The sequence below is a fragment of the Pseudomonas sp. PSKL.D1 genome, from assembly GCF_028898945.1.
Lineage (GTDB): Bacteria > Pseudomonadota > Gammaproteobacteria > Pseudomonadales > Pseudomonadaceae > Aquipseudomonas.
Genome location: NZ_CP118607.1, coordinates 1,751,725 through 2,666,417 on the forward strand (window position 1 = coordinate 1,751,725; position 914,693 = coordinate 2,666,417).

795 protein-coding genes, 8 tRNA genes, 3 rRNA genes, 1 other RNA gene and 10 pseudogenes (2 of these 817 only partly in view) are annotated in these 914,693 nt (G+C 62.8%); 419 read left to right on the top strand and 398 right to left on the bottom strand.

What is annotated here, in order from left to right; genetic code table 11:
• The 4 genes in view from PVV54_RS07745 to PVV54_RS07760 are tightly spaced (at most 40 nt apart) and all read left to right on the top strand, a layout consistent with a single transcriptional unit that may run on beyond the window.
• Positions 1–185, top strand: the final stretch of a protein-coding gene (locus tag PVV54_RS07745; protein WP_274909365.1) for a ParA family protein. It extends 607 nt beyond the left edge of the window; 185 of the gene's 792 nt are visible here — the last part of the coding sequence; the start codon falls outside the window, past its left edge; its stop codon occupies positions 183–185.
• Positions 182–1,051, top strand: a complete 870-nt coding sequence (locus PVV54_RS07750) for a CheW domain-containing protein (protein ID WP_274909366.1) — start codon at positions 182–184, stop codon at positions 1,049–1,051. Before PVV54_RS07745 ends, PVV54_RS07750 begins: the two co-directional genes overlap by 4 nt.
• A 40-nt stretch (positions 1,052–1,091) precedes the next feature.
• Positions 1,092–1,571 carry a chemotaxis protein CheW gene (locus tag PVV54_RS07755; protein WP_016393802.1) on the top strand — a complete coding sequence of 160 codons (480 nt, stop codon included), beginning with the start codon at positions 1,092–1,094 and terminating at the stop codon, positions 1,569–1,571.
• A 1-nt stretch (position 1,572) separates the two neighbouring features.
• Positions 1,573–1,968: a DUF2802 domain-containing protein gene (locus tag PVV54_RS07760; RefSeq protein ID WP_274909367.1), complete on the top strand. Its 396-nt coding sequence runs from the start codon at positions 1,573–1,575 to the stop codon at positions 1,966–1,968.
• A gap of 36 nt (positions 1,969–2,004) precedes the next feature.
• Here PVV54_RS07760 and PVV54_RS07765 read toward each other — a convergent pair whose 3' ends face one another.
• From PVV54_RS07765 to PVV54_RS07780, 4 genes are all read right to left on the bottom strand, one after another.
• Complete coding sequence (locus PVV54_RS07765) at positions 2,005–4,713, bottom strand: dermonecrotic toxin domain-containing protein (protein ID WP_274909368.1); 2,709 nt, start codon at positions 4,711–4,713, stop codon at positions 2,005–2,007.
• A gap of 72 nt (positions 4,714–4,785) precedes the next feature.
• Positions 4,786–5,118 (bottom strand): EscU/YscU/HrcU family type III secretion system export apparatus switch protein, encoded by a 333-nt coding sequence (locus tag PVV54_RS07770; protein ID WP_274909369.1) that lies wholly within the window; start codon positions 5,116–5,118, stop codon positions 4,786–4,788.
• On the bottom strand, positions 5,115–6,656 hold the full coding sequence (fliK, locus tag PVV54_RS07775; RefSeq protein ID WP_274909370.1) for a flagellar hook-length control protein FliK: 1,542 nt from the start codon (positions 6,654–6,656) through the stop codon (positions 5,115–5,117). Before fliK ends, PVV54_RS07770 begins: the two co-directional genes overlap by 4 nt.
• Before the next feature lie 121 nt (positions 6,657–6,777).
• Positions 6,778–9,627: a dermonecrotic toxin domain-containing protein gene (locus PVV54_RS07780; protein WP_274909371.1), complete on the bottom strand. Its 2,850-nt coding sequence runs from the start codon at positions 9,625–9,627 to the stop codon at positions 6,778–6,780.
• 371 nt (positions 9,628–9,998) lie between these two features.
• Between PVV54_RS07780 and ccmA the strand changes: the two genes are divergently transcribed.
• The 10 genes from ccmA to PVV54_RS07830 are packed head-to-tail and all read left to right on the top strand — an operon-like array spanning position 9,999 to position 17,320.
• On the top strand, positions 9,999–10,631 hold the full coding sequence (gene ccmA, locus PVV54_RS07785) for a cytochrome c biogenesis heme-transporting ATPase CcmA (protein WP_274909372.1): 633 nt from the start codon (positions 9,999–10,001) through the stop codon (positions 10,629–10,631).
• Positions 10,628–11,296, top strand: a complete 669-nt coding sequence (gene ccmB / locus PVV54_RS07790) for a heme exporter protein CcmB (RefSeq protein ID WP_008096270.1) — start codon at positions 10,628–10,630, stop codon at positions 11,294–11,296. Before ccmA ends, ccmB begins: the two co-directional genes overlap by 4 nt.
• Positions 11,297–11,342: 46 nt before the next feature.
• A complete protein-coding gene (locus PVV54_RS07795; RefSeq protein ID WP_274909373.1) occupies positions 11,343–12,107 on the top strand; it encodes a heme ABC transporter permease in 765 nt (254 codons plus the stop codon).
• On the top strand, positions 12,107–12,283 hold the full coding sequence (ccmD, locus tag PVV54_RS07800) for a heme exporter protein CcmD (RefSeq protein ID WP_274909374.1): 177 nt from the start codon (positions 12,107–12,109) through the stop codon (positions 12,281–12,283). The genes PVV54_RS07795 and ccmD overlap by 1 nt, the downstream gene beginning before the upstream one ends.
• Positions 12,280–12,723, top strand: coding sequence for a cytochrome c maturation protein CcmE (ccmE, locus tag PVV54_RS07805; RefSeq protein WP_274909375.1), 444 nt, complete (start codon positions 12,280–12,282; stop codon positions 12,721–12,723). The genes ccmD and ccmE overlap by 4 nt, the downstream gene beginning before the upstream one ends.
• 11 nt (positions 12,724–12,734) lie before the next feature.
• A complete protein-coding gene (locus tag PVV54_RS07810; RefSeq protein ID WP_274910405.1) occupies positions 12,735–14,708 on the top strand; it encodes a heme lyase CcmF/NrfE family subunit in 1,974 nt (657 codons plus the stop codon).
• The gene (locus tag PVV54_RS07815) at positions 14,705–15,241 is read left to right on the top strand and encodes a DsbE family thiol:disulfide interchange protein (protein ID WP_274909376.1); all 537 of its coding nucleotides are present in this window, start codon (positions 14,705–14,707) and stop codon (positions 15,239–15,241) included. The genes PVV54_RS07810 and PVV54_RS07815 overlap by 4 nt, the downstream gene beginning before the upstream one ends.
• Positions 15,238–15,714, top strand: a complete 477-nt coding sequence (locus PVV54_RS07820; protein ID WP_274909377.1) for a cytochrome c-type biogenesis protein — start codon at positions 15,238–15,240, stop codon at positions 15,712–15,714. The genes PVV54_RS07815 and PVV54_RS07820 overlap by 4 nt, the downstream gene beginning before the upstream one ends.
• The gene (ccmI, locus tag PVV54_RS07825) at positions 15,707–16,888 is read left to right on the top strand and encodes a c-type cytochrome biogenesis protein CcmI (RefSeq protein WP_274909378.1); all 1,182 of its coding nucleotides are present in this window, start codon (positions 15,707–15,709) and stop codon (positions 16,886–16,888) included. Before PVV54_RS07820 ends, ccmI begins: the two co-directional genes overlap by 8 nt.
• Before the next feature lie 12 nt (positions 16,889–16,900).
• On the top strand, positions 16,901–17,320 hold the full coding sequence (locus tag PVV54_RS07830) for a hypothetical protein (protein WP_274909379.1): 420 nt from the start codon (positions 16,901–16,903) through the stop codon (positions 17,318–17,320).
• A 25-nt stretch (positions 17,321–17,345) separates the two neighbouring features.
• Here PVV54_RS07830 and PVV54_RS07835 read toward each other — a convergent pair whose 3' ends face one another.
• A complete protein-coding gene (locus tag PVV54_RS07835; RefSeq protein WP_274909380.1) occupies positions 17,346–18,056 on the bottom strand; it encodes a hypothetical protein in 711 nt (236 codons plus the stop codon).
• Between the two features lie 437 nt (positions 18,057–18,493).
• Between PVV54_RS07835 and PVV54_RS07840 the strand changes: the two genes are divergently transcribed.
• Together PVV54_RS07840 and PVV54_RS07845 are read left to right on the top strand one after the other, a co-directional pair.
• Positions 18,494–19,432 carry a 2-hydroxyacid dehydrogenase gene (locus tag PVV54_RS07840; RefSeq protein WP_274909381.1) on the top strand — a complete coding sequence of 313 codons (939 nt, stop codon included), beginning with the start codon at positions 18,494–18,496 and terminating at the stop codon, positions 19,430–19,432.
• Between the two features lie 51 nt (positions 19,433–19,483).
• Positions 19,484–20,272, top strand: a complete 789-nt coding sequence (locus tag PVV54_RS07845; RefSeq protein ID WP_274909382.1) for a PhzF family phenazine biosynthesis protein — start codon at positions 19,484–19,486, stop codon at positions 20,270–20,272.
• Between the two features lie 48 nt (positions 20,273–20,320).
• Here the strand turns inward: PVV54_RS07845 and PVV54_RS07850 are convergent, their stop codons facing one another.
• Entirely contained in the window at positions 20,321–21,037 is a 717-nt protein-coding gene (locus PVV54_RS07850; RefSeq protein WP_274909383.1) for a hypothetical protein, read from the bottom strand.
• Positions 21,038–21,182: 145 nt separating this feature from the next.
• On the opposite strand from PVV54_RS07850, the gene PVV54_RS07855 reads away from it, so the two are divergent.
• The 3 genes from PVV54_RS07855 to PVV54_RS07865 all read left to right on the top strand — a co-directional run bounded on the left by PVV54_RS07855 (position 21,183) and on the right by PVV54_RS07865 (position 22,865).
• Positions 21,183–21,593 carry a GFA family protein gene (locus PVV54_RS07855; protein WP_274909384.1) on the top strand — a complete coding sequence of 137 codons (411 nt, stop codon included), beginning with the start codon at positions 21,183–21,185 and terminating at the stop codon, positions 21,591–21,593.
• Between the two features lie 63 nt (positions 21,594–21,656).
• Entirely contained in the window at positions 21,657–21,995 is a 339-nt protein-coding gene (locus tag PVV54_RS07860; protein WP_274909385.1) for an FKBP-type peptidyl-prolyl cis-trans isomerase, read from the top strand.
• A gap of 207 nt (positions 21,996–22,202) precedes the next feature.
• Entirely contained in the window at positions 22,203–22,865 is a 663-nt protein-coding gene (locus PVV54_RS07865; RefSeq protein ID WP_274909386.1) for a histidine phosphatase family protein, read from the top strand.
• A gap of 143 nt (positions 22,866–23,008) precedes the next feature.
• Here the strand turns inward: PVV54_RS07865 and PVV54_RS07870 are convergent, their stop codons facing one another.
• The 3 genes from PVV54_RS07870 to PVV54_RS07880 form a co-directional block, all read right to left on the bottom strand.
• Positions 23,009–23,737, bottom strand: a complete 729-nt coding sequence (locus PVV54_RS07870; protein ID WP_274909387.1) for an aspartate/glutamate racemase family protein — start codon at positions 23,735–23,737, stop codon at positions 23,009–23,011.
• A 16-nt stretch (positions 23,738–23,753) separates the two neighbouring features.
• On the bottom strand, positions 23,754–25,286 hold the full coding sequence (locus tag PVV54_RS07875; RefSeq protein ID WP_274909388.1) for an NCS1 family nucleobase:cation symporter-1: 1,533 nt from the start codon (positions 25,284–25,286) through the stop codon (positions 23,754–23,756).
• 438 nt (positions 25,287–25,724) lie between these two features.
• The gene (locus PVV54_RS07880; RefSeq protein ID WP_201174893.1) at positions 25,725–26,162 is read right to left on the bottom strand and encodes an Lrp/AsnC family transcriptional regulator; all 438 of its coding nucleotides are present in this window, start codon (positions 26,160–26,162) and stop codon (positions 25,725–25,727) included.
• A gap of 133 nt (positions 26,163–26,295) precedes the next feature.
• Here PVV54_RS07880 and PVV54_RS07885 point away from each other — a divergent pair, with 133 nt between their 5' ends.
• Both PVV54_RS07885 and PVV54_RS07890 read left to right on the top strand, forming a co-directional pair.
• Complete coding sequence (locus PVV54_RS07885) at positions 26,296–27,195, top strand: DMT family transporter (RefSeq protein WP_274909389.1); 900 nt, start codon at positions 26,296–26,298, stop codon at positions 27,193–27,195.
• Between the two features lie 30 nt (positions 27,196–27,225).
• On the top strand, positions 27,226–28,152 hold the full coding sequence (locus PVV54_RS07890) for a class I SAM-dependent methyltransferase (RefSeq protein ID WP_274909390.1): 927 nt from the start codon (positions 27,226–27,228) through the stop codon (positions 28,150–28,152).
• 107 nt (positions 28,153–28,259) lie between these two features.
• On the opposite strand, the gene PVV54_RS07895 is transcribed toward PVV54_RS07890, so the two are convergent.
• The 8 genes from PVV54_RS07895 to gcl all read right to left on the bottom strand — a co-directional run bounded on the left by PVV54_RS07895 (position 28,260) and on the right by gcl (position 37,864).
• Positions 28,260–29,258, bottom strand: a complete 999-nt coding sequence (locus PVV54_RS07895) for a sulfate ABC transporter substrate-binding protein (RefSeq protein ID WP_274909391.1) — start codon at positions 29,256–29,258, stop codon at positions 28,260–28,262.
• A 92-nt stretch (positions 29,259–29,350) separates the two neighbouring features.
• Positions 29,351–30,175: an ion transporter gene (locus tag PVV54_RS07900; RefSeq protein ID WP_274909392.1), complete on the bottom strand. Its 825-nt coding sequence runs from the start codon at positions 30,173–30,175 to the stop codon at positions 29,351–29,353.
• A 44-nt stretch (positions 30,176–30,219) separates the two neighbouring features.
• Positions 30,220–31,095 carry an urea transporter gene (locus PVV54_RS07905; RefSeq protein ID WP_274909393.1) on the bottom strand — a complete coding sequence of 292 codons (876 nt, stop codon included), beginning with the start codon at positions 31,093–31,095 and terminating at the stop codon, positions 30,220–30,222.
• Positions 31,096–31,268: 173 nt separating this feature from the next.
• Positions 31,269–32,684 (bottom strand): pyruvate kinase, encoded by a 1,416-nt coding sequence (gene pyk, locus PVV54_RS07910; RefSeq protein ID WP_274909394.1) that lies wholly within the window; start codon positions 32,682–32,684, stop codon positions 31,269–31,271.
• Positions 32,681–33,955: a glycerate kinase type-2 family protein gene (locus PVV54_RS07915; RefSeq protein WP_274909395.1), complete on the bottom strand. Its 1,275-nt coding sequence runs from the start codon at positions 33,953–33,955 to the stop codon at positions 32,681–32,683. The genes pyk and PVV54_RS07915 overlap by 4 nt, the downstream gene beginning before the upstream one ends.
• A gap of 224 nt (positions 33,956–34,179) precedes the next feature.
• Entirely contained in the window at positions 34,180–35,073 is an 894-nt protein-coding gene (locus tag PVV54_RS07920) for a 2-hydroxy-3-oxopropionate reductase (protein WP_274909396.1), read from the bottom strand.
• Positions 35,074–35,254: 181 nt separating this feature from the next.
• A complete protein-coding gene (hyi, locus tag PVV54_RS07925; RefSeq protein ID WP_274909397.1) occupies positions 35,255–36,037 on the bottom strand; it encodes a hydroxypyruvate isomerase in 783 nt (260 codons plus the stop codon).
• 51 nt (positions 36,038–36,088) lie between these two features.
• Positions 36,089–37,864 carry a glyoxylate carboligase gene (gcl, locus tag PVV54_RS07930; protein WP_274909398.1) on the bottom strand — a complete coding sequence of 592 codons (1,776 nt, stop codon included), beginning with the start codon at positions 37,862–37,864 and terminating at the stop codon, positions 36,089–36,091.
• Between the two features lie 257 nt (positions 37,865–38,121).
• Between gcl and PVV54_RS07935 the strand changes: the two genes are divergently transcribed.
• Positions 38,122–38,562: a GlcG/HbpS family heme-binding protein gene (locus PVV54_RS07935; protein ID WP_085625470.1), complete on the top strand. Its 441-nt coding sequence runs from the start codon at positions 38,122–38,124 to the stop codon at positions 38,560–38,562.
• A gap of 101 nt (positions 38,563–38,663) precedes the next feature.
• On the opposite strand, the gene PVV54_RS07940 is transcribed toward PVV54_RS07935, so the two are convergent.
• On the bottom strand, positions 38,664–39,275 hold the full coding sequence (locus tag PVV54_RS07940) for a TetR/AcrR family transcriptional regulator (RefSeq protein ID WP_274909399.1): 612 nt from the start codon (positions 39,273–39,275) through the stop codon (positions 38,664–38,666).
• A gap of 132 nt (positions 39,276–39,407) precedes the next feature.
• On the opposite strand from PVV54_RS07940, the gene PVV54_RS07945 reads away from it, so the two are divergent.
• Positions 39,408–40,322, top strand: a complete 915-nt coding sequence (locus PVV54_RS07945; protein ID WP_274909400.1) for a DUF808 domain-containing protein — start codon at positions 39,408–39,410, stop codon at positions 40,320–40,322.
• Between the two features lie 142 nt (positions 40,323–40,464).
• Here PVV54_RS07945 and PVV54_RS07950 read toward each other — a convergent pair whose 3' ends face one another.
• The 7 genes from PVV54_RS07950 to puuE form a co-directional block, all read right to left on the bottom strand.
• Positions 40,465–41,247, bottom strand: coding sequence for an outer membrane protein OmpK (locus PVV54_RS07950; RefSeq protein WP_274909401.1), 783 nt, complete (start codon positions 41,245–41,247; stop codon positions 40,465–40,467).
• 351 nt (positions 41,248–41,598) lie between these two features.
• Entirely contained in the window at positions 41,599–42,384 is a 786-nt protein-coding gene (locus tag PVV54_RS07955) for an outer membrane protein OmpK (RefSeq protein WP_274909402.1), read from the bottom strand.
• A 138-nt stretch (positions 42,385–42,522) separates the two neighbouring features.
• Positions 42,523–43,878: a nucleobase:cation symporter-2 family protein gene (locus PVV54_RS07960; protein ID WP_274909403.1), complete on the bottom strand. Its 1,356-nt coding sequence runs from the start codon at positions 43,876–43,878 to the stop codon at positions 42,523–42,525.
• Between the two features lie 207 nt (positions 43,879–44,085).
• Positions 44,086–45,405: a urate hydroxylase PuuD gene (locus PVV54_RS07965; RefSeq protein ID WP_274909404.1), complete on the bottom strand. Its 1,320-nt coding sequence runs from the start codon at positions 45,403–45,405 to the stop codon at positions 44,086–44,088.
• A gap of 45 nt (positions 45,406–45,450) precedes the next feature.
• On the bottom strand, positions 45,451–45,954 hold the full coding sequence (locus PVV54_RS07970) for an ureidoglycolate lyase (protein WP_012315446.1): 504 nt from the start codon (positions 45,952–45,954) through the stop codon (positions 45,451–45,453).
• A gap of 55 nt (positions 45,955–46,009) precedes the next feature.
• The gene (gene uraD / locus PVV54_RS07975; protein ID WP_274909405.1) at positions 46,010–46,525 is read right to left on the bottom strand and encodes a 2-oxo-4-hydroxy-4-carboxy-5-ureidoimidazoline decarboxylase; all 516 of its coding nucleotides are present in this window, start codon (positions 46,523–46,525) and stop codon (positions 46,010–46,012) included.
• Positions 46,525–47,451 (bottom strand): allantoinase PuuE, encoded by a 927-nt coding sequence (gene puuE, locus PVV54_RS07980; RefSeq protein WP_274909406.1) that lies wholly within the window; start codon positions 47,449–47,451, stop codon positions 46,525–46,527. The genes uraD and puuE overlap by 1 nt, the downstream gene beginning before the upstream one ends.
• A 378-nt stretch (positions 47,452–47,829) precedes the next feature.
• On the opposite strand from puuE, the gene uraH reads away from it, so the two are divergent.
• Positions 47,830–48,183 carry a hydroxyisourate hydrolase gene (gene uraH / locus PVV54_RS07985; protein ID WP_274909407.1) on the top strand — a complete coding sequence of 118 codons (354 nt, stop codon included), beginning with the start codon at positions 47,830–47,832 and terminating at the stop codon, positions 48,181–48,183.
• 218 nt (positions 48,184–48,401) lie between these two features.
• On the opposite strand, the gene PVV54_RS07990 is transcribed toward uraH, so the two are convergent.
• The gene (locus PVV54_RS07990; protein WP_274909408.1) at positions 48,402–49,751 is read right to left on the bottom strand and encodes an NCS2 family permease; all 1,350 of its coding nucleotides are present in this window, start codon (positions 49,749–49,751) and stop codon (positions 48,402–48,404) included.
• A 279-nt stretch (positions 49,752–50,030) separates the two neighbouring features.
• Between PVV54_RS07990 and PVV54_RS07995 the strand changes: the two genes are divergently transcribed.
• On the top strand, positions 50,031–50,786 hold the full coding sequence (locus tag PVV54_RS07995) for a GntR family transcriptional regulator (RefSeq protein WP_274909409.1): 756 nt from the start codon (positions 50,031–50,033) through the stop codon (positions 50,784–50,786).
• A gap of 186 nt (positions 50,787–50,972) precedes the next feature.
• On the opposite strand, the gene guaD is transcribed toward PVV54_RS07995, so the two are convergent.
• From guaD to xdhA, 4 genes are all read right to left on the bottom strand, one after another.
• Complete coding sequence (gene guaD / locus PVV54_RS08000; protein WP_274909410.1) at positions 50,973–52,277, bottom strand: guanine deaminase; 1,305 nt, start codon at positions 52,275–52,277, stop codon at positions 50,973–50,975.
• 10 nt (positions 52,278–52,287) lie between these two features.
• Complete coding sequence (xdhC, locus tag PVV54_RS08005; protein WP_274909411.1) at positions 52,288–53,133, bottom strand: xanthine dehydrogenase accessory protein XdhC; 846 nt, start codon at positions 53,131–53,133, stop codon at positions 52,288–52,290.
• A 169-nt stretch (positions 53,134–53,302) separates the two neighbouring features.
• Positions 53,303–55,702: a xanthine dehydrogenase molybdopterin binding subunit gene (gene xdhB, locus PVV54_RS08010; protein WP_274909412.1), complete on the bottom strand. Its 2,400-nt coding sequence runs from the start codon at positions 55,700–55,702 to the stop codon at positions 53,303–53,305.
• Positions 55,695–57,149: a xanthine dehydrogenase small subunit gene (gene xdhA, locus PVV54_RS08015; RefSeq protein WP_274909413.1), complete on the bottom strand. Its 1,455-nt coding sequence runs from the start codon at positions 57,147–57,149 to the stop codon at positions 55,695–55,697. Before xdhA ends, xdhB begins: the two co-directional genes overlap by 8 nt.
• Before the next feature lie 267 nt (positions 57,150–57,416).
• Here xdhA and PVV54_RS08020 point away from each other — a divergent pair, with 267 nt between their 5' ends.
• The 6 genes from PVV54_RS08020 to PVV54_RS08045 all read left to right on the top strand — a co-directional run bounded on the left by PVV54_RS08020 (position 57,417) and on the right by PVV54_RS08045 (position 66,711).
• On the top strand, positions 57,417–58,076 hold the full coding sequence (locus PVV54_RS08020; RefSeq protein WP_274909414.1) for a GntR family transcriptional regulator: 660 nt from the start codon (positions 57,417–57,419) through the stop codon (positions 58,074–58,076).
• Between the two features lie 3 nt (positions 58,077–58,079).
• Positions 58,080–61,568, top strand: coding sequence for a chromosome segregation protein SMC (gene smc / locus PVV54_RS08025; protein WP_274909415.1), 3,489 nt, complete (start codon positions 58,080–58,082; stop codon positions 61,566–61,568).
• A 203-nt stretch (positions 61,569–61,771) separates the two neighbouring features.
• The gene (zipA, locus tag PVV54_RS08030; protein WP_274909416.1) at positions 61,772–62,656 is read left to right on the top strand and encodes a cell division protein ZipA; all 885 of its coding nucleotides are present in this window, start codon (positions 61,772–61,774) and stop codon (positions 62,654–62,656) included.
• Between the two features lie 99 nt (positions 62,657–62,755).
• Positions 62,756–65,086 (top strand): NAD-dependent DNA ligase LigA, encoded by a 2,331-nt coding sequence (gene ligA / locus PVV54_RS08035; protein WP_274909417.1) that lies wholly within the window; start codon positions 62,756–62,758, stop codon positions 65,084–65,086.
• A gap of 473 nt (positions 65,087–65,559) precedes the next feature.
• Positions 65,560–65,656: signal recognition particle sRNA small type (ffs, locus tag PVV54_RS08040), an RNA gene on the top strand.
• Positions 65,644–66,711 carry an EamA family transporter gene (locus PVV54_RS08045; protein ID WP_274909418.1) on the top strand — a complete coding sequence of 356 codons (1,068 nt, stop codon included), beginning with the start codon at positions 65,644–65,646 and terminating at the stop codon, positions 66,709–66,711. The genes ffs and PVV54_RS08045 overlap by 13 nt, the downstream gene beginning before the upstream one ends.
• Before the next feature lie 8 nt (positions 66,712–66,719).
• Here the strand turns inward: PVV54_RS08045 and PVV54_RS08050 are convergent, their stop codons facing one another.
• Entirely contained in the window at positions 66,720–67,475 is a 756-nt protein-coding gene (locus PVV54_RS08050; protein WP_274909419.1) for a substrate-binding periplasmic protein, read from the bottom strand.
• A 123-nt stretch (positions 67,476–67,598) separates the two neighbouring features.
• On the opposite strand from PVV54_RS08050, the gene dnaX reads away from it, so the two are divergent.
• Complete coding sequence (dnaX, locus tag PVV54_RS08055) at positions 67,599–69,608, top strand: DNA polymerase III subunit gamma/tau (protein ID WP_274909420.1); 2,010 nt, start codon at positions 67,599–67,601, stop codon at positions 69,606–69,608.
• A gap of 63 nt (positions 69,609–69,671) precedes the next feature.
• Positions 69,672–70,007, top strand: a complete 336-nt coding sequence (locus PVV54_RS08060) for a YbaB/EbfC family nucleoid-associated protein (RefSeq protein WP_274909421.1) — start codon at positions 69,672–69,674, stop codon at positions 70,005–70,007.
• A 42-nt stretch (positions 70,008–70,049) separates the two neighbouring features.
• Here the strand turns inward: PVV54_RS08060 and proC are convergent, their stop codons facing one another.
• Complete coding sequence (gene proC / locus PVV54_RS08065; RefSeq protein ID WP_274909422.1) at positions 70,050–70,841, bottom strand: pyrroline-5-carboxylate reductase; 792 nt, start codon at positions 70,839–70,841, stop codon at positions 70,050–70,052.
• Positions 70,842–71,203: 362 nt separating this feature from the next.
• On the opposite strand from proC, the gene PVV54_RS08070 reads away from it, so the two are divergent.
• The 3 genes from PVV54_RS08070 (at position 71,204) to recR (ending at position 74,690) form a co-directional block, all read left to right on the top strand.
• Entirely contained in the window at positions 71,204–72,532 is a 1,329-nt protein-coding gene (locus tag PVV54_RS08070; RefSeq protein ID WP_274909423.1) for an MFS transporter, read from the top strand.
• 159 nt (positions 72,533–72,691) lie between these two features.
• Positions 72,692–73,999 carry an OprD family porin gene (locus tag PVV54_RS08075; RefSeq protein WP_274909424.1) on the top strand — a complete coding sequence of 436 codons (1,308 nt, stop codon included), beginning with the start codon at positions 72,692–72,694 and terminating at the stop codon, positions 73,997–73,999.
• An 88-nt stretch (positions 74,000–74,087) separates the two neighbouring features.
• On the top strand, positions 74,088–74,690 hold the full coding sequence (recR, locus tag PVV54_RS08080) for a recombination mediator RecR (RefSeq protein ID WP_274909425.1): 603 nt from the start codon (positions 74,088–74,090) through the stop codon (positions 74,688–74,690).
• Positions 74,691–74,730: 40 nt separating this feature from the next.
• Here the strand turns inward: recR and PVV54_RS08085 are convergent, their stop codons facing one another.
• From PVV54_RS08085 to ccoN (PVV54_RS08160), 16 genes are all read right to left on the bottom strand, one after another.
• Positions 74,731–75,279, bottom strand: a complete 549-nt coding sequence (locus PVV54_RS08085) for an adenine phosphoribosyltransferase (RefSeq protein ID WP_016393740.1) — start codon at positions 75,277–75,279, stop codon at positions 74,731–74,733.
• 54 nt (positions 75,280–75,333) lie between these two features.
• Entirely contained in the window at positions 75,334–76,068 is a 735-nt protein-coding gene (gene fnrA / locus PVV54_RS08090) for a Crp/Fnr family transcriptional regulator FnrA (RefSeq protein WP_274909426.1), read from the bottom strand.
• Between the two features lie 185 nt (positions 76,069–76,253).
• Positions 76,254–77,636, bottom strand: coding sequence for an oxygen-independent coproporphyrinogen III oxidase (hemN, locus tag PVV54_RS08095; RefSeq protein WP_274909427.1), 1,383 nt, complete (start codon positions 77,634–77,636; stop codon positions 76,254–76,256).
• Positions 77,637–77,729: 93 nt separating this feature from the next.
• Positions 77,730–78,413, bottom strand: coding sequence for a sulfite exporter TauE/SafE family protein (locus PVV54_RS08100; RefSeq protein ID WP_274909428.1), 684 nt, complete (start codon positions 78,411–78,413; stop codon positions 77,730–77,732).
• Entirely contained in the window at positions 78,406–78,618 is a 213-nt protein-coding gene (gene ccoS, locus PVV54_RS08105) for a cbb3-type cytochrome oxidase assembly protein CcoS (protein WP_274909429.1), read from the bottom strand. The genes PVV54_RS08100 and ccoS overlap by 8 nt, the downstream gene beginning before the upstream one ends.
• Positions 78,597–81,071 (bottom strand): heavy metal translocating P-type ATPase, encoded by a 2,475-nt coding sequence (locus PVV54_RS08110; RefSeq protein WP_274909430.1) that lies wholly within the window; start codon positions 81,069–81,071, stop codon positions 78,597–78,599. Before PVV54_RS08110 ends, ccoS begins: the two co-directional genes overlap by 22 nt.
• A gap of 52 nt (positions 81,072–81,123) precedes the next feature.
• Positions 81,124–81,651, bottom strand: coding sequence for a FixH family protein (locus PVV54_RS08115; protein WP_274910406.1), 528 nt, complete (start codon positions 81,649–81,651; stop codon positions 81,124–81,126).
• A 15-nt stretch (positions 81,652–81,666) separates the two neighbouring features.
• A complete protein-coding gene (ccoG, locus tag PVV54_RS08120) occupies positions 81,667–83,082 on the bottom strand; it encodes a cytochrome c oxidase accessory protein CcoG (RefSeq protein WP_274909431.1) in 1,416 nt (471 codons plus the stop codon).
• A 249-nt stretch (positions 83,083–83,331) separates the two neighbouring features.
• Positions 83,332–84,306: a cytochrome-c oxidase, cbb3-type subunit III gene (ccoP, locus tag PVV54_RS08125; protein ID WP_274909432.1), complete on the bottom strand. Its 975-nt coding sequence runs from the start codon at positions 84,304–84,306 to the stop codon at positions 83,332–83,334.
• Positions 84,303–84,500 (bottom strand): cbb3-type cytochrome oxidase subunit 3, encoded by a 198-nt coding sequence (locus tag PVV54_RS08130; RefSeq protein WP_274909433.1) that lies wholly within the window; start codon positions 84,498–84,500, stop codon positions 84,303–84,305. Before PVV54_RS08130 ends, ccoP (PVV54_RS08125) begins: the two co-directional genes overlap by 4 nt.
• Positions 84,501–84,505: 5 nt before the next feature.
• The gene (ccoO, locus tag PVV54_RS08135) at positions 84,506–85,114 is read right to left on the bottom strand and encodes a cytochrome-c oxidase, cbb3-type subunit II (RefSeq protein WP_274909434.1); all 609 of its coding nucleotides are present in this window, start codon (positions 85,112–85,114) and stop codon (positions 84,506–84,508) included.
• Positions 85,114–86,556, bottom strand: coding sequence for a cytochrome-c oxidase, cbb3-type subunit I (gene ccoN / locus PVV54_RS08140; RefSeq protein ID WP_274909435.1), 1,443 nt, complete (start codon positions 86,554–86,556; stop codon positions 85,114–85,116). Before ccoN (PVV54_RS08140) ends, ccoO (PVV54_RS08135) begins: the two co-directional genes overlap by 1 nt.
• A gap of 424 nt (positions 86,557–86,980) precedes the next feature.
• Entirely contained in the window at positions 86,981–87,901 is a 921-nt protein-coding gene (gene ccoP / locus PVV54_RS08145; protein ID WP_274909436.1) for a cytochrome-c oxidase, cbb3-type subunit III, read from the bottom strand.
• The gene (locus PVV54_RS08150) at positions 87,898–88,092 is read right to left on the bottom strand and encodes a cbb3-type cytochrome oxidase subunit 3 (protein WP_274909437.1); all 195 of its coding nucleotides are present in this window, start codon (positions 88,090–88,092) and stop codon (positions 87,898–87,900) included. Before PVV54_RS08150 ends, ccoP (PVV54_RS08145) begins: the two co-directional genes overlap by 4 nt.
• Positions 88,093–88,097: 5 nt before the next feature.
• Complete coding sequence (gene ccoO, locus PVV54_RS08155; RefSeq protein ID WP_274909438.1) at positions 88,098–88,706, bottom strand: cytochrome-c oxidase, cbb3-type subunit II; 609 nt, start codon at positions 88,704–88,706, stop codon at positions 88,098–88,100.
• 13 nt (positions 88,707–88,719) lie between these two features.
• Positions 88,720–90,144 carry a cytochrome-c oxidase, cbb3-type subunit I gene (gene ccoN / locus PVV54_RS08160; RefSeq protein ID WP_274909439.1) on the bottom strand — a complete coding sequence of 475 codons (1,425 nt, stop codon included), beginning with the start codon at positions 90,142–90,144 and terminating at the stop codon, positions 88,720–88,722.
• A gap of 51 nt (positions 90,145–90,195) precedes the next feature.
• On the opposite strand from ccoN (PVV54_RS08160), the gene PVV54_RS08165 reads away from it, so the two are divergent.
• Positions 90,196–90,891 (top strand): alpha/beta family hydrolase, encoded by a 696-nt coding sequence (locus PVV54_RS08165; protein ID WP_274909440.1) that lies wholly within the window; start codon positions 90,196–90,198, stop codon positions 90,889–90,891.
• 93 nt (positions 90,892–90,984) lie between these two features.
• Here the strand turns inward: PVV54_RS08165 and ppnP are convergent, their stop codons facing one another.
• A complete protein-coding gene (gene ppnP / locus PVV54_RS08170) occupies positions 90,985–91,269 on the bottom strand; it encodes a pyrimidine/purine nucleoside phosphorylase (protein ID WP_274909441.1) in 285 nt (94 codons plus the stop codon).
• A gap of 76 nt (positions 91,270–91,345) precedes the next feature.
• Complete coding sequence (locus tag PVV54_RS08175) at positions 91,346–91,897, bottom strand: exonuclease domain-containing protein (protein ID WP_274909442.1); 552 nt, start codon at positions 91,895–91,897, stop codon at positions 91,346–91,348.
• A 151-nt stretch (positions 91,898–92,048) separates the two neighbouring features.
• Here PVV54_RS08175 and PVV54_RS08180 point away from each other — a divergent pair, with 151 nt between their 5' ends.
• The gene (locus PVV54_RS08180) at positions 92,049–92,849 is read left to right on the top strand and encodes a substrate-binding periplasmic protein (protein ID WP_274909443.1); all 801 of its coding nucleotides are present in this window, start codon (positions 92,049–92,051) and stop codon (positions 92,847–92,849) included.
• Positions 92,850–92,913: 64 nt separating this feature from the next.
• The gene (locus PVV54_RS08185; RefSeq protein ID WP_274909444.1) at positions 92,914–93,927 is read left to right on the top strand and encodes a GNAT family N-acetyltransferase; all 1,014 of its coding nucleotides are present in this window, start codon (positions 92,914–92,916) and stop codon (positions 93,925–93,927) included.
• A gap of 33 nt (positions 93,928–93,960) precedes the next feature.
• Here the strand turns inward: PVV54_RS08185 and PVV54_RS08190 are convergent, their stop codons facing one another.
• Entirely contained in the window at positions 93,961–94,491 is a 531-nt protein-coding gene (locus tag PVV54_RS08190; RefSeq protein ID WP_274909445.1) for an RNA polymerase factor sigma-70, read from the bottom strand.
• A 305-nt stretch (positions 94,492–94,796) separates the two neighbouring features.
• Between PVV54_RS08190 and PVV54_RS08195 the strand changes: the two genes are divergently transcribed.
• Positions 94,797–107,750: a non-ribosomal peptide synthetase gene (locus tag PVV54_RS08195; protein ID WP_274909446.1), complete on the top strand. Its 12,954-nt coding sequence runs from the start codon at positions 94,797–94,799 to the stop codon at positions 107,748–107,750.
• A gap of 120 nt (positions 107,751–107,870) precedes the next feature.
• On the opposite strand, the gene dsbG is transcribed toward PVV54_RS08195, so the two are convergent.
• The 3 genes from dsbG to dsbD are packed head-to-tail and all read right to left on the bottom strand — an operon-like array spanning position 107,871 to position 111,185.
• On the bottom strand, positions 107,871–108,629 hold the full coding sequence (dsbG, locus tag PVV54_RS08200; RefSeq protein ID WP_274909447.1) for a thiol:disulfide interchange protein DsbG: 759 nt from the start codon (positions 108,627–108,629) through the stop codon (positions 107,871–107,873).
• 1 nt (position 108,630) lies between these two features.
• A complete protein-coding gene (locus PVV54_RS08205) occupies positions 108,631–109,467 on the bottom strand; it encodes a TlpA family protein disulfide reductase (protein WP_274909448.1) in 837 nt (278 codons plus the stop codon).
• A complete protein-coding gene (dsbD, locus tag PVV54_RS08210) occupies positions 109,467–111,185 on the bottom strand; it encodes a protein-disulfide reductase DsbD (protein WP_274909449.1) in 1,719 nt (572 codons plus the stop codon). Before dsbD ends, PVV54_RS08205 begins: the two co-directional genes overlap by 1 nt.
• 277 nt (positions 111,186–111,462) lie before the next feature.
• Here dsbD and PVV54_RS08215 point away from each other — a divergent pair, with 277 nt between their 5' ends.
• From PVV54_RS08215 to PVV54_RS08235, 5 genes are read left to right on the top strand one after another with little or no spacing between them, the layout of a single operon-like run.
• Entirely contained in the window at positions 111,463–114,294 is a 2,832-nt protein-coding gene (locus PVV54_RS08215; protein ID WP_274909450.1) for a xanthine dehydrogenase family protein molybdopterin-binding subunit, read from the top strand.
• A complete protein-coding gene (locus tag PVV54_RS08220; protein ID WP_274909451.1) occupies positions 114,287–114,823 on the top strand; it encodes a (2Fe-2S)-binding protein in 537 nt (178 codons plus the stop codon). Before PVV54_RS08215 ends, PVV54_RS08220 begins: the two co-directional genes overlap by 8 nt.
• A gap of 2 nt (positions 114,824–114,825) precedes the next feature.
• Positions 114,826–116,037 carry a cytochrome c gene (locus PVV54_RS08225; RefSeq protein WP_274909452.1) on the top strand — a complete coding sequence of 404 codons (1,212 nt, stop codon included), beginning with the start codon at positions 114,826–114,828 and terminating at the stop codon, positions 116,035–116,037.
• A gap of 3 nt (positions 116,038–116,040) precedes the next feature.
• On the top strand, positions 116,041–117,012 hold the full coding sequence (locus PVV54_RS08230) for an XdhC family protein (RefSeq protein WP_274909453.1): 972 nt from the start codon (positions 116,041–116,043) through the stop codon (positions 117,010–117,012).
• Positions 117,009–117,575 (top strand): nucleotidyltransferase family protein, encoded by a 567-nt coding sequence (locus PVV54_RS08235; RefSeq protein ID WP_274909454.1) that lies wholly within the window; start codon positions 117,009–117,011, stop codon positions 117,573–117,575. Before PVV54_RS08230 ends, PVV54_RS08235 begins: the two co-directional genes overlap by 4 nt.
• A 16-nt stretch (positions 117,576–117,591) precedes the next feature.
• On the opposite strand, the gene PVV54_RS08240 is transcribed toward PVV54_RS08235, so the two are convergent.
• The 5 genes from PVV54_RS08240 to PVV54_RS08260 form a co-directional block, all read right to left on the bottom strand.
• On the bottom strand, positions 117,592–118,206 hold the full coding sequence (locus PVV54_RS08240; RefSeq protein WP_274909455.1) for a GAD-like domain-containing protein: 615 nt from the start codon (positions 118,204–118,206) through the stop codon (positions 117,592–117,594).
• Between the two features lie 72 nt (positions 118,207–118,278).
• A protein-coding gene (locus tag PVV54_RS08245) for an IS5 family transposase (RefSeq protein ID WP_274907383.1) occupies positions 118,279–119,135 on the bottom strand; the annotation gives its coding sequence in 2 pieces (ribosomal slippage) (positions 118,279–118,791 and positions 118,794–119,135; 855 coding nt in all).
• A 33-nt stretch (positions 119,136–119,168) separates the two neighbouring features.
• The gene (locus tag PVV54_RS08250) at positions 119,169–119,795 is read right to left on the bottom strand and encodes a GAD-like domain-containing protein (protein WP_274909456.1); all 627 of its coding nucleotides are present in this window, start codon (positions 119,793–119,795) and stop codon (positions 119,169–119,171) included.
• Between the two features lie 119 nt (positions 119,796–119,914).
• Positions 119,915–120,532, bottom strand: a complete 618-nt coding sequence (locus tag PVV54_RS08255; RefSeq protein ID WP_274909457.1) for a GAD-like domain-containing protein — start codon at positions 120,530–120,532, stop codon at positions 119,915–119,917.
• A gap of 17 nt (positions 120,533–120,549) precedes the next feature.
• Positions 120,550–121,887: a DUF6861 domain-containing protein gene (locus PVV54_RS08260; RefSeq protein WP_274909458.1), complete on the bottom strand. Its 1,338-nt coding sequence runs from the start codon at positions 121,885–121,887 to the stop codon at positions 120,550–120,552.
• Between the two features lie 358 nt (positions 121,888–122,245).
• Between PVV54_RS08260 and PVV54_RS08265 the strand changes: the two genes are divergently transcribed.
• Positions 122,246–122,929: a response regulator gene (locus tag PVV54_RS08265; protein ID WP_274909459.1), complete on the top strand. Its 684-nt coding sequence runs from the start codon at positions 122,246–122,248 to the stop codon at positions 122,927–122,929.
• A complete protein-coding gene (locus tag PVV54_RS08270; protein ID WP_274909460.1) occupies positions 122,926–124,248 on the top strand; it encodes an ATP-binding protein in 1,323 nt (440 codons plus the stop codon). The genes PVV54_RS08265 and PVV54_RS08270 overlap by 4 nt, the downstream gene beginning before the upstream one ends.
• Positions 124,249–124,262: 14 nt before the next feature.
• On the opposite strand, the gene PVV54_RS08275 is transcribed toward PVV54_RS08270, so the two are convergent.
• On the bottom strand, positions 124,263–125,600 hold the full coding sequence (locus PVV54_RS08275) for a heavy metal sensor histidine kinase (RefSeq protein ID WP_446731441.1): 1,338 nt from the start codon (positions 125,598–125,600) through the stop codon (positions 124,263–124,265).
• Complete coding sequence (gene cinR, locus PVV54_RS08280; RefSeq protein WP_274909461.1) at positions 125,600–126,280, bottom strand: two-component system response regulator CinR; 681 nt, start codon at positions 126,278–126,280, stop codon at positions 125,600–125,602. The genes PVV54_RS08275 and cinR overlap by 1 nt, the downstream gene beginning before the upstream one ends.
• A gap of 146 nt (positions 126,281–126,426) precedes the next feature.
• Here cinR and PVV54_RS08285 point away from each other — a divergent pair, with 146 nt between their 5' ends.
• Positions 126,427–126,930, top strand: coding sequence for a cupredoxin domain-containing protein (locus PVV54_RS08285; protein WP_274909462.1), 504 nt, complete (start codon positions 126,427–126,429; stop codon positions 126,928–126,930).
• A gap of 68 nt (positions 126,931–126,998) precedes the next feature.
• On the top strand, positions 126,999–127,829 hold the full coding sequence (gene queF / locus PVV54_RS08290; RefSeq protein WP_274909463.1) for an NADPH-dependent 7-cyano-7-deazaguanine reductase QueF: 831 nt from the start codon (positions 126,999–127,001) through the stop codon (positions 127,827–127,829).
• A gap of 131 nt (positions 127,830–127,960) precedes the next feature.
• Here queF and PVV54_RS08295 read toward each other — a convergent pair whose 3' ends face one another.
• Both PVV54_RS08295 and PVV54_RS08300 read right to left on the bottom strand, forming a co-directional pair.
• Complete coding sequence (locus tag PVV54_RS08295; RefSeq protein ID WP_241803182.1) at positions 127,961–128,224, bottom strand: DUF4404 family protein; 264 nt, start codon at positions 128,222–128,224, stop codon at positions 127,961–127,963.
• A gap of 123 nt (positions 128,225–128,347) precedes the next feature.
• Positions 128,348–128,911, bottom strand: a complete 564-nt coding sequence (locus PVV54_RS08300) for a phosphonoacetaldehyde phosphonohydrolase-related protein (RefSeq protein ID WP_274909464.1) — start codon at positions 128,909–128,911, stop codon at positions 128,348–128,350.
• Positions 128,912–129,100: 189 nt separating this feature from the next.
• On the opposite strand from PVV54_RS08300, the gene PVV54_RS08305 reads away from it, so the two are divergent.
• The 3 genes from PVV54_RS08305 to rssC all read left to right on the top strand — a co-directional run bounded on the left by PVV54_RS08305 (position 129,101) and on the right by rssC (position 131,788).
• A complete protein-coding gene (locus PVV54_RS08305; RefSeq protein WP_274909465.1) occupies positions 129,101–129,808 on the top strand; it encodes an MlaA family lipoprotein in 708 nt (235 codons plus the stop codon).
• 319 nt (positions 129,809–130,127) lie between these two features.
• Positions 130,128–131,309 (top strand): two-component system response regulator RssB, encoded by a 1,182-nt coding sequence (rssB, locus tag PVV54_RS08310; RefSeq protein WP_274909466.1) that lies wholly within the window; start codon positions 130,128–130,130, stop codon positions 131,307–131,309.
• Positions 131,306–131,788, top strand: a complete 483-nt coding sequence (rssC, locus tag PVV54_RS08315; protein WP_274909467.1) for an anti-sigma factor antagonist RssC — start codon at positions 131,306–131,308, stop codon at positions 131,786–131,788. Before rssB ends, rssC begins: the two co-directional genes overlap by 4 nt.
• On the opposite strand, the gene PVV54_RS08320 is transcribed toward rssC, so the two are convergent.
• The 3 genes from PVV54_RS08320 to dusA all read right to left on the bottom strand — a co-directional run bounded on the left by PVV54_RS08320 (position 131,789) and on the right by dusA (position 135,863).
• A complete protein-coding gene (locus PVV54_RS08320; protein ID WP_274909468.1) occupies positions 131,789–133,624 on the bottom strand; it encodes an alkaline phosphatase D family protein in 1,836 nt (611 codons plus the stop codon).
• A 133-nt stretch (positions 133,625–133,757) separates the two neighbouring features.
• Positions 133,758–134,684: a transaldolase gene (gene tal, locus PVV54_RS08325; protein ID WP_274909469.1), complete on the bottom strand. Its 927-nt coding sequence runs from the start codon at positions 134,682–134,684 to the stop codon at positions 133,758–133,760.
• 189 nt (positions 134,685–134,873) lie between these two features.
• Entirely contained in the window at positions 134,874–135,863 is a 990-nt protein-coding gene (gene dusA, locus PVV54_RS08330; RefSeq protein ID WP_274909470.1) for a tRNA dihydrouridine(20/20a) synthase DusA, read from the bottom strand.
• Between the two features lie 508 nt (positions 135,864–136,371).
• On the opposite strand from dusA, the gene PVV54_RS08335 reads away from it, so the two are divergent.
• Together PVV54_RS08335 and PVV54_RS08340 are read left to right on the top strand one after the other, a co-directional pair.
• Positions 136,372–136,629, top strand: coding sequence for a hypothetical protein (locus tag PVV54_RS08335; RefSeq protein ID WP_274909471.1), 258 nt, complete (start codon positions 136,372–136,374; stop codon positions 136,627–136,629).
• A gap of 155 nt (positions 136,630–136,784) precedes the next feature.
• Positions 136,785–136,868, top strand: coding sequence for a DUF3077 domain-containing protein (locus PVV54_RS08340; RefSeq protein WP_274910408.1), 84 nt, complete (start codon positions 136,785–136,787; stop codon positions 136,866–136,868).
• Between the two features lie 97 nt (positions 136,869–136,965).
• On the opposite strand, the gene PVV54_RS08345 is transcribed toward PVV54_RS08340, so the two are convergent.
• The gene (locus PVV54_RS08345) at positions 136,966–137,400 is read right to left on the bottom strand and encodes a helix-turn-helix domain-containing protein (RefSeq protein WP_274909472.1); all 435 of its coding nucleotides are present in this window, start codon (positions 137,398–137,400) and stop codon (positions 136,966–136,968) included.
• On the bottom strand, positions 137,397–138,713 hold the full coding sequence (locus PVV54_RS08350; protein ID WP_274910409.1) for a type II toxin-antitoxin system HipA family toxin: 1,317 nt from the start codon (positions 138,711–138,713) through the stop codon (positions 137,397–137,399). The genes PVV54_RS08345 and PVV54_RS08350 overlap by 4 nt, the downstream gene beginning before the upstream one ends.
• Before the next feature lie 427 nt (positions 138,714–139,140).
• Here PVV54_RS08350 and PVV54_RS08355 point away from each other — a divergent pair, with 427 nt between their 5' ends.
• The 5 genes from PVV54_RS08355 to PVV54_RS08375 all read left to right on the top strand — a co-directional run bounded on the left by PVV54_RS08355 (position 139,141) and on the right by PVV54_RS08375 (position 146,233).
• Positions 139,141–139,623, top strand: a complete 483-nt coding sequence (locus PVV54_RS08355; protein ID WP_274909473.1) for a formate dehydrogenase subunit gamma — start codon at positions 139,141–139,143, stop codon at positions 139,621–139,623.
• Positions 139,617–141,176, top strand: a complete 1,560-nt coding sequence (locus tag PVV54_RS08360; RefSeq protein ID WP_274909474.1) for a formate dehydrogenase beta subunit — start codon at positions 139,617–139,619, stop codon at positions 141,174–141,176. The genes PVV54_RS08355 and PVV54_RS08360 overlap by 7 nt, the downstream gene beginning before the upstream one ends.
• Complete coding sequence (gene fdhF, locus PVV54_RS08365; protein ID WP_274909475.1) at positions 141,173–144,043, top strand: formate dehydrogenase subunit alpha; 2,871 nt, start codon at positions 141,173–141,175, stop codon at positions 144,041–144,043. Before PVV54_RS08360 ends, fdhF begins: the two co-directional genes overlap by 4 nt.
• Positions 144,040–144,243, top strand: a complete 204-nt coding sequence (locus PVV54_RS08370; RefSeq protein ID WP_274909476.1) for a formate dehydrogenase subunit delta — start codon at positions 144,040–144,042, stop codon at positions 144,241–144,243. Before fdhF ends, PVV54_RS08370 begins: the two co-directional genes overlap by 4 nt.
• A gap of 172 nt (positions 144,244–144,415) precedes the next feature.
• Complete coding sequence (locus PVV54_RS08375) at positions 144,416–146,233, top strand: ABC transporter ATP-binding protein/permease (RefSeq protein WP_274909477.1); 1,818 nt, start codon at positions 144,416–144,418, stop codon at positions 146,231–146,233.
• A gap of 48 nt (positions 146,234–146,281) precedes the next feature.
• Here PVV54_RS08375 and PVV54_RS08380 read toward each other — a convergent pair whose 3' ends face one another.
• The 8 genes from PVV54_RS08380 to PVV54_RS08415 all read right to left on the bottom strand — a co-directional run bounded on the left by PVV54_RS08380 (position 146,282) and on the right by PVV54_RS08415 (position 152,849).
• Positions 146,282–146,887 carry a cupin domain-containing protein gene (locus tag PVV54_RS08380; protein WP_274909478.1) on the bottom strand — a complete coding sequence of 202 codons (606 nt, stop codon included), beginning with the start codon at positions 146,885–146,887 and terminating at the stop codon, positions 146,282–146,284.
• An 84-nt stretch (positions 146,888–146,971) separates the two neighbouring features.
• Complete coding sequence (locus tag PVV54_RS08385; RefSeq protein WP_274909479.1) at positions 146,972–147,682, bottom strand: urea carboxylase-associated family protein; 711 nt, start codon at positions 147,680–147,682, stop codon at positions 146,972–146,974.
• A gap of 16 nt (positions 147,683–147,698) precedes the next feature.
• Positions 147,699–148,931, bottom strand: a complete 1,233-nt coding sequence (locus tag PVV54_RS08390; RefSeq protein ID WP_274909480.1) for a M20 family metallo-hydrolase — start codon at positions 148,929–148,931, stop codon at positions 147,699–147,701.
• Positions 148,928–149,734, bottom strand: coding sequence for an amino acid ABC transporter ATP-binding protein (locus tag PVV54_RS08395; protein ID WP_274909481.1), 807 nt, complete (start codon positions 149,732–149,734; stop codon positions 148,928–148,930). Before PVV54_RS08395 ends, PVV54_RS08390 begins: the two co-directional genes overlap by 4 nt.
• 4 nt (positions 149,735–149,738) lie before the next feature.
• A complete protein-coding gene (locus PVV54_RS08400; RefSeq protein WP_274909482.1) occupies positions 149,739–150,386 on the bottom strand; it encodes an amino acid ABC transporter permease in 648 nt (215 codons plus the stop codon).
• Positions 150,386–151,045, bottom strand: a complete 660-nt coding sequence (locus tag PVV54_RS08405; RefSeq protein WP_274909483.1) for an amino acid ABC transporter permease — start codon at positions 151,043–151,045, stop codon at positions 150,386–150,388. Before PVV54_RS08405 ends, PVV54_RS08400 begins: the two co-directional genes overlap by 1 nt.
• Before the next feature lie 7 nt (positions 151,046–151,052).
• On the bottom strand, positions 151,053–151,901 hold the full coding sequence (locus PVV54_RS08410; RefSeq protein WP_274909484.1) for a transporter substrate-binding domain-containing protein: 849 nt from the start codon (positions 151,899–151,901) through the stop codon (positions 151,053–151,055).
• A 243-nt stretch (positions 151,902–152,144) separates the two neighbouring features.
• Entirely contained in the window at positions 152,145–152,849 is a 705-nt protein-coding gene (locus PVV54_RS08415; RefSeq protein ID WP_274909485.1) for an SOS response-associated peptidase family protein, read from the bottom strand.
• A gap of 100 nt (positions 152,850–152,949) precedes the next feature.
• Between PVV54_RS08415 and PVV54_RS08420 the strand changes: the two genes are divergently transcribed.
• On the top strand, positions 152,950–153,399 hold the full coding sequence (locus PVV54_RS08420; RefSeq protein ID WP_274909486.1) for a LexA family protein: 450 nt from the start codon (positions 152,950–152,952) through the stop codon (positions 153,397–153,399).
• Here the strand turns inward: PVV54_RS08420 and PVV54_RS08425 are convergent.
• Entirely contained in the window at positions 153,350–154,570 is a 1,221-nt protein-coding gene (locus tag PVV54_RS08425; protein ID WP_274909487.1) for an MFS transporter, read from the bottom strand. The two genes, PVV54_RS08420 and PVV54_RS08425, sit on opposite strands and share 50 nt — an antisense overlap.
• Positions 154,571–154,691: 121 nt before the next feature.
• Between PVV54_RS08425 and PVV54_RS08430 the strand changes: the two genes are divergently transcribed.
• Complete coding sequence (locus PVV54_RS08430) at positions 154,692–155,963, top strand: Y-family DNA polymerase (protein ID WP_274909488.1); 1,272 nt, start codon at positions 154,692–154,694, stop codon at positions 155,961–155,963.
• Positions 155,964–155,994: 31 nt separating this feature from the next.
• Here PVV54_RS08430 and PVV54_RS08435 read toward each other — a convergent pair whose 3' ends face one another.
• Entirely contained in the window at positions 155,995–156,642 is a 648-nt protein-coding gene (locus PVV54_RS08435) for a hypothetical protein (protein ID WP_274909489.1), read from the bottom strand.
• A 549-nt stretch (positions 156,643–157,191) separates the two neighbouring features.
• Here PVV54_RS08435 and PVV54_RS08440 point away from each other — a divergent pair.
• On the top strand, positions 157,192–157,491 hold the full coding sequence (locus PVV54_RS08440) for a hypothetical protein (RefSeq protein ID WP_274909490.1): 300 nt from the start codon (positions 157,192–157,194) through the stop codon (positions 157,489–157,491).
• Between the two features lie 144 nt (positions 157,492–157,635).
• Here the strand turns inward: PVV54_RS08440 and PVV54_RS08445 are convergent, their stop codons facing one another.
• The 3 genes from PVV54_RS08445 to parS are packed head-to-tail and all read right to left on the bottom strand — an operon-like array spanning position 157,636 to position 159,887.
• Positions 157,636–158,919, bottom strand: a complete 1,284-nt coding sequence (locus PVV54_RS08445) for an arsenic transporter (protein ID WP_274909491.1) — start codon at positions 158,917–158,919, stop codon at positions 157,636–157,638.
• Between the two features lie 21 nt (positions 158,920–158,940).
• Entirely contained in the window at positions 158,941–159,429 is a 489-nt protein-coding gene (locus PVV54_RS08450) for an RES family NAD+ phosphorylase (RefSeq protein WP_342456610.1), read from the bottom strand.
• Positions 159,411–159,887: a type II RES/Xre toxin-antitoxin system antitoxin gene (gene parS / locus PVV54_RS08455; RefSeq protein ID WP_274909493.1), complete on the bottom strand. Its 477-nt coding sequence runs from the start codon at positions 159,885–159,887 to the stop codon at positions 159,411–159,413. Before parS ends, PVV54_RS08450 begins: the two co-directional genes overlap by 19 nt.
• Positions 159,888–160,152: 265 nt before the next feature.
• Here parS and PVV54_RS08460 point away from each other — a divergent pair, with 265 nt between their 5' ends.
• The 5 genes from PVV54_RS08460 (at position 160,153) to PVV54_RS08480 (ending at position 165,280) form a co-directional block, all read left to right on the top strand.
• Positions 160,153–162,393: a TonB-dependent siderophore receptor gene (locus tag PVV54_RS08460; protein WP_274909494.1), complete on the top strand. Its 2,241-nt coding sequence runs from the start codon at positions 160,153–160,155 to the stop codon at positions 162,391–162,393.
• A gap of 130 nt (positions 162,394–162,523) precedes the next feature.
• On the top strand, positions 162,524–162,811 hold the full coding sequence (locus PVV54_RS08465; RefSeq protein WP_274909495.1) for an iron transporter: 288 nt from the start codon (positions 162,524–162,526) through the stop codon (positions 162,809–162,811).
• A complete protein-coding gene (locus PVV54_RS08470) occupies positions 162,808–164,328 on the top strand; it encodes a PepSY-associated TM helix domain-containing protein (protein WP_274909496.1) in 1,521 nt (506 codons plus the stop codon). Before PVV54_RS08465 ends, PVV54_RS08470 begins: the two co-directional genes overlap by 4 nt.
• Positions 164,325–164,657: a DUF3325 domain-containing protein gene (locus PVV54_RS08475; protein ID WP_274909497.1), complete on the top strand. Its 333-nt coding sequence runs from the start codon at positions 164,325–164,327 to the stop codon at positions 164,655–164,657. Before PVV54_RS08470 ends, PVV54_RS08475 begins: the two co-directional genes overlap by 4 nt.
• Before the next feature lie 83 nt (positions 164,658–164,740).
• Positions 164,741–165,280: a histidine phosphatase family protein gene (locus tag PVV54_RS08480; protein ID WP_274909498.1), complete on the top strand. Its 540-nt coding sequence runs from the start codon at positions 164,741–164,743 to the stop codon at positions 165,278–165,280.
• Positions 165,281–165,286: 6 nt separating this feature from the next.
• Here the strand turns inward: PVV54_RS08480 and PVV54_RS08485 are convergent, their stop codons facing one another.
• The 10 genes and pseudogenes from PVV54_RS08485 to PVV54_RS08525 form a co-directional block, all read right to left on the bottom strand.
• Complete coding sequence (locus PVV54_RS08485; protein WP_274909499.1) at positions 165,287–166,072, bottom strand: sulfite exporter TauE/SafE family protein; 786 nt, start codon at positions 166,070–166,072, stop codon at positions 165,287–165,289.
• Positions 166,073–166,218: 146 nt separating this feature from the next.
• On the bottom strand, positions 166,219–166,959 hold the full coding sequence (locus tag PVV54_RS26555; RefSeq protein ID WP_446731454.1) for a methyl-accepting chemotaxis protein: 741 nt from the start codon (positions 166,957–166,959) through the stop codon (positions 166,219–166,221).
• 114 nt (positions 166,960–167,073) lie between these two features.
• Positions 167,074–168,171 (bottom strand): annotated as a pseudogene (locus PVV54_RS26560) (cache domain-containing protein); the annotation flags it as partial.
• 171 nt (positions 168,172–168,342) lie between these two features.
• Positions 168,343–169,356, bottom strand: coding sequence for a hypothetical protein (locus PVV54_RS08495; RefSeq protein ID WP_446731455.1), 1,014 nt, complete (start codon positions 169,354–169,356; stop codon positions 168,343–168,345).
• Between the two features lie 85 nt (positions 169,357–169,441).
• A complete protein-coding gene (locus PVV54_RS08500) occupies positions 169,442–170,122 on the bottom strand; it encodes a GntR family transcriptional regulator (RefSeq protein WP_274909502.1) in 681 nt (226 codons plus the stop codon).
• A gap of 16 nt (positions 170,123–170,138) precedes the next feature.
• The gene (locus tag PVV54_RS08505) at positions 170,139–170,843 is read right to left on the bottom strand and encodes a FadR/GntR family transcriptional regulator (protein ID WP_274909503.1); all 705 of its coding nucleotides are present in this window, start codon (positions 170,841–170,843) and stop codon (positions 170,139–170,141) included.
• Positions 170,844–170,887: 44 nt separating this feature from the next.
• Positions 170,888–172,198: a C4-dicarboxylate transporter DctA gene (locus PVV54_RS08510; protein WP_274909504.1), complete on the bottom strand. Its 1,311-nt coding sequence runs from the start codon at positions 172,196–172,198 to the stop codon at positions 170,888–170,890.
• A gap of 286 nt (positions 172,199–172,484) precedes the next feature.
• Positions 172,485–172,958, bottom strand: coding sequence for an Lrp/AsnC family transcriptional regulator (locus tag PVV54_RS08515; protein ID WP_274909505.1), 474 nt, complete (start codon positions 172,956–172,958; stop codon positions 172,485–172,487).
• Between the two features lie 280 nt (positions 172,959–173,238).
• Positions 173,239–174,303, bottom strand: a complete 1,065-nt coding sequence (locus PVV54_RS08520; protein WP_274909506.1) for an ornithine cyclodeaminase — start codon at positions 174,301–174,303, stop codon at positions 173,239–173,241.
• 151 nt (positions 174,304–174,454) lie between these two features.
• Positions 174,455–176,212 (bottom strand): sigma-54-dependent Fis family transcriptional regulator, encoded by a 1,758-nt coding sequence (locus PVV54_RS08525; RefSeq protein ID WP_274909507.1) that lies wholly within the window; start codon positions 176,210–176,212, stop codon positions 174,455–174,457.
• Positions 176,213–176,435: 223 nt separating this feature from the next.
• Between PVV54_RS08525 and PVV54_RS08530 the strand changes: the two genes are divergently transcribed.
• The 6 genes from PVV54_RS08530 to PVV54_RS08555 are packed head-to-tail and all read left to right on the top strand — an operon-like array spanning position 176,436 to position 182,355.
• Positions 176,436–177,530: an ABC transporter ATP-binding protein gene (locus PVV54_RS08530; RefSeq protein WP_274909508.1), complete on the top strand. Its 1,095-nt coding sequence runs from the start codon at positions 176,436–176,438 to the stop codon at positions 177,528–177,530.
• Positions 177,530–178,627: an ABC transporter ATP-binding protein gene (locus PVV54_RS08535; protein WP_274909509.1), complete on the top strand. Its 1,098-nt coding sequence runs from the start codon at positions 177,530–177,532 to the stop codon at positions 178,625–178,627. The genes PVV54_RS08530 and PVV54_RS08535 overlap by 1 nt, the downstream gene beginning before the upstream one ends.
• A complete protein-coding gene (locus PVV54_RS08540; protein ID WP_013971875.1) occupies positions 178,624–179,487 on the top strand; it encodes a carbohydrate ABC transporter permease in 864 nt (287 codons plus the stop codon). Before PVV54_RS08535 ends, PVV54_RS08540 begins: the two co-directional genes overlap by 4 nt.
• A 3-nt stretch (positions 179,488–179,490) precedes the next feature.
• Complete coding sequence (locus PVV54_RS08545; protein ID WP_274909510.1) at positions 179,491–180,291, top strand: carbohydrate ABC transporter permease; 801 nt, start codon at positions 179,491–179,493, stop codon at positions 180,289–180,291.
• A 12-nt stretch (positions 180,292–180,303) separates the two neighbouring features.
• Positions 180,304–180,576, top strand: a complete 273-nt coding sequence (locus PVV54_RS08550) for a DUF2160 domain-containing protein (RefSeq protein ID WP_274909511.1) — start codon at positions 180,304–180,306, stop codon at positions 180,574–180,576.
• A 39-nt stretch (positions 180,577–180,615) separates the two neighbouring features.
• Positions 180,616–182,355: an ABC transporter substrate-binding protein gene (locus tag PVV54_RS08555; RefSeq protein WP_274909512.1), complete on the top strand. Its 1,740-nt coding sequence runs from the start codon at positions 180,616–180,618 to the stop codon at positions 182,353–182,355.
• A gap of 118 nt (positions 182,356–182,473) precedes the next feature.
• Here PVV54_RS08555 and folD read toward each other — a convergent pair whose 3' ends face one another.
• Positions 182,474–183,328 carry a bifunctional methylenetetrahydrofolate dehydrogenase/methenyltetrahydrofolate cyclohydrolase FolD gene (gene folD, locus PVV54_RS08560; RefSeq protein WP_274909513.1) on the bottom strand — a complete coding sequence of 285 codons (855 nt, stop codon included), beginning with the start codon at positions 183,326–183,328 and terminating at the stop codon, positions 182,474–182,476.
• A gap of 255 nt (positions 183,329–183,583) precedes the next feature.
• On the opposite strand from folD, the gene PVV54_RS08565 reads away from it, so the two are divergent.
• The 4 genes from PVV54_RS08565 (at position 183,584) to PVV54_RS08580 (ending at position 184,021) form a co-directional block, all read left to right on the top strand.
• Positions 183,584–183,660: transfer RNA gene (locus PVV54_RS08565), tRNA-Arg, on the top strand.
• Positions 183,661–183,703: 43 nt separating this feature from the next.
• Positions 183,704–183,779 (top strand) — tRNA-His (locus PVV54_RS08570).
• A 45-nt stretch (positions 183,780–183,824) separates the two neighbouring features.
• A tRNA-Leu gene (locus tag PVV54_RS08575) sits at positions 183,825–183,909 on the top strand.
• Positions 183,910–183,945: 36 nt separating this feature from the next.
• A tRNA-His gene (locus PVV54_RS08580) sits at positions 183,946–184,021 on the top strand.
• A gap of 133 nt (positions 184,022–184,154) precedes the next feature.
• Here PVV54_RS08580 and PVV54_RS08585 read toward each other — a convergent pair.
• Together PVV54_RS08585 and PVV54_RS08590 are read right to left on the bottom strand one after the other, a co-directional pair.
• On the bottom strand, positions 184,155–184,451 hold the full coding sequence (locus tag PVV54_RS08585) for an XRE family transcriptional regulator (protein ID WP_274909514.1): 297 nt from the start codon (positions 184,449–184,451) through the stop codon (positions 184,155–184,157).
• Positions 184,448–184,804, bottom strand: a complete 357-nt coding sequence (locus PVV54_RS08590) for a type II toxin-antitoxin system RelE/ParE family toxin (RefSeq protein ID WP_274909515.1) — start codon at positions 184,802–184,804, stop codon at positions 184,448–184,450. Before PVV54_RS08590 ends, PVV54_RS08585 begins: the two co-directional genes overlap by 4 nt.
• A 203-nt stretch (positions 184,805–185,007) precedes the next feature.
• Between PVV54_RS08590 and PVV54_RS08595 the strand changes: the two genes are divergently transcribed.
• The 7 genes from PVV54_RS08595 (at position 185,008) to PVV54_RS08625 (ending at position 194,021) form a co-directional block, all read left to right on the top strand.
• On the top strand, positions 185,008–185,307 hold the full coding sequence (locus PVV54_RS08595) for a DUF6388 family protein (RefSeq protein ID WP_274909516.1): 300 nt from the start codon (positions 185,008–185,010) through the stop codon (positions 185,305–185,307).
• 236 nt (positions 185,308–185,543) lie between these two features.
• Complete coding sequence (gene tig, locus PVV54_RS08600; protein WP_274909517.1) at positions 185,544–186,857, top strand: trigger factor; 1,314 nt, start codon at positions 185,544–185,546, stop codon at positions 186,855–186,857.
• 91 nt (positions 186,858–186,948) lie between these two features.
• Positions 186,949–187,590, top strand: a complete 642-nt coding sequence (gene clpP, locus PVV54_RS08605) for an ATP-dependent Clp endopeptidase proteolytic subunit ClpP (protein ID WP_274909518.1) — start codon at positions 186,949–186,951, stop codon at positions 187,588–187,590.
• A 108-nt stretch (positions 187,591–187,698) separates the two neighbouring features.
• Positions 187,699–188,982: an ATP-dependent Clp protease ATP-binding subunit ClpX gene (gene clpX / locus PVV54_RS08610; RefSeq protein WP_054903203.1), complete on the top strand. Its 1,284-nt coding sequence runs from the start codon at positions 187,699–187,701 to the stop codon at positions 188,980–188,982.
• Positions 188,983–189,146: 164 nt separating this feature from the next.
• On the top strand, positions 189,147–191,543 hold the full coding sequence (lon, locus tag PVV54_RS08615; RefSeq protein ID WP_274909519.1) for an endopeptidase La: 2,397 nt from the start codon (positions 189,147–189,149) through the stop codon (positions 191,541–191,543).
• Between the two features lie 151 nt (positions 191,544–191,694).
• Complete coding sequence (gene hupB, locus PVV54_RS08620) at positions 191,695–191,967, top strand: nucleoid-associated protein HU-beta (protein WP_054883552.1); 273 nt, start codon at positions 191,695–191,697, stop codon at positions 191,965–191,967.
• A 182-nt stretch (positions 191,968–192,149) separates the two neighbouring features.
• A complete protein-coding gene (locus PVV54_RS08625; protein WP_274909520.1) occupies positions 192,150–194,021 on the top strand; it encodes a SurA N-terminal domain-containing protein in 1,872 nt (623 codons plus the stop codon).
• Positions 194,022–194,276: 255 nt separating this feature from the next.
• On the opposite strand, the gene PVV54_RS08630 is transcribed toward PVV54_RS08625, so the two are convergent.
• On the bottom strand, positions 194,277–195,305 hold the full coding sequence (locus PVV54_RS08630; protein WP_274909521.1) for a patatin-like phospholipase family protein: 1,029 nt from the start codon (positions 195,303–195,305) through the stop codon (positions 194,277–194,279).
• A 155-nt stretch (positions 195,306–195,460) separates the two neighbouring features.
• Between PVV54_RS08630 and PVV54_RS08635 the strand changes: the two genes are divergently transcribed.
• From PVV54_RS08635 to PVV54_RS08645, 3 genes are all read left to right on the top strand, one after another.
• Positions 195,461–195,739: a hypothetical protein gene (locus PVV54_RS08635; RefSeq protein ID WP_039602373.1), complete on the top strand. Its 279-nt coding sequence runs from the start codon at positions 195,461–195,463 to the stop codon at positions 195,737–195,739.
• A 14-nt stretch (positions 195,740–195,753) separates the two neighbouring features.
• The gene (locus PVV54_RS08640) at positions 195,754–196,524 is read left to right on the top strand and encodes a CHAD domain-containing protein (protein ID WP_274909522.1); all 771 of its coding nucleotides are present in this window, start codon (positions 195,754–195,756) and stop codon (positions 196,522–196,524) included.
• Positions 196,525–196,602: 78 nt separating this feature from the next.
• Positions 196,603–197,400, top strand: a complete 798-nt coding sequence (locus PVV54_RS08645) for an acyl-CoA thioesterase (protein ID WP_274909523.1) — start codon at positions 196,603–196,605, stop codon at positions 197,398–197,400.
• Positions 197,401–197,406: 6 nt separating this feature from the next.
• On the opposite strand, the gene PVV54_RS08650 is transcribed toward PVV54_RS08645, so the two are convergent.
• The 4 genes and pseudogenes from PVV54_RS08650 to PVV54_RS08660 all read right to left on the bottom strand — a co-directional run bounded on the left by PVV54_RS08650 (position 197,407) and on the right by PVV54_RS08660 (position 200,077).
• Positions 197,407–197,775: an Mpo1-like protein gene (locus tag PVV54_RS08650; RefSeq protein ID WP_274909524.1), complete on the bottom strand. Its 369-nt coding sequence runs from the start codon at positions 197,773–197,775 to the stop codon at positions 197,407–197,409.
• Between the two features lie 75 nt (positions 197,776–197,850).
• On the bottom strand, positions 197,851–198,399 hold the full coding sequence (locus tag PVV54_RS26565) for a methyl-accepting chemotaxis protein (RefSeq protein WP_446731456.1): 549 nt from the start codon (positions 198,397–198,399) through the stop codon (positions 197,851–197,853).
• Positions 198,400–198,717: 318 nt separating this feature from the next.
• A pseudogene (locus PVV54_RS26570) lies at positions 198,718–199,164 on the bottom strand (HAMP domain-containing protein); the annotation flags it as partial.
• 115 nt (positions 199,165–199,279) lie between these two features.
• On the bottom strand, positions 199,280–200,077 hold the full coding sequence (locus tag PVV54_RS08660; protein WP_274909526.1) for a TatD family hydrolase: 798 nt from the start codon (positions 200,075–200,077) through the stop codon (positions 199,280–199,282).
• Positions 200,078–200,236: 159 nt separating this feature from the next.
• Between PVV54_RS08660 and PVV54_RS08665 the strand changes: the two genes are divergently transcribed.
• The 4 genes from PVV54_RS08665 (at position 200,237) to greB (ending at position 203,200) form a co-directional block, all read left to right on the top strand.
• Positions 200,237–201,643, top strand: a complete 1,407-nt coding sequence (locus PVV54_RS08665) for a transglycosylase SLT domain-containing protein (protein ID WP_274909527.1) — start codon at positions 200,237–200,239, stop codon at positions 201,641–201,643.
• Positions 201,644–201,756: 113 nt separating this feature from the next.
• Positions 201,757–202,191, top strand: coding sequence for a DoxX family protein (locus PVV54_RS08670; RefSeq protein ID WP_274909528.1), 435 nt, complete (start codon positions 201,757–201,759; stop codon positions 202,189–202,191).
• 217 nt (positions 202,192–202,408) lie between these two features.
• Positions 202,409–202,717 (top strand): hypothetical protein, encoded by a 309-nt coding sequence (locus tag PVV54_RS08675; protein ID WP_274909529.1) that lies wholly within the window; start codon positions 202,409–202,411, stop codon positions 202,715–202,717.
• 9 nt (positions 202,718–202,726) lie between these two features.
• Positions 202,727–203,200 carry a transcription elongation factor GreB gene (gene greB / locus PVV54_RS08680; protein ID WP_274909530.1) on the top strand — a complete coding sequence of 158 codons (474 nt, stop codon included), beginning with the start codon at positions 202,727–202,729 and terminating at the stop codon, positions 203,198–203,200.
• Between the two features lie 115 nt (positions 203,201–203,315).
• Here greB and PVV54_RS08685 read toward each other — a convergent pair whose 3' ends face one another.
• Both PVV54_RS08685 and PVV54_RS08690 read right to left on the bottom strand, forming a co-directional pair.
• On the bottom strand, positions 203,316–203,555 hold the full coding sequence (locus tag PVV54_RS08685) for a hypothetical protein (protein WP_274909531.1): 240 nt from the start codon (positions 203,553–203,555) through the stop codon (positions 203,316–203,318).
• Positions 203,556–203,884: 329 nt separating this feature from the next.
• Positions 203,885–204,244 (bottom strand): methyltransferase domain-containing protein, encoded by a 360-nt coding sequence (locus PVV54_RS08690; protein ID WP_274909532.1) that lies wholly within the window; start codon positions 204,242–204,244, stop codon positions 203,885–203,887.
• 199 nt (positions 204,245–204,443) lie between these two features.
• Between PVV54_RS08690 and PVV54_RS08695 the strand changes: the two genes are divergently transcribed.
• Positions 204,444–205,502 carry an IS110 family transposase gene (locus tag PVV54_RS08695; RefSeq protein WP_274910394.1) on the top strand — a complete coding sequence of 353 codons (1,059 nt, stop codon included), beginning with the start codon at positions 204,444–204,446 and terminating at the stop codon, positions 205,500–205,502.
• Between the two features lie 302 nt (positions 205,503–205,804).
• Here PVV54_RS08695 and PVV54_RS08700 read toward each other — a convergent pair whose 3' ends face one another.
• A complete protein-coding gene (locus tag PVV54_RS08700) occupies positions 205,805–208,312 on the bottom strand; it encodes an ABC transporter permease (RefSeq protein ID WP_274909533.1) in 2,508 nt (835 codons plus the stop codon).
• On the bottom strand, positions 208,312–208,995 hold the full coding sequence (locus tag PVV54_RS08705; protein WP_274909534.1) for an ABC transporter ATP-binding protein: 684 nt from the start codon (positions 208,993–208,995) through the stop codon (positions 208,312–208,314). Before PVV54_RS08705 ends, PVV54_RS08700 begins: the two co-directional genes overlap by 1 nt.
• Before the next feature lie 10 nt (positions 208,996–209,005).
• Here PVV54_RS08705 and PVV54_RS08710 point away from each other — a divergent pair, with 10 nt between their 5' ends.
• The 3 genes from PVV54_RS08710 to PVV54_RS08720 all read left to right on the top strand — a co-directional run bounded on the left by PVV54_RS08710 (position 209,006) and on the right by PVV54_RS08720 (position 211,037).
• Positions 209,006–209,611: an arylesterase gene (locus PVV54_RS08710; RefSeq protein ID WP_274909535.1), complete on the top strand. Its 606-nt coding sequence runs from the start codon at positions 209,006–209,008 to the stop codon at positions 209,609–209,611.
• Positions 209,612–209,669: 58 nt separating this feature from the next.
• On the top strand, positions 209,670–209,951 hold the full coding sequence (locus tag PVV54_RS08715) for a hypothetical protein (protein ID WP_274909536.1): 282 nt from the start codon (positions 209,670–209,672) through the stop codon (positions 209,949–209,951).
• A gap of 108 nt (positions 209,952–210,059) precedes the next feature.
• Positions 210,060–211,037 (top strand): L,D-transpeptidase family protein, encoded by a 978-nt coding sequence (locus tag PVV54_RS08720; RefSeq protein WP_274909537.1) that lies wholly within the window; start codon positions 210,060–210,062, stop codon positions 211,035–211,037.
• Between the two features lie 290 nt (positions 211,038–211,327).
• On the opposite strand, the gene oprI is transcribed toward PVV54_RS08720, so the two are convergent.
• A complete protein-coding gene (gene oprI, locus PVV54_RS08725; RefSeq protein WP_003259780.1) occupies positions 211,328–211,579 on the bottom strand; it encodes an outer membrane lipoprotei OprI in 252 nt (83 codons plus the stop codon).
• 503 nt (positions 211,580–212,082) lie between these two features.
• Between oprI and PVV54_RS08730 the strand changes: the two genes are divergently transcribed.
• Positions 212,083–212,364, top strand: coding sequence for a GNAT family N-acetyltransferase (locus PVV54_RS08730; RefSeq protein ID WP_008095521.1), 282 nt, complete (start codon positions 212,083–212,085; stop codon positions 212,362–212,364).
• Between the two features lie 64 nt (positions 212,365–212,428).
• Here the strand turns inward: PVV54_RS08730 and PVV54_RS08735 are convergent, their stop codons facing one another.
• On the bottom strand, positions 212,429–213,505 hold the full coding sequence (locus PVV54_RS08735) for a 3-deoxy-7-phosphoheptulonate synthase (RefSeq protein ID WP_274909538.1): 1,077 nt from the start codon (positions 213,503–213,505) through the stop codon (positions 212,429–212,431).
• Positions 213,506–213,730: 225 nt separating this feature from the next.
• Between PVV54_RS08735 and PVV54_RS08740 the strand changes: the two genes are divergently transcribed.
• The 3 genes from PVV54_RS08740 to cysB all read left to right on the top strand — a co-directional run bounded on the left by PVV54_RS08740 (position 213,731) and on the right by cysB (position 216,384).
• Complete coding sequence (locus PVV54_RS08740; RefSeq protein WP_274909539.1) at positions 213,731–214,678, top strand: putative 2-dehydropantoate 2-reductase; 948 nt, start codon at positions 213,731–213,733, stop codon at positions 214,676–214,678.
• Positions 214,679–214,782: 104 nt separating this feature from the next.
• Entirely contained in the window at positions 214,783–215,280 is a 498-nt protein-coding gene (locus PVV54_RS08745; RefSeq protein WP_274909540.1) for a universal stress protein, read from the top strand.
• Between the two features lie 129 nt (positions 215,281–215,409).
• A complete protein-coding gene (gene cysB, locus PVV54_RS08750; RefSeq protein WP_033699078.1) occupies positions 215,410–216,384 on the top strand; it encodes an HTH-type transcriptional regulator CysB in 975 nt (324 codons plus the stop codon).
• Positions 216,385–216,505: 121 nt separating this feature from the next.
• Here cysB and PVV54_RS08755 read toward each other — a convergent pair whose 3' ends face one another.
• The 5 genes from PVV54_RS08755 to rloA all read right to left on the bottom strand — a co-directional run bounded on the left by PVV54_RS08755 (position 216,506) and on the right by rloA (position 221,986).
• Positions 216,506–217,240 (bottom strand): phosphoadenylyl-sulfate reductase, encoded by a 735-nt coding sequence (locus PVV54_RS08755; protein WP_274909541.1) that lies wholly within the window; start codon positions 217,238–217,240, stop codon positions 216,506–216,508.
• Between the two features lie 173 nt (positions 217,241–217,413).
• Positions 217,414–218,757: an aminodeoxychorismate synthase component I gene (gene pabB, locus PVV54_RS08760; RefSeq protein WP_274909542.1), complete on the bottom strand. Its 1,344-nt coding sequence runs from the start codon at positions 218,755–218,757 to the stop codon at positions 217,414–217,416.
• 171 nt (positions 218,758–218,928) lie between these two features.
• Positions 218,929–219,909, bottom strand: a complete 981-nt coding sequence (locus PVV54_RS08765) for an alpha-L-glutamate ligase-like protein (RefSeq protein ID WP_274909543.1) — start codon at positions 219,907–219,909, stop codon at positions 218,929–218,931.
• Positions 219,909–221,444, bottom strand: coding sequence for an osmotic stress tolerance membrane protein RloB (gene rloB / locus PVV54_RS08770; RefSeq protein ID WP_274909544.1), 1,536 nt, complete (start codon positions 221,442–221,444; stop codon positions 219,909–219,911). Before rloB ends, PVV54_RS08765 begins: the two co-directional genes overlap by 1 nt.
• 5 nt (positions 221,445–221,449) lie before the next feature.
• Positions 221,450–221,986: a retropepsin-like aspartic peptidase RloA gene (gene rloA, locus PVV54_RS08775; RefSeq protein WP_274909545.1), complete on the bottom strand. Its 537-nt coding sequence runs from the start codon at positions 221,984–221,986 to the stop codon at positions 221,450–221,452.
• Between the two features lie 292 nt (positions 221,987–222,278).
• Between rloA and PVV54_RS08780 the strand changes: the two genes are divergently transcribed.
• The 6 genes from PVV54_RS08780 (at position 222,279) to prpD (ending at position 230,785) form a co-directional block, all read left to right on the top strand.
• Positions 222,279–222,995, top strand: a complete 717-nt coding sequence (locus PVV54_RS08780; RefSeq protein ID WP_274909546.1) for a GntR family transcriptional regulator — start codon at positions 222,279–222,281, stop codon at positions 222,993–222,995.
• Positions 222,992–223,882, top strand: coding sequence for a methylisocitrate lyase (gene prpB / locus PVV54_RS08785; protein ID WP_274909547.1), 891 nt, complete (start codon positions 222,992–222,994; stop codon positions 223,880–223,882). The genes PVV54_RS08780 and prpB overlap by 4 nt, the downstream gene beginning before the upstream one ends.
• Positions 223,883–224,026: 144 nt before the next feature.
• Positions 224,027–225,154: a bifunctional 2-methylcitrate synthase/citrate synthase gene (gene prpC / locus PVV54_RS08790; protein ID WP_274909548.1), complete on the top strand. Its 1,128-nt coding sequence runs from the start codon at positions 224,027–224,029 to the stop codon at positions 225,152–225,154.
• Positions 225,155–225,228: 74 nt separating this feature from the next.
• Entirely contained in the window at positions 225,229–227,817 is a 2,589-nt protein-coding gene (gene acnD, locus PVV54_RS08795; protein WP_274909549.1) for a Fe/S-dependent 2-methylisocitrate dehydratase AcnD, read from the top strand.
• 138 nt (positions 227,818–227,955) lie between these two features.
• Positions 227,956–229,146, top strand: coding sequence for a 2-methylaconitate cis-trans isomerase PrpF (gene prpF / locus PVV54_RS08800; RefSeq protein ID WP_274909550.1), 1,191 nt, complete (start codon positions 227,956–227,958; stop codon positions 229,144–229,146).
• Positions 229,147–229,300: 154 nt separating this feature from the next.
• Positions 229,301–230,785: a 2-methylcitrate dehydratase gene (prpD, locus tag PVV54_RS08805; protein WP_274909551.1), complete on the top strand. Its 1,485-nt coding sequence runs from the start codon at positions 229,301–229,303 to the stop codon at positions 230,783–230,785.
• A gap of 147 nt (positions 230,786–230,932) precedes the next feature.
• Here prpD and acnB read toward each other — a convergent pair whose 3' ends face one another.
• On the bottom strand, positions 230,933–233,542 hold the full coding sequence (acnB, locus tag PVV54_RS08810) for a bifunctional aconitate hydratase 2/2-methylisocitrate dehydratase (protein WP_274910410.1): 2,610 nt from the start codon (positions 233,540–233,542) through the stop codon (positions 230,933–230,935).
• Between the two features lie 407 nt (positions 233,543–233,949).
• Between acnB and PVV54_RS08815 the strand changes: the two genes are divergently transcribed.
• Complete coding sequence (locus PVV54_RS08815; protein WP_274909552.1) at positions 233,950–234,423, top strand: DUF1289 domain-containing protein; 474 nt, start codon at positions 233,950–233,952, stop codon at positions 234,421–234,423.
• Between the two features lie 96 nt (positions 234,424–234,519).
• Here the strand turns inward: PVV54_RS08815 and queD are convergent, their stop codons facing one another.
• Entirely contained in the window at positions 234,520–234,876 is a 357-nt protein-coding gene (queD, locus tag PVV54_RS08820) for a 6-carboxytetrahydropterin synthase QueD (protein WP_043202104.1), read from the bottom strand.
• Between the two features lie 53 nt (positions 234,877–234,929).
• Entirely contained in the window at positions 234,930–236,009 is a 1,080-nt protein-coding gene (locus PVV54_RS08825; RefSeq protein WP_274909553.1) for a patatin-like phospholipase family protein, read from the bottom strand.
• Positions 236,010–236,163: 154 nt separating this feature from the next.
• Between PVV54_RS08825 and PVV54_RS08830 the strand changes: the two genes are divergently transcribed.
• The 5 genes from PVV54_RS08830 (at position 236,164) to PVV54_RS08850 (ending at position 240,014) form a co-directional block, all read left to right on the top strand.
• Positions 236,164–236,472, top strand: coding sequence for a PepSY domain-containing protein (locus PVV54_RS08830; RefSeq protein WP_274909554.1), 309 nt, complete (start codon positions 236,164–236,166; stop codon positions 236,470–236,472).
• Positions 236,472–236,786, top strand: coding sequence for a PepSY domain-containing protein (locus PVV54_RS08835; protein WP_274909555.1), 315 nt, complete (start codon positions 236,472–236,474; stop codon positions 236,784–236,786). Before PVV54_RS08830 ends, PVV54_RS08835 begins: the two co-directional genes overlap by 1 nt.
• Before the next feature lies 1 nt (position 236,787).
• Positions 236,788–237,456 (top strand): response regulator transcription factor, encoded by a 669-nt coding sequence (locus PVV54_RS08840; RefSeq protein WP_274909556.1) that lies wholly within the window; start codon positions 236,788–236,790, stop codon positions 237,454–237,456.
• Positions 237,453–238,769 carry an ATP-binding protein gene (locus PVV54_RS08845; protein ID WP_274909557.1) on the top strand — a complete coding sequence of 439 codons (1,317 nt, stop codon included), beginning with the start codon at positions 237,453–237,455 and terminating at the stop codon, positions 238,767–238,769. The genes PVV54_RS08840 and PVV54_RS08845 overlap by 4 nt, the downstream gene beginning before the upstream one ends.
• Before the next feature lie 123 nt (positions 238,770–238,892).
• On the top strand, positions 238,893–240,014 hold the full coding sequence (locus PVV54_RS08850) for an HPP family protein (RefSeq protein WP_274909558.1): 1,122 nt from the start codon (positions 238,893–238,895) through the stop codon (positions 240,012–240,014).
• On the opposite strand, the gene PVV54_RS08855 is transcribed toward PVV54_RS08850, so the two are convergent.
• On the bottom strand, positions 239,988–240,854 hold the full coding sequence (locus tag PVV54_RS08855; RefSeq protein WP_274909559.1) for a LysR family transcriptional regulator: 867 nt from the start codon (positions 240,852–240,854) through the stop codon (positions 239,988–239,990). The two genes, PVV54_RS08850 and PVV54_RS08855, sit on opposite strands and share 27 nt — an antisense overlap.
• Before the next feature lie 168 nt (positions 240,855–241,022).
• Here PVV54_RS08855 and PVV54_RS08860 point away from each other — a divergent pair, with 168 nt between their 5' ends.
• Entirely contained in the window at positions 241,023–242,912 is a 1,890-nt protein-coding gene (locus PVV54_RS08860) for a propionyl-CoA synthetase (RefSeq protein ID WP_274909560.1), read from the top strand.
• A 156-nt stretch (positions 242,913–243,068) separates the two neighbouring features.
• Positions 243,069–245,318, top strand: coding sequence for an Orn/Lys/Arg family decarboxylase (locus PVV54_RS08865; protein ID WP_274909561.1), 2,250 nt, complete (start codon positions 243,069–243,071; stop codon positions 245,316–245,318).
• On the opposite strand, the gene PVV54_RS08870 is transcribed toward PVV54_RS08865, so the two are convergent.
• Positions 245,302–245,520 (bottom strand): hypothetical protein, encoded by a 219-nt coding sequence (locus PVV54_RS08870; protein ID WP_274909562.1) that lies wholly within the window; start codon positions 245,518–245,520, stop codon positions 245,302–245,304. The two genes, PVV54_RS08865 and PVV54_RS08870, sit on opposite strands and share 17 nt — an antisense overlap.
• A gap of 156 nt (positions 245,521–245,676) precedes the next feature.
• Here PVV54_RS08870 and PVV54_RS08875 point away from each other — a divergent pair, with 156 nt between their 5' ends.
• Positions 245,677–246,237 carry an NADPH-dependent FMN reductase gene (locus PVV54_RS08875; protein ID WP_274909563.1) on the top strand — a complete coding sequence of 187 codons (561 nt, stop codon included), beginning with the start codon at positions 245,677–245,679 and terminating at the stop codon, positions 246,235–246,237.
• A 91-nt stretch (positions 246,238–246,328) separates the two neighbouring features.
• On the opposite strand, the gene phnX is transcribed toward PVV54_RS08875, so the two are convergent.
• A complete protein-coding gene (gene phnX / locus PVV54_RS08880; RefSeq protein WP_274909564.1) occupies positions 246,329–247,156 on the bottom strand; it encodes a phosphonoacetaldehyde hydrolase in 828 nt (275 codons plus the stop codon).
• Between the two features lie 34 nt (positions 247,157–247,190).
• Complete coding sequence (locus PVV54_RS08885) at positions 247,191–248,297, bottom strand: 2-aminoethylphosphonate--pyruvate transaminase (RefSeq protein ID WP_274909565.1); 1,107 nt, start codon at positions 248,295–248,297, stop codon at positions 247,191–247,193.
• Positions 248,298–248,410: 113 nt separating this feature from the next.
• Between PVV54_RS08885 and PVV54_RS08890 the strand changes: the two genes are divergently transcribed.
• The 9 genes from PVV54_RS08890 (at position 248,411) to PVV54_RS08930 (ending at position 265,202) form a co-directional block, all read left to right on the top strand.
• Complete coding sequence (locus PVV54_RS08890; RefSeq protein ID WP_274909566.1) at positions 248,411–249,274, top strand: LysR substrate-binding domain-containing protein; 864 nt, start codon at positions 248,411–248,413, stop codon at positions 249,272–249,274.
• A 10-nt stretch (positions 249,275–249,284) separates the two neighbouring features.
• Positions 249,285–250,304, top strand: a complete 1,020-nt coding sequence (locus tag PVV54_RS08895) for an AraC family transcriptional regulator (protein ID WP_274909567.1) — start codon at positions 249,285–249,287, stop codon at positions 250,302–250,304.
• A gap of 83 nt (positions 250,305–250,387) precedes the next feature.
• Positions 250,388–254,983, top strand: a complete 4,596-nt coding sequence (locus PVV54_RS08900; protein WP_274909568.1) for an NEL-type E3 ubiquitin ligase domain-containing protein — start codon at positions 250,388–250,390, stop codon at positions 254,981–254,983.
• A 96-nt stretch (positions 254,984–255,079) separates the two neighbouring features.
• Positions 255,080–259,519 (top strand): dermonecrotic toxin domain-containing protein, encoded by a 4,440-nt coding sequence (locus tag PVV54_RS08905; protein WP_274909569.1) that lies wholly within the window; start codon positions 255,080–255,082, stop codon positions 259,517–259,519.
• Positions 259,520–259,645: 126 nt separating this feature from the next.
• The gene (locus tag PVV54_RS08910) at positions 259,646–261,292 is read left to right on the top strand and encodes an AMP-binding protein (RefSeq protein WP_274909570.1); all 1,647 of its coding nucleotides are present in this window, start codon (positions 259,646–259,648) and stop codon (positions 261,290–261,292) included.
• 14 nt (positions 261,293–261,306) lie between these two features.
• Complete coding sequence (locus PVV54_RS08915) at positions 261,307–262,074, top strand: SDR family NAD(P)-dependent oxidoreductase (RefSeq protein WP_274909571.1); 768 nt, start codon at positions 261,307–261,309, stop codon at positions 262,072–262,074.
• Positions 262,075–262,085: 11 nt separating this feature from the next.
• The gene (locus tag PVV54_RS08920; RefSeq protein ID WP_274909572.1) at positions 262,086–263,279 is read left to right on the top strand and encodes an acetyl-CoA C-acyltransferase; all 1,194 of its coding nucleotides are present in this window, start codon (positions 262,086–262,088) and stop codon (positions 263,277–263,279) included.
• 8 nt (positions 263,280–263,287) lie between these two features.
• Positions 263,288–264,415, top strand: coding sequence for an acyl-CoA dehydrogenase (locus PVV54_RS08925; protein WP_274909573.1), 1,128 nt, complete (start codon positions 263,288–263,290; stop codon positions 264,413–264,415).
• Between the two features lie 13 nt (positions 264,416–264,428).
• Positions 264,429–265,202, top strand: a complete 774-nt coding sequence (locus tag PVV54_RS08930) for an enoyl-CoA hydratase (RefSeq protein ID WP_274909574.1) — start codon at positions 264,429–264,431, stop codon at positions 265,200–265,202.
• 36 nt (positions 265,203–265,238) lie between these two features.
• Here PVV54_RS08930 and PVV54_RS08935 read toward each other — a convergent pair whose 3' ends face one another.
• On the bottom strand, positions 265,239–269,762 hold the full coding sequence (locus PVV54_RS08935; protein ID WP_274909575.1) for a DUF6543 domain-containing protein: 4,524 nt from the start codon (positions 269,760–269,762) through the stop codon (positions 265,239–265,241).
• A 276-nt stretch (positions 269,763–270,038) separates the two neighbouring features.
• Here PVV54_RS08935 and PVV54_RS08940 point away from each other — a divergent pair, with 276 nt between their 5' ends.
• Complete coding sequence (locus PVV54_RS08940) at positions 270,039–270,443, top strand: TraR/DksA family transcriptional regulator (protein WP_274909576.1); 405 nt, start codon at positions 270,039–270,041, stop codon at positions 270,441–270,443.
• Positions 270,444–270,621: 178 nt separating this feature from the next.
• Positions 270,622–270,816, top strand: coding sequence for a hypothetical protein (locus PVV54_RS08945; protein ID WP_274910411.1), 195 nt, complete (start codon positions 270,622–270,624; stop codon positions 270,814–270,816).
• Between the two features lie 7 nt (positions 270,817–270,823).
• On the opposite strand, the gene PVV54_RS26575 is transcribed toward PVV54_RS08945, so the two are convergent.
• Positions 270,824–271,021 carry a hypothetical protein gene (locus tag PVV54_RS26575; protein WP_446731442.1) on the bottom strand — a complete coding sequence of 66 codons (198 nt, stop codon included), beginning with the start codon at positions 271,019–271,021 and terminating at the stop codon, positions 270,824–270,826.
• A gap of 306 nt (positions 271,022–271,327) precedes the next feature.
• On the opposite strand from PVV54_RS26575, the gene PVV54_RS08950 reads away from it, so the two are divergent.
• The gene (locus tag PVV54_RS08950) at positions 271,328–271,798 is read left to right on the top strand and encodes a hypothetical protein (protein ID WP_274909577.1); all 471 of its coding nucleotides are present in this window, start codon (positions 271,328–271,330) and stop codon (positions 271,796–271,798) included.
• Entirely contained in the window at positions 271,795–272,007 is a 213-nt protein-coding gene (locus PVV54_RS08955) for a hypothetical protein (RefSeq protein WP_274909578.1), read from the top strand. The genes PVV54_RS08950 and PVV54_RS08955 overlap by 4 nt, the downstream gene beginning before the upstream one ends.
• Before the next feature lie 11 nt (positions 272,008–272,018).
• Here PVV54_RS08955 and PVV54_RS08960 read toward each other — a convergent pair whose 3' ends face one another.
• The 7 genes from PVV54_RS08960 to PVV54_RS08990 all read right to left on the bottom strand — a co-directional run bounded on the left by PVV54_RS08960 (position 272,019) and on the right by PVV54_RS08990 (position 279,171).
• Positions 272,019–272,384 carry a Na+/H+ antiporter subunit G gene (locus tag PVV54_RS08960; RefSeq protein ID WP_274909579.1) on the bottom strand — a complete coding sequence of 122 codons (366 nt, stop codon included), beginning with the start codon at positions 272,382–272,384 and terminating at the stop codon, positions 272,019–272,021.
• Complete coding sequence (locus PVV54_RS08965; RefSeq protein WP_274909580.1) at positions 272,381–272,659, bottom strand: K+/H+ antiporter subunit F; 279 nt, start codon at positions 272,657–272,659, stop codon at positions 272,381–272,383. Before PVV54_RS08965 ends, PVV54_RS08960 begins: the two co-directional genes overlap by 4 nt.
• On the bottom strand, positions 272,656–273,144 hold the full coding sequence (locus PVV54_RS08970) for a Na+/H+ antiporter subunit E (protein ID WP_274909581.1): 489 nt from the start codon (positions 273,142–273,144) through the stop codon (positions 272,656–272,658). The genes PVV54_RS08965 and PVV54_RS08970 overlap by 4 nt, the downstream gene beginning before the upstream one ends.
• Positions 273,141–274,820 (bottom strand): monovalent cation/H+ antiporter subunit D, encoded by a 1,680-nt coding sequence (locus PVV54_RS08975; RefSeq protein WP_274909582.1) that lies wholly within the window; start codon positions 274,818–274,820, stop codon positions 273,141–273,143. Before PVV54_RS08975 ends, PVV54_RS08970 begins: the two co-directional genes overlap by 4 nt.
• Positions 274,817–275,161, bottom strand: coding sequence for a Na+/H+ antiporter subunit C (locus tag PVV54_RS08980; protein WP_225777117.1), 345 nt, complete (start codon positions 275,159–275,161; stop codon positions 274,817–274,819). Before PVV54_RS08980 ends, PVV54_RS08975 begins: the two co-directional genes overlap by 4 nt.
• Complete coding sequence (locus PVV54_RS08985) at positions 275,161–278,076, bottom strand: monovalent cation/H+ antiporter subunit A (RefSeq protein ID WP_274909583.1); 2,916 nt, start codon at positions 278,074–278,076, stop codon at positions 275,161–275,163. Before PVV54_RS08985 ends, PVV54_RS08980 begins: the two co-directional genes overlap by 1 nt.
• Before the next feature lie 150 nt (positions 278,077–278,226).
• Positions 278,227–279,171, bottom strand: a complete 945-nt coding sequence (locus PVV54_RS08990; RefSeq protein ID WP_274909584.1) for a DMT family transporter — start codon at positions 279,169–279,171, stop codon at positions 278,227–278,229.
• Between the two features lie 83 nt (positions 279,172–279,254).
• Here PVV54_RS08990 and PVV54_RS08995 point away from each other — a divergent pair, with 83 nt between their 5' ends.
• Complete coding sequence (locus tag PVV54_RS08995) at positions 279,255–279,818, top strand: helix-turn-helix domain-containing protein (protein WP_274909585.1); 564 nt, start codon at positions 279,255–279,257, stop codon at positions 279,816–279,818.
• Positions 279,819–279,836: 18 nt separating this feature from the next.
• Here PVV54_RS08995 and PVV54_RS09000 read toward each other — a convergent pair whose 3' ends face one another.
• Complete coding sequence (locus tag PVV54_RS09000; RefSeq protein WP_274909586.1) at positions 279,837–280,385, bottom strand: cysteine hydrolase family protein; 549 nt, start codon at positions 280,383–280,385, stop codon at positions 279,837–279,839.
• Positions 280,386–280,467: 82 nt separating this feature from the next.
• On the opposite strand from PVV54_RS09000, the gene PVV54_RS09005 reads away from it, so the two are divergent.
• Positions 280,468–281,463: a GlxA family transcriptional regulator gene (locus PVV54_RS09005; RefSeq protein ID WP_274909587.1), complete on the top strand. Its 996-nt coding sequence runs from the start codon at positions 280,468–280,470 to the stop codon at positions 281,461–281,463.
• Here the strand turns inward: PVV54_RS09005 and soxR are convergent.
• A complete protein-coding gene (soxR, locus tag PVV54_RS09010) occupies positions 281,460–281,912 on the bottom strand; it encodes a redox-sensitive transcriptional activator SoxR (protein WP_274909588.1) in 453 nt (150 codons plus the stop codon). The genes PVV54_RS09005 and soxR overlap by 4 nt on opposite strands.
• An 87-nt stretch (positions 281,913–281,999) precedes the next feature.
• On the opposite strand from soxR, the gene PVV54_RS09015 reads away from it, so the two are divergent.
• Positions 282,000–282,365, top strand: coding sequence for an antibiotic biosynthesis monooxygenase (locus tag PVV54_RS09015; protein WP_274909589.1), 366 nt, complete (start codon positions 282,000–282,002; stop codon positions 282,363–282,365).
• 144 nt (positions 282,366–282,509) lie between these two features.
• Positions 282,510–284,321 carry an aminopeptidase P family protein gene (locus PVV54_RS09020; RefSeq protein ID WP_274909590.1) on the top strand — a complete coding sequence of 604 codons (1,812 nt, stop codon included), beginning with the start codon at positions 282,510–282,512 and terminating at the stop codon, positions 284,319–284,321.
• 34 nt (positions 284,322–284,355) lie between these two features.
• On the opposite strand, the gene PVV54_RS09025 is transcribed toward PVV54_RS09020, so the two are convergent.
• A complete protein-coding gene (locus tag PVV54_RS09025) occupies positions 284,356–284,637 on the bottom strand; it encodes a hypothetical protein (RefSeq protein ID WP_274909591.1) in 282 nt (93 codons plus the stop codon).
• A gap of 188 nt (positions 284,638–284,825) precedes the next feature.
• A complete protein-coding gene (rhtA, locus tag PVV54_RS09030) occupies positions 284,826–285,713 on the bottom strand; it encodes a threonine/homoserine exporter RhtA (RefSeq protein WP_274909592.1) in 888 nt (295 codons plus the stop codon).
• Positions 285,714–286,265: 552 nt separating this feature from the next.
• Between rhtA and PVV54_RS09035 the strand changes: the two genes are divergently transcribed.
• The 3 genes from PVV54_RS09035 (at position 286,266) to rrf (ending at position 291,276) form a co-directional block, all read left to right on the top strand.
• Positions 286,266–287,802 (top strand): 16S ribosomal RNA (locus tag PVV54_RS09035).
• Positions 287,803–288,121: 319 nt separating this feature from the next.
• Positions 288,122–291,013 (top strand): 23S ribosomal RNA (locus tag PVV54_RS09040).
• Between the two features lie 147 nt (positions 291,014–291,160).
• Positions 291,161–291,276, top strand: a 5S ribosomal RNA gene (gene rrf, locus PVV54_RS09045).
• The 16S, 23S and 5S rRNA genes sit together here, the layout of an rRNA operon.
• Before the next feature lie 49 nt (positions 291,277–291,325).
• Here rrf and PVV54_RS09050 read toward each other — a convergent pair.
• Positions 291,326–292,189, bottom strand: a complete 864-nt coding sequence (locus PVV54_RS09050) for a universal stress protein (protein ID WP_274909593.1) — start codon at positions 292,187–292,189, stop codon at positions 291,326–291,328.
• A gap of 154 nt (positions 292,190–292,343) precedes the next feature.
• Here PVV54_RS09050 and miaE point away from each other — a divergent pair, with 154 nt between their 5' ends.
• On the top strand, positions 292,344–292,961 hold the full coding sequence (miaE, locus tag PVV54_RS09055; RefSeq protein WP_274909594.1) for a tRNA-(ms[2]io[6]A)-hydroxylase: 618 nt from the start codon (positions 292,344–292,346) through the stop codon (positions 292,959–292,961).
• Between the two features lie 25 nt (positions 292,962–292,986).
• Here miaE and PVV54_RS09060 read toward each other — a convergent pair whose 3' ends face one another.
• Positions 292,987–293,307: a DUF883 family protein gene (locus PVV54_RS09060; protein WP_274909595.1), complete on the bottom strand. Its 321-nt coding sequence runs from the start codon at positions 293,305–293,307 to the stop codon at positions 292,987–292,989.
• A 126-nt stretch (positions 293,308–293,433) separates the two neighbouring features.
• Here PVV54_RS09060 and PVV54_RS09065 point away from each other — a divergent pair, with 126 nt between their 5' ends.
• Positions 293,434–293,697, top strand: coding sequence for a hypothetical protein (locus PVV54_RS09065; protein ID WP_274909596.1), 264 nt, complete (start codon positions 293,434–293,436; stop codon positions 293,695–293,697).
• Positions 293,698–293,703: 6 nt separating this feature from the next.
• Here the strand turns inward: PVV54_RS09065 and PVV54_RS09070 are convergent, their stop codons facing one another.
• Entirely contained in the window at positions 293,704–294,192 is a 489-nt protein-coding gene (locus PVV54_RS09070; protein WP_274909597.1) for an LEA type 2 family protein, read from the bottom strand.
• Between the two features lie 133 nt (positions 294,193–294,325).
• Here PVV54_RS09070 and PVV54_RS09075 point away from each other — a divergent pair.
• The 12 genes and pseudogenes from PVV54_RS09075 to PVV54_RS09130 all read left to right on the top strand — a co-directional run.
• Positions 294,326–294,832, top strand: a pseudogene (locus tag PVV54_RS09075) (RNA polymerase sigma factor); the annotation flags it as partial.
• Positions 294,833–294,836: 4 nt separating this feature from the next.
• Positions 294,837–295,709 (top strand): FecR family protein, encoded by an 873-nt coding sequence (locus tag PVV54_RS09080; RefSeq protein ID WP_342456611.1) that lies wholly within the window; start codon positions 294,837–294,839, stop codon positions 295,707–295,709.
• Between the two features lie 128 nt (positions 295,710–295,837).
• Positions 295,838–298,264, top strand: coding sequence for a TonB-dependent receptor (locus PVV54_RS09085; protein ID WP_274909599.1), 2,427 nt, complete (start codon positions 295,838–295,840; stop codon positions 298,262–298,264).
• Between the two features lie 83 nt (positions 298,265–298,347).
• Positions 298,348–299,709 (top strand): UDP-glucose dehydrogenase family protein, encoded by a 1,362-nt coding sequence (locus PVV54_RS09090; protein WP_274909600.1) that lies wholly within the window; start codon positions 298,348–298,350, stop codon positions 299,707–299,709.
• Positions 299,710–299,757: 48 nt separating this feature from the next.
• Entirely contained in the window at positions 299,758–300,597 is an 840-nt protein-coding gene (galU, locus tag PVV54_RS09095) for a UTP--glucose-1-phosphate uridylyltransferase GalU (protein WP_012273146.1), read from the top strand.
• Between the two features lie 99 nt (positions 300,598–300,696).
• Positions 300,697–302,052 (top strand): glutathione-disulfide reductase, encoded by a 1,356-nt coding sequence (gene gorA / locus PVV54_RS09100; protein WP_274909601.1) that lies wholly within the window; start codon positions 300,697–300,699, stop codon positions 302,050–302,052.
• A gap of 199 nt (positions 302,053–302,251) precedes the next feature.
• A complete protein-coding gene (locus PVV54_RS09105) occupies positions 302,252–302,782 on the top strand; it encodes a fimbrial protein (RefSeq protein ID WP_274909602.1) in 531 nt (176 codons plus the stop codon).
• A gap of 65 nt (positions 302,783–302,847) precedes the next feature.
• The gene (locus PVV54_RS09110; protein ID WP_274909603.1) at positions 302,848–303,585 is read left to right on the top strand and encodes a fimbrial biogenesis chaperone; all 738 of its coding nucleotides are present in this window, start codon (positions 302,848–302,850) and stop codon (positions 303,583–303,585) included.
• Between the two features lie 13 nt (positions 303,586–303,598).
• Positions 303,599–306,052 carry a fimbria/pilus outer membrane usher protein gene (locus PVV54_RS09115; protein WP_274909604.1) on the top strand — a complete coding sequence of 818 codons (2,454 nt, stop codon included), beginning with the start codon at positions 303,599–303,601 and terminating at the stop codon, positions 306,050–306,052.
• 163 nt (positions 306,053–306,215) lie between these two features.
• Positions 306,216–306,779 (top strand): alkyl hydroperoxide reductase subunit C, encoded by a 564-nt coding sequence (gene ahpC, locus PVV54_RS09120; protein WP_274909605.1) that lies wholly within the window; start codon positions 306,216–306,218, stop codon positions 306,777–306,779.
• Positions 306,780–306,903: 124 nt separating this feature from the next.
• Positions 306,904–308,454 carry an alkyl hydroperoxide reductase subunit F gene (gene ahpF, locus PVV54_RS09125; protein WP_274909606.1) on the top strand — a complete coding sequence of 517 codons (1,551 nt, stop codon included), beginning with the start codon at positions 306,904–306,906 and terminating at the stop codon, positions 308,452–308,454.
• A 147-nt stretch (positions 308,455–308,601) separates the two neighbouring features.
• The gene (locus PVV54_RS09130; RefSeq protein ID WP_274909607.1) at positions 308,602–308,790 is read left to right on the top strand and encodes a hypothetical protein; all 189 of its coding nucleotides are present in this window, start codon (positions 308,602–308,604) and stop codon (positions 308,788–308,790) included.
• 4 nt (positions 308,791–308,794) lie between these two features.
• Here PVV54_RS09130 and PVV54_RS09135 read toward each other — a convergent pair whose 3' ends face one another.
• The 3 genes from PVV54_RS09135 to nhaR all read right to left on the bottom strand — a co-directional run bounded on the left by PVV54_RS09135 (position 308,795) and on the right by nhaR (position 311,717).
• Positions 308,795–309,442, bottom strand: coding sequence for a YceH family protein (locus PVV54_RS09135; protein WP_274909608.1), 648 nt, complete (start codon positions 309,440–309,442; stop codon positions 308,795–308,797).
• A gap of 87 nt (positions 309,443–309,529) precedes the next feature.
• Positions 309,530–310,741, bottom strand: a complete 1,212-nt coding sequence (gene sstT / locus PVV54_RS09140) for a serine/threonine transporter SstT (RefSeq protein WP_274909609.1) — start codon at positions 310,739–310,741, stop codon at positions 309,530–309,532.
• Between the two features lie 82 nt (positions 310,742–310,823).
• The gene (gene nhaR / locus PVV54_RS09145) at positions 310,824–311,717 is read right to left on the bottom strand and encodes a transcriptional activator NhaR (protein WP_274909610.1); all 894 of its coding nucleotides are present in this window, start codon (positions 311,715–311,717) and stop codon (positions 310,824–310,826) included.
• 135 nt (positions 311,718–311,852) lie between these two features.
• On the opposite strand from nhaR, the gene PVV54_RS09150 reads away from it, so the two are divergent.
• Together PVV54_RS09150 and PVV54_RS09155 are read left to right on the top strand one after the other, a co-directional pair.
• The gene (locus PVV54_RS09150) at positions 311,853–312,092 is read left to right on the top strand and encodes a hypothetical protein (protein ID WP_274909611.1); all 240 of its coding nucleotides are present in this window, start codon (positions 311,853–311,855) and stop codon (positions 312,090–312,092) included.
• Positions 312,093–312,117: 25 nt separating this feature from the next.
• On the top strand, positions 312,118–312,870 hold the full coding sequence (locus PVV54_RS09155) for a TerC family protein (RefSeq protein ID WP_274909612.1): 753 nt from the start codon (positions 312,118–312,120) through the stop codon (positions 312,868–312,870).
• A gap of 57 nt (positions 312,871–312,927) precedes the next feature.
• Here PVV54_RS09155 and PVV54_RS09160 read toward each other — a convergent pair whose 3' ends face one another.
• Positions 312,928–313,104: a hypothetical protein gene (locus PVV54_RS09160; protein WP_274909613.1), complete on the bottom strand. Its 177-nt coding sequence runs from the start codon at positions 313,102–313,104 to the stop codon at positions 312,928–312,930.
• A gap of 155 nt (positions 313,105–313,259) precedes the next feature.
• Between PVV54_RS09160 and PVV54_RS09165 the strand changes: the two genes are divergently transcribed.
• Positions 313,260–314,003 (top strand): peptidase C39 family protein, encoded by a 744-nt coding sequence (locus PVV54_RS09165; RefSeq protein ID WP_274909614.1) that lies wholly within the window; start codon positions 313,260–313,262, stop codon positions 314,001–314,003.
• 22 nt (positions 314,004–314,025) lie between these two features.
• Here the strand turns inward: PVV54_RS09165 and PVV54_RS09170 are convergent, their stop codons facing one another.
• Entirely contained in the window at positions 314,026–314,577 is a 552-nt protein-coding gene (locus PVV54_RS09170; RefSeq protein WP_274909615.1) for a lipocalin family protein, read from the bottom strand.
• Positions 314,578–314,885: 308 nt separating this feature from the next.
• Between PVV54_RS09170 and PVV54_RS09175 the strand changes: the two genes are divergently transcribed.
• Together PVV54_RS09175 and nudC are read left to right on the top strand one after the other, a co-directional pair.
• A complete protein-coding gene (locus PVV54_RS09175) occupies positions 314,886–315,698 on the top strand; it encodes a crotonase/enoyl-CoA hydratase family protein (RefSeq protein ID WP_274909616.1) in 813 nt (270 codons plus the stop codon).
• Between the two features lie 35 nt (positions 315,699–315,733).
• On the top strand, positions 315,734–316,564 hold the full coding sequence (gene nudC, locus PVV54_RS09180) for an NAD(+) diphosphatase (RefSeq protein ID WP_274909617.1): 831 nt from the start codon (positions 315,734–315,736) through the stop codon (positions 316,562–316,564).
• Here nudC and PVV54_RS09185 read toward each other — a convergent pair.
• The 4 genes from PVV54_RS09185 to PVV54_RS09200 form a co-directional block, all read right to left on the bottom strand.
• Positions 316,532–317,311, bottom strand: coding sequence for a TSUP family transporter (locus PVV54_RS09185; RefSeq protein WP_274909618.1), 780 nt, complete (start codon positions 317,309–317,311; stop codon positions 316,532–316,534). The two genes, nudC and PVV54_RS09185, sit on opposite strands and share 33 nt — an antisense overlap.
• A gap of 49 nt (positions 317,312–317,360) precedes the next feature.
• Entirely contained in the window at positions 317,361–318,707 is a 1,347-nt protein-coding gene (locus tag PVV54_RS09190; RefSeq protein WP_274909619.1) for a glutamine synthetase family protein, read from the bottom strand.
• Positions 318,708–318,793: 86 nt separating this feature from the next.
• Entirely contained in the window at positions 318,794–319,345 is a 552-nt protein-coding gene (locus PVV54_RS09195; protein WP_274909620.1) for a helix-turn-helix domain-containing protein, read from the bottom strand.
• A complete protein-coding gene (locus tag PVV54_RS09200) occupies positions 319,338–320,627 on the bottom strand; it encodes an NAD(P)/FAD-dependent oxidoreductase (RefSeq protein ID WP_274909621.1) in 1,290 nt (429 codons plus the stop codon). The genes PVV54_RS09195 and PVV54_RS09200 overlap by 8 nt, the downstream gene beginning before the upstream one ends.
• A gap of 135 nt (positions 320,628–320,762) precedes the next feature.
• Between PVV54_RS09200 and PVV54_RS09205 the strand changes: the two genes are divergently transcribed.
• The 3 genes from PVV54_RS09205 (at position 320,763) to PVV54_RS09215 (ending at position 323,947) form a co-directional block, all read left to right on the top strand.
• Positions 320,763–321,650 (top strand): LysR substrate-binding domain-containing protein, encoded by an 888-nt coding sequence (locus tag PVV54_RS09205; protein WP_274909622.1) that lies wholly within the window; start codon positions 320,763–320,765, stop codon positions 321,648–321,650.
• A gap of 93 nt (positions 321,651–321,743) precedes the next feature.
• Positions 321,744–322,853 (top strand): agmatine deiminase, encoded by a 1,110-nt coding sequence (gene aguA / locus PVV54_RS09210; protein WP_274909623.1) that lies wholly within the window; start codon positions 321,744–321,746, stop codon positions 322,851–322,853.
• On the top strand, positions 322,853–323,947 hold the full coding sequence (locus tag PVV54_RS09215) for an extracellular solute-binding protein (RefSeq protein ID WP_274909624.1): 1,095 nt from the start codon (positions 322,853–322,855) through the stop codon (positions 323,945–323,947). The genes aguA and PVV54_RS09215 overlap by 1 nt, the downstream gene beginning before the upstream one ends.
• Before the next feature lie 46 nt (positions 323,948–323,993).
• Here PVV54_RS09215 and PVV54_RS09220 read toward each other — a convergent pair whose 3' ends face one another.
• From PVV54_RS09220 to PVV54_RS09255, 8 genes are all read right to left on the bottom strand, one after another.
• The gene (locus tag PVV54_RS09220; RefSeq protein WP_274909625.1) at positions 323,994–325,937 is read right to left on the bottom strand and encodes a DNA topoisomerase III; all 1,944 of its coding nucleotides are present in this window, start codon (positions 325,935–325,937) and stop codon (positions 323,994–323,996) included.
• Positions 325,938–326,122: 185 nt separating this feature from the next.
• On the bottom strand, positions 326,123–326,551 hold the full coding sequence (locus tag PVV54_RS09225; RefSeq protein WP_274909626.1) for a GNAT family N-acetyltransferase: 429 nt from the start codon (positions 326,549–326,551) through the stop codon (positions 326,123–326,125).
• A complete protein-coding gene (locus PVV54_RS09230; protein WP_274909627.1) occupies positions 326,544–327,710 on the bottom strand; it encodes a ribosomal protein uL16 3-hydroxylase in 1,167 nt (388 codons plus the stop codon). Before PVV54_RS09230 ends, PVV54_RS09225 begins: the two co-directional genes overlap by 8 nt.
• 81 nt (positions 327,711–327,791) lie before the next feature.
• Positions 327,792–329,162, bottom strand: a complete 1,371-nt coding sequence (gene purB / locus PVV54_RS09235) for an adenylosuccinate lyase (protein ID WP_274909628.1) — start codon at positions 329,160–329,162, stop codon at positions 327,792–327,794.
• Positions 329,163–329,290: 128 nt separating this feature from the next.
• Entirely contained in the window at positions 329,291–329,917 is a 627-nt protein-coding gene (gene hflD, locus PVV54_RS09240; RefSeq protein ID WP_274909629.1) for a high frequency lysogenization protein HflD, read from the bottom strand.
• Positions 329,914–331,038: a tRNA 2-thiouridine(34) synthase MnmA gene (gene mnmA, locus PVV54_RS09245; protein ID WP_274909630.1), complete on the bottom strand. Its 1,125-nt coding sequence runs from the start codon at positions 331,036–331,038 to the stop codon at positions 329,914–329,916. The genes hflD and mnmA overlap by 4 nt, the downstream gene beginning before the upstream one ends.
• Before the next feature lie 58 nt (positions 331,039–331,096).
• Complete coding sequence (locus tag PVV54_RS09250; protein WP_274909631.1) at positions 331,097–331,537, bottom strand: NUDIX hydrolase; 441 nt, start codon at positions 331,535–331,537, stop codon at positions 331,097–331,099.
• A gap of 218 nt (positions 331,538–331,755) precedes the next feature.
• Complete coding sequence (locus tag PVV54_RS09255) at positions 331,756–333,981, bottom strand: NADP-dependent isocitrate dehydrogenase (protein WP_274909632.1); 2,226 nt, start codon at positions 333,979–333,981, stop codon at positions 331,756–331,758.
• Positions 333,982–334,396: 415 nt separating this feature from the next.
• Here PVV54_RS09255 and icd point away from each other — a divergent pair, with 415 nt between their 5' ends.
• Positions 334,397–335,653 (top strand): NADP-dependent isocitrate dehydrogenase, encoded by a 1,257-nt coding sequence (gene icd, locus PVV54_RS09260; RefSeq protein ID WP_274909633.1) that lies wholly within the window; start codon positions 334,397–334,399, stop codon positions 335,651–335,653.
• A 72-nt stretch (positions 335,654–335,725) separates the two neighbouring features.
• Here icd and cspD read toward each other — a convergent pair whose 3' ends face one another.
• Positions 335,726–335,986, bottom strand: a complete 261-nt coding sequence (gene cspD / locus PVV54_RS09265) for a cold shock domain-containing protein CspD (RefSeq protein WP_274909634.1) — start codon at positions 335,984–335,986, stop codon at positions 335,726–335,728.
• Positions 335,987–336,216: 230 nt separating this feature from the next.
• Here cspD and clpS point away from each other — a divergent pair, with 230 nt between their 5' ends.
• Positions 336,217–336,579: an ATP-dependent Clp protease adapter ClpS gene (clpS, locus tag PVV54_RS09270; RefSeq protein ID WP_013973290.1), complete on the top strand. Its 363-nt coding sequence runs from the start codon at positions 336,217–336,219 to the stop codon at positions 336,577–336,579.
• A 30-nt stretch (positions 336,580–336,609) separates the two neighbouring features.
• Positions 336,610–338,880, top strand: coding sequence for an ATP-dependent Clp protease ATP-binding subunit ClpA (gene clpA / locus PVV54_RS09275; RefSeq protein ID WP_274909635.1), 2,271 nt, complete (start codon positions 336,610–336,612; stop codon positions 338,878–338,880).
• Positions 338,881–339,098: 218 nt separating this feature from the next.
• Here the strand turns inward: clpA and infA are convergent, their stop codons facing one another.
• The 3 genes from infA to aat form a co-directional block, all read right to left on the bottom strand.
• Positions 339,099–339,317 (bottom strand): translation initiation factor IF-1, encoded by a 219-nt coding sequence (gene infA / locus PVV54_RS09280; protein ID WP_002553999.1) that lies wholly within the window; start codon positions 339,315–339,317, stop codon positions 339,099–339,101.
• A gap of 101 nt (positions 339,318–339,418) precedes the next feature.
• Positions 339,419–340,126, bottom strand: a complete 708-nt coding sequence (locus PVV54_RS09285) for an arginyltransferase (RefSeq protein ID WP_274909636.1) — start codon at positions 340,124–340,126, stop codon at positions 339,419–339,421.
• 55 nt (positions 340,127–340,181) lie between these two features.
• A complete protein-coding gene (aat, locus tag PVV54_RS09290) occupies positions 340,182–340,862 on the bottom strand; it encodes a leucyl/phenylalanyl-tRNA--protein transferase (RefSeq protein WP_274909637.1) in 681 nt (226 codons plus the stop codon).
• Positions 340,863–341,164: 302 nt separating this feature from the next.
• Here aat and PVV54_RS09295 point away from each other — a divergent pair, with 302 nt between their 5' ends.
• The 6 genes from PVV54_RS09295 to cysG all read left to right on the top strand — a co-directional run bounded on the left by PVV54_RS09295 (position 341,165) and on the right by cysG (position 348,804).
• Positions 341,165–343,705, top strand: coding sequence for a DNA translocase FtsK (locus PVV54_RS09295; RefSeq protein ID WP_446731457.1), 2,541 nt, complete (start codon positions 341,165–341,167; stop codon positions 343,703–343,705).
• A gap of 62 nt (positions 343,706–343,767) precedes the next feature.
• Positions 343,768–344,391 (top strand): outer membrane lipoprotein chaperone LolA, encoded by a 624-nt coding sequence (lolA, locus tag PVV54_RS09300; RefSeq protein WP_274909639.1) that lies wholly within the window; start codon positions 343,768–343,770, stop codon positions 344,389–344,391.
• Between the two features lie 12 nt (positions 344,392–344,403).
• Positions 344,404–345,729 (top strand): replication-associated recombination protein A, encoded by a 1,326-nt coding sequence (locus PVV54_RS09305; RefSeq protein WP_274909640.1) that lies wholly within the window; start codon positions 344,404–344,406, stop codon positions 345,727–345,729.
• Positions 345,726–346,100 carry a fluoride efflux transporter CrcB gene (crcB, locus tag PVV54_RS09310; protein ID WP_274909641.1) on the top strand — a complete coding sequence of 125 codons (375 nt, stop codon included), beginning with the start codon at positions 345,726–345,728 and terminating at the stop codon, positions 346,098–346,100. Before PVV54_RS09305 ends, crcB begins: the two co-directional genes overlap by 4 nt.
• 31 nt (positions 346,101–346,131) lie before the next feature.
• Positions 346,132–347,412, top strand: coding sequence for a serine--tRNA ligase (gene serS, locus PVV54_RS09315; RefSeq protein WP_274909642.1), 1,281 nt, complete (start codon positions 346,132–346,134; stop codon positions 347,410–347,412).
• A complete protein-coding gene (gene cysG / locus PVV54_RS09320) occupies positions 347,413–348,804 on the top strand; it encodes a siroheme synthase CysG (RefSeq protein ID WP_274909643.1) in 1,392 nt (463 codons plus the stop codon).
• Positions 348,805–349,055: 251 nt separating this feature from the next.
• Here the strand turns inward: cysG and PVV54_RS09325 are convergent, their stop codons facing one another.
• The 5 genes from PVV54_RS09325 to PVV54_RS09345 form a co-directional block, all read right to left on the bottom strand.
• Positions 349,056–350,381 (bottom strand): OprD family porin, encoded by a 1,326-nt coding sequence (locus tag PVV54_RS09325; RefSeq protein WP_274909644.1) that lies wholly within the window; start codon positions 350,379–350,381, stop codon positions 349,056–349,058.
• 67 nt (positions 350,382–350,448) lie between these two features.
• Complete coding sequence (locus tag PVV54_RS09330; RefSeq protein WP_274909645.1) at positions 350,449–350,847, bottom strand: PPC domain-containing DNA-binding protein; 399 nt, start codon at positions 350,845–350,847, stop codon at positions 350,449–350,451.
• Complete coding sequence (locus PVV54_RS09335) at positions 350,844–351,395, bottom strand: hypothetical protein (RefSeq protein ID WP_274909646.1); 552 nt, start codon at positions 351,393–351,395, stop codon at positions 350,844–350,846. Before PVV54_RS09335 ends, PVV54_RS09330 begins: the two co-directional genes overlap by 4 nt.
• Complete coding sequence (locus PVV54_RS09340; RefSeq protein WP_274909647.1) at positions 351,392–352,972, bottom strand: acyl-CoA synthetase; 1,581 nt, start codon at positions 352,970–352,972, stop codon at positions 351,392–351,394. The genes PVV54_RS09335 and PVV54_RS09340 overlap by 4 nt, the downstream gene beginning before the upstream one ends.
• Positions 352,969–354,138 (bottom strand): acetyl-CoA acetyltransferase, encoded by a 1,170-nt coding sequence (locus PVV54_RS09345; protein ID WP_274909648.1) that lies wholly within the window; start codon positions 354,136–354,138, stop codon positions 352,969–352,971. Before PVV54_RS09345 ends, PVV54_RS09340 begins: the two co-directional genes overlap by 4 nt.
• Before the next feature lie 392 nt (positions 354,139–354,530).
• On the opposite strand from PVV54_RS09345, the gene PVV54_RS09350 reads away from it, so the two are divergent.
• The 4 genes from PVV54_RS09350 (at position 354,531) to PVV54_RS09365 (ending at position 359,447) form a co-directional block, all read left to right on the top strand.
• Complete coding sequence (locus PVV54_RS09350) at positions 354,531–355,562, top strand: TRAP transporter substrate-binding protein (RefSeq protein ID WP_274909649.1); 1,032 nt, start codon at positions 354,531–354,533, stop codon at positions 355,560–355,562.
• Positions 355,562–357,442, top strand: coding sequence for a TRAP transporter large permease (locus tag PVV54_RS09355; RefSeq protein WP_274910412.1), 1,881 nt, complete (start codon positions 355,562–355,564; stop codon positions 357,440–357,442). Before PVV54_RS09350 ends, PVV54_RS09355 begins: the two co-directional genes overlap by 1 nt.
• Positions 357,443–357,454: 12 nt before the next feature.
• Positions 357,455–358,246 (top strand): SDR family NAD(P)-dependent oxidoreductase, encoded by a 792-nt coding sequence (locus tag PVV54_RS09360; RefSeq protein ID WP_274909650.1) that lies wholly within the window; start codon positions 357,455–357,457, stop codon positions 358,244–358,246.
• 142 nt (positions 358,247–358,388) lie between these two features.
• Positions 358,389–359,447: an IS110 family transposase gene (locus PVV54_RS09365; protein WP_274910394.1), complete on the top strand. Its 1,059-nt coding sequence runs from the start codon at positions 358,389–358,391 to the stop codon at positions 359,445–359,447.
• Between the two features lie 365 nt (positions 359,448–359,812).
• On the opposite strand, the gene PVV54_RS09370 is transcribed toward PVV54_RS09365, so the two are convergent.
• Positions 359,813–360,757: a LysR family transcriptional regulator gene (locus tag PVV54_RS09370; RefSeq protein WP_274909651.1), complete on the bottom strand. Its 945-nt coding sequence runs from the start codon at positions 360,755–360,757 to the stop codon at positions 359,813–359,815.
• Between the two features lie 159 nt (positions 360,758–360,916).
• On the opposite strand from PVV54_RS09370, the gene PVV54_RS09375 reads away from it, so the two are divergent.
• Entirely contained in the window at positions 360,917–361,948 is a 1,032-nt protein-coding gene (locus PVV54_RS09375; protein WP_274909652.1) for a sigma-54-dependent Fis family transcriptional regulator, read from the top strand.
• A gap of 85 nt (positions 361,949–362,033) precedes the next feature.
• Positions 362,034–362,819: an SDR family NAD(P)-dependent oxidoreductase gene (locus PVV54_RS09380; RefSeq protein ID WP_274909653.1), complete on the top strand. Its 786-nt coding sequence runs from the start codon at positions 362,034–362,036 to the stop codon at positions 362,817–362,819.
• Positions 362,820–362,837: 18 nt separating this feature from the next.
• Here the strand turns inward: PVV54_RS09380 and PVV54_RS09385 are convergent, their stop codons facing one another.
• The 8 genes from PVV54_RS09385 to PVV54_RS09420 all read right to left on the bottom strand — a co-directional run bounded on the left by PVV54_RS09385 (position 362,838) and on the right by PVV54_RS09420 (position 368,775).
• The gene (locus tag PVV54_RS09385) at positions 362,838–363,800 is read right to left on the bottom strand and encodes a glutathione S-transferase family protein (RefSeq protein ID WP_274909654.1); all 963 of its coding nucleotides are present in this window, start codon (positions 363,798–363,800) and stop codon (positions 362,838–362,840) included.
• Between the two features lie 93 nt (positions 363,801–363,893).
• The gene (locus tag PVV54_RS09390) at positions 363,894–364,898 is read right to left on the bottom strand and encodes a glycosyl transferase family protein (protein WP_274909655.1); all 1,005 of its coding nucleotides are present in this window, start codon (positions 364,896–364,898) and stop codon (positions 363,894–363,896) included.
• A complete protein-coding gene (locus PVV54_RS09395; protein ID WP_274909656.1) occupies positions 364,895–365,230 on the bottom strand; it encodes a TusE/DsrC/DsvC family sulfur relay protein in 336 nt (111 codons plus the stop codon). The genes PVV54_RS09390 and PVV54_RS09395 overlap by 4 nt, the downstream gene beginning before the upstream one ends.
• Positions 365,227–365,523, bottom strand: coding sequence for a sulfurtransferase complex subunit TusB (gene tusB, locus PVV54_RS09400; RefSeq protein WP_274909657.1), 297 nt, complete (start codon positions 365,521–365,523; stop codon positions 365,227–365,229). The genes PVV54_RS09395 and tusB overlap by 4 nt, the downstream gene beginning before the upstream one ends.
• A complete protein-coding gene (tusC, locus tag PVV54_RS09405; RefSeq protein ID WP_274909658.1) occupies positions 365,523–365,882 on the bottom strand; it encodes a sulfurtransferase complex subunit TusC in 360 nt (119 codons plus the stop codon). Before tusC ends, tusB begins: the two co-directional genes overlap by 1 nt.
• A gap of 1 nt (position 365,883) precedes the next feature.
• Positions 365,884–366,276 (bottom strand): sulfurtransferase complex subunit TusD, encoded by a 393-nt coding sequence (tusD, locus tag PVV54_RS09410; protein ID WP_274909659.1) that lies wholly within the window; start codon positions 366,274–366,276, stop codon positions 365,884–365,886.
• Positions 366,277–366,362: 86 nt separating this feature from the next.
• The gene (locus tag PVV54_RS09415; protein ID WP_274909660.1) at positions 366,363–367,742 is read right to left on the bottom strand and encodes a nucleobase:cation symporter-2 family protein; all 1,380 of its coding nucleotides are present in this window, start codon (positions 367,740–367,742) and stop codon (positions 366,363–366,365) included.
• Between the two features lie 361 nt (positions 367,743–368,103).
• Positions 368,104–368,775 (bottom strand): Bax inhibitor-1/YccA family protein, encoded by a 672-nt coding sequence (locus PVV54_RS09420; RefSeq protein ID WP_274909661.1) that lies wholly within the window; start codon positions 368,773–368,775, stop codon positions 368,104–368,106.
• A gap of 124 nt (positions 368,776–368,899) precedes the next feature.
• Here PVV54_RS09420 and PVV54_RS09425 point away from each other — a divergent pair.
• A tRNA-Ser gene (locus PVV54_RS09425) sits at positions 368,900–368,987 on the top strand.
• Positions 368,988–369,153: 166 nt separating this feature from the next.
• Here the strand turns inward: PVV54_RS09425 and PVV54_RS09430 are convergent.
• Positions 369,154–370,071 carry a bestrophin family protein gene (locus PVV54_RS09430; RefSeq protein WP_274909662.1) on the bottom strand — a complete coding sequence of 306 codons (918 nt, stop codon included), beginning with the start codon at positions 370,069–370,071 and terminating at the stop codon, positions 369,154–369,156.
• A gap of 178 nt (positions 370,072–370,249) precedes the next feature.
• Here PVV54_RS09430 and PVV54_RS09435 point away from each other — a divergent pair.
• Positions 370,250–370,459: pseudogene (locus PVV54_RS09435) on the top strand (hypothetical protein); the annotation flags it as partial.
• A 234-nt stretch (positions 370,460–370,693) separates the two neighbouring features.
• The gene (locus tag PVV54_RS09440; RefSeq protein WP_274909663.1) at positions 370,694–370,966 is read left to right on the top strand and encodes a PepSY domain-containing protein; all 273 of its coding nucleotides are present in this window, start codon (positions 370,694–370,696) and stop codon (positions 370,964–370,966) included.
• 431 nt (positions 370,967–371,397) lie between these two features.
• Here the strand turns inward: PVV54_RS09440 and PVV54_RS09445 are convergent, their stop codons facing one another.
• The 13 genes from PVV54_RS09445 to PVV54_RS09505 all read right to left on the bottom strand — a co-directional run bounded on the left by PVV54_RS09445 (position 371,398) and on the right by PVV54_RS09505 (position 384,319).
• Positions 371,398–371,907, bottom strand: coding sequence for a ProQ/FinO family protein (locus tag PVV54_RS09445; RefSeq protein ID WP_274909664.1), 510 nt, complete (start codon positions 371,905–371,907; stop codon positions 371,398–371,400).
• A 122-nt stretch (positions 371,908–372,029) separates the two neighbouring features.
• A complete protein-coding gene (locus PVV54_RS09450; RefSeq protein WP_274909665.1) occupies positions 372,030–372,740 on the bottom strand; it encodes a tellurite resistance TerB family protein in 711 nt (236 codons plus the stop codon).
• A 150-nt stretch (positions 372,741–372,890) separates the two neighbouring features.
• Positions 372,891–373,265, bottom strand: coding sequence for a YkvA family protein (locus PVV54_RS09455; protein WP_274909666.1), 375 nt, complete (start codon positions 373,263–373,265; stop codon positions 372,891–372,893).
• On the bottom strand, positions 373,262–374,404 hold the full coding sequence (locus PVV54_RS09460; protein WP_274909667.1) for an ABC transporter substrate-binding protein: 1,143 nt from the start codon (positions 374,402–374,404) through the stop codon (positions 373,262–373,264). Before PVV54_RS09460 ends, PVV54_RS09455 begins: the two co-directional genes overlap by 4 nt.
• Positions 374,401–375,186 carry an ABC transporter ATP-binding protein gene (locus tag PVV54_RS09465; RefSeq protein ID WP_274909668.1) on the bottom strand — a complete coding sequence of 262 codons (786 nt, stop codon included), beginning with the start codon at positions 375,184–375,186 and terminating at the stop codon, positions 374,401–374,403. Before PVV54_RS09465 ends, PVV54_RS09460 begins: the two co-directional genes overlap by 4 nt.
• On the bottom strand, positions 375,183–376,223 hold the full coding sequence (locus PVV54_RS09470) for a FecCD family ABC transporter permease (RefSeq protein WP_446731443.1): 1,041 nt from the start codon (positions 376,221–376,223) through the stop codon (positions 375,183–375,185). The genes PVV54_RS09465 and PVV54_RS09470 overlap by 4 nt, the downstream gene beginning before the upstream one ends.
• Positions 376,220–378,583 carry a TonB-dependent siderophore receptor gene (locus tag PVV54_RS09475; protein WP_274909669.1) on the bottom strand — a complete coding sequence of 788 codons (2,364 nt, stop codon included), beginning with the start codon at positions 378,581–378,583 and terminating at the stop codon, positions 376,220–376,222. The genes PVV54_RS09470 and PVV54_RS09475 overlap by 4 nt, the downstream gene beginning before the upstream one ends.
• Before the next feature lie 104 nt (positions 378,584–378,687).
• Positions 378,688–379,611, bottom strand: a complete 924-nt coding sequence (locus PVV54_RS09480) for a FecR family protein (protein WP_274909670.1) — start codon at positions 379,609–379,611, stop codon at positions 378,688–378,690.
• On the bottom strand, positions 379,601–380,119 hold the full coding sequence (locus PVV54_RS09485; protein ID WP_274909671.1) for an RNA polymerase sigma factor: 519 nt from the start codon (positions 380,117–380,119) through the stop codon (positions 379,601–379,603). Before PVV54_RS09485 ends, PVV54_RS09480 begins: the two co-directional genes overlap by 11 nt.
• 89 nt (positions 380,120–380,208) lie before the next feature.
• Positions 380,209–381,150 (bottom strand): LysR family transcriptional regulator, encoded by a 942-nt coding sequence (locus tag PVV54_RS09490; RefSeq protein WP_274909672.1) that lies wholly within the window; start codon positions 381,148–381,150, stop codon positions 380,209–380,211.
• 96 nt (positions 381,151–381,246) lie between these two features.
• Positions 381,247–382,770, bottom strand: coding sequence for a tripartite tricarboxylate transporter permease (locus PVV54_RS09495; RefSeq protein ID WP_274909673.1), 1,524 nt, complete (start codon positions 382,768–382,770; stop codon positions 381,247–381,249).
• Positions 382,767–383,297, bottom strand: coding sequence for a tripartite tricarboxylate transporter TctB family protein (locus tag PVV54_RS09500; RefSeq protein WP_274909674.1), 531 nt, complete (start codon positions 383,295–383,297; stop codon positions 382,767–382,769). The genes PVV54_RS09495 and PVV54_RS09500 overlap by 4 nt, the downstream gene beginning before the upstream one ends.
• Positions 383,298–383,317: 20 nt before the next feature.
• Positions 383,318–384,319 carry a Bug family tripartite tricarboxylate transporter substrate binding protein gene (locus tag PVV54_RS09505; RefSeq protein WP_274909675.1) on the bottom strand — a complete coding sequence of 334 codons (1,002 nt, stop codon included), beginning with the start codon at positions 384,317–384,319 and terminating at the stop codon, positions 383,318–383,320.
• Positions 384,320–384,547: 228 nt separating this feature from the next.
• Between PVV54_RS09505 and PVV54_RS09510 the strand changes: the two genes are divergently transcribed.
• From PVV54_RS09510 to PVV54_RS09540, 7 genes are all read left to right on the top strand, one after another.
• Positions 384,548–385,873, top strand: a complete 1,326-nt coding sequence (locus tag PVV54_RS09510) for an MFS transporter (RefSeq protein ID WP_274909676.1) — start codon at positions 384,548–384,550, stop codon at positions 385,871–385,873.
• Complete coding sequence (locus PVV54_RS09515) at positions 385,866–386,825, top strand: amidohydrolase family protein (RefSeq protein WP_274909677.1); 960 nt, start codon at positions 385,866–385,868, stop codon at positions 386,823–386,825. Before PVV54_RS09510 ends, PVV54_RS09515 begins: the two co-directional genes overlap by 8 nt.
• Complete coding sequence (locus PVV54_RS09520) at positions 386,822–387,838, top strand: 4-hydroxythreonine-4-phosphate dehydrogenase PdxA (RefSeq protein ID WP_274909678.1); 1,017 nt, start codon at positions 386,822–386,824, stop codon at positions 387,836–387,838. Before PVV54_RS09515 ends, PVV54_RS09520 begins: the two co-directional genes overlap by 4 nt.
• A gap of 336 nt (positions 387,839–388,174) precedes the next feature.
• Complete coding sequence (locus PVV54_RS09525) at positions 388,175–389,488, top strand: MFS transporter (protein WP_274909679.1); 1,314 nt, start codon at positions 388,175–388,177, stop codon at positions 389,486–389,488.
• A 32-nt stretch (positions 389,489–389,520) separates the two neighbouring features.
• Complete coding sequence (locus tag PVV54_RS09530; RefSeq protein ID WP_274909680.1) at positions 389,521–390,696, top strand: L-lyxonate dehydratase; 1,176 nt, start codon at positions 389,521–389,523, stop codon at positions 390,694–390,696.
• A 55-nt stretch (positions 390,697–390,751) separates the two neighbouring features.
• Complete coding sequence (gene araD1 / locus PVV54_RS09535) at positions 390,752–391,747, top strand: AraD1 family protein (protein WP_274909681.1); 996 nt, start codon at positions 390,752–390,754, stop codon at positions 391,745–391,747.
• 16 nt (positions 391,748–391,763) lie between these two features.
• Positions 391,764–393,353 carry an aldehyde dehydrogenase (NADP(+)) gene (locus PVV54_RS09540; protein WP_274909682.1) on the top strand — a complete coding sequence of 530 codons (1,590 nt, stop codon included), beginning with the start codon at positions 391,764–391,766 and terminating at the stop codon, positions 393,351–393,353.
• A 206-nt stretch (positions 393,354–393,559) separates the two neighbouring features.
• On the opposite strand, the gene PVV54_RS09545 is transcribed toward PVV54_RS09540, so the two are convergent.
• Complete coding sequence (locus PVV54_RS09545) at positions 393,560–393,745, bottom strand: hypothetical protein (RefSeq protein ID WP_274909683.1); 186 nt, start codon at positions 393,743–393,745, stop codon at positions 393,560–393,562.
• A gap of 689 nt (positions 393,746–394,434) precedes the next feature.
• Between PVV54_RS09545 and PVV54_RS09550 the strand changes: the two genes are divergently transcribed.
• Positions 394,435–394,629, top strand: coding sequence for a hypothetical protein (locus tag PVV54_RS09550; RefSeq protein WP_274909684.1), 195 nt, complete (start codon positions 394,435–394,437; stop codon positions 394,627–394,629).
• Between the two features lie 116 nt (positions 394,630–394,745).
• On the opposite strand, the gene PVV54_RS09555 is transcribed toward PVV54_RS09550, so the two are convergent.
• Positions 394,746–395,666: a LysR family transcriptional regulator gene (locus tag PVV54_RS09555; protein ID WP_274909685.1), complete on the bottom strand. Its 921-nt coding sequence runs from the start codon at positions 395,664–395,666 to the stop codon at positions 394,746–394,748.
• A gap of 101 nt (positions 395,667–395,767) precedes the next feature.
• Here PVV54_RS09555 and PVV54_RS09560 point away from each other — a divergent pair, with 101 nt between their 5' ends.
• Positions 395,768–396,529, top strand: coding sequence for a sulfite exporter TauE/SafE family protein (locus PVV54_RS09560; RefSeq protein WP_274909686.1), 762 nt, complete (start codon positions 395,768–395,770; stop codon positions 396,527–396,529).
• Here PVV54_RS09560 and PVV54_RS09565 read toward each other — a convergent pair.
• The 4 genes from PVV54_RS09565 to PVV54_RS09580 form a co-directional block, all read right to left on the bottom strand.
• Complete coding sequence (locus PVV54_RS09565; protein WP_274909687.1) at positions 396,526–397,956, bottom strand: GGDEF domain-containing protein; 1,431 nt, start codon at positions 397,954–397,956, stop codon at positions 396,526–396,528. The genes PVV54_RS09560 and PVV54_RS09565 overlap by 4 nt on opposite strands.
• Positions 397,957–398,079: 123 nt before the next feature.
• Positions 398,080–399,909 (bottom strand): SLC13 family permease, encoded by a 1,830-nt coding sequence (locus PVV54_RS09570; RefSeq protein WP_274909688.1) that lies wholly within the window; start codon positions 399,907–399,909, stop codon positions 398,080–398,082.
• A 151-nt stretch (positions 399,910–400,060) separates the two neighbouring features.
• A complete protein-coding gene (locus PVV54_RS09575; protein ID WP_274909689.1) occupies positions 400,061–400,447 on the bottom strand; it encodes a glycine zipper domain-containing protein in 387 nt (128 codons plus the stop codon).
• 53 nt (positions 400,448–400,500) lie between these two features.
• On the bottom strand, positions 400,501–400,680 hold the full coding sequence (locus tag PVV54_RS09580; RefSeq protein WP_274910514.1) for a hypothetical protein: 180 nt from the start codon (positions 400,678–400,680) through the stop codon (positions 400,501–400,503).
• A gap of 209 nt (positions 400,681–400,889) precedes the next feature.
• Here PVV54_RS09580 and PVV54_RS09585 point away from each other — a divergent pair, with 209 nt between their 5' ends.
• From PVV54_RS09585 to PVV54_RS09595, 3 genes are read left to right on the top strand one after another with little or no spacing between them, the layout of a single operon-like run.
• Positions 400,890–402,041 carry a GGDEF domain-containing protein gene (locus tag PVV54_RS09585; protein WP_274909690.1) on the top strand — a complete coding sequence of 384 codons (1,152 nt, stop codon included), beginning with the start codon at positions 400,890–400,892 and terminating at the stop codon, positions 402,039–402,041.
• 32 nt (positions 402,042–402,073) lie between these two features.
• Complete coding sequence (locus PVV54_RS09590; RefSeq protein WP_274909691.1) at positions 402,074–402,424, top strand: hypothetical protein; 351 nt, start codon at positions 402,074–402,076, stop codon at positions 402,422–402,424.
• A 52-nt stretch (positions 402,425–402,476) separates the two neighbouring features.
• Positions 402,477–403,298 (top strand): class I SAM-dependent methyltransferase, encoded by an 822-nt coding sequence (locus tag PVV54_RS09595; RefSeq protein WP_274909692.1) that lies wholly within the window; start codon positions 402,477–402,479, stop codon positions 403,296–403,298.
• On the opposite strand, the gene PVV54_RS09600 is transcribed toward PVV54_RS09595, so the two are convergent.
• From PVV54_RS09600 to PVV54_RS09615, 4 genes are all read right to left on the bottom strand, one after another.
• Positions 403,299–404,066 carry an SDR family oxidoreductase gene (locus PVV54_RS09600; protein ID WP_274909693.1) on the bottom strand — a complete coding sequence of 256 codons (768 nt, stop codon included), beginning with the start codon at positions 404,064–404,066 and terminating at the stop codon, positions 403,299–403,301.
• Positions 404,067–404,089: 23 nt separating this feature from the next.
• Positions 404,090–405,157 carry a phosphotransferase family protein gene (locus tag PVV54_RS09605; protein ID WP_274909694.1) on the bottom strand — a complete coding sequence of 356 codons (1,068 nt, stop codon included), beginning with the start codon at positions 405,155–405,157 and terminating at the stop codon, positions 404,090–404,092.
• 195 nt (positions 405,158–405,352) lie between these two features.
• Positions 405,353–405,670 carry an SCP2 sterol-binding domain-containing protein gene (locus tag PVV54_RS09610; RefSeq protein ID WP_132841644.1) on the bottom strand — a complete coding sequence of 106 codons (318 nt, stop codon included), beginning with the start codon at positions 405,668–405,670 and terminating at the stop codon, positions 405,353–405,355.
• A gap of 55 nt (positions 405,671–405,725) precedes the next feature.
• On the bottom strand, positions 405,726–406,436 hold the full coding sequence (locus PVV54_RS09615; protein ID WP_274909695.1) for a histidine phosphatase family protein: 711 nt from the start codon (positions 406,434–406,436) through the stop codon (positions 405,726–405,728).
• 198 nt (positions 406,437–406,634) lie between these two features.
• Between PVV54_RS09615 and sohB the strand changes: the two genes are divergently transcribed.
• The 5 genes from sohB to PVV54_RS09640 all read left to right on the top strand — a co-directional run bounded on the left by sohB (position 406,635) and on the right by PVV54_RS09640 (position 410,446).
• Complete coding sequence (sohB, locus tag PVV54_RS09620; protein ID WP_274909696.1) at positions 406,635–407,657, top strand: protease SohB; 1,023 nt, start codon at positions 406,635–406,637, stop codon at positions 407,655–407,657.
• A gap of 154 nt (positions 407,658–407,811) precedes the next feature.
• Positions 407,812–407,885: transfer RNA gene (locus PVV54_RS09625), tRNA-Cys, on the top strand.
• Positions 407,886–408,229: 344 nt separating this feature from the next.
• Complete coding sequence (locus PVV54_RS09630) at positions 408,230–409,336, top strand: acyltransferase family protein (protein ID WP_274909697.1); 1,107 nt, start codon at positions 408,230–408,232, stop codon at positions 409,334–409,336.
• 66 nt (positions 409,337–409,402) lie between these two features.
• Positions 409,403–409,573, top strand: coding sequence for a glycoside hydrolase family protein (locus tag PVV54_RS09635; protein WP_446731458.1), 171 nt, complete (start codon positions 409,403–409,405; stop codon positions 409,571–409,573).
• 81 nt (positions 409,574–409,654) lie between these two features.
• Complete coding sequence (locus PVV54_RS09640; RefSeq protein ID WP_274909698.1) at positions 409,655–410,446, top strand: methyltransferase domain-containing protein; 792 nt, start codon at positions 409,655–409,657, stop codon at positions 410,444–410,446.
• Positions 410,447–410,553: 107 nt separating this feature from the next.
• Here the strand turns inward: PVV54_RS09640 and PVV54_RS09645 are convergent, their stop codons facing one another.
• Positions 410,554–410,874 carry a hypothetical protein gene (locus PVV54_RS09645; RefSeq protein ID WP_274909699.1) on the bottom strand — a complete coding sequence of 107 codons (321 nt, stop codon included), beginning with the start codon at positions 410,872–410,874 and terminating at the stop codon, positions 410,554–410,556.
• A 242-nt stretch (positions 410,875–411,116) separates the two neighbouring features.
• Here PVV54_RS09645 and PVV54_RS09650 point away from each other — a divergent pair, with 242 nt between their 5' ends.
• On the top strand, positions 411,117–411,296 hold the full coding sequence (locus tag PVV54_RS09650) for a hypothetical protein (protein ID WP_274910415.1): 180 nt from the start codon (positions 411,117–411,119) through the stop codon (positions 411,294–411,296).
• Between the two features lie 354 nt (positions 411,297–411,650).
• Here the strand turns inward: PVV54_RS09650 and PVV54_RS09660 are convergent, their stop codons facing one another.
• Positions 411,651–412,397 (bottom strand): hypothetical protein, encoded by a 747-nt coding sequence (locus tag PVV54_RS09660; protein WP_274909701.1) that lies wholly within the window; start codon positions 412,395–412,397, stop codon positions 411,651–411,653.
• A 192-nt stretch (positions 412,398–412,589) separates the two neighbouring features.
• On the opposite strand from PVV54_RS09660, the gene PVV54_RS09665 reads away from it, so the two are divergent.
• On the top strand, positions 412,590–412,748 hold the full coding sequence (locus tag PVV54_RS09665; RefSeq protein ID WP_274909702.1) for a hypothetical protein: 159 nt from the start codon (positions 412,590–412,592) through the stop codon (positions 412,746–412,748).
• A 130-nt stretch (positions 412,749–412,878) separates the two neighbouring features.
• Here the strand turns inward: PVV54_RS09665 and PVV54_RS09670 are convergent, their stop codons facing one another.
• A complete protein-coding gene (locus PVV54_RS09670; RefSeq protein ID WP_274909703.1) occupies positions 412,879–413,088 on the bottom strand; it encodes a hypothetical protein in 210 nt (69 codons plus the stop codon).
• Positions 413,089–413,467: 379 nt separating this feature from the next.
• Here PVV54_RS09670 and PVV54_RS09675 point away from each other — a divergent pair, with 379 nt between their 5' ends.
• Positions 413,468–413,662 carry a hypothetical protein gene (locus PVV54_RS09675; protein ID WP_274909704.1) on the top strand — a complete coding sequence of 65 codons (195 nt, stop codon included), beginning with the start codon at positions 413,468–413,470 and terminating at the stop codon, positions 413,660–413,662.
• A gap of 1 nt (position 413,663) precedes the next feature.
• Here PVV54_RS09675 and PVV54_RS09680 read toward each other — a convergent pair whose 3' ends face one another.
• Positions 413,664–414,077 (bottom strand): DoxX family protein, encoded by a 414-nt coding sequence (locus PVV54_RS09680; protein WP_274909705.1) that lies wholly within the window; start codon positions 414,075–414,077, stop codon positions 413,664–413,666.
• Positions 414,078–414,179: 102 nt separating this feature from the next.
• Positions 414,180–414,264, bottom strand: a tRNA-Leu gene (locus PVV54_RS09685).
• A gap of 190 nt (positions 414,265–414,454) precedes the next feature.
• On the opposite strand from PVV54_RS09685, the gene PVV54_RS09690 reads away from it, so the two are divergent.
• From PVV54_RS09690 to PVV54_RS09705, 4 genes are all read left to right on the top strand, one after another.
• Positions 414,455–414,739 (top strand): hypothetical protein, encoded by a 285-nt coding sequence (locus PVV54_RS09690; protein ID WP_274909706.1) that lies wholly within the window; start codon positions 414,455–414,457, stop codon positions 414,737–414,739.
• Positions 414,740–414,820: 81 nt separating this feature from the next.
• Positions 414,821–415,981 carry a two-component system sensor histidine kinase NtrB gene (locus tag PVV54_RS09695; protein WP_274909707.1) on the top strand — a complete coding sequence of 387 codons (1,161 nt, stop codon included), beginning with the start codon at positions 414,821–414,823 and terminating at the stop codon, positions 415,979–415,981.
• Between the two features lie 6 nt (positions 415,982–415,987).
• Positions 415,988–417,433 (top strand): ATPase domain-containing protein, encoded by a 1,446-nt coding sequence (locus tag PVV54_RS09700; protein ID WP_274909708.1) that lies wholly within the window; start codon positions 415,988–415,990, stop codon positions 417,431–417,433.
• Between the two features lie 13 nt (positions 417,434–417,446).
• Positions 417,447–417,800 (top strand): response regulator, encoded by a 354-nt coding sequence (locus PVV54_RS09705; protein WP_274909709.1) that lies wholly within the window; start codon positions 417,447–417,449, stop codon positions 417,798–417,800.
• A 59-nt stretch (positions 417,801–417,859) separates the two neighbouring features.
• Here PVV54_RS09705 and csrA read toward each other — a convergent pair whose 3' ends face one another.
• From csrA to PVV54_RS09745, 8 genes are all read right to left on the bottom strand, one after another.
• The gene (gene csrA / locus PVV54_RS09710; RefSeq protein WP_274909711.1) at positions 417,860–418,057 is read right to left on the bottom strand and encodes a carbon storage regulator CsrA; all 198 of its coding nucleotides are present in this window, start codon (positions 418,055–418,057) and stop codon (positions 417,860–417,862) included.
• Positions 418,058–418,312: 255 nt separating this feature from the next.
• Entirely contained in the window at positions 418,313–419,335 is a 1,023-nt protein-coding gene (locus PVV54_RS09715; RefSeq protein ID WP_274909712.1) for a DNA topoisomerase IB, read from the bottom strand.
• A gap of 57 nt (positions 419,336–419,392) precedes the next feature.
• Positions 419,393–420,484, bottom strand: a complete 1,092-nt coding sequence (gene modC / locus PVV54_RS09720) for a molybdenum ABC transporter ATP-binding protein (RefSeq protein WP_274909713.1) — start codon at positions 420,482–420,484, stop codon at positions 419,393–419,395.
• Between the two features lies 1 nt (position 420,485).
• Positions 420,486–421,166 carry a molybdate ABC transporter permease subunit gene (modB, locus tag PVV54_RS09725; RefSeq protein WP_274909714.1) on the bottom strand — a complete coding sequence of 227 codons (681 nt, stop codon included), beginning with the start codon at positions 421,164–421,166 and terminating at the stop codon, positions 420,486–420,488.
• A complete protein-coding gene (modA, locus tag PVV54_RS09730) occupies positions 421,166–421,924 on the bottom strand; it encodes a molybdate ABC transporter substrate-binding protein (RefSeq protein ID WP_274909715.1) in 759 nt (252 codons plus the stop codon). The genes modB and modA overlap by 1 nt, the downstream gene beginning before the upstream one ends.
• An 89-nt stretch (positions 421,925–422,013) precedes the next feature.
• Complete coding sequence (locus tag PVV54_RS09735; RefSeq protein ID WP_274909716.1) at positions 422,014–423,090, bottom strand: NAD(P)H-dependent flavin oxidoreductase; 1,077 nt, start codon at positions 423,088–423,090, stop codon at positions 422,014–422,016.
• Between the two features lie 19 nt (positions 423,091–423,109).
• Positions 423,110–423,277, bottom strand: a complete 168-nt coding sequence (locus tag PVV54_RS09740; protein WP_274909717.1) for a hypothetical protein — start codon at positions 423,275–423,277, stop codon at positions 423,110–423,112.
• An 8-nt stretch (positions 423,278–423,285) separates the two neighbouring features.
• The gene (locus tag PVV54_RS09745; RefSeq protein WP_274909718.1) at positions 423,286–423,588 is read right to left on the bottom strand and encodes a DUF1883 domain-containing protein; all 303 of its coding nucleotides are present in this window, start codon (positions 423,586–423,588) and stop codon (positions 423,286–423,288) included.
• Between the two features lie 161 nt (positions 423,589–423,749).
• Between PVV54_RS09745 and PVV54_RS09750 the strand changes: the two genes are divergently transcribed.
• From PVV54_RS09750 to PVV54_RS09760, 3 genes are all read left to right on the top strand, one after another.
• On the top strand, positions 423,750–424,115 hold the full coding sequence (locus PVV54_RS09750; RefSeq protein ID WP_274909719.1) for a hypothetical protein: 366 nt from the start codon (positions 423,750–423,752) through the stop codon (positions 424,113–424,115).
• A gap of 94 nt (positions 424,116–424,209) precedes the next feature.
• A complete protein-coding gene (locus tag PVV54_RS09755; RefSeq protein WP_274909720.1) occupies positions 424,210–424,860 on the top strand; it encodes a c-type cytochrome in 651 nt (216 codons plus the stop codon).
• Positions 424,857–425,765, top strand: a complete 909-nt coding sequence (locus PVV54_RS09760) for a c-type cytochrome (protein WP_274909721.1) — start codon at positions 424,857–424,859, stop codon at positions 425,763–425,765. Before PVV54_RS09755 ends, PVV54_RS09760 begins: the two co-directional genes overlap by 4 nt.
• Here the strand turns inward: PVV54_RS09760 and PVV54_RS09765 are convergent.
• Positions 425,713–426,660 carry a LysR family transcriptional regulator gene (locus tag PVV54_RS09765; protein ID WP_274909722.1) on the bottom strand — a complete coding sequence of 316 codons (948 nt, stop codon included), beginning with the start codon at positions 426,658–426,660 and terminating at the stop codon, positions 425,713–425,715. The two genes, PVV54_RS09760 and PVV54_RS09765, sit on opposite strands and share 53 nt — an antisense overlap.
• Before the next feature lie 101 nt (positions 426,661–426,761).
• Here PVV54_RS09765 and PVV54_RS09770 point away from each other — a divergent pair, with 101 nt between their 5' ends.
• From PVV54_RS09770 to PVV54_RS09790, 5 genes are all read left to right on the top strand, one after another.
• A complete protein-coding gene (locus PVV54_RS09770; protein ID WP_274909723.1) occupies positions 426,762–427,841 on the top strand; it encodes an extracellular solute-binding protein in 1,080 nt (359 codons plus the stop codon).
• An 18-nt stretch (positions 427,842–427,859) separates the two neighbouring features.
• Positions 427,860–428,825 (top strand): agmatinase, encoded by a 966-nt coding sequence (gene speB / locus PVV54_RS09775; RefSeq protein WP_274909724.1) that lies wholly within the window; start codon positions 427,860–427,862, stop codon positions 428,823–428,825.
• Between the two features lie 95 nt (positions 428,826–428,920).
• Positions 428,921–429,238, top strand: coding sequence for a hypothetical protein (locus PVV54_RS09780; RefSeq protein ID WP_274909725.1), 318 nt, complete (start codon positions 428,921–428,923; stop codon positions 429,236–429,238).
• A 23-nt stretch (positions 429,239–429,261) separates the two neighbouring features.
• A complete protein-coding gene (locus tag PVV54_RS09785) occupies positions 429,262–430,410 on the top strand; it encodes a PQQ-dependent sugar dehydrogenase (protein ID WP_274909726.1) in 1,149 nt (382 codons plus the stop codon).
• A gap of 106 nt (positions 430,411–430,516) precedes the next feature.
• A complete protein-coding gene (locus tag PVV54_RS09790) occupies positions 430,517–431,098 on the top strand; it encodes a DinB family protein (protein ID WP_274909727.1) in 582 nt (193 codons plus the stop codon).
• Positions 431,099–431,234: 136 nt separating this feature from the next.
• Here the strand turns inward: PVV54_RS09790 and PVV54_RS09795 are convergent, their stop codons facing one another.
• From PVV54_RS09795 to PVV54_RS09805, 3 genes are all read right to left on the bottom strand, one after another.
• Positions 431,235–432,236, bottom strand: a complete 1,002-nt coding sequence (locus tag PVV54_RS09795; protein ID WP_274909728.1) for an alpha/beta fold hydrolase — start codon at positions 432,234–432,236, stop codon at positions 431,235–431,237.
• A gap of 75 nt (positions 432,237–432,311) precedes the next feature.
• Positions 432,312–432,749 (bottom strand): YqaA family protein, encoded by a 438-nt coding sequence (locus PVV54_RS09800; RefSeq protein WP_274909729.1) that lies wholly within the window; start codon positions 432,747–432,749, stop codon positions 432,312–432,314.
• Positions 432,749–433,177: a DUF411 domain-containing protein gene (locus tag PVV54_RS09805; protein WP_274909730.1), complete on the bottom strand. Its 429-nt coding sequence runs from the start codon at positions 433,175–433,177 to the stop codon at positions 432,749–432,751. The genes PVV54_RS09800 and PVV54_RS09805 overlap by 1 nt, the downstream gene beginning before the upstream one ends.
• A 129-nt stretch (positions 433,178–433,306) precedes the next feature.
• Between PVV54_RS09805 and PVV54_RS09810 the strand changes: the two genes are divergently transcribed.
• Positions 433,307–433,960, top strand: a complete 654-nt coding sequence (locus tag PVV54_RS09810) for a hypothetical protein (RefSeq protein ID WP_274909731.1) — start codon at positions 433,307–433,309, stop codon at positions 433,958–433,960.
• Here the strand turns inward: PVV54_RS09810 and trhP are convergent, their stop codons facing one another.
• Positions 433,961–435,286, bottom strand: a complete 1,326-nt coding sequence (gene trhP / locus PVV54_RS09815; RefSeq protein WP_274909732.1) for a prephenate-dependent tRNA uridine(34) hydroxylase TrhP — start codon at positions 435,284–435,286, stop codon at positions 433,961–433,963.
• A gap of 129 nt (positions 435,287–435,415) precedes the next feature.
• Between trhP and PVV54_RS09820 the strand changes: the two genes are divergently transcribed.
• Entirely contained in the window at positions 435,416–436,480 is a 1,065-nt protein-coding gene (locus PVV54_RS09820; protein WP_274909733.1) for an AI-2E family transporter, read from the top strand.
• Positions 436,481–436,580: 100 nt separating this feature from the next.
• Here PVV54_RS09820 and PVV54_RS09825 read toward each other — a convergent pair whose 3' ends face one another.
• The 17 genes from PVV54_RS09825 to PVV54_RS09905 form a co-directional block, all read right to left on the bottom strand.
• A complete protein-coding gene (locus tag PVV54_RS09825; RefSeq protein ID WP_274909734.1) occupies positions 436,581–438,632 on the bottom strand; it encodes a TonB-dependent receptor family protein in 2,052 nt (683 codons plus the stop codon).
• A gap of 117 nt (positions 438,633–438,749) precedes the next feature.
• A complete protein-coding gene (gene nuoN / locus PVV54_RS09830; protein ID WP_274909735.1) occupies positions 438,750–440,219 on the bottom strand; it encodes an NADH-quinone oxidoreductase subunit NuoN in 1,470 nt (489 codons plus the stop codon).
• A 7-nt stretch (positions 440,220–440,226) separates the two neighbouring features.
• Positions 440,227–441,759, bottom strand: a complete 1,533-nt coding sequence (gene nuoM / locus PVV54_RS09835; RefSeq protein WP_274909736.1) for an NADH-quinone oxidoreductase subunit M — start codon at positions 441,757–441,759, stop codon at positions 440,227–440,229.
• Positions 441,760–441,799: 40 nt separating this feature from the next.
• Positions 441,800–443,653, bottom strand: coding sequence for an NADH-quinone oxidoreductase subunit L (gene nuoL, locus PVV54_RS09840; protein ID WP_274909737.1), 1,854 nt, complete (start codon positions 443,651–443,653; stop codon positions 441,800–441,802).
• Positions 443,650–443,958 (bottom strand): NADH-quinone oxidoreductase subunit NuoK, encoded by a 309-nt coding sequence (gene nuoK, locus PVV54_RS09845; protein WP_274909738.1) that lies wholly within the window; start codon positions 443,956–443,958, stop codon positions 443,650–443,652. The genes nuoL and nuoK overlap by 4 nt, the downstream gene beginning before the upstream one ends.
• Positions 443,959–443,961: 3 nt before the next feature.
• Positions 443,962–444,462, bottom strand: coding sequence for an NADH-quinone oxidoreductase subunit J (nuoJ, locus tag PVV54_RS09850; protein ID WP_274909739.1), 501 nt, complete (start codon positions 444,460–444,462; stop codon positions 443,962–443,964).
• 10 nt (positions 444,463–444,472) lie between these two features.
• A complete protein-coding gene (nuoI, locus tag PVV54_RS09855; RefSeq protein WP_003251442.1) occupies positions 444,473–445,021 on the bottom strand; it encodes an NADH-quinone oxidoreductase subunit NuoI in 549 nt (182 codons plus the stop codon).
• A gap of 11 nt (positions 445,022–445,032) precedes the next feature.
• Complete coding sequence (gene nuoH / locus PVV54_RS09860) at positions 445,033–446,040, bottom strand: NADH-quinone oxidoreductase subunit NuoH (protein ID WP_274909740.1); 1,008 nt, start codon at positions 446,038–446,040, stop codon at positions 445,033–445,035.
• Positions 446,037–448,751, bottom strand: coding sequence for an NADH-quinone oxidoreductase subunit NuoG (gene nuoG, locus PVV54_RS09865; RefSeq protein ID WP_274909741.1), 2,715 nt, complete (start codon positions 448,749–448,751; stop codon positions 446,037–446,039). Before nuoG ends, nuoH begins: the two co-directional genes overlap by 4 nt.
• Before the next feature lie 127 nt (positions 448,752–448,878).
• Positions 448,879–450,243, bottom strand: coding sequence for an NADH-quinone oxidoreductase subunit NuoF (gene nuoF, locus PVV54_RS09870; RefSeq protein WP_274909742.1), 1,365 nt, complete (start codon positions 450,241–450,243; stop codon positions 448,879–448,881).
• Positions 450,240–450,737, bottom strand: a complete 498-nt coding sequence (nuoE, locus tag PVV54_RS09875; RefSeq protein ID WP_008096184.1) for an NADH-quinone oxidoreductase subunit NuoE — start codon at positions 450,735–450,737, stop codon at positions 450,240–450,242. Before nuoE ends, nuoF begins: the two co-directional genes overlap by 4 nt.
• 2 nt (positions 450,738–450,739) lie before the next feature.
• Positions 450,740–452,521 (bottom strand): NADH-quinone oxidoreductase subunit C/D, encoded by a 1,782-nt coding sequence (gene nuoC, locus PVV54_RS09880; protein WP_274909743.1) that lies wholly within the window; start codon positions 452,519–452,521, stop codon positions 450,740–450,742.
• Between the two features lie 79 nt (positions 452,522–452,600).
• Positions 452,601–453,278, bottom strand: coding sequence for a NuoB/complex I 20 kDa subunit family protein (locus PVV54_RS09885; RefSeq protein WP_029614113.1), 678 nt, complete (start codon positions 453,276–453,278; stop codon positions 452,601–452,603).
• Positions 453,279–453,287: 9 nt separating this feature from the next.
• Positions 453,288–453,701 carry an NADH-quinone oxidoreductase subunit A gene (locus PVV54_RS09890; protein ID WP_028692461.1) on the bottom strand — a complete coding sequence of 138 codons (414 nt, stop codon included), beginning with the start codon at positions 453,699–453,701 and terminating at the stop codon, positions 453,288–453,290.
• 380 nt (positions 453,702–454,081) lie between these two features.
• The gene (locus tag PVV54_RS09895; protein ID WP_274909744.1) at positions 454,082–454,744 is read right to left on the bottom strand and encodes a lysoplasmalogenase; all 663 of its coding nucleotides are present in this window, start codon (positions 454,742–454,744) and stop codon (positions 454,082–454,084) included.
• A gap of 208 nt (positions 454,745–454,952) precedes the next feature.
• Positions 454,953–456,278 carry an isocitrate lyase gene (gene aceA, locus PVV54_RS09900; protein WP_274909745.1) on the bottom strand — a complete coding sequence of 442 codons (1,326 nt, stop codon included), beginning with the start codon at positions 456,276–456,278 and terminating at the stop codon, positions 454,953–454,955.
• 492 nt (positions 456,279–456,770) lie between these two features.
• The gene (locus tag PVV54_RS09905; RefSeq protein ID WP_274909746.1) at positions 456,771–457,535 is read right to left on the bottom strand and encodes a secretin N-terminal domain-containing protein; all 765 of its coding nucleotides are present in this window, start codon (positions 457,533–457,535) and stop codon (positions 456,771–456,773) included.
• A 147-nt stretch (positions 457,536–457,682) separates the two neighbouring features.
• On the opposite strand from PVV54_RS09905, the gene PVV54_RS09910 reads away from it, so the two are divergent.
• Positions 457,683–459,122: a SulP family inorganic anion transporter gene (locus PVV54_RS09910; RefSeq protein WP_274909747.1), complete on the top strand. Its 1,440-nt coding sequence runs from the start codon at positions 457,683–457,685 to the stop codon at positions 459,120–459,122.
• 95 nt (positions 459,123–459,217) lie between these two features.
• Here PVV54_RS09910 and fusA read toward each other — a convergent pair whose 3' ends face one another.
• Positions 459,218–461,329 (bottom strand): elongation factor G, encoded by a 2,112-nt coding sequence (gene fusA, locus PVV54_RS09915; protein WP_274909748.1) that lies wholly within the window; start codon positions 461,327–461,329, stop codon positions 459,218–459,220.
• 73 nt (positions 461,330–461,402) lie between these two features.
• Positions 461,403–461,828, bottom strand: coding sequence for a hypothetical protein (locus PVV54_RS09920; protein WP_274909749.1), 426 nt, complete (start codon positions 461,826–461,828; stop codon positions 461,403–461,405).
• Positions 461,829–462,065: 237 nt separating this feature from the next.
• Here PVV54_RS09920 and PVV54_RS09925 point away from each other — a divergent pair, with 237 nt between their 5' ends.
• A complete protein-coding gene (locus tag PVV54_RS09925) occupies positions 462,066–462,368 on the top strand; it encodes a hypothetical protein (protein ID WP_274909750.1) in 303 nt (100 codons plus the stop codon).
• A gap of 3 nt (positions 462,369–462,371) precedes the next feature.
• Here the strand turns inward: PVV54_RS09925 and PVV54_RS09930 are convergent, their stop codons facing one another.
• Both PVV54_RS09930 and gcvA read right to left on the bottom strand, forming a co-directional pair.
• Positions 462,372–463,616 carry a 2-aminoadipate transaminase gene (locus tag PVV54_RS09930; RefSeq protein ID WP_274909751.1) on the bottom strand — a complete coding sequence of 415 codons (1,245 nt, stop codon included), beginning with the start codon at positions 463,614–463,616 and terminating at the stop codon, positions 462,372–462,374.
• A gap of 114 nt (positions 463,617–463,730) precedes the next feature.
• Positions 463,731–464,627, bottom strand: coding sequence for a transcriptional regulator GcvA (gcvA, locus tag PVV54_RS09935; RefSeq protein ID WP_274909752.1), 897 nt, complete (start codon positions 464,625–464,627; stop codon positions 463,731–463,733).
• Positions 464,628–464,879: 252 nt separating this feature from the next.
• On the opposite strand from gcvA, the gene PVV54_RS09940 reads away from it, so the two are divergent.
• From PVV54_RS09940 to PVV54_RS09960, 5 genes are all read left to right on the top strand, one after another.
• Positions 464,880–466,262, top strand: coding sequence for an amino acid permease (locus PVV54_RS09940; RefSeq protein ID WP_274909753.1), 1,383 nt, complete (start codon positions 464,880–464,882; stop codon positions 466,260–466,262).
• 89 nt (positions 466,263–466,351) lie between these two features.
• Positions 466,352–466,849: a PaaI family thioesterase gene (locus tag PVV54_RS09945; RefSeq protein WP_274909754.1), complete on the top strand. Its 498-nt coding sequence runs from the start codon at positions 466,352–466,354 to the stop codon at positions 466,847–466,849.
• Between the two features lie 283 nt (positions 466,850–467,132).
• Positions 467,133–467,528, top strand: a complete 396-nt coding sequence (locus PVV54_RS09950; protein ID WP_274909755.1) for a DUF4398 domain-containing protein — start codon at positions 467,133–467,135, stop codon at positions 467,526–467,528.
• A gap of 11 nt (positions 467,529–467,539) precedes the next feature.
• Complete coding sequence (locus PVV54_RS09955; RefSeq protein ID WP_274909756.1) at positions 467,540–468,313, top strand: OmpA family protein; 774 nt, start codon at positions 467,540–467,542, stop codon at positions 468,311–468,313.
• 100 nt (positions 468,314–468,413) lie between these two features.
• On the top strand, positions 468,414–469,109 hold the full coding sequence (locus tag PVV54_RS09960) for a glutathione S-transferase N-terminal domain-containing protein (RefSeq protein WP_274909757.1): 696 nt from the start codon (positions 468,414–468,416) through the stop codon (positions 469,107–469,109).
• 37 nt (positions 469,110–469,146) lie between these two features.
• Here PVV54_RS09960 and PVV54_RS09965 read toward each other — a convergent pair whose 3' ends face one another.
• Positions 469,147–470,757, bottom strand: coding sequence for an inorganic phosphate transporter (locus PVV54_RS09965; RefSeq protein ID WP_274909758.1), 1,611 nt, complete (start codon positions 470,755–470,757; stop codon positions 469,147–469,149).
• Between the two features lie 150 nt (positions 470,758–470,907).
• Here PVV54_RS09965 and PVV54_RS09970 point away from each other — a divergent pair, with 150 nt between their 5' ends.
• The 6 genes from PVV54_RS09970 (at position 470,908) to PVV54_RS09995 (ending at position 475,118) form a co-directional block, all read left to right on the top strand.
• Complete coding sequence (locus PVV54_RS09970; protein ID WP_274909759.1) at positions 470,908–471,342, top strand: GNAT family N-acetyltransferase; 435 nt, start codon at positions 470,908–470,910, stop codon at positions 471,340–471,342.
• Between the two features lie 120 nt (positions 471,343–471,462).
• Positions 471,463–471,852: a helix-turn-helix domain-containing protein gene (locus PVV54_RS09975; RefSeq protein WP_274909760.1), complete on the top strand. Its 390-nt coding sequence runs from the start codon at positions 471,463–471,465 to the stop codon at positions 471,850–471,852.
• Positions 471,853–471,915: 63 nt separating this feature from the next.
• Positions 471,916–472,554 carry a response regulator transcription factor GacA gene (gacA, locus tag PVV54_RS09980; RefSeq protein WP_274909761.1) on the top strand — a complete coding sequence of 213 codons (639 nt, stop codon included), beginning with the start codon at positions 471,916–471,918 and terminating at the stop codon, positions 472,552–472,554.
• Between the two features lie 6 nt (positions 472,555–472,560).
• Positions 472,561–474,384, top strand: coding sequence for an excinuclease ABC subunit UvrC (gene uvrC, locus PVV54_RS09985; protein ID WP_274909762.1), 1,824 nt, complete (start codon positions 472,561–472,563; stop codon positions 474,382–474,384).
• A 33-nt stretch (positions 474,385–474,417) separates the two neighbouring features.
• A complete protein-coding gene (pgsA, locus tag PVV54_RS09990) occupies positions 474,418–474,978 on the top strand; it encodes a CDP-diacylglycerol--glycerol-3-phosphate 3-phosphatidyltransferase (protein WP_274909763.1) in 561 nt (186 codons plus the stop codon).
• Between the two features lie 64 nt (positions 474,979–475,042).
• Positions 475,043–475,118 (top strand) — tRNA-Gly (locus PVV54_RS09995).
• 119 nt (positions 475,119–475,237) lie between these two features.
• Here the strand turns inward: PVV54_RS09995 and PVV54_RS10000 are convergent.
• From PVV54_RS10000 to PVV54_RS10010, 3 genes are all read right to left on the bottom strand, one after another.
• Positions 475,238–476,776 (bottom strand): glycoside hydrolase family 25 protein, encoded by a 1,539-nt coding sequence (locus tag PVV54_RS10000; protein ID WP_274909764.1) that lies wholly within the window; start codon positions 476,774–476,776, stop codon positions 475,238–475,240.
• Positions 476,777–476,914: 138 nt separating this feature from the next.
• Positions 476,915–478,429: a hypothetical protein gene (locus PVV54_RS10005; protein WP_274909765.1), complete on the bottom strand. Its 1,515-nt coding sequence runs from the start codon at positions 478,427–478,429 to the stop codon at positions 476,915–476,917.
• Between the two features lie 46 nt (positions 478,430–478,475).
• Positions 478,476–479,003, bottom strand: coding sequence for a hypothetical protein (locus tag PVV54_RS10010; protein WP_274909766.1), 528 nt, complete (start codon positions 479,001–479,003; stop codon positions 478,476–478,478).
• Positions 479,004–479,285: 282 nt separating this feature from the next.
• On the opposite strand from PVV54_RS10010, the gene PVV54_RS10015 reads away from it, so the two are divergent.
• Positions 479,286–480,008 (top strand): hypothetical protein, encoded by a 723-nt coding sequence (locus tag PVV54_RS10015; RefSeq protein ID WP_274909767.1) that lies wholly within the window; start codon positions 479,286–479,288, stop codon positions 480,006–480,008.
• Between the two features lie 97 nt (positions 480,009–480,105).
• On the opposite strand, the gene PVV54_RS10020 is transcribed toward PVV54_RS10015, so the two are convergent.
• Complete coding sequence (locus tag PVV54_RS10020) at positions 480,106–480,771, bottom strand: GntR family transcriptional regulator (RefSeq protein ID WP_274909768.1); 666 nt, start codon at positions 480,769–480,771, stop codon at positions 480,106–480,108.
• Between the two features lie 253 nt (positions 480,772–481,024).
• Here PVV54_RS10020 and PVV54_RS10025 point away from each other — a divergent pair, with 253 nt between their 5' ends.
• The 10 genes from PVV54_RS10025 to PVV54_RS10070 all read left to right on the top strand — a co-directional run bounded on the left by PVV54_RS10025 (position 481,025) and on the right by PVV54_RS10070 (position 493,134).
• A complete protein-coding gene (locus PVV54_RS10025) occupies positions 481,025–482,257 on the top strand; it encodes an NRAMP family divalent metal transporter (RefSeq protein WP_274909769.1) in 1,233 nt (410 codons plus the stop codon).
• A 22-nt stretch (positions 482,258–482,279) separates the two neighbouring features.
• Positions 482,280–483,038, top strand: coding sequence for a LamB/YcsF family protein (locus PVV54_RS10030; protein ID WP_274909770.1), 759 nt, complete (start codon positions 482,280–482,282; stop codon positions 483,036–483,038).
• A gap of 8 nt (positions 483,039–483,046) precedes the next feature.
• Positions 483,047–483,841, top strand: coding sequence for a putative hydro-lyase (locus PVV54_RS10035; RefSeq protein WP_274909771.1), 795 nt, complete (start codon positions 483,047–483,049; stop codon positions 483,839–483,841).
• Between the two features lie 9 nt (positions 483,842–483,850).
• Positions 483,851–485,449 carry a 5-oxoprolinase subunit B/C family protein gene (locus tag PVV54_RS10040; RefSeq protein WP_274909772.1) on the top strand — a complete coding sequence of 533 codons (1,599 nt, stop codon included), beginning with the start codon at positions 483,851–483,853 and terminating at the stop codon, positions 485,447–485,449.
• A complete protein-coding gene (locus tag PVV54_RS10045) occupies positions 485,446–487,173 on the top strand; it encodes an acetyl/propionyl/methylcrotonyl-CoA carboxylase subunit alpha (RefSeq protein ID WP_274909773.1) in 1,728 nt (575 codons plus the stop codon). Before PVV54_RS10040 ends, PVV54_RS10045 begins: the two co-directional genes overlap by 4 nt.
• A gap of 147 nt (positions 487,174–487,320) precedes the next feature.
• Positions 487,321–488,562 carry an OprD family porin gene (locus tag PVV54_RS10050; protein WP_274909774.1) on the top strand — a complete coding sequence of 414 codons (1,242 nt, stop codon included), beginning with the start codon at positions 487,321–487,323 and terminating at the stop codon, positions 488,560–488,562.
• Between the two features lie 120 nt (positions 488,563–488,682).
• Entirely contained in the window at positions 488,683–489,717 is a 1,035-nt protein-coding gene (locus PVV54_RS10055) for a LacI family DNA-binding transcriptional regulator (RefSeq protein ID WP_274909775.1), read from the top strand.
• Between the two features lie 149 nt (positions 489,718–489,866).
• A complete protein-coding gene (locus PVV54_RS10060) occupies positions 489,867–491,240 on the top strand; it encodes an MFS transporter (protein ID WP_274909776.1) in 1,374 nt (457 codons plus the stop codon).
• 25 nt (positions 491,241–491,265) lie between these two features.
• Complete coding sequence (gene gudD, locus PVV54_RS10065; protein ID WP_274909777.1) at positions 491,266–492,621, top strand: glucarate dehydratase; 1,356 nt, start codon at positions 491,266–491,268, stop codon at positions 492,619–492,621.
• Positions 492,622–492,780: 159 nt separating this feature from the next.
• Complete coding sequence (locus PVV54_RS10070) at positions 492,781–493,134, top strand: TonB-dependent receptor domain-containing protein (protein ID WP_274909778.1); 354 nt, start codon at positions 492,781–492,783, stop codon at positions 493,132–493,134.
• A gap of 119 nt (positions 493,135–493,253) precedes the next feature.
• Here PVV54_RS10070 and PVV54_RS10075 read toward each other — a convergent pair whose 3' ends face one another.
• The 6 genes from PVV54_RS10075 to PVV54_RS10100 form a co-directional block, all read right to left on the bottom strand.
• On the bottom strand, positions 493,254–494,198 hold the full coding sequence (locus tag PVV54_RS10075) for a PDR/VanB family oxidoreductase (RefSeq protein ID WP_274909779.1): 945 nt from the start codon (positions 494,196–494,198) through the stop codon (positions 493,254–493,256).
• The gene (locus tag PVV54_RS10080) at positions 494,195–495,625 is read right to left on the bottom strand and encodes an amidohydrolase family protein (RefSeq protein ID WP_274909780.1); all 1,431 of its coding nucleotides are present in this window, start codon (positions 495,623–495,625) and stop codon (positions 494,195–494,197) included. Before PVV54_RS10080 ends, PVV54_RS10075 begins: the two co-directional genes overlap by 4 nt.
• A gap of 18 nt (positions 495,626–495,643) precedes the next feature.
• Complete coding sequence (locus PVV54_RS10085) at positions 495,644–496,372, bottom strand: ABC transporter permease (RefSeq protein ID WP_342456615.1); 729 nt, start codon at positions 496,370–496,372, stop codon at positions 495,644–495,646.
• 73 nt (positions 496,373–496,445) lie between these two features.
• On the bottom strand, positions 496,446–497,267 hold the full coding sequence (locus PVV54_RS10090; protein WP_274909782.1) for an ABC transporter ATP-binding protein: 822 nt from the start codon (positions 497,265–497,267) through the stop codon (positions 496,446–496,448).
• Between the two features lie 66 nt (positions 497,268–497,333).
• Positions 497,334–498,359: an aromatic ring-hydroxylating dioxygenase subunit alpha gene (locus PVV54_RS10095; RefSeq protein ID WP_274909783.1), complete on the bottom strand. Its 1,026-nt coding sequence runs from the start codon at positions 498,357–498,359 to the stop codon at positions 497,334–497,336.
• A 41-nt stretch (positions 498,360–498,400) separates the two neighbouring features.
• Positions 498,401–499,414, bottom strand: coding sequence for an ABC transporter substrate-binding protein (locus PVV54_RS10100; RefSeq protein WP_274909784.1), 1,014 nt, complete (start codon positions 499,412–499,414; stop codon positions 498,401–498,403).
• 604 nt (positions 499,415–500,018) lie between these two features.
• On the opposite strand from PVV54_RS10100, the gene PVV54_RS10105 reads away from it, so the two are divergent.
• Positions 500,019–500,819 (top strand): hypothetical protein, encoded by an 801-nt coding sequence (locus tag PVV54_RS10105; protein WP_274910416.1) that lies wholly within the window; start codon positions 500,019–500,021, stop codon positions 500,817–500,819.
• A 68-nt stretch (positions 500,820–500,887) separates the two neighbouring features.
• Here PVV54_RS10105 and glcF read toward each other — a convergent pair whose 3' ends face one another.
• From glcF to PVV54_RS10125, 4 genes are all read right to left on the bottom strand, one after another.
• Complete coding sequence (gene glcF, locus PVV54_RS10110; RefSeq protein WP_274909785.1) at positions 500,888–502,105, bottom strand: glycolate oxidase subunit GlcF; 1,218 nt, start codon at positions 502,103–502,105, stop codon at positions 500,888–500,890.
• Between the two features lie 7 nt (positions 502,106–502,112).
• Positions 502,113–503,165, bottom strand: coding sequence for a glycolate oxidase subunit GlcE (gene glcE / locus PVV54_RS10115; protein ID WP_274909786.1), 1,053 nt, complete (start codon positions 503,163–503,165; stop codon positions 502,113–502,115).
• Positions 503,165–504,664 carry a glycolate oxidase subunit GlcD gene (gene glcD / locus PVV54_RS10120; RefSeq protein WP_274909787.1) on the bottom strand — a complete coding sequence of 500 codons (1,500 nt, stop codon included), beginning with the start codon at positions 504,662–504,664 and terminating at the stop codon, positions 503,165–503,167. Before glcD ends, glcE begins: the two co-directional genes overlap by 1 nt.
• A gap of 108 nt (positions 504,665–504,772) precedes the next feature.
• Positions 504,773–505,963 (bottom strand): MFS transporter, encoded by a 1,191-nt coding sequence (locus PVV54_RS10125; protein ID WP_274909788.1) that lies wholly within the window; start codon positions 505,961–505,963, stop codon positions 504,773–504,775.
• A 112-nt stretch (positions 505,964–506,075) separates the two neighbouring features.
• On the opposite strand from PVV54_RS10125, the gene PVV54_RS10130 reads away from it, so the two are divergent.
• Entirely contained in the window at positions 506,076–506,984 is a 909-nt protein-coding gene (locus PVV54_RS10130) for a LysR family transcriptional regulator (RefSeq protein ID WP_274909789.1), read from the top strand.
• 8 nt (positions 506,985–506,992) lie between these two features.
• On the opposite strand, the gene PVV54_RS10135 is transcribed toward PVV54_RS10130, so the two are convergent.
• On the bottom strand, positions 506,993–507,874 hold the full coding sequence (locus PVV54_RS10135; protein WP_274910417.1) for a LysR family transcriptional regulator: 882 nt from the start codon (positions 507,872–507,874) through the stop codon (positions 506,993–506,995).
• A gap of 102 nt (positions 507,875–507,976) precedes the next feature.
• Here PVV54_RS10135 and PVV54_RS10140 point away from each other — a divergent pair, with 102 nt between their 5' ends.
• From PVV54_RS10140 to PVV54_RS10150, 3 genes are all read left to right on the top strand, one after another.
• Positions 507,977–509,098: a muconate cycloisomerase family protein gene (locus PVV54_RS10140; RefSeq protein ID WP_274909790.1), complete on the top strand. Its 1,122-nt coding sequence runs from the start codon at positions 507,977–507,979 to the stop codon at positions 509,096–509,098.
• A 138-nt stretch (positions 509,099–509,236) separates the two neighbouring features.
• On the top strand, positions 509,237–509,512 hold the full coding sequence (gene catC / locus PVV54_RS10145) for a muconolactone Delta-isomerase (RefSeq protein WP_274909791.1): 276 nt from the start codon (positions 509,237–509,239) through the stop codon (positions 509,510–509,512).
• Positions 509,513–509,628: 116 nt separating this feature from the next.
• Positions 509,629–510,681 carry a LacI family DNA-binding transcriptional regulator gene (locus tag PVV54_RS10150; RefSeq protein WP_274909792.1) on the top strand — a complete coding sequence of 351 codons (1,053 nt, stop codon included), beginning with the start codon at positions 509,629–509,631 and terminating at the stop codon, positions 510,679–510,681.
• Between the two features lie 28 nt (positions 510,682–510,709).
• Here the strand turns inward: PVV54_RS10150 and PVV54_RS10155 are convergent, their stop codons facing one another.
• Positions 510,710–511,312 (bottom strand): TetR/AcrR family transcriptional regulator, encoded by a 603-nt coding sequence (locus PVV54_RS10155; RefSeq protein ID WP_274909793.1) that lies wholly within the window; start codon positions 511,310–511,312, stop codon positions 510,710–510,712.
• An 84-nt stretch (positions 511,313–511,396) separates the two neighbouring features.
• Between PVV54_RS10155 and PVV54_RS10160 the strand changes: the two genes are divergently transcribed.
• The 9 genes from PVV54_RS10160 to PVV54_RS10200 all read left to right on the top strand — a co-directional run bounded on the left by PVV54_RS10160 (position 511,397) and on the right by PVV54_RS10200 (position 523,340).
• Positions 511,397–512,146: an SDR family NAD(P)-dependent oxidoreductase gene (locus PVV54_RS10160; protein ID WP_274909794.1), complete on the top strand. Its 750-nt coding sequence runs from the start codon at positions 511,397–511,399 to the stop codon at positions 512,144–512,146.
• Positions 512,139–512,894: an SDR family oxidoreductase gene (locus PVV54_RS10165; RefSeq protein ID WP_274909795.1), complete on the top strand. Its 756-nt coding sequence runs from the start codon at positions 512,139–512,141 to the stop codon at positions 512,892–512,894. The genes PVV54_RS10160 and PVV54_RS10165 overlap by 8 nt, the downstream gene beginning before the upstream one ends.
• A 190-nt stretch (positions 512,895–513,084) precedes the next feature.
• Positions 513,085–515,160 carry a hydantoinase/oxoprolinase family protein gene (locus PVV54_RS10170; RefSeq protein ID WP_274909796.1) on the top strand — a complete coding sequence of 692 codons (2,076 nt, stop codon included), beginning with the start codon at positions 513,085–513,087 and terminating at the stop codon, positions 515,158–515,160.
• 23 nt (positions 515,161–515,183) lie between these two features.
• Complete coding sequence (locus tag PVV54_RS10175; protein ID WP_274909797.1) at positions 515,184–516,848, top strand: hydantoinase B/oxoprolinase family protein; 1,665 nt, start codon at positions 515,184–515,186, stop codon at positions 516,846–516,848.
• Between the two features lie 3 nt (positions 516,849–516,851).
• Positions 516,852–518,054: a pyridoxal phosphate-dependent aminotransferase gene (locus PVV54_RS10180; RefSeq protein ID WP_274909798.1), complete on the top strand. Its 1,203-nt coding sequence runs from the start codon at positions 516,852–516,854 to the stop codon at positions 518,052–518,054.
• Positions 518,055–518,081: 27 nt separating this feature from the next.
• Positions 518,082–518,894, top strand: coding sequence for an NAD-dependent epimerase/dehydratase family protein (locus tag PVV54_RS10185; RefSeq protein WP_274909799.1), 813 nt, complete (start codon positions 518,082–518,084; stop codon positions 518,892–518,894).
• Between the two features lie 26 nt (positions 518,895–518,920).
• A complete protein-coding gene (locus tag PVV54_RS10190) occupies positions 518,921–520,117 on the top strand; it encodes an NAD(P)/FAD-dependent oxidoreductase (protein ID WP_274909800.1) in 1,197 nt (398 codons plus the stop codon).
• 25 nt (positions 520,118–520,142) lie between these two features.
• Positions 520,143–521,828 carry a thiamine pyrophosphate-binding protein gene (locus tag PVV54_RS10195; protein ID WP_274909801.1) on the top strand — a complete coding sequence of 562 codons (1,686 nt, stop codon included), beginning with the start codon at positions 520,143–520,145 and terminating at the stop codon, positions 521,826–521,828.
• A 63-nt stretch (positions 521,829–521,891) separates the two neighbouring features.
• Positions 521,892–523,340, top strand: coding sequence for an NAD-dependent succinate-semialdehyde dehydrogenase (locus PVV54_RS10200; protein WP_274909802.1), 1,449 nt, complete (start codon positions 521,892–521,894; stop codon positions 523,338–523,340).
• Between the two features lie 141 nt (positions 523,341–523,481).
• On the opposite strand, the gene PVV54_RS10205 is transcribed toward PVV54_RS10200, so the two are convergent.
• On the bottom strand, positions 523,482–524,207 hold the full coding sequence (locus PVV54_RS10205) for a FadR/GntR family transcriptional regulator (RefSeq protein WP_274909803.1): 726 nt from the start codon (positions 524,205–524,207) through the stop codon (positions 523,482–523,484).
• 331 nt (positions 524,208–524,538) lie between these two features.
• Here PVV54_RS10205 and PVV54_RS10210 point away from each other — a divergent pair, with 331 nt between their 5' ends.
• The 7 genes from PVV54_RS10210 (at position 524,539) to PVV54_RS10240 (ending at position 531,951) form a co-directional block, all read left to right on the top strand.
• On the top strand, positions 524,539–525,687 hold the full coding sequence (locus tag PVV54_RS10210; RefSeq protein ID WP_274909804.1) for a branched-chain amino acid ABC transporter substrate-binding protein: 1,149 nt from the start codon (positions 524,539–524,541) through the stop codon (positions 525,685–525,687).
• 132 nt (positions 525,688–525,819) lie between these two features.
• Complete coding sequence (locus PVV54_RS10215; protein WP_274909805.1) at positions 525,820–526,758, top strand: branched-chain amino acid ABC transporter permease; 939 nt, start codon at positions 525,820–525,822, stop codon at positions 526,756–526,758.
• A 10-nt stretch (positions 526,759–526,768) separates the two neighbouring features.
• The gene (locus PVV54_RS10220; protein ID WP_274909806.1) at positions 526,769–528,016 is read left to right on the top strand and encodes an ABC transporter permease subunit; all 1,248 of its coding nucleotides are present in this window, start codon (positions 526,769–526,771) and stop codon (positions 528,014–528,016) included.
• Positions 528,013–528,786 (top strand): ABC transporter ATP-binding protein, encoded by a 774-nt coding sequence (locus PVV54_RS10225; RefSeq protein WP_105948506.1) that lies wholly within the window; start codon positions 528,013–528,015, stop codon positions 528,784–528,786. The genes PVV54_RS10220 and PVV54_RS10225 overlap by 4 nt, the downstream gene beginning before the upstream one ends.
• A gap of 5 nt (positions 528,787–528,791) precedes the next feature.
• Positions 528,792–529,499, top strand: coding sequence for an ABC transporter ATP-binding protein (locus tag PVV54_RS10230; RefSeq protein ID WP_274910418.1), 708 nt, complete (start codon positions 528,792–528,794; stop codon positions 529,497–529,499).
• Between the two features lie 78 nt (positions 529,500–529,577).
• Positions 529,578–530,960 (top strand): amino acid permease, encoded by a 1,383-nt coding sequence (locus tag PVV54_RS10235; protein WP_274909807.1) that lies wholly within the window; start codon positions 529,578–529,580, stop codon positions 530,958–530,960.
• Positions 530,961–531,072: 112 nt separating this feature from the next.
• Complete coding sequence (locus PVV54_RS10240; protein WP_274909808.1) at positions 531,073–531,951, top strand: LysR substrate-binding domain-containing protein; 879 nt, start codon at positions 531,073–531,075, stop codon at positions 531,949–531,951.
• 15 nt (positions 531,952–531,966) lie between these two features.
• Here the strand turns inward: PVV54_RS10240 and PVV54_RS10245 are convergent, their stop codons facing one another.
• On the bottom strand, positions 531,967–533,184 hold the full coding sequence (locus PVV54_RS10245; protein WP_274909809.1) for an amidohydrolase family protein: 1,218 nt from the start codon (positions 533,182–533,184) through the stop codon (positions 531,967–531,969).
• 285 nt (positions 533,185–533,469) lie between these two features.
• Here PVV54_RS10245 and PVV54_RS10250 point away from each other — a divergent pair, with 285 nt between their 5' ends.
• Entirely contained in the window at positions 533,470–534,624 is a 1,155-nt protein-coding gene (locus tag PVV54_RS10250; protein WP_274909810.1) for an MFS transporter, read from the top strand.
• Here PVV54_RS10250 and PVV54_RS10255 read toward each other — a convergent pair.
• Positions 534,607–535,119, bottom strand: coding sequence for an SRPBCC domain-containing protein (locus PVV54_RS10255; RefSeq protein WP_274909811.1), 513 nt, complete (start codon positions 535,117–535,119; stop codon positions 534,607–534,609). The two genes, PVV54_RS10250 and PVV54_RS10255, sit on opposite strands and share 18 nt — an antisense overlap.
• An 84-nt stretch (positions 535,120–535,203) precedes the next feature.
• On the opposite strand from PVV54_RS10255, the gene PVV54_RS10260 reads away from it, so the two are divergent.
• The gene (locus PVV54_RS10260; protein WP_274909812.1) at positions 535,204–536,118 is read left to right on the top strand and encodes a LysR family transcriptional regulator; all 915 of its coding nucleotides are present in this window, start codon (positions 535,204–535,206) and stop codon (positions 536,116–536,118) included.
• Here the strand turns inward: PVV54_RS10260 and PVV54_RS10265 are convergent.
• Positions 536,102–537,037: an AEC family transporter gene (locus PVV54_RS10265; RefSeq protein WP_274909813.1), complete on the bottom strand. Its 936-nt coding sequence runs from the start codon at positions 537,035–537,037 to the stop codon at positions 536,102–536,104. The two genes, PVV54_RS10260 and PVV54_RS10265, sit on opposite strands and share 17 nt — an antisense overlap.
• Before the next feature lie 61 nt (positions 537,038–537,098).
• Between PVV54_RS10265 and PVV54_RS10270 the strand changes: the two genes are divergently transcribed.
• Entirely contained in the window at positions 537,099–538,031 is a 933-nt protein-coding gene (locus tag PVV54_RS10270; protein ID WP_274909814.1) for a LysR substrate-binding domain-containing protein, read from the top strand.
• 80 nt (positions 538,032–538,111) lie between these two features.
• Here PVV54_RS10270 and PVV54_RS10275 read toward each other — a convergent pair whose 3' ends face one another.
• From PVV54_RS10275 to tssB, 12 genes and pseudogenes are all read right to left on the bottom strand, one after another.
• The gene (locus tag PVV54_RS10275) at positions 538,112–539,248 is read right to left on the bottom strand and encodes a DUF6708 domain-containing protein (protein ID WP_274909815.1); all 1,137 of its coding nucleotides are present in this window, start codon (positions 539,246–539,248) and stop codon (positions 538,112–538,114) included.
• Positions 539,248–541,413 carry a T6SS effector BTH_I2691 family protein gene (locus PVV54_RS10280; protein ID WP_274909816.1) on the bottom strand — a complete coding sequence of 722 codons (2,166 nt, stop codon included), beginning with the start codon at positions 541,411–541,413 and terminating at the stop codon, positions 539,248–539,250. The genes PVV54_RS10275 and PVV54_RS10280 overlap by 1 nt, the downstream gene beginning before the upstream one ends.
• Before the next feature lie 16 nt (positions 541,414–541,429).
• A pseudogene (locus tag PVV54_RS10285) lies at positions 541,430–541,780 on the bottom strand (contractile injection system protein, VgrG/Pvc8 family); the annotation flags it as partial.
• 74 nt (positions 541,781–541,854) lie between these two features.
• Positions 541,855–542,370, bottom strand: a complete 516-nt coding sequence (locus PVV54_RS10290; protein ID WP_274909817.1) for an Hcp family type VI secretion system effector — start codon at positions 542,368–542,370, stop codon at positions 541,855–541,857.
• A gap of 122 nt (positions 542,371–542,492) precedes the next feature.
• On the bottom strand, positions 542,493–543,341 hold the full coding sequence (gene icmH, locus PVV54_RS10295; RefSeq protein WP_274909818.1) for a type IVB secretion system protein IcmH/DotU: 849 nt from the start codon (positions 543,339–543,341) through the stop codon (positions 542,493–542,495).
• Position 543,342: 1 nt separating this feature from the next.
• Positions 543,343–544,680 carry a type VI secretion system baseplate subunit TssK gene (gene tssK, locus PVV54_RS10300; protein WP_274909819.1) on the bottom strand — a complete coding sequence of 446 codons (1,338 nt, stop codon included), beginning with the start codon at positions 544,678–544,680 and terminating at the stop codon, positions 543,343–543,345.
• A 55-nt stretch (positions 544,681–544,735) separates the two neighbouring features.
• A complete protein-coding gene (gene tssJ, locus PVV54_RS10305) occupies positions 544,736–545,533 on the bottom strand; it encodes a type VI secretion system lipoprotein TssJ (protein ID WP_274909820.1) in 798 nt (265 codons plus the stop codon).
• Positions 545,530–546,546: a type VI secretion system baseplate subunit TssG gene (gene tssG, locus PVV54_RS10310; RefSeq protein WP_274909821.1), complete on the bottom strand. Its 1,017-nt coding sequence runs from the start codon at positions 546,544–546,546 to the stop codon at positions 545,530–545,532. Before tssG (PVV54_RS10310) ends, tssJ (PVV54_RS10305) begins: the two co-directional genes overlap by 4 nt.
• Complete coding sequence (gene tssF / locus PVV54_RS10315) at positions 546,510–548,276, bottom strand: type VI secretion system baseplate subunit TssF (protein WP_274909822.1); 1,767 nt, start codon at positions 548,274–548,276, stop codon at positions 546,510–546,512. The genes tssG (PVV54_RS10310) and tssF (PVV54_RS10315) overlap by 37 nt, the downstream gene beginning before the upstream one ends.
• Before the next feature lie 3 nt (positions 548,277–548,279).
• The gene (gene tssE / locus PVV54_RS10320; RefSeq protein ID WP_274909823.1) at positions 548,280–548,690 is read right to left on the bottom strand and encodes a type VI secretion system baseplate subunit TssE; all 411 of its coding nucleotides are present in this window, start codon (positions 548,688–548,690) and stop codon (positions 548,280–548,282) included.
• Entirely contained in the window at positions 548,687–550,177 is a 1,491-nt protein-coding gene (gene tssC, locus PVV54_RS10325) for a type VI secretion system contractile sheath large subunit (protein WP_274909824.1), read from the bottom strand. The genes tssE and tssC overlap by 4 nt, the downstream gene beginning before the upstream one ends.
• A gap of 17 nt (positions 550,178–550,194) precedes the next feature.
• Positions 550,195–550,698, bottom strand: a complete 504-nt coding sequence (gene tssB, locus PVV54_RS10330; protein ID WP_274909825.1) for a type VI secretion system contractile sheath small subunit — start codon at positions 550,696–550,698, stop codon at positions 550,195–550,197.
• Positions 550,699–551,032: 334 nt separating this feature from the next.
• Here tssB and vasI point away from each other — a divergent pair, with 334 nt between their 5' ends.
• From vasI to PVV54_RS10350, 4 genes are all read left to right on the top strand, one after another.
• Positions 551,033–551,683: a type VI secretion system-associated protein VasI gene (vasI, locus tag PVV54_RS10335; protein WP_274909826.1), complete on the top strand. Its 651-nt coding sequence runs from the start codon at positions 551,033–551,035 to the stop codon at positions 551,681–551,683.
• Positions 551,671–553,134, top strand: coding sequence for a type VI secretion system protein TssA (gene tssA / locus PVV54_RS10340; RefSeq protein ID WP_274909827.1), 1,464 nt, complete (start codon positions 551,671–551,673; stop codon positions 553,132–553,134). The genes vasI and tssA (PVV54_RS10340) overlap by 13 nt, the downstream gene beginning before the upstream one ends.
• Complete coding sequence (tssM, locus tag PVV54_RS10345; RefSeq protein ID WP_274909828.1) at positions 553,131–556,742, top strand: type VI secretion system membrane subunit TssM; 3,612 nt, start codon at positions 553,131–553,133, stop codon at positions 556,740–556,742. Before tssA (PVV54_RS10340) ends, tssM (PVV54_RS10345) begins: the two co-directional genes overlap by 4 nt.
• A gap of 154 nt (positions 556,743–556,896) precedes the next feature.
• The gene (locus tag PVV54_RS10350; protein ID WP_446731459.1) at positions 556,897–557,823 is read left to right on the top strand and encodes an AraC family transcriptional regulator; all 927 of its coding nucleotides are present in this window, start codon (positions 556,897–556,899) and stop codon (positions 557,821–557,823) included.
• Here PVV54_RS10350 and PVV54_RS10355 read toward each other — a convergent pair.
• Positions 557,811–559,721, bottom strand: a complete 1,911-nt coding sequence (locus tag PVV54_RS10355) for a tyrosine-protein phosphatase (RefSeq protein WP_274909829.1) — start codon at positions 559,719–559,721, stop codon at positions 557,811–557,813. The two genes, PVV54_RS10350 and PVV54_RS10355, sit on opposite strands and share 13 nt — an antisense overlap.
• Positions 559,722–559,955: 234 nt before the next feature.
• Here PVV54_RS10355 and PVV54_RS10360 point away from each other — a divergent pair, with 234 nt between their 5' ends.
• Together PVV54_RS10360 and PVV54_RS10365 are read left to right on the top strand one after the other, a co-directional pair.
• Positions 559,956–560,918 (top strand): ABC transporter substrate-binding protein, encoded by a 963-nt coding sequence (locus PVV54_RS10360; RefSeq protein ID WP_274909830.1) that lies wholly within the window; start codon positions 559,956–559,958, stop codon positions 560,916–560,918.
• Between the two features lie 15 nt (positions 560,919–560,933).
• Complete coding sequence (locus PVV54_RS10365) at positions 560,934–561,896, top strand: aliphatic sulfonate ABC transporter substrate-binding protein (RefSeq protein WP_446731444.1); 963 nt, start codon at positions 560,934–560,936, stop codon at positions 561,894–561,896.
• Here PVV54_RS10365 and PVV54_RS10370 read toward each other — a convergent pair.
• From PVV54_RS10370 to PVV54_RS10385, 4 genes are all read right to left on the bottom strand, one after another.
• Positions 561,881–562,654 (bottom strand): AraC family transcriptional regulator, encoded by a 774-nt coding sequence (locus PVV54_RS10370; RefSeq protein WP_274909831.1) that lies wholly within the window; start codon positions 562,652–562,654, stop codon positions 561,881–561,883. The genes PVV54_RS10365 and PVV54_RS10370 overlap by 16 nt on opposite strands.
• Before the next feature lie 36 nt (positions 562,655–562,690).
• A complete protein-coding gene (locus tag PVV54_RS10375; protein WP_274909832.1) occupies positions 562,691–563,926 on the bottom strand; it encodes an MFS transporter in 1,236 nt (411 codons plus the stop codon).
• A 91-nt stretch (positions 563,927–564,017) separates the two neighbouring features.
• Complete coding sequence (locus PVV54_RS10380) at positions 564,018–564,263, bottom strand: hypothetical protein (protein WP_274909833.1); 246 nt, start codon at positions 564,261–564,263, stop codon at positions 564,018–564,020.
• A complete protein-coding gene (locus PVV54_RS10385) occupies positions 564,256–565,008 on the bottom strand; it encodes an MlaA family lipoprotein (protein WP_274909834.1) in 753 nt (250 codons plus the stop codon). Before PVV54_RS10385 ends, PVV54_RS10380 begins: the two co-directional genes overlap by 8 nt.
• A gap of 168 nt (positions 565,009–565,176) precedes the next feature.
• Between PVV54_RS10385 and PVV54_RS10390 the strand changes: the two genes are divergently transcribed.
• Positions 565,177–565,887 carry a response regulator gene (locus PVV54_RS10390; RefSeq protein WP_274909835.1) on the top strand — a complete coding sequence of 237 codons (711 nt, stop codon included), beginning with the start codon at positions 565,177–565,179 and terminating at the stop codon, positions 565,885–565,887.
• A complete protein-coding gene (locus tag PVV54_RS10395) occupies positions 565,884–567,242 on the top strand; it encodes an ATP-binding protein (RefSeq protein WP_274909836.1) in 1,359 nt (452 codons plus the stop codon). The genes PVV54_RS10390 and PVV54_RS10395 overlap by 4 nt, the downstream gene beginning before the upstream one ends.
• 12 nt (positions 567,243–567,254) lie before the next feature.
• On the opposite strand, the gene PVV54_RS10400 is transcribed toward PVV54_RS10395, so the two are convergent.
• Positions 567,255–567,719, bottom strand: a complete 465-nt coding sequence (locus tag PVV54_RS10400) for a nuclear transport factor 2 family protein (RefSeq protein WP_274909837.1) — start codon at positions 567,717–567,719, stop codon at positions 567,255–567,257.
• Positions 567,720–567,888: 169 nt separating this feature from the next.
• Between PVV54_RS10400 and PVV54_RS10405 the strand changes: the two are divergent.
• Positions 567,889–568,364: pseudogene (locus PVV54_RS10405) on the top strand (sn-glycerol-3-phosphate transporter).
• Positions 568,365–568,373: 9 nt separating this feature from the next.
• Here PVV54_RS10405 and dkgB read toward each other — a convergent pair.
• Positions 568,374–569,177 (bottom strand): 2,5-didehydrogluconate reductase DkgB, encoded by an 804-nt coding sequence (gene dkgB / locus PVV54_RS10410; protein WP_274909838.1) that lies wholly within the window; start codon positions 569,175–569,177, stop codon positions 568,374–568,376.
• A 201-nt stretch (positions 569,178–569,378) separates the two neighbouring features.
• Here dkgB and PVV54_RS10415 point away from each other — a divergent pair, with 201 nt between their 5' ends.
• Positions 569,379–573,566 (top strand): NEL-type E3 ubiquitin ligase domain-containing protein, encoded by a 4,188-nt coding sequence (locus tag PVV54_RS10415; protein WP_274909839.1) that lies wholly within the window; start codon positions 569,379–569,381, stop codon positions 573,564–573,566.
• A 153-nt stretch (positions 573,567–573,719) separates the two neighbouring features.
• Here PVV54_RS10415 and PVV54_RS10420 read toward each other — a convergent pair whose 3' ends face one another.
• Positions 573,720–575,141: an aminotransferase-like domain-containing protein gene (locus PVV54_RS10420; RefSeq protein ID WP_274909840.1), complete on the bottom strand. Its 1,422-nt coding sequence runs from the start codon at positions 575,139–575,141 to the stop codon at positions 573,720–573,722.
• A 328-nt stretch (positions 575,142–575,469) separates the two neighbouring features.
• Between PVV54_RS10420 and PVV54_RS10425 the strand changes: the two genes are divergently transcribed.
• Positions 575,470–576,882: an amino acid permease gene (locus PVV54_RS10425; RefSeq protein ID WP_274909841.1), complete on the top strand. Its 1,413-nt coding sequence runs from the start codon at positions 575,470–575,472 to the stop codon at positions 576,880–576,882.
• 3 nt (positions 576,883–576,885) lie between these two features.
• On the opposite strand, the gene PVV54_RS10430 is transcribed toward PVV54_RS10425, so the two are convergent.
• On the bottom strand, positions 576,886–577,053 hold the full coding sequence (locus PVV54_RS10430) for a hypothetical protein (protein WP_274909842.1): 168 nt from the start codon (positions 577,051–577,053) through the stop codon (positions 576,886–576,888).
• Positions 577,054–577,058: 5 nt separating this feature from the next.
• Complete coding sequence (locus PVV54_RS10435) at positions 577,059–577,907, bottom strand: mechanosensitive ion channel family protein (RefSeq protein ID WP_274909843.1); 849 nt, start codon at positions 577,905–577,907, stop codon at positions 577,059–577,061.
• A gap of 115 nt (positions 577,908–578,022) precedes the next feature.
• Between PVV54_RS10435 and PVV54_RS10440 the strand changes: the two genes are divergently transcribed.
• Both PVV54_RS10440 and tam read left to right on the top strand, forming a co-directional pair.
• On the top strand, positions 578,023–578,667 hold the full coding sequence (locus tag PVV54_RS10440) for a dTMP kinase (RefSeq protein WP_274909844.1): 645 nt from the start codon (positions 578,023–578,025) through the stop codon (positions 578,665–578,667).
• Positions 578,668–578,703: 36 nt separating this feature from the next.
• The gene (tam, locus tag PVV54_RS10445; protein ID WP_274909845.1) at positions 578,704–579,480 is read left to right on the top strand and encodes a trans-aconitate 2-methyltransferase; all 777 of its coding nucleotides are present in this window, start codon (positions 578,704–578,706) and stop codon (positions 579,478–579,480) included.
• Here the strand turns inward: tam and PVV54_RS10450 are convergent.
• Together PVV54_RS10450 and PVV54_RS10455 are read right to left on the bottom strand one after the other, a co-directional pair.
• The gene (locus tag PVV54_RS10450) at positions 579,477–579,842 is read right to left on the bottom strand and encodes a DUF2784 domain-containing protein (protein ID WP_274909846.1); all 366 of its coding nucleotides are present in this window, start codon (positions 579,840–579,842) and stop codon (positions 579,477–579,479) included. The two genes, tam and PVV54_RS10450, sit on opposite strands and share 4 nt — an antisense overlap.
• Positions 579,842–580,711: a LysR substrate-binding domain-containing protein gene (locus PVV54_RS10455; RefSeq protein WP_274909847.1), complete on the bottom strand. Its 870-nt coding sequence runs from the start codon at positions 580,709–580,711 to the stop codon at positions 579,842–579,844. The genes PVV54_RS10450 and PVV54_RS10455 overlap by 1 nt, the downstream gene beginning before the upstream one ends.
• A 244-nt stretch (positions 580,712–580,955) precedes the next feature.
• On the opposite strand from PVV54_RS10455, the gene PVV54_RS10460 reads away from it, so the two are divergent.
• The 5 genes from PVV54_RS10460 to PVV54_RS10480 all read left to right on the top strand — a co-directional run bounded on the left by PVV54_RS10460 (position 580,956) and on the right by PVV54_RS10480 (position 587,048).
• Positions 580,956–582,272: an MFS transporter gene (locus PVV54_RS10460; RefSeq protein WP_274909848.1), complete on the top strand. Its 1,317-nt coding sequence runs from the start codon at positions 580,956–580,958 to the stop codon at positions 582,270–582,272.
• 14 nt (positions 582,273–582,286) lie between these two features.
• On the top strand, positions 582,287–583,678 hold the full coding sequence (locus PVV54_RS10465) for an FAD-dependent oxidoreductase (protein ID WP_274909849.1): 1,392 nt from the start codon (positions 582,287–582,289) through the stop codon (positions 583,676–583,678).
• Positions 583,679–583,773: 95 nt separating this feature from the next.
• A complete protein-coding gene (locus tag PVV54_RS10470) occupies positions 583,774–584,484 on the top strand; it encodes a YebC/PmpR family DNA-binding transcriptional regulator (RefSeq protein ID WP_274909850.1) in 711 nt (236 codons plus the stop codon).
• A gap of 128 nt (positions 584,485–584,612) precedes the next feature.
• A complete protein-coding gene (locus PVV54_RS10475) occupies positions 584,613–585,557 on the top strand; it encodes a LysR family transcriptional regulator (RefSeq protein ID WP_274909851.1) in 945 nt (314 codons plus the stop codon).
• Between the two features lie 78 nt (positions 585,558–585,635).
• Positions 585,636–587,048, top strand: a complete 1,413-nt coding sequence (locus PVV54_RS10480) for a DOPA decarboxylase (RefSeq protein ID WP_274909852.1) — start codon at positions 585,636–585,638, stop codon at positions 587,046–587,048.
• A gap of 105 nt (positions 587,049–587,153) precedes the next feature.
• Here the strand turns inward: PVV54_RS10480 and PVV54_RS10485 are convergent, their stop codons facing one another.
• Positions 587,154–588,527: an MFS transporter gene (locus tag PVV54_RS10485; RefSeq protein ID WP_274909853.1), complete on the bottom strand. Its 1,374-nt coding sequence runs from the start codon at positions 588,525–588,527 to the stop codon at positions 587,154–587,156.
• 407 nt (positions 588,528–588,934) lie between these two features.
• Between PVV54_RS10485 and quiC the strand changes: the two genes are divergently transcribed.
• Together quiC and PVV54_RS10495 are read left to right on the top strand one after the other, a co-directional pair.
• Positions 588,935–590,842 carry a 3-dehydroshikimate dehydratase QuiC gene (quiC, locus tag PVV54_RS10490; protein ID WP_274909854.1) on the top strand — a complete coding sequence of 636 codons (1,908 nt, stop codon included), beginning with the start codon at positions 588,935–588,937 and terminating at the stop codon, positions 590,840–590,842.
• A 268-nt stretch (positions 590,843–591,110) separates the two neighbouring features.
• Entirely contained in the window at positions 591,111–591,782 is a 672-nt protein-coding gene (locus PVV54_RS10495) for a TetR/AcrR family transcriptional regulator (protein WP_274909855.1), read from the top strand.
• A 7-nt stretch (positions 591,783–591,789) separates the two neighbouring features.
• On the opposite strand, the gene PVV54_RS10500 is transcribed toward PVV54_RS10495, so the two are convergent.
• Entirely contained in the window at positions 591,790–592,797 is a 1,008-nt protein-coding gene (locus tag PVV54_RS10500; RefSeq protein WP_274909856.1) for a GlxA family transcriptional regulator, read from the bottom strand.
• Between the two features lie 177 nt (positions 592,798–592,974).
• Between PVV54_RS10500 and PVV54_RS10505 the strand changes: the two genes are divergently transcribed.
• Positions 592,975–593,187, top strand: coding sequence for a PLDc N-terminal domain-containing protein (locus PVV54_RS10505; protein ID WP_274909857.1), 213 nt, complete (start codon positions 592,975–592,977; stop codon positions 593,185–593,187).
• A 49-nt stretch (positions 593,188–593,236) separates the two neighbouring features.
• On the opposite strand, the gene PVV54_RS10510 is transcribed toward PVV54_RS10505, so the two are convergent.
• Positions 593,237–593,554 (bottom strand): hypothetical protein, encoded by a 318-nt coding sequence (locus tag PVV54_RS10510; protein ID WP_274909858.1) that lies wholly within the window; start codon positions 593,552–593,554, stop codon positions 593,237–593,239.
• 182 nt (positions 593,555–593,736) lie between these two features.
• On the opposite strand from PVV54_RS10510, the gene PVV54_RS10515 reads away from it, so the two are divergent.
• Entirely contained in the window at positions 593,737–594,231 is a 495-nt protein-coding gene (locus PVV54_RS10515) for a GNAT family N-acetyltransferase (RefSeq protein WP_274909859.1), read from the top strand.
• Between the two features lie 135 nt (positions 594,232–594,366).
• Positions 594,367–596,457, top strand: a complete 2,091-nt coding sequence (locus PVV54_RS10520) for a putative bifunctional diguanylate cyclase/phosphodiesterase (protein ID WP_274909860.1) — start codon at positions 594,367–594,369, stop codon at positions 596,455–596,457.
• Positions 596,458–596,505: 48 nt separating this feature from the next.
• Here PVV54_RS10520 and PVV54_RS10525 read toward each other — a convergent pair whose 3' ends face one another.
• Positions 596,506–597,333 (bottom strand): aldo/keto reductase, encoded by an 828-nt coding sequence (locus PVV54_RS10525; RefSeq protein WP_274909861.1) that lies wholly within the window; start codon positions 597,331–597,333, stop codon positions 596,506–596,508.
• A gap of 228 nt (positions 597,334–597,561) precedes the next feature.
• On the opposite strand from PVV54_RS10525, the gene PVV54_RS10530 reads away from it, so the two are divergent.
• Entirely contained in the window at positions 597,562–598,440 is an 879-nt protein-coding gene (locus tag PVV54_RS10530; RefSeq protein WP_274909862.1) for a DMT family transporter, read from the top strand.
• A gap of 4 nt (positions 598,441–598,444) precedes the next feature.
• Here the strand turns inward: PVV54_RS10530 and PVV54_RS10535 are convergent, their stop codons facing one another.
• The 6 genes and pseudogenes from PVV54_RS10535 to PVV54_RS10560 all read right to left on the bottom strand — a co-directional run bounded on the left by PVV54_RS10535 (position 598,445) and on the right by PVV54_RS10560 (position 606,354).
• The gene (locus tag PVV54_RS10535) at positions 598,445–599,332 is read right to left on the bottom strand and encodes a DUF6708 domain-containing protein (protein ID WP_274909863.1); all 888 of its coding nucleotides are present in this window, start codon (positions 599,330–599,332) and stop codon (positions 598,445–598,447) included.
• Positions 599,333–599,714: 382 nt separating this feature from the next.
• Positions 599,715–600,716, bottom strand: a pseudogene (locus PVV54_RS10540) (toxin VasX); the annotation flags it as partial.
• A complete protein-coding gene (locus tag PVV54_RS10545) occupies positions 600,713–601,606 on the bottom strand; it encodes a DUF6708 domain-containing protein (RefSeq protein WP_274909864.1) in 894 nt (297 codons plus the stop codon). The pseudogene PVV54_RS10540 and the gene PVV54_RS10545, both read right to left, overlap by 4 nt.
• A complete protein-coding gene (locus PVV54_RS10550) occupies positions 601,606–604,599 on the bottom strand; it encodes a T6SS effector BTH_I2691 family protein (protein ID WP_274909865.1) in 2,994 nt (997 codons plus the stop codon). Before PVV54_RS10550 ends, PVV54_RS10545 begins: the two co-directional genes overlap by 1 nt.
• Positions 604,600–604,744: 145 nt before the next feature.
• Positions 604,745–605,332, bottom strand: coding sequence for a hypothetical protein (locus PVV54_RS10555; protein ID WP_274909866.1), 588 nt, complete (start codon positions 605,330–605,332; stop codon positions 604,745–604,747).
• A 113-nt stretch (positions 605,333–605,445) separates the two neighbouring features.
• The gene (locus PVV54_RS10560; RefSeq protein ID WP_274909867.1) at positions 605,446–606,354 is read right to left on the bottom strand and encodes a LysR family transcriptional regulator; all 909 of its coding nucleotides are present in this window, start codon (positions 606,352–606,354) and stop codon (positions 605,446–605,448) included.
• 330 nt (positions 606,355–606,684) lie between these two features.
• Between PVV54_RS10560 and katG the strand changes: the two genes are divergently transcribed.
• From katG to PVV54_RS10575, 3 genes are all read left to right on the top strand, one after another.
• Positions 606,685–608,940: a catalase/peroxidase HPI gene (gene katG / locus PVV54_RS10565; RefSeq protein WP_274909868.1), complete on the top strand. Its 2,256-nt coding sequence runs from the start codon at positions 606,685–606,687 to the stop codon at positions 608,938–608,940.
• 248 nt (positions 608,941–609,188) lie between these two features.
• Positions 609,189–610,400, top strand: coding sequence for a M24 family metallopeptidase (locus tag PVV54_RS10570; RefSeq protein WP_274909869.1), 1,212 nt, complete (start codon positions 609,189–609,191; stop codon positions 610,398–610,400).
• A 126-nt stretch (positions 610,401–610,526) separates the two neighbouring features.
• Positions 610,527–611,861 (top strand): MFS transporter, encoded by a 1,335-nt coding sequence (locus PVV54_RS10575; RefSeq protein WP_274909870.1) that lies wholly within the window; start codon positions 610,527–610,529, stop codon positions 611,859–611,861.
• Here PVV54_RS10575 and nikE read toward each other — a convergent pair.
• The 5 genes from nikE to nikA are packed head-to-tail and all read right to left on the bottom strand — an operon-like array spanning position 611,858 to position 616,821.
• Positions 611,858–612,694 carry a nickel import ATP-binding protein NikE gene (gene nikE / locus PVV54_RS10580; RefSeq protein WP_274909871.1) on the bottom strand — a complete coding sequence of 279 codons (837 nt, stop codon included), beginning with the start codon at positions 612,692–612,694 and terminating at the stop codon, positions 611,858–611,860. The two genes, PVV54_RS10575 and nikE, sit on opposite strands and share 4 nt — an antisense overlap.
• A complete protein-coding gene (locus PVV54_RS10585; protein ID WP_274909872.1) occupies positions 612,691–613,461 on the bottom strand; it encodes an ATP-binding cassette domain-containing protein in 771 nt (256 codons plus the stop codon). Before PVV54_RS10585 ends, nikE begins: the two co-directional genes overlap by 4 nt.
• Positions 613,462–614,307 (bottom strand): nickel ABC transporter permease subunit NikC, encoded by an 846-nt coding sequence (gene nikC / locus PVV54_RS10590; RefSeq protein ID WP_274909873.1) that lies wholly within the window; start codon positions 614,305–614,307, stop codon positions 613,462–613,464.
• Complete coding sequence (nikB, locus tag PVV54_RS10595; RefSeq protein ID WP_274909874.1) at positions 614,304–615,245, bottom strand: nickel ABC transporter permease subunit NikB; 942 nt, start codon at positions 615,243–615,245, stop codon at positions 614,304–614,306. Before nikB ends, nikC begins: the two co-directional genes overlap by 4 nt.
• A gap of 1 nt (position 615,246) precedes the next feature.
• Positions 615,247–616,821, bottom strand: coding sequence for a nickel ABC transporter substrate-binding protein (nikA, locus tag PVV54_RS10600; protein WP_274909875.1), 1,575 nt, complete (start codon positions 616,819–616,821; stop codon positions 615,247–615,249).
• A 258-nt stretch (positions 616,822–617,079) separates the two neighbouring features.
• On the opposite strand from nikA, the gene PVV54_RS10605 reads away from it, so the two are divergent.
• Genes PVV54_RS10605 through PVV54_RS10620 form a run of 4 tightly spaced genes read left to right on the top strand, consistent with a single transcriptional unit; the run spans position 617,080 to position 620,592 of the window.
• Positions 617,080–618,003 (top strand): metal ABC transporter substrate-binding protein, encoded by a 924-nt coding sequence (locus PVV54_RS10605; protein ID WP_274909876.1) that lies wholly within the window; start codon positions 617,080–617,082, stop codon positions 618,001–618,003.
• Positions 618,000–618,896, top strand: a complete 897-nt coding sequence (locus tag PVV54_RS10610) for a manganese/iron ABC transporter ATP-binding protein (RefSeq protein ID WP_274909877.1) — start codon at positions 618,000–618,002, stop codon at positions 618,894–618,896. Before PVV54_RS10605 ends, PVV54_RS10610 begins: the two co-directional genes overlap by 4 nt.
• A complete protein-coding gene (locus PVV54_RS10615) occupies positions 618,893–619,753 on the top strand; it encodes a metal ABC transporter permease (RefSeq protein WP_274909878.1) in 861 nt (286 codons plus the stop codon). The genes PVV54_RS10610 and PVV54_RS10615 overlap by 4 nt, the downstream gene beginning before the upstream one ends.
• The gene (locus PVV54_RS10620) at positions 619,750–620,592 is read left to right on the top strand and encodes a metal ABC transporter permease (protein WP_274909879.1); all 843 of its coding nucleotides are present in this window, start codon (positions 619,750–619,752) and stop codon (positions 620,590–620,592) included. Before PVV54_RS10615 ends, PVV54_RS10620 begins: the two co-directional genes overlap by 4 nt.
• Positions 620,593–620,634: 42 nt before the next feature.
• On the opposite strand, the gene PVV54_RS10625 is transcribed toward PVV54_RS10620, so the two are convergent.
• Positions 620,635–621,000 (bottom strand): glyoxalase superfamily protein, encoded by a 366-nt coding sequence (locus tag PVV54_RS10625; protein WP_274909880.1) that lies wholly within the window; start codon positions 620,998–621,000, stop codon positions 620,635–620,637.
• A gap of 269 nt (positions 621,001–621,269) precedes the next feature.
• On the opposite strand from PVV54_RS10625, the gene PVV54_RS10630 reads away from it, so the two are divergent.
• Genes PVV54_RS10630 through ureG form a run of 8 tightly spaced genes read left to right on the top strand, consistent with a single transcriptional unit; the run spans position 621,270 to position 626,819 of the window.
• On the top strand, positions 621,270–622,103 hold the full coding sequence (locus PVV54_RS10630) for an urease accessory protein UreD (protein WP_274909881.1): 834 nt from the start codon (positions 621,270–621,272) through the stop codon (positions 622,101–622,103).
• A 9-nt stretch (positions 622,104–622,112) separates the two neighbouring features.
• Positions 622,113–622,415, top strand: coding sequence for an urease subunit gamma (locus tag PVV54_RS10635; RefSeq protein WP_274909882.1), 303 nt, complete (start codon positions 622,113–622,115; stop codon positions 622,413–622,415).
• Positions 622,416–622,433: 18 nt separating this feature from the next.
• Complete coding sequence (locus PVV54_RS10640) at positions 622,434–622,751, top strand: urease subunit beta (RefSeq protein ID WP_274909883.1); 318 nt, start codon at positions 622,434–622,436, stop codon at positions 622,749–622,751.
• Positions 622,748–624,451, top strand: a complete 1,704-nt coding sequence (gene ureC, locus PVV54_RS10645) for an urease subunit alpha (protein WP_274909884.1) — start codon at positions 622,748–622,750, stop codon at positions 624,449–624,451. Before PVV54_RS10640 ends, ureC begins: the two co-directional genes overlap by 4 nt.
• A 10-nt stretch (positions 624,452–624,461) precedes the next feature.
• Entirely contained in the window at positions 624,462–624,950 is a 489-nt protein-coding gene (gene ureE / locus PVV54_RS10650; protein ID WP_274909885.1) for an urease accessory protein UreE, read from the top strand.
• Between the two features lie 14 nt (positions 624,951–624,964).
• Positions 624,965–625,510, top strand: coding sequence for a HupE/UreJ family protein (locus PVV54_RS10655; RefSeq protein ID WP_274909886.1), 546 nt, complete (start codon positions 624,965–624,967; stop codon positions 625,508–625,510).
• Positions 625,510–626,184 carry an urease accessory protein UreF gene (locus PVV54_RS10660; protein WP_274909887.1) on the top strand — a complete coding sequence of 225 codons (675 nt, stop codon included), beginning with the start codon at positions 625,510–625,512 and terminating at the stop codon, positions 626,182–626,184. Before PVV54_RS10655 ends, PVV54_RS10660 begins: the two co-directional genes overlap by 1 nt.
• An 11-nt stretch (positions 626,185–626,195) precedes the next feature.
• Positions 626,196–626,819, top strand: a complete 624-nt coding sequence (ureG, locus tag PVV54_RS10665) for an urease accessory protein UreG (RefSeq protein WP_274909888.1) — start codon at positions 626,196–626,198, stop codon at positions 626,817–626,819.
• Here ureG and PVV54_RS10670 read toward each other — a convergent pair.
• The 3 genes from PVV54_RS10670 to PVV54_RS10680 all read right to left on the bottom strand — a co-directional run bounded on the left by PVV54_RS10670 (position 626,782) and on the right by PVV54_RS10680 (position 630,855).
• Positions 626,782–628,380 (bottom strand): GGDEF domain-containing protein, encoded by a 1,599-nt coding sequence (locus tag PVV54_RS10670; RefSeq protein WP_274909889.1) that lies wholly within the window; start codon positions 628,378–628,380, stop codon positions 626,782–626,784. The two genes, ureG and PVV54_RS10670, sit on opposite strands and share 38 nt — an antisense overlap.
• Before the next feature lie 71 nt (positions 628,381–628,451).
• Complete coding sequence (locus PVV54_RS10675; RefSeq protein WP_274909890.1) at positions 628,452–629,171, bottom strand: DUF899 domain-containing protein; 720 nt, start codon at positions 629,169–629,171, stop codon at positions 628,452–628,454.
• A 190-nt stretch (positions 629,172–629,361) separates the two neighbouring features.
• Positions 629,362–630,855, bottom strand: coding sequence for an aldehyde dehydrogenase family protein (locus PVV54_RS10680; RefSeq protein ID WP_274909891.1), 1,494 nt, complete (start codon positions 630,853–630,855; stop codon positions 629,362–629,364).
• A gap of 493 nt (positions 630,856–631,348) precedes the next feature.
• On the opposite strand from PVV54_RS10680, the gene peaA reads away from it, so the two are divergent.
• The 5 genes from peaA to PVV54_RS10705 all read left to right on the top strand — a co-directional run bounded on the left by peaA (position 631,349) and on the right by PVV54_RS10705 (position 636,850).
• Positions 631,349–632,914, top strand: a complete 1,566-nt coding sequence (gene peaA, locus PVV54_RS10685; protein ID WP_274909892.1) for a quinohemoprotein amine dehydrogenase subunit alpha — start codon at positions 631,349–631,351, stop codon at positions 632,912–632,914.
• Positions 632,915–632,953: 39 nt separating this feature from the next.
• On the top strand, positions 632,954–634,384 hold the full coding sequence (gene peaB, locus PVV54_RS10690) for a quinohemoprotein amine dehydrogenase maturation protein (RefSeq protein ID WP_274909893.1): 1,431 nt from the start codon (positions 632,954–632,956) through the stop codon (positions 634,382–634,384).
• A 1-nt stretch (position 634,385) separates the two neighbouring features.
• Positions 634,386–634,709 (top strand): quinohemoprotein amine dehydrogenase subunit gamma, encoded by a 324-nt coding sequence (gene qhpC / locus PVV54_RS10695; protein ID WP_274909894.1) that lies wholly within the window; start codon positions 634,386–634,388, stop codon positions 634,707–634,709.
• A gap of 32 nt (positions 634,710–634,741) precedes the next feature.
• Positions 634,742–635,863 (top strand): quinohemoprotein amine dehydrogenase subunit beta, encoded by a 1,122-nt coding sequence (gene peaD, locus PVV54_RS10700; RefSeq protein WP_274909895.1) that lies wholly within the window; start codon positions 634,742–634,744, stop codon positions 635,861–635,863.
• 174 nt (positions 635,864–636,037) lie between these two features.
• Positions 636,038–636,850, top strand: a complete 813-nt coding sequence (locus PVV54_RS10705) for a class I SAM-dependent methyltransferase (RefSeq protein ID WP_274909896.1) — start codon at positions 636,038–636,040, stop codon at positions 636,848–636,850.
• A gap of 92 nt (positions 636,851–636,942) precedes the next feature.
• Here PVV54_RS10705 and PVV54_RS10710 read toward each other — a convergent pair whose 3' ends face one another.
• The gene (locus PVV54_RS10710; RefSeq protein ID WP_274909897.1) at positions 636,943–637,989 is read right to left on the bottom strand and encodes a LacI family DNA-binding transcriptional regulator; all 1,047 of its coding nucleotides are present in this window, start codon (positions 637,987–637,989) and stop codon (positions 636,943–636,945) included.
• Between the two features lie 255 nt (positions 637,990–638,244).
• On the opposite strand from PVV54_RS10710, the gene PVV54_RS10715 reads away from it, so the two are divergent.
• The 5 genes from PVV54_RS10715 (at position 638,245) to PVV54_RS10735 (ending at position 644,928) form a co-directional block, all read left to right on the top strand.
• The gene (locus PVV54_RS10715; RefSeq protein ID WP_274909898.1) at positions 638,245–640,458 is read left to right on the top strand and encodes a TonB-dependent receptor; all 2,214 of its coding nucleotides are present in this window, start codon (positions 638,245–638,247) and stop codon (positions 640,456–640,458) included.
• 33 nt (positions 640,459–640,491) lie between these two features.
• Positions 640,492–641,826: an LLM class flavin-dependent oxidoreductase gene (locus tag PVV54_RS10720; RefSeq protein WP_274909899.1), complete on the top strand. Its 1,335-nt coding sequence runs from the start codon at positions 640,492–640,494 to the stop codon at positions 641,824–641,826.
• Positions 641,823–642,866 carry an L-glyceraldehyde 3-phosphate reductase gene (gene mgrA / locus PVV54_RS10725; protein ID WP_274909900.1) on the top strand — a complete coding sequence of 348 codons (1,044 nt, stop codon included), beginning with the start codon at positions 641,823–641,825 and terminating at the stop codon, positions 642,864–642,866. The genes PVV54_RS10720 and mgrA overlap by 4 nt, the downstream gene beginning before the upstream one ends.
• A gap of 3 nt (positions 642,867–642,869) precedes the next feature.
• Positions 642,870–643,799, top strand: a complete 930-nt coding sequence (locus PVV54_RS10730) for an aliphatic sulfonate ABC transporter substrate-binding protein (RefSeq protein WP_274909901.1) — start codon at positions 642,870–642,872, stop codon at positions 643,797–643,799.
• A gap of 295 nt (positions 643,800–644,094) precedes the next feature.
• Entirely contained in the window at positions 644,095–644,928 is an 834-nt protein-coding gene (locus tag PVV54_RS10735) for a hypothetical protein (protein WP_274909902.1), read from the top strand.
• Positions 644,929–645,184: 256 nt separating this feature from the next.
• On the opposite strand, the gene PVV54_RS10740 is transcribed toward PVV54_RS10735, so the two are convergent.
• From PVV54_RS10740 to bamA, 3 genes are all read right to left on the bottom strand, one after another.
• On the bottom strand, positions 645,185–645,532 hold the full coding sequence (locus tag PVV54_RS10740; RefSeq protein WP_274909903.1) for a hypothetical protein: 348 nt from the start codon (positions 645,530–645,532) through the stop codon (positions 645,185–645,187).
• Between the two features lie 95 nt (positions 645,533–645,627).
• Positions 645,628–645,939 (bottom strand): hypothetical protein, encoded by a 312-nt coding sequence (locus PVV54_RS10745; protein ID WP_274909904.1) that lies wholly within the window; start codon positions 645,937–645,939, stop codon positions 645,628–645,630.
• 220 nt (positions 645,940–646,159) lie between these two features.
• Complete coding sequence (gene bamA / locus PVV54_RS10750) at positions 646,160–648,523, bottom strand: outer membrane protein assembly factor BamA (RefSeq protein ID WP_274909905.1); 2,364 nt, start codon at positions 648,521–648,523, stop codon at positions 646,160–646,162.
• 177 nt (positions 648,524–648,700) lie between these two features.
• Between bamA and PVV54_RS10755 the strand changes: the two genes are divergently transcribed.
• Together PVV54_RS10755 and PVV54_RS10760 are read left to right on the top strand one after the other, a co-directional pair.
• The gene (locus PVV54_RS10755) at positions 648,701–649,393 is read left to right on the top strand and encodes a response regulator transcription factor (protein ID WP_274909906.1); all 693 of its coding nucleotides are present in this window, start codon (positions 648,701–648,703) and stop codon (positions 649,391–649,393) included.
• Positions 649,390–650,655 (top strand): HAMP domain-containing sensor histidine kinase, encoded by a 1,266-nt coding sequence (locus tag PVV54_RS10760; RefSeq protein WP_274909907.1) that lies wholly within the window; start codon positions 649,390–649,392, stop codon positions 650,653–650,655. The genes PVV54_RS10755 and PVV54_RS10760 overlap by 4 nt, the downstream gene beginning before the upstream one ends.
• 5 nt (positions 650,656–650,660) lie before the next feature.
• Here the strand turns inward: PVV54_RS10760 and PVV54_RS10765 are convergent, their stop codons facing one another.
• The 3 genes from PVV54_RS10765 to PVV54_RS10775 are packed head-to-tail and all read right to left on the bottom strand — an operon-like array spanning position 650,661 to position 656,360.
• The gene (locus PVV54_RS10765; protein WP_274909908.1) at positions 650,661–652,034 is read right to left on the bottom strand and encodes an efflux transporter outer membrane subunit; all 1,374 of its coding nucleotides are present in this window, start codon (positions 652,032–652,034) and stop codon (positions 650,661–650,663) included.
• On the bottom strand, positions 652,034–655,165 hold the full coding sequence (locus tag PVV54_RS10770; RefSeq protein WP_274909909.1) for an efflux RND transporter permease subunit: 3,132 nt from the start codon (positions 655,163–655,165) through the stop codon (positions 652,034–652,036). Before PVV54_RS10770 ends, PVV54_RS10765 begins: the two co-directional genes overlap by 1 nt.
• Positions 655,166–655,175: 10 nt before the next feature.
• Positions 655,176–656,360, bottom strand: coding sequence for an efflux RND transporter periplasmic adaptor subunit (locus PVV54_RS10775; protein WP_274909910.1), 1,185 nt, complete (start codon positions 656,358–656,360; stop codon positions 655,176–655,178).
• 283 nt (positions 656,361–656,643) lie between these two features.
• Here PVV54_RS10775 and PVV54_RS10780 point away from each other — a divergent pair, with 283 nt between their 5' ends.
• Both PVV54_RS10780 and PVV54_RS10785 read left to right on the top strand, forming a co-directional pair.
• On the top strand, positions 656,644–658,038 hold the full coding sequence (locus PVV54_RS10780; RefSeq protein WP_274909911.1) for an ATP-binding protein: 1,395 nt from the start codon (positions 656,644–656,646) through the stop codon (positions 658,036–658,038).
• Entirely contained in the window at positions 658,035–658,697 is a 663-nt protein-coding gene (locus PVV54_RS10785; RefSeq protein WP_274909912.1) for a response regulator, read from the top strand. Before PVV54_RS10780 ends, PVV54_RS10785 begins: the two co-directional genes overlap by 4 nt.
• Positions 658,698–658,833: 136 nt before the next feature.
• Here PVV54_RS10785 and PVV54_RS10790 read toward each other — a convergent pair whose 3' ends face one another.
• Positions 658,834–659,613 carry a LysR family transcriptional regulator gene (locus PVV54_RS10790; protein ID WP_274910421.1) on the bottom strand — a complete coding sequence of 260 codons (780 nt, stop codon included), beginning with the start codon at positions 659,611–659,613 and terminating at the stop codon, positions 658,834–658,836.
• Between the two features lie 123 nt (positions 659,614–659,736).
• On the opposite strand from PVV54_RS10790, the gene PVV54_RS10795 reads away from it, so the two are divergent.
• Complete coding sequence (locus PVV54_RS10795; RefSeq protein ID WP_274909913.1) at positions 659,737–660,468, top strand: SDR family oxidoreductase; 732 nt, start codon at positions 659,737–659,739, stop codon at positions 660,466–660,468.
• Here PVV54_RS10795 and PVV54_RS10800 read toward each other — a convergent pair.
• On the bottom strand, positions 660,449–660,916 hold the full coding sequence (locus PVV54_RS10800; protein ID WP_274909914.1) for a GNAT family N-acetyltransferase: 468 nt from the start codon (positions 660,914–660,916) through the stop codon (positions 660,449–660,451). The genes PVV54_RS10795 and PVV54_RS10800 overlap by 20 nt on opposite strands.
• A gap of 101 nt (positions 660,917–661,017) precedes the next feature.
• On the opposite strand from PVV54_RS10800, the gene PVV54_RS10805 reads away from it, so the two are divergent.
• The gene (locus PVV54_RS10805; RefSeq protein WP_274909915.1) at positions 661,018–662,220 is read left to right on the top strand and encodes an MFS transporter; all 1,203 of its coding nucleotides are present in this window, start codon (positions 661,018–661,020) and stop codon (positions 662,218–662,220) included.
• A 1,678-nt stretch (positions 662,221–663,898) separates the two neighbouring features.
• Positions 663,899–664,555 carry a methyl-accepting chemotaxis protein gene (locus PVV54_RS26580; RefSeq protein WP_446731460.1) on the top strand — a complete coding sequence of 219 codons (657 nt, stop codon included), beginning with the start codon at positions 663,899–663,901 and terminating at the stop codon, positions 664,553–664,555.
• Here PVV54_RS26580 and PVV54_RS10815 read toward each other — a convergent pair.
• Entirely contained in the window at positions 664,544–665,515 is a 972-nt protein-coding gene (locus PVV54_RS10815) for a D-2-hydroxyacid dehydrogenase family protein (protein WP_274909917.1), read from the bottom strand. The two genes, PVV54_RS26580 and PVV54_RS10815, sit on opposite strands and share 12 nt — an antisense overlap.
• Positions 665,516–665,662: 147 nt before the next feature.
• On the opposite strand from PVV54_RS10815, the gene PVV54_RS10820 reads away from it, so the two are divergent.
• The 4 genes from PVV54_RS10820 to PVV54_RS10835 all read left to right on the top strand — a co-directional run bounded on the left by PVV54_RS10820 (position 665,663) and on the right by PVV54_RS10835 (position 668,764).
• Complete coding sequence (locus tag PVV54_RS10820) at positions 665,663–666,436, top strand: hypothetical protein (protein ID WP_274909918.1); 774 nt, start codon at positions 665,663–665,665, stop codon at positions 666,434–666,436.
• Between the two features lie 184 nt (positions 666,437–666,620).
• Positions 666,621–667,133, top strand: a complete 513-nt coding sequence (locus PVV54_RS10825) for an HvfA family oxazolone/thioamide-modified RiPP metallophore (protein WP_274909919.1) — start codon at positions 666,621–666,623, stop codon at positions 667,131–667,133.
• 52 nt (positions 667,134–667,185) lie between these two features.
• Positions 667,186–668,031 carry an HvfB family MNIO-type RiPP peptide maturase gene (locus tag PVV54_RS10830; protein ID WP_274909920.1) on the top strand — a complete coding sequence of 282 codons (846 nt, stop codon included), beginning with the start codon at positions 667,186–667,188 and terminating at the stop codon, positions 668,029–668,031.
• Entirely contained in the window at positions 668,024–668,764 is a 741-nt protein-coding gene (locus PVV54_RS10835; protein WP_274909921.1) for an HvfC family RiPP maturation protein, read from the top strand. Before PVV54_RS10830 ends, PVV54_RS10835 begins: the two co-directional genes overlap by 8 nt.
• Here the strand turns inward: PVV54_RS10835 and PVV54_RS10840 are convergent.
• A complete protein-coding gene (locus PVV54_RS10840) occupies positions 668,761–669,240 on the bottom strand; it encodes a GNAT family N-acetyltransferase (RefSeq protein ID WP_274909922.1) in 480 nt (159 codons plus the stop codon). The genes PVV54_RS10835 and PVV54_RS10840 overlap by 4 nt on opposite strands.
• Before the next feature lie 120 nt (positions 669,241–669,360).
• Here PVV54_RS10840 and PVV54_RS10845 point away from each other — a divergent pair, with 120 nt between their 5' ends.
• From PVV54_RS10845 to PVV54_RS10865, 5 genes are all read left to right on the top strand, one after another.
• Complete coding sequence (locus PVV54_RS10845; RefSeq protein WP_274909923.1) at positions 669,361–669,987, top strand: LysE family translocator; 627 nt, start codon at positions 669,361–669,363, stop codon at positions 669,985–669,987.
• Positions 669,988–670,012: 25 nt separating this feature from the next.
• Positions 670,013–670,885, top strand: a complete 873-nt coding sequence (locus PVV54_RS10850; RefSeq protein ID WP_274909924.1) for an alpha/beta fold hydrolase — start codon at positions 670,013–670,015, stop codon at positions 670,883–670,885.
• 100 nt (positions 670,886–670,985) lie between these two features.
• Positions 670,986–671,855, top strand: coding sequence for a pirin family protein (locus PVV54_RS10855; RefSeq protein WP_274909925.1), 870 nt, complete (start codon positions 670,986–670,988; stop codon positions 671,853–671,855).
• Positions 671,856–671,896: 41 nt separating this feature from the next.
• Positions 671,897–672,808, top strand: coding sequence for a DNA-3-methyladenine glycosylase family protein (locus tag PVV54_RS10860; RefSeq protein WP_274909926.1), 912 nt, complete (start codon positions 671,897–671,899; stop codon positions 672,806–672,808).
• Between the two features lie 202 nt (positions 672,809–673,010).
• Positions 673,011–673,271, top strand: coding sequence for a DUF1652 domain-containing protein (locus tag PVV54_RS10865; protein WP_274910422.1), 261 nt, complete (start codon positions 673,011–673,013; stop codon positions 673,269–673,271).
• Between the two features lie 39 nt (positions 673,272–673,310).
• Here the strand turns inward: PVV54_RS10865 and PVV54_RS10870 are convergent, their stop codons facing one another.
• From PVV54_RS10870 to PVV54_RS10880, 3 genes are all read right to left on the bottom strand, one after another.
• Positions 673,311–673,598, bottom strand: coding sequence for a hypothetical protein (locus PVV54_RS10870; RefSeq protein WP_274909927.1), 288 nt, complete (start codon positions 673,596–673,598; stop codon positions 673,311–673,313).
• A gap of 211 nt (positions 673,599–673,809) precedes the next feature.
• On the bottom strand, positions 673,810–674,748 hold the full coding sequence (locus PVV54_RS10875; protein WP_274909928.1) for a DUF6708 domain-containing protein: 939 nt from the start codon (positions 674,746–674,748) through the stop codon (positions 673,810–673,812).
• Complete coding sequence (locus PVV54_RS10880) at positions 674,745–677,585, bottom strand: toxin VasX (protein WP_274909929.1); 2,841 nt, start codon at positions 677,583–677,585, stop codon at positions 674,745–674,747. The genes PVV54_RS10875 and PVV54_RS10880 overlap by 4 nt, the downstream gene beginning before the upstream one ends.
• 300 nt (positions 677,586–677,885) lie before the next feature.
• Here PVV54_RS10880 and mnxG point away from each other — a divergent pair, with 300 nt between their 5' ends.
• The 19 genes and pseudogenes from mnxG to PVV54_RS10975 all read left to right on the top strand — a co-directional run bounded on the left by mnxG (position 677,886) and on the right by PVV54_RS10975 (position 699,173).
• The gene (mnxG, locus tag PVV54_RS10885) at positions 677,886–683,756 is read left to right on the top strand and encodes a manganese-oxidizing multicopper oxidase MnxG (protein WP_274909930.1); all 5,871 of its coding nucleotides are present in this window, start codon (positions 677,886–677,888) and stop codon (positions 683,754–683,756) included.
• An 18-nt stretch (positions 683,757–683,774) separates the two neighbouring features.
• Positions 683,775–685,760 (top strand): cytochrome D1 domain-containing protein, encoded by a 1,986-nt coding sequence (locus PVV54_RS10890; protein ID WP_274909931.1) that lies wholly within the window; start codon positions 683,775–683,777, stop codon positions 685,758–685,760.
• Positions 685,757–686,413 carry an SCO family protein gene (locus PVV54_RS10895; protein ID WP_274909932.1) on the top strand — a complete coding sequence of 219 codons (657 nt, stop codon included), beginning with the start codon at positions 685,757–685,759 and terminating at the stop codon, positions 686,411–686,413. Before PVV54_RS10890 ends, PVV54_RS10895 begins: the two co-directional genes overlap by 4 nt.
• Complete coding sequence (locus PVV54_RS10900) at positions 686,410–687,066, top strand: SCO family protein (RefSeq protein ID WP_274909933.1); 657 nt, start codon at positions 686,410–686,412, stop codon at positions 687,064–687,066. Before PVV54_RS10895 ends, PVV54_RS10900 begins: the two co-directional genes overlap by 4 nt.
• A 194-nt stretch (positions 687,067–687,260) precedes the next feature.
• Positions 687,261–688,736, top strand: a complete 1,476-nt coding sequence (locus PVV54_RS10905) for a cytochrome c/ABC transporter substrate-binding protein (protein ID WP_274909934.1) — start codon at positions 687,261–687,263, stop codon at positions 688,734–688,736.
• A gap of 12 nt (positions 688,737–688,748) precedes the next feature.
• Positions 688,749–689,390, top strand: a complete 642-nt coding sequence (locus tag PVV54_RS10910) for a SurA N-terminal domain-containing protein (RefSeq protein WP_274909935.1) — start codon at positions 688,749–688,751, stop codon at positions 689,388–689,390.
• 237 nt (positions 689,391–689,627) lie between these two features.
• Positions 689,628–690,161: a response regulator gene (locus PVV54_RS10915; RefSeq protein WP_274909936.1), complete on the top strand. Its 534-nt coding sequence runs from the start codon at positions 689,628–689,630 to the stop codon at positions 690,159–690,161.
• 60 nt (positions 690,162–690,221) lie between these two features.
• Complete coding sequence (locus PVV54_RS10920) at positions 690,222–691,940, top strand: GspE/PulE family protein (RefSeq protein WP_274909937.1); 1,719 nt, start codon at positions 690,222–690,224, stop codon at positions 691,938–691,940.
• On the top strand, positions 691,921–692,703 hold the full coding sequence (locus PVV54_RS10925) for a hypothetical protein (RefSeq protein ID WP_274909938.1): 783 nt from the start codon (positions 691,921–691,923) through the stop codon (positions 692,701–692,703). The genes PVV54_RS10920 and PVV54_RS10925 overlap by 20 nt, the downstream gene beginning before the upstream one ends.
• 1 nt (position 692,704) lies before the next feature.
• Positions 692,705–693,247 carry a pilus assembly protein gene (locus tag PVV54_RS10930; RefSeq protein ID WP_274909939.1) on the top strand — a complete coding sequence of 181 codons (543 nt, stop codon included), beginning with the start codon at positions 692,705–692,707 and terminating at the stop codon, positions 693,245–693,247.
• On the top strand, positions 693,234–693,785 hold the full coding sequence (gene pilO / locus PVV54_RS10935) for a type 4a pilus biogenesis protein PilO (RefSeq protein ID WP_274909940.1): 552 nt from the start codon (positions 693,234–693,236) through the stop codon (positions 693,783–693,785). The genes PVV54_RS10930 and pilO overlap by 14 nt, the downstream gene beginning before the upstream one ends.
• The gene (locus tag PVV54_RS10940; RefSeq protein WP_274909941.1) at positions 693,785–694,279 is read left to right on the top strand and encodes a hypothetical protein; all 495 of its coding nucleotides are present in this window, start codon (positions 693,785–693,787) and stop codon (positions 694,277–694,279) included. The genes pilO and PVV54_RS10940 overlap by 1 nt, the downstream gene beginning before the upstream one ends.
• The gene (locus PVV54_RS10945; RefSeq protein WP_274909942.1) at positions 694,276–696,138 is read left to right on the top strand and encodes a secretin N-terminal domain-containing protein; all 1,863 of its coding nucleotides are present in this window, start codon (positions 694,276–694,278) and stop codon (positions 696,136–696,138) included. The genes PVV54_RS10940 and PVV54_RS10945 overlap by 4 nt, the downstream gene beginning before the upstream one ends.
• Positions 696,135–696,608 carry a type II secretion system protein gene (locus PVV54_RS10950; protein WP_274909943.1) on the top strand — a complete coding sequence of 158 codons (474 nt, stop codon included), beginning with the start codon at positions 696,135–696,137 and terminating at the stop codon, positions 696,606–696,608. Before PVV54_RS10945 ends, PVV54_RS10950 begins: the two co-directional genes overlap by 4 nt.
• A 5-nt stretch (positions 696,609–696,613) precedes the next feature.
• Complete coding sequence (locus tag PVV54_RS10955; RefSeq protein WP_274909944.1) at positions 696,614–696,988, top strand: type II secretion system protein; 375 nt, start codon at positions 696,614–696,616, stop codon at positions 696,986–696,988.
• Positions 696,963–697,490, top strand: coding sequence for a type II secretion system protein (locus PVV54_RS10960; protein WP_274909945.1), 528 nt, complete (start codon positions 696,963–696,965; stop codon positions 697,488–697,490). Before PVV54_RS10955 ends, PVV54_RS10960 begins: the two co-directional genes overlap by 26 nt.
• On the top strand, positions 697,487–697,885 hold the full coding sequence (gene csgE, locus PVV54_RS10965; protein ID WP_274909946.1) for a curli production assembly/transport protein CsgE: 399 nt from the start codon (positions 697,487–697,489) through the stop codon (positions 697,883–697,885). The genes PVV54_RS10960 and csgE overlap by 4 nt, the downstream gene beginning before the upstream one ends.
• Complete coding sequence (locus PVV54_RS10970) at positions 697,882–698,295, top strand: curli assembly protein CsgF (protein WP_274909948.1); 414 nt, start codon at positions 697,882–697,884, stop codon at positions 698,293–698,295. The genes csgE and PVV54_RS10970 overlap by 4 nt, the downstream gene beginning before the upstream one ends.
• A 33-nt stretch (positions 698,296–698,328) precedes the next feature.
• Positions 698,329–699,173 (top strand): annotated as a pseudogene (locus tag PVV54_RS10975) (CsgG/HfaB family protein).
• A gap of 145 nt (positions 699,174–699,318) precedes the next feature.
• Here PVV54_RS10975 and PVV54_RS10980 read toward each other — a convergent pair.
• The 6 genes from PVV54_RS10980 to PVV54_RS11005 all read right to left on the bottom strand — a co-directional run bounded on the left by PVV54_RS10980 (position 699,319) and on the right by PVV54_RS11005 (position 706,296).
• A complete protein-coding gene (locus PVV54_RS10980; protein ID WP_274909949.1) occupies positions 699,319–699,774 on the bottom strand; it encodes an REP-associated tyrosine transposase in 456 nt (151 codons plus the stop codon).
• Between the two features lie 228 nt (positions 699,775–700,002).
• Positions 700,003–700,647 carry a DNA oxidative demethylase AlkB gene (gene alkB / locus PVV54_RS10985; RefSeq protein WP_274909950.1) on the bottom strand — a complete coding sequence of 215 codons (645 nt, stop codon included), beginning with the start codon at positions 700,645–700,647 and terminating at the stop codon, positions 700,003–700,005.
• A 117-nt stretch (positions 700,648–700,764) separates the two neighbouring features.
• A complete protein-coding gene (locus tag PVV54_RS10990) occupies positions 700,765–702,210 on the bottom strand; it encodes a curlin (RefSeq protein WP_274909951.1) in 1,446 nt (481 codons plus the stop codon).
• 16 nt (positions 702,211–702,226) lie between these two features.
• On the bottom strand, positions 702,227–702,697 hold the full coding sequence (locus PVV54_RS10995) for a curlin (protein WP_274909952.1): 471 nt from the start codon (positions 702,695–702,697) through the stop codon (positions 702,227–702,229).
• A gap of 15 nt (positions 702,698–702,712) precedes the next feature.
• Positions 702,713–704,935, bottom strand: a complete 2,223-nt coding sequence (locus PVV54_RS11000) for an Ig-like domain-containing protein (protein ID WP_274909953.1) — start codon at positions 704,933–704,935, stop codon at positions 702,713–702,715.
• A 32-nt stretch (positions 704,936–704,967) separates the two neighbouring features.
• Complete coding sequence (locus PVV54_RS11005) at positions 704,968–706,296, bottom strand: hypothetical protein (protein WP_274909954.1); 1,329 nt, start codon at positions 706,294–706,296, stop codon at positions 704,968–704,970.
• A 414-nt stretch (positions 706,297–706,710) separates the two neighbouring features.
• Here PVV54_RS11005 and PVV54_RS11010 point away from each other — a divergent pair, with 414 nt between their 5' ends.
• Genes PVV54_RS11010 through qhpG form a run of 4 tightly spaced genes read left to right on the top strand, consistent with a single transcriptional unit; the run spans position 706,711 to position 712,303 of the window.
• Positions 706,711–708,624, top strand: coding sequence for a sigma-54-dependent Fis family transcriptional regulator (locus tag PVV54_RS11010; RefSeq protein ID WP_274909955.1), 1,914 nt, complete (start codon positions 706,711–706,713; stop codon positions 708,622–708,624).
• A 1-nt stretch (position 708,625) separates the two neighbouring features.
• Positions 708,626–710,359, top strand: coding sequence for an ABC transporter ATP-binding protein (locus PVV54_RS11015; protein WP_274909956.1), 1,734 nt, complete (start codon positions 708,626–708,628; stop codon positions 710,357–710,359).
• A complete protein-coding gene (gene qhpE / locus PVV54_RS11020; protein WP_274909957.1) occupies positions 710,349–711,011 on the top strand; it encodes a subtilisin-like serine protease QhpE in 663 nt (220 codons plus the stop codon). Before PVV54_RS11015 ends, qhpE begins: the two co-directional genes overlap by 11 nt.
• A complete protein-coding gene (qhpG, locus tag PVV54_RS11025) occupies positions 711,008–712,303 on the top strand; it encodes a flavin-dependent monooxygenase QhpG (RefSeq protein ID WP_274909958.1) in 1,296 nt (431 codons plus the stop codon). The genes qhpE and qhpG overlap by 4 nt, the downstream gene beginning before the upstream one ends.
• 1 nt (position 712,304) lies before the next feature.
• Here qhpG and PVV54_RS11030 read toward each other — a convergent pair whose 3' ends face one another.
• A complete protein-coding gene (locus tag PVV54_RS11030; protein ID WP_274909959.1) occupies positions 712,305–712,964 on the bottom strand; it encodes an HAD family hydrolase in 660 nt (219 codons plus the stop codon).
• A gap of 103 nt (positions 712,965–713,067) precedes the next feature.
• Between PVV54_RS11030 and lexA the strand changes: the two genes are divergently transcribed.
• The 5 genes from lexA (at position 713,068) to PVV54_RS11055 (ending at position 719,464) form a co-directional block, all read left to right on the top strand.
• Positions 713,068–713,676, top strand: a complete 609-nt coding sequence (lexA, locus tag PVV54_RS11035; RefSeq protein WP_446731445.1) for a transcriptional repressor LexA — start codon at positions 713,068–713,070, stop codon at positions 713,674–713,676.
• Positions 713,676–714,296: a translesion DNA synthesis-associated protein ImuA gene (gene imuA, locus PVV54_RS11040; protein ID WP_274909961.1), complete on the top strand. Its 621-nt coding sequence runs from the start codon at positions 713,676–713,678 to the stop codon at positions 714,294–714,296. Before lexA ends, imuA begins: the two co-directional genes overlap by 1 nt.
• Before the next feature lie 6 nt (positions 714,297–714,302).
• A complete protein-coding gene (locus PVV54_RS11045) occupies positions 714,303–715,721 on the top strand; it encodes a Y-family DNA polymerase (RefSeq protein WP_274909962.1) in 1,419 nt (472 codons plus the stop codon).
• Positions 715,718–718,798 (top strand): error-prone DNA polymerase, encoded by a 3,081-nt coding sequence (locus PVV54_RS11050; protein WP_274909963.1) that lies wholly within the window; start codon positions 715,718–715,720, stop codon positions 718,796–718,798. The genes PVV54_RS11045 and PVV54_RS11050 overlap by 4 nt, the downstream gene beginning before the upstream one ends.
• Positions 718,799–719,008: 210 nt before the next feature.
• The gene (locus tag PVV54_RS11055; protein ID WP_274909964.1) at positions 719,009–719,464 is read left to right on the top strand and encodes an REP-associated tyrosine transposase; all 456 of its coding nucleotides are present in this window, start codon (positions 719,009–719,011) and stop codon (positions 719,462–719,464) included.
• Positions 719,465–719,637: 173 nt separating this feature from the next.
• Here the strand turns inward: PVV54_RS11055 and PVV54_RS11060 are convergent, their stop codons facing one another.
• Positions 719,638–720,459: an aldo/keto reductase gene (locus tag PVV54_RS11060; RefSeq protein WP_274909965.1), complete on the bottom strand. Its 822-nt coding sequence runs from the start codon at positions 720,457–720,459 to the stop codon at positions 719,638–719,640.
• Positions 720,447–721,352 (bottom strand): LysR family transcriptional regulator, encoded by a 906-nt coding sequence (locus PVV54_RS11065; RefSeq protein WP_274909966.1) that lies wholly within the window; start codon positions 721,350–721,352, stop codon positions 720,447–720,449. The genes PVV54_RS11060 and PVV54_RS11065 overlap by 13 nt, the downstream gene beginning before the upstream one ends.
• Positions 721,353–721,491: 139 nt before the next feature.
• On the opposite strand from PVV54_RS11065, the gene PVV54_RS11070 reads away from it, so the two are divergent.
• From PVV54_RS11070 to PVV54_RS11085, 4 genes are all read left to right on the top strand, one after another.
• Complete coding sequence (locus PVV54_RS11070; RefSeq protein WP_274909967.1) at positions 721,492–722,190, top strand: CoA transferase subunit A; 699 nt, start codon at positions 721,492–721,494, stop codon at positions 722,188–722,190.
• Positions 722,191–722,225: 35 nt separating this feature from the next.
• Positions 722,226–722,882 carry a CoA transferase subunit B gene (locus tag PVV54_RS11075; RefSeq protein WP_274909968.1) on the top strand — a complete coding sequence of 219 codons (657 nt, stop codon included), beginning with the start codon at positions 722,226–722,228 and terminating at the stop codon, positions 722,880–722,882.
• A gap of 144 nt (positions 722,883–723,026) precedes the next feature.
• Positions 723,027–724,445 (top strand): short-chain fatty acid transporter, encoded by a 1,419-nt coding sequence (locus tag PVV54_RS11080; protein WP_274909969.1) that lies wholly within the window; start codon positions 723,027–723,029, stop codon positions 724,443–724,445.
• Positions 724,446–724,669: 224 nt separating this feature from the next.
• The gene (locus PVV54_RS11085; protein WP_274909970.1) at positions 724,670–726,241 is read left to right on the top strand and encodes a TerC family protein; all 1,572 of its coding nucleotides are present in this window, start codon (positions 724,670–724,672) and stop codon (positions 726,239–726,241) included.
• Here PVV54_RS11085 and rarD read toward each other — a convergent pair.
• A complete protein-coding gene (gene rarD, locus PVV54_RS11090) occupies positions 726,204–727,091 on the bottom strand; it encodes an EamA family transporter RarD (RefSeq protein ID WP_274909971.1) in 888 nt (295 codons plus the stop codon). The genes PVV54_RS11085 and rarD overlap by 38 nt on opposite strands.
• 32 nt (positions 727,092–727,123) lie before the next feature.
• Entirely contained in the window at positions 727,124–728,713 is a 1,590-nt protein-coding gene (locus PVV54_RS11095) for an EAL domain-containing protein (RefSeq protein ID WP_274909972.1), read from the bottom strand.
• A gap of 303 nt (positions 728,714–729,016) precedes the next feature.
• On the opposite strand from PVV54_RS11095, the gene hppD reads away from it, so the two are divergent.
• Entirely contained in the window at positions 729,017–730,093 is a 1,077-nt protein-coding gene (gene hppD, locus PVV54_RS11100; protein WP_274909973.1) for a 4-hydroxyphenylpyruvate dioxygenase, read from the top strand.
• Between the two features lie 2 nt (positions 730,094–730,095).
• Here hppD and PVV54_RS11105 read toward each other — a convergent pair whose 3' ends face one another.
• Both PVV54_RS11105 and PVV54_RS11110 read right to left on the bottom strand, forming a co-directional pair.
• Positions 730,096–730,914, bottom strand: a complete 819-nt coding sequence (locus PVV54_RS11105; RefSeq protein ID WP_274909974.1) for a CSS-motif domain-containing protein — start codon at positions 730,912–730,914, stop codon at positions 730,096–730,098.
• A gap of 135 nt (positions 730,915–731,049) precedes the next feature.
• Positions 731,050–731,739 carry a type 1 glutamine amidotransferase domain-containing protein gene (locus PVV54_RS11110; protein ID WP_274909975.1) on the bottom strand — a complete coding sequence of 230 codons (690 nt, stop codon included), beginning with the start codon at positions 731,737–731,739 and terminating at the stop codon, positions 731,050–731,052.
• 299 nt (positions 731,740–732,038) lie between these two features.
• Here PVV54_RS11110 and PVV54_RS11115 point away from each other — a divergent pair, with 299 nt between their 5' ends.
• On the top strand, positions 732,039–734,042 hold the full coding sequence (locus PVV54_RS11115) for an ATP-binding protein (protein WP_274909976.1): 2,004 nt from the start codon (positions 732,039–732,041) through the stop codon (positions 734,040–734,042).
• 5 nt (positions 734,043–734,047) lie between these two features.
• On the opposite strand, the gene PVV54_RS11120 is transcribed toward PVV54_RS11115, so the two are convergent.
• From PVV54_RS11120 to mexE, 5 genes are all read right to left on the bottom strand, one after another.
• Positions 734,048–735,652, bottom strand: a complete 1,605-nt coding sequence (locus PVV54_RS11120) for a response regulator (RefSeq protein WP_274909977.1) — start codon at positions 735,650–735,652, stop codon at positions 734,048–734,050.
• A gap of 100 nt (positions 735,653–735,752) precedes the next feature.
• Entirely contained in the window at positions 735,753–736,808 is a 1,056-nt protein-coding gene (locus tag PVV54_RS11125) for a tetratricopeptide repeat protein (protein ID WP_274910423.1), read from the bottom strand.
• A 306-nt stretch (positions 736,809–737,114) separates the two neighbouring features.
• Complete coding sequence (locus tag PVV54_RS11130) at positions 737,115–738,533, bottom strand: efflux transporter outer membrane subunit (protein ID WP_274909978.1); 1,419 nt, start codon at positions 738,531–738,533, stop codon at positions 737,115–737,117.
• Positions 738,530–741,709 carry an efflux RND transporter permease subunit gene (locus tag PVV54_RS11135; RefSeq protein WP_274909979.1) on the bottom strand — a complete coding sequence of 1,060 codons (3,180 nt, stop codon included), beginning with the start codon at positions 741,707–741,709 and terminating at the stop codon, positions 738,530–738,532. The genes PVV54_RS11130 and PVV54_RS11135 overlap by 4 nt, the downstream gene beginning before the upstream one ends.
• Positions 741,710–741,721: 12 nt before the next feature.
• Positions 741,722–742,963 (bottom strand): multidrug efflux RND transporter periplasmic adaptor subunit MexE, encoded by a 1,242-nt coding sequence (gene mexE, locus PVV54_RS11140; RefSeq protein ID WP_274909980.1) that lies wholly within the window; start codon positions 742,961–742,963, stop codon positions 741,722–741,724.
• Positions 742,964–743,179: 216 nt separating this feature from the next.
• Between mexE and PVV54_RS11145 the strand changes: the two genes are divergently transcribed.
• Positions 743,180–745,957 carry an amino acid adenylation domain-containing protein gene (locus PVV54_RS11145; RefSeq protein ID WP_274909981.1) on the top strand — a complete coding sequence of 926 codons (2,778 nt, stop codon included), beginning with the start codon at positions 743,180–743,182 and terminating at the stop codon, positions 745,955–745,957.
• Here the strand turns inward: PVV54_RS11145 and PVV54_RS11150 are convergent.
• The 7 genes from PVV54_RS11150 to PVV54_RS11180 all read right to left on the bottom strand — a co-directional run bounded on the left by PVV54_RS11150 (position 745,932) and on the right by PVV54_RS11180 (position 752,885).
• Positions 745,932–746,555 (bottom strand): RraA family protein, encoded by a 624-nt coding sequence (locus PVV54_RS11150; RefSeq protein WP_274909982.1) that lies wholly within the window; start codon positions 746,553–746,555, stop codon positions 745,932–745,934. The two genes, PVV54_RS11145 and PVV54_RS11150, sit on opposite strands and share 26 nt — an antisense overlap.
• Entirely contained in the window at positions 746,552–746,941 is a 390-nt protein-coding gene (locus PVV54_RS11155; RefSeq protein WP_274909983.1) for a RidA family protein, read from the bottom strand. The genes PVV54_RS11150 and PVV54_RS11155 overlap by 4 nt, the downstream gene beginning before the upstream one ends.
• Before the next feature lie 145 nt (positions 746,942–747,086).
• Positions 747,087–748,394, bottom strand: a complete 1,308-nt coding sequence (locus PVV54_RS11160; protein ID WP_274909984.1) for an OprD family porin — start codon at positions 748,392–748,394, stop codon at positions 747,087–747,089.
• Positions 748,395–748,437: 43 nt separating this feature from the next.
• On the bottom strand, positions 748,438–749,763 hold the full coding sequence (locus PVV54_RS11165; RefSeq protein ID WP_274909985.1) for an MFS transporter: 1,326 nt from the start codon (positions 749,761–749,763) through the stop codon (positions 748,438–748,440).
• A 131-nt stretch (positions 749,764–749,894) separates the two neighbouring features.
• Positions 749,895–750,824, bottom strand: a complete 930-nt coding sequence (locus tag PVV54_RS11170; RefSeq protein WP_274909986.1) for a 2-hydroxyacid dehydrogenase — start codon at positions 750,822–750,824, stop codon at positions 749,895–749,897.
• Positions 750,821–751,576 carry a class II aldolase/adducin family protein gene (locus PVV54_RS11175; protein WP_274909987.1) on the bottom strand — a complete coding sequence of 252 codons (756 nt, stop codon included), beginning with the start codon at positions 751,574–751,576 and terminating at the stop codon, positions 750,821–750,823. The genes PVV54_RS11170 and PVV54_RS11175 overlap by 4 nt, the downstream gene beginning before the upstream one ends.
• A 13-nt stretch (positions 751,577–751,589) precedes the next feature.
• The gene (locus PVV54_RS11180; protein ID WP_274909988.1) at positions 751,590–752,885 is read right to left on the bottom strand and encodes an MFS transporter; all 1,296 of its coding nucleotides are present in this window, start codon (positions 752,883–752,885) and stop codon (positions 751,590–751,592) included.
• A gap of 155 nt (positions 752,886–753,040) precedes the next feature.
• Here PVV54_RS11180 and PVV54_RS11185 point away from each other — a divergent pair, with 155 nt between their 5' ends.
• Positions 753,041–754,030, top strand: coding sequence for a LysR family transcriptional regulator (locus tag PVV54_RS11185; RefSeq protein ID WP_274909989.1), 990 nt, complete (start codon positions 753,041–753,043; stop codon positions 754,028–754,030).
• Positions 754,031–754,266: 236 nt separating this feature from the next.
• Here PVV54_RS11185 and PVV54_RS11190 read toward each other — a convergent pair whose 3' ends face one another.
• The 6 genes from PVV54_RS11190 to PVV54_RS11215 form a co-directional block, all read right to left on the bottom strand.
• Positions 754,267–755,118, bottom strand: coding sequence for a hypothetical protein (locus PVV54_RS11190; RefSeq protein ID WP_274909990.1), 852 nt, complete (start codon positions 755,116–755,118; stop codon positions 754,267–754,269).
• Between the two features lie 320 nt (positions 755,119–755,438).
• A complete protein-coding gene (locus tag PVV54_RS11195; RefSeq protein WP_274909991.1) occupies positions 755,439–755,945 on the bottom strand; it encodes a hypothetical protein in 507 nt (168 codons plus the stop codon).
• A gap of 391 nt (positions 755,946–756,336) precedes the next feature.
• On the bottom strand, positions 756,337–756,960 hold the full coding sequence (locus tag PVV54_RS11200) for a TetR/AcrR family transcriptional regulator (protein WP_274910424.1): 624 nt from the start codon (positions 756,958–756,960) through the stop codon (positions 756,337–756,339).
• A 76-nt stretch (positions 756,961–757,036) separates the two neighbouring features.
• The gene (locus tag PVV54_RS11205; protein ID WP_274909992.1) at positions 757,037–757,951 is read right to left on the bottom strand and encodes a LysR family transcriptional regulator; all 915 of its coding nucleotides are present in this window, start codon (positions 757,949–757,951) and stop codon (positions 757,037–757,039) included.
• Between the two features lie 72 nt (positions 757,952–758,023).
• The gene (locus PVV54_RS11210; protein ID WP_274909993.1) at positions 758,024–759,385 is read right to left on the bottom strand and encodes an FAD-dependent oxidoreductase; all 1,362 of its coding nucleotides are present in this window, start codon (positions 759,383–759,385) and stop codon (positions 758,024–758,026) included.
• An 18-nt stretch (positions 759,386–759,403) separates the two neighbouring features.
• Positions 759,404–760,459 (bottom strand): Rieske 2Fe-2S domain-containing protein, encoded by a 1,056-nt coding sequence (locus tag PVV54_RS11215; protein WP_274909994.1) that lies wholly within the window; start codon positions 760,457–760,459, stop codon positions 759,404–759,406.
• Positions 760,460–760,648: 189 nt separating this feature from the next.
• Here PVV54_RS11215 and PVV54_RS11220 point away from each other — a divergent pair, with 189 nt between their 5' ends.
• The 9 genes from PVV54_RS11220 to PVV54_RS11260 all read left to right on the top strand — a co-directional run bounded on the left by PVV54_RS11220 (position 760,649) and on the right by PVV54_RS11260 (position 769,069).
• Complete coding sequence (locus PVV54_RS11220; RefSeq protein ID WP_274909995.1) at positions 760,649–761,116, top strand: Lrp/AsnC family transcriptional regulator; 468 nt, start codon at positions 760,649–760,651, stop codon at positions 761,114–761,116.
• A 414-nt stretch (positions 761,117–761,530) separates the two neighbouring features.
• Positions 761,531–762,937 carry an APC family permease gene (locus PVV54_RS11225; protein ID WP_274909996.1) on the top strand — a complete coding sequence of 469 codons (1,407 nt, stop codon included), beginning with the start codon at positions 761,531–761,533 and terminating at the stop codon, positions 762,935–762,937.
• Between the two features lie 49 nt (positions 762,938–762,986).
• A complete protein-coding gene (locus PVV54_RS11230) occupies positions 762,987–763,826 on the top strand; it encodes a polysaccharide deacetylase family protein (protein ID WP_274909997.1) in 840 nt (279 codons plus the stop codon).
• Positions 763,823–764,875 (top strand): C45 family autoproteolytic acyltransferase/hydolase, encoded by a 1,053-nt coding sequence (locus PVV54_RS11235; protein ID WP_274909998.1) that lies wholly within the window; start codon positions 763,823–763,825, stop codon positions 764,873–764,875. The genes PVV54_RS11230 and PVV54_RS11235 overlap by 4 nt, the downstream gene beginning before the upstream one ends.
• A gap of 17 nt (positions 764,876–764,892) precedes the next feature.
• Positions 764,893–765,309, top strand: a complete 417-nt coding sequence (locus PVV54_RS11240; RefSeq protein WP_274909999.1) for a VOC family protein — start codon at positions 764,893–764,895, stop codon at positions 765,307–765,309.
• Between the two features lie 15 nt (positions 765,310–765,324).
• Complete coding sequence (locus tag PVV54_RS11245; RefSeq protein ID WP_274910000.1) at positions 765,325–766,131, top strand: SDR family NAD(P)-dependent oxidoreductase; 807 nt, start codon at positions 765,325–765,327, stop codon at positions 766,129–766,131.
• Between the two features lie 29 nt (positions 766,132–766,160).
• Positions 766,161–767,192 carry a Rieske 2Fe-2S domain-containing protein gene (locus tag PVV54_RS11250; protein ID WP_274910001.1) on the top strand — a complete coding sequence of 344 codons (1,032 nt, stop codon included), beginning with the start codon at positions 766,161–766,163 and terminating at the stop codon, positions 767,190–767,192.
• Positions 767,189–768,148 carry a PDR/VanB family oxidoreductase gene (locus PVV54_RS11255; RefSeq protein WP_274910002.1) on the top strand — a complete coding sequence of 320 codons (960 nt, stop codon included), beginning with the start codon at positions 767,189–767,191 and terminating at the stop codon, positions 768,146–768,148. The genes PVV54_RS11250 and PVV54_RS11255 overlap by 4 nt, the downstream gene beginning before the upstream one ends.
• 51 nt (positions 768,149–768,199) lie before the next feature.
• On the top strand, positions 768,200–769,069 hold the full coding sequence (locus tag PVV54_RS11260) for a hypothetical protein (RefSeq protein WP_274910003.1): 870 nt from the start codon (positions 768,200–768,202) through the stop codon (positions 769,067–769,069).
• Positions 769,070–769,072: 3 nt separating this feature from the next.
• Here the strand turns inward: PVV54_RS11260 and PVV54_RS11265 are convergent, their stop codons facing one another.
• Positions 769,073–769,363, bottom strand: a complete 291-nt coding sequence (locus PVV54_RS11265) for a hypothetical protein (RefSeq protein ID WP_274910004.1) — start codon at positions 769,361–769,363, stop codon at positions 769,073–769,075.
• Positions 769,364–769,605: 242 nt separating this feature from the next.
• Here PVV54_RS11265 and PVV54_RS11270 point away from each other — a divergent pair, with 242 nt between their 5' ends.
• The 6 genes from PVV54_RS11270 (at position 769,606) to PVV54_RS11295 (ending at position 775,823) form a co-directional block, all read left to right on the top strand.
• Complete coding sequence (locus PVV54_RS11270) at positions 769,606–771,423, top strand: phospholipase D-like domain-containing protein (protein ID WP_274910005.1); 1,818 nt, start codon at positions 769,606–769,608, stop codon at positions 771,421–771,423.
• 83 nt (positions 771,424–771,506) lie between these two features.
• Positions 771,507–772,685 carry an SEL1-like repeat protein gene (locus tag PVV54_RS11275; RefSeq protein WP_274910006.1) on the top strand — a complete coding sequence of 393 codons (1,179 nt, stop codon included), beginning with the start codon at positions 771,507–771,509 and terminating at the stop codon, positions 772,683–772,685.
• A 138-nt stretch (positions 772,686–772,823) separates the two neighbouring features.
• Positions 772,824–773,252 (top strand): DUF2231 domain-containing protein, encoded by a 429-nt coding sequence (locus PVV54_RS11280; protein WP_274910007.1) that lies wholly within the window; start codon positions 772,824–772,826, stop codon positions 773,250–773,252.
• Positions 773,249–774,541 carry a PQQ-dependent sugar dehydrogenase gene (locus PVV54_RS11285; protein WP_274910008.1) on the top strand — a complete coding sequence of 431 codons (1,293 nt, stop codon included), beginning with the start codon at positions 773,249–773,251 and terminating at the stop codon, positions 774,539–774,541. The genes PVV54_RS11280 and PVV54_RS11285 overlap by 4 nt, the downstream gene beginning before the upstream one ends.
• A gap of 94 nt (positions 774,542–774,635) precedes the next feature.
• Positions 774,636–775,214, top strand: a complete 579-nt coding sequence (locus PVV54_RS11290) for a hypothetical protein (RefSeq protein WP_274910009.1) — start codon at positions 774,636–774,638, stop codon at positions 775,212–775,214.
• A gap of 102 nt (positions 775,215–775,316) precedes the next feature.
• Positions 775,317–775,823, top strand: coding sequence for a DMT family transporter (locus PVV54_RS11295; protein WP_274910010.1), 507 nt, complete (start codon positions 775,317–775,319; stop codon positions 775,821–775,823).
• 1 nt (position 775,824) lies between these two features.
• Here PVV54_RS11295 and PVV54_RS11300 read toward each other — a convergent pair whose 3' ends face one another.
• From PVV54_RS11300 to PVV54_RS11315, 4 genes are all read right to left on the bottom strand, one after another.
• A complete protein-coding gene (locus PVV54_RS11300; RefSeq protein ID WP_274910011.1) occupies positions 775,825–776,733 on the bottom strand; it encodes a LysR family transcriptional regulator in 909 nt (302 codons plus the stop codon).
• A gap of 36 nt (positions 776,734–776,769) precedes the next feature.
• Positions 776,770–777,342: a molybdenum cofactor guanylyltransferase MobA gene (gene mobA, locus PVV54_RS11305; protein ID WP_274910012.1), complete on the bottom strand. Its 573-nt coding sequence runs from the start codon at positions 777,340–777,342 to the stop codon at positions 776,770–776,772.
• Positions 777,343–777,403: 61 nt separating this feature from the next.
• Positions 777,404–780,520 carry an efflux RND transporter permease subunit gene (locus PVV54_RS11310; protein ID WP_274910013.1) on the bottom strand — a complete coding sequence of 1,039 codons (3,117 nt, stop codon included), beginning with the start codon at positions 780,518–780,520 and terminating at the stop codon, positions 777,404–777,406.
• 11 nt (positions 780,521–780,531) lie between these two features.
• A complete protein-coding gene (locus tag PVV54_RS11315; RefSeq protein WP_274910014.1) occupies positions 780,532–781,701 on the bottom strand; it encodes an efflux RND transporter periplasmic adaptor subunit in 1,170 nt (389 codons plus the stop codon).
• A 207-nt stretch (positions 781,702–781,908) separates the two neighbouring features.
• On the opposite strand from PVV54_RS11315, the gene PVV54_RS11320 reads away from it, so the two are divergent.
• Together PVV54_RS11320 and PVV54_RS11325 are read left to right on the top strand one after the other, a co-directional pair.
• Complete coding sequence (locus PVV54_RS11320; protein WP_274910015.1) at positions 781,909–782,610, top strand: response regulator transcription factor; 702 nt, start codon at positions 781,909–781,911, stop codon at positions 782,608–782,610.
• 6 nt (positions 782,611–782,616) lie between these two features.
• Complete coding sequence (locus tag PVV54_RS11325; protein WP_274910016.1) at positions 782,617–783,915, top strand: ATP-binding protein; 1,299 nt, start codon at positions 782,617–782,619, stop codon at positions 783,913–783,915.
• On the opposite strand, the gene PVV54_RS11330 is transcribed toward PVV54_RS11325, so the two are convergent.
• The 5 genes from PVV54_RS11330 to wecB all read right to left on the bottom strand — a co-directional run bounded on the left by PVV54_RS11330 (position 783,890) and on the right by wecB (position 792,237).
• Positions 783,890–784,981 (bottom strand): GGDEF domain-containing protein, encoded by a 1,092-nt coding sequence (locus PVV54_RS11330; protein WP_274910017.1) that lies wholly within the window; start codon positions 784,979–784,981, stop codon positions 783,890–783,892. The genes PVV54_RS11325 and PVV54_RS11330 overlap by 26 nt on opposite strands.
• Positions 784,982–785,082: 101 nt before the next feature.
• Entirely contained in the window at positions 785,083–785,922 is an 840-nt protein-coding gene (locus PVV54_RS11335) for a DUF4434 family protein (protein WP_274910018.1), read from the bottom strand.
• Complete coding sequence (locus tag PVV54_RS11340) at positions 785,922–788,915, bottom strand: phage receptor (protein WP_274910019.1); 2,994 nt, start codon at positions 788,913–788,915, stop codon at positions 785,922–785,924. The genes PVV54_RS11335 and PVV54_RS11340 overlap by 1 nt, the downstream gene beginning before the upstream one ends.
• Positions 788,912–791,086: a cyclic di-3',5'-guanylate-activated glycosyltransferase NfrB gene (gene nfrB / locus PVV54_RS11345; protein ID WP_274910020.1), complete on the bottom strand. Its 2,175-nt coding sequence runs from the start codon at positions 791,084–791,086 to the stop codon at positions 788,912–788,914. Before nfrB ends, PVV54_RS11340 begins: the two co-directional genes overlap by 4 nt.
• Positions 791,083–792,237 (bottom strand): non-hydrolyzing UDP-N-acetylglucosamine 2-epimerase, encoded by a 1,155-nt coding sequence (gene wecB, locus PVV54_RS11350; RefSeq protein WP_274910021.1) that lies wholly within the window; start codon positions 792,235–792,237, stop codon positions 791,083–791,085. Before wecB ends, nfrB begins: the two co-directional genes overlap by 4 nt.
• 274 nt (positions 792,238–792,511) lie before the next feature.
• On the opposite strand from wecB, the gene PVV54_RS11355 reads away from it, so the two are divergent.
• Both PVV54_RS11355 and ilvA read left to right on the top strand, forming a co-directional pair.
• Positions 792,512–792,943, top strand: a complete 432-nt coding sequence (locus PVV54_RS11355; RefSeq protein WP_274910022.1) for a PACE efflux transporter — start codon at positions 792,512–792,514, stop codon at positions 792,941–792,943.
• A gap of 185 nt (positions 792,944–793,128) precedes the next feature.
• Positions 793,129–794,691, top strand: coding sequence for a threonine ammonia-lyase, biosynthetic (ilvA, locus tag PVV54_RS11360; protein ID WP_274910023.1), 1,563 nt, complete (start codon positions 793,129–793,131; stop codon positions 794,689–794,691).
• A gap of 144 nt (positions 794,692–794,835) precedes the next feature.
• Here the strand turns inward: ilvA and PVV54_RS11365 are convergent, their stop codons facing one another.
• The 3 genes from PVV54_RS11365 to PVV54_RS11375 all read right to left on the bottom strand — a co-directional run bounded on the left by PVV54_RS11365 (position 794,836) and on the right by PVV54_RS11375 (position 798,266).
• Positions 794,836–796,002 carry a hypothetical protein gene (locus PVV54_RS11365; RefSeq protein WP_274910024.1) on the bottom strand — a complete coding sequence of 389 codons (1,167 nt, stop codon included), beginning with the start codon at positions 796,000–796,002 and terminating at the stop codon, positions 794,836–794,838.
• Positions 796,003–796,065: 63 nt separating this feature from the next.
• Positions 796,066–796,533: a VOC family protein gene (locus tag PVV54_RS11370; protein ID WP_274910025.1), complete on the bottom strand. Its 468-nt coding sequence runs from the start codon at positions 796,531–796,533 to the stop codon at positions 796,066–796,068.
• A gap of 113 nt (positions 796,534–796,646) precedes the next feature.
• On the bottom strand, positions 796,647–798,266 hold the full coding sequence (locus PVV54_RS11375; RefSeq protein ID WP_274910026.1) for an NADP-dependent glyceraldehyde-3-phosphate dehydrogenase: 1,620 nt from the start codon (positions 798,264–798,266) through the stop codon (positions 796,647–796,649).
• 139 nt (positions 798,267–798,405) lie between these two features.
• Between PVV54_RS11375 and PVV54_RS11380 the strand changes: the two genes are divergently transcribed.
• On the top strand, positions 798,406–800,010 hold the full coding sequence (locus PVV54_RS11380; protein WP_274910027.1) for a putative bifunctional diguanylate cyclase/phosphodiesterase: 1,605 nt from the start codon (positions 798,406–798,408) through the stop codon (positions 800,008–800,010).
• Positions 800,011–800,016: 6 nt separating this feature from the next.
• On the opposite strand, the gene PVV54_RS11385 is transcribed toward PVV54_RS11380, so the two are convergent.
• Positions 800,017–803,646, bottom strand: a complete 3,630-nt coding sequence (locus tag PVV54_RS11385; RefSeq protein ID WP_274910028.1) for a dermonecrotic toxin domain-containing protein — start codon at positions 803,644–803,646, stop codon at positions 800,017–800,019.
• 315 nt (positions 803,647–803,961) lie between these two features.
• On the opposite strand from PVV54_RS11385, the gene PVV54_RS11390 reads away from it, so the two are divergent.
• The 7 genes from PVV54_RS11390 (at position 803,962) to PVV54_RS11420 (ending at position 811,208) form a co-directional block, all read left to right on the top strand.
• Positions 803,962–805,116 carry a hypothetical protein gene (locus PVV54_RS11390; protein ID WP_274910029.1) on the top strand — a complete coding sequence of 385 codons (1,155 nt, stop codon included), beginning with the start codon at positions 803,962–803,964 and terminating at the stop codon, positions 805,114–805,116.
• A 69-nt stretch (positions 805,117–805,185) separates the two neighbouring features.
• A complete protein-coding gene (locus tag PVV54_RS11395; protein ID WP_274910030.1) occupies positions 805,186–806,304 on the top strand; it encodes a glycosyltransferase family 61 protein in 1,119 nt (372 codons plus the stop codon).
• A gap of 334 nt (positions 806,305–806,638) precedes the next feature.
• A complete protein-coding gene (eppA, locus tag PVV54_RS11400) occupies positions 806,639–806,815 on the top strand; it encodes an EPS-associated small membrane protein EppA (protein ID WP_274910031.1) in 177 nt (58 codons plus the stop codon).
• Between the two features lie 289 nt (positions 806,816–807,104).
• Positions 807,105–807,662 (top strand): polysaccharide biosynthesis/export family protein, encoded by a 558-nt coding sequence (locus tag PVV54_RS11405; RefSeq protein WP_274910032.1) that lies wholly within the window; start codon positions 807,105–807,107, stop codon positions 807,660–807,662.
• A 22-nt stretch (positions 807,663–807,684) separates the two neighbouring features.
• Entirely contained in the window at positions 807,685–808,800 is a 1,116-nt protein-coding gene (locus PVV54_RS11410; RefSeq protein WP_274910033.1) for a hypothetical protein, read from the top strand.
• A gap of 21 nt (positions 808,801–808,821) precedes the next feature.
• Entirely contained in the window at positions 808,822–810,390 is a 1,569-nt protein-coding gene (locus tag PVV54_RS11415) for a GumC family protein (RefSeq protein ID WP_274910034.1), read from the top strand.
• 11 nt (positions 810,391–810,401) lie between these two features.
• A complete protein-coding gene (locus PVV54_RS11420; RefSeq protein WP_274910035.1) occupies positions 810,402–811,208 on the top strand; it encodes a CpsD/CapB family tyrosine-protein kinase in 807 nt (268 codons plus the stop codon).
• 319 nt (positions 811,209–811,527) lie between these two features.
• On the opposite strand, the gene galE is transcribed toward PVV54_RS11420, so the two are convergent.
• From galE to PVV54_RS11435, 3 genes are all read right to left on the bottom strand, one after another.
• Positions 811,528–812,490 (bottom strand): UDP-glucose 4-epimerase GalE, encoded by a 963-nt coding sequence (galE, locus tag PVV54_RS11425; protein WP_274910036.1) that lies wholly within the window; start codon positions 812,488–812,490, stop codon positions 811,528–811,530.
• A gap of 66 nt (positions 812,491–812,556) precedes the next feature.
• Positions 812,557–815,145, bottom strand: coding sequence for a cellulase family glycosylhydrolase (locus PVV54_RS11430; RefSeq protein ID WP_274910037.1), 2,589 nt, complete (start codon positions 815,143–815,145; stop codon positions 812,557–812,559).
• Between the two features lie 5 nt (positions 815,146–815,150).
• Positions 815,151–816,677, bottom strand: a complete 1,527-nt coding sequence (locus tag PVV54_RS11435) for an O-antigen ligase family protein (RefSeq protein ID WP_274910038.1) — start codon at positions 816,675–816,677, stop codon at positions 815,151–815,153.
• Between the two features lie 95 nt (positions 816,678–816,772).
• On the opposite strand from PVV54_RS11435, the gene PVV54_RS11440 reads away from it, so the two are divergent.
• The 12 genes and pseudogenes from PVV54_RS11440 to PVV54_RS11490 all read left to right on the top strand — a co-directional run bounded on the left by PVV54_RS11440 (position 816,773) and on the right by PVV54_RS11490 (position 830,781).
• Positions 816,773–818,149 carry an oligosaccharide flippase family protein gene (locus tag PVV54_RS11440; protein WP_274910039.1) on the top strand — a complete coding sequence of 459 codons (1,377 nt, stop codon included), beginning with the start codon at positions 816,773–816,775 and terminating at the stop codon, positions 818,147–818,149.
• 295 nt (positions 818,150–818,444) lie between these two features.
• Positions 818,445–819,911 carry an FAD-dependent oxidoreductase gene (locus PVV54_RS11445; protein ID WP_274910040.1) on the top strand — a complete coding sequence of 489 codons (1,467 nt, stop codon included), beginning with the start codon at positions 818,445–818,447 and terminating at the stop codon, positions 819,909–819,911.
• 99 nt (positions 819,912–820,010) lie between these two features.
• Positions 820,011–820,628: an acyltransferase gene (locus tag PVV54_RS11450; protein WP_274910041.1), complete on the top strand. Its 618-nt coding sequence runs from the start codon at positions 820,011–820,013 to the stop codon at positions 820,626–820,628.
• Positions 820,621–821,577: a glycosyltransferase family 2 protein gene (locus tag PVV54_RS11455; protein ID WP_274910042.1), complete on the top strand. Its 957-nt coding sequence runs from the start codon at positions 820,621–820,623 to the stop codon at positions 821,575–821,577. Before PVV54_RS11450 ends, PVV54_RS11455 begins: the two co-directional genes overlap by 8 nt.
• Positions 821,578–821,585: 8 nt before the next feature.
• Positions 821,586–822,110 carry a serine O-acetyltransferase gene (locus tag PVV54_RS11460; protein WP_274910043.1) on the top strand — a complete coding sequence of 175 codons (525 nt, stop codon included), beginning with the start codon at positions 821,586–821,588 and terminating at the stop codon, positions 822,108–822,110.
• A 52-nt stretch (positions 822,111–822,162) separates the two neighbouring features.
• Complete coding sequence (locus tag PVV54_RS11465) at positions 822,163–823,140, top strand: glycosyltransferase (RefSeq protein WP_274910044.1); 978 nt, start codon at positions 822,163–822,165, stop codon at positions 823,138–823,140.
• 1 nt (position 823,141) lies between these two features.
• Positions 823,142–824,050, top strand: a pseudogene (locus tag PVV54_RS26505) (DUF535 family protein); the annotation flags it as partial.
• A 720-nt stretch (positions 824,051–824,770) separates the two neighbouring features.
• A complete protein-coding gene (locus PVV54_RS26510; RefSeq protein ID WP_342456616.1) occupies positions 824,771–826,102 on the top strand; it encodes a glycosyltransferase family 4 protein in 1,332 nt (443 codons plus the stop codon).
• A gap of 21 nt (positions 826,103–826,123) precedes the next feature.
• Positions 826,124–827,326: a glycosyltransferase gene (locus tag PVV54_RS11475; protein WP_274910046.1), complete on the top strand. Its 1,203-nt coding sequence runs from the start codon at positions 826,124–826,126 to the stop codon at positions 827,324–827,326.
• Positions 827,323–828,513: a glycosyltransferase family 2 protein gene (locus tag PVV54_RS11480; RefSeq protein WP_274910047.1), complete on the top strand. Its 1,191-nt coding sequence runs from the start codon at positions 827,323–827,325 to the stop codon at positions 828,511–828,513. The genes PVV54_RS11475 and PVV54_RS11480 overlap by 4 nt, the downstream gene beginning before the upstream one ends.
• Positions 828,510–829,247 (top strand): WecB/TagA/CpsF family glycosyltransferase, encoded by a 738-nt coding sequence (locus PVV54_RS11485; protein WP_274910048.1) that lies wholly within the window; start codon positions 828,510–828,512, stop codon positions 829,245–829,247. The genes PVV54_RS11480 and PVV54_RS11485 overlap by 4 nt, the downstream gene beginning before the upstream one ends.
• Before the next feature lie 112 nt (positions 829,248–829,359).
• Positions 829,360–830,781 (top strand): undecaprenyl-phosphate glucose phosphotransferase, encoded by a 1,422-nt coding sequence (locus tag PVV54_RS11490; protein WP_274910049.1) that lies wholly within the window; start codon positions 829,360–829,362, stop codon positions 830,779–830,781.
• 173 nt (positions 830,782–830,954) lie between these two features.
• Here PVV54_RS11490 and PVV54_RS11495 read toward each other — a convergent pair whose 3' ends face one another.
• Positions 830,955–831,890 carry a LysR substrate-binding domain-containing protein gene (locus PVV54_RS11495; RefSeq protein ID WP_274910050.1) on the bottom strand — a complete coding sequence of 312 codons (936 nt, stop codon included), beginning with the start codon at positions 831,888–831,890 and terminating at the stop codon, positions 830,955–830,957.
• 146 nt (positions 831,891–832,036) lie between these two features.
• Here PVV54_RS11495 and PVV54_RS11500 point away from each other — a divergent pair, with 146 nt between their 5' ends.
• From PVV54_RS11500 to PVV54_RS11510, 3 genes are all read left to right on the top strand, one after another.
• Complete coding sequence (locus PVV54_RS11500; protein ID WP_274910051.1) at positions 832,037–833,413, top strand: L-serine ammonia-lyase; 1,377 nt, start codon at positions 832,037–832,039, stop codon at positions 833,411–833,413.
• A gap of 118 nt (positions 833,414–833,531) precedes the next feature.
• Positions 833,532–833,696: a type II toxin-antitoxin system RelE/ParE family toxin gene (locus PVV54_RS11505; protein WP_274910052.1), complete on the top strand. Its 165-nt coding sequence runs from the start codon at positions 833,532–833,534 to the stop codon at positions 833,694–833,696.
• Positions 833,697–833,708: 12 nt separating this feature from the next.
• Entirely contained in the window at positions 833,709–834,014 is a 306-nt protein-coding gene (locus PVV54_RS11510) for a helix-turn-helix domain-containing protein (RefSeq protein ID WP_274910053.1), read from the top strand.
• Between the two features lie 82 nt (positions 834,015–834,096).
• On the opposite strand, the gene PVV54_RS11515 is transcribed toward PVV54_RS11510, so the two are convergent.
• The 3 genes from PVV54_RS11515 to PVV54_RS11525 form a co-directional block, all read right to left on the bottom strand.
• Positions 834,097–835,392: an NAD(P)/FAD-dependent oxidoreductase gene (locus tag PVV54_RS11515; RefSeq protein ID WP_274910054.1), complete on the bottom strand. Its 1,296-nt coding sequence runs from the start codon at positions 835,390–835,392 to the stop codon at positions 834,097–834,099.
• Between the two features lie 14 nt (positions 835,393–835,406).
• Positions 835,407–836,495, bottom strand: coding sequence for a polyamine ABC transporter substrate-binding protein (locus PVV54_RS11520; protein ID WP_274910055.1), 1,089 nt, complete (start codon positions 836,493–836,495; stop codon positions 835,407–835,409).
• 92 nt (positions 836,496–836,587) lie between these two features.
• Entirely contained in the window at positions 836,588–837,946 is a 1,359-nt protein-coding gene (locus PVV54_RS11525; protein WP_274910056.1) for a glutamine synthetase family protein, read from the bottom strand.
• Between the two features lie 151 nt (positions 837,947–838,097).
• Between PVV54_RS11525 and PVV54_RS11530 the strand changes: the two genes are divergently transcribed.
• Together PVV54_RS11530 and PVV54_RS11535 are read left to right on the top strand one after the other, a co-directional pair.
• Positions 838,098–838,997 carry a helix-turn-helix domain-containing protein gene (locus tag PVV54_RS11530; RefSeq protein WP_274910057.1) on the top strand — a complete coding sequence of 300 codons (900 nt, stop codon included), beginning with the start codon at positions 838,098–838,100 and terminating at the stop codon, positions 838,995–838,997.
• Between the two features lie 39 nt (positions 838,998–839,036).
• On the top strand, positions 839,037–840,950 hold the full coding sequence (locus PVV54_RS11535) for an AAA family ATPase (RefSeq protein ID WP_274910058.1): 1,914 nt from the start codon (positions 839,037–839,039) through the stop codon (positions 840,948–840,950).
• Positions 840,951–840,959: 9 nt separating this feature from the next.
• On the opposite strand, the gene PVV54_RS11540 is transcribed toward PVV54_RS11535, so the two are convergent.
• Positions 840,960–841,397: a carboxymuconolactone decarboxylase family protein gene (locus tag PVV54_RS11540; protein WP_274910059.1), complete on the bottom strand. Its 438-nt coding sequence runs from the start codon at positions 841,395–841,397 to the stop codon at positions 840,960–840,962.
• Positions 841,398–841,595: 198 nt separating this feature from the next.
• Here PVV54_RS11540 and PVV54_RS11545 point away from each other — a divergent pair, with 198 nt between their 5' ends.
• Positions 841,596–842,804 carry a CynX/NimT family MFS transporter gene (locus PVV54_RS11545; RefSeq protein ID WP_274910060.1) on the top strand — a complete coding sequence of 403 codons (1,209 nt, stop codon included), beginning with the start codon at positions 841,596–841,598 and terminating at the stop codon, positions 842,802–842,804.
• On the opposite strand, the gene pdxR is transcribed toward PVV54_RS11545, so the two are convergent.
• Together pdxR and PVV54_RS11555 are read right to left on the bottom strand one after the other, a co-directional pair.
• Positions 842,797–844,230: a MocR-like pyridoxine biosynthesis transcription factor PdxR gene (gene pdxR, locus PVV54_RS11550; protein ID WP_274910061.1), complete on the bottom strand. Its 1,434-nt coding sequence runs from the start codon at positions 844,228–844,230 to the stop codon at positions 842,797–842,799. The genes PVV54_RS11545 and pdxR overlap by 8 nt on opposite strands.
• A 69-nt stretch (positions 844,231–844,299) precedes the next feature.
• Positions 844,300–844,638, bottom strand: a complete 339-nt coding sequence (locus PVV54_RS11555; protein ID WP_274910062.1) for a hypothetical protein — start codon at positions 844,636–844,638, stop codon at positions 844,300–844,302.
• 307 nt (positions 844,639–844,945) lie between these two features.
• On the opposite strand from PVV54_RS11555, the gene PVV54_RS11560 reads away from it, so the two are divergent.
• Positions 844,946–845,317: a hypothetical protein gene (locus tag PVV54_RS11560; RefSeq protein ID WP_274910063.1), complete on the top strand. Its 372-nt coding sequence runs from the start codon at positions 844,946–844,948 to the stop codon at positions 845,315–845,317.
• A gap of 116 nt (positions 845,318–845,433) precedes the next feature.
• Here the strand turns inward: PVV54_RS11560 and PVV54_RS11565 are convergent, their stop codons facing one another.
• Together PVV54_RS11565 and PVV54_RS11570 are read right to left on the bottom strand one after the other, a co-directional pair.
• Entirely contained in the window at positions 845,434–845,751 is a 318-nt protein-coding gene (locus tag PVV54_RS11565) for a DUF2388 domain-containing protein (RefSeq protein ID WP_274910064.1), read from the bottom strand.
• A gap of 48 nt (positions 845,752–845,799) precedes the next feature.
• Positions 845,800–846,354: a GNAT family N-acetyltransferase gene (locus PVV54_RS11570; RefSeq protein ID WP_274910065.1), complete on the bottom strand. Its 555-nt coding sequence runs from the start codon at positions 846,352–846,354 to the stop codon at positions 845,800–845,802.
• A gap of 265 nt (positions 846,355–846,619) precedes the next feature.
• On the opposite strand from PVV54_RS11570, the gene PVV54_RS11575 reads away from it, so the two are divergent.
• The 3 genes from PVV54_RS11575 (at position 846,620) to PVV54_RS11585 (ending at position 850,927) form a co-directional block, all read left to right on the top strand.
• Positions 846,620–848,383 (top strand): hypothetical protein, encoded by a 1,764-nt coding sequence (locus PVV54_RS11575; protein ID WP_274910066.1) that lies wholly within the window; start codon positions 846,620–846,622, stop codon positions 848,381–848,383.
• A 133-nt stretch (positions 848,384–848,516) separates the two neighbouring features.
• Complete coding sequence (locus tag PVV54_RS11580; RefSeq protein WP_274910067.1) at positions 848,517–849,170, top strand: hypothetical protein; 654 nt, start codon at positions 848,517–848,519, stop codon at positions 849,168–849,170.
• 20 nt (positions 849,171–849,190) lie between these two features.
• A complete protein-coding gene (locus tag PVV54_RS11585; protein ID WP_274910068.1) occupies positions 849,191–850,927 on the top strand; it encodes a hypothetical protein in 1,737 nt (578 codons plus the stop codon).
• Positions 850,928–850,975: 48 nt separating this feature from the next.
• On the opposite strand, the gene PVV54_RS11590 is transcribed toward PVV54_RS11585, so the two are convergent.
• The gene (locus tag PVV54_RS11590) at positions 850,976–851,980 is read right to left on the bottom strand and encodes an ABC transporter substrate-binding protein (RefSeq protein WP_274910069.1); all 1,005 of its coding nucleotides are present in this window, start codon (positions 851,978–851,980) and stop codon (positions 850,976–850,978) included.
• Between the two features lie 137 nt (positions 851,981–852,117).
• On the opposite strand from PVV54_RS11590, the gene PVV54_RS11595 reads away from it, so the two are divergent.
• Positions 852,118–854,058, top strand: coding sequence for a S8 family serine peptidase (locus PVV54_RS11595; RefSeq protein WP_274910070.1), 1,941 nt, complete (start codon positions 852,118–852,120; stop codon positions 854,056–854,058).
• Here PVV54_RS11595 and PVV54_RS26585 read toward each other — a convergent pair.
• The gene (locus tag PVV54_RS26585; protein WP_446731461.1) at positions 854,055–854,810 is read right to left on the bottom strand and encodes a methyl-accepting chemotaxis protein; all 756 of its coding nucleotides are present in this window, start codon (positions 854,808–854,810) and stop codon (positions 854,055–854,057) included. The genes PVV54_RS11595 and PVV54_RS26585 overlap by 4 nt on opposite strands.
• 102 nt (positions 854,811–854,912) lie before the next feature.
• Positions 854,913–856,199, bottom strand: a pseudogene (locus PVV54_RS26590) (HAMP domain-containing protein); the annotation flags it as partial.
• A gap of 177 nt (positions 856,200–856,376) precedes the next feature.
• Here PVV54_RS26590 and PVV54_RS11605 point away from each other — a divergent pair.
• Both PVV54_RS11605 and PVV54_RS11615 read left to right on the top strand, forming a co-directional pair.
• On the top strand, positions 856,377–857,696 hold the full coding sequence (locus tag PVV54_RS11605) for a Na+/H+ antiporter family protein (protein ID WP_274910072.1): 1,320 nt from the start codon (positions 856,377–856,379) through the stop codon (positions 857,694–857,696).
• Positions 857,697–858,245: 549 nt separating this feature from the next.
• Positions 858,246–859,184, top strand: a complete 939-nt coding sequence (locus PVV54_RS11615) for a hypothetical protein (protein ID WP_274910073.1) — start codon at positions 858,246–858,248, stop codon at positions 859,182–859,184.
• A gap of 109 nt (positions 859,185–859,293) precedes the next feature.
• Here PVV54_RS11615 and PVV54_RS11620 read toward each other — a convergent pair whose 3' ends face one another.
• On the bottom strand, positions 859,294–860,301 hold the full coding sequence (locus tag PVV54_RS11620) for a FecR family protein (RefSeq protein WP_274910074.1): 1,008 nt from the start codon (positions 860,299–860,301) through the stop codon (positions 859,294–859,296).
• A gap of 234 nt (positions 860,302–860,535) precedes the next feature.
• Between PVV54_RS11620 and PVV54_RS11625 the strand changes: the two genes are divergently transcribed.
• The 3 genes from PVV54_RS11625 to PVV54_RS11635 are packed head-to-tail and all read left to right on the top strand — an operon-like array spanning position 860,536 to position 863,765.
• Positions 860,536–861,009, top strand: a complete 474-nt coding sequence (locus PVV54_RS11625; RefSeq protein WP_274910075.1) for a MarR family winged helix-turn-helix transcriptional regulator — start codon at positions 860,536–860,538, stop codon at positions 861,007–861,009.
• A 30-nt stretch (positions 861,010–861,039) separates the two neighbouring features.
• On the top strand, positions 861,040–862,233 hold the full coding sequence (locus PVV54_RS11630; RefSeq protein ID WP_274910076.1) for an HlyD family secretion protein: 1,194 nt from the start codon (positions 861,040–861,042) through the stop codon (positions 862,231–862,233).
• Positions 862,230–863,765, top strand: a complete 1,536-nt coding sequence (locus tag PVV54_RS11635; protein WP_274910077.1) for a DHA2 family efflux MFS transporter permease subunit — start codon at positions 862,230–862,232, stop codon at positions 863,763–863,765. Before PVV54_RS11630 ends, PVV54_RS11635 begins: the two co-directional genes overlap by 4 nt.
• A 478-nt stretch (positions 863,766–864,243) precedes the next feature.
• On the opposite strand, the gene PVV54_RS11640 is transcribed toward PVV54_RS11635, so the two are convergent.
• The 4 genes from PVV54_RS11640 to PVV54_RS11655 are packed head-to-tail and all read right to left on the bottom strand — an operon-like array spanning position 864,244 to position 870,762.
• Entirely contained in the window at positions 864,244–864,513 is a 270-nt protein-coding gene (locus tag PVV54_RS11640) for a PAAR domain-containing protein (RefSeq protein WP_274910078.1), read from the bottom strand.
• The gene (locus PVV54_RS11645) at positions 864,513–866,198 is read right to left on the bottom strand and encodes a type VI lipase adapter Tla3 domain-containing protein (protein WP_274910079.1); all 1,686 of its coding nucleotides are present in this window, start codon (positions 866,196–866,198) and stop codon (positions 864,513–864,515) included. The genes PVV54_RS11640 and PVV54_RS11645 overlap by 1 nt, the downstream gene beginning before the upstream one ends.
• Entirely contained in the window at positions 866,195–868,210 is a 2,016-nt protein-coding gene (locus PVV54_RS11650) for a T6SS effector phospholipase Tle3 domain-containing protein (RefSeq protein WP_274910080.1), read from the bottom strand. Before PVV54_RS11650 ends, PVV54_RS11645 begins: the two co-directional genes overlap by 4 nt.
• The gene (locus PVV54_RS11655; RefSeq protein ID WP_274910081.1) at positions 868,207–870,762 is read right to left on the bottom strand and encodes a type VI secretion system Vgr family protein; all 2,556 of its coding nucleotides are present in this window, start codon (positions 870,760–870,762) and stop codon (positions 868,207–868,209) included. The genes PVV54_RS11650 and PVV54_RS11655 overlap by 4 nt, the downstream gene beginning before the upstream one ends.
• A gap of 167 nt (positions 870,763–870,929) precedes the next feature.
• On the opposite strand from PVV54_RS11655, the gene PVV54_RS11660 reads away from it, so the two are divergent.
• Positions 870,930–871,676: an SDR family oxidoreductase gene (locus PVV54_RS11660; RefSeq protein WP_274910082.1), complete on the top strand. Its 747-nt coding sequence runs from the start codon at positions 870,930–870,932 to the stop codon at positions 871,674–871,676.
• Positions 871,677–871,694: 18 nt separating this feature from the next.
• On the opposite strand, the gene PVV54_RS11665 is transcribed toward PVV54_RS11660, so the two are convergent.
• The 7 genes from PVV54_RS11665 to PVV54_RS11695 all read right to left on the bottom strand — a co-directional run bounded on the left by PVV54_RS11665 (position 871,695) and on the right by PVV54_RS11695 (position 881,054).
• A complete protein-coding gene (locus tag PVV54_RS11665; RefSeq protein WP_274910083.1) occupies positions 871,695–873,758 on the bottom strand; it encodes a PAS domain-containing protein in 2,064 nt (687 codons plus the stop codon).
• A 79-nt stretch (positions 873,759–873,837) separates the two neighbouring features.
• A complete protein-coding gene (gene mapR, locus PVV54_RS11670) occupies positions 873,838–875,247 on the bottom strand; it encodes a GntR family transcriptional regulator MpaR (protein WP_274910084.1) in 1,410 nt (469 codons plus the stop codon).
• 39 nt (positions 875,248–875,286) lie between these two features.
• The gene (gene ccoG, locus PVV54_RS11675; RefSeq protein ID WP_274910085.1) at positions 875,287–876,675 is read right to left on the bottom strand and encodes a cytochrome c oxidase accessory protein CcoG; all 1,389 of its coding nucleotides are present in this window, start codon (positions 876,673–876,675) and stop codon (positions 875,287–875,289) included.
• Between the two features lie 690 nt (positions 876,676–877,365).
• The gene (locus PVV54_RS11680; RefSeq protein ID WP_274910086.1) at positions 877,366–878,265 is read right to left on the bottom strand and encodes a hydroxymethylglutaryl-CoA lyase; all 900 of its coding nucleotides are present in this window, start codon (positions 878,263–878,265) and stop codon (positions 877,366–877,368) included.
• Positions 878,266–878,285: 20 nt separating this feature from the next.
• The gene (locus tag PVV54_RS11685) at positions 878,286–878,684 is read right to left on the bottom strand and encodes a MerR family transcriptional regulator (RefSeq protein ID WP_274910087.1); all 399 of its coding nucleotides are present in this window, start codon (positions 878,682–878,684) and stop codon (positions 878,286–878,288) included.
• 177 nt (positions 878,685–878,861) lie between these two features.
• A complete protein-coding gene (locus tag PVV54_RS11690; protein WP_274907733.1) occupies positions 878,862–879,857 on the bottom strand; it encodes an IS110 family transposase in 996 nt (331 codons plus the stop codon).
• A 321-nt stretch (positions 879,858–880,178) separates the two neighbouring features.
• Complete coding sequence (locus PVV54_RS11695; RefSeq protein ID WP_274910088.1) at positions 880,179–881,054, bottom strand: helix-turn-helix domain-containing protein; 876 nt, start codon at positions 881,052–881,054, stop codon at positions 880,179–880,181.
• A 131-nt stretch (positions 881,055–881,185) separates the two neighbouring features.
• Here PVV54_RS11695 and pobA point away from each other — a divergent pair, with 131 nt between their 5' ends.
• Complete coding sequence (gene pobA, locus PVV54_RS11700) at positions 881,186–882,373, top strand: 4-hydroxybenzoate 3-monooxygenase (protein WP_274910089.1); 1,188 nt, start codon at positions 881,186–881,188, stop codon at positions 882,371–882,373.
• 49 nt (positions 882,374–882,422) lie between these two features.
• Here the strand turns inward: pobA and xthA are convergent, their stop codons facing one another.
• Complete coding sequence (xthA, locus tag PVV54_RS11705; protein ID WP_274910090.1) at positions 882,423–883,235, bottom strand: exodeoxyribonuclease III; 813 nt, start codon at positions 883,233–883,235, stop codon at positions 882,423–882,425.
• Positions 883,236–883,399: 164 nt separating this feature from the next.
• Between xthA and PVV54_RS11710 the strand changes: the two genes are divergently transcribed.
• From PVV54_RS11710 to PVV54_RS11720, 3 genes are read left to right on the top strand one after another with little or no spacing between them, the layout of a single operon-like run.
• On the top strand, positions 883,400–884,053 hold the full coding sequence (locus PVV54_RS11710) for a GNAT family N-acetyltransferase (RefSeq protein WP_274910091.1): 654 nt from the start codon (positions 883,400–883,402) through the stop codon (positions 884,051–884,053).
• A gap of 51 nt (positions 884,054–884,104) precedes the next feature.
• Positions 884,105–885,847 (top strand): autotransporter assembly complex protein TamA, encoded by a 1,743-nt coding sequence (locus PVV54_RS11715; protein WP_274910425.1) that lies wholly within the window; start codon positions 884,105–884,107, stop codon positions 885,845–885,847.
• Positions 885,844–889,518, top strand: coding sequence for a translocation/assembly module TamB domain-containing protein (locus tag PVV54_RS11720; RefSeq protein WP_274910092.1), 3,675 nt, complete (start codon positions 885,844–885,846; stop codon positions 889,516–889,518). Before PVV54_RS11715 ends, PVV54_RS11720 begins: the two co-directional genes overlap by 4 nt.
• A 36-nt stretch (positions 889,519–889,554) precedes the next feature.
• Here PVV54_RS11720 and PVV54_RS11725 read toward each other — a convergent pair whose 3' ends face one another.
• On the bottom strand, positions 889,555–889,935 hold the full coding sequence (locus PVV54_RS11725; protein ID WP_274910093.1) for a Mor transcription activator family protein: 381 nt from the start codon (positions 889,933–889,935) through the stop codon (positions 889,555–889,557).
• 386 nt (positions 889,936–890,321) lie between these two features.
• On the opposite strand from PVV54_RS11725, the gene PVV54_RS11730 reads away from it, so the two are divergent.
• Positions 890,322–890,510 carry a hypothetical protein gene (locus PVV54_RS11730; protein ID WP_274910094.1) on the top strand — a complete coding sequence of 63 codons (189 nt, stop codon included), beginning with the start codon at positions 890,322–890,324 and terminating at the stop codon, positions 890,508–890,510.
• 36 nt (positions 890,511–890,546) lie between these two features.
• Here PVV54_RS11730 and PVV54_RS11735 read toward each other — a convergent pair whose 3' ends face one another.
• Positions 890,547–890,921: a fe2+ zn2+ uptake regulation protein gene (locus PVV54_RS11735; protein ID WP_274910095.1), complete on the bottom strand. Its 375-nt coding sequence runs from the start codon at positions 890,919–890,921 to the stop codon at positions 890,547–890,549.
• Between the two features lie 202 nt (positions 890,922–891,123).
• Here PVV54_RS11735 and pvdQ point away from each other — a divergent pair, with 202 nt between their 5' ends.
• On the top strand, positions 891,124–893,436 hold the full coding sequence (pvdQ, locus tag PVV54_RS11740; RefSeq protein WP_274910096.1) for a bifunctional acylase PvdQ: 2,313 nt from the start codon (positions 891,124–891,126) through the stop codon (positions 893,434–893,436).
• A 169-nt stretch (positions 893,437–893,605) separates the two neighbouring features.
• Here pvdQ and PVV54_RS11745 read toward each other — a convergent pair whose 3' ends face one another.
• The 14 genes from PVV54_RS11745 to tssF (PVV54_RS11810) form a co-directional block, all read right to left on the bottom strand.
• Positions 893,606–896,029 (bottom strand): TonB-dependent receptor, encoded by a 2,424-nt coding sequence (locus PVV54_RS11745; protein ID WP_274910097.1) that lies wholly within the window; start codon positions 896,027–896,029, stop codon positions 893,606–893,608.
• Positions 896,030–896,116: 87 nt separating this feature from the next.
• Entirely contained in the window at positions 896,117–897,070 is a 954-nt protein-coding gene (locus tag PVV54_RS11750; protein WP_274910098.1) for a FecR domain-containing protein, read from the bottom strand.
• Complete coding sequence (locus tag PVV54_RS11755; RefSeq protein WP_274910099.1) at positions 897,067–897,576, bottom strand: sigma-70 family RNA polymerase sigma factor; 510 nt, start codon at positions 897,574–897,576, stop codon at positions 897,067–897,069. The genes PVV54_RS11750 and PVV54_RS11755 overlap by 4 nt, the downstream gene beginning before the upstream one ends.
• A gap of 72 nt (positions 897,577–897,648) precedes the next feature.
• The gene (gene tssA, locus PVV54_RS11760) at positions 897,649–898,737 is read right to left on the bottom strand and encodes a type VI secretion system protein TssA (RefSeq protein ID WP_274910100.1); all 1,089 of its coding nucleotides are present in this window, start codon (positions 898,735–898,737) and stop codon (positions 897,649–897,651) included.
• Between the two features lie 95 nt (positions 898,738–898,832).
• Positions 898,833–899,351, bottom strand: coding sequence for an Hcp family type VI secretion system effector (locus tag PVV54_RS11765; protein ID WP_274910101.1), 519 nt, complete (start codon positions 899,349–899,351; stop codon positions 898,833–898,835).
• 144 nt (positions 899,352–899,495) lie between these two features.
• Positions 899,496–901,991 (bottom strand): type VI secretion system membrane subunit TssM, encoded by a 2,496-nt coding sequence (tssM, locus tag PVV54_RS11770; RefSeq protein WP_274910102.1) that lies wholly within the window; start codon positions 901,989–901,991, stop codon positions 899,496–899,498.
• A complete protein-coding gene (gene tagF, locus PVV54_RS11775; RefSeq protein ID WP_274910103.1) occupies positions 901,988–902,896 on the bottom strand; it encodes a type VI secretion system-associated protein TagF in 909 nt (302 codons plus the stop codon). Before tagF ends, tssM (PVV54_RS11770) begins: the two co-directional genes overlap by 4 nt.
• A complete protein-coding gene (locus PVV54_RS11780) occupies positions 902,893–906,699 on the bottom strand; it encodes a type VI secretion protein IcmF/TssM N-terminal domain-containing protein (RefSeq protein WP_274910104.1) in 3,807 nt (1,268 codons plus the stop codon). Before PVV54_RS11780 ends, tagF begins: the two co-directional genes overlap by 4 nt.
• A gap of 30 nt (positions 906,700–906,729) precedes the next feature.
• On the bottom strand, positions 906,730–907,446 hold the full coding sequence (gene icmH / locus PVV54_RS11785) for a type IVB secretion system protein IcmH/DotU (protein ID WP_274910105.1): 717 nt from the start codon (positions 907,444–907,446) through the stop codon (positions 906,730–906,732).
• Positions 907,443–908,786: a type VI secretion system baseplate subunit TssK gene (tssK, locus tag PVV54_RS11790; RefSeq protein ID WP_274910106.1), complete on the bottom strand. Its 1,344-nt coding sequence runs from the start codon at positions 908,784–908,786 to the stop codon at positions 907,443–907,445. Before tssK (PVV54_RS11790) ends, icmH (PVV54_RS11785) begins: the two co-directional genes overlap by 4 nt.
• Positions 908,783–909,505, bottom strand: a complete 723-nt coding sequence (tssJ, locus tag PVV54_RS11795; protein WP_274910107.1) for a type VI secretion system lipoprotein TssJ — start codon at positions 909,503–909,505, stop codon at positions 908,783–908,785. The genes tssK (PVV54_RS11790) and tssJ (PVV54_RS11795) overlap by 4 nt, the downstream gene beginning before the upstream one ends.
• A gap of 18 nt (positions 909,506–909,523) precedes the next feature.
• Positions 909,524–912,121, bottom strand: coding sequence for a type VI secretion system ATPase TssH (tssH, locus tag PVV54_RS11800; RefSeq protein WP_274910108.1), 2,598 nt, complete (start codon positions 912,119–912,121; stop codon positions 909,524–909,526).
• Positions 912,118–913,188, bottom strand: coding sequence for a type VI secretion system baseplate subunit TssG (tssG, locus tag PVV54_RS11805; RefSeq protein ID WP_274910109.1), 1,071 nt, complete (start codon positions 913,186–913,188; stop codon positions 912,118–912,120). Before tssG (PVV54_RS11805) ends, tssH begins: the two co-directional genes overlap by 4 nt.
• On the bottom strand, positions 913,152–914,693 hold the 3' portion of the coding sequence (gene tssF / locus PVV54_RS11810; protein ID WP_274910110.1) for a type VI secretion system baseplate subunit TssF. The gene runs 279 nt beyond the window's last position; 1,542 of the gene's 1,821 nt are visible here — the last part of the coding sequence; the start codon falls outside the window, past its right edge; its stop codon occupies positions 913,152–913,154. Before tssF (PVV54_RS11810) ends, tssG (PVV54_RS11805) begins: the two co-directional genes overlap by 37 nt.

Genomic DNA, 914,693 nt, shown 5'->3' on the forward strand with positions numbered 1-914,693 from the left:
TGCGCGATACCTATGACCAGCAGGTGTGGCAGGGCTACATCCCGGTCGACACGCGCCTGCGCGATGCCAGCCGCAATGGTGTCACGCCCTCGCAATTCGATGGCAAGAGCCGGGGCGTGATTGCCTACCGTGCGCTGCTCAAGCACCTGCTCACTTACAAAAGCGCCGTGAAGGTGGCCTCATGAACCGGCCTGTCGGTACCCGGCCACAACTGGCCCTGCAATCTTACCTGGACGGCCTGCTGCAAGAGGCCACCGAAGCCGAGGACATCCTCGACCTGCCGGCGCCAGGCGACGACTTTGCCGCCGCCGTGCGCGAAGAGCAGGCCCGCGACGCCCTGCAACCGGCGCCCGTTGTCACCCCCAAGGCCAAGCCGTTCGCAGAGCCACAGCTCAAAGTGCTGCCGACCGTGCTGCCGGTCGAAAAACCGGTAGTGGTTGTAGTCGAAGCCGAGGTGGTGGCCGAAGCCAGTATTCCAGTGCTCACCGAAGTACAGGCGCCAGAGTTGGTCACGCCCGTGGTCGACGTGCACCTGCCGGCACCGAGCGCGCCCACGCCACCGGCCACGGTCGACGGCCGCCCGGACTGGGCTGCCGAGCCGTTCGAGTGCCTGTTGTTCGACGTCGCCGGGCTGACCCTGGCGGTGCCGCTGGTGTGCCTGGGCTCCATCTACAGCCTCGAAGGCCAGGAACTTACGCCGCTGTTCGGCCAGCCGGACTGGTTCCTCGGCATCCTGACCTGCCAGGCCGGTAACCTGAAAGTGCTGGACACCGCGCGTTGGGTGATGCCCGACCGCTACCGGGACGATTTCCGCCAGGGCCTGCAGTACGTGATTTCCGTTCACGGCTACGAGTGGGGCTTGGCGGTGCATCAGGTCAGCCGTTCGCTGCGCCTGGAGCCGTCCGAAATCAAATGGCGCACCCAGCGCGGCCAGCGGCCGTGGCTGGCCGGGACCGTGATCGAACACATGTGTGCGCTGCTGGATGTTGCCGCGCTGGCCGAACTGATCGCCAGCGGTGCCATCAAGCAGCTGCACGCCCAACACAAATGACAGAACACACCGCCGTTGGCGGATTTAGAGGGCTAGGGGAATGAAGAAGTCGTCTGCACAAGGTTCCGAAGATCCGATCCTGCAATGGGTCACCTTCCGTCTGGACAACGAGTCCTACGGCATCAACGTGATGCAGGTGCAGGAAGTGCTGCGCTACACCGAGATCGCGCCGGTACCGGGTGCACCGAGCTACGTGCTGGGCATCATCAACCTGCGCGGCAACGTGGTGACGGTGATCGACACCCGCCAGCGCTTTGGCCTGATGCCTTCGGATGTGACCGACAATACCCGTATCGTCATCATCGAGGCCGACAAGCAAGTGGTCGGCATCCTGGTCGACAGCGTGGCCGAGGTGGTTTACCTGCGCCAGTCGGAGATCGAAACCGCGCCGAACGTGGGCAACGAAGAGTCCGCCAAGTTCATCCAGGGCGTGTGCAACAAGAACGGTGAGCTGCTGATCCTGGTCGAGCTGGACAAGATGATGACCGAGGAAGAGTGGTCCGAGCTGGAGAACATTTGAGTTGATTTTCGAGGTTGCTGTCATCTTCCTGGCGTTGCTGTGGGCGTTGAGCCTGTGGTTCTTCCTCAACTACAGCAAGCGCCAGCGCGAACTGGCTGCCCAGCAGGCGATCGGTGATGCGCTGCGTGACCAGCGTATCAAGGACCTCGCCAAAACGCTGGATGATTACCAGAATGGCACCGTGCGCATGGGCGACGCCATCCACGAGCTGCGCGCGGCGGTGGCCACACTGCCCGACCGGCTGGAGCGGCTGGAGCAACGCGACCCCAGCAACGTCACCTTCACCCAGGCCGCCCGGCTGGTGGGGATGGGCGCGAGCGTGGCGGAACTGACCGAAACCTGCGGCCTGACCCAGGCCGAAGCCGAGTTGATGAGCAAGCTGCACCGCAGCGAGTAAGGCAAGAAGGGCGACCCTGGGGTCGCCCTTGTACTGTCAGGGCTTTGCCCACGAGTGGAAATTGCCCACGTCAGCAACTTTGGTGAGCGCCAGCTCGCTGGCGATCACCTGGTTGGCAATCTGCCCCAGGCCATCAATCAGAAACATCGGGTTGTTCTGCGGCAGCGATTGCAAATTGATCAATTGGCGCAAGGTGCGCAGCCGCGGCAGGTGCTGATCAATGACATCATTGAGCATGCGGGGGCCGGTCAGGTGGCTCAACTGGCGGGAGTACTCGCTGAAACCATCGCTCTCGGACAGCGGCCTGCTTTGGTAAAACGCCGCATCTGCCTGGAAGCGCTCATGCAGAGTGTCCGCGATTTGCCGCAGGGTCGGGTTGCCAGCATGGCTGCCGATCATGTTGCTGTTGAACTGGCAATGCATGTTCATGTCTTCCTGGTTGACCGGTACGCCCAGCAGCAAGCCATCGGGTGTCGTCGACAGTTCCAGGGTATCGATGGCGGCGCGTTTGAGGTCGTGCGGGGCATTGGGGTCGGCGAGCAACGTGTCGTCGATATCCAGGTAAATACCGCCTTCGGCTTCGAGCAGCGGATAGCGCAGAATGTCGGACGCCGAAGCGAAGTTGGCGCCTGCGCCTGCTGTGGCCTGTTGGTATTGTTCGAACAGGCGACTCTCGCTGAACTGCTGATAGACCGGCTGATCCTCCAGCGGCAGTACCCGTAGACGCGGGGCCTGTTCGTGCAGCAGCCTGAGGTTTTCATCGAATGCCGCCGGGTTGTTTTTTGACAGGTACAAGCGGAACGTATATTGGCTGGATGCCAGCCGTTCGCTGTTGCCGGCAAGTGTGGCAAGCAGTTCCGAAGGAATGACCCGGTCACCCACCCAGAGGCTGAAAATCTGCTTTGGAATCGGTTGGCGAACCAGGCCTTCGAAGCTGGACAGATCGACGGGCAGCTGAATATCCACGCCCATTGCCCGCAGACTGCTCATGCGCATTTCGTGGGTAACCGGCCGGGCCGCGACATCGATCGGGTTCAGCCCTCGGCTCTGCCCTGTGGCTTGATAGTAAGTCGGCATCACCTCGTTCACATCGTAATCACGGATGAAGGCGTCGTGTTCGGCGTCGTACAGTACCGATGCATTGTAGCCACCAATGACCGATTGCAGCTGTTCCGGCCCATCGGCGGAAACGGGTATGCGGGCCACCCGCGCGGCGATTTCCGGGTCACCCGAGGGCAGTGGCGGCACTGTGTCACCGAATAAACTGGCCGTGGTGTCCAGTGGCAGGCGGGGAGGGTCGACGGGGCTCAACGGGTAGCCCAGTTGATCGTTAAGGCGCACGGGTGCTACGAAGCGTTTGCTTCTGGGCGGGAACAGCACACGTGCTTCGTCCAGGGCCTGCATGGCCAACGGCGCCGCGTTCAGCAGGCCGAACGCGATGTCGTCCACGCCGCCCGCTTTATCTTCCAGGGTCTTGCCGTTGATGGCCCGGTCTATTCCCAAACCAAACTGAGCGATGCCGCCAAGCGCCAGCAGTGGTGCGAGTGCCGGCACCACCAGCGCAAAAGGTGCCAGCAGGTTGAGCGTGGTGACCAGGTAGCCACGCCAGCGGGCTTTGGTCACGTCCTGATTGCTGGTGATGATGAAGTCTGCGTCGGCGTAGCTGCGTTCGCGTTGGCGTTCGGTCAGGGCGGCAAACAGGTCGCCCCGCAGTTGGGGGCTGTACTTGCTCGCCTTGTAATTGACGTAATCGTTCGGTGCCCAGCGGCCATCGGTGGTGAAACCGGGGCGGTTGGGCGACCGGTAGTGGATGCCCGGGTAAGCGGCCAAACCTGCCAGCGCGGTGTCCAGGCCGCTGAAATCCAGGCCGTCAGGCGTATCGGCCTGCCTGAAGTACTGGCGCAGTCGCTGGCGCTTGTCGGCATCGCGGCACTGCAGGGCGAACCAGTCCTTCATCGCGCTCATGCTGCCGAACTCATGGAAGGGCGAGGCATTGCCTGGCAAGTACAGCAGCACTCTGCGCTGCGCCTTGTCGGCCATGCACAGCAGGTCGGTGGCCGCGTAGCCATAGACGTTCAAGGGCCTGATCCTGAAATCCGCCGCTTGCGGCATGAGCCCGGCAGCTTGCCAGGCCAACTGCCGGCCGATGTCGCTCAGGGAGCCTTCCTGCACCTGCTTGTTGCAGGCGGCAATGAAGCTGATCTTAAGCGATTGCCGATGGCTTTGGGTGGCGTGCTGCCAGTAAGCGTCCAGCATGGCCACGAAGCGGGCATGGAAGTCGAGAGTCCAGATGAAGTCCTGCATGGCTTCGACATCGACCGGCAAGCGGGTCGTGCTGTCGTAGCGGGGTGGGTCGGTCCTGCGGAACAGGCCATTGAACACTGCATAGGGGGCGCTGTTGTCCAGCGCTCCGAGCTCAGGCAGGTGCTCTACGATGTGCAGGGGGCCATCCGGCAATGAGCCTGCCCAACCGCCCGGGAACAGTTGGCCGATCAGGTCCTTGCTGGACTCGCCTTGCCAGTTCGAGAGCACCGCCTGGGGCAGTGGCAGGCACTGGGCGATGACGGCCTGGTTGCCGCGGTAATGCAGGGTGACCACGTCAGTGAGCGTTGGGTCCAACGGGTGCCCCTGTTGCCGGGCCCATTGGCCGATGGCGTTGGAGGCTTCGTTGTCAGGGCGCGGGATGTTTTGCAGGTGGCTGCGGATGAACTGCACACCAGCGTTGTTAACAGTTAGCGATGCCATTGAAACGACCTGTGCGGATTAATGAAACGCAACAGTGACGAAGCCAATGGCTGACGGATCGGTAGAAAATTACTACCCCGGTGGCAGGCCCAACAAAGCAGGGGTGATGTCACGAGGGGGCTGGTCTGGCTCATTGAACCCTGGCGGCACCTTGCCGCGCAGTTGCCAGGCGAAGGCGATGATTTCGGCGATGGTGAGGTACAACGCCTCGGGGATCTGCTCGCCCAGCTCCAGCCGCGCCAGCAGGCGCACCAGTTCGGCATTTTCGTAGATCGGCACTTCGTGTTCGCGGGCGATGGCTAGGATCGCTTCGGCCAGTTCGTCGTCGCCCTTGGCGCTCAAGGTCGGGGCCTGCTGGCCGTCATAGCTCAGGGCGATGGCCTGGCGGGGTTGTTTGTCGATCATGCGGTTTCGTCCACCCAGCGTTGTTCCAGGCGAGTGCGTGGGCCTTGTGGCGGCGTCCCGGGGTGGCAGGCCAGGTCACCTACATCCACGCCACGCGCCAGCAGGCGTTCGCGCAGGCTGCCCAGCTGGCTGTCTATCAGCCGCGCGGTGTCGGGCATTTCGGCCCAGAGATGGCCGCTCAACCGGCCTTGGCTTAGCTGCGCCTGTACCTGCAACGGGCCGAGCGGCGGCAGGTCGAACGCCAGCTCGATGCGCCACAGCGATTCCAGCGGGTCGCGTTGTTCGCGCTGAGGGTCGGCTTGCTGCTGCGGTGTTTCTTCACGCTGGAATTTAGCCTGCAGCGGGATGAATTCCTGGCCATGGCGCACGGGGATCTCGGTTTGCCAGGTGGTTTGCAGGTTGCCGGTTTCGGTGGTGCCGGTTTGTTGCAGGCTACTCAGGGCATGGCTCTGCAGCCGCGAAATGGCGGCGGCAGCCAGGCGCAGCAGTTGTTGCAGGTCGCTTTCGTTCTCCATCGCCTGCAACAGCCGGGAGGGCAGCGGGAACGCACCAGGCTGTTGGCGCGGGCTGACCCGTTCGAGCATGCCCAGGGCGCTGCGGGCCATGGCAGGCATGATCTGGGCCAGGGCCGAGGCGCTGGTGGCGACGGGGCGCTCGGGAGAGGCTTGAGCGATCAGGTTGAGCAGTTGCGCTTTCAAGTCCCCCGTCGCGCCGCTGGCAAGGCCGCCGAGCAACTTGGCCTCGAAAAAAGCACCACTGTTGTTCAAGGCCTGGGCCAAAGCTTTGCCGTCACCGAGCTGGCGTGCGTCTGGCAGGCTGGCCAGCAAACGCTCGGCGCTGACGCGTAATTCACCTTCGCCATTGCTGGCGATGTGCTGCAAGGCATTGAGCAGGCCCGGCAACGAGGCTTGCCGAGTGTTCTGGGCGGCCAGTTGCTGGGTGATGTTCAGTTGCTCCTGGCGGCCGCTCAACGGCACGAAGCGCAATGACTGGTCGCCCTGCACCAAGGCCGTGAGCAGGCTGCCCACGGCCAGTGGGCGGGGGCTGTCAATGGTCAGCGTGGCACCAGCCTGGGCAGTGTTGAGCAAGCTGACCAGCGAACGGAACGTGGCGGCTGCACCGGCGTTTTGCAGCAGTTGGCTGGTCAGCACCTTGCCCTGCAGCAGCGTACCGACCGGCACTTTGCTGGTATCGAGCTGGGTGAGGGTGGCGATGTTGCTGGCATTGGCCTGTTGCACCATGACCGCCAGGCGGTTGCTCTCTGGCTGGCTGATGGTGATCTGGCTGCCTTGGGGGATCGGCTGGCTGCTGCTGGCCTGCACCTGCGCCTGGCTGCCGTTGGCCTGCAAAAAGCGCAGCACCAACTGGAACTCGCTGCCGGTCTGGCGCAGCGTCAGTACTTCGGCCTGCGCGGTTTCGCCTGGCTTGATCAAGCCAGGCTGCGCCTGGGTGAGGTTGAGCAGTTCGCCCGTCAGTGCTGCTTTGATTGCCTGCGGGCTGATTGCGGTTTGTGCGCTGAGGCTATTGATTTCAGTCATGATTGTAGGCAACCGGTGTGGAGCACGCCCTCCGTGTAATGTGACGGATTAACCGATGGTAGCCGCCGTCCGCCGCTGACTCTGTAACGGCAGCGGTGGAGGCGACTTGAGCCAAGCCTGGTTATGGGTTCAGGTTTCTCCAGCCGAACCCTTTATTGACGCGCATTATGCGCGATACGCTAAACAGCGATTGAAGTGTGGATTGCAGTTCTTCGTTCGACACCGGTTCTAGCTGCGCACTTAGCAGGGAGGGAGACTTGAGCAGTGGACAACTGAGCAATTTGTAGATCTGTTTCATTTGCCTGTAGGCCGGCAGGTTCCTGTCCACTACGTGGTTGAACATGTCAATGCCGGTCATTTCGTTCAGGGCTTTTGCATAGGTGGCGTAAGTGGGTGCGTAGGCGCCCTTTTTCGGCCAGTTTTGCTTTTGGCGGAAAAACCCTGGTCGAGCATCCAGGCGACTCTCCATTTCCCGTATGACTTCGCGCAAGGTCGGGTTGTTGGGGTGGCTGCCAATCACGCTGGTGTTGAATTGCTGATGAACGCCCCGGAATGCGTTGGAGGTTGGCTGCTCGAGCAAGAGGCCATCCGGGGTGGTTTGCAGTAGCACCGTGCCTATCCAGTCCTCGGGCGCGGCCTCGTTGATAATGCCCGCTGCCGAGGGATGTGAGCGGGTTGCCAGCAGGTCGTTGTCGATATCCATGTACAACCCGCCCTCTTGATACAGGGCATGGTACTTCAACATGTCGGTGGCGGCCGTCACATGTGAGGCCCCAGGCATCGGGCCTTCCATGGCGGCTTCGAAGTGCTGCCTGCTGAACGGATGCATTTCGCTGAAGAACCGTTGCGATTCCAGTGTGCGCAGATTGAGTTCGGGAGCGGCCTCGGCCAAGGCTTGGCCATTCGTGACGAGGCTTGAATACGAGAGGAAAAGGTGATGTTCGTAGCCGGCGTCCCTGAGCAGTCTCGAGTTGCGGCCCAAGCGCACGAGCCCAGCGGGCGATATGGGTTTGTCGCCTAGCCACAGATGAAACACTTTCCTGGGGACAGGTGTCTGGTTCACGTTGGGAATTCTCGGCACTTCAACAGGCATTGCCACATCGATGCCGAGGTTTCGGAGCGTGCGTTGACGCATGGTGTCGGTGACTACACGGGGGGCATCGACTCCAGGGCGGTAGCTATACAGCCGGGCGTCAGCGGCAATATAGCGGGTTGGCGAATCGAGCTGGCTTTCCACCTGCCTAACGAATGCGTCTTCATCCAGGTCATACAGGAAGCGCGTTGCGCGATCTTGCGTGGCCAGTAGCGTGTCCATGCCCTCATGGGTTGTTTCACGGCTGATTGCATACCCTTGAGCGGGGGCGTCCAGCGGCTTCACGCGTACCGGCTGCTCGAAGTACCTGGGGAAATTGCTGCCGCCCCAGGCCACCCGGGGTGCACGCGGCGGGCTCAGCAGGTAGCCGATCTGCCCGTTGACTCTGCCGGGGGCCACGAATGAATCCAGCTGCGTCTGGAACATCTTCTTGCTGACGGACCACGCTTTGCCTGCCAGGGGCAGCGCGCATAGCGCGCCGAACGCAACGTTGGTGGCGCCATCGATCTTTTCCTCACGCGTCTTGCCATTGATGATTTCGTCCAGGCCCACGCCGAGTTGCGCGATGCCACCAACGGCCACCACCCATCCCAGGCCAGGTACGACGAGCGCCAGTGGGGCGATAATGGTCAGGGCGATGTTCAGGTAGCCTCGCCACTTTGCTTTCATGACATCGCTACGGGTGGTGATCAAGAACTGCGCATCATCGTAACTACGCTGTTTTTGCTGCGCAGTCAGATAGCTGAAAAGGTCTTCGGTGATCACCGGGCTAAAGTCGTCGACGTTATAGTTGATGTACACGGTTGACCACCCGCGGGCAGGGATGACCAAGTTGTTGATATACAAGAAGCGGGGGCCTTCGTAACTGGCCAACCCTGCCAGGGCCGCCTCCAGCCCTGAATAACTGAGCCCGTCCGGCAAGTCCTGCAGTCGAAAATGCGCCATCAGTGCTTTGCGCTTATGGGCGTCCATGCACTGCTCCTTGATCCAGGCTTTCATGGCATCCTCGTTCTCGAAAGGGTGCAGGGGCGAGGAATTACCAGGGATGTAAAGCAACGTCAGCCCTGAAACCTTGTCCTTCAGGCAGGGGATGTCGGTGGCGACATAGCCGTAGACGTTGAGCATGCGCACTTCCACCTGATGGCTGTGCGAGATTGAATCATCGTCGTCAGCCAGCAGCCCGGCCACGCGCCAGGCCAGTTCACAGGCTGCTTCGTCGAGGCTTCCCTCCTTGACTTGCTTGTTGCAGGCCGCGATGAAGTTCACCCTTGCCAACGTGGCGTAATCGTCCGATTGGTGCGCCCAGTAATCGTCGAGCTGGGTGATGAATTGGTCATGGAACTCCAGCGTCCAGATGAACGCTTGAAATGCTTTTGTGTCGATGGCCACCAGCGTTTCGGGGGAGTACCGCATGGGTTCGGCCGCATGGAACAGCCCTTGAAAGACTGCATATTCGTCAAGCATGCCAAAAAGGCCGGTTTGAGGTAGTTCATCGACAATTTGCACGTTGCCATTGGCAAAGGCACGAGACCAGCTTTCCTGTGCGGTGCTCCAGTCTTTCAAGAAGCCCAGAGAGCTGAACGCGCTGAAGCTGTCGTACGGCAGTGTTGGCAGGCTATCAGGTTGATCCTGCCATTTGGACATCACGGCCTGGCTGAGCGGCATTTGTTCGGCAACCTGAGCCACCCAGTTTCCCTCGGGGTCTGGCTTGTAGTGCAAGGTAACGGCCATTGTGGTTTCAGGATCAAGGTCCAGGCCCAGGCCCTGGGCTTGGAGCCATTGCCTGATCTTTTCTGTGCTGAAACGGTCCGGGCGTGGAATTCGGGTGAGGTGGTCAATCGCGTGCTGGATAGCGTCAGGTTGCAAGTGGGTGATCATGTCGTGCCCTGCCATGTTGAGGAGCCAACAGGGTGTGGCATGGGCCGGGAAACCATGAGGTATATAGTCCTGCTGCCAGCAGCATAGAGGCTCGCAAATCACCGTTTGTGCTCGGGACTATTGATTTCAATCACGATTGTATACAACCTGTGAGGCCAACCTCTTGGCATCGGGCCCACGCATGTAATAATGCCGCCCGTGCGCCTCTGCCGGTAACACGGCAGCGAGGGCGGCGACTTGAGATTCAGGGTTCCAGAGCGGTGTTGCCTGCATCGCGGATGAATCCGCTCCTACACGCGATCCTGTAGGAGCGGATTCATCCGCGATGCAGGCGCCAGCGATCTGGAGCCCTACAAATAAAGGCAAAACCCGTGACCCTTCACCTCCAAGCCGCAGGCCTGGCCTGCGAGCGCGACTGGCGCCTGCTGTTCGAGCACCTGCATTTCGAACTGCACCCCGGCGACATGCTGCAGGTCAGCGGCCCCAACGGCAGCGGCAAGACCAGCCTGCTGCGCCTGTTGGCCGGGCTGATGCAGCCGACCGCCGGGCAGATTCTGCTGGGCGGCCAGCCGCTGGCCGAGCAGCGCCATGCGCTGGCCAGCATTCTGCTGTGGATCGGCCACGCCGCGGGTATCAAGGACTTGCTCACCGCCGAGGAAAACCTCACCTGGCTCTGTGCACTGCACCAGCCCGCCACCCGTGACGCCATCTGGGCGGCACTGGAGGCCGTGGGCCTGCGCGGTTTCGAGGACGTACCCTGCCATACCCTGTCGGCTGGCCAGCAGCGCCGTGTGGCACTGGCCCGCCTGTATCTGGCAAGCCCGCCGCTGTGGATCCTCGACGAACCTTTCACCGCCCTCGACAAACAGGGCGTTGCCCAGCTCGAAGCGCACCTGGCGGCCCATTGCGAACAAGGGGGCACCGTGGTGTTGACCACCCACCACACACTGGAATGCAAACCCTCCGGTTACCGCGAACTCAACCTGGGGCAGTGGGCGGCATGAGTGTATTCATCCTGTTGCTGCGCCGCGAAGCGCGCCTGCTGTTCCGCCGCCCGGCGGAGCTTGCCAACCCACTGGTGTTCTTTGCCATCGTCGTGGCGCTGTTCCCGCTGGCGGTAGGGCCGGAGAGCCAATTGTTGCAAACCTTGTCACCCGGGTTGGTCTGGGTGGCGGCATTGCTGGCGGTGTTGCTCTCGCTGGACGGCCTGTTTCGCAGCGATTTCGAGGATGGCTCGCTGGAGCAGTGGGTACTGTCGCCACACCCGCTGGCTATGCTGGTGCTGGCCAAGGTGCTGGCACACTGGATCTTTTCCGGGCTGGCGCTGGTATTGTTGGCGCCATTGCTGGCCTTGATGCTGGGCCTGCCAAGCCATTGCCTGCCCGTGCTGCTTGGTTCCCTGCTGTTGGGCACCCCGGTGCTGAGCCTGCTGGGCGCGGTGGGCGCGGCGCTGACGGTTGGCCTGAAGCGTGGCGGCCTGCTGCTGGCATTGCTGATTCTGCCGTTGTATATCCCAGTATTGATCCTGGGCAGTGGTGCGCTGCAGGCAGCACTGCAGAATATGCCGGCGACTGGCCACCTGTTGTGGCTGGCCAGCCTGACGGCACTGGCGGTAACCCTTGCACCCTTTGCGATAGCGGCCGGCCTGAAGATCAGCGTCGGCGAATAACGAGTCCTGGGCCCCCAAGCCCGGCAAATACCCTGGATGTACCCTGATGAAAATTAGCTGGACGTGGTTCCACAAACTGGGCTCCCCCAAATGGTTCTATGCCATCAGCGGCCGAATGCTGCCGTGGCTGGCCGTTTCTGCCGCTTTGCTGCTGGTCACCGGCGTGATCTGGGGCCTGGCCTTCGCGCCCGAGGATTACCAGCAAGGCAACAGTTTCCGCATCATCTATATCCATGTGCCGGCGGCGATGCTGGCGCAGTCCTGCTACGTGCTGCTGGCGGTGGCGGGGGTGGTGGGGCTGGTGTGGAAGATGAAGCTGGCGGATGTGGCCCTGCAGTGCGCGGCGCCGATTGGCGCGTGGATGACCGCCGTGGCGCTGGTCACCGGAGCCATCTGGGGCAAGCCGACCTGGGGCAGCTGGTGGGTGTGGGATGCGCGCCTGACCTCGATGCTGATCCTGCTGTTCCTGTACTTCGGCATCATTGCCCTGGGCCAGGCCATCAGCAACCGTGACAGCGCTGCCAAGGCCTGCGCGGTGCTGGCCATCGTCGGCGTGATCAACATCCCGATCATCAAGTATTCGGTGGAATGGTGGAACACCCTGCACCAAGGCGCCACCTTCACCCTGACCGAAAAGCCCGCCATGCCGGCCGAGATGTGGCTGCCGCTGCTGCTGACGGCGCTGGGCTTTTATTGCTTCTTCGGTGCCGTGCTGCTGGTGCGCATGCGCCTTGAGGTACTCAAGCGCGAAGCGCGTGCCAGCTGGGTTCGGGAAGAGGTCATGAACAGCCTGGGTCGGAGGGCCGCCTGATGAGCTTTTCTTCATTCGGCGATTTCCTCGCCATGGGCCACCATGGCCTGTACGTCTGGTCAGCCTATGGCATTTGCCTGGCGGTGATGGCGATCAATGTCGCCGCGCCGCTGCTGGCCCGTCGCCGCTATTTGCAAGAAGAGGCGCGCCGTTTGCGCCGGGAGAACAACCAGTGAATCCGCAGCGCAAGAAACGCCTGTTCCTGATCCTCGGCCTGCTGGTCGGGGTTGCGATTGCCGTCGGCTTTGCCTTGAGCGCTTTGCAGCAGAACATCAACCTGTTCTACACCCCCACCCAGATCGCCAACGGCGAGGCACCGCTGGACACCCGCATCCGCGCTGGTGGTATGGTCGAAAAGGGCTCGGTGCAGCGCTCGGCCGACTCGCTGGACGTGCGCTTCGTGGTCACCGACTTCAGCAAGTCGGTGCCGATTACCTACCGGGGCATCCTGCCAGACCTGTTCCGTGAAGGGCAGGGTATCGTCGCGCTGGGTAAATTGAACGCCGATGGCGTTGTGGTGGCCGACGAAGTACTGGCCAAGCACGATGAGAAGTACATGCCGCCGGAAGTGACCAAGGCCCTCAAAGAAAGCGGGCAAGCGGAGGCCAAGCCATGAATGCGGCGTTGGTGGTCCCCGAACTCGGCCAGTTGGCGATGATCCTGGCCATTTGTTTTGCCGCCGTGCAGGCAACCGTGCCGTTGCTCGGCGCCTGGCGCGGCGACAGCCTGTGGATGGGCCTGGCGCGCCCGGCGGCCTGGGGGCAGTTCGCCTTCCTGGCGTTTGCCTTTGCCTGCCTGACCCACGCCTTCATGACCGACAACTTCTCGGTTGCCTACGTGGCGAGCAACTCCAACAGCGCCTTGCCCTGGTACTACAAGTTCAGTGCCGTGTGGGGTGCCCACGAGGGTTCGCTGCTGCTGTGGGCCTTGATCCTTGGCGGCTGGACCTTCGCCGTTTCGATCTTCTCGCGCCAGCTGCCCCAGGTAATGCTGGCCCGGGTCCTGGCGGTGATGGGCATGATCAGCGTGGGCTTCCTGAGCTTCCTGATCATCACCTCCAACCCGTTCCAGCGCCTGTTGCCCCAGGTGCCGGCCGATGGGCGCGACCTCAACCCACTGCTGCAGGACTTTGGCCTGATCGTCCACCCGCCGATGCTGTACATGGGCTACGTGGGCTTTTCGGTGGCCTTCGCCTTCGCCATCGCCGCACTGCTGGGCGGGCGCCTGGACGCCGCGTGGGCGCGCTGGTCGCGGCCATGGACCATCGTTGCCTGGGCCTTCCTCGGCGTGGGCATCACCCTGGGGTCCTGGTGGGCCTACTACGAACTGGGCTGGGGCGGCTGGTGGTTCTGGGACCCGGTGGAAAACGCCTCGTTCATGCCGTGGCTGGTCGGTACCGCACTGATCCACTCGCTGGCGGTGACCGAAAAGCGCGGTGTGTTCAAGAGCTGGACCGTGCTGCTGGCAATCGCTGCGTTCTCGCTGAGCCTGCTGGGTACGTTCCTGGTCCGCTCCGGGGTGCTTACCTCGGTACACGCGTTCGCCTCCGACCCTTCGCGCGGCGTGTTCATCCTGATCTTCCTGTTGTTCGTGGTCGGTGGTTCGCTGACCCTGTTCGCCTTGCGTGCGCCGGTGGTCAAAAGCCAGGTCGGCTTTGCCCTGTGGTCGCGTGAAACCCTGCTGCTGGCCAACAATCTGGTGCTGGTGGTAGCGGCCTCGACCATTCTGCTCGGCACGCTGTACCCACTGGTGCTCGATGCCCTGACCGGCGCCAAGCTGTCGGTCGGCCCGCCGTACTTTGACGCGCTGTTCCTGCCACTGATGGCACTGCTGATGGTGGTGCTCGGCGTGGGCGTGATCGTGCGCTGGAAGGATACCCCCGGCAAATGGCTGGCCAGCATGATGACCCCGGTGCTGATCGGTAGTGCCGTGCTGGCGCCGGTGGCCGGCTTCATTGTCGATGATTTCGATTGGCCGGCCCTGACTGCCTTTGCACTGGCTGCCTGGGTGGTACTGAGCGGGCTGCGCGACATCCTCGACAAAACCCGGCACAAAGGCCTGGCCAAGGGCGTGCGAGGCCTGGGCCGCAGTTACTGGGGCATGCAGCTGGCGCACCTGGGCCTGGCCGTTTGTGCACTGGGCGTGGTGCTGTCGAGCAACAACAGTGCTGAACGCGACCTGCGCATGGCTCCGGGCGATAGCATCGAGCTGGGCGGTTATCACTTCCTGTTCCAGGGGGCCAAGCACTTCGAGGGGCCAAACTTCATCTCCGACAAAGGCACCATCGTGGTCAGCCGCGATGGCCGTGAAGTGACCACCCTGCACCCGGAAAAACGCCTGTACACCGTGCAGCAGTCGATGATGACCGAGGCCGGCATCGATGCCGGGTTCACCCGCGACCTGTACGTGGCGCTGGGTGAGCCGCTGGAGAACGGCGCCTGGGCTGTGCGTGTACATATCAAGCCTTACGTCCGCTGGATCTGGCTGGGCGGTCTGCTGACCGGCCTGGGCGGGTTGCTTGCGGCCCTCGACCGGCGCTATCGCGTCAAGGTCAAGACCCGGGTGCGTGATGCCCTGGGCGTGTCTGGAGCAGCTGCATGAAGCGTTGGATCATGGTGGTGCCACTGGCGGTGTTCCTGCTGGTGGCGGTCTTCCTCTACAAAGGGCTGTTCCTCAAGCCCGACGAGCTGCCGTCGGCAATGATCGGCAAGCCGTTCCCGGCGTTTTCCCTGGCCTCGACCCAGGGCGACCGTACCCTGACCCAGGCTGATCTGGTGGGACGCCCTGCACTGGTCAACGTGTGGGCCACCTGGTGCCCGTCGTGCAAGGTCGAACACCCGTACCTGAACCAGCTGGCTCAGCAGGGTGTGGTGATTCATGGCGTCAACTACAAGGACGACAATGCGGCTGCCTTGAAGTGGTTGGCCGAGTTCCACAACCCGTACCAGCTCGATATCCGTGATGAACAGGGCAGCCTGGGCCTGGACCTGGGTGTGTACGGCGCGCCGGAAACCTTCCTGATCGATGCCAAGGGCATCATCCGTTACAAGCACGTCGGCGTGGTGGATGCCACTGTGTGGCGCGAGCAGCTGGCGCCGTTGTACCAGGGCCTGGTCGACGAGGCCAAGCCATGAGGCGCTGGCTGGCAGCCGCCGTACTGGGCATGAGCCTGGCCGGCGTGGCCAGGGCGGCCATTGATACCTACCAGTTCCGCGACGACGCCGAGCGTGAGCGTTACCAGCAACTGACCAAGGAACTGCGTTGCCCCAAGTGCCAGAACCAGGACATCGCCGACTCCAACGCGCCAATTGCCGCCGACCTGCGCCGGGAAATCTTCCGCATGCTGGGGGAGGGCAAGAGTAATCAGCAGATCGTCGAGTTCATGGTCGATCGCTATGGCGATTTCGTGCGTTACAAGCCGGCCCTGAGCGGGCGTACCTGGCTGCTGTGGTTTGGCCCGGGCATCCTGCTGGTGGGGGGCTTCGTGGTGATGGCGGTGATCGTCCGTCGGCGCCGTGGCCCGGCTAACCAAGGTGCAGAGCATTTGTCTGCCGAAGAACGCGAGCGTCTCGCCAAACTGCTGGAAAAAGAACAGACCCATGACTGAATTCTGGCTAAGTGCGGGCCTGCTGCTGCTCGCTGCCCTCGGCTTTTTGCTGATCCCCATTCTGCGTGGCCGTCGACGCCAGCAGGAAGAAGACCGTACCGCGTTGAACGTGGCGCTGTATCAGGAACGCGTCGCCGAACTGGCTGCCCAGCAGGCGGCGGGTGTGCTTGATGAGGCCCAACTGGCTACCGGCCGGGATGAAGCCGCCCGTGAGCTGCTGGCTGATACCGAAGGCGCCGAACCCGATCGTCAGGGGCATTTGGGCAAGGCCCTGCCGTTGCTGGCGGCGGTGCTGGTGCCGGTGATGGCGCTAGGGCTGTACCTGCATTTTGGCGCGGCGGACAAAGTTGAACTGACCCAGGAGTTTGCTGCCGCTCCCAAAAACATGGAAGAAATGATCTCGCGCCTGGAGCGCGCTGTCGAAGCCCAGCCAGATTCTGCCGAGGGCCTGTACTTCCTCGGCCGGGCCTACATGGCTGAACAGCGCCCGGCGGATGCTGCCCGGGCCTACGAGCGTGCCGTGGCGTTGGCCGGCCGCCAACCCGAACTGCTGGGCCAGTGGGCACAGGCACTGTATTTTGCGGCTGACAAAAAGTGGAACCCGCAGGTGCAGGCGCTGACCGACGAGGCGCTCAAGGCCGACCCGAACGAGGTCACCAGCCTGGGCCTGCGCGGCATCGCCGCATTTGAAGGCGAGCGCTATCAAGAAGCCATAGACTTCTGGAACCGCCTGCTGGCGCAACTGCCCCAGGGCGATGCTTCGCGTGAAGCCCTGCAGGGTGGCATCGACCGCGCCACCGAGCGCCTGGGAGGCACGGCGAGCAAGCCCGCCACGGCACGTTTGAAGGTGCGCGTTGAACTGGCGGCGGCGCTGAAGGACAAGGTCAGGCCCGACGACACCGTGTTCATCTTCGCCCGCGCCAGCAACGGCCCGCCCATGCCGCTGGCAGCCAAGCGCGTGACCGTGGCGCAATTGCCGTTGGAGGTGGAACTGTCCGACGCCGATGCGATGATGCCGCAGATGAAACTGTCCGGGTTTGCCGAAGTCCAACTCGTTGCACGCGTCTCGCGCGCCGGCCAGCCCACCCACGGCGAATGGATCGGCCAGGGCGCGCCGCTGGCTACCAGCACCCAGGCTACCCAGCACCTGATCATCGACAGCCCCGACCCGTAAGAGAGCCTTGCCATGCACAGCATCGTCCGCCTGACCCTGATCACCCTGGCCGTGGGTTTGTCTGCGTGTACGGTGCGTGAGCCGTATGAGCAACCGGCGCCGCCGATCGAAACGGTGCCACCGCACAAAGGGCCGGTGGTCAAACCGCTGCCGGGTGGGCAACCGTCCACTCAGCCGAGCAAGCCGGCAGCAACCCCAAAACCGATGCCGCGTACCTCCGCCAGCTTTGCGCCGCCTCCCGGCGGGGCCAGCCATTGGGACCCCAAGCTGGGTGTGTATGTGCTGGAGAAGAAGCCCAACACTTTTTACCGGCAGCGTACGTACTACCGATTTGACAATGGCTGGAGCTGGTCGCTGAGCCCGGATGGGCCGTGGCAGGAAACCGACAGCAGCGGCGTGCCGGGTGGCTTGGGCAGGGCATTCGCTCAATAACCGAATTGAATGTGCAGAATACCGTTTACTGGTCTCCAGCGATGTATTCAAATTTGGCGCTGGCTTCGGCCGTCGCTGGCAGAGTGACCTTGATGATTGGCAAGTCTATTGCGGTCCGGGTCAGGAAACGTTGCTTGCTTTTACGGGCATCAGTCAGGCCAGCCTGGTTAGCATAGAAAAAGGCTTGGATCGGCAACGTTCTACCTCGGCCGTCGCCCCAAACTTGCAGCAGCGTCTCGTTCTGTTCGGCGAAATAACCTTTGTTGAGCCATTTGGCCTGTAGGCCGGCGTAGAAGTTGGGCCCGGCATAGTGGTTGAGTTCGTCCCGCACATCGAAGCCGCAGATCCTGTTACCCGAAGTGCCCGGGGGGTACTTGGCGACCCATTGCGCGCCTGTGGTGATGTTCTGCTGGTGGCAGGGTTGGCTACCAGCCACATTAGGGTACGTACCGCAACCGCTTCTGTCGCGGCCAAGGTCGGTCCAGCCATCCATGGGGAAGTGGCACAGGATGGGTATATTGTCCTTGCCTGCTGGCGTATCGAGAATCGGGTAGAAGATGAAGCCGTTGGGGTTGGTAGGTTTCCAGGCGAAAGACCCGAAGTTGTTATCCCTGCGCAGATAGGAAAACGAGACGCTGCCTTTCTTTTTGGCATTGTTGCTGGGGTCCCACGTGTCGTATGTATCACCGTAAGTGGTTGCACGAATGAGCACGCCGGAGCAGAGAAATGCCGGCATGCTGTCTTTGCCGCAGTTTGCCGGGGTTTCGTTGTACCGTTTGGTGATTGCCGCGGCTGTAGCGGGGCCGTCAACCTTTGTGATGGCACGCGTGTCGAGAGGTGTTTCAGGTTCGGGCGCATGCCGGCCAACGCAAGCGGCCAGTAACCAAGGGGGCGAGCAAAAGCAAGAATCGGTTCATCAGGGCAAACCTCGGGCGTGCCATCAACCGCTGCAGTGCGCATGGCAAAGTCGGTGATCAAGCGATGGTGAAATGGGTTGGCCCGGGTTGAACCTAGGTTAGGCAGCCTATGAATCGCCGACAACTGGCAGAAATGATAGGTAGCGCGGTGGTGGTACGCCGCTGAGGAACCGTAACAGTTTCATCACCAATTACCGATTGACTGTACTGTACGGTAGCCCAGCATAATGCGTGCTCTTATCGAGCCGGAGGCAGCATGAGCAAGACCGTTTTGGTACTGGTTGAAACCGTCGACGATTACCTGCCTCTGCTCGAACAGGCAGGCTACCGCCTGATCCGCGCACCTTCCCCACAGCTGCGTGCCGATGCCATCCGCCGCCATGCCGAGCAGATAGATGCCGTACTCACTCGCGGCCCGTTGGGCCTGACCGCCGCTGAAATTGACGCTTTGCCCAAGCTGCAGATCATCTGCGTGATCGGCGCTGGCTACGAGCAAGTCGACCTGGCCGCCGCCGCTGCCCGCGGCATCACTGTCACCAACGGTGCTGGCGCCAACGCCGCTGCCGTTGCCGATCACACCCTGGCCCTGCTGCTGGCGCTGCTGCGTGATATCCCACGTGCTGATGCCAGCACCCGCCGTGGTGAATGGAACCGGGTCATCAGCCCATCGGTGAGCGGCAAGCGCCTTGGCATTCTTGGGCTGGGTGCCGTTGGCCTGGCCATCGCCAAACGCGCCAGCCTTGGTTTTGACATGAACATCAGCTACCACAGCCGCACTCCGCGTCAGGGCGTGCCCTACACCTGGTACGACAGCACGCTGCATTTGGCCGATGCCGTCGACATTCTGGTGGTGGCTACCCCGGGTGGTGCGCATACGCGCCATCTTGTCGATGCACGGGTGCTCGATGCCTTGGGGGCAGAGGGCTATCTGGTGAACATCGCACGCGCGAGCGTTGTGGATACCCAGGCGTTGGTCGATGCGCTGGCCAAAGGGCGCCTTGCCGGCGCCGCGCTGGATGTGTTCGATGACGAACCCGCCGTGCCCGATGCCCTTAAGGCACTGGGCAATACGGTACTCACGCCCCATGTGGCTGGGCAATCGCCAGAGGCTGCGCGTGACACCGTAACCTTGGTGCTGCGCAACTTGCAGGCATTCTTTACCGGGGAACCCGTGCTGACGCCCGTTTATCCCTGATCTTCGCCTTCGAACCCGCCCGGAATTTTCCGGGCTACAAGGAGTGTTCCCATGCAACTCGAAATCTTCCAGGTCGATGCGTTTTCCGCCGAACCGTTCGGTGGCAACCCGGCGGCGGTGATCCCCCTGGAAAGCTGGCTGCCGGATGCAGTACTGCAACGCATTGCCGAAGAGAACAACCTGTCGGAAACCGCCTATTTCGTGCGCAATGGCGAAACCTACGACCTGCGCTGGTTCACTCCTGCCGTGGAGGTCGACCTGTGCGGCCACGCCACACTGGCCTCGGCCTACGTGTTGTTCGAGCAATTGGGTGAACAGGCACAGGTGTTGCGTTTCAATACGCGCAGTGGCGAACTGCGTGTGAGCCGTGGCAATGACGGGCAGTTGGCCATGGACTTTCCGGCAAAACAGCCTATGGCCGAGGCAACGCCTGCGGGCTTGCTGGAAGCATTGGGGTTAAGCGAAGCGCGCGGTGTGTATCGCACTGATGATCTTCTGGTGGTGATCGATGACGCAGCGTTGCTGGGTACGATCAAGCCTGACTTCACTGCTTTGGCCGAATTTGACGTGCGTGGGATTGCTGTTACTGCCCCGCATCAGGCGTTTGACTTCGTTACCCGCTGGTTCGGGCCCCGCGTGGGTGTCAATGAAGACCCTGTAACCGGGTCGGCCCACACTTCGCTTGCGCCCTATTGGGCTGAACGCTTCGGCAAGCAGGTATTGCGTTGCCAGCAGGGTGGGGCGCGCAAAGGTCAACTCTGCTGCGAGGTGCCTGGAAATGGCCGGGTGATTATCAGTGGTTACGCGGCATTGTATATGCGGGGTGTGGTGCACCTGTAAGGCCCAAGCAAGCGCGCGGCTGAACGCCGCGCGCTTTCGATGCGGGCGTTAAAACTGCTGTCGGAGCATGCGGGAAAACTGAAGTTGTTCGCCGGACCGGCGCAAAATGGTGTAGTCGATCATGGCCACCTTTCCCCGGCTGGCCGTTACGACCGACCTTGGAACCTGAAAGTACTCAGCCTCTCCTGTTTCCAGATGCTGTTCTTCTGATTCCCAATACAACTGATAGTCAAGGTACCAACGCACACGCCCACTGTGGCCGGTTACTTGCTCGTTGTACAAAAGTGATACCGCAGCAGTCGGTTCACCCTCTTGAGGATAAAACCGTGGCGCAGGTAAATTAATAAGTTGAGGGTCGATCGTCAAAGAATATGCCGAGGATTCTATCGTGCCATTGACGGTGCAATGGATTCGCACTGCACCGCCAATGGCATCAATGACCTCCAGTCGAGGTACCTGGAAGCTTAACGCTCTCGGATTGTCCACGACTTGCGCGGGGCTGGTCCACGCGGCGAAAGGCCCGGTCCATGTGACGGTTATTGACTGCCCTGCCATGCCTGCAAATGGCTGTACCGTAACTTCGAGACTGTCATCTTCATACATGGCCTGGTGAAAGTTCAGCCGGCCTTGAGGTGCTTTGGGCACGGCCGGTGTACTGGGCACGATGGTTTGACGGGCTACCCGAAACTTGAGTGGTGCGGATGTCTGTTGTTTCGTGGCCATGCCGGGTGTGATGGCGTGAAGTGAGGCTGACAGCTGTTCCATGGGGGGCTCCAAGGGTAACCGCAGGGGAGGTGGCCAGTTTATGAATGTCAGCGCTGCCCTCACAACTGGCAAAAATATCAGGTGGTCTGGCGTGGATACGGTGGGGTGCTACCGTTTGATTCTGTAGCTAAAACGAGGAGTTTCCATGCCAACCCATGCCCTTTCCGGTAAATGCCTCTGCGGCGCCATTTCCATCGTCGCCGAAGTCGATAGCCTGGCCGTCAGTGCCTGCCATTGCAGCATGTGTCGCAAGTGGGGGGGCGGGCCGCTGCTGGTCGTACATTGCAGTAAACCGCTACAAACCGAAGGCATTCCACCCAGTGTCCATGAGTCTTCTGAATGGGCACAGCGCGGTTTTTGCGGCGTTTGTGGCACACATTTGTACTACTGCCTGAAAGCCAATGATTTTTATGCTGTGCCCGTAGGGCTGCTCGACAGCGGCGAACCCTGGAACTTCGACCTGCAGATCTTCGTGGAGCAGAAACCCGCCTGGTACTGTTTTGCCAACCAGACCCAGGAACTGACCGGCGAGCAAGCCTTCGAAGAACTTGGTTGACTGGACAAACCCGTGCATTCCTGAGAAAAGGGCGGCCTTGAAATCGACCCTGAGGGCACGCCCATGAGCAGCGAACTGCAAATCACCGACCTCGTCGAAGGCGACGGCAAGGCCGCCGTCAAAGGTGCCTTGATCACTACCCAGTACACCGGCTGGCTGGCCGATGGCAGCGAGTTCGACTCGTCCTGGTCGCGAGGTAAACCGTTCCAGTGCGTGATCGGGACTGGCCGGGTCATCAAAGGCTGGGATCAAGGCCTGATGGGCATGCGCGTGGGTGGCAAGCGCAAGCTGCAGGTGCCGGCGCATCTGGGCTATGGCGAGCGCAGCGTGGGTTCGATTCCACCGAACTCGGACCTGACATTCGAGATCGAGCTGCTGGAAGTGCTGACACGGGACGATTGAACGCTGTCGGCCAATACATCTTTCGGTAACACACATGCTCTAACGTAAGCCTTGCCCACGGAACGGCATTCACACTCAGGGAGGAACCAAACGGGTTGAGGGCACTCTGACCCTTGCTCGTTGCCAGGGAGGGCAATCACTTCAGGGGCGCCCCTTGGGCGCTGTGGCGGGCCAATCCGAAATTGTCTGCCACAAGAGCCTGCTTATATGAAGTTGCCTACTTTCCTCCGACGTCGCCGTCACCTGCTGCTGAGCCTGGCGCTGGTTGCTGCGGCAGTGCCTGTGGCACTGGATGTGGTCGAAAGCCGCGCCGAGCCGGTTGATGGCACCCAGACGTTGATCTTCCTGCGCCATGCCGAAAAACCCGGTGAGGGGTTGGGGCAGTTGAACTGCCAAGGGCTGAACCGCGCCCTGGATCTTGCCACGCTGCTGCCGGAACGTTTCGGCAAAGCGGACTACGTGTTTGCCGCCAACCCGTCACGGCATGTGGAGGAGGGCAGCAAGGACGAGCGCTACAGTTACATTCGCCCGCTGATGACCATCAGCCCCAGCGCCATTCGCCTGGGCCTGCCGGTCAATATCGATTTTGGTGCCAATGACACTGACGAGCTTGCGGATGAGTTGCTGAGCAACAAGTACCGCAATGCCACGGTTTACACCGCCTGGTCCCATGGCTACCTGCCTGACCTGATCAACGCCGTGGCCGGCAAGGCCTTGGGCGATGAGCGGGTAATTACCGAGGACTGGAACGGTGACGATTTCGATACGCTGTATGTGCTGACGCTGACCTGGCACGACGGCAAGGCCAGCCTGCTCAGCCGTAACGTGCGCCAGGGGCTGGATGGCGGCAAGGCCAGTTGCCCGACCTGACGCTTGGGCTGGAATACTATCGCCTGTGGGAGCGGCCTTGTGTCGCGAATGGGGTGCGCAGCGCCCCCTGCATTATCGGCGGCAAGGCCGAAGCCCTCGGGGGCGCTGCGCACCCCTTTCGCGACACAAGGCCGCTCCTACAGTCAGCGGCCGAACTTCATCGGCCAGCCCACCACTTTCTTCGCCCGCGGCGTGGCATAGGTACGCACCTTGGACGTACTCAACCCCATCCGCACCAGCGACTCGGCAATGGTCACCGCCGCACTCACACCATCTACCACCGGCACCCCGGTGCGCTGGCGGATCTGTTCATCCAGCCCGGCCATCCCGCCGCAGCCCAGGCAGATGACCTCGGCCTTGTCGTCGCGTACGGCACGCTCGGCCTGTTGCACGATGGCTTCCACGGCGCGCTCAGGGTCTTCTTCCAGCTCCAGCACGGCCAACCCACTGGCGCGGACCGAAGCGCAGCGATCATACAGCCCGGAAAGCTTCAGCCGGTCCTCGATCAGCGGCACGGTGCGGTCCAGGGTGGTAACAACCGAGTAGGCATGGCCCAGGTACATGGCGGTGCTGGCGGCGGCATCGGTGATGTCCACCACCGGCACGTTCAGCAATTCCTGCAACCCTTCCCGGCCATGTTCGCCATAACCGGCCTGGATCACGGCATCGTAGGGGCCTTCGTACGCAAGCACCCGGTCCATCACGGCAATGGCCGCCAGGTAGCTTTCGAAGTTGCCTTCCACCGACTCGGCGCCGAACCACGGCGTAAGGCCGATGATTTCGGTGCCCGGCGACGCCACGCTGCGCGCCTGCTCGGCAATGGCTTCGGTAATGGCTTCGGTGGTGTTGACGTTGGCGATCAGAATACGCATGGGCAGGCTCCCTTGATCAATGGCTGCTATGGTCGACGGCGATGCACTCGCCGCTGACGTCTTGGTAGTGGCGGTTGCGCGGTGCGATCAGCAGGTACAGCGCGGCAGCGATGCCGGCACCGATCAGCCAGGAGAACGGCGCGATGCCATGGAAGTTCGGCACCAGGGCCAGCACGATGGCCAGCAATGCTGCAGGCACGAAGGCGGCCACGGCGCGCAGGTTGATGCCCTTGCTGTAGTGGTAGGCGCCGGCCGGATGCTCGGTGTACAGCTCCGGCACGTTGATGCAGCCTTTGCGCAGCAACCAGTAGTCGGCCATGATCACGCCGTACAGCGGGCCGAGCAGGGCGCCCAGGCCAGACAGGAAGTACACGATCACCAGCGGGCTGTTGTAGAGGTTCCACGGCAGGATCAACACGGCCACGGTGGCGCTGATCAGCCCGGCGCGGCGGAAGTTCAGGTGGCGCGGCGCCAGGTTACTGAGCACGAAGGCCGGGGCGACGAAGTTGGCCATGATGTTCACCGCCACGGTGACGATCAGGAAGGCCAGGCAGCCCAGTACCAGGAAGGCGGTGTTGGGGATGCTGGCAACGATCTGGGTGGGGCTGTCGATGATCTGGCCGTTGATCTTGAACTGCGCGCCGCACAGCACCACGGTGATCAGGGCGAACACCAGGATGTTCACCGGCAGGCCCCAGAAGTTGCCCACGCGGATGGTCTTGCGGCACGGCGAGGAGCGGGCGAAGTCGCAGAAGTTCAGCACCAGGGTGCCGTAGATTGCCAGCCACAGGGCGCCACCGGCGAAGATGTTGCGCCACATTTCATAGCCGGTCAGCGGCTCGGCCACCGACCAGGCAATGCGCGCGTCGGCCTGGAAGTACATGAACAGCGCCAGGCTGGCCACGGTCACCAGGATCACCGGCCCGGCGAAGGCCTCGTAGCGGCGGACCATTTCCATGCCATAGGCGAGGATCACCAGCTGCACCAGCCAGATCGCCACGAAGCACACCCAGCCCAGGCTCGACAGCCCGAGGATGCTGTCGTGGTCGTAGGCGGCCAGGTGTGGCCACACGGCGGTGAGCAGCACGCGCAGCACGACAGAGGCCAGGTAGGTCTGGATGCCGAACCAGGCGATGGCGATCACCGCGCGGATCAGCGCGGGAATCTGCGCGCCATGGATGCCAAAGGCGATGCGGCTGATGACCGGGAACGGCACCCCGGTCTTTTGCCCCATGTAGCCCGACAGGTTCATGAAGAAGTACACCAGCGCCGCACCGATCGCCAGTGACAGCAGGATTTGCCAGCCACCCAGGCCGAGGGCGAACAAGCCCATGGCGAAGGAGTAGTTGGCAATGTTGTGCACATCGTTGGTCCATAACGCGAAGATGCTGTAGCCACCCCAGCGGCGGCCTTCGACACGGGTCGGCGCCAGGTCGCGGTTGTGCAGCCGTGGGCTCAGCTCAACCGGCGGCACTTCGCCTGCAAGGGTGGATGAGGGGCTGGTGCTGGCGACGGATTGTTCAGGGGCAAGGTCGAAGCTGGTACTCATTCCGGCAGGCTCCTGATGCACATGGACTGCGATGAGCGGGCAATGCGCACGGGCTCGCCATCTCGTCGGTGCAGCGTTGGCATCACTGGGTTCTGGGCGCGGCGGCCGGATTGGACCGGCGTCGCGGGTTCTTGTGTATTTACGTTTCGATTAGTTTGTATACAAAACGTGAACACACAAAAGCGAGTTCCGTGCCAGACAGAGCAAGAGCGGTGATTAGTGGCTTTTTGAATCTAAGCTAGTTGCAGTGTAAGTTGATGAAAATAATCAAATATAAATTGACCGATCGAACAGGTTTAAATTTTTAGTTGGTTATTAGTTGACTTTTTAGTCAGATTTAGTTGGCCGATATGTGTAACGCATTGGGGCGTTAGTTGAGTTAGTGCACACAAAAATGGCACTTATGGTGACGTTTTTGTGTACAAAAAATAGGCAGCCTCACTCCATCGGCGGCAATCGCCGCTTCACCGGCGACTTCTTGATGATCGCGGTGTTGGTTTCGGCCAGCACATTGATCCGGTCAAGCAACGTATCCAGTTGCTCCATCGAGCGCACATGCAGCCGGGCAATGAAACAATCTTCGCCCGTTACCTTGTCGCATTCGGTGAATTCGGGAATGGCGATGATCTGCCGCTCCACCTCCTGCAACTGCCCCGGCAACGGGCGAATGCGCACAATCGCCTGCAACTGGTAGCCAAAACTGCGCGGGTCGACATCCACGGTGTAACCCCGCAACACGCCGCGTTCCTCCAGGCGGCGCAGGCGTTCACTCACGCTGGGCGCAGACAGGCCGCTGATCTGTGCCAGCGCCTTGAGCGAGCGGCGCGAGTCCTCCATCAGGGCGTTGATCAGCAGTTGGTCGATGGCATCGGTCATGGGTACCTCGTCAGGCGGATCAGTGGTTTTGCCTTGATAGTAAAGGCCAGATGGTCAACCCGCCTTTTTTATCCGCTGGAAGGGCGCCGTTGCGCCTGCGCATACTGTGAACATCGTCAACGGGAGGTGTGAGATGGACAATTCGTTGCGGCGCGGCTCGCTGGAAATGGTCGCCGCCATGTTGATTTCCGGGACCATCGGCTGGTTCGTGCTGGTGTCCGGGCAACCGGTGCTGGAGGTGGTGTTCTGGCGCTGCGTGTTTGGTACTGGCACCTTGCTGGTGATCTGCGCGGCATTCGGTTACCTCAAACCGGGCATGATCACCCGTACTGCCTTGCTCCTGGCGGTGGTCAGCGGGGTAGCCATCGTCGGCAACTGGGTACTGTTGTTTGCCTCGTACTCCCGGGCATCGATTGCCATCGGCACGGCGGTGTACAACGTTCAGCCGTTCATGCTGGTGGGGCTGGCGGCAGTGTTTCTGGGCGAGAAAATCACCGTGGCCAAGCTGGCCTGGTTGAGCGTGGCGTTCATGGGCATGCTGGCGATCGTCAGTGCCCACGGTGCCGGGCAGGCCAGCGGTGAAGATTACCTGCTGGGCATTGGCCTGGCGTTGGGGGCTGCCTTTTTGTATGCCATCGCCGCGTTGATCATCAAGCGCCTGGCGGGTACGCCGCCGCACCTGATTGCCTTGATCCAGGTGGCCACGGGTGTGCTGCTGCTGGCGCCTTGGGTCAAGCTGGGTGGCCTGCCCGGGGAACCCGCGGCACTGGCCAGCCTGGTGACCCTGGGCATGGTCCACACGGGGCTGATGTACGTGCTGCTGTACAGCGCGATCCAGCGCTTGCCCACAGCGTTGACCGGAGCGTTGTCGTTCATCTACCCCATTGCCGCGATCCTGGTCGACTGGGTGGCATTCGGGCACAGGCTGGCGCTACTGCAATGGCTGGGCGTGGCGTTGATACTGCTGGCGGCGGCGGGTATGCAGCAGGGCTGGTGGTTCAGGCCTGTGCGGGCCCCTTCACGGGTAGGGTAGAATGCCGCTTTTGCCAGCTTGCGACCCACCATGACCTCACCCATCCAGACCCTGGGGCAACACCTGCTCACCGCCCTCGACCCCGCCCCGCAAGAAACCCGCCGCCTGTTCCACGGCCGCGGGCGCTGCTGGCCGGGGCTGGAGCAGATCACCGTCGACTGGCTGCAAGGCGTGTTGTCGGTGGCGTTGTTCCGCGAGCCGCCCGAAGGGCAACTGGCCGAACTCGAAGCCATGCTGCGCGCACTGGCCGAGCGCCCCGAGTGGGCAGGCCAGGCCATCATCATCCAGCACCGTTACCTGCCAGACAGCCCCGGCCAGTGGCTGCTGGGCGAGCCGTGCCAGCAGCGCGAAGTGGTGGAGGACGGCCTGACCTACCTGCTCGACCTGGGTGTGCGGCAGAACAATGGCCTGTTCCTCGACATGCGCTACGGGCGCAAGTGGGTGCGTGAACAGGCCGACGGCAAGCGGGTGCTCAACCTGTTTGCCTACACCTGCGGTTTTTCGGTGGCGGCCATTGCCGGCGGTGCCGAACAAGTGGTGAACCTGGACATGGCCAAGTCTGCGCTGAGCCGTGGCCGTGACAACCACCGCCTCAATGGCCACGACGCCTCGCGCGTTGCCTACCTGGGGCATGAACTGTTCAAGTCGTGGGGCAAGGTGCGCAAGTATGGGCCGTATGACCTGATCATCATCGACCCGCCCACGTTCCAGCGCGGCAGCTTTGTGTTGACGCAGGATTACGCAAAGATTTTGCGGCGCTTGCCGGAGCTGCTGTGTGCTGGCGGGACCGTGCTGGCGTGTGTGAATGACCCGGGGATCGGGCCGGAGTTTTTGATTGAGGGGATGGCGGAACAGGCGCCATCGCTGGCGTTTGTCGAGCGGTTGGAGAACCCGCCGGAGTTTCCGGATGTGGATGTGGCGGGGGGCTTGAAGGCGTTGGTGTTCCGGCAGAAATGATGTTGCCTGTGCGGGCCCTATCGCGGATGAATCCGCTCCTACAAGGAAAGCGTATGACCTTGTAGGAGCGGATTTATCCGCGATAGGGCCGGCCCTGCCTACATCAATTACTGCCCGGTATAAATCTGGTCAAACACCCCACCATCATTGAAGTGGGTCTTCTGCACGGTACGCCAGTCACCAAAGGTCTTCTCGACCGACAGGAATTCCACCTTCGGGAAACGGTCGGTGTACTTGGCCAGCACCGTGGCATCACGCGGGCGCAGGTAGTTCTGGGCGGCGATTTCCTGGGCTGCCGGCGACCACAGGTACTTCAGGTATTCCTCGGCCACGGCCTGGGTACCCTTCTTGGCCACCACCTTGTCCACCACGCTTACCGGCGGCTCGGCTTCGGCCGACACACTCGGGTAAACCACTTCGAACTGGTCGCGGCCAAACTCGCGGGCGATCATCTCGGCTTCGTTCTCGAAGGTCACCAGCACATCGCCAATCTGGTTGGTCATGAACGTGGTGGTGGCGGCGCGGCCACCGGTATCCAGTACCGGCGCCTGCTTGAACAGCTTGCCGACGAATTCGCGGGCCTTGGTTTCGTCGCCGCCTTGCTTGAGCACGTAACCCCAGGCCGACAGGTAGGTGTAGCGGCCATTACCCGAGGTTTTGGGGTTGGGCACGATCACCTGCACACCGTCCTTGAGCAGGTCGGGCCAATCCTTCAGGGCTTTAGGGTTGCCCTTGCGCACGATAAACACAGTGGCCGAGGTGAACGGCGCGCTGTTGTTCGGCAGGCGGGTTACCCAGTTGTCGGGCACCAACTTGCCGTTGTCGGCCAGGGCGTTGATGTCGGTGGCCATGTTCATGGTGATGACATCGGCCGGCAGGCCATCGATCACTGCGCGCGCCTGCTTGCTCGAGCCGCCAAACGACATCTGCACGTTGACCTTCTCGTTATGCTCGGCTTCCCAATGCTTCTGGAAGGCGCTGTTGTAGTCCTTGTAGAAGTCGCGCATCACGTCGTAGGACACGTTGAGCAGGGTGGGGGCCGCCTGGGCGAGGTTGCCGAGCGTCAGGCCTGCGGCGAGCAGCGAGGCAGTGAAGAGTTTTTTCACGATGCTTCCTTGTTGTAGTTCAAATGTTTGGCAATGTGCCAGCGACTATAGCGTTTGGTTCTTGGGCATTTAAAGACCAAATGGCTCTTTGCTTATTCGCTTTTCGGGAACAGCGCGTTGCCGCAACGCGAGCAGAACGCCGCCCCGTGTTCATGGCTCTTTTTGGCACAGGTCGGGCAGGGGTGCTGCAACTGTTCCCCGCGCATGGCATTGGCCAGTTCCGCCGTGAAAATCCCGGTAGGCACGGCAATGATCGAGTAACCGGTGATCATCACCAGCGACGACAGCACTTGCCCCAGTGGGGTCTTTGGCACGATGTCGCCGAAGCCCACCGTGGTCAGGGTAACGATGGCCCAGTAAATGCCTTTGGGGATGCTGGTAAAACCATGTTCCGGCCCTTCGATCACGTACATCAGCGTGCCGAACACCGTCACCAGGGTGGACACGCTGACCAGAAACACAATGATCTTCTGCTTGCTGCCGCGCAACGCGTCCAGCAGGTAATGCGCCTGCTTCAGGTAGGGGCTGAGCTTGAGCACGCGGAAAATGCGCAGCATCCGGATGACGCGGATGATCAGCAGGTACTGGGCGTCACTGTAGTACAGCGCAATGACGCCGGGCACGATCGCCAGCAGGTCGACCAGGCCGTAGAAACTGAAGGCATAGCGCAGCGGTTTGGGCGAGCAGTAAAGGCGTGTGAGGTACTCGACCAGGAAGATCGCCGTAAAGCCCCATTCGATACCGGCGAGCAAACCCGCGTACCCCTGATGCACCTCGTCGATGCTGTCGAGGATCACGGTGACCAGGCTGGCGAGGATGATCAGCAGCAGGATCTGGTCGAAGCGTCTTCCAGCCGGGGTGTCGGTCTGGAAGACGATGACGTAGAGCCGCTCGCGCAGGCTCGCAGGGTTGTTCATAAGCGCGTTCCACTAGGCAATGGGCTGAGCCTAGGGTCTGGCTTTCAGCTGTGCAAGCGGGTGGCGTTGCTGCGTGGCAGTGGCCGCAGGTAGTTGCCCAGGTGCATCAGCCAGCAGGCCACCACGAACGGGGCGGTAAGCCCGGCCACCGGCAGCAGCTTGAACAGCGGTTGCAGCAGCAAGGCCAGGGCAATGGCCAGCAGCGTCACCCACGGGCGCTCACCCTGGCGGCTGAAGGCCAGGGCGGCGAGGGCGGCATTGAAGCCATACAGCCCCAGCCAGGCACCTTGGGCCTGGTCGACAGCCAGCGCCACGCCACCGCCGATGGCCGAAGCGATCACCGCCCACAGGGCCGCGTACGGATTGGCGATCAGCATGCCGCTGATGATCAGCAGGCCGGCCAGGGGCTTGTCCAGCAGGAAGATCTGGCCAACGCCACGCAGCAAGGCATGCAACGGGTCGGCGGCGACAAAGCCGCTGCTGGCCGAAGGCTCGGCCAGTACCAGCACGCCCCAGCCCAGCAGCACGAATGGTGCGGTGTACGCGATCAGCAGCTTGCCGCCGCGTTTGCGCCATTGGTGGGTGATGATGCTGGAGAGGCCGCCTGCTGCGATGATCAGGGGCGGCAGCATGGCCGACCAAGGCATCACGGCGCAGATCAGGATGCCGATCAGCACGCCGTTGTAGCAGTACAGGCCAGCTTGGCGGTCGGCGCGGTCGTAACCACGGCGCTGGGCCGTGAGCAGGCCGGCCAGGGCACCGAGCAGGGCGCCGCCGACCAGGTCGGGCGCGGTCAGCAGGATGGCCAGCAGGCAGCACAGGCCGCACAGGGGGTTGCGCAGCAGCAGCACCTGGCTGAAGCCGTTGAGTAACGCCGTGGCCCAGTCGGGGCACGGGTTGACGAAATTTTTGGTGTACATGGGGCAGTCAGTGAGGTGGATGGGGCGCGGTGGGCCTCTTTGGGCCTCGGGTTTTCCGCGGGTTTGAAGGGTTGTGTAACGCCTGTAGGAGCGGATTTATCCGCGATGCAGATGGCACCGGCTTTGCCGGTGATCGCGGCTAAAGCCGCTCCTACAAGGTAACGCGACGCGGTTTAGACCAAGGTCTCGATCCGCAGCGTGTTAGTCGACCCCGGCTGCCCAAACGGCACACCCGCAGTGATCAGCAAGGTGTCCCCCCGGCTGGCCATGCCCTGCGCCTGGGCAATTTCCAGTGCAGTGGAAACCACCTCGTCCACCTGGCGCAGGCGGTCGTTGACCACCGAGTGCACGCCCCAGGTCACGCTCAGGCGGCGGGCAGTGCGCAGGTTTGGCGTCAGGTTGAGGATTGGCGCACGCGGGCGTTCACGCGCCGCACGCAGGGTCGAAGCCCCCGACTCGCTGTAGTTCACCAGCACCGCCACCGGCAGGATGCCGCTGATGCGGCGGATGGCGCAGCTGATGGCGTCCGATACGGTGGCTTCGGCTTTTGGCCGGCCAACGTCGAGCTGGGCCTGGTAGTCCGGGCCATTTTCCACCTGGCGGATGATCTTGCTCATCATCTGTACGGCTTCCAGCGGGTAGTCGCCCGAGGCGGTCTCGGCCGACAGCATCACCGCATCGGCACCTTCGGCCACGGCGTTGGCCACGTCGGTGACTTCGGCGCGGGTCGGCGCTGGCGAGAAGCGCATCGATTCGAGCATCTGGGTGGCCACTACCACCGGTTTGCCCAGCTGGCGGCAGGTGCCGATGATGCGCTTCTGGATTTGCGGCACGCTCTCGGCCGGCACTTCCACGCCCAGGTCACCACGGGCCACCATGATGGCGTCGGACAGCTCGGCAATGGCTTGCAGTTGCTCGACGGCCGAGGGCTTCTCGATCTTGGCCATCAAATAGGCGCGGTCGCCAATCAGCTGGCGGGCCTCGACGATGTCTTCAGGGCGCTGCACGAACGACAGGGCAACCCAGTCCACGCCCAGCTCCAGGCCAAAGGCCAGGTCACGGCGGTCTTTTTCGGTCAGCGGGGAGAGGTCGAGCACGGCCTGGGGCACGTTCACGCCTTTGCGGTCGGACAGCTCACCGCCGTTCAGCACGGTAGTGTCGATGGCGTCAGCGTGCTTGGCGGTTACCCGCAGGCGCAGGCGGCCGTCGTCCACCAGCAGGTCCATGCCCGGCTCCAGCGCGGCGATGATTTCCGGGTGGGGCAGGTTGACCCGCTCGCTGTTGCCCGGCGTCGTGTCCAGGTCCAGGCGCAATGCCTGCCCACGTTGCAGTTGCACCTTGCCTTCGGCCAGGCGGCCGACGCGCAGCTTCGGCCCCTGCAGGTCCATGAGGATGCCGAGCGGGTAGTTCAACTGCTGCTCGACTTCGCGGATCCACTGGTAACGCAGGGCGTGGTCGGCGTGCTCACCATGGCTGAAGTTGAGGCGGAAGATGTTCACGCCGGCTTCCACCAGTTGGCGGATGTCGTCTTTGCCTTTGATCGCTGGGCCGAGGGTGGCGAGGATCTTTACTTTTTTATCAGGCGTCATGATTGGGCAGTCTCGAGAATCAGGATGGCGCGGAAGTCGTTGACGTTGGTGCGGGTCGGTTCGGTGACGATCAGCGCGTCGAGCGCGGCGAAGTAGCCGTAGCCGTTGTTGTTGTCCAGCTCGTCACTGGCCGACAGGCCCAAGGCCTCGGCGCGGGCGTAGCTGGCCGGCGTCATGAAGGCGCCGGCGTTTTCTTCCGAGCCGTCGATGCCGTCGGTATCACCGGCCAAGGCGTACACGCCAGGCAGGCCCTTGAGGCTTTCGGTGAGGCTCAGCAGGAACTCTGCGTTGCGCCCGCCACGGCCATTGCCGCGCACGGTCACGGTGGTTTCGCCGCCGGAGAGGATCACGCAGGGCGCCTTCAGTGGCTGGCCGTGCTGCACGATCTGCCGGGTGATGCCGGCATGCACCTTGGCCACTTCGCGCGATTCGCCTTCCAGGTCGCCGAGGATCAGCGGGCTGAAGCCGGCCTGGCGGGCTTTGACGGCAGCGGCTTCCAGCGACTGCTGAGGTTTGGCGATCAGCTGGAAGTGGCTGCGGGCCAGTGCCGGGTCGTCGGCCTTGACGGTTTCGGAAGCCGGGTTGTTGAGCCAGTCGATGACGGCTTTGGGGGCTTCAATGTTGTAGCGCTTGAGAATGGCCAACGCGTCGGCCGAGGTGCTCGGGTCGGCCACGGTGGGGCCGGAGGCGATGACCGTGGCCAGGTCGCCCGGTACGTCCGATATCGCATAGGTGTAGACGGTGGCCGGCCAGCAGGCCTTGGCCAGGCGGCCGCCCTTGATCGCCGAGAGGTGCTTGCGCACGCAGTTCATCTCGCCGATGGTGGCGCCTGATTTCAAAAGCGCTTTGTTGATCTGCTGCTTGTCGGCCAGGGTCAGGCCTTCAGCGGGCAGGGCCAGCAGGGCAGAGCCACCGCCGGACAGCAGGAAGATGACGCGGTCGTCTTCGCTCAGGTTGCTGACCAGGTCGAGCACGCGCTTGGCCACGGCCAGGCCGGCGGCATCGGGGACCGGGTGGGCGGCTTCGACCACCTCGATCTTCTGGCAGTTGGCGCCGTGGCCGTAGCGGGTCACGACCAGCCCGGAGACGTCGCCCTGCCAGCATTTTTCGACCACTTCGGCCATGGCGGCGGCGGCTTTGCCGGCACCGATGACGATCACCCGGCCGCTACGGTCGGCGGGCAGGTAGGGTTCGAGGACTTGACGCGGGTGGGCGGCAGCGATGGCTGTGTCGAACAGCTCGCGGAGAAGTTTTTGCGGATCGACCGACATGGCAGGCTCCCAGAATTATTGTTGTTCTGCACAATCAAAAACGCCCCTGGAACTGCCTCCGTGCAGGCCGAACCAGGGGCGGGTGTTGCTCGGGTTCACCGTTGAGCCTGTGGTCGCAGGTTCAGCGGTGTTGGCCGCATCGCGGCGGTCCGACGTTTCGGTGAACCCGCTCCTACAGGGGTAGCGTGTAGGAGCGGATTTATCCGCGAGAGGCCGGTACAGGCTTACTTATCGTCGCGGATCGAGAAATTGGCCATGTGCTCCAGGCCTTTGATCAGCGCCGAGTGGTCCCAGTTGCCGCCGCCCAGCGCCACGCAGGTGCTGAACACTTGCTGGGCGTTGGAAGTGTTGGGCAGGTTGATGCCCAGTTCCTTGGCGCCTTGCAGGGCCAGGTTCAGGTCCTTCTGGTGCAGGTTGATGCGGAAGCCCGGGTCGAAGGTGCCTTTGATCATGCGCTCGGCGTGTACTTCGAGGATTTTCGACGAGGCAAAGCCACCCATCAGTGCTTCACGCACCTTGGCCGGGTCCGCGCCGTTCTTGGCGGCGAACAGCAGGGCTTCACTGACGGCCTGGATGTTCAGGGCGACGATGATCTGGTTGGCGACCTTGGCGGTCTGGCCATCACCGTTGCCACCGACGCGGGTGATGTTCTTGCCCATGGCTTCGAACAGCGGCAGGGCGCGCTCGAAGGCTTTCGGGCAGCCACCGACCATGATGCTCAGGGTCGCGGCCTTGGCACCGACTTCACCACCGGACACCGGGGCGTCCAGGTAGGCGGCGCCGGTGGCCTTGATCTTCTCGGCGAAGGCTTTGGTGGCGGTAGGGGAGATCGAGCTCATGTCGATCACCACCTTGTTCGGGCCCACGCCTTCAGCAACACCGTTCTCACCGAACAGCACGCTTTCCACCTGCGGGGTGTCCGGCACCATGACGATGATGAATTCAGCTTCCTGAGCCACTTCTTTCGGGTTGGCCAGGGCGACTGCGCCAGCGGCGATCAGGTCGGCCGGGGCGGCGTCGTGGTGGGTGGAAACGAAGATGCTGTGACCTGCCTTTTGCAGGTTCTGGGCCATGGGTTTGCCCATGATGCCGGTGCCGAGGAAGCCGATTTTAGCCATGAGATTTTTGCCTCTTTGTATTTGTTGGAACAGGCGACTTGGCCCCCCCCTGTGGGAGCGGCCTTGTGTCGCGATTGGGGCGCGTAGCGGCCCCATGATTTCAGCTTGTCAGGAGATTGCCGGGGCTGCTGCGCAGCCCTTTCGCGACACGAGGCCGCTCCCACAGGGACCGCGTTGATCCTTAAATTGCGTTATGGGTTTTCAGCCAACCCAGGCCCGCTTCGGTAGTGGTCTTGGGCTTGTACTCCGCGCCCACCCAGCCCTGGTAGCCGATGCGGTCCAGGTGCTCGAACAGGAAGCGGTAGTTGATCTCGCCAGTGCCCGGCTCGTTGCGGCCCGGGTTGTCGGCCAGCTGGATGTGGTTGATCAGCGGCAGGTTGGCTTCAACGGTACGCGCCAGGTCACCTTCCATGATCTGCATGTGGTAGATGTCGTACTGCAGGAACAGGTTGTCGCTGCCCACCTCGGCCTGGATTTCCAGGGCCTGCTTCGTGGTGTTCAGGTAGAAGCCCGGGATGTCGCGGGTGTTGATCATTTCCATGACCAGGCGAATGCCGGCGGCCTTGAGCTTGTCGGCGGCGTAGCGCAGGTTCTCGACAAAGGTCTTGCGCACGGTGGCGCAGTCCGGGCCTTGCGGGCGGATGCCGGCCAGGGCGTTGACCTGGGTGTTGCCCAGCACCTTTGCGTACTCGATGGCCTTGTCGACACCGGCACGGAATTCTTCCACGCGGTCAGGGTGGCAGGTAATGCCGCGCTCACCCTTGGCCCAGTCGCCGGCCGGCAGGTTGAACAGCACCTGGGTCAGGCCGTGGGCGTCGAGCTGCTGTTTGATTTCAGCGGCGCTGAAATCGTACGGGAAGAGGTATTCTACGCCGCTGAAACCAGCGTCGGCGGCAGCCTTGAAGCGGGCCAGGAAGTCCTGTTCGGTGAACAGCATGGACAGGTTGGCAGCGAAGCGAGGCATGGGGTATCTCCTTGCGTTGAAGGCCCCCCGCGAGCGGGGGGCGTCAGGCGATCAGTCCAGCAGCGAGATGGCGGTCGGCGCGTCGTTGCCGACCAGGGCGAGGTCTTCGAATTCGTTGACCGCGTTGATCTCGGTGCCCATGGAAATGTTGGTAACACGCTCGAGAATCACTTCGACCACTACCGGTACGCGGAACTCTTCGGCCATCTTCTGCGCCTTGAGCAGGGCAGGAGCGATTTCGGCCGGTTCGAACACACGGATGGCCTTGCAACCCAGGCCTTCAACCACGGCGACGTGGTCAACACCGTAGGTGGCAGCGTCGGTCGAGTTGATGTTCTCGAACGCCAGTTGTACACAGTAATCCATGTCGAAGCCACGCTGTGCCTGGCGGATCAGGCCGAGGTAGGCGTTGTTCACCAGCACGTGGACATACGGCAGGTTGAACTGCGCGCCCACCGCCAGCTCTTCGATCATGAACTGGAAGTCGTAGTCACCCGACAGCGCGACCACCTTGCGTTTCGGGTCGGCTTTTACAACGCCCAGGGCAGCAGGGATGGTCCAGCCCAGCGGGCCCGCCTGGCCGCAGTTGATCCAGTGGCGTGGCTTGTACACGTGCAGGAACTGCGCGCCGGCGATTTGCGACAGGCCGATGGTGCTGACGTAGCAGGTGTCTTTGCCGAATACCTGGTTCATCTCTTCGTACACGCGCTGCGGCTTGACCGGCACGTTGTCGAAGTGGGTCTTGCGCTGCAGGGTGGCTTTGCGCTGCTGGCAGTCTTCCAGCCAGGCCTTGCGGCACTTCAGCTTGCCAGCGGCTTTCCACTCGCGGGCCACTTCCAGGAACACGTCCAGCGCCTTGCCAGCGTCGGAAACGATACCCAGGTCCGGGGTGAACACCCGGCCGATCTGGGTCGGTTCGATGTCCACGTGCACGAACTTGCGGCCTTCGGTGTACACATCCACCGAGCCGGTGTGGCGGTTGGCCCAACGGTTGCCGATACCGAACACCAGGTCGGATTTCAGCATCGTGGCGTTGCCGTAGCGGTGCGAGGTCTGCAGGCCGACCATGCCGACCATCAGCTCGTGATCGTCCGGGATGGTGCCCCAGCCCATCAGGGTGGGTACAACCGGCACGCCGGTCAGCTCGGCGAACTCGACCAGCTTGTCGCTGGCGTCGGCGTTGATGATGCCGCCACCGGCAACCAGCAGCGGGCGCTCGGCGTCGTTGAGCAGGGCCAGGGCTTTTTCGGCCTGTACGCGGCTGGCTTGTGGCTTGTGTACGGGCAGCGGCTCGTAGGCGTCGATGTCGAATTCGATTTCGGCCATCTGCACGTCGAACGGCAGGTCGATCAGCACAGGGCCTGGGCGGCCGGTGCGCATTTCATAAAAGGCCTTCTGGAAGGCGTAAGGCACCTGGCCTGGCTCCAGCACGGTGGTCGCCCACTTGGTGACCGGCTTGACGATGCTGGTGATGTCGACGGCCTGGAAGTCTTCTTTGTGCAGGCGGGCACGTGGAGCCTGGCCGGTGATGCAGAGGATCGGGATGGAGTCGGCCGAGGCGCTGTACAAGCCGGTGACCATGTCGGTGCCGGCAGGGCCGGAGGTGCCGATGCACACGCCGATGTTGCCCGGGTTGGCGCGGGTGTAACCCTCGGCCATGTGCGAGGCGCCTTCGACGTGACGAGCGAGGACGTGATCGATGCCACCGACTTTCTTCAGGGCCGAGTACAGCGGGTTGATGGCAGCCCCTGGGATGCCGAACGCGGTATCTACACCTTCACGGCGCATGACCAGAACGGCTGCATCGATTGCTCTCATTTTGCTCATGGTTTGTGCCTCATTGATTTTGTAATTGTATACAACTTGCTTTGTGCCAGAGTGTATTCATGGCTGGCCGCTCAGGTCAACGGGTTTTCGTCGGGGGACGTGGCTTTCGTTCGAGCGCCTATGAAAACGGCTGTTTGCGATCTCGCATACGATCGTTTCAATTTATTGTATACAAAAATACATTCAGTTGTGTTCTATTGGCTTATCGGTTTTTCACCTGCCCTCAGGGCTTCTCACAACAAGAAGAGGACCTTTCCATGAACGCTTTGAACCTGAAAGTCGCTGTCAGCCTGGTGAATGCCGCGCTGGCGGCGGGCCGCAAGATCAACGCCGCGCCGCTGACGGTGGCGGTGCTGGATGCTGGCGGGCACCTGCTGGCCTTGCAGCGCGAGGACGGCGCCAGCCTGATTCGCCCGGAGGTGGCCACCGGCAAGGCCTGGGGGGCAATTGCCCTGGGCAAGGGCTCGCGTTTGCTGGCGCTGGATGCGCAGCAGCGGCCGGCGTTTTTTGCGGCGCTGAACGGGTTGGGTGAGCGGCCGGTGGTGCCGGCGCCGGGTGGTGTGCTGATTCGTGATCAGGACGGTAAAGTGCTGGGAGCGGTGGGGATCAGCGGGGATACGTCGGATATTGACGAGCAGTGCGCAATCAGTGCGATCGAAGAGGTGGGGTTGAGGGCGGATGCGGGGGTGGCTGCCTGATTTTGCATTGATTGACCTGGCCTCATCGCGGATGAATCCGCTCCTACAGGCGCGCGCTTTGTAGGAGCGGATTTATCCGCGATGGGCCAAACCCCATTACCTCAGGCTACTTCAGGCTCACACCCCTTCAAAACCATCCGAATAATGGTCTCGGCCGCCGCATCGTAATCACTGTCGGCCAGCTTGGCCTTGCCGGTAACCGCCGAAATCTGCCAATCGAAATCGGCATAGGTCTGGGTGGCCGCCCAGATGCTGAACATCAGGTGGTGCGCGTCGACATGGGCGATTTGCCCGCGGTCGATCCAGCTCTGGATGCACTCGATGTTATGCCGCGCCTGCTCGTTCAACTGCGCCACCTGGTTGGGTGACAGGTGCGGTGCGCCGTGCATGATTTCGCTGGCGAACACCTTGGAGGCATGGGGCAGGTCGCGCGAGATGCGGATTTTCGAGCGGATGTACGAGCTCAATACCTCTTTCGGGTCACCGTCGGCATTGAACGGCGTTGACGCCTGCATGATCGGCGCGATGATGCTTTCCAACACCTCGCGGTAGAGGTTGTCCTTGGACTTGAAGTAGTAATACACGTTCGGCTTGGGCAGGCCGGCCTTGGCCGCGATATCGCTGGTCTTGGTGGCAGCGAAGCCCTTGTCGGCGAATTCCTCGCTGGCTGCGCGCAGGATCAGTTCCTTGTTGCGCTCGCGAATGGTGCTCATTGTCGGGGGTCTTCCTCGTGTCTGGCCACCTCAAAGAGGGACCCGGCATGGTAGCACCGCCACTCACGGGCGCTCAAGGCAGCGAGTTTCGGCTAGACTCGGGCCCATTCACATATTTGGAAACAAGCACCCATGGCAGGCAGCAGTTTACTGGTTCTGATCGACGATATCGCCACGGTTCTCGATGATGTGTCGGTGATGACCAAAGTGGCGGCGAAGAAGACCGCTGGCGTACTGGGCGACGACCTGGCACTCAACGCCCAGCAGGTGACCGGCGTGCGCGCCGAGCGTGAAATCCCGGTGGTGTGGGCGGTGGCCAAGGGCTCGTTCGTGAACAAGGCGATCCTGGTGCCGGCGGCGTTGCTGATCAGTGCGTTCATCCCCTGGGCGGTGACGCCGTTGTTGATGATCGGTGGCGCCTACCTTTGCTTTGAAGGCTTCGAGAAGCTGGCGCACAAGTTTTTGCACAGCAAGGAAGAAGATGCGGCGGAACATGAGGCGCGCAAGGAGGCTGTCGCTGACGCGAATGTCGACCTGGTGGCTTACGAGCAGACCAAGATCAAGGGCGCGGTGCGTACCGACTTCATTCTGTCTGCCGAGATCATTGCCATCACGCTGGGCACGGTGGCGGATGCGCCGCTGAGCCAGCAGATCATCGTGCTGTCGGGGATTGCCATCGTGATGACGGTTGGCGTTTACGGGTTGGTGGCGGGCATCGTCAAGCTCGATGACCTGGGGTTGTGGATGACGCAAAAGGCCTCCAAGGCCGCCCAGGCGGTGGGCAATGGCATTTTGCGGGCGGCGCCCTACATGATGAAGAGCCTGTCGGTGATCGGGACGGCGGCGATGTTCCTGGTAGGCGGGGGGATCCTGGTGCATGGGGTGGAGCCTGTGCATCACGCGATCGAAGCGTTCAGCGTAGGGCGTGGCGGGGCGGTGACCGGGGCGTTGGTCAATGGGCTGGTTGGGGTTGTAGCCGGGGCTGCGGTATTGGCGGTGGTGGGTATTGCCGGGAAGGTGTGGCGGATGGTTAGGTCTTCTGCGTGATATTGATGGCCGGGCTTCGCCCGGATCGCGGCGGTCCGACGCTTCGGTGAATCCGCTCCTACAGGTTATCGCCGGTATCGAAATCCGTGCTGTCCTGTAGGAGCGGATTCATCCGCGATGGGCCGCAAAGCGGCCCCAAGGGTCAGAAGTGAACCTTGACCAGGAAGCTCGCAGTGTTCTGGTCGGTGGTGAACCCGTCAGAATCCTTGATGCCGTACTTGTTCTTCCAGTAGTCGTACTCGAAACCGACATACAGCTGCTTCTCACCCAGGTGCAATGCCTTGCCCAGGTCGTACTTGACCTGCGGGTTGAAGTGCAGGTTGGCGTGGTATTCGCCACGGCTGTTTTCGTCGTTGTCCACCACCCAGTCCATGAAGCCGTCGATCAGGATGTCGGACGAGCCCACCGGGATGGTGTAGGACCACACCGGGGTGATCTGCCAGACATTGTCACCGGCGCGGCTGCCTTCGGTGGTGCGGTTGTAGAAGTTCAGCTGGAAGTAGTCAAAGCCCGGGATGTTCAGGTCGAAACCTGGGCCGATCAGGTAGGACTCGGTGTCACCCTCGCCAAACTCGTAAGTCATGGCCAGCAGCACGTCCTTGACCGGGCCGAATTCGATTTTCTGGTCGAAGATCTTGCCGAACGACAGGCGCGGGCTGATTTCGCCGTAGTAGGTGTTGTCGCCGTTACCGGAGTCCTTCTTGCCGTTGTAGAAAATCTTGTCGACGAAGACGAAGTTGTCACCGTACTTCCAGCCATCGGCGTGCTCGAAGGTGACGGTTTGCTGAATCTCCGGGTTGACCTTGAAGTTTTTGCCCCACAGGTAGGTCAGGCTGTTGTTCTGCCACTGCAGCAGGTCGCCGGCGAAGGTGGTGCCGCAGGCCAGCAGGCCGCCCGCGAGAATCAGGCTATTGATGGTACGCATTGCGAGTGTCGCTCCCTTGATTGATCTGTTGTCAGCGCTCGTAAGGCGCTGTTTTTGTCTTTTGAGTCAGCTTTTTTCGATTGGCCACAGCATTCTGGCAAGAGCTGCGCCAACTTTTACGGTTAGCTGCAACCTTCCTGCTCGACTCGTTCTGAACGGATGAAAATGGGTGTTTCTGGCTGGCAACACGTTGGCCAACCGCCCGAATTCATTGACTGAGCGGTCAGTAAACGCAGGCAGAATCCTTCCTGCCCTGATCGAGGGGGCGCGCAGATTACTGGCTTGCGCGCCTGGCCTCAAGTGCTCCGTCCTGGAGCACGGTGATTCAAACTTGGGCGTTTGGTCAGGTTATCAGAAGTGCACCTTGATCAGCGCGCTGGCAACGCTCTGGTTTGTCTCCAGGTTGCCGCGGCTGTCGATGCCGTATTTGTCCTTCCAGTAGCTGTACTCAAAGCCCACGTAGAGCTGTTTGGCGCCCAGGTTCAGGGCTTTGCCCAGGTCGTATTTCACCTGCGGGTTGAAATGCAGGTTGGCGTGGTAGGTGCCGCGGCTGTTCTGGTCGTTGTCGGGGACCCAGTCCATGTAACCGTCGATCAGAATGTCCGAGCGGCCGACCGGAATGGTGTAGGACCAGCCGGGGGTGATCTGCCACACATCGTCACCGGGGCGATCGCCTTCGGTCTGGCGCATGTAGAAGTTCAGGGTGAAGTAGTTGAAGCCGGGGATGTCGAGGTCGAAGCCGGGGCCGATCAGGTAAGCCTCGTTGTCGCCTTCGCCGCGTTCGTAGGTCATGGCCAGCAGCACGTCCTTGACCGGGCCGAAGGCCAGCTTGCGGTCGAAGATCTTGCCGAAGGAAAGGCGCGGGCTGAATTCGCCGTAGTAGGTGGTGACGCCTTTGCTGGCGTCGGGCTTGCCGTTGTAGAAGATCTTGTCGACGAACATGAAGGTGTCGCCGTACTTCCATTTGTTGGCGTGCTCGAAAGTGATGGTTTGCTGGATATCAGGGTTGACCTTGAAGTCCTTGCCATACAGGTACGTCAGGCTTTCGCCGTGCCACAACAGCCATTCGCCGGCGTGGGTGGGGAGGGTGGCCAGCAGGCTGCTGCCCAGCAGCAGGGACGTGGTGATGCGCTTCATGTTGTAGTTCCCGGACTTATTGTTTTTGTTGGCGGTTGTTTTCGGCGCAAAAGCGCCCCGGAAGGCCCATTCCGGCGGGCCGACGGTCAAGCAGTCAAAGTGAAAGCGGGAAAGGGCGGCGTTGCGCCGCCCTGTACATCAATGCTCGTGGCAGGCGTTGTTGTGCGCCGCGCGCTCGGCACCACCGAGGATGTTGAACAGCACGTTGAGGACCAACGCGCTGATCGTGGCCATGGCGATGCCGCTGTGGGTGATCGGCTCCATCCACTGAGGCATTTGCGCGAAGAACTCGGGGCGCATTACCGGGATGAGGCCAAAGCCCACGCTCACCGCCACCAGCAGCTGGTTGCGGCGGTCGCTGATGTCGGCTTCCTGAAGAATCTTGATCCCGGTGGCGGTGACCATGCCGAACATGGCAATGGACGCGCCGCCCAGTACCGCAGGCGGGATCGAGGCAATCAGGTAGGCGGCTTTGGGCAGCAGGCTGAGCATGATCAGCAAACCACCGGCCATCACCGTGACATAACGGCAGCGCACGCCAGTCATCTGCACCAGGCCGATGTTCTGGGCGAACGAGGAGTGGGTGAAGGTGTTGAAGAAGCCGGCAATGAACGACGCACCGGCATCGCACAGCAGGCCGCGACGCAGCATGCCGGGCGTTACTTCACGATCGGTCACCTTGCCCAGGGCCAGGAACATGCCCGTGGACTCGACGAAGATGATCACCACCACCAGGCACATCGACAGGATCGGCGCCAGGTGGAATGTTGGCATGCCGAAGTGCAGCGGGGTGACCACTTGCAACCACGGCGCCTCGTTCAGGCCAGACAAATCGACCATGCCGATGGAGCCGGCCAGGATGTAACCCAGGCCCATGCCCACCAGTACCGACACGTTGACCCAGAAGCCACGCATGAAACGGTTGATCAGCAGAATGACCGCCAGCACCAGGCCGGCCACCAGCAGGTAGATCGGCGAGCCGAAGGTTTCTGCTTCATGGCCGCCACCGGCCCAGTTGACCGCCACCGGGAACAGCGACAGGCCAATGGACGTGATCACCGTGCCGGTGACCAGCGGCGGGAAGAAACGTACGACCTTGGACATGAACGGCGCGATCAACATGCCGAAGAAACCGGCGGCGATGGTCGCACCAAAGATGCCTTGCAGGCCTACACCGGGCATGCCGGCCATGGCCACCATGCTGCCGACGGCAGCGAAACTGGCGCCCATCATTACCGGCATGCGGATGCCCACCGGGCCGATACCGAACGACTGGATGATGGTGGCGACGCCAGCGACCAGCAGGTCGGCGTTGATCAGGAAGGCTACTTCTTCACGGGACAATCCAGCGGCCTGGCCAATGATCAGCGGCACGGCGATGGCGCCGCCGTACATCAGCAGAACGTGTTGCAGGCCAACCAGGATCAGTTGGAACAGGGGCAAAGGCTGTCGCGGCGGCGCCACCGGGATGTACGCCTTGCGGGACTCGGACATGCAGCACCTCGAGTTTTGTTTTTATTCTCGGATCCAAGCGCCGAGCTCAAGGGGCAGGTGTGCTGCCGCCTGGGCGTCGAACGCTCGATGCTTGCTTGTTGCGTATGTCATGAAACAGAGGCCGGGTTTGCCGGCCTCTTCGCGGGTAAATCGCAGCGGCGAACCGCCGCTCCTACAGGGGCGCGATGTTTTCCCGACGGTCGTGTATCAGTTCACCGGGGCGCCTTTGGCGATCCAGTCGCCGACGAGCTTGCGCTCTTCGACGGTCATCTGGGTGATGTTGCCCAGCGGCATGATCTGGCTGGCGACCGCTTGCGCCTGGATGCGCGCGGCCTGGGCCTGGATCTGCTGCGGGGTGTCGAACATCACGCCGGCAGGGGCGGCGCTGAACAGTGGGCTGGTCGGTTTGGACGAGTGGCACACGGTGCAGCGTTCCTGGATGACGTTGTGGATCTTGTCGAACGCATCGCCACCAGCCTGGGCGGCAGCCTGGGCAGGAGCCGCGGCAGGTGCTTCAGCAGGTTTGGCGGCTTCTTCGGCACGCAGCTCGGCAGCGGTCTTGCCGCCCACTGCAGTGGCAGGCAGCGGCTGGTACTCGATCTTCGCGGCAGCTTGCTCGGGCGATACGGCCAGCGGTTTAGGGCCGGTGACGTAAGCCAGGCAGATCATCGCCAGCGCGCCGACCGGCAGGGTCCAGGCGTACTTGGCGCTATCGTGGCGGGTGTTGAAGTAGTGGCGGATCAATACCGCTGCCACTGCAATGCCGGCCAGGATCAGCCAGTTGTACTGGCTACCGTAGGTGCTCGGGAAGTGGTTGCTGATCATGATGAACAGCACCGGCAGGGTGAAGTAGTTGTTGTGGCGCGAACGCAGCAGGCCTTTGGCCGGCAGGCGTGGGTCGGGGGTGGTGTTGCTCTCGATCGCGGCCACCAGCTGGCGCTGGGCCGGCATGATGATGCGGAACACGTTACCGACCATGATGGTGCCGATGATCGCGCCGGTGTGCAGGTACGCACCGCGGCCGCTGAACACCAGGCTGAAGCCCCAGCAAGCGGCGATGATCAGCACAAACAGCACGCCGCCAAGCAGCGCCGGGCGCTTGCCCAATGGCGAGTCGCAGAGCAGGTCGTAGATGAACCAGCCGGCTACCAGCGAGCCGATACCGATGGCCACGCCTTCGGCACCGCTCAGGGTGCTGCCAGGGGCCAGCAGGTACAGGGTCGGGTTCCAGTAGAACACCACGCACAGCAAGGCGATCCCGGACATCCAGGTGAAGTAGGCTTCCCATTTGAACCAGTGCAGGTTCTCGGGCATTTTCGGCGGCGCCAGCTTGTACTTCTCAAGGTGGTAGATACCACCGCCGTGGATGGCCCAAAGGTCACCCGACAGCCCGTCACGCGGATTGCTCCGGTTCAGGTTGTTTTCCAGCCAGACGAAGTAGAACGATGCACCGATCCAGGCGACACCGGTGATCATGTGAACCCAGCGAATGCTCAGGTTCAGCCATTCGTGAAGGTGTGCTTCCACAGTATGTACCTCTGCCAGCCATCAGTTTCGATGGCCGACCTTTTCTTATTGGTGGGGATTGAGGATCAACATCTGTTCCTCGGTGAAGTAATGCTCGTCGCAGTTGTTGCCAGAACCACTGCGATCAACCACCAGGAAGTCATCCCGCTTTTCGATCGTCAGCACCGGGTGGTGCCAAACGCCGCGATGGTAATTAACGCCCTGCCTGCCATTACTGCGGAAGGCACGGACCAAGCCTGATACAGGTGCATCGCCAACGGGCGCGACCACGATCAGAAAGGGGTTGCCGAGCAGCGGGATGAAAGCCTGGCTGCCCAGCGGATGGCGCTCCAGCATGCGCACGGTCAGCGGCATGTCCAGCGCGTCGGCGCGGAAGATGCTGATGATCGCCTTGTCTTCAGGCTCGGCGGTTTCCACCGTGGCGAGCTTGTGAAAGCGCATGGTCGAGCCGTTGTTGATCATGAAGTGGTCGCTGCCGTCGGTTTCGATCACGTCACCGAAGGGGGCGAAGGCTTCTTTGGTCAGGGGCTCGATCATCAGGGTGCGCATGCGGTTATCTCTTCTAAGTTCGTTGTTCTGTAATGGGGCTTGCTGTGCTGCAGCCTCAGAGCTGCAGCAGGCGGAACAGGGCGATCAGGTTGATTTGCGCCAGGGCTTCCTTGAACTCGGCATCGACGTCGTTGTGGATGCGTTTTTCAAAGGAGGCGAGGATCTGGTGCCGGTTGCTGCCCTTTACCGCCATGATGAACGGGAACTGGAACTTGGCCTTGTAGGCGTCATTCAGTTCGGTGAAACGGGCGAATTCCTCGGCGGTGCACTGGTGGATACCGGCACCGGCCTGCTCGTTGGTGCTCGATTCGGTCAGTTCGCCCTGTACGGCGGCTTTGCCGGCCAGGTCCGGGTGAGCGTTGATCAGCGCCAGTTGGTCGGCGTGGTTGGCGCTGAGCAGGATGTCGCTCATGCGCTGGTGCAGTGCCTCGATCTCGTCCAGCTCGCCCGGTTGGCCCAGGTCAAAGGCTTTTTCGGCAACCCACGGCGAGTGCTCGTAGATGTCGGCGAAGGCCGCGACGAAAGCGTCGCGGTCCAGGGCGGATGGCTTGAGGGTTTTGAAAGCGGTCATCAGGCGTTCTCTTTCTTGTACGGGTGGGTGGCGTGCCAGTGGCGGGCAATATCCACGCGACGGGCGAACCACACCTGGTCATGGCTTTTTGCGTAATCAACGAAGCGCTTGAGCGCAGCCAGGCGGGCCGGGCGGCCGACCAGGCGGCAGTGCAGCCCGATCGACAGCATTTTTGGCGCTTCGGCACCTTCGGCATACAGCACGTCGAAGGCGTCCTTGAGGTATTGGAAGAACTGCTCGCCGCAGTTGAAGCCCTGTACCTGGGTGAAGCGCATGTCGTTGGTGTCCAGGGTGTACGGGATCACCAGGTGTGGCTTGCCGGTCGGGTTGTTCGGCTCCCAGTAGGGCAGGTCGTCGTCATAGGTGTCGCTGTCGTACAGGAAGTTGCCTTCCTCCATCACCAGGCGGCGGGTGTTGGGGCCGGTGCGGCCGGTGTACCAGCCCAGTGGGCGCTCGCCGGTCAGTTCGGTGAGGATGCGGATGGCTTCGAGCATGTGCTCGCGCTCCTGGGCCTCGTCCATGTTCTGGTAGTCGATCCAGCGGTAGCCGTGGCTGCAGATTTCGTGCCCGGCTTCGACCATGGCGCGGATTACGTCCGGGTGGCGCTGGGCAGCCATGGCCACGGCGAAGATGGTCAGGGGTACGCCGCTGTCCTTGAACAGCTTGAGCAGGCGCCATACACCGGCGCGGCTGCCGTATTCGTACAGCGACTCCATGCTCATGTTGCGCGCGCCCTGCAGCGGTTGGGCAGCCACCATTTCGGACAGGAAGGCTTCGGACTCTTTGTCACCGTGCAGGATGTTGCGCTCGCCACCTTCCTCGTAGTTGAGGACAAAAGACAAAGCAATACGAGCGTTGCCCGGCCATTGCGGGTGAGGAGGGTTGTTGCCGTAACCGATCAGGTCGCGAGGGTAGTCAGCGCTCACTGCAGTCTTCCTTCTTGTGCGTTTGTGCGGGGGCGGGGCGGGCCGCGTCGGGATGTCGCACCACCGGATGGGCTGATTGTATACAACTTCTGAAATCTTTTGTAAGCCTGTTTTTCCGCATTTCTGTCCTTTTGTCGCATGAGAATGCGTTGCAAAAATCCTGCCTAAGTGGTCAGTATTGGTTGATTGAGTCAGCATAGGGCCTGTATTTGCGACTAAAGAAAGGTGTGTGGACAGATGGTGCGGAAGGGATCAAAAAATTGTGTACAATTTTTCGATGAAATGTCTTAATGGTGTCATCCCGCACATCACAGGCCCTATGGCGTGATGATTGCCGTGTATTTTTTGCCCACCGATTGAACACGAGGCGACAAGCAAATGGGACGTTTGACCACACACGTACTGGATGCCGCTCACGGCTGCCCAGGCAGCGCGATCAAGGTTGAGCTGTATCGCGTCGAAGGCCAGCAACTGGAGCTGGTGAACACTGCCCTGACCAACAGCGACGGCCGCGTCGATGCGCCGTTGCTGCAGGGTGACGATTACCGTACTGGCGTTTACCAGCTGCAATTCAGCGCCGGTGCCTACTACCGTGCCCGCGGCGTGCAGCTGCCGGATGCGGCGTTTCTGGATGTTGTCGTGCTGCGTTTCGGCATTGATGAGCAGCAGGACCACTACCATGTGCCGCTGCTGATCTCGCCGTACAGCTATTCGACCTATCGTGGAAGCTAGTTGGTCGCTAGAAGAATCTTCGTAGGTCCTTTGGCCCGCTCTCACACTGGCGGGCTTTTTTTCGTCTGTTGTTTTTGTATTGCCTGTGCGGGCCTCTTCGCGGGTAAACCCGCTCCCACAGGCATTGAATAACCTGTGGGAGCGGGTTTACCCGCGAAGAGGCCCGCACAGGCAATGAAAAAGGGCGCCGAAGCGCCCTTTATTGGTGCAATGCCTGCTTAAAGGAACACAAACTTGGCAATGAAGATCGCACACAGCACCCACAAGCTGGCAGAGATCTCCTTGTATTTGCCGGTACCCGCCTTCAACGCCACATAGCTGATAAAGCCCAGGGCAATGCCGTCCGCAACCGAGAAGGTCAGTGGCATCATGATCACGGTGACGATCGCCGGAATGCTGTCGGTGGCTTCATCCCAGTGAATGTGCGCCATGCTGCCCATCATCAGCATTGCCACGTAGATCAGCGCACCTGCAGTGGCATACGCCGGAATCATCCCCGCCAGCGGGGCAAAGAACATCGCCGCGACAAACAGCAGGCCGACCACCACGGCGGTCAGGCCTGTGCGGCCACCCGCCGCCACACCGGCCGCACTTTCCACGTAGCTGGTCACAGGTGGTACGCCAACCACAGCACCGAATACGCTGGACGCGCTGTCTGCCTTCAACGCCTTGGACAGGTTCTCGATACGCCCGTCCGGTGCCACCAGGTTGGCCCGCTGCGCCACACCCATCAGCGTGCCGGCGGTGTCGAACATGTGCACGAACAGAAACGCCAGCACCACGCTGATCATGCTGACGTTGAATACGCCCGCCACGTCCATGGCCATCCAGGTGGGTGCCAGGCTCGGTGGCATCGACATCACGCCGCCGAACTTCACCAGGCCCAGGCCCCAACCGGCCAAGGTCACGCCGATGATGCTGATCAGGATGGCGCCGAACACCCGCTTGTAGCTAAGGATGGCAATCAGCAGAAAACACACCGCCGCCAGCAGCGGCCCGGGCTCATGCAGCGAACCCAGCTTGATCAGGGTAGCGGGGCTGTCGACGATGATGCCCGCGGTCTTCAGGCCGATCAGCCCGAGGAACAATCCGACGCCAGCCCCCATGGCATGGCGCAGGCTGACCGGGATGCTGTTCAGCAGCCACTCGCGCACTTTCGACAAGGTCAGGAACATGAACAGCACACCCGAGACGAACACCGCGCCCAGCGCCGTTTCCCAGTTGTAACCCATGGTGCCGACCACGGTGTAGGTAAAGAACGCGTTCAGGCCCATGCCGGGTGCCAGGCCCACTGGCCAGTTGGCGTACAGGCCCATCAGCAGGCAGCCCAGCGCGGCGGCGATGCAGGTGGCCACGAACGCGGCGCCGTGATCAATGCCGGCATCAGCCATGATGTTGGGGTTGACGAAGATGATGTAAGCCATGGTGATGAAGGTGGTCACCCCGGCGATCAGCTCGGTGCGGACGGTGCTGCCGTGTTGCTTGAGTTTGAAAATCCGCTCCAGCCAGCCCGTTTCGAGCGGTGGGGCGAGATCCAGCGTAGGTGCTTCGGATTTGCGGCTTTCCACAGCGATACTCCTCAAGTCTTTCTTGTTGTTTTGGAGCCATTGTCCTGCGCATGCACTTGGCGGCTCCGCGAGGGAAGGCAGACGTCTGACCGTTTAGTTGACTCGCGGGTCAAGATGTTGCTCGCTGGATTATGCTTTTGTGTACAAAGAAAGCAAATAATGTTTTATTTTTTGTGCGCACAAAGTTCCGCACAACAGCTATATGTGAAAAAGGCTACCTGCAGAAACGGGTCAGCCTGTGTACAATGGCGCCATACTTTCCTTCGTGCCCGAGAGCCCATGAACGAACAGCTGCAACCTCTGAAGAAACCTGTGCGTGCTGGCAAGGCCGGCCGCAGTGGTACCCAGGACGATATCGTCTACGCGCACATCTTCGAGGCGATTCTCGAGCAGCGTCTGGCGCCGGGCACCAAATTGAGCGAGGAAGCGCTGGGCGAAATTTTCGGCGTCAGCCGCACCATCATCCGTCGCGCCTTGTCGCGCCTGGCCCACGAAAGCGTGGTGCTGTTGCGGCCCAACCGCGGCGCGGTAGTGGCCAGCCCGACGGTGGAAGAGGCGCGCCAGGTATTTTTCTCGCGGCGCATGGTCGAACGTGCCATCACCGAGCTGGCCGTGCAGCATGCGACCGCCGAGCAACTCAACGAGTTGCGCCAGATGGTGCGTGAAGAACGCGACAGCTTCTCCCGTGGCGACCGGGGTGCCGGTATCCGCCTGTCGGGCGAGTTCCACCTCAAGCTGGCTGAAGCGGCTGGCAACGCGCCGTTGGTGAGCTTCCAGCGCAGCCTGGTGTCGCAAACTTCGCTGATCATTGCCCAGTACGAGAGCGGCAACCGCTCGCACTGCTCGTATGACGAGCACATGCAGCTGATCGATGCCATCGAGGCGCGTGATGCCGAGCAGGCGGTGAGTCTGATGATGCACCACATGGATCACATCGACAGCAAGCTGAACCTGGACGAGGAAAGTGCCTCGGACGACCTGCATGCGGTGTTTTCGCATTTGCTGAAGAAGCCCAAGGTTTCGGCCAAGGGTTGATCGTTTGCCTGATTGATCCCGGGGCTGCTGCGCAGCCCTATCCGACCGGTCCGGCGCCCCGGCAAGGCCGCTCCCACATAGTCCACCATAAGCCTGGAAGTTCATGGCTTGCGCGGTCTGTGTGGGAGCGGCCTTGCCGGAGCGCCGGACCGGTCGGATAGGACCGCAAAGCGGTCCCCTGCATTTTCAGCGCTGATGCACACTCCGCCCAGCCGCATACGTCTCGCGCACGGTCCGGTCATCCCCCAGCGTGGTCAGCACAAACAAGGTCTCTTCAATGCTGTTGGACTGCTGAATGCGGTAGTCCAGCAACGGCGTAGCCTTGTAGTCCAGCACCACGAAGTCCGCGTCGTTGCCCGGGCGCAAACTGCCGATGCGGTCATCCAGGCGCAGTGCCCGGGCGCCACCCAGGGTGGCCAGGTACAGCGACTTGTACGGGTGCAGGCGAGCGCCCTGCAGTTGCATCACCTTGTACGCCTCATTCAACGTGTTCAGCAGCGAGAAGCTGGTACCGGCCCCCACATCGGTACCCAGGCCCACATTCACCTTGAATTTCTCGGCCTGCGGCAGGTTGAACAAACCACTGCCCAGGAACAGGTTGGACGTGGGGCAGAAGGCGATGGCCGAACCGGTCTCCGACAGGCGCTGGCATTCTTCGTCACACAGGTGCACGCCGTGGGCGAACACCGAACGCTCGCCCAGCAGTTCGAAGTGGTCGTAGACGTCCAGGTAGCCTTTCTGTTCAGGGAACAATTCCTTGACCCAGTCGATTTCCTTGAGGTTCTCGGACAGGTGCGTGTGCATGTACACGCCAGGGTGTTCCTTGAGTAGTTGGCCGGCTACGGTCAATTGTTCTGGGGTGCTGGTGGGGGCGAAGCGTGGGGTTACCGCGTAGTGCAGGCGGCCCTTGCCATGCCAGCGCTCGATCAGCGCCTTGCTTTCGGTGTAGGAGGTTTCTGCGGTGTCGGTGAGATAGTCCGGCGCGTTGCGGTCCATCATCACCTTGCCGGCGATCATGCGCAGGTCCAGGCGCTCGGCTTCTTCAAACAACGCGTTGACCGACTGCGGGTGCACGCTGCCGAACACCAGCGCAGTGGTGGTGCCGTTGCGCAGCAGTTCCTTGAGGAAAATCTTAGCTACCTTGTCGGCATGATCCTTGTCGGCGAACTGTTTTTCGCATGGGAAGGTGTAGGTGTTCAGCCAGTCCAGCAACTGTTCGCCGTAGGAGCCGATCATGCCGGTTTGCGGGAAGTGGATGTGGGTATCAATGAAGCCCGGGGTAATCAGGGCATCCTGGTAGTGCACCACTTCGATGTCGGCATCCAGCGTCGGCAGCAGGTCACTGGCATGGCCCAGCGCGCTGATACGCCCATCATCGACCACCAACAGGCCATCTTCGAAATACTGATGGGAGGCCTCAAGGCCGACCTCGGCCGGGTCGGCGATGCTGTGCAGGATGGCGGCACGGTAGGCTTTGCGGGTAAGGGTCATAACACACTCGTCAAAGGGCTGGGCTGCGCCGGGAGGGCGGCAGCAACTGGGCAATGGGGCCGGCGTTCACGGCAGCGTCGTGCTGGCCGAAGCAGGCGTTGTAGGTGGCAATGATTTCCCCGGCGATGGACACGGCGATCTCGATGGGCAGCTTGCCCTTGACCTCGGCAATGCCCATCGGGCAACGCATGCGTGCCATCAGGGCGTCGTCGTAGCCGCGCTCGCGCAGGCGGTGTTCGAACTTGACGCGCTTGGTCTTCGAGCCAATCAGGCCGAACCAGGTGAAGTCATTGCGTTTGAGAATGGCGGCGGTCAGTTCCAGGTCGAGCTGGTGGTTGTGGGTCATGACGATGCAGTAACTGCCCGCAGGCAGGTCGGCCACTTCGTCGACCGGTTCCTCGCTGACCACCTTGGTCACCCCATTGGGGATGAGCTCGGGGAATTCCTGTTCGCGCGAATCGATCCAGCGCACCCGGCAGGGCAGCGCGGCGAGCAAGGGTACCAGAGCGCGGCCCACATGGCCCGCGCCGAACACGGCAATGTGCGCCTGCACCGCGGCCATGGGTTCGAACAGCAGCACGGTGGCGCCGCCGCAGCACTGGCCCAGGCTGGCGCCCAGGCTGAAACGCTCCAGGTGCGGGGTGGTGCGGTGTTCTTCCAGCATCTGCCGGGCGATGTGCAGCGCCTTGTATTCCAGGTGGCCGCCGCCGATGGTGTCGAACAGCCCGGTGGCACTGACCACCATCTTCGAGCCGGCATTGCGTGGGGTCGAGCCGCGTTCTTCGATGATGGTCACCAGTACGCAGGCTTCACCGCGTGACTGGTGGTCGGCGAGGGCGTTGATCCATTGATGCATGATGCAACCTCTCTCAAGAGTGATGCGGCCCCCGCCTCTGTGGGAGCGGCCTTGTGTCGCGAAAGGCTCGCGAAGCGGGCCCAAAATCTGTGAAGCAACGAAGATCCTCGGGGCCGCTTCGCGCCCCATTCGCGACACAAGGCCGCTCCCACAGGGGGGGCTTGTGCTGTCAGTGGGGCACGGTTTCCAGTTCAGCATCGGCAGGCACTGCCGCAGCCACCGCCTTGCGCATCTGCTCACAGCCCCACAACACCCGCTCCGGGGTGGCCGGGGCGTCGATGTCGGGCTGCACGCGGTAATCGGCAATACTCGCCACGGCATCCTTGAGCGCACACCAAGCGGCAATGCCGAGCATGAACGGCGGCTCGCCCACGGCCTTGGAGTGGAACACGGTGTCTTCCGGGTTCTTGCGGTTTTCCACCAGCTTCACCCGCAGGTCCAGCGGCATGTCGGCCACTGCCGGTATCTTGTAGCTGGCCGGGCCGTTGGTCATAAGCTTGCCCTTGGCGTTCCACACCAGCTCTTCGGTGGTCAGCCAACCCATGCCCTGGATGAAGCCACCTTCTACCTGGCCAATGTCGATGGCCGGGTTAAGCGAGTCGCCCACGTCGTGCAGGATGTCGGCGCGCAGCATTTTGTACTCGCCGGTGAGCGTGTCGACGATCACTTCCACGCAGGCCGCGCCGAAGGCGAAGTAGTAGAAAGGCCGGCCTCGTGCCTGGCTGCGGTCGTAGAAAATCTTCGGCGTGCGGTAGAAGCCGGTGCTCGACAGCGACACCTGGGCGAAATACGCCTGTTGCACCAGTTGCTCGAAGCTGACGATCTGGTCGCGCACGCGCACATGGCCGTTGCGGAATTCCACATCTTCTTCAGTCACCTGGTAATGCCGTGCTGCGAACTCGGTGAGGCGCTTCTTGAGGATTTCAGCCGCGTTCTGCGCGGCCTTGCCGTTCAGGTCGGCACCGCTGGAGGCAGCGGTCGGCGAGGTGTTGGGCACCTTGTCGGTGTTGGTGGCGGTGATCTGGATGCGGCTGAAATCCACCTGGAAGATTTGCGCCACCACCTGTGCCACCTTGGTGTTGAGGCCCTGGCCCATCTCGGTGCCGCCGTGGTTCAGGTGGATGCTGCCGTCGGTGTAGATGTGGATCAGCGCACCGGCCTGGTTGAGGAAGGTGGCGGTGAATGAGATGCCGAACTTCACCGGGGTCAGCGCCAGGCCCTTTTTCAGTACCGGGCTATTGGCGTTGAAGCGGCGGATCGACTCGCGGCGCTCGGCGTAGTCGCTGCTGGCTTCGAGTTCGGCGGTCATTTCTTCGAGCATGTTGTGCTCGACGGTCTGGTAGTAGTGGGTGACGTTGCGCTCGGTTTTGCCGTAATAGTTGGCCTTGCGCACCGCCAGCGGGTCACGGCCCAGGTGTCGGGCGATGTGATCCATCACCTGCTCGATGGCGACCATGCCCTGCGGGCCGCCAAAGCCACGGTAGGCAGTGTTGGAAGCGGTGTTGGTCTTGCAGCGGTGGCCGTGCACGGTGGCATCGCCCAGGTAGTAGGCGTTGTCGGAGTGGAACATGGCGCGGTCGACGATCGAGCCGGACAGGTCGGGCGAGTAGCCGCAGTTGCCGGCCAGGTCGAGGTTGATGCCGTGCAGGCGGCCGTCGTCATCGAAGCCTACGTCGTACTCGACGTAGAACGGGTGGCGCTTGCCGGTCATCATCATGTCTTCGACGCGCGGCAGGCGCATCTTGGTCGGCTGGCCGGTCAGGCGGGCAACCACCGCGCACAGGCAGGCAGGGCTGGCGGCCTGGGTTTCCTTACCGCCAAAACCGCCGCCCATGCGGCGCATGTCGAGCACCACCTTGTTCATCGGTACGTCGAGCACTTCGGCGACCAGCTTTTGCACTTCGGTGGGGTTTTGGGTGGAGCAGAACACGATCATGCCGCCGTCTTCGGTGGGCATCACCGACGAAATCTGGGTTTCCAGGTAGAAGTGTTCCTGGCCACCGATGTGCAGGGTGCCCTGCAGGCGGTGCGGGGCGCTGGCCAGCGCGGTGGCCGAATCACCGCGCTGGTGGGTGTGGCTGTCGAGCACGAAATGCTTCTTGCGCAAGGCGTCGACTACGTCCAGCACCGGCTCAAGGTCTTCATATTCGACGATGGCGGCCATGGCGGCGCGGCGTGCGGTTTCCAGGTCGCGGGCGGCCACGGCGAGTACCGGCTGGCCGAAGAACTCGACCTTGTCGATGGCCAGCAGCGGGTCACCGGCCACCACCGGGCCGATGTCCTTCAGGCCCGGGATGTCTTCATGGGTGATGGCGATGCGCACACCCTCGAAGGTGTAGCACGGCGTGGTGTCGATGCGCACGATGCGCGCATGGGCACGGTCGGCGGTGCGTGCATACACATGCAACTGGTTGGGGAATTCCAGGCGGTCATCGATATAAACCGCTTCGCCGGCCACGTGCTTGTCGGCGCTGTCGTGCTTGACGCTGCGGCCAACCCCGGTGGTCAGGTCCTGGCTGAACAGTTCGGCCATCTCGGCCTGGCTCTTGACGGCGTGATGGTTAGACATAGTCGGTCACCCGGGTTTCGATGTGCGGCGTTTGCAGTTCGATGAAGTATTTGCGCAGCAGGTTCTGTGCGGTCAGCAGGCGGTATTCCTTGCTGGCGCGGAAGTCGCTGAGCGGGGTGAAGTCTTCGGCCAGGGCCTGGCAGGCGCGCTCCAGGTTGGCCTGGTTCCAGGGCTTGCCGCGCAGCGCGGCTTCGCAGGCGCGGGCGCGTTTGGGGATGGCCGCCATGCCGCCGAAGGCGATGCGCACACCGCTGACCACGCCGTTTTCAATGCTCAGGTTGAAGGCACCGCACACCGCCGAAATGTCGTCATCCAGGCGCTTGGACACTTTGTAGGCGCGGAACGCCCAGTCGTTGCTGGCTCGCGGCACGATGATCTTCTCGATGAATTCGCTGTCCTGGCGGGCAGTGATGCGGTAGTCGATGAAGTAGTCTTCCAGCGGCATCGTGCGCTGGCGCTCGCCCTGGCGCAGGACGATCTGCGCGTCCAGCGCGATCAGCAGGGGTGGCGAGTCGCCAATTGGCGAGGCGTTGCCGATGTTGCCGCCCAGGGTGCCCTGGTTGCGGATCTGCAGCGAGGCAAAGCGGTGCAGCAGGTCGCCGAAGTCCGGGTATTCCTCGTTAAGCGCGCCGTAGCAGTCGGTGAGCGGGGTGGCGGCACCGATTTCCAGGTGGCTGGCGGTCTTGTCGATGCGCTTGAGCTCGGCCACATGGCCCACGTAGATCATCACCGGCAGCGTTTTATGAAACTGCGTGACTTCCAGTGCCAGGTCGGTACCGCCGGCCAGCAGGCGGGCTTCGGGGTGCGAGCTGTACAGATCGGCCAGGTCGGCCACGGTCAGTGGCACCAGGCAGCGTTTGTCGCCGCTGTTGAGTTCGCCGGTCTGGGTGGGTGCGATGGCTTTGAGGCGGGCGATGGTTTGCGCCTGCTGGGCATCGAACTGGTCGCGGCAGGGCTGGCGGCAGCTCTGTTCGGCGGCATCGAGGATTGGCCTGTAGCCGGTGCAGCGGCACAGGTTGCCGGCCAGCGCTTCCTGGGCCTGGTGCAGGTCATGGCCCTGGCTGTTCTTTTGCAGCGCGAACAGCGACATGACAAAACCTGGGGTGCAAAAACCGCACTGCGAACCATGGCAGTCAGCCATGGCCTGTTGCACGCTGTGCAGTTGGCCTTGGTGCTTGAGGCCTTCGACGCTGATCAGTTGCTTGCCGTGCAGGGACGAGACGAATGTCAGGCACGAGTTGAGGCTGCGGTAACGCAGGCTGTCTTCGCCGTGTTCGCCTTGGGTCAGCTCGCCGACCACCACGGTGCAGGCGCCGCAGTCGCCGCTGGCGCAGCCTTCTTTGGTGCCGGGTTTGCCCAGGTGCTCGCGCAGGTACTGCAGCACCGTCATGTTCGGGTCCAGGGCGTGCTCACTACGCAGCTCCTGGTTGACGAGAAACTGGATCACGGGGATGGCCTCGCAATGGTTTTATTGTTGTTGAGCGGACAATAAGCAGACCTGACAAACTGGTCAATAAATTTTTGACTCAAAGGTCAGGAAATCGCTCATGGTCACCCTCAACTGAAATCGCTGCGCTTGTTACAAGCATAGATCGCGCCGCCCGGCTGGCTGTCTGGCGGGTCAAATAAACCGCGCTGCCCCTCTGCGCGAGTGCTGGCCAAGTGCGCTACAATCGCCCCCTTGTAACCAGCCCAATGATTTTGAAGGAAAACCATGACGTTCAAGGCGCCGGACAGCCTCTCCGAGCAGATTGCCGACTATCTGGCAGAGCGCATCATCCGCGGCGAACTTGCGCCGGGCGAGCGCATTCAGGAGCAGAAGGTCACCCAGGCGCTGAATGTAAGCCGCGGCTCGGTGCGCGAGGCGCTGCTGATTCTCGAACGTCGCCACCTGATCGCGATCCTGCCGCGACGTGGCGCCCATGTCACCGAACTGGACGAGCACAGCGTACGCAGCCTGTGCGCCCTGATGGGGGAGTTCTACATCCTGCTGGGCAACGCGGTTGCGCAAAAATGGCGCCTCGAAATCGACCTGCGCCCGTTTCTGGACATCCAGCAGCGCCTGCGCCATGCCAGTGATGGCCAGGACATCAAGGCGTTCGTCGGCGAAAGCTTTGCCGTGATGCGTGCTGCCTACCCGTTCGCCGACAACCCGTACCTGCAGGAAACCGTGGAAAACCTGCAGCCGGCCATGAGCCGCGCCTATTACCTGGCCCTGGACCAGCGCCAGGCCAACATGAGCGACTACCTCGAACTGTTCGCCCGCCTGCTCGACGCTGTGGTCGCCCGCGACCTGCCGCGCATCCGCGAGGTGCTCACCGCCTACTGCCAGCGCAGCTGCGAACTGGTACTGGCGGCGCTGGCCAGGGCCTGACCGATGCGCCTGAAGTGCATTCGCCTGGCCGGGTTCAAGTCGTTCGTCGACCCGACCACGGTCAACTTCCCCAGCAACATGGCGGCCGTGGTCGGCCCCAACGGTTGCGGCAAGTCCAACATCATCGACGCGGTGCGTTGGGTGATGGGCGAAAGCTCGGCAAAAAACTTGCGCGGCGAGTCGATGACCGACGTCATCTTCAATGGCTCCAGCAGCCGCAAGCCGGTGAGCCAGGCCAGTATCGAGCTGGTGTTCGACAACAGCGAAACCACCCTGGTCGGCGAATACGCGGCCTACGCGGAAATTTCCATCCGCCGCAAGGTCACCCGCGACGCGCAAAACACCTATTACCTCAACGGTACCAAATGCAGGCGCCGTGACATTACCGACATCTTCCTTGGCACCGGCCTTGGGCCGCGCAGCTATTCGATCATCGAGCAGGGCATGATCTCCAAGCTGATCGAGGCCAAGCCCGAAGAGCTGCGCAACTTCATCGAAGAGGCGGCCGGCATCTCCAAGTACAAGGAGCGCCGCCGCGAAACCGAAAACCGCATCCGCCGCACCCAGGAGAACCTGGCACGCCTGACCGACCTGCGCGAAGAGCTTGAGCGCCAGTTGGAGCGCCTGCACCGCCAGGCCCAGGCAGCAGAGAAGTACCGCGAGTACAAGGCTGAGGAGCGCCAGCTCAAGGCCCGCCTGTCGGCCTTGCGCTGGCGGGAGCTGGACGAGCGCGTGCGCCAGCGCGAGGCGGTGATTGGCGATCAGGATGTTGCCCATGAAGCGTTGGTGGCCGAACAGCGCAATGCCGATGCCAGTATCGAGCGCCTGCGCGATGGCCACCACGAACTGTCGGAACGGTTCAACCTGGTTCAGGGCCGGTTCTATTCCGTGGCGGGCGATATCGCCCGGGTGGAGCAGAGCATCCAGCACGGTCAGCAACGGCTGCGCCAGTTACAGGATGACCTGAAGGAAGCCGAGCGCACCCGGCTGGAAACCGAATCGCACTTGGGGCACGACCGCACCCTGTTGGCCACGCTGGGCGAAGAGCTGGCCATGCTTGAGCCCGAGCAGGAAATGACCCTGGCTGCGGCTGAAGAAGCCGCGGCCACCCTTGAAGAAGCCGAACTGGGCATGCACGGCTGGCAGGAGCAGTGGGACAGCTTCAACACCCGATCAGCTGAGCCGCGGCGCCAGGCCGAAGTGCAGCAGGCGCGGTTGCAGCAGCTTGAAACCAGCCTTGAGCGGCTGGCTGAACGCCAGCGCAAGCTGGGTGAGGAAAGTGAGCAGCTGGTGGCCGACCCACAGGATGCCGCGATGCTGGAGCTGGCCGAGCAGTTGGCCGCCAGCGAAATGCAACTGGAAGGCTTGCAGCTTGACGAAGAGCAGGTGGTCGAGCAGCTGGAGAGCGTTCGCGACCAGTTGCAGCAGGCTACCCAGTCACAGCAGCAATTGCAGGGCGATTTGCAGCGTTTGGGTGGCCGGTTGGCATCGCTGGAGGCACTTCAGCAGGCAGCCCTCGAGCCCGGTGCCGGGGCTGCGGACTGGTTGCGTGGGCAGGGCCTGGAACAGCGCCCGCGCCTGGCCGAAGGGCTGCGTGTTGAGCCGGGCTGGGAGCTGGCGGTAGAAACCGTGCTCGGTGCTGATCTGCAAGCCGTGCTGGTCGATGATTTTGCCAGTCTTCAGTTCGCCGCGCTGGAGCAGGGCGAACTGCGCTTGTTGCTGGGTGGGCCTGAGGGCACGCGCCACGTGGGAAGCCTGCTGGACAAGGTGGAATGCGCAACCGACCTGGCGCCTTGGCTTGGCCAGGTCACGCCGGTAGAAGACCTGGCCCAGGCGCTGGCCCAGCGCGCATCGCTCGCGGATGGGCAAAGCCTGGTCAGCCGTGACGGCTATTGGGTAGGGCGGCACTTTCTGCGTGTCAGCCGTGGCGGCGAGGCTCAGGGTGGGGTGCTGGCCCGTGGCCAGGAAATCGAACGGCTGGGGCTTGAGCAGTTTGAGCAGCAGGCTGCACTGGAACAAGTGGAGCAGCAACTGCAGGGCCAGCGTGAGCAGCAGCTAGGCCTTGAAGAGCAGCGCGAACAACTGCGCCGCCGCACGCAAGAAGAAAACCGCCAGCACGGCGAGCTGAAAGCCAGCTTGTCGGCCGGCCGTGCCCGTGCCGAGCAGGTCGAACTGCGCCGTCGCCGCCTGCAGGAAGAGTTGGCCGAGCTTCAGGAGCAACGCGCCCTGGAGCACGAACAGTTGGGTGAGGCGCGCCTGGTGCTGCAGGAAGCCCTGGACCTGATGGCCCAGGACACCGAGCAGCGTGAACAGCTGATGGCCCGCCGCGACACCCTGCGCGAAGGCCTCGACCGCATCCGCCAGGAGGCCCGCCAGCACAAGGACCACGCCCACCAGCTGGCCGTGCGCCTGGGTTCGCTGCGCGCCCAGCATGATTCGACGCACCAGGCCCTGGAACGTCTGGAGCAACAGGCTGCCCGCCTGAACGAGCGCCAGGAACAACTCAGCCTCAACCTGGAAGAAGGCGAAGCGCCACTGGAAGAGCTGCGCCTGAAGCTGGAAGAGCTGCTGGAACGGCGCATGAGCGTAGACGAAGAAATGCGCCAGGCCCGCCTGCACATGGACGAGGCCGACCGCGAACTGCGCGCCGCCGAAAAGCGCCGAACCCAGGCCGAACAGCAGGCTCAGATGCTGCGCGGGCAACTGGAGCAGCTGCGCCTGGAATGCCAGGGCCTGGATGTGCGCCGCAAAACCCTGCAGGAGCAATTGCTGGCAGACGGCTACGATTTGCAGGGCGTACTTGCCACGCTTGAGCCCGAGGCCAGCGAGCAGGGTACCGAGCAAGCGCTGGAGCAGATGGATGCACGCATTCAACGGCTGGGCGCCATCAACCTGGCAGCCATCGAAGAGTACGAGCAGCAGTCCGAGCGCAAGCGCTACCTGGACGCTCAGAACGCCGACCTGGTCGAGGCGCTGGAGACCCTGGAAAACGTCATCCGCAAGATCGACAAAGAAACCCGTAACCGCTTCAAGGATACCTTTGATCAGATAAATGCCGGATTACAGGCACTTTTCCCAAAAGTTTTCGGCGGTGGCAGCGCGTATCTGGAACTGACGGGCGAAGATCTACTCGATACAGGGGTAACGATCATGGCGCGACCGCCGGGCAAGAAGAACAGCACCATCCATCTGCTGTCCGGCGGCGAAAAGGCACTGACCGCATTGGCGCTGGTGTTTGCCATTTTCAAGCTGAACCCCGCACCGTTCTGCATGCTCGACGAGGTCGACGCGCCGCTGGACGATGCCAACGTCGGGCGTTACGCCCGCCTGGTGAAGGAAATGAGCGAGACGGTGCAGTTCATCTACATCACCCATAACAAGATTGCCATGGAGATGGCGGATCAATTGATGGGGGTGACCATGCACGAGCGCGGTTGCTCCCGCCTGGTGGCGGTGGATGTGGAGGAGGCCATGGCGATGGTGGACGCTTGATGCGCGAACTTTGGGCGTAATGTGTAGGAAATGCCCACGCCATGTGCGACAGACGGTGTAAAGTTGTCTTTGGTCGTGCTAGCTTAATGTCACTCGTTTTTTGCGTGGGTAAAACGCCTGTCAGAACATAGAGTTGGCGCCACGTGTTAAAGGGCTTTGAAGCCTTTGTTTTCAAGCATATTTTTATAGAGGCACGGGATTACATGGAAATCGGTCTGCGCGAGTGGCTGATCGTCATCGGCATCATTGTCATCGCCGGTATTCTTTTCGACGGCTGGCGCCGCATGCGCGGCGGAAAAGGAAAGTTGAAGTTCCGTCTGGATCGCAGTTACGCCAACCTGCCGGACGAGGAGGGCAACGCTGAAGTGCTCGGCCCGTCGCGGGTGCTGGATAACCAGAAGGAACCGGAGCTGGACGAAAGCGACTTGCCTTCGGTCAGTGCCCCGGCGCGTGAGCGCGAGCGCGAACCCAAGCCGGCCAAGGCTGCCAAGCGTGGCAAGCGCGCCGCTGAAGCACAGCAGCAGGGCGACCTGAACCTGGCCGCCGAGCCGCGTGAGCCGGACTTGTTCGCCGACGCCGAAGACGACTTTGCCGCCGACAACAACCGCAACAGTGGCTTTGCCGCGAGCGGCAACGCCGCCAAAGAGCTGCCCCCGGTTGAAGAGGTGCTGGTGATCAGCGTCATCTCCCGTGACGAAGGTGGCTTCAAGGGCCCGGCACTGCTGCAGAACATCCTGGAAAGCGGCCTGCGTTTTGGCGAGATGGACATTTTCCACCGCCACGAAAGCATGGCTGGCCACGGCGAAGTACTGTTCTCCATGGCCAACGCGGTCAAGCCCGGTATTTTCGACCTGGACGACATCGACCACTTCAGCACCCGTGCGGTGAGCTTCTTCCTGGGCCTGCCTGGCCCGCGTCATCCGAAGCAGGCCTTCGACGTGATGGTGGCAGCCGCACGCAAGCTTGCCCATGAACTGGATGGCGAGCTTAAAGATGACCAGCGCAGCGTGCTGACGGCGCAGACCATCGAGCATTACCGCCAACGCATCGTTGAGTTCGAGCGCCGTGCGCTGACCCAGAAGCGCTGATGTGTCCGCGTGGGCGGCCGCGCTTCGGTGCTGCCCACCCTGTTTCAAGCGCAAGAGCAGCCAATGGCTGCTCTTTTGCTTTGCAAGAGAACCTGAACAATGACCGCCGAAACCCGAATCCACGCCCTTCGCACCGAGCTCGACCAGCACAACTACCGCTACTACGTGCTCGACGAGCCCAGCGTGCCCGACGCCGAATACGACCGCCTGTTCAATGAACTCAAAGCGCTGGAGGCCGAAAACCCGCACCTCGTCACCCCTGACTCGCCCACCCAGCGTGTGGGCGGTGCAGCCCTGGCCGCCTTCAGCCAGGTGCGCCACGAAGTGCCCATGTTGAGCCTCGGCAACGCCTTCGAAGAAACCGACTTGCGTGAATTCGGCCGCCGTGTGGTAGAAGGCCTCGACCAACCGGGCGCGGTCGACTTCAGTTGCGAACCCAAGCTCGACGGCCTGGCGGTTAGCCTGCTGTACCGTGATGGCCAGTTGGTGCAGGGTGCCACCCGCGGCGATGGCACCACCGGCGAAGACATCAGCGCCAACGTGCGCACCGTGCGCAACATCCCGCTGAAGCTTCAGGGCGAGGGCTGGCCCGAGGTGCTCGAGGTACGCGGTGAGGTGTACATGAGCAAGGCCGGTTTCGACCGCCTCAACGCCGCGCAAGCCGAGGCTGGCGGCAAAACCTTCGCCAACCCGCGCAACGCCGCTGCCGGCAGCCTCCGCCAACTGGATTCGAAGATTACCGCCAGCCGGCCGTTGGAATTCTGCTGCTATGGCGTAGGGCAAGTTTCCGCCAGCATCGGCGAGAGCCACATCGGCATTCTTGAACAGCTCAAGCAATGGGGGCTGCCGATCAGCCGCGAATTGCGCCACGCCGCTGGCATCGAAGAGTGCCTCGCCTATTACCGCGACATTGGCGAGCGCCGCAACAGCCTGCCGTATGAAATCGACGGCGTGGTGTTCAAGGTCAACAGCCTGGCCGCCCAGCGTGAGCTTGGCTTCCGCGCCCGTGAGCCGCGTTGGGCCATTGCCCACAAGTTTCCGGCCATGGAAGAGCTCACCGAAGTGCTGGACGTCGAGTTCCAGGTGGGCCGTACCGGCGCGGTTACCCCGGTGGCGCGCCTGAAGCCCGTCAAGGTGGCCGGCGTGACTGTCTCCAATGCCACCCTGCACAACATGGACGAAATCGCCCGCCTGGGCCTGCGTATTGGCGACACGGTGATCATCCGCCGCGCCGGTGACGTGATTCCGCAGGTAATGCAGGTGGTGTTGGAGCGCCGCCCCGACGATGCGCGCCCGGTGCAAGTGCCCAGCGAGTGCCCGGTGTGCGGCTCGCAGGTCGAGCGTACCCAGTTGGTCAAGCGCAGCAAGGGCAAGGAAACCACCAGCGAGGGTGCGGTGTACCGCTGTGTCGGCCGCCTGGCCTGTGGCGCCCAGCTCAAGCAGGCCATCATCCACTACGTGTCCCGCCGGGCCATGGACATCGACGGCCTGGGTGAGAAAAGCGTGGAGCAGTTGGTGGACGAGGGCCTGATCGGTTCGCCGGCAGACCTCTACAAGCTGCAGTTCGACCAGATTGTCGGGCTGGAAGGCTTTGCCGAAGTGTCCAGCAAGAAGTTGCTGGACGCCATCGAAGCCAGCAAGCGCCCGAGCCTGGCGCGCTTCATCTATGCACTGGGTATCCCGGACGTAGGTGAAGAAACCGCCAAGGTCCTGGCCCGGTCGTTGGGTAGCCTTGAGCGCGTGCAGCAAGCGTTGCCGCAAGTGCTGACCTACTTGCCCGACATCGGGCTGGAAGTGGCCTACGAGATCCACAACTTCTTTGAAGACGAGCACAACCGCAAGGTGATCGAGCAACTGCTGGCGTGCGGCATGCAGTTGCAGGATGAAGGCGAGTTGGCTGCCGAGTTTGCCGCCAGCACCACCCTGGCCGGGATGATTGCCAAGCTCGACATCGCCTCGGTCGGCCCGACGGGTGCGGAAAAACTGGTGGCCAAGCTCGACAGCCTGGACAAGATCATTGCGGCAGACGGCATCGACCTGCGCCAGGCGCTGGCAGCGAAGCAGGCTGAAGCTGTGCGCGAGTTCTTCAAGGACGAGGCCAACCAGCAGCTCGCCCGGGCCATCGAGGCCCAGTTGCTGGCGTTCGGCATGCACTGGAGTAGCGAGAAGAAGGTTGCCGAAGGCTTGCCGCTGGCGGGGCAGACCTGGGTGCTGACCGGCACCCTGGAGCGCATGAGCCGCGACGTTGCCAAAGAGAAGCTGGAAAGCCTGGGCGCCAAGGTGGCCGGCTCTGTCTCCGGCAAAACCCATTGCGTGGTGGCCGGCCCGGGTGCCGGCTCCAAGCTGGCCAAGGCCAGCGAGCTGGGCGTGAAGGTGCTGGACGAAGACGCCTTCGTGGCCTTCATGGCCGGCCACGGCATCGCCCTTTGAACCGCTCTCACGAACCTGTGGGGGCAACTGTCTTGTGCTGATTGTGCCGGCCTATTCGCGGATAAATCCGCTCCTACAGGTCCAGTGCTTACCTCAAGGGGCGCGCAATCCCTGTAGGAGCGGCTTTAGCCGCGAAGCAGACGACGCGGTGGATGGCACCGGCTTTGCCGGTGTTCGCGGATAAATCCGCTCCTACAGGTTCAGTGCTTACCTCAAGGTGCGCGCAATCCCTGTGGGAGCGGCCTTGTGTCGCGAAAAGGCTGCGCAGCAGCCTCAGGGTTTCAGCGCCAACACTAAAATCACCGGGGCCGCTCTGCGGCCCTTTCCGACCGGTCCGGCGTCCCGGCGAGGCCGCGACAGACCAACAAGTCATTGAGAAATGATGACTTTTTCTAGCCCAAGAGGTTGTAACTTCGCCCCAGACCGGTACAATGGCGCGGCTCGTCACTTGGCGAGCCGCGTAGTGGTGGCCCCATCGGTCCCCCCGCATTGATTACCCGTTAACCTGGTCAGGCCCGGAAGGGAGCAGCCATAGCGGGAACATCGAGTGCCGGGGTGTGGCTGGTGGGGCCGCCTCCATTTCCGGGGTCGAAAAATCGGGCCTCCGCGTTATTCCCTTCTCCTACACCTCATCCCGCATCCCCCTGCATCCTTGGCGCAGCGCAACCCCTAAATTGCCGCCATCCTTGAGATGGAGATCAGGCATGAAACTGGGTAAGACGGATTTGGCCATTGGTTTGCTGGTAACCATTGTCTGGGGCTGCAATTTCTCGGTCATTGAGCTTGGCCTGGAAACCCTGGACCCGCACATGCTCACGCTGTTGCGCTTCGTCTTCTGCGCGCTGCCCCTGGTGTTTTTCGTCAAGCGCCCGCAGGGGGTGAGCTGGAGCGTGCTGGCGGCATATGGCGTGCTGTTCGGCGTAGGGCTTGGCTGGGGCCTCAACTTTGCAATTCATCATGGATTGTCGCCGGGCATGTCGTCGGTGCTGCTTCAGTTCAGCGCGTTTTTCACCATCCTGCTGAGCAGCGCATTTCTGGGTGAGAAAATCAGCGCGTTTCACACAGGCGGGATGCTGTTTGCGGTGATTGGCTTGTTGTTGATTTTGCTGGGTGGCGGGCAGGCTTCCACGGTTATCGGTATCGCGCTGGTGATGCTCGCGGCGCTGGGCTGGGCCTGCTGCAATGTGTTGGTGAAGGTAAGCAAGCCGGCGGACATGATGGCATTCGTGATCTGGTCCAGCGTGTTCTCGGTGCCGGCGATCCTACTGCTGATGGTGGCTGAAAAAGGCTTGATGCCATTTGCTGGTCTCGCTGATGGTTTGACCGGCAAGGCGGTGTTCTCGGTGTTGTTCCAGAGCTATGTCACGACCATTCTGGGGTACTGGTGCTGGAACTGCCTGATGAAGAAATACGCTGCCGTGCAAATTGCGCCGCTTTCGTTGATGGTGCCGGTTTCGGGGTTGATCGCTTCGGCTGTGATGTTTGGGGAGCGGTTGAGTGGGCAACAGGCGTTGGCCATTGGCTTCATATTGCTGGGGATCGTTGTGTTTCTGAATGCTGGGAGCTTGCAGGCGCTTCTCGGCAGGCGCAGGTTGCCGCGTGGGGGCGCTCGATCTCACTGGTGACAAAGATCTCAAGGCGGCCCCCCAGAATAAACCGCAGCCCCATACCGCTGGGTAATCCGCTCGATCTCCCCAGCCTCCTTCATCCGCACCAGCGCCCGCAACACTCCCTGCGTCGGTATCGCCGGGTCATTGCGCACCATGCACCCCAGCGCCTGCTCTTCCAGCACCGCCAGCGCCTGAAGGTGCTGCCCGGCAGGCAGGCCTTGGTTGAAATACTGCAGGGACAGCTCATTGCTGACCGCGTGCCGGTAACGGCCGATTTGCAGTTTCTGCAGGGCCAGCTGCTGGCTGCGGCTGTCTTCCCGGGTCAATTGCCCATGTGCGAACAGCGGGTCCAGCGTGGGGTAGGTGTACCCCAGCACAGTGCCGATGGCTTGTGGCGGCAACTGCTCGGGCCGTACCGTGGTGCTTTCACCCGGGCGCCCGACCAACACATCGCGTTGATGGAACAGCGGAATGCTCCATACAAAATCCCCCGGCCGGTCATTGAACCACAGGGTGCTCACATAACAGCGCACGTCGATGTCGCCGTCATTCATTGCCTGCTGCAACCGCAGGCGGGCCAGCACGTGATACTCGGGCCGGGCGCCGGTTTCGCGGGCGATGGCCTGCATCAGGTCAAACAGCAAACCCTCAACCGGCTGGCCGTTTTCGACCCGCACCAGTGGCATGCTCCAGCTCTCGGCCACGGAAAACCGCAGCACCGGCTGCTCCGCCAGGCTGAAGGTGCTCCAGAGCAACAGCAGGGCCAGCAGTCTTCGCAAGGCACATCCTCCATGAACAGCACGCCCGTTGCTTAGCTTAGACGAGCTGCGCAGGGTGCAATTTTGCCCCCGCTCCGCTAGCATTAGCGATCTTCCGCTCGATCAGGCTGCGATGGTTTTTCGATGAGTTATCAGGTTCTTGCACGTAAATGGCGTCCGCGCTCGTTCCGCGAAATGGTCGGCCAGGCCCATGTGCTCAAAGCCTTGATCAATGCCCTGGACAACCAGCGCCTGCACCACGCCTACCTGTTCACCGGTACGCGCGGCGTGGGCAAGACTACCATTGCGCGGATCATCGCCAAATGCCTCAACTGCGAGACGGGCATCACCTCGACGCCGTGCGGCACCTGTTCGGTGTGCCGGGAGATCGATGAGGGCCGCTTCGTCGACCTGATCGAAATCGACGCCGCCAGCCGCACCAAGGTCGAAGACACCCGCGAACTGCTCGACAACGTGCAGTACGCCCCCAGCCGCGGGCGCTTCAAGGTCTACCTGATCGACGAAGTGCACATGTTGTCCACCCACTCGTTCAACGCCTTGCTCAAGACGCTTGAAGAGCCGCCGCCCTACGTCAAGTTCATCCTCGCCACCACCGACCCGCAAAAACTGCCGGCCACCATCCTGTCGCGTTGCCTGCAGTTCTCGCTGAAGAACATGAGCCCGGAGCGGGTGGTCGAGCACCTGAGCCACGTGCTCACCGCCGAAAACGTGCCGTTCGAGCCGGATGCCCTGTGGCTGCTCGGCCGTGCGGCGGACGGTTCGATGCGCGACGCCATGAGCCTGACTGACCAGGCCATTGCTTTTGGTGAGGGCAAGGTACTGGCCGCCGACGTGCGTGCCATGCTCGGCAGCCTCGATCACGGCCAGGTTTACGGTGTGTTGCAGGCGTTGCTGGAGGGCGATGCGCGGGCACTGCTTGAGGCAGTGCGTAACCTCGCCGAACAAGGGCCGGACTGGAGTGGCGTGCTGGCCGAAATGCTTAACGTGCTGCACCGTGTAGCCATTGCCCAGGCTCTGCCCGAAGCGGTGGACAATGGTCAGGGGGATCGCGAGCGGGTGCTGGCACTGGCGTCGGCGTTGCCTGCCGAAGATGTGCAGTTTTATTACCAGATGGGCCTGATCGGCCGCCGCGACCTGCCACTGGCGCCGGACCCGCGAGGTGGCTTTGAAATGGTCCTGTTGCGCATGCTCGCGTTCCGGCCTGCCGACGCTGACGATGCGCCCAAACCAGTGCTAAAGCCAGTGGGGATCAGCCAGGCCACAGCTGATCCGGCCAAACCGGTGGCAGCGCCAGCCGTTGTGCTGCCGCCCGTGGCACCGCCCGTCGAAGCGCCAGCACCTGCCGTTGCCGAGCCCGAGCCGGAGCCCGTTGCCGCTCCAGAGCCAGTTGCCGCCAAACCAGAACCGGTTGCGGTGGAGGAGGTCATCGACCTGCCGTGGGAAGAGCCTGCCGCGCCGGCACCCGCACCCGCTCCCGCGCCGGTTGTGGCCGCGCCTGCGCCGGTCGCTGCCCCGGCCCAGCCTGTTCACGACGAACCGCCCTTCGACCCGTCCGCCTACGCCCCGGCAGGCATGGAGCGTGACGACGAACCGCCGATCGACGACGACTATTATGCTGGCGACAGCGACCCGGTCGGCTTCAGCTACCTGGATGAGCTTGCCGAGCACATCCAGGAAGAAGCACCTGCCGCCACCCCCGAGCCGCTCCCGGCCAGCAAGCCCGCCACCGGCCTGGCTTTGCAATGGCTGGAATTATTCCCGCAGTTGCCAGTGTCGGGGATGACAGGCAACATCGCCGCAAACTGTACGCTGATAAGCGCAGACGGTGACGATTGGCTGCTGCACCTGGACCCGGGCCAGGGCGCGCTGTTCAACAGCACCCAGCAACGCCGCCTGAACGAGGCGCTGAACCAGCATCTGGGGCGCACGCTTAACCTGCGCATCGAGCTGATCCGCCCCGAGCAGGAAACCCCGGCCCAGGCCGCAGCGCGCAAGCGTGCCGAGCGCCAGCAGGATGCCGTGGCTTCGATCGAGCAGGACCCGTTGATCCAGCAGATGATCAAACTGTTCGGTGCCACGGTGCGGCAGGATACTATTGAGCCTGTAGAGGCCCTGGCCAACCAGGGGCAATAACGGATAACCATGCGGCCGGCCGCGCGCCGGGCCGCATCACATGACCCAATCGAGGTATACCCCATGATGAAAGGTGGCATGGCCGGCCTGATGAAGCAGGCCCAGCAGATGCAGGAAAAGATGCAAAAGATGCAGGAAGAGCTGGCCAACGCCGAAGTCACCGGCCAGTCCGGTGGCGGCCTGGTGAGCGTGGTGATGACCGGTCGCCACGACGTCAAGCGCGTCAGCATCGACCAAAGCCTGATGTCGACCGACGCGGACGACAAGGAAGTACTGGAAGACCTGATCGCGGCTGCCCTTAACGATGCAGTGCGCAAGGTCGAGCAGAGCAGTCAGGAGAAAATGGGCGGCATGACCGCCGGCATGCAACTGCCGCCGGGCTTCAAGATGCCTTTCTAAGGTATTTTTGCCTGTAGATTGGCGCCGCAAAGCGGCGCTTTATTACCCCTGGGACAACTCTACCGACCGGCGATACGCAGCTCCCGTTGCTTCACCCACCAACTCCCGCAACTTACCCTGCTGTTCAAACACCTCAATCGCCGCCGCTGTAGTGCCATTCGGCGAAGTAACCGCCACTCGCAATTCGGTGAAATCGGCATGCGGTTGATGTTGTAAAGACGCCGCCCCAAATGCTGTTTGCGCCGCCAGGTTTTTTGCCAGTTCTGCATTCAACCCAAGTTTGACTCCCGCCTGCGCCAACGCTTCGCTGAACAAATGGTAATACGCCGGCCCACTGCCGCTAATGGCTGTAACGGCATCCAGCATGGCTTCTTCTTCAACCCAATATGCCGCACCTACGGCCTCGAACAATTGGCTGATGGCTGCCTTGCGCGCCGCATCCAGTTGCCCGTGCGCATACAGCCCGGTGCAACCGGCGCCTACCAGTACCGGAGTATTGGGCATGGCACGCACTACCGGGCAGCGTCGCCCCACAGCCTCACTCAACGTGTGTTCGGTAATGCCCGCCGCCACCGATATTACGGTGGCCTGGTTGCACTGACGGTCGCTGAGCCCGGCCAGGGCGCTGCTGGCATACGCCGGTTTCACGGCCAGCACGATCAGCTGGAAGGCCTGCTCACGTGGCACATCGGCCAGTTGGCTGAATACACCTGCACGCGGATCGGCTGGCAGCCCTGGGTCTACCACGGTCAGGTTGTTCACCAGCGCGCTCTTGAGCCACGCATCACCCAGCGCACCACCCATACGCCCGTAACCGATAAACAGCACGTCCATCAAACGCCCTCCAAATGTGTTTGTTGTTTTGTCGTTTTTTAGAGTAAGGCGATTTCTGTAAAAGGTGCAACCCGGTGCAACTTGTAACGTCACCTATGAAAAAGATACCCATTGGTAATTCTGTGACTTTCCAGTCATGCGTGCACTGTTTTGGTGATGCAAGGTGTTTTCGCTACACAGGTGAATCAAAACAGAGCATTTCCACGCTTGTGACAAAATAATCAAGGGTTAATCGTTTAACCTGGGTTGCACCTTTTTTTAAAGTTTGAATAAGATCGCCGGGCAACGGTGCAACCCGGTTGCTCTTTTGCGCCTCTTCACGCAGTGCTCGCCGACATAACATCAAAAAAACGGAGACTCGAATGACGCCGTCCAGTGCAACCCCCTCTGCAACCCAGGGGCGTGGCCGAGCCTTGGTCGCCAGCCTTACCGGCAGCTCCATCGAATGGTTCGACTACTTCCTCTACGGCACCGCCGCCGCATTGGTATTCAACAAACTGTTTTTCCCCAACTTCGACCCGGTGGTCGGCCTGTTGCTGGCCTACCTGTCGTTTTCCCTGACCTTTTTCGTGCGGCCCATCGGAGGCGTGCTGTTCGCCCACATCGGTGACCGCATCGGCCGCAAGAAAACCCTGGTTATCACCTTGTCGCTGATGGGGGGCGCCACCGTACTGATCGGTTGCTTGCCCACGTACGAGCACATCGGCGTCTGGGCTCCGATCCTGCTGATCTCCTTGCGGGTGGTGCAGGGCCTGGGCATTGGTGGTGAGTGGGGCGGCGCCCTGCTGCTGGCCTACGAATATGCCCCAGCCAAACGCAAAGGCCTGTTCGGCAGCGTGCCGCAAGTGGGCGTGACGGTGGGCATGCTGCTGGCAACCATGGCCGTGAGCCTGATGGCCATGTTGCCGGAGGACCAGTTCCTGAGCTGGGGCTGGCGCGTGCCGTTCGTGCTGAGCGCCGGGCTGGTGTTCCTCGGCCTGTGGATCCGCCACGGCCTGGACGAAACGCCAGATTTCAAGAAAGCCAAGGAAACCGGCAACGTCTCCAAGATGCCGCTGGTGGAAACCCTGCGCGATCACTGGCGCGAAGTGCTGATCGCAGCAGGCCTCAAAGTCGTGGAGACGGCGCCGTTCTACATCTTCTCCACGTTCGTGGTCAGCTACGCGGTGACCACGCTGGGCTACGAAAAGGTCACCACCCTGACCGCGGTAATGATCGGCGCGGCCGTCGCTTCGCTGATGATCCCAGTAATGGGATGGCTGTCGGACAAAGTCGGGCGCAAGGCGGTGTACATCGCCGGCATCCTGTTGATTGCCGCGTTCATCGTGCCGTACTTCAAACTGCTCGACACCCGCACCACCTGGGGCCTGATGGTGGCCACGGTGATCGCCTTCGGCGTGCTGTGGGCGCCGGTGACCGCCGTGTTGGGCACCATGAGTTCGGAAATCTTCTCTACCCGTGTGCGCTACACCGGCATCACCCTGGGTTACCAGCTGGGTGCTGCGTTGGCAGGCGGTACCGCGCCGCTGATCGCCACCTTCCTGCTCAGCCGCTATGAGGGCAGCTGGCAACCGGTGGCGCTGTACCTGCTGGGTACCGTGCTGATCTCGCTGGTGGCCGTGCTGGCCGTGCGCAGTAACAAGCGTGACGACGACCAGCAGCCTGTTCGCGGCGCCGTCAAATCTTCTTGAGTTGAATCGGCCGGGGCCTGCCGCAGGCCCCGGCCAGTCTTTGCAACACCCTTCGTAATGCTTGCTCCGTCCAGGTGGCTCAAGCCTCGCCTGAGGGAGCGTTCGTCCGCAATTCCAGTGCAATAACCATAAAACAGCAACACTTGGGAGACGACCGCAATGAAGAAGACGTTACTGGCGATGGCTGTGGGGAGCACCGCGCTGGCAACTCAGCCTGGCCTTGCGAATGCCGCCGGGTTTATCGAAGACAGCTCGGCACGGCTCGACCTGCGCAACTTCTACTACAACCACGACTACCGGGATGTCGACAAAGAGAGCGTGCGCGAATGGGGCCAGGCGTTCGTGCTCAACGTGCAGTCCGGTTATACGCCGGGCACGCTGGGCGTCGGCGTCGATGCCATCGCCACGCTTGGCGTCAAACTCGATGCGCCGGGGCAGGGGTCGGTGTTCCCCGAAGACACCGACAGTAAAGGGCGTGCCGAGGCTGCAGACGAATTCAGCCGGGGCGGGCTGACCGGCAAGCTCAGGTTTTTGAAAACCGAGGCACGCTACGGCATCCTGCAGCCCAAACTGCCGATTCTGACCAGCAACGATGCGCGCCTGCTGCCGCAATTGTTCGAAGGCGGCATCATCACCTCCAACGACATCGACGGCCTGACCCTGACGGCCGGGCAGATCGAGCATGTGGTGGGGCGCATGTCGAGCAACTTTACTGGCATGGCGGTTGCCGGCGGGTTGGAGCAGAGCAACAAATTCCTGTTTGCCGGCGGTGACTACAAGGGCATCAAGGACCTCACCCTGCAGTACTACTACGCCAACCTTGAGGACTACTACAAACAGCACTTCGTGGGGGCGTTGCATACCCTGCCGTTGGCGCCGGGGCAGGTGTTCAAAACCGACCTGCGTTACTTCCACACAGGCTCTGACGGTGCCAATGCCGACGGCAAGGCCGGCTACCGCACCTCCGGCTATACCCGTGGGGGCGATGGCGAAATCGACAACAACACCTGGAGCGCCATGTTCACCTATGGCCTGGGCGGCCATGCGTTCAGCCTGGGTTACCAGGAAGTGTCCGATGGCAGTAACTTCGTCCAGCTCAATCAGGGCAGCCTGCCCGGCGAAGGCGCAGGGGGCACCAGCCTGTACCTGATCACCGACCGCCTCACCGCCAGCTTCAACTATGCCGGTGAGCGTACGGTGCTGGGCCAGTACGTGTACGATTTTGCCGCCTTGGGCGTGCCGGGCCTGAACCTCAACCTGGCGTACCTCAAAGGTGACCAGATCAAGCGGGCCGGGGCGTCGGATGCCAAGGAGTGGGAGCGCGACCTGGTGCTGAGCTACGTGATCCAGGCCGGCCCGCTGAAGAACCTCGGCGTTGCCTGGCGCAACTCGATGCTGCGCAGTGAGGTGGGGGGTGATGCCGACCATAACCGTCTGACGGTAAGTTATTCGCTACCGATCTGGTAAGGCTAAGGTATCGACGTGGGCAGGGCATTTGACGGTGCCCGCCCGCGCCGGTATAAACCGCCTCTCATTGATTTGTCAGGCCTTCCCCATGAGCTTCAGCCCCCTCATTCGCCAACTGATCGACGCCCTGCGCACCCTGCCAGGTGTCGGCCAGAAAACCGCCCAGCGCATGGCCCTGCAGCTGCTTGAGCGCGACCGTAGTGGGGGCGTGCGCCTGGCCCAGGCCTTGAGCCAGGCAATGGAAGGCGTTGGCCATTGCCGCCAGTGCCGCACGCTGACCGAACAGGAGCTGTGCCCGCAGTGCGCAGACACTCGCCGCGACGACACCCAGTTGTGTGTGGTGGAGGGGCCGATGGATGTGTATGCGGTTGAGCAGACCGGCTACCGCGGCCGTTACTTCGTGCTCAAAGGCCACCTGTCGCCGCTGGACGGCCTGGGGCCTGATGCGATTGGTGTGCCGCAGTTGATGGCACGGATCGAGGAGCAGGGCAGCTTTACCGAGGTGATTCTGGCGACCAACCCGACGGTGGAGGGTGAGGCGACGGCGCATTACATCGCGCAGTTGCTGGCGGAGAAGGGCTTGGTGGCGTCGCGGATTGCCCATGGCGTGCCGCTGGGCGGGGAGCTGGAGTTGGTGGATGGCGGGACGCTGGCCCATGCGTTTGCGGGGCGTAAGCCGATTTCGTTGTAGAGGCTGCGGCATTGATCGAGCGCCGCTGCGCGCCCAATACTCAGTACTCGCTCAACGAAAACTCGGTCAGGCAGAAGGTCGGCACCCCGGCCGCCTGCAGCCGACGCGAACCGTCCAGCTCCGGCAGGTCGATGATCGCTGCCGCCTCGAACACCTCGGCACCGGTACGACGCACCAGGTTGGCCGCTGCCAGCAACGTACCCCCGGTAGCAATCAAATCATCGAAAATCAGTACCGAGTCACCTTCACACAGGCTGTCGGCATGCACCTCCAGAAAAGCCTCGCCGTACTCGGTCTGGTAACCCTCCGACAGCACGTCAGCCGGCAGCTTGCCCTGCTTGCGGAACAGGATCAGCGGCTTGTTCAGCTGGTGGGCGATGATCGAACCGATCAGAAAACCCCGCGCATCCATGGCGCCGATGTGGCTGAACTCGGCCTCGACGTAGCGCTCGATGAACTGGTCGGCGACATAGCGCAGCCCGCGTGGCGACTGGAACAGCGGGGTAATGTCGCGGAAGATCACGCCCGGCTTGGGGAAGTCCACAACCGGGCGGATCAGGGCTTTGAGGTCGAAGGCGTCGCTGTGCATTGTTGCAGGTATCCTGGGAAAACGAATGCGCAAGTATACCTTGTTAGCCGCGCCTCAGGCCTCCATTGCACCACCGGCCAGCGCGCAGAGCTGGATCGGGTCGAGAATGTGCACTTCTTTGCCTTCGGCGCGGATCAGGCCGTTCTGCTGGAAGCGCGTGAACACGCGCGACACGGTTTCCACCGCCAGGCCCAGGTAGTTGCCGATTTCGTTGCGTGACATGCTCAGGCGGAACTGGTTGGCCGAGTAACCGCGGGCGCGGAAACGGGCCGACAGGTTGACCAGGAAGGTGGCGATGCGTTCGTCGGCGGTTTTTTTCGACAACAGCAGCATCATTTGCTGGTCGTCGCGGATTTCCCGGCTCATCACCCGCATCAGTTGGCGGCGCAACTGCGGCAGTTGCACCGACAGTTCGTCCAGGCGATCAAAGGGGATTTCACACACCGAGGTGGTTTCCTGCGCCTGGGCCGACACCGGGTAGGCTTCGGTGTCCATGCCCGACAGGCCAACCAGCTCGCTGGGCAGGTGGAAGCCGGTGATCTGTTCTTCGCCAGCGTCGCTCAGGCTGAACGTTTTCAGGGCGCCGGAGCGTACCGCATAGACCGAGCCGAAATTGTCACCCTGGCGGAACAGGAACTCGCCCTTTTTCAGCGGGCGGCCGCGTTTGACGATGTCATCCAGTGCATCCATGTCTTCCAGGTTGAGCGAAAGCGGCAGGCACAGGGGGGCCAGGCTGCAATCCTTGCAATGGGCCTGGCTGTGGGGGCGCAGTTTGACTGGCTCGGACATTTGAATCGATCCTTGTGAAAAGCACACATAGGTCGTAAGGGTAACTCACGCCTCAGGGTGTAGGCCAGTGTGCGCTAGGGTGGTGCGGGGCTGGCAAAGCCCCGGCGGGTGTGCGCCGGGGGGCTGTTGCTGCCCATAGTGTGCCTGTATAGCCGGATTGTCCATGCGGTTATTCGACTCTTGGGTCAGATTACCCGTGAAAAACGCTGATGATTGTGTGTGGCCAGGTACGCGTCGAACACCATGCACACCGAACGGGCCAGCAGGCGGCCGGCGGGCTGGATGCGAATGCCCTGGTCGTCGAGGCTGATCAGGCCATCGCGCTGCAGGGTTTGCAGCGCTGGCCAGAGGTCGTTGAAGTAGCCGCGAAAGTCGATGGTGAAAGCCTCTTCGATGAGCGCGTAGTCCAGTTCGAAGTGGCAGATCAGTTGCTGGATGACCGCGCGGCGCACGCGGTCATCGTGGTTGCACAGCAAGCCGCGCTGGGTTGCCAGCTGGGCGGTGGCGAGGGTGTCCTGGTAGGTGTTGAGGTCGCTGCTGTTCTGACAGTACAGGTCGCCGATCTGGCTGATGGCCGATACGCCCAGGCCGATCAGGTCACAGTGGCCGTGGGTGGTGTAGCCCTGGAAGTTGCGCTGCAGGGTGCCTTCTTCCTGGGCGATGGCCAGTTCGTCGTCGGGCAGGGCGAAGTGGTCCATGCCGATGTAGCGGTAGCCGGCGGTGGTCAGTTGTTCGATGGTGGCATGCAGCATCTCCAGCTTGGCGGCCGGGGTCGGCAGGTCGTTGCTGTCGATGCGCCGCTGGGGCATGAAGCGCTCGGGCAGGTGGGCGTAGTTGAACACCGACAGCCGGTCGGGCTGCAGGCGGATCACTTCGTCGACGGTGCGGGCGAAGCCTTCCGGTGTTTGCCTCGGCAGCCCGTAGATCAGGTCCAGGTTCACCGAGCGGAACTGCAGGGTGCGGGCGGCCTCGATCAGGGTGCGGGTTTGCTCCAGGCTCTGCAGGCGGTTGACGGCGCGTTGCACGGCGGGGTCGAGGTCTTGCACGCCCAGGCTGACGCGGTTGAAGCCCAGTTCGCGCAGCAGGCCCATGGTCGACCAGTCGGCCTCGCGGGGGTCGATTTCGATACCATAGTCACCGGAATCGTCATCCAGCAGGTTGAAGTGCTGGCGCAAAGTGGCCATCAGCTGGCGCAGTTCAACGTGGCTGAGGAAAGTGGGCGTGCCGCCGCCAAAATGCAGCTGTTCGACCCGCTGTTTAGGGTCCAGGTGGCAGGCGATCAGCTGGATTTCCTGCTCCAGCCGCTGCAGGTAGGGCGCGGCGCGGCCACGGTCCTTGGTGATGACCTTGTTGCAGGCGCAGTAGTAGCAGATGTTGGCGCAGAACGGCACGTGCACGTACAGCGACAGCGGGCGCACGGCCCGGCGGCTTTCGCGCAGGGCATGCAGCAGGTCGAACGAGCCCACCTCGCTGTGCAGTTGCACGGCGGTCGGGTAGGAGGTGTAGCGCGGGCCGGCCAGATCGTAACGACGGATCAGGTCGGCATCCCAACGTAGGTCGTCGAGCATGTGGGCGGTCCCCGGATGTGCGGTAGTTTCCGGAGTCTAAGGGCGGTTGTAAGTGGGTGTGTTGATTTGTATCAAGGCGCGTCCGCGCCGGGCTCAATGCCCCATCAACCAATGCTGGTGCGGCCCTGGCAGGGTCCACATGCCAAACACCATCACCAGCACCCCGCCCGCCACGCGCACGCTGCGCCGGCGCAACAGCGCATTCACCCGCTCCGCCGCCAGCCCGGTGGCCAGCAGCACCGGCCAGGTGCCCAGCCCGAACGCCAGCATCAGCGCGGCGCTGTACCCTGCATTGCCTTGGCTCGCGGCCCACAGCAAGGTGCTGTACACCAGCCCGCAAGGCAACCAGCCCCACAACGCACCCAGCAACAAGGCCCGTGGCAGGCTGGACACCGGCAACAACCGTGATGCCACCGGCTGGATATGCTTCCACAACCCTCGGCCCAGCGCCTCGATGCGGGTCAAACCGCTCCACCAGCCGGCCAGGTACAAGCCCATGGCAATCAGCAAAAGTGCTGCGATCACCCGCAGCACCTGGGCGGCCGGGCTGCTGGCCACGGCCCAGCCGGCCAGCCCCAGCAGCAGGCCAGCGCTGGCGTAGCTGAGGATGCGGCCAAGGTTGTAGGCCAGCAACAGGCGGGCGCGTCGGCCACGCTGCTCCGGTGGGATGGCGAGGGTCAGCGCGCCCATCAGGCCACCGCACATGCCCAGACAATGGCCGCCGCCGAGCAGGCCGAGGACCAGCGCAGAGCCTAAAAGGGGGAGCAGGTCAGGCACCGGTTGGAGGTTCCTTTTGATCGGCAGGTTGTTCGTCGTGCTTCACGGCGGCCTGGTGGCGAGGGTCCTGGTCGTCGAACAGGATGCTGTGCGCCGGGCCTTCAAGGTCGTCGTACTGGCCGCTGTCCACTGCCCAGAAGAAGATGTAGATGGCCACGCCAACCAGCAGCAGCGCGGCGGGGATCATGACATAGAGGGCGGGCATGGCGACTTCCTCTGCAGCGGGGCCTGGGCGTTGGTGGCTACCGCGCTGACGGCGGGCAGGCGGGTGAGCCGCAAGGCGTTGAGCACCACGATCAGCGAACTGACCGACATGCCGATGGCCGCCCAGACCGGTGTGATCCAGCCCAGCGCGGCGAACGGCAACATGAGGCCATTGTACAGCGTTGCCCAGCACAGGTTCTCGACGATGATGCGCCGCGTACGCCGGGCCAGATCGAAGGCCTGCACCAGTGCCTGCAGGCGGTTGGACAGCAGTACGGCATCGGCACTGGTCTTGGCAAGGTCCGTGGCGCTGCCCATGGCGATGCTGATGTCGGCGGCGGCCAGCACCGGCACATCGTTGACCCCGTCGCCCAGCATCAGCACCTTGCGGCCGGCGTGCTGCAGGGCTTTGAGCCTGTCCAGCTTGTCGTCGGGGCGCAGGCCGCCGATGGCTTGGTCGATGCCCAGCTGCGCGGCTACTTCGGCGACCATCGGCGAACTGTCGCCCGACAGCAGCAGGGTACGCCAGCCGCGCGCCTGGCAGGCTGCCAGCAGGGCGCAGGCGTCGTCGCGCAGGCGGTCGTCCAGGCTGAACCAGGCCAGCGGGCCGTGGCGGTCGCCCAGCAGCAGCCATTGGCCGCGTGGCTCCGGCACAGCGGGTATTTCGGCGCCGCTCAGGGCGCAGACGAACGTGGCCTGGCCAATGCGCAGGCGCTGGCCTTCGACCAGGCCTTCAAGGCCGAGCCCGGGCACGGTCTGCACCTCGTCGGCGGGCGTCGCGGTGCGGCCGAATGCCCGGGCGATGGGGTGTTCGGAGCGGTTTTCCAGCGCGGCGGCCAAGGCCAGGCAACGGTCTGCGGGCAAGCTGCCGAGCGGGTGGATATTGCGCAGGGTAAGGCGGCCTTCGGTGAGGGTGCCGGTTTTGTCGAAGATCACCGTGTCGATCTGGTTCAGGCCTTCCAGCACATGGCCGCGGGTGACCAGCAGGCCCAGCTTGTGCAGGGTGCCGGTGGCGGCCGTAAGCGCCGTGGGCGTGGCCAGCGACAGCGCGCAGGGGCAGGTTGCCACCAGCATGGCCAGCACGATCCAGAAGGCGCGTGCCGGGTCCAGGTGCCACCACCACAGGCCGATGGCCACGGCGGCCAGCAGCGAGAACAGCAAAAACCACTGCGAGGCACGGTCGGCGATTTCCGCCAGGCGCGGCTTTTCGGTTTGCGCGCGCTCCAGCAAGCGCACGATGGCTGACAGACGCGAATCCTGCCCCAGTGCCTCGACCTCGACGTTCAGCGTGCTTTCTACATTCAGCGTGCCCCCCGTGACCTGCTCACCAACCTGGCGAGCCTGGGGCAGGTATTCGCCGGTCAGCAGCGATTCGTCGACGCTGGAGCGGCCTTCGACAATGCGCCCGTCCGCCGGAATCACCGCGCCGGGCAGCACCTGCACGGTGTCGCCGCACTGCAGTTCGCCCAGCAAAATACGCTCCGCCCGGCCGTAGGTATCCAGCCGCAGGCACGAGGCTGGCAGCAGGTTGACCAATTGCGCGGTGGCGGCCGCCGTGCGCTCGCGGGCGCGGCGCTCCAGGTAGCGGCCGGTGAGCAAGAACAGCGCGAACATGCCCACGGTGTCGAAGTACAGCTCGCCGCTGCCAGTGATCGCGGTCCAGATGCCGGCGCCGAACGCCAGGGCGATGGCCAGCGACACCGACACGTCCATGGTCAGGTGGCGGGTGCGCAGGTCGCGTGCCGCGCCCTTGAAGAACGGCGCGCAGCTGTAGAACACGATGGGGATGGTCAGAAACAGCGCCACCCAGCGCAGGATGGTGTGCATCTCGGGCGACAGGTCGATGTTGAACTCCGGCCAGGTGGCCATCGTTGCCATCATCGCCTGGAACCACAACAGCCCGGCCACGCCCAGGCGGCGCAGCGCGCTGCGGTTCTCCCGGGCCAGTTGTTCGGCGGCCTGGTCGGGCTGGTAGGGGTGGGCGGCGTAACCGATCTGGCGCAACTCGGCCAGTAGGCTGGAAAGTGGCAGTTGCTGGTCGTGCCAGTTCACCAGCAAACGGTGATTGGACAGGTTCAGGCGGGCTTCAGTGACGCCGGGCAGGTTGCGCAGGTGCTTTTCGATCAGCCAGCCGCAGGCGGCGCAGCTGATGCCTTCGATCAATAACGTGGCTTCGGCGGTTTCGCCGGTGTGGTGCACGAAGGTCTGCTGCACGTCACTGCGGTCGTACAGAGCCAGTTCATCCTGCAATGGCCGGGGCAGGGCCTCGGGGTTGGCGCTGCTGTCGCTGCGGTGCTGGTAGTAGTGCTCCAGGCCACCGGCGACGATGGACTCGGCCACGGCCTGGCAGCCGGGGCAGCAGAACTGGCGCGGTTCGCCGAGGACCACGGCAGTGAAGCGGTTGCCGGGTGGGACGGGCAGGGCGCAGTGGTAGCAGGGGGAGGGGTGGGTCATGCCGGGGCAGTCTTTTGCTGTGGGATTTTTGGGGCGCAAAGCGCCCCCGTCATTACTGATGCTCGGCACCTTGCAGCGCTTCATCACCCAGCTGCAAGGTTACCCCATGCGCAACCTTCTCCTCCTCGAACAACCGCCACACCTGCCCATCCTGGCTGCCCAGCAGTTCAACAAAACGCCGCCCCTCAACCTTGTCATCCAGCTGACCCACATACCGCCCGGCCTCGACCCGGTTCAGCGTCGCCTTGCGGTCCTTGCCCGGCTGGGTGGGCGATATCAGGTTCAGCTCAAGGCTTTGCGGGTCGCTGTTCCCGGTCAGGCGTAGGTCGATCTCGCCGGTCAGTTCGTCCAGGTGCACACTGGCCTTCAGGTTCAGGGTCTGGGCCAGCAGCTCGCGGTCCAGTGAGCGGTTGATACCCTTGCCGGCCTCGTAGTAGTTGTCGTTCACCAGGTTGTCCGGGTTGTGCACGGCAATGCTGACCATGGTCAGGCTCAGGCACACCGAGGTGGTGAGGATACCGATGATGATCCAGGGCCAGAGGTGCTTGTACCAGGGGCTGGCGGCGGTGGCGGCAGGCATTGTGGGCATTCTCTCTCAGCGGATCTGTGGGCCGATGAAGCGGCTCTTGGCTTGGACCTCGGCGGCGCTGTCGTCGGCGCTCTTGAGGATGAAGGTGATTTCGTTGGTGGTCGAGGGCAGTTTTTCGGGCGCCACCGACAACTGCACCGGCAGGCTGACGATGTCGCCGGCCGCCACGCGGATTTCGCGCAGGCCTTCCAGACGCAGGTCAGGCAAGCCGGCGGCGTCCAGCACGTAGACGTGATCGCGCTGGTCCTTGTTCATGACTTTCAGGCTGTATACGTTCTCGATGCGCCCTTGGGCGTTTTCACGGTACAGCACACGGTCCTTGCTCACGTCGAAGCCGACCAGCGAGCGGGTGGCGAAGGCGGTGGCCAGGGCAATGATCATTACCAGCAACACGGCGGCGTAGCCGATCAGGCGCGGGCGCAGCATGTGGGTTTTTTGCCCCGACAGGTTGTGCTCGGTGGTGTAGCTGATCAGGCCTTTGGGGTAGTTCATCTTGTCCATGATGCTGTCGCAGGCGTCGATGCACGCCGCGCAGCCAATACATTCGATTTGCAGGCCGTCGCGGATGTCGATGCCGGTGGGGCATACCTGCACGCACATCGTGCAGTCGATGCAATCGCCCAGGCCCTGGGCTTTGTAGTCGGTGTCTTTCTTGCGCGGGCCGCGCACTTCGCCGCGGCGCGGGTCGTAGGAGACGATCAGCGTGTCCTTGTCGAACATTACGCTCTGAAAGCGCGCATACGGGCACATGTACACGCACACCTGCTCACGCAGCCAGCCGGCGTTGCCGTAGGTGGCCAGGGTGAAGAAGCCGACCCAGAAGTAAGCCCAGCCGTCGGCTTCACCGGTGAAGAATTCGATGGCCAGCTCGCGGATCGGCGAAAAATAGCCGACAAAGGTCATGCCGGTGACAAAGCCGATCAGCAGCCACAGGCCGTGCTTGGCGAACTTGCGCAGGAACTTGTTGCCGCTCATGGGCGCACGGTCGAGCTTCATGCGCTGGTTGCGGTCGCCTTCGGTGACCTTTTCGCACCACATGAAAATCCACGTCCACACGCTTTGCGGGCAGGTGTAGCCGCACCACACGCGGCCGGCGTACACGGTGACGAAAAACAGGCCAAAGGCCGCGACGATGAGGATGCCCGACAGCAGGATGAAATCCTGTGGCCAGATGGTGGCGCCGAAGATGTAGAACTTGCGCTCGGGCAGGTTCCACCATACGGCCTGGTGGCCACCCCAGTTCAGCCATACGGTGCCGAAATACAGCAAAAACAGCACGGCCCCGCCCACCATCCGCAGCCTGCGGAACAGGCCGGTGAAGGCGCGGGTGTAGATTTTCTCGCGGGAGGCGTAGAGGTCGACGGAATCCTTCCCTTTGCTGGCAGGCGGGGTAACGTCATGTACCGGAATTTGCTTGCTCATCATCAAGTCCCACGGCAGTGGAGAAACGCCGCGGCCAGTGCATGCCAACCGCAGTCTGTGATCCATGATACGCCGGTGATGGCAGTCTGGGTTCGCGGCGCGACCTTTTGTCGCGTTGGGTTTTGGGTGTTGGTCGTGATATGGCCGGTGTCAATTGATGCAGGTCATGGTGTGTTGGTTTTGCTGGCCTCATCGCGGATGAATCCGCTCCTACAACGGTCCCTGTAGGAGCGGATTTATCCGCGATGCTTACTCCGCCTTGGCAGGCTCCTGCTGCGACAGGCTATACACATAAGCCGCCAGCAAATGCACCTTGTCATTCCCCTGCAACTGCTCCTGCGCCGGCATCTGCCCCTGGCGGCCGTAACGGATGGTCTGCTGCAACTGGGCAAAGCTCGACCCGTAGATGAACGCCTGTGGGTGGGTCAGGTTCGGTGCGCCCATGGCAGGGGTGCCTTTGCCTTCCGGCCCGTGGCAGGCCACGCAGTTGGTGGCGAAGATCTTCTGCCCGGCCTCAGGGTCAGCCTTGGCATCTTCAGGCAAGGTGCGGCCATCGAGCTTGGTGATCACGAACGCCGCCACATCGGCCACGCCCTGTTCACCGATCACCGTGGCCCAGCCCGGCATCACGCCATGGCGCCCGCCCATGATGGTGGTCTTGATGGTTTCCGGCTCGCCGCCCCAGCGCCAGTCGCTGTCGGTCAGGTTGGGGAAGCCGTAGGCGCCCTTGGCATCGGAGCCGTGGCACACCGAGCAGTTGGAGGCGAACAACCGGGCGCCCATTTTCAGGGCCTGCGGGTCTTTGGCCACTTCTTCGATAGGCATGGCGGCGAACTTGGCGAAGATCGGCCCGAAACGGGCATCGGCCTTGGCCATTTCCTTTTCCCACTCGTGCACGCCGGTCCAGCCGGGCTGGCCGTTGGAAAACTCGGTTTTCTTGTCGGTGTCCAGGTACGAATAGCCCGGCAGGATGCCTTTCCAGTTGCCCAGGCCCGGGTACAGCACCAGGTAGCCCAGGGCAAAGATGATGGTGCCGACGAACAGCCAGAACCACCATTTGGGCAGCGGGTTGTCGTACTCCTCGATGCCATCGAAGGCATGCCCGACGATTTCGTCGGTGACCTCTTCGCGCTGCCCACGGCGGGTGGACAGCAGCAGCCAGGTCAGCGAAAAGATGGTGCCCAGGGTCAGGACGGTAACGTACAGACTCCAGAAGGTTGTCATTGTTGTTTGCTCCCAGAAGCTTTTGCTTGCGCTTGCTCGACGTGCCGGCTGGCCTCGGGGTCATCCGCGAAGGGCAGTTGAGTTGCCTCGTCGAAGTCCTTTTTACGCCGGGGGTTGAACACCCACAGCGCCAGGCCCACGAAGGCCACCATCACCACGACGGTGCCCAGGCCGCGAATCATCCCGATATCCATCAGCCTCACCGTTTGCTTTTGATGATGGTGCCAAGACCTTGCAGGTACGCGACCAGTGCGTCCATTTCGGTCTTGCCCTTGACTGCGTCGCGGGCGCCGGCGATGTCGGCGTCGGTGTAGGGCGTGCCCAAGGTACGCAGCACTTCCAGCTTTTTCGCGGTGTCCTTGCCGTCGAGTTTGTTCTCGACCAGCCACGGGTACGCCGGCATCTTCGACTCCGGCACCACGTTGCGCGGGTTGTACAGGTGCGCGCGGTGCCAGTCATCCGAGTAGCGCCCGCCCACACGGGCCAGGTCCGGGCCAGTCCGCTTGGACCCCCACAGGAACGGGTGGTCCCACACGCTTTCACCGGCTACCGAATAGTGGCCGTAGCGCTCGGTTTCGGCACGGAACGGGCGGATCATCTGCGAGTGGCAGCCCACGCAGCCTTCGCGGATGTAGACGTCGCGGCCTTCGACTTCCAGCGCGGTGCGTGGCTTCATGCCTTCGACCGGTTTGTTGGTCACGTCCTGGAAAAACAGCGGGACGATCTGGGTCAGGCCACCAACGCTCACGGCGATGACCATGAAGAAGGCCAGCAGGCCTATGTTCTTCTCGACGGCTTCATGCTTCATCAGTGCGCTCCCACGACGACGATCTTGGCGGCTTCTTCAGCCTGCGCCGGGTTGGCGGCGCGTACGGTACGGAACACGTTGTAGGCCATCAGCAACATGCCGGAGGCGAAGAACGCGCCGCCCAATGCCCGGACGATGTAACCCGGGTGGCTGGCCTGCAGGGCTTCGACGAAGGAGTACGTGAGGGTGCCGTCATCGTTGATGGCGCGCCACATCAGGCCTTGGGTGATGCCGTTCACCCACATCGAGGCGATGTACAGCACCGTACCGATGGTGGCCAGCCAGAAGTGCGCGTTGATCAGGCCGATGCTGTGCATCTGCTCGCGGCCGTAGAGTTTCGGGATCATGTGGTAAACCGCGCCGATCGAAATCATCGCCACCCAGCCCAGGGCGCCGGCATGTACGTGGCCGATGGTCCAGTCGGTGTAGTGCGACAGCGAGTTCACGGTTTTGATGGCCATCATCGGGCCTTCGAAGGTGGACATGCCGTAGAACGCCAGCGATACAACCAAAAAGCGCAGGATCGGGTCGGTGCGCAGTTTGTGCCAGGCGCCCGACAGGGTCATCATGCCGTTGATCATGCCGCCCCAGCTTGGCGCCAGCAGGATGATCGACATCACCATGCCCAGTGACTGTGCCCAGTCGGGCAGGGCGGTGTAGTGCAGGTGGTGCGGGCCGGCCCAGATGTACAGGGTGATCAGTGCCCAGAAGTGCACGATCGACAAGCGATACGAGTAGATCGGCCGCTCAGCCTGCTTGGGTACGAAGTAGTACATCATGCCCAGGAAGCCGGTGGTGAGGAAAAAGCCCACCGCATTGTGGCCGTACCACCACTGGATCATCGCGTCGGTGGCGCCGGCGTAGGCCGAGTACGACTTGAACAGGCTCACCGGCAGCGAGATGTGGTTGACGATGTGCAGCATCGCGGTGACCACGATGAAGGCGCCGTAGAACCAGTTGCCCACATAGATGTGCTTGGTCTTGCGTTTGACGATGGTGCCGAAGAACACCAGCCCGTAGGTAACCCAGACGATGGCCAGCAGGATCGCGATCGGCCATTCCAGCTCGGCGTATTCCTTGGTGGTGGTGTAGCCCATCGGCAGGGTGACCAGCGCGCCGACGATAACCGCCTGCCAGCCCCAGAAGGTGAAGGCGGCCATGCTGTCGGAGATCAGCCGCGTCTGGCAGGTTCGTTGCACCACGTAGTAGCTGGTGGCGAACAACGCACAGCCGCCGAAGGCGAAGATGACCAGGTTGGTGTGCAGCGGGCGCAGGCGGCCGAAGCTGGTCCAGGGCAGGTCCAGGTTCAGTTGCGGCCACACCAGCTGCGAGGCGATGAAGACGCCGAGGCCCATGCCAAGGATCCCCCAGACCACCGTCATGATGGCGAACTGGCGGACGACCTTGTAGTTATAAGCAGTCGGACTGATTGCTGTGCTCATTGCTAAGGTTCCACGGTTTTGGTGTTCTTGTTGGTTGAAAAATCGGCGCCAGTATCGATAACCACCAGGGTTAAGGCAACGCAAGACGACATGCGCCGACCCGTGTCCAGGCCCTCTGGCCGGTGTCCCGCGGCGTTTGGGTCTGGGCAATTGTACACAAATAAATATTTGTAATGTGTACCGTTTTTCGCCTTTTTCTGATCGATCGGTCAAGCTTTTTTAAGGCGGCGTCAGGCTGTGCGCCGCGGTTGCCTCGGTCTTTTCGGAGCGAAGGCTACTGTGGCAACAAGCTTAGTTCTGTTCGGGGGGGGGGGGCAAGGAGGGGGGAGGGCGCCGCTGTGCGGCGCATCGCGGCTGAAGCCGCTCCTACAGGGGAGCGTATCTCCCTGTAGGAGCGGATTTATCCGCGAGAGGCCAAGCCTGCTTACTCGGCAGCCTGCGACAAGCTATACACATAAGCCGCCAGCAAATGCACCTTGTCGTTGCCTTGAATCTCCGCCTGGGCCGGCATCTGCCCCTGGCGGCCATAACGGATGGTCTGCTGCAACTGGGCAAAACTCGACCCGTAGATGAACGCTTGCGGATGGTTCAGGTTCGGCGCGCCCATGGCCGGGGTGCCGTTGCCTTCAGGCCCGTGGCAGGCCACGCAGTTGGCGGCAAAGATTTCCTTGCCCTTGGCCACGTCAGCGTTGGCCCCTTCCGGCAGGCTGCGGCCATCAAGGTTGGTCAGCACATAGCCGGCCACATCCGCCACCCCTTGCTCGCCGATCACCTCGGCCCAGGCCGGCATCACGCCGTGGCGGCCGTTCATGATCGAGGCCTTGATAGTCTCCGGCTCGCCACCCCAGCGCCAGTCCTTGTCGGTCAGGTTGGGGAAGCCGTAGGCGCCCTTGGCATCCGAGCCGTGGCATACCGAGCAGTTGGAGGCGAACAGGCGGCCACCCATTTTCAGGGCTTGCGGGTCTTTGGCCACTTCCTCCACCGGCATGGCGGCGTACTTGGCGAAGATCGGGCCAAACCTGGCGTCGGCCTTGTCCATCTCCTTTTGCCACTCGTTGGCGCCGGTCCAGCCGTTTTCATACCCCGGCAGCACGCCTTTCCAGTTGCCCAGGCCCGGGTACAGGATGAGGTAACCCACACCGAACACCAAGGTGCCGACAAACAGCCAGAACCACCACTTGGGCAGCGGGTTGTCGTATTCCTCGATGCCGTCGAAGGTGTGGCCCATGGTCTGGTCGGTGGTTTGGTTGCTCTGGCCCTTGCGGGTGCCGAGCAGCAGCCACGTCAGGCCGATCAGGCTGCCCAGGGTCAGTACGCTGATGTACGTACTCCAGAAGGTGGTCATTGTGCGGTACTCCTCGGGGCAGCAGGTTCCTGCCCGGCAGGGGGCAGGCGGTCGTCGACGAAGGGCAGCAGGCGCGCTTCGGCGAAGTCACGGTCGCGGCGGCGGTTGAACACCCACAGGGTGAGGCCGATGAAGGCGATCATCACCACCAGGGTGCCCAGGCCGCGGATCATGCCGATGTCCAGTTCCATGGCACTTACCTCTTGTTCTTGATGGCGGTGCCGAGCACCTGCAAGTAGGCGACCAGGGCGTCCATTTCGGTCTTGCCCTTGACCGCCTCGCGGGCACCGGCGATGTCGGCGTCGGTGTACGGCACGCCGAGGGTGCGCAGGGTGCGCATCTTGGTGTCGGTGTGGCTGTTGTCGACCTGCTGGGCGACCAGCCACGGGTACGACGGCATCTTCGACTCCGGCACCACGTTGCGCGGGTTGTACAGATGCGCGCGGTGCCAGTCGTCCGAGTAGCGCCCGCCCACGCGGGCCAGGTCCGGCCCGGTGCGCTTGGAACCCCACAGGAACGGGTGGTCCCACACGCTTTCACCGGCCACCGAGTAGTGGCCGTAGCGCTCGGTTTCGGCGCGGAACGGGCGGATCATCTGCGAGTGGCAGCCCACGCAGCCCTCGCGGATATAGATGTCCCGGCCTTCCAGCTGCAGCGCGGTGTAGGGCTTCATGCCTTCGACGGGTTTGTTGGTCACGTCCTGGAAAAACAACGGGACGATCTGGGTCAGGCCGCCGATGCTCACGGCAAACACCATCAGCAGGGCCAGCAGGCCGACGTTCTTCTCGATGACTTCATGTTTCATCAGGCAGGTCTCCTCAAGCCAGCTGGGCGTTCGCAGGGGCAGCGTCGAGCGCTGGCGCGCGTACCGTGCGCCAGGTGTTCCAGGCCATCAGGAACATGCCGCTGAGGAAGATCGCGCCGCCCACGAAGCGCACGATGAAGCCCGGGTGGCTGGCCACCAGGGTTTCCACGAACGAGTAAGTGAGCGTGCCGTCGCTGTTGACCGCGCGCCACATCAGGCCTTGAGCGATGCCGTTGACCCACATCGAGGCGATGTACAACACGGTACCGATGGTCGCCAGCCAGAAGTGGGCGTTGATCAGGCCGATGCTGTGCATCTGCTGTTTGCCGAACACTTTCGGGATGGTGTGGTACAGGGCGCCGATCGAGATCATCGCCACCCAACCCAGCGCGCCGGCGTGTACGTGGCCGATGGTCCAGTCGGTGTAGTGGGACAACGCATTGACCGTCTTGATGGCCATCATCGGGCCTTCGAAGGTGGACATGCCGTAGAACGCCAGCGATACCACGAGGAAGCGCAGGATCGGGTCGCTGCGCAGTTTGTGCCAGGCACCCGACAGGGTCATCATGCCGTTGATCATTCCGCCCCAGCTCGGTGCCAGCAGGATCAGCGACATCACCATGCCCAGCGACTGCGCCCAGTCGGGCAGGGCGGTGTAGTGCAGGTGGTGTGGGCCGGCCCAGATGTACAGGGTGATCAGCGCCCAGAAGTGCACGATCGACAGGCGATAAGAGTACACCGGCCGTTCGGCCTGTTTGGGCACGTAGTAGTACATCATCCCCAGGAAGCCTGCAGTGAGGAAAAAGCCCACCGCGTTGTGCCCGTACCACCACTGCACCATGGCGTCGGTGGCGCCGGCGTACACTGAATACGACTTGGTCAGGCTGACCGGCAGCTCCAGGTTGTTGACGATGTGCAGGATCGCCACGGTGAGGATGAACGCACCGAAGAACCAGTTGCCCACATAGATGTGTTTGGTGGTGCGCTTGATCAGCGTGCCGAAGAACACGATGGCGTAGGCTACCCAGACAATGGTGATCAGGATGTCGATCGGCCATTCCAGCTCGGCGTATTCCTTGGAACTGGTGTAGCCCAGCGGCAGCGTGATGGCCGCCAGCAGAATCACCAGTTGCCAGCCCCAGAAGGTGAACGCGGCCAGTTTGGGCGCGAACAGGGTGGTCTGGCAGGTGCGTTGCACCGAATAATAGGAAGTGGCAAACAGCGCACAGCCGCCGAAGGCGAAGATCACCGCATTGGTATGCAGTGGGCGCAGGCGGCCGAAGCTGGTCCAGGGGAGGTCGAAGTTCAGGGAGGGCCAGGCAAGCTGGGCGGCGATGAAGACGCCGAGCCCCATCCCGACGATTCCCCACACCACCGTCATGATGGCGAATTGGCGGACCACCTTGTAGTCATAGGCGGTACTGCTGGTTGTGTTCATGTATGGGTTTCCATCCACGGTTATTTTGGCAGGCTGTACAGCGAGGCAAGCATGAGTAATGGGCAATGTGCCGGTATTGACGGGGATCAATGGGCGAAGATCGGAAATGTCCCAGGCTTGCGCTGCGATCCTGCGCACACGCAGGGGCAGGGCGGTGCCCGCGCCACCCTGATCCTGGCCCATGGCGCAGGGGCGCCGATGGACAGCGATTTCATGAACGACATCGCGCAAAGGCTGGCGGCACTTGGGGTGGGGGTGGTTCGCTTCGAGTTCCCCTACATGGCCGAACGCAGGGTTACCGGCGGCAAGCGGCCACCCAACCCACAGAAGGTTTTGCTTGAGTGCTGGCGCGAGGTGTACCGGCAGGTGCGACCTTTAGTCACGGGCACGTTGGCGATTGGCGGCAAGTCCATGGGCGGGCGCATGGCCAGTTTGCTGGCTGACGAATTGGGCGCGGATGCGCTGGTGTGCCTGGGGTATCCGTTCTATGCGGTGGGCAAGCCGGAGAAACCACGGGTGGAGCATTTAGCGGGGTTGAAAGCCCGGACGTTGATCGTTCAAGGGGAGCGCGATGCGCTGGGCAATCGTGAGGCGGTGGCGGGGTATGCGCTGTCACCGTCGATCGAGGTGAGCTGGCTGGAGGCGGGGGATCATGACCTGAAACCGTTGAAGGCTTCCGGGTTCAGCCATGGGCAGCATCTGCAGGCGGCGGCTGAGCGGGTGGCGAGTTTCCTGGTGAAACAGTGATGGATTTTTCGCGGATAAATCCGCTCCTACAGGGTGTGCGCGTAATCTTGTAGGAGCGGATTTATCCGCGATGAGGCCGGACCTGCCTACCGCTTAATCACGGTACTCGCACAGGTAAGCCGTCTCTACCGCCACTTTCAGCTGGAACTTGCTGTCGGCGGCCACATTGAACTTGTCACCGGCATTGAAGGTTTCCCAGTTGTCGCTACCCGGCAGTTTCACGGTCAGCGCGCCCGACACCACGTGCATGATCTCGCGCTTGGCCGTGCCAAACTCATATTCGCCCGGGGCCATGACGCCAACGGTGGCCGGACCTTCAGTGCCTTCGAAGGCGATCGACTTGACGGTGCCATCGAAGTACTCGTTGACCTTGAACATAGGGCGACTCCTGAACTGAGAGGATGAAAAAAGGGCTGGCCAGTATGCCCAAGGCCACAGCCCCCGTCATCTGCTTTCAAGCGCCGTTGGCAGGCAAGGTCAAAGGCAGCAAACGGGCGGTGTTGCGCGCATCTTCCAGGGCCCGGTGCTGCTGGCCGCAAAACTGCATGCCGGCCAGTTGCAGCGCACCGTTGAGCCCTGTCGGTTTCTGCAGGTGGCGGGCTTTGGCGAAGCGCTGCTTGAGGTTGATGTGCGGCAACTCGCGCAACAGGCTGTCCACCTGGTGCTGTTGCCAGTCCTGCAACAGTTGCTGGCGGTCGTAATCGCCCCAGCTGACCCACGCCTGCAATTGCCCGCGGTGATGTTCCAGCCAGCGCTCGAAGCGCCCCCACACCTCGGGGAACGATGCCGCGCTGTCGACACTGGCCTGGCTGATGTGCGTCAGCTCGCGGCAGAACGGCGTCAGCTGCGGCCGCCGCCGGGGCCTTACGAAGCGCTGGAAGTGGTCCACTTCGCGGCCTTCGCGGGTCACCAGGCTGGCGCCAATTTCTATGATTTCCATCTCCGTCACCGGCCAGCCACCGTCATCGGTGGTTGCTTCCAGGTCGATTACCAACCAGTGGCCCATTTCAGGCTCCCTCGACATTCGTGCCAAGCAGCGTAGCCAATCTGCGGCCACACGGCATCCCGTGGCACTTTGGCATAACCCGCAGTTGTGCCCGTGCGGGAAAACGCCTAGCTTAGGTGCATCCAGGTTTGAACCGTGATGAGCATCCGTCTTGACTCCTGTGCCCGGCCTGAAGGTCTTCACCACCCTGTTGCTGCTCGCTACGGCATGGCTTGCAGTGCCGGCCTGGGCTGCCGATGCCATCGACGTGAAGATTGGTGCCGCACATTTTCCGCCTTATACCGTGCGCCCAGAGCAGGGCGCCGACACGGGTCTGCTGCCGCAACTGGTCGATGCCTTGAACCGTGTACAACATCAGTACAACTTCGTGCTGGTGCCCACGTCGATTCAGCGGCGCTTTGGCGACCTGCAGCAAGGCCGCACCGACATGGCCATTTTCGAAAACCCGCAATGGGGTTGGCAGAATGTTCCGCACCAGACTGTGGACATGGGCCTGGAAGATGCCGAAGTGTTCGTGGCCAGAAAGCGCGATGGCCAGAACCCGCGCTATTTCGAAGACCTGGACGGCAAGCGCCTGGCACTGTTCAACGGCTACCACTACGCCTTCGCCCACTTCAACCCCGACCCCAATTACTTGCGCGAAGCCTACAACGCGACGCTGACGTATTCCCATGACAGCAACCTGCTGATGGTGCAGGCCGGTCGCGCCGACATTGCGCTGGTCACGCGCTCCTACCTCAGTGATTTTCTGGCGCGCAACCCGCAAAGCAAGGGCCAGCTGATCGCCTCGCCACGCATTGACCAGCTCTACCACCATTACGCCCTGTTGCGCCCCCATGCCCCCATCACCGCAGAGCAGTTCGCCGGGTTGATGCACAACCTGCGAGACACTGGCGAGTTGGCGCGGATCTTCGAACCCTACCGGATCACCGTCACACCCCCGGCCGACTAAATTCCCCACTGGCGCCCACGTTTCAGAAGTGAGCCCCTCTTTCATTTCTTCGTGAGCCATGACCATGCCGTTCGATGCCGCTTCGCAGCCTCTGTCACAGCCTCGTTGGCGCAACCTGCACGCCGATGAAGGCGACCGCTGGCTGAGCCTGACCCTTGAAGGCCGCCCGCTGATCCAGGTGCGCCTGGTGCCGGCCGATACCCTTGAGGTGCATGTTGAAAGCCTGTGCCCGGAGCGGCCGCAGCAGGCGTTGTGGGCAGCCTGTTACTGGCTGTTGTCGCGTGAGCCCGCACGCCAACGCCTGGCTTGGCACCTGCCGCAAGCACAGGCTGATGCGCTGGCCAGTGGCCTGTTGTTACCCACCGAGCAGCCGGGGGTATACCTGTGCGAGCGCACGCTGTTCTGGCAGTTGCCGCAGCCGTGGCTGGGCGCGGCGATCAATGACGTGTACCCGCAGCAAATGCAGATGAGCAATGGTAAGCGCCACCCGCGCCGCGCGCCCAAACCGCGTGGTGAGGTGTACCGCCGTTTCGATGCTCGCCTGGGGAGCTGGGTTTCCTTGCGCACGCTGGAAATCGACCACGACCTGGAGCGCTTCAACCGCTGGCAGAACAACCCACGGGTGGAAAAATTCTGGCAGGAAGGCGGCTCACTTGCACAGCACCGCGAGTACCTGGCCAAACTTGAAGCCGACCCGCACACGTTGACGCTGATCGGCTGTTTCGACGACGAGCCATTCGCCTACTTCGAGGCCTACTGGGCCAAGGAAGACCGCATTGCACCGTTCTACCCGGCCGACGATTACGACCGTGGCGTACACATGCTGGTGGGGGAGGAGTCGCACCGCGGGCCACACAAGGTGGCCAGCTGGCTGTCGGCGCTGGTGCACTACCTGTTCCTGGACGACCCGCGCACGCAGCGGGTGGTGGCCGAACCGCGTGCCGACAACGGCAAGATGATCGGCTACATGCAGGATCAGTGCTTCCATTGCGAGAAGGAGTTCGATTTCCCGCACAAGCGGGCGGCATTGATGATTTTGGGGCGGGAGCGGTTTTTCGATCGGTGCAAGTTGGTTTGAAGTTGTTGGGGGCGCTTCGCGCCCCCAACAATCTCAAACCTGGCGATTAGCCGTCTTGCGGCAATGTACCAGCGCATCCCGAATCATGAAGTTGACCAGCGTCGGCGAAACGCCCAATTCCTTGGCAATGTCCTTCTGCGGCACACCATGCAGGCGGTACATCTCAAAGGCATAACGCGTGCGCTGGGGCAGTTCGTTCAACGCCTCGGCGATGTTCTCCAGCGCCGCCCGGTTGATGTGCATGGCCTCGGGTGACGCATTCAGCACCACCACATTCAGGCCCTCTTCCTCACTGCCGGAGTACTTGAGCTCCATCGCCTGCTTGCGGTAGTGGTCGATGGCCAGGTTGCGCACGATCTGGAACAGGTAGCTGAGCTGGGCTTTGAACGACGAGGTGATCTGTGGCGCGGCGCTTAGCCGGAAGAACGCGTCCTGCACCACATCCTCGGCACGCGAGCGGCAGCCGGTAATGCGGGCCGCGATCTTTACCAGAATGCCACGGTTGTCGACAAATGCCTGGAGTAACGGTGAATCGCACTTACTTGTGGATAGTTGTTCCGCCATGGAAATCACCTTGTCTCAGATAGGAGAGGGAGCACCCAACGTTGGGAAGCTTCCTACGACGTGCGACAAACTATTCAGAATGATAATGATTGTCAAATACGAAAGTTAATGAGTATCGATGAGTTTCGGTTCTAAGCCGGCGCCTGTGACGGCGTTCACGTTGCGTAAGCGTTGCACTGCTGCTTCGTCGGTAATTTCTTCTCCTGCCCATCCGTTCCCCTCTGTACATCCGGCCCCCGAATGTTGCTTGCCGATACCGCGCAAGCAACCGGCCCGACTTAACCAGACACTGGCAGGAACACCCCATGACGGACGCCTTCGAACTCCCGCTCTCGCTGGTCCAGGCCCTGGCACAACGTGCCGCCCAGACCCCGGACCGCATCGCCTTGCGCTTTCTGGCCGATGCGCCCGCCGAGCAGGCCGTGCTCAGCTATCGGGACCTGGACTCGCGTGCGCGCACCATTGCCGCCGCCTTGCAGGCCCGTGCCGAGTTTGGAGACCGAGCCGTACTGCTGTTCCCGAGTGGCCCCGACTACGTCGCGGCGTTTTTCGGCTGCCTGTACGCCGGTGTGATCGCGGTGCCGGCCTACCCGCCGGAATCATCGCGCCAGCACCATCAGGAGCGTCTGCTGTCGATCATCGACGACGCTGAACCGCGCCTGTTGCTGACCGTATCGACACTGCATGAAAGCCTGCAGGGCCTGGAAGCGCTGGCCAGCGAGCACGGCCCCGAGCTGCTGGCCGTGGACAGCCTCGACCCGGCGCTGGCCGGCACCTGGCGCGAGCCGGCGCTCAAAGCCGACGACATCGCCTTCCTGCAGTACACCTCTGGTTCAACCGCGCTGCCCAAGGGCGTGCAGGTCAGCCACGGCAACCTGGTGGCCAATGAACAATTGATCCGCCAAGGCTTCGGCATCGACCTCAACCCCGATGACGTGATCGTCAGCTGGTTGCCGCTGTACCACGACATGGGCCTGATCGGCGGGCTGTTGCAGCCGATCTTCAGTGGCGTGCCGTGCGTGCTGATGTCGCCGGGCTACTTCCTCGCCCGGCCATTGCGCTGGCTGCAAGCCATCAGCGAGTATGGCGGCACTATCAGCGGTGGCCCCGACTTCGCCTACCGCCTGTGCAGCGAGCGTGTCAGTGAAGCGGCCCTGGCTGGCCTCGACCTGAGCCGCTGGCGCGTGGCGTATTCCGGCTCAGAACCCATCCGCCAGGACAGCCTGCATACCTTCGCCGGCAAGTTTGCCGCCTGTGGCTTCGATGCCAGCAGCTTCTTCGCCAGCTACGGCCTGGCCGAAGCCACCCTGTTCGTCAGCGGCAGCCGCCGTGGCCAGGGCATTGGCGCGCTGGAGCTGGACGCCGAAGCCTTCGCCGCCAACCGCGCCGAAAACGGCAAAGGCAGCGTGCTGATGAGCTGCGGCTACCCGCAGCCGGGCCACGCCGTGCGCATTGTCGAACCTCAGCAATTGCAGGCGCTGGGCGATGATCAGGTTGGCGAGATCTGGGCCGGCGGCCCGAGCATCGCCCACGGCTACTGGCGCAACCCCGAAGCCAGTGCGCGCACCTTCGTTGAAATGGACGGCTACACCTGGCTGCGCACCGGCGACTTGGGCTTCATGCGTGACGGCGAAGTGTTCGTCACCGGCCGCCTGAAGGACATGCTCATCGTGCGGGGCCAGAACCTTTACCCGCAAGACCTGGAAAAAACCCTGGAGCGTGAAGTCGACGTGCTGCGCAAAGGCCGCGTGGCGGTGTTTGCCGTTGACGATCAGGGCGAGGAGGGCATTGGCGTGGCGGTGGAAGTCAGCCGCAACGTGCAGAAGGCCGTCAAACCCCAGGACCTGATCAAGACCCTGCGCCAGGTCATCGCCGACGCCTGCCGCCAGGCACCGGCGGTGGTGCTGTTGCTCAACCCGGGTGCGCTGCCCAAGACCTCCAGCGGCAAGCTGCAGCGTTCGGCCTGCCGTTTGCGCATGAACGATGGCAGCCTCGATTGCTATGCGCGCTTCCCTGAGGCGGCCGAGCCGCGTGCGGCTGCTACAGCGGGCGATGACCTGCAGCAGCGTATCGCTGCCATCTGGCGTGACATCCTCGATGTCGAGACGGTCGCCACCGATGACCACTTCCTGCTGCTGGGCGGCAACTCCATCGCCGCCACCCAGGCCACTGCACGCCTTGCCGATGAGCTGGGCATCCACCTCAACCTGCGCACCCTGTTCGAAGCGCCAACCCTGGCCGACTACAGCAGCGCCGTGGCGGCCATCCTCGCCGAAGGTGGCCAGGCCAGCGCCGCCATCAGTGCCCTGAACCGTGGCCAGGCCTTGCCTCAATCCCTGGCACAAAACCGCCTGTGGCTGCTGTGGCAACTGGAGCCGCAATCGGCGGCCTACAACATTCCTGCCGGCCTGCACCTGCGTGGCGAGCTGGACGAAGCCGCGCTTGAGGCTGCGTTCCAGGCACTGGTCGCCCGCCATGAAGCGCTGCGCACCGTGTTCAGCGAAGCAGATGGCCAGGCCCTGCAGCGCATTCTGCCGCATCAGCCATTCGTGCTGGCTCGGCTGGACCTGCAAGGCCTCAGTGCAACCGACGTGGATGCGCGCCGTGAAGCCGAAGCCCGGCAACCGTTCGACCTGGCCCAAGGCCCGTTGCTGCGCGTAACCCTGGCGCGCCTGGACGACGAAGACCATCAACTGTGGGTAACCCTGCACCACATCATCGCCGACGGCTGGTCGCTGAACATTCTGCTGGCCGAGTTCGCCAAGCTGTACGCGGCCCATTGCCAAGGCCTGGAAGCCAACCTGCCCGCGCTGGCTCTGGGCTATGCCGATTACGGCCACTGGCAGCGCCAGTGGCTGTCCGAAGGTGAAAGCGCCCGCCAGTTGGAGTACTGGAAAACCCGACTGGGCGACGCGCTGCCGGTGCTTGACCTGCACCCGGACCGCCCGCGCACCAGCCAGCCGCAAAACCGCGCCGGGCGCCTGAACCTGAAAGTGCCGGCCAAACTCACCGAAGCCATCAACGCCCTGGCCCGCGACCAGCAGGCCAGCGTATTCATGGTGCTGCTGGCCGCCTGGCAGGGCTTGCTGCACCGCTATACCGGCCAAACCGACATCCGCGTGGGCGTGCCCAACGCCAACCGCCCACGCCACGAAACCCAAGGCATGGTCGGCTTCTTCATCAATACCCAGGTGCTGCGCGGGCAACTCGACGGTCGTCAACCATTCGCCCAATTGCTGGCCCAGGTGCGCCAAACCACCCATGACGCCCAGGCCCATCAGGACTTGCCGTTCGAGCAACTGCTCGAAGCCCTGCCCGAGGCCCGCGAGCAAGGCCTGTTCCAGGTCATGTTCAACCACCAGCAGCGCGACCTGTCGGCCCTGCGCCGCCTGCCGGGCTTGCTGGCCGAAGAACTGCCATGGCACAGCCGCGAAGCCAAGTTCGACCTGCAACTGCACAGCGAAGAAGACCATCAGGGCCGCCTGAGCCTGGCCTTTGACTATGCCGCCGAGCGATTCGACGCCAGCACCGTCCAGCGCCTGGCCCAGCACCTGCTGGCGCTGCTTGAGCAAGTCAGCGCGCAGCCGCAGCTGGCCCTGGCCGATGTGCAGTTACTGGACGAAACAAGCCGCCAACAACTGCTGGCCTGGGGGCAGGCACCCGCCCCGGCGCCCCAGCGCCTGGTGGTAGAGCAACTGAACGAGCAGGCGCGCCTGACCCCGGAGCGCACCGCCCTGGCCTGGGCCGGCGGCAGCCTCGATTACGCCGAATTGCACCAGCAGGCCAACCGCCTGGCCCACTACCTGCGTGACAAGGGCGTCGGCCCCGACACCTGCGTGGCCATCGCCGTCGAGCGCTCGCCGCAACTGCTGGTTGGCCTGTTGGCCATCCTCAAGGCCGGCGGTGCCTATGTACCGCTGGACGTGGACTACCCGGCCGAGCGCCTGGCCTACATGCTGCGCGACTGCCGCGCCAGCCTGCTGCTGAGCACCAGCAGCCAGCTGGGCACGCTGCCGCAGGTGGACGGGGTCAGCGCCATCGCCCTCGACCAGTTGCACCTGGACAGCTGGCCCAGCCAGGCACCGGGCCTGCACCTGCACGGCGACAACCTGGCCTACGTGATCTACACCTCCGGCTCCACCGGCCAACCCAAAGGCGTGGGCAACACCCACGCAGCCCTGGCCGAGCGCCTGCAATGGATGCAGGCCACCTACGCGCTGGATGCCAGCGATGTGCTGATGCAAAAGGCCCCGATCAGCTTCGACGTGTCGGTATGGGAATGCTTCTGGCCGCTGGTCACCGGCTGCAAGCTGGTGCTGGCCGGCCCCGGCGAGCACCGCGACCCGCAACGCATCGCCGCGTTGATGCAAGAGCACGCCGTGACCACGCTGCACTTCGTGCCGCCGCTGTTGCAGGTGTTCGTGCACGAACCGCTGGCCGCAGGCTGCACCAGCTTGCGCCGGCTGTTCTCCGGCGGCGAAGCCCTGTCGGCCAACCTGCGCGACCGCGTGCTGAACCTGCTGCCGCAGGTGCAGCTGCACAACCGCTACGGCCCGACCGAAACCGCCATCAACGTCACCCATTGGCACTGCCAGGCCAGCGATGGCGAGCGTTCGCCCATCGGCCGCCCGCTGGGCAACGTGGTCTGTCGCGTGCTGGATGATTCGCTGGAGCTGGCGGCCCCCGGCGTGCCGGGCGAACTGTACCTCGGTGGCGCGGGCCTGGCCCGTGGTTACCTGGGCCGCCCAGGCCTCACCGCCGAACGCTTCGTGCCCCAGGCCGACGGCGACGGGGCGCGCCTGTACCGCAGCGGCGACCGTGCGCGCTGGCAGGTGCAGGGCGAGGCGCTGGAGTACCTCGGCCGCCTCGACCAGCAGGTGAAGGTGCGTGGCTTCCGCGTGGAGCCTGAAGAGGTGCAGGCCTGCCTGCTTGAACAGCCCGGCGTTAACCAGGCGCTGGTGCTGATTCATCAGGATGCCGTGGGTGCGCAACTGGTCGGCTACTTCAGCGGCCCGGCCAAGGCAGATGTGCTGTTGGCCAACCTGGCTGAACGCCTGCCGGCCTACATGGTGCCGGCCCAGCTTATCGCGCTGGCCAGCATGCCGCTTGGCCCAAGCGGCAAGGTCGACCGCAAGGCGCTGCCAGCGCCGGTTTGGCAGCAGCGTGAACACGTCGCACCGCAAACCGCGCTGCAACAGCAGGTCGCGGCCATTTGGCGCGAGGTGCTCAACCTGCCGCGCGTGGGCCTGCATGACGACTTCTTTGCCCTGGGCGGCCACTCGCTGCTGGCCACCCAGATTGTGTCGCGCACCCGCCAGGCCTGTAACGTGGAGCTGCCGCTGAAGGTGCTGTTCGAGGCCAGCGAACTGGGCGCGTTCTGCGAGCAGATTGCCCGCATTCGCGATGCCGGCGAGCACAACCAGCAGGGCGAAATCGCCCGCGTCGACCGCCGCCAGGCCGTGCCGCTGTCGTACTCGCAGCAACGCATGTGGATCCTCTGGCAGATGGAGCCGGACAGCCCCGCCTACAACGTCGGTGGCATGGCACGCCTGCGGGGCACGCTGCATGTGGATGCCTTCGAGCGCGCGCTGCAGGCGCTGATCGTGCGCCACGAAACCCTGCGCACCACGTTCCCCGCCGTTGATGGCGTGCCGTACCAGTGTGTGGCCGAGCACAGCCCGGTGCAGCTGCAATGGCAAGACTTCAGCGCCCTGGCGCCCGACGCGCGCCAGCAACGCCTGCAGCAACTGGCCGACGACCATGCGCACCAGCCGTTCAACCTGGAGCGCGGCCCGCTGTTGCGCGCCTGCATCGCCAAAACCGAAGACCGCGAGCACTTCTTTGTGCTCACCCTGCACCACATCGTCACCGAAGGCTGGGCCATGGACATCTTCGCCCGCGAACTGGGCGAGTTGTACGAAGCGTTCGTGGACGACCGCGAATCACCGCTGGCGCCACTGCCGGTGCAGTATCTGGATTACAGCGTGTGGCAGCGCCAATGGCTGGAAAGCGGCGAGGGCGCCCGCCAGCTCGCCTACTGGAAGGCCCGCCTGGGCGATGAGCACCCGGTGCTGTCGCTGCCTGCAGACCGCCCACGCCCGGCGGTGCAGAGCCACCGTGGCGAACTGTTCCGCTTCGACCTCGACCCGGCCCTGGTCGCCCGTGTGCATGCCTTCAACAGCCAGCGCGGGCTGACCTTGTTCATGACCATGACCGCCACCCTGGCCGCCTTGCTGCACCGCTATAGCGGCCAGCGCGACCTGCGCATCGGCGCGCCGGTGGCCAACCGTATCCGCCCGGAAAGCGAAGGGTTGATCGGCGCCTTCCTCAACACCCAGGTGCTGCGCTGCGAGGTGGACGGGCAGATGACCGCCGCCGCCTTGCTCGACCAGGTGCGCCAGGCGGCCATCGAAGGCCAGTCGCACCAGGACCTGCCGTTCGATCAACTGGTCGAAGCGCTGCAACCGCCGCGCAGCAGCGCCTATAACCCGCTGTTCCAGGTGATGTGCAACGTGCAGCGCTGGGCCTTCCAGCAAAGCCGTGAACTGGCCGGCATGCAGGTGGATTACCTGGTCAACGACGCCAGCGCCACCAAGTTCGACCTGTACCTGGAAGTGACCGACCTGGACGGCCGCCTGGGCTGCTGCCTGACCTACAGCCGCGACCTGTTCGACGAACCGCGCATCGCCCGCATGGCCGAACACTGGCAGCAATTGCTGGTCGGCCTGCTGAACGACCCGCAACAACGCCTGTGCGAGTTGCCGATGCTCGACGACGCCGAGCAACAGGTGCTGGTCGGCCAACTGCAAGGCGAGCATGATTTTGCCCTGGACCAGACGATCCACGGCCTGTTCGCCGCCCAGGCCGCCCGCACGCCGCAGGCCGGCGCGCTGACCTTTGCCGGCCGGCACCTGAGCTACGCCGAACTCGACCAGCAGGCCAACCGCCTGGCCCGCGCCCTGCGCGAGCGTGGTGTCGGCCCGCAAGTGCGTGTGGGCCTGGCGCTGGAGCGCTCGCTGGAAATGGTCGTGGGCTTGCTGGCCATCCTCAAGGCCGGCGGCGCCTACGTGCCGCTGGACCCGGAATACCCGCTCGACCGCCTGCGCTACATGATCGAGGACAGCCGCATCGGCCTGCTGCTGAGCCAGCGTGCGCTGCTCGACACCCTCGGCGAACTGCCCGAAGGCGTGGCCCGCTGGAGCCTGGAGGACGATGCCGCACAGCTGTCGGTCTACAGCGATGCGCCGCTGGCCAACCTCAACCTGCCGCAGCACCAGGCGTACCTGATCTACACATCCGGCTCCACCGGCAAGCCTAAAGGCGTGGTGGTCAGCCACGGTGAAATCGCCATGCACTGCCAGGCGGTGATCGACGCCTTCGGCATGCGCAGCGACGACTGCGAGCTGCACTTCTATTCCATCAACTTCGATGCCGCCAGCGAGCGGCTGCTGGTGCCGCTGCTGTGCGGCGCGCGCGTGGTGCTGCGTGCCCAGGGCCAGTGGGGCGCCGAGGACATCTGCCAACTGGTGCGCGAGCAGCAGGTGAGCATCCTTGGCTTTACCCCAAGCTACGGCAGCCAGCTGGCTCAATACCTGGCCGGGCAGGGCGAGCAACTGCCCGTGCGCCTGGTGATCACCGGCGGCGAAGCGCTGACCGGCGAGCACCTGCAGCGCATTCGCCAGGCGTTTGCCCCGCAGCAGTTCTTCAACGCCTACGGCCCGACCGAAACGGTGGTGATGCCACTGGCCTGCCTGGCACCGGACACCCTGCCTGCCGACGCCGGCAGCGTGCCGATCGGCCGGGTGATTGGTGCCCGCAGCGCCTACATCCTCGACGAAGACCTGGCCCTGCTGCCGCAGGGTGGCATCGGTGAGCTGTACGTGGGCGGCGCCGGCCTGGCCCAGGGCTATCACGACCGCCCGGGCCTGAGTGCCGAGCGCTTCGTCGCCGACCCGTTCAGCCAGGGTGGCGGGCGCCTGTACCGCACCGGCGACCTGGTGCGCCTGCGCGCCGATGGCTTGGTGGAGTACGTTGGCCGCGCCGACCAGCAAGTGAAAATTCGCGGCTTCCGCATCGAACTGGGCGAAATCGAAAGCCGCCTGCAAGAGCATGCCGATGTGGACGAAGCGGTGGTGCTGGCCCTGGATCTGCCCGGCGGCAAACAGCTGGTGGGCTACCTCGTGTGCAAGCAGGCCGCTGCCGACAAAGAGGCCCAGGCCCTGCTGCGCGAGGCGGTGAAAGCCGATGCTCGCCAGCACCTGCCGGACTACATGGTGCCCGCGCACCTGGTGCTGCTGGGCAGCCTGCCGCTGATGGGCAACGGCAAGCTCGACCGCCGTGCCCTGCCAATGCCGGACCTGGAGGCGGCACTCCAGCATTACCAGGCCCCGGCCAGCGAGTTGGAAACGCAGTTGGCCCAGGTGTGGCGCGACGTGCTGAACGTGGCCCGCGTGGGCGTGCAGGACAACTTCTTCGAGCAGGGCGGCGATTCGATCCTGTCCATCCAGGTGGTCAGCCGCGCTCGCCAGCTGGGCTTGCAGTTCACCCCGCGTGACCTGTTCCAGCACCAGACCATCCAGACGTTGGCCACCGTGGTCACCCGCAGCGAAGCCGACAGCGGCATCGAGCAGGGCGCGCGGGAGGGCAAGAGCGGCCTTACGCCGATTCAGCACTGGTTCTTCGACAGTGACGTGGTGCAGCCGCAGCACTGGAACCAGGCCGTGTTGCTGGCAGCGCGCCAGCCGCTGGCGCGCGACACGCTGCAGCACGCACTGGCCGCGTTGGCCACCCATCACGACAGCCTGCGCCTGCGCTTCAGTCAAAGCGCTGGCCGCTGGCAGGCCGAGTTCGCTGCCCCTGCAGACCAGCAACTGCTGTGGACCGCCACCGTCGCCAATTTCGACGACTGCCAGGCGCTTTACACCGACGTACAACGCAGCCTCGACCTGCAACAAGGCCCGCTGTTGCGTGCGTTGCTGGTCACCGACGGGCAGGGCGCCCAGCGCCTGTTGCTGGCGATTCACCACTTGGTGGTCGACGGTGTGTCCTGGCGTGTGCTGCTTGAAGACCTGCAGGCGCTCTACCGTGGCCAGCCACTGGCGGCCAAGACCCACGCCATGGCCGACTGGGCCGCACGCCTGGTCAACTACGCCGGCAGCGATTCGCTGCGTGACGAGCTGGGCTGGTGGCAAAGCCAGCTGGGCAGCGTGCGGGTTGAGCTGCCGTGCGACCACCCGCAGGGCGGCAACCTGCACCGCCATGCCAACACCTTGGCCATCAGCCTGGACGTGGAGCAGACCCGCCAACTGCTGCAGCAGGCCCCGGCGGCTTACCACACCCAGGTCAACGACCTGTTGCTGACCGCCCTGGCCCGCACTCTGTGCCGCTGGGCTGGCGATGAAGAGGTGCTGGTGCAGCTTGAAGGCCATGGCCGTGACGGTTTGTTCGAGGATATGGACCTTACCCGCAGCGTCGGCTGGTTCACCAACGCCTACCCACTGCGCCTGAGCCCGCAAGCGGGCGAGGACGAAGGGGCGCGCGCCACCTCGATCAAGCGCATCAAGGAACAGTTGCGCCACGTGCCGCACAAAGGCCAGGGTTATGGCGTGCTGCGTTACCTGGCCGACGACGCCACCCGCGAACGCATGGCCGCGCTGCCCCAGGCGCGCATTACCTTCAACTACCTCGGCCAGTTCGACCAGCAGTTCGACAACGCTGCACTGTTCCAGCCGCTGGATGCCCCGGCAGGTCTGGCCCACGACCTGGATGCGCCGCTGCCGAACTGGCTCAGCGTCGACGGCCAGGTATATGGCGGTGCGCTGCAGTTGCGCTGGACCTACAGCACCGAACGCTTCAATGAGCCAACCATTGCCCGCCTCGCCGATGCGTATCGCCAGGAATTGCTGGCCGTGGTGGCCCACTGCCTGGCCGACGGCAACGGCAGCTTCACCCCGTCGGATTTCCCGCTGGCGCACCTGGCCCAGGAGCAGATCGACGCGCTGCCGGTCCCGGCCGCCCAGATCGAAGACGTGTACCCGATGACGCCGATGCAGGAAGGCATGCTGCTGCATACCCTGCTGGAGCCGGGCACCGGCATCTATTACATGCAGGACCGCTACCGCATCAACAGCGCCCTCGACCCGCAGCGCTTCGCCCAGGCCTGGCAGGCCGTGGTGGCGCGCCACGAAGCCTTGCGCGCCTCGTTCAGCTGGAACGCCGGCGAAGCGATGCTGCAGATCATTCACAAACCGGGCAACACACCGGTGGATTACCAGGACTGGCGCGTCCTCGACGAGGCCGCCCAGGAAGCACGCCTGCAAGCCCTGCACAAGCAGGAGCGCGAGGCCGGCTTCGAACTGCTGCACCAGGCCCCGTTCCACCTGCGCCTGGTGCGCGTGGACGATGAGCGCTACTGGTTCATGATGAGCAACCACCACATCCTCATCGATGCCTGGTGCCGCTCGCTGCTGATGAACGATTTCTTCGAAATCTACCAGGCCCTGGGCGAAGGCCGACAGGCCCAGTTGCCGGTGCCGCCGCGCTACCGCGACTACATTGGCTGGCTGCAGCGCCAGGATCTGAACGAAGCGCGCAACTGGTGGCAGGCCAACCTGGCCGGCTTCGAACGCGCCACGGCGCTCCCCAGCGACCGCCCGCTGCGCAACGACCACGCCGGTGATGGCATGGTGGTGGGTGACTGCTACACCCGCCTTGATGTGAGCGATGGCGTGCGCCTGCGTGAACTGGCCCAGGCCCACCAGCTGACCATCAACACCTTTGCCCAGGCGGCATGGGCCCTGGTGCTGGCCCGCTACAGCGGCGAGCGTGACGTGGCCTTTGGCGTGACCGTGGCCGGGCGCCCGGTGAGCCTGCCGCAGATGCAGCGCACCGTCGGCCTGTTCATCAACAGTGTGGCCCTGCGCGTGCAGTTGCCGGCACCGGGCCAGCGCCACAGCGTGCGCCAGTGGCTGCAAGGCCTGCTGGAGCGCAACATGGAGCTGCGCGAGTACGAATATCTGCCGCTGGTGGCGATTCAGGAGTGCAGCGAACTGCCCAAGGGCCAGCCGCTGTTCAACAGCCTGTTCGTGTTCGAAAACGCCCCGGTGGAAACCGCGGTACTCGACCACGCCCAGCACCTGAACGCCAGCTCCGACTCGGGCCGTACCCACACCAACTTCCCGCTGACGGCGGTGTGCTACCCGGGCGACGACCTGGGCCTGCACCTGTCGTTCGACCAGCGTTACTTCGACTACCCGACTGTCGAGCGCCTGCTGGCCGAGTTCAAGCGCCTGCTGCTGGCGCTGGTGCAGGGCTTTGATGGCGAGGTAAGTGCGCTGCCGTTGCTGGGCGAGGACGAGCAACGCTTCCTGCTGGACGACTGCAACCGCACCGAGCACACCTACCCGCTGGAGCAGAGCTACATCGCCCAGTTCGAGGCGCAGGTGGCCGCGCACCCTGAGCGCACCGTGGCCCGTTGCCTGGAAGCGCACTACGACTATGCCGGACTGAACCTGGCGGCCAACCGCCTGGGCCATGCGCTGGTCGCGGCGGGTGTGGCTATCGACCAGCCCGTTGCCTTGCTGGCCGAGCGCGGCCTGCCGCTGCTGGGCATGATCGTCGGCAGCTTCAAGGCCGGCGCCGGCTACTTGCCGCTGGACCCGGGCTTGCCGCCCGCCCGCCTGCAGCGCATCGTCGAGCTCAGCCGCACGCCGGTGCTGGTGTGCAGCGCGGCCTGCGCCGAGCAGGCGCGCCAATTGCTGGACGACCTGGCCGGCGTGGCACGGCCGCAACTGCTGGTGTGGGAAGAAATCCAGGCCAGCAATGTGGCCAGCCACAACCCGGGTATTCACAGCGGCCCGGACAACCTGGCCTACGTGATCTATACCTCCGGCTCCACCGGCCTGCCCAAGGGGGTGATGGTCGAGCAGCGCGGCATGCTCAACAACCAGCTGAGCAAGCTGCCATACCTAGCGCTGAGCGAGCGCGACGTGATCGCCCAGACGGCCTCGCAGAGCTTCGACATTTCGGTGTGGCAGTTCCTTGCCGCGCCGTTGTTCGGGGCCAAGGTCGAGATCGTGCCGAACGCCATCGCCCACGACCCGCAGGGCCTGCTGCAGCACGTTCAGGCAACAGGCATCACCGTGCTGGAGAGCGTGCCGTCGCTGATTCAGGGCATGCTGGCCAACGACCACCAGGCGCTCAGCGGCCTGCGCTGGATGCTGCCGACTGGCGAAGCCATGCCGCCAGAGCTGGCCGCGCAGTGGCTGCAACGCTACCCGGACATTGGCCTTGTTAACGCATACGGGCCAGCGGAGTGCTCGGATGACGTGGCGTTCTTCCGCGTCGACCTGGCCTCGACCCGTGGCAGCTACCTGCCGATCGGCACGCCAACCGATAACAACCGCCTGTACCTGTACGGCGAAGACCAGACGCTGGTGCCGCTGGGCGCCGTGGGTGAGCTGTGCGTGGCCGGTACCGGCGTGGGCCGTGGTTATGTCGGCGACCCGGTGCGTACCGCACTGGCGTTCATCCCGCACCCGCACGGCGCACCGGGTGAACGCCTGTACCGCACCGGCGACCTGGCACGCCGCCGCCCTGACGGGGTGCTGGAGTACGTCGGGCGCATTGACCATCAGGTGAAGATCCGCGGTTATCGCATCGAGCTGGGCGAGATTGAAGCCCGCCTGCACGAACAGGTCGAGCTGCGTGATGCCGCCGTGGCTGTGCAGGAGGGCGCCAACGGCAAGCACCTGGTCGGCTACCTGGTGGCGCACCAGGGCGTGGTGGCCGATGCCGTGCTGCTGGAGCAGGTCAAGCAACGCCTGCGCGCCGAATTGCCGGAGTACATGGTGCCGCTGCACTGGGGCTGGTTCGACAACCTGCCGCACAACGCCAACGGCAAGCTGGACCGCAAGGCCCTGCCGGCCATCGACATTGGCGGCCAGCACAGCCAGGCCTACCTGGCACCGCGTGACGCGCTGGAGGAAACCCTGGCCGGTATCTGGGCCGATGTGCTCAAGGCCGAGCGGGTAGGGGTGCACGACAACTTCTTCGAACTGGGCGGGCACTCGCTGCTGGCTACGCAGATTGCCTCACGGGTGCAGAAGCAGTTGCAGCTGAATGTGCCGCTGCGGGCGATGTTCGAGTGCAGTACGGTGGAGGAGTTAGCCGAGTATGTGCGCGGGTTGCAGGGCAGTGCGCTGGATGAGGGCAAGGTGGATCGGTTGAGTGACCTGATGGCGGAGCTGGAGGGGCTGTAGAACGCTGGGGGCGCTTTGCGCCCCATCGCGGATAAATCCGCTCCTACAGGTGAGCGCGATTCCCTGTAGGAGCGGATTCATCCGCGATAGGGCTGCAACGCAGCCCCAGCATTCTAAAACTCACCGCTTACCCAAAATCTTCCCCAACATCTCCGGCCGCGGCGCCCCTTGCTGGCTCTGCAAATTCCCCTGCTCATCCTGATAGAAAATCGCTGGCGTAGCCTGCAACCCCATCTCTTCCATCAACGCCAGGTTCGCCGCCAGCTTCTGCTGCACGGCCTCGGGCACCTTCTCCAGTGGTTTCAGCGTACTGCCCTTGCCCGCCTTCTCATGCTGCTCCAGCGCATTGGCCGGGTCCTTGGCGGCCAGCAACGCCGCCGATTTGCCGGGGCTGTCCTCGCGGATGATCCCGACCATGATGTGGCGCAACTGCACCTTGCCCGATTCCACCCATGGCCGGGCCTGTTGCCAGAACATGTTGCAGTACGGGCAGTTCGGGTCGCTGAACAGGTACACCTTGCGCGGTGCATCGGCCTTGCCGTCGGCAATCCAGGCGGTTTTTTCAAGCTTGGCCCAGATGGCTTTGCTCATGGGGCCGTACACCAGTTTTTCCAGCGGTTCGGCGCTTAGATCCTTGCCTTGCTCGTCGAACAGGCTGCCCACCAGCACGTGCTTGCCGTCCGGGGTGAGGTACAAGGCAATGCCGTTGTTCTGGTACTCGGCGGCATAGCCGCGCAAGCCGTTGGGCGCATCGAAGCTGCCCTTGATCACGGCGCCTTTGGCCTGGATCTGCTGGATGGCCTTGGGCAGTTCTTCAGCCTGCACCAGCGGAGCGGCCAGCAGGGCCAGGGACAGGGGCAGCAGTGCAGTCAGTCGCATGTCAGTTTCCTTGTGCGGCAGGGGCGGGCGCGGCGGCCCGGTCGAAAGGTTCCAGGGCATGGCGCAGGCTGGCCCGGGACAGCTCGCCCAGGTGGCTGCCGATCAGCCGCCCGCTGGCGTCGTAGAACAAGGTGGTGGGCAGGGCCATGGAGCCGACGCGTTGGGCCAGCAGGCCGGTGCCGTCGAACAGCACGTGGGTCAGGCTCAGGCCGGTGGTAGCGAGGAAGGTGCTGACGTTTTCCGGCGTTTCACCCTGGTTGACGAACAGGAAGGTCACGTGGGGATATTCGCCCTGTGCCTGTTGCAGCACTGGCATTTCTCGGCGGCACGGCGGGCACCAGGTGGCCCAGATGTTGATGACCAACGGCTTGCCACGGTAACTGTGCAGCGCCACCGGTTGCCCGCCGGCATTGCTCAGGCTCAGCTCTGGCAACTCGGTGCCTTTGCTGTACAGGTGGCCACCCAGGCTGGCCAGGCCCCAGAACAGCGCGCCGCTGAACAGCGCCCAGCCCAGCGGGCGGCGCAGGCCGGGCTGGCGCCAGCCTTGCCACACGGCGGCCAGCACGATGCCGAGCAGGCCCGTCCAGAACAGGAAACCGCCGTCGCGAATGTCGATCATCTGCAGTGGGTCATCGCGGTACATCGGCCAGTAGGCCAGCACGAAGCCCAGGCGGGCGCACAGCAGGCCGATCAGGAACAGGTTGAACAGCGCCGACTCCGGGCTTTCGCCGCAACGGCGGGCGACCCACCAGCCCACCAGGCAGGCGATGCCCAGCGCGGCGAGCATCAGCAGGTGATTGAGCGCCATGGTCAGGGGGCCGAGGGTAACCGTCAGCATCAGCCTTGGCTCCTGGTCTGGGCCCAGTGCTGCAGGAACGCGGCGGCGTCCACTTCACCGGTGATGCGCCGTGCGCGGCGTTCTTCGCCTTCGGGGCCGAGCCACAGGATGCTGGGCGGGCCGGGCACCTGGTAGCGTTGCAGCAGGTCGCGGCTGGCCGGGGCGTCGGTGGTTACATCCAGGCGCAACAGGTGCACGCCGGCCAGGCTGGCCTGCACGTCGGGGCGGGCGAACACCTGCTTTTCCATGACCTTGCATGACACGCACCAGTCGGCGTAGTAGTCCACCATCACCCATTGGCCCCGGGCCTTGGCGGCGTCCAGTTCCCGTTGCAGGTCTTGCGGGTTGCTGACCGTGACGAAGCGGTCCTCGGTATGCTGGGTGGCAGTGTTTACCGGGCCACCGGTGAACGGCCGCAACGGCTGCCACAGGTCATCGCCACCGGCGGCGGCGCCGATCAGCAGCAGGCCACCCCACAGGGCGCCGAGCAACGGCATGGCACGCAGCGCGGGCAACCGTTGCAGGGCCGGCCACGACGCCCAGGCCAGGGCAATCAGCCAGGCGCCACTCAGGGCCAGCAGCAGCGGGGCGGCCAGCAGGCTGCGCACGGTGTACAGGGCCATGGCCAGGAACACGAAGCCGAACACGCCTTTGACGCGGTCCATCCAGGCGCCGGGGCGCGGCAGGTAGCGGTTGCCTACGGTCACCAGCAACAGCAGCGGCAGGCCCATGCCCAGGCCCAGGGTAAACAGTACCAGTGCCCCGTGCAGCACGTCGCCACTCTGCGCGATGTACAGCAGCGCCCCGGCCAGCGGCGCGGTCATGCACGGGCCGAGCAACAGCCCCGACAGCGCACCCAGCAATGCTGCCCCGTACAGGCTGCCGCCGCGTGTCTGCTGGCCGGCGCGGTCCAGGCGGTCGCGCAGGGCGGCCGGCAGTTGCAGTTCAAACGCGCCGAACATCGGCAGGGCAAGGATCACGAACAGCGCCGCCAGGCTGCCCAGCAGCCACGGTTGCTGCAACCACGCCTGCAGGCTGGCGCCAAGCAGGGCGGCGACCACGCCCAGTGCGGCATACACCAGGGCCATGCTCAGCACATAGACGCTGGCCAGCACCCAGCCACGCCGCGCGCTGGCGCCATTACCCAGCACGATACCGGCCAGAATCGGCAGCATCGGCAACGAACACGGGGTGAAGGCCAACAGCAAGCCCAGGCCGAAGAACGCCAGCAGGCTCCAGGCCAGGCTGCTGCTCTGCAGGCCGCTGGCCAGTGCCTGATCGCTGGCCTGTTCGGTAGCGGCCGGGGCCGGGGCACTGCCGCCCAGGTCAATCACGGTGGTTTGTGGCGGGTAGCACAAGCCGGCGTCGGCGCAGCCTTGCCAGCCCAGGCGCAGCTGGCCCTGAGCGTTGGCGGGTATCACAAGTTCCAGTTCATCGCGGTACACCGCACTGTCGCCAAAAAACTCGTCGTGGTGGTTGAGCGCAGCAGGCAGCGGCGGGTGCTGGTCGGCGGGCAAACCGTCGAACTTCAAGCGCTTCTGATACAGGTAATAGCCCTGCTTGATCTGGAAGTACAAGCGCATCTGGCCGTCGGCCTGGCGGTCGTGGGTGAGGACGAACGCCTGGTTGACGGGCAGGAAATCGGGTTTGACTTCAAACGGGTTGGCCTGCAACGGGCCGGCCAGCAGGAATGTCAGCAAGAGCAGTAAAACGCGCATGTCTTCGCCTTGGCAGTGCTTTGAGTGGGGCCATGCTGGATGGGGTTGATTAACCCAAGGTTAACCCAGTCCTACACAGCTGGGCGATGAAGCGTTTCAGCCTGGAAACACCGCGACATACTGTCGGCTTGACTTTGCCAAGGGCACTTTTTCCTGATATAAAATTGACTTTATAGTCAGCTTTTCGGCTGGCCACGCGAAAGATCCACCTCTCTCGATTCACTGATACCCGAATCAAAAATCATGGGTAGGCATCGTTCTGCCCAGAGGAAACTGCATGTCCAACCGTGATATTTCCCGGCGCTCCTTCCTGCAAGGCGGCCTGATCGCTGGCGTGGGTGTAACGCTGGCGCCGCTTGGCAGCCAGGCGTTCGCCGCACTGATGGAAGAACGTGTCACCACCTCGCCGCAAAAGTGGATGAACCACGACGGCAAGGCGCGCTTCCGTAACGACGCCTTGTCCAAGGTGTGCGGCAACAAGGTGTTCGCCCGCGACATCCGCGCCAAGGACATGCCCGGCTGGCCCACCCAGCAGGGGCATGCCCTGTTGCTCAAGACCACCAAGGCCGATCGCATCTACGCCGGCCACGACCTGAGCTGGCTGGGCGCCGACCTGCAACCGGACCGCGTCGTCACCGCCGCCGACCTGGCGCAGGACGGCATCGCCTGGCCAGAAGCCCATTCGCCCGACCCATTGCTGCCCCCCGGCAAGGTGCCGATGTTCATCGGCCACCCGGTGGCGATTTTGATCTGGCATGACTTCGAGCGCTTTCGCAAAGCCAAGCGCCAGCTGCAGTTCAACGACAAGGCCATCCGCTATGGCGCCCAGGCGCCGCTGTACCAGGGCGACCCCTACGGCAGCTTCCGTTTCGTGCGGGTGGGCGGTGCCACGCCGTTCGATGACGACGAGTTCTCCAGCCTGAAGAACTCCATGCTGTTCCCGACCATCCTCAACCGCAAACCGGTGTGGTCCAAACAGCCCAACCAGCACGGCGACCTGACCGAGCAGGGCTTGTTCTACGCCAAGCGCATGGGCGAGCAGCTGGACAACCCGCCCGAAGACTGGCTGGTGTTCGACGAACGCTACAAAACCCCGTCCATCGAACCGGCCGCGCTTGAGCCGGACAACGGCAATGGCTGGTACGACCCGGCCACCGGCACCCTGCATTTCGTGGTGGCCACCCAGTGCCCGTTCGAAGTGGCGCAGGAATGCGTGCACATGATCAAGCCGTCGCGCTTTGCCCTCAAAACGCTGAACGTGCACCCGGGCTATACCGTGGGCTACGGCTCCAAAGACAACAACATCTTCGTCTTCTACGCCGCCGTTGCCGCGCTGTACGGCGCCGGCGTGCCGATTCGCCTGGCCAACGACCGTTACGAGCAGTTCCAGAGCGGCATCAAGCGCCACGCCTTCGACATTCGCTACCAGTTGGCGGTGGACAAGAAAGACAACAGCTTCAAAATCTTCCGCGCCGACATGAGCTGCGACGGCGGTGGCCGCATCAACTACAGCCCATCGGTAGCCGCGGTGGGCGCCACGGCGGCGCAGTCGATCTATTACATGCCGCAGAACGACCTGTCGGTTACGGCCTACCACTCGCGCGGTGTCGAGGCCGGCTCCATGCGCGGCTACGGCACCCTGCAGACCATGGCCGCCACTGAAATGATGGTGGACGAAATTGCTGGCCGCCTGGGCGTGGACGCCATCGACCTGCGCCGCGCCAACGCGCTCAAATCGGGCATGAAAAACACCCAGGGCGCGGTCCCTGCGGGTGCCCTGCGCCTGCACGAAATTCTCGACAAAGCCGCCACCCACGACTGGTGGCGCAACCGTGATGCGCGCAAGCGCGAAATGGACGCCAAGGACCCGGACCACTGGTACGGCGTGGGCTTTGCCATTTGCCAAAAGGACTTTGGCACCGGCTCCGAAGCACCGATGGCCAGCATCGAGTTCACCGCCGATGGCCGCATCAGCCTGCGCCACATCGGCACCGAGCTGGGCACCGGCATGTCGACCTCCCAGGCGCTGGTGGTCAGCGACTTCCTCGGCCGTTCGGCGGATGAGGTGAAAACCGCCGCCACCGAGTGGCCCGAGCTGCAACTGACCACCAGCGGCAACCCGTACCTGATCAGCCAGGCCGAGCAGGACACCGCATTGCGCAACCCGCGCTGGGTCGGCAAGCTGGCCTCGCCATCGTCGGCGACCAACTCGGCGTTCTACTTCAGCCACGCCACCCGCGAGGCGGCGCGCGTGCTGTTCAACCACGGTTTGTGGCCTGCGGCCATGGCCCTGTGGCGCCAAGGCCCCTATGGCGGCCAGGCCAACCCGCTGGTGGTGCGCCGGGAAAACGCGGTGTGGGTCAATGGCGAACTGACCGGCAACGGCCTGTCGCCGATCCCGTTCGCGGAGCTGGCAAAAAAGGCCCACGAAATGGGCCTGGTGACCGGCGTAAGCGTGCACGGCTTCAACCGCTGGAGCTGGGCCGAGGCCGATTTCGTTATCGACGGTGTGCGTGAGCGCTTCCCGCTCGACGCACTGGCCGTGAAGTACGGCGACGGTGCAGCCAACGCCAAGAAAGCGCAGATGACCAGCAACGGCTTCCACTTGCTTGACCGGCAGAACGCCGCGTACCCGGCCACCCAGCTGAACAATGCCATGGTCACCTACTACAGCCCGGTGGCGACCATCGTTGAGGTGAAGGTGAACAAGGGCACCCGCGAAGTGCAGGTGCTCAACCACCACAGCTGGGTCGAATGCGGCCGCGTGCTGGTGCCGGAACTGGTCAAGGGCCAGCTCGAAGGCGGTATCGCCATGGGCATCGGCCACGCGCTGACCGAGGAAATGCCCCTGCACGAAGGTGGCCCGGGGGAGGGCGACTGGAACTTCAACCGCTACCGCCTGCCGTTCGCCAAGGACGTGGCGGTGTGGAAGCAGACCAGCGAGATCCTGCCGCCGCTGTCACCCACCGACCCGTCCAAAGGCATCGCCGAGGTGGTGATGATCCCGGTGGTTGGCGCCATCGGCAACGCCGTGGCCCACGCCATCGGCAAGCGCGTGCGCGACCTGCCCATCACCCCAGCCCGTATCAAGGAGGCCCTCAATGGCTAACCGTCCGCTTCAACTGACCCTCAACGGTCAACCTGTCGGCCCAGTCGAGGTCCCCGATGACCTGGCGATGATCGACTACCTGCACGAACACCAAAACCTCACAGGCTCGCGCCTGGGCTGCGGCCAGGGCATCTGCCACGCCTGCGTGGTGATCGTCGACAACCCCGACGGCACCAGCGAGGAAGTGCGCACCTGCATCACCGGCGCGCACTACTTCGAGGGCAAGAAGGTGCGCACCATCGAAAGCCACGCCAGCCAGGACGAGGCCGGCAACCTGACACTGAACCCGATCCAGCAGAAATTCGTCGACCTGTTCGCCTTCCAGTGCAGCTACTGCGCACCGGGCTTCGTCAACGCCGCCACCGTGCTGGTGGAAAAGGCCCAGCGCCAACCCCTGAAGAAAAGCGAAGTGGAAGACAGCATCGAAGCCAGCCTTGGCCACCACATCTGCCGTTGTACCGGTTACGTGCGTTACTACGACGCCACGCGCACCGTGCTCAACGACCTCGGCCTGGTCAAGGAGGGTTAAGCATGGGCTACGTTCGTTCCGGCCTGGCGCTGGCGCTTGGCCTTGCCCTGTCGCTAGGGGCCCAGGCCTCCGATGAGGCGTTGGTGAAGAAGGGTGAATACCTGGCCCGCGCTGCCGACTGCATGGCCTGCCACACCGCTGAAGGTGGCGCGCCCTACGCTGGCGGCCTGCCGATCCATTCGCCGTTCGGCACCATTTATGGCAGCAACATCACCTCCGACAAGCAGTACGGCATCGGCAACTACACGGGCGACGAATTTTTCGCCGCCGTGACCGAGGGCAAGCGCAAGGACGGCGCCAATCTGTACCCGGCCATGCCCTACACCTCGTACCACCTGATCAGCCGCGAAGATTCGGACGCCATCCTGGCGTACCTGATGACCATCCCGCCGATCAACCGCCCGGCCCCGGAAACCAAGCTGAGCTTCCCGTTCAACGTGCGCCTGGGCCTGACGGGCTGGAACATGCTCTACGGCAAGAGCGTGCAGCTGCAGCCCACCGAAGGCAAAAGCCCGGCCTGGCAGCGCGGGCAGTACATGGTCGAAGTCATGGGCCACTGCGGCGAATGCCATACCCCGCGCAACCCCATCGGCGCGTTGCAACAGGACAAGCGCCTGACCGGCGGCCTGCTCGGCGGCTACCTGGCGCCGAGCCTGCTGGCCCAGGACTTGGCCGACCGCGGCTGGACCCAGCCCGACCTCACCACCTTCCTCAAGCACGGCATCAGTGCCCAGGGCAGCATGTTCAACGAGATGTACCCGGTGGTGCACCACAGCACCCAGCACCTGGAAGACGCCGACCTGTCGGCCATGGCCACCTTCCTGCTGGGCGACCAGCCGCCCAAGGCCAAGGTGATCGAGGCGGTGCCGTTTGCGCAACTGACCGAAAGCGCCCAGCGCGGCCACCAGCAATACCTCAATGTGTGCGCCGGTTGCCACGGCGTGGACGGTGAGGGCAAGCCGCACATCGCTGTGGCCATGCAGGGCAACACCGTGCTGCGCCAGGCTGATTCACGCAACCTGGTCAAAGCCATTCTCGACGGCATTCGCGAACAGCAGTTCACCGGCTTTGAGCGCATGCAGCCGATGCCGGGCTTTGCCGACAAGCTCAATGACGACCAGGTCACGGATATGGTCAACTACTTGCGTCAGGCCTGGGGTGGATTGCCCGGTGACCTGAGCGTGCAGCAGCTCGCCGAGCTGAAGGCGGAGTAAACCGTGCAGCATCTTGATCTGCAGGTCGTGCGGCAGGCGTTGCAGTGGTCGGGCAACGGCCAGCGGGTGTGGTTGTGCACGGTGCTTGCCACCTACGGCTCGGCGCCCCGCGCGCCGGGCTCGTTGCTGGCGGTGAACGACAGCGGGCAGTGGGTGGGCTCGCTGTCGGGCGGCTGTGTCGAGGACGATTTTCTCGAGCGCGTGGCGCTGGGTGAATTCCCTGAGCCGGTGGCGATCGTGCGTTATGGTGACGGCACCGACCGGCGTTCCAGCATCCGGCTGCCCTGCGGCGGCGTGCTGGAAGTGTTGGTGGAAAACCTGCCAGCGGAATGTGAGGTGCAGGCCCACCTGCGTGAATTACAGGGTGCGCTGCAGGGCCAGCGCCGCCTGCTGCGTGAAGTGAGCCTGCCCCATGGCGTGCGCCAGTTGCACGACGACTCCAGCCAGGGCCCGCGGGTAGAGCGCGACAGTGCGCGCGTGCTGTTGCGCGTGGGGGCTGCCCAGCGCTTGCTGCTGGCCGGTTACTCCAGCGTGGCGCATTATTGCGCCGAGTTTGGTAAAGGGATGGGCTTTGAAGTGATTCTGTGCGACCCGCGCGATGAAGTGCTGGAAGGCGTAGTGCTGGCCGGCATCGAAATCCGCCGCGAACTGCCGTCGGAGTTTATCGTCAACGGTGGGTGCCATGCCGACACGGCCGTGGTGGCCCTTACCCACGACCCGAAAATCGACGACCTGGCCATGCTCGAAGCTGTGCGCACCGATGCTTTCTACATTGGCGTGATGGGCTCGAAAACCACCTCTGACAAACGCCGCGAACGCCTGCGTCGCATTGGTGGCCTGGGGGACGAGGAGCTGACCCGCATCCACGCCCCCATCGGTCTCAATTTGGGCAGCAAGACGCCGGCGGAGATCGCCCTGGCCGTGCTGGCCGACATCTTGCGGCTGCGCAACGGCATCGGGCGGGCGGCATTGTGAGCGTGGTCGCGCTGGTGTTGGCGGCGGGAAGCAGTGTGCGCTTTGGTGCCGACAAGCGCCGCGCGCTGCTGGCCGATGGTCGCAGCTTGCTGGTGCACAGTGTCGAGCGTGCGTGCGCCGTGTTTGAGGATGTGCGCGTGGTACTGCGTGACGGCGAGCGGGGCGAGGCGTTGGGGTTGCCGGCTAACTGTCGGATCGTTGCAAGCCCTGATTCGGCGTTGGGCATGGGCCATAGCCTGGCGGCAGGCGCTGCTTCACTGGTCGACAGCGATGCTGTGGCGGCGGCGATTCTTTTGGGGGACATGCCTTGGCTGGCCCCGGAAACGCTTGTCCAACTCGTTTGCGCGGCCGACGCTACGCGCATCGTCTTGCCCTTTCATGATGGGCAGCAAGGGCACCCGGTGCTGTTTGGTCGCGATTTCTGGGCGGCGCTTTCCAGCCTGAAGGGCGATGAAGGCGCGCGGTCAGTGGTGAAGGCGCACCCGGCGAGTTGCATCAGGCTTGAAATGCAGGACGCCGGGATTTTGCAGGATGTGGACCGGCCTGAAGCGATGCGCCCTTGAGCGCGCGGGTTGCGTTTTACTCATCTTCCTCTTCGTCGAGTTCGTAGGGCTCAAGGTTGGCCAACTGGGAGAGAATGATGAGATGCACTTCGGCATCGAGCCGCTGAAGGCGGTCCAGCGTGGCGGAACCCCCCAGCATCAGGGCAGGCACGAAGCCGTACATCTCGTTGGCCTGCAGGTCGCCCAATGTTTCCCTGGCTTCGTCGAAAAGATCCAGGCCGATATTTTCGGTCATGGCCCACATGAGCAGGCTCTGAATCTTGTTGTCCCGTTCTTCGTCGGTTGAGCTGGGCGCACTTATGAAGTACCGCGAATGGTAGGCCGCAATGGTCAGCATGGAGCCGGTTTTTTCCCCCCATAGGTACAACTCGCCGAAAGCGCTGCGGGCGATGAGGTGGTAGGTGTCGTGGCTGTTGCCTCCCACCCAGGCATCCACTACGCCCTCGTATTCCCGTGGGTCGACCAGCCAGAAAAGCCCGCCGCCGTAGCCGCACCAGCCGTGTTCTTTCCAGTACTCGAGGAGTTGGTTGGGGAGTTTGCCTTGGTAATGCTCCACGGCCGAGGGCGGTACGGGCCGAGAGGCGATAGGGGCGCCAAGTGTTTCAAGGAAAATGCTGAAGATTGCATCCATGGTGTAGTCCTTTTACGTTGGGTTAGAAGTCCGAGAAGCTGTAGGGTTCGAGCGGGCAAATCTGAGAAAGGATTAGGCTCTGTACGAAAAGAGATGTCGCAAACATCGCATGGAACAAGCCAGCGAGACCATGGCGGCATAGCTTTTTGCGAGCTTGTCGAAGCGTGTCACGATCCGGCGGTTCTCTTTCAGCCAGCCGAACATGCGTTCGATGATGTTGCGCTGTCGATACTTGGGGCGGTCAAACAGCCTGGGTAAGCCAGGCTTGGGCTTGCGCTTCATCGAACGCATCGGAATGACGGGTTGCATTCGATATTGGTCGCAGTAGCGGCGCAGCGCTTCGGCGTCGTAGCCCTTGTCGGCAAGCAACCACTTGCAGCGTTTACGCGGGCGGCCTCGTTGGCTCGATGGAATGCTGACTTCGTCCAGCAGAGGTTGCGCGTAGCTGATGTCACTGGCTTGGCCGCCAGAGAGGAGGAAGCGCAACGGTGTCCCGTTGGCGTCGCAGAGCATGTGAATCTTGGTTGTCAGGCCACCGCGACTGCGGCCTAGAGCGTGATCGGCAGGCTCGTCAGGCCCCCTTTTTTCCCGGCGCCAGAAGAGGCTCGGGTTGCGCGTACTGCGGTTGAGTCGATCATCCAGGTTTGCAAATCAATCAAGCCTTGCTCATTCAGTCTCAGGTGCAAGCGTTTGAGCATCTGATCGAATGTGCCCTGGTTTCGCCAGCCCCGGAACCGTTGATACACCGTTGACCAAGGGCCAAAGCGTTCCGGCATATCTCGCCACGCTGCACCCGAACAAAGTACCCAAAGCACGCCATCGAGCATCAGACGGTCGCTCAGGCGGGGCCGCCCCCGGCAATGGGTTTCTGTGAAGAGATCGGCGACCACAGTCCAAGCCTCATCCGAGAGTTCGTAACGCTTTGCCATCACAGAATTCCTTTCCGTAGATGGCCGGGAACCCTACAGAAATTCAGCGTCCGAAGGGTGGCGATTGGGTTTCTCGGGATTTCGTACAGAGCCTAGTAAATGCTCGACAGCGTTAACTTTTTCGAGGTGAGCAAGGTCGCATGGTCCGCCGAATGTTAGAGCGGGGACGAAACCATACATTTCAGTAGGATCTAGGATGCCGAGTTTTTTCTTCGCTGGTTCGAACATGTCATCGAAGTCGACAGATTCTTTATCTTTGCTGAGGAAAAAGCTTTGGACTTCCCTGTTCATGTCATTCGCCGTCAACTGATATTCGCTTCCTCTGTATCGCGATAGGTGAGCCAGAATTTTTACGGAAAAACCTGTGTTCTCTCCAAATAAGTACAGATCGCCAAACGCGCCGCGCGCGACAAGGTGATATTTGTCTCTGTTTTCTAATTTTGAGCCATTGATGAGTGAGGCGATGACCCCTTCATATTCCTGAGGGTCGACAGTCCAGAATAGCCCTTCACCATATCCACACCAACCATGCTCTTTCCAGTATTCCAGCAATTTTTCCGGCATTACTCCTTTGTACCGTTCCATGCTCGAAAGAGGTACTTCCTGTCGGAATACAGGTTCACCCATTTGTTCGATAAATAGGGAGTAAGCTTCATCCATGACAGAGCCCTCGATGCTTAGCGGTCAAAAAGTTTAACATTGGGTGTGCCGGGCGATGGGGTGCTGATTTCAGAGTGAGTGCTGAAGATAATATTCATCGTGTAGTCCTGTGCGCCGGGTTAGAAGTCCGAAAAACTGTAAGGTTCAAGCTGAGTGATTTGCGAAAGCAGGATGAGGTGCTCAATAGCCTTTACTTTTTCCAAGTGCTTGAGATCTACTTTTCCTCCAAGTGCCAAGGCTGGAACAAAGCCATACATTTCATCAGAGGCCAGCGGGCCAAGCTTTTTATTAGCGGGCTCGAAAAGTTCATCGAAATCATTGGCGTCTTTGTCTACAGATAAAAAGAAATTTTGCACCGCTCGATCCATTCCGATTGCACCGATGTCGATGTCGTTGCCAATGTAGCGAGAGAGAGGGCTATCGATACTTAATGAAAATCCGGTTTTTTCACCAAATAGATAAAGGTCGCCAAAAGCACTGCGGGCAATCATGTGGTACGTGTCACGTTTCTCCAGGTGCGTGCCCTGTATCCAGGACGCCACGACACCTTCGTACTCTTGAGGATTTACTGTCCAGAACAAGCCGTCGCCATATCCGCACCAGCCATGTTCGGCCCAATAGCGCAAGAGTTGAGAGGGTAGTCTGTTTTCGTAGCGTACAATGCTTGAGGGTGGTACTTCCCTTCTGGAGTTCGAGGCTCCAATTGTTTCAATTAAGGTTGAGAAGATTTCGTCCATTGTGATTGTCCCGAGAACTAGCACTTGTGCAGACGCACATTCATGTGGGTGGTTTCGCTACTCGATGTCTCCGCCCTCTCTGCAGCTGCTTTCATTGCCTGAATCTTGCTCTTCCATTGTGGACCGATGGTCGAGTTAACCTGCCGGTCGCCAAAATCCGTAATGGCATCTCTCCCTCCCGCGATGAGATCGGGGTTATGCAGTGCTGCGAGCGAGGACATTGTCTCTTTAGCTTGCTCAATTGACAGTTTTCTTGCCTCGCTGGGGCTCATTTTTGTCGATAATTCGCTCTGCAATCTGCTTTGTAGATTGTGTTCAAACTTTATTCGTTCTCGTCTGGCGATGGCAGGGTTTCGATGCACAGGGTTGTTGATATTTTCCAGGAATTCTTCAACCGTCAGCCGGTTCAACCCCTCCTGCTGCCCCTTCAACTGCCGCTCGAACTCGGCATGCTTGGACACCGGCAAGTTGTCCGCCTTGAAACACGCCACCGTATGCAACGGCATGCTACCGGGCTTGCCCGTGGAAGGCTCCTTGTCTTTACTCGCTGGCCGATTGGGCTGCGGCTCATCCACCGCCCCCGTGCGCCGCTCCTGCCTTTGCAAATCCGGCCGCTGCTTCAACCCCTCTTCATGCTTGAGCATCCACTGCCCCAGCCGTGCCCCTTTGCTGCTGGCCGCCATTTCCTGCGCTAGCACCCTCGCATCGCCACGCCCACGGGTGAGGTACGCCACAATCCCGCCCAGCAACAGCACCACCATCTCCACATGGCCGAGGGCAATGTGGTGGGTGGCCTTGGAGATCGCGAACGGGTCGTCGCGGCACAGCGGGCCGGCGCTTTCATGGCCACAGGTGCCTTCCCAGGCCGCGTGGATGCCATTGAGGTAGTACTCGCCGATACGCGGCAGGTCGTCGATGAAGAACTCGGCAACCGACGCCAGCCCGAGCACGCCGAGGATCCAGCCGCTCACCGTAAGCCCCATGGCCGCGCCCGCGCCGGCAAAGGGGATGACGCCGGCACCGGCGGTGAACAGCCCGGCCCCGGCACCGATCAGCCCGCCGGTGATGGTGCTGCCGGCGACGATCATCGCCATCTGCGCCACCACCTTCAGCAACTCGTCGACGATGCTGTTGATGTCCAGTTCGGCAAAGCGCTGGCGCAGCAGGTGCGCGGCCTGCCATTCGGCCCGGTTGAACGCGGTGCGCACCGCGCCGACCCGGCGCAGGTTCAGGCCGAGGGTGGCGACTTCTTCATTGTTGGGGCCGCGAAAGTGGCCACCGGTCTGGTAGCCCATTTTGTCGATGACACGAGATTCGATCTCGAGCCATGAGGGCACGAGGTGGTGCAGATACATGAAGTGTCTCCCTGACAACGTGTGCAGGGGAAATCACATCATGGAATCGTCTGGGAAATTTCTGGGTTGTTTGTAGGAAAATTCCACTTTTTAGGGTTTTATCGATGATTTTCGGTTGCTCAGGTGGGTAGGCCGTTGGGTAGTTGTTGGTTTTGAGATCGCGCGCCGCCCGCGCGGCGCATCGCGGATTCATCCGCGATGCGCCGCGCGGGCGGCGCTCGATCTCACAGGCGACGAACACCTCAAGGCGAACATCTCAATGCAAACACCTCCAAGCCAAACCCCCGACAAAAGCCCATAATCCCCTCTTAATCCCCCCATAGTGCAATGCCAGCCACACCATACCGGGAGCCCCACCATGCACGTTCTGCTCTGCGAGGACGACGACCTGATCGCCAGCGGCATCTGCGCCGGCCTTACTGCCCAGGGCCTGACCGTCGACCGCGTGGCCAACGCGGCGGGCGCCCGGGCGATGCTGCAGGCGGCGCAGTTCGACGTGATGATCCTCGACCTGGGCCTGCCCGACGAAGACGGCCTCAAGCTGCTGCGTCGGCTGCGCCAGCAGGGCATCGACCTGCCGGTGCTGGTGCTCACCGCGCGCGATGCAGTCACCGACCGGGTCGATGGCCTGCAGGCCGGCGCCGACGACTACCTGCTCAAACCCTTCGACCTGCGTGAACTCGCCGCTCGCCTGCATACGCTGCTGCGACGGGTGGCGGGGCGGGCGGTTAACGTGATCGAGCATGGCCCGCTGCGATACGACCCGAGCAGTTGCGAAGCCACTTTGGCCGGCCAGCACGTCGACCTGTCGCGGCGTGAGCAGGCGCTGCTGCAGGCTTTGCTGCAAAACCCCGGCCGGGTGCTGTCCAGCGAGCAGCTCAAGGATTGCGTGTACGGCTTCAGCGATGAAGTCGAAAGCAACGCCCTGAACGTGCACATCCACCACCTGAGGCGCAAGCTCGGCAACAGCATCGTCGAGACCGTGCGCGGCCTGGGCTACCGCCTTGGGCCGGCGCAAGCGCCGGAGGAAGCGGCATCATGAGCCTGCGGGTACGCCTGAGCCTGATCCTGGGCACGGCTTTCATCATCATCTGGGCGCTGGCGGCGGCGTGGATGCTGCGTGACCTGCGCCAGCAGATGATGTTCTCGCTCGACCAGCGCCTGGTGGCGTCGGCGCGCATGGTCGCCGGGCTGGTCGACCAACTGCCGCAACCGCTTGCCGCCAAAGGCGAGGATGCACACTTTTCCGCCGACCAGTTCAGCGTGCCCGACGGCATGGCCTGCCAGGTGAGTTCGCTGCGTGGCGAAATCCTGGCCAGCAACCACAAGCACGACGGCGCCATGGATGACGAGCGCAGTGGCTTCCGTGACCAGACCATCGACGGTGCCTCGTGGCGCACCTTTACCTACAACCATGGTGATGTGCGCATCACCACTGCCGACCGGCACATGGAGCGCGAAGCGCTGAACCAGTCGATTTTGCTGGCGGCTTCCGCGCCGGTGCTGATGGCTTTGCTCGGTAGCCTAGGGCTTTTGTGGATAGGCCTGGGCAAAGGCCTGGAGCCGCTCAACCGCATGCGCGATGCGCTACGCAGGCGGCGTGCAGACAGTGTCGAGCCTTTGCAGGTGGCGGGCTTGCCCAGTGAACTGCAACCGTTGCTCGACACTCAGAACCAGCTGTTTTTGCGCATCGCTCAAACCATCGAGCGTGAACGCCGCCTGACCGACGACGCCGCCCACGAACTGCGCAGCCCACTGACGGCTATCAAGACCCACCTGCAGGTGGCCCGCATGACCGATGGCGCAGTGCGCGAGCAGGCGCTGGAACATGCCGAGCAGGGCACCGACCGCATGCACCGCACGCTTGAGCAACTGCTGATGCTGGCGCGGGTGGAAGGCAGCCTGTCGTTCGAGGATGGCGTGCAGTGCAGCGCCGAGCAGGTGGCCCGCCAGGCGGTGCAGGATGCCGGCGGCGGGGACAACCGGCGGATCGTGTTGCACCTGCCGGAGCAGGCCGCGCAAATTTACCTGAGCATGCCCGCCCCCTTGGCGGTGGCAGCGCTGCGCAACCTGCTGGACAACGCCTTGCGCCACGGCGGAGACACGCAAGTGGAACTGGACGTGCAGATGGCCGACGGGCAAGTGGGTTTCCTGGTACGCGACCATGGGCCGGGGATTGCCGAGGGCGATTTGCAGCACCTTACCGAGCGCTTTTGGCGCAATGGCCAGAGCGGTGGCTGCGGGTTGGGGTTGGCAATCGTGCAGGCGATTGTGCAGCGCTGTGCCGGGAGCCTGAAGTTCGACAGCCCGGGGGACGGGTTGCGGGTGTGTTTGCAGGTGCCGGCGCGTTCAGGTAGTTGAGTGTGATTGCCTGTTCACCGATGTGCAGGCAATTCGATCACAAACTGCGTCCAGCCATCGCTGCATTCGGCCCGGATGCTCCCGCCGTGGGCTTGCACGATGGACCGGGTAATCGCCAGCCCCAGCCCTGCATGCTCGCTGCTGCCTTCCTGGCGTGCCGGGTCTACGCGATAGAAACGGTCAAACAGCCTCGGCAGTGATGCCGCGTCAATCGCGGCACCGGTGTTTGCCACACAGATGCGAACCCCCGGCTCCAGCTTCACGCAAATTTGCCCGCCCGCCGGGGTAAAGCGCAGCGCGTTGTCGAGCAGGTTGGAAAGCGCGCGGCGCAGCATGTGCCGATCGCCCTGCAACAACGCCTCACCTTCCCGGGCCAGGTGCACATGGCCATCATCCGCCAGCGGTGCGTAGTATTCCAGCAGCGCATCCACGTCTTCATGCAGCGCCAACGGCGCCTGGCCCGGCACCAGCAGGCCGTGGTCGGCCTTGGCCAGGAACAGCATGTCGTTGATCATCTGTGCCATCCACTGCAGTTCCTCCAGGTTGCCATGCAAGGCCTCGCGGTATTCCTCCAGGCTGCGCGGGCGGGTGAGGGTAACCTGCGTGTGGGTAAGCAGGTTGGACAGGGGCGTGCGCAGTTCGTGGGCGATGTCGGAAGAAAACGCCGACAGGCGCTGGAAGGCGTCGTCCAGCCGCTGCAGCATGGCGTTCACGGTATTGGCCAGTTCCGCCAGTTCTTCTGGCATCTGCTCCACGGGCAAGCGTGTGGTCAGCGAGCGTGCTGAAACGCTGCTTGCCACCTCGCCCATCTGCCGTAACGGGCGCAACCCACGGCGGGCCGCCCAGGCACCGAGTAAAGCCGTGGCCAAGGCCGACAGGCCGACAGTGAGCCAGATCAGCCGCTGCATGCCTTGCAAAAAGTGCTGGTGGTGGGTGATGTCCAGAAACAGAGTCAGGCGAGGGCCGTCGGCTGGCTGCTGGGCGAGGCTACGATAATCGGTGCCGTTGGCATGCAGGGTGCTCAGGCGCGTGGTGCCTGGCGTTGCGGGCAGTGCCTCACGGCTGGCGTACCAGAGGCTGCCGTCGCTGCCACTGATGCGTACGGCCAGGTCGGCCTGGTGGCTGAGTTCATTGCGCAGCGCGGGCAGGCGGGCCTGAAGGTCGGTGGGGGTTTTAACCCCTGACAGCTGAGTGCCCAGCAATGACAGGCGCGACTCCAGCAACTGTTGGTCCAGTTCGATGAAGTGCTGTTCGCTGGCGCGGCTGAACAGCAAACCGGCGCCCAGGGAAACCGCCGCCGTGCAGGCAGCGAACAGCAAGGCCAGGCGGTTGGCGAGTGAAACCTTGCGCATCAGTCCTGGCGCTCTTCGAGTACATAACCCATGCCGCGCACGGTGTGGATCAGCTTGCGGGTGTGTGGGTCGTCGATTTTCAGCCGCAGGCGGCGGATGGCAACTTCGATCACGTTGGTGTCGCTGTCGAAGTTCATGTCCCACACCTGCGAGGCGATCAGCGATTTGGGCAGCACTTCGCCCTGGCGCCGCAACAGCAATTCAAGCAGGGAGATTTCCTTGGCGGTCAGGTCGATGCGCTGGCCGGCGCGTTCGGCGCGGCGGCGGATCAGGTCCAGGCGCAGGTCGGCCAGGCTCAGGGTGGTGTCCTGGCTCGGGTTGGCGCCACGGCGCAACAGGCTGCGTACCCGGGCCAGCAGCTCGGAGAAGGCAAAGGGTTTGACCAGATAATCGTCGGCACCCAACTCCAGGCCATGCACCCGGTCCTCCACGGCGTCACGGGCAGTGAGGAACAGTACCGGGGTATCGAGCCCGGCGCTGCGTACCGCCTGAAGAATCTGCCAACCATCGCGACCGGGCAGCATCACGTCGAGGATCAGCAGGTCGTGATCGCCGGTCAGCGCCAGGTACTGGCCGGTTTCGCCATCGGCGGCCAGCTCCGTGGCAAAACCCGCCTCATTGAGGCCTTGGCTGAGGTATTGGCCGGTCCGGGCCTGGTCTTCGACGATCAGCAGTTTCATGAGCTATCCAGGGTGTGCACTGCTGAAATGATACGTGACTATCCCGGCCGCCGCCCAAGCTGACAAAGTTGTAATCTTGCCGTCAGGTAGCTGCCAGCCCCTGCTTTCTAGAGTGGCTACATTCCGTTGCAAGCCTTGGAGACACAATGAAATACCTGTTCATCGCCGCCGCCCTTGCCCTGACAAGCCTGCCCGCGTTCGCGGACGAGGCCAAAACCTTCGCGTTCGGCGAACCGGCCCCGGCAGCCAAAGCCACCCGCACCGTCGAAGTGGTGCTCAAGGACATCAGCTTCGAGCCTAATAACCTGCAGGTAAAGGCCGGCGAAACCGTGCGCTTCGTGCTGATCAACGAAGGCAAACTGCCCCACGAATTCAACCTCGGTGACAAGGCCATGCACGCCGAGCACCAGAAGGAAATGATCGCCATGCAGGGCAAGCTGTACACCGCCGGGATGAATCACGAAGGCATGGACCACGGCCAGATGAACCATGGCGCCCATGGCCATGACGCCGGCAACACGGTGCTGGTGCAGCCCGGCCAGCGCGCCGAACTGACCTGGACCTTCCGTAAGTCGGCGCCCATCGAGTTTGCCTGCAACGTGCCGGGGCATTACCAGGCCGGCATGGTCGGGCCGTTGACCATCGAGTGACAAGCGCTCCAAGGCGGGGTGCAAAAGCGGTAGACTAGGGGCAATTTCGAACCTTCAGGTCAGTTTGCATGCATCCCGCCGCCGAACATTCCCCGCTGGGCAAGTCCAGCGAATACATCGCCACCTACACGCCTTCGCTGCTGTTCCCGATCCCGCGCACGGCCAAGTGGGCGGAACTGGGCGTCACCGCCCAGACCTTACCCTGGCAGGGCGTGGATTACTGGAACTGTTTCGAACTGTCGTGGCTGTTGCCGTCGGGCAAGCCGGTGGTCGCCATTGGCGAGTTCGCCATCCCGGCCGGCTCGCCGAACATCATCGAGTCGAAGTCATTCAAGCTGTACCTCAACTCGCTCAACCAGACCGTGTTCGCTTCGATCGAAGAACTGCAGGCGTGCCTGGTGAAGGATTTGTCGGCGGCCGCCGGCAAGCCGGTGGGTGTACAGGTGCGGACGCTGGCCGATGTGGAGGCGCAAGGTGTGGTGGCGCTGCCGGGGCAGTGCATCGATGCGCTGGACGTGGCCATCAGTAACTACGAACAACCTCAACCCGAGCTGCTGCGTTGCAACCCGGATCGGGTGGTGGAAGAGACGGTGCACAGCCACCTGCTCAAGTCTAACTGCCCGGTGACCGGCCAGCCGGACTGGGGCAGCGTGGTGGTGGAGTACAAGGGCAGGGCGTTGGACCACGGCAGCTTGCTGACTTACCTGATCAGCTTCCGCCAGCATGCCGACTTCCATGAGCAGTGCGTGGAGCGGATTTACCTGGACTTGAAAAACCTGCTGCAGCCGGAGCACCTGACCGTGTATGCGCGGTATGTGCGCCGGGGTGGGCTGGATATCAACCCGTATCGCAGCATGGGGGCGATCAGCCCGGTGAATGGGCGGTTGGTTCGGCAGTGAGGCATTGGGGCCGCTTTGCGGCCCTTTCCGACCGGTCCGGCGCCCCGGCAAGGCCGCTCCTACAGGCGATCACGTATCCCTTGTGGGAGCGGCCTTGTGTCGCGATAGGGGCGCAAAGCGCCCCCAGATATTCAAATCCCCATGCTGTGCAGCGAGTTGGCAATACTGCGCAGCGTGGCGGTCAAATCCGGGTGTTCGGCCTCGAAGCGTTCGATGGCCAGGTTCACCCCATCCACCAGGTTGTTGTCCGGCGTGGCTTCTTCAAGCTTGAGCTGCGCTTCGATCTGCCTGGCCTCTTCATGCAGTGCGGCCAGTTCTTCATCCGTAAGCGGCACGTTACGGTCCAGTTGCTCGCGCAGGCTGTTCAAGCGCTCTTGCAATTCGCGGGCAGGCATTGGCTGTTTCTCCATCAATGGCTTGGCAAGGCATGGACCTCTGGCAAGTGCAAAAGGTTCTTGCCTGCCTCAAGCGTAATCCACTCGCCAGCGCTTTGCATGGTCGACATCAACCGGGCTGTATCAGGGTTTTTCACCTTTGCGGCGGCGTTGGGCGATGTCTGCCAGGCAGGTGTCCAGGGCTTCCAGGTGGTCGATCACCGAGTGCACGCCCAGGCTAAACAGTGCCAGTGTGGCCTTGCCACGGGCCAGGTCCTGTTCTTGCTGGCTCATGGCCTGCCACTGCTGCGAGCCGAGGTCGCAGGAGGGGCTGCAGGCAGCCAGGCCGATGGTCCACAAGCCGGCGTTCAGGCCCGATTGCAGCAGGTGGGGTTCGCCGCTGACCAGCACACAGCCATCCAGGCGCTCGGTGGCAAGTGACATCAGCGCCTGCCAGCAGGCGTTGGGTGCCGGCCAGCGCACACCGTTCACCGAATGCCCGGGCAACCAGTCTGGCAGCACGGCGGCCAATCGCTTGCTCTGGGCTCCGCTCAGGTCGTCAAGCCAGATGCATGGCACCTGCTGGCGGCGCAGGCCTGCCAGGGTGTCGAGCGCGCCGGGGGCGGGCAGGGGGGGGCCATCGGCCGCCTGTACCAGGCAACCGCGCAAGCCGAACAGCACAGCGGTAAAGGCAGGTGCATCGTGCATGGCAACGTCCCCAAATAGTCCGCAGGCTATGGGCCGATTGTTACGCCGGGATGACACGCAACAGTTGTTCACAAAATATTGAGCAAAAATGTGTAAGGCTGTTTATCGGGCCGCAAGCCTCTATACTGCCGCCTTACCAGCAGCGCGCCCTTTGCGCTAGCGGCCAAGAATTCCGATGGAGAAACATCTATGCGTAGGATCGGTGCCAGTGGGCTCAAGCGAGTCACCCAGGCCTGTGTCTGCGCCAGCTTGCTGCTGGCGCCCGTGGCAGCCACCCAGGCTGCTACCGAGGAAGACCCTTGGGAGGCGGTCAACCGGCCGATCTTCCGCTTCAACGATGTGCTCGACACCTATGCCCTCAAGCCATTGGCCAAAGGTTACCAGGCCGTCACCCCGCAGTTTCTTGAAGACGGCATTCACAATGTCTTCAATAACGTCGGCGACGTCACCAACCTGGCCAACAACGTGCTGCAATTGAAGTTCCACAACGCGGGCGTGGACACCGCACGGATCATCGTCAACACCACCTTCGGCCTGGGCGGCTTCTTCGATGTGGGCACCAAAATGGGCCTGCAGCGCAACGACGAAGATTTCGGCCAGACCCTCGGCTACTGGGGCGTGCCCAGCGGCCCGTACGTGGTCATCCCGCTGCTCGGCCCAAGCACCGTGCGCGACGGCATTGCCAAGTACCCGGACACCTACACCAAACCGTATCGCTACATCGACCATGTGCCGACCCGCAACTCGATCTTCGCGCTGGACATCATCGACGCGCGCGCCAGCCTGTTGCCGGCCGAGAAGCTGATTCAAGGTGACAAGTACATCTTCATCCGCAATGCCTACCTGCAGAACCGTGAGTTCAAGGTGAAGGATGGTGAAGTCGAAGACGACTTCTGATTGACAGCAAAAGGGCCGCTCAGCGGCCCTTTTGCTATGCCAGCCAATGTGGGCAGCCTGCGCATACGGTTGTGCTGGACGCCTTTCTTATAACTACCAGGTCTTTACCCGCTAAAGAGCACTCAACTCGACCTACGCATGCTTGAAACGCCTGGCGGATGGGAGTACCGTCTGCGCCTTACGAGGTACCTTTGCCGGTTGCCTGGTCAGGGATCCTGGCCTACAACTCAAGTAGAGTGTTACCACAGAGTATTCCAGCAGCCGGATGTCAGCCTTGCGGACACCCCTGCACCCACCCAATTCGGCGCCGTTCGCCCACATGCAGAAAATCAGTGCAACACTGCTGATCATCGATGATGACGACGTGGTCCGTGCGAGCCTCGCCGCCTATCTTGAAGACAGTGGTTTTAGCGTCCTCCAGGCCGGGAATGGCCAGCAGGGCCTCCAGGTCTTCGAAGAACACCAGCCTGACCTCGTGATCTGCGATCTGCGCATGCCGCAGATGGGCGGCCTCGAACTGATCCGCCAGGTCAGCGAGCGCGCGCCGCAGTTGCCGGTGATCGTGGTGTCGGGTGCCGGCGTGATGAGCGACGCGGTCGAGGCCTTGCGCCTGGGCGCCGCCGACTACCTGATCAAACCGTTGGAAGACCTGGCGGTGCTCGAGCACTCGGTACGCCGGGCCCTTGACCGTTCGCGGCTGGTGCTGGAAAACCAGCGCTACCGGGACAAGCTTGAGGCGGCCAACCGCGAACTGGAGGCCAGCCTGCACCTGTTGCAGGAGGACCAGACCGCCGGCCGCCAGGTGCAGATGAACATGCTGCCCGAAAGCCCTTGGGTTGCCGGCGAATACAGCTTTGCGCACCAGATCATCCCGTCGTTGTACCTGTCGGGTGATTTTTGTGACTACTTCCGCGTGGATGAGCGGCGTATTGCCTTCTACCTCGCCGATGTGTCCGGGCACGGTGCTTCCTCGGCGTTTGTGACCGTGCTGCTGAAGTTCATGACCACACGGCTGCTGTTCGAGTTCAAACGCACCCGCAATCGCGAGTTCAAGCCCTCCGAGGTGCTCAGCCACATCAACCGTGGCCTGATCAACTGCAAGCTGGGCAAGCACGTGACCATGGTGGGCGGGGTGATCGACGAAGACACTGGCCTGCTGACCTACGCCGTGGGCGGCCACCTGCCGCTGCCGGTGCTGTACACCCCGGGCCAGGCCCGCTACCTGGAAGGCCGCGGCCTGCCGGTGGGGCTGTTTGACGAGGCCACCTACCAGGACCTGGTAATGGAGCTGCCGCCTCAGTTCAGCCTGACCTTGATGTCCGATGGCATTCTGGACCTTTTGCCGGGCGACACGCTCAAAGATAAAGAAGCTGCCTTGCCGGACATCGTCAAAGCAGCGGGGGGTAGCCTGGATGGGCTGCGCCAACGTTTTGGATTGGCTACGCTTGGGGAGATGCCGGATGATATCGCCCTATTGGTGTTGAGCAGGAACCTTCAATGAGTACCGGTAGAATCCAGTTTGCCGAGCAGAGCGGTACCTTTGTACTGAAATTCGTCGGTGAAGTGCGCCTGACCCTGTGTTCGGCACTGGATGCGACGATCGAGAAGATTTTCACCGCGCTGAACTTCTCGGCCATCGTCATCGACCTGACCGAAACCGAAAGCATCGACAGCACCACCTTGGGCCTGCTGGCCAAGCTGTCGATCCTGTCGCGGCAGAAGGTTGGCCTGTTGCCGACCGTGGTCACCACCAACCCCGACATTTCGCGCCTGTTGCAGTCGATGGGCTTCGATCAGGTGTTCAACATCGTCGATCGCCCAGTGCCATGCCCGGATTGCCTGTCCGACCTGCCGTCGCAAGACCAGAGCGAGGACGTGGTGCGCTCCAAGGTGCTGGAGGCGCACAAGATCCTCATGGGGTTGAATGACTCCAACCGCGAGGCGTTCCATGACCTGGTGAGCGCGCTGGAACGCAGCTGATCACTCCCGGCGCGCGAACTCCGTCGCTTCGCGCCCATCGGCATTCAACTGGTACACGCGCGCAGGCCGCCCCTGCTCATCAAAAAACACCCGCCCCAGCCCCGCGCTGTTCCAAAGCCGCTCCCCGGCCATGCTATGGCTGGGCGTGCGTGGCACCACCTCCATTTGTCGGCGCTTGGTAAACCAGTTCAGCGGTGAGCGTGGTGAATACAGCCAACGGTTCAGCCGGTCCAGCACATCCAGCAAGCGCCGCGGGAACTCGTTCTTGATGCCGCTGCTGGTGACCTGCCACAGGTGCGGGCTGCGCTGGCGATGGCGAATCAGCACTTCGTACACGAAGGAATAATGCACATCGCCCGACAGAATCACGTAATGCCCCGGCGTGCGTGAGTGGCGGAAGATGTTCAGCACCACCTGCGCGGCGCCGCGATGGGCCATCCAGTTTTCGGCGTCCACCAACAAGGGGTAGCCAAGCCAGCTGAATACCCGCTGAACCGTTTCGATCAGCTTGACCCCGAAGATCGGCGCCGGTGAAACGATGATCGCAGAAGGATGGTCCAGTAACTGCTGCTGAAGCTCGCTGAGTGCTTCCCAGTCCAGCAGGCCGGAAGGCTTGGCCAAATCGCTTTCGCTGCGCCAGCGGCGTGTGCGGGTGTCCAGCACCAGCAATGGCGGGTTGCTGGGCAAGCTGAACTGCCAGCCCTGAAAGCGCAGCAGCTCGGTAATCAGCTCATCCCGTGGCTGCTGCCATTGCCCGATCAGGCCATTGCACGCATCGGGGTCGTTGCCCCATGCCTGGCACAGCAGGTAGCCCAGCAGCGCGTTGCCGATGATGCGCCGTGAGAAGGGGTGGCCGTAAGCGGATTCTTCCCATTGTGCCGAGAGGTTCCAGTCGTCGGTGATGTCGTGGTCATCGAAGATCATCAGGCAGGGCAGGTGAGCCATTACCCGGGCCACCGGGCCAAGGTTGGCGGCAAATGCCTCGATCAGTGGCAACTCTTCCCGGTAGCGTGCCTGGCGCTGGTCGCTCAGCCCCTCCGGCATGGCCAGGTTCACCAAGGTCCAAGGCGTAGGCGACCACACCAGCAGGTACATGGCCATCACTTCGGCGAGCGTGACCAGATGGTTGTCGGCGTTGCTGGACGAAAAGATCGGCTTGCGCTTGCCACCGAAAAACCGCTCGCGCAGGGTTTCATTGGTGTGCTGGGCCGGCAGCAGGTCGGCGCGGTGGTAGTAGCAGGCCGGGTGGCGGTACAGCGCCTGGCTGTCGGGCACCACTGCGCCTTGCAGGCTTTCATCGAACAGGCCCAGGCATTCAATCAACGAATGAATGGCCCGCAGCATCGGGCCGGCGACGTCGTCGGCATAGACTTGGTCGCCCGTCATCAGCAATACCGCAGGGCGTTCTTCGGGTTGTGTGCAGGCTTGCAGCAAGCGGTCTGCGCAAAGCAGGCCGTCCGGCGCCGGGTGGTGTGGCTTGCGGCAAGAGCCGTGCAGCAACTGGTCAAGGCGCTCGCGCAGAACAAAGCTGGGTGTGTGGCTGCCCGGGTAAAGCAGGTGCGGCGCCCAACTGGCGATGCCTTGGCCGTTGATCAGCAGGTCGTATTCAAGCTCGACGTTGCTGGCTAAAGGGGCGTCGAAGTGAATGTCCAGCAAATGGACAAAGGCATGCTCACCTATCGCAATGACTTGGCAACCCACCGTTGCCGCAGCGTCGATACTGAATTCAGGTTGCAGCGGCTGCGTTCCGACCAGCCAGATGGCCAGCCGCTGAGGTTCCAGCCGGCGCAATACCGGCCCGGCAAGAACAAGAGGCAAAGGAGTGGGGGGATTCATCGACTACTCTGGTGGACACGGCACCCTGTAGGAGCGGATTTATCCGCGATAGGGCCCTCGAAATAAAAAAAACCAACAAAAACGGGCGGAAAATGCTGAACACTTCCCGCCCGCTTGGCAACCGCGATATGTGTCAGGCTTTGTCAGCCATCAACTTCTCCAGCTTCTCCTGGTCCCGCGCAAACTGGCGAATACCCTCGGCCAGTTTCTCGGTGCCCATGGCATCTTCGTTCATGGCCCAGCGGAACTGGCTTTCGCTCAGTTGCTGCTTGGCTTCGCCCGTATTGCCCGGCTTGAGAACACGTGGCAGCTCGCCCTGGTCATCGCTCAGCTGCTGCAGCAGTTCCGGGCTGATGGTCAGGCGGTCGCAGCCGGCCAGCTGTTCGATCTGGCCGATGTTGCGGAAGCTGGCGCCCATGACCACGGTGTTGTAGCCATTGGCCTTGTAGTAGTTGTAGATGCGGGTAACCGACTGCACGCCCGGGTCTTCGGCGCCGACATAGTCCTGACCGGTGCTTTTTTTGTACCAGTCGTAGATGCGGCCCACGAACGGCGAAATCAGGAACACCCCGGCATCGGCACAGGCCTGGGCCTGGGCGAAGGAGAACAGCAGGGTAAGGTTGGTCTGGATGCCTTCCTTTTCCAGCTGCTCGGCGGCGCGGATGCCTTCCCAGGTTGAGGCCAGCTTGATCAGCACGCGGTCCTTGCCGATGCCGGCGGCATCGTACAGCCCGATCAACTGGCGGGCCTTGCTCAGCAGCGCCGGTTCATCGAACGACAGGCGCGCATCCACCTCGGTGGAAATGCGCCCTGGAATGACCTTCAGAATGCCCGCGCCCACGGCCACCGCAAATTTGTCGCAGGCCAGGTCGACATTGCCCTTGGCATCGCTTTTTACCTGCTTGAGCAGGTCGGCGTAGCCCGGGATGGCGGCAGCCTTGAGCAGCAGCGACGGGTTGGTGGTGGCATCGACCGGCTTGAGGCGGGTGATGGCGTCCAGGTCCCCGGTGTCGGCGACCACGGTGGTGAACTGCTTGAGTTGTTCCAGCTTGGAAGTCATGGGCGTGCTCTGTCCTGTGCAATGACTCGACATTACCCGAGGCCCGGCAGCCGCTCAAGGGGCTGACGGAAAGGCGTCGAAAGTGAGGATTCGAGTCACCAGCCTGCGGGAGGTTCCCAACTGTAGGAGCGGATTCATCCGCGATGCGCCGCGCATGCGGCGCCCGGTCTCAAAGACGCCGTGTAACCCCTAACGCCCCTGCATCAACTCCGCCGCCTGATCAAACACCACCAACGGCTCCGCCGCCTTGTGAATGTCCGCCGACAACAATTGCCGGAACTTGCGCGCCCCCGGGAAGCCCTGGCCCAGCCCGAGAATGTGCCGGGTGATGTGGTGCATCGCGCCGCCGCTTTCCATGTGCGCCACAATATAAGGCCGCAACTGTGCCAACGCCTCGCTACGGCTGACCACCGCCGCCTCGCTGCCAAACAGCTGCTGGTCCACTTCCGCCAGCAGGTAAGGGTTGTGATACGCCTCACGCCCCAGCATCACCCCGTCGAAGGTCTCAAGGTGCGCCTGGCACTCGGCCAGTGTCTTGATGCCACCGTTGAGCACGATTTCCAGGTCGGGGAAGTCCGCTTTCAGCTGCGCGGCCACGTCGTAGCGCAGCGGCGGGACTTCACGGTTTTCCTTCGGCGACAGCCCTTCGAGAATCGCGATCCGCGCATGCACGGTAAAACTGCGGCACCCGGCCTCGCGCACCTGGCCCACGAAGTCGCACAGCTCGGCATAGCTGTCGCGGCCATTGATGCCGATGCGATGCTTGACCGTGACCGGCGTCGAAACCGCGTCACGCATGGCCTTCACGCAATCGGCCACCAGCGCCGGGTGGGCCATGAGGCAGGCGCCGATCATGTTGTTCTGCACCCGGTCGCTTGGGCAGCCCACGTTGAGGTTCACCTCGTCGTAGCCGGCCTGCTCGGCCAGTTTGGCGCAGGCGGCCAGGTCGGCCGGCACGCTGCCACCCAGTTGCAGGGCCAGCGGGTGCTCGGAAGCGTCGTGGCGCAGGAAACGGTGGGCGTCGTTGTGCAGCAGGGCGCCGGTGGTGACCATTTCGGTGTAGAGCAGGGTGTGTTTGGAGAGTAGGCGCAGGAAGAAGCGGCAGTGGCGGTCTGTCCAGTCCATCATCGGCGCAACGCTGAAGCGGCGGGATGGCTCAGGGCGCGTGGTTTGTGGCATTGAAGCTGATTCTAGTGGCATTGGGCTGTATGGCAGAATTCAGAGCTGGGAAAAAGGCCGATACGGCTGTGTGGAGTGATCCACCAGCCCGACCTGCAGAAGATGGCCTTAGGTTACCAAAACCCTCAAATCCGCGCCCGGCAATGAGCATTCCGCCGACGTAACGACCGATTTCTGTCAGCGTCCTACAAATTCACAATCAGATTTTCCCTCTAGCTTGTAGGACGTTTCTGAATCATCCTCTGCGGGCCTCCAAGCCATTGCTATGGAATTCCGAGCCCTCTAGTCTCGCCGGGTCGCTGCAAATTCAGCGGCCGGGTCTGCAAGCCCGAATCTTGGTTGGCTTCAGCTTCCATTGGCTGTGTTCAATGGTGGCTGCGTGCGGGTGGCTTTCGGGCCAGCCGGATATATGGCCTCCAAGTCCGGTCTTGCAGGCCCGCACGTAGCCGCCACCCAATCATCTGCAAGTGATCAGGCGACGGCATCACCCGAATCGATTGGAGTTGCCATGCTGAAAATAGTCCCCGACCCACCATTCTCCCCCGACACCTCCCACTACCTCGAAGACACCCTGGTCGAAGCCAGCGAGCACCTGAACTGTGGCCTTGAAGTGGCTCTGCAGGCCGTCACCAAACTGCCCAAGTCTACAGCCACGGTCATGACCCTGGCCGTGATGCATGAGATGGAAGCAGTACGCACGTTGCTGGAATCGGCGATTGCGCAGGTGCAATTGAAGGGGCTGCGGCAGGTGCAGACGCTGCATTGATGTGTAGGTGAGTGTGCCTGCGTGGGGCTGTGGTAGTGGCCGGGGTTTGTGGATGATGCAGCGGGTATTGGGGCTGCTTTGCAGCCCATCGCGGCTGAAGCCGCTCCTACAGGGGTTCAGCGTCAGCCATCTACCGCGTCTTTAGCGCCGCGCAGTTGGTCTGGGCTTCGCATTACTTGTGCTCGATGGCCAAGGCGCTGATGGACGATGCGCACATGGGGTTGCGCAAGGGCGGCTGAAGAATGATGTGAGCGGCGGCATGGAGATGGCGCAATGTCATCTCCCTGACCGCGGGAAATGCCAGGGATTTCAGGCGTCCTTGCGCTGTCTGCTTGCTCAATCGCTCAAACCCTTGCCACTCTCGTTGTTCCTGGTCTGTGCAGCAGCTCGTCGAGTCGTCGCGCTCGTTGCCCTGCCCGCAGACGTCCGCTTAGGGCTGGCGCCGCGTGCAGGAGATTTAGCTACAGGTGTGTGCTGCCCCAGCGGTGGCGTGTACGTGGTTGGGGCTCTCATGGTCAACCCTAAGCGGAGCCCGAATTTCCTCAAGATGTCCTCAATGGTTGAGAGGGTAGGGTTGCCCTTGTCATTTTCAATCAGGTACAGCGCCTTGATCGACATGTTGCACATCGTGGCAAAGGTTTGCTGGTCGAAACCGGTCACCTCAAGCCGTAGTCGACGGATAGAGGCTCCCAAGGTTTCATTTCCCCGCTCATGCTGCTGCATAATGTCTTCAATAAGCTGTTTGCGACGCTCTGGCGTGATCGCGTTCATCGAAGCCCCCAACTATCCAAGTGCAGGTCCAACTTGTTCAGTGGCACAGATTGGGCCTGCCTGACTTCTCCAGGAAGCTCGGTCAATAGATCCGGCAAAGCCCGGAACACTTCTGCTGCCCCGAGTAAACGCTCAAAGAGTGCGTCTGGGCTGACTAAATGCTGGAAATACCCACAGATTGCTTTCCAGTCCGGGTTTCCCTTGTTCTCGGATCTCCACTTGGTAACGCGTGTGACACCTTCCGGGTCAAGCACCATCGGCGCGAGGTCGTAGATCGGTGCCAGCTCAAATTTGCCTCGATATCTGGAAATGGCCGTATTACGTCCATGGTTGTCCGAGTTTCCGAGGATACGGTTAAGCAGGTCGCGCCTCAGGTACTCGAAAACCAGCTCTTCGAGTTCGTCCTTCTGCCCATTCCTGACCCATAGACTGATCAGGTTGTTGATAACGTCCTCATGATTCATCTTCGAACCGGGAACCGTATTCCCACAGACCGAATAGATTGACTCGATGGGTATCCTTTCCACTTCACCCTGAGTAATTCTTCGATCAAAGCGTGGCATCCATAAGCTCGGCTTCTCAGCCTCTTCAAGCACAAGCCCGTCTGTAGATACCGTGTTCAAACCCAGTTTCGAGACAGCTTTGTAGTAGTGGTATTCAGCCCGCAGGATGTTTTTGTCGCGTTCTGTAACCTGGTTGCGAGCAAACTTCACCAGCCAATGGCGGCGAGCATGCTCGTCAGGAAGCATGGCGTCGGCATAAAGAGCACCATCTGCCCCTTCAACCATGATCAGTTTCGGTGCTTCTCCTTGGGCGCCTGTAGCGCCGCCAAGCGCGGCGCCAGATTCATAGGCGTATTCCAGAAAGTCGTTGGTTCTGTCTACGACCTCCTTGCGCTGAAAGGCTTCATTGCGTGTCTCATCAATATGCTCGACAGATTCCTTCACACGCAGGTGCCCAACGGGCGATGGCGTGCAGCGGCTCAAGAGGAAAAAATCCATGTCCATCTGGTCGGGCTTTTCGCCAGAGAAGCGTTTCAATAACGACTTGCGTGCTGCGCCAGCTGGCATGATGTCGTATACAAACGGGGGGTAGCCTTTACTGTCAACGGCGTTCCAGGTCAGCGGAAGATTAACGCTGATAGCGGGTTCGAGGATCGTCTCGAGTCTATCGATGAAATCGACAAGGTAGTGTGGGTCGTAAGACACACTGCACTGAGATGCTTCCACGTTCCGAGTATCTGATGAGGAAAGCACAAGGGCATCTCGCCATTGGCCCTCAACGTGAGTCTGGATAGTGATGTGCCCCTGCATGATGCGCTTGACCCAATCGGTATTATGATGCCGGTATTGTGCGCTGATCATTGATTTTCAGCAATATAATTCTGGTTATCACGGAATATGGCGTTAAATAGGTAATACAATGCCGATTATCCCCCGCCTGCAGAAATGTACGCCATTGCTCTAAAAGCCACATCGGCCATTGGCGATGCCCGTAGCTAACGCCCCACATTCCACGTCGGTTTCAGCACACCCCTGGTCGCTCCCACACAGCGCCACCCCCAAACAAGTGCCATGCTTGTTGGATGCCCATGCCCCAGTGCGCGCAGACGCACGGCCATCGGCAAGGAGGCTACCGGTAACCACGCACCCGTGACGTGGCCGGTGTGCCACAGCAGAACACGCCGGTGACCTGCCCCCATAACAATTCAGGCAGGGCCGTGATGCCGAGGTCCGCTGTATGCCTGATGAATTGCTGCACCTGCCCGAGATCCAGCGCATCCTGGAACGCGACAAAGCCACCCCCGGTGCGCTGTTGCCGATCCTTCACGCCATTCAAAACAGCATCGGCTTCATCCCCGATGCGGCCGTCCCCGAAATTGCCCACGCCCTTAACCTCAGCCTGGCCGAAGTGTGTGGGGTGATCAGCTTCTACCACGACTTGCGCACCGCGCCGCCAGCCAGGCATACCCTGCGCCTGTGCCGCGCCGAGTCCTGCCAGAGCCGGGGCAGCGAGGCCTTGGCCAGGCAACTGCGTGAGCAACTGGCACTGGATGACCACGGCACCAGCGCCGACGGTGCCATCAGCCTGCGCCCGGTGTATTGCCTGGGCGCCTGCGCCTGTTCGCCGGCCCTTGAACTGGATGGCCAGCTACACGCGCGGCTGACGCCCGAGCGGCTGCGGGCGCTGGTGAACGGTTGCCTGGAGGAAACGCCATGCTGAAGCTGTTCATCCCGTGCGACTCGGTGGCCCGGGCTGTCGGCGCCGACCAGGTGGCCGACGCGCTCCAGCACGAAGCACAGCGCAGGCAGTTGCAGGTCGACATCCAGCGTACCAGTTCCCGTGGCCTTTACTGGCTGGAACCCATGCTGGAGGTTGAGAGCGGGCAGGGGCGCCAAGGCTTCGGCCCGGTCACCCCGCAAGACGTCCCCGCACTGCTGGATGCCTTGACTACAGTACCTGGTGGACACTCGCTGGCGCTGGGCATCGTTGACGAAATCTCCTACCTCAAAACCCAACAACGCCTGCTGTTTGCCCGCGCAGGCATCACCCGGCCGCTGTCGCTGGACGACTACCGCGCCCATGGCGGTTTCAAAGGCCTGGAAAACGTCGTGGCCCTGGACGGCGCCGAAGTGGTCGCCGCCGTGCTCGATTCCGGCCTGCGCGGCCGTGGCGGTGCGGCATTCCCGGCAGGCATCAAGTGGCGCACCGTGCGCGATGCCCCGGCAGGGCAGAAGTACATCGTCTGCAACGCCGATGAAGGCGACTCCGGCACTTTTGCCGACCGCATGCTGATGGAGGGTGACCCGTTCCTGCTGATCGAGGGCATGGCCATCGCCGGCCTGGCCGTGGGCGCCGACAAGGGTTACATCTACGTGCGCTCGGAATACCCGGACGCCATCCGCGTGCTGAATCAGGCCATCGCCATTGCCCGGGAGGCCGGATATTTGGGGGCGGATGTCGCACGCAGCGGCAAAGCCTTCGAACTGGAAGTGCGGGTTGGCGCCGGCGCCTACATCTGCGGCGAGGAAACCGCGCTGCTCGAATCGATCGAGGGCAAGCGCGGCATCGTGCGCGCCAAACCACCGTTGCCAGCGCTGCAGGGCCTGTTCGGCCAGCCGACATTGGTGCACAACGTGCTCACCTTGGCCTCCGTGCCGACCATCCTGGCCAAGGGCGCGCAGTTTTACCGCGACTTTGGCATGGGCCGCTCGCTGGGCACCATGCCGTTTCAACTGGCGGGCAACATTCGCCACGGTGGCCTGGTGGAACGGGCCTTCGGCCTGACCCTGCGCGAGCTGGTGGAAGGCTACGGCGGCGGCACGGCCAGTGGCCGCCCGCTAAAGGCCGCGCAAGTGGGCGGCCCGCTGGGCGCCTGGGTGCCGCCCAGCCATTTCGACACACCACTGGATTACGAAGCCTTCGCCGCCATGGGCGCGATGCTCGGCCACGGCGGTGTGGTGGTGGCCGATGACACCCTGAACATGGCCAGCATGGCCCGCTTTGCCCTGCAGTTTTGCGCCGAAGAATCCTGCGGCAAGTGCACGCCGTGCCGCATCGGCTCGACCCGCGGCATCGAGGTGGTCGACCGCCTGATCGCCAGCACCGATTTTACCGAGCGACACGACCAGGCCCTGCTGCTGCGCGACCTGTGCGACACCCTGCAGTACGGCTCGCTGTGCGCCATGGGCGGCATGACTGCCTACCCGGTGGCCAGCGCCCTGAAGTACTTCCCCGCCGATTTTGGGCTGACCACCCAGGAGGCCGCGCAGTGATCAATTACTTCGACCCCGAAACCGACCTGGGCACCCCGGCCCGCAACAGCGACGTACAGGTGAACCTGAACATCGACGGGCGCAGCATCAGCGTGCCCGCCGGCACCTCGGTGATGCGCGCCGCCGCGCTGCTCGGCACCAGCATCCCCAAACTGTGCGCCACCGACAGCCTGGAAGCCTTCGGCTCATGCCGTATGTGCATGGTCGAGATTGAAGGCATGCGCGGCTACCCGGCCGCGTGCACCACGCCGGTTACCGAAGGCATGGTGGTACGCACGCAAACCCCGCGCCTGGGCGACCTGCGGCGCAATGTGATGGAGCTGTACATCTCCGACCACCCGCTGGACTGCCTGACGTGTTCGGCCAACGGCAACTGCGAGCTGCAGACCGTTGCCGGCCAGGTAGGCCTGCGTGAAGTGCGCTACGGCTATGACGGCGCCAACCACCTGGCCGAGCAGAAGGACGTGTCCAACCCGTATTTCGACTACGAACCCAGCAAGTGCATCGTGTGCAGCCGCTGCGTGCGGGCGTGCGAGGACATCCAGGGCACCTTTGCCCTGACCATCACCGGGCGCGGCTTCGAGTCGCGGGTGGCGGCTGCCGGGGGCGAGAACTTCCTCGCGTCCGAGTGCGTGTCGTGTGGCGCCTGCGTGCAAGCCTGCCCGACCGCGACCCTGACGGAAAAAAGCCTGGTGCAACTGGGCCAGCCCGAACGTGCGGTGATCACCACCTGCGCCTACTGCGGCGTCGGCTGCTCGTTCCGCGCCGAGATGAAAGGCGACCAGCTGGTACGCATGGTCCCCGACAAGAACGGCGGCGCCAACCACGGCCATGCCTGCGTCAAGGGCCGCTTCGCCTGGGGTTACGCCACCCACCCGGACCGCATCACCAAACCGATGATTCGCAAGCGCCTCGAAGACCCGTGGCAAGAGGTGAGCTGGGACGAAGCGGTGACCTACGCCGCCAGCGAGTTGCGCCGCATCCAGCTCAAGTATGGGCGCGATTCCATTGGCGGCATCACCTCCAGCCGCTGCACCAACGAAGAGGCGTATCTGGTGCAGAAACTGGTGCGCACGGCGTTCGGCAACAACAACGTCGATACCTGCGCGCGCGTGTGCCATTCACCCACCGGTTATGGCCTGAAGCAGACGCTGGGCGAATCGGCCGGCACCCAGAGCTTTGACTCGGTGATGCAGGCCGATGTGGTGCTGGTGATGGGCGCCAACCCCACCGATGCCCACCCGGTGTTCGGCTCGCAACTCAAGCGGCGCCTGCGCCAGGGCGCGCGGCTGATCGTGATCGACCCGCGGCGCATCGACCTGGTCGACTCGGCCCATGCCCGTGCCGACCTGCACCTGCAACTGCGCCCGGGCACCAACGTGGCCATGCTCAACGCCCTGGCCCACGTGATCGTCACTGAAGGCCTGCTGGCGCAACGTTTCATCGACGCCCGCTGCGAAACCGAAGACTTTGCCCGCTGGCGCGAGTTCGTCAGCCAGGCGGACAACGCCCCCGAAGTGCTCGGGCCAGTGTGTGGCGTGCCCGCCGAGCAAATCCGCGCCGCCGCCCGGCTGTATGCCAACGGTGGCAATGCGGCCATTTACTACGGCCTGGGCGTGACCGAACACAGCCAGGGCAGCACAGCGGTGATGGGCATCGCCAACCTGGCCATGGCCACCGGCAACATTGGCCGTGAAGGGGTAGGGGTGAACCCGCTGCGCGGGCAAAACAACGTGCAGGGCTCGTGCGACATGGGTTCGTTCCCGCACGAACTGCCCGGCTACCGGCACATTTCCAACGCAGGCGTGCGTGCCGAGTTCGAGCAGGCCTGGGGCGTGACCCTGCAGCCCGACCCGGGCCTGCGCATCCCCAACATGTTTGAAGCCGCACTGGACGGCAGCTTCAAGGCGCTGTACTGCCAGGGTGAGGACATCGCCCAGAGCGACCCCAACACCCAACACGTGACCGCTGCGCTGCAGGCGATGGAGTGCGTGGTGGTGCAGGACATTTTCCTCAACGAAACCGCCAAGTTCGCCCACGTGTTCCTGCCGGGCAGCTCGTTTCTGGAGAAGGACGGCACCTTCACCAACGCCGAGCGGCGCATCTCGCGGGTGCGCAAGGTCATGGAGCCGCTGGCCGGCAAGGCCGACTGGGAGGCGACCGTGGCGTTGGCCAATGCCTTGGGCTACCCCATGCGCTACGGCCACCCTTCCGAGATCATGGACGAAATTGCCCGCCTGACCCCGAGCTTCCGCCGGGTCAGTTACGCCGAAATCGACCGCCACGGCAGCCTGCAATGGCCGTGCAACGACGCCGCCCCCGACGGCACGCCGACCATGCACATCGACCAGTTCGTGCGGGGCAAGGGGCGTTTCATGCTGACCGGTTACGTGCCCACCGACGAAAAGGTCAACAACCGCTACCCGCTGCTGCTGACCACCGGGCGCATCCTCAGCCAGTACAACGTCGGCGCCCAGACCCGGCGTACCCGCAACGTGGCGTGGCATGACGCCGACCGCCTGGAAATCCACCCCACTGACGCCGAGAGCCGCGGCATCCGCGACGGCGACTGGGTCGGCATCGGCAGCCGTGCCGGGCAGACGGTGCTGCGCGCCAAGGTCAGTGCGCGGGTGGCGCCGGGGGTGGTGTACACCACGTTCCACTTCCCCGAATCGGGCGCCAACGTGATCACCACCGACAACTCCGACTGGGCCACCAACTGCCCGGAGTACAAAGTTACGGCGGTAGAGGTGGTGAAGGTGTTCCAGCCGTCGCAATGGCAGAAGCGCTACCAGGATTTCAGCGATGAACAGCGGCGTTTGCTGCAGGAGCGGCGCAGCGCGGAAAAAGCCGAGGTGCGCCGATGAGCCATGAAAACCTGGTGAAGATGGCCAACCAGATTGCCCATTACTTTGACAGCGAGCCGGACCATGCGCTGGCGGTGAAGGGGGTGCAGCAGCATTTGCAAAGCTTCTGGACGCCGGCGATGCGGCGGCAGTTGGGGCAGTGGATTGCGGCCAGTGGCGGGGAGGGGGTGGACCCGAAGGTGGTGGAAGCTTTGGGTTAAGGGGGCTGTGCCGACCTCATCGCGGATAAATCCGCTCCTACAACGCACCCCTGTAGGAGCGGATTTATCCGCGATGAGGCCAGCACAGGAAGATGAAATGTCCGTCATCTACCCCTGTCCCACCTACTAGCAATGCTACGCTCGCCAAAACCCTGGCAATCGGATACCCACCATGGACATGAACTGGCACCAGGCCTTGCAAGAGAGCCTGAGCTGGCTGGCAATCGCCTCGTTCATCACCTTCATCGGCTTCACCGCCGCCGCAACCCTGGCCGTGCGCTACACCCGCTGGGGCAGGCAGTTCTGGCAACTGGCCGGCCCGTATTTCACCTTCAGGCGCAGTTGGCGGCCTTTGCTGGTGTTCGCCCTGCTGCTGGTGCTGACGCTGTTCTCGGTGCGCCTGAACGTGCTGTTCTCGTTCTGGTACAACGGCTTCTACAGCGCATTGCAGGGCCTGGACCAAACGGCCTTCTGGTACATGCTCGGCGTGTTCGCGGTGCTGGCCACCATTCACGTGCTGCGCTCGTTGTTCACCTTCTACGTCACCCAGGCATTCAGCATCCGCTGGCGGGTATGGCTTACCGAACGCTTGACCGGCGACTGGATGCGCGGTGACGCCTATTACCGTGGCCAGTTCCTCGCCGAACCGGTAGACAACCCCGACCAGCGTATCGAACTTGACGTGAATGCCTTCGTCACCAATTCCGTCTCATTGGCGTTGGGCGCGGTCAGTGCGCTGGTGTCGCTAGTGGCATTCACCGCTATCCTCTGGGGCCTGTCGGCACCGCTTACGGTGGCGGGGGTCGAGATCCCCAGGGCAATGGTGTTCGCGGTGTACGTGTACGTGCTGATCGCCACCTGGATCGCCTTCCGCCTCGGGCAACCGCTGATTCGGCTGAACTTCCTGAACGAAAAACTCACCGCCAACTTCCGTTATGCGCTGATGCGCCTGCGGGAAAACGCCGAAAACATCGCCTTCTACCAGGGCGCACAGGTAGAGCGGGCGACCTTGCTGGGCCGCTTTGGCGCCTTGATCGTCAACGTCTGGGCGCTGGTGTTTCGAAACCTCAAATTCAGCGGCTTCAACCTGGGCGTCAGCCAGGTGGCCGTGGTGTTCCCGTTCATCTTGCAGGCGCCTCGGTTCTTCAGCGGGGCGATCAAGCTGGGTGACGTGATGCAGACATCGCAGGCGTTTGGCCAGGTGCAGGATTCGCTGTCGTTCTTCCGTGAATCCTACGACACGTTCGCCCAATACCGCGCCACCCTCGACCGTTTGACCGGCTTTCTCGATGCCAATGAAAAGGCCAGCGCGCTGCCCCGTGTGCTCACCGAAGACCAGCCCCAGGCGCTGGACATCGTCGGCCTGCAGGTCATGCGCCCCGATGGCCATGCCCTGATCGCCAACCTCGACCTGCGCTTGCAGGCCGGCCAGGCGCTGCTGATCAAGGGCCCGTCGGGCAGCGGCAAAACCACTTTGCTGCGCGCGCTGGCGGGCTTGTGGCCTTATGCCGAAGGTGAAGTGCGACGGCCAACGGGCAGCCAGGCGCTATTTCTGCCCCAGCGGCCCTATCTGCCGTTGGGCGACCTGCGGGCCGCCATCGCCTACCCGGCCGACGCCCGGCCCGAGGATGAAGCGCGCATGCAACAGGCCCTGCGCCAGGTCAACCTGGGGCACCTGGCCGAGCGGCTGGCGGTGAGCAGTGACTGGTCGCACATCCTGTCGCTGGGCGAGCAGCAGCGGCTGGCGTTCGCCCGGGTGCTGTTCAACCGGCCGCAGGTGGTGTTTCTCGACGAGTCCACGTCGGCCATGGATGAGGGGCTGGAGCACGCGCTGTATTCGCTGTTGCGCACGCAAATGCCGGACACCTTGCTGGTCAGTGTGGGGCACCGCAGTACCTTGGCGGGGTTCCATACCCATCGGCTGGAAGTGGACGGGCAGGGTGGCTGGGCGCTGCTGGAACAGCAGGCGGCGGGCGAGGTGCTGGCGTAGGGGCTGGCAGGTGTGCTGGCGGGCAAGCCCGCGCCTGCGGGGGCGGGTTCAGAAGGTCGCCGGTGTGTTGATCCACAGAATGCGGGCGATGCTGGCCGAGGTGTTTCGGTAGCCGTGCGGGATCGTGCTCGGGAAGTGAAAGGAGTCCCCCGCCTGCAGGGTGTAGGTCGTTTCACCCAAGGTCAGCTCAAGGCTGCCTTCGATGACATAGCCCATTTCTTCGCCGGCGTGTTCGATCATTTCGCTGACCATGCCGGGCGACACGATGTGGATATCACCCTGCAACAACCCGCCCTTCTGAATGTGGGTGATGCGCTCCAGGTCGATGAATTCCTTCTTGGCACCTTTGGCAAAGCGGTTGATTTGCCGGTCTCCCGCGCGCAGGACCGGCTCCGGGGACACCCAGTCCTCGCAGGTGAGCTCCGACACGTTGCTGCCCAACGCCAGGGCCAGCCGGTGCAGCATGGCCAGCGAAGGGGATGCCGCGTCGTTTTCCAGCTTGGAAATCAGGCTTTCCGAACAGCCGGCGGCTTGCGCAACCTGCTTCAGGGTAAGGCCCGCGACCTTGCGCGCGTGGCGCAAGCGTACACTCAAGCTCGGCAGGCCATTGGCGTGCTGGGCTTTGGGGGCAGGCGATTGGCTGTTAGTGGACATGCATTCCTCGGTGATGCGGGCAAAAGGCCAGGCGACAAGCATCCTAGGGCCACGGACGCCTGTCGTCTACGGGGGCGTTGCGCGTCAGGCGTGAATCGAGAAGGTGACTTCCACCGGGTTCAGGTCATTGATGGGCACGATGTCCTGTGGGCAGGCCGACATCACGACGATGACGTCCATTTCGGCACGGATTTCCACGTAGTCGCCGGCCTTGGATACCGGTGGCAGCCACTGCACCGTGTAGTCGGCGCTGACCGGGATGTTCATCCACAGGTTGAATGGCTGCGGGACTTCCCGGGCACGCAGGCCGATGGCTTGCAGGGCCAGGCGCATGTTGTCGGCGCAGCTGTCGTGGTAACCCTCCACACCCAGGTTGGTGTAGCGATGCAGGTCGCAGGCGGCCATCAGCGTGTCGTGAACACCTGGCGAGGTGTCGGTCACCAACGTGCCGATTGCCCGGCGGCGGTTGCTGAACAGCGCGTCACCGGGCTTGGGGATGATGCGGTTGCAGTGGGCGCGGGCATGCTCCATGGACAGGAATTCGCTCATGTCCTCGGTGTTGAACAGCCAGGTGTCGCATACCTGGGTGCCGTGGGTGTTGACGATGCGAATGGTTTGGCCAGCTTTCAGGCGTACGGCGCGGCCGCAGCGGGCGGGCACGGTGTACTGCTCGTTCAGCACCGGGGTGCCGTCGGGCGAGATCGGCGCTTGCAGCGTGGCGTTGATGCCGAGCGAGGCGCCGTTGTCCGGTTGGCAGCAGGCTGGGAAGTCGTGGCTGTGGGTGACGTGGTTCATGTCGATTCCTTGGGTTTCAGGGTTGTTGGGCAAGTGAAGCCAGGCTCCAGGCCAATGCCCGGGCGCCTGCTTCAAGTTGCGCAGGTTCAGTGAATTCCAGCGGGTTATGGCTGATGCCATCGCGGCTGGGCACAAACAGCATGGCGGTGGGGCAGTGCTCGGCCAGGTACATGGCGTCATGGAACGCCCCCGAGCGGATCGGCTGCCAAGGCAGGCCGGTGGCGTTGCAGGCGTCTTCGAGCACGGCAATGAGCGCCGCATCGAACACAGTGGGTGCGTGGCTGAACAGGCGGGTGAATTCAGCGTCGGGCGCCAGGCAGTGGCCCAGGCCGGCATCGAACGCCTCCAGCACGGCCGGGTCGGCGTGGCGGAAGTCGATGCTGAAGGTGACTTCGCTGGCGATCGTGTTGATGGCGTTGGGGAACACGCTCCAGCGGCCGAAGGTCAGGCGCTTGTCCTGGCCTGCCAGGTCGTTGGCCAGCGCGTCGATACGCGCCAGTGATGCCATGGCCATCAGCACGGCATCACGGCGCATGTGCGCCGGGGTGGTCCCGGCGTGGGCGGAGGCACCCTTGCACACCACCTGATACCAGCGCACGCCCTGGATGCCGGACACCACGCCCAGGGGTACCTGGGCTTGCTCCAGCACAGGGCCTTGTTCGATGTGCAGTTCGACAAAGGCGTGGGTCGCGATCTTTTCGCGCCGTGGCAGGTGCGCGAAGCGCTGGGCATGGGCATCCAGTGCCTGTGCCACGGTGGTGCCTTCGGCGTCGCGGTTGCCGCGGTACTGCGCCACGCGCTGCGGGTCGACGTAAGCGCTGGAACCCATGGCACCCGGGCTGAAACGGCTGCCTTCTTCGTTGGTCCACACCACCACTTCAATCGGGCGGCGGGTCTGAATGTTGGCGTCGGCCAGGGCGTGCAGGCATTCCAGCCCGGCGATCACGCCGTAGCAGCCGTCGAGCGTGCCGCCGGTGGGTTGTGTGTCGATGTGGCTCCCGGTCATCACCGGCGGCAGGTCGAGCAAGCCTTCGCGGCGGATGAACAGGTTGGCGCAGGCGTCTGTCCACACCTTGCAGCCAAGTGCCTGGGCCTGGTCGATCAGCCACGCCCTGGCCTGGAAGTCTTCTTCCGACAGTGCCTGGCGGTTCATCCCGCCATTGCGGCCCGGCCCGAAGGTGGCCAGGGTGGCCAGCAAGCCGTGCAGCCGCTCGGCAGACACTGCGTTCATGGTGTGCAGGGGGATCATGGCGTCACCTGCGCAGCCGGGGTCAGGCTTCGGTTGAACCAGGGCGTGAGGAATTTCTTCAGGCGCTCGGTGCCGGGTGTGTTGAACAGGGCCAGAGGGGCGCCGGTTTCGACGATTTTGCCGGCCTCCATGAATACGACCTGGCTGGAAATCTGCGCCGCGAAGCTCATCTCGTGGGTGACCATGACCATGGTCATGCCATCGTTGGCGAGGCTGCGGATCACCTGCAGCACTTCTTCGACCAGCTCCGGGTCCAGGGCTGACGTCGGCTCGTCCAGCAGCATCAGGCGCGGCTTCACTGCGAGTGCCCGCGCTATGCCCACGCGTTGCTGTTGCCCGCCGGACAAGCGGGCGGGGTAAGCATCGGCCTTGGCGGCAAGACCCACCCGCGCCAGTGCTTGGTCGGCCAGCTCGCGGGCCTTGGTTTTGTCGAGTTTCTTGCCCAGCACCAAGGGTGCGATGACGTTTTCCCGCACGGTCATGTGGGGCCACAGGTTGAACTGCTGGAACACCATCGACAGCGGGTTGCGCACTTCATCGATCTTGGCTTCGCTATCACGGTCGGCCGGCCGCCGTCCGCTGCCGCTGTAGCCCAGCAGCTGGCCATCGATCCAGATTTCGCCTTCGTCGTACTGTTCGAGGAAGTTCATGCAGCGCAGTGCGGTGGTCTTGCCCGAGCCGGACGGGCCAATCAGCGAGACGATCTCGCCGGGTTGCACGCTGAGGTCGAAGCCGCTCAGGACGCGGTTCGCCCCATAGGACTTGCCGACGCCGCGCAGCTCAAGAAGCGGTAGGTTACTCATCAGATCAGCCTCGCAGGTAGCGTGTCATGCGCTGCCCGAGCGCGTTGGCCAGGGCCGCGACCATCGAGGTCAGCAGCCAGTAGCACAGCACCAGCAAGGCGTAGGGCAAGACATAGGAAAAGGTAGTGGCGACGATGCGCCCGGCGGTCATGGTCAGTTCCGGGACGGTGATGATCGAGGTGACGGCGCTTTCCTTGATGGTCAGGATCACCTGGTTGCCCAGTAACGGCAGGGCAAAGGCAATGGCCTGCGGTGCCTGCACATGCCAGAACGCCTGGCTGCGTGACAGGCCATGCACGCGTGCTGCCTCCACCTGCCCCTTGGGTACGCTGGCCCATGCAGACCGGAACAATTCGGCGAAGTAGGCCGCGCTGTAGAGCGCCAGGGACAGGATGCTGGCTTCGACGGCATCCAGCCGAACGCCGACTACCGGCAGGCCGAAATAGATCACCGCCAGTTGAGCCAGAAACGGGGTGCCACGAATCAGCCACACGTATACGCGGTAGATGGCAGCAAAGGCCGGGGTGGCGATACGCAAGGCATTCAGGGTAAAGCCCAGTACCAGGCCGAGCCACGCAGCGGCCAGGCTGATGCCCAGCGTCACCAGCAGGGCATTGGCAAAATCGGGTAGGTAGCTGATGATTTCTTGCATTAGTTGCGCTCCTGCCAACGCCGCTCCAGTTGGCTCCCGAGCAGGCTCAGGAGGCTGGTCAGCGCCAGATAGAAAAGGCCTGCCACCAGGTACACCTCAAGCGGGCGATAGGTTTGCGAGACCAGTTGCTGGCTGACGCGCATCAGGTCGGTGATGGAAATGACCGAAACCACGGCTGACACCTTGATCACGTCGATCAGCTCGGAAACCAGCGCTGGCGATGTAAGGCGCAGCACCTGTGGCAGCTGAATGTGGACGAGCCTGTCGAACTTGCCGATGCCGAACACCGAGGCGGCTTCCATCTGCCCTTGCGCGATTGCGGCAAACCCGCTACCGAGGATCTGTGACTGGTAGGCGGCCGTGTTCAGTGCCAGCGCGGCCACGCCTGCCACCATCGGCGGCACGTCAAGCCCCAGGGCTGACGGCAGGTAGAACAACAACAGCAACTGGGCGAGCATGGGCGTGCCGCGAAAGAAGCTGACGTAGACTTTGGTGAAGGCAACGCCCAGGCGGCTGCGGCCGGTGGCCAGGAGGTGGAGCACCACCCCCAGCGCAAAGCCCAGCAGCATCCCCATGGCGCACAACCACAAGGTGGTCCATGCGCCCTCCATCAAGGCAGGCCAGTACGAGGCCAAGCGGCTGCTGAAATCGTTCATCATCAGCGGCTCAGATGCTTGGCGCCGGCATGGCGTCGGTTGGCAAGTCCATGGTGAAGCCGAACCACTTCTGTTGCAGCGTCTTCAGCGTGCCATCCGCGGCTGCGCGGGCGATGCCGTCACTGAACAGTTTGACCAGGCTGGCGCTGTCGGCGTCCTTGCGGCCAACCCAGCCGAAGTAGGTGGTTGGGCCGACCATTTCCGGCAGGGTGCTGAACAGGCCCGGGCGCGCTTTCATCAGCGGGCCAAGGTTCGCCAGCGACTGTGCAACGCCATCGAGCCTGCCGTTTGCAAGGTCTGCGTAGGCTTCGTCGAAACTGACGTATTCCTTGATTTGCGCGATGCCGGGTTGGCCTTGGGCTTTGAGCTGGGTGTCGAGCGCTTTCAGTACGGCCAGTTGCCCCGAGCCTGTCTGCGAGCCGATGACCCGCCCGTTGAGGTCGGCCAGTGTCTTGATGTTGCCATCGTCCGCGCGCTTGAGCAGTGCCACGGTGGACTCGGCGATTGGCACGGTGAACGCAAACTGCTCGAAGCGTGCCTTGTTGACCGTTACCGAGGTCACCACAAAGTCGAACTTGCGGGTGTCGAGCCCAGGGAGGATGCCCTGGAACGGCAGGTCCAGCTGGCGCACCTTGACCTCGGGCAGGTCTGCGCTCAGCACGTAGTGCATGAGGTCGGCGCCATAGCCGACGATCTTGCCGTTTTCCACCGACTCAAACGGCGCAAAGCGCGCCTCGGTGGCGACCACGATCTGGTTTTTTTCCTTGATGCGTTGCAGTAGGTCGTCTGCCTGCGCCATTGAGATGCTGCACAGGGTTATCAATGACAACGACAGCGTTTTGAGCGAAAACCGATTCATCCTGGAGCCCCTTGAATTGATGGTGATCTTTATTCAAGCTACTTGAATGAATGGAAATAAGCATGAAGCGTGCCATGGGCTGATGGCCGCAGATTGAGTAGGAAAATTGCCGTGTAGGCAGAGGGGAGGGCACTGATTTCGCGCAAGGGGGCAGAATGTGCCTTCAGCTGGTGCGCCTTGAGTGCCCTGTGTCAGGCCCGGCGGGTTTGCCCCGCGATGGTGTACGTGCCAGCAACGCAGCACTCAAGGCTTATATAAAGCGTCCTCCATCACGATCAACTGCGCCCCTTCATTACGCACATTGCCCACCGCCTTGCCCACCGCAAACCACTCGAACGCCTCCACCGGCAGGCACTGCTCCCGCGCCAGGCGTTCGGCCTCATCGGCAGGCACCTCAGGGTCGATCCAGGCCCGCGCGTACTCCGGCGCCAGCACCAGCGGCCGGCGGTCATGAATATCGACCATGCCGGCATCACTGGCCGCTGTGATGATTACAAAGCCATCGCCTTCGTTCGGTTCGAGCCCGGCATGCACCTCGGCCAGCGCGGCCATGAACATCGGTGCCTGGCTTTTAAGGCGGATGAAATAGGGTTGTTTGCGCTTGGGGTCGTTTGGGTCGGTAACCCATTCGTACCAGCCATCCGCCATCACCAAGGCGCGGCCTTGGGGCCATAACGCCTTGAAGAATTTGCCGGTGGTCACCGTTTCCACCCGTGCATTGATGGGGGCCGGCCGTTTGCCGGTGGCCCAGAACGGTGCCCAGCCCCAGTGGCAAGGGTCGATGCGCAGGCCGTCGGCTGTATTGTGCAGGATCAGCACGCGGCTGCCGGGGGCGACGTTGTAGCGCCCGATGGGCACATTGTCGTAACCGCTGACCACATCCTGCTCGGCGTTCAGTTCACGCAGGTAATCGGCCAGGCCCTGAGACTGGGCGAAGCGTCCACACATGGCATGCCCCCTTTTGTCGAAATTTCCTACTCGGGATTGACCGAGTGCCCGCAACAGCGCTTAACTGTATATGCATACAGTTTAATTTCAAGGCCGTCGCATGACATCCATTCTGGGCCCGATCACCCACGCCAGCGCCATGCTGGGGCGTTACCTGTTCCGCGTGCCGGCAGGCTTCCCGTCGCCAGCGGCGGACCACATGGAGCAGCCCATCTCGCTGGACGAGCTGTTCAACCTGCGCGCGCCGCACATGTACCTGGTGAGGATAGACGGCGACAGCATGCAGGGTGCCGGCATCTTCGACGGTGACCTGGTGCTGGTCGACCGCTCGATCGAGGCACGGCCGGGCCATATCGTGATTGCGGCGGTCAACGGCGAACCGTTGTGCAAGCGCCTGCAACGCAACGGCGCGCAGGTGGTGCTGCGTTCGGAGAACCCACGGTATGCGCCACGCTACATCATGGAGGGTGACGAGTTGATGATCTGGGGCGTGGTGACGTTCAGTGTGCGCAGCCACGATCCGAAAGCCATGTCACACCCGCCAGGGTGATGCCGGCGAGCCCCGCGCCGACCAGAAACGTTGCCTGAAAACCCGCCCCGTCCCACAGCAACCCGGCCACCACGCTGGCCACCAGCAGGGCCACGCCGGTGAGCAGGTTGAACACGCCGAAGGCGGTGCCGCGCAGGTCGGCTGGCGCGCGGTCGGCGATCAGTGCGGCGAAAATGCCCTGGGTGAAGCCCAGGTGCAGCCCCCACGCCATCACGCCCAACCCCAACCCGGCCCAGCCTGGGCACAGGGCCAACAGCAGGTCGGCGACGGCCAGCAGCCCCAGCCCGGCCATCAGCACGCCGCGCCGGCCCACGCGGTCTGACAGGGCCCCGGCGGGGTAGGCCGATAATGCATAGGCCAGCGCCATCAGCACCATCACCGCCGGTGCCCAAAGCGGGGCCAGGCCCATGTCCTGGGCGCGCAGCAGCAGGAACGCTTCGCTGAAGCGGGCCAGGGTGAAGACCATGGCCAGGCCGACCAACCGCCAGTAGGGCGGCCCCAGGCGGGAGAGTTCGCCTGACGCCAGGGGCCAGCGCACAGGGCGCGTTTGCGCTGGCGTTTCGGGTTCGCGCACGAAGGCGACCAGCACACCAACGGCAATGCAGGCCGGTATCACCGCTACCCAGAACACCGTCTGGAAGTGGCTGGCGGTCAGCCACATCAGTGCAATCGCCAGCAATGGCCCGAGAAACGCCCCCACGGTGTCCAGGGCCTGGCGCAGGCCGAACGCCGCGCCGCGCAGTTCGGTGGGGGTCACATCGGCCACCAGTGCATCGCGCGGCGCGCCACGAATGCCCTTGCCGACCCGGTCCACAAAGCGTGCGCCAATCAGCCATTCCAGCCCCGAGGCCATGGGGAACACCGGCTTGGTCAGGGCGCCCAGGCCATAACCCAGCACCGTGAGCAACTTGCGCTTGCCCAGCCGGTCGCTGAGTGCACCGGAAAACACCTTGGTGATCGACGCCGTGGCCTCGGCAATACCTTCTATAACGCCTACCGCCACCACCGAGGTGCCCAGCACGGTGACCATGTACAACGGCAGCAGGGCGTGGACCATTTCGGAAGAAATGTCCATGAACATCGACACGAAACCCAGCGCCCAGACGCTGCGTGGGATCCGCGCCAAGGCAGTGGTGGTTTTGCTGTGCTCGGGTTTTTCGACGGTGTGCATCGGGGGCGGTCCCGGCAGGGTTGACCTGTTCGAAACTGTAGGCGGCATTCGGACAAGCGGGTAGAGCGGCGGTGTATATTTCATGTACTGTATGCGTATACAGTATTGATGGTGCTGCCTGATGCCCGCCACACCCGTTTTCGCGTTGATCGACTGCAACAGCTTCTACGCCAGTTGCGAGCGCGTGTTCCGCCCTGACCTGGCGCGCACGCCCATTGTCGTGCTCAGCAACAACGACGGTTGCATCATCGCCCGCAGCGCCGAGGCCAAGCCGCTGGTGAAGATGGGCCAGCCGTATTACCAGGTCAAAGACCTGTTGCGTCGCCACGGGGTGGTGGCGTTTTCGTCCAACTATGCGCTGTACGGTGACATGAGCCAGCGGGTAATGACGGTGATTGAGGGCATGGTCCCGGCGCTGGAGGTGTACTCCATCGATGAAGCCTTTGCCGAGCTTGGCGGCATGCCCGGCAACCTCGACGGGTTGGGGCGCAGCATCCGTGAGCGGGTGCTCAAGTACACCGGCATTCCTGTTGGCGTAGGCATTGCTGGCACCAAGACGTTGGCCAAGCTGGCCAACCATGCGGCCAAGCGCTGGGCGGTGCAGAGCGGCGGGGTGGTCGACCTGCGCGATCCGCACCGGCGTGAATGGGTGCTGAAAAAGTGCGACGTGTCCGACGTCTGGGGCATTGGCAACCGTCTTACCGCCCACCTGCAGGGCCTGCACATCCGCACCGCCTGGGACCTGTCCCGCGCCGACCCTGGCCTGTTGCGCAAAACCTTCAGCGTGGTGGTGGAAAAGACCGCCCGTGAATTGGCGGGCACCCCCTGCCTGCACTTGGAGGACGTCGAGCCACCGCGCCAGGAAATCTGCTGCAGCCGCATGTTCGGCCAGCGCCTGACCGAGTTGGCGCCGATCAAGGAGGCAGTGGCCACCTACGTGATGCGTGCCTCGGAAAAGTTGCGTGGCCAACAATCGCTGGCGCGGCGCATGCGGGTAAGCATTCGCACCGGCATGTTCAACCCGGACGAACCCCGTTATGCCAATGGCGTGGTGGTGCAGTTGCCATACCCCACCGACGACGAGCGCCTGCTGACGCGCATGGCGCTGGAGGCGGTAGAGCGGGTGTATCGCCAGGGGTTTCGCTACAGCAAGGCAGAAGTGCTGCTGATGGAGCTGTGCCAGCGCGGGGAGTACACCACCGACCTCTTCGCGCCTTCGCAAACGTTGCAGGCCGAGCGGGTGATGGCGGTGATCGATGGGGTGAATGGGCGTTGGGGCAGGGGCACGCTGCGCAGCGCGGCGGTGCCGGCGGCTGCGCAGTGGGCGATGCGGCGGGAGATGATGAGCCAAAGTTTTACCACGTGTGCGGATGGGCTTTGGCGGGTGAGGTGAGGAGCTACACCCTCTTTTTGGGGTTGGCAAGTCAGTAGGTAGTCCTGCCTACTAGAATTTCGGTGTAAAATTTTTCTCCGAGATGAGATGTGTTTATAGACGATAATGCCAGGCTGTTGCTGCTTGAGTTTAATTTATATTCAACTTTCAATAAGCCGTAATTTGCAAGGAGCTGAGCTGTTGGTGCATCAACGGCCATCATTCCCTTGATTTTATAGCATTGCGCCATTTGTCGCTGTAAATAGGGGTTCAGATTTTTTATAATGTGAGCGTAAATGTCGAATTCCTGTTTGCCTATTGCGCCGATAGTCAAGAGTGCAAAGGCGCGTCCAAGCATTGCAGCTAGCTTGGGATGATCAATCTTGTCTAGAATCATCAGCGCTACTTCTCCCACGTTCTCGACGCCAGACTCATCAGAGCAGTTCTGATTTAGGAAATCAATACGTGTGTGGCTGGGTACCTTGTTAATCTCAGCAAGGAAGGTAATCATTTTTTTCGCAAAAAAATAGGCTGAAATTTGGTTGCCAGCCTTATATAAGCTTATTGCAACATTGAGGATGGGGATGTCCTTCAGTACTCCTTCAATTCCAAGTTTGTCTTCCAAGGCAGCATCGATAGCTACCTCTCCGCCATCTTTAAATATTTCTAGTGCTTGATCGCTATTCTTGATGGTGGTCACGAAGTTTCTAATTGCGCCCATGAGGTTCTCCGCTGGCAAGTCAGTCAGGGTAGTCGCGATGACGCTAATCGGCTACAGCTGGTCTTGAGGGTGTCGTCTAGCTGGTGAATGATTTCGTTGTAAAGCTTGTATTGAAAATGCCGAAGACTTTACTTGCTTTGTTGTGATGGTTAAACGTTTTCATAAATGAGTGGTTTTGAAAATATTTTGACACCTAATGCTTGCTTGAGTAATGTGCGGCGCCGCAGTAGATTCTGCGGTCCGGGATTGGCGTCCCGGTTTCGGAAGCGGACACGGTCGCACCTGCGATTTTCGTGTCCCGCATGGCTGCACCCGTTATGGGCGGGCCGTGTGTGGGAGCCTTCGGGCTCACCGGCCCTCCGACCGGCACGCCAACCCGCACGGTTCCGCTCACCCATATTGGCGTATGGGCGCGGAGCTTTCTTTCGGAGGAAAAGCAAGGAGTCGCACCATGCCAAAGAAGATCGTTCCTGATCCACCATTCAAGCTGTTCCGCGTCTCTCCACTTGCAAGGCGAGAGGTGGCCTCATGAGTCAACAAAGCGCTGTTGAAATCAGCACCCGCAAACCCCGCCCTTTGACGGGCCAATCCCATTTCGGCACGTGCCATAGTGCACACGGTCCCATGTTTTTGGTATGCGCAGGTGTCGATGGCGAGGATGCGCTGGTCTGTGCTGTGGCGGCACTTAAAGCCGCCTATGAAACCAACGCATTGGCGTTGGAGAAGGCTAAGGAGCCGATGCGTAGCTTGCTGACTGCAACGGAAAATTCGTTGGAGAAAGGGTTGGCGCTGGCAGAGGCCGTGCTCGAGGGCCTGGAGCAGGATTGAGCCGCAGACGCGGCCTGTTTGATGTGGCAGAGGTCGGAATTGCCGGGGCTGCGTTGCAGCCCATCGCGGATAAATCCGCTCCTACAGGGGGGCGCGTCTGTAGGAGCGGATTTATCCGCGATGGGGCCGACCCAGGAGAACGCTTCAGAAGCTTAACCGCACGGCCAACGCCGCCAACGTCACCAGCAACACCGGCACGGTCAGCAGCACCCCGACCTTGAAGTAATACCCCCAGCCAATCACCACCCCCTTGCGTGCCAGCACGTGCAACCACAACAAAGTCGCCAGGCTGCCAATCGGGGTGATCTTCGGCCCCAGGTCGCAACCAATGACATTGGCGTAGATCATCGCTTCGCGCACCACCCCTTGGGCATCCGAGGCATGGATAGACAATGCCCCGATCAGCACGCTGGGCAGGTTGTTCATCACCGACGAAAGCAGCGCAGCAATCAACCCCGTGCCCAATGAAGCGGCCCACAGCCCGTGCCCGGCCAGCCAGTCAAGCGCGCCGGTGAGCGAGTCGGTCAGGCCTGCATTACGCAGCCCATACACCACCAGGTACATACCCAGCGAAAACACCACGATCTGCCAAGGTGCCTCGCGCAACACGCGGCGGGTGGAGATGACATGGCCACGGGCAGCCACAGCGAACAGCACGGCGGCGCAGGCCGAGGCCACGGCGCTGACCGGGATGCCCAAAGGCTCAAGCACGAACAGGCTGGCCAGCAACGCCACCAGCACCACCCAGCCAACGCGGAAAGTGGCGCGGTCACGCACGGCCATGGCGGGCAGCTTGAGCTCATCAAGGGCATATCGCTGCGGGATGTCACGGCGAAAATACAGCCACAGCACCAACAGCGTGGCGGCCACCGCCACCAGGTTGACCGGCACCATCACGGCCGCGTAGTCGTTGAAACCCAGCCCGAAGTAGTCCGCCGAAACAATGTTCACCAGGTTCGACACCACCAGCGGCAAGCTGGCGGTATCGGCAATAAAGCCAGCACCCATGACGAACGCCAGCGTCGCGGCCGGGGAAAAACGCAGCGCCAGCAGCATCGACATGACGATCGGGGTAAGGATCAACGCCGCGCCATCATTGGCGAACAACGCCGAAACGGCCGCCCCCAGCAACACCATGAAGGCAAACAACCGTTGGCCACTGCCACGCGCCCAGCGCGCCACATGCAGCGCCGCCCACTCGAAAAAACCGGCCTCGTCGAGCAGCAGGCTGATGATGATTAGCGCAATGAACGTGGCAGTGGCGTTCCAGATGATCGCCCAGACGGTGGGGATGTCATGTAGCGAAACCACGCCGAACACCAGCGCCAGCACGGCACCGAGCGTGGCGCTCCAGCCTACACCGAGGCCTTTGGGTTGCCAGATGACCAGAGTGAGCGTGAGCAGGAAGATCAGGGCCGCTGGGAGCATTATGGGCAGGCATTCCAAGGTTTATCGTGTGCCGACGTCGAACATGCGCGCGTCGTACATGAAGTCGTAAATTTCAACCACCTTGACCTGCTTTACCGCCGGGTGGTCCGGGTTGATCACGATGTTGCGTTCCAGCGGCAGGATGGCGGAGGGGATGATAAGCCCGAGGTGGCTGTTCGACTTCAGCCAGGCGGTACCGAATGCCATGCTCGGCCGGTCCGCCGGCAAGCTGGCCCAGCCTTCTGGCAGGTCGATTGCTTCGATGTGCTGATACAGCGAGGCGTCGTTCGGTAGCTCGAAACAGGTGATCTTCAAGGGGAAGGTCGGTTGCCCAACTGCATGCACGAAGGTTTCCAGGCAACAGATGGCGGGCGTCAAGCCCATGTACACGGCAGGTACATCCTGGTCGTTCCATCGGCCGCCTTCGATGGCTGCGCCCTTGCCAGTCAAATCGGTGGCTCGCTTTTCCTTTGCTATGCGCCACGCTCGCATCAGGCAACCCCGCCCCATTCCAACGCCTGCAGCACCCGGCGCACCTGTTTGGCACCGATTTCGGTTTCGCAGAGCAGGATCGGTGTGTCGCCGCCGAGCGCCTTGTTGGGGGCCGACATCCATTGCGCGGCAGCATCCCGGCTTTCGAATACCTCTTCAGCCTGGTGGGAGACCGAAGCAATGCGGTCCAGGCGTTCGGAGGCCACGGTGTCGAGCACTTCATGGTCCCGCACACGCCGCTCCAGAGTAGAGATGGAGGCGTTCAGCAGCAGTGCCAGGCTGAGCTCTTCAAGATTGAAGGTGTAGCGCACAGCGCGGAACAACTGGGCGGAGAAACCAATCTTGATCTGCACCAGCCGCTCAGATTCGTTAAGGGCATGACGGCTTGCACTGAATGCCCAGAATTCGTTTACGGCTGCACAGCGCGGGTCATCTTTCTTCGTTTGCTGGCGCCGCTGGACTGTTGATGGTGTCATCGTGCCTCCGTCATTTGATGGGATTGCATGCGTCAAATGAAGTATAGGCATGATCCACAGGCAAATGACACTACCGCCTGGCATTCCAGCAAAGTTCCGTTACAAACATGTAAAGTTCGTAAATAAGATTTAAACTCAATTGAGAATCACTATATTCACCATCCCTGTTGGCCCCCGAATACGGTTTCGAGGCCGGTGGGCGAGGGCTCCCGGTTTCGTGGCCGGGGCGCGCCTTTTTGCTCATCAATCGCAGGGAGATGTACCGATGCAGTCCAGAACTTCACCTAACAGCCTGGCCTTGGCCTTCGTGGCATTGGCAACGCCGGCCATGGCGGCAACGGCCGCCGAGCCCCAGGCACAAAATGCCGGTGAAGTGCTGGAAGTGCCAGTGGCCGAAAACGCGCTGGTGATCCAGGACACCCTGGTCACCGCCGAGCGCGAGGCGCGTCAGGCGCTGGGCTCGTCGATCATCACCGAAGAAGACATCAAGCGCCACCCGCCGGCCAACGACCTGTCCGAACTCATCCGCCGCGAGCCGGGCGTTAACCTTACCGGCAACAGTGCCAGCGGCGCGCGCGGCAACAACCGGCAGATCGACCTGCGCGGCATGGGCCCGGAAAACACCCTGATTTTGATCGACGGCAAACCCTCCAGCGCCCGCAACGCCGTGCGTTATGGCTGGAACGGTGACCGCGACACCCGCGGCGAAACCAACTGGGTACCGGCCGAGGCGGTCGAGCGCATCGAGATTCTGCGCGGCCCGGCGGCAGCGCGGTATGGCTCCGGCGCCATGGGCGGGGTGGTCAACATCATCACCAAACGCCCTACCGACGAATTCAAGGGTAACGTCACCCTTTATACCCAGATGCCCGAAGACAGCGCCGAAGGTGCCAGCCGCCGCGCCAACTTCAACCTCAGCGGCGGGCTTACCGAAAACCTTGGGTTCCGCCTGTTCGGTGGCCTGGCCAAGACCGACGCGGACGACCTGGACATCAACGCCGACCACGCCAACAGCGCCCTGGTTGCGGGCCGTGAGGGCGTGCGCAACAAAGACATCAACGGCCTGTTGAGCTGGAAACTCAACGACGAGCACCGCCTTGAAGCCAGCGCTGGCTACAGCCGCCAGGGCAACATCTATGCCGGCGACACCATGAACAGCAACGGTGGCAGCAACGTCGACCTGATCTCCAGCCTGTACGGCCACGAGACCAACGTGATGCAGCGCAACACCTACGACCTGACCCACCTGGGCGACTTCACCTGGGGCACCAGCAAAACCAGCCTGGGCTATGAGTATGTGCGCAACTGGCGCCTGAACGAAGGCCTGGCCGGTGGGCCGGAAGGGGCCATCAACGATTCCGGCGCGGCCATGTCGCGCCTGCGCAACACCCGCCTGAGCAGCGAGCTGAACCTGCCGTTCGCCATGGGCAGCACCGAGCACGTGCTGACCCTCGGTGGCGAGTATCTGTATGAATCGCTGAACGACCAAGGCTCGTTCCGCCCGCAAAGCTTTGACCCGAGCGGTTCGGGCAGCGATGTGATCAGTGGCTTCGACCGCAGCAACTCGAAGATGACCGCCAAGAGCTACGCATTGTTCGTCGAGGACAACATCATCATCGGCGACACCACCGTGACCCCGGGCCTGCGATTCGACCACCACGAAAAGTTCGGCGACAACTTCAGCCCCAGCCTCAACCTGTCGCACAAGCTCACCGATGAGTGGACCGTCAAAGGCGGTATCGCTCGCGCCTACAAAACGCCGAACCTGTACCAGTCCAACCCCAACTACCTGCTGTACAGCCGTGGCAACGGTTGCAGCGTGGAGCAGACCAACTCGGGTGGCTGCTACCTGCAGGGCAACGCCGACCTCAAGCCTGAAATCAGCGTCAACAAGGAAATCGGCCTGCAGTACGACCGCGGCACCTGGCGTACCAGCGCCACCTACTTCCGTAACGACTACAAGAACAAGATCATCGGCGGCACCGACGTGCTCTACGCCATCAACAGCGGCCGCCGCGTGACCGAGTGGGAAAACGCCGGCAAGGCGCGGGTTGAAGGCATCGAAGGCAACCTGTTCGTTGAACTGACCCCGACCCTGGACTGGAACACCAACCTGACCTGGATGCTGGACAACGACAACCGCGAAACCGGTGAGCCGCTGTCGGTGATCCCGGAGTACACCGTCAACTCCACCCTCGACTGGCGTGCTACCGACAAGCTGTCGTTCCAGGTGGCCGGCACCTATTACGGCAAGCAGAAGTCGCCGACCTACAACTACCGCACCCAGGAAAGCTACGACGAAGTGGCCCAGCAGGACGTCGAGGCCTATGGCCTGGTGGACGTAAGTACCGGGTACAAGTTCAACGCCAACTATGACGTGCGCGTTGGGGTGAACAACGTGTTCGACAAGCAGATCTACCGGGGCGGCAATGCCAGCAGCTCGGGGGCCAACACCTATAACCAGCCAGGGCGGGCGGTGTTTGCGTCGCTGAACATTTCCTTCTGATAACCGGGGGCGGTGCGGCGCCCCGATAAGCCCGCTCCTGCAGGTACAACGCGGTCCCCCGGGGCCGCGCGGTACGTGTGGGAGCGGGCTTGCCCGCGAATGGCTTCACAGATTTCTTCAAGGAAACCTCATGCCCAGATCCCCCGCCTGGCTGCAAATCCTTTCCCGCTGCGCCGCCGCGCTGTTCGGCGGCTACGCATTTTCCTACGCCGCCACCGCCTGCCTCGCACGGCTGTTGCCCGTATCACCCGCCGATGCAGTGATCATCTCGACCTTGCTTGCATTCATCTTCTACACCATTGCCATCCTCTGGGCCTTCGCCAGCCGTGACGCCTTGCGCGCCTGGGCACCCGTGGCCGTCGCGGCACCCTTGATGCTGGTCGGTTTCTGGCCCCAGGCCCTGGAGTGGCTGGCATGAAAAACACCTTCACCCAATCGATGGCCTGGCTGCACACCTGGGCCGGGCTGATCTTCGGCTGGTTGCTGTTTGCCATCTTCGTCACCGGCACCCTGGCGGTGTTCGACAAAGAGCTCAACCACTGGATGCAGCCGGAAATCCCCGCCAGCGAAATATCCCAGGCCGATGCGGCGGGGCGTGCCATCGCCTACCTGCAAAGCCACGAGCCGCAGGCCGGCAACTGGCGCGTGAACCTGCCCACCGAGCGCTCGCCGGGCTTGCAGGTGGGCACCGGTGACCGCCGTGGCGGCAGTAGCGTACAGCTCGACCCGCAAACCGGTGAGGTGGTTGAAGTGCGCGACAGCGTGGGCGGTAACTTCTTCTTCCGCTTCCACTTCACCCTGGACTTGCCGCGCAACTGGGGCATCTTCGTGGTGGGTGCGTTGGCGCTGGTGATGCTGGCCGCGCTGGTGACTGGCATCGTGATCCACAAGAAGATCTTCAAGGAGTTCTTCACCTTCCGCCCGAACAAGGGCCAGCGCTCGTGGCTGGATTTTCACAACGCCAGCGCCGTGCTGTTGCTGCCGTTCCACCTGATGATCACCTACACCGGGCTGGTGATCTTCATGCTCATCTATATACCGGCGGGGGTCGACGCGCTGTTTGCCGGCGACAACCGTGCCTACTTCCAGGCCCAGGGCAGTGCACGGCTGGAGCAGCCGCGCGGCCTCACGAAGCAGCCGGGCGAACTGGTCGACGTGGTGCCGCTGCTGGCCCAGGCCGAAGCGCGGCTGGGGCCGATTGCCGGGTTCAACGTCAGCCATCCCAATACCGCCGGTGCCCGCATCGAAATTCGCCCGGAGTTGGGTAACCGCATCGCCTTGTCCAAAGGGCAGGCGATGGTGTTTGACGGCGTCAGCGGCGAACTGCTCAGCGATGTGACAGAGTGGCGGGCAGCACCATTGACCCAGCGGGTGATGGTGGGGCTGCATTTTGCCCAGTTCGGCGGCTACCCGATGCGTTGGCTGTACTTCATTTGCGGGGTGGTCAGCTGCGTGATGATCGCCAGCGGCCTGGTGCTGTTCTGCGTGAAGCGTGGGCGCAAGTACGCCACGGCCACGGCCGATGCGTCGGCACGCCGTTGGTACCGCGTGGCCGAAGTGTGCAATGTGGGCTTTATTGCCGGGCTGTTGCTTGCTTGCGTGGGGTTGTTGTGGGCCAGCCGCCTGTTGCCGGTTGAACTCGCACACCGGGAGGCGTGGGAGGTGCGGGCGTTCTTTGGGATGTGGCTGCTGGCGCTGCTGCATGCGGGCATCCGGCCGGCGCGGCGGGCGTGGGTCGAGCAACTGGGGCTGACCACGTTGCTGTGCCTTGGCCTGGCGCTGTTCGGCGGGCTGGACGATGCCCTGCGCCTGGGCGTGGCGGCGTGCGGCGGGGTGCTGGGCCTGTTGTTTGGCCTGGCCGCCGTGCGGGTTCACCGCGCCGTTGCGGCGGCGCCGAGGGGCCGGGCCAAGCCGGGCGTGGAGGCACGCGCATGATGATGCTGATCACAGGCGGCGTGCTGTTCGCCTACGCCGGTATGCTCGGCCTTTGCCAAGGGCTGGAGCGTCATTACAAACAGGTGTGGAACACGGCGTGCCCAGTGCCGTTGCGCCGGCTTTTGCGCGGTGCGGGGTGGTTGGCATTGGCTATCAGCCTGTGGCTCTGCGCGCAGGCCTGGGGCTGGGCCATGGGGCCGGTGGCCTGGTTTGGCGCCATGTCGCTGGCTGGGTTGCTGCTGGTGGTCGTGCTGCCGTACTGGCCGCGGCTGGCGGTCGGCCTGGCAGTGGCCGTGCCGGTCTGGAGTGTGTTGCAGTTGTTCGCCTGACCTGAACGGGGCGGGGATGTGTTGTTGTGCCGCGCGAAGGCAGGCATGCTGCAACCGTCCCCGCTGTCGTGAGCGCTTTACTGGTGAAAGCCGTACACCTGACCCTTGTTTGCCATGCCCTGACACATGCCCAGAAAACCGGCCGTTTGCCTGTTGCCGACGATGCTGTTTTGCCCTTGGGCGAGCCATCCGTGCTTGAAGCGCCTGATGTGCAGGTGCTGACAGCGCCAGAGCGTCGGGCTTGTGAGACGGCAGCCATATTCGCGGCCCACGCCCGCATCGAGCCGCAGTTGGCTGATTGTGACCTTGGCAGTTGGCAGGGGATGACGCTGAAGCAGTTGCAGGCTGAGCAGCCTGAGGCATTGGCGAAATGGCTGAATGACCCCGACAGCGCACCCCATGGTGGCGAATCGTTTGCCGCGCTGTATCAGCGCAGTTCAGCGTGGTTGCAAGCGTTCGACCGGCCAGGCAACTGGCTGGCGGTGACCCACCCGCTGGTGATTCGCGCCTTGCTGGTACACGTGCTGGGTAGCCCGTTGGCAGCGCATCAACGTATCGATGTGCTGCCCTTGTCACGTATCGCGCTGAGCTTTACCGGGCAGTGGCGCCTGCGCCTGGGCTGACGCAGTTCAGAACGCCAGCTTGTAACCAATCAACAGCAGCATCGCCGCCAGGCAGGGGCGCAGCACGCGGTCGGAAATGCGCCCGGTGAGGTGGCTGCCGAAATAGATGCCAGGCAGCGAGCCCAGCAGCAGGTAGCCCAGCAGCGACCAGTCCATGTTGCCCATGCCCGCATGGCCCAAACCTGCTACCAAGGTCAGCGGCACGGCGTGGGCGATCTCGGTGCCCACCAGGCGGCGGGTGACCAGGAACGGGTACAGCAGGAACAGCGCCACGGTGCCCAATGCGCCGGCACCGATCGAGGTGAGGGTGACCATCACGCCCAGCACCACGCCGGTGACCACGGTGAGGACGGTCAGGGTGCGGTCGCTGAGGTGGTAGTGGTCACCGGCATGGCGGTTGGCGAAGGCCTGCAGGCGCGACTTGAACAGGATGGCCAACGCAGTGAGGATCAACACCACCGCCAGGCCCTGCTTGATCACGGCATTGAGTGCCGAAGTGTCGGCATGCAGGGTGCTGAGGAACCACAGGGTCAGGGCCGCTGCCGGTACGCTGCCCAGGCTGAGCAGGCCGGTGATGCGCCAGTCGATGTTCTTGTTGCGGCCATGCACCCAGACGCCGCTGGCTTTGGTAATGGCGGCATAGAGCAGGTCGGTGCCCACGGCGGTGGCCGGGTTGATACCGAACCACAGCAGGATCGGCGTCATCAAAGAACCGCCGCCCACACCGGTTACGCCGACGATGAAACCTACAACCAGCCCCGCAATGGTGAAACCGAAAGAACCTACATCCATACGCTACTCGACTGCCCAGCTTTGCCCGTTATCGGATGCAGCCAGCATATAGATTTTTTTATAGCCAAATAGACTTGTTCGTTATTAGGTTATAACCGGGTTTGCTGCGGGATTAGGCGCCGCTGGCGCGCCCGGTTATCCCATCATCAAATCCTGAAACTCCCCACCAACTGCTTCAACCGCCCCGCCTGCTGCGCCAGCGCATCACAATGCTGCAACGTCTGGTTAAGGTTCTGCACCCCTTGCTGGTTCAGCGCGTTGATCTGGGTAATGTCCAGATTCAGGCTTTCCACCACGGCGGTCTGTTCCTCGGTGGCGGTGGCCACCGACTGGTTCATGCCGTCGATCTCGCCAATGCGCCGGGTCACGCTGGCCAGCCGCTCACCGGCCCGGTTGGCCACTTGCACGGTCTGCTCGCTGGACACCTGGCTGGTGTTCATGGTGTGTACCGCCTCGCGCGAGCCCACCTGCAGGCTGGTGATCATGCGGTGGATCTCTTCGGCCGATTCCTGGGTGCGGTGCGCCAGGTTGCGCACTTCATCGGCCACCACGGCAAACCCGCGCCCGGCCTCGCCGGCACGGGCGGCTTCGATGGCGGCGTTGAGCGCCAGCAGGTTGGTCTGCTGGGAGATGCCCTTGATCACGTCGAGGATCTTGCCGATTTCGTCGGTGCTGGCGTTGAGCGTTTCGATCTGCTCGCACGAGTCGCTGATGCGCTGTGACAGGGCGGTCATGGCGTTGATTGCCTGTTCGACCACTTCACGCCCGTCGTTGGCCTGGTCACTGGCGCCGCTGGCGTGCTGGGAGGCATCGGCGGCGTTGCGGGCGATTTCCTGGGTGGCCGCGCCCAGCTCGTTGATGGCGGCGGCCACGCTGTTGGTGCGCATGCTTTGCTCTTCGGAGCCGATGATCGATGCATTGGAGGCGTTGACGACCTTTTCCGACAGGTCGTGGACCAGGCGTGTGGCCGAAGACACCTCGCTGATCGACGCGTGAATACGCTCGACGAAGCGGTTGAACGAGGTGGCCAGCTCACCGAATTCATCCTGCTGCTGCACGCTCAGGCGGCGGGTCAGGTCGCCTTCGCCTTCGGCGATGTCACGCATAGCGCGGCCCATGGCGGTCAGCGGGCGCATCAGCACCGGGATCAGCAGGCCCAGCACGGCGGCGATGGCCACCACGGCAATGAGCATGGCGATGATCGCCGAGGTACGGAACTGGCTAAGCGCGGCGTAGGCCTTGTCCTTGTCGATCGACAGGCCGATGTACCACTGCGCTGATGGCAGGCCAGCGACCGGGGTGAAGGTAATCAGGCGTTGCTGGCCGTTGAGGGTGACATCCTGCATGCCGGGTGCCACTTGCAGGCCGCTGCCAGGGTAGATGTCCTTGAGGTTTTTCATCACCTGGTCTTTGTCGGGGCTGACGATCACCTGGCCGTTGCTGTCGGCAAGGAAGGCATGGCCGATGCCGCCAAAGTCCACGGAGTTGATGATTTCCACCAGGGTGTCGAGGGTGACGTCGCCACCGACCACGCCGACCAGCTCACCGGTCTGCTTGTTTTTTACCGGGGTGGCGATGGTCACCATCAGGCCGCCGACGGCGCCTTGGTAGGGGGCGGTGAGCACGGTTTGCCCGGCGCCGGTGGCGGCGCTGTACCAGGGGCGCTGGCGTGGGTCGTAACCCGCCGGCATTTGCGCCTCGGGCCGCTGGGTGAAGATACCGTTGGCCTGGCCCAGGTAGGTGAACAGGAAGTTGCGCGTGTAGGAAGGCTGGCCGATCAGCCCGTTCAAGGTCTCGCCTGCGCCTTGTTCAGCGATGTCCTGGGCCAGGTTTTCCAGCACCAGGATGCGCCCGCTCATCCAGTTTTGCACACTGCTTGCGGTCAGTGCGCCGGCTTGCTGCACCGATGATTCGATGTTCTGGCGGATGGTGTTGCGTTGCAGGTAATCGTTGTAGAGCGTGAACAGCGCAAATGCCAGCACCACGACGCCGCAGGCGCTGAGCAGGATTTTGTGGCGAAATTTCAGGTTCATGTTTCGAGACCTTGGGCCAGGGAGGGAAGGGCGCCGCGTGCTTTTGGCGCGGTGGCGGCCTGTCATCCCAGATATCGGCTTGGGGTGTAAAACATTGAAATGCCTACAGCATTCTCTTCGGGTTGTGTCGACGGACGGTATTTGGCCTGTGCAGGCCTCTCGCGGATGAATCCGCTCCTACAGGGAACGCGTGTAGGAGCGGATTTATCCGCGATGAGGCCAGCACAGGCATCCCCGTCACGGCGGCAACCTGATCAATAGCGGCTCTTGCTGCTCTTCCACCCGCGGCGCACTGCCCAGTAAACTGTCCTCCACCTGCCCCGACAGGTAATACACCCCGGCCATTGCCCCACTCTGGCGGTTTTCCATCAGCTCCTGCCATTCCTGGTTCAGCGCCACGTTGAGGATCACCCGTAACTGCTCGACCATCTGCGGCTGTTCACGGTCATGAGTGACCATGCCGTACCCGGCGGCGGCAATCGAAATCATCGCCCCGGCCACCTTTCCCACCGCACTGGCCACGGCGCTGGCGATGCCGCGCGGGGCCAGGGTGGCGCCAAGTTTTTCGCTGGCATTGGTGGCCACCGATGACAGCCCCACGTCCGTCCTGCCTGGCCCTTTGCTGGCTTGCTCGTGCAAGTGTTCACGCAGGGCCAGCCACGCTGGCTGCTGCTCCAGCGGTTTGGCGCGCAGCAACTGGTACAGCGAGGCGTTGCGGGCGTCGGGCGGGCCCAGGTGGATGGCCGGGATGCGGTTCAGGCGCTGGCTGACCTGCTCGGGTGCGGCGTTGTAGCGCTGGATGATCGCGGGCAGTTGCTGGCCAAACAACTGCACATACAATTCGCTGGCGCGGTCGCGGATGCTTTCGGGGTTGATCTGTTCGGCCACCGGCTCGATCACCCGCTCGTGATACTGCTCTTGCAGGTAAAGGCCCAGGCGCTTTTCTGCCGGTTCCCGGCCTTCGCCACTGTCGAGCTTGTACCAGGCCACTTTCAGGGTCAGCCATTGCTGAGTCCAGTAGCCGGTGAACCAGGGGATGAAGTCTTGCTCGGTGCGTTGTTGCACCTGCTCCTTCCACACCCGCATGGAGCGCCGGGCATAGTCGTTGGCCGAACCGGCGGCACCCACAGAGGCATCGATCAGTTCCTGGTCAATGCGTTGCCAGGTGGCCGGGGTCAGCACGGCGGGCGGCGGCGGGGCAGGCGCAGGTTTGCTTGCGCAGCCGCCAAGGGCCAGCAGAAGGCAGAGCATGCAGGTAATTCGAGTGCTCACGCGGCCGCCTCCCTGGTAGAGGCTGGGGTGGTTCCCGAAGTATAGCGACGCTGCCCGGGGTGGGTCAGGCCAGGTCGAGCTTGTCCTCCAGCCGGTCCAGATGCTCATGCATCAGCGCCAATGCCGCATTGCCGTCGCCCGCTTCCACGGCATCGATGATGGCTGCGTGTTCTTCCCACGCACAGTGCTCGCAGCAGGGCGCCTCGTACCGGGCAATGATCAACGAGGTCATTGGCACCAGCCCGTTGAGAAACCGCGCCAACGGCGCATTGGCCGCCACTTGCGCGAGCTTCAGGTGGAATTCGCCCCCCAGGCGGATGGCCGCGCAGCGCTCGCCACGTTCATGGTGCTGGCGCTCACGCTCCACCAGCTGGCGCAACTGGCGCACCTGCGCCGGCCGCGCACGCTGGGCGGCCAGGCTGATCAGCGTGGTCTCGGCCAGGCGCCGGGCGCTGAGCACCTGGCGCGCCTGCTGCGGGTCGGGCACCGCCAGGTGGGCCGTGTGGCTGGGGCGCTGCACCACCACTTGCTGGTCCGACAGGCGCCCCAGCACCCGGCGGATCACCGTGCGGCTGACGCCAAAGGCGTTGCCTAATGCCTGCTCGGGCAACAGGCTGCCGGGCGGCAGGCGCTGTTCGAGGATGGCATCGAACAGGCGAGGGTAGATCTGGTCTGCCGACAGGCGGGTTTCGCCGGCGGCAAGCAGGGCAGGCAAGTGGGGGGCGGCGTGGGCGCAGGCGGTCATGGTCGCTCTCCTGGAGTCATGGGCCGGGGTGGTCGTCCGGGATGTTCAGTTCAATGCCCATGCGCTGGCCTTCGGCCAGGATGTGCCGGCGCATCTGGGCGCTGGCCTGGGCGCTGTTGCGGTCGCGAATGGCGCGTACCACGGCTTCGTTTTCCTTCAGCCGTGCGGCCAGGTGCTCGGGCGATTTGCGCAGCATCTCGGCACTTTGCTTGAGGGCATTGCCGGTTTGCTGCACCACGCTCTGGAAGATCGGGTTGGTGGTCAGCGCGAACAACCCTTCATGGAAGGCGATGTAGGCATTGGCACCGGCTTCGCTGTCTTCGGCGTCCAGTGCTTCGCGCAGGTCCATCAAAATGAGGCGCAACTGGCCGATGTCCTGGCTGTTGGCCGACTGCGCCACCAGGCCGACGATGAACGGTTCGAGGGTGTAGCGCAGCTCCAGCACATCGGCCAGGCTGGCCGAGGCAGTGCTGTCGTGGCTGGCATCCTGCAGGTTGGCATCGGCGTCCAGCACCAGCACGCCCTTGCCCGGCAGCGAGCGCACCAGGCCCAGGGTTTCCAGCACGGTCACCGCTTCACGCAGGCTGGGGCGGCTGATGCCCAGCTGTTCGGCCAGTTCGCGCTGGCCGGGCAGCATGTCACCGGAGCGCCACTGGCCTCGGGCCAGGGCCTTGCGCAGTTTATCCACCACTGAATTGACGACGGTCGATGAGCTGATCACGGTTTTCTCCTGAAAGGGCCGGCGCAAGCGCCGGCCGCGTGGGCTCAGAATTCCTGTTGATGGGCAGTGGTTGGCTTGCGTGGCACGGGAGCGAAGCCGGGTTTGCCGTCCAGCACGTTCTGCGCGCGCTCAAGGTCGATGTCTTTCTCCCAGCGGGCGATGGCCACGGTGGCCACGCAGTTGCCGATCAGGTTGGTCAGCGCCCGGCCGATGCCCATGAACCAGTCCACTGCCAGCACCAGCACCAGGCCCACCACCGGGATCGCCGGCACGGCGGTGAGGGTGGCGGCCAGGATCACCAGCGCCGAGCCCGGGATGCCGTGCGCACCCTTGGAGGTCACCAGCGACACCAGCAGGATGGTCAGCAGGTCGGTCATTGCCAGCGGTGTGCCGGTGGCGTTGGCAATGAACACGATGGCCAGGGTCAGGTAGATGGAGAAACCGTCCAGGTTGAACGAGTAGCCGGTGGGGATCACCAGGCCCACGGTGGAGCTGCCGATGCCCAGGTGCTCGAGTTTGCGCATGATCTGCGGCAGCACGGCGTCGGATGATGCGGTGCCCAGCACGATGGTCAGCTCTTCACGCAGGTACTTGATGAACGGCAGCAGCTTGAGGCCCGACAGGCGCATCACGGTGCCCAGGATGATCAGCACAAAACCTGCGCAGGTCAGGTAGAACAGCGCCACCAGGCCGCCCAGGTGCTGCAGCGACTCCAGGCCGTATTTGCTGGTGGTGAAGGCGATGGCGCCGAATACGCCGATGGGTGCCAGGCGCACGATCATGCCCATGATGCGGAAAATCACATGGCTCAGTTCGTTGATCAGCCGCGAAATGCCCGCGGCCGACTCACCGACAAGGTTCAGGGCGCTACCGAACAGCACCGAGAACAGCAGCACCTGCAGGATGTTGTTGTCGGCGAAGGCACCCACCACCGAGGTGGGGATCAGGTCCATGAAGAACGCGGTGGCGCCGTGGATGTGCTGGCCACGCTCGGCCAGGCTGCTGGCGTCGGCGCTGGACAGCTGGTCCAGGTGGATATTGGCGCCGCTGCCGATGCCGCTGGAGAACGCGAGCACCAGGCCGATCACCAGGGCGATGGTGGTCAGCACTTCGAAATAGATCACCGATTTCAGGCCGATGCGGCCAACCTTTTTCAGGTCGCCGGCACCGGAAATGCCACTGACCACCACGCAGAAGACGATCAGGCCGATGAGCATCTTGATCAGCTTGATGAAGCCGTCGCCCAGGGGTTTTAGCTGCAGGGAAAGGTCAGGGAAGCTGAGGCCGCAGGCTATGCCGAGGGCCAGGCCCAGCACGACTTGCAGAAAGATCGAACGCGAGCACCATTTGAGCATGGGAGGGATCTCAGATCGGTGTCCTTGCTTCGGTGCCGCACGGGGCGAAAGAGCGCAGGACTTAATTATTGTGGTCTTACCGGTTTGTTCAGCGCGCTGTCATAAAAGCGCGATTAATCCGACTTGGCAAGGGATTTTGGCCTTACCGGTCTGACCAGTTGTGGTGCGATTCGGCGTGTGAGGCTCTAGTTCGGTGCGTGCGTCGATAGGGCGCTACAGACAAACGGAGGCGTCAGCCGGGCACTGTGGCCAGCGTTGCAAGCATCTTGCCAATCGGTGTGACCGGTCAGACCAGTTGGGCGCTGCGCTTCACCGAGGCCAGCTCGGGGTGCGCCACCAGTTTGTCGATGTGCAGGGCGTCGTCGTTCATCCAGCTTTCGGTCAACACCCGGTAGTGTTCCATGTCGCGGCAGCGCAGGCGCAGGCTGTAGTCGAAATGGCCGCTGATCAGGTGGCAGTCGTGCACTTCGGGGCAGGCATTGATGGTGGCTTCGAACGCCTTTTGCGCGGCGCGCCCGCTTTGGCCGGACAGGGCAACCAGCACCAGCAGCGAAAGGCCGGGGGCGACCTTCTGTTCATCGATGATGGCGCTGTAGCCGCGGATCACGCCGCGCCGCTCCAGCTTGCGCACGCGCTCCAGGCAGGGGCGCGGGCTGAGGTGGACCAGCGTGGACAGTTTTTCGAAGGTGATGCGGCCGTCCACGCGCAGCACGTTGAGGATGGCTTCATCGATGCGGTCCAGGGGTGGGGGAGTGTCCATGCGCTTGGCTTCTTTGAAGAAGGGGGCATGGACAGGGTAGGTGGTGTGGGGTTGGTTTGCAGGTTTGGCGCCGCTGTGCGGCGCATCGCGGCGGTGTGGGAGCGGCCTTGTGTCGCGAAAGGGCTGCGCAGCAGCCCCGGCAGCATTTGCTGCGAAGCTGGAATCCTGGGGCTGCTGCGCAGCCCTTTCGCGACACAAGGCCGCTCCCACAGGGTAAGCGACACACTTGCTGCCGCAGTTCCCTGTGCGGCAGCGCAGCCCGAATGGGCTGGGTAGCCTCCTACACGCAGGCGGTGCCTACCTTTAGGGCGGATCGCATCTCCACCACCCGCGGCTGCAACAGCGCAAACAGGTCTTTGGGGTTTTCCAGCGACGGCACCAGCGCAATCCCCTGGCCAATGTTAAGGGCGCGCGCCGTGTCCAGCACATACCGCAGCGCCGAGTAATCCTCCAAGGCAAACCCGACCGAGTCGAACAGGGTTACCTGCGCAGCGTTCTCACGGCCCTTGGCAGTGCCTGCCACCACTTGCCAGAACTCGGTCACCGGCGAATCGGCCGGCATCTGCTGGATCTCGCCCTCTACCCGGCTCTGTGGCTCGTATTCGACGATCACCCGTGCCCGCTCGACGATGTCACGGTGCAGCTCGGTTTTGCCAGGGCAATCACCACCCACGGCATTCAGGTGCATGCCGGGCTCGATCATGTCCGGGGTCAGAATGGTGGCATAGGCCTTGTCGGCAGTCACCGTGGTGACGATGTCAGCCCCACGCACCGCTTCGGCCACCGAACTGGCCACGATCAGCTTCAGGCCCGGCCGGCCCGCCAGGTTGGCCACCAGTTTGGCGGTGGCTTTGGGGTCGATGTCGTATAGGCGGATTTCATCGATGCCCAGCAGGGTCTTGAAGGCAATGGCCTGGAATTCGCTTTGCGAGCCGTTGCCGATCAGCGCCATGCTGCGGCTGTCCTCGCGCGCCAGGTAGCGGGCCGCCAGGGCCGAGGTGGCGGCGGTGCGAATGGCCGTGGTCAGGGTCATTTCGCTGAGCAGCACGGGCGCGCCGGTGCCGACGTCGCTCAGAGTGCCAAAGGCCATCACCGTAGGCAGGCCGTGGCGGGTGTTTTTCGGGTGGCCGTTGACGTACTTGAAGGCATACAGGTTGGCGTCGGCCACCGGCATCAGCTCGATCACGCCGTCCGCCGAATGGTTGGCCACCCGGGCGCATTTCTCGAAGGCCTGCCAGCGCAGGTAGTCCTGGCGGATGTATTCGGCCATTTCCACCAGGCAGGTGGCCAGGCCTTTGCGGTTGACCAGGCGGGCGAGGTCTTGCACATCGATATAGCGGGTCATGGGGGTCTCCCTGCGGGATCGCGTCCAGAGTGGGCTCTGGGTTATTGTCCGGCGGGCAGGGCGGCAATGCTGGCTGAAGCGGGGGCTGGCGGCAGCGGGCTCGGCTGATTACGCGCACGTCACAGCCGAATCGGCTGTGACGTTTCTGCCATCAGTGTTCGCGCAGGCGTTTGTACAGGGTGGTACGGCTGATGCCCAGGTCGCGGGCAACCGCGGACAGGTTGCCCTTGGCATTGTGCAGCAGTGCCTGCAGGTCGTCGGTGGGCGGCGCAGCGTTGAGCGTGCCCGGCGCTTGGGCTTCGGCGAGAAAGCCTGAAGGCAGGTGTTCGAGGGTGACAGGCGCGTTGCCCGCTAACGCTAATGCTACCTGCAGCACGCTCACCAATTCGCGCACATTGCCCGGCCACGGGTGGCGGTCGAACAGCTCAAGGATGGCGTGCGACAGCCGTTGCGGTTGCCCGGGGTCACGGTAGCGCGCATGCAGTTGCTCGATCAACTGGCGCCGGTCACAGCGTTCGCGCAGCGGCGGCACGACCACCGCCAGGCCGGCAATGCGGTAGTAAAGGTCCTGGCGGAACCGCCCAGCGCGCACTTCGCCCGCCAGGTCGCGGTTGCTGGCCGAGACCACGCGAATGTCTACGGCCACCGGTTCGCCACTGCCCAGCGGTTGAATGCTGCGTGACTGCAGCGCGCGCAATAGCCGGGCCTGGGTGGGTAGCGGCATGTCGCCGATTTCGTCCAGGAACAGCACGCCCTGGTCGGCCTTGCGGATCAGCCCAACGTTGCCTTTGTGGTGCGCGCCAGTGAAAGCGCCCTTGTCATAACCAAACAGCTCCGACTCGACCAGTTCGGCGGGGATGGCCGCGCAGTTGACCGCAATCAGCGGCTTCGCTGCGCGGCTGCTGGCGCGGTGCAGGGCTTCGACGAATACCTCCTTGCCGACCCCGGTTTCGCCCTGCACCAGCACCGGGATGTCTTTTTCCAGCAGCAGGCGGGCTTGGGCCAGGGCCTTTTCCAGGCGTGGCTCACCGTGGGTGGCCGGTGTCGCAGGCGCAAGGCGTTGCTGCGGTGCCTGCCATTGGCAGTGGAAGCGGTTGCGCCCCGCGGCTTGCAGGGCGAAGGGCTGCTGCTGCGGCTGGGCGAGTAACTGGCGCAGGGGCATCTGGAACAGCTGCTCAAGGTTTTGCTGCAGCGGGTTGGCGCCGAGCAGGCTGTCGGCCCGGTGGTTGGCCGCCAGCACCCGGCCGCGCTCATCGAACACCAGCAAGCCCGCCCAGGGGCTGTCGAGGTTGTCGGAGGCGCTGTTGAACAGCAGGTGGGCGTGCTGGCCAGCGTATTGGGCCAGGATCAGCCGGTTTTCCAGGCTCTGGCCCATCATGCGCACCAGGCCCAGCGTCTGGGCGGCAGGCAGGTAGCCGTCGCTGGCCACATCCAGTACGCCCACCAGTTGCCGCTCGGCATCGAACACAGGCGCGGCGGCACTGGCCATGTAGCGGTTCTGGCGCAGGAAATGTTCGTCCTGGCCCACGTGGACGGGTTCGCCGCACACCAGTGCCGTGCCGAGCGCATTGGTGCCCACGCCCCGCTCATGCCAATGGGCGCCCGCGTGGAAGCCATGCTGCTGGTGCGCATCCACAAAGCGACGCGAGCCCCAGGTATCAAGCAGGCAACCGCTGGCATCGGCCAGCATCACCAGGTAACTGGCGTTGCCCAGCAGGTGGGCGTATTGCGGCAGCACCTCCTCGCGGGTAAGGCGCAGCAGGGCTTGGCGCCTTTCCAGCAGGGCGCTGAGTTCGTGAGGGGTGAGGCAGTCGAAATCCGGCGCGCTCTGGGGTTGCAGGCCATGCTGGCGGCAGCGTGCCCAGGAAGCCTGGATCAATTGGGCGTGGGGCGTGGTGGAAGTGGCCATGGGCCCGTCCTGTGCTTGTAGTTGTTATCAGGGACCGCACTTGAGTGTTGTTCACCGCTGTTCATTGTCAAACCGGCAAGTGTTCAGTTGTTCAGCGAATCTGTTCACTTGTGAATCGGCAAATGTGAGCGGTATTTGGCAAAGCCCTGCGCCAGAGCGTTGTGCTTGAGCTGGCACGGTTCTGGCTCTGTGAGCGGCACAACAATCACAAAAAGGCCACGCCATGTCGCTGGTGCTGGAGCAGGTCAGTCGCAGTGTCGATAACCAGGCCTGGGTCGTCGATGCCTCCCTGCGTTTCGAGCCGGGCTCGTTCAATGTGCTGCTGGGCCGTACCCTGGCCGGCAAGACCAGCCTGATGCGGCTGATGGCCGGGCTCGACCGCCCGGACCGTGGCCGCGTGCTGATGGATGGCCAGGATGTGACCGGGGTGCCGGTGCGTTTGCGCAATGTGTCGATGGTGTATCAGCAGTTCATCAACTACCCGACATTGAGCGTATTCGAGAACATCGCCTCGCCCTTGCGCCAGGCGCGCATGCCGGAGGCCGAGATTCGTCGGCGGGTGCAGGAAACCGCCGAGATGCTGCGCATTTCCCCCTTCCTGCAGCGCTTGCCCCTGGAATTGTCCGGCGGCCAGCAGCAACGCACGGCCATGGCCCGCGCGCTGGTAAAGGATGCTTCGTTGATCCTGTTCGACGAGCCGTTGGTCAACCTCGACTACAAGCTGCGCGAGGGCTTGCGCCAAGAACTGCGTGCGCTGTTTGCCGCGCGCAACTGCATTGCCGTGTACGCCACCACCGAACCCAATGAGGCACTGGCGCTGGGCGGCACCACCACCTTGCTGCATGAGGGGCGCATCGTGCAAAGCGGCCCCACCACTGAGGTTTACCAGCGGCCCTGCAGCGTGCTGGCTGCCGAGCTGTTCTCCGAGCCGCCGATCAACCTGATACCCGGGCGCGTGCATGGCAACGAGGTAAGCCTGGCCCAGGCAGTGCACTTTGCCCTCAATCTTGACCTGCAGCACCTGGGCGATGGCGATTACCGCTTCGGCGTACGCCCCAGCCACATCACCCTGGTGCCGGCCCATGACGATGATCTGGAGCTGGCCGTGCTGGTGGAACTGGCCGAAATCAGCGGTTCGGAAACCTTCCTGCACGTGCGCAACGAGCACTGGCGGATGGTGCTGCACCTGCCGGGCGTACACGAATACCCGGTGGACACGCCGATCCGGGTGTTCATCCCCACCCACAAGCTGTTTGTCTTCGACAGCGCAGGTTTGCTGGTGCAGGCGCCGGGCCTGCGCCAGGCGAGGAGTGCCTGATGGCCGAAATCCACCTGCGCCAACTGGCGCACAGTTACAGCCGTCACCCTGCCAGCGAGGGGGACTATGCCCTGCACGAGCTTGAGCATGTGTGGGAGCAGGGTGGTGCGTATGCCTTGCTCGGGCCTTCCGGGTGCGGAAAGTCCACGTTGCTCAACATCATCTCCGGGCTGCTGACCCCCTCCCACGGCGAGGTGCTGTTCGACGGTAAGGCGGTCAACGACCTGTCGCCGCAGCAGCGCAACATTGCCCAGGTGTTCCAGTTCCCGGTGGTATACGACACCATGACGGTGTTCGACAACCTGGCCTTCCCCTTGCGCAACCAGGGCCTTGACGAGGGCAGGGTACTGGCCCGGGTGCAAGAGATTGCCGATGTGCTCGACCTGTCGGCGGTACTGCACAAGAAGGCACGCAACCTCAGCGCCGACGAAAAGCAGAAAGTCTCCATGGGCCGTGGCCTGGTGCGCGACGACGTGTCGGCCATCCTCTTCGATGAACCGCTGACGGTGATCGATCCGCACCTTAAATGGAAGCTGCGGCGCAAGCTCAAGCAGATTCACGAGCAGTTCAACATCACCATGATCTACGTCACCCACGACCAGCTGGAGGCCTCGACCTTCGCCGACAAGATCGCGGTGATGCATGGCGGGCGCATCGTCCAGTTTGGTACCCCGCGTGAGTTGTTCGAGCGGCCCCGGCATACCTTTGTCGGCTACTTCATCGGCAGCCCCGGCATGAACCTGATCGACGTGCGTGCCGAGGCGGGCGGGGTGGCATTCGGCGATGTCCATCTGCCTTTGCCTGAAGGCTTGCGCGAGCGCCTGGCAACGTTGGGAGGCGGGCGGCTGCAAGTCGGCATTCGCCCGGAGTTCGTGCAGCTGTGGGACGCGCCGTTCGAAGATGCCCTGGCGGCCCAGGTGCTGGACATCGAGGACCTGGGCACCTATCGCATCGTCACCCTGAAGCTGGGCGGCGCCACGTTGAAAGCGCGCCTGGCTGAAGACCGCCCGCTACCGGCCGAGCAGGCCTGGGTAAGCCTGCCAGCGCAGTGGTTGATGCTGTACGTGAACGACCTGCTGCTGGAGGCCGGGCCATGAACAAGGTGCCGAACAACAAGGCCTGGTGGCTGGTACTGCCGGTGTTCCTGCTGGTGGCCTTCAGCGCCGTGGTGCCGATGATGACCGTGGTCAACTATTCGGTGCAGGACATTTTCGACCAGTCCAACCGCTACTTCGTCGGCGCCGACTGGTACCGCCAGGTATTGCGTGACCCGGCCCTGCACGATGCCCTGCTGCGCCAGTTCATCTATTCGGCCTGCGTGCTGCTGATCGAGATCCCGCTGGGCATCGCCATCGCCCTGACCATGCCGACCAAGGGCCGCATGGCCTCGGTGTGCCTGATTGTCATGGCGATCCCCTTGCTGATCCCGTGGAACGTGGTGGGCACCATCTGGCAGATCTTCGGCCGCGCCGACATCGGCCTGCTCGGGGCCACGCTGGCCAAGCTGGGGGTGAGCTACAACTACGCCGGCGACCCGTTCGATGCCTGGTTGACCGTGCTGGTGATGGACGTGTGGCACTGGACGTCGCTGGTGGCCTTGCTGTGCTATTCGGGGCTGCGTGCCATCCCGGATGTGTATTACCAAGCCGCGCGCATTGATCGTGCATCGGGCTGGGCGGTGTTCCGCCACATCCAGCTGCCCAAGTTGAAGAACGTGCTGCTGATCGCGGTGATGCTGCGCTTCATGGACAGCTTCATGATCTACACCGAGCCGTTCGTGCTGACCGGCGGTGGGCCGGGCAATGCCACCACGTTCCTTAGCCAGACCCTCACGCGCATGGCGGTGGGGCAGTTCGACCTGGGCCCGGCGGCGGCGTTTTCGCTGGTGTACTTCCTGATCATCCTGCTGGTGTCGTGGTTGTTCTACACCGCCATGACCCACGCCGACAAGGACTAGGCCATGAGCACACGCAAGACGCTGGCCCTGCTGCTGTATTTCTTCTTCCTGCTGGTGCCGATCTACTGGCTGCTGAACATGTCGTTCAAGAGCAACACCGAGATCCTTGGCGGCCTCACCCTGTGGCCGCAGGCGTTCACCTTGGACAACTACCGGGTGATTTTCACCGACGCCAGTTGGTACAGCGGCTACATCAACTCGCTGTATTACGTGTGCCTGAACACGGTTATCTCGCTGCTGGTGGCATTGCCGGCGGCCTACGCGTTTTCGCGGTATCGCTTTCTGGGCGACCGGCACCTGTTCTTCTGGTTGCTGACCAACCGCATGGCGCCGCCGGCAGTGTTCCTGCTGCCGTTCTTCCAGTTGTATTCGTCCATTGGCCTGTTTGACACGCACATTGCCGTGGCCCTGGCCCACTGCCTGTTCAACGTGCCGCTGGCGGTGTGGATCCTGGAGGGGTTCATGTCTGGCGTACCGAAGGAGATCGACGAAACGGCCTACATCGATGGCTACAGCTTCCCGCGCTTCTTCGTGAAGATTTTTATTCCGCTGATTGGCTCGGGCATCGGCGTGACGGCGTTTTTCTGCTTCATGTTCTCGTGGGTCGAGTTGCTGCTGGCGCGCACCCTGACCTCGGTGAATGCCAAACCGATTGCCGCGGTGATGACCCGTACCGTGTCTGCCTCCGGCATTGACTGGGGGGTGTTGGCGGCGGCGGGGGTGCTGACCATTTTGCCGGGCATGCTGGTGATCTGGTTCGTTCGCAACCATGTGGCCAAGGGCTTTGCCCTGGGCCGGGTGTGAGGAGGCGTACGTATGGAGTGGATGGCCTGGACCCTGCCCACGGCGCTGTTCTTTGCCGCTGTCGGCGTGTTGTTGCTGTGCATGACCTTGCTTGAGCTGCGCCGCCCGTGCGTGGAGCGGCGCGGTTTTTTGCCGATCGTCACCAGCCGTGGCGACCGGTTGTTCATCGGCCTGCTGGCCAGCGCCTACCTGCATCTGCTGGTGGTGGGGCTTAGCGACTGGCCGTTGTGGGTGGCCTCGCTGCTGTCGCTGGCCTGGCTCGTGGTGGTGCTGCGCTGGGGCTGAGCGCAAGGCTCCGGGGAATAACTCAATCGGGAGATCACAATGTTCGATAACAATCACAAACGGCGACATTTGACCCTGGCCGCATTGCTGGTACTGGCCGGCATGCAGGGCAGCGCCTGGGCTGACCAGTACGAGGATGCGGCAAAGAAGTGGCTCGGCAGCGAGTTCAAGCCGTCCACCCTGTCACCTGAGCAGCAACTTGAGGAGCTCAAATGGTTCATCAAGGCCGCCGAGCCGTTTCGTGGGATGAAGATCAACGTGGTGTCGGAAACCATCACCACCCACGAATACGAGTCCAAAGTGTTGGCCAAGGCCTTCAGCGAAATCACCGGCATCCAGCTGACCCACGACCTGCTGCAGGAAGGCGACGTGGTGGAAAAGCTGCAGACGCAGATGCAGTCGGACAAGAACATCTATGACGGCTGGGTCAACGATTCCGACCTGATCGGTACGCACTTTCGCTATGGCAAGGTGGAATCGATTACCGACCTGATGGCCAACGAGGGCAAGAACTACACCTCGCCCACGTTGGACCTGAAGGATTTCATCGGCATTTCCTTCACCACCGCACCGGATGGCAAGGTGTACCAGCTGCCGGACCAGCAGTTCGCCAACCTCTACTGGTTCCGCGCCGACTGGTTCGAGCGGCCAGACCTCAAAGCCAAATTCAAGGAAAAGTACGGCTACGAATTGGGCGTGCCGGTGAACTGGTCGGCCTATGAAGACATCGCCAAGTTCTTTACCGAAGACGTCAAGGAAATCGACGGCAAGCGCGTTTATGGCCACATGGATTATGGCAAGAAAGACCCGTCACTGGGCTGGCGCTTCACCGACGCCTGGTTTTCGATGGCCGGTGGCGGCGACAAAGGCCTGCCCAACGGGTTGCCAGTGGACGAGTGGGGCATCCGCGTGGAGGACTGCCACCCGGTGGGTTCCAGCGTGACCCGCGGCGGCGACACCAATGGCCCGGCGGCGGTGTATGCCACGCAAAAGTACGTGGACTGGATGCGCGCCTACGCGCCTAAAGAAGCCCAGGGCATGACCTTCTCCGAGGCTGGCCCCGTGCCTGCCCAGGGCAACATTGCCCAGCAGATCTTCTGGTACACCGCGTTTACCGCCGACATGACCAAGCCGGGCCTGCCGGTGGTGAATGCCGACGGCACGCCGAAGTGGCGTATGGCGCCGTCGCCCAAAGGGCCGTACTGGGAGGAGGGGATGAAGCTGGGGTATCAGGACACCGGTTCATGGACCTTCTTCAAGTCCACCCCCGAAAAACAACGGCTGGCGGCCTGGCTGTACGCGCAGTTTGTCACCTCCAAGACCGTATCGTTGAAGAAGACCATCGTCGGCCTGACCCCGATCCGCGAGTCGGACATCAACTCCCAGGCCATGACCGACCTGGCGCCCAAGCTTGGCGGGCTGGTGGAGTTCTACCGCAGCCCGGCGCGGGTGCAGTGGACGCCCACCGGTACCAACGTGCCGGACTACCCGCGCCTGGCGCAGTTGTGGTGGAGCCACATCGCCGAAGTCGCCAGTGGCGAGAAGACCCCGCAAGAGGCGCTGGACGGCCTGGCCCGCGATCAGGACCGCATGATGGAGCGGCTGCAGCGGTCCAACGCCCAGGCCACCTGTGCGCCCAAGCTGAACGCGGAAAAGGATGCCCAGTACTGGTTCGACCAGCCGGGCGCGCCGAAGCCAAAGCTGGCCAACGAGAAGCCCAAGGGCGAGACGGTCAGCTACAGCGAGCTGTTGAAATCGTGGGAGGCGGCGCGCAAGTGATGGTCTGAGCGCCGCGCTGGCTTCTTCGCGGGTAAATCGCAGCGGCGAAGAGGCCAGCAAGATCAGTGGATGAATAACAGGCAAAAAAAACGGCACCTGCCAGAGGTGCCGTTCTTCTTTACTTATGCAACTCTTCGGCCGCATACAGCGTGTTTTCCAGCAAACACGCCCGGGTCATCGGCCCGACGCCACCCGGCACCGGGGTGATCCAGCCAGCGCGGGGCAGGGCGGTCTCGTAAACCACGTCGCCCACCAGCTTGCCGTCTTCCTGGCGGTTGATGCCCACGTCGATGACGATGGCGCCTTCCTTGATCCACTCACCCTTGACCAGCCCTGGCTTGCCGGCGGCCACGACTACAAGGTCGGCACGGCCGACATGGCCGGCCAGGTCCTTGGTAAAGCGATGGCAAACGGTGACGGTGCAGCCGCCGAGCAGCAGCTCCATGGCCATCGGCCGGCCAACGATGTTGGAAGCGCCGACGATCACGGCGTTCATGCCGTACAGGTCCTGGCCGGTGCTTTCCAGCAGGGTCATGATGCCTTTGGGCGTGCACGGGCGCAGCAGCGGAATACGCTGGGCCAGGCGGCCGATGTTGTACGGGTGGAAACCGTCGACGTCTTTGTCCGGGCGGATGCGCTCGAGCAGCAGGGACGCGTCCAGGTGCGCTGGCAGCGGCAATTGCAGCAGGATGCCGTCGACGGCCGGGTCGTCGTTGAGGCGGTCGATCAGGTCGGTCAGGGCTTGCTGCGTGGTATCGCTGGGCAGGTCGAAGGCCTGCGAGATGAAGCCGACTTCTTCGCAGTCCTTGCGCTTGTGCGAGACATAGACTTGGGAGGCGGGGTCGGTGCCGACCAGGATCACCGCCAGGCCCGGCGTGCGCAGGCCTTGCTGGCGACGCTCCTCGACACGTTGAGCGATCTGCTTGCGCAGGTTGGCGGCGATCGCCTTGCCATCGATAAGGTGTGCAGTCATAGACGCGTGATTAACCATCGAGAAGGAACAATAAAGAACGCGCATTCTCGCACGACACGGGCCGAGGGCAAAGGCGCGTGGTCGGGCAAATTCCCTAAGCCCTTCAATAATTTAAATTTTTTAGAGAAAGATATTGACGCTACCCCCGCTCGTCTATAAGATTCGCCGCACTTGTCGGGTACGACCTGGTGCTGGTTGGCGAGGTCGGGCAGAATGAGCGGTTTGATGGCTTGTTCGGCTAGGCAGAATGCTTATGCGCCCGTAGCTCAGCTGGATAGAGCATCCGCCTTCTAAGCGGATGGTCGCAGGTTCGAGTCCTGCCGGGTGCGCCATTAGGCTGCTTGGGCAAGCAAGTAGAAGTTGCATAGCGTTATGGTGGGCGTAGCTCAGTTGGTAGAGCGCTGGATTGTGATTCCAGTTGTCGTGGGTTCGATTCCCATCGTCCACCCCATCTTTTACAAAGATGCTGTGGTTGAGTGTCTTTGTTATGCGTTATGCGGACGTGGTGAAATTGGTAGACACACTGGATTTAGGTTCCAGCGGCGCAAGCTGTAAGAGTTCGAGTCTCTTCGTCCGCACCATGTTTCTGTAAGGTGGTACCGCAACATCGTTTTATGGTGGGCGTAGCTCAGTTGGTAGAGCGCTGGATTGTGATTCCAGTTGTCGTGGGTTCGATTCCCATCGTCCACCCCATATTTTTCGAAGGCGCCTTGATCGTGAGATCGGGCGCCTTTGTTGTTTCTGCCGTCCGGGCTTTTGCGTCGACGTATTGAAAAGGCAGTCAGTGAATTGCCTATCTGAGCGTTAGTGGGTGTTCCGTTCGGTTTCAAGTGGTGATGTGCTCGGGCAGCAGGCGTATCTCAATACGTTGCCCGAGTGCGCGCGCTGCACTTGCCAGGGTGGCCAGCGTCATGCCAGGGTCATTTTCGTCCAGGGCTCGATCGACTGCAGTGCGGCTGGTGTGCATGCGTTCGGCAAGGGCCTTTTTGGTAACGTTCTGAGCTTTCATGGCTTGCGTGATCTGCCAGGCAATGACTCGCTTCAGTGCTGCGGCAGTCACTTCCTCCGCAAGGCCCTGTTCGCAGAGGAAGTCGTCGAACTCGGATCCGATATGGGGGTTCATGGTGTGTGGCTCTCCAGCGTGATTCGGCGGTTTCTGGCGGTTTCAAGTTCGTTGGCGGGTGTTCTCTGGCTTTTCTTGATGAAGCCGTGGAGTAGTATCATCCGGCCGGATTCAACAGTAAAAAGCACTCTTGCCGTTGTGTTGCTCAGGTTGATCCTGACTTCCCAGAGTCCTCGTTCCAGCTTCCTGACGAGAGGCATGCCGATCGGCCACCCAATCTGAGCTGCTTTGATTTCCGTGCCTATGACCCGTTTCTCGTCGCGGGTCAAGGTGTTTAGCCAGTCCCGCACCGGTTCGGCTCCCGATGCCGTGCGATAAAAACTGGCAGGTAACGTGGGTTGTTTTCTGTCCATGAAAGTGTACCAAAAAAGGTGCTTCATTCAAGCCCTGTTGGCCGCATCTTGCTAGAGGTTGCTTCCTCGTCGTCTGTAGGAGGTATCTGTGGGTTGAAAAGATGCTTTCCGGGTCTTGTAATCTGCTGGTGGCGCCCTAATAAAAGCTGTTAGATTTCAGCCGCTTGAATCCCGGCCATGTGGCTGGTGGAGGAGCAACCCCCATGATTGCAAAAGAAGCCCGCCAGGCCCTGGCACTGCAGCGCTTCACTGAAGCAAACCCACAGCTGCTCGACGAAATCCGCGAGCTCGATGCGCGCGAACAGGCCCAGCAAATCGAATGGGCATTCGAGGATGCCGCTGACGAGCAAGGCATTCAGCCTTGGGAGCTGGCGCTGCAGCTGATCGCCGAAAGCCCCGAAGAGTTGCAGGCCATGCGCCTGGAAACCCATCGCGAAGTGGCCGAAGCGCTGGGCATGGAGTGGGAGGAGTACTGCCAGTTCAATGAAATCGACCCGGAATAAGGGTGTTTCGGCGGCTGCAGTTAGTATGACCAGTTATTTCGGTTGCGTGGCGCCGTTGGCACTGCGCGGCCTGCTCATATAGGCGGGGCCATTTGGGGCCTTGCAAACCAATCGACCGGCGTGCTTTCCCGTCGTCCTGGGTGGGGTGACTTCTGGTGAATGACTCACTAGAATGTTTGCCCTTGATTCTGGAGTCGGGCTATCGCCGGCTAACGTCTGTGCAACGAGGAATATCCATGCAAGTTTCTGTTGAAAACACTTCCGCTCTCGAGCGCCGCATGACCATCGCCGTTCCGGCCGAGCGCGTCGAGAACGAAGTCAACAAGCGTCTGCAGCAGACTGCCAAGCGCGCCAAGGTTGCCGGCTTCCGTCCGGGCAAAGTGCCGATGAGCGTGATTCGTCAGCGTTTCGAAGCCGATGCCCGTCAAGAGGCTTTCGGTGACCTGGTCCAGGCTTCCTTCTACGAAGCCATCGTCGAGCAGAAGCTGAACCCGGCTGGCGCCCCTGCTGTTGAGCCGAAGTCCTTCGAAAAGGGCAAGGACCTGGAATTCGTCGCCATCTTCGAAGTGTTCCCGGAGTTCACTGTTGCCGGCCTGGAGTCGATCAATGTCGAGCGCCTGACCGCCGAAGTGGCTGACGCCGACCTGGACAACATGCTGGAAGTGCTGCGCAAGCAGAACGTCCGTTTCGAAGCTGCCGAGCGCGCTGCCGAGAAAGACGACCAGGTCAACATCGACTTCGTCGGCAAAATCGACGGTGAAGCCTTCGCCGGTGGTTCGGCCAAGGGCACCCAGCTGGTACTGGGTTCCGGCCGCATGATCCCGGGCTTCGAAGACGGCCTGGTTGGCGCCAAGGCGGGCGAAGAGCGCGTTGTCAACGTTACCTTCCCTGAGGACTACCAGAACCTGGACCTGGCCGGTAAGGCCGCCGAGTTCACCATCACCGTCAACAGCGTATCGGCACCGGTGCTGCCAGAACTGAACGAAGAGTTCTTCGCCCAGTTCGGCATCAAGGAATCGACCCTGGAAGGCTTCCGCGCCGAAGTTCGCAAGAACATGGAGCGTGAACTGCGTCAGGCCATCAAGACCAAGGTCAAGAACCAGGTCATGGACGGTCTGCTGGCTGCCAACCCGATCGAAGTCCCGAAAGCCCTGCTGGAAAACGAAGTCAACCGTCTGCGCGTTCAGGCTGTTCAGCAGTTTGGTGGCAACATCAAGCCTGAGCAACTGCCGGCCGAACTGTTCGAAGAGCAAGCCAAGCGCCGCGTTGTGCTGGGCCTGATCGTCGCCGAAGTGGTCAAGCAGTTCGAGCTGAAGCCGGACGACGCCAAGGTTCGCGAGATGATCGAAGAAATGGCTTCGGCTTACCAAGAGCCTGAGCAGGTCATCGCCTGGTACTACAAAAACGACCAGCAAATGAACGAAGTGCGTTCGGTTGTGCTGGAAGAGCAAGTTGTAGATACTGTTCTGCAGAAAGCGACTGTGACCGACAAGTCGGTCTCGTACGAAGATGCCGTCAAACCAGCCCAGGCTCCTGCCGACGCTGAGTAACTGGCTTCTCTCGTAGGAAACCCCCACAAGCCAGCTTTCGAGCTGGCTTGTGCGTATTCAAGCCATGACTATTTGGGAGTGAGCGCAGGACATGTCCCGCAATTCTTATATTCAGCAGAGCTCTGACATCCAGGCCGCAGGCGGCCTGGTCCCGATGGTTATCGAGCAGTCCGCCCGTGGCGAACGTGCCTACGACATCTACTCGCGCTTGTTGAAGGAGCGAGTAATTTTCCTGGTTGGCCCGGTAGAGGACTACATGGCCAACCTGGTGGTGGCGCAGATGCTGTTCCTTGAAGCGGAAAACCCGGACAAGGATATCCATCTTTACATCAACTCCCCAGGCGGCTCGGTTACTGCTGGCATGTCGATCTACGACACCATGCAGTTCATCAAGCCGGACGTTTCGACCATCTGCATCGGCCAGGCCTGCAGCATGGGCGCCTTCCTGTTGGCCGCCGGAGCCAAGGGCAAACGCCACTGCCTGCCGAACTCGCGCGTGATGATTCACCAGCCGTTGGGCGGCTTCCAGGGCCAGGCGACCGATATCGAAATCCACGCCCAGGAAATCCTCAACATCAAGGCACGCCTGAACGAGCTGCTGGCCTACCACACGGGCCAGGATCTCGAGACCATCAAGCGTGACACCGAGCGTGACAACTTCATGAGCGCCTCGCGCGCGGCCGAGTACGGCCTGATCGACTCGGTCTACGACAAGCGGCAACTGGTATCCTGAGCCCAGGTGCCAGAGCAGGTAGGTGCCGAAAGCGCCTACCTGCGGACTTGAAAAAGCCCGCAATTGCCTTCATCTTGTGTTGCAAGCCTACCGGATTGGATCGATCGAATGACTGACACCCGTAACGGCGAGGACAGCGGCAAATTGCTTTATTGCTCCTTCTGCGGCAAAAGCCAGCACGAAGTGCGCAAACTGATTGCCGGGCCCTCGGTATTTATCTGCGACGAGTGCGTCGACCTGTGCAACGACATCATCCGAGAGGAGGTGCAGGAAGCCCAGGCCGAGAGCAGCGCGCACAAATTGCCTTCGCCGAAAGAAATCAGCGGCATCCTGGACCAGTACGTGATTGGTCAGGAGCGCGCGAAGAAGGTGCTGTCCGTAGCGGTGTACAACCACTACAAGCGCCTGAACCAGCGTGACAAGAAGGGTGACGAAGTCGAACTCGGCAAGAGCAACATCCTGCTCATCGGGCCTACCGGCTCGGGCAAGACCCTGCTCGCAGAAACCCTGGCGCGATTGCTGAACGTTCCGTTCACCATCGCTGACGCCACCACCCTGACCGAAGCCGGTTACGTGGGTGAGGACGTCGAGAACATCATTCAGAAACTGCTGCAAAAGTGCGACTACGACGTGGAAAAGGCCCAGATGGGCATTGTCTACATCGACGAAATCGACAAGATTTCGCGCAAGTCGGACAACCCGTCCATCACCCGTGACGTATCGGGCGAGGGCGTGCAGCAGGCGCTGTTGAAGCTCATTGAAGGCACCGTGGCTTCCGTGCCGCCGCAAGGTGGTCGCAAGCACCCGCAACAGGAATTCCTGCAGGTTGATACCCGCAACATCCTGTTCATCTGCGGTGGCGCCTTCTCGGGCCTGGAAAAGGTCATCCAGAACCGCTCCACCAAAGGTGGCATCGGTTTCGGCGCCGAAGTACGCAGCAAGGAAGAGGGTAAAAAGGTCGGCGAATCGCTGCGCGAAGTCGAGCCGGACGATCTGGTGAAGTTTGGCCTGATCCCCGAGTTCGTGGGCCGTCTGCCGGTGCTGGCAACCCTCGACGAGCTGGATGAGGCTGCACTGATGCAGATCCTCACCGAGCCGAAGAACGCCTTGACCAAGCAATACGCCAAGCTGTTCGAGATGGAAAGCGTCGACCTCGAGTTCCGCAGCGATGCGCTCAAAGCCGTTGCTCGCAAGGCCCTGGAGCGCAAAACCGGCGCCCGTGGCCTGCGTTCGATCCTCGAAGGCGTGCTGCTCGACACCATGTACGAAATTCCTTCGCAGAAGGATGTCAGCAAGGTGGTGATCGACGAAAGCGTGATCGAAGGTTCGTCGCAGCCGCTGCTGATCTACGAAAACAGCGAGCCGCAAGCCAAGGCCGCACCCGACGCCTGATCCAGGCGGTTGCCGGGTGATGGCGGCAAGCGAGAAGGGGGCCTACGGGCCCCTTTCTGCTTTTCCTGCCTAAGCGCTTGTAATTTCCCAAGCCTGCCCCCACATTAGGTCCAAGCATCATTTCCACCGGTTTCCGGCCATAAGGCCGCTGTAGAGGCGAAATCATGAAGACCACCCTCGACTTGCCTCTTTTGCCATTGCGCGATGTCGTTGTTTATCCGCACATGGTCATCCCGCTGTTTGTGGGGCGTGAGAAGTCCATCGAAGCCCTAGAGGCTGCGATGACGGGCGAGAAGCAGATCCTGCTGCTGGCCCAGAAGAACCCCGCCGACGATGATCCGGGCGAAGACGCCCTGTATCGCGTGGGTACCGTCGCCACCGTACTGCAACTGCTCAAGCTGCCAGATGGCACCGTCAAGGTGCTGGTGGAGGGCGAGCAGCGCGGTTCCGTCGAGCGTTTCAATGAAGTGGAAGGGCACATCCGTGCCGAAGTTTCGCTGATTGACGAGACCGACGCCGCCGATCGCGAGTCGGAAGTGTTCGTGCGCACGCTGCTGTCGCAGTTCGAGCAGTACGTGCAGCTGGGCAAGAAAGTGCCTGCCGAAGTGCTGTCGTCGCTGAACAGCATCGAAGAGCCTGGGCGCCTGGTCGATACCATGGCCGCGCACATGGCACTGAAAATCGAGCAGAAGCAGGAAATTCTCGAGATCGTCGACCTGACGACGCGGGTCGAGCACGTGCTGGCGCTGCTGGATGCCGAAATCGACCTGCTGCAGGTGGAAAAACGCATCCGTGGCCGCGTCAAGAAGCAAATGGAGCGCAGTCAGCGCGAGTACTACCTGAATGAGCAGATGAAGGCCATTCAGAAGGAGCTCGGCGATGGCGACGAAGGCCACAACGAAGTCGAAGAGCTTAAAAAGCGTATCGAAGCCGCCGGCCTGCCGAAAGACGCCCTGGCCAAGGCCCAGGCCGAGCTGAACAAGCTCAAGCAGATGTCGCCGATGTCCGCAGAAGCTACCGTGGTGCGTTCGTACCTCGACTGGCTGGTGCAAGTGCCGTGGAAGGCCCAGAGCAAAGTGCGGCTGGACCTGACCAAGGCCGAAGAAATCCTCGACGCTGACCATTACGGCCTGGAAGAGGTCAAGGAACGTATCCTTGAGTACCTCGCCGTGCAGAAGCGCGTGAAAAAAATCCGCGGGCCGGTGTTGTGCCTGGTCGGCCCGCCCGGCGTCGGCAAAACCTCCCTGGCCGAGTCGATCGCTGCCGCCACCAACCGCAAGTTCGTGCGCATGGCCCTGGGTGGCGTGCGTGACGAGGCTGAGATTCGTGGCCACCGCCGCACCTACATCGGCTCGATGCCGGGCCGCCTGATCCAGAAGATGACCAAGGTGGGTGTACGCAACCCTCTGTTCCTGCTCGACGAGATCGACAAGATGGGCAGCGACATGCGTGGCGACCCGGCCTCGGCATTGCTGGAGGTGCTGGACCCGGAGCAGAACCACAACTTCAACGACCACTACCTGGAAGTCGACTACGACCTCTCGGATGTGATGTTCCTCTGCACCTCGAACTCGATGAACATCCCGCCGGCGCTGCTGGACCGGATGGAAGTGATTCGCCTGCCGGGCTACACCGAAGACGAGAAGATCAACATCGCGGTCAAGTACCTGACCCCCAAGCAGGTCAAGGCCAACGGTTTGAAGAAGGAAGAGCTGGAGATCGACGTCTCGGCGATTCGCGACATCATCCGTTACTACACCCGCGAAGCCGGTGTACGGGGGCTGGAGCGCCAGATTGCCAAGGTCTGTCGCAAGGTGGTCAAAGAGCACACGGGCCAGAAGCAGGTCAAGGTCAAGGTTACCGGCGAGCAGCTTGAGCACCTGCTGGGTGTACGCAAGTTCCGTTATGGCCTGGCCGAGCAGCAAGACCAGATCGGCCAGGTGACCGGCCTTGCCTGGACCCAGGTGGGCGGTGAACTGCTGACCATCGAGTCGGTGGTCATCCCCGGCAAGGGCCAGCTGATCAAGACCGGCTCGCTGGGCGATGTCATGCTCGAGTCCATCACCGCCGCGCAAACCGTGGTGCGCAGCCGTGCCCGTAGCCTGGGCATTGCCGCCGATTTCCACGAGAAGCACGACGTGCACATCCACATGCCTGAGGGTGCAACGCCGAAGGATGGCCCAAGCGCGGGTATCGGCATGTGCACCGCGCTGGTATCGGCGTTGACGCAAATTCCGGTTAGGGCCGATGTTGCCATGACGGGTGAAATCACCCTGCGTGGTCAGGTGCTGGCAATTGGCGGATTGAAAGAAAAACTGCTGGCGGCTCACCGTGGCGGCATCAAGACGGTGATCATTCCCGAGGAGAATGTTCGCGATTTGAAGGAAATTCCTGAAAATATCAAACAGGATCTTCAGATCAAACCGGTCAAATGGATTGACGAAGTCCTGCAAATTGCGCTGCAATACGCGCCGGAGCCCTTGCCAGATGTGGCTCCCGAGATTGTCGCGAAAGATGAAAAGCGCGATGGCGATGCGAAGGAAAGAATCAGCACGCATTAGTAGTTTCTGGCTGGGGGGCTTTCCTTGACAGTTTTTTCGAGGCCTTGCTATAAAGCGGCACGTTATTGTCAACACGCCACCCAGCACACGTTTCAACGCTTTTCTTTACATACTTAGAAACAAACTCAATAGAGATATAAGGGGACTTAGAGTGAACAAGTCGGAACTGATTGACGCTATCGCTGTATCGGCTGACATTTCCAAGGCTGCCGCCGGCAAAGCTCTGGACGCTGTGATCGACTCCGTGACCGGTGCCCTGAAAGCAGGCGACGACGTCGTTCTGGTTGGCTTCGGTACCTTCTCGGTCAAAGAGCGCGCCGAGCGCACTGGCCGTAACCCGCAAACCGGTAAGGCGATCAAGATCGCTGCTGCCAAGGTTCCAGGCTTCAAGGCCGGCAAAGGCCTGAAAGACGCCGTCAACTAAGTCGTCTTTCAGCCGGACCCGGCCTTGCCAGGTCCGAGCACGGTCATGGCGGGTCGCAAACGTTCCCGCCTGACACGTTTGCTAAGTAAAGGCGCATCCTCGGATGCGCCTTTCTTTTATCAGGATTCTACCCACGCTCCGCGGTTGTCGATGCAGTGGTAACAGCCGTTTCTGGGGGACGCATGCTGCAAAATATCAGGGACAATTCAAAAGGTTGGATTGCCAAGTCCATCATCGGCCTCATCGTCGTATTGATGGCGTTGACCGGTTTCGAGGCTATTTTCCAGGCCGCCACCCATAGCCAGGACGCCGCCAAGGTGAACGGCCAGACCATCAGCCAGAACGAGCTGAGCCAGGCCGTTGACCTGCAGCGCCGCCAGCTGATGCAACAGCTGGGCAAGGATTTCGACCCGGCGCTGCTGGACGAAAAGCTGCTGCGTGATGCCGCGCTGAAAGGGCTGATCGATCGCAAGCTGCTGCTGCAGGGTGCAGAGGAGAACAAGTTTGCCTTCTCCGAGGCCGCACTGGATCAAGTGATTCTGCAAACACCGGAATTCCAGGTGGATGGCAAGTTCAACGCTGACCGCTTCGATCAGGTCATCCGCCAGTTGGGCTATGGCCGTATGCAATTCCGCGAGATGCTCGCCGAAGAAATGCTGATCGGCCAGGTGCGCACCGGCATCGCCGGCAGCAGCTTTGTCACCGACCAGCAGGTTGACGCCTTCGCCCGCCTGGAAAACCAGACCCGCGATTTCGCTTCCCTGACCTTCAAGGCCAACCCGGCCGCGGTCAAGGTTGGCGATGACGAGGTCAAGGCGCACTACGACCAGCATGCCAAGGAGTTCATGACCCCCGACCAGGTGGTTATCGACTACGTGGAAGTGAAGAAGTCGGCGTACTTTGATGAAGTCAAAGTGACCGATGACGAACTCAAGGCGCAGTACGAGAAGGAAATCGCCAACCTCGCCGAGCAGCGCCATGCCGCGCACATCCTCATCGAGGTCAACGACAAGGTCACCGATGCGCAGGCCAAGGCCCGTATCGAAGAGGTCAAGCAGCGTCTGGACAAGGGCGAAGACTTCGCCAAGCTGGCCAAGGAGTTCTCGCAGGACCCAGGTTCGGCCAATACCGGCGGCGACCTGGGCTTCGCTGGCCCGGGTGTGTACGACCCGGCCTTCGAGGACGCCCTGTACAAGCTGGGTGATGGCCAGGTATCGGCACCGGTGCGCACCGAATTCGGCTACCACCTGATCAAGCTGCTGGGCAAACAGGCGCCGGACGTGCCTAGCTTCGCCAGCCTGAAGGCCAAGTTGACCCATGACCTGAAAATGCCGCTGGTCGAGCAGCGCTATGTCGATGCCGCCAAGCAGTTGCAGGACGCTGCTTACGAGGCTTCCGACCTGGCTCAGCCGGCTCAGGACCTGAACCTCAAGGTACACACCTCCGCGCCGTTTGGCCGCGAAGGCGGCGAGGGCGTGACGGCCAACCGTGCGGTGATTCAGGCGGCGTTCTCCGAAGAAGTGATGGACGAGGGCGCCAACAGCAGCGCAATCGAACTGGACCCGGAAACCACCGTGGTGCTGCGCGTCAAGGAGCACCGCAAGCCTGAGCAAATGCCGCTGGAAGCCGTGGCCAAGAACATCAGCGAGCACTTGGCCAAAGAGAAGGCGACTGCCGAACTCAAGACCAAGGCAGACAAGCTGATTGCAGGCCTGCGTGATGGCTCCATCGCAGCCGGTGCCGCTCAGGACGGCCAGAGCTGGAAGGCCTTCGAAGCCGTTACCCGTGGCCAGGACGGCATTGACCCGGCCGAACTGCAGGCGCTGTTCCGCCTGGCCAAGCCGCAAGACAAGGACAAGCCGGAATACGGCAGCGTAGTCCTGGCCGATGGCAGCCTGGTTGTACTGCAGCTCAAGGGCGTGAATGAAGGTGCCGCCGCCAGCGACGAAGAGAAGCAGCAGATCCGCCGCTACCTCGCTTCGCGCGCTGGGCAGCAGGACTTTGCGGCGTACCGCAAGCAGCTGGAAGGCAGTGCCGACATCACCCGATACTGAGTGATGGATGCATGACAAAACAGGCCGCGATCAGCGGCCTGTTTTGTTTTCTGTAAGGATCAAAGCGCATGCCCCGTGTGGTAGCGACTGTCTTGTGTACAACCTAAAAGCTGACGCGATCTTTGTGGGAGCGGCCTTGTGTCGCGAAAGGGCTGCGCAGCGGCCCCGTCAATATCGGCTGCGAAGCTGCAATCGATGGGGGCGCTATGCACCCTTTTCGCGACACAAGGCCGCTCCCACAAGACGTATGTCGCGCTAGCGCTTTTCGCCCTCATAATTATCCAGCGTATCCCGCGCAATCTCCCGCCCCAGAGCAATCAGCTCCGGCGCCTTGTAAAACTCGAAAAACCGGCAAACCCGCTTCGGCACGTTGATCAGCACATCCGGCGGATAACCCGCGATCTTGTACTGCGCCAACGACGTCTGCATCACCTCGAAGCTCTGGTTGATCAAGTCCAGCAGCGACGCTGGCCCAACGTTATCGATGATGAACGAGCCGGTAGCGGATTTCGGAGCGCCTTCACCCTCTGGAGCCGCAGCCGGTTGCTGGGCCTCAGGGCTTGCTGCATCGGCGAGCCACGGGTTGGGCGGCGTGACGATCTCCTGTTCGATACGCATCAGTTCTTCCGCCGGTTTGCGCCGAAATGGCAAACGCGAGCCCAGCGAGCTGAGCAGCGCATCAAAGCGCATCTTGAACGCGGCGGGCCGCTCGATCACCGGCAACTGATAGTGCTTCTGGTTGGTTGAGTTCAGGTTGACCGCGATGATCAGGTCGCAATGGCTCGACACCACCGGCACGATCGGCAGCGGGTTGAGAATGCCGCCATCCACCAGCATGCGGTTGCCTTGCACCACCGGCGTGAACAGGCTGGGTATCGCCGCCGAGGCGCGCATGGCCTGGTGCAGGCAGCCTTCCTGAAACCAGATTTCCTGCTGGTTGGTAAGGTCGGCTGCCACCGCCGTGTAGGGGATGCGCAGCTGCTCAATGTTGATTTCGCCGACGATCTTGCGGATTTGCCCGAACACCTTGTCGCCGCGGATGGCGCCAAGCCGGAAGCTGACGTCGACCAGCCGCAGTACGTCCAGGTAATCCAGGCTCTCGATCCAGTTGCGGTAGTCCTTCAGTTTGCCCGCAGCGTAAATGCCGCCGATGACCGCCCCCATGGAACACCCGGCCACGCAGGCGATGTCGTAGCCGCGCCGTTCGATCTCTTCAATGACGCCGATGTGGGCATAGCCCCGAGCGCCCCCCGAACCCAGCACCAGTGCAACGCGTTTGCCCATGAACATTCCCCCAGCTGTGTAGCGATGCTCCTACAATGCACCGAGCATTGCCTGTGCTTCAATGTAGACTCTAGGTAAAGCACGCCGAGCAGGGCACTTTTATGATGCCTGACCGTCGAACAGCCACTCTATTTCAAACCTTTGAGGTGTTATTGATGAAAGCCTGGATCTGCCTTCCACTGATTGCTCTGGCCCTGGCTGGCTGCGCGGGCAAGACGGCCTACCGTGACAGCTGCGCGTCGCAGCTGGACGCCGCCTGGAAGGAACTCGACCTGGCCAAGGCAGAAGGTTTTGCCGGCACTGTGAGCTATTCCAAGGCGTTGTCGCTGCTGACCGGTGCCAAGACCCAACAGCAATTCGAGGGTTTTGAAGGGTGCACCAAGAAGGCCGAGAAGGCGCGCTTCTACATCCGTGAGTCGCGCGCTGGCCGTTGACCGAGGATCGTCCCATGCTCGACCACGTGGTTGCACAGATCCTCGCCTTGCAGGTGCGCCTGCTGGCGTGCCGCGAGCGCCTGGCGGCGGATACCGACAGCGAGGCGCTGCATGACCTGCGCATCGGCCTGAGGCGTTTGCGCAGCCTCTTGAGGCCCCTCAAAGGCTTGCCGGGGGTTGAGCAACTGGAGGCGGCAGCGAAAGCGCTGGGCACGCTGACCACGCCCCTGCGTGATCGCGAGGTGTTGGCGGCGGAGCTGATCGAGCGTGGCCATACCATCGCCGGGCAGCGTCGGCAACAGGGGCGGGCCACAACCTTCGCCAGTGTGGCCGGAAGCCCGCAGCTAGCACGTGTAATGGCGATACTGGATGCGTTTCCGCTGTTCTTGCGCGCGGCGGACCGCGAGGGGCTGGCCAAGTCGTTAGGCAAGCGTGTGGACAAGCGCTTGGTCAAGCAATGGCAAAAGCTGCAAGAGGCCCTGCAAGACCCCGCCCACGACCGTCATCGGCTGCGCCTGTTGATCAAGCGCGTACGCTATGGCGACCAGGCCTACCCGCAGCTCGACCACGCGGGCAAGAAGCTGCAAGGTTTGCTGAAAAAAGCCCAAGGCGACCTGGGCAACTGGCACGACCGGCTGCAATGGCTGCTGCAGGCCGAAACCCAGCCCGACCTCGCAGCCTGCAAGGCCGATTGGGAGCAGGAACTGCACGAAGCCGAACGCAAGTCGGACGCCACGCTGGATGCGCTGCAGGCCGCCCTTGAGCAGCGCAAGCCCGGCAAATGACCGAAATGCGGGCTGATTGCGGCGGGTTTGCTGGCTAGTATTGGCAAACCCCTTATTGCTGCCAGCAGGAGCCAGCCCATGAACTTCAACCAACTGCTCGAAGCCGTACGGGCAACCCCGGGTAATGTCAGCATTCCCTCGACCTGGGCACAGGGCCGGGCTGTGTTCGGTGGCCTGATGGCTGCCCTTGTCTATGAAACCATGCGCTCGAAGCTCTCCGATAACCGCCCGGTACGCTCGCTGGCGATTAGCTTTGTTGGGCCCGCGTCGCCGGATACGCCCATTCAGTTTGAGGCCGAAGTGCTGCGCGAAGGCAAGGCCGTCAGCACGGTATTGGGGCGCGCGATTCAGGATGGCCAGGTGGTGACGTTGGTGCAGGGTAATTTCGGCGCGGGGCGGCCCTCGGCGGTCAACGTCCCGGCGTTGCCAGCCATGGCGATGAAACCGCTGGAGGAGGCGGCTGCGGAGCTGCCTTACATCAAGGGCGTCATCCCTGAGTTCATGCGCCATTTCGCCTTGCGGTGGGCCGTAGGAGGCTTGCCGTTCAGTGGCAACGATTCGCGTCAGATGGGCGGCTGGGTTCGGTTACGTGACGTTGAGCAGCAGCAGGCCACCGAGGCCCACTTGCTGGCACTGGTGGATGCGTGGCCGCCGAGCCTGATGCCGTTTCTCAAGCAGCCGGCCGCAGGCAGTACGCTGACCTGGACCATTGAATTCGTCCAGCCGGTGCCGAGCCTGTCGACGCTGGACTGGTGCCGCTACTGCGTCGAAACCGAGCATGCCCGCGACGGCTATGGGCATGCCGCCGCGGCATTGTGGACGGCTGAAGGCGAGTTGCTGGCACTGAGCCGGCAGACGGTAACGGTATTCGCCTGACCTGCCTCAATGCCGATGCTTGTGCCGCTCGCGCCATGCCTTCCACCAGGCGCCACTGAGCACGAAGCGCGGGAAGGTGACGAACTGTTCGGTGAGCAGCCGTTGCACGGCGTCCTTGCGGTTGGCAAACGGCTCGGGCTGTTCAGCCTCCAGCCGGTGGCCCTGGCGCTGCATGCCGAGGCCGGCGATCAGCGAAATGATGCCGACAGCGATCTGGCTCAAGTCCAGTGCAAACAGCCCGGACAGCACCAGCAGCGCGCCGAGGATGAACAGCGGCACGGCAATCAGGTGCAGCACCAGGTTGGTCGGGTGTCGATGATTATGGTGGTAACTTCGCCATTGCCAGGCGGGTAAATTGGGCAGTCGCTTGCTCATGGGCATTTCCTCTCGGTCATGCCCAAAGCTTAGTGCGGCACCGGTGAGGCAGCCAATCGACGCTGCCTATAGTGACTATAGCTTGAGCTGGCCAATGGCTTTGTTCAGCTCTGCGGCCAAAGTTGCCAGCTCGTTGCTGGTGGTGGCCGAGCCGACGGTCTGTTGCACCGTGTTCTCTGTGACGTCGCGGATGCTCACAACCGCGCGGTTCATCTCCTCGGCCACCTGGCTCTGCTGTTCGGCAGCGACGGCAATCTGCGTGTTGCTTTCGCGCATCTGCGCCACGGCGCCCGTGATCTCGGCCAGGGCCGTACCTGCCTCCTGTGCCTGTCGGACACAATCATCGGCCTTGTAGGAACTCTCCTGCATGAATTCCACTGCGTCGCGGGTACCGGCCTGCATCGAGGTCACCATGGCGGTAATCTCGTCGGTAGAAGCCTGCACCCGCTTGGCAAGGTTGCGCACCTCGTCGGCCACCACTGCAAAGCCACGGCCCAGGTCGCCGGCACGCGCCGCTTCGATGGCGGCGTTCAACGCCAGCAGGTTGGTCTGCTCGGCAATGCTGTGGATCACCCCGACCACGCCGTTGATCTTCTGGCTGTCGTCGGCCAGTTGGCGGATCATTTCGGCGGTTTGCTGTACGCCACTGGATAGCCCGGCAATCGAGTCCTGTACCCGGCTGACCACGGCCTGGCCGCTGCCGGCGAGGGTGTCGGCCGTCTGGGACAGGTCGCGGGTGGCGCCGGCATGCTGGGCGATATGGTGAACGGTGGCCGACATTTCGTTGATTGCGGTCGCCGCCTGATCGGTCTCGCTCTGCTGGCCGAGCATGCCGTGGCGAACATCGTTCATGCTCACTGCAAGGCGAGCGGCGCCAGAGTCCAGTTGCGCGGCAGTACGGGCCACCGTGCTGACCACGCGGTGATAGGTAGCCTGCATGGCGTTGAAGGCCCCGGCCATCTGGCCAACTTCGTCTGCACACGCCAACGGCACGCGGGCAGACAGGTCGCCGGTTTTCTCTACGTGCAGCATCACGTCCTTGAGGGTGTTGAGCTGGCTCAGCAGGAAGCGGATCAGCAGCTGCGAGGCGGCAAGCATCGCCAGCATCAGGATCAGGACGCAGACGGCATAGTTGGCGAAGCGGTCGACAAACACTTCGCGCAGGCTGGGCGCCGGGGCCGGTTCGGCCAGGTGCGGTTGCGGCTGGCCCGCGGGCCAGGCCGCCAACAGCTGTGTCTGGGCTTGGGCAATGGCCTGGGCAGCCTCCGCCCGCGCCTGTTGTTCCAGGTGCACCGCATAGAGCACCAGCAGCAGGGTTGTAACAAAGGCCACCGCGTTGACGGCCCAGAATTTGTACTTCAGGGAAATGTTGCTAAGCCAGGTACCCATGGGCAGGTCTTCTCTGAGTTGAGCGGAAACAGCATTGGCAAGGTGCCATCATTGTGATCGCTCAAAACAGAGGGGTGTTGATGTGAATCAACGAAGTGTTTATGCCGGCACAGCCTCAGGTGATGTTGAAGAATGCCCGGCCAGCAGCCGTCGTATGCGCCGCCGTCACTTCAACCGGCTCACCCCGATGCAGCGCCACCTCGCGCAGCACCTCTGGCAAAAACGCCGGCTCGTTGCGCCCGTTCTTGGGCTTGGGCCGCAAGCTGCGCGGCAACAGATACGGCGCGTCGCTTTCCAGCATCAGGCGCCCCTGAGGAATATTGCCCATCAGCGGATGCAGGTGCGTGCCGCGTCGCTCATCGCAGATCCAGCCGGTGATGCCGATGTGCAGGTCCATGTCCAGGTAGGCAAACAGCGCCTGGCGCTCGCCGGTAAAGCAATGCACCACGGCAGCGCTCAAGTGGTCGCGGTAGTCCTTCAAGATGGCCAGTAGCCGCTCGCTGGCGTCACGCTCGTGCAGAAATACTGGCAACCCTGTTTCGGCGGCCAGTGCCAATTGCGCCTGAAGGGCTTTCTCCTGCAGTGGGCGAGGGGAGAAGTCGCGGTTGAAATCCAGCCCGCATTCGCCCACGGCCCGTACTCGCGGTTCGCTCAGCAACTGGCGCAGTTGTCGCTCGCTGTTGGCATCCCAGCTTTTGGCGTCGTGCGGGTGTACGCCAGCGGTTGAATACAGGTGGTTGCCATGCGGGTCCAGCTGCTGGCAAAGCTCCAGGGCTTGCTCGCTCACCTCAAGGCTGGTGCCGGTGAGGACCATCTGCACCACGCCGGCTTCGATGGCGCGCTCGACGATGGCGGCCTGCTGGTCGTGGAAACTGCTGTTGGTCAGGTTGACGCCGATATCGATCAGTTGCATGGTGCTACCTCGTGCCGCGGGGCGGCCAGCATAGCAAAAACCGCGATATTCGGAAAAAAGCCAAGAACTTCAGGCTGTTGCCGTGGTCTTTTGCGGTCATTTATCACCAAGTGCCCGCACCACATGGACGCCGCCCACCGACCTCGGACACGATTGCACATGCTGCGATACCTGCTGACTCTGCTGCTGTTGCTCGGCCTGGCCACTGCTGGCCCGGCCCAGGCACGTTTGCCGGGGCCGCAGCAGCATGCGCCGGCGGCCAGTACGCGTGACCTGCCGCAGGTGCGCAGCAGCAAAGTGCTGCGGGTGTTGGTTAACCAAAGCCGCAACAGCTCCGGCGAGGTCAAGGGCGAGCCGGTCGGGGTCGAGTACTACCGCCTGCGTGCGCTTGAGCACTACCTCAATGCCCGTGCCGGAGACGGCCAGCAGATCAGCATCAGGCTCATACCCCGGGCCAAAGAGCAACTGCTGGGCGCCTTGCAGCGCGGAGAAGGCGACCTGGCCGCCCCCGGCGAATTACTGGACCCAGCCTTGGTAGTGGGGGTAAACAGCAGCGCACCGGTGGTGGACCAGGTACCTTTGTGGCTGGTCGGGCGCAAGGGCGGGCGCGGTTATAGCAAGGTGGAGCAGTTGTCTGGCCGAACCGTGGCACTGACCAGTGGCAGCGCCGCCGGTGTGCTGATCCAGCAAGTCAACCAGCAGTTGGCGCTGCGCAAGCGCCCACCAGTCAAGATCGAGTGGGTGGATTCGACACTGGCGGTCGAAGATGTGCTGGAGATGGTGCAAGCCGGGATCTACCCGCTCACCATTGTCGAGCGCCCCATCGCCCTGCGCTGGGCCAGGGTGATGCCGCGCCTGCGCCTTGAAACTCGCCTGCAACTGGGCCAGCCCCAGGCCGTACGCTGGTATGTACGGCGTGACGCGCCTCTGTTGCTGGCGACAGTCGACCGCTTTCTGCAGGGGTACCGAGCGCCAGAGAACCAGGACGCCGCGTTCGAGCGTATCTATCGCCGTCAGTACCGCGTGCACAACCCGTTGGCCAGCAAGGACCGCCAGCGCCTGACGGCCTTGCGCCCGGTGCTGCAAAAGCATGGCCAGGCACAACAGATCGACTGGCTGAACCTGGCGGCGCTGGCGTTCAAGGAGTCGACCCTCAACCCCGCCGCGCGCGGCAGTGGTGGCGCCCACGGCCTGATGCAGATCACGCCGTCGGCGGCGCAGCGGGTGGGCGTGAGCAACACCGCCACGGTCGATGGCAATGTTCAGGCCAGCGCCCGTTACCTGGCGTTGATACGCCGCAAGTTCTTCGCCAGCCCGCAAATCAATGAGCGTGAACGCATGGCCTTTGTGCTGGCGGCCTACAACCTGGGGCCGGAGCGGGTGCAGGCGATGCGGGCCGAAGCGCGCAAGCGCGGGCTCAACGGCAACCAGTGGTTCTTCCAGACCGAGCGCGTGGCCATGGAGCAGGTGGGCATGGGGCCGGTCAATTTCGTCAACAGCGTGAACAAGTACTTCCTGGCGTTCAACCGTGAACGCGCTGCCTTGGAGCGGGTTGCCAAGCGCTGACAAATCGATTTTGTCGATTGTTATGTTGGGTTTTTTGCGATTTTCATATTTGATCGATCGATTATTATGGCGCCCATCCCAACACAACATCGCAATTTCAAGGAAGCTCACACATGAACAACGCAATCACCTCCGTCATCGCCACCCGCGCCGGCCTGGGCCTGACCGTCGTCCGTATCCTGGTCGGTGTCATCTTCATGGCGCACGGCGCACAGAAGCTTTTCGGCGCCTTTGGCGGCTATGGCCTGGAAGGCACTGGCCAGTGGATGGAAAGCATCGGTCTGGCCCCGGGCTACCTCATGGCCCTGCTGTCCGGCAGCGCCGAGTTCTTCGGCGGCCTGGCCCTGGTGGTCGGCCTGCTGGCCCGCCCGGCTGCGCTGGCCCTGACCGTTACCCTGGTGGTGGCGATCTTCTCGGTACACATCGGCAACGGCCTGTTCATGTCCAACAACGGTTATGAGTTTGCCCTGGCCCTGCTGGCGGGCAGCGTGGCAGTGCTGATTGAAGGTGCCGGGCGCTTCTCGCTGGACCGGCTCATCGCCCGCTGAGAGCGAGCCGACAGCAAGCCTCAAGCTGATCAGTTTCAGCTTGAGGCTTGCAGCTTCTCGCCAGTCGCTCTAGGATACCGCCTGCGCCGATTTAAACAGCTACTTGCGGGGCGCAGGATTGCCCCCACTCCGGGTCGTCCGAAATACCGCTAAAGCGCTGGTTCGGTGACGCCTCCCACCGCTGCCCAGCGGGATTTGCGAGGCGGAGAAAAACTCCATGAGTTGCCCACGTACCAGTGTTTGCCTAGCCCCATTGCCTGCCAGCCAGGCCTCCCGTACACCGCGCATCCTGCTCGGTGGCCAGCATCAGCCTACCTTGTTGCGTCACCTTGAAGGTTTGTCGCGCCGCAAAGGCCAGGCCCGTGCCTTTCTCATTCAGTTTGCCGAAACCGCCTGCGGCCTTGAGCAGTACGGCAATGACCGTTTCGACCTCGCGGTGATCCAGGCGCCCGCCGCGCACGAGGCGGCGCAAGTGATCGGCCACCTCACCCGCATCGCGCGCCAGGGCCTGATTACCCGACGCTGAGGACTGCCGTTGAGCACCAACATCATCACCACGGAAGGCCACGAAGCCCTGAAGAAGGAGCTGGACCACTTGTGGCGGGTGTATCGCCCGGAAATCACCCAGAAGGTGGCCTGGGCCGCCTCGCTTGGTGACCGCAGTGAGAATGCCGACTACCAGTACAACAAGAAGCTGCTGCGCGAGATCGACCGGCGCGTGCGCTACCTGCGCAAACGCCTCGAAGACGTCAAGGTGGTGGCCTATTCGCCGCAGCAGGAAGGCAAGGTGTTCTTTGGTGCCTGGGTCGAGATCGAGAACGATGAAGGCGAAACCCTGAAGTTTCGCATCGTCGGTTACGACGAGATCTATGGGCGCAACGATTACATCTCCATCGATTCGCCCATGGCCCGTGCCTTGCTCAAGAAGGAGGAGGGTGACGAGGTGGTGGTCAAGACGCCGACCGGGGATGCGACCTGGTATGTGAGCAGCATCAGCTACGGGCAGTGAACGGGTGGTTGTCGACTGTAAGGGCCTCTCGCGGATGAATTCGCTTCTACAGGGGTACGCGTGTAGGAGCGGATTTATCCGCGAGAGGCCCGCGCAGCCAACACATCAACGCCGCCTAATGCGTCCGGGCATCCGCAGGCATTTGCACCTGAACCAACATCGATTCGAGCATCACGCGCAACGCTTCGATTTCATGCATCGAGGCCATCATCAGGATCGAAGCCGGCGAGCGGGGTTGCAGCAGCAATGCCTGATGGATCACGGTCTGCGCGCACAGGGCGTAGTCGGTGGCCTGGATCAGGGTGTCTTCGAGGGAGTGGGGACTGTTGGGTGGATCGGGGACGATCCTGAGCATTGCATAGTACCTGTTTTGGGGCTGCGCCCGACTGCTGTCAAACAGTAGGGTGGCAGCTGTACGTGGGTTGACAGACCGGCGGACTATGCAAGTTCCGGCGCACGCATGCGTGCCCGCACGTACAGCCGCCATGAAAGGTCAGCTGCATGCACAATACCGTTACGGCCTGTCAAAGCCGTGCCGTTGATTTGCAACGACGCGCCGAGACTATTGCGCAGGCTGAAGGACCGCAACGGGCGGGAGTATCTTTGGGAAACGTCCTACAAAAAAGGGCTTTAATCTGATTTTTCCAGGCTTTGGGCATCTAAAGCGGCTGGCGGGCAATAAAGTCAAACCGGTGCCAATGCTTGATGCCTCGCAAACTCGGGCCGTCGAATCAATGAGGAGGGGGGAAGTGCTTCGAGCGTTTCGAAGCGCTGGTGTGCGGTACTGAGCGTTGAATCGGGATGATCCTTGCCAATGGCCGTAACCATTTCGATGGCTGCCTGATCCTGATCAACAGCCAACACCTGCCAGCCCGCTTGCAGCAATGCGCGGGTGTCGTTGCCGGAGCCACAGCCCAGATCCACGGCATGCCCAGGGGCTACCAAGTCAAGGGCCGTGCGCAGCAGTGCGCAGGCGGGGCGATCTTTATGGTGCTCGAAGTAGGCTGCCCATCTGGAGGGTGGGGGTGGTGTGTGGTTGTGCATTGGATGATGATTCTCGGTTGATGTTGCCTGTGCGGGCCTGTCGCGGATAAATCCGCTCCTACAGGGGCGCGTGTAATCGATGGACTCGCCCCCGCCGAGGCATCACAGTGCCACGGTGGCGTTCGAAGAAGCCAACGGCAGCGAGGGCGAGACCATGAAAAAGCATAGTTCGAAGCACGATTCCCTGTCTTCCACTGATGTGGAGCTTTGCACAACCATCTGCGTAGACTTGGCCAAACAGGTCTTCCAGTTAGCAGGCGAGGATGCTACCGGTCGGGTGATCTACGAAGATCGCATCAAATCCCGACAGGCTTTCCATGATTTCCTACTCAAGGTGCCAGTGACGGTAACTGTCTTGATGGAGTGTGGTCCGGGTGCGCAAGCCTGGGCCAGGTTGCTGCAGGCCAAGGGTAATCCGGTTCGCATTCTGCCTGCGCAACGCGTGGCCGAGCACCGCAGTGGCGCCAAGAACGACCGTAACGACGCTCATGCCATTTTGCGCGCTGGTCGCGACAGCAGCATCGCCTCGATACCGGTCAAGAGCACCACAGCACTGACTATTCAGGCGCTGCACCGTATCCGGCGCGGCAACATCAAGCGACATACAGCGCTGGGTAATCAGATGCGTGGCTTGCTGCTTGAGCATGGTGTATCCATGCCCCAAGGTGATACCGCGATCAGTACACATGTACCGCGAGCTCTTGAGGATGCCTCCTTGCCCCTGCCTGATTTGTTGCGCGAGTTGCTCGATGAACTGCTAGCTGACTGGCTCTTTCTGAGTGAGCGCATTGCGACGCTAAGTGCGCGGCTCGAAGCGACAGCCCAAGAGGATAAGGTCGCACAACGGTTGATCACCATTCGTGGTGTCGGCCCCATCATCGCCACGGCGATCGTGGCGAAAGAGACAGAACCTGCACGCTTCGCCAGTGGCCGGATGTTTTCTGCTTTCTTCGGTGTCGTGCCCGACCAGCACAGCAGCGGAAACAAAATCAGGCTGGGCAGAATGAGCAAGCGAGGTGACGGCTACATACGCAGCTTGATGATTCAAGGCGCGCATGCTGTCTTGAGTCAGCTAAAGCCTGATTCCGATCAGCCAGATGATCGCCGCCTCTTGCGCTGGCTATCCCGCCTTGGGCGCAAGGAGGCGGCGATCAGACTGGCTAATCGAAATCTGCGCATTATTTGGTCACTGCTGCAAAGTGATCAGGTTTATCAACGCAAACCGAAAGGTCATGAGGAGGCTGCCATGAGCAGCTGATCAACCGAGCAATGCCACCGGGGCGCTGCGCGCCCCAACCCCTGCTAGTGAACATTGCCCCTTGGTAAGACCGTCGCAGAGAAATGCCTCCGCTCCTACAGGCCCGGCAACATTATGGCCTCAATGTAAACGGCAAACTGCGAGCTCACCACGATGTTGGCCAGAAGCGAAAAGCTTCCTCGAATAGGCCTGATACATAGATGCAACCGGGTTCCTATGTTCAAAAAGCAGCTAGACAGTGTGGGCGAGTCCATACATAGGAGCGGATTTATCCGCGAGAGGCCCGCACAGGCAATACACATTCACCCCTCCCGCAAGACCGCCAACGGGCTCGCATTCAGCGCCCGGCGTGTTCCCAGCACCCCGGCCCCGCCCACCAGCAGCGCGCCCAGCAGTGGCAGCACCAGCAACCACGGGTGCGGGCTCCATTGCAGGTCGAACGCATAGCGATACAGCACCAGCGTAATCAGTTCGCAACCCAATGCCGCCAACGCGCCACTGGCCGCGCCCAGCAAGCCGAATTCAATCCGCCGGGCCTTGACCAGCAACGGCCGCGCCGCCCCGAGTGCGCGCAGCAGCGCGCCTTGGCGAATGCGTTCATCCAGTGTGGCCTGCAGCCCCGCGAACAGCACTGCCAACCCTGCTGCCAGTACAAACAGCAGCACATACTCCACCGCCAGCGTCACCTGGGCGAGAATACTGCGCAGCTGATCCAGCAGGGCGTCCACCTGCAGAATGGTCACGGCCGGGAACGCGCGAGACAGCGCCACGACATCCAGGTCATGGCCCGGCGCCAGGTAGAAGCTGGTCAGGTAGGTGGTTGGCAAGCCCTGCAGCGTGCCGGGCTGGAAGATCATGTAGAAGTTCGGCTGGAAGCTGTCCCAATGCACGCTGCGCAGGCTGGTGACGCGCGCCTGATGCTGCTCGCCGCCGATGTCGAAGGTGAGCAGGTCGCCCATCTTCAGCTTCAGGCTGGTCGCCAACTCAGACTCCACCGACACCCCCGGCACGCCGTCCTGTGCAGGCTGTGCTTGCCACCACTGGCCGGCGGTGAGTGCATTGCCTTCAGGCAAGTCGGCGGCCCAGGTCAGGCTCAAGTCACGCTGCACCGCGCGCTCGCCAGCCGAGTCCTTGCTGACGATTTGCTGCACCGGCTGGTCGTTGATCTGCACCAGGCGGCCGGGGGTGACCGGGTACAAAGGCGCCGAAGCGGCGTTCACGGCGTGCAGACGCTGGGCGAACGGTTCGCGGTCGTCGGGCAGGATGTTGAGGGCGAAATGGTTGGGCGCATCCTTCGGCAGCTGCGCCTGCCAGGTGTCCAGCAGCTCCGCGCGCAGCAAGGCGACCAGTGCCATGGCCAGCAGAATCAGGCCAAAAGCCAGCGCCTGGCCGGCAGCGGCGGTCGGGTGGCGCAGCAGTTGGCCCAAGCCCAGGCGCCACGCCAAAGGCGCGCCTGCCAGCAAGCGCCGTAGGCTTTGCAGGCCAAGCAGCAGCAGGCCGCCGAGCACCAGCGCCGCGATAAGGCCGCCGCCCAGCAGGGCGAAGGTGAGCAGCAGGTCGAGGCTCAGCCGCCACATGATCAGGCCGAGCGCGAACAGGGCCGCACCGTACACCAGCCAGCTGCTGGGTGGCACGGGCAGCAGGTCGCGGCGCAGTACGCGTAATGGTGGTACCTGGCCCAGCGCTGCCAGCGGCGGCAGGGCGAAGCCGGCAAGGGCGACCAGGCCGGTGGCGATGCCCGCCAATGCCGGGACGATACCGCCGGGCGGCACCACGCTGGGCAGCAGGCCGTGCAGCAGGCGGAACAGCCCCAGCTGCGCCAGCCAGCCGAGCAGGGCGCCAGCCAATGCCGCCACCAGGCCGAGCATGGCCAGTTGCAGGCAATAAAGGCCAAGTGCCTGGTGGCGAGACAAGCCCAGGCAGCGCAGCAGGGCGCTGGCGTCCAGGCGGCGTGCGGCATAGCGGCTGGCCGACAGCGCCACCGCAACGCCCGCCAGTAGCACCGCCACCAGGCTGGCCATGTTCAGGTAACGTTCGGCCTTGCCCAGCGCGCTGCCGATCTGCCGGTTGCCGTCGCGCGTGTCGCGCAGGCGCTGGTTGGCCGCGAGGTCGTTTTCCACCGATTGGCGGTACTGCGTCAGCGCCTCGGCGTCACCCCGCCACAATTCCCGGTAGGTGACGCGGCTGCCGGGCTGGATCACCCCGGTGGCCGGTAGGTCGGCCAGGTTCATCATCACCCTGGGTGTCAGGCTGTAGAAATTGTTGGCGCGGTCCGGTTCGTAGGTCAGCACGCGGCTCATGCGCAGGGTTTTCATGCCCACGTCGATGCTGTCGCCAACCTTCAGGCCAAGGGCTGCCAGCAGGCGTGGCTCCACCCAGGCTTCGCCGGGCGCGGGGCCGCCACCGGGTGTTTCCGCGCCATAGGGTGCGGCGGCGCTGCGCACCTGGCCACGCAATGGGTAAGCGCCATCAGCGGCCTTGATGCTCGACAACTGAATGCCATTGTCGCCCCCCACCACGCTGGTGAATTCCACCACCTGGGCATGGCGCAGGCCCAAGGCCTTGCCGGTGCTGATCTGTGCGTCCCGGGCCGGCGCGCTGCCTTGCAACACCAGGTCGGCCCCCAGAAACTCACTGGCGCGCAGTTGCATGGCGCCGTTGAGGCGGGCGCCGAAGTAGCCGATGGCCGTGCTGGCGGCCACGGCCACCAGCAAGGCAAAGAACAGCACGCGCACTTCGCTGGCGCGGATGTCGCGCAGCAGCTGACGCAGCGCCAGGCCGCACAGGCGGGACAGCGGCATGTGTGTCATCAGGCCTCCACCGGCGCCACCAGGCGGCCTGCGTCCAGGCGAATGTGCCGGCGGCAGCGCCGGGCCAGGCGTTCGTCGTGGGTAACCAGCACCAGGGTGGTGCCGCGCTCTTTGTTCAGTTCAAACAGCAGGTCGCTGATGCGTTCGCCGGTGTGGCTGTCGAGGTTGCCGGTGGGCTCGTCGGCAAACAGCACGGCGGGCTGCGCGGCAAACGCGCGGGCGATCGCCACCCGTTGCTGTTCGCCACCCGACAGTTGGCGCGGCGTGTGGGTCAGGCGCTTGCCCAGGCCGACCCGTTCGAGCAGGCTGTGGGCGTGTTCGCGGGCATCGCGGCGGCCATCGAGCTCCAGCGGCAGCATCACGTTTTCCAGGGCGTTCAGGCTGTCGAGCAACTGGAACGACTGGAACACAAAGCCCACGTGCTCGGCACGTACCCGGGCGCGCTGGTCTTCATCCAGTGGCCCAAGGTCGTGCCCGGCCAGGATCACCTTGCCGGCGCTGGGCTGGTCAAGGCCCGCCAGCAACCCCAGCAGGGTCGACTTGCCCGAGCCGGAGGCGCCGACAATGGCCAGGCTGTCGCCTTGGGCCAGGTCGAGGGAGAGTGCATGCAGAATGGTCAGGTCACCTTCCGCGCTGGGGACCACTTTGCTAAGGTGCTGCGCAACGAGAATGCTGGGGCCCATGGAGAATCCGATGCGAGTGTGGTGGTTGAGTGCCGGCCTGGCCCTGTATTGCCTGGCCCAGAGCGCGGCGGCGGGAACACTGCTGGTTGTTGGCGATAGTATCAGCGCCGGTTTTGGCCTGGATACCCGCCAAGGGTGGGTCTCATTGTTGCAGACCCGCCTCAAGGACGAAGGTTTCGACGATAAAGTGGTCAACGCCTCCATCAGTGGCGACACCAGTGCAGGTGGCCGGGCGCGGCTACCGGCGCTGCTTGCAGCGCACAAGCCGGGTGTCGTGGTGCTGGAATTGGGGGGCAATGACGGCCTGCGTGGCCAACCGCCAGCTCAATTGCAACAAAATCTTGCCTCGATGATCGACAGTTCGCGCAAGGCCGGTGCCAAAGTCCTCTTGCTTGGCATGCGCCTGCCACCCAATTACGGGGTGCGCTACACCACCGCTTTTGCCAATGTCTATGAACAGCTGGCCACGGAAAAACAGGTGCCGCTGGTGCCGTTTTTCCTCGAAGGCGTTGGTGGGGTGCCAGAGCTGATGCAGGCCGATGGCATCCATCCGGCGCAAGGTGCCCAGCAGCGCCTGCTGGAAAATGCCTGGCCGGCGATAAAACCCTTGCTGTGATGCTTTAAACGGGGCTGGGTTTCGGCTAATGTTGCGCCCCCCGTTTAGAGAGCCCCCGATGCCGCGCCCTGCCTGGTCCTTGTACGCCTACCAACTGATCGAGCCCGATGAGCAGCTCGACCTGTTCGCCTGCCAGGAAATCCGCGTTCACCTCGTTGCCCGCCAGCTCGAACTGGGTGTGCCGGTCGACCGTACCCTGTGTGGCGGCCTGCTGCCGGCGCAACCGCGCTGGTCTGGCGTGCCGCGCGCCATCTACCGCGACAACCGCCTGTGTGACCTGTGTCGGGCCATTCTCGATGCCCAGCGCCGCGGCATGCGCCCGATCTGGCCAGAGCTCTGAGCAGGAACTTCACGCACCTTTCATCATCTGAAACGCTTGTGGCTCCCGCTTGCCCCGGGGCGGGTGTACAATCGTCGGTCTTGACCCATCTTTCGAAGGATTTACCGGATGTTGCCGCGCTTTCCCGCCGTCACCCGCAGCCTGACCCTGGCCGCCCTGCTGGTTGCAGGGCCTGCCGTCGCGCTGGAGTTGCCACTGCCGCCGCCCGGTGAAGACATCGTGGGCCAGGTGCATACCATCAAGGCCAAGTACGAAGACACCTTCGCCGACATCGGTACCGCCAACGACCTCGGTTACCTCGAAATGATTGCCGCCAACCCGGGCGTCGACCCGTGGCTGCCGGGTGCCGGTACCGAAATCATCCTGCCGACCCGCTACATCCTGCCGCCGGGCCCGCGTGAAGGTATCGTCATCAACCTGGCGGAATACCGCCTGTACTACTTCCCGAAAGGGCAGAACGTGGTACACACCTTCCCGCTGGGTATCGGCCGTGAGGGTTGGGGTTCGCCGATCGCCAACACCAAGATCACTGCCAAGACGCCAAACCCGACCTGGACGCCACCGGCCTCCATCCGTGCCGAGCACGCTGCCGATGGCGATATCCTGCCCGCGGTAGTACCAGCCGGGCCGGACAACCCGCTCGGGCCGTTCAAGTTCACCCTGGGTGTGCCGGGCTACCTGATTCACGGTTCGAACAAAAAGTTCGGCATTGGCATGCGCACCAGCCATGGTTGCTTCCGCATGCTCAACAACAACGTGCTTGAACTGTCGAAGATGGTGCCGGTCGGCACACCGGTGCGCATCATTAACGAGCCTTACAAGTTCGGTATCAGTGGTGGCAAGGTTTACCTCGAGGCGCATACGCCGCTTGATGACCACGGCAACCCGTCGGTGGTCGACAAACATACCGCGGTCATCAACGCGCTGCTCAAGCGTGAAGACATGGCCAATAACCTGCGCATGAACTGGGACATGGTGCGTGATGTGGTGGCGGCTGAAGATGGCATGCCTGTGGAGATTGCCGTGCCGGTCGGTAACCAGGGCGCCGCGCCCATGGTGTCCAGCATTCCGGACGAACTTCAGTAAGCGCATGCAAGTGCATAAAAGGCCCTTCGTGGGCCTTTTTTGTTGGGTCGGGTTTTGTGTTGGTGCGTAGATCGGGCGCCGCCCGTGCGGCGCATCGCGGATAAATCCGCTCCTACATTTGTTGCAACGTGCCTGCCTGGTTGGTGTACGCCTGTAGGAGCGGATTTATCCGCGATGCGCCGCGCGGGCGGCGCTCGATCTCCCAGGCGACAAACATCTCAAGGTAAACCTCGCCCAATAAAAAAGCCGACCCACAAGTGGGTCGGCTCCTTAACAATCCGTGAGGACTATTATTTGCGGCTGGCTTTGTCCAGCATACGCAGGGCGCGCTCGTTGGCTTCGTCAGCAGTTTGCTGAGCCTTCTGAGCGGCAGCCAGAGCGTCGTCAGCCTTACGGTAGGCTTCGTCAGCACGGGCTTGAGCGCGAGCTGCTGCGTCTTCGGTCGCAGTCAGGCGAGCTTCGGTTTCTTTGGATACGCTGCTGCAACCGGTAGCCAGAACTGCGGCCAGAGCCAGAGCAGAGAATTTCAGAACGTTGTTCATCGTGTTCCCCTTCAAGGACTTTCTATTAAATTAGCCATCTCTCGGAAAAGAGAAACTGGCCGGCGTACATAGTACCCATTACTTGTAGTAAGTAAACTGACAGAGCGCAAGAACTGCAAAAAAAATGTTGCCGATGGGATGGCCGACAAGGTTTTTAGGGGTTTTGTGAAAAAACCGTACAGGGAACGCAAGCGATTGTAGTACGGGAACTTTTTTGTTGAACTAACGGTGACTTTAACTGTCGGTTTGCGTCTTAAGCCCTAGATCATCCGGTTGCAGTTGGGGGCGTGCCTGGGCGGTATCGTTCCTGTCACATTTTTAACCTCGGCCAGCTTGAGTAACCCCGCTTTCGGCGCCTACTATTTGGGGGTGCCCGGCCCGGCAGAACGATTCAGATCGGCGTGCGGTCCAAGGGGGCAAGAGGTGGCGTAGAGGCTCCTGCGCCGGATAAACCATCATCGGTCAAGGCATGGGCCTGCCAGAAAGGCCTGCGAGGAGTAGTGATGAGTGAAGCGCTGACCATCCACCATGACCAGGCCGGTCATCAGTTCGAGACCAACGTGGACGGTCATCGTGCCTACCTGACGTACATGGACCTGGGCAAGCAGACGCTGGACATCTATCGCACCTTCGTGCCCAACGCCCTGCGTGGCCGCGGGATCGCTGCAGCGCTGACCGAGAAGGCGCTGGAGTACGCTGACCAGATGGGCTACACGGTGATCCCGTCCTGCTCGTACGTGGAGCGCTACATGGAACGCCAGCAGCGGCACTCGAGCAAGGCCTGAACAGGTTAACCATCCTCATACGAAAACGCCGGGCAATGCCCGGCGTTTTGTTTTACGGCAACCTTCAGCTGCGTGTGCGCTGGGGCAGCACGTCCTTCAGCTTGGCGCGCATGCTGCGCAAAGTCTTTTCGGTTGCCGACCAGTCGATGCAGGCGTCGGTGACAGACACGCCGTATTGCAGATCTTCCAGATTCTTCGGAATCGACTGGCAGCCCCAGTTCAGGTGGCTTTCCACCATCAGGCCGATGATCGACTCGTTGCCTTCGAGGATCTGGTTGGCGACGTTCTCCATCACCAGCGGCTGCAGGGCCGGGTCCTTGTTGGAGTTGGCGTGGCTGCAATCGACCATGATGTTGGCCTTGATCTTGGCCTTGGCCAGGTCCTGCTCGCACAGAGCGACACTGACCGAGTCATAGTTGGGCTTGCCGTTGCCGCCGCGCAGCACCACGTGGCCATACGGGTTGCCCTTGGTGGTGACGATGGACACGCCGCCTTCCTGGTTGATGCCGAGGAAGCGATGCGGTTTGGACACCGACTGCAGCGCGTTGATGGCCACGGTCAGGCCACCGTCTGTGCCGTTCTTGAAGCCGACGGCCGACGACAGGCCCGAGGCCATTTCGCGGTGGGTCTGGGATTCGGTGGTGCGGGCGCCGATGGCCGACCAGCTGATCAGGTCCTGCAGGTACTGCGGGGAGATCGGGTCGAGCGCTTCGGTGGCGGTGGGCAGGCCCATTTCGGCCAGGTCCAGCAGCAGCTTGCGGCCGATGTGCAGGCCGTCCTGAATCTTGAACGAGTCATCCAGGTACGGGTCGTTGATCAGGCCTTTCCAGCCGACGGTGGTGCGTGGTTTTTCGAAGTACACGCGCATCACCAGGTACAGGGTGTCGGACACTTCCTCGGCCAGCACCTTGAGGCGCTCGGCGTATTCGTGAGCGGCCTTGATGTCATGGATGGAGCAGGGGCCGACCACGACGAACAGGCGATGGTCCTTGCCGTCGAGGATGTTGCGCACCACTTCACGGCCGGCAGTGACAGTCTGCAGGGCTTTGGCGCTGAGGGGGATTTCCTTCTTGAGCTGATCGGGGGTGATCAAGGTCTCGTTGGAGGCAACGTTCAGGTCGTCGATCGGTAAATCAGCCATCGTGTTACTCGTCAGGTCACGGGTGCCGGCCGCCAGCGTTCCCCGTGCGGCCCAGCAGCAATAATATTCGCAGCGGGGAGCCGAACCTTAGCGCGTTACAGGGGGCGCGACAATGGCCAGCACCCGGTTGGCGCAGGGTTTTTCCCTGCGGTGGCGGGCAAAAGTGGCGGGGGATGGCTTTAGCGGTGTAAAAAATGCCATCGACACTCATAGATGGAGAACAGCATGGCCGACCGCAAACCCCGTATCGGCATTATTGGCAGCGGCGCCATCGGCGGCTTTTACGGGTTGATGCTGGCGCGTGCCGGCTTTGATGTGCACTTTTTGCTGCGCAGCGAATATGCCGCCGTGCGCGAACATGGCCTGAAGCTGGACAGTGCCGTGCATGGCCAATTGCAGATGCCGGTGCAGGCCTATGCCAGTGCCGCCGACATGCCGCCCTGCGACTGGTTGCTGATCGGCGCCAAGGCCACCAGCAATGCCGAGCTGGCACCATTGATCGCGCAGGCCGCCGCGCCGGATGCCAAGGTGATATTGCTGCAGAATGGCCTGGGGGTTGAAGAGCAGTTGCGCCCGAACCTGCCTGCCCACCTTCACCTGCTCGGTGGGCTGTGCTTCATCTGCGTCAATCGCACCGGCCCCGGGGAAATTCGCCATCAGGCGCTGGGGGCGGTGAACCTGGGCTATCACAGCGGCCCGGCCGACGACGGTGGTGTGGCCATTGTGGAGGAGGGCGCCGGGCTATTCCGGGCGGCTGGCATCGACTCTCAGGCAATGGAAGACCTCGGCCAGGCGCGTTGGCAGAAGCTTGTGTGGAATGTTCCCTACAACGGCCTGTCGGTGTTGCTGGGGGCCAGCACCACGCCGCTGATGGCGGACGCCGACAGTCGCGAGCTTATCCAGGCGCTGATGGCTGAAGTGGTACAGGGTGCCGAGGCCTGTGGCCATGTGCTTCCAGCCGGGTATGCCGACCACTTGTTCCGTATCACCGAGCAGATGCCCGACTACTGGCCGAGCATGTACCACGACCATGCCCAGCAACGGCCGCTTGAACTGCAGGCCATTTATGCCGAGCCTTTGGCGCGCGCGCAGGCCGCGGGTTGCCGCTTGCCGCGCATGCAAATGTTGTATCAGGCGCTGGCCTTCATCGACCGCGGTAACCGCCCTGGCTGAAAGCGCTGCAGCCCGCGGTGGCTGTGCGCCGGACGGCAGAGCGAGCCTTCGGCGCACTGCTAAGCTGAAGCTTGCTCTGCCGCAACGGCAGTCAAGGAGGTCGAATGATCCGCTCCATGCTGTATGCCACCGACCTCGGTGTCTACGCGCCTTTTGTGATGCAACATGCGCTGGCCCTGGCCCGCACTTTCAATGCCGAACTGTATGTCATCCATGCCGTGGAGCCCATGGGGCAGTTCGCCGAATCCCTCCTGCAAAGCTACCTCGACGAACAGACCCTGGATGAGCTGCACAGCGAAGGCGTGAATACGGTAATGGCCAACATCGAGCAGCGGGTGCTCGAAAACTTTCGTGACGAATTGGGTGAGGACGCCGACCTGGCGGTGATCAAGGCTGTACGTGTACGCCAGGGTGACCCGGCGCAGGTGATTCTGGAGCAAGCGCAACGATTGAGTGTGGACTTGCTGATTTTTGGCAGCCATAGCGCCGGTGCCGGGGTGGATGTGCCGATCGGCCGCACGGCGGTGCGCCTGCTGCAATTGTCACCGGTGCCGGTCTACATGGTGCCGCTCGCACAGCACCTTGGACGTAGGAAAACGTAAAGCTGGCTGTAGGCCATTTCGGAGGGGCGTGTAACAAAATAGTTCTAGTTTTATTTCGAGAACCACTAATATAGTTATATCTCGTCGCTGCCTGCTGCCGCTGACCTACCGCTGATTCGAGGGAAACCTATGAAGCTTCAACAACTGCGCTACATCTGGGAAGTGGCGCACCACGACCTCAACGTGTCCGCGACGGCGCAGAGCCTGTACACGTCGCAGCCGGGGATCAGCAAACAGATCCGCCTGCTTGAGGATGAACTGGGTGTTGAAGTTTTTGCCCGTAGCGGCAAGCACCTGACCCGTGTAACGCCGGCTGGCGAACGCATCATCAACACCGCTGGTGAAATCCTGCGCAAGGTCGAGAGCATCAAGCAGATCGCCCAGGAATTCTCCAACGAGAAGAAGGGCACGCTGTCCATCGCCACCACCCATACCCAGGCGCGCTATGCCTTGCCGCCGGTGATCAGCAGCTTCATCAAGCAGTACCCGGAAGTGGCGTTGCACATGCACCAGGGTTCGCCCATGCAGATTGCCGAAATGGCCGCTGACGGTACTGTCGATTTTGCCATCGCTACCGAGGCGCTGGAGCTGTTCGGCGACCTGATCATGATGCCGTGCTACAAGTGGAACCGTTGCGTGGTGGTGCCGCAGGGCCACCCGCTGACCAAGCTGCCGAAGCTGACCCTGGAAGCGGTTGCCGAATACCCGATCGTGACTTACGTGTTCGGCTTTACCGGCCGTTCGAAACTGGACGAAGCGTTCAACCACCGTGGCCTGACGCCGAAAGTGGTGTTTACCGCGGCCGACGCCGACGTGATCAAGACGTATGTGCGCCTGGGCCTGGGCGTGGGCATCGTGGCCAAGATGGCCGTGGATACCAAGCTGGACAGTGACCTGGTGGCGCTGGATGCCAGCGAGCTGTTCGAGGCCAGTATTACCAAGATCGGCTTCCGTCGTGGCACCTTCCTACGTGGCTTCATGTGCGACTTCATCGAGAAGTTCGCGCCGCACCTGACCCGTGAGGTGATGGCCAAGGCGATTCAGTGCCACAACAAGCAGGAGCTGGAAGAGCTGTTTGACGGGGTTGAATTGCCGGTGCATTGAGCTGCGAATGCGAGGGGCCGCTTCGCGCCCCTATCGCGGATGAATCCGCTCCTACAGGATTACGCGATCCTCTGTAGGAGCGGATTTATCCGCGATAGGGGCGCAAAGCGGCCCCAGCCATTTACGCCTTGCTAATCAGGTTGCCCGCGTGCAACCCACATTCCTTCTGCGTCGACTCTTCCCACCACCAACGCCCTTCGCGCTCGTGCTGCCCCGGCAACACCGGGCGGGTGCACGGCTCGCAACCGATGCTGATGAAACCACGCTCATGCAGGCTGTTGTACGGCAGCTCCAGCATGCGGATATAACCCCACACTTCCGCGCTGGTCATCTGCGCCAGCGGGTTGAACTTGTACAGCGTGCGCTCAGGCGTGGAAAACGCCCCGTCGACTTCCAGTGCGGCCACTTGGCTGCGAGTGCCCGGGCTCTGGTCGCGGCGCTGGCCGGTGGCCCAGGCGCTTACCGTGGCCAGCTTGCGGCGCAGCGGCTCGATCTTGCGAATGCCGCAGCACTCGCCGTGGCCGTCCTTGTAAAAGCTGAACAGGCCCTTTTCCTTCACGAACGGGTCGAGCTTGGCGCGGTCGGCGCTGAGGATTTCGATCGGCAGGTTGTACTGCTCGCGCACCTGGTCGATGAAGCGGTAGGTTTCGGGGTGCAGGCGGCCGGTGTCCAGGCTGAACACCTTGACCTGCTTGTTGAGCTTCCAGGCCATGTCGACCAGCACCACGTCCTCGGCGCCGCTGAACGAAATCCACAGGTCGTCGCCGAAGTGTTCGAAAGCGAGCTTGAGGATGTCCTGCGGGGACTTGTTGGCGTAGGTCGCGGCCAGGGCGGCGACGTCGAAGGGTTGGCTCATCAGGCGGTTTCCATCTTGGCTGTGGCGCTGTGCGCTCGTAGTGGTGTGATGGTAACAAAAAATGGCGGGGTAGACGGGCTGATCTAGGTGTGTGCTTCATCGCGGTTGAAACCGCTCCTACAGTTTCACGTGACTTGTAGGAGCGGTTTCAACCGCGATGCAGGCACTGCCGATCACAGGCTTTGCAGCGTTTCCATCAACACCCGCACCTTGGCGATCGACTCTTCATATTCCGCCTGCCACTGCGAATCCGCCACCACTGCGCCACCGCCCCAGCAACTCACCTGGCCATCTTTCACCAGCAAGCTGCGGATGGCGATGGAGCTGTCCATTTCCCCGCGCACGTCCACGTACAGCAGCGAGCCGCAATACAGCGCGCGCCGGGTAGGTTCCAGTTCGTCGATGATCTGCATGGCACGGATTTTCGGGGCGCCGGTGATCGAACCGCCGGGGAAGCTGTCGCCAATCAGGTCCAGCGCGTCCTTGTTGCTGGCCAGTTGCCCGGTGATGCTGCTGACCAGGTGGTGGACGTTGGGGTAGCTCTCCAGGCTGAACAGCTCCGGTACCCGCACCGAGCCAATCTGGCAGCTGCGCCCCAGGTCGTTGCGCAGCAGGTCGACGATCATCAGGTTTTCCGATCGGTCTTTGGGGCTGACGCGCAGCTCTTCGGCGTTGCGGGCATCCTGTGCGGGGTCGGCCGAGCGCGGGCGGGTGCCCTTGATCGGGCGGGTTTCCACCTGGCCTTGGCTGACGCGCACGAAACGCTCCGGCGAAAAGCTGAGCAAGGCGCTGCCGTCCGCCAGTTGCTGGTAGCCGGAAAACGGCGTGGGGCAGGCTTTGCGCAGTGCCTGGTAGGCGGCCCAAGGGTCGCCCTCGCAGGGGGCGCGAAAGCGTTGGGTGAGGTTGATCTGGTAGCAGTCGCCGGCCTGGATATAACGCTGCACCTGGTCGAACGCGGCTTTGTACTGCTCGGGCTGCAGGTCGCCCTGCATGGCCGCGTGCAAGTGGAAAGTGCCGGTTGCGCTACTGTCGGTCGACGCAAACAGGGCGATCAGGCGTTCACGCTCGCCATCGGCAAGGCTGGGGTGGAACACCAGCTGGCTGGTGCCGAGCAGGTGGTCGCTGACCAGGGCCCAGGCGTACAGGCCAAGCTGCGCGTCAGGTAGCCCGAGGTCATCGCTGGCCAGGCTGGGCAGGTGCTCCAGGCGGCGGCCGAAGTCGTAACTGAAGTAACCGATCAGGCCGCCAGCAAAGGGCAGTGGGCAACCTTCGGGCAAATCCGCGCTGCCCAGGCATGCCAAGCCGTCGCGCAGGCGCTGCAGGAATACACGGCCATCTTCCTCGGGTTGGGCTTGCAGGTGCTGCAACGGCCAGGCGCTGAGCAGGTCGAAGCGGCCGCGTTCGGCGCCGGGGCGGGCGCTGTCGAGCAGGATCGCGCCGGGGGCCTGGCGCAGGCGCGCAAAGTAAACGGCGGGGTCGGGCTGGTAGGGCAGGGGGTGCAGCGTACAGGTTGGCATCAGTGTGGACGGCGATGTCAAAAGCGAGGTGGGCGATTGTAGACCTGTGTAGGAAAAGCGACTAGCACTGGGTGCGACATTAAACATTTGGGTTAAGGGCGCCTCGCGGATAAATCCGCTCCTACAGGGTCAGCGATGGCCTGTAGGAGCGGATTTATCCGCGAAGAAGCCTCAGCGCGGATGCACGTGCCCGAACAACCCTTGTGCCACCCGCACACGCTGCTCGGCATCTTCGGTAATGCCGTCTTTCGCCAATGCTTCGATATGCGCCTCGATGGCATGGGTGCGCTGGGTCAGGCCGGTGTCGTTGGCAATCTGGATGTTCAACCCGGGCCGTGCGTTGAGTTCGAGAATCAACGGCCCCTTGTCCTGGTCCAGCACCATGTCCACGCCGATGTAGCCCAGCCCGCACAGCTCGTAGCAGCCGGCGGCCAGCTTCATGAAGCCGTCCCAGTTCGGCAGCTGCACGCCGTCCACCGCATTGGTGGTGTCCGGGTGCTTGCTGATGATGTTGTTCAGCCAGGTGCCGCGCAGGGTCACGCCGGTGGCCAGGTCCACACCCACGCCGATGGCGCCCTGGTGCAGGTTGGCCTTGCCGCCCGACTGGCGGGTAGGCAAGCGCAGCATGGCCATCACCGGGTAGCCCATCAGCACGATGATGCGGATGTCCGGTACGCCTTCGTAGCTGATGCTCTTGAAGATCTGGTCGGGGGTGACACGGTACTCGATCAACGCACGGTCGCGGTGCCCGCCGAGCGAATACAGCCCGGTGAGGATGCTGGAAATCTGGTGTTCGATTTCTTCGTGGCTGATGATCTTGCCCGACACCGTGCGGTAACGGTCTTCGAACCGGTCGGCGATTACCAGGATGCCGTCACCGCCGGCGCCCTGGGCCGGCTTGATGACGAAGTCGCTGCGCCCGCCGATGATCTGGTCGAGCTTCTCGATCTGCTTTTCGGTTTCGATGATGCCGTACATTTCCGGCACATGAATGCCGGCCGCCAGCGCGCGCTCCTTGGTGATGATCTTGTCGTCGACGATCGGGTACAGGTGGCGCTTGTTGTACTTCAACACGTAGTCCGCGTTGCGCCGGTTGATACCCATGATGCCCCGGGCCTCCAGGGCTTTCCATGTCTTGATCAGGCCAAACATCAGGCGTCAGCCTTCTTCAGGAATGCCTTGAAGCGCACCAGCTCGGTCAGGCGGTAGCCGCGGTAACGGCCCATCGCCAGCATGAAGCCCACCAGAATCAGCAGTACCGCCGGGAAGGTGAACACGAAGTACACCAGCTCTGGCACGGTCATCAGCAGGTGCGCCAGCGATGCCGCGAACAAGGTGCCGATGGCCACTTTCATGGCATGGCCACCACCACGCTCTTCCCAGGTGATGGACAGGCGTTCGATGGTCATGGTCAGGATCACCATCGGGAACAGTGCCACCGACAGGCCGCGCTCAAGCCCCAGCTTGTGGCTGAACAGGCTGATGGCGGCAATCAGCACCACCACGAAGGTCAGCACCACCGACAGGCGCGGCAGCATCTGCAGCTTCAGGTGCTCCAGGTACGAACGCAGTGACAGGCCAAGTGCCGTGATCACCGTGAACAGGATGATGCCGAAGCCCAGCTGGGTTTCGCGGAAGGCCAGGGCGATCAGGACCGGGGTGAAGGTACCCAGGGTCTGCACGCCGATCAGGTTGCGCAGCACCAGAATCACCAGCACGCCGATCGGGATCATCACCATGATCATGAACGTTTGCTGGGTTTGCAGCGGCAGGCCGTACAGCGAGTATTCCAGGAAGTCGGCGTCGGTGTTCTCGTCGGTCAGCTTGGCCAGGCGGATGGCGTTCATCTCGCTGTTGTTCATGCTGAAGGTGACGTTGGCTTTTTTGCCGCCATCGACGGTGATCAGGTTGTCGTCACCGGTCCACCACAGCAGCCGGTCGCTGGGCAGGCCCTGTTCGCCGGTGTCCGGGTTGAAGTACAGCCAGTCGTTGCCGTTGAAGCTGCGCAGCCACAGTTCAGGGGTTTGCGGGGTGTCGGCCACCAGGCGGATGGTGTGCACTTTCTCCAGCGGCACGTGGGCGATGGACAGCAGCAGGTCGATCACCTGGGCTTTCTTCATCGGTGATGTGTCGCCCGCCAGCAACAGCTTGACGTTGTCGTCGTTGAGGTTGTTGACGCGCTTGATGGTCTCGCTGACGAAGGTTTCAACGTCGGCCGAGTGCTGGCGAATCGGCGCCAGCAGCGCCTCGGCGGCAATCTTCTCGGGGCCTTCGACGGCCAGGCTGTCGCGGAAGGTTGCGCCTTTGATGGTGGTTTTTTCGTTGCTGTAGCGCTTGGTCAGCACCAGGCGGTAGTAGAGCGTCTGGTTACCGCTGGCGCGGCGTGCCGACCAGGTGACCTTGCGGTTACCGTCGGCACGGTTGACGCTCACGCCGTAATTGTTGGAGATGAAGCTCTCGTTCAGGCTCACGAAGTCGCGGTTCAGCGGCGGCACGAACATCTGCACCTTGACCGGGTCTTTGGCGCTGGCGACGAACTCGACCTTGGCGTCGATGTTCCACAGGTCGTCGGTTTCGTCTTCGGTCACCGGGATGCCGAGGAAGAAGATCTGATAAGCCGTGACCGCCACGCCAAGCAGCACCAGCACGGTGATCAAAACTTTCAGATGGAGGGTAAGAGAGCGCATCGGGGTTACTCTGCTTTGGGAGCTTCGGTGGCACAGGCAGGTTTGCCGGCCGCGTATTTAAGGCTTGGGTCGACCAGCGCGTCGAAGTGCTTGAGCGCCTCGGAGCCGATCAGCAGCGGGAACTGGAACGCGCTGCGGTCGGTGAGGTTGACTTCGATGGTGCGCAGGGCCTGGCCCATGCAGATTTCGAGTTCGATGACCGGGCGGGCCGTGTAGGCCTTGCCGGATTCAGCATCATAGTCGCCGGCGCGGCGCTTGATCTTGCTGACCCGTGCCAGCGGGCGCTCGATCGGGTGCGAGTGCGCGGCGTCGATGGCCAGGTAGAAGCGTACCCAGCTTTCGCCGTTGCGCTTGAACCGTTTGATGTCGCGGGCGCTGAGCGAGGCCGTTTTGGCGCCGGTGTCGAGCTTGGCGGCCACTTCAAGGTCCAGGTCGCCAAGGCGTGCGTATTCGTTCAAACCGTACACGGTCTTGCCCGCCGCCTGGCCAAGGGCCGGCAGCAGGGTGAGGCAAAGCAGCAATAAAACGGGTGTAAGTCTCATAGTCCTGGCGCGGTGCTGTGCAGGGTTGGGGCAAGGCGACTGGCAACTACAGCGCAAGCTTCCTCGTTGATCTGTCGACAACATGAAACGACGACAGAAACGCTATCCATACTCCGTTGGAGGCGCGGCATTCTATCACGCCGGTGTCTTGACGCCAGCGCGTCGCGATCTGACAACGCCATCACGGGGTAAGTTCGTTCTTAGACGATTGTCGACAATGTTCATTTTGTCTTTGACTGGGTACGTCTGTTTAGCTAGTTTTGGCGTAAGGTAATTGCAAGGTGTCGACAATATGCTGGACCTCAGCACGCCCAGCCCGGCAGAATCGGATGAAACGGAAACCTTGTCCGAGAATGTCTTCAGGCGTATCCAGGCGGCCATCGTAAAGGGGGAAATCGCCCCGGGCAGCAAGATCTCCGAGCCTGAGCTGGCGCGCACCTATGGCATCAGCCGCGGCCCGCTGCGTGAGGCCATTCACCGCCTGGAGGGCCAGCGGTTGCTGGTGCGGGTACCGCACGTCGGCGCGCGAGTGGTGTCGCTCAACCATGCCGAGCTTATCGAGCTGTACGAAATTCGCGAGTCGCTCGAAGGCATGGCCTGCCGCCTGGCCGCGGAGCGCATGAGCCAGCAGGACATCGACGAGCTGCGAAGGGTACTCGATACCCATGAGCGCGATGCCGCGTTCCAGGCCGGTGTCGGCTACTACCAGCAGGAAGGCGACTACGACTTCCATTACCGAATCATTCAGGGCAGCGGCAACCAGACCCTGGTCAAGATGCTCTGCGGCGAGCTGTACCAGCTGGTGCGCATGTACCGCATCCAGTTTTCCGCCACGCCCAACCGGCCGCGCCAGGCTTTTGCCGAGCACCACCGCATTCTCGACGCCATCGCCGACCGTGACGGCGAACTGGCCGAACTCCTGATGCGCCGCCACATCGGCGCGTCCAAGCGCAATATCGAGCGTCACTACCTGGACGCCAACAACAACAGCCCACGAGGTGAGAAATGACTGTGAAGAGCACACCCGGCCAGCGTTTTCGCGATGCCGTTGCCGCCGAGCACCCGCTTCAGGTGGTCGGCGCCATCAATGCCAACCATGCGTTGCTGGCCAAGCGTGCCGGGTTCAAGGCCATCTACCTGTCCGGTGGCGGTGTGGCCGCGGGCTCGCTGGGCCTGCCGGACCTGGGCATCAGCAACCTGGATGACGTGCTGACCGATGTGCGCCGCATCACCGACGTGTGCGACCTGCCGCTGCTGGTGGATGTCGACACCGGCTTCGGTGCCTCGGCCTTCAACGTTGCCCGTACCGTGCGCTCCATGAGCAAGTTCGGCGCTGCCGCCATCCATATCGAAGACCAGGTGGGAGCCAAGCGCTGCGGGCACCGCCCGAACAAGGAAATTGTGTCCCAGCAGGAAATGGTCGACCGCATCAAGGCGGCCGTGGATGCCCGCACCGACGACAGCTTCGTGATCATGGCGCGCACCGACGCCCTGGCGGTGGAAGGCCTGAACGCCGCCCTTGACCGCGCCGCCGCCTGCATCGAAGCCGGCGCCGACATGATCTTCCCCGAAGCCATCACCGAACTTGCAATGTACAAGACCTTCGCCGACCGGGTGAAGGCGCCGATCCTGGCCAACATCACCGAGTTTGGTGCCACGCCGCTGTACACCACCGAGGAACTGGCCTCGGTCGATGTGTCGCTGGTGCTGTACCCGCTGTCGGCGTTCCGCGCCATGAACAAGGCCGCCGAAAACGTGTACACCGCGCTGCGCCGCGACGGCACCCAGAAGAACGTGATCGACACCATGCAGACGCGCATGGAGCTTTACGATGCCATTGGTTACCACGCCTTCGAGCAGAGCCTGGATGCGTTGTTTGCGCAGAAGAAAGGGTAAGCCTGTGCTGGCGCCTCGCGGATAAATCCGCTCCTACAGGAACGCAACCGTTTGTAGGAGCGGATTCACCGATGCGTCGGACCGCCGCGATGAGGCCCAACAGGCAACACATTTCCATAACAATTCCAAGAAAGGAGAAACACCATGGCCGAAGCAAAAGTACTCAGTGGCGCAGGCCTGCGTGGCCAGGTGGCCGGCCAGACTGCCCTGTCGACCGTGGGCCAGGCCGGTGCCGGCCTGACCTACCGTGGCTACGACGTCCGTGACCTGGCCGCCGGCGCCGAGTTCGAAGAAGTCGCCTACCTGCTGCTTTATGGTGACCTGCCGGGCAAGGCCGAACTGGCTGACTACAAGCGCAAGCTCAAGGGCCTGCGTGACCTGCCCCAGGCGCTGAAGGAAGTGCTCGAGCGCATCCCTCGTGACGCCCACCCGATGGACGTGATGCGCACTGGCTGCTCAGTGCTGGGCACCCTGGAGCCCGAGCTGACCTTCGAATCCCAGCGCGAAAAAACCGACCGCCTGTTGGCGCTTTTCCCGGCGGTGATGTGCTACTGGTACCGCTTCACCCACCATGGCGTGCGCATCGATTGCACCAGCGACGAAGACACCCTGGGCGGCCACTTCCTGCACCTGCTGCACGGCAAGAAGCCGAGCGCCTTGCACGTCAAGGTCATGAACGTGTCGCTGATCCTCTACGCCGAGCACGAATTCAACGCGTCCACCTTCACGGCCCGGGTCTGCGCTTCGACCCTGTCCGACTTGTATTCCTGCGTCACCGCCGCCATCGGTTCGCTGCGCGGCCCGCTGCACGGCGGCGCCAACGAAGCAGCCATGGAGCTGATCGAACGCTTCCAGAGCCCGCAGGAAGCCACCGCCGAGCTGCTGCGCATGCTGGAGCGCAAAGACAAGATCATGGGCTTTGGCCATGCCATCTACAAAGAGTCCGACCCGCGCAACGAGGTGATCAAGGGCTGGTCGAAGCAGCTTGCGGACGAGGTGGGCGACAAGGTGCTGTACCCGGTCTCCGAAGCCATCGACAAGACCATGTGGGAGCAGAAGCGCCTGTTCCCCAACGCCGACTTCTACCATGCCTCGGCGTACCACTTCATGGGCATCCCGACCAAGCTGTTCACCCCGATCTTCGTCTGCTCGCGCCTGACCGGCTGGGCCGCGCACGTGTTCGAGCAGCGCGCCAACAACCGCATCATCCGCCCGAGCGCCGAGTATGTCGGCGTCGAGCAACGCCAGTTCGTGCCCATCGACCGGCGTTGAGATTGTTGGGGGCGCGCAGCGCCCCCAATGGCCTGACCTGCCTACCGAATACCGTGACCGAGCCTGATAACGATATGAACACTGCCTACCGCAAGCCCCTGCCAGGCACCACCCTGGACTATTTCGACGCCCGAGCAGCCGTCGAGGCCATCAAGCCGGGTGCCTACGACACCTTGCCATATACCTCCCGCGTGCTGGCCGAAAACCTGGTGCGCCGCTGTGACCCGGCCACCCTCGACGCCTCGCTGGGCCAACTGATCGAGCGCAAGCGCGACCTCGACTTCCCGTGGTTCCCGGCCCGCGTGGTGTGCCACGACATCCTTGGCCAGACCGCTCTGGTGGACCTGGCCGGCCTGCGCGACGCCATCGCCGACAAAGGCGGTGACCCGGCCCAGGTCAACCCGGTGGTGCCGGTGCAACTGATCGTCGACCATTCCCTGGCCGTGGAGTGTGGCGGTTTCGACCCGCAGGCGTTCGACAAGAACCGCGCCATCGAAGACCGGCGCAACGAAGACCGCTTCCATTTCATCAACTGGACCAAGAAGGCGTTCAAGAACGTCGATGTGATCCAGCCCGGCAACGGCATCATGCACCAGATCAACCTGGAGAAAATGTCGCCGGTCATTCACAACGACCATGGCGTGGCCTACCCGGACACCTGCGTCGGCACCGACAGCCACACCCCGCACGTCGATGCCCTGGGTGTGATCGCCATCGGCGTGGGTGGCCTTGAGGCCGAAAACGTCATGCTGGGCCGCGCCTCGTGGATGCGCCTGCCGGAAATCGTCGGCGTCGAGCTGACCGGCAAGCTGGCACCGAACATCACCGCCACCGACCTGGTGCTGGCCCTGACCGAGTTTTTGCGCAAGCAGAAGGTGGTAGGCGCCTACCTGGAGTTCCACGGCGAGGGCGCGCGTGCCCTGACCCTGGGCGACCGTGCAACCATCTCCAACATGGCCCCGGAGTACGGCGCCACGGCGGCGATGTTCGCCATCGACCAGCAGACCATCGACTACCTCAAGCTGACCGGGCGTGACGACCAGCAAGTGCAACTGGTGGAAACCTACGCCAAGGTCGCCGGCCTGTGGGCCGACAGCCTGGCCAAGGCCGAATACGAGCGCAGCCTGAGCTTTGACCTGTCGAGCGTGGTGCGCAACATGGCCGGCCCGTCCAACCCGCATGCCCGCGTGGCCACCAGCGAGCTGGCGGCCAAGGGCATCGCTGGCTCTTGGCAAGAAGTGCCGGGGCAGATGCCTGACGGCGCGGTGATCATCGCCGCCATCACCAGTTGCACCAACACCAGCAACCCGCGCAACGTGATTGCCGCAGGCCTGCTGGCGCGCAACGCCAACAAGCTTGGGCTGGCGCGCAAGCCGTGGGTGAAGTCGTCGCTGGCACCGGGCTCCAGGGCCGTGCAGCTTTACCTGGAAGAGGCCGGGCTGGAGCAGGAACTGGAGCGGTTGGGCTTCGGCATCGTCGCCTTCGCCTGCACTACCTGCAACGGCATGTCCGGCGCGCTGGACCCTGTGATCCAGCAGGAAATCATCGACCGCGACCTGTACGCCACCGCCGTGCTGTCGGGCAACCGCAACTTCGACGGGCGTATTCACCCCTATGCCAAGCAGGCCTTCCTGGCCTCGCCGCCGCTGGTGGTGGCGTACGCCATTGCCGGCACCATCCGCTTCGACATCGAAAAGGATGTGCTGGGCGTGGTTGATGGCAAGGAAATCCGCCTTAAGGACATCTGGCCCAGCGACGAAGAAATCGATGCCGTGGTGCGGGCGTCAGTCAAGCCGGAGCAGTTCCGCAAGGTGTACATCCCTATGTTCGCCGTCGAGGAAGACCGTGGGCCGAAAGTCGCACCGCTGTACGAATGGCGGCCGATGAGCACCTACATTCGCCGCCCTCCCTACTGGGAAGGCGCCCTGGCCGGTGAGCGCACGCTGCGCGGCATGCGCCCGCTGGCGGTGCTGCCGGACAACATCACCACCGACCACCTGTCGCCGTCCAACGCCATCCTGCTCGACAGCGCTGCCGGCGAGTACCTGGCGAAGATGGGCCTGCCGGAAGAGGACTTCAACTCCTACGCCACCCACCGTGGTGACCACCTGACCGCCCAGCGCGCCACCTTTGCCAACCCCAAGCTGTTCAACGAAATGGTGCGCAAGGACGATGGCAGCGTGAAGCAAGGCTCGCTGGCGCGGCTTGAGCCGGAAGGGAAGGTGACGCGCATGTGGGAAGCGATCGAGGCTTACATGGAGCGCAAGCAGCCGCTGATCATTGTTGCCGGTGCCGATTATGGCCAGGGCTCGTCGCGCGACTGGGCAGCCAAAGGCGTGCGCCTGGCGGGTGTCGAGGCCATCGTTGCCGAAGGCTTCGAGCGTATTCACCGCACCAACCTGGTGGGCATGGGCGTGTTGCCGCTGGAGTTCAAACCGGGCACTGACCGCAACACGCTGGGCCTGGATGGCAGCGAAACCTACGACGTGCTGGGTGAGCGCAAACCGCGGGCGACGTTGACACTGGTGGTGACACGGCGTGATGGCGAGCAGGTGGAAGTGCCGGTGACGTGCCGGTTGGATACGGCTGAAGAAGTGTCCATTTACGAGGCGGGCGGGGTGTTGCAGCGCTTTGCCCAGGATTTCCTTGAGGCGACGGCGTAGTTGATGGGGCCGCTTTGCGGCCCATCGCGGATTAATCCGCTCCTACAGGTGAGCGCAGCCTGTAGGAGCGGATTTATCCGCGATGGGCTGCAAAGCAGCCCCAATCGTCATTTGCATCCACAACAGGACAGCGCACCCATGGCACACCCCCCACAAATCCGAATCCCCGCCACCTACATGCGTGGCGGCACCAGCAAAGGCGTGTTCTTCCGCCTGCAAGACCTCCCCGAAGCAGCCCAGGCCCCCGGCCCGGCCCGTGATGCGCTGTTGCTGCGCGTAATCGGCAGCCCCGACCCCTACGCCAAGCAGATCGACGGCATGGGCGGCGCCACCTCCAGCACCAGCAAGACCGTAATCCTTGGCAAAAGCACCCGGCCCGACCACGACGTCGACTACCTGTTCGGCCAGGTCGCCATCGACAAGGCCTTCGTCGACTGGAGCGGCAATTGCGGCAACCTGTCGGCAGCAGTGGGTTCGTTTGCCATCAGCAATGGCCTGGTGAAGCCTGAGCGTATTCCACACAACGGCGTCGCCACCGTGCGCATCTGGCAGGCCAACATCGGCAAGAGCATCATTGCCCATGTGCCGATCACCGATGGCCAGGTGCAGGAAACCGGTGACTTCGAACTGGATGGCGTGACTTTCCCGGCTGCTGAAGTGCAGTTGGAGTTTCTTGACCCTGCCGCCGACGAAGACGGAGATGGCGGGGCGATGTTCCCCACGGGCCAATTGGTGGATGATCTGGAGGTACCCGGCATTGGTACGTTCAAGGCGACGTTGATCAATGCGGGTATCCCGACCATTTTCGTCAACGCTGCCGATATCGGTTACACCGGTACCGAGCTGCAGGATGCCATCAACGGTGACCCGCAGGCACTGGCGCGTTTCGAGACGATCCGTGCATATGGCGCCGTGCGCATGGGCCTGATCGAGCACGTCGATCAGGCCGCCGGGCGTCAGCACACGCCCAAAGTGGCTTTCGTTGCGCCGCCAAGCGCCTACACTGCGTCCAGTGGCAAAACGGTTGCCGCGGGTGACATCGACTTGCTGGTGCGGGCGTTGTCCATGGGCAAGCTGCACCACGCGATGATGGGGACCGCTGCGGTGGCCATCGGTACCGCCGCTGCCATTCCCGGCACGCTGGTCAACCTTGCCGCAGGTGGGGGCGAGCGCAGTGCGGTGCGCTTTGGGCACCCGTCCGGCACCTTGCGGGTCGGGGCCGAGGCGCGGCATGTGGATGGCGAATGGAGCGTGACAAAAGCAATCATGAGCCGCAGTGCTCGTGTGCTGATGGAGGGCTGGGTGAGGGTGCCTGGCGACAGTTTCTGAGGCACTGACAGCGCTTGGCTTTCGTTTGCAGGGGCCGCTTTGCGGCCCATCGCGGATGAATCCGCTCCTACAGAAGATAGGCGCTCTCCTGTAGGAGCGGATTTATCCGCGATGGGCTGCACGGCAGCCCCAGCATTTCCGAAGGGAGATAAAAATGAGCGCCAACGTAGACCTCAACGACCGCCCGGATTACGACACGGTCCTGCAAACCCTGGCCGACTACGCACTCACCTACCAGGTCGAGTCCCCCGAAGCCCTCAACACCGCCCGCAACTGCCTGATGGACACCCTCGGCTGCGGCCTGCTGGCCCTGCGCTTTCCCGAATGCAGCAAACACCTCGGCCCCCTGGTAGAAGGCACCATCGTCCCCCATGGCGCCCGCGTGCCCGGCACCTCATACCGCCTCGACCCGGTCAAGGCGGCCTGGGACATCGGCTGCACCGTGCGCTGGCTCGACTACAACGACACCTGGCTTGCCGCCGAGTGGGCACACCCCTCCGACAACCTCGGGGGCATCCTGGCGGTGGCCGACCACTTGTCGCAAAAGCGCGTGGCCAACGGCGAGCTGCCGCTGCGCATGCGCGACGTGCTGGCGGCCATGGTCATGGCGCACGAAGTGCAGGGTGTGCTGGCGCTGGAAAACTCGTTCAACCGGGTGGGCCTGGACCATGTGATTCTGGTGAAGGTGGCCTCCACCGCCGTGTGCGCCAGGTTGATGGGCGCCAATCGCGAGCAGATGCTGTCGGCCTTGTCCCACGCCTTCGTCGACGGCCAGGCCTTGCGCACCTATCGCCACGCGCCCAATGCCGGGTCGCGAAAGTCGTGGGCGGCGGGCGATGCTTCCAGCCGCGGCGTGCGCCTGGCCGATATCGCCATGCGCGACGAAATGGGTGTGCCTGGTGTGCTCACTGCACCCCAATGGGGGTTTTACGAGGTGTCGTTCAGCCACACCAACAAGGATTTGGCGCTCAAACCTGCGGGGCAGTACGAGTTGCGTATCCCGCAGGCGCTGGGCAGCTATGTGATGGAAAACGTGCTGTTCAAGGTCAGCTTCCCGGCCGAGTTCCATGCCCAGACGGCCTGCGAGGCAGCGGTGCTGTTGCACCGGCAGGTGCGCAACCGGCTGCATGAGGTCGACCGCATCGTGATCACCACTCAGGAATCGGCGATCCGCATCATTTCCAAGGTCGGCCCGCTGGCCAATGCCGCCGACCGCGACCATTGCCTGCAGTACATGGTGGCGGTGCCGCTGATTTTCGGGCACTTGGTGGCCGAGCATTACGAAGATGCCTTCCATGCCGCCCACCCCAGTATCGACCGGCTGCGCGAGAAGATGGAGGTGGTGGAAGACCCGCGTTTCAGCCGCGAGTACCTGGAGCCGGACAAGCGCTCGATTGCCAACGCCGTGCAGGTGTTTTTCAAAGACGGCACGAGCACTGAGCAGGTGGTGGTGGAATACCCGGTTGGACATCGGCGGCGGCGGGAGGAGGGGATACCGTTGCTGGAGGCCAAGTTCAGGGAAAACCTGGCAACGCGCTTTGTACCGCAGCGATGTGAGCGGATTTTTGCGTTGTGCAAGGATCAGCAGCAGTTGGAAGGGATGGCGGTGCAGGGGTTTGTGGATTTGTTCGTGATTTGAGGTTGCCCGTACCGGCCCTATCGCGGATAAATCCGCTCCTACAAGGGCGGTGTAGGAGCGGATTTATCCGCGATAGGGCCCGCACAGGCAAAACAAAAAACCCCGGCATTTCTGCCGGGGCTTTTCTTTTACAGCTTACAGCTCAGCTTACGCCTGAACCACAGGGATCTTGGCGTTGGCAGCCGCTTCGCGGAACTCGGCGATCTGGTCGAAGCTCAGGTAGCGGTAAACGTCGGCAGCCATGCTGTCGATGTCTTTCGCGTACTGCATGTACTCTTCAACGGTCGGCAGCTTGCCGATGATCGAAGCCACAGCAGCCAGCTCGGCCGATGCCAGGTACACGTTGGTGGCGTCGCCCAGGCGGTTCGGGAAGTTACGGGTCGAGGTGGAAACCACGGTCGAACCGGTCTGCACACGTGCCTGGTTACCCATGCACAGCGAGCAGCCTGGCATTTCCATGCGCGCACCGGCCTTGCCGTAGATGCCGTAGTAGCCTTCTTCGGTCAGCTGGTGGGCGTCCATCTTGGTTGGCGGGGCCAGCCACAGACGGGTAGGGATGCCGCCCTTGACCTTGTCCAGCAGCTTGCCGGCAGCGCGGAAGTGGCCGATGTTGGTCATGCACGAACCGATGAACACTTCGTCGATCTTCTCGCCCTGTACCGAAGACAGCAGGCGGGCATCGTCCGGGTCGTTCGGCGCACAGAGCACAGGCTCTTTGACGTCGGCCAGGTCGATTTCGATGATTTCGGCGTACTCGGCATCGGCGTCGGCCGACAGCAGCTCAGGCTTGGCCAGCCAGGCTTCCATGGCCTGGGCGCGACGCTCCAGGGTGCGTGGGTCGCCGTAGCCTTCGCCGATCATCCAGCGCAGCAGGGTGATGTTGGACTGCAGGTACTCGGCAATGGCCTTCTCTGGCAGCTTGATGGTGCAACCGGCAGCGGAACGCTCGGCCGAGGCGTCGGACAGCTCGAACGCTTGCTCGACGGTCAGTTCGTCCAGGCCTTCGATTTCCAGGATGCGGCCGGAGAAGGCGTTTTTCTTGCCTTTCTTCTCGACGGTCAGCAGGCCTTTCTGGATGGCGTAGTAAGGGATGGCATGCACCAGGTCACGCAGGGTGATGCCGGGTTGCAGTTTGCCCTTGAAGCGCACCAGGATCGACTCTGGCATGTCCAGCGGCATGACGCCGGTGGCGGCGGCGAAGGCCACCAGGCCGGAACCGGCCGGGAACGAGATGCCGATCGGGAAACGGGTGTGCGAGTCACCACCGGTGCCGACAGTGTCCGGCATCAGCATGCGGTTCAGCCAGCTGTGGATGATGCCGTCGCCCGGGCGCAGCGACACGCCGCCACGGGTGCGGATGAAGTCTGGCAGGGTGTGGTGGGTGGTGACGTCGATCGGCTTCGGATACGCCGCGGTGTGGCAGAAGGACTGCATCACCAGGTCAGCCGAGAAGCCCAGGCACGCCAGGTCTTTCAGCTCGTCACGGGTCATCGGGCCAGTGGTGTCCTGGGAACCGACGGTGGTCATCTTCGGCTCGCAGTAGGCACCTGGGCGTACGCCCTGGCCTTCTGGCAGGCCGCAGGCACGGCCGACCATTTTTTGCGCCAGGGTGAAGCCCTTGCCGGTGTCGGCAGGTTGCTCTGGCTTCTTGAACAGGTCCGATGGGCCCTGGCCGAGTTCGGCACGGGCTTTTTCGGTCAGGCCACGGCCGACGATCAGCGGGATACGGCCGCCAGCGCGGACTTCATCCAGCAGCACTTCGGTTTTCAGCTCGAAGCTGGTCACCAGCTCGTCGCTGCCGTGGCGGCGAACTTCACCTTTGTACGGGTACACGTCGATGACGTCGCCCATGGCCAGGTTGGTGCAGTCGAATTCGATCGGCAGGGCGCCGGCGTCTTCCATGGTGTTGTAGAAGATCGGGGCGATTTTGGTGCCGAAGCAGAAGCCACCGGCGCGCTTGTTCGGCACGTACGGGATGTCGTCACCGAAGAACCACAGCACCGAGTTGGTGGCGGATTTACGCGAGGAACCGGTACCGACCACGTCACCGACGTAGGCAACCGGGAAGCCTTTGGCCTTGACCGCTTCGATCTGGGCCAGCGGGCCGACCGAACCTGGCTGCGAAGGCTCGATGCCGTCGCGGGCCATTTTCAGCATGGCCAAGGCGTGCAGCGGGATGTCAGGGCGCGACCAGGCGTCCGGGGCAGGGGACAGGTCGTCGGTGTTGGTTTCGCCAGGCACCTTGAACACGGTCAGGGTGTACTTGTCGGCGATGGCCGGGCGGGCGGTGAACCACTCGCCGGCAGCCCAGGAGGCCAGCACGGCCTTGGCGTGGGCGTTGCCCGCCTTGGCTTTCTCGGCCACGTCGTGGAAGGCATCGAACATCAGCAGGGTGTGCTTGAGCTGTTCGGCCGCGACGGCGCCCAGTTCGGCGTCATCCAGCAGTGCGACCAGCGTTTCGATGTTGTAGCCGCCCTGCATGGTGCCCAGCAGCTCGGTGGCGTGCTTGCGGTCGATCAGCGGGGATTGGGCTTCGCCTTTGGCGACGGCGGACAGGAAAGCGGCTTTGACGTAGGCAGCTTCGTCGACCCCTGGCGGAATGCGGTTGGTGACCAGGTCTACGAGGAAGGCTTCTTCGCCGGCCGGCGGGTTTTTCAGCAGCTCGACCAGGCCTGCAGTTTGTTCGGCGTTCAGCGGCTGGGGCACGATACCCAGGGCGGCACGCTCTTCGATGTGTTTGCGGTAGGCTTCAAGCACAGTTATTACCCTCATCAGTGGTCCCTAAAGGGAGTCCGGGACGCTCATCCAGCATTCGATGCACCCATGCGCTGCCACGGCTTTGTGGGCCGCCCAGCCAGAGTCGCAAAGAATCCTTACAGAAGCTGCTTTCAAAGTTTTACGCCTGCAGAACGGGGAGCTGATGAGGGCTGGCGCGGGCATGCGAGGGGTGCATGGCCCGGGCCAACGCCGTTCTACCGGATTAACTGTGCTCGTGACGCTTTGAAAACAGCTTCCAACGGACATTGTTGCCTTTGAAAAGGCGGGATGATTCTACGGCAAAAAAAGCCCGAAGGTAAGGCGCTGAACATGACTTTAACGGGTGACCCTGGTTAGACAAAGGGCTAACATGGCCCGGTGTTCCCCCGCCAAGCCGTTGTTTCCCAATGTCCAACCAGTCCATCAAAACCCCTTGCGTCGGCCTCTGTTCCACTGTTTACGGGGACACCGTGTGCCGTGGCTGCAAGCGTTTTCACCACGAAGTGATCAACTGGAACGGTTATGACGACGAGCAGAAGCGCGCCGTGTGGCTACGCCTTGAGCAGTTGCTGGTGCAGGTGATGATGGCCAAGCTCGAAGTGTTCGACAAAAACCTGCTGCGCCAACAATTGCAGCAGCGCTCGATCCGCTTTGTGGAGCATCAGTCGGAATATTGCTGGGCGTACCAGCTGATTGCCCGCGGGGCGCGGATGATCCGTGAGCTGGAGGCCTACGGGATGGTGTTGCTGCCGGAGTTTCGCGACTGGGAACTGCCGCAGTTGCGCGATGCCATCGACCGGGAGTTTTTCCTGTTGTCGGAGGCGCATTACCAGCGCTATATCGCGCCGAGCTTTTTGCGCGATGCGATGGACCAGGGCTAAAGCCTATGAGGCCGCATCGCGGATAAATCCGCTCCTACAGGACGCATACCGTTGTAGGAGCGGATTTATCCGCGATGAAGCCAACCAATATCCGGCTCAATCCCCAGTGTATTCACACCCGCTGGTGCAGGTTTCATGAATCCGCACCTTGGACAACTCGGGCATCAACGGCTTGACCTGCTCCCAGATCCACTTGGCGATCACTTCACTGGTCGGGTTTTCCAGGCCAGGGATGTCGTTCAGGTAGTTGTGGTCCAGTTGCTCGTAGATCGGCTTGAAGATCGCCTTCACCTCGGCAAAGTCGCGGATCCAGCCGGTGTGCGGGTCGAGCGGGCCGGTCAGGTGCAGGCCGACCTTGAACGAGTGGCCATGCAGGCGGCCGCATTTGTGCCCTTCAGGCACGTGGGGCAGGCGGTGGGCCGATTCGAATGTGAATTCCTTAAAGATTTCCACGCTGTCATAACTCTATGTGAATCAACAATGCGCGCAGTCTACCAGTATGCCCGCTACAAGGCTTGCAACCGTTCATGCAGCCGCCCGGTGGCGATCAGCTCCAGCAACTCGTCCCCCAGCCGCTGGCTCTCGGCAATGGCCTTGTACCAGTAGCGCTTGCGGCTGGGCGCATCGCCCATGAAACGCTTGAAGTCGTTGCGGTCGGGCAGCTTGCCAAAGGGCAGGGCGGCCAGGTACTGCGGCGACGGGGTCATCAGCAGCACGTTCTGCAGGCGCGTGGCGTCGCCTTTGCGCCACGGCAGGGCCTTGTCGAACCAGCCCGGCACCACCTTGTCGGTGAAGTGCGGGTACAGCACCAGGTCGTCGCCCCGGTAAGGCAGGTCGAGGTGGTAGTCCAGCAGCCCGCCGTCGCGGTAGGTGCCGGCACCGGCGCCGGGGATGTCGCGCACGCCTTCCATCACCATGGGGATCGAGCCCGAGGCCAGCAGGGCATGGCGCAGGTTGGCCAGGTCCAGCGGCAGGCACCGCGACGGGAAGTCGGTCAGCGCGTCGAGCGGCGGCTCGGCGCGCTGGTCGTGCAGGATCACCCGCTCGAAATGCCGGCCCAGGCGTGCGCGGCCCAGCAGGTTGCTGGCGATGACCGAACCCAGCCCCATGCCCAGCCGGCCACGGTGGTCGTGGGCGAGTTGGCCGTGGCTTTTGACCACCAGAATGTTCAGGCGGTAATGCCGGTTGGCAAGGATCTGCCCGTCGCGGCCCTGCAGCAGGTCGTCGAGCATGCGCTGGCAACTGTGGCTGATCTGGGCCGGGGTCACGCCCTTGGCAAAATCCTGCTCGGTGTACAGCTCGCCCAGGCGGCGGATGCCGGCGACCGTGTCGTCCAGGCACGCGCTGGCGAAGCGCCAGGAGCCGATCGAGGCGCCGATCAGCGAGCGTTGGCGGGGCGCCGACGGCAGCCATTCACCGAACAGCGCCAGGTCCAGGCCCTGAATGCCCAACGGCTTGGGGCCGCCCGCGGCACCGGGCAGCACGCCGACGTCCTCGGCCCGCAAACCCCGCTCGCGAATCTGGCGCAGCGCGCGTTGGCCGGCCTTGAAGGTGAGGGCGGGGTATTTGATGTGAATGGCGCTCATGGCGGACCTCGCGGGCTACAAGCGGGTCATTATAGGGCCTGATCCCGGTTGGCGGGCTGCGCTATCATGGCGCCTGCACGTTTCAGGTTGAATTAAGGACCGCTGGTTAGTCTTAACTCCGTAGACAACTTGCACATCGCTCAGGAGACACCCCATGAAAACCTTGACTGCCCTGTTCACCGCCGCTGCCCTTGCCCTGGGTGCCAATGCCGCCTTTGCCAAAGACGTCCAGCCGGACGAAGTGGTGAAGCTGGTCAACGCCAAGACCATCAAGTCGCTGGACGAGCTCAAAGCCGCCGCCGTGGCCAAGCACCCCGGCGCCACTGTCACCGACTCGGAGCTTGAGGACGAGTACGGCCGCTACATCTACAAGGTCGAACTGCGTGATGCCCAGAACGTCGAGTGGGACGTGGACCTGGACGCCAAGACCGGTGAAGTGCTCAAGGACGAACAGGACCGCTGATGATCCACTTGCCCCGGCCAGCGCGATACCTGGCGCTGTCATTGCTGGCCGTTTGCTCCCTGGCTGCCGCCCGTGACCTGGACCAGGATGAAGCCCTGAAGTTGCGCCAGAAGGGTGTCATCCTGCCGCTCGAGCAACTGCTGGAAGCCGCCCTGGGGCGTTACCCCGGGGCGCGCTTGCTGGAGGCCGAGCTGGAAGAAGACGACGACCGCTACGAATATGAAGTGGAATTGCTGACCACGGACGGCGTGGTGCGCGAAATCAAGCTCGATGCCAGCTCTGGTGCCCTGCTCAAAGACGAGGAAGACGATTGATATGCGCCTGTTGCTAGTCGAGGACAACGTGCCGCTGGCCGATGAGCTGACCACCGCTCTGCAGCGCCAGGGCTACGCCGTGGACTGGCTGGCCGATGGCCGCGATGCGGTGTACCAGGGCCAGAGCGAACCCTATGACCTGATCATCCTCGACCTCGGCCTGCCCGGGGTGCCGGGGCTGGAGGTGCTGGCACAATGGCGTGCGGCCAGCCTGGCCACGCCGGTGCTGATCCTTACCGCACGCGGCTCGTGGGCCGAGCGCATCGAGGGGCTGAAGGCCGGTGCCGACGACTACCTGAGCAAACCCTTCCACCCCGAAGAGCTGCAATTGCGCATTCAGGCACTGTTGCGCCGGGCCCGTGGCCTGGCCAACCAGCCCACGCTGGAAGCGGCCGGCCTGCACCTGGACGAAAGCCGCCAGTGCGTGAGCCGTGATGGGGTCGACATCCAGCTGACGGCGGCCGAATTCCGCCTGCTGCGTTACTTCATGCTGCACCCGCAGCAGATCCTGTCGAAAAGCCACCTGGCCGAGCACCTGTACGACGGCGAAACCGAGCGTGATTCCAACGTGCTGGAAGTGCACGTCAACCACCTGCGCCGCAAACTGGGCCGCAGCGTCATCGAAACCCGTCGCGGGCAAGGCTACATCTACGCGGGGAGCACCGGGTGAAGTCGATCCAGGCTCGCCTGAGCCTGGGCCTGGTGGCCGTGCTGGTGGTGGTCGGCGTGGTGCTGGCGCAACTGACCCTGTGGCTGTTCGAGGCCGGCTTGCAGCGCTACCTGGAAAACGGCCTGCGCAAGGAAAGCGAAAACCTGCTGGTGGCGCTGGTGCGCGGGCCGTCCGGCCTGCAACTGGATGAGCGGCGCGTGTCTGCCGCGTATCAGCGGCCGTTTTCCGGTTATTACTTCCGCATCGATTTCGACCAGGGCACCTGGCGTTCGCGCTCGTTGTGGGACCTGGACATGCCCAAACCCTCGGCGCCGGGTTTGTCCGACAGCCACGAGCTGGGCCCGGAAGGCCAGCAGTTGCTGGCGCTGCGTGCCGACTACCGGCGCCTGGGGCAGGACATTTCGATCAGCGTGGCGCAGGATTACTCGCCTGTGCGCCAGGGCTTCCGGCGCCTGCAGCAAATCGGCCTGGGCATGGGCGCGGTGGCGTTGCTGCTGGTGCTGGTGCTGCAGCGCATCACGGTCACCCGCTCGCTGCGCCCGCTGGAGCGTGCGCGCCAGCAGATCGCCCAGCTGCAGCAGGGCAAGCGCTCGCAACTCGACGCCGAAGTGCCCAGCGAACTGGCGCCGCTGGTCAACCAGATTAACCACCTGCTCAGTCACACCGAAGACAGCCTGCGCCGCTCGCGCAACGCGCTGGGTAACCTGGGCCATGCTCTGAAAACGCCGTTGGCGGTACTGTTGAGCCTGGCCTCCAGCGAGCGTCTGAAAGACCAGCCCGAGGTGTGCGAGCAACTGCGTGAGCAGTTGCAGCAGATCCAGCAACGGCTGGCGCGCGAGTTGAACCGTGCGCGGCTGGCAGGCGATGCGCTGCCTGGCGCGCAGTTCGATTGTGATGCCGAATTGCCGGGGCTACTGGCGACGCTGGGCATGATCCATGGCGAAGGCCTGTTGCTGGCGCGCGATGTGCCACCCGGGTTGCAGCTGCCCTGGGACCGTGAAGACGTGCTGGAGCTGCTCGGCAACCTGCTGGACAACGCCTGCAAGTGGGCCGACAGCGAGGTGCGGCTGAGCATTGCGCCCATCACCGATGGCTACCGGCTATGGGTGGACGACGATGGCCCTGGGATCCCGGAGGGCCAGCGCTTGCAGGTGCTGGAGCGCGGATCGCGGCTGGATGAACAGGTCGACGGGCACGGTTTGGGGTTAGGTATCGTGCGTGACATCGTAGAGGCCTGGGGCGGGCAGCTGGCGCTGCTGGACAGCCCGACGGGCGGGTTGCGGGTGAGTATCGAGTTGCCACGGCGGCGCTGAACAAGCGCGTTGCATGAAAATAATTGCAGCCACCGCGCATTATTTTGAATTGGCCCACCGCACCCCAGGCCCGGCACAATCCGCGTCACAAACCTGTTCAAACAATCAAGAATTCATCCCCCCATGCACCGCTTTTTACCTGCCTCCCTGAACATCCCGCCCAGGCAATGGCTGCGCGCCAGCCTCGGCGCTCTCATCGCCCTGTTTCTGGCCGGCTGGCTCACCAGCCTGGCCTTCGGCCCAACTATTGCCCTGCACCTGCTCGGCCCCCTGGCTGCTTCGGCGGTGCTGGTGTTTGCCGTGCACTCCGGCCCGTTGGCGCAACCCTGGCCGGTGCTGGGCAGCTACGCGCTGGCCGGTGTGGTGGGCCTGGCCATGCGTGAAGGCCTGGGTAGCGAACTGTGGGTAGCGGCAGCGGCGCTGGGCATTTCGCTACTGGTGATGTGCCTGCTGCGTTGCCTGCACCCACCGGGCGGGGGCGTGGCGGTAAGTGCCGTGCTGGCCGATTCGGGGCTGACGGCGATGGGCGATCACTTGCTCGAGCCAATCCTGCTCAATGCGCTGATCCTGGTCATCGTAGCGGTGATCTATAACCGCCTCACTGGTGTGCGTTACCCCAAAGGCCCATTGCCGCGCAAGGAGGCTCACCACACCCACGACCCGCTGCCCGGCGAACGGGTAGGCGTCAGCGGCGCCGACCTCGATCAGGCGCTTGAAGAACTAGGCGAATTCGTCGACGTCAGCCGCGACGAACTGGAACGCATCATCATGGCCACCGAACAGCACGCCCTGCGGCGCAGCCTCGGCGGCATCACCGCCGCTTCAGTGATGGCCCGTGACGTACAGTTTGCCTCGCCCGACACCACCCTGCACCAAGCCTGGCAAATGCTCACCGCCCATCACCTGAAAACCCTGCCGATCCTGCAGCAGGGCAAGCTGGTTGGCATCGTCAGCCTCAGCGACCTGGTGGGCCCGGCCATGCAGCAGGGGCGCTTCAATTGGCGTGGCCTGTGGCGCCGCAAGCCCGTGCGCATGGCCCAGGTGATGAGCCGGCAAATCACCAGTGTGGGTAGCCAGTACCCGCTGGAGCGCCTGTTGCCGTTGCTGTGCGAGCAGGGCCTGCACTGCCTGCCGGTGGTGGACGGCGAACAATTGGTGGGCGTGGTCACCCAGACCGACCTGATTGCCGGCCTCAAGCGGCAATTGCTCAGCCGCGCTTCAGATCAACGGGTCCCAGCGCTGTGACCAGTCGCTGACGCCATCCGCCACCAGCCGGCGCAACACGGCAAAGGCCTGCTGCAGCGCTTCGCTGTCGCGCTCGCGCGGGTACACCAGGTACGTCGGGTAAGTGAACTCGGGCGCCTGCGGCACCCGCTCGAACACGCCGCTGTCCAGGTAGGCCTGCACCACGCGGGTACGGAAGTAACCGCTGCCGCCCTGGTCCAGAATGAATTGCAAGGCCAGCGGCCCGAGGTTGAAGCTCAGCGCCGGGCGCGCGCAGTCGGGCAGGGCGGCGTCGTGCTGGCGCCGGAAAGCCTCGCCCCAGTCGATGTACACGTACGGCTCGGGCCGGTCGACCCGGCGCACGCGAATCAGTTTTTCCTCCATCAATTGTTCCACCTGCAGGCCCGGCCCGTAAGTCGGCTGGTAAACCAGCGCGGCATCCAGCAGGCCCATCTCCACCCGGCGCAGCAGCCCTTCGCCATCACTGACTTCGCTACGAATGGCATGGCTGGGCAGCTCACGGTGCAAGGCGCTGACCCAGTCGAGCAGCATCGGGTTGCCCAGGCTAACCTCGGCGCCCACGTGCAGCACTTGCTGGCACCCCTGTGGCAACGGCAGGTCGCGGCACGCGGCTTCCCAGGTTTGCACCAGCTGGTTGGCATAGCTGACAAAGGCCTCACCATCGCTGGTCAGGCTGGCGCCGTGACGGCTGCGCACGAACAGCTGGCAACCCAGTTGCTGCTCCAGCCGCTGCACCCGCGCGGTGATGGCGGTTTGTGACACGAACAGGCGTTCTGCGGCGGCCACCAGGCTTCCGCAACGTACGATTTCCAGAAAGGTTCGGGCCTGATCGATGTCCATGGGCTGCTCGGTGGAAAAGGGCGCTCTATTCTAGAGCCTTTGCACGGGTTTGAACCGTGCTGCAAATTTGCAGGTCGGTTGTGACTTTAGTCCCATGGCGGCCCCGGTGTGGCGGGCCATACTGATAGTTCGCCCTTCAATAACAACAAGTACCGGGTTCCCTTCGCCATGACTTACCAGCACAGCTACGCCCATTCCATTGCCGACCCTGCTGCCTTCTGGGCCGAACAGGCTGACCACCTGGCCTGGTATCGAAAGCCTTCCCTGACCCTGCAGGAAAACCCCGACGGCACCCACCGTTGGTTCGCCGACGGCCGCCTCAACAGTTGCTACCTGGCGCTTGACTACCAGATCGAGCAAGGTCGCGGCGAGCAGACCGCGCTGATCTACGATTCGCCCGTGACCGGCGTACAGCAGGCCTTTACCTACCGTGAACTGCACGCCGAAGTGGCGCGCCTGGCGGGTTTGCTGCGAAGCCTGGGCGTCGAAAAAGGCGATGGCGTGATCATCTACATGCCCATGGTGCCCCAGGCGGCCATGGCCATGCTGGCCTGTGCGCGCATTGGCGCGGTGCACTCGGTGGTGTTTGGCGGCTTTGCCGCCAACGAACTGGCCCTGCGCATCGACGATGCACGGCCCAAGTTGTTGCTGACCGCGTCGTGCGGGCTGGAGTTCGACCGGGTAATCGAGTACAAGCCGCTGGTCGACCGCGCCCTGCAACTGGCCCGCCATCAACCTGGCCATGTGTTGGTGCTGCAACGGCCGCAGGCACAGGCCAAGTTGCAGCAGGGGCGCGACCTGGATTGGCAGGCAGCGTTGGCTGATGCACAAGCGGTGCCGCCGATGGCACTGGATGCCGCTGACCCGCTTTACATCATGTACACCTCCGGCACCACCGGCAAACCCAAAGGCATCGTGCGCGAAAATGGCGGCAATGCGGTCGCCCTGATGTACGCCATGCGCCATATCTACGGCATGCAGGCGGGCGATGTGTGGTGGGGCATTTCCGATGTCGGCTGGGTGGTGGGCCATTCGCTGATCGTCTACGGGCCGTTGATGAGCGGCTGCACCACGGTGTTCTACGAGGGCAAGCCGATTCGCACGCCGGACGCCTCGGCATACTGGCGGGTGGTGGAGCAATACAAAGTGAACGCGCTGTTTTGCGCCCCGACTGCCATGCGCGCCATCCGCAAGGAAGACCCCGATGGCGAGCTGATCCGGCGCCATGACCTCAGTTCCCTGCGCCAGCTGTTCCTGGCCGGTGAAAAGCTCGATTCCAGCACCCACGAATGGCTGGAACGGGTCAGCGGCAAGCCGGTGCACGACCACTGGTGGCAGACCGAAACCGGCTGGCCGGTCACCGCACCCTGCGTGGGCCTGGAGGGCAGTGCGGCGCGGCCGGGGTCGAGCAACCGGGCGGTGCCGGGCTATCACGTGCGGGTGCTGGATGACGACGGCAAGCTGCTTGGCCCCAACCACCAGGGTGCCATCGTGATTGCCTTGCCTTTGCCGCCCGGCTGCAGCCAGACGTTGTGGGGCGACCACGAGCGCTACTTGCAGGCCTACCTGCGCACCTATCCGGGGTACTACCACACCGGCGACGGTGGCTACCTGGATGACGATGGCTTCGTTTACATCATGGGGCGCACCGATGATGTGATCAACGTGTCTGGCCACCGCCTGTCCACTGGCGAAATGGAAGACCTGGTGGCCCGCCACCCGGCCGTGGCCGAGTGTGCGGTGATTGGCGTGCACGATGATATCAAGGGCCAGGTGCCGCTGGCGCTGGTGGTGCTCAAGGACGGGGAGGGGATTGCCGAGGCGCAGTTGCTGGTGGAGCTGGTGGGCCGTGTGCGTGAAGAGATCGGCGCGCTGGCGTGCTTCAACCGGGTGCGGCTGGTCAAGCGTTTGCCCAAGACGCGCTCAGGCAAGATTTTGCGGGCGGTGCTGCGCAAGATTGCCGATGGGCAGGCGTATGTGCCGCCATCGACGCTGGATGACCCGGCGGTGCTGGGGGAAATAGAAGCGGTGCTGGCAGACCTTCCTCGGGCAGGCTGAAGAACGCCTGTAGGAGCGGATTCATCCGCGATGGGCTGCAGCGCAGCCCCGGCAATGGCCCGGCATATACTTAATTCGGGGCCGCTTCGCGCCCCATCGCGGATGAATCCGCTCCTACAATGAAAGGAGGTTCAGCCCCAAGGAGGTAGCCGCCGGATGTACAAGGACCTCAAGTTCCCCATCCTCATCGTCCACCGCGCCATCAAGGCCGACAGCGTCGCCGGCGAGCGCATCCGCGGTATCGCCGACGAACTGGCCCAGGATGGCTTTGCCATCCTCGCCGCCGCCGACTACGCCGAAGCGCGCCTGGTGGCCGCCACCCACCACGGCCTGGCTTGCATGCTCATCGCCGCTGAAGGCGCCGGCGAAAACACTCACCTGTTGCAGAACATGGCCGAACTGATCCGCCTGGCCCGCCTGCGGGCGCCCAGCCTGCCGATTTTCGCCCTGGGTGAACAGGTCACGCTGGAAAACGCCCCCGCAGAAGCCATGAGCGAACTCAACCAACTGCGCGGCATCCTGTACCTGTTCGAAGACACCGTACCGTTCCTGGCCCGTCAGGTGGCCCGGGCCGCGCACAATTACCTCGATGGCCTGCTGCCACCGTTTTTCAAGGCGCTGGTGCAGCACACGGCGCAGTCCAACTACTCCTGGCACACGCCCGGCCACGGCGGTGGCGTGGCCTATCGCAAAAGCCCGGTGGGCCAGGCCTTTCACCAGTTCTTTGGCGAAAATACCCTGCGCTCGGACTTGTCGGTTTCCGTGCCGGAATTGGGCTCGCTGCTCGACCACACCGGCCCCTTGGCCGAAGCCGAAGCACGCGCAGCGCGTAACTTCGGTGCCGACCACACCTTCTTTGTCATCAACGGCACCTCCACCGCCAACAAGATCGTATGGCACGCCATGGTGGGCCGCGATGACCTGGTGCTGGTGGACCGCAACTGCCACAAGTCGGTGGTGCACGCGATCATCATGACTGGCGCCATCCCCATCTACCTGTGCCCCGAGCGCAACGAACTGGGCATCATCGGCCCGATCCCGCTCAGCGAGTTCAGCGCCGAATCGATCCAGGCCAAAGTGCAGGCCAACCCCCTGGCCAACGGCCGTGCGCCACGCATCAAGCTGGCGGTGGTCACCAACTCCACTTACGACGGGCTGTGCTACAACGCCGGGCTGATCAAGCAGGCGCTGGGGGGCAGTGTCGAGGTGCTGCATTTTGACGAAGCCTGGTTCGCCTATGCGGCTTTCCATGAATTCTTCACCGGCCGTTATGCCATGGGCACCCCCTGTGAGGCCGACAGCCCGCTGGTGTTCAGCACCCATTCGACTCACAAGCTGCTGGCCGCCTTCAGCCAGGCGTCGATGATCCATGTGCAGGACGGTGCCCAGCGCCAACTTGACCGCGACCGCTTCAACGAAGCGTTCATGATGCACATCTCCACCTCGCCGCAGTACAGCATCCTGGCCTCGCTGGACGTGGCCTCGACCATGATGGAAGGCCCGGCCGGGCGCTCGCTGCTGCAGGAAATGTTCGACGAGGCGCTGAGTTTTCGCCGCGCCCTGGCCAACCTGCGCGAGCACATTGCCGCCGATGACTGGTGGTTCAGTATCTGGCAGCCGCCGGCGACCGAAGGCATTCACCGCCTGGACGCACAGGACTGGTTGTTGCAGCCCGGCGCGGACTGGCATGGTTTTGGAGAAGTGGCGGACGACTATGTGCTTCTCGACCCGCTCAAGGTCACCTTGGTGATGCCGGGGCTGAATGCCGGTGGGGCACTGGGCGAGCAGGGCATCCCGGCGGCCGTGGTGAGCAAGTTTTTGTGGGAGCGGGGGCTGGTGGTGGAGAAAACCGGGCTGTACAGCTTCCTGGTGCTGTTCTCCATGGGCATTACCAAAGGCAAGTGGAGCACGTTGTTGACCGAGTTGCTGGAGTTCAAGCGGCATTACGATGCCAACACCGCGTTGAGCGCCTGCCTGCCCAGCGTCGTCGCGGTGGATGCGCAGCGCTATCAGGGCATCGGCCTGCGCGAGCTGTGCGACCAATTGCATGAGTGCTACCGCGCCAACGCGACGGCCAAACAACTCAAGCGCCTGTTCAGCCGCTTGCCGGAGGCGGCAGTCACCCCGGCGCGTGCCTATGACCAGATGGTGCGCGGCGAGGTCGAGGCGGTGCCCATCGAGGCCTTGCTGGGGCGCGTCGCGGCGGTGATGCTGGTGCCGTACCCGCCGGGTATTCCACTGATCATGCCCGGCGAGCGGTTCACCGAGGCCACCCGTTCGATCCTCGACTACCTGGCGTTCGCCCGTGCCTTCAACCGTGGCTTCCCCGGCTTTGTGGCCGACGTGCACGGCCTGCAGAACGAAACCGGCACCTACACCGTGGACTGCATCAAGGAATGCGAATGATCTCGACGCCGGTGCGCGCCAGCTCGAAACGGTCTTCACCCAGGTGGTTGACCTTGTCGCCAATGGCCAGGCGGTAGGTAATGATCGGTGCGCCCAGGGCGCTGCCGTCGGTCTGTAGGGTGGACTCCTGGAATTCGTGGACGGGATAGATGCGGCCTTCGGCGTCTCGGGCGTGGAACTGGCCGACCATTACTGCTGCCATTTAGGTGAAAACCTCTGAATTACGTGGGAAATGTCTGCAGGCATAGACCGTCGATTGTTGCGGGAGTTTTCAGGCCGGGCAAAAAAAACCTAAGGCCCGAGGAATGGTCATCTATAACTACAACGTCTCTTGAACCCGTAAAGGTTGGATATCGCCATGAGCCAGGTGTATTCGGTAGCTGTCGTCGTCGGCAGCTTGCGCAAGGATTCCTACAACCGCAAAGTGGCCCGCGCCCTTGCAGAGCTGGCGCCGTCCAGCCTTGCCTTGAAAATTGTCGAAATCGGTGATTTGCCGCTGTACAACGAGGATGTCGAAGCCGCTGGCGTGCCAGCCCCGTGGCAGCGCTTTCGCGACGAGATTCGCCGCAGCGATGCCGTGTTGTTCGTTACCCCGGAGTACAACCGTTCGGTGCCCGGGTGCCTGAAGAATGCCATTGACGTGGGCTCTCGGCCCTATGGGCAAAGCGCCTGGGGTGGCAAGCCGACCGCCGTTGCCAGCGTGTCCCCGGGTGCGATTGGCGGCTTTGGCGCCAACCATGCCGTGCGCCAGTCGCTGGTGTTTCTCGACATGCCCTGCATGCAGATGCCCGAGGCATACATTGGCGGGGCCGCCAGCCTGTTCGATGACAGCGGCAAATTGAGCGACAAGACCCGGCCGTTTCTGCAAAGCTTTATCGACAAATTTGCGTCCTGGGTGAAGCTGAACAGGGCGGTTTGATTTACAACCATTCGCGGGTAAACCCGCTCCCACAGGTTCCGCACAACCCTGTGGGAGCGGGTTTACCCGCGAATGGTCTCACGCCGTTTTATCAGTCCGCCTGCGGCATCTCCCCCTTGGCCAACCGCCGGTTGATGTCGGCAATCACTTCCGGCAGCTCATTGATGGTATCGATCAGGTAATGCGGGCGCGAGCCTTCAAACAGCGCGTGAATGCGCTTGCGCTCGCTCTCCAGCTTCTCGGCGCTCAGCGCCCGGTAACCCTCCCAGGTAAGCCCCAGGGCGTTGCCCGAGCACACCAGTGCCACGGTCCACATGCCGGCACGGCGGCCTTCGAGGATGCCTGGTACGGTGTCGTCAACCTTGACGCACGCCGCTACGTCATCAATCCCCAGCGCAATCACGTTGGCCAGCGCCTGGGCCGGCCAAGGGCGGCCATTGGGGGTTTCGTCGGTGGCCACCACGTGGTCGGCAACGTAACCATTTTTTGCCGCCAGCTCGACTACCTTGTCCATCACCACTTTCGGGTAGCCCGAGCACGAACCGATCTTCAGCCCGCCCTGGCGCAGGCCGGTAAGCGTGTCCAGGGCGCCGGGGATCAGTGCCGAGTGCACGGCGATCTTGGCGATCTGCAGGGGCATGAAGCGGTTGTAGATTGCGGTCACATCATCGTCGGTCGGGGTGCGGCCGAACACCTTGCGGTAGCGCTCGGCGATTGCCGGCACATCGCACAGGGTTCGGATGTGGTCCCATTTGCCCATGCCCATCGGGCCGCGCGCCTCGTCGATGGAGACTTCGACGTCGAATTCGGCAAAAGCCTCGACAAAGATCTGCGTGGGGGCGAAGGAGCCGAAGTCGACCACGGTGCCGGCCCAGTCGAGGATGGCAGCTTGCAGCTGGGTGGGGTTGCTGTAGTTCATGTGCGCAGTTTCCTGAATTGGGGTAGGCAAAGGGTCAGATGTCCAGCACTTCCATTTCCCGCAGCACTTCGGCCACGGCATTGACGGCGGCCTGCATGCCGTCGGCACCCACCACGCCGATGCAGCCGACGCGGAAGGTTTCGACTTGGGTCAGCTTGCCCGGGTAGAGGATGAACCCCTTAGCCTTGACCCGCTCGTAGAAGTCCTTGAACTGGTAACGGGCATCGTTGGGGGCGTGGAAGGTAACGATGATCGGTGCCTGGATGTCGGCCGGCAGGAAGCTGCGCAGGCCGATGGCAGCCATGCCGTCGAGCAGCGTCTTGCAGTTGTCGGCGTAGCGTTGGTGGCGGGCGGGCAGGCCGCCTTCCTCAACGTACTGCTGCAGCGCCTCGTGCAGGGCGGCCACCACGTGGGTAGGCGGGGTGAAGCGCCATTGGCCGGTCTTGGCCATGTAGGCGTGCTGGTCGTGCAGGTCCATGGCCAGCGAGTGGGCGTTGCCTTCGGCGGCGGCCAGGGCGGTTTTTTCGGCAAAGACGAAGCCCATGCCGGGTACGCCTTCGAGGCATTTGCCGGAGGCGGCGATCAACGCTTCGAAGGGGATTTCGCGGGCATCGATGGGCAGTGCGCCGAACGAACTCATGGCGTCGATGATCAGGCGTTTGCCGTGGCGCTGGATGACCTGGGCAATTTCCGGCAGCGGGTTGAGGATGCCGGTGCTGGTTTCGCAGTGGATCAGCGCCACGTGGGTTATGGCCGGGTCAGCGGCCAGCAGGCGGTCGACGTCGGCGGCGGTGGTAGGCTGGTCTTCGGCGGTTTCGAAGGTGCTGTAGGTGCGGCCCAGCACCTTGCAGATCTTGGCCAGGCGCTGGCCGTAGGCACCGTTGATCAGCACCAGCACCTTACCGTCGCGCGGCACCAGGGTGCCGATGGCGGCTTCGACGGCAAAGGTGCCGCTGCCTTGCAGAGGCACGCAGTGGTGGCTGGCGCTGCCGTCGATGATGGCCAGCAGCTGCTCGCAGACGCTGGCGGTGAGTTGGTTAAAGTCGCGGTCCCAGGAACCCCAGTCCACCAGCATGGCTTGGCGGGTACGCAGGGATGTGGTCAGTGGGCCGGGGGTCAGCAGGATCGGGGCGTTGCTCATTCCGTGGTTCCTCACATGCGGTGGGCTGAAACTACGGGGCCTAGGTTGCAATTCGCCAAGCTATCAATCAAATTGTTTGCTGTTATGCCAGCCATAAGTCAGGCCGATGCAAAATGAACTTGTTCCAGTTACGCGCCTTTGATGCCGTGGCCCGAGAGGGCAGCTTTACCCGCGCCGCCGAACGCCTTTTCATCAGCCAGCCGGCGGTGACCGGCCACGTCAAGGCGCTTGAAGAGCACTACCAGATCACCCTGCTGCGGCGCACGGCGCGGCGGGTTGAACTGACCGAAGAGGGCATCCGCCTGGCGGCAATTACCCGGGCGATGTTTGGCTTGGCCGAGGAAGCCCAGGCCATGCTTGAAGCCAACCGGCAGCTGCTGACCGGGCGCCTTGAGGTGGCGGCGGACGGCCCGCACCGGGTCATGCCCATGCTGGCGCAACTGCGTGAGCGCTATCCGGGCATCACCGTCAACCTGCGCCTGGGCAATGCCCAGGAAACCCTGGCCTCGCTGTTGTCCGAACATGCCGATGTGGCCGTACTGACCGAAATCGAACCGCGCAAAGGCCTGTACCTGCAAAACCTGTGTGAATCACGCCTGTGTGCGCTGCTGCCCGCCGGGCATGATTGGGCCAGGGGCGAGGGCGATTTGCCCTTGGCCGCGCTGCATCAGCAGATCATGGTATTGCGCGAGCCAAGCTCAACCACCCGGCGCACGTTCGACAAGGCCTGTGCTGAAGCGGCGGTACAACCGCGGGTGTTGCTGGAGCTGGACAGCCGTGAAGCGGTGACCGAGGCCGTGGCCGCGCAACTGGGCATCGGCGTGGTGTCGTCCACCGAGGTTGCCAACGACCCGCGCGTGCTGGCGCGCCCTTTGGCAGGCGCTGGTTTGCGCAATCAGCATGTGGTCGGTTGCCTGGAGCGGCGCCGTGAATTGCGCCTGATCCAGGCTTTTCTAGACTTGGCCGCGGGCCTTTGACGGGGCGTTGATGAGCGAGAAAGACACCATCTCCATGCAGCTTGTGCGCGAAGCACTGTTGCAGACATGCCCGGCCGGCGAGGCTGATGCCGCGCTGTTGGCCCGTGCCGGTATCGATGCCGGGCAGTTGAAACTGGCCGAGGCCCGGGTCAGCGCCGAGGCATATGCCCGGCTCTGGCGGTTGCTGGCCCGGCGATGCAATGACGAGTTCTTTGCCATGGACAAGCGTGGCCTGCGCAGCGGCAGCCTGGCGTTCATCGCCCGCAGCGCCATGGCGCAACCGACGCTGGGCGACGCGCTGGACAACATGCTGGCATTCCTCTCGCTGATGCTGGACGACCTGCACCCCAGCCTGGTACGCCAGCAGAGCCTGGCTGAAATCGTCATCAACGAGCCCAGCGATCAGCCGCGCCGCGCCTTCACCTATTTCACCTTCTGGATGATTGTGCATGGTGTGGCGTGCTGGCTGACGGGGCGGCGCATTCCCATCCTGGCCATCGACCTGCGCTGCGCCGAGCCGCCGTTTTGTGACGACTATCGGGTGATGTTCTCGGAGAACCTGCAGTTTGGCCGCCCGCGTACGCGGATGATTATTGCCGCCGCCTGCCTGGATGTGCCGGTGCGCCGTAGCGCAGAAGACCTGCAGCGTTTTCTGGCCGAGGCGCCTGGCAACATCCTGGTGAAGTACCGCGACCCTGCCAGCCTTGCGCGGCGCATCCGCCAGCAGTTGCTCGGTGTACAGCCAGGGGCGTGGCCGGATGCTGCGCAGGTGGCGGCGCACCTGCACTTGTCCCTGTCGACCCTGCGTCGCCGGCTGGCCGATGAGGGGCAAAGCTACCAAGGCATCAAAGACAGTGTGCGGCGCGAGCTGGCCATTGCCTGGCTGGCCGAATCGCCAACCGGATTGGGCGAAATTGCCGAGCGCCTGGGGTTTGCCGACAGCAGTTCGTTCTACAAGGCCTTCCGCAAATGGTTTGGCTGCAACCCGGGGCATTACCGGTCGCTGATGATGCACGACCACGAGGGTTGAAGGCCGGGGCCGTTTCCCGCTGAGCAATGCCGGGTGAATTAAGCACTGTGGGTGCCATTTCAAATGGCCGAGGTGCCCAGGACATGAAACCCGTAACCCGTTCCTTGAGCGAACTTTCCGATATTCAGCGCTCCCAAGGGCTGACAGACACCTTCATCCGCAAGCGATTGCCGACTTGGCTGACGCAAGTGCCGGTCAACCGGCTTGGCAGCCTGCACGAGGCGATCCTGGCGCACGACAGCGCGGCCAGGGCACTGGCGCAGGCAACCGAGGCGCTGGAGGCGCCGCAGCATTTTGCCGAACGGTTGTTCCAACCCCTGCTCGGCTCGGTCCTGCCACAGGGGGTTGCGCTCGATGACGTGCAGTGGCTCGAAAAATGGTATGTGCCGTCATCGATCATCAGTACGCCCACCGTTGAAGAGCATTCACTGCGCACGTCGGTGCTGCTGCGCATGATGCAGAACTTTCCGCAGGTCAGCGCACCTTTCGACAACACCGGTATCACGCTGGCCGGGCAAGACTCTGTGCTGGTCAGCGATAGCAAAATCATCGAGCCCTGTCGCACACTGGACGCCGGCAAGCAGTACCAGGCGGCACTCGATCAGGTGTTTACAGCGGGCACACTGAAGCTGCTGGCCGATCATGAGCGCCTGGCCTTTGCCATGGCGGTTGAGCTTGCCCTGTGCGCCCAGCGCATCACCCCGGCCCAGTACGATGCGTTGAGCCCGTTGTGGGCCGGTGGCACTGACGACCCGCAGCAGCAGTTGTTCGCCAGCGCGGGCGAGTTGACCCTGCTGGGCTACACGGTGAACGACGCGCTCAAGATTCAACTGCGTGATGCAGACGGGGCGAGTCAGGGGGTCATGCTGTATGTGCCAGACGACCCGCAACAGGCCTTGCGGAGCTTCGAAAGCCTGCCGGCGTTGAGCCAGTACCTTGTCGCGTCGCTGGCCGATACCGCGCAGCAACGGCTGTACCGCAACCGGGTGCGTCTGCGCGACCGCTCCGGCTTTCAGCACCTGCTGCAAACGCGCTTGAGTGACGAAACGCCTGACCTGCAAGTCGACGGCATTGCCCCCGTTGGTGGTCTGTTCAGCACCTTGGCCAAGAGCCACGTCGAGCGCTTGAAAGACGATGGGCGCCTGTTGCTGGTGTCGACCGCTGATGCGGATCGCAACGCGGCCATGCTGCAACTCAAAGCCTGGGAAGAGGTGGGCCTGACCGCACTGGGGCTGGCAGGGTTTGCCGTGCCTGCAGTGGGGCTGGTGTTGTTCGGGGCCATGGTGGTGGATACCCTTGGCCACGCGTTCGAAGGTGTTCGAGATTGGCGTGAGGGCCATCAGCATGAGGCCCATGAGCACCTGTTCAAGGTGGCCGAGACAGTGGCGATCACGGCCGCTACCGCTGCCGGGGTGGGGGTGGTTGCGTACGGTTTCAGGCGCAGTGCTTTCGTCGACGCACTGGAGCCGGTGAACACCGACCAAGGCGCGCGCTTGTGGCTGACCGACCTGCAGGAGTACGAGTCGGAGCCCGAGAACCCGCAATTGCAGGACAACGGGTTGTACGCCGTGGGCACCCGACGCTGGCTGCGCATTGAAGAGCGCTATTACGAAGTGCACCAGGAGGCTCCCGGCAAGGCATGGCGTTTACGCCATGCCACGGACCCGAACCGTTTCGGGCCGGCGGTGGACTTCAACGGTGAACGCTGCTGGCGTATCCGCTCGGAGCGACCGTTGGAGTGGAGCAATGCTCCCTACATGCTCAATCGCCTGTGGCCGATGAGCCCTGCGCTGGACGCTGAAACCGCGCAACAGGTGCTCCGTGTCACGGGTACCGATGTGCAGACCCTGCGTGGCGTGCTGGTGGAAAACCGGCCTGTACCGGTGAACCTGCGCGACACAATGCGGCGTCTGATGGCCGCGCGCAGGGTGGACGGTGTGTTCGAGCAGCTGCAAAGCGCAAGCAGCATGCCCGGTGATGCCCAGGTACTGGCCTGGTGCAAGGCGCATGATGCCATGCAGGCGCTCGATGAACCGGCCATGGTCAGTTATCTGAAGGCAAACCGGGCGCAGTTGCGCCCGGCACTGTTGCAGCACTTGGCGGAAGGTGTGCCGCTGCACGACGAAACCCTTGGCCTGCAGCCGGACCCGCTGGCGCCGACGGATGACCTGCAACTGCAGCTAAGGCGCATGTTCCCCGGGCTGCCGCGCGCCTATGTGGATGAGGCGCTGGCCGATATTGATCCAGCATTGCAAACGGTGGCCGGAACTGAAGGGCGTGTGCCGCAGACGGTGATGACGCGAGCGGCAGCGTTGCTGTCCACGGCGCGGCTGACACGGGCACTGGAGGGCTTGTTGCTGGGTACAGATTACAACGACGGGACTGGTGAACTGGTGATGGCCCTGTTACCCAGGCTCGACAACTGGCCATTGGCACTCAACATCGAACTGCGCGAAAGCACGCCTTATGGCCGACTGATTACCGTCATCGATCCGCAAGGAGCAGCCGACGAGCGTTCGATTCTGGTCTGGCGGGAAGGGCAGTTTCACCTGTACGACAGCCATGGCATGGAACTGGAGGCCGAGATCAAGGCGCCGGGCGAGCTGTACCAGGCGCTGCTGGCGCTGATGAATGCCAGCCACCGTCAGACGCTTGGCTTGACGGGTGAAGACCCGGCACAGCAATTGCGTCAGGCCATCATCGACAAGCTGCCGGCCCACCATGACAAGGTGCTGGCCCGGCTTGGCTGGCGGGCACCCAAACCGTGGTTCAACCCCTTGACCCGGCTGTCGGGGGGACGGGTCGGCTACCCGCTGGGGGGCTCACTATCGCGCCCGATGGGCATGATGGAATCGCTGCGTAGAAGGGTGCGCACGCTCTACCCGGCGCTCAGTGTGGCAGAGGTCGACACCATGATTGTCGAATGGATCGACGAAGGGCTGGACCCCTACGAAGAGTTGCTCGCCGAAGAGCTGAACTATGGGGACTTGGATGACGTATTGACCCGTTGGGAACGTGCGGCACAAGGCTACGGTTTGCGCGCCCGGCGCCGGCAGTTTTCCAACCGCTTGCGGGCGGCCTGGCGTTACGAAGGCGAAGTGGTCAACAGTGCCGACGGGCGGACCACCGGGCGCTTGCTGAGCATTGAAGGCTGGCGTGTCGGTACGCTACCGGGCTTGCCGGCGAATGTGGACTTCAGCCACGTTTACGAGTTGAGAATGTCCGGCATGGACCTTGAGAGCATCCCTGCCTACTTTCTGCGGTGTTTCCAGTCCGTGCACAGCCTTAACCTGAACAACAACCTGCTGATATCGATACCGGCGGAAATTGCCCGCCTGCCTAACCTGAGGACGCTGGAGCTGCGTTCCAACCGCATCCGGATGGACGCCGCGGGCGTTGAAACCCTGTCGGGCCTGAGCCGGCTGCAGACACTGGTGCTGGACTACAACCCATTGCGCACGCTGGACCTGGACTTCGCCAGGTTGGCACAACTGACGACGCTGCGGGCCAATCGTTGCTCCTTGCGCAACTTGCCCCAAGGGCTTGAACGTGCCCCCCAGCTGGCCTTGGTGGACCTGCGCTTCAACCACATCTCGCTCGTCCCTGATGCCGTGCTGGCTATGCCGCGAGGTTTCAGGCGAGGGATCAACCTGGAGGGCAACCAACTGGCCATGGGGGACATCGCCCAGTTGCTGGCTGCCGATGAGCCCGAGCCTGAACCGGTCATTGCCGATCAGCCAACGCGTGATCAAGCCTTGCAACGGTGGCTTGAAACCGGCGCTACCGAGCTGAGGGAGCCGCGCAGGGCCATTTGGCAACGGGTTGAACAGCTGCCTGGCAGCAGCGCGCTGTTTCAACTGCTCGGCAGGTTGACTCAGGCGAGGGATTACAGCCTTTCACCCGCCTATATCGGCAACCAGGTCTGGGAACTGCTGCAGCAGTTGAACCTGCACGAGCCCTTGCGCAGTGCCATTTTCGACCATGCGGGTGAGCAACTCACGTGCCATGACAGTGTTGCCGAACGCTTCAGCCGTTTGTGGTTGCGGGCCTTGGTGCGCCAGGCCAGGCACCTGGCGGCCACTGGCCGCGGTGGCATCCAGTACTTCGACCTTGGCCGGGCACTGTTTCGCATGGACCGCCTGGATGCATTCGCCCTGCATGAGGTTGCCCGCCGGGAGGCTGCCGGGCAGGTGGTCGACGAACTGGAAGTTGTACTTGCCTTGCGCATCAGCCTGGCATCGCGGCTCGGCCTGGTAGGCCAGCCACGGTCGATGCTGTTCCGCGGTATCGCCAACATCACCCCGGAGCTGGAGCAACAAGCCTTCGACACCGTGATGGCTGAGGAAGGCCGCGGCATGCTTGCGGAAAACCTCAGCGGGCGTGAATTTTGGCGCGACTACCTGAAGCTGCGTCATGCAGCGCTGTTCGAACGCTACCTGAGCCCATTCACGGCAAGAGGCTCCGCGCTGGAAGACCAGCAGGAGGCCGGCGAACTGAGCGAACAGGGCTACCTCGAAGCCTACAACGCCCTGGGGGCCGAGCGGGAGGCGGCAGAGCATCATCTGATGCGCCTGCTCAGCCGCGAGGCTGTGGAACTCAGGGCCGAGGGTGCTGCGCTGGACCTGGATGAAAGCGACAACAGTGATGCCAGCTCGGAGGATTCAGAAGACGAGCAGTGACAGCGTTCGCCACCGACAGTGTTGGGGGTTCCCTCTTAATTGGATGCCGCTGGGCTTTCACCATGGGGCGCTGAACCCTCAACCTTCGGAGCATGCATGTCGACACTTGTTTCCACCACACGGCCAGCCGACCCAGCGCTTGCCGCCGCCACCCATGATTTCATCGCCGCGCGGCTGCCTGCATGGCTGTCACGGGCATCCGTCGGGCAGATCCGGCGCTTGCGGGCCAGTTTCACGACACACCAGTCCAGCCAGGCGCGCCTGCGCGCGATGAACCTTGCGCTGCAACCGCCTGCGCAGTTTGCCGTAGGGTTGTTCAAGACACTCTTCGCAACGCCGCTGCCCGCGGGGGTGGAACTGGAGCAGCTGGAATGGCTGGTCGTGCAACCCTGGATCGGCCGCCTCGGCAGCTCCGAGCTGCAGGGGTTCGGTTACAGGGCGTCGCGAAGCGCAGGGTTGTTGCGTTTGATGGCCAACTTCGAAGCCGGGAGTACGTATTACGAGGGTTCCGGCCTGGTAGCGCCGGGGCGCGATCAACTGCTTTCAGCGAACACCGACGACCTGATAAGCGCCTGTCGCAAGCTGGATGTGGGTGGCCAGTATCAAACGCTGTTGAATACCGTGTTCAACACGTTGTACGTAACTACCTTGTCTGCCGACAAACGTTCTGGCTTGGCGCTGGCAGCGGAAATTGCCGCGCTCAAGGGCGACATCGGCAGCGATGTGCAGCTTGCCCTTCGCGAGGTTGCCAATGAACAGCACCATCTTGAACAAAGCGGTTTGAGGGGTTACCCGGGCGCTTTGGAGGTGCTCGGTCACTTCGCTGGTGATGGCATGATCATTCGCTTGCGCGACGTTGAACAACAGCTGGCGGGTGTGGTGTTGTATCTGCCGAGCGACCCGGTGCGGGCATTGCGGCATTTTGCTGATGACGCCGCGATGTACAGGGAGCTGGTAAAGCTGCTTGGGCAGGAAAGCTACCGCCAGTACTTCAGCCAGCTGATCGCGCTGGAGCATCGGGCAGCGTTTGTCAGTTTGTTGAAGCAGCGTTTGAGCGACCCCGCACCCGACCTTCAAATCAAGGGCAAGGTCCAGCAAGGCAGCATTTTCGACTTCATGGCTGCCGAGCAGGTCCAGCGCGTGAAGGATGACGCCAGGTTGCTGCTGGTGCCCACTGCCCAAGCCGACGCCACCGCATCCCTTGCCAGGCACAAGGCCTGGAAGGCGATGGGTTTGAACCTGATTAACCTGGCTGGCCTGTTCATACCCGTGGTGGGTGCGATCCTGCTTGGGCAAATGGTGGTCCAGACGCTGTCCGAAGTGTTCGAGGGCGTGATGGATTGGCAGGAGGGGCACCGGCACGAAGCGTTGGAGCATCTGCTCAACATTGCAGAGACGGTGGCACTGACCGGGCTTACCGCCGTAGGGGTGACAGCGGGGCGCAACGCGTTTGTCGAAAGCTTGGTGCCAGTCACCGTAGAAGGCAACCAGCAGCGCTTGTGGGCTCCCGACCTTGAGCACTATGCGTCCAGCCCGGAAGACATCGCGTTGGCTGGCAACGGGCTTTACAGCGACGGCAGCCAGCATTGGTTCCGCTGGCAGGGGCGTTACCTGGAGGTGCACCGCCCTGATGCGGATGGCCCCTACCGGCTGCGCCATCCGCAGCGTGCCGAAACCTTCGGCCCTGTTGTTTTGCACAATGGCGAGCGTGGTTGGCGGCTGATGTCGGACCGGCCTCAGGCGTGGAGCGACACTGCCCGGATGCTTGACGTGCTATGGCCCCAGCATCCCGCGCTTGAGGCCGGGCAGGCCGCGCAGGTTTTGCAGGTTGCCGGCGTTGACGAGGACGAATTGCGCGGGATTCTCGTGGACAACATGCCCGCCCCCGTCAATTTGCGCGAAACGCTGCGTTGCTTCCAGAGTTGTGCCCGGATCGAGCGGTTTTTTGAACACGTCGAGGGCAAGAGCCTGAGCAAGGAAGATGAAGGCTTGCTGATCTGGTGCGAAAAGCAACCGGATGTTGGCCAGGGCTGGAGCAATGTCCTGGCCAGCAAACAGGCATTGCGCAAGCCGTTGCTGGCGCACCTGACAAACCTGCCACTTTCCACCGATCCGTTGTCCGTCTTGTTGCGGCGTGATTTTCCTGGCCTTGGTGAAGCCTATGGCCGCGCACTGACGAGCGAAGCGGGCCAGTACGGCGTGACCGGCCAAACCGGGAAATTACCTGAAGCCTTGGCGCAGCGGGTGCCGTCGCTGCTGCGCATGGCCAGGATGAACCGCATGCTGGCTGGGTTGTATTTGCCCGGTGCCTACACGAATGAAACGGGCCAACTGGTTTTTGCGCTGATGGCCGAAATGCAACCGGAAAGCGTCGATCTGGCCCTGCACGAGGGCAGTTTCGATGGCCGGCGTATCGCTCGGGTCAGCGCAGAGGGTGAAAGTGTCGGGCTGAGGGTGCTGGTTCACCAAACGGAGGGCTTCGCGCTCTATGAAGCGAACGGGGAGCGTATCAACATCCAGCTGGAGGACCCCGGCGATGTATTCGAAGCCGTCATGGCCGGGTTGTCGTCAGCTCAGCTGAGCGAACTGGGCATGAAGCGAGGTGACCCCCCAAGCGTACTGCGTCATAACCTGGTTGAGCACCTGCCAGACACTCACGACACCATCGCTCGTATGCTCGGCTGGGCAGACCAGAACCGTTGGTTCAACCCGGGGCGCAGGCTTGACGATGGCCGGGTTGGTTACCCACTCGATGGTGCCCCCCAAGGTAACCGGACCCCGGCAGAACTGTTGCGCGATGCCCTGCAACGCTACTTCCCCGGCTTGAGCGTCGAGCGGGTTGGGGAGGAGGTACAGCGGATGCTGGCCGGAGCCGAATCGGTACATCAGCTGCTGTTGAACTTGCAGAGCGATTACCAGCAAGTGCTGCGTAGCCTGAACCGCTGGGTGGGCAGTGAGCTTAATGGTGCGCGGCGTCAGGCCCGCCAGTATTTTGCCGACCAGTTGCAGAGGGCGTGGGGCGCGCAGGGGCAGGCCTTGCCGCGCGAGCCGGGTGGGGCGCAAGGGTTACGTGTGGTTCTGAACGGGTCGGGGATTACAACCCTGCCGGAGTTCCCGCTGCAGATTGATTTTTCCTACCTCACCTCGTTGGTCATTTCTGGAACGGCGATCAACGAACTCACCACTGCTTCGTTGAGAGCTTTCACGGCCTTGCGCGAATTGAACCTCAGCGGCAACCAGCTGCTGCGAGTACCCGAAGGGATCGGCTACCTGACTGAACTGCGTCGGCTTCGCTTGAGCCGTAACCGCATACGTCTCGACGCCGTCTCTTTGCAGCGCTTGCAAGGGTTGCCACGCTTGACCCACCTGGACCTGAGTTACAACGCATTGGGGCAGTATGCGTTTCGCTACAGCCGCTTGCCTCACCTGGTCAACCTGAATCTGCGCGCCTGTGGTTTGGTGACCTGGCCGGAGGGCATCGAGCTGTGCGGCTTTCTGGAATATGCGGACATGCGGGACAACCAGCTTGGCTCCCCGCCTCAAGAAATGCTGCAAATGCCCTATGATTTCCGCCGCGCCTTCGAGGTATCCGGCAACCGTCTCAGTGGCGCGAGCCTGCAGCGCCTGTTTGCTCTGGATTCGTTACCGGAGGAAGAGCCGACATCGCTGGACACACCGTTGACTGCCGTGGAGGTCCGCGATTGGTGGGTGGGCACAGACCCGGCCAGCATGGGGGCGCGTGGCGAGCGTTGGGACACGGTCACACAGGCGACGCCTGGCCTTGCAACCTTGCTTGCCGAACTCGTTCCTCTGGAAAACTACAGCTGGCCGCGGGCTTTCATGATCGATCAGGCCTGGCAGCTCATGACCTTGATGGAAACCGACGATGCGCTGGCGCGTCAGGTTGGGCAGTTGCTGGTGCCGGTACGGCAAAATGACAACGCCTCGGTGGAGTGCTTCAGTCAGCTGTTGCTGCGCATGACGGTCAGCCAGGCTGAGGTTGCAGCCAATCGAGGCAGCCAGTTGGTTTCGTTGGGGCGTAGCTTGTTCCGGCTGGATTGGCTGGACGTGGTGGCACGCCAGGACATTTCCCGGCGTATTCAGGCCAGGGAAGCCGTTGACCGTGTGTCCATCCTGCTCTCGTACAGGGTTCAACTGCGGCTGCGCCTGGGCCTGCCTGGCCAGCCGCATGCCATCCGCGCAGTGCCGGGGGGGGAGGTGACGGCCGAGCAGGCATTGATCGCGCGCAGAAGCCTGCGTGCATCGGAAACGGTCGAAACCCTGGCCCCCAGCCTTTGCCGACGTACGTTCTGGCAGCGTTTCCTGCCCTTGCATGACACTGCCCGGTTTGACGAGTTACGTCAGGTGTTCGAGCTGCGCAGGTCGTCACTTGAGGCGCAGCGCGCGCAGGTGGGGGAGGCGCAGTACCAGCTGACCCTGGAGGAAATCAGGCAGGACGAGGTAACGCAAACCTATGGCCTCAGGCTGCAGGTCACCCGCGAATACCTGCTGGGGCTGGAGCGTGGGCACGGCTGATGCGAGGCCTTGCGGACAAATCGCTCAGTCACATTGACGGGTTTGGCCATTGTCCACACCAGTGAGCAGCGCGAATATCGTCAGACCGATGGTGCACTCCAACAATAAAAAGCCAGGAGTCTGACGATGCGTGAATACGCCGAGGCCGTTCGTTCGTTTGCCTATGACCAGGTTGCTGCTCACGCCCTGCAGGGCAACCTCGACGCACTCAATGCCTGTGTCGAATGCTGCGACCGCCATGTGGGTGGCAACAAAACCGCGCTTGTCTGGTTGGGGCGCGAGGGCGACAGCCAGCGTTATACCTTCGAGCAACTGCAGCAACAGGCCAGCCGTTTTGCCACTGTGCTCAAAGACCAGGGCGTGGTCGCCGGTGACCGCGTCGCCGGTTTGATGCCACGTACGCCAGAACTGCTGGTGACCATCCTGGCCACCTGGCGCCTGGGCGCGGTGTACCAGCCGCTTTTCACCGCCTTTGGCCCTAAGGCCATCGAACATCGCCTGGCGCAATCGCAGGCCAAGGTGGTGATCACCGACACTCATAACCGGGCCAAGCTGGATGATGTTCACGCCTGCCCGACCGTCATCACCGTCAACGCCCGCTCGGGCGAGCTGGATTTCCACCAGTGCCTGGCCGCGGCGCCAGGGGCGAGCGAGCCCGTGATGCGCACCGGCGACGACCCGTTCCTGCTGATGTTCACGTCAGGTACCACCGGCCCCGCCAAGCCCCTTGAAGTGCCCCTGCGCGCCATCGTCGCGTTTCAGGGCTACATGCGCGACGCCATCGACCTGCGGCCTGAGGACAATTTCTGGAACCTGGCCGACCCCGGCTGGGCCTATGGCCTGTATTACGCGGTCACCGGGCCGTTGGCCCTTGGCCATGCCACCACCTTTTACGACGGCCCGTTCAGCGTCGAAAGCTGTGCTCGGGTCATCGACCAACTGGGCATTACCAACCTGGCTGGCTCGCCGACGGCCTATCGGCTGCTGATTGCCGCTGGCCGCGGGTTTGCCGAGCCTGTCAAAGGCCGCCTGAGGGTGGTCAGCAGCGCCGGTGAACCGCTAAACCCCGAGGTGATCCGCTGGTTCGCCGATGAGCTGGGTGTGAGCATCCATGACCACTACGGGCAGACCGAACTGGGCATGGTGCTGTGCAACCACCACGGCCTGACGCACCCTGTGCACCTTGGGTCCGCAGGCTTTGCCATCCCCGGCCACCGGATCGTGGTGCTGGACGAGCAGGGTGTGGAACTGCCCGTCGGGCAACCCGGCATCCTCGCCGTGGACCGTGAGCAATCACCTCTGTGCTGGTTTGGCGGCTACCACGGTGTGCCGACCAAGTCGTTCGTTGGCAAGTACTACCTCAGTGGTGACACCGTCGAACTCAATGCCGATGGCAGCATCAGCTTTGTGGGCCGCAGCGACGATGTGATCACCACGTCGGGCTACCGGGTAGGCCCGTTCGATGTGGAAAGCGCATTGATCGAGCACCCGGCCGTCATTGAAGCCGCCGTGGTGGGTAAACCCGACCCGGAGCGTACCGAACTGATCAAGGCCTTTGTGGTGCTCGCCCAAGGCGTGCCAGGCACCGCCGAGCTGGAAGAGGCACTGCGCCAGCATGTGCGCCAGCGGCTCTACGCCCATGCCTACCCCCGTGAAATCGAATTCGTCAGCGAGCTGCCCAAGACCCCGAGCGGCAAGCTGCAACGCTTCATCCTGCGTAACCAGGAAGTGGCCAAACAACACGCGCAACAGGCCACCCCTGCCAGCGCCTGAACAGGAAACCGATCATGCAGCTAACCAACAAGCACTTCATCGTCAGTGGCGCCGCCTCCGGGCTGGGGGCGGCCACCGCGCAGATGCTGGTCGAGGCCGGCGCCAAGGTCATGCTGGTGGACCTCAATGCCGAGGCGGTGCAAGCCAAGGCCCGCGAGCTGGGTGACAATGCCCGCTTCGCGGTGGCCGACATCAGCGACGAGCACGCCGCCCAGGCGGCGGTGGACGCGGCGGTCAGTGCCTTCGGCGGTTTGCACGGGCTGGTCAACTGCGCAGGTATCGTTGGCGCCGAAAAGGTGTTGGGCAAACAAGGGCCGCATGGCCTGGCCAGCTTCGCCAAGGTCATCAACGTCAACCTGGTCGGCAGCTTCAACCTGTTGCGCCTGGCGGCCGCTGCAATGGCCGAGGGGCAGGCGGACGAGGGCGGCGAGCGTGGGGTGATCATCAACACCGCCTCGATCGCCGCTTATGACGGGCAGATCGGCCAGGCTGCCTACGCGGCATCCAAAGGTGCCATCGCCAGCCTGACGTTGCCCGTCGCCCGTGAGCTGGCGCGCTTCGGCATCCGCGTGATGACCATCGCCCCTGGCATTTTCGAAACCCCCATGATGGCCGGCATGACCGAAGAAGTGCGCGCGTCGCTGGCCGCCGGTGTGCCGTTCCCGCCGCGCCTGGGGCGCCCGCAGGAATTCGCCGCGCTGGCCCGTCACATCATCGAAAACAGCATGCTCAACGGCGAGGTCATCCGCCTGGATGGCGCGCTGCGCATGGCTGCCAAGTAAGGAGACCGAACATGACCCTCGCCAACGACCCGATCGTTATCGTCAGTGCCGTGCGTACGCCCATGGGCGGCCTGCAGGGCGACCTCAAGAGCCTGACCGCGCCTGCGCTGGGCAGCGCGGCCATCCGCGGCGCGGTCGAACGCGCCGGCATCGATGCCGCCAGCGTCGAACAGGTGCTGTTCGGTTGCGTACTGCCAGCGGGCCAGGGGCAGGCCCCGGCACGCCAGGCGGCACTTGGTGCCGGGCTGGGCAAGCACACCACCTGTACCACCCTGAACAAGATGTGCGGCTCGGGCATGCAGGCGGCCATCATGGCCCATGACCTGCTGCTGGCCGGCAGCGCCGACGTGGTGGTGGCCGGTGGCATGGAAAGCATGACCAACGCGCCATACCTGCTCGACAAGGCGCGCGGTGGTTACCGCATGGGGCATGGCAAGATCGTCGACCACATGTTCATGGATGGCCTGGAAGATGCCTACGACAAAGGGCGCCTGATGGGCACCTTCGCCGAGGACTGCGCCCAGGCCGGTGGCTTCAGCCGTGAGGCTCAGGACCAGTTCGCCATTGCCTCGCTCACCCGTGCCCAGCAGGCCATCAGCAGCGGCCGTTTTGCCGCCGAAATCGTTCCGGTACAGGTTACCGAAGGCAAGGAACAACGCCTCATCAAAGATGACGAACAGCCACCCAAGGCGCGTCTGGACAAGATCCCACAGCTCAAGCCAGCGTTTCGCGAGGGTGGCACCGTCACGGCGGCCAACTCAAGCTCGATTTCCGATGGTGCTGCCGCGCTGGTGCTGATGCGCCGCTCCGAGGCCGACAAACGCGGCCTCAAGCCTTTGGCGGTGATCCATGGCCATGCAGCCTTCGCCGATACGCCGGCCCTGTTCCCCACAGCCCCCATCGGGGCCATCGATAAACTGATGAAACGCACAGGCTGGAGCCTGTCGGATGTCGACCTGTACGAAATCAACGAAGCCTTCGCCGTGGTCACCCTGGCTGCCATGAAACACCTCGACCTGCCGCACGAGAAGGTCAACATCCACGGCGGTGCCTGCGCCCTGGGCCACCCGATTGGCGCCTCTGGCGCGCGCATCCTGGTGACCCTGCTGTCGGCGTTGCGCCAGAACAACCTGCGCCGTGGCGTGGCGGCCATTTGCATTGGCGGCGGCGAAGCCACGGCCATGGCCGTCGAATGCCTGTACTGAGGTGAACCATGCTGGTAACTGACGAACAACAACAAATCGCCGACGCCGTACGCGACTTTGCCCAAGAGCGCCTGCGGCCATTCTCCGAGCAGTGGGACAAGGCTCATCGCTTCCCCCGTGAAGCCATTGACGAGATGGCCGCCCTTGGCCTGTTCGGCATGCTGGTGCCGGAGCAATACGGCGGCAGCGACACCGGTTATGTGGCCTATGCCATGGCCCTTGAAGAGATCGCTGCGGGCGATGGCGCCTGTTCCACCATCATGAGCGTGCACAATTCGGTGGGTTGCGTGCCGATCCTCAAGTTCGGCACAGAGCAACAGAAACAGCAGTTTCTTGCGCCATTGGCCAGCGGCTCGATGATCGGCGCGTTCGCCCTGACCGAACCCCAGGCCGGCTCCGATGCCAGCAGCCTGAAAACCCGCGCGCGGCTGGACGGCGATCATTACGCGCTCAACGGCAGCAAGCAGTTCATTACCTCCGGGCAGAACGCCGGGGTGGTGATCGTATTTGCCGTCACCGATCCGCAGGCGGGCAAGCGTGGGATCAGCGCTTTCATCGTGCCTACCGACACCCCCGGCTACCAGGTGGCGCGGGTTGAGGACAAGCTTGGCCAACACGCTTCCGACACTTGCCAGATTGTCTTCGACAATGTGCGTGTACCGGTGGCCAATCGCCTGGGCGAGGAGGGGCAGGGGTACAAGATCGCCCTGGCCAACCTGGAAGGCGGGCGCATTGGCATTGCTTCCCAGGCCGTGGGCATGGCCCGCGCCGCCTTCGAGGTGGCTCGCGACTATGCCAACGAGCGTCAGAGCTTTGGCAAGCCGCTGATCGAACACCAGGCGGTTGCCTTCCGCCTGGCCGACATGGCCACCCGCATCGCCGTGGCCCGGCAGATGGTGCTGCACGCCGCTGCCCTGCGCGATGCGGGGCGGCCGGCGCTGGTTGAGGCCTCCATGGCCAAGCTGTTTGCCTCTGAAATGGCCGAAAAGGTCTGTTCGGATGCCTTGCAGACCCTGGGCGGTTATGGCTATCTGAGTGACTTCCCGCTGGAGCGGATCTACCGCGACGTGCGTGTCTGCCAGATCTACGAAGGCACCAGCGACATTCAGCGCATGGTCATTGCGCGCAATCTTTGAAGGAGCAGCCTGCATGGCATTCGAAACCATCCTGTTGGACATCCATGGCAAGGTCGGCCTGATTACCCTCAACCGCCCTCAGGCGCTCAACGCGCTGAATGCGCAGATCGTGGGTGAAATCAACCAGGCACTGGATCAACTGGAGAAGGACCCGAACATCGGTTGCGTGGTGTTGACCGGCTCGGCCAAGGCGTTCGCGGCTGGTGCTGACATCAAGGAAATGGCTGAGCTGCAATACCCACAGATCTACGTCGATGACCTGTTCAGCGACGCTGACCGCATTGCCAATCGCCGCAAGCCGATCATTGCCGCGGTGGCCGGCTTTGCCTTGGGCGGGGGCTGCGAGCTGGCGATGATGTGCGATTTCATCCTGGCTGCCGACAACGCCAAATTCGGCCAGCCTGAAATCAACCTAGGGGTGTTGCCTGGCATGGGCGGCACCCAGCGCCTGACGCGCGCGGTGGGCAAGGCCAAGGCCATGGAACTGTGCCTGACCGGCCGCCTGATGGGGGCCGAAGAGGCCGAGCGCGCAGGCCTGGTGGCCCGAATCGTGCCGCAGGCTGAGTTGGTCGAGGAGGCCTTGAAGGTGGCCGCGACCATTGCCGCCAAGTCGATCCCGGTCAGCATGATGGTCAAGGAAAGCGTCAACCGTGCCTTTGAGGTCACCCTGAGCGAAGGCGTTCGCTTTGAGCGCCGGGTCTTCCACGCTGCCTTCGCAACCGAGGATCAGAAGGAAGGCATGGCGGCATTCATTGCCAAGCGTGAAGCGCAGTTCAAGGACCGATGAGGGCGGTGGGGCGCCGGCAATCGGCGCCCCCTCGTATCAGAGGCTGAAGAAGTACCGTTCGGCTGCGGCCAGGTCGATCGGGCTGCGGTAAACGTCCACCGTATGGCCTTTGCCATCGTCAGTGGTGCGCCCCCGGGCCATGCGCTGTTCGGCGGTTTTCAGGTGGCCGGCGGTGAACGCCGCCTTTGCCGAGTCCGGGCCGGAATAGTGAAAGTGCGCATACCAAATGTCTTCGCCTGCATGGCGGATGGTGTATTCATCCAGGTAATCGTCTGCCCGCCCGGGTAACTTGGCCAGGCGCTGGCGCGTGCCTGGGGCGTGAATTTGTACCTGATCGTGCTGCAGCAGCAAGCGCAACTCGCCCATCCTTGGCTTTTGCTTCAGTGCCGCGCGGATGCGCAGTTGCGTGGCTTGAACGGCCAGCGTGGCGCACAGGTCCTCCAGCGCCTTGATGCTCAACGCGGCATCCCCACCCGCGCTTGCCTCGTCGGTTTCGTTGTCTCGGGTCAGGTTTTGCTCAATGGCGAGGCGTTGGCCGTCGAGCGTGTCACGGTGATGCAAGAGGATCTCCTCGATCTCCACAGGCAGGTAGGTGCTGGCATTTGCGGTTTGCATCAAGGCCAGGTCCTTGCGCGCGCTGGCCAGGTATTTGTCGGTTTGCCTGAGCAACGCCTTGAGCTTGGCGGGCGCGGGGCGGGGCGGCCTGGCCGGCGCCGCGGTGGCGACCCACTGCCCCTGTTCACGTTTGTAGCTACGCGTGATGCTGCCTTCGCTGACGCCGGGTATGTCGACGATATCCTCGTCTTCGGCGCGGGGTTGCCCGAGCATCAGGCCGTCTTCCGCTGTTTCGATCAGCCCGGGTAGCTGACGGCTTAGCTGGGTGATGGAATTGGAGGGGGGGAATTCGGGGTACTCGGCCAGCTCGCTCGCCACTTCGCTGCCATATTCGTTCAGATCGACCTGCAATTGCAGCAACGCCGGGGGCACGGCGGCGGCGTCGAAATGCTGTTTCAGGATCGCCAGCCGACGCTTTGCGGTGGCCAGATGCCCGGCAATGCTGTCGAGCAGGCGGCGCCTGATCTCGTCGCCGGTGTTTTGCTGTTTGGCCAGTTGCAGGCGCTGGCTTACGGCCAGCTCGATGCTGCCCCAGAACCGGTCGAGCCAATAGCTGCCGGTTTCGTCAAGGTCGGCGATCGCGATGCGGTTGGTACAGGCCTCGATACGCATGTGGCGCCAATACAAGGGTGGCCAGTTACCCATCTTCTGCTGGACGCTTTTGTACATGCCGGTGGCATTGGGCAAAGAGGGGCTGGCGAGCTGGCGCAGTTGTTCGAGCCTTTGCTCAAGGGCAACGGCGTTATCGAACAGTTGATCGGACAGCGTCGACAGCGTGTCGAGGCGAGTGGTCAGGATGGGGACATCGTCTTCACCGATCTCGTCCTTGTTCTCGATCATTTCGGCCAAGCGGGCGCGTTCGGGCTTGTGCAGGCGCATCAGGATGACGCGGATGCCCAATTGGCAGTCAAGCAGGTGGGTCAGGGTGCCGGCGCGTTTGGTCTTGTAGCTGGTAACCGGCGTGAGTTCGTTCAATTCGTGCATGCGCAACAGGTGTTCATTCAGGAAGGTCTCGAATGCCTGCAGCTTCTCCAGTGCCACGCGCAGCAACCGGGGATCTTCGGCATGCCGGATTGTTGCCCTCACTTTGTCGAGGTACTCCAGGCGCGTGACGATGCTCTGGGAGTCTTCGGCAACGCGGGTAAGCAGCGTGGCAACCCGCGCTTGCCGGGCTGCTTTCAACTGGGCCAAACGGCTGGAGGTTGGCAGGCCGCCACGCAGGCGCAGGCCAAGGTCGAAGCGCCAGCGGCCGACTTCATCACGTTCGATGAAGGGGCCGGGTGTAGCGCCGTCGGCTCCGCCGGTAATGCGTGGCTGATCCTGCTCGGTGTCCATGCTGACGTGATAGGCCTTACCGGCGATCGCCACCCAGAAGCTGTTCTGGTGCCAGAAGAGCCCGCGCATCGGGCCTGACGGTACAGGTGGGCCAAGCTCGGCCAGGTTCACGTCGGCCTGCAGTACGGCCAATGCATCGGCCTGATTCTGGCTGAGTTTGAGTGAGGGGGACGACCAAGTGAAGTCCAGTACGCTCGGGGCCTGTTGGGCCAGTATGACCGGGGTCGGCGCCAACACGTCACCAAGGCCGGGTGGCAAGCTGGCATCCAGCGGGTGTTCGGCGTCCAAGCGTCTCATGACGTGGGTGAAAATCAGGAAGGCTACGTTGACCAGCAGTTCGATCCAGCTGCCTGTACGGTCACTGGCCTGCTGCGGTTGCTGGTCATCCAGCAGCCGGGCGAGTGCGGTTTCCATCTGTATCAGCCACACAGCCTGGGTTAATGGCCCTTCGGTAAATGGCAGCAGGGTATTGAGCAGCAGCCAGCCCAGATGCTGCCAGCGCTGGAAGCGGGTTTGCGCGCTGCTGGCTGATTGCTCGGCGAAGTTGCTGAGGGTTTCGTCCACACAGGCCTGATAGATCGCACCGGCGGGGTCTGCCATTGCGGTTTCGCGGGACAGCGTGACCGGCGCAGGGGTGCCAAATGGCACGGCCCAATCGTCCTCGTACGGGTGGAACAGGTGCGGCTCACGAAAACCACCATGGGCATACACGCGTCGGTCTTCTACAGGCAGACGATGGAGCAGGTCCTCCTGCAATGCGCCGGGCTGGCTGATGGCCTCCAGCAGCGCCGGCCGGTCAGCGAACAGCAGCAAAGGTGCGCTGTGCATCGGGCGGTACAGCAGGCAGGGTGAGGACGGCAGGCTCGCGTCCTCGATCAACCACGTGTTCTGCGGATAATCGGGCGGAGCATCGAGCGTACGCAGCAGGCCCAGGGCCTGCAGTTGCCAGGTGCTCTGGCGCCCGGGCAGGGGGGCGAAGACCTGCTCAAGGGCAACGACGGCTGCCAGGCTCAACTGGCCATCTCGCAGGTAGGCGGTCATTGCCTGTGCTGGCAGCTGTGTGCTCAGCTGGTTGGCGAACAGTTGCTGACGCTGGGTGCGTTTGTCATGGTCGTCGAGCAGCTCCTGACGCAGCCGACGCGGGTAGGCAGCCCCCACATCGGCTTCTGTGATCAGGGCTCGCAAAGTGGCTGTGTCGAACCAGGTCGGTATGGCCTGGCCGTCGATTGCCTGCAAAGTCACGCTGCCGGGTTTGAGCAGGTTGAGGTTGGCAATCGCCAGTTCGGCGAGGGTGAAGGTGACTGGCTTTACGTCGCCCGCTTCGACCAATTGGCCGCCGACGGGGATCGCGACACTGGTGGTTTGCTGGTTGAGCACCCGTATGGCGTGAAGATCGAGCGTGGACTCGGGGTGGTCGCGGTGAATCAATTCTGCGAGCCGGTCATAGGCGAAGGTTTGGGCATCCGGCACGCCATCGAGCCAGTTGCCGCCATTGGCGTCAGCGGTGGCCTGGGCGATGTCGGTCAACATCGAGCTGAAGACGAGCAGGGCCCTTGGATTGGCATCTTTCATCCAGCCCGGTAATTGAGCCTGTAATTGGGCATGGCTGGCCAGGTCACCCTCGCTGCAGAAGTTGGCCATTTCGGTCAGTTTATCCAGCGCATTGGCCAACTGGATGGCCCGGTCCTGGCCGTGATACGCCCGCGCGGCAACCTCCGTGGCTTTGAGTTGTTGACCAAGCAGACCCAGGGCTTGGGCCTGGAACAGCGAATGCTGAGGTGCGCTCACGCGGACAGCGGGGGGCGCCTGGTCGATAGCGGGTGGCCAGTGCCGGGCGATGGCTTGCAGCAGCTGCTCACGCGACGCAAACGACATCAGTTGCCCGGTCGAGGTGAACAGCAATGTAAGGGCGGTGTGGTGGGCAGATGCAGGGCGTTCGATAAGCAAGGCGCAGGACAGGCTTGGGTCAAGCTGCCAACCGACAGAGATGTCGGCGTAGACCAGCTGTATCGTGATGCCCTCAACGGCTTGCAGCCTTTCAAGATCGCTTTGCTCGACAGGGCCACCGGCCAGATGCCCAAGCACGTTGCGGGCAGCGGCCAGTGGCCCGTCTTCAGGTATTTGTTCAATGGCACCCTTCATCAAGGCCTGAAGATGCCGGGTGTACCATTGCCAGGGTGTTTCTCCGTTCAGGTCCGATGTACACCAGAATTGGGTAATCAACGATTGGTAATGCTCCAGCAGCAGCGGGCCGCACTCGTTCAACAGCAACTCGAATGCATGCAGCGCCACGGGCACAGGTTCATCATCGTTCGTCGAACTGGCACGGCTGATCGTATCCTGACCGGGTGTGAGGTTCAGCGTGCCGCGCATGCAATAACGCTCGACCAGCACCTGATGCAACGGCCGAACGTAGGCAATGCCCGGCACCAGGCCAAAACTGACAAGCTCCAGCTCCAGCGGGTCGAGCTCCGGCGCAAGTTCGCGTAGCTGCCATTGTTCTGCCAGTATTCGGGCCGCGACTTCGAACAGCGTGGGGCGGGCGGCAAAGCGCTGGGCGACGGCGCAGGGCAGTGTAGTGCTGCGGGGTAGTCGTGTCGGGGTGAGCATCGTGGCACTCTCGAATCGGGGCTGGAACGCGATTGAGCCGTGCGCAGGCTATTTCAAGGTGTTACAGATTTAGCACCCTTACCCATGCCGATAAGCGGAATCCACGTCATTTCGGTCATTTCCAGCTTCAATGGTGTTGCCCCTGGCGACGTGGCGCCTTAGACTGCCGCCCCCTGTAAAAGAGTGCCGGTTGGCGCTCGAAAAATTCCGTTGCCGAGGTTTTTGCCCCGGCGGCACCTGAATTGCCCAAATGCACCTATTTTCATAGAGAAATCGATGACCAAGGAACAGTTGCTGGCCATGTCGGCCGATGACTACATGAACGCTGACCAGCTGGCATTTTTCACTGCCTTGCTGCAGGCGATGAAAGTCGAAACCCATGAGCGCATCGAGCTGAGCCGTGCCACCATCGAGGGCCTGGATACCCCTTCGGACCCTGCCGACGTGGCTTCGGTCGAAGAGGAGCGCAGCTGGCTGGTAAATGCCATCGACCGCGACCAGCGTTTGCTGCCGCAGCTGGAAATGGCCCTTGACCGCATTGGCGACGAGAGCTTCGGCTGGTGTGACGACAGTGGTGAGCCGATTGGCCTGAAGCGTTTGCTGATCAGCCCGACCACCAAGTACTGCATCGAAGCCCAGGAACGCCACGAGCAGCTCGACCGCCACCAGCGTCAAGTCTGACGCGGCGTGCTGTGCCAGGCCCCATGGAGCAATCCCTGGGGCTTTTTGCGTTTGTTGAGCCGCAAGCGTTTATTGCTGTCTGCGTAACACTGCAGTGCCGGGACGGGCTGTTTCCCGCGGATGAGCCGGCGTATCATGCCCATATAGTTAGGGTGCTAATTATATGTTGGAGGGCATGATGGGCAGTCGCGTCGATGTGGCGGTGATGATCGGTTCGGGTGTGCCGGCAGCGCTGCAGGCACAGGGCAAGCGTGTGTGCTGGGTAGTGCTGGTCAACGGCGAGCGCCGTGGCACGGCATTCGCTACCCGTGCCGAGGCGTTGGAGTGCCAGGAGGCCTGGGAGCAGCTATTGCTCAAAGGCCAGGCCGCCTGACAGCTACTTACGGTTCCAGGCTGCGGGCCAGCGAACAGGCATCCTGATGGCGCTGACGAAAGCCCTTTACCCTGCCAGTGGCGCTCTCTGTCACATGAAAAAACTTCTTACCAGCGGGAATTACCACGTAGCGCGGTCGTTCGCCGATGCAAGGCGGGTAAGAAATGTTGATTCCCACTCGACGGATTTCGGTGTTTTCGTGCATATTTCTTCCCCGGTAGTTTTTGTTGGATTCCAGGGCCCGTTCTCCAGAGGGGCCTGCCGTTATCTATCGCATCTTTTTTGGCAGGTTGGTTGTAAGCGTTTACGCTTCCCGTTGGGGAATAATGCCGAAAGCCCTTCTTGAAGGCAGATCTGGCAATACAGGGTAAAAAATCCTGCAAGTAGCATCGTCACCGGGCACAGACGACGTGTTCGGCGCTTGATTACTCTCATTGCCTAACAAATAGAATTTGCTGCGCCTCGTCGTACCGATGCGGGCGTGGATGTCACTGGTTTGAGGATTACTTCTTTGGCAGTCAGTACACTGGATACCCACGCCTTGTTCGCACTTGGGGACTTGCGCGGTAGGTTGGCCAAATTGTTTCAAGGCCGTTTTATCTATGTCACCGAACAAAACCCCGAAGGCTTGTACATGGCCGAGATCGACACCGAAAGCGCATTGGTGGTCGATGACAAGCAGCGCCTGGAATTGAAAGTGGGCGACCATTTTCGTGCTGCAGTGCTGCCCAGTCGTGAGGGCGGCAAACTGGAGATGCGCTTTCGTGACATCAAACTGAATGTGTACGGCGTGGGCGACTACGCATTTGTCTCGGTGCCGGAAGGCGAGGGCATCGTGTTTCGGGAAGGGCAGGGCGTAATGCTGGTCTTTGCCGCTCAGCAACAAGTGCAGGAAGGGTTGGGCAAACTGCTCAAGGCAGTAACCGGTAAAGTTGCCAAATGGCGCAAGGGCGAGCTGACAACCTTCAAGGCCAGTGAATGAGCGAAGCTGCACAGGCAACTGGCTCACGCGCCGAGTTTCATCTTCAGCACCAGGTTCAGGCCACTGCGCTGGCCAAACAGCTACTGGCGCAGCGTGAGGCGCTGCAAGGGGGCTGGTTGAATTGGGTTGCGGCCCAGCTCTATCAGCTGAGCCCTCCCCACTATGCCTCGATGGTGCGGCGCGAGTTGCAGCGCCTCAGTCAAGGGTAACGCTGGCGCTTTCAGTTGCCGTTATCCCGCCCGCTGCTGACTTCTTCAGGTACGGCCTCCCTGGACATGCGCTTGCGGAACAGTGCTGCTCGGGCCAACAGCAGTGTGGTGACCGGCACGGTAATCGATAGCAGAATCGGGATCAGCCAGGCATGCAGCACCGGGCCTTGCTTGAGCCACGAAAAGTAGATGATCGAGGCCAGTGCGACGCACCAGGCGCCGATGGTCGAGGCCAGCGCAGGCGGGTGCATGCGCTGGAAGTAATCCTTCAGCCGCAACAGGCCCAGCGCGCCTATCAAGGCAAACAGGCTGGCAATCAGCAACAAGGCCGCGGTGAGCAATTCCAGCCAGAAAGGCAAAACGATGGCGTCGGTCATTCGATCACCTCACCGCGCAGCAGGAATTTGGCCAGTGCGAACGAGCCCACAAAGCCGAACAGGGCAATGAGCAAGGCACCTTCGAAGTAGGTGTCGCTTGCGTAACGGATGCCCAGAATCAGCATCATCAACATAGCCAGGATGTACAGGTAGTCCAGCGCCAGGACCCGGTCCTGGGCGGATGGGCCGCGAAATAGCCTGATCAGCGTGAGGCCCATGGCCAGCGCAAAGATGAACAGGCTGGCGAGAACGGCGTTGGCGAGCAGGCCTGTCATTCGAAAATCTCCATCAGCGGGCGCTCGTAAGTGGTTTTGAAGTGCTCGATGAAGGCTGGCTCGTCATCAAGGTCGAACACGTGCAGCAGCAATACGCTGCGGTCCAGTGCCAGTTCCGACCAGATGGTGCCCGGCACCACGGTGGTGATCATGGCCAGCGCGGCCAGGCCGTGGGCATCTCGCAAGTCCAGGGGGATGTGCACGAATGTCGAGCGGGGCTGATGGCTCCCTGCACGCAAAACACCTTTGGCCACTTCCAGGTTGGAGTGGATCACATCAATGCCTACCCGGCCGATCAGCCTTGCAATCGTCAACGGCCTGCGCACACGAGCGTGCTGAGGGCGAAGCGGTGCCATCAACAGGGGGGCAAGAATGCCCAGTGCAGCGCCGAGCAGCAGGTTGCCGGGGCTGACTGACAGGTTGAGCACCAGCCACAGTGCGAACAGCGCAACAGACAACAAGGGTGCGGGGAACAGACGGCTCATGGCTGCACCTGTGCGTCGAGTGAAGTGGGGCCTGGTACCGGGCGTGCAGCCATTACCGCCTGAATGTAGGCATCAGGTGCCTGCAGGCTGGCGGCAGTGTCCTGGGTGTAGCGCAGCAGCGGTTCAGCCTTGAAGCTGAGGATGATGCACAGGGCGAGCAAGATGACCACCGGCAGGCATTCGTACCGACGCAGTACGGGTGACGGACGCTCTTCGGGCTTCCAGAAGCGTTGGATGCCCACGCGGCCGAAGGCGATCAGGGAGGCCATGCCTGAAAGGATGAGCAGGGCCACCAGCGCCCAGCCAGCCCAGCCCAGCGGTTGCTCGGCCGGCACGCCCAACCCCAAAGGGTTGAACAGCGCGCTGATGAGATTGAACTTGCCAACGAAGCCAGACAGCGGCGGCATGCCGATGATCAGCAGGGCGCAGGCAATGAAGCTCAAGCCCAGGAAGGCCATGGTCCACGGGATGATCTGGCCGATCACTGCTTTTTGCTCGTCGTCGAGGTTGATGCCTTTGGGCGGGTGCAGTGTTTCAAGCGGCGAGGGAATGGCGTCTTCCTCGTCGTCCAGCGGCGCTTCGTTGGCCGAACGCGAGCGTTCGATCAGCTCGGCCAGCAGGAACAGGGCGCAGAGGGCAAGGGTGGAATTCACCAGATAGAACAGTGCGGCACCCGTGAGTGCCGGCTGGGCAAAGCCAACTGCGCCAAGCAGCGTGCCGGCGGAGACCAGAATGCTCAAGGCTGCCATGCGCTCCAGGCGCTGGGCGGCCAGGATCGACACCGCTGCCACTGCCAGGGTGACCAGGCCGCCATAAATCAGCCATTGCCCGCCAAACTGCGCCGACGCGCCCGCCTGCCCGGAAAACAGCAAGGTCCACAGGCGCAACACGGCATACAGACCAACCTTGGTCATGATCGCGAACAGCGCCGCCACGGGTGCGCTGGCCGACGCGTAGGCGGGCACCAACCAGGAGTTGAGTGGCCAGATGCCGGCCTTCACCAGAAACGCAATGGCCAGGATGGCAGCGCCCGCATGCAGCAAGCCACGGTCGGCTTCAGGCACCAACGGGACCTTCAGTGCCAGGTCGGCCATGTTCAGGGTGCCCGTGACGCCATAGAGCATCGCCGCTCCCACCAGGAACAGGGACGAGGCGAACAGGTTGATGGCAATGTAGTGCAGCCCCGCACGTACCCGTGCCCGCCCCGAACCGTGCAGCAGCAGCCCGTAAGAGGCTGCCAGCAGCACTTCGAAGAACACGAACAGGTTGAACAGGTCGGCAGTCAGGAAGGCCCCGTACAGGCCCATCAGCTGAATCTGGAACAGCGCATGAAAACTTGAGCCTGCACCTTCCCATCGGGCCCGGGCGAACAGCAGAGCGCTTACCCCGACGACGCCGGTCAGCGTCAGCAGCAGTGCCGACAGGTGGTCCAGCACCAGCACGATGCCGAACGGCGCGGGCCAGTTACCCGGCAGGTAGACGCCGATCGACTCCGCCTGGCCCTGGGTGCGCACCCACAGCAGCAGGCTGATGGCAATGGCCAGGCCCACAAGCGTGGAAAGCAGGTTGATGCGCCCTTTGAGTTGGCGATGCTTCTCGCCAATCAGCATCATCAGCGCCGCCGTCAGCAATGGCAGCAGGATGGGCGCGATGATCAGCTGGCTCATGCCGCTCATTCGTCACGCTCCCGGCCATCCACGTGGTCGGTGCCGGTCAGCCCGCGCGACGCCAGCAGTACCACCAGGAACAGCGCGGTCATGGCGAAACTGATGACGATGGCCGTAAGTACCAGCGCCTGGGGCAGCGGGTCGGTGTAGTGCAGCAAGTCCTGGGGGACACCGTCCTTGATGATCGGCTCCTTGCCGATGAACAGGCTGCCCATGCTGAAGATGAAAAGATTGACGCCGTAGGACAACAGGCACAGGCCCATGATGACCTGGTAGGTTCGCGGGCGCAGTATCAGCCACACCCCCGAGGCAGCCAGTACGCCGATGGCAATTGCAATGACTTCTTCCATCAGGCGGCTCCTGCTTGGCTGGTTTTGGATGGGTTGCCCGGGCGGTACGCGCGTACCGACTGGTGCGCCAGGGCGGTGAGGATGAGCAGGGTCGAGCCGACCACCACGGTGTATACGCCAATATCGAAGAACAACGCGCTGGCCACGTGCACGTCCCCGAGCACTGGCAGGTGCAGGTGGGCAGTGTGCGTGGTCAGGAACGGGTAACCCAGCAGCATCGCGCCACCGCCCGTGAGCGTGGCACAGAACAGGCCGGTGCCCATCCAGCGCAGGGGCCGCAGGCTCATCTGCGCCTCGACCCACTGGGTGCCGGCAACCATGTACTGGAGGATGAACGCCACCGACATCACCAGGCCGGCCACGAAGCCGCCACCCGGCTGGTTGTGGCCGCGCATGAACAGGTACATCGATACCAGCAGGGCAATCGGCAGCAGCAGGCGTACCAGTACCGCTGGCACCATCATGAACCCCAGTGCGGTATCGGTGGCGTGGCGAGGGTTGACCAGGTCGGTGACCACGTCAGGTGCCAGCTGGCGCTGTTGTGCTGGCAGTTGCATGCTCTCTTTGGGTGGGCGGAAACGACGCAGCAGGGCAAATACAGTCAGCGCGACCGCTACCAGCACGGTGATTTCGCCAAAGGTATCGAAGCCACGGAAATCGACCAGCATCACGTTGACAACGTTGGTGCCGCCGCCTTGCGGCAAGGCCCGGCTCAGGTAGAACGACGAGATGTCGTTGGGCGTCGGTCGGGTCAACATGGCGTATGACAGCACTGCCATGCCGCCACCGACCAGCACGGCCAGCAACAGGTCGCGCAGACGCCGCATGCGGGCGCGGTCGAGGCTGCCGGGCAGGGGCGAGACGCCTTCGATCCGCCGGGGGAGCCAGCGTAGGCCCAGCAGGATCAGCACCGTGGTCACCACCTCTACCACCAGTTGGGTCAGGGCAAGGTCGGGTGCCGAGAACCAGACGAAGGTGATGCAGGTCATCAGGCCGCACACGCCGACCATGATCAACGCTGCCAGCCGGTGGTACTTGGCTTGGTATGCCGCGCCGATGGCACAGGCGATGGCGATCAGCCAGAGGGCAACGAATATGCCTGAACCGGGTATCTTCGGCCGGTCACCCCAGCTCACGCCGCTGTACAGCAACGGCACAAGGCCGGCTACGAATGCAGCCAATACCAGCATGAACAGCTGCGACTGCAGGCGGCGTGTGGTGAGCGCGCGCTCGATGTGCCGTGCCAGCAGCATCAGCCTCACCTGGCCGTGTTCGAACAGGCGCTTGCCATTGAAACGTTCGATCACTGGCGGGTAGGGGAAGCGGCCGCGGCGCAACTGGTTGCGAAGCAACAGGTACAGCAGGATGCCGCCGCTCATGGCCACCAGGCTCATGATCAATGGGGCATTCCAGCCATGCCAGATGGCCAGGCTGTATTCAGGCAGCGTGCCACCCACTACAGGCAGGGCGGCCGCAGCCAGTAGCGGGCCGACCGATTGCGCCGGGAAGATGCCCACCACCAGGCAGGTAAGTACCAGCAGTTCAACCGGTGCACGCATCCAGCGCGGTGGCTCATGGGGGGTATGTGGCAGGTCCTGTGCGGTGGGGCCGAAGAACACGTCTACCGTGAAGCGCAGTGCGTAGGCCACGCTGAACGTGCCAGCAAGGGTGGCGATGATCGGCAAGGCCGCCTCGACCCAGGCGGTGGAGCTGATGAACACCGTTTCGGCAAAGAACATTTCCTTGGACAGGAAACCGTTCATCAGCGGTACGCCGGCCATGGAAGCACTGGCCACCATGGCCAGCGTGGCGGTGTAGGGCACCAGCCGGATCAGGCCGCTCAGGCGGCGGATGTCACGGGTACCGCTCTCGTGGTCGATGATACCGGCGGCCATGAACAGCGATGCCTTGAAGGTGGCATGGTTAAGGATGTGGAACACCGCCGCGACGGCCGCCAGCGGGCTGTTCAGGCCCAGCAGCAAGGTAATCAGGCCCAGGTGGCTGATGGTCGAGTATGCCAGCAGGCCCTTGAGGTCATTCTGGAACATGGCGGCGAAGGCGCCCAGCAGCAGCGTCAGGGCGCCGGCGCCGCCCACGATCCAGAACCACTCTTCGCTGCCCGACAGCACAGGCCACAGGCGCGCCAGCAGGAACACACCGGCCTTGACCATGGTGGCCGAGTGCAAATAAGCGGAAACCGGTGTAGGTGCCGCCATCGCATGGGGCAGCCAGAACTGGAAGGGGAACTGGGCGCTCTTGCTCAGCGCACCGATCAGGATCAGCGGCAGTAGCACCGGGTACAGGGCGTGCTGGCGAATGATGTCGCCGGCGGCCAGCACCTTGTCCAGGTCGTAGCTGCCCACGACATGGCCCAGCAGCAGCGCGCCAACCAGCAGGCACAACCCCCCGGCGCCGGTGACCATCAGTGCCATGTATGCGCCGCGGCGGGCGTCGGCGCGGTGGTGCCAGTAGCCGATCAGCAGGAACGAGAACAGGCTGGTCAGTTCCCAGAAGAACACCAGTTGGATGAGGTTGCCGGAAATCACCAGGCCCAGCATGGCGCCCATGAAGGCCAGGAAGAAGGCGAAGAAGCGCGGCACCGGGTCCTGCGGGGACATGTAGTAGCGGGCATACAGCGAAACCAGTGTGCCGATGCCCAGCACCAGCAACGAGAACAGCCAGGCAAAGCCGTCCATGCGCAGCACCAGGTTCAACCCCAGGCTGGGCAGCCAGAGGAATTCCTCACGAATGACGCCGCCATGGGCAACCTGCGGATACAACAGTGCTACCTGGACGGTACCGACCAAGGCCACGAGCCCGGCGAGAATGGACTCGGCGTTACGTGCGTTGTGCGGCAGCACGGCTGCCAGGCAACTGCCCACGAACGGCAGAAGCAATAGCACTATCAATGACATAGCGTTCTATTCTGGAAAGGTTTGCCAAGGATCATACGTGCCGAAGACATGATCACCAACACGCAAGCTGTCGCAGAATCGTACAAATGGGGTGTTACAGACTGTTTTTTTATAACAGTTTCTTACAGAGCATAGCTGGACTTGGGCGTTTTACAGGCGCGCCTCGCCCTCATCGCTCACTGCAATGGCATCCCTGTGCGGGCGGGCACGGCGCACCTTCAGCTCGCTCACCACCACGGCCACCACGATCAGCACGGCGCCGATCAGGGCCACGCCCGGCAAGCGTTCACCGGCGATGCGCCCGACGATCCCTGCCCATACAGGCTCGCCCGCATAGATCAGCGTGGCGCGGGTGGGCGAAACCGATTTTTGCGCCCAGTTCATGGCCACCTGAATCACGGCGCTCATCGCACCCAGGCCAAGCGCGCTCAGCACCAGCAGCCAGGAGAAATCGGGCAGGCGCTCCTGGGTAGGGACGATCATCAGGAAGGAAAGCACTGAGGCTGTGGCCAGTTGCACCACGGTCACCCGGCGTACATCGACCTGGCCTGCGTACCGGCTGATCAGAATGATCTCGGCGGCAATGGCAACCGCACTCACCAGGGTGACCAGTTCGCCCTCGCTGAAGTGCAATGCCCCGCCTTCCGGGCCGGCAAGCAACATCAGGCCGGCGAATGCCAGGCAGATGCCGAGGCTGGGCATCAGGCCCGGGCGTCGCCCCAGGACCACCCACTGCAGCAGCGGAACAAAAGGTACATACAACGCGGTGATGAAGGCTGACTGGCTGCTGCTGATGGTTTGCAGGCCCATGGTCTGCAAGCCGTAACCCAGCATGATGGACACGCCGATCAACACGCCCGCCTTTAGCTCGGTCAGTGTCAGGCCAGACAGCGCCCGCGCCGAAACCAGGCCCACGAACAGGGCGGCTGCCGCAAACCGCAGGCCAACGAAGAACATGGGCCCGCTTACGGTCATGACGTTATGCACCAGCAAGAACGTGCCCCCCCAGAGCATGGTGATGAATACCAGGACCATTTCGGCCTTGCTCAGGCGAAACGACACGGTAGGCTGTGGGCTATTGGCGGTTTTGCTCATGGTATTGCGTACTCGGAGGGGGCGGCGCACAATCGCCGCAAAGTGGGCAGTATACTGCGCAAATGAATGAAGTGAGCAATATAGTGCACAAAGATTCCCCGCACCGGGCCTCGGTGCTGCAGCATGTCAGCCTCAACGTGCGTGGTTTGCGCAATGCGTCGGGGATGAGCCAGGCGGCGTTGGCCGAGCGATCCGGGGTCAGCCGGCGGATGCTGGTGGCGATAGAGGCCGGCGAAAAAAATGTCAGCCTGACTACCCTGGACCTGATCGCCGAGGCCTTGGGCGTTGCTTTCAGTACCCTGATTCAGGCCCCGGACCAGCGCGACCCCAGCCGCATCGACGAGTTGGCATGGGCCGGTGAGCACCCCCAGAGCCAGGCTGTGCTGCTGGCCAGCAGCCCTGCCCGGCGGGAGGTGGAGATCTGGGAATGGACCCTGGCGCCAGGTGAGCGCTATGCCAGTGAAGCCGATGCCGAAGGCTGGAGCGAGCAAATTTATGTCGCCGAAGGCCAGCTTACGTTGATCATCGAAGGGGTCGAGCACTCACTTCAGGTCGGTCAGTTCCATGTCTTCCCCAGCAATTGCCGTTATGCCTACCGCAACGATGGCGCCGTGCCCACGCGCTTTGTGCGCAATGTGGTCATCTGAGACCGTGCGGTGCAGGTTTCAGTGAGCCAATAGATCATCGGTTGCCACCACCTTGGCGTATGCGAATGCCAGGGCGGCCATCGTGGATGCGTGTACATCCGCCGCGGTGACCTGCTTGCTGTGGAAGGCCAGTGGCAGGGTGGCACAAGCGTCATGTGCCACGGTGACGTCGTAGCCGAAGTCGGCGGCCGCGCGGGTGGCCGCATCGATGCACATGTGGCTCATGCTGCCGACGATGGTAAGGGCGGTGATGCCGTGATCATCGAGGGTGCTTTTGAGTGGCGTATCACGGAATGAGTTGACGTTGTGCTTGAGCACCACGGGTTCATTGTTTGCAGGGGCCACCTTGGCGTGGATCTGCGCCCCTGCCGAGCCTGGGGTGAAGAAAGGGGCGTCGGCACTTTCGAATTCATGCCGTACATGTACCACCAGGTCGCCGCGAGCGCGCGCTGCGGTCAGTAGCCGGGCGGCGTTGTCGGCAGCCTGGTCGGCCCCTTCGAGGGCCCATTTGCCACCCGGAAAGTAATCGTTCTGGATGTCGATGATGATCAGTGCGTGCTTGCTCATGCTGCCTCCTGTGGCAGTAGTGACTGGATGCCGATAGTTATAGGCTGAGCGCATCTGGGTGAGAATTGGCGCAAACGACACAATGAAGGCAAAAACTGACAGCCGTGCGAGCCTGGAGTTTGGCTTGTTGCTTTACCCGGGCGTGCAATGGGCAGCCGTGCATGGCCTGACAGACCTGTTCCAGGTGGCCAACCGGGTGGCGGCCGAGTTGGGTGCCATGCAGTTGCCTGTGCTGCGTGTCAGCCATTGGCGGGCCGATGACGCGGGAGTGTTGCAGGTGGCAGAGGACAGCCTGCCCGGCGCCTCCCACAATGTGCGCGTGCTGATCGTCCCGCCGAGCCTTGAGTCTGCGCCGCCAGACGGATTGCTTGCGCGCCACCGCGCCCAGTTACGCGAATGGCATGGCCAGGGCGTCGTGCTGGCGTCTGTGTGCATCGGGGTGTTCTTCATTGCCGCCAGCGGCCTGCTGGACGGAAGGCCCGCCAGTTCGCACTGGAATTATGAATCGGTACTGGCCCAGCGTTACCCCAATGTGCGCGTGCAGGCCAATCAACCCTTGCTTGACGAAGGGGACATCATTACCTCGGCGGGCCTGATGGCCTGGACTGAACTGGGCTTGCGCCTTGTAGATCGCTACCTGGGCGGCTCGGTGTCTTGGGAAACGGCCCGTTATCTGTCGGTTGAACCTGTGGCCGCACCTTTGCCCGGGGCGCTTTTCAGCCCGCGCCTGGAACATGGCGACGAGGCGGTACTGAAAGTTCAGCACTGGTTGCAGGCCAGCAGCGCACGCGACGTCGATGTTGCCGCAATGGCAATGCGTGCCGGGCTTGAGGAACGGACGTTTTTGCGCCGTTTTCGCGCTGCCACGGGGTTGAAACCCACCGAGTATTGCCAGCAGGTGAGGGTGGGGCGGGCTTGCCGTTTGCTTGAATTTACCCGGCGTACTGTCGAACAGATTGCCTGGGGTGTCGGGTATCAGGACGCAGGTGCGTTTCGCAAGGTGTTCCAGCGCATCACCGGCATGACCCCAAGTGACTATCGGCGCCGTTTCGCTTTGCCGGGCCAAGTGATGCCTTAGTGCAAATGGGGCCCGGGCCCTTCCTCGGCCAGATGGTCTTGCCGATTGCGCAGCGGGCACTCCTTGAGCGACATGCAGCCGCAGCCGATACAACCGTCCAGTTGGTCGCGCAGCCTCACCAAATCTTCAATGCGCCGGCTGAGGTCATCGCGCCAACGTGCCGACAGCTGTTGCCAGTCCTCGGCCGTGGGCGTGTGGTCGTTGGGCAGCGTGGCCAGGGCGCTGGCAATGTCGGCCAAGGGGATGCCCAGGCGCTGGGCCATTTTGATCACGGCAACCCGTCGCAGCATGGCGCGAGGGTAGCGGCGTTGGTTGCCGGCATTGCGGGTGCTGCGGATCAGCCCCTTGGTTTCGTAGAAGTGCAGGGCGGTCACGGCCACGCCGCTGCGCGCAGCCAGCTGGCCGACGCTAAGGAGTTTGTCCTGAGGTGCGCGCGGTTTGTCCGGCATGTGGGAAAATTCCTTGACCTTGAGTTAACTCGAGGTTTTACCCTGCTGGCCATCGCGCTGCAAGCGTACGGAGCAAGGAGAATACCCATGACGGCCATGCCGCATTCCCTGTGGTTCACCCAGATGATCGAGTACGAAGTGCCTGCTGCCCGCCAGGCGGCGCTGGCCCAGGCCTTGGTGTTGCGTAGCGAGCAACTGGCTGCGCGGTGCGAGGGCCTGCAAGGGGTGAGCATTCAGGCAAGCGATGATGGCAGCCGAGTGCTGCAGTATCTGCAATGGCACTCGCGCCAAGCCTGGGAGGCTGCCGCGGCTTGCTTTGTCGAAGAGCCGTTTCTCGAGTTGCTGAGCCGTCACCACGCACGCGGTGCCAATTTTGCGTCCTATCAGGCCGTGCGCAGCCTGGTGCGTGGGGTGGATGGTGGCCTGCATTGCCAGGTGGCTGCGCGAGGTTGATCGCGGTTTTGTAGGAAACATGCCGTACCCAGAGGGCGTCACGGGCATTGCATGCCGTGCCTTGGCCGTCATGATTGCAGGGGCGTGGCTGCTGTTTCATTATCGTCGGTCTGGATTAACCACGAAGTATTCGCAGGAGTGCGCATGAACGTTCAGACCACGATGGGGCAAAGTGTGCCGGAGCGCCTGGCGCGCATGCGTGAGGTAATGGCCAGTCAAGGCATCGATGCCCTTCTGGTGCCGTCGGCCGACCCACATCTGTCCGAATACCTGCCGGGGCACTGGCAGGGGCGGCAATGGTTGTCAGGTTTTCACGGTTCCGTTGGCACCTTGGTGGTGACAGCCGACTTTGCAGGCCTGTGGGCAGACAGCCGGTACTGGGAGCAGGCCGATCAAGAGTTGGCCGGCAGCGGTATCGCGTTGATGAAGTTGCAGCCGGGCAAGCCGGGGGCGTTGGAGTGGTTGGGTGAGCAAGTTGCCTCGAACGGTGTGGTGGCTGTCGATGGTGCGGTCATGGCATTGGCTTCGGCGCGACAGCTGGAAGAGCGCTTGAGCACGCGAGGCATCCGCCTGGACACGAGTAAAGACTTGCTCGACGAGGTATGGCAGGAGCGCCCGGTACTGCCCGTCAACCCCGTGTACCAGCATCTGCCGCCACATGCCACGGTCAGTCGGGCGGCGAAGCTCGCGCAGTTGCGCGAAACGTTGGCTGAAAAGAATGCACAGTGGCACTTCATTGCCACGCTCGATGATATCGCGTGGTTGTTCAACCTGCGCGGCAGCGATGTGTCCTACAACCCGGTGTTCGTCTCCTTTGCGCTGATCAGCCAGCAACAGGCGATCTTGTTTGTGCAGGACGGGAAAGTGGACGAGCACCTGCGTCAGGTGCTGGCAGTCGACGGCATCGAGGTGCGTGACTACGCGGCGGTCAGGCAGGCGTTGTCGCAGGTGGCGGCCGGTGAACGCGTGATGATTGACCCTGCGCGTGTAACCCGTGGCCTGCTTGGCAATCTTGATGGCGGCGTTCAGTTGGTAGAAGGGGTGAACCCGACCACATTGAGCAAGTCGCGCAAAGGGGAAGGCGATCTTCAGCATATCCGCCGTGCGATGGAGCAGGATGGCGCCGCCCTGTGTGAGTTTTTTGCCTGGTTCGAAGCACATCAGGGGCACGAGGTCATCACTGAACTCACGGTTGATGAGCGTTTGAGCGCCGCGCGCGCCCGCCGGCCCGATTTTGTCTCATTGAGTTTTTCTACCATTGCTGCCTTCAATGCCAATGGTGCAATGCCACATTACCGGGCAACCGAGCATTCGCATGCTGTTATTGAGGGTGATGGCCTGCTGCTGATTGACTCGGGGGGGCAGTACCTGGGTGGCACTACCGACATTACCCGGATGGTACCGGTGGGTATGCCAAGCCTTGAGCAGAAACAGGATTGCACGCGGGTGCTAAAAGGCATGATTGCCTTGTCCCGCACCCGGTTCCCCCGCGGCATACTTTCGCCGTTGCTCGATGCGATAGCGCGGGCGCCGATTTGGGCGGATCAGGTCGATTACGGCCATGGGACCGGGCATGGCGTGGGTTATTTCATGAATGTGCATGAGGGGCCGCAGGTCATTGCCTACCAGGCAGCGACTGCGCCTCAAACCGCGATGCAGGAAGGCATGATCAGCTCCATTGAACCAGGCACCTACCGCCCCGGCGCCTGGGGGGTGCGAATTGAAAACCTGGTGGTCAATCGCGATGCTGGCAAGAGTGCCTTTGGTGACTTCCTGGATTTCGAAACCCTGACGCTTTGCCCGATTGATACCCGTTGCCTGCTGCCTGAGTTACTGACCGAGCAAGAGCGGGGCTGGCTGAACGCGTATCACGAGACGGTGCGCGAGCGACTGACGCCCCTGCTGAAAGGCGATGCGCTGGCGTGGCTCGAGGCGCGCACCCAGCCGCTGACGTGAATGCAGAAGGGCCGCTTTCGCGGCCCTCCCTTTATTACTTGCAGATGATGATCATGCTGCGGCTGGTGTAGCCAGCCGGGTTGATACCGAACAGGTAATCGCCTGGTTCTTCATCGGTATCGCCCGAGCGGGCGATCACTCTGTAGCCGCGCGTGCTGCACGACGTAGCCGCCTTGGCGTAGCACTTGTCCCAAGAGGACGAAAGGCCCGAGCAGTTGATATGCAGGCCTTTTCTACCTTTCTTGACCTCGGTCTTGGCCGTTGCGGCGCATCCCGCCACAGCCAGGACAGCCAGGATGAGCAAAATACGTTTCATTCCTGTCCTTATGCAGGGCCGATCAGTTGTCAGCCACTGTCGTTATCGCTTCAGCTATCTCCGGGGCGCGCCCGGATTTCGTGTCCGCACAAGTAGATAGCGTGAAGATGATGATTTTGTGACAGCTTAATCAGCAGGATGGAATGCCACAATGGCTAATCCTGTTCCAAATGAAAATATTTCTCAAATCAGTCGGCCGCGACGGGGGGATTCACCTCTCTGCGCATGGACAACGTTGCGCCTATGGAGGCAGCGATGATGGCAAGGATGGCCAGCCATTGGGTGAGGCTCAGTACCTCGCCGAGGAACAGCAGGCCCGACAAGGCGCCGATGGCAGGCTCAATGCTCATAAGCGTACCGAAAGTGCGGGCAGGCATGCGGGTGAGGGCGACCATTTCCAGGCTGTAGGGCAGGGCGGTTGAGAGAATGGCGACGCCCAATGCCAGTGGGATCACCGCGGGTGTAAGCAATGCGCTGCCCGCGTGTGCAATGCCGATGGGGGCCACGAAGAGCGCTGCCACCACCACGCCCAGCGCCGCGCCCTGGATGCCATGGTCCGCGCCTGCGCGCTGGCCGAATAGAATATAGAGCGCCCAACACACGCCGGCACCCAGTGCGTAGGCTACGCCCTGCGGGTCCAGCGGCTGGCTGCCGTGCCCGACAGGGAGCAGTAGCAGGAGCCCTGCAACTGCCAGCGCGATCCACAGGAAGTCGATCGCTCGACGGGAGGCAAACAGTGCGACCGCCAGGGGCCCTGTGAACTCAAGGGCTACGGCAATCCCCAGTGGCGTCGTTTGCAGTGCCATATAAAAGAGGAAGTTCATGCCGCCCAGGGCCATCCCGTAAATGACCACATTTCGCAGCGTTCGGGCTGTGAGGCGAGCGCGCCAGGGGCGAAGAATCAGCAACATGATGATACTGGCGAAAATAAGGCGCAGCGCAGTGGTGCCTTGCGCGCCGATCAGCGGAAACATGCTTTTGGCCAGTGAGGCACCGGATTGAATCGAGGCCATGGCAATCACTAGCAGGCCTATCGGGAAAAGCGTGGAGGCCAGGCTGCGTGGCTGGTTGTTCATTTCTGTGCAACTGTCCTAGGGGATGAGGTGTGCAATATAGTGCGCAAAGGCAAGGGCGTTTGCCAGCGTATCTTTAACTTCTTCGTTTTTAAGGCTTGACGCATTTTCGAATCTCCTTATAATGCGCCCCACTTCCAGCGTAGCCGGAACGAAAAACTCCTTGTTAATCAACAGGTTGAGCGATTCGGTCGAAACTGAAAGGTTGTAAAGAGGTGGTTGACAGCGTTTTCGAATGCTGTATGATTCGCCTCCCGCTACGAGAGATCGCAGCGAGTCAAGTGTTTGAAGCTAAACGAGTTTCTCGCAAAAAACTTCAAAATAAACGCTTGACAGCAAATGAGGAAAGCGTAGAATGCGCGCCTCGGTTGAGACGAAATGCTCTTAACCAAACGCTCTTTAACAAATCGAATCAAGCAATTCGTGTGGGTGCTTGTGAGTACGGACTGATAGTCAAAAAGATTATCAGCATCACAAGTGGCCATGCGAGAAATCACATAGTCATTTGAGATTGCTGAGCCAAGTTTAGGGTTTCTTAAAAGCCCAAGCAGTATTGAACTGAAGAGTTTGATCATGGCTCAGATTGAACGCTGGCGGCAGGCCTAACACATGCAAGTCGAGCGGATGACGGGAGCTTGCTCCTTGATTCAGCGGCGGACGGGTGAGTAATGCCTAGGAATCTGCCTGGTAGTGGGGGACAACGTTTCGAAAGGAACGCTAATACCGCATACGTCCTACGGGAGAAAGCAGGGGACCTTCGGGCCTTGCGCTATCAGATGAGCCTAGGTCGGATTAGCTAGTTGGTGGGGTAATGGCTCACCAAGGCGACGATCCGTAACTGGTCTGAGAGGATGATCAGTCACACTGGAACTGAGACACGGTCCAGACTCCTACGGGAGGCAGCAGTGGGGAATATTGGACAATGGGCGAAAGCCTGATCCAGCCATGCCGCGTGTGTGAAGAAGGTCTTCGGATTGTAAAGCACTTTAAGTTGGGAGGAAGGGCAGTAAGTTAATACCTTGCTGTTTTGACGTTACCGACAGAATAAGCACCGGCTAACTCTGTGCCAGCAGCCGCGGTAATACAGAGGGTGCAAGCGTTAATCGGAATTACTGGGCGTAAAGCGCGCGTAGGTGGTTTGTTAAGTTGGATGTGAAAGCCCCGGGCTCAACCTGGGAACTGCATCCAAAACTGGCAAGCTAGAGTACGGTAGAGGGTGGTGGAATTTCCTGTGTAGCGGTGAAATGCGTAGATATAGGAAGGAACACCAGTGGCGAAGGCGACCACCTGGACTGATACTGACACTGAGGTGCGAAAGCGTGGGGAGCAAACAGGATTAGATACCCTGGTAGTCCACGCCGTAAACGATGTCAACTAGCCGTTGGAATCCTTGAGATTTTAGTGGCGCAGCTAACGCATTAAGTTGACCGCCTGGGGAGTACGGCCGCAAGGTTAAAACTCAAATGAATTGACGGGGGCCCGCACAAGCGGTGGAGCATGTGGTTTAATTCGAAGCAACGCGAAGAACCTTACCAGGCCTTGACATGCAGAGAACTTTCCAGAGATGGATTGGTGCCTTCGGGAACTCTGACACAGGTGCTGCATGGCTGTCGTCAGCTCGTGTCGTGAGATGTTGGGTTAAGTCCCGTAACGAGCGCAACCCTTGTCCTTAGTTACCAGCACGTAATGGTGGGCACTCTAAGGAGACTGCCGGTGACAAACCGGAGGAAGGTGGGGATGACGTCAAGTCATCATGGCCCTTACGGCCTGGGCTACACACGTGCTACAATGGTCGGTACAGAGGGTTGCCAAGCCGCGAGGTGGAGCTAATCTCACAAAACCGATCGTAGTCCGGATCGCAGTCTGCAACTCGACTGCGTGAAGTCGGAATCGCTAGTAATCGCGAATCAGAATGTCGCGGTGAATACGTTCCCGGGCCTTGTACACACCGCCCGTCACACCATGGGAGTGGGTTGCACCAGAAGTAGCTAGTCTAACCTTCGGGAGGACGGTTACCACGGTGTGATTCATGACTGGGGTGAAGTCGTAACAAGGTAGCCGTAGGGGAACCTGCGGCTGGATCACCTCCTTAATCGACGACATCAGCCTGCTGATGAGCTCCCACACGAATTGCTTGATTCAGATGTAAAGGCGATTAAGGTCCTGCGTGGATCTAATGCTTTTCCTGTTCAAAATTTAGAAATGAGCATTCAGTTTGAATGTTGATTTCTGACTTTTGTCAGATCGTTCTTTAAAAATTCGGATATGTGATAGATATAGACTGAACACCAGTTTCACTGCTGGTGGATCAGGCTAAGGTAAAATTTGTGAGTTCTGCTCAGTAATGAGCGAAATGCGAATTTTCGGCGAATGTCGTCTTCACAGTATAACCAGATTGCTTGGGGTTATATGGTCAAGTGAAGAAGCGCATACGGTGGATGCCTTGGCAGTCAGAGGCGATGAAAGACGTGGTAGCCTGCGAAAAGCTTTGGGGAGTCGGCAAACAGACTGTGATCCAGAGATCTCTGAATGGGGGAACCCAGCCAGCATAAGCTGGTTATCTTGTACTGAATACATAGGTGCAAGAGGCGAACCAGGGGAACTGAAACATCTAAGTACCCTGAGGAAAAGAAATCAACCGAGATTCCCTTAGTAGTGGCGAGCGAACGGGGACCAGCCCTTAAGCTGGTTTGAGATTAGTGGAACGCTCTGGAAAGTGCGGCCATAGTGGGTGATAGCCCCGTACACGAAAATCTCTTGCCAGTGAAATCGAGTAGGACGGAGCACGAGAAACTTTGTCTGAACATGGGGGGACCATCCTCCAAGGCTAAATACTACTGACTGACCGATAGTGAACCAGTACCGTGAGGGAAAGGCGAAAAGAACCCCGGAGAGGGGAGTGAAATAGAACCTGAAACCGTATGCGTACAAGCAGTGGGAGCCTACTTTGTTAGGTGACTGCGTACCTTTTGTATAATGGGTCAGCGACTTATATTCAGTGGCGAGCTTAACCGAATAGGGGAGGCGTAGCGAAAGCGAGTCTTAATAGGGCGTTTAGTCGCTGGGTATAGACCCGAAACCGGGCGATCTATCCATGGGCAGGTTGAAGGTTAGGTAACACTGACTGGAGGACCGAACCGACTACCGTTGAAAAGTTAGCGGATGACCTGTGGATCGGAGTGAAAGGCTAATCAAGCTCGGAGATAGCTGGTTCTCCTCGAAAGCTATTTAGGTAGCGCCTCATGTATCACTGTAGGGGGTAGAGCACTGTTTCGGCTAGGGGGTCATCCCGACTTACCAAACCGATGCAAACTCCGAATACCTACAAGTGCCGAGCATGGGAGACACACGGCGGGTGCTAACGTCCGTCGTGAAAAGGGAAACAACCCAGACCGTCAGCTAAGGTCCCAAAGTCATGGTTAAGTGGGAAACGATGTGGGAAGGCTTAGACAGCTAGGAGGTTGGCTTAGAAGCAGCCACCCTTTAAAGAAAGCGTAATAGCTCACTAGTCGAGTCGGCCTGCGCGGAAGATGTAACGGGGCTCAAACCATGCACCGAAGCTACGGGTATCACCTCTGGTGATGCGGTAGAGGAGCGTTCTGTAAGCCTGTGAAGGTGAGTTGAGAAGCTTGCTGGAGGTATCAGAAGTGCGAATGCTGACATGAGTAACGACAATGCGAGTGAAAAACTCGCACGCCGAAAGACCAAGGTTTCCTGCGCAACGTTAATCGACGCAGGGTTAGTCGGTCCCTAAGGCGAGGCTGAAAAGCGTAGTCGATGGAAAACAGGTTAATATTCCTGTACTTCCAGTTATTGCGATGGAGGGACGGAGAAGGCTAGGCCAGCTTGGCGTTGGTTGTCCAAGTTTAAGGTGGTAGGCTGAGATCTTAGGCAAATCCGGGATCTCAAGGCCGAGAGCTGATGACGAGTTGCCTTTAGGCGACGAAGTGGTTGATGCCATGCTTCCAAGAAAAGCTCCTAAGCTTCAGATAACTGGGAACCGTACCCCAAACCGACACAGGTGGTTAGGTAGAGAATACCAAGGCGCTTGAGAGAACTCGGGTGAAGGAACTAGGCAAAATGGCACCGTAACTTCGGGAGAAGGTGCGCCGGTGAGGGTGAAGCACTTGCTGCGTAAGCCCACGCCGGTCGAAGATACCAGGCCGCTGCGACTGTTTATTAAAAACACAGCACTCTGCAAACACGAAAGTGGACGTATAGGGTGTGACGCCTGCCCGGTGCCGGAAGGTTAATTGATGGGGTTAGCGCAAGCGAAGCTCTTGATCGAAGCCCCGGTAAACGGCGGCCGTAACTATAACGGTCCTAAGGTAGCGAAATTCCTTGTCGGGTAAGTTCCGACCTGCACGAATGGCGTAACGATGGCGGCGCTGTCTCCACCCGAGACTCAGTGAAATTGAAATCGCTGTGAAGATGCAGTGTATCCGCGGCTAGACGGAAAGACCCCGTGAACCTTTACTATAGCTTTGCACTGGACTTTGAATTTGCTTGTGTAGGATAGGTGGGAGGCTTTGAAGTGGGGACGCCAGTTCTCATGGAGCCATCCTTGAAATACCACCCTGGCAACTTTGAGGTTCTAACTCAGGTCCGTTATCCGGATCGAGGACAGTGTATGGTGGGTAGTTTGACTGGGGCGGTCTCCTCCCAAAGAGTAACGGAGGAGTACGAAGGTGCGCTCAGACCGGTCGGAAATCGGTCGTAGAGTATAAAGGCAAAAGCGCGCTTGACTGCGAGACAAACACGTCGAGCAGGTACGAAAGTAGGTCTTAGTGATCCGGTGGTTCTGTATGGAAGGGCCATCGCTCAACGGATAAAAGGTACTCCGGGGATAACAGGCTGATACCGCCCAAGAGTTCATATCGACGGCGGTGTTTGGCACCTCGATGTCGGCTCATCACATCCTGGGGCTGAAGCCGGTCCCAAGGGTATGGCTGTTCGCCATTTAAAGTGGTACGCGAGCTGGGTTTAGAACGTCGTGAGACAGTTCGGTCCCTATCTGCCGTGGACGTTTGAGATTTGAGAGGGGCTGCTCCTAGTACGAGAGGACCGGAGTGGACGAACCTCTGGTGTTCCGGTTGTCACGCCAGTGGCATTGCCGGGTAGCTATGTTCGGAAGAGATAACCGCTGAAAGCATCTAAGCGGGAAACTTGCCTCAAGATGAGATCTCACTGGGATCTTGAATCCCCTAAAGGGCCGTCGAAGACTACGACGTTGATAGGTTGGGTGTGTAAGCGCTGTGAGGCGTTGAGCTAACCAATACTAATTGCCCGTGAGGCTTGACCATATAACACCCAAGCAATTTGCGCATGCCTCTGAACAAGAAGCGCCAAATTGTGGTGGTGAAGACGAAAGACCCGAAAGTTCGCAACATCACAAATCGCATATCCGAATTCGCTAGGCTGTCCAGCTGGACATTCTGGCAACAGAATTTCTTGACGACCATAGAGCATTGGAACCACCTGATCCCATCCCGAACTCAGTAGTGAAACGATGCATCGCCGATGGTAGTGTGGGGTTTCCCCATGTGAGAGTAGGTCATCGTCAAGATTCATTTCGCAAAACCCCTATCTGCGCGAGCAGGTAGGGGTTTTGTCTTTTAGCCCTTGGCTAACTCTGCGAGGTGCGCGGTGGCTTCTTCGCTTTTCAGAACCAGCACATCGCCTTCCAGCGAATCGAGCACGACTTCGGAAGTATTCCCTATCAGGGCACCGGAAATGCCGGTGCGTGCGACCGTCCCAATCACCGTGACCACGGCTTTGTATTGTTTCTCTACATAGGGAATCAGCACATCCGCAGGTCCTTCCTCGATATGCAAACGGTCTTCAGCAATGTCGTACTCAGCCTGGAATGAGAGGCACGCTTCCCGATAGCGCTCTTCGATGGTCTCGCTGCGCTGATATACCGGATCCGAGGCAGATAACATGGGGGAGGGGTGCGCCGTGATTACATGCAGCTCACCTTTAGCCAAGCCAGCTATAGCGTAACCATGGTCGATGATGCTCGCATGCAACCGGCGATGATCGTCGTCTTGGTTACCCACATCCACTGCAGCCAGGATCACACCACCTGTCCAAGGCGTTTCACTCCTGACCATCAGCACCGCGCAGGGGCATAGACGCAATAATTTCCAGTCGCTCGGGGTAAGCAATGCTTTTTTAAGCGGGTTGTCAGGCCTATGCTCCTTGATGACCAGCTCACAACCTTCGGCCTGCTGCACATTGATGATGGATTCATGCAGGGAATCATGCCAGGCCTGCTCGTGGGTCACGTTGTCATACCCATCATCATGCAACTGACTGCTCAAAAGGCTCAGCAAAGCGCTGTGATCATGCTTCTTGTCGCACATCAACAAGTGCAGGCGAGCACCTGTCACCCCGGCAATCAATTTCGCCCGAGTCAACGCACGGCTATGTGCGTGCTCAGGGTCCAGAACCACAAGTATGCTGCGAACGGCTTGCATGGGCATGAACTCCCTTCAAAGGTGGCGATCAATGCCTGACTATAGTCGGCCACCGTTGCGCCACCGCTTGATGTACATCAAGCATAGCCACTGGCACTCCTTGGCGCCGCCGGTATAATCGCCGGTCCTGCCTGCACTGTGTGATTGCCCCTTTATGTCCCTGATCCCCGAAATCGACGCCTTCCTGGGTTGCTCCACGCCCGATGCCTGGATTGAAGCGGCGCTCGCCGACCAGGAAACCCTGTTGATCGACCACAAGAATTGCGAGTTCAAGGCTGCCAGCACTGCGCTGAGCTTGATTGCCAAATACAACACTCACCTCGACCTGATCAACATGATGTCGCGCCTGGCCCGCGAAGAGCTGGTGCACCATGAGCAGGTGTTGCGCCTGATGAAACGCCGTGGCGTGCCATTGAGGCCAGTGTCGGCGGGGCGCTATGCATCCGGCTTGCGCCGTCTGGTGCGTGCCCATGAGCCAGTGAAGCTGGTGGACACGCTGGTAGTGGGCGCGTTTATTGAGGCGCGCAGCTGTGAGCGCTTTGCAGCGTTGGTGCCGCATCTGGACGAGGAACTCGGTACTTTCTACCACGGCTTGCTCAAAAGCGAGGCGCGCCATTATCAGGGCTATCTCAAGCTGGCACATCAGTACGGGGAAGAGGCTGACATTGCGCATCGTGTAGCGCTTGTGCGTGAAGCAGAGGCCGATCTGATCCAGTCCCCGGACCAGGAGCTGCGTTTCCACAGCGGCATCCCCATGGCACAGGCCGCCTGACAGGCGACCCACACCAGGATCATCTTCAGTATCGGCGGCCCAGCAACAAGCCAATTACCAGGCCAAAACCGGCGGAAACGGCCACGGTCTGCCAAGGGTGGCCACCGATATAATCTTGCGTGGCGTCCACCACTGGTTGCGCCTTGGCGCGGACCTGGCCGGCAGCCTCGCGGGCCTGGCGCAGTTTCAGGCTGACCTGCGCGCGCAAGCTGTCCGCTTCTTCGCCCACCAGGGCAGCGCTGTCATTCAGCAGCTTTTCCGACTCTTCTATCAATGCCTGCAGTTCACTGAACACTTGGTCCTTGATCTGATCGCTGTCGGCCAGTGCGGCGGTTTTTCGGGCCATGAACACGTCCTCGTTGATGGGGTAGTTAAGCAATGGATACCCGCGCGCCGGGAAAGTTGCGATGGCTTTCCGTTACGGCACCGTCACAGTGTAAGATAGCGGCCAATTTTCACTGGCAGGTATCCCATGAGTTTCAATCTGGCCAACATGAGCTTCGAGGAACGGGCACAGATCGAGGCAGAAAAGGCCCGCTTGTTCGAGATGTGGCAGAACAATCTCGGCAAGGCCAAAGGCGAAGCGGCGCGGCTGATCGCCGAAAAGCCCCGGCGCAAGGGCAAGTGGGCCGAATGGGTCCGGGCCGAGTTGGACGCCATGTCGCCACCAGAGTACGCCGGCATGGTGCGCAGCGAAGTCAACAAGATGATGGCCGCCGCCAGCGCCAGCCGCTGAGCAACGTCACCAGGCCAGGCTGCCACCCTTGGGCAGGTCCAGCTTACCCTCGTCCGTGAACCGCACTGTACCCAGTGGGCCCCCCGCCAGTTTGCCCTTCAACACGTACGGCATGCCCTGCAGTGAATCCAGCTTGCCCAGGCCATAGGCCTGACGCAGGAATGCGAATGCCGTGATGCTGACCGGTACCGTGATCACCGCCTCGCCGTAGCGGCCGATATGCCCCCGCTGGTCGCTCACGCCAGATGCCAATGGTTGCCCATTGACGTCCAGTTTCAGTGCAATGCCGTTGTAGTCGACTGCGGTCTCGTTGGGGTTTTGCACCCGCATCTTCACCGCCATGCGCATCTCCAGCTCCTGGCCGGGAAGCGGTTCTATGCCGATCACGTTGATGGTCAGCGGGTCACGGGCCTGAAACAATGCGCAGGCACTGAGCACACACACCATCGAAAGTGCCAGCAAACAGCGAGCGTAACGGAATAGACGGGCAGCCATGGCGGTTAACCTTGTTACTTGAACGAGCCATGAGTGTGACAAAAGCACGGGAGCGTTGAAAGAAGGGGGTTAATGAATAATACTGCTTCGCATTAACGCCCGATAACACTTCCTACTGGCGATCCATCCCCTCATGCTGACGTCTCCCGTGTCCGGTCTGCTGGCAAGTTTCCAGGAGCACTACGATGACCTGCTGCAATTTCTGACCCGGCGCATGAATGACCGTCAGCGCGCTGCCGATGTGGCCCAGGAGACCTACCTCAAACTCGCGAACATCGACGAACAGGCAGTAACCGTACTGCACGCGCGTAGTTTTATATTCCGCGTCGCGGGCAACCTCGCCATTGATGCACTGCGGCGTGAACAGCGGCTGGCCGCCAGCCATGAAAGCAGCGAAGGGGCAGAGGCGGTGGCTTGCCCGGCACCGGCCCCCGAAGCGACATTGCTGGCCCGTGAACGCTTGCAGATACTGGACGAAGCGCTGCTGCAATTGCCCGACAACGCTCGGCAAGCCTTGTTGCTCAACCGCATCGAAGGCCTGACCCAGGCGCAGATTGCACAGCGGTTGGGCGTTTCGGAGAGCATGGTGGCAAAATACATCGGCCAAGCCTTGCGTCATTGTCGCGACTGGCTCAAACACAACCATGACTGATTACGCCCCCATGCAAGCACCACAGCCCATCAGTGATCTGTCCGACGATGCCATTGACTGGCAGGTGTTGCTGCATTCGGGCAATGCTTGCGCCGCAGACAGGGCCCGTTATCAGCGCTGGTGTCAGTTGAGCCCGGCCCATGCCGAAGCGGCGCGTGACGCTGAGGCGCTCTGGCAGGACATCGGTCATACACCCACCGCCCAGCATGTTCAGGCCTCCCCGGCACCGCGTAAGCGACAGTGGCTGGCCGGTATCGCTGCTTCCCTGATGCTGCTGCTGGCAGGCTACAGCGGCTGGCAGCAGGCGCCGGCGTGGCTGGCGGATTATCACACCGGCATGGGCGAGCGGCAGCGCATCACATTGGACGATGGCACCCAAGTGCTGCTCAATAGCGCCAGTGCACTCAGCGTCGCATACACCGCCACTGAGCGGCGGGTGCGCTTGCAGGCAGGGGAGGCGTTGTTCGAAACCACACCAGATGCCCGGCCATTTGTGGTCGAGACAGCACATGAGGCGGTAAGCGCGGATGCGGCCACCTTCAGTGTGCGCCGGGATGGCCAGGTGGTTTTGGCCAAAGGTGAAGCCAACGCAGGCGGCCACGCATTGGCTGTGGCGCCCGACGCCAGCGCACAAACTGCCTGGCAGCGGGGCAAGCTGATTTTCAACGGCAAGCCTCTGGGGCAGGTGCTGGCAGAGCTTGAGCGGTACCAGCACGGCCGTATTCTGTTGCCTGACAACAAGCTGGCGGCCCTGGAGGTCAGCGGTGTCTTCGACCTGAACGAGCCTCAGGCGTTGTTGCGTACCCTGGAGCAGCGCTACGGCCTCAAAGTCACTTACCTGCCGTGGTTGGCGGTGGTGCACTGAGCCAACTGTAAATAATCGGATTTTTTCAGGCCAGCACTGCAAGTTCGTGCAAGCCAGATCGTCGTAGTGGGACTGATCAGCAACCCATTCTCATTTACGACTTGTCTGGAAGCTCACTCGTGCCGCTCATGTTCAAGCCTATCCACCGCCCCGCCGGGCGTCTTCAACACGCGTTGCTGTCCTGCAGTGCACTGGCCATGCTTGCTGGCCCATTGCACGCCTGGGCCGCCACCCCGCTAAACCCTGCTGCCACACAGGCGCGTCAGGTCCAACTCGACGTGCCAGCACAGCCGCTGGACCAAGCCCTGACTGCGTTCGCCGACCAGGCCGGCCTGCACTTGCTGTACACCACGGGCGACGTTGCCGGCATGACCAGCCCTGCGCTAGAGGGCAGCTTCAGTATCGAGCAAGCCTTGCAACAGCTGTTGGGCGGCAGCGGCATGGTCTGGCAGTTCAGCGACGCGCGCACGGTCACTTTGCGCAAAGGCGGGCCGGCGCCTCAGGCCGTCAACCTCAAGCCCATCGAGGTCAGTGTTGCCTCCCGTACCAGCACGGCAATCAGCGAAATCCCCGGTACCGTCTGGGTAGTGGACCAACAGCAATTGCGCGAGCAGCTCGACAGCGGCGTAAGCCTGAAAGAGGCGATCGGCAAGTTGGTACCGGGCCTGGACCTGGCGCCGGAAGGGCGTACCAACTATGGCCAGAACATGCGCGGGCGTAACGTGCTGGTGATGATCGATGGCGTGAGCCAGAACAGCTCGCGTGGCCTTTCACGCCAGTTCGACAGCATCTCGCCGTTCAACGTCGAGCGTGTCGAGGTACTGTCGGGGGCCAGCGCGATCTACGGCGGTGGCGCAACCGGCGGCATCATCAATATTGTGACCAAAAAAGGCGAACCCGGCCCGGCGCGCTTTGAAACGCAGTTGGGCGCCAGCAGCGGCTTCAACAACAGCGACGACCTGGCCACCCGGTTTGCCCAGTCGATCAGCGGTGGCAACGAGCAGGTCAACGCTCGCCTGGGCATTTCTGGCGAACAGAACGAGGCCTTTTATGACGGGGCCGGTGACCAGATCTTCATCGACAACACCCAGACCGACCTGCAATACAACCGCACGATTGATGTGCTTGGCACCCTCGGGCTGAAGCTCTCGGACGTACAAAGCCTCGACCTGCTGGCCCAGTACTACGACTCCGGCAACCACGGCAGCACGGGTATCTACTTCCCCAACCTCAACCACAACGCTCCGTCCGACCTGGAAGATGCCGAGCTGCGTAGCGGCTATTCCTCGGACCTGGAACCACGTACCCGGCGCCTGCTGCTGAACACCAACTACCACCATGCCGATGTACTGGGGCAGGACTTCTACCTGCAAGCGTCCTACCGCAAGGAAGATGACAATTTCTACCCGTTCCCGTATTACAACCGGGCGACCCCGACCGGCTCGAAGGGCGTTTACTTCGCGGCGTCGCAACAAAATTTCGAAGTAACCAGCCTTAAGGGCCTGTTCGCCAAGCAATGGGACGCATTGAAACTGACCTACGGCGTGGATCTTGATCGTGAGCGCTTCAACGCCGAGCAGACCACCTTCGACGCGCTTGCCTCGTCTGACAGTGGTGGCCTGGAGATGGACAAGGCCAGCAAGGCGCCACGCTACCCCAGTTACCGGGTCGATGGCGTTTCGATTTACGCCCAGCTGGATTGGCATGCCACTGACAACCTGACCTTTTCCGGTGGTGCCAGGCGCCAGCAGATGGATGTGGACGTCAGCGATTTCAAAGGGGTACCCGGCGGCAGCAACGATTACCAGGTCAACCTCTACAACATCGGCGCCATCTACGACTTCAAGAATGGCCACCAAGTCTGGACCAACTACGGTGAAGGCTTTGACCTGCCTGACCCGGCCAAGTACTACGGCAAGCCAGGGTTGAGCGTAGCCGACAACCCGCTGGCCGGCATCAAGAGCCGGCAGGTGGAACTGGGCTGGCGATACGCCGACCTGGACTGGGACGCGCAGGCCGCGCTGTACTACATCTGGTCCGACAAGATCATCAACGTCGACTCGCAGACGCTGACCATCAATGTGCAAGACCAGAAGAGTCGCGATTTTGGGTTTGAAGGCGCCCTGACCCGGCACTTCCAGAGTGGCTGGGAGGCTGGCGGCACGCTGCACCTGACCCGCTCCGAGGAAGAGGACACCGAAGGCGGCTGGATCAAGCGTGATGCCCGCTATGCATCGTTGTCAAAAGCCACCGGCTTCATCGGCTGGAAAGCGGACGGCCGCAGTGCGCGGCTGCAGGCCAACCACGCGTTCAGCCTGAAGGATGACGCTGACCACGAAATCGACGGCTACACCACCTTTGACCTGCTGGGCAGCCAAGAGACGGGCTTCGGGACCTTCAGCGCCGGCATTCAAAACCTGCTGGACAAGCAGTACAGCACTGTATGGGGGCAGCGGGCAACGTTGTTCTATGCACCCACCTACGGGCCGGCCTACCTGTATGACTACCAGGGCCGCGGGCGTACCTACACACTGACCTGGAGCATGGCGTACTGATTCACTCAGCCTGATGGCCTGTCATGCCCCTGCAATCACTGCCGAGTAGCAATGTCCGCTAACCGTTAAACAGGAGCGCGGCCATGGAACTGTGTGTGATCGGGGCAGGGTATGTGGGGCTGGTGACGGCGGCCTGCTTTGCCGAAATGGGCAACCGCGTCGTGTGCCTTGAGCGCGACGCGCACCGCCTGGCCCAGTTGCGCCAAGGCCTGTGCCCGATCCATGAACCCGGCCTGCAGGTGTTGCTGCAGGCCGGGATGCAGCGCGGGGTACTGAGCTTCAGCGATGACTGGCAAGCGTCACTGGCCAATGCTCAGGTGGTGTTCGTCGCCGTCGGCACCCCCAGCCACGAAGACGGCTCGGCTGACTTGCAGCATGTGCTGGCCGTGGCCGACAGCCTGGGCCAGCATCTTTCTCATAGCTGCCTGGTGGTGAACAAATCCACCGTACCGGTCGGCACCGCCGAACGTGTAGCCACGCACATACGGCAAGGCCTTCGCGCTCGCGGGGCGGCAGGGGCCATCGACGTGGCAAGCAACCCGGAATTTCTCAAGGAAGGCAGTGCAATCGACGACTTCATGCGGCCAGACCGCATTATCGTTGGCACCAACAGCCAGGTCGCTGCCCAAACCCTGCAGCGGCTTTACGCCCCCTTTGTGCGTAATCGCGAGCGCATTCTGGTGATGGCGCCACGCGCCGCCGAGTTCACCAAATATGCGGCCAATGCTTTTCTCGCCACCAAGATTTCCTTCGTCAACGAATTGGCCGGGCTCTGCGCACAGCTGGATGTGGACATCGAACAGGTACGCAGGGGCATCGGCAGCGACCGGCGCATCGGCAGCCACTTCATCTACGCCGGTTGCGGCTATGGCGGCTCCTGTTTCCCAAAGGACGTACGTGCTCTGATACGCACTGCCGAACAGCACGGTTACACGCCCGCCATCCTGCAGGCGGTACAGGCGCGCAACGAACAGCAGAAAACCTGGCTGTTCAACGCCTTGCAACAACATTTTGGCGGTTTTTTACGCGGGCGGGTGGTCGCGCTGTGGGGGCTGGCATTCAAACCAGGCACCGATGACTTGCGCGAAGCACCCAGCCTGGTGTTGCTCGACGCCCTGTTGGCGGCAGGTGTAAGGGTGCAAGCCTGCGACCCGGCGGCACTGGCCGGTATCGCCGAGCGTTATCCGGTTGCCTTGACCAACGGCCAATTGAAGTTGTGCGACGACCCCTACGCCTGCGTAGAGGGCGCCGACGCGCTGGTACTGGTGACTGAATGGAAGCAGTTCCGCCAACCGGATTTCCCGCGTGTACGGGGCTTGATGCGCATGCCGGTGGTATTCGACGGGCGTAATATTTACGATCCATCGGAACTATCTACACTGGGTTATCTCTATCATGGCATCGGTCGGCCGCCGGTGGGGCATTGTAAGGTGACCGCCGCCTGATTAGACTGCGCCGAATTCCACACGCCCAGCCTTTGTTTAAGGACGTATATGATCAAGAAATGCTTGTTCCCGGCAGCCGGCTACGGCACCCGCTTCCTGCCTGCTACCAAAGCCATGCCCAAGGAAATGCTGCCGGTGGTCAACAAGCCACTGATTCAGTATGGCGTTGAAGAGGCACTGGATGCCGGTCTGAACGAGATCTCCATCGTTACTGGCCGCGGCAAGCGCGCGCTGGAAGACCACTTTGACATCAGCTACGAGCTGGAAAACCAGATCAAGGGCACCGACAAGGAAAAATACCTGGTCGGTATTCGCCGCCTGCTCGACGAGTGCTCGTTCTCCTACACCCGCCAGACCGAAATGAAAGGCCTGGGCCACGCCATCCTCACCGGCCGCCCGTTGATTGGCGACGAGCCGTTCGCCGTGGTACTGGCGGACGACCTGTGCGTCAACCTCGAAGGTGACGGCGTGCTGGCGCAGATGGTCGCGCTGTACAAGAAGTATCGCTGCTCGATCGTCGCCATCCAGGAAGTCGATCCGCAGGAAACCAACAAGTACGGCGTCATTGCCGGTGAAGAGATCAAGGACGGCATCTTCCGTGTCGACTCCATGGTCGAGAAACCGAAGCCAGAAGATGCACCATCGAACCTGGCAATCATCGGCCGTTACATCCTGACCCCGGATATCTTCGAGAAGATCGAACAGACCGAGCCGGGCAAGGGTGGCGAGATCCAGATCACCGACGCGCTGATGAAGCAAGCGGCCGAAGGTAACGTGATCGCCTACAAGTTCAAGGGCAAGCGTTTCGACTGCGGTGGTGCCGAAGGCTACATCGAGGCGACCAACTTCTGCTTCGAAAACTTCTACAAGGCTGGCAAGGCTTACTGATAAGCCCTGTTGGTCATAGAGAGCCACCCTTCGGGGTGGCTTTTTTGTATGCGGCGCCCAACGGCGTTATGCTGGCCGCCTGCCTAGGAGAGTGAATACATGGCCTACGATTTTGATCTTTTCGTGATTGGTGCCGGGTCCGGCGGTGTGCGCGCGGCGCGTTTCGCTGCAGGCTTTGGTGCAAAAGTGGCAGTGGCCGAGAGCCGCTACCTGGGCGGCACCTGCGTCAACGTCGGCTGTGTGCCCAAGAAGCTGCTGGTGTACGGCGCTCATGTCGCGGACGAACTGGAACAAGCCGCCGGTTACGGCTGGAGCCTGGAAGAGGGCCATTTTGACTGGGGCACGCTGATTGCCAACAAAAACCGCGAAATCGAGCGGCTCAACGGCATTTACCGCAACCTGCTGGTCAACAGCGGCGTAACGCTGCTGCAGGGCCATGCACGTATTACCGGCGATCACGAAGTGGAAGTGGACGGCCAGCGCTACAGCACCGAACGCATCCTGATCGCCACCGGTGGCTGGCCGCAAGTGCCGGACATTCCGGGCAAGGAACTGGCCATCACGTCCAACGAGGCGTTCTACCTCAAAGCCCTGCCGCGTCGTGTACTGGTGGTGGGGGGCGGGTACATCGCGGTCGAGTTCGCCGGCATCTTCCAGGGCCTGGGCGCCGACACCACGCTGGTTTACCGCGGCGAGCTGTTCCTGCGCGGGTTCGACGGTTCGGTGCGTATGCACCTGAAGGAAGAACTTGAAAAGCGCGGCCTGAACCTGCAGTTCAATGCCGACATCCAGCGCATCGACAAACAGGACGACGGCAGCCTCAAGGCCACCCTCAATGATGGCCGTGAACTGGTCGCTGACTGCATCTTCTACGCCACGGGCCGCCGCCCGATGCTCGACAACCTCGGCCTGGAAAACACCGGCGTTGAGCTGGACCCGCGTGGGTTCATCCGCGTCGACGATCAATACCAGACCACCGCACCGTCGGTCCTGGCCATCGGTGACGTGATTGGCCGCGTGCAGCTCACCCCGGTGGCGCTGGCTGAGGGCATGGCCGTGGCGCGGCGCCTGTTCAAGCCTGAGCAGTACCGCCCGGTGGATTACCAGAACATCCCCACCGCGGTGTTCAGCCAGCCGCCGATCGGCACCGTTGGCCTGACCGAAGAGCAGGCGCTGGCTGCGGGACACAAGGTCCAGATCTTCGAGAGCCGTTTCCGCGCGATGAAGCTCACCCTTACCGACATTCAGGAAAAGACCCTGATGAAGCTGGTGGTGGATGCCGACACCGACAAGGTGCTGGGTTGCCACATGGTCGGGCCTGATGCAGGCGAGATCATTCAGGGGCTGGGTGTGGCCCTCAAGGCCGGTGCCACCAAGCAACAGTTCGACGAAACCATCGGCGTACACCCCACTGCCGCCGAAGAGTTTGTCACGATGCGAACAGTGACCCGCTGAGGCATTTGGCGAGGAAACATGACCCTGAATTCACCGGGCCATGTTTCCTACAGATGTAGTGGCTGTTTCCGTTGTCTGACTGTTGAGTCACCCTGCATTTTTGCTGTGTCACCTTTCTGATACTGCACCGCGCCGCACAGAGCGGTTGCCGCCTGGCATCGAATGCCAGGCGCCACTTATCAGAACTTGAAAGGTGACTATGAACACTTTCTCGAAAACCTTGCTTGCCAGTTGCTGTGTTTTGCTCGCTGGCGTTTCAACGGCGCAGGCCGATTACGGCGAAATCAGCCTGTCCGGGCGCGTACTGGCGCCAACCTGCACCATCAACGGCGGTAATGGCAACCTGCCTGTCAGCCTGCCGGACGTGAATGCGGCACGGCTGGTGAACCCAGGGCAAACCGAAGGCCCGACGCCGTTTGTGTTGAATCTCAGCAACTGTTCCCCCGGTATCTCGCGGGTGTCGACCTATTTCGAGCCTGGCGCAACGATCAGCCCGGAAGGCCGCTTGATTGTCGACGCGGGCGGTAGCACCAATGTACAGGTGGAGCTGCTCAACGACACCCAGGCACCGATGAACCTGGCTGCCCCCAAGGGTTCCCAGAACTCTCAGGTGGTAGCGATTGTGGGCGGCAATGCAACGCTGAACTACACCGCACGTTACTACTCCACAGGCGCAACTACCCCCGGGCTGGTGACCACCCGCGTGCAGTACTCGCTGGACTACCCGTGACATCCCTTTAAAAAGGCAGCCCGTTCCAGGGCTGCTTTTTCTTTAGCCTTCTGAGCACAACCATCATGCATTTGTCTTTCAACGCCTTGCTGCGGGGCGCGGTGCTGGCTGCCTGTCTGGTATCGCCACACGTTGCCGCGAGCGTGGTTATCGCCACCACTCGGGTAGTGTTCCCGGCCGATCAGTCAGAAGTCACCGTCAAGTTGAGCAATGTCGGGACTACGCCCTCGCTTGTTCAGGCTTGGGTCGACGATGGTCGCCCGCAGGATCCACTGAACGATCTGCAAGTCCCGTTCAGCGTGATGCCCGCCATGTTTCGCCTGGACGCAGGCAAGGGGCAGAGCTTGAGGGTTTTCCACGAGGGCGGCGCCATGCCTGTTGACCGTGAAAGCCTGTTCTGGCTGAACGTGCTCGAAGTACCACCCAAAGGTGTGGGCAATGCTCTGCAGGTGTCGCTGCGCTCACGTATCAAATTGCTTTATCGCCCTGACGGCCTGCAGGGCAAGGCCGTTGACAGCCACCGTTCGGTCACATGGCAATTGCTCCGCGAGGGTGAACGTTGGGTGTTGAAGGCTACCAACAATGGCCCCTTCGTAGTCAATCTGGCCAGTTTGTCGTTGCAGCACAACGGTCAGCCGCCGCAGACGCTGGACCCTAGCCACGTGTTGCCGTACTCCAGCTCCCGTTTCCAGGTCGGGCGCCTGGCAGGTCAGGCTTCCATCATGCTGCGTTATGCGTTCATCGATGATTACGGTGCGGTGCGTGAAGCACCCGAGCCTGTGACTGTGCGTCAGGCAGACTAGGGCGCGCTGCACGATGCACTTCAAGTCCACCAGGGGTAACTCCTACCGTTATGCCGTCGCGGCTCTGCTGGGCGGGCACCTGGCAAGCCCTGTGGCTGCCGTTGAGTTTGATGCTGGATCGCTGAGGGATGGGACGTCACGCGACCTGCACCGTTTCGAAAAAGAGGAAGTGGTACCCGAGGGCACCTATACCTTCGATGTGACGCTGAATGAGCGTTGGATAGGCCGCCATCGAGTACCGCTGCAGGCGCAGGGGCACCCGGTGGCGGCCCCGTGTTACAGCGAAGCACTACTGAAAACCTTGGGTGTGGACCTGCGTCGGCTCAGCCGTGAAACCCGCCAGCAACTGGCCCGTGAAGGGGCCTGCGCAGCATTGGCGGTCATTGAACCGCAGGCCAATGAAACCTTGGATTTCGGTAACCTGGCACTGCACCTGGTGGTCCCGCAACAAGCGTTGTTGCGCCTGCCAAGCGGATACCTGCCCCCTGAAAACTGGGACAGTGGCGTTACAGCCGGCTTTTTCGACTATCGCTTGAACCTCTACGACCAGAAAAACCTGGATCAGGGCGAGACGATTCGCCAGGGTTACCTGGGTGTGCGCATGGGCATCAACACCGGGCCGTGGTACTGGCGCCACGAAGGCGGTTATCAAGTTGGCCAAACTTCCCGCTATCAGCCCATGACCACCTCGGTCCGGCGGGACATTCCCGGTTGGTCCGCGCAGTTGACGCTCGGTGATGGCTACAGCGGAGCAGGCGTGTTTGAGGGTAGTGCCATGCGCGGCGTGCTGCTGGCCAGTGATCCGCGCATGCTGCCTGAAGAGCAGCGCGGTTTTGCCCCGGTGGTGAGGGGCGTTGCCAACAGTGTGTCGCTTTTGAGCATTCGCCAGCGCGGGGTGCTGCTGCATGAGTCGACTGTGGCACCTGGGCCTTTCGAGGTGGACAACCTGTATGCCAGCGGCCTGAACGATGACCTTGAAGTAACCCTGCGCGAGGCTGATGGTCGCGTGCGCACGTTCTTTCTGCCTTATGGCGCAGCGCCACTGGCACTGCGCCCGGGTGTCAGCCGTTTTGAGTTGGGCAGCGGCGCTTGGCGTGATGCACTGGGGCAAACGGGGCCAGGTTTTGTGCAGGGGAGCTGGCAGCAGGGCCTGAGCAACCATTTCAGTGTTCACGGCGGTACCTGGGTTGCCGAGGACTACCTGGCCAGCGCCATGGGCGTTGCCATCAACAGTGCATTCGGGGCCATCGGGCTGACGGGGTTTCACGCCAGTGCTGCGCCAGCCGAGTCTTATCAAGCCCGTGGCCAGGCTTGGCGCCTGAGCTGGCGACAACGCCTGAGCGCCACTGCGACCGACCTGAGTGCGACCCTCACGCGCAGCACAGGGCCTGATTACTACAGCTTCAATGACTTTGCCCGGGTGAACGCCGGTGAGCGTGTCGACCCGCTGCACTGGCAACTGGGCCTGGGGCTTGAGCAGCAACTGGGGGAACGCGCAGGCCGCTTCAGCCTCAGTGCCAGCCTGCGCCAGAACCATGTGGGCAGTAGCAACAAAAGTTACACGGCCGGTTACAACAATCACGTCGGAGCACTCAGCTACGGCATCACGTTCAGCCGTGAATTGCGCAACACTGGGGAGCCTTTCCAAACTGTCATGTTCAATGCCAGCCTGCCCTTGGGCGAGCGCCGACGGTCTTCGTTAAGCGCCACCCACAGCACCGATTCACGGGGTCAGGGCAGGTCCAATCTGCGCTGGAGCGGCACTGCAGGTGATCACGGGCAGTGGGGCCATGGCCTGGCACTGGTGCGCCAGGACGGTGAACAGGCAAGCAGTGGCTACGATGCCAATGTGCTGCACCGCAGCGCCAGCGGCGAATTGATGGCCAGCGTATCGGGTGGGCGCGGCTATCGCCAGGCAACGCTGGGGGCGAACGGGGCGCTGGTGGCTCATGCTGGCGGTGTCATCGCCGCGCCACCGCTGGGCGAAAGCTTTGCCATCGTGCACGCTCCGCACGCTGATGCCGCCCGCATCCGTCAGCATGTCAACGTGCAGCTTGATCGCCGTGGCTATGCGGTGGTGCCAGCGCTGTCCCCCTACACCATCAACACGGTGGAGCTTGACCCCAAAGGCATGTCGCGTGACACCGAACTGCTTCTGGCTGCCCAGTCGGTGGTGCCGCGCGCCGGCGCAGCCACGCTGTTGCATTACCCCACCCGCAGCGGCCGTGAAATCGTCCTGCAAGCCCGTTTGAAGGACGGTACGGCGTTGCCGTTTGGCGCTCAGGTGCTGGATGCCCAGGGTAATGAATTGGGCATGGTTGGCCAGGGCAGCCGCCTTTATGTGCGCACCCATGACACCGCCGGCACGCTCAGGGTGCAGTGGGGGCGCGGCGACGATGAGCAATGCGTGGTTGCCTACGATGCCGGTGCAGCGGCAACACGGTCGGCGCTGGCCTGCGGCGGTTGAACGGGTGTTGAAATCAAAAAAGCTATCGAAGCGGTGAGCTTATAGCCAAAACCAATCAAGAGCATGAGGTTTGCCAATGAGCCTTCGTGGCGACCAGCGGTTAGGATTCTCTCCGTCAACAGATTTCAACCCTGAATTCAAACCCCCTGAAGGAGCGTCTCTCATGCCTATCATCAACAGCCAGGTCAAACCGTTCAACGCCACCGCCTACCACAAAGGCGAGTTCGTGCAGGTCAGCGAAGCCGACCTGAAAGGCAAGTGGTCTGTCGTGTTCTTCTACCCGGCCGACTTCACCTTCGTTTGCCCGACCGAACTGGGCGACCTGGCCGACAACTACGCCGAATTCCAGAAGCTGGGCGTGGAAATCTACGGTGTGTCCACCGACACCCACTTCACCCACAAAGCCTGGCACGACACTTCGGACACCATCGGCAAGATCCAGTACCCGCTGATCGGTGACCCTACCCACATCATCTCGCGCAACTTCGACGTGCTGATCGAAGAAGCAGGCCTGGCCGATCGCGGTACCTTCGTGATCAACCCGGAAGGCCAGATCAAGATCGTCGAACTGAACGACGGTGGTGTAGGCCGCGATGCCGCCGAGCTGCTGCGTAAAGTGAAAGCTGCCCAGTACGTGGCCGCTCACCCAGGCGAAGTTTGCCCGGCCAAGTGGAAAGAAGGCGAAGCCACCCTCGCGCCGTCGCTGGACCTGGTCGGCAAGATCTAAGGCCATGTGCAAGTCGTGGGCGGTAGCCAGCCGCCAAAGCTGAAGTAGTTACCGCCCCGTAAAGCGCCCGGGCGACCTCGCCTGGGCGTTTTTGTATCCGAGTTTTGAAAAAGGAATCGCCCGTATGTTGGACGCCACGCTTAAATCGCAACTGAAAACCTACCTGGAGCGGGTCACCCAGCCGATCGAGATCGTTGCCTCCCTCGACGACGGCGCGAAGTCCCGCGAATTGCACGACCTGCTGGCGGAAATCGCCGGCCTGTCGAACCTCATTACCTTCAGCGCGGACGGCACCGACGCACGTCGCCCCTCGTTCTCGCTGAACCGCCCGGGTGCCGACATCAGCCTGCGCTTCGCCGGCATCCCCATGGGCCACGAATTCACCTCGCTGGTGCTGGCGCTGCTGCAAGTGGGTGGCCACCCGTCCAAGGCCAGTAGCGAGGTGATCGAGCAGATCCAGGCGCTGGAAGGCGAGTTCACCTTCGAAACCTACTTCTCGCTGTCGTGCCAGAACTGCCCGGACGTGGTCCAGGCGCTCAACCTGATGGCGGTGCTCAACCCTAATGTGCGCCATGTGGCCATTGACGGTGCGCTGTTCCAGGATGAAGTCGAAAGCCGCAAGATCATGGCGGTGCCGAGCATCTACCTGAACGGCGAAGTGTTTGGCCAGGGCCGCATGGGCCTGGAAGAAATCCTCGGCAAGATCGATACCAATGCCGGTGCCCGCCAAGCGGAGAAAATCAACGCCAAGGACGCCTTCGATGTGCTGGTGGTTGGCGGTGGCCCAGCCGGTGCCGCCGCAGCCATCTATGCCGCGCGCAAAGGCATCCGCACCGGCGTGGCCGCCGAGCGTTTCGGTGGGCAGGTGCTGGATACCCTGGCCATCGAGAACTTCATCTCGGTGCAGGAAACCGAAGGGCCGAAGCTGGCCACGGCGCTGGAAGAGCACGTCAAGCAGTACGACGTCGACATCATGAACCTGCAGCGCGGTGAAGCGTTGATTCCGGCCACCGACGGCGGCCTGCACGAAGTGCGCCTGGCCGGTGGTGCCTCGCTCAAGGCCAAGACCGTGATCCTGGCCACCGGTGCCCGCTGGCGCGAAATGAACGTGCCGGGCGAGCAAGAATACCGCGCCCGCGGTGTGGCCTACTGCCCGCACTGCGACGGCCCGCTGTTCAAGGGCAAGCGTGTGGCGGTGATTGGCGGGGGCAACTCTGGCGTGGAAGCGGCCATCGACCTGGCCGGTATCGTCGCCCAGGTGACGCTGATTGAGTTCGACAGCCAGCTGCGCGCCGACGCCGTGCTGCAGCGCAAGCTGCACAGCTTGCCGAACGTGAAGGTGATCAGCAGTGCACTCACCACCGAAGTGGTGGGTAACGGTGAGAAAGTGACCGGCCTGCGTTACAAGGACCGCACCACCGACGAGCTGCATGACCTGGCGCTGGAAGGCATCTTCGTGCAGATCGGCCTGCTGCCGAACACCGATTGGCTCAAAGGCACGGTCGAGCTGTCGCCGCGTGGCGAGATCATTGTCGATGCCAAGGGCGCGACCAACATCCCGGGCGTGTTTGCCGCGGGTGACGTGACCACCGTACCGTACAAGCAGATCGTGATTGCGGTGGGTGAGGGTGCCAAGGCTTCGCTGGCGGCGTTTGACCACCTGATCCGTGCGTAAGCCTGCACTGGCCATTCGCGGATGAATCCGCTCCTACAGATAGTGTGGTATCCCTGTAGGAGCGGATTTATCCGCGAAGGGCCGGCACAAGCAAAGCATTACCTGAAGGTGTCTATCATTACGGCAGACACCTTCAGGAGCTTCAACATGACCCTGATCAGCCGCGAACCCTGGTGGCTAGTCCCCCCAAAGCCCGGGCAAACAGAGCAGGACCTGCACTGGGGCTACCTCGAAATTTACAAAGACGGCCGCACCGTATTCGTCGACCAGCGCCCCAGTGACCGGGAGCTGGCCGAGCGCAAGAGCTGCCGCAACTTCCCCGAAGCCGACCCGTGAGCGGTCAGCCCTCCAGTTCCGCCAGGCGCGCTTCAAGCGCTGCGATCCGGGCCTCCAGCGCTTCGATGCGCTCTTCCGATACATTTGTGCTACCGCTGCGTGTGCCGCCGTCCTGCTGGCGCGCCGCCAGAATGGCTTCGATCTCCGCCGGGTCGCCGAGGGCGTGGGTGTAGCGGTCTTCACGCTGCCCGGCCTGGCGCGGCAAGTGCAGGGCCAGGTCACGCGAGATCAGGCGTTCAAGCTGGTGCTGAATCTGCTCGGTGTCATCAAAATCGTGCAGGCGGTTGCTGCGTGTGAGCAGCTCGTTGAGGGTTTGTGGCCCGCGCAGGAACATCAAGCCCATCAACACCAGCTGCGCCGGCACCAGTTCCAGGGCTTTGTCCACCCGCTGCTCCCAGCGGTCGGCGCGGCTGCCCATTTGCAGGCGGGTCATGTTCTGGCTTTCCAGCGCGCGCAGCGCTTGGCCCACCTGGCCTTGGGTCAGGTTCATCACCGGTTCACGGCTGGTTTTCTGGTTGCAGGCCAGCAGCAGGGCGTTGAGGGTCAGCGGGTAGCTTTCCGGGCTGGTGGCCTGCTTCTCGATCAGCGCGCCAAGGATGCGGATTTCGATGCTGCTGAAGCGACCTTCGCCCGGGGTTTCGTAGTCTGACATGGCCCTGTCTCATTGCGAGGAAAAGGCCATTAGCGTAGGTAATGCCGGCGAGTAAGGCAATTGGGGCCGCAACGCGGCCCCACAATCTCAAACGCTGCGCCGCTCCTCAGCCTGGCACGCCGCCGCCGTGAACAGCACATCGGTCGACGAATTCAACGCCGTCTCCGCCGAGTCCTGCAGCACCCCAATGATGAAGCCTACGGCCACTACCTGCATGGCAATCTCGCTGGGGATACCAAACAGGCTGCACGCCAGCGGAATCAACAACAGCGAACCGCCCGCCACACCGGAAGCGCCGCACGCGCACACCGCCGCCACCACGCTCAGCAGCACCGCCGTAGGCAGGTCGACCGGAATGCCCAGGGTGTGCACCGCCGCCAGGGTCAGCACGGTAATGGTGATGGCCGCACCGGCCATGTTGATGGTGGCACCCAGTGGGATCGACACCGAGTAGGTGTCTTCATGCAGCCCCAGGCGCTCCGACAGCGCCAGGTTGACCGGGATGTTGGCCGCCGAGCTACGGGTGAAGAATGCGGTGATGCCGCTTTCACGCAGGCACAGCAGGGTCAGCGGGTAGGGGTTGCGGCGGATTTTCCAGAACACGATCAACGGGTTCATCACCAGCGCCACGAACAGCATGCAGCCAATCAGCACCGCCAGCAGGTGCAGGTAGCCGAGCAGGGCGCTCAGGCCGGACTGGGCCAGGGTAGCGCTGACCAGGCCAAAGATGCCCAGTGGCGCAAAGCGGATGACCACCCGCACGATCAGGGTTACGCCGTTGGACAGGTCTTCGACCACGCCACGGGTGGTATCACTGGCATGGCGCAGCGCCACACCCAGGCCGATGGCCCAGGTCAGCACGCCAATGAAGTTGGCGTTGAGCAGCGCATTGACCGGGTTGTCGACAGCGCTTAGCAGCAGGTTTTGCAAGACTTCGGAAATGCCGCCAGGGGCGCTAAGCGCGGCATCACTGGTGCTCAACGCCAACTGCGACGGAAACAGCATGCTCGCCACCACTGCAACCACCGCCGCTGCAAAGGTGCCGAGCAGGTAAAGCCACAGGATCGGGCGAATGTGGGTTTCCTGCCCATGACGGTGGTTGGCAATCGAGGCCATCACCAGGATGAACACCAGCACCGGCGCCACGGCCTTCAGCGCACTGACGAAGACCTTGCCGAGGAAGGCCAGATCCAGGGCGATGGCTGGCGCGATCAGGGCCAGGGCGATACCGGCAACCAGCCCGATGACGATCTGGGTCACCAGGCTGAGGCGGTTGATCAGGCGAAGAACAGGGGTCATCTGCAGCAACATCTCGTTATTGTGAAAGGGCGCGACTTTACCATAGACGGCCCCCCACCCGCGTCGGCCCGGTTGCCGCAGCTTACCAGTGGAACAGTTCGCGCCGGGCGCCCTCGGTGATGGCCACGATGCCCGGATGCTTGACCTTGCGCTCCACCGAAATGGCGTAAAACGACTCCTGCACGGCCTCGGTCTGCCCGATCAAGGTAACGCCATACTGGCGGCACACTTCATCGGCAATCACGCTGGGTGCAACGAAGATGCCGCTGCCCGACTGGCCGAACGCCTGCATCAAGGCACTGTCATCGAACTCGCCGATGATCCGCGGCTGCACCTGCTGCTCGCCCAGCCAGCGCAGCAGGCGGCTGCGTACCACGGTTTCCTGGCCCGGGATCAGTAGCGGCGCATCGTGCAGGCAGGCGGGGAAGCTGCCCGCGTGTTGCCCCGCGAGCGCGGCGGTGGCGAAAAAGCTCAGGCCGCACTCGCCCAGCTTTTGGCTGTAGCCCTTGATGTCCAGGTGGCTGGGCATCGGGCTGTCGGAAATAACCAGGTCCAGACGCTGGATCGCCAGGTCTGCCAACAGGCGCTCGAGCTTGTCCTCTCGGCAATTGATGCGCAGCACGTTGTCCAGCTCCATGGTCGGCGCCAGCAGGCGATAGACGATGGATTTGGGCACCACATCCGCAACGCCTACGCGGAACAGGATCTGCTCCTGCGGGCCGGCACGCAGCAGGGCTTCCAGTTCACTGCCAATCTGAAACATCTGCTCGGCATACACCAGTGTGTGCCGCCCCGTCTCGGTCAGCTCCAGCTGGCGGCCCACGCGTTGGAACAGCTCCAGGCCATAGGTTTGCTCCAGCAGGCTGATCTGCCCGCTGATGGTTTGCGGGGTCAAGTTCAGTTGCTCGCTGGCGCGGGCGATGCTGCCGGTCTTGGCCACGACCCAGAAGTAGTGCAACTGGCGGTAGTTGAGCATTGCAGCTTTACTCAGTTCGTAAAAAGCGAAGTATAACCGCTGAAAATACGAATTTTCCGGATGTGTCGGCGTCTTTAGAATGCGGCTCTATCAGGCGCGGTGCGCGCCGCCGGGATATCGACAAGCGAGGACCCCATGCTGCAACTCAAATCCATTGGCACCCCTCTGGTGCTGGCACTGGCCCTGTTCAGCCTGGCCGGCTGCGATCAGGCCGAAAAGTCCGCCCAGAAAATGCTCGATCAGGCGGCCGAATCGGCCAAAGAGGCGATCGACGATACCAACAAGGCGGCTCAGCAAGCATTGAGTGACGCCATTGGCATCGAGGGCGAAAAAGCCAAGGACGCCGAACAGAAAGACAAAACCCAGGACATCTGACCCAGAACCGCCGCAGGATTGAAAAATGGAATATTTGCTGGAACTCGCCGCAAGCCCCACCGCCTGGGTAGCCTTGGCCACCCTGGTGGCCATGGAAGTCGTACTGGGCATCGATAACCTGATCTTCATCTCGATCCTGACCAACAAGCTGCCAGTGGAGTACCGCTCCAAGGCCCGCCGCATTGGTATCAGCATGGCGCTGATCATGCGCCTGGCACTGCTGAGCACCGTGGCCTGGATCGTGCAGCTGACCGACCCGGTATTCGAAGTGTTCGGCAATGCGTTCTCCTGGAAGGACGTGATCCTGATCGCCGGTGGCCTGTTCCTGCTGTGGAAGGCAACCAAGGAAATTCACGAAAACGTCGACCCGCACGGTGCCAAGGAAGAAGCCAAGGTTTCGTCCACGGTCACCCTGGGCTTCGCTGCCGCGATCTTCCAGATTCTGCTGCTCGACATCGTGTTCTCGGTTGATAGCATCATCACCGCCGTGGGCATGACCGAGCACCTGCCGATCATGATCATTGCCGTGATCACTGCCGTGATCGTGATGATGGTGGCCGCCGACCCGCTGGCCAACTTCATCAACGACAACCCGACAGTAGTCATGCTGGCCTTGGGCTTCCTGATCATGATCGGCATGACCCTGATTGCCGAAGGCTTCGGCGCCCATGTACCGAAAGGTTACGTGTATGCGGCGATGGCGTTCTCGACGGTGATCGAGATCCTCAACATCCTGGCTCGCCGGGCGCGCATCAAGCGTGAGGCCGCTGAAGGCTGATGCGGTAAAAGAAGCGGTAAAAAAAGAGTGGGGCGCTATGCGCCCCATTTCATTTGGCTAGTGCGCCCCGGCATGCCGCCGTGCCCTGCGCACCGGCTGTTTGGCTTGCCCCTGAGCGGGCAGGTGATGGTGGTGCGAATGGCGCCGCACGATACGCAGAACACCCCACAGCATGGCGGCAGCGACGCTAAGCCACATACCTACCAGCATGAGGATTGCCATAGTCAGGCTCATGGTGCCTCCTTCTCTGCGGCCAACCCAAGGTTTGCCCTACAGACACTGCTTTAGTCTAGCTCCCCGCCCGTGACGTTCCATTGACCGAAGGTCTATTGCTTGTGCCGATTGGTTCCAAGCCTGCGCCGGGCTATACCCGCGCGCTCAGGCGCCCTATGATCGTTGCCCAGAGCCGGGCGCTGCCTGCCTGGCGTTGGAACAAGCGAGTGACCAAGGTGCAAGACTCCCTCAAGTGGTGGGCCAAGGGCCCACGTCGGCTGCTGGCGGCCTGCCTGATGGCCGCAACCCTGGCGGGCTGCGCGGGCACCCCGCCGGCCACGCTCAAAGGCCTGCCGCAGCGGGTCGAGATCAGCAGCGTGCCGTTCTACCGCGGCAATGCCAACCACAGCGGTGCCATGGCCCTGGCGGCCTTGCTGACGCAACAGGGCGCGCCGATCACCCCAGGGTTGCTGGACAAACCGTTAGGCCTGCCTGAAAAGGCCGAGGCGCTGGGTACCAGCATCCCGCGTGTGGCACGGGACTATGGCATGGTCGTGTACCCGCTGGAAAAACAACTGGATGCGCTGCTCACCCAGGTGGCCGCAGGCAACCCGGTGCTGCTGCGCTATGAGGAAGGCTCGGCCTGGTGGAGCGAACCGCGTTATGCCGTGTTGGTCGGCTACGACCGTTACAAGCAGCGGGTGCTGCTGCGTTCGGGGATGCAGCGGCGGCAGATGATGGCCTTTGACGACTTTACCTCGGCATGGGCGAAGGAGGGGAATTGGGCGGTGCTGGTGCAACCGCCACGGCAACTGCCTGCCCAGGTGGACCGGCAGCGCTGGCTGCAGGCGGCGGATGAGTTGGCCCGGGCGGGGCAGGAAGTCGCCGCGAAGCAGGCGGTGAATAGCCTGGGGCGGTGATCGCCCCGCGGCAGGCCAGCCGTTAATCGCCGCCGCGCCAGATCAGCTTGCTGGTGTCATAGCCCTGCTGGCGGGCCACCGCCAGCAGGTGCTCGCGCGTTTGGTCGGTCACCGCCGGCGTGCGCGACAGCAACCACAGGTATTCCCGGTTCGGGTGCCCCACCAGCGCCACGCGGTAGTCCTTGTCGTGGTACAGCACCCAGTAGTCACCTTTGGTAAGGTCCGGTGCCAACCGGCTGAACCAGTTGTCAAAGCGTACCCAAAGCTTGTCGGTCTTGCCCGGCTGCTGCGGCTCGGCAACGCCTTTGGCCTCGTTCCACTGGCCGTCCTTCTCCTTGCAGCGGTTGGTCACGTCGATACGTCCGTCTTCGCGCAGGCCGTAGTGCGCCTCGGACTGCACGCAGTTGCGCTGGAAAAACATTGGCAGCCGTGCCAATTCGTACCAGGTGCCCTGATAGCGTTGCAGGTCGACCTGCTGTGTGGTGGGCGGGGTGCGGTGGTCGTCGCTTGCGCCCGCGCAACCCAACAAGGCCAGGGTCAAGCAGGAAAACACCAGCGCTTTGCGCATCGGCATGGCAAACCTCCTGGAAAGGGAAAGGTGCTTACCTGAGATTCGATGCGGCAGTGGTGCAAAAGTTGTATTTGCATGGTTTGAGTGATGCGGAGCGCCGCTCGCGGATAAATCCGCTCCTACAGGTATTGCGTCGTTTTTGTAGGAGCGGATTTATCCGCGATGCGCCGCGTGAGCGGCGCTCAATCTCACAGGCGCAGAATACCCCATGACATACCCCCCAACCCCAGTCCCGCTTTTGGCACAAGCACCGCCATGCCCCTGGGTTACCATCCCAACCTGTGAACCTTTTCTCCACAGGAGTACCGCCCGTGACCGAGTACAGCGCATTCAAGGTTGAACTGACCGATAACATCGCCCATGTGCAGATCAACCGCCCGGAAAAGATCAACGCCATGAATGCCGCCTTCTGGGAGGAAATCGTCGATATCTTCCAGTGGGTCGACGACACCGATGCCGTACGTGCCGTGGTCATCAGTGGCGCGGGCAAGCATTTCTCTTCCGGCATCGACCTGATGATGCTCGCCTCGCTGGCCGGGCAGATGGGTAAGGACGTGGGCCGCAATGCCCGCCTGCTGCGCCGTACCATCCTGCGCCTGCAGGCGTCGTTCAACGCCGTGGACAACTGCCGCAAGCCAGTGCTGGCGGCCATTCAGGGCTACTGCATCGGCGGTGCCATCGACCTGGTCTCGGCCTGCGACATGCGCTACTGCAGCCGTGACGCGCAGTTTTCGATCAAGGAAATCGACATGGGCATGGCCGCCGATGTCGGCACCTTGCAACGTTTGCCACGTATCATCGGCGACGGCATGATGCGCGAGCTGGCCTTCACCGGGCGCAATGTCGAGGCCGACGAGGCGCTGCGCATCGGGCTGGTCAACCGGGTCTATGATGATCAGGCCGCATTGCTCGACGGGGTCTTTGCCATCGCCCGCGAGATTGCCGCAAAATCGCCCATTGCCGTAGCCGGCACCAAGGAAATGCTCAGCTACATGCGTGACCATCGCATCGACGATGGCCTGGAATACATTGCCACCTGGAACGCCGCGATGCTGCAGTCCGAAGACCTGCGCGTGGCTGTGGCGGCACACATGAGCAAACAGAAACCGACGTTCGCCGACTGACAGGCTCGGGGGACGCGCCGTACAGGAACCCCGACATGTCAGCGCGCTGGACTACCGCAGTACTCGACCCACAACTGACCGGGGGGCTGGCAGTGGCCCGCAGCCCGGAAGGTTTTCTGGTGGACGCCAACGGCGCGCTGTTCCCCCGAGAGTGGCTCAAGCGCCAGGACCTGGACGTGCTGGCCGAACACGGCATCGGCCACTTCGATGGCGAGCCGGTGTTCCTGCTGGAGCTGCGCAGTGCGGCCGATTTGCCGGGCTGCAACTGGCGCGGCCTGCGCACCTTCATGCTTGAGGGCGATTTCGATACCTACAAAGTGCTGGGCTACGCCGCGCAAATCGGCACCTGGGCGCGTGAGCACCGTTTCTGTGGCAGCTGCGGCCAGCCGATGGCGCAAATCCGCTGGGAGCGGGCAATGTATTGCCAGCCGTGCGACCTGCGCAGTTACCCGCGCATCTCGCCCAGCATGATCGTGCTGGTCACCCGCGGTGACGAGATCCTGCTGGCGCGCTCACCCCGTTTCGTGACCGGGGTGTACAGCACCCTGGCAGGTTTTGCCGAGCCGGGTGAGTCCGCCGAAGATTGCCTGGTGCGCGAAGTGCGCGAAGAGGTGGCGGTGGAGGTGCAGAACATCCAGTACATCGGCAGCCAGTGCTGGCCGTTTCCACATTCGATGATGCTGGGTTTCCATGCCGAATACGCGGGGGGCGAGATCGTGATGCAACCGGACGAAATCGAAGACGCCAAGTGGTTCAACGTGCACGACCTGCCGCCACTGCCGGCCGGGCGGTCCATCGCCCGGTACCTGATCGACCTGTATGTTGCGCGCAGGTTAGGGTTGGCCGAACCAGTGCTGCCACGCTAAACGCACGGTCAGTGCCAGCACCACGGTAATGAACACCGGGCGGATGAACTTGCTGCCACCGCTGATTGCCGTGCGTGCACCGAAAAAGGCACCCACCATCACCGACAGGCCCATGCACAGGCCAACGATGTAATCCACCTGCCCGGACAGGATGAACACCGTCAGCGCCGCGATGTTGCTGACGAAGTTCATGCTGCGTGCCACGCCGCTGGCGCGCACCAGGTCGATGGGGTAGAGCAGCAGCGTGCTCACGGTCCAGAACGCGCCGGTCCCGGGGCCGGCCACGCCATCGTAGAAGCCCAGTGTAAAGCCCTGCGGAAACTGCCACTTTTTCCTGATGGGCGCATCGGCGTCCAGCGGCGCCTTGGGCGTGCCGCCGAACAGCAGGTAGATGCCACAGGCGAACACGATGACCGGCAGCATCTTGTTCAGCCACTCGGCGGGCATGTAGTGGGCCACCACCGCGCCGACCGAAGCGCCCACCAGGGTGCTGAGCAAGGCCGGGCGCCACTGCGCCGGGTGGAACAGTTTGCGCCGGTAGTAGGTGATGCTGGCCGTGGCTGCGCCAAAGGTGGAACTGAGCTTGTTGGTGCCCAGCACCAGGTGCGGAGGCATGCCGGCGGTCAGCAGCGCCGGGGTGGTAAGCAGGCCGCCACCGCCGGCGATGGCATCGATGAAACCGGCGACGAAGGCGACCAGCACCAGGATCAGCAGGGTCAAGGGTTCTACGGTGAGTTCGAAGGGCATGGGGTTTCAGGCTGGCAGGAAAGGGCGCTATGGTAAGCCCGCGCAGTCATTACAGGAACCACCGATATTCTCGCGCACTGACTTCCTGCATGAATGCAAGGTGATCCTGGCGTTTGTTCTCGCAATACACCTTCACGAACTCCGGCCCCAGGCTCTCGTTCACCGCTGGGTGCCCGCGCATGGCCGCCACTGCAGTCAGCATGTCCTTGGGGAAATCGACCCCGCTGTCGCGGTTGTCATTCAGCGGCGCAATCGGCTCCTGCCCTGCATCCAGCCCATGCTCCATCCCGCACAGGATCGCCGCCAGCACCAGGTACGGGTTGGCATCGGCCCCGGCCAGGCGGTGCTCGATGCGCAGGTTGCGCGTATCCGATTCGGGTATGCGAATGCAGGCGTCCCGGTCCTCGAAGCCCCAGCTCGCCCGGCTGGCGGCATTGACCATGGCGCCATAACGGCGAAACGCGTTGTGGTTGGCGGCAAACACCGGCATGCAGTGCGGCAACAGGGCCAGGCAACCCGCCACGGCATGGCGAAGCGGGCGTTGCCCGTTACTGGCCAGCACGTTGTTGCCGGCCTGGTCGTACAGGCTCACATGCACATGCATGCCGCTGCCCGGCGCTTGCAGGTAAGGCTTGCTCATGAACGATGCGCGCAGCCCGTGCTTGAGTGCCACCCCGCGCGTGCTGCGGCAGAACAGGGCTGCCCAGTCCGCGGCGCGCAGGCCGTCTTCGCAGTGGCCGAAGTTGATCTCGAACTGCCCCGGCCCCAGTTCGGCGGTGATGACGTTGGCGTCGACACCTTGGGCGTTGGCTGTTTCGACCATGTCCCGCAGCACGTCACTGAACCGCGACAGCCGTTCGATGTGCATGTTGGGCTGGTCGTCGGGGTCGTCGCTGAACGGGTCGCGGGGGAACTGCGGTTGGCCATGCTTGAGTGCACGGTCGAACAGGTAGAACTCCAGTTCGAAGGCCACCACCGGGCGGATGCCCTTGCTGGCCAGGCGTTGCAGCACACGGGCCAGTACTTCCCGGGGTTCGAACTCGATGGGCGCGGCGGTGCCATCGGAGCTGATCAGCATTTGCCCCAGCGGTTCGCGTTCCCAGCTGACCGGCTTGAGCGTGCCCGGGATCAGGCGGCGCAGGGCATCCGGGTCGCCGTCGTTGAAGCAGTAGTCGCCGATCGGGAACAGCCCGCCTTGCACGCCTAGCAGCACGCAGTTCTGCGGCAGTTTGAGCGGGCTGCCAGCGGCGACTTTTTCCAGCATGTCGATAGGGTAGCGCTTGCCGTAGAAGTGCCCGGGGATGTCCAGGCTGAGCAGGTCGACATAGCGCACATCGGGGTAGCGGGCGCGGAAGGTGCGCACTTCGTTGAGCAGGTCGGCGGATGGCGTGGTCATGCTGCGTTCCTTGGGGTTGGCACCGGCTGCGCCGGTGATCGCGGCTGAAGCCGCTCCTACAGGGGGAGTGTTTGGCGTGTGAGCTGTCATCTGAAGACCCACAGCACGCGGGTCGGTTGGCCGGTCAGGTTGGCGTAGCGAAAACGCCGGTTCGGCGGCAGCTGGAAGCTGTCATTGGCACGCAGGGTTACCGCGTCCTCGCTGCCATCCAGCCATAGGGTGAGCTCACCTTCGAGCACGAACCCCCCCTGTTCGGAGCTGTCGTTCAGGTGCCCCTCGCCACTGCTGGCACCCGGCGCAAGGTGGCTTTCGAGCATGGCAAAGCCGCCGTTCAGGGTCGGGGAGACAAGCACGTCGCTGATGCCTTCGGCGTAATAGATCGTGCGCCGCTCACCGGGCCGGGTGACCCAGTCCAGTTCGCGGGGCTGGCTGGCCTGATAAAAGTAGGTGGTGGGCACCCGCAAGGCTTCGCTGATGGCCGTCAGGTCAGCCACGGTGGGCTGCGACAGGCCGCGCTCGACCTGGGACAGAAAGCCCAGCGAGCGCTTCACCTTGCCGGCCAGTTCGTCGAGGGTAAGCCCACGGTGCTTGCGCAGGTCACGGATCAGCAGGGCCAGGGCCTGGGCGTCTTCACACATGGTCGCGCATCCTGTACCAGGCCTTGGCTGCCGCTTCCAGCGGGGCTGCCAGCAAGTCGCCGCCGGGGAAGCGGCCGTTGTCGATGCCTTGATAAAGTGCCAGCAGGTCGTCGTTGCCCAGGATCGCATCGCTCACGGCGCGGGCGGCGGCCAAGGTTGGCAGCACCCCGTGGCCGGAGAAGCCCTGCAGCCAGTAACAATCGCCGTCACGGCCAATGTCCGGCGTACGCCGGGTGCTGCAGTCGATGTGGCCACCCCAGGCATATTCGATGGCTACCCCGGCCAGTTGTGGGAATACCTGTTCCAGGTAAGGCCGGGTGGCGCTGGCCACGTCCTTGGGGATGCCGCCCAGGTAAGTGCAGCCGCCGCCAAACAACAGGCGGTGGTCCGGCGTGAGGCGGAAGTAGTCGGGCACGAACTGGTTGTCGATTACGCAGCTGTTGCGCGGCAGCAGGGTGCGCGCGAGCTCGACGTCCAGTGGCGCGGTGGCCACCTGGTAAGACCCAACGGGCAGCAGCCGGCTGGAGAGGCGGCGGTCGAGCCGGTCGATGTAGGCATTGCAGGCCAGAACGAGCAGGCTGCTGCGCACCTCGCCGTGCGCGGTGCGTGCCACGAAGCCATTAGGGGCCTGCAGGTAATTGAGCACCTGGCTTTGCTCGAAAATCTGCCCGCCCGCGGCCTCCACGGTGGCGGCCAGGCCTTGGGCCAGTTTCAGCGGGTTGAGGTGCGCGCCTTTGGCGTCAAACAGTGCCGCCTGGTAACGCGGGCTGTCGATCCATTGCGGCAACTCGTCGCGGCCGATCAGCCGCAGGGCGTCGTAGCCCCATTTTTGCTGGGCATCGTGCAGGGCCTCTTCGAGCATTTTTACCCGGCGCGGCAGCACGGCGGTCCACAGGCTGCCCAAGCGGTAATCGATGTCGAAGCCGTGGCGCCGGGGCAGGTCGCGCAGTTCGTCGGCGGCCCAGCACATGCTGGCCCACAGGCGCCGGGTGCGCTCCACTCCCAGGGATTTCTCCAGGGGCGGCATGTCGCATGACCAGCCCAACAGCGCCTGGCCGCCGTTGCGCCCGGACGCGGCCCAGGCCACGCGGCTGGCCTCCAGCAGGGTCACGCGTTTGCCGGCCACGGCCAGGCGCAGTGCGGTGTGCAGGCCGCTGAAACCAGCGCCGATGATCAGCACATCGGTGTCGTGGGCACCTTGCAGCGTGGGGCGCAATGGGATTGTGGCGGGGTAGGTCTGGGCGTAGTAGCTGGCGACGTGCTGGGCGGATTGCTTGAACATGCCAATGCCTCGTGAAATTTATTGTGATTATTTTCATGAAAATTTAGCAGGTAATTTTCATTGCGCCAGGTCGTTCGTCTTTCCTGTGGCGTGAGTTGTATGATCCGGGGGCCGATGCCCCGACAGGAAAACTCGATGCGCCGCCTGCCTTCCCTGACCGCCCTGCGCACCTTCGAATGCGCCGCCCGCCATGGCCACTTCGGCCGCGCCGCCGCCGAGCTTTGTGTCACTGACAGTGCCGTGAGCCATCAAATACGCCAACTTGAGGAGCAACTTGGCGTCACGCTGTTCGAGCGTGTCGGCCGCCAGGTTCGCCCCAGCGCAGAAGCTGAACGCCTGCTGCACCACCTGCAGCAAGCCTTCGAACTGATCGGCAAAGCCTGTGACGAGTTGCGTGACCCGGCCTCCCAGGCCGTATTGCGCGTTGCCGTCACCGCGGAGCTTGCGCAAAAGTGGCTGGTGGCACGGCTGGCCGACTTCAGCAGCCGCTACCCGCACATCACCCTGCATCTGCACGAACAGCCAATCAATGCCGGCGCCCCGGCGCTGGACATCGACCTGGCCATCACCTACGGCACCAGCGCACTGGACGCCAGCACGCACTTCGTGCGCCCACTGCCGCTGTTGCAGTTCTTCCCGGTGTGCAGCCCGGGCCTGTTCAACCAGGGCAGCCTCAAGCGCCCGCGTGACCTGGTGCGCCACTGCCTGCTGCATGACGATCAGGACGGCCGCACCTGGACAACCTGGCTGGCCACCCATGCCGAAGACGCACTCCCCACGCGCCAACTGTATTTCCCCCATGCCGCCCTGGCACTTGAGGCCGCCGCGCTGGGGCAGGGTGTGGCCATGGGCGACAACCTGACCTGCCAGGCCGACCTGCAAAGTGGTCGCCTTGTGAGGCCTTTCGCTGCCAGCGTGACCGCCCAAGGGCAGTACGCGTTGGTGTGCGAGCGCCTGCGCCTGGAGCGTGTGGCCGTCGCCGAATTCATCGAATGGTTCATCGAACAGTTGGGTGATAGCTGAATTCAGTTCAACTATCGCTGAGTTTTCATCGTTGGAAGCCAGCCGCGGGCGGGCGTAGCGTGCAGTCATCACTCCCTGACACGAGGTTGACCCATGGCACGTTCGCTTACCACTACTCCAAAGGCCGATGGTTTCCGCCTGCCCGGCGAATTCGAGCGCAAGGCTGGTTGCTGGCTTGGCTGGCCGGAGCGCCCGGATGTGTGGCGCAACGGCGCCAAGCCTGCGCAGAAGGTCTGGGTCGACATCGTCACGGCCATCGCGTCAAGCGAGCCGGTCACCGTCTGCGCTTCGGCAGCCCAGTACGCCAATGCCCGGCGCCTGCTACCGCCTCACGTACGGGTGGTGGAAATGACCTGCAACGACACGTGGTTCCGTGACAGCGGAGCCTGCTTCGTGGTCAACGACAGCAGTGGCGAAGTGCGGGGCGTGGACTTCGAGTTCAATGCCTATGGTGGCCTGGACGGCGGCCTGTATTACCCGTGGGACAAGGATGACCAGATTGCCCAGAAAATACTCGAGATCGAAGGGCTGGACCGCTACCGTGCGCCGCTGATCGCCGAACTGGGCGGCATTCAGAGCGATGGCCAGGGCACCTTGCTGACCACCGAACAATGCCTGCTCAACCGCAACCGCAATGCCCACCTGGGTAAGGCCGAGGTGACACGTCGGCTGGAGGATTACCTGGGCGCGGACCAGGTAGTCTGGCTGCCGCGCGGCTGCAAGTTCGATGAAACTGACGGCCACATCGACGACCTGGCCTGCTTCGTACGGCCCGGTGAAGTGGTGCTGCAATGGACCGACAACCGCGACGACCCGCAATGGGAGATCTACCAGGAAGCCTACGACATCCTGCGCGGCACCCGCGATGCCCAGGGCCGTGAACTCAAGGTGCACAAACTGCCGCAGCCCGACGTGTTGCAGTGGACGGCCGAAGAGGCCGCCGGGCTCGACCAGGTGGAGGGCACGCACCTGCGCGAAGCGGGCACCCGTATCTGTGCTTCCTACATCAACTATTACGCCGGCAACACGGCCATCGTCGTGCCACTGTTCGGCGACCGAAACGACAGCATCGCCCAGGCGACCTTGGCCGAACTGTTCCCTGGGCAGCGCATCATCGGCATTGAGAACTCTCGCGAAATCCTGCTGGGCGGTGGCAATGTCGCCTGCATCACCATGCCGCAATATGCCGGAGGTCGCCGCTGATGAACCGTTTCCTGCTGGCCGCTGCTGCCTTGGGCTGCGCTGTGTCGGTGGCCCAGGCAGCCGACGCACCACAGCCCACCGTCAACCTGTACATCTGGGGCGAATACCTGGCCCCGGACACCTTGAGCAACTTCGAAAAAGAAACCGGTATCCGCGTGGTCGCCGACCACTTTGACTCGCTGGAAACCGCCGAGACCAAACTGCTCACCGGGGGCAGCGGTTACGATGTGGTGCTCAGCGCCGGCCAGCATGTGAGCCGGGCAATCGCCAGTGGCGCGCTGCAGCCGCTGGACAAGGCTCGGGTGCCGCACCTGGCGGGCGTTGGCGAAGAGTTTCGCCAGCACATGGCGCTGTTCGACCCGGGCAACCGCTATGCGGGCACCTACGCCTGGGGCACGACCGGTGTGGGCTACCAGCAACAGGCGGTAGCCACCCGGATGGGCGATGCGCCGCTGGACAGCTGGGCGATGCTGTTCGACCCGCAGGTGGTGTCGAAATTCGCCGATTGCGGGGTGAGCCTGCTCAACGACCCCAACGAAGTGTTCGCTGCAGTGATGCGTTACATGGGGTTGGATATCAACCAGCAGCGTATTGAAGACTTGAAGGCGGCCGAGGCGCAGTTGCGCAAGATCCGCCCTTACATTCGCTACTTCGACAATGACCGCAACATCAATGACCTGGCCAATGGCGAAACCTGTGTGGCCATGTCGTGGAACGGCAACGTGGCCATCGCCCAGGCCCAGGCGCAGCAAGCGGGCAAGGCGTTCAAGCTGGATTACAGCATTCCCAGGGAAGGAACGTTGATTTGGCTGGATGCATTGGTTGTACCCAAGGATGCACCACACCCCGAAGCAGCCTGGCTACTGGTGGACTACCTGATGCGACCCGAGGTGATAGCGCCGATCACCGACAGTATCCACTACGCCAATGCCATCACGGCGGCGGATGGGCTGGTGGATACGGCGATCCGCAACGCGCCGGGGACGTATCCGCCGGCTGACGTGCGAGCGCGGCTGTATGGGAAAAATGACAATGGCAAGGCGTTCAACCGGGAGTTGACCCGGGCGTTCAGCCGTTTGAAGAGTGGGACCTGATTTGTAGTGCCTGTACCGGCCTCATCGCGGCGGTACAGGTAACCTTTCAACTTGAAGCTTTACGCCGTGGCTGCCTCGGTTTTTTGGGGGCTGCCTTGCCCTTTTCGGTACTACGCCGCTTCTTCTTCCAAGGCGCCGCCTTGCCCACCGCAGGCCCACTGATAGCCAGGCGCATGCCACTGCAACGCTCCACCAGCTTGCCCATCCACGCCGACTGCCGGGCAACGAACTCCTCCAGGCTCATTTCCCCGCTCTGCACCATGTCCAGCGCCTGCTCCCAGATCGCCGTGGTGCCTGGGTCGGCGATGGCGCGGGGCACAGCATCGATCAGGCTGAAGGCGGCGGGAGTGGCTGACAGCGCCTTGCCGTTTTTCACCAGATACCCGCGGTCCAGCAAGCCCTGAATGATGCTGGCGCGGGTGGCCTCGGTGCCAATGCCGGTGGTTTCCTTGAGCTTCTGTTTGAGGCGTGGGTCATCCACCAGTTTGGCGACGTTCTTCATTGCCTTGATCAAGTCGCCTTCGGTGAACGGTTTGGGCGGTTGGGTCCACAGGTCTTTCAACTGCAGGCCCTTTACCATGCAATGCTGGCCCTCGTGCAATGAGGGCAACACCTGTGCCGGTGGCGCTTCGCGGCCTTTGGCAGGCGTCAGGGCCTCGGGCAGGGCACGGCGCCAGCCGGGTTCGACGATCTGCTTGCCGACGGCGCGCAAGGCATGCCCGGCGCAGTCGAACTCGGCCTGGGTGCGGTCGTATTCGTGGTTGGGCAGGAACTGCGCCAGGTAGCGCGCGCGGATCAGCGTGTACACGGCCTTGTGCTTGGCCGGCAGCCGCGCAGGGTCGCTGGCGGCGGCGGTAGGGATGATGCCGTGGTGGGCGCTGACTTTGGCATCGTTCCAGGCGCGCGAGCGGCGTTGCGGTTCAAGGTAGGGTTGCAGAGGCGCCAGGCTGGCATCGGCGCGTTGCAGGGCCGCGAGGATGGCAGGTGCTTCGCCGTGCTGGCTTTGCGGCAGGTAGCCGCAGTCACTGCGTGGGTAGGTGATCAGTTTGTGGGTTTCGTACAGCGCCTGGGCAATGTCGAGGGTTTCCTGGGCACCGAGGCCGAATTTTTTCGAGCACAGTTCCTGCAGGGTACCGAGGTCGAAGGGCAGGGGCGCTGCTTCGCGCACGCGTTCGGTGGCCACTTTCAGCACTTGCGCGGTGCCCGCATTGCCCATGTCGGCAGCGGCCTGCCGCGCCAGGGCTTGATTCAGGCAACGGCCTTGGTCGTCGCAGGTGTCTTCCGGTGCGCGCCATTGGGCATTGAAGGCCTGGCCTGCGTGCTCAAGCTGTACGTCAATGGCCCAGAACGGTACCGGCACGAAATCGGCAATGCTGCGGTCGCGGTCCACCACCAGGCGCAAGGTCGGGGTTTGCACGCGGCCCACTGGCAGCACGCCTTGGTAGCCAGACTGGCGGCCCAGCAGGGTGAACAGCCGGCTCATGTTCATGCCGATCAGCCAATCGGCCCGTGACCGGCCCAGCGCCGAGTGATACAGGGTGAATGTCTGCTGGCCGGGCAGCAGGCGTGCCAGGGCCTTGCGGATTGAAGCGTCGTCCAGCGCCGACAACCACAAGCGCTGGATCGGCCCGCGGTAGCGGCAATGCTCGACCAGTTCGCGGGCGATCATCTCGCCTTCGCGGTCGGCGTCGGTGGCGATCACCAGCTCCCGTGCCTCGCCAAGCAAGCGTTTGACGGCCTTGAACTGGCTGGCGGTCTTGGGTTTGACCAGCATCTTCCATTTATCGGGGATGATCGGCAGGTCGGCGAGGTTCCAGCGTTTGTAGCGCGCGTCGTAGCTGTCGGGCGGGGCGGTTTCGAGCAGGTGGCCGATGCACCAGGTCACGCATACGTCTGTGCCTTGCCAGCAGCCGTCGCCCTTGCGGGTGGCGCCTAGTACCTTGGCGATGTCTTTGGCCTGGGAAGGTTTTTCGCAGAGGAACAGGCGCATGGCCGGAAACGCTTTATCGGGAAAGATGGGTCATAGGATGCGCAAGCGGGGGCGCAGAGGCAAGTTTTATCTGGATGGATGTACAGGTTTTGTGAGAGTGGGTGTTGCAGGCCTGGCCTGATCGCGGATAAATACGCTCCTACAAGGACCGTGTAGGAGCGGATTTATCCGCGATGGGCCAGCAATCAGGCGCGCGAGTCGCGCACCATCTCCACGTGCGGAATGCCGGCTTCGAGGAATTCCTCGCTGACCACCCGGAAGCCCAGCCGCTCATAGAACGGCGTGGCGTGCACCTGGGCGCTGAGCATTTGCTGCTTCAGGTCGCGGTTCTGCGCTTCGGCAATTACCGCCTGCATCAGCGCGTCGCCCACTTTCAGCCCGCGCCAGTCCTTGAGCACCGAGATACGGCCAATGGTGCCATCGGCCAGCAGGCGGGCGGTACCGATGGGGTAATCACCTTCAAGGGCCAAAAAATGCACGGCGCCCTGGTCTTCGGAGTCAAACTCAAGCTCAGGCGGAATATGCTGCTCGGCCACGAACACGGCGGTGCGGATGCGGTGGATATCGGCGTTGTCTTTGTGCCAGTCGGCCAGGCGAACGCGGATCTTATTCATTGGCAAACCCCAGGCTTCCTTGTTTGACCAGTTGCTGTACCAGCATAAGGCCATCTTCGTCCTGCAACCACGGCTCAAGGTTTTCAATATGTAAGGCGTCGGCCGAGCACACCAGCTTCAGCAGCTCGCGCAGTTTGGCCGGCAGTGGGCAGCTGCGGCCGCTGGCGAACAGCATCAGGTCGTCACCCAGCTCCGACCAGGCCATGCGCGCGCTCGGGTTGCGGATGAGGATGGCGCCGTCTTCCAGGGCTTCGACGAGCTCTTCTTCGTCCAGCTCTTCGCCCACGACTTGCTCCGGGTAGCGTGGTTCGGTCATGAACTGGCCGAACCAGGTCAGCAGCAGGTCCTTGTCGCCCATGTGCTTGTCCATCAGCGCCTTGAGGCGATCCAGGGCGTCGTGCTGGATCTGGTGCGGGTCGCTGGCCGGCTGGGCGTCGGCGTCGCTGTAGCGCTCTTCGTCCGGCAGGAACTGGCCGAGGAAGTCGGTGAAGTGGGTGAGTACTTCAGCGGCGCTTGGGGCGCGGAAGCCGACCGAGTAGGTCAGGCAGTCGTCCACGGCCACGCCGTAGTGGGCCAGGCGCGGTGGCAGGTAGAGCATGTCGCCCGGCTCAAGGGTCCATTCTTCGCTCTGCTCGAACTCGGCAAGGATGCGCAGGTCGGCGTGGGGCAGCAGCGGGCTTTCGTTGCTGCACATCTGGCCAAGCTTCCAGTTGCGCTTGCCGTGGCCCTGAAGCAGGAACACGTCGTAGTTGTCGAAGTGCGGGCCGACGCTGCCACCGGGGGCGGCGAAGCTGATCATCACGTCATCGATACGCCAGCTAGGCAGGAAGCGGAAGTGCTCTAGCAGCTCGGCCACTTCCGGGACGAACTGGTCAACGGCCTGCACCAGCAGGGTCCAGTCCTTTTCCGGCAGGTCGGCGAAGGTGTCTTCCTCGAACGGGCCGCGGCGCAGTTCCCATGGGTGGGCGCCGTGCTCCAGTACGATGCGCGACTCGATTTCCTCTTCCAGGGCCAGGCCGGCCAGCTCGTCGGGGTCGATCGGGCTTTCGAAGTCCGGGAATGCCTGGCGCACCAGCAGCGGTTTCTTCTGCCAGTAGTCGCGCATGAATTCGCGGGCCGAGATGCCGCCGAGCAGCTGCAGTGGAGTATCAGGATTCATGTTCAACCTATTGAAAAAACGTAATTTTCGTCCGGGAATAAAAACGCCCGGCCAGGCCGGGCGTTGTACGCGACGGTCAGCTTAGATGCGTTTGGCCTGGGCTGCCGCGTTACCAATGTAGGTAGCGGGGGTGAGCAGCTTGAGCTCGGCCTTGGCGTCGGCTGGCATGTCCAGGCCGTCGATGAAGGTCAGCAGCGCTTCAGGGGTGATGCCCTTGCCACGGGTCAGCTCTTTGAGCTTCTCGTAGGGGTTCTCGATGTTGAAGCGGCGCATCACGGTCTGGATCGGCTCGGCAAGTACTTCCCAGCAGGCGTCCAGGTCGGCGGCGATGCGGGCTTCGTTGACTTCGAGCTTGCCGATGCCCTTCAGGCTGGCTTCGTAGGCGATGACGCTGTGGGCAAAGCCCACGCCCAGGTTGCGCAGCACGGTGGAGTCGGTCAGGTCACGCTGCCACCGCGAGATCGGCAGCTTGCTGGCCAGGTGCTGGAACAGCGCGTTGGCGATGCCCAGGTTGCCTTCGGAGTTTTCGAAGTCGATCGGGTTGACCTTGTGCGGCATGGTCGACGAGCCGATTTCGCCGGCAACGGTCTTCTGTTTGAAGTAGCCCAGCGAGATGTAGCCCCACACATCGCGGTCGAAGTCGATCAGGATGGTGTTGAAACGGGCGATGGCGTCGAACAGCTCGGCGATGTAGTCGTGCGGCTCGATCTGGGTGGTGTACGGGTTGAACTGCAGGCCCAGTTCGTCTTCGATGAAGGCGCGGGCGTTCTGCTCCCAGTCGATCTGCGAGTAGGCCGACAAGTGGGCGTTGTAGTTGCCCACGGCGCCGTTGATCTTGCCCAGCAGCGGCACGGCAGCCACTTGAGCGATCTGGCGCTCCAGGCGGTACACGACGTTGGCCAGCTCTTTGCCCAGGGTGGTCGGCGAAGCCGGTTGGCCGTGGGTGCGCGACAGCATTGGCACGTCGGCGTGGGCATGGGCCAGGGCGCGGATGGCGTCGGCGATCTGGCGCATCAGCGGCAGCAGCACGTCGTCACGGCCGGCGCGCAGCATCAGGGCGTGGGACAGGTTGTTGATGTCCTCGCTGGTGCAGGCGAAGTGGATGAATTCGCTGACCTTGGCCAGCTCAGGCAGCTGGGCGGCCTGCTCCTTGAGGAGGTATTCGATCGCCTTGACGTCATGGTTGGTGGTGCGCTCGATTTCTTTCACGCGTTCGGCGTGTTCAAGCTTGAAGTCGGTGGCCAGGTTGTCCAGCAGGGCATTGGCTTCGGCGGAGAACGCCGGCACTTCGCCGATCTGCGGGTGGGCGGCCAGGCGCTGGAGCCAGCGTACTTCGACCAGGGCGCGGAAACGGATCAGGCCGAATTCGCTGAAAATGGGGCGCAAGGCCTGGGTTTTGCCGGCGTAACGGCCGTCTACAGGGGAAACCGCAGTGAGCGAAGAAAGCTGCATGGGGTGTTCTCGGACAGTCAGGCTTTTGGAAGGGCGCATATCATACATGAAATTTGCTTGTGGGAGCGGCCTTGCGTCGCGAAAGGCCGCTCCCACAGGCCGCTCCTGCACAGAGCAACGTGCGCTTGTCAGCTTGGCGCGCGCATCATGTCGTACAGCTCGTTCAGCAGTTTGCGGCGGCTGAACACCAATTGCCAGCGGTGACCGCCCAACTGGCGCCACAGGCGCGCGGCGCGGATACCGGACAGCAACAGGGCGCGAATTTTCGAGGCATTGTTGGGTTGCTGCAGGAAACGCATGTCGCCATGCACCTGAATGCGCTGGCGCAGGGTGCTCAGGGTGTCCTGGTACAAGGCGCCACTGGAAGCGATGACGTTTTCGTGTACCAGGCCGAAATGCTCGGCCTGGGACTGGATTTGCGGCAGGCGGTTGCCGATGGTGTCGAGCAGGTCGCCGCGTTTGTTCAGCTGGCGCTCCAGGCCCAGCATCGACAGGGCATAGCGCAGAGGCTCGCGCTGCAGGCTGCTGGGGTCGCGCTCGAGGGCGCCGACCAGCGCCCGGTAGCCGTCGCGCAGGTTGAGGTCGTCGCCACCGAACACTTCCAGGGTGTTTTTGGGGTCGCGCACCAGCAGGCTGCCCAGCATGCAGCCGATGTTGGCCTCGCTGGCCTGGCCGGTGCGGGCAATGCGGTCGACCAGCACGGCGGCCTGGAACACGCCGCCCAGGGCAATCAGTTGCTCCTGAAGGTTGCTCATGCGCGTGGGCTCCACGGCTCGGCGGTCTCGATCACGCCGCCGCCCAGGCACACTTCGCCGTCATAGAACACCACCGACTGGCCCGGGGTCACGGCGCGCTGCGGTTCGTCGAACACGGCGCGGTAGCCGGTTGCGGTGCGCTCCAGCGTGCAGCGCTGGTCGCCCTGGCGGTAGCGCACCTTGGCGGTGAGTGGGCGTGGGCTGCTCAAATCGATGGGGTTGACCCAGAAAATCTCCGAAGCGAGCAGGGCGCGGGAGAACAACCACGGGTGTTCGTTGCCCTGGCCGACCACCAGCACGTTGCGGGTCAGGTCTTTGTGCAGCACGTACCACGGCTCGTCGCCGGCGTCTTTGAGGCCGCCGATGCCCAGGCCCTGGCGCTGGCCGATGGTGTGGTACATCAGGCCATGGTGGCGGCCGATCACTTCACCTTCGGTGGTTTCGATATTGCCTGGCTGGGCCGGCAGGTATTGCTTGAGGAAGTCGCTGAAGCGGCGCTCGCCAATGAAGCAGATGCCGGTGGAATCTTTCTTCTTGGCGGTAGCCAGGCCGTGTTTTTCGGCGATGGCGCGCACCTCGGGCTTTTCCAGCTCGCCAACCGGGAACAGGGTGCGGGCGATTTCCTTGCCGCCCACGGCGTGCAGGAAGTAGCTCTGGTCCTTGTTCGGGTCCAGGCCCTTGAGCAGTTCGGTGAGCGCGCCGGTGTCGCGGCGGCGCACGTAGTGGCCGGTGGCGATCAGGTCGGCGCCCAGCGACAGGGCATAGTCCAGGAAGGCCTTGAACTTGATCTCGCGGTTGCAGAGGATGTCCGGGTTGGGCGTGCGGCCGGCCTTGTACTCTTCAAGGAAATGCTCGAACACGTTGTCCCAGTACTCGGCGGCGAAGTTGGCGGTGTGCAGCTTGATGCCAATGCGGTCGCACACGGCCTGGGCGTCGGCCAGGTCTTCACGGGCGGTGCAGTATTCGGTGCCGTCGTCTTCTTCCCAGTTCTTCATGAACAGCCCTTCCACCTGGTAGCCCTGCTCCATGAGCAGAAGGGCGGAGACGGAAGAGTCCACGCCGCCGGACATGCCGACGATGACGCGGGTCTTGGCGGGGTCTTTGAGTGCTGGGCTGGTCATGGGTACCGGTGTGTATCAAGGGGAAAAACGCCGATTCTATCAAAGCCGGGGCTGCGCGTCAGTCGCGCAGCAGGGCCAGGCTGTGCAACGGGCCTTCGAGGTAGTCGTCCAGGCAGCGTGGTACCAGCTCGCTGCGCCAGCGTTCGGGGGTTGCCAGCAGTTCGTCGCGGGTCAGCCACACGGCGCGCACGATGTCGCTGTCCAGCGCCAGGTCGGCGTGGTGGCGCACCGGGCGGGCGGCAAAGCAGATGCGCTGGTAGGTTACGCCGTTGCTGGGGGCGGTGTAGAGGTAGATGCCGACCACGCCGGTGAGCTCGACTTCCCAGGCGGTTTCTTCAAGGGTTTCGCGCAGGGCGGCCTGGGCCAGGGTCTCGTTGGGCTCGAGGTGGCCGGCGGGTTGGTTGAAGACGTGCTGGTTGGCTTTGAATTCTTCGACGAACAGGAATTTGCCGTCGTGTTCGACGATGGTGGCGACGGTGATGTGGGGTTGCCAGGTCATGGGTTTTTCCTACTGTTGGCGAGGGCCTTGTGGGAGCGGCCTTGTGTCGCGAAAGGGCTGCGCAGCGACCCCGGCAATCTGTGCATGGGCTGAGATTTTGGGGCTGCTGCGCAGCCCTTTCGCGACACAAGGCCGCTCCCACAAGGCCCGCGTCTTTCCTGCAGAAAACACAAACCCCGGTGCGTGGCCGGGGTTTGTGCTGTTACTTCAAGCGAACCTTACAGGGCGGCAATGGCGCTGTTCAGGGTCTGGCTTGGGCGCATCACCTTGGCGGTCAGCTCGGCATCCGGGGCGTAGTAGCCACCGATGTCGGCCGGCTTGCCCTGAACGGCGTTGAGCTCGGCGACGATGGTCTCCTCGTTCTCGGTCAGGGTCTTGGCCAGTGGGGCGAAGCGCGCCTGCAGGGCGGCGTCGTCGCTCTGGGCAGCCAGTGCCTGGGCCCAGTACAGGGTCAGGTAGAAGTGGCTGCCGCGGTTGTCGATACCGCCGACTTTGCGCGAAGGCGACTTGTTGGTGTCGAGGAACTTGCCGGTGGCCTGGTCCAGGGTGTTGGCCAGCACTTTGGCACGCGGGTTGTCGTAGGTGTTGCCCAGGTGCTCCAGGGAAGCGGCCAGGGCCAGGAATTCACCCAGCGAGTCCCAACGCAGGAAGTTCTCTTCAACCAGCTGCTGCACGTGCTTCGGTGCCGAACCGCCAGCGCCGGTTTCGAACAGGCCACCGCCGTTCATCAGCGGCACGATCGACAGCATCTTGGCGCTGGTGCCCAGCTCCATGATCGGGAACAGGTCGGTCAGGTAGTCGCGCAGCACGTTGCCGGTCACCGAGATGGTGTCCTTGCCTTCGCGGATGCGGGCCAGGGAGAACTTGATGGCCTCGACCGGTGCCAGGACGCGGATGTCCAGGCCAGCGGTGTCGTGGTCCTTCAGGTACTTCTGCACTTTTTCGATCATCACGCCGTCGTGGGCGCGAGCCGGGTCCAGCCAGAACACCGCCGGGGTGTTGCTCAGGCGGGCACGGTTGACGGCCAGCTTGACCCAGTCCTGGATCGGCGCGTCTTTGGTCTGGCACATGCGGAAGATGTCACCGGCTTCGACGTTCTGCTCCAGAACGACCTTGCCCTTGCTGTCGACCACGCGCACGACGCCATCGGCCTTGACCTGGAAGGTCTTGTCGTGGGAGCCGTACTCTTCGGCTTTTTGCGCCATCAGGCCAACGTTCGGCACGCTGCCCATGGTGGTCGGGTCGAAGGCGCCATTGGCTTTGCAGTCTTCGATGGTGGCCTGGTAGATACCGGCGTAGCAGCGGTCCGGGATGATCGCTTTGGCGTCCTGCAGTTCACCGGCGGTGTTCCACATTTTGCCCGAGTCACGGATCATGGCCGGCATCGAGGCGTCGACGATGACGTCGCTCGGCACGTGCAGGTTGGTGATGCCTTTGTCGGAGTTGACCATGGCCAGGGCCGGGCGCTCAGCGTACAGGGCCTGGATGTCGGCTTCGATCTCGGCCTGCTTGTCGGCTGGCAGGTCCTTGATGCGGGCGTACAGGTCGCCGATGCCGTTGTTGGCGTTGAAGCCCACGTCAGCCAGGGCGGCCGAGTGCTTGGCCAGAACATCGCCGTAGAATTCTTCGACGATGACGCCGAACATGATCGGGTCGGACACCTTCATCATGGTGGCTTTCAGGTGCACCGACAGCAGCACGCCGGAGGCCTTGGCATCGGCGATCTGCTCGGCGATGAAGGCTTTCAGGGCCTTGCGGCTCATGGTGGCGCAGTCGATGACTTCGGCGGCCTTGACGGCGGTTTTTTCTTTCAGGACGGTGGTGGTGCCGTCTTTGCCGACCAGCTCGATGCGCAGGCTGTCGTCAGCCTCGATCAGGGCGGCTTTTTCGCTGCCGTAGAAGTCGCCGTTGCTCATGTGGGCAACGTGCGACTGGGAGTCGGCGGCCCAGGCGCCCATTTTGTGCGGGTGCTTGCGGGCGTAATTCTTGACCGACAGCGGCGCGCGGCGGTCAGAGTTGCCTTCACGCAGTACCGGGTTCACGGCGCTGCCCTTGATGCGGTCGTAGCGGGCGCGGGAGTCTTTTTCTTCGGCGGTGGCCGGCTCGTCGGCGTAGTCCGGGATGTTGAAGCCTTTGGCTTGCAGTTCCTTGATCGCGGCCTTCAGCTGCGGGACCGATGCGCTGATGTTAGGCAGCTTGATGATGTTGGCTTCAGGGGTGGTGGCCAGCTGGCCCAGTTCCGCCAGGTGATCGCCTACCTGTTTCTCGGTGCCCAGTTGCTCCGGGAAGGCTGCAAGGATACGGCCCGCCAGGGAGATGTCGCGGGTTTCTACGGCGATGTCAGCCGAAGCGGTGAACGCTTCGATGATCGGCAGCAGCGAGTAGGTGGCGAGGGCAGGGGCTTCGTCGGTGAAGGTATAGATGATCTTGGAACGGGTGGGCATGCGGGTTAACTCTCTATGTGCTGAGCGTACTCGAGTCTCGAGGTGCGCAGGGTAGGCGCTTCGCCCTGGCGACGCCATGAGCGGATAGTCGAGAGGCTGCGAGCGGTGATGGTGGATGCATCAGTCGAGCGTCAAGTGCTGGGCTGCGGTAACAACCCAGGCTGTCTGGCCATTCCTGGCCGAGGGCGAGCCGCATTTTCCAAGGGTTCGCCCCGATGACCCTTCGGTCGCGGCGCAGTATATCAAACCAATCGGGCTATTCAGCAAGGCGAAGTGACATCGGCGCCATTTATAAGACCAAAGACGTAGGGGCAATGTGGTGAGTTGTCGCAGTGCTTGCGCGTCAGCGGATGTGGTTTAGGCTCAGTGGGATCGCATGATGTCCAATCACACCCGAACGCGGAGTAGTGCAAGCATGGGATACCAGAAAATCAAGGTTCCGACCGACGGCACCAAGATCACCGTCAATGCCGACCATTCGCTCAATGTGCCTGACCGCCCGATCATTCCTTATATCGAAGGTGACGGGATTGGTGTCGATGTGTCGCCCGTCATGATCAAGGTGGTGGATGCTGCCGTGCAAAAAGCCTACGGCGGCAAGCGCAAGATCGCCTGGATGGAGGTGTATGCCGGCGAGAAAGCCACCCAGGTGTATGACCAGGATACCTGGCTGCCGCAGGAAACCCTCGATGCGGTGCGTGAGTATGTGGTGTCGATCAAGGGGCCTTTGACCACGCCGGTGGGTGGCGGCATCCGTTCGCTGAACGTGGCCCTGCGCCAGCAGCTGGACCTTTATGTATGCCTGCGGCCGGTGTTGTGGTTCCAGGGCGTGCCGAGCCCGGTGAAAAAGCCGGGTGACGTGGACATGGTGATCTTCCGCGAAAACTCCGAGGACATTTATGCCGGCATCGAATGGAAGGCCGGCTCGCCCGAAGCCAACAAGGTGATCAAGTTCCTCAAGGAGGAAATGGGCGTCACCAAGATCCGCTTCGACCAGGACTGCGGCATCGGCGTCAAGCCGGTCTCCCGCGAGGGCACCAAGCGCCTGGTGCGCAAGGCCCTGCAGTACGTGGTCGACAATGACCGCGAATCGCTCACCCTGGTGCACAAGGGCAACATCATGAAGTTCACCGAAGGGGCCTTCAAGGACTGGGGCTATGAAGTGGCTCGCGACGAGTTCGGCGCCGAGTTGCTCGATGGCGGCCCGTGGATGAAGTTCAAAAACCCAAGGACCGGCCGCGAAGTCATCGTCAAGGACGCCATCGCCGATGCCATGTTGCAGCAGATTTTGCTGCGCCCGGCAGAGTACGATGTGATTGCCACGCTGAACCTCAACGGTGACTACCTTTCCGATGCCCTGGCGGCGGAAGTGGGCGGTATCGGCATCGCGCCGGGGGCCAACCTGTCCGACACCGTGGCCATGTTCGAGGCCACCCACGGCACCGCGCCCAAGTACGCCGGGCAGGACAAGGTCAACCCAGGGTCGGTGATTTTGTCGGCAGAGATGATGCTGCGGCACATGGGCTGGACCGAGGCGGCCGACCTGATCATCAAAGGCACCAATGGCGCGATTGCGGCCAAGACCGTGACCTATGACTTCGAGCGGCTGATGGAGGGGGCCAGGCTGGTGGGCAGTTCAGGGTTTGGCGACGAGATGATCAAGCATATGTAAGCCAATCAAAAACCGGCCGCCTTGGGTAAAGAGGCGGCCGGTTTTTTCGTTTCAGGCACTGGATGGCGCGATTCAGACCGTCACGGGAACGTTGTTTTTCGTTGTTTCGCCGTTGCTGGTCGTCACGCTCGCGCTGGTGATGTTCACCGCGTGCAGTCCTTTGGGGCCCTGGACGATATCGAAGTTCACGGCCTGGCCAGCCTTGAGCGTCTTGTATCCGTCCATCTGGATTGCGGAATAATGGGCGAACAGATCAACGTTGTCTTTGCCCTCTTCAAGCACGAATCCGTAGCCCTTGGCATTGTTGAACCACTTGACTTTACCGCTTGCCATCCCTATGTCCCTCTGCAAAGGACTCCATCACTGGAGTATCATCCACGTCATCCGCATACGAACCATGCGAAAAATCTGGTTGACTGCGCGGATCTTTATCGACCACGGTGGGTTCTTATTGGTTGTAACACCGTTTTGCCGATAGTCAAGGCCGCCCGGCGCCTGCGCTGGGGGCGGCTTGTGCGGTCAACCCATAACCCTAACTTGCCGATCATGATGAAATTCTTTCCATGCATGCACCTAGCGAGATTCGACTAACATTCAATCAGGATCGCCCGCAATCGAATGAGGACGACGGCTCGGGGCTTGCGGTACAGGAAGCCAAGCCGATCCTGCAGGCGCCACCGATGTACAAGGTGGTTTTGTTCAACGATGACTACACACCGATGGATTTCGTCGTCGAAGTGCTCGAGACGTTCTTCAATCTGAACCGCGAGCTGGCAACGAAGATCATGCTGACCGTCCATACAGAAGGGCGGGCAGTGTGCGGATTGTTTACCCGTGACATCGCCGAAACAAAGGCCATGCAGGTCAACCAATACGCCAGGGAAAGCCAGCATCCGCTACTCTGTGAAATCGAGAAGGACGGTTAATCGCCGACCACTTGGGTATGAGGTGAAGCTATGTTAAACCGCGAGCTCGAAGTCACCCTCAATCTGGCCTTCAAGGAGGCTCGTTCGAAGCGTCATGAGTTCATGACCGTCGAGCATCTGCTGCTGGCACTCCTTGACAATGAGGCTGCCGCGACCGTTCTGCGCGCCTGTGGCGCCAATCTCGACAAACTCAAGCACGACCTGCAAGAGTTCATCGATTCCACCACGCCGTTGATTCCAGTCAACGACGAGGACCGTGAAACCCAGCCAACCCTGGGCTTCCAGCGTGTGCTGCAGCGTGCCGTGTTCCACGTGCAAAGCTCCGGCAAGCGCGAAGTCACCGGCGCCAACGTACTGGTGGCGATTTTCAGCGAACAGGAAAGCCAGGCCGTGTTTTTGCTCAAGCAGCAAAGCGTGGCCCGCATCGATGTGGTCAACTACATCGCTCACGGCATCTCCAAGGTGCCGGGCCATGGTTCGCATGCTGAAAGCGATCAGGAAATGCAGGACGAGGAGGGCGGCGAGTCGTCGTCTTCCAGCAACCCGCTGGATGCCTATGCCAGCAACCTGAACGAACTGGCACGGGCTGGGCGTATCGACCCGCTGGTGGGGCGTGAGCAGGAAGTCGAGCGTGTGGCGCAGATCCTTGCCCGTCGCCGCAAGAACAACCCGCTGCTGGTGGGTGAGGCCGGTGTAGGCAAAACCGCCATCGCCGAAGGCCTGGCCAAGCGCATTGTTGATGGCCAGGTGCCTGACCTGCTGGCGCAAAGCGTGGTGTACTCCCTGGACCTGGGCGCACTGCTGGCCGGTACCAAATACCGTGGTGATTTCGAGAAGCGCTTCAAAGCGCTGCTCGGCGAGTTGCGCAAGCGCCCGCAGGCGATCCTGTTCATCGACGAAATCCACACCATCATCGGTGCCGGTGCGGCATCGGGCGGGGTGATGGATGCGTCCAACCTGCTCAAGCCGCTGCTGTCGTCCGGCGAGATCCGCTGCATCGGCTCGACCACCTTCCAGGAGTTCCGAGGCATCTTCGAGAAAGACCGTGCCCTGGCGCGGCGCTTCCAGAAGGTCGATGTCAGCGAGCCATCGGTTGAAGACACCGTCGGCATCCTGCGTGGCCTGAAAGGCCGCTTCGAAAGCCACCACAACATCGAGTACAGCGATGAAGCCCTGCGTGCAGCGGCCGAACTGGCCTCGCGCTACATCAACGACCGCCACATGCCGGACAAGGCCATCGACGTGATCGACGAGGCCGGTGCCTATCAGCGCCTGCAGCCTGAGGCGAACCGGGTCAAGCGCATCGATGTGCCGCAAGTGGAAGACATCGTCGCCAAGATCGCGCGTATTCCGCCGAAGCATGTCACCAGCTCTGATAAGGAGCTGCTGCGTAACCTGGAGCGTGACCTGAAGCTGACCGTGTTTGGTCAGGACCAGGCCATCGATTCGCTGGCCACGGCCATCAAGCTGTCCCGCGCGGGCCTTAAATCGCCAGACAAACCTGTCGGTTCGTTCCTGTTCGCCGGCCCTACCGGTGTGGGCAAGACCGAGGCGGCGCGGCAGTTGGCCAAGGCGCTGGGCGTGGAGCTGGTGCGTTTCGACATGTCCGAGTACATGGAGCGTCACACCGTGTCGCGCCTGATCGGTGCGCCACCTGGCTACGTCGGATTCGACCAGGGCGGCCTGCTGACCGAGGCCATCACCAAGCAACCGCACTGCGTGCTGCTGCTCGATGAAATCGAGAAGGCCCACCCCGAAGTCTTCAACCTGCTGCTGCAGGTGATGGATCACGGCACCCTGACCGACAACAACGGGCGCAAGGCGGACTTCCGCAATGTGATCCTGATCATGACCACCAACGCCGGCGCCGAAACCGCCGCGCGGGCCTCGATCGGCTTCACCCACCAGGACCACGCGTCCGACGCGATGGAGGTGATTCGCAAGAGCTTCACGCCGGAGTTCCGCAACCGTCTGGACACCATCATCCAGTTTGGTCGCTTGAGCCACGAGACGATCAAGAGCATCGTCGACAAGTTCCTCATCGAACTGCAGGCGCAGCTGGAAGACAAGCGTGTGCTGCTGGAAGTCAGCGATGCCGCCCGCGGCTGGCTGGCTGCCAGTGGTTACGATGTGCAGATGGGTGCGCGGCCGATGGCGCGGCTTATCCAGGACAAGATCAAACGGCCGCTGGCCGAGGAGATTTTGTTTGGCGAGCTGGCCGAGCATGGCGGTGTGGTGCACATCGACTTGCGCGATGGCGAACTGGTGTTCGACTTCGAGACCACGGCTGAGGTTGCATGACAGCGGGGCCGCTTTGCGGCCCATCGCGGCTGAAGCCGCTCCTACAAGGGGGCGCATGGGCCTGTAGATAACGGGGCCGCTTTGCGGCCCATCGCGGATGAATCCGCTCCTACAGGGGGTATGGGCCTGTAGGAGCGGCTTTAGCCGCGATGGCCGCGACGCGGTCTTGAAGGCACAAAAAAGCCCGGCACATGGCCGGGCTTTTTCATGGCTTGAGCTTAGCGCGCACGGTAAGTGATGCGGCCCTTGCTCAGGTCGTACGGCGTCAGTTCGACGCGGACCTTGTCGCCAGTGAGAATACGGATGTAGTTCTTGCGCATTTTGCCAGAAATATGCGCGGTTACGACGTGCCCGTTTTCCAACTCCACGCGGAACATGGTGTTGGGCAGGGTGTCGACGACAGTACCTTCCATTTCGAAGCTGTCTTCTTTCGACATGCAGTAGAGCCCTCGGATCCAGTGTTGGCCCGACGCATATCCGCACCGGGCAAAAAAGTGGCGTGGATTATGCCCGAAAAGAGTGTGTCAAGCCAATGCTTTCAATTGAGGGTGACCCAACGCTGGTTGATCAGCAGCTCGATGGGGCGGTACTGGGTCTTGTAGTTCATTTTCTTGCAGTTTTTGATCCAGTAACCCAGGTACACCGCTTCCAGGTCCTGGCGCAGGGCCTCGGTGATTTGCCAGAGGATGGCAAAACGCCCCAGGCTACGGCGTTCCTCATCCGGTTCATAAAAGGTGTACACGGCCGAAAGCCCGTTGGGCAGCAGGTCGCACACGGCAATGGCCAGCAGGCGCCCGGCCAGGCGGAACTCGTAGAACCAGCAGAACGGCAGGTCGCGCACCAGGAAGGTGGAAAACTGGTCGCGGCTCGGCGGGTACATGTCGCCGTCGGCATGGCGTGTTTCGATATAGCGCCGGTAAAGGTCGAAATATTCTTCCTTGAACGCCGGCCGGGCGGCGGTCACGGTCAGGTCGGCATTGCGCTTGAGGATGCGCCGCTGCTGGCGGTTGGGGATGAAGCGGGCCGCGGGGATGCGCGCCGGTACGCAGGCGTTGCAGTTCTGGCAATGCGGGCGGTACAGGTGGTCGCCGCTGCGGCGAAAGCCCATTTCCGACAGGTCGGCATACACGTTCACGTCCATCGGCTGGCTGGGGTCGAGGAACAGCGTGGTCGCCTGCTCGTCCGGCAGGTAGCTGCAGGAGTGGGGCTGAGTGGCATAGAACTTCAACCGCGCCAGCTCTGTCATGATCAACCCCTCGGTGAGACTTTGCTTTAAGTGTAAGCCAGCTGGCAAAACTCGCCTAGCAAACCCAGGTGGCGCTGTTGGGCTGGTCGAGGTGGCCTTCAAGGTAGCGGGCGAACTCCGGGCGGCCAATGGCGCGGGCGCCCAGGCTGTGCAGGTGATTGGTCGGCATCTGGCAGTCGATCAGCACAAAGCCAGCCTCGCGCAGGTGGTTGACCAGGGTGACGAAGCCGACCTTGGAGGCGTTGTCGGCGCGGCTGAACATCGACTCGCCAAAAAACAGCTGCCCCATGGCCAGGCCGTAGAGGCCGCCGACCAGTTCGCCGTCCTGGCGAACCTCCACCGAGTGGGCAATGCCGCGTCGGTGCAGTTCGCAATAGGCATTGCGCATGGTGTCGGTGATCCAGGTGCCGTCGGCGTAGTCCCTGGGCGCGGCGCAGGCGGCGATCACGGCCGGGAAGTCGCTGTCGAAACTGACCTGGTAACGGCCCTGGCGCATCAGTTTGGCCAGCGAACGCGACACGTGCAGCTCGCCCGGGAACAGCACGGTGCGCGGGTCGGGCGACCACCACAGGATCGGCTGGCCATCCGAGTACCACGGGAAGCAGCCATGGCGATAGGCTTGTACCAGGCGGTCGGGGCTCAGGTCACCACCGGCCGCGAGCAGGCCGTTGGGGTCGTGCAGGGCCTTTTCCAGGGGCGGGAAGGTCAGCGAGTCGCGGGTCAGCCAGGTGAGCATGGTCTATCGTGCGGTGGGGGAGGGGAGCGGGCAGCATGGCGTGGGTGGCAGGCAGGGTCAATGCCTTTGGCCTGAGGCGGTTTCCGCTGACATCACAATAGGCAATTTCCTACACATTCATGAAACCTTAGGCACCATCCGCTACCTTTGCTGTCACACCTGTGCAAAAACACAGCATAAGCCTTTGTCACAAAAGAAAATGCATGCTCAAATTGCAGGTATACGAAAGTCGCCCCCGCCAACGTGCCATATGGCGTGCCGCCATGGCAGGCGTTGGGCAGTAATGTTAAAAGTAGTGGTTCATTGGCCAGACACCGGCCGATCATTACTGGACGCGCAGTACGCGCAGGAATAGACGCGTTTTGAAGAAATCCACCGCAACTCCAGCCCCTTTGCCCGTGCCCCTGTGGCGACAGCAGTTGCATTACCGCCTCAAGGAAGGTGCGTTGATCGCTGTCGGCGCCATGTGCCTATACCTGTGGATGGCACTGCTGACCTACGACAACGCAGACCCGGGCTTCAGCCACACCGCCAGCAACGTCGACCAGGTGCAGAACGCCGCCGGGCGTGCTGGCGCCTATTTTGCCGACATCATGTTCATGGTGCTGGGCTACTTCGCCTACATCTTCCCGCTGCTGCTGGCGATCAAGACCTGGCAAATCTTCCGCGAACGCCACCAGCCCTGGCAGTGGAGCGGCTGGTTGTTCTCCTGGCGGCTGATCGGCCTGGTGTTCCTGGTGCTGTCGGGCGCGGCCCTGGCGCACATTCACTTCCACCCGCCGGCCAGCCTGCCGTTTTCCGCAGGCGGGGCGCTGGGCGAAAGCCTGGGCGACCTGGCGCGCAACCTGCTGAACGTGCAGGGCAGCACGCTGATGTTCATTGCCCTGTTCCTGTTCGGGCTGACCGTGTTCACCGACCTGTCGTGGTTCAAGGTGATGGACCTGACCGGCAAGATCACCCTCGACCTGTTCGAACTGGTGCAAGGTGCGGCCAGCCGCTGGTGGGAGGCGCGCAACGAGCGCAAGCGCCTGGAGGCGCAGCTGCGTGAGGTTGATGAACCGGTCTTCGACCTGGGAGCCAAGGCCGACAAGCGTGATGTGGCCAAGCCGCAGCCGCGTGAGCGAGCCGAGCCTGTGGTTTTGCGCGACGAGCCGTCGGCGCGGCCGGTTGCCCCACGTGAACCGACAATTTCCCGTGAGCCTGTGGTGCCGCGCGAGACGATCGTGCCCCGCGAGCAGCCTGCAGCACCGGTCATCATCCCGCCAGCTGCACCAAAGGCGCCGGAGCCAAGCAAGCGGGTGATGAAGGAAAAGCAGACCCCGCTGTTCGTGGACAGCGCCGTGGAAGGCACCTTGCCGTGTATTTCGATCCTCGACCCGGCCGAACAGAAAAAAATCGAGTACTCGCCAGAATCGCTGGCGGGCGTCGGCCAGTTGCTGGAGGTCAAGCTCAAGGAGTTTGGCGTGGAGGTCGCGGTGGACTCCATCCACCCGGGCCCGGTAATTACCCGATACGAAATCCAGCCGGCAGCCGGCGTGAAAGTCAGCCGCATCGCCAACCTGGCCAAGGACCTTGCCCGCTCCCTGGCGGTGACCAGCGTGCGTGTGGTCGAGGTGATTCCCGGCAAGACCACCGTGGGTATCGAAATCCCCAACGAAAACCGGCAGATGGTGCGCTTCTCCGAAGTGTTGTCCACGCCGCAGTATGACGAGCAGAAATCGCCGGTCACCCTGGCCCTGGGCCATGATATCGGCGGCAAGCCGGTGATCACCGACCTGGCCAAGATGCCCCACCTGCTGGTGGCCGGTACCACCGGTTCCGGTAAGTCGGTGGGTGTGAACGCGATGATCCTGTCGATCCTGTTCAAGTCCAGCCCGGAAGACGCGCGGCTGATCATGATCGACCCGAAAATGCTCGAACTGTCGATCTACGAGGGCATCCCGCACCTGCTGTGCCCGGTGGTCACCGACATGAAAGACGCCGCCAACGCCCTGCGCTGGAGCGTGGCCGAGATGGAGCGGCGCTATAAGCTGATGGCGGCCATGGGCGTGCGTAACCTGGCCGGCTTCAACCGCAAGGTCAAGGACGCCCAGGAAGCCGGCGAAATCATCCACGACCCGCTGTACCGCCGCGAGAGCATGGATGACGAGCCTCCGGCCCTGAAAACCCTGCCGACCATCGTGGTGGTGGTGGACGAATTCGCCGACATGATGATGATCGTCGGCAAGAAGGTCGAAGAGCTGATCGCCCGTATCGCGCAGAAGGCGCGGGCCGCGGGCATTCACCTGATCCTCGCCACCCAGCGCCCGTCGGTGGACGTGATCACCGGCCTGATCAAGGCCAACATCCCTACGCGCATGGCGTTCCAGGTGTCGAGCAAGATCGACTCGCGGACCATCATCGACCAGGGTGGCGCCGAGCAACTGCTGGGCCACGGTGACATGCTGTACATGCCGCCGGGCACCAGCCTGCCAATTCGTGTACACGGTGCGTTCGTGTCGGACGATGAAGTGCACCGCGTGGTGGAAGCGTGGAAGCTGCGCGGCGCGCCGGACTACAACGACGACATCCTCAACGGCGTCGAAGAGGCCGGCAGCAGCTTCGAAGGTGGCGGCGGCGGTGGTGATGGCGAAGATTCGGAAAGCGATGCCCTGTATGATGAGGCCGTGCAGTTCGTGCTGGAAAGCCGCCGCGCGTCCATTTCGGCGGTGCAGCGCAAGCTCAAGATAGGTTACAACCGCGCCGCCCGCATGATCGAAGCCATGGAAATGGCCGGCGTGGTCACCCCCATGAACAGCAACGGCTCGCGGGAAGTGATTGCCCCGGGCGGCCCGCGCGACTGAAGTACACCCTGCCGGGCGCCAACGGCGGCGCCCGGCCAATTCAATGCTCAATGAGGATTCCCATGCGCGCGATTCGCATGCTGTTGGTTTCTGCCCTGGCCCTGGGCTGCGCTTCGGCATTTGCCGGTGAGCAGGACGTGCAACGCCTGACCCAGTTGCTGGAAAAGTCGCAGACCATCGAGGCCAACTTCTCCCAGCTGACCCTGGACGCCGGCGGCACCAGCCTGCAGGAGACCAAGGGCAACATGACGGTCAAGCGCCCGGGCCTGTTCTACTGGCACACCGATGCGCCCCAGGAGCAGGTGGTGGTGTCGGACGGCAAGAACGTCACCCTGTGGGACCCGGACCTGGAGCAGGCGACCATCAAGAAGCTCGACCAGCGCCTGAACCAGACCCCGGCGCTGCTGCTGTCCGGTGATGTGTCCAAGATCAGCCAGAGCTTCGACATCACTTCCAAGGAGCAGGGCGAAGTGATGGACTTCACCCTCAAGCCCAAGACCAAGGACACCCTGTTCGATTCGCTGCGCGTGTCGTTCCGCCGTGGCCTGATCAATGACATGCAGCTGATCGACAGCGTCGGCCAGCGCACCAACATCCTGTTCAATGGCGTGAAGGCCAACGGGGCAGTGCCGGACAGCAAGTTCAAGTTCGACATCCCCAAAGGCGCGGACGTCATCAAGGAGTAACCGGAACTCGCCATGGACCTGTTTCGAAGCGAACCTGTCGCCCAGCCCCTGGCCGCCCGGCTGCGTCCGTCCAACCTGGACGAGTACGTGGGCCAGGAGCACCTGCTGGCGCGTGGCAAACCGCTGCGCGAGGCGCTGGAGCAGGGTGCGCTGCATTCGATGATCTTCTGGGGGCCGCCCGGCGTGGGCAAGACCACGCTGGCGCGGCTGCTGGCGCAGTTTTGCGATGCGCATTTCGAAACGGTGTCGGCGGTGCTGGCCGGGGTCAAGGAGATCCGCCAGGCGGTCGAGGTGGCCAAGCAGCAGGCCGGCCAGTATGGCCGGCGTACCATCCTGTTCGTGGACGAAGTGCACCGTTTCAACAAGTCCCAGCAGGACGCCTTCTTGCCCTATGTGGAAGACGGCACGCTGATCTTCATCGGTGCCACCACCGAAAACCCCTCGTTCGAGTTGAACAACGCCTTGCTCTCGCGGGCGCGGGTGTACGTGCTCAAAAGCCTGGACGAAGCTGCGCTGCGCAAGCTGGTTGACCGGGCACTGAGCGAGGAGCGCGGGCTGGGCAAGCGCAACCTGAGGGTGGGCGACGAGGCGTTCAGGATGCTCATGGCCGCCGCCGATGGCGATGGCCGGCGCATGCTCAACTTCCTCGAAAACGCCTCGGACCTGGCCGAAGACGGTGGCGAAATCGGTGTCGATCTGCTGCAAAGCCTGCTCGGCGACAGCCGCCGCCGTTTCGACAAGGGCGGCGAGGCGTTTTACGACCAGATTTCCGCGCTGCACAAATCGGTGCGTGGCTCCAACCCGGATGGCGCGCTGTACTGGTTCGCGCGCATGCTCGATGGCGGCTGCGACCCGCTGTACATCGCCCGGCGCGTGGTGCGCATGGCCAGCGAAGACATCGGCAATGCCGACCCGCGCGCCCTGAGCCTATGCCTGGCGGCCTGGGATGTGCAGGAGCGCCTGGGTAGCCCCGAGGGCGAGCTGGCAGTGGCCCAGGCCATCACCTACATTGCCTGCGCGCCCAAGAGCAACGCCGTGTACATGGGCTTCAAGACCGCCCTGCGCGAAGCGGCCGAGCACGGTTCGCTGGAAGTGCCGCTGCACCTGCGCAACGCGCCGACCAAGCTGATGAAACAATTGGGCTATGGCGACGAGTACCGTTATGCCCATGACGAGCCCGATGCCTACGCTGCCGGTGAGGATTACTTCCCGGAGCAGCTGGAGCCACGCCAGTACTATCAGCCCGTGCCCCGGGGCCTTGAACTGAAAATTGGCGAAAAACTGCGCCACCTGGCCGAACTGGACCGCAACAGCCCCCGCCAACGGAGAAAACCGTGATTGCACTCATCGCCGCCGTCAGTGCGGGCGGCATCGCCGGCACCTTGCTGCGTTTTGCCACAGCCAACTGGGTCACGGCCCACTGGCCTCGGCACTTCTACCTCGGTACGCTGGCGGTCAACCTGGTGGGTTGCCTGCTGATCGGCCTGTTGTACGGGCTGTTTCTGCACAAACCATTGGCGCCGGTGGAACTGCGCGCCGGCCTGATCGTGGGCTTTTTGGGCGGCCTTACCACTTTTTCTTCCTTTTCGCTCGATACCGTGCGCCTGATGGAAAGCGGGCAAGTGCCCCTGGCCGTGGGCTATACCGGTATTAGCGTGATGGGCGGGCTGTTGGCCACCTGGGCCGGCCTGTCCCTGACCCGACTCTGAACCAACCTAATACACATAACGAGAGAACGACATGCTCGATTCCAAACTGTTACGCGGCCAACTTCAGGAAGTGGCGGACCGCCTGGCCTCCCGTGGCTTCAGCCTGGATGTCGCGCGCATCGAATCGCTGGAAGAGCGCCGCAAGGCGGTGCAAACCCGCACCGAACAACTGCAGGCCGAGCGTAACGCCCGTTCCAAGTCCATCGGCCAGGCCAAGGCCAAAGGCGAAGACATCGCCCCGCTGATGGCGGACGTCGAGCGCATGGCCAACGAGCTGGCTGCCGGCAAGGCCGAGCTGGACGGCATCCAGGCCGAGCTGGACGGCATTGTGCTGACCATCCCCAACCTGCCCGATGAAAGCGTGCCGGTCGGCGCCAGCGAAGACGACAACGTTGAAGTGCGCCGTTGGGGCACGCCGCGCGCCTTCGACTTCGAAATCAAGGACCACGTCGCCCTGGGCGAAGTCAGCAAAGGCCTGGACTTCGAAGCCGCCGCCAAACTGTCCGGCGCCCGCTTTGCCGTGCTGCGCGGCCCTGTTGCCCGCCTGCACCGCGCACTGGCGCAGTTCATGATCAACCTGCACACCGGCGAGCACGGTTACGAAGAGCACTACACCCCGTACCTGGTACAGGCCCCTGCGCTGCAGGGCACCGGCCAGTTGCCGAAGTTCGAGGAAGACCTGTTCAAGATCACCCGCGAGGGCGAGGCAGACTTCTACCTGATCCCGACTGCCGAAGTGTCGCTGACCAACCTGGTGGCCGACCAGATTCTGGATGCCAAAGAGCTGCCGAAGAAACTGGTTGCCCACACCCCGTGCTTCCGCAGCGAAGCCGGCGCGTCGGGCCGTGACACCCGTGGCATGATCCGCCAGCACCAGTTCGACAAGGTCGAGATGGTGCAGGTGGTCGAGCCGTCCAAGTCGATGGAAGCACTGGAGGGCCTGACCGCCAACGCCGAGCGCGTCCTTCAGCTGCTGGAGTTGCCGTACCGCGTGCTGGCCCTGTGCACCGGCGACATGGGCTTCGGCGCTGTGAAAACCTACGACCTGGAAGTATGGGTGCCAAGCCAGGACAAGTACCGCGAGATCAGCTCCTGCTCCAACTGCGGTGACTTCCAGGCTCGCCGCATGCAAGCCCGCTGGCGCAACCCGGAAACCGGCAAGCCGGAATTGGTGCACACCCTCAACGGCTCCGGCCTGGCGGTGGGCCGTACTCTGGTGGCGGTGCTGGAGAACTATCAGCAGGCCGACGGTTCGATTCGCGTGCCAGAGGTGCTGAAGCCGTACATGGGCGGCGTCGAGGTTATCCGCTAAATGGATTACCTGCCGCTGTTCCACAAGCTGCAGGGCGGCCGGGTATTGGTCGTCGGCGGCGGCGAAATTGCCTTGCGCAAGGCGCGCCTGCTGGCCGATGCCGGCGCCGCGCTGCGGGTGGTGGCGCCGGACGTCGACGGCCAGCTGGCCGCGCTGGCCCGCGAAGGGGGCGGCGAGGTGCTGGTGCGTGGCTATCAGGCCGATGACCTGACCGGTTGCCGGTTGGTGATCGCGGCTACCGACGACCCTGGGCTCAATGCCCAGGTGTCGGCTGATGCCCAGGCACACAGCCTGCCGGTGAACGTGGTGGATGCGCCGGCCCTGTGCACGGTGATCTTCCCGGCCATCGTCGACCGTTCACCTTTGGTGGTGGCGGTGTCCAGCGGCGGCGACGCCCCGGTGCTGGCGCGCTTGATCCGCGCCAAGCTCGAAGCGTGGATCCCGTCGGCCTATGGCGAGCTGGCAGGGCTGGCGGCGCGCTTCCGGCACAAGGTCAAGGCCTTGTACCCGGACGTGAACCAGCGCCGTGGCTTCTGGGAGACCGTTTTCCAGGGGCCGGTTGCCGAACGCCAGTTGGCCGGGCAGGGGGCCGAGGCCGAGCGCTTGTTGCAGGCCATGGTCGATGGCGCACCGGTGCAGCAGGGCGGCGAGGTATATCTGGTAGGCGCGGGGCCGGGTGACCCGGACTTGCTGACCTTCCGCGCCTTGCGCCTGATGCAGCAGGCCGACGTGGTGCTGTACGACCGGCTGGTGGCGCCTGCCATCATCGAGATGTGCCGGCGCGATGCCGAGCGCATTTACGTGGGCAAGCGCCGTGCAGACCATGCCGTGCCGCAGGACCAGATCAACCGCCTGCTGGTGGACTTGGCCAAACAAGGCAAACGCGTACTGCGCCTCAAAGGCGGCGACCCGTTCATCTTCGGCCGGGGTGGCGAAGAGATCGAAGAGCTGGCCGATGAGGGCATTCCGTTCCAGGTGGTGCCGGGGATTACGGCAGCCAGTGGTTGTTCCGCCTATGGTGGCATTCCGCTGACCCATCGGGATTACGCCCAGTCAGTGCGGTTCGTCACCGGGCACCTGAAGGACGGTACCAGCAACCTGCCTTGGGATGATTTGGTCGCCCCCGCCCAGACTCTGGTGTTCTACATGGGCCTGGTCGGCTTGCCGACCATTTGTGCCGAGCTGATTCGCCATGGGCGTGCGGCAAGCACCCCGGCGGCTTTGGTGCAGCAGGGGACCACACGTAACCAGCGAGTGTTCACCGGTACCCTGGCAGACTTGCCAGAGCTGGTGGCACGCCATGAAGTGCATGCGCCGACCCTGGTGATTGTCGGGGAGGTGGTGCAGTTGCGCGAGAAGCTGGCGTGGTTTGAAGGGGCGCAAAACAGCTGAAGGCTGGCTTCGGGCTACGCTGTCCGGCCGCAAACGCGACGCGTACCCTGTGGCAGCAACTGTCTTGTGCTGATTGTGCCGGCCCCTTCGCGGCTAAAGCCGCTCCCACAGGTTCAGTGCTTACCTCAAGGCATGCGCAATCCCTGTGGGAGCGGATTTATCCGCGAGGCAGCCACCGCGGTGGATGGCACCGGCTTTGCCGGTGTTCGCGGCTGAAGCCGCTCCTACAAGGGTTTGCGGCAAGCTACACGTCAGAACAACGGCACCGAGTAACTCACCGTCAACCGGTTCTGGTCCTGGTCCCACTCACTCGGCACCCCGCTGCGCAACATGCCGTTGCGCCAGCTAAACCCCAGCCCCTTGAGCGTACCGCTCTGCACCACATAGTCCAGGGCGATATCACGTTCCCATTCCTTCTCGTCACCACCTGACGTCATGCGAATGTGCGTGCCCTTCAGGTAGGTCACCGACGCAATCAACCCCGGCACCCCCAGCGCAGCGAAGTTGTAACCATACTGGCCAAAGGTGGTGCGCTCACCCGCGCGGGTGAAGCTGGTCACCAGGCGGTCGGTGAACAGGTAGATGCTCGACCCTGCCGCGCCTTCGCCGGTATTGCCCTGGTTCAACTGCACGAAGTTGCCGCTGTCGGATACCCGCTGGTGGCCGAGCAGCAGCGAATGGCCGCCTACGGCGTAGGTGAACATCGCGCTCCAGGTGTCGTTGTCGATCTTGCCGGGCGTATCGGCAAGGCCGCTCACCTGGTAGCCCGCCGCGCGCCCGTTGGCCGAGTCGTTGCGCCCGTCGGCATCGGTCTTGAAGTAGCGCAGGTCGGTGGTCAGCGACTGGTTGTCGGCCAGCGCCCAGGTGTGTACCAGGCCGGCGAAGTGCTGGACGTAATAGTCCTCGAGTTGCGCGGCGTAATACTGCAGCTTGAGGGCCTGGGTGAGTTGATAGTCGGCGCCGGCAAAGAGAAATTCGTTGCTCTGGCGGGTGCCGCCGGCCACGGCAAGGCCAGAGCGGTTGGTCGACCCCCGGCCTGTGGTGTGTTCCAGGCGCCCGCCAGTCAACGTCAGGCCGTCGATTTCCCTGGAGGTGACCATGCCGCCCTCGAAGGTTTGCGGCAGCACGCGGCCGTCGTTGGCGACCAGAATCGGCAGTTTCGGTTGCAAGGTGCCGTAGCGCGCCTCGGTTTGCGAGAAACGCAGCTTGCCGGTCAGGCCCAAACGGCTCCATTCATCCACGGCGCTGCCGTCGCTGTCGTCGGGAATCATCGAGCTGCCGCGATGATTGCCAGCGCCGCCGTCCAGGCGCACACCGAGCATGCCGAGCGCATCCACGCCGAAACCGACGGTGCCGTCGGTGAAGCCCGATTTGTAGTCGAGCACGAAGCCTTGGGCCCATTCGGCGGTCTTGCTCTGGCCGGCAGCGCCGGCGCGGTCACGGAAATCGTTATTGAAGTAATAGTTGCGCAAGTTGAGGTTGGCTTTGCCGTCCTCGATGAAGGCGGCCTGGGCGGTGGGCAAGGCCAGGCTCGTGGCGGTCAGCAGGTACAGGTGTACAGGGGCTTTTTTTGTCATTGTTGTTTCCTGAGGGCAAAAGGGCGCCCGAAACCACCGGGCGCAAAGGGCGTGGTGCAGCGTTGAATCAATCGGGCAGCCATTCCTGCAAGGTGAGTTCGACGGTGATGAACGACAGGTTGCGGCCGCGTTGCAGGCGGCCGGCGAAGATGTTGCCGGCGGCGTCGGCCAGCACCGCCTGCAGGCGGCTTTGCCCCGCGACGATTTCGCCGCTCAGGCTGAGGATTTCGATGCCCGGGCCGGGTACATGGATATCCTGCATGCCCTGGCGGCCCAGGTAGTGCAGCTCGCCGTCGATCAGGCTGCCAAGGCCGCCGCGCACCACGGCGCAAGCAATGCCGTGGCTGGCGCACAGGGCTTCGGCGCTGTCGATGATGTCTTCGTTCGGCTTGAGCCGCGCGACCACCAGGCGGCCCAGTTGGCCGCTTTGCACGAGGGATTCGACGTTGTCTTGCGGCAAAGTCATGAGGCCTCCTTGAGCACGGGATGCAAGAGGTTGAACTGGGTTTCCGGGTCTGGCTGCACCTGGTAGGCCACCTGGTCGAACAGGCACAGGCGCAGCACCAGCGGCTCGTTGCCGACGATCAGCCGGTCGAGTACCAGGTGGCCGCCGTGTTGATGGCCATCGCGGTCAATGAAGCCGGCATGGCAATGCAGCAGCGGTGTGCCGCTGGCACTTTGGCCAACGGTAATGGCACCGCTGATGAAAGTGATATAGCCATCCAGCACCACCGGCTGGCCGTAGTCGTAGGGGCGCTGCTCATTCTCGGTGGTGACCATGCGGTGGTAACTCAAATGCGCCGCGCCGCCACACAGGATGCGCCCGACGGCGCTTTGATAGCGGCAGCCTTGCAACACTGCCAATAAGCCTTCGGCCACATTGCAGGCCAGCGGCAGCTCCACGCGCAGCTCCTGGCTGTGTGCCACCTCGCAGTCAAGCAGGCGCGGCTGCTGCGGTTGGCCGCCGTGGATGAAGTGGCGCACGCCGCCACGGGTTTCGAAGTGCGGTGTCATACCGGCTGCTCCTGGCCCGCTTCGAGCAGCGTGCGGATGTGTTTCTTGACGATTTTGCCGTAACCGGACTTGGGCATTTCGTGCCAGCGCACAAAGCGTTTGGGCCACTTGTAGCGGGCCAGGCGCGGCTCCAGATGGGCCAGCAGTTGCTCGTCGCTGACCTCGCCCGTGGTCACGATCACCGCACAGCCGCACTCGCCCCACTTTTCGTCGGGCATGCCCAGCACCGCCACCTCGTTGACCGCCGGGTGGGTGAGCAGGGCTTCCTCTATCTCCCGTGGGTACACGTTGGAGCCGCCCGAGATGTACATGTCCGAAGCGCGGCCAGTGATGAACAGGTAACCCTCGTCGTCCACATGGCCGAGGTCGCCGGTGTGGAACCAGCCATGCCGGAAGCACGCGGCGTTGGCGTCGGGGTTGTTGTAGTAACCGGCGAACACCGCCGGGCCGCGCACGCAGATTTCACCGTCGCTGCCGGTGGGCAGTTCGGTGCCGTGCTCATCGAGGATGGCCACCTGCATGCCGGTGCGCGGGTAGCCGCACGAACCCACCTTGGCCTGGGGGCTGTCTTCGGCGTCGTGGCAGTCGGCTGGCAGCACGGTGATGTTGCCGGTGACTTCGCCCAGGCCGTAATACTGCACCAGCACCTTGCCCAATGTGCGCAGGGCATGGCACTGGTCGGCGCGGTACATAGGGGCGCCGGCGTAGATGACGTAGCGCAGGCTGCTGTGGTCGTAGCGCGCCACGGCCGGGTCTTCGGTAAGCATCTTGACGATGGTCGGCACGGTGAACAGGTTGTCGATGCGGTGCGTTTGCACCAGGCGCCAGGCTTCGTCGCAGTCCAGGCGGTCACCGGCAGGCAGCACGCAGGCGGCGCCCCGGGCGACGTTGACCAGGGCATGGATACCGGCGCCGTGGGACAGCGGCGCCAGCACCAGCGAGCGCGACTGGTGGCTGAGGCCGGGCATCAGGTCGGCGAGGTGGTTGTTGACCACGAAGGCCATTTGCCCGTGGGTGAGCACGCCGGCCTTGGGGTGGCCTGTGGTGCCGGAGGTGTAGAAGAACCACAGCGGGTCGTGGTAACGGACCTCGGCCGGGCGGAACGCAGCCTGCAACGGTGCGCCTTCGTCGAGCAGGGCGTCATAGCCCAGCTCACCGCTGCGTGGCGTGCCGATGGCGATGACCGTTTGCAACGCAGGCGATGCCTCGCGCACGGCGTCCACGTAATGAGCGAAGCCCTCGTCGTAAAGCATCGCCACCGCACCGCTGGAGCTGCCCAGGTAAGCGGCTTCCGGTGGGGTGATGCGCACGTTGGTCGGCACCCACACCATGCCCAGGCGAAACGCCACCCAGGCACTTTCGAACAGCTGCAGGTTGTTGCGTGAATGCACCAGCAGCCGGTCACCCTTGGTCAAACCCCGGGCGCGCAAAGCCGCAGCCACGCTGTCTACCCGCTCAAGCAACTGGCGCCACGGCACACACTGCTCACCGCGAATGAAACCCGGCGCGTCAGGCAGGCGGCGGGCCACCTGGGCCAGCAACTCGCCCAGGTTCATCACGTTGTCGATACCCGTCATAGCACGGCCTCCAGGATGCTCACGTAGTTGGTGACAGCCGCGCCGCCCATGTTGAATACCCCGGCACGGTCGGCGCGTGGCAGCTGCATGTCGCCTGCCTGGCCGCTCAGTTGCATCGCTGCCATCACATGCATCGAAACCCCGGTGGCACCAATCGGGTGGCCTTTGGACTTCAGCCCGCCGGACGGGTTGACCGGCAGCCTGCCGTCCTTGTGGCTGATGCCTTCGGCGATTACCCGCGCGCCCTGGCCGCGTTCGGCCAGGCCCATGGCTTCGTATTCGAGCAGTTCGGCAATGGTGAAGCAGTCATGGGTTTCGACCAGCGACAGGTCATCAAGCGTCAGCCGGGCCTGCGCCAGCGCCTGTTGCCAGGCCCGCGCCGCGCCTTCGAACACCGTGGGGTCGCGGCGCGACAGGGGCAGGTAGTCGTTCACCTGCACCGCCGCACGAAAACGCACGGCTGGGCCGCTACGGTCGTGCTGGTCGGCGCGGCTGATCACCAGCGCAGCGGCGCCATCGCTGATCAGCGAACAGTCACTGCGCTTGAGCGGGCCGGCGACAAAGGGGTTTTTCTCCGAAGGCGTGCGGCAGAAGTCGTAGCCGACGTCCCGGCGCATGTGCGCGTAGGGGTTAAGGGCGCCATTGGCGTGGTTCTTGGCGGCGATCATCGCCAGGGCGTCGGACTGGTCGCCGTAGCGGCCGAAGTAGGCGCTGGCGATATTGCCGAACACCCCGGCAAAGCCGCTCTCGATGTCGGCTTCTTCGCGGGCGTAGCAGCATTTGAGCAGGATTTTGCCTACCTCGGCGGTGGGCAGGCCGTTCATTTTCTCGAAGCCCACCACCAGCGCATGCCGCGATTGGCCGCTGAGCACGGCGTGCAGCGCCGAATGGATGGCCGCAGAGCCTGTTGAACAGGCGTTTTCAACACGCACGGCCGGGGTAAAACGCAGCGCAGGCAGGTGGTTGGCCAACAGCGCGCTGGGGAAGTCCTGGTACAGGAAGCCTGCGTTGAAATGGCCGACATGCACGCTGTCGATCTGCTGTGGGTCCAGCCGGGCATGGGCCAGTGCGCCAATGGCGGCGTCGGCCATCATGTGTTCGGGGTCGATGTCGGGAAACTTGCCGAAGGGGGCGTGGTACCAGCCGCTGATGAGGGGTGAATCCATGAGGTGAATCCTCGCTCGATGGGTTTGCGAGGTCGATGGCAAGAACGGTGCCAGCCACTTGGCGAGGCCTCTGCGCCGTGGCTTTGCGAGTATGGGCGGGGTGTAGGCCGGTAGCAGGCGCGGTGCTACAGGTGTCGCCCTGAGCGGCCAGGCGACAGTTCAGGGAGACACCTGTTACACCTGCCGTATCACCGCAGCCAGGCATTCACAATTTGATACATCGGCGCTGCGCACGCTTCTGCCCATGTAAATCAGTGGGTTAGGTGGCTTTAGCTGCGCTTGCGGGCATCAGGTCGGGCAGCCTGGGGCCGGTGGCACTCCAATTGCTATGTCATGTTCACCATCGCCGTATCCCACTCGATCAATAAGAACAAATAGGTCAGGAGAGCTTCATGAGCGATTTCACCCGCCGTTCCTTCATCAAAACGGCCTGCATGGCATCTGCCGCGGTCGCCGCCGCAGGCCTTGGTTTGTACAGCCCCGGTACTCGCGCTGCCGACTTCAAACTCAAGTTCGCCAACAACCTGCCCATCAGCCACCCGATGAACGTGCGGGCCCGGGCCATGGCCAAGGCCATCAAGGAAGAAACCAACGGCGCGCTGACCGTGCAGGTGTTCCCCAGCAGCCAGCTGGGCAGCGATACCGACACCCTGGCCCAAGTGCGTTCCGGCGCGGTGGACCTGTTTTCGCTGTCGCCGGTGATCCTCGGCACGATGGTACCCTCGGTGCAGATCAGCGCGGTAGGCTTTGCCTTCAAGGACTACCAGCAGGTGTGGAGCGCCATGGACGGCGCGCTGGGTGAACACGTGCGGGGCGAAATCGCCAAGACCGGGACGCTGTTCGCCTTCGACCGCATGTGGGACAACGGCTTCCGTGTGACCACCACCAGCACCCGGCCGGTGACCAGCCCCGATGACCTGCGCGGCATGAAACTGCGCGTACCGCCCAGCCCGATCATCATGTCGATCTTCCGCGCCCTGGAGGCGGCGCCCACCAGCATCAACTTCGCCGAAGTGTATTCGGCGCTGCAGACGCGCATCGTCGAAGGCCAGGAAAACCCCATGACCCTGGTGAGCTCGGCCAAGCTGTACGAGGTGCAAAAGTACTGTTCGCTGACCAACCATGTGTGGGACGGCTTCTGGATGCTGGGCAACAGCGCTTCGTTTGCCCGCCTGCCAGCGGACATGCAGGCCATTTTGCGCAAGCACATCAACGAGGCGGTAATGGGCCAGCGCGAAGACCTGGCCAAGCTTGAAGGCAGCACCCGCGACACCTTGAAGGGGCAGGGGCTTGAGCTGGTGGAAGCGCCCGCCGACGCCTTCCGCGACATGCTGCGCAGCGCCAACTACTACGCCGACTGGCACGGCAAGTTCGGCGACGAAGCGTGGGCCATCCTTGAGCAGTTCTCCGGGAAGCTGGCGTGATGCGCGCCCCCGCGCTACCGGCCTCCACCGTTTCGCAGCGCCTGCCGGCCCGGGTGCTGATCTGCCTCAACACCTGGGCCATGCGCCTGGTCGGGGTGATTGCCGTCGCCTTGATGGTGATTGAAACCTTTGTGCTGCTGGCGGGGGTGATTGCCCGCTACGTGCTGCACAGCCCGCTGATCTGGTCTGATGAGCTGGCCTCGTCGCTGTTCATCTGGCTGGCGATGTTTGGCGCGGTGCTGGCACTGGACCGTGGCGAGCACATGCGCATGTCGGCGCTGGTGAACAAACTGCCCGCCACCTGGCGCGGGTTCAGCGAAACCTTGTCTGCATTGATCGTCTGCCTGTTCGTGGCCATGATCATTTCGCCCGCCATGCAGCATTCCCACGAACAAATGTGGATTACCACGCCCGCACTGGGCATCCCCGACGGTGTACGAGCGGCGGCCTTGCCGGTAGGCGCGGTGCTGATGCTGCTGGCGGCCGTGGCGCGCATGGCGCGCTATTCGACGGTGCGCCAGTTCATGGCCGGGTTGGCGGTGGTTGGTGCGGTGGCGGCTGCGCTGTGGCTGGCGCAGCCGCTGCTGGCGGCCATGGGCAACTACAACCTGGTGGTGTTCTTCCTGGTGTTGCTGGGCGCCTGTGTGTTTGGCGGCATCCCGATTGCCTTTGCCTTCGGCACCGCGACCATGGCGTACCTGGCCCTGGCCACCCATGCGCCGCTGTCTATCGTGGTCGGGCGCATGGATGAAGGCATGTCGCACATGGTGCTGCTGGCGGTGCCGCTGTTCGTGCTGCTGGGCGTGGTGCTGCAGCTGTCGGGCATGGCGCGCACGCTGATCGACTTCATGGCCTCGCTGCTGGGCCATGTGCGCGGCGGGTTGCAGTATGTGCTGCTGGGGGCGATGTTCCTGGTGTCGGGCATCTCCGGCTCCAAGGTCGCCGACATGGCGGCCGTGGCCCCTGCGCTGTTCCCCGAAATGAAGCGCCGGGGCTCCAAGCCCGAAGAACTGGCCGCGCTGCTGTCGGCCACCGGTGCGATGACCGAAACCATCCCGCCAAGCCTGGTGCTGATCACCATCGGCGCGGTGTGCAGCGTGTCGATTACCGCGTTGTTCATCGGCGGGTTGATGCCGGCGGTAGTGGCCACCCTGGCCATCGCGGTGGTGTGCTGGTGGCGCTCACGCAAGGATGAAGGGCCGGCCATCGAGCGTGCACCGTTGTCGCGGGTGGCCAAGACCTTCCTGTTCGCCTTGCCGGCGCTGGCCTTGCCGCTGCTGATTCGCGTGGCGGTGCTGGAAGGGGCGGCCACGGCCACCGAGGTGTCGACCATCGGCGTTGCCTACGTGGTGTTGGTGGGGCTGGTGATGCACCTGTTCATGCGCCATATCGAATGGCGCCGGCTGTACCCGATGCTGCTGGAAGCGGCCGCGCTTTCGGGGGCCATTCTGCTGATTATCGGTATGGCGTCGGCCATGGCCTGGGCGCTGACCCAGTCGGGCTTCTCGCAGTCGCTGGTGGAGCTGATCGAGGACATCCCCGGTGGCGTGATCGGGTTCATGGTGGTGACCATCCTCACGTTCCTGATCCTGGGCAGCGTGCTGGAGGGTATCCCGGCCATTGTGCTGTTCGGCCCACTGATGTTCCCGCTGGCCGAGTTGCTGGGCATTCACCCGGTGCATTACGCCATGGTGGTGATCCTGGCCATGGGCGTGGGCCTGTTCGCACCGCCGCTGGGGGTGGGCTTCTACGCCGCCTGCGCCATCAGCAAGACTTCATCCGACCACGTTATCCGCCGCGTCTGGGGTTACCTCGGCGCGTTGCTGGTGGCGTTGGTGATCGTTGCCTGTTTCCCGTGGATTTCCATCGGTTTCCTTTAAGAGAGCCCTGACATGAGCCAAGCTGCGAAAACGACTTTGCCTGTATCCGCCCATGGACGTGTGGCGCTGGTGACTGGTGCCGCGATGGGTATCGGCGCGGCCATCGCCGAACGCCTGGGGCACGACGGCCACACGGTGGTGGTGGCCGATATCAACCTGAGCGCCGCCCAAGAGATGGTTGCCGGCCTGCAGGCCCAGGGCATCGATGCCCTGGCACTGGCCATCGACATTGGTGATGCAGCCTCGATCAGCGCGCTGTTCGCCACCCTGCGAGAGCGTTGTGGGCGCTGTGATGTGCTGGTGAACAACGCGGGCATTGCCCGCACTCAACCCTTCCTGGACACCGAGCTGGAGGGCTGGCAGCGGCTGATGAACGTCAACCTCACCGGCACCCTGCTGTGCAGCCAGCAGGCGGCGCAGCTGATGCGCGAGCAGGGGTGGGGGCGAATCATCAACGTGGCGTCGATCAGCGGCATGCGGGCCAGCATGGGGCGCACGGCGTATGGCACGTCGAAGGCGGCAGTGATCGGCCTGACCCGGCAGATGGCCATTGAGCTGGCCGAGCATGGCATCACTGTAAATGGCATTGCGCCGGGGCCGGTGGACACGCCATTAACGCGCACGCTGCATTCGGCGGCAACGCGTGAATCGTATGCCCGCGCCGTGCCGCTGCGGCGCTATGGCACGCCGGCGGAGATGGCTGGAGCGGTGGCGTTTCTGGCGTCGGAGGATGCGTCGTACATCAGCGGGCATGTGATCCCGGTGGATGGCGGGTTCATGGCATCGGGCATCCTCGAGATCTAGCACAACGCGATCGGTGTAATCGATGGACTCGCCCCCGCCGAGGCATCACAGTGCCACGGTGGCGTTCGAAGAAGCCAACGGCAGCGAGGGCGAGACCATGAAAAAGCATAGTTCGAAGCACGATTCCCTGTCTTCCACTGATGTGGAGCTTTGCACAACCATCTGCGTAGACCTGGCCAAACAGGTCTTCCAGTTAGCAGGCGAGGATGCTACCGGTCGGGTGATCTACGAAGATCGCATCAAATCCCGACAGGCTTTCCATGATTTCCTACTCAAGGTGCCAGTGACGGTAACTGTCTTGATGGAGTGTGGTCCGGGTGCGCAAGCCTGGGCCAGGTTGCTGCAGGCCAAGGGTAATCCGGTTCGCATTCTGCCTGCGCAACGCGTGGCCGAGCACCGCAGTGGCGCCAAGAACGACCGTAACGACGCTCATGCCATTTTGCGCGCTGGTCGCGACAGCAGCATCGCCTCGATACCGGTCAAGAGCACCACAGCACTGACTATTCAGGCGCTGCACCGTATCCGGCGCGGCAACATCAAGCGACATACAGCGCTGGGTAATCAGATGCGTGGCTTGCTGCTTGAGCATGGTGTATCCATGCCCCAAGGTGATACCGCGATCAGTACACATGTACCGCGAGCTCTTGAGGATGCCTCCTTGCCCCTGCCTGATTTGTTGCGCGAGTTGCTCGATGAACTGCTAGCTGACTGGCTCTTTCTGAGTGAGCGCATTGCGACGCTAAGTGCGCGGCTCGAAGCGACAGCCCAAGAGGATAAGGTCGCACAACGGTTGATCACCATTCGTGGTGTCGGCCCCATCATCGCCACGGCGATCGTGGCGAAAGAGACAGAACCTGCACGCTTCGCCAGTGGCCGGATGTTTTCTGCTTTCTTCGGTGTCGTGCCCGACCAGCACAGCAGCGGAAACAAAATCAGGCTGGGCAGAATGAGCAAGCGAGGTGACGGCTACATACGCAGCTTGATGATTCAAGGCGCGCATGCTGTCTTGAGTCAGCTAAAGCCTGATTCCGATCAGCCAGATGATCGCCGCCTCTTGCGCTGGCTATCCCGCCTTGGGCGCAAGGAGGCGGCGATCAGACTGGCTAATCGAAATCTGCGCATTATTTGGTCACTGCTGCAAAGTGATCAGGTTTATCAACGCAAACCGAAAGGTCATGAGGAGGCTGCCATGAGCAGCTGATCAACCGAGCAATGCCACCGGGGCGCTGCGCGCCCCAACCCCTGCTAGTGAACATTGCCCCTTGGTAAGACCGTCGCAGAGAAATGCCTCCGCTCCTACAGGCCCGGCAACATTATGGCCTCAATGTAAACGGCAAACTGCGAGCTCACCACGATGTTGGCCAGAAGCGAAAAGCTTTCTCGAATAGGCCTGATACATAGATGCAACCGGGTTCCTATGTTCAAAAAGCAGCTAGACAGTGTGGGCGAGTCCATACATAGGAGCGGCTTCAGCCGCGATTGGCCTGCGAAGCAGCCCCAGCAATTTCTGCGGTTGTGCTGACACCTCAGGGCCGCTGCGCGGCCCTATCGCGGCTGAAGCCGCTCCTACACCGACCGTGTGGGCTGAGGGTCTTCCTCCAGGCGCCGGGCCTCATCCTCCCGCGTCGCCTGCTCCCCGGCCTGCAGCGCCGTTTCCACGAACGTGGCAATGCACGGGTTGTGGTTGTCGGCCTTCCACACCGCCACCACCTCGATCACCGGCGCCTGGCGCAACGGCCGGAAGCTGGTGCTGGCCAGGCGCATGTTGCGCATCGAGCGCGGCACGATGGCCACCCCCAGGCCTTCGCCCACCAGGTTGACGATGGTCTGCTGCATGTTGATCTCAAGGCCGATGTTGGGCGTTACGCCGTGTTGCAGGCAGTAGTTGCAGATCATGTCGTGCAGGGCAGGGGCAATGCGCCGGGGGACGATGATGAAGGTTTCGCCCGCCAGCTCGCGTGGCTCCACCACGGCCTGATTGGCCAGCCGATGGCCGGGTGGTAGCACCAGCGTCATTTCCTCGCGGTAGAGGGTAACCGTTTCCAGCCCCGTGCAGTCCTGTGGGCGATACATGATCGCCACGTCCTTGTTGCCGCTGCTGATGTCCTGGGCCAGGTCCAGTGGCAGGGTTTCCGTCAGCTTGAGGTTCACTTGCGGGTACAGCGCGGCGTAGCGCCGGGTGATGGCCGGGGTGATGCTGTAGGCCGTCGACATCATGAACCCCACCGACAACTCGCCGGCCGCACCCCGCGCCGCCGCCAGCGCATTGCGCTTGGCCTGCTCGAAGGCGGCGAACACCGTGCCGGTGTCCAGGTAGAAGCGTTGGCCGGCCTCGGTCAGCTCCACCCGCCGCCGTGAGCGGTCGAACAGTTTGACCCCCAATTCCTCTTCCAACAGTGCGATCTGCCGTGACAGCGGCGGCTGGGAAATATGCAGCCGCTCGGCCGCGCGGCCAAAGTGCAGGGTTTCGGCCAGGGTACGAAAGTACTGTAGGTGACGTAGTTCGATCATGATGCTCACAAAGGTATCAGTCGATGCTGGATTATGTATTGGAAAATATAACTGCGCCTCCCTAATGTGAAGGTGCAACGCCCCTCCGGCCCCGGCCGCGCCACAAGCGCTGCCCGCCGGCATAGTCACAAGCTATAGAACAAGAAAAAGGTGACGCTGATGACCGCTTTGACCCGCCCTGGCCACCCGTGCCTGCCCGCCGTACCCGAATGCGATATTGCCCACGACAGCGACCCGCTGGTGCGCCAGGCCTTTCGCCGCGCGCTGCGCCTGATGGAGCGTGGCATTGCCGTGCTGATTCGCGGCGAAACCGGCACCGGCAAGGAAATTCTTGCCCGCGCCCTGCATGCCCACAGCCAGCGCCAGGCCGCTCAATTGGTGGCGCTCAACTGTGCCTCGATCCCCGAAACCCTGATTGAAAGCGAATTGTTCGGCTACACCCGTGGTGCATTTTCCGGTGCGCTACCGGGGGGCAAGAAGGGCAAAGTGCAGCAGGCCGACGGTGGCACGCTGTTTCTGGACGAAATCGGCGACATGCCGTACGAGCAGCAAACCCGCCTGCTGCGGGTGATCGCCGAGCGGGAGGTAACGCCGCTGGGGGCAGAGCGCAGCGTGCCGGTGAACTTCGCCCTGGTCTGCGCCACCCACCAAGACCTGGCCGCCCGGGTGGCCGACGGCAGCTTCCGTGAAGACCTGTTCTACCGCATCGCCACCGGCGTGGTGCATTTGCCACCCCTGCGCGAGCGCAATGACCGTGGCGAACTGCTGTGCAACATGGTTGCCTTTGAACTGCCAGGCTGCGACCCGCGCCAGGTACTGAGTGAGGTGTGGGCACTGTTGCTGGCGCACCCTTGGCCGGGCAACCTGCGCCAGATGCGCGCGGTGGTGCGCTATGCCTGCGCGGTGATGGAAGGGGCGCGGATCCAGCGCAGTGACCTGCCGCTGGACTTCCTCGGCCAGTGCCAGGCGCCACGCCCGTTGCCCGCCAACATCACGCCGATCCGCCGCCCGGTGCCGCAAGGCGATGAGCGTGCCGACGTGCTCGACACCCTGCAGGCCTGCCGCTGGAACATGTCTGCCGCTGCCCGCGAACTCGGCATCTGCCGGCCTTCCCTGTACCGGGTGATGCGCCGGCTGGAAATACCGCCGCTCAAGGAACAGCTGGCAATGGGCAGCTACGGCACCGCCTGACTCCGTTTTCGTTCGCACATTCGCATCACGCCCTTTGCATCGCAGAGGGCGCGCCTGGCTACGGCCTTCTGAAGGGATTACCACCATGAGCAACACGGCTGCTGTGCACACTGCAATCAATTTCACCCTGGCCGGGCGCACCGCGCTGGTGACCGGCGCCGCCCGTGGCATCGGCCACGCCATCGCGGCGGCCTTGGGCCATGCCGGTGCGCGCGTCGCCCTGGCGGACCTGGACCCGGGCGCTGCCGAACTGGCCGCCGGGCAGCTGCGCGAGCAGGGCGTTGAAGCGATCGGCGTGGGCGTGGATGTGGCGGATGAGGGGCAGGTGCAGGCGATGATGGCGCAGGTCGAGGCGCAGTTGGGGGGCGTGGATATTCTGGTCAACAACGCCGGTATCGTGTCCACCGCGCCGCTGCTGGAGTTGACCACGGCGGAATGGAACCGGGTGATGGCCATCGACCTCAACAGCGTGTTCTTCTGCGCCAAGGCCGTGCTGCCCGGCATGATGGCGCGCCGTGGCGGGCGCATCATCAACATCGCCTCGGTGGCCGGCAAACGCGGGGGCGGGTTACTGGGCAACAGTTGCTACGCGGCCGCCAAGGGGGCGGTGATTGCGTTGACCAAAGGCTTGGCGCGTGAAGCGGGGCCTTATGACATCACCGTCAATGCCGTGTCGCCCGCGTTGACCGACACCGAAATGACCAGCGTGCTGGCGCCGCAGGCGAGGGCTCAGGTGCTGGCGCAGATGCCATTGGGGCGCGCCGGGACGCCACGGGATATCGCGGCGGCGGTGTGCTTTCTGGCGTCGGCCGAGGCGGGATTTGTAACGGGGGAAATCATGGATGTGGACGGCGGGTTCATGCGCGATTGAGCATGGCCCGCCGTTGGCTCAGTTGCTGCCCCAGATGCCCTTGCCTGGCAGACGTGCCCGGTCGTGGGGCTGGGTGAAGTCCTGCAGCGGGCCCTTGGGCACGATCCCGGTGGGGTTGATGGTCTTGTGGCTCATGTAATAGTGCTTCTGGATGTGCTCCATGTTCACCGTCTGCGCCACACCCGGCCACTGGTACAGTTCGCGCAGCCAGTTGGACAGGTTGGGGTAGTCGCTCAGGCGCCGCAGGTTGCATTTGAAGTGGCCGTGGTAAACGGCATCGAAGCGCACCAGGGTGGTGAACAGGCGCACGTCGGCTTCGGTCAGGTATTCGCCGGCCAGGTAGCGGTTGCGGCCTAGCAAGCCTTCCAGGTAATCCAGTTCGTTGAACACCTCGTCGAATGCCGCCTCGTAGGCCGCTTGCGTGGTGGCAAAGCCTGCGCGGTACACGCCGTTGTTCACTGCCGGATAGATGCGGGCGTTGAGTTCATCGACAAGGGGGCGCAGCGGTTCGGGGTAGAGGTCCAGCGTATTGCCGGTCAGCTCGTCGAAGGCGCTGTTGAAGATGCGGATGATTTCGGACGATTCGTTGTTGACGATGCGTTTTTCCTGCTTGTCCCACAGCACGGGTACGGTAACGCGCCCGGTGTAATGCGGGTCATCCTGCGTGTAGCGCTGGTGCAGGTACTGCAGGGCATCGAGGTGGTCGCCGCTGGAGCCTTGCTCTTGATCGAACGTCCAGCCGTGTTCCTGCATGAGCCAGCTGACCACCGACACATCGATCAACGGCTCCAGGCCTTTGAGTGCGCGCACGATCAGGGTGCGGTGGGCCCATGGGCAGGCCAGCGACACGTACAGGTGGTAGCGGCCGGCCTCGGGGGCGGGCAGTTGATTACGGCGCTGGGCGTTCTCGCGCTTGAAGGTGCCGTCCTTGCCGTTTTCGTACCACTGGTCATGCCAGCGGCCGTCGATCAAAAGGCCCATGATTGAGCTCCTTGGAACAAAAGTGTTTGTCGTTGGAGCCCAGTCTAGGGGAAATCGTTCGAAGAACTAGCGCAAAGAACGCCTAAGAATAATCTACTTATTCGATTGGTTGCGTGCGGCCCAGTAACCGCGCGCGCTGCTGAAGGCTTGCTCGCGGTTTTGGCCCAGGCCGCGCAGGGCAAGGGCCATGGTTGCCACCACGGCCATTTCGCCGTAGCTGTCTTCCGCCTCGCCATGCCACACCGCCAGCAATTGCTCTGGCTGCAGGCTTGCCGGCTTCACGTGGCGGCGCTCGCTGAGGGCTGGCCATTCCTCGTCCCAGGCTTCGCCGCCTGCTGTGCCATACAGATGGCTGATGACATCGGGGTTGACCTCGATCTCGCCGCCATCGCCCTTGATTACCACGGCATGATCACCGAGCAGGCGGCTGGCCTCGCGGTGCACGGCCTGGTAGCCGGGGTGGAAGATGCTTTGCAGGCCGCAGCGTGCATTCAGCGGGTTGAGCACCCGTGCCAGCGAGTGAATGGGCGAGCGAAGGCCCAGGGTGTTGCGCAGGTCGATCATGCGTTGCAGTTGCGGCGCCCAGTCTTGCAGCGGGGCAAAGGCCAGCTGGTGCTGGTCAAGCGCCTGGCTGACGGCTGGCCAGCCGCGGCACAGCGGGATCTCCAGCAAGGCCAGCAGTTGTTCGGTATACATACGCCCGGCGGTATGCGCGCCGCCGCCATGCAGCAGGATGCGCACGCCATTGTTGGCCAGGCATTTGGCGGCCAGCAAGTACCACGGCAGGTGGCGCTTCTTGCCCGCATAGGTGGGCCAGTCGAGGTCGACCTTGATCGCGGGCGCGTGCAGGTGAGCGCGCACGGCTTCGGTGAAGCCGGCCAGCTCGTCGGCGCTCTCTTCCTTGTGCCGCAGCAGCATCAGGAAGGCGCCGAGCTGAGTGTCCTCGACCTTGCCTTCCATCAGCAGGGCCATGGCGGTGCGGGCTTCTTCGCGGGTGAGGCCGCGGGCGCCGCGTTTGCCTTTGCCCAGGATACGCACGAACTCGGCGAACGGGTGTTCGGCAGGGGTTTGCAGGGTGAGCGGGCTAACGTCGGTCATATGCAATTGGTCGGCTTTGGCAGGCCCGCCAGCTTGGCGGCAAGTTTGGCGGGCGTGCCGTTGAACAGGCGGTTGAGGTGCGGGCTGTTGCCCTTGTCCGCGCCCAGCTTGAGCGCGGTGTACTTGATCAGCGGACGGGTGGCCGGCGACAGCTGGTACTCGGCATAGAACTGGCGCAGCACGTCGAGGATTTCCCAATGCTCGGGCGTCAGGGCAATGCTTTCGCGTTCAGCCAGCGCCTCGGCCACGGGCTGGGACCAGTCTTGCAGGTCAACCAGAAAGCCGTCTTTGTCCAGTGCGATCGACTGATCGCCGACAGTCAGGGTGCTCATAGCCAGCTGTTCACCTTGTCGTACTGCAGCGACAGGGCAACGAATGCCTGATAGTCCACGGCGTTGGCCAGGCTGCTGATGATGGCGCGGGCTTGCAGGTCTTCGTCCAAGGCAAACAGGCGCTGTTCAAGCTTGGCGTTTTGCAGTTGCTGCTGCGTTTCGGCACCGTCGCGCAGGGCGTACACGGCATCGCCACACAGCAGCAAGGCATCGTCGCTGCCCAGCAGGCGCAGGCAGCTGCCCAGGCGATCATCGCCAAAGGGGGAGTGGGATATCACATGCAGGGTTGGCATCAGAGCGTCACCACTTGGTCGAAACGGGCAATCAGGGCCTTGAGGGCGGCATCGTCCAGTGCCTCCACTGGCAGCGCCAGGGCATCGGGGGCAAGGCCGCGGCGTTGCAGGCTGGTTTGGCAGGCGAACAGCTCCTCGACACCGAACATGGGCAGTGCCTGCAGGTTGGCGGCGAGGTCTTTTTGTTGCACGGCGCCGGGCTGTTGGCCGGAGGCGAGTTGCAGTACACCGTCATCAAGGAACAGCATCGCCAACGGCAGGTCGAACGCGCCGCCAGCCAAAGCGATGTCCAGCGCTTCGCGGGCGGACGGGCCATTCCACGGCGCCTGGCGGCTGATGATCAACATGGATTTGGCCATTTCAGTCGCCTCCAAAGCAGACAAGCCGATCGGCCATTTGCGCCGCTTCGTGCAATTGACCCAGGCCCGACAGCTCCCAAGGCTTGGGCAGGTTTACCGCCGGGCGCTGATAGCGGCTGGCTTCGGCTTCATCCAGCACACCACGGCGCAGGGCAGCGGCGATGCACACCACGGCGTCAAGCTGGTGCGCGGTAATGAATGCGCGCCATTGGGCAGCGATGTCCTGTTCATCCTGAGGGGCGACCACATTGGCCGAGGCGCTGTGCACGCCGTCCTGATAGAAGAACAGCCGGGCAATCTCGTGCCCGCTGGCCAGCACCGCCTCGGCAAAGCGCAGGGCGCGGCGCGAAGAGGGCGCATGGGCCGGGGAAAAAACCGCGAGGGCGAATTTCATGGGCAACTCATATAAAGGAATGTGGCCATGATAAAGCAAAAAGCCCGCGCAGGTGGGCGCGGGCTTTTGCGGTGAAGCCGCCTGTATCAGGCGTGTTCCTTGCTCTCGGGCAGGAACCAGTTCAGCACCAGCGCACAGATGCCGCCGGTGGCTACGCCCGACTCCAGCACATTGCGGATGGCGGCTGGCATGTGCGCCAGGAACTCAGGTACCTGCGCCACACCCAGGCCCAGCGCCAGCGACACGGCAATGATCAGCAGGGCGCGGCGGTCGAGGCGGGTGCTGGCCAGAATGTTGATACCCGACGCAGCGACTGCGCCAAACATCACCATGGCGGCACCGCCCAGTACCGGCTCAGGCACGGCCTGGATCACACCGGCAACGCTCGGGAACAGGCCCAGCACCACCAGCATCACGGCAATCCAGATGCCGATGTGGCGGCTGGCAATGCCGGTCAGCTGAATCACGCCGTTGTTCTGCGCAAAGATCGAGCTCGGGAACGTGTTGAACACACCGGCCAGCAGCGAGTTGGCGCCGTTAACCAATACGCCGCCCTTGATGCGCTGCATCCACACCGGGCCCTCTACTGGCTCGCGCGATACCTTGCTGGTGGCCGTGACATCGCCAATGGCTTCCAGCGACGTCACCAGGTAAATCACCAGCATCGGGATGAACAGTGCCCAGGAGAAGCCCAGGCCAAAGTGCAGAGGCATCGGCACCTGGAACAGCGCGGCCTCGTGCATGCCGGTGAAGTCCAGGCGGCCAAGGTAGCCCGCCAGCGCATAGCCCACGGCCAGCGCGATGACGATGGCACAGCTGCGCATCCAAACCACCGGAATTCGGTTGAGGAGGACGATGATCGCCAGGACCACGCCCGACAGCAGCAGGTTTTCGCCGTTGGCGAAGGTGCCATTGGCCATGGCGCCAAAGCCGCCGCCCATGCTGATCAGGCCGACCTTGATCAGCGTCAGGCCGATCATCAGCACCACGATGCCGGTTACCAGTGGGGTGATCAGGCGTTTGACGAACGGCAGGATGCGCGAAACGCCCATTTCAACGAACGAGCCGGCAATGACCACACCGAAGATCGCCGCCATGACGCTTTCGACCGGCGTGCCCTGCTTGACCATCAACGCGCCGCCGGCAATCAGCGGGCCGACAAAGTTGAAGCTGGTGCCCTGAACAATCAGCAGCCCCGCGCCGAACGGCCCGAAACGCTTGCACTGTACGAAGGTGGCAATCCCGGAAATGACCAGCGACATCGACACGATCAGGTTGGTATCGCGCGCCGAAACACCCAGCGCCTGGCAGATCAGCAGGCCGGGGGTAACGATGGGCACGATGATCGCCAGCAGGTGTTGCAGCGCTGCCAACAGGCCGATTGTCAACCGAGGTTTGTCCTCAAGGCCGAGTACCAGTTCGTTGGCAGGCGCCGTCGCGCCTGGGCTGTGTTCGTGTGAGCTCATTGCAGTCAGCTGCCCCGGGAGAAAAAAGGAGCGCATTCTACGGGGTGAAGCGGGATTGGGGTAGGGGCAAGCGAGATGGCGGCATGATCGGCGACTATTTGCCTGGATTTCTGACTTTTAGGTTAGTTTTTGAGTGCGCATCGCGGATAAATCCGCTCCTACAAGACATACCCCAAGGCTAACAACCATGGCCACATTGCAACAGATGTAGGAGCGGATTTATCCGCGATGCGCCGCGCGGGCGGCGCTCGATTTCACAGGCGCCAAACACTTCACGGCGAACACCCCGCAGCCCCACACCATTCTCAAGACGAAAAAAAGCCCGCCGAAGCGGGCTTTCTCCAACTGCACTCGAGCGGTATCAGTCGTCGCTGCTCATGATGCCAAACAGCTGCAGCAGGCTCACAAACAGGTTGTAGATCGACACATACAGGCTGATGGTCGCCATGATGTAGTTACGTTCGCCACCGTGGATGATCGCGCTGGTCTGGAACAGGATGCACACCGACGAGAACAGCACGAAGCCAGCGCTGATTGCCAGTTGCAGGCCGCTGATCTGGAAAAAGAAGCTCGCCACCACGGCGCCCAGCAGCACGAAGAAGCCAGCAGTGATGAAGCCGCTGAGGAAGCTCATGTCCTTGCGGGTAATCAGCACGTACGCCGACAAGCCACCGAATACCAGTGCGGTCATGGCAAACGCCGAGCTGACCACTTCCGCGCCACCGGCCATGCCGAGGTAGCGGTTGAGGATAGGGCCGAGGATGAAGCCCATGAAGCCGGTGAGGGCGAAGGTGGACACCAGGCCCCACGCCGAGTCACGCAGCTTGTTGGTGAGGAAGAACAGACCATAGAAGCCGATCAGCACCACGAAGATGTTCGGGTACCCGACACGCATCTGCTGGGCCACGAAGGCCATGACACCGCTGAAGGCGAGGGTGAGCGCCAGCAGGCTGTACGTGTTGCGCAGGACCTTGCTGACCTCCTGCTGCTCGACCTGCTGGCCGTGGTGAACGGCATAATCCTGTTCGCGCATGGCGACACTCCTGTGGTTTGAAACATTCAGATGCGATCGAGTCTATCAGAGCTACGGCAACCCGCGACACAGAGAGTTTGACAGCGTGTTTCATTAAGGTATTATGGCGCCCGCAAAACGAGCTGGAAGCGTGGCCGAGTGGTTTAAGGCAACGGTCTTGAAAACCGTCGATGGGCAACTATCCTAGAGTTCGAATCTCTACGCTTCCGCCATATTCAAAGCCCTGATTATTCAGGGCTTTTTGCGTTTTTGGGGTGTGGAAATCGCCGCTTGGGACCACCCTTGGGAACGATTCACTTCGTAAGCGCTTCCAGCACTTTCTTTGTTTGGTTGATTTCGCGGGCGTGCATGTAAACGTCAAGCCGTAAAGGCCATGTCTCAGCGCTGCCCTTCCATAGCAACGCACGGCGTCAGCGACAACACCCCACGCTCCGGTGAGTTGAACATCGACTGAAGATTCTTCTCGATGTTCCGGCAAAACTCATGAGTACGAATGCTGTGCTGGCCATGCCCGAATGGTGCTTGCAGGTCGGTGCCAATTCGCTCCATGGCCAGCAGCATGCAACCTACCACCGTGGAGACGACTGGGGTGAACCAGCCCAAGGAGGGCACCAGGCTGAGCGGCATGATCACGCAAAACAGGGTGCTGAATATCCTGGGGAAGTAGGTATACGGGTAGGGGAGTGGCGTATTGGCAATCCGTTCCATTCCGCCTTGCCAGTTTGAGATATCGACCAACGTGGACTCAAGGCGGGCCAGGCGGATGCTGTCCAGGCGGCCTTCCTGAAACTCCCGGGCGATGATCTCTGCGGAGCCGCTGAGGATGTCGTTTGGTAAATTGCTCGCTGAGGTGAGCAGTTGCAGGTCGTGGTCGGACAGCAGCGGCGCTAATACAGAGATGTCCCGTTTCCCTTGAAGATGCATCCGCAAAGCCTGCAGGTAAGCTACGTGACGCTGAATAAGCCGGGCCTTGACCGGATTGGCGTGCTGGTCATCGTCGATCAGCGTCAGCACCTGGCGGCCATAGCTTCTCGAACTGTTGACCATCGACCCCCACAATGTGCGTGCTTCCCACCAGCGGTTGTAAGCGCTGGAGTTGCGGAAACTGATCAGCACCACCAGCGCTGAACACAGCAGTGTCAGGGGCATCAATGGCAGCTCGAACCCGTAGCCCGCCACGAGCATCGCATCCAGCGTGACGGCGACGTCCCACAGCAATAGCCAGAACAGCGCCCAACCCACATACGTGATTGTCCGAGCCAGGCATTTCCATTTCTTCGCCAGTGCAGCTTCCATGTCGCATCTCTCCTCATCAACCGGGCGCGGGGCTCATTGCCTGATTGAGAAGACTACGGCGCGATCCTTAACAGGAACTTAATGCCTGAGCGCATCCATGCCCCAGCCGTCATACAGCATGAATAGCCTTGAGGTTTCTCCACAACAAGACTAATACTTAAGTCATGCCCGATGAGGGATGATCATGCAGATACGCTTTGTTGTGGTTCCCGCTGTACCCATGGAAAAAGAGGTTTTTCCTCGCCGCATCGGCGTTCCCCGCGATTCTGGGGTAGGCTTCGACCTCTACGATAATCACAACAAGACCCGGCTGACCTTGAACTTCCCTACGCGTGCCGAGGCTGACTACGAATGTGCCCGTCGTAACGGCCAGTACGGCGCGAATGGAGCAACCGATACGGAAGATCGCTCACGGTTTATGGCATACGAGTCGTACCCTGAAGAGGCGGGATCCAGGTGTGCAGGCCATGGCTGAAGCTACTTGCCAGAACATTTGCAGCTCGATCACCGTCCTGAGCGCCTACACGGTCGATCTTTTCTTGCCACACACACTTTCCGACTGAACCCTAACCGTGACGGCCAGGTCGCATGCTTCGCATTCCCGGCAAAAAGGATGTTAGCGATGAAAGCGATGACTCGACTGTTCACTGGCCTTGCATTGGTTGGTGCCATGGGGGCTACTTCTGCATGGGCTGATACGCCCGGTGCTGACTGGAAGGTGAACAAGGATCAGGCTGAGGCCACCTTGAAAGGCGCAGGCTACACCCAGATCACCAAGATCGAAGCCGACGATGGCCACTGGGAAGGCGAGGGCCTCAAGGCCGATGGCAAACGATACGAATTCCAGGTTGATCCGCACGACGGCAAGATCATCAAGGATGAACTGGATAACTGATCACAGTGTGATTTGGGCCTGCCCGCGCGCTGGAGCGTTAAGTTCCACCCCGAAGTAGATACTGACCTCAGGCAGCTCGGTACTGCCGAGGCGAGGAGAATCCTGAAGGTGGTGCGCGAGCGCATTGCGGAAGGTGAACCCGATAAGCTCGGTAAGCCCCTGAGGGGTGTGCTGGCTGGATGCCGCCGTATACGGGACGGGCGATGTTCGCGTCGTCTACCGTATTCAGGGTACTGAAATCGTTGTGGTCCTGTGCGTCGGGGCTCGACGTGATGATGAAGTCTATGAGGCCGCCTTAAGGCGAGTCTGACTCCGAACCCCGCATATGCGGGGTTTTTTTAGGCTAGCGCCGCGATCGCCTTTGCGCCACGCAAGCGAGAACCGAACACGGTACAGCCCCCTGTTCGGTATCGCCGCCAGCCTACCCGTACTCAGTCCGCAACCTGCTCCACAGCACCATCGCCCACCGGCGCCGCAACACTCGCCTTCGCCTTCGCCCGATTACGCCGCTCCTGCCCACGCTGCTTGAACGCCTGCTGCTTCGCATACTGCGCCTGAGCCGCCGTAACCGTGCCCGCTGCCTGCCCATTCAGGTCCAGCCGCGCTGCACCTTCAACCATGCTTGCCCAGTACCGGGCGCCGCGGCACCAGGTGGAGATGCCGAGCTTGAGTTGTTCAGCGGTGATGCCGAGCAGCTCCAGGTGTTGCTCGGCGTCCTTGAAAATGCCTTCCTTCAGGGGAACCTTGGGCGCCGGGTTGACCGGGAAGGCCAAGGGGAAATGCTTCTGCAATGGCCAGATCGCTGCCACCGCCGGATCCTGCTCACGGGGCTTGGCCTGTGCAGCGGGCTTGCGCTTCACCTGGGGTGGGCGCTCGGCCTTGGTTTGCTCTTTTTCAGCCCGCAGGCGGTCACGGAGTGCTGCTAGTTGTTCAAAACCCATCGTTCAATTCACTGCTTCGAAGTTGATTGCGTGGTGCAAGGATATGCCATGCAGCCCTTGAGAGCAGCCTAAACAAGATAAATTGCCGCTGCTTTCTTGGGCGCAAGGCCCTGGCAACCCACTCAGGCAACGCTTTTGGCCTGTTGTTCCAGGTGCACCTGCAACGTCGGGTCGATCTGCAGGGCGCTGGCCAGGTCGTCAAGGTAGGCCCGTTCGGCGGGCTGCTGGTCATCCACCAGCATCACGCTGGCGAGGTACATTTCCGCTGCCATGGCCGGGTCCTGGGCCGACTGCGCCACCTCGGCTGCATCCAGTGGCTTGCCGACTTCGTCATCCAGCCATTGCTGCAGTTGCGGGTCGCTGGTGTGGCGCTTGATTTCAGCGTAGATCAGCTGTTCTTCCTGCGGGTCGATGCGCCCGTCAGCCTTGGCCGCCGCAATCAGTGCACGCAAAATGGCGTGGCTGTGCTGCTCGGCCTCGGGGCCAGCCAGCTGATCGACGGTACGCACGGCCTGCTGCGGGGCGGCCGCAGCCTGGCTGCGCTGCCAGCTTTGAAAGGCCTGGAACGCCATCATGCCCAATGACGCCAGCGCGGCGTAGTTCATCCCGCCTGCGGTGCGCCCCTGGGTGGCGCCGCCCGCGTTACCGCCCCCCAGCAGGCCACCGAGTAACCCGCCAAGGCCAGCGCCGCCACCGCTTGCGTTGCCGCCCCCGAGCAGGCCGCCCAGCAAGCCGCCCAAGCCGTCTTGCGATGGCATGCCACCGCGCCCTTGCTGCGCTTGCGAGCCTTGCCCGGCCCGAAGCAGTTGTTCGAGTAGATCACTGGTGTTCATGGCATCGCCCTCGGTCGGTAGCCGTTGCCCAGACAAGCAACGATAGCTGCCTGCGGGCGGTTCGGCATGACCGTCTGGCCGCGAGTGGGGCTTTAAGGCTTGCCCCGCGCCGCGTGCGTCAACCCCCGCGTGGCCGGCCCGATTGCGCAGTTACACCAGGCTGATAAACCAACCCATCAATGCCGCCCACGCCAGCACGATGGCGCCGGCCATCACCCACCGCCCCTTGAACACCACCTTCTGACCTGCCAGGCGCTCTGCCTCGGGCCGGCACTGCGCGAGCATCGCCGGGGGGATCAGCCGCAAGGCCAGGGCAATGCCCAAAGGCAGCAGAATCACATCATCCACAAACCCCAGCACCGGGATGAAGTCCGGGATCAAGTCGATCGGGCTGAAGGCGTAGGCCACGGTTGCCAGGCTCACCAGCCACGCCAGCTTTGGCATGTGCGGCTGGCGCAGGCACAGCCACAATAGGATCAGGTTGCTTTTCAGGCGGCGGGCCCAGGTTTTGAGTGAGGCGATCATGGGGCATCCAGGTTGGCGAAGCAGGCCTGCCCGTGGAACACGAACGGGCGGGCTGGCAGGGTGGTGAATTCGGCAATCAGCTGCCGGTATTCGTGGTCCGGGTCGAGGTCGGCAAAATGCTGCGGCCAGAACAGTTTGGCCAGCCACTGCGCCCCAACGATGTTGAACACGCTGTTGTAAAACTGGTGGTTCAGGCCTTGCACGCAGGCATCTGCTGCCGGTGCCAGGGCCGCAAAGCCTGGCCGCTGCATCAGCCTTTGCAAGGCCGTGTGCACGTCGGCCGTGCTGGCGCCGTAGCCGAACGGAATAGCCGTCACGCCATTGCGCACGCGTTGGGTGCCGGTCATCAGGTACAGGTCGGGTTTGCTGAGGATCAGCGTTTCCAGCGCGACGTCTGCCGAGGCGCTGCGCAGGTACTGCGAGCCGAGGTTGATGCCACCGACATGCTGCACCAGCAAGCCCCAGCCGCTGTCGCCCTGGGTATGGCAGCAGCCACCGGTGCCGGCCTGGCCGGCCCGTGCTTCGACGAACACCCGGGGGGCGGGCAGCCCGTGGGCGGTTGCGAGCAGGGTGCGCAGGCGCTGGTCGTAGGCCGTCAGATAGGCCTGCGCCTGGGCTTCCCTGGCCAGCGCCTGGCCCAGCAGTGCCACGCTGCGCGGCACGTGCTGAAGCGGGTCTTGTTCGTTGTCGACATACAGCAGCGGGATGCCCAGCCGTTCAAGCACGCTGTACAGCACGGTGTTTTCAATGGCGGGCTGTGCCTCCAGGCGTGCGATAACCAGGTCCGGGTGGGTGCGCAGCAGGCCTTCGATGTCGATCTGGCCGCTTTGCATGAATTCGACCTGGCGGATGTGCGTGGCTTGCGGCCAGCGCTCGGCCACCACGTGCCACAGCGCCGGGTCGGAGCTGGCCAGGTTGTTACCCCAGGCTATTACCCGCTGCAGCGGGTTGTCGCGGTCGAGCAGGGCGAGCGTCAGCAGGTCGTTGCTGTCTTGCAGCAAGATGCGCTGCGGGGCGTGCTGCAGCGTCACCTGGCGCCCGGCCAGGTCGGTGACGGTGCGCGGGTAGGTGGCGGCGTGCAGTGGCAGGCACAGCAGTAGCATCAGCCAGATGGCACACCGGATGGTGGCCAGCGTCATGACACAGCCCCGTCCACGAGGATTTGCACACGTCCTTGGGTGCAGGCTTCCACCCGTGCCTGCACTCGGTACACCTCGGCCAGCATGCGCGGGGTGAGGGTATGCACCGGTGGGCCGGCGGCATGCAGGTGCCCGTTCTGCAGTACCACCAAGCGGTCGGCCCAGCGTGCGGCCAGGCCCAGATCGTGCAGCACCACAATGACCAGCCGGCCTTCGTCGGCCAGTGAACGTGCCGTGGCCATTACATCGTTCTGGTAGCGCAGGTCCAGCGCGCTGGTGGGCTCGTCGAGCAGCAGCAGGCGAGGTTGGCGGATCACGGCCTGGGCCAGGCTGACCATCTGCCGTTGCCCACCCGACAACGCGTCCAGCGGGCGCAAGGCAAGGTGCAGAATGCCCAGCCTCTCCAGCACGGCGTAAGCGCGTTCCTGCTGCTGGCGGGCATTGCCCAGCGCGGCGCGCGGGTCACCGCCACGCAAGGCGCCGAGCAGGGTTTCCAGCACGCTCAGGGCAATGCCATCGGGCAGCGCCTGGGGCATGAAGCCAAGCACCTGTGCGCGTTCGCGGCGGTTGGCACGCAGCAGGTCGAGGGTGTCGAAGCGTACGCTCCCGTGAGCACTTGGCAGCAGGCCGGCAAGGCTGCGCAACAAGGTCGACTTGCCCGCGCCGTTCGGGCCTACCAGCGCCACCAGTTCGCCTGCCGCCAACGCAGGCAGGGTGATGCCGTGCAGCACTGTGTTGCGCTTGTAGCCCACCGTAAGGTCGTGCACATGCAGGCTGCTCATGGGCGCCCCCGCTTCAGGATCAACGTCATGAACAGCGGTACGCCGACGATGGCGGTGACGATACCCACCGGCAGCACCACGCCGGGTATCAGCTGCTTGCTGACGATGGCCGACAGCGACATGATCAGTGCCCCGGTCATGGCGCTGACCGGCAGAAAGTAACGGTGGTCCTCGCCAATCAGCATGCGTGCGATATGCGGCCCCACCAGGCCGATGAAGCCGATGGTGCCGACGAACGCCACTGCCGTAGCCGCCAGCAGGCTGATGCGCAGCAACGCGCCAAAGCGCAGCCGGGCTACGTCGACCCCCAAGGTTTCGGCACGTTCCTCACCCAGGCGCAAGGTAGTCATCTGCCAGGCTGCCCGCAGGCTGAACGGCACCACCAACAGCAACACCACCCCCAGCGTCTGCACCGCCGGCCAACTGGCCCGGCTCAGGCTGCCCATGCTCCAGAACACCAGCTGCTGCAGGGCATCGGCGCTGGCCAGGTATTGCAGCAGGGCAACCATGGCATTGAAGCTGAACACCAGCGCGATACCGAACAGCACCAGGCTTTGCACGCCGCCGGTGAGCCCGGCCACGGCCTGCAGCAACAGCACCGAGGCAAAGGCAAACACGAAGGCATTGGCAGTGACCAGCGCACCGCCCGGCACCCCCGGTACACCCAGGTCGAGCACGATGGCCAACGCGGCCCCCAGCGACGCCGCCGACGACACGCCCAGGGTGAATGGGCTGGCCAGTGGGTTGTTGAGGATGGTCTGCATCTCGGCACCGGCCAGCGACAGCGCAGCGCCCACCAGCACGGCCATCAGTGCGAAGGGCAGGCGCAGTTCGCGCACGATGACCAGCGTGTCCGGGTCTACCGACGGGCTGCCGAGCAAGGCGTGCAGCACGTCGATCGGCGCAAACGCGGTGCTGCCCAAGGCAATGTCGCCCAGCAGGCTACCCAGCAGCGCCAGGGCCAGCGCCCCGCAAATCAGCAGGCGCCTGCGCTGGATGCCACGCCACGCCAGGTGCAGGGAGGCCGGCGCGGTCAAAACTTCGCACTCACGGTGGCCACCAGTTCCGCCGGGTCGCCTGCATAGTTGCCATCAGTGCCCGCGACGATTTCGATGTACTTGCGGTCGAACAGGTTGCGGCCATTGAGCGACACCCGCACGTTTTCGTCGATGTCGTAGAACACGCTGGCGTCAACGCGGGCATAGCCGCCCACGTCGTAGGTGTTTTCGATGTTGCCCTGGCGCTCGCCCACCGCCGTGACCCCGGTACCAAAGCCAAGCCCCGCCAGCGGGCCTTCCTGCAGCTGGTAGCTGCTCCACAGCGAGCCACTCATGATCGGCACGCCTTCCAGGCGGTTGCCTTCTTCGATGACGGTGTCCTGGGTGACCTTGGCCTGCAGCGCGCTGATGTTGCCGATGATTTCCCAACCCGGCAGCGGCGTGCCGCTTACGTCCAGCTCGATGCCGCGCACGCGCTGCTCGCCGGTTTGCACCGAGTAGTTATCGTCGGCGGGGTCGGGCGCGGCGACGTTCTCGCGGGTGATTTCGAACACCGCCAACGTGGCACTCAGGCGGTCCGGAATCAGGTCGAACTTGGCGCCCACTTCATACTGCGTACCTTCCTCGGGGTCGAGCACGCTGCCACTGCGCTGGATGTCGTTTTGCGGGGTAAAAGAGGTGCTGTAACTGGTGTACAGCGCCAGCCAGTCGGTGGGCTGATACACCAGGCCTGCCCGGGGCGACACCTTGCTCGGGTCGAGGTCGGTGCGGGTGACTTCGTAGTCGGAATTGGTGGTGGTGTTGCGCTGGCGTGTGTCGTCGTAACGCGCGCCCAGCAACAGCTTCCACTGGCTGCTCAGGTCGATCTGGTCCTGCAGGTAGAAACTGTAGGACTCCAGGTTGTACTTGGACTTTTCATTGAAGCGGAACGGCCCCGGCAGCGCACCGTATACCGGCTCGTAAATATCGATGGAGGCCAGTGAAGCGCGGTCGCTGGCGACCACGCGGCGGCCGTCGATGTATTCGATACCGGCCAGTGCCGTGTGCTGAATGCCGCCAGTGTCGAAGCGGGCAATGGCCTCGAACTGCGCGTCGAGGGTGCTGATGCGTTCGTTGCCGTCGGTGGCGCGGCGTGCCAGGGTACGGCCGTCACTGCCGATGCCGCGCAGGTCGACCACGTAACGGTCTTTGTGCGACTGGTCCCAGCGGGTCATCTGGCGCAGGGTCAGCCAGTCGTTGACGTCATGTTCGGCCTTGTACCAGGCCGAGAACTTGTCAGCCTTGTCGCGCGACCAGGGCTCGTGCAGGAAACGGTCGGCGGGCATGTTGATCTTGCCGTTCTGCGGCAGCAGGCCGCGGTCGAACGGGCTGGTCTGGTTGATGAAGTCCAGGCCGGCATCCACCCGCGTGGCGTCGCTGGGTGCCCAGCGCAGGGTGGGCGACACATAGGTGCGCTTGCTGTCCCGGAAGGTGTCGCGAAAGCCACGGTCGGTCTGGGTGGCCATGGTCAGGCGGCCGGCCAGGGTTTTGTCGGCGTTCAGCGCGTTGCTGGCGTCGGCCTCCAGGCGATAGAAGTCGTAACTGCCCACCTGTGCCTTTACCCGTGCCTCAGGTTCGAACGAGGGCTGGCGGGTGACCAGGTTGATCAGGCCGCCCGGGTTGCCGCGCCCGTACAACACCGACGCCGGCCCCTTGAGCACCTCTACGCGCTCGACGTTGGCCAGGTCGCGCAGCGCTTCCGGGCGAGACACCAGCGGGTTCATGGCCATGCCGTCGATCGCGTAGGTGTTGGCCTTGAAACCCCGGATCACGAAGGCTTCCGACGAGCCACCGTGGGTGTTGCCGCGCTGCACGCTGCTGACGTTGGCCAGCACCTCGCCCAGGCTGTTGGACTGCTGGTCCTCCATCACCTGGCGCGACACCACCTGGATCGATTGCGGGATGTCGCGCAGGGCGGTGTCGGTCTTGGTACCGGTGGCGCTGCGGGTAGCGCGGTAGCCCTGCACCGGGCCGTCGGCGCGCTCCACATAGTGGTTGGCGTTGACGGTGGAGGGCGCCAGGTTCAGCGCACCGTCCTGGGTAACCGGGTACAGCAGCAAGGTGCGCTCCGGGGTGAGCGACCAGCCCAGCCCCGAACCTTGCAGCAGGCGTTGCAGGGCGTCGCTTTCCGAGAGCTGCCCATTCAACGCCGGGGCCATGCGCCCCTGCGCCAGCGCCGCGTCGAAACTCAGCTGCAGGCCGTTCTGCCGGGCAAACTGCGCCAGCGCACTGGCCAAGGGCTGCGCCGCCATGGCATAGGACGCAGTGCGTCGTTCAGCGGGGGCTTCGGCAGCCCAGCCGGTGTTGATCGGCAACAACAGCACCAGTGCCAGGGACGGCAGCGGGTAGAAACGCGGCATGGTATCGATCCTTCATACGTCTGAGTTTCATTTGAGACAAATTCTCAAAAGGACGTTGAAAGACGACGTGCTCGCGGATTTTTTTCAGCCTGACGAAAAAAAACTTAAAAATCGCCCACTACGCGTACCCAAGGGGTGATTTGCCGTGCGCGCGTGCCCAGTGATTGCGCCAGCGCGGCGTAGGCCCGTTCGGGGTTACGCACGTCAAACACCCCGGTGATGCGCTTGTCGCGCAGCGGTTCGGCGACGATCACCCAGCCGCCGCTGTAGCGTTGCAGCTGGTTGGCAAGTTCGCGCACGGGCATGTCCTCCACGAACAGGTCACCGGTGCGCCAACTGGCGACTTGGGTTGGCGCCACCTGGGAGCGCTCGACACGGCCGGAGGGCCAGCTGAAATCCAGGCGTTGGCCTGGGGCCAGGCGTTCGCTCAAGGGGTAGGCGCGGCTTTCTGCCTGCACCGAGCCTTCCTCTAGCGCAACCTCGGCATGTTGCGCCGCCAGCGAGAGGTCGAAGGCGGTGCCCAGCACCCGCACCGACAACTCGCCAGCCTGGGCAGTAAAGGGGTGCGCGGCGTCGTGGGCGACCTTGAAGTAGGCCTGGCCTTGCAGCAGTTCGACAGCCCGGGGGTTGTCGCTGTCCACCTTCAACGCACTGTGCGGCGCCAAGGTGATGCGTGAGCCATCAGCCAACCGCACTTCGCGGGTTTCGCCGCTGCCGGTGCGGTAGTCGGCTTGCAGCGCAAGCTGTGCCTGCGGTGCGCTGAGCACGGCCAGCCCGGCGATGCTGGCCGCGGCAGCCAGCGCAGGCCAGCGCCGCTTGCGCCGGGCCACCACTGGCGGTGTCGGGGCAGGGTTTGCCTGCGGCAGTTCGCCCAAGGCGCCCCACAGCGTCTGCATGCGCTGCCAGGCGGCTTGGTGGGCGGGGTCGCTTGCCAGCCAGGTGTCGAACTCCACCCGGCAGCCCGGCTCCTCCTGCAAACGCAGGTGCCAGTCGGCGGCTTGCTCCAGCACCTGCGGGTCAAGCTTCATGGCTGCCCCCGCCCACGTCGGGCTCCTCGACTTCCTCGGCCAAGCGGGCAAGGGCGTCGCGCAGCAGGCGATGCGCGGTGCTCAGGGAAACGCCCAGGCGCTCGGCGATCTGCGCCAGGGTGCAGCCACCAAAGCGGTGCATTTCCAGCGCCTGTCGGCTGGCTTCGGGCAGGGCTTGCAGGGCGGTGTTGAGGCGGTCGAGCAGCATGCTGTGCTGGCAGTTGTCAGCGGGGTCCGCGCCTAGCCCGGGTTGCAGCCAGGCCGGGGCCGTGGCCTGGCGTGCCTGTTCGCGGCTGCGGCTGCGTTTGAGGTCCAGCGCCAGGTTGCGCACGATGCGGTACAGGTAGGCCACCGGCTGTTCGACCGCGGCGGCGGGGGTGAAGCGGATCCACGCTTCCTGCACGATGTCTTCGGCCTGGGCGCGGTCACCGGTAATGGTGGAGGCGTAACTCACCAGCTCCCGGCGTACGCCGAGGAACACTTCCAGTTGTGTCGATGGGTCTGCCATTGCCGTGCCTCAAGCCCTGTGGTCGCCGATGCGGCGCGGCGGCAGTGTGAAGCAATCGAGAATGGTTTTCAATTGTGCGATGCGGCGCTTTACTCCGATCGGCTTTGCTCCAGGTGTACCGCCGCCATGAACGTCTGCATGGCCGAGGAGTGCACGCGATTGCGCCGGGTGATCAAACCGTACGGCGGCAGGCGCGGTTCAAGCTGGATGGGCAGCACGGCTAGCAGGTGCCGCCCCGGGTAGTCGTCGACCACCGAGCGGGGGGTGATGCCGATCATGTCGGTTTGCTGCAGCAGTGACAGCAGGGTCATGATCGAAGTGGTTTCGACGATGCTGCTGGGCAGGTCGATGCGCGCATTGTGGAACGCCTGGTTGACGATGGTGCGCATCGGGCTGGGGTGCTGCTGCAGCACCCAGGTCATGTCCTGAAGCTCGGTCCAGGCCAGTTTTTTCTGCTTGGCCAAGGGGTGTTGGGCGCCGGCGATCACGCACAGGTCTTCTTCACCCAGGCTGTCGAACTGCAGGTCGTCGGTGCGTGCGTTGCTGGGGATGCGCCCCAGTACCACATCCAGTTGGTCCTGCTGCAGGGCTTGCACCAGCACGTCACTGGTGTCCACCTGCAGGCTCATCGACAGGCGCGGGTGGCTTTGCTTGAGCGTGGCAATGGTGCGGGTGAGCAAACCCGAAGCCAGCGCCGGGATGGCGCCGATGGTGACCCGGCCCAGGTTGCCTGACTCCAGGGCGACCATTTCCTCGCGCATGCCCGACAGCTCGGCAAAGATCATGCGTGCGTAGTAAATCAGCGTTTCGCCAAACGGGGTGGGGCGCATGCCGCGTGCCAGGCGTTCGAACAGCTCGACGCCCAGCAAGTCTTCGGCTTCATGCAGCATCTTGGTTGCGGCCGGTTGGGTCATGCCGATTTCCTCGGCGGCGCGGCGCAGCGAGCCCAGCTCATCCAGGGCCAGCATCAGGCGCAGTTGCCGCAAACGCAGGCGGCTGTGGATGATGTTGGCGTCGGGGATGCGGGACATGGTCTGGCTCGTGGTCATGGGGAGGGCCAAGATTGACAAGAATTGGGGGAGGGCGCCAGCCGCGCAGGGGCACAGGAGCTCCCGCGCGGTGGCGGGTCAGGCGATGCGCCGGGCCAGCGTGCGGCCAAGCAAGGTACGCAGGCCGCTGATGCCTTTGGCCAGCAACGGCCAGCACAGCATCAACAGCGCCGCGCAGGTCAGGCTGCCCACCAGTGGGTTGGACCAGAAGATCGACAACTGCCCGTCCGAAAACAGCATCGACTGGCGGAACGCATCCTCTGCCTTGTCACCCAGCACGGCGGCCAGCACCAGCGGTGCGATGGGGTAGCCGAGTTTCTTGAACAGGTAGCCCAGCGCACCGAACACCAGCATCAGGCCCACGTCGGTCATCGAGTTGTGCACCGAGTAGGCACCAATGGCGCAGACCATGATGATGATCGGCGCAATGATCGAGAACGGGATGCGCAGGATCGAGGCAAACAGCGGCACCGTGGCCAGCACCACGATCAGGCTGACGACGTTGCCCAGGTACATGCTGGCAATCAGGCCCCAGACAAAATCGTGCTGTTCGACGAACAACGTCGGCCCCGGGTGCAGGCCCCAGATCATCAACCCGCCCAGCATCACCGCTGCCGTGGCCGAGCCGGGGATGCCCAGGGTGAGCATCGGCAGCAGGGCGCTGGTGCCGGCACTGTGGTCGGCGGTTTCCGGCGCAATCACGCCTTCCACCTCGCCACTGCCGAAGCGCTCGCGGTTTTTCGAGAAGCGCCGCGCCAGGCTGTAGCTCATGAACGACGCGGCCGTCGGGCCACCCGGGGTCACACCCATCCAGCAGCCGACCAGGGCGCTGCGCAGCCAGGTCAGCCAGTAGCGGGGCAGCTTGGCCCAGGTGCGCAAGATCACCATCGGCGTAATGCGTGCCCGCTCACCACGGAATACCAGGCCTTCTTCCACGGTGCAGAGGATTTCGCCGATGCCGAACAGGCCGATCACCGCCACCTCGAAGCTCAGGCCCGACAGCAGCCAGGGTTGGTCGAAGGTCAGGCGCAGTTCGCCGCTCACCGTGTCCATGCCCACCGCGGCCATGCCAAAGCCGATCATCATCGCCACCACCGTCTTCAGCGGCGGGTTCTTGCTCAGGCCGATGAAGGTGCAAAACGCCAGCAGGTACACCGCAAAGAACTCCGGCGAGCTGAACTCCATGGCGAACTTGGCAATGTGAGTAGACAGGAATGTCAGCAGCAACACGCCCACCAGCGCACCGAGCAGTGCCGAGGTGAACGCCGCCGTCAGGGCTTCGCCGGCCTGGCCGTTGCGGGCCATGGGGTAGCCATCGAAGGTGGTCGCCACCGATGACGGCTCGCCGGGGATGTTGAACAGGATCGAGGTGATCGAACCGCCGAACAACGCCCCCCAGTACATGCACGACAGCAGGATGATCGCCGACACCGGCTCCATGGTGAAGGTCAGCGGCAACAGCAGTGCCACGCCGTTGGGTGCACCCAGCCCCGGCAGCACACCGACCAGTATGCCCAGCAGCACGCCCACCACCATCAGGCCCAGGTGGTGGGCGGTGAGGATCAGGCTCATGCCCTGCATCAACGAATCGATTTCACTCATGGCCGCAGCCCTCCCAGGTAGCTCGCCAGGTCACCCAGCACACCGGCCTGCAGCGGCACCTTGAACCACAGCGCAAAAATCAGGTAACTGGCGAGTGCGGCGCAGCAGGGGATCAGCACGATGGTCAGCCAGCGGTGGCCTTGCCCGGCCTTGCGCGCCCGCCACATGAACCCGCCGATGAACAGCACCGAAGCCAGGTAGATGCCCAGCAATGGCATGGCCGCTACGTACACGGCAATCGGCACGAATACGGCCAGCACCTGGGCAAACGCCCGGCGCCCGACGAACGCTTCGGCCATGGCCTGGCGCCGCACCACGGCCAGCAGCAGGTTGCCCAGGCTGGCGCAGCTCAGCAGCAGGCCGATGTAGAACGGGAAGTAGCCCGCCTCTGGCCCGGCATCGCCCCAGCCAATGCCGATGGCCAGGCTGCCGTACATGAGGGTGCCGCCCAGCGCGGCGGTGAACAGGGCCAGGCCGATTTCCACCCAGCGGGTGGCAACCAGCGGCGCGTCGTTGGTGGTGGACATGGTGGTCTCCCTTGTCACGCTCACTGGCGCAGCCAGCCGGCGTCCTTGAACAGTGGCATCACGCGTTCACGGTCCTGTTCGATGTAGCTCACCAGCGCCTGGCCTTCGAGGAAGGTCGGCGCCAGCGCCGAGCGCTCGATGTAGGCCTTGAACTCTGGCGTCTGGCTGACTTTGCGCAGCACCTCCACATAGAACGCCCGCTGTTCGTCGCTGATCCCGCCGGGCAGGAAAACGGTACGGGGGAAGCGGTATTGTTCGATGGCCAGGCCCTGTTCATGGCAGGTAGGGATGTCGGCCCAGGACTGCTCGGCGGTGACCTTGTCGCGGTAGATCATGCGCTCGCGGCTGAACACGCACAGCGGCCGCACCTGGCCGCCGCGCCACTGGCTGAGGCTTTCGGCCGGGTTGTTGAGGTTGGCGGCAATGTGCTTGCCGGCCAGCTGGATGGAGGCCTCGCTGCCGCTTTTGAAGGGGATGTAGGTGAGCTTGCTGCCCACCTGCTGGCCAATCAGCAGGGCCAGGGTCTGGTCCACATCCTTGGACTGGCTGCCGCCAAAGCGCATCTTGCCGGTATTGCTTGCGAGCGCCCCCTTGAACGCGGCGGCGTCACTCCACGGGGCGTCCTGGTAGGTCCAGAGAATGAAGTCGTCTTCGGCCACGGCGGCCACCGGGGTGAGGTCGGTCCACTGGTAGCCCAGCTTGGCTACCAAGGGCAGCAGGTACACGTTGTTGGTGCCGATCACCAGCTTGTGGGCATCGCCCTGGGCCAGTTTCATGTCGAGGAAGGCTTCGGCGCCGTTGCCACCGCCTTTGTTCAGTACCACGGTGTTGACGTCCAGCAGGTGATGCTGGCTGATCGCTTGCTGGATCAGGCGCGCCAGCTGGTCGGTGCCGCCGCCGGGGCCACCGGCCACGACGATCTCGACATTCTTTTCGGGCTTCCAGGTGTCGGCAAGGGCGGGCAGGGCGGTGACACACAGCAGGCCGCAGGCGGCCAGCAGCGACGAAATGTGACTTCGCATGGGGGACCTCTTTGTTGTCTTTGTTATGGGTCACCGAAGTCTGCGCAGCTAACCGATAAGCGTCCACTCAAAGTTACGCATACACCGATAGCCTGCGGTTATAGCTGAGCGATAACCACAGGCAATGGCTCTATGAGCAGCTTTGATTAGACGGTTATCGACGGCCCGGCCATAGTGGCACTGCCGGACATCACCGGCTTACAACAATAACAAGCAGAGGTACCTCCCATGGCTCAGGCACACACCACTGTGCTGCACGCTGGGCAATCGGCCGACACGCCTGTCGCGCTGAAGGCCAGCAACGTGCGCTGGCGCATCTTCGCAATCATTTTTGCCCTGACGGTGATCAACCTGATCGACCGTGTTTCGCTGTCCATTGCCATGCCCACCATTGCCGCGGAGTTCGAGCTTTCGCCGAGTATGCAGGGGCTGATCCTCAGCAGTTTCTTTTGGGCTTACGCGTTGTTACAAATCCCCGGTGGCTGGTTGATCGACCGCTTCGGCCCGCGCCGGGTCATTGGTTGGTCCACCGGCCTGTGGGGCGCGTTCCAGACATTGGCGGCGTTCGCCACCGGTGGCCTGTCGCTGATGTTCGCCCGGGTTGCCCTGGGCGCTGCGGAGGCGCCCTTGTTCCCCTCGGGCGGCAAACTCAACTCTTTGTGGCTGGGCGCCAACGAGCGCAGCCGCGGCGCGGTGCTGATGGATTGCGGCGGCCCGCTGGGTGCGGCCTTGGGCGGCTTGATCATCGCCTACCTGATCGCCGTGCTTGGCTCGTGGCGCATCGCCTTCTTCGTCGCCGGTATCGCCACATTGGCCATGGCCTGGCTGGCCTGGCACTACCTGCGCGACAACCCCGCCGAGCATGCCGCCGTCAATGCCGCCGAGCTGGACAAAATCAACGACGGCCGCGCTGTACCGTTGGCCGAGGCGGCGCAACGGCCGGCCAAGGGGCTGGGCATCGCGCCCCGTTCGCTCACCGGCATCCTGTTGGGCCGCGCCAGTTGGGCGATGGTGTTCTTCGGCTTGCTGACCTGGGGGCCGAGCTACCTGGCCCATGCCCGTGGTTTTGACATCAAGGGTATCGGGGCGGCCACGTTCATCATCTTCCTGTGTGGCGCGGTGGGCTCGCTGGTGGGCGGCTTCCTGTGCGACACCCTGATCCGCAAGGGCGTGCGCCGTGGTTTGGCCGCCAAAGGGCTGCTGACGTTCTCGGGCCTGGTGGCGCTGTGCGCCTTCCTGCTGCTGCCCGGCCTGAGCGACGCCTACGCGGCTGTGGCGCTACTGTCGCTGACGGCGTTCTTCCTGATGTGGGGCAGCTTGTACTGGAGCTTCCCGGCGTTGCTCGCGGCACCGTCGCGGGTGGGCCTGATCGGTGGGGTGATGAATCTGGCCGGCAGCCTGGGCGGCATCGTGGTGCCGATTCTGGTGGGCGTGCTGTTGCAGCATCTGGGCGGCTACCCGGCCGTGCTCGGCTTTTTTGCCCTGTGCTCGGGGCTGTTCATCGTCGGCACGCTGTTGATCTCGCTGGACAAGACCGAGGTACACCATGGCTGAGTTGTACGAAGGGCCGATCGTCGATGCCCATCATCACTTCTGGGACCCGCTGAACAACCCGCACCCGTGGCTGTCGGCCAGCCAGAACATTCCGTTTCGTTACGGGGATTACACTGCCATCAAGCGGCGCTACTTCCCCGAGGATTACCTGCGTGATGCGGGCACCCATCAGGTGGTCGAAACCGTCTACGTGGAAACCGAATGGGACCCGCGTGACCCCGTGGGTGAAACGCGCTTCATCCATGGCCTGGCAGCCCGTTACGGGGCGCCCAATGCCGTGGTGGCCCAGGCCTGGCTGGATGCGCCGGACGCCGCCCGGGTGCTGGCCGAGCAGGCGGCTTTCGAGCGGGTGCGCAGCGTACGCCACAAGCCCGGCGGGCCATCGTGCCCCGCGGAGGTCGGGCGCCTGCACAGCCTGATGAGCGACGTGAACTGGCGCGATGGCTATGCGCAGCTTGCGCGCCATGGCCTGCATTTCGACCTGCAGACCCCGTGGTGGAACCTCGATGAAGCGGCCCGCCTGGCGCGCGACTTCCCCGACACGTTGCTGATTCTGAACCACGCCGGCCTGCCGTCGGACCGCAGCCCCCAGGGCCTGGCGGACTGGCACGCGGCCATGGCGCGGTTTGCCGAATGCGACAACGTGGCGGTGAAGATTTCGGGCATAGGCCAGGCCGGCCAACCCTGGCGTGCCGAGGACAACGCCTGGATCGTGCGCCGGGTCATCGCGTTGTTTGGCAGCGAGCGGGCGATGTTTGCCAGCAACTTCCCGGTCGATGGCCTGTGCGGCAGCTTCGACACCATTTATGGCGGCTTCAAGCAGATTGTCGCCGACCTGCCGCACACCGCCCAGCAACAGCTTTTCTACAGCAACGCACGGCGCCTGTACCGCACCGTGCCCGACACCTTGCGCGTCAATCAGGTGTTGCCCCACACAAGGACCCCCGCATGAACAAGCCAACCTTTCCACGCCTGGCCATGGTACTGGGTGACCCGGCCGGTATCGGGCCTGAACTGATCGCCCGCCTGCTGGCCGAGCCCGAGGTACGCGGCAAGGCGCACGTGGTGCTGATTGCCGATGAGCAGGAGATGCGCCGCGGCATGCAGATCGCGGGTTGTGAGTTCCCGTACCGGCGTATCGATTCGCTCGACGTACTGGATTTTGCCGATGACACGCCGCTTCTGTTCCCTTATCGCGGCGCTGCACAGGGTGAGTTCCCGCGTAGCGAAGCCAGCGTGATTGGCGGGCGTTACAGCCTCGACACCTTGGCCGTGGCGCTGGAGCTCACCGACACGGGCAAGACCGACGCCATCCTGTTCGGCCCGCTGAACAAAACCTCGCTGCACATGGCCGGCATGGGCCACAGTGACGAGCTGCACTGGTTTGCCGAGCGCCTGAATTTCAGCGGGCCGTTCTGTGAGTTCAACGTGCTCGATGCCCTGTGGACTTCGCGGGTGACCTCCCACGTGGCATTGGCCGAGGTGCCCGGCATGCTCAGCCAGGCGCGAGTGCTCGAAGCCATTGGCCTGATCGACACCGCGCTCAAGCGCAACGGTTTGCAGCGCCCACGCATCGGCGTGTGTGGCCTGAACCCGCACAACGGCGACAACGGCAGCTTTGGCCGCGAAGAGCTGGACATCATCGGCCCGGCGGTGCAGCTGGCGCGCGAGCAAGGCATCGACGCCGACGGCCCCTACCCGGGGGACACGATCTTCTTGAAGGTGCAGGGCGATGCCCAGGCCTTTGACGCGGTGGTGACCATGTACCACGACCAGGGCCAGATCGCCATCAAGCTGATGGGCTTCTCTCGGGGTGTCACGGTGCAGGGTGGCCTGCCGATCCCGATCACCACCCCGGCCCACGGCACCGCATTCGACATTGCGGGCCAGGGCAAGGCCAATGTCGGCGCTACCCGCCAGGCCTTCGAGATTGCCTGCCGCATGGGGCGCAACGCCTGCTTATAGGTATTGGTCGCCTGTGAAATCGAGCGCCGCCCTTGCGGCGCATCGCGGATAAATCCGCTCCTACACGGGCCCTTGTAGGAGCGGATTTATCCGCGATGCGCCGCAGGGCGGCGCTCAATCTATACACCAACATCCACCTCAAACCGAACACCCCCAAACCATCCGATAACCCCACCACCCCCGAACCGCAAAAAGGTATTACCCCAGGCTATCGATGGATACGCATAAGTGATTATCCAGCCAGGCCTTCCCCCTCTAAAGTCGCCCCAACACCAACAACAAAAAGCCCGCCCCAAAGCGTCCCGGGGCACACAGGGCACCAACGGGGACACCTCCATGAGCGATCACGCCAGCTCCCTGGCTTCGGCCATTTCCACCAGCCGCGCGCGGCTACTGCCCTTTCTCATCCTGATGTACGTCCTGGCCTTCATCGACCGCGCCAACGTCGGTTACGCCCGGGCCTTCCTGCAGGCTGACACCGGCCTGAGCGACGTCGCCTTCGCTTTCGGTGCCAGTATCTTCTTCATCGGCTACGCCTGTTTCGAGGTGCCCAGCAACCTGATGCTGCACCGGCTGGGCGCCCGCGTCTGGCTGTGCCGCATCATGGTCACCTGGGGCCTGGTCAGCGCGGCGATGATGTTTGCCGACAACGCCACCACCTTCTACGTGCTGCGCTTCTTGCTGGGCATTGCCGAGGCCGGCTTCTTCCCCGGCATCATCCTCTACCTCACCTACTGGTTCCCGCAGCGCAGCCGCGCCCAGGCGCTGGGCCTGTTCTACTTTGGCCTGCCGCTGGCGCTGGTGCTGGGTGGCCCGTTGTCGGGCTGGCTGCTGGAGTTTCATGACGTGTTCGGCCTGCGCAACTGGCAGTGGCTGTTCGTGGTTGAAGGGCTGCTGGCTTCGCTGGTGGGCATTGCCGCCTACTTCTACCTGGTTGACCGCCCACGCCATGCCCGCTGGCTGAGCGATGCGCAAAAGGATGCACTGGAAAGCCAACTGGCCGAAGAAGACGCACAAAAGCAGGCCCAAGGCCCGCACGGCTTCCTGGGCGCATTGCGCAACGGCCAGGTGATGAAGTTCTGCCTGGTGTATTTCACCGTGCAGATGAGCGTGTACGGCGTGGTGTTCTACCTGCCGACGCGCATTGCCAGCTTCCTCGATGGCGAGGTGGGCCTGAGCGTGGGCCTGTACACCGCCATCCCCTGGGCCTGCGCCCTGGTGGTGACGCGCCTGGTCACCCGCCATGCCGACCGCACCGGCAAGCATCGCCAACTGGCGGTGGCCATGTTGGCCATGGCCGCGGCGGGCATTGCTGCCTCGGCACTGGCCGGCAGCCTGCCACTGGTGGTGCTGGCGTTCTGTTTCGCCGCCGCAGGCTTTGTTGCCGTGCAGCCGCTGTTCTGGACCTTGCCCACCGGCTACCTCAGCGGCGCGGCCGCCGCCAGTGGCATCGCCCTGATCAACTCGCTGGGCAACCTCGGCGGCTTCGTGGCACCCAACCTCAAGACCCTCACCGAAACCCTGTTCGCCGACCCGCGCGCGGGCATGTTCGCCCTGGCGATCGTGGGCGTGCTGGGGGCCTGGCTGCTGTCCCGGCTCAAATCCTCCAAACCCACGCCTGCCGCGCTGGAACCGGCGCAGGTTGGCTGATCAACACGCTCTATTGAAAGGAACCTGCAAGCATGAAAATCACAGCCGTTCGTACCCGTGTTTTTGAATGGAAAGGCAAGGTCGTGCCGCCCCAGGCGCACTTCTGCACCAACGCCAGTGACATCCTGTTCGAGCGTGGCGATGCCATGGGCTCGTTCCGCTTCCACGGCTGGCTGGTGGTCGAGATCGAGACCGACACCGGCATCGTCGGCATCGGCAACTGCGCCCTGGCACCGCGCGTGGCCAAGGAAATCATCGACCTGTACCTGGCGCCGATCTGCATTGGCGAAGACCCGTTCGACAGCGAGTACATCTGGCAGAAAATGTACCGCCGCACCCACGCCTGGGGCCGCAAGGGCATCGGCATGGCGGCCATTTCGGCAATCGACCTGGCGATCTGGGACATCATGGGCAAGGCGGTGAACAAGCCGGTGTTCAAGCTGCTGGGTGGCCGCACCAAGGAAAAGATCTGGACCTACGCCTCCAAGCTGTACGCTAACGACAACCTCGACCTGTTCCTCGAAGAAGCCCAGGGCTACCTCAACCAAGGCTTCACCGCCCTGAAGATGCGCTTCGGCTACGGCCCCAAGGACGGCCCGGCCGGCATGCGCCGCAACATCGAGCAAGTGCGCGCCCTGCGTGAACTGGCCGGCCCGGACGTGGACATCATGCTCGAATGCTACATGGGCTGGACGCTGGAATATGCCCGCCGAATGCTGCCGAAACTGGCCGAATTCGAGCCGCGCTGGTTGGAAGAGCCAGTCATCGCCGACGACATCGAAGGTTATATCGAGCTGAAGAAGATGGGCATCATGCCGATCTCCGGCGGCGAGCACGAGTTCACCGGCCACGGCTTCAAGGACCTGCTCGAGCGCCGTGCCGTGGACGTGATCCAGTACGACACCAACCGCGTCGGCGGCATCACTGCCGCGCGCAAGATCAACGCCATGGCCGAAGCCTGGTCGGTGCCGGTCATTCCCCATGCCGGGCAGATGCACAACTACCACCTGACCATGGCCAGCACCGCCTCACCGATGGCCGAGTTCTTCCCGGTGTTCGACGTAGAGGTGGGCAACGAGTTGTTCTACTACGTGTTCAAGGGCGAGCCGCAGCCTGTCAACGGCTACATCCAGCTGGACGACGACAAGCCGGGCCTGGGCCTGGAAATTTCCGAAGAGTACCTCTCGGACTTCAACATCATCGAATGAATGCGCGGGGGCACCCCGGCGCGGCGGTGCCCCGGCCAGGCAAGGAGAGTGACACATGCGGTTGATTCAATTCGAAGACGCGGCCGGCCAGCGCCGGGTGGGCGTGGTGGAAGGTGCCCAGGTGCACACCGTGCGGGCAACCACCAGCACCCGCGAGCTTGCCCTGGCGGCGATCCGTGCCGGGCATGGCCTGGTTCAGCAAGTGCTGGCGCGTGGCACTGACCCCGGCCCCGACTACGCCGGGTTGCTGGAAGCGGGCAGGGTACTGCCGCCGCTGGACCACGAAGACCCGGCCCATTGCCTGGTCAGCGGCACCGGCCTGACCCACCTGGGCAGCGCAGCGACGCGCGACAAGATGCACCAGCAGGGCGAGCAGGATGAAACGTCGCTGACTGACACCATGCGCATCTTCAAATGGGGCCTGGAAGGCGGCAAACCGGCAACGGGTGAGGTTGGCGCGCAACCGGAGTGGTTCTACAAGGGGGATGGCAGCATCGTCGTGCGCCCCGGGGCCGACCTGCCGCTGCCGGCCTTTGCCGAGGATGCCGGCGAAGAGCCGGAGCTGGTGGGCCTGTATGTGATCGGCGATGACGGTACGCCCCACCGCCTGGGGTATGCCTTGGGCAACGAGTATTCCGACCATGTGATGGAGCGGCGCAATTACCTGTACCTGGCCCATTCCAAGCTGCGCGCCTGTGCCTATGGCCCGGAGTTGCGGGTGGGCGAACTGCCGGCGCACCTGCAAGGCAGCAGCCGTATCTGGCGTGATGGCAAGGTGCTGTGGGAGCGTGAGTTCCTGTCTGGCGAGCAGAACATGTGCCACAGCCTGCAGAACCTGGAGTTTCATCACTTCAAGTACGCGCAGTTCCAGCGGCCGGGTGACGTGCACGTGCATTACTTCGGCACGGCCACCTTGTCGTTTGCAGACGGTATCAAGGCCGCGCCGGGCGATACCTTCGAAATTGCCATCACGGAGTTCGGCGCGCCGCTGCGCAACGGCATTGTAGAGGCGCAAGCGCCACGGGTGCCGGGGTCGGTTGCCATTCTCTGAGGTGGAAGAGGTCGTTATGCTCAATCTACTTGGTTACAACTACATCGCCGGGGGCCGCAGTGCTGCCGGTTGCGTGGAGCTGCACAGCGTCGATGCCTGCACTGGCGAAACGCTGCCATACCGGTTTACCCAAGCCACCCCTGACGAGGTGGACGCCGCTGCGCAGGCTGCCGAGGCGGCGTTTCCAGCCTACCGGAGCTTGCCACCCGAACGGCGTGCCGCGTTCCTCGACGCCATTGCCGAAGAAATTGACCTGCTGGATGACACCTTCGTTGCCCTGGTGTGCCGCGAAACAGCCTTGCCCGCAGCGCGCATCAAGGGCGAGCGGGCGCGCACCAGCAACCAGATGCGCCTGTTCGCCCAGGTGCTGCGCCGCGGCGAGTGGCTAGGGGCGCGTATCGACCGTGCCCAGCCCGAGCGCCAGCCATTGCCGCGGGTGGACCTGCGCCAATGCCGGGTCGGCGTTGGGCCGGTGGCGGTGTTCGGGGCCAGCAACTTCCCGCTGGCGTTTTCCACTGCGGGCGGCGACACCGCCGCGGCGCTGGCAGCGGGTTGCCCGGTGGTGTTCAAGGCGCACTCCGGGCATATGGCCACTGCCGAGTGCGTGGCCGATGCCATCGTGCGGGCGGCCCAGCGCACCGGCATGCCTGATGGCACCTTCAACATGATTTTTGGCGGGGGCGTTGGTGAGCAGTTGGTCAAGCACCCGGCAATCCAGGCCGTTGGCTTTACCGGTTCGCTAAAGGGCGGCCGTGCCCTGTGTGACATGGCAGCAGCCCGGCCGCAGCCGATTCCGGTGTTCGCTGAAATGAGCAGCATCAACCCGGTGGTGCTGCTGCCCGGGGCGCTTGAGCAGCGCGGCGAAACCGTGGCCACCGAGCTGACGGCGTCGGTGGTGCAGGGTTGCGGGCAGTTCTGCACCAACCCCGGGTTGGTCGTCGGCATACGCTCACCCGCGTTCTCGCAGTTTGCCGAGCAATTGGCGGCGCGCATGGCCGACCAGCCGGCGCAAACCATGCTCAATGCTGGCACGTTGCACAGTTATGCGCAGGGCGTCGCGGCGTTGCAGGCTCTGGCCGGCGTTCGCCACCTGGCCGGTCGCCCGCAACAGGGCCGGCAGGCGCAACCGCAACTGTTCCAGGCCGATGCAGCGCTATTGCTGGCCGGGAATGAGCGGCTGCAGGAGGAGGTCTTTGGCCCTTGTACCGTATTGATCGAGGTGGCTGACCCGCTTGAGCTGCGCCGTGTGGTGCAGGCGTTGCAGGGGCAATTGACCGCCACCCTGATTTCCGAGCCGGGCGACCTGGCGGCATTTGCCTGGCTGGTGCCCGAACTGGAGCGCAAGGCCGGCCGGCTGTTGCTCAACGGCTACCCGACCGGTGTGGAGGTGTGTGATGCGATGGTGCATGGCGGGCCTTACCCGGCAACCTCGGATGCCCGTGGCACGTCGGTGGGCACGCTTGCGATCGACCGTTTCCTGCGGCCGGTGTGTTACCAGAATTATCCCGATGAACTGTTGCCGGCGGCGCTTCAGGATGCCAACCCTCTGGGGATCATGCGGTTGGTTGACGGTGAAGTGAGCAGGGCGGTGATAAGCCGCGGTTGAGGAAGCGGTGCGGCCGCTCTCATGGAGCTGCACATAACCTGTTGAATTAGCAGGGACATGTGGGAGCGGCTTTAGCCGCGAAGCAGGCGACGCGGTGGATGGCACCGGCTGCGCCGGTGTTCGCGGGTAAACCCGCTCCCACACCGACCGCATCCGTTGAACAAAGCAGCCCGGAAGGGCTGGGTACCCTCCTGCCGGTGACCTCCTCACTGCAACGTGGGTGGTTTCATCTCGTCCGGCAATCTTGCCAGCACGTTTTCCATCTGGGCGATCTTCTTTGCCAGCCGCTGCGCCTCTTCCACTTTGCCTTGCTTGAGCAAGCGGTCCCGCTCACGGCGCAAGGCCAGGAGGTTTTTCTGCAGGGCCAAGCCTGAACGGTTGAACTGGTCCATGTTTCTCTCTGCTAAGGGCATCCGTGCGGTTGTAGGAAATTTGGACCGTAGCAGGTCGAAACTCCTCCGAACAGCGCGCTTTCGTACAGTATTGTGCAGTTACGTGGCAATTGCCTACATGACTTGGTAATGATTCCTACAAAAGTGTGATGTGAATGTTTCTTTTCATGTATCCGAAGAGCAGGGCAGAGCCTGACAGCCGCTGGGTTTTACCCACTTGGCGTCGGATTAATGAAGTGGCGTGAAGTTCTGGCTGGGTGGGTGGGCGTTGAAACTTCGTGTTGCAATTACTGCACTGATTGGACACATGGCGGGCGTGCTGCATCTGATCCGGTTTTTTTGTGACAACCTGCCTCTGTAACCGTATCAGCTCAGGCGCGACAATCTGGCCATCCAACATCATGTCGAAGAGGTTCTGATGGGCAAGCTCGCGCTGTTTCTGGGTGGCTTTCTGTTACTTACCGTGCTGATCGGCCTGCTGGGCACCATCCCGCCGAGCTGATCACCCCCTCCTTGCGGCCTGTCCCATCCGTGGACGGGCCCGTTCCCCGCCCAAGTGCTACCCGGTTGCACCACTGGACTAGTGGTCGCTGCAAGTCATTCTCAAGTGCAAACTGCTCGTGTACTCTCCCTGCGTCATAACAGGTCGCAATAGCGGGCCGTCCTTTTGCCTTGGAGACGAAATATAGATGGAATGCAAGAAGGGCACTTCAGCCATGCTGGAGTGGCGTAGCCGTTTTCTCACTGCCGAGCTTCTGGAAGAGGATCAGTATGACCAGGCATTGCGCAGTGCCGAGGCGCTCGAGCAATCAGGCGTGATCAGTTCGGCCGAGTGGATCGAGTTGGTGAGGGCTGCGAATGCAGCGCTGTTGCGTGTGCGGTAAGTCCTTCTTCGCGCGGGGAAATCTGTCCACAAAAAGCGTGGGTAGGTCTGTGGATAACGTGCTGTAAGCCAGGCCTGCGGCGGGTTCTGTTAGATTGAGCAGAATTTGAGCAGCCTTTAACGGGCCTGCCGAGTCTGTGCTTCACCGGCCTGGCGCAAGGCCAGCAGCAGCTCACGCACACGTGCCGGGATGTCGCCAGCGGGGTAAACCGCGTGCATCTGCGGGTCCTGGCCGGTGCTGGAGGTCAGGCGGTACTGAGGGCACACGCGCACCAGGCGCCCCGCCGCGACCTGAGGCTCGGCGGCCCAGTCGGCCAGGCGGGCGATGCCCGCCCCGGCCAGGGTGGCGTGATACACCGCGTCACCAGAGCCCAGGCGCAACCGGGGGTGGGGGCGCAGGCTGCTGATGTGCCCGTCGCGGCAAAAATGCCAGGCCTTGAGGATGCGCGGGGCGGTGTGCAGGATCAGGGCGTGACCAGGCAGGTCTTCCGGGTGTTGCGCCAACCCGCTGAGGGCAACGTAGGCCGGGCTGGCATACAGATGGCGCCGATAGCGCCACAGCGGAAAGCCAATCAGCTCGCTGGATTGCGGGAACGCTCCGCGCACCACGAAGTCCAGCTTGCCCTGCAGCGGGTCAAGTGACTGATCACTGTAGTGCACGTCCAGGGTCACTTGCGGGTGGCGCCGGGAAAACGTGGCCAGCACGCCTGGCAACACCTGCTCGCCGAGCAATTGCGGCACGGCGAAGCGTATCCAGCCTTGCGCTGTACCGCTCAAGGCCGCCAGTTCATCGGTGGCGTCACGTTGCACATCCAGCAAGCGTTCAGCATGTGGCAGTAGCCGCTCGCCAGCTTCGGTGAGGGTGACCGCGCTGGCGCTGCGGTTGAGCAGTTTGCACCCGGTGTTGTCTTCGAGCATTTGCACCGCGCGAGTCACCGCACTGGGTGAGCGGCCCAGGGCGCGCGCGGCGGCCACGAAGCTGCGCTTGTGCGCCACGCTGACGAATGCCTGGATTTCACGCAGCATGTCCAATGCCATGAAGGGGTCCTCGTTGCAGTTTGTGCAATATGGCATTTCAACATAACCGGGTCGCTTTGATTAGCCTTGCAGCCTGCAATCACTGTTTGGACCTGCACGTCATGATGGATATCGCCGTACTTTCCCTGTTCGCTTTTGCCGCCGGCCTGATCGACGCTGCCGTTGGCGGGGGCGGGCTCATTCAGATCCCGGCGCTGTTCAACGTGCTGCCCACCGCGCAACCCGCCGCGTTGTTGGGCAGCAACAAGCTGGCGTCGGTTTGCGGTACGGCGTTCGCGGCGCGCTCGTTCATCCGCAAGGTGACGCTGGACTGGGGCCTGATTGTACCGGCGGCGCTCAGTGCGTTCGTGATGTCGTTTGCCGGTGCCGCCACTGTGTCGCTGGTGCCACCCAGCGTGATGCGGCCCGCAGTGCTGGTGCTGATCGTGCTGATGGCAATCTATACCTTCTGCAAGAAGGATTTTGGCACCTTGCACAAGCCGGCGAAGATTGGCCGCAAGGAGCAATGCCTGGCGGTGTTGATCGGCGGGGCCATCGGCTTTTATGACGGCCTGTTCGGGCCTGGCACCGGTAGCTTCCTGATCTTCTTGTTCATCCGCTTTTTCGCGCTGGACTTTTTACACGCGTCGGCGTCGGCCAAGGTGGTGAACATTGCCACCAACCTCGCTGCGCTGGTGTTTTTCGTGCCTTCGGGCAACGTGCTGTACGCGATTGCCCTGCCGATGGCCGCGTGCAACATCCTTGGCGCGCTGACCGGCACCTGGCTGGCAGTGCGCAAGGGCGCAGGTTTTGTGCGGGGGCTGTTCCTGATGTTGCTGTGTGTACTGATCGCCAAGCTGTCGTGGGATTTGCTGATGGGCTAAGTCACGCGTAGCTGGCGTTGCGGTTCTGCCTGCTCCACGCGGTTGCGGCCATGGGCCTTGGCGCGGTAGAGCGCCTGGTCGGCGCGTGCCAGCAATTCGTCCAGGCTGGGCGCCGGTACACCGGCGGCGCAGCCGTCCAGGCCAATGCTTACCGTGATCTGCAGGCGTGCATCGCTTTGCACGACGTGCAGGTCTTGCACCGCGCGGCGCAAGCGCTCGGCGGTGAACGTGGCGCGCTCCGGTGCCAGGCCGGGCAGCAGCACCACAAATTCCTCCCCGCCCAGGCGTGCCAGCAGCTCGCCGTCGTGCAACTGGTCTTGCAGCGTACGGGCGAACTGGCGAAGCACCTGGTCGCCCACCGCGTGGCCATGGCGGTCGTTGATGGCTTTGAAGTGGTCAATATCCAGCATCATCAGGGTAAGTGGCAGTTCCTGGGTGTGTTGTTGGCGGCTGTCGAGCAAGGCGTTGGCGCGGCGGGTGAAGGCGCTGCGGGTCAGCACACCGGTCAGGTGGTCGATGGTGGCCTGGTGCGCCAACCGTGCCAGCAGGCTGCGGTTGGCCTGGCTGACGCAGGCGACCACCAGCGGGCCGAGCACCAGCATGGCAATGCCAAGGCGCGCCGACATCAACGTTGCCACGCCCGTCTCGCTTTGCGGCACGATGAAATGCATCAGGTTTTGTGCCACGGCAACGATCAGCGTGCTGCCTGCCGTCAGCGTCAGCAGTGATACCAGAAACGGCGAATAGGTCCAGGCACACCAGAGCAGTGCGGCAATCGGGAAGGCAATTGCACCCGGCCCGCCGAAGAAGATGCTGAAGGCCAGCGAAGCGATCAGTACTAGCAACGGTGCAAAGCGAATGGCCTGGGTGCTGCTACGTAAGACGGCACGGGTGGAGGGCGCGGTAAGCAGCACCGGCAGCACCAGCACACTGGTCGAAAACTGCTCGCTGAACCAGGCCAGCCACGTGGCCCGCAGTGATTGTTCGAACCACGGCGCGGCCATCACGCAGGCCAGGCTGGCAGCCACCGCCGCGCCCGCGGCGCACGCCGTGAACACGGCAAGTACGCCAAACGGTGTGCGCATGCGCCGATGCACACGGGGCAAACGCGACAGCAACTTCCAGACCGTCACCACCACGCCAAGGTTGCACAGGTTGAACCACAGTGCAGGTGCCCAGGTGCTGCCGCACGCGAGGTCGGCGGCGACCATCGCCAGCCAGACCAAGGCAAACCCCGTGGGTGTGGCCTGGCGCGGAAAGCGTAACAACACGCCGGCCAGCACGGCGTTCACCGGCCAGAACAGCGACAACGATTCGATTGGCCGGGCCAGAATGCCGCCCAGCGTCAGGGCAAGGGTCAGGCCGAACAGGGCCGCGTAGGGCAACAGGCGCGATTGGGCTGCAACAACCATAGGCTCGACCGGCAAGCGGAGGCGAAATCCAGGACAACGGCTGTAGGCACCTGGGGTGATGCGCGTCAGTTTGGATCCACTGGCGGGTTGATGTCAATCTGCTGCGATCTTGCAGGATCACGGCCCCAAAGGGTTTCGCTACAGCCCGTAGAACCACGGCACCATGAGCACTGCCACCGGCATCACCAGTACCGTGAACGGCACGCCAACCTTCACGAAATCGGCAAAACGGTACTGCCCAGGCCCAAGCACCAGCGTGTTCACGGGGGACGACACCGGCGTCATGAACGCCGCCGAAGCTGCCAGGGCAACCGTCATGGCAAACGGGTAAGGTGACAGGCCCAGCTGAGCTGCCGTGCTCACCGCCACGGGGGCCATCAACACGGCCGTGGCGGTGTTGGAGATGAACAGGCCGATCACCGCCGTCACCATGAACAGGCAGGCGAGCATGGCATAGGGCCCGGCCCCCCCGAGCAGCTTGACCAGTGCACCCACCGCCAAGTCGATGCCGCCGGTTTGCTGCAGGGCCAGCGCAAACGGCAGCATCCCCACGATCAGCACCAGGCTTTGCCAGTGGATGGCCCGGTACGCGCTGTTCATGTCGATGCAGCGCCCGGCGCCCATCAGCAGGCAGCCGATCAGGGCGGCGATGACGTTGGGGACCGCGCCAGTGACCATCAACCCGACCATCACCGCCAGGCTGATCAATGCATAGGGTGCGCGGGCACGGGCCGGCGCAACCTGGTCGATCTCGGCCGGCAGGCTCAGTACCAGAAAGTCCCGTGGCTGGGCCTGCAATTGGCGTACGGCCTTCCAGGGGCCGACCACCAGCAAGGTGTCCCCCAGACGTAGCTTTTCTTCCACCAATTGCTCGTCGATGGCTGCCTGCTCACGGCGCAACCCCACCACGTTGAGGTCGTAGCGGCTGCGAAAGGCCATTTCCAGGATGCTCTTGCCGATCAGTTGCGAACCCGGCGGCAGCGAAACTTCTGCCATGCCCAACTCCTGGGACTGGTCGATGAAATAGGCGGCCTTGAAGTGCAGGGGTTCCAGCTGCATGGTCTGGCACAGGCTGCGCAGGTCGTCGCGGTTGGCGAACAGGTCGAGCAGCAGCACATCCCCTTGGTGCAGCACGGTGCCGGAGTCGGCGGCGATCACCCGGGTGGTGAATTTGTGCTGGCGTTCAATGCCAATCACGTTGGCGCCATGGCGGGTGCGCAGTTCCAGTTCACCCAGGGTGTGGCCGATCAGTGGTGAATGCGGGCGAATGCGCAGGCGGCGTTCGCGACCATTGAGTTTGTAGTCGAGCACCAGGTCCAGCAGGGTGCGGCGGCTTTCTACCCGGCCATCCTTGCGCACCTCGCCATTGAGCCAGTGCCGGGTCAGCAGCATGTAACCGATACCCAGCACCAGCACCACCAGGCCGAACGGGGTGAAACTGAAGAACGCGAAGCCTTGCTCGCCCTGGCGCACCAGTTCGCTGTGCACCACCACGTTGGGCGGGGTGGCCACCAGGCTGAGCATGCCACTGATCAGGCCGGCGAAACTCAACGGCATCATCAGGCGGCTGGGCGAAATTTGCAGGCGCGCGGCAATGCTCAGCACCACAGGGATGAAAATTGCCACCACCCCGGTGGAGCTCATCACCGAGCCCAGCCCGGCCACTGAAACCATCAGCAACACCAGCAGGCGCGCCTCACTGTTGCCCGCCCGTTCGCTCATCCACTCACCGATGCGGTAGGCGATGCCGGTACGCACCAGGCCTTCGCCGATCACGAACAGTGCGGCAATCAGCACCACGTTGGGGTCGCTGAAGCCTGCCAGCGCCTGCTCCACGGTAAGGATGCCGGACAGGGGCAGGGCGAGGATCACCAGCAGGGCAACCACGTCCATGCGCGGGCGGTTGATCACGAAGAGGACGACAACGACAGCCAGCAGGCCGAGAACCCAGAGCAGTTCCTGATTCATGGGGGAGGGGTGTTCCTTCACTCAAAGGGCACGAAAGACGGTAGCAGTCAGTGTGGCAGCTTGCCGTGAAGGCGGTGTTGATGTGTTGCAGGGTTTTGGGCGATGGGTGCAAAAGAAAGGGCCGCGAATGCGGCCCTTGGTACGGCGGGGATCAGTGACGGTGACGGCGATGCTTTTTGCCGTTGTTGTCACCCAGGTGGTTGCCGATGGCACCACCGGCTGCGCCGCCCAGGCCGGCACCGATGGTCGAACCGGTCGAGCCGCCCACCTTGCCACCCAGCAGCGAGCCACCAGCCGAACCCAGGCCGCCGCCAATGGCCGCTTCGGTGCGGTTGCCCTTGCGCGCGGCGACTGCGCTGCCTGCCGCGCCGCCCACGCCGGCACCAATGGCCGCGCCGGTGCTGCCGCCGAGCTGTTGGCCGACAACGTTACCCAGGGCGCCACCCAGGCCACCGCCAAGGGCGGCAGTACCGTCACCGGCGAAAGCGCCCTGGCACAGCAGCAGGCCAAGGGCGAGGGAAGGCAAAGTCAGACGCATGTTGGAAGCCTCGGAAGAATCATCAGGTTGAAGAAGTTGGGTGCAAAGACGTCTTAGCGGTAATCGCGGTCACGGTAGCGGCGATCATCATCGCGGTCGTACCGATGGTGGTGACGGTGGTCACGGTCGCCATCACGCCAGCCATCGTCGTCATCGTGGTAACGATGGTGGTGGCAACCGGCAAGGAGCAGGACGGCGGCGATCAGCGTGCAGCCAGCAAGGCGAGTCATCACGGTATAGGTCCTTGATCTGCAAAGGTTTACAGGGCACTTGCTGAGACTGGGATCGATCCATTTGGTTTCATTGCCGCGCAATATTTTGTGGTGCCGGTGATGAATGGCTGCTGTTCTGTCCCGCTCGGTCATGGTCTGCAGGCAACGCGGGACCTAGACTCCTGCACAAGCCGCGCTGAAGACGGCCATCTGCCACACGGTGAATCACGATGATCGCCCACACCCCCACGCTGTTCGCCGCCGTTGCCCTGGTTGCGACCATCCTGGCGTTTTGCCTGCTGCTGGTCGGCCAGCGCAACCGCCGCGATAACCTCTGGCTGACCGGCTGCGGGCTGCTCGCCCATGCATCGGCGTACGTCTGTTACACCCTGTACGGCCATGCGCCGCTTTGGCTCAGCTATGGCGTGGGTAACAGCTTGTTGTCTTTGGCGCTGGCATTTTACGCCGCCAGCCTTTTCTGGGTGCGCGAGCAAGCGGTGCCGTGGCGGCTGATTTTCAGTATTCCGCTGCTGTTGCTCGTGGGGCTGTTGCTGCTGCTCGACACGCTGGAGCCGCGTATGTTGCTGGCAACCTTGGTGTTGATGCTGCAGTGTTCGATGATCCTGTACTGGGTGAGGCGGCGCAGGGCGTGGGCGGGCAGCGCGCACCTGCTGCTGGTGATCGGGTCGCTCATCAGCCTGGTCGGTTTGGGCATGCGCGCAGTGGCGGTAATCGGCGGCACGGCGGTGGACATGCGCTACGACACCAGCAACCTCAAACAGAGTGTTTCGGTGGCCATCGGTACCGCCACGGTGATGATGTACGCGATTGGCCTGGTGCTGATGGCCAAGGAGCGCAGCGAAACGCGCCTGCAGCATTTGGCGCTGCGCGACGTGCTGACAGGCACCTTCAACCGCGGGGCGATCCTCGAACGCTTCTCTGCCGAGTTTGACCGTGCCCGGGGCGAGCAGCGCAGTTTGGCGGTGGCCATGATCGACATCGACCATTTCAAGCGCATCAACGACCGTTACGGGCACTTGGCGGGTGATGAAGTGCTGTGCCACTGCGTGCGCCAATTGCTCCAGCGCATACGCCAAACCGACAGCCTTGGGCGTTATGGCGGTGAAGAGTTTTTGTTGCTGCTGCCAGACACTGATCGGGAGGGGGCACTGCAAGCGTTGCATGGCTTGCGGGAGGCCATTGCCTGCAGCCCCGCGCACTTTGCCGGTGACGAGATTGCGCTGCGCTTCAGTGTGGGGTTGTGGTGCGGTGTGCCCAGCCCCCAGCACAACCCCACCAGCTTGCTGGCCCAGGCCGATGCGGCGCTGTACCAGGCCAAGGCGGCCGGGCGCAATACCGTGCAGATGGCGGCGCTGTGCTAGAGTCGCCTTCTTTTTTGCCTTGGGGATGGAACATGCGAGCAATTGCTCCGATGGTTGCGGCTTTGGTGTTGGTAGGGTGCGCTTCGGCGGCCATGGACGCGGCGCGCAGCGGCAAGCCAGCGGCACAACTCGATTCACGCAAGGCACCGGAGCTGGTGGCGCAGTGCATCCAGTTCAGCTGGCAGAAAGAAGACAGCTTCGGTGTGGACGCCAGTGGCTACATGGAACCGCGCAAGCAGGGTGGCTTCACGGTGTACACGCGTGAGGCAGAATCGTTTGTGGATGTGTATCCGCAGGCAGGTGGCACGCGCGTTGACTACTATGCGCAGAAGAACGACAGCATGGCCTTGCAACGCCGGGCGGCTGCGGCGACCTGTTTGTAACGCCAGCCCACGGCGGGGCCCACAACCCCATACAACATCAAGGATGAACCCGATGAGCCAGTCCCACCAGCTGAACCGCGCCAGTTGGGATGAACGTGCGCCGTTGCATGCCGCATCGGTGGATTATGAAGTCGAACGTCTGGTCAGCGAGCGGAGCCACCTTTCGGAGACCGTGCGCTTCGACCTGCCATTGCTGGGCGACATCAACGGCCTGCGCACCGCCCACCTGCAATGCCACATCGGCACCGATACGCTGTCGCTGGCACGGCTGGGTGCCCACGTTTGTGGCCTGGATTATTCGGCTGCATCTCTCGCCGAAGCGCGGCGCCTGGCTGCGCGGTGCGACACGCCCATCGACTACGTGGAGGCGGATGTCTACCAGGCTGACCAGGCCTTGCCGGCAGGGCACTTCGACCTTGTATACACCGGTATCGGCGCGCTCTGCTGGCTCCCGCGCATCGAACCATGGGCCCGTGCCGTGGCGGCGCTGCTCAAGCCGGGCGGGCGCCTGTTCCTGCGCGATGGGCACCCGATGCTGATGGCGGTGAACGAGGACCATCAGGACCGCCTGCAACTGGAGTACCCCTACTTCGAGCACGAGGCGCCGACGGTGTGGCACACCGACCAGACCTACGTCGAAACCGACCAGCGCCTGACCCAGACCGAAACCCACGAATGGAACCACGGCCTGGGTGAAGTCATCACCGCTTTGCTCGCCCACGGCCTGCAGATAACGGCGCTGGTCGAGCACCAGAGCCTGCCGTGGGAGGCGCTGCCGGGGCAGATGGTCAAGGGCGGCGATGGCGAATGGCGCTTGCGCCACCAGCCCGAGCGCCTGCCGCTGAGCTACACCTTGCAGGCCATCAAAGCCTGATCAGGACAGGTAACCCCCGTCCACGTTCAGCGCAGTGCCAGTGGTATAGCTGGACGCATCGCTGGCCAGGTACAGCACGGCGCCGGCCATTTCCTTGGGGTCGGCCACGCGCTTGAGCGGGATCACCTGCAGCGCCGCCTTGAGGATGGCTTCGTTCTTGACCAGGGCCGAGGCGAACTTGGTGTCGGTCAGGCCCGGCAGCAGGGCGTTGCAGCGGATGCCGAACTGCGCGCACTCTTTGGCGAACACTTTGGTCATGTTGATCACCGCCGCCTTGGTCACCGAATAGATGCCCTGGAAGTGGCCAGGCGACACGCCGTTGATCGATGCCACGTTGATGATGCTGCCGCTGCCGTTTTCGCGCATCAGCTTGCCGGCTTCCACCGACATGAAGAAGTAGCCGCGGATGTTCACGTCCACGGTTTTCTGGAATGCGCTGGGGTCGGTGTCCAGCACGTTGCAGAACTGCGGGTTGGTGGCGGCGTTGTTGACCAGGATGTCCAGGCGCCCGAACTGCTCACGGATGCCGGCAAATACCTGCTGAATCTGCTCCAGTTCACCGATGTGGCACGCCACCGCAGTGGCCTTGCCGCCCGCCGCGATGATGGCATCGGCTACATGCTGGCACCCTTCGAGCTTGCGGCTGGAAACAATCACATGCGCGCCTTGCTGGGCAAGCAGGTGGGCGATGGCTTCGCCGATTCCGCGGCTGGCACCGGAGACGAAGGCGATTTTGCCGTCGAGGTCGAACAGGTGGGTCTTGGACATGCTGTTTTCCTTGTTGTCTGCCGTCAGAGCGTGGACTTGGCGATAACCTGCAGGCTCATCTGCTCCAGCAGCCGGTTCATGTGGATGAACTGGGCGAAGCGTTTGTCCTGGGTCTGGCCGTGGTAGTAGCGGTAGTAGATTTGCTGGACGATGCCGGCCAGGCGGAACAGGCCATAGCAATAGTAGTAATCGAAGTTGTCGAGCGTGATGCCGGCCCGCTCGGCGTAGTAATCGACGAACTGGCGCCGGGTAAGCATGCCCGGGGCGTTGCTGGGCTGGCGGCGCATCAGTTGCACCGGCGCCGGGTCGCTGGCTTCGATCCAGTACGCCAGGCTGTTGCCCAGGTCCATCAGCGGGTCGCCGAGGGTGGCCATTTCCCAGTCCAGCACGCCGATGATGCGCATGGGGTTGTCGGCGTCGAGGATAACGTTGTCGAAGCGGTAGTCGTTGTGCACGATGCCCGGGCGTGGATGGTCAGCGGGCATCTTCTCGCGCAACCAGCTGATGACCTGCTCCCAGCGGGGCGCATCGGGCGTCAGAGCCTTTTCGTAACGGCTGGTCCAGCCTTCGATCTGGCGCTGCACATAGCCTTCCGGCTTGCCCAGGTCAGCCAGGCCGCAGGCGGTGTAGTCCACCTGGTGCAGTTCGACCAGGCGATCGATAAAGCTTTTGCACAGGGCCTCGGTGCGCGTGGCGTCCAGGTTCAGTTCGGCAGGAATGTCCGAGCGCAGGATTACGCCCTTGACCCGTTCCATCACGTAGAACTCGCCGCCAATCAGCGATTCATCGGTGCAGTGCACGTAAGCCTTGGGGCAGAAGGGGAAGCCGCTGTTCAACTGGTTGAGAATGCGAAACTCGCGGCCCATGTCGTGGGCCGATTTGGCTTTGTGGCCAAAGGGTGGGCGGCGCAGCACGAACTCGCGGCCCGGGTAGGCGACCAGGTAGGTGAGGTTGGAGGCGCCCCCCGGAAACTGGCTGACAACCGGCATACCCTCAAGCCCGGGGATATGGTCTTTCAGGTAAGGGTCGATGACGGCCGCATCAAGTTCTTCGCCTGGGCGTACCTGGGTGGACTGGTCGGTGATCGTCATGCGTTTTCCTTATTATTGATCGCAAGGATTATTGGCTAATCTAATGGGCGCGCAGCGTTGGAACAAGCGTGCCAGTGGCCAAATAGGTGCGGGTGTTGCCGGCCGATCAACTGGCTTGATAGCGCGATTGGCAGGCAAAAAAAAACCGAAGCCCCTTGAGGCTTCGGTTTTGCTATCGCGCGGTGTACCCGGCACTCAGGACGGGAACAGCTCGCTCAGTTTCATCGACAGCATCATGTCGCCTTCAACGCGCAGCTTGCCGCCCATGAAGGCCTGCATGCCGTCGGTTTCACCGCTGACGATGCCCTTGAGGGTTTCGCTGTCCATGACCAGGGTGCAGTTGGCATCCGGGTTTTCGCCTTCCTGCAGGTCGCAGGTGCCATCCTTGACGATCAGGGCGTATTGCTTGTCTTCGTCAGTAATGTTGAAACCGAACACCAGGTCCAGGCCGGCGGCAGCGGACGGGTTGAACTTCTCTTGCATCTTTTTAACGGCATCAGCTACGGAGGTCATGGCGCATTCCTTATTGAGTGATTTCGCGTCCCCGCAGGGACCAAACAGGCCGGGCTCATCGGTAGGTAATGAGTTCCGGCGCCTTCAACAGCTGCACATGGGCCTGGCTGTTGAAGGAAGCCAGTGCCACGTCGCGGCCGCGAAACTTCAGTTGGCTGAGCGACGTGTTGATGATTTGCCAGTTCAGGGTAAATGCCTGACCGGGGGTGATACGGGTAACCAGGTGGAGCAGGGCGGCAATGGTGCCGCCCGAGGTGAACACGGCAATGTTGTCGCCGCTGCCGGCAGTATCCAGCAACCGCTGCAGGCCTGCTTCGACCCGGCCAGTGAAGGCTTGCCAGGTTTCCAGGCCATCGTCGGCATGCTCACCGTCGTGCCAGCGCTGCACCATCAGGGCAAACAGGCGCTGAAACTCGCTGCGGTTTTGTGTGCCGTTGCGCAGGATGTCCCGGGCGTGCGGCTCGTCGGCCATAAGGCCCGGGAGCAGGGCGCGGATCACGCCATCGGCATCGAACTCGTTGAAGGCCGGGTCGGTCTCGATGGCCGGTATTGCCGCACCGCCTGCCTGCAAGGCTTGCAGCGCAAGCCGCGCCGTATCTTGCTGACGGCGCAGGCTGCCAGCCACGCAACGGTCCAGCTGCAGGCCCAGCTGCGCCAGGTGCTCACCGAGCGCCTGGCTTTGCCGAACGCCCACGGGCGACAGGACGTCATAGTCGTCGGCACCAAAAGAGGCTTGGCCATGTCGGATCAGGTACAGGTTGCCCACGAAGTCATCCGGCCGGTTGAAGGTTGCTGCGAGGTTAGGATGCGGCACACGGGCTGTCAACGAAAAAACATACAAGCGTTTGAAAAGGTTGTTTGAACTGTGTTGCCAGCGTTTACCTTGGCTGGCAGCGCCGCAGGCGCACCGGTATGCTTGCATCAGTTTCGCGCTGTTTGGGCGCAGGTCTTAAAAGGAGTCAACGTGGAGTTTCTTGCCGAATACGCAAGCTTTCTCGCTAAAACCGCCACCCTGGTGATTGCCGTGCTGGTGGTGTTGTCCGCCATTGCCGGTTTGCGCGGTAAAGGGCGGCGCAAGGCAGGTGGCCAATTGCAGGTCACCCGCATGAACGAGTTCTATAAAGAGCTGCGCGAGCGCCTGGAGTCGGGCCTGCTCGACAAGGCCCAGCTCAAGGCCCTGCGCAAGCAGCAGGCCAAGGCTGAAAAGCAGCAGAAGAAGGGCAAGGCCGAAGACGAAAAGGGCCGCGTGTTCGTGCTCGACTTCGACGGCGACATCAAAGCCTCCGCCACCGAAAGCCTGCGCAACGAAATCACCGCACTGCTTACCCTCGCCACCTCGCGTGACGAAGTGGTGCTGCGCCTTGAAAGCGGCGGGGGCCTGGTGCACAGCTATGGCCTGGCCGCTTCGCAGCTGGCGCGCATCCGGCAGGCTGGCATCCCGCTGACCGTGTGCATCGACAAGGTGGCGGCCAGCGGCGGCTACATGATGGCCTGCATCGGCGAGAAAATCGTCAGTGCGCCGTTTGCCGTGCTCGGCTCCATCGGCGTGGTCGCCCAACTGCCTAACGTCAACCGCCTTCTCAAGAAGCACGACATCGATTTCGAGGTGCTGACGGCCGGCGAGTACAAGCGCACGCTCACCGTGTTCGGCGAAAACACCGAGAAGGGCCGGGAGAAGTTCCAGGAAGACCTGGACATCACCCACCAGCTGTTCAAGGATTTCGTCGCCCGCTACCGCCCGCAGCTGCACATCGACGAAGTGGCCACCGGCGAAGTCTGGCTGGGCATTGCCGCGTTGAACCGCAAGCTGGTGGACGAGTTGCAGACCAGCGACGAATACCTCAGCACCCGCGCCCGCGAGGCCAACCTGTTCCACCTGCGCTATGCCGAACGCAAGAGCTTGCAGGAGCGCATTGGCGTGGCGGCGAGCGGCGCGGTGGAGAATACGCTGGTGGGTTTGTGGAGCAAACTTGGCCGGTTGCGCTAACACCTTGAACCCCTTGAATATTTTTTCTGCTCAGGGGGTTGCAAGGTGTGAAGAATGCGGACATAATGGCGCCCATCGAAACGCAGCAAACTTTGAAAAAGGTGCGGTGTTTCAAGGAGATAGTGAAGCGTAAGCTGCTAGATCCGAACTTTGAGGCCGAGTAGCAAAGTGGTTATGCTCCGGATTGCAAATCCGTCTACGCCGGTTCGATTCCGACCTCGGCCTCCATCATTCGAAAGCCCCGCAGATTAACGTCTGCGGGGTTTTTCTTTGTGGGTTGGAAAAGTCCATGAGTTCCGAAACTTTAAGGGTGGAGTTCCGAGACTTCAGCCTTTCGAAGGCTTCGCGATTCCATTCCGTGTTCCAGACATCAGCAAGTGCGACGGCCGGCAGATCGTGAATTTACCAGGCTAGGGCTGGCTGTTCGGCAATGATTACCACGGCCTGTTGGGTGATAGGCACGCCGGGTCGTGATAAACAATTTGCTGCAAAAAGCTCAGGCAGGCACTATTGAGCGGCTTGATGCGAGGAAGCGCATCTGATAGCCGATAAAATAGAATAGGGCTTGTTCTTTGCAGAGTTCAAATATTAAATACCTGCCGCAGGTTGATCAGCTCAGGGCTGTAGCGGCCATCTGGATTATTCTGTATCACTCAACGCAATTAATCGGCTCCGTCATGCTGAATGGAGTATGGTTTAGCCCTCAGCCGTGGCCGATAACTACATCGCCCCTGACATCGCTCGTAGTGGAAGGGCATTCAGCCGTAGCATTGTTCATGGTTTTGAGCGGCTTCATTTTTACCTGCGGCGCCTACGGGAAGGAGATTAAATATTCCAGCTTCATCTATAACCGATTTGTTCGAATTTATCCTTTGTATTTGGTTGTACTGCTGCTCTCAATTTCCGCGTCAGCCGCACAATTTTCCATTTCTGATTTAGCCTCGGTTATCCTTCCTCTGGCGGATGTCGGAGGCCTGAAAGGAAACGCCATTGCAGGTATGTCGTGGGCCGTTGCAGTAGAGTTTCAATTCTATTTGATCTTCCCATTCATCCTGGCGTCGCTGAACAAATCACCCGCTAAAACGGTTATAGGTATCATATGCGTGGCGGTTCTGCTGCGGGTTGTGGCCTACGGTAACGGGGCCAGCCCGAGGGAGCTTTCCTATTGGCACCTAGCGGGCAGAATAGACCAATTCATGCTGGGCATGGCGGCAGCGGTTGCACTGAAAAAACTCGCTCACCATAGGGCGGCTTTGGTTGCAGTGTTGGCCTTTTCCTCTGTCGCAATCGTATCAATGCTGTTTCTGCTCAATATAAATGGCGGGTGGTATTCAGACTCTGTCTGGAAGCTCTTTTATCCTACTGTTGAAGGTTTTGTGTATTGTCTGTTTATATTGGGATTTGTCGGCACGAAAAATATATTTCCCGATATGTTTTCCAGAATGATTTGCAAGTTGGGAGAGTGCAGCTTTTCGATCTACCTTCTGCATTTTCCAATCGTTACGATGATCGCCAAGAAGCCGGCTTTGCAAATTCATTTCTTTGAGTCACCTTTTGCCAATCTGCTTGGCACCATAGCATTTGTAGTCATCCCTTTGACGCTGGCATTGGCGTTCCTTACTTATCACGTCGTTGAGCTGCCGTTCTTGTCCAAGAGGAAGAGATACTTATCGTCATGAGTCTCACCGAGACTACCCAGCCCGCCCAGTGCGGGCTTTTTTACGTCTGGGGAAGGCACCGGGAATCTGGCCTCGTCCACGCTGCTGAGGCTGCTCAACGCAGATGACTATGCGGGTGCCGCTGAGCAGTTCCCGCGCTGGAACAAGGCGGGTGGCAAGGTGCTGCCCGGGCTGTCCCTTCCCGCCGCACTCACCCGGCCACTGCTCCAAGTTGCCAAGCAGGGGAATTCTGCTTGAATGAACAGGCCAGCAGCTTGGATCTCTGTAGGCCTGCGTTGTCGAAAACCAACAATATCAACCTATGGAGCAGGGTGAGTCATGCGCGAAGAAGAAACCGCTGAGTTCTGGGGAGGGTTTGCAAAAGACGATCTGATGCAGCGCTGCGCGTCGTTACATCAGATGCGCAGGGAGGCACAAGAAGCCAAGGGCGCTGAGGAGATTCAAGTGGTCCGGCGTACTATCGCCGAGTTGTTTGTTAGCGGTAAGGGAATTGAGGTTGGAGCAGGATCTCGCCCATTTCCAATTCCGAATCATGCCTCCTGTTTTTACGGAGATGTTCGGGACCGTTCTGAACTGGCAAAATATTTCAGCACTGACCAGGTTACCTTCACAGGCCATATCGATGCGCAGACGCTTGAGGGGATCCCTGATGGTAGCCTTGATTTCATCATCTCGGCTCACGTCATAGAGCATCTATTTAACCCGCTTGGGGCTCTGCATGAATCTATCAAGCGATTGCGGTCAGGAGGGGTATTGGTTCTGGTTGTGCCAGAGCTGACTCAAAACTGGGACCGTCGTCGGCCACCCACGACGCTCCAGCACTTGATAGGCGACATGGCGGACAATGGTGAGAGCACCCGTCTTCAGGCATACATTGAGCATTGCCGCTACGTTCATCCTGAGATGACAGGTGAAACCATACAGGAGAGCGAGATAGAGCACCTTGCGAGACAAACCATGGCACAAGGCATGGATCTGCACGTTCACGCTTGGCGCGAAGAGGATTTCTGGCAGGTCATTCAACATGTGATTTCGGTCGAGGACTGTCGGGTAGAGGCACGCTTGTCTGCTGTAAATGAAAATATCTATGTGTTGCGAAAGGGGCTGTAACCTTTGGTTCAGGCAGTTCAACGGCAACTCGAACCCCCGCAGATTAACGTCTGTGGGGGTTTTATTTGTGGGCTGGAAAATCCGGAACTACCAAAACGCCTCATATCCTAAAGCTTGTACTGAATGGTGTAAGACTCATCCGGTCTGGGCTCTATCGTAATAGGAATACCAAAGAGCTTCCCTCGACAATCACTGACAACACAGCGATAAACCGTGCCCTGCCGAAGCTGGGCCCATAAGCCTTCGTCATGTATCGCGATACTCAACACGCGGTTGTTTGGGTCTTCTCTGACCTGAGCAACATGGTGGTCCAGGTCGCACCCGAATTCAGCAGTGGTGAACTCTGGATCGTAGCCGATCAGCACACCGTGCCTTTCCAAGTCGTCCCTGATGCGCTCAATCACGTCGTCTGCTTCTTGTTTTAGCATGATCGTTATCTCGCGGTGCTTGTACTCATCAAAACTCTAGCTGACCCTGATGATTTTGGTTCCATCATTTCGACGAGGGCAGGATTGACCGATGGCGGCGAGCCGGCAGGGGCAAGAACCGGGTAATGATGCAAGAATGCCATCATTTTGGTGCTGTCACTGATCGGTACTGTTAAAGTGCCGGCATCATCAAAATGGGAAGGAGATCCCGCGTGAAGTTCGCACAACTACTGACGCTTGCAATGGCTGTTTCAGCGTCCCTCTCGGGCTGTGTTGTTCAAAGCACATACAGCAAATCGGTGGCAGTGACGAGAGATGCCGAGGGGCGAGTGGTTCAGACAGTGGAAACCGAGACTGTTGTTCAGCCGGGGCAGGGCTACCCGATGCGGCTGGAGAAGATCAAGGGTGTTCAGCCTCAGTGATGAGTCGCCGAGGGGCTGGCTAGCTCTGATGGCTAGATAACGCTGGGGCCGCTTTGCGGCCCTTTCCGACCGGTCCGGCGCCCCGGCAAGGCCGCTCCCACAGGGCACTGCCCTCAAGGCCTGTACAAATGCTGCAGTACTAGCAACTCCACCACAACTACGACAACGCAAAGCGCGATAAAACCGGGGCTGAATACCCGTTTGCGATTGGATGAGCCGCCACCCAGGCCAGACACGTCCGCGCCTTCGGATACCAGTGCCAGCAATGCTGCCAGCCCTGCATAAGCCCAAGCCTTCTTCCAAAACCCCTCAGATCGCCACTGAGTCATTTGTACTCGCTCTCACTGCTGATCATCACTTCACGCTCAACTCGTCTTGGTGTGCGACCAGCGATACATCCTTCGGATACACATTAATAAACGCACTAATCACCGGCGAATCCTGATCACTGATCTGTATCTTCGGCGTCTGCCCCGACCGGCTGATCTGCGAAGCGAACTCCGCAGCCTTCATCGCCTTTTCAATTTCCTGGCTCCCGGCGCTGTTATAAACCACCACATGCGTGCCGGTAGCCTCTTTGGTCAACATCAATTGCTTGATCTGAACCCGCACCCCGGCCTTTGTCAGCGCCACGGTAATCTGCTTGGCAAATGCCAGCGCCTCGTCATCATTCTTGACGATGTTCAACAGCACGGTCGGGTGGGCTTTTTCCTTGGCTAAATCCTCCGCCAACACCTTGAACGCTGCCTGGGCCTGTGCCGTGAGCTTACGCGGTTGCAACCGGGACTCGATTTTCAAGCGGGCCTGCTTTTCGGCCTGCAACTGCGCAGTCAATTCCCGGTTCTGCTGTATCAGCGCAGCGATTTTCGCTTGGGATTGCGCAGCAGACTCATTCGCTTGAGAAACAAGCTGGCTGGCATTGGCAATGGACGTATCCGAGTGCTTGCTTTGCACCTCGGAGGTCAATTGCGCGACGATGATGGCGCATGCCGCTATGAGCGCCGCAATAATGGCGGTTGCAGTAGCAAGGGTATGAACCAGGCTGGCATTGGCGGCTGAAATCTCGGGTATTGGCATTTTCTTGAAGTTTAAGAGTTTCATGGTGAGCGCTGTCAAAAATCGTGGCAGATTGCCACAAGTTTTCGATATGAGCGACCTGTTGCGGCGTTTATATCCATCAACTGTAAAGAATTGGAAAAGCTTGCCCAGCACGCGTGAGTAGGGAAATAGAATGCCAACGCTGCCCGGCCTGTTGCAGGCGCAGGGTCAGGTTCTGTTTTCTGGAGTGCTGTAATGAAGTTGAAGAACGTTTTCCGCGCAGCGCTGGTGGTTGCGCTGGTGTCTACGCTGGCAGGTTGCTGGATGTTCATGCCGCCAGGTGGCGGAGGTGGCCACGGTGGTGGTCACGGTGGCCCAGGTATGGGCATGGGGCATGGCGGTGGGCCGCGCTAAGCGGGCGCCTGTCTCGATGGCATGGGGCAGTCCGTCAGCGCGGGCTGCCACGCCGGGCCAGCAATTGGCTTGGGGCATGTTTAAAAGTCCTTTTTCAGCGCAGTGCGCCAGCTGCCAAGGCAGTGGCGAATCATCGGTTGCCGTTGATCCTTGCAGCAACCACCCTCAGTTCATCCGCTACTTCATCAATCGACCTGATGTGAGCCTTCACATCCAGCCCCTCGGCCGAACTGCCTCTGGTTTCCATGAACACCGCGTGCCCGCTCATGGCTTTGCTGAGTTGGTCCAGGTGGTTGGCGGTGCGGACAAGGTCCGACTTTATATCCTGCAGCGATTCCATGGTGCCAGGCGTCCTCCGTGATGCGTTCGTGTGGTCGAACAGCAACCGTTCTAGCATGAGCCTTCCCGAGGCTCAAGGTTTGTGCCGGCCCAGAAAAAGAAAAACCCGCCAACAGGGGCGGGTTTAAAAGAACGTACGAAGCAGGCTTAGTGTGCCAAGGCGTTTGTCAGAAATTCGTGAAGGGTATGTGATAGGGGTGTAACCGCGGGATAATGTGGCCACCTCTAATGCGGCAGAAAAAAGCCCGCCACAAAGGCGGGCAAGGAACGTTTGAAGGGAGAGCCTCCAGCCTGACCACGCCCGGTTAAGCCATCGTTAAACGATTGACCTCAACCGCTCAAGCGCCTATATACGCTTGCCCGCCAACCCTGGAATCACCATGCACGACGAAGACGACACCCACGAACCCGAGCACGATCACCTGCTCGATCATGAATTCCTGTACGACGACTTCGAGCCAGAGGCCGACGCCCAAGGCGCCGAGGACGACGTTGAAGAAGACGAAGACCTGCTGGATGACCTGGACGACGAAGAGGGCGATCACCCAGCCTGGCTTGACGACCCGGACGACTGATTCAGCGCCCGTCCACCGAGTACCGCCCTGGGCCGCTGACGGCCAGCAACAGCAGCCCGCCGACGATGCTCAGGTTTTTCAGGAACTGGGTCATGTTGGCGGCCCGCTCCGGGTCGACCATGTTCCAGAACGGATGGCCAAGCAGCGCCGTGCCCAGCACGAACAGGGCAAACAGGAATGCCAGTGGGCGAGTGTAGAAGCCAAGGATCAGCACGATGCCAACGAAGAATTCCATGATCACGGCCACTGCTGCAGCCAGCATGGGAGCAGGGGCGCCCAGTGAGGTCATGTAACCCACGGTGCCCTCGAAACCGGTGAGCTTGGCCCAGCCGGAGACGATGAACAGGATCATCAGCAATACGCGGGCAATCAGGATAATGATGTCGCGTTGGCCATCGAACAGGGAGTAGCGCATGGTGGCGTTCCAGTGGACGGGGACAAACTCCACTCTAGCAGTTGCGCTGCGGATTTCCGGCGGGCAGCAAAAAGGCGCCGCGAGGGCGCCTTTTACAGAATATGGTGCGAGTGGCGGGACTCGAACCCGCAAGGCTCACGCCGACAGATTTTAAGTCTGCTGTGTATACCAATTCCACCACACTCGCACGCTTGAAAGGGCCGCGGGGGCCGGCGCGCTTCTAGGCAGAAGGGCCTGTCAATCAAGCGCGCTTTATAACCCATTGTTATAGTTGAGTCAACTCCAGCACCTATGATCAAGGGGTGAACCGGCGATTGACACGATGCTGTCATTAAGCCACTGTTGCTCGATTGATTGGATCCAATGGGTGCAGCGTCATGTCTGAAGGCCCGCTCGCCACAGAGCGTTCGCGTATCGTTCGGCCGAAACTGCTATGGCGCCTGCTGTTCGCTCAGGTGTTGCTGATGGGGGCATTTTTGTTCCTGTGCCTGATGTGCCTGGGCGGTTACCTGCTGATGCTGGGTTTTGACGCCGGCCACCCGCAGCCGCAACGCTGGATGGCGCTTGTGGGGGGTGGCCTGATCCTGCTCGTGGGCCTGTGGTTGTTGAAAGTGGCGATGCCGCGGCGAATCAGCCCGGTGCTGGTTGAGCGCGAGCGCTAACAAGTCGCTGCACGGGAAGCGCCAAACGCGTACTCTTGGCTAATCTCACTACCACCTACCTGCTGTGCCAGTGGAGTTTGCATGGTGTCAGCCGACTGCATCGACCAACCTGTAATGCCCGCCAGCCGCTATGAGCAGCTGGTGCAATCGGTGGTGGACTACGCCATCTACATGCTCGACCCGAGCGGCCGTGTGGTGTCGTGGAATCCGGGGGCCGAGCGCATCAAGGGCTACCGTGCCGATGAAATCATCGGCAGGCACTTTTCGCTGTTCTTCACCCCACAGGACTGCCTCGACGGGCGCCCCGAGCGCCTGCTCAAGCAGGCGCTGGAGCAGGGCGTGGCGCAAGATGAGGGTTGGAGGGTCCGCAAGGACGGGACGCAGTTCTGGGCGCTGGCTGCCCTGGATGTTATTCGCGATGAACATGGCCAGGTTATTGGCCTGGCCAAGGTAACGCGGGACATCACGGACCGCCGTGAGTCGGCGCTGCAGCTTGATGCCATGCGCGCCCAGCTGTTCCAGTCGCAGAAGCTCGACGCGTTGGGCCAACTGACCGGGGGCATGGCCCACGACTTCAACAACCTGTTGACCATCATCCTCAGTTCTGCGCGAATGGCGCTCACTGCGCCAGACCCCGCCCGGCGGCAACGCCTGATCGAGCATATCCTCGACGCAGGCCAGCGCGGCACCGAGTTGACCCAGCAGTTGCTCAGCTTTGCCCGGCACCGGCAACTGGACGTTACCTTGCTCGCGCCAGTGGATGTACTGCGTGCCACCTGTGGTTTGCTGGAGCACGCGTTGCCACGGGACATCGTGCTGCAGGAATGCCTGCAGCCGGATTTGCCCCTGATCGAAGTGGATGCTGGCCAGTTGCAGATGGTCTTGCTTAACCTGCTGTTCAATGCGCGCGATGCGATAGGTGAGCGCGGCACCATCAGCATTCAGGTTGACGCTGTTGAACTCAATGGCGAGGTGGAGGGGTTGCGAGGCACTCATGTGTGCTTTGCCGTGACCGACAGTGGTGCCGGTATCCAGCCGCAGGTGCTGGAGCGCATCTTCGAGCCCTTCTTCACCACCAAACCCTTCGGCAAAGGCACCGGCCTTGGCTTGAGCCAGGTCTACGGCTTCGCCAAACAAAGCAATGGCGCAATCAACGTGCACAGCAAGCTTGGCGAGGGTACCTGCATGCGCTTGTACTTGCCGGCCTGTCAACGCCAGGCAGATGACCAACTTCACAGGTAGGCAATTATGGTTCAGGCACTGAAGCGGCTGTTGACAGGTATCGAAGGGCTCGATGCGCTGCTCAAGGGCGGCCTGGTGGCAGGCGCCTCCTACATCATTCAGGGGGCGCCCGGTGCAGGCAAGACCATCCTTGCCAACCAGTTGGCCAGCAACCATGTGCGTGATGGCGGCCGGGTGCTGGTGGCCACCTTGCTCAGTGAATCGCACGAGCGCTTGTTCCAGTACCTGGCGACTTTGGACTTTTTCGACCCGACACTGGTCGGTGACCAGATTCAATTCGTCAGCGCGTTCGATACCCTGGAGCAGGAAGGCCTGGAGGCAGTGGTCAAGTTGTTGCGCCAGGAAATCGGCCGCCAGCAAGCAACCTTGCTGATAGTCGACGGTGTGCTCAATGCCCGGGTGCGTGCCGAAACGACGCTGGATACCAAGAAGTTCGTTTCAGAACTGCAAGGCCATGCAGCGTTTGCCGGCTGCACCGTGTTGTTGCTCACCAGCGCGCGGCTGGATGAAGGCAGCCCCGAGCACACCATGGTCGACGGGGTGGTCGAGTTGGGCGAGCAGTTGGTCGGCAGCCGTGCGGTGCGTCATGTGCAACTGCGCAAAACACGCGGTAGCGGGGCGTTGTCCGGCCGCCACGAATGCCTGATCGATGAAGCGGGGATGCACGTCTACCCGCGCCTGGAATCGTTGTACAGCCACCCCAGCCAACTGGGTTCGGCAAGTTTGCACAAAGTCTCCACCGGGGTCGCGACGCTGGATGAAATGCTGGGCGGTGGGCTGGCCACCGGCTCCGTCAGCCTGTTGATGGGGCCATCGGGCATCGGCAAGACGTCTTTGGGCTTGGCGTTTCTGGGGGCCTCGAGCGCTGAGGCACCAGGCCTGCATTTCGGCTTTTATGAAACACCGGCACGGCTGAGGCTCAAGGCTGCATCGTTGGGCTACGACTTTGAGCGGCTCGAACGGGAGGGCGCGCTGCAGTTGTGCTGGCAGCCCACCACCGAGGGCCTGCTGGACCAGGTAGGTGCGCGCTTGCTGGCGCGTGTGGAGCAACTAGGCAGCAAGCGGGTGCTGATCGACAGCCTGGGTGCGTTCAGCCGCCTGGCGGTCGACCCCGCGCGGCTCAATGCGTTCTTCCGCGCGCTGGCAGGCGAACTTCGCGCCCGTGATGTCAGCGTCATGCTCACTTGGGAAATGCGCGACATCTTCGGCTCGGAAATCACGGCCCCGGCGCCGGATTTGTCGAGCATCGTCGATAACCTGATGCTGATGCGCTTTGTCGAGCTGGATTCGCAGCTACGGCGCATGCTATCGATTCTCAAAGTGCGCGACAGCCAGCATGACCCGGCCTTGCATGCGTTGCACATCGGCCCGCACGGCATCAGCCTGTCAAAAGCATTCGAGGGCGCCTGTGGCGTACTCTCGGGTACACCGGTGCCGCAAGGAGGCGGGTGAGCATGGCCACCTCATGAACACCATCCTCATCGTCGATGACGAGTATCTGATCGCCGATATCCTGGGCTTTGCCCTGGAGGACGAAGGTTTTTTGGTGGAGAAGGCAAGCAACGGGCGCAAAGCCCTGGATGCGTTGAAAGAAAAGCGCGTGGAGCTGGTGATCACCGACTACATGATGCCAGTGCTCAATGGTGAGGAGCTGGTGATGGCCATTCGCAAGGAGTTGGAGCTGGCGGATTTGCCGGTCATCCTCATGAGCGGCGCCCAGGCCAGCCAAGGACGCCCCGAGCTGTTCGCCGCCGTATTCGAAAAGCCGTTCGACATGGATCAGATGATCAGCAAAGTGCGCGAACTGCTGAACATGTAAGGTCCAGCAGGCCAGCCTCGCTCAAGCGCATCCGTGCGGCCTGGAACGAGTTGCCTGGTTCAGTGTTGATCGCCGGACTTTTCCGGTGCCGGGGAGCCGGCCTGGATACGTTTGAAGATTTCCTCACGGTGCACCTGCACATCTTTCGGTGCATCGATGCCAATCCTCACCTGCATCCCTTTAACGCCCAGAATGGTGACTTTGATGTCATCGTTGATGACGATGCTTTCGCCAACCTTACGGGTGAGTATCAGCATGTAGTTCTCCTTGGTGATGTAGAAATCCGACAGGTCAGAATGCCTTATCGGTGGGAGCTTGTCCCTCTTCCTTCTCATTAAAGACGCTTTCGGCGGATAGTAATTCCCTGAAAGACAAATTCTGTTGCGTGTCTTTAGTTGCAGGTGCCGAAGTCAGTACGCACTAAACGTATCGGCGAAGGTGCTCGGTGGCAAGAATAGGGGGCTTCGGCCTGTAAGGGAAATTTCTGTGCATGATGGCGTGGATAGTCGGTATCAATCAGCCGCCGTTTCCTCAAGGGCTTGCAGAAACAACAGCAACGCCACCTCCTCAGGGTCCAGCCCCTTGCGCACCCTTCGCCCCGGCAGTTCGGCAAGGCGCCCCAGCGCATAGTGCTCGATGACTGCCGGGTGAATGTAGCACCGCCGGCAGACAGCAGGGGTGTTGCCCAGCCGCGAGGCCACCTGTTTGACGATGGCCGCAACCTGGCGTTTGGCTTCGCTCTCTGGCTCCCAGGCCAAGGGTTTGAGCAGGCTTAACGCCAGGCTGCTGCCGGCCCAGGTGCGGTAATCCTTGGCGGTAAAGTCGGCGCCGGTCAGTTGCTGCAGGAACTGGTTCACTTCACTGGAGCCAATGCTGTGCCGTTGGCCGTCGTCGTCCAGGTACTGGAACAGCGCCTGGCCCGGCAGCTCCATGCAGCGCTTGAGCAGGTTGGCCAGGCGGCGGTCGCGCAAGGTCACATTGTGTTCCACCCCACGCTTGCCACGGAACTGGAAGCGCACCGTGCTGCCTTCGACTTTCACGTGGCGGTTGCGCAGGGTGGTCAGGCCGTAGGACTGGTTGTCGCGCAGGTAACGCTGGTTGCCGATGCGAATGAGCGTGTGGTCCAGCAGGCTCACCACCAGTGCCATGACTTTTTCCCGGTCCAGGCCGGGCCGGGCAAGGTGCTGCTCCAACTGCGCACGCAGCTTGGGCAGGGCCTGGGCAAAGGCCAGCATGCGGCTGTATTTGTGCCCGTCGCGCAACTCGCGCCATTGCGGGTGATAGCGGTACTGTTTGCGCCCGCGGGCATCGCGGCCGGTGGCTTGCAGGTGGCCTTGCGGGTCGGCGCAGATCCACACATCGGTGTAAGCCGGCGGGATTACCAATGCGGCAATCCGTGCCAGCGTTTCGCTGTCGCGGATACGCTGCCCGTCAGCATCGAGGTAGATGAAGCGATCCCGCCAGCGGCGGCGGGTCAGGCCGGGCTGGCTGTCATCAACGTAGTGCAGGGTTGGGGGCAATGGGCAGTCGAGCATTGGCGGCTGGCCTCGATCAGGTTACTGATCAATGGACAACAGCCAATCGCGGGATGCTCAGCCCAACAGCGCCACCGATTTGATTTGCGCGTACAGCGCCTGGCCCGCGTGCAGGCCGAGTTGGTCGGCCGAAAAGCGCGTAACGCGAGCCAGCAACGCGTTGCCGCCAGCGTCCAGGCTGACCAGCACATGGGCCGGGTTGTCCGCAGGGCGGGTTTCGCGCACACGTACCGGCAGCCGGTTGAGGATGCTGGAAGTGCTGTCGGCCGACAACGCCAGGCTGACATCGCGGGCCTGGACCTTGACCCGCAAGGTGCTGCCCATGCTGTGGGCCGGGTGGGCAATTCTGAGTACAGCCGCTTCGCTGCCTGGCAGGCGCAGGTCGAGCAGGTCGTAATGTGGGTCGTGGCCGACTACCAGGCCTTCGAACACCACACCGGCGTCTTCGCCCTGAGCCAGCGAAAGGTCAAGGCGCGCCAGGGTTTCGCCAATCGGCCCGCTGGCCATGGCACAGCCTTGTTCCAGCAGCACAAGATGGTCGGCCAGCCGTGCCACTTCGTCCTGGGCATGGCTTACGTACACCACGGGGATGTCCAGTTCGTCATGCAAGCGCTCAAGGTAAGGCAGGATTTCGCGCTTGCGTGGGCCGTCCAGTGCCGCCAGCGGTTCGTCCATCAGCAACAACCGCGGGCTGCTGAGCAAGGCCCGAGCGATGCCAACACGCTGCGCTTCGCCGCCAGACAGAGTGGCCGGCTTGCGTGCGAGCAAATGGCCGATACCCAGCAGCTGGCAGGCTTGCTCAAGGCTGACTTTGCGCTCGCTCGCCGCGATGCGCCGCCAGCCGAACTCCAGATTGCCGCGCACCGACAGGTGCGGGAACAGGCTGGCCTCCTGGAAGACATATCCCACCGGGCGCAGGTGCGGAGGCTGGAAAAACCCGTTGGCGCTGTCCTCCCAGACCTCACCGTTAACCTCGATGTACGCGCTGGCCGCCCGCTCCAGGCCGGCCAGGCAACGCAGGCAGGACGTTTTGCCCGACCCCGAATGGCCGAACAGCGCGCTGATGCCACGGCCGGGCAGTTGCAGGTCCACATCCAGGGTGAAGTCATCACGCGCCAGCTTCAAGCGCGCCACGATCGATGCCGTCATATCAACTCCAGCCCGCTTTGCCGCGGCGCCCGGCATACAGCAACAGCAGCACCACGAACGAGAACACCAGCATGGCCCCGGCCAGCCAATGGGCCTGGGCATATTCCATGGCCTCGACGTGGTCGAAGATCTGCACTGAAACCACGCGGGTCTTGTCAGGGATGTTGCCGCCGATCATCAGCACCACGCCGAACTCACCCACGGTGTGGGCAAAGCCGAGGATGCTGGCCGTGATGAAGCCGGGGCGGGCCAGTGGCAGCACCACATGGATGAAGGTGTCCCACGGGCTGGCGCGCAGGGTGGCGGCAACCTCCAGCGGGCGCTGGCCGATGGCGCCGAAGGCGTTTTGCAGCGGCTGGACCACGAAGGGCATGGAGTACACCACCGAGCCGATCACCAGCCCCGTGAAGCTGAACACCACGGTGCCCAGGCCCAGTGCTTGCGTGGCCTGGCCGAGCCAGCCATGTGGGCCGAGGGCCAGCAGCAGGTAGAAGCCGATCACGGTCGGTGGCAGCACCAGCGGCAACGCTACCACCGCACCGATCGGCCCGCGCAGCCATGAGCGCGTGCGGGCCAGCCACCAGGCGATGGGGGTGCCAACGACAAGCAGAATCAGCGTGGTCAGGCTGGCCAGTTTAAGGGTCAGCCAGATCGCGCCCCAGTCGCTGGCATCCAGTGGCATCAGAGTTCGTAGCCGTAGGCTTTGATCACCGCAGCGGCTTTCGGGCCTTTGAGGTAATCGACCAAGGCTTTGGCTGCCGGGTTGTCCTTGCCTTTGTTCAGGATGACTGCGTCCTGCTTGATCGGGTCATGCAGTTCTGCCGGTACAATCCAGGCCGAACCGCTGGTGACTTTGCCGTCTTTGTAGATCTGCGAAAGGGCAACAAAGCCCAGCTCAGCGTTGCCGGTAGAGACGAACTGGAACGCCTGGGTGATGTTCTGGCCTTCGACAATCTTGCCCTTGGTGGCGTCGGTTAGCTTCAGCTTGTCCAGTACCTGGGTAGCGGCCAGGCCATAAGGCGCGGCTTTGGGGTTGGCGATGGACAGGTGCTGGTAAGCGTTTTTCTTCAGCACTTCGCCTTTGTCGTCGACATAGCCTTCTTTCGCCGACCACAGCGCCAAGGTACCGATGGCGTAGGTGAAGCGCGAACCCGGGACGATTTCTTTTTCCTGCTCCAGCTTGGCTGGGGTGCTGTCGTCGGCCGCCAGGAACACTTCGAAGGGCGCACCGTTCTTGATCTGCGCGTAGAACTGGCCGGTGGCGCCGTAAGCGGCGACCAGCTTGTGGCCGGTGTCTTTCTCGAAGTCTTTGGCGATGGCCTGGATCGGCGCGGTGAAGTTCGCGGCGACCGCGACCTGAACCTCGTCTGCCCAGGCGCTGTTGAGGGTGACAAGGCTAGCCAGGGCGGTGATGGCCAGGTGGGACAGGCGGATACGCATGAAGACAGCTCCTCGGTGGTTATCGTTATGTCGTGAACTATATAGCGATAAGCCACTGGTCTGGAAGGGGGGGCTGCAGGGTAAGCGTTTCAGCAGCCAACCCGTGCCAGAGCCTGCCGTGCGATCTCCCGCGTCAGTTGCTCGGCGGGCAGCTGTTTGCCCAGCCGCAGGGCCTGGCCGGCCCACAAATTGCTAAAATCGGCGTTGCCTTGCGGGTCGGTAATGGCCCGCAGCGGCATGAGGGCACCGCCTGCCAGCGGGAAGCGTGGCGCCAGGTCACTCATGGGGCCCAGTTCGCGCATGATGCGGTTGTTGATGCCGCGTGCCGGCCTGCCGGTGAACAGGTTGGTCAATGCCGTGTCGCTGGCCGCAGCGGTGGCCAGCGCATGCCGATGCGCCGGCGATACCCTGGATTCGGGGCAGAACAGGTAGGCGGTGCCGATCTGCACTGCGCTGGCCCCCAGTGCCAACGCGGCGATCAAGCCACGGTGGTCAGCGATGCCTCCGGCGGCAATGACCGGTAACTGCACGGCGTCGGCAACCTGCGGCACCAGGGCGAAGGTGCCAATCTGTGTGGTGATGTCGTCGCTGAGGAACATGCCACGATGGCCGCCGGCCTCAACTCCCATGGCGATGATTGCATCGCAGCCGTGGGCTTGCAGCCAAACGGCTTCTTCCACGGTGGTGGCGCTGGACAGCACCTTGGCGCCCGTCGCCTTGACGCGCTGCAGCAGCGCGGCATCGGGCAGGCCAAAATGGAAGCTCACCACTTCAGGGCGCACATCCTCTACCAGTTGGCAGCTTTGCTCATCGAAAGGGGCGCGGTTGGAAACCGGAGTAGGGGCGTCGAAGTCGGCACCCACTTCCGTGTAATACCGCTTCAGCGCCTGCTTCCAGCGGCCTTCACGTTCAGGGTCGGGCGCAGGCGGCTGGTGGCAGAAGAAATTGAGGTTCAGTGGCAGCCCTGGGCAGGCGGCGCGAAACACTTCGATCTCGCCACGTACCTGTTCACCGGTAAGCATGGCGCAGGGCAGGGCGCCCAGGCCACCGGCCCGAGCTACGGCAATGGCCATGGCCGAGCCGCTGGCGCCTGCCATGGGCGCCTGGAGGATGGGCAACTGGATGCCCAGCAGATCGAGAAGTCGACGGTCGGGCCAGTTGCTCATGCGCTGCTCCTTGGGGCTTTTACAGGGCTTTACTGACCTGGATGTCGCTGATCTTGTCGGCGTCTTCGCCGTGGATCTTGCGCAGGGCATCGAGCGCCTGTTCCAGAGACGCATCGGGCATCACGGCGAAGTCCCAGCGGCGCTGGCCGTCGAGTTTGTACTTGATGACGTATTTGGTGTTGGTCATGGCGGGGGTTATCCGAGTTTCGACGAAGAGCGGCGTACGATTTTGATCTTGTGGGTGAGCGCAGGCTTGCGCGTTACCGAAATCGGCCGGGTGGTCACGGTATCGATGGTGATGTTCCAGAAGCCGGTGCTGGGCACGGTGATCTTGGCTGGGAAGCGCTCGAAGTGGCCACCGTGGTAGGTGTGCCGGCCGCCGTTCTTGAAGCTGCGGAAGTTGGCGTCGTTCATCAGGCGGATGTTGCAGCGCTGAGAACACTCGATCACGACAATGTCGTCCTCGTTCAAGTGCTCGCGCTGGTGAATGAATTTCATGGGGGGCCCCGCAAGGTTGGGTTCAGCAAAGGCGAACGATACCACGATGTCACCATGCACTGCCGGGCGTGATGGCGCGCGGGTAGATAAATCCGCCAAACCACGGAGCAAAAACGCCTTTTCGTTGTCCTAGCAGGTTCGTGATAGCAGAGGTGCTGCAGATGAAGTCGATGGTAGCGGCGTTGGCCTTGGTAACGCTGGGTGGCTGTGTGAGTGTTTCAGAGCTGGAGCAGTCCCGCGAGACCCTGGATGTGATGTCTGGCAAGACGCCGCGCGAGTATGCCGATTGTGTCAAGCAAGGCTTGGCGGATACGCGAGACCCGCTGGTGGAAGAGCAGCTTGGCGAAAACGGCCTGCGCCTGATCGTGCCGCAAAAACTGACCTCGGGTGCCGGCCCGGCAGCGCTGGTGGACATTGACAAGCGTGGCAGCGGCAGCAGCATCAAGCTGCATGAGCGCCTCAACAACTTCCCCCTGCGCCTGGGCGATGTGCGCACGGTGGCCACCGAGTGCATCTCCGGCAGTTGACCTGGCTCAAATTGCGAATTGCCCTACAGGGCTAGTATCCATTTGCTTATGTTTTTTAGGCTTAAGCTTATAACAAAAGAAATGGAGATTCGTGATGTCCTCTTTGAGCCGCGTCGTGATCGGCAGTCTGCTGATCCTGGCCTGGCCAACGGTGCATGCTGCCGATGGCCAGAAAGTGTTCACCCAGGGTGGGGCCGACCCCGCCGCCATGGCCTGCCTGGGCTGCCATGGGCCGGACGGCAAAGGCATTGCCGCCGCAGGTTTCCCTCGTTTGGCCGGCTTGCCTGCCGGTTACCTCAGCAAGCAACTGCACGACTGGCGGGCCGGCACCCGCAAGCAGCCGGTCATGGGGCCACTGGCAGCAGCCCTGACGGATCAGGAAATCACGGCAGTCAGTGCCTATCTGGCGAGCCTGCCCGCTGACCCGGTGCCCGCCATCCACCGCCAGCAGATGGCGACCGATGCCATTACTCGCCTGGCCCTGTATGGCGACTGGAGCCGACAGATTCCCGGGTGTGTGCAATGCCACGGGCCGGGCGGCGGTGGTATCGGTGAGCATTTTCCGCCATTGGCCGGGCAACCCGCCGTATACCTGATGGCGCAACTCAATGGCTGGCGAAACGGTAGCCGCAGCAACGACCCCAACCAGCTGATGGTCGGCGTGGCCAAGGCCATGACTGACGATGAGATCAAGGCAATTGCCGAGTTCTTCGCCAAACCTGTCAGCGTGGAGGCACAGCCATGAGAGTTCTGGCGCCACTTGGCTTGCTGATGGCCATGGGCAGCGCACATGCCACGCCGATTGTGATGGAAGACCAGTCCCAACTGAATGCCCCCGCTGCCCGGGCTGCCCCTCGCTTCAACCCCCCGGCCGAAAGCGAATTGCCCGATAACGCCTTCGGCAAGATGGTCCGTGAGGGCCACGCGCTTTTCGTTGATACCCGGCGGCTCATGCCTGAAGCCGTGGGCAACGGCATGAACTGCAGCAACTGCCATCTTGACCAGGGGCGCCAGGCACATTCGGCGCCCCTGTGGGGGGCATACCCGATGTACCCGGCGTATCGAAAGAAAAATGACAAGGTCAACACCTACGCCGAACGCATTCAGGGTTGTTTCCAGTTCAGCATGAACGGCAAGCCACCGGCGGCCGATAGCCCGCAGATGACAGCGCTTTCAGCTTATGCCTACTGGCTTTCGGCAAGCGCACCTACGGGAGTGGCGATAGCAGGGCGTGGCTACCCTGAGGTGGCACAGCCCGAAGGCGGTTATGACTTCAAGCGGGGCCAGCAGGTTTACCGTGAGCAATGTGCGATTTGCCACGGCGCCAACGGCGAAGGGCAGAAAGTGGCCGGCGACTATGTAATGCCGCCGTTGTGGGGTAAGGATTCTTACAACTGGGGCGCCGGCATGCACCGGATCAACACTGCCGCGTCTTTCATCAAGTACAACATGCCCCTGGGCAGGCCAGGCAGCCTCAGTGACCAACAAGCGTGGGATGTGGCGGCCTGGCTGAACCGCCATGAACGGCCGCAGGACCCGCGGCTGGTGGAGGGCTCCATCGAGAAGACACGCGTGAAGTTCCACGCCGATGACGGGGTCAATCTGTACGGGCAGGAGGTTGATGGGGTGCTGATCGGGCAGGGCACGTAGAGGCGGGGGTAAACGCCCACAGCACATCTTCCACGAACGCCCGTTGCGCCTCGCCCGGTTCCCGCCCTCGGTGCCGGGCCAGTGTAAAGGGCACGGTGAAGTCCAGTTGCGGGTCCAGCGCCCGCAACTGGCCCTGTGCCTCCCAAGGGGCTGCGCAGTGGCACGGCAGAAAGCCGATATGCCGCCCTGACAGAATGAACGTCAGCACACTCTCGATCTGCTCGGCCGTCGCCAGGCAGCGCTGGCTCTGGAAGGGCTCCCCCCCTTTGAGAAAACGGTACGGATGGCGCACCTGGTCGGCCTCCAGCAACTGCTTGTGCGTCACTTCGTCAGCACGGAACAATGGGTGCTCTTTACCGCAGTACAGCCGTTGACGCTCTTCGAACAAGGGTTGGTAGTCAAACGCTGCCTGGTTGCCGGAGAAGTAGCTGATGGCGTAATCCAGGCGCTGCTCCAGCAACAACCGCTCCAGTTCCGCGGGCGGCGCACTGATCAGCTCCAGTTGCACGGCTTCATCCCGTTCACGAAAACGGGCAATGGCGCGGGCCAGGCGCAGGCTCACGCTGGTGTCCTGGCTTTCCGCCATGCCGACGCGAACCGTGCCCAGCAAACGCCCGCCCACGCCGTTGGCCTGCTGGCGAAACTGTTCGATGTTCAGCAGCAGGCCGCGGGTTGCCTGCAGCAGCAATTCGCCCTTTTCTGTCAGGCGAAACCCGCCTTTGCCACGGCTGCACAGGCGATAACCCAAGCGCGCCTCCAACTGCGCCATGCGCTGGCTGATGGTGGGCTGGCTTAGCCCGGCCACGCCCTGCGCGGCGCTGAAGCCACCGGCCTCGACTACAGTGACGAACAGCCGCAGCAGGTGCAGGTCAGGGTCATGCAGTTGTCCGAGCATCACATTGCTCCTGATGAATGTCAGCTTTCAAAAGTTGCCATTCTTGCAATGTAACCCGGCTGGCATGCTGGCGGCATCCACCCATTTGCCGAGGTGCCGTCATGCGTAGATCGTTGTGCCTGTTGCCGCTGATTCTGGCCTTGCCGCTGCAGGCCGAAGAAAAATTCGTGAATCTGTACAGTTGGGCTGACTACGTTGCCCCGCAAACGCTCCAACGCTTCGAGCGCGAAACCGGATACAAGGTGCGCTACGACACCTTTGACACCACTGAAGTGCTGGAAACCAAACTGCTTACCGGCGGCAGTGGCTACGACGTGGTGGTGCCATCGTCCACCGTGCTGGCCCGGGCGCTCAAGGCCAATGCGCTGCAGCCACTGGATGCCCAGGGTATGCCCGGCTACGCCAACCTCGACAAAGACCTGCTGGCCAAGCTGGCCGAGGCCGACCCCGGCAACCGCTATGCGGTGCCCTACACCTGGGGCACGCTGGGCCTGGCGGTGAATGTGGAGGCTGTGCGCCAGCGGCTGGGTGATGTGCCCCTCGACAGCCTGGACCTGTTGTTCAAACCCGAATACGCCAGCCGCCTGAAAGATTGCGGCATCGCCATGCCCGACTCCCCCCAGGAGGTCATCGGCCTGGCCCTCAATTACCTGGGCAAAGACCCATACAGCCAGAACAAGGCCGACCTCACGGCGGCGCAGGCCCTGCTGAGCCAACTGCAGCCCTCGATCAGCTACGTCGCCAACGGCCGGCAAATCAGCGACCTGGCCAACGGCAGCGTGTGCCTGGCCCTGACCTACAACGGTGATGCCGCCATGGCCGCCGACCAGGCCCGCCGCGCGGGCAAGCCGTTCGAGCTTATCTACCGCATCCCGCGCGAAGGCACCCTGGTGTGGCAGGACAACCTGGTCATCCCCAAGGACGCGCCGCACCCCGAAGCAGCCCGGGCATTCATCGCCTTCATGCTCAAACCAGAATCCGTTGCCGCACTGACCAACACCTTGTTCTTTGCCAACGCCAATCAGGCCGCAACCCCGATGGTCGATGACGCCGTGCGCAACGACCCGGATATCTACCCGCCGGGCAGTGTGCGTGAGCGCCTGTATGCCGACCGCAGCATGGCGCTGTCCGACCTGCGTCAGCGCAACCGGTTGTGGACTGCCTTCCGTACCCGTCAATAACCAGAAAGGAGCCAAACCGTGGAGCAAGCCTTCAGCAACGACCAGGCCATCACCCGCGACAGCCTGTATGGCACCGCCGCCGAAAGCACCTACGCCGGCATCACCAGTTTCTCCCGCCGGCGTTACAGCCGCGACCTGCGCGGTGTGGACGTGGTGGTCAGCGGTGTGCCGTTTGACACGGCCACCAGCAACCGCCCGGGCGCGCGCTTCGGGCCGCGGGCGATTCGCGCCGCGTCGGTGCAGCAGGCCTGGGCCCGCCATTGGCCGTGGGCGTTCGACCCGTTCGACCACCTTGCCGTGATCGACTATGGCGACTGCGCCTTCGACAGTGGCACGCCGCAGTCGGTACCCGACAGCATCGAGGCCCACGCAGAGCACATACTCGAGGCCGGTTGCGCCATGCTCACGCTGGGTGGCGACCATTTCATCAGTTACCCGCTGCTCAAAGCCCATGCCCGCCGCCATGGCCCGCTGGCACTGATCCACTTCGACGCCCACAGCGACACCTGGCCGGACGAGGAAGGCAAGCGCATTGACCACGGCACCATGTTCTGGCACGCCGCCCGCGAAGGCTTGGTGGACCCGTCCTGTTCGGTGCAGATCGGCCTGCGCACCACCAATGACGACAGCCAGGGCTTTGCCATCCTCGATGCCCGCCAAGTGCACCGCCAGGGCACCGAGGCCATCATTGCCGCGGTCCGCCAGCGCGTCGGCGAACGGCCGGTGTACCTGACCTTCGACATCGACTGCCTTGACCCTGCCTACGCGCCAGGCACCGGCACGCCGGTGTGTGGCGGGCTGAGCACGGTGCAGGCGCTGGAGATCCTTGGCGGCTTGCGCGGCATCAACCTGGTGGGCATGGACCTGGTGGAAGTGGCGCCGGCCTACGACCATGCCGACATTACCGCACTGGCCGGCGCCACGTTGGCCATGGAAATGCTGTGCCTCTACGCCGCACGGCACAAGGTCGATCGGCCATACTGAAACATCAGGAATCGCATTCACTCTTTTGCCGCGAACCCCTCGCGCCTTAGGCTATCCAACGCACAAGGCGCGCCTTTTCGTACAGGAGGTGAAGCATGAACCCGAAATTGCCAATGCTGGCCATCAGCCTGTTGCTGTGCCTTCCGGTGCAGGCTGCGCCCGTGCAACCGCTGCAACTCGCCGCCAGCAACAACAACCCGTACAACAGCCCCATCCAGCGCGCCAACCCCAACAGCCGCCAAGGCAGCATGCCCGCTACCCCACCCGTACGGGGCCCGTCTACCGAGCCGATTCACCGCACGCCCAGCCTGGACAACCGCGGCATCGGCAATGGTGACAACCTGCGGCGTCAGCAGCAAACCCCGAACCTGGAACCCACCCGGCCGCCGCGCGATACCCAGCGTGTACCTTGAGCCCGCACTGAAAGGAACTCTGCATGACCCGAGCTACCTGGCTGACCACCCTTGCCGCTGCCGCCTTGCTGCCGCTTGTGGCGCAAGCGGCTTCCGAAAAGCAGTACCCGAGCGAGGAGGGGCAACTGACCGTCAGCACCGTTGCCGACGGCCTGCGCAACCCGTGGGCGCTGGCGTTTTTGCCGGGGGGCAGGGACATGCTGGTCACCGAGCGCAGTGGCAACCTGCGGCTGGTCAATGCCGAAGGCAAGGTCGGCCCGCCCATCAGCGGGGTGCCCAAGGTCTGGGCTGAGGGGCAGGGTGGTTTGCTCGACGTGGTGCTGTCCCCTGAGTTCGGCAAGGACCGAATGGTTTATTTGTCGTTTGCCGAGGAAGGCAGCGATGGCAAGGCCGGCACGGCGGTCGGCCGGGGGCAGTTGTCCCAGGACCGTGCGCGGCTGGAGAACTTCACCGTGATCTTCCGCCAGCAGCCCAAGCTGTCGGTGGGCAACCACTTCGGCTCGCGGCTGGTGTTTGACCGGGAGGGCTACCTGTTCATTGCCCTGGGTGAAAACAACCAGCGGCCAACGGCCCAGGACCTGGACAAGCTTCAGGGCAAAATTGTACGCATCCTGCCGGACGGTGAGGTGCCGAAGGACAACCCCTTCGTTGGCAAGGCTAACGTACGCCCGGAAATCTGGTCATTCGGCCACCGCAACCAGCAAGGCGCGGCGCTGAACCCATGGACCGGCAAACTCTGGACCCACGAGCACGGCCCGCGCGGCGGTGACGAGATCAACATCCCGCAACCGGGCAAGAACTATGGCTGGCCGGTTGCCACGCATGGCATCAATTATTCGCTGCTGCCCATCCCCGAGGCCAAGGGCAAACAGGTCGATGGCATGGTCAACCCCCATCATGTGTGGGAAAAGTCACCCGGCATCAGCGGTATGGCGTTCTATGACAGCCCCACCTTCAAGGCCTGGGACCACAACCTGTTCATTGGCGCGCTGGCCACACAGGAGGTGATTCGGTTGCAGCTTGATGGCGACAAGATCGTGCACGAAGAACGCTTGCTGGGTGACCTGAAGGCGCGTATCCGTGACGTCAGGGTGGGGCCCGACGGCTACCTGTATGTGCTTACCGATGACAAGGATGGCGCACTGTTGAAAGTTGGCCTGAGCGGGAGCTGACCGGCAAAGCCTTGGCTGGCCTGAGCGCTGGGCCAGCCCTGTCTTATCCAGCCATGCGCTCTACACTCAACGGTATCCGGCGATGCAACTGTGAAGGAGCATAACCATGGACCCGTTGTCGCACCATCTGCTGACCCAGGCATTCAACAATGGCTGGGCCAATCACCGCCTGTACAAAGCCTGCCTGCAACTCACCCATGACGAATTCGTCGCTCCCCGGTGCAGCTTTTTCCCCTCGATCAAGGCCACGCTCAATCACCTGTTGACGGTGGACTGGTTTTATTTGCACATGCTGGAGTGTGAACAGCGCGGCGAGGCGCCGATGCCCGATGGCGAGCGCTTCTTCGACCCGGAGCAGCCATTTGCCACCTGCACCGACCTGCATGCCGAGCAGGCCCAGACCGATCACCGCCTGATTGCTTACTGTGGTGGGTTGCACGACGACCAGCTGGCCCGGTATGTAAGCATCGTGCGCCCCGACCGCGTGCAGCGCGAGCCGAGGCTGCGGTTGCTGGCGCACCTGTTCGAGCATCAGATCCACCACCGTGGGCAGGTGCACGCGATGCTCAGCGACACGGCGGTGCGCCCACCCCAGCTGGATGAGTTTTTCTGCGAAGAAGAGGCCGCGCTGCGCGCCCAGGACTTTGCTGAACTGGGCTGGACCGAACAGCAGGTATGGACGCGCTGAAGGCCAGTTGTCTTGCACAGCCCTTTGTGCAGGAGCGGCTTCAGCCGCGATCACCGGCAAAGCCGGTGCCAGGCACCGCGTCGCTTGCTTCGCGGCTAAAGCCGCTCCTACAGGTATTGCGCATGCCTTGCCGGTATCAAGGCCGCTGCAACCACTCGATCAGCGTCCGGTTGAAGCGCTTGGGCTCTTCGATCTGGGGTGCATGCCCCATGCCTTCGAAGGTGATCAGCTCACCTTGCGGGATCAGCTTCGCCACCTGCGGCCCAAGCTCTTTGTATTTGCCCAGGTTCGCTTTCACTTCTGGCGGGGCAATGTCACTGCCAATGGCCGTGGTGTCCTGGTCGCCGATCAGCAGCAGGGTCGGCATCTTCAAATCCTTGAACTCGTGGTACACCGGCTGGGTGAAAATCATGTCGTAGATCAGCGCCGAGTTCCACGCCACCGCCTCATGCCCCGGGCCTTGGTTCAGGCCCACCAGCATCTGTACCCAGCGCTCGTACTCGGGCTTCCAGCGCCCGGCGTAGTAGGTTTTGCGTTCATACTCGCGCACGCCCTCGGCATCGAGTTTGAGTTCGCGCGCGTACCATTGGTCCACCGTGCGGTACGGTACGCCCATGGCTTTCCAGTCTTCCAGGCCGATCGGGTTGACCATGGCCAGCCGTTCGACCTGCTGCGGGTACATCAGTGCATAGCGCGTGGCCAGCATGCCACCGGTAGAGTGGCCAAGGATGATGGCATTTTCGATACCGAGTTGTTCGAGCAGGGCGTGGGTGTTGCTGGCCAGTTGCTGGAAGCTGTACTGGTAATACGCCGGCTTGCTCGACGTGCAGAAGCCGACCTGGTCCGGCGCGATAACCCGGTAACCGGCCTGGCTCAACGCGTCGATGGTGGTTTCCCACGTGGCGGCGCAAAAGTTCTTGCCGTGCATCAGCACCACGCTGTGGCCGTTGGCCTGGCCTTTGGCGGGCACGTCCATGTAGCCCATCTGCAGCGCCTGGCCCTGGGACTGGAAGTCAAAATGTTTCAGAGGGTGAGGGTAGTTGAAACCTTCGAGCTGTTTGCCATAAGTGGGGGCATCGGCAGCGATGGCCGGGGCGCCGACGAGGCAGGCCAGGGCCAGGGCAGTTGTGCGCAGCATGGGGGCACTCCATGTAGGGCCATGTAGGAAATGGCGACTTTAACAGTCAGTGCACATCCTGAAACGTTAAAGGTGTTACCAAGCGTGAAACCAACCCAGGGTCACCATCGCCACCACGCTGTAGCGGCCGGCCTTGGCCAGTGTCACCAGCAACAGGAAGCGCCAGAACGGCTCACGCATGATCCCGGCGATCAAGGTCAGTGGGTCGCCGATCACCGGCATCCAGCTGAGCAGCAGCGACCATTGCCCCCAGCGCTGGTAGCGCTGCTGGGCACGTTCAAGCTGGGCGGCGCTGAAAGGGAACCAGCGTTTGTCGCGCAGATGCTCGATCGCCCGGCCCAGCACCCAGTTGACCACCGAACCGAGCACATTGCCGACCGTGGCCACCAGCAACAGCGTCAGCCAGGCGTCGGGCTGGCGCAACAGCAACCCCACCAGCACGGCTTCCGATTGCAGCGGCAGCAGGGTGGCGGCGCCGAAGGCGCTGAAAAACAGCGCCCACAAGCTGAGCATCAGTAAGTGGCAACCACGGTGTCCTGGCCCTCCTGAGTCACACCGATGACCTGGTAGGCGTCCTTGTGGTCGCCCATTTCCATGCCGGGTGAACCCATGGGCATGCCGGGTACGGCCAGGCCTTTGAGGTCGTTGCGTTTGGCCAGCAACCGGACCTGCTCGGCCGGTACGTGGCCTTCGACGAACTTGCCATTGATCACGCCGGTATGGCATGACGCAAGGCGTGGCGCCACGCCCAGGCGCTGTTTGACGGCACTCATGTTCGGTTCGACATGGTCATTGACGGTAAAGCCGTTGTCGCTCAGGTGCTTGATCCATTGCTTGCAGCAACCGCAGTTGGGGTCGCGGTAGACATCGATGGTTTCGCCCGCCTGGGCCAGGCCGGTGGCGGCCAGCAGGCCGAGGGTGATCAGGTGTTTACGCAGCATGGTCGAATAACTCCGTTGCAAATGCAGGCGCCGGCCTGCCTTGGGCCTGAGGTGTGGCTTCCCGATGCCGACGCTATCACAGCAACCCCTAGCATGTGACCTACCTAACGCATTGGCGGACTCATCATCATGACTAAAACCCTGGTTTCACTGGCGTACTCAGACGCAAACCTCATCGGCCTCGGCGCAAATCTTTCGGAAGAAGAGCTTGGCGACGTGCAGTGCCTGCTCAACCATGCCGAATCATTCGCCGACCGCTCATACAATCGTCACGAGCTCTGGAAGAGTTGGTTTGATCACGTGCGCAACCGCATGGAAAAACACGGTTGCACTCGCTTGGCCACCCTCGAGCATCCAGCGCAGGTCATTAATGACTTTGCGGATTTCGATGATCAACTGGCCCCCATTGGCGCAGGCAGCACACCGGCAGTGCTGGCAGCGCTTGCGCGCGATGCGCTGGGTGAGTTGCGCGGCACGCAGGATGCCAAGCGGTTTCTCGAGAGGGGAACGGAGGATGGCCGGTCTTCGACATTCTTGGTCACGCCCTGCCAGAAAGATGAGGACGGCCAGATCCATCTGGCGGTCTATGCCTTTCGAATGAACGCGTCGGTAGAAATTCGCGATTTCGATTTCTGGAGCGAAACCCAGCGTGAGATTGTGGTGTGGAACATCGGCACCGCCTACCGCTTCGACCCGACGCGCTTTGCGAATGTTCGCGAACAGCTCTTGCTGGACCTGGCCAGGTGGTCATGCCACTCACTCACCCGGATCAAACTGAAATAGTCACGTGCCTGTGTGCAGGTCACGCAGAAGCAGGCCATACGCCAACGGCACCTGCTCGGGCACCGGCAGGTAAACCGTATGGCCATCGCCAGGCGCCACCTGGACGGCCTGTTGATGCGAGCCGCCCATGTACTCAAGGGCAAAATGGTAATTGCTGGCGGGTGTCATCAGCTCCAGGTGGTCCCCCACGGCAAAGCGGTTCTTCACCTTCACTTCGGCAAGGCCGTTCACTCGCGTGCCAGTCAGTTCCCCGACGAACTGCTGGCGTTCGGATGCCGAGTTTCCGCGCAGGTAGTTTTGGTATTCATCGTGCACATGGCGGCGCAGGAACCCTTCGGTGTAGCCGCGATGGGCCAGCGATTCCAGGTTGCCCATCAGCGTCCTGTCAAAAGGCCGACCGGCCGCGGCGTCGTCAATGGCCTGGCGATAGGCCTGCACGGCGCGGGCGCAGTAGAAATGCGATTTGGTACGGCCTTCGATTTTCAGCGAATGCACGCCCATGGCGGCCAGGCGCTCCACGTGCTGGATGGCGCGCAGGTCCTTGGCGTTCATGATGTAGGTGCCGTGTTCGTCTTCGAACGCTGGCATTTCGGTGCCCGGGCGGTTGTTTTCCTGCAGCAGGAACACCTGGTCGGTGGGGGCGCCCAGGCCCAGCGTTGGCTCGACCACGTGGACGATGTCTCCCGTGGTGTTTTCCGTGGCGGGCGTAGCTTCGTACTTCCAGCGGCAGGCGTTGGTACAGCTGCCCTGGTTGGCATCGCGTTTGTTCAGGTAACCGGACAGCAGGCACCGGCCTGAATACGCCATGCACAAGGCACCATGGACGAACACTTCCAGTTCCATGCCCGGTACCTGTTGGCGGATTTCCCCGATTTCCTCCAATGACAGTTCCCGCGACAGGATCACCCGGCTCAGGCCCATCTGCTGCCAGAACTGCACGCTGGCCCAGTTGACCGTGTTGGCCTGCACTGAAAGGTGCACCGGCATGTGCGCGAAGTGCTGGCGCACCAGCATGATCAGGCCAGGGTCGGACATGATCAGTGCATCCGGCGCCATGTCGATCACCGGGGCCAGGTCTTTGAGGAAGGTCTTGAGCTTGGCGTTGTGCGGGGCGATGTTGACAACAACGTAAAAGCGCTTGCCCAGGCTGTGTGCCTCCTGGATGCCCAAGGCCAGGTTGGTGTGGTCGAATTCGTTGTTGCGCACCCGCAGGCTGTAGCGCGGCTGCCCGGCATAAACCGCGTCGGCACCGTAGGCAAAGGCGTAGCGCATGGTTTTCAGGGTGCCGGCGGGGGCCAGCAATTCGGGCTTGGCGGGAAGGGTCATGGGTGCACCGGGGCAAAAGCGCGGATGCTAAGGCGTGGCGACGGGTGGCGTGTTGATCTGAATCAAGGGCACAGCGGCACTTTTGCTGTGATGGCGCGCACTAATATCCATGACACTCAAGGAACTGCCATGAACGAAGCCGCTTTACAGAACAGAGCCCTCGCCGTGTTGCTGGCGCTGGTTTCGATAGCTTTTGCCTGGATACTGCTACCGTATTACGGCGCAATCTTCTGGGCGGTGATTCTCGGTATCCTGTTTGCGCCCTTGCAGCGCCACCTGCTGATCCGCTTTGGCCGGCGCCGCAACCTGGCGGCGGCCACCACGCTGCTGGTGTGCCTGCTGGTGGCCATTTTGCCGGTCATCATCACCAGCGCACTGTTGGTGCAGGAGGGGGCCACGTTGTACCAGCGCATCGAAAGCGGGCAGCTGGACATTGCCGGTTATGTGGAGCGAGGCAAAGACATGCTGCCGGCGTTCGCCCAGCATGGCCTGGACAGCGTGGGCATGGGCAACCTCGACGGGCTGCGCGAAAAGATCATGAAATGGGCCACCCAAGGCAGCCAGGTGCTGGCCAGCCAGGCGTACAGCTTTGGCCAGGGCACGTTCGAGTTTCTGGTCAGCTTTGGCATCATGATGTACCTGTTGTTCTTCTTTTTACGCGAAGGCCCGGAACTGGCGCGGCGTGTGCGGTTGGCGGTGCCACTGCCGGAGCATCAGAAGCGCCGCCTTCAGCTGAAGTTCAACCGCGTCGTGCGGGCGACGGTGAAGGGCAATGTGCTGGTGGCCATTACCCAGGGGGCGCTGGGCGGGTTCATCTTCTGGGTGCTGGATATCCCCAGCGCGCTGGTGTGGGCGGTGCTGATGGCGTTTCTTTCGCTGCTGCCGGCGGTGGGGGCGGGTATCGTCTGGGCGCCGGTGGCGGCTTACTTCGTGCTGACCGGCGCGCTGTGGCAGGGGATTATCCTGACGGCCTTCGGCGTGCTGGTGATTGGCCTGGTGGACAACGTGCTGCGGCCGATCCTGGTGGGCAAGGACACGCGGATGCCGGATTACCTGATCCTGGTGTCCACCCTGGGCGGGTTGGCGGTGTTTGGGCTGAATGGCTTTGTGATCGGGCCGTTGATTGCGGCGTTGTTCATTTCGAGTTGGGGTATTTTTGCGGCGACCAAGCCGCAGGTGCAGTTGCCTTCGTGAAATATTGGCGCCGCATCGCGGATAAATCCGCTCCTACAGCGCCTGTGTAGGAGCGGATTTATCCGCGATGCGGCGCGCAGCGGCGCTCGATCCCCCAAACCTACCGAAAACTATACGAAACCCCCGCATACACCCCAAAACTCTCCCCAGGCGTAGACCGCGCAACATCCTGCCCCGCATCGTCATACCCCGGCGTCACCGTCGCCGCATAACGCTTGTTGGTCAGGTTGCGCAAATCCAGCCAGGTTTGCCAATCCTGCTTCGGCGAGTTCCAGCCCAGCCGCGCACCTAGCAGGGCATACGCGTCGGCGTGGTAGCTGTTGGCGTAGTCCACCTGCACCTTCGACGCCATCTGCGTGTTGACCCCGGCATAGAGCCCACTCGGCCAGTCGTAGCGCAGTTCGGCCTGGTAGTAATGCATGGGGATGCCCGGCAAGCGGTTGTCGCCGAACTCATCATCGTCCCGGTAGTGGAAGTCGCTGAAGGTATACGCCTGGCGCAGGCTCAACTTGCCGGTGCCGGGGCGTTCCCACAAGGTGCTGTCCAACCCGGCTTCCACCCCCTGGTGCACGGTGGCGCTGGCGTTGAACTCCTTGGCCGGCAGGCCTTGCACGATCTCCACGGCCAGCAGCTCATGGCGCACTTGCGAGTAGTACCAGGCCAGGTCCCAATGCCCCAGGGCCGAATCGCCGCGGGCGCCCAGCTCCAGCGTGGTGGCGGTCTGGTTCTGCATCTCGATCGGCTGGGTATTGGAGGTGGAACTCCAGATCAACGACCATGGGTGCGGCGGCTCAACCGAGCGGCTGAGGTTGCCGTATACCTGCAGTTGCGGGTTGATGTCATAGCGCAGGCCCAGGCGCGGTGCATAGTCCCAGTCGTGCTGGCTGACCTTGCCGCCGGTTGCCGGGTAGGTCACGTCGCTTTCGCGGCGGGTGTAGATCATGGCCAGGCCCGTGGTCAGCCACAGGTCCGGGACCAGTTCCAGGTCATTGCCGGCATGCAGCACGGTATCGGAACCCTGGTAGCTGAAGTCGCGGCTGCGGGCACCAAAGTTGTCGCCACTGGTGCGGGCAAACTGCGAGGCGCCGCTATTGGGCAGGTGCTTGGTGGTGCGCCAGCCCACGGTAGTCTTGCTTTCGTGGCCGAACAGGGTGTCGCGGCGCAAATAGTTTAGCGTGCCGCTGACGTCGGTGTAGGCGACTTTCAGGCGCATCGGGCCTTCGCGCAGGTCCATCGGGAAGTCGTGGTACACCAGCCCGGCTTCCACGCGGGCGTCGTCATCGAGGTAGAAGGTAGTCTTGTTGCCCACCCAGGTGCTGCCCGGTTGCGGGCGGCTGTCGTCGCGGGCCAGGTAGGCGGCGTTGGCAGCGCGCGGGTCGTGTTTGATCTGGTCTTTGGTCAGGCGGCCGGCCAGTTCGTTTTCCGTTTCCCGGTAACGCAGGTAGAAGCGGGTTTCCAGGTTGGGGTTGAAGCGGTAGCCGACGTTGGCCGCAATGCCCTTTGAGCTGCCGCTGCTGTGCGCCTGGTAGCCGTCGTACTCCGAGTCGGTCAGGGCCACGTAGTAGTCGAGGTTGCCCAGCACCTGGCCAGAGCTGATGTGCCGGTGCTGATAGCCGCGGCTGCCCACCTCATAGCGCACCTGCAGCGGCGCGGCATCGTAACCGGTGTGGGTGACGTAGTTGATGGCACCGCCGAGGGCCAGCGAACCCTGGTCAAAACCATTGGCACCGCGCAGCACTTCGGCGCGGCTCAGCCACAGCGGCTCGAACAGCTCGTACGGGGTGCCGCCGGGGCCGGTCAGCGGCAGGCCGTCGAACATCGTGTATACGCCCGAACCATGCGCGCCCGGCGCCCGGTTGATGCCCGAGCCGCGGATCGACAGCTTGATGCCATCGTTACCGGCCGACTGGGCGAAAACGCCGGGTTGGTAGGCCAGCACATCCTGATTGCTGGCCACGCGGCCTTGTTCCACTTTGCCCATGTCCACCAGGTTGCTGGCACCGGGGATTTCGTGCAGCCGCTCGGTGGCGCTTTCCAGTTCGGTCTGCTGTTTGTCCTCGATCAGTACCTGGTCGAGTTCGATGCGGCCGGCGGCCTGGGCAGTGCTGGCGACGAACAGGGCCAGCAGGGAATACGGGAGGGTGGGGCGCATGGGGGCGAGGTTCCAGATCGAGTGCGGGAGTCTGACGCTGCAAATGGCAGACGAAGCACAGTGATCGATCTGTAATGCCCCACAAATGAAAAACCCCGCCGTAGCGGGGTTTTTGCATCAGCCGATCAGCTGTAGGCCAGCCTGCTGAACCATTTCCAGCAACGGCTGCGGGTACACACCCAGCACGAAGGCGAGAATGGCGATGGCCAGCAGCATCACGCCGCCGGTGCGCTGTTCCCACTTCAGCGGGGCATCGTGGCGACGCAGGTTCGGCTCGACCAGGTACAGGGTGACCATGACGCGCAGGTAGTAGTAAACGCCGATGGCGCTACCGATCACCAACGCACCCACCAACCACCACAGGTGCGACTCAACGCCCGTGGCGATGATGTAGAACTTGCCAATGAAGCCCGCGGTCAGCGGGATACCGGCCAGCGACAGCATCATCACGGTGAGTACGGCGGTCAGGTACGGGCGGCGCCAGAACAGGCCGCGGTACTCGTACAGTGCGTCGGCGTCACGGCCAGCGTAAGGCGACGACATCAGGGTGATCACGCCGAATGCCCCGAGGCTGGTGATCACGTAGGTGACCAGGTACACGCCCATGGCTTCCAGGGCCAGGCCCTTGCTGGCGACCAGTGCGATGACCAGGTAACCGAAGTGGGCGATGGACGAGTAACCGAGCAGGCGCTTGAGGTTGCTCTGGGTCAGCGCCAGCAGGTTACCGACCAGGATCGACGCTACGGCGATGACGGCCAGCACGGTGCTCAGCACGCCGCTGCTGGCGGCAGGGGAGAGCATGAACAGGCGTACCACCACGGCGAACACGGCAACCTTGCTGGCGGTGGCCAGGAAGGCGGCAACCGGCGCCGGGGCGCCTTCGTATACGTCCGGGGTCCACAGGTGGAACGGTACCAGCGACAGCTTGAAGGCCAGGCCGACCAGCATCATGCCCAGGCCCAGCTGCGCCAGCATGCTCGGCATGCTGGTGGCGGCCAGGGCTTTGCCCAGCTGGTCGAAGGTCAGGCTGCCGGCATCGGCGTACAGCAGCGCCATGCCGAACAGCAGGAAGGCCGAACCTGCGGCCGACAGCACCATGTACTTGATGCCGGCTTCCAGCGAGCGCTTGTTGAAGAACGCATACGCCACCAGGCCGTACACCGGCACCGACAGCAGCTCCAGGCCGATGAACAGGCCAGCCAGGTGGTTGGCGCTGACCAGCACCAGGCCACCCAGAGCCGACATCAGCAGCAGCAGGTAGAGTTCTTCACGGTTGCCCGGGAAACCCTTGGCCCCTTCGCCCAGGTAGGCGTGGGCGAGGGTGACGCAGGCCAGTGTCGCCACCAGGATGATCGCCATGTACAGGCAGGCGAACTTGTCGATGGTCACCAGCGAGGTCACCGCCAGCGGCGCGACCTTCAGCGCCGGCAAAATCGACAGCAGGGCCAGGTTCAGGCCCACGGTGGACAGCAGGAAGGTTTGCGAGTGGTTGCGCTTCCAGGCGATCGCCAGCATCACCACCACCGTGGTGATGGTGGTGATCAGCATCGGCGCCAATGCGATGAAGTGTTGAGTGGTGAATTCCATAGCGCTCTTACCGTGCCGAAGCGAGTTGAGTGAAAGCGGAGCCGAGCCACTGCTGCACACCGCTCATGGTGGCGGCAGAGGTGTCGAGGAACGGCTGCGGGTACACGCCCAGCAAAATCAGCAGCACCGCCAGGCCCAGGACCATGATCAGCTCGCGGCCGTCCATGCCGGCCAGCACCGCGTCGGACTTGGCCGGGCCGAAGTAGGCGCGGTGGATCATGATCAGCGAGTACACCGAACCAAACACCAGGCCGGTGGTGGCGATTACGGTGATCCACGGTACATGCACGAAGCTGCCCAGCAGGATCAGGAACTCGCCGACGAAGTTGCCGGTGCCAGGCAGGCCCAGCGATGCGGCGGCAAAGAACAGGCTGATGGCCGGCAGGTAGGCGATGCGGTGCCACAGGCCGCCCATCTGGCGCATGTCACGGGTGTGCAGGCGCTCGTACAGCTGGCCGGACAGGATGAACAGCGCGGCAGCCGACAGGCCGTGGGCCAGCATCTGGATCACCGCGCCTTGCAGGGCTTGCTGGCTGCCGGAGTAGATACCGATCAGCACGAAGCCCATGTGCGAAACGCTGGAGAAGGCGATCAGGCGCTTGATGTCGGTTTGCGCGAAGGCCAGGAAGGCGCCGTAGAAGATACCGATCAGGCCCAGGGTCATGGCGATTGGCGCAAACTCGGCCGAGGCGTTCGGGAATAGCGGCAGTGCGAAGCGCAGCAGGCCGTAGGCCGCGGTCTTCAGCAAGATACCCGCCAGGTCCACGGAACCTGCGGTCGGTGCCTGGGCGTGCGCATCAGGCAGCCAGGAGTGGAACGGCACCACCGGCAGCTTCACCGCGAAGGCGATGAAGAAGCCCAGCATCAGCAGGTACTCGGTACCGGCCGGCAGTTCGGCCTTGAGCAAGTCGCTGTAGTTGAAGGTGATCACGCCGGTGCTGTTGTAGTTGACCAGTACCAGGCCGAGGATCGCCACCAGCATGATCAGGCCGCTGGCCTGGGTGAAGATGAAGAACTTGGTCGCCGCGTAGATCCGGGTCTTCTTGCCATCCGCCGAGCTATGGCCCCAGAGCGCGATGAGGAAGTACATCGGCACCAGCATCATTTCCCAGAAGAAGAAGAACAGGAACAGGTCGAGGGCCAGGAACACACCGACCACGCCGCCCAGGATCCACATCAGGTTGAGGTGGAAGAAGCCGACGTGGCGCTGGATCTCTTTCCAGGAGCACAGTACCGACAGCACACCGAGCAGGCCGGTGAGCAGGATCATCAGCAGCGACAGGCCGTCCAGGGCCAGGTGGATGCTGATGCCGAAGCGCTGGATCCACTGGACTTTGTATTCCAGTGCCCAGGCAGGCTCGGCGCCCGGAGCGGGGGCCAGGGTGTAGTCGCCGGTGCCCCACAGCCACAGGCCGATGCCGAGCAGCAGGGACATGGTCAGCAGCGCGATCCAGCGCGGCAGGGTGGCGCCGAAGCGCTCACCCAGCCAGCACAGGAAGCCGCCGATGAAGGGGATCAGGATCAGCCAAGGCAAAATCATGACGGGTTGGTTTCCTTTGGCAAAGTCGCAAGATTCAGAGTCATACCGCAGCCACTACCACGGCGCCGAGCACCAGCACGGCACCCACGGCGATAGAAGCGGTGTACCAACGCAGCTGGCCGGTCTCGGTCTTGCTCATGGCGACGTGGCCGCCACGTGCCATCCGAGGGATCAGGCCGATGCTGCGGTCTACCGGGTCCTTGCGCAGGATGTGGCAGATCAGCAGGTACGGTTTGACGAAGAGCTTGTCGTAGATCCAGTCGAAGCCCCAGGCGGCGTACCACCAGGCCGACAGGACGCGGCCGATGCCGCTGTTGGCAATGCTGCTGACGAAGCTGCGCTTGCCCAGGAACAGCACTGCAGCCAGCAGGATACCGGCGATGGCGATGGCGCCCGAGGCGATTTCCAGCGAGTGCTTGGCTTCGCCGCCAGCATGGCCGGCGCTTTCAGGCAGTACACCGGCCAGTGGCGGGTGGATCATGGCGCCGACGGCGGTCGACAGCACGATCAGCACGCCCAGCGGCAGCCAGTGGCTGATGCCGTGGCCAGCGTGGGCCTCGGTCTTGGCTTCGCCGTGGAAGGCGATGAAGATCAGGCGGAAGGTGTACAGCGAGGTCATGAACGCACCGACCAGGCCGGCGTACAGCAAACCGGTGTGGCCGCTGGCGAAGGCTTCCCAGAGGATCTCGTCCTTGGAGTAGAAGCCCACGGTGACGATTGGCAGGGCTGCCAGGGCAGCGCCACCGACCACGAAGCTGGCGTAGGCCAACGGCAGTTTCTTCCACAGGCCGCCCATCTTGAAGATGTCCTGCTCGTGGTGGCAGGCGTTGATCACCGCACCGGAGGCAAGGAACAGCAGCGCCTTGAAGAAGGCGTGGGTCATCAGGTGGAAGATCGCCGCGTCCCAGGCACCCACGCCCAGGGCCAGGAACATGTAGCCGATCTGGCTCATGGTCGAGTAGGCGAGGATACGCTTGATGTCGGTTTGCACCAGCGCGGCGAAGCCGGCCAGTACCAGGGTCACGCCGCCGACAACGCCGACCAGGTGCAGGATGTCCGGCGCCAGCAGGAACAGGCCGTTGGTACGGGCAATCAGGTACACACCCGCGGTCACCATGGTGGCCGCGTGGATCAGCGCCGAAACCGGGGTAGGGCCGGCCATTGCGTCGGCCAGCCAGGTTTGCAGCGGCAGCTGGGCCGATTTACCGACCGCGCCACCCAGCAGCATCAGGGTGGCCAGTACCATCCAGGTGTCACCTGCCTGGAACTTCTGCGGTGCCAGCACCAGCAGCTCCTGCACGTTCAGGGTACCCAGCTGGGCGAACAGGATGAACAGGCCGATGGCCATGAACACGTCGCCGATGCGGGTGACGATGAAGGCCTTCAGTGCTGCGTTACCGTTGTTGCGGTTGCTGTAGTAGAAACCGATCAACAGGTACGAGCACAGGCCCACGCCTTCCCAGCCGAAGTAGATGAACAGCAGGTTGTCGCCCAGCACCAGGAACAGCATGCTGGCGATGAACAGGTTGGTGTACGAGAAGAAGCGCGAGTAACCGGCTTCGCCACGCATGTACCAGGAGGCGAACAGGTGGATCAGGAAGCCCACGCCGGTGACCACCCCCAGCATGGTGACCGACAGGCCATCCACGTACAGGGTGAAGTTCGGCGCAAAGCCGTCCACCGACATCCACTGCCACAGCAGCTGGCTGTACGCGCCACCTTCAGGCGGCGCGACGTTGAACTGCCAGATCACGTAGGCGGCCACGGCCGCCGAAAGGCCCACCGAGCCAACGCCGATCAGCGCGGACAGGTTCTCCGAGAACCGCCCCCGCGAGAACGACAGCAGCAGGAAGCCGATGAGGGGGAAGACGAAAGTCAGGAAGATAAGGTTCATCCGCGCATCTCACTGGCAGCATCGATGTCGAGAGTGTGGAAGCGGCGATACAACTGCAGCAGGATCGCCAGGCCAATACTGGCCTCGGCGGCTGCCAGGCTGATCACCAGAATGAACATCACCTGGCCGTCGGGCTGCACCCAACGGGCACCGGCGACGATGAACGCCAGGGCAGAGGCGTTCATCATGACTTCCAGGCTCATGAGCACGAAGAGGATGTTGCGGCGGACCATCAGGCCAACCAAGCCTAAGCAGAACAGGACACCGGCGACCGCCAGGCCATGCTCGAGAGGGATAGCACCCATGATTTACTCCTTCGCCTCGTTGCGGCCCAGGTGGAAGGCGGTGACGGCTGCCGCCAGCAGCAGCATCGAGGCCAGTTCGACCACCAGCAGGTAAGGCCCGAACAGGCTGATGCCCACGGCCTTGGCGTCCACGGTGGTGCCGCTGATGGCCGCGCCGCTCGGGGCGACAAACAGCACGTACAGCAGCTCCGCCAGCAGCAGGGCTGCGAGGATCACCGGCCCGGCCCAGATGCCGGGCTTGAGCCAGCCCCGTTCCTGGGCGACCGAAGCCGGCCCGAGGTTGAGCATCATCACCACGAACACGAACAGCACCATGATGGCGCCGGCATAGGCGATCACTTCCAGGGCGCCGGCAAACGGCGCACCCAGGGCGAAGAAGATCATTGCCACGGAAATCAGCGAAATGATCAGGTAGAGCAGGGCGTGCACGGGGTTGGTGCCGGTCACCACTCGCAGAGTGGAGACCACGGCGATCCCGGATGCAAAGTAGAAAGCGAATTCCATCTTTCTGTCCTTATGGGAGCAAGCTCTTCACGTTGATCGGCTCGGCTTCGTTCTGCGCAGAGCCTTTCGGCTTGCCAGCGATGGCCATACCCGCAACACGGTAGAAGTTGTAGTCAGGGTTTTTGCCGGGGCCGGAAATCAGCAGGTCTTCTTTCTCGTACACCAGGTCCTGACGCTTGAACTCGGCCATTTCGAAATCCGGAGTCAGCTGGATCGCAGTGGTCGGGCACGCCTCTTCACACAGGCCGCAGAAAATGCAGCGCGAGAAGTTGATGCGGAAGAACTCCGGGTACCAACGGCCATCCTCGGTTTCGGCCTTCTGCAGCGAGATGCAGCCAACCGGGCAGGCCACCGCGCAGAGGTTGCACGCTACGCAGCGCTCCTCGCCATCGGGGTCGCGGGTGAGGACGATGCGGCCGCGGTAGCGCGGCGGCAGGTACACGGGCTCTTCGGGGTATTGCAGGGTGTCGCGCTTGCGGAACCCGTGGGAGAACACCATGGCCAGGCTGCGCAGCTGGGTGCCGGTGCCCTTAACGATGTCGCCGATATATTTGAACATGGGTCAAATCCTCACTGGGCCGCGACGGCTGACGTGTTGTAAAGCACGATCGCAGCGGTCACCAGCAAATTGATCAGGGTCAGCGGCAGGCAGAACTTCCAGCTGAAGTCCATCACCTGGTCATAGCGCGGGCGCGGGATCGAGGCGCGCAGCAGGATGAACAGCATGATGAAGAACGCGGTTTTCAGCGCGAACCACAGGAACGGCACTTGCGGCAGGATGCCGAACGGGCCGTGCCAGCCACCGAAGAACAGGGTTACCAGCAGCGCCGAGATGAGGATGATGCCGATGTACTCACCGACGAAGAACATGCCCCATTTCATGCCGGCGTACTCGATGTGGTAGCCGTCTGCCAGTTCCTGTTCCGCTTCCGGCTGGTCGAACGGGTGACGGTGAGTCACGGCAACGCCAGCGATGAAGAAGGTGCAGAAGCCAAAGAACTGCGGAATGATGAACCACAGGTTCTGGGCCTGGTATTCAACGATGTCGCGCATGTTGAACGAGCCCACCTGCACCACCACGCCCATCAGCGCCAGGCCCAGGAACACTTCGTACGACACGGTCTGCGCCGAGGCACGCAAGCTGCCCAGCAGGGCGTACTTGTTGTTCGACGACCAGCCGGCGAACAGCACCGCGTACACCGACAGGCCGGCCATGGCGAAGAAGAACAGCAGGCCGATGTTCAGGTCGGCGACGCCCCACAGCGGGGTGATCGGGATGACGCAGAACGCGATCAGCAGGGCACTCATGGCCACGACTGGCGCCAGGGTGAAGATCATGCGATCGACGAAGGGCGGGTTCCAGTCTTCCTTGAAGAACATTTTCAGCATGTCGGCGGCGATCTGGAACATGCCGAACGGGCCGACACGGTTCGGGCCGTAGCGGTCCTGCCACCAGCCCAGCAGGCGGCGTTCGACGAAGCTGAGCAGCGCGCCGCAGACCACCACCGCGAGCAGGACCACGACGGCCCGAACCACGGTGAGGATCACATCGATCACTTCGGGGGTGAACCAGCTCATTGTGCTGCCTCCTGCAGGCCTTCTACGGATGCACCGAAGATGGCGGGCGGAATGCCGGCCAGGCCTTTGGGCAACGCAACCAGGCCAGCGCCCAGCTCTTCATTGATACGCAGCGGCAGGCGCAGCGCAACGCCGCCGACGTTCAGGCTCAGCAGCGCGCCGTCGTTGACGCCCAGGCGGTCGGCTTCGGACTTGGCCAGGCCAACGTAGGCCGCCGGGATGCGCTCTTGCACCGGGGCGGCGCGCGACGAGCTTTCCTCGCTGCCGAACAGGTGGAAGAACGGTACGGCGGTCCAGGTGCCGCGGGCCGGGTTGAACGCGCCCGGGATGGCGGTGAACCAGGCCAGCTTGTCACCCTCGGATTCGATCAGGCGCACGCCCGGGTCACCGGCACGCAGGTGGCCACCGACCTCGTCCTGGAACTTGTTCCAGGCTTGCGGCGAGTTCCAGCCCGGCGACCAGGCGAACGGCACTTGCTGGCGCGGTTCGGCAGAACCCGAGTAGCCTTCCATCGAGAAGGCGAACGCGGTGTCCTTGTCTTGCGGGGTACGCGGCTCGTGCACGCTGATATTGGCGCGCATGGCGGTGCGGCCGGAGTAGCGCAGCGGCTCACGGGCCAGTTTCATGCCCTTGATGCGGAACGCGGCGCTTGGCGCGGCGTTGACGATGCCGGCCAGTTGCGGCGCTGCTTCGGCGCAGGCGCTGGTGACGTGGTCCAGCTGGGTCCAGTCGACCGGCTTGTTCAGCAGGGTGGCACGCAGGGCGTGCATCCAGCGCCAGCCTTCGTGGACCTGGATGCTGCTGTCCAGGTATTGCGGGTCGAACACCTGGAAGAAACGCTGGGCGCGGCCTTCCTGGCTGACCAGGGTACCGTCGCCTTCGGCGAAGGAGGCGGCCGGCAGCACCAGGTGGGCGCGGTCCAGGGTGGCGGTTTTGGAGTGGTCGGCAACGATCACCACCTTGGCCGCAGCCAGGGCAGCGTCGACCTTGGCGGCCGGTACGCGGGCGTACAGGTCGTTTTCCAGTACCACGATGGCATCGGCCTTGCCGCTGATGACGGCGTCCAGGGCCGCATCGACGGATTCACCACCCATCATGGCCATGCCGAGGCTGTTGGCCTCCGGCACCACCAGGCTCAGTGAGCCGTTCTTCTCGCGCAGCTTCAGGGCTTTGGCGATGTTGGCGGCGGCTTCGATCAGGGCCGGGTCGGCCAGGGAAGTACCGGCAACCACCAGTGGGCGCTTGGCCGCTACCAGGGCGTCGGCGATACGCTGGGCCAGTGCCTTCGCTTCGGTGTCCAGGCCTTCAACAGCCGGGGCGCTCGGGTCGATGGCATGGGCCACGGCGAAACCGATGCGGGCCAGGTCGGCCGGGGCGGCGTGCACGCACTCTTCGGCAACGTCGTCCAGCTTGGTTTCAGCCAGCGAGGCAATAAACAGCGGGTACAGCGCGTGCTGGCCGATGTTTTTCACGGCGGCGTCCAGCCACGGCTGAACCTTCATGGCCTCGGCCATGGCTTCGGCCTTGCCTTTGGTGGCCTGGCGCACGGCCAGGGCAACGCGGGCAGCAGTCTGGGTGAGGTCTTCACCCAGCACGAACACGGCGTCGTGGTCTTCGATGTCGCGCAGGGTTGGCACCGGCAGCGGGCTGTTGTTCAGCACGTTCAGGGCCAGGCGCACGCGGGCCAGCTCACCAGCCTCCATGCCCGAGTAGAAGTAGTCGGCGCCGACCAGCTCGCGCAGGCCGTAGTTGCTTTCGAGGCTGGCGCGTGGGGAGCCGATACCGACGATGGTGCGGCCGCGCAGCAGGTCGGCGGCCTTGTCCAGGGCGGCGTCCAGGCTCAGCTTGCTGCCGTCGGCCAAGCGTGGCTGGCGTGGGCGGTCGGTGCGGTTGACGTAGCCATAGCCGAAGCGGCCACGGTCGCACAGGAAGTACTGGTTCACCGAACCGTTGAAGCGGTTTTCGATACGGCGCAGTTCGCCGTAGCGCTCACCTGGGCTGATGTTGCAGCCGCTGGAGCAGCCATGGCAGATGCTCGGGGCAAACTGCATGTCCCACTTGCGGTTGTAGCGCTCGGAGTGGGTCTTGTCGGTGAACACACCGGTCGGGCAGACCTCGGTGAGGTTGCCGGAGAATTCGCTCTCCAGCACGCCGTCTTCAACGCGGCCGAAGTACACGTTGTCGTGGGCGCCGTATACGCCCAGGTCGGTGCCGCCGGCGTAGTCCTTGTAGTAGCGCACACAGCGGTAGCAGGCGATGCAGCGGTTCATCTCGTGGGCGATGAACGGGCCGAGGTCCTGGTTCTGGTGGGTACGCTTGGTGAAACGGTAGCGGCGCTCGTTGTGGCCGGTCATTACCGTCATGTCCTGCAAATGGCAGTGGCCGCCTTCCTCGCACACCGGGCAGTCGTGCGGGTGGTTGGTCATCAGCCATTCGACGACGCTGGCGCGAAACGCCTTGGACTCGTCATCGTCGATGGAGATCCAGGTGCCGTCGGAGGCAGGGGTCATGCAGGACATGACGATACGACCACGGGTGTCGTTCTCGTCGGTGTACTGCTTGACCGCACATTGCCGGCAAGCACCGACGCTACCAAGCGCCGGGTGCCAGCAGAAATAAGGGATGTCGAGGCCGAGCGACAGACAGGCCTGTAACAGGTTGTCTGCACCGTTGACTTCGAGCGTTTTGCCGTCTACGTGGATAGTGGCCATGGTTCAAAGTTCTTCGTTGGCCCGCGTGAGCGGGCGTGGCTAATGGAAATCGGTGGGCCTGCGGCGCGCGTCAAGACGCGCGCCTGCGAGGCCGGCGGGAGGCACGGACCACCCGCGTTTCATCTTGTTATGCGCCGACCACAATCGGCTTCGCCAGATTCGGGCGCAGGGCATCGGCAGCACTTGCTGGCGCGACACCGGCCTCGAATTCCGACCGGAAGTATTTGATGGCACTGCCCAGCGGCTCGACGGCACCCGGTGCGTGAGCACAGAAGGTGCGGCCTGGGCCGAGGAAGTTGACCAGGCCCAGCAGGGTCTCGATGTCTTCGGCGCGGCCCTGGCCTTTTTCCAGGGCGCGCAGCATCTTGACGCTCCACGGCAGGCCGTCACGGCATGGGGTGCACCAGCCGCACGACTCGCGGGCAAAGAACTCTTCCATGTTGCGCAGCAGCGAGACCATGTTGATGCTGTCGTCCACCGCCATGGCCAGGCCGGTACCCATCCGGGTGCCGACCTTGGCGATGCCGCCGGCGTACATCTGGGCGTCGAGGTGCTCGGGCAGCAGGAAGCCGGTACCGGCGCCGCCTGGCTGCCAGCACTTGAGCTTGAAGCCGTCGCGCATGCCACCGGCGTAGTCTTCGAACAGTTCGCGGGCGCTAACGCCAAATGGCAGTTCCCACAGGCCCGGGTTCTTCACCTTGCCGGAGAAGCCCATCAGCTTGGTGCCGTGGTCTTCGCTGCCTTCGCGGGCCAGCGACTTGTACCAGTCGTTGCCGTTGGCGACGATGGCCGGCACGTTGCACAGGGTTTCGACGTTGTTCACGCAGGTCGGCTTGCCCCACACGCCCACGGCGGCAGGGAAGGGCGGCTTGGAGCGCGGGTTGGCGCGGCGGCCTTCCAGGGAGTTGATCAGCGCGGTTTCTTCACCGCAGATGTAACGCCCGGCACCGGTGTGCACGAACAGCTCGAAGTCGAAGCCCGAACCGAGGATGTTCTTGCCCAGGAGGCCGGCGGCCTTGGCTTCGTCGATGGCGCGGTTGAGGTTTTTCGCCGCGGTGGTGTACTCGCCACGCAGGAAGATGTAGCCACGGTAGGCCTTCAGGGCGCGGGCGCTGATCAGCATGCCCTCGACCAGCTGATGGGGCTGTTGCTCCATCAGCATGCGGTCCTTCCAGGTGTTGGGCTCCATTTCGTCCGCGTTGCACAGCAGGTAACGGATGTTCATGGATTCGTCTTTGGGCATCAGGCCCCACTTCACGCCAGTGGGGAAGCCCGCGCCACCACGGCCCTTGAGGCCGGAGTCCTTGACGCTTTGCACGATGTCGTCGGCGGACATCTGCGCCAGTGCCTTGCGGGCAGCGGCGTAGCCGTTCTTGGCCTCGTATTCGGCCAGCCAGACCGGCTCGCCGTCATCACGCAGGCGCCAGGTCAGCGGGTGGGTTTCGGCCGAGCGCGCGATGCGGTTGGCCGGGCCGAAGGAAGTGATGGTCATACGTAACCCTCCAGCAGTTTGGTAACGCCAGCAGGCTGCACGTCGCCAAAGGTGTCGTCGTCGATCATCAGCGCCGGGGCCTTGTCGCAGTTGCCCAGGCAGCACACCGGCAGCAGGGTGAAGCGGCCGTCCGGGGTGGTTTGGCCCAGGCCGATGCCCAGCTCGCTCTGGATCTGGCTGACCACGGACTCGTGCCCGCCGATGTAGCAGACCATGCTGTCGCACACGCGGATGATGTGGCGGCCGACCGGCTGGCGGAAGATCTGGCTATAGAACGTGGCCACACCTTCGACGTCGCTGGCCGGGATGCCCAGCACCTCGCCGATGGCGTGGATGGCGCCGTCCGGCACCCAGCCACGTTCCTTCTGGACGATCTTCAGGGCTTCGATGGACGCCGCGCGCGGGTCCTCGTAGTGATGCATCTCGTGCTCGATGGCCGAGCGCTCGGTTTCGCTCAGGGCGAAACGGTCGGTTTGGATAAGCGTGCTGTTCATGCTTAGCGGTCCACGTCAGCCATAACGAAGTCGATACTGCCCAGGTACGCGATGAGGTCCGCGACCATGCTGCCTTTGATCACCGAAGGGATCTGCTGCAGGTGCGGGTAGCTCGGGGTACGGATCCGGGTGCGGTAGCTCATGGTGCCGCCATCGCTCGTCAGGTAGTAACTGTTGATGCCCTTGGTCGCTTCGATCATCTGGAACGACTCGTTGGCCGGCATGACCGGGCCCCACGAGACTTGCAGGAAGTGCGTGATCAAGGTTTCGATGTGCTGCAGGGTGCGCTCTTTCGGCGGCGGCGTGGTCAGCGGGTGGTCCGCCTTGTACGGGCCTTCCGGCATGTTGCGCAGGCACTGGTCGATGATGCGGATACTCTGGCGCATCTCTTCGACACGGACCATGCAGCGGTCGTAGGCATCGCCGTTGTGGGCCAGCGGTACTTCGAACTCGAAGTTCTCGTAGCCGGAGTAGGGGCGCGCTTTACGCAGGTCGAAGTCGCAGCCGGTGGAGCGCAGGCCGGCACCGGTGGTGCCCCATTCCAGCGCTTCCTTGGTGTTGTAGGCGGCGACGCCGATGGTACGGCCCTTGAGGATGCTGTTTTGCAGTGCGGCCTTGGTGTACTCGTCCAGGCGCTTGGGCAGCCACTCGACGAAGTCCTTGACCAGCTTGTCCCAGCCGCGGGGCAGGTCGTGGGCGACGCCACCGATGCGGTACCAGGCCGGGTGCAGGCGGAAACCGGTGATCGCTTCGATCACGGTGTAGGCGCGCTGGCGGTCGGTGAAGGTGAAGAACACCGGGGTCATGGCGCCGACGTCCTGGATGTAGGTACCCAGGAACAGCAGGTGGCTGGTGATGCGGAAGAATTCGGCGAGCATGATGCGAATCACGTCGACCTTCTGCGGCACCTGAATACCGGCCAGCTTTTCCACTGCGAGCACATACGGCAGGTTGTTCATCACCCCGCCGAGGTAATCGATACGGTCGGTGTAGGGGATGAAGCTGTGCCACGACTGGCGCTCAGCCATTTTCTCGGCGCCACGGTGGTGGTAGCCGATGTCCGGGACGCAGTCGACGATCTCTTCACCGTCCAGTTGCAGCACGATACGGAACGCACCGTGGGCGGACGGGTGGTTGGGGCCGAGGTTGAGGAACATGTAGTCCTCGTTGGCGCCCTGACGCTTCATGCCCCAGGCTTCCGGGTTGAAGCGTGCCGATTCCTCTTCAAGCTGCTGCTTGGCCAGGGTCAGGCTGTAGGGGTCGAACTCGGTGGCGCGGGCCGGGTAATCCTTGCGCAGCGGGTGACCTTCCCAGGTGGGCGGCATCATGATGCGGCTAAGGTGCGGGTGGCCGGCAAAGTCGATGCCGAACATGTCCCAGACTTCGCGCTCGTACCAGTTGGCGTTCGGCCAGATACCGGTCACGGTCGGCAGGTTCAGGTCGCCTTCGCTGAGCGACACCTTGATCATTACGTCGCTGTTACGCTCAACCGACAGCAGGTGGTAGAACACGCTGAAGTCGGCGGCAGGCAGGCCGCGGCGCTGGGTACGCAGGCGTTCGTCGACGCCGTGCAGGTCGTACAGCATGCTGTACGGTTTGGCGACGCCACGCAGGAAGCTCAGCACTTCTTTGAGCTGGGCGCGCTTGACCCACAGCACGGGCATGCCGGTGCGGGTTTCCTGGGCGACGAATGCTTCGGCGCCAAAACGGTTGTGCAGTTCGACGACCACATCCTGGTCGTCTGCCTTGTAGGGCGGAATATAAATAGCGTTGTCCGCTGTCATGGTCTCGGTCGCTTTGGGTCAACGTTAAGAATGAAGCCAGGCCGCCGGCTCGTTCGGGAGCGGGCGGCAGGTCGCTGGATCAGACTTCGTCGGGGCTGCGCAGGTTGGTCACGGCAATGCGCTGCTCACGACGCAGGTCTTTCTGGGCTGGCATCTCGGCACGGTAAATACCTTGATCACCAACAACCCAGGAAAGCGGGCGTCGTTCTTGGCCGATCGACTCCTGCAGCAGCATCAAGCCTTGCAGGAAAGCCTCAGGGCGTGGCGGGCAGCCAGGCACATAGACGTCCACGGGGAGGAACTTGTCGACCCCCTGAACGACCGAGTAGATGTCGTACATGCCACCGGAGTTGGCACACGACCCCATGGAGATGACCCACTTCGGCTCGAGCATCTGCTCGTACAGGCGCTGGATGATCGGCGCCATTTTCACGAAGCAGGTACCGGCGATGACCATGAAGTCGGCCTGACGCGGCGAGGCCCGGATGACTTCGGCGCCGAAGCGGGCGATGTCGTGGGGTGCCGTGAAGGCCGTGGTCATTTCCACGTAGCAGCAGGACAGGCCGAAGTTGTACGGCCAGAGGGAGTTCTTGCGCCCCCAGTTGACCGCGCCACGCAGCACATCTTCGAGTTTCCCCATGTAGATGTTCTTGTGGACCTGGTCCTCTAGCAGTTGGTCAGTGACGGTTTCCCGATCACCGACCGGATACTGCTCGTTGGGTGCATCCGGATCGATTCTGGTGAGATTGTATTGCATGACAAAGCCTCATTGTTTCAGCTTCGCTTGCCGCTTGCGGCGACCTTCGGGAGCCCAGTCAAGGGCACCGACACGCCATAGGTAGACAAGACCCGCCAACAGAATTGCTATGAAAATGAGAGCTTCGACGAATCCGGTCCAGCCGCTTTCGCGGACGGACACAGACCATGCATACAGGAATAGGGCTTCGATATCGAAGATCACGAACAGCATCGCGACCAGATAGAATTTGGCGGACAGGCGCAGGCGGGCGCTGCCGACGGGCAGCATGCCGGATTCGAAGGGCTCGTTCTTGGCGCGGCCCCAGGCCTTGCTACCAAGCAGGCTGGACAGGCCGAGCATGAAGGCACACAGGCCGACGACACCCAGAAGGAAGATGGCAAAGCCCCAGTTGTGGGCGATGAGTCCTGCCGAATCGGACATGCTAGAAATCCTTATACAGAGACCCGGCTCTGCAGTCTGAAATAAGTAGAGCGGCGACGTGGTGTCGCAGGTGCAGTGACCAAATGTCGCAGCTGAATCAATCGCGCTGATTTTATGGGTAAACCCGGTGCAAGTAAATTTTCCGTTGCAAATTTATTCGTAGGATTAAGTACAAAAGGCGCTTGTAACTGGCTGAAAGCCTTGAGATTCGGGCATTGCGCGCGGTTTTGTTAATTATGTTTCTTGCGTGATGTAACGAAATGCTAAGTTCGTAATGATAATTAATAGCATTTGAACTGATGCCTGAAACTTCATCTTTTCTGCTTCTTGCAAAGTTCATCTGCGCTGACCCCCTCTTGCAAATGCGAAAGACTCTTGTTCTAGCAGTTTCCGGCACCTCGCGCACCGCTCTGGATCAATGGTTTATCGATTACGCTTGAACTCCCAGATGAGGCGATTGCCCACTGGCCCAGCCAGTAGGCAAGGATGATCAGGTAGGGGGCGGCAGCGAATGGGCTGACGAACTTGTCGATGCCGATCAGGCTGTCCGAAAAGACGAACAGGCCGGCACCGAGGGTGGCCAGGCCGCCGCAGGCCAGCGCCCGCCAGAGCATGGCGCTGATGGCCAGGGCGTAAAGTGCTACCGGAATCAGCAGCGTCCCGAGACCATGGCTGGCCAGCACTGCAAAAAGTGCCGTGCCGATGAGGCCGCTGAGTATCAGGGCGGGCAGGGCCGGGCGCAGGGTTTTGCCGCAATAGGCGCGCAGGTAGGCCAGATGGGCGCACAGGAAGGCGGCAAGGCCGAATGCGAACAGGTCGGCGGGGATGGCCAGCAAGATGTCGCCCAGTACCGAGAAGGCCAGGCCGATGATGATCCAGCGGCGGTAAGCGGTGGCGGGTGTGGTGCTCAGCCAGGCAATCAGCGCCAGCACCGGGACGGGCTTGGCCAGCAGGGCGAGCAGGGTGTTGCCGGTGGCCAGTGCATATAGATAGAAGGCAGCGGCGGCCAGGGCGATGACGATCAGGTGGCTTGGACGAAGCATGGGCGGTCCTTGCTACTTGTGCTGACACAAGCATAGACCTGATCGTGGGTTTTGCTTTTGCCTGTGCCGGCCCCTCGCGGATGAATCCGCTCCTACAAGGGCAGTGCATAACCTGTAGGAGCGGATTTATCCGCGAGAGGCCGCCACAGGCAACAAAAAAGCCCGGGGCTTTCGCAAGCCCCGGGCCTCCAGTATCAGCACCCCACTATCAGTGGAACTGCTCTTCCTCGGTCGAACCGGTCAGCGCGGTCACCGACGAAGCACCACCCTGAATCACGGTGGTCATGTCGTCAAAGTAGCCGGTACCCACTTCCTGCTGGTGCGCCACGAAGGTGTAGCCCTTGCTGGCATCGGCAAATTCCTGCTCCTGCAGCTTCACGTAGGCGGTCATGTCGTTGCGGGCGTAGTCGTGCGCCAGGTTGAACATGCCGTGCCACATGTTGTGGATGCCGGCCAGGGTGATGAACTGGTGCTTGTAGCCCATGGCCGACAGCTCGCGCTGGAACTTGGCGATGGTGGCGTCATCCAGGTTCTTCTTCCAGTTGAAGGACGGCGAGCAGTTGTACGACAGCAACTGGTCCGGGTATTCCTTCTTGATGGCTTCGGCGAAGCGACGGGCTTCGTCCAGGTCCGGTTTAGCGGTTTCGCACCAGATCAGGTCGGCGTACGGGGCGTAGGCCAGGCCGCGGGCGATGGCCTGGTCGAGGCCGGCGCGTACCTTGTAGAAGCCTTCACGGGTGCGCTCGCCAATCACGAACGGCTGGTCGTACGGATCGCAGTCGCTGGTCAGCAGGTCGGCGGCGTTGGCGTCGGTACGGGCCAGGATGATGGTCGGCACGCCAGCAACGTCAGCTGCCAGGCGGGCGGCAACCAGCTTCTGCACGGCTTCCTGGGTCGGTACCAGTACCTTGCCGCCCATGTGGCCGCATTTTTTAACCGAGGCCAACTGGTCTTCGAAGTGCACGCCAGCGGCGCCTGCTTCGATCATGTTCTTCATCAGTTCGTAGGCGTTCAGCACGCCGCCGAAACCGGCTTCAGCATCCGCTACGATCGGGGCGAAGTAGTCGATGTAGCCATCGTCGCCCGGGTTCTTGCCGGCTTTCCACTGGATCTGGTCGGCGCGGCGGAAGGCGTTGTTGATGCGCTTGACCACGGTCGGTACGGAATCGACCGGGTACAGCGACTGGTCAGGGTACATGGACTCGGCCGAGTTGTTGTCTGCGGCCACCTGCCAGCCGGACAGGTAAATGGCCTGGATGCCGGCTTTTACCTGCTGCACGGCTTGGCCGCCGGTGAGGGCGCCCATGCAGTTGACGAAATCTTTTTCAGGGCGGAAGGACGGGTGGGCACCTTGGGTGACCAGCTTCCACAGTTTGTCTGCGCCTTCACGAGCAAAGGTGTGCTCAGGCTGCAGCGAGCCACGCAGGCGAACGACATCGGCGGCGGTGTAGGTACGGGTCACGCCTTTCCAGCGCGGGTTCTCGGCCCAGTCTTTCTCGAGGGCTGCAATTTGCTGTTCGCGTGTCAGTGCCATGGAAATAAACCTCGTCGCATCGATCTTGGGGTAATTGTGCTGATGCTCGGAGCAGATCAGGGGGCCTGGCGGCTGTCCTGTTCGGGGGAGTGCGGCGGCGAACGCGAAGGCTCGAAGGGGGAAGGAGGTGCAGGCCAGGCGCAAGGTGGCTCCGGCAGGTCGGCTCGTGGTTGCCTTGCTGCGGTGCTACGCGATTGCCAGTACTGCGGTGATGCGCTTCCGTCCCTCGGGACAACTTCTTCGTTGCAGTCGCAATCCCGTCGAACCGCCTTGTGGGCCGTATAGACACGAGGTGCCTCCAAGGGTGGTAGGCGTGCACCTCGAAGGCCCTTGCCAGGGCCCCTGATTAGCGGGAGCGAGGCCATCATGCCCTTGGGAAAAAGTGCCTGTCAAATGTTTTGTAGTGCTTTTTCTTCCTTACTACATCTTTGGTCTAATGCGACTTGGCGGTCAGTTTCAAGGCCTTGGGTCGAGGCCTTGAATTGCCTGGGTTTAGTCCAGAAGGTCGACTTTTACCCGCAAAGTCATGTTTTCACCCCGTTGGGTGCTGTAAGTACGGCTTGACGGGTCGCGGTCGGCTTGGCTCTGCTGGTTGTAGCCAGCCAGGGTGATCCATTCCCCGAGCCTGCCGGTGATGGTTGTGTCGGTGCTTTGCACTTTCACTACATCGGCACGTTCCTGGCTCATTCGGTCATTATTGGTGCTTATTTGCAGCCGAACCGTCTCGCCGCTGAGGCTGGGCGTGACGTAGAAACCCTGGGTGACATTGCGGTATTCGGTATCGCTCTGGATGCGCCCGTAGCCGTCGGTGCTGGTGCTGGTGATCGGGATGCTCTGGCCGATCTGGATCAGTGCCGGCTGGCCCTCGCTGGCCTGGATCTGCTGCATGCCGCCTTCGCGGTTGCTGGTGCCGTAATGAATCACGCGCCCGTTACCACGGTTGTCCTGGAAGTTGCTGTCATTGTTGTCGACGCTGATCAGCAGGCGTTTGGGGGCGGTATCGAGCTGTTGCAGCAGGGTGCGCAGGTCATCGATGCGCTCGGGGCTGGCGTTGACGATCAGTTTGTTCTCGAAGGCGCTGACAGTGCCATCCTTGCCGATGAAGGACTGGGCGGCGGGCAACAGCTCGGCGCTGCTGCGGTGCTGCAGCGGCACCACTTCGGTGGCGGCCTGGGCAAGCAGGCTGGTGGCCAGCAGCAGGGAGGCGAAAAGGGGGCGTAGCGGCATGTCCATGATCTCCGCGGGTGGAATGATCATGATGGCAAATTTGTCAGGTTTCTGCCGGGTGTGAGTCACAGGTTATGCGATGCCACCAGCCGAAGGTGGCTGCTGCTGGACAAAGCCCGTAACATCGCGGCCTTTGACTCATTGAATTGTCCATTTGGACTTCCCTACAGGATGCCCATGAAACCCGCTCGACTTCGCGCCGACGTGCTCGCCGGCCTGACCACTTCATTTGCTTTGGTGCCCGAGTGCATCGCCTTTGCCCTGGTAGCCCACCTAAACCCGCTGATGGGCCTGTATGGCGCGTTCATCATCTGTACCCTCACCGCGCTGTTTGGTGGCCGCCCCGGGATGATTTCCGGCGCTGCCGGCTCCATGGCGGTAGTGATCGTCGCCCTGGTGGTGCAGCACGGCGCGCAGTATTTACTGGCCACGGTGCTGCTCGGCGGGGTGGTGATGATCCTGTTCGGCGTGCTGCGCCTGGGCAAACTGGTGCGATTGGTGCCTTACCCGGTGATGCTCGGCTTTGTGAACGGCTTGGCCATTGTCATTGCCATGGCTCAGCTTGAGCATTTCAAGGAAGGAGAGCACTGGCTCAGCGGCGCGCCGCTGTACCTGATGGTCGGCCTGGTGGCATTGACGATGCTGGTGGTTTACGTGCTGCCGAAGCTGACCCGCGGGGTGCCACCTGCGTTGGTGGCCATCCTGGGGGTTGGTTTGCTGGTGTACCTGCTCGACCTGCCAACCCGTACCTTGGGCGACATGGCGCACATCGCCGGTGGCCTGCCGACGTTGGCCTGGCCGGATGTGCCATGGAATCTGGAAACCCTGAAAATCATCGCGCCTTATGCGGTGCTGATGGCCATGGTGGGCCTGCTGGAAACCCTGCTGACCCTCAACCTGACCGACGAAATCACCGAAAGCCGTGGCTACCCTGACCGCGAGTGCGTGGCGCTGGGCGCGGCCAACATGGTGTCGGGCCTGTGCGGCGGCATGGGCGGCTGCGCGATGATCGGGCAGACGGTGATCAACCTCAGCTCCAATGGTCGTGGCCGGCTGTCGGGCGTGGTGGCCGGGGTGATGATTCTGTTGTTCATCCTGTTCCTGTCGCCGCTGATCGAGCAGATCCCGCTGGCGGCGCTGGTGGGCGTGATGTTCGTGGTTGCCCAGCAAACCTTTGCCTGGGCCTCGTTGCGTGTGTTGCACAAGGTGCCGGTCAGTGATGTGCTGGCGATCATTGCCGTGACGGTGGTGACGGTGTTCACCGACCTGGCCACGGCGGTGCTGTTCGGCATTGTGATCGCGGCGGTGAACTTTGCCTGGCAGCATGCGCGCGAGTTGTATGCCGACAGCCATGAAGACGGCGAGGGGGCCAAGCATTACCAGGTGCATGGCACATTGTTCTTTGCCTCGACCACGCCGTTTCTCAACCAGTTCGACCCGGCCAATGATCCGGCCAAGGTGACGCTGGATTGCCAGCATTTGAGCTTTGTCGATTATTCGGCGATTGCGGCGTTGAAGACGTTGCGTGAGCGGTATGCGAAGGCGGGTAAGCACCTGCGGGTGGTGCATTTGTCGGAGCGGTGCAAGAAGCTGTTGAAGCGGGCGGGCGAAGAATAGCCGGTTACAGTGCTGGCCGCATCGCGGATAAATCCGCTCCTACAGGAATAGTGTAGGAGCGGATTTATCCGCGATGCGGCCGGCACTGTCACCAGCTATTCCCCCCGATTCTTCTTCACGATGCCATCTGCAATGCTCGCCGGTGCCTCGGCATACTTGGTGAACTCCATCGAAAAGCTGGCTCGCCCCTGGGTCATGGAGCGCATCGAGGTGGCATAGCCAAACATCTCGCCCAGCGGCACCTCGGCACGGATGACCTTGCCGGCCGGTGTCTCGTCGCCATCCTGGATCATCCCGCGGCGTCGGCTCAGGTCACCCAGAATGTCGCCTTGATACTCTTCGGGCGTGACCACCTCGACCTTCATCACCGGCTCCAGCAGCACCGCGCCACCTTTTTGCGAAAGCTGCTTGGTGGCCATGGAGGCGGCAATCTTGTAGGCCATTTCGTTCGAGTCGACATCGTGGTACGAGCCATCGAACACCGCTGCTTTCAAGTTGATCAGCGGGTAGCCAGCCAGCACACCGTTCTTCATCTGCTCTTCGATGCCTTTCTGGATCGCGGGGATGTATTCCCGGGGCACCACGCCGCCGACGATTTCGTTGACGAACTCCAACCCTTCCTTGCCCTCGTCGCCCGGCGCGAAGCGGATCCAGCAATGGCCATACTGGCCGCGCCCGCCAGATTGACGGACGAAGCGGCCTTCGATTTCGCAGGTGTTGCGAATCTTCTCGCGGTACGCCACCTGTGGCTTGCCGATGTTGGCCTCGACGTTGAATTCACGGCGCATGCGGTCGACGATGATGTCCAGGTGCAACTCGCCCATGCCGGAAATGATGGTCTGGCCTGTTTCTTCGTCGGTCTTGACCCGGAACGAGGGGTCTTCCTGGGCCAGCTTGCCCAGGGCGATGCCCATTTTCTCCTGGTCGCCTTTGGTTTTCGGCTCCACCGCCACGGAAATCACCGGGTCAGGGAAGTCCATGCGTTCGAGGATGATCGGTTTGTCGATGTCGCACAGGGTATCGCCGGTGGTCACATCCTTCATGCCGATGAGCGCGGCGATGTCGCCGGCGCACACGTCTTTGATTTCGGCACGTTGGTTGGCGTGCATCTGCACCATGCGGCCAATGCGTTCTTTCTTGCCCTTGACCGAGTTGAGTACCGCGTTGCCGGAGCTGAGCACGCCGGAATACACGCGGGCGAAGGTCAGGGTGCCGACGAAGGGGTCGGTGGCGATCTTGAAGGCCAGGGCAGAAAACGGCTCGTGGTCGTCTGCGTGGCGTTCCAGGTGCTTGTCTTCGTCGTCGGGGTCGGTGCCCTTGATGGACGGGATTTCCGAGGGGGCGGGCAGGTAGTCGATCACGGCATCCAGCATCAGCGGAACGCCTTTGTTCTTGAATGAGGAACCGAGAATGGTCGGTACGATTTCGTTGGCGATGGTGCGCTGGCGCAAGGCGGCCTTGATTTCGTCGATGCTCAGCTCTTCGCCTTCGAGAAACTTCAGGGTGAGTTCGTCGTTGGCTTCAGCAGCAGCTTCCACCATATGCGCACGCCATTCATCAGCCAGGGCCTGGAGTTCGGCGGGAATGTCTTCTTCTCGGTAACTGGTGCCCTGGTCGCCTTCGTTCCAGTAAATGGCTTTCATCTTTACCAGGTCGATCTGGCCGATGAAGTTCTCTTCACTGCCTATGGCCAGCTGAATGGGCACCGGGTGGTGGCCCAGGCGCTGATCGATCTGCTTGACCACCCGCAGGAAGTCGGCACCCTGGCGGTCCATCTTGTTGATGTAGGCCAGCCGCGGCACGTGGTACTTGTTGGCCTGGCGCCACACGGTTTCAGACTGTGGCTCCACCCCGTCGGCACCACTGAAAACCACCACCGCGCCATCAAGTACGCGCAGCGAGCGCTCCACCTCGATGGTGAAGTCCACGTGCCCGGGCGTATCAATGATGTTGAAACGGTACTTGTCGGCAAACTGCTTGGTCGAGCCTTGCCAGAAGGCCGTGGTGGCCGCCGAGGTGATGGTGATGCCGCGCTCCTGTTCCTGGGCCATCCAGTCCATGGTCGCGGCGCCGTCGTGCACCTCGCCCATCTTGTGGTTGACCCCGGTGTAGAACAGGATCCGTTCGGTGGTGGTGGTTTTGCCAGCATCCACGTGAGCGACGATGCCGATGTTGCGGTACAGCTCGATGGGCGTTGTACGGGCCATGACGGACTCCCTGCGGCGGGGCGGATTCTCCCACGGTAGCAGACCGGGAAAATCCTGCTTCGCCGCCGGGCCGTCAGTCGGCCTGGGCTTGCAGCATCCATTGGCCGTCCACTTCGCGGGCCAGGCCGCTGGCGGGCAGCAGGGCCAGCAGGCGGCCGTGCAGGGTTGATTCAGTGAAGGTCTTGAGGGTGGCCAGGTCCAGAGCGCCGATCAGGTTCAGGTCGGCCTTGGTATACGAAAGCCAGGCTTTTTTCAGTACCTGAGCCACATCGCTGCCGGCAGTGCTGGCGAAACGGCGGTGGTGCGGGCGGCCCTCGAAGGCAAAATTGTGCGCGTGGCTGTAGGTGCTTTCGTCGGCGCCCTCGGCACAGCGGTGGCAGCGGCACGGGCCTTCGCCAAAGGCATTGCGCAAGTAGGTGTTGAAGTCCACCACGGGCTTGAGGGCCAGGCGTTTGTCGACTTCGAACAGGTCGGCGATCAGGGGTTCTTCGGCGCTCACTGGGTGTCCTCGTGTGGTGTGGCGTGCATCGGCGGGCACCCTAACAGATTGGGGCGCCTTTTGCAGGCCCGGCCTCTTCGCGGGTAAACCCGCTCCCACAGGTAGTGCACCGGCCTTGAAGTCGCGCCTTACCTGTGGGAGCGGGTTTACCCGCGAAGAGGCCGGTAGAGACAACAGAAGCTGCCTGCCGTACTCTACGCGCCTTTAATGCCCAACCCCCTTTTGAGGTAACCCCGCTTGAGCACCAAGTACCCGTACACCGCCACCGTCACCGTCAGCGCCGAAGACCGCGGCGGTGACACCGAAGCTTCGGAGAACCCGGGCATGCGCGTCGGCCTTGAAGCGGTGACCGAAACGCTGAAAAAGGTGCATTTCGTCGGTACGCTCGCGGCGCCTGAAAAAACGGCAACGCATATCTGCGTCACGCTGGAGAACGGCCTGACCTACTACGGCCCGATCGTCAACGGCCATGCCGAACTGGAAGGAGGCTGGATCGCCTTCGAGTCCGACATGCTCACGCCTGAAGAGCTGGGCCTGTAAGCCTCAGCCAACTTCCGCCAGGCACTGCTCGAGGATGGCCAGGCCTTCTTCGAGCACTTCAGGTTCAATGGTCAACGGTGCCAGCAGGCGAATGATGTGACGCGCCTTGCCACTGGGCATCAATAGCAGCCCTTTGGCCCGGGCGGCGTCCAGCACGTTGGCCAGCAATGCAGGCGCCGGGCTGCCATCGGCATTCACAAGTTCGATGCCGCGCATGGCACCCACGCCGGTCAGGCGTCCTACAAACGGGTAGCTGGCCTTCCAGCGCGCAAAGCGCTCGGTGATGGCCTGAGCCTGCTGCTCGCCCCAGGTGGCGATATGTTCGTCGGTCATCTGGGCAAGGCTGGCCAGGGCCGCCGCGCAGGCAATGGGGTTGCCTGAGTACGTACCGCCCAGGCCACCTTTGGGCAGCGCTGCCATCAAGCCCTTGCGCCCGACCAGCGCCCCCAGCGGCATGCCGCCGGCAATGCTCTTGCCCAGCAGCAACAGGTCTGGCTCGATGCCCAGGCGCGGGAAGCCGAAGCGCTGGCCCGTGCGGCCAAAACCAGACTGGATTTCGTCGATGATGATCAGGATGCCATGTTCATCGCAGAAGCGGCGCAGTGCCTGGGCGAAGCCTGGGTCCAGGGCGAGGAAGCCGCCTTCGCCCTGCACGGGTTCAAGGATGAACGCTGCCACGTCTTCCACGGCCAGTTCAACGCTGAACAGCCGCTCCATGGCCTTGAGTGCCTGTTCGCAGCTGACGCCCGTATCGGCACTGGGGTACGGCAGGTGGTAGACCGGCCCCGGCAGTTCGCCAACCCGTTGCTTGTACGGGGCGACTTTGCCGTTGAGGTTGAGGGTGGCCAGGGTACGGCCGTGAAAGGCCCCGTCAAACGCAATGATCGCCCGTTTGCCGGTAGCGCCCCGGGCCACTTTGAGTGCGTTTTCCGCAGCTTCGGCGCCGCTGTTGGTGAGCATGCCGGCCGGCGGGTAGCTCAGTGGCACGAACTGGCACAACTGCGCCATCAGGCTCAGGTAAGGCCCATGGGGCGCGGCATTGAACGTGTAGTGGGTCAGGCGTGTGGCCTGGGCCTGGATGGCCTCCACCACGGCGGGGTTGCAGTGGCCCAGATTGAGCACGCCGATACCGCCCACGAAGTCGATGTAACGTTTGCCATCGGTATCCCAGACTTCGGCATTGCGGCCATGGGAAAGTGTAATCGGGTGAACGATGGCGATGGATTGGCTGATACTTTCCAGGTTCATGGGGCACGCGGACCTTGTTCATGTTTTTAATATCGAAGCGTGCCTGGCCGTTATTGCGCAAACGAATTATTTGATTGCGATCATTCCCTGTATTCCTGAAGTTGGTGGCTGGCCTTAATCACCCTCGGCAATCCGCTCCTGAATCCACTGCACGAAAGCCCGCACCTTCGGCACCTGTGCGGCATGTTCGGCATGGGCAATGAAATGTCGGCCATTGCTCGCCACCGGGTGGTCCCAGGCCACCACCAGCTTGCCCTCGCTCAGTTCTTCGGCCACCAGGTAACGCGGAATCAGGGCGATGCCGCACCCGGCAATGGCCGCCCGAATGCACAGGTAGAACGTGTCGAAGCGCGGCCCGTGGTAGCTGTTCTGGCTGTGCAGCCCCAGGCCCAGAAACCACTCATGCCAGGCCTCTGGCCGTGACGCGCATTGCAGCAGGCGATGTTCGGTCAGTGCCTGGGCGTTGTCGAACGGGTGTGCGGCCAGCAACTGGGGTGCACACACCGGCACCACTTCCTCGCTGAACAGCTCGATGCAGGTGGCGCCGGGCCAGGTGCCCTGGCCAAAGAAGAATGCGATATCGGCCTTGGCCTGCACCAGGTCGAACGGTTCCAGCTCGTTGCGGATGTCCAGGTGAATGCGTGGGTGGCGGTCGCCGAAACCCTTGAGCCTGGGCACCAGCCAGCGCGCGCCGAAGGTGGGCTGGGTAGCGATGCGCAGCACCTCGGTTTCATCCCCGTAACTGAGGATGTAGCGGCTGGAGATGTCGATCTGGGTGAGGATCTTGTTCACTTCGGTCAGGTACAGCGCACCGGCCGGGGTCAGGTGCAGGCGCCGGCGAATACGCTGAAACAGTGAGTGCGAGAGCATGTCTTCAAGCTGTGCCACCTGTTTGCTGACGGCGCTTTGGGTCAGGTGCAGCTCTTGCGCCGCGCGGGTAAAACTCAGGTGACGGGCTGCCGCTTCGAAGCATTGCAGGGCGGTGGTGGAGGGCATCAGGCGTTTGGACATGGCGGCGCGTACCGAGCAAAAAAGTCAGGAGTTCATTCCGTAATGGAATTATGTGCTTCGAAAAGGTCGTTTGTTGACCCGGGCCTATAGATTAATACTGGCCTGGATCAACGATTACAACCGGTGCTGCGAAGAGGAGGGAAGTGCAAGGCCGGCAACTTCAAAACAACAACAAAGAGCAATACGACCTACACGAATTCTGCTCCGACTTTCAGCCGTCAGTGCGGCGGCCGACCCATTCGAGGGTTCCCCATGGTTTCGCAACACAACAAGAAACAGCGTTCCTTGCAGCACGGCCTGACTTCCCGTCAGGTGTCCATGATTTCCATTGCCGGCATCATCGGCGCGGGCCTGTTCATCGGCTCGTCCAATGCCATCGCCACGGCCGGCCCGGCCATTCTCATCTCCTACGCCATGACCGGCCTGCTGGTGCTGCTGGTAATGCGCATGCTCGGGGAAATGGCCATCGCCAACCCCAACAGCGGGTCGTTCTCCACCTATGCCTCTGAAGCGATCGGCCCTTGGGCGGGCTTTACCATCGGCTGGCTGTACTGGTGGTTCTGGGTATTGATCATTCCGGTGGAGGCTATTGCCGGGGCAGACATCCTGCATGCGTACTTCCCCGCGGTGCCGTCGTGGCTGTTCGCGTTCCTGATCATGGTCGTGCTGTCGGGCACCAACCTGATCAGCGTGAAGAACTTTGGCGCGTTCGAGTACTGGTTCGCTTTGGTCAAAGTGCTGGCGATCATTGCCTTCATCGTAGTCTGCAGCCTGGCCGTATTCGGTTTCTGGCCGTTGGCCGAGGTGTCTGGCGTCAGCCGCTTGTGGGAAAACGGCGGCTTCATGCCCAATGGCTTTGGCACGGTGCTGGGCGGGGTGCTGATCACCATCTTCTCGTTCTTCGGGGCCGAGATCGTGACCATTGCCGCCGATGAAACGGCCAACCCCAAGGACAAGATCCGCCGCGCCACCAACCTGGTGGTGTACCGCATCGCGATTTTCTACCTGGCATCGATCTTCCTGGTGGTGTCGCTGGTGGCATGGAACGACCCGGCGCTAAAGGCAGTGGGCTCGTTCCAGCGGGTGCTGGAGGTGCTGAATGTGCCGGGTGCCAAGCTGGTGGTTGACCTGGTGGTGCTGGTGGCGGTGACCAGCTGCATGAACTCCGGCCTTTATACGGCCTCGCGCATGCTGTACTCCCTGGGTGCACGCGGCCAGGCGCTGAGCATGACCAAACGTATTTCCGGCGCTGGCGTGCCGACCGTGGCGGTCATCCTGTCGACGTTGGCAGGCTTTGCCGGTTGTTTCGTCAACTACGTGTTCCCCGGCAAGGTATTTGGGTTCCTGCTGTCCACCACGGGGGCAATCGCCTTGCTGGTGTACCTGGTGATCGCCGTGTCCCAGCTGCGCATGCGTGCGCGCGCCGAGCGTGAAGGGCGGCCGCTGGAGCTGAAGATGTGGCTGTTCCCGTGGCTGACCTGGCTGGTAATCGGCACGATCGTGATGGTGTTGGGCTATATGCTGTTCAGCGACGCTTACCGCTATGAAACCTTGATGACCGCAGGCGTGACGCTGTTCATCCTGCTGGTGGCGCTTACCCAGCGGCGCGGCCGAGCGGTTGCGCAAACGGCATAAGCAATGAGGGGCGCGTGATGCGCCCCTTTTGCATTTGGCGGTAATATCGAGGCTTGCATCCCTTCCATTCCAACAAGTACAGGAAGCGTATGAACCCACAAGCACTCTCGCTGCAGGCGCTGGCCGCGCCTGACGGCACCTGCTACGGCTGCGGCTGCTCGCACCCCGGCGGCCTGCACATTGAAAGCCACTGGGACGCTGACGGCATCCACCTGCTGAGCCGGCACTCCCCCGACAGCACATTCATCGGTTGGCCCGGCCTGGTTTACGGCGGCTTGCTGGCGATGCTGGTCGACTGCCATTCCAACTGGACGGCCATGGCCTACCACTACCGCGCAGAGGGGCGCGAGGCGGGCAGCTTGCCGCGCATCGATTGCGTTACCGGCAGCCTCGGCCTGAACTACCTCAAGCCAACGCCCATGGGTGTCGAGTTGCTGCTCAAGGCGCGCGTTGAAGGTGAGGTCGGTCGCAAAACCCGTGTGCTGTGCGAGGTGTGGGCCGGTGATGTACTGACCGTCAGCGCTGATTCGGTGTTCGTCCGGGTAGACACTGAAAAACTGAAGCTCAAGGCCCACGGCCTGGGCTGAACATGATCGTAAGGCCCACCAGCTGTTGAAATTTCCCGCAGTGCTTGGGGAATATGCCTTATAGGGGCGACTCGCTTTTCGGAATAGTCTGGCCGCGTTTTCACTACAAGACGCCCAGAATGTTCATTGTTACTCCCTTCACGCTCCTCCCTAACCCGCCCTGCTGACGCGGCTGGGGCTTTTGCGAGCATTCTGGACCCATTCCAACCTTCTGCAATGACACTCCGGCCACGGCGAATGCCGCGTGCCCAACGTGTCGCAGGCGCATACAAGGAGATCCTTCATGCGTGCCAGATTCATTTCCAAAGCGTTGCCAGCTGCCGGGTTCTTGATGCTGCTGGGCGGTTGCGCCAGCGCCATCGTCCCCAGCGAGCAGATCGAGTTGACCCGCAGCGCCGTCAACCGGGCGGTGTCTGCCGATGCCACGCAGTACGCACCGGTGGAGATGCGCGCAGCGCAGGACAAACTCAGCGCCATGGACCGCGCACTGGGCCAGCAGGACCTCGAGACCGTTCGCGACCTGGCTGAACTGGCCGAGGCCGATGCCCGCCTTGCCGAGCGCAAGGCACTGGCGAGCAAGAACCAGGAGCAACTGGAAAATGCGCGCAAAGGCATCGATGTGCTCAAGCAAGAGATGCTTGAAGCGCCGCAGGGCACCCCGGCCGATATCACTCAATAAAGGTAGCGAACATGTCCAAGATCAATCTGTTGCCTGCAGTGTCACTGCTGGCACTGGTGCTGGCCGGCTGCAGCACGACACCTGAAAACGCCAAGCTGCTGGAAGCGCGTGAGGCGTTCACGCAGTTGCAGGGCAAGCCGGCCTCCAGCCGTATAGCTGCCCTGGAAACCCAGGAAGCCAGCGTGGCGCTGACCAAGGCTGAAGCGCAATCGCTGAAAAATCGCAAGGCTCCTGAAGTCGAGCACCTCGCCTATCTGGCCCATCGCAAAATCGAAACCGCCGAACAGACCATTCTGCTGCGCCAGGCGGAAGTCGGCCTGCAGGGTATCGAGGCGCAGCGCACCCAGGCCCGCCTGGACGTTCGCACCGCGCAACTGAAGGCGCTGCAGGCACTCAAGGCCAAGCAGACCGAACGCGGCACAGTGGTTACTTTTGGTGATGTGCTGTTCGACACCGGTCGTGCCGAGTTGCGTGGAGGCAGCCAGCGCAATATCCAGCAGTTGGCCGAGTACCTGCGCGCCAACCCGGAACGCAAGGTGCTGGTGGAAGGCTTTACCGACTCCACCGGCGGCGACGCCTTCAACCAGCAACTGTCCGAGCGCCGGGCCGCTTCGGTGGCTAATGCATTGCGCCGCCAGGGCGTGTCGGCTGAGCGGATTGCCAGTGCTGGTTATGGCAAGGAGTATCCGGTAGCGGGCAACGCGGATGCTCAATCGCGGCAGCTGAACCGTCGTGTAGAAGTGGTCATCTCGCAAGGCGCCGATGCAGTAGCTCCGCGCTTCTGATGGTTGCCAGGGCGCGGTGCAACGCCGCGCCTTTGGCCGGGATGGTCAAATGGCAACATTGTCCCTAAAGTGGCTGCTTCCACTTTTGCAGGGACCGAGCATGACTGATCTGAGCGCATTCCCCATCACCCGCAAATGGCCGGCGCAACACCCCGAGCGCCTGCAGCTTTACTCCTTGCCAACCCCGAACGGGGTCAAGGTGTCGATCATGCTGGAAGAGATCGGCATGCCTTACGAGGCGCACAAGGTCAGCTTCGACACCGATGACCAACTGACTCCCGAATTCATCTCCCTGAGCGCCAACAACAAGATCCCTGCGATTCTGGACCCCAATGGCCCGGGCGGGCAGCCGCTGCCGCTGTTCGAGTCAGGCGCCATCCTGCAGTACCTGGCAGAGAAGAGCGGCCAGTTGCTCAGCGCCGACCCGGCCATTCGTTACCAGACGCTTCAGTGGCTGATGTTCCAGATGGGTGGCATTGGGCCAATGTTCGGGCAGGTAGGCTTCTTTCATTTCTTTGCCGGTAAAGACTATGAAGACAAACGGCCTCGGGACCGTTATGTAAACGAATCAAAGCGTTTGCTGGGTGTGCTGGACCGCCATCTGCAAGGCAAGGAATGGATGGTGGGCGAGTACAGCATCGCCGATATCGCCATTTTCCCCTGGGTGCGCAACCTGGTGGAACGCTACAACGCGCGTGAGTTGGTCGGTTTCGATCAGTTCAAGGACGTACAGCGTGTTCTGGCCACCTTCCTGGAGCGCCCTGCGGTACAAAGAGGTCTGAAAATTCCGGGCTGACGCTCACGTCGAACAACGGCGATGTGGCGAGCTGGTTTCAGAAAACCTGGCTCAGAAGCCAGTAAAGGCCACCCGCCAGTATCATCGCCGCTGGTAATGTCAGTACCCACGCCATCAACAAGTTGATCAGTGTCCGCTTCTGAACCCCCGAGCCATTGGCCACCATGGTTCCGGCCACGCCAGAGCTCAACACATGGGTGGTCGACACCGGCAATCCGAACATGTCCGCCGCGCCGATGGTGCACATGGCAACCACCTCTGCCGAGGCGCCCTGGGCGTAGCTCAGGTGCGTCTTGCCGATTTTTTCGCCTACGGTGACCACGATGCGCCGCCAGCCGACCATGGTCCCCAGGCCCAGGGCGATGGCCACGGCAACCTTGACCCAAAGGGGGATGTAGCGGGTGGCATCGTCCAGCTGGGCCTTGAACAGTTGCACGTGGCTGCGGGTGTCGGCATCGAGCGCCACCAACTGATGCTTGTCGATCAGGCGAATGGCTTCGCTGGTCAGGTACATGTCGTTGCGCACATTGGCCATGGCTTCGGCCGGCACGCGCTTGAGCGAGCCGTAGCCTTTGACTTCTTCACCGATCATGCCGGTGAGTGCAGCCAATGCTGGCACCAGTTGTGGGCTGGGCTTGGGTTCGGTAATGAACAGCGTCAGCGCTTGACGAGGGTCGGCGGGTGCAGGGTGCGGGTCGCTGCGTACCAGCGCCTGGCGTGTCACTTCGGCAATGGCGGAGAACTGCAACGCCTGTTCGTTGGGCATGGTCTTGTTCAGGGCATAAGCCATGGGCAGTGTGCCGACCAGAATCAGCATGATCAGGCCCATGCCTTTTTGCCCGTCGTTGGAACCGTGGGCGAAGGAAACGCCGGTGCAGGTCAGGATCAACGTGCCGCGGATCCACCAAGGGGGCGGGGTGCGGCCTTCCGGGGCCTGGTAGAGTGCTTTGTTCTTGACCAGCGCGCGCAGGGCCAGCAGTAGCAAGGCCGCGCAGGCAAAGCCGATCAGCGGTGAAAACAGCAGCGCGTAGCCCACTTTGCTGGCCTGGGCCCAGTCCACGCCGCTGGTGCCGTCACGGCCATGCATCAGTGCGTTTGCCACGCCCACGCCGATGATCGAGCCGATCAGGGTATGTGACGAGGAGGCCGGCAAGCCCAGCCACCAGGTGCCGAGGTTCCAGATGATCGCGGCCAGCAGCAGGGCGAACACCATTGCAAAACCCGCGCTGGAGCCTACCTGCAGAATCAGCTCGACGGGCAGCAGGGCGATGATGCCGAATGCCACCGCGCCGCTGGAGAGCAGCACGCCCAGAAAGTTGAAAAAACCGGACCAGACCACCGCCACCGGCGCCGGCAGTGAGTGCGTGTAGATCACCGTGGCCACGGCATTGGCGGTATCGTGGAAGCCGTTGACGAATTCGAAGCCCAGCGCTATCAGCAGTGCCAGCCCAAGCAGCAGAAAAGGGGTGGCAGTCGTGATCACCGTACCGCTGGCAGCAACATCTTGTTTAAGGCTCCAGGCTGTGTAGGCAACACCGGCCATCAGCAACGCGAAAAACAGAAAGAGGGTGACGCGCCCGGGTTTGTGTGACAGTTGCGGGCGGGAATGGGCCAGTTGCGGCTGGCTGGCCAGTGACGGGGTTGCCATGGTGGCTCCGGTTGGCGAGGGGCAAAGGTGCCGAAGGCACTGAGCATAGAAACAAATCGAAACCTGGGCGTGACCTCGGTCAATGGAATGCCTAGGCTTTGGAGAGGTGGTGGGAGTGAGTGAGTACCTTGATCTGCAAGCAAGCTGTCTATGGCCATTGAATTGAGGCGCGCGACCGATCGTCAGCTCGACTTTGCCCGTGACCTGACCCGTCGGGCGATGTTGCCGTATTACCGTGAATTCGACCTGTTGTGGATTGAAGAAGCGTTCAATGAGGCCTGGGGGTGGCGTGAGCAGTGGTTGGTGGTTGAGGGTGATACGCTGATGGGGTATTTCAGCCTGAGCCAGGATCGCCAGGCGTTGTTCATTCGGGAACTGCATTTATTGCCTGAGTATCGCGGGCGCGGGGTCGGTAGCTGGGTGCTTGAGGCATTGGCGCGTTGGACGCAGGAAAGACAGTTACCGTTGTTGCGATTGATGGTGTTCAAGAGCAACCCGGCGCGAGAATTGTATGTGCGTCAAGGGTTTGTGGTGATGGGCGACGATGGTTGTTTTGTACGCATGCAGCGTGTCATCGCTGGTTGATGGCCTACTAATGGCTTGCGGCGTCAGCACTTGGGCGGCATAGTGACCGCTCAGTCTGCATCTGCTCACAGGAACGTGAGCGGTATCCAGTGACGATAAGGGAAGAAGGAGAAACGTCATATGAAAGGACTCGGTCCGCGCCTAAGGGAAGAGCGTGAGCGGTTGGGCATGACCCAGCGGGTATTCGGCGATATCGGTGGTGTCGAGCCCAATGCTCAGGGGAAGTATGAGAGCGGCGAGCGTACGCCGAGAGTGGATTATCTGGCGGCATTGGCGGCCAAAGGTGTGGATGCGTCCTACGTGCTGAGCGGCCAGCGCACGCCGGCACCACTGGAGAGCCTGACCTCGGATGAAACCGCTCTACTGGGCGCGTTTCGGCGATTGCCCGCAGAAGACCAGGCCGCCTTCTGGCATTTGCTGGGGCGTGTGCTGGGGGCGGGCAGCCGGCCGGAAGCATCACCGCCAGTGCGCGCAGTGCGTCAGACGTTTCTTAAGGAAGTATTACGCTAGGTCCGCTGTGAAATTTTTTGTTAAGGTGTCGGGATCCAATCGCCCTGTTGACGAGGTGTCCGCTTGATTAGGGTCCTAGTGGTCGATGACCACGATCTGGTACGAACCGGTATTACCCGCATGCTGGCCGACATCGACGGGTTGCAGGTGGTGGGTGAAGGGGATTCGGGCGAAGCGGCACTCAAGCTGGCCCGTGAACTCAAGCCGGATGTCGTGCTGATGGACGTCAAGATGCCTGGGATCGGCGGCCTTGAAGCCACCCGCAAACTGCTGCGCAGCCACCCGGACATCAAGGTGGTTGCGGTGACCGTGTGCGAAGAAGACCCGTTCCCGACCCGGCTGATGCAGGCCGGCGCGGCAGGCTACCTGACCAAGGGCGCGGGCCTGGATGAGATGGTGCAGGCCATCCGTTTGGCTTTTGCCGGCCAGCGCTATATCAGCCCGCAGATTGCCCAGCAGCTGGCGCTTAAATCGTTCCAACCCCAGGGCTCGCCATTCGACGCGCTGTCGGAGCGGGAAATCCAGATCGCCCTGATGATTGTCGGTTGCCAGAAGGTGCAGATCATCTCGGACAAGTTGTGCCTGTCCCCCAAGACCGTCAATACTTACCGTTATCGGATTTTCGAAAAACTCTCGGTCACCAGCGACGTCGAACTGACGTTGCTGGCCGTTCGCCACGGTATGGTCGACGCAAGCCTGTAAAAATTCATGTCACACGTCTTTGATGCCAGCGCTTTCCTGGCGACCTGCAGTGGTCGCCCGGGCGTGTACCGAATGTTCGACGCCGAGGCGCGGCTGCTCTACGTGGGCAAGGCCAAGAACCTCAAGAAACGCCTGACCAGTTACTTCCGCAAGACGGGCCTTGCGCCGAAGACCGCTGCGCTGGTGGGGCGGATCGCGCAGGTCGAAACCACCATTACCGCCAACGAAACCGAGGCCCTGCTGCTTGAGCAGACGCTGATCAAGGAATGGCGGCCGCCGTATAACATTCTGTTACGCGACGACAAATCCTACCCGTATGTATTTTTGTCAGACGGTGAGTTCCCTCGCCTGGGGATTCACCGGGGGGCCAAAAAAGCCAAAGGGCGGTATTTTGGCCCTTATCCCAGCGCCGGCGCCATCCGCGAGAGCTTGAACCTGCTGCAAAAGACGTTCTCCGTGCGCCAGTGCGAAGACAGTTATTACGCCAACCGTACCCGCCCGTGCCTGCAATACCAGATCAAGCGTTGCAAGGGCCCCTGTGTGGGCCTGGTGGAGGCGGCGGAGTATGCAGAGGATGTGCGTCATTCGGTGATGTTCCTCGAAGGGCGTAGCCAGCAGTTGGGTAACGAGCTCAACGTCGAGATGGAAACGGCAGCCATGGCCCTCAACTTCGAAAAGGCCGCAGAGCTGCGTGACCAGATTGCCCTGCTGCGCCGCGTGCAAGACCAACAGTACATGGAAGGCGGCTCGGGCGATGTGGATGTGGTAGCTGCCTTCGTCAACCCCGGCGGCGCCTGCGTGCACCTGATCAGCGTGCGCGGCGGGCGCGTGCTGGGGAGCAAGAATTTTTTCCCGCAGGTGGGGATTGAGGAAGAAGTCGCCGAAGTCATGTCGGCGTTTTTGTCCCAGTACTACCTGGGTAATGCCGAGCGCGAGCTCCCGGGCGAGTTGATCGTCAACGTGGTGCACGACGATTTCGAGGCCATCCGCGAAGCCGTGCACACATTGCGAGGCCGCGAGTTGACCATCAGCCACCGCGTGCGCGGCACGCGCGCACGTTGGCAGCAACTGGCCGTGACCAATGCCGAGCAAGCACTTAATGCGCGGCTGGCCAATCGTCAGCACATGGCCGCACGCTTCGAGGCCTTGGCCCAGGTGCTTGAGCTGGATGAAGTGCCGCAACGGCTGGAGTGCTATGACATCAGCCATTCCAGCGGCGAAGCCACGGTGGCCAGCTGCGTGGTGTTTGGCCCCGAAGGCCCGATCAAATCCGATTACCGCCGTTTCAATATTGAGGGCATCACCGCTGGCGATGATTACGCTGCCATGCATCAGGCCCTGACCCGCCGCTATGGGCGCATCAAGGATGGCGAAGGCAAACTGCCCGATGTGCTGCTGGTGGACGGCGGCAAGGGCCAGTTGAACATGGCCCGCGAAGTGATGCAGGAACTGGCATTCACCGACCTGACCTTGCTTGGCGTGGCCAAGGGGGTAACCCGCAAGGCCGGTTTTGAAACCCTCTACCTCAATGACGTGGCCCACGAGTTCACCCTCAAGGGCGACAACCCGGCGCTGCACCTGATCCAGCAAATCCGCGATGAAGCGCACCGTTTTGCCATCACCGGCCACCGCGCCCGCCGTGGCAAGGCGCGCCGCGTGTCGAGCCTGGAGGACGTTGCCGGGGTAGGGCCCAAGCGCCGCCGCGACCTGCTGAAACACTTCGGCGGCCTGCAAGAGCTCAACCGCGCCAGTATCGATGAAATCGCCAAAGCCCCCGGCATCAGTAAAAAGCTTGCCGAGTCGATTTATGCCAGCCTGCATAGCGAGTAGAATGCCGGGCTCAACCCGCAGCCAGTCGTACCGATGAATATTCCAAACCTGCTCACCGTTCTACGCGTCCTGCTCATCCCGATCTTCATCCTGCTGTTCTATGTGCCCTATCACTGGAGCTACATGGCCGCCAGCACGGTGTTTGCCATTGCCGCCGCCACCGACTGGCTGGACGGCTACCTGGCGCGTCGGCTGCAGCAGAGCACGCCCTTTGGCGCCTTCCTCGACCCGGTGGCCGACAAGCTGATGGTGGCCGTGGCATTGGTGCTGCTGGTGCAGGTGCATGCCAACTTCTGGCTGACCTTGCCGGCGGCGGTGATCATCGGCCGTGAAATCGTGGTGTCGGCCCTTCGCGAGTGGATGGCCGAGCTGGGGGCGAGGGCGCATGTGGCGGTGTCCAACCTGGGCAAATGGAAGACGGCGGCGCAGATGCTGGCGCTGGTGATTTTGCTGGCCAACCCGCCGGCCGTGAGCTTCTGGGTGATTTTGGGCTATGGCTTGCTGCTGGTGGCCGCGGCGCTGACGTTGTGGTCGATGGCGCATTACCTGCTGGCCGCCTGGCCGCACCTGCGCGAAGGCTCCGAGCAGAAATAAAAGTTTTTTTGAATCAAGGGGTTGACGCCGTTTTAGATATCGCTAGAATGGCACCCATCACGACGCGGGAATAGCTCAGTTGGTAGAGCACGACCTTGCCAAGGTCGGGGTCGCGAGTTCGAGTCTCGTTTCCCGCTCCAAATATAGGCTTGTAGATTTCCACGGAAATTTGTAAGTCGTCGAAAAAAAGGGCCGAAAGGCCCTTTTTTCGTTCCTGCGAGTTGGCGCTTGTGCTGGCCAGGTTGATCCCGCCCGGTGCTCATTGCATCGCACCCCGCACAAGGCTGTCGAGCTCAGCGATGCTGCCATTGAACACATCGAAGTCCGCAGGTTTCGGGCTTCCATAAAACTCGTTGGCACGTTGCCAGAAGGCGAACCTTGTCCAGGCAGGCGGCAGTCGGGGCTCCTGCGCGCCGGTCCAGTCGGCAATCCACAGTGGGTAAGTGCCGAATTGCGGGTGATCCAGGTAGCGGCTGCCCATGTTCCAGTTGGTGTATAGCAACGGCGTGCACTGCATGAGCTCTTGCACTCTGGTCAGGGCGCGGATCAGTACCTGACGGACGTGGGCGACATCAGGCGCTGGCGTGCGCGAGGGCAGACTCTGTTCTTCGAAGTCCAATGCCAGGCACAGGTCGCGCGGCCGTGCCTCACCGATTGCGCGTACGGCGATGTCGACCTGGGTGACAGGGTCTTGGTCAATACGCAGGAACAGGTAAGCGCCGCGGTACAGGCCGTTACGGCGCATGAGCCGCCAGTTGATGGCGAACTCCGGGTCCAGCCGTGTGCCGAAGGCCACGCGGGTGAATGCGAAGTCGATATCCGCAGCAACGTCCAGCACCGTTTCGGCACCGGACTTGCCTGAGCCGGACCACTGCGAGACGTCCAGCCCCCGAGGTAAGCTCCCCAGGGCAAGTGCAGTTCTATCGGGTGCTGGCGCGGAACCTGTAGCGGGGGCGGCGACTAGAGGCGTGCCAGTCACTCGTGCCGGTTGGGCCTTGTGCAGGTGGTCATTGGCGTAAATGCCGAGCGCCGCAGCGAGGCATGCGATCAGCAGGCCACTGATTGCAAGGAGCAAGCCGTTACTGAGAATCCAGTGGTGCTGGTGTATTTCGCCGACCTGCGCGTCGGTAGGCAGGTCGACGTTCTCCGAGTGTTGGGTGGTGGCTGTCGAGTGGGTGAGAGGAGGGCGTAGCCTGACCTTTTCGAGTCGAGCCTGTTGCTGGGGGCTTGCCAGCCTGGCCAGCAGTTGCACACGCGCGCAGGGGCGAATCTGTAACAGCCCATGCGTGGCGGCTTGCATGAGCTCATAGGCGTCCGATTGCAGGCCGATGCTGCGGTACAGCACCTGGCCCTGTCGATTGTTGATGGTGGATGGATCGTCGGTGTAGTCGCCGTTGTCGTTCAGGATGATTCTGGGTTTGTTGTCCAGCATCTCGACTCGGGGTGTACCGAAAGTGGCACCAATGTAACGCAACTCTTGGTTCGCTGGCACGAGGGGGCGATGGACCAGCGCCAGGCCTGAGGTGACGAGGCGTTCCAGGAGCATGGCAATTTCCAGGGTATGCGCCAGGGCATTCGCCGCTTCGCAGAACATGGTCTCTGGTACGTAGAGGAATGCACTGCCATGGGACGGTTGAAGGATCAGTGATCGCTGGGATGCATCGTCAAACCAGCTGTCACGCCACAGATGCCTTAACGGTATTGGGCCGCTGCAGGTCATTTCGAGAAGGGTGCCGAGCCAGGCACGCTCCCGATGGTTCAGGGCAGTGGGGAGGTCATCGTTACGCTCTGCTTTCATGGGGGCCTATCTCCGAAAGACGGCGAGCCAGCGTGATGAGTGTGGGGGCCACCCATCACGCTGGAGGGTTACAGCGCGTTGCCCCGGTGGAGTGAGGATGTGCTGAACGGCGCCGGGGTAGCGTTGGCGTTCTGTACGTCAGTCCCCGCTGCCGTCCCCGCTGCTGCCCCCTGTGGTGCTGGAGCTGCTGGAGCCACCGGAGCCACCGGCCGGGCCAGCGTCATCGGCCGAAATGCTGATGTACTTGTTGGGGTAGTACTTGGCCATCCAGGCCTGAGCCAATTGCGAGGCGGTAATGCGCTTGAGGTAGTAGGTGATGGGGGCGCCGATATTGCCAGCAAGGCATTTCTGGATGTAGTCGTCCAAAGCGTCCATCATCGAATTGGTGTCGATGACCTTGTTCGCGCCATCGTCGATATCCGACAGCGCCGACAGGGCACTCTCCATCTGGTTCGACTTCATGGCCATGAACTCCTGGCCGGTGCGCGCCCGGTCGGCGGCTGACGACACCGACTCCTGGTCGGTCTGGGTCACGCCCTGGAGTTTGAGCAGCGCGGTCATCGACGAGGCACCGTCGAAATCGGTGAACTGCTTGACGCCCATCTTCACCTGGTTGGACTTGATCGACGGGATCGAGCCCACCGTGGTCAACGTGCAATGGGAGGTGACATTCTGCGACGACAGCAGCGCCTTGGCGTCATCGCTGAAAGAGCTGTTGACGCCGAAGCCACCGGAAACGCTTGCAAACCAACCAGCGACCTTGAATTGGGTCTGCAGCGACGAGGCGACACTTTCCATTGTTTCGCTGCTGCGGGTGTCGGTGGTGTTGAGGATGTGCACCATGCCGATGAAGCAGGAACCCATGGTCGCCCCGGATAACAGGGTAAGGGCTTTCTCTTCCTTGGTGTTGGCCTGCTGCGCGACCTTTTGCATCGACGCGATGGAGTCGGTCTTGATCATGTTGTCGGGGAAATAGGCATTGAATGCACGAATGCCCTTGTCGACGTCGAGGATGAATGGTGCCAGCAGCACAGCATCCTTGTGCGTACAGGTAACGCTGATCACCAAGGTGCCGGAGATGCTGTGGTTCTGTACCTGGCTATTGACCTGGCTGGCTGCCGATCCCGAGGCCTGGGAGGCGAATTCGTCGCCGAAGATACCGACCTGGCCGCTGATGAATGAGGCGATCTTGGACGCGTGGGTGCCAGACTGTTGGCTGTTCTGGTCGAGGCTGAAGTACTGCACGTTCATCCGCAGGCCGTCTGCCGACAACGGCATTTGTTTGATCTGGGTGCGGTTGTAGTCGACCGGGCTTTCCACCGAATCGCTAATGCCGGCCATCTTTGCCTTCAACGGCTGAATGGCCTTGATGGCATCTACCTTGGCTTTGGCGAACGCTTGAGCGGCCGTGGACACATCTTTGCCGACACCCGCCGACTCGGTGTCGACGTCGGTTGTGTCGATGCCCATCCCGGCCAGTTCCTGGGACGTCATGTCCAGTGAACGCTTGGCGGCGATCAGTGAGTTGAGGGTGTCTTCGGCTGCGTCGGCTGGAGCCTGGGCGGCGGCGATCTGTTCCAGCACATCAAGCCGTTCGAGGCTGACCAGATTGCCCAGTGCCAGGGCCGGGTCGTAGGGAATTGTGGAAGGCATGGGGGTGCTCCTGCATGGTGGGTTGAGTTGCGTTCTGCAGTGGGTACTACGACAAGCGGCTGGCGAATGAGCCAGCTTGGGCCGCCAGGGGGCGGTAAGTCTTGAGTTGCCGGCGTGAGACGCCAAACGTGGCGTGCAGCGCCTCTGGTGTCCAGTCCTGGTTCAGGGCCAGGCGAATCGCTGCACGGCGCAGGGCGAGGAACAGCCCCCAGACGCTGGGGATGTCAATCTGGCCGTTGACATCGGCCAGGTCGCGCCACTGGGCGTAGGTGGTTTCGGGGACGTCCAGGCCGGTCTGCTGGAGGAAACGTTGGGGTCGGGTCGGCAGGTAGAGGCGCCTGCCGCCGTGGGCGTTGACCAGGTCGAGGATCAGGGCGAAGTCGGTGTCTTCGGCGATCTGCGCCAGTGAGCCGGGCAGGCAACCGATCACCAGTTCACGGTTGCGCTCGCAGAACTCCAGGCACATCAGCCGTGAGTCGCCGGTCATCAGTGCTGCGCCACCCAGCAGATAGAGGAAACACTCACCTTTGCTTGCGGCACTTTCCAGCCATTGTTCGCTTGTGGTTTTTTCCATTTCGCTTTCCCCTCGGATTTTCCTTGTGATCCGACGAGTTCACGCTAGCGATGTGCCATTGTGCAAAGTAGGGGAACAAAAACCCCTGTTTGCATTGCGCGCTCAGGCAAGTGGGGCGACGTTGGTCCGGCAAATTGCATGATTCAGGGAGCATCGATCCCCTACCGGCCTGGCGGGATGGACGCCACGCTCACCCCACCTTTTCCCTGATCGGTCAATGAGGGGGGAGGTGGCAGATGGTCGATGATCGGCCATTCAGGTATCCATCAAAAGGACGACACCATGCTTCGTATCTTGGAAAAAGACTATGCCAATGCCCTGTTCGAGGCCTACAAGGGCTTCAAGCCGGGTACACAAGGCGACGGCAACTTCGATTCGGTCGTGCTGCGCGCGGTGAGTGACATCCTCCACGCGCACCCAGCGACCGGGATTCCCCAGCTGGGCAGCGATCAGAAGTCCAATAGTGTGTCGAAACCGGCGACTGCTACCGCGGCCAACCTGCAGAGCTTGTTCACTGGGGCGGCCACGCCCTCGTACAACGTCATCCTGCTAGGTGAGGCGCACAACAGCCAGGCCGACATTGCCCGCGCCAATGGCCTGCTGGCCGCACTCGCCACTCACCCTGCGACCCTGACGGCAAGCATGGCGGTGTTCGAGCGGGGCATGCCATACAAGACACCTTCGTCTGATGTCATTGCCAGTGTCTTCGAGGAGGTCATCGTCAAACCCGACAACGTCCCGGTGTCGACGCCGGCCAGTTGCCCGCGAGGTCTTTCGGCCTTCTGTGCCGGGTTGACCGCCAGCCAGCGCTCCATGGCAGTGGCCGGCTACATGGCGGCCTGCGCGGGGGCGGGGCCGCAAGGTGCCAAGGCGGATTTCCTGGTGTTCTTCGGTGCCAACCACCAGGACATCCTCACGTACTTCGAGAAATTCGTCACCCAGTGCGGTGTGCCATTCATGTGCAAAGTCCAGCGCAACTACACGTTCGTGCAGTCCAGCGTCTGACCTGAGGTTGCTGGCAGCGCGGCATGCGCTGCCAGCGCTGCACTGTGGTGATGCGTTGCTCTACGATCACGACATCAACGAGAGGTTTGCACAGCACCTAACGCCTCGTCCGCCGCTCGTAAGCCGCCAGCACGATTCGCTCCGACTGCACCAGATACCCCTCCAGCATACGTGTCGCATCCTCGGACCGACCCTCTTCGACGCAGCGCAAAATGGCAGCGTTCATGTCCAGGTAGGGCAGGTGCAGGAACTCGGGGTCGTTGAGTACGCCGAAGGCCAGGCGCAACTCGGCCGAAATCTGCCCATAGAACACCAACAGCCGCGGGCTGTCGGCCAACTCGACGATGGCACGGTGGAACAGCATGTTCGCCGTGCCCACCCCCACCCAGTCCTTGGCTTCCCGGGCCTGCATGCCGGCCTCCACGGCCTGGCGCATGTTCAACGTGCCTGGGTGCAGGGGGAAGCCTTGGGCAATGGCCTTGCACTCGATGAAGCGGCGCACCCGGTAGATGTCGATGATCGAGGCCATGTCCGGCTCGGCCACGGTAACACCGCGGTTGGGTTCGTGCTTGAGCAGCCCTTCACGGGTCAGTACGCGAAAGGCTTCGCGCAGGGTGTTACGGGAAATCTGCAATGTTTCCGCCAGGGCCGCCTCGGACAGGCGCTGCCCGGGTACCAGTTCGCCCTCAACCAGCATACGGCGTATGTCCTTGGTGATGGATTCACCCAAGGTACGCGGGTGGGAGGCAGCAGTGTCGTTCATGGGCGATCCAGAGTGGAGGTGACCGCGAAGATGTTCCCCGAGAGCCGTGTGCGAGGCAAGTGCCTGAGGCCTCAAATGCTCCATCAGGTAGCACGGGTGAGTTGAAGTGTAACAATCTGGCGCATTGTGCTCACTCATCCAAATTAGATTGTTCAACAATCTAGACTGCGTAAACCCTCACATTCAGGCTATTTTGTAAAACATGGCATGGCGCTTGCTCTGCGAAGGTATCTCTCATTGTAGGAATGCTGCTGTGACACAGACCGCTTTAGAGTTCAGCAAGGCCCGGCGCTCGTCCCTGATCGCCGCGATTTTCATGATGGCCACCTCGGCCATCGGCCCGGGTTTCCTGACCCAGACCGCCACCTTCACCGCTACCCTGGGCGCCGCATTCGCCTTTGGTATTCTTGCCTCGATCCTGATCGACTTCGTCGTGCAGCTGAACGTGTGGCGCATCGTCACCTTGACCCGCATGCGCGCCGCCGACCTGGCCAATACCGCCATTCCAGGTTCGGGCTACTTGCTGGCAGTGCTGGTAATCTTCGGTGGCCTGGTGTTCAGCCTGGGTAACATCGCCGGCGCCGGGCTGGGCCTGAATGCCCTGACCGGCCTCGACCCCAAATGGGGCGGCGCCCTCAGCGCGCTGGTGGCCATCGGCATCTTCTCCTCGCACCGCGCCGGCATTGCCATGGACCGCATCATGATCGTGCTGGGCATCTTCAAGATCGCCCTGATCATCTTCGCCGCCTGCTCGACCCACCCTCCGCTGGGTGAAGCGCTGCGCCAGGCGGTGTGGCCTGACTTCGTCGACTTTGCTTCGATCACCACCATCGTCGGCGGTACCGTCGGCGGCTACATCACCTACGCCGGCGCCCACCGCCTGCTGGACAAAGGTACCGTCGGCGTGGAAAACATCGAGGTGGTGTCCAAGGCCGCACTGACCGGCATCCTGGTCACAGGCATTGCCCGCTATGTGCTGTTCCTGGCCATCCTCGGCGTGGTCGCCAGCGGTATCGTCATCGATGTTTCCGGCCAGGGCGCCAACCCGGCTGCACAAGCCTTCGGCGCCGCTGCCGGCGAAACCGGCATGATGGTGTTCGGCTTGGTGCTGTGGGCCGCGGGTATCAGCAGCGTGATCGGCGCCTCGTACACCTCGATGTCGTTCATCACGGTATTCTCCAACCGCATCACCGAGCGCACCCGCCACCTGGCCACGGTCGGCTTCATTCTGGTCGCGCTGGCCGTGTACCTGACCGCCGGCAAGCCGCCTGCTGCCCTGCTGGTTTTCGCCGGTGGCTTCAACGGCTTGATCCTGCCGCTGGGCCTGAGCATCTTCATGTACGTCGGCTGGCGCCGTTCGGATTTGATGGACGGCTACCACTACCCGCGCTGGCTGCTGGTACTGGGCGTGCTGACCTGCCTGTTGTCGTGGTACATGGCGTATAAATCCGCCGGCGCCATCTTCGCCTTCATCAACGCAGCCTGAGACTGCCACGGAGACCCTTTTCATGCCTGCCATCGACCTTAACAGTGATTTGGGCGAAAGCTTTGGCGCCTGGAGCATGGGTGACGATGCCGCGATGCTCGACATCGTCACCAGCGCCAACGTCGCCTGCGGCTTCCATGCCGGTGACCCGGCCGGGATCCTCGGCACGCTCGAAGCTGCCGCCGCCCGTGGCGTGGCCATCGGTGCCCACGTGTCCTACCCCGACCTGGTCGGTTTCGGCCGCCGCAACATGGCCGTGCCGGCCGAGCAGCTGTGCGCTGACGTGATCTACCAGGTCGGCGCGCTGCAAGGCCTGGCCCGCAGCGCCGGCACCCGGGTCAGCTACGTCAAGCCCCACGGCGCGCTGTACAACACCATCGCCCAAGACCCGGTACAAGCTGCGGCGGTGATCCAGGCCGTGCTGCGCGTCGATCCGCAACTCAAACTGGTGTGCCTGGCCAATTCGCCGCTGATCGGCTGGGCCACACAGGCAGGCCTGAGCTGCGTGGCCGAAGCCTTCGCCGACCGCGCCTACACCGCGCAGGGCACACTGGTGTCGCGCAACCGCCCAGGCGCTGTGCTGCACGATGTCGAGCTGATCGCCCAGCGCATGCTGCGCCTGGTGCGCGACGGCGAGATCGAGGCCGAGGACGGCCAGGTGATCCGCCTGCAGGCCGACTCGATCTGCGTACACGGCGACAGCCCCGACGCGGTCGGCATCGCCCGCACCGTCAAGCACCGCCTGCTAGAAGCCGGCACCACCCTGCGCGCATTCACTTGAGGTTGACCATGAACCCGTTCCAGCAAGCCCGCGAAGCCGCCGCTGCCGCCCGTGCCCGTTACCGTCAGGGGCTGGTGTCGCCCACCGCCGGCCACGCCCCTGGCCTTACCCAATGCAACATGATCTGCCTGCCCCGCGAGTGGGCCTACGATTTCTTGCTGTTTGCCCAGCGTAACCCGCAGGCCTGCCCGGTGCTGGATGTGACCGAGCCTGGCGAATACAGCACGTTCCTTGCTGCCGACGCCGACCTGCGCACCGACTTGCCGCTGTACCGCGTATGGCGCGACGGCCAGTTGGCAGAGGAGGTGAGCGACGTACGCGCACTGTGGGCCGAGCACGACGACTTGGTCAGCTTCCTGATCGGCTGCAGCTTCACCTTCGAGAACGACCTGCTCGAGGCCGGCATCGATGTGCGCCATATCAGCGAAGGCTGCAACGTGCCGATGTACCGCAGCAATCGCGCTTGCCGCCCGGCGGGCCGGCTGCAGGGCAACATGGTGGTGTCGATGCGCCCGGTGCCGGCCGAGCGGGTGGCCGACGCCGCCCGCATCACCGCGCGTTACCCGGGCGTGCACGGGGCACCGGTGCATGTAGGGGAGCCGGCGTTGCTCGGCATCAACGACATCGCCCAGCCGGACTTTGGCGATGCGGTCAGTATCAAACCGGGCGAGATCCCGGTGTTCTGGGCCTGCGGCGTAACCCCGCAATCGGTGGTGATGGCCTCGAAGGTGCCGTTCGCGATTTCCCACGCACCGGGCCACATGTTCATCACCGACGTCCCCGACAGCCAATACCACGTGTAGGAGTGGATCATGCGTTTCTACCCAGTCAGCCTGGATGCATTGCTGGTGGAGCTTGCCGACCTGGACGAGACCCTCGCCCTGTTCGATGCGCTGCAGCAGGCGCCCATCGTTGGCGTGCAGGAAGTCGTGCCCGCCGCACGGACCTTGCTGGTGCACTTTCGCCCAAGCCAGGTCAGCCGCGAGGCCCTGGCGGCGCAGATCGCCGCGCGTGACATCAGTGCCAGCCAGCGTCAGGCCGGCAAGCTCATCGAGATCCCGGTGCACTACAACGGCGAAGACCTTGCTGATGTCGCGCAAGCCCTGGGCATCAGCTGCGAGGAGGTGATCCGCCGCCACACCGGCAGTGACTACAGCGTGGCCTTCTGTGGCTTCGCCCCAGGCTTTGCCTACCTCAGCGGTGGCGCCGGCTTTGTGGTGCCCCGGCGCAGCACGCCGCGCACGCGCATCCCGGCCGGTGCGGTGGCGCTGGCCGGCGGCTTCAGCGGCATCTACCCGCAGGCCAGCCCCGGTGGTTGGCAGATCATCGGCGTCACTGGCACGCGCATGTGGGACCTGGACCGCGACGAACCGGCGTTGCTGCAACCGGGCTACCGGGTGCGTTTCGTCGATGCCGGCCCGTCGGCAGCGCAGCGCGTGTCGGTGGCGGTACCTGGCCGTGCGCAAGCGGCCGGCGGCAACTGCCTGGAAATCCGCGCGCCGGGCCTGCAAACCCTGCTGCAAGACCTTGGCCGCCCAGGCCGGGCGGGGCAGGGGGTTTCGGCTTCCGGCGCCATGGACCGGGGTGCGCTGCGTGCCGCCAACCGCGCCGTCGGCAACGAAGCCGGCAGCGCCTGCCTTGAAGTATTGATGGGCGGGTTGAGCTTGACCTGCCATGGCCACACCGTGGCGGCCGTTACCGGGGCCACCGCGCAGCTCGAAGTGCTGAGCGCCAACGGCCAACGGTTGCGCCCGGCCCTGTACACGCCGTTCACCCTGCAGGACGGCGACCAGCTCAGCATCCATGCGCCCAGCGCCGGGCTGCGCAACTACCTGGCGATCCGTGGTGGTTTCAACCACGCCCCGGTGCTGGGCAGCCTGGCAACCGACACCCTGGCCCAGGTCGGCCCGGCGCCACTGGCCGCCGGCGATCGCCTGGGCTTCAATGCGCGCATCGGCGGCGCTGCGGTCTCGCTCGACGAGCAACCCGCCTTCGATATGCCTTGCGCCGACCAGGTCATCACCCTGGACGTGGTGATGGGCCCGCGTAGCGACTGGTTCACCGCTCAGGCCCAGGCCTTGCTCGCAGCGCAGGCCTGGCAGGTAACACCGCAGTCCAACCGTATCGGCATCCGCCTGGCGGGCGAACAGCCACTGCAACGTGCCATCGACGGCGAGTTGCCCAGCGAAGGCACCACGGTCGGTGCCATCCAGGTGCCGCCCAGCGGCCAGCCGGTGCTATTCCTGGCCGACCACCCGCTAACCGGTGGTTATCCGGTGATCGGCGTGGTGGCCCCGCACCACCTGGACCTGGCCGGGCAGATCCCGGTCAATGCGCGTATCCGCTTCAACCCGCTGGGCGCCTTTGAGCCCGTGCGGCCTGCCCCTTACAACGAGAATTCTGCCCGATGAAAAAGGTCCTGATTGCCAACCGTGGCGAAATCGCCGTGCGTATCGCCCGTGCCTGCCGTGACTACGGCGTGGCCAGCGTGGCGGTGTACGCCGACGCCGACATCGATGCCCTGCACGTGCGCCAGGCCGACGAGGCCTACGCCCTGAACGGCCAGCGTCCCGCCGACAGCTACCTGAACATCGACAAGCTGCTGGCCGTCGCCGCCCGCTGCGGCGCAGACGCCGTGCACCCCGGCTACGGCTTCCTTTCCGAGCGCGCCGACTTCGCCCGCGCGGTGCTGGCTGCCGGCCTGACCTGGATCGGCCCGAACCCGGACACCATCGACGCCCTGGGCGACAAGGTGCAGGCACGGCGTATCGCCCTGAAGGTAGGTGCACCGCTGGTGGCTGGCACCGAAGACCCGGTGAAGGACGCTAGCGAAGTGCTCGCATTCGCGCAGCAACACGGCTTGCCGATCGCCATCAAAGCCGCTTTCGGTGGCGGTGGCCGAGGCCTGAAGGTGGCCTGGCAGCTCGATGAAGTCAGCGAGCTGTACGAGTCCGCCGTGCGCGAGGCGGTCACCGCCTTCGGCCGTGGCGAGTGCTTCGTGGAGCGTTTCCTCGACCGCCCGCGCCACATCGAGGCGCAGGTCATCGCCGACCGCCATGGCCGCGTGGTGGTGGTGGGTACTCGCGACTGCTCGCTGCAGCGGCGCAACCAGAAGCTCATCGAAGAAGCCCCGGCGCCATACCTGGACGATGCCCTGCGCCAGCGCATCCACGACTCGGCCCGCGACATCTGCGCCGCAGCCGGTTACGTGGGGGCTGGCACCGTGGAGTTTCTGCTGAGTGCTGACGGCACCTTGTCGTTCCTGGAGGTCAACACCCGGTTGCAGGTGGAGCACCCGGTCACCGAAGAAACCAGCGGTGTGGACCTGGTGATCGAACAGCTGCGCGTGGCCGATGGCCTGCCACTGTCGTTTGAAGGCACCCCGGCGCCGCGCGGCCACAGCTTCGAGTTCCGCATCAACGCCGAGGACGCGGGCAACGGCTTCCTGCCCACCCCGGGAACCATCGAAGGTTTCCAGCCGCCGAGCGGCCCCGGCGTGCGCCTGGACACCGGTGTGGTCGAAGGCTCGCGGGTATCGCCCAACTTCGACTCGATGATCGCCAAGCTGATCGTTACCGGCGCCACCCGCGAGCAGGCCGTCCGCCGCGCCCGCCGGGCGCTGGCCGAGTTTCACGTGGACGGCGTGGCCACCGTGTTGCCGTTCCACCGTGCAGTAATGGATCACGCCGACTTCACCGCAGAAGGCACCTTCGCGGTACACACCCGCTGGATCGAAACCGACTTCGCCGAACAGGTGAGCATCGCCCCGCGCAGCGCCACACAAGCGGACCCGGGCGTGCTGCGCACCTTTGTCGAAATTGACGGCAAGCGCCACGAACTCGGCCTGCCGGCGGCCCTGCTGGCGGGCATCAGCCTCAACGGCGCAGCGCCCGCGGCAGACCTTGCCGCCGCCGAAGCGGTGGATGAGAAAGCCGTACTCACCCCGGTAGCCGGCAACCTGCACGCCTGGGTGGTCGAAGAGGGCGCCAGTGTGCAGGCTGGGCAGGTCATCGCGGTGATGGAGGCGATGAAGATGGAAACCTCGATCCTGGCGCCCTGCGCCGGCACCCTGAGCATTGCCGGGCAACCTGGCAGCTACTTCGAAGCGCGGGCCAGCATCGGCCGCATCGACTGATACACCCCGCTTCATCCTGAACCACCACGCGCACTCGGGTCTTCGGACCTGAGGGGCTGCGTGTTGCCGGAATTTCCCCCTCCGGCGCTGTTGCACACATAACAAGAACGTTCATTGACCCTCCTGCCACTACGGAGCATGCCAGGCATGTCGTCAAACAAGACCCTAGCAACCCTTGGTTCGTGCGCATTGTTGTTCCCATTGGCAGCCTCGGCGGATTTCATCGCCGACAGCACTGCCGCGCTGGAACTGCGCAATTTTTATTTCAACCGCGATTTTCGCAACGGCCCGCCAAGCGCCCAGCGCGACTCGGCCGCCGAGTGGGCGCAGGGCGCGATGTTCCGCTTCACCTCGGGCTACACCGAGGGCACCGTGGGGCTGGGGCTCGATGCCCTGGGCATGTACGGCTTCAAGCTCGACGGTGGCGATGGCTCGGGCGGTACCGGCCTGTTGCCGGCGGACCTGAGTTCCGCCAACGGTCGCGGCTCGCAGAGCGAGTACGGCAAGCTGGAGCTGACCGCCAAGGCCAAGGTGTCCGACACCGTGTTCAAGGTGGGGTCGCTGGCCTTTCGCAACCCGGTGGTGCAGAGCAACGACACCCGTCTGTTGCCGTCGACCTTCGAAGGGGCGATGGTCACGTCCAGCGATATCGACAACCTGGCATTGCAGGTGGGCAAGCTGCGGCAAATCAAGTTCAACAGCTCAAGTGACTACCAGGACTTCACCGGTAACCGCATCGGCGGGGTGAGCGATGATTTTCGCTTTGCCGGGGGCACCTACAGCTTCGGCAAAGGGCTGAGTACCAGCCTGTTCTACGGCAACCTGGAGGACGTGTACAAGCAGGTGTTCGGCGGCGTGGTCTTTGAGCTGCCGCTGGCTGCACAACAGTCGCTGAAGTTCGACCTGCGTTATGCCAAAAGCCGCGAGGACGGCAGTTTTCGCCCGCTCGACAACCGCTCGGCCAACGGCCAGGTGGCCTATACCTTGGGTGGCAACATGTTCACCGTCGCCTACCAGCACATGAGCGGGGATGACCCGTTCCCCTATATCGCCAACAGTGACCCGTACCTGGTCAACTTTGTGCAGATCAACGACTTCGCCAATATCGACGAGCGTTCGTGGCAGGTGCGTTACGACTACAACTTCGCGGCCATCGGGGTGCCGGGGCTGACCTTCATGACCCGCTATGTCAGTGGCGACAATGTGCTGGTTGGTGGCGGGCATGGCGGCAAGGAGTGGGAGCGCAATACCGATATCGGCTATGTGGTGCAGAGCGGGGCGCTGAAAAACCTTGGCGTAAAAGTACGCAATGCCACGGTGCGGTCGAACTTCGGCAATGATCTGGATGAGACGCGCTTGATTGTCAGCTACACATGGGCGCTGTGGTAGAGGCCCGGCGATCAATGGCGTTGGCGATGGTGGCATTGATGCGCGGCCAACCCCTTTCGTAAACTGTCGTCATCACGCGGGGGCTCGCCCCCGTAGGGCGTCATTGCGAGCAGGGGTCCCGTGGCAAGAAAATCCAGAAGAGAACTGGCCAGCAGCACCGAGCAGGGCGAGTTGCCGGTTACCGTCATCGATGTGGCGCGTGTTGCGGGTGTGTCGCCGATTACTGTGTCGCGTGCCCTGCATCGTCCTGAACGTGTCAGCGAAGCTACCCGGGAGCGTGTTCTTGAAGTGGTCAAGGCCATGGGCTATGTGCCCAACCTGCTGGCCGGCAGCCTTGCGTCGAGCAAGAGCCGACTGGTGGCGATTTTGCTGCCAACCATCGCCAACTCCATCTTTGCCACCGCCGTGCAGGCAATCATGGACCGCCTCACCGAGGCAGGCTATCAGTCGCTGCTGGGCCCCACCGGCTACTCCCCCGAAAGGGAAGAAGTGCTGCTGGAGGCGATTCTCGGTCGTCGCCCGGACGGCATTGTCCTTACCGGCACCCTGCACACCGACGGCAGCCGCGCGCGGCTGGCGTCGGCGGGCATCCCGGTGGTCGAGGCATGGGACCTGAGCGAACATGCCCTGGACATGCAGGTGGGCTTTTCCCATGAGGAGGTCGGACAACTGGTCGCTGATCACTTCCATGCCAAGGGCTACCGGCGTTTTGCCGTGATCACCGTGGACGACCCTCGCGGCCTGCGCCGCTGCAATGGCATGACCCGGCGCTTGAAGCAGTTGGGCATCCATGACATGCCGGTGCAAGTGTTGCCATTGCCGTCCACCTGGCAAGTCGGCAGGGAAGGGCTCAAGCGCCTGCTGGGTAACGAACAGCCACCGCAGCTGGTTTTCTGCAGCTCCGACACGGTAGCGCTCGGCGTGCTTGCAGAGGCCGCGGCCCGGGGGCTGCGGGTGCCTGAAGACATTGCCGTGCTGGGCTTTGGAGACACCACCGACAGCTGTTTTGCGCAACCGGCGTTATCCACCATCAGCGTCAACTCGGCGCAGATGGGGCGGCAGGTGGCAGAGGCCCTGCTGCGCCGCCTGGCGGGTGGAAAAGACCTTGAGCGGCATGACACCGGCTTCTCGCTGATTGAGCGCGCCAGCACCTGAAAGTCAGCCGTTCGACCAAAAACCTGTTTTTGCCACTTGAATGATAACGTTATCCATACGATGATAACGTTATCGTTGTACGACAACCTATGTCTTCAGCGAGACCTGCCTGTCTACCCGCACAACAATAATTCGTGGGAGTGTTCCAGATGCAACCTGAACCCAAGCAGACCCGCGTCCGCTATTTGATACTGCTCATGCTGTTTTTGGTGACCACGATCAACTTCGCTGATCGCGCCACCATTTCCATCGCCGGCTCCAGCATCCAGAAAGAGCTTGGCATTGATGCCATCACCCTCGGCTACATCTTCTCCGCCTTTGGCTGGGCCTACGTGCTCGGCCAGATCCCGGGCGGCTGGCTGCTTGATCGCTTCGGCTCCAAGCGGGTGTATGCCGCCAGCATCTTCACCTGGTCGTTCTTCACCTTCCTGCAGGGTTTTGTCGGCGAGTTCGGCGTGACCACGGCGGTGGTGGTGTTGATCCTGCTGCGCCTGTCGGTAGGCCTGGCGGAAGCGCCGTCATTCCCGGGCAACTCGCGAATCGTCGCCTCGTGGTTCCCGACCAAAGAGCGCGGCACGGCCTCGGCGGTGTTCAACTCGGCGCAATACTTCGCCACTGCGCTGTTTGCGCCACTGATGGGCTGGATTGTGTACCGCTTCGGCTGGGAGCACGTGTTCATCATGATGGGCGTGCTGGGCATGCTGTTCTCGCTGGTGTGGCTCAAAGTCATCCATAGCCCGCGCAAGCACCCGCTGGCCAACGCCGCCGAAGTTCAGTACATCGCCGACAACGGCGGTCTGGTCGATATTGACGACCAGAAGCAGCAGAAGGCCGCCGGGCCGAAGTGGGCGCACGTGCGACAGTTGCTCACCAACCGCATGATGGCCGGCGTTTACCTGGGCCAGTTCTGCATCAACTCGCTGACGTATTTCTTCCTGACCTGGTTCCCGGTGTACCTGGTGCAGGAACGCGGCATGACCATCCTCAAGGCCGGCATCATCGCCTCGCTACCGGCGCTCTTCGGCTTCCTGGGCGGCATTCTCGGCGGCGTGTTCTCCGACTTCCTGCTGCGCCGCGGCAATTCGCTGAGCGTGGCGCGCAAGACGCCGATCGTGCTGGGCATGGTCCTGTCGATGTCGATGGTCATCTGCAACTACGTCGAAGCCGACTGGATGGTGGTGGCGTTCATGGCCCTGGCGTTCTTCGGCAAGGGTGTCGGCGCGCTGGGCTGGGCGGTGGTTTCGGACACATCGCCCAAACAGATTGCCGGCCTTGCCGGTGGGCTGTTCAACACCATCGGCAACCTGTCGTCGATCTCTACCCCCATCGTCATCGGCTACATCATCGCCGCCACCGGCTCGTTCAAGATGGCGCTGGTGTTCATTGGCGTGAATGCGCTGATCGCCGCCATCAGTTACCTGTTCGTGGTCGGCGATATCAAGCGCATCGAGCTGCGTGGCCTGGAAGAACCCGCACCGAACAGCACCGCAACCCCCTCGGTTACCGCCCCGACTTCGCGTTGATTACAACGATAAAAAGGAACCCTCGATGAATGCTCTGACTTCGACCCAAGCCACCCGTGGTGCCCCGATCATCACCGACCTGCACGTGGTGCCGGTGGCCGGTCACGACAGCATGCTGCTTAACCTCAGCGGCGCCCACGGGCCGTACTTTACCCGCAACGTGCTGATCCTCAAGGACAACGCCGGGCGCACCGGGGTAGGGGAGGTGCCGGGTGGTGAAGGTATCCGCAAGACCCTCGAAGACGCCCGCGACCTGCTGGTGGGTCAGTCGATCGGCAACTACCAGAGCCTGCTGAACAAGGTGCGCACAACCTTTGCCGACCGCGATGTGGGTGGCCGGGGGCTGCAGACGTTTGACCTGCGCATCACCGTGCATGCGGTCACGGCGCTGGAGTCGGCACTGCTCGACCTGCTCGGCCAACACCTCGAAGTACCGGTGGCGGCCTTGCTTGGCGAAGGCCAGCAGCGCGACGCCGTGGAGATGCTCGGTTACCTGTTCTATGTGGGCGATCGCACGCGTACCGACCTGCCGTACCGCAGCGAGGACGATGCCGACAACGCCTGGTTCCGCGTGCGCAACGAAGAAGCCCTGAGCCCGGAGCGGGTCGTGCGCCTGGCCGAAGCTGCGTATGAGCGTTACGGCTTCAAGGACTTCAAACTCAAGGGTGGCGTGCTGCGTGGCGCTGAAGAAATCGAGGCGGTGACCGCGCTTTCAGAGCGCTTCCCGGATGCACGCATCACCCTCGACCCCAACGGCGCCTGGTCGCTGAAGGAAGCCATCGCCTTGTGCCGGGACCAGCACGATGTGCTGGCGTATGCCGAAGACCCCTGTGGTGCGGAGAACGGCTACAGCGGCCGCGAGGTGATGGCCGAGTTCCGGCGCGCCACCGGCCTGCGCACCGCCACCAACATGATCGCCACCGATTGGCGGCAGATGGGCCATGCCATCCAGCTGCAGTCGGTGGACATCCCGCTGGCCGACCCGCACTTCTGGACCATGCAGGGTTCAGTGCGCGTGGCGCAAATGTGCAACGACTGGGGCCTGACCTGGGGCTCGCATTCGAACAACCACTTCGACATCTCGCTGGCCATGTTCACCCACGTCGCTGCCGCCGCACCGGGCAATGTCACCGCCATCGATACCCACTGGATCTGGCAGGACGGCCAGCGCCTGACGCGTGAGCCGCTGAAGATCGAAGGCGGCCTGGTGCAGGTGCCGGCCAAGCCGGGGCTGGGCATCGAACTGGACATGGACGCGCTGATGAAAGCCCACGAGACTTACCGCAACATGGGGCTCGGTGCACGGGATGACGCGGTCGCCATGCAGTACCTGGTATCGGGCTGGGCCTTCGACAACAAGAAACCCTGCCTGGTACGTTGATCAGGTGAGGAAGCGGGGAGCCTGGGCGGTAGAAGAACTGCCTTCAGGCTCCTCACCGAAGGCTGACGGCTGCACGCCACGTCAAAGGGCTTTATCGCGGCAGTGCAGAGGGCATCGCGGATCATCGCATTGACCAGCGCTGGAGACACCCCAAGGATCTTGGCGATTTCTCGCGCCAGGAAGGCGAGGTGCGCTCCCAGGGCGTGGAGCTGGGGTGACTACACCTTCCAGGGCGGGCCGCTCGAAGGCCTGCGCCTGGGTGCCGGTGCCCGTTATGTCGGCAGCACTTTCGGCGATTCGGCCAACAGCTTCAAGGTCGACAGCTACACCGTCGTGGATACGCTGGTGGCTTACCCGTTGGGCAAGCTCGACCACTCCCTCGATGGCCTGGAGGTCTCGCTGAACGCGACCAACCTGTTCGACGAAGAGTATGTGGCCGGCTGCTTCAGCACCGTCGGTTGCCAGTACGGCCAACAACGCACCGTTTACGGCACAGTCACCTATGAGTGGTGATTGCCTGAATGCAAACGCCCCGACTCGTTCGGATAATGCAGTTCACTCAAGATCGCCGGGGCTGCGCAGCAGCCCCGGCATTCTTAAGTGAATAGCATTACGTACGAGTCGGGGCGTTTTCAGGCATCGAGCACCAGCCGTGCACCTCGACACCCCGACACACAGGGCGCTATCCACTGCCCACTGGCGCGTTGCTCTGCGCTGAGGTAGTCGTCGCGGTGTTCGGGTTCGCCCTCGATGACACGGCTGACACACGCGCCGCAGATGCCCATGCCGCATGACACCGGCAGCGCTACACCCACCCGTTCTGCCGCTTGCACCAGGCTTTCTCGTGGTTGCAGTTGCACTTCCTTGCCGCTGCGCTGCAGCACCAACAGGCTTCCTTGCTCGCTGGAGACCGCAGGTGCACTGGACTGGAAGTGTTCGCGGTGCAAGGCGCCCGTTGGCCAGCCGCGCGTAAGCGCCACGCGCTGCACGCAGTCCATGAAGCCTGCCGGGCCGCACGTGTACAAGCTGGCCTCACACGTCCAGCCCGGCAGTTGGTCGGCCAGGCAGTCGGCAATCTGCTCGGCGCCAAGGCCGGCGTAGTGCTCAATGTGCGCATTCAGGCGCGCGATGAACGGCGCCGGGTGGGTATCGCGGGTGAAGTACAGCAAGCGCACCGGCCGCTGCTGGGCACGGCATTGATGGTACATCGGCAGCAGTGGGGTGATGCCGATGCCGGCCGCCACCAGGGTGACCGGCCCATGGCCGGGTTGCAGGGCGAACAGGTTGCGCGGTGTACCCACGTCCAGGCGGGCGCCGAGGCGCAACTGCTCATGCAGCCAGCGCGAGCCACCCCGTGAGGCCGGTTCGCGCTTGATTCCCAGGTACAGGTGGCCGCTCTCCGGCAGGCTGATGATCGAGTACTGGCGCACCACGCCGTTACCCAGGCGCAGGTCCACATGGGCGCCGGGCGACCAGTCGAAGGGCAGCGGTGCCGCCTCTGGCGCGACCAGTTCAACACCCAGCACGTCCTGGCTTTCCAGGCGCAGTGCCTGCACTTGCAGCGATGTCCAGCTCATGCCCGTAACCCCGCAGCACGCTGCAACTGCAACACGGCTTGCCGCGCCTGGTGCTGCAGTTGTGCCAAGTCGAGCCCTGGCAACTGGTCGTCCATAACCCGCAGCCGACCACCTACCAGCAAGGCTCGCAGGGTTGGCCTGCCGCCGCCCACCACCGGGGCGATTCCCAGGTCGTGCAGGCCGAAGTAGCGGGGCTGGTCCAGTTTATACAGGGCAAGGTCCGCCGCCATGCCCACTTGCAGCGTGCCCACGGCGTCAAGCCCGAGCACCTGTGCGCCGCCAGCGGTGCCCCAGCGCACCACGTCTTCTACCTGAGCCACGTGGGCGCCGCCTTCGTGGTCGCCACCCTGGTAGCGGGGCAGGGCGCGTTCGCCAGCCTTGGCCCGTTGCAGCAGCCAGGCGGCGTGGGTTTCGCTGATCATGTCGCAGGCCTCGTTGGACGCCGCGCCATCCACGCCGATCGACACGGCCATGCCCGCCGCTTCCATGGCGACGATATCGGCGATGCCGCTGCCCAACCGGCCATTGCTCTGCGGGCAGTGGGCGACGCCGGTGCCGGTGGCGCCCAGCAGGCGGATTTCCTCGGGGCTGAGCTTGACCAGGTGAGCGAACCACACGTCTGGCCCGAGCCAGCCCTGTTCGGCGCAGAACGCCACTGGCGACATGCCGTGGTGGCTGTGGATGTCGTGCTGGTACTCGACGGTTTCGCTCAGGTGGCTGTGCAGGCGAATGCCCAGCTGGCGTGCGACCCGCGCGGTTTCGCGCAGGTGCTCAGGTGGCATGGAGTAGGGCGGGCTGGTGGGCGCCATGACCACCCGGCGCCAGGCGTCGGCGGCGGGGTCGTGGTACTCGCGCACCAGGCGCTGCACGTCGTCCAGGTATTGGCCGAGGGTTTCCGGCCCGGCGGCAGCGGCGCCCTCGGCCTGGCGCACCTGGGTAGCGCCGCCCCGGCACAGGACGAAGCGCAGGCCCAGTTGTTCGGCTTCTTCGAAAAGGATCTGCGCGCCATCAAACGCCATGCCCGGCAAGTACAGGTAGTGATGGTCGGCTAACGTGGTGCAACCGGAGCGGGCCAGCTCCACCAGGCCGATGCGCGCGGCCAGCCGCAAGTGCTCGGCGTTGAACAGCCCGCGGTAGCGATAGGGCACCGCGCCCAGCCAGCCGCCCAGGCTCTGGTCGATGCCGGCCGGGATGCCCTTGAGCAGCGACTGGAACAGGTGGTGATGGGTGTTCACCCAACCGGGGTACACCACGCAATCGGTGGCATCAAGCACCTGCTCGCCCGGCATCGGGGCCAGTGAACCGAGGGCGGCGATGCGCCCCCGGGTGATGCGGATGTCGGGCCCGGCATGGCGTGCGGCGGCGCCGCGCAGGCCGGTGAGGATGGCGCTGGCATTGCGGATCAGCCAGCTGTCGGCGTGTTTCATGTTCGGCTCCATGTCGATTCAGCCCAGTTCGCTTTCGTGCCAGTGGCGCAGGCTCAGGCGGGCGAGCAGCGCCATCAGGCTGAACAGCGCGACACCGGTCAAGGCAATCAGCACCAGGGCTGCAAACAGCCGTGGGATGTTCAGTTGAAAACCGGCCTGCAGGATTTGATAGGCAAGGCCCGCACCGGTGCCCCCGGTCCCCGCGACAAATTCGGCCACCACCGCGCCGATCAGCGCCAGGCCGCTGGCGATGCGCAGCCCTGCGAAGAAGCATGGCAGCGCGCTGGGAATGCGCAGGCGCAGCAGCACCTGCCAGCGGCTGGCGCGGTTCAGGCGGAACAGGTTGAGCAGCCCGGCGTTGACGCTGCGCAGGCCCAGCACGGTGTTGGCGATGATCGGGAAGATCGCCACCAGGGTCGCGCAAATCACCAGAGCCAGCGTGGTGTCACTGCACCAGATGATGATCAGCGGTGCGATGGCCACCACCGGGGTCACTTGCAGCAGGATGGCATAGGGGAACAGGCTGGCTTCAAGCACGCGGCTCTGCACGAACACGAATGCGGCCAATGTGCCGATGACCACGGCCAGGGCGAATGACAGGAAGGTGATCTTCAACGTCATCCACAAGGCCCCCAGCAGCAGTGGGCCATCGGCCACCAGTGTACGGCCGATGTCGGCAGGCGCAGGCACCAGATACGCCGGCACCTGCCAGGCAACGCACGCCATCTGCCACAGGCCAAGCAGCACCAGGCCGACCAGCAGCGGTGAGGCAATGCGCAGCACGACGGGGTTACGCAAGGTATGTTTCATGGTCATGCCCTCAGCAATGGCCGCTGTTGGCCTGGGCCAACAGCCGGGACAGATGTGCGCACTGCTCGATGAACGCCGGTGAGGTGCGGTAGGCCTCGTCGCGCTCCAGCGGCCCGTCGATGGCCACATCGGCGATCACCCGGCCGGGGCGCGCACCCATCACGATCACGCGTGACGACAGGTACACCGCCTCGAAGATGCTGTGGGTGACGAACACCACCGTCAGGTCGCGTTCGGCCCATAACTGGCGCAGGTCGCTGTCGAGCTTGTTGCGGGTGAACTCGTCCAGCGCGCCGAAGGGCTCGTCCATCAGCAGCAGGTTGGGCTCGGTGGCCAGCGCCCGGGCGATGGAGGCGCGCATCTGCATGCCGCCGGACAGCTCGCGGGGGTAGACATTGCCGAAGTTGCCCAGGCCAACCAGTTCCAGAGCGGCTTGCACCCGGGGCTGGCTCTGGGCTTTGGGCAGGCCGGCAAGGTCCAGGGGCAGGCGCACGTTGTCGTGAACCTTGGCCCAGGGCATCAGGGTGGCTTCCTGGAACACCATGGCCAGGCCTTGGCCCGGGGCATCCTTGCCCCACCAGCGCACATGGCCGGCGCTGGGCTGTTCAAGCCCTGCGAACATTTTCAGCAAGGTGCTCTTGCCGCAGCCTGACGGGCCCAACAACGAGACGAATTCACCGCGCTGGATCGCCAGCTTGACGCGGTTCAGGGCATGGGTACCGTTTGCGTAGGTCTTCTCCACCTGGTTGGCGAACAAGGGGGTGTCCAGCCCGACGGCGGTAGACAGGGGCTGCGGCTGGGCCGCGGCCGTGGACAGGGTCTGCATCAACATTTCGCTCTCCCCGTGGGTCATGAGCGCTGATGAATGCCCCGGCGCACCGGGGCGTTGAACGGCGGTTCAGTGGCTGAGAAACACTTCGCTCTCGCCATGGGCTTCGAGCAGGCCCAGCAACTGGCGGCGGATCACCAGCCCGGGCTTGTCCGAAGGCATGTGCAGTTCGACCCGGCGGCGGGTGTCGACGCAGGCGTCCGGGTCGGTGGCCTCGAGAATGTCGCGGTCCTCGGCGGTGATTGCCGCGTCCCAGTCGATCAGTTCCTGGGTGGAGCATTGGGCTTCGCTGTCGTTGCGGTACAGCCACTGCACCAGCATCAGCCGGCCGTCGTCGATGGGCGTGGCGCAGTTGTAGATGATGTGATGGATGCCGCTGTCCGGGTACATGCAGCCAAAGCGCCGGGAGAACGGCAGGTAGTAGCGGTTGACCAGGTGGCGCTGGGTGATCGGCGCCGTGGTGCCGGTGATGCGGAAGCTCTGCTCGGGGTTGCGGATCGGCACCCGGGTTTCGGCCTCGAAGCCGTAGTCGGTTTCGCGAAATTCGTAGCTGGCCGGCTGTGGCTGGTCGAAAAGGCCGAAGTTGGCCTTGTGCACGAAGGAAAAATGCGAGTTGTCGAAGGAATTTTCCATCACCCGCAGCGGGCTGGTTTTCCACTCTTCGTAAAACTGGAAGATGCGCCGGTAACCGGGGGCGCCGTCTTCAGGGAAGTCCGGGATCGGTTGCAGCGGATCGTCCAGGGCGACCCAGGCGTAACCGTAGCGGGCCTGGCAGTGGTAGGCCTTGACCGCGGCGCCTGGGGGGATGGCGCCGTCCGGGTTCTGCGGGATTTTCACGCAGGTGCCGCTGCAGTCATATTCCCAGCCGTGGTAACCGCAGGCGATGTTGCCGTCCTCGCTGACGAAACCTTTGGAGAGCCGGGCAGTGCGGTGGCAGCAGCGGTCACGCATCGCCACCGGGGTGCCGTCGGGGCGTTTCCACAGCACCAGTGGCTCGCCCAGCAGGGTGAAGGGCTTGGGGCCGTCGTCCAGGTCGGTCAGCGGCAGCAGGGCATACCAGAAACGGCGCAGTACAGGTTGTTTGGTGACCAGCATGATCAGGTGTCCTCAAGGCTTTTGGCTTTTGTTATGGGGTTTCAGCGGCTGGCGGCCTGTTCGGCGCTGGGCAGCACGTTCAGCTGTTGCACGAAGCGGGTGGTGTAGGCCTTTTGCCAGGGCGCGGTGGCGCCCAGCAGGCCGGCCTCGACCATGAAGTCGCGGGTGGCCTGCCAGCGTGCGTCGCTCATGGTGCCGATGCCCTGGCTTGCCGCCTCGCCGCCGGTTACCAGGCGGTACTGCTTGAGGGTGGAGACGCCCCAGGCCAGCAGTTCGTCGCTCATGTTGGGGTTGTCGCGCTTGATCAGTGCGTTGCCGGCAGCGGGGTTTTCCAGGTAGCGCTTCCACCCTTCCATCGAGGCACGCACAAAGCGCTGCACCCGCTCGGGGTGTTGTTCGATCAGCTCCTGACGGGTCGCCACGGTGGAGCCATAGGGTGGGTAACCGGCATCGGCGAACAGGAAGAAGTTGGGGTTTGCGCCGGCCTTGGTGGCCTGGAACAGCTCGGAGCTGGCATAGGCCTGCTGGGTGGTTTGCGGGTTGGCCAGGAACGGCTGCAGGTTGAAGGTGTAGGGCCGAGCCTGGTCGTCGGCCAGCCGGTATTTGCCCTTGAGCCACGGCCACCAGGTCTGCTGGCCAGAGGTGGACACCAGCACCTGCTTGCCGGCCAGCCCGTCCAGGCCGCCCACGTCGGCGTGGGTCATCAGGCCTTGGGGGTCGCCCTGGAACGGCGCGGCCACCGCCACCACCGGCAGGCCCTGTTCAACGCTCTTGAGGATCTGCAGGTCGTAGTTGACGATGAAGTCGGCCTGCTTGCTGACCAGCAGCTGCATGCCGTTGACCTGCGGGCCACCCATGCGGATGGTCACATCGAGGCCTTCCTGCGCATACAGGCCGTCGGCCAGCGCCTGATAGAAGCCACCCTGTTCGGCCTGTGCATACCAGGAGGTCAGCAGCACCACCGGTTCATTGGCCAGGGCATGGGGTGTGATCGCCAGGCTCACGGCAGCCAGCAGCGAGTGAAGCGGGTGACCCAGGGCAAAGCGAGTGTTCATGTTGTGTTCTCCACCTCGATTCCAAGATCGCCGTGGGGTGGGAACGCGGGGAGAGAGGGGTGTAGCGGGGTGAAGCTGCTCTCTTGCCCGCCGCCATCAAGGCTGCGTTCAACCATCCGCACGGATGAACGCCCCCAACGGGGGCGCAAGAGCAATGTCCCATGCCGGCATCGGCACTGACCGCTTCTACTCGGCAACGGATGTAGCCAGAAGCGTGCCAGTTCGCTCAAAGCCCTCAAGCCAGCGCTGCCGGGGCCTGCAAGTGCATGGAGGGTGTGCGGGCGTGATTCGTGACGGTGCAGATGCAGGCGCAGAAGCGCCAATAAAGTGCGCAATCTTGATTGTTTGAGTGTTCAATAAATACTCAGATTGCTTACAATCCTTGCTTCATGTGTATTCGATCAGTTGGCACGCCCCGTGCTTGTGGCTGACCTGAGTAGAAGCGGTCAGTGCCGGTAACGGCATGGGACATTGCTCTGGCGGCCTTGCGCCGCCCACCCGGCAAGGGTGGCGCCTCGGCAACGGCCGGGGCCAGGGGAGTGTTCGTCCGCTGCGCTGCATCCTTTGCCGGGTCCACCTCAACGATCAGGACCAAGGGATGCACATGAAACCGAACCGTCTTTGCACGCTGCGCTGCCTTCCCCTGCTGGCCATGGCCGCTGCCAGCGCCCAGGCAAGCCCGCTGCTGTGGAGCGACAACAGCCTGAGTTACCTGTACGGGCACAATTACAAAGTCGATGGCACCGGCAACGACATCCAGCAGACCATCACCTACGAGCATGCCAGCGGCTGGACCTGGGGCGATGTGTTCCTGTTCGTCGACAACAAGTGGTCCAATGGCCTTTCCGGGAATGACGGCCACACCTACTACGGCGAATTTTCGCCGCGCCTGTCGCTGGGCAAGGTCAGCGGTCACAAGCTGCGTTACGGCATCGTGCGGGACGTGCTGGTGGCGGCCACCTACGAGCGCGGCGAGGGCCGCAACCGCAAGTACCTGCTGGGGCCGGCCGTAGACCTGGACCTGCCCGGCTTCGACCGCTTCTCGCTGAACACCTACTACCGCAAGCCCGATGGCATTACCGGCAAAGCCTCCGGGCAGTGGCAGATCAACCCCACCTGGGCAATGACGATTCCGCTGGGGCGTTCGGACATTCTGTTCGACGGCTACCTGGAGTGGTACGTCAACGACGTGGGCACCAAAGGCACGCCGGACTACGTGGCCAAGAGCTTCCACTTCAACCCGCAAATCAAGTACGACGTGGGCAAGGCCGTGGGGCTTGCGCCGAAGCATTTTTATGCCGGTATCGAGTGGGACTACTGGTCGGACAAGTACGGGATCGAGGACAGCCATGGGTTCCCGACAGACCAGAATGCGTTGAGTGCGCTGGTTAAAGTGCATTTCTGATACTGCCAGCGTGGTGGTTCGCAAGGGCTGCATGAACATGTGCCCTTAGCTAGCACCACGCTCATCCGCTACGTGAGCGCTTCTTCGACTACCTCGATCCAATGGCGCACCGGGGTACGCCCGGCGCTACCAAGGTGGGCCTGGCAGCCGATGTTGGCGGTGACGATGACCTGCGGGTTGCCGCTTTCCAGCGCGTTGAGCTTGTTTTCCCGCAACTGCAGGGCGAGCTCGGGCTGCGTCAGGGAATACGTGCCGGCCGAGCCACAACACAGATGGCTATCGGGTACAGCCGTAAGGCTGAAACCCAATCGGCCGAGTACGTCTTCGACGGCGCCACCGAGCTTCTGTGCATGCTGCAGTGTGCACGGGCAATGGAAGGCCAGGCGCTTGTGGGCTTCGATTTCGAGCTTTTCCAGCGGCTCATCGCGCAGTACTTCAACCAGATCACGGGCCAGCGCACTGACCTTGGCCGCCTTGGCGGCGTAGGCCGTGTCGTGTTCGAGCAGGTGGCCGTAATCGCGCACGAAGGCGCCACAACCGCTGGCGGTCTGCACGATGGCTTCGGCACCTGCTTCAATGGCTGGCCACCAGGCGTCGATATTGCGCCGGGCGCGCGCCATGCCTGTTGCCTGGGCATTGAGGTGGTAGTCCACCGCGCCGCAGCAGCCGGCTTCGGGCGCGGGCGTGACCGAAATGCCCAGCCGATCGAGTACCCGAGCTGCCGCCGCATTGGTGTTGGGTGACAGGGCTGGCTGCACGCAGCCTTCAAGCATCAATACCCGGCGCGCATGCAGCGTTGTGGGGCGCGGCCTGGCCGCAGGCACCTGGCCCGGCAACTTGGTACGCAACGCTTGTGGCAGCAGGGGGCGCACAGCCTTGGCGGTGCGGGCCAGGGCCTTGAACAGGCCAGGGCGCGGTACCACGGCGCGCAGCCCCTCGCGCACCAGGCGCTCGCCAAGCGGGCGCTGCACTGCTTGCTCGACCACGGCGCGGCCGATATCCAGCAAGTGGTGGTACTCAACGCCGGAAGGGCAGGTGGTTTCGCAATTGCGGCAGGTCAGGCAACGGTCCAGGTGCGCCTGGGTCTTGGCGGTGACAGGCTGGCCTTCGAGCACCTGCTTGATCAGGTAGATGCGCCCCCGTGGCCCGTCCAGTTCGTCGCCCAGCAACTGATAGGTAGGGCACGTGGCCGTGCAGAACCCGCAGTGCACACAAGAGCGCAGGATGCGCTCGGCCTCTTCGGCGCGCGGCAGGTGTTTGGCTTGTTCGCTCAGGTTGGTTTGCATGGCGTGCTCACACGTCGGCGTACAGGCGGCCAGGGTTGAAGATACCCTGGGGGTCGAGTTGCTGTTTCAGGTTGCGGTGGTAGCGCAGCAGCGGGGCAGCCAGCGGATGGAAACCTGCCGGGTCCAGCCGGTGCAGCGTGGCGTGGCCACCGGCCTTGGCCACCACTTCGCGGATTTGTGCAGCGCTGGCGTCGGATTTCAGCCAACGTTGCGCGCCGCCCCAGTCCAGCAGTTGTCGGCCGGGCAGAGGCAGGGGCGGGCAGTTGTTTGGCAGCGATAACCGCCACAGCGGTTCGTCACCGGCAAAGAACGCCAGGCGCTGCTCGCGCAGGTCTGCCCAGTAGCGGCTGTCCAGCGCGTCACCTCCAAGACGGTCAGCTGCCGATGCGACCGAACCTGCACCGCCCTCCAGGCGCAGGTGCAAGGCTTCGCCATCGTGACAGGCAGCGGTGATCGGTAGGGGTTGCTGCCCCCATTCGGCCAGTTCAGCCAAGGCCTGGTCCACCGCCATTGGCAAGCGCAGGCTGTGGCTGGCGCGTGGTTTGGGCAGCACTTTGAGCGACACATCGACCAGTATCCCGAGGCAGCCGAAGCTGCCGGCCATGAGGCGCGACACATCGTAACCGGCGACGTTTTTCATCACCTCACCACCGAAGCGCAGCAGCTTGCCGTGCCCGGTAATGACCCGGGTACCCAGCACGTAGTCGCGTACCGAACCTGCCCAAGGTCGGCGAGGCCCCGACAGCCCCGCTGCAACCATGCCGCCAAGCGTGGCATGGCCACCCAGGTGCGGGGGTTCGAACGGCATCATCTGGCCTTTGGCTTCCAGCGCTGCCTCGATTTCGACCAGCGGCGTACCGGCCCGCGCGGTGAGTACCAGTTCGGTCGGGTCGTAGCTGACGATGCCTCGATGAACACGGGTATCGAGCACTTCGCCCGTGACGGGGCGGCCCAGCATGGCCTTGCTGTTGCCACCCTGGATCCTTAGCGGGGTGCGCGCGCTCAGCGCCTGATTGACCTGGTCCAGCAGTGCGGTGCTGGCGTCGTGATCGTGTGGCATCAGAAGCGCTCCAGTTCCGGAAACGGTAATTTGCCGTGGTGGATGTGCATCGAGCCGAACTCGGCGCAGCGTTGCAGCGTGGGGATGTTCTTGCCCGGGTTGAGCAGGCCGTGCGGGTCGAAGGCATGCTTGACGGCGTGGAACAAGGTCAACTCGTCGCTGTTGAACTGGGCGCACATCTGGTTGATCTTCTCTCGGCCCACGCCGTGCTCGCCGGTGATGCTGCCGCCGACGGCCACGCACAGTTCAAGGATCTTGCCCCCCAGCGCTTCCGCGCGTTCCAGTTCGCCGGGTTGGTTGGCATCGAACAGGATCAGCGGGTGCATGTTGCCGTCGCCCGCGTGGAACACGTTGGCGACCCGCAGGCCATACTCCGCGCCAAGCGCAGCGATGCCCTTGAGCACCTCAGGCAGTGCTCGCCGTGGGATGGTGCCGTCCATGCAGTAATAGTCCGGGGAAATGCGCCCTACGGCGGGGAAGGCGTTCTTGCGCCCGGCCCAGAACCGCGCGCGCTCGGCCTCGTCGCAGGCCAGGCGCACCTCGGTGGCACCGGCGGCCTTGAGCACAGAGTCGACGCGCTCGCAGTCGTCCCGAACATCCGCTTCCACGCCGTCGAGTTCGCACAGCAGGATGGCGGCTGCCTCTACCGGGTAGCCTGCATGAATGAAATCTTCGGCGGCGCGGATAGACAGGTTGTCCATCATCTCCAGGCCGCCGGGAATGATCCCGGCCGATATGATGTCGGCCACCGCGCGGCCGGCTGTTTCCACCGAGTCGAAGCTGGCCAGCAGCACGCGCGCCACCTGAGGTTTTGGCAGCAGCTTGACGGTGACTTCGGTAACGATGCCAAGCATGCCTTCGGACCCGGTGAACAGCGCCAGCAAGTCAAAACCCGGGGTATCCAGCGCATCGCTGCCCAAGGTCATGAACTCGCCCTCAATGGTAAGGATGTCGACCTTGAGCAGGTTGTGCACTGTCAGCCCGTATTTCAGGCAGTGCACGCCACCGGCGTTTTCAGCGACATTGCCACCGATCGAACAGGCAATTTGCGAGGAAGGATCGGGGGCGTAGTAGAGGCCATGCGGCGCGGCTGCCTGAGAGATGGCCAGGTTACGCACGCCCGGTTGCACCCGAGCGAAGCGCCCTTGCGGGTTCACCTCGAGGATACGGTTGAAGCGGGCCATCACCAGCAAGATACCTTGCTCCAGCGGCAGCGCACCGCCGGAAAGCCCGGTACCTGCACCACGGGCCACCACGGGAACCTTCAGTGCATGGCACAGCCTCAGCAATGCCTGGACCTGATCGATGCGGTGCGGCAGCACGACCAGCAATGGCACCACCCGGTATGCGGACAACCCATCGCATTCGTAAGGTTTGAGGTCTTCCTGTGCGTGGAGGATTTCCAGGTCGGGTATGGCACTGCTCAAATGGTTGAGCAGCGCGCTTTTGTCCACCCGGCCAAGTGCCCCGTCGACGCGCTCGTCGTAGAGAATGTTCATGGTGCTCACGTCTTTCTTGTTTTTGTTTTCAGAGCCACTGCCAAGCTTCCTTTGCGGGCAGTGAAGCTACAGGGCTCCCCAGCTACCTCAAGGATAGCCAGCCTGGCATCAAGCGCCTAAATCACGAACCAGCAGAGCCGTAGCCAACGCCACTGCCAGCAAGGCGATGGCAGCGCCAACCCAGCCCAGTGTAGCCAGGCCCAGATGCTCGATGGTCGCACCGCCTATGGCCGCGCCCACGGCGATCCCGCCGTTGGCGGCGGACACGTTGAGGGTGCCAGCCAATGCTTGCGCCCTGGCCCCCGCGATCATCACCCGCACCTGGCAAACAGGGAAGAGTGCGGTATAGGCAATGCCCCAGGCCGCCAGGGCCACCACCAACAGCCACGTGCTATCGACCGCTGGCGCTGCGCCAGCCATCCCCACGCCGAGGGCGATCAACAACAAGATGGTCGCGCCAAGCGGGCTACGGTCCACCAGCCGGCCACCGACGGCATTGCCGAGCATGCCCACGGCGCCGAAGCCCATCAGCCACCAGCCAACTTGAGCAGCAGGCACGTGTGCAAGCCGTTCAAGGATATCGGCCAGGTAGGTATAGGCCGTGAACATGGCGCTGAACACCACCACGGACAGCAGCACATGCAGCACAAACCCGGGGTCTTTCAGAATCACCGTCTGCCGCTCGCCGGCAGGCCGTTTCGGTACTGTTGGCAGTTGCGGCAGCAGTGCCCACATCAGTAGGGCAATCGCCAGGCAAAGGCCGGAAATGAGCCAGAAGGTGCCGCGCCAGCCAAGGGCATTCGCGGCCAGCGTACCCAGCGGGATCCCGAACACGAAGGCCGCCGTAATGCCCAGATAAACCCGGGCAACCGCCTTGCCTTCATTGCCTTTGCCTGCCAGTTGCGCCGCCGATTCACTGGCCGTGCCCCAGAATACCGGTAGCAGGGCCGCCGCCAGCACCCGTGACAATGCCATTGCCCAGAAGCCCGTGGCCAGGGCAGACAGCGCATTGGACACGGCAAAGATGATCAGGATGCCGATAAAGAGCTTCTTGCGGTCCCAATGGGAAATCGCCGCCGTCAGAAACGGGCCCACCAGCATCACGGTCAGCGCAAACACGCTGACCAGTTGGCCCGCTTTGGCAATGCTGATGTCAAGGTCCTGGGCCAAGCCGGGGAGGATGCCCAGGATGATGAATTCGGTGGTGAGTACAGCGAAAGCTGCGAGGGTAAGCATGAGGATACTGATGTTTGCACGAGCATCAGTTGCCTCGGGTATTGGCGCCGTGGCGGCATGCATGAGCGGGTACTCCAGACCGAAATTTTCGGCAGGAGGTTATACTGGAAAAAAATTACCATCTTCGGTATTTAAGCAATAATCAATGCGAAAAAAATTCAACAATGGGTGAGGCGTGCTGAGCGAGCAACGTTTTAAGGGTTTGGTCGTGTTTGTGTGTGTCGCCGAGGCGGGCAGCTTCACGGCAGCGGCCGAGCGCCTGAGCCTGACCACGTCCGCCGTCAGCAAAAGCATCGCGCGCCTGGAAGAACGGCTGGGCATCAAACTGTTCGAACGCACTACCCGGCGCCTGGCCCTGTCAGACCCGGGGCAGAACTACTACCAGACCTGCAAGCGCATGCTGGCTGCGCTTGATGAGGCCGAACTGGACATGCACGCCGACCAGACCGAGCCCCGTGGCAGGGTGCGCATCGACCTGCCTGCGTCATACGGCAAACTGCGGGTCATGCCAGTGCTCATCGACTTTATCGCCGAGCATGAATTGCTCATGCCGCACATTACGCTCACCGATCGCTTTGTTGACCAGGTGGAAGAGGGCATAGACGTTCTGGTTCGCATTGGCGGCCCTGAAACCTGGCCGGCCGGGGTTGAGCGGCGCCTGATCGGTGTTCAGCGCCAGATCTTTTGCGCGGCCCCCGATTACCTGCAGCGCAAGGGCGAGCCAACCACCGAGCGAGACTTGCATGAGCATGGCTGCGTGCTCTATGGACGCAATGACGGCGGGGTGTATCCACTTCACTTCCCGGGTCCGCAGGCTGGCGATGGCGAACAGCGAATCATCCCGGGGCGCATCGCCATCGGCGACGCCCAAGGCCAGTTGGCGATGGTGCTGGCCGGGTTGGGGATTGCCCAACTGCCCACCTGGCTGGTGCAAGCGCACTTGGATGAAGGTACGTTGGTTCACATCCTGCCTGAACTGACCACCAGCGGTTTACCTATCAATATCGCCTGGCTCAAGAGCCGGCAGTCACTGCCCAAGGTGCGCGCGTTGGTGGATACCCTGTACAACGCACTGTCCAATTGACTGCGCGTTCAGACGCCAGGCTTGCCGAGGTGCTCCATGAACTGCAGGCAGCGCTGCAGCAGCGGGCTGACATCACCCTTGCGCCGGCTCAGGATGATCGGGCTGACTGCGTCGGCGTCCGCCAGGGTTGCGTAGGTGATGTCCGGGCGGTGCTGCAGGCGCACCGCCGCGGGTGCCATCGTTACGCCCAGGCCAGCGGCCACCAGGCCCAGCGCAGTCTGCAGTTCGTTGCTCCACTGGCACACCGTGATACTCAGGCCGTGGTGTGCGAATAGCGCAAGGATGTGGTCGGCATAGCTGGGGCGCGGGGTGGCGGGGTACAGCACGAAGGGCTCGCTGGCCAATTGTTCCAGGGTCAGCACGCTGCCCGACAGCGGGTGCCCGGCAGGCAATACGGCCACCAGCGGTGTTTCGCACAGCACTTGCTGGACAATCGCCGGGTCGTCGATGCGAATGCGCCCGAAACCGATGTCGATGTGGCCGCTTTTCAGCGCGTCCACCTGTTGCACCGTGGTCATCTCTTTAAGCCCAAGCTGCAGTTCCCCGTCACGGCGCAGTTCGCGAATCAGCTCTGGCAACTGGTCATACAGGGTTGATGGCGCAAAACCGATGCCCAGCCACTGTTGCTGGCCCTGGCCGATGCGCCGGGTGTTGGCCTCGATGTGTTCCAGTTGGCGCAATACCGTGCAGGTCTGCTCGTAAAAAAAACGCCCGGCCTCGGTCAGGCGCAGGGGGCGTTCACGTTCCACCAGCAGGGTGCCAAGTTGTTCCTCAAGCTGGCTGATCTGCCGGCTCAAGGGCGGCTGGGCGATGTGCAGCAGTTCGGCGGCGCGGGTGAAATTCAACGTTTCGGCCAGCACCTTGAAGTAGCGCAAGTGGCGAAGTTCCATCATACCCCCAGGGTATCGTGGCAGATGAACTCGATATTGGACCGTGCCAGGCCGGTTGCGCAATCCTTTGAGAACTCAACAGCACACTGGATACCCTGACCGATGAGCATCAGCCTGATCGAGCGCCTGGAGACGTTGATCGTCGACCTGCCGACCATTCGCCCGCACAAGCTGGCGATGCATACCATGCAGCAGCAAACCCTGGTGGTGATTCGCCTGCGCTGCTCCGATGGCAGTGAAGGCATTGGTGAGGCCACCACCATCGGCGGCCTGGCGTATGGTTACGAAAGCCCGGAGAGCATCAAGGCCAACATCGATGCCCACCTTGCGCCAGCCCTGGTCGGCCAGCCGGCAGACAACATCAACGCGGCCATGCAGCGGCTCGACAAAATCGCCAAGGGCAACACCTTTGCCAAATCAGGTATCGAAAGCGCGCTGCTCGATGCTCAAGGCAAGCGCTTGGGGCTGGCGGTGAGCGAACTGCTGGGCGGGCGCGTGCGCGACAGCCTTGAGGTGGCCTGGACGCTGGCCAGCGGTGACACTGCCCGGGACATCGCCGAGGCCGAGCACATGCTGGAAATCCGCCGCCATCGGGTGTTCAAGCTGAAGATCGGCGCCAACCCGCTGCAGCAAGACCTCAAGCATGTGCTGGCGATCAAGCGCGAGTTGGGCGAGCGCGCCAGTGTGCGGGTGGACGTCAACCAGCACTGGGACGAGTCCCAGGCCATTCATGTGTGCCGGGTGCTCGGCGACAACGGCGTCGAGTTGATTGAACAGCCGATTGCGCGCATCAACCGGGCCGGCCAGGTGCGCCTGAGCCAGCGCAGCCCGGCGCCGATCATGGCCGACGAAAGCATCGAGAGCGTCGAAGACGCTTTCAGCTTGGCGGCGGACGGTGCGGCCAGTGTATTCGCCTTGAAGATTGCCAAAAACGGTGGCCCGCGTGCTGTGTTGCGTACGGCGCAGATTGCCGAGGCGGCAGGCATTGCGCTGTACGGTGGGACCATGCTCGAAGGCACGATTGGTACCCTGGCGTCAGCCCATGCCTTCCTGACCCTGAAGCAGCTGACCTGGGGCACCGAGTTGTTCGGCCCATTGCTGCTGACCGAAGACGTTGTCAGTGAGGCGCCGGTATATCGCGACTTCGAATTGCATGTGCCGAACACGCCTGGCTTGGGCCTGGCCTTGGACGAGGCACAACTGAAGCGCTTCGCCCGCCATTGAAGAAAACACCCAGCCCTGTAGGAGCGGCTTCAGCCGCGATGCAGGCAACTCGGTGGATGGCACCGGCTTCGCCGGTGTTCGCGGCTAAAGCCGCTCCTACAAGGCCCCGGCCATTAATGATGATGCAAGGAGATTCCCATGCTGTTCCACGTGAAGATGACGGTGAAACTGCCGCATGACATGGACCCGGCCAAGGCCGCGCAACTGAAGGCCGACGAGAAGGAACTGGCCCAGCGCCTGCAGCGCGAAGGCACCTGGCGCCACCTGTGGCGTATCGCCGGGCACTACGCCAATTACAGCGTGTTCGATGTGCCGAGCGTAGAAGCACTGCACGACACGTTGATGCAACTGCCGCTGTTCCCCTACATGGACATCGAAGTGAATGGGCTGTGCACCCATCCTTCGGCCATCTGAGGACGGAACGCGCCAGCGGCCGGGCGTGTGGCGATTCGCGAGGCTAACGGGTATCGTGCTGCGTGCAGGTGATGCTCACCGCTGCTCCTCGTCAACGCCTCAAACCCGGACCCGCCATGACCAAGAAACCCCCTGCCACCCCGCCAGCCAGCGGTGCAACTGGCACTAAAAAGGGATCCGCGCTGACCTTGATCGACGTGGCCAAGGTTGCCGGAGTATCTCCGATCACCGTGTCCAGGGCGTTGAACCGGCCGGAAGTCGTCAGCCAGAAGATGCGCGAGAAAGTGCTCGAGGCCGTTCGGCAAACGGGGTACGTCTCGAACATGCTGGCGGGCGCGCTGGCCAGCAACAAAACCCGCCTGGTCGCGATCTTCTTGCCAACCATCGCCAACTCGATCTTCGCCGAAACCATTCAGGCCCTGATGGACCGGCTGGACGAAGCGGGCTATCAAACCCTGCTGGGCTTGACCGGCTATTCGGCCGAAAAAGAAGAAAAGCTGCTGGAAACGGTGCTGGGCCGCCGCCCTGACGGGGTTGTGCTGACCGGCACACTGCACACCGAGGCAAGTCGCCAGCGCCTGGTGCAGTCCGGCATACCCGTGGTCGAGGCGTGGGACTTGAGCGACGCGCCACTCGACATGCAGGTGGGGTTTTCCCACGAGGCGGTAGGGCAGGCGATTGCCAGGCATTTGCTGGGCAAAGGCTACCAGCGCTTCTCGGTTATCACCCTTGGCGACCCGCGCGGCTTGCGCCGCTGCAACAGCCTGGTTGCCGAACTGGCCCTGCACGGCGTCCATCAGGTGCCTGTACACGTGCTGCCCCCACCTGCAACGCTGGAGGTCGGGCGAGAAGGGCTGCGCCAACTGCTGAGCACCGGTGAAACGCCCGAGGTGGTGGTGTGCAGTTCCGACACCATCGCCCAAGGTGTACTGGCCGAGGCGGCGAGCCGCGGTATTCTGGTGCCGGCAGGCATGGCGGTGATGGGCTTCGGTGACCTGACCAGCGCCGCCCAGGTTTACCCGGCGCTCTCCACTGTAAGGGTTGACGGCACCCACATTGGTAACCAGGTGGCGCGGGCACTGCTCGACCGCTTCAAATACCCTGCCGGGGTAGCAGACCCGGTTCAGGTCGATACCGGTTTTACCCTGGTGGATCGCCAGAGCTGCTGAGGGCCTTGGCCTGTTTCGGGTGTCGCCGTCAGTGGGCGGCCGCTCCCTTGCCGGCGCCCACGATGCCCTGCACGAAGCGCATCATCTCGTCGCGGGCATTGGCAACCTCACCCCATTGAACCTGCCCGCACAACAAACTCAGCACAGCCTGGGCAATGGACCGCGCCAAAGGTGCCGAGGCCGGCCCGCGCAGCCGGCATTCGGCAGTGACAATCTCGCTCAACAGTGCGCTGTATGCAGACTTCAGCAGTTCCACCTGGCGGGCTTGCTCTGCATTCAGGTTCACCGCTTCCCGTGTCAGCAGCGTCAGTTTGTCGGGATGTGCCTGGCGGTAGGCCATGAAGGTTTGCACAAAGCAGCGCAGGCGCTCATCGTGGCTACGAGCACCTTTGAGGCTCTGCCGGGTTTCGTACAGCAGGTCGGTGAGGCTCGACTCGATCAACTCGAACAGCAGCCCCTGTTTGCTCTCGATGTGGTGGTACAACGAGCCGGCGCGAAGGCCCAGGTGGCTGGCCAGGTCGCGCAAGCCAATGGCTTGGTAGCCGTGGCTGGCGAACAAGAGCGAAGCGGTATCCAGCAAGCGGTCACGGGCATCTGGGTTGGCTGCGGGCGAGAGACGCGAGGCGGGCATGGCGAGACCTGACGGCGATTTGATGTTTGACCAAATGTAAGACAACAGGCATCTTACGTAAAGACTCAATCGCAGAGGTGTTCCATGGAAAATCAAACGGTGGTGATCGTAGGTGGTGCTTCGGGTCTGGGGCTGGAAACAGCCCGCCTGATGGTCAAGCGGGGCGCAGGCAAGATCGGCCTGATCGACCGCAACGAGCAGTTGCTCGCGCAAGCGGCGGAGTTGTTGGGCGCAGAGGGCGCACAAGTGGCCATTGCGGTGGGTGACATTGCCCGCAAGGATACCGCCCATGGCGCTTTCAATCAGATCGTCGAGCAGTTGGGGCGGGTCCATTGCCTGGTCAACAGCGCTGCGATCTACCCGCGCAAGGACATTTTCGAGATCACCGACGACGAGTGGGACCTGGAGAACGCCGTCAACATCAAGGGCACCTACCACATGATGGTCGCTGCCGTGCGCCACATGCAGCAGTACGTGGCGGCGCCCGCAGTCACCGGGCGCATCGTCAATGTCACCTCGGTGGACGCCTTCAAGGCCCACCCGCAAAACGCCCATTACGCCGCGACCAAGGCGGCCGTCGTGAGCCTGACCAAGTCGTTCGCGCAGGCCTGTGCCAAGGACCAGATCCTGGTCAACTCGGTGGCGCCGGCCGGTTTTGCCACCGAGCGCGCCAAGCAACTGGGCTTCCTCGGCGAACTGGCGGCGGCCAACCCGCTGGGCCGCGCGGCAGAGCCTGCCGAAATCGCCGAGTGGATCGTGATGATGGGCAGCAGCCGCAACAGCTACGCCACCGGCGAGAACGTGATCGTGAGCGGGGGCTACATCTATGCCTGAGGCCGCCTACCCGCAGGGCTACCAACGCGCCCTGGTCACCGGAGCCACCAGCGGTATCGGCAAGGCCATCGTGCTGGCGCTGCGCGACGCCGGCCTGCATGTCATTGCCGTGGGCCGCAGTGCCGAAGCGCTGGCCGAACTGGCCCGCGAGCCAGGTGTGACCACGCTGCAGGCCGATGTGCGTGACTACCGCGCCCTGGCCGCCGCGCTGGAGGGGCAGGCGGTGGATGTGCTGGTCAACAATGCCGGCATCCTGTCGACGCGCGCCGCATTCCAGGACATCGACGAGGCCGAGATCGACAACATGCTCGATATCAACCTCAAGGCGCCCCTGCACCTGGCCCGGCAAGTGCTGCCCGGCATGGTCGGGCGGGGCAGGGGGCACCTGTTCTTTATCGGCTCCAGTGCCGGCCGCGCGCCGCACCCGGGGGCGGCGGTGTATGGCGCGTCCAAGGCGGGCGTAAGCCTGTTCTGCGATGCCCTGCGTTGCGACCTGTTGGGCAGCGGTGTGCGGGTGACCGAAATTGCGCCGGGCAGGGTGCAAACGCAGTTGTACAAGACGGCCATGGGTATGCAGGCCGCCGGCAGCGAACTGTACGATGGTTATGAATCGATCCAGCCGCAAGACATCGCCGAGTTGTTGCTGGCTGCGCTGAAAATGCCGCGCCAGGTAGACGTATCACGGCTGGAGGTGTTCCCCACGGCGCAGGCGGTCGGTGGCGGGCGGATGGTCAAGACTGCAGGCTGATTCGGCCTGGGTTGAGTGTGCTGGCCCCTTCGCGGGTGAACCCGCTCCCATGGCGGGGCTGCGCGAAGGGGCAGACAACGCAGATTTCAGCAAACAGGTGCTTGACCACCTGTAAGACAACATATAACTTACATGAAAGCCGCTTCAGCGGACCGGTAATAACGACAAGAGCATTGCAGGGGATATGACGATGACAGCGACATCATGCCGGGTCGGCGTGGACATAGGCGGTACCTTCACCGATATCGCGCTGGACGTGAACGGCGTGTTGCATTCCACCAAGATCCTGACCGACTACGCGCTGCCCGAGCGGGCCATCCTCACTGGCGTTCGCCAGGTGGTGGAGCAGGCTGGCCTTGCACTTTCGGACATCGATCAACTGATCCATGGCACCACCCTGGCCACCAACGCCCTGATCGAGCGCCGTGGCGCGCGCACCGCCTTCATCACCACCGAAGGCTTCCGGGATACCCTGGAAATGCGCACCGAAAACCGCTTCGAGCAGTACGACATCAACATCGTACTGCCGCCGCCGCTGATCGAGCGCGAACACCGCTACACCCTGCGCGAGCGCCTGGGGGTCAAGGGCGATGTACTGATCGCCCCGGCACAGGCCGACATCGACGCCCTGGTGGAGCGTATTGCCGAAGGCGACTACCAGAGTGTGGCCATCGGCTTCATCCACAGCTACGTCAACGGTGCCCACGAGCGCCAATTGCGTGACGCCCTGCAGGCGCGCTTGCCGCAGCTGTCGATTTCCATCTCCAGTGAAGTGTCGCCGCAGATGCGCGAGTTCGAGCGCTTCAATACCGTGTGTGCCAACGCTTACGTCAAGCCGCTGATCAAGTCGTACCTGGACCGCCTGGTGGTGACGCTCAAGCAAGCCGGCGCCGATTGCCCGGTGTTCATGATCCATTCCGGTGGCGGCATCATTTCTGTTCAGAGCGCTGCCGAGTTCCCGGTGCGCCTGGTGGAGTCCGGCCCGGCCGGCGGCGCCATTTTTGCCGCCGACATTGCTCGCCGTTACCAGTTGGAGAACGTGCTGTCGTTCGACATGGGCGGCACCACGGCAAAAATTTGCCTGATCGAAGACCAGGTGCCGAAAACCGCCAAAACCTTCGAGGTGGCGCGCACCTACCGCTTCAAGAAGGGCAGTGGCATGCCGATTTCCATCCCGGTGGTGGAAATGGTCGAGATCGGCGCCGGTGGCGGCTCCATCGCCAGCATCGACAGCATGCGCCAGATTCGCGTGGGCCCGCACAGTGCGGCATCCGAGCCTGGCCCGGCGTGCTACGGCCGCGGAGGCCTGGAGCCGACCATCACCGACGCCAACCTGTTGCTGGGCCGCCTGGATGCCGACAACTTCGCCGGTGGCGCCCTGCGCCTGTCCACCGACAGTGCCGCCAATGCCATGGCCCGCGTCATCGGGCAGCCGTTGGGCATGCAGGCCGATACCGCCGCCTTCGGCGTGTGCGAAGTGGTTGACGAGAACATGGCCAACGCCGGCCGCGTGCATGCGGTGGAAAGCGGCAAGGACATTGCCGACTACACCATGATCACCTTCGGTGGCGGTGGCCCGCTGCATGCGGCGCGGCTGTGCGAGAAGATGGGCGTGTCGCGCTTCATCGTCCCGGCAGGTGCCGGTGTGGGCTCGGCCATCGGCTTCCTGCGCGCGCCGTTCGGCTACGAGGCCGTGCGCAGTGCCTTCGTGCGGCTGTCCGAATTCGATGCCGTGGGCATCAACCGCCTGATCGAAGAAATGAAGGACGAAGCGCTGGGCTTCTTGCGCCAGGGGATGCCCGAGGGCGAGCCCGAGATGGAGTGCACGGCCTTCATGCGCTATGTGGGCCAGGGCTGGGAGATCCCGGTGGCGCTGCCTTTCAAGGCGTTCAGCAAGGCTGACACGACGCAGTTCAAAACCCTGTTCGAAGAGGCCTACACCCGCTTCTTCGGGCGCCCCATCGAAGGGCCGGACATCGAAATCGTCAGCTGGTCGGTCAAGGCCAGTTCGCCCCTGCCGCCGGCCACTCTGATCGAAACAGTGGGCGCTGCCTACCGCGCCCATGAAGTGGCTCGGCGCCAGGTGTTCGACGTGGCCGCGGGCGGTTTCGTCGAGGCGGGCATCCACCCGCGCGAAGAGCTGCAGGTGGGTGCACTGGTCGACGGCCCGGCGATCATCGTCGAGCGTGAAACCTCCACCTTCGTCACCTCCAATTTCACCGCCACGGTTCAGCCAGACGGCTGCCTGCTGGTCGTGCGTCGCTAATACCTGATCCGGAAGACCTGAACATGAGCGATACCCTGATCGATATTCAAATGCAGGTGATGTGGAACCGCCTGGTCTCGGTGGTCGAGGAGCAGGCCCTGACCCTGATCCGCACCGCATTTTCCACCAGCGTGCGCGAGGCTGGCGACCTTTCCGCCGGGGTGTTCGACCGCGCCGGCAACATGCTGGCCCAGGCGGTGACCGGCACCCCTGGCCACGTCAACACCATGGCCGAAGCGGTGGTGCATTTCATCAATGACATTGGCGAAGACAACATCTTCGAAGGTGATGTGTACGTGACCAACGACCCGTGGAAGGGCACCGGCCACCTGCACGACATCACCATCGTGTCGCCGTCGTTTTACAAGGGCAAACTGATCGGCTACTTCGCCAGTACCGCCCACGTGGTCGACATCGGCGGCCGCGGCTTTGGCCCGGACGCACGCGAGGTGTACGAGGAAGGCTTGTTCATCCCGATCATGAAGCTGTTCGAGCGCGGCAAGGTCAACCGCGACCTGATCAACATCCTGCGCAACAACGTGCGCGAGAATGATCGGGTGGTGGGCGATTTCTATGCCCTGTCGGCCTGTAACGAAACCGGCCATAAACGCCTGCTCGACATGCTTGAAGAGTTCAAGCTCGATGACCTCGATCACATCGGCGGGTTCATCCTGGAGCACAGCCGCCGGGCCACGCTGGAGTGCTTCAAGTCGCTGCCTTATGGCACCTACAGCAACAGCATGACCCTGGACGGCTATGACGTGCCGGTTACCCTGGCGGTGACCCTTACGGTCGGCCCGGATGGGATCAAGAGCGACTTTACCGGCACCTCGGGCATGAGCCAGTTCGGCATCAACGTGCCGCTGGGCTATGCCAAAGCGTATGCCTGCTATGGCCTCAAATGTATCGTCGCGCCGGAAATCCCCAACAACACCGCGTCGCTGGCGCCCTTCGAGGTCACTGCGCCCGAAGGCTGCATCCTCAACGCCAAGCACCCGGCACCGGTGTCGGTACGCCATGTGCTCGGCCACTTCGTACCCGACCTGGTGCTGGGGGCGCTGCACAAATGCCTGCCCGGCAAAGTGCCTGCCGAAGGTGCCAGCGCCTTGTGGAACCTGCACCTGAGCGTGCGCCCGCTGGAGAGCAACCCGAACGGTCGCAACGCCGAAATGCTGATGTTCAACAGCGGCGGCATGGGCGCGCGCTCGGCCATGGATGGCCTTAGCGCTACGGCGTTCCCCAGCGGCGTGCACACCATGCCGGTGGAAGCCACCGAACATGCCGGCCCGGTCGTGGTGTGGCGCAAGGAGTTGCGCGAAGGGTCCGGTGGTGCCGGCCAGTTGCGCGGCGGCCTGGGCCAGGAAATCGAAGTGTCGGCGGCTGAAGGCTACAGCTTCCGCTTCAGCGCCATGTTCGACCGCATTCAGCACGCCGCACGCGGCCTGGAAGGTGGCAAGGCAGGCAGCGAAGGCTACGTGGGCCTGGACGACGGCACCTTGTTGCGCGGTAAAGGCCAGCAGTTCGTGCCGGCGGATCGCCGCCTGGTGCTGCGCCTGCCCGGCGGCGGTGGTTATGGCGACCCCCGTCAGCGCGACCGCCAACAGGTCGAACGTGACGTGCGCGCCGGTTACATCAGTGCCGAGCAGGCACGCAGCGACTACGGCTTCGATGCCGCACAGGAGCGTTAAGCCATGCAGATCCAGAGCAGCCGCGTGCGCGCGGTGAAAAGTTCGCCCAGCATGGCCGTGTCGGTGCTGGCCAAGCAGATGCTCGCCAAGGGCGAGCCGGTGATCAACCTGAGCCTCGGCGAGCCGGACTATAACGTCCCGGCTCACATCATCGAGGCGGCCCACCAGGCCATGCTGGCGGGCAACAACCACTACACCAGCCCCAACGGCCTGGAAGTGCTGCGCCAGGCAATCGTCGACAAGTTCGCCCGGGAAAACGACCTGGTCTACGGCCTGGACGAAATCTGCGTGGGCAATGGCGCCAAGCAGTTGCTGTTCAATGCCTTTCTGGCCACGTTGGAGCCGGGTGATGAAGTGATCACTCCCGCACCGTACTGGGTGTCCTACACCGACATGGCCCTGCTCAATGGCGGTGTGCCCAAGGTGATCCCGTGCGGCGCCGAACAAGGCTTCAAGCTGTTGCCCGAGCAACTGGAAGCGGCCATCACCCCGCGTACCCGCTGGGTGATGCTCAACTCGCCGAACAACCCCAGCGGTGCCATCTTCACCCGTGAAGAGTTCGCTGCCCTGGGCGAGGTGCTGGATCGGCACCCCCACGTGTTGATCATTTCCGATGAAATCTACGAACACATCGTGCTGGGCGAGCAGCCGTTCGTGTCCTTCGTCACCGCCTGCCCGCAGTTGCGTGACCGTACGTTGCTGATCAACGGCGTGTCCAAGGCGTATGCCATGACCGGCTATCGCCTGGGCTATGCCGCCGGTTCCAAGGCCTTGATCGATGCCATGAACAAGACCCAGTCGCAAACCACCACCTGCCCGTCGAGCATTTCCCAGTTGGCAGCGGTGGCGGCATTGAACGGCCCGCAGGCGTTTGTGCAGCAGGCCAATCGCGAGTACCAGGCGCGTGGTGCGCTGGTAGTGCGCGGCCTGGCCGAGATTCCGGGGCTGACGCTGGAGATGCCGCAAGGCGCGTTTTATGCCTTCCCCAATGTGGCGGCCTTCATTGGCAAGCGCGCTCCGGATGGCCAGGTGATCGACAACGACGCAGCCCTGTCTGCCTACCTGCTGCGGGTCGGCAAGGTGGCCACGGTGCCGGGCTCTGCATTTGGCGTGGAGCCCTACATTCGCCTGTCGTTCGCCACGTCGCGACAGGAACTGGAACAAGCCCTGGGCCAGCTGCGCGACGCGTTCGCGGCGCTGGTCTGAGCAAACGACTGCATTCGAGGTAACCCGATGAGCAAACCTTTCAAACGCCTGCTGATCACCGGCGCTGCCGGACGCCTGGGCAGCGTGTTGCGCAAGCACCTGGCCGACTTTGCCGATGAGCTGCGCCTGACCGACATCGCCGACCTGGGCCAGGCCGCGCCCCATGAGCACCTGGTGCGTTGCGACCTGGCCAACTTCAACGACGTGCTGGCGCTGGCCGAAGGCGTCGACGCCATTGTGCATGCCGGTGGCGTGCCGGTGGAGGACACTTTCGACAAGATCCTCAATGGCAACATCGTTGGCACCTACAACATCTACGAAGCGGCCCGGCGCCATGGCGTGAAGCGGGTGGTGTACACCAGCTCCAACCACGCCATCGGCTTTTACGACCGCACCGAAACCATTGATGCCACCGCCGCGCACCGCCCCGACAGCCTGTACGGCGTGAGCAAATGCTTTGCCGAGGACCTGGGCCGCTATTACTGGGACAAGTTCGGCATCGAGTCGGTCAACCTGCGCATTGGCTCGTCGTTCCCCGAGCCGCTGGACCGGCGCATGCTCGCCACCTGGCTGTCATTCGACGACTTCGCCCAGCTCACCGAGCGCTCCCTGCTGGCGCCGCGCGTGGGGCACATGATCGTCTACGGCATGTCGGCCAACCGCGAAAGCCTGTGGGACAACCGGCTGGCATCGTCCATCGGTTATGCGCCCAAGGACAGTGCCGACGATTACCGCGAAAAGGTACTGCGTGAGCACCCGCCACTGGACCCTAACGAGCCTGCGGCGCGTTACCACGGCGGCAACTTCGCGGGTGCCGGGCACTTTGAAGACCCGAAATAACGGCCACATCTGAAGAGAGCATTTCCATGGCTTCCAGTGCAAAACAACAGAACTACGATGTGGTAATTGTCGGCGGCGCCGTCAATGGCAGCGCCACCGCCTACTTCCTGGCCAACAACCCGGACTTCAACGGCTCGGTGCTGGTCATCGAGCGTGACTGGACTTACAACAAGTCCGCCACCGCGCTGTCCAGCAGCTCGATCCGCCAGCAGTTCTCCAACCCCATCAACATCGAAATCTCCAAGTTCGGCGCCGAGTTCGTGCGCTACTTCCCGGATGTGATGGAAGTGGATGGCGACCGCCCGGACCTGGCCTTCCACGAAAACGGCTACCTGTTCCTCGGCGATGACAAAGGCTATGAGGTGCTGCGCCGGCTGCACGACACCCAGGTGTCCCACGGCGCCGATGTGCACTTGCTCGACCCCGAGCAGCTGCAGCGCAAGTTCCCTTGGGTGAACATCGACAGCCTGGCCGGTGCCAGCTACGGGCGTAGCGGTGAGGGCTGGTTCGACAGCCTCGGCATGCTCAACGGCTTCCGCCGCAAGGCCCGCTCGATGGGCATCGAGTACATCGAGAACGAAGTGGTCGGCATCCAGCGCGAAGGCGACCGCATCACCGGCGTGCAACTGGCCAGTGGCGAGCGCATCGGTTGCGGGCTGCTGGTGAACTGTGCAGGCACCCGAGGCACCAAGGTTGCGCGCATGGCCGGGCTGGATATCCCGGTCGAGCCGCGCCGGCGCTCACTGTTCGTGTTCGACTGCCGCACGCCGCTGGAAGGCACCGTGCCGCTGACCATCGACCCGACCGGCGTGTTCTTCCGCCCCGAAGGCAAGTTCTACCTGGGCGGCACCTACCCGAAAAACGACCCGGAAGTGGACTTCGAAGACTTCGACGTGCTGCACGATGAGTTCGATGAAGAGGTGTGGCCGATCCTGGCCGAGCGCGTGCCGGCGTTCGAGGGCATCAAGGTGGTCAACTTCTGGGCCGGGCACTACGACTTCTGCGTGCTCGACCACAACGCCATCGTCGGGCCGCACAACGAGGTGGGCAATTTCCTGTTCTGCAACGGGTTCAGCGGCCACGGCCTGCAACAGGCGCCGGCCATCGGGCGCGGCCTGTCCGAACTGATTACCTACGGTGGCTATCGCTCGCTTGACCTGGGCGCGCTGTCTTACCAGCGGGTCATCGACAACAAGCCGTTCCTGGAAGATTCGGTCATCTAAGCCCACGGCCTGAAGGAGAACAACAATGAGTAACGCGCAAGTCAAGCGCAGCGGCGGCCAGGTGCTGGTGGATGCCCTGCGGGTCAACGGCGTTGAACGCGCCTTTTGCGTACCGGGCGAAAGCTACCTGGCGGTGCTCGATGCGCTGCACGATGTGCAGGATGAGATCGACCTGATTGTCTGCCGCCAGGAAGGCGGTGCGGCCTACATGGCCGAAGCTTACGGCAAGCTCACCGGCAAGCCGGGCATTTGCATGGTCACGCGTGGCCCCGGTGCCACCAATGCATCGGTGGGCGTACACACGGCGTTCCAGGATTCCACGCCGATGATCCTGTTCATCGGCCAGGTCGCCCGCGACCAGATCGAGCGGGAGGCTTTCCAGGAGGTGGACTACCGCCGCATGTTCGGGCAGATGGCCAAGTGGGTGGTGCAGATCGACGATGCAGCGCGCATCCCCGAGCTGGTCAACCAGGCATTCCAGCGCGCCATCAGCGGCCGGCCAGGCCCGGTGGTGGTGGCGCTGCCGGAAGACATGCTCACGGACCTGGTCGAGGTTGCCGACGCCCGCCCGGCGCAACGCGTAGAGGCAGCGCCGGCGCCTGAAGCACTGGGAGAACTGCAGCAACTGCTGAGCAAGGCTGCCAAGCCGTTGGTGATTGCCGGTGGCGGCGGCTGGAACGATGCGGCAGTGGCCGACCTCAAGCGTTTCGTGCAGGCACAGAACCTGCCGCTGGCGGCCTCGTTCCGCTGCCAGGACCTGTTCGACAACACCGACCCGCACTACGCCGGTGACCTCGGCCTGGCCGCAGGCCCGGTGCTGGTGGATGCGGTGAAGCAGGCCGACCTGCTGATCGTGATCGGCGCCCGCCTGGGCGAGATGACCACCGGCGGTTACGCGTTGGTCGATATCCCTACGCCTAAACAGGCCTTGGTGCATGTGCACGCCAGCGCCGAGGAAATCGGCCGCGTCTACCAGCCGACCCTGGGCATCAATGCCGGGCCGGCCAGCTTCCTGCGCCAGGCGGCGGCGCTGCCAGCGGTGCGCCCGCAGGCATTCGCCGACTGGACCGGCAGCCTGAACAGCGGCTATCGCGGCAACTTCGAAACTCCGCGCTCGCCCGGTGATGTGCAGATGAGCGAAGTGATCGCCTGGCTGAACACTACCCTGCCGGCTGACAGCATCCTCACCTGCGGCGCCGGCAACTACACCGGCTGGGTGCACCGTGGTTATCAGCACCGGGTATTCCGCACGCTGCTGGGGCCTACCAACGGCTCCATGGGCTATGGCGTGCCGGCGGCGGTGGCGGCCAAGCTCACCTACCCGCAGCGCACCGTGGTGGCCTTTGCCGGTGACGGTTGCTTCCTGATGAATGGCCAGGAGCTGGCCACGGCGGCGCACTACGATGCCCGGCTGATCACCATCGTGGTCAACAACGGCATGTACGGCACCATCCGTATGCACCAGGAGCGCAGCTACCCCGGCCGCGTTTCCGGCACCGAGCTGCACAACCCGGACTTCGCCGCCCTGGCGCGGGCCTACGGGCTGCACGGTGAAACCGTCACCCGGACCGAGGACTTCGCAGCCGCGTTCGAGCGCTGCCAGGCCTCGGGCAAGCCTGCGCTGATCGAAGTGCAGGTCGACCCCGAAGCCCTGACCCCACGCATGACCCTCAGCCAGATCCGCGACAAGGCCTTGCAGGCCCAGCGCTGATTCACCTCAGGTGGGGCGCGGTCCGGCCCCACCTTTTTTCTTTTTTCGAACGAGCCAATCGACATGAATCTTGCCGATCACGATCTGCTGCGCGAGTGTTGCTACATCGATGGACAATGGCTGGCGGCGGACAGCGGCCAGCGCATTGCCGTGACCAACCCGGCCAATGGCCAGGTGCTGGGCCATGTACCGCGCATGGGCGCCGACGAAACCCGCCGGGCCATTGTGGCCGCCGAGCGCGCCTTGCCGGCCTGGCGGGCACTGACCGCCAAGGAGCGGGCGGCGCGGTTGCAGGCCTGGTTCCGCGAGATCCTGGCGCACCAGGAAGACCTCGCCCGCATCATGACCGCCGAGCAGGGCAAGCCGCTGGCCGAGGCGCGCGGCGAAATCGCGTTCGCGGCGGCCTACGTGGAGTTTTATGCCGAGGAGGGCAAGCGCCTGTATGGCGATGTCATTCCCTCGCCCAGTGCCGACCGCCGCTTGCTGGTCACCAAAGAGCCGATTGGCGTGTGTGCCGCCATCACGCCGTGGAACTTCCCGGCCGCCATGATTACCCGCAAGGCCGCCCCGGCGTTGGCCGCCGGTTGCACATTGGTGCTCAAGCCCGCGTCGCAGACCCCGTTCAGCGCCTTGGCGTTATGCGTGCTGGCGGAGCGCGCCGGCATCCCGCCCGGTGTGCTGAGCGTGGTCACCGGGGACTCGGCGGCCATTGGCGGCGAGCTGACGGCCAGCCCGGTGGTGCGCAAGCTGTCGTTCACCGGCTCCACGCCAATCGGCATCCAGTTGCTGCAGCAGTCGGCGGCAACCGTGAAAAAGGTCACCCTGGAACTGGGCGGCAACGCGCCGTTTATCGTGTTCGACGACGCTGACCTGGAAAAGGCGGTGGAAGGTGCGCTGATCGCCAAGTTCCGCAACAGCGGGCAGACCTGCGTGTGTGCCAACCGTTTCTACATTCAGGACGGCATTTACGAGCGTTTCATTGCGCGCTTTGCCGAACGGGTGGGGGAGTTGATCGTGGGGCTGGGTGATGAGCCAGCGACCCAAGTTGGGCCAATGATCGACGGGCGTGCCGCCAGCGGTGTGGAACGGCTGGTGGGCGAGGCGGTGGAGGCCGGGGCCAGGGTGGTGGCGGGTGGGCGCAGGCATGCGCTGGGCGAGGCGTTTTTCGAGCCGACCTTGCTGGCGGACGTGACGCCGGACATGCGCGTGGCACGTGAGGAAATCTTCGGGCCGGTGGCGCCGATCTTCCGCTTTGCGAGCGAAGAGGAAGTCATTGCCCAGGCCAATGCCACCGAGTTCGGTTTGGCGTGCTACCTGTATGCGCGGGATGTGGGGCGTATCTGGCGGGTGTCCGAAGCGTTGGAGTACGGCATGGTCGGGGTCAACGTCGGCGTGGTGGCCACGGAGGTGGCGCCGTTTGGCGGGGTTAAGGCTTCGGGCCTGGGCAGGGAAGGGGCGCGGTACGGGATCGAGGATTATCTGGAGATCAAGTACGTGTGCCTTGGGCTTTGAGTTGCCCCTGAAAAGCTTGTAGCGCTTGCGCCGGCCTCTTAGTGGCTAAAGCCGCTCCTACAGGAGCTTTACAGATTCCAACATCTGTACAAAACCTGTAGGAGCGGCTTTAGCCGCGAAGAGGCCCTGGCAGGCCACCGCTCAGCCCTTGCTGTCGAGCACCCGCTGATACCGCGACAGGCTTTCTTCCAGGTGCTTGCGCAGCGCCGTGCGCGCACTGGCCACATCGCCCATGCTGATCGCCGACAGGATCGCCCCGTGTTCACGGCCGATTTTCTTGATATGGGCCTGGCGGTTCTTGCCCGTCACCTGGCCATGCTTGAGGTTCAGGTCGAGGATGATGTCCGGCCCCAGCGCCTCCAGCAGTTGCGTGAAGTGCGGGTTGCTGGTGGCGCGGGCGATGGCCAGGTGGAACTCGAAGTCTGCCTTGGCTTCTTCTTCCTGGCTGGCGCCATCCAGCGAGTTGAAGCGGTCGAACGCCTCGGTGATGGCTGCCATGCTGGCCGGGCTGCGGCGCTCGGCGGCGCGGGCCACCGATTCGGTTTCGATGCCCAGGCGCAACTCAAGGATTTGCGCGGCGGCGCGCACGTCATCGACCACGCTGTCGATGGCAAAGCCGATGCGTTTGACGTCTTGCTCCACCACGAACACGCCCACACCCTGGCGCGCCACCAGGCGCCCACCCAGGCGCAACGATGCCACTGCCTCGCGGATTACCGGGCGGCTGACGTTGAATTCCTTGCACAGCTCCTGCTCGGACGGCAGCTTGTCGCCCGGGCCATAGGTGCCGTTGTCGATCCGGCTGGACAGCTCCTGGATCACGGTTTCCGCCAGGTTGGCGCGGCGCGTGCCTAACGACGCATTCATAAAAGTGTTGCTCCTGAAACTGATTGGCTCTTCACGGTGGTTTCCCGCCCGGTTGTGCGCAGCCCGTAAGCCCTAAACGGCGGGATCCGTGGCCAACCAGCGGTGATGTTGTTGCCATATGTTATCAAACATCTGACCAGTTGGCCGGGCGATCCTCGTTTCGAGTGGCGCTGGCCGTGTGTCGTTCACGGGTTTTTTTTACCGACAAGGCTAGCATACACCCATTGACAGTTGCCTGCTGACTGTTATCTTACAAGTGCGATGGCGTTCCGGCCAATTCGTATGCGGTAAGCGATGTCGAGGTTCGTCCAATTACTACTGGGAGCTGAGCATGAACAAGAAAAACGCAGGGCCTGCAGCCCTCGCGACCGCGGTAACCTTGCTGATGGCCATGGGGACGGCGCAGGCAGCAGACACTCAAGTGGTCAGGGTCGGTTTTGCCGGCCCGTTGACCGGGCCTTCGGCGCATCAGGGGCAGGATGTCGAGCACGGCATCCAGATCGCCGTGGAGGAGGCCAACCAGCAGCAACTGAAGATCGGCGACAAGGTGGCCGAGTTCAAGCTGGTGTCCGAAGACGACGTGGCCGACCCGCGCACCGGCACAGCCGTGGCGCAGCGCCTGGTGGACTCGAAAGTGGCGGTGGTGATCGGCCATTACAACTCCGGCACCAGCATTCCCGCCTCCAAGATCTACGCCGCCGCCGGCATCCCGCAGATCTCGCCTTCGGCCACCAACCCGACCCTTACCCGTCAGGGCATACCGTCGGTGTTCCGCGTGGTCAACGACGATGCCACTTTGGGGCGTTACGCCGGCACCTACCTGGTCAGCCAGCTTGAAGCCAAGCGCATCGCCATCTTCGATGACCGCACCGCTTACGGCCAAGGGCTGGCCGACGAGGTCACCAAGGCGGTCAAGGCAGCGGGTGGCAACGTGGTGGTGCGCGAGTACACCAACGACAAGTCCACCGACTTCAACGCCATCCTCACTACCGCCAAGGCGCAAAAAGCCGATGCCGTGTTCTTCGCTGCCCTGGACTACCAGGCCGCGCCCATGGCCAAGCAGATGAAAAACCTCGGCCTCAAAGCGCGCTTCATGAACATCGGCAACTTGCCCAACGACTCGTTCAAGCAGATGGCCGGCAGCGCCGCCGAAGGCACCTACGCCTGGAACTACGGCACTCCGTTGCTGGAAATGCCCAAGGGCGCGGCCTTCGAGCAGAAGCTCAAGGACAAGTTCGGCGTGGGCGTGGTGCAGTCGTCGCCCGCCGCCTACGACGCTACCTGGGCCGCGATCAACGCAATGGTCAAGGCCGGCTCCGCCGACCCCAAGGCCTACCTGCCCGTGCTCAAGCGCGAGAGCTATGACGGCGTGACCGGCACCATCGCCTTCGATGACCAGGGCAACCTCAAGAGCCCTGCAGCCACCGTGTTCCAGTTTGAAGGCGGCGGCTGGAAAACCCTGGCCGTGCAGCGCGACTAAGCGCCCGGCCCATAACAAGCGGGCCTAAGCCCGCGACATAACAAGAAGACTTTTTCCCACCTGCCAGGCCAGTTGGCGCACGGCGCTGCCGCGCTGTGCGCCGACGACAATGCAGTTTCGAGGATTCAGCTCGTGGACGGTAATTTCGATATCTTGTTGCAACAGGTGCTCAATGGCCTGGTGCTGGGCAGCATCTATGCGTTGGTAGCCCTGGGCTACACCATGGTCTACGGCATCATCGGCCTGATCAACTTTGCCCATGGCGAGGTGGTGATGGTGGGCGCGATGGTGACCATTTCGGTCCTGACCCTGTTGGCGGGCGCAGGCTTTGCCCCCGGCATCATCACTTTGTTGCTGGCGATCATGGCCGCCGTGGTGGTGTGCATGCTGCTGGCCCAGGGCATGGAAAAGTACGCCTACCGGCCGCTGCGCAAGGCGCCGCGGCTGACCCCCCTGATTCTGGCCATCGGCATCTCCATTGCCCTGCAGAACCTGGCGATGATGATTTGGGGCCGGGGTTACAAAACCTTCCCCGAAGTGGTCGAAACCCAGCCCGTGGACGTGTTCGGCGCCACCGTCACCAACGTGCAACTGTCGATCATGCTGATTGCCGTGGTGATCATGCTTGGCCTGTGGCTGCTGGTGGACAAGACCCGCCTGGGCAAGGCCATGCGCGCCACCGCACAAAACCAGGAAGTCGCCGGGCTGATGGGCATCAACATCAACCGGGTGATCAGCGCCACGTTCCTGATCGGCGCCAGCCTGGGGGCCATCGCCGGGGTCATGCGGGCGGTCAACTACGGCCAGGCCGATGCCTACATGGGTTTGCTGCTGGGCCTGAAGGCGTTCTCGGCGGCGGTGCTGGGCGGTATCGGCAACCTGTTCGGGGCCATGGCCGGCGGTTTGCTGCTGGGGCTGATCGAGTCGCTGGCGGCGGGCTACACCGGGCAGCTCACCGGCGGGTTTCTGGGGGCCAACTACCAGGACATCTTCGCCTTTGCCGTGCTGATTCTGGTGCTGTTGATCCGGCCTAACGGCCTGCTCGGTGAACGCCAGGCCGATCGGGCCTGAGGGGGCAGTCATGAAGCATTTCAACACCCAATACCTGTTGCTGATTCTCGGTTTCATTGCCTTGCCGTTTCTGGTCGAGGCCATCCCCATGCTCGGCCCCACCTGGGTGCGCATTCTCGGCTTTGCCATGCTTTACGTGTTGCTGGCCCTGGGCCTGAACATCGTGATCGGCTACGCCGGTTTGCTCGACATGGGTTACATCGGCTTCTACGCCATCGGTGCTTACCTGTATGCCTTGCTGGCTTCGCCCCACCTGAACATGGCGGGGCTGGCCAGCGGGGTGATGGACTGGCCATTGTGGGTGATCATCCCGCTGGCCGCCGTGGCGGCGGCGATCTGTGGCGTGCTGATCGGCGCCCCGGTGCTGAAGCTGCGCGGCGACTACCTGGCCATCGTGACCCTGGGCTTTGGCGAGATCATCCGCATTTTCATGAACAACCTGGACCAACCGGTGAACCTCACCAATGGCCCTCAGGGCATCAGCAACATCGCGCCGTTGCACATCGATGGCGGGGCATGGATGCATGCGCCGGGCGAAGGCGCGGCACCGTTGTTGTCGCTGCAGCAGGGCTGGAGCCTGTTCGGCCTGCACGTGTCGCCGGTCATCAGCTATTACCTGTTCTTCCTGGCCATCGTCATCCTGTGCATTGTCCTGTCCAAGCGCCTTGAAGTCTCACGCATCGGCCGCGCCTGGATGGCCCTGCGCGAAGACGAAGTGGCCGCCGAGGCCATGGGCCTGAACAAGCGCAACCTCAAGCTGCTGGCGTTTGCCATGGGCGCAACCTTTGGCGGGGTATCCGGGGTGCTGTTCTCCAGCTACCAAGGCTTTGTCAGCCCGGAGTCCTTCACCTTGATGGAATCGATCATGGTGCTGGCCATGGTGGTGCTGGGCGGCATGGGCTCGATTCGCGGCGTGGTGCTGGGGGCGTTGATCCTCTCGGTGATGCCGGAGCTGTTCCGCGACCTGGTCAACTGGATACAGCCATGGGTGATGGACAACGTCACCTTCATCAGCCGCGACATCCTGCGCAACGTGCTGGATGCCTCGACGCTGAGGATGCTGGTGTTTGGCCTGGCGTTGATCCTGGTCATGCGTTTTCGCCCCGAGGGCCTGTGGCCGTCCGACCGCCGCCGCGCCGAACTGCACGATGGTGACCCGCAGCCGCCTGCGCTGCCGGCCGCACTGGCCACGGCGGTGCATGCGCCCGCTACCGACGCATCCTTCGAACTCCCGGTGAAACAGGCGGACAAGGCATGAGCGATATCCTTCTTGAATTGCATCAGGTCAGCAAGTTTTTCGGTGGCCTGCAGGCCCTGCATGGCATCGACCTGAGCATTCGCCGCGGCGAGATCCGCGGCCTGCTGGGCCCCAACGGCGCCGGCAAGACCACGCTGTTCAACGTGCTGACCGGGCTCTACCGGGCCGAACAAGGGCGGGTGATGTTCGACGGCAAGCCGCTGCGCATCAGCAAGCCGCACAAGGTGGTGGAGGCGGGCATTTCGCGCACGTTCCAGAACATCCGCCTGTTCCACAACATGACAGCCCTGGAAAACGTGATGATCGGCCGCCACGTGCGTACCCGCAGCGGCGTGTTTGGCGCCATCTTGCGTACCCCGGCCTGCGTGCGCGAGGAGCGCGAAATCCGCCAGGCCGCCCGCTACTGGCTCAACTACGTGGGCATTGGCCACTTGGCGGGGGAGTTGGCCAAGAGCCTGTCCTACGGCGACCAGCGCCGCCTGGAAATCGCCCGGGCCCTGGCCACCGAACCCAAGCTGATCGCCCTGGACGAACCGGCCGCCGGCATGAACGCTTCGGAAACCGAAGGCCTGCGCCAGTTGATGTGCAAGATGCAGGCGGATGGCAAGACCGTGCTGCTGATCGAGCATGACGTGAAATTGGTGATGGGCCTGTGCGATCACATCACAGTGCTGGAGTTCGGCCGCAAGATCGCCGACGGCCTGCCGGCCGACGTGCGCAAGGACCCGCGGGTAATCGAGGCCTATCTGGGCGCGGAGGCAGTGGCATGAAAAGCATTCTGCAAGTGAACGACCTCAAGGTGTCCTACGGCGCCATCCAGGCCATCAAGGGCATCAACCTGACGGTGGGCGAGGGCGAAATGGTGGCGCTGATCGGTGCCAACGGCGCCGGCAAAACCACCACCCTGAAGACCCTCGCCGGGCTGCTGAAGCCCAGCGACGGCAGCATCACCTTCGACGGCAAGGCCCATGCGGCCATCAAAAGCCATGACCTGATCCGCGAAGGCCTGGCGCTGGTGCCGGAGGGGCGGGGCATCTTCCCCAAACTGACGGTGCACGAAAACCTCGAGATGGGCGCCTTCAGCCGCCGTGACGGCAGGGACGCCATCGGCGCCGACATCGAGCACATGTATGGCGTGTTCCCCCGCCTGAAGGAGCGTGCCTTCCAGCTGGCGGGCACCATGTCGGGCGGTGAACAGCAGATGCTGGCCATTTCGCGGGCGTTGATGGGCAGGCCCAAGTTGCTGTTGCTTGACGAGCCGTCCATGGGCCTGGCGCCGATCATTGTGCAGAAGATCTTCGAAACCATCGTCGAGGTGGTCAAGGGCGGAGTCACGCTGCTGCTGGTGGAGCAGAACGCCCGGCTGGCGTTGCAAACCTGCCAGCGCGCCTATGTGATCGATGGCGGGCGCATCAGCCTGGAAGGCTGTGCCAAAACCCTGCTGCACGACGATCAGGTCAAGAAGGCCTACCTCGGGGAGTGACGGCTGCATGACCCGCGCCTGATTTTTTATACCTTTCGCCGCCACCCCGGTGGTGGCGAAGTCGATCGAAGGTTTCAGATGAATTCGTCACAACAACAACACGGTTCCCTGCAACATGGCCTGACCTCGCGCCAGGTATCGATGATCTCCATCGCCGGCATCATCGGTGCCGGCCTGTTCATCGGCTCTTCCAAGGCCATCGCTTCGGCGGGCCCGGCCATTCTCATTTCTTACGCCATGACCGGGCTGCTGGTGCTGCTGGTCATGCGCATGCTTGGTGAAATGGCTGTCGCCCGGCCCGACAGCGGCTCGTTTTCCACGTACGCGGGCGAAGCCATCGGGCCGTGGGCAGGCTTTACCATCGGCTGGTTGTACTGGTGGTTCTGGGTGCTGATCATTCCGGTCGAAGCCATTGCCGGTGCCGATATCCTGCATGCCTGGTTTCCTGCCGTGCCGTCATGGCTGTTTGCGTTTCTGATCATGGGGGTGCTGGCTTGCAGCAACCTGGTCAGCGTCAAGAATTTCGGCGAGTTCGAGTTCTGGTTCGCCTTGGTCAAGGTGTTGGCAATCATTGCCTTCATCGTCATCGGCGGTATGGCGGTGTTCGGCTTCTGGCCGTTGGCGCAGGTTTCCGGTGTCAGCCAGTTGTGGGCCAGTGGCGGGTTCATGCCCAACGGCTTTGGCGCTGTGCTGGGTGGCGTGCTGATCACCATTTTCTCGTTTTTCGGCGCCGAGATCGTCACCATCGCGGCGGACGAAACCAGCAACCCGCAAGCCAAGATCCGCCGCGCCACCAACCTGGTGGTGTACCGCATCGCGATTTTCTACCTGGCGTCGATCTTTTTGGTGGTGTCGCTGGTGGCGTGGAACGACCCGGGCCTGGAGGCGGTGGGGTCGTTCCAGCGGGTGCTGGAGGTGCTCAACGTCCCAGGGGCCAAACTGGTGGTCGACCTGGTGGTGCTGGTGGCGGTGACCAGCTGCATGAACTCGGGCCTCTATACGGCGTCGCGCATGCTGTATTCGTTGGGCGCCCGGGGCGAAGCGCTGCCCGTCGTCAAACGGGTTTCCGCCAGCGGTGTGCCGGTGGTGGCGGTGTTGCTGTCGACCCTGGCCGGTTTTGGCGGTTGCATCGTCAACTATGCCTTCCCAGGCAAAGTTTTCGGCTTTTTGCTGTCCACCACCGGCTCAATCGCCTTGCTGGTGTACCTGGTGATTGCCGTCTCGCAATTGCGCCTGCGCGCCCGCGCCGAGCGTGATGGGGCGCAGCCGGACTTTCGCATGTGGTTGTTCCCTTGGCTGACGTGGCTGGTGATCGGCACCATCCTGGTGGTGCTGGGCTACATGCTGTTCAGCGATGCCTATCGCTATGAGGCCTTGATGACCACCGGGGTAACGCTGCTGATCGTGCTGGTTTACCTGGCCCGCCAGCGTGCGCCCGGGCTTGCGTGGCGCACGCAGTAGCGGAGCGCTTGCCGGGCGCCAGGGTCGCCATTGTGTTTACCCCGTTTGAGCTGGCGGGGGCGTGTTCTGGCATCATGTGCCGAGCCTCCCCTTGCACAGCTGAACCTTGCCCATGACCGACACTGCCAAACCCAACCGCATGATCTACGACCTGGACATGCTTCGCACCGTGGTGATGGTGGCCGACTGTGGCAGCTTCACCACCGCCGCGGCGCGGCTGCATTCCACCCAGTCCACGGTCAGCCAGAAGGTGCGTCGGCTGGAAGAAATGGTCGGGCAGCCACTGCTTGATCGCAGCAATCGCGAAGTTCACCCGACCGACGCCGGCGAAACCCTGCTGGGGTATGCACGCCACCTGCTTGAGGTGAGCCATCAGCTGAGCGAGGCACTGGCTGGTGGGGTGATGGTCACGGTGCGTATCGGCCTGCCGGACGATTTTGTCGCTGGCAAGACCATTCAGGCACTGGCAGCCTTCAACCGCCAACACCCCAAGGTCAAGCTGGAAATCACCGGCGGCCTCAGCCGCGACCTGATGAGCGCCTACGACCGTGGCGAGCTGGACCTGGTGCTGGTCAAGCAACGTCGGCACAGCCGCGAAGCCAATGCCTGCCAGCCCGAGCGCATCGAGTGGGTGGACAGCACCCGGTTTCCCTGTTTTGCCCAGGACCCGATCCCGCTGGTGACCTTCCCGCCCCGAGGCCTGTACCGCGACGACATGATTGGTGCGATAGAGGCCATGGGCCGCAACTGGCGCATCGGTTTTACCAGTTCGAGCCTGGCGGGTATCCAGGAGGCGGTGGCCAACGGGCTCGGTGTCAGCCTGCTGCCGTTTCGGGTGGTGACGCCAGAGCACCGGGTGCTGGGGGCAGAGCAGGGGTTCAAGCCGATCAAGGTGTTCGAGGCGGCGATCTTCCATCGGCCAACGGCCGATCCGATGGTCACCGCGCTGGCCGAAATCCTCACCGGCATCCTCAGGGCCGAAGCGCAGTAACCCCGTCGGCCATTTTCAGTGGTGCAGTGCCGTGGCGAACTGCACCGCTTTCAGCTCAAGGGCTGCCGGCCGCCCCCAGAATTCGCCGTGGCGCACGATCACCCGCTCGTGCAACGCTGCCGCCACGGCTGCGGCGGCATTGGGCGCCCGAAACAGCACAAAGCTCGCCTCATTGCCCACCTTCAAACCGTAGCCATGCTTGCCCATCACCTCGGCGCCGGCTTCGGTGGCCATGTGCAGGGCTACCCGCAGTTCTTCGTCGGTGTTGAAGCCTGAGCGATAGCTCACCAGCATGGCCCGCTGCAACATGTCGCCGTTGCCGTAGGGCCACCATGCATCCTGAATATTGTCGTTGCCGGTGAATACCCGCACGCCGCCGGCACGCAGGCGCAGCACCGGCGGGAAGGCATGCTCACCGGGGGCGTTGGTCATGATCGAAATGTCGGCGTTGGCCAGCAGGTGGGCCGTGCGGTCGACCACGCTGTCGCTCACATCACCCAGGCCATAGGCGTGGCTGACCGCCACCAGGCCTTGCATGCCCAGCGCCTGGGTGCGTGTGGCGATGCGTTGGAGTTGGGCGATGCAAATGTCGCCAGGTTCGTGCAGGTGAATATCGACCTTCACGCCGTGGCGGTCTGCGATGCCGAAGACAATGTCCAGTTGGGCATCGGCGTCGCCGTCCAGGGTGGTCGGGTCGATGCCGCCCACCACCTGCACGCCCTCGCGCACCGCGGCCTCCATTACCTCGGCGCTGCCGGGGCAACTCACCACGCCGGCCTGGGGAAAGGCCACCAGTTCGATGTCGATCAGGTCTTTCCATTGCTCACGCGCGTGCAGGATGGCGTGCAGGTTGTGCAGGCCCGTGGTGGCGTCCACGTCCACATGGCAGCGCATGGCCACGGTGCCGAACAGGGCGGCCTGGCGCATCAATGCATCGGCGCGCTGGGCGATGGGCGGGGCGCTGGCGAGTTCGCGCTTCTCCACGGCCAGCCGTTCACGCAGGCTGGCCACCGGTTGATGCGGGCGCCAGCGGTCGCCCACGAAACTCTTGTCCAGGTGAATGTGGCCGTCGACGAACCCCGGCAGTGCCAGCAGGCCTTCGAGGTCGATGGTTTCACGGGCGGCAACGCTTGCGCGTTGGGGGCCGACATGGGTGATGCGCCCGCCGCTGACGGCAATGTTCAGGGGGTGGCCATCCTGGTCGATGGCATTGACGAACTCACGGTCGTTCATGGCTTGGCCTTTCTGCGATCAGGGCCGGGTCGACAAACGCGCGTAGGCGGGCGATGGCCCCTTGGTTATCGGTAACGGTGCTTACGGTAGGGAAGTCGCGCGCCGGTCACCAATTAATTATCCGGATCGAGTGCAGTGGGTTTGTGGATGCCCTTTCGTTAGCCCGGCATAGGCCCGCTCTCTATTAAAAAACGCACTGCACCCGATTTCGATTATTAACTTTCAACGCCCGTGAACAGGCCCCAGGATTGCCAACAATAACAACAAGCATGTCGGGGCCTTGTGATGTTCAATGATTCCAAACTGCTGCGCGCAGCCCTCATTTTCATTGCCTGTACGTCGTTTATCGTCTGTGGCGTACAGCCCATCTTCATGGGGCTGGTCACCGAGCGGCTGAACTTGCCGCTCGACATGCAGGGCTGGGTCGTGTCGGTGGAACTGATCGGCATGACGTTGGGCACCTTGCTGTGCCCATTGCTGATCAAACGCCACGGTGGGCGCAGCCTGTGCCTGTTGTTTGGCCTGCTGTGCGTGGTGCTGAGCATTGCCACCGCGTTCGCCACTTCCCACATGCTGTTGCTGCTGGCGCGCCTGGCAGCGGGCACTTGCGCGGGGCTTGTGTATGCCTACGCGGTTTCGACACTGGGCCGGCTGCCTGGCCAGGACCGCTCGTTCGGGTTGATGCTGTTGCTGCAAACACCCGAGTATTCGCTGTTTTCTGCCGCGCTGCCGTTGCTGGCGGCGCAGGCTGGGGTCGTGACGGCGCTCTGTTCATTCGGCCTGTGGTACTTGCTGATCTGCGGCGCCAGCCTGGCGCTGCCACGTCGCCCAATCCTTGCATTGGCCGGCGGCGAAGGTTCGCCCGCCCAGGGCGGCTCGGCGCGCACCGGGCGCAGCGCGCTGCTGGGCATGCTGTTCATGCAGATCGCCATTTATTGCGTGTGGGGCTTCATCGACCAATTGGCGCGTGATCAGGGCATTGACGGTGTCGACATCGGTTGGGCGTTCGGCCTCTCGGCCATCGGCGGTCTGCCGGGGGCGGCGTTGCCAAGCCTGTTGGGGGCGCGGGTAAGCCGCCAACTGATGATTGCCGTGGGCCTGGTGGCGGTGTTCATTTCCATCGCCATGCTCACCGGCCATACCCGTACGCCGATGCAGTTGTTCGTAGCACTGCTGCTGATCAACTTCGGCTGGGTGCTGGCGCTGTCTTACTACATGGCACTGATTACCACCAACGACCCCTCCGGCAAGCTCACACCGCTGGTGAGCATTACCTTGATGGGAGCCGCTGCGGTGACCCCGGCATTGATTGCACTGCTGGTGGAGGGTTCAAGCCAACAGTTGATCTTCCTGCTGGGCACTGGCGCACTGGTGATAGCTTTTGCCGTCACTTGCCTGGGTGCAGTGGCCAAGGGTGTGCACTCAGGCGCCCACGGCTGACCTGGCCGCCTGCACCAAACCCTCCAGCCAGTCCTGATGCCCGTTGATCATCGGGTTGGGCCGGGCGGTGGCCAGTGCTTCGGCCGGTTTACCCTGCTGAGTTTCCTGAGTGAGGATGCGTACCCGGCCTTCGCTCAGGTCTTCGATCAGCCAGGCGTGGTGAACGTCCAGGCGGGTATCACCTTCGCCCGCCCAGCCATGCCAGGCGATGCGCCCGGGTTGGCCGTTGCCGGGTGCGGTGAACTCGTTGCACTGGGCTTGTACCGGGAAGCCGAACGTTTCGAAGTAAAAGCGCACGCCGTTTGCCAGCTCCGGGCCGTGGCCCTCGGCAATAGTGACGTTGGCCGAGTTCGGGTAATAGCCGGGCCAGCGGTGTGGGTGGCTCAGCAGCGGCCAGATGTCCGCGGCGCTGAGGCCGGCAACGATCACTTCATTCGATGCGAAGTTGTCGGCGAAACCAGGGATAAAGCCTGCTGGCCAGTGGATGTGATTCATGAGCTGCGCTCCAGTGGATGGACTGCCCGCATCATGGGCGCTACGCTGATATAGCGCCAATCGCCATTACTGATCATTTGCATAATGAAGCCTGATATCAGAAACCTCGACTTCAACCTGCTCAAGGCCCTGGATGCGTTACTTGACGAACGCAGCGTGACCCGAGCAGCTGAGCGGCTTGCACTGACGCAGCCGGCCGTGAGTGGCATGCTCAACCGGCTGCGCGACAGCTTCGACGACCCTCTGTTCGTACGGGCCCAGCGCGGCATCGTACCCACGCCAAGGGCTCAGCAACTGGCAGGCCCCGTCAAACAGTTGCTTAGCGACATCGAGTCGATGCTCAGGCCCCAGGCGTTCGACCCCGCGCTTGCCGACCTGACCTTCACCATCGCCGCCACCGACTATGCGCTCAAGGCCGTCGTGGTGCCGTTCATTCACCGGTTGCGGCCATTGGCGCCAAACGTCCGCGTTGCGGTCCGCGGTGTTGATCAGCAAACCCTGGTGACTCAATTTGAAGACGGCACAGTGGACCTGGCATTGCTCACTCCAGAGACGCTGCCAGCCGGGCTGCATTCGCAGCAGCTGTTTGAAGAGTCCTACGTGTGCCTGCTTCGCGAAGGGCATCCGCAGGCCAGGGCCGAGCGGTTTACGCTGGAGGTTTTCTGCGCGCTGGACCACGTGTTGGTGTCGATGGCTGGCAATGCATTTCACGGGGTGACAGACGACGCCCTGGCACGCGTCGGGCGATCGCGTCGGGTGGTCACCTCGGTCTCGAGCTTTTTGATTCTCCCGGAGTTGCTGGCGGACAGCGACCTGATTGCGGTCGTGCCACGGCGCCTGGCGCAGCACGCGTCAGGCTTGAGCAGCCTGGAGCCGCCTCTGGCGATTCCGGGCTTCTGCAAGACCATGGCCTGGCATGGGCGAACCCACAGCGATGCAGGGCAGCAGTGGCTGCGTGCGCTGCTGGCCGATACCTGTGCGCTCACGCCGACACATTGAAGTAGTACAACAACCCACCCAGCGTCAGCAGCGACCCCAGGGTCGACAACAGAATGGCTTTGGATATCGCCCCCGCTTCACGGTTGTAGTACTCCGCCAGCATGAACGGCCCGGTGCCGGTCGGCAGTGCGCTGAGCAGCACGGCCGAAGTGGCCCACAGCGGTTGCAGGCTGAACACCTTGAACGCCAGCACCCAGGTGAGCAGCGGCTGGCCGATCAGTTTCATCGCCACCAGCGGCCACGGGCTGGCGTTTTGCGCAGGGGCTTTCTGTGCCAGGAACAGCCCCAGCGAAATCAGCGCGCAAGGGGTGGTGGCCGCCGCCAGTATGTCGAGGAAGTGCATCACCGGCAGGGCGATGCCCAGGCCCGTCGATGCCCATGCCGCACCGGCCAATGGCGCAATCACCAGCGGGTTTTTCGCCAGTGCACACAACACCTTGGTGATCGCCCGGCCAACGTGTTTTTCCTGCTGCAGGCCGACTTCAATGCAGATCACTGCAATCGCGAACAGCACGCACACCACGATCAGTGTGGAGATCAGTGCTGGCTGCAGCCCCGGCTGGCCAAACAGCAATGCACACAGCGGGATACCGATGTACCCGGTGTTGGAATAGCCGGCGCTCAGCCCATCGATGCTGGCACTGGCCAGGCTGTGGCCGCTCAACAGGCGCCAGATCACCGTGGCCACGAACATGGCCAGGGTGCCGATGCCAAACGCCAGGATGAACCCTGGTTGCCAGATTTCTGCCCAGGTGGCGGTGGCCGTAACCTTGAACAGCAAGGCTGGCAGGCACAGCCACACCACCATCAGGTTGATTTCGGAGGCCGCCTTGGGCCCAAGTTTGCCGGTTTTGCGGCAGATAAAACCCACCAGAATGAGCGCGAAGATGGGGAGTACAACCACGAGAACGGTGTGCATGAAGGATCATCGGTAGCGATTGAGGCCCGGCAAGCTTAAGATGCGCCAATCATGCAGTCCAATGACTTCCAATCACCTCATTCATGTTCAGGGCGTATCGATGATTGACTACCGGCAAGTTCGTTACTTCCTTGCCCTGGCTGAGTATCTGCACTTCGGTAAAGCGGCTGCCAGCCTGCACCTGGCCCAACCTTCGCTCAGTCGGCAGATCGCCGCTCTGGAAGAGGCCTTGGGCTGCCAGTTGGTCTTGCGCAGTTCCCGGTCGGTGGCGTTGACCGCAGCCGGGCGGGAGTTGCAGCGAACTGCCAGCCAAGTGGTTGCAGGCTTTGACTCGGCGATCCGCTCAACCCAGGCGGTGGCCCGGGGTGACCGCGGTGAGTTGAAGATCGGCTTCACCTCCATGGTGGCCTGGACCGGCTTTCCCCGCATGATGCGTGAATTTTCCGACGCCCATCCTTCTGTGAACCTGGTGCTGAACGAACTGCTGCCCAATGACCTGGCGCGCTCGGTCGAAACCGGCGAAAACGACCTTTACCTGTCGTTCAAGCCGCTTGGCCAGAGCACCCTGCAGTACCACGCGCTGCAAGCGGAAACGTTGTGCATTGCCTTGCCGGCTGACCATCCCCTTGCGGGCAATGCGCGCGTTGCACTGGCCGACCTGAGCCACAGTGGTTTCATTCTCAGCCCCCGCAGCACGGCGCCGGCCTTGTTCGATCAGATCATGGCGCTGTGCCAAGGGGCGGGGTTCGAGCCGGTGGTTAGGATGCACACCCACCTGCAGGGTACGATTCTCAACCTGGTGGCGGAAGGGCTGGGGGTGTCGATCGTGCCTCAGGCCATGGCGAAACCGGGGTTTGCGGGAGTGAGGTTTTTCCCGGTGGCAGGCTCGCCGGAAATTGAGTTGGGCGTGTCGTGGAGCGGCGCGAACAGTAACCCGTGCCTGCGGGCGTTCTTGCGCGGCATAGGCGTAGCCACCGAAGCTCGATGCCGGTAACCGTTCCCTGTAGGAGCGGCCTTGAGCCGCGAACACGGGCGAAGCCCGTGCCATGCACCACAGTGCCCACCAGTAAAGACTCATGACTGTTCGTTCCTGGTCGCCTTGGCACGAGCCTTACGAGCCTTCCGCTCAGGCCGCTTGCCTGGCTTGAGCTCCCAACGATCGGCGTTGGCAAGCAGGCGTGCCTGGATCTCTGGCGGGTAGTCGCTCAGGGTGGTCACCGGCGGCACCGGTTTGCCCGGCATGCCGGCTTCGCGGATGACCTTTGGCCAGCGCGGGCGCCAGCACAGCATCAGGCTGACCCAATGGGCGGTGCCGACGATCACGAAGGCAGGCCAGAGCAGCAGCAGACAGACTTTGAATAGCCAACTGCTGTTGCGCACGAAACGGCCCAGGCCTTCGAACTGGGCGCTGAAGGCCTGAATCGGGGAGGGTAGATGAGTGCTCAGGCGCGGTCGGGGGACGGCGTGTGGGCCTTCTTCCATGTAGCGGCGGATGAATTCCCATTCGTCGCGCAGTTCGCTGCCGCCTTGGCCTTGTTTGCCGACCATCGCTGACTCCAGGTGAGGCAGGCCGGTTTTGCTGGGGTGCCAGATAAGGCCCAGGCGCATGCCGACGCTCAAGTGGTCGTCCGCGGGGTAGATGGCGGTGCTGCCTGTGGTGTGCCAGGGGAAGGTAACGATGCCACCGCAGGATTTGGGGCGGTGTAGGTGGACTTGTTGAGTGATTCTGTTGAAGCGAACAATCAGGTGGCGGCTGGTTAACATCTCAAGTCGGGTAATCTGCAATCCATAGGTGTAGTAAAGGTAAATTATTCCAGCGCTGAGCCCGGTCATTAGCAGTGCCAGGAGTACTCCCACTATTGATCTTGTGTCAGGTGTGGTTATATCTTGATAAAGCCATCCAATGCCGGATGTGCCTGTGACTAAAATGCTTGGTAATACGCCCCCTAATGTCATTAGAGATATCATTCCGCGAGCCTCCTCTAAAGCCCCGCAGCGCATTTCCATATAGCGCTCATTGAAGGAAAAAACAGGGCCGCGAGAGTGTGCTTTATCGCTTACTGAGTTGAAGTGTACATCTTCGGATAAGTCACTATCATAAAAATCTTTGTCTGCCCGTTTTTCGGATGGTGATTTATCCGCGTCCGTTTTTTTGCGCTCTGCAGCTGTTTCTGTTGCGATTCGCCAAAGGCCACATTCAATCAGGTACATTATAAGACCTCGCTGAATGCTGAATGTAATGCTGATAGTTCTTCGGCTTCGTCATAAGGACTGGATTTTTTGTTTATACGATACGTGGATCGCTTGCACCATTTCTCTAGCGCGTCGTCTTCAAGAATCATGATGATGATTGTCAGTGCCAGCCCAATCCAGAAAGTGCCAAGAATTAAGCGGGAAAGTAAAAGTCGTGCAGCTTGTGTTCCTAATTTTTTTGCAAGAGAGCCCATGGATTTTCCCAGTAGTCTCACTAATCTATGATTGCCATTTTGCGCTAGGCGATCAAAAAATGGTTTAGCTATTGCAATCGCAGTTGCTGCTTCTGCCAGAGATAACGATATGGTGGCAATGCCGCGCATCGCATAGGCTGTAGCTAAAAACCTCGAACGCCTGACTGGAAGGGCTGGGCGACCGTCCAAACTCTCGTTTGAATGCTTGTCCCAGTCCACAAAATCCCACCAAGCCAGCACCAAGCCGCCCATCCCTGCCAAACTGGCCCCCCACAACTTCAACCGCCCCAACACCACCGAAGCCCCTTTCCCCGTCACGCTGCCAGCCCCGTACCTGGTCGCTACCTGCTCCACATAACTGGCCCCCACCTCGAACCCTGCCGCCGCTGTGGTCATGGCCATGGCCAGCAGTTCGGTCTTCACCCGGGCATCGCTGTCTGGCAGTTCTTGCGCCTTGTACGCCATCAACATGCCTTCAAGCAGGCACACCAGTGCCGACACGCGCACTTTGTAAAACTCGCTCTTGTTCGCCTGCATCAGCTCTTCGGCCCAGGCCTGGTCCAGGTAGCGCGCCACTTGCCCGGCACTGCGGCGCGGGTTGATCGGTTCGGCGCTCTGGGCTACTTCGGCCACGCGAATGTCGACGGCGGTTTGGTGCACGGAGGCGAACAGGGTCAGGCGCAGGCCGTGGTGCAGGGCGCGGTCCGCGCTGTTGGGGGCCGCCGTGCGCAGCACCTGCCGGCCCAGCAGTACATACCAGGCATGCAGGCCGATGCTGTCGGTGCTGCCCTGTGCGTGCAATTGCTCATACAAGTTGTTGATGCGCCCGAAGGCATTGGCGGCGACATGCGCTTGCCGGGCCACGGCTGCTGGCACTTCCAACATGGATTGCGAGGCCGGTACGGCCTTGGCCGCTTCACGCAAGGCCACAAGCTCGGCACGCAGGTCGTCCTGGTTGTAGCTGAGGCCACCGATCAGCAGGTTGGAGCGGTCTTCCCAGTCGTGGTGCCACCAATGCTCGATAATATGGGCACCTGCCTTGCTCTGCTCCATGCCGATCACGCAGCGGCCGGTCTGTTCGGCAAAGTCCAGGCTGTTGACCAGGTCGCTGTTGTCAAAGCGATCCAGCGCTTGGCGTAAGGGTTCACTGATCAGCCAGCGCAGGTGATCGCTGGCGCGCTCTTCTGCACGTGTTTGTGCCTGCTGCATGACTTCTTCAAACGCCTGAAGCTGCAGGTGCATGGCATCGCGGTCGACCAGCTGGCCGTATTTTTCATCAAACCTGGCTTTGAACTCGCCGCCGTCCTGGCGCTTTTTCACCTTCGCCCGTACGTCACGTTCGAATTGCTCCAGGTGCGGCTTCATGCGGGCGTCATGGGCGTCTGCTGCTTGGCGGGCCCGCTCGGAAAAGGCGTAGTAATCCACGGGTGTGCCCAGCTGGTTGCGCACGGTCTCGGCCATCACTTTGCGCTTGATGATGTCTTCGGCGACCATCTGCGGGTACAGGGTTTCCACCTCCAGAAACGATTGCGCCACCAGCAGCTTGCGTTCGTTGTCCACGCCGGGTTCCACCACCCGTTGCAGCCATTGGGTTTTCACGTCTTCGATGGCGGCGTTGCGCCAGGCGTTGAGCTCCTGGGTGATACCGATGGCATCTTCGATGACGATGGCCGCACCTTGCGGCTTGCTTTGCCCCACGGCAGGGGCCAGTGCTTGCTGCGAGGCGTGGGGCGAGACGATCTGGGCGTGGTTGAACGGTTGCCGGTCCAGCAGCGCTTTGAGTTGCGGATCTGCCTGGGCCTTGAAGTCGGCGACCCAGCCGAGCTGGTCGTGCTTGAGCACGTGCGCCTGCGGCGGTGCGTCGGCGGGCTGGATGAAGCGTGCGATGTCGATCACCGGCAGGGTGTTGCGGTATTCATCTTCGAGCAACCGGTAGTTGTCGAGAAGGCACGGTCTTGTGCTGGAAGATGCGCCAGTTCGAGCGCAGTGCGGCGCGGGCCAGTTGGGGTTCTACGCGGGCGTGGTAGTAAGTGCGGTGGAAGCCGCTTTCGCCCAGGCTGAAACGGCTGACCAGGCCATGGACGTAACGCACTGGGCGTTCATCGCGCCACACGGTAAACAGCACCGGCTTGTCGAGCAGGTGGCCGAAGTCCACCTTGTGTGTGTAACTGATCAGCACCAGGTCCAGTACAAAGGGCTGGCTCAAGGTTTCTTCGAGCTTGAACGACACGACTTCGAAGTCAGCTTTGCCCACCAAGGGCTGAAGGCTATAGCGCAGGTCAGATTGGCTGGGCATTTGAATACCTTTCCCGCTGTCAGGAGAAACGAGAAGCTCGGGCAGGCTAAGCCCACCCGGAGCATTTCAGGTGATCAGGCGGCTGGTGCGCGCCAGTCGTCGGAGCCTTCGGTGTTGGCGACGTCGTGCGCCCAGGTGATTTTCCGATAGGCCAGCGCAACCTCGATCAGTTGCGTGTAGTTTTCGTTTTCCTTGTCCTGGGCATGAGGCAGCACGGTGTTGATGCTGACGATGGTGGCGTCTTCAAGCTTGGTGGTGAAGAAATGCTCCTGTTTGCCTTCTATCGAGGTGCGGTACCAGTTGATCTCGACGGTGGGCAGCATTTCACCGGTGGCCAGTGCCTGGTACATCAAGGGTGTGGCCTTGTTCAGCGAACTGGTGAACATCAACGGCTTGTGCACCCGTTGCCCGGTGGGCTGGCCGCTTTGCGGGTCGGTTGGCGTGGTGACTTCATGTTTGATTTCCTGCACCAGAATTTCGTCTTCGTGGCCCTGCTGGTAAACGTTACCGACCGAGTCCGCGGTAAACGCGCCAGCGGTGATGTTGCCTTGGGTTTGGCCAATGATCTTGATGTAAGCGGGTGTTGCCATGGCAGTGACTCCTGCGTCCATGTGGATAAAACACGCACACCACGGGTGGCGCGGCCATCGGGAACGATGGGCTTGTCAGCGGGGCATTGGCCCCGCCAATTCGGTTGTACGGGTTGAGGCGGTCACATCTGCAGAATGCTGTTGAGTGACTCCACCACTTCGGCGGTGATCAGGTGCAGGCGGTAGCTGTAGTAGCCGTACACTGCGGCCATGGCCACGGCGCTGATCACCAGTGGGCTCCACCAGGGCCATTGGCGTTTCATGCGCAAGCTGCGTGGGGCCACGTTGCGGTACGGGTCACAAACGTTCTCTGGTACCGGACCACGCAACTCGCTAATGACCTGGTACAGTTGCCTGATCAAATCGTTCAGGGTTTCTTCACCCCGGGGCGCAATGGCGTACTTGCCCTTGAGGCCAAGGCACAGGCACAGGTACATGAACTCCAGCACGTCCTGGTAGCGCTTGGGTTCCTGCATCAGGCGAGCCAGCACGCTGAAGATCTTTTCCCCGCCCCAGGTTTCATGGTGGAAGATGCTGAGCAGCGGCTCCTGGCTCCAGCAGCAGCTTTTGCCCCACGGGCGATCCATCACGGCCTCATCGATGTACAGGCACAGGGCGTATGAATAGGCCAGCAATTGGGTCTGCTCATAGTCGTGCCGCCGCATCTCTTCGAGAATTTCTTCGATCTGAATGCGTACCTGCTTGTGTACGTGTGCGATCTGGGGCAGTGCATCCAGCGTGCGCAGGCGCATGACCAGGCCAAAGAGTGGCATGGCGGCATCGACCATCTGATTCGCAAAACCGCCGCGCAGTTGAAAGTCCGGGTCGGCGCTATAGCTTTCAGGGGGCTGCTCGGTCTTTGTCTCTGCTGGTGGCGCATTGCCGGGTGGAAGCTCGGGTGTGCCAGCGGTCTGCGTATGATTGAAAACTTCGCGCAGGCGACCACTGCCTGCATGGTAGGTATCTTCCATGTCATTCGTTCCTGATTGCCCAGAACTGCAGTTCAAGCCCTGGGAACGCTCCGGCGATATGGAAGCCAAACCCGGTGGCCTCCTTCATGCACGCCCAGGCGGGGTTGCGCTGATCCAGTTCGAAGTAGCTGAAACCGGCATGAAATGGCAGGTCACGCGGTGCCACCGGCAGCGGCAACAGCGGGATGCCCGGCAATTGCAGTGGCACCAGTTCGTTCAACGCTTCAAGCGAGGTTACTTTCACCTTCTGGATAAATTGCTGGCGTAGCGTCTCCGGCGGCAGGTCGGCGCGTACGGCCAGGATGAATTGCGCCTCGGCGATCAGGCGGCGGTCGTCGAGTGCGGCGCTCATCACGCCAAACTCGAGGGTTTTGATCGGCACGGAGAGGGCGCGCGGCTGCAACACCGTGCTCAGCACACGGCGCAAGGTGTCCTGCAAGGGTTTGAACGACACGTGCAGCGCCGTGTGGTGATAGACGGGGAACTCCTGTGGCAACCGGGTCTCGTCAGTAAACGTCACCAGCTCGCCGCAGGCCTGGCTCATGCTCAGGTAGAGGTGTTCCGGGTGTGTTTGCGCCTGGCGGGTAAAGTGCTGAAAGCATGGCCACCAGCGATTCATCGCCTGCAGCAAGTTGAAATCACGGATGTCGGCCACGCCTGACTGGCTGGATGTGCCAATACGCGCTGCCAGGTTGCGTGCCCGCTCGCGCAGGGTGTTGGTGATCTCCTCAAGGAACCGGTGCAATGCCGGCACCGCCCTGACCGAGACCGCGGTGGGGTAGAACGTTTCATCGAGTTGCAGGCTGCCGTCAGGGCGCCTTTCCAGTATGCGTGCCAAGGGCAGACGCGTGTAGGCACTACTGTCGTCGGTGTTACGTTTGAGCTGCAGGTTGGGAACGGCAAGGTCCACCTTGACCAGGTCGCCATCGGCGGTGTGGGTGTCCTTGATCTCCTGCGCCTGGGCGTTGAAGCGGAAGTTGGCTGCGTTATCGGGCCAGCTTACCTCGCGGCCACCCTCGGTACGCAGTGGCAGGCACAGGTAGATTTCGCTGTCCTTGCAGCCGTCGTCACGGATTTCCAGTGGCGGAGGCGGTGCGAGGTCTGCCGGGATGTCGAACACCGTCCCGTCCGGCATGATGCCCCTGGCCCGTGTGATGGCGACCCGCCCAAGGCTCAGGTACTCGTCATTGAGGTGCAGCTCGGTGAAACCGTAGAAGGCCGCGTTGATGCTGCTCAGGCGCTGGTGAAAAGCGGCTTCACTGGCCCGCGCTGCCTGCTGGAAATGCTGCGGCTTGACGAACAGGCCTTCAGGCCAGAGGACGGGGTTGCGGGAACTCATGGGCGCTCCGAAATGGCGTGGGGGTGTATGAGCAGGCGGGTGCAGGCAGAGGCCATCAGTCTTCCTCCTTGAGCACGAGCCGGGTGTCGTTGAGTAGCACCGACAGCACCATCTGGCGGCCACGGGGCACGATGCGCAGCACCTGCTGCCAGGTGGTCTGCTCCGGGTTTCTGTAGTCGGCGATGATGGCGATGAAGCGGGTATCGGCGTGGACGGGTTCGAACGGAAGGAACTTGAACTGACCGGGAAGCAGCAGGTAATCGTCATCGCGGATATAGGTGCTGCGCAGTGCCTTGGCCGGTGCCTGGTTCAGCATCTGGAACGTGGTGTTGCGCAACAGTGAGTCATCGCGCAGTTGCAGGATCTTGATGGCCATGGGCGTTGCAATCTGTTCCGTTACCCCAGGTGTCGCAGTGGGCAGATGAACCTCTACGGTGGAGTCGTCGTAATGGCCCGGTGCGCCTTCTTCCAGTGGTGAGCGTGGCAGTGGGTTGTCCTCCATGTCCTGCGGCACAGTCAGGGAAATCGCGGGAAACTGCGCTTGCAGGTACGCCAGCAGTGTCCCGACTTTTTCGGTCAGGGCGTGTGGGCCTGCGGCACTCAGGCTGACGGAATAGGCGCTGGCCTCAGGCGTGTCTCGTGGCTCGGCCTGTGCCTCGACACTGTTGGGGTTGCCGTTAAGCGTGGGGCTGGCATTGATGCTGAACGCGAGCTGGGTAGGTTCATCCTTGGGGGCCCCGACCGGAACGGACGGGTCCATGATGACCTTGCCTACTTTGCTCAATGCCGTGCAGCCCACGACCCCCACAACGGCCAGCAGCAATATCAGCTTCAGTATTGGCCGACGGATCATGAACGCCCCCGTATGCGTACGACGGGGCTGGCGAGGCCATGCCTGTTGTCGATGTAGCTGGTCCACCCCAGATGTGCACCCTGGCTGCGGCTGAGGCAGAAAGGTGACAAGGCATCCGGTTTTAATCGCAGCTCCAGGTCATAGGCCATGCCATCGCGCAGCAAGAAGTCGATCAGGGCACGCAATCGGTTGAAATTGACGCCACTGGGCAGCAGCGCACGCAGTTGTGTCTGGTCCAGGTCACTGATCAGGAGGGTGAACTTGCTGCTGCGTGTGCGTGTACGGCTGCCGACCATGAACGTGCTGCCCAGGCAACCATTGGCGTGGCCAAGGCGCACTATCTGCTGGGCCGCACTGGGTACCAGGCGCGTGTCGAACTCACGGACCTGCACGGTCTTGAGGTCAAAGCAATGGGCAATGATACCGGCCACGCTTCCCGGTGCCCGGCTGCGGCTGGCGATCACACCGGCAAAGCTCAGCAGGCGGCTCCAAGGTAATGCCGTGTCGCCGCGTAACTGGCGATTGTTGAGCCCGATAAGGGCGAACACATAGTGAGAAAACTGGTCACTGGCACCCGCCTGAAAGCGGATGTAGTAGCGGTATTTGCGCCAGATGCGGTGCAGCAGGCCAAGCAGGTAGTGATTGAAGAAGTCAAAGAACGCCGGGCGTACGCCAACACCGTGTGCATGCTCATAGGCCAGCTGCTCCAGGTAGTACGTGGGCAGTGGCGAGTCCGTGCCATGCAGCCCCATGAAGGTGGTGCACACGCGGTAACGCTCGGTTTCACAAGGCATGCGCTCGGCGCTGAGCACGTCTGCAACCGGAAAGGTCAGGCGCGGGTCTGTTGCCAGGCGAACACGCAAGCGCGTCGCCGCGTCCGGCCAGCGTGGTTCCAGGTTGTCCCCGTGCAGGCCATGCAGGCGTTCCAGCAACTGGAAAAAGTTGTACTGGTGCGCCTTGGCGAGCAGCGTATCGGCTAGATCAGCGGTTGTTTGCCGGTCATCAGAGGCCATGTGTAGTGCTCATTGTTGGTGGTGTTGATCACTTCCAGCCGATGGAAGGAGTTGATGCTGGCGTACAGGGCGAAGAAGTGCGCGAGCACACAACTGAACAGGTACAAGTCGCCTTCGCAGAGAAACGCAGCCTCGTCGAGCATTAGCCGGCTACGTAGCCCGCGTATGGGTTGGCCGTGGATCAACCAGTCCATGGGAGCGGTGTGCACGTCGCTGATCCCGGCCAGGCGCTTGTGTGTGGTGCGCGCCTGCTGGATGTCGTGCAGTGCGGCGAAGTCGTAGGCACAAATCACGGCCTTGAGCGAATCTGCCGACAGCAGTGACAGGTAGTTGAGCGAAAGGTTGGACACCAGCGCCCACTGCAGCTGGCCATCAAGGGCCGGTCGGTAAGGGCGGGTAGGGCGGCAGATGTTGCTGTAGGTAACCAGTGGCGGTGTGTCATCGGTGATCACGTCGATGTCGCCAATGCTCAGGGCAAGCGGTAGATCACGGTTGGTACAGGTCAGGTCGATGGAGGCGGTTTCCCGTTCACCGATGTAGGCATTGGCATCGGCACGAACGAAGGCGATCTGGTGGATCACGCCGTCCCCGCGCAGGGAGTCTTCCATCTGGCAACGGTAATAAAGCGCGGTTCGGCCATGGACGTGTTCGATCTCGTGGGCGAACGATTCGAAAGGGCGAAAGTGACGCAACATTTCCCCCAGGCTGCCGTCGGCGGTGGTGCGGGTGCTGATGACCTGATCGACACTGAAAATCTCATAGGCATGCTGCAAGGAGGTCTTGGGCTTCAGTACGGATTGCGCGTTTTGTGCAGAAAGGTCGATGGGCTCGGCGCTGTGCTGGAACAGGTTGACTGCGGGCGTGCAGAACAGGCTGAAATCGTTGAGGCCGATGCGCATCGAACTCGGCAACTGACGTGTGAACTGAAAGTCGATGTGTACCTGTTGGCTTTCCTGTGCAGGCCACACCTTGTCCAGCCCGGTCAGGCTGAAAAAATGAAAACGCTGCGGGAACATGAAGTACTCCTGCAGGATCCGGTAGCCATCAAAGACGTTCTGCGGGTAGGGCAACAGTGCTTCGCCCGGGCTGAAACCTGGGAATTTGAGGCTGCTGGCCGGCAGCTTGCGTACTTCGCCGTCAATGGTCACGCTGATGGAACAGACGTACTGCGATAACCACAGGTACAACGTGCGGGCGCAGCGGTCATCGCCGCTGAGGTGGAAATCCAGGCTGCTGCAGCCCAGTGCATCCAGCGGTCGTTTGACCAGCGTGTCCAGGCTGATGCGTGCAACGCAGCTGTCCAGCGTCTGGGTGGTATTCACCGCGCTGATCGCAAAAGGATGGACGTTCACTTCGGTACAGGTGCGGTACTCGCACGCAATGCCGTCAACAGGCCGCGAGAACAGCCGCGCGCCCTTGGGGATGCTGAGTGCCTGGCTGAGCGTCTGCTCTTGGGGCGTAAAACGAATGATCGTGGCGCTTGGCAGCGGCCGCAGGTAGTTGGGCCACAGCAGCTGCAACATGGGCTGAGTCAGCTCAGGCAGATCATCTTCGAGTTTCAGCCTCAACCGGGCAGTGAGGAAGGCGAAGCCCTCAAGCAACCTCTCGACATCGGGGTCGCTGCTGTCCTTGCCCAAGTACCGCGCAAGCTGTGGATTGTCCTTGGCGAAATCCGTGCCTAGCTCGCGCAGGTAGCGAAGTTCTTCGCTGAATCGCTCTTTCAGTGGCATGGGTTACCTCACACGGGTGTAGCGGTTGTGCCCGTTAACCAACAGTTCGATCTGCAACTGCTCGGCGTGGCTGTTAACCTGCACTTGGCAGTCCAGCCGAAAATGCAATGCCTGCGGCGAATGGGCATCGGGCAGAGCCTTCAGTGCACGCAACGTAATGCGGGGCTCGAAGTGTTGGAGGGTATGGCGGATGTCGGCACTGACCTGACGCAGCAGGTCTTCATTTCCCTGGTCATGGCTGTTGAAATCACGCAGGCCCAGTTCAGGGCTGCTTTGCGAGCAACCCTGGCGCGTGTTGAGCAGTATCTCGAGGTGGCGCTTGATCACCTCGAACTGGTGCCCCGGGTTTTCGTAACTGGAAAGTGCCCGATTGACAGTTGCCTGGGATGCCATGCGCTCGAAAAGGCCACTCATTGCGTGTCGAGCCTGCCAACCAGAGAAATCTCGAAGTTCGCGCCCATGTATTTGAAGTGAGGGCGAACCGCCAGCGAAACCTGATACCAGCCCGGGTCCCCGGCAACATCCGACACTTCGATTTTGGCGGCCCTCAGTGGTCGGCGGCTGCGCACGTCCGCCGAAGGGTTTTCCTGGTCGGCGATGTACTGCTTGATCCACTTGTTCAGTTCGGACTCAAGGTCGCGCCGCTCCTTCCAACTGCCTATCTGCTCGCGCTGCAGCACTTTGATGTAGTGCGCCAGGCGGTTGACGATGAACAGGTACGGCAACTGCGTGCCGAGTTTGTAGTTGGTCTGAGCCTGCTGCCCCTCTGGGGTCTTGGGGAAAGACTTGGGCTTTTGTACCGAGTTGGCGGAAAAGAACGCGGCGTTGTCGCTGTCCTTGCGCATGGTCAGCGCGATGAAACCCTCTTCGGCGAGCTCGAACTCCTTGCGGTCGGAGATCAGCACTTCGGTGGGAATCTTGGCCTGCAACTGGCCCAGGGATTCGTACAGGTGAACGGGCAGGTCCTCAACAGCCCCGCCGGATTGCGGGCCGATGATGTTCGGGCACCAGCGGTAGCGGGCAAAGCTGTCATTGATGCAGCTTGCCAGCAGAAATGCGGAGTTGCCCCACAGGTAGTTGTCGTGCCGGCCGTCGATGTTCTCGTCGTAGTTGAAGCTTTTTATGGGTTGCTCCTGCGGGTGATAGGCCGAGCGGAGCATGAAGCGGGGCCCGACCAGGGCCGTATGACGGGCGTCTTCGCTTTCACGGAATGCCCGCCATTTGGCATGCCGCGGCCCGGCGAAGATGTCCTTGATTTCTTTGAGGTTGGGCAGGTCTTCGAAGCTACGCAGGTTGAAGAACTCGGGTGCGGGGGCTGCCACGAAAGGTGCGTGCGACATGGCGCCGACAGAGGCCAGGTAACTCAACAGCTTGATGTCCGGCGACGATGGGCCAAAGCTGTAGTTGCCAATCATCGTCGCCACCGGTTCGCCGCCGAACTGGCCGTAGCCTGCGGTGTAGACATGTTTGTAGAGCCCGCTGCAGGTAATGTCGGCGGCATTTTCGAAGTCGTCGAGCAGGTCGTCCTTGCTCACATGCAGCACTTCCAGCTTTATGTTCTCGCGAAAGTCCGTGCGCTCGACCAAAAGCTTGAGGCTTCGCCAGGCAGACTCCAACTGCTGGAAGTCAGGCTGATGGAGGATGGCATCCATTTGCTTGCTCAGTGCCCGGTCCACTTCGGTAATCATTTGGTCAACACGGTATTTGTTGATCGATTGAGCCGGGTCATTGCTTTTCAGGATGTCGGAAATAAAAGCCGCCACGCCTTGCCGGGCAACTTGGTAGCCCTCCTGAGTCGGCACCAGGCGGGTTTCTGCCATTATCTGGTCCAGCAATGTGGTGGCGCTGGAAGTGTGAGTGGAAACTTCCGTGGTCAGGGTCGAGCTATTCTGCTTGGGCATGGGGGCGCTCCGCCATCTCAGTTTTGTTCCGGCGCGTCAAGCACCAGGTCAAGTTCGTGCGCAAGTTGGTTGCGGGCTTGCTCGTCATTGAGCAGCAGTTGCAATTGCTTGCGAAAATTTGGCACGTTGCCCATTGGGCCTTTGAGCGCAACCAGTGCCTCGCGAAGCGCCAGCAGCTTGTTCAGTTCAGGAACCTGCCGGGCGATGCTGTCTGGCCCGAAGTCCTCTATCGACCGGAACTGCAGGGCCACGCCCAGCTCGGCATCGGCCGTGGCGGCAAGCGTGCAGGGCACGGACATCGTCAAGCGCACATCGGCGTCGTGCAGTACGTTGTTGAAGGTGTGCTTGTCCACCCGCATGACCGGTCGATCCTCAAGGGAGCGATGATCGTGCTGGCCGAAATCACCTAGTACGAGCATTTTGTGAGGCAGCTCTACTTCAGCTTGCTCATCGCCGGTAGCCGGTACGTACTTGATGTTGATGCGCTCTTTTGGCGCGACGGCTCCACTGTTCTTGGACATTGTTTATCAACTTCCTGTTGTTTGTAGGACGCTTCCTACAATTGTGTTTATTTGTCTGTTTAATTTGTGGCTTATGAGTGTAGGAAATTTCCCACATATGAACGGCTCATTCCTCGGGTGAGGTTAAGTGTTCGTGGGTGCTAAAAAACCATGCATTGGAAAGTGTCCCTCGGTCGAGGGGCAAGATGTAAAAAAATATTTTTATGTATATGTTCGTGATGATGTAATAGTCTCGTTGCCAATTCGTCTTTTCGGATTGTCTCGCTATTCGTAACATGTAAGAAAACGCGAACGGTCATGTAGGAACTTTAAAACTTTGCAGGGAGAGCTTGCGATGATTACCCGCTATGCCCATGGCGCTGGCCTGGCGTTGATGTTGTGTTGTGAGCCAGCGTTGGCGGGTGATATGCGGGACTGCCCGCAAATTGTGTCCAACCTGCAACGCCTGGCGTGTTTCGATCAGGCAGCAGGAACACCAGCACGGCTTGAGGCGCAATCGTGGTCCGCGCCCGAACAGGACGCACCCACGGTTCGCAGGGTGATGGCCAGTGAGGCCCGGCGGGCGCCGGACGACCTGACGTTCCGTTTGAGCGCAGACGGAAATGGAGCGCCCGGGCAAGTCCGACTGCTGATCACTGCCCCCGCCATCGCGTCCACAGAGCCCAAAGCCTATCTCGCAATCAGTTGCGTACAGAACATCTCGCGGTTGCAACTGATCACCGGGCAACCGGTCGATGCGCGTCGGGTCAGCGTACGGCTGCACAGCGAGCGTGGTGCCACAGAGGCCACGCCGTGGCAGGTGATGGAGGCTGGCCAGGTGCTGGACGCCGGCCGTGGGCTGCCGGCCATCGCGCAGATCAAGCAGCTGTTTGCCGCCCACCGCATCCAGGTCGAAAGCGATCATCCTTCATTCGACGGCCTGAGTTTCGACGCTCAAGGGCTGGACCCGTTGCTCGGCAAGGTGCGCCACGCATGTCGCTGGTAGCGCCCGTCTCGGCGCAAGAGATTGCACGCCTGCTTGCGCCGGTGGACGCCGACGTGCCAGTGGGCCTGTTTGATGTAGAAGACGAAACCTACCAGGCGATTGATCAGGAGATGGTCAAACTCGGAGGGCTGCAGGAGGCAACAATCGATTGGGCCTACATCGAAGAAGCGTCCCGCCTCTACCTGACTCAACGGTGCAAGCACCTGCGGATTGTCGGGCATCTGAGTGTTGCCTGGTTGCGCGATGGCAGCTGGGAGCGCTGGGTGTTCACGTTGAAACTGCTGGGCGGGATGCTCGACCGTTACTGGGAAACTGCCCACCCCAAGCCCGGCCCGAAAGGGTTGTTGGGCAAACGCAAGCTGGTCGCCCTGATACTCACGCGGCTGGTCGATGCGTTGCCCCGCCTGGATCGCTTCAGTTACACCCCAGGCCATGGGGACGATGGCCAGAAGGCTCTGCTGGCGCTGCAGCAGTCGATGGCGCAGGCACACATCGAATCTGACGCGGTGGTCGAACTTGAGCAATTGTTGCTGCGGCAAGTGGAGTCGGCAGGTGAAATCGAAGCACCGGCGCCCGCCAAAGCTTCGCGTACCCGGCATGAACCAGCACCGCTGGCAGAGGTGTTTGCGCCCCCCCACGCCAGCCTTTCGCTGGGCAACGAGCGCGAGACCCGCCGTGCCGTGCTGAGCATGGCCGAGTTCGTCAACCAGCAGGATGCCTATGACCCGACAGGCTACCTGCTGCGGCGCTTTGGCTTGTGGGCGCACCTTCAGGCGGCACCTGCCGCCAGGCAGGATCGGCGGACGGAGTTGATGATGGTGCCGCTGGAAATTGTCAGCGTCTATGAAGATGCAGTTGCCGCCAGTGCGGCTGACCTGGCACTTCTGCTGAAGGTCGAGAAAAGCGTCACGGCATCACCTTACTGGATTCGCGGCGGCTTCCTTGCCGCCACGATTGCCTCTGGCCTGGCGATGGCCGAGGTCGCCGAGGCCATTCGCAGTGCCACGGCACGCTTGGTTAACCGCCTTCCGGCATTACAGCAACTGCGCTTCAGCGACGGCACGGTATTCGTGGACGATCAGTGCATGGCTTGGCTCAAAGGGGCTTCGGGCCGGCCTGAGCAGGCTGCCACGCAAGGCTTCGGCAGCTTGCGTGAAGAGCTGGTCTGCCAGTTGGCGGCCGGCGGTGTCGAGCCGGTACTGCTCAAGTTGCAGAGCCTGCAAGCCAGCCATCGCTCCCCGCGAGAGCGGTGCCATGCCACGGCGATTGCCGCCGACCTGCTGGCCGAACGCGGTGTGGCCTGGCTCGCCCAGGACCTGTGCGCCAGTGTTGCCCTGGCCATGCAACACACCACCGCTGATGCCTGGGAGCCGGAGGTGTTCCAGCGCCTGTGGCAGCTTGGCGCGCCTTCGGTGTTCATCGATCAGAGCAAAGACAAGGAACCTACATGAGTCAGATCTGGACGTTGTTCAAGCGCTGGGGGCTGCCCCTGGCCAGGCGAGTGGGCCTGGCGATGCCCCTGCTGTTGGCCGTGGGGGCAGCGTTGCTGCTGATTGCCATCTGGTGGCTTGGCCCGGATTGGACGTGGCGCGGCCAGCAACCGTTGTCGAGCATCGCGCTACGCAGTGCCGCCAGCCTGCTGTTGCTGGTACTGCCGTTGTTGATTGGATTGATCGTTCTGCGAATGCGGTTCCGTCGCTTGCAATCGCAGCATCGGCAGGAGCAGGCAACGCTGGTCGACCCTTGCCTGACGCATGTCCAGGCGCAGGAGCGGGCGCTGGGCCGGTGCATGGCGAGTTTTCTCGACAATGTCGGTGGTCGTGGCGCCTTGTACCGGTTGCCGTGGTACCTGGTCGTGGGGGCGGAGCGGGCCGGCAAGAGCAGCTTCATCGAAGCGACTGGGCAAAACTTTTCCCTGACCCGCATCGACAATGTCCAGACCCGCGCGCTGCAGGCTGGGCCCACGGCGTTTCCGGTGGGCTGGTGGATCAGCGATGATGCCGTGATCATTGACCCGCCGGGTGGGTTTATCACTCAGCCTCTTGCAGATCAGGTGCCGCCCGATGCGTCAGGCGCTGAAGTGGCGCCTGCCAGCACCCAGGCACGGCTTTGGAATCACCTGCTGCAATGGCTGGTGCGCAATCGAAGCCGCAGAGCCATCAACGGCTTACTGTTGGTGGTGGACCTTCCAGCCTTGCTGCAAGGCTCCCCCGCACAACGTCGTGCGTTGGCCCAGGTACTGCGCACACGCCTGCATGAGGTGAGCTGCGAACTGGGTGCGCGCTTGCCCCTGTACGTGGTACTGAGCAAGTTCGATCAACTGGACGGTTTCGACCCGTTTTATGCTCGCCTTTCTGCCGAAAAGCGAGAGGATGTGCTGGGCTTTACCTTTGAGCCAGATGCCACCGCAGCATTCGACGCCTGGCTTGGCGAGTTTGCCGAACAGTACGACGGTTTGCTCGCACGGGTGCACGAACAGGCCATGGCTTTGCTACAAGCCCAAACTTGTGCAGAGCCACGTGCACGAATGCTGTCCTTGCTGACGCAGTTGAATGGCTTGCGTCCACTGCTGCTGAAGTTCCTGCGTGAGACGCTGGCGAGCGACCCGTTCAACACGCCTGCCTGGGTCCGTGGTGTTTACTGGTCATCAGCAGTGCAGCGAGGGGAATTGTGCAATGCGTTTGTGCGCAAGGCTGCGCAGCCCTACCCAACAGGGTTGCCGGAGGACGAAAGCCGGGCACGGGAACAGACGTTGCCCCATTTTATCCAGCATGTCTTTGCGCGGGTCATCTACAAAGAGTCCGGGCTGGCGGGCGATAACGAGCGGGTTGCGCGCAGCAAGCAGCGCTTGTTGTGGGTCGGTTCCGGCGTTGGTGTACTGGCGCTTGCCGTGGCTTTCGCAGGCTGGCGCAGCTATTTCGAGAGCAATGCCACCAATGCGGCTGCGGTACTGGCCAAAAGTCGTGACTTCAGCCAGTCCGAGGTGGATCAGCGGCTGGACCCGACCGGGCGTAACCTGCTGCTGCCACTGGATCGGATCAGCAACGCGGTGGCGGTGTTCGGGCAGTATCGCGAGGCTTGGCCCGGGGTCGCGGACCTTGGGCTGTACCAGGGGCGGGTGATCGGCCCGCTCGTCGACGAGGTCTACCTGAAACTGCTCTCGCAACGCTTCTTGCCGGCAATTGCCAGTGGTGTTGTCGAGGCAATGAGCGCGGCGCCGCCCGGTAGCGATCAACAGCTGGAAGCGTTGCGGGTCTATCGCATGCTTGAGGATCGACAAAATCGCCGGCCAGCGGTGGTGGAACAATGGATGGCCACACAGTGGCAGGCCGCGTACCCGGGGCAGGGGCAGTTGCAGCGTGATCTGATGAGCCATCTGACGTATGCCCTGGCTTACGCTGACGCCGAGCTGCCGCAGTTCCGTCAGCCTGTCAGTGAGGTGCAGCAATCCCTGCGTGAAGTACCTCTGGCGCAACGGGTGTATGACAACCTCAAGCGGCAGTCCCTGAGCGACCTGCACGCGGGCCTTGACCTGCGCAAACAGGTTGGCCCGGCCTTCGACAGCATTTACCAGCCGGCCTCGGCGACACAGCGCGATGAAGGCAGCCTGCTGTTGATGCCCATGCTCACGGCAAAGGGCCTGCGCGATTATGTCGAACCCCGTAGCCAGCAACTCACCGACATGGCGATGATCGACCAGTGGGTACTGGGTGAACGCAGGCACATTGACTACTCGACTGCCGACCGTAACGCGCTGGCCGAGCGCGTTCGCAGCCTCTACAGCAGCGATTACATAGACCGTTGGCAGCGTGCGCTGAATGCATTGGTCGTGAAGGATTTTCGTGATCTGGACCATGGCGTTGTGGTGCTTGAACAACTGATTGGCCCTGCAACGCCGCTGCGCAGGCTGCTGGAGACCGTGCAGGAAAACACCCGGTTCCCGTCATTACCCACGGTAACGGCAAAAGGTGAGTTGGCCGCAATCAGCCCAGGTCAGGCAGCTCAGGCTCAGGGTATTCACCGGGCATTCGCGGACCTCAACGGCTTGTTGCAACCGAAGGGAGAAAAGCCCAGCGAGTACGAAGACACGATCAGCGCCATTGCCAATGTTCATGATTTTCTCAGGGCTATCCAGGGCAACCCCGATCGGGGCGATGCCGCGCTGCAGGCGGTGATGCAACGCTTCTCGATGACTGCGCCTGACCCGGTCGGCGCATTGCAACGGGTTGCCACGGGGTTGCCGGCCCCCATCAATCATCAAGTCAGAAAAGTCGCCGAACAGTCAGCCCGCGTGCTGAACATCGAAGCGATACGCGAGCTGGACCGCCGGTGGGATGCAGAGGTCTACAGTTACTTCCAGCAGCGACTGGCGGGGCGTTATCCCTTCGTGATTCAGGCGCCGGATGCCTCGCTGGATGACTTTGAAGCGTTCTTCGGCCCTAAAGGGCGTTTGAAGCGGTTTCAGGATCAGTACCTGAAGCTGTTCCTCACGCAAAACTTCGAAGCCTTGCGCGCAGACCAGCAGGGTGGCTCCCTCATTCGCACAGATGTGGTGGAACAGCTGGAAATTGCAGACCGTATCCGTGAAACCTTCTTCGACCAGCGCGGTAACCTCAGCGTGCAGTTCAGCATCGAGCCGCTGGGCCTGAGCACCAATCAGCGCACAAGCCTGCTGGACCTGGATGGCCAACTGATTTCCTATACCCACGGGCCAGGCCAGATTACCGGCATCGTGTGGCCGAACACGTTGGGGCGCCAGGTACGCAGTAACCTGACCCTGCTCAGGCTCAACGGCCAAAGCAGTAGCCTGGAATACCGTGGCCCCTGGTCGATGTTCCGTTTGCTCAGCCGCGGGTCACTCAATGGCCGTACAGAAACCAGCGTGGACCTCAGCTTCAGGACGGCAGACGGTGTGATGCGCTATCGCCTGAGTGCGCAGAAGGCCTTCAACCCCATTACCCAGCAGCCTTTCAAGGACTTCCGGTTACCACGGGGCTTGATGCATCAGGCTGGATTACACGCAGAGCGGCCTGGCAGGCTGGACGCTTCAGTGCAATGAACGGGCGATTCATTGACAGGGCAGGTTGATTCGCCGGTGTCACGCAGGTGTCACAATCACCTGCCACGCTGCACCTCCCGCATATCTGCCACAAGGCATCGCCTCCGTGTCCTTAGGCAACACCCGCACACCTTTCATGCTGCGCTCCGGCAACATGCGCAGCGACGAGTTCGCTGCCAGCTTCATGCAGTTGTTCGGTACGCTTTACGCCGACATGCCGACGCTTGCGCAAGACATCGCCATTGGCGGCGTGTATGGCCGGTTTGCGGGCATGAGCGTGCGGCAAATGCACTATCAGGGGGACTTCACCCTCAAACTGCCCACCCCCCAAGACGAAATCACCTTCGTGTTGCCCACGGCGGGCAAGATCATGTTCGACCACCGTGGTGAATCCATTGGCGGTGCCCAGGTGGGGCTTGCAGTCGACAAGCTGGGCCTGCGCTCGGTGAGTTTTGCAGAGGGGCACGCCCAGTGCGGCATGTCGATTGGTCGCGCGGTGTTTGCCGAGCGGCTGTCGGTGCTGCTCGGCCGGCCATTGGCCGAGCCCATTCGTTTTGTACCTGTGGTGGAGCTTTGCCAGCCGGCCCTCCAGGGGATTCGTGCGTTGCTGGAACTGGCTACCGGCAACGAGTTTGACCCCCTGATAAACAGCGGGCTGCTGATGCCGGCGCGGCTGCAGGACATGCTCGTCGACGCGGTGCTGGAAAACTGGCCGCACAACCACAGCCAGGCCCTGCACAGCCCGGCCCCGGCGCTGGCTCCCCGGCATGTGAAACTGGCGATGAGTTACCTGCGTGACCACCCGGATACACAGGTTTCCGGCAGCGAGCTGGCGCAATTGGCCAATGTCAGCTTGCGGGCGTTGCAGGATGGCTTTCGGCGCTTTGCCGGTACTTCCATCGTCGGGTATCAGCGGCAGGTGCGCTTGGAACAGGCGCGCGAATGGCTGCTGCGTGGGGAGGGGGCGTCGGTGGCGGAAGCAGCCCTGCGTCACGGGTTCAGCAACGCAGGGCGGTTTACCCAGTATTTTCAGCAGGCGTTTGGTGTCAGCCCGGCGCAGGTACGGCGTCAGAACGCATAACTGGCCTTGAGGCTACCGTTCACGCCATGGCTGCCCCCACCGCCTGTGGCCGCTACCTCGGCACCGAGGCTCAACGCGCCAAGGCTGGCCATCAGGTTGACGCCGCCCGTGAACTGTTCGCTGTTGTCGAAGGCGGCACGCTGTTCGATATCGAGCCCCAGCAGGTGGCCTTCGCTGTCAACTTCGTGCTCACCCAATGCGCGCTCGTAACCCACTTCAACCCCTGGCACCAACGCCCAGTTGCCTAGCCTGACCGGTACAAAAGAGGCCTTCAGGTTGGCCACCGCCGCGCGTCGGGTTTGCTTCAGGTCGTCCACCTCAAGGGCGACTTCACTGCCTTTTTCGGTAAACCCGCCAAGGTCCACGCGGCTGACCCTGAACCCCAGGCTCGGTTCCAGCGCAAGGTCACCTGTTGCAAAGCGATAGCCCAGTGCCAGGCTGCCACCCGCCAAGGTGCCATGGCTGTCACCTTTGGCCGCGCCAAGGCCTGCGCCAAGTTCGCGCTTGCTGCTGTAGTCAAGCCAGCCGGCGCTGAGGTCGGCGTCGACGAACAGGCCTTGTTCAAGGCCACCGGGGGCAAAGCGGGTGCCGAGGGTAAGGAAGGTCAGGTCAGTGTCTGCTTCACCACCGGCGCCCCCGACGTTGCCGCGGCTGTAGCCAAAGCCCGCGTGGGCACTGAGCTGTTCGGAAAAGCGCTGGGTCAGCCCCACCACCAGCCCTTGGCTGTGTTCGTTGCTGCTGGCAGCGTGAGCGGAGCCATCGGTGCCAAGGTAGCCCGCCAGCGCCGTGCTCCACAGGCGCGACTGGCCCACCTTGAGATCGCTGCCGTCGGCAAAGGGTGAAACGGCGCGATCGATCATGCTGCCCTGGCGCAACAGGTAGCTGGCAGCATCGGCGTGCACCTGGCCGCCGACTCTGGATTCCACGCCGCCCAACGCGCCTGCGTCAATGGCCGATTGCAGGTAATAGTTGTAGGCACTGTAGGTTCCGGAAAGCGAAGTGTCCTGCAGTTGCCGCAACAAGCGTGCACCGGCTGCGGCGTTGCCCATTAGGCTCGCTTCACCCGGCAGTGTGCTGTAACGCACCATTTTGCCGCGCAAAACGTAGATCGTTTCCTGAGTCAGGCCCAGGCCCTGTTTGAGGTAGTTATCCATGCTGCCGTACTGGGCCGTGACTTCATCCAGGCCGGCTTGCAGGTAGCTGGCTTCCACGCCCAGCAGGGGGGCGTAGATTTCGGCCATGCTCGCAGGCATCGCCGCCAGGGTGGCTGCCACGCGCGCGGCGGTGTAGTCGTTGGTGGCCAGGTAGTTGCTCATGATGGTGGCGTCATCGACCCCGGCGATACTCAATAGCACGGCGGCAGTCCAGCCGGTGCGGTCCTTGCCGGCAGTGCAGTGGAACAACGCCGCGCCGTCGGCGCTGGCCAGTTCGTTGAACAGCACGGTGAACTGGCCGCGCATACCGGCATCGTTGACGAAGGCGCGGTTGGTGTCCTGCATCATGGCCCGCGCCTGCGCCGCACTGGTAAACGACAGGCTGGTGATGTTCGAGCCCGAGGTGGTGCTGCCGATGATGTCGATGTTCAGGTAATCGGCACCTGCCGGCAGTGTGTCGGGCGTGCTGGCGATTTCGCTGGGCGTGCGCAGGTCGTAGACGTTGCTGATACCCAGGCCGTTGAGAATGGCCAAGTCCGCAGCCGTAGGGGTCAAGGCGTTGGAGCGATAGAACACACCGGCGCGCATCGTGCCGTCGTGTTCGGTAGTGTACGCCGTGGTGGTGCCGGCGAGGTCGCGGAAGTTGTCCATTCCCGTCAGTCGCGGCGTGGCGAGTGAATCGGCGTGGGCAGTGGCGATGGCGATGGAGAGCAGGGATACGGAGTAAAACACACGTTGCAGCACGGCATTGGCCTCGGGAGTAGCGGTTGGGCTGCTGAATCTCCCGTATCAATATGAAACTGAATGTTACATAACAGAGCGCGACGCAAATGCCTGCGCGATTTGTCTGTCAGGTGCGTTTTCTGTCCAGTCGCTTATCTAGCATTTTGCATATTAGGTTAGATCTAAAATCAATTTAATTTATTGTTCGGCGCCCGCTACATTCTCGGTTCCCCAAGGACTCACGAGGACCAGCGGATGTCCATCCGATCCCGCCTGTTGATCATCGCCACGGCCACACTGCTGGCCACCCAGGCATTCGCCGCCGAACGCCTGGCCCTGCGTATCGGCGACCAGAAGGGCAACATGCGAGCCCAGCTCGAAGCCGCGGATGCCCTACGCGACTTGCCCTACGACATCCACTGGGCCGAGTTCCCGGCCGCCGCCCCGCTGGCCGAGGCGCTTAATGCGGGTGCCATCGACGCCGGCATCATCGGTGATGCACCGTTGTTGTTCGTGCTGGCCTCGGGCGCCCCGGTGAAGGCGGTGGCGGTGGACAAGTCCGACGCCTACGGCACGGCGCTGCTGGTTCGCCCCGATGCCTCCTTCGCCAGCGCGGCCGACTTGAAGGGCAAGCGTATCGCCACCGGCCGTGGTTCTATCGGCCATCACCTGGCCCTCAAGGCGCTGGCTCAGGCGGGCCTGACGGAGAAGGACGTGGAGTTCCGCTTTCTTGGCCCGGTCGATGCCAAGATTGCCCTGGCAAATGGTTCGGTGGACGCCTGGTCCACCTGGGAACCCTACACCGCGCTGGCCGAGCTGAGCGGGCAGGGCAAAGTGCTGGTCAATGGCCGGGGCCTGTCCACCGGCAACAGCTTCCTGGCCGTAACCGACAAGGCGCTGGACGACCCGGCCCGGCGTGCCGCGCTGCAGGATTACCTGGCCCGCCTGGCGGGTGCTCAGGTATGGGCCTACCAGCATCTGGACAGCTATTCCAAAACCCTCGCTGCCATCATTGGCTTCCCCGAAGACGCCGCGCGCCTGCAGTTCCAGCGCCGCCAACTGCGTTGGCAGGCTATTGATGCCACGACCGTCGCCGAGCAGCAGGAAACCGCCGACTTCTACCACGCCCATGGCCTGATGACCCAGCGCCTTGACGTTACCCCGACCTTCGCCGACGGCTTCACCGTGCCCGCCGCCGCCGCGCTGGCCCAACACTGACCCGGAGTCTTTCCCATGCCGCACCGCAAACGCCTGCGTCATCTGGCCCTTGGCCTGTTGCTCGGCGGCCTGATGCCGTCCATTGCCAGTGCCGAGCAAACCCTGCGCATCGGCTATCAGAAGTCCTCGACCCTGCTGACATTGCTCAAGGCCCGAGGCACCCTTGAACAGCGCCTGCAGGCCCAGGGCGTGCGCATCAGTTGGCACGAGTTCCCCAGTGGTCTGCCGTTGCTGGAAGCCCTGAACCTGGGCAACGTCGACCTGTCGGCAGACGTCGCCGACACGGTGCCGGTGTTCACCCAGGCGGCCGGCGCCAGGCTTACGTACTTTGCCCGCGAAGCCCCTTCGCCGCTGGCCCAGGCCATCCTCGTGCCCGCCGGTTCGCCGCTCAAGACCCTGGCCGACCTAAAAGGCAAGCGGGTGGCCGTGACCAAGGCCGCCGGTAGCCACTACCTGCTGATTCAGGCACTGGCCAAGGCGGGGCTTAACTTCAAGGACATCACCCCGGCCTACCTGATTCCGGCGGATGGCCGGGCTGCATTCGAAAATGGCAAGGTCGATGCCTGGGTCACCTGGGACCCTTACGTGGCCAGCGCCCAGCGCCAGCAAAACGCCCGGGTGCTGGCGGACGGCAGTGGCCTGGCCAGCTACCAGCGTTACTACCTGGCGGGCAGCGACTACGCCAAGGCACACCCTGAAGTGCTCCAGGCCGTTTACCAGGCCTTGCACGAGGCGGGTGAGTGGACCAAAGCCAACCCGGCAGCGGCGGCCCGCGTGCTGGGGCCGTTGTGGGGTAACCTGGACAGCGCCACCGTACAGCAGGCCAACGCGCGGCGTAGCTACGACGTGCAGCCGGTGCGCCTGGAAAACCTGGGTGAACAACAGCACATTGCCGATGCGTTTTACCGCGAAGGCCTGCTGCCAAAGCCCGTGGATGCCCGCGCGGTAACCCTGTTCGACCCTCAGGCGAAGAACTGACTGGGCGTCGTGCCGAACTGGCGCTTGAACATGCTGGCAAAGGCGCTGGGGCTGTCATAGCCCAGCGCGCCCGCCACATCGATGATGCGCTCGCCCTGGGCAATGCGTTCCAGCGCCAGCATCAGCCGTGCCTGTTGCCGCCATTGGCCGAAGGTCATGCCGGTTTCCTTGCGGAACAGGCGCTGGATGGTCTTTTCGTCGATACCCAGTTGCTGCGCCCAGTCGGCCACGGTCGACGGGTCGTCCGGCCGGGCCTGCAAGGTGCTGCAGATGGCCTGCAAGCGCGGATCGCCCGGTTGCAGCAAGCGCAGGGGCAAGGTTGGCAACACACTGATTTCGTCGAGAATCAGACGCATGATGCGGGCTTCTCGCGAATCCTCGGCAAAGGCGCCGGTGATGTCGATCGAGGCCTTGATCAGCTCACTCAGCAGTGGGGAGATGCTGATGGCTTTGCTGTGCAGCGGCAGCACGGCAGCGGTGTCGGGGCGCACGAACACGCTGCGCATCTTCACATCCCCGACACAGCGGATGGCATGCACCTGCCCGCAGGGCATCCAGATGCCACGGCTGGGCGGTACGGTCCAGCGCTCGGCCAGGGAGTGCACCACCATCACGCCCTTGATGGCATAGATCAGCTGATGCTTGGCGTGTGAATGCGGCGCAATGTACCAGTCGGGCGGGTAGTCGGTTGCCCGGCTGCCCACCTCCCAAGTCCATTCATCCACTTCCACCAGCATGTCTTTCAGCGGTTTGAGCATGGCCTTCCCGTGCAACTGAAGCGTTCAGCGGCCATCTTAACAGCAGGTTGCCGGCCGGGCCTTGGAGCGGGTCGCCGGCAGTAGCGCGGTGGCCAGCCCAAGCAGCGGCAGGAACGAGATCACCTGGTACACCCAGACGATGCCATGCAGGTCGGCCAGCTCACCCAGCCCGGCGGCGCCAATGCCGCTGATGCCGAACATCAGGCCGAACATCACCCCCGACACCATGCCGACGCGGCCCGGCACCGCCTCTTGCGCATACACCACCAGTGCGGCAAAGGCCGATGACATCACCAGGCCAATGGCCACCGCCAGCACGGCCGTCCAGGCGAGGTTGGCGTAGGGCAGGGCCAGTGCAAACGGTGCCACCCCAAGGAACGACACCCAGATCACCGCCTTGCGCCCGATGCGGTCCCCCACCGGCCCGCCGGCAAAAGTACCCAGTGCCACGGCGGCGAGGAATACGAACAGGTAAAGCTGGCTTTGCTGCACGCTAAGGCCGAAGTGTTCGATCAGGTAGAACGTGAAGTAGTTGGTGAATGAGGCGATGTAAACGAATTTGGCGAACATCAGCAGGGCGATCACCCCGACGGCGCGCCACATGGCGCCTTTGGAGAGGCCTGGGGCCTGTTGGCCGGCGAAGCTCTTCAGGTGCGTCTGGCCATGGCGAATGGTCCACCCAGTCACCCGCAGCAGCACGAAAACCGCCAACGCCGCTGCGAGCATGAACCAGGCAATGGCCGTTTGCCCATAGGGCATGACGATGGCGGCGGTCAGCAACGGGCCAATCGCCGAACCGGTGTTGCCGCCCACCTGGAAGGTCGATTGCGCGGTGCCAAAGCGCCCGCCAGAGGCCATGCGCGCCACCCGCGAGGCTTCAGGGTGAAAGGTTGCCGAGCCCACGCCTACCACCGCAGCGGCTACCAGCAGCATCGGGTAACTGCCGGCGAAGGCGAGCAGGGCGATGCCGACCAACGTCACCAGCATGCCGGCCGGCAGCAGGTAGGGTTGCGGGTGCTTGTCGGTGTACATGCCGACCCACGGCTGCAGCAGGGAAGCGGTTACCTGATAGATCAGCGCAATCCAGCCGATCTGGGCAAAACTCAGGGAAAAGTCGCTTTTGAGCATGGGGTAGATCGATGGCAGCACGGCCTGGATCAGGTCGTTGAGCAAGTGTGCAAAGGCAGCGGCACCGACGATGCGCACCAGAAAGCCTTGGGGCCGGGCAGCGTCGGTAGTCGGGGAGGCCAATGTGGCGGCAGGTGTCGTCATGGGCATGGCTCTTTTGTCGTGAGGTTACAAGGCATTGCCGCGGCAGGATAACCAGCGTGTCAATGCCTGTCTCACGTCGAACAGGCACCCACTAGCGCGAATCGGACATTGCGTTTTCTTGTCGGGCCATCCACCTGAGCAGCGCAGCAATCGGCACCTGGCGATGCACTTCCTGGCGCTGCGGTTCACCTTCGCCATAGCGTTCCCGGTAACGGCTGAGTACAAGGTGGCGGCCATCCGCGGAAACCCGCACTTCCAGTTCGTGCAGCAGCAAAGGCTGGGGCTGTGCCCCGTGCAGGCGGCGAAACAGGGTCATGGCGGTTTGCCCGTCATTCATGGTGGCTGCCCTCGCAGTGGATCGTTTGGCCCGCCTTGCCTTCGGCCACCACCGTGGCGCGCTGCAGGGCGGTGAAGTTGCGCATGGCCAGGTAGCTGTCAGGCGCATTGAGCAGCAGGTCGGTCACTGGCAGCGCGGCGGCACGGGCGTCCACCATGCCCCCGGCGGTCGCCACGGTGTTCAGGGTGGCGAGCGTGTGGCTGTAGTCGCCAATCGGGTTGGCGACCCAGGTCAGGGCCCGGCCACCGGCATCGCGCAGGTTGCTGGAGCCCAGCACTGGCAGCTCGACGATCGGGCCGTCGGCCACGCCCCATACGCCGAAGGTTTGCCCGAAGTCCGACGTGTGTCGCGGTAAACCCATTTCACCAGACACGTCGATCAGGCCAGCCACCCCGAAGGTGGTGTTGAAGATGAACCGCGCCAGGCTGGTCATGGCCCACTGGCCGTTGCCCTGCAGCAGGTCGTTGACGAACACCACTGGCTCGCCGAAGTTGGCACTGAAGTTATGGACGCCCTGGCGGGTAAAGCCTGGCAGGGCCTGATAGCCGCGGGCGGCCGGCGCCATCAGGTAATCGTCAAAACCGCGGTTGAAGGCGAACACTGCGCGGTTGACAGGTTCTACCGGGTCGCTGATCTGGTAGGTGGCCGGGCCGCAGATGCTGGCAGGGGAGCGTTGGCTACAGCCACCGGCGGTGAACAGGGTCAGGGCCAGTATCATGGTGCGGACTGAAACAGGGGTGGGCATGGGCACGTTCCTGAAAAAAACTGGCGCCGATGCTGCCGGGAATTGATTGCCTGGGAATGTCCGCTTTGCTTCGCCGCCGACACTTTGTTGCCGGATTGAAATAAATGACGTTGGGCTGGTGATGGCCTTACAGTAATCAGCCAATACCTATGTTCGTGGTGCCCGTGCGTGAGCCATTTGCTGATTGTCGACGATGACGCCGAAGTGCGTGACCTGCTGCAGAGGTTTCTTTGCCAGCATGGCTACGCGGTCGATGTGGCCAGCGATGGTCAAGGCCTCTGGCAGGCCATGGCGCGACAGGTTCCGGACTTGGTCATCCTTGACGTGATGCTGCCGGGCGATAACGGCCTGGTGCTGTGCCAGCGCCTGCGCGCCGAGTACAAGGTGGGCGTGATCATGCTGACGGCCATGGGCGAGCTGAGTGACCGGGTGGTAGGGCTGGAGCTTGGCGCGGATGACTACCTGACCAAACCGTTCGCTGCCCGGGAACTGCTGGCCAGGGTGCGGGCGGTGCTGCGCCGGGCAGGCGAGCCTGACAGCCCGGCGGCCGGCAGCACGCGCACGCAGTTCGAGTTCTCCGGGTGGCTGCTGGACGCCATGCGCCGTGAGTTGCGCTCGCCGGAGGGGGTGATGATTCCGTTGTCTACCGGCGAGTTCGAGCTGCTCCGGGTATTTGTTGAACACCCCCGGCGCGTGCTCAGCCGCCAGCAACTGCTGGACCTGGCGCGCGGCGCAAGCCATGAAGCCTACGACCGCAGTATTGATGTGCAGGTGAGCCGCCTGCGGCGCAAGCTCGAGACGGACAGCGGCGACGAGCCGTTGATCCGCACCCTGCGCAATGTCGGCTACCTGTTCACTGCCCATGTAACCCTGCGATGAACCTGCTGGCAAAAACGCGCAACGCCCTGCTGAGGCCGCGCATCACCATCGCCCGCTGGATTGCGCTGACCACGCTGGCTGCGATGCTGGTTTTGCTGCTGGTGCTCAAAGGCCTGATGAGCCTGGTAATGGGGGTGTGGGCGCAACCGCCGTTGCTGGAAAGCGGCCTTATCGAAAAGGTGGCTGCCGTGGCGCGCATTGTCGATGCCGCGCCTGAAGCCCAACGCCCGCTCATTGCAGCGGCTGCGGGCGATGCGTCTTACACGGTGCAGTGGCTGCGCAACCATGCGCAGGCCGGCCTGCCGACCGGCGCCACCAGCGAGCAGGGTGAAGGCGCGCAGCGGTTGCGGGCGCTGCTGAACCGCCCGAACGCACGCTTTGAGGTGTTCGAACCCGCGGACCTGCCAGCGCCAGACGGGCAACGTGGTTACGCCCTGTTGGTGGAACTGAGCGATGCGTCCTGGCTGCTGTACCGCGTCAACAGCCGCAGTTGGGGGCTGGATGAGCTACCCCGCAACCTGATTGTGGTGGTGTTGATGGTGCTCACCAGCCTGGTCATTGCCCTCTTTGCCACGCGCTATCTGGCTCACCCGCTGGAGCGTTTTGCTGCAGGCGCACGCCGCTTTGGCAAGGACTTCAACGCCCCGCCGATTCCGGTGGTCGGGCCGCACGACTTGCGCCAGGCGATTCTGGCGTTCAACGCCACCCAGGCCCAGCTCAAGCATTTTCTCAACGACCGCACGCAGATGCTGGCGGCGATCTCCCACGACCTGCGCGCGCCATTGACCCGCATGCGCCTGCGCGGCGAGTTCATCCAGGACGCCGAGTTGCAGGCCAAGCTGTTCCAGGATGTGGACGAAATGCAGGCCATGGTGGACGCTGCCTTGCAGTTCTTTCGTGACGATGCCCGACTGGAGCCCGCCACCACCTTTGACCTGGCTGCGTTGCTGCTCACAGTGGTGGACGGCTTCAAGGACGCGGGCGTGGAGGTGGATTTCACCGGGCCGCGACGTTGCGTTTACCTGGGGCGACCGATGGGTATCAAGCGGGTAGTGGTCAACCTGATCGAAAACGCTGCCAAGTATGGGCGTGAGCCAGCCGTGCAACTGGTGGTTACTGCCGAGCAAGTCGTCATCCGCGTGCTGGACCGTGGGCCAGGCGTTGCCGAGCACTTGCAGGAGCAGGTATTCGCGCCGTTTTTCCGGATCGAGGGGTCGCGCAACAAAAACACGGGTGGTGTTGGCCTGGGCCTGCCATCGGCCCGCGCCATTGTGCAGGAGCAGGGCGGCAGCATTACCCTGCGCAACCGCCCGGAAGGTGGGCTGGAGGCCAGGGTAACGCTGCCCGTGGGGTAACGGCCGGAGCGCTCAGAGCCCCAGGTCGCTCAGCCCCGGGTGGTCGTCCGGGCGACGCCCGAGCGGCCAGTGGAATTTGCGCTCAGCTTCGCTGATCGGCTGCTCGTTGATGCTCGAATGGCGGTTCTGCATCAGCCCGTCCTCGGCAAATTCCCAGTTTTCGTTGCCATGGGCGCGGTACCACTGGCCGCTGTCGTCGTGGTACTCGTAGGCGTAGCGCACGGCGATGCGGTTGCCGGTGAAGGCCCAGAGTTCCTTGATCAGGCGGTATTCCAGTTCGTGGTTCCACTTGCGTGTCAAAAAGGCCTGCACCTCGTCGCGGCCCTTGGGGAATTCCACCCGGTTACGCCAGCACGTGTCTTCGGTATACGCCAGCGCAACCTTGGCTGCATCGCGGCTGTTCCAGCCGTCTTCGGCCAGGCGGACTTTTTCGACCGCGGTTTCGCGGGTGAAGGGCGGGAGTGGTGGGCGGGACATGGTGGAAACTCCTTGTGAGGGTGGGCAGGAAGGAGCGTAGTACCTCAGGGGCACGTTAGAGAATCCACGCGAGCAGCACTTCATTGTTTCGCGCAGTGGAATGCTGGCGATGGCTGGTATTTCGGCCAGCGCCAACTAATGTCTCAGGATTGTCCCGTGAGGCATCCCTATGAACAGCACGTCATGCGCCGCGATCAGCCTGCTGATCGTGAGCCTGGCCGCGTCGGCGGCGGAAAACGAGCGTGAAGGTGATTACTGGTACGTGCAGACCAGTGCCTACACCAAGCACTGGACCCACGACCCGGACCACAATAACCACCAGGAACTGGTCGGCATCGAGCGCATCTACACCGACGGGCTGCTATGGGGCGCTGCAACGTTCAAGAATTCGTTCTACCAGCGCTCTTTTACTACGCCTATCTGGGCAAGGTCTGGGAGCACGAGCGCTACCCGGTGTACGTCAAGCTCAGTGCCGGGCTGATCGAGGGCTACAAGGGCGAGTATGACGACAAGATCCCGCTCAACCACATGGGCGTGGCGCCGGTGATCATCCCCTCGTTCGGCGCCCACTGGGGGCCGGTGGGCGCCGAGTTCGTGGTGCTGGGGGCAGCAGCCGGGATGATCAATGTGGGCTTGAGGTTCTGACGAGCGGCCTCAGTCCCACTCAGGCGCCAGGCCGTCAGGGCTCACCTCGCGGCCGTTGCGCTCCAGCGTGGCAATGCGTGCCATGTCCTCTGCATCCAGGCGCAGGTCGCGCGCCAGCAGGTTGCTGGCCAGGTTTTCGCGTTTGGTGGAGGACGGAATCACCGCATAACCCAGTTGCATGGCCCAGGCCAGGGCAACCTGGGCCACGGTGGCTTTGTGCTTGGCGGCAATCTCCGCCAGTACCGGGTCTTTCAGCACCTTGCCGTAGGCCAGGGTCATGTAAGAGGTGACGGTGATGCCTTGCTCTTTCAGGTACGCAGCGAGATTGCTGTTTTGCAGGTAAGGGCTGAGCTCGATCTGGTTGGTGGCGATTTCCCCCTTGCCAACCACTTCGACGGCTTGGCGCGTCAGCTCTATGTTGAAGTTGGACACACCAATCTGCCGGGTCAGGCCCAGTTGTTTGGCTTCGGCCATTGCTGCCATGTACTCGCGCAGTTCAACGCCATTGCCGGGCGCCGGCCAGTGGATCAGCAGCAGGTCGACGTGGTCGGTGCGCAATTTGGCCAGGCTTTCGCGCAGGCTGGGGATCAGCTTGTCGGCGGCGTAGTTGTCTACCCAGATCTTGGTGGTGATGAACAGCTCGGCACGGGGCACACCGCTTTCGGCGATGGCCTGGCCTACGTCGGCCTCATTTTTGTAGATCTGTGCGGTGTCGATGGCGCGGTAACCCAGTGCCAGGGCAGATTTCACCGAGTCGATGACAGCTTGGCCGGTGAGGCGGAAGGTGCCGAGGCCGAATGCGGGAAGGCTCATGGGGGTACTCCTGAAAGGTGAGGGTCAGCGTTGGTCGCAGTGTGCAGGTTTCACAGGGGCTGAATAAGGCGCTGCCGAGCCAAAGTCATTTGCGTGACAGTCACGAATGTGTTGCCGGGGCGTGCCTTCGCTACATAAGTAGCCCCTGGGTGGCAGGGATAGTTGGTCATCTAGCGCTTTTTCGAGCATAGAGGCTAGCCCATGTCCACCCCTTCCATTCCCGATGAGTCCATCGACGCATTGATCGCCCACCAGTTGCCCGAGTGGCTCACGCGCGCCGCCCCTGCGCAGTTGGGCTTGCTGCGCACGGCCATGTTGCGCCAGCAGACGGCGCAGGATCAGCTCAACGGCCGGCTGGCGGCAATCATGCCATTGGATGAATTTGCCACCCGCTTGCTCAAAACCGGCCTTGCTGGCAGTGGCATCGTGCTGGCAGAGCCGCAACTGGCTCAGGTGAAGACGGTCACCCTGCAACCTGCCCCCCCGATATCACCGGCCTTGCCGGTGACCTGGACGCGAATCGAGGCAACCCAAAACCTGGTTGCGGCTGCCCTGCACAATTTTCATGAGGCAGAAACCCGGCCGGACCATTTTGCTTCGGGTTCGCAGCTGACAGACCCACTGGGTAAGGTTTTGCCTTTGAGCGTGGGGGATTTCGCCAGCCTTTGTCGAAGGCTTGACATTGGCCGGCACTACCAAAGCCATTTGCAATCGCAGCTCACGCCCGACGGGATGGCTGGGGCGGTGGTCGAGGCCATCATGGAGGAAGCATTGATGGCCAGCCTGGAGTTGGCGGCTGTGCTCGCCAGGGTCAAGGATGTGCTGGATGAAGCTGCCCTGCAGCAGATTTTGCGCCTGACCAGCCAAGACCCAGCCCAGCCGTCCGACGGCAGCAGCCTGAAGTGCCATACCCTGCGCTTGCTGGGCAAACGGATCATCGGTGCGCTCGCCATCGAAGTGCGCCAGGATGCGCGGCTGCTGGGTATTGTCGCCTGGTTGCCAGATGACCCGTACGCACCGGTGAGCTGGCACATCAACTGGTCGTTGCTGTACATGACTTTGGGGATGCGCTTGCGTGACCGAGCGTACCGCGGGTACTTCCAGCGCTTTATCGCCGAACGGGACCGAGTGGCGTTCGCCAGCGCGCTCAAACCGTTGTTGAACCACGGCTCCAGCGTGCTGCCGCTGCCATTGGATGGCCGGCATTTTGCGGTCGAGGGTGAGGTGTTCGCCACCTTGGCAAAGGGCCAGATCGAGAAAATGCTGGATGACGCGCGTGTGCTGGCGGTGTCGACCGGCGATGAGGACGCGGCAGACCGCCGCGCACGGCTGCAAGGGTATCTGGACATTGGCATGAACCTGTTGGGCCTGGCCGCCCTGTTCGTGCCAGGGTTGGGCCAGGTCATGCTTGCCGTCACGGTCGAGCAGCTGGCAAGCGAGGTGTACGAAGGCTATCAGGACTGGCAGTTGGGTGACCGCAACGCGGCACTGGGCCATTTGCTGAATGTGGCCGAGACGGTTGCGCTGGGCGCGGTAACCGCCGCTGGCGCCACCGCACTGGGCAAGTTGGCAGAGCGGGTGGCCCGGGTCGATGCCCTGGTGCCCGTCCGCGCGGCTGATGGCCGCTTGCGCCTGTGTGACGCGGACCTCTCCATGTATCAACATGAAGGGGTTGAGCTGCAGCAGGGGCAGGCCGTCAGGCAAGACGGCCGCACGTTGCGGCGCCTGCATGACGGGGTATATCAAGTGAGTGAGGGGGAGGACGGGGTATGGCGTATCTGTCACCCTCACCGGCAGGCGGCTTACAGGCCTGCACTTGAGCACAACGATGCAGGCGGCTGGTTGCATGAGTTCGAGGCCCCGCAGGCCTGGCAGGATACTGCCGCGATGGTACGCCGCCTGGCCAGCCGTACGGCGAACGTTTCCGATGATGCCGCTACCACGGCCCTGCAGATCACCGGCATTGATGCTGACCGCCTGCGCCGCTTGCTGCTGGAAAACGCGCCGCCGCCGGCGCGCCTGCTCGATGCCCTGGAGCGGCAGCAATTGCATGCTGAACGCCCGGCATTACGCGGTGCTGCTTTCGAAGAGGTGTTCAATGATCGACAGGTGCACCCCCAGGCAGCGGATCAAGTGCTGTTGCGCGATTTCCCTGGCCTTACGCCCCGCAGTGCGCGGGAAATCGTTGATCAGGCCAGTAGCGTTGAACTGGACAGTTTGATTGACGCGGGGCGGGTTCCCCTGACGTTGGCGGAACGTGCCCGTTGGGCGCTGCGCGACAGCCGCATCGACCGTGCCTGTGCCGGGTTGCGCCAGGCTGAAGCGGCCAATGATGACACTGCGTCGTTGGCGCTTGGGCTTGTCGAGGCCATCGCGCCATGGCCTGAGAACGTCAGTGTAGAGTTGCCACGCGGCAACCTGCTTCAATCCTTGCTGGAGCAGTTGGACAGCCGCCAGAAAGTGCTGCTCGGGCATGCTGAACTGACCGAGCAGATGCTGGGTGAAAGGCTTGGGCGCCAGGCAGTCACGGACCGCGAAGCCGCAGCCAGGCTCATGGGGCTAGCGCCGGTGGGGCAGGGCATTCGCCCACCCCTGCGAGAGCTGGACGGCCGCCTCGGTTACCCACTCAGCGGGCGCCGGGAGGGAAGCCGCCAGGCATTGCGGCGTGGGATGCAGCAGTTTTTCCCGTTGTACAACGGCACCCAGCTGGACGCTTACCTGCAAAGCCTGAGGTTGCGGGGCATCGACCCCTGGAGCCACTTCAACGAGCTGCACCTCGCCAAGGCCAGCCTCAAGCAAGCCTTGCAGGCCTGGCGCAACGAGCCGGGCCTGGGCATTGTCAGGCGCCTGCGGCGGGTCTGGGTGGCCAGGCGTGTGCTGGAAAGCTGGCGGCGCATGCACCCAGGCCCGGTGGCAGGAGATTTCACATTGCGCCTGGCCAGCAACCGGGTAGGTGGTTTACCGGCCTTGCCGGCTCAGGTGAATTTCAACCACATCACGCACCTGACCCTGCGCGACATGCAGCTGACAGCCCTGGAGGCAGATTTCCTCGGGCGCTTCAGCGGCGTGCGTGAGTTGGACCTGCGGGACAATCAGTTGGTACGCATTCCGCCAGGTATCGAACAGCTGACGGAGTTGAGAAGCCTGCGGCTCGGGGGTAACCGAATCGTACTCACCACGGAGGATAACCAGCGCCTCGCCCAACTTGCGGGCTTGCGTCGCCTGGACCTCAACGGCAACCCGATTGCGCTGCTGCCCCCCTTGGCATCTTTTCCATTGCTGCGGCGACTGTCATTGCGCAACACCGGTTTGGGCGCATTGCCGGCCGACTTGGGCAGGCACGGCAATCTGGCCTTTCTGGACATGCGTGACAACCAGATCCAGACGCTGCCTGAAGCGCTCTCCGCCTTGCCGCTACGGTTGCTGCAGGGGCTTGAACTGCACGATAACCCGCTCTCCGACGAGACCGTGCAACGGCTGCAACTGGCCAGGGCGGTAGCCAGCGTGCCAGCACGGCAACAGGCTGTTCACGTGCCATTCAGTGCCAGTGCCGCCAGCCCTTGGCTTAGCGGATTCACCGCACCCCAGCGCCAGCTGCGCCTGGCGCGTTGGAACCGGCTGAGCCAGGAGGCGGCCTCTACAGACCTGTTCCGCCTTATTTCGGATTTGCAGGGTACGCGGGATTACCATACTCAACCTCGGGACCTCCAGGCGCGTGTATGGAACATCATTGAGGCGTGCGAACAACACGCCGAAGTGCGCGAGCGCTTGTTCGAGCAAGCCAGCCGGCCGCGCAGTTGCAGCGATGAACTGCTGCTGACGCTGAGCGAGCTGGAAGTCGGGGCGATGGTTGCCAGGGTTACTGCGTCGGCAGCAGGCCAGAACGCCGAGCTGCCATTACTGAAGCTGGGCCGCTCCCTGTCACGCCTGGACAAGGTCAATGCCATCGCGGCAAGGCACATTGCCGAAAACCTGTCGGACGACCCCGTCGAAGTGTACATGGCCTATCGGGTCAAGCTGGCTGACAGCCTTGACTTGCCCGCGCAGTCTTCGCACATGCATTACGAAAGCTTCAGCGGCGTGGGTAACAGGGATGTGAATGCGGCACGTGCCGAGGTGCTGGAAGAAGAAACCCGGGAAACCCTGGCTCAGGCGTTGGCCGACCGGTCGTTCTGGCAGGACTATGTGCAGGCGGGGCAGGCCGAGCGCTTCGACAAACTGGACGAGCCATTCCAGGTACAGCTGGACGCATTGTTCGAACAGGCTGACACGTTGGCTGATGATGACTACCTGCAACGTATTGAACAAGTGTCTGGCGAACGCAAGGAGGCGCAAGCGAAATTGATGCTTGAACTGACCCTGAATGCACTGCAACGGCATAACCTCTAGAGCCATCACACGTAACATATTGAACTAGCAGGGACCTGTAGGAGCGGCTTTAGCCGCGAACACCGGCAAAGCCGGTACCAGGCACCGCGTCGCTTGCTTCGCGGCTAAAGCCGCTCCTACAGGATTCGCGACACATGCGTCGCCCGCGCCGTGTCAAACACCCCGGCGCACATGCTTGACCAACACCTTCTCCAGCAATTCCCACATGGCCGGGTCGGTACTGAACGCCACGTTGAAACGCATCCACCCGGTCGGCTTGGCATCCACCATGAACAATTGCCCGGGGCCAAGCATGATGCCTTTCTCCAGCGCATCGTCCAGCAGCGCCGCGCTGTCGGGGATTGCCGGGTGGCGGGTCCAGATGTACATGCCTTCGTCCGACTCGATGAACAGCTCGAAGCCCAGCCGGTGCAGGTGCCGGCCCACCTCCTGATGCGCCTCGGCCAGGCGTTGGCGCAGGCGCTTGAGGTGCTTGCGCCAGCGGCCGTCGATGATCGCGGCATACACCACGCGCTCCATCACCTGCGAGGTGGTCAGGCCCGAGCGCATTTTCAGGTGCAGCAGCTTCTGTGACAGCTCCGGGTTGGCCAGCAGGTAACCGACCCGCACATTGGGCGAAATGCTTTTGGAATAACTGCCCACGTATACCACCTGCTGCAGGTGATCGAGGCTGGCCAGGCACGGTTGCGGTTCGGCAACCATGTCAGCGTACAGGTTGTTCTCCACCAGCCGGAAACCGTGTTGGCTGGCCAGTTGCAGCAGCCGGTGCAGTTGCGGCAGTGGGGTGCGCGAACAGGTGGGGCTGTGCAGGTGCGGCTGGGTGAAGAAGGCCGTGGGCTTGTGGTGGGCGAGCAGCTGTTCCAGGTGGTTGAGGTCGTAGCCGGACGGAGTGCGTGGCACACCAATCAGGGTGGCGCCCTGGGTGCGCAGGATACTCATCAGGTTGGGGTAACCGGGGTCGTCCACCAACACCACGTCACCGGGGCGCACCAGCGTACGCACAGCCAGGTCCAGCGCCTGGCTGGCGCCGTGGGTCAGCATCAATTGCGCCGGATTGGCGACGATCGACAATTCTTGCTGCAAGTTCTGCGCAGTCAGGGCGCGCAGTTCCGGCAGGCCCATCGGGTCGCCGTAGCCGGAAAGCTCCAACGGGCTACCCGCCACCTGGCGCAGGCCGCGGCGCAGGCCATCCTCGTACATCCAGTCATTGGGCAGCCAGCCACAGCCGGGTTTGAACGGCAACTGGCGGGTTTCGAAGATTTGTTGCAGGTACCACTCGGAGTTGAACGATGGTCGACTGGCGTCGGCCTCGGTGCTGTGGTTGTCCAGCAATTCCCCCGTGGCCCGGGTGACGAAGAACCCTGCATTGCCCCGGCTGACCAACAGCCCTTGCGCCACCAGGCGGTCGTACGCCTCCACCACTGTGAACGTGCTCACCGAATAGGTTGCGGCAAAGGCGCGGATCGACGGCACCTTGGCGCCTGGCTTGAGCGTCTGGTTGTCGATCAGCTCGCGCAGGCCGTCGATGATCTGGTTGACCAACGGCGTCGGTGAGTCTGGCTGTAATTCAAGCATTCGGGGGCCTTGAGGGGTGCGTAACGCCAGGCGCTGACGCGGTGTATTGCATCGGCGGCCTGTACAGTGCAGTGCGAGATTCATGCCACTGTGCATGGCTCTCTGTGTCGGACATTTTTACATTAGGTGTCAGATATCGCCACATAAAGCATGTTCAGTTCGCCACAGGCGCAAGCCCTGGGGCGCGTCAGCAGGCCGCCACGGAAGGCCTGCGTGTGTTTGCAGCACACCATCCTGCCCGCATTAGCACTGATGTACAGGTGAGACCGATAGCCGTCGGGCTTTCACAGTTTTCCTTGGATAAAAAGAAGCACGGGGTACACAACTGATGGACGCAACATCCACAACCACCACCGCGAAAAGCGGGCACGAGAGCAAGCTCAGTGCCTCGCTCAAGTCGCGCCACCTGACGATGATGTCGATCGCCGGGGTTATTGGCGGCGCCTTGTTCGTCGGCTCCGGCAGCGTGATCCACAGCGCCGGCCCGGCGGCTGTCCTGGCCTACCTGGCGGGCGGCATCCTGGTGGTCCTGATCATGCGCATGCTCGGCGAAATGGCCACGTCCTCGCCGGACACCGGCTCGTTCTCCACTTACGCCGACCGCGCCATCGGCCGTTGGGCCGGTTTCACCATCGGCTGGCTGTACTGGTGGTACTGGGTCATCCTGATGGCCTGGGAAGCCTACGTGGCAGGCAAGATCCTGCACGGCTTCTTCCCCGACGTAAGCGTCAACGTGTTCGTGCTGGCCACGACCCTGCTGCTGATTACCGTCAACTTCTTCAACGTCAAGCACTACGGTGAGTTCGAATTCTGGTTCGCGCTGATCAAGGTGGTGGCGATTGTCTGCTTCCTGGTGGTGTGTACCGCCGCCGTGATGAACGTGTGGCAGTACGGTGAGGTGCGCGGCATCACCCACCTGACCGCCGAAGGCTTCATGCCCAACGGCATCACCACCGTGATTGGTGCGTTGCTTGGGGTAATGTTTGCCTTCCTGGGCGCCGAAATCGTCACCATCGCCGCCTCCGAAGCCAAAGACCCGGCCACCCAGATCGTCAAGGCCACCAACTCGGTGGTGTGGCGTGTGTGCCTGTTCTACGTCGGTTCGATCTTCCTGATCGTCTGCCTGGTACCGTGGAACGATCCGCACCTGGGCGTCTCCGGCTATGGTGCCTACCGCCGCACTCTGGAGCTGCTGGGCGTGCCGTATGCCGAGCTGCTGATGAACTTCGTGGTGCTGACCTCGGTGAGCAGCTGCCTGATTTCGGGCCACTACACCGCCTCGCGCATGCTGTTCTCCCTGGCCCAGCGCGGTGACGCGCCGCGCGTGTTCAAATTTACCCGTACCGGCACCGGTGTACCGGTGAACGCGATCATCGGCTCGTGCCTGGTGGCTGTGTTCTGCGCGCTGATCAATTTCAGCGACACCCTGCGCCCGAAAGACGTGCTGGAAACCCTGATGAACACCACTGGCATGATTGCCCTGCTGGTGTACCTGGTGATTGCCTTCTCGCAGCTGCGCATGCGCCGTAAGCTGATTGCCGAGGGCAAGGAAGTACGCCTGAAGATGTGGCTGTTCCCCTGGCTGACTTACCTGGTGATCGCCTTCATCATCGCCGCGCTGGTGACCATGGCCTTCATGCCTGACTACCAGATTCTGGTGATCTCCACCGGCATTGCCGCCGCAATCGTGGTCGCCATGGGCGTGGTGCATCAGATCCGCACTGGCAAGCAACAGCACTAAGCCTCAAACGCTGTCAAAGACGGCCGGCTCCCAGTGGGGGCCGGCCGTTTTGCGTTCATGTGCCGATGTTTTCTGCTCGGGCATGTGGAAGCGCTGGCTCATCCACGGTGAGCCGAGCAGGGCCGCGGCGGCAATCAGGGCGAGCAGCGCAAGGGCCAGGAACAGCTTCACCCGGTTCACTGGGCCTGTTGTTGAACAATTACCGTCTGCGCCGGCATCGGGGCAGGGAAGCCAGCTTCACCGAGGGCATCCTTGATGGTGCGGTTGGTGTCGAAATACACCTGCCAGTAGTGCTCATTGTGGCAGTACGGGCGCACAGCCAGTACCGGGCCTACCAGGTTGAACTCGAGGATCTCCACATCCACGGCCGGCTCGGCAAGCACATTGGGCAGCGCCGCGATGCGTTGCTTGAGCAGTTCGGCGGCCGCTTTCCAGTCTGCCGCGCCGGACAACTGAGCCTGCAGGTCGACCCGTCGGAACGGGTTGTGGGTAAAGTTCTGGATGTTGTCGCTGAAGATCTTGTTGTTGCCAACCAGGGTCTGCACGTTGTCTGGCGTGTTGATGGTGGTGGCGAACAAGCCGATTTCAGTCACCGTACCGGTTACGCCACCGGCATTGATGAAGTCGCCGACCTTGAACGGGCGCAGCACGATGATGAAGGCCCCGGCCGCGAGGTTGGCCAGCAGCCCCGACCAGGCCATGCCGATGGCCAGGCCAACCGCCGCGAGCAAGGCGGCGAAGGTGGTGGTCTGCATGCCCAGGTAGCCGAGGATGGCGATGACCAGGATGATGTTCAGCGTCACGGTGATGACCGAGCCGACGTAGCGCAGCACGGTCGGGTCGATTTGTTGCTTGCTAAGCGCCTTTTGCACCATGCCGACGGCAAAACCGATCAGCCAGCGGCCAATGATCCAGAAAGCAATGGCACTGATGATCTTGACCGCGAAGGCGGCGCCGTAAGCTTGCACGACTGCGATCAGTGCATTGAACTTCGAGGTGGTCACACTAACGATGGACTCGTCCATGGCTGCGGCTCGACAGGGAAGGGATGACCTCAAAAACGCTAGCACACGCCGCGTGCCGCGCCATAAATTAGGTTAGAGTGCTTGCCGAAGTCTGTTTGCCGGGCATTAGTGACGTATGAATCGACCGCTGTTCGTTTCGCTGGATGGGCCCAAAGGTGCCGGGAAAACCACCTTGCTGGAGGCTGTTACCCGAGTGCTGAGGGCTGACGGTAACAAGGTCATTCGGCTGTGCGAGAGAAAGAGTGACCCCTTCAGAGGCGAAACAATGGCGCTTGTCAACCAACTTGCCCGAGCGCCTAGTCAGGACCTGGAGTGGGACGTGTGTGGGCGGCTTGCTGATAGCCGCCGCTGGATTTCGCAGGAAGTTCTGCCCCGCCAGCCTGCAGACAGCATCATCCTGATCGACCGCTGGTACCCCTCTGATGCCGCGTTTCGCCGGCTGGTGCCCTTTGCAGACATTCTGCAGTTGAACATGGACCGGGGCGTGCGAGTGCCAGACCTGCATGTTGGCGTTGTCACCGCCCCTGAAACGTCGTGGGCAAGGGCCATGGCGCGCGCTCGGGGCTTGAGCAGCACGGTGATCCATCGGCTGGAAGAACACGTCGCCTGTACCCGGGCATTTGAACAGGCGGCCACCGAGCAAGGCTGGGTGTTGTGCCGTAACGAAGGCACGGTGCTGGACGCGACGATGCACGTCGTTGCCGAGATTTATGGCATGCCTGGATTGCAACGCCTTCATACGCAGCCAGCTAGATTGTAACCAGTCAGATGCTTTGTTCGCCCTAAGGAGCCCTTGATGGCCTGGTCCGCTACCCAGTATTCCCTCTTTGAGAACGAACGCACCCGTGCCGTGCGCGACTTGCTGGCTGCGGTGCCGCCCAGGCCGGTCCGCCACGCCACCGACCTGGGCTGTGGCCCGGGCAATTCCACCGAAGTGCTGCTGCATCATTGCCCTGACGCGGTGGTGGTTGCACTGGACAGCGACAAGGACATGATCGAAAAGGCGCGCGAACGCCAGCGCCTGAAGGTTCCGCGGGTGCGCTGTGAAATTGCCGATATCGGCAAGTGGACCGCGCCGGAGCCGCAAGACCTGATCCTGGCCAACGCTTCCCTGCAATGGGTGCCCGACCACGGTACGCTGTACCCGCACCTGGTGCGCCAGTTGAGTGAAGGCGGCAGCTTGGCCGTGCAGACCCCAGACAACCTTGAAGAACCGGCCCACCGGCAACTGCGGGAGGTCGCAGGCCGTGGGCGCTGGGCAGACAAATTCGCCGACTTCATGCTGCCACCCCGGCATAACGCCAGCTTCTATTACGACTTGCTCAGCCCGTTATGCGCCCGGGTTGATGTGTGGCGCACCACGTACCATCACCCTTTGGACGGTGGCGCCGAAGCGGTCGTGGAGTGGTTCAAAGGCTCGGCCCTGCGCCCTTACCTGGCCAGGCTGGACGAGGATGAGCAGGTGGACTTCCTGCAGATGTACCTGCAGGCGATGCAGCGTGATTACCCGCCGGCCACGGATGGCAAGGTGTTGTTGCCCTTCCCGCGGTTGTTTGTGGTGGCCACCCGCTAGCGCTGGCGACAGCGCCAGATCACGTAGCCGTAGATGGCCAGGTTGAGCAACAGCGCAATGCCTCCGAGCAGCCACTGCAGTTGTGGCGTCAGCCCGGCAGGGTAGATCAACGGCCAGATGTAGTGCTCGACGAAGCCGCCGTGGTAGCCCGCGTCACCGGCGGCAAGGCGCATGCGGTTTTCCCAGGCGGTGAGCGGGCATTGCAGGTGCAGGCCTTCCACCGCCAGGCCCCAGGCCAGCGCGGGGAGGTGGATGAACAGGGCAGGGCGCCATTTGAGCACCAGCAGGCCGCCGAACAGCACCAGCAGGATGAAGGCCAGGTGCAGCAGCACCAGGCTGTCGGCAGCCAGGCGAAAGAGCATTACAGTTCCCCCTGCACAATCTGTAAAAAGGTCGCCACTACACGCCGCGTACGCTGCTCGCTCAGGCACACCAATGTTTCGGTCAGATGCCGCTGGCAATCCACGATCGGCAGCGCACACACCCGCGCATCGGCACCAAACTCCGCTGCCGACACCACCCCCACGCCAATCCCCACCACCACCGCTTCGCGCGCGGCCTCGCGGCCTTCCACCTGGATGGCCGGGCGGATACGAAGGCCGGCGCGTTGCATTTCTTCTTCCAGCGTCTGGCGCGTGACCGAGCCGGGTTCGCGTAGCACCAATGGGGTGTCGTCCAGGTCTGCCAGGCTGATCGAGCCACGGCTGGCCCATGGGTGGTTGTGCGAAACGAACGCCACCATCGGGTCCCGCCGCAATGGCACGCAGTGCAGGCGCTCATCGTCCACGTCGCGCCCAAGCAGCGCCAGGTCCGCCTGGTAGCTGAAAAGCCTGGCCAGGGATTCGTCGGTGTTGCCGGTTTCGATCTTCACCTGGATGCCCGGGAAGCGCTGGCAGAAGCGCGCCACCTGCGGCAGCACATGCACCGGTGCATCCACCGCCAGCACCAGGCTGCCGGTGTGCAGGGCACGGGAGTCCTGCAGCAGCTCCAGGGCTTCGCCCTCGCAGGCGAACAACCGCTGGCTGATGCCCAGCAGGCGCTCGCCCAGGTCGGTCAACTGCACCGACCGCTTGTTGCGGTGGAACAACAGCACGCCAAAGCGCTCCTCCAGCTTGCGCACCTGGTCGGACACTGCCGGTTGGGTCAGAAACAGCTTTTGCGCGGCGCGGGTGAAGCTGCCGTGCACCGCCACCGCATGGAACGCTTTGAGTTGAGCATGGGAAACCGACATCGTTACTCCAGTAACAAGCTGGGCTTATGTGTGAAATACGATAAATCGATTTTATTTATCAGTCAGCAACTGTTTCCATACCGATCAGCCCCAAGCCGCCGCCACAAGCGGCAGGCGGGCCATGGCGCGCAACCCCGTGCCATCTGACCAGATGACGAGCCCACGTCATGCAGTGCGCAACACAACAACAAGACAGGCGTTTTTTCACATTCTGCCGGCACACTTGAGCAAGAGGTCAGAGTCAATGAATCAATCCCTAGCCGCGTTCAAACGCTGGCGCATCCAGATTTTTGCCATCACCTGGCTGGCCTACGCCGCCTTCTACTTCACCCGCAAGGCCTTTTCGGTGGCCAAGCTCGGCATTGGTGAAGACCCGACATTCATGCTCGACAAGGCCGCCATGGCCAACCTCGATGCCATTTACCTGGCGGCCTATGCCGTGGGCCAGTTCACCTGGGGCATGCTTGCCGACCGCTTCGGCCCGCGCGTGGTGGTGCTTGGCGGGCTGCTGATTTCGGCGGTGGCGGCCGTGGTGATGGGCAGTTACGCAACCTTCCCGATCTTCGCCACCTGCATGTTGATCCAGGGCCTGGCCCAGTCCACCGGCTGGGCCGGGTTGTGCAAGAACATTGGCAGTTTCTTCCCGGCCTCGCAGCGCGGGCGGGTGCTGGGGCTGTGGAGTTCCTGCTATGCCTTTGGCGGGCTGGTGGCGTCGCCGTTTGCCGGTTGGTGGGCCTATACCCTGGTCGGCAGCTGGCACGCGGCGTTCTTCTCCAGCGCCGCGGTGGTGGCTGGCGTGGCCGTGCTGTTCTTCTTTCTGCAGCGCAACAAGCCGGAGGACGTTGGCCTGCCAGCGGTCGAACCCGAACCGCAGAGCATGGCCCCGGGCGGCAACCTGTGCAGTGTGTGGGCGCCTTTGCGCGACATCTTGCGCAACCGCACGGTGCTGACCCTGGGCCTTGCGTACTTCCTGCTCAAACCGGCGCGCTACGCCATTTTGCTGTGGGGGCCGGTCATTGTCTTCGAGCAGATGCCTTCAGTGGGCAAAGTGGGCGCTGCGATCATTCCCACGGCCTTCGAACTGGCCGGCTTGCTGGGGCCGATCATCATCGGCCTGGCCTCCGACAAACTGTTCGGCGCGCGGCGCATGCCGGCTTGCGTGATCAGCCTGGTGCTGCTGACCGTGGCCCTGGCGGGGTTCATGGCGGCCATGCACAGCGGCAGCATCGTGCTGGTGGTGGGGCTGCTGTTCGTCATGGGGCTGACCCTGTACGGGCCGGACTCGATGATCAGCGGCGCGGCGGCCATCGACTTCGGCACGGCCAAGGCCGGCGCCACGGCGGCGGGCTTCGTCAACGGTTGCGGTTCCGTCGGGGCGGTGCTGGGGGGCTTGCTGCCCGGTTACTTCGACAGCGTGACCGTGTTCATCGTGTTTGCCGGTTGCGCGCTGTTTTCGGCCCTGGTGCTGCTGCCGCACTGGAACAGCCGCCCGGCCAGCGCCCCCCAGGCTGAGGATGTGGCCCCCAACACCAGCATGGCTATAAAGCCACTGCGTACCTAAAGGAAAGCGAGCGAATGAGACCCTTCTGGCTGCAACAGGCCCTGGCCACGGAACAGGACGCGGCGTGCCCGCCATTGCAAGGCGATGCCCGCTGCGATGTGTGCATCGTCGGTGGCGGCTACACCGGCCTGTGGACGGCACTGATGCTCAAGGAGGCCGCACCGGCGCTGGACGTGCTGCTGATCGAGGCCGACATCTGCGGCGCCGGGGCCAGCGGGCGCAACGGCGGCTGCGCGCTGTCGTGGTCGGCCAAGTACTTCACCCTCGAGCGCCTGTTCGGGGTGGCCGAAGCAGTGCGCCTGGTGCGGGAGTCAGAGCGCAGCATCGGTGCGATTGGCGACTTTTGCAGCGCCAATGGCATTGATTGCGACTACCGCCTGGATGGCACCTTGTACACGGCCACCAACCCGGCTCAAGTCGGCGCTACCGATGCAGTGATCGCTGCGTTGGCGCAGAAGGGGATCAACTCGTTCGAGCGCCTGCCGCTGGACCAAGTGCAGCGTCTGGCAGGTTCGGCACGGCATCTTGAGGGTTGGTATTCGCCCGCTGCCGCGACCGTGCAGCCCGGCCGCCTGGTGCGCGGTTTGCGCCGGGTGGCGCTGCAGAAGGGGGTGCGCATCCATGAGGGCACTGCCATGACAGGGCTTGAGCATGGCACCCCTGCGCAGGTGCGTACGGCTTTTGGCACCGTACGTGCCGACCGCGTGGTCCTGGGCCTGAATGCCTGGATGGCGCGGGCCTTCCCGCAGTTCGAGCGCAGCGTGGCGATTGTCTCCAGCGACATGGTGATCACCGAGCCGTGCCCCGAACTGCTCGGCCAGATTGGCCTGAACAGTGGCGTCAGCGTGCTGGATTCGCGGATTTTCGTGCATTACTACCACAACACCTCCGATGGCCGGCTGATGCTCGGCAAGGGGGGCAATACCTTTGCCTACGGCGGGCGCATGTTGCCCGTATTCGACCAGCCATCGCCGTACCGCCCGCTGCTGCGCGAAACACTGGGTGAGTTCTTCCCGGCGCTGGCCGAGGTGCCACTGGCGGCAAGCTGGAATGGCCCGTCGGACCGCTCGGTGACCGGGTTGCCGTTCTTTGGCCGCCTGGACGGGCAGGGCAATGTGTTTTATGGCTTCGGCTATTCCGGCAGCGGCGTCGGGCCGTGCCACATGGGCGGGCAGATTCTCTCGTCGCTGGCGCTCGGGCTGGACAACCCCTGGACCCGTTCGCCCCTGGTCAAAGGCCCGCTGGGGCTGTTCCCGCCCGAGCCGATCCGCTACCTGGGCTCGCTGATGGTACGCAACGCCATCCGTCGCAAGGAGCACGCCGAGGACCGTGGCGTGCGGCCGCGGCGGCTGGATGTGCGTCTGGCGCGGTTCGCGGCGGCGGCGGGCAAAGCCGACAAAGCGTGAGATTACTTGTCGATCCACCGCTTGAGGGCGTATAAACTGCACCCACTTTTGGCCGGTCGCTTCCTGAACCGGCCGCTGAAACAAAGAGAGTCGACATGGGCGCACAGTGGAAAGCCAAACATAGAGAAACAGCTGCCAATGCCAAGGGCAAGATCATGGGCAAGCTGTCCAAGGAAATCCAGATCGCGGCCAAGTCGGGTGCCGACCCCGACATGAACCCGCGTCTGCGCCTGGCCATCGTGCAGGCCAAAAAGGCCTCGATGACCCGCGAGACTCTGGACCGGGCCATCCGCAAGGGTGCCGGCCTGGACGGCGATGCCGTGCAGTACCACGCGGTGAGCTACGAAGGTTTCGCGCCACACCAGGTGCCGCTGATCGTCGAGTGCCTGACCGACAACGTGAACCGTACCGTTGCGCAAATCCGCGTACTGTTCCGCAAGGGCCAGCTGGGCGCCAGTGGCTCGGTGGCCTGGGACTTCAACCATGTGGGCCTGATCGAAGCCACCCCGGAAGGCGATGCCGACCCGGAGATGGCGGCCATTGAAGCCGGTGCCCAGGACTTTGCAGAAGGCGAAGAAGAGGGTTCGACCCTGTTCATCACCGACACCACCGACCTGGACGCCGTGCAGAAGGCGTTGCCTGAGCAAGGCTTCACCGTGACTTCGGCGAAGATCGGTTACACCCCGAAAAACCCGGTGAGCGCTGCCAGCCTGAGCGCCGAGGCGCTGGCCGAGGTTGAAGCGTTCCTGGAAGCGATCGACGAGAACGATGACGTGCAGAACGTGTACGTGGGGCTGACGGCCTAAAAGCGGGGCCGCTTTGCGGCCCATCGCGGCTGAAGCCGCTCCTACAGGGGAGTGTGTTCTTCTGTAGGAGCGGATTTATCCGCGAAACGAGGGCAAAGCCCTCGCCAGCCATCCGGAGCCGTACGCCAATGCCCCCCACCTTCGCCTCCCTCAGCCTGGCCCACCTGCGCACCCTCGATCACCTCCTGCACCTGAAAAACCTCAGCCACGCCGCCGAACGCCTGGGTGTCAGCCAATCCGCCCTGAGCCGCCAACTTGCCCATTTGCGCGAGGCCTTTGACGACCCGTTGCTGGTACGCCAAGGCCGCGGCTACGTGCTCAGCGAGCACGCCGAAGCCCTGATTGAGCCCCTGCGCCAGGTACTCGAAGAACTCCAGGCCTTGCGCCAACCCGCCGTATTCGACCCGGCCCGCTGCGAGCGGCGCTTCTGCATTGCAGCCTCGGACTACGTGGCCGAGCACATGCTGCCACTGCTGGTGGCGGCGCTGGAGCAGGAGGCACCGGGCGTTGCCATCGACTACCGCACCTGGCAGGCGGGCCAGTACGCCATGCTGGCCAGTGGCGAGATCGACCTGGCCACCACCTTGTTCGACGAGTCCCCGCCCAACCTGCATGGGCGCCTGCTGGGGGAAGACCGGGCGGTGTGCCTGATGCAAGGCGCACACCCGTTGACGGCCCGTGAAACCTTGAGCCAGGACGATTATCTGGGCTTCAAGCATGTGCGTATTTCCGGGGGCGGCGACAAGGACAGCTTCATCGACCGCCACCTGCGCGCCCAGGGCCTGCAGCGGCGGGTCAGCCTTGAGGTGCCGTTTTTTTCGGCGACCGTGCAGGTAATCGGCAACAGCCAAGCGTTGGCCACCGTGCCCGAGCACATTGCCCGGCAGTTGAGCCGCTTGCATGGCCTGGCGTGGCGGCCTCTGGGCTTTGTCGAGCATACCCAGCGCTATTGGGTGGTGTGGCACCAGCGGTTGCAGGCGTCGGCGGAGCATCGCTGGCTGCGCAACCGGGTGTTCGAGTTGTGGCGCCAGTCGCAGTTCGGGGTGCAGGGCGGGGCTGCGCAGTTGCCATAGCAGGTATGCGTCAGGCGGGGTTATTCGCTTGGGGATTGGCGCTTAGACTGGCCACAGACAATCGCCAGGAGCCTGCCCGTGACCCCCGAACAATTCCGCCAGTACGGCCACCAACTGATCGACCTCATCGCCGACTACCGGCAAACCGTAGGCGAGCGCCCGGTCATGGCCCAGGTCGAGCCCGGCTACCTCAAGGCGGCTTTGCCCGATGCGGCCCCTCAACAAGGCGAGCCGTTCGAAGCCATCCTTGAAGACGTCAACCAACTCGTCATGCCTGGGCTGTCGCACTGGCAACACCCGGATTTCTATGGCTACTTCCCCTCCAACGGTACCTTGTCGTCGGTGCTGGGCGATTTTCTCAGCACCGGCCTGGGCGTGCTGGGGCTGTCCTGGCAGTCCAGCCCGGCGCTGAGCGAGCTGGAAGAAACCACACTGGACTGGCTGCGCCAGCTGCTCGGCCTGTCGGGCCAGTGGAGCGGGGTGATCCAGGACACTGCTTCCACCAGTACCCTGGTGGCGCTGATCAGCGCCCGCGAGCGCACCACTGATTACGCCTTGGTGCGCGGCGGCCTGCAGGCCGAGGCCAAGCCGCTGATCGTGTATGTCAGCGCGCATGCGCACAGTTCGGTGGACAAGGCCGCGCTGCTGGCCGGTTTTGGCCGCGCCAACATTCGCCTGATCGCCACTGACGCACAGTTCGCCATGTGCCCTGAAGCGTTGCAGGCAGCCATCGAGCAGGATCTGGCCGCCGGTAACCAGCCTTGTGCGGTTGTTGCCACCACCGGCACCACCGCAACCACTGCCCTCGACCCGCTGCGCCGGATCGGTGAAATCGCCCAGGCCAACCAGTTGTGGCTGCACGTCGACTCGGCCATGGCCGGTTCGGCGATGATCCTGCCGGAATGCCGCTGGATGTGGGACGGTATCGAGTTGGCCGATTCGGTGGTAGTCAATGCGCACAAGTGGCTGGGCGTGGCGTTCGATTGTTCGATCTACTACGTGCGTGATCCGCAGCATCTGATACGGGTGATGAGCACCAACCCGAGCTACTTGCAGTCGTCGGTGGATGGTGAGGTGAAGAACCTGCGTGACTGGGGTATCCCGCTGGGGCGCAGGTTCCGGGCGTTGAAGCTGTGGTTCATGATGCGCAGCGAGGGGGTAGAGGCGTTGCAGCAGCGTTTGCGGCGTGACCTGGACAATGCGCGGTGGTTGGCTGAACAGGTTGAGGCGACGGATGAGTGGGTGCTGCTGGCGCCGGTGCAGTTGCAGACCTTGTGTATTCAGCATCGGCCGGCCGGGCTGGAAGGGGAGGCGCTGGATGTGCACACCAAGGCTTGGGCTGAACGGTTGAATGCGTCGGGGGCGGCGTACGTGACGCCGGCGGTGCTGGAAGGGCGGTGGATGGTGCGGGTGTCGGTGGGGGCGTTGCCGACTGAGCGGGAGCATGTGGAGAGGCTTTGGTTGAATTTGCGAGAAGTGGTTCAAGGCTGAAACTGCTGGGGCCGCTTTGCGGCCCATCGCGGATAAATCCGCTCCTACAGGGGTTGTAGGAGCGGATTTATCCGCGATGGGCTGCAAAGCAGCCCCAACGTTCTATCAGTGGCTCACCGCCTGAAAGCTCCCCTTGCGGCTGGCTTCATAGGCTTCCTTCTCCATCGGCGTGGCCTGCGGGTTGCCCAGGTCTTCCATCGCCAGACGATGGGTTTCCGGTGCGATGTAGGCCGCCAGCGCACAGATGCAGGTGATGAAGAACGCCAGCCCGCCGACCACCAGCGGAATGTTGTCCGAACCCGGCGGCGCCACCAGGGCGAACAGCGCAGGCAGCATGGCGGTCAGCATGGTGCCGATGTTCTGCGCGATGGCCATGGCCGAAACGCGGTAGCGGGTGTGGAACAGCTCAGGGTAGAAGCTTGGGAACACTGCGTTGTAACCCTGATACACCAAGCCCCACATCACGATCGAAGCGGTGAAGGCCAACGGCACGCTCTGGATGCTGATGGCATACAGGTAAACGAAGGCCAGCAGGCCCGAGCCCAGGCAACCGGCAATCATGGTCGGCCGGCGGCCGATCTTGTCGGACAGGTTACCCACGAACGGGATCACCAGCACCGCGACGATGTTGCCCACCACCGGGATCCACAGGTACACGCTCTTGTCGAAACCAATGCCGTAGGCCGGTTGCACCGCGTAGGCCGCGCCGAACACGGTGGCCACCACCGGGATCACGTTCATCAGGGCCATGAACATCACCAGCACCATGTGCTTCCAGCTGTGACGGAAAGCTTCGGTGATTGGCGATTTGGCGACTTTGTCCTGCTTCTCTTCCTTCACGAAGGCAGGGGTTTCATGCACTTCCTTGCGGATGATGAAGCCGGCCAGCAACACGAACGCGCTCAGCAGGAACGGAATCCTCCAGCCCCACTCGTTGAACGCTTCACTTGGCATGAAGTAGGCCAGTGGCAGGAACACGGCGGCTGCCAGTACCTGGCCGGCCTGCACACCCTGCAGGGTAAAGCTGGCGTAGTAGCCGCGCCGGCCGAACGGCGCATGCTCCATGATCATCGAACTGGCACCGGAAATTTCACCGGCCACCGCAAAGCCTTGTACCAGGCGCAACAGCACCAACAGCGCCGGCGCAAGCATGCCGATGTCGTGGTAGGTGGGCAGCAGGCCAACGGCCATGGTCGACAGGCCCATCAGGAACATGCACAGCAGCAGTACGTTCTTGCGCCCACGGGTATCACCCCAGTGGCCGAGTACGAAGGCGCCCACCGGGCGGGCCAGGTAGCCGACACCATAGGTGGCCAGCGAAGCGATGATGGCCATTTTCGGGTCGGTGTTGGGGAAGAAGATCTGCGGGAAAATCAGCGCAGCAGCCTGGGCATAGATGAAAAAGTCGTAGTACTCGAGTGCCGAGCCTACCCATCCGCTGGCGGTCGCTTTCTTGGCTTGAGAGCTGGAGTGGGCCATCGTTGTCTCCGTTATTTTTGTGGGTGACCGCGCAGCAGGCAGCGTCAGCTGACGGCCGGTGGCGGTGACTGTCTGGAGTGGCTGTTGGTTTACGGGGCGATTGATCGCAGGCGGGGCCTGCAAAGGGAGAACGAACGAGCAGGTGCGGGTCGCAAGGCGATGGAAGTGTGCATAGGTCAGTACCGGGTTTATTGAACTTATTATTTGGGTGACGCTGGTGATTCCATGGTTGCCCACGGTTGGCAGTGAATCAATTCGCCGAAAACGGTTTTGTTCGATAATCGAACGCAAAACTAACCATTTCGTACAAAGAGATTGATAGCGCGACTTTACCTGCGAATAATCGACTGTGCCAAGAAGTCTGAAATACCGTTGCCCCGTAGCCCCCAATAACAAGGAACTCCACCATGCAGCGTTCAATAGCCACCGTATCCTTGAGCGGGACCCTGCCGGAAAAGCTCGAAGCCATTGCCGCCGCCGGCTTCGACGGTGTCGAAATCTTCGAAAACGATTTGCTCTATTACGCCGGTAGCCCACGCGAAGTGCGGCAGATGTGCGCCGATTTGGGTCTGGCCATCACCCTGTTCCAGCCGTTTCGCGATTTTGAAGGCTGCCGCCGCGACCGCTTGCAGAAAAACATCGACCGCGCTGAGCGCAAGTTCGACCTGATGCAGGAACTGGGCACCGACCTGGTGCTGGTATGCAGCAACGTGCAGGCCGATGCGCTGGGTGATGAGCAGCTGCTGGTGGACGACCTGCGCTTGCTGGGTGAACACGCTGGCAAACGTGGCCTGCGTATCGGCTACGAAGCGCTGGCCTGGGGCCGCCACGTCAACACCTATCAGCAGGTGTGGAACCTGGTACGCCAGGCCGACCACCCGGCGCTGGGGGTGATTCTCGACAGTTTCCACACCTTGTCGCTCAAAGGTGACCCGGCGGCGATCCGCGATATCCCGGGCGACAAGATCTTCTTCGTGCAAATGGCCGATGCGCCGATCCTGAACATGGACGTGCTGGAGTGGAGCCGCCACTTCCGCTGCTTCCCGGGGCAGGGCGAAATGGACCTGGCCGGTTTCCTCGCACCGATCCTGGCCACGGGCTACCGCGGCCCGCTGTCGCTGGAAATCTTCAACGACGGCTTCCGCGCGGCGCCACCCCGGCAAAACGCCGCTGACGGCCTGCGCTCGCTGCTGTACCTCGAAGAACAAACGCGCCTGCGCCTGGAGCAAGAAGGCACTGCCATCGAGCCGGGCGTGCTGTTTACCCCGCCGGCCGCCAGTGCATACGAAGGCGTGGAGTTTCTCGAGTTCGCCGTGGACGAAGCCGTAGGCGCACGCCTGGGCAGTTGGCTCAAGCGCCTGGGCTTTGCCGAAGCCGGCAAGCACCGCAGCAAGGACGTACGCCTGCTGCGCCAGAACGATATCAATATCGTGCTCAACGCCGAACCTTATTCCTTCGGCCACAACTTCTTCGAGGCCCACGGCCCGTCGCTGTGCGCCACGGCCCTGCGCGTCAAGGACGAACACGCGGCCTTGCAGCGGGCCACCGACTTCCGTGGCCAGCCGTTCCGCGGCCTGGTCGGCCCCAACGAATGCGAAGTACCGGCCGTACGCGCCCCGGACGGCAGCCTGATCTACCTGGTGGAGCAGGGCAAGGAAGGCCCGTCGCTGTACGACACCGACTTCCGCCTGGACGCGGCCGCTGCTGCCACTGGCGGGCTGCAACGCATCGACCACATGGCGCTGGCACTGCCAGCCGAGTCGCTGGACAGCTGGGTGCTGTTCTACAAGAGCCTGTTCGACTTTGCCGCCGATGATGAAGTGGTGCTGCCCGACCCCTACGGCCTGGTCAAGAGCCGCGCTCTGCGCAGCCAATGCGGCAGCCTGCGCTTGCCGCTGAACATCTCGGAAAACCGCAACACCGCCATTGCCCACGCGCTTTCCAGCTACCGCGGTTCAGGCGTTCACCACATCGCCTTCGATTGTGCGGACATCTTCAAAGAAGTGGCCAGGGCCAAGGAATCCGGCGTACCCCTGCTGGAAATTCCTTTGAACTACTACGACGACCTCGCGGCGCGGTTCGATTTCAACGACGAGTTCCTGAGCGAGTTGGCGTACTACAACGTGCTGTATGACCGCGATGCCCAGGGCGGCGAGCTGTTCCACGTGTACACCGAGCCGTTCGAAGAGCGTTTCTTCTTCGAGATCATCCAGCGCAAGGGTGGCTATGCCGGATACGGCGCGGCGAACGTGGCCGTGCGTCTGGCGGCGATGGCCAAGCGCCGCAGTGGGGCGGTGCGCAAGCCGGTGTTGTAGCTGCGGCTGCAAGTGTGCCGCGTCTCTTGTAGGAGCGGATTTATCCGCGAAGCAAGCGACGCGGTGCCTGGCACCGGCTTCGCCGGTGTTCGCGGCTAAAGCCGCTCCTACAGTGATCGCGCCGGCTTTTAGTTTTTATGCAATACAGTTGCTTCCACAAGTTGTTCAAGGTGAGTGAGAGTACCTGCGATCTAACAGCCTGCTTCCCTGCACAGCCCCGCTCACGGATAATCCCTCACTTATTCCAATAAACAGCCTGTGAGTGGGTATGAGCAATCCCGTAGTCAGCCTCGGCCAGCCTGAAACCGAAGGGGTGCGCAAGTCGCGCAAGAACAACCCCGAAAAAACCCGTGAGGACATCCTTCAGGCCGCCATCAACGAGTTCGTCCAGCAGGGCCTGGCCGGCGCGCGGGTGGACGCCATTGCCGAGCGCACCGCCACCTCCAAACGCATGATCTACTACTACTTCGGCAGCAAGGAGCAGCTGTACGTCGAGTGCCTGGTCAAGTTGTACGGCGACATCCGCAAGACCGAGCAGAGCCTGGACCTGGGCTCGCTGCCCCCCGAACAGGCCATCTGCCGCCTTACCGAGTTCACATTCGACCACCACGACCGCAATGTCGATTTCGTGCGCATGGTTTGCACAGAGAACATTCATTACGGCGAATACGTGAAAAAATCGCCGGAAATTCGCCAAATGAGCAGTCTGGTGCTGCAGGCGCTGGGCAGTACGTTGCAGCGCGGCGTGGCCGAGGGCGTGTTCCGCCCCGGCATCGAGGTCATCGATTTGCACATGCTGATGAGTTCGTTCTGCTTCTACCGGGTGTCCAACCGCCATACCTTTGGCGACATCTTCGAGATCGACCTCTCGGACGAGCAAATCAAGCAGCGCCACAAGGCCATGATCTGCGACGTGGTCATGCGCTATATCCGCGCCTGAGCCGCCATCACTCGCCCAGCCGTTGCTCACGCGACGGCGGGTAGCCGAAGTAAGCCGCGTAGCACTTGCTGAAGTGCGACACCGAAACGAAGCCGCACGCCACCGCCACTTCCATCACCGACAGGTCGGAATACTGCAGCAGGCGGCGGCTCTTGGTGATGCGTAGCTCCATGTAGTAGCGGCGTGGCGAGGTGCCCAGTTGTGCCTGAAATAGCCGGTCGATCTGCCGACGCGAGCGGCCGCTGTAAGCGGCGAGCTGGTCGAGGCTGAGGGTTTCTTCCAGGTTGTTTTCCATCAGTTCGACGATGGTGCGCAGGTGCAGGCTCATGGATTTCTTGGCGCCGGGCCCGACCTGGCGATAGCGCGCGCCGGAAAACGACAGGATTTCCTCCACACCTTCGGCCAACCCGTCGCCATACAACCTGCGCACCAGGCCGAGCATCAATTCCATGGCACCGTTGGGGCTGGCGGCAGTGAGGCGGTCGCGGTCCAGGGTGAAGCTGGCCGGGGTGATGCGCGTTTGCGGGCTGCGCTCGGACAGGCTGGCACGCTGCTCGGGGTGAATGCTGCAGCCGTAGTCATCCAGCACCCCGGCGCGGCCCAGAAACCAGGCGCCGTTCCACAGGCCGCCCAGGGCCTTGTCCTGGCTCGCGCAGTCGTCCAGCAGCCGGTCCAGTTCAGGGTACTTGAGCGGCGTACGCAGGCCGCCGCAGATCACCAGCAGGTCCAGTTGCTTCAGTTCATCAGCCGCCAGTTCGTTGGCCACCAGCTCCAGGCCCAGATCGCTCAACACTCGGTCACCGTCCAGCGATAACGGGGTAAAGCAGAAGCTGTCGGCGCGCAGCAGGTTGGCTGTTACCAGTACGTCCATGGCCACCGTGAAACTGGCCATCGAGAAATGCTCCAGCAACACGAAATCCACCCGATACGGCGCCTGGGCGCTGCCCGTGGCGGACTTCAGGCGCAGCATGTTGCTGGTGCTGGTCTTTTTGCTGAACTGGCGTGGGGTGGGCACTCTGGACTCCGCTTCCTGGCTGGCCTGCAGAGTGTGGCGGGTGCCCGTGGGAAAGACAATCGTCCCGGTGTGCGTGTCGTATTCAAGGTCGTGTTGAGGCAACTTCGAAAGGCAATCCAACTGAACCCTCGCCATTTCCCGTAACCCAACCCAGTACATGCCAACGGGAGAGTACTCATGGAAATCGGAACGATCTGGATCATGGTGGCGGCGGTGATCATTGTGCTGGAGATCTTCGCCATCTGGCACATCATCGGCAGCGACCGGCGCGCCGAACGCAAGATGCTGTGGGTCGTCTTCGTGGTGTATGCGCCGTTTCCGGGTTTGCTGTTCTGGGCCTGGCGCGGGCCGCGGGCAGTGAAGGGCAGGGCTGTGTTGCAGGAGAAATGAGGGCCAGGACATCAGGCGCTGGATGGCGCCTGATGTGTTTCAGCGGGGCTCAGGGCACGATGCTGAAGTTGATGGCTGGCCCGAGCCCGTCCACCATCAGGCTGCCGTGAAAGCGCACGCGCGTCAGCACCTGCAGTTCCTTGAACAGTTTGTGGACTTGCCCGCGTATTTCCTGTTCGGCCTCGCTGATGCGCTCGGCCATGCGGGTGTGGAACAGCGGAATCTCGCCCAGCAACGTGGTTTCGATGTGGTGGATGGTGCTCCAGCCGATGTCGCGCATGTACAGGCGGGCTTTGGCGGCAGCGTCTTCATCTTCGGCGGTGCGCGGGGTGATGGTGTAGGCCAGTTGGAAGTTGTGCATGGTCATGGGTATCTCCTTGATGAACGCAGGATTGCGGTGACCGGCCTCCGTGCCGTGGCGCACAATCTAACGCGCAATTCGTGCCAGGGAAACATACGCGTAGTTCAAATTTCACATCGCAATTTAGGAAATTTCCTACACGTTCAACGCAAAGAAATTAGAATCAAAATTTGCCCCGAGCTGCCCTCATGTTGCCCATCGAACTACTCCCGACCACCGTCGATCACGCTGACCTGATCCGTAACCTGTATCAGTTCTATGCCTATGAGTCGTCCGACTGGGAGCAGGAGGATGTTGAGGTGGATGGGCGCTTCTACATCCACGAGGCGCATTTGCAGCGGTACTGGCAAGCCGAAGGCTGGAGCGCCAACCTGGTACTGGCGGACGGCTTCATCGCCGGGTTCGTGTTGATTGAACAAAGCGAACTGCCGGGGATGCACGCTGCCGAGTTGGCGGACCTGTTCATTCTCAAGCGATACCGGCGCCAGGGCATCGGCCGTGCCGTGGCGCAACAGATACTCTGCAGCCCGGGCGACTGGCTATTGCGGTGCCACGTGCTGGACCCGATTGCGGTGGCATTTTGCAGGGCCGTGGTGGCAGACCTGCCGCGCCCGGCCCGGCAAATTGCCCTTGCCGATGATCCCGACCTGTTGAACTTCAACATAACCTCAGCCCTGCACTGATGTTTGCTTGGCAAAATTATGTGAGCCACTTCACAAAATTTACCCAAGCGGCATAATGCCAGCACCTTGATTCAAGACCCGGCCGCCCTGGCTCGGGGTTCTTATTCGTGCACATCGCAGGTTCGGGTAAAACTCATGTCGCTAGTTGCAAGCCCAGACATCATGTACCGGCTGTTGATCCAGAGCGTGGTGGATTACGCCATCTACATGCTCACCCCCAACGGCATTGTTGCCAACTGGAACCCGGGTGCCCAACGGGCCAAGGGCTATGTGGCCGACGAAATTGTCGGCAAACACTACTCGCTGTTCTACAGCGAGGCTGAACGCGAGGCTGGCATTCCCGACCAGAACCTGCGCCAGGCATTGGACACCGGGCGCTTCGAAGAGATCGGCCTGCGCCTGCGCAAGGACGGCACGGCGTTCCATGCCCACGTGGTGATTGATGCCGTGCGTGATGACAGTGGCCAGTTGGTGGGGTTCGCCAAGGTTACCCGTGACATTTCCCAACGTCGGCAGCAGGAGATGGAGTTGCTGCAGGCCAAGGAACTGGCCGAGCAGTACAGCCAGGAAATGACCAAACTGTCGCAGTTTCTCGACTCGGTCATTGCCAACATCCCCGCCAGCGTCATCGTTCAGGACTTGGAGAGCCAGCGCATTCTGCTGGCCAACCAGCAGGCTGAGCGGCTGTTCGGTGGCCGTGGCAGCATGCTCGGCCATTTGCCCACCGAATGCATGGCACCGGCCGCGGCCGATTACCTGGAGCAGCAATTCAGCCGTGGCGCCCGCAGCAGCAAAGGCTTCGCTGCCGAAACACGGGTCGACACGCTGCGCGGCCCACGGACCTTGCGCAGCCGCACTCTGCTCAGCCAGAACCGCGAAGGGCAGGCTGATTACCTGCTGTTCGTCGCTGAAGATGCCACCGAGGAGTTGGCCGCCCATGCGCAGATCCACCACATGGCGCACCACGATGCGCTGACCGGCCTGCCCAACCGCACCCTGTTCAACGAACGCCTGAAACAGGCGCTGGTGCGTGCGGACGACAACGACAAGCTCACCGCCGCCTTGTGCCTGGACCTGGACAACTTCAAGAACATCAACGACTCCCTGGGCCACGCCTTTGGTGACAAATTGCTGCGTGCCCTGGGTAAGCGCCTGCGCCGCGAGTTGCGCGAGCACGACACGCTTGCCCGCCTGGGCGGCGACGAGTTCGCGGTGGTGCTTACCGGCCTGGAAAGCCGTGAGGCGGCGTGCAATACCGCCCAACGCCTGATAGACGCAATTTGCCCACCGTTCCAGATCGAGGGGCATCAATTCACCGTGGGCGTGAGCATCGGCATTGCCATCGCCCCCGATGACAACGAACAGGCCGAGCAACTGCTCGGTTATGCCGACATGGCCCTGTACGAAGCCAAGCGCAACGGCCGCAACCGTTACGAATGCTTCCACCTGGAACTGGATGTGGCCGCACGCCAGCGCCGCCTGGTGGAAACCGACCTGCGCACAGCGTTGCACCTGGGCCAACTGCACCTGCACTACCAACCGGTGGTGGACCAGCAAACCAGCAGCGTCACCGGGTACGAAGCGTTGCTGCGCTGGGAGCACCCGACCCGTGGCATGGTCATGCCCATGGACTTCATCCCCATCGCCGAAGAAACCGGGCTGATTCACGAGCTTGGCACCCGCGCGCTGAACCTGGCCTGCCAGGAAGCCGCCAGCTGGGACAGTGAGCAGACGGTGTCGGTCAACCTGTCGCCGGTGCAATTCAAGAACGCCAACCTGGTGCAGGTCGTCGCCCTGGCGCTGTCCGACTCCGGGCTGCCACCACGGCGCCTGGAGCTGGAAATCACCGAGTCGGTGCTGCTCGGCAACAGCGAGGAAAACGTGCGCATCCTGCGGGCGCTCAAGGACCTGGGCGTCTCGATCTCGCTGGATGACTTTGGCACCGGCTATTCGTCACTGGGCTACCTGCGTTCGTTCCCGTTCGACCGGATCAAGATCGACAAGTCATTCGTGCACGACATGTGCGACAGCCGCGAAGCGATGTCGATCATCCGCGCGATCACCGAGCTGTCCAACAGCCTGATGATCAAGACCACGGCAGAAGGGGTGGAGTCCGAAGAGCAGATGAAACGCCTGGCGGCTGAAGGGTGCTCGCACTTCCAGGGGTACCTGTACGGGCGCCCGGCGCCAGCGAGCGAGCGCTTGAAGCAGGTGACAGTAGCCTAGTGGCAGGGCCTCTTCGCCGGAGCGCCCGCGAAGAGGCCTGCCATGCCTTCAGTTGGTCCAGTCTGGCGCAAACTCCGGATTGACCACCCGCCGATCTTTGGGCAACCCGGCAATCAACGCCCGGTCCTGATCGTCCAGCCGCACGTCCAGCGCCGCCAGGTTGGCCAACTGGTTCGCCCGGCTGCTGGCCTTGGGAATCACTGCCACGCCGTCCTGATCCAGCAGCCATTTCAACGCCACCTGGCTTGGCAGCACGCCGTGTTTGTGCGCAATCTGCTGAATCACTGGCTGCTCAGCCGCCTGGCCACGGGCCAGCGGTGTATAGGCCGTGAGCAGCAAATCGTGCTGGCGGGCGTAGTCGAGCAGCGGTTGCTGGCCAAGCAACACGTGGTACTCCACCTGCACGGCAGACAAGGGCGCGCTGAGGTCTTCGATCACCCGGCGCAGCAGGCCCAGGGGGAAGTTGGCCACCCCGATGTTGCGCGCCTTGCCTTCGTCACGCAGCGCAACCAAGGTTTCGATACTGCGCGCCAAGTCCCAGTCAGCGCCACCTGGCCAATGAATGTGGAACAGGTCGACCTGCTCGGTGCCCAGTGCACGCAGGCTGTCTTCGAGGGACTGGCGCATGGCCTCGGGCGTCAGGCGGTCCCACCACACTTTGGTGGTCAGGTGGATCTGCTCTCGCGGCACGCTGCTGTCACGCAGGGCCTGGCCGACTGCTGCTTCGTTGTTGTAGGCGGTGGCTGTATCGATGTGGCGATAACCCAGTTCCAACGCCTGAAGAACCGCCTGTGTGCACTCGGCACCGGTCATGGGCCAGGTTCCCAGGCCGATGCTGGGCAAGGAAAGGCCGTTGCGGGTGGTGAGCCGTTGCATGAAAACTCCTTGTACGGGTTTGGGGTGCCTGGCCGATGGTGCGCGTTTCACCTCGCGCGAGCCATGCGCAGCGCGTGAAAAGTGGTCGATCAGCGAACGGAAAGCGAAATGCCCTACACAAGACGAGTGAATGATCTTCCTTAAGTTGTCGTATCTCTTCTAGAATTCGCTCTGTCGCACCTGCCTTCCCCTGGCGCAGCATTCAGCCGCGCCGCCGCCGAGAACGCCATGAGTTCCAGTACACCGTTATCCGGAGTCAACCAACCCTTGCGCGGCATCGCTCTGGTGGTGGTGGCAACGTTTCTGTTTGCCAGCCACGATGCCCTGTCCAAATTCCTTGGTGGCCTGTACCCGATCATCATGGTGGTGTGGGCACGCTACCTGGTGCATACCCTGCTGATGGCGGGCATCTTCCTGCCCAAGGCCGGCCTGAATGTGTTGCGTACACGTCGCCCGGTGTTGCAGACGCTGCGGGCACTGAGCCTGCTCAGCACCAGCCTGCTGTTCACCACCGGCCTGCAGTATTTGCCTTTGGCGGAGGCCACTGCCGTCAACTTCCTTGCTCCGGTGCTGGTCACGGCGCTGTCAGCGCCGCTGCTCAAGGAGCGCGTCACGGTCGGCCAGTGGGTGGCGGTGGTACTGGGCTTTATCGGCGTGCTGGTGGTGGTGCACCCAGGCGGTGCCATGTTCACGCCTGCGATTCTCTACCCGTTTGGTTCAGCCCTGGGCTTTTGCTTCTACCAGTTGCTCACCCGCATTCTGGCCGCCCATGACAGCCCGACCACCAGCAACTTCTACGCCGGGTTGTGCAACACCTTGGTGATGAGCGCGTTGGTGCCGTTCTTCTGGGAAGTGCCGCGCTGGGACCACGCCTTGCTGATGCTGGCGCTGGGTGGTTTTGGCATGAGCGCACACCTACTGCTGACCCAGGCATTCCGGCATGCGGCGCCCGCGTTGTTGGCGCCGTTCAGCTATTGCCAAATCGTGTTTGCCGGGTTGTTGGGGGCAGTGATTTACAGCCAGGTGCCGGACCGCTCGAGTTTGCTGGGAATCGGGATCATCTGCCTGAGCGGGCTGGGCGCGGCCTGGATGCAGCGTAAGAAATAAGTGTTCACCGACGTTTTCTCTTTTTTGCGGGCATGGGCGCTTCTTCAAATGCCTCCGGCGGCGGCGGTGCCGCGCGTACGTTGAAGGTGCGACAGATCACGTACCAGCACAGGGCCACGGTGAGGTTGTAGGGGAACAGCACGGCCCAGAAGGGCAATTGCCAGTTCTTCTTGCCCTGCATTTCACCGGGTTCGCCGGTACGCCACGGGGCGTAGTGGCGCCAGGCTTCAGCGGGGGGGAGGCAGATGGCGTGCCAGGGTTTGTGCCACCAATTGGGTTCGCCGGGCGGGGGGAGCTTGTCGGGGCCGTGGTCCATGAAATGGCGCAGGTATTCCCAGACTTCGGCGACGTGTTTCACGCTGGCATCGGTGGGCTCGTTGCTGTCTATCCAGAAGCCGTCTTTCAGATGGAGGGTGCCGTCGGCGCGGTAGGGGGCGAGGGCAAGGGCGTGGCTGGTGCTGAAGGAGGCGCCGCCGAATTCGGTACGGCTGAAGAGGCCGCCGGCCATGGTGGGCCAGTCTAATGTGAGTAACTTGTCTGAATGCTGGCAGTAGATTTTTTTTGTGAGGCGGTTGAAATAGATGCTGGATAGGTTCTTGATGAAATAAATTCGGTAAATTAAGAACGGTGCAAAGGTAAGTGGAAGCAATAACCTAATCACTAGTCCTTCATAGTCACCGTTGAATGGTGCTTGCAGGGTGATTAGTTCAGGGTATGTAAGTGCGGCCATTGTCGCAATCATGGCTGTGTATATTTTTCCCATGAATACTGAGTCAATTGCCCACGGGTTGTGTAAGCTTAGTACGTGATTTGAGATTTTTTTTAGCTGGCCTCCAATGGCTGGTTTAATTCGACTGTCGTGATGAGCGTTGAATAGCCATATTGTAGGCATGAGACTACCTCTCAAGCTTAAATTGTTTGTTGATTTTTATGTCGTCAAGCGAGCCTTGGTTGGCTTGGTATGTTATGTCCAGTATCAATTTCTTATACGTGTTGGCATCGATTTTGATGTTTATGACGAGACCGAAGGGTGTGGTATGGCAATGAGGCGTGAAGCTGATTGAAGTGGGGTGCTCGTCTTGACTGCCATCTCTTAAGGTGGCAGACCACTCACTTTGACCAATAATGAAGTCTCGCAGAATGATCGTGAACTCTGCTGTGCTCCGGGGTAGCTCTTTTTGTTGCGTGGTTTTGTTCCAGTGTGGATTAGGCCGTGACGCACCTTGCTTCCAAGCACTTTCAAGTTTTCCTACGCCTAGGGCTTCAGCCTGATCGGCTGAGATCAGGGTGCCGACCGAATCGGCCTTGTCGCGGAACGGGTTGAACGGGGCCAGGGCCACGTACAGCGGGCTGTCGTGCTGGTCCAGCCATTGCTCCAGGCGTTTAAACCTGCGGTCCTGGTCTTCGGTGCCGGGCGTCGGCTGGCCCATCGGGTGAATCAGCAGGGCCAGGGCAACTTCCAGCCCGCGGGCAGAGAGGCGTTCGTCGCGGTCATAGCAAGCCAGTGCGGCGGCCAGGCTGTAAGGGTTGTCGATTTGGCTGGACTCGGCGGTGGCCAGCCAGGTGTCGTGGTCGTGGCTGGCCTGCAGGGCCCGTTCGCGGTGGGCGGTGATACGTTCCTCCAGCTGGTCGCGTTCGGCCAGAAACTGCAGGTACTTTTCGCGGTCGATGCGCTGCCCCAGGCGGGCGCCGTTCGGGGAGTAACGTTCGTGGGTGAGGGCGTCGTAGCGGGCAGCGGAATCGGACAGCGCCGGCCCTTTGCGCTCCAAACCCAGCCGGAATGCGGCCAGTTGCAGGTTGTCGACATCGTTCGGGTAGAGGCTTTGCAGGGTCTTGTCGAGCAGCATGGCCACCAGGTTGCGGTGGTGAAAGTCCCGGCTCTCGGCGCTCAGCTGCTCGGCATCGAGCCGGAAGCAGGCCGGTATTCGCTGGTGCTCCGGGGCTTCGGCGGGCCTCAGGTGGGGCAGGGGTTGCCTGGGCAGCAGGTCGCGCAGCTCCTTGTACAGGCCGGCGCCGTCGTACTCGTGGATGACCAGTTTCTGGCCCGAACGGCCCTTCATGAACACGTAGACGTAGCCAGGGCGCAGGGCACGCAGGGTGTAGGCCGAATGCTGCAGGGCCGGGAAGCCGTGTTCGAGGTTGAAGCCGGCGTCGGCATAGCGGTAGGCGGGGGCATCGGCACTGCGCGGGACGATGGCGTAGCGCACGGGCAGGATGGGGATGCGCGGAGTGCAGGGTGGGCCGGAGACGGCGCGGCTGACGGTGGCTTCATTCATTTGCGCTTTCCTTTGCGGAGCTGAGCAGGGGCTTGCTCGAAGGCTTCGGGCGGCGCAGGTGCAGGGCGTACGTTGAAGGTGCGACAGATCACGTACCAGCACAGGGCTACGGTGAGGTTGTAGGGGAACAGCACGGCCCAGAAGGGCAGTTGCCAGTTTTTCTTGCCCTGCATTTCACCGGGTTCGCCGGTGCGCCACGGGGCGTAGTGGCGCCAGGCTTCGGCGGGGGTGAGGCAGATGGCGTGCAGGGGTTTGTGCCACCAGTTGGGTTCGCCGGGCGGGGGGAGCTTGTCGGGGCCGTGGTCCATGAAATGGCGCAGGTATTCCCAGACTTCGGCGACGTGTTTCACACTGGAATCGGTGGGTTCGTTGCTGTCGACCCAGAGGCAGTCTTTTTGGTGGAGGGTGCCGTCGGTGCGGCGGGGGGCGAAGGCGAGGGCGTAGCTGGTGCTGAAAGATGAGCCGCCGAACTCGGTGCGTTTGAATACCCCGCCACAGACATTGTTCCAGTCGAACATGAAAAGTTTTTTGCTGCGTTGGTAGTAGATTTTTTCGGAACTGCGATTAAAGTAAAATCCGGACAACCGCTTTATAAAGTAAATCCTATATACCAGAAAGGGAGCGAAAATTAATGGGGCAAGTGCCGTTCCGGCTATGAGCGCGGGATTGAAGGTATAAGGATCCCAAGCCTGCTCAGATAGCAGAAATGGATACAACCCTGCGGCGGATACGATGATGGCCGCGCTATGCAACTTCGCCATGAACACAGCGTCTGTTATCCAAGGGTTGCGCAGGCACAGTATAATTTTGGATGAACTGGTTACCTGTCCTTTGATTGCAGGTTCATGTCCAGAGTGAGAGTGAGCGCTGAATAACCACGTAGTAGCCATTATTGGCGCTCCAGACGAAACGTCAAGGTGACTTCTTTATCTTCAGCCAAGCCTTGGTTGGGTTTGTAGGCAAGATGGAGTGAAGCATGATTTTGACCGGAGATTGTATTCTGAATGTGCAGGATTAGACCGCCCCCTACGATATAAACTTCAGGCGCTATTGAATGAGTAGTCAGCCCTTGGTCTTTATTTTCACTGCTTAAGCTTCCTGACCATTCGCTAGTCCCTAGAATAAAGCTGGGCAGGAATACAGTGAATTCTGCTGTTTCCTGAGGGGTGGGTACTTCGTTGTGTGTTATGGCTGTCCAGCTTGGTGGCGACCAGGCACTGTTTCTGTGCCACTGGGTATCTGTACCGCCAACACCGAGAGATTGTGCTTGCTCAGATGTTAATAATTTAGGCGCGTAATGTTCGTCATGCCAGGCTTCGAGCTCAGCGAGTGGTGTAGAAAATTTAGGCAGTCGCTTTTTATGGTCCAAGGCAATGCCAGAACGAATTTCGCCATCGTTTTTGCGGTTTCCAAACTGGCTACGTGCAGCCCATAATTCGATGGGGGAATGCAGATGTTCATATGCCTTGGCATGTAAATAAAGTCCGCCTGCCATGATGGCTGCCCCGAATAGGAGTAACGCAGCTGCAGCCCAACCGGCGAAGGGAACTACTGACGTTACGCCAGCAATAGCCAACCCTGCCTCAAGTGCAACAACCGAGCCTGCGGCTACTGTAATGCCACCGGCAAATGTATATGTCGCGGCATCAGCGCCGCCGTTATTGTTTTGGCGCCACGCCTTTGCGCTGTCTGAAACAAGCCCCATTATTACTGCGGGATATCCCGTGAGGCGCGCAAACAAATTACTCCCTAGGAACTTGACCAACCCATTGCCAAACGCCATCCCCGGCAAGGTACTGCTCAACTTCAAGATCAACGCTTTCTGCGTCGCTCGAACACTGACCAAGGTCGCCGCCGCCGCGCCGATTACGCCAAAGATTGAAGCCGCAAACCCGGTCGTGTATTCCGGCATGTTGCTTTTCTGCAGGCTGTTGTAGGCATTTTGCAGCGCCACCACATTGAACCAGAGCATGCCCGTGTTCAAAGCCCCGCCGCCGTTGGAGGTGAGCAAGCCGAGAAACGTGGGCTTGGCCCGCGCCGTCGTGGTCATTTCCAGCGTTACGGTCCGGCTGCCTGAGATACGCAGTTGCTTCATCTCCTCAACCTGCGCCATCCCCTGCTTCAAATACCGCTCCACCTCCTGGCTAAACGGATTCTCCCGAATCGCCTGATCGGTAATCTGGTACCTAGCCCCCAATAACCCCAGCGCCTTCTCGGCATTGGCTTCCTGCGATGCTGCCATCACCTGCTGGCGCAAACTGCGGCTGGCATCCCAGCGCGTTTGCCCGCGCATGCGCTTGAGCACCACCGCATGCACCGACTGGGCGGTGAGGTCGGTGATGCCAGCAATCGCCGGAAACCGTCCCGCCAACCCTTCGATCACGTTGTCGCCGCCGCCGAGCAGGGTGCCGACCGAATCGGCCTTGTCGCGGAACGGGTTGAACGGCGCCAGGGCCACGTACAGCGGGCTGTCGTGCTGGTCCAGCCACTGCTCCAGGCGTTTAAACCTGCGGTCCTGGTCTTCGGTGCCGGGCGTCGGCTGGCCCATCGGGTGAATCAGCAGGGCCAGGGCAACTTCCAGCCCGCGGGCAGAGAGGCGTTCGTCGCGGTCATAGCAAGCCAGTGCGGCGGCCAGGCTGTAAGGGTTGTCGATTTGGCCGGACTCGGCGGTGGCCAGCCAGGTGTCGTGGTCGTGGCTGGCCTGCAGGGCCCGTTCGCGGTGGGCGGTGATACGTTCCTCCAGCTGGTCGCGTTCGGCCAGAAACTGCAGGTACTTTTCGCGGTCGATGCGCTGCCCCAGGCGGGCGCCGTTCGGGGAGTAACGTTCGTGGGTGAGGGCGTCGTAGCGGGCAGCGGAATCGGACAGCGCCGGCCCTTTGCGCTCCAGGCCCAGCCGGAATGCGGCCAGTTGCAGGTTGTCGACATCGTTCGGGTAGAGGCTTTGCAGGGTCTTGTCGAGCAGCATGGCCACCAGGTTGCGGTGGTGAAAGTCCCGGCTCTCGGCGCTCAGCTGCTCGGCATCGAGCCGGAAGCAGGCCGGTATTCGCTGGTGCTCCGGGGCTTCGGCGGGCCTCAGGTGGGGCAGGGGTTGCCTGGGCAGCAGGTCGCGCAGTTGATGCTGGTAGGCGGCCACCGACAGGCTCAGGTCCAGCGCCATGCCTTCGGCGTCGGCCAGGGCGACTACCGCCGGCACCTTGGGCTGGGCACCGGGGTAATGGCGGGCGGTGCCGAGCAGCCCGCCGAGGGGCAGGGTGCTGTTGAAGGCGTGGCTGCTCCAGGTCAGGGGCATCTGCTGGTCGGTGGGTTTGTAGTCTTCGACCCAGGTTTGCAGGGCGCTGACTGGCAACACGTGGGGTTGGGTGGACGGGGCCTGGTTGCCGTTGATGAGTTCGGCCATGTCCAACTGGCGCATGTGCCGCTGGCGCTGGGCCACCGAACCGGTGATGCGGGTGGTGACGGCGTTGCTCCACAGGTGCGGGCTGTAGGCAATCCACACTTCCCTGGCGGTGTCCTGGCAGGTGTCGGCCCAGACCCAGCGCATGCTGCGGCTGGCGCGCATGCAGTCGCGGCGGTGGTAGTGCTCCAGGCAGCGGTAGCGCAGCTCCTTGTACAGGCCGGCGCCGTCGTACTCGTGGATGACCAGTTTCTGGCCCGAACGGCCCTTCATGAACACGTAGACGTAGCCAGGGCGTAGGGCACGCAGGGTGTAGGCCGAATGCTGCAGGCCCGGGAAGCCGTGTTCGAGGTTGAAGCCGGCGTCGGCATAGCGGTAGGCCGGGGCGTCGGCACTGCGCGGGACGATGGCATAGCGCACGGGCAGGATGGGGATGCGCGGGGTGCAGGGCGGGCCGGAGACGGCGCGGCTGACGGTGGCTTCATGCATGGGCGTTCCTTACCTGTGTTCGGCTTTTTATCGAGCCATGAACACTAGCGAGGAACAGCGTGCTAGAGGGTTTTTGAGCGTCTGAAAATGCTGTAGGAAGAATCCATGAGATGTCTTCTGATTGTATGAATTGACACGCCAGCCGTCAGGCGCGGCCCTGCAGCAGGGCTTTCAGCGAGGCATCAAAATCCCGCAAGGCATCCGCCTGCACCGCGCGCTCATCGTCCTCGACCTGAGCCACATCGCCGAGCGCCTTGTGCGCCCGCCCTTCGGCACGGCCGATGTAGGTCATTTGTTCATCGAAAAAGCGTGCCACCACCCGGCTCTCGATGTCGGCGCTGGCCAGGCGGCTTTCGGTATCGAGCAGCACGATCACGTCCGGCTGGTCGGCGAGCAGGGTGTCCAGGTCTTCGTAGAACGTGACTTCGGCAAATTCCTGAGCCAGTGAGCGGGCCAGCCAGTCATACGCCTGGCTGCCGCCGTTGAGGGTGGCCACAGGCACGCCTTGAGCGCGGGCGTTTCCGGCAGTTTCACCACGGTGCTGCTGCAGGTAAGCCAGGGTGGTTTCGGCGTTGCGGCCCAACAGCACCGCTACACGCTGCCCCGGTGCCAGCGCCACATTGGAAATGGCCGTGGCGCTGTAAAAGTGCCCGTAAGGTTGTGCACCGCCAGTGGCCGCTGGCGAAGCGCAACCACCGAGGGCGGCGAACAGGGCGAACAGAGCTGCAAGCATGCCGGTTTTCATGGGTGAGGCCTCGTCGATCAGTGAATGCCGCCATCTTCCGCCTGGGCTGCCCCTTGCGGAACTTGATGGCATTCATGGTGGTTATCGACGAAGTCGATGCATCACGCCGGGCTGGCCATGAACTGCAGGATGCGTTCGCGCAACCAGCGTTCGGCCGGGTCGCAGTCCTGGGCACCGCTCCAGACCATCGACAGTTCTGCCTCGGTGATGTCAAACGGTGCCGGGTCTGCACGCAGGCTGCCGTCATCGGCCAGGGCGCAGGCGGCGTAGTCCGGCACGGTGGCGATCATTTCGGTGTTGCGCAGCAACGCGCGCAGGCTGCCGAACTGCGGCACCGCCAGCACCACCTTGCGGCTGCGGCCGATACGCGCCAGGTCGAGGTCGATGTTGCCGCTCATGTCGCCGGAGAACGACACCATCACATGGGGCCTGGCGCAGTATTCGTCCAGGGTCAGCGGGCCGGGGCGGTCATCGGCGCGCAGCACCCGCACGCCGATGTTGCGCAACTTGCGGCGTTTGGCAGTGGCAGGCAGGTCGGTGGTGTAGCTCACGCCCACCGAGATTTCGCCGCTGGCCAGCAGGCTGGGCATCAGCAGGAAGTTGGCGCGGCGCACCACCACGCTGATCTGCGGCGCTTCTTCTTGCAGGGCTTGCAGCAGGGCGGGGAACAGGCCGAACTCGGCATCGTCCGACAAGCCCAGGCGGAACACGTTGCAGCTATTGGCCGGGTCGAACTCGCGGGCGCGGCTGATGGCGGCCGAGATCACGTCCATGGCCGGGCCGAGTTCGGCGAAGATCTGCATCGCCCGTGGGGTCGGCTCCATGGCGCGGCCACTGCGGATCAACAACGGGTCGTCGAACAATTCGCGCAGGCGGGCGAGGGCAGCGCTGACGGTGGACTGGGTGATGAACAGCTTTTCACCCACGCGGGTCAGGTTGCGTTCGATCATCAGGGCCTCGAACAGCACCAGCAGGTTCATGTCGACGCGGCGCAGGTCGTTGCGGTTCATTCAGGTCGGCTCGTTGGGTAAGGAATGGGCGGTGTATTGAAGCATGAGGGCAGGCGTTGTGCCTTGTAGGAATGTGCCCTGACAGAGCCAACCTATCACCCCGCTATAGCCACTCTATTAGAAACCTGCCGATGCTCGGCTAGTCTTCACTCTGGCCCCGCGTATCGGCGGTGTGGCAGCACCTGCGTGCAAGACCGCAATGCCGCGCCGTGACAGCTTCGCAAGCCCCGTGTAGACCTGATGAGGGGTAGGCATGAGCCCGTGTGCTCGGCTGAAAGAACACCTGGCATAGACCGGAAATCTGGATAACCGACCCAAAGGTAACAGCAGATGTCGAACGAATCGAAATGCCCGTTCCATCAAACCGCAGGTGGCGGCACCACCAACCGTGACTGGTGGCCTGACCAGCTCAATCTGAGGATTCTTCACCAACATTCGTCCAAGTCCAGCCCTGACCCGGACTTCGACTACGCCAAGGCGTTCAAGAGCCTGGACTTCCAGGCCTTGAAGCGTGACCTCACCGCCTTGATGACCGACTCGCAGGACTGGTGGCCCGCCGACTTCGGCCACTACGGCCCGCTGTTCATCCGCATGGCCTGGCACAGTGCCGGCACCTACCGCATTGGCGATGGCCGGGGCGGTGCAGGCTCCGGCCAGCAGCGCTTTGCCCCGCTCAACAGCTGGCCCGATAACGTCAGCCTCGACAAGGCCCGGCGCTTGCTGTGGCCGATCAAGCAAAAGTACGGCAACAAGATCTCCTGGGCCGACCTGATCGTGCTCACCGGCAACGTGGCGCTGGAGTCCATGGGCTTCAAGACCTTCGGTTTCTCCGGTGGCCGTGCCGATGTCTGGGAGCCGGACGAAGACGTGTACTGGGGCTCGGAAAAGGTCTGGCTGGGCGGCGACACCCGCTACGGCAAGGAGCAGGCCAAGGCGCAGCCGCCGGGCCAGGGCGACCTCGTGGCCGAACCCGCCAAGCATGGCGAGGAACAAAGCCGCAACCTGCCCCCCGAACGCAACCTGGAAAACCCGCTGGCCGCCGTGCAAATGGGCCTGATCTACGTAAACCCGGAAGGCCCGGAAGGCAACCCCGACCCGGTGGCCTCGGGCAAGGACATCCGTGACACCTTTGGCCGCATGGCCATGAACGATGAAGAAACCGTCGCCCTGATCGCCGGTGGCCACGCCTTCGGCAAAACCCACGGCGCAGGCCCTGCCGACAACGTCGGCCCCGAGCCGGAGGCTGCCGGGCTGGAGCTGCAGGGCTTTGGCTGGGCCAACAAGTTCGGCACCGGTAAAGGCGGCGACACCATCACCAGCGGCCTGGAAGTGACTTGGACCTCCACGCCGACCAAGTGGAGCAACGAGTACCTCAACAACCTGTTCAACTTCGAGTGGGAACTGACCAAAAGCCCGGCTGGCGCAAACCAGTGGCGGCCAAAAGAAGGCAAAGGCGCAGGCACCGTGCCGGATGCCCACGACCCGAGCAAGAAACACGCACCGTCCATGCTCACGTCTGACCTGGCGCTGCGTTTTGACCCGATCTACGAGCCGATCGCCCGGCGCTTCAAGGACAACCCCGACCAGCTCGCCGACGCCTTCGCCCGCGCCTGGTACAAGCTGATCCACCGTGACATGGGCCCGCTTGCACGTTACCTGGGCCCCGAAATGCCCAATGAAGAGCTGCTCTGGCAAGACCCGCTGCCCAAGGTCGACCACCCACTGGTGGGCGACCAGGACATCGCCGCACTCAAAGCCAAAGTGCTGGCCTCGGGCCTGAGCGTTGGCGAACTGGTGGCCACCGCTTGGGCGTCGGCCTCGACCTTCCGCGGCTCCGACAAACGTGGTGGCGCTAACGGTGCGCGCCTGCGCCTGGAGCCGCAAAAGTCATGGGTGGCGAACAAGGGCACAGACAAGGTTCTGGGCGCGCTTGAGAAGATCCAGGCCGAGTTCAACGCTGGCGGCAAGAAAATCTCCCTGGCCGACCTGATCGTGCTGGCCGGTACGGCCGCTGTCGAGAAAGCCGCCAAGGATGCCGGTTACAGCGGTACGGTGGCGTTCCACCCCGGGCGTACCGATGCTTCGCAGGCGCAAACAGACGTCGAATCGTTCGCGGTGCTGGAACCCTTGGCCGATGGCTTGCGCAACTTCACCAAGGCGCGCTACAGCGTCAAGGCCGAGAAGCTGCTGCTGGACAAAGCCCAACTGCTGACGCTAAGCGCCCCGGAGCTGACCGTGCTGATCGGCGGCCTGCGGGTACTGGGCGCCAACCATGATGGCAGCAAGCTCGGCGTGTTCACCGACAAGCCCGGCACCCTGAGCAACGACTTCTTCCGTAACCTGCTGGACATGGGCGTGGAATGGAAGCCGACCTCGGCCGACAACGAAACCTTCGAAGGCCGTGATCGCAAGACCGGGCAGGTGAAGTGGACAGGTAGCCGGGTGGACCTGGTGTTCGGCTCCCATGCCCAGTTGCGGGCGTTGAGCGAGGTGTATGGCAGCAGCGATGGCCAGGACAAGTTTGTCCGGGACTTCGTGGCGGCCTGGGTGAAAGTCATGGAGCTGGACCGGTTTGACCTGAAATAGCGTAATCGCAGGCGCACCCTCCTGTAGGAGCGGATTTATCCGCGATTCAGCCCACGCGGTTGATGGCACCGGCTTCGCCGGTGTTCGCGGCTAAAGCCGCTCCTACAGGATTAGCGCCGGGCCAGCCGTAGGCCATCCCGCCAATTCCAGGTCGGATAGATACAAAAACCTCCTTGTTCGTTCTGTTGCAATGCTTCTCAGGCGGCCGGCCTGAAACAGCGTGCTCTCAACGACAAGGAACACCGACCATGCAAATGCCCCAGACCCTCAAAATCCGTAACGGCGACAAGGTCAAGCCGACCTTCTCTGCGCAAGAGTACGCCGCCCGCCATGCCCGCCTGCGGGCCTACATGGCCGAGCAGGATATCGAGGCGGCCATCTTCACCTCGTACCACAACGTCAACTACTACAGCGATTTCCTGTACTGCTCGTTCGGCCGCCCCTACGCCCTGGTGGTCACCCACGACAAGGTGGTGACGATCAGCGCCAACATCGACGGTGGCCAACCCTGGCGGCGCACGGTGGGCACCGACAACATCGTCTACACCGACTGGCAGCGCGACAACTACTTCGTCGCCATCCAGCAGGCGCTGCCCCTGGCATCGCGCATCGGCGTCGAGTTCGACCACCTCAACCTGCAAAACCACAGCAAGCTCGCCGCCTGCTACCCCCGGGCCGAACTGCTGGACATCGGTGCGCCGTGCATGCGCATGCGCATGATCAAATCGGCTGAAGAGCAGGCGCTTATCCGCCATGGCGCCCGGGTGGCCGACATCGGGGGCGCGGCAGTGGTGGAGGCCCTGCGCGACCAGGTGCCGGAGTACGAAGTGGCGCTGCATGCCACCCAGGCGATGGTGCGCGAAATTGCCAAAAGCTTCCCCGACAGCGAATTGATGGACACCTGGACCTGGTTCCAGTCCGGCCTCAACACCGACGGCGCACATAACCCGGTAACCAGCCGCAAGGTCAACAAAGGCGATATCCTCAGCCTTAACTGCTTCCCGATGATTGCCGGCTACTACACCGCGCTTGAGCGTACGTTGTTCCTCGATCACTGCCCGGACGATTACCTGCGCCTGTGGCAGGCCAACGTCGAGGTGCACGAGGCAGGGCTCAAGCTGGTGCGCCCGGGTATGCGTTGCTGCGACATTGCCCACGAGCTGAATGAAATTTTCCTGCGCCACGACCTGCTGCAATACCGCACCTTCGGCTATGGCCATTCGTTCGGCACCCTCAGCCACTACTATGGCCGCGAAGCGGGGCTTGAGCTGCGCGAAGACATCGACACGGTGCTGGAGCCGGGCATGGTGGTGTCGATCGAGCCGATGATCATGCTGCCCGAAGGTCGGCCGGGGGCAGGGGGGTACCGTGAGCATGACATCCTGATCGTCAATGAGACGGGCGCGGAGAACATCACAAAGTTCCCGTACGGGCCGGAGCACAACATCATTCGCAAATAAAGCGCGTCGCCAGCCTCTTCGCGGGGCGTTGCACGGCCCGCGAAGAGGCAAGCCTTGATAACAACAATAATCCCTGTATGACCACCAGCCCCTGCCTCCAATTAGAACAACCAGAGGGTACCCGTCATGACCACCACCACCCTGAACGCCCCGACCCTCGACGGCGCCGGCCACAGCGCCGAGCGCCACGCCCTGCGCAAAGCCGTCCGGGCCAGTTTCATGGGCAACTTCGTCGAATGGTTCGATTACGCCGCCTACGGCTACCTCGCCACCATCATCGCCGCCACGTTCTTCCCGCAAACCGACAAGACCAGCGCACTGCTGGCCACCTTCGCGGTGTTTGCCCTGTCATTCCTCGTGCGCCCGCTGGGCGGTGTGGTTTGGGGGCACATGGGCGATCGCTACGGGCGGCGCAATGCCTTGTCGTTGTCGATCCTGATCATGTCGATTTCCACGTTCTGCATCGGCCTGCTGCCCACTTATGCGCAAATTGGCCTGTGGGCACCGTGCCTGTTATTGCTGATCCGGTTGGTGCAGGGGTTTTCGGCCTCGGGTGAATACGCCGGTGCTGCTGCCTTTCTGGCCGAGTACGCACCGCCCGGTCGGCGCGGGTTGTACACCAGTATCGTGCCAGCCAGCACCGCCGCCGGCTTGTTGTTTGGTGCAATGTTCGTGGCGGTGTTGCACGAGTTGCTCAGCACCGAAGACCTGCACAGCTGGGGCTGGCGCCTGCCGTTTCTGCTGGCCGCGCCCTTTGGCCTGGTGGGGCGCTATATCCGCATGAGCCTGCAGGACACGCCCAAGTTCCTGGAGATGGAGCAACGCCTTGAGCGCAAAACCTGCATGGCCCCGGCGCCGATCCGCGAGCTGATGAGCCAGCACCGGCGCAGCCTGGCCATCGGCCTTGGCGTCACCTGCCTGAACGCCGTGGCGTTCTACCTGTTGCTTAGCTACATGCCGACGTACCTGTCCACCGAGATGGGCATGACCGAGCGCGATTCGTTCATTGCCTCGACCGTTTCGCTGGCCACCTATATTGGTTTGATTTTCCTGATGGGCAGGTTGTCCGACCGGTATGGGCGCAAGACCATGCTGGTAGTGGCCTCGCTGCTGTTTTTGGGCTTGACCGTGCCGCTGTTCAAACTGCTGGAAGGGCAACCGCTGTTGGTGATCCTGGCGATCCAGATTCTGTTCGGCGCGATGCTGGCCATGAATGACGGCACCTTGCCATGCCTGTTGGCCGAGATTTTCCCCACCCGGGTGCGCTTCAGCGGCTTTGCCTTGAGCTTCAACCTGGCCAATGCCTTGTTTGGTGGCACGGCGCCGTTCATTGCCACGTGGTTGATCCATGTGACGGGCAACAAGCTCGCACCGGCCGGGTACCTGCTGGCGGCGGCACTGGTGGCGTTGGTGGCGATGCTCATGTGCCGCGAGACGGCACATGATGCGCTGAAGGATTAACTGGCCGTAGCCACCTCTTGGCGGGCGTAACCCGGGCAACTGCCGTCCATGCTGGCCGGCATGGCCGGCAGCACTGCAGCTTGCAGCTGTTGGCCAACCGGGTGCTTGAACACCAGGCCTGCGTCAACCGGCGTATCTTCAACAACACGCCCGCCGTTCACCACCACCACCCGCTGGCAAAAGTAGCGCACCAGGCTCAGGTCATGGCTGATCAGCACGAACGCCGTGCCGGTCTGCTGGCGCAAGGCTTCCAGGCGCTGCAACAGTTGCAGTTGCAACACCCGGTCAAGGTTCGACAAGGCCTCATCCAGCACCACCATGCGCGGTGAAATGGCCAAGGCCCGGGCAATGTTGGCCCGTTGCAACTGGCCGCCGCTCAATTGATGGGGCAAGCGGTCGGCATGTTCGGCACCCAGGGCCATCTGGTCCAGCAGTTCTTCGGCGCGGTCACGGCGTTCAGCCTCGTTCAGGCCGCTGAGGTGGCGCAGGGGTTCGGCAATGCTCCAGCCGATGCTGCGTTGTGGGTTAAATGCGCCGGGGGCGTCCTGAAACACCAACTGCACGGTGCGCTGGAAGTCGCGCGCCAGTTCCCCGCGTAATTGGCTGACGTCGCGCCCGGCAAAGCTCACCTGGCCTTCGGTCGGGCGTTCCAGGCCAAGCAGCAACCGGGCGAGGGTGCTCTTGCCGCTGCCACTGCTGCCCAGCAAGCCGACGGATTGGCCGGCATGCAGCTGAAGGTCGATACCGTCCAGCACTTGCAGCCAGCTGCGCGTGTGCAGCAGCCCGCCGGTACGGTAGCGGTGGCTGAGCTGTTGTGCGTGAAGCAAGGTCATGTCGGGCTCCCGCAAAGGGTCTGGTGGGCTTGCAGCAGCAGGCGGGCGGTGGCGCTGGCCGGTTTGGCAAACAGCGCATGCACGGTTTGGCGTTCGACAATGCGCCCGGCGTCCATCACCGCCACCTGAGCGGCGCAGCGGGCAACCACGCCCATGTCGTGGGTCACCAGCAATACCCCCAGGCCACGGTCTTGCACCAGCGTCATCAACAGGTCGAGGAAACGGGCCTGGCTCAATGCATCCAGGTCACTGGTGGGTTCGTCCGCCAGCAGAAACGGGGTTTCGGCCATCAGCGCCAGGGCGATCATCATGCGCTGCAGCATGCCGCCGCTGAGCTGGAAGGCAAATGCCTGCAGCACCCGTGGGCTGTCGCTCAGGCCGACCGCATCCAGGCATTGTTGCATCTGCTCACGCGCGCGCGCCCCGGTGATGCCGCGTTGCTTCAGGGTTTCCAGGCCATGGCTGGCCATGTTGCGCACCGGGTTGAAGGCGCTGCGCGGGTTTTGCAGCACCAGGCTGGCCAGGCGCCCGCGGGCCTGGCTGGCGGCCTGGGAGTTGCCGTCGAGCAGCAACTCGCCCCCCGTGCGGGCCAGGCCTGGCGGGAGCAGGTCGAGCATGCCCAGGCAACTGAGTGATTTGCCCGAGCCGCTGGCCCCCACCAAGGTGAAGACTTCGCCACGGCGCAGCTGCAGGTCCACGCCGTGCACCAGCGTGCCGGCCTTGCTTTCGATGCGCAGGCCACGTATTTCAAGGGTCGAGGGGGTCATCTAGTGGTGCTCCCGGGTGGGGTCCAGCCGGTCACGCAGGGCATCGCCCAGCAGGTTGAAGGCCATGACCGAGAAGAAGATCATCAGGCCGGGCAACAACAGCAACTGCGGGTGGGTCCAGATGAACTCCTTGGCATCGTTGATCATCACGCCCCACTCGGCGGCGGGCGGGGTAACCCCCAGGCCAAGGAACGACAACCCCGACACGTGCAACATCATGTGGCCGATGTCCATGGTCGCCAGCACCAGCAGGGGGCCGGCAATGTTCGGCAGCACATGCTGGCGCAGGCGTGCCCAGCGCGAGGCACCGGCCAGCCGCGCCGCCAGCACGTACTCACGGCCACGCTGGGCGATCACCAGCCCGCGTACCATGCGCGCATACCAGGCCCAGTGAGACAGGGCGATGGCCACGATCACATTGGTCAGGCCGGTGCCCAGCAGGGTGACGAAGAAGAACGCCAGCACCAGGGTAGGGAAGGTCATGAACATGTCGCACAGGCGCATCAGCAGCAGGTCGGTGCGCCCGCCGACAAAGCCGGCCACGCCACCCACGGCGATGCCCAGGGCCAACACCAGCGCCAGGGTGAGCATCACGCTGCCCAACGACAGGCGGGTGCCGACGATCAAGCGCGAGAGCAGGTCGCGGCCCAGGTGGTCGGTGCCCAGCCAGTGGCTGGCGTCGGGAGCTTGCAGGCGCAGGCTGAGGTTTACCAGGTCCGGGTCGTGGGGTGCGAGCCAAGGGCCGAACAGTGCCAGCATGGCCAGCAGGCCGACCAGCAGCAGCCCCAGTATCAGGCTGAAGCGGCCTGCCAGCATGGGCCGGTGCAACTGGGTCAAAGCAGTCATGCGCGGGCACCCTCCAGCCGGCTGCGGGGGTCGAGCCACACGTAGCACACATCCACCACCAGGTTGCAGAGCATCAACAGGCCGGTGAGCAGCAGGGTGAAGCACTGCATCACCGGGAAGTCCCGGTTGAGCACCGCCGACACGGCGAAACGGCCAACGCCCGGCCAGGCGAAGATGGTCTCGATCACCAGTGCACCGCCAATCAGCTCACCTACGTGCATGCCGGTTGCGGTCACGAAGGGCAGCCAGGCATTGCGCAGAATGTGGTCACGCCACACCCGGCGCTCCGGCAGGCCGCGGGCGCGGGCATAGGTGACGTAGCGCTGGCCGCTGGCCTCCAGCAGGCTTGCCCGCAACAGCCGGGCATTGATCGACATAGACATCAGTGCGATGGCCAGCACCGGCATCACCAGGTGCGCGGCACTGCCCCGGCCCAACGGCGGCAGCCAGCCCAGCCACAGCGAAAACAGCGCGATCAGCAAGAATGCCAGCCAGAAATTGGGCATGGACACGCCCAGAAACGTCACCGCACGCACGGCATGGTCAGGCCAACGCCCCTGCCAGCGTGCCGCCAGCAACCCCAGCGGGATCGACAGCAGCAGCGTGCACGCCAGGGCCAGGCTGCCCAATTGCAGGGTGGCGGGCAGGTAGTACAGCAAATCGTCGAGCACCGGCCGGCCCGTGAGGTAGGAGATGCCGAAGTCCAGGTGCAAGGCCTTCCACAGCCAGCTCAGGTATTGCTGGTAAAGCGGCAGGTCCAGCCCGAGGGCATGGCGCACTTCGGCAATGGCGGCATCGGTTGGGGGGATGTGCGACAGGCGCAAATAGTCCAGCGCCGGGTCGGTGCTGCCCAGGTGCAGCAACACGAACACCAGCAGCGACACGCCGAGCATCACCGGCACCAGCAACAACAGGCGCAGGCAGAGGTAACGCAACATGTCAGGGCTCCTGCTTTGGTGTCATGGCTTCGAACGGCACATCGAACAGGGTGCTGCCAAACTGCACGTTGGCCACCGAGTCCCGGCGCACGCTGATGGCGGTGAGGTAGGAAATGGGCAGGTACACGGCTTGCTCGTGCAAGGTGGTGAGGATGTACCGGTACTGCTCGGCACGCTGTTGCTCGTCGGTGCTGGCCAGGACCTGGCCGATGCGTTGGTCCAGCTCGTCCTTGATTGCCAGCCCGCGCTGGGCCATGTAGTCGGCGTGGCCGGCATAGCGCATGGAACTGACAAATGAATGCGGGTCGTAGGGGGCGCCCCAGGTGTCGGCGAAGATCATGCCGAAGTCGCCATCACGTTGCCGGCGCACCAGTGCGCCTTCTTCCACGGCGCGCAGGTCGATTTGGATGCCGACCTTGGCCAGCTCGCCCTGCAGCGCTTCTGCCAGGCTTTTTTGCAGGGCGCTGGTGCCGAGAAACACCAACTCGATGGCCAGCGGTTCGCCGCCCTTGCTGCGCACCGCCTGGTTCGGGCCCAGCACCCAGCCTGCTGCATCAAGGTTGCGTGCGGCCGGGGCCGGGTCGTAGGGGTAGGGCTTCAGGCCCAGGTCGGCATAGGGCATGTTGGGCGCGAACAGGGTGTCTGCGCGTGGCTCCAGGCCGTACAGCATCTTGTCGATCAGGGTTTGCTTGTCCACCGCTTCATTGATCGCCCGGCGCACGGCCAGGTCACGGGTGGCGCCGCGGCCGGTGTTCATTGCCAGCGTACGGGTGGCCAGTGGGGCCGACAGCGCCGTGGCGTAGCCTTGGTCGCGCAGGCGCACGAAGGTGCCGGCGGTGATTTCACCCGCGGCGCCCTGAATCAGCTCGATCTCCCCGGCCTGCAAGGCCAGTGCACGGCTGTTGGGGTCGGGGATGACACGCACCATCACTTCGCCGTAGGCCGGCTTTGGCCCCCAGTAATCAGGGTTGCGCCGGAAGCGGTCGAACTCGCCCAGGCGCGATTCGGTACGTACCCACGGCCCGGTGCCGGCCGGCTGGCCAGGTTTGGCCTGAGGCGAGGCGAAGCGCAGTGGGCGCACTTGGGCCAGTTCCATCAGGGTCGGGTAGTAGGGGTGCTTGAGCACCAGGCGCAGGGTCAGTCGGCCGGGCGCCTCGACACGTTCAAGGGTGGTGACCAGCTCCATCCAGCGGTGGCGTTGGCTGTTGGCCAGCACGGCATCCAGGTTGGCCTTGGCCGCTGCTGCATCAAACGGCGTGCCGTCGCTGAAGCGCACCCCGTCACGCAGGGTGAAGGTGTAGGCCATGCCATCGTCCGATACGTGCCAGGCCGTGGCCAGCCAGGGTTCGACGGTACCGGCGGCGGTGTAGCGCACCAGCGGTTCGTAAACCATGGCCTGGGCGTACATCTGGTTGGGCGAGTAGCCGCGTGGGTCGAGCGGGCCTGCGTTGACGGGCCAGGAGTAGACCAGCGTCGGGCCTGCGGGGTTGCTCTCGCTGGCCTGCGCCAAGGCGCTTGCGACGAGCACGACGAAGCCCCACAGGGCGTGGTTTCGTTTACCTGGCTGTTGCTTCACACGGCGTCCCCAATTCAACGGAGGCCGTAGGCTAGAGAAGGGGGCAAGTGATGTCCATGTAAAATCACGTTGCCGGAAGTTACAAAATGCAACGGGCAACCCCCACGCTTGACGCCTTCAGCGTGGATTGAACTGGTATGACAGCGCGTGCTGGGTAATACTGCCAGCAACCAAGCCCGCCAAGCGCCGTTGTGCAGACAGAGCGGGCAGTATTCCGTGAACCTAGCCGTTTCCTCTGACAAGACGTGGAAGTGACGGATGTTCGAAACAGGCAAGCTCTCTCTACATTCCTGGCGCCTTGCCGGCGCTTTCGTTGCTGCGTTGCTGCTGGCGCTGCCTGCCGCTGCCGCGGAAAAATTCAAGGTGGTGACCACCTTCACCATCATTGCCGACATGGCCCGGAACGTGGCGGGTGATGCCGCCGAGGTGGAATCGATCACCAAGCCCGGTGCCGAGATCCACAATTATTCCCCCACCCCCGGCGACCTGCGCCGCGCCCAGGGCGCCCAGTTGGTGTTGTGGAACGGCCTGAACCTGGAGTTGTGGTTCGAGAAGTTCTTCCAGCGCCTGCAGCATGTACCGGGCGTGGTGGTGTCGGAGGGCATCGAGCCCATGGGCATCAGTGCCGGGCCGTACAGCGGCAAGCCCAACCCGCATGCGTGGATGTCGCCACGCAACGCACAAATCTACGTGGACAACATCCGCGACGCACTGGTGCAACATGACCCGGCCAACGCGGCGGTCTACATCCGTAACGCCGAAGTCTACAAGGCGCAGATCGAAGCCACGGTCGCGCCCATTCGCGAACGTATCGGGCAAATCCCGCCGGCCCGGCGCTGGCTGGTCAGCAGCGAAGGGGCGTTTTCCTACCTGGCGCGTGATTTCGAACTCAAAGAACTGTACCTGTGGCCGATCAATGCCGACCAGCAGGGCACACCCAACCAGGTGCGCAAGGTCATCGACGCGGTCAAGGCCAATGCCATCCCGGTGGTGTTCAGTGAAAGCACCGTTTCCGACAAGCCTGCCCGCCAGGTGGCCCGTGAAACGGGGGCACACTATGGTGGCGTACTCTATGTGGATTCGCTGAGTGCCGCCGACGGCCCGGTGCCCACCTACCTGGACCTGCTGCGCGTCACCACCGAGACCATCAGCCAAGGGCTGAGCGAGGCACCCGGCCAATGAACCAGTTCAACGCGCCCGCCAACGAACACGCCCAGGCCCTGGCAACCGGCATTGTCGTGCAGGGCGCCACGGTCACCTACCGCAACGGCCATACAGCCTTGCAGGATGCCAGTTTCGTGCTGCCCGCCGGCAGCATCACCGCGCTGGTGGGCATCAACGGTTCGGGCAAGTCGACCTTGTTCAAGGCCATCATGGGCCTGGTGCGGTTGGCGGCGGGGCAGATCAGCGTGCTGGGCATGCCTGCCGACAAAGCCCTGCGCCAGAAGTCCACCGCCTACGTGCCCCAGGCCGAGGAAGTGGACTGGGACTTCCCGGTGCTGGTCGAGGACGTGGTGATGATGGGCCGTTACGGTCACATGGGCCCCTTGCGCATCGCCCGCCGTGCCGACCATGCCGCCGTGGACGCGGCGCTGCAGCGCGTTGGCATGGGCGAGCTGCGCAAGCGGCAGATCGGTGAGTTGTCTGGCGGGCAGCGCAAACGCGTGTTCCTGGCCCGCGCTTTGGCCCAGGACAGCCGGGTCATCCTGCTCGACGAGCCCTTTACCGGGGTGGACGTGAAAACCGAAGACCAGATCATCCAGCTGTTGCGCGAGTTGCGTGCCGAAGGCCGGGTGATGCTGGTGTCCACGCACAACCTGGGCTCGGTGCCCGAGTTCTGCGACCGCGTGGTGCTGATCAAGCGCACCGTGCTGGCCAGCGGCCCGACCGATGAGGTGTACACCCGCGCCAACCTTGAGCGGGCATTTGGTGGTGTGCTGCGCCACTTTGCCCTGATGGGGGGCGATGCCCAGTCGCAGCCGCCCGTGACGGTGTTCAGCGATGACGAGCGCCCGCTGATCCTGCGCGATGGCCTGCCCGCGCGCCGTGAGCGGGAAGATGGGGACGACGCATGATCGACCTGCTGCTTGAGCCGCTCGCCTACGGCTACATGCGTAACGCCATGTGGGTGTCGATGCTGGTGGGCGGCGTGTGCGCCTTCCTGTCCTGTTACCTGATGCTCAAGGGCTGGTCGCTGATCGGCGATGCCTTGTCGCATTCCATTGTGCCGGGGGTAGCAGGGGCCTACATGCTGGGCCTGCCGTTTTCCCTGGGGGCGTTTTTTGCCGGTGGCCTGGCTTCGGCGGCGTTGCTGTTCCTGCAGCGGCGCACCCGGCTGAAAGAGGACGTGGTGATCGGCATGATCTTCACCTCGTTCTTTGGCCTGGGGCTGTTCATGGTGTCGCTGTCACCCACGGCGGTGAACATTCAGACCATCGTGCTCGGCAACATCCTGGCCATTACCCCGGGGGACACCCTGCAACTGGCAATCATCGGGCTGGTGTCGCTGGCGGTGCTGCTGGCCAAGTGGCGCGACCTGATGCTGACCTTCTTCGACGAGAACCAGGCGCGCGCGGTGGGCATCCGCCCAACCCGGCTCAAGCTGCTGTTCTTCATGTTGCTGTCGGCCTCCACGGTGGCAGCGCTGCAGACGGTCGGGGCGTTTCTGGTGATCTGCATGGTCATCACCCCTGGGGCAACGGCCTACCTGCTGAGTGACCGTTTCCCGCGGCTGTTGGTGATTGCGGTGAGTATCGGCAGCATCACCAGCCTGGTCGGCACCTACCTGAGCTACTACCTCGATGGCGCCACCGGGGGCGTGATCGTGGTGCTGCAAACGCTGATTTTCCTGCTGGTGTTCGTGTTTGCCCGCAAGCACGGCCTGTTTGCCGCCAGGCGTCGCCGGGCACAGGCGCTGGAGGTGCAGGCATGAGCAGCCTCGACGTGTTGCTGCAACCGTTTCAGTTCGACTTCATGGTCAGTGCGCTGCTCATCGCGGTGCTGATTGCCATCCCGATGGCGTTGCTGTCGTGCTTTCTGGTGCTCAAGGGCTGGGCGCTGCTGGGCGATGCCATTGCCCATGCGGTGTTTCCGGGTGTGGTGATCGCCTATATCGTGAACATCCCCTATGCCATTGGTGCCTTCGTGGCGGGCATGTTCTGCGCCGTTTCCACCGGTTTTCTCAAGCAGAACAGCCGCATCAAGCAGGACACGGTGATGGGCATCGTCTACTCCGGCATGTTCGGCCTGGGCCTGGTGCTGTACCTGAAGATCGAGTCCGACGTGCACCTGGACCACATCCTGTTCGGCGACATCCTCGGCATCAGCACTGAAGACTTGTGGCTGTGCGGCGGCATTGCCTTGCTGACCTGCGTGGTGGTTGGCGCCAAGTGGCGGGACTTGATGCTGCACACCTTCGATGCCGTGCAGGCGCACGCGGTGGGGTTGCGCACCGGTTGGCTGCATTACGGCCTGCTGTGCCTGATTTCGCTGGCGGTGGTGGGCGCACTGAAGGCCTCGGGGTTGATCCTGGCCATCGCCCTGCTGATTGCGCCGGGGGCGATTGCGGCGCTGTGGACGCGGCAGTTCAGCCACATGCTGTGGGTGGCGCTGGTGGTTGCCATTGGCTGCTCGTTCCTTGGCGTATACGGCTCCTTCTTCCTCGACAGCGCACCGGCGCCGACCATCGTGGTGGTGTTCGCCATGGTGTTCATGCTGACCCTGGCCGTGCAGGCCAAAGCGCCCGTTGAGGCAGCACACAAGGAGGGATGACACCCGGCGCAGGCCGGGTGCCAAACCCTTGATCACAGGTGGCTAATCGTCGATCTGCTGGCAAAAGCGCAGCAGGTTGCCGAACGGGTCACGAATCTGCATCTGCAGCCCCCAGTCCACGGGTTCGGCTTCAGGGCGGCAATAGCCATAGCGCTTGTCCTGCAACTCACGCTCCAGCGCACGCAGGTCTTCCACCCGGGCGAATACCGTGGAGCCCGGGCAGGCATCGCCATGGTGCTCGCTCAAATGCAGGATCAAGTCGCCCCGATGCACCTGCACGTACAAAGGCAGCTCCGGGCTGAAGCGGTGTTCCCAGTCAATCTGGAAGCCCAGGAAGTCAATGTAGAACTCTCGGGCTTTATCTACCGAGAAGATGCGCAACACGGGGATGGCGGGGGCGAGGTGCATGGCGGTTCCTTGGCCGGGGGTGGGGACTGACTGTAACGCAGCACCGAAACGGGGCCAAGTGGCGCCTCCTCTTCGAGCATCTGCGTTTGTGTATGCCCCATCCCAGAGCCTCCCCCTGGAAATTTCATTCGCCTTCACCTGCGTAGTTGGCCCGCTCCCTGCTATATCCCAGCCATCGAAACTGATCGAGTAGTCAGGCCGTTCACGCCCGTGCGTGGCGCCCTGAACCTCACAACGGCCAAAAGGCCAGCAAAACCGGGGTCTGTAGGATGTCTCTTGCCTTGCAGGTGGAACAATCTGAATTGCACGAAGGATGGTGCGCCCACCTGCGTTTGCGCTTCGTCGAGCGCAATGGCGTGACCCGTCTTGGTGCGCGCCATCATTTTGGTCCTCTTTTGGTGCAGCGCCCGTTCTATCCGGAAGGCGCGCCGTGCCACGTTTACGTGCTGCACCCACCGGGCGGCATTGTTGCCGGGGACCGGCTGGAGCTGGACATTCACCTGGAGCCGGGCAGCCACGCACTGCTGACCATGCCCGGTGCCAGCAAGTTTTACCGCAGCATTGGGCCTACCGCTTACCTGGCCCAGCGTTTTCATTTGCAGGCTGGCAGCACACTGGAATGGCTGCCCCAGGACAGCATCTTTTTCTCGGGCGCCCGCGCCAGCCTCGACAGCCGGTTCACGCTGGAGCCGGGTGCACGCCTGCTGGCCTGGGAAACCCTGTGCCTGGGCCGCCCGGTCATGAACGAGCGCTTCGACCAGGGCGCGCTGGACAGCCGCCTGCGCATCGAAATGCCCGATGACCCCGGCCTGCACGAACGCCTGCGCATTGCCGGCGGGCAATTGGACAAGGTCGGCGGGCACCCGTTGTGCGCCACTTTCTGTGCCGCACCGGCCAACCAGGCCGTGCTGGAACAGGTGCGGCTGCTGCTGGATGAACTCGACACCCCGGCCGGCGCGACCTTGCTCGGCTCGCTGCTGGTGATCCGCCTGCTGGACCACGACAACCAACACCTGCAACACACCCTGCAGCGCCTGTGGCACGTGCTGCGGCCGGCCGTTCTTGGCCTGCCGGCGTGCCCGCCGCGTATCTGGGCCACTTGAGAGAGCGCCATGGAGCTGACCCCAAGAGAGAAAGACAAACTGCTGCTGTTCACCGCCGCCTTGCTGGCTGAACGGCGACTGGCCCGTGGCCTGAAACTCAATTACCCGGAAGCAGTGGCGCTGATCAGCGCCGCGGTGATGGAGGGTGCCCGCGATGGCCGCACGGTGGCCGAGCTGATGAGCCTTGGCCGTGAAGTGATTGGCCGTGAGCAGGTCATGGACGGCGTCCCCGAGATGCTCCACGACGTGCAGGTCGAAGCCACGTTCCCCGACGGAACGAAGCTTGTGACCGTGCATGACCCCATCGTCTGACCTGGCCAGGAGCCCAGCATGATCCCAGGTGAAATTCAGGTTGCCGACGGCGACATCGAACTCAACGTTGGCCGTGACACGGTCAGCGTCAGCGTGGCCAACCATGGCGACCGGCCGGTGCAGGTCGGCTCGCATTACCACTTTTATGAAGTCAACGACGCGCTGGTGTTCGACCGTGAACCCACCCGTGGCTTTCGCCTCGACATCCCGGCGGGCACCGCCGTGCGCTTCGAACCGGGGCAGTCGCGCACCGTGCACCTGGTGGCCTACGCCGGCAAGCGTGAGGTTTATGGCTTCCAGGGCAAAGTAATGGGTCCGCTGGAGGGCAGGGCATGAGCCGTATTTCCCGCAGGGCTTACGCCGACATGTTCGGCCCCACCGTGGGCGACCGCGTACGCCTGGCCGACACCGCGCTGTGGGTGGAGGTGGAAAAGGACTACACCATCTATGGCGAGGAGGTGAAGTTCGGCGGTGGCAAGGTGATCCGTGACGGCATGGGCCAGGGCCAGATGCTGGCCGCCGAGGCCATGGACCTGGTGCTCACCAACGCCCTGATCATCGACCACTGGGGTATCGTCAAGGCCGACATCGGCGTCAAGCACGGGCGCATTGCCGCCATCGGCAAGGCCGGCAACCCCGACGTGCAGCCGGGCGTGAACGTGCCGGTGGGGCCGGGCACCGAGGTGATCGCCGCCGAAGGCAAAATCGTCACTGCCGGCGGCATCGACTCGCACATCCACTTCATCTGCCCGCAGCAGGTGGAAGAGGCGCTGACCAGCGGTGTCACCACCTTCATCGGCGGCGGCACCGGGCCGGCCACCGGCACCAACGCCACCACCTGCACCCCGGGGCCGTGGTACCTGGCGCGCATGCTCCAGGCCGCCGATTGCCTGCCGATCAACATTGGCCTGCTGGGCAAGGGTAATGCCTCGCAGCCTGAAGCGCTGCGCGAGCAGATTGCCGCTGGCGCGGTGGGCCTGAAGCTGCACGAAGACTGGGGTTCTACCCCGGCGGCCATCGACTGCTGCCTGGGCGTGGCCGAAGAAATGGACATTCAGGTGGCGATCCATACCGACACCCTGAACGAGTCCGGCTGCATTGAAGACACGTTGGCTGCCATCGGCGACCGCACCATCCACACCTTCCACACCGAAGGTGCCGGCGGTGGCCACGCGCCCGACATCATCCGCGCCGCCGGGCAGGCCAACGTGTTGCCATCGTCGACCAACCCGACCTTGCCGTACACGGTCAACACCGTCGACGAGCACCTGGACATGCTCATGGTCTGCCACCACCTGGACCCAAGCATCGCCGAAGACGTGGCCTTTGCCGAGTCGCGCATCCGCCGCGAAACCATCGCCGCCGAAGACATCCTGCACGACATGGGCGCCTTCGCCATGACCTCGTCCGACTCCCAGGCCATGGGCCGTGTCGGCGAAGTGGTGCTGCGCACCTGGCAGGTGGCGCACCAGATGAAGCTGCGCCGTGGCCCGCTGGCCCCCGACACCGACTACAGCGACAACTTCCGGGTCAAGCGCTACATCGCCAAGTACACCATGAACCCGGCGTTGACCCACGGCATCGCCCATGAGGTCGGCTCGGTGGAAGTGGGCAAACTGGCCGACCTGGTGCTGTGGGCACCGGCCTTCTTTGCCGTCAAACCGGCCCTGGTGATCAAGGGCGGCATGATCGCCACCGCGCCCATGGGCGACATCAACGGCTCCATCCCGACGCCGCAGCCGGTGCACTACCGGCCGATGTTCGGCGCCATGGGCGCGGCCCGCCATGCCACGCGCATGACTTTCCTGCCGCAGGCGGCCATCGACCGGGGCCTGCCCGAGGAATTGCGCCTGCAAAGCCTGATTGGCCTGGCCCACGGCTGCCGCACGGTGCGCAAGGCCGACATGCTGCACAACACCCTGCAACCGGTGATCGAAGTCGACTCGCAAACCTACCAGGTGCGCGCCGACGGTGAGCTGCTGGTGTGCGAACCGGCCCGCGAACTGCCGCTGGCCCAGCGTTATTTCCTGTTTTAAAGGAGTGAAGATGATTGTCCTGACCCGCCGGATCGATGCATCCGACACCGTGACCGGTACTGTCACCCTGGACGTCGACAGCCGCATCAAAAGCCGCCTGCGCGTGACCCTCGACGATGGCCGCGACGCCGGCCTGATGCTTGAACGCGGCCACCTGCTGCGTGGCGGCGAACTGCTGGCCGATGCCTCCGGCAGCCACGTGGTGCGTGTACTGGCCGCCCCTGAAAGCGTGTCCACGGTGCGTTGCGACGACCCGCACCTGCTGGCCCGCGCGGCCTATCACCTGGGCAACCGCCACGTGCCGCTGCAGATCGAACCGGGCCTGCTGCGTTACCAGCACGACTATGTACTGGACGACATGCTGCGCGGCCTGGGCCTGACGGTGGAGGCCGAACAGGCCCCCTTCGAGCCTGAGGCGGGTGCTTATCAAAGCGCACCGCACAGCCACAGCCACAGCCACGGCAACGACCACCCCTTCGTGCGCCTGCCAGCCCACTGACCCCGGAGCCCACAATGAAAAAAGCCCTTGCTCTTGCCTTGCTGATGGTCGCGTTGCCAGCCTTCGCCCACCCCGGCCATGATGCCAACCCGCTGCACGATGGCCTGCTGCACCCGCTGACCGGCCTGGACCACCTGCTGATGCTGCTGGGCACCGGCGTGCTGGCGGCGCTCACCCGCCGTAACCTGACCCTGCCGCTGGCCACCCTGGCAGCCATGTTCGGTGGCGCGGTGTGCGGCCACCTGTTCGGGGACGTGCTGGGCATGGAAACGATGATTGCCGTGTCGGTACTGGTAGCCGCTGCCGCCGTGTTGCTGCCGGCCCGTCAAACCGCCCTGGCCCTGGCCATGCCGGTGTTCGCCCTGTTCCACGGCTGGGCCCACGGTGTGGAAGCCACGCCAAGCGCCTTCTGGCTCTTCAGCGCAGGCTTCGTCACCGTCAGCGGCCTGCTGCTGGTGGCCGGTTTTGCGGCGGGTTGCCTGCTGCGTCGCCACAGCGGCCTGCAAAAAGCCTTTGGTGGCGGCCTGTTGGCTGGCGCCGCCGTGGTGCTGGCCGGCTGATGAACAGCGACCTGGCACTGCTGCGCCTGCTGCAACTGGCCAGCCCTGGCCTGCCGGTGGGTGGGTTCACCTACTCGCAGGGCCTGGAATGGGCGGTGGAGGCGGGCTGGGTGCGTGACACCGCCGGCTTCAGCGCCTGGCAGCGCGAGCAGATGCACGACACCCTGGTTTACCTGGACTGGCCGGTCATGGCGCGCCTGTATCAGGCCTGCCTGGCCGATGACGCCGAGGCTTTCGGGTACTGGAGCCGCTTTTTGCTGGCCAACCGCGAAACCGCCGAGTTGCGCCTTGAAGAGCAGCAGCGCGGCTCGGCCTTTGCGCGCCTGCTCGACGGCTGGCAACTGGGCCAGGATCCGGCCTGGCGCGCCAGCCTTGAACTCACCCAACTGGGCGGCATGGCCTGGCTGGCCGCGCACTGGGCGATCCCGTTGCGCCAGCTCGCCCTGGGCCATGGCTTTGCCTGGCTGGAAGGCGCGGTGATGGCCGGTGTCAAGCTGGTGCCCTTTGGCCAGCAGGCCGCCCAGACGCTGTTGCGTGACCTGGGCGCAGTGCTGCCCGAGGTGCTCGACCAGGCGCTGGCGCTGGACGACGACCAACTGGGCGGCGGCCTGCCATTGCTGGCCATTGCTTCATCGCGTCACGAAACCCAATACACCCGTTTGTTCCGTTCTTGAGGACTGCCCACATGCAAAGCTATCAGCAACCCCTGCGCGTCGGTGTCGGCGGCCCGGTCGGCTCCGGCAAGACCGCGCTGCTCGAATGCCTGTGCAAGGCCATGCGTGACCACTACCACATCGCCGTGGTCACCAACGACATCTACACCAAGGAAGACCAGCGCATCCTCACCGAGGCCGGCGCCCTGGAGCCCGACCGCATCGTTGGCGTGGAAACCGGCGGGTGCCCGCACACCGCCATCCGCGAAGACGCCTCGATGAACCTGGCGGCCGTGGAAGCGCTGGCGCGCAAGTTCGGCAACCTTGAGGTCATTTTTGTGGAAAGCGGCGGCGACAACCTCAGCGCCACCTTCAGCCCGGAACTGGCCGACCTGACCATCTACGTGATCGACGTGGCCGAAGGCGAAAAAATCCCGCGCAAAGGTGGCCCCGGCATCACCAAGTCCGACTTCCTGGTGATCAACAAGACCGACCTGGCGCCCTACGTGGGTGCCTCGCTGGAGGTGATGGAGCGCGACACCCAGCGCATGCGCCCACAGCGCCCGTGGACCTTCAGCAACCTGAAAAAGGGCGAGGGCCTGCAGGCGGTGATCGACTTCATCGTCGAGCGCGGGATGCTGGGGGTGCGGGGCTGAGGCCCGGCACTTCCACGCGGTTGCGGCCGTTCTGCTTGGCCTTGTAGAGCAGTTCGTCAGCCTGTTTGAGCACGGTTTCGGCCTGCTCGGTGCCAGGCTGGCGGCAGGCCACGCCGATCGACAGGGTCAGCGTGCCCACGTGCGGCGTGTCGGCCTGCTCCACGGCGGCGCGGATACGTTCGGCAATGCGCCGGGCATCGGCCAGTTCGGTGCCCGGCAGCAGCATGGTGAACTCTTCACCCCCCACGCGGCAGGGCAGGTCGTGGTGGCGTGAGTTCTGCCGCATCAGCCCGGCCAGGTGTTGCAACACCTCGTCGCCCGCATCATGGCCATAGGTATCGTTGACCCGTTTGAAATGGTCGATGTCCAGCGCCAGTACGGCAAACCCTTCATCGCCTTGCATCAAGGTATCCAGTGCCAATTGCAACGCCCGCCGGTTGGGCAGGCCGGTCAGGGCATCGCTGTGGGCTTCGTGGCGCAGTTTGCCGAATTTGTCCTGCAGCAGTTGCTCGGCCGTCAACAGGGCGCTGCGGATGGCGGCGGCTTCGGCGTACCAGGCATCCACGTGGCGCAGGGCTTCCCCCGTTTCAGTGGCGGACAGGTGGCTGGCACCATGGGCCAGCTGGCGCAGCGGCCGGGTCAGGCGGTAGGTCATCCACAGCATCAGGCCAAAACCGACCACGCTGGCAGGCAAAATGTACAACACCATTTTGCGCATCAGCTCACGCAAAGGCGTAAGTGCCAGCGCGCGGGGTTGTTGTGCCACCACGGCCCAGTGCGCCTCCGGCACCGGAGCGAAGCCGGCGAGCATGGGGGTGCCAACGTAGTTGGGGGCATCCAGGCTACCGGTGCTGCCCTGCAAGGCAGCGGCAAGGGTCGGGCTACCCTCTATCTGCTGGCCGATCAGCGCGTGGTCCGGGTGAAACAGCAGGCGCCGGTTGGCATCGGCCACAAAGGCATAGGTGCCATCCTGCTGGTAGTGCTGGCCGATCACGGAGTGCAGCTGGCTTTCCTTTTTCAGAAACACCGAGCCGGCCACGATGCCCAGGTAGCGGCCGTCCGGGGCATGGATGGGTTCTGCTACCAGCACCACCAGTTCGCCGCCGCGCGAGGTATAGGCCGGGCTGATCCAGGTGCTGCGGGCTTGCACGGCCTGGCGCAGCTCGGGCGAGTGTTCGTGGTGGCTGGTGAGCTGGCGGATATCCGGGTAAGCGACCAGTACCTGGCCCTGGGCATCGGCGATGACGATGGAATTGAAGTCTTTGTCCTGCTCTTGCAGGCGCCTGGCTTCGGCTTGCAGCAAGGCACGGTCTTGCAGGCCAGCGGCCAGCAACCCGGCGCTGTAGGCCAGGTGGCTGCGGCTTGAGCGCAGGAATTCGCTGATGCTCAGCGCCACCTTGCTGGCGTAGGCCTGGTTGGCTTGCAAGGTGAATTCCACCAGCGCGTTGTGTTGCACCCGGTAGGCCACGTAAAAGCTGTTGCCCAGCGTTGCAAGGCAGGCCAGCAGGACGATGCCGAGTACCAGGGTGCGCAGGTCGGGCAGGGGCGGGCGTTTGGGCATGGCAGGCCTGTGGCGCATGGGAGACCGGCTCTAGTATGGCCGGTTTCCCATGGCCTGCTGGCTGCGCTGCATCAGTCGTGGCAACAGTGCGGTTTGCCAGGTGCCGTGTCATAACGGTCGTGGTGCCGCACCCAGTCCATGGTGCCGTCTTCGTTGCGCCCCAGCGGGGCGATGTCGAGGAAGTTGTAGGTGTTGACCAGGATGTCGAGGCCGCGCGCGTACGTTGAGTACGTATGGAAGATTTGCCCGTCCTGATCGCGGTAGAAGGCGCTCAGCCCTGGTAACTCGGCTTCGTCGCCGGTGTAGGGGGCGTAGTTGTACTGGCGTTCACCCTCGGTGCCGACGCTGACCCCGAAGTCTTCATTGAAGCCGCTGGCGTGGGACGAATACCACGGGAAGCGCCAGCCCATGCGTTGGCGAAATGCCTGGAATTCGGCGTAGGGTGCGCGCGACACGGCCACCAGCGAGACGTCATGGTTGGCCAGGTGCAGGTTGGCGCCGTCGAAGTGGTCGGCCAGGAACGAGCAGCCCGGGCAACCTTCGCTCCAGCCTTCGGCGAACATGAAGTGGTAGGCCAGCAACTGGCTACGGCCGGCGAACAGGTCGGCCAGCGCCAGTTCGCCGTCCGGGCCTTGAAAACGGTAGTGCTTGTCTACCTTCACCCAGGGCAGGGCGAGGCGGGCGGCGGCCACTTCGTCGCGTTGGTGGGTGAGGGCTTTTTCGTGCAGCCAGAGTTGCTGGCGGGCGGCCAGCCATTGGTTGCGGGAGACGACTGGGTGGTGGGTGCTCATGGGACTGGCTCCGCAAGGGGGATTCAGTCCTGGTCGAGTGGGGTGGGGGAGATTCGACACCCTCGATGCGTAAGGACGACGAATGGACGTGTAGGAGCGGCTTCAGCCGCGATGCAGGCAACGCGGTGCCTGGCACCGGCGGTGCCGGTGATCGCGGCTGAAGCCGCTCCTACAGATCAAGTACAGCTGCTTATATTTTGATCAACACCGACTTCAGCTCGGTGTAATGCTCGATCGCCGCCGCCCCCATTTCCCGCCCGACCCCCGACATCTTGTACCCGCCAAACGGCAACGCCGGGTCCAGCGCACTGTGGCAGTTGACCCACACCGACCCCGACTTGATCCGCGGGATCATCCGGTGCACGGCCGCCAGGTCATTGGACCAGATGCTTGCGCCCAGCCCGTACGGGTTGTCGTTAGCCATGCCGACCACCTCGTCAATCTCATCGAACGGCATCGCCACCAGCACCGGGCCGAATATTTCCTCCTGCACCAGGCGATGGCGCTGGTCGACGTCGACCAGCACCGTCGGTTTCACGAAGTAACCCGGCCCAAACCCTTCACCGCCGCAGGCGAGGGTTGCCCCCAGCTCACGGCCCAGGTTGATGTAGCCGGTAACCCGGTCCTGCTGCTTGGCCGAAATCAGCGGCCCCATCTGCACGGCAGGGTCCAGGCCGCTGCCCAGCTTCATGCCGTTGGCAATGCCGGCAATGTCGGCCACCACGTTGTCGAAGTGCTTGCGGTGCACATACAGCCGGGAGCCTGCGCAGCACACCTGGCCCTGGTTGAAGAAGATCGCGCTGGCAGCGCCGGCGGCGGCTTCTTGCAGGTTGGCATCGGGCATCACGATGGTCGGCGACTTGCCGCCCAGCTCCAGAGTGACGCGGGTCATGTTGTCCATCGCCGCCTTGCCGATGAGCTTGCCCACTTCGGTGGAGCCGGTGAAGGTCAGCTTGTCCACGCCGGGGTGGCGGCTGAGGGCGGCGCCGGCAGTCATGCCAGTGCCGGTGATCACATTGAACACGCCCGCCGGGTAGCCCGCTTCATCCACCAGCTCTGCCAGTTTCAGTGCGGTCAGCGGGGTTTCGTCGGCGGGCTTGAGCACCACGGTGCAGCCGGTGGCCAGCGCCGGGCCGAGCTTCCAGCAGGCCAGCAGCAGGGGGAAGTTCCAGGCCACGATGGCGCCCACCACACCCACGGCTTCACGGCGCACAAAGCCGTGGAACTGGTCGTTGGGCATCAACGGCATGGACACATCGACGGTGCTACCCTCGACTTTGGTGGCCCAGCCGGCCATGTAGCGCAAAAAGTCGATGGCCAGCTGCACGTCCATCACCTTGGCCACGGCAGCGCTCTTGCCGTTGTTCAGGCACTCAAGCTCCGCCAGTTGTTGCGCGTCGCGCTCCATCAGGTCGGCAAGGCGCCACAGCAGGTTCTGCCGCTCGCGCGGGCGCAGGCGGCTCCACGGCGAATCATCAAAGGCCTGGCGGGCGGCCTGCACGGCGCGGTCGACGTCCGCCTGCTCGGCGGCGGGCACTTCACCCAGGATTTCACCGGTGGCGGGGTTGCGAAACGCCAGGGTCTGGCCGCTGACGGCGTCCTGCCAGTCGGCGCCGATGCGCATTTTCAGCTTGCGCTCCAGGAAGGCGCGGGTGGCGGGCAGGATGGGCAGGTCGGAGAGCATGGGGCTGAGCCTCTTGTCATTGGATGTGGCAAGGGCAGGGGCAATGGCCGTGCCAAGGGCTCTGTTCGGGTGCAAGTGGTTGATCTGGTTTGGCTTTGTCATTGTGCAAAGGTGTGATTGCGGGGTTGCCCTGTTGCACATTGAGACGATGTGAGACGGTGGTGATACAGGCTGAGGCGGGGCCGCGCTGCGGCCCTATCGCGACACAAGGCCGCTCCCACAAGGAACTGCGATGCCCTGTGGGAGCGGCCTTGTGTCGCGAAAGGCCTGCACAGCAGGCCCAGTGTCTCAAGCTGAAACACCGAGTCGCGCAATGAAACGCTCCCCCATGCTGCCCCAACGCCTGCAACACGTTCAAAACACCAGCAATACCCTGATTTAAAACATTTTTACCTCACCTGGCACACTTTCTGTATCGCAACCATCACCTGCACCCCAGCTGTACCCAAGCGTGCAAAAAAAACGATAAGAACAACACCGTGGAGGTCTGACCTTGAAGACGACGCGACTCCGGCGCCAAGCGGGCAAACTGGCCTTGATTGCCGCCGCACTGCTGGCCACCCAGGCCATGGCGGCCGAGCCGGGCCCGACCCTGTTGCAGAACAAGTGCATGGGGTGCCATATCCCCGAGGGCAACGACACCTACAGCCGCATCAGCCACCAGCGCAAAACCCCCGAGGGCTGGTTGATGAGCATTGCCCGCATGCAGGTGATGCACGGGCTGCAGATCAGCGATGACGACCGCCGTGCACTGGTCAAGTACCTGGCCGACAAACAAGGCCTGGCCCCCAGCGAAACCGATGGTGTGCGCTACGCCATGGAGCGCCGGCTGAACACGGTCGAGCATTTCGACACGATGCTGGGCGAAACCTGCGGCCGCTGCCACTCCGGCGCCCGTGTCGCCCTGCAGCGGCGCCCGGCGCAGGAATGGGCGCACCTGGTCAACTTCCACCTCGGCCAATGGCCATCCCTGGAATACCAGGCGCAGGCGCGCGACCGCGACTGGCTGGACATCGCCCTCAAGCAAGTGGTGCCGGAACTGGCCCGGCGCTTCCCGCTCGACAGCGCCGAATGGGCCGAATGGCAAAAAGCCAAGCCAACCGCCGAGGCGCTGCCGGGGCAGTGGTCGTTCAGCGGGCACATGCTGGCCAAAGGCGATGTACGTGGCGTGATGACCGTGACCCCGGAGCAGGGCGATACCTTCAAGGTCGAGGTCAAGGGCGCCTATGCCGATGGCTCGCCGTTCAACGGCAGTGGCTCGGCGATCCTCTACAACGGCTATGAGTGGCGCGGCAACGTCAAGGTGGGCGATGCCAACCTGCGCCAGGTGTTTGCCGCTCTGGACGGCGAAATGAAAGGGCGCATGTTCGAGGCCGAGCACGATGAGCGCGGGCTGGACTTCACCGCCGTGAAGGCCGGCAAGGCGCGCCTGCTGGCAGTGCAGCCGGCATTCATCAAGGCCGGTGCCGAAAGCGAGATTACCCTGGTTGGCAGCGATCTCGATGGCAAGCCGGACCTTGGGGCGGGTGTCGAGGTGGTCAGCGTGCTGGAGCAAACCCCGACCCTGGTGCGGGTCAAGGCACGCGCTGCGGCAGATGCCCAGCCGGGCCAGCGCGACGTGGCAGTGGGTTCGCTCAAGGGCGTGAGCCTGGCGGTGTACGACAAGGTCGACGAAGTCAAAGTGGTACCAGCGTTCTCCATCGCCCGCATCGGTGAAAACGGCGCCTCGGTGCCGAAAGTGCAGGGCCGCTTCGAGGCCGAAGCCTGGGGCAAGGACGCCAGTGGCCAGCCGCTGCGCATCGGCTACCTGCCGGCCACCTGGAAGGTCGAGCCGTTCAACGAGCGGGCCATCGAAGACGAAGACGTCAAGTTTGCCGGGCAAATGCAGGCCGACGGCGTGTTCGTGCCCGGCGGAGCAGGCCCCAACCCGACGCGCAAGATGATGACCAACAACGCCGGCAACCTGAAAGTCGTTGCCACGCTGGCGGACGGCGGCCAGACCGGCGAAGGCCACATGATCGTCACCGTACAACGCTGGAACAACCCGCCCTTGCCGTAGGGCTGGGTCAAACAACGGATCGATTCTCGGGAGGTCGCCATGGGCGCACTGTTGAACCTGGTCGAACGCAACCTGCATGAAGTGCAGGTGGATGCCGACCGCATGCTGTTCCATATCCCCAGCAGCTCGCTGTTTGCCGCCGACGCGGTGACCGGGGGCATCATCGACACCCTGCGCCAGCAAGGCTGCTCTGCCGAGGAGCTGATGCAGCGCCTTGGCCAGCAGTTTGCCGGGCAGGACATCCAGGAAACCTTGCGCGAGCTGATCGCGCTGGAGGTGGTCAGCGACGGCTCGCCGCTGACCCCGGAAATCGCCCTCAAGCAGGTCGAACGCACCGCCCTGAATACCGTGGTGCTCAACGTCAACACCGGCTGCAACCTGAGCTGCACGTACTGCTACAAAGAAGACCTCGACAAACCCTCCGCCGGCAAGAAGATGAGCACCGCCACCGCCGAAGCCTCGGTAGAAATGCTGCTCAAGGAATCCCCCGACGAACAACGCTACAGCGTGGTGTTCTTTGGTGGCGAGCCGCTGTCCAACCGGCCACTGATCGAGCACATGGTGGCCTATTGCGAGCGGCGCTTTGCCGAGGCCGGCAAGCAGGTGGAGTTCATCATGACCACCAACGCCACGCTGCTCACCGAAGAAATCGTCGACTGGCTCAATGCCCATCGCTTCGGGTTGTCGGTGAGTATCGACGGGCCCAAGACCGTGCACGACCGCAACCGCATCACGGTGGGCGGGCAGGGCACTTACGATGTGGTGCGGCGCAAGGCCGACATGCTGCTGTCGCGCTACAACAGCCGTCCGGTGGGCGCTCGGGTGACGCTGACCCGCGGCATCACCGACGTGGAAACCATCTGGAACCACCTGTTCAACGAGCTGGGCTTTGCCGAGGTCGGTTTTGCTCCCGTCACGTCCGGCGACATGGCCAACTTCAACCTCACCGGCGATGAACTGGTGCAGGTATTCGTCAACATGAAAGCCTTGGGCCGGCGTTACCTGGAGGCGGCGCTGGAACACCGCAACATCGGCTTCTCCAACCTGCACCAGCTGATCACCGACATCCACGAAGGCCACAAGAAGGCCCTGCCGTGCGGCGCCGGGCTGAAGATGCTGGCCGTGGACCACGAGGGCGAACTCAACCTGTGCCACCGCTTTACTGGCTCCAGCCTGCCGACCTTTGGCAACGTGCACCAGGGCGTGAAACAGGCGCAGCTCAACGACTTTTTGTCCCAGCGCCTGGACCGTAGCAATACCGGCTGCGAAAGCTGCCGCATCCGCAACCTGTGCTCCGGCGGCTGCTACCACGAAAGCTACGCACGCTATGGCGACCCGCAGCACCCCACGTATCACTATTGCGAGCTGATGCGCGACTGGGTGGACTTCGGCATCGAGGTCTACAGCCGCATCATGGCCGCCAACCCGGCGTTCATCGACCGCTACATCACCCCGCGCAAGGCACACTGACATGAAGCACTTGAAGCCCCTGAACAACAAGGCGCGCATCGTCGAGCAGGCCGCTGCCGAAGACCGCGTCGAAGAAGTCATGGCCATGAGCGCGGTGGCCGGTTGCACGGCCACCACAGACCCGGGTTGGGAGGTGGATGCCTTTGGCGGCGTGAGCTCGCTGTGCCAGCCCATGGAGGCCGACCTGTACGGCTGCTCCGACCCGTGCTGGTGGCCTGCCCAGGTGCCGGACATGATGAGCACCTACCAGGACTGGAACGCCCAGGCCACCAATTCCCAGGAAGACTGGCGCAACCTCGGCACCGTGTTCCCGAAAGACAAATGACCGGCCCGACAAGAACGACAAGGGGAAACCGCATGAATGCTGCACGCTGCGCGCGCTTTGCGCTGACCGTGACCACCCTGGCCTGTGCCTGGGCGGCGCAGGCCGAAAGCACCGGCCCGGCCCTGAAAACCGGGCATGAATACCTGATCGCCACCAACTACCCGAATAACCTGCACGTTGTCGATGTGGCCAGCGATACGCTGTACAAGAGCTGCCGAATGCCCGATTCATTCGGCCCCGGCACGGCGATGATGGCGCCGGACAACCGCACCGCCTATGTGCTCAACAACCACTACGCCGACATCTACGGCATCGACCTGGACACCTGCGCCACCACCTTCCACGCCAACCTGTCCAGCGTGCCCGGCGAAATTGGCCGGTCGATGTACTCCTTTGCCATCAGCCCCGACGGCAAGGAGGTGTACGCCACGGTCAACCCCACCCAGCGCCTCAACGACCACTACGTGGTCAAGCCGCCGCGCCTTGAAGTGTTCCGCACCGCCGATGGCGTGGGCGCCAAGCCCGTGCGCACCTTCCCCATGCCGCGCCAGGTGTACCTGATGCGCACGGCCGATGATGGCAGCCTGTTCGTCGCCGGGCCGGACATCTACAAAATGGATGTGAACACCGGCAAGTACGACGTGGCATTGCCGCTGCGCAACTGGAACCGCAAAGGCTACAGCGCCCCGGACGTGCTGTACTTCTGGCCGCACCAAAGCCCGCGCCACGAGTTCTCGATGCTGTACACCATCGCCAAGTTCAAGGACGACAAGCAGGACCCGAATACCGCCGAGCTGCTGTACGGCTACCTGAGCGTCGACCTCAAGACCGGCAAGACCCACACCCAGGAATTTGCCGACCTGACCGAACTGTACTTCACCGGCCTGCGCTCGCCGAAAGACCCGAACCAGATATACGGCGTGCTCAACCGCCTGGCGCGGTACGACATCAAGCAACGCAAGCTGGTCAAGGCGGCCAACCTTGAGCACACCTACTACTGCGTGGCCTTCGACAAGAAGGGTGACAAGCTGTACCTGGGCGGCACCTTCAATGACCTGGCGGTGTTCGACCCCGAGACCTTGCAGAAGGTGAAGAACATCAAGCTGCCCGGCGGCGACATGTCCACCACCACGCCGCAGGTGTTCGTCCGCTGATATAACCCGACCTCCAGTGTTTATAACCACGTTGTCTTGAGTTCCGGCCACAACCGCTTGCCGCTTCGCGCGGCAAGCGGTTAGCTGTTTGCCCCGGCTTGAAGCCACCCACATTCCATGGCGCGCATGCCGCCAGAAGGACCTTGGCTACGCGCTTTGAACAGAGCGCAGACCATGAACACTTCTTTGGATACCAATGCCCTCAAGGCCCGCCAGCAGGCGGCGTGGGCCAGTGGCGATTACGCGGTGGTCGGCACCACCTTGCAACTGGTGGGCGAACGGCTGGCCGAAGCCTGTGACTTGCGCTGGGACGAGCAGGTGCTGGATGTGGCGGCCGGCAATGGCAATGCCACCCTGGCGGCGGCCCGGCGCGGCTGCAAGGTCACCTCTACCGACTATGTGCCAGAACTGCTCAAGCGCGGTGAAGAGCGCGCAAGGGCAGAGCACCTGAACGTCGACTTCCAGGTGGCGGATGCCGAGGCCTTGCCTTTCAAGGATGGCGCCTTCGATGCAGTGGTTTCGACCTTCGGCGTGATGTTCACCCCTGACCAGCCCCGTGCAGCACAGGAGCTGGCCCGTGTGTGCCGCTCGGGTGGCAGGGTTGGCCTGGCCAACTGGACCCCACAGGGGTTTATCGGGCAGATGTTCAAAACCCTGGGCAAGCATGTGCCACCGCCTGCCGGTGCGTTGCCGCCGTCGCGCTGGGGTGACGAAGAGCATCTGCGGGCGATGTTCGGCAACACCATTGGCGCCATGGATGTGACCCGTCAGCACTTCAACTTCCGCTACCGCTCGGCGGCGCATTTCATCGACGTGTTCCGCACCTGGTACGGGCCGGTGCACAAAGCGTTCGCGGCGCTGCAAGCCGATGCGGCGAACGCGCTGGAAACCGACCTGACGGCGTTGCTGAACGAGAACAATCAGGGTGGGGCGGCGTCGTTGGTGGTGCCCAGTGAGTATCTGGAGGTGGTGATCATTCGGCGGTGATCTGTGTGGGCTTCATCGCGGATGAATCCGCTCCTACAGGGGCGCGCTCCGCCTTGTAGGAGCGGATTTATCCGCGATGAGGCCGGCAAAGGTCACGCACTTTCCCGCTCAACCATCTCACACCCCAACACATTCAACCGCTGAACTTCACCCTGGCATGCCAACACCCCCAGCGACTGCAACACCCGCAACGCCGCCACTTCCCCCATCTCCCGCGCCGGTGGGCGTAAGGTGGTAAGACTCGGCAGCAGCATCTCGGCAAATGCGTAATCGCCAAACCCTACGATGGCCATGTCCCGTGGCAGCCGCAACCCGGCTCGCTGACCGGCGAGCAGTGCACCCGCGGCCAGATTATCGTTGGCAAAAATGATCGCCTCTGGCCGTGGCTCGCGGCGGATCAGCGCTTCCATGGCCTGCCTGCCCGCCTCGAACGGCGCACAATCGGCCGAGGGCACGAACACCCAGGGCTCAAGCCCAGCTTCACGCAGCGTTGCGCAGTAGCCGTCACGCCGCTCCAGCGCACTCAGGTCGCCCGCCACGCTGTTCTGCACGAAGGCAATCCGCTTGTGCCCCTTGTCCAACAGGTACCGGCAGGCCTGCACGCCGACCTCATGGTGAAGAAACCCCACTTGCATCGGCGCCCGCTCGGGGCAGTAGTCCCAGATTTCCACCACCGGAATATCCGCCTCGGCCAGCATCTTTTCCGTGGCCGGGCTGTGAAAGCGGCTGGTCACCACCAACGCCGCCGGCGACCAGCCCAAAAAGGCGCGCACGGCGCTTTCTTCCTGCGCTGCGTCGAAGTAACTGGAGGCCAGAAGCAACTGGTAACCGTGGCGGTTCAAGGTGTCACTGAAGGCCTGAATGGTCTGGGCGAAGATCGGCCCGGAGATGTTCGGGATAACCATGCCCACAATGCGACCGCGCGCCGAGGCCAGCCCGCCGGCCACCAGGTTGGGCACATAGCCCAGCGCCTGCACGGCGGCCTCGATGCGCACCCGCAAGGGCGGCGAAACCTGCTCGGGTTGGTTGAAGTAACGCGACACGCTGATGGCGGATACCTCGGCCGCCCGCGCCACATCGGCAAGGGTCACGCGGCCGGCGCCACGGCGTTTGCGGGGGGTGTCCTTGGCTTGGCTCACAGGGTGCTGTCCTGACGAAATGGCCGATGTTAGCGCTAACGGCAGGTCGAATGACAAATAGCTTTATCGCATATCAACAACGTTTTTTAGTATTTGACCTACTAAGCAAGGTGCTTCGATACTTGCTCATGTTAGCGCTACCAAGCGCTGCTGTTGGCAAGCGCCTGCCACTCGCACGAGCGAGACCAGACAACCACAGCAACACCCGTGTCGGCCCTGTCGGGCCTGGTCTGGTCTTTTAAGGCAGTGAGCATCATGCGAACAATCCGTAGCGTATTCCCCTCCGTGCAACGCCACCCCCTGGCCACCGCCGTGCTGCTGGCCGCCGTGGGCCAATGCGCACAGGCCGCCGAACCTGCCGAGCAGGCACCGCAGGCCACCGCGCTGGGCGCGGTCACCGTTACAGCCACCCGCCGCGAGGCCACGCTGAAAGAGGTGCCGGTAGCGGTGTCGGTGGTCGATGGCGAACAGCTGGAGCGTGACAACCGCAACAACGTGGCCAGCATCGTCCAGCAAGTGCCGACCCTGAACTACCGGGCTGGCGCATCGAACAAGGACACCTCACTGTTCGTCCGCGGGGTGGGCACCATTTCCACCTCGCCCGGGGTCGAGCCAACCGTTGCCACCGTGGTGGACGGCGTGGTGTTCGGCCGCCCCGGCCAGTCCACCCTCGACCTGCTCGACCTTGAGCGCATCGAAGTGCTGCGTGGCCCGCAAGGCACGCTGTTCGGCAAGAATGCCTCGGCCGGCGTGTTGAACGTGGTCAGCAAGGCCGCCCCCGAGCAAACCCAAGGCTACGTGGACTACTCGCACTTCGGCGGCGGCGACGAAAACCGCCTGCGCTTCGGCATTGGCGGGCGCCTGAACGAGCAGCTCAAAGGCTCGCTCAGCACCCTGTGGGGCGACTACGACGGTAACGTGGAGAACGTTGCCAACGGCCACGACGTCAACGGCTACGAGCGCAAAGGTGCACGCGGCAAGCTTGAGTTCGAGCCGAACGATGCGCTGCGCCTGACCCTGATCGCCGATTACATGAAGGGCGAAGACACCCTGCCCAGCGGCGTGATCACCCAGGCCAGCACCGCCTTCGCGAGCCAGTTGCAGCCCGTGACGGTCAGCAGCCACAACCGCGACATCAACAGCGACTTCAAAACCCACGTCGAAGACGAGAACCAGGGCCTGTCCGCCCAGCTCGACTGGCAACTGGGTGACTACACCCTGACCTCGATCAGCGCCTGGCGCGGCTGGGACAACACCCAGTACCAGGACGGCGACCGCCGCGCCTTGTTGCCGATAACGGCCTCCCACGACAAAGGCACGGTGGACTACGACCAGTACAGCCAGGAGTTTCGCCTGACCTCGCCCAAGGGGCAGTTCAACGAATACGTGCTGGGCGCCTTCTACATGCACGGCACCTCCAACGAGACCTACCAGCGCCTGTCGGTCAACAGCGGGGTGGCCAACAGCGGCCGGGCCGACTATTCCACCACCAACGACAGCGTGGCCCTGTTTGGCGAAAACACCTTCAACTTTACCGACGATTTTCGCGCGATCTTCGGCCTGCGCTGGACCCACGACGACCTCGAATACGACCACCGCCGGGTGTCCACCTCAGCCACCGCGGTTACCGGCATCCAGCCTTCGACCGCCAGCGCAGGCTCAGTGGACGAAGACGGCTGGAGCGGCCGCACCGGCCTGCAGTACGACTTCAACGACAACCTGACCGGCTACGTGACCTACTCGCGCGGCTACAAGGGCCCGGCCTACAACGTGTTCTTCAACATGCAGCCGCGCGACACCGAAGCGCTCAAGCCAGAAACCTCCGATGCCTACGAAATCGGCCTCAAGAGCACGGCGCTGGACAACCGCTTGATGGCCAACCTGGCGGTGTTCCACACCGACTACGACAACTACCAGGCCAACTTCTACGACACCGTGGCCAACCAGGTGGTCACCCGCCTGGTCAACGCTGGCAAGGTCAAGACCCAGGGCGTGGAACTGGATGCCAGCTTCCAGGCCACCCGCCAGCTCAAGCTGTCGGCAGCCGCTGCCTACACCAAGGCGCGTGTCGACCACTTCAACTGCCCGGCGGGCGCGGCGGCCAACTGCAACATCGATGGCGGCCACCTGCCATTCACGCCGGACTGGAAGACCTACGTACGCGCCGACTACGTGATCCCGCTGGACAACGGCCTGGATGTGGAACTGAGCAGCGACTACAGCTGGCAGGACGCAGTGCAGTTCAGCCTCGACCAGAACCCCGACACCGTGCAGGGCGCCTATGGCATCTGGAACGCCAGCATTGCCCTGGCCGACTACAACGATGGCTGGCGCGTGGCGTTGCTGGGCAAGAACCTGGGCGACAAGTCCTACGCGCAGATGCTGGCCAGTGGTGGGGATTACATCTACCGCTCCGTGCCGCGTGATGACGGGCGCTATTTCGGTGTGCAGGTGCGCAAGGACTTCTGACCGTATCGCGCCCCACTTTTCAAGGAGAACCCAATGCCACGCCAAATGAGCCTCGGCGCCTTCCTGATGGCCACCGGGCACCATGTCGCCGCCTGGCGCCACCCGGATGTGCCTGCCGACCCGCTGGACTTCGCCACGTACCGCCGCGCAGCCCAAATTGCCGAAGCCGCCTGCTTCGACGCGCTGTTCGTCGCCGACAGCGTCGCGGCCCCCAGCGACACGTTGGCCAGCCACACCGCCCGCTCGGTGTATTTCGAGCCGCTGACCCTGCTGTCGGCCCTGAGCGCGGTGACCGAGCGCATCGGGCTGATCGCCACCGCCACCACCAGCTACAACGAGCCGTACCACGTGGCGCGCAAGTACGCCTCGCTCGACCACCTGTCCGGCGGGCGCGCCGGTTGGAACCTGGTCACCTCCGATGCCGCCGCCGAGGCCGGCAACTTCGGCCGTGATGCGCACATCGGCCACGCCGAACGCTATGCCCGCGCTCGCGAATTCCAGCAAGTGGTGCAGGGCCTGTGGGACAGCTGGGCGGATGACGCCTTCGTGCACGACAAGGCCAGCGGCCAGTTCTACCGCCCGGACGCGCTGCGCACCCTCGACCACCAGGGCGAACACTTCCGCGTACGCGGCCCGCTGAACGTGGCCCGCTCACCGCAAGGCAGGCCGGTGCTGGTGCAGGCCGGCTCCTCGGAAACCGGCCGGGAGCTGGCAGCCGAAAGTGCCGAAGTGGTGTTTACCGCGCAGCCCAGCCTGGCGCGTGCCCAAGCGTTTTACGCCGACCTCAAGGGCCGACTGGCCCGCCACGGGCGCAGCGAAGAGGCCTTGAAGGTGATGCCAGGCGTATTCGTGGTGGTCGGCAGCAGCGAAGCCGAAGCACACGCCAAGTACGAACAGTTCCAGCGCCTGGTCGACCCGCGCGTAGGCGTTGCCTTGCTGGGCCGCATGCTGGGTAATTTCGACCTCTCGGGCTACCCGCTGGACGGCCCGTTGCCCGCGCTGCCACCCACCGAAAACGGCCAGCGCAGCCGCCAGCAGCTGCTCACCGAACTGGCCGGCACCGAGCAACTGACCCTGGCCGAGCTGGGCCGGCGTATTGCCGGTGGGCGAGGGCACTACACCCTCATCGGCACCCCCACGCAGATTGCCGACCAGTTGCAGGCGTGGTTCGAAGGCCATGCCGCTGACGGTTTCAACATTCTGGTGCCGCACTTGCCGTTGGGGCTGGAGGACTTCGCCACCCATGTGGTGCCGGAGCTTCAGCGCCGTGGCCTGTTCCGCCGCCATTATCAGGGACGCACCCTGCGCGAGCACCTGGGCCTGCAACGCCCCGCCAACCCTTACTTCAAGGACCGAACCCAACCATGACCTACACCGCCCACCCCGAGCGCTATACGCGCATGCCTTACCGCCGTGTCGGCCGCAGTGGCCTGGTGCTGCCGGCGCTGTCCCTGGGCCTGTGGCACAACTTCGGCGACGCCACGCCCATCGACACCCAGCGCGCCTTGCTGCGCACCGCGTTCGATGCCGGGATCAACCACTTCGACCTGGCCAACAACTACGGCCCGCCCTATGGCAGCGCCGAGGTCAATTTCGGCCGCCTGCTGCGCGAAGACCTGCGCAGCTACCGCGACGAGCTGATCATTTCCAGCAAGGCCGGTTGGGACATGTGGCCGGGGCCGTACGGGCAGGGCGGCAGCTCGCGCAAGTACCTGATCGCCAGCCTCGACCAGAGCCTCAAACGGCTGGGGCTGGACTACGTCGACATCTTCTACTCGCACCGTTTCGACGCCGACACCCCGCTTGAAGAAACCGCCATCGCGCTGGCCGACATCGTGCGCCAGGGCAAGGCGCTGTACATCGGCATTTCGTCCTATTCGGCCGGCAAAACCCGCGAGATCGCCGCGCTGCTGGCAGAACTGAAGGTGCCACTGCTGATCCACCAGCCGTCGTACAACCTGTTCAACCGCTGGATCGAGCGCGACCTGCTGGCCACCACCGAGGCACTTGGCAGTGGGGTGATCGTGTTCACTGCGCTGGCCCAGGGCCTGCTCAGTGACAAGTACCTCAACGGCATCCCCACCGATGCCCGGGTCAACCGCGCCGGGGGTGGTTCGTTACTGCCTCAGCACCTGTGCGAAGCCAACATCGCCCGCGCCCGTGCCTTGAATGAGATTGCCCGGCGCCGCGGCCAGAGCCTGGCGCAACTGGCACTGGCCTGGACGCTGCGCGACCCGCGGGTGAGTTCGGCGCTGATCGGCGCCAGCCGGCCCGAGCAGATCATCGAGAACGTCGCCGCGCTCGACAACCTCGCCTTCACCGCGGAAGAACTGGCCGAAATCGACCAGTACGCCGTGGAAGGCGGCATCAACCTGTGGGAAAAGCCCAGCACGGACTGGAAGGAGTGACCGATGCCGCTATTACGTTACATGCTGCTGGCGCTGCTGGCCCTGAGCGCGGTGGTACAGGCCGCCGACCCGTCCACCTTGCGCATCGGCTACCAGAAGGCCTCCATCAGCCTGGTGCTGGCCAAGCAGCATCGGTTGCTGGAACAGCGTTTTCCAGGCACTCACGTGCAGTGGATCGAGTTCCCGGCCGGGCCGCAGTTGCTCGAGGCCTTGAACATCGGCAGCCTGGACATTGGCTCCACCGGCGATATCCCGCCGATCTTCGCCCAGGCGGCAGGCGCGGATTTGCTCTACATCGCTGCCGAACCGGCCAAACCCAAGGCCGAAGTCATTCTGGTGCCCAAGGGCAGCCCGATTACCACGGTTGCCGGGCTGAAAGGCAAGCGCATCGCTCTGCAGAAGGGCTCCAGCGCTCACAACCTGTTACTGCGAAGCCTGGCCAAAGCTGGCTTGGGTATCGGCGACGTGCAACCGGTGTACCTGGCGCCTGCCGATGCACGGGCCGCATTCGAGCGGGGCAGTGTGGACGCGTGGGTGATTTGGGACCCGTTCTATTCAGCTATCGAGCTGGAAGGCAAGGCGCGTTTGCTGGCGGATGGGGAAGGCTTGGGGCTGATCGGGCCGTTCATGCTGGGGGCGCGCGGCTATGTGCAGGCCAACGGCGATTTCGTGCGTCAGGTGATCGAGGTGATCAGCCAGGCAGAAAGCCTGACGCGCAGCGATGAAGCCGGCAGCGTCCAGGTGCTGGCCGCGTTCATGGGGCTGCCGGAGGCGGTGGTGCAGCGCAGCTTCAGTCACCGGCCAGCATCGCCGCTGCTGCCGGTGAGTGATGAGATCGTGGCGGCGCAACAGCGCACCGCGCAGCTGTTTTATGACAATCGGCTGTTGCCCCGGCCGGTATCGATTGCCGGGGCGGTTTGGCGGGGTGAATGATTCGGCGCTGCTGCGCAGCGCATCGTGGCGGTCCGACGTTTTGGGTGAATCCGCTCCTGCAATCTGCAGGAGCGGATTAATCCGCGATGAGGCCCGCACTGGAGACACCCATTTACAACAGCGCGCTCAAACCCGGAAACCCATCGGGTACCTGGTATTTTTGTCAGTTTCTTAAATCTTCAGTACGGCACATAGTGGTGTCGCCTTTACCACGTTGGGCAATTACGTTGTCTTTCCATCGCGCCTCGGTTGTTGATGATGACGGTGGTGCCCTCCACAACTGAGGATGATCGAAATGGGCAAGCACTCCGTACTGGCTACTTCCTCCAAACCATTGGTTTTTCGAGTTTCACGAAGCGAACGTCTATTACCTGCACCGACGGTGCAGGGGGCCAACGGCAGTGGTGTCATCACCGACCCTGATGGAGGCGCGATTATTGTGGTGCCGGCGGCTGCCAAATTACAGCTGAACGAGAAGGTGCAGGGCGTTTTAGGTAGTTTAATAACTTCAATTGAGACAGTCACCAAGCCCAATGAGGTGTTGCTGATACCAGTATCGGCGGCAATGCTTTGGCGCCTGGAGGGAGAAGGCCAATTGGAGTGGTACTATGAAATCGAGGAAGCAACGGGGTGGAAAGCATCGGATAAAACCCATGTCGAGGTGGCTTATGAGTCCAGCCTGCCGTGGAGCGAACCATTTGAGAAATATCCTGAGCAAGAGTTAAGGGATGGACAGGTTCTTGAGTATGAAGTTTTGTCACTGAGGGTGCGCAGGTCTGAGCGTAGTTGGCTGACGCATCAATTTATGAAGCCGCCGCCTCCTTTTGGTGGTGTGTATGTGTATTTTAATCAGTCGATAGGCGGAGTGTGTGAAATGGATTTTATTTTAAAGCGTAAAGGGCGTTTTTTGGAGTTTGACTTATATAAGTGGGGTTCTGGCATGACAAGAGTTGAGTATTATGACAGTGACTCCAGTGTGGAGCCATTCCATGTTAAAAGTATTCAGGACCCTATTAAGTCTGTAATACCGGTTTCTTATCGCAGTGATGAAAAGGTAATAGCGTGGATTAGGATTTCAAATGCGTTGCGCAGCGGTGACATCTGTTGTGATAACTTTAGATTCAGATAACCTGGCGAGAGTAGAGTGAGGTGCCTTTCCATTAGATAGCAGGCATGCTCGCGTTACACCGGTTGGCCGTTCTACAGGTTCATGCGTTCAACTTCATCCAAACAGGTGCTACCCCAGCGTCTGCAACAGCTGAAGGCCGCCACCGAGGCCGTTAATTTCGGCCAGGGCGCGCCTACGAGTAAGCCGTGCGTTATTGCCGTGGGGCAGCTGGGCCAAAGACGCTTTCGTGCGCGATACGCCGTGAAACGGCGCTAGATCAGCGACGATAGTACCGGTGATCGCCATCATACCGATGGTGCATTGCCCGGTCGTGATGGCGCTCCCAGTCCCGGCGCCGCTCGGCCTCGCGGCGCGCTTGTTCGCGGCGCCACTGCGCACGGCGCCATTCGTCGCGGCGGCGGTCGTCATTGCGGTAGTGCCAGCGGCCGTCATGCCAGTAACGGTCGTCATGCGCCAACAGGGTGGCGGCCGGGGCCTGTACGTTGTGCGCCACGTCGGGGAACGGCGATGGCGCGGCGTGTTCGTTGGGTGTTGCAGATGCCGAGCCCATCGCCGCGAACGCGAACAGGCCAGCAAGGACTATCCGAGGGACATGGAAATTCATGAGCGAAGACAACCTCTGCTTGACTAAGGGGTGTTAGGCCCTGGGGCCTGATCACATAGACCCTCAATCAAGAAAAAGTTCGATAAAACGGTAAGTTACATTCTGTCACGAATCCACACGAGGGGCCGGTCCGGGGCGTCGCTGAGCATTTTCTCGAAGGTTTGCGTCTCAAGCATGGCCTTCAGGTGCCCGGTCAGCGCCAGCAGGCGTTCGGCGTAGCCTGGGTTGAGGCTGCCGCTGTCTTCCAGGGTCAGGCCGCTGCCGTTGTGCTCGATTTCCAGGTGGTAATGGCTGACGACCGAGCCGTCGCCGCTCAGGGTCAGGGTGACCGTGAAACGCGGGCCCAGCAGGGCGGCCAGGCGTTGCTGAACAACGTCGATGGATGGAGCGGATTCGACACGGAGCATCAGGGGTTCCTGCAGCAGGGTTCTATGGTTTTCAGCTTAGGCCAGGGGACTGTGAACTTGGGTTAAGCGGGTGTAAAACTTGGCTTGCACGGCCCCTCTGTGGGAGCGGCCTTGTGTCGCGAAAGGGCTGCGAAGCGGCCCCAGGATTTTAGCTTCGCAGCCAATATTGCCGGGGCTGCTTCGCAGCCCTTTCGCGACGCAAGGCCGCTCCCACAGGCCGTTAGAAGGTTTGCCCCAGCGAGAACTGGAACACTTGCGTCTCGGCGTTTTCCGGCTTCTTCACCGGCGTGGCCAGGCTGAACGTCAGCGGCCCCATCGGGCTGTACCAGGTCACACCCACCCCCAGCGACACGGCCATCTGGTCCAGGCTCACGCTGCCGCAACCCTGGGTCGTGGAGAGGTAGCATTTGTCGGAGAACACGTTGCCCGCATCCACGAACACCGAACTGCGCAACTGGCTCTGGTCTTTGACGAAGGGCAGCGGGAACAGGTATTCGGCGCCGCCGGTGATCAGGATGTTGCCGCCCAGCGCGTCGGTGTCGCGGTCTGAATAATAGGCCTGGCCTTGAGCCGAATAGGCGCCAGTGGCCGGCGTGTTGCGCGGCCCCAGCGAGCCATCCTTGAAGCCGCGCACCGAGCCCTGGCCACCCGCGGTGTAGTTCTCGTAGAAGGGCAGGCTGTCCGTGGAGCCATAGCCGTTGCCATAGCCCAAATTGGTGTGCAAGCGCAGGGAGGTGCGGTTGCTCAGCGGCACGAATGCCTGGCCGCTGTAGTCGATCTTGTAGAACGACAGGTCGCTGCCGGGCGTGGTGGCCATCAGGGTCAGGCTCTGGGAATGGCCGCGGGTGGCCAGTACGCCTTTGTTCAGGGTTGACTCGGACCAGCCGATGGACGCTTTGAGGTTGTTGAAGCTTTCGCCTTCGCGCTGGATGAAGTCGTAGATCTCGTCGGCGCTGTAGGTGCCGGGCGAGATGTCGTCGTGTTGCAGGGTCAGGCCGTAGGTCAGGCGCGAGGTTTCGTTGATCGGGTAGCCAAAGGTCATGCCCGCGCCATAGCTGTTGATGGCGTAGTACGAAACGCCGTCATCGTAGTAGTCGCTGTAGTCGGTGCTGCTGTAGAAGACGTTGTAGCCCAGGCTCACGCCATCGGCGGTGAAGTAGGGGTCGACGAAACCGAAGTTGTATTTGGTCTGGTACTCGGACCGGGTCAGCCCGATGGACACCTTGTTGCCGGTACCGAGGAAGTTGTTCTGGCTGATCGAACCACCGAGGATCAGGCCCGCGCTCTGGGCGAAACCGACCGACGCGGTGATCGAGCCGGAGGCTTGTTCTTCAACGCTGTAGTTCACGTCCACCTGGTCATCCACACCGGCCACGGCAGGTGTCTCGACGTTGACGTCCTTGAAGAAGCCCAACCGCTCCAGGCGGGTCTTGGACTGGTCGATCAGGTAGGTCGAGGCCCAGCCACCTTCCATCTGGCGCATTTCGCGGCGCAGTACTTCGTCTTCGGTCTTGGTGTTGCCGCGGTAGTTGATGCGGTTGACGTAGGCACGCTTGCCCGGGTCGACCACGAACAGGATGTCGACGGTGTGGTCTTCATCGTTCGGTTGCGGCACGCCGTTGACGTTGGCGAAGGTGTAGCCTTCGTTGCCCAGGCGGCGGGTGATCAGCTCGGAGGTGGTGGTCATCACCTTGCGCGAGAACACCTGGCCCGGCTGCACCAGCAGCAGCGACTTGACCTGGTCTTCCGGCACCTTCAGGTCACCGGACAACTTCACGTCGCGAACGGTGTACTTCTCGCCTTCGTTGACGTTGACGGTGATGTAGACGTGCTTCTTGTCCGGGGTGATCGACACCTGGGTGGACGCGATGTCCATGTTGATGTAGCCGCGGTCCAGGTAGTAGGAACGCAGGCGTTCCAGGTCACCGGACAGTTTTTCGCGGGCGTACTTGTCGTCGTTCTTGAAGAACGACAGCCAGTTGGTGGTCTTCAGCTCGAACAGCTGGGCCAGCGTTTCATCGTCGAACACGGTGTTACCGACGATGTTGATGTGCTGGATGGCCGCAACCGTGCCTTCGTTGATCTTGATCTTCAGCGCCACGCGGTTGCGCGGCTGCGGCACCACTTCGGCGTCGACTTCGGCCGAGTAGCGGCCCTGGGCCACGTACTGGCGCTGCAGTTCGTTACGCACGCCTTCAAGGGTGGCACGCTGGAAGATCTCGCCTTCGGCCAGGCCCGACTGCTTCAGGCCCTTCATCAGGTCTTCGGTGCTGATGGCCTTGTTGCCTTCGATCTCGATGCTAGACACCGACGGGCGCTCGACCACGTTGATGATCAGGACGTTGCCATCGCGGTTCAGCTGAATGTCCTGGAAGAAGCCGGTCTTGAACAGCGAACGGGTCGATTCCACCAGGCGGCGGTCGTCGGCCTGATCACCCACGTTCAGCGGCAACGCGCCAAACACGCTGCCAGCGGACACCCGCTGCAGGCCGTTGACGCGGATGTCGGCGATCTTGAACGACTCTGCGTGAGCCAGGGCGGCGTTGAGCAGCAGAAGGGGGAACAGCAGGCGCGGGTATTTCATCGGGGGTTCCAGACGGGCATGAGGGGCAGCCAGGGAAGCGGGCGATGAGGATACGGGCGGGCTGTGTACGGCGCCGTTAACCGAGGGTAAAGATGTGTAAATTTCGCCCGCCGTGCGGTGACAGGGTGGCGGTGCGGGGCGATCATTGCCGCATCCTGAGCCCCAAGCGTACCCACCATGATCCCCGTGCTGCTGGTCGACGACGACTGCGAACTGACTGAAATGCTTGCCCTGTACTTGGCCCGTGAAGGCTTCGCCGCCACCACCGTGGCAACGGGCGAGGAAGGAGAACACCTGGCGTTGACCGGGGCCTACCAGATCGTCGTGCTGGATGTGATGCTGCCGGGGATCACCGGCATCGAAGTGCTGCGGCGTATTCGCGCGCGCAGCCAGGTACCGGTGCTGCTGCTGACCGCGCGGGGTGACAACATCGACCGCATCGCCGGGCTGGAGCTGGGCGCGGATGACTACGTGCCCAAGCCCAGTTCGCCGGGTGAGTTGGTGGCCCGCCTGCGGGCGATCTTGCGGCGGGTGCAACCGCAACCGGTGGTTGAAAGCGCAGCACCCGATGCAATTTGCACGGGTGCGCTCACGCTGTGGCCGGGGCGGCGGCAGGCCCAATGGGGTGAGCAGGGGCTGGAACTGACCGGCACCGAGTTCAGCCTGCTGGAAGTGCTGGCGCGCCAGCCAGGCCAGTTGGTCAGTAAGCAGGACTTGTCGCTCAATGCATTAGGGCGGCCGTTGACACGTTATGACCGGCGCATCGATGTACATGTCAGCAGCATCCGCCAGAAACTGGGGCCGCGCGCCGACGGCAGCAGTTGGATTCAGAGTGTGCGGGGCATGGGCTACATGCTGATCGTCGAATGATGCGCCGGCGCCTGTTCTGGAAGCTGTTCCTGGCCTTTTGGCTGGCGAACTGCCTGACCTTCCTGGTGGGGGCGGGGGCGTTCATGCTGGATGACCTGCGCGGCGACACACCGGCGTTGCGCTCGCTGCTGACCACCGAGCTGAACATGCTGCATCGCTACGGTGAGCAGGCCGGCCGGCAACTGCTGCAGGTGTCGCCACAGCCGCCGGACGTGCAGGTGGGGCTGTATGACGGCACCGGGCACCTGCTGGCGGGCCGGGCCGTGCCCGAGCCACGGTTTGAACGGGCGCTGCTTGACCAGGGTGGTCAGGCGCTGGTGCTACGGGCCTCGGTGGCTACCGAGCTGGACGAGATGCCACGCCCGCGCAGCATGGGCCCACTATTGACCGGCACGTTGATGAGCGCGCTGTTTGCCATGCTCTGTAGCTTCTACCTGACCCGCCCGCTGGCCTGGTTGCGCCAGGCCATGGGCCAGGTGGCCCAGGGCCGTTTTGACGTGCGCGTACGGCCCCGGCTGGGGCGCAGGCGCGACGAGATTGTCGACCTTGCAGAAGACTGCGACCGCATGGCCGGCCAGCTCAAGGCGCTGGTGCAGGCCCAGCAGCACCTGCTGCACGATATTTCCCATGAGCTGCGCTCGCCGCTGACACGCATGCACGCGGCCATCGGCCTGCTGCGTCAACAGCCGGAGCAGCCCGCGATGCTCGAGCGTATCGAGCGTGAGTCACGGCGCATGGACGACCTGATCGAACAGTTGCTTACCCTGGCCCGCGCCCAGTCGCAACAGGGTGAAGGCGAGTGTGCCGAGGTGGACGTTATCGAACTGTTGGCGCAAATCGTCGAGCATGCGCGTTTCGAAGCGGGCATGAAGCACTGCACGGTGGTGCTGAACGCCAAGGGGCCGTTTGTGATGCGCGGGCATGAAGAGCTGTTGTACCGCGCTTTCGAAAACGTGATTCGCAACGCAGTGCGCTTCACCGCCGAAGCTACCGAGGTGCGTGTGGACGCGCAGGTGGACGCGGGTGGTGCCGGGTTGCGGGTGAGCATCGTGGACCAGGGGCCGGGCGTTGACCCGGCCCGCCTGCAAAGTGTCTTCGAACCCTTCGACCGGGGCGCAAGCAGCCACGGTGACGGCTTTGGACTGGGCCTGGCCATTGCCCGGCGCGCCATTACCTTGCACCAGGGCAGCATCACCGCCAGCGCGCCCGAGGCGGGCGGGCTGCGGGTGGTGGTCGAATTGCCGGGTGGGCAGGTTGGCTGAACGCCTCAGCCCTGCCAGCCGCCGCCGAGGGTCTTGTACAGCGTCACCCGGTTCACCTGCTCGGACAGCTGCAAGCTGATCAGCGACTGCTGCGCCGAGTACAGCGAGCGCTGCGCGTCCAGCACATCCAGGAAGCTGCTGGAACCCTGCTTGTACAGCGCCAGCGACAGGTCGTAGCTGGTGCGGGTGGCGTCGGTCAGGTTGCGCTGCGCGTCGAGGCGTTCATTGATGTGGCTGCGTACCGACAGCGCGTCGGCCACTTCGCTGAAGGCAGTTTGCAGGGTTTTCTCGTAGGTGGCGACTTCTATCTGGCTTTGCACCTTGGCCGCGTCGAGGCTGGCGCGGTTGCTGCCGGCGTTGAAGATGGGCAGGTTGATCGACGGTGCGAAGCTCCAGGCGCCGCTACCCGACTTGAACAACCCTGACAGCTGGCTGCTGGCGCTGCCGCCGCTGGCGGTCAGGGTCACGCTGGGGAAAAACGCCGCACGCGCCGCGCCCACATCGGCGTTGGCCGCCTTGAGCGTGTGCTCGGCGGCCAGCACGTCCGGGCGGCGCTGCAGCAAGGTCGACGGCAGGCCGGCCGGCACGCTGACCAGCAGCGCAGCATCCAGCGGCTGGGTGCCGGGCAGCAAGCTGTCAGCCAGGCGCTGGCCGACCAGCAACTCCAGGGCGTTGCGGTCCTGCTCGACCTGGCTGGCGTAATTGGCCGCGTCGGCACGGGCCGACTCCACGGTGCTGCGCGCCTGTGCCAGGCTCACGCCGGATTCACCGCCCAGGCCGTGGCTTTGCTGCACTAGGGCATAGGTTTTCTGCTGGCTGGCGTAGGTGTCGTTGGCCAGCTTGAGCAGTTGCTGGTCGGCGGCCAGGGTCATCCAGGCATTGGCCACTTCGGCCACCAGGCTGATCTGCGTGCTGCGGCGGGTTTGCTCCAGCGACAGGTAGTCTTCCAGCGCGGCGTCCTTGAGGTTGTTCAGGCGGCCGAACAGGTCGACTTCATAGTTGCTGATGCCCAGGCCCACGCTGTACTGGCTGCTGACGGCGGTGCTGCCGTTGGACAGCGCGCGCTGGCGGGTGCCGTCGGCGGTTGCCGAAACAGAGGGGAACAGCTCTGCCCGCTGGATGCGGTACTGCGCTTGCTGGTACTCGACATTCAGCGCCGCCACGCGCAAGTCGCGGTTGTTGGCCAGGGCCAGCTTCACGGTGTCGCGCAGGCGGGCGTCGACGAACAGCGACTGCCAGCTGATATCAGCACTGGTGCTGGTGGAGGTCGCAGCGCTCGGCCATTGTTCGGCAACGGGCGCGGCTGGCCGCTCATAGTCGGGTGCGAGGTTGACGCACCCGGTCAGCAGCATGGCCAGAACAAGGGGGGTAAGACGCATCAGGCTTCTCCTGCAACGGTATCTGCGTGGGTGGCGCGGCGGCCGGCCAGGCGCTGTACCAGCACGTAGAACAAAGGGATGAAGAACAGGCCAAGCACGGTAGCGCTGAGCATGCCGCCCAGCACCCCGGTGCCGATTGCCTGGCGACCGCCCGCACCGGCACCGCTGCTCAGGGCCAGCGGCAGTACGCCGAGGATGAAGGCCAGCGAGGTCATCAGTACCGGGCGCAGGCGAATGCGCACCGCGTCCAGGGTGGCGCTCAGCAGGTCCTGGCCGCGCTCGAACCGTTCTTTGGCGAATTCCACGATCAGGATGGCGTTTTTCGCGGCCAGGCCCACGGTGGTCAGCAGGCCGACCTGGAAGTACACGTCGTTGGACAGCCCGCGCACACCGGTCAACAGCAGCGCGCCCAGGATGCCCACCGGCACCACCAGCATCACCGCGAACGGTACCGACCAGCTTTCGTACAGGGCCGCCAGGCACAGGAACACGAACAGAATAGAGATGGCATAGAGCAGGGGGGCCTGATTGCCCGCCATGCGCTCCTGGTAGGACGCGCCTGTCCAGGCATAGCCAATGCCTTCGGGCAATTGCCCGACGATCTGCTCGACCGCCGCCATGGCCTCGCCAGAGCTGACCCCCTCTGCCGGCTCACCTACCAGTTCGTAAGAGCCAAAGCCGTTGAAGCGCTCAAGCAACGGGGAAGCAGTGCTCCACGAGGTGCTGGTGAACGCTGACAGCGGCACCATGGCGTCGCTGTCGTTACGCACGTACCAGTCGCCGATGTCTTCGCTCTGCATGCGCTTGTCGACCTGGCCTTGCAGGTAAACCTTCTTTACCCGCCCGGCATCAAGGAAGTCGTTGACGTAGCTGCCGCCCATCACGGTGCTCAGGGTGTTATTGATGTCGCTGGACGCAATGCCCATGGCACCGGCCTTGCGGTCGTCGATGTGCACGTTCAGTTGCGGCGTGTCCTCCAGGCCTTGGGCGCGTACGTTGGCCAGGCGTGGGTCTTTGGCGGCCAGAGCAATGAACTGGTCCCGGGCCTTCAGCAACTCGGCGTGGCCAAGGCCGCCCAGGTCTTGAAGTTGAACGTCGAAGCCGGAGCTTTGCCCCAGGCCCTGGATGGCCGGCGGGGCAATGACGAACACGTTGGCATCGAGCATCTTCGACAAGGCCATGTTGGCCCGCCGTGCCACGGCTGCTGCGCTGTGTGCCTCGCCCTGGCGTTCACTCCAGTCCTTGAGCTTGATGAAGGCGCGGCCGGCGTTCTGTGCATTGCCACCATTGCCCAGCCCGCGCACGGTCAGCAGCGAGGCCACTTCCGGCTGTTGCAGCATGTAGTCCTGCACCTCGTGGGTGACGGCCTGCAGGCGCTCATCGGTACCGCCGACGGGCAGGGTCATCTGCATCATCAGCATGCCTTGGTCTTCTTCAGGCAAGAAGGCGCTGGGCAGCTTCTGGAACATCAGCGCCACGCCGCCCAGCACCAGCGCGTACACCAGCAGGGCGCGCAGCGGGCGGGCCAGCACCTTGCCGACGCTGCGCTGGTAGCGCTCGGCGTTGCGGTCGAAGGTGCGGTTGAACCAGCCGAAGAAGCCGCGCTTGGGTTCGCCGTGGTTGTCATGGGGTTTGAGCAGGGTTGCGCACAAGGCTGGGGTGAGGGTCATCGCCACCAGCACCGACAGCGTCATGGCTGCCACCAGGGTGACCGAGAACTGCCGGTAGATCACGCCCGTCGAGCCGCCGAAGAACGCCATCGGCACGAATACCGCCGACAGCACCACGGCGATGCCGATCAGCGCACCGCTGATTTCGCTCATCGACTGGCGTGTCGCTTCACGGGCTGACAGGCGCTTTTCGGCCATGACGCGCTCGACGTTCTCCACCACCACGATGGCATCGTCCACCAGCAAGCCGATGGCCAGCACCATACCGAACATCGTCAGGGTGTTGATCGAGTAACCGAGCATGGCCAGTACACCAAACGTACCCAGCAGTACGACCGGTACGGCAATGGCCGGGATCAGTGTGGCGCGCAGGTTCTGCATGAACAGGTACATGATCAGCACCACCAGGGCGATGGCTTCGAACAGCGTCATCACCACTTCTTCGATGGAGATTTTCACGAACGGCGCGGTGTTGTAGGCCACTTCGCTGCGCAGTTGCAGCTGGCTGGGGAAGAACTGTTCCAGCTCACCGAGCTTGGCCTGCACGGCTTCGGCCACGTCGAGGGCGTTGGCGCCGGTGGCCAGGCTTACGGCCATGCCGCCGGAGGGGCGGCCATTGTGTTCGGCTACCACATCGTAGCTTTCGCTGCCCAGCTCTACCTGGGCGACGTCGGCCAGGGTGACCACCGCGCCGGAACTGGCGTGTTTTAGCACCACCTCGCGGAACTGCGCCGCGGTTTGCAGCTTGCTGCGGGCGCTGATGGTGGCGTTGAGCTGCTGGCCGGCGCGGGCGGGCAGGGCGCCGAGCTGGCCGGCGGAGGTGTCGACGTTCTGCGCCTCAAGTGCGCTGCTCACGTCAGAGGGCATCAGTGCGTACTGCTTGAGTTTGTCCGGGTCGAGCCAGATGCGCATGGCGTAGCTCGAACCCAGCGTGGTCACCTGGCCCACACCCGTCACGCGGCTGATCTGGTCATACAGGGTGCTGGAAATGAAGTCGCTGATGTCGGTGGCATTGACGTTGGGGTTATCCGACACCAGCGAGATGATGATCAGAAAGTCGCTGGCCGAGTTGCGGATCTTGATGCCTTGCTGCTGCACCGTGTCGGGCAGGCGCGATTTGGCCTGCTCCAGCTTGGTCTGCACCAGCATTTGCGCGGTGTTGATGTCGGTGCCGGCGTCGAAGGTCAGGGTGATGGTGGCGCTGCCGGCCGAGCTGCTGCTGGACGACATGTAGGTGAGGCCGTCCAGGCCGGTCATCTGCTGCTCGATGACCTGGGTCACCGAGTCTTCCATGGTCTTGGCCGAGGCGCCGGTATAGGTGGCGCTGAGGGTGATTTGCGGCGGGGCGATGTTCGGGTATTGCGCCAGCGGCAGCTGGAAGATGGCCAGGCCACCGCCGAGCATCACCAGAATGGCAAGTACCCAGGCGAAAATCGGGCGGTCGATGAAGAAGCGTGCCATGTACTACACCTCACTGGCTGTCGTTATGGGCAGTGAGGGCGTTGTCACGCACCTGCACCTGCTGGCCGACGCGGACCTTCTGCAGGCCCTGGACGATCACCTGATCACCGGCGGCCAGGCCTTCGCTGATCCACCATTGGTTGTCCACGGCGCGGGCCAGGGTCAGTTCGCGTTGCTCGACCTTGCCGTCGACCACCACCAGTGCTGTTGCACCGCCGCGTTCATCACGGCTCACGGCCTGTTGCGGCACCAGGATGGCATCGGGCTGCACGCCCTCCTGCAAGGTTGCCTTCAGGTACATGCCGGGCATCAGCAGGCCTTCCGGGTTGGGTACCACGGCACGGAAGGTCACGCTGCCGGTGCTTTCGTCCACGCTCACGCCGTTGAAGGTGAGGGTGCCGGCGTGGGCGTAGGTGCTGCCGTCTTCCAGCTCCAGGCTGATGCGTGTGGCGTCTTTCTGGTCGCTGGGTGCCAGCTTGCCTTCGGCCAGCTCGCGCTTGAGGCGCAGCAACGTGCTGCTGGGCTGGGTGAAGTCGACGTAGATCGGGTCCAGTTGCTGCACGGTGGTCAGGGCCGTGGTCTGCTCTGCGGTCACCAGCGCGCCCGGCGTGACCGATGACGTTGCCGTGCGGCCATCAATGGGGGCGTTGATGCGGGTGTAGCCGAGGTTGATCTGCGCCGTGCGCCGGGAGGCTTCGGCCGACTGTAAACTGGCGCGTGCTTCCAGCAGCGAGGCCTGGGCGCTCTCGTTGTCTTCGGCGCTGATGGCGTCGATCTTCACCAGTTGCGCGTCGCGCTTGGCCTTCAGTTCCGCCGCCTTGAGCGTGGCGCGGGCAGAGCTGACCGTCGCCTCGGCCTGGGCCAGCGTGGCCTGGTAGGACTGCGGGTCGATCTGATACAGCGCCTGGCCGGCCTTGACCGTATCGCCTTCGTTGAACAGGCGCTTTTGAATGATGCCGCCAACCTGCGGGCGGATTTCGGCGATCAGGTGTGCCGTGGCGCGCCCGGGCAGCGTGGTGCTGAGCGCCTGGGGCGTGCTGGTTACCGGGTGGACTACCACTTCCTGAAGTGGCATTTGCGCGGTTGGGCCTTTGCCTTCGCCGCAGCCACCGAGCACGATCAGGCCGGTACTGAGCAGCAGGGCGCGCGCCAACGGCGAGCGGGTGAACATCAGGGATTGAAATAGGGTCGGCATCGTGTGCTCCTGTTCGATGCCATCAGGGTGCTCGGCAAATGTGCAGGGAATGTGCAGAAATATGGGAGATTGCCCGCCACGCCTTGCCCGCCCGGCGGGTGGCACGTTTCAATGGGTGTGGGAGCGGCCTTGTGTCGCGAAAGGGCTGCGAAGCGGCCCCAAGATCTCGATGACAGCATAGATTTTGGGGCCGCTTCGCAGCCCTTTCGCGACACAAGGCCGCTCCCACATTGACCGCGTCGCTTTACGTTTAGAGTTATTCCCTAACCTTCAAGGCCACTGGATGAAAATAAGCCTGTCCACCAAATTCTTCTGCGCCATGCTCGCGGTCTGTGCATTCGCCGTGCTGGGCATGGTGTTTGCCGCGTACCTGAGCCTGAAGTACGGCTTTCTCGGCTACCTCAATCAGCAGGCAGAAGAGCGCATGGACCGCATCGTGCCACGGGTCGAGCAGGCCTACGCCCGGCATGGCAGCTGGGACTTCATCCGCACCGACAAGGACAACTGGTTCGAGCTGCTTCGCCCTGACGAGGCCCAGCCCGACAAAGTCTTCGACCCCAGCCTGCTGACCGTCTCGGACCTGACCGGCGCCTTCGTGCGCTTTGCCCTGCTGGACGCTCAGCGCCAGCCCATCATCGGCTATCAGGCGGCGGCCAGCGACATGCTGTTGCGCCCCATCCACCATCAAGGCCAGGTGGTCGGCTGGATGGCACTGGCGCCGCTGCAGTCGGTCACCAGTGTGGGTGACCGGCGCTTCCAGCTCAACCAACTGCGCTCCAGCCTGCTGATCGGCCTGGCCTGCCTGCTGGCCACGGCGGTGATTGCCTGGTGGTTGAGCCGCGCGTTGTTGCGCCCGGTGCGCGAAGTGGCCGGCGCCACCCACCGCTTGGCGGCGGGCGATTACGCCATTCAACTGCCGGTACGTTCGGCCGATGAAGCCGGGCAACTGGCCGGCGATTTCAACCGCATGGCGGCCACCCTGGCCAGCAACGAGCGCCTGCGCCGCGACTTCATGGCTGACATTTCCCACGAGCTGCGCACACCGCTGGCGGTGATGCGTGCGGAGCTTGAAGCCATGGAGGACGGCATTCGCCCGCTTGACGGCAATGCGCTGCGTTCGCTGCAAGGGGAGGTGGGGGCGTTGAGCAAGCTGGTGGATGACCTGTTCGAATTGTCCTTGGCGGAAGTCGGCGGCCCCACGTACCGACGTGAACGCATCGACCTGCGGGTATTGCTGCCGGTGGTGGCCGACGCGTTCGGCGCCAGCTTCGCCGAGCGTGGCCTGGCCCTGCGCGTCGAACTGCCCGAGCAGCCCTTGTGGGTGATGGGCGACGAGTCGCGCCTGGGCCAGTTGCTGCACAACCTGCTGGAGAACAGCCGCCGCTACACCGATTCAGGCGGGTACACGGTGTTGCGGGCTTTCCAGCAAGGTGACCAGGTGTTGGTACAGTGTGAGGACACCGCGCCGGGCGTGGACAGCGCCTCGCTGGCACGTTTGTTCGAGCGCTTTTATCGTGCCGAACGTTCGCGTAACCGGGCCAGTGGCGGTACCGGGTTGGGCCTGGCAATTTGCCGGGGCATTGCCGAAGTGCATGGTGGCAAGCTTTCGGCCCAGGCGTCGGCCATGGGCGGGTTGTTGCTGGAATTGGCGTTGCCCGTTGCAGGAGAGCAGCCATGAAGCGGATTTTGTTGGTGGAAGACGAGCCCAAGCTGGCGGCACTGGTGGGTGATTACCTGCGTGTGGGTGGCTACACGGTCGATCACCTGGACGAAGGGCTGGCGGTGATTCCAGCGATTCGCCAGCAGCCCTATGACCTGTTGTTGCTCGACCTGATGCTGCCCGGCCGCGACGGCCTGGACATCTGCCGGGAACTGCGTGGTTTCAGCGCCATGCCGCTGATCATGATGACCGCCCGGGTGGATGAGATCGACCGGTTGCTGGGGTTGGAGCTGGGGGCCGACGACTACATCTGCAAACCGTTTTCGCCCCGGGAACTGGTGGCGCGGGTCAAGGCCGTGCTGCGCCGCAGCGGGGCGCAGGCGCCAAGCCTGGGCCTGGAGCTGGATGCCAGCACGTTCCAGGCACGTTACCGTGGGGTGGCGATGGACCTGACCCCGGTGGAGTTCCGCATGCTCGCCGCACTGGCGGCCCGGCCTGGCCAGGTGCTGTCGCGGGACCAGTTGATGAACCACATCTACCAGGACCACCGTGTGGTCGCCGACCGCACGGTGGACAGCCATGTGAAGAACTTGCGGCGCAAGCTCACGGCGATCACCCCGGGGCATGACCCGGTGCGGTCGGTGTATGGGGTGGGGTATAGCCTGGAGTTCGAGTGATTTGCAGGATACTAACCAGCCTTTTGAGCTGCGCTGTCGCCCAGGGAAATGCGGCCTGTAGGAGCGGCTTTAGCCGCGAAGCAAGCGACGCGGTGGCTGGCACCGGCTGTGCCGGTGATCGCGGATGAATCCGCTCCTACACAGGCTGCGCAAGCCTGGCGCGCAGTTGCCTGACCCCTTCAATCTCAAGCGCCTGCGCGCTGTAACACAAGCCAATCCGCCGACGCAGGTCCAACTGCGGCAACGCCTGCACCTCCACGCCGGGATGCTGTTGTGCAAGTGATTGCGGAACGATCGCCCTGCCCACGCCCGCGTCAACCAATGCCAGCGCCAGGGCGAAGGTTTCGGCTTCACCCGCCGGCGCATCGCTGCCGTAGAACGGCAACAACCGCTGGTGGCTGACATGCCCCGGGCAGGTCACCCAGTCGCTGGGCTGAGCGTCGAGGGGCAGGGCAACGACAAACGCGTCGTTGTGCAGTGGCAAAAACAGTTCGTCTTCACAGCGCAGTTCTTCGCTGGCCAGCCTGGCCACGCCCGCGCAACCGCTCACCAGCTGCAAGCGCAACGTCGGCTGCAGTGCGCTTGCGGCCATCACCACCTGCTTGACCACCTGCGCGCCGACGTCCTGCTCCACACCAATCTGCAGGGGTTCACGCACACGTTCCTGCCGAAAGCGGCCGACCAGGCGCGTAGCATCGGCGACCATCCGTTGCGCCTCGGGGTAGAGCGCCCGGGCATCTTCGGTCACTTCCACGCCACGGGCCTTGCGCACGAACAGCGTGGTGCCCAGTGCGTCTTCCAGTGCCTTGATGCTGCCCGACAGGGCCGGCTGGCTGAGGTGGATTGCGCGGGCCGCGGTGGTGATGTTGCGTGCCTCGAACACGGCAATGAATGCCTTGAGCTGCCGATAGTCCATTGCCTTACCCATAACTTTTACCGATGGCAGCCAAAAGAATATCCCATTTTTCGTGCCTTTGACCGGCTTCTATACTCGTTCTGCGGCTTAACCATAGGCATTCTGAATTACAGGACTCGTGCAATGACCACTACCCACAAACCCCTCGTCGTCATTACCGGCGCCAGCTCCGGCATTGGCCTGGCCACGGCCAGGCTGCTTTCAGAGCGCGGCCATGCGCTGCTGCTGATTTCGCGTCGTCTGGAGCCCATGCTGCAACTGGGCCTGCCCAACAGCCTGGCACTGTCGGTCGACATCACCGACCGCCAAGCGTTGGTGGCCGCCGTGGCCCAGGCAGAGAAAAAGTTCGGCCCGGTGGATGCGATCATCAACAATGCCGGCGTGATGCTGCTGGGCAGCATTACCAGCCAGGACCCGAACGAGTGGGACCGCATGCTGGACGTCAACGTGCGCGGCCTGCTCAACGGCATCTTCGCCGTGACCCAGGGCATGGTCGCGCGCCAGCACGGCACCATCATCAACGTCAGTTCGGTGGCGGGGCGCAAGGCATTCCCCAACCATGTAGCCTACGTCGGCACCAAGTTCGCCGTCACCGGCCTTTCGGAAAACCTGCGCGAGGAACTGTCGCCGAGCAATGTGCGGGTGATCACCATCGAGCCCGGTGCGGTGGATACCGAACTGCTGAGCCACACCACCGACGATGCCATCAAGGCTGGCTATAACGACTGGAAGCAGGAAATGGGCGGGGTATTGAGCGCCGAGACCATCGCCGAGGCCATTGGCTTTGCTTATGGCCAACCCCAGTCGGTGTGCGTGCGCGAGATCGTGGTGTGCGCTACTCGCCAGCAGCCGTGAGTACCTTGCGCATGAACACCCGCGCAAAGCCGTGCTCATGCGCCCGGTGGGTTTCTTCAAAACCTTGTTTGCGGTAGATCGCGAGGTTTTCGGTCATGCGTTCGTGGGTGTAGAGGCGTATCGCTTCGCACCCGGCCTGGCGCGCGTGCCGCTCGCACAGTTGCAGTAGCGCCTTGCCAATGCCCTGGCCCTTGCAGCTGGGCAGCACGGCGACGTTGACCAGCAGCATGTCGCCGTCGGCCCGGCCCATGACCAGTACACCGACCACCTGCGCCTGCTGCAACGCTACATACACTTCGGACTGGGCGATCACCTGGCCATAGTCTTCGAGCATGGGGGCCGGCGGCTTGCCGATGCGGGCGATGTAGGGCGTGTAGGCCTCGTTGACCAACGCGGTAATGGCTTGTGCGTCGGCTTGCCCAGCCTGGCGAAAGGTAAGTGTGTGCATCGCTTTACTCCGTGGATTTCATATCCAAGTGGTCAGCTACCCATGTTAGAAACGTGCCCCGTACAACAATAATGACGGGCTTGCCTGCTAAGGAAAACCTGATGTCCCCCTCGGCCCCGGCCACTCATTCACCTGCTCAAGGCCTGTTTGGCTTGTTCTGCCTGAGCAGCTACCTGCTGTCCCTTTCCTACGGTGCCACGTTTCTGCTGGCCATGATGCTGCGTGCCCACGGGGCGAGCGAAGCCGATGCCGGTACGGTCATTTCTGCCGCGATGCTCAGCACGTTCGTGGCCGTTGTGTTTGCCGGGCACCTGACCGACTGGGTCGGCGCCCCTCGGGCCATTGCCGCGGGCGCTGTGTTTTTGGCCGCCGCCTGCCTGGGGTTTGCCGCCGTGCCGGGCCTGGGCAATGCCTTGTTGCTGTTTGGCCTGTTGCTGGGTTTTGGCTGGGGCGTGTTCTACACCCTGGGGCCGATCGTGGTGGCGATGCTGGTGGAGCCAACGCGGCGGGTCAAGTACTTCGCCTTGCTGTCGGGCAGCATGATGACCGGTATCGGCACAGGGCCGCTGCTGGGCCGCTTGGCGCAGGGGCTTGGTTACCCGGTGGAGGCGGCCTTTGTCGTGGCGGCCCTGGCCAGCCTGCTCGGCGGCGTACTGTTTTTACTGATGGGGCCGCGTATCCAGCAGCATCGCAATGCCGTTGCGGTGTGCAAAATTACCCCGTCTGCCGTGGGTGCCGTTCTGTCTTCGAAGGCCGCGTTCGCCATCCTCATGGTGGGGTTGGGCGGTGCGATTTTTGGTGGGCTGTCCAGTTTCCAGACCTCGTTCGCCGCGCTGCGGCAACTGGACTACTCGCTGTTCTTCATCGGCTTCATGTCGGCAGCGATTGCCTGCCGGTTGCTGATTGCAGGCTTTATCGTCAAGCGTGACCCGTACCTGATGGCTTGCCTGCTGACAGGGCTGATGGTGCTGTCGGTGCTGATGTTCATGTATTGGGTGCATGACGCGGCCACCTACGTGCTCGCTGCCATTGTACTTGGGGTGGGTTATGGGCTGACTTATTCGGTCATCAACGGGCTGGCAGCCAACGAAGCGCCCGCCGGGCAGACTGCGCAGGCCCTGTTGCTGTTCAGCCTGGCGTACTTCGTGGGCGTGTTTGGCTTCCCGCTGCTGGCGGGCAAGGTGATCGTGCAGGCGGGGATGGCAGCCTTGCTGCAGTTGGTATTGTTGATTGCCTGCGTAAACTGGCTGGTCACCGTGGGCAGGCTGCTTTGGCGCCGCATGCAGATAGCAGCAGTGGCTTGACAGCAATTGCGCCCCTTTTTCGCGCGCCACTTCAGCCTCGCACTAATAAGGTGCTGATTACGCTGGGGTTTTATCCGTTATCAGGCTAATCGTTAGCCTGCGTACGGGTTGGCGTATTAATTGCTGTCACTTTGCCATTCTGCTGTCGCGTATGGTGAAGATAATGTCGCTTTCAAGTAGCTCTATGCAGTTATCCTCGGCCGAAAGGGGTTGGTTGCCTTGGTTTGGCAAAACCGGAAAGCTCACCTTGGGGTGGTCATGCCGCCTTAATCGGGGCACATACCCGGTGATTGAGCAAACCTTCGAAGCCATCGCCCAAACCCGCATGCGGTTACTGCAGAGTTGGGCCCGTGAGCAATGGGAGCACTTGGCGGAGCTGGCAGAGCAACTGGCGCCGATCGGCAGTGGCATGGACAACCAGCGTTTGCTCGACAAGTTGGCCCAGGCAGCGGACTTTTCCGAGCTGTTTGTCGTCGATACGCCCGGGCAGGTTGTTGCCTCGACCTGGGCACCGCGCGCCGGCCAGCCGACAGGGCAGGGTGAGGCCTTGGCGCGGGGGCTCAAGGCGCCGTTTCTTCATGGCCCTTACCGGGACGAGCTGACCTTGCAGATCGGCCCTTCGTCATCGCGCTTTCATGATGAAGTGACGCTGATGTTCTACCAGCCGCTCACGGCTGGCGGTAAACCCTGCGGCTGCCTGTGTGGTCGTGTGCCCAATGACGTGCTGGGCGATTTGATTCAGCGTGAGGCCGGGCATATCTATGCCGAGTCTGGCGACAACTACCTGTTCATGGTGCAGTCCCGCTTCGATCCTGGTATTCAACCCGGCACGGCCTTGTCCCGTTCGCGGTTTGAAGATGCAACCTTCACCCACGGCGACAACTTGAAAAGCGGCGTGCGAACGCCCTGGACCACCGTGCAAGTCCGCCGCCACACGGAACTGGAGCTGCGCTTTACCGACCCGGCCACCCAAGAGCTGCACCCGGGCGTGCGTGAAACCATCCGCCAGGGTGCCAATCTGTTCGTCACTTACCCCGGCTATTCCGACTACCGCCATGTGCCGGTGGTGGGCAAGGGCGTCACCTTCCAGATGCCCGGGTCACCCGACCGCTGGGGCATGATGTGTGAAGCCGACCTGGAAGAGGTGTACCGCAGGCGCTCACTCAGCCATGCCCTGATGAAACCCTACGCGGCAACACTGGCCGGAGTGTTCGGTTGCAACTACCTGGTGCAGCATTACGCCGGGCTGCCACAGGCGTTGAACGATGCCGTGCTGGCGCTGGGCATGGTCGCTGCCACCTTGCTGTTCAGTGTGCTGGGCCCTCGGCGCCTGGCCGGCCGCATCGATGGCATGACCCAAGTGTTGCGCACCATCGCCGAGGGCGAAGGCAACCTGCGCCAGCGCCTCGACACCTCTACGCTGGCCAACGACGAGACGGGCGAAATGGCCCGCTGGATCAACAGCTTCATCGACCGTCTGGACACGGTGGTGGGGCAGGTGGTCAACGCCAGTCGCACGGTCGGGGCCACCAACCAGATGATGCTGGGGCGTAGCCAGGAGGCCAGCGTCAGCTCCGCCGAGGTGGCCGATGCGGTGCACCAGATGATGGTCATCGTCGAGGACCAGATGGGTGAACTGCAGCAGGCCTCGGTCAGCGCCGAGCAGATGAAGCAGGCCATGGATGAAGTGGTCAGCCGCGCACGTGAGCAATTCCTGGCGGTGCAAGCCGGTACCCAGTCGATTCGTGATGTGGTGGCACGGTCCGCGTCCAGCGTACAGCTGCTGGACAGCCGGATGGCGCAGATCGGCAACATCACCGGGCTGATCAGCGACATCACCAGTCAGACCAACCTGCTGGCCCTGAATGCCGCCATCGAAGCGGCCCGCGCCGGCGAGCATGGCCGTGGCTTCGCGGTGGTGGCCGATGAGGTGCGTGGCCTGGCCGCGCGCACCTCGCGCGCCGCCGATGACATCCGGCATATGGTCGAAGGCCTGCAGGGTGAAACCCGCCAGGCCGTGAATTTCATGGAGCAGGGCGTGAAGAACGTCGACAACAGCCTGCGCCTGGCCGAAGACGCATCGTCGGAGAACGTGCAGTTGCATCAGGCGGTGGAAAGCATGTTCACCATCATCCAGCAACTCAACCAGCGCAGCCTCGCCTATGGCAAGACCATCGAGCAGGTCAACCAGTCCTCCAGCGACATGCGCCAGACTGCCGCCGTGTTGCAAAGCAGCGCGCAGCAGGTGCGCGCCAATGCCGGCAAGTTGCAGAAGCTGGTGGGGCAGTTCGAGGTCAGCAGTGACCGGGCAGCTGCGGCGCCGTTACCGGCTTAGCGCCTGCGGGTTCGCGACCTGTTGCGGCTGGCCGTCGAAAAACGCCACCACGTTCACGAACGCGTCGCCAAAGTACAGCTCGTAGCCGTTTTTCTCCACGTAGCCCAAGTGCGGGGTGCACAGCACGCGCGGGTGCTGCAGCAGGGGGTGGGCAGGGTCCAGCACGGGCTCCTGCTCGTACACATCCACTGCTGCAAACCCGGGCCGCCCCGCATCCAGCGCTTGGAGCAAGGCGCCCGGTGCAATCAGTTCGGCGCGGCTGACATTCACCAGCAGGGCGTCGGTTTTCATGCGGCTCAGGTCTTCGAAGGTGACGATGTGGCGCGTGCTGTCGGCCAGGCGCAAGTTCAGGGTGATGATATCGGCCTCGGCAAAAAACGCCTCTTTAGATGCGGCCGCACGATGGCCGTCAGCCTCGGCGGCGGCGCGGCTGGCTTCGCTGCCCCACACCAGTACCGGCATGTCGAAGGCCCGGGCATAGCGCGCCAGGCGTTGGCCGATCTTGCCGTAGCCCCAGATACCCAGTGCCTGGCCCGCAACGGCGTGGCCCAGGTTGACCTGCCACTGGCCTTGCCTGAAGGCATCGATGGCGGGCACCAGTTGCCGGCGGGCGTTGAGTATCAGCGCCCAGGCAAGCTCGGCAGGTGCTACCGGTGAGCCACGGCCCTCGGTGACCACCACCCCCCGTTCGGTACACGCCTGCAGGTCAAGGTGCGACGACACCTTGCCGGTCTGGCTGATCAGTTTGAGATTGGGCAGGCGGTCCAGCAGGGCAGCGTCGACACGGGTGCGCTCGCGGGTGAGCACCAGGGCATCGGCGTCGGCGAAGCGCGAGGCCAGGGTGTCGAGCGATGCCGGTTGTGGGTCATGGAACACAGTGACCTGGTGGTTGGCCAGCGTCGAGAAGCAGTCGAGCGTTTTCACGACGTGCTGGTAATCGTCGGGGATGACAATGCGCATGGGAAGGTCCGGGCGATTAAGGTGGCAGCCCAGACGATAACCCAAACCACCCCATATGGGGGCGGCTGTACTCAAGCATTTTCAGCACAAACTGCTTACACTCGCGGCAGGTTGCCAGACCACAGAAAACCCTGGAAAGCGAGTTCCATGACTGCCTTTTACCTGAAGTTTCTCATCACCCCCACACTCATGCTGGCCATTTCCCTGGCTGCGCGGCGCTGGGGTACCCAGATCGGCGGTTTGCTGTCCGGGCTGCCGGTGACCTCCGCGCTGGTCATGCTGTTTCTCAGCCTCGAACAAGGGCCGGGCTTTGCCCTCAAGGCCGTCCCTGGTGCGCTGGCGGGGTTGGCTGCCGTGCAGGCCACCTACCTGTTCTATTTCCTTGTCACCCGACGCGTTGGCGCCTTTGCCGGCTGCCTTGCTTCGCTTGCCGTTTATGGCGCCGTTGCTGCGCTGATGAGCCACCTGCACTGGATTGCGCTATCGGTTGTCGTGACCTTGGGCCTGCTGACGCTGATCATCGTGGCAAGCGGTAAAGAGCCCAAGCCTGCCACCACGGGTGTGGTGCCGCTGCCGCGCTGGGTGATCCCGATGCGCATGCTCACGGCCACCTTGTTGCTGGTGGCGATCACCGCCAGTGCCGAATGGTTGGGTCCGGTAGCGAGCGGGTTGCTGGCGCCGATCCCGGTCATTGCCTGGCCGTTGGCGGTATTTGCCCATGTGCAGGGCGGGCGCCATGAGCTGGCGGCGATTGTGCGCGGCAATGCCATTGGCGCGGTGGGCGTGCTGGGCTTTTACCTGCTGCTGCATGCTTCGATCGAACAGTGGGGCACGGCGCTGTCGGTGGCGGCTTCCGTGGTGTTGGCGGTGGTTGCCACCTTCATGCTGGCCAAGGTGCTGGATACCCGCAAGCGCGGCTGACGTGTGTATCACTCTGTATCAGGGGGCGTACACACGCCTTTTGCTTACAAACTCCATTCCCTCCGGATACGCCCCGGATACATGCCTGGGGCCAAATGGGCCAACCCGAACGAACAGCCAGACGGCCTGTTGTTCTGGCCCATAAGCCCAAGCGGCATGACCGCACCTTTACCGGAGAATCACCATGACCCAGTTCCCCAGCAAAACCCGCCTCGGCCTGCTCGGCCTCGCGCTGGTCGGTGGCATCAACCTGACGACCTCGGCCTTTGCCGTTGAAGCGCTGCCCCAGGGCTACCAGCTCGCTGCCGCCGAAAAGGCCGGGGAGGGCAAGTGTGGTGAAGGCAAATGTGGCGCCAGTGGTGCCAAGGCCAAAGCTACCCAGGCCGAAGGCAAGTGTGGCGAGGGCAAGTGCGGTGCCAGCGCAAAAGCGGGCCAGGCCGAGGGCAAATGCGGTGAAGGCAAGTGTGGCGATGCCTCGTTTGCCCGCACCGACGCCGACCATGACGGGCGCGTTTCGCGTGCTGAGCTGCTGGCCGTGGCCCCGGGCGCCAACGCCGAGTTCGATGCCATCGATGCCAACCACGACGGCTACCTGTCCGAAGCCGAGGTGTACCAATTCCGCAAAAACCAGTTCGACAGCAACGGCAAGCCATTCCCCACCGACCTGTACAGCAAGCTGAGCCAGGCCCGGAACTAAGCCCCGTACGCGCCCACCTTGCGGTGGGCGCTTTGCTGGAAGGAGAACACCCGTGAACACTTCTGTTCCCCTGCATGGCGCTGGCCTTGGTCTGCGGCGCGCGATGCTGCCCGATTTGCTGACCATGGCGCCCACGGCCGTGGACTTTCTGGAGTGTGCCCCGGACAACTGGATCGGCGTGGGTGGCTCCTACGGCGAAGGCCTGGCCGCACTCGCCGAGCGCTTCCCGCTGGCCTGCCATGGCCTGTCGCTTTCGCTGGGTGGGCCCAAGGCGCTGGATCACGCGTTCCTGCGCCAGATCCGCGCCTTTCTGGACCGCTTCAACGTGCCGCTGTTCAGCGAACACCTGAGTTACTGCGGCGATGATGGCCACCTGTACGACCTGATTCCCATGCCCTTCACCGACGAGGCCGTGCGCCACGTCGCCCGGCGCATCGGCGAAGTGCAGCACGCCCTGGGCCGGCGTATTGCCGTGGAGAACATTTCCTACTACGCCGCGCCCTATCAGGCGATGAGCGAAATCGACTTTCTGCAGGCCGTGCTGGACGAGGCCGACTGCGACCTGCTGCTGGACATCAACAACATCGTGGTCAATGCCTGCAACCACCGTTACGACGCGGAGGACTTCCTCGCCAGGGTGCCGGCGAAGCGTGTGGTGTGCCTGCACGTTGCGGGGCATTACGACGAGGCCCCGGACCTGAAGATCGACACCCATGGCGCCAGCGTCAAGGCGGACGTATGGAGCCTGCTGGCCAGCGCCTACCAGCATCTGGGGCCGGTGCCGACCCTGCTGGAGCGAGACTTCAACCTGCCGCCACTGGGCGAATTGCTGGCTGAGGTCGACTACATCCGCACCCTGCAGAACACCGGGCAGGGCAGGGCGGTGCGCCATGGCTGACACCTTGCTGGAACAGCAACTGACCATGGCCCGCCATATCCGCGCCCCGCAAACCCACCAACCGCCCCCCGGCATCGAGGCACGGCGGCTGGCGGTGTACCGGCAGCTGTTTTTCGGCAACATGCAGTCGCTGCTGGCCGGGAGTTTTCCGGTGTTGCACGCCTGCCTGAGCGCGGGTGAGTGGCACGCATTGACGGAGCATTTCTATGCCCATCATCGTTGCCAGACCCCGCTGTTTACCGAGGTGGCTGGCGAGTGGGTCGAATACCTGAGCGGCCGGGAAGACTTGCCCGGCTGGATGGCCGAACTGGCCCATTACGAGTGGGTGGAAACGGTGTTGCTGCTCAGTGACCAGACGCTGCCGCCGCAAGGGCCTGAGGGCGACTTGCTGGCGGATGAACTGAGGCTGTCTGGCCTGGCCATGCCGTTGGCCTATGCCTGGCCGGTCAGCCATATTGGCCCGGGTAACGTGCCTGCTCACGCCTCGGGCGAGCCAACGCTGTTGCTGGCGTATCGGGGGGCTGACCTGAAAGTGCATTTTTCACGGTTGGCGCCGTTGGCGTATGCGTTGCTGGTGTCGTTGCAGCAGCAAGGGCTCAGTGGGCGAGAGCACCTTGAGGCATTGGCAGAACGGATGGGTATCGAGTACGGCCAGCTCGGGCGCGACGCACTGGCCATGCTGGAAGGCTTGCACGCTCAGGGTCTCATCACGGTAAACAGGGCGTGTGATTAACCTTCGGCAAATTTCCGCAGCTTGTCCCCGTCCAATCGATAGCGCACCCACTCATCCTGCGGCTCGGCCCCCAGCGACTTGTAAAACCCGATCGCCGGCTCGTTCCAGTCCAGCACGCTCCACTCAAGCCGCCCGCAGCCGTTGGCCACCGCCTCGCGGGCAATGTGGCGCAGCAGGTCACGGCCCGCGCCGCCACCGCGTTGCTCGGGGGTGATGTACAGGTCTTCGAGGTAAATGCCGTTACGCCCCAGCCAGGTGGAATAGCTGTAGAAATACACGGCAAACCCGATCGCCCGGCCATCGCGTTCGCAGATCAGGCTGTGCACGGTGCTGCCCTCGTCGAACAGGCTGTGTTCGATATCGGCGACGGTGGCAACGACCTCGTGGCGGGCGCGCTCATACTCGGCCAGTTCGGTGATGAAGGCAAGGATCTGCGTGGCGTCGCTGCGTACGGCAGGGCGAAGGGTGAGGCTCATGGTGGGCTTCCTTTTCGACTGAATCGGTACAGTCATGTGTATCTGAATAATATTTTATAACTGTACCGGTCGCTGATTCGGCGACTCCGCTAGTGTGACAAATCTGATATCCCTCTTGGAATGCCTGCCATGCTTGCCTCTGCCGACCTGCTGATGGCCTTTGTGCTGTTCGCTTTCGTTTCCTCCATCACACCCGGGCCCAACAACACCATGTTGCTGGCGTCGGGCGTGAACTTTGGTGTGCGTCGCTCAATCCCTCATGCGTTGGGCATCAGCATTGGCTTCATGGTCCTTGTACTGGCTGTCGGCCTGGGCCTGGGCGAGGTATTCAAGGCCTGGCCGGTGATGTACACGGTGCTGCGTTACGTGGGTGCTGCCTATTTGCTGTACCTCGCCTGGAAGATCGCCACTTCCGGGCCGATGAGCGCCGACTCGCCCAATGCACGCAAGCCCATGGGCTTCTGGGGCGCGGCAGCGTTTCAATGGGTCAACCCCAAGGCGTGGGTCATGGCGGTGGGGGCGATCACCACGTATACGCCGGCCCAGGGCTATGTGATGAACGTGATCGTGATCGCCGCGCTGTTCGCACTCGTCAACCTGCCCAGTGTCGGGGTGTGGGTGATGTTTGGCAGTGCACTGCGCAGGTGGCTGCAAAACCCACGCTGGCTGATGCTGTTCAATGTCCTGATGGCCCTGCTGCTGGTGATTTCGCTTTATCCGCTGCTGTTTGTAGAATCGACCTACTGATTAAACCGTCGAGTACAGCAAAGCGATGCAGTTGATACCCTGGTCCTACGATTGCTCAGACGGCTTCACCCTGCGTGGCTGGCGCTCACCGCCCAGTGGCAAGCCGCTGCTGCATTTTTTGCATGGCAACGGTTTCTGCTGCCTGGCCTACCAGCCATTGCTGATGGAACTGAGCGAACACTTCGACCTGTGGTTGTGCGATGTGCAGGGCCATGGTGACAGCGACCACGGCGGCGTGTTCCGGGGGTGGAACCGCACCGCGGCGCTGGCCGTGGAGGCGTTCGAAGCGGGGCGGGGCGAGTATGGCGAGGTGCCGCGTTACGCGGTGGGGCACAGCTTTGGTGGGGTGCTCACCGGGCTGATCCTCGCCGCAAAGCCGGCACTGTTCCAGCGCGCCGTACTGCTCGACCCGGTGTTGTTCAGCCGGCGCATGATCGTTGCCATGGGCATTGCCGCTCGTCTCGGTTTGCACCGCCGTCACGCATTGGCCCGCAAGGCCGCGGGCCGTCGCAGCCTGTGGCCTGATCGCGAGGCGGCATTGGCTTCGCTGCAGGGCAGAGGCATCTTCAAGGGCTGGGCTGATGAGGCGCTGCAGGCCTACGTAGCGCATGCCATAGGCGACTGCGACGAAGGTGTTGTACTCAAGTGCCGGCCCAGCCGCGAGGTGGAGATTTTCAGTTCGTTCCCCGAGCGTATGTGGTCCCGGTTGGCGGCGATTCAGTTGCCGACGCTTGTGCTTTTCGGTGAGCACACCTATCCCTTCGTGCCACGTTCGGCCCAGCGGTTGGCGGCACTGAATGCGCAGGTGACGGCCCGGCAAGTGCCGGGTGGCCATTGCTTCATGCAGGAAGCTCCAGCCCCGGCTGCCGAGCAAGTTGTAGCGTTTCTTCAAGGCTGATCTACTGTCCTGCTGGCAGGACGATCAATGCCATTTCAGCTGGCTACCGGCTGATTGATCTCATTGGTAAGGTGTACCCAGCCAAGAGAGGAGACTTCTCATGAAAACGATTCTGGGTATCCACCGCAGCCCCCACGCCCATTGGGTAGGTGACGGCTTCCCGGTGCGCAGCCTGTTCACCTATGACAACTTGGCCAGCCAGATCAGCCCGTTCCTGCTGCTGGATTACGCCGGGCCGTACGATTTCACACCCACCACGGCCCGTCGTGGCGTAGGCCAGCACCCGCACCGCGGGTTCGAAACCGTGACCATCGTCTACCAGGGCGAACTCGAGCACCGTGACTCCACGGGCGCCGGTGGCTTGATCGGTCCGGGCGACGTGCAATGGATGACGGCCGCCAACGGCATCATTCACGAAGAATTCCATTCCCCGGCGTTCGCGCAGTCAGGGGGCAGGTTGGAGATGGTGCAACTGTGGGTCAACCTGCCGGCTCGGGACAAGCGGGCGGCGGCCGGTTATCAAACGCTGCTGGCAACCGACATACCGGTGGTGCCGCTGGAAGCGGGCACCTTGCGGGTGATCGCAGGGCGTTACCAAGGGCACGCAGGGCCCGCGCGTACATTCACGGCAATGGATGTGTGGGACATGCGCCTGAAGGCGGGGTCGCTGCTGCAACTGCCGGTTGCCGACGGGCGCAACGCGGCGCTGGTGGTGTTGAACGGCAAAGTCAGGGTCAATGGCGAGCGTGAAGTGGGCCCGGCCAGCCTTGTGCTGCTGGAGCGCAGTGGGGAAGGTGTTGAAATCGAAGCGTTGGAGGGTGCCAGTGTGCTGCTGCTCAGCGGCGAGCCGATCGATGAACCCATTGTGGGCTACGGGCCGTTCGTGATGAACAGCCAGGCGGAAATTGCCGAGTCATTCGATGATTTCCATGCCGGGCGGTTTGGAGAGATGGCGCCTGTGCGCGCGTAGGCCGCACGCACAAGCACCACAAAGGCTGGCATGATAGCGCGATGACCCGCTTGCATGCCGTGCACCGCCGCTTCACTTCACCCAGCCACCATACCCTGTGGCTGCGTTATCACACCCCTTACCATTGGCCATCAACCCTGGCCTTCCTTGCCGCCCGCTGCATCCCCGGCATCGAAACCTTCGTTGATGGCCTCTACCGTCGTACGCTGGTCGTCGAAGGCCGGCATGCCGTGCTGGAGGCGCGCCCGGCCAGTGGCAACCGCTTGCGTATTCAACTGTGCGGCGTACCTGCCCGCGCGATCCCTGGCCTGATCCCCCGCATCCGCCGTGTTTTTGATCTGGATGCCGACCCGTCGTCGATACATCAGTCCTTGTCCCGTGACCCGCTCATGGCCAGGCTTCTGGCCGCACGCCCGGGGCTGCGCGTGCCACAAGGCTGGGACGCCTGCGAGCAGGCCATGCGCACCGTGCTCGGCCAGCAGATCAGCGTGGCAGGCGCCATGACACTGGCCGGCCGCCTGGTCGCGCGCCATGGCCAGGCCTTCCATGGCCAGGAAAAGGAGTTGACCCACATCTTCCCGGCTCTCGCAGTGCTGGCCAGCGCCGAGTTCGGCAACATGGGCATGCCCCGTGCGCGCGCCGCCACCCTCGGCACGCTGGCCCGTGCGTTGGTTGAACAACCCGGGCTGTTACGGCAAGGGCAGCCGCTGGACGCCGTGCTCGGCAACTTGTGCCGGCTAAAGGGCATCGGCCCCTGGAGCGCGCATTACCTGGCCCTGCGCCAGGTGGGCGCGGCGGATGCATTGCCGTTGGGCGACGTTGCCCTGATCAAGGCCCTGCGCCTGCTCGAAGGCGCGGACGCGCAACTGGCCGAGCGCTCACTGGCCTGGCGGCCCTGGCGCGCGTATGCCGCCCAGCACCTGTGGGCCTGGCTCGCAGCCCCTGACGAGTGACCGCTCGTCGCATAGTGCCATCATTCGAGTGAACAGCGCTGGCTCGCCACCGTTCTTCCACTAAGGTGCTAAAGGATCTCCCGCATCATCATTGCCCCGGCGCATGGACGGCCGCTTGGGCATGCGCATTATCAATTGGCACCCCGCCGCCCTTGGGCGTACCTACCTACAACAGGCCATCCAGTCCAGAGAGGGTCGTACCATGTCGTTGATTGGCGTTTCTACGTTGGAAATGCGGCAAATCATTGAGCAAGCTTGCCTGCCTGATCGCTGCGAAGTCAGCTGCCCGGACGGCACCAGCCTGACCATCAAGCTGGGCCAGGGGCAAAACCTGGAAGAGGGCGTAACCCTCAGTGGGGTCTCCTTGCAGAGCCTTAACAGCTGCCGGGATCTGGTGAACCTGGTGGGGCAGTTACACGCCCTGCGAGATGCTCCAACGGTGGCCAGCAAGGCGATTGCCTGATTTTGCCTGAATGCCGGCCAGCCCAGCCTGGCCGGTTGCCTATTGCAGCTCCAGCAGCAAGTTCAGCCCACCATCCCCGCATTTACCGTGATCGCGCACCACGCCCCGATAGGTTTGCCCATCCCAGATGAAGGCGACGCTGTGGGCGCGTTCAACTTTGTCTGGCAGAGGGGGGCAGATGTGCAGGCGCAGGGCGGGGCGGCCTTGCAGGTTGAGCGCTGCGAGTTGGCACTGGCACTCCACGCTTTGCGCCACGGGGCCGAACAGGGTGTCGCGTACGTAGTCCAGTTGCACGCAGGTGTTGGGGGCGCGGCCGGGCATTTTCATGGGTAGTGGCGGCTCGGAGTGGTGGGCATACGGGCAGACTGGTTGGGCATGTCGGGCTCCTTGATGAGATGGCGTGAATCACTTTTTTGAGGGTATATGGAGGAAGATGTTCAATAGGTTTTGGGGGCATGTATAGAACGGTTGGTGATTAGTGCGCTGCAAAATGGTTTTGTACCGAGGTTGCGTAACCCCGTATTTTCTCAGGGTCGCTTTACTGTTCATCAAGCTTGACTCCATTAAGCCGAATAACCGGCTTGCGCTTTTTTGCAAATCCACAGATCACATCGTTTTCGTGAGGGAATGCCACATACGGTACGTTGTACTGAATCCATGCCTCGCTACTGTTCATGCAGGCATACAAGAGAAACAGCGTGAGTCGTACAGGTATTGTCAATGGTGCGAATAGCCAGCCATATGGCCCAAGAAGTTCTGCCTTGAAGTCTGCAAGCCAATCTCTGTATGGCTGAATTGCAGCTTGGCGCCGACTCAGTTTTGCCGGCAGTGGGGGCGGCTCAGGTAGGCCTTCTGGCCCCCCGGCCATGTACCATTGCAGATAGGCCCAGAGCGAGCGAGCCGAACGGTCACCGTCAATAACGCCCGAGTTACCGCAGGCAATGCAGATTTCGGTCGGTGGATCCATCGCAGAATCGACGCCCATAAGATAAAGCGGATGGCGAGAGGTGTAACCGTGTGATGTGAAAATGGGGATGAATCCAGCAATGCCTTCTATCTGATCCCAGTCAAGTACATGCATGCGTTTCGGGTCTTTGGGGTAAATGAAATACAGTTTGCGTGTAATGCGGTTGATACGGATAAACGCACCGCGACATCGATGGGCACCGCTGGCGAAGTAAAAAAGCAAGGCAAAGCAGGGCATTGCCGGGCTTGAGGCAAGAATGCCAAGCAGCGTTTCAGAGTCGGTGCCAATCATTGCTGCGATGACAATTGCTGTTATCACCGATGCCACAATTGAAACTCCAATAAAACCCGCACTTCCGCCATTAACCAAGTTCGTGTAGGTTTCCAGTTCGACACATTTTTCGTTGACGCGACGTACTCCGTCCGGTTGTGGATGAATGCATTGGTGCGGACCATGGTGTAATCGAGTTCCTCCAAATCGAAGGCTTTTGGGTAAACGCTTCGTTTTCATCCTGGCACCTTGACAGGGTCGAGTCGGGCAGGGTCGACGGGGTCTGAAAAAAGGTCTGCCGATCTGAGTTCCAGAGGTTCGGGAGCCCCTGATTGAAGAAAATGGAAGTCTGGTTGATCCAGATTTGGGATGAACATGAACTCGAAAAAAACCTTTACCGACTGGTGCATTTGAATAGACCAGCCGCTAGGCCTCCCTGCGTAAAACGTTGGGGTCACCAAGCATTCATGATCAGGGTCGAATGCGCGGGTTGCCGAATCATGAGCAAATGGCCCATTGATTTGCGCCAGCGTTCTCTGGTCACGTTTGAAAGCCAATCGGGTATGAAATGTCTGCTTTGAGGCGTCATCAGTAATGGGAAGTTGGTACGTGATACGCAGTGTGCCCACCCTGAATCCCGACGATTGATGCCAGCCAACGGCAATGCGAGGGCGGTAATACAAACTATGAACCGCATTGAGTTCTTGTTGGTTGGTGTAGTGTTTGTAGTGTTTTCCCCATGCGCTGTGTTTTAACCAAATGTCGACAGGGCCGTGTTTGGTATGGTCAACGCCTGCGACGAAGGCAACGCCTAGCCCTACCGCAATGATTGCGATTACTGCCCAACCTAGTGGGTTCAAGCCGAGCACTGCAACGGTGGCCCCCGCCGTTATACCTGCCGCTGCCGCTGTTCCTCCTGCCCAAGTTGCCAGTGCGACGACGCCCCCTGCCACTGCGGAACCAAAATACATAGCAGCTTGTTCAAAATTTCGATCCTGGATGGAACGCAGTCCTCTAAGTGCGTCAGTAATGGAAATTATCCCAGCACCTCCTGCACCAAAAATTGCAACTCCGACTTTAGCTGATAGATACTTAACTCCAAGGGATCGTAATTTTTCTCCAGCGGCTTGATAAGTCAATGCGAGCACGGTCGTGCCGGCTTCGATGGAAGCACCAATCAAAGTCATGGTGGCTGCAGTAAGATCTATAATGTTGAGGAATTTGTCATTTTCTTGCTTTGCCTTTTTTGCGGCGCTGGAAAAATTGGTTATCGCCAAGTACCCACCGAGTCCAGCCAGTGACGGGCCTAAGCCAGCGCTAATCATGCTGCGCATGTGCGCAAACATATTTCCTGCATTTTGGCGGGCTTGACCGATTGGATTTTCGACTTTAGCTGTCTCAGCATTCTGATAGGTTGTTTCCCCAACCTTCACCAACTCATAAACATGCACCCGCGCCGTTAACGCAAATTGCGCCATTTTCGGCGCCGGCAGCTTCCACGTTTTCAAATATTCTTTCTCCGGCGCATTACCCCGCTGAAACTCCCGCGCCTGACGCATCAAGTCCGCCACTGTTATTTCATGCAGCACAATCGTGGCCGCGAAGCGGATCTCCAGCACGTGCTTCAACCGCGGCACCAGCACATCCGCCCGATGCCCCGCCGGCAGTGCCTGCAGTAGCCCGAGCAGAGCGTTGGTGGCGGGGGTCGCGGCGTACTCCTGCAGGTAGTTGTCCACCACCGCCAGCACGCCCTTAGTGATATCGCCGGCCTTTTCGGCAAAGCGCGTGGCCAACAGCTCACTGCCATTGCTGAGGGCCAGCCAGAACGGGCTCCTTTCCGGTTGTTCCATCACCACCTGCTGCAGGCACTGCCGGCCTTCGGCCGAATGCACCAGCCCGCCCAGGCAATCGAACACCACGGCCTCAAAGGCGTCGGCGAACGCTTTTACCTGCAGGTCGAAGGTACTGAGGGCCATGCCCAGCATGTGCTCAGGTTCGTGATGCATCACCCAGGCCGCGATGTCCTTGACTTGGGCATCGATGGCCAGGGTGCGCTTGGATAATTCCCGGGTGTACTGCTTTTCAAATGCCATCACCCCGTCGTAATCCACCAACTTGCGTTGGCGGGTGAGGGTGTCGGCGGTTTCGGTGTTGGTCCCGGCGGCTTTCTCGACGTTCTTGAAGTAGCCGGTGATGAACTTGGCACTTTGCAGGCGGTGCGCGTGCTGGCCGGTGTAGCGGGTGGCACTCTCGACGGTGAGGGTAGCCAGGTGGTGCAGTTCGCTGAGGATGCCGATGGGGTCATGCAGCGCTACCGCCAGGGGGCTTACACCGGGTTGCGGGCCCAGATTGCAGACCAGGTTGTGCAGCGCCTGGCCGTAGCGGGCCATGAGACTGAGGCGCTGGGTTGCGTCTGGAAAGGCCGGGAAGATTCCCGTCGTGCCACTGGTCTTGAGTTCAGCCACGGCATTGCCCACGTAGGCGGCATCGAAGACGTGCGGCTGCAAGGGCAGTTCGGCGGGCTGCACGGCGGTGGCGAGCTGGCTGCGGATGCCGCCTTCGTCCTGTTCGATGCGCCACAGGGTGGCGTGGCTGAGCAGGGCTTCGCTGATCAGCAGGTAGACGGTATCGGCAATGTGGGTTTCGGGTGCGAGCACGTGGTGAGCGGCCCGCAGGATGTCGGGGACGGCGTGGCTGCCCGGGGCATCGCTGGTGTAGCACTGATCGGTCCACCACAGGTGCGCGAAGCGGATGTCTTCGGTGACCTGGTAATGGCGGGTTTTCATTCGCCCATGCTGGAAGTAGAACAGGTAGACATAGCTGCCGGGGCGCAACAGCCGCAGGCCGTAGGTCTTGGCGGTGTGCAGTGGTGGGTACTGGTCGACGCTGAGGGTCTGGAAGGTTGCGCGATCCAGCGGCTCATCGGCGATGCCGTAGCGCACGGGGTACAGCGGGATGCCGCGCTCGCACGGCGGGGGTGCAATGGCCTGGCCGACGCGTGGGGCGCTGGGGTGGTTGGGTTGCAGGGCGCGTTTGTAGGGGCGGCGCACCGTGTCATTCTTTGTGTAATCCGTCATGAAAACTCCTCGCAGGCAATCCAGGACTCAGCGATAAAAACCAACCACTGAACCCTAACGAGGAATGCATTCACCGAGGAGCTTCGGGCTTCCCAAAGTGCTGTAGGAAAATTCGACTTGTGCGCCGCCACTCCCATAAACGCAATTGAATCTCACCCCCCAATTCGGGGAATCGCCCCGGGTAATCCTCCCCAATTCACTTCACTCCCCGTCATAACCCACTGAAATACCTACCCTTTACCACCTGGCACACACCTTGCTCCACCTCCTCGCAGAGTCCCCGCGTCCCGGAGGTGCAGCATGTCGACCCCGTACAAAGCCCCCGTCCTGACATCACTCGTGCTCGCCCTGATGGGCTGGGAAACGACCAGCGAGGCGGCTGTGCAGTGCCAGCGCACCCTGGTGGCGAATGTGGTGGCACTGGACCAGCCGCTGATGTTCAATCGCCTGGGCGCGCAAAACGCCAACGGCATGATGTTCGCCCTGCGCAGCGATGTGGTGGACGAAAACCAGATACCCCTCAGCAAGGGCGGGGCGGCAGTGCCCGGCAAGGTGACCCTGCGCCCCGACAAGCGCCCGCGCCCGATCGTGCTGCGGGTGGCCGCCGGCGACTGCCTGACGGTGAACCTGACCAACCTGCTGGCCTACCAGGCCAACCCCAACAAGCACGGCTTCGATCACGACGAAAACGAGGTCGAAGGCGAAGAGGGCGAGGAGGGCGAAGAAGCACCGGAAGTGGAAAACGAAGGCGGTGAAAACTTCGTCGCCGACGAACAGGTGACCGACCGCCATGTGGGCTTTCAGGTCAATGGCATGCAGGCGGTCAACAGCATCGCCGACATCGCCGCCAATACCGGCCGCAATGGCAACTACCTGATCGCCCCGGGTTCCTCCCGCAGCTACACCCTGTATGCCGAGCGCGAAGGTGCCTTCGCCGTCACCAGCCAGGGCGCCACCTTTGGTGGCCAGGGCAACGGGGGCAACGTCGCCAACGGCCTGTTCGGCCAGGTGGCGGTCGTCCCCAAAGGTGGGCGTACCTACCGCAACACCCTGACCGAAGAGGAAATGCGCCTGGCCAGCACTGGCCGCGCCGCCACCGGCCAGCCAGTGGTCAATTACGACGCCCGCTACCCGCAAGCCGAGCCATGGATCACCGAAGGCAAGGCTGGCAAGCCGATCATCGCCATGGTCGACGGCAATGAAATTCTCAGCAGCGAAACCGATGCCATCGTCATGGGCCCCAACCCCGACGGCAGCTTCCCACGTTCCACGTACCCGCTGGAAAGCGTGAACAAGCGCAACCCGGCGCTGCCCAACCGGCTGGAGGCGTTCCGTGATTTCGCCTCGCAGTTTGCCGATGAAGTGGCCGCCACCCAGGCGTTCCCCGGCTACTGGGCCGACCCGGTGATGGGCCACGTACTGGAGCCGGCGCGTGACTCGTTCATGATCAACTACGGCTCCGGTGGCATGGGCGCCGAAGTGGTGGCCAACCGCCTGGGCGTGGGGCCGATGCATGACTGCCTGTCGTGCGCTTATGAAGAGTTTTTCCTCAGCTCGCACACGGTGGGTGACATCGGCACACTGGTGGACGTACCGGCCAACACCGGCCTTGAAAACATCCGCCCCGGCGAAACGCCACCGGCGAGCGCAATCGGGGTCAAGGCCAGCATGGCCCTGTACCCATCAGAGCCTGCCAACGTGCACCACAGCTACATTGGCGACTTCACCAAGTTCCGCAACACCCACAACGGCCACGAGCAGCACATCTTCCACCTGCACGGCCACCAGTGGCTGTTCAACCCCAATGACGACAACTCCGACTACATCGATGCCCAGGGCATCGGCCCGGGTGTCGGCTACACCTACGAGATCGCCAACGGCGGTTCAGGCAACCGCAACCGGGTGGCGGGCGACGCCATTTACCACTGCCATTTCTACCCGCACTTTGCCCAGGGCATGTGGGCCATGTGGCGGGTGCACGACGTGTTTGAGGAAGGCACCCGGCTGGAGGTCAGCGGCCAGAGCGAGCAAGGCTTCCACACCACACCGTTCGCCCTGCGCAGCGGCAAACCGGCAGTCGGCGCCCGTGCGCTGCCGGACGGCGAGATCATCGCCGGCACGCCGATCCCGGCCATCGTGCCGTTGCCGGGCAAGGCCATGGCGCCGATGCCGGGCAAGGTCGTGGTGGTGCCCAAGCTTGCCGACACCCTGGTGGCCGAGCACGACGATGACGACGAAGGCGAAGAAGCGGGCGATGATGACCACGGCAACGCCCCGGCCGCTGCCAAAGCGGTGGGCTCGCTGGCACTGGTCGACCGCAGCGAAACCAACCGCAACGCCGACGGCAGCCTGAAAAACCCTGGCTACCCGTTCTGGATCGGCGGCATGGAAAGCAGCGTGGGCCAACGCCCACCCACTCCACCGCTGGACATGCTTGACCCGGCGCTGGCGCGCCAGCTGAAGGACAGTGGCCAGGCCCTGTGGGCCAACCTCGACGGCAACCAGGTTGATGGCTGGGACGGTGGCCTGGGCCGCCATACGCTGGACGGTGTGTCTGCCGGTGGCGAGGCCGAAACCACTACCACCAAGCTGGACTTCTCCAAGGTGGTGCACAAGGCCAAACCCATCTACATGCCTGAAGAGGGCACCGACGTCGAACAGGCCGCCATGCAGTTCCACGCCAAGGCCGAGCACCCCAGCTTTGCGCTGATCCCCGGCAGCCAGCCGGTGGCCAAAGCATTTCGTACCAACGGCGCACTGCCGACTGCCGGCGCGCCGTTCTTCGAGCCGTGCATGGATGACCGTGGCAAGCGCCTGACCCAGTCGTCCGGCGTGGGCGAATTCTTCAGCGGTGAAAGCCTGACCGGCATGAGCTTCCGTGGCGCGTCCACTTTCACCGCCGACCGCCCGCGCATCTACAAAGGTGCCAACATCCAGTTCGACGCGGTGTACAACAAGGTCGGCTACCACTTCCCGCAGGCCCGCATCCTCGCCCTGTGGGAGGATGCCTGGCCGGTGATCACCAAGCAGCGCCCGCCAGAGCCGCTGGTGATGCGCATGAACACCTTCGACTGCACCATGTACACCCACACCAACCTGATCCCGTCGTTCTATGAAATGGACGACTACCAGGTGCGCACCCCCACCGACGTGATCGGCCAGCACATCCACCTGCCCAAGTGGGACCTGACCGCCGCCGACGGCTCGGCCAACGGCTGGAACTACGAAGACGGCATTCTCTCGCCCGGCAGCGTGGTCGAGCGTATCCATGCCATCCGTGCCTTCAACGGCTGCACCGACGGCGACAGCCGCGACGGCACCGCCGCCTGCCCGAAAGCCAAGCTGCACCCGTACTTCGGCCGCTTCGGCCGGGCCGACTGGGTGGGCGCACGCACGGCCATGCAACGCTGGTTCGCCGACCCGCTGGTAAACGTGCACAACGTCGACCGTGGCCTGGGCACCATCTTCACCCACGACCACCTCGGCCCATCGACCCACCAGCAGTTGGGCCTGTACGCCACCGTACTGGCCGAACCGGCAAACTCCACCTGGTACCACGCCGAAACCGGCGAGCAGCTGTACAACCCGGCTACCCGCCAGGACGGCGGCCCGACTTCCTGGCAGGCGGTGATCAAGACCGGTGACCACGACGGCGACGGCAAAAACGACAGCTACCGCGAGTTCTTCCTGGAGTACAGCGACTTCCAGCACGCCTATGAAGCCGGCGTGTACGTAGGCGCCGGCCCCGACGGCATCCCCAATGGCCAGGCTTACCCGGCCACCGCCGACAGCTTCCGCTACGCCATCAACCCGCCCGTGCGCCAGGCCGCGTCGAACCTGCTGGAATCGGTGGTCGAGTCCCGTGGCGGGCTGAACCCGGGCTGCCCAAGCCGCCCCTGCCCGCAGGCGATCTCGGTGGATGACCCCGGCATGTTCGTCGTCAACTACCGCAACGAGCCGCTGGCGCTGCGCGTGTTCGACCCGAACAAGGTTGGCCCGGACGGCAAGCGTGGCATGCAGGCCGACGGCCTCGGCGGCGACCTGGGCTACGCCCTGCAAAGCCGTACCGACCGTGCCATCCCGGCGATGAATCTGGCGCCTGCGGCGATCACCTCGGCGGTCGGCCCCACCGGTGGCACCACGCAGTTCCCGCCCAACATCAACGTGGCCGGCAGCGAACCTGGCGACCCGTTCACGCCGCTGCTGCGTACCTACTCCGGCGACAATGTGCGCCTGCGCATGCACGCTGGTGGGCATGAAGAGGAGCACAACGTCACCCTGCACGGCGTGAAGTGGCTGCAGAACGGCACCGGCTTTGGCATGAGCTCCAACTCGGGCTGGAAGTCGTCGCAGATGATCGGTATTTCCGAGCAGCTGGGCTTCATGGCGCCGGTGTCGATGATCTCCAGTTCCGCGGCTACCAACGGCGACTACCTGTACTCGCTGGACGCCGCCCTGGAAGGCTACTGGAACGGCATCTGGGGCATCATGCGCAACTACACCGCCCAGCGCGCCGACCTGTTCCCGCTGCCCAACAACCCGCAGCCGGTGGCCATGCGCAACACCGTGAACTTCGACGGCATCTGCCCGAAAACCACGGCTAACCCCAACGGCATCGGCACCCGTGCAACGGTCAAGCGCAACTATGAAATCGTCGCCGCGCTGGCCAACGACATCCTGGAAAACCGCCACGGCGTAAGCATCAACGACCCGGCCGGCATCGGCCAGCATGTGGGTGGCCCGCTGAAAGCCAATGGCGGCACCCTGGTGTTCAACAGCCGCAAAACCAGCATCCCGCAAGTGACGGTAACCGACGAGGAGGACGGCGCCACCTTCACCGTGGGCGGCCACAGCGCCCCGCTGCATGACCCGACCGCCGTGCTGTACGTGCGCAAGGCCGACCTGGACACCAGCACCGGTAAGCTCAAGGCGGGCATCCCTGTCGAGCCGCTGGTACTGCGCGCCAACGCCGGCGACTGCATCAGCATCACCCTGGAAAACCGCCTGCCGCTGGTCATGCCCGACCTGCCCAGCACGGCGGTGATGCAGAACGTGGTCAAGCGCGACCGCAACGGCAGCGAAGGCTCCACCGCCTTCAACAACAACCTGATGCGCCCGTCCAGCCACGTGGGCCTGCACGCGCAGTTGCTGGCGTACGACATCACCAAGTCCGATGGCGTGAACGTGGGCCTGAACCCGGTGCAAACCGTGCCACCGCGCAGCGGCAGCAGCGGCGCCTACCCGACCAAGGTGTACCAGTACTACGCCGGGCACCTGGAACGTGAAGGCAAACCGGTGCTGCAACTGGGCCGTACGGTGGACAACATCAACACCACGGCAATCGAGTTCGGTGGCCTGAACCTGACCCCGGCGGATGTGATCAAGCAACCGCAAAAAGGCCTGGTCGGCGCCATGAGCATCCTGCCGCAAACCGCCACCTTCACCGAGGACGCCGCCAGCCGTGCCCAGGCGACCGTCAAGGTCAGCGGCCAGCCCGACTACCGCGACTTCGTCACCGTGTGGCAGCGCTCGTTGAACATGCGCTGGGCCGATGGCCGCCCGGTAGAAGGCATTGCCACCGAAGGCAACGGTGTGCCGGGCGACCCGAAAGACAACGGCAACATGGCCATGAACTACAAGACCGAGCCGCTGTGGCTGCGCTTCGGCCTGGCGCCGGACGCGCCGTTCGGCCACGCCGATGGCTTTGGCTTTGCCGATGTGCCCAACGCCCACATGGCTTACAGCAACGCCCTGGTCGGTGGCGACCCGCAAACCCCGGTGCTCTGGGCCAAGCCCGGCCAGCCACTGCGCAGCCACGTAGTGATGCCCAGCGGTGGCAGCCGAGGCATCACCTACCAGCTTGACGGGCACCTGTGGCCGCTGCACGCCTACCAGGCCGAGAAAAACGACCTGGACGGCTACCCGACCAGCCTGCCAGGCATTGGCTCGGTGCGCTTCGGCTACAACCCGATGTCGATGTACGTGGGCGCCCAGGAGAGCGTGCTGCCGGCAGCGCACTTCAGCTTCATGATCCCCAGTGCCGGGGGCGCTAACGGAATACCGGGCGACTACCTGTTCCGTGACTACGCCGCGTACGGCAACACCTCGGGGCTGTGGGGCATCCTGCGGGTCACCAACGATGCACCGCCGGCAACGGCGCCGGCGCAATAAGATAGGGGGCGCACCACCATGTATAACAAGAAAACCCGCCCTGCCTTGCTGGGAGTGCTGTTGGGCGCGGCGTTGATCGGCCTTGGCGTTGCCTATGAAGAGCTGTGGTGTGACCCCCGCGAGCTGCTGCAGGAACCTGCCGACCCGCAGGCCCTGCACCGGCTCAGCCGGGATGGTGTGACCGTGGAGTTCGAAGCGCGGCCATTGGCCGGCGCCGAACTGCGCGAGGGGGCGTTCGCCAATATCCGCTTCAAGGTCACTGACCAGAACACCGGCCAACCGCTGTCGGGCATGGCGCCGGGGGCCTGGATCGACCCGGCGCAGTCGGCACCGCTGGAGGGCGGTAACCGCGACCAAAGCTGCAAGGCCCGGGTGGCGTTGTTCCTCAAAAGCAGCATCGGCGCCCGGCCATTACTGGACCTGAACAGCTACTTCCTGCTGGTGCTGAACAAGGACGCCAGCCTCACGGTGATAGACCCCACGGTGTCGGTAGGGGGCGTAACCAGCACCATGGCGCGCATCGAGCTGCCGGGGCGGCCCATGGACTGGACCGCCACCGGTGACGACAAGCAGGTGTTCGTGTCCATCCCTGAACGCGGCAAGGTGGCGGTGATCGACACCGAAACCTTCACCCGCGTGGCCACCCTGGACGCAGGCGAGCAGCCGGTACGCGTGGCCCTGCAACCCGATCAGCACCGCCTGTGGGTGGGCAACAACAGCAGCGACCCGGCCAAAGGCGGGGTGACGGTGATCGATGTACCTGGCCGCACCACGCTGAAAACCTTCGCCACCGGCTCCGGCCACCACGAAATCGCTTTCAGCGCCGACTCGCGCTATGCCTTTGTCAGCAACCGCGACGGCGGCACCCTGAGCGTGATCGACATCCCCGACATGCGCCTGGTCAGCACCCTGGAAGTCGGCCCGCACCCGTTGGCCGTGGCGTACTCGGCGCTGTCCCAGGCGGTATATGTGACCGATGGCCAGGAAGGCACCGTGCGGGTGATCGATGCCCGCAGCCATCAGCCGCGCCATATCGTCAAGGCCGAGCAGGGCCTGGGGCCGATGCGCTTCAGCAGTGATGGCCGCTACGGCATCGTGCTCAACACCCTGGAAAACCAGGCCCTGGTGATCGATGCCAGCAACGACCAGTTGATCCATCGCATCCCGGTGGCAGCCGAGCCGTACCAGCTGACCTTCACCAAGGGCTACGCCTACGTGCGCGGCCTGGCCTCGTCGCGGGTCAGCATGATCAACCTCAGCAGCCTGGGCGAAGGGCGCCAGCCGATCATCCAGAGCTTCGAGGCCGGCCCGGCTGCGCCACGTCAGGCAGGTGACCTGCCACTGGCCCAGGGGCTGTCGGTATCGCGCGACGACAACTCGGTGTTCGTGGTCAACCCGGTGGACAACACCACGTACTTTTACGCCGAGGGCATGAACGCGCCGATGTCCGGCTACAACAACCGTGGCCACCAGGCCCGCGCCGCCATCGTCATCGACCGCAGCCTGCGCGAGGTGGCACCCGGGGTGTATGGCTCCACGGTGAAAATGCCGGCCGCAGGCAAGTTCGACGTGGCCTTTTTGCTCAACCAGCCGCAGATCATCCACTGCTTCAGCACCGATGTGGCGGCGGCGCCCGATGCCAGCAAACGCCGGGGGGCGCACGCCGAGTTCATCGGCCTGGACCAGCCGCTGCCACAACACAGCGCTGTTACCGCCAAGGTGCGCATCGTTGGCGATGACGGCCGGCCACGGTTGGGGCTGGACGATCTGAGCCTGCGCTACTTCCTGGCGCCGTCGTCGATGCCGCGCAACCTGCGCCTGGAGGAAGTGGGCGAGGGCGTGTACCAGGCCGCGCTGGTGTTGCCCGAACCTGGCGCCTGGTACCTGCATGTGCAGTCGCCATCGCTGGGCCGCAAATTCACCGAAGAAAACTACACCAGCCTGCGCGTGCTGCCCGCCGCCGCCGCTACCGCTTCCCAGACTGACGTGAGGAGTGTGCAATGAACGCCAAGCCTGCCTGCAAGCTGTTGGCCCTGAGCCTCGCCCTGGCCAGTAACCTGGCCTTGGCCCATGCCGGCCACGACCACAACGCACCCGCCGCCGCGCCGCCCGCCGCGCATTCCGAGAAGGCCAGCGTGCGCTTTGCCGATGTTTCATTGCTCGACCAGACCGGCATGCCGGTACGCCTGGAAAAGGACCTGGTGGGCGACCACCTGGTGGTGATGGGTTTCATCTACACCAGCTGCACCACGGTGTGCCCGGTGGTGTCGTCGATCATGGGCAAGGTCCAGCAGCAGTTGGGCGGCCGGGTAGGGGAGGAAATCCGCCTGGTGTCCATCAGCGTCGACCCCCAGCGTGACGATGCCAAGCGCCTGCAGCAATACGCCAAGGCCTTCCAGCATGGCCCGGGCTGGAGCTGGCTGACCGGCTCGCCCTATGCCATTACCGAAACCCTCAAAGGCCTGGGCAGCTTCAGCGCCGACCTCACCCAGCACCCGCCGCTGATTTTGGTGGGGGACGGGCGCACCGGCCACTGGACCCGCTACTACGGCTTCACCGACCCCAACGTGCTGATTGAAGAGGTCAACCGCCTCAGCGCTCGCCGCGTGCATGCCAAGAGTACAGCCATTGCCGAACATCAGGAGGTGCAACCATGAGCAGCCAAACCGTAGGCATGCGCAGCCTCGACTGGTTGGTGCTGGCCGCCTGCCTGTGGATTTTCGCCTCCATGGCCATGGCCCATGAAGGCCACGGGCAAGCGGCGCCCAGCCCGCAACCGGCGCCGCCGACCATGGCCAGCGGCGGCGGCACACGGGATGCCCAGACCTGGTTCACCGACACCGTGCTCAAGGACCAGAACGGCCGCGAGTTGCGCTTTTACAGCGACGTGCTCAAGGACAAAGTGGTGATGCTGAATGTGATCTTCACTCATTGCACGGACGCCTGCCCGTTGATTACCCGCAAGCTGCGTGACGTGCGCGATGCCATGGGGCCGGCGCTGGCCAGCCAGGTGACCTTCGTGTCGATCAGCAGCGACCCGCTCAACGACACCCCCGCGGCGCTCAAGGCCTTTGCCGGGAAGCAGGGCGTGGACAACCCCAACTGGCTGTTCCTGACCGGCGACAAGGCCAGCGTCGACCTGGTGCTGGGGCGTATCGGCCAGTTCCTGCCCAGCCCCGAGCAGCATTCCACGCAGCTGATCGCCGGGGACGTGGCCGGCAAACGCTGGAGCAAGATCCGCCCGGATGCGCCGCCTGCGGCGATTGCCCAGCGGATGCAGTTGCTGACCCAGCCATTGGCCGGGCGGTAGCCGCCATGAGCTTTTTCTGGACGCACCTGCCCGTAAGCTGGCGCGGCTTTTGTGGGAGCGGCCTTGTGTCGCGAAAGGGCTGCGAAGCAGCCCCGGCGATTCATGCTTCGCTGCGACCATTCTGGGGCCGCTGCGCGCCCCTTTCGCGACACAAGGCCGCTCCCACAGGGGCATGTCAGAGGCTTGCCTGGTTGATGACATTCACCTTCAGCATCGCCTTTCACGGCTCGGCCCTTGCGCTTGAACTCACGCCTGGGGAACAAGCCGGCAAACGCCTCTACCGCGAAGGCCTCTCCACCTCCGACGCGCAACTCACCGCCCGCGTCGGCGCCAGCGGCATGAGCGTGCCCGCCAGCGTATTGCCCTGCGCCGGTTGCCACGGTACCGATGGCCGCGGCCGCCCCGAGGGCAATGTGCGCCCCCCCAGCCTCGACTGGCAGCGTCTGGCCCAGGGCAAGGCCTACACCGACGCCAACCTGGCCCGCGCCATCCAGCACGGCATCGACCCCGCCGGCAACCGCCTCGACCCGGCCATGCCACGTTTCGAGCTGACCCTGGCCGACCAGCGCAACCTTACCGCCTACCTCAAGCGCCTGGGCGAAGAACGCGATCCCGGCGTGGAGCAGAGCGTGCTGCGCCTGGGCACGCTGCTGCCCGCCAGCGGGCCGTTGGCGGGTGCCGCTCACGTGGTGCGCGCTGTGCTGGAGGACGCCATCGCGCAGTTGAACCAGAACGGTGGCATCCACGGCCGGCGCCTGGAACTGGTAGTGCTCGACCCCGGTGACAACCCTGCCAGCGCCGAACAGGCCCTGAGCCGCCTGCTCGATCAGGAGCAGGCCTTCGCCTTGATCGCCCCCATGGCGCCGATGCTTGACCAACGCCTGGCCACGCTGCTCGAACAGCACCGCGTGCCCTTGGTCGGCTCGACCCCGCGCAACGGCGGCAGCCTGCAGATCTTCGACCCCATGCCCGACCTCGCCACTCAACTGCTCAGCCTGGCACTGCACGCCCGCGATGTGCTGGCAGTGCCCGCCGATGGCTTGCGCGTGGTTTATGCCGGTGACGAGCAGGCGCCGCTGGCTGAGCAGGTGCGCGAGCGCCTGCAACAACAAGGTCTGGCCCCCGCACCGGTTCAGGCGTTTGACGGCCAGCCGGTGGACGGCGAGGGCATTCTGTTCCTGGGCCGCGCCCAGTCCTTCACCGAGCTGGCCCAGGCGCTGCAAGCGGCGGGGCGCCATCCTTACCTGTTCGCAGCCTCCAGCCAGGTGGCCGGCGGCCTGGTCAAGCTACCGGCGCAATGGTCGCAGCGTGTGTTGCTGGCGTATCCGTTCGTGCCCGGCGACTGGACCGCACAGGGCCAGGCAACGCTGGCCGGCCTGCAACAACGCCAGCACCTCGACCCACGCCAGGCGTCGCTGCAGGTCAGCACGCTGTGCGCCATGCGCCTGCTTACCGAAGCCTTGAAGCAGATCGGCCGCGACGCCAGCCGCGAGCGCTTGATGGCCGCGCTGGAGGGCCTGTACGACGTGGACACCGGCCTTACCCCGGCGCTGAACTTCGGCCCCGGGCGGCGCCAGGGCATGGCCGGGGCCCATGTGGTGGCGGTTGAGTTGCCCGGGCCACGCTTCACCGCCGTTGCCCCGTACCGGCCGGTGCCGGTCAACCCTTGAAAGGAGGTCAGCATGCGAACCCTGTGGTTGTGCCTGTTGTTGTCACTGGCCGGCGCCAGCTGGGCCGATGTGCCGGCGGCTCGGGTCAACGGCGTGGACATCGGCGTGATGCGCCTTGAACGTTACTTCAGCGACTACCTGCAGGCTCAGGGCCGGGCGGTGACCAGCATCCGCAACCCGACGCTGTACAAACGCCTGCGCGGCCAGGCGCTGGATGAGCTGATCGACAAGGAGCTGCTGTGGCAGGAAGCGCAACGCCGTGGCATTGTCGTCGACGACGCGCAGGTGTCGAAACAGGTGGGTGAGCTCGAAGCCGCGTTCGGCAGCCCCGCCGTGTTCGAGCGGCGCCTGGCGGATGCAGGTTTCGACCGGGCAGGATACGCTGACTACATGCGCCACGAACTGGCCGCGCAGCAGGTGTACGCCGAGCTGAGCGCGGTCACGCCCCCCAGCCAGGCTGAAGTGGAGGCGTTCTACCAGGCCAACCAACAAAAACTGCAAGGAGCACCGAACCAAAGTGCTAACACTTCGGTCGTACGGGAACAGGGCCTGGCATTGGCCAGGGCCGCGCTCATCGGGCAACTTCAGGCGCAAGCGCGCCGCGACGTACGCCAACGTTTGCGCGAATCCGCTACAGTGGAGGTCGCCGACTGAAGCCCCCGACAGCGCTTCCCCAATGCTGGGGAATAACGGCTTGGCAATGTGCCATCACTTTCCCCGGTTGTGGGGAAGCGTGGGCACGGCCGCCCTGGATGTAGTGGGTGTCAGCAATAAGATCAATGACTTACAGCGGTGCAACATGAATCATCATGCCTGGCACGAAGCCTGCTCAAGCCTGTACAAGGGCGCACTTCGCAGACCGGGGAACCGGGCAGTTCTTGGGAGTCGACCTTGGTGAACAGAGTATTGGTAGTCGATGACGAACAGACCCTTGCGCAAAACCTGCAAGCGTACCTGCAGGCGCAAGGCCTGGAAGTTCATGTTGCCCACGACGGTGCCAGCGGCATCGCACAGGCTGAACGCCTGGCGCCGCAGGTGATCGTGCTGGATTACCGCTTGCCCGACATGGAGGGGTTTCAGGTTCTGGAGGCTGTACGCAAGAACAGGCAGTGCCACTTCGTGCTGATCACCGCTCACCCGACCGCCGAGGTCCGTGAGCGGGCCGCCGAACTGGGAGTGACCCACGTCCTGTTCAAGCCGTTCCCGTTGGCGGAACTGGCCCGTGTAGCCTTCGACCTGATGGGCATTCAGCGCCAGCGCAGGGCCACGGACAACCCGGCAGAGGGGTTCGTCGAACGACGCCAGAACAGGAACCAATCGTTCCCCTTGCAGTTGTTCGATGGCAGTTGGGTGCTTGCAGACCGTCGCCGTAATGGCGCCAAGCCCCCAGGCACAGACGACGACCAACTGCTCACCGGGGAATAGCGGCGCCCGCGGCCCTGAGTGATCCAGCCTGCGACGCGCCCCTGAGCGGAGTCGCAGGCCATGTCCGATGTACGCGATACTGTAGGAGCGGATTTATCCGCGATCGGTCTCCCCCCGATCCCCCGACCAACCGCCTACCCCCGCGACCTGCTGGCCCAGGCCCGCCTGCAAGCCAGCGACGAGCGCTTGCTCAACTGCCTTGAACGCCTGGCCGCCGACACCCCCGACACGTTCCTGCAACGCCTGGGCGCCACCCTGCATTACCCGGTGCTGGCCAGCCAGGCCCTGCTGGCCAGCCACCCACGTTTCGACAAGGTCAGCCTGGCCCAGTGCCTGAAACGCGAGTTCGTGCTGATCGAACAGGGCGGTGAACTGCTTGGCGTGTTCGCCGACCCCTTCGACCACGCCCGCCTGGCCTGGATCGATGACGTGCTGCAAGGCGCGCCACTGTACCTGGCCCACGCCGCCGACCTGGCCACCTTCCTGGCCCGCCACGAAGAAAGCTTCCACGCCGTCGACGCCCTTGACCACGAGGCCGAGGCCAGCAGCGAGGCCGACCCGCTGCAGCGCCTGTCGCTGACCAGCATCAGCGAAGACCAGAGCAAAGTGGTCAAGCTGGTCAACTCCACCCTTTACGACGCCCTCAAGCAGCACGCCAGCGACATCCACCTGGGCATGACCGGTCAGGGCCTGACCATCAAGTACCGCATCGACGGCGTGCTGAACGGGGCCGGCAAGGCCAGCGGCAGTGCCTTTGCCGACCAGGTGATCTCGCGTATCAAAGTGATGGCCGAACTGGACATCGGCGAAAAGCGTGTGCCCCAGGACGGCCGCTTCAAAGTGGCGGTGGGCGAGCGGCAAATCGACTTTCGCGTGTCGATCATGCCCAGCATCTTCGGTGAAGACGCCGTGCTGCGGGTGCTCGACAAACAGGACCTGTCCGACCGCGTCAGCGGCGTGCAACTGCAGGCCCTGGGCTTTGCCGACGAAACCCTGCGCGCCCTGCGTCGTCTGGCCGCCGAACCCTACGGCATGATCCTGGTCACCGGCCCCACCGGCAGCGGCAAGACCACCACCCTGTACGCCATGATCAGCGAGATCAACCACGGCGTGGACAAGATCATCACCATCGAAGACCCGGTCGAATACCAGCTGCCGGGGGTGCTGCAGATCCCGGTCAACGAAAAGAAAGGCCTGACCTTTGCCCGTGGCCTGCGCTCGATCCTGCGCCACGACCCGGACAAGATCCTGGTGGGTGAAATCCGCGACCCCGACACCGCGCAAATCGCCGTGCAGTCGGCGCTCACCGGCCACCTGGTGTTCACCACCATCCACGCCAACAACGTGTTCGACGTGATCGGCCGCTTCAGCCAGATGCAGGTCGACCCCTACAGCTTCGTTTCGGCGCTCAACGCCGTGCTGGCCCAGCGCCTGATCCGCCTGGCCTGCCCGCATTGCTGCACGCCGTGCGAAGCCGATGACGAAACCCTGGCTGCCTCGGGCCTGACCCGTGAGGCGGTGGCTGGCTGGCACTTCGTGCGCGCCCAGGGCTGTGGCCAGTGCCGTGGCAGTGGCTACCGCGGGCGCAGCGCCATTGCCGAACTGCTGCACCTGGACGACGACCTGCGGCAGATGATCGTCGAACGCCGCCCCCTGTCGCAGATCAAGGCGCTGGCCTGCCAGCGCGGCCTGCGCCTGCTGCGTGCTTCGGCCCTGGACCTGGTCCGCGAGGGCCGCACCACCCTTGAGGAGATCAACCGTGTCACATTTATCGCCTGATCGATTCTGCGCCGTGGTCGGCGCTGAAGGTGTCGGCCTGGGTCGCTGGCACGCCACTCAACCGCAATGGCTGGGCAGCCGCGCATTCACCTGCGACGCCGCGCAACCGGCGTGGGAAGCCGCCCTGCAGGCGCTCAGCGCACTGCTTGCAGAACACGCCGTGCGCGGCGCCGAGTTGCGGGTGCTGCTGTCGGCGCGCTACAGCCGCTTCTGCCTGGTGCCCTGGAGCGATGCCATAGGCAACCCGCGCGAACTGGACGCTTACGCCCGGGCCTGCTTCGAAAACCTCTACGGCCAGTCGCTGGACGACTGGCGCATCGTGCTGTCGCCCGAGCCTGCCGGTGCCGCGCGTATCGCCACGGCGCTACCCCAAGCCCTGCTGCAAGGCCTGCAGGCGCTGAGCCGGCATAGCCAGCTGAAGCTGCGCTCGGTGCAGCCCTACCTGATGGCCGCTTTCAACCGCTGCTCGGCGAAGCTGGCCCAGGGCGACTTCCTCTTCGTACTTGCCGAACCCCGCCGCAGTGTGCTGATGCTGGCCGCGGGCGGTGCCTGGCAACAAGTGCTGGCCCAGGGCTGCGCCGACAGCGACCAGGCCCTGCAGGCACTGATAGACCGCACCTGCGAACTGTATGGCGAGCACATGCCACCGGTGTACCTGCATGCGCCGGGCCGGGGCGATGTGCCGCAGTTGGAGGCCGTGCAGCTGTGCCAGCCGGCCGGCGACAGCGACCCGCTGTGCGCCATGTGGCGGGCGGTGGCCTGAGATGCGCCGCCTCGACCTGGAATTTCAGCCCCGGCGCAGCGGCGCGCTGGCCTGGTCGCTGCTGGCCCTGGCCTGCGCCGTGGTGGCGCTGCTGGTGCTGGTGCAGCAGCACCTGCAAGCCGAACAGGTTGGCCTTGAAGCCCGCGTGCACAGCCTTGAACTGCAACTGGGCCGCCGCCCGGCCACCGCCGCACCGCAAAACACCGCCGCCAGCCGCGAGCAGGCCGAACGCCTGGCGCAGATGCGCAACGTGTCGCAGCAACTGCAGCGGCCCTGGCAGCAACTGTTCGGCATGCTCGAAGCGCAACCGCAAGAGGACGTGGCGCTGCTGAGCCTGACCCCGGACGCGCGCAAAGGCCAGGTTCGCATCGCCGCCGAGGCACGCAACCTCGAAGCAATGTTGCAGTACCACCAACGCCTGGAACAAAGCGCCGAGCTCAGCGACGTGTCGCTGCTCAACCATGAGGTAGTGGCCAACCAGCCCGAACACCCGGTGCGCTTCAACCTCACGGCAACCTGGGAGACCGGCCATGCGCGTCCCTGAACTGATCCTTCACGAGCAGCTGCGCCGCATCGGCCCGGTCGGCCTGGCCGGCGCTGCTGTCGCCGCCCTGGCGCTGGGTGTGGCACTGGCGGGCGTGCTGCCACAGTGGCAAGCCCTGCGCGAACTGCAGGCCAGCGAGGCGGATGCCAGCGCGCAGGTGGAGCGGGTCAAGCGGGGCGAGCTGAAAATTGCCGTCAAGCCCGAGCAACAGGCGCTGGACAGCCTGCGCCAGCAACTGCCGGGCCAGCCGGAGGCCAGCGAACTGATCGAGCGCCTGTACCACCTGGCCCGTGCCGAAAATATCAGCCTGGCGCGCGGCGAGTACGCACTGGGCGTCGACCCCAAAACCCAGCTTGCGCGCTACCAGATCGTGCTGCCGGTGCGTGGTAGCTACCCGCAGATCCGCGGCTTTCTCAAAGGCCTGCTCGGCCAGTTGCCGACCCTGGTGCTCGAAGACCTCGAGCTGCAACGCAAACGCATCGGCGACAGCGAGCTCAACGGCCGCCTGCGCATGACCCTTTACCTGTCGAGGTCGTGATGAACATTCAGCGTGCGGTGGTGTGGGCGGGGTTCCTCGGTATTGCAGGTGCACTGGCGTGGGCGCCGGGGCATTGGTTCGGGCAGGAGGACGAGGTGGCGGCCATCGCGGATAAATCCGCTCCTACAAAGTCCCCTGTAGGAACGGCTTCAGCCGCGATGGCGTCGGCACAGGCCTCCCGCAACCTGTTCCCCACCCAGCAATGGACCAAACCCCAAACCCTGGCCACCGTCACCGAACAACCGGCAATCGCCACTCCCGTCGCCGCTGCAGCCCCCACGGCCCCGGCCCTGCCATTCCAGTTCGTTGGCCGCATCGGCGACCGCGACGACCTGCAGATCTTCCTGCAGAGCGGCGAAAAACTCTACGTCGTGCGCCAGGGCGACGTGATCGACGACACCTACCGCCTTGTCCGGGTATCAGCCAGCGAGCTGGACCTGGTTTACCTGCCCTTGCATCAGTCACAGACCTTGTCTGTAGGGAGCGCACCATGAAGCCATCGAAGCCGTGCAAGCCTGCTCCGTTCCTGCTGTTGGCCCTGTGCGTGGCCATCGCCGGTTGCGGTAGCAGCGCGGTGCGCAAGGACAGTGACGAGCTGATGAAGGAGGGCCAGTACGAAGCCGGTATCGCCCGCCTCGAAGAGGCCCTGCGCGACGACCCGCGCGACACCGAGCTGAACATCGCCCTGGCCCACGGCCGCCAGACCGCCGTCGAAGCGCTGCTGAGCCAGGCCGACAGCGACCGCATTCGCCACGACTTCGCCGGTGCACGCATGGGCTATGGCCGGGTGCTGACCATCGAGCCGAACAACCGTCGTGCCCAGGAAGGCATCCGCCAGATCGAGCTGATCCGCACCCTCGACGAGCGCGTGGCCTTGGGCCAGGCGGCGCTGCGCCAGGGTGACCTGTTTGGCGCCGAGCGCTACATGCGCGAAGTGCTGCGCCTGGACCCGCAAAACCAGAAGGGCATCATGCTGCGCAGCGACATCGAGAACGTCCAGGCGCGCACCGCGCAGCCGTTCCCGCAGCTGCGCAGCAAGCTGGAGCGCCCGGTCACTCTGGAGTTTCGTGACGCCGCGCTGAAAACCATCTTCGAGGTGCTGGCGCAGGTTGCCGGCATCAACTTCATCTTCGACAAAGACCTGCGCCCCGACATGAAAGCCACCATCTTCGTGCGTGACGTGCGCATCGAAGACGCCGTGGCGCTGCTGCTGGAGCAAAACCAGCTGCACCAGAAGATCGTCAACGACAACACCTTGCTGATCTACCCCGACTCGCCGCAAAAGACCAAGGACTATCAAGAGCTGGTGATGCGCACCTTCTACCTCACCAGTATCGACGCCAACACCGCCCTGAACATGGTCAAGACCATGCTCAAGACCCGCGACGTGTTCGTCGACGAACGCCTGAACACCCTGACCATGCGCGACACCGCCGATGCCGTGCGCATGGCCGAGAAGCTGCTGCAGTCCCAGGACCAGTCCAACCCCGAAGTGGTGCTGGAAGTGGAGGTGATGGAGGTGGCCCGCTCGCGCATCCTCGACCTGGGCCTGCAATGGCCCAACACCTTCGGTGTGCTCAGCGATGACGGCAGCCCGGTGAGCGTGCTCGACCAGTTGCGCGGCATCAATTCCAGCCGCATCAGCATCTCGCCGGCACCCCAAGCCAAGATCAACGCCCAGGACAAGGACATCAACACCCTGGCCAGCCCGGTGATCCGCGTCAGCAACCGTGAGCAGGCGCGCATTCACATCGGCCAGCGCGTACCGATCATCAGCGCCACGTCCGTGCCGTCCACCCAAGGCCCGGTGATCACCGAAAGCGTGACCTACCTGGATGTCGGTCTGAAGCTCGAAGTACAACCCACCGTGCACCTGAACAACGAAGTGGCGATCAAGGTGGCGCTGGAGGTCAGCAACGCAACGCCCCTGGAAGCCACCCGCCAGGGCACCATCCCGGTTCAGGTCGACACTCGCAACGCCCAGACCAGCCTGCGCCTGCACGACGGCGAAACCCAGGTGCTGGCGGGCCTTGTGCGCAACGACAAGACCTCCAGCGGCAACAAGATCCCGGGCCTTGGCGACATCCCCGGCCTGGGCCGGCTGTTCGGCAGCAACCGTGATGACATGAGCAAGTCCGAGCTGGTGCTGGCCATCACTCCGCGCATCGTGCGCAACCTGCCGTACCAGAGCCCGTCGGACATGGAGTTCTCCACCGGTACCGAGTCGAGCCTGCAGGTGCGCCAGGTGGCGCCATTGCCCGCCCGCGAAGTACCAGTGGACGACACCGACAATGTGCCGGCCACCACCAGCCAGATGGCGGTGGTGCCAGGCACCGTGAGCCCACGGCCATGAAACGCCGCCAGCAGGGCTTCAGCCTGATCGAAGTGGTGCTGACCCTGGCACTGCTCGGGCTGCTCGCCAGCATGGCGGCGCCGCTGACCGAAACCGTGGTGCGCCGTGGCAAGGAGCAGCAGCTGCGCGAAGCGCTGTACCAGATTCGTGATGGTATCGACGCCTACAAACGCGCCTTCGACGCCGGCTTCATCGAAAAGCGCCTGGACGCCAGCGGCTACCCGCCCAACCTGCAGGTGCTGGTGGACGGCGTGCGCGATGTGCGCAGTGCCAAAGGCGCCAAGTTCTACTTTTTGCGGCGCATCCCCCACGACCCGCTGGTGGCGGCCAAGGACGAAGACGCCGGTGGCTGGGGCCTGCGCGCCTACGACAGCAGCCCCGACAACCCGCGTGAAGGGCAGGACGTGTTCGATGTGTATTCCCGGGCCCGCGGCAAGGGCCTCAACAACATCCCTTACGGGCAATGGTGACGGCCATGAAACGCAGCCGAGGCTTCACCCTGATCGAATTGCTGGTGGTGATGGCGATCATCGCCACGCTGATGACCATCGCCATGCCGCGCTACTTCAACAGCCTGGAAAGCTCCCGCGAGGCCACCCTGCGCCAGAGCCTTTCGGTGCTGCGCGAGGCCCTGGACCACTACTACGGCGACACCGGCCACTACCCGGACTCGCTCGAGCAACTGGTGGAGCAGCGTTACCTGCGCAACACCCCGGTGGACCCGATTACCGAACGCAGCGACGCCTGGCAACTGGTGCCACCGCCAGAAGGGGTGGCGGGCGGCGTGGCCGATATCAAGAGCGGTGCAACAGGGAGGGCGCGTGATGGCAGCCTCTTCGCAGAGTGGTAAGGCCTGCGCCGGCTTCACTTACCTGGGCGTGCTGCTGCTGATTGCCGTCAGCAGCGTGGCCCTGGCCGCCAGCGGCACGGTGTGGTCCAGCGTGACCCAGCGCGAGAAAGAGCGCCAGTTGCTGTGGGTGGGCGGCCAGTACGCCCAGGCCCTGCGCAGCTACTACCGCGCCTCGCCGGGCCTGGCGCAGTACCCGCAAGACCTGGCCGACCTGCTTGAAGACAACCGCTTCCCGCAGGCCCGCCGGCACATCCGCAGGCTCTACCCGGACCCGATCACCGGCAGCGACGACTGGGGCCTGCTGCGCGCCATCGACGGGCGTATCACCGGCGTGCACAGCAAGTCCGACGCCACCCCGTTCAAGCGCGGCAACTTCGACACCCAGTGGTCCGGCTTCGAAGGCCTGGAGCACTACAGCGACTGGCAGTTCGTCGCCGAGCAGGCGTTCAACGAAAGCGCCAGCGGCACCCGCGTACAGAGCGGTAAAGGAGATACGCCATGAAGCGCCTGATCGCCCTGTGCCTGAGTTTTGTCATGGCTGCGTTGCCCAGCCTGATTCGCGCCGCAGCCGAAGAAGAAATGATGGGCTTCATCGTCGACAACACCATCTCGCACATCGGCCACAGCTTTTACAACGATTTCACCGACCGCCTGCGCGCCACCAGCCGCCTGGACTTCAACCTGGTGGTGCGCGAACGCCCGGATGCCCGCTGGGGCAGCCTGGTGACCGTGGAGTACGAGCGCGAAGTGCTGTACCGGCGCTTTTTGCCGCCCAACGTCACCGAATTAAAAGAAGAGGCCGTCACGGCTGCCGACTCGGTCAAGCAGCAGATCATTCAACGCAAGCTGCAACGCCTGCTGCAGGACACCACTGATCTGGAGAGGGATGAGCTATGAAAACGCGCACTGCGAACTGCATCGCCGCCTGCCTGCTGGCCGGCACCTTTGCTGCCCAGGCCACGGAGCTGGTGTACACCCCGGTCAACCCGGCGTTCGGTGGCAACCCGCTCAACGGTACCTGGCTGCTGAACAACGCCCAGGCGCAGAACGACCATGACGACCCCGACCTCAAGGACCGCAGTTCGGCCTTTGCCGGCACCTCGGCCCTGGAGCGCTTCAGCAACCAGCTGGAGTCGCGGATGTTGTCGCAGCTGCTGGACAACATCGGCAATGGCCAGACCGGGAGCATGGCCACCGACGCGTTCCTGATCGACGTGATTGACGACTCCGGAGCCTTGAGCATCCAGGTCACTGATCGCGCCACGGGAGAAATTTCGATCATCGAGGTCAGCGGCCTGAACCCCTGAGAGGGACGGCTGGTTACTTGGGGAGAGCACACCATGAAACGTCTGCTGAGCACTTTGCTGATTCTCGCCACCTTGCAGGGCTGCGGCCTGCGCGAGCCGATGCCGGCCGAACAGGACTCGGAAACCCCGACCCTGACCCCGCGGGCCTCGACCTACTACGACCTGATCAACATGCCCCGGCCCAAAGGCCGCCTGATGGCGGTGGTGTACGGCTTTCGCGACCAGACCGGGCAGTACAAACCGACCCCGGCCAGCTCGTTCTCCACCAGCGTCACCCAGGGTGCGGCGAGCATGCTGATGGATGCCCTGAGCGCCAGCGGCTGGTTCGTGGTGCTGGAGCGCGAAGGCCTGCAGAACCTGCTGACCGAACGCAAGATCATCCGCGCCTCGCAGAAAAAACCCGACGTGCCGGAGAACATCCAGACCGAACTGCCACCGCTGCAGGCCGCCAACCTGATGCTCGAAGGCGGCATCATCGCCTACGACACCAACGTGCGCAGTGGCGGGGAGGGTGCCCGTTACCTGGGTATCGACATCTCCCGCGAGTACCGCGTCGACCAGGTGACCGTGAACCTGCGCGCGGTGGACGTGCGTACCGGGCAGGTGCTGGCCAACGTGATGACCAGCAAAACCATCTACTCGGTGGGCCGCAGCGCCGGGGTGTTCAAGTTCATCGAGTTCAAGAAGCTGCTGGAGGCCGAGGTGGGGTACACCACCAACGAACCGGCGCAGTTGTGCGTACTGTCGGCGATCGAGGCGGCGGTGGGGCATTTGCTGGCCCAGGGCATCGAGCGGCGGTTGTGGCAGGTGGCGGGGGATGCCGGGGAAGGCAAAAGGCGGGGGTGGAGAAGTATTTGAGCCAGTATCAGCAGGAATGAACCGGGCGCCGCTGTGCGGCGCATCGCGAATAAATTCGCTCCTACACGGTGAACTGCGCCCCGCATTCCCGGCGAAACCAGCGCCGCTCTTGTAGGAGCGGATTCATCCGCGATGCGCCGCACAGCGGCGCCAACATCGTTGAATTCACACCCAAATCGCATCCCAGTGCGGATAATCCCCCAGCTTCTGAACCAGCCCCGCCCTCAGCGGGTTCGCAACAATGTACCTCGCAACCTTCACCACATCCTCTTCCCGACGCAGCGCGCGATCGTGATAGCCGGCCTGCCAAACGGCCGCTGTAACGCCGCCTGCCTTGCGCAACATCTGGCTGGAGCGGGCCTTGAAATGGCGCATCAGCGTACTCAGCGCCACTGCCTTCAGTTCAATTAACCAATGCACATGGTCAGGCATCACCACCCAGGCCAGTGACCGGCACGCTTGCTCGCGGTCAAGCAGGCGCAAATGGCTGATCACCATACGTGCGCAATGGAACTCAAGGAACAAGGGCTTTCGATGCCGAGTGACGGTGGTCAGCAGGTAGAGCCTGCCGGGTTCCGAGTATCGCCCGCGACGCAGCTGATGGCCATTTGGAAAGGGCATGTGGGTCGTCCATGATTGGCAAGACCTGTAGCAGCCTAGCCTCGAAGACACAGAGGTGATTGGGAGGATTTTTTCAGGATGTTAGGGCGCCGCTGCGCGGCGCATCGCGAATAAATTCGCTCCTACAGGTATTGCGTCGTTTTGGGGCGTATCGGCGCCGGCGCCGTTCAATGCGTCAACCGCGAAACCAGCGCTGCCCTTGTAGGAGCGAATTTATTCGCGATGGGCCTAGCCTGCCTTGCGCAACGTCAAATTGATTCGCCGTTCCCCCATCCGCGGATGCTCGCCTGGCTTGATCGGCAACACCCCATGAAACCGCAACCGGTCCTCTCCACCCCATACCAGCACATCCCCATGGCTCAACGGGATGCGCTGGGTGCGGTCCGCACGCTGCAATCCACCTAGCAGAAACACCGCCGGCAACCCCAACGAAACCGACACGATCGGCTGCCCGAAATCCCGCTCGTCGCGGTCCTGGTGCAGGCTCAGGCGGGTGCCGGGCAGGTAATGGTTGACCAGGCAGGCATCAGGCACGAAGCCGTCGAAGCCAGCCGCTGCGGCGGCGCGGCTGGCGAGGCCGAGCAGGATCGGGGGCAGGGCGGGCCAGGGGTTGCCGCTGACCGGGTCGGTGGGGCTGTAGCGGTAGCCTTTGGCGTCGCTGACCCAGCCGAGCGAACCGCAGTTGGTCAAGGCTACGGCCATGTTCAGGCCGCCTGGCGTTTGCATATGCCGGAACGGGGCCGCGCGCAGCACCGGGCGCAGGGCGTCGAGCAGCGGTTCGATCTCGGCCAGGGCGAAGCCGGGCAGCAGCACGGTGTGGCTGGCCAGACGTTGTGGCTGGGGGCCGAACAGGTCGAGGTCGGACTGGATCATGGCATCAGTGCGCTTTAGGCGATGAGCGATTGTAACGCTCCTACAGAAACCGGGGATGCATAAAAAAGGAACCGCGGCGCCAGGGAGAGGAGACGCCGCGGTTCAAGGGGGGAGCCGTTAACGCTGGGTAGCGGTGGCGGTGTTGCCATTGCCCATCTGGGTGATGGTGGCGCTCTGGTTGGCGCCGGCCTGGTCGACGAAGGCCTGGTTGCCGGTGCCGCCCTGGGTCACGTAGGCGACGTTGGCGGTGTCGGCCTGTTTGATGTCGGCGCTGTTGCCACTGCCATAAAGCTGCGTGGTGTGGCTCTGGTTGGCATAGCCCGACTGGTCGAGGGTGATGCTGTTGCCGCTGCCGTTGGACGAACCGGTGGCGTAGTTGTCGCTGCCGCGCTGGTCGGCAACCAGAATGTTGTCGCTCCCGTTCTGGTCAAAGTACAGCTCGTTGTTGCTGTCGGCCTGCTTGGTCTGCATGCTGTTGTTGGTGCCTTTCTGGGTCAGCGTGGCCAGTTGATAGGCGCCGTTCTGGGTCAGGTTGACGCTGTTGCCGGTGCCTTTCTGGTCAATCAGCGCAGTTTGGTTATTCCCGAACTGGCCACCGAGCTTCTCACCCTTCCAGTTGCTGGCCATCACCTTGTTGCCCGTGCCCTGGGTGGTCACGGTCAGGCTTTGGTTGTCGCCGGTCTGGTAGGTGTAGTGCAGGTTGCTGTTGCCGGTTTGGGAGATGTTGGTGGTCGAGTTGTTGGTCTCGAACTGGTCGGCCCAGGTGGCGTTGGACTTGCCTTGTTGATACAGGTAAGCGGTGTTGTCCTGGCCAAAGCTCTGGTCGATGACGCCTTCGTTGAGCTGGCCGTTCTGGTTGACGGTGGCGTGGCTGCCTTGCTGGTTGTCCTGCCACACCTCCACCGAGTGGCCAGTGCCGTACTGGTCGATGGCGATGGTGCCGCCAATGCCGTCGCGCTGGTCACCGTAGGCCCAGTTTTGCTTGCCTTGCTGGTAGATCTGGATGTCGCCGTCGGTGTGCGTCAGGTGCTCGGCGGCGGCGTAGTTGTCCTGGCCGTCCTGGTTGATGACGCTGCGGTTATTGCTGCCGCCGAACAGCTGCTCGACCACCGCTTCGTTGCGCTGCCCGTTTTGCTGGGTGGTGGCCTGGCTGCCTTGCTGGGTGTCCTGCCACACAATCGAGCGGTTCTCGCTGCCTTGCTGCATCTGCAGCGACTGGTTGCCTTCACCCACCGACTGGCTGGCAAAGGCGTCGTTGAACGAGCCACTGGCCTGCTGGGTGATCTGGCTGCCGTTCTCGTACAGCTGCTCGGCGTAACCGGCGTTGTACTGGCCGGTGGCGCTCTGCTGGATGTCGCTGGTGCTCTCCTGCTGCACCGCCAGGTGGTTGTGGCCCTTGCCGGTCTGGGTCTGGGTGGCCGAGGCGAACGGGGCGACGGTTTGCTGCACGTCGGCGATGTTCTGGTTACCGGTCTGGGTCTGGTTCGAGGTGCTGTCGTCAGCCATGACCTGGCCGGCCAGGGCCAGGACGATGGCGGCACTTAAGGGAGCGAGCTTGAACATGGTGGTGCCTCCAGGTCTATCGGAATTGGGTGATCTGAACATGCTGGCCATTGCCGGCCTGGGTCACGGAGCTGCTGAGCCCGGAGCCGGCCTGCACGATGCTGGCGCTGTTGTCGTTGCCGATCTGGTCGATGCTGGCGCTGTTACTGGTGCCGCTCTGGCGGATCGACGCACTGTTGCCATTGCCCTGCTGGCTGATGCTGGCCATCAGGTCACTGCCTTCTTGCAGGATGTACGCTTCCTGCGCACTCCCGGCCTGCACGATCTGGCCCAGCAGGGCCTGGCCGTTCTGGTCGAGGGTGGCGCGGTTGCCAGAACCCTGCTGCTCGATCACCGCCACCTGGCCGGCACCGGCCGGCAGCAGGCGGATGATCACCGGGTCACCGAGGTCGTTGCCGGCGGCAAGGTCGGCGTTGTCCATCAGGTCGTCGGCCTGTGCCGGGCCCACCAGGGCCAGGCACAGCAGCAGCGGGTACAGGCGGTTCATGGCGTTCTCCTGGCCTTACTGCACGGTCACGTTGACGGTGCGGGTGGTGCCTTGGCTGCTGGTGATGGTCGCCTGCGGCGCCGCCGTCGGGATCACCGTGGTGCTGTTGCTCACCGTCAGCCGCCAGCGGCCGGTCACCGGTACCGTGGTGGTGCCGAGGGTTTGCACGCCGGTGGTGGTGGTCACACGCACGGTGATGGTGTTGCCGGTGGTGACCGAGGACGTGCCACTGATGTCCCAGTTGTACCGGCCGTTGGAGCGTGCCAGCACCGTGGCGGCAGTCACCGCGAAGGTCTCGGCGGCTGGCCGTGGCTGCACGTTGACCGTCACCGTGCCGTTGCCCGACACCGCACCCAGCGCATCACGCGCCTGGTAGGTGAAGGTGGTGGTGAACGCCGAGGTGACGCTGGTCGGCGGCGTGTAGGTGACGCTGGTGCCGTCGGTGCTCACCGTGCCGCGCCCGGCCGGGGGTTGCGTGAGGTTGGCCACGGCCAGTGGCACGTTGCCTTCCGGGTCGGTGTCGTTGGCCAGCACGTTGATGGTCAGCGGTACACCCAGGGTGGTGACGGTTTCCGGGTTGGCGGTCGGCGGCTGGTTGGGCGCGACGTTGATGGTGACGTTGGCCGGGGCCGACTTCAGGCCCTTGGCGTCCATCGCCCGGTAGGTGAAGGTGGCCACCAGCGGCTGGGTGGCACCGGCCGGCGGGGTGTAGGTGACCGCGGCGCTGCCGTTGAGCACCACTCCGCCCAGGCCGGTACCCGGCTGGGTCAGGTCGGTGATGCTCAGTGGCACGTTACCGTCCGGGTCACTGTCGTTTTGCAGCAGGCTCAGGGTCAGCGGCACGCCAACGGTGGTGCTGCCGACATCGGCCTGAGCCAGCGGCGGCTGGTTGGCGGCTTCGACCGGTGCGTTGCCGACGATCACCACCGGTTCCACGTCGCTGCCGCCGTGGGCGGACTTGACGGTGATGGTAGCCGGCGGCTGGGCCAGGTCGTTGATGGTCAGGCTCTGCAGCGTGCCGGACTTCGACAGCCGGCCATACCCTTGGGCAATGATGTCGGGGATGACCACTTCGTCGCTGGAACGTGCTTCGATGGTCAGCCGTTTGTTCGCCCATTCATAGCGTGCGGTACTCACCTTGACCACGTCGGACAGCTTGCTCGACAGGGCCGTCGGCTGGGTGTTGGCAGCCGTGTTGCTGGCCGTGACGACCACCACCGGGGGCGGCGCGGCCTGGCTCAGTTGCTGGTTGAAGAACAGCCCGTTGTTGTCTGGCGTAAGGCTGAACTGGCACGGCGAGGGTGGCGTGCCGACCAGCGCCAGGCCATTGCGCATGCACAGGCTGGCGTTGTTCGGCGCCTTGGCGAAGACTGCCACGCGGGTGCCGCTGCCGTTGCGCGAGTAGGTGGCACGTTCCAGGGTGACCGGGGTTTGCGCACGTTGGTCAAGGACCTTGCCGGACACCGTGAACAGGTTGGTCTGGATGGTCCCGGCCGGGCCCTGGATGCGCACGAAGTTGGTACCGAACGGGCTGCCGATCACGGCCTCGGTGCGGTTCGGGTCGCCGATGTAGGTTTCGCTGGCACCGGTGTCCGGGTTGACCTCGGTGTACGGCCCGGTGGCACTGCGCAGGAACGGCCCCAGCGCGCCGCCCAGCGCACCGGTGAACACCCCCGGCGCGCCGATGCCGATGTCGCGGGTGATGTTGATCGCCCGGCGGCCCGGTGCAGCCACGTTCACCGTTTCCACGCCATAGGGGTGGGTGATGGTGTAAGTACCGGCGGTGGGCACCGACACCCGGATGCGGATGCGCGCAAAGCTCTGCTGGTCGCCATCCACCGGGTTCTCGGCGGCGAAGGCAGCCTCCAGCCCCGCGACATAGGCATCCAGTTCATAGCCACTGTTGCCCACCGCCGGGATGGTGGCCTCGGCCAGGAACCAGAACATCTCCGGCGGCCAGTTGTCGGGGAACACCAGCGGCAGTGCATCGTCGTACACGCCCGGTTCCGGCAGCAGGGTGCACATGTAGTTGGTGGCACCGGGCACCCGCGAACTGGTGGCGCGCGACTGGCACAGCTCCAGCTTCAGGCCGTCGCCGTCCTCGTACCACATCGGGTAGCCGCCGGTGGCGAAGGTGTAAGGGCCCGGGTCGACATCGCTCAGCGCCGCGAAAGCCGCGCTGGTGACGGTGAGTGAAAAACCGGCGGCGAACAGCGCACGGCGTGGCCAAGTATTCATGCGGCCTCCTGGAAGGCTGAGCCTTTGTCTGTTCATGGCAGCAGCACCACGTCTTCGCTGTCGCTACCGCCGTTGCTGCTGGTGACCTGCACCTTGGCCGGCGGGATGGGCGAGAGGCTGGTACTGAGGGTTTTCAGCGCGCCGTCGCCGCTGAGGTTGCCGATCAGCGCCCCGTTGCCGGTGTGGGCGGTGAGGGTGGGCGGCGACGTTTCGTCGCTGGTGCTGGCCACCAGGGTCAGGGTGCCGTTGGCCAGGCTGTACTCGGCGCGGGTGATGGTCACCAGGTCAGTCAGTGGCAGGCTGGCACTGGTGACGCTGCTGGTGGGGATTGCCGCGCTGTTGTCGGCGCTGATCAGCAGGTTGGTGCCCGGTGCCGGGTTGAGCACCGACTGGGCATACCAGGCACCGGTGCCGTTGGCTTCGGTCAGCGACAGGTTTGGCGTTTGGCTGGTGAGGGTGACGGTGGCCGGTGGCGGCGGGGCCATCACGAACATGTCCTGCTGGGCATGCAGGTCGCCGTTCTCGGTGCGCCGCGAATACGTGCTGCGCAGCGGCATCAGCGGGGTGGGGCGGGCCACCTCGGACAGCTTGCCGGAGATGGCGAACAGCTCGGTGCGCAGGTCGATGCCGCCAGGGCCTTCAATGCGTACGAAGTTGGTGTTGAACGGGCTGCCGGTGACGCGCTCTTCCAGGTTGGGGTCGCCGATGAAGCGCTCGTTGCCTTCTGTGTAAGGCCCGTTGACGCTGCGCAGGAACGGCCCCACATCGCCCTTGAGCGCGCCGCTGAAGTCGCCGGCGCCGGCAATGCCGATGTCGCGGGTCATGTTGATTGCACGGCGCCCGGCGGCGGGTACGTCGAACACTTCGACGCCGTAGGGGTGGGTGACCACATAGGTGCCGGCGGTGGGCACATCGACGCGGATGCGCACCCGGGCAAAGCTCACCTGGTCGCCTTCGACCGGCTCTTCGGCGGCGAAGGCTGCTTCGATGGCCGTGCCGTAGCTCAGGTCGATGCCGCGCGCGGCGTCAACGATGGCGGCGTCGGCGGTGAACCAGAAGGCTTCATCCGGGAAGTTGCTGGGGAAGTTGATCGGCTGGGTGTCGTCGAACACGCCGGGGGTGGGCAGCAACGTACACATGTACGAAGGTGCCCCCGGTGCGCCAGGCACCCGCGAGCTTACGGCTTTGGTCAGGCACAGGTCGAGGGTTCGACCGTGGCTGTCCTGGTACCAGGCGGGGAAGCCGCCGTTGGGTTGGGTATAGGCCCCTGGGTCGACTGCATACAGCGCAGCCTGGGCCGGAAGCTGGAGCATGCCGGCGACGATCGCCACTGCCAGCGGGTTGGGTATCGGTCGGTGCATGAGTCTATTCCTCCTGCAAACGGGCCCATGGACTTGGGGCGTCTGAACAGGAGTCGGCAACAGTCGTGCCAGGTTGTTTGCTTTTGGCTGCAGGCCATATGGGACGCGGCTTCCAGAGTAGGGGTCGTTGTTGGCCTGAAGGGCGGGGGTGGGTTGCGTTCCCCAAGGTTGGGGGCGCGGTTGGGTTTGCGAACGGGCGCCGCTTTGCGGCGCATCGCGGATAAATCCGCTCCTACAGTTGCAACGTGTCAGCCCTGACGCACACCCTGTAGGAGCGGATTTATCCGCGATGCGTCGCAACGCGACGCCCGATCTCACAGGCGCAATGATGACGCCCAACCAAATCTCCCGCACACTGCCCAAAAAAACCAAGCCCGATGCCCCGACCGTGAGGCGGCATAGCTGGAGTAGAACATGGCGCGACAATTACCCATAACAAACGCCGAAGACCCGCTGCACGAAGCCCGCCAGGCCCGCCTGCGCCTGGCCAGCGAAGGCGAGCTGCCACTGGGCATGCTGCGCGAAGAAATCGACGCCTCCTGGCGCCGCAGCCTGGGCCATGGCCTGGATTGCCTGCAGGGCGAACAGGTAGGCCTGGGCCTCGAACAGGGCCACGACCTGCGTACCTTGCTGGCCCGCAACCGCCTGCTGCTGGACGCCGTCACCCCCGAACTCGACTACCTGGTGGCCCGCCAGGGCAAGGCCGGCATCATCATCCTCGGCGACGCCCAGGCCAACGTGCTGGCCATCGAAGGGCAAAAACACGTGCTCAACCGCGAAGGCCTGCGCGACCTGCACCCCGGCAGTTGCTGGAGCGAATCGCTGCGCGGCACCAACGCCATCGGCACGGCAGTGGTGGAAGGGCGCCCCACCTTGATCAATTGCGGCGAGCATTACCTCGACCGCCTCAGCCCGTTTTCCTGCACCTCGGTGCCCCTGCGCGACCCGGCGGGCGAGGTGATCGGCGTGCTCGACATCACCCGCGAAGGCGTGATGGCCCAGCCCCAGGACAGCCTGTCGATACTGATGATGGCCGCTGGAAATATCGAAAGCCGACTGTTCGGCCTGTACCACCCCGAGCACCTGGTATTGGCCTTTCACAGCCGCCCGCAGTACCTCAACAGCGCCTGGCACGGCCTGCTGGCCCTGAGCCTGGACGGCGAAGTGCTGGCGGCCAACGACAACGCCTGCCAACTGTTGCAGGTGCCTCGCCAGGAGCTGGTGGGTCGGCGTAGCAGCGACCTGCTGGGCGAGCGCTCGCCTGCCTTCATCGCACGGGTGTTGCAAGGCGGTGTAAGCAGCGTGCAAACCGCCAAGGGCGAGTTTTACTTCCGCGCGCTGCAGCTGCCGCGTCACGGCCAGTTGAACGGGGCCGCGGCGCCCGGCAAACCTGCATCCACAGCCAAATCACCGGCCCTGGATGCCCTGGCGGGCGGCGATGTTCGGTTGGCGCGCAACCTGCGCATGGCCCGTCAGGGCTTGGGCAATGGCCTGCCGGTGCTGCTGCTGGGCGAAACCGGCACCGGCAAGGAGGTGGTGGCGCGGGCACTGCACCAGGCCAGCCCGCGCGCAGACAAACCCTTTGTAGCGGTGAACTGCGCGGCAATCCCCGAAGGCCTGATCGAATCCGAACTGTTCGGCTACCGCGAGGGGGCCTTTACCGGTTCGCGCCGTGGCGGCATGGTCGGGCGGCTGATGCAGGCCCATGGCGGCACCCTGTTCCTCGATGAAATCGGCGACATGCCCCTGGCCTTGCAGGCGCGGTTGCTGCGCGTGTTGCAGGAACGCCGGGTGGCGCCCTTGGGCGCCGGCGATGAACAAGAGATTGACGTGGCGCTGGTCTGCGCCACCCACCGCGACCTCAAGCGCCTGGTGCAAAGCCAGCACTTTCGTGAAGACCTGTACTACCGGGTCAACGGCGTGTCTCTGCGCTTGCCGGCCCTGCGTGAGCGCGATGACCTGGCGGCCCTGATCGAGGACTTGCTGGCCAAGGCCGGCAGCAAAGGCGTAACCCTGGACCCGGCGTTGAGCGCACTGCTGGAAGGCTTCGACTGGCCAGGCAACATCCGCCAGCTGGAAATGGTGGTGCGCACGGCGCTGGCCATGCGCGAAGACGGCGAGCAGGTGCTCACCCTCGACCACCTGACCGACTGCCTGCTGGATGAACTGGCCAGTGGCTCGCCACCTTCGGGCAGCCTCAAGGACAACGAGCTGGACATGATCCGTGGCGCATTGGCGCGCCACCAGGGCAATGTGTCCGCCGCCGCCGAGGCGCTGGGTATCAGCCGGGCGACGCTGTACCGCAAGCTCAAGCACTTGCGGGGTTGACATGGGTAACCTGTTCGCAAGGCTGGTGGAAACCAGCGACCCGGCACTCATGCGCCAGGCTTTGGCCTGGCTGTACGGCTTCGTGCGCCCGCACCGGCGCGCCATCGGTGTGCTGCTGGGCCTGTCGTTGGGTGCCTCGCTGCTGGCGCTGGCGCAGCCTTGGTTGGTCAAGACGCTGATCGACGAAGGCCTGTTGGCCAAGGATTACCAGACCCTCTGGCACATGGCGGCAATCATGATCATCGCCGGCCTGCTGGGCACCGTGCTGGCCGGGGTCAACCGCTACCTGCACACGCGGCTGTCGGGCCGCATCCTGTTTGCCCTGCGTGATGACCTGTACCGCCACCTGCAGCAATTGTCGCCGACCTTTTACGGGCGCCGGCGCACCGGGGATATCCTCTCGCGGCTGGACGGCGACGTGGCGGAAATCCAGCGGTTTGCCGTGGATTCGCTGTTCTCGGCGGTGTCGGCGGTGATCGGCCTGGTGGGGGCGGTGGCGTTGATGCTGATGCTGTCGTGGCAATTGTCGCTGCTGCTGGCCCTGCTGATCCCCATCGAGGTGCTGTGGCTGCGCTGGATGCGGCGCAAGGTGGAGCGCGAGGTACGCAGCCTGCGCGAGCGCTCGGCGGATGTGTCGTCGTTTCTGGTGGAGACGCTGCCGGCCATGAAATTCATCCAGGCCACCGGCCAGCAAGGCCGCGAAGCCGGGCGCCTGGACCAGCTGGGCCAGGGTTACATGCGCCAGTTGCTCAAGGTGCAGGTCACCGAGTTCTTCACCCAGGCGGTGCCTGGCACGCTGACCTCGTGGTGCCGGGCCTGCGCGTTTCTGGTAGGGGGCTGGTGGGTGATTCAGGGCACCTGGCAACTGGGTGCGCTGATTGCGTTTTCCACCTACATGGGCATGGCCGTCGGCCCTGTACAGAGCCTGCTGGGGCTGTATGTGGCGGTGCAGCGCATGGCGGTGAGCCTTGGCCGGGTGATGGAACTGAAGCAGGAGGCGGTTGCGGTACAACAGGCATGTTCACCGCAAGCGATGCCGCAAGGGCCGGGCGAAGTGCGCCTCGAAGGGGTCAGCTTTGCCCATGACGGCCGGCACGGGGCGGTGCTCGACGGTGTTGACGCCTGTGTGCCGGGTGGCCTCAAGGTGGCCATCAGCGGAGCTTCCGGGGTGGGCAAGTCCACCTTGATCGACTTGCTGCAGCGCTTCTACGACCCGCAGGTCGGGCGCATCCTGCTAGATGGCGCCGACCTGCGCGAACTCGACTTGGTGGCTGTGCGCCAGCGCATTGCCGTGGTCAGCCAGGACATCGTGCTGTTTCGCGGTACCCTGGCCGACAACCTGGCCTACGGCGCCCCCCAAGTCAGCCGTGATGAGCTGGAGCGGGTAGCACGGCTGGCCTGCCTGGACAGCTTGATCGCCAGCCTGCCACTTGGCCTGGACACGCTGCTCGGGGAGCGCGGGCAGCAGTTGTCCGGGGGGCAGAAGCAGCGCATCGCCATTGCCCGCGCGGTGCTCCAGGCACCAAAGATCCTGGTGCTGGACGAAGCCACCTCGGCGGTGGACGAGGCCACCGAGCGCGAAGTGATCGCCGCCATCGACACGCTGTTTGCCGGGCGCACGCGGATTGTGATCAGCCACCGCGCCTCGACGCTGGCCGATGCGGATTTGCACCTGCACCTGCAGGGCGGGCAGTTGCGAGTGCTGGCGCAAGAGGCCGCCAAGCATGGGCAATGAAAGCGTGCGGGTTGGAGTGGTCGACAGCGGCTGCGCACCAACACAGGTGCTGGTGGGCGGGCAACGGTTCTGGCTGGAGGACGGCGTGCTGTGTACCGGCGAGCTACAGCCGGACCGGCTCGGCCACGGCAGTGCGGTGCTGGCATGTTTGCAACCGCAGGCCGCAGGGGTGCCGGTGTTGTTGGCTCAAGTGTTCACCGAGCAGGGTAGCACCAGCGCCTTGCAGGTGGGGGCTGCCCTGTTCTGGCTGGCGGAGCAGGGCGCACGGGTGATCAACCTCAGCCTCGGGCTGCGTCAGGACCGGCCCGTGCTGCGTCAGGCCTGTGCCGAGGTGCAGGCGGCGGGGGTGCTTTTGTGCGCGTCGAGCCCGGCACAAGGGGCGCCGGTGTACCCGGCCAGTTACCCCGGGGTGATTCGCGTGACCGGCGATGCCCGCTGCGCACCCGGGCAGTGGTCGTGGCTGGGTACTGCCCAAGCTGACTTTGGCGGCCCTGTAGGTTCGCCCGGCATGGCCGGTGCCAGCCTGGGCTGTGCAGCGCTGGCCGGGCGAATCGTGGCGCTCTTGCAGCAGAGGCCCGGGCTTGAGCGTGAGCAGGTGGTGGCGTGGCTGAAGGCACATGCCGCCTATACCGGGCCGGAGAGAAGGGCATGACCGAACCGACCATTGTGGTGCTCGGCGCAGGGCCGGCGGGTGCGGCAACCGCGATCGGCCTGCGCCGCCTGGGCTACCACGTTACGGTGGTGTCCGACTGGCGGCGTTTCGCGGCGGTGGAGGGGGTGTCGCAGCGGGTGCTCGACGCCTTGCGCCATGCGGGCCTGGGCAATGCCTTGCAGGAGGCTGTCACACCCGCCTCCCGGCACGTGCGCTGGAATGGCCAGCATTTGCGGATGAATCAGGAGTTCTTGATTGACCGGCAACGGTTCGACCAGGCCCTGCGCCGGGATCTTGCCCGGGCCGATGTCACGGTGCTGGAAGGGCGCATCCGCGAGGTGGCCTACGGTCAGGCGCCCTGGGTAAGCCTGGAAGGCGGGCAAGTGCTGAACCCCGGTTTCGTGGTCGAAGCCCGTGGCCGCCAGGCGCCGCTGTCGGCCTCACGCCTGCGCGGGCCGGAAACCGTCAGTTTGCTCAACCTGTGGCAGGGCCAGCCGGGTGAACCGGTGTCGGCTGTGGAGAGCCTGGACGAGGGCTGGGCGTGGATGGCCAGGCTGGCCGATGGCCGCTGCTACTGGCAAATAACCCAAAATGCCGAGGGCTTGCCGGGCAGGGCGCTGCTGCCGGCCTACTGCGCCCGCCATCGTCAGGCGTCCCGCTTGGTGAGCGAGTTGTTCGACGCCCAGGCCCTGGCGCCTGCACAGGTACATGCACGCAGCAGCACGGCGATACTGGCGGGCGAGTGCGTTGGCGATGGCTGGATTCGGGTGGGGGACGCCGCCATGGCGGTTGACCCATTGTCGGGGAACGGGGTTTTTCAGTCGTTGTCGTCGGCCTTGCAGGCGCCGGTGGTGGTCAACACCTTGCTGCGCAGGCCCGAGCGTGCCGAACTGGCGCGGCGGTTTCATCAGCAGCGGGTGGAGCAGCTGTTTTTGCGGTTTGCGCGCATCGGCCGGGACTTCCATGGTCAGGAACAGGACCGCGCAGGGCAGCCGTTCTGGGCGCGGCGCCGCGGATGGCCGGATGACCAGCCACTGCATCTTGCGGCAGATTGGCGGGCGGTTCGCGTTGAGCGCCGGCCTGTGCTGCGTGATGGTTGGGTGGATGAGGCCGAGGTGGTGGTGACAGCCGACCAGCCCTTGGGTGTCTGGCACCTGCAAGGGGTGGCGCTGGCACCACTGGTGAGCAAGCTGTTGGCCGGGCACAGCCTTGACGGTGTATTGCAAGGCCAGCCCTTGCCGCAGCAGGGCATGTTGCGGCAATGGTTGGCAGGCCAGGGTTACGCCGGGTAAGTCACGCCTGCATCGTGGCGATCAAGTCCCACAGCCGGGCATCCTCGAAATCGTCCACCACCAATTGTGCGCCGGCCGCCATCAGGCGCTCTGGCGTTTGCGTGGTGGCAATGCCCACGGTGAAGATCCCGGCACCACTGGCCGCCTTCACGCCCGGCAACGAGTCCTCGAACGCCAATGCTTGCCCGGCTTGCGCACCCAGCCGCTGCAGGCCGGTGAGGTAGGGCAACGGGTCGGGCTTGGCGCGCGGCAGTTCTTCGGCCACCAGCACATGCTCGAAGCGCGGGCGCAAACCCATGGCCGACAGCATGTGCTCGGCATTGAGCCGGGGCGCGTTGGTCACCACGCACATGCCGATGCCGTGGGTGTCGGCATGGGCCAGCAGGCGCAGCAGGCCCGGCATGGGTTCGAGCGCCGGGGCCAGCTCGCGGAACAGCGCCTCCTTGCGGTCGGCAAGCTGCTGGCATTGCGCGGTACTGGCACCCGGAAACAGCTCGGCAAACAATTCACCATTGGCCCGGCCGCTGACCTGCGCATCGAATTGCGCCTGCGTCAGCTCGCGGCCGTCCTGCTCGCGCAGCAACTGGCGGAAGGCCTGCAGGTGCAGGGTGTCGGTGTCGGTCAGGGTTCCGTCGAGGTCGAACAGCAGGGCAGTGAGCATCAGGCATCCAGGCATTGAAAGCATAAACACCCGGCGATGATAGCGGATGACGGCGACGAAGGGGGCTGTTCAGTGCGTGCCGAAAAGAGTACAAATGTACTCCATGGACAATCTCACCCCCAAACGCCGTGCAATCCTCGACTTCATCCGCGAGCGCATTGCCGACCATGGCCAGCCGCCGAGCCTGGCCGACATTGCCAGCCGCTTCGGTTTTGCCTCGCGCAGTGTGGCGCGCAAGCACATCACCGCGCTGTGCCAGGCCGGCTACATCGATGTCACGCCGAACCAGGCGCGGGGCATCCGCCTGGCCGAGCCCTTGCGCCGCCCGGAAATCCTCGAAGTGCCGGTGCTGGGCCGGGTGGCGGCCGGTGCGCCCATTGGCCCCGACCTGGATATTCACGAGCAGTTGTTGCTCGACCCCAGCCTGTTCCGCAGCACCCCGGACTACCTGTTGAAAGTGCGCGGCGACTCGATGGTCGGCGACGGCATTTTCGACGGTGACCTGGTGGGCATTCGCCAGCAGGGTGACGCCCGGGATGGGCAGATCGTGGTGGCCCGGCTGGACGGTGAAGTCACCATCAAACGCCTGCAACGCCTGCCCGGTGGCTATCGGCTGTTGCCACGCAACCCGGCCTACGCACCGATCGACGTGGGGCCTGAACACGAGTTCTTCATCGAAGGCGTGTTCTGTGGCCTGCTGAGGCGTGACTGATGGGCGCGGTGGTCGAACTGGACCGCTTGCTGGACCAGCGCCATGTCTGGCGTGGCCGGCAGGCCCAGGCACGGCCCGTCGGCCTGCAACCCACTGGCCATGCGGTGCTGGACGAGCGCCTGCCGGAAGGGGGCTGGCCTGCCGCCGCACTCAGCGAGCTGTTGCTGGCCAGCCCCGGCTGTGGCGAACTGCAACTGCTGTGGCCCACGCTGGCGCGTTTGAGCGCAGAAGGCGGGCGAGTGGTGCTGGTGGCGCCGCCATTCATACCCTATGCGCCTGCCTGGCAAGCGGCAGGGGTAGATCTGCGCTGGCTGACCCAGGTCGATGCCAGCCAGGCTGATGCGCTATGGGCCGCGGAACAGTGCCTGCGTTCAGGCAGTTGCGCGGCGGTGCTGTGCTGGCCGGAGCGTGCCGACGACCGTGCCCTGCGGCGCTTGCAGGTGGCGGCCGAAACCGGCCTGGCGCTGGCCTTTGCCTGCCGGCCGCAACAGGCGGCCAGCAACCCGTCACCGGCCGCGCTGCGCATTGCCATCGACCATCGCCCGCCACAGTGGCGCGTGCTCAAGTGCCGGGGTGGCCTGCCACCGGCCGTGCCGCTCGCCTGCCCGGGCAGGGGCTGATGCACCATGCTCTGGGCCTGCATTCTGTTGCCACAGCTGGCGCTGGACGCGGTGCTGCGTGACCGCGATGACGCCGAAACGCCCCTGATCATCCTCGGTGGCCCCCAGCAGCGCCGGGTGTTGCAGGCCGTCAACCCGGCGGCAGCCGCGCTTGGGCTAAAGGCAGGGCAAACGTTGACGGCCGCGCGCGCCCTGGCGGATGGCTTTCACTGTGTCGAGGCCGAGCCTGCACGTATCGAGCAGTTGCAGCAGTTGCTGGCGGCCTGGGCCTATCGCTTCAGTGCCCAGGTGAGCCTGCATTACCCTCGTGCCCTGTTGCTGGAGGTCGGTTCCAGCTTGCAGCTGTTCGGGCCATGGCCGCTGTTCGAGGCCCGTTTGCGCCAGGAGCTTGCGGCGCTGGGCCTGTGCCAACGCATTGTGCTAGCCACCAACCCCGTTGCGGCGCGCATGCTGGTCAACGGGCATGATGGCCTGGCACTGACCTGCCCCAACGACACCCGCGCAGCACTGGCGCAGATGCCCATCGACCGTGTGGGCCTGCCTCGGGAGGCCGCAGAAGCCTTCGCCCGCATGGGCCTGCGTAAGCTTGGCCAGGTGCTGGCCTTGCCGCGCGATGCCTTGGCCAAACGTTTTGCCGCCCAGGTGCAGTTGCACCTGGACCAGTTGCTTGGCCTGCGCACCCTGGCGCTGGGCTTCTACCAACCACCGGACCGTTTCGAAACCCGGCTGGAGCTCAATTTTGATGTCGAATCCCATCAGGCGCTGCTGTTCCCGCTACGGCGCATGCTCAACGACCTGGCGGCCTTCCTGGCCGGGCGCGATTGCGGGGTGCAGCGTTTCTGTTTGCATCTGGAGCATGTCGAAGGCCCGGATACGTTATTGCAGGTAGGGCTGCTGGCCGCGGAACGTGACCCCGCAATGCTCTTCGAACTGGCCCGCGGGCGCCTTGAGCCACTGCGTATTCCGGCCCCGGTGCGTAACCTGCGGCTGGTCGCCGACGACCTGCCACCGTTCGTGCCCCAGCATCAGGCGCTGTTCGACCCGCGGGCCAACCAGGCCCAGCCTTGGGAGCAACTGCGCGAACGCTTGCGTGCCCGCCTGGGCGATGAAGCCGTGCAAGGTTTGCGTGCCGAAGCGGACCACCGGCCCGAACAGGCCTGGCAGCGGGCCGAGCAGGGCGGGCAGGGCAGCCTGGAGGTCGCGCCGGGGAGCCGGCCCGGCTGGTTGTTGCCTGCACCCCAGGCACTTGCCAGCAGCGGCCATCGTCTGCTGGGGCCTGCCGAGCGCATCGAGTCGGGCTGGTGGGATGGTGGTGATGTGCGGCGTGACTATTACCGCATTGAAACCCGCGAAGGGATGCGCGGTTGGGCCTATCACGACCTGGCCCAGCCCGGCCCGCTGTGGTTGCAAGGCTGGTTCGCATGAGTGCGCCGGGCTACGCCGAATTGCACTGCCTGTCGAACTTCAGCTTCCAGCGCGGTGCATCCAGCGCCGAAGAACTGTTCAAACGGGCCAAAGCGCAGGGTTACCAGGCGCTGGCGATCACCGACGAATGCACGCTGGCCGGCATCGTGCGGGCCTGGCAGGCCAGCAAGGCGCATGACCTGCGCCTGGTCGTCGGCAGTGAAGTGCAGGTGCAGCAAGGACCCAGGCTGGTATTGCTGGTGGAAAACCTTGCCGGTTATCAAAACCTCTGTGCGTTGATCACCCTGGCACGACGGCGGGCCGAGAAGGGCAGCTACCAATTGCTCGCCGAGGATGTGCAAAAACACCATGACGGCCTGCTGGCGCTGTGGATCGCGAACGATACCGAAAGCACAGCCCCAGGCCAGTGGTTGCAGCAGGTGTTCGGCGAGCGTTTGTGGCTGGGCGTGCACCTGCATCGCGGCCCTGATGACGCGGCCCGTCTCACACGCCTGCGTGCCCTTGCTGCGCAGTTGGGCATTCGCGCCGTGGCCTGTGGCGATGTACACATGCACGCCCGCGGCAGGCGCGCGTTGCAGGATTGCATGGCCGCCATCCGCCACCACTGCCGTGTGGCCGAGGCGGGGCATGTGTTGTTCGCTAATGGTGAGCGGCACCTGCGCAGTGTGGAGCAACTGGCCGAGCTTTACCCGGCCGACCTGCTGGCCGAAACCTTGAGCATCGCAGGCCGTTGCCACTTCGACCTGAGCGAACTGCAGTACCAATACCCTCGCGAGCTGGTGCCTGAAGGTCATACCCCTGCCAGCTGGTTACGCCAGCTGTGCGAACAGGGCCTGCCCGGGCGTTGGCCGCAAGGGTCGAGCGACAAGGTACGCAATGTCCTGGCCAAAGAGCTGGCCTTGATCGAAGAGCTGGGCTACGAAAGCTACTTCCTGACCGTTCACGACATTGTCGCCTTCGCCCGCAGTCAGCACATCCTTTGCCAGGGGCGCGGTTCGGCGGCCAACTCGGTGGTGTGCTTCGTGCTGGGTATTACCGAACTCGACCCGATGCAACACCGGCTGTTGTTCGAGCGCTTTCTTTCCCGCGAACGGAATGAGCCACCCGACATCGATGTGGACTTTGAACATGACCGCCGCGAAGAAGTGATCCAGTACGTGTTCCGCCGGTATGGCCGGCATCGGGCCGCCCTGACCGCCGTGGTCAATACGTATCACGCTGCCGGGGCGGTACGGGATGTGGCCCGGGTGCTTGGCTTGCCGCCCGACCAGGTGGATGCACTGGCCAAATGCTGTGGCCGCTGGAGCGACCGCATCCCGGATGCACAACGGCTGGCCGAAGCGGGTTTTGAGGCAGGCAGCCCTTCGCTGCAACGCATCCTGGCACTGACGGCCCAGTTGATCGGCTTTCCCAGGCACCTGTCCCAGCACCCGGGTGGTTTTGTCATTTCCGAACAACCGCTGCATCAGCTGGTGCCGGTGGAAAACGCGGCCATGGCCGAGCGTACGGTCATCCAGTGGGACAAGGACGACCTCGACATGGTCGGCCTGCTGAAAGTGGACGTGCTGGCCCTGGGCATGCTCAGTGCCTTGAGGCGCTGCTTCGACCTGCTGCAACATCACCGGGGCCGGCACCTGACCCTGGCCACTATTCCGGCCGAAGACCCGGCCACCTACGCGATGATCAGCCGCGCCGAGACCATGGGCGTGTTCCAGATCGAGTCGCGGGCGCAGATGGCCATGTTGCCCCGGCTGCGGCCCAACACCTTCTACGACCTGGTGATCGAAGTGGCCATCGTGCGCCCGGGGCCGATTCAGGGGGACATGGTCCACCCTTACTTGCGCAGGCGCCTGGGGCAGGAGCCGGTCACCTACCCGTCGCCCAAACTGGAAGCGGTGTTCGCCCGCACCCTGGGGGTGCCGTTGTTCCAGGAACAGGTGATGGAACTGGCCATGGTCGCTGCTGATTACAGCCCGGGCGAGGCCGACCAGTTGCGCCGCAGCATGGCCGCCTGGAAGCGCCACGGCGGCCTTGAGCCACACCGCGAGCGGCTGGTGCAGGGCATGCTGTGCAATGGCTATGATCTGGCGTTTGCCGAGCGCATTTTCGAGCAGATCAAGGGCTTTGGCAGTTACGGTTTTCCCGAATCCCATGCGGCCAGTTTTGCCTTGCTCTGTTATGCCAGTAGTTGGCTCAAGTGCCATGAGCCGGCCATTTTCACCTGTGCCTTGGTCAACAGTTGGCCGATGGGGTTTTACAGCCCCGACCAGTTGTTGCAGGAGGCGCGTCGACAGGGCATCGAGGTGCGGCCGGTGGACGTGTTTCACAGCGAATGGGATTGCACCCTGGAGCCGGAGCCAGGCGGCGTTCTGGCCATTCGTATGGGCTTGAGGCTGATTCGTGGGCTTGCCGAAGCCGATGCCCGGCGGCTGGAGCAGGCGAGGGCGCACGGGCCGTGGCGCAGCGTGGAGGACCTGTGTGTGCGCGCCGGGCTGGACAGCCGTGCCCGCGCGCGGCTGGCCGATGCCGGGGCGCTGCGGGCGTTGGCGCGTGACCGCCACCAGGCCCGTTGGCAGGTGGCGGCGGTGCAGCCGCAGTTGCCCTTGTTTGCCGAGGTGCAGGCCGAATCCGAGGCACACGTTGACCTTCCGGTGCCTACGGTGGGCGAAGACCTGGTTGCCGACTATGACACCTTGGGCACAACGCTGGGCCCCCACCCGTTGCGGCTGTTGCGTTCGCGCTTGCGGGCATTGGGGTGCCGCAGTTCGGCTGAGTTGGCGGGCGTGGGGCATGGCGATGCGATTGCCGTGGCCGGCCTGGTGGTGGGGCGGCAGCGGCCGCAGACTGCCAGCGGGGTGACCTTCGTCACGCTTGAAGATGAACACGGCATGGTCAACGTGGTGGTCTGGCGGGACCTGGCCGAGCGGCAACGGCGGGCGTTGGTGGGGGCGCAGCTATTGAAGGTAAGCGGGCGGCTGGAACAGGAGAGTGGCGTGCGCCACCTCATTGCCCGGCGGTTGGAGGATGTCAGCGTGTTGTTGCAGGGGCTGGATGTACGGAGCCGCGATTTTCATTGATCCGGCGGGCCTGTCGCTGTTTGTGTGTGGAAGCAACTGTCTTGTATAAAACCTAAAAGCTGACGCGATCCCTGTGGGAGCGCCCCGGCAAGGCTGCTCCCACAGGTTGTGCTTACCTCAAGGTATGCGCTCACACACAGTAATGATCTTTCCTTAGCCGTCATCAGCACCGCGTCTATCGTTGAATGCAATATTCAAGGGAGAGCGGACATGGAAAGTCCAAGTTCCAACCTACTGCGGCGCGGTCGCTGGTCCGAACCCGGACGCCTTTACCTCGTTACCACCAATACCCGAAATCGCGTGCCACTGTTCCGTGATTTACACTGGGCCAGAACTGTCGTGCTTCAGTTGCGTAAAAGTGATGAAGATAGGGCGTGCAGGTCTCTGGCGTGGGTGCTGATGCCTGATCATTTGCATTGGTTGATCGAGTTACATGATCTCGGCCTTAGTGACCTGATGTGTGCATTCAAATCGCGAAGCAGTTGCGCACTTTACCGGGCGGGTGCTGACCGGCGTCGTATCTGGCAACCCAGTTTTCATGACCGGGCTCTACGTCGCGAGGAAGATATGAGGGCTGTGGCCCGGTACATCATCGCCAATCCTATCCGCGCGGGATTAGTCAAGCATGCAGGTGAGTATTCACATTGGGATTGTGTTTGGCTGTAAGACAGTAGGTGAGGGCTGCGCCCGTTGTGGGAGCGGCCTTGTGTCGCGAAAGGGGTGCGTAGCGCCCCCATCGATTGCAGCTTCGCAGCCGATATTTCCGGGGCTGCTGCGCAGCCCTATCGCGACACAAGGCCGCTCCCACACACACACATCCCCCCACACACAATCCGCGTTCAGACCATGGCCAAATGCTGTTTGCGCGTCGGCGCCGCAAATGCCCGGTCGATTGCACGCAGGTCTTCACTGCTCAAACTCAGCGCCCCAGCCGCCGCATTCAGCCGCACATGCTCCGGTGCCACGGCTTTCGGGATGGCAATAACCCCGTCCGTACGGGTGACCCATGCCAGGCTCACCTGGGCAGGCGTTGCCCCATGGCGCTCAGCGATCTCGGCCATCACCGGATGCTGCAAAAGCCGCCCTGCCTGGGCCAACGGGCAATAGGCCATGGTTGGCATCTGGCGCTTCAAGCTCCACGGCAGCAGGTCGAATTCGATGCCGCGCTGCGCCGGGTTGTATAACACCTGGTTGGTGGCGCACTCGGCGTTGTCCAGTTCGCGCAGGTCATCCACATCGAAATTCGAAACACCCCAACGGCGGATTTTGCCTTGCTCGCGCAAACGCTCGAATGCCTCGACGGTTTCCTCCAGCGGGTACTGCCCACGCCAGTGCAGCAGATACAGGTCGATCACATCCGTGCCCAAGCGCTTGAGGCTGCGCTCGCAAGCGGCGGGCACGCCACGGGTGCTGGCGTTGTGCGGGTACACCTTGCTGACCACGAATACCTGCTCGCGCCGCCCGGCAATGGCCTGGCCCACCACTTCCTCGGCACCACCTTCGGCGTACATTTCGGCGGTGTCGATCAGGGTCATCCCCAGGTCGATACCTTGCTGCAAGGCCTTCACCTCTGCAGCCCGGCGGCCTGGATCCTCGCCCATGTACCAGGTGCCCTGGCCAATGGCCGGTACTTCACAACCTGCCAGTTTCACGTAACGCATGTCACCTCCGGAATCTGTGTGTGGGTAAGCAGTACCTCAAGCAGCGCCTGCGCTGCAGTGGAAAGCTTGTGGTCACTCAAGGCCATCACGCCAATGCGCCGTTCCACCGTTGGCGAAACCAGTGTCACGCAGCGTGCGCCCAACTCCTGCATCTGGGTGATGCACAACGCGGGCACCGCGCTTACGCCCAGGCCACTGGCAACCATGCGGCCAACGGTCGACAACTGGTGGCTTTCGAAGGCTACGGCCAATTTACCGTGTGATGCCGCCACATTCTGCTCCAGCAACAGGCGCACGGCTGAAGGGCGTTGCAGGGCGATGAAGTCCTCGGCCAGCAACTGCGCCCAGGTGGCTTGCGTTTGTTGAGCCAGGGGCGAGTCGGCGGGCACCACGGCCACAAAGCGGTCCAGGTACAACGGGTGAAAGCTCAGGCCTTCCATGTTGTCCGGCTCAAAGCCGATGCCCAGTTCGACGCGGCGGTGTCGCACCAGTTCCAGCACCTGCTCGTTGATCACGTCGTGTACCGTGACATTCACCTTCGGGTAGTGCTGGCGGAACACCTTCAGCGATTGCGGCAGCAAGTTGCCGGCAAAGGCGGGCATGGCGGCCACCGCTACCCGCCCCAGTTGCAGGGTGAAGCGCTGGCGCAGCATCTCTTCGGTGTCGTCCCAGTCGGCCAGCAGGCGCCGGGCCAGCGGCAGCAGCACCTCGCCCTCGGCGGTGAGGCTGACGCTACGGGTGGTGCGTGTGAGCAGGGCGCCGCCGAGGTTGTCCTCCAGTGCCTTGATGGTCAGGCTCAGGGCCGGCTGCGACACGTGCAGGTGTTCGCCCGCCTGGGCAAAGCTTTGGTACTTGGCCACGGTAACGAAGGCGCGCAACTGTTTGACGTTCATGGCGGCTCGCGGGTTGTTTTGGAAAATTTATCAATCGATGATTAAAACAAAATTAACAAATCAGTCGCCAGCGGTGAAGATGCCTGCACACGCTCACCGACAGCCTCGTCGGTTCAACAACTACAAAAGGCGGATCAGCATGGCCGGACTGGACAAGCGCGTTGCAACCTATGAGCAGGCCCTCGAAGGCCTGACCGACAACATGACGGTACTGGCCGGCGGCTTTGGCCTGTGCGGCATCCCTGAAAACCTCATCGCCGAAATCAAGCGCCGTGGCGTCAAGGGCTTGACCGTGGTCTCCAACAACTGCGGTGTCGATGGCTTTGGCCTGGGCGTGCTGCTCGAAGACCGGCAAATCCGCAAGATGATTGCTTCCTACGTAGGCGAGAACGCCGAGTTCGAACGCCAGTTGCTCAGCGGCGAGCTGGAAGTCGAGTTGACCCCCCAAGGCACCCTGGCCGAGAAAATGCGCGCGGGCGGTGCCGGCATCCCGGCGTTCTTCACCGCCACCGGCTACGGCACCCCGGTTGCTGACGGTAAGGAAGTGCGCGAATTCAAGGGCCGTCAGTACATCCTTGAAGAATCCATCACCGGCGACTTCGCCATCGTCAAGGGCTGGAAGGCCGACCACTACGGCAATGTGGTGTACCGCAACACCGCGCAAAACTTCAACCCGTTGGCCGCCACCGCCGGCAAGATCACCGTGGTGGAGGTGGAAGAGATCGTCGAACCCGGCGTGCTGCTGCCCAGCGAAATTCATACCCCGGGCATCTATGTAGACCGCGTGATCGTCGGCAGCTTCGAAAAGCGTATCGAAAAACGCACCGTCAAGGCGTGAGCGCCGTCCATCAGAACAACAAAGAGATTTCGACCATGGCATTGACCCGCGAACAGATGGCACAACGCGTCGCCCGTGAACTCAAAGACGGTTATTACGTCAACCTCGGCATCGGCATCCCGACCCTGGTGGCCAACTATGTACCCGCCGACATGGATGTGATGCTGCAATCGGAAAACGGCCTGCTGGGCATGGGCGAGTTTCCTACCGAAAGCACCATCGATGCCGACATGATCAACGCCGGCAAGCAGACGGTTACCGCCCGCCGTGGTGCGTCGATCTTCGATTCGGCGCAGTCCTTTGCCATGATCCGTGGCGGCCACGTTGACCTCACCGTGCTGGGTGCATTCGAAGTGGATGTGCAGGGCAACATTGCCTCATGGATGATCCCCGGCAAGCTGGTCAAGGGCATGGGCGGAGCCATGGACCTGGTGGCCGGTGCCGAGAACATCATCGTCACCATGACCCATGCCTCCAAAGACGGCGAGTCCAAGCTGCTACCACGTTGCAGCCTGCCGCTGACCGGTGCCGGTTGCATTCGCAAGGTGTTGACCGACCTGGCTTACCTGGAGATCGAAGACGGCGCCTTCATCCTGCGCGAAACCGCGCCGGGGGTGAGTGTTGAAGAGATCATCGAGAAGACAGCTGGCAAGCTGATCGTGCCGGACGATGTGAAGGAAATGACCTTCTAACGGCGTTACCTCAGCCCCTGTGGGAGCGGGTTTACCCGCGAATGCGATGGTGATCTTACCGCCGCATTCGCGGGTGAACCCGCTCCCACAGGGTTTTTCGTTGTATTTGAAAAATCCTACAAAACCAATAAAAGGAATGCCCCCGTGGCCGCTGAAATTCAAGACAGCCGCTCCGCCCGCTTTGCCCTGCGCTGCTCCAACTGGGCCGAGCGCTGGTTCCCCGACTCCTGGGTGTTCGCCGCGCTGGCCGTGATGCTGGTCAGCCTCGGTGCACTGGCCATGGGCGCCAAGCCCACCCACACTGCCAAGGCCTTTGGCGATGGCTTCTGGAGCCTGATCCCGTTCACCATGCAGATGGCCTTTGTGGTCATTGGTGGCTATGTGGTGGCCAGTTCGCCACCGGCTGCACGGCTGATCGACCGACTGGCCCGCCTGCCCAGGAACGGCCGTTCGGCCGTGTGCTGGGTCGCGTTGATCTCGATGCTGGCCTCGCTGCTGAACTGGGGGTTGTCGCTGGTGTTCGGCGGTTTGCTGGTCCGTGCGCTGGCGCGGCGCAGCGACCTCAAAATGGACTACCGTGCCGCAGGTGCGGCGGCCTACCTGGGCCTGGGCGCCGTGTGGGCGCTGGGGTTGTCGTCATCGGCTGCCCAATTGCAGGCCAATCCGGCCAGCCTGCCACCGTCGATCCTGTCCATCACCGGCGTGATTCCGTTTACCGAAACCATCTTCCTTTGGCAGTCCGGTGTGATGCTGGCCGCCCTGGTCATTGTTTCGCTGGTGATCGCCTACGCCACGGCCCCGGGCCCGAACAGCGCTCGCAGCGCCGAGGATTGCGGTGTCGACCCCAGCTTCACGGCACCCCCTGCACCCGCACGTACCCGCCCCGGCGAGTGGCTGGAGCACAGCCCGATCCTGATCCTGCTGATGGTCGCGCTGGCCGGGGGCTGGCTTTATCAGGAATTCGCCACCAAACCGGCCATCACCGCCATTTCCGGGCTGAACACCTACAACCTGCTGTTCATCATGTTGGGTGCATTGTTGCACTGGCGCCCGCGCAGCTTCCTTGATGCCGTGGCCCGTGCCGTGCCAACCACCACGGGCGTGCTGATCCAGTTCCCGTTGTATGGCTCGATTGCCGCCATCCTCACCCAGGTAAAGGGCGTTGACGAACAGACCCTGGCCCACCACATTTCGTTGTTTTTCACCCAGATCGCCACCCATGACACTTATGCCGTGCTGATGGGTGTTTATTCGGCGGTGCTGGGCTTCTTCATCCCTTCGGGCGGTGGCAAGTGGATCATTGAAGCGCCTTACGTAATGCTGGTGGCCAACGACTTGCAGTACCACCTGGGCTGGGCGGTACAGATCTATAACGCGGCCGAGGCGTTGCCTAACCTGATCAACCCGTTCTACATGCTGCCGCTGCTGGGGGTGCTGGGCCTCAAGGCGCGGGATCTGATCGGGTTTTCGTTCGTGCAGTTGCTGGTGCATATTCCGTTGGTGCTGGTGTTGCTGTGGGCGTTGGGGACAACGTTGCAGTACGTGCCGCCGGTGATGCCTTAAAGGAAAATGGGCGGCGCTTTGCGCCGCATCGCGGCGCTCAACAGCCTCTGTTACAGGTTTTGTAATAGTTTTGCGCTATCAGTAAAACCTGCTGTGCTTGTAGCATCGTCCTCCCTACTTTTAATCAAGGTCTATATGAGCACCTTCGCGGAGCCCCCCAGTCTTCGGCCCTCCCGGCCATCCTTCCTCCGTCCTTGTGACGCTTCCCTCGTGAGTACCCGCTAATGGAATGGCTAGCCGACCCCACGGCCTGGCTGGGCCTGTTGACGCTTATCGTCCTCGAGCTGGTGCTGGGTATCGACAACCTGGTGTTCATCGCCATCCTGGCCGACAAACTGCCGCCCCATCAGCGCGACCGCGCGCGGGTGATCGGTTTGACCCTGGCCCTGGTCATGCGCCTGGGCTTGCTGGCCAGTATTTCCTGGATGGTCACGCTCACCGCCCCGCTGATCGACATCTTCGGCAAGAGCTTCTCGGGCCGTGACCTGATCATGCTGTTCGGTGGTGTGTTCCTGTTGTTCAAGGCCACCATGGAGCTGCACGAACGCCTGGAAGGCCATGTGACACAGGCCAGCGGTGGCGTGCGACATGCTGCGTTCTGGCCCATCGTGGCGCAGATCGTGGTGCTGGACGCGGTGTTCTCGCTGGACGCGGTGATCACGGCCGTCGGCATGGTCGAGCAGCTGTCGGTGATGATGATCGCGGTGATCTTCTCGATCGGCATCATGATCGTGGCCAGCAAGCCGCTGACCCGCTTCGTCAACGCCCACCCCACGGTGATCATGCTGTGCCTGGGCTTCTTGATGATGATCGGTTTCAGCTTGACCGCCGAAGGCCTGGGCTTCCACATTCCGAAGGGCTACCTGTACGCGGCCATCGGCTTCTCGATCCTGATCGAGCTGTTCAACCAGTTGGCCCGTGCCCGCCGCAAGCGCAGCTTGCAGCAGCACCGGCCGCTGCGTGAACGCACCGCGCATGCCGTGTTGCGTTTGCTGGGCGGCCGCCGGGTCGAGGCGGACGAGGTGGGCGAAGAAATTGCCGACCTGGTCGAAGGTGGTGACGAGCAGGTGCTGTTCGACCGCCGTGAACGGGTGATGATCAGTGGTGTGCTGAACCTGGCCGAGCGCCCGATTCGCACAGTGATGACGGCCCGCGCCGAAGTCGATGTGATCGACCTGGCGCAACCGGCCGAAGCCATCACCGAAGCGTTGGCCAACTCGCCTTACTCGCGCCTGCCGTTGATCCGTAATGGCCGTATCGAAGAGCCGCTGGGCTTTGTACACAAGAAGGAGCTGCTCAAGGAGTACCTGTCGGGCAGTGAGCCGAGCCTGGAGCGCCTGGCCCATGCGCCGTTAAACCTGCTGGAGAGCTTCAGCATCCTCAACGCGCTGGAGCAGATGCGCGGCCAGTCCACGCACATTGCCTTTGTGGTCAACGAATTCGGTGACTTCACCGGCCTGCTGACCATGACCGACATCCTTGAGTCGATTGCCGGTGAACTGCCCGACGCCAGTGAGGTGGAAGGCCCGGCCATCATTGAGGAGGGTGACAGCTTTGTGGTCAGTGGTGCCCTGAACCTCAGCCAGGTCCAGGCCCGTACCGGCTTCAGCGCTCGCGCCACCGAGGACTACCAGACCCTCGCGGGCCTGGTGATGAGCTTGCTGGATCGCTTGCCGGTGGTGGGTGACCACCTGGCCTGGAACGGCTGGACCATGACCGTGGTGGCTGTGGAGGAGCGCCGGGTACGCCAGGTGCGCCTTAAACAGAGCGCCGACGTTGACGCAGCAGGTGCTTGAAGCCCTCAAGCACCAGCACCAGGACAGCGGCCCAGATCGGCAGGTACGTCAACCATTGATCCGGGCCGATGGTCTCGCCCAGCAACAGCGCAACGCCCACCAGCAGCACGGGCTCCACGTAGCTGAGCAGCCCGAACAGGCTGAACGGCAACAGGCGGCTGGCCAGCACGTAGACAATCAGGGCCGAAGCACTGATTGCACCGAGCAGCGGGATCAGCCCGTAAAGGCCAGGGTGTTGCTGCAGGTCGGCGCCCGATAGCGGCCCCTGAGTCACGAAGTACACGGCCCAGGGCAACAACAGGCACATGTCGCACCACAACCCGCCCAGGTGGTCGGTGCGACAGCGTCGGCGCAGCACGAAATAGATCGGGTAACCGATCATCACCAGCAAGGTTTCCCACGCGAAGCTGCCGTGCTGGTACAGTTCGTGTGCCACCCCGAGCGCGGCAAACCCAACCGCCACTTTTTGCAGGCGCGACAGGCGTTCGCCATACACCAGCCGGCCAGTCAGCACCATCGCCAGCGGCAGCAGGAAGTAGCCCATCGACACCTCAAGGCTGCGCCCGTGCAGCGGCGCCCAGAGAAACAGCCACAGCTGCACCCCCATCAACCAGGACGTGCCGACCATGCCCAGCAGTAGCACCGGCGTTTGTCGCACGCGCCCCAACAGTTCGCCCACGCGCTTCCAGTCCTTGCTCAGCAGCATGAACAGGGTTAGGCAGGGCAGCGTCAGTAGCGTACGCCAGCCAAAGATTTCTTCGCCGTCCAGCGGGGTGAGCAAAGAGGTATAGAAATACATCACGGCGAACAAGCAGGACGCCATGACCGAACAGATGATGCCTTTTGACACGAATGCCTCGGATAGGGGAGTGAGCGGGTGGATCAGCCGCGCATGATCTCAGGGGGCGTGCCTTGGGGCAACCGGGGAGCGCTGTTCTGGCTATTGGCCAGGGCCTGAAGAAACTCGGCGGCGGGCATGGGCCTGGCGAACAGGTAGCCCTGCTGGAAGTCCACCCCATGGCGCGCCAGGTAGTCGCGCTGGATGTCGGTTTCCACACCCTCGGCCACGATGCCGAGGCTGAGCTTGCCCGACAGCTCGATGATGCTGTCCAGAATATGCTGTGACAGTGCATCGCTGCCGATCATGGCGACGAAACTCTGGTCGATTTTCAGGTAGTCGACCTTGAACTGGCGCAGGTAACTGAGGCTGGACTGGCCGGTGCCGAAGTCGTCCAGGGCGATCATCACGCCCATTTCGTGCAATTTTTCGAACAGATCGAGGGTGACTGGTGTTGCTTCGATCAACTTGCGTTCTGTCAATTCCAGTGTCAGCACTATGCGCCCGGGCGGGAAGTGCTGCAGGAATGTGCGGCAATCGTCGAGCAGGTCCAAGTCCCGGCAATGGTCGGCAGTGATATTGATGCCGATGTGAAAGCCATCCTCCAGCAGCGCTGCGTAAGGCGCCAGGCTTTGCGCAGTATGCAGCATGAGCGCACGGGTCATGGCAACGATTTGCCCACTGTGCTCGGCATAGGGGATGAACAGGTCCGGGCGCACAAGGCCTTCGCGCGGGTGGTCCCAGCGCATCAACACTTCCACCCCGGCCCAGCGGTAATCACCTTTGCGCACCACCGGTTGGTAGTAGGGCAGAAATTCGTCGGCTTCCAGCGCCCGGCGCAGTTCGGCGCGTGGTGAGCTGGCCCGGCGAATCTGCCAGTGGCAGATGGTGCCGGCCACTGCGCCGAGCACCAGCAACAGGCTGAGCAGGGCCGGGTAATGGCCGAGCAGCAGTTCAGCCGGTTTGTTGGCGTCGTAACCGCCTTGCACGCTGAAGGGGTAACGTGTCGAGCTCAATAGCACGTTTGCCGTGGGCGCAGCAGGTGGAGGGCCCTCACGCACAATGCCATCCTTGCCAAGCCAATGGTTGCCTACCCGAACTTGCAGGATCTGGTCCGGGCCGATCAGGCGCAGGGCGGTCAGCAGGTGTTCACCATCCACCGTGGTGATCGCGCCGCGGTCCCCGTCGCTGCCGCGGTACACCAGCAGTGGGTGGCCGGGGGTTACCGAGTTGCCGTCCATCAGCCACAGTTTGCCGTCGGTGTAGTCATTGGCGTCGACGGGCTCGTCGAAGTCACCAAACAATGAGCTGCAATACAGGGTGTTGTGCTGAAACAGGTTGGTCGAACGTACGAATGCGTTGCGCGTCACCTGGCTGCGCAGGTTGAGTTGGGCCTGCTCGCACGGGCTGCCCGCCAGCGGAATCAGGGCCTGGGCGGCGGCCGACAGGTTGTCGAGCATGCGTTCCACATGGGCCACGACCTGTTGCGTGGTGGCCTGGCTGCTGAGCTGCAGTTCGCGTTGTGTCTGCCAGTGCATCACCGCCAGGCCGCAGGCCACCGGCAACACACCAATGCCCCAGGGGAGCAGCGCTCGCCAGCTCCAGCGGGCGGGACGTTTAACAGTGAGCGGCATGCTGGCCTAATCTTCCTGAACCGGTTGTTGACAAAAGAATAGCCGTTTGTCGGAACCGGTAACCGACTAAAAACGCGACAAAGGAATTTACGCACTGTAGAATCGGTTTACGAATACAACAATAAGGTCTTCCGCTGTCGGAAGGCCAACCCGCCGAGAAGGGTTCATATGAAGTATCACGGGTTCAAGCTGATCTTTGGTGACTTCCTCGCCCGCAGTGTGCGCGGTATCCCGTGCTCGCCGCCATTTCAATTCCACATCCCGCGCTTTCATTAATCTATCGCTGCAGATGAGGACACGAACATGGCTGATATCTTTGACAACCCAATGGGCCTGATGGGCTTTGAATTCATTGAACTGGCTTCGCCGACCCCCGGTGTGCTCGAGCCAGTCTTCCAGATACTGGGTTTCACCAAGGTGGCCACCCATCGCTCCAAGGATGTGCACCTGTATCGCCAGGGCGGCATCAACCTGATCCTCAACAATGAACCCAAGAGCATCGCGTCGTACTTTGCCGCTGAACACGGCCCATCGGTATGCGGCATGGCCTTCCGCGTGCGCAACGCTCACGAAGCCTATGCCCGTGCCCTTGAGCTGGGCGCCCAACCCGTGGAAATCGAGACCGGCCCGATGGAGCTGCGCCTGCCGGCGATCAAGGGCATTGGTGGTGCGCCGCTGTACCTGATCGATCGTTACGAAGAGGGCAGTTCGATTTATGACATCGACTTCAACTACATCGAAGGCGTCGACCGTAACCCGAAAGGCGCGGGCCTGAAGGTTATCGACCACCTTACCCATAACGTTTATCGCGGGCGCATGGCCTACTGGGCCGGCTTCTACGAGAAACTCTTCAACTTCCGCGAAATTCGCTACTTCGACATCAAGGGCGAATACACCGGGCTGACGTCCAAGGCCATGACCGCTCCAGACGGTTTGATCCGCATTCCGCTCAATGAAGAGTCTTCCAAGGGGGCGGGGCAGATCGAAGAATTCCTGATGCAGTTCAACGGTGAAGGCATCCAGCACGTGGCATTCCTCACCGATGACCTGCTCAAGACCTGGGACGCGTTGAAAGGCTACGGCATGCGCTTCATGACGGCACCGCCGCAAACCTATTATGAAATGCTTGAAGAGCGCCTGCCGGGCCATGGTGAACCCGTAGACCAGTTGCAGGCCCGTGGCATCTTGCTGGATGGGGCCTCCGAGGCCGGTGACAAGCGCCTGCTGCTGCAGATTTTCTCGGAGACCCTGTTGGGGCCAGTGTTCTTCGAATTTATCCAGCGCAAGGGTGACGATGGCTTTGGCGAAGGTAATTTCAAGGCCTTGTTCGAGTCCATCGAGCGGGACCAGGTACGTCGTGGCGTGCTGAACGTCGAGTAACGTCAAGTACCGTCGTCGTTATTTTTGGCGGCGGTACTGCCACGCTTGATGCGGTGGTTGCTCATTCCCCAAAAAAAGACCACTCCTGTGAAGATCCCGACCAGCGCCAGGGATGGCGCTACCTGCAGGATGGTATTGCGTGCCTCCTGGGTCGAATAGCCAGCTGGATAACCCGCTACCACGGTGTAGCCGAATTTGGCCGACACGCCTGTCGTCCTGTATTCGGTTTGCGATGGTCGGCGTGGGTCACGGCTATCGCCGGACGCTGTTATGTACGTGTCACCAAACTCCAGAAGCAGTATCAGGCCGTCCTTGAAGGCGCGTAATTCATTACGCAGTTCCAGGCCGTAAGCCAACGCGATGACACTGCTTTTTTCGTGCAGAAGTTGATAAGCAATCAACACTGCATTGGGCGTTGAAAATGGGTCGACGACCAGGCTGACCGGCGATTTGAAAGCCACTGGCTGAGCACTGTCGTAAAGCGGAGATGGCATTGTGCTGCAATAGACAATTTCGTCTTTTGCCAACATCAATCCTTGCAGGCTTTGCAAGTTGGAGACCAATTTAACCAGCTTGTCTCGTGCGATGTCGCAGGAGGTTTGAGCTAATGGCAGTGCCGTGACGGCCGCTGTGTGCATACGCTCCAATGCCAGGTCCACCGAATGGATGGCCTCCGTCACAGAAACCCGCGCATTGTCCTCAAGCTTTCGATCCTGCTGGTAGATCATGACCATCAAGCCCGACGCGATGGGTAGGCAGCTAATAAACACCGTCAGCATCAGTTCCAGCACTGTACGACGATGAAAAGTAAATCCCCACATAGGCTGAGGCCCTCCAGTCAATTGCTGCCCAAAATGGTCAGTGACTAGAGAGCGTAGGGATTCAGCGCCTTCAAGGCTGTAATCCACAGCCGGGTTTGCTGGTTAATCCGGGGCAACCGGACGTAAGACGTATGCCTAGCCAGACGTCTTGAGTGCGCCTATCACCTTTTCAGCAAGCAGGGCCGTTGATGCGGGGTTCTGCCCAGTCATGACGCGCCCGTCGCACACCACGAAGGGTGCCCAAGGGTCATCATGCCTGGTGTACTTGCCGCCTCTGGCCCCGAGTTCGTTTTCAGTCAAAAAGGGTACGACTTTGTCCAGTTCGGCCAGTTTTTCTTCAACGTTGGAGAAACCGGTTACCTGACGTTCCCTGAGCAGCAAGCTGTTGTTGCTGAGCTTGATGTTCAGAAGGCCCGCCACCCCGTGGCATACGGCTGCGACTATGCCGTTGCTTTCATAGATACGGCGGGCAATGTCCTGCAACTGATCATTGTCCGGAAAGTCGTACATCACCCCATGGCCGCCTGTGTAATAGATGGCGCAATACTCCTCGGCCTTGACCTTTGAGGGTGGGTGCGAAGCGCCCAGACGGTTCATGAACGCTTTGTCGTTGTACCAGTTCCAGTCGGTTTCTGGCGCCAGCTGCAAACTGTGAGGGTCAACGGGTACGTATCCACCGCCGGGGCTTACGTAATCTACGGTAAACCCGGCCTTCTGAACTATATCGACGAAGTGCACGGCCTCGCCCAACCACAGGCCAGTGGCCCGATTCAAGGTTGGGTACTTGGCAGTATTGGTCAACACAACCAGTATTTTCTTGCTCATCACCACGCTCCCGTTTGTCGGTAATAGGGGAAATCAGTCCATTGCGCGGGAAAACCTACAGAGCATAGTTTGTGGAGGCATACCTGCATGCTGGCCCTGTGCTATTTTTCTGGGTGGGCCAGGGTTAAACACCTTAACCCGTTACTGCGATGTTGTTCTCATCCTGCGCTTGCAGCGCTGTGCGGTGAAGACCATGATGCGTGAAACCTTCTTTGAGCACGGTGGGAGTCTGAACATTGTTCGCTGATGGCAAGCCTCTCAAACCCAGGCGGCCTCGTGCCAAACTGGCGCCTGAACGGATGTTCGTGGATGCCATGGGCGAACACATTGCCAAGTTCGACTGGCAGCGCACCGAACTGGGCGCTTTGCCACTCTGGCAGGCAAGCTTGCGCATCGCTGTGGATACGATGCTGCTTTCACCGTTCCCCAGCGCTGTGGTCTGGGGGCCGGGGATGACCGTGGTGCACAATGATGCCTATTTGCCGTTGCTGAACGGCATACAGCATGGCTTGGGCAGGGGCTTCGATACGCTGTGGGGAAGCATGTGGCCAGAGCTGGGCCCTTGGGTGTTCAAGGCGTTGCAAGGCCAAGCCAGTTTCGTTCAGGACGAGCCCCAGCGGATCGAGTGCGCTACAACCGGCGTAAGTGGCTGGTTCAGATTCAGCTATACACCTATCCGCGACGAGCACCATGACGTGGTGGGCTTCCTGCACACTGCCATCGAGACCTCTGCCAGTGAGCACGTTCTTGACCAGTGGCGCGAGCAGACCATGGCATTCGAGCGGCAGATAAAGCGCTACATGGATGACCTTGAGTACATGTGGCAGTTGTCACGCGACGCCATGGTCACGGTAACGCGTGACTTGCGACTGCAAAGTGCAAACCCCGCCTGGTATCGCATTCTAGGGTGGCGCGAGGACCAGGTGCGCGATATGCCAGTCTTGCAACTGATCCACCCTGCCGACAGGGCCGAGGTCGAAGTTGCCGTCACCAAGTTTGTGGGCGAACGGATTACCGACGTGTTCGAGACCCGAATGCGTCACGCAGACGGGCACTACCGGTGCTTCCGTTGGACTGCCAAGTTCGATGGTGCGCTGCTGACGGCCGTGGGGCGTGATATCACCGACGACCGTGAGGAGGCCATGCGCCAGTCCAGGGCCTTGATTCGCGATACCCAGCGGCTGGAAATGGTCGGCCAGTTGGCGGGCGGCATGGCCCATGAAATGAACAACCTGCTGTCCGGGGTAGGCGGTAGCCTTGAACTGCTGCAACGGCGGTTGGCCGAGGGCCGTCTTGACCGGATTGACAGCTATGTGGAACTGGCTCGCGATACAGTGAATCGCGCCATGACGCTGACCCACCGGCTATTGGCGTTTTCCCGGCATCAACCGTTGTCGCCCAAGCCCTTGAATATCAACCATCAGCTGTCTCTGATGGAGCCCCTGCTGTTGCAGGCACTGGGGGCGGAAATGCACCTGGCATGGGAGATGGACGTATCGCCTTGGGCCGTTTGCCTGGATGTCACCCAGCTGGAGAGCAGCTTGATCAATTTGTGCGCCAATGCCCGCGATGCCTGCCTGGAGCGCGGCACGGTCATGATCCGCACCATGAACACGCGCCTGGCCGCGCCATTCCCTGACGAAAAAGGGTTACCACCGGGCGATTATGTTGCGCTGCAGGTAGAGGACGATGGCCATGGCATGCCGGCCGACTATCTTAACAGGGCATTCGAACCGTTTTTCACCACCAAGGCGGTGGGCCGTGGCTCGGGGCTTGGCTTACCCATGGTGCATGGCTTCGTACGCCAGTCGGGGGGCTATATCTGGATAGATTCAACGCCCGACCAAGGGGCAAAGGTCTGCATGCTGTTCCCGCGCATCAGTATGCCGGTTGCCGAGGAGCCGGTGGTATGTCTGCCCCGGGTCACCGAGGCCACAGGGCAGCGCCTGTTGCTGGTCGACGATGAACACGGCCTGCGGGGGCTTATTGTCGAATATTTGCGTGAAAGGGGCTTCAACGCGTATGAAGCAACGGACTCGACCAGTGCCCTGGAACGCTTTCGCAACGAGGGGCCATTTGACCTGGTGATTACTGATGTCGGTTTGCCGGGCGGGTTCAGTGGGCGTCAGCTGGTGAAAACGATGCGCATGATAAAACCCGAGCAGAAAGTCCTGTTCATTACCGGCTATACCGATTTTTCGTTGGATGCGCACCAGTTGCAGGGTGCAGACACTGCTCTGTTGCTCAAACCCTTTCAGCTGGAAACCCTTGCCAATCAGATACTTCTGATGCTCACGGAGTAACCTGCTCAGTGTTTGCCCAGCATCAACTTTACGCGCTCTTGCAAGTGCTTGAGCTCGAAAGGCTTGCCGATCATTTGCATGCCTGGCCCGAGAAACCCTTCACGCGACATCGCCGTCTCGGCGTACCCGGTGATGAACAGCACCGGCAGGTGTGGTTTTAACTTACGGGCAATTTCCGCCAGTTGCCTGCCATTCATGCCGGGCAGCCCGACATCGCTGACCAGCAGGTCGATGGGCTGTGACGACTGCAGCAATTGCAGCGCTTCAGCAGCACTGCCCACGCTCTGGCAGATAAAACCGTAGTCCTGCAATGCTTGCGTCAACAGCTGGCGTACAGGGTAATCGTCCTCCACCAACAACACATGCCGGCCCACGCTTTCGGGCTGGGGCACAGGCAACGCAGGGTGTGGCTTGGGTTGGTCCAGATGCCTGGGCAGGTAAAGGTCTACCTGAGTGCCTTGGCCTATCTGGCTTTTCAGCAGCACGTGGCCATGGGATTGTTTGCTGAAGCCATAGACCATCGACAAACCCAGGCCAATGCCCTGGCCGATCGGTTTGGTACTGAAGAAGGGCTCGAAGGCATGTTCGAGCGTACCTTGCGACATGCCCTGGCCATCATCGATGATGCTCAGGCAGGCATAATCGCCATTGGCCAGGCCGGAACCGGCAAAATCTTCTGCTTCGACTGGCTGGTTACGGGCCTTGATGCTCAGATCGCCACCGTTGGGCATGGCTTCGCAGGCGTTTAGCAGCAGGTTTTCAAGGGCTTCCTGCAACTGCCCTTGGTCGGCCTGTACGGGCCACAGGTCGTTGGCGAGGTCCAGATGCAGGTTGACCGTGTACCTGGCGTCCAGCTTCTGCGCCTGCAGCATGGCCTGCAGGTCGATGCGCTGGCTGTGCAGCGATTGGCGCGACGAAAACGCGAGCAAGCGATGGGTAAGCCTTGATGCCCGCGACACGGCTTCCCGGCCCATGTGCAGCACGCTCTCCAACCCTTGTGTGCGCCCTTGCTTCAAGCGCCGGTCGATCAACTCGAAACTACCGCCAATACTGGTTAGCAGGTTGTTGAAATCATGCGCTACGCCGCCGGCCAACTGGCCGATGGCTTCCATCTTGCGGGTTTGTTGCAGGGCCATCTCGCTGATGTGTTCCTGTTCGCTGCGAGTATCGAGCTCCACGCGGTACTGCAACGCCGACAGCTGATCGCGAGCTTGATACTGACGGCGTCGGTTGCGCAAAGCCGTCTGGCTCAGTTGCACCAGCTGCGTTTCTTCGTAGGGTGTCACCAATAACGTGAGGTTGCCCAAGGGGTGGTCGCAAGGGGTTGTAGCGGTGGTGGCGACCTGAGTAATCATCACGATAGGCAGGTCGGACCAGCTGGGCTGACCTTTGATGAACGCATGCAGCCCGTCCTGGGTAAAGGTATCGAGCGTGTTTTGCGCAATGATGGCCAGCCCGGCACCTTCTGCCAGGCCAGCTTCGAATTTATCGATGTCGCCGGTGCAAAGGCAGGTTATACCGGCGTTGGCCAAGAGCGCAGCGGTGTCAGTGGCAAGCTGCGTCGGTGCCATGATCACGGCACGTTCGTCCAGCGACAGCGAACTGGCCAATGCACATCTCCCGTATCAGTGGGCGAGGCCGATGCTTGGCCTTGCCGCTGGTGGTCCGATATTCACTGGACATCACGCCATCACTGGGGGTTCAACGCAATTACAGGCCTTGCTGCAAAAATGGATCGTCGGGGTTTTGCCGCTCCAGCTCCGCGAGCAGCACCTGCACATTCTGCAGCTGGCCGGTTTCTTTCCAGTACTGGATCAACAGCACCCGTGCCTTGCGGTTGGCGGGCTGCCGGCTCAACAGGTTTTCCAGCTGCTTCTGGGCGGCATCGGCCTGGTCCAGGTCGTGCAGGGTGACGGCAAGGGTGTAGCGGTAGTCGGCGTTGTCCGGTTCCAGTTCAACCGCACGCGAGAGGGCGAGCAACGCGTATTCGCGCTGCTCGTGGCGGTTGAGCCACAACCCCAGCTCATGTTGCAAAAAGGCCGAGTCCGGGCGCAACGCCAGCGCTTTGGCAAGTACCTGGCGTGACGGGTCGTGCTGGCCCTGGCGCTCCAGCAGGCGTACCTGCGCGGCCAGGGCATCGAGGTTGTCCGGGGCAACCGCCAGGGCGCGCTGCAACGCTGCGCCGGCTTGTGGGTAATCGTTCTCGTGCAGGTACAGGCGGGCCAGGTGCACCTGTGCATCGGCGTCATCAGGCCGTTGCGTCAACACCGCCTGGTATTGCTCAAGGGCAGCCTGAAGCGGGCCGAAATACAGGCCGATCGCATCCGGGGTCAGCCCGAGCAGGGCATCCACCGTGGCAAAACGCACGCTCTGGTCATCATCATCGAGCAACGGGCCCAGCACCAGGCTGCGCTGGGCTGCGGGCAGCAGGCGGCGAACGCTGGCGATGGCGGCGCGGCGCACCAGTGGGTCAGTGTGCTGCAGGTCTTGCCGGGCGAGCTTCAGGGCTTGGGGTGACGGGTAATTGGGCAGTTCGGCGTACAGTGCGGCGCGGCGGATTGCGGGCAGGTCGGTGCGCTGCAGTTGCTGGTAAAGCACCCGCGCAGCCCCGGGCTTGCCGTCGTGGGCCTGGCGCAGGGCTTTGCTGTAGCTGTGTGGCGGTACGCTGGGGGCAGGTGGTGGCGTGTCGCGGTGCAGGTAGCCGATGGTGACCGGTACCAGGATCAGCAACAGCAAGGCGATCAGGTAGCGGTGGCGTTTGGGCATCGTGCGGTCCATGGCGGTGGGAAGGCAGAGCTTGGGGGAGATTGGGTTGGGGTGCAAGGTGTCTGCCCCAAGTTGTGGGTTGCCTTTGAGATCGAGCGTCGCTTTGCGACGCATCGCGGATGAATCCGCTCCTACAAGTGATGCGCTGCCCTTGTAGGAGCGGATTCATCCGCGATGCGCCGCAAAGCGGCGCTCGACCTCACAAACAACAAACACCTCAAGGCGAACAAAAAAATGCCCCACAGGCCAGGGGCCTGCGGGGCAAACGGTTGGGAGAGTAACCAACCAAAGGAGCTGTGTGTACGTTCAGCGCGTGCTGGCTACCGTTTCAGGCTGCCAGCCACCGCCCAGGGCCTTGTAGATCGAGACAATGCCGCGGTAAAGCTCGACCTCGCCCACGGCCTGGGCATCTTCGGCGCTCAGGCGCTCGCGTTCGGCGTCCAGCAGCACCAGGTAATCCACCGTGCCTTCGCGGTAGCGCACCGAGGCCAGGTCGGCCGCCTTGCGGCTGGCCTCGCTCTGGCGAATCAGCGACAGCAACCGTTGCTGAGTCTTGTCGTAATCGCTGAAGGCATTGGCCGATTCCTCCAGGGCAAGCAGTACCTGCTGTTCATAGCTGGCCAGCGCACCTTCGGCATCGGCCTTGGCACCGCGCAGGCGGGCCCGCACGCTGCCCAGGTCGAACGCGGCCCAGGTGATGCTCGGGCCCAGCGCCCAGGCATTGGCCGCCGAGGAGCCGATCTGCGAACCCCGGGCGGCGGTAAAGCCCAGGAAGCCGCTAAGGCTCACCCGCGGGAACAGGTCGGCGGTGGCCACGCCAACATTGGCGGTGGCCGCCGCCAGTTGACGTTCGGCGCTACGAATGTCCGGGCGGCGGCGCAGCAGTTCGCCCGGGTCGCCAACTGGCAGGGCTTTGGCGATGGCAGGCAGGGCCTTGGGCGACAAGTCCACGCTCAAGGCGTCCGGGCGCTGGCCGAGGAGGGTGGCGATGCGGTGCCGGGCGCGAGCTTGTTCGGCCTGCAGCTGTGGCACGGTGGCTTCGACGCCGGCCAGGCGTGCATCGGCGCGCACCACATCCAGTTCGTTGCCCACGCCGGCATCGCGCAGGGTGACGGTGATGGTGCGCGATTCCTGCTGGGTCTTGAGGTTGGCCACGGCAATTTTCTCGCGCAGCTGCGCCCCGCGCAGCTGGCCATAAGCGTCGACCAGTTCGGCAATCAGGCTGACCTGCAGCTGTTGCAGGTCGGCCTGGGCGGCGTCCGCCTGGGCATCGCTGGCCTCGATCTGGCGCTGAATGCGGCCGAACAGGTCAAGCTCCCAGGCCATGTCCAGGCCGAGGTCATAGCGTTCGCTGTTGACCCGGTCCTCGGTCTGGCCGGGAATCTGGCCCTTGCCAATGTCGCTGCTGACGCGGCTGGTGACCACCGGCAACTGGTCGTTGGCGGCGTCATCGCGTATGGCCCGTGCCGATTTCAGGCGGGCGAAGGCCACGCGCAGGTCGCGGTTACCGTCCAGGGAGGTCTGCACCAACTGGTTCAGTACCGGGTCGTCGAACTGCTTCCACCAGATGCTTTCGAAGCGGCTGCGGTCGAAGGCCTTGGCCTGTGCGTCCTGGCTGTCGAAATGCGCCGGTTCAGTGGCGGGGGCCTGGTAGTCCGGGCCCACTGCACAGGCTGCCAGGGCCAAGGCAAGCAGGCTTGGGGTCAGGGGTTTGAGCAGGTTCATGCGTGGCTCTCCAGGCGTTGAGCGCGCTCGGCCTTGCGGGCCTGGCGACGCTCGACGAAACGGCGGATCAGGAAGAAGAACACCGGGGTCAGGAACAGGCCGAACACAGTCACGCCAATCATCCCCGAGAACACCGCCACACCCATGGCATGGCGCATTTCCGAGCCGGCACCCGAGGAGAACACCAGCGGCACCACACCCATGATGAAGGCGATCGAGGTCATCAGGATTGGCCGCAGGCGCAGGCGGCAGGCTTCCAGTACTGCGGCCAACGGGTCGAGGCCCTTGGCCTGTTCATCCTTGGCGAACTCGACGATCAGGATGGCGTTCTTGCACGCCAGGCCCACCAGCACGATCAGGCCGATCTGGGTGAAGATGTTGTTATCCCCCCCGGAAACGATCACCCCGGTAATGGCCGACAGCAGGGTCATCGGCACGATCAGGATCACCGCCAGCGGCAGGCTCCAGCTTTCGTACTGGGCCGCCAGCACCAGGAAGGCCAGCAACACGCACAGCGGGAATACCAGCAGCGCGGTGTTGCCCGAGAGGATCTGCTGGTAGGTCAGGTCGGTCCACTCGAAGGTCATGCCGTTGGGCAGTTCTTCCTTGAGCAGCTTCTCGATGGCGGCCTCGGCCTGGCCGGAGCTATAGCCGGGTGCCGCCGCACCGTTGATTTCGGCGGTGATGAAGCCGTTGTAGTGCATCACCCGGTCCGGGCCAGAGGTGTCGCTGACCTTGAGGAAGGTCGCCAGCGGGATCATCTCGCCCAGATTGTTGCGCACCTTCAACTGGCCGATTTGCTCGGCATCCAGGCGGAACTGCTGCTCGGCCTGAACGTTGACCTGGTAGGTGCGGCCAAAGCGGTTGAAGTCGTTGGTGTACAGCGAGCCCAGGTAAACCTGCAAGGTGTCGAAGATGTCGGTGATGGCCACGCCGTGGGTCTTGGCCTTTTCCCGGTCGATGGCGGCATCGACCTGCGGCACGTTGACCTGGTAGCTGGTGAACAGCCCGGCCAGCTCCGGCACGTTATGGCTCTTGGCAATGATGTTCTGGGTTTCCTTGTACAGCGCTTCGTAGCCCAGGTTGCCACGGTCCTCGATCTGCAGGCGGAAGCCGCCGATGGTGCCCAGGCCTTGTACCGGCGGTGGCGGGAAGATGGCGATGTAGGCGTCCTGAATATCAGCGAACTTGGCGTTCAGCGCTGCCGCGATGGCCGCTGCCGACTGGCTCGGGTCCTTGCGCTCGTCAAACGGCTTGAGCGGGGTGAACACGATGCCGCTGTTGGGGCTGTTGGTGAAGCCGTTGATCGACAGGCCCGGGAAGGCCACCGAGTCGGCCACGCCAGGTTGCTCCAGGGCAATTTCGCTCATCTTCTTGATGACCGCTTCGGTACGGTCCAGGCTGGCCGCATCCGGCAGTTGCGCGAATGCCACCAGGTACTGCTTGTCCTGCGCCGGCACAAACCCGGTTGGCGTGGACGAGAAGCCCAGGTAAGTCAGGCCCATCAGGCCGGCATACACGAACAGGGCAATGCCGCTGGAGCGGATGACCCGGCGCACGCCACCGACGTAGCGGTTGGAGGCACGGTCGAAGAAGCGGTTGAACGGCGCGAACAGCCAGCCACCCAGCAGCTTGTCGAGGAACCGCGAGAACCGGTCTTTGGGCGCGTGGTGGTCCTTGAGCAGCACGGCGGCCAGGGCCGGCGACAGGGTCAGCGAGTTGAACGCCGAAATGACGGTGGAGATGGCGATGGTCAGGGCAAACTGCTTGTAGAACTGCCCCGTAAGGCCGGAAATGAACGCCGCCGGCACAAACACGGCGCACAGCACCAGCGCGGTGGCGATGATCGGCCCGGTCACTTCGCCCATGGCCTTTTGCGTGGCCTCAAGCGGTTTAAGGCCCAGCCCGATGTTGCGCTCGACGTTCTCCACCACCACGATCGCGTCGTCCACCACGATACCGATGGCCAATACCAGGCCGAACAATGACAAGGCGTTGAGCGAGAAGCCAAACAGGTGCATCACCGCAAAAGTGCCGATCAGCGACACCGGCACGGCCAGCAGCGGGATGATCGAGGCGCGCCAGGTCTGCAGGAACAGGATCACCACCAGCACCACCAGCACCAGGGCTTCGAACAGGGTGTGTACCACCGCTTCGATGGAGCCGCGCACGAAGATGGTCGGGTCATAGACGATGCTGTAGTCCATCCCCTCCGGGAAGTCCTTCTTCAGCTCGGCCATTTTCGCCCGCACCTCGTCGGAGATCTCAATGGCGTTGGACCCCGGGCGCTGGAAGATCGGGATGGCCACGGCCGGCTGGTTGTTCAGCAGCGAACGCAAGGCGTACTGGCTGGAACCGAGTTCGACCCGGGCGATGTCCTTCAGGCGGGTGATTTCGCCATCGGCACCGGCGCGGATGATGATGTTTTCGAACTCTTCCTCATTGACCAGGCGGCCCTGGGTGTTGATCGACAGCTGGAAACTGGTGCTGCCGGGGGCGGGCGGGGCGCCCAGCTGGCCGGCGGCCACCTGGCGGTTTTGCTCGCGGATGGCAGCGACCACGTCGCTGGCGGTGAGGTTGCGCGAAGCGGTCTTGTTCGGGTCGAGCCACACGCGCAGCGAGTAGTCGCCCATGCCGAACAGCTGCACGTCACCCACACCGCCCAGGCGGGCCAGTTCATCCTTGATGTTGAGGATGGCGTAGTTGGACAGGTAGAGCATGTCGTAGCGGTTGTCCGGCGAGGTCAGGTGCACGACCATGGTCAGGTCGGGCGAAGCCTTGTCGACGGTGATACCGATGCGTGTCACTTCTTCCGGCAGCTTGGGCTGGGTGCGGGTGACGCGGTTTTGCACCTGCACCTGGGCGTTGTCCAGGTCGGTACCCAGGGCAAAGGTGATGGTCAGCGTCAGCTTGCCATCGGCGGTGGACTGCGAGGACATGTACAGCATGTTCTCGACACCGGTAATGGCCTGCTCCAGCGGTGCGGCGACGGTTTCGCCAATCACCTTGGGGTTGGCGCCGGGGAAGTTGGCGCGCACCACCACGGTGGGCGGGACCACTTCCGGGTACTCGCTGATTGGCAGCTGGAACAGCGAGATGGAGCCCGCAATCAGCAGCACCAGCGACAGCACCGCCGCAAAGATGGGCCGGGTAATGAAGAATTTGGAAAAGTTCATCGGTAGTGTCCCTTAACCGCGTGGCGCCTGGGCGCTGGCGACTTTTTCAGTGGAGCCGGCAACCTTCTGCACACGGTTGCTGGCCTCCAGGGCCTGGCGTTGCTGGGCGAGGGCGGCGAGGGTTTGTTCGCTGGCCATCGGCGTTTCTTCGGGCGTGACCGGCGAACCCGGCCGCACGCGCTGCAGGCCCTTGACCACGATGCGGTCGTCCTTGCTCAGGCCGCTGCGCACGATGCGCAGGCCTTCAAGTTTTGGCCCCAGTTCGACGGCGCGGTAGGCAGCCTTGTTGTCCTTGTCCATCACCAGCACGAACTTCTTGCCAAGGTCGGTGCCCACGGCTTCGTCGTTGATCAGCACGGCGTCGTACTGGGCGCTGCCCACCAGCTTCAGGCGGGCGTACAGGCCCGGGGTGAACTGGCCGTCGCGGTTGTCGAACACCGCCCGGCCACGGATGGTGCCGGTGCGCGGGTTGACCTGGTTGTCGACGAAGTTCATCTGGCCCAGGTGCGGGTTGCCGGTTTCGTTGGTCAGGCCCAGATACACCGGGGTGGCCTGGCCGCGCTGGCCTTCACGCGCCAGCTGGGTGTACTTGAGGTACACGCGCTCGTCGGCGTCGAAGTAGGCATAGACCTTGTCGGTGGACACCACGCTGGTCAGCGGTGTGACGTCGGCGGTGACGATGTTGCCGGCGGTGAACTGGGCGCGGCTGACACGGCCGCTGATGGGGGCGGTGACGCGGGTGAAGCTCAGGTTCAGGCGCGCCAGGTCAAGCTGGGCCTGGATCGCATCCACACCGGCACGGGCTTCGGCGGCGGCGCTGCTGCGCGATTCGGCCAGCTCCGCCGAGATGGCGTTGCTGTCACGCAGGCGCTCGCCACGGCGGGCTTCGTTGGCGCTGCGAATGGCGGTGGCCTTGGCTTGTTGCAGTTGCGCTTCGAGGCGGCGCACTTCGGCCTGGAACGGGCGTGGGTCAATCTGGAACAGCAAGTCGCCTTTCTTGACCTGGGCACCTTCGGTGAAACCTACCAGGTCGATCTGGCCGGAAACCCGTGGGCGGACTTCGACGGTTTCCGGTGCTTCCAGGCGGCCGGTGAACTCGTCCCATTCATTGATTGGTTGTTCCAGAACCTTGGCAACGCTGACCTTGGGCGCGGCGGGAGCCTGCACGGCGTCGGGGGTGCGGCCACAAGCGCTGAGCACCACCACTGCCAGGGCAGCAAGCGGGAAGCGCAAGGGTTTGAGTGAGTGATCCATGGAGAACTCCGCCAATGTATTAGTAGTGGGCGGAGTGTGAGTGCCTTGCGCGTGGCGCACGAATCGAACGGAGCGAAGGTTATTATCACGGGCAATGATATTGCCGAGCCATTTATCGATATCGCGCATGGGCAAACTGATGGCGCAGTGGTAAGTCCTGCACTAGGGTTGAATTCACCCAGCCCACGGTATTTAGCGCAGCGAGTACTCCACGCCATGTCGGATTTGCGCCCTAAACCCTGCCTGCCTCTGAAGTACCAGACCAGTCGCCTGATTTTCAGCGACTTTCTGCTTCAGGCCGCCGATGCGCCAGACGCATTGGCCGTCAACGCCCCTGACGTGAGATGCAGTTACGGCCAACTGGAGGCGATCAGCCGTGGCATTGCGGCAACCTTGCTCGGTCATGGAGCTAAGCCGTCAGACCGGGTGGTCATCGTTGCCAGCCGTTGCGCGGGGCTGGTCTATGCCATGCTCGGGGCCCTTCGCGCGGGGTTGGTGTTCACGGTTGCCGACACGGCGTACCCGCCAGCCCGCATCGCGCAGATTCTCGACACCCTGGAGCCTGTGTGGGTATTGCTGTGCGGTGATGCCCAAGCTGATACGCCGTTGCCAACGTTGCGCGTGCCCGAGGCGCCTGACGCTGCACTAGGGCAGTTCAGCGGCAAGGGTGCTACCTTGCCGGACATCTCCCCCGAGCAACCGGCCTACGTCACCTTCACCTCGGGCAGCACCGGCGTGCCGAAGGGCGTGGTGACCCACCATGCGCCGCTGGTGCATTTCGTTGAATGGCATGTGAAACGTCACGGTTTTACCAGCAACGACCATTTCTCGCTGTTGTCCGGCCTGGGCCATGACCCGGTGTACCGGGACATCTTCACGCCGCTGTCGATCGGTGCCAGCGTGTTCTGCCCGCTGCAGTCGACCGTGGTCAACCCCTCGCAGCTGGCGGGCTGGATACACCACCACGGCATTTCGGTAATGCACCTGACACCGCCGTTGGGCAAGTTGATCGCGTCGGGTGCCAGCGCCGGGCAGCGGGTGCTGGCCTCACTGCGCTGGATGTTCTGGGGCGGCGATGTGCTGAGCCCGTTGCTGTATGAGCAGATGTGCAGCGTGGCGCCCAACGCTGGGCATGTGGTTTTTTATGGCACGACCGAGACGCCACAGGCCATGGGCTTTCACCAGCTGGCCGTTGCAACGGGCAAAGTGCCGTTGGGCCAGGGCATCGAAGGGGCGCAGTTGCTGGTAGTGGGCGATGGCGGCCAGCTGGCCGATGCAGGCGAGGCCGGGGAAATCCTGATTCGCAGCCCGTACTTGTCACTGGGGTACTGGCGCGACCCTGTGCTGACCGCGCAGAAGTTCGTGATCAACCCGTTCACCGCTGTCGAGGGTGACCGCTGCTACCGCACCGGCGACCTGGGTGTTTACCTTGCCGATGGCTGCGTGGAGTTTCTCGGGCGGGCAGATTGCCAGGTGAAAATTCGCGGCCACCGGATCGAACTGGGCGAAGTCGAGCATGCGGTTGCCGCACTGGCGCAGGTTGCACAATGTGCGGTCCTGGCCGCCCCGGACGGCGCAACGCCGAAGCTTGTGGCCTTTTGTGTCCTGCACTCACCGCTGACACCCGGGCAGCTGCGTGACGCCGTGGCGCAGCAATTACCGGACTACATGGTGCCGGCGCAATGCCTGTTCATCGACGCGGTGCCGCTCACCCCCAATGGCAAGGTCGACCGGCGTGCGTTGCTGGCCATGCTGGACAGCCCGGCAGAGGGCGACGAGGCGTTGGCACCGCTGACCCGGCAGTTGGCCGATCAATGGGCGCAGATCCTCCAGGTATCGCGCATCGATACCAACCTGAACTTCATCGAACTGGGCGGTGATTCGCTGTCCTACGTGCAGGCGTCGTTGGTGCTGCAGGAGCTGCTTGGGCAGCTGCCGCCACGCTGGGAAACGATCCCCGTGAATGCGCTGGCGGCGTGGCGCATCAGCGACCCGGCCAAGGCGCCAGCGCTGCAGGCGATGGAAATGCCCGTGTTCATGCGCATGGCAGCAATTTTACTCATCGTGCTCGGCCACTTCGGGTTGCTCACTCAAGGGCTGGTGATGGGCGAGACGACGGCGTTGTTCCTGGTTTCCGGCATAGGCCTGGCACGCTTTCAGGTCAATGCCATTCACGAGCGGGGCAATGCGCGGTCACTGCTCAGGTCGATGGCCGCCATCGCGGTGCCGACCTTGTTGTACACCGTGCTGCTGCAACTGCTGTTCGACAGGGTACGCTGGCAGTCGCTGTTGCTGGTGTCCAACTGGTTCCCCGCCAGCGAGGTGGGCCACTTCCATTACTGGTACATCGAAGTGCTGGTGCAGATGCTGTTGATCATCGGCCTGGCGTTGTCGTTCAGGCGTGTGCGTGAAGTGCTGGCTGCCGACCCGTTTCACAGCCTGCTACTGACCGCCTGCGCGCTGCTGGTGGTGGATGCGCTGCTCAGCCTGTTCGTGTTCGACGCCACGCATTTGTACAACCGGGTGCCGCAGCACTACCTGGCGGCGATGGTGCTTGGCATGGCCGTGCACCATGCCGGTTCCACCTCGCGCAAGTGGTTGGCCAGCGCCGTGGCGGTGTTGATGATCGGTGAATTGCAGGCCATTGGTACGGCCGGGCACGACTGGCACCAGTGGCTGGCCGATGTGCATATCGACATTGCCTTGCCAGCGGCGCTGGCGCTGATCTGGTTCAAGTCCGTGCCGTTGCCTGGCGCCATTGCCCGGGGCGGGGCAGTGATCGCGTCTTCAACGCTGTTCATCTACCTGACCCATTACCAGTTCCAGTCGGTGGCCAAACGCATCAGCGACCAGCCGGGCGTGGCGGTTGTCCTGGCGCTTCTGGGCGGCATTGTGGTGGGTTACTGCTGGAACACCGTGGCCCGCCTGGCCCTGGCGGGTTGGGGGCGGGCCTGGCGCAAGCGCCCGCTCAAGGCGCGGGCGGTGCAAGGCTGAGCACCTGCTGCAACGGTTCGCCGTTGCGCAGGCGTGCCAGCAAGGCGGGTTCGGCCAGGTCCGAGGCCAGCGCGCGGTCGACCACCTTCGCCAGGGGGGCATCCGGCAAGGCAATAACCCCGTTGTCATCCGCCAGCACGATTTCCCCAGGGTTTACCGTAACACCGCCGCAATGGATGGCCACGTTCAGCGCACTGGCCGCGCCGCCGAGCAGTTTGGTGGTGAGCTGGCTCGTACCACGGGCGAACACCGGCAACTGGCAGCTGCGCAGCTCGTTGAGGTCGGTGACCACGCCATCGACAACGATACCGGCTGCGCCCTGGCAGCGCGCGGCGTACTGGGTCACGGCCCCGACGCAGGCATGCGCATGGTCGCCCACGGTGTCGATCACCAGCACATCGCCGGGCTGCAGGCTGGCCAATGCCCGGTTGACCGCGCAGGCATCGGGTTCGGCCAGGCGCAGGGTCAGGGCGCGGCCCACGATGCGGCCACCCGGGACCATGGCACGCACCTCATGGCTGACGAAGCCGCATTCGAGAAAATGGCCAAGGGTGGCGAAACTGACTTCGCGCAGTTTGCCGATCAGGGTGTCGTTCATTGCGCGGGCTCCTTGTTGATCAGCTCGGCCACGCAGTCGATTTCCAGGCTTACCCCCCAAAGCTGCACGCATACCGTGGTGCGGGCAGGTGGGGCGTGCCCAAGGATTTCCCGGTAGACGTTGTTGAATGGCTCCAATTGCGCCGGGTCGGTAAGGTAGGCGTTGACCTTGACGATGTGCGACAGGCTGGAGCCTGCTGTTTCAAGGATCGCGGCCAGGTTGGCGAAGGTCTGGCGGACCTGGGCTTCGAAGGTGTCCGGTTGATCGTCGAGGCTGGCGCGTGAGGGGATTTGCCCGGCGGTGAATACCAGATGGCCGCTGACGACTGCCTGGGAATAGGGCCCAACCGGGCTGATGGTGCCGGGGGCTGTGTGGATGCGTTGCATGGTGGCTCCTTGAAAGACGAAACACGGTCCCCTGTAGGAGCGGCTTCAGCCGCGATCACCGGCGTAGCCGGTGCCCTGCACCGCGTCGGCTGCATCGCGGCTGAAGCCGCTCCTACAGGAATTGCGCAGGCGCTTGAATTTGGGGTCAGAACAGCGCCAGGCTGTAACTGACGATCAACCGGTTCTGCTCCTGATCGGGGTCGATCTGCGAGTGCAGCAGGCCTTGCCGCCACGCCAGGCCCAAGCCTTTGAGCGGCCCATCCTGGATCACGTAGTCCAGGCCCAGGTCGCGCTCCCATTCGCTGGCGTCCCGGCCTGAGGTGGTGCGGATGTCATCACCCTTCAGGTACATCAGCGAAAACTTCAGCCCCGGCACGCCCGCCGCGGCAAAGTCGTAACTGTACTGGGCAAACGCGGTACGCTCGCCGGCCCGGTTGAAGCTGGCCAGCATGCGATCGGTGTGCAGGTAGAGGCTGGCGCCAGCGGCGCCTTTGCCACTGAGCGAGCCTTGGTTGGGCTGCACGAAATTGCTGCCGCCCGACACCTGCTGATACCCGGCCATCAGGGCATGGCCCTGCACGGCGTAGGTCAGCGCGGCACTCCAGGTGTGGTTGTCGATTTCGCCATCGTTGCCTTCGGTGTAGCCACCTACCCGGTAGCCGCTGGCGCGGCCGGCGGCGCTGGCGTTGGCGCCGTCGCTGAGGCTGCGAAAGTAGCGCAGCTCGGTTTTCAGCGACTGGCCCGCCGGCAGTTGCAGGGTGTGGGTCAGGCCGGCGAAATGCTGATTGTAGTAGTCCTCAAGGTTGGCGAAGTAATATTGCAGGGTCAGTTGCTTGCCGAGTTGATAGTCGCCGCCAGCAAACAGGAACTGGTCGCTGGTGCGCGTGCCCCCGGCCACGGCCAGGCCGGTGCGGTCGCTGGAGCCTCGGCTGGTTGCCCGGTCCAGGCGCCCGCCGGTCAGGGTCAGGCCGGCAATGTCGGTGGAGGTGACTTGCCCGCCTTCAAAGGTTTGCGGCAGCAGGCGGCCGTCGTTGTAGGTCAGTACCGGCAGCTTTGGCATCAGCGTGCCATAGCGCAATTCGGTGTTCGCCACCTTCAGTTTCGGGGTCAGCCCCAAGCGGCTCCATTGGCCTGCCGCACCGTTGCCATCATCGGGGATCATGTTGCTACCCCGGTGGCGGCCACTGCCACTGTCGAGGGTGACGCCCATCAGGCCGAGTGCATCGAGGCCAACGCCGACCGGGCCGTTGGTGTAGCCCGACTTGAAGTCCAGGACAAAGGCCTGCGCCCATTCCTCGGTCTTGCTTTGCCCGGCGCTGCCAGGCTGGTCACGGAAGTCATTGCTGAAGTAGAAATTGCGCAGCCCCAGGCTGGCGTGGCTGCCAGCCAGCAGGTCGGCGTGGGCGAGCGGGGCCAGGGCAACGGCGCTCGCGGTCATCAGGTATTTGTTCATCGAAATAGGCTCTGCAAACGGGAAATGAGTGTGGGAGGGCGGCTTATTGGCGCGCGGTATCGATGTCCCGTTTGAAGGTTTCGGTGAGCAGCAGCAGGGCGATCAGTGACACGGCCGCCGAGCCGATCATGTACCAGGCAATTGACGAACCCTTGCCAGTCCACGACAGCAATGCGGTGGTCACCAGCGGCGTGGCGGCACTGCCCAGCAGGCCTGAAAGCATGTAGCTGATCGACAGCCCGGAGTAGCGCACCCGGGTGCCGAACAGTTCGGCCAGGAAGGTGGCGATGGGGCCGTAATTGGCGGCGAAGGCGGTCATCAGCAGCAGGTAGCCGGCGAACACCAGGCCGAGCACCTGGGTGTCCATCAGCCAGAACATCGGGAATGCCACCAGCGCCTCGGCGACGATGCCGCCGATGATGATCGGCTTGCGCCCAACGCGGTCGGACAGCGCACCGAAGAACGGCAGCAAGGCGATGCACGCAGCGCAAGACACCAGCACCACGCTGAGCATTTCACCCCGCGAGAAGCCCAGCGTCTGGGTGCCATACGTGAGGCCGAAGGCCACGATCAGGTTGTACGAGGTGCCGGTCGACATGGTCGCCACACCCCCAAGCAGCACCTGCTTCCAGTATTTGCGCAGCACCTCCAGCAGTGGCACTTTCACCTGCGCGCCCTTGTTTTCCACGGCCTTGAACGACGGGGTTTCGTGGATATTCAGGCGAATGTACAGGCCCACGGCAATCAGCAACACACTGAGCAAAAACGGCACGCGCCAGCCCCAGTCCAGCAGTTGCTCGGTGCTCAGGGTGGTGGCAAACAGCAGGAACACCAGGTTGGCCAGCATCGTGCCCGCCGGCACGCCAATCTGCACCCATGAGCCATACAGCCCGCGCTGGTGCCTGGGGGCATGTTCCACGGCCATCAGCACCGCGCCGCCCCATTCACCGCCCAGCGCCAGGCCCTGGATGATGCGCAGGGTCAGTAGCAGGATTGGCGCCCAGATGCCCACGGTTTCATAGTCTGGCAACAGGCCGATGGCAAAGGTGGCCGCGCCCATGGTCAGCAGCGAAATCAGCAGCATCGACTTGCGCCCCAGGCGGTCGCCGAAGTGGCCGAACAAGGCTGCGCCGACAATGCGTGCGCCGTAGGCCGAGGCGAAGGTGCCGAAGGCCAGCAGCGTACCCACCAGCGGGTCGAAGCCGGGGAAGAAGATTTTGTTGAACACCAGGGCCGAAGCCGTGGCGAAGAGGAACAGGTCGTACCACTCGACGGTGGTGCCGATCACGCTGGCCACCGCGACTTTTCTCATGTCGGCGGTGCGTTGGGGTTGCGCGCTTGCAGCTTCGGTGTAAGCAGGACTGGTCATTGCCATTTTCTCCCGAATGATGGGTTCTCGTTGTTCTTGGCAGTTGAAGGTGGCGCAGGGTGTTTCTTGTTTTTGGGCAAAGCGGGCCCACGAAGGGCCAACATGGCCCCTCGGGGTAAACAGGTTGCGGGTTAGTAGCCCAGCGCTGGGTCTACGCGGTTCAGCAAAGGTTCTTTACAGGCCAGGCGGCGGGCGTTTTCCGCAACCTGTTGGGCAATGCAATCATGGGAGGCACAGCTGGCCATGTGTGGCGTGATGATGATGCCCGGGGTGGCCCACAACCGGTTGTCCAGCGGTAACGGCTCCTTCTCGAACACGTCCAGCACCGCGCCCCGCAGGCGGCCACTTTCGACGGCGTGGATCAGGTCGTCGGCCTGCAGGTGCTGGCCACGTCCGCAGTTGATCACCGCCGCGCCGGGGGCCAGTGCGTGGAAGGTGTCGCGGCACAGAATGCCGCGGGTTTGCGGGGTCAGTGGCAACAGGTTCACCAGCAGGTCGACGCCCTGCAAGAACGCATCAAACTGACCTTCGCCGGCGTACGTGCGCACGCCGGTGACTTGCCTGGCCGTGCGTGACCAGCCGCGCACGGCGTAGCCGGCAGCGGCCAGCTCGGCAGCAATGGCGCCACCCAGCGAGCCCAGGCCCATCACGCCGATGTGAAACTCGCCGGCCGGGCGCTGCGGGTGGCGGCGCCACAGCTGTTGTTGCTGTTGCGCCATGGCCAGGTCGAAGTCGCGGTGATAGTGGATCACCGCCCAGCGTACGTACTCGGCCATGCCCTGGCGGTGCGCCGGGTCAACCACCCGGCACACGGGCAGGGCGGGTTGGGCCGGGTCGTTGGCCAGGTGATCGACCCCGGCGGCTACGGAGTGAATCAGTTTGAGGTTGGGCAGGGCGCTCAAGCTGCCCGCCGGTGGGAACCAGCAGGCGGCCACCTGCGCCTCTTGGGCAGCGGGGTCATTGGCCAACACCACGCGCAGTTGCGGTGCACTGCGGGCAAAGGCCGCTTGCAACTGGCCCAGCAATGCCTGGTCGGTGGACAGCAGTACCAACGGTTTCATGAGCAGTACGACTCGCGTTGGCCTTCGATCAGGGTGAGGGCAGCGTTCCAGCTGAGCGCGATGATTTCTGACGAGTCGTCACGCTCAAACTGTGCAGCGGTGTGGTGGCACACGGCCTCGCTCGGGTAGATCAGCTTGCTGCCACCGGCCAGGGCCTGGACCTGGGCCTGGCAGGCGCGCTCCAGGAAGTGGATCTCGTGAAACGCATGCGCCACGCTAGCACCCCCGGCCAGCAGGCCATGGTTGCGCAGGATCATTGCCTTGTGCGGCCCCAGGTCGGCGATCAGCCGTTCGCGCTCGTCCAGCGACAGGGCAATGCCTTCGTACTGGTGATAGGCCAGCTTGCCGTAAAACTTCAGTGCATGCTGGCTGATGGGCAGCAAGCCGTGCTCCTGGGCCGACACGGCAATCCCGGCGGCGGTGTGGGTGTGGATCACGCAGTGCAGGTCGGGGCGGGCCATATGAATGGCCGAGTGGATCACGAAGCCTGCGGCATTCACCCGGCGCTCGCCGAAGGCCTCGTCCACCACGTTGCCGTGCTGGTCGATGCGCACCAGGTCGCTGGCGCGCATGCGGTCGAACAACACCCCGTAGCGGTTGATCAGGAAGTGGTGCTCAGGCCCCGGAATGCGCAGGGTGATGTGGGTGTCGATCAAGTCGGTCATGCGAAAGTGCGCGACCAACCGGTACAGCGCGGCCAGGTCGCAGCGTGCCTGCCATTCGGCATCACTGATGTTGTGCGGCTTGCTCATGAAAACTCCTGGTTCAACGGGCGATGGCGACGGTGGTTTGCTGCAGCTCGCCGCGCAGGCGGGCCAGGCCACAGACACCGATCAGGGAAAGCGTGGATAATGCGGTGAAGAACAGCGCCAGCGGCAGCCACTCACCGGCAAAACGGTCGGCCAGCAACGTGCCGATGATCGGCGTGCTGCCACCGGCAATGGCGCAAATGAGCTGGTAGGCCAGCGAGATGCCCGAGTAGCGCAGGTGCGCCGGGAAGGCCTGGGTCATGTACCCGGCGATCACCGCATACAGGGCAGACAGCGTGACCACGGCCAGGGCGATGCCGAGGGTCATCAGCACCAGGTTTTGCGTGCCGACCAGCAGGAACATTGGGTAGGGCACGGCCATGCACAGCAGCGCCACCAGTTTGAGGAAACGGCCTTCGCCCATGCGCTCGGCCAGTAGCGCCGCCAGTGGCTGGGTCAGGAACTGCAGGATGGTCACCAGGAACAGGCAGTCGAGGATGGTTGCCCGGGGGATGCCCTGGTAGGTGGTGACGTAGGTGATCATGAAGGTATTGGTGAAGAAGAACCCGGCCGAACCGATGGTCACCGCCAGCGCGGAAAACACAATCTGCCGCCAGCAGTCGCGCACCACCTCCAGCACCGGGTACTTGACCACTTGCTGTTTGGCCTGGGCGGCCTTGAACTCGGGCGATTCGTCGACGCCCAGGCGAATCGCCAGGCCCACCATCATCAGCACGCCGCTGGCCAGGAACGGCAGGCGCCAGCCCCAGCTGAGAAAATCATCCTGATCGAGCATCGACACCAGGCGAAAAGCAATCAGCGCCAAGAGCAGACCCGCCGGGCTCCCCAGTTGGGCGAACGAGGCGTAGAACACCTTGCGCCTGGCCGGTGCGTGTTCGCTGGCCATCAGCACCGCGCCACCCCATTCGCCGCCCACCGAAATGCCCTGGATAATGCGCAGCGCAATCAGGCCCACGGGCGCCCAGATACCGGCCGTGGCGTAGCTGGGCAACAGGCCGATGCCGGTGGTGGCCAGGCCCATCAGCAGCATGGTGAACAGCAGCATCTTCTTGCGCCCCAGGCGGTCGCCCAGGTGGCCGAAGACCATGCCCGCCATGGGGCGGGCAACAAAGCCCACGGCAAAGGTGCCGAACGCCGCCAGGGTGCTGAGCAGCGGGTTGCTGCTGGGGAAAAACACCTGGCCGAGCACCAGCGCCGCCGCGGTGGCGTAGATGTAGAAGTCGTAAAACTCGATGGTGGTACCGACGAACGCGGCCGCCGCCGCGCGTCGCGGCTGGTTGGAGGTATGCATGCAAGGCCCTTCTTGGTGTTATTGGCAGGGGTCTGATGGGGCTGATCCGGTTGCGCTCTGTGTGGCGCTTTCGGGTTTTATCGCCTTGGGGCTATGATTAGTCAATTTGCTAATTCTTATCCGTCGTATTAGCAGCGCTACTAATAAGGCCCCTGATGAACCCGCCGACTTCAAGAACTGATGCATTGGTCAACAAATGGGAAGGGCGGCGTTTTCTTAACGATCGCCTGGACTGGAACCTGCTGCGCACCTACCTGGCCATCGGCCAGGAAGGCAGCATCAGCCGCGCGGCGGCCAGGTTGCATGTGACCCAGTCGGCGGTCAGCCAAGCGCTGCGCAGGCTGGAAGAGCAGCTGGGTTGTGCGCTGATCTTGCGCGGTGGCCCGCGCTTTGACCTGACGGCGGCGGGGGAAGAAGTGCTGCGCATTGCCACCGACATCTACGGCGATGTGTCGCGCATCAGCACGGCAGTGGAGCAGCAAAGCGACGGTGTGGCCGGCAAGGTACGGCTGCTCAGCATCAGCCGGGTGCAGTCGGTGCTGTATGACGAATTTCTCGCCGACTTCCACGAGGCCCACCCCCGCGTGGAGCTGGAAATCGAAGTGCTGCGCAGCGCCGACATCATCAGCTCGCTGCTGCAAAAAACCGCCACCGCCGGGCTTGGCCTGTGTCGCATCCCCCAGCCCAAGCTGGAACAGCGCCAATTGCTGCGCCAGCGTTACGCGTTTTACTGCGGTGCCCGCCATCGGCTCTTCGGGCGTACCGATGTGACCTTGGAAACATTGCGTGGTGAGCACTTTGTGAGCTTTGTCAGCGACCAGTTGGGGGGCAACCTGTCACCGCTGGCGATGTTCCGCGACCAGCACGGGTTTACCGGGCGTATCGTCGCCTCGTCTTCCAGCTTCGAGGAAATCCACCGCCTGGTGTGCGCAGGCTTTGGGGTAGGGTGCCTGCCCGAGCACCTGCTGCGCGAAGATGTGGAAAAAGGCCTGCTGTGGCGGCTGCCGCCGGACGAGGGCATTGTCGATGTGAACTTGCATTTGCTGTGGAACCGCGAGCAAAAAATGACGGTGGCCGAGACGGTGTTTCTGGAGAGCTTCCAGCATCGGCTGGCGACGGCTGACGGCGGTGAAGTGCACGGTTGAGTATCAGACTTGAGCGCGTGGAGGCTCAGTCATTGGCAGCCCGTAAAGTCGGGTGCCACTTCGACCGTTTCTTGGCGGGTTTCGCCTTGCCTGACCTTCGTCTCACTACTTTTTTACGCAGGTCTTGAGTGTGCTTTTTCAGCATTAACCGAGTTACAAAAAACTACCCAAGAGCGCCAGTGCTTTGGTGTGGTTGCTGCGCTCTTGGGGGTTTCTAAAGTGTCGAATAATAAAGGCTACCTAAAAAAGCAGCCGAAATTGTCGAACTGCGCAGGGCTTCCAGTTTGTCCAACTTTGCGGTCCAGGCGCAATCGGTTAATTAAGCGATCTAAGCTTGTGTAGGAGAATTTATCTACAATGCCTGTGGCGAATCTCTTTGTGATGGAGTCTACTAATGTATTGTTGTCGTAAAGCTGGAGTATGTACTCGCGATTTTGATGTTCGTAGACATCAAATTCAATGGTATTGCCATGGCGCTTGAAGTTGAAGTTCAGCACACCAATTTGATGGTAAATCCAAGGGGCAGCCAATGGGAAAGGGGGTATCGGGGCGTAGACTCTCGTGATGTGAGTGTCAGAGACAGACTCCGCCACCAGCGTAAGTGCTGGGCATACGACGGTTTGGCCGCTAAGGATAGCTTGATCTGGAATGGTTTCAAACGTCTCAGTTATAGGGATATTGGAAGCTACCGTTATTAAAATTTCGTTGGAGCGTTGCCATTGGCCATTTATTTCTACCTCGTAGTGCCACGGTAGCTGCCCTGTTCCGTCGACTCGCCAAAGCAGTAGGGCGGAAACAGGAATGGGAAGTGCCTCGTCGGGTTTGGAAACATCCACCGCGTCGGTAACAAAGGTGCCGATCACACCTTGAACGCGCTCTCCAAGCTTCAATCCTGCAGCTGCAGGCACCAAGATAGTTACGCCTGTATCGGGATTGGTAATTACACCACTTCCGTTTGCGCCGATTACCGTCGGCGAGGGTAGAATACGCTCGGTCTTGCTGACCCGGAAAATCAATGGGCTGGATCGGACAGGAGCAGTACTGCGTTCGTTGCCTTGGGTGTGCATGAAGCTGGTTGAGTTTGTCATATATGATCCCGCTTGTAGCTGTGCAACACAGTTTGATGGTGTCGGTCTCATGGCGACACGGTTAAAATGTCAGGTGCCTGGGCCGGCCACGCAACTCTGGCACCTGATACGGATTGATACAGCGTTGAAGCATCACTCTGAGTACTCATGTACAACACGTAAAACGAGCCCGACTCCGACCGATACTCGGCGCTTTTTGCCTCGCCTGCTATATGTTCCAAGATTGTGTTGCAGATCCGTTAATATAATTCCCGTGCGCGGGTCGATAGAAACCTTAATCAAGCTCCTTTCGATTTCGCTACGCGTGTAGTGTGTTGGCCTTAAACGATATAGCAACTGAAGTTGTCCAGCTGCGCAGGACCCCCTGATACTCCAATTTTACGCTCCAGGCGCAGCCTGTTGATCAAGCGGTCGCTGACGGTATGGATAAATTTATCCGGTTTGCCAGGGACGAATTGTCTAGGGATGGAGATTACCAAATCATCGTCTTCATACAGGTGGAGTATGTAGTCGCGGCGATGTTGTCTTTCGCAGACATCAAATTCTATAGTATTGCCAACGTGTTTGAATGTGAAATCCAGCACGCCAACCTGGTGGTAAATCCAAGGGGCAGCCAAAGGTTCAGGAGGGATTGGCGCGTAAATTCTAGTGATGTAGGTGTCAGAGACTTCTTCAGCGAGCAGCGTCAAAGTTGGACAATCTACAGTTTCACCGGTTTTGACGGCGCGATCCTCAATGGATTCGAAGGTTTCTATTTGCTTCTGGGCTGGTGCGGGCTTATTCATGGGAGAATTCTCTGATGTTTGTGGGTCATCGTCACGCAGCATCTGACTGCGCCGAGGCTGGGAGAAACAGCACGGTGCGGACTTAGTGAACCGGATTTTGCAGCGCCAGGAAACTAGCAAAAATGACAGTTTTAGCTCGGCATAAAAATGGCTAAGGTGGGGAAACTGCTTTGACAAAGCACGATTTTTGCCGGGGCTTCAATTGCTTGCTTGAAGTCTCGCCCGGGAGGGGCGCTACTAAACTTCAACTTTCGAGAGCGCCCATTGGGTCTGGCGGGATACCGTACAGCGCCCGGACCTGGGCATACGATAGTTTGCCCCTTGGCCTGAATGCGCGCAAAGCAGGTTGACAGTGTGAGGCTGGATGCCTCTGGTTACTGTTCTTGGGTCAGTTTGTGCCGCCAGGGCCTGCGAACTGTCGCAACATTCCGGTTTACTCCGGTGCCAGGCCATTGAGCAGCAGTTGCAGCGACGAAGCCGCGGCCGCCCGGTAGTCAAACGGCTGGCCCCACAGTTCGGGCGCCTGAGGCCCAAGGCTGATGCACGACTGGGCAATCGCCCACACCGATGGCAGCACGTGTTCCGGGTTCACCGGTGCCAGTTTGCCGCTGCCGATCCAGCGCCGGACGCATGCCGTGTTGTCATGGGCCAGTTTGGCCAGGCGCTCGAGAAAATCGCCCGGGATGCGTTTGCCACCCGCCTTCATCTCGAGCAGCAGTACTTTGGAGGCAAAAGGCTGCCCCTCGAACAGCGAAATCATCGATGTGACCGTGCGGCCCAATGCTTCCAGGGGCTCGTCATCGTGCCTGAAGGGGGTGCAGGCCTGCAGGTAACTGGGGGCGATGTTTTCCAGTACCTTGGCGTAGATGTTGGCCTTGGACTTGAAGTAATACAGCACGTTGGACCTGGGCAGGCTGGCCAGGGAGGCGATGGCCGAGAGCTTGGTGGCGGCGTAACCCTGCTGGGCGAATGCCTCGCTGGCGGCATTGAGGATAAGGCTGCGAACGGGTTCGGCAACGGTAGCCCCTGGTGTTTCTCGCGGTAGCTCGAACGGCATGATGTACACGGCAAGGGTTCCTGGCGGCAAATGAGTATCGCAATATACAAAAATATATAGCGAAAATCAGTCGCTGTCAGGCAATCGCTTGTGCGGCCGCTTGCACCAGGCCACGCAGCCAGCGTGAAGCGTGAGAGCGATGCGCACGCGCATGCCAGAGTTGGTAATAGCGCAACGGCTCGGCCAGCACCGGGAATGGCTCGATCCGCACAGGCAGAAGCTCGGCGTAATGCCTGGCGAACGCCCGCGTGGTGGTGAATACCAGGTCGGACCTGACCAGCGCATAGGGTGCCAGGCAAAAGTAGGGCAATGTGGTGGTCACGTTGCGGTGCAGGCCGCTTCTGGCCAGTTCCGTGCCTATCGTGCCGTGGCCGGCGGTAGGGTGGGTCAGCACATCAAGGTGATGGGCATGGGTATAGGCGTCCCGGGTCAGGGCGCCACGGGGTATCGGGTGCCCGTTGCGCACCAGGCAGACCAGGTCGTCGTCGCACAATGGCTGCAGGTGCAAGTGCTGCTCGGGGCTGCGCCAGTTGCCAATCACCAGGTCCAGCGCGCCTTCTTCCAGCCCTTTGGAATAGCCACCGTCGGCCTGCAGGTGGGCCAGCTCCAGGGTTGCGAGGGGCGCCTGGGCCTGGAACCGCTCAATGATGGCGGGCACGAAGAACACGCTCAGGTAATCCGGCGTGCAAATACGAAAATGCTGGCGTGTGGTGGCGGGGTTGAAGCAGTCGACCGGGTGCAGCACCTGTTCGATTCCGCACAGCGCTTGCGCCACGGGTTCTATCAAGCTTTGGCCATGGCTGGTCAACACCATGCGGCTGCCGCTGCGCACCAGCAGCGGGTCGCCGGTTAATGCTCGCAAGCGGCGCAAGGCCACACTGACTGCGGGCTGGCTTTGCCCCAGGCGTTCGGCGGTGCGCGAAACGCTGCATTCGGTTAGCAGCAGATGCAGCGTGCGCAGCAGGTGGGTATCGAAGTTGGGCGTGGGCACAGCAGCCTCGTATTGGTTTCGCTATATAGAAAACAATATATCGATTGCTGATGCCCACGGCGACAACTCCCTTTATCGCCAGGCCGGCAGCGCCTCCAACAGTTCGGCCTTTTCCCGGGTTGCCGCGCCCATCAGTACAAAGCCCCGTACCTGCTGTTGAGCGTCATGGTAAAGGGCGCGGACATTGGCCATGCCTTGCTTGCCGCTGCCCAGCATTTCAGTCGACCACAGGCCCTGATCATCCAGGGGTGATGCCACCACGGTCGGCAAGACGCTGGTCTTGATGGTGACGGGCATGGCGGGGTAGCTGACCGGGGTAGGGTCGCCAGCCAGGGTGCGGGCCAACGCGCGTGCCTGAATCATGATTGGCATCACATAGGGCAACACCAAACCATGCACCTGTGCGCAGTCGCCCAAGGCGTAGACGTTGCTCGCGCTGGTGCGCAGGCACGCATCGGTGACAATGCCAGCGGCGACCGCCAAGCCCGCATTGCGCGCCAGTTCCACCCGCGGCTGCAGGCCGATGGCGCTGAGCACGTAGTCCACCTGCAACGCGCGGCCATCATTCAGCTGCAGGCGCAGGCCAAGCGGGTCGCGATCGATGGCCACCGGGCCATTGCCCAGTTCCAGGTGCACGCCGAGGGAGGCCAGCGCGTCCGCCATGGCTGTGCCGGCCTGGGCCGGCAGCAGGCGGCTCAGTGGCCAGGTGGCGCGGTCGATGACCGACACGGCATGGCCTGCGTGGCTCAGGTCATTGGCAAACTCGCAGCCAATCAGGCCGCCGCCAAGAATCGCAATTCGGCTGGCCTGGCCGATTTGCCGGCGAAAGCTGCGGTAGTCCTGCAGGTCGTTCACGGTGACCACCGCGTCAGCGCCATCGCCTGGCAGGTCAGGGCGCCGCGAGTCGGCGCCCAGGGCCAGCACCAGGGCGCGATAGGGTTGTGGCCGGCCATTGATGGTGATGCAGTGCGCCCCGATGTCGATGTGCTCCGCCGCGGCGTGTGTCAGCACGGTTGCTTGCAGTTGCAACGCCATCTGTTCGGCGTTGCAGGTCACCAACTGCTCCGGCTGGCGTGCGCTCTGATAGGCGTTGGACAGCGCAGGCTTGGAATAGAACTCGCCGCCATCGCGGGTCACGATCAGGATCGGTGTGACGGTATCGAGTTTGCGCAGCTCCCGCGCCACGGTGTAGCCGGCCAGGCCCGAGCCGACGATGACGATCGGCTCCGGCGCTGCCGGGGCAGCCAACTGTTGCGCCTCTGCCGTCAACGGCAACCGCACCATTTCGAAGTCGGCCTTGCCCACGCCGCACTCCGGGCAGTACCAGTCCTGTGGCACATCCTCCCAACGGGTGCCGGCGGCGATGCCGTCCTCCGGCCTTCCCAAGGCTTCGTCGTAAAAGAAGCCGCACACAAGGCATTCCCATTTGTACATGTTCCAGACTCCCGTCGGTCAGCGGGTGAAGGCGCGGCCAAGGCCCAACGCGCCAAGGGCGCGGCGGTAGGCGGTGGAGGAGCGGTCGGCGGGGATATGGATCTCCAGCGACAAGTCCAGCGGGAGGTCTTCCGGGCGGCACAACTCCACAATGTCGCGGTCCTCCTCGAACACTTGCTGGTTGAACGCGTAGACGTCCTCCAGCGGCATGTGTTTGTCGAAGTTGCGGGTAATGGCGCAGAACATGCGGGTTTTGCGTGCCGAGATCGGGCTGGCGGCGTTGAGGATCACCAGGCGATGCCCGGGTTGCGGGAAGTTGACGGCCAGGCGCGCAGTGAACGGTGCGAACACATCGAAGGTACGCAACCACTGAAAGCCGGGCGGTGCGCGGTGTTGCAACTGCTTGGGGAAGTTGCTGACGTCACTCACATACTCGGCGTGCATGCCGTAGGCGGTCAGCTCGGCCTTGTAGGTCGGCACCACCGGGTTGTCTCGCTCGGCAAAGGCTTCGTGATGAATCCAGGCAAAGTGAGCCACGTCGATAAACCCTTCAACCTGGCGCCCGGCCGAGGCGGCAATGTCGAGGGAGGGCGGCAGGATGCGCTGATAACTGTCATCGTGCCAGGACGGCATCTCGGGGAAAGGTGCCTCATGGCCCGCCATCAGCACCCAGATCAGGCCAAATTCTTCGCGGGCGGTATACATCTGGATGCGGTGGCGCTCGGTGAGGTTGGCGTTGGGCTCTGACGGGATACGCGTGCAACGGCCGTCGGTGCCGAAGTGCAGGCCGTGGTAAGGGCAGATGATGTTTTCCCCCTGCACCCAGCCTTTGCTCAGTGGCGCACCGCGGTGGCTGCAGATGTCGCGGGCGGCATTGAGCGTGCCACCGGTGCGGTAGAGCACGATGGGTTCATCGAGCAGGGTGACGGCGTAGGGTTTGCCGCCGACATCGGCGCTGAACGCGACCGGGTGCCACTGGCGGGTGAGGATGTCGCGGTCGTGTTCGGTAAACGAGCTGCTGCGGGTAATGGGGTTCCAGGTCGGGGGCTGGCAGGCTGTCGCGGTCGTGTGCATGGCACTTCTCCTTGTCATGAATGGCATCTCAGGCAAGGCCGATGCTAGGGAAGTGCTGCCCAGGCGCCCATGGCAGGGCGAACATGTTGGGTATATGCGCAGGCGCATGGTGTGCCTGAGCGCTGCCCAGGCGCGGAAATCTGCTAGCCTGTGCCCCGCCACCCCGACCTACCCATGGAAGCGCTGAACATGTCCATCTCAACCCTCGACGCCCTGGACTACGAAATCGTCCGTGAACTGCAGGAGGACGGGCGCCGTGCTTTCCGTGAAGTCGCCCGCAACCTGTCGGTGCCTGAAGCCACCATTCGCACCCGGGTCAAGCGCCTGCAGGACCAGGGCATTCTGCAGATCCTGGCGTTCACCAACCCGTCCAAGCTCGGCCACGCCAAGCTGGCGCTGTTGTTCGTCAACGTGGCGCCGCAGGACCATGACCGGGTGGCTGATACCCTGAGCCGCTGGAGCGAGGTGAGTTACCTGTCCACCACCATGGGCACGGCGGACATTTGCGTGCAGGTGCTGTGCCGCGATGACGAGAGCTTGTGGAATTTGCAGCAGAAGGTGCGCAGCCTGCCGGGGATTCGCGATGTGCGCACGCTGCAGGAAGTGAAGGTGCACAAGATCCGCTTCACCTTGCCGCCGGGGGCATCTGAGGACTGAGATTTGGTTTGAGCGTTGTAGTAGGTGCATGGATTGCGCGCAGCATTGGGGTGTATGCCTTGAGGTGTTTGTCGCCTGGGAGATCGAGCGCCGCCCGCGCGGCGCTCGATCTCCCAGGCGACAAACACCTCAAGGCGTACACCCACCTGCGCATTGCGCAAATCCATGCCCCATTCCTGAACTCGCCTACACATATTCTCCCCATCCAAAAACGCTGTAAGCCCCTTCCCAGAGCCTCGTGTGCCCCCGTGCACGCTTGTGGTTCATTGCGCCCTCGTAAATCGCATTGCGCATAAATAATCTTTTTATATTGCGCAATGCGTAGTCATGTGAAATAAAAATATACACATGCGCAAAATCATGACGTAGGATTTGCTCATCGGAACCCACAAAAAAAACCACAGGGGCGATACGATGCATCAGGCAACCACAGGCACCGCGCCAGGCGCACAACTGGTCAAATCCATCCGCTGGTGGGACGGGGTAGCCATTACCCTGAGCCTGCCTGCCGCACTCTTCGTCGGCCTTGGCTATTCAATCGGCGCCATCGGTGCCTGGGCCGCCATGGCTCTGTGGGCGCTGATCGCCGCCGTGGCCGTGCTGCACAACTGGCTGTATTCGGAAATGGGCGCGATGTTCGCCGACAAGTCCGGCGGCATCGCCCTGTATGCCAACGAAGCCTGGGCCCGGCGCATGCCAAGCCTGGGCCCGTTGGCCACCTACGCCTACTGGTTCGCCTGGGCCACCGCGCCGGCCATCTGGGGGCTGGCGGTGGCGCAAATCCTCTCGGAGCAGTTCTGGCCCAACGTTACCGCCCACTATGACCTGGGCCCGCTGCAGCTTGGCCTGCCGCAGGCAATTGCCCTGGGTGTAGCGGTGTTCAGCTGGGCCCTGAGCATGGTCCAGCTGCGTTTCACCATGGTCATTCTTACCGTCGCCGGTGTGCTGTTGATGATCCCGGTGCTGGTGTTCGGCACCAGCTTCTTGACCAGCCCGGTGTGGACCACCGCCAGCTTCACCTGGCACACCGGTGCAGGCATGGCCGGCCTGCGCACCGTGCTGGCGTGGCTGTTCATCATGGCCTGGTCGGCCTATGCGGTGGAGGCGGCGGCATCCTTCATCCCTGAGTTTCGCGACACGGTCAGCGACACCCGCAAGGCCCTGCGCATTGCCGCGCTGATCCTGCTGCTGGTGTTCACCCTGGCACCGCTGGGCCTGGCGGGTTTGCTGGGTGAGCAGGTGATGGCCGAGCGGCCTTACGGCTTCCTGCAAGCGGCGGCCGAGGTGTTGCTGGGCGGCGGCGCCAGCGTGATAACCCTGGTGTTGATCGCCGGCATTCTGGTGCTGTCGGTGATGGGCACGGCGGATGCGGGCCGCGCCCTGTACCAGAGCGCCCGCGATGGCCTGACCGTGCGCCAGTTCGGCGAGCTCAACCGCGCCGGGGTGCCCGCCCGCGCCGTGACCGTGCAGCTGCTGATCAACGTGGCGCTGGTGCTGATGGTGGGTAACCCGCTGGCGGTGATCGTGGCCGGCAACATCGGCTACATCCTGGCCCATTGCCTGGCGGTTGCCGGTTATGTGGTGCTGCGCCTTGACCGCCCCGAGCTGGCACGGCCAATCCGCCTGGCGCGTGGTTGGGTGTGGGTGGCCATGGCTCTGGCGGTGTTCGACGGCCTGATTCTGCTGGTGGGCATGACCAGCGCATCAATCACCGGCTACGGCGGCCTCAAGGAGGTGCTGATCGCGGTCGCGGTGCTGGCCATCTCCCAAGCGTTGTACCGCCTGCGCCGCTTGCAGGACAGCAAGGCCATCGCCTGCTGAAGCAACCCCCAAAAAACTCGCTGACAACCCCCGTAGAGGAGTGCGCCTGATGCGTGCTGACGAACACGGCCGCCTGTGCTGGCCGAAAAAAAGCCCCGTGGCTGTTTCCCTGACCTTCGATGTGGATGCCGAAGCCGGCCTGCTGGGCGACAGCCCAACCTTTGCCCGGCGCCTGACCAGTCTGTCGGAAGGGCGCTTCGGCGTGACCCGTGGCGTGCCGCGCATTCTGGACCTGCTGCGCCGGCATCAGCTGGCCGCTACCTTCTTTGTGCCGGGTTACACCGCCGAACAACACCCGCACCTGGTGGAATTGCTGCTCAAGGACGGCCACGAAATCGGCCACCACGGCCACATGCACCTGCGCAGCGACAAGGTCAGCGCCGCGCAGCAGGCCGAGGAAATGGAGCAGGGCCTGGCTGCCCTGGCCAAGGCCGGGGCGCCGAAGCCTGCGGGTTATCGCTCGTCGTCCTGGGAACTGACCCCGGAAACCTTCGAGCTGGTGCTGGCCAACGGTTTTGCCTACGACTCCAGCTGCATGGGTGACGACCGCCCATACCTCGAACACTTCAACGGCGCCTCGATCCTTGAACTGCCGGTGCACTGGTCGCTGGACGACTGGCCGATGTTCGGTTGGAGCATCGACAACGGCGGCAATGCCACCGCGCCGCGCGTGCTGTTCGACACCTGGCTGGCCGAGTACGAATCGGCGCGCCGCGATGGCCGCCACACCAGTTTCACCATGCACCCGGAGGTGATTGGCCGCGCGGCGCGCTTCGAGCAGCTTGAACGGCTGGTGGAGCGCATGGTCAGCGACGGCGATGTGTGGTTTGCCCGGCTTGATGAAGTGGCCGCCCACGTCACCCCACAACTGGGGCAGGTGCAGCCATGAACATTGTCTTTCGCTCCAGCCAGACACAACCCAGGCTCCGTGGCCGGGAGTTCGGCGAAACCTTTGCCGGCAAAGTACGCGGCACGGTGCAGGCCTATGAAGCGTTGTTCGGCCGCGTCGCCCAGGCACCGTTCGACCTGCAGGCCATGGGAACCCGTTGCCTTGAGCAGGTGGCCGCGTTCGCGCCGCCCTTGCATGAAGAAATGCTCGGCATCGCCGAAGGCGCCGGCCTTGAACCTGCGCTGATCGGGGCGATCAATGCCCGCACCGAAGTCCTTGCCGTGCTGGGTGCACGCCTGCGCGGGGAGTGTTCGACGGTGGTCCAGGTGAACCCCTGGGGCGCGCCGGTCACCGCGCAAACCTGGGACTGGTACGCCGAATTCGCCGAACAGTGGCTCACCTGGGAGATCCCCCACGCTGACGGGCGCCTGACCACCACCGTTACCGAATACGGCATCGTCGGCAAGCCCGGGGTCAACAACCGTGGGCTGGGGGTGCACTTCAACATCCTTCACCACGCCCACGATGGAGCGGGCATCGGCCTGCCGGTGCATGTGCTGTCGCGCTGGTTGCTCGACAGTTGCAGCGATATCAACCAGGCCCTGCAACTGTGCCAGCGGGCGCCGGTGTCGGCCTCCAGTTCCCTGACCCTGATCGGCGCCGCCGAGCAGGCCAGTTGCGCGGTGGCGGTGGAAATCCACCCTGGCGGCCCAGGCCTGGTGTTCCCGGCACTGGATGGCCTTTTGGTACACACCAACCACTTCCTGTCCAGCCCGGCCCGGGACTTTGACACCGAACCGGGCAGCTTCCCCGACACCCTGGTGCGTTACGACCAGTTGCTGCGCCGCCTCGGCAACCGCCCAGGCCTCAGCGCGCATGACTTGCTCAAGGCCTTGAACAGCCACCTGGGCACCACCGGCGCCCTGTGCTGCCACCCGGACCCTGCTGCCCCGGCAAACGGCCAGTACGCCACCCTCGCCAGCATCACCCTCGACGTCGCCAACGGCACGCTGCGCGCGCTGCCGGGTGGCCCGTGCCGTCATCTTTAAACCAAGGAAACCCCGCCATGCTCCAACTCAAACGCCTCGACAACATGGACATCCTCACCAACGACGTGCAGCGCCTGGTGGACTTCTACCACGGCACGCTCGGCCTGGGCTTTTTCCTGCCTTATGTGGCCGAAGAGCGCTGGGCGGCCATCGAAATGGGCAATGTCACCCTGTACCTGTTCCACACCACCAACACAACGCCCGTCGAGCGCCGCAGCGCCGTGAACCTGGAAGACAAGCCGGGCTTCGATTCCTTTGCCTTCGAGGTGGAAAGCCTGGACGAAGCCATCGCTTACCTGGACGGCAAGGTGCAGTGGGTAACCCCCGCACCGATCGAATGGCAGCACCCCAACGGCACCCACTACCGCTACCGGCCGATGTTCGACCCGGACGGCAACATGCTTTACGTCACCGAACCCCACAAAACCGTCTGAGCCAGGAGCCCATCCATGAACCAACCTGTTTCTGCGCGCCAGGCCCCGGCCTCGGTGCTGGCCCTGGCCCCTGAAGCCCGCGCCCTGAACGGCCGTGTGGCGCTGGTTACCGGTGCCGGGCGCGGTGCTGGCCGTGCCCATGCGCGGCTATTGGCAAGGCGCGGCGCCGCCGTGGCGGTGGTGGACATCGATGAAGACGTGGCCCGCGCCACCGCCGCCGAAATAGCCGAGGAGGGCGGCCGTGCGGTCGCCCTGGCCTGCGACATCACCGACCGCGTGCTGGCCGAACGCTGCGTGGCGCAAGCCGCTGCTCAACTGGGCGGCCTCGACATCCTGGTGCACAACGCCGGGCTGATCTACTCGATGACTTGCCTGGAAGCCACCGACGACGCCAACTTCGACCGCCTGCTGGCGATCAACGTCAACGCCCCGCTGTACCTCACCCGCGCCGCGCTGCCGCTGCTGCGGCGCAGCCAGGCACCCCGGGTGATCTTCATCAACTCCCAGTGGGGCCAGGTGCCGGATGGCCATTCCTACGGCTACATGGTCAGCAAAGCCGCGCAGTTGGGGCTGATGAAGACCCTGGCCAAGGAATTTGTCGGGGAGGGCATTCTGGTGAATGCCATCACCCCGGGGGCGATCCTTACGCGCATGGTGCCCGAGGAATACATCGCCGCCGAACAGGCTGCCATCCCGCTTGGCCGCCTGGTGCACCCGGAAGAAATCGCCGCCGTGGTCGCCTTTCTCGCTTCGGACGAAGCCGCGTTCATCACTGGCCAGGCCATCCCCGTCAACGGCGGGGCGCTGGTGGTCGGCATCTGACAACAAGAACAACCTGTGAGGACACCCCCATGACGACTCAAGCAACCCAACGCCAGCGCGCTGAACAGGCCATGCGCCACCAGTGGTTCCCGGTGGCCCGCTCGGCCGACCTCGCCACCCCGCAGTCGGCCACCTTGCTGGGCGAAAAACTGGTGGTCTGGCGTACGGCCTCTGGCCAGGCCGTGGTGCAGGCGGCGCGCTGCCCGCACCGCGGCGCCGACCTGTCGCTCGGTGAAGTGCACGGCGAAAACATCGGCTGCCCCTACCACGGCTGGCGCTTTGCTGCCCAAGGCGGGCAGTGCAGCCATGTGCCGTCGTTGGAAGATCAGTGCAAGATCCCCAAAAACGCCTCCGTGCATACCTATGCCTGCCAGGAACGGTACGGGCATGTGTGGACCGCTCTGGAAGAGCCCCTGTTCCCGTTGTACGACCTGGCCGAATGGCGCGAACTTGACCTTGAGTGGCTGGCCGCCGAACCGTTGGATTCACCCACCGGCGTGGCGGTGGCGGTGGAGAACTTCGGCGACGTGGCGCATTTTTCCTACATCCACCGCGGCATGATGGGCCACGTCAACCCGGTAGTCGAACCGCTGAACGTGCGTCGCGAAGGGTTGGACATCTGGATGGACCGCCCCCTGCAAGCCTGTGAAGGCGAGTGGGCCAACGACGGCGACTGCATGATGAACTACCACATCGTCGCCCCGGGCCTGGTGGCCATCACCTACGACTACGAACGCCTGGGCAAGCGCGTGGTGGCGGGCTTCCCGTGCCCGGTGGCATATGACCATGTGAAGATCTTCTGGGGCGTCGCCAACGACCGCGCCTACACCGGCGGTGACCTGCAGGAGTGCCTGCGTGTGGAGGAACTGTTGTACCTCGAAGACCTGCCGGTGGCCGCCACCATTACCCCGGCGGAAATCGACTGGGATGCCAAGGTGGTCGAACATTCGGTGCCGTCGGACCTGTACACCTTGAACTACCGCCGCGCCTTCCGCGAGTTCATCGAACGCGGTCAGCATGTGCCGGTGAGGCTGGTCGATGAACCGAGGGCGATGCCTTGAGCGCCCAGGGTGAAACGCTGCCGGTTGTCATCAGCGGCATGCGTATCGAAGCACAAGGCGTGATGTCGCTGGAGTTGCGTGCTGCCGATGGCGGCGCGTTGCCCGCCTGGGCGCCGGGGGCGCACATCGACCTGCTGCTGCCGTCGGGCCTGGTGCGCCAGTACTCGCTGTGCGGCGACCCGGCGCAGCGCCACGTGATGCGCATCGCGGTGCTGCTGGAGGCCGAAGGGCGCGGCGGCTCACGCGAGGTGCACGGCGCCCTGCGCCTCGGCCAGGCGCTGGCGATCCGCGGCCCGCGCAATGCATTCCCGCTGCAGGGCGGCGGAGCATACCTGTTCGTGGCCGGCGGGATTGGCGTCACGCCGATACTGGCGATGGTGCGCGAGGCCCAGCGCACAGGGGCCGACTGGCAGATGCTGTACGGCGGCCGTTCACGGCGTTCGATGGCCTTTATCGACGAGCTTCAGGCACTGGGCGGCGGGCGCGTCGAGGTGTTGCCCGCCGACGAGGTGGGCCTGCTGGACCTGGACGCCGTGGTGGCTGGCGCACGGGCCGGTCGCGACGTTTACAGCTGCGGCCCGTCGGCGCTGCTGGATGCTTTGACGGCCCGCTTCAGCGAGGCGGGCCTGCAGCAACGCCTGCACCTGGAACGCTTCGCCCCCGCACCGGCGCCGGCCGCCGAGGCCGGGGAAGGCCTGACGGTGATCCTGGCCCGCAGCGGGACGCAAGTGCGGGTGCCAGCGGGCTGCTCGATCATGGCGGCGTTGCGCGCGGCGGGGCATGAAGTGGCATCGTCCTGCGAGCAGGGCGTGTGTGGCATGTGCGAAACTCGGGTGCTTGATGGCGTACCCGACCATCGCGACCTGCTGCTTAGCGAGGGCGAACGGGCGCAGGGGCGGGTGATGATGCTATGCGTGTCCCGGGCGCTGACCCCAACGTTGACCCTCGACCTGTAGGAGCGGATTTATCCGCGATAAGGCCCGCCCCGTCACTACAAGGATGTGCTCATGATCAACCTCTTCAACCGCCTGAAAACCCTCCTGCAAGGCCAACCCACCCCGACACCCCCTGCAAGCCCCGGGTTGGCCCCCACCCAGCAAAACCTCGCCTGGCTGCCCCGCAACCAAGCGCCAGAGCCACTGGACATGGCCCTGCCCGAATGCCCGCCATTGAGCTTGGCGCCAGCCCCCCTGCAACAGCGTTACCGGGCATTCATCGCCCAGGTGGACGTAACCCGCGCACCCACCTTGGAACCGGTGCTGATCGATCAGGGCCAGCACCTGGCCAGCGCACTCAACCAACAAGCCATGAACTTGAGCAGCCGCCCCGCCTCTGAAAACTCCGATGAAATCTACTGGTTGCTGCAATGCGCCGCGCTGGTGGCCCTGCACACCCACGGCCTGCAATCGCCTGCCTTTGCCGCGTACCGCCAGCGCGTCGAGCAGTACCAGGCAGGCACCCGAACGGCCGACCAGGTTCAGGCGTTTGCGCGTTACATCGCCGGCAAGAGCCTGCCCGGCTACGCCGACGAGTGTTTTTCCGCCTCCCCAGGCGGCCACTTTCAAATCGTGGTGTCGCCATGGGAACCCAGGCATTCATTGTGGGTGCACACCCCCAGGCTTGTAGACCGGCAGCAAGGCACGTGCCTGTTCAGCTTTGCCGACCGGCAATGGTCGATGGACGCTGCCAACTGGGTAAATGCCAGTACCGTGCAACTGACCCTGCGCAAGTTCCCCGGTCATCAAACCCGCGAGGGTATTCGGGTGGTGATTGATTGCGCGCGCCGCTGTGGCTGGCTGCATGAGGGCCGTGAAGTCGAGTTGGCTGAGCTTGAAGCCGAGCTTGAGGCGCGACTGAATAGCGCGGGGCCGGGATGACGCCTAGCGCTTGCACTCCGCCAGCACCACCTGGCAAGTATTGGGTGTACCGCCGGAGCGGCCGGCATAGCGGATGCAGTTGTTCAACGACTTCTGCTTGGCAATGCTCAAGGTGTTACCCCAGGCCAACCCACCTTCGCCCAGGGTGGGGACGGCTTTGGCGAAGCAGTTGGAGCCTTGTGTGGCCGCGTAATAACTTGGCTTGCTTGAACAGCCAACGGTCAATGCCAGGCTGAGTACCAGCACACATTGGGTGATCCGCAGCGCATGATGTTGCGATATTCGTTTGGTCATGCGGATCGCTCCTGTTTTGATGGGTACTTGGTGATTCGTAATTAAAGTCCTTGGCTTGGGCGCCCTAAACAGTCAGATAAAATCCATGAGTGGAAATATTGTAGGAGAAATTACCTGTATAAGTAGGAAGCATCTGAATTAATTTCAGTGTATGGCTATTTGCAGTGTCGTGATCCAGTGTTAGCCGCAACTATCCTCGGGCATAACTTCCAGGGATAAAGGGTTAAACAAGGAACCAGATCATGATTAGCAGTGAAGCCGTTGTAGCTATAGTGCCCAGTCAGGACACTGAATGCATGCTGACGCCGCCGTGGTTCGTCGAGCGCACGGAATACGACCCGGCACTCACCCGATACACCCCCTTGGTCAACGGCGAGGAAACCTTCCGCGCCGTGCACCTGGCGCTGACCAACGCGAAGAAGTCGATCGACATCATTTGCTGGGGCTTCCAGCCCTCGATGTACCTGATCCGCGACGGCAGCGCCCCGTGCCTGGGCGAACTGCTGCTGGCCAAGGCCCGCGAAGGCGTGCAGGTGCGCATCCTCGGGTGGGAAATGCCGTTCAACCTGGCTGGCTTTGGTGGCGAGGGCAACCTGCCGGGCAAGGGCCTGCTGCGGCTCAAGGACCGCGCGATGCAGAGTTCGACCGAGGCGCAGTACGCCTTCGACCGGGAGTGGTTCCAGCTGTGCGAGGCCGACGATGACAAAGCGGCTGCCCGAGTTGTCAGTGGCATTCCGGTGTTCGTCAGCCGTGGTTTCAGCTGGAGCGAGCGGGCGGAAATCGATCACCACCTCAAGCGCCTGAACCTTGGCCCGCACGTCAGCCCTAGCGTGCGCAAGACCTTGCGGGCCAGCGTCACCCATCACCAGAAGAGCGTGCTGGTCGATTACGAGTTGCCCGACCACGCCGTTGGCTTCGTCATGGGTCACAACCTGCTCGACGAATACTGGGACACCGACGACCACTCGGCTCTGAACCGCGGCCTGAACACCAAGCCGGCGCCGGATCGCGGGGCGCGTGGCGACTTGCCGCGTCAGGACATCTCCAGCCAGATCAGCGGCCCGGTGCTGGAGCACCTTCACAAGAATTTTGCCACCGCCTGGCACCGGGAAACCGGTGAAGACCTGCTTGAAACCCGGCAGGCAAAAGCGGTGGCCAAGGCACTGCACCTTAAATCCGGCAGCGGCCAGCGCTTGATGAGCCAACTGCTGCGCACCCAGGCGCAGGAAGGTTCCTTTGAAATCGAGCCCTTGTACCTGCAGGCCGTGAACAACGCGACCCAGTTCATCTACATCGAGAACCAGTACTTTCGCTGGCCGCCGCTGGCCGAGGCGATCAAGAAGGCGGCGGTCGACCAGACCTGCGCCGGACGCGAACCGGGCAAGCATGGTGTGTTGCACTTGTTCGTGGTGACCAACGCCACCAAAGATGGGGTGGGGGCGGGAACGGTGAATACCCAGCGCATGATGGCAAGCCTGGGCCGGGCCAACACCATGCCGAATGTGACCAAGCAGTTGCGGATCAAACAGCTGAAAAAGGACGCACCGCCCCGGCCAAGGCTGGATTCGGCGAATGACCACATGGGCCGACGCGCGCAAGCGAAGTGGGACACGGCCCTGAATCTGCAGATCAAGGAGATTGAAGAAGAGGAACTCAGACCGGAGGAAATCCCGGGGCTGAAAGTGCATGTGTGCTCGCTGGTGGCGCCGGATTCCCCGGCGGGGCTGCCGTGGGTGCCGGTGTATGTGCATTCGAAGTTGATGATTGTGAATGATGTGTTTACCACGCATGGCTCGGCGAATATCAACACGCGGAGTATGCGGGGTGATAGTGAGTTGAATATTGCGCATGAGTGGGCGAGTGAGACGCAGAAGTTGCGGCGGCGGTTGTGGGGACTACATACAAATAAAAAGGGGGTGCAAGATGATGCCAAGGAGGCTTTCGAAGCCTGGCGGAAAATAATGGATAAGCAGAAAGATTTTGAAAAAGAAGGGATGTCACCGAAAGCTTCGATCGTGGAGTTTTATTATGCAGAGGCAGCGATCAGGGATCTAGATTGATGAGATTAACTGTGTTCGCTGCGTGTTTATTCTTGGTCGCCTGCGGTTCAGGCGGGTCCTTTAGCTATCAAAGAGATAAAGCAATGCCGTCACTTGAATGTGTCGATTCCAAGCTCGCATTTACCTGCGCCCATGAAAAAATTCCGGCGGCCTCAGCGGAGGTGGAGGTGTTGTTTCAGTATGCTCGCTGGCTACAGAAAAATAATCAACTGAAACGGGATCCGGATGTTAATAGGGAAATCGAGCGGCTGTATCGTATTAGTGTTGAAAATGATCACTACAAGGCCAATGTCAATCTGCAAAATGGCAGTATGCGAGGGCACTTCAAGCTGCGAGGTTGGGAGCATCTTCGCCTCAGCGAAAAACTGATTGAGGCTAACGTAGCGACGGGCTATTTGTTTGTTTCGTATTTTCTTGAGCAAGGGGCGGCGGGATTGCAACAGAACTCTGAAATGGCATTGCGGTACTTACGAAAGGCGGCCGATGAAGGCAGTGCAAAGGCTCAGTATGAGGTCGCGGAAAAGTTGGCGCCCATTAAAGTAGCTCCTAAAATCGCACGACAAATGCGCCGCTGTGCTGCAGAGCAGCTTCATGGAAAGGCGGCAGTAGCATTAGGTGTCAATCTTCAGACCAAGGGCGAATATCGCGAATCAATCGAGGTGTTGCAGATGGGGGTGGCAGGTGGCTACGAACATGCTGCTGGCCGGTTAAGAAACGCATTTGAAGGTGCCGATGCTTCGGATGTATTCGATTACTACGGACAAATACAAGATCTGGAGCGCGCTGAACGCTATCGCGCTATTTGGAGCATGCTCGCAGATTACTCCTATGCCAATCCTAGTGTTCTGGAAATCAACGACATCGTACCATTGCCCCCGGCCAAGTTACCGCCATGGGACGGCAAACTCCAATGGCTGGAAGCCCGCCTCGCCAACATCCCGCCAGAAAAACCCAGCGAAGCCCTCATCCACAAACTGGCCAAAGAAAAAGTCCTGGACCCCGCCACCGGCAAACCCATGCCCGGCTCTCCGGCATTCGGCGGTGCCAACTTCCCGATCATGCGATGTGTCAGCGGTAAACCCTGCCCGGCAAGTGGCTACTGGAAGGCCTACATCAACAGTTACAACGATGAAATCCGTTATATCAATGAAGGAGACGTGATGCCGCTCTACGAAGAAACAGTCGCACATCGACGGATGTGGCCGCTGCGTAAAAAGGTTGTCCATCACAAGCTTCGTATCGACTGGGGATTGCTCGGGTGAGGCGTTCTCTTTGAGTGGGGCTGGCCAACCCCGCCGTTGGCCAACCTCCACTGAACTATCCTGCCCCGGGGTACTCAAGTTTTACGCGCCTCACGTCAAACCCTGACATCTTCCGGTGGCTGAATGAAAGGAGTCTCTGTGACCACATCTACCCAACCCTACACACGCTGCACACCCAGCCCATTACACGGCATCCTGCTGGCCGGCTCGGTACCCTTGTTCCTCGGTGCCTTGCTCAGCGACATTGCCTACTACAACAGCTACCAGATCCAGTGGAGCAATTTCGCCTCCTGGCTGATCGCCGGTGGCCTGCTGTTCTGCGGCCTGGCGGTGCTGTTTGCCTTGGCCAACCTGGCCCGTGCCGAGCGCAAGGGCGGGCGGCCGACGGTGTATTTGCTGTTGCTGCTGGCCACCTGGGTGCTGGGGCTGATCAACGCCTTCGAACACGCCAAGGACGCCTGGGCCGTGATGCCTGCGGGGCTGATCCTGTCGGTGGTGGTGACCGCGCTGGCCGTGATCGCCGCCTGGCTGGGCCTGAGCAACCTGCGTTCGGGAGGTGCGGCATGAAGCCTTTGCATGTATTGCCTGCATTGGGCGTGGCGCTGCTGTTGGGCGGTTGCGGCGGGGAGGGCGAGGCGACCCAGGCGCTGGGGCCGGACCCGAAGCTGCCGGCGCCGGAGCGGGGTTTGCTGCCGAGCATGAAAATCGCCCAACCAGCGTTGTGGGGCGAGCAGAAGCCCACCGTGCCGGAGGGCTACAGCATCACCGCGATTGCCACCGACCTGAAAATACCGCGCCAAAGCCTGGTGTTGCCCAACGGTGACATCATCGTGGCCGAAGGCCGGGGCGGCAGTGCGGCCAAGCTCAAGCCCAAGGATGTGATTGCCAGCCAGATCAAGGCCAAGGGCAACACCCAGGTCAAGGGTGGCAACCGCCTCACCCTGTTGCGCGATGCCGATGGCGACGGCAAATACGAGCTGCAAACGGTGTTTGCCGACCAGCTCAATGCCCCCTACGGCCTGGCCTTCGCCGATGGCAAGCTGTACGTGGCCAACCAGGATGCACTGGTGCGCTTTGACTACCAGGACGGCCAGACCAAAGCCGGTGGCCCACCGGTAAAAGTGACTGACCTGCCTGCCGAGATCAATCACCACTGGACCAAGGCGCTGACCATCAGCCCCGATGGCCGCTACCTGTATGTGGGCATCGGTTCCAACAGCAACATCACCGAGCGTGGCATGGAGGCGGAAGTCGACCGCGCCATGGTGTGGCAGGTCGATGCCCAAACCGGTGCGCACAAGCCGTACGCCACAGGCCTGCGCAACCCCACGGCGCTGACCATTCAGCCAGACACCGGGCAGCTGTGGACGGTGGTCAACGAGCGTGACGAGCTGGGCCCGGACCTGGTGCCGGATTACCTCACCTCGGTGCAAGAGGGCGGCTTTTACGGCTGGCCTTACAGCTACTGGGGCCAGCATGTGGATGAGCGGGTCAGGCCGCAGAACCCGGCCAAGGTCGCCGCCGCCATCAAGCCGGATTACAGCCTGGGGTCGCACGTTGCAGCGCTGGGTGTGGACTTCTCCATCCCGGCCATGGGCGAGCGCTTTGCCAACGGTGTGTTCGTGGGCGAGCACGGCAGCTGGAACCGCCCGAACCCGGTGGGCTACAAGGTGATCTTCGTGCCGTTCAGTGCGGGCAAGGCGGCGGGTGAGCCGATCGACTTCGCCACGGGCTTCCGTGGCGAGGACGGCAAGACGCGTGGCCGGCCGGTGGGCGTCACCGTTGACCCGCGCGGCGCGCTGATCATTGCCGATGACCTGGCCAATACCGTGTGGCGCGTCACGCGTAATCCGTGATTGGCGCAAGGCAGGTTGCCGGGTTGTGACTATGCTTGCTTGCGCATGAACCGTTCATGCGCAAACCCGGTTTCAACCACAGGGAAGCAGGCCTATGAACCCAATTTGCACGCTCGCCCGCGCCGTTGCGCTGGCTTCACTGCTGTCCACGGCCAGTTTTGCCGTACAGGCGGCCGACATCCCGATTGCCAGCGAGGCACTGGAAAGCCACATCACCACGCAAGTCACGGCCATCGACCTGGCCAACCGGCAAGTGACGGTGAAAGGCGCCAATGACAAGGACGTGACCTTCCAGCTCACGGAAAAGGCCAAGGCCCTGCCAAACCTCAAAGTGGGTGACCAGGTGGACATCTACGTCACCCGGGCGGTGGCTTACGTGCTCAACACCGAGGTGGGCGGCGCGCCAAAAATGAGCAACGAGTCTGGCAGCATTCGCGCTACCGAGGCCAACCCCAACCCGGGCGGCGAGGCGTTCCGCCAGGTGCGGGTGACGTCGCAGATCAAGAAAATCGACCTCAAAACCCATGAAGTGAGCCTGCTGCCGCCGGAAGGCAAATTGCAGGTGGTGAAAGTCGAAGACCCGAACCTGCAGGCGCGCATGGGCAACCTCAAGGAGGGGCAGACCGTCGATGCCATTTACACCGAAGTATTGAGAATCGAGACGTCGCGCTGATGTTATTCGTCCTGCGCATGTAGCGGTTGCAGCGTTTCGATTTCCATCCGCTTCATGGATTGCCGATGATGGGTTCATCCTGTGTGCAGAGTGAACCCATCGATGCCTAACAAAACCTTGTTGCTTGCCTTTGTTCCCGTATTCATGGCCCTGCTGGCCGGTGCCGTGCTGCCGTTTCAGGCAGCGGGCAATGCGGCCGTTGGCCGTGCATTGGGCCATTGGTTGTGGGGCGCGTTCACCTCGCTCACGGTCAGCTCGCTGGTGGTGGTGGCGGCGCTGCTGATACTGCGGGTGCCCATGCCTGACCTGGGCAAAGCGATGCAGGGGCCTTGGTGGCTGTGGGTGGGTGGCGTGCTGGGCGCGCTGTACGTGGCCGGTGCCGCCGCGCTGACGCCGAAGCTGGGCACGGCGGGGTTTCTGGTGCTGGTAGTGGCCGGGCAGATTCTGGTGTCGGTGCTGGTCGACCATTTCGGGCTGGTGGGGGTTGCCAGCAAACCGATGAACCTGGCCCGGGTTGCCGGGGTTGTGCTGATTCTGGCCGGGGTGCTGCTGGTGCAGGGCGGCTGGCCGGCTGAACCGGCTGCGGTGGTGAAGCAGTCGCAAGGCTGAGTCAGTGGCCGGGCTGGCTGCATGCCCAAAAGGCTTCGCGCAGCCAGCGATGGCCGGGGTCGCTGTCTTTTCTTACGTGCCAGGCCTGTTGATACGCCAGCGCCGGGATCGGCAACGGCGGTGCGAAGGTGCGCAAGGTCTTGTGCGCGCGCAAGGGGCCGACAGCGCGGCTGGCGACGGTCAGCACCAGGTCGGTGCCCGCCAGCACTTCCACCGCTGCGCTCCAGTGGGGCAGGGCCAGGGCGATGTGCCTGCGCAGGCCCCGGCGGGCCAATGCGCGTTCAATTTCATCGTGCGCATCGGGGCGCATGGCCATCAACACATGGGGGCGCGCCAGCCAGTCATCCAGGCCGAGGCCGCCGCTGGCAGGCAGCACCTGGCGGTCAGCCACGCTGATGAAACTGTCTTCGAACAGGGTTTGCACGGCGATGTCCTGGGGCCGCTCGGGGAAAATGCCGAAGGCCAAGTCCAGTTCGCCATCGAGCAACTGGGCCAGCATGGTCTCGCGGCTGGCCTGACTGATGGCCAGGTCCACGCCGGGTGCGGCCCGTCGCACATAGCGCATCAGGGGCGGCAGGATGATGCGCGAGGCATAGTCGGACAACGACAGGCGAAAGCGCCGCTGCGCCTGGGCAGGCTCGAACTGCGGGGTGGCGAGCAGGCCGTTGAGGCTGCCCAAGGCATCCTGCAAGGGTTTGGCCAGGGCCTGGGCGCGGGCGGTGAGCACCATCTGGCCGCGTTGGCGAACCAGCAAGGGGTCGTTGAAGTGGGCGCGCAGTTGCGCCAGCGCATGGCTGACCGCCGGCTGGCTGCGGTGCAGGCGCAGGGCGGCGCGGGTGACGTGCCGTTCGCTGAGCAGCGCATGCAGGGCCAACAGCAGGTTGAGGTCGATCTTGCGCAGTTCATCCATGGGGCGAATGTGACCGGGTGGGATTGAAGGGTTGCATCAGGCTAGCAAATCCGGGCTGTTGAAGTTGCTCAGCCGCGGATCAGCCTTGCCACAGTCCAGTGCTTGCATCGCCCCGCGCAACAGGGCTTTTTGCAGGCTGCGTTCGCCTTCGGCCCATGCCTGTTGCAGTACGGGCAACACCGAGCGCGGCAGTACGCAGAACATTGGTTGCCAATACCCGCCCTGACGCACCATGGCCGTACTGTCGCTGGCCACGGCAAGGCTCAAGAGGCCCTCGATCAAGGTTTTATCCACCAAGGGCGCATCGCACGCCAGCACCACCACCCACTCGTGCTGCGCCACCGCCAGGCCCGCGATCACGCCGGCCAGTGGCCCGGGGAAGTCCGCCTCGGCGTCTGCCACCAACTGGTCGGCAAAGGGCCGGTACTGCTCGGCGTTGCGGTTGCATGACACCACCACATCGTCGCTCAGTGGCCGCACCACTCGGTGCACATGCGCCACCAAGGGCTCGCCGCGCCATGGCACCAGCCCTTTGTCGCGCCCGCCCATGCGCAGGCCGCGGCCACCGGCCAGAATGAGGATGGAGCAGGGGGGCAAGGCAGGGTGCATGAAAAAGGGTTCCGGGCAGTCAATGCCCGGAACCCTCTCATTCAGCGCGGCGGTTGTCCAGTCAGGCTTGCTCGCCGGCGGGTTGTTCAACCGGGGGCCGTTTGCTCAGGCGCATCACCACCACGAAGAACACCGGCACGAACACCACGGCCAGGGTGGCGCTGAGCATCCCGCCGATCACCCCGGTGCCGATCGCCTGCTGGCTGGCCGAACTGGCGCCGGTGGCGATGGCCAGGGGCACCACACCCAGAATGAAGGCCAGCGAGGTCATCACGATGGGGCGCAGACGCAAGCGGGCGGCCTGCACGGCGGCCTCGACGGCATCGACGCCCTGGTCCACCAGGCTTTTGGCGAACTCGATGATCAGGATGGCGTTTTTCGCCGACAGGCCGATCAGGGTGATCAGGCCGACCTTGAAGAACACATCGTTGGGCATGCCGCGCAGGGTTACCGCCAGCACCGCACCCAACACGCCGAGTGGCACCACCAGCAACACGGCGGTGGGGATCGACCAGCTTTCGTACAGCGCCGCCAGGCACAGGAACACCACCAGCAGCGACAGCGCCATCAGCAGCGGTGCCTGGCTGCCCGACAAGCGCTCCTGCAACGACAGCCCAGTCCATTCAAGGCCTGCACCCGCGGGCAACTGGGCCACCAGCCGTTCGACTTCGGCCATGGCCTCGCCCGAGCTGTAGCCGGCCGCCGGCTCGCCGGAGATCGACACGGCCGGGTAGCCGTTGTACCGGGTGAGCTGTACCGGGCCGCTGACCCATTTGGCCTGCACGAATGCCCCCAATGGCACCATCTTGCCGCTGCTGTTGCGCACGTGGATTTTCAGCAGGTCTTCCACCTGGCTGCGCTGGTCACCCTCGGCCTGCACCACCACCCGCTGCATGCGCCCCTGGTTGGGGAAGTCGTTCACGTAGTTGGAGCCCACCGCGGTGTTCAGCACTTCACCAATATCGGCAAACGACACGCCCAGCGCATTGGCCTGGCGCCGGTCGACTTCCAGTTGCACCTGTGGGCTTTCCGCCAGCGAGGCTTCACGCACGTTGGCCAGCACCTTGCTCTTGCCGGCGTTGGCCAACAGTTCGTCGCGGGCGGCCATCAGCGCGGCATGGCCCAGGCCGCCCCGGTCCTGCAAACGGAACTCGAAACCGGTGGATTCGCCCAAGCCGTCGATGGGCGGCGGCAGCACGGAGAAGGCCACGGCATCCCTGATCTGGCTGAAGGCCTGGGTCGCACGGTCGGCGATGGACTGTGCGCTGTCCTCCCCCCCACGCTCGGACCAGTCCTTGAGCGTGGTGAACGTCAAGGCAGCGTTCTGGCCGCTGCCCGAGAAGCTGAAGCCCAGAATCACGGTGGTGTTGCCAACCCCGGGTTCCCCGGCGTTGTGCGCCTCGATCTGCGCCGCCACGTGCTCGGTGCGCATGCGGCTGGCACCCGGTGGCAGTTGCACGTCGGTGATGGTGTAACCCTGGTCTTCGGTGGGCAGGAAGGCGGTGGGCAATTGGCTGAAGCCATAACCCAGCACGCCCAGCAGCACCGCGTACACCAGCAGGTAGCGGCCACTGCGCCTGAGCGCCTGCATCACCCAGCGCTGGTAGCCGTTGCTCACCGCTTCGAAGCCGCGGTTGAAACCGCCGAAAAAGCCTTTGCGGGCGTGCTGCTCGCCTTTGGCCACCGGTTTGAGCAGCGTGGCGCACAGGGCCGGGGTCAGGCTCAGGGCCAAAAACGCCGAGAACAGGATCGACACCGCCATGGACACCGAAAACTGCTGGTAGATCACGCCCACCGAGCCTTTCATGAAGGCCATCGGCAAGAACACCGCCACCAGCACCAGGGTGATGCCGATGATGGCGCCGCTGATCTGGCCCATGGCCTTGCGTGTAGCCTCTTTAGGCGGCAAGCCTTCCTCGGCCATGATCCGCTCGACGTTCTCCACCACCACGATGGCATCGTCCACCAGGATGCCAATGGCCAGCACCATGCCGAACAGCGTCAGCACGTTGACCGAAAAGCCCATGGCCAGCATCACGGCGAAAGTGCCTGCCAGCGCCACGGGCACCACCAGGGTCGGGATCAGTGTGTAGCGCAGGTTCTGCAGGAACAGGAACATCACCGCAAACACCAGCAGCATGGCTTCGAACAGGGTGTTGATGACCTGCTGGATCGACACCTTGACGAAGGGCGAGGTGTCGTAAGGGATGTCCCACTTCACGCCCTCGGGGAAGTAGGGCGCCAGTTGCTCCATTTTCTCGCGCACCAGAGTGGCGGTTTGCATGGCATTGGCGCCCGGCGCCAGCTGCACGGCAAAGGCCGTGGCCGGTTTGCCGTTCAGGCGTGTGCCGTATTGGTATTCCTGGGCGCCGACTTCCACCCGCGCGACATCACCGATGGTCACGCTGGACCCGTCCGGGTTGGCCCGCAGCACGATGGCGGCGAATTCTTCGGGCGTGCTCAACTGGCCCTTGACCAACACGTTGGCGGTGATTTCCTGGGTGCCGCGTGCGGGCAGGTCGCCGATGCTGCCGGGGGCAACCTGGGCGTTCTGCGCGGCGATGGCGTTGGCCACGTCGTTGGGCGTGAGGTTGAAGCCAATCAGCTTGCGTGGGTCGATCCAGATGCGCATGGCGCGTTCGGAGCCATACAGCTGCGCCTTGCCCACACCCTTGAGGCGGCGGATTTCGTTCATCACGTTGCGCGCCAGAATGTCGGACAACGCGGTTTCATCCAGGCTGCCGTCTTCGGAGGTGAGGGTGCCGAGCAGCAGGAAGCCCGTGGACACCTTTTCCACCTGCAAGCCCTGCTGGGTCACCGGGCGCGGCAAGCGTGACTCCACCACCTTGAGGCGGTTTTGCACATCCACCTGGGCCAGGTCCGGGTGCGTGCCCGGCTCGAAGGTGGCGGTAATGGTGGCGCTGCCCAGGCTGCTTTGCGATTCGAAGTACAGCAGATTGTCGGCGCCGTTGAGCTCCTGCTCGATCAGGCTCACCACGCTTTCGTCCATGGTCGCGGCCGAGGCGCCGGGGTACACGGCGTAGATTTCCACCTGCGGTGGCGCCACGTTGGGGTACTGCGCAACCGGTAGCTGCGGGATGGCCAGCGCACCGGCCAGCAGGATGAACAGCGCGACCACCCAGGCGAAAATCGGGCGGTCGATGAAGAACTGCGGCATGGGTCAGGCCCTCACTGGCCGTTGTGCTGGGCGATGGGCGCGTTGCCCGTGGAGGCGTCGACCTGAACTTGGTCACCGGCCTTGACGTGCTGCAGGCCTTCGACCACCACGCGCTCGCCGGGTGCCAGGCCCTCGCTGACGACCCAGCGGTCGCCCAGCGCGTTGCCCAGGGTGACCGGGCGTTCGCTGATTTGGGCCTGGGCATCGACCACCAACACTTTGGGCACGCCAGCGCTGTCACGCAGAATTGCCCGTTGCGGCACGCTCAGGCCCTTGGGCTGCACCGCTTGCTGCAGGCGCACGCGCACGTAGCTGCCGGGCAGCAGGTCGAGGTCAGGGTTGGGGAATTCGCTGCGCAGGGTGATCTGATTGGTGCTGGGGTCGACGCTGATGTCCGAGAACAGCAGCTTGCCAGGCAGCGGGTAGGCGCTGCCGTCGTCCTGGATCAGCGTGGCGCGGGCCTCGCTGGCACCGGCCTGTTGCAATTCACCGGCCCGCAGCGCGCGGCGCAGGGCGTTCAGCTCGCGGGTGGACTGGGTGATGTCGGCGTGGATCGGGTCCAGTTGCTGGATGGTGGCCAGCGGCGTGGTTTCGTTTTGCCCCACCAGTGCGCCCTCGGTCACCAGTGCGCGGCCGATGCGCCCGGCAATGGGGGCGGTGACGGTGGCGTAGCCGAGGTTCAGGCGGGCCCGTTCCAGGGCCGCCTTGGCTTCGGCCACGGCGGCGTCCGCTTGCAGGAAAGCAGCCCGGGCGTTGTCGTATTCCTGGCGGCTGACGGCCTTGTCGTCCACCAACTGGCGGTAGCGCTGCTCCTGCAGGCGCGCCTGGTACAGGTTGGCCTGGGCCTTGGCCAGCGTGGCGCGGGCGCTGTCGTGGTCGGCCTTGAACGGGGCCGGGTCGATCAGGAACAGCACATCGCCCTGCTTGACGTCGCTGCCTTCGCGGTAGACCCGCTTGAGCACCACACCGGCCACCCGGGCGCGCACTTCGGCGGTGCGCGGGGCGAGGATGCGGCCGCTGAGCTCGGTGCTGATGGCCAGGGGTTGCAGTTGCAGGGTTTCGACGCGTACCTGGGGCACAGGTGGTTTGGCGGCCTGTTCGGTGGCGTCGTTGCAACCGGCCAGTGCCAGCAGCGCCAAGAGCGCAACGGGGCGCAGGCGAAGGGGGGGAATGATAGGCATACGGATCTTCCGATGATGACCGGGTGCATGCTACGGCAGGAACGACAGTGATGGCTGTTAGCAGCTGTAGGATGTGTGTGAAAAAGTGTGAAGATTAGCCCTGCGTCGGCCTGGGGATCTATATTGTGCCTGTCTGTGCCGGCCTCTTCGCGGGTTTACCCGCGAAGAGGCCGGTGAAGTTTTCACTCGCCCATGTTGCAACCCTCTATGCCAAACATCCTCCTGGTAGAAGACGACAGCGCCTTGTCCGAACTCATCGCCAGCTACCTGCAACGTAACGAATTCCATGTCCGGGTGATCGCCCGGGGCGACCATGTGCTGGAGGCCTTCCACCAGGACAAGCCCGACCTGGTCATCCTCGACCTGATGCTGCCCGGCATCGACGGCCTGCAGGTGTGCCGGCTGCTGCGCCAGGCCTCGCTGAGCCTGCCAATCCTGATGCTCACTGCCCGCGATGACAGCCACGACCACGTGCTGGGCCTGGAAATGGGCGCCGACGACTACGTGACCAAACCCTGCGAGCCACGGGTGCTGCTGGCCCGGGTGCGCACCTTGCTGCGGCGCAGCAGCGTCAATGAACCGCGGCTGGACAGCGACCAGATTCTGATCGGTGGCCTGCGCATCGACCTGGCCGAGCGCCTGGTCAGCTGGCGGGGCGAAGAGGTGGAACTGTCCAGCGGCGAATACAACCTGCTGGTGGTGCTGGCGCGCAACGCGGGCGAAGTGCTCAGCCGCGACCGCATCCTGCAGCAGTTGCGCGGCATCGAGTTCAACGGCACTGACCGTTCGGTGGACGTGGCCATTTCCAAGCTGCGCCGCAAGTTCGACGACAGCGCCGGTGAAGCCCGCAAGATCAAGACCGTGTGGGGCAAGGGCTACCTGTTCAGCCGCGTCGAGTGGGAGTGCTGAAGCCCCATGCTGAAGATCCTGGTGCGCCTGTACCTGGTGATCATCGTTGCCTATGCCGGTGCGTTGCTGTTGATCCCCGACACCATCGTCGGCCTGTTCCATGACCGCTTCATGGCCTACAACCTGGACCAGGCCAAGGGTGTGCAAACCCTGATCGTGCGCCAGTTCAGGCAAACCCCGCGCGAGCAGTGGCCGGCGGTGCAGCAGGACCTGGCCAAGGCGTTCGCGCCGCTCGAACTCACCTTGCAGCGCATCGACCAGGCTGGCTTGAGTACGGCCGAGCGCGCCCGCCTGGAGCACGGTTTGTTCGCGGTGCGGATTGCCGAGTGGGGCTACTACGAAACAGTGCTGGCGCCGCTGGACGATCAATGGTTGGTCAGCCTGCACGCACCGCCGGACCCGTTCGACATCAACGTGCTGTCGTGGGGCGTGACGGTGCTGATCGGCGCCGCCATGCTCGGCTGCCTGCTGCTGTGGGTGTGGCCGCACTGGCGCGACCTGGAGCGCCTGAAGGAAACCGCCCGGCGCCTGGGCCAAGGCCAGATGGCCGAGCGCACGCACATTTCGCCGCATTCTAACATCGGCGAGCTGGCGGGGGTGTTCGACACCATGGCCAGCGACCTGGAGCGCCACGTCAACCAGCAGCGCGAACTGCTCAATGCGGTGTCCCACGAGCTGCGCACGCCGCTCACCCGCCTGGACTTCGGCCTGGTGCTGCTGTTTGACGAGGTGCCGCCCACCAGCCGCAAACGCCTGCTGGAACTGGTCGGCCATGTGCGCGAACTGGACGAACTGGTGCTCGAGTTGCTGTCCTACAGCCGGTTGTACAATGCTGACCAGGCGCGTGAGCGGGTGGAAGTGTCGTTGCTGGAGCTGGTCGACAGCGTGCTGGGTGGCTTCGCCGAAGAACTCGACAGCCGCGGCATCCAGTGGGAGGTACGCGCCGAAGAAGGCCTGCCGCGCTTTGTACTCGACCCGCGGCTGACTGCCCGGGCGGTGCAGAACCTGGTGCGCAACGCCATGCGCTATTGCGACCAGAGCCTGCTGCTGCGTTTGCGTCTGGAAGCGGACGGCGCGTGCCTGCTGACCGTCGAGGATGACGGCATCGGCATTCCGGCCGAAGAGCGGGAGCGGATCTTCCAGCCGTTCTACCGCCTGGACCGCAGCCGCGACCGCAGCACCGGCGGCTTTGGACTGGGCCTGGCGATCAGCCGGCGGGCGATCGAGGGGCAGGGCGGCACCCTGACGGTGGCGCAGTCGGCCTTGGGCGGCGCGCAGTTCAGGATTCGCTTGCCAGCCGGCTAGACCACAGCACGTAGCGGTCCTTGCCGGTGTGCTTGGCCTCGTACAGGGCCTGGTCGGCCTTGATCAGGGCCATGGTCAGGGTGTCGTCGTCGTTGATATGGGCCAGGCCGATACTGATGGTCACCGGGTGCTCGCCCGTGTCTTCGCGCACGCGCTGGCACAGGTCGCTGACCTGCTGCTCGGCCGCGGGCTGGTCCAGGCCCTGAAAGATCACGGCGAACTCCTCGCCGCCCAGCCTGGCGAACTCCTGGCCGGCCATCGCTGCGCGGATGTGCACGGCTACACGCTTGAGCACTTCGTCACCAACGTCATGGCCAAAGCGGTCGTTGACCTTCTTGAAGTTGTCGATGTCGATCATCGCCAGGTATTGCCCGGGTGCGGCGGCCTTGAGTTGCCGCTCGGCCTTGAGCATGAACGAGCGGCGGTTGGGGATGTCGGTCAGCACGTCCACGTAGGCTTGTTCCAGCAGCATCTTGGACATGTAGTAGTTGTGCAGTTTGGTCTGGCGCAGGCGCAGGTAGCTGTAGATCACCAGGCCGCTGAGGAAGATTGCGTAGCTCAGCACCATGGCGGCTTCCAGGTCGTCCAGGTCGATATTGGTGTCGTAGAAAGGGTTGAGCATGGCCCAGGTGATGGCCATTGCGCAGAAGAACGACCAGCGCCGCACCGGCAGCACCGACACGCTGTACAGCACCGTGGAGGTGCCCAGCGCCAGCCATACCGGGCGCAGGGCAATGGGGATGCCTTCGATGACCAGGCGCATGCCCAAGGTGATGACGGTGATGAACAGCAGGTTGAGCACATCGAAATGGTGGCTGTGCCGGGTGAAGCCCAACACCACGGTCAGGCTGCCCATCAAGGCCAGGAACAGGCCGGAAAGCCAGGTGAAGCCTTGGCCGCCGATGTAGCTGACGATCAGGTCGAAGACCAGCCACACCACAATGCTGACGCAGAAAATCAGCTGGCAAAAGCGGCGCGAGACGTCGAATTCGTGCTGGCGGAACTCGGCGCGCAGGGCGGCGGGGGCGACCTGTTGGCGGACGTGGTCTTCGATGGTTTTGAACATCGAGGGCTCCTGCGATAAAGGCTTGGCCTGTGCTGGCCTCATCGCGGATGAATCCGCTCCTACAAGAGCGGATTCATCCGCGATGAGGCCGGCACAGGCAATCAATTCAGGGGCAGCAACCCTCGTGCCCACGGCCGGTACCTCAGGGCAAACACTGCTTCCTCATGGCACCCGCCATGCAATGCCGGCGCCGCAGGCTCCGCCCGGAACGCTTGCCCCGGCGCGCTTACCTGCCGAAACGCCTCGCGTACCACCCCTACTTGGCAAGGCAGCGCCTGCTCATACCCTTGACGCACCAGGGCCGGCAGCCGGCCGGTGCCGGCGCCATCCTGCCACCACACCTTCAGGCCCAGGCCTGCCAACTGTTCCAGCCACCCGGCATTGACCCGCGGAGCCAGCTTGCCGGCACTGAACGCACTGATGTGCAGCGGTTTGTCCAGCTGCCGGTTAAACGCCTGCAACTGGCTATACAGCGCCTGACGGCGGCTGGCATCGCGAAAATGATGGTCGTCCAGCTCCATGGGCAGGTACCAGCCAGCCACGGGTAACTGCCACCCCTCGCGCACCTTCTGGTACTGGCCGAGCGAACGGCCCAATTGCGCCTTCCAGTAATTGCTCAGGCCATCGCTGTCGAGTTCGTCGATGCGGGTGTAGTAAGCCGGGTCCATGTACAACCCCAGCACCAGCTCCAGGCCCTGTGCGTGCGCTTGGCGCAGGCTGTTGGCCAGCCAGCCCTGGGCGCCGCCGAAGTCGCTGTCGCCGTAGGCGCTCCATTGCACGATCAGGGTTTTGCCGCCTTGTGCCACGGTCGCCCGCCATAGCTGTTGCCATTGGACGGGCGTCAGGGCCGCGTCGCGGTTGAGCGGTTGGTAGAACAGGCGCTGGTCCGCCAGGGCCGGCAGGCACAGGGCGAGCATGCAGATTGCCAGTAATTTACGCATCAGAAGCTCATCTCCGCGCCCACCAGCACGCCGTTGGCGCGCTCATACAGGTTGCCCCCCAGCGATTGCTGGTACTCGGCACGCACTTTCAGCGTGCCGCGGTAGGCGTTGTAACGGTCGTCGTCGAACCACCATTGCCAGCGCACGCCGATGCCGGCGCGGGCGTCCTGGCGCCAGTCGTTGCTTGGGTCCTGGCTGGAGAACTCGAGGAAGCCGTAAGGCATGAGGGTTTGCGGTGAGCTGCCCGGCAGCTTCCAGGCATGGCCTTGCTGGTAGCGCGATAACCACGCGTGGTCGCCGGCGCGGGTCCACCAGGCAGCGTCCAGGTACAAAAAACGCTCGTTCCAGTCGTCTTCGTCCACGCGCCAGTCGTTGCGCCAGTCGCCTTGGTCGAGGAACGAGGCGGTGGCCCGCAGCAACAGGTCGTTGCTCGATTCGGCGTGGCTGCGCAAGTCGCCCCAGTTGCTGCCGACCTTGCTTGGGTTAAGCAGCTCGCCCAGGCTCAGGCCGCTGTACTGGTCGTCGTCGATCTGGCGCTGGTGGTAAAGCTCGGCGTACAGGTTGAGGTTGGCCTGGCCAAGGGGTTTGTAACGCAGGCCCACGCCGGTGCCCATGCTTTGGGCGTACTCGTTGCGGCCCTGGCCGCCAAACAATACGCGGCCATACACCGAGAGGGTGCTGCCGTTGCGGCTGGGTTCTTCACCCAGGGCATGGTCCCACATGGCCAACTGCACGTTCTGCGATTGCGCCCGGCGGGTGGTGCCACTGCGCTCGCCGGTGTCGAGAAACTTGTCGTTGGTGGAGGTGCCGGCGGGCGACCAGGTGCTGGCCAGGGTGACGGTGTCGCGCCGCGCCAGCGCCTCGTGGGCGCGGCGCTGGCGGTATTTGCGTGCTTCCAGGCTGCCGTACTCGTCATCGCCGTCGACCAGGTTCTGCTCCACATCGAGCACGCGGCGCAGCTCGCGGCGGGCCGAGGCACTGTCTTCGGCCTCGTCGTAGCGCAGGGCGAGGGTTTCGCCCAGGCGGTAGTCTTCGGGGAAGTCGCGGGTGGCCTGTTGCAGGTAAGGGATCGACTGGCGGCGCTGGGCCTTGTCGGCTGAGCCGGCCAGGCGCGTGCCGTAGTCGGCGCGGTAGCGGGGCTGGTCGGGGGCCAGGCGTACGGCTTCGGCCAGCCAGGCGGTGCTTTGCGCCGTATCCCCGGCCAGTTGCGCGGTGCTGGACGCCGCATAGTAGTGGTCGGCACGCGGCTTGTGCGCCAGGGCCTGACGCTGCATGCCCAAGGCGGCCTGCAGGTCACCCTGTTCTTGCGCGATGGCCGCGCCCAGTGCCCAGTCGTCGGCGCTGGTGTGCGCCGCGGCGTCCCAGTAGCGCCGCGCGGCCTGGGCATCGCCGGCATTCAGCGCGCCGCGGGCGGCGGTCAGCCGGGCGTTGTCGGTCCAGGCGCTGGCGGGCAGGCTGCGCCAGATCGGCAGTGCGGCTTCGGAATCGCCAGCGGCTTCAAGGGCGTAGGCCAAAGGCAGGCGGTCGCCGGGGCCGCCCAGCCGCTCGGCGGCCTGGTAGTAGACCACGGCCTCGCCGGGCTGGTCGGGCATGGCGCAGCGGCCGAGTGCACGGTACTGGCCAGCTTCTACCGGCGTGGCCGGGATGGCCTGGCGCACGCTGTCGCACTGGCCCGCTTCGGCCAGCCGGCCCAGCAACTGGGCGCGGGTATCGGGGTCTACTTTCGGCACGAGGCTGAGTGCGCGCCGTGTGTCCAGCGGGCTGTCGGTGCGGGCGTAGAGGTTGCCCAGGCGCTGCAGCAGCGCGGGCGTCAGGCGCCCATTACGGCGGTCATAGGCCTGTTCCAGCAGCGTGCGGGCATGAGCGTGCTGGCCCTGTTGCACCAACAGGAAGGTGGCTTGCTCAAGGGCGGCCAGGTCACCGCTCTGGCGGTAGCGCTTTTCCCATTCGCTGGCAGTGCGCGGTTGCGGCGGTGGCGCCGGGTCGCCGTACAGGCGCTGCTTGAGGATGGCATGGGCGCGCGAGTCGGCCGTGGCCGGGCAGCCTTTGAACTGCTCGCGGGCGAGGTCCGGGTCGTGGCGCGACAGCCAGTCGACTGTTTCCAGGCAAGGGCGTTGCAGCGCGTTGCTCAGGCGCATGACCAGCGCAGCATCATCCCCTTCACGGGCCAGTTCCCACAGTTGCTGGCGGTGCTCGGGTTGTTGCAGCTGCTCGGCGGGCAGGGCTTGCAGCCAGCGTTGGGCCTGCTGGTTGTGGCCCACGGCGATCGCCCGGTTGGCCATGGCCAGGCGGGCCTGATTGGCGGCTTGCGCCGAGGGGGCGCTGGGCAGCAGTGCGTTCAGGCCTTGTTCGTCGAGTTGCTGCACATAGGCGTTGGCCAGCCGCTGCCAATCCTGGGGCGGCAACTGGCCCTTGGCGGCCAGCGGTTGCAGTTGGTCGATGGTTTCTTTCCAGTTGCGCAGCTGTTCGGCGAAGTTGGCGCGGGCCAGGCGCAGCACTTGCCCGTCATCACGTGGCGGTAGCTGGCTGAGCCAGTCCAGCGCCTTGCCCGCACCGCCGAACTTGGCCAGGCTCAGGCTGTAGGCTTGCCACAGGCGTACCCGCTGCATGCTGTCGGCACTGGCCAGCCAGCTTTCCACCACGCTGGCGGGTGGCGGGTCCTGTTCGATCCAGGTCAGGCGCAGCTCCAGCAGCGCGTTGGCGTGTTCCGGTCCGTCCTCCAGCTGTTCGGCCAGGGCTTGCGCTTCTTTGTAACGGCGCTGGTGGGCCAGGGCTTCGACCAGCAGGGCGCGGGCCTCGTCATTGTTGGGCACGCGGCCCAGTACATGGCGGGTGAGGCGTTCCACCTCGGCCCAGTTGTCCTTTTTGGCTTCGCGGTAGCTGCGCTCCATGAACGGGTAGCTGGTAAAGCGCTGGAAGTCGGTCATGGGCGCGGCCAAGGCCGTGGAGCACAGCAGCAGGCCGGCGAGGCTGAAGGTAAAGCGCGGCGTCATGCCACCTCCCGGGTCAGGTCAAGGGCGGCCTGCTGTTCGCTGGCCTGTTCGGCAAGGGCCTGTTGCAGCACGGCCTCGGTGATGATGCCGCGGGCGATCAGGTGTTCGCCCAGGCTTTGCGTCTCGGGGTCGAAGTCGATCAAGGCCTGGTTGAACAGGGTGACCGGCACCATGCCGCGCACCTGCAGCAGGGCACCAAGCATCACCTGGTGGGTGCTGACCTGTTCGATCAGCTCGGCGTTGTCCTGATGGCGCTCCAGCACGGCGAGCATTTCGCCGGTTTCCGGTTTTTGCCAGGGGCTGGGGTAGTAGTAACGCAGGCCCAGCGTAACCCGGCCTTGGGGGGCGAGGCGGCAGCGTACGGGGCGCTTGAGCTGGCGGCTGATCACACCGAGGGAAACCTGGCTTACCGGGCTTTCGCTGGCCAGGATCAGGGTGTCGCCCTCTTCGTCGACCGGCAGCACCCCATAGTGGGTGGCCAGGCGGCGTGGCAGCTTGGCGATCAGCTGTGGGTCGAGCTTGAACGGGTTCAGCGGTGCCCAGGGCAGGTCGAGCTGTTCGGCCAGGGTCTCTACCAGTTGCTCACTGGTCAGCCAGCCACGCAGCAGCAGTTCGCGGCCCAGACGGCGGCGTACCGGGCTGGTGATGGCCTGCTCCAGCTGGGCCTCGCTGATGTAGCCTTTTTCCACCAGGCGGTGGCCCAGCGGTGTGCGCGCCGCCGTGGCCAGGGCCGGGAATTCGTGGGTGGTCTTGTCCCACGCCACCCGGCGTGAGTCGCCCATTTCCATGACTTGGCGCAGGGCGCGCAGGTTGGCGAAGAAGTTGACGAAGTTGCTCCACATCATGCGCGGCGCCGACAACAACCCTTCGCCAATGCCGTAGTAACGGGTAACGAACCAGCCGCGCTGGAACAGGCGGTTGACCAGCATCAGGCCGTTAAGCCACAGCAGCGTACTGAGCAGCGCGCTGTCGCCGAGGATCGACATGAACCGCCAGCTTTCCGGGGCAATTACCGTGACCAGCCAGATGGCCAGCAATACCAGCAGCAACAGGTTGACCAAAAAGCTCAGCAGATAGGCAAACAGCCCACGGCGGTCGCGCCAGAGGAAGTAATTGAGGGCACCGGTGCGGCTCCAGCCCAGGTTGCTGGTGCCCTGGAACACGATGCCGACGATCCACCGGGATTTTTGCCGGATGGCGTGCTGCCAGTCGCGCGGGAAGTGCTCGCGCACGCAAATCACCTGGGAGAACTCCCGGCTCATGCCCGGGCGCCATTCGTGCTTGAGCGCCAGTGCCGGGTCGGTGACCGAGTAGCGGGCGAAGATGCACTTCATGCCTTTTTGCTTCAGGCGAAAGCCGATGTCGTAGTCTTCGGTGAGGCTTTGCACGTCGAAGGCGATGCCGTCGCCGTCTTCCAGCAGGGCGCTGATGGCACGGCGGCTGAAGCAGGTGCCCACGCCGGCGCTGGGCACCTGGCCGGTCAACGCTTCACGCACGATCACGTCCTTGCCGTGGTTTTCGGCAAACTCGTCCACGTAGTGCCCGGCGGTGAAGCCTTTCCATTCCGGTGCATAGGGGTACACCGGGATCTGGATCATGTCCTTGTTCGGCAGCAGGTAGTTGAACAGGCGCAGTTCCATGGGCGAGATCACGTCTTCGGCGTCATGCAGGATGAACCCGGCAAACTCGATGCGGGCATCGTCCTGAAAGCGCAGGATGGCGTCGATGATGTTGTTCAGGCAGTCGGCCTTGCTGGTGGGGCCGGGGCGGGCGCATACCACTTTGTGCACGTTGGGGTAGTGCAGGCATACAGCGTCGACGTCGGCCTGGGTTTGCGGGTCGTTGGGGTAGGTGCCGACGAAGATCTGGTAGTTTTCGTAGTCGATGGTCGAGGCGGCCAAGCGTGCCATCTCGCCGACCACGCCGACTTCGTTCCAGGCCGGGACCATGATAGCCAGGGGCTTTTCCGGCACCTCGAACAGGCGCTTTTCGTCTGCGCGCTCGTGCTTGTCGTAGATGCGAAAGCGCCGGATCAGCTTGCGGCTCCAGTAGCAGAGGTCGATGAACAAATCGTCCAGGCCCAGCAGGAACATCAGGGTGGCAAGGACGATCGCCAGAATTTTCAGGCCGAACAGCACATAAGTCAGTACATCGATGAAGACCAGGCTCATGCGTCATCCTGTGGTTTGGCAGTGTCCTCGAACCATTGGCTCAGGCGTTCGGCGATGAGTTCGCTGGCGTGGCCGTCACCGAACGGGGTGAATACACGGGCCATTTTCTTGTAGGCCTCGGGGTCGTCGAGCAGTTGGCTGGTTTCCCTGACGATGCGTTCGGTCAGCGTGCCGACCAGCTTCACCGTGCCGCCTTCGAGCACCGAGGGGCGCTCGGTGACCTTGCGCAGCACCAGCACCGGTTTGCCCAGCGCCGGGGCTTCTTCCTGCACGCCACCGGAGTCGGTGAGGATGATGTGGGCACGGTTCATCAGCCACACGAAGTGCTGGTAGTCCTGTGGGGCCACCAGGTGAATGTTGTCGCGCCCGGACAGCAGCCCATACACCGACTTTTGCACTTGCGGGTTGAGGTGCACGGGGTAGACGAACTGCACGTCGGGGTAGCGCAGGGCCAGCTCCGCCAGCGCCAGGCAAATGCGCTCGAAGCCTGCACCGAAGTTTTCCCGGCGGTGGCCGGTGATCAGCACCATGCGCTGGTCATCGCGCAGCGCGGCCAGCGGGGAGTCGACCGCGGGGTGCCATTGGGTGTCGGTGAGGTATTCACGCATCCACAACAAGGCGTCAATCACCGTGTTGCCGGTAACCTGGATGTGTTCCAGCGGCACGCCTTCACGCAGCAAGTTGTCGCGCGCTTTGGTGGTGGGGGCGAAATGCAGGTCGGCGATCACCCCGGTCAGGCGGCGGTTGGCTTCTTCGGGCCAGGGTTGTTGCAGGTTGCCAGTGCGTAACCCGGCCTCCACGTGGCCGATGGGGATGTGCCGGTGGAAGGCGGCCAGGGCGGCAACAAAACTGGTGGTGGTATCGCCGTGCACCAGTACCAGGTCGGGCTTGACCTGGTCGTAGGCTGTGTCGATTTTGTCCAGCAGGTCGCGGGCCAGGCCGTTCAGGGTCTGGTTCTGGGTCATTACCTTGAGGTCCTGATCGACGCTCAGGCCAAAGGCGGTCAGTACCTGCTCAAGCATTTCGCGGTGCTGGCCGGTGGAGCAGATATGCAGATCGATATCGGGCCACTCGCGCAAGACCCTGGCCAGAGGCGCCATCTTGATCGCTTCTGGGCGGGTACCGAATACCATCATGACCGTGTTAGCCATCGTCTTGTTCCTCGTTCGATTCCCTGGACGAATGGATACGCCTTGGCGCAGCTTGCAATGGATAGATACAAGCAGCCGTCGGCGGGGTTGTCCAATGCAGGGGGCAGGCAAGGTCGTAAGGGGCGCGTGGCGGCCCGAAGCCAGGGAATGGGTGGTGCGGAAACAGCGTAGCCTAGTTATTTTTGACTGAACGGTCAGGCAAAGATGTATTTCATGCTTTTTCTTGCAGATTGCTTCTTGTATTTTTGTAGGTCGATTTGTCAGGGAGCTGAACATGCAAGGCAAGGCACGCAAGATCGTCCAGGCCATCTTCTACGAAGCCATCGCCGTGGCCTGCGTGGCACCGGCACTGGAGCTGGCATTCGGCGCGGGCATGGCCCAGTCCACGGTGTTGTCGATCCTGATGTCGGGCATCGCCATGAGCTGGAACATGGGCTACAACTGGGTGTTCGAGCGCTGGGAAGCCCGCCAGCAAAAACGTGAACGCACCTTCATGCGGCGGCTGCTGCATGCGCTGGGCTTTGAGGGTGGGCTGGTGCTGATCCTGCTGCCGTTGGTGGCCTACTGGCTGGATGTCAGCCTGTGGGCGGCGCTGCTGACCAACCTGGCGCTGTTCGTGTTCTTCTTCGTTTACGCGTTCGTGTTCCAGTGGGGCTTCGACAAGGTGTTCGACGTGCCGCTGTCGGCGCAGCAAGCCAAGTGTTGACTTCGCCACGCGTGGCGGGATAAGTTCCTACCCCATGAACACATTCCCGCACGTGAACGCCATTATTATTACCGCCATTATCAGCTTGGCGGGCTAGCGCGTACGTGCACCGAACCCGCCCTGGAGGCGGGTTTCTTCTCTCTGACTCCTGGGCAAAACCAAAAAAAGCCAAGGAGTTGCCCCCGATGACCAGCCTCAATGTCAGCCCGCGTACACCGCTCACGCCCCAGCAATTGTTGACCGAACAGGTGCGCCGCATCCTGTCGGCGCCGGTGTACGACCTGGCCATTGAAACACCGCTGCAACAGGCGCCGGCCTTGTCGGCCAACCTTGGCAATCAGGTGCTGCTCAAGCGCGAAGACCTGCAACCCACGTTCTCGTTCAAGATCCGCGGTGCCTATACACGGTTGTCGCGCCTGAGCACCCTGCAGCGCGAGCGCGGGGTGATCACCGCCTCGGCGGGCAACCATGCCCAGGGGGTTGCCCTGGCGGCCGCGCACCTGGGAATCAAGGCGACCATCGTCATGCCCACCACCACCCCTTCGCTCAAGGTCGAGGGCGTTCGTTCGCGGGGTGGGCATGTGGTGCTGCATGGCGAAAGCTTCCCCCATGCACTGGCCCATGCGCTGCAACTGGCCGACAGCGAGGGCGCGACGTTTGTACCGCCGTACGACGACCCGGATGTCATCGCCGGGCAGGGCACCGTGGGCATGGAGATCCTGCGTCAGCAACCGGGCGCGCTGGATGCCATCTTCGTGCCGGTGGGCGGCGGAGGGCTGGTGGCGGGCATCGCTGCCTACGTGAAATACCTGCGCCCCGACGTGAAAGTGATTGGCGTGGAGCCGGAAGACTCCAATTGCCTGCAGGCTGCCATGGCGGCGGGCGAGCGGGTGATCCTGCCGCAAGTCGGCACCTTTGCCGATGGGGTGGCGGTGGCGCAGATCGGCGCCCATTGCTTCGAACTGTGCCGCCACTTCGTGGATGAAGTGGTGACCGTGAGCAGCGATGAGCTGTGTGCGGCGATCAAGGACATCTACGACGACACCCGCTCGATCACCGAGCCATCGGGCGCCCTGGCCGTGGCCGGCATCAAGAAGTACGTGGCCCGTGAGGGTGTAGAGGGCCAGACCCTGGTGGCCATCGATTCTGGCGCCAACGTCAACTTCGACCGCCTGCGCCATGTGGCCGAGCGTGCCGAGTTGGGCGAGCAGCGCGAGGCGATCATCGCCGTGACCATCCCCGAGCAGCCGGGCAGCTTCCGTGCGTTTTGCCAGGCGCTGGGCAAGCGGCAGATCACCGAGTTCAACTACCGCTTCTACCCGGGCAAGGAGGCGCGTTTGTTTGTGGGGGTGCAAACCCACCCGGTGCACGACCCGCGCGAGCAGTTGCTGGCCAGCCTGCGTCAGCAGGGCTACCAGGTGCTGGACCTGACCGACAACGAACTGGCCAAGCTGCACGTACGCCATACCGTGGGCGGGCATGCGGCGCCAGGGGCGGATGAGCGCGTGCTGCGCTTTGAGTTCCCGGAGCGGCCGGGGGCGTTGCTGGGCTTCTTGGAGCGGCTGGGCAAGCGGTGGAACATCAGCCTGTTCCATTACCGTAACCACGGGGCGGCGGAGGCGCGAGTGTTTGCGGCGCTGGAGGTGCCGGTGGAGGAACAGGCGGGGTTGCCGTTGGCGCTGGATGAAATGGGGTATCGGTATTGGGATGAGACTGAGAACCCGGCGTATCGGTTGTTTTTGGGGTGAGGGTATAGGGCTGGGTTTTTGTGGTGTTGGTGAGGTCGAGCGCCGCGCGCACGGCGCATCGCGGCGGTCCGACGTCTCGGTAAATCCGCTCCTACAGGTGCATGCGCAATCCCTGTAGGAGCGGATTTATCCGCGATAGGGCCATCACCGCTCGCGCATGAAAAACCCCGCTACAAACTTGCGAAACGTCTCCAGGCTCTTGAAGTCGGCATACCGCTTGAAGTTCTCGGCATCGGGCTCGGGGCCGATCGGCTGCTCCAGCAGCGAAACGGACAGCACCCGGTCCTGGTCGGAGGTCAGCACCAGTTCGTCCATCACCTGGCCGCCGATCACCGGCCTGCGCATCTGCACCTTCACGCCTTTGCCGGCCATCCAGTCGATCAGCGACACCAGCGCCTTCAGCGGTTCGCGCTCTTCGTCGCGGTACACCGGGAACATATGCACGCGTGACAACACCGGCACGCTGGCCACGTGGATCAGCTCGTAATAATGGCTGCCTGCAGTGGTGGGCGAATACAGTGCAAGGGCCAGCAGCGGCCCTGAAGTGCGGCTGCCGCCCCAGTACAGGTGATGGCCCTGGAAATCGAAGCCGTCCTCGCTGCGGTTATTGAACACCTTGCGGCCTTTGACCTGGTCGACGCAGTCCAGCATCAGCCCATGGCGGCGGTGGTTGCCGAACACCGTGGCCTCGCGAAGGCGGGCCTTGAGCATCATCATGTGCTTCATGTCCAGGCGGGTTTCCAGGTAGTTGCTGGCCGGCACTCGTTCGAGCAAGGGGTAACGGCTGGCAACGCTGCGCAGTTCGGCAAACTGGCTGGTGAGGTCTTTTTTCAGGTGGGTGGCGTAGAGGTTGAGGCCGCTGATTTCGACCCAGGTCAGCAGCAGCGACAACAAGCGCTGCTGCTCGCGGCGTTCGTTGCCCTCTGCACCTTTACCGAAATCCCCGATCAGGCGCAGCGGGGTGTCTGGCGGCAGCCACGCGGCAGGGGGCGAAGGTTCCTCGGCGCGCTCGGCGGCCTCGCGTTCATCCTTGGTGAACGGGCACCCGGGTGCATGCTCGGCGGTGCCGGGGTTGTTCTTGAGAAACAGCGTACCGGTGCTGCCGTTGAGGGTCACGTTAAGCACCGGCAGGGCATCCGTGCGGCAGTCGCAGGCCAGCCACTGGTTGGCGCTGCGCACCTTCATCAGCAACTGGTTGGCCTGCAGCAGGCGGGGGCCGACGAGGGAGCCGCTGGCAAAGCCTGCCAACAGGTCTTCTTCGGCCGGGGTCAGGCTACGCACCTGCGCGGCGGTTTTGTCGATGATTCGCATGAAGCGGCTCCAGGCTACGAACCTGAAGCTTCAGGCAAACCCGTGCCGCTTTCAACTCGCGGTTTAGCTGCCACCGAACATTTTTGCCGCGCGGGCGCGGATTTCTTCGACGGTGAGGTCTTCCTTGTGGGTGGAGACGAACCACATATTGCCGAACGGGTCTTTCAAGGTACCGCTGCGGTCGCCATAAAACTGGTCCTGCACCGCGTGCAATTGGGTGGCGCCGGCAGCGAGGGCTTGGGCGTAGACCTTGTCGCAGTCTTCCACGTACAGGTGCAGGCCGACGGCCGGGGCGCTGATGGTCTGGCTGGCCGCAAGGCTACCTTCCATGTCGCAGGGGTCGGCCAGCATCAGCGATGAGTCGCCGATTTTCAGCTCGGCATGGCCGACCCGGCCATCGGGGCCTTCAAGGCGGAACATCTCCTCGGCGCCAAAGGCCTGTTTGTAGAATTCGATGGCTTTGGCGGCGTCCTTGATGCCCAGGTACGGGGTGATGCTGTGCTGGCCTTCGGGGATGGGTTTGGCGGTCATGTTCAACGCTCCTTTGCGAGGGGGCGCAGCGGTGCGCCCTGTTGCAATAGAGTCGTTTACAACGATGGAAAATCGACCGGGTTGCTAGATCGATTTTCTATAACCGGCCGCCTTCAGAAAATGTAATCGGTGGTCAGGAAGCTGGACTGGCGATTGCGGATGATCTCGCTGATCAGTTCCTTGTTGGCCTCCAGGAAGCGCGTGGCCACCAGTGTGCGAATGGAGAACACGCGCAACGCGTCATGCACTGACAGCGTGCCCTCGGCACTGTTCTTGCGCCCGTTGAACGGGTAGGTGTCGGGCCCGCGCTGGCACTGGGCATTGAGGTTGATGCGCCCAACCTGGTTGGCGAAGGTGTCGACCAGATTGCCGATGGTTTGCGGGTCGTTGCCGAACAGGCTCAATTGCTGGCCGTAGTCGGAATCGAGCACGTAGTCGATCACCGTTTGCAGGTCGCGGTACGGCACCACGGGCACCACCGGGCCGAACTGCTCTTCGTGGTACACGCGCATGCTGCTGTTTACCGGGTAGAGCAGGGCGGGGTAGAAGAACGAGCCGCGGCTTTGCCCACCGCCTTGGTTCAGCACACGGGCGCCGTTGGCTGTGGCATCGGCCACCAAGCCATTGAGGTAATCGACCTTGCCAGGCTCCGGCAGCGGCGTCAGGGCCACGCCGGGTTCCCAGGGCATGCCGGGCTTGAGGGCCGCCAGTTTGCGCTGGAACTTGTCGAGAAACGGCTCGACCACGTCTTCGTGCACGAACAGGATTTTCAATGCGGTGCAGCGCTGGCCGTTGAACGACAACGCACCGGTGACGGCTTCCTCCACGGCGTTGTCGAGGTCTACCTGGGGCAGCACGATGCCGGGGTTCTTGGCGTCCAGGCCCAGCGCGGCGCGCAGGCGGTGGGGGCGTGGGTGGAGTTTTTTCAGGTCGCTGGCGGCCTTGTGGGTGCCGATGAAGGCAAACACATCGACATTGCCGCTGGCCATCAGTGCACTGACGGTTTCGCGGCCACGCCCATAAATCACGTTGATGACCCCGGGCGGGAAGCTGTCGCGGAAGGCTTCAAGCAAAGGGCGAATCAGCAGCACGCCGAATTTGGCCGGTTTGAACACCACGGTATTGCCCATGATCAGCGCCGGAATCAGGGTGGTGAAGGTTTCGTTGAGCGGGTAGTTGTAAGGCCCCATGCACAACGCTACGCCCAGCGGGGCGCGACGGATCTGGCCGAGGGTGCCTTGTTCGAGCTCGAAACGGCTGGAGCGGCGGTCAAGGTCCTTGAGGGCGTTGATGGTGTCGACGATGTAGTCGCAGGTGCGGTCGAACTCTTTTTCCGAATCCTTGAGGTTTTTGCCGATTTCCCACATCAGCAGTTTCACCACGGCGGTGCGCTGCTCGCGCATGCGTGCCAAAAAGCCTTCGACGTGCTGGATACGCTCGGCCACACGCATGTTGGGCCAGGCGCCTCGGCCCTTGTCGTAGGCCTGCACGGCAGCATCCAGCGCCGTCAGTGCGGTGTCGGCATCCAGCAGTGGGGCACTGCCCAGGATGACCTGGCGCTCACCTGCCTCGTCTTTGAGCCATACCGGGCTGCGCACGGTGGCCAGTGGGCCGTCCCAGCGCCTGAGTTCGCCATTGACCAGATAGTCGCGTTGCTCGAGCGGCTCGCCGAGGCGCCAGGTGTCGGGGATGCTTTGCGCGGTAGGAAACAGTGAATCGAGCAGACGGTCCATGGGTACTGCACCTCACGTATTTAGGCCAGGTGAAACGCTTCAGCCAGCAGCATGCGCCTGGCGTAAGAAAAACACCAGTCTGGCTCAACATTGCCGAGCCTGCGCCGATACAGGAACAATCGACTGTGTCCGCAGGCCTATGATCGCTTCCAATTCTCCCTCTTCCGATGAGCACAAGTCGGTTGCCCGCAAGGTGCGCCAGGCTTTTGGTCGATTGTTGCCTGTCGCTTTTGCCGTGGCCGGCATCGGTGTGTCACTGGCTTTGGGGCACCTTGACGTGCATCACCGGCAGGATGGCCTGGGTGCCAGCCCGTTTGCCTCGCCACTGTTCTGGTTTGCGCTGGCCTGCACGGGCCTGACCACGCTGTTTCTGGCCCAGATCAACCGCAAGCAGCAGCAGTTGCAGCAGCGTAATCAGGAGCTGCGCCGTTCCCAGGCTCAGCTTGAGCGCCTGGCCCATTACGACACCATCACCGGGCTACCCAACCGTGTACTGTTTCAGCAGCAGTTGGCGCAGGCCATCCTCAAGGGCGAAGGGCTGGCTGTGCTGTTGCTGGATATCGATGGCTTCAAGCAGGTCAACGACAGCCTTGGCCACGCGATGGGCGACTTGTTGCTGCAACAGGCCACCGCGCGTTTTTTACAGGAGTTGGACAGCCCGGACCGGGTCTGCCGGCTGGGCGGTGACGAGTTCGTGTTCATGCTGCGCGGTACCCAGGGGCAGGTCAGCCATCAGTTGGCGCACTTGCTGCGTTGCCTGCAACGGCCATTTGACCTGAACGGCAACGCCGCGCTGGTGACCGGCAGTATCGGCCTGGCCTGGTGCCCTCAGCACGGTGCAGACGTGGGCAGCCTGCTGCGTCACGCTGATACCGCCATGTACGCAGCTAAAGAAAGTGGGCGCAATACCTGGCGGCCCTACCACGCTGACATGACTGCCCGCCTGCAGCAGCGCCTGGACCTGGAACGCAACCTGCGCCGCGCCTTGCAGGCCAATGAGTTCGAATTGTGGTACCAGCCCAAGGTCGACTTGTTCAGCGGTGGCCTGCAGGGGGTCGAAGCGCTGCTGCGCTGGCGTGACCCGGTGCATGGCTTGGTGCCGCCCGCCGAATTCATCCCCTTGGCCGAACGCACCGGGCTGATCATTCCGCTGGGGGAGCGCGTGCTGGAGCTGGCCTGCGCGCAAATGGCCGTCTGGCGTGACGAAGACCGGATGCCCGGGCCTCTGGCAATCAACGTGGCGGCGCTGCAGATCGAGCGCAGTGACTACGTGACCAGCCTGGCCCAGGCGCTGGAACGTCATGACTTGGCGCCCAGCCTGCTGGAGGTGGAAATCACCGAAAGCCTGCTGATGGAAAGCCAGCAGCAGGCATGTGCGGTGTTGGCCCAGTTGCAGGCCATGGGCGTGACAACGGCCGTGGACGACTTTGGCACTGGCTATTCGTCGCTGGCTTATCTACGTGCCTTGCCCATCGACCACTTGAAGATCGACCGCGCCTTCATCAAGGACTTGCCCGATGACGATGATGCGGTGGCCGTGGCCCGTGCCATCATCGACCTGGGGCATGCGTTGGGCTTTCGCATCACGGCAGAGGGTATCGAGACGCAGGACCAGTACGACTTCTTGCGCAATGCCGGTTGTGACCAGGGCCAAGGCTACTTGCTGGCCCGGCCGATGCCGGCCGCGGAGCTGGCGCGCTGGCTGGCGACCCGCATCGAGCGGGGCCGCCAGGCCGGCGCTTGAGGGCGCTCAGAGTTCCAGCAGCTCCACGGCGGGGCTGTCCAGTGCAAGGTCACGGAATGCAGCGTCCACATCCATGCGCTCCAGGCGTTGCCAGAGCGCTTCGAAGCCCGCATTGAGATCGTCCAGGTCGCCGATGTCGTCGATGAGGTTGCGCAGGTCGCGGCGGTACTGCAGCGGCAGTTTCAACCACAATGCGCGTCGTTCTGCGCTGGCCTCGGCCAGCAAGGGTTGGTACTCCATGTCCGCGACCATCAGGTCTTCGCCGTGGGTTTGAAAGTACTCTTCGATTTCTTCAAGCATGGGCAAACCCAACGAAGGGCTCTCCAGGCTCAGGGCGCTGGCAGTGCGCGCAGGCAAGGTGAATCCACCCGGCAGGCGCTGGAACTGATTGCCCGAAAGGTCGACGATTATCGGTGACTCCAGGCGCTCCAGGCCTTGGGGTAAGTGGGTCAGGCTGCAATTGACCAGAAACAGCGACGAGATCCTCGGCATGCGGCTCAAGTCGGGTGCATTGAGCAGCGGGTTTTCAGACAGTTCCAGTACCCGCAAGGCGGTCAGGCTTTCAAGCGTGACCTGAGCCTGGCTGTCCCAGGTGATGCGGTTGTGTTCCAGTTCCAGCCACTGCAGTTCTTGTGGGTTGGGGATCTGCGGCAGCCGGTCAAATCGGCAACCGGTCAGGATCAGCCGCTTCAGGTTTGGCATCCGCTGCAGCCATTGCACGGGCAGCTCGCTGAGCGCATGGTTGCCGCGCAAGTCAAGTTCGCCCACGTGGCCGAGGCCGTCGGGCATTGCGAGGGCGTTCAAGTCGTGGTTTTCCAGTGCCAGGTCACTGAGGTCGAGGCTTTGCAGGCTTACACCGTCTGCCAGCCAGCGCACCGAGTTACGCCGCCAGCTATTGACGATTCTGGCACTGGCGCTTTGGCGGCGCGCGCTGTTCGCCCAGCGGCCGAGGTCAAGACGCAGCCGCTGCAGGGCGTTTTCGCGCAGGCGCAGTTCAGTTTCAGGTGAGCGCAAAGTACGGGCCCAGTCCTGCAAGGTTTGTTGGATGTCTTCCGGCGTGGTGGACGGGTACAACCTGCGCAAGCGGGCCTCGACGCAATTGCTGAAGGCCAGTGAAGGCCGAGGCAGCGCTTCACCGGGCGTGCCGCCGCGAAGCCCCAGGCGCCGTGAGCCAGGGCGCTGCGCGGCAGCACCCCAAAGGCGCATTGGCCATCGCTCGCGTTCAGCCGCCACGAGCTTTTGCACCCGGCTGCGCAGCCGGGTGGCACTGCCCCAGGTTTCCCTGAGGTATTGCGGCGCGGCTGAGTACAGTGCCTGGTAGGCATCGTTGAACAGGGGGCCGGGTGCGGGACGCTCACCCAAGTACACTTCATAGCCTTCGCCCGAACGCAGCAGCAGGCAGCGTTGGCCGGCCTGGGTGTCGCCGATCGAGGCCAGCAGCTCGCTGTTCGGGCTGTTGGCACGAATATCGAGGCGCAACTCAGTGGGCCAGCGATCAAGGCGCTGCACGCATGCCAGCAACAGCCTCTCGCTGTCACGGGTGCCCAGGCCCGGTATATACAGCCCCTCAATTGCGCGGGCCAGAGCGGCTTGCGTGTCCCCTGGCGCCACGGGCGCGTGCAGGTTTACCAACGCGTCTTGCGACAGCGCTGGCAAGCGTTTGGCCAGCACCATGCGTTGCAGGGTCGATGCGAGCAACGGGGGCGTGGGTTCACCGGCCAAATGCACCGCCTGCAGGCGCGCCCGGCTGACGCCGCTGATTACCAGCGCCTGTTGCAATTCGGTGTCATTGAGCGTCGCCACCGGCAAGCCCAGCCGCCGCACGGCCTGGCTGTCGGGCCATGCCAGTGGGCTTTCGTGTTCCCCGCGCCAGCTGCCCTCGCCATTGTGTTCGAGCAATGGTTCGTAGGCGTTTGCATCTGACGGGTGTTTGATGCGCCAGCGTTGCTCGCCTTCATCCAGGCGCACTTCGTAAAGTTCGCCGTCCATACGCATAAAAGTGGCGCCCAGGTGGGAATAAAGGCCCATCTGATTGGCGTGAAGGCCCGGTGGAAGCTGCGTGGGGCTTGCGTAACCCGTAAGGTCGGCACGCCAGAGCCGGCGGCTGCCATCCGGCATGCGTATAGGCTCAAGCTGCCTTAATACCGAGCTTTTTAGTAGTTTGAGGGCGTGGATACCGCCGATGAGGGTGAGGTTCAGTGCCACGTTCTCGACGTGCTGCAGGGCCAGGTGGCGGTCGCCAATGCTCCAGGCTTGATAACCTTCGTACACCTCGTCCATCAGTTGCCAGGCCAGTACCGCTGTCATGACAGTACCGAGTGCCGGTACGAACATGCCGGCCAGCATCAACACATTCAGGCCCAGGCTTTCCCATTGCTCAACACGACGCTGGTGCGCTTGTGCATCCACATCCGCCGTTGGTACCGCTACTGTGGCGGCTTCGGTGTGCAGGCGCGTGACATGATCGTCGTACAGGAAGGCGAACAACGGGCGTTCGATGCGGGTACACCTAAGGTGCAGGTCGGCCCCTTGGCGCACGGGCCAGGGCTGGTCATCGGGCGTGTCGCCCGTGGCATCGAGGTTCTGCCGCAGCAGGTCGGCAAACCGATGGCGCTGCGGAGTCGAGACGTAACGCTGGAAGGCTTTGCGGTAAGCCGGTTGTAGCAATTGCGTGGCAAGGTGTTGGTGCAGGGCGGCCAGGCCTGCGAATTGCAGCACAGCCTGCTCGTCGCCTGGCAGGTAAAGCAACAGCCCGCCATGGCCATCTTCAATGATCAGCACTTCGTGAAGGGGAATGCCGAACAGGGTGGCTTGCCAGCAGGGTGTGGTGGCGCCGGCCAACAGGTTACCGATGGCATCCCGCCCCTGGCCGCTGATGGCATGGTGCAACACTGCCAGGTCTGCGGCCAGGCGCAGGCGGTCGCGCTGAACCTGGATAAAATTGGCGCGCACGGGTTGGGAGCTGTCGCTGAACATGGCCCGCAGATGGGCCTGGTAGCGTTGCCCAAGGTCCAGTTCGCGGCAGGCCGTGGCGAAGTCTTCGGGCGTGAGGGCCAACGCCTTGATGCGAAACGACTCCGAGGGCAGGTCGATGTCGACCTGTGTTTCGCTGTCACCGAGGGTGGTCTGGCCTACCACCGTGAGGGGTTCGAACGTCGCGTCCCCCGCCAGTGCCAATGCGCTGTCGCGCCCGAACGAAATGCCGTCTTCGAAGTTGTGCAGGGCTGCCTCCAGCAACCGGGTGCGCGTGTGGGTGGTGACGTAGGTACCGAATGTGAAACGGTGATGCACTTGCACCAACTCGGTGGTGTGAAGCGGCACTGACAAGCCGTGGTCGGCCTGCAGTTTTTGCGCAAGCAGCGGTTCGGCGAATGCTGCAATGCTGTTCAGGCCTTTGAGTGAACGTGCCAATGCCTGCTGTGAGCATTCCAGGAGGGCCTGGCTGGCAATGACGGCTTCGCGAAGGTCGGGCGCCGCGTTGTCGAACCACGCGGCCTGCGTCTGCGGCAAGCCCTGGCTCGGCACCAAGCTTTCGCGCAACGCTTGCCAGTGCGTGGCGTTTGCCTGCTGTGCCCAGGCGGGAAGCTGTTCTGCTATCAGGTAGTGATTGAGGTTTTGCGAGGCGGGGTCGGTCATGGTCGGGCCCTTGCTGTTGAATGAGCAGGCAGCAAGCGCCAATGGGTTGAGCCCGGCGAGGTAGATAATTAGTTATTGCCGATATTAATGAATGAAATTCTCGTTGCCGGTGAAATTGACGTCATAAAATAGAGTGAGTTAGTAGCAAAATGCCGCTTGCCAATCGCCGGGGTTGCATCTTAAATTGTTACTGAATGTAAGGGCTAAGTTGGCGATTTGTTGTCGTTTATTCAAACACTTACCGGGTTGATTTGAACAAATACCCGAACCTCTTCCGATCAGGCCATTGAATTAAACAAAGGACGTTGAAGAAGAATGAAAGCGCAACTGAAGGCCGCCGCCCGCAAACTCATCTCACCGTCCATGCGTTACGAGATCAGGAATGTCTCAAGCATGGTACGCGATGCTTTGGGCCGCGCTTGCTTGTGGCGGTGGGAGATCGCCCGCTTCAAGCTGGAACACGCCAGCCCTTTCGAAATCCTCTACATCGGCCGCAAGCAGCAGCGGGAGATGGCCAAACTGTTGATCGGTGGCAAGCAACAGCGCGATGCCGGGCCGGGTGAGGCCTCTGCCGCTGGTGCAGCGGAAAACCACGTGGTGGTGGTCAGTGAAGTGCCCACCGCCGGTGCGCTATCGGTGCCCCACTACCTGAGCGCGGTGGTGCCGCTGGGGCGTTCGCTGGACGACATCACCGGGCGCTACGACAGCGAGTTGCGCCGCAGCATTCGCAAGAACCGCCCCCTGTACCAGATCCGCCAGACCGTTGCCGATGACGAAATCGCCATGGCTGACCAGGACCTGCTGCGCCCGTATGCCTCCGCACGGCAGGGCATCCATGCCGCGCAGTTTGCCACCGAGGAAGTGTTCAGGCTGGCCAAAGGGGTCGGGCGGCTTGACCTGATTACCCTCGACGGCGAAGTGGTGGCTTGCCATTTGGGCTGTGAGATTACCCGGGGTGGCAAGCGTTACTGGAGCACCTTGCGATTCGGCTATTGCGAAGCCGTGTTCTCCGATGCCAAACGGCTGCGCGAGGTCAATTCCATCACCACGTTCATGGCGCTGGAGTGGGCGCTGGAAAACGGCTACGACTACTACGACATCGGCTTGTGCCTGGCCCGGCCCGATGACGGCTTGCTCAAGTGGAAGCGCCGGCGCGGTGGCGATATCGATTCGCTGGGTAACCATGCCTATCTGTTTATCCGCCTGCCCAAGAACGGCACGGCCAGATTCTTGTGGGACACGCCGCTGTTCGCCATGGAAGGTAACAAGCTGACACTGCACCTGGGGGTGCCGGACGGTGCCAGTGACGAAGAGCTCGCCAGTCGATACCACGAAATGGTCTTTGGCGGGCTGCACAAGATTTACCTGTATGGCGCCAGAAGTGCAGGGGACGCGTTCATCGAAACCTTGCGCACACGCTATGCCAATTTCAAGTCGCCACCCTTGATGGAACGGGTGTCGTCCAGCTGATTCGCCAGCTGTGCCGGACGACAGGCGCCCTGCGCCAGGCATTCACCCGTTACCTGTGGAGGGCACTTCATGGACAGCAATATCTCGAAATTCAGTGAGTCACCCGTTGCCGTTGATCATTCCTGGACGCTGGCTGCCTATTGGCACATCGCCAGGAAGCGCCTTGCGCGCAAAGCCGACATCGATCTCAAGCACGTGGCTCATCGCGCGTGGGATGTTGCTCCCGGTGAAGTCACCGTTTCGCCCCCGGCCATTTACCTGCCCAATCAGCTGGAGCGCGTCACAGGCTGGGAAGCCAAGCGGTTTTTCCCTTACGTGCACCCCGCGCGCACCATGGAAGGTGGCCTCACTGCGCAGCAGGGCCCCACGCGTGGCTATCTGCTCAAGGACGTGTGGCTCATTGATGGCGCGCTGTACAAGGGCAATGCCAGCCACTGGCTGGCCAGAAAACCCAGCACCTGGCCGCGTGTGGTGGTGGAGCATGAAGTGCACCGTGGCGCTGCGTATTGCACGCTCAATGGCAATACCTGGTTCGGTACCTGGCTGATGGAGGATTGCCCCACCTACGCGCTGGCGTGCAACGAAGGGGTGCCATTCACCACCGCCCCGTCGGCGCGATATCCGCTGTTCACGCAAACCCCCGCGTATGAACATTTGCTGGGGATGCAGCCGTTGCGGCTACACAGCGCGTTCTTCCATGAGCTGGTGCTGTTCGACGACCTGAGCAACAACCGCAGCCGGCATCAACGTTACAGCGCCATGGGTGACAAGTTGTTGTCGCACGTGGATGCAACCCCGCACCCCGGAGTTTTCATCCTGCGTGGCGCCGACGGTGACTTGCGGCTGTTGCGCAACGAACTGGAAATTGCCGAGCACCTGCGTACGCACAGGGGGTTCAGGGTCATCAACCCCATGAAGTGCGACGTACCCACGATCGTGGCGGCCTGTGCGGGGGCGAGGGTGGTCATTGGGGTGGAGGGCAGCCAGCTGGTGCACGGCGTCAACGTGCTGCAGCCGGGCTGCGGGCTACTGACGTTGCAGCCGCCCAACCGCTTTGTCAGCTACTACAAATACCTGACGGATCGCGACCATCAGCACTTCGGTTTTGTGGTGGGGATGCCTGAAGGTGATGGCTTCACCATCGACATCGAAGAAGTGGAGCGTACGCTCGACCTTTTTCCGTCATGACTCACCCGTGAAGCGCAATGATTCGTATCTGTTCTCGCCGGTGAAACACTTTTCGAACGCAGCCAGCGGGCTACAGTGCGAACAGAAGAATGGGAAAAAGCCGGCTTAGCTTGCAACCTGCCAACGTTTTCAATGGCTTATTTACAACCGCCAGCTTTACGCCCACACCGCAGTTTCTGCCTGGCGGTAATTTGACGAATACGCCCCCCGCCGATTGAGATTTATTATGGTGTCGGATCATTGACGTAGTGGCATGGTGCCCATAAGCTCAAATCAACACCGCAACAAACTCCCGTCAAATTAATAACAACTGTCCTCTTTGCAGGAGGGGATCATGCGCTCGACTCTGTTCATCAAGTCCATATTCTTGTTGGTGTTGTTGAGTGGTGCGGCTCGTGCGGCAGATTCTTATATGAACCAATCCAGTGTGGTCCCTTTGGCAACAGCGGGGTGGCTGTTTGCATTCGCGGTAGTTGGTTTTGTTGCGGTTGCCAATAGAAGAAAAGTTTAACGTTGTTTGTTGTTTGGGGTGCCAGCCGGTTGACGCTAGTTTTACCTAACTTTACGTTTCCAGGGCTGACAGCCGCTTGTCAATTTTCCAGCCATTGCTATATTCCAGTAGCCAGCGCCCCAGACGGCGTGAGCCGGCAACGGCAGGTGAGGCGGCATCGCGGTACGGTAGAGGGCCTCCAGGACGACGGCCAACGCAGCCCGGATCAGGCTGCGAAGTGGAGCGAGAGGCTTGGCGCGGTTCTCATTCAGTGCTCTTAACCTGGGCCGTATGGCCGGAGGGACCCCTCATGGTGCGTTTGCTGATATCTCTTTTCTGCGTGCTGGCCGCCTGGTCCGGCGCATCCGTTGCCGACGATAACAACGCGGCCTATCTGTTAAGCCCGGGTGACAAGGTGCTGGTATCCGTCTGGCAGGAGGACACCCTGCGCCAGGAAACCGTCGTACTTCCCGATGGCAGTATCACCTTTCCCCTGGCGGGCCGGGTTGATGTTGCGGGCCTTGATGTCACGGCGGTCGCCAAAAAAATCTCAACCAAACTCGAACCTTACCTTGCTCAGCCCAATGTCAGCGTGGTCGTCACCAGCACGGCCGGCAACATGGTTTACGTGCAGGGCAAGGTGATCAAGCCCGGCCCCGTGCCCATGGCAGGCCCTACCGCCGTGCTGCAGGCGCTGAGCATGTCGGGTGGAATGGACAAATTCGCTGACGAAAGTGCCATCAAGGTGATTCGCGGCAGCGGCCCTACGCAAAAAGTCATGCCGGTGCGATACAAGGATCTGATTTCCGGGCGTGACATGTCCACCAACTTCCAACTTCAGGCTGGCGATACGCTGGTCGTACCTTGACCTTCACTATTAAGAATAACTAGTGCCTATTTTTCGAACTTCGCGTATTGCAACGGCAATCATGATGGTGCCGTTTGCGGGGGTGGTAAATGCCGCCACTTGGCAGTCGACGGTCGTGGTGCCCACCACCGTCGAGTACGACAGTAACCCGTTGCTCCTGACGTCCGAGGAGAAAGGTGTGACGCGTACGATCATTGCGCCCGACTACAACCTGATCGGCCAGTTCGACCGCGATCAGTTGCGTTTTGGGCTGGGGATGCATGTGTTGCGCTCGTCGGACCGGTCGATTGTCGATGACCGCGAAGACCCCAACGTCAGCCTGGGCTGGCAGCGTGCCACCGAAACCGGCGGCTTCGGCTTGCTGGCCCAGTACAACGAAAGCTCCACCTTGTCGGGTGCAGTGCAGGACACCGGCGTGGTCACCACCGATGGCACGCAGAAGATGTCCACGCTCACGGCCAACTGGAGCAGCGCGGTGACCGAGCGCAGCACGCTGGCCAACGAAGCGCGCTATTCACATGCGCGCTATGACATCAGCACGCTGACCGGTTATGACGAATATTCCAACTTCACCAGCTGGACCTACGCGTGGAGTGCCCGCACCGACATCATCACGGGCTTTCAGGCGCGGCGTTATGAGCCACAGGACGACACCACGGCCATCGCCAACAACAGTTACGTGCCGCGCATCGGCATCAAGCACCAGTTCACCGAGCGCCTTGAAGGTGCCATGCACATCGGCGTCAACAAAACCACCGGCTCCGGTGGCGGGCAGCGCGGGGAGGGCGGGGCGTCGCTGTTGTACCGCGGTGATCGAGCCGAAGCCAGCCTCAGTGCCGAACGCAGTACGGTGGCCAGCGCCGAGGGCGGGTTTACGGAACTCGACATGGTGCGCGGCGGCTACAGTTACCGCGTGACCGAACTGGACCGCGTGGGTGTGGAAGCGTCCTGGCAGGACGCCAAAGGGCAGACGCCCAACACGCTGCAAACCTACAGCCTGTGGGCCAGCCGCGAGTTTTCGCCGGCATGGGATTTGCGTTTCTCGGTGATGTACAAGCAGCGTCAGCAAGACGGCTTGCCGGATGCAGACGCCACGATCGTTGGAATGACGCTGACGTACCGATACCCCGACATCTAATTTTCAGCACGGGTGGCCAACATGAAGTCTGACTACGAGCTGTCCATCAAAGATTACATCGCCATCATCAAGGACCGCGCCTTGTTGCTGGGGGTGTGCATCGTGGTCATTCTTGCGGCGACCGTCGGGGTCGCCGTTACCGTGCCGCCCATCTACCAGGCCACCGGCACTATTTTGGTGGAGTCGCAGCAGATTTCGCCGGACCTGGTGTCGGCCAGCAACAACAGCTTTGCCGATGAACGCATCGAGGTGATCCGCCAGCGGGTGATGACCCGCGAAAACCTGCTGCGCATCATCGACAAGTACGGCTTGTTCGCCGACCGGGGCAACCGCTTCAGCGAAACCGACAAGATCGACCAGATGCGCAATGCCATCGTGGTCGCCACCCTCAGCACCTTCATCAAGGGGCGCGGCGAAGCAACGGTGGCCTTCACGGTTTCGTATGAAGACAAAAAGCCTGAAGTCGCCAAGGAAGTGGCGGACGAACTGGTCAACCTGTTCCTTAACGAGAACATGAAACAGCGCACCGAGCGCGCCACCGAAACCACCGAATTTTTGACCCAGGAAGCCAACAAGCTGGGCGCTGAACTGGCCGACCTGGAAAACAAGCTGGCAGACTTCAAACAGGCGCATGCCAATGCCCTGCCGGAAAACCAGCAACTGCGCATGAGCATGCTGTCGCGTTCTGAACTTGAGTTCCGCGAGGTGGACCGTGATTACAAGTCTGCCCAGGAAGAGCTGCGCTACCTGGAGCTGGAACTGTCTGCCGCCAGCGCCGGCGTACCCGCGCAGGGTGCGGGCAGCAGGCCGGCAAGCGCGGACCAGCCGCAGGACCTGGCCAGCCTTAAAGCCGAATACGCACGCCTGTTGACCAAGTACAAAGAAGCCCACCCGGACGTGCAAGCCATCAAACGCAAGATCGAGGTGCTGCAAGCCTCCGGCGAAAAAGGCATCGCGGCGGCCGCTTCACTGAACCTGGACGCCGCCCGCGTGCGTACCAAGATGGCTGCTGCCCAGTCGCGCATTGCCTCGCTGGCCGAGCAAAAGCGCCAGCTCACCACCAAGATGGAAGGCTACGAAGCCGACATCCTCGAAGCGCCGCAAGTGGAGCGTGGCCTGGTCACCCTGATGCGTGACCACGAAAACGCCCGCAAGAAGTACGAGGAAATCCGCGCCAAGGAAATGGGCGCCAAGATCACTGAAAGCCTGGAGCAAGAAAACAAGGCCGAGCGCTTCGTGCTGCTTGAGCCGCCGCTGATGCCGGAAAAGCCGGTCAAACCCAACCGCAAGAAAATCGTCGCCCTGGGCCTGGTGCTGGCCCCGGCGGTGGGCGGTGGGCTGGTGATGCTGCTGGAGATGCTCAACCAGCGCGTGCGCGGTGTAGGCGCCCTGGAAAGCGTGCTGGGCAAGCGCGTGCTGGTGGCGGTGCCGTACATCAACACCCACGCCGACCTGGCCAAACGCAGAAAGTGGATAAAACTGCTGATCGCGGCCGGGTTGGCACTGGTTGCTATGCTGTTGGTGGTCGTGCATGTGTTCTACATGCCACTCGACCTCCTGCTGTTTAAAGCGATGGCTCGGTTTGAATAGGGAATGCAGCGATGGACAGAAATACGCCGGCAGTAGGAAAGAACGTTCATCAAGTATCACTGACCCCCGTCGAAACCCCGAAGGCGCCCCTGGTGCGCAACCAGACCGAACTGCTGGGCGAGTTCGACTACGTGCAGACCCGCGTGGTACCGCTGAACCCTGAGCACCTTGAGCGCAACCGCATCGTCTCGTTCAACAAGAACTCGAACATGAGCGGCGCCATCGACCTGCTGCGCACCCAGGTGCTGCAGGCCATGGAGGAAAACGGCTGGCGCACCCTGGCAATCACCTCGCCAACGCCCGAAGCGGGCAAAACCGTGCTGGCCATCAACCTGGCCATGAGCATTGCCCACCACACCAACAAAACGGCGCTGCTCACCGACTTCGACCTGCGCCGGCCCAAGGTCGGCAGCAAGCTTGGCCTGCCGATGGACAAAGCGCTCAACGAGTTGCTTGGCGGCAAGGCCTGGCTCGAAGAAGTGCTGGTGAACCCGACCTTGCCACGCTTTGTGGTGTTGCCGACGCGTGAACCCATCCCCATGTCCACCGAGGTGCTGTCGTCGCCACGGGTGAATCAACTGATTGGCGAACTGCGTGATCGGTATGAATCGCGAATCTGCATTTTCGACCTGCCGCCGCTGTTGAGTTCGGATGATGCGATTACCGTGTTGCCGAAGTTTGATTGTGTGTTGTTGGTGGTGGCCAATGGGGTGAACAGCAAGAAAGAGATCGAGGATTGCCTGTATCACCTGGCGAACGCGAACCTGATCGGGGCGGTGTTGAACAAGGCGGATGAGAAACCCCGGGCGTATTATTGAGGCTTGGAACGGCCTTGCCAACACAACGCCGCCCTCAAGGAACTGCACATAACGTATTGAATTAGCAGGGACATGTGGGAGCGGCCTTGCCGGGGCGCCGGACCGGTCGGAAAGGGGCGCGAAGCGGCCCCAAGATCTCAGCTTCGCAGCCAAAAATGCCGGGGCTGCTGTGCAGCCCTTTCGCGACACAAGGCCGCTCCCACAGTGACCGCGTCAATTTTTAGGTTTTGTACCAGACAATTGCTCCCACAGGGTATGCGACACACTCGCTGCCGCAGTTCCCTGTGCGACAGCGCAGCCCGAATGCGCTGGGTGATCGTCAACGCCAAGGATACCGCTGCTCCCACCCCCAGGCATGCCCCACAATCGTCTCCAGCCCCGCAAACCGAGGCGCCCACCCCAGCAGTTCCCTGGCCCGGCTCGCATCCGCCACCAACCGGGCCGGGTCGCCATCACGGCGTGGCGCTTCGATCACCTCGATCCGCTGCCCGGTCGCCGCGCGGGCTGTCTCGATCACCGCCTGCACTGAAAACCCCTGGCCATTGCCGAGGTTGAACGCTGTGGTGTCGCCGCCGGCCAGCAGATACTGCACTGCCAGTTCATGCGCCGACGCCAGGTCCGCCACATGCACATAATCCCGAATGCAGGTACCGTCGGGGGTGTCGTAGTCGTGGCCGAATACGGTAATGGCCTGGCGCCGCCCGGAGGCGGCCTGCAGGATCAACGGGATCAGGTGGGTTTCCGGCTCATGGCATTCCCCTAGTTGCCCGTCGGGGTCAGCGCCGGCGGCATTGAAGTAACGCAGGCTCACCGACTTCAGCCCGTAGGCCCGGTCGAAGTCCTGCAAAATCTGCTCGACCATCCACTTGCTGCGCCCGTACGGGTTGATCGGCGCCTTGGGGTGGGCTTCGTCGATGGGGGTATAGTGAGGGTCGCCGTAGACGGCGGCACTGGAAGAAAAAATCAGGTACTTGATACGCGCCCGTATCATCGCTTCAAGCAGGGTCAGGGTGGCCGCGACATTGTTGTGGTAGTACTTGTCGGGGTCTGCCACCGACTCACCCACCTGAATGTGCGAGGCGAAGTGAAACACCGCATCGAACCGGCACTCGGCAAACAGCGCATCCAGGGCCTGCGCATTGGCGATGTCCAGTTCGACCCATTCGATACCGGGGCCGGTGGGTGCGATGTCTGCCACCACCACGTCATGGCCCGCCTGCAGCAAATGCTTGACCATGTGCGACCCGATGTAACCTGCACCGCCGACAACCAAATACTTCATCCAATCCTCCTGGAACAGACGCAGCGTCGAATGCCTGGATTACAGGTCTGAATTGACTCTAGATGGCTATTTCAGGAACAGCCAATTGCTCATCTGCTTGCCGTCGAAGCTGATGGCGTAACGGCCGTTTTTATAGTCAGTGGCCAACACGGTTTCTTTTCCGTCACTGCTGCGTGTGTGCAGCTTCAACCCGGCGGGGGCGCGTATGTTCAGCGTGCCTTGCAGGGGTTCAACATGGAACGGGGTCATGTCATCGGGCCGGGGTACGGCGCGCGTGCCCAGCGAGATCAGCAAGCTGCGCGATTGATTGAGCGGTTTGGCGTCCAGGCTTTGCACCGCGACGCTGGCATAGGGTGTTTTCAAGTCAATCCTGATATCTCCCACCTCCGTCGAGCGGCCGCCCAGCCAACCGCTGGCGGCCTGGGTCAGGGGCGTGTTGATGGTGTAGATGCCTTGCTGCCAGTTGCGCCGCAGTTCACCGGTGTCGGACACGGCTTCATCGGCATCGGCAGCCAGCAACGACTGATTCGGGTCTTTGAGTACCTGGGCGTCACCCGGCACAGCGCCCGCTTGCAACCACGGCAGTTCAGGCGTTGATGGCATGGCGATCTGCAACCGGCCCTTTTCCATGGCCGTGCGCAGCAGCACCGAGTTGCCCGGGGTGATGAACTGGCCGAACAGGGTGGCAGGCGAGGGGGCAAATACATAGCGGGTAGTGGCCATGTGCACGTCCTCGCGGCGGTACAGCAGCGCGGCAGCGGGGAGGGTGGCCAGCAGCGCCGGGTCGTTGTAGGCGTGCCAGTTGTCGGCCCGGCGCCAGCCTTCGGTAAAGGCCTGCTGGCTGTAGGCGTACTGCATCATGGCTTGCCAGCCCTGGTGGGCGGCGGTGGCGGCCACGTACAGCGGCAGCGCGTGGCGGTCGGGCAGGGGGAAGGGTTCGGCGTTCCATTCGGTGACGGTCATCGGCTTGCCCAGTACCTGGGCGGCACCCAGCCAGTGGATCATGCCGTCGGTGGTCAGCGGGTTCTTCTCCAGTTGGCCTATGCCGCCGTAGGCGTGGGCATCGACCACGTCGCCGGCGGTCAGCGCGGGCAGGGCGGCCAGGCCGTTGCCACCCCAGGTGCTGGTGGTGACGATGGGCACTTTCACGCCCAGCCCGCGCAGGTGCGCGATCATGTCGACGTTGAAGCGCCGCTCCAGGTCGTTGAGAAACAGCTTGGCCGGGCCGGGCTCCCAGGCGCGCCAGGCCTGGTCGGCGGGCAGGCCGGTGCGGGCGGCGAAGGCCTTGGCGTGGTCCATGTACAGGCGGCTGTGCTTGGGCACGTTTTTGTCGGGCAGCAAGGCGTTGCCGAAATGCTGGGTGATGTCGTTTTCGTTGGTGATCAGTACGCCGGCAATCGCCGGGTCGTCCTTGTAGGCAAGGCCGGTGAAGCTGTTGACGTGGCTGAGGTACTGCTCGGCGAAGCGCTTCATCGCCTGCTGGAGCGTGACGTTGACGTAGGCGTAGCCTTTGATGCCGGTGTGGTTTTCACCTTTTGCCAGTTCGTCGAAGGCGTAGATGTTGTCGTTCGCGGTGACGATGCGCTCCACATGCATGTCGAGCCACACGTAGATGCCTTCGTCCTTGAGGCACTTGATCCACCAGTCGATCTTCTTCAGCGAGGCCTCGCTCAGCTGCCCTGTGTTGCGCAGGGCCTGCATGTCGCCGAACAGGTTGGGGTTGACCCAGGGCGAGTCGTGGTGGTGCAGGCGCACAAGGTTGAAGCCCAGGGCCGACAGGCGTTTGGCCTGATGCCGGATTTCATCGTCGGGGGTGTTGAACAGGGCATAGGCTGACAGGTTGGTGCCCCAGAAGCGCGCCGGGGTGTTGTCGGCGAACAGCAGGTTTTCGCCGTCCGCTTTGACGAACCCCCGCTTGCCGGCCGGTTTTTCGGTGGCGTTGAGGAACGACAGGTCGACGGGGGCGGTGCGCCAGTCGAGTTGATCATCCGGCCATTGGCTGGGGTCGGCGAGGCCAAAGCGCTCGGTCGGTGTTGCGCCCAGGGCAATGTCCCCCGTCACGTTCACCGTGGCCTTGAACTGTTGCTGCCCGGGTTGGATAGGGTCGGTGTAAAAGAAAGCGCGGATCTCCGAGGTGTCGCCACGCTCGAAATACACCCTGGCCAAGGCAGGTTCAACGCGCATTTCGATACGCCGGGTTGGTGTGCCCCACGCCCAGCCACGGTTGCCGGGCAACAGCACCGGGTCGCCCATTTCGCCGCTGATCAACGCCGGGTCGAAGCGAAACACCATGCCGCCCCCCATCACGTCGCGCTTGAGGCTGTGCGCCGTGAGGTCGAAAGCCCAGCTCAGCGTTTGTACCTGGGGCCGGGTGATTGCCGCCTTGAGGTCGAAGTCCAGCTGCGGGTTCTTGCCCGTCAGGCTGTAGTCAAACGGGCCGTTGACCTTGAATACGGTGCCAAAACCGGTCCAGTCCCAGTTCGCCCCCCAAAAGTCGAAGCGCGGCACCATCGCCGGCCCGCCACCCAGGGTAAGGTTGGGCAGGCCGCTCTTTTCGTCAACGCTGACGACCCAGGCCGAAGCCTGCCCGGCCAGTGGCAATAACAGCAGGCAGAACAGTGCCGAAGCCTGGAGTACCGGGCGCAAGAAGGGCATGGGCGTTACCTGGGTTGGAGTACGGAAGGGGAAAGTTCGGCGCTTTCTGCAAACCTGAGCCTGCGCACCATCTGCGCATACGCCACGCCCAGGCCGCCCACCGACCAGTACACCACCGGGATGACGGTGATGCTGCTGACGGTGAAAATGATCACCATGATGCCGATCAGCGTTGCCAGCAAGGCGCGCCCAAGGCGCCGATGCTCATCCTCCTTGTCGGGGAATGCCCGCAGGGCCTTGAAGATCGCCCACAACACACTGGCAAAAAAGGCAATGAACAGCGACATACCCACCAGGCCGAAGCGCAACGCCAGGCTGATGTAGCTGTTGACGATGTCGATGATGCCTTCGCCCTGGATCATCGACTGCATCTCGGGGGTACTGCGGAAATCGAACGAGCCGAACAGCGGGTTGCGCTGGATGGTGATCCACGAGTTGTCCAGCAGGCGCTGGCGGTAGGTGATGTTCTCTTTCTCAAGGTTGCCCACGAACGGCAACAGGTCGAGCACCTTTTCGCCCCCCGGTACCACGGTCAGCATCGGCAACGCCAACAAACCGGCGCAGGCCAGCAACAACAAGCGCTTGAATGCGCGCTTGCCGGTGGCGATGAACACGCCAATGATCACCACGGTGCCAATCCAGGGGCCGCGCGACAGCGGCACCACCAGCCCGGCGGCCAGCAGCAAAGCACCCATCAGGCGCTGCCAGCCGCTGCGCACGTAGGCCTGTACGAACAGGTACAAGCCGATGGCCACGCTGATCACGTAGGCCAGGGCAATTGCCTGGCCGGTGGTGGCACTGGCGCGCAGGGCGCCACCCCGGCTGAGGTAGCTGGACATGCTCCACTGCACGCCCATGGCGTTGATCAGGCCGTTGTACAGCAGCCAGTGGCGGCTGTACTCGGCCACGGCAATGATTGCCAGCAGGAAGGCGGCCAGCACGAAGGCCAGCAGGGCGTCCTTGAAGTCTTGCAGGGTCTTCAGGCCGCGGCTGGCGACGTAATACGGCAGGAACACGTCCAGGTACACCGACACGCCCTGGCGCAGGGTGTCGGTTACCGTGGTGTCGCGCAGGTAGAGCAGGGTCATCAGCACCAGGCTGGCGGCCAGTAACTTGTCGGGCAGGGTGCGGCCAAAGCGCAGGGTGTCACTCTGCTTGCTCAAGGCCAAGGCCGCGGGCAACAGCACGCACAAGGCCAGGATGCGGATATGGTTGAGTTCGATCAGGTAGTTGATCACGCCAAAGCCCGGGATCTCCACTGCGGCAGGCGGGATGGCGAACACCAGCATGAAGAACAGCGCCAAGGTGTTGTGCTCGCGCCGACGGGCCACGAACAAGGTGATCATCGCCGCAGCCGTGTACACCCAAAAGCTGTGGGAAAAGAACGCCAGCAGGGTAATCAGAAACCACAGGTTGCGCCGCCGCTTGAAGTCCCGGTCGGGGATCAGGTCGTTGGCTGGCCGCCGCGCGAGAAAAAACACCACGCTGGTGACGAACAAAATGACGATCAGCGCACGAAAATGTTCAGGCATGGGCTACAGGCACCTGTGTGTCGGTGGACGACGGCTAGCGTCATGGCTAATTGAAACTATAGTGACTTCTAGCCATTCAGTCAGAGATTGAATTCATGCCGTCGATTGAAGTGTCAGCAGCTGGGAGTCTGCGTAAAAGAGCACTGGGCGCCGGGGCATGGAACCTGGTGTCGCTGGTTGCCTCGCAGGTGATGCGGCTGGGTGGCAACTTGATCATGGCGCGTTTGCTGCTGCCGGAAATGTTCGGGGTGATGGTCATTGCCACCACCGTGTCGGTTTTATTGCACCTGCTGTCGGATGTGGGCCTGCGCCAGAACATCATCCAGAGCCCCCGTGGTGACGACCCGCTGTTTCTCAATACCGCCTGGACCGTGCAGATTCTGCGCGGCCTGGTGCTGTTTGCCCTGACCTTGCTGCTGGCCGTGGCCGCCTGGTTCGCCCAGCGCGCCGAGCTGTGGCCGGCCGGCTCCACTTACGCCGCGCCAGAGCTGCCGGTGGTGCTGGCAGTTACCGGGGTACAGGCCATCATCTGGGGCTTCCAGTCCACCAAGATAGATGTGGCCGTACGAACTTTCCAACAGAAGCGCGTGGTATTGATCGAACTGATTTCGCAGTTCGTCGGGTTGGTCGTGATGCTGGCGATCGGTTGGTTCACGCACACCATCTGGTCGCTGGTGGCGGCCGGGGTGGTTGCCGCATTGGTGGGCACGGTGCTTGGCCACACGTCCATCGAAGGGCCTGCCAACCGCCTGCAGTGGGACCGCAGCGCGCTGGACGAACTGGTGAATTTCGGCCGCTGGATCCTGTTGTCATCGATTGTTGGCGTACTGGCCATGTATGGCGACCGTATCTGGTTCGGGGCCAGCATGTCGGTGGCGGAACTGGGGGTGTACTCCATTGCCGTGCTGATCCTGGGGTCCATCCAGACTGGGCTGATGAAGCTGTTCGGCGCGGTGGCGCTGCCAGCGTTCAGTGAAGCCACCCGCGACGGTGACAAACCGCGCCTGCGCCTGCTCTACGACCGCTTCAAGTTGCTGGTCGACTTGGTGACGCTGTTTGTCTGTGGTGGTTTTTTGACCGCAAGCCCCCTGCTGATCGGTTGGATGTACGACGAACGTTACGCCGAGGCGGGCACCATGCTGGCCATTTTGTCGCTGTCGTTCCTGACCTTGCGCTATACCTTGACGCATCAGGTATGGATTGCCCTTGGGCATACCAAATACCAGGCCATGGACAACATCATCCGCCTGGTGTCGCTGTGGCTGCTGCTGCCCCTGTTGCTGGCCATCGGCGGGCCGCACCTGGCGATTTACGGGGTGGCCCTGCACGCCTTGCCTACGCTGGCGCTGATTGTTTACGTAAACCGCAAACTGGAGATTTTCAACCTCAAACGTGAGCTGATGGTGCTGCCGATGGTGGGGGTGGGCGCGCTGTGCGGTGAATTGGTGACACGGTTCTTCCATTGGCTGTGACGGTGTGCTCTACACAGGCGGTGCCAAGGCGATGGGCAGGATGGCGCATCGCGGATTCGGGGCTAGGATTCAAAAGAAAAAGGCACAGCACAGGTTTGGGGATCATGGGGAAGCTAACGTTTTGCACACTGGCGCTTAACCGCCGGGGTTTTCTTCGTCACTGTGTCTTGCTGGGGGTGGGCGGGGCGGTATTTGGCAGCTCGGCCATTGCGGCCGCCAAACCGGCAGCGAAAACCGGGTATGTGGTGATCAACGGATGGGTATTGCCGTCCCAGTACTTCCGGGACCAGTAGGTATGATCAAGGACTATCAGGCGCAGAAGACGCTGCGCGATACCTATGATTTTTGCATCGTCGGCGCCGGGCCGGCGGGCATCACGCTGGCTTTGCAGCTGGCAAAGGCCGGCTGGAGCGTGGTGTTGATCGAAGGCGGTGGCCATGAGTACGCCCCGCGTTCGCAGGAGCTGTACCATTGCACCTCGTCGGGCTGGGAGCTTTACCCGGGCGAGACGCGCCTGCGTTTTCTCGGCGGCACCTCCAACCACTGGGCCGGCCGCTGCCGCCCGTTCACGCCTTCGGACTTTGCCGTGGCGCCTCAGGGAGGCTTGCCAGGCTGGCCGATCCCCTACGCGGAGATCGAGCGCTACCTGGCTGCGGCCATGGACATCGTGGACTTGCCCCAGGGCGCGGAATTTCACGCCATGAACGCGGCCTTGAAAGGCGGCGATTTCGACGCTGACCGTTTTCTGCTCAGCCCGCCAACACGCTTTGCGCAGAAGTACGCCACGGCACTTGAAGAAACCGCCGGGCTGGATGTGTTCATCAACTGCAATTGCGTGGACCTCGAGTTCGACAAGGCCTCGGCCAGCCTCAAGGCCGTGCAGGTGTCGGATTACGACTTGCACCGTGAGCGCATCGTGGCCAGGCATTACGTGCTCGCTACGGGCGCGATCGAAAATGCCCGGCAGTTACTCAACAGCCAGTCGCTGCGCGAGGCTGGCGTCATTACCGCTGACGGGCTGGCCGGCAAATGCTTCATGGAGCACCTGAACGTTGAAATGGGCGGCTTCATCCTCAAAGACGGTGAAGACACCAGCCCGCATCAGTACTACACCACCGACGCCTTTGTTGCCGAATACAGCGCAGGCAAGGGCAATGTCACCACCTCTGTGCTGGATGATGTGCAGACCTATGGCAGAACCGCCGAGGTCAAGCACTTTCTGGAGAGCCTGGCCTGCGAGATGGGCGTGGCCAGCAAGATCGAGTTCGTGGCCAAGTTCAGCTGCCCCGGTGACGGCGTGATCAGCACCATGATCGAGCAGTTTCCCAGCGCGAAAAGCCACATTTCGCTGCTGGAAGAAAAAGACGCGCTGGGCGTTGCCAAGGTCAACGTCAATTGGGTGCTCAGCGAGTACGACCGGCACACCATCAGTTGCATTGGCAGCGAGCTGGCCAAGCAGTTTGCCGACATGGGCCTGGGTTTCGTCAAGCTCAACCCCTTTGTCTACGACGCCAGTATCCCCCTGAAGATGCAACCGCATGCACATCACATGGGCACCACGCGCATGGCGGCGTCGCCGGAACATGGCGTGGTCGACAGCAACTGCAAGGTGTTTGGCACCGAGAACCTTTATGTCGCCGGCAGCAGCATTTTCGCCACCGGCGGCGCTTCCAATCCGACCATGCCACTGTTGCAGTTCGCGTTGCGCCTGGCGGACCACCTCGACCAGAAAATGAAGTCCACACGCAGTGCCGTGGTGTGAAGCAGTATCGGGTTGAGCGCGACACGGTCAGCACCTAGAAGAACGAGACCGGGTACGCCTCAGGGACAGTCAGAAAGCATTATCGACGAGGCAGACAGCATGTTTGGATGGCTACGGAGTGCCGTGGGGTATTACGTGAACGCAACCGGCCGTGGCAGCGGGCTGTGGCGCAAGTTCTGCAACCCGACGCCGCTGGAGTGGGGCACCTACCTGGCGCGATGGGGCAAGTTCCACTCCGTGGGCCACAGCGTCTACATCAATTGCGGCGTATGCGTCACCGACCCGACCCTGGTGCGCATTGGCAACTGCGTGGGCATGTCGGACTGCACGCTGATCGGCCATGACGCGGTGGTCATGCTGATCGAGCACCTGTACGACAAGCAGCTGGACTCTGTGGGCTATATCGATATCCGCGACAACTCCTTCATCGGCCACGGCGCCATCGTGATGCCGCGGGTGACCATTGGCCCCAACGCGGTGGTCGCCGCCGGTGCGGTTGTCACCAAAGATGTGCCACCGGGCATGGTGGTGGCCGGCAACCCCGCCAAAGTCATCTGCAGCCTTGAGGAGCTGGCCAGCCGGGTTGAAGCGCGTTGCAACGCCTACCCGTGGATGGAGATGGTCAAGCAGCGCCAGGGTGCGTTCGACCCCGACCTGGAGCCAACCCTTGCCGCGTCGCGCAAGGAGTATTTCTTCGGGGAGGGCCGCAATGGCTAGCAAACCCGTCGATGTGATGGTGGTCAACTTCAACACGGCCTCGCTGCTGCAGCCGATGTTCGATGCCCTGCGCCAAGCCAACAGTGAGCGGCTGGCCAGCTACCTGGTGGTGGACAACGCCTCGGCGGACGATTCGGTGCAGCGCATGGCCGAGGTGTGCCCCGAAGCGCTGCTGCTGAGCAACAAGCAGAACATCGGTTTTGGCCGGGCCAACAATCAGCTGTTGGCGCACCTGCAAGGCAAGTACGCGCTGCTGCTCAATACCGATGCCTTTGTTGCCCGCGACAGCCTGGAGAAAACCCTCGCCTACATGGACGAGCACCCCGAATGCGGCGTGCTGGGCGTGCGCCTGGAAGGCCGTGACGGGGAATTGCAGCCCAGCTGCCGTTACTTCCCCACGCCTTTGAATATTTTCGTGGCCCGCACCGGCCTGTCGCGCTTGTTCCCCGGCTTGAAGATGGTCGACGAAATGAATTGGGACCACGGCTCGGTGCGCGAATGCGACTGGCTGCCGGGGTGCTTTTACCTGGTGCGCCGCGAAGTGCTCGACAAAGTCGGCCTGTTCGACCCGCGCTACTTCCTTTATTACGAAGAAGTGGACCACTGCAAGCGGGTAAAAGAGGCCGGCTGGAAGGTGGTGTTCTACCCGCATACCACGGTGGTGCACATCGGCGGCGAAAGCTCCAGGTCCGTGGCCGAGCTGGAGGCGGCCAGCCGGCAGATCTCCGCGTACCAGATCGAAAGCGAGCTGCTTTATTTTCGCAAGCACCATGGCGTGTCGGGGCTGGCGCTGCACATGGCGCTGGTGTGCCTGGGCGACCTGGTGCTGGCGCTCAAAGCCTTGCTCAAAGGGCGCGGCTGGGGCGCGATCAAGGCCTGCTGGCGGCATACCCAGGCCACTTGGGCGTTACTGCGCAAAACCCGCTATGCCACACAACCAACCCGGTAGGTGATGCCATGTTCGACAACATTCGCGCAGATTTGCGTGCCTACGGCGGCGATTGGGGCGCCCAGGGCTTCTGGGTAATGCTGGTGTACCGTTTTGGCCGCTGGCGCTATGGCGTGCGCCCGGCACTGCTACGCAAGGTGTTTTCGTTCATCTACAAGGTGCTGTTCAAGTTCGTGCAGATCATTACCGGGGTCGAGTTGCCCTGCGAAGTGGAGGTGGGCCGCAACTTCGTCATCGACCATTTTGGCGGCATTGTCATCAGTGGTTACGCCAAGTTCGGCGATGATTGTCGCATCCGCAACGGCGTGGTGGTGGGGCTGAAGAATGTCAGCGAGCCGACCGCGCCGGTCATCGGCAACAACGTCGATATCGGCGCCGGGGCCAAGGTGCTGGGCAATATTCGCATCGGCAACAACGTGGTCATTGGCTCCAACGCGGTGGTGCTGATTGACGTGCCGGACAACGCGCTGGCCGTTGGCGTGCCGGCCACGGTGAAAGTGCGCCAACAGAGTGAAACGACAGCGTACACATAAGCCCGTCATGATCAAGGGCAGCAGGCACAACGCGTTCGGGGCGGGGAAGCGCATGGTGACAGGCATTGGAGTGGTGGTGATCGGGCGTAACGAAGGCCTGCGCCTGGAGCGCTGCCTGGCCTCGTTGGCCGGCTGCGCGGACCAGGTGGTGTATGTGGATTCCGGGTCCAGCGACGGTTCCGTCGAGCGGGCATTGGGCCATGGCGTGGACGTGCTGGCGTTGGACATGTCGATCCCGTTCACGGCGGCACGTGCGCGCAACGAGGGGTTCAGCCGTTTGTGCGCACTGGTGCCGAGCCTGCGGTATGTGCAATTCGTGGACGGCGACTGCGAAGTGATGGCCGGCTGGCTGGCCAAGGCCCAGGCCTTTCTCGATGAGCACCCTGCTGTGGCGGTGGTGTGTGGCCGGCGCCGGGAACGCTTCCCGGAGCGCTCGGTGTACAACCAGCTGTGCGACCTGGAATGGGACACCCCGGTCGGTGAAGCCAAGGCCTGCGGCGGTGATGCGCTGATGCGGGTGGAAGCCTTCACCGCGGTGTCTGGCTACCGCCCGGGGCTGATTGCGGGCGAGGAGCCCGAACTGTGCGTACGCCTGCGCGCCCGTGGCTGGAAGATCTGGCGGCTGGATGCCGAAATGACCCTGCACGATGCCGACATGACGCGCTTTGGCCAATGGTGGCGGCGCAGCGTACGCGGTGGTTATGCGTTTGCCGAGGGCGCCTACCTGCATGGCCACCCGCCAGAGCGGCACTGGCGCCGCGAGTCGCGCCGTGCCTGGATGTGGGGGCTGCATGTGCCCCTGGCCACACTGGTGGCCTGCCTGCTGGTTGGCCATTGGGGGCTGTTGGTGTTGCTGGTGTACCCGTTGCAGATCTTGCGCCTGGCCCGGCGGGGCAGCCGGTCGCAGCGGGAAAACCGGTTGTTGGGTGTGTTTCTGGTGTTGTCCAAGTTCCCCGAGATGATCGGGCAGGTGAAGTTCCTGCTGGACCGGCTGACGGCCAGCAAGGCGACCTTGATCGAGTACAAATGACATGGCCATCAAGCGAGGACCACTCACCAACAGCCTGTTCACGGTGCACCCGGGTTACTCGCCGCGGGCGCTGAAAAACAAGCTGAAACTGACCCTGCTGATGATCCGGCAGTGGCCACAGTTGCAAGCCTTCAATCAACGCATGGCGGCCGCCTTGGGCGAGGAGGGGTATACCGCACTGGGCGACGACACCCTCGGCATCGTCCAGTGGCCCTACATCAGCAAGGGCTGGGAAGCGCCCGAACGGCTGGAGGCGGTGGCGTCGCACTATGAAGTGGTGGGCAGCCAGTTCCCGAGCCTGTTGCTGTTGGGGCGTGAAGGCAGCCGCACCCTGTGTGACCTGTCGGCGTTTTCTCAAGGCTGTACCCTGGTGCTGGACCGGCCCATCTGGTTCAAGCGTGAAGGCGAACTGGTGCTCAACCTGTTCCAGGGCGAGCTGCGGGTGGCGTCGCTGGCGTTCAGCCTGCGCCGCGAGCAGGGTGAACTGTGCCTGTTCATCGGCGCCGTGCAGGGCATTCATAAAGGTGTCGACAGTGAAACATCGCTGAACATCTACCGCGATCTGACCAAGGATTTTGAAGGACTGCGCCCAAGGAGCCTGCTGATCGAAGCCATCAAGTGCATGGCGCGCCTTGTCGGTGTAACACGTATCCATGCGGTCAGTGACCAGTACCGCCACCACCGCCATCGCTATTTTGGCGCAGACACGGGCCGTGAGCTGGCTGCCAATTACGACGTTATCTGGCTGGAAAGTGGCGCCGAACCCTCTGAGCGGGACGATTTTTTCACCATTCCCCTGGCCGCCGCCAAACGCTCGCTTGAAGAAGTAGCCCCCAAGAAACGCGCGATGTACCGCCGTCGGCATGCTCTGCTCGATGACCTGTTCGCGCAGCTTGCGGCCGCGCTGCCCGACTGCGCGGCGCAGGCGAAACTGGCGCTGCATCGCTATCGTCTGGGCAGCGCACTGGCCGCGCAACAGCACCAGGCGCCCGAGCCACGGCCATCGCTGCCCGCCAGGCTGGCTGCGATCGTGCGTCAGATGCTGACCGAGCCGCGTGCCGACCAGCGCTTCATTGCCTACCTGCGCAAGGCCGGAGTGGCTGCTACCTGCAGGAAGCTGCTGCGTGAACTGATCAAGCACGGCCCACGGCTGCTGTGGAAACCGGCCGAAAGCAACCGCAAGAGCCTGCCGTTGAACGACCCCGGCGTGCCGGCCAGTGAGTTGTTCCCACGGGAAATGCTGCTGGTCACAGAGCTGCCCGCCGTCGGAAGGCCTGCGTGGTTGCATACCGCATTGCAGGCGCTTGGCTATCACTGTCGGGTAGTTGACTGGCGCGACAGCGCCGCCTGCCTGAATGCCCTGCAGACTTCAGCGGCACTGATCGTTCACCGCCTGCCGGCCGTTGAGCCGATCATGCAACTGCTTACGCAAGCCAGACGCCTTAAAGTGGCCACCTATTGGGATGTGGACGAAGCGATCTTCGACCCTCATCTGTACCGTCAACAGCATGACCTCAGTGGCATGGGCGAGGAGCGCATCAACCAGATCATGGGCGCTGTGCTGCTGTTTCAACAGGCAATGCTGGCCTGTGATCGCGCCATGGCGGCCACCCCGGCGCTGGCCAAAGTGATGCTCGACCTGGGCGTTGGCCATGTGAGCGTGGTGGAGGGCTCCGAGCAATTGGGGCAACTCTTCCCGCTGCTGTTGCCGGAGCGGCGCAGGCGCGTGCTGTCGGCCAACGTGTTCTTCGCCCCGCGCAGTTTTGGCGGTGCCACGGTGGTGGCCGAACAGATGGCACGGCTGATGGTGGCCACGTCGCCGTTCCAGCAGTTTATCTTCACCTCGCTGCCGGAGGCGGACGCCGCGCCCTACAGCCTGTATCGCTACGAGGCGCACGGCGCTGCGGTGATCGGGATGGGCCTGCCGGACACGCGCACGGGCCTCGAGGATTTCGAGAACCCCGCGACCACACCGGTGTTCGACGCCGTGCTCAAGCGCATCGCGCCGGACCTTGTGCACATGCACTCCATCCAGGGCTTTGGGGCGCAATTGGCCGACAGTTGCCGACGTGCCGGCATCCCGTTCGTGGTTACCGTGCACGATTGCTGGTGGATCTGTGGCCGCCAGTTCATGATCAACAACCATGGCCGCTACTGCGGGCAGAGCACCATTGACGAAGATGTGTGCGCAAAGTGTGTGGATGACGCCACGCTCAACCGCTACCGCCAGGCCTTCCTCGCCAACACGCTGAAGCAGGCCAACCTGGTGCTGGCCCCCAGCAGCTTTGCCCGTAACTTGTATATCGCCAATGGCTTCGATGCGGCCAAGGTGCGGGTTAACCGCAACGGTATCTTGCCGCCTGCCGCCGACTTCGAGCGCTTGCCCGGCAAAACCGTGCGTTTCGGTTTTGTAGGGGGCAACACCACCATCAAGGGCATTGACGTCATCAATGCTGCATTTGCCTCACTTACACGCACGGATTACGAACTCAAGCTGGTCGACAACCTCTTGCACCTGGGGTTTCGCTCGTTCAACCGCAACAGCATGAAAATCCCCGGCACCGTGAGCATCTTCCCGGGTTACACCCAGGCCAACATGGACGACTTCTTCGCCGGCATCGACGTGCTGCTGTTCCCGACCCTGGTCAAGGAAACCTTCGGCCTGGCCGTGCGTGAAGCCTTGGTGCGCGATGTATGGGTGATCAGCACCCATGCCGGTGGCACGGTCGAAGACATCATCGACGGCGTGAACGGTACGCTGATCCCGTTGAGCTCGGACGAAAAGTACTTGCGCCAGGCCATCGTCGACATCCTCGACAACCCCGAGCGCTACCGCCAGCACCGCAACCGTTTCAAGCAGAACATCACCTTGTGCAGCGACCAGGCCCTGGAGCTTCAGGCCCTGTATGACGATGTGCTCAAGGCGAGCCTGCCGGCAGAGGGCGTATGCCCCCAGCGCTGACTGAACTTCCCAGGGAGCCCTATGCGTATTGCTTATTTCATCAACCAGTACCCGAAGGTCAGCCACAGCTTCATCCGCCGGGAAATCCTGGCGCTGGAGCGCCAGGGTGTAGAGATTCAGCGCATTGCCCTGCGCGGCTGGGACGGGGAGTTGCAGGACGCCGAGGACATCGCCGAGCGCGAAAAGACCCTGTATGTGCTGCAGGCTGGGGTCAAGGGCTTGTTGAAGCCGCTGTGGCAGGTGCTGCGGGTTCAGCCCCGGCGCTTTGGCTCGGCCCTGTGGCTCACCGTGCGCATGGGCCTGCGTGCCGATCGCCCGCTGCCGTATCACCTGGTGTACCTGGCCGAAGCGTGCCGTGTGGTGCAGTGGCTGCACGCCTTTGGCGCCGAGCACGTGCATGCGCACTTCGGCACCAACTCCACCGAGGTTGTGATGCTGGCCAACGCCCTGGGCGGGCCGGCGTTCAGTTTTACCGTGCATGGGCCTGAAGAGTTCGACAAACCGCAGTTTCTGCACGTAGGCGAAAAGGTGCGTCGAGCGGCGTTTGTTGCATCCGTGAGCTCATATGGGCGCAGCCAGTTGTACCGCTGGGTGGCCCACGAGTACTGGCCGAAGGTCAAGGTGGTGCATTGCGGGCTGGAGCCGAGTTTTCATGAAGTGCCCGCCGTCGCGGCGCCTGAAGCCCCGCGGCTGGTGTGCGTAGGGCGCCTGTGCGAGCAGAAGGGCCAATTGCTGTTGCTGGAAGCAGCTCGTCGGCTGTTGGCACAAGGTGTGGCCTTTGAGCTGGTGCTGGCCGGTGATGGCGAAATGCGCCCGCAGATCGATGCGCTGATCGCCCGTCATGGCCTACAGGCGAATGTGCGCATTACCGGCTGGATCAGCAGTGCGCAGGTGCGAGAAGAAATCCTCGCTGCACGTGCCTTGGTGTTGCCGAGTTTTGCCGAAGGCTTGCCAGTGGTGATCATGGAAGCCATGGCCTTGCGCCGGCCCGTGCTCACCACGTACGTGGCAGGCATCCCTGAACTGGTGCGCCCCGGCGAGAATGGCTGGCTGTTCCCGGCGGGTGCCGTGGATGAATTGGCCGTGGCCATGGCCGATTGCCTGGCGCAGCCGGTGGACGTTTTGCAGCGCATGGGCGAGGCGGCGCGCCAGCGCGTGCTGCAACGCCACGACATCGACACCGAGGCGGCCAAGCTGGCTGGCTATTTCAAGGCATTGGCATGATGACGGTGATCACCTGGCTGTTGGGCGCGTTGGCACTGTTGGTGTTGCTGCCGGTGACGGTGTTGTTCGCACAGGTTGTGCTGGCCTGCCTGCCGGCACGGGCTGCTGCACCTGCGGGTGGCGTGCGGCCTCGGGTGGCAGTGCTGGTGCCCGCGCACGATGAAGCCTCGGGGATTGCTGCGACGGTGCAGGGGATTTTGCCGCAGTTGGTCGAGGGTGATCGCTTACTGGTGGTGGCCGACAACTGCTCGGACCAGACCGCGGCCCTGGCCCGCGCCGCTGGGGCCGAAGTGGTGGAACGCCAGCATGCACAGTTGCGTGGCAAGGGCTACGCACTGGACTGTGGCGTACGCCACCTCGTGGCAGCACCGCCTGATGTGGTGGTGGTCATTGATGCCGACTGCCAGGTCAGCCCCGGCTCCGTTGACCACTTGGCCCGGCGCTGCGTTGAAATGGGCGGGCCCGTGCAGGGCCTGGACCTGATGTGCGCGCCGCCGGGCGCCGGGTTGAAAGTGCAGATTGCCGAGTTCGCCTGGCGCGTGAAAAACCTGGTGCGCCCGCTGGGCTGGGCCCGGGCCTGCCTGCCGTGCCAGCTGATGGGCACGGGCATGGCCATCGGTTGGCACGACATCGCGGCGGCCAACCTGGCCACCGGGCACCTGGTTGAAGACTTGAAGCTGGGGCTGGACTTTTGTCGCTATGGCAAACCGCCCGTTTTCTGCCCCCAGGCCTGTGTCACCAGTTTGTTCCCGACCAGCCAGGAAGGCCTTGCCGGGCAACGCACGCGTTGGGAGCATGGTCATCTTGGCGTACTGCTGACCGAAGGGCCGAAATTGCTGGTGGCTGCGCTGGCGCGGCGCAACGTGCCGCTGCTGGCCATGAGCGTGGACTTGATGGTGCCACCGCTGGCATTACTCAGCCTGCTGCTGATGGCGGTGTTCACGGTTGCCTGGCTGGCATTCGGTGTGCTGGGCATTGTGTTCCCTGCGGTGGTTGCCACCCTGGCGCTGGCCATGCTGGGCAGCGCCGTATTCTTGGCGTGGGCGCGGTTCTCCCGCGACGTGATCCCGTTTTCCGTATTGGCGTACGCGCCGCTGTACGCACTGAAAAAGGTGCCGCTGTACCTGGGCTTCCTGGTCAGGCGCCAGGTCGAATGGGTACGCTCGAAACGGGATGACAATCAATGAGCTGGCAACGTAACTGGCAGGCAGTGATCGAGCGTATGCAACTGGTCGCCGACTCGGCCGACGAGCAGCGCGTGCTGGCGCGCCTGAGTGCGCCGGGGCGGGCGACCGTGCTGGGCTTCGTCAATGCCCATGCCCTGAACATGGCCGCCCTCGATGGCGGGTTCTGCAAGGCGTTGAGCGCTGCCGATGTGTTGCTGCGCGATGGTTCGGGCATGGCCATCCTGTTTCGTCGCCTCGGCCAGGCGCCAGGGCTCAACACCAACGGCACTGATTTCATCCCCAAGCTGCTGGCCAGTTACGCCGGCAGGCGCGTGGCGTTCTGGGGCACCGAGGCGCCCTGGTTGCCGGAAGCCGCCAGGCAATGCGAGGCCCGGTATGGTGTGCAGGCGGTCTCGGTCCACCATGGTTTCGATGAGCCGGCGGTTTACGAAGACTTGGCGCGCAACCTGCAGCCTGAACTGATCGTGTTGGGCATGGGCATGCCGAAGCAAGAGGCGCTGGCAGCCCGGCTCGCCAGCTGCGGCGTGCCCTGCGTGATCGTGTGTGGTGGCGCGATCCTGGACTTTATGGGCGGCAAAGTGACGCGTGCACCGCGCTGGCTGCGGCACCTGGGCGGGGAGTGGTTGTATCGTCTGGCGAAGGAGCCGCGCCGCCTGTTCATGCGTTACGTGGTCGGCAACCCGCTGTTTTTGCTGCGCACTTACCAGTTCTCGGGGCGAAGGCAAAAGCCCTGAGTGCGCCCGCAGGGATGGCCGGGTACTGCTACATTGATGGCAACTGACGAATATTGGCCCGGCGGTTTTTTGGCAACCACCGCTGCAGCGCACATTGCGATGAGGTCTGAGCATGGTTTTCGAACCCAGAAGCAGTCGGTCGTTACTCCAGCGTCGAAGCAGCGTCAGCAACGCCATCCAGGCCGGCCTGGACGGCATTGCCGTGACCGGCGTGGCCTGGTACCTGATTTACGACCAGATCGGCTACATCACCTCGGACTACGTGATCATGCTGCTGTTGCTGATCGGTGCGCTGGCGGTGATCTACGACCATTACGCTATCTACCGTACCAACGTAGGGCTGTCGATCAAGGCGTTCCGGCTGTTCAAGGCCTGGTCGGCCACGTTCTGCTTTTTGGTGGTGCTGGCGTTTTTGACCAAAACCAGCGAGGTCTACTCGCGGATGGTGGTCGGGCAACTCTTCGTTTTCGGTTATTTCGTGCAGCTGTTCCTGCATTTTGCCGTGCGCGAGGTGCAAAAGCGCTTCACGGCCCATGCCCGGCTGGACAACGCGCTGATCATCGGGGGAGGGGACTTGGCCAACTTCCTTTACCAGAAGATCAGCAACAACCCCTGGTTTGGCGAGCGGGTAATGGGTTGCGTGCTGACGGACGAAGGGGCATGCCTGGCGAAGGAGGGGGCTGACGGCAAGCAGCGGCTGCCTGTGTTGGGGCATATCGGTGAATTGGACGCAATTGTTGCCCAGCATGCGATCCGCACGGTTTACCTGGTAACGCCGCTGGGTGGCTCCAAGGTGATCAACGACGTGTACCTGAAGCTGCTCGACAAGTGCATTGCGGTGAACTGGGTGCCGGATATCTTCTCGCTGCGCCTGATCAACCACAGTGTGCGCGAGATCGCCGGGATTCCCGTGCTCACCCTCTCCGAAACCCCCCTCACCGGCATGAGCCTGTTCCTCAAGAACCTCGAAGACCGGGTGTTGGCGGCGCTGATCGTGCTGTGTATTTCGCCAATCCTGCTGGCGATTGCCGTGGTTATCAAGCTCGACAGCCCAGGGCCGGTGTTCTTCCGCCAGGAGCGTACCGGGTGGACCGGGGAGTCGTTCCGCATCTGGAAGTTCAGGAGCATGCATGTGCACCAGCCGGAAGGTGGCGTGGTCAAGCAAGCGCAAAAGAACGACCCCCGGCTGACCAAGGTGGGGGCGTTCATCCGCCGCACCAGCCTGGATGAGCTGCCGCAGTTGTTCAACGTGTTGACCGGCGAAATGTCGCTGGTTGGCCCACGGCCCCATGCTTTACAGCATGATTCGCTGTACTCGCAGGACATCGTCGACTACTTCGCCCGCCACAACATCAAACCGGGCATGACCGGGTTGGCGCAGGTGCGGGGGTTCCGGGGCGAGACGAAGAATGTTGAGCAGATGATTCAGCGGGTGGACTCGGATATTGAATACATCAACAACTGGTCATTGTGGCTGGATTTTGTGATTCTGGTGCGCACGCTTAATGCGTTTACAGGCAAGCATGCTTATTGATAGCCCAACCGTCCTGCTGTAGGAGCGGATTCACCGAAACGTCGGACCGCCGCGATCCAGGCGACGCGGTGGATGGCACCGGCTTCGCCGGTGATCGCGGCTGAAGCCGCTCCTACAGGCCGTTGTGCAGGCTTTGAATGGAGCGGTTTCACCCGCAAACACGGGCAAGCGCATCACGTCAACGCATGCAGCCCTCTGAACGCCCGCGCTTCCTCCACCAACCAGTCATGCACCGCCCGGGCCCCCGGCTGGTTCAGCCCACCGGGCGGGTAATGCACCACATAGCGCTTATGATTCGCGATGGGTGTGCCAAAGGGCACGATCAAAGCACCACGCTCCAGTTCATCATTGAGCAACGTGCGCCGCGCAATCGCCACGCCAATGCCGGCAATTGCCGCCTCTATCGTCAGGTGGTTACGGTTGAACGTGTGCCCCCGCCGCACATCCAGCCCCCTGGCACCGATGCCTTCCAGATAAAACTCCCACTCGGCGAATTCCGAGCTGCCACGCCAGGCAGTCATATCATGCAAAAGCGGGTAGTGCACCAGGTCTGCCGGGCCATGCAGCGGTGGCCGGCCGCGCAGCAGGGCGGGCGAGCAAACGGGGAAAATCTGCTCGTCGAGAAGCGGCGTCGACAACATGCCCGGGTAGCTGCCGTCATTCAGGTCGATGGCCAGGTCAAAGTCTTCCGGGTTCAGGGCCTGGGCGCTGTCCTCGGCGACCAGGCGCAGTTCGATGTCCGGGTAACGCTGTTGAAAACGCGGTAGCCGGGGTGTCAGCCATTTGGCGAGGAACGACGGGATCGAACGCAGGCGCAGGGTGCCGCGGATTTCGCCGGCGTCCAGCCTCACCAGTTCGGCCTCGATGCTGCCGTAGGCTTCGGCCACTGTTTGGGCAAGGCGCTGGCCTTCGGCACTGAGCTCCACCCCACGGGCACGGCGCAGAAACAGCCTATAGCCCAGGCGCTCTTCGAGCTGACGCATCTGTTGGCTCACGGCGCCGGGGGTGATGTGCAGTTCTTCGGCGCAGCGGGTGAACGACAAATGCCGCGCGGCACAGGCGAAAACATGCAGCCAGACAAACATCTGGCCATTGAGTTGGCGTTTCATCGTTTAGCGTGGCTAAAGCCTGGCTTAGGAACTTTCGTTGGTCATTGACCGGTTTGCAGAGCAGTATCACGCAAATTGGAGTCTCCGTTCAATTTTTCAGACAATCCGTACAGTGGCTTTATCCGCCAGTACGTTCAGGCATTAGCATGGCTATCAGTGTTTTCGACCTTTTCAAGATTGGCATCGGCCCGTCCAGCTCCCACACCGTAGGCCCGATGCGGGCGGCGGCGACCTTTGCCCAGGCGCTGCGTGAGCGTGGCCTGCTGGCTCGGGTCGGGCGCGTGGAAGTGCGCCTGTACGGCTCGCTGTCGGCCACCGGTGTTGGACATGCCACTGACCGGGCCTGCCTGCTTGGGCTGATGGGGCAATGGCCAGACCGGATCGACCCGGCAACCATCGAGCCGCGCATCAACCAGTTGATGCAGGAGCAATGCCTGATGCTCGACGGCAGCCACCCGCTGGTCTTCGATTACAGCCGCGACATGCTGCTATTGGACGAGAGCCTGCCCTATCACCCCAATGCCATGACCCTTCATGCAGAAGGCGAGCAGGGCGTTTTGTTCAGCCAGACCTACTATTCCGTGGGCGGTGGCTTTATCGTCGAGCAGCAGGAAGTTGATGCACCCCGGGCTGCAGAGCAGGGCGTTTGCCTGCCCTACGAATTTTCCAGCGGTGCCGAGCTGCTGGCCTTGTGCAAAGCTAATGGCCTGAGTGTGGGGCAATTGATGATGGCCAATGAGTGCGCCTGGCGCCCGGAGGCTGAAGTGCGCGAGGGCTTGCTGCGGATTTGGGGCGCCATGCGCGATTGCGTCGAGAACGGCCTGCGCAATGAGGGCATCCTGCCGGGTGGCTTGCAGGTCAAGCGCCGGGCAGCGCGTTTGCACCGCAGCTTGCAGGAGTTGGGCAAACCCAACGTCATCGGGTCGACCTTGAGCGCCATGGAGTGGGTCAACCTGTTTGCCCTGGCCGTCAACGAAGAGAACGCCGCAGGTGGGCGCATGGTCACGGCGCCTACCAATGGCGCGGCTGGCATCATTCCCGCCGTGCTGCACTACTACATGAAGTTCAACCCTGAGGCGACTGACGACGACGTCGTGGCCTTCCTGCTCGCAGCGGCTGCGGTCGGCATCCTGTGCAAGAAAAACGCATCGATCTCCGGTGCCGAAGTCGGTTGCCAGGGGGAGGTGGGTTCAGCGTGTTCCATGGCTGCAGCCGGCCTTGCCGAAGTGTTGGGTGCAACGCCGCCGCAATTGGAGAACGCTGCCGAAATCGCCCTGGAACACAACCTGGGCCTGACCTGCGACCCGGTAGGCGGGCTGGTGCAGGTGCCGTGCATTGAGCGCAATGCCATTGCTGCAGTAAAAGCGATCAACGCCGTACAGATGGCCCTGCGAGGCGACGGCGAGCACTTTATCTCACTCGACCGGGTAATCCGCACCATGCGCGACACCGGGGCGGACATGCATGCCAACTACAAGGAAACCTCGCGGGGTGGTTTGGCGGTTGCGTTTGTCGAGTGCTGATAGCGCGCGGGGCGAGCGTTAGGAAATTTCCTACAAATCACGGCGAAACCGCAGACTATGCACACCATGTCGATGTTGGAAAACTATGCCCGCCACGGGTATGGTATGGGGATGTCACATGGAAGTTTTCAAGCGCAGGGATTTCGCGCGTTGGCAAATGGCGCAGCGACTGACTGACAGCATGTTGTGCCAGGCCGTCAACGAGATGCGCCTCGGGTTGATTGATGCGAGCCTCGGCTGTTTTCTGTGGCACTTTCCCGAGCGTTGCAATCAGGTGTTTTGATGGAGGTGGTGTGTGAGCAGCAAGCTTGTCGAGTCGTTGCGTGAAGACCTGGCTGCCCTGCATGAGGCAGGTGCTGTTACCAAAGTAACATTGCGTGATTTCGAGTTGCTTTGCCCTGCGCCGGTTCGCGACTTCAGTGCGCTGGACATCCGGCATTTGCGTGAGGCCCTCAATTTCAGCCAGTCGGTGTTCGCCCTGCACCTGCATACCAGCGCATCGACCATTCGAAAATGGGAACAGGGCGAAACACGGCCGGCAGGGCCGGCCTTGAAACTGCTCAATGTCATAGCCAGCAAAGGGTTGCAGGCTATTCTTTGACACCTCAAGTAATTTCTGGATTGGAAAAAACATTTAAAAACAATGTGATGACCTGTTTATCTAATGTTCTTTAGCATGGTGGTCAACTCAAAGCCTCACGTATCCGGTACCACATCATCCCCAACGCCAGCAGCGGCGAACGCAACGCTTTGCCCCCCGGGAACGTCAGGTGGGGCACGGCACTGAATATGTCCAGCCCCTGGCTGTGCCCCAGCGCGATGCCCTCAGCCAGCAATTTGGCCGTCCAGTGCGTCACATTCAGCCCGTGCCCGGAATAGCCCTGCGCGTAATATACGTTCGGGTGCTGGCTCAGGCGGCCGACTTGGGGGAAACGGTTGGCGGTGATGCCGATCATGCCGCCCCACTGGTAATCGATGCGCACATCCGCAAGTTGCGGGAACACCTTGAGCACCTTGGGCCGCATGTAGGCGCCGATGTCCTTGGGGTCGCGGCCTGAATAGTGGCAGGCACCGCCGAACAACAGCCGGCGGTCGGCGGTGAGGCGGTAATAGTCCAGCCCGACTTTCTGGTCGCACAGGGCCATGTTCTGAGGGATCAGTGAGCGCGCAACGGCTTCAGGCAGCGGCTCGGTTGCCACCACGTAACTGCCGGCCGGCAGCACTTTGCCACTCAGGCGCGGCTCCAGTTCGTCCAAGTGGGCGTTGCAGCCGAGCACCAGGCTTTGCGCCCGGACCCTGCCGCGTGCGGTATGCAGGGTCACCGTGCTGCCATGCTCGATGCGCAGCACCGGGCTTTGCTCGAAAATCCGCACGCCCAGGCCTTGGGCGACGCGGGCCTCGCCCTGAACAAGGTCGAGCGGGTGCAGATGGCCTGAACCCATGTCCACCAGCCCGCCCGCATACAGGTCGCTGGCCACGATGCTGCCCATGTGCTGTGGCTCGATCAGTCGTGTTTCGTGGCGGTAGCCCAGGTCAGCGAGATCCGCCTGCTCATCCTTGAAAGCGGCGAACTGTGCTGGCGTATTGGCCAGCTCGCAGAAGCCCCAGCGCAGGTCGCAGGCGATGCCATATTGCTCGATGCGCCTGGCCACCAGCGCCACAGACTCGATGCCTGCCTGCTTCAGGTAGCGCACGCCATCCTGGCCGACGTAGCGGGCAAAGCCGCTGACGTCGTGGCCAATGCCACGTATCAGCTGGCCGCCGTTGCGCCCGCTGGCGCCCCAGCCGATGCGCCGGCCTTCCAGCAAAATCACTGAAAGCCCGCGTTCGGCCAGCTCCAGCGCGGCGTTGACGCCGGTCAGGCCACCGCCGACCACGCAGACATCGGCCGTCAGTTCGCCCTCAAGGCTAGGGTAGGTAGAGGCATCGCGCGCCGTGGCGGCGTAGTACGACGCGGTGTGTTGGGTAGTTGCAAGCATGGCGCGGCCTCGGCTCAGCGGTTGGACTTGATCTTGCTCCAGGAGCGGGTCATGACACGCATGATCTTGGGGCTTGGGGTGCTGGAGATGTACAGCTTGTCCAGCACCGCCTGTGGTGGGTAGACCTCGGGGTTGTCGACCAGCGACTCATCCATGTAGGCCTTGGCGTCGGGGTTGGCGTTGGCGTAGCCGACCGTGGCGCTGACCTTGGCGATAACCTTCGGGTCGAGCAGGTAGTTGATGAAGGCCAAGGCTTGCTCCGGGTTGTTGGCGTCCTTGGGGATGGCCAGCAGGTCGAACCACAGGTTGCTGCCTTCTTTCGGGATGCTGTACGCCACCTTCACACCGTTCTTGGCTTCGACCGCACGGTTGGCGGCCTGGAACACGTCACCCGAGTACCCAAAGGCCACGCAGATATCGCCGTTGGCCAGGTCAGACACGTACTTGGAGGAGTGGAAGTAGGTGATGTAGGGGCGCAGTTCCAGCAACTTGGCTTCGGCCTTGGCGTAGTCCGCCGGCTTTTCGCTGCGCGGGTCCATGCCCAGGTAGTTGAGCATGGCCGGGAACAGCTCGTCGGGCGAATCCATGAACGCCACGCCGCATTGCTTGAGCTTTTTCAGGTTCTCGGGCTCGAACAGCACGGCCCATGAATCGATGTGGTCGATACCCAGCGCGGCTTTGACCTTGTCGACGTTGTAGCCGATGCCGTTGGTGCCCCACAAGTAGGGCACGGCGTACTGGTTGCCGGGGTCATTTTGTTCAAGTTGTTTGAGCAGTTTAGGGTCCAAGTGCTTGAAATTAGGCAGCTTGCTTCGGTCGAGCGGCAAGAAGGCACCGGCTTGGGCCTGGCGGGCGAGGAAGTGGTTGGACGGCACCACCACGTCGTAACCGGTGCGGCCTGCCAGCAGTTTGCCTTCCAGGGTTTCGTTGGAATCGAACACGTCATAGACCACCTTGATCCCGCTGCTGGCCTGGAAATCGGCCAGGGTGGTGTCGCCAATGTAGTCGGTCCAGTTGTAGACACTGACGCTCGGCACGGCCTGGGCGGCGGTGCCGAACAGCAGGGCGAAGGTTGCGGGGATCAGGGTTTGCAGATGACGCATGGCGGACACCTCGTTTTTTTTAAAGTTGGGTGTGCGGGCTGCATTGCAGCCCGATCGCGGCTGAAGCCGCTCCTGCAGGGGCGCAGGGTTGGTTAGACGCTCAGGAGCAGGAACTCACGCTCCCAGGAGCTAATCACGCGCTTGAAGTTCTCGTGCTCGGCGCGTTTGACCGCCACGTAGCCCTGGACGAACTGCTTGCCCAGGTGGCGCTGCACGGTCTGGCAGTCTTCCATGTGCTGCAGCGCGTCTTCGATGGTGATCGGCAGGCGCAGGTTGCGCCGTTCGTAGGCGCGGCCCTGCACGGGTGCGCTCGGCTCGATCTTCTCGACCATGCCCAGGTAACCGCACAGCAGGCTGGCGGCAATGGCCAGGTAGGGGTTGGCGTCGGCGCCGGGCAGGCGGTTTTCCACACGCATCGCTTCGGGGCTGGACGTTGGCACGCGCAAACCGGCAGTGCGGTTTTCCTCGCCCCATTCGACGTTCACCGGTGCCGAGGTGTCTGGCAAGAAGCGGCGGAACGAGTTGACGTTTGGCGCGAACATCGGCAGCACTTTCGGGATGTACTTCTGCAAGCCGCCGATATGGTGCAGGAACAGCGCGCTCATGCTGCCGTCTTCATTGGCGAAGATCGGCTTGCCGGTGGCGATGTCGACCACGCTCTGGTGCAGGTGCATGGCGCTGCCGGGCTCGTCGGTGATCGGCTTGGCCATGAAGGTGGCTGCAACGTTGTGCTTGAGCGCCGCCTCGCGCATGGTGCGCTTGAACACGGTGATCTGGTCGGCCAGGTCCAGCGCGTCGCCGTGGCGGAAGTTGATCTCCATCTGCGCCGGGCCGTCTTCGTGGATCAGCGTGTCCAGGTCCAGGCCCTGGATTTCGCACCAGTCGTAAACGTCCTCGAACAGCGGGTCGAATTCGTTGGCGGCATCAATCGAGAACGATTGGCGCCCGCTTTCGGCACGGCCCGAACGGCCGACGGGTACTTGCAGCGGCAAGTCCGGGTCTTCGCAACGCTGGGTCAGGTAAAATTCCATTTCCGGTGCGACGATGGGCTGCCAGCCTTTGTCGGCATACAGCTTGAGCACTTTCTTCAGCACGTTGCGCGGCGACAGTTCGATGGGGTTGCCCTGCTTGTCGAAGGTGTCGTGGATAACGATGGCTGTTGGCTCGATCGCCCACGGGATCTGGTACACCGCCGTTGGGTCGGGGCGGCACACCATGTCGATGTCGGCGGCGTCGAGCAGGTCGTAGTAGATGTCATCGTCGACGTAGTCGCCGGTAACGGTCTGCAGCAGCACGCTTTCTGGCAGTCGCATGCCGCGCTCATGGAGGAATTTGGCCGTGGGGGCGATCTTGCCGCGGGCAATGCCGGTCAGGTCGCTGATCACGCATTCGACTTCGGTGATCCGGTGTTCTTTCAGCCAGGTGGACAGCTGATCGAAAGGGGCGTTCATACAGACCTCTTGGTTGGGTTTTGTGTGCCCGGCGGGTAAGGGTGGCTTCCCAGGCGCCGTGCTGAGGGCTATCTTGGGCGCAGCCCCGGTGGCTGATCTATCCACTTTCTTCTCAGATAAATGCACCAAAAGAGTGCATACAGGACAGCGCGTGACAACGCCCAATGCCATGCAGGTTCAGGCTTTCCACACCACTGACGTGACCGAGCAGGTGCGTGCGACCCCCGGTTGGCAGCAGCAATACCGGCAAATGTCGCCCGGCCATTTCAGCGGCCAGCTGCGCTGCCTGGGGCTTGATGGGGTGGAGGTTTACGAAGAACGGCTGAACACGCGGGTCGAGCAGTTTTTCCGTGCGCCCAGCGGCTCACTGGCATTCTGTTTTGATCAGAGCGAAAACAGTCTGTATCTGCTCAACGAGCAAAGCCGCAATATCTGGATTACCCCGGAGAACTATCAGGAAGTCGCGGTGGTGTTCGACCGCGCCTTCCTGGCCACGCATGGCCTGGACCCGCAGCGTCTGGAAGGTTTGTTCATGGTGCCCCTGGGCAGTGGCCAGAATGCACTGTTCGGCAGCTGGCTCAGCGCCACCCTGACACGGTTGGGCCATGCCGACTGCCCGCTGCAAGGCCAGGCGCTGGCAGAACAGCTGCTCGAAGACTGCCTGTTCATCCTCGACAACGCCTGCCAGCGTTTGCAGGGCGGGGCACTGGGCAGGCGCGGTGAAGAGCGGGCGATCATGCAGCGGGTCAGTGAATGGGCCGCCGATTGCCCGGAAGAAACCTTGAACCTGATGGAACTGGCCGAGGTTGCCGGGGTTTCTCTGCGCCAGTTGCAACAAGCGTTCAAAGCTTTTACCGGGATGCCTCCTGCCCAATGGCTGCGCTTGCGGCGGTTGAACGGCGCCCGCCGTGATTTGTTGTACGCAAATGAGGCTACGGTGGCGGAAGTGGCCATGCGCTGGTCGTTCTGGCATTTGGGAAGATTTTCAGAGAGTTACCGGCAGCTCTTCAAGGAGTTACCCAGCGAGACCTTGCGGCGCGGCAGGCGTTAAAAATGCTATCGTGCGCGGTAGTTTCCACCTGAGGTTCCGATGTTCTACCTGCCCTTGCCCAGTGAGCTGGCGGACCGCTTTGCCAGCGCGCCCAGCAATACCGACCTGTTCACCCGCGTCAGCTTGCTGGAAGCCGCCGCCGTGCTGTTCGTGCAGAACCTGCCGCGTCAGGCTGCCAGTGGTTCTGCCGATGCCCAAGAACGCCGGTTTGCCGAGATCGTGCGCATCGCCACTGAAGTGGACGTTGCCGCGCCGGGGCGCTTCCAGGGGCAGGTGGGCCAGCATTTTGACCGTGAAGCCTTCGCCATGGGGCTGGGCATGCTGGGTGAAAACGGTGCCGGCCTGCTGTCGGCGGAGGTGGAGTATGACGTCGGTGAACTGCTCGACGCCGAGGGCCAGTGGAATTTTCAGTTCGCCGACACTTACCGCCAGCGCGCCACACCGCTACACCCGGTGCACCTGACGTCGCTGGCCAGCGATCTGCGCCTGAGCGATCAGCAAAACCGTTTGTTGCGCGAGTTCATCAGCGGTGTGGACGAGTCTGTGGCGGTGCAAGGCTTTGCTGGTACGGGCAAGACCTTTCTGATTCACCAGTTCGCGCGCTTGCTGGCCCCGCAACGCACGCTGTTGCTGGCACTGACCGAAGGCCAGTTGCGCGCACTGCAGGCACGGGTGAAGGATGCAGCGGCTTACACCGCACTCACGTTCGGCCAGCTGGCGGATGAAATCCTCAACCGTGACCTGACCAGCAACGGCTGGCGCTTGCGCGACCCTTACCGCACCAAACTGTCGTGGCGCCCGCAGGAGGCGCAGGTGGTGAAATGGCTGGGCATCCCCGACATCGGCCCGTTGGCCGCGCGCGACGTGGTTGCCCTGTGCATCAAGGCCGTGCGCAGCTTTTGCCGCAGCGCCGACAGCCAGATGCAGTTGCATCACCTGCCGTGGCCCGGCCCCGGTATCACGCCTCTGGACCAGGAAGTATTGCTGGAGAAAGCCCGGCTGTACTGGCAGGAGCTTATCCGCCCCTCGGCGCGGGAAATTCAGCTGCCGGTGCGCGACTACCATCGGGTCAAGCTGCTGTCGTTGACGGCCGAGGTGATCGACGCCCGGTTCAGCCATGTGATCGTCGATGAGGCCCACGAATTGTCCGCGCCCATGCTGGCGGTGCTGGACCGCAGCCCGCAAGCCGTGATTGCCTTGGGTGACGAGCTGCAAAACCTCAATGGCCTGAGCCCGCACCACGGCCATTTCATCCGCCAGCGCTGCATCGACCATTCCTTGCGCGCCGGGCCGGCCATGGACGCTGTGCTCAACCCGCTGATCCAGGCGCACCCGGCTGCCATCCAGGCAGCCTTTGCCGGCAGTGCCGAGCACTACACCCGGGTCAGCTTCTTCGACACGGTCAGTGTGCCGCAGCAACCCACGGCACTGATCGTCGATGACGAGTGGGGCCTGTTCGGCTGGTTCCAGCGCCTGACCCACCAAGGCGTGCCGTTTGTGCTGCTGCAAAGCGCCCGCAAGGACTTCGAGCTGTTCGTTGAGGACTGCATCGAGCTCTACCGCTATGGCACGCGCCCGCGGCACCCGATGTTGTTCCGCTACGGCAGCTGGCAGGCGCTGGAGCAAGACAAAGGCGACGATAAGGCCTTTGCGGCCGTGGCCAACATGCTGCGCAAGGGCTATACCCCGGAGCATTTCGCCAAGGCCAAGAGCCGCTATCGTTGGGACAAGGCCCCAAAACTGTTCCTGGGGCGGGTGAGCGATGTGCGCAACATGGAGTTCGCCCGGGTGATGGTATCGCCTGAACTGATGGTGGAACCCACGGTTGCAGGCAATCGCAATGAGCGGGCGCGGATGCTGGCAGGGTTGTACACCGCCTGTTCGCGGGCGCGGCACGAGTTGATCGTGCCGGGGGGGATGCTGGACTGGGTGAAGGACCAGTCCAGGCAGTAACGGGCCGTATCAGGCGGGGACCATCGCAAACCCCACGCCGAACCGGTTCCAGGCATTGATGGTGGCAATCGCCAGGGTCAGGTTAACCACCTCTTCAGGTTCGAAATGCGCCTGCAGCGCTTCATACTCCGGCTGCGGTGCGCCACGCTCCGGCAGGCGGGTCAGGCACTCGACCCAGGCCAGCGCGGCGCGTTCGCGCGGGGTGAAATAGCGGGTTTCGTGCCAGACGCTCAAGGTCTGCAAGCGTGCTTCGGTTTCGCCGGCCTGGCGCGCGTCATTGGCGTGCATGTTCACGCAATACGCGCAGCCGTTGATCTGCGAGGCCCGCAGGCGAACCAGCTCCAGCAGCGAATTTTCCAGGCCGCTCTTGGCCAGCGCCTGCTCCAGGCCCACCATCGCCTTGTAGGCTTCAGGCGCGTGCTTGGCCCACTCAATCCGGTTGTGCATGGTGTTCTCCCAGTCCTATGAAGTGAATAAGCGTTACCTTAACGCTGACGGCGACGCGCCCCGATAGCCAATTGTGCACATCCGCAGGAGGCCAATTGCCCCATTCGAGGGGGCACTGGGTTGCATCCAATCTCTTCATTTCAACCTTGACCAATGAGCCAGGATAATGAGCGGGTCTTGCCGTGAGAGAACCGTTACATGTCCGAACAACGTATTTCGCCCAAAGCCCTCGATGCTTTGAACCTGCTGCTAGTGGTGTTGCTGGCGCTGAACTTGCGCCCGATCCTGACCAGCATAGGGCCACTGCTTGAGCCCGTGCGCGCCAGTACCGGGCTGGGCTACCAGCAGGCGGCGCTGCTGACTGCGTTGCCGGTGTTGTGCATGGGGCTGGTGCCGCTGCTGCAGCCGTGGTTGCGCCGCTGGGTCAGTGAACATGGCGGGATGCTTGGCGGGCTGACGGCTATCGGCCTGGCGTGCATCTGGCGGCTGCAACTGGACAGTGCAGGGGCGCTGATTGCCAGCGCCGCAGTGGCCGGGCTCGGCGTGGCGGTGGTGCAGGGCATGATGCCGGGCCTGGTTAACCGCTGGTTCCCCGGGCGCCTGGCCGGGGCCATGGGCATCTATTCGGCTGCATTGATGACCGGTGGTGGCCTGGCGGCGGTGCTTGGGCCGCCTGTCAGCGCGCATTTCAATGCCTGGCAGGCGGGGCTGGGGGTGTGGGTGATACCGGCGATGTTGGCTGTGCTGGCCTGGGCGGTGCTGCGCCCGCGTGACGCGGCAACGAGTTTGGGCGGGACTGCGGGCGGGCACTGGTTCGGGACGCGTCGTGCATGGCTGCTGGCCGTGTATTTTGGCCTGATCAATGGCGGCTACACGAGCATGGTTGCCTGGCTGCCAGCCTATCACCTGGAGCATGGCGGCACGGCTCAGGGCGGGGGCAACCTGATCGGCTTGATGACCGTGTTCCAGGTGGCCGGCGCGCTGGGCTTGCCTTTGTTGCTACGCCGCTGGCCGGATCGACGGCCGGGTTTGTGGTTGGCCCTCGTCATCCAGTTGGCAGGGTTTGTGGGGTTGCTGACGATGCCTACGTTGGCCATGGGCCTTTGGGTTGCAATGATAGGTTTCGGGCTGGGGGCGTGTTTCAGCCTGAGCCTGACGCTGACCCTGGAACACCTGAAAACCCCCGGTGAGGCCGGTAGCCTGGCGGCATTCGTGCAGGGGATCGGGTTTATCATCACCGGCATCGTGCCCTACATCACCGGGTGGCTGCGCGATGTGAGCGGCGACTTCCAGGCGTCGTGGGTACTGTTGACGATTACCGTGGTCGCGATGTTGCTGGTCACGGCCTGTTTTGCACCACAGGGCTACCAGGCCGCCATGGCCCGGCCAACGCCGGCCTTCAACTAAGGCGTTGCAGGGTATCGCGGACCCGGTCCAGCGCCGGGTCGATATCCAGCAACTCGATGGCGCCAAAGCCCAGCAAAAGCCCCGGCCGTACCGGTGCCTCGCTGAAAAACGGTGCCAGTGAATACAGGCCGACTTCCACCTTGCGTGCAAGGTGGGTGAGCAGTTCCACATCCACTTCAGGCTGCGCCAGCGCGCTCAGGTGGAAACCGGCGTTGGCCGGGATGGCCTGAAGCCAAGGTGCCAAGTCATCGTTCAGCCGGTTGAGGATGCGCTCGCGCCTGGTGCTGTAGATGTCGTGGCAGCGGCGAATGTGTCTGTTCAGGTGGCCTTCGCCCATAAACCGTGCCAACGCCCATTGCAGCAGGGTGGGGCTGTGCCAGTCGCTCAAATGTTTGGCCACGCAGGCTGCCTCCAGCACAGCGGGTGGCAGCACCGCGTAGCCCAGGCGAAGTTCCGGCAGCAGGGTTTTCGAGAACGTCCCGACGTACGCCACCAGCCCCCACTGGTCGAGCCGTTGAAGGGCGTCTGCCGCCTGGCCCTGGTAACGAAACTCGCAATCATAGTCGTCTTCGATGATCAGTGCGCCCAGCTCGCAGGCCCTGGCCAGCAAAGCCTGCCTGCGTTGCGCCGACATCGGCATGCCAAGGGGGAACTGGTGCGAGGGGGTGGTATAGATCAGCCGGGTGCCGTCGGCGATTTGCTCCACACACATGCCTTGGTCATCGACCGGCACCGACTGCAGGCGCGCGCCCAAAGCCTCGAAAAGCTGGCGCGCAGGGGGGTAGCCGGGGTCTTCCATGGCCACTGGGCAACCGGGCTCGATCAGCACCCGGGCAATCAGGTCCAGCGCCTGTTGCGCGCCGTTGCACACCAGCACTTGTGCCGGGCTGCAATGTACACCCCGGGCATACGCGATGTGGTGGGCGATGGCTTCACGCAGTTCGGGCAGGCCCTGGGCCGAAAAATGCCGTTCGGGATGCTGCTGGCTGCGACGCAACGCATAGTTCAGGCAGCTGCGCCACTGGTCGAACGGGAATTGTGACTTGATCGAGGCGCCGCCAACGAAGTCATAGCGCGAGGCAGGTTGCCGTGTGCGCTTGGCCAGCACCGTGGCGCGTTGTTGCCAGCGCTCCAGAGAGGGCGCCGCAGCCAGGGTCACCGCCTGGTTTGCATGCGGATGGGCACGTTGCTGTGGGGTAATGAAGGTGCCGCGGCCCACCACGCCACTTAGCAGGTTTTCGTAAGTGAGGCGCGAGTAGGCTTCGGCGACGGTCTTGCGCGACACGCCCAGTTGTTCGGCCAGCAGGCGGGTTGGCGGCAGTTGCGTACCGGCGGCCAGATGGCCACTGTCGATGCCGGCGCGCAACTGCTGGTAAAGCTGATCGGCCAACCCTTTGCGGCCGTCGAGGCGAATGTGCAGTTCCATGGTGCTGTCCGGAGCAGAAGAGTGGTCAGGATAGCGGAACTTTGCCATGCGCAGCGCACGGCCATGCGCCTAGATGCGTGCCGTGCTTATCGTGATGTACCCCTTGTCGTGCACGGCGATGCGGATCACGGTTTCGTCCACCGATGCCTTGCGCTTTTGCCTGATCAACACGCCGTCCACCGCGACGGCCCGCATGCGGTGCCCGATGGCGCGGCCACAAGGGTCAAAGAACACTTCGCTGGCGAGCAACTCGATGCGCTCCACCAACTGCCGTGTGCGTTCGTCCGTGGCGCAGAAAAACAACACCCCGGACAGGTGCGGGTCGTCGTCGGGGTTGCTGATGTCATGAACCAACAGTTCGCGCAGGGTGCTGCGTAATTCGGCAGTGGTGCTGGTGTGTGTCTGCATGCTCAACCTCCTCTGAATCACGAGTACCGAATCATGTTTTCAGTGGAAGGGCACTACAAGTAAGGCGTTTCCGACTCGTGTTGTAGGAAGTTTCCGAAAACTACGAGTGGATGCCCCTCGACTGTGAATGCAGCGAGCTGAGCCTGAGAAGCGTAGGGCGCCCGGCATACTGACGAACGTGGCAAGCGCCAGATCGACCATCAAGCTACGCTCACTATTCGGAAACATTTTGCAATATGAGCGCAAAGGCAGCTTGGCCGCTGAGTGGTCTTGCGGCTTGCCGCTCAAAGCCGGACGGAGTGTCATCATGCTCAGGAAATACGTGTTGGCGGTGGCTATTGGTGCTTGGGTATTGGCATCAGCTACGGGGGTGTCGAGCCCCTTCGGTTGCTCTGTTGCCTATGCAAAAGACGGTGGCGGTGGCCACGGGGGTGGCAGTGGTGGTGGAGGCGGCCACGGTGGCGGCAATGGTGGCGGGGGGGACATGGTGGTGGCAGTGGCGGTCACGGTGGTGGTAGCGGCGGCGGCCATGGAGGTAGCGGCAGTGGGCACAGTGGCGATGCCGGTACAGGCAGTGGTGGCAGTGGTCGAAACGGAGCCGATGACGGGGCCGACCACGAGGCCAATCACGAGGCAGGTGAAGCCCACGGTGTTGGGCATGGCGCGGATGACGGCGTAAACCATGATGTGGGTGATGATCACGGCGGTGATCGCACCTGAAGCTCAAAAAGCCTTTGCATGATCAGACGCCGCCGAGGCCTGGCAAGTGTAGGCACCTGCCAGGCCTTGAGCGTGTTAATGGTCCGCGATCGGGTCGTCCTGAGACAGGATTGCCCTGGCCAGCTCTTCGTCACTGGCCGCAAGGCCCGGGTGTTCCTTGCGAACCTGTTCTAGCGCCGATTCCACGTAGGCGCCGCGGATTGCACCACCGCTGGCGACGAACGCCGAGAGTTCGTCGCGGGCAGGGATGATGCGTTTGTCATCCTTGAACGTCGAATACAGCGAAGCGGAAATACCCGCCGAGGTGGCGACGTCGCCCGCATCGACGCGGGCCAGTGCAGCACTGGCAGGCAGCAGGAGCAGCAGCGCGGGAGCGAGGAGTAGGTGGCGCATGTCGTGTTCTCCAGTAACGTGATGCACAGGGAATTGACCACTCAGTGATTAAGAGGCCGTTGACGGGGCGGTAGTTCCCTGAGGCATGCAACTGGCAGGCTGGCGCCGGTAGAACGGCCTTGGAGTGCTGGGGTCCAGCTCGGTGAGCCGGCTACCGGCCCGTACAAAGCCTGCGCGTTCGGCCAGGCGCTGGCTGGCCAAGTTGTCGATATCGGTGGTTAGCCATACCGGCCCGCCGATCGCGTCCAGCAAGCAGGTCAGTGCTTCGCGCATCAGGCCTTGGCCGCAGTACATCTGATTGACCCAATAACCGACTTCATGCTCGCCCTCATCTGGGCGCAGCCCAATACAGCCAATGACTACGTCACTGTCGGCCTGCAATACGAAAAAGCGCTTTTCGCTGGTGGGTTCAGAGAACTCCCTGGCGGCCTTTTGCAAGCTCTCGCGCACCTCATCGGCTGCCCAGTCAGGTTTTGTCCAGGAGAGGAAGGGGTGGTGAAGGGCATAGCTGTCGACCAGGGCCTGATGCACGGGCAGGGCGAGCATCGGGTCGGCGCGAACCAGGTGTGTACGGGGCGTGTGCAAAGCGAGCGGGTATGTCATTGGGGCCATCCTGGCTGAGCGTTTATGGCCATAGTGCCGGGTTTGAGGGGCCGTTGCACTGCCTGCATTGTCAGGTGAGTGGTCGGCTGGGTTTCCAAATTGGAACGTTTTGAACCGCGCGCTAAAAAACACCCGTTACGAACACTGAACGGGCCGCTGCCGTGGCATGAACCCTTGTGCGTTTGTATTGATGGGCAGTGTGCCTGTTCAGCCGCCCCCTCGGGGCCCGACAGTCAGTCGTGCCCGATTGAAAAAGGTGATTGAAATGGGTGAAGTAGTTTCTTACGTCAGCAAAAACATACTGCTGGATAATGAGATTGACGAGCAGGTGGCGGCGCTGATTTCCGCAAAGGAAGTCAAGCTGCCAGACATTAAGTCGCCACTGATTGGCACATACGTCAAGAAAATCGAGGGTACTTACAATACGGCGATGGCCAAGTCGGACACGGACCACGCGATCGAATTGTTGTACATCGCGTACAACACGACCCCTCAGGAACACGGTGCCATCCGCGTCAAGATTGCCGACATCATGAGTAATCTGATCAAGGCTCAGCAAGAGAGTGAGTCTGCCGTCAAGGATGCCATGCGTGTCGCCAAGACCATCGGCGATAAGCTGAAGACATACATGCCTGACTGGATGGATGTGAAAGAAGGTAATGATGCAGCGGAGATCAAGGGGTATGTCACTGAAGACCTGCTGAAACTGGCGAAAGATGTCGCCAGCGCTGCAACGGGCGTCAAGACAAAACTGATGACCATTGCGGCACGCTACGACCAGATTCTTGCCGACATCGTGGAAGCGACGGCCAACAGCGAGATCGCGATGAGTGATGCCATCAAGGCGAACGAAGCGATCAAGCAGGAAATTGTTGAAACCAAAGCGCGCGCCAAACAGCTGGACTCTCTGGTCAAAGACTTGCAAGCGCAGGTCGCCCGCTTTGACAAGCTGGCAGCCGATTATGGCAAACAGGCGAAAAGCGCAGAAAAAAAGGCGTTCATCGGCTCGTTGATCGGCGGGATCACCGGTGTCATTTCCAGTGTAATACCTGTTGCCGGCATGATCGCAGGCCCGATCGGGTCGGCGGTGTCCGCGGGCTCCCAAGGTAAACCTGTGGCCAATAGCGGTGCGGGTAGCACTGACCCCAACATCGCAGTGCAAAAGTCCGAAATAGAGGGGAAACGCAACGCCCAGCAAGCAGTTGTGACCGAGAGCAAGAACGCGGTCGAACAGCTGGCAAAGGAGCTGGAGAACCCAACCAGTGAAGCTCACAAGAATGGCCTGACCGATAGCTTGCAGAAGGCGCAGACCAGGTTGAGTGAGGAACAAGCCAAGCTGGGCAGCCTGGATGAGCAACTGGGTGCCCTGATACGAAACGTACAGGCGGCGGCCGGTGAGATCACGGCAGACCAGAAGCAACAGGCCAAGTCGTTGCGAGATCTTGAGGCCCAGATGCTCGAGAACGTAGAAAAGTACGAGAATGCCCGTCGTGAACAGGCCGCGGAGCTGATCGCGATCACCGTTTTGCTGGACGGCAAACAGACCAAACAGCAGACCATCGAACTGGCGGTACGCTCTCTCAATGTCAGCGTCTCTGCACTGAAACGTACCAAGGAAATTGTCGAGGAAATTGCCTTCTTCTTCAAATCGTTCGCTGACTTCATGCAAGTCATTATCGATGAGGCCACGGTGCGTGTAGGACATTATGAAGAGGCCGCTGGCAAAGAGACACTGCGTAAAAATTATCTAAATGGGTTGGTAGAAAGTACAGACCGCTTCTTCGTTACCCAGGCCGCGCAGTGGATGGCGGTAAACGTGGTGGCTGACCAGTTTGTGCAGGTGTTCAACAATGGCTGGAGCAAGTTGAACAAACTCTCGGGCAAGTATATCCAGGGGCATGAGCTCGAGGCTTATCTCGAGCAGGCCTCCAACCAACTTAAAATGATTGCCGCCAAGCGCGAGTCGACGGCCAATCAGCGGATTACATCGCTGCAAAACTACCGTGAAGAAGTGAAACAGCAAGCGTAAAACTGGCGGTGAAGGCGGCAGAACTACCCAAACGGGTAGTTCTGTTTTACAAGACTGCGCGCTACCACTCCATGTGGGGTGCGACGGAACCTTTTGCAGTATTCAATTTTGCGGCGGGTAGAGTGAGTGGTGTATGTCAACTACAAAGCAGTGGGGGCAGTCATTGTTGCTGGCTGCCGGGTGCACGATGAGTGCACCGGTGATAGCGAACGTGGGCAAGGAACTCCCCTTTACACTGGAGCCGAGCAACCCGGGGCTTTCATACGAAATGCGCTATTGCGCCGGACGCCTGGATGAACTGGAAAACCTCCTGGAAGCCCGGGTATTGCAGCTGGATTATGAGATTTTGAGCAGGAGGGATTACCTCGCGCAGCATAAGAAAAACACGCAGGAGACGCTGGACGGCACGTTGAGTCTGGGCGAGGAGACAGTGAAAAATTTTTACGCCGCAGCGGTGGAGCGCAATCGTCAAACATTGCGCGACATTGAGAAGGAACTGGCAGCGATGTCTGAAAAAGATGCGCTTTTGGCAGAAATAAAACAGTTCGAGGGGGATTACGGGCGCCAGGTGACGGACGTACTGGGCCAGTTCGATGATTTCACCTTTGAATGGGAGAACTGCTTTCTGGAGGGCGCAGGCCAGGACAGCTGCATGAAAGAAACGCTGCCGATACTTGAGTCTGCGCTGCAGGCAGGAAAGAAAGTGCTTGACCTTAATCTTAATAAGGTAAAGTTGCTTTCGCATAACGAGCGCTTACAGCCAACTGATGCGTGTCGTGAATTGTGAGTTTCAGAGAGGTGAGTGCAATGCGTGCAGCAGAAAATGTTTTGGATTTGGATGAGGTGATTGAAACGCAGATAAAAATACTGTGTGAGGCGCCAACGTTGAAACTCCCAAGCGCGGATTCGCCCTTGGTCAGCAGTTTCGTGAAAAAAATCGAAGGCAGTTATGACGTGGGCTACATTCGGCAGGATACAGAGCACGTGGTCGATTTACTGTCCATCGCTCACGCCGGCACGCCCGAAAAGTATGCATCCATCAGGCGCACTGTTCAAGAAATTATAAATATGATGCTGGATGCTCAGCAGGCCGGTGAGCGCTCGGTTAACTATGCAATTAAAGTGGCTGATACAGTAGGCGAAAAGCTCAATGAGGTACTGCCTGCATGGTTGAATGCAAAGAAAGGAGGGGGGGAACAGGTTAAACAGTTTGTGACTGGCGAGTTGCGAACGTTGGCGCAGTATATTGTCCAGGTTGCATCCAACGTCCAGCGCAAGCTGGGAGACCTGGTTAAAGACTATGACCGCATCGTCGAGGTGTTGGGAACTACGGTGGCCAGGCAAGAGAGCTGGTTGGGTAACGAAATCAGGTCAAGCCGCGAGTTGATGGAGGAAATCAACGCTGCCGAGGCCCGCAGCCAGAGCCTGCAATCCATGATAATGGCGTTAGAGCGGCAGATTCGAGACTTTGAAAAAAAGGCGGCTGAGTTTGGCAAGCAAGCGGATGATGCAGAGAGCAGGTCGTTCTGGCAAAAACTGGTTAAGACAATCAGTCAGGTATTAACGGCCGTGCTCCCCACCCAGGCACTTTTTGGCGCGGGCGCTTCAGGTTCTCAGATTGCAACCGGCGGTGCGGGCACTTCGAACATGTTGGGTAATCCAAATGTCTCGCCGCAAAAGCTGATGGAAAAAAACGAACTTGAGAGCCGCATACAAGGGCAGCAGCAAACGCTCGACCAACGTCAGGGGGAGGTTGCCGATTTGCAAACCCGGCTGGCAGCCAGCCAGATTGAACGAGAACGCCAGACCCTGGAAGCAAGCCTGGCTCAGGCGCAAGTCGATGCGCGCAAAGCGCAAACCGAACTGAACACGTCGAAGCAGCAACTGGAAAAGATGCAGCAGGCGCTTGAAACGGCTGCCAGCAACAGGAAAACCAAGGAACTGACTTTGCGTCAAATGCAACGCAAGATGTTGGATGCTGCGGCCAATTATGAGGACGTCAGGTGCCGACAAACGGACGAGCTGAGAGCCATCAGCCGATTGCTGGCGGGTAAGCGCACTGAGCATCAACAGGCTGAACTTACGGTGCGTTGCCTGAACGTCGGCGTTGCCGCGCTTAAACGCTGCAAGGAAATCGCGCTGTCAATTGCATACCTGTATCAGTCGTTCGCTGCGTTCATGGAACTTGTCATCAGTGAAGCCGAACTGCAGGTGCAAGCCTATGACCATGCGGCTAGCACACCCACCATTCGATCGAATTCTCTCAAAGGGCTGATCCGCATGAGCGACCATTTTCTGGTCACGCAAGCGGCAGAATGGCTGGCGGTGCAGAGTGTTTCAAACACGAGTGCTGGTGTGTTGAGCGAAAGCTGGGTCAAACTGAACGCCATGAACAGTGGGCATTTGGCGGGTGAAAAACTGACGGCCTTCCTGAAACAAGCCTCGGCTAAGTTGCAGCAGATTGCCGATGAGCGAGAGGCGCACTTCAAGCACCGCCGTGAGCTGGTGAACGGTTACATTGATGCGCTTGATAAAGGGGCATGACGTGCCTGTACGCATCGGTCATGCCCATTGGGGGAGGCTCAACAGGTTTCAGTGTTTTGCTTCAACTCTGGCCGCAACTTGCGCGGGCACCCAGGCCTTCCACACCTCGGGGTGATCGCGCACAAAGGCCTGCGCGGCCTTTTCGGGAGCCAAGCGTTGTTTATTCATTTGGGCCAGTGTCTGGTTCAGCAACTCAATTGGCAAGTCCACGTTGTTGAACATCGCCACAAGGTCGGGGTAGGTCTCATGAAAGGCTCTGGATACGCCGATAGACAATTTGGCCCGCAGTGATTCGCTGCCCCGGGGGGCTGGGTTGCTCGCGTCAGTCAGCGTCGCCCACGCCTGGGCATCGAATGCCGGCTCCTGCAAGCGGACCAGCTTGTGGCGCCCCATCAGCGGCGTGGGGCTCCAGTAGTAGAACAGCACCGGTTTACCCCGTCGGATGGCCGAATCAATCTCGGCATCCAGAGCAGCACCGGTGCCACTGCGAAAGTTGTTGTACAGGCCTTCGAGCCCATAGGCCTTGAGCTTTTGGCTGTTGACGATCTCGGACGTCCAGCCACTGGGGCTGTTGAGAAAGCGGCCTTTACCAGGCGCCTCAGGGTCGTTGAACACGCTGGGGTAACGTTTCAGGTCATCGACGGTTTTCAGGTCGGGTGCCAGCGGCTTGATGCCGCGCTCGGGGTCGCCCTCGATGACGTAGGCGGGTACCCACCAGCCCTCGTTGGCGTTTTTCACCGTATCGCCCAAGGCATACACCTGGCCCGCCTGCTCGGCTTTGACCCACGCCGGGCTGCGACCGGCCCATTCTTCGGCAATCACCTGGATGTCATTGCGCGCCAAGGCCATCTCCAGGCTGACGGTGCTGCCGGGTAGGGTATCGGTGGTGTAGCCATAACCACGCTCCACGATCAGGCGCAGGATTTCAGTGGTCAACGCCCCGCTTTCCCAGGTGAGGGCGCCGAAGTGGATAGGCGCGCGCTCCTGGCCGTTGGCGCTGACCAGGCCCACGGCAAGCAACACGCCGGCCAGTAACGTCGAGATGCTCTTCATCAACTACCCCACACATTGCCACATTGAGGATCGGCCAAGTGTAGACGACCGCAACCGGCCAGCAGGAACGGCTTCTGTCTGATGCCTTGGGTGAGGGTTTGCAAGGCTCACGGGCTTCACACCAAGGGCTCTTGAAGATGAAGTTCGATCTGGATTTTGTGTACTACCGAAACTTCACATTTGACGGAAGTTTCCATATCCGTTGCATCGGTGACGACCTGGGCAAGGTCAAGTCCATCCGTTACCTGCTGGAGCGTAAAGCGCCGGACGGTGCAATTGAGCACCTCGATGGCCTGACCGTGCCGTCACAGGCGGGCAGTGGCAAGGTCGTGAACCATGGCTGCCCCGCATCATTGTCTTGCGAGGCGCAAGCGGGTACTTACCTGATTACACCGCATGTCACATTCGTTGAAAGTGCGGTGCTAGCCATGGACCTGGAGGGCGATGAGCACGCCATTTTGCGCAAGGGGCCCTACACCCTTGAGGTCAAGGAGGGGGAGCTGAAACGGAGTATGCTGCAGGCCCTGCCAGTGGCTCAGGCGCCATCGCGGCGCAGGCGGGCGCTGCAATCGATGCACGCCAATGCATTCCCTTATCGACCCGAAGGGTACCCTTACCCCGCACTTATCGTGGTGTTCGAGCATGATGGCTTCGCCCGGTTCATGGCTGACCTGGACCGCGCATCAGGTTCATCGCTGGCGCGCTACTGGCCAGACCTTGCCACGGTCATTACCGCCCGACCCTTCCTTGACCCCGAGGAGCGCGATGACCCGGGACTGCAGGTGCTCGCCAATCATTACTGGATCGAGCAGCCACCCAGCATGCTCAACGATACCTTTGTTGCCCTGATCCAGACGCTCGAGGCGCTCGACTATGTAAAGGAGACAGCCCTGCTGCCGCCGCCGCTCGAACCGGGCAATCTGCTCGCGGCGGGCGCTGCAGCCGTTATTGCCACGTTGATCACCGGCGTGGCCTGGGTCGCTGGCACCAACGCCTACGAAGACGCCCAGCCAACGCCGGACTTCGAGGCACTGCAACGTTATCTGGAGGAGCCAGGCAGCAAGGACAAAGGGCTGAACATTCGCAAGGCCTGGGAAGCAGGGGCTACCGGCAGAGGGGTGCGCGTGCACTTTTCCGATGCCGGCCTGCACGCCAGCCATGAAGACCTGCGAGCCAACCCGAAACTGAAGGTTATCCCGCCTGCGGTGAACAGCGACAAGGAGCATGGCACGGCATCGGTGGGCATTTTGCTGGCACGTGACAACGGTTTCGGCATGACCGGCATCTGCCATGGGGCCGAACTGTACGTGTACGACAACCGGGCCACCGATGCCCAGGGTTTTTCCCAGACGCTGAAAAAGCTGCTGGCTTACGTCAGGCCTGGCGATATCGTGGCGGTGAACCGGCAGACAGCCAACTTCAATGTGCTGGGCACATACCTGCCATCGTTGCATGACCACGCCTGGTGGGAGGCTACCAAGGCCCTGACAGAACGTGGAGCCGTGGTGCTGAATGCCGCTTGCAACGGTACCTGGCAAAGCGACCCAAACATGGGCACCACCAAGGGATACGGTGTGGACCTGTCGCAGGTCGCCTTTTTCAACGAGCACGGAGATGTCAATGCCATCCTGGTGGGTGCCAGCCATTCGTGGGATGGCATGCCCCACCAATACTCAAACTACAACTATCGCCACCGCATGCTCAATGCCTGGGGTGACAGCGTTGCAACCACAGGGTACGGCGCGCTGCAGGAAAAGGACGGCCACGACCGCGACTACACCGACAGTTTTGGCGGTACCTCCAGCGCCACACCGCTGGTAACCGGCGCGTTGGCGCTGATCCAGTCCTACGCCATCGAGCAGCATCACCTGTACTTGAATGCTGACCAGATGCACCTGCTGGTGATGAAGTCAGGCTACAAGGATGCCACCCTGCCCGACACTGACCGCTTGCCGATGGGCGCCCGGCCAAATGTGCTGGGCGCCCTGGTGCTGCTGGACCAGATTCTTCAGGCTGGCCGTTTCCACCTTCCGGACGACGGCTACTGCGTTGACGATGACTGCACCGCTAAAGGTTAGACCCGGAACTGGTCCATCAAGGCCTGTTGCTGGTTGGCCAGGCTGTTCAGGGATTGGCTGACCCGCGCCGATTCGTTTGCCTGCCCCGAGAGCGATTCGGTGACATCACGGATGGTGGCAACGTTGCTGTTGATCTCTTCGGCCACCGCGCTCTGTTCCTCGGCGGCCGAGGCGATCTGCAGGTTCATGTCGGTGATCACGCTCACTGCCTGGCCGATGCGCTGCAGCGCCGTGACCGCTTGACCAACCTGTTCGACACCGCCCTGGGCCTGGCGGTGGCTGTTGTCCATGGCACCGACCACTTCGCGGGTACCGGTTTGCAGCGCTTCGATCACCTGACGGGTTTCTTCCACCGATTCCTGGGTACGTTGTGCCAGGTTGCGCACTTCGTCCGCCACCACGGCAAAGCCGCGGCCTGCTTCACCGGCACGGGCTGCCTCGATGGCGGCGTTCAGGGCCAGTAGGTTGGTCTGCTCGGCAATTGAACGGATCACTTCAAGCACCGAACCGATCTTCTCGCTGTTTTGCGCAAGGCCTTGGACCTCGGCCATGGCCTGGCTCATGTCGGCGGCCAGGGTATCGATGCTGCGGGTGGTGCGGTCGATCACCGCCAGGCCTTCACGGGTAGCCTGGTCGGCTTCGCGTGCGGCCTGGGCTGCCTGGGCGGCGCTGCGGGCGACGTCCTGGGCCGTGGCGCTCATTTCGTGGGACGCGGTGGCCACCTGGTCAACCTGGCGGTACTGCTGCTCCATGCCCGCACTGGTTTCGCTGGCAATGGCCGAAGACTGGTCGGCCGTGCCGCGGGCCGCCTGTACCGAGCGTTTGACCTCGGCAATGGTTGGCTGCAGCTTGTCCAGGAAGCGGTTGAACCAGCCGGCCAGCTCGCCCAGTTCGTCACGTTTGTCGTAGGTCAGGCGCCGGGTCAGGTCGCCTTCGCCACTGGCAATGTCCTTAAGCATGGCGGCCACCCCGAGGATCGGCCGGGTGACGCCACGGGCCATCAGCCACACCAGCAGCAGGCCGACGATGGCGGCGACCACGCCCAGGGCCAGTTGCAGCAGGGTGCCGCTGGTGTTCAGGGTGTCCATTTCCTGCTTCAAGGCTTCGGCCGGGCCGGTGAGTGCGTTTTCAGGCACATCCAGCAGCACGCCCCAGTGCTGGGCCCCCGGGATCGGCTGGAACGCGGCGAGCACTTTCAGGTGTTGCTGGTCGTGGTGAACGGTCAACTGGCCCGCGGCCAGCTTGCGCACCAGCTCGGCCCCCAGGCTCGGGTCGACCTGGCTCAGGCGCTGGGCCAGCTTGCCGGCGTCGGCGCTGTAGCCGGCCAGCAAGCCTGCCGGGCTGAGAATGCCGACCGTGGTGCGGCCTTCGTACAGGCTGCGGCTTGCATCCTGGCTAAGGGCCTGCAAGCTGTTGAGGTTGATGTCGATGGACAGGGTGGCGATGACCTTGCCGTCGACAGCCAGCGGGAAGACGATGCTGGTCATCAGCACGCGCTGGCCGTCGATGTCATAGAAGTAGGGCTCGACCACGCACACGTTGCCGCTGCTGCGCGGGCACACCCACCAGGTGTTGGCGGGCTGGCCGCTGGGGCCGATCGCGGTGTTGGCCATGTCGCTTTCGGGTAGCGCCATGGCGGTCAGCTGACCGGCACGCGGTTGCGACCAGTAAAGGGCGAAGCGGCCGGTTTCGTTGCTGCCCAGTTCCGGCTGGTTGGCGAACAGGCTGTCCTTGTTGTCCAGGGCGTTGGGCTCGAACACCAGCGACAGGCCCAGCAGCTCGGGGTTGGCCTGTAACGCGGCGCGTACCTGGCGGGTCATGTCCTCACGCAGGTCGAAGGCATCCAGAAAGCGCTTTTCGGCCTGCTCGCGCAGGAACAGCACCTGGCGGGCGAAACCCGCGCCGTACTGATAGGCATCCATGAACTGACGGCGAATGTTCAGCGCTTGCACTTCGCCCTGCGACTCGATGCGCGCCTGCGCCGCGTCACCAAGCATCTGCATGCTCTTGGCTTTTACCAGTTCCGAGCTGTGGCCCATGCGGTAAAGCGAGAGGCCGACGAGGAGGGTGACGATGGTGGCCAGGCACAGGCCGGCAAGCAGGGTGATTTTCCACTGGATGGAAAGTTGTCGCAGAGGCATGGGATGAATCCCTTGTAATTGGAATATGGCTGACGTTTATGTCGGCATGTGCGGATTTTTCTTTATTCAAACGTTCAATTTAAATGGCCGGCCCGGATAAAATGGCGCTTTTGACATCTACCGCCCACTGCTGCACAGTGCGCGCTTTTTTTCGTTGTTTATGAGGTATGTAAAACCATGAATGCTGTGATTGCCGCTGTCGGCATCATGCTGATACTCAGCCTGTCCCGTGTGCACGTGGTCATTGCCTTGATTGTCGGTGCCCTGGTGGGCGGGCTGGTCGGCGGCCTGGGGATCGAGGGCACGCTCAAGGCCTTCAATGGCGGCCTGGGGGGCGGCGCCACGGTGGCGTTGTCGTATGCACTGCTTGGCGCTTTTGCCGTGGCCATCGCCAAGTCGGGCCTGGCCCATGCCCTGGCCGATCGCGCCCTGGCAATGATCGACCGGCAGGGCCATGGCAACAGCAGCAAGCTCAAGTGGTTGCTGATCGGCCTGATGCTGGTAGTGGCGGTGTCTTCGCAGAACATCCTGCCCATCCACATTGCCTTCATCCCGCTGCTGGTGCCGCCACTGCTGTACGTGCTGACGCGCCTGAGCATCGACCGCCGGCTCATCGCCTGCGTGATCACCTTCGGCCTGATTACCCCTTACATGTTCCTGCCGGTGGGCTTCGGCAATATCTTCCTCAACGAAATCCTGCTGGCCAATGTGGCGCGGGCCGGGGTTGATGTGAGCGGGGTCAACGTCACCCATGCCATGGCCATCCCGGCGGCGGGCATGCTGGCGGGCTTGCTGATCGCGGTGTTCATCAGTTACCGCAAGAAGCGTGACTACGACCTGGCGCGCATCGAGCAGGTGGAGCAGGTGAGCGTGCAGTACAACCCGCTGACCCTGCTGGTGGCCGGGCTGGCGATTGCCTCGGCGTTCATCGTGCAGCTGTGGCTGGACTCGATGATCATCGGTGCCATGGTCGGTTTCCTGATCTTCTCCATGTCGGGCATCGTGCGCTGGAAGGACACCGACGACCTGTTCACCGAAGGCATGAAGATGATGGCCATGATCGGTTTCATCATGATTGCGGCCTCGGGCTTTGCCGACGTGATGAAAGCCACGGGTGAGGTGAAGAGCCTGGTCGAAACCTCGGCGCAATGGATCAACCACAACAAGGGCATTGGCGCCTTGCTGATGTTGCTGGTGGGCTTGCTGGTGACCATGGGCATCGGTTCTTCGTTCTCGACTGTACCGATCCTGGCCGCGATCTTCGTACCGCTGTGCGTGCAGCTTGGCTTTGACCCGGTGGCCACGGTGTGCATCGTTGGCACTGCGGGCGCGTTGGGGGATGCGGGCTCGCCGGCATCGGACTCGACCCTGGGGCCCACCTCGGGCCTGAACGTGGACGGGCAACATCACCACATCTGGGACACCGTGGTGCCCACGTTCATTCACTACAACCTGCCACTGCTGGCGTTCGGTTGGGTGGCCGCGATGGTGCTGTAAGTGTGTTGTTACAGGCGGGCGCTCAAGATGCACGTGCGCGCGCGAGGCAATCCTCGCCAATGCGGCATGCGAATTAGGCAACGATGTTGCTCGGCGCTTGGGTGCCAGCAAGGATGCCGAGTCACGCTGGCGCCAACGCTTCTCAAAATCGGCACTGTTGGGTTTAAACGATGAGCCGCGCTCTGGCGGCTCTTCGCACTTGGTTTTTTGCTGTCACCAGGTAATCACGCAACCCGCAGGCATGACTCGGTGATGCTGCGCTGAAAATAGTTTTGGAATGCTGATTTACAACCTGTAAAGTCGAGCGCGATGTCGGCCGTGCCTCGGCTGTTTTCGCCTTGCCTGACCTTCGTCTCAAGCCTTTTCATACAGAGCCCAAGAGCGGTTTTACCCGCAAAGAAGTCGCTACGGTCTACAGAGGTGGGCGATATGGGTGCTCTCGGAACACCGACTTGACCTAGCATTTTTGTCAGTTGCCTAAGCTTTTTTCGGCGATTATTTTCAAGTCTCTAGCCTGTTTGTTTCGCTACAACCGGAGGAGACTTACTCATGAGCGACATCGATACGGTGCTCGTCCTACCTGCGCCGACTATCCAAGCGACCACAACTGGAACGATCACCGCAGCTCAGGTGCCTGACGGCCTCTTGGTTACTATCCCGACACGTGCTACTAAAGAAGAATCTCAATTAGAAAAAGTTATATTGGTGCTGGGTGATTATATCGCTGTTGAGGTCTATGCTTATGGCAGCAAAGTGTGCCAGGAATTAAAGCTAACTTTGCCATTTGAGTTGCTTTGCGGGATCTGGAATGAAAAAAGGTCGGAAGCTGATTCGGTTGTGAGCATGAATGTCGAGTATATCGTTTTTCAATATGACAATATTGTCGGGATATCTTCTGCGCAGCCCATTCAAGTCAACATGTCCCTGTCCGGCGACGAGGAGCGCTATGTAGACAACCCGCTGGGCTCTCAATTACCACCCGCCGTACTCATTTCTCATGGCCTGGGTAAAAATTTCATCTCGGATTGTAATGTGCGCGAAGGTGTTACTGTGTTTATCCCAATGTTCAATGCTGAGGGTAAGCCTTTATTCAAGTTTGGCGATATTATAAGAATTTATTATGAGGGCGATTTTTTGGAGTATGAGTTCATGGGCGAAACTCACAGTATCGACAGTTACCAGCCTGACGCCTGGGAACAACCGCAAGGTTATTTCGTGAATGAGCAGAACTATATATCTTACGGGAATGACATCGTAAAGGATGATGAAAGACTTATAAAGTATGACGCGCACTTGCAAGGGGTGCCGACGCTTCGCATTGTGTTAGACTCCGACTATATCTCCGGGTCCCGGTCAGGGGAAAATCATTTGAGCTACCAACTGGTCACTGGCATGGAAACACAGCCCGATGATATCTTGGATAGTCCGAAGACCAAAGTCTATGTAGGGCACCGTACTTTAGTTTTTGATGACGACAGCGCCGTTTAACCCCGCGCTGAACGCTCACTCGCGCCGCCTTTTGGTGAGATGAACAATCTGCTCAAATTATCTGTGGCCTGTACGTTCCGCTCGACGACTTTTAGTACAACCCTGAGGCTCAGCCCTTGCCGGGCGGTGGCGAAATGCTGTTAAGGACGGTGCTGCCGTCCTTGCTGCGGGTGAGGTACACCGGCAGCACCTTGGGCAGGTTGTCCACCAGGCGCTCGACTTCACGGGTGTTGTAGATGCCACTGATGCGAATGCGGCCGGTGCTGGCATCGGCCAGCAGCAGCGGTGCATCAAGGTAGCGGTTGATCACGGGCAGGGCCTGTTCCAGGCTCAGGTTGTCGAGGATCAGCTTGCCACTGCGCCATGCCAGGCTGTTGCCGTAGTCGTCGCTCTGGGCGAGCTGCGGCTCGAAGTCGCCGCTGTGGTAGGTGGCCTGCATGCCCGGGCCAAGGCGGTAACCGCCGTTGTTGCCGTTGCTGCTGACCAGCACGGAGCCTTCCACCAGGGTCACTTTGACCTGGTCCTGATACTTCCAGACATTGAACTTGGTCCCGGTCACCCGCGTTTGCCCATGGCCGGCGCGCACGATGAACGGGTGCGTGCTGTCGTGCGCAACCTCAAAAAACGCCTCGCCGCGCTTGAGCGTGACTTGCCGTTGGTCTTTGTAATTGAGGTACGTCAGCTCGGTGTTGAGGTTGAGCTGCACTGTGCTGCCATCGCTCAATTGAACCGTTTGCAGCCGGTCGCTGGCGGCAAAATGCTGATAGTGGTTGGGCAGCCAGCCCTGTTCCCAGCCCACCCAGCCCGCCAAGGGCAATGCCAGCAGCGCTATGGCGGCAGCGGATGCCATCGGCCGCCAGTTACGTGGCCGGGCCACTTTGGCTTTGGGCGGGTTGAACTCGATGATCGTGGCCGTGCGCGGCAGCAGATCGGCGGTTTGCCAGATCTCCAGCATGGCCTGGTATTCCTCGGTGTGCCGCGGGTCGGCCGCCAGCCAGCGGGCAAACGTTTCGCGTTCCACGGCCGTGCAGTCGTCGGCGTGCAGGCGCATGCACCAATGCGCGGCGGCGTCGGTGATTGCATCGTCTGGGCTGGGGTTAAGGCGGTCGTGGTTCATTGAGGCTCCGGGTTTTGCGCATTCTAACCCTGCGCAGGGGGTCCCGAGAACCGCGGTAATGGCAAATGACAATCAGTTATGTGTGTTTTTTGTCGCATAGGCAAGGGATTTCCAGCGTTTGAGAACCCTTCGCGGGCGCATTCCCCATGAAATATTCATTAGTAGGCTAATCAAAGCTTTGACATTCACTGCCTAGGCAGTAATATTTTTAAACAATTAAGCGAGCAGGCGCCGATGTCCCATTTCACCCCGGAAAACTTCCAGAGCTGCGCCATCGGCATGTTGCTTGGCCGTGCGGCCATCCTGAAGGACCGCATCCTTGACTGGCACCTTGAGTCGGAGGGCGTCACCGCCGCGCAGTTCAAAGTGCTGATCATCGTTACCCAGTACCAGGTGGATACCCCGGCCGAGCTGTGCCGTTACCTGGGCCTGGACAGCGGTTCGATGACCCGCATGCTCGACCGCCTGGAGCAGAAGGGGCTGATCGTGCGCAACCGCTGCGCCGATGACCGCCGCCAGGTGCGCCTGGCGCTCAGCGCCGACGGCCAGCGCCTGGCCGACCGGCTGCCGGAAATCGGCGCGTCGGCCATGAACGAACTGGTCGGCGTGCTGCAGCCGGACGAACTCAAGGCCCTCGAAGGCCTGCTGGCCAAAGTCCTGCTCAGTGCCGGCGACCCCCTGACGATCCGCCGCTTTGGCGATCGTTAAACCCTGTTACGCATTTTCCAAGGTACTGCCATGGCCACTCCCACAAATTCCTCAAACCCTACCGCTGCGCCGGAACCGTCCCGCAAGCGCAAGGCCTGGCTGCTCGGCTTGCTGCTGCTGATACTGCTTGCCGGCGCTGGTGCGTGGGCCTGGTACAGCCTGATCGGCCGCTGGCACGAGAGTACCGACGATGCCTACGTAAACGGCAACGTGGTGGAGATCACCCCGCTGGTGACCGGCACCGTCACCAGCATTGGTGCCGATGACGGCGACCTGGTGCACGCCGGCCAGGTGCTGCTGAAGTTTGACCCGGCCGACAGCGAAGTGGCCTTGCAGGCCGCTGAAGCGAAGCTTGCGCGCACCGTGCGCCAGGTTCGCGGCCTGTACAGCAACGTCGATTCGCTCAAGGCGCAGTTGCAAACCCGCCAGGCCGAATTGCAAAAGGCCCAGCAGAACTACAACCGGCGCAAGGTGCTGGCCGATAGCGGTGCAATTGCCGCCGAGGAAATTTCCCATGCCCGCGATGACCTGACCGTCGCCCAGGCTGCCGTCAACAGCGCCCGCCAGCAGCTCAACACCAGCAGCGCGCTGGTGGACGACACCGTGGTGTCTTCGCACCCCGAGGTCATGGCCGCCGCCGCCGACCTGCGCCAGGCCTACCTCGACCACGCCCGCACCACCCTGGTGGCGCCGGTGACCGGTTACGTGGCCAAGCGTACCGTGCAGCTGGGCCAGCGCTTGCAGCCCGGCACCGCAACCATGGCCGTGATCCCGCTGGATGAGGTGTGGGTCGATGCCAACTTCAAGGAAACCCAACTGCGCGACATGCGCATCGGCCAACCCGTTGACATCACTGCCGACCTGTACGGCAGCGAGGTCAAGTACAGCGGCACCGTCGACAGCCTGGGGGCCGGTACTGGCAGTGCGTTTGCCTTGTTGCCGGCGCAGAACGCCACGGGCAACTGGATCAAGATTGTCCAGCGCGTGCCGGTGCGTATTCACCTGAGCCCCGACCAGTTGCAGCAGCACCCGCTGCGCATTGGCCTGTCCACGGTCGTGGAAGTCGACCTGCACGACCAGAGCGGCCCAGCCCTGGCTCAACAGCCGCCGCAGCAGGCCAGCTACACCACCCAGGTGTATGACCGCCAGCTGGTTGAAGCCGACAACCTGATCGCCCGGCTGATTCACGAAAACAGCGCCACCGGCAAGACGGCCCAGCGATGAGCAACAACGCCCCGGCGCAGTTCACGCCACCGAGCCTGTTGCTGACCACCATCGGCCTGTCGCTGGCAACGTTCATGCAGGTGCTCGACACCACCATCGCCAACGTGGCCTTGCCGACCATTTCGGGCAACCTTGGCGTGAGCTATGAGCAGGGCACCTGGGTGATCACCTCGTTCGCGGTGAGCAACGCCATTGCCTTGCCCCTCACCGGCTGGCTCAGCCGGCGTTTTGGTGAAGTGAAGCTGTTCATCTGGGCCACGCTGTTGTTCGTGCTGGCCTCGTTCCTGTGCGGCATCGCCCATTCGATGCCGGAACTGGTGGGCTTTCGGGTGCTGCAGGGCGTGGTTGCCGGGCCTTTGTACCCGATGACCCAGACCTTGCTGATTGCGGTGTACCCGCCAGCGAAGCGGGGCATGGCCCTGGCGCTGCTGGCGATGGTCACGGTGGTGGCGCCGATTGCCGGGCCGATCCTCGGTGGCTGGATTACCGACAGCTACAGCTGGCCCTGGATCTTCTACATCAACGTGCCCATCGGCCTGTTCGCCGCCGCCGTGGTACGCCAGCAGATGCGTACGCGGCCTGTGGTCACCAGCCGCCAACCGATGGACTACATTGGCCTGCTGACCCTGATCATTGGCGTGGGCGCGTTGCAGGTGGTGCTCGACAAGGGCAACGACCTGGACTGGTTCGAGTCGTCGTTCATCATCATCGGCAGCCTGATTTCAGTGGTGTTTCTTGCCATCTTCGTTATCTGGGAGCTCACCGACCGCCACCCGGTGGTGAATTTGCGGCTGTTCGTGCACCGCAACTTCCGCATCGGCACGATGGTGCTGGTGGGTGGCTACGCGGGGTTCTTCGGCATCAACCTGATCCTGCCGCAATGGTTGCAGACGCAAATGGGCTACACCGCCACCTGGGCCGGCCTTGCAGTGGCGCCGATCGGCCTGCTGCCGGTGATCATGTCGCCGTTCGTGGGCAAGTACGCTCATCGCTTCGACCTGCGGGTGCTGGCAGGGCTGGCGTTTCTGGCCATCGGCACCAGTTGCTTCATGCGCGCCGGCTTCACCAATGAAGTGGACTTCCAGCACATTGCCCTGGTGCAGCTGTTCATGGGCATTGGCGTGGCGCTGTTCTTCATGCCTACTTTGAGCATTCTGTTGTCCGACCTGCCGCCGCACCAGATTGCCGACGGCTCGGGCCTGGCCACCTTCCTGCGTACGTTGGGTGGCAGCTTTGCGGCGTCGCTCACCACCTGGATCTGGATTCGCCGGGCGGACCAGCACCATGCGTATCTCAGCGAACACATCAACACGTATGACCCGGCCACACGGCATGCGCTGGAACAGTTGGGTGGGGCCAACCCGCAAAGCTACGCGCAACTGGAGCAGATCCTCAACGGGCAGGCGTACATGATGTCGACGGTGGATTACTTCACCTTGATGACCTGGGTGTTCGCCGGGTTGATCCTGCTGGTGTGGCTGGCCAAGCCGCCGTTCACGGCCAAGGCGGGGCCGGCGTCGGCGGGGCACTGAGGGCGTTCGCCATGAGCTTGCCGGCGCCCGTGAGACCGACCGCCGCCTGCGCGGCGCCCGGTTTCACAGGTTGATCATCTGGAAAGAAGGAACACAGTGGAGCTCACCACGATCAGCCCCGCAGCGCAGCAATGCATAACGAAGGTGTCGTAGGCAGGTGTTTTGAACCGCCATGGCCTGGCCCATCCGGCGTAAACCAGCAACAGGACGATTGCGCCTAGTTCAAACTGCGCGGCTATCAAGCATACAGCGCCAAATGCCATGCCACTGCCAAGTGATTTTTCGTTGCGTAGTATCAGGTAAAAAATCATAACCACACCGAGCGGCAACCAGACGGCTACGCCTGCAGCTAGCAGCAGGAGCCGTTGCCCTAGGTATGTTATTCGATGTCCTGTAGTGCTCATTACTTGGTCTGCACGTGGCCGCTTTCGCGGGTCCACAACTTCCATTCACCGAATAGCCGCAAGGCGCTCGTTACCTAGACGACACCCACATTCAGCGCATGGCTGGCCACACCATGACACCCGCAGGCCAGTCGATGACCTTGCAGCACCACAGGCTTACCGTTCAGGCGTCGGCTTGGGTGCCCTTCGATAAAGGCAAAAACCCCTAAGTGGAGCGGGCAACTGGCTTTGTCGCCCACCACCGCTGGTGGTTTGCCGTTGACGGTGTGGGTGCCAGCCAGTTGGCATGACAGCACGCTGCCGCCGCTACTAGTGGGGTCGCCCAGGCAGATGGGATGGCTCATCAGTCGGATCGTCCGGCACTTGGCAGGCCATACTTGAACGGGTCAGCGCCACGGTTCTGCTGGTTTTTCGCTTTCCGCGCCTCATCCGGTGGGCTGATCATCTGCACAGTGAGGCTGCCGTCGTTGCCGGCGTACACCACGGCACTGGCACCGCCGTCGAGGTAGCTGGCGATGGTGGCCAGGTTGATTTCCACCAGCGCGCTGCTGACGCCGGTGTTGCCCAGGCGGCGGCCGATGTCGTAGCCCTCGTCGACATTGCCCACGTCCAGGCCTTGACCATCGGTATTGAGGCTGTGCAGGGCGTTGGTCAGGGCGATTTCTGCCTCGACGTTGTTAGTGGTGTCGTAGAACACGCGCACCGGTTTTTGCCCATTGGGCAGGGTGTCGAGTGCCTTGAGCCAACCCGCTTGCAAGGCCTTGGCCTGCAGCGTGGGTTTGAGGCGTTTGCTGTGTTCGTCCTTCATTGAGACTTTGATCGGACGGTGCAGGTAGCCCAGTACTGGTGCTGCGTCGAACTCTTTCAGCTGGTGTTCTGCCCAGCGCACGGGCAGCCAGGGGGACGGTTCGAAATGGCCTGGGCCACGGTTGTCGATGGTTTTCCATAAGGTGGGCAGTTGCGATTGCCAGTAGGTGGTGGACATGGTGCTTGGGTCTTCCGAGACTTTGGCGCCTTTGGCTTCTTCGGCGGCTTCATACCAGTCTGTAAATGCCCTGTCCCGGTTCCAGTAAAACGCCCACAACTTGCCAAAGTCAGTGTTTTTGTCCTGATTGTCCTCGGCGTCACGGGTTACGAAGGGGCGAATGTAGCGATCTACTCGGTCCGAGCGCGTGATCAGCAGGCCAGTTGCGTTCTCGTAGATCGTTGGAACTACGTGCCCATTTTGCAATCCCGGTGTGCCCGGTTTGCGATAAGGGTCACGCGCTACGTCACCATCCTGGCTCGCGATCAAGGCCTGTGGCACCTTGGGGTTATCGTCAAAAAACGTGAACAATCGCTCGATCATGCCTTGAGCATGGGTAGTGTTTTCATCGTCTTGCCACAGAAACTGGGTAACGCCCAGAGTCGCGGCATTACGCCCTTCATTGATCAGGCCGGCCGCTCTGTACCCCTTTGCGTAGGGGTCGGGCGGCCCAAGTGCAAATACCGGGATCGGCCAGTATGCAACTGCTTCACCTGCCGAATTTTTGAATGCGATACGGGTTTTGATGTCTGCTGAGATTCGCCTGGTGTCTAATGACGGATCGTAATCTTTCGCGTCCTGCGGGTAGATCGAAGCGAAATTGTCGTTCTTTTTCTTGATAAACTGCCAGACTTCGGACTGGCCGTCAGTGTAAATTCCAAGTCCAACTCCGCGAATTTCCAATGCGTAGGTGCGGGCTTGGGTGGCCTGTTGTTCTGCGTTTCTCAGCTCTATCTGGTTTCGATAACTGGCAAGCTCTGCCTTTTCACTTGCAAGCGCATTGCCCCACCAGTGAGTGCCAAAGATCACCAGCAGCGAGCCGACAATAGCGGCGATGCCCCAGGCCATGACGGGTTTCAGGTCGCGAAGTACCATGTCGGATTCCTGTGCTTTGAGTTGGACAATCCAGATGAAGCTGAGCCAGAGCACAATTAGCACTCCTGCGATCAGCTGATAAGGTTTCAGGTTGGGCCGTGACTTAGGGGAGGGTGATAAGTCCTTCATCGGCCATCTCCATGTACAGGTGCATTTACTAACAAGGACGGTGGCGTTAGCGAGACCAGCTCAGAAGACGGGAACACGCCCCGTTGATAATACTTACTACTGGCAGTCACCAGTGCTTGAACTTCCCTGCTCAAACGCGACCAAGCCGGTAATTCTTTAATTATCTGAAAGGCTTTTTTATCCAACTTCCAATCCGCAATCGCAACCAGCACCTCCCGCATAGTTGGGTCATCAAGGCTGTGAGCCTGGCCAATAGCAATGTCCATCGCGGTTACCCAGCGTTGGTTCTCCGGACTACGCAGAACGGCCGAGTGGTAGCTGTTAGGCTCCCATTCCTTCCGATCTTTGGGCATCCGCCTCTGGATCTCATTAGGCGTTTCTTCGCGATAAATGACGTACTCCTTCACCTCTGAGCCTCGACTCACAGCTACCTGGCTTATGGCTGACGTTTGATCACCCGGCTCTTTGCCAGTGTTCCACCGGGCCCGTTCTTCCTCCGAGTTCACGCGATGAGGGCTGGTACGCACCTTGAACCATTTGAAGCTGGCTTTCGGATTGCCCAGCGCGGAGCGGATACTCACGTCATCGGGGCTGTCCTTGCCAGCCTGGGTGGGTGTGCCCTGTTCAACCTCGCCGCCAAACAAATCTGGAGCATAGGGTGGGCTTAAAGGTTCGGAATTGATCAGCACTTCCTCACCTTTTGCTATTGGCGCTTGCGAGGCCACGGCGCCGGCTGACCACCCGCCAGGGTAGCGGGGTTCCCCTTTGGCACGCAGCACCGTTTGTTGTATGGCGTCGCCGACCAGTACCGGCTGTCCGTCGCGATGACGCTTGGTCCACAGGCGCTGGTAAAACCGCACGAACTGCAACGCCGCCATCGCCGGTTTGCCGTCCGGCAAGGTATTGGGTACCCCATACGTACCGATGCCATGCACATCGTCCAGGGCGACCGTGGTGTCGTCCGGGCAGAAGTACAGGTACACCTTGCCGCGATTGTCACGTTCGGGGAAAACGGTCACCTTGCCGACCTTGTCCAGGCGCGAGCCCTGTGTAGGTGACCACTTGGGCCCCGTGCGCCCGCCATAGGTCTTGCTGTCCCTGAGTGCGGACAGCGGCGGCTGGGCGTGGGGTGCCTGGGTGACTCCGGTGACGATGTTGATCAATGTGGCAAGTGTGTCATGGCCCTTGGGGGTGGCTTTGGGCAGCACGCTGTAAGGCGTGTCCACCATGATCACGGTGTCGGCACAGCGTTGGCCCTTGTCGATCAACATTGCTTGCGCAAGCAAGGTAATCAAGGTGCCTTGACTGTGGCCCATGATGGTAATGGTTTCATCAGGCGATACTTGGCGGATCTCGCTGACCAACATGGCCAATCGCGTTGCTGCGAGCACAAAGTAACGCCGGTGTGGCCCTTTACCCATGTACTGGGTGTTGGAGAGCATGGGTTGTGCGAGATGCCGAATAGCCTTGGCAAAGCCTGGACTGTACATCTCCAGCAGGTTGTTGGTGGCATTGGCGAAGAACCCGCCGCCTTTGGCGAAGTGCCGGTCCAGGCGGTTGTTGAACACATCCTGGTATTGGCCGCGCAGTTTGGTCGGGTCGTCGTTTTTATCGCGCTTGATCTCGCCAGGCTCAGCACGATAGCCCCAGTAAAACGGGATCATCAGGCTGCGTGTTTTCGGGTCGGCCGTGTCTCGCCGATAGAGGTACGTGTCTGGATCGTCGAGCGTGGTTTTGTCATTCTGACTGCGTTGTTCAACTGGGCGATTATCCGCTGCCTTGTAGGCAGCCCCATACCGCCCAGCCTTCAGATCCGGCCGATCCAACCGCTCATTTACCCCTTGGCACAACCCGGTTTCCACCGACTCGTAAGAAGCCCCTGGGTCATTCACTCCGTGCAAGAAGATCACCACCCCCGGCAGGTCGGCGGGCACTTCCATTTTGCGTTCTGTACTGAAATTGGGTACCAGCCGGGTGACGCTTTCAGCCACGGCATATTGATCGCCACTCATTGGCTGCCTCCTTTGCTGCCGGTGCTGCGCAATGCAGCCACTTGTGCCTGGTGCATCGCTTCGCGCTCGACGTGTTCAGTGAGCCCGCTGGCGTCGGTCAGGCCTTGCACGGTACTGCCGTCTTCGAGTTTGATCTGGTAGGCGTGGTCAACGGCCATGCGCACGCTGTCGTCGGCGTGCCCGGGGTAGTGGAAGGCCAGGCGTTGCGCCGCCGGGTCGCGGGTGAATGCCGGCAGCTGGGCGCTATCGGTGTTGGGGCCGACCCAGTCATGCTCGCTGGCATGGACGGTCACCTTGCCCTGGGTGCCGATTTCGACGCCGCCGCCGATCTTGATGTAGCTGCCGTCATCGGCCACCAGGCGGATGGTTGGCGCGGTGATGACCACCTCGCCTTCGGCGGCCGACAGGTGCAGGTTTTTTTGTGCGTTGAGGGTGATGTCGTCTTCCTGGGCTTGGACCAGCACTTTGCCGCGGTTGGCGATCGCACTGATGCCGTCGTCCTGGGCGAAGGCGCTGATACCCTTGCCGGCTTGCAGGCGCATGGCGGCGCCACTGGTCAACTGCAGGTGGTCCTGGGCGGTGGTGTCGTGGTTGGCACCGGCGTAATGGATTTGCGAGCGTGGTGTGGCACTGGTAATACCCGCCTCAGCCGCAACGGCCATGACTGGCTTGCCCGGGCTGCAGCTGTCGGGTGCAGGCCACTGTTTCAGTGCCTGGCTCACGGCGTCGATGCCCTCGCTGTCCACCGGAGCCCCGCCTCGCGCAGCGGCGGTTTGCCCGAGGCTTTTGAACAGTTCCCCACACTCGGCCAGCAGGGTGAGCAGCTCTTCGCGGTCCAGCTGTGCCCCCGTGGCGTCCTGGCGGGCATAGGTGGTCAGCAACAGGCCTTGGGCGGCGCGCAGGGCAATCGCGGCGTCGGTGCGCAATTCGGCGCCGTTGCCACGGGCCTTGGCCTGGCCGTCAGTGCGTGGCTCGGTGAGTTTGCCCAGGTTGAGCGCCGTGGCCTGGTGCGTGGTACCCACGCGGGCACGCAAGGCGCCCGGTGTGTCGTCGAACAACAGCTCGTTGAAACCGCGGCCCTTATGCTCCTGGGTCTGGATGCCGGACAGCGCGCGGTTGCCCGGCAGGCCTGAGGCTTTGCTGAAGCGCGGCGGTGTTTGCTCGGCGTTGTACAGCACCGAGGTGACCACGGGGCGGTCGATGTCGCCGGCCAAAAAGTTGACCAGCACTTCCTGGCCGATACGTGGCAAAAACTGATGGCCGAAGCCGCTGCCAGCGCTGGGCATCGCCACCCGCACCCAGGTAGTGCCTTGCGGCAGGCTGTCGGCCCGCTGCCAGTGGAACCTCACCTGAATCCGCGCCAGCTCGTCAGTGAACACTTCTTCGCCCTCCGGCCCGACCACGATTGCGCTGAGCGGCCCGTTGAGGGTAGGGCGCGGCACGGTGATCGGGTGGCGGTAAGGGATGCGGCGACGGATACAGACAAACTGGTTGTCGTAACCTGCAGGCTCATCCGAGAAATAGTTGTTGCGCCCCCGGTGCTCGACCGACACCAGCAGGAACTGGCGGTCTTCTGCCGTGTCGGCATCGTGGTCGAAGTGCTGGGTCAGTTCGAAGGTGTAGCCCGTACGCATGGCCCGGCAGTTGCTGGTGCCGGTAAAGGTCTTGGCCTGGACTTCAATCACCTCCAGGCGGCGACGCACCAGCGCCTCACCCTCGTCAGGCAGGCGATGGCTGTAGGCACCAAGAAAATCGTACACCTCGTAGGGCGTGACATCGCCTTGTTCATTGAGGCTGCCCATGTGGATGGGCAGCGGGTTTCTGGGCTGCTTGTAGTCGAACGTCTGGATGGCCATCTTGCCCGGTTGCAATACCCGGTGGCTGCGCCATTGGGTGATCGCGTCACTGGTCTCGGTGACAAAGGCGCTGTGGTAGCGGATTTGCGGTTGCTCGGGCAACGCTTCCAGGGCCTGGGATTCATCCGTGATGATCAGGCTGTGCCCGTCCTGGCCGTGATCGAAGTAGAAGAACAGGCCGTCCTGCTCCAGCAAGCGCAACACGAAATCCAGGTCGGTTTCGCGATACTGGGTGATGTAGCTGTGGGATTTGAGCGGGTTCAGCAAGCGGAACTCGAATGCGGCCAACCCGGCGTAATGCTCGAACACCGTGCGGATGACCGTTTCAATGGTCTGCTCTTGAAAGATCCGCGAATCAACGCGCCGCGTCAGCATCCACAGCCAAGGGCTGAGTGTCGCGCTGTAGCGCGCCAGGCCACCGTCGCTGCCCAGCAGGTTGAAACGGGTGATGTGACCATGGATATGGCGTACGCCGCCGTCGGCCAGCTCGATGTCCAGACGGGCCGGTTGGCCGATCAATGATTTGAGCTCAAGCCTGGCATCCTGGCTGATCAACGCCAGCTCGAAGCTGAACAGCGTGGACAAGCCTTCATTGCCGTTGAAGTGCTCCAGGAGCAACGCCTGGTCGTCTTGTATGGGGGTGGTGAGTTTGATCAGCCGCCGGTTCTGCGGCGCAAAAATGCTCGTCGATTCCATCAACGATATTACTCCCTGTAAAAACAGGCTGCGGAAAGTATCACAGGCGCTGAAAGAATCGAACCCATCGGGGCGAGTCAGCATTTGACAAACTGTGACGGCCGTTCCATTGGCAGCGGTTTTCTCTTATTGTCGGCCCTCCGTCCCTGATGGATCCGTTAAACACCATGCACAACGTCATCGTCATCACCGGTGCCAGCCGTGGCATCGGTGCCGCCACCGCTTTGCAAGCTGCCCGCGAGGGTTACCGCATTTGCATCAACTACCATGCCGACGAGCAGGCCGCTGAAGGAATCCTCGCCGAGGTTCGTGCGCTGGGCGCCGAGGCCATCTGCGTGCGTGCCGACGCCAGCGTCGAGGACGAAGTGATCCAGCTGTTCCAGCGTGTCGATGCCGAGCTTGGCCCGGTCACCGCGCTGGTCAACAACGCCGGCACCATCGGCCAGCAGAGCCGTGTCGAGGCGATGTCGGAATTCCGCCTGCTCAAGGTGATGAAAACCAACGTCGTCGGCCCGATGCTGTGCGCCAAACATGCGCTGTTGCGCATGTCCCGTCGCCACGGTGGCCAGGGTGGTGCCATCGTCAACGTGTCCTCTGTCGCCGCGCGCCTGGGCTCACCCAACGAATACGTCGACTACGCGGCATCAAAAGGAGCGCTGGATACCTTCACGCTGGGCCTTGCCAAGGAAGTGGCTGGCGAGGGTGTGCGGGTCAATGGCGTGCGGCCGGGTTATATCCACACCGGTTTCCATGCCCTGTCCGGTGACCCTGACCGTGTCGCCAAGCTTGAGCCTGGCCTGCCCATGGGTCGTGGCGGTCGGCCCGAAGAAGTGGCTGAGGCAATACTGTGGCTGCTGTCTGACAAGGCATCGTATTCCACCGGCAGCTTCGTCGACTTGGGTGGCGGGCGTTGAATGGCTGACGGCGCCCTGTCAGCCCTGCAGCAACTGGCGTACACGCTCTGCCAAGGCAGCAAGTTCAAAGGGCTTGGTCAGCACGCTGGTACCTTGTAGCAACTGGCCATCGCTTAACGCCGCGCTTTCGTCGTAACCGGTGACGAACAACACCTTGAGATCGGGGTAACGTTGCCGGCAGCGCTCGGCGACCTGGCGGCCATTGAGCCCGCCGGGCAGGCCAATGTCGCTGAGCAGCAGGTCTGGGCAGGGGCTGTTGTCCAGGTGGGCGAGGGCGGCAGGGCCGTCTTCGAAGGCGTGCACTTCGTAGCCCAGTTCTTCCAGCACTTCGCAGACCACGATGCGCAGCGCCGCCTGGTCCTCCACCAGCAAGATGCGTTGGCCGCCCGCTGGGCTGTATAGCTCAATGGCACGCTGGCTGGGGCGGGCCTGCGTTGCTTCGGGGGCGTTGTGGTGGGGCAGATACATGTCCACCCGCGTGCCCTCGCCAAGTACTGAATGCAGGCGCAACTGCCCACCGGACTGGCGCACGAAACCATAGGTCATCGACAGCCCCAGGCCGGTACCCTGGCCCATGCGTTTGGTGGTGAAGAACGGGTCCAGTGCGCGTGCCGCCACTTCGGCGCTCATGCCCTGACCGTTGTCGCTGACGCTCAGGCGCAGGTAGTCGCCGGGGGGAAGCTCCAGCTCATTACCCTGTTCACTGTCGAGCACGATGTTCTCGCCCATGATCTCGATCGCCCCGCCATCGGGCAGGGCGTCACGGGCATTGATGCACAGGTTCAGCAGTGCGCTTTCGAGCTGCGGCGGGTCGATAAAGGTCGGCCATAGGTCGGCGTCGAAGCGGCTGTGTAGCGTGATGGAGGGGCCGATGGTGCGGCGCACCAGTTCTTCCATGCCGGTAATCAGTGTTTCTACCCGGGTCGAGCTGGGCTGCAAAGTTTGCTGGCGCGAGAACGCCAGCAACCGGTGTACCAGCGATGACGCGCGTTGGGCTGAGTTGCTCGACAGTTCAAGCAACGGCAGCAGCTCATCGTAACGGGCCTGAGCCAGGCGTTGCTGCATCAGCTCTTGAGCCGTGAGCACCCCCCCCAGCAGGTTGTTGAAGTCATGGGCGATGCCGCCACTGAGCTGGCCGACCGCTTCCATTTTCTGGGCCTGACGCAGTGCTTTCTCCGCTTCGGCCAGGCGTTGTTGTTCGTGCACCCTGTCGCTGATGTCATAGGCGAACAGGTACGCACCCAGCGTTTTGCCCTGCTGATCGCGCAGGGTGTTGAAGTGCAATTCGAAGTGGCGCTCGGGGTCTACGCCGAAGGGCCCGCTTTCGGTGAACTGCTCGCCGGCCAGGGCGCGCTGCCACAAAGGCAGAATCAGGTCACGATCGGTATCGTTTTCCCCCATCAGCGTGGGCATGTAGGCGCCGACTTCCGGATATTGACCGTACAGGCTGTGGAAGTCCTCGCGAGCCTGGTGGTTGACGGCCAACCAGTGCAGGCCGGTATCAAGTACGTGCACGTTGGCCCGGCTGCGGTCGATCAGCTCGGCAAACAGCTGGCGACTGGCCAGCGCTTCGCTGACGCGTTCTTCCAGATTTTCGTTGAGTTGCCTCAAGGCCACTTCGGCATTGCGCCGTTCGGTTACGTCCTTGAACAGCACGGCCACTTGCCGTTTTTCCAGTGGGCCCACCCTGAAGGTGGTAACCGAGAGCACGCGACCTGTGGCTACCAGTTCCTGCTCGAAGTGCAGCGGCTGGCCCGTGCGCAACACCGCACCATAACGCGCCACCCAGTGGTCTGCCTCGTCAGGCACCATCTCGCGCAGCTTCTGCCCGACCACGTTGGGGATGCCTGCGTGCTTGGCGTAGGCCGCGTTGGCCACCACGTGCACATAGTCGCTCAGCGGCCCGTGGGGGCCGTCAAAGAACTCGATGATGCAAAAGCCTTCATCCATCGTGTCGAACAGGAAGCGGTAGAAGTCCTGTTCGTGATCCTGTTGGCGTTCGAGTGCCGCTTCCAGATCTGCATTACGCTGTTGCAGCGCTTCGAGTTGCTTACGCAAAGCGAGGAGTTCACGCGAAGACATGCCGGTTACCGACCATTGGGCTGACAGGTCAGACTTTAACGTGTCTGGCCATTTGCTGCATAGCGAGCAGTAACGCGCATCAGAAGGACTGGATAATCCTGCCCAGGGTTTCCATGGCATTCTCGGCCGTCTGGTTCCAGGGGCTGCCGTAGTTCAGGCGGATGCAGTGGCCAAAGCGTCGGGTAGGGGAGAAGATCGGCCCCGGCGCAATGCTGATGCCTTGGGCCAACGCCATGTGAAACAGCTTCAGGGCGTCTACCTGAGCCGGTAGCTCCAGCCACAGGAAGTAGCCGCCGGCCGGCTGGCTGACCCGGGTCTGGGCAGGGAAGTGTTTGGCAATGGCGGCCAGCATGTTGGCCTGCTGGCCTTCCAGGGCGTAGCGCAGTTTGCGCAAGTGGCGGTCGTAGCCACCGTGCTGCAGGTAGTCGGCGATGGCCGCCTGGGCAGGCATCGACGCACACAGCGACGTCATCAGCTTGAGCCGCTCGACTTTTTGCGCAAAACGCCCGGCAGCCACCCAGCCGATGCGGTAGCCCGGTGCCAGGCTTTTGGCGAACGAGCCGCAATGCATCACCAGGCCTTGGGTGTCAAAAGCCTTGGCCGGTTTTGGGGCCTGCTGGGCGTAGTACAGTTCGGCATAGACATCGTCTTCGATCAGCGGCACCTGGTGGCGGCGCAGCAGTTCGACCAGCGCCTGCTTCTTGGCCTCCGGCATGCTGGCGCCCACCGGGTTCTGGAAGTTGGTCATGCACCACACCGCCTTGACCGGATGCTTTTCCAGGGTTTGTGCCAGCACGTCCAGGTCCATGCCTTCGCGCGGGCTGACCGGGATTTCCACGGCCTTTAGCTTCAGGCGCTCCAGCACTTGCAGGCTGGCATAGAAGGCCGGTGCCTCGATGGCCACCAGGTCGCCCGGTTGAGTCACCGCCTGCAGGCACAGGTTCAAGGCTTCCAGCGCGCCGTTGGTGATCAGCAGCTCTTCCATGGGCAGCATCAGCCCGTTGACCATGTAGCGCAGGGCAATTTGCCTGCGCAGTTGCGGGTTGCCCGGTGACAGGTCGGTGACCACCATGCGCGGGTCCATGGCGCGGCTGGCACTGGCCAGTGAGCGGGCCAGGCGCTGCAGCGGGAACAGCGCCGGGCTGGGGAACGCCGAGCCGAAGGGCACGGTGTTGGGGTCTTTGATCGAGTCCAGAATCGAAAACACCAGGGCGCTGACGTCCACGTCGGTGGACTCGTTCACCGGTTCCAGGGTTTGCGGCTCGCTGAAGGTGCGCGGTGTGTGGGCATTGACGAAGTATCCCGAGCGCGGGCGCGCGCGGATCAGCCCGCGCCGCTCCAGCAGGTAATACGCCTGAAACACCGTCGACGGGCTGACGCCGTGAGTCTGGCTGGCATAGCGCACCGAAGGCACGCGCTCGCCGGGGCCCAGCACGCCGGAGCGGATCAGTTCGGCAATATCGTCGGCAAAGCGTTCGTAGCGTTTCATGGCGGCTCGGCAAGCAAGGTGAACAGTGAGTGTAAGGGATCAGCGATTGACCGGCGCCACGAAGCGGCTCTGGGCCACGCTGCGATTGGCCGGTTGATCAAGGCTCTGGACTTCGAAGGTGAGCGGTTGTGCGCTGCTGGCCTGGCGTTCGGCCAGCAGCGCCACCGACACCGGCACCTCGGCCATTTCGCCCGCCCCGATAACCAGCGCGGTGCGGCCCTGCAATGCATAGCCTTCGGCGGCCACTAGGCGCACTTGGTAGCGTTGGGTGTGTGCGGTCTTGTTGATGACCTTGAGCAGGTAGATGTTTTCGATCTGGCCTTGGGCGTTCTCCCGGAACAGGCCCCGATCCTTGATGACGTCCAGCGATACCATCGGGCGCAGTTGCAGCGCCACCACCAGCGCGCCGATCATCAGCAGCAAGGCCACGCCATAACCCAGCAGGCGAGGGCGCAGCCAGTGGGTAGTGCCGCCTTGCAGGCTGCGCTCGGACTTGTAACCGATCAGGCCGCGCGGGTAACCCATCTTGCCCATCACGTTGTCGCAGGCATCGATGCAGGCTGCACAGCCGATGCAGGCCATTTGCAGGCCCTGGCGGATGTCGATGCCGGTTGGGCAAACCTGCACGCACAGGGTGCAGTCGATGCAGTCGCCCAAGCCTTGTGCACGGGCATCGCTGCCTTTCTTGCGCGGGCCGCGTGCCTCGCCCCGGCGTGGGTCGTAGGCGACGGCCAGGGTGTCCTTGTCGAACATGACGCTCTGGAAGCGCGCATAGGGGCACATGTGCAGGCACACCGCTTCGCGCAGCCAGCCGGCATTGAGGTACGTGGCAGCGGTGAAGAACAGCACCCAGAACAAGGCCGTGCCGCCCAGCTCAAGGCTGAGCAGTTCCAGGGCAAGCGGCCTGATCGGGGTGAAGTAGCCGACGAAGGTCAAGCCGGTGGCAACACCAATGGCCAGCCACAGGGCATGCTTGAGCGTGCGGCGTGCAACTTTGTTCAGGCTCCAGGGCGCGGCGGCGAGGCGGATGCGTTGATGCCGTTCGCCCTCCGTGGCTTTTTCGCACCACATGAACAGCCAGGTCCACACGCTTTGCGGGCAACTGTAGCCGCACCACACCCTGCCGGCATACACGGTAATGGCAAACAGGCCGAAGGCAGCGATGATCAGCAAGCCCGAAAGCAGGATGAAATCCTGCGGCCAGAAGGTGGCGCCAAAAATATGAAACTGGCTGGTGGACAGGTCCCAAAGCACAGCTTGGCGGCCGTTCCAGTCGAGCCATGCGGTGCCGAAAAACAGCACGAACAGCATGCCCGCGAAACCGATGCGCAGGTTGCGGTACACACCTGAGAAACTGCGGGTGTGGATGCCGTTGTCGACACGCTGCTTGGGCGTGGCGATCTGGAGGGCGGGGATGGTGTCGTTCATGGCTCGCTGCTCGTCAGGCCTCGATCAGGCACGAGCACTATGGCGCAACCTCTGTTTTCAGCACAGGTTCAGGTTGAGCGACAAAAACCGTATCAGATTGCCCGGTGGCATTTGGGGAGGTGAGGAGGTGGGGAATGAACGGGGACTGCAGGAAGCACTGAGGGGAGCCGAAGCTCCCCTCAAAGACATTGTTGCCTGCTCTTTTTTATTATTGAAGACCGGCCATTTGTTGTTTTTGTCAGCCTGCCTTGGTGTTGCGGCGACCCCCATGCGGGGCCAAGAGCAAACGTATTTTTTTGAGCGCTGACCTGCTTTTATCAAACGATCCGAGCCTGGCGGCCGCTACCTTGAGGTAGTTTTATTGTTGTGTGCCAAGTCGCGGGGCGAACCCCTGAAAAGCCTGTCGACTCCAAAAAAATCTGCTTGCTACGCCTCTGCCGTGTTGTTCTTGTTATGTCAGAGCCGTTACCTGTTGTTTTTATTGGGTATCGCTTTTTATTGTTCTTGTACGAAAGATATAGCAGGTGCCGTGCCAACTTTTGAAAACCCTTTAAAATCAATGGCTTAGCTGTTTTGGCGAAAACGCGTCACCGTCAGAATCTGCCGATTTGTTTCCCTGTTACCCGATTTTTTGCTGGCAACTGTGAAGGCGGTAACACTCCGCCCACACGTGTGTGACAGCTGAGTGAATCAGCGCGCATTGCGCGCACGGGCTACTCGCGAGCCGTTGGCACGCCCCAGCACGTCACTGATGCGCTGCCCCGCGCCAATCAGGCGGTTCAGGTCGATACCGGTTTCGATGCCCAGGCCCTGCAGCAGGTACACCACGTCTTCCGTGGCGATATTGCCCGTGGCGCCCTTGGCATAAGGGCAGCCGCCCAGCCCGGCCACCGAACTGTCGAACACCGCGATGCCTTCGAGCAGGCTGGCATAGACATTGGCCAGTGCCTGGCCGTACGTGTCATGGAAGTGGCCCGCCAACTGCTCCCGTGGCACCACGGCCGAGACCACCTCGAACAGCCGACGCGTATCACCGGCCGTGCCGGTACCGATGGTGTCGCCCAGTGATACCTCGTAACAGCCCATCTCATGCAGGGCCTTGGCCACCGGGGCGACCTGCTCGGCGCGCACCTTGCCTTCATAGGGGCAACCCAGTACGCACGAGACATAGCCACGCACGCGCACGCCATGGCTGCGCGCAGCCGCCATGATCGGCTCGAAGCGCTGCAGGCTTTCGCTGACCGAGCAATTAATGTTGCGCTGCGAGAACGCTTCGGTGGCGGCGGCGAAAACGGCCACTTCCTTCACGCCCGCGGCCAGCGCATCCTCAAAACCACGCAGGTTGGGCGCCAGGGCGGCATAGGTTACCCCGGAGCGTTGCTGGATGCCGGCGAACACTTCGGCTGAACCGGCCATTTGCGGCACCCACTTGGGGGAAACGAAGCTGCCGACTTCGATGTAGGCCAACCCGGCCTCGGTCAGGTCATCGACCAGCCTTACCTTGTCGGCGACGCTGATGGGCTGTGCTTCATTCTGCAGGCCATCGCGGGGGCCGACTTCAACCAGGCGTACGTTAACGGGCAAAAGCATGGTGGGGTTCCTGTGGCGGGTCACGGTGCGGAGTGATTGTTCAACGTTGCTGCCAGCGCTTGCTCGCAGCGTTCCTGGGCGGTGTCCAGTTCCAGTTGCATCTGATGAATGTCGAGCATTTGCTGTTCAAGCTGGGCACGGCGTTCGGCGATTTTTGCCAACATGCTGTTGAGCTGCTTGAGGTTGCCGCTGGTGGGGTCGTACAGCTCGATCAGCTCGCGGCATTCGGCCAGGGAGAATCCGATGCGCTTGCCACGCAGGATCAGCTTCAGGCTGACCTTGTCCCGGGCAGAATAGATGCGCTCCAGGCCCCGGCGCTCCGGGCTGAGCAGGCCCTGTTCCTCATAGAAACGGATGGCGCGGGTGGTGATGTCCAGCTCGCGTGAGAGGTCGGAGATGCTGTAGGTCTGGCTGCTCATGCTTGGGCTCGAAGAGGGGAATGGGGGTATCGTGAGGGCAGGTTGACGTTTACGTCAAGAGGCGCCGCCCGCGCGGCGCATCGCGGATGAATCCGCTCCTACAGGCGAGCGCCAGGCAGGCACCCATGGCCTCACAGGTTCGGCACGTTGCAACAAATGTAGATACTCTGTTGGCGGTCAAGCTTTTCTCAGGTGTTCAGCGCTGAAAAGCTTGGCCGTATCAAATGGCTCATCTCCACGCATGCATGCCCAGATGCCTGTCAGGTACTTACGCATGACGGCAGCGATGGCCTGCATTTTCTTCTTGCCCCTGTTGACCAGCGACTCGTAAAAAGCCCTCGCATAAGGGTCGCAGCGCACCGCGGTCAAGGCAGGCATGTACATGGCTGCCCGCAGGTACGCATTCCCACTTTTGCCGAGTCTGCCGGGCTTATCAATGCTCGTCCCCGATTGTGTCTGTCGAACATCGAGTCCCGCGTGGCGAGCTACCTGCGAGGACTTGAGCATTTGAGGAAGGGTGGTCAGTTCAGCGAGTGCAGCAAGTGCCGAGACTTCTCCCATCCCGGGACCTGCAAGTAGCTGCTTGTACTGCCGAGTAAGCGTCGGACACTGGGCGATCAGCTCGCGACCTGCCTTACGGAAGCGCTCAATTCGATTATCCAGTGAAACAATCGCTTCCTCTTGATCCTCGATCAGCATCGACACGGTCGTAGCCGTTGCCTGTAATGCATGCAGCTCGTTTTTTGCCCTGGTGCGGTGTCCCACCAATCGATTGATATGTCGACCCAGAGCTCGCAGCTCAAGCTGCACAGGGTTTGGGGGTGTCCACAAGCGTGGTGTCATACGCTCGCCGTACTCGGACAGCAGTTGAGCATCTATTGCATCGGTCTTGCTGTTCACCAGCATCAGTTTGGCGAAATTGTGGAAGCTCTTGGGGTTGATCACTGAAACAGGGAGATCGGCCGCATGTAGCTCAAGGGCCAAGTCCAAGTAATAGATCCCGGTCGCCTCCATCACGATCGACTTGGGCTTGAGTGCCAGCAGCTTTTTTACTGCAGCCTTACGGCCTGCCGGTGTTTGAGCGATATCCCACTGACCGGCAGGACGCCCATCTTTGCGCACCCCGGCGATCGAAGTACGTGAGCCGATATCGAGACCAACCCAGACACTCATTCTTCCCCCTCCCAAGCGAGTTAGGTAACAATGGCCTCCGGTTCCCCGACCTCGAACTTCATGCCGCTGCAACCTTGTAATGCGAAGTCCGACTTGTCGGCTTCTCGATACTCTTCGTAGTGGGCAATGAGGCGGGGGGCCTCTCTACATACAAGGTCAGGGCCATCCCTGCCTTCAGGAGCGGTCGGCCTCCCCGGAAGTGCTTCTTCAGCCTGACGAGCATAACCACTCTCGCCAGGCCAGACACAACATACAAGGAGCGGATTCATCCGCGATGCGCCGCGCGATCTCCCAGGCACCTACCTTTTACCGACAACCACACTACCGCCCCAGCACCGATCGCCGATACCCATTGGGCGTTTGCCCACTCAGCCGCTTGAAGAACCGCGCAAAATAGGTTGGGTCACTGAACCCCAGGCTGTCGGAAAGCTGTCCGATGCTCATGCGCGTGTAAACCAGGTTACGCCGCGCCTCCAGCAGCAGCCGCTGATGGATCACCTGCAACGCGGTTTGCCCACTGAGTGCCCGGCACAGCTGGTTCAACTGCAGGCTGGGCACCTTGAGCCGCTCGGCAAAGGTTTCCACCGGCAGGTGCTCGCGGTAATGCGCTTCGACCAGGCGCAGAAACTGCCCGAGCAACTGGCGATCACGCTCATCGCGGTTGCGTGGCGCCTGGCCCGGCTGCTGGCGGCTGATCCACACCATCAGCGCGGTCACCAACGCTTCGAGCAAGGTAGCGCGCGCTGGCGCGTTACCCTGGTACTCCTGCTGCAACGTGTCGATCAGGCAGCGCAGGTGCAGGCGATCACTGCCGAGCGGGTAACAGGCTGCGTTGGTCAGCACACCCAGCGGCGTACCCAGGCGCTGTTCGAGTTCGGTCACCAGCGCGGTGCCGAACGTCAGCACATGCCCCTGGATGTCGGCGCTGAAGCGAAAGCCGTGCACGGTCAGCGGCGGCACTACCTGTATCGCTGCTTCATCCAGCGTGCTGCGTACCCCTTCGATTTCCACCTCAGCGTGGCCGCGCTGCACATACAACAGCTGGAACAGGTCCGCATGCTGGTGCGGCCTGATCTCCCAGTGGTGCAGGCGGCTGCGTGCCGGTATCGACTCACAGTGCAGCAAGTCGGTGCCGGGCCAGGCCTGGTTTTCACCATATAGCTGGAACAACGGGACGCCTTGGAGCGTGGATTTCATGCAGGCCTTACCTGTCCGTTAATCGAACGATTTTTATAAAAGTGCAGTTTTTGCATCGAATAGCACACTTATTTGGCCGCTCTAGCCCGTAAAAATGCAAGTGCAAACCCAAACAACAAGAGACAACAACAATGAAGACTCAGGTTGCAATCATCGGCGCCGGCCCGTCTGGCCTGCTGCTGGGCCAGTTGCTGCACAAGGCTGGCATCGACACCGTGATCCTCGAGCGGCAGACGCCTGAGTACGTCCTTGGCCGTATTCGCGCCGGCGTGCTTGAGCAAGGCACGGTCGACCTGCTGCGCGAAGCCGGTGTAGCCGAGCGTATGGACCAGGAAGGGCTCGTGCATGAAGGTGTCGAGCTGCTGGTGGGGGGGCGTCGCCAGCGCCTGGACCTTAAAGGCCTGACCGGTGGCAAAACCGTGATGGTGTATGGCCAGACCGAAGTCACCCGTGACCTGATGCAGGCACGCCAGGCCAGCGGTGCACCGATCATCTATTCGGCCAGCAACGTGCGCCCCCACGACCTCAAAGGTGAACGGCCCTACCTGACCTATGAAAAGGATGGCCAGCAGCAGCGCCTGGACTGCGACTACATCGCTGGCTGTGACGGCTTCCACGGCATCGCCCGGCAGAGCATCCCCGACGGCGTGCTCAAGCACTATGAACGGGTGTACCCGTTCGGCTGGTTGGGCCTGCTGGCCGATACCCCGCCGGTCAACCATGAGCTGATCTACGCCCACCACAGGCGCGGTTTCGTACTGTGCAGCCAGCGCTCGCAGACGCGCAGCCGCTACTACCTGCAAGTGCCGCTGGAGGAACGGGTGGAAAACTGGCCCGACGAGCGCTTCTGGGATGAGCTGAAGGCGCGCTTGCCGGACGATGTCGCCACACGCCTGGTCACCGGCCCATCACTGGAAAAAAGCATTGCCCCGCTGCGTAGCCTGGTGGTCGAGCCCATGCAGTACGGGCACCTGTTCCTGGTGGGTGACGCTGCGCACATCGTGCCGCCCACCGGCGCGAAGGGGCTGAACCTGGCGGCCTCCGACGTCAACTACCTGTACCGCATCCTGGTCAAGGTCTACCGCGAAGGGCGCACCGACCTGTTGCAGCAGTATTCGCCGCTGGCATTGCGTCGCGTGTGGAAAGGGGAGCGCTTCAGCTGGTTCATGACCCAGTTGCTGCACGACTTTGGCGAACACAAGGATGCCTGGGACCAGAAGATGCAGGAAGCCGACCGGGAGTATTTCCTGTCGTCGACGGCTGGGCTTACGAACATCGCCGAGAACTATGTCGGGTTGCCCTTCGAAGAAGTGATTTAGACAGCAGGCACCTGTGAGCGCATGCGCTCACAGGCCGGCAGCAGGGGTATCAGCTCAGTTCCAGCCAGATGGGCGCATGGTCTGAAGGCTTTTCCATGCCGCGCAGTTCGTAATCCACCCCGGCGGCCTTGATGCGAGGTACCAGTGCCTGGGAGGCCATGATCAGGTCGATGCGCAGGCCGCGCTTGGGCTCGTCCTCGAAGCCGCGGCTGCGGTAGTCGAACCAGCTGAAGCGGTCTGCCACCTCCGGGTGCAGGTGGCGGAAGCTGTCCACCAGGCCCCAGCCCTTGAGGCGCTCCATCCATTCGCGCTCTTCCGGCAGGAAGCTGCACTTGCCGGTTTTCAGCCAGCGCTTGGCGTTGTCCGGGCCAATGCCGATGTCGCAGTCCTGGGGCGAGATGTTCATGTCGCCCATCACCAGCAGCGGCTGGTCGGTCTTGAACTGGGTTTCCAGCAGGGCCTGCAGGTCGGTGTAGAAGCGCTGCTTGGCGGGGAACTTGGTGGGGTGGTCGCGGCTTTCGCCCTGCGGGAAGTAGCCGTTCATGATGGTAATCGGCGTGCCGTCGGCATCGGCGAAGGTGCCCCAGATGAAGCGCCGCTGGGCGTCTTCTTCGTCGGTTGCAAAGCCTTTGAACAGGCTCAATGGCGCCTGGCGCGACAGCAGGGCGACGCCGTAGTGGCCCTTCTGGCCGTGGTAGTGCACGTGGTAGCCCAGCGCCTGGACGTCGGCCAACGGGAACTGATCGTCGCTGACTTTGGTTTCCTGCAGGCCGATGACGTCTGGCTGGTGCTTGTCGATCAGCGCCGCCAGCTGGTGCGGGCGCGCCCGCAGGCCGTTGATGTTGAAACAGACAATCTTCATGGAAAGACGATCCTGGTAAAAGGCCGGATGCTAGCCGACATCGGCCCTCATCACCAGCATGGCGGCATCGCCTGGGCACTGCTAACGTGCAGTCAACGGGGTGAACGATGCGCAGTGGTGCACCTCCAAGGCTGTAGATGCCACTTCCAGGAGGACTGCCCGCAATGCCCGAAGCCGCCACTGCCGCCCAGGCCCGTATCTGCTCGCTCGATGACGGCTACAGCCGTGAGGCGCGCTCTTTGCTGTACAACGCTTACCGCCACGAGCCCACCTTCGCCTACATTTTCGAAGCCCAGCGCCCCGGTTATGAACGGCGCTTGCGCGTGATGGTGCGCGAGTGGGTGCGTCAGCACTTCTACCTGCAACTGCCCGCCATCGGCCTGCTGCTGGACGATCGCCTGATTGCGTTGGCGCTGATCGTGCCGCCGCAGCGGCGGCTCGGGGTGGCCGACAGCTGGGCCTGGCGCCTGCGCATGTGGCTGGGCACCGGCCAGCGCTGCACCCGGCGCTACATGGACTATCAGGCCGCATTGGCCAGCTGCCTGCCCAGTGGCCAGGTGCACATGCTGCCACTGCTGGGCGTACACCCGCAGTTTCGTGGCCAGCATTACGGCGAGCAGTTGTTGCAAGCGGTGCACGACTGGTGCGCCGAAGACCCGAACACCCAAGGCGTGGTGCTGGACTCGGGCAACGAGCACTACCTGGCGTTTTACCAGCGTCAGGGCTATGAGGAAATCGGCGAGGTAGCTGTAGGGCCAATCCGCGAAAGGGTGTTCTTTCACCCGAACCCGACGTCGTCGATGCCGACAATTGCCTGAAGGGGCGCCAGACGGCTCCCTTGACCGCCTGGCTCTGGTAGCATGCGCCGCATGACGTATTCAGGAAGATTAAGCTGGGGCCTGGTTTTCTGGGCCGCCAGTTTCGCAGCATGGGGCCAGAGCGAGTTGCTGGTGCAGGTAAAACCGGCCAACAAAGCGCTCAAGGCGAATGTCGAAGGTTACATCGGCACCCTGGGGGACCGCGACGAAGAAGCGCTGCTGCGCTTCAGCCGCGGGGCGCAGGAGCAGACGCGCAAGGCCGCGCAGGCACTTGGCTATTACCAGGCGCAGATCGACACCGAGGTCAAACCGCCCACCAAGGCCGACCAACCCCCGCAACTGATCATTCACATCGAACCCGGCGAGCCGGTGCGCCTGCGCAACGTGAGCGTGCGTATCGAAGGCCCGGCCAGCGAAATGAAAGCCTTTCGCGTGCCTGACAGCAAAGCCTTGCGGGCCGGCGAGCCCCTCAACCATGGGCTCTACGAAGATGCCAAGCGGCTGATCCAGAACCAGGCGTCGCGGTACGGCTTCTTCAGCGGACGCTTCAGCCGCCAGCGCCTGGCCGTGGACCCCCAGGCCGGTGTGGCCGACATCGAGCTGGTTTACCAAAGCGGCCCACGCTACCGGCTGGGCGCCGTGAAGTTCAGTGGCGACACACCGCTGGACGAGGACCTGCTGCAACGCATGGTCTCGTTCAAGCCGGGTACTCCGTATGATTCAGAGCTGGTTGCCGAACTCAACAACGACCTGCAATCCAGCGGCTATTTCGAAGGCGTGCGGGTGGATGCCGCACCCACTGCCGCCGTGGCCGAAGAAGTGCCGGTGGATGTGCACCTCGACACCCGCAAACCCCGCACCATGGGTTTGGGCCTTGGCTTTTCCACCGACGTCGGCCCGCGTGGCAAGGCCAACTGGACCCGCCACTGGGTCAACCCCCAGGGCCACAGCTACGGTTGGGAAACCGAACTGTCCGCCCCCCGGCAAAACGTCGGCCTGTGGTACGACATACCCCTCGATCCGCCGCTCACCGACAAGCTGCGTTTTGCCGGCGGTTATCAAAACGAAGAAATCGCTGGCACCGATACCCTCAGCAAGCTGCTCACCGTCGGCCCGGAATGGCACAGCAAGCTGCCCAGCGGCTGGCAGCGGGTGATCTCGCTCAAGTACCAGCGTGAAGAATACCGGTTGGGGGATGACTCTGGCCTGAGCAACCTGTTGATGCCGGGCGTGAGTTTTTCGTACCTGCGCAGTGACAACCGCATCGACCCGCACAATGGCTACCGCTTGCAGTTCGATACCCAGGTGGCCAAGGAAGGGCTGGTGTCGGACACCAACCTGCTGCACGGCAACGTGCTGCTCAAAGGCCTCACCACCCTGGGGCACAACCACCGCTTTTTGGGGCGTGTGCAGTTCGGCGGCAGCGCCACTAACGGCTACAAGAACAACATCCCGCCCTCGCTGCGCTTCTTTGCCGGTGGCGATCAGAGCGTGCGCGGGTACGACTACCAGACGCTGTCACCCAAGAACAGCGACGGTGACCGCATCGGTGGCCGTTACCTGGTGGCGGGCAGTGTCGAGTACCAGTACTCACTGACCGAGAAGTGGCGGGTGGCAACCTTTGTCGACCAGGGCAACGCCTTCAACACCCTTGAGCTGCCGAGCCTTAAAACCGGTGTCGGCTTCGGTGTGCGCTGGGTATCGCCGGTCGGGCCACTGCGCCTGGACCTGGCCAAAGCGCTTGATGACGACGGCGGTATTCGCCTGCACTTCTCCATGGGGCCCGAGCTGTGATGCGTGTGTTCAAATTCATTGTGGCGGGCGTGCTGGGCAGTGTGCTGCTGGTGGTGCTGGCGTTGGGGGTATTGGTGGGTACCGAGGGCGGCAGCCGCTGGGCCTTGGGGCGCGTGCCGGGGCTGGATGTTGCCGATTTTCAAGGGCGTTTGGCGGGCCAGTGGCAAGCCAGCCGCTTGACCTGGGTGGACGGTGGCAGCCGCGTCGAGGTGCAGGCCCCGCTGCTGAACTGGTCGCCCGCCTGCTTGCTGCGGGCTACGCTGTGTATTGACCAGTTGCATGCCCAGCGCATCGACATGGCCTTCGCGCCAAGCGACCAACCGGCCGAAAGCGGGCCTGTGCAATTGCCTGCGTTGCGGCTGCCGATCGCCATCGAGGTGGGCGACGTTCAGCTCGGCCAGTTGCGCCTGGATGGCAGTGACTTGCTCGGCGACCTGCACCTGGCGGCACACTGGACGGCCAACGGGCTGCGTATCGACAGCCTGCAGCTGCAGCGTGATGACCTGCGCTTGAGCGTGCAGGGCGAAGTTCAGCCTGAGGGCGACTGGCCGACGCAGCTGCAGGGCCAGGTACAGTTACCTGCCGTGGATGGGCAAACCTGGCAGTTGGCTTTGACCGCCAAGGGTGAATTGCAAAAGACCCTCGAACTCGATGCCACCAGCAGTGGTTACCTCAATGCACAGCTGACCGGCGAGCTGCAAGCCTTGGCCGAGCACTTGCCCGCCAAATTGCTGATTCGCTCGCAAGCCTTCAAGCCCACGGCATCGCTGCCTGATACCGTGCAGTTCAACCAGCTCGTGCTGCAGGCCCAGGGCGACCTGAGCAAGGGCTATCAATTGACTGGCAGAGCCAGCCTGCCCGCGGAGCAGTCTCCCGTCCTGCTGGCCCTGGCGGGTAAGGTTGATGCAAAGGGGGCAAAACTGGATGCCCTGGACCTGACGGCCAGCGACACCCAGCACCTCAAGTTGCAGGCCACAGCCGACTGGCAAAATGGCCTGGCCGCCGACGCACAAATCGACTGGCAGGACTTCCCGTGGCTGCGGCTTTACCCGCTGGAATCGCCGCCACAAGTCACGCTCAAACGCTTCAACGCCAAGGTGCAGTACCGTGACGGCAATTACACAGGCGACTTCAGCGGCGACCTCGACGGCCCGGCAGGCGCGTTCAGCCTGGCCAGCCCCTTCGAGGGCGACCTGCAGCAGGCGCGTCTGCCCCAGCTGGCGCTGACGGCGGGGCAGGGCAAGGCTGCCGGCAGCGTCGCCGTGCGTTTTGCCGACACCCTGGCCTGGGACGTCGATTTGCAACTGTCGGCGCTAGACCCCGCCTACTGGCTGGCCGAACTGCCCGGCACCCTGGCCGGCCCGTTGCGCAGTAAAGGCGAAATGAAAGGTGACCAGCTGACCCTTGATGCACAACTAGACCTCAAGGGCCGCCTGCGCGGCCAGCCCGCGCTGCTGAAAGTGGACGCCCAAGGGGCAGGGCAGGCCTGGACCCTCGGCACCCTCGCCGTGCAACTGGGTGACAACCGCATCACCGGCAGCGGCAGCCTGCAACAACGCCTTGCCGGGCGCATCGACCTTGACTTGCCGCGCCTGGGCCAGTTATGGCCCCGGCTGCAGGGCCAAGTGAAGGGCCGGCTGGACGCAAGCGGCACGCTCGATAAACCGCAAGGCACCCTGACCCTGCAAGGCCAGCAGCTGGCCCAGGCAGAAAACCGCATTCAACGCCTCGACCTGGATGCGCAGCTGGACAGCGCCCAGCGGGCTGTAATCGACCTCAAGGCCAACGGCATCCGCCTGGGTGAAACCGCGCTTGGTACGCTGCAGGCCAACGGCAAGGGCGATATCCGCCAGCAGGCGCTGACGCTGGCGCTGGACGGCCCGCAGCTCAAGCTGGACCTCGGCCTGGACGGCCAGCTGGCCAAAGGCGACTGGCGAGGCCGCCTGGCCAGTGGCCGCATCCAGGCCGGCGGCCAGGACTGGCAATTGCAAGCCCCGGCCCGCCTGCAGCGGCTGGCCAGCGGCCAACTGGACTTCGGCGCCCACTGCTGGCGCTCGGGCCAGGCCAGCCTGTGCGGCGAGGACCAACGCCTGGCACCGGAGCCGCGCTTGCGCTATCACCTCAAGCAATTCCCGTTGGACAGCCTGGCCCAATGGCTGCCCAAAGATTTCGCCTGGCAAGGGTTGCTCAATGCCGACATCAACCTGGATATCCCCGCCAGCGGCCCCAAGGGCACGGTCAGCGTCGATGCCAGCGGTGGCACCTTGCGGGTGCGCGACAACGGTCGCTGGGTGGACTTCCCCTATCAGGCACTGCGGTTGGACAGCACCCTGGCGCCGCGTCGCATCGACACCCGGCTCAATTTCCGTGGCGAACGCCTGGGCGAGCTAAGCCTCAATACCCGCCTGGACCCGTTGGGCAAGGACAAACCGCTGTCGGGTGACTTCCGGCTTGCCGGCCTGGACCTGTCCATCGCTAGGCCGTTCGTGCCCATGGTCGAACGCCTGGCCGGGCAGTTGAATGGCAGTGGCCAGCTGACCGGCACCTTGCTGGCTCCCAAGGTCAACGGCAACCTGGCGCTCAGCGGGGGAGAAGTCAGTGGCGCCGAGCTGCCGGTAAGCTTGCACGACCTGTCGTTGCAGGCGCTGATTGCCGGCGAACAAGTACAGCTCAACGGCGGTTGGCGCAGCGGCGACGCGGGCCGCGGCCAGTTGAGCGGCAACCTCACCTGGGGCCAGGCACTGGGCATGGACCTGCGCCTGCAAGGGCAACAGTTGCCAGTGGCCGTAGAACCCTACGCAGCCCTTGAAGTCGCCCCCGACCTGACCCTGCGCCTGATCGACGACAAGCTGGCGGTCACCGGCAAGGTACTGGTGCCCAAAGGCAAGATCACCGTGCGCGAACTGCCCCCGTCCACGGTAAAGGTGTCGGACGATACCGTCATCGTTGGCCACCAGACCGAAGAGGGTAAACCGCCCATGGCAATGGCCATGGACATCGACGTGATCGTGGGCCAGGAAAAACTCGCCTTCAGCGGTTTTGGCCTGACCGCCAACCTGCTCGGGCGCGTGCACATTGGCGACAACATGGACACCCGTGGCGAGTTGAGCCTGGCCGATGGCCGGTACCGCGCCTATGGCCAGCGCCTGACCATCCGCCGCGCACGCCTGCTGTTCGCCGGCCCCATCGACCAGCCGTATCTGGATATTGAAGCCATTCGCCAGGTCGATGACGTGATTGCCGGCATCCGCCTCAGCGGCAGCGCCGAGCAACCCACCACCAAAGTGTTCTCGGAGCCGGCCATGAGCCAGGAGCAGGCGCTGTCGTACCTGGTGCTTGGGCGCCCGCTCGGCAACTCGGGGGAAGACAACAATATGCTGGCCGAGGCCGCCCTTGGCTTGGGCTTGGCGGGCAGCGCCGGCATCACCGGCAGCCTTGCGTCGAGCCTGGGGATTGATGATTTCCAGCTGGACACCGAGGGTTCCGGCAACTCCACCAGCGTGGTGGCCAGTGGCAACCTGACGGAGAAACTCAGCCTGCGTTACGGGGTGGGGGTGTTCGAGCCAGCCAATACCATCGCGCTGCGTTACAAGCTCAGCAAGAAGGTTTACCTGGAGGCGGCCAGCGGGTTGGCCAGTTCGCTGGACATCTTCTACAAACGCGACTTCTGAAACGGCCGCCGCCAGCGGCGGCCGGTGCGTCTGCCGTCAGCGGGTGCAATGCTCCTGGCGGCGGATGTTGCCGATCTGCCGCAGGCTCAGGCCGTACTTGTCAGCCAGCAGGCTGCGTGACAGCCCGTCGGCACTTTCTTTCTGGATTTGCAGGTTGCGCAGCTGGCGCATGAAGTGGTCCGCCTTGGGGATTTCCAGCGCCACACCGGCAAAGCGCTTGATCAGGGCGTCGAGCGCCATAGGCGGAAGCACGTCGGCGAGTTTGGTGCGTTCACGGTGCTTTGGGATGTACTTGGGCCTGCCACCGTAGGCGCAGGTCAGCTGGTAGGCGTGTTCAATACCGATGCATTCAATCAGTGCCTGCAGCGAATGCGGCAGTTGGCTGACGTCGATGGATGTGAGATCTGGCAATTCCATGTGTAGCTCCCTCGCGGTAGTTGGGACGCGATGCTGTGAAAATCCGTCATGGTCGGATGACATGTGCCAGCGGCGTCGTGTCGTTGGCATGGGTGGATTTTCAGTGAGCAGGGAACACTGTCGCTAGGCGCCAAGTGGCTCGGTTGTTGTAGTTTCTGTGAACACGTTTTGCAGGCAGTGATTGCCTTTTGCGTAGGAAAGTTCTTCACGGCTAGCATTTGAGCCTTGATTTGCCGCATTGCACGCTTCTGAAGGGCGCATCAATGGCGCGCACCCCATTCGGGAATTGGCAAGCAGGAAATGCAGCGCCGGTGGCCGTGGGCGTTGTATGATTGCGGCGGCTCGTTGCGAGCCCTTTTGCCCCTGATGTAGCAAGGAATTCTTTCATGACACACGTGCAGCGCCTCAAATACTCCGTTTTGATCATCCTGGTGGTGTTGGGCCTGATGCTGGGCCTGTCCCACCTGCAGAAGGAGGGTACGATCAGTGAGCAGACCTTCCAGATTCTGGCCATTGCCATTGCCGTGGTGGTCGTGGTGATCAACGGGATCTTGCGGCGCAAGGTCAAGCCTTGATGCAAGCAGGCCGGCCAGCCTTGGCCGGCCAGGCACTCAGCGTGCGGCGGGTTGCTCCAGCACCGCACGCGCTTGCGGGTTGAGGCTGTAACACTTGTCACTGCCCAAGGTGATCACGCCTTCGGTGCACAGCCGCTTGAGCACTTCGCGCACGCTCAGAAACGACAGCGGAATGTCCAGCTGTTCCAGCTGCGCGTGCACGCCGCGCACGCCAATGCTGCGGCCGCTGCGGTCGGCGGCATGCAGTGCGTCGATCACCTTCAGGCGGATCAGGCTGGTGCGCAGGCCATAGGTGCGCAGCAGCTCACGGATCTGTTCGTTACCGAGGCGCTCGTCCCCGCCGGTGTTTTGCCCGTTGGCCACCTGGGCCGGGGCTTGCCCGGTCTGCATCGAAGGTTGCGGGTTGTACATTGCGAATGCTCCTTTTCGTGGACTGTCCCGAAATATGGGTGGCTCACTTACTAGGACGAATGAGAACGGCAAATCTGCAGCCTTTATTTAAAAAAAATGCCTCGTGTTGTTGTTTAAGACGAATGCGGGGCCAGGCCTGCGTAAAATTTTCATGCAGCCATTCGTCTGAATCGGGAATGACCCCCGAATCCGAGGAGTGCCCGTGTTGCCATTTTCGCGTTCCCTGACCTGCGCCGGCCTGGCCGCCGCACTGGTCGCCACCAGCTTCGCCGCGCAAGCGCTTGAAACCGGCGCTGATGCCAGCGCGCAAATCCGCCGCACCAGTTTTGGCGTACCGCACATCGTGGCCAAGGACGAGCGAGGGCTGGGCTACGGCATCGGCTACGCCTATGCCCAGGACAACCTGTGCCTGCTGGCCAATGAAGTGCTGACGGTCAACGGCGAGCGTTCGCGCTATTTCGGGCCCAGGGGCAAAACCGTCGAGCAGCGTGACAACCTCGCCAGTGACCTGTTCTTTACCTGGCTCAACTCGCCCGAGGCGGTGAGTGCCTACCTGCAGGCGCAGCCCGAACAGGTGCGCAACCTGCTGGACGGTTATGCCAGCGGTTTTAACCGTGCCTTGGGCGAGCGCCGCAGCCAGGGGTTGCCGCCCGAGTGCGGGGATGGCCAATGGGTGCGGGCCATCACCAGCCAGGACCTGATCAAACTGACCCGCCGGCTACTGGCCGAAGGTGGCGTTGGCCAGTTCATCGACGCCTTGGCCGGCGCACAGCCGCCGCAGCTTGCCAGCCAGCAGGCGACGCCAGCCTTCGACGTGGCCCTGGCGCAACAGCAACGCTTTGCATCCGAGCGCGGCAGCAACGCCGTGGCCGTAGGCGCGCAACGCTCGGCCAATGGCCGTGGCCTGCTGTTGGCCAACCCGCACTTCCCGTGGATGGGCGGCATGCGCTTCTACCAGATGCAGCTGACCATCCCTGGCCAGCTGGACGTCATGGGCGCGGCGCTGCCGGGCCTGCCGATGGTCAACATCGGCTTCAACCGCCACCTGGCCTGGACCCACACGGTCGACACCTCGAAGCATTTCACCCTGTACCGCCTGCAACTGGACCCCAAAGACCCGACTCGCTACCTGCTTGATGGCCAGTCTCTGCCTCTTGCCCGGCAGGCAGTCAGCGTGACGGTCAAAGCCGAGGACGGCACCCTGAGCCAGGTCGAGCGGCAGGTGTACAGCTCGAAGTTCGGCCCGGTGGTGCAGTGGCCAGGCCGCCTTGACTGGACCCGCGAGGCTGCCTTCAGCCTGCGCGATGCCAACCTGGACAACACCCGCGTGCTGCAGCAGTGGTACCGCATCAACCGGGCCGACAGCCTGGAGGCACTCAAGAGTTCCATCAAGCAATTGCAGGGCATCCCGTGGGTCAACACCCTGGCAGTGGATGCGGCCGGCAAGTCGCTGTACCTGAACCAGTCCGTGGTGCCTTACGTGGACCAGGCCCTGCTCAGCCAGTGCAGCAACCCGGCCATGCAAGGGCCGCTGGTGGTGCTGGACGGCTCGCGCAGCGCCTGCCAGTGGAAGGTTGATGCACAAGCCGCGCAGCCAGGCATTTTCCCAGCGCACATGCTGCCCAGCCTTGAGCGCAGCGATTTCGTGCAAAACTCCAACGACCCGGCCTGGCTGGCCAATCCGGCCCAGCCATTGACCGGCTACTCACCGTTGATCAGCCGCAACGACCAGCCGCTGGGCATGCGCGGGCGTTATGCCCTTGAACGCCTGCAAGGCACTGCACGCATTGGCGTGGACGACCTGCAGCGCATGGTGTTCGATGATGAGGTGTACCTGGCCAGCCTGGTGCTGCCAGACCTGCTGCAGTGGTGCAAGGGCGCCGAGGCCGACCTCAAAGGCCTGTGCGCCAGCCTGGCCGCCTGGAACGGCAAGGCAGACCTCGACAGTGGCATCGGCCTGGTGCACTTCAAGAACATTTTCGAGGCCCTGGCGGCAAACCCTAAAGCCTGGCGCGTGGCCTTCAACCCCGAAGACCCGCAGCACACCCCGCGTGGCCTGGCGGTGGAGCAGGCGGTGGTGAGCAAGCTGGTGCGTGAAGCAGCGCTGGCTTCGTTGCAGCAAGTGGCCAAGGCCGGTGTGGAGGAGGGGGCACGTTGGGGCCAGATTCAGCAATCGGCTGATGGCACCCCGGTACCGGGCGGGCCGCAAGGGCTGGGCGTGTACAACGCGATCTACAGCGTGCCAAGCGGGCCGGGCAAACGGCTGGTGGTCAGTGGCACCAGCTACTTGCAGCTGGTCAGCTTTACCGATCAAGGGCCGCAGGCGCGTGGGTTGCTGGCGTTTTCACAGTCCAGCGAAACCGGTTCGGCGCACAGCAGTGACCAGACCAAGGCGTTTTCGGCCAAGCAGCTGGCGCCAATCCCGTTCACCGACGCGCAGATCAAGGCCGATCCGGAGTACCGGCAGTATGTGATCAGCGAGCGGGACAAGGGGGTTGTGGCAAGCCAGCCGTAAGCCTGTAACGGCCCTTTCGCGGCTAAAGCCGCTCCCACAGGGATTGCGCATGCCTGTAGGAGCGGATTTATCCGCGAACACCGGCAAGGCCGGTGCCATCCACCGCGTCGCCTGCATCACGGTGGTCCGACGTCTCGGTAAATCCGCTCCTACAAAATGGGGTGCGCCTTCAGAAATCCACGGTGGCCGACACGCGCAAGATCCTTGGCGTACCTTGGGTCAGGTAGTTGTTGGACGTTGACGCCGACGCCCAATAAGCCTTGTTCGCCACGTTCTCCACGTTGGCGCGCAGGGTTACCTGCTTGTCATCGAGCTTGAAGCTGTAACGCCCGCCCAGATCGACGCGGGTCCAGGCCGGAATGCTCAGGCTGTTGGCGGCATTCACGTACTGCCCGCCCGTGCGCAGCATGCGTGCACTGAGCGCGGCTCCGGCAATACCCGGCACATCCCAGTCGGCGCCCAGGTTGTACTGGAAGCGCGGCACGCCGGCGGCGCGGTTGCCGTCGTTGCTGCCGTTGGCGGTGTTCTTCTGTTCGGTGTGCATGAATACCGCGCCGGTCAGCAGCCGCAGGCCGTCGATCGGCTCGCCGAAGAGGTTCAGCTCCACACCCTTGTTGACCTGCTCGCCGTCCATGCTGAAAGTGTCCAGCGTGGCGCCCGGTGCGCGGTAGGTGGTGCTGTTGGGTTGTTCGATGCGGTACACGCCCAGGGTGGCGCCGTACGTGGCCCAGTCCAGCTTCACGCCGGCCTCTACCTGCTTGCTGCGCTTGGGCGGGAACACTTCGTTTGCGTTGCTCACACTCGACGGCGCGGTCGGGCCCTGGGCCAGGCCCTCGATGCGGTTGGCGTAGAACGACACATGCTCCCACGGCTTGACCACCAGGCCGTACACCGGGGTGGTGATGGTCTCGTCATAGTTGGCGTTGCGCACGCCGGTGGCCGTCGCCCAGCCGTCGACGCCGATCGATTGCTTGCGAACGCCCAGTGTCAGCAGCACACGGTCGTCGAAAAAGCCCAGGGTGTCGGACACAGCCACGCTTTTGACCCGGTTCTTGCCGACGATACGCGGGTCGTGCAGGTCGCTGCCGAAGTAGGTGTTGGTCGGGCGCGGCACCTGCACCGGGTTGTACAGGTTGGTGTCATAGCGGTTGGCCGACAGTATCGCCTCATAGGCCGAGCGCTGTTCGCCCCACATGCCCGACAAGCCGAAGTTCACCCGGTGGGTGACCGGGCCGGTGGCAAAGCGGCCGTTGATGCCGGCCACGGCGCTTTTGTTGTCTTCGTCGTGGGGCGAATAAAGGAAGCCGCCCCGCGCGGTGCCGTTCTCGTCACTGACGTACAGCGACGAATATTCGCCGTTTTCCCGGGTATGTTTTGCGCCGGCCCCGGCATACAGCGTCCAGTCGTCGTTCAGGTCGTACTCGGCGTTGACCATGCCGTAGGTGTCTTCCAGCTGCGACCAACTCCAGGCCTGGGCGTAGTTGTCGCGTGCGGAAGGCGCGTGCGGCACTTTGGTGCCGGTGGGGTAGATCACCGCCCGGCCTTCGTTGATGCGTTGCTTCTGGTAACCCAGGTCGGTGGACAGGCGCAGGCGTTCGCCCCGGTAGTCCAGCGCCACGGCAATCAGGGTGGAATGTTGTGCTTCGTCGTCCACGCCAGTGCCACCGTCGTGCTGGGCCAGGTTGATACGTGCGCCAAAGCGGTTGTCTTCGCCAAAGCGCTTGCCCAGGTCGAGGTGGCCGCCGACGTTGTCACCCGTGGCGTAGTCCAGCGTCACGCGGCGGGTAGGCGTGTCTTCGGCACGTTTGGGCACCAGGTTGACCGAGCCGCCGATGCCGCTGCCCTGCGGCGCGACACCATTGAGGAAGGCATTGGGGCCTTTGAACACCTCAACCCGCTCAAGCGCCTCGGTGGTCACGATCTGGCGTGGCAGCACGCCATACAGGCCGTTGTAGCTGATGTCGTCGGTGTTCAGCGGCAGGCCGCGGATGGTGAACACCTGGGAAAAGTTGCCAAAGCCTGCCGACTGGCGCACCGACGCATCGTTGAGCAGTACGTCGCCGAGGGTGCGGGCTTGCTGATCGGCGATGGTTTTGGCGGTGTAGCTGGTAACACTGAACGGCACGTCGCTGATCGGCTGATCGCCCAGTACACCCAGGCGCGCGGTACGGGCCACCTGGCCGCCTTGCCATGTGTCGCTGCTGGCGGCCAGGTTGCTGTTGATGGTGGTCGCCCCCAGCTCCAGTGCATTGCCCAGGTCCACGGTCGGGGCCAGTGTGTAGCCGCCGCTGTCGGTACTGATCAGGCTGTAGCCGCTGCCATCGAGCAGGCGGGCGAAGCCGTCCGGCACGCTGTAGGTGCCGTCCAGGCCTTGGCTGTGGATGCCATTGAGCAGTGCCGGGTCGAACGACAGCGGCACGCCGGCGTTGGCGGCAAAGCGGGCCAGCACATCGGCCAGCGGGCCGGCCGCGATGTGGTAGCTGCGGGCGCTGGTGCTGGCGTCTGCTGCCATCAGCGCCGGGGTAGGCGCCAGGGCGCCGAGGGCCATGGCCAGGGTCAGGGCTTTGAGGCGAAAGCGGGGGCGAGGCGTCATGCGGTGGTCCTGTGGGTGCAGAAGTGAGGGGTTCTGCACTCATCACCGGACGACGCAGCAAAAGGTATCAGGCAATCGCAAAAAAAATTACACGCGCGGTTCCACGGTCACCCAATAGCGGGTCAGGCCCTGCACGCTGACCGGCAGTGTGTCGCTCAGCAGGCGCAGGCTGGCGTCGGTATCTGCCAAGGGGAACGCGCCCGACACCTTGAGCTCGCGCACCGCCGGGTGGCAGCGCAATACCCCGGAGCGGTAGCGGCCGAGTTCCAGAAGCAAGTCGGCCAAGCGCATGTTGCGGGCCATCAGCATGCCGTGCTCCCAGGCCAGGTCGCCGCTGTCCAGCACCGTGGCAGGCTGCACGAGATCGGCCGTGAAGGCGGCCTGTTGGCCGGCCTGCAGCACCAGATTGCCCATGCCGTGCAGGGGGCGCGCATCCACCGTGCCTTCGAGTACCGCTACGCGGGTGACGGGGCCGGCAATGCGTACGCTGAAGCGTGTGCCCAACGCCTGCGCCGTGCCGTGCAGCGTGCGCACCCGTAACGGCCGAGGGTCAGATGCCGAGGTGAGCAGGATTTCCCCGTTGAGTAAGTCGATGCGACGCTCACCGGCGCTGAAGGCGATGTCGATGGCCGTATCCGTATTGAGCAACAACCGACTGCCGTCGGCCAGTGTCAGCGGGCGCTGCTCACCCACGGCGGTGCGGGCGTCAGCGGCCCACTGTTGCCAGGGTGTTTCGCGCCACGCCAGCCACGCGGCCGGGGCGGCCATCAGCAACAGGCCGAGGCGCTGCATGGCCTGACGGCGGTTTACCGCCCCCTGCTGGCTGAGACGGCGAAGGGTTTCACCGGCCACCGGCGTGGGTAGTTGGCGGAAATCGCCAAGGATGGCCTCAGCCCGTTGCCAAGCCAGTTCATGCTGGCTGCTGCGCTTGCACCACGCCTGCACGGCGACATGGTCCGCCTCGGTAGCGCTCCCCGACTGCAACTGCACCAGCCAGTCGGCTGCCTCGCCGAGGATGTGCGGGTCTATTCGGGCGCTCATGTGTCGAGGCTCAGGCAGGCCAGGAACGCCGTGCGCATGTCGCGTTTGATGGTGATCAGCGACACCTCCAACTGCTCGGCGATTTCGGCGTAGGTCAAACCGTCCAGCTGGGACAGCAAAAACACCTTACGCACCCGCGCCGGCATTTCGCGCAGCATCGCGTCGACGCGGTGCAGTGTTTCCAGGATCAGCCAGCGTGTTTCCGCTGATGGCACCTCAGGGGCCGGGAGGTGGGCGATGGCTTCGAGGTAGGCACGCTCCACATCCTGACGCCGCCAGCGGTCAATCAGCAGCCCCTTGGCGATGTGCGTGAGCAACGCGCGTGGCTCACTGCCCATGGGTTGGGCGGCGTGGCGCCCCAGCAGGCGCAGGAACGTGTCATGGGCCAGGTCGGCGGCATCGCAGGCGTTGCCCAGCTTGCGCCCCAGCCAACCTTGCAGCCAGCCGTGGTGGTCGGTGTACAGCGTCTGGACCTGCAGGTTGAGCGTGGGGTCGGCGGGCGGCATGGGGAAGAGGGGTGCAATTAAGAATTGATCGCATTCTAATCATGCAGCCCGCTCGGCGGCAAGTCAGTGGTGTCAGCGACTTTCTCGCGTGCCGAGTACGTCGCGAATGTTATCCACCACATTGCTGTCCTTGATCACATCACTCAGCCAGCCTTCCAGCGGCATGTTGCCCCATTTGATGGCACGTTCGATCAGGTACGGCACCGGGCTTTGCGGCTCGCTCTGTTTAAAGAACTGGGCGATGCCGGCAAGCATGGTGAAGGCTTCGTCGCGGGTCAGGGGCGTGGTGCGCATTTGCGCGGGGGCGGCGGCTGGGCTGTTCATGGGGGCACCCGCTTCGGTGGGAGTGGCTACGGCGGCATCGGTCACCGGCTCGGCTGCGGCGACAGGGTGCAATTCGACCCCGCGATCTTTCAGCAGCTTTTCTGCCAATTGGCTGGCGCGTGTGAGCATGTCTGCAAGGCTGGCGAAGCTCGGTGCCTCATGGCCAAACTGGCGGTCAGTGATGGCTTGCAGGCGGCTGCAGGCTTGCAGGCTGGCGGTAATCTGCATGGCCTTGGCCCGCAGGTGTTCAGTGTCGCTCAGGGCCACGGAACGCTGAAAAATCTCGGCGTTGATCTTGCCTTCGTTCAGGGCGGCCTGCATGGCCTTGGGGTTTTGCAGGGCCAGGTTTTCCACGTGGCGTGATTCGTCATAGCGCAGCACACCAAAGTGCTGCCCTTGGGTAATAGGCAAGCCACCGGCAATGTCGGTGAGCGTTGTGTTAAGCCAGGCCAGGCGCGCGACGCGCTCGTCCAGGCCGTCTTCCAGCGACGGATAACTGTTGTCCCAGAAAGTTTCGAGAATGCGCTCGGCCAGCGTCAGGCCGAAGGTGATGCCTTGGAATTGCTCGCGTTGAGCCAGGCCTTCGCTAAGCCAGCTTACCAGCATCAAGTCCTTGCTCTGCTGCGCAAGGCCTTGGGCGGACAGGTTGATCACCTGTTCCCAGTCAGCGGTTTTCAGGTCGGTTTGCCAGTCGCCCTGGGTCAGGTAGTCGGGGTCTGCCCGGCGCGCTTCCTTGATCTGGTCGAACAAGGCGGAGAAGCTCAAGTCCTCGCCACTGCCACCGTCAATCGGTGTGGTCAGCTCGGCCAGCGACAGGTCGTTGAGGAGTTCAGGCATAAATCACTCGGGTCAGGGTAGGGGAGTGGCGGGCCGGATGACCCGGCCCGCCACGAAACATGGGCCGCTTGCGCGGCCCACAGTCCAGCCAGTGCTTAGGCAAACACTTTGTTCGCGGTGCGGTCCCAGCCACCGACGATGTTGCCGCCAGCCTGGCCGTCGGTGCGGTTCTGCTGGGTGTAGGTGGTCTTGATGCGGGCGAAGTTGAAGCTGATTTCTTCGATCGGCAGGTCGCTTACCGATTTGTCTTCACCGCTCTGGTTGCCACCGGCCAGGAACTTGACCGACGAAACGATCACTTCTTCCATGTCGATGGTCAGGTAGGTGACCTTGTCACCACCGGCGCGGTTCACGTTCAGTTTCAGTTTGGCAATGTGCTTGCCGGTGCAGCAGTGTTCGAACAGCTTGGCCGAGGCCTTGTCGACGGCCTTGCGGATCTTGAAGTCGGTCAGGGCAACACGCTCGGACGACGCACCGCCCGAGGAGCTGGCAGTTGCCGAGGAGGCCTGGGTGGCGCCGTACTCGTAGCCCAGCACTTCGATCCAGTCCTTGTGTTTTTCATCCAGTACTTCGCCTGGGATGCCGTCGATTTGGATATACGCGTCAAAAGCCATTGTGAAACTCTCCATTAACATCATCTAAAGGGTCGCTCATGCGTCCCTGGGTTTTGACCTCGCCGCCTGTGGCGGCCGAGGTAGCTTGCCGCCACCCGGGCGGACTCCTGTGAGGCCCGGGTGGCAGGTTCTTGCGGCGCCGCTTCAGTTGAGCCCGCGCACTTCGATTTCCACGCGCCGGTTGGGCTCCAGGCACTTGATCAGCTGTGCCCGGGGTTGCTGCATGTCGCAGTTCACCAGCGGTTTGAGGCTGCCTTCGCCTCGCGCGTCCACCAGTTCGGCAGGCACACCTTTGCCGACCAGGTAGGTACGAATGGTCTGAGCCCGTTGCCTGGAAACCTGCAGGTTGCCTTGGCGGTCGCCAAGCTGGTCGGCGTGGCCCGATATGACGATCTTGCCGATGTTGGGGGTGTTCAGCAGCTTGCCGGCGATTGCGCTCAGCTGGTTCTGGCCCTCGCTTTTCAGGCTCTGGAAGTCGGCACGGCCGAAGGCGAACAGGGTGTCGGACTCCAGCGTGATGGTTTCGATCGAGCGCAGCGTCTGAGCCTGGAGGCTGTTGATGTAGTTGCGCGAACTGGACGTCAGGAACGCGTTGTCGAGAATGCGCGGCACATCCGCCTCAGGCAATTGCTCGCTGTAGAAGGCGATTTGCCGGCTTGCATACACATAGTCCTGATTGCCTCCTGTTTCGCTGCTGGCAGCGGCCAGGTTTTTGCCGGTCTGGCGGGTGATGGCCGGGTACCAGTAGTCCGGCAGGCGCGCCTTGAGCAGCGCTGCATCGGTTTTTTCGCGCGGGGTGGACGACAGCATCGTGTAGGTGTCCAGGGTGCGCTTGCCAAAATCGGCAATCGACTGGGCGCGGTTGTCATGGGGCAGGGCTTCAGCCTCGACACTGTCCACGCCTTGTACCGGCTTCAGCGTAGGGGTGTTGCGTTGGTACACCTCGAACCGGGTCAGCAGGTACAAGGTGCGGGTCAGGTTGTCCGCGGTCGGCTTGAGCATCACGCTCTGCAGGGTCGCGAAGTAACGGCTGCGCAGGTGGGGCTCCACGTCGTGGCCGTGATACAGGCCCAGGCGCATGCCCAGTGGCACGCCCTGTTCGTGGTGCTGTTGGTAATAATGAGCTGCCCAAAAGCGCAAGCGGTCGAGGCTGCGCCAGGCGGTGTACTGGCCAGCGGCGGCTTTGTCTTCGGCCTTGGCCTGGGCCAGTTCGCTGGCAATGCTGGCCAGGGTGGCGCGGTTGTTCAGGTACGACCAGCCCCACAGGCTGCACAGCATCAGGCCCGCCAGCCCGGCGGCGCCCACCCAGGTAGCTTTGCGGCGGCGTTCGCGCTGGTTGCTGGTGTACAGGGCCACCAGGTGCTGGTCAGGAATGATCACCTTGCGGAACAGGCTGTTGATGAACAGCGGTGCAGGCTGGCTACCTGCGGCCATCGCACTTTCATCCTGTTGCAGGGCAAAACGGTCGGCTACCTGCTGGCCGTGGCTGCCCCAAAGGGCTTCGTCAGCTTGCAGCGCCGCGGTGAAGTAAAAGCCGCGCAGCAGTTCGGCAGGCTGATAAGGGTTGGCCCGCAGCAGGCTGGCCACGAATTGCTGCAGGCGCGGCTTGAGCGCGGCCAGTTCCAGCGGGAAGCGGTAGGCGGCGTTGTTTTGCCGGGTTACCTGGATGTCCTGCTGCACCAACTGCCGGCTGGCGACCTGCTGCCAGTAACCGGTCAGCTCGTCCATCGCCTTGCCGAAGCGCTGGCCCCAGTCAGCGTGTTCGTAGCCTTTGTGGGAGAAAGTCTTGCCCATCACTTCACCGCGCGCGGCATCGTCCAGCTGGCGGTAGAAAGGGGTGAAGCCGGGGATCAGGTCGCACTTGGTGAACACCAGGTAGATCGGCAGGCGCACTTCGAGCAGGGCGCAGCTTTCCTGAATGCGTTCGCGCAGGCGTTTGGCCACGCGGTCCTGGTCTTCGGGCGAACCGTGCAGGATGTCGTCGATGCTCACGCTGACGATCAGGCCGTTGAGTGGCCGGCGCTGGCGATGCTGGCGCAGCAGTTGCAAAAAGCCGCGCCATTTGCCGGCTTCCTCGGGGCTGTTCATGTAGCGCCCGGCGGTGTCCAGCAGCACGGCTTCGGAGCTGAAGAACCAGTCACAGTTGCGTGTGCCACCCAGGCCAGACACTCGCGCACCTTCACGCTCGGCGTAGGGGAAGTTCAGGCCCGACTGCAGGATCATGGTGCTCTTGCCGGCAGCCGGCTGCCCGATCACCAGGTACCAGGGCAGGGCGTACAAGGCATCGTTGCCCGAAGTGCCTTGGGGTTTGTTGTTGTGCAGGCGCTCGATGCTCTGCAAAAGGCGCTCGCGCAACAGGCTGACCTCTTCGCGATCCGCCGGGGTGGCGTTGAGCACGGCCTGGTCGGCGTCGTCACGCAGCAGCCCTTCGAGGTTGTGGTGCTGGCCGGCGCCGCGGTACATCAGCAGCACGTAGCCCGCCGACAGCAGCAGGAACACACCGATACCCGCCAGCAGGCTGTGCAGCGAAGCAAAGCCCACGGCGCGGCCGATGGCCCACACCACGAAGATCGCCAGGAAGAACGCCACCCCCAGCAGGTAGGGTTGGTAACGCAGGCAGTAGTACTTGATCTTGTTCATACAGGCGTCGCATCCAGCGCATCGACGAACTGGTCGATGATGTGTTCAAGAGGGCGGTCGTATTCGTAAGGGCGCGTCGGCTGCGCCAGAGGGCTCAACAGCTCCAGGTGCAGCCGGGCGTCGGCCGTACCGCTGAGCAGGCGATAGGCGCAGCTGGCATGGCGTGATGGGAAGCCATACAGGCGCGGGTGCATGAAATCGTCGGCCAGCAGGGTCACGGCCGGCACGCCGGAATGCCCGCTCATACGGGTCAGCCAGGTCAGCCAGAGGTCGGCCGTGGGGTTTTTCAGGCCGCGTTCGGCAGGCAGCGGCAGTTCGATACCGCCTTCGAAGTCGCTGTGCAGCGAGGGCCATGTCGCCTTCAGCCGTGCCAGGGCCGTGGCACCGTCAAACGCCGGCCAGGAGCCATGCAGGGCACGCGCTACGTCGGCAAAGCTGTAGTCATGCAGGAACTTGGCGTGCACCCGGCGGAACAGGTCCAGGTCCTGAACCTGCAGCGGGCGCAGCGCCTTGATGCGTTCAAACAGGGCGGCGCTGTCGGCGCCTTGCACGGCCTGGTGCAGCAGCGGCTTGATCTGCGCGCTGAACAACTCGCCCAGTGTAAACGGGTTTACCAGTACGGCACCTTCCTCGCCCTTGAGCAGTTGGAAGATGAAGAAAGGGTAGCGCCGCTGGCTGGCATCCTGCGAGCTGAGCATGCCGCCCAGCAACCAGTTGCCATTGCGCGCGCGGTAGTTGAAGAAGCACATCGGCAGCGCGTCGAACAACGCCGGCCAGTCTTCGCGGTGGCGCATGGCCGCCAGCGAAGCCTGCAGCCAGGCGTCGAATTCGCAAACCTCTTGCGCCGCACCATGCAGGCTGACGAAGTCCGCGCTCGACGGGAGCTTGCCGAAGCAACCGATCATTGTGCGCCCCTGCCGCTGCCGTTGAGTGCGCTCAGTGCTTTCACTTCGCTCAGGTCGGTCAGCTTGACCCCGCCAAAGTTGCGTACCACCAGGCTCACCCGGCCGTTGGCGGTGTTCCAGCTGAAGCGCTGCTGAATGCCATCCAGGTCTTCGACCCGGGCGCTTTCATTCATGCGCAACAGGCCCCAGCGCCCCGGGAAGTCGAACACGGTGACCCGCGCACCGCTCAGGGTCACTACGTCCAGCCGTGCGCCCGGCGCGCTGCTGGTGCCCGGCCACGCGAAGCGGTTCCAGCTGCTGCGGCCGTTGCGGTAGTGCTGCTCCTGACCATCGAGGGTGAACACGATGTCGGTGAAGTTGGCCGAGGGCTCCAGCATGATTTCAAAGCCGTTTTCGCGGTCTGACAGGCTGGCAATGACCTGGCCCACCGAGCTGGCCTTGTCGATGCTGTTGATCATGCCCGGGTTGACCAGCGCAGGCGCCTTGCCATCGCCTAGCCCCAGGCCTTCACCACCGGCCAGGTTGCCGATTTCGTTGCGTTTGAACGTGGGCAGCAGGCCGCTGTCCGGGTCGACGAAGCGTTGCAGGTCTTTTACCGAAGCCTCGTTGCGGCTGCCGCCAGCAATGGGGTAGCGGTGTGCCATGACTTGCTCCCAAGGCTTGGCGATCTGCTGCGCCCAGGCCTTGGCAATCTGTTGGCCGGCCGGGTCGCGCAGGGTTTCCCAGGCATACTGGATAGGCAGGCTGAACAACCCCTGCAGCGAGCGCGACAGGCCGTCCTGGCTGGTGTCGACGCTGCTTTCCACGTAGTTGCGCACGGTGGTGACTTCGCTTGGCTGGCCTTCCAGGGTTTCGCTGATCAGCAATTTGCTGCTCTTGCCCACATCCTGCGAGCGCTGGATGTTGTTCATGCGTACCTTGAGCTTGCGCAGCGCGGCCAGGTAACGGTCCATGATGGTGCTGTCGGCACCCTCGGCGTTGTTTGTGGCAAACACCCGTGCCACCGGCTCGAAGCGTTTGGCCAGGCTGCCGTCGTCGACAGCCGGCAGGGCCGGCGCGACATCGGCGGGGAGGGCGTCACTGCTGTCGAGCAGGCCGGTGACCTTGCTCCAGAAACCGTCATTGCGCACCACGCCCGGCACCGGGATTTCCCGTTTTACCGGCACGTCCCACTGGGTGTTGTCGTTGACCGCCGCCAGCAGATTCTTCACGGGCGACTGCTGTACGTCGCTGAGCAGGCCCAGTTGCTGGGTGGCCGATGGCAGGTCGGCGAAATGGCGCACGCCGACGCTGCTGACCATCTTGTACCAGGCTTGGGTGTAGTCGCGCTTGTAGCGGGTCATGAACTCGCGCACGAAGTTGGCCTTCTGCACGATGGCATCACCACCTTCGCCGTCCAGAACCCAGTCCGATTCGTTGCGCAGGTTGCCCGACACCAGCTTGATCAGCTCGGGTTTGACGAACGTGTCCCAGCCCTGGCGCGTGTAGATGGCGGGTACGCCCGCAGAACCGTACAACAGTGCACGGCCAGGCTGCGGCACCAGGTCGCTGAGGCTCAGCGCCGGGAACTGGCGGCTGGATTCGAGCTGCAGGCGCAGGTACTCGCGGTCGACCAGCGAGCTGGAAATCATGAACGACTTCAGGTTCTGACGGGTTTCATCGATCAATTGCTCGTTGCGCGGCAGTGAAGGCGCCTGGCCCTGTTCCAGCAATTGAACATACAGCGGGGCGTTTTCATCGATCACCCCCTCATCGGCCGGGGTGCCTTCGCCGGCTGCGCGGGCCCAGGCCTGGGGCAGGCTGGCCGTGACAAAGGCAGCGTCCGGGTGCGCCTGGGGCTCGGTGAGCAGCAGGTACAGTTTGAGGGTGTTGTAGGCCTCGATGATCGACGCCACTTGCTGCTCGTCCAAACGGCCTAGCATTTCTTCGGACAGCGACAGGCCGCCGGTAGTGGCCGACAGCTCGGCCGCATCGCTGGCACTGGCGAGGTTAACCTTGGCGGCATAGGCACCGGCGCGTGTGCTGCCCAGCGCAGCCTGGGCGCGGGCAGCCACGGCGGGCGCCAGTGGTTTGCCATTGCGCTTTTTCGTGGCCGGGGCAGGGGTAAACTCCATTTCCTGATTGATGCCGCTGGCGAAGGTATTGAACGCGCGCATCTGTACTTGCAGGTTGCGGGCGATCGGCTCCAGTGCCTGGCTGCGCAGTTGCGCCAGGTAGGCGGTGCGGGTTACCTGATGGATCGCCTCGCCATGGTACAAGCCAGCACTCAGTGCCAGTGGCACCCCCTGCAGGCGATGGTCTTCTACGGTTGCCATCTGTGCGCGGAGCACTTCCAGGCCCTTGCCGGCGGCCAACAGTTGGTTGCGATCTTCGGCTTGTTCAATCTGCGCCAGTTGCCCGCGCAGGCTGTCCAGCCATTGGCGGTTGTTGGCGAACGACAATGCCTGCCAGCCAATGAACAGCAGCCCGGTGGCCGCAGCCACGCCCAGCAGCAGCGGGCTGAAGCTGGCCTGGTGGCCTTGGCGAGACTGATAGAGGGTCAGGTCACGGTCGGGGAAAATCACCCGGCGGAAGGTGTCGGTGATGAAATAGCTGCGGTTACCTGCCAGCGTTTCAGTGGCGCCGTTGCCGTCTTCGCTGACCTGCAGGGCAAACGCGTCTGCGATGTCGTCTTCGTAGACCTGCCGCAACTGCTGCTCGGTTTGCAGCGCGCTGGTGAAGTACAGGCCTCGCAGCAGCAGTGGGGCGGCGCCAGGGTGCGCTTGGGTGAAGTGGTCGAGGAACTGTTCCAGCACACCGCTGAGTGCGGCAAAGTATTGCGGGAAGTTGAGCAAGGTGCTGTCGGCCTCGGCACCCAGGGCGATGACCTGGGCGTCGACGTGCTGGCGCACGTGGCTCTGCAGCTTCTTCAGGCGCGCATGCAGTACCGCGTGCAGGCCGTTGTTGCGGATTTCCGAGAGGCCAAAGGTCATGCCCAATGGCTGCTGGCGCTCGTGCAGGTCAAGGCCATCGAATGCCTGGTTGAAGCCCGGCAACTGGTCGGTCTTGCTCAGCATCAGGTAGATCGGCGGGTTGGCGCCCAGGCACTCGGCATAGGCTTGAATCCGCGCAACCAGTTGGGCAGCGCGCGCGTTGCGTTGTTCGCTGTTGAAGGCCAGCAGTTCAGGCAAGCTTACTACCAGCACCAGGCCGTTGATCGCAGCCTTGCCCCGCTGCTTGCGCAGCATGCGCAGGAACGCGGAGAACTCGCTGGCCGACTGGTCGTCGTGCAGGTAACGGCCGGCGGTATCGATCATTACGGCGTCGGGGCTGAAGTACCAGTCGCAGTGCTGGGTACCGCTTTCCGAATCATTGCCGGTGGCGATGCTGGCTGACAGGCCGGAATGGGTCAGCAGCGAGGTTTTGCCGGCGGCTGACATGCCAACCACCAGGTACCAGGGCAGGTCAGACAGCGCCGCCTTGCCGCCGCCTCCGGCGGAGCGGTCAGTGCGCAACATGGCGATGGCGTGTTTAAGGCGCTCGCGCAGCACTTGCTGATCACGGAATTCGCCGGTGGCATTCCACGAGCGATCCACTTCGATCTGCAGCAGGTTCTCCAGGTTGTGTTCCGCGCGAATGCGCTGGTACTGGCGCAGCACGATCACCAGCAGGAAGGCGGCGCTGATGATCGCCAGCGCTTCAGGTACGTGGTGGCGCAGCCATGGCACGTGCGGTGCGGCCAACCAGCAGACCAACAGGCTCACCAGCCACAGCAGTGGCAGGAGAATCCAGAAACTTTTCAACAGACGCAGTAATGTTTTCATGTCTTCCTGACTCGGCTACCTGAGGTGTGCTCAGGCACTGAACAGCTGGCGGATTTGTTCGGACAGGGCGGCAACGTCCTTGTCCAGCAACCAGTCGAGCGTCGCGTACACGGCCACGCAGGCCAGCGCGATCAACGCCAGGTATACCCACAGCGGTACCTCGTGGCGCAGCATTTGCGACACCTGGTCCGGCAGCGCCCAGTCCGGTGACAAGGCTTTGGGCGCTTTACGGTAGCGGGCAATGTCCTGGCCCAAGGTGTTGGCCAGGTAGCGCAACTGGTCTTTCTGGCCGAGGCTGAACTTGCCTTCGAAGCCCAGGGCCAGGCACAGGTGGTAAACCTCGAGTACGTCCAGGTTCTGCTTCACATCGGCGCGCAACGCATCGATCTTTTCAAAGAACCCTTCGCCCGCCAGGTGCACACCGAAGTAGCGGAACTGCAGGGGCTGCAGTTCAAAATGCCTGCGCAGTTCGGTGTCACCGGCGCGTAGCACGCTTTCGTCCAGGAAGGCGCACAGCGCGTACTGCGTGTCTTTGACCTGCTCGACGCTGTAATTGGCGGCGCGTGCATCGCGCTCCAGGTTGGCGAAGAAACGCTCGACACTGCTTTCGAAGGCCGGCACCGACGTCACTTGGCGGCCACGGCGCACGATCAGCGCCATGCTGATGAAGTCCTGAACCAGACTTTTGAGCGTCGGTTTTTCGTCGGCAGCCGTGCTGGCGCCCTGTTGCAGTACGGCTTCGGTCATTTGAGCACCGCCATCAGTTCAAACTTGAGGTTGGTAAACGCGCTGGGCGTGTAGAAGCAGAGGGTTTGGGCATTCATCATTCGCTCATACACCGGGCCATGGGGCTCGATGGCGAAATACTGGTTGTCCAGGCGCATCGGGATCGCGTTGGGCAGGCGTGCGGCGTGGTTGAGCGTAACGCCCGGCATGGCGCTGTTGACCACCACTTCGATGTCCTCGGGTGAGCCGACCTTGAACGCACGGGGCACCAATTCCAGCAGGCTCGCGCTGGGCATGTCGGCGTGCACCGAGATATAGAAGTCGGCTTCGGCCAGGCGCGGGTCGAGCAAGCGGCCCTGCCAGTACGACGGCTTGGTCTGGCTGAGGTCGATCACCACGCACTGGTTGGGGACGACGTTGTCCAGCATCACCCGGATCATCTCGTCGAGCTTGGCCAGCGAGGCAGCCGGGTCGCGGTGGTCGTACTCGGGGATGTCGCTGAGGTGGGTGTCCAGGCTGAAGGTCAGCAGGCCGCCGGCCAGGTCGGCCAGGAACAGGTACAGGCGCTCCGGGTGCAGCCGTGGGTGGGCCAGCAGGTGCGCCAGCTGCGGGCAGGCACGATTGACCGTGTTCAACAGCCAGAACAGGGTGACATCGCTGGAGCCGAACTCGGCGATCTGGTCGGCGCGCTCACGGCGGCGGCCAGACAGCACATTGCTCTTGGCATGCAGCGCGGCGAGCAGGCGCTTGGCGATACCGACAAGGGTGGAGTGGCTGCCCAGGTGCACGGTAGGGTGCACATAATGCGGGTCGAGGTTGAAGCCGCCCATGCTGTTGCGCGTGAGCACGGCCAGCGGGCAGTGGCTGAAGCCATCAAGATTGTCACCGTCGACCAGCAGCACCACGTTCAGGCGCAGGCTGGTGATTTCGTTTTCCAGCTCGCCTTCATTGAGATCGGGCAGGGTATCGAACTGCTTGCGAAAGCGCCGTGCGGCTTTGTGTGCCTGGCTGTCTTCGACGTAGTTCAGGCCGAATGGCTCGGGCAGTTTGAGCGCGGCGTAAACCTTGAGGTCGTTGGCCTTGAGCAGGTCCTTAAGGTCGCGGGCGGCCGGCAGCGGGTCGTGCTGCGGGGCGTCGTACAGGCTGCCGTCCGGGAACACCAGCTTCAGGCGCTTGAGTTGCAGCGAGCCGTTGGCCAGGGCATCGGTGTCCACTTCCAGCACCTGCACGCCCCAGTGGAATGGGGTAGCGCGCAGGGTCGACTCAGCCAACTGGTGCTGGTGGAATTCATCCTGATACTGAAAGTGCTGAGGCAGCAGGAACATCCCTTCCGACCACATCACCCGGCTCTGCTTGCTCATTTGACGCTATCCACTAAAGAGTTGAAGGTTGAATCCATGGCGTTTTGTGCTGACTGCCCGGCCATGTCGGTGGCTTTGTCGATTGCGACGTCCTGCAGCTTCTCGGTCAGGGTGGCCGGTGCGTCCTCAGCCTTTTTGGCAGCGGCCAATTGCGCCTCGGTTGGTGGCTTGTTCAGCACATCCACGCCGCGCATGGCGCTGATTTCGGTCTTGTCCACCAATACCCGCAGGCCGTCCGACGAGAACCAGATGCCGTCCTTGCGCAGCGAGTTGGCGTCGAAGGCCACTTTCCAGCGCGCGTCCTGTTCATTGCGGAAAAACGCCGCCACGCCCACGTAACGTGCACTCTTGGCCAGTGGCCACTGGTCGATCTGGCCGATGCCCGGCAGCAGGGTGAGCTCACGGGCTTCCACCAATGTGTTGCCCAAGGCCTTTTCAGGGGCGTCCCACAACGTGTCGGCATCGGTGGCCGCGAAGCGTTCAAGGTCGGTCAGCTGGTACACGCGCATCACCACCGACAAAGGCTTGCCGTCGGCATCGGGGTTGAGCTGATTACCGCCATCGGAGGTCAGGATGACCTTTTCGCTATCGGCCACCATGTCGGCCGCCCAGCTGTCTTCCATGCGCTTGCCGATGCGGTCGGTCACCCCGCAACCGGCCAGGGCCACCAACAGTGCGGCGGCAGTCAGGCGTTTGAGGGCAGTGTGCTTGTGTTGCATGGTGGCTAAACCTCCGGGTCAGGCCAGGCGATAGGCGAAATCGCCATCGCTGCCCAGCTCGATGACCAGGCGTTCAATCGGGGTGTCCTGGGCCATGCGCTCCAGCACGTGCTGGGCCAGTTCCGGCATCAGGGTTTGCGACAGGATGTTGTCGATGTTGCGCGCGCCGCTGTCGACCTCGGTGCAGCGCGCGGCGATGGCCTTGACCAGTGCCGCGTCGTAGCTCAGTTCGGCCTGATGGTTGCGGGCAAAGCGCTTGGCGATGCGATCGAGTTTCAGGGCGACGATGCGCTCCAGGATCTGGTCCTGCACCGGGTAGAACGGCACGATGCTCAGGCGGCCGAGGAAGGCCGGTTTGAATACGCGGTTTAGCTCGTCACGCAAGCCTTCGACGATGGCCCCGGGCGTCGGCATTTCGGTGGCGTTCAGGCAGGTTTGCATGATGCGCTCGGTGCCGGTGTTGGAGGTGAGGATGATCACCGTGTTACGGAAATTGATCTCGCGGCCTTCGCCGTCGTCCAGCACGCCCTTGTCGAACACCTGGAAGAACAGTTCGAGCACGTCGGGGTGGGCTTTTTCCACCTCATCGAGCAGCACCACGCTGTAGGGCTTGCGGCGCACGGCTTCGGTCAGCACACCGCCTTCGCCGTAGCCGACGTAGCCGGGCGGGGAACCCTTCAGGCTCGATACGGTATGGGCTTCCTGGTACTCGGACATATTGATGGTGATCAGGTTGCGCTCACCGCCATACAGGGTGTCGGCCAGGGCCAGCGCGGTTTCGGTCTTGCCCACACCGCTGGGGCCGAGCAGCAGGAACACGCCGATCGGTTTGTTCGGGTCTTCCATGCGCGCGCGGGAAATTTTGATGCGCTTGCCGATTTCGTGCAGGGCGTGGTCCTGGCCCAGCACGCGCTCGCCCAGCAGTGCCGGCAGGCGTTGCACGGTGTCAATCTCGTCGCGCAGCATCTTGCCCAGCGGGATGCCGGTCCAGCCGCTGATGACCTGGGCGATGGCGCCGCTGTCGACCAGGGCATGCACCAAGGGCTGGTCACCTTGCACGCGGGCCAGTTCCGCGCGCAGGGCGTTGAGTTGCGTGGCATCGGCGTCGTTGGCGGCATCCAGCGCCTTAAGCTGTTCGACCAACGCCAGTTCCTGTTGCCACTGTTCGTTCAGTTGTTGCTCCTGCTGCTGGGCCGCGAGCAAGGCAGCTTGCAGTTCGGCCAGGCGGCGGGCGTGGTCATGCCCCTTGCCGGCCTCGTGGTCGAGCACGGCGATTTCGGCTTGCAGGTTGTCGATTTGCCGGCGGCTGTCTTCCAGCGCACCGGGCTGCGACGATTGCGCCAGGGCAATGCGCGCGCAGGCGGTGTCGAGCACGCTGACGGCCTTGTCGGGCAGCTGGCGGCCGGTGATGTAGCGGTTGGACAGGCGCACGGCCTGCACCAGCGCTTCGTCCATCACGGCCACCTTGTGGTGTTCGCGCATTTTGCCGAGCAGGCCACGCAGCATGTGAATGGCCTTGTCTTCGTCCGGCTCTTCTACCTTTACTACCTGGAAGCGGCGGGCGAGGGCGGCGTCCTTTTCGAAGTACTTCTTGTACTCGGCCCAGGTGGTGGCGGCGATGGTGCGCAGCTCGCCACGGGCCAGGGCTGGTTTGAGCAGGTTGGCGGCATCGTTCTGCCCGGCCTGGCCGCCGGAGCCGATCAGGGTGTGGGCTTCATCGATGAAGAGGATGATCGGGTGCAGGCTGCGCTTGACCTCTTCGATCACCGCTTTCAGGCGGTTTTCGAACTCGCCCTTGACCCCGGCGCCGGCTTGCAGCAAGCCAAGGTCGAGGGTGTGCAGGGCCACGTCCTTGAGCACTGCCGGCACGTCGCCCTGGGCAATGCGCAGGGCCAAACCTTCCACCACGGCAGTTTTGCCCACGCCCGCTTCGCCGGTGAGAATCGGGTTGTTCTGACGACGACGGGTAAGGATGTCGACCATCTGGCGCACCTCGAACTCACGGCCCAGCACCGGGTCGATGCGGCCTTCGCGGGCACTCTGGGTGAGGTTGACGGTGTACTGGTCCAACGCCGGGGTTTTACCACCTGCCTTGGCAGTTGCAGCAACCGGGGCGGCAGGGCTGGCCAACGGGCTTGCCTGCTTCGATTCGGCGCTGCCTTCTACCAGTGCCGCAAGGTTCACGCGCAGGTCATCGGCGTTGACCTTTTCCAGCTCCGGTGCCGAGGCGATGACCACGCGACGCAGTTCGGCGTCGTCCAGCAGGGCCTGCAGCAAGTGGCCACTACGTACTTGGCCCACGCCGTACTCAATCGAGGCCAGCAGCCAGGCCTGCTCTATCATGCGGGTGATGTGCGGTGACAGTGCCGGGGTGCGTGTGTTGCCCTTTTTGAACGTGCCCAAGGCGGTGACCAGCTGCGCCTGCAGGCGCTCGGCAACCACGTCGTAGTGGCGCAGGATCGGCGCCAGGTCGCTTTCGCTATTGTCGAGCAGCTGCAACAGCAGGTGTTCCACCTCGACATCGTAGTGGTGCTCCGACAGGCATAGGGCCGCCGCGCTTTCAGTGGCCGTGCGGCTGGTTTCGTTAAGCTTGGCGAACAGAGACTTCAGGTTCACAAGGCGACCCCATCGTAAGGAATGTGGAAGACGGCGCAACGGGAAGGCTCCACGTCACGGCCAGGGCGTTTGAGCCAGCCCAGCCAGCCCAGGGCAACATTGCCACTACGGCCCAGTTGGGCAGGTGGCACGGCATCGCGTTTGAGGCGCGGGGCAATTTCAAAGTCGAGCTGCGCACCTATATAGAAGCGCACCAGTTCGACCAGCTTGCGGTAGCAGTCGGTGCCCGGCTGAAAGCGCTGGTAATCGGCCAGCGACAGCGGGCCCAGCTCGATGCGCACGCACGATTGATAGTCCCAGACCCGGTTGCCCACCACGGCCCCCTGGCCGAGTTGGGCATGCTTGCGGCCCAGCTGAGTGCGCTGCTCAGGTTGCAGGTGCAGCCAGCGCCCGGCGAACTGCCTGACCTTGATCGGCAGCGAAAAATAGAAGCCCAGCATCACCTCAAGGTTGAGCGCGTTGCGCGGCTTCTGGCTGAGCAGCCCGGCAAAGTAGCTGAACAGGTCGCGGCGCAATGCCGACGGCTGCTCTTCGAACTTGAGCTTTTGCGCGCGCGGGCCCAGGCCCACCAGGTTGAGCAGGTAGCCATCAAAGCCCGAAGTGCCGTTGCGCTCGTGCTCGATATGGAATTTGTACTTCTGCCACGCCTCGTAAAACAGCGTGGTCATGCGGTGCGAGAAGATGTCGAGAAACGCGTGGGCGGCATCGTCGCGGTACTGCACGTGGCGTTCGAGCAGCAGTTCGGTATACGGGCGTGGCAAAACCCCCGACGGCCCGACCAGGCCCATGAAGGTCACCTGTACCTCCGACAGCGGCAGGCCGGCCGCCGACACCTTGCCCTCGCGCTCGAAGTGCAGGTCGCTGACCTCGCTGGCCGGGAACGCCAGCGACAGCTGGGTACGAAAACGCAGCGGGTCTTCGTGCGGCCGGGTTGCCAGGTCCATGCGCCCGGTGCGGCTGTAGTGCAGGCGGAGCAAGCGCACCAATTGAAAGAATTCGAATCGGTGCGGCTCGGCTCGGGCCTGATCGATCAGACCAGGGGCTGATCGCCAGTACGTGCTGGCCATTGGACGATTCTCTTTTCTCGTTGTTGGGAACGCAGGGTCAGTTGGGTGAAGCTGTTCATCGAGCAGTACTGCCCAAAGAAGTGGTCCAGCACCATGCCGAACAGGAACACGCCGCTGCCGGTGAACTGGCTTTCGTCGAGGGTGAGGGTAATGCCCACGCCGCGCACGAAATTGGGCCGCGGGTGGCCGATGCGGGTGACCACCGGCTCGCTGCTGATGGCCTTGATGCCATTGATTTGTTTGCGCACCGCCGAGGCATTGCGGTAGTTGTACAGCGACAGCAGCTCCAGCAGCACTTCGCGGCCCTGGCTGACTAGCGATAGGTGGTTCAGCGACAGGTGTGAAATCAACCGCCAGATCAGCCCTTTGCCCAACGGCACGCGTACAGTGGCGGTGGGCTTGCGCAGGCAGCGGATGTCTTTGATCACCGAGTTGCTGGGGATGTTGAACTCGCCACGCTCGCCGCCAAAAGGCAGCATCAGCGGCACATCCTGGTTGCTGCAAGTAAGCCCGATGCTCAGGGTGTCGCTGCTGCCGTCGATCAGCTCCAGGTCGCGGTCGACCAGGCGAATGCTCATGGCCGTGGCGTCACCCTGATTGCGACGGCGCGCAATCCAGAAGCTGGTGTGCGTGGCTTGTTCGCCACGCGGCTCGAAGAACGGCTGGCAGGTGGCTACGTGGTCGACGCCACCCAGCTTGCGCACGCGCCGCACACGGTCGATCGACACCACTTCGGCCGCGTTGTGCAGGCGGGTGTCGGGTGTGACCGCATACTCGTGCTGGGTATGAGTGAGCTTGACCGGTTCGGCCTGATGGCGGAACAGGTTGATGATCGGCGTGCAATTGAGCTTGAAGTTGTTGCGGCCGATATTCTGTGTAAGCCGCGCCAACCGTTCGCTCAGGTCATAGTTGTTGAAGTAGAAGTTGAGCTCGACCTGCTCAATGGCCTTGCCCTGCAGGATGCGGGCGAAGCCACCGAGGTCGAAGAACATGAACTTGTCGGGGAAGGTGAAGTACTCGTGCAGCAGACGGTAGCCCAGGAACGAGCGTTCGGAGTAATCCACCAGGCCCTCATCGCGGGCATAGCCTACGGGCTGCAGCGCGTTAGCGGGCAGTGCGATTTCACGGGTGCGGCCTTCGTCCTGGAAGCTCAAGGTGGCCTTGGCCAGGTTGTTGAACAGCAGCTCATACAGTTGCTGCATCAGTGTCGATTCGCCGTCCAGGAAAAACCGCAGGCGCTGGATGTCCATCTGGCCGAACAACGCATCGCTGGTGGCAGCCAGGCGGATGCGCAGGCGCGCCACCAGGTCGGCGCTGTGGCCGTTGAACGCCGAGCGCTCCATCTCGGCGAACGACGCCTGTTGCACGGTGACCGGCCACAGCTCTACCGGGTAGCAGGTGCGGAACTTGCACACCACGCCGCCCACGGCATTGGCATGCAGTTCGGTGTGGCGGGCCACACGGTAGGCTTCAGTGACCTTTTCCTGCTTGCCCAGGCTCAGTTC

Excerpts from the sequence above, each read along its gene's own strand:
- PVV54_RS07750 (WP_274909366.1), top strand. The coding sequence starts at position 182 with ATGAACCGGCCTGTCGGTACCCGGCCACAACTGGCCCTGCAATCTTAC.
- PVV54_RS07755 (WP_016393802.1), top strand. The coding sequence starts at position 1,092 with ATGAAGAAGTCGTCTGCACAAGGTTCCGAAGATCCGATCCTGCAATGG.
- PVV54_RS07765 (WP_274909368.1), bottom strand. The coding sequence starts at position 4,713 with ATGGCATCGCTAACTGTTAACAACGCTGGTGTGCAGTTCATCCGCAGC.
- PVV54_RS07770 (WP_274909369.1), bottom strand. The coding sequence starts at position 5,118 with ATGATCGACAAACAACCCCGCCAGGCCATCGCCCTGAGCTATGACGGC.
- fliK (WP_274909370.1), bottom strand. The coding sequence starts at position 6,656 with ATGACTGAAATCAATAGCCTCAGCGCACAAACCGCAATCAGCCCGCAG.
- PVV54_RS07780 (WP_274909371.1), bottom strand. The coding sequence starts at position 9,627 with ATGATCACCCACTTGCAACCTGACGCTATCCAGCACGCGATTGACCAC.
- ccmB (WP_008096270.1), top strand. The coding sequence starts at position 10,628 with ATGAGTGTATTCATCCTGTTGCTGCGCCGCGAAGCGCGCCTGCTGTTC.
- PVV54_RS07795 (WP_274909373.1), top strand. The coding sequence starts at position 11,343 with ATGAAAATTAGCTGGACGTGGTTCCACAAACTGGGCTCCCCCAAATGG.
- ccmD (WP_274909374.1), top strand. The coding sequence starts at position 12,107 with ATGAGCTTTTCTTCATTCGGCGATTTCCTCGCCATGGGCCACCATGGC.
- PVV54_RS07815 (WP_274909376.1), top strand. The coding sequence starts at position 14,705 with ATGAAGCGTTGGATCATGGTGGTGCCACTGGCGGTGTTCCTGCTGGTG.
- PVV54_RS07820 (WP_274909377.1), top strand. The coding sequence starts at position 15,238 with ATGAGGCGCTGGCTGGCAGCCGCCGTACTGGGCATGAGCCTGGCCGGC.
- ccmI (WP_274909378.1), top strand. The coding sequence starts at position 15,707 with ATGACTGAATTCTGGCTAAGTGCGGGCCTGCTGCTGCTCGCTGCCCTC.
- PVV54_RS07830 (WP_274909379.1), top strand. The coding sequence starts at position 16,901 with ATGCACAGCATCGTCCGCCTGACCCTGATCACCCTGGCCGTGGGTTTG.
- PVV54_RS07835 (WP_274909380.1), bottom strand. The coding sequence starts at position 18,056 with ATGCCGGCATTTCTCTGCTCCGGCGTGCTCATTCGTGCAACCACTTAC.
- PVV54_RS07840 (WP_274909381.1), top strand. The coding sequence starts at position 18,494 with ATGAGCAAGACCGTTTTGGTACTGGTTGAAACCGTCGACGATTACCTG.
- PVV54_RS07845 (WP_274909382.1), top strand. The coding sequence starts at position 19,484 with ATGCAACTCGAAATCTTCCAGGTCGATGCGTTTTCCGCCGAACCGTTC.
- PVV54_RS07850 (WP_274909383.1), bottom strand. The coding sequence starts at position 21,037 with ATGGAACAGCTGTCAGCCTCACTTCACGCCATCACACCCGGCATGGCC.
- PVV54_RS07855 (WP_274909384.1), top strand. The coding sequence starts at position 21,183 with ATGCCAACCCATGCCCTTTCCGGTAAATGCCTCTGCGGCGCCATTTCC.
- PVV54_RS07860 (WP_274909385.1), top strand. The coding sequence starts at position 21,657 with ATGAGCAGCGAACTGCAAATCACCGACCTCGTCGAAGGCGACGGCAAG.
- PVV54_RS07865 (WP_274909386.1), top strand. The coding sequence starts at position 22,203 with ATGAAGTTGCCTACTTTCCTCCGACGTCGCCGTCACCTGCTGCTGAGC.
- PVV54_RS07870 (WP_274909387.1), bottom strand. The coding sequence starts at position 23,737 with ATGCGTATTCTGATCGCCAACGTCAACACCACCGAAGCCATTACCGAA.
- PVV54_RS07875 (WP_274909388.1), bottom strand. The coding sequence starts at position 25,286 with ATGAGTACCAGCTTCGACCTTGCCCCTGAACAATCCGTCGCCAGCACC.
- PVV54_RS07880 (WP_201174893.1), bottom strand. The coding sequence starts at position 26,162 with ATGACCGATGCCATCGACCAACTGCTGATCAACGCCCTGATGGAGGAC.
- PVV54_RS07885 (WP_274909389.1), top strand. The coding sequence starts at position 26,296 with ATGGACAATTCGTTGCGGCGCGGCTCGCTGGAAATGGTCGCCGCCATG.
- PVV54_RS07890 (WP_274909390.1), top strand. The coding sequence starts at position 27,226 with ATGACCTCACCCATCCAGACCCTGGGGCAACACCTGCTCACCGCCCTC.
- PVV54_RS07900 (WP_274909392.1), bottom strand. The coding sequence starts at position 30,175 with ATGAACAACCCTGCGAGCCTGCGCGAGCGGCTCTACGTCATCGTCTTC.
- PVV54_RS07905 (WP_274909393.1), bottom strand. The coding sequence starts at position 31,095 with ATGTACACCAAAAATTTCGTCAACCCGTGCCCCGACTGGGCCACGGCG.
- pyk (WP_274909394.1), bottom strand. The coding sequence starts at position 32,684 with ATGACGCCTGATAAAAAAGTAAAGATCCTCGCCACCCTCGGCCCAGCG.
- PVV54_RS07915 (WP_274909395.1), bottom strand. The coding sequence starts at position 33,955 with ATGTCGGTCGATCCGCAAAAACTTCTCCGCGAGCTGTTCGACACAGCC.
- PVV54_RS07920 (WP_274909396.1), bottom strand. The coding sequence starts at position 35,073 with ATGGCTAAAATCGGCTTCCTCGGCACCGGCATCATGGGCAAACCCATG.
- hyi (WP_274909397.1), bottom strand. The coding sequence starts at position 36,037 with ATGCCTCGCTTCGCTGCCAACCTGTCCATGCTGTTCACCGAACAGGAC.
- gcl (WP_274909398.1), bottom strand. The coding sequence starts at position 37,864 with ATGAGCAAAATGAGAGCAATCGATGCAGCCGTTCTGGTCATGCGCCGT.
- PVV54_RS07935 (WP_085625470.1), top strand. The coding sequence starts at position 38,122 with ATGAACGCTTTGAACCTGAAAGTCGCTGTCAGCCTGGTGAATGCCGCG.
- PVV54_RS07940 (WP_274909399.1), bottom strand. The coding sequence starts at position 39,275 with ATGAGCACCATTCGCGAGCGCAACAAGGAACTGATCCTGCGCGCAGCC.
- PVV54_RS07945 (WP_274909400.1), top strand. The coding sequence starts at position 39,408 with ATGGCAGGCAGCAGTTTACTGGTTCTGATCGACGATATCGCCACGGTT.
- PVV54_RS07950 (WP_274909401.1), bottom strand. The coding sequence starts at position 41,247 with ATGCGTACCATCAATAGCCTGATTCTCGCGGGCGGCCTGCTGGCCTGC.
- PVV54_RS07955 (WP_274909402.1), bottom strand. The coding sequence starts at position 42,384 with ATGAAGCGCATCACCACGTCCCTGCTGCTGGGCAGCAGCCTGCTGGCC.
- PVV54_RS07960 (WP_274909403.1), bottom strand. The coding sequence starts at position 43,878 with ATGTCCGAGTCCCGCAAGGCGTACATCCCGGTGGCGCCGCCGCGACAG.
- PVV54_RS07970 (WP_012315446.1), bottom strand. The coding sequence starts at position 45,954 with ATGCGCACCCTGATGATCGAGCCCCTGACCAAAGAAGCCTTCGCCCCC.
- uraD (WP_274909405.1), bottom strand. The coding sequence starts at position 46,525 with ATGACCGCTTTCAAAACCCTCAAGCCATCCGCCCTGGACCGCGACGCT.
- uraH (WP_274909407.1), top strand. The coding sequence starts at position 47,830 with ATGGGACGTTTGACCACACACGTACTGGATGCCGCTCACGGCTGCCCA.
- PVV54_RS07995 (WP_274909409.1), top strand. The coding sequence starts at position 50,031 with ATGAACGAACAGCTGCAACCTCTGAAGAAACCTGTGCGTGCTGGCAAG.
- guaD (WP_274909410.1), bottom strand. The coding sequence starts at position 52,277 with ATGACCCTTACCCGCAAAGCCTACCGTGCCGCCATCCTGCACAGCATC.
- xdhC (WP_274909411.1), bottom strand. The coding sequence starts at position 53,133 with ATGCATCAATGGATCAACGCCCTCGCCGACCACCAGTCACGCGGTGAA.
- xdhB (WP_274909412.1), bottom strand. The coding sequence starts at position 55,702 with ATGTCTAACCATCACGCCGTCAAGAGCCAGGCCGAGATGGCCGAACTG.
- PVV54_RS08020 (WP_274909414.1), top strand. The coding sequence starts at position 57,417 with ATGACGTTCAAGGCGCCGGACAGCCTCTCCGAGCAGATTGCCGACTAT.
- smc (WP_274909415.1), top strand. The coding sequence starts at position 58,080 with ATGCGCCTGAAGTGCATTCGCCTGGCCGGGTTCAAGTCGTTCGTCGAC.
- zipA (WP_274909416.1), top strand. The coding sequence starts at position 61,772 with ATGGAAATCGGTCTGCGCGAGTGGCTGATCGTCATCGGCATCATTGTC.
- ligA (WP_274909417.1), top strand. The coding sequence starts at position 62,756 with ATGACCGCCGAAACCCGAATCCACGCCCTTCGCACCGAGCTCGACCAG.
- dnaX (WP_274909420.1), top strand. The coding sequence starts at position 67,599 with ATGAGTTATCAGGTTCTTGCACGTAAATGGCGTCCGCGCTCGTTCCGC.
- PVV54_RS08060 (WP_274909421.1), top strand. The coding sequence starts at position 69,672 with ATGATGAAAGGTGGCATGGCCGGCCTGATGAAGCAGGCCCAGCAGATG.
- proC (WP_274909422.1), bottom strand. The coding sequence starts at position 70,841 with ATGGACGTGCTGTTTATCGGTTACGGGCGTATGGGTGGTGCGCTGGGT.
- PVV54_RS08070 (WP_274909423.1), top strand. The coding sequence starts at position 71,204 with ATGACGCCGTCCAGTGCAACCCCCTCTGCAACCCAGGGGCGTGGCCGA.
- PVV54_RS08075 (WP_274909424.1), top strand. The coding sequence starts at position 72,692 with ATGAAGAAGACGTTACTGGCGATGGCTGTGGGGAGCACCGCGCTGGCA.
- recR (WP_274909425.1), top strand. The coding sequence starts at position 74,088 with ATGAGCTTCAGCCCCCTCATTCGCCAACTGATCGACGCCCTGCGCACC.
- PVV54_RS08085 (WP_016393740.1), bottom strand. The coding sequence starts at position 75,279 with ATGCACAGCGACGCCTTCGACCTCAAAGCCCTGATCCGCCCGGTTGTG.
- fnrA (WP_274909426.1), bottom strand. The coding sequence starts at position 76,068 with ATGTCCGAGCCAGTCAAACTGCGCCCCCACAGCCAGGCCCATTGCAAG.
- hemN (WP_274909427.1), bottom strand. The coding sequence starts at position 77,636 with ATGCTCGACGACCTACGTTGGGATGCCGACCTGATCCGTCGTTACGAT.
- ccoS (WP_274909429.1), bottom strand. The coding sequence starts at position 78,618 with ATGCCCGCCCTCTATGTCATGATCCCCGCCGCGCTGCTGCTGGTTGGC.
- PVV54_RS08110 (WP_274909430.1), bottom strand. The coding sequence starts at position 81,071 with ATGACCCACCCCTCCCCCTGCTACCACTGCGCCCTGCCCGTCCCACCC.
- PVV54_RS08115 (WP_274910406.1), bottom strand. The coding sequence starts at position 81,651 with ATGCCTGCCGCCACCGCCGCCAGCCCCTGGTACAAGCACCTCTGGCCC.
- ccoG (WP_274909431.1), bottom strand. The coding sequence starts at position 83,082 with ATGAGCAAGCAAATTCCGGTACATGACGTTACCCCGCCTGCCAGCAAA.
- ccoP (WP_274909432.1), bottom strand. The coding sequence starts at position 84,306 with ATGACAACCTTCTGGAGTCTGTACGTTACCGTCCTGACCCTGGGCACC.
- PVV54_RS08130 (WP_274909433.1), bottom strand. The coding sequence starts at position 84,500 with ATGGATATCGGGATGATTCGCGGCCTGGGCACCGTCGTGGTGATGGTG.
- ccoO (WP_274909434.1), bottom strand. The coding sequence starts at position 85,114 with ATGAAGCATGAAGCCGTCGAGAAGAACATAGGCCTGCTGGCCTTCTTC.
- ccoN (WP_274909435.1), bottom strand. The coding sequence starts at position 86,556 with ATGAGCACAGCAATCAGTCCGACTGCTTATAACTACAAGGTCGTCCGC.
- ccoP (WP_274909436.1), bottom strand. The coding sequence starts at position 87,901 with ATGACCACCTTCTGGAGTACGTACATCAGCGTACTGACCCTGGGCAGC.
- PVV54_RS08150 (WP_274909437.1), bottom strand. The coding sequence starts at position 88,092 with ATGGAACTGGACATCGGCATGATCCGCGGCCTGGGCACCCTGGTGGTG.
- ccoO (WP_274909438.1), bottom strand. The coding sequence starts at position 88,706 with ATGAAACATGAAGTCATCGAGAAGAACGTCGGCCTGCTGGCCCTGCTG.
- ccoN (WP_274909439.1), bottom strand. The coding sequence starts at position 90,144 with ATGAACACAACCAGCAGTACCGCCTATGACTACAAGGTGGTCCGCCAA.
- PVV54_RS08165 (WP_274909440.1), top strand. The coding sequence starts at position 90,196 with ATGAGTAATGGGCAATGTGCCGGTATTGACGGGGATCAATGGGCGAAG.
- ppnP (WP_274909441.1), bottom strand. The coding sequence starts at position 91,269 with ATGTTCAAGGTCAACGAGTACTTCGATGGCACCGTCAAGTCGATCGCC.
- PVV54_RS08175 (WP_274909442.1), bottom strand. The coding sequence starts at position 91,897 with ATGGGCCACTGGTTGGTAATCGACCTGGAAGCAACCACCGATGACGGT.
- PVV54_RS08185 (WP_274909444.1), top strand. The coding sequence starts at position 92,914 with ATGCCGTTCGATGCCGCTTCGCAGCCTCTGTCACAGCCTCGTTGGCGC.
- PVV54_RS08190 (WP_274909445.1), bottom strand. The coding sequence starts at position 94,491 with ATGGCGGAACAACTATCCACAAGTAAGTGCGATTCACCGTTACTCCAG.
- PVV54_RS08195 (WP_274909446.1), top strand. The coding sequence starts at position 94,797 with ATGACGGACGCCTTCGAACTCCCGCTCTCGCTGGTCCAGGCCCTGGCA.
- dsbG (WP_274909447.1), bottom strand. The coding sequence starts at position 108,629 with ATGCGACTGACTGCACTGCTGCCCCTGTCCCTGGCCCTGCTGGCCGCT.
- PVV54_RS08205 (WP_274909448.1), bottom strand. The coding sequence starts at position 109,467 with ATGCTGACGGTTACCCTCGGCCCCCTGACCATGGCGCTCAATCACCTG.
- dsbD (WP_274909449.1), bottom strand. The coding sequence starts at position 111,185 with ATGCGCGTTTTACTGCTCTTGCTGACATTCCTGCTGGCCGGCCCGTTG.
- PVV54_RS08215 (WP_274909450.1), top strand. The coding sequence starts at position 111,463 with ATGTCCAACCGTGATATTTCCCGGCGCTCCTTCCTGCAAGGCGGCCTG.
- PVV54_RS08220 (WP_274909451.1), top strand. The coding sequence starts at position 114,287 with ATGGCTAACCGTCCGCTTCAACTGACCCTCAACGGTCAACCTGTCGGC.
- PVV54_RS08225 (WP_274909452.1), top strand. The coding sequence starts at position 114,826 with ATGGGCTACGTTCGTTCCGGCCTGGCGCTGGCGCTTGGCCTTGCCCTG.
- PVV54_RS08240 (WP_274909455.1), bottom strand. The coding sequence starts at position 118,206 with ATGGATGCAATCTTCAGCATTTTCCTTGAAACACTTGGCGCCCCTATC.
- PVV54_RS08250 (WP_274909456.1), bottom strand. The coding sequence starts at position 119,795 with ATGGATGAAGCTTACTCCCTATTTATCGAACAAATGGGTGAACCTGTA.
- PVV54_RS08255 (WP_274909457.1), bottom strand. The coding sequence starts at position 120,532 with ATGGACGAAATCTTCTCAACCTTAATTGAAACAATTGGAGCCTCGAAC.
- PVV54_RS08260 (WP_274909458.1), bottom strand. The coding sequence starts at position 121,887 with ATGTATCTGCACCACCTCGTGCCCTCATGGCTCGAGATCGAATCTCGT.
- PVV54_RS08265 (WP_274909459.1), top strand. The coding sequence starts at position 122,246 with ATGCACGTTCTGCTCTGCGAGGACGACGACCTGATCGCCAGCGGCATC.
- PVV54_RS08270 (WP_274909460.1), top strand. The coding sequence starts at position 122,926 with ATGAGCCTGCGGGTACGCCTGAGCCTGATCCTGGGCACGGCTTTCATC.
- PVV54_RS08275 (WP_446731441.1), bottom strand. The coding sequence starts at position 125,600 with ATGCGCAAGGTTTCACTCGCCAACCGCCTGGCCTTGCTGTTCGCTGCC.
- cinR (WP_274909461.1), bottom strand. The coding sequence starts at position 126,280 with ATGAAACTGCTGATCGTCGAAGACCAGGCCCGGACCGGCCAATACCTC.
- PVV54_RS08285 (WP_274909462.1), top strand. The coding sequence starts at position 126,427 with ATGAAATACCTGTTCATCGCCGCCGCCCTTGCCCTGACAAGCCTGCCC.
- queF (WP_274909463.1), top strand. The coding sequence starts at position 126,999 with ATGCATCCCGCCGCCGAACATTCCCCGCTGGGCAAGTCCAGCGAATAC.
- PVV54_RS08295 (WP_241803182.1), bottom strand. The coding sequence starts at position 128,224 with ATGCCTGCCCGCGAATTGCAAGAGCGCTTGAACAGCCTGCGCGAGCAA.
- PVV54_RS08300 (WP_274909464.1), bottom strand. The coding sequence starts at position 128,911 with ATGCACGATGCACCTGCCTTTACCGCTGTGCTGTTCGGCTTGCGCGGT.
- PVV54_RS08305 (WP_274909465.1), top strand. The coding sequence starts at position 129,101 with ATGCGTAGGATCGGTGCCAGTGGGCTCAAGCGAGTCACCCAGGCCTGT.
- rssB (WP_274909466.1), top strand. The coding sequence starts at position 130,128 with ATGCAGAAAATCAGTGCAACACTGCTGATCATCGATGATGACGACGTG.
- rssC (WP_274909467.1), top strand. The coding sequence starts at position 131,306 with ATGAGTACCGGTAGAATCCAGTTTGCCGAGCAGAGCGGTACCTTTGTA.
- PVV54_RS08320 (WP_274909468.1), bottom strand. The coding sequence starts at position 133,624 with ATGAATCCCCCCACTCCTTTGCCTCTTGTTCTTGCCGGGCCGGTATTG.
- tal (WP_274909469.1), bottom strand. The coding sequence starts at position 134,684 with ATGACTTCCAAGCTGGAACAACTCAAGCAGTTCACCACCGTGGTCGCC.
- dusA (WP_274909470.1), bottom strand. The coding sequence starts at position 135,863 with ATGCCACAAACCACGCGCCCTGAGCCATCCCGCCGCTTCAGCGTTGCG.
- PVV54_RS08335 (WP_274909471.1), top strand. The coding sequence starts at position 136,372 with ATGCTGAAAATAGTCCCCGACCCACCATTCTCCCCCGACACCTCCCAC.
- PVV54_RS08345 (WP_274909472.1), bottom strand. The coding sequence starts at position 137,400 with ATGAACGCGATCACGCCAGAGCGTCGCAAACAGCTTATTGAAGACATT.
- PVV54_RS08350 (WP_274910409.1), bottom strand. The coding sequence starts at position 138,713 with ATGCAGGGGCACATCACTATCCAGACTCACGTTGAGGGCCAATGGCGA.
- PVV54_RS08355 (WP_274909473.1), top strand. The coding sequence starts at position 139,141 with ATGCCTGATGAATTGCTGCACCTGCCCGAGATCCAGCGCATCCTGGAA.
- PVV54_RS08360 (WP_274909474.1), top strand. The coding sequence starts at position 139,617 with ATGCTGAAGCTGTTCATCCCGTGCGACTCGGTGGCCCGGGCTGTCGGC.
- PVV54_RS08370 (WP_274909476.1), top strand. The coding sequence starts at position 144,040 with ATGAGCCATGAAAACCTGGTGAAGATGGCCAACCAGATTGCCCATTAC.
- PVV54_RS08375 (WP_274909477.1), top strand. The coding sequence starts at position 144,416 with ATGGACATGAACTGGCACCAGGCCTTGCAAGAGAGCCTGAGCTGGCTG.
- PVV54_RS08380 (WP_274909478.1), bottom strand. The coding sequence starts at position 146,887 with ATGTCCACTAACAGCCAATCGCCTGCCCCCAAAGCCCAGCACGCCAAT.
- PVV54_RS08385 (WP_274909479.1), bottom strand. The coding sequence starts at position 147,682 with ATGAACCACGTCACCCACAGCCACGACTTCCCAGCCTGCTGCCAACCG.
- PVV54_RS08390 (WP_274909480.1), bottom strand. The coding sequence starts at position 148,931 with ATGATCCCCCTGCACACCATGAACGCAGTGTCTGCCGAGCGGCTGCAC.
- PVV54_RS08395 (WP_274909481.1), bottom strand. The coding sequence starts at position 149,734 with ATGAGTAACCTACCGCTTCTTGAGCTGCGCGGCGTCGGCAAGTCCTAT.
- PVV54_RS08400 (WP_274909482.1), bottom strand. The coding sequence starts at position 150,386 with ATGCAAGAAATCATCAGCTACCTACCCGATTTTGCCAATGCCCTGCTG.
- PVV54_RS08405 (WP_274909483.1), bottom strand. The coding sequence starts at position 151,045 with ATGATGAACGATTTCAGCAGCCGCTTGGCCTCGTACTGGCCTGCCTTG.
- PVV54_RS08410 (WP_274909484.1), bottom strand. The coding sequence starts at position 151,901 with ATGAATCGGTTTTCGCTCAAAACGCTGTCGTTGTCATTGATAACCCTG.
- PVV54_RS08415 (WP_274909485.1), bottom strand. The coding sequence starts at position 152,849 with ATGTGTGGACGCTTCGCCCAGTCTCAGGGCCTGGCCGATTACCTGCGT.
- PVV54_RS08420 (WP_274909486.1), top strand. The coding sequence starts at position 152,950 with ATGACATCCATTCTGGGCCCGATCACCCACGCCAGCGCCATGCTGGGG.
- PVV54_RS08425 (WP_274909487.1), bottom strand. The coding sequence starts at position 154,570 with ATGCACACCGTCGAAAAACCCGAGCACAGCAAAACCACCACTGCCTTG.
- PVV54_RS08430 (WP_274909488.1), top strand. The coding sequence starts at position 154,692 with ATGCCCGCCACACCCGTTTTCGCGTTGATCGACTGCAACAGCTTCTAC.
- PVV54_RS08440 (WP_274909490.1), top strand. The coding sequence starts at position 157,192 with ATGAGTCAACAAAGCGCTGTTGAAATCAGCACCCGCAAACCCCGCCCT.
- PVV54_RS08445 (WP_274909491.1), bottom strand. The coding sequence starts at position 158,919 with ATGCTCCCAGCGGCCCTGATCTTCCTGCTCACGCTCACTCTGGTCATC.
- PVV54_RS08450 (WP_342456610.1), bottom strand. The coding sequence starts at position 159,429 with ATGGGGCGGGGTTGCCTGATGCGAGCGTGGCGCATAGCAAAGGAAAAG.
- parS (WP_274909493.1), bottom strand. The coding sequence starts at position 159,887 with ATGACACCATCAACAGTCCAGCGGCGCCAGCAAACGAAGAAAGATGAC.
- PVV54_RS08460 (WP_274909494.1), top strand. The coding sequence starts at position 160,153 with ATGCAGTCCAGAACTTCACCTAACAGCCTGGCCTTGGCCTTCGTGGCA.
- PVV54_RS08465 (WP_274909495.1), top strand. The coding sequence starts at position 162,524 with ATGCCCAGATCCCCCGCCTGGCTGCAAATCCTTTCCCGCTGCGCCGCC.
- PVV54_RS08470 (WP_274909496.1), top strand. The coding sequence starts at position 162,808 with ATGAAAAACACCTTCACCCAATCGATGGCCTGGCTGCACACCTGGGCC.
- PVV54_RS08475 (WP_274909497.1), top strand. The coding sequence starts at position 164,325 with ATGATGATGCTGATCACAGGCGGCGTGCTGTTCGCCTACGCCGGTATG.
- PVV54_RS08485 (WP_274909499.1), bottom strand. The coding sequence starts at position 166,072 with ATGGATGTAGGTTCTTTCGGTTTCACCATTGCGGGGCTGGTTGTAGGT.
- PVV54_RS26555 (WP_446731454.1), bottom strand. The coding sequence starts at position 166,959 with ATGCGCACCAACAGCGTGGCCGCCGCCATCAACGAGCTGGGCGCGGCC.
- PVV54_RS08495 (WP_446731455.1), bottom strand. The coding sequence starts at position 169,356 with ATGCTCTGCCTTCTGCTGGCCCTTGGCGGCTGCGCAAGCAAACCTGCG.
- PVV54_RS08500 (WP_274909502.1), bottom strand. The coding sequence starts at position 170,122 with ATGACCGCCTGCGCCCACGCCGCCCCCCACTTGCCTGCCCTGCTTGCC.
- PVV54_RS08510 (WP_274909504.1), bottom strand. The coding sequence starts at position 172,198 with ATGCTCAAATGGTGCTCGCGTTCGATCTTTCTGCAAGTCGTGCTGGGC.
- PVV54_RS08515 (WP_274909505.1), bottom strand. The coding sequence starts at position 172,958 with ATGGACACTCCCCCACCCCTGGACCGCATCGATGAAGCCATCCTCAAC.
- PVV54_RS08520 (WP_274909506.1), bottom strand. The coding sequence starts at position 174,303 with ATGACCCGCTATATCGATGTGCAAGACCTCGCCCGCCTGGTCAACCGC.
- PVV54_RS08525 (WP_274909507.1), bottom strand. The coding sequence starts at position 176,212 with ATGGCCACTTCCACCACGCCCCACGCCCAATTGATCCAGGCTTCCTGG.
- PVV54_RS08530 (WP_274909508.1), top strand. The coding sequence starts at position 176,436 with ATGTCGCTGGTGCTGGAGCAGGTCAGTCGCAGTGTCGATAACCAGGCC.
- PVV54_RS08535 (WP_274909509.1), top strand. The coding sequence starts at position 177,530 with ATGGCCGAAATCCACCTGCGCCAACTGGCGCACAGTTACAGCCGTCAC.
- PVV54_RS08540 (WP_013971875.1), top strand. The coding sequence starts at position 178,624 with ATGAACAAGGTGCCGAACAACAAGGCCTGGTGGCTGGTACTGCCGGTG.
- PVV54_RS08545 (WP_274909510.1), top strand. The coding sequence starts at position 179,491 with ATGAGCACACGCAAGACGCTGGCCCTGCTGCTGTATTTCTTCTTCCTG.
- PVV54_RS08550 (WP_274909511.1), top strand. The coding sequence starts at position 180,304 with ATGGAGTGGATGGCCTGGACCCTGCCCACGGCGCTGTTCTTTGCCGCT.
- PVV54_RS08555 (WP_274909512.1), top strand. The coding sequence starts at position 180,616 with ATGTTCGATAACAATCACAAACGGCGACATTTGACCCTGGCCGCATTG.
- folD (WP_274909513.1), bottom strand. The coding sequence starts at position 183,328 with ATGACTGCACACCTTATCGATGGCAAGGCGATCGCCGCCAACCTGCGC.
- PVV54_RS08585 (WP_274909514.1), bottom strand. The coding sequence starts at position 184,451 with ATGAACCCCCATATCGGATCCGAGTTCGACGACTTCCTCTGCGAACAG.
- PVV54_RS08590 (WP_274909515.1), bottom strand. The coding sequence starts at position 184,804 with ATGGACAGAAAACAACCCACGTTACCTGCCAGTTTTTATCGCACGGCA.
- PVV54_RS08595 (WP_274909516.1), top strand. The coding sequence starts at position 185,008 with ATGATTGCAAAAGAAGCCCGCCAGGCCCTGGCACTGCAGCGCTTCACT.
- tig (WP_274909517.1), top strand. The coding sequence starts at position 185,544 with ATGCAAGTTTCTGTTGAAAACACTTCCGCTCTCGAGCGCCGCATGACC.
- clpP (WP_274909518.1), top strand. The coding sequence starts at position 186,949 with ATGTCCCGCAATTCTTATATTCAGCAGAGCTCTGACATCCAGGCCGCA.
- clpX (WP_054903203.1), top strand. The coding sequence starts at position 187,699 with ATGACTGACACCCGTAACGGCGAGGACAGCGGCAAATTGCTTTATTGC.
- lon (WP_274909519.1), top strand. The coding sequence starts at position 189,147 with ATGAAGACCACCCTCGACTTGCCTCTTTTGCCATTGCGCGATGTCGTT.
- PVV54_RS08625 (WP_274909520.1), top strand. The coding sequence starts at position 192,150 with ATGCTGCAAAATATCAGGGACAATTCAAAAGGTTGGATTGCCAAGTCC.
- PVV54_RS08630 (WP_274909521.1), bottom strand. The coding sequence starts at position 195,305 with ATGGGCAAACGCGTTGCACTGGTGCTGGGTTCGGGGGGCGCTCGGGGC.
- PVV54_RS08635 (WP_039602373.1), top strand. The coding sequence starts at position 195,461 with ATGAAAGCCTGGATCTGCCTTCCACTGATTGCTCTGGCCCTGGCTGGC.
- PVV54_RS08640 (WP_274909522.1), top strand. The coding sequence starts at position 195,754 with ATGCTCGACCACGTGGTTGCACAGATCCTCGCCTTGCAGGTGCGCCTG.
- PVV54_RS08645 (WP_274909523.1), top strand. The coding sequence starts at position 196,603 with ATGAACTTCAACCAACTGCTCGAAGCCGTACGGGCAACCCCGGGTAAT.
- PVV54_RS08650 (WP_274909524.1), bottom strand. The coding sequence starts at position 197,775 with ATGAGCAAGCGACTGCCCAATTTACCCGCCTGGCAATGGCGAAGTTAC.
- PVV54_RS26565 (WP_446731456.1), bottom strand. The coding sequence starts at position 198,399 with ATGATCCGCCAACTGGCCGACGACAGCCAGAAGATCAACGGCGTGGTC.
- PVV54_RS08660 (WP_274909526.1), bottom strand. The coding sequence starts at position 200,077 with ATGCAACTGATCGATATCGGCGTCAACCTGACCAACAGCAGTTTCCAC.
- PVV54_RS08665 (WP_274909527.1), top strand. The coding sequence starts at position 200,237 with ATGCTGCGATACCTGCTGACTCTGCTGCTGTTGCTCGGCCTGGCCACT.
- PVV54_RS08670 (WP_274909528.1), top strand. The coding sequence starts at position 201,757 with ATGAACAACGCAATCACCTCCGTCATCGCCACCCGCGCCGGCCTGGGC.
- PVV54_RS08675 (WP_274909529.1), top strand. The coding sequence starts at position 202,409 with ATGAGTTGCCCACGTACCAGTGTTTGCCTAGCCCCATTGCCTGCCAGC.
- PVV54_RS08685 (WP_274909531.1), bottom strand. The coding sequence starts at position 203,555 with ATGCTCAGGATCGTCCCCGATCCACCCAACAGTCCCCACTCCCTCGAA.
- PVV54_RS08690 (WP_274909532.1), bottom strand. The coding sequence starts at position 204,244 with ATGCACAACCACACACCACCCCCACCCTCCAGATGGGCAGCCTACTTC.
- PVV54_RS08700 (WP_274909533.1), bottom strand. The coding sequence starts at position 208,312 with ATGACACACATGCCGCTGTCCCGCCTGTGCGGCCTGGCGCTGCGTCAG.
- PVV54_RS08705 (WP_274909534.1), bottom strand. The coding sequence starts at position 208,995 with ATGGGCCCCAGCATTCTCGTTGCGCAGCACCTTAGCAAAGTGGTCCCC.
- PVV54_RS08710 (WP_274909535.1), top strand. The coding sequence starts at position 209,006 with ATGCGAGTGTGGTGGTTGAGTGCCGGCCTGGCCCTGTATTGCCTGGCC.
- PVV54_RS08715 (WP_274909536.1), top strand. The coding sequence starts at position 209,670 with ATGCCGCGCCCTGCCTGGTCCTTGTACGCCTACCAACTGATCGAGCCC.
- PVV54_RS08720 (WP_274909537.1), top strand. The coding sequence starts at position 210,060 with ATGTTGCCGCGCTTTCCCGCCGTCACCCGCAGCCTGACCCTGGCCGCC.
- oprI (WP_003259780.1), bottom strand. The coding sequence starts at position 211,579 with ATGAACAACGTTCTGAAATTCTCTGCTCTGGCTCTGGCCGCAGTTCTG.
- PVV54_RS08730 (WP_008095521.1), top strand. The coding sequence starts at position 212,083 with ATGAGTGAAGCGCTGACCATCCACCATGACCAGGCCGGTCATCAGTTC.
- PVV54_RS08735 (WP_274909538.1), bottom strand. The coding sequence starts at position 213,505 with ATGGCTGATTTACCGATCGACGACCTGAACGTTGCCTCCAACGAGACC.
- PVV54_RS08740 (WP_274909539.1), top strand. The coding sequence starts at position 213,731 with ATGGCCGACCGCAAACCCCGTATCGGCATTATTGGCAGCGGCGCCATC.
- PVV54_RS08745 (WP_274909540.1), top strand. The coding sequence starts at position 214,783 with ATGATCCGCTCCATGCTGTATGCCACCGACCTCGGTGTCTACGCGCCT.
- cysB (WP_033699078.1), top strand. The coding sequence starts at position 215,410 with ATGAAGCTTCAACAACTGCGCTACATCTGGGAAGTGGCGCACCACGAC.
- PVV54_RS08755 (WP_274909541.1), bottom strand. The coding sequence starts at position 217,240 with ATGAGCCAACCCTTCGACGTCGCCGCCCTGGCCGCGACCTACGCCAAC.
- pabB (WP_274909542.1), bottom strand. The coding sequence starts at position 218,757 with ATGCCAACCTGTACGCTGCACCCCCTGCCCTACCAGCCCGACCCCGCC.
- PVV54_RS08765 (WP_274909543.1), bottom strand. The coding sequence starts at position 219,909 with ATGTTTGGCCTGATCAAGACATGGAAAGCCCTGGAGGCCCGGGGCATC.
- rloB (WP_274909544.1), bottom strand. The coding sequence starts at position 221,444 with ATGCGCTCTCTTACCCTCCATCTGAAAGTTTTGATCACCGTGCTGGTG.
- rloA (WP_274909545.1), bottom strand. The coding sequence starts at position 221,986 with ATGAGACTTACACCCGTTTTATTGCTGCTTTGCCTCACCCTGCTGCCG.
- PVV54_RS08780 (WP_274909546.1), top strand. The coding sequence starts at position 222,279 with ATGCTGGACCTCAGCACGCCCAGCCCGGCAGAATCGGATGAAACGGAA.
- prpB (WP_274909547.1), top strand. The coding sequence starts at position 222,992 with ATGACTGTGAAGAGCACACCCGGCCAGCGTTTTCGCGATGCCGTTGCC.
- prpC (WP_274909548.1), top strand. The coding sequence starts at position 224,027 with ATGGCCGAAGCAAAAGTACTCAGTGGCGCAGGCCTGCGTGGCCAGGTG.
- acnD (WP_274909549.1), top strand. The coding sequence starts at position 225,229 with ATGAACACTGCCTACCGCAAGCCCCTGCCAGGCACCACCCTGGACTAT.
- prpF (WP_274909550.1), top strand. The coding sequence starts at position 227,956 with ATGGCACACCCCCCACAAATCCGAATCCCCGCCACCTACATGCGTGGC.
- prpD (WP_274909551.1), top strand. The coding sequence starts at position 229,301 with ATGAGCGCCAACGTAGACCTCAACGACCGCCCGGATTACGACACGGTC.
- PVV54_RS08815 (WP_274909552.1), top strand. The coding sequence starts at position 233,950 with ATGTCCAACCAGTCCATCAAAACCCCTTGCGTCGGCCTCTGTTCCACT.
- PVV54_RS08825 (WP_274909553.1), bottom strand. The coding sequence starts at position 236,009 with ATGAGCGCCATTCACATCAAATACCCCGCCCTCACCTTCAAGGCCGGC.
- PVV54_RS08830 (WP_274909554.1), top strand. The coding sequence starts at position 236,164 with ATGAAAACCTTGACTGCCCTGTTCACCGCCGCTGCCCTTGCCCTGGGT.
- PVV54_RS08835 (WP_274909555.1), top strand. The coding sequence starts at position 236,472 with ATGATCCACTTGCCCCGGCCAGCGCGATACCTGGCGCTGTCATTGCTG.
- PVV54_RS08840 (WP_274909556.1), top strand. The coding sequence starts at position 236,788 with ATGCGCCTGTTGCTAGTCGAGGACAACGTGCCGCTGGCCGATGAGCTG.
- PVV54_RS08850 (WP_274909558.1), top strand. The coding sequence starts at position 238,893 with ATGCACCGCTTTTTACCTGCCTCCCTGAACATCCCGCCCAGGCAATGG.
- PVV54_RS08855 (WP_274909559.1), bottom strand. The coding sequence starts at position 240,854 with ATGGACATCGATCAGGCCCGAACCTTTCTGGAAATCGTACGTTGCGGA.
- PVV54_RS08860 (WP_274909560.1), top strand. The coding sequence starts at position 241,023 with ATGACTTACCAGCACAGCTACGCCCATTCCATTGCCGACCCTGCTGCC.
- PVV54_RS08865 (WP_274909561.1), top strand. The coding sequence starts at position 243,069 with ATGTACAAGGACCTCAAGTTCCCCATCCTCATCGTCCACCGCGCCATC.
- PVV54_RS08870 (WP_274909562.1), bottom strand. The coding sequence starts at position 245,520 with ATGGCAGCAGTAATGGTCGGCCAGTTCCACGCCCGAGACGCCGAAGGC.
- PVV54_RS08875 (WP_274909563.1), top strand. The coding sequence starts at position 245,677 with ATGAGCCAGGTGTATTCGGTAGCTGTCGTCGTCGGCAGCTTGCGCAAG.
- phnX (WP_274909564.1), bottom strand. The coding sequence starts at position 247,156 with ATGAACTACAGCAACCCCACCCAGCTGCAAGCTGCCATCCTCGACTGG.
- PVV54_RS08885 (WP_274909565.1), bottom strand. The coding sequence starts at position 248,297 with ATGAGCAACGCCCCGATCCTGCTGACCCCCGGCCCACTGACCACATCC.
- PVV54_RS08890 (WP_274909566.1), top strand. The coding sequence starts at position 248,411 with ATGAACTTGTTCCAGTTACGCGCCTTTGATGCCGTGGCCCGAGAGGGC.
- PVV54_RS08895 (WP_274909567.1), top strand. The coding sequence starts at position 249,285 with ATGAGCGAGAAAGACACCATCTCCATGCAGCTTGTGCGCGAAGCACTG.
- PVV54_RS08900 (WP_274909568.1), top strand. The coding sequence starts at position 250,388 with ATGAAACCCGTAACCCGTTCCTTGAGCGAACTTTCCGATATTCAGCGC.
- PVV54_RS08905 (WP_274909569.1), top strand. The coding sequence starts at position 255,080 with ATGTCGACACTTGTTTCCACCACACGGCCAGCCGACCCAGCGCTTGCC.
- PVV54_RS08910 (WP_274909570.1), top strand. The coding sequence starts at position 259,646 with ATGCGTGAATACGCCGAGGCCGTTCGTTCGTTTGCCTATGACCAGGTT.
- PVV54_RS08915 (WP_274909571.1), top strand. The coding sequence starts at position 261,307 with ATGCAGCTAACCAACAAGCACTTCATCGTCAGTGGCGCCGCCTCCGGG.
- PVV54_RS08920 (WP_274909572.1), top strand. The coding sequence starts at position 262,086 with ATGACCCTCGCCAACGACCCGATCGTTATCGTCAGTGCCGTGCGTACG.
- PVV54_RS08925 (WP_274909573.1), top strand. The coding sequence starts at position 263,288 with ATGCTGGTAACTGACGAACAACAACAAATCGCCGACGCCGTACGCGAC.
- PVV54_RS08930 (WP_274909574.1), top strand. The coding sequence starts at position 264,429 with ATGGCATTCGAAACCATCCTGTTGGACATCCATGGCAAGGTCGGCCTG.
- PVV54_RS08935 (WP_274909575.1), bottom strand. The coding sequence starts at position 269,762 with ATGCTCACCCCGACACGACTACCCCGCAGCACTACACTGCCCTGCGCC.
- PVV54_RS08940 (WP_274909576.1), top strand. The coding sequence starts at position 270,039 with ATGACCAAGGAACAGTTGCTGGCCATGTCGGCCGATGACTACATGAAC.
- PVV54_RS08945 (WP_274910411.1), top strand. The coding sequence starts at position 270,622 with ATGGGCAGTCGCGTCGATGTGGCGGTGATGATCGGTTCGGGTGTGCCG.
- PVV54_RS26575 (WP_446731442.1), bottom strand. The coding sequence starts at position 271,021 with ATGCACGAAAACACCGAAATCCGTCGAGTGGGAATCAACATTTCTTAC.
- PVV54_RS08955 (WP_274909578.1), top strand. The coding sequence starts at position 271,795 with ATGAGCGAAGCTGCACAGGCAACTGGCTCACGCGCCGAGTTTCATCTT.
- PVV54_RS08960 (WP_274909579.1), bottom strand. The coding sequence starts at position 272,384 with ATGACCGACGCCATCGTTTTGCCTTTCTGGCTGGAATTGCTCACCGCG.
- PVV54_RS08965 (WP_274909580.1), bottom strand. The coding sequence starts at position 272,659 with ATGACAGGCCTGCTCGCCAACGCCGTTCTCGCCAGCCTGTTCATCTTT.
- PVV54_RS08970 (WP_274909581.1), bottom strand. The coding sequence starts at position 273,144 with ATGAGCCGTCTGTTCCCCGCACCCTTGTTGTCTGTTGCGCTGTTCGCA.
- PVV54_RS08975 (WP_274909582.1), bottom strand. The coding sequence starts at position 274,820 with ATGAGCGGCATGAGCCAGCTGATCATCGCGCCCATCCTGCTGCCATTG.
- PVV54_RS08980 (WP_225777117.1), bottom strand. The coding sequence starts at position 275,161 with ATGGAAGAAGTCATTGCAATTGCCATCGGCGTACTGGCTGCCTCGGGG.
- PVV54_RS08985 (WP_274909583.1), bottom strand. The coding sequence starts at position 278,076 with ATGTCATTGATAGTGCTATTGCTTCTGCCGTTCGTGGGCAGTTGCCTG.
- PVV54_RS08990 (WP_274909584.1), bottom strand. The coding sequence starts at position 279,171 with ATGAGCAAAACCGCCAATAGCCCACAGCCTACCGTGTCGTTTCGCCTG.
- PVV54_RS09000 (WP_274909586.1), bottom strand. The coding sequence starts at position 280,385 with ATGAGCAAGCACGCACTGATCATCATCGACATCCAGAACGATTACTTT.
- PVV54_RS09005 (WP_274909587.1), top strand. The coding sequence starts at position 280,468 with ATGAAGGCAAAAACTGACAGCCGTGCGAGCCTGGAGTTTGGCTTGTTG.
- soxR (WP_274909588.1), bottom strand. The coding sequence starts at position 281,912 with ATGCCGGACAAACCGCGCGCACCTCAGGACAAACTCCTTAGCGTCGGC.
- PVV54_RS09015 (WP_274909589.1), top strand. The coding sequence starts at position 282,000 with ATGACGGCCATGCCGCATTCCCTGTGGTTCACCCAGATGATCGAGTAC.
- PVV54_RS09020 (WP_274909590.1), top strand. The coding sequence starts at position 282,510 with ATGAACGTTCAGACCACGATGGGGCAAAGTGTGCCGGAGCGCCTGGCG.
- PVV54_RS09025 (WP_274909591.1), bottom strand. The coding sequence starts at position 284,637 with ATGAAACGTATTTTGCTCATCCTGGCTGTCCTGGCTGTGGCGGGATGC.
- rhtA (WP_274909592.1), bottom strand. The coding sequence starts at position 285,713 with ATGAACAACCAGCCACGCAGCCTGGCCTCCACGCTTTTCCCGATAGGC.
- PVV54_RS09050 (WP_274909593.1), bottom strand. The coding sequence starts at position 292,189 with ATGCAAGCCGTTCGCAGCATACTTGTGGTTCTGGACCCTGAGCACGCA.
- miaE (WP_274909594.1), top strand. The coding sequence starts at position 292,344 with ATGTCCCTGATCCCCGAAATCGACGCCTTCCTGGGTTGCTCCACGCCC.
- PVV54_RS09060 (WP_274909595.1), bottom strand. The coding sequence starts at position 293,307 with ATGGCCCGAAAAACCGCCGCACTGGCCGACAGCGATCAGATCAAGGAC.
- PVV54_RS09065 (WP_274909596.1), top strand. The coding sequence starts at position 293,434 with ATGAGTTTCAATCTGGCCAACATGAGCTTCGAGGAACGGGCACAGATC.
- PVV54_RS09070 (WP_274909597.1), bottom strand. The coding sequence starts at position 294,192 with ATGGCTGCCCGTCTATTCCGTTACGCTCGCTGTTTGCTGGCACTTTCG.
- PVV54_RS09080 (WP_342456611.1), top strand. The coding sequence starts at position 294,837 with ATGACTGATTACGCCCCCATGCAAGCACCACAGCCCATCAGTGATCTG.
- PVV54_RS09085 (WP_274909599.1), top strand. The coding sequence starts at position 295,838 with ATGTTCAAGCCTATCCACCGCCCCGCCGGGCGTCTTCAACACGCGTTG.
- PVV54_RS09090 (WP_274909600.1), top strand. The coding sequence starts at position 298,348 with ATGGAACTGTGTGTGATCGGGGCAGGGTATGTGGGGCTGGTGACGGCG.
- galU (WP_012273146.1), top strand. The coding sequence starts at position 299,758 with ATGATCAAGAAATGCTTGTTCCCGGCAGCCGGCTACGGCACCCGCTTC.
- gorA (WP_274909601.1), top strand. The coding sequence starts at position 300,697 with ATGGCCTACGATTTTGATCTTTTCGTGATTGGTGCCGGGTCCGGCGGT.
- PVV54_RS09105 (WP_274909602.1), top strand. The coding sequence starts at position 302,252 with ATGAACACTTTCTCGAAAACCTTGCTTGCCAGTTGCTGTGTTTTGCTC.
- PVV54_RS09110 (WP_274909603.1), top strand. The coding sequence starts at position 302,848 with ATGCATTTGTCTTTCAACGCCTTGCTGCGGGGCGCGGTGCTGGCTGCC.
- PVV54_RS09115 (WP_274909604.1), top strand. The coding sequence starts at position 303,599 with ATGCACTTCAAGTCCACCAGGGGTAACTCCTACCGTTATGCCGTCGCG.
- ahpC (WP_274909605.1), top strand. The coding sequence starts at position 306,216 with ATGCCTATCATCAACAGCCAGGTCAAACCGTTCAACGCCACCGCCTAC.
- ahpF (WP_274909606.1), top strand. The coding sequence starts at position 306,904 with ATGTTGGACGCCACGCTTAAATCGCAACTGAAAACCTACCTGGAGCGG.
- PVV54_RS09130 (WP_274909607.1), top strand. The coding sequence starts at position 308,602 with ATGACCCTGATCAGCCGCGAACCCTGGTGGCTAGTCCCCCCAAAGCCC.
- PVV54_RS09135 (WP_274909608.1), bottom strand. The coding sequence starts at position 309,442 with ATGTCAGACTACGAAACCCCGGGCGAAGGTCGCTTCAGCAGCATCGAA.
- sstT (WP_274909609.1), bottom strand. The coding sequence starts at position 310,741 with ATGACCCCTGTTCTTCGCCTGATCAACCGCCTCAGCCTGGTGACCCAG.
- nhaR (WP_274909610.1), bottom strand. The coding sequence starts at position 311,717 with ATGCTCAACTACCGCCAGTTGCACTACTTCTGGGTCGTGGCCAAGACC.
- PVV54_RS09150 (WP_274909611.1), top strand. The coding sequence starts at position 311,853 with ATGCTGCAACTCAAATCCATTGGCACCCCTCTGGTGCTGGCACTGGCC.
- PVV54_RS09155 (WP_274909612.1), top strand. The coding sequence starts at position 312,118 with ATGGAATATTTGCTGGAACTCGCCGCAAGCCCCACCGCCTGGGTAGCC.
- PVV54_RS09160 (WP_274909613.1), bottom strand. The coding sequence starts at position 313,104 with ATGAGCCTGACTATGGCAATCCTCATGCTGGTAGGTATGTGGCTTAGC.
- PVV54_RS09165 (WP_274909614.1), top strand. The coding sequence starts at position 313,260 with ATGATCGTTGCCCAGAGCCGGGCGCTGCCTGCCTGGCGTTGGAACAAG.
- PVV54_RS09170 (WP_274909615.1), bottom strand. The coding sequence starts at position 314,577 with ATGCCGATGCGCAAAGCGCTGGTGTTTTCCTGCTTGACCCTGGCCTTG.
- nudC (WP_274909617.1), top strand. The coding sequence starts at position 315,734 with ATGTCAGCGCGCTGGACTACCGCAGTACTCGACCCACAACTGACCGGG.
- PVV54_RS09185 (WP_274909618.1), bottom strand. The coding sequence starts at position 317,311 with ATGCCCTTCGAACTCACCGTAGAACCCTTGACCCTGCTGATCCTGGTG.
- PVV54_RS09190 (WP_274909619.1), bottom strand. The coding sequence starts at position 318,707 with ATGACCACGCCATCCGCCGACCTGCTCAACGAAGTGCGCACCTTCCGC.
- PVV54_RS09195 (WP_274909620.1), bottom strand. The coding sequence starts at position 319,345 with ATGTGTGAAGACGCCCAGGCCCTGGCCCTGCTGATCCGTGACCTGCGC.
- PVV54_RS09200 (WP_274909621.1), bottom strand. The coding sequence starts at position 320,627 with ATGTTCAAGCAATCCGCCCAGCACGTCGCCAGCTACTACGCCCAGACC.
- PVV54_RS09205 (WP_274909622.1), top strand. The coding sequence starts at position 320,763 with ATGCGCCGCCTGCCTTCCCTGACCGCCCTGCGCACCTTCGAATGCGCC.
- aguA (WP_274909623.1), top strand. The coding sequence starts at position 321,744 with ATGGCACGTTCGCTTACCACTACTCCAAAGGCCGATGGTTTCCGCCTG.
- PVV54_RS09215 (WP_274909624.1), top strand. The coding sequence starts at position 322,853 with ATGAACCGTTTCCTGCTGGCCGCTGCTGCCTTGGGCTGCGCTGTGTCG.
- PVV54_RS09220 (WP_274909625.1), bottom strand. The coding sequence starts at position 325,937 with ATGCGCCTGTTCCTCTGCGAAAAACCTTCCCAGGCCAAAGACATCGCC.
- PVV54_RS09225 (WP_274909626.1), bottom strand. The coding sequence starts at position 326,551 with ATGAATAAGATCCGCGTTCGCCTGGCCGACTGGCACAAAGACAACGCC.
- PVV54_RS09230 (WP_274909627.1), bottom strand. The coding sequence starts at position 327,710 with ATGAATCCTGATACTCCACTGCAGCTGCTCGGCGGCATCTCGGCCCGC.
- purB (WP_274909628.1), bottom strand. The coding sequence starts at position 329,162 with ATGCAGCTTTCTTCGCTCACTGCGGTTTCCCCTGTAGACGGCCGTTAC.
- hflD (WP_274909629.1), bottom strand. The coding sequence starts at position 329,917 with ATGAGCAACCTTCAGGAGCAACTGATTGCCCTGGGCGGCGTGTTCCAG.
- mnmA (WP_274909630.1), bottom strand. The coding sequence starts at position 331,038 with ATGACCAGCCCAGCACTCAAAGACCCCGCCAAGACCCGCGTCATCGTC.
- PVV54_RS09250 (WP_274909631.1), bottom strand. The coding sequence starts at position 331,537 with ATGACCTGGCAACCCCACATCACCGTCGCCACCATCGTCGAACACGAC.
- PVV54_RS09255 (WP_274909632.1), bottom strand. The coding sequence starts at position 333,981 with ATGCCCACCCGTTCCAAGATCATCTATACCTTCACCGACGAAGCCCCT.
- icd (WP_274909633.1), top strand. The coding sequence starts at position 334,397 with ATGGGATACCAGAAAATCAAGGTTCCGACCGACGGCACCAAGATCACC.
- cspD (WP_274909634.1), bottom strand. The coding sequence starts at position 335,986 with ATGGCAAGCGGTAAAGTCAAGTGGTTCAACAATGCCAAGGGCTACGGA.
- clpS (WP_013973290.1), top strand. The coding sequence starts at position 336,217 with ATGCATGCACCTAGCGAGATTCGACTAACATTCAATCAGGATCGCCCG.
- clpA (WP_274909635.1), top strand. The coding sequence starts at position 336,610 with ATGTTAAACCGCGAGCTCGAAGTCACCCTCAATCTGGCCTTCAAGGAG.
- infA (WP_002553999.1), bottom strand. The coding sequence starts at position 339,317 with ATGTCGAAAGAAGACAGCTTCGAAATGGAAGGTACTGTCGTCGACACC.
- PVV54_RS09285 (WP_274909636.1), bottom strand. The coding sequence starts at position 340,126 with ATGACAGAGCTGGCGCGGTTGAAGTTCTATGCCACTCAGCCCCACTCC.
- aat (WP_274909637.1), bottom strand. The coding sequence starts at position 340,862 with ATGCTCACCTGGCTGACCCGCGACTCGCTGACCTTCCCGCCCCTGGAA.
- lolA (WP_274909639.1), top strand. The coding sequence starts at position 343,768 with ATGCGCGCGATTCGCATGCTGTTGGTTTCTGCCCTGGCCCTGGGCTGC.
- PVV54_RS09305 (WP_274909640.1), top strand. The coding sequence starts at position 344,404 with ATGGACCTGTTTCGAAGCGAACCTGTCGCCCAGCCCCTGGCCGCCCGG.
- serS (WP_274909642.1), top strand. The coding sequence starts at position 346,132 with ATGCTCGATTCCAAACTGTTACGCGGCCAACTTCAGGAAGTGGCGGAC.
- cysG (WP_274909643.1), top strand. The coding sequence starts at position 347,413 with ATGGATTACCTGCCGCTGTTCCACAAGCTGCAGGGCGGCCGGGTATTG.
- PVV54_RS09325 (WP_274909644.1), bottom strand. The coding sequence starts at position 350,381 with ATGACAAAAAAAGCCCCTGTACACCTGTACCTGCTGACCGCCACGAGC.
- PVV54_RS09330 (WP_274909645.1), bottom strand. The coding sequence starts at position 350,847 with ATGACTTTGCCGCAAGACAACGTCGAATCCCTCGTGCAAAGCGGCCAA.
- PVV54_RS09335 (WP_274909646.1), bottom strand. The coding sequence starts at position 351,395 with ATGACACCGCACTTCGAAACCCGTGGCGGCGTGCGCCACTTCATCCAC.
- PVV54_RS09340 (WP_274909647.1), bottom strand. The coding sequence starts at position 352,972 with ATGACGGGTATCGACAACGTGATGAACCTGGGCGAGTTGCTGGCCCAG.
- PVV54_RS09345 (WP_274909648.1), bottom strand. The coding sequence starts at position 354,138 with ATGGATTCACCCCTCATCAGCGGCTGGTACCACGCCCCCTTCGGCAAG.
- PVV54_RS09350 (WP_274909649.1), top strand. The coding sequence starts at position 354,531 with ATGAGCGATTTCACCCGCCGTTCCTTCATCAAAACGGCCTGCATGGCA.
- PVV54_RS09355 (WP_274910412.1), top strand. The coding sequence starts at position 355,562 with ATGCGCGCCCCCGCGCTACCGGCCTCCACCGTTTCGCAGCGCCTGCCG.
- PVV54_RS09360 (WP_274909650.1), top strand. The coding sequence starts at position 357,455 with ATGAGCCAAGCTGCGAAAACGACTTTGCCTGTATCCGCCCATGGACGT.
- PVV54_RS09370 (WP_274909651.1), bottom strand. The coding sequence starts at position 360,757 with ATGATCGAACTACGTCACCTACAGTACTTTCGTACCCTGGCCGAAACC.
- PVV54_RS09375 (WP_274909652.1), top strand. The coding sequence starts at position 360,917 with ATGACCGCTTTGACCCGCCCTGGCCACCCGTGCCTGCCCGCCGTACCC.
- PVV54_RS09380 (WP_274909653.1), top strand. The coding sequence starts at position 362,034 with ATGAGCAACACGGCTGCTGTGCACACTGCAATCAATTTCACCCTGGCC.
- PVV54_RS09385 (WP_274909654.1), bottom strand. The coding sequence starts at position 363,800 with ATGGGCCTTTTGATCGACGGCCGCTGGCATGACCAGTGGTACGAAAAC.
- PVV54_RS09390 (WP_274909655.1), bottom strand. The coding sequence starts at position 364,898 with ATGACCGACGTTAGCCCGCTCACCCTGCAAACCCCTGCCGAACACCCG.
- PVV54_RS09395 (WP_274909656.1), bottom strand. The coding sequence starts at position 365,230 with ATGAGCACCCTGACTGTCGGCGATCAGTCGATCGCACTGGACAAAGAC.
- tusB (WP_274909657.1), bottom strand. The coding sequence starts at position 365,523 with ATGCCAACCCTGCATGTGATATCCCACTCCCCCTTTGGCGATGATCGC.
- tusC (WP_274909658.1), bottom strand. The coding sequence starts at position 365,882 with ATGGCCAAATCCATGTTGATCATCAGCCGCCAGGCGCCGTGGAATGGC.
- tusD (WP_274909659.1), bottom strand. The coding sequence starts at position 366,276 with ATGAAATTCGCCCTCGCGGTTTTTTCCCCGGCCCATGCGCCCTCTTCG.
- PVV54_RS09415 (WP_274909660.1), bottom strand. The coding sequence starts at position 367,742 with ATGAGCTCACACGAACACAGCCCAGGCGCGACGGCGCCTGCCAACGAA.
- PVV54_RS09420 (WP_274909661.1), bottom strand. The coding sequence starts at position 368,775 with ATGCGCGAACAGGATTATGCCGTTCACCACGGCCAGCAGGTCGAGCAG.
- PVV54_RS09430 (WP_274909662.1), bottom strand. The coding sequence starts at position 370,071 with ATGGAAGCTGCACTGGCGAAGAAATGGAAATGCCTGGCTCGGACAATC.
- PVV54_RS09440 (WP_274909663.1), top strand. The coding sequence starts at position 370,694 with ATGAAAGCGATGACTCGACTGTTCACTGGCCTTGCATTGGTTGGTGCC.
- PVV54_RS09445 (WP_274909664.1), bottom strand. The coding sequence starts at position 371,907 with ATGGGTTTTGAACAACTAGCAGCACTCCGTGACCGCCTGCGGGCTGAA.
- PVV54_RS09450 (WP_274909665.1), bottom strand. The coding sequence starts at position 372,740 with ATGAACACCAGTGATCTACTCGAACAACTGCTTCGGGCCGGGCAAGGC.
- PVV54_RS09455 (WP_274909666.1), bottom strand. The coding sequence starts at position 373,265 with ATGATCGCCTCACTCAAAACCTGGGCCCGCCGCCTGAAAAGCAACCTG.
- PVV54_RS09460 (WP_274909667.1), bottom strand. The coding sequence starts at position 374,404 with ATGACGCTGGCCACCATCCGGTGTGCCATCTGGCTGATGCTACTGCTG.
- PVV54_RS09465 (WP_274909668.1), bottom strand. The coding sequence starts at position 375,186 with ATGAGCAGCCTGCATGTGCACGACCTTACGGTGGGCTACAAGCGCAAC.
- PVV54_RS09475 (WP_274909669.1), bottom strand. The coding sequence starts at position 378,583 with ATGCCGCGTTTCTACCCGCTGCCGTCCCTGGCACTGGTGCTGTTGTTG.
- PVV54_RS09480 (WP_274909670.1), bottom strand. The coding sequence starts at position 379,611 with ATGAAGCTTGACCCGCAGGTGCTGGAGCAAGCCGCCGACTGGCACCTG.
- PVV54_RS09485 (WP_274909671.1), bottom strand. The coding sequence starts at position 380,119 with ATGGCAGACCCATCGACACAACTGGAAGTGTTCCTCGGCGTACGCCGG.
- PVV54_RS09490 (WP_274909672.1), bottom strand. The coding sequence starts at position 381,150 with ATGTCCCGCATCCCCGACGCCAACATCATCCACAGCCGCCTGCGTTTG.
- PVV54_RS09495 (WP_274909673.1), bottom strand. The coding sequence starts at position 382,770 with ATGAGTGAAATCGATTCGTTGATGCAGGGCATGAGCCTGATCCTCACC.
- PVV54_RS09500 (WP_274909674.1), bottom strand. The coding sequence starts at position 383,297 with ATGTCCACCACCAACGACGCGCCGCTGGTTGCCACCCGCTGGGTGGAA.
- PVV54_RS09505 (WP_274909675.1), bottom strand. The coding sequence starts at position 384,319 with ATGCGAAGTCACATTTCGTCGCTGCTGGCCGCCTGCGGCCTGCTGTGT.
- PVV54_RS09510 (WP_274909676.1), top strand. The coding sequence starts at position 384,548 with ATGGCTCAGGCACACACCACTGTGCTGCACGCTGGGCAATCGGCCGAC.
- PVV54_RS09515 (WP_274909677.1), top strand. The coding sequence starts at position 385,866 with ATGGCTGAGTTGTACGAAGGGCCGATCGTCGATGCCCATCATCACTTC.
- PVV54_RS09520 (WP_274909678.1), top strand. The coding sequence starts at position 386,822 with ATGAACAAGCCAACCTTTCCACGCCTGGCCATGGTACTGGGTGACCCG.
- PVV54_RS09525 (WP_274909679.1), top strand. The coding sequence starts at position 388,175 with ATGAGCGATCACGCCAGCTCCCTGGCTTCGGCCATTTCCACCAGCCGC.
- PVV54_RS09530 (WP_274909680.1), top strand. The coding sequence starts at position 389,521 with ATGAAAATCACAGCCGTTCGTACCCGTGTTTTTGAATGGAAAGGCAAG.
- araD1 (WP_274909681.1), top strand. The coding sequence starts at position 390,752 with ATGCGGTTGATTCAATTCGAAGACGCGGCCGGCCAGCGCCGGGTGGGC.
- PVV54_RS09540 (WP_274909682.1), top strand. The coding sequence starts at position 391,764 with ATGCTCAATCTACTTGGTTACAACTACATCGCCGGGGGCCGCAGTGCT.
- PVV54_RS09545 (WP_274909683.1), bottom strand. The coding sequence starts at position 393,745 with ATGGACCAGTTCAACCGTTCAGGCTTGGCCCTGCAGAAAAACCTCCTG.
- PVV54_RS09550 (WP_274909684.1), top strand. The coding sequence starts at position 394,435 with ATGGAATGCAAGAAGGGCACTTCAGCCATGCTGGAGTGGCGTAGCCGT.
- PVV54_RS09555 (WP_274909685.1), bottom strand. The coding sequence starts at position 395,666 with ATGGCATTGGACATGCTGCGTGAAATCCAGGCATTCGTCAGCGTGGCG.
- PVV54_RS09560 (WP_274909686.1), top strand. The coding sequence starts at position 395,768 with ATGATGGATATCGCCGTACTTTCCCTGTTCGCTTTTGCCGCCGGCCTG.
- PVV54_RS09570 (WP_274909688.1), bottom strand. The coding sequence starts at position 399,909 with ATGAATCAGGAACTGCTCTGGGTTCTCGGCCTGCTGGCTGTCGTTGTC.
- PVV54_RS09575 (WP_274909689.1), bottom strand. The coding sequence starts at position 400,447 with ATGCGTCTGACTTTGCCTTCCCTCGCCCTTGGCCTGCTGCTGTGCCAG.
- PVV54_RS09585 (WP_274909690.1), top strand. The coding sequence starts at position 400,890 with ATGATCGCCCACACCCCCACGCTGTTCGCCGCCGTTGCCCTGGTTGCG.
- PVV54_RS09590 (WP_274909691.1), top strand. The coding sequence starts at position 402,074 with ATGCGAGCAATTGCTCCGATGGTTGCGGCTTTGGTGTTGGTAGGGTGC.
- PVV54_RS09595 (WP_274909692.1), top strand. The coding sequence starts at position 402,477 with ATGAGCCAGTCCCACCAGCTGAACCGCGCCAGTTGGGATGAACGTGCG.
- PVV54_RS09600 (WP_274909693.1), bottom strand. The coding sequence starts at position 404,066 with ATGTCCAAGACCCACCTGTTCGACCTCGACGGCAAAATCGCCTTCGTC.
- PVV54_RS09605 (WP_274909694.1), bottom strand. The coding sequence starts at position 405,157 with ATGACGATCACCGACCAGTCCACCCAGGTACGCCCAGGCGAAGAACTT.
- PVV54_RS09610 (WP_132841644.1), bottom strand. The coding sequence starts at position 405,670 with ATGACCTCCGTAGCTGATGCCGTTAAAAAGATGCAAGAGAAGTTCAAC.
- PVV54_RS09640 (WP_274909698.1), top strand. The coding sequence starts at position 409,655 with ATGCGCGAAGAAGAAACCGCTGAGTTCTGGGGAGGGTTTGCAAAAGAC.
- PVV54_RS09645 (WP_274909699.1), bottom strand. The coding sequence starts at position 410,874 with ATGCTAAAACAAGAAGCAGACGACGTGATTGAGCGCATCAGGGACGAC.
- PVV54_RS09650 (WP_274910415.1), top strand. The coding sequence starts at position 411,117 with ATGGCTGTTTCAGCGTCCCTCTCGGGCTGTGTTGTTCAAAGCACATAC.
- PVV54_RS09660 (WP_274909701.1), bottom strand. The coding sequence starts at position 412,397 with ATGAAACTCTTAAACTTCAAGAAAATGCCAATACCCGAGATTTCAGCC.
- PVV54_RS09665 (WP_274909702.1), top strand. The coding sequence starts at position 412,590 with ATGAAGTTGAAGAACGTTTTCCGCGCAGCGCTGGTGGTTGCGCTGGTG.
- PVV54_RS09670 (WP_274909703.1), bottom strand. The coding sequence starts at position 413,088 with ATGGAATCGCTGCAGGATATAAAGTCGGACCTTGTCCGCACCGCCAAC.
- PVV54_RS09675 (WP_274909704.1), top strand. The coding sequence starts at position 413,468 with ATGCACGACGAAGACGACACCCACGAACCCGAGCACGATCACCTGCTC.
- PVV54_RS09680 (WP_274909705.1), bottom strand. The coding sequence starts at position 414,077 with ATGCGCTACTCCCTGTTCGATGGCCAACGCGACATCATTATCCTGATT.
- PVV54_RS09690 (WP_274909706.1), top strand. The coding sequence starts at position 414,455 with ATGTCTGAAGGCCCGCTCGCCACAGAGCGTTCGCGTATCGTTCGGCCG.
- PVV54_RS09695 (WP_274909707.1), top strand. The coding sequence starts at position 414,821 with ATGGTGTCAGCCGACTGCATCGACCAACCTGTAATGCCCGCCAGCCGC.
- PVV54_RS09700 (WP_274909708.1), top strand. The coding sequence starts at position 415,988 with ATGGTTCAGGCACTGAAGCGGCTGTTGACAGGTATCGAAGGGCTCGAT.
- PVV54_RS09705 (WP_274909709.1), top strand. The coding sequence starts at position 417,447 with ATGAACACCATCCTCATCGTCGATGACGAGTATCTGATCGCCGATATC.
- csrA (WP_274909711.1), bottom strand. The coding sequence starts at position 418,057 with ATGCTGATACTCACCCGTAAGGTTGGCGAAAGCATCGTCATCAACGAT.
- PVV54_RS09715 (WP_274909712.1), bottom strand. The coding sequence starts at position 419,335 with ATGCTCGACTGCCCATTGCCCCCAACCCTGCACTACGTTGATGACAGC.
- modC (WP_274909713.1), bottom strand. The coding sequence starts at position 420,484 with ATGACGGCATCGATCGTGGCGCGCTTGAAGCTGGCGCGTGATGACTTC.
- modB (WP_274909714.1), bottom strand. The coding sequence starts at position 421,166 with ATGCCACTGGATGCCAGCGACTGGGGCGCGATCTGGCTGACCCTTAAA.
- modA (WP_274909715.1), bottom strand. The coding sequence starts at position 421,924 with ATGCGTATCCGCCTGTCCCACCTGGCCATCACCGCCCTGGCTAGCCTT.
- PVV54_RS09735 (WP_274909716.1), bottom strand. The coding sequence starts at position 423,090 with ATGAGCAACTGGCCCGACCGTCGACTTCTCGATCTGCTGGGCATCCAG.
- PVV54_RS09740 (WP_274909717.1), bottom strand. The coding sequence starts at position 423,277 with ATGACCAACACCAAATACGTCATCAAGTACAAACTCGACGGCCAGCGC.
- PVV54_RS09745 (WP_274909718.1), bottom strand. The coding sequence starts at position 423,588 with ATGAAATTCATTCACCAGCGCGAGCACTTGAACGAGGACGACATTGTC.
- PVV54_RS09750 (WP_274909719.1), top strand. The coding sequence starts at position 423,750 with ATGAAGTCGATGGTAGCGGCGTTGGCCTTGGTAACGCTGGGTGGCTGT.
- PVV54_RS09755 (WP_274909720.1), top strand. The coding sequence starts at position 424,210 with ATGTCCTCTTTGAGCCGCGTCGTGATCGGCAGTCTGCTGATCCTGGCC.
- PVV54_RS09760 (WP_274909721.1), top strand. The coding sequence starts at position 424,857 with ATGAGAGTTCTGGCGCCACTTGGCTTGCTGATGGCCATGGGCAGCGCA.
- PVV54_RS09765 (WP_274909722.1), bottom strand. The coding sequence starts at position 426,660 with ATGCTCGGACAACTGCATGACCCTGACCTGCACCTGCTGCGGCTGTTC.
- PVV54_RS09770 (WP_274909723.1), top strand. The coding sequence starts at position 426,762 with ATGCGTAGATCGTTGTGCCTGTTGCCGCTGATTCTGGCCTTGCCGCTG.
- PVV54_RS09780 (WP_274909725.1), top strand. The coding sequence starts at position 428,921 with ATGAACCCGAAATTGCCAATGCTGGCCATCAGCCTGTTGCTGTGCCTT.
- PVV54_RS09785 (WP_274909726.1), top strand. The coding sequence starts at position 429,262 with ATGACCCGAGCTACCTGGCTGACCACCCTTGCCGCTGCCGCCTTGCTG.
- PVV54_RS09790 (WP_274909727.1), top strand. The coding sequence starts at position 430,517 with ATGGACCCGTTGTCGCACCATCTGCTGACCCAGGCATTCAACAATGGC.
- PVV54_RS09795 (WP_274909728.1), bottom strand. The coding sequence starts at position 432,236 with ATGCTGCGCACAACTGCCCTGGCCCTGGCCTGCCTCGTCGGCGCCCCG.
- PVV54_RS09800 (WP_274909729.1), bottom strand. The coding sequence starts at position 432,749 with ATGCTCAGCTTGTGGGCGCTGTTTTTCAGCGCCTTCGGCGCCGCCACC.
- PVV54_RS09805 (WP_274909730.1), bottom strand. The coding sequence starts at position 433,177 with ATGCTGCGTAAACACCTGATCACCCTCGGCCTGCTGGCCGCCACCGGC.
- PVV54_RS09810 (WP_274909731.1), top strand. The coding sequence starts at position 433,307 with ATGACTAAAACCCTGGTTTCACTGGCGTACTCAGACGCAAACCTCATC.
- trhP (WP_274909732.1), bottom strand. The coding sequence starts at position 435,286 with ATGACCCTTCCCGCCAAGCCCGAATTGCTGGCCCCCGCCGGCACCCTG.
- PVV54_RS09820 (WP_274909733.1), top strand. The coding sequence starts at position 435,416 with ATGAACGAAGCCGCTTTACAGAACAGAGCCCTCGCCGTGTTGCTGGCG.
- PVV54_RS09825 (WP_274909734.1), bottom strand. The coding sequence starts at position 438,632 with ATGCGCCCCACCCTCCCGTATTCCCTGCTGGCCCTGTTCGTCGCCAGC.
- nuoN (WP_274909735.1), bottom strand. The coding sequence starts at position 440,219 with ATGGAATTCACCACTCAACACTTCATCGCATTGGCGCCGATGCTGATC.
- nuoM (WP_274909736.1), bottom strand. The coding sequence starts at position 441,759 with ATGATTTTGCCTTGGCTGATCCTGATCCCCTTCATCGGCGGCTTCCTG.
- nuoL (WP_274909737.1), bottom strand. The coding sequence starts at position 443,653 with ATGAACCTTATCTTCCTGACTTTCGTCTTCCCCCTCATCGGCTTCCTG.
- nuoK (WP_274909738.1), bottom strand. The coding sequence starts at position 443,958 with ATGGGTGCTATCCCTCTCGAGCATGGCCTGGCGGTCGCCGGTGTCCTG.
- nuoJ (WP_274909739.1), bottom strand. The coding sequence starts at position 444,462 with ATGGAATTCGCTTTCTACTTTGCATCCGGGATCGCCGTGGTCTCCACT.
- nuoI (WP_003251442.1), bottom strand. The coding sequence starts at position 445,021 with ATGTTCAAATATATCGGCGACATCGTTAAGGGCACCGGCACCCAGCTG.
- nuoH (WP_274909740.1), bottom strand. The coding sequence starts at position 446,040 with ATGAGCTGGTTCACCCCCGAAGTGATCGATGTGATCCTCACCGTGGTT.
- nuoG (WP_274909741.1), bottom strand. The coding sequence starts at position 448,751 with ATGGCCACTATCCACGTAGACGGCAAAACGCTCGAAGTCAACGGTGCA.
- nuoF (WP_274909742.1), bottom strand. The coding sequence starts at position 450,243 with ATGACCATCACTTCCTTCGGCCCGGCCAACCGCATCGCGCGCTCGGCC.
- nuoE (WP_008096184.1), bottom strand. The coding sequence starts at position 450,737 with ATGAACAGCACGCTTATCCAAACCGACCGTTTCGCCCTGAGCGAAACC.
- nuoC (WP_274909743.1), bottom strand. The coding sequence starts at position 452,521 with ATGACAGCGGACAACGCTATTTATATTCCGCCCTACAAGGCAGACGAC.
- PVV54_RS09885 (WP_029614113.1), bottom strand. The coding sequence starts at position 453,278 with ATGCAATACAATCTCACCAGAATCGATCCGGATGCACCCAACGAGCAG.
- PVV54_RS09890 (WP_028692461.1), bottom strand. The coding sequence starts at position 453,701 with ATGTCCGATTCGGCAGGACTCATCGCCCACAACTGGGGCTTTGCCATC.
- PVV54_RS09895 (WP_274909744.1), bottom strand. The coding sequence starts at position 454,744 with ATGCTTCGTCCAAGCCACCTGATCGTCATCGCCCTGGCCGCCGCTGCC.
- aceA (WP_274909745.1), bottom strand. The coding sequence starts at position 456,278 with ATGGCACTGACACGCGAACAGCAAATTGCAGCCCTCGAGAAAGACTGG.
- PVV54_RS09905 (WP_274909746.1), bottom strand. The coding sequence starts at position 457,535 with ATGATCATTCCACCCGCGGAGATCATGGACATGCCGCTACGCCCCCTT.
- PVV54_RS09910 (WP_274909747.1), top strand. The coding sequence starts at position 457,683 with ATGAAACCCGCTCGACTTCGCGCCGACGTGCTCGCCGGCCTGACCACT.
- fusA (WP_274909748.1), bottom strand. The coding sequence starts at position 461,329 with ATGGCCCGTACAACGCCCATCGAGCTGTACCGCAACATCGGCATCGTC.
- PVV54_RS09930 (WP_274909751.1), bottom strand. The coding sequence starts at position 463,616 with ATGAACCTGGAAAGTATCAGCCAATCCATCGCCATCGTTCACCCGATT.
- gcvA (WP_274909752.1), bottom strand. The coding sequence starts at position 464,627 with ATGTCCAAACGCCTGATGCCCTCCACCACCGCCCTGCAATGCTTCGAA.
- PVV54_RS09940 (WP_274909753.1), top strand. The coding sequence starts at position 464,880 with ATGGTTTCGCAACACAACAAGAAACAGCGTTCCTTGCAGCACGGCCTG.
- PVV54_RS09945 (WP_274909754.1), top strand. The coding sequence starts at position 466,352 with ATGAACCCACAAGCACTCTCGCTGCAGGCGCTGGCCGCGCCTGACGGC.
- PVV54_RS09950 (WP_274909755.1), top strand. The coding sequence starts at position 467,133 with ATGCGTGCCAGATTCATTTCCAAAGCGTTGCCAGCTGCCGGGTTCTTG.
- PVV54_RS09955 (WP_274909756.1), top strand. The coding sequence starts at position 467,540 with ATGTCCAAGATCAATCTGTTGCCTGCAGTGTCACTGCTGGCACTGGTG.
- PVV54_RS09960 (WP_274909757.1), top strand. The coding sequence starts at position 468,414 with ATGACTGATCTGAGCGCATTCCCCATCACCCGCAAATGGCCGGCGCAA.
- PVV54_RS09965 (WP_274909758.1), bottom strand. The coding sequence starts at position 470,757 with ATGGCAACCCCGTCACTGGCCAGCCAGCCGCAACTGGCCCATTCCCGC.
- PVV54_RS09970 (WP_274909759.1), top strand. The coding sequence starts at position 470,908 with ATGGCCATTGAATTGAGGCGCGCGACCGATCGTCAGCTCGACTTTGCC.
- PVV54_RS09975 (WP_274909760.1), top strand. The coding sequence starts at position 471,463 with ATGAAAGGACTCGGTCCGCGCCTAAGGGAAGAGCGTGAGCGGTTGGGC.
- uvrC (WP_274909762.1), top strand. The coding sequence starts at position 472,561 with ATGTCACACGTCTTTGATGCCAGCGCTTTCCTGGCGACCTGCAGTGGT.
- pgsA (WP_274909763.1), top strand. The coding sequence starts at position 474,418 with ATGAATATTCCAAACCTGCTCACCGTTCTACGCGTCCTGCTCATCCCG.
- PVV54_RS10000 (WP_274909764.1), bottom strand. The coding sequence starts at position 476,776 with ATGAAAGCAGAGCGTAACGATGACCTCCCCACTGCCCTGAACCATCGG.
- PVV54_RS10005 (WP_274909765.1), bottom strand. The coding sequence starts at position 478,429 with ATGCCTTCCACAATTCCCTACGACCCGGCCCTGGCACTGGGCAATCTG.
- PVV54_RS10010 (WP_274909766.1), bottom strand. The coding sequence starts at position 479,003 with ATGGAAAAAACCACAAGCGAACAATGGCTGGAAAGTGCCGCAAGCAAA.
- PVV54_RS10015 (WP_274909767.1), top strand. The coding sequence starts at position 479,286 with ATGCTTCGTATCTTGGAAAAAGACTATGCCAATGCCCTGTTCGAGGCC.
- PVV54_RS10020 (WP_274909768.1), bottom strand. The coding sequence starts at position 480,771 with ATGAACGACACTGCTGCCTCCCACCCGCGTACCTTGGGTGAATCCATC.
- PVV54_RS10030 (WP_274909770.1), top strand. The coding sequence starts at position 482,280 with ATGCCTGCCATCGACCTTAACAGTGATTTGGGCGAAAGCTTTGGCGCC.
- PVV54_RS10035 (WP_274909771.1), top strand. The coding sequence starts at position 483,047 with ATGAACCCGTTCCAGCAAGCCCGCGAAGCCGCCGCTGCCGCCCGTGCC.
- PVV54_RS10040 (WP_274909772.1), top strand. The coding sequence starts at position 483,851 with ATGCGTTTCTACCCAGTCAGCCTGGATGCATTGCTGGTGGAGCTTGCC.
- PVV54_RS10045 (WP_274909773.1), top strand. The coding sequence starts at position 485,446 with ATGAAAAAGGTCCTGATTGCCAACCGTGGCGAAATCGCCGTGCGTATC.
- PVV54_RS10050 (WP_274909774.1), top strand. The coding sequence starts at position 487,321 with ATGTCGTCAAACAAGACCCTAGCAACCCTTGGTTCGTGCGCATTGTTG.
- PVV54_RS10060 (WP_274909776.1), top strand. The coding sequence starts at position 489,867 with ATGCAACCTGAACCCAAGCAGACCCGCGTCCGCTATTTGATACTGCTC.
- gudD (WP_274909777.1), top strand. The coding sequence starts at position 491,266 with ATGAATGCTCTGACTTCGACCCAAGCCACCCGTGGTGCCCCGATCATC.
- PVV54_RS10075 (WP_274909779.1), bottom strand. The coding sequence starts at position 494,198 with ATGAGCTGGACATCGCTGCAAGTGCAGGCACTGCGCCTGGAAAGCCAG.
- PVV54_RS10080 (WP_274909780.1), bottom strand. The coding sequence starts at position 495,625 with ATGAAACACGCCGACAGCTGGCTGATCCGCAATGCCAGCGCCATCCTC.
- PVV54_RS10090 (WP_274909782.1), bottom strand. The coding sequence starts at position 497,267 with ATGTTGATGCAGACCCTGTCCACGGCCGCGGCCCAGCCGCAGCCCCTG.
- PVV54_RS10095 (WP_274909783.1), bottom strand. The coding sequence starts at position 498,359 with ATGCTGGTCACCAAACAACCTGTACTGCGCCGTTTCTGGTATGCCCTG.
- PVV54_RS10100 (WP_274909784.1), bottom strand. The coding sequence starts at position 499,414 with ATGAACACTCGCTTTGCCCTGGGTCACCCGCTTCACTCGCTGCTGGCT.
- PVV54_RS10105 (WP_274910416.1), top strand. The coding sequence starts at position 500,019 with ATGAAACCGAACCGTCTTTGCACGCTGCGCTGCCTTCCCCTGCTGGCC.
- glcF (WP_274909785.1), bottom strand. The coding sequence starts at position 502,105 with ATGCAAACCAACCTGAGCGAACAAGCCAAACACCTGCCGCGCGCCGAA.
- glcE (WP_274909786.1), bottom strand. The coding sequence starts at position 503,165 with ATGCCACACGATCACGACGCCAGCACCGCACTGCTGGACCAGGTCAAT.
- glcD (WP_274909787.1), bottom strand. The coding sequence starts at position 504,664 with ATGAACATTCTCTACGACGAGCGCGTCGACGGGGCACTTGGCCGGGTG.
- PVV54_RS10125 (WP_274909788.1), bottom strand. The coding sequence starts at position 505,963 with ATGCATGCCGCCACGGCGCCAATACCCGAGGCAACTGATGCTCGTGCA.
- PVV54_RS10135 (WP_274910417.1), bottom strand. The coding sequence starts at position 507,874 with ATGGAACTTCGCCACTTGCGCTACTTCAAGGTGCTGGCCGAAACGTTG.
- PVV54_RS10140 (WP_274909790.1), top strand. The coding sequence starts at position 507,977 with ATGAGCATCAGCCTGATCGAGCGCCTGGAGACGTTGATCGTCGACCTG.
- catC (WP_274909791.1), top strand. The coding sequence starts at position 509,237 with ATGCTGTTCCACGTGAAGATGACGGTGAAACTGCCGCATGACATGGAC.
- PVV54_RS10150 (WP_274909792.1), top strand. The coding sequence starts at position 509,629 with ATGACCAAGAAACCCCCTGCCACCCCGCCAGCCAGCGGTGCAACTGGC.
- PVV54_RS10155 (WP_274909793.1), bottom strand. The coding sequence starts at position 511,312 with ATGCCCGCCTCGCGTCTCTCGCCCGCAGCCAACCCAGATGCCCGTGAC.
- PVV54_RS10160 (WP_274909794.1), top strand. The coding sequence starts at position 511,397 with ATGGAAAATCAAACGGTGGTGATCGTAGGTGGTGCTTCGGGTCTGGGG.
- PVV54_RS10165 (WP_274909795.1), top strand. The coding sequence starts at position 512,139 with ATGCCTGAGGCCGCCTACCCGCAGGGCTACCAACGCGCCCTGGTCACC.
- PVV54_RS10170 (WP_274909796.1), top strand. The coding sequence starts at position 513,085 with ATGACAGCGACATCATGCCGGGTCGGCGTGGACATAGGCGGTACCTTC.
- PVV54_RS10175 (WP_274909797.1), top strand. The coding sequence starts at position 515,184 with ATGAGCGATACCCTGATCGATATTCAAATGCAGGTGATGTGGAACCGC.
- PVV54_RS10180 (WP_274909798.1), top strand. The coding sequence starts at position 516,852 with ATGCAGATCCAGAGCAGCCGCGTGCGCGCGGTGAAAAGTTCGCCCAGC.
- PVV54_RS10185 (WP_274909799.1), top strand. The coding sequence starts at position 518,082 with ATGAGCAAACCTTTCAAACGCCTGCTGATCACCGGCGCTGCCGGACGC.
- PVV54_RS10190 (WP_274909800.1), top strand. The coding sequence starts at position 518,921 with ATGGCTTCCAGTGCAAAACAACAGAACTACGATGTGGTAATTGTCGGC.
- PVV54_RS10195 (WP_274909801.1), top strand. The coding sequence starts at position 520,143 with ATGAGTAACGCGCAAGTCAAGCGCAGCGGCGGCCAGGTGCTGGTGGAT.
- PVV54_RS10200 (WP_274909802.1), top strand. The coding sequence starts at position 521,892 with ATGAATCTTGCCGATCACGATCTGCTGCGCGAGTGTTGCTACATCGAT.
- PVV54_RS10205 (WP_274909803.1), bottom strand. The coding sequence starts at position 524,207 with ATGAATGCGTCGTTAGGCACGCGCCGCGCCAACCTGGCGGAAACCGTG.
- PVV54_RS10210 (WP_274909804.1), top strand. The coding sequence starts at position 524,539 with ATGAACAAGAAAAACGCAGGGCCTGCAGCCCTCGCGACCGCGGTAACC.
- PVV54_RS10220 (WP_274909806.1), top strand. The coding sequence starts at position 526,769 with ATGAAGCATTTCAACACCCAATACCTGTTGCTGATTCTCGGTTTCATT.
- PVV54_RS10225 (WP_105948506.1), top strand. The coding sequence starts at position 528,013 with ATGAGCGATATCCTTCTTGAATTGCATCAGGTCAGCAAGTTTTTCGGT.
- PVV54_RS10235 (WP_274909807.1), top strand. The coding sequence starts at position 529,578 with ATGAATTCGTCACAACAACAACACGGTTCCCTGCAACATGGCCTGACC.
- PVV54_RS10240 (WP_274909808.1), top strand. The coding sequence starts at position 531,073 with ATGACCGACACTGCCAAACCCAACCGCATGATCTACGACCTGGACATG.
- PVV54_RS10245 (WP_274909809.1), bottom strand. The coding sequence starts at position 533,184 with ATGAACGACCGTGAGTTCGTCAATGCCATCGACCAGGATGGCCACCCC.
- PVV54_RS10250 (WP_274909810.1), top strand. The coding sequence starts at position 533,470 with ATGTTCAATGATTCCAAACTGCTGCGCGCAGCCCTCATTTTCATTGCC.
- PVV54_RS10255 (WP_274909811.1), bottom strand. The coding sequence starts at position 535,119 with ATGAATCACATCCACTGGCCAGCAGGCTTTATCCCTGGTTTCGCCGAC.
- PVV54_RS10260 (WP_274909812.1), top strand. The coding sequence starts at position 535,204 with ATGAAGCCTGATATCAGAAACCTCGACTTCAACCTGCTCAAGGCCCTG.
- PVV54_RS10265 (WP_274909813.1), bottom strand. The coding sequence starts at position 537,037 with ATGCACACCGTTCTCGTGGTTGTACTCCCCATCTTCGCGCTCATTCTG.
- PVV54_RS10270 (WP_274909814.1), top strand. The coding sequence starts at position 537,099 with ATGACTTCCAATCACCTCATTCATGTTCAGGGCGTATCGATGATTGAC.
- PVV54_RS10275 (WP_274909815.1), bottom strand. The coding sequence starts at position 539,248 with ATGTACCTGATTGAATGTGGCCTTTGGCGAATCGCAACAGAAACAGCT.
- PVV54_RS10290 (WP_274909817.1), bottom strand. The coding sequence starts at position 542,370 with ATGGCAACACCCGCTTACATCAAGATCATTGGCCAAACCCAAGGCAAC.
- icmH (WP_274909818.1), bottom strand. The coding sequence starts at position 543,341 with ATGGAAGATACCTACCATGCAGGCAGTGGTCGCCTGCGCGAAGTTTTC.
- tssK (WP_274909819.1), bottom strand. The coding sequence starts at position 544,680 with ATGAGTTCCCGCAACCCCGTCCTCTGGCCTGAAGGCCTGTTCGTCAAG.
- tssJ (WP_274909820.1), bottom strand. The coding sequence starts at position 545,533 with ATGATCCGTCGGCCAATACTGAAGCTGATATTGCTGCTGGCCGTTGTG.
- tssG (WP_274909821.1), bottom strand. The coding sequence starts at position 546,546 with ATGGCCTCTGATGACCGGCAAACAACCGCTGATCTAGCCGATACGCTG.
- tssF (WP_274909822.1), bottom strand. The coding sequence starts at position 548,276 with ATGCCACTGAAAGAGCGATTCAGCGAAGAACTTCGCTACCTGCGCGAG.
- tssE (WP_274909823.1), bottom strand. The coding sequence starts at position 548,690 with ATGAGTGGCCTTTTCGAGCGCATGGCATCCCAGGCAACTGTCAATCGG.
- tssC (WP_274909824.1), bottom strand. The coding sequence starts at position 550,177 with ATGCCCAAGCAGAATAGCTCGACCCTGACCACGGAAGTTTCCACTCAC.
- tssB (WP_274909825.1), bottom strand. The coding sequence starts at position 550,698 with ATGTCCAAGAACAGTGGAGCCGTCGCGCCAAAAGAGCGCATCAACATC.
- vasI (WP_274909826.1), top strand. The coding sequence starts at position 551,033 with ATGATTACCCGCTATGCCCATGGCGCTGGCCTGGCGTTGATGTTGTGT.
- tssA (WP_274909827.1), top strand. The coding sequence starts at position 551,671 with ATGTCGCTGGTAGCGCCCGTCTCGGCGCAAGAGATTGCACGCCTGCTT.
- tssM (WP_274909828.1), top strand. The coding sequence starts at position 553,131 with ATGAGTCAGATCTGGACGTTGTTCAAGCGCTGGGGGCTGCCCCTGGCC.
- PVV54_RS10350 (WP_446731459.1), top strand. The coding sequence starts at position 556,897 with ATGCGCAGCGACGAGTTCGCTGCCAGCTTCATGCAGTTGTTCGGTACG.
- PVV54_RS10360 (WP_274909830.1), top strand. The coding sequence starts at position 559,956 with ATGTCCATCCGATCCCGCCTGTTGATCATCGCCACGGCCACACTGCTG.
- PVV54_RS10365 (WP_446731444.1), top strand. The coding sequence starts at position 560,934 with ATGCCGCACCGCAAACGCCTGCGTCATCTGGCCCTTGGCCTGTTGCTC.
- PVV54_RS10370 (WP_274909831.1), bottom strand. The coding sequence starts at position 562,654 with ATGCTCAAACCGCTGAAAGACATGCTGGTGGAAGTGGATGAATGGACT.
- PVV54_RS10375 (WP_274909832.1), bottom strand. The coding sequence starts at position 563,926 with ATGACGACACCTGCCGCCACATTGGCCTCCCCGACTACCGACGCTGCC.
- PVV54_RS10380 (WP_274909833.1), bottom strand. The coding sequence starts at position 564,263 with ATGAATGACGGGCAAACCGCCATGACCCTGTTTCGCCGCCTGCACGGG.
- PVV54_RS10385 (WP_274909834.1), bottom strand. The coding sequence starts at position 565,008 with ATGCCCACCCCTGTTTCAGTCCGCACCATGATACTGGCCCTGACCCTG.
- PVV54_RS10395 (WP_274909836.1), top strand. The coding sequence starts at position 565,884 with ATGAACCTGCTGGCAAAAACGCGCAACGCCCTGCTGAGGCCGCGCATC.
- PVV54_RS10400 (WP_274909837.1), bottom strand. The coding sequence starts at position 567,719 with ATGTCCCGCCCACCACTCCCGCCCTTCACCCGCGAAACCGCGGTCGAA.
- dkgB (WP_274909838.1), bottom strand. The coding sequence starts at position 569,177 with ATGAGCCTTCCCGCATTCGGCCTCGGCACCTTCCGCCTCACCGGCCAA.
- PVV54_RS10415 (WP_274909839.1), top strand. The coding sequence starts at position 569,379 with ATGTCCACCCCTTCCATTCCCGATGAGTCCATCGACGCATTGATCGCC.
- PVV54_RS10420 (WP_274909840.1), bottom strand. The coding sequence starts at position 575,141 with ATGCTTGAATTACAGCCAGACTCACCGACGCCGTTGGTCAACCAGATC.
- PVV54_RS10425 (WP_274909841.1), top strand. The coding sequence starts at position 575,470 with ATGGACGCAACATCCACAACCACCACCGCGAAAAGCGGGCACGAGAGC.
- PVV54_RS10435 (WP_274909843.1), bottom strand. The coding sequence starts at position 577,907 with ATGGACGAGTCCATCGTTAGTGTGACCACCTCGAAGTTCAATGCACTG.
- PVV54_RS10440 (WP_274909844.1), top strand. The coding sequence starts at position 578,023 with ATGAATCGACCGCTGTTCGTTTCGCTGGATGGGCCCAAAGGTGCCGGG.
- tam (WP_274909845.1), top strand. The coding sequence starts at position 578,704 with ATGGCCTGGTCCGCTACCCAGTATTCCCTCTTTGAGAACGAACGCACC.
- PVV54_RS10450 (WP_274909846.1), bottom strand. The coding sequence starts at position 579,842 with ATGCTCTTTCGCCTGGCTGCCGACAGCCTGGTGCTGCTGCACCTGGCC.
- PVV54_RS10455 (WP_274909847.1), bottom strand. The coding sequence starts at position 580,711 with ATGTCGGTTTCCCATGCTCAACTCAAAGCGTTCCATGCGGTGGCGGTG.
- PVV54_RS10460 (WP_274909848.1), top strand. The coding sequence starts at position 580,956 with ATGAATCAATCCCTAGCCGCGTTCAAACGCTGGCGCATCCAGATTTTT.
- PVV54_RS10465 (WP_274909849.1), top strand. The coding sequence starts at position 582,287 with ATGAGACCCTTCTGGCTGCAACAGGCCCTGGCCACGGAACAGGACGCG.
- PVV54_RS10470 (WP_274909850.1), top strand. The coding sequence starts at position 583,774 with ATGGGCGCACAGTGGAAAGCCAAACATAGAGAAACAGCTGCCAATGCC.
- PVV54_RS10475 (WP_274909851.1), top strand. The coding sequence starts at position 584,613 with ATGCCCCCCACCTTCGCCTCCCTCAGCCTGGCCCACCTGCGCACCCTC.
- PVV54_RS10485 (WP_274909853.1), bottom strand. The coding sequence starts at position 588,527 with ATGGCCCACTCCAGCTCTCAAGCCAAGAAAGCGACCGCCAGCGGATGG.
- quiC (WP_274909854.1), top strand. The coding sequence starts at position 588,935 with ATGCAGCGTTCAATAGCCACCGTATCCTTGAGCGGGACCCTGCCGGAA.
- PVV54_RS10495 (WP_274909855.1), top strand. The coding sequence starts at position 591,111 with ATGAGCAATCCCGTAGTCAGCCTCGGCCAGCCTGAAACCGAAGGGGTG.
- PVV54_RS10505 (WP_274909857.1), top strand. The coding sequence starts at position 592,975 with ATGGAAATCGGAACGATCTGGATCATGGTGGCGGCGGTGATCATTGTG.
- PVV54_RS10510 (WP_274909858.1), bottom strand. The coding sequence starts at position 593,554 with ATGACCATGCACAACTTCCAACTGGCCTACACCATCACCCCGCGCACC.
- PVV54_RS10515 (WP_274909859.1), top strand. The coding sequence starts at position 593,737 with ATGTTGCCCATCGAACTACTCCCGACCACCGTCGATCACGCTGACCTG.
- PVV54_RS10520 (WP_274909860.1), top strand. The coding sequence starts at position 594,367 with ATGTCGCTAGTTGCAAGCCCAGACATCATGTACCGGCTGTTGATCCAG.
- PVV54_RS10525 (WP_274909861.1), bottom strand. The coding sequence starts at position 597,333 with ATGCAACGGCTCACCACCCGCAACGGCCTTTCCTTGCCCAGCATCGGC.
- PVV54_RS10530 (WP_274909862.1), top strand. The coding sequence starts at position 597,562 with ATGAGTTCCAGTACACCGTTATCCGGAGTCAACCAACCCTTGCGCGGC.
- PVV54_RS10535 (WP_274909863.1), bottom strand. The coding sequence starts at position 599,332 with ATGCCTACAATATGGCTATTCAACGCTCATCACGACAGTCGAATTAAA.
- PVV54_RS10545 (WP_274909864.1), bottom strand. The coding sequence starts at position 601,606 with ATGGCTACTACGTGGTTATTCAGCGCTCACTCTCACTCTGGACATGAA.
- PVV54_RS10550 (WP_274909865.1), bottom strand. The coding sequence starts at position 604,599 with ATGCATGAAGCCACCGTCAGCCGCGCCGTCTCCGGCCCGCCCTGCACC.
- PVV54_RS10555 (WP_274909866.1), bottom strand. The coding sequence starts at position 605,332 with ATGCTTGCAGCTCTGTTCGCCCTGTTCGCCGCCCTCGGTGGTTGCGCT.
- PVV54_RS10560 (WP_274909867.1), bottom strand. The coding sequence starts at position 606,354 with ATGAACCGCAACGACCTGCGCCGCGTCGACATGAACCTGCTGGTGCTG.
- katG (WP_274909868.1), top strand. The coding sequence starts at position 606,685 with ATGTCGAACGAATCGAAATGCCCGTTCCATCAAACCGCAGGTGGCGGC.
- PVV54_RS10570 (WP_274909869.1), top strand. The coding sequence starts at position 609,189 with ATGCAAATGCCCCAGACCCTCAAAATCCGTAACGGCGACAAGGTCAAG.
- PVV54_RS10575 (WP_274909870.1), top strand. The coding sequence starts at position 610,527 with ATGACCACCACCACCCTGAACGCCCCGACCCTCGACGGCGCCGGCCAC.
- nikE (WP_274909871.1), bottom strand. The coding sequence starts at position 612,694 with ATGACCTTGCTTCACGCACAACAGCTCAGCCACCGCTACCGTACCGGC.
- PVV54_RS10585 (WP_274909872.1), bottom strand. The coding sequence starts at position 613,461 with ATGACCCCCTCGACCCTTGAAATACGTGGCCTGCGCATCGAAAGCAAG.
- nikC (WP_274909873.1), bottom strand. The coding sequence starts at position 614,307 with ATGACTGCTTTGACCCAGTTGCACCGGCCCATGCTGGCAGGCCGCTTC.
- nikB (WP_274909874.1), bottom strand. The coding sequence starts at position 615,245 with ATGTTGCGTTACCTCTGCCTGCGCCTGTTGTTGCTGGTGCCGGTGATG.
- PVV54_RS10605 (WP_274909876.1), top strand. The coding sequence starts at position 617,080 with ATGTTCGAAACAGGCAAGCTCTCTCTACATTCCTGGCGCCTTGCCGGC.
- PVV54_RS10610 (WP_274909877.1), top strand. The coding sequence starts at position 618,000 with ATGAACCAGTTCAACGCGCCCGCCAACGAACACGCCCAGGCCCTGGCA.
- PVV54_RS10615 (WP_274909878.1), top strand. The coding sequence starts at position 618,893 with ATGATCGACCTGCTGCTTGAGCCGCTCGCCTACGGCTACATGCGTAAC.
- PVV54_RS10620 (WP_274909879.1), top strand. The coding sequence starts at position 619,750 with ATGAGCAGCCTCGACGTGTTGCTGCAACCGTTTCAGTTCGACTTCATG.
- PVV54_RS10625 (WP_274909880.1), bottom strand. The coding sequence starts at position 621,000 with ATGCACCTCGCCCCCGCCATCCCCGTGTTGCGCATCTTCTCGGTAGAT.
- PVV54_RS10630 (WP_274909881.1), top strand. The coding sequence starts at position 621,270 with ATGTCTCTTGCCTTGCAGGTGGAACAATCTGAATTGCACGAAGGATGG.
- PVV54_RS10635 (WP_274909882.1), top strand. The coding sequence starts at position 622,113 with ATGGAGCTGACCCCAAGAGAGAAAGACAAACTGCTGCTGTTCACCGCC.
- PVV54_RS10640 (WP_274909883.1), top strand. The coding sequence starts at position 622,434 with ATGATCCCAGGTGAAATTCAGGTTGCCGACGGCGACATCGAACTCAAC.
- ureC (WP_274909884.1), top strand. The coding sequence starts at position 622,748 with ATGAGCCGTATTTCCCGCAGGGCTTACGCCGACATGTTCGGCCCCACC.
- ureE (WP_274909885.1), top strand. The coding sequence starts at position 624,462 with ATGATTGTCCTGACCCGCCGGATCGATGCATCCGACACCGTGACCGGT.
- PVV54_RS10655 (WP_274909886.1), top strand. The coding sequence starts at position 624,965 with ATGAAAAAAGCCCTTGCTCTTGCCTTGCTGATGGTCGCGTTGCCAGCC.
- PVV54_RS10660 (WP_274909887.1), top strand. The coding sequence starts at position 625,510 with ATGAACAGCGACCTGGCACTGCTGCGCCTGCTGCAACTGGCCAGCCCT.
- ureG (WP_274909888.1), top strand. The coding sequence starts at position 626,196 with ATGCAAAGCTATCAGCAACCCCTGCGCGTCGGTGTCGGCGGCCCGGTC.
- PVV54_RS10670 (WP_274909889.1), bottom strand. The coding sequence starts at position 628,380 with ATGCCCAAACGCCCGCCCCTGCCCGACCTGCGCACCCTGGTACTCGGC.
- PVV54_RS10675 (WP_274909890.1), bottom strand. The coding sequence starts at position 629,171 with ATGAGCACCCACCACCCAGTCGTCTCCCGCAACCAATGGCTGGCCGCC.
- PVV54_RS10680 (WP_274909891.1), bottom strand. The coding sequence starts at position 630,855 with ATGCTCTCCGACCTGCCCATCCTGCCCGCCACCCGCGCCTTCCTGGAG.
- peaB (WP_274909893.1), top strand. The coding sequence starts at position 632,954 with ATGGGCGCACTGTTGAACCTGGTCGAACGCAACCTGCATGAAGTGCAG.
- qhpC (WP_274909894.1), top strand. The coding sequence starts at position 634,386 with ATGAAGCACTTGAAGCCCCTGAACAACAAGGCGCGCATCGTCGAGCAG.
- peaD (WP_274909895.1), top strand. The coding sequence starts at position 634,742 with ATGAATGCTGCACGCTGCGCGCGCTTTGCGCTGACCGTGACCACCCTG.
- PVV54_RS10705 (WP_274909896.1), top strand. The coding sequence starts at position 636,038 with ATGAACACTTCTTTGGATACCAATGCCCTCAAGGCCCGCCAGCAGGCG.
- PVV54_RS10715 (WP_274909898.1), top strand. The coding sequence starts at position 638,245 with ATGCGAACAATCCGTAGCGTATTCCCCTCCGTGCAACGCCACCCCCTG.
- PVV54_RS10720 (WP_274909899.1), top strand. The coding sequence starts at position 640,492 with ATGCCACGCCAAATGAGCCTCGGCGCCTTCCTGATGGCCACCGGGCAC.
- mgrA (WP_274909900.1), top strand. The coding sequence starts at position 641,823 with ATGACCTACACCGCCCACCCCGAGCGCTATACGCGCATGCCTTACCGC.
- PVV54_RS10730 (WP_274909901.1), top strand. The coding sequence starts at position 642,870 with ATGCCGCTATTACGTTACATGCTGCTGGCGCTGCTGGCCCTGAGCGCG.
- PVV54_RS10735 (WP_274909902.1), top strand. The coding sequence starts at position 644,095 with ATGGGCAAGCACTCCGTACTGGCTACTTCCTCCAAACCATTGGTTTTT.
- PVV54_RS10740 (WP_274909903.1), bottom strand. The coding sequence starts at position 645,532 with ATGAATTTCCATGTCCCTCGGATAGTCCTTGCTGGCCTGTTCGCGTTC.
- PVV54_RS10745 (WP_274909904.1), bottom strand. The coding sequence starts at position 645,939 with ATGCTCCGTGTCGAATCCGCTCCATCCATCGACGTTGTTCAGCAACGC.
- bamA (WP_274909905.1), bottom strand. The coding sequence starts at position 648,523 with ATGAAATACCCGCGCCTGCTGTTCCCCCTTCTGCTGCTCAACGCCGCC.
- PVV54_RS10755 (WP_274909906.1), top strand. The coding sequence starts at position 648,701 with ATGATCCCCGTGCTGCTGGTCGACGACGACTGCGAACTGACTGAAATG.
- PVV54_RS10760 (WP_274909907.1), top strand. The coding sequence starts at position 649,390 with ATGATGCGCCGGCGCCTGTTCTGGAAGCTGTTCCTGGCCTTTTGGCTG.
- PVV54_RS10765 (WP_274909908.1), bottom strand. The coding sequence starts at position 652,034 with ATGCGTCTTACCCCCCTTGTTCTGGCCATGCTGCTGACCGGGTGCGTC.
- PVV54_RS10770 (WP_274909909.1), bottom strand. The coding sequence starts at position 655,165 with ATGGCACGCTTCTTCATCGACCGCCCGATTTTCGCCTGGGTACTTGCC.
- PVV54_RS10775 (WP_274909910.1), bottom strand. The coding sequence starts at position 656,360 with ATGCCGACCCTATTTCAATCCCTGATGTTCACCCGCTCGCCGTTGGCG.
- PVV54_RS10780 (WP_274909911.1), top strand. The coding sequence starts at position 656,644 with ATGAAAATAAGCCTGTCCACCAAATTCTTCTGCGCCATGCTCGCGGTC.
- PVV54_RS10785 (WP_274909912.1), top strand. The coding sequence starts at position 658,035 with ATGAAGCGGATTTTGTTGGTGGAAGACGAGCCCAAGCTGGCGGCACTG.
- PVV54_RS10790 (WP_274910421.1), bottom strand. The coding sequence starts at position 659,613 with ATGGACTATCGGCAGCTCAAGGCATTCATTGCCGTGTTCGAGGCACGC.
- PVV54_RS10795 (WP_274909913.1), top strand. The coding sequence starts at position 659,737 with ATGACCACTACCCACAAACCCCTCGTCGTCATTACCGGCGCCAGCTCC.
- PVV54_RS10800 (WP_274909914.1), bottom strand. The coding sequence starts at position 660,916 with ATGCACACACTTACCTTTCGCCAGGCTGGGCAAGCCGACGCACAAGCC.
- PVV54_RS10805 (WP_274909915.1), top strand. The coding sequence starts at position 661,018 with ATGTCCCCCTCGGCCCCGGCCACTCATTCACCTGCTCAAGGCCTGTTT.
- PVV54_RS26580 (WP_446731460.1), top strand. The coding sequence starts at position 663,899 with ATGGATGAAGTGGTCAGCCGCGCACGTGAGCAATTCCTGGCGGTGCAA.
- PVV54_RS10815 (WP_274909917.1), bottom strand. The coding sequence starts at position 665,515 with ATGCGCATTGTCATCCCCGACGATTACCAGCACGTCGTGAAAACGCTC.
- PVV54_RS10820 (WP_274909918.1), top strand. The coding sequence starts at position 665,663 with ATGACTGCCTTTTACCTGAAGTTTCTCATCACCCCCACACTCATGCTG.
- PVV54_RS10825 (WP_274909919.1), top strand. The coding sequence starts at position 666,621 with ATGACCCAGTTCCCCAGCAAAACCCGCCTCGGCCTGCTCGGCCTCGCG.
- PVV54_RS10835 (WP_274909921.1), top strand. The coding sequence starts at position 668,024 with ATGGCTGACACCTTGCTGGAACAGCAACTGACCATGGCCCGCCATATC.
- PVV54_RS10840 (WP_274909922.1), bottom strand. The coding sequence starts at position 669,240 with ATGAGCCTCACCCTTCGCCCTGCCGTACGCAGCGACGCCACGCAGATC.
- PVV54_RS10845 (WP_274909923.1), top strand. The coding sequence starts at position 669,361 with ATGCCTGCCATGCTTGCCTCTGCCGACCTGCTGATGGCCTTTGTGCTG.
- PVV54_RS10850 (WP_274909924.1), top strand. The coding sequence starts at position 670,013 with ATGCAGTTGATACCCTGGTCCTACGATTGCTCAGACGGCTTCACCCTG.
- PVV54_RS10855 (WP_274909925.1), top strand. The coding sequence starts at position 670,986 with ATGAAAACGATTCTGGGTATCCACCGCAGCCCCCACGCCCATTGGGTA.
- PVV54_RS10860 (WP_274909926.1), top strand. The coding sequence starts at position 671,897 with ATGACCCGCTTGCATGCCGTGCACCGCCGCTTCACTTCACCCAGCCAC.
- PVV54_RS10865 (WP_274910422.1), top strand. The coding sequence starts at position 673,011 with ATGTCGTTGATTGGCGTTTCTACGTTGGAAATGCGGCAAATCATTGAG.
- PVV54_RS10870 (WP_274909927.1), bottom strand. The coding sequence starts at position 673,598 with ATGAAAATGCCCGGCCGCGCCCCCAACACCTGCGTGCAACTGGACTAC.
- PVV54_RS10875 (WP_274909928.1), bottom strand. The coding sequence starts at position 674,748 with ATGAAAACGAAGCGTTTACCCAAAAGCCTTCGATTTGGAGGAACTCGA.
- PVV54_RS10880 (WP_274909929.1), bottom strand. The coding sequence starts at position 677,585 with ATGACGGATTACACAAAGAATGACACGGTGCGCCGCCCCTACAAACGC.
- mnxG (WP_274909930.1), top strand. The coding sequence starts at position 677,886 with ATGTCGACCCCGTACAAAGCCCCCGTCCTGACATCACTCGTGCTCGCC.
- PVV54_RS10890 (WP_274909931.1), top strand. The coding sequence starts at position 683,775 with ATGTATAACAAGAAAACCCGCCCTGCCTTGCTGGGAGTGCTGTTGGGC.
- PVV54_RS10895 (WP_274909932.1), top strand. The coding sequence starts at position 685,757 with ATGAACGCCAAGCCTGCCTGCAAGCTGTTGGCCCTGAGCCTCGCCCTG.
- PVV54_RS10900 (WP_274909933.1), top strand. The coding sequence starts at position 686,410 with ATGAGCAGCCAAACCGTAGGCATGCGCAGCCTCGACTGGTTGGTGCTG.
- PVV54_RS10905 (WP_274909934.1), top strand. The coding sequence starts at position 687,261 with ATGACATTCACCTTCAGCATCGCCTTTCACGGCTCGGCCCTTGCGCTT.
- PVV54_RS10910 (WP_274909935.1), top strand. The coding sequence starts at position 688,749 with ATGCGAACCCTGTGGTTGTGCCTGTTGTTGTCACTGGCCGGCGCCAGC.
- PVV54_RS10920 (WP_274909937.1), top strand. The coding sequence starts at position 690,222 with ATGTCCGATGTACGCGATACTGTAGGAGCGGATTTATCCGCGATCGGT.
- PVV54_RS10930 (WP_274909939.1), top strand. The coding sequence starts at position 692,705 with ATGCGCCGCCTCGACCTGGAATTTCAGCCCCGGCGCAGCGGCGCGCTG.
- pilO (WP_274909940.1), top strand. The coding sequence starts at position 693,234 with ATGCGCGTCCCTGAACTGATCCTTCACGAGCAGCTGCGCCGCATCGGC.
- PVV54_RS10940 (WP_274909941.1), top strand. The coding sequence starts at position 693,785 with ATGAACATTCAGCGTGCGGTGGTGTGGGCGGGGTTCCTCGGTATTGCA.
- PVV54_RS10945 (WP_274909942.1), top strand. The coding sequence starts at position 694,276 with ATGAAGCCATCGAAGCCGTGCAAGCCTGCTCCGTTCCTGCTGTTGGCC.
- PVV54_RS10950 (WP_274909943.1), top strand. The coding sequence starts at position 696,135 with ATGAAACGCCGCCAGCAGGGCTTCAGCCTGATCGAAGTGGTGCTGACC.
- PVV54_RS10955 (WP_274909944.1), top strand. The coding sequence starts at position 696,614 with ATGAAACGCAGCCGAGGCTTCACCCTGATCGAATTGCTGGTGGTGATG.
- PVV54_RS10960 (WP_274909945.1), top strand. The coding sequence starts at position 696,963 with ATGGCAGCCTCTTCGCAGAGTGGTAAGGCCTGCGCCGGCTTCACTTAC.
- csgE (WP_274909946.1), top strand. The coding sequence starts at position 697,487 with ATGAAGCGCCTGATCGCCCTGTGCCTGAGTTTTGTCATGGCTGCGTTG.
- PVV54_RS10970 (WP_274909948.1), top strand. The coding sequence starts at position 697,882 with ATGAAAACGCGCACTGCGAACTGCATCGCCGCCTGCCTGCTGGCCGGC.
- PVV54_RS10980 (WP_274909949.1), bottom strand. The coding sequence starts at position 699,774 with ATGCCCTTTCCAAATGGCCATCAGCTGCGTCGCGGGCGATACTCGGAA.
- alkB (WP_274909950.1), bottom strand. The coding sequence starts at position 700,647 with ATGATCCAGTCCGACCTCGACCTGTTCGGCCCCCAGCCACAACGTCTG.
- PVV54_RS10990 (WP_274909951.1), bottom strand. The coding sequence starts at position 702,210 with ATGTTCAAGCTCGCTCCCTTAAGTGCCGCCATCGTCCTGGCCCTGGCC.
- PVV54_RS10995 (WP_274909952.1), bottom strand. The coding sequence starts at position 702,697 with ATGAACCGCCTGTACCCGCTGCTGCTGTGCCTGGCCCTGGTGGGCCCG.
- PVV54_RS11000 (WP_274909953.1), bottom strand. The coding sequence starts at position 704,935 with ATGAATACTTGGCCACGCCGTGCGCTGTTCGCCGCCGGTTTTTCACTC.
- PVV54_RS11005 (WP_274909954.1), bottom strand. The coding sequence starts at position 706,296 with ATGCACCGACCGATACCCAACCCGCTGGCAGTGGCGATCGTCGCCGGC.
- PVV54_RS11010 (WP_274909955.1), top strand. The coding sequence starts at position 706,711 with ATGGCGCGACAATTACCCATAACAAACGCCGAAGACCCGCTGCACGAA.
- PVV54_RS11015 (WP_274909956.1), top strand. The coding sequence starts at position 708,626 with ATGGGTAACCTGTTCGCAAGGCTGGTGGAAACCAGCGACCCGGCACTC.
- qhpE (WP_274909957.1), top strand. The coding sequence starts at position 710,349 with ATGGGCAATGAAAGCGTGCGGGTTGGAGTGGTCGACAGCGGCTGCGCA.
- qhpG (WP_274909958.1), top strand. The coding sequence starts at position 711,008 with ATGACCGAACCGACCATTGTGGTGCTCGGCGCAGGGCCGGCGGGTGCG.
- PVV54_RS11030 (WP_274909959.1), bottom strand. The coding sequence starts at position 712,964 with ATGCTCACTGCCCTGCTGTTCGACCTCGACGGAACCCTGACCGACACC.
- lexA (WP_446731445.1), top strand. The coding sequence starts at position 713,068 with ATGGACAATCTCACCCCCAAACGCCGTGCAATCCTCGACTTCATCCGC.
- imuA (WP_274909961.1), top strand. The coding sequence starts at position 713,676 with ATGGGCGCGGTGGTCGAACTGGACCGCTTGCTGGACCAGCGCCATGTC.
- PVV54_RS11045 (WP_274909962.1), top strand. The coding sequence starts at position 714,303 with ATGCTCTGGGCCTGCATTCTGTTGCCACAGCTGGCGCTGGACGCGGTG.
- PVV54_RS11050 (WP_274909963.1), top strand. The coding sequence starts at position 715,718 with ATGAGTGCGCCGGGCTACGCCGAATTGCACTGCCTGTCGAACTTCAGC.
- PVV54_RS11055 (WP_274909964.1), top strand. The coding sequence starts at position 719,009 with ATGGAAAGTCCAAGTTCCAACCTACTGCGGCGCGGTCGCTGGTCCGAA.
- PVV54_RS11060 (WP_274909965.1), bottom strand. The coding sequence starts at position 720,459 with ATGCGTTACGTGAAACTGGCAGGTTGTGAAGTACCGGCCATTGGCCAG.
- PVV54_RS11065 (WP_274909966.1), bottom strand. The coding sequence starts at position 721,352 with ATGAACGTCAAACAGTTGCGCGCCTTCGTTACCGTGGCCAAGTACCAA.
- PVV54_RS11070 (WP_274909967.1), top strand. The coding sequence starts at position 721,492 with ATGGCCGGACTGGACAAGCGCGTTGCAACCTATGAGCAGGCCCTCGAA.
- PVV54_RS11075 (WP_274909968.1), top strand. The coding sequence starts at position 722,226 with ATGGCATTGACCCGCGAACAGATGGCACAACGCGTCGCCCGTGAACTC.
- PVV54_RS11085 (WP_274909970.1), top strand. The coding sequence starts at position 724,670 with ATGGAATGGCTAGCCGACCCCACGGCCTGGCTGGGCCTGTTGACGCTT.
- PVV54_RS11095 (WP_274909972.1), bottom strand. The coding sequence starts at position 728,713 with ATGCCGCTCACTGTTAAACGTCCCGCCCGCTGGAGCTGGCGAGCGCTG.
- hppD (WP_274909973.1), top strand. The coding sequence starts at position 729,017 with ATGGCTGATATCTTTGACAACCCAATGGGCCTGATGGGCTTTGAATTC.
- PVV54_RS11105 (WP_274909974.1), bottom strand. The coding sequence starts at position 730,914 with ATGTGGGGATTTACTTTTCATCGTCGTACAGTGCTGGAACTGATGCTG.
- PVV54_RS11110 (WP_274909975.1), bottom strand. The coding sequence starts at position 731,739 with ATGAGCAAGAAAATACTGGTTGTGTTGACCAATACTGCCAAGTACCCA.
- PVV54_RS11115 (WP_274909976.1), top strand. The coding sequence starts at position 732,039 with ATGTTCGTGGATGCCATGGGCGAACACATTGCCAAGTTCGACTGGCAG.
- PVV54_RS11125 (WP_274910423.1), bottom strand. The coding sequence starts at position 736,808 with ATGCCCAAACGCCACCGCTACCTGATCGCCTTGCTGTTGCTGATCCTG.
- PVV54_RS11130 (WP_274909978.1), bottom strand. The coding sequence starts at position 738,533 with ATGAACCTGCTCAAACCCCTGACCCCAAGCCTGCTTGCCTTGGCCCTG.
- PVV54_RS11135 (WP_274909979.1), bottom strand. The coding sequence starts at position 741,709 with ATGAACTTTTCCAAATTCTTCATTACCCGGCCCATCTTTGCGGCGGTG.
- mexE (WP_274909980.1), bottom strand. The coding sequence starts at position 742,963 with ATGGATCACTCACTCAAACCCTTGCGCTTCCCGCTTGCTGCCCTGGCA.
- PVV54_RS11145 (WP_274909981.1), top strand. The coding sequence starts at position 743,180 with ATGTCGGATTTGCGCCCTAAACCCTGCCTGCCTCTGAAGTACCAGACC.
- PVV54_RS11150 (WP_274909982.1), bottom strand. The coding sequence starts at position 746,555 with ATGAACGACACCCTGATCGGCAAACTGCGCGAAGTCAGTTTCGCCACC.
- PVV54_RS11155 (WP_274909983.1), bottom strand. The coding sequence starts at position 746,941 with ATGCAACGCATCCACACAGCCCCCGGCACCATCAGCCCGGTTGGGCCC.
- PVV54_RS11160 (WP_274909984.1), bottom strand. The coding sequence starts at position 748,394 with ATGAACAAATACCTGATGACCGCGAGCGCCGTTGCCCTGGCCCCGCTC.
- PVV54_RS11165 (WP_274909985.1), bottom strand. The coding sequence starts at position 749,763 with ATGACCAGTCCTGCTTACACCGAAGCTGCAAGCGCGCAACCCCAACGC.
- PVV54_RS11170 (WP_274909986.1), bottom strand. The coding sequence starts at position 750,824 with ATGAAACCGTTGGTACTGCTGTCCACCGACCAGGCATTGCTGGGCCAG.
- PVV54_RS11175 (WP_274909987.1), bottom strand. The coding sequence starts at position 751,576 with ATGAGCAAGCCGCACAACATCAGTGATGCCGAATGGCAGGCACGCTGC.
- PVV54_RS11180 (WP_274909988.1), bottom strand. The coding sequence starts at position 752,885 with ATGCATACCTCCAACCAGCCGCGACGCGCGGCGGCGGCCGCGTTCGTC.
- PVV54_RS11185 (WP_274909989.1), top strand. The coding sequence starts at position 753,041 with ATGAACCCGCCGACTTCAAGAACTGATGCATTGGTCAACAAATGGGAA.
- PVV54_RS11190 (WP_274909990.1), bottom strand. The coding sequence starts at position 755,118 with ATGACAAACTCAACCAGCTTCATGCACACCCAAGGCAACGAACGCAGT.
- PVV54_RS11195 (WP_274909991.1), bottom strand. The coding sequence starts at position 755,945 with ATGCTGCGTGACGATGACCCACAAACATCAGAGAATTCTCCCATGAAT.
- PVV54_RS11200 (WP_274910424.1), bottom strand. The coding sequence starts at position 756,960 with ATGCCGTTCGAGCTACCGCGAGAAACACCAGGGGCTACCGTTGCCGAA.
- PVV54_RS11210 (WP_274909993.1), bottom strand. The coding sequence starts at position 759,385 with ATGTACAAATGGGAATGCCTTGTGTGCGGCTTCTTTTACGACGAAGCC.
- PVV54_RS11215 (WP_274909994.1), bottom strand. The coding sequence starts at position 760,459 with ATGCACACGACCGCGACAGCCTGCCAGCCCCCGACCTGGAACCCCATT.
- PVV54_RS11220 (WP_274909995.1), top strand. The coding sequence starts at position 760,649 with ATGTCCATCTCAACCCTCGACGCCCTGGACTACGAAATCGTCCGTGAA.
- PVV54_RS11225 (WP_274909996.1), top strand. The coding sequence starts at position 761,531 with ATGCATCAGGCAACCACAGGCACCGCGCCAGGCGCACAACTGGTCAAA.
- PVV54_RS11230 (WP_274909997.1), top strand. The coding sequence starts at position 762,987 with ATGCGTGCTGACGAACACGGCCGCCTGTGCTGGCCGAAAAAAAGCCCC.
- PVV54_RS11235 (WP_274909998.1), top strand. The coding sequence starts at position 763,823 with ATGAACATTGTCTTTCGCTCCAGCCAGACACAACCCAGGCTCCGTGGC.
- PVV54_RS11240 (WP_274909999.1), top strand. The coding sequence starts at position 764,893 with ATGCTCCAACTCAAACGCCTCGACAACATGGACATCCTCACCAACGAC.
- PVV54_RS11245 (WP_274910000.1), top strand. The coding sequence starts at position 765,325 with ATGAACCAACCTGTTTCTGCGCGCCAGGCCCCGGCCTCGGTGCTGGCC.
- PVV54_RS11250 (WP_274910001.1), top strand. The coding sequence starts at position 766,161 with ATGACGACTCAAGCAACCCAACGCCAGCGCGCTGAACAGGCCATGCGC.
- PVV54_RS11260 (WP_274910003.1), top strand. The coding sequence starts at position 768,200 with ATGATCAACCTCTTCAACCGCCTGAAAACCCTCCTGCAAGGCCAACCC.
- PVV54_RS11265 (WP_274910004.1), bottom strand. The coding sequence starts at position 769,363 with ATGACCAAACGAATATCGCAACATCATGCGCTGCGGATCACCCAATGT.
- PVV54_RS11270 (WP_274910005.1), top strand. The coding sequence starts at position 769,606 with ATGATTAGCAGTGAAGCCGTTGTAGCTATAGTGCCCAGTCAGGACACT.
- PVV54_RS11275 (WP_274910006.1), top strand. The coding sequence starts at position 771,507 with ATGCCGTCACTTGAATGTGTCGATTCCAAGCTCGCATTTACCTGCGCC.
- PVV54_RS11285 (WP_274910008.1), top strand. The coding sequence starts at position 773,249 with ATGAAGCCTTTGCATGTATTGCCTGCATTGGGCGTGGCGCTGCTGTTG.
- PVV54_RS11290 (WP_274910009.1), top strand. The coding sequence starts at position 774,636 with ATGAACCCAATTTGCACGCTCGCCCGCGCCGTTGCGCTGGCTTCACTG.
- PVV54_RS11295 (WP_274910010.1), top strand. The coding sequence starts at position 775,317 with ATGCCTAACAAAACCTTGTTGCTTGCCTTTGTTCCCGTATTCATGGCC.
- PVV54_RS11300 (WP_274910011.1), bottom strand. The coding sequence starts at position 776,733 with ATGGATGAACTGCGCAAGATCGACCTCAACCTGCTGTTGGCCCTGCAT.
- mobA (WP_274910012.1), bottom strand. The coding sequence starts at position 777,342 with ATGCACCCTGCCTTGCCCCCCTGCTCCATCCTCATTCTGGCCGGTGGC.
- PVV54_RS11310 (WP_274910013.1), bottom strand. The coding sequence starts at position 780,520 with ATGCCGCAGTTCTTCATCGACCGCCCGATTTTCGCCTGGGTGGTCGCG.
- PVV54_RS11315 (WP_274910014.1), bottom strand. The coding sequence starts at position 781,701 with ATGCCTATCATTCCCCCCCTTCGCCTGCGCCCCGTTGCGCTCTTGGCG.
- PVV54_RS11320 (WP_274910015.1), top strand. The coding sequence starts at position 781,909 with ATGCCAAACATCCTCCTGGTAGAAGACGACAGCGCCTTGTCCGAACTC.
- PVV54_RS11325 (WP_274910016.1), top strand. The coding sequence starts at position 782,617 with ATGCTGAAGATCCTGGTGCGCCTGTACCTGGTGATCATCGTTGCCTAT.
- PVV54_RS11330 (WP_274910017.1), bottom strand. The coding sequence starts at position 784,981 with ATGTTCAAAACCATCGAAGACCACGTCCGCCAACAGGTCGCCCCCGCC.
- PVV54_RS11335 (WP_274910018.1), bottom strand. The coding sequence starts at position 785,922 with ATGCGTAAATTACTGGCAATCTGCATGCTCGCCCTGTGCCTGCCGGCC.
- PVV54_RS11340 (WP_274910019.1), bottom strand. The coding sequence starts at position 788,915 with ATGACGCCGCGCTTTACCTTCAGCCTCGCCGGCCTGCTGCTGTGCTCC.
- nfrB (WP_274910020.1), bottom strand. The coding sequence starts at position 791,086 with ATGAGCCTGGTCTTCATCGATGTACTGACTTATGTGCTGTTCGGCCTG.
- wecB (WP_274910021.1), bottom strand. The coding sequence starts at position 792,237 with ATGGCTAACACGGTCATGATGGTATTCGGTACCCGCCCAGAAGCGATC.
- PVV54_RS11355 (WP_274910022.1), top strand. The coding sequence starts at position 792,512 with ATGCAAGGCAAGGCACGCAAGATCGTCCAGGCCATCTTCTACGAAGCC.
- ilvA (WP_274910023.1), top strand. The coding sequence starts at position 793,129 with ATGACCAGCCTCAATGTCAGCCCGCGTACACCGCTCACGCCCCAGCAA.
- PVV54_RS11365 (WP_274910024.1), bottom strand. The coding sequence starts at position 796,002 with ATGCGAATCATCGACAAAACCGCCGCGCAGGTGCGTAGCCTGACCCCG.
- PVV54_RS11370 (WP_274910025.1), bottom strand. The coding sequence starts at position 796,533 with ATGACCGCCAAACCCATCCCCGAAGGCCAGCACAGCATCACCCCGTAC.
- PVV54_RS11375 (WP_274910026.1), bottom strand. The coding sequence starts at position 798,266 with ATGGACCGTCTGCTCGATTCACTGTTTCCTACCGCGCAAAGCATCCCC.
- PVV54_RS11380 (WP_274910027.1), top strand. The coding sequence starts at position 798,406 with ATGATCGCTTCCAATTCTCCCTCTTCCGATGAGCACAAGTCGGTTGCC.
- PVV54_RS11385 (WP_274910028.1), bottom strand. The coding sequence starts at position 803,646 with ATGACCGACCCCGCCTCGCAAAACCTCAATCACTACCTGATAGCAGAA.
- PVV54_RS11390 (WP_274910029.1), top strand. The coding sequence starts at position 803,962 with ATGAAAGCGCAACTGAAGGCCGCCGCCCGCAAACTCATCTCACCGTCC.
- PVV54_RS11395 (WP_274910030.1), top strand. The coding sequence starts at position 805,186 with ATGGACAGCAATATCTCGAAATTCAGTGAGTCACCCGTTGCCGTTGAT.
- eppA (WP_274910031.1), top strand. The coding sequence starts at position 806,639 with ATGCGCTCGACTCTGTTCATCAAGTCCATATTCTTGTTGGTGTTGTTG.
- PVV54_RS11405 (WP_274910032.1), top strand. The coding sequence starts at position 807,105 with ATGGTGCGTTTGCTGATATCTCTTTTCTGCGTGCTGGCCGCCTGGTCC.
- PVV54_RS11415 (WP_274910034.1), top strand. The coding sequence starts at position 808,822 with ATGAAGTCTGACTACGAGCTGTCCATCAAAGATTACATCGCCATCATC.
- PVV54_RS11420 (WP_274910035.1), top strand. The coding sequence starts at position 810,402 with ATGGACAGAAATACGCCGGCAGTAGGAAAGAACGTTCATCAAGTATCA.
- galE (WP_274910036.1), bottom strand. The coding sequence starts at position 812,490 with ATGAAGTATTTGGTTGTCGGCGGTGCAGGTTACATCGGGTCGCACATG.
- PVV54_RS11430 (WP_274910037.1), bottom strand. The coding sequence starts at position 815,145 with ATGCCCTTCTTGCGCCCGGTACTCCAGGCTTCGGCACTGTTCTGCCTG.
- PVV54_RS11435 (WP_274910038.1), bottom strand. The coding sequence starts at position 816,677 with ATGCCTGAACATTTTCGTGCGCTGATCGTCATTTTGTTCGTCACCAGC.
- PVV54_RS11440 (WP_274910039.1), top strand. The coding sequence starts at position 816,773 with ATGCCGTCGATTGAAGTGTCAGCAGCTGGGAGTCTGCGTAAAAGAGCA.
- PVV54_RS11445 (WP_274910040.1), top strand. The coding sequence starts at position 818,445 with ATGATCAAGGACTATCAGGCGCAGAAGACGCTGCGCGATACCTATGAT.
- PVV54_RS11450 (WP_274910041.1), top strand. The coding sequence starts at position 820,011 with ATGTTTGGATGGCTACGGAGTGCCGTGGGGTATTACGTGAACGCAACC.
- PVV54_RS11455 (WP_274910042.1), top strand. The coding sequence starts at position 820,621 with ATGGCTAGCAAACCCGTCGATGTGATGGTGGTCAACTTCAACACGGCC.
- PVV54_RS11460 (WP_274910043.1), top strand. The coding sequence starts at position 821,586 with ATGTTCGACAACATTCGCGCAGATTTGCGTGCCTACGGCGGCGATTGG.
- PVV54_RS11465 (WP_274910044.1), top strand. The coding sequence starts at position 822,163 with ATGGTGACAGGCATTGGAGTGGTGGTGATCGGGCGTAACGAAGGCCTG.
- PVV54_RS26510 (WP_342456616.1), top strand. The coding sequence starts at position 824,771 with ATGCTCGACCTGGGCGTTGGCCATGTGAGCGTGGTGGAGGGCTCCGAG.
- PVV54_RS11475 (WP_274910046.1), top strand. The coding sequence starts at position 826,124 with ATGCGTATTGCTTATTTCATCAACCAGTACCCGAAGGTCAGCCACAGC.
- PVV54_RS11480 (WP_274910047.1), top strand. The coding sequence starts at position 827,323 with ATGATGACGGTGATCACCTGGCTGTTGGGCGCGTTGGCACTGTTGGTG.
- PVV54_RS11485 (WP_274910048.1), top strand. The coding sequence starts at position 828,510 with ATGAGCTGGCAACGTAACTGGCAGGCAGTGATCGAGCGTATGCAACTG.
- PVV54_RS11490 (WP_274910049.1), top strand. The coding sequence starts at position 829,360 with ATGGTTTTCGAACCCAGAAGCAGTCGGTCGTTACTCCAGCGTCGAAGC.
- PVV54_RS11495 (WP_274910050.1), bottom strand. The coding sequence starts at position 831,890 with ATGAAACGCCAACTCAATGGCCAGATGTTTGTCTGGCTGCATGTTTTC.
- PVV54_RS11500 (WP_274910051.1), top strand. The coding sequence starts at position 832,037 with ATGGCTATCAGTGTTTTCGACCTTTTCAAGATTGGCATCGGCCCGTCC.
- PVV54_RS11505 (WP_274910052.1), top strand. The coding sequence starts at position 833,532 with ATGGAAGTTTTCAAGCGCAGGGATTTCGCGCGTTGGCAAATGGCGCAG.
- PVV54_RS11515 (WP_274910054.1), bottom strand. The coding sequence starts at position 835,392 with ATGCTTGCAACTACCCAACACACCGCGTCGTACTACGCCGCCACGGCG.
- PVV54_RS11520 (WP_274910055.1), bottom strand. The coding sequence starts at position 836,495 with ATGCGTCATCTGCAAACCCTGATCCCCGCAACCTTCGCCCTGCTGTTC.
- PVV54_RS11525 (WP_274910056.1), bottom strand. The coding sequence starts at position 837,946 with ATGAACGCCCCTTTCGATCAGCTGTCCACCTGGCTGAAAGAACACCGG.
- PVV54_RS11535 (WP_274910058.1), top strand. The coding sequence starts at position 839,037 with ATGTTCTACCTGCCCTTGCCCAGTGAGCTGGCGGACCGCTTTGCCAGC.
- PVV54_RS11540 (WP_274910059.1), bottom strand. The coding sequence starts at position 841,397 with ATGCACAACCGGATTGAGTGGGCCAAGCACGCGCCTGAAGCCTACAAG.
- PVV54_RS11545 (WP_274910060.1), top strand. The coding sequence starts at position 841,596 with ATGTCCGAACAACGTATTTCGCCCAAAGCCCTCGATGCTTTGAACCTG.
- pdxR (WP_274910061.1), bottom strand. The coding sequence starts at position 844,230 with ATGGAACTGCACATTCGCCTCGACGGCCGCAAAGGGTTGGCCGATCAG.
- PVV54_RS11555 (WP_274910062.1), bottom strand. The coding sequence starts at position 844,638 with ATGCAGACACACACCAGCACCACTGCCGAATTACGCAGCACCCTGCGC.
- PVV54_RS11560 (WP_274910063.1), top strand. The coding sequence starts at position 844,946 with ATGCTCAGGAAATACGTGTTGGCGGTGGCTATTGGTGCTTGGGTATTG.
- PVV54_RS11565 (WP_274910064.1), bottom strand. The coding sequence starts at position 845,751 with ATGCGCCACCTACTCCTCGCTCCCGCGCTGCTGCTCCTGCTGCCTGCC.
- PVV54_RS11570 (WP_274910065.1), bottom strand. The coding sequence starts at position 846,354 with ATGACATACCCGCTCGCTTTGCACACGCCCCGTACACACCTGGTTCGC.
- PVV54_RS11575 (WP_274910066.1), top strand. The coding sequence starts at position 846,620 with ATGGGTGAAGTAGTTTCTTACGTCAGCAAAAACATACTGCTGGATAAT.
- PVV54_RS11580 (WP_274910067.1), top strand. The coding sequence starts at position 848,517 with ATGTCAACTACAAAGCAGTGGGGGCAGTCATTGTTGCTGGCTGCCGGG.
- PVV54_RS11585 (WP_274910068.1), top strand. The coding sequence starts at position 849,191 with ATGCGTGCAGCAGAAAATGTTTTGGATTTGGATGAGGTGATTGAAACG.
- PVV54_RS11590 (WP_274910069.1), bottom strand. The coding sequence starts at position 851,980 with ATGAAGAGCATCTCGACGTTACTGGCCGGCGTGTTGCTTGCCGTGGGC.
- PVV54_RS11595 (WP_274910070.1), top strand. The coding sequence starts at position 852,118 with ATGAAGTTCGATCTGGATTTTGTGTACTACCGAAACTTCACATTTGAC.
- PVV54_RS26585 (WP_446731461.1), bottom strand. The coding sequence starts at position 854,810 with ATGGAGCAGCAGTACCGCCAGGTTGACCAGGTGGCCACCGCGTCCCAC.
- PVV54_RS11605 (WP_274910072.1), top strand. The coding sequence starts at position 856,377 with ATGAATGCTGTGATTGCCGCTGTCGGCATCATGCTGATACTCAGCCTG.
- PVV54_RS11615 (WP_274910073.1), top strand. The coding sequence starts at position 858,246 with ATGAGCGACATCGATACGGTGCTCGTCCTACCTGCGCCGACTATCCAA.
- PVV54_RS11620 (WP_274910074.1), bottom strand. The coding sequence starts at position 860,301 with ATGAACCACGACCGCCTTAACCCCAGCCCAGACGATGCAATCACCGAC.
- PVV54_RS11625 (WP_274910075.1), top strand. The coding sequence starts at position 860,536 with ATGTCCCATTTCACCCCGGAAAACTTCCAGAGCTGCGCCATCGGCATG.
- PVV54_RS11630 (WP_274910076.1), top strand. The coding sequence starts at position 861,040 with ATGGCCACTCCCACAAATTCCTCAAACCCTACCGCTGCGCCGGAACCG.
- PVV54_RS11635 (WP_274910077.1), top strand. The coding sequence starts at position 862,230 with ATGAGCAACAACGCCCCGGCGCAGTTCACGCCACCGAGCCTGTTGCTG.
- PVV54_RS11640 (WP_274910078.1), bottom strand. The coding sequence starts at position 864,513 with ATGAGCCATCCCATCTGCCTGGGCGACCCCACTAGTAGCGGCGGCAGC.
- PVV54_RS11645 (WP_274910079.1), bottom strand. The coding sequence starts at position 866,198 with ATGAAGGACTTATCACCCTCCCCTAAGTCACGGCCCAACCTGAAACCT.
- PVV54_RS11650 (WP_274910080.1), bottom strand. The coding sequence starts at position 868,210 with ATGAGTGGCGATCAATATGCCGTGGCTGAAAGCGTCACCCGGCTGGTA.
- PVV54_RS11655 (WP_274910081.1), bottom strand. The coding sequence starts at position 870,762 with ATGGAATCGACGAGCATTTTTGCGCCGCAGAACCGGCGGCTGATCAAA.
- PVV54_RS11660 (WP_274910082.1), top strand. The coding sequence starts at position 870,930 with ATGCACAACGTCATCGTCATCACCGGTGCCAGCCGTGGCATCGGTGCC.
- PVV54_RS11665 (WP_274910083.1), bottom strand. The coding sequence starts at position 873,758 with ATGTCTTCGCGTGAACTCCTCGCTTTGCGTAAGCAACTCGAAGCGCTG.
- mapR (WP_274910084.1), bottom strand. The coding sequence starts at position 875,247 with ATGAAACGCTACGAACGCTTTGCCGACGATATTGCCGAACTGATCCGC.
- ccoG (WP_274910085.1), bottom strand. The coding sequence starts at position 876,675 with ATGAACGACACCATCCCCGCCCTCCAGATCGCCACGCCCAAGCAGCGT.
- PVV54_RS11680 (WP_274910086.1), bottom strand. The coding sequence starts at position 878,265 with ATGCTTTTGCCCGTTAACGTACGCCTGGTTGAAGTCGGCCCCCGCGAT.
- PVV54_RS11685 (WP_274910087.1), bottom strand. The coding sequence starts at position 878,684 with ATGAGCAGCCAGACCTACAGCATCTCCGACCTCTCACGCGAGCTGGAC.
- PVV54_RS11690 (WP_274907733.1), bottom strand. The coding sequence starts at position 879,857 with ATGAGTGTCTGGGTTGGTCTCGATATCGGCTCACGTACTTCGATCGCC.
- PVV54_RS11695 (WP_274910088.1), bottom strand. The coding sequence starts at position 881,054 with ATGAAATCCACGCTCCAAGGCGTCCCGTTGTTCCAGCTATATGGTGAA.
- pobA (WP_274910089.1), top strand. The coding sequence starts at position 881,186 with ATGAAGACTCAGGTTGCAATCATCGGCGCCGGCCCGTCTGGCCTGCTG.
- xthA (WP_274910090.1), bottom strand. The coding sequence starts at position 883,235 with ATGAAGATTGTCTGTTTCAACATCAACGGCCTGCGGGCGCGCCCGCAC.
- PVV54_RS11710 (WP_274910091.1), top strand. The coding sequence starts at position 883,400 with ATGCCCGAAGCCGCCACTGCCGCCCAGGCCCGTATCTGCTCGCTCGAT.
- PVV54_RS11715 (WP_274910425.1), top strand. The coding sequence starts at position 884,105 with ATGACGTATTCAGGAAGATTAAGCTGGGGCCTGGTTTTCTGGGCCGCC.
- PVV54_RS11725 (WP_274910093.1), bottom strand. The coding sequence starts at position 889,935 with ATGGAATTGCCAGATCTCACATCCATCGACGTCAGCCAACTGCCGCAT.
- PVV54_RS11730 (WP_274910094.1), top strand. The coding sequence starts at position 890,322 with ATGACACACGTGCAGCGCCTCAAATACTCCGTTTTGATCATCCTGGTG.
- PVV54_RS11735 (WP_274910095.1), bottom strand. The coding sequence starts at position 890,921 with ATGTACAACCCGCAACCTTCGATGCAGACCGGGCAAGCCCCGGCCCAG.
- PVV54_RS11745 (WP_274910097.1), bottom strand. The coding sequence starts at position 896,029 with ATGACGCCTCGCCCCCGCTTTCGCCTCAAAGCCCTGACCCTGGCCATG.
- PVV54_RS11750 (WP_274910098.1), bottom strand. The coding sequence starts at position 897,070 with ATGAGCGCCCGAATAGACCCGCACATCCTCGGCGAGGCAGCCGACTGG.
- PVV54_RS11755 (WP_274910099.1), bottom strand. The coding sequence starts at position 897,576 with ATGCCGCCCGCCGACCCCACGCTCAACCTGCAGGTCCAGACGCTGTAC.
- tssA (WP_274910100.1), bottom strand. The coding sequence starts at position 898,737 with ATGCCTGAACTCCTCAACGACCTGTCGCTGGCCGAGCTGACCACACCG.
- PVV54_RS11765 (WP_274910101.1), bottom strand. The coding sequence starts at position 899,351 with ATGGCTTTTGACGCGTATATCCAAATCGACGGCATCCCAGGCGAAGTA.
- tssM (WP_274910102.1), bottom strand. The coding sequence starts at position 901,991 with ATGAACAAGATCAAGTACTACTGCCTGCGTTACCAACCCTACCTGCTG.
- tagF (WP_274910103.1), bottom strand. The coding sequence starts at position 902,896 with ATGATCGGTTGCTTCGGCAAGCTCCCGTCGAGCGCGGACTTCGTCAGC.
- PVV54_RS11780 (WP_274910104.1), bottom strand. The coding sequence starts at position 906,699 with ATGAAAACATTACTGCGTCTGTTGAAAAGTTTCTGGATTCTCCTGCCA.
- icmH (WP_274910105.1), bottom strand. The coding sequence starts at position 907,446 with ATGACCGAAGCCGTACTGCAACAGGGCGCCAGCACGGCTGCCGACGAA.
- tssK (WP_274910106.1), bottom strand. The coding sequence starts at position 908,786 with ATGAGCAAGCAGAGCCGGGTGATGTGGTCGGAAGGGATGTTCCTGCTG.
- tssJ (WP_274910107.1), bottom strand. The coding sequence starts at position 909,505 with ATGCAACACAAGCACACTGCCCTCAAACGCCTGACTGCCGCCGCACTG.
- tssG (WP_274910109.1), bottom strand. The coding sequence starts at position 913,188 with ATGGCCAGCACGTACTGGCGATCAGCCCCTGGTCTGATCGATCAGGCC.